At 63.2% G+C, this 906,423-nt stretch carries 896 protein-coding genes, 7 tRNA genes, 1 other RNA gene, 19 pseudogenes, 2 riboswitches and 1 other annotated feature (2 of these 926 only partly in view); of the genes and pseudogenes, 530 read left to right on the plus strand and 393 right to left on the minus strand.

The features are described from left to right. The 27 genes and pseudogenes from istA (IWY39_RS12095) to IWY39_RS12220 form a co-directional block, all read right to left on the minus strand. Nucleotides 1–968 carry the 5' portion of an IS21 family transposase gene (gene istA / locus IWY39_RS12095; protein WP_107126060.1) on the minus strand. The gene continues 586 nt to the left of window position 1, outside the view, so 968 of the gene's 1,554 nt are visible here — the first part of the coding sequence; the start codon lies at nt 966–968; its stop codon lies beyond the left edge, outside the window. 115 nt (nt 969–1,083) lie between these two features. Then, entirely contained in the window at nt 1,084–1,476 is a 393-nt protein-coding gene (locus IWY39_RS12100; protein ID WP_231377520.1) for a hypothetical protein, read from the minus strand. Next, nucleotides 1,473–2,156 (minus strand): conjugal transfer protein TrbF, encoded by a 684-nt coding sequence (gene trbF, locus IWY39_RS12105; RefSeq protein ID WP_107123489.1) that lies wholly within the window; start codon nt 2,154–2,156, stop codon nt 1,473–1,475. Before trbF ends, IWY39_RS12100 begins: the two co-directional genes overlap by 4 nt. Next, nucleotides 2,156–3,520 (minus strand): P-type conjugative transfer protein TrbL, encoded by a 1,365-nt coding sequence (gene trbL / locus IWY39_RS12110; protein ID WP_107123488.1) that lies wholly within the window; start codon nt 3,518–3,520, stop codon nt 2,156–2,158. Before trbL ends, trbF begins: the two co-directional genes overlap by 1 nt. Before the next feature lie 4 nt (nt 3,521–3,524). After that, entirely contained in the window at nt 3,525–3,914 is a 390-nt protein-coding gene (trbK-alt, locus tag IWY39_RS12115) for a putative entry exclusion protein TrbK-alt (RefSeq protein WP_107123487.1), read from the minus strand. 10 nt (nt 3,915–3,924) lie between these two features. Next, nucleotides 3,925–4,695 carry a P-type conjugative transfer protein TrbJ gene (gene trbJ, locus IWY39_RS12120; protein WP_107123486.1) on the minus strand — a complete coding sequence of 257 codons (771 nt, stop codon included), beginning with the start codon at nt 4,693–4,695 and terminating at the stop codon, nt 3,925–3,927. Further along, nucleotides 4,692–7,148 carry a conjugal transfer protein TrbE gene (trbE, locus tag IWY39_RS12125; RefSeq protein ID WP_107123485.1) on the minus strand — a complete coding sequence of 819 codons (2,457 nt, stop codon included), beginning with the start codon at nt 7,146–7,148 and terminating at the stop codon, nt 4,692–4,694. Before trbE ends, trbJ begins: the two co-directional genes overlap by 4 nt. Nucleotides 7,149–7,160: 12 nt before the next feature. Beyond that, nucleotides 7,161–7,442, minus strand: coding sequence for a VirB3 family type IV secretion system protein (locus tag IWY39_RS12130; protein ID WP_107123484.1), 282 nt, complete (start codon nt 7,440–7,442; stop codon nt 7,161–7,163). Continuing rightward, entirely contained in the window at nt 7,442–7,774 is a 333-nt protein-coding gene (locus IWY39_RS12135; RefSeq protein ID WP_107123483.1) for a TrbC/VirB2 family protein, read from the minus strand. Before IWY39_RS12135 ends, IWY39_RS12130 begins: the two co-directional genes overlap by 1 nt. Continuing rightward, nucleotides 7,771–8,706 carry a P-type conjugative transfer ATPase TrbB gene (trbB, locus tag IWY39_RS12140; RefSeq protein ID WP_231377521.1) on the minus strand — a complete coding sequence of 312 codons (936 nt, stop codon included), beginning with the start codon at nt 8,704–8,706 and terminating at the stop codon, nt 7,771–7,773. The genes IWY39_RS12135 and trbB overlap by 4 nt, the downstream gene beginning before the upstream one ends. Nucleotides 8,707–8,923: 217 nt before the next feature. Beyond that, nucleotides 8,924–9,358 carry a CopG family transcriptional regulator gene (locus IWY39_RS12145; protein ID WP_107123481.1) on the minus strand — a complete coding sequence of 145 codons (435 nt, stop codon included), beginning with the start codon at nt 9,356–9,358 and terminating at the stop codon, nt 8,924–8,926. Nucleotides 9,359–9,366: 8 nt separating this feature from the next. Then, nucleotides 9,367–11,352 (minus strand): conjugal transfer protein TraG, encoded by a 1,986-nt coding sequence (locus IWY39_RS12150; protein WP_107123480.1) that lies wholly within the window; start codon nt 11,350–11,352, stop codon nt 9,367–9,369. Between the two features lie 26 nt (nt 11,353–11,378). Further along, nucleotides 11,379–13,014: pseudogene (locus tag IWY39_RS12155) on the minus strand (relaxase/mobilization nuclease domain-containing protein). Nucleotides 13,015–13,240: 226 nt separating this feature from the next. Further along, nucleotides 13,241–14,005, minus strand: coding sequence for a lytic transglycosylase domain-containing protein (locus IWY39_RS12160; RefSeq protein ID WP_107123478.1), 765 nt, complete (start codon nt 14,003–14,005; stop codon nt 13,241–13,243). A gap of 3 nt (nt 14,006–14,008) precedes the next feature. Next, nucleotides 14,009–14,356: a DUF736 domain-containing protein gene (locus IWY39_RS12165; protein WP_107123477.1), complete on the minus strand. Its 348-nt coding sequence runs from the start codon at nt 14,354–14,356 to the stop codon at nt 14,009–14,011. A 45-nt stretch (nt 14,357–14,401) separates the two neighbouring features. Beyond that, on the minus strand, nt 14,402–14,947 hold the full coding sequence (locus IWY39_RS12170) for a S26 family signal peptidase (RefSeq protein ID WP_107123476.1): 546 nt from the start codon (nt 14,945–14,947) through the stop codon (nt 14,402–14,404). Beyond that, complete coding sequence (locus IWY39_RS12175) at nt 14,944–15,462, minus strand: DUF2840 domain-containing protein (protein WP_107123475.1); 519 nt, start codon at nt 15,460–15,462, stop codon at nt 14,944–14,946. Before IWY39_RS12175 ends, IWY39_RS12170 begins: the two co-directional genes overlap by 4 nt. Then, a complete protein-coding gene (locus tag IWY39_RS12180) occupies nt 15,459–15,713 on the minus strand; it encodes a hypothetical protein (protein WP_107123474.1) in 255 nt (84 codons plus the stop codon). Before IWY39_RS12180 ends, IWY39_RS12175 begins: the two co-directional genes overlap by 4 nt. Further along, the gene (gene parA / locus IWY39_RS12185) at nt 15,710–16,348 is read right to left on the minus strand and encodes a ParA family partition ATPase (RefSeq protein ID WP_107123473.1); all 639 of its coding nucleotides are present in this window, start codon (nt 16,346–16,348) and stop codon (nt 15,710–15,712) included. Before parA ends, IWY39_RS12180 begins: the two co-directional genes overlap by 4 nt. Before the next feature lie 211 nt (nt 16,349–16,559). Continuing rightward, nucleotides 16,560–17,447, minus strand: a complete 888-nt coding sequence (locus tag IWY39_RS12190; RefSeq protein WP_107123472.1) for a replication initiator protein A — start codon at nt 17,445–17,447, stop codon at nt 16,560–16,562. Between the two features lie 11 nt (nt 17,448–17,458). Continuing rightward, nucleotides 17,459–17,743 (minus strand): helix-turn-helix transcriptional regulator, encoded by a 285-nt coding sequence (locus IWY39_RS12195; RefSeq protein WP_107123471.1) that lies wholly within the window; start codon nt 17,741–17,743, stop codon nt 17,459–17,461. A 127-nt stretch (nt 17,744–17,870) separates the two neighbouring features. Next, on the minus strand, nt 17,871–18,185 hold the full coding sequence (locus IWY39_RS24035) for a DUF2285 domain-containing protein (protein ID WP_229380557.1): 315 nt from the start codon (nt 18,183–18,185) through the stop codon (nt 17,871–17,873). Between the two features lie 250 nt (nt 18,186–18,435). Further along, the gene (locus tag IWY39_RS24040) at nt 18,436–18,636 is read right to left on the minus strand and encodes a transcriptional regulator domain-containing protein (protein ID WP_219905863.1); all 201 of its coding nucleotides are present in this window, start codon (nt 18,634–18,636) and stop codon (nt 18,436–18,438) included. 119 nt (nt 18,637–18,755) lie between these two features. Next, complete coding sequence (locus IWY39_RS12205) at nt 18,756–19,019, minus strand: DUF2285 domain-containing protein (RefSeq protein ID WP_261377709.1); 264 nt, start codon at nt 19,017–19,019, stop codon at nt 18,756–18,758. Nucleotides 19,020–19,139: 120 nt separating this feature from the next. Next, nucleotides 19,140–19,382, minus strand: a complete 243-nt coding sequence (locus tag IWY39_RS12210) for a helix-turn-helix domain-containing protein (RefSeq protein WP_107123468.1) — start codon at nt 19,380–19,382, stop codon at nt 19,140–19,142. A gap of 184 nt (nt 19,383–19,566) precedes the next feature. Next, nucleotides 19,567–19,737, minus strand: a pseudogene (locus tag IWY39_RS12215) (DUF736 domain-containing protein); the annotation flags it as partial. A 137-nt stretch (nt 19,738–19,874) separates the two neighbouring features. Next, complete coding sequence (locus IWY39_RS12220) at nt 19,875–20,243, minus strand: winged helix-turn-helix transcriptional regulator (protein WP_107123467.1); 369 nt, start codon at nt 20,241–20,243, stop codon at nt 19,875–19,877. 83 nt (nt 20,244–20,326) lie between these two features. On the opposite strand from IWY39_RS12220, the gene IWY39_RS12225 reads away from it, so the two are divergent. After that, the gene (locus IWY39_RS12225) at nt 20,327–20,695 is read left to right on the plus strand and encodes an MAPEG family protein (protein WP_107123466.1); all 369 of its coding nucleotides are present in this window, start codon (nt 20,327–20,329) and stop codon (nt 20,693–20,695) included. A 59-nt stretch (nt 20,696–20,754) separates the two neighbouring features. Here the strand turns inward: IWY39_RS12225 and IWY39_RS12230 are convergent, their stop codons facing one another. Together IWY39_RS12230 and IWY39_RS12235 are read right to left on the minus strand one after the other, a co-directional pair. Next, nucleotides 20,755–20,886 (minus strand): DUF736 family protein, encoded by a 132-nt coding sequence (locus IWY39_RS12230; protein WP_107123465.1) that lies wholly within the window; start codon nt 20,884–20,886, stop codon nt 20,755–20,757. A 538-nt stretch (nt 20,887–21,424) separates the two neighbouring features. Further along, the gene (locus IWY39_RS12235) at nt 21,425–21,751 is read right to left on the minus strand and encodes a DUF736 domain-containing protein (RefSeq protein WP_107123464.1); all 327 of its coding nucleotides are present in this window, start codon (nt 21,749–21,751) and stop codon (nt 21,425–21,427) included. 273 nt (nt 21,752–22,024) lie between these two features. Between IWY39_RS12235 and IWY39_RS12240 the strand changes: the two genes are divergently transcribed. After that, a complete protein-coding gene (locus tag IWY39_RS12240; RefSeq protein WP_181316567.1) occupies nt 22,025–22,189 on the plus strand; it encodes a hypothetical protein in 165 nt (54 codons plus the stop codon). Nucleotides 22,190–22,318: 129 nt separating this feature from the next. On the opposite strand, the gene IWY39_RS12245 is transcribed toward IWY39_RS12240, so the two are convergent. The 9 genes from IWY39_RS12245 to IWY39_RS12285 all read right to left on the minus strand — a co-directional run bounded on the left by IWY39_RS12245 (nt 22,319) and on the right by IWY39_RS12285 (nt 35,362). Continuing rightward, complete coding sequence (locus IWY39_RS12245) at nt 22,319–22,816, minus strand: hypothetical protein (protein WP_443019984.1); 498 nt, start codon at nt 22,814–22,816, stop codon at nt 22,319–22,321. A gap of 90 nt (nt 22,817–22,906) precedes the next feature. Next, nucleotides 22,907–23,074 (minus strand): hypothetical protein, encoded by a 168-nt coding sequence (locus IWY39_RS12250; RefSeq protein WP_180900490.1) that lies wholly within the window; start codon nt 23,072–23,074, stop codon nt 22,907–22,909. Nucleotides 23,075–23,279: 205 nt separating this feature from the next. Continuing rightward, the gene (locus IWY39_RS12255; RefSeq protein WP_145169715.1) at nt 23,280–24,569 is read right to left on the minus strand and encodes a hypothetical protein; all 1,290 of its coding nucleotides are present in this window, start codon (nt 24,567–24,569) and stop codon (nt 23,280–23,282) included. Next, entirely contained in the window at nt 24,566–25,498 is a 933-nt protein-coding gene (locus IWY39_RS12260) for a DUF2493 domain-containing protein (RefSeq protein WP_107123462.1), read from the minus strand. The genes IWY39_RS12255 and IWY39_RS12260 overlap by 4 nt, the downstream gene beginning before the upstream one ends. A gap of 315 nt (nt 25,499–25,813) precedes the next feature. Continuing rightward, complete coding sequence (locus IWY39_RS12265) at nt 25,814–26,860, minus strand: DUF7146 domain-containing protein (protein WP_107123461.1); 1,047 nt, start codon at nt 26,858–26,860, stop codon at nt 25,814–25,816. Then, nucleotides 26,860–31,197 (minus strand): strawberry notch family protein, encoded by a 4,338-nt coding sequence (locus IWY39_RS12270; protein ID WP_196871551.1) that lies wholly within the window; start codon nt 31,195–31,197, stop codon nt 26,860–26,862. The genes IWY39_RS12265 and IWY39_RS12270 overlap by 1 nt, the downstream gene beginning before the upstream one ends. Nucleotides 31,198–31,348: 151 nt before the next feature. Then, the gene (locus IWY39_RS12275) at nt 31,349–31,750 is read right to left on the minus strand and encodes a hypothetical protein (protein WP_107123459.1); all 402 of its coding nucleotides are present in this window, start codon (nt 31,748–31,750) and stop codon (nt 31,349–31,351) included. A 97-nt stretch (nt 31,751–31,847) separates the two neighbouring features. Further along, nucleotides 31,848–33,992, minus strand: a complete 2,145-nt coding sequence (locus IWY39_RS12280) for a ParB/RepB/Spo0J family partition protein (RefSeq protein WP_107123458.1) — start codon at nt 33,990–33,992, stop codon at nt 31,848–31,850. A 176-nt stretch (nt 33,993–34,168) separates the two neighbouring features. Beyond that, a complete protein-coding gene (locus tag IWY39_RS12285) occupies nt 34,169–35,362 on the minus strand; it encodes a DUF932 domain-containing protein (protein WP_107123457.1) in 1,194 nt (397 codons plus the stop codon). Between the two features lie 291 nt (nt 35,363–35,653). On the opposite strand from IWY39_RS12285, the gene IWY39_RS12290 reads away from it, so the two are divergent. Further along, a complete protein-coding gene (locus IWY39_RS12290; protein ID WP_048648545.1) occupies nt 35,654–36,031 on the plus strand; it encodes a helix-turn-helix domain-containing protein in 378 nt (125 codons plus the stop codon). After that, entirely contained in the window at nt 36,031–37,263 is a 1,233-nt protein-coding gene (locus tag IWY39_RS12295) for a type II toxin-antitoxin system HipA family toxin (protein WP_107123456.1), read from the plus strand. The genes IWY39_RS12290 and IWY39_RS12295 overlap by 1 nt, the downstream gene beginning before the upstream one ends. 144 nt (nt 37,264–37,407) lie before the next feature. Here the strand turns inward: IWY39_RS12295 and IWY39_RS12300 are convergent, their stop codons facing one another. Further along, nucleotides 37,408–38,412 (minus strand): hypothetical protein, encoded by a 1,005-nt coding sequence (locus IWY39_RS12300; protein ID WP_107123455.1) that lies wholly within the window; start codon nt 38,410–38,412, stop codon nt 37,408–37,410. A 341-nt stretch (nt 38,413–38,753) separates the two neighbouring features. Between IWY39_RS12300 and IWY39_RS12305 the strand changes: the two genes are divergently transcribed. Then, a complete protein-coding gene (locus IWY39_RS12305; protein ID WP_196871552.1) occupies nt 38,754–43,583 on the plus strand; it encodes a DUF3883 domain-containing protein in 4,830 nt (1,609 codons plus the stop codon). 2 nt (nt 43,584–43,585) lie between these two features. Further along, nucleotides 43,586–45,304 (plus strand): UvrD-helicase domain-containing protein, encoded by a 1,719-nt coding sequence (locus IWY39_RS12310; protein ID WP_107123453.1) that lies wholly within the window; start codon nt 43,586–43,588, stop codon nt 45,302–45,304. 163 nt (nt 45,305–45,467) lie between these two features. Here the strand turns inward: IWY39_RS12310 and IWY39_RS12315 are convergent, their stop codons facing one another. From IWY39_RS12315 to IWY39_RS12325, 3 genes are read right to left on the minus strand one after another with little or no spacing between them, the layout of a single operon-like run. Continuing rightward, nucleotides 45,468–47,351, minus strand: a complete 1,884-nt coding sequence (locus IWY39_RS12315; RefSeq protein WP_145169713.1) for a hypothetical protein — start codon at nt 47,349–47,351, stop codon at nt 45,468–45,470. After that, the gene (locus tag IWY39_RS12320; protein ID WP_107123451.1) at nt 47,344–49,830 is read right to left on the minus strand and encodes a sensor histidine kinase; all 2,487 of its coding nucleotides are present in this window, start codon (nt 49,828–49,830) and stop codon (nt 47,344–47,346) included. The genes IWY39_RS12315 and IWY39_RS12320 overlap by 8 nt, the downstream gene beginning before the upstream one ends. A gap of 5 nt (nt 49,831–49,835) precedes the next feature. Further along, nucleotides 49,836–51,221: a hypothetical protein gene (locus tag IWY39_RS12325; protein WP_145169711.1), complete on the minus strand. Its 1,386-nt coding sequence runs from the start codon at nt 51,219–51,221 to the stop codon at nt 49,836–49,838. A 515-nt stretch (nt 51,222–51,736) separates the two neighbouring features. Between IWY39_RS12325 and IWY39_RS12330 the strand changes: the two genes are divergently transcribed. Further along, nucleotides 51,737–52,930: an aminotransferase gene (locus tag IWY39_RS12330; RefSeq protein ID WP_107123449.1), complete on the plus strand. Its 1,194-nt coding sequence runs from the start codon at nt 51,737–51,739 to the stop codon at nt 52,928–52,930. Nucleotides 52,931–52,959: 29 nt separating this feature from the next. Continuing rightward, entirely contained in the window at nt 52,960–54,414 is a 1,455-nt protein-coding gene (gene rmuC, locus IWY39_RS12335; RefSeq protein ID WP_107123448.1) for a DNA recombination protein RmuC, read from the plus strand. 15 nt (nt 54,415–54,429) lie between these two features. On the opposite strand, the gene IWY39_RS12340 is transcribed toward rmuC, so the two are convergent. The 5 genes from IWY39_RS12340 to IWY39_RS12360 form a co-directional block, all read right to left on the minus strand. Beyond that, nucleotides 54,430–54,942 (minus strand): sterol desaturase family protein, encoded by a 513-nt coding sequence (locus IWY39_RS12340; protein WP_026002142.1) that lies wholly within the window; start codon nt 54,940–54,942, stop codon nt 54,430–54,432. A 44-nt stretch (nt 54,943–54,986) separates the two neighbouring features. Continuing rightward, the gene (locus IWY39_RS12345; RefSeq protein ID WP_107123446.1) at nt 54,987–56,267 is read right to left on the minus strand and encodes a mechanosensitive ion channel family protein; all 1,281 of its coding nucleotides are present in this window, start codon (nt 56,265–56,267) and stop codon (nt 54,987–54,989) included. A 4-nt stretch (nt 56,268–56,271) separates the two neighbouring features. Further along, complete coding sequence (metC, locus tag IWY39_RS12350; RefSeq protein ID WP_107123445.1) at nt 56,272–57,504, minus strand: cystathionine beta-lyase; 1,233 nt, start codon at nt 57,502–57,504, stop codon at nt 56,272–56,274. Next, nucleotides 57,501–58,346 carry a sulfurtransferase gene (locus IWY39_RS12355; protein WP_107123444.1) on the minus strand — a complete coding sequence of 282 codons (846 nt, stop codon included), beginning with the start codon at nt 58,344–58,346 and terminating at the stop codon, nt 57,501–57,503. The genes metC and IWY39_RS12355 overlap by 4 nt, the downstream gene beginning before the upstream one ends. 74 nt (nt 58,347–58,420) lie before the next feature. After that, complete coding sequence (locus IWY39_RS12360; RefSeq protein ID WP_107123443.1) at nt 58,421–59,656, minus strand: hypothetical protein; 1,236 nt, start codon at nt 59,654–59,656, stop codon at nt 58,421–58,423. Between the two features lie 89 nt (nt 59,657–59,745). On the opposite strand from IWY39_RS12360, the gene queF reads away from it, so the two are divergent. Continuing rightward, complete coding sequence (queF, locus tag IWY39_RS12365; protein ID WP_107123442.1) at nt 59,746–60,207, plus strand: preQ(1) synthase; 462 nt, start codon at nt 59,746–59,748, stop codon at nt 60,205–60,207. Nucleotides 60,208–60,459: 252 nt separating this feature from the next. Then, on the plus strand, nt 60,460–63,123 hold the full coding sequence (locus IWY39_RS12370; protein ID WP_107123441.1) for a M1 family metallopeptidase: 2,664 nt from the start codon (nt 60,460–60,462) through the stop codon (nt 63,121–63,123). Between the two features lie 88 nt (nt 63,124–63,211). On the opposite strand, the gene IWY39_RS12375 is transcribed toward IWY39_RS12370, so the two are convergent. The 6 genes from IWY39_RS12375 to hspQ form a co-directional block, all read right to left on the minus strand. Next, entirely contained in the window at nt 63,212–64,276 is a 1,065-nt protein-coding gene (locus IWY39_RS12375; protein WP_107123440.1) for a phytase, read from the minus strand. After that, nucleotides 64,276–67,059 carry a TonB-dependent receptor gene (locus IWY39_RS12380; protein ID WP_107123439.1) on the minus strand — a complete coding sequence of 928 codons (2,784 nt, stop codon included), beginning with the start codon at nt 67,057–67,059 and terminating at the stop codon, nt 64,276–64,278. Before IWY39_RS12380 ends, IWY39_RS12375 begins: the two co-directional genes overlap by 1 nt. Before the next feature lie 199 nt (nt 67,060–67,258). After that, nucleotides 67,259–67,441, minus strand: coding sequence for a DUF3606 domain-containing protein (locus IWY39_RS12385; RefSeq protein WP_107123438.1), 183 nt, complete (start codon nt 67,439–67,441; stop codon nt 67,259–67,261). Between the two features lie 96 nt (nt 67,442–67,537). Next, a complete protein-coding gene (locus tag IWY39_RS12390; RefSeq protein WP_231377672.1) occupies nt 67,538–69,499 on the minus strand; it encodes an OPT family oligopeptide transporter in 1,962 nt (653 codons plus the stop codon). A 94-nt stretch (nt 69,500–69,593) separates the two neighbouring features. Then, entirely contained in the window at nt 69,594–70,343 is a 750-nt protein-coding gene (locus tag IWY39_RS12395) for a GDSL-type esterase/lipase family protein (protein WP_107123437.1), read from the minus strand. Next, nucleotides 70,300–70,671, minus strand: a complete 372-nt coding sequence (hspQ, locus tag IWY39_RS12400; RefSeq protein ID WP_019051949.1) for a heat shock protein HspQ — start codon at nt 70,669–70,671, stop codon at nt 70,300–70,302. Before hspQ ends, IWY39_RS12395 begins: the two co-directional genes overlap by 44 nt. 148 nt (nt 70,672–70,819) lie before the next feature. Between hspQ and IWY39_RS12405 the strand changes: the two genes are divergently transcribed. The 5 genes from IWY39_RS12405 to IWY39_RS12425 all read left to right on the plus strand — a co-directional run bounded on the left by IWY39_RS12405 (nt 70,820) and on the right by IWY39_RS12425 (nt 73,115). Continuing rightward, nucleotides 70,820–70,909, plus strand: a tRNA-Ser gene (locus IWY39_RS12405). 58 nt (nt 70,910–70,967) lie between these two features. Then, nucleotides 70,968–71,621, plus strand: a complete 654-nt coding sequence (locus IWY39_RS12410; protein ID WP_107123430.1) for a glutathione S-transferase — start codon at nt 70,968–70,970, stop codon at nt 71,619–71,621. 190 nt (nt 71,622–71,811) lie between these two features. Further along, nucleotides 71,812–72,072, plus strand: coding sequence for a hypothetical protein (locus IWY39_RS12415; RefSeq protein ID WP_017181675.1), 261 nt, complete (start codon nt 71,812–71,814; stop codon nt 72,070–72,072). Nucleotides 72,073–72,284: 212 nt separating this feature from the next. Continuing rightward, nucleotides 72,285–72,455: a hypothetical protein gene (locus IWY39_RS12420; RefSeq protein WP_017181674.1), complete on the plus strand. Its 171-nt coding sequence runs from the start codon at nt 72,285–72,287 to the stop codon at nt 72,453–72,455. A 66-nt stretch (nt 72,456–72,521) separates the two neighbouring features. Then, nucleotides 72,522–73,115, plus strand: coding sequence for a nitroreductase family protein (locus IWY39_RS12425; protein WP_107123429.1), 594 nt, complete (start codon nt 72,522–72,524; stop codon nt 73,113–73,115). Nucleotides 73,116–73,119: 4 nt separating this feature from the next. Here the strand turns inward: IWY39_RS12425 and IWY39_RS12430 are convergent, their stop codons facing one another. Continuing rightward, nucleotides 73,120–74,085, minus strand: coding sequence for an NAD(P)/FAD-dependent oxidoreductase (locus tag IWY39_RS12430; RefSeq protein WP_181316565.1), 966 nt, complete (start codon nt 74,083–74,085; stop codon nt 73,120–73,122). 30 nt (nt 74,086–74,115) lie between these two features. After that, nucleotides 74,116–74,733, minus strand: coding sequence for a GTP cyclohydrolase I FolE (gene folE, locus IWY39_RS12435; RefSeq protein WP_107123428.1), 618 nt, complete (start codon nt 74,731–74,733; stop codon nt 74,116–74,118). Nucleotides 74,734–74,854: 121 nt separating this feature from the next. On the opposite strand from folE, the gene IWY39_RS12440 reads away from it, so the two are divergent. Genes IWY39_RS12440 through IWY39_RS12455 form a run of 4 tightly spaced genes read left to right on the plus strand, consistent with a single transcriptional unit; the run spans nt 74,855 to nt 78,065 of the window. Further along, nucleotides 74,855–75,442 (plus strand): PAS domain-containing protein, encoded by a 588-nt coding sequence (locus IWY39_RS12440; protein WP_181316563.1) that lies wholly within the window; start codon nt 74,855–74,857, stop codon nt 75,440–75,442. 12 nt (nt 75,443–75,454) lie between these two features. Then, nucleotides 75,455–76,123: a DUF969 domain-containing protein gene (locus IWY39_RS12445; protein WP_107123426.1), complete on the plus strand. Its 669-nt coding sequence runs from the start codon at nt 75,455–75,457 to the stop codon at nt 76,121–76,123. Then, nucleotides 76,120–77,055: a DUF979 domain-containing protein gene (locus tag IWY39_RS12450; RefSeq protein ID WP_107123546.1), complete on the plus strand. Its 936-nt coding sequence runs from the start codon at nt 76,120–76,122 to the stop codon at nt 77,053–77,055. The genes IWY39_RS12445 and IWY39_RS12450 overlap by 4 nt, the downstream gene beginning before the upstream one ends. Further along, entirely contained in the window at nt 77,052–78,065 is a 1,014-nt protein-coding gene (locus IWY39_RS12455; RefSeq protein WP_107123425.1) for a DUF2891 domain-containing protein, read from the plus strand. Before IWY39_RS12450 ends, IWY39_RS12455 begins: the two co-directional genes overlap by 4 nt. 7 nt (nt 78,066–78,072) lie before the next feature. Here IWY39_RS12455 and dapD read toward each other — a convergent pair whose 3' ends face one another. The 4 genes from dapD to IWY39_RS12475 form a co-directional block, all read right to left on the minus strand. Further along, entirely contained in the window at nt 78,073–78,909 is an 837-nt protein-coding gene (gene dapD, locus IWY39_RS12460; protein WP_107123424.1) for a 2,3,4,5-tetrahydropyridine-2,6-dicarboxylate N-succinyltransferase, read from the minus strand. Next, nucleotides 78,906–79,577: a pyrimidine 5'-nucleotidase gene (locus tag IWY39_RS12465; RefSeq protein ID WP_107123423.1), complete on the minus strand. Its 672-nt coding sequence runs from the start codon at nt 79,575–79,577 to the stop codon at nt 78,906–78,908. Before IWY39_RS12465 ends, dapD begins: the two co-directional genes overlap by 4 nt. A gap of 209 nt (nt 79,578–79,786) precedes the next feature. Beyond that, on the minus strand, nt 79,787–80,662 hold the full coding sequence (locus tag IWY39_RS12470; RefSeq protein WP_017181664.1) for an LOG family protein: 876 nt from the start codon (nt 80,660–80,662) through the stop codon (nt 79,787–79,789). Nucleotides 80,663–80,735: 73 nt separating this feature from the next. Next, nucleotides 80,736–81,401 (minus strand): extensin family protein, encoded by a 666-nt coding sequence (locus IWY39_RS12475; RefSeq protein WP_019051963.1) that lies wholly within the window; start codon nt 81,399–81,401, stop codon nt 80,736–80,738. A 191-nt stretch (nt 81,402–81,592) separates the two neighbouring features. Between IWY39_RS12475 and IWY39_RS12480 the strand changes: the two genes are divergently transcribed. From IWY39_RS12480 to IWY39_RS12495, 4 genes are all read left to right on the plus strand, one after another. Further along, nucleotides 81,593–82,756 carry a phosphoserine transaminase gene (locus tag IWY39_RS12480; protein WP_107123422.1) on the plus strand — a complete coding sequence of 388 codons (1,164 nt, stop codon included), beginning with the start codon at nt 81,593–81,595 and terminating at the stop codon, nt 82,754–82,756. Nucleotides 82,757–82,895: 139 nt separating this feature from the next. After that, nucleotides 82,896–84,476, plus strand: coding sequence for a phosphoglycerate dehydrogenase (serA, locus tag IWY39_RS12485; protein WP_017181661.1), 1,581 nt, complete (start codon nt 82,896–82,898; stop codon nt 84,474–84,476). 55 nt (nt 84,477–84,531) lie between these two features. Further along, nucleotides 84,532–84,915: an endonuclease domain-containing protein gene (locus tag IWY39_RS12490; RefSeq protein WP_107123421.1), complete on the plus strand. Its 384-nt coding sequence runs from the start codon at nt 84,532–84,534 to the stop codon at nt 84,913–84,915. Between the two features lie 3 nt (nt 84,916–84,918). Continuing rightward, the gene (locus IWY39_RS12495) at nt 84,919–86,049 is read left to right on the plus strand and encodes an ATP phosphoribosyltransferase regulatory subunit (RefSeq protein WP_107123420.1); all 1,131 of its coding nucleotides are present in this window, start codon (nt 84,919–84,921) and stop codon (nt 86,047–86,049) included. Here IWY39_RS12495 and IWY39_RS12500 read toward each other — a convergent pair. Further along, nucleotides 86,046–86,912 carry an alpha/beta hydrolase gene (locus IWY39_RS12500; RefSeq protein ID WP_107123419.1) on the minus strand — a complete coding sequence of 289 codons (867 nt, stop codon included), beginning with the start codon at nt 86,910–86,912 and terminating at the stop codon, nt 86,046–86,048. The two genes, IWY39_RS12495 and IWY39_RS12500, sit on opposite strands and share 4 nt — an antisense overlap. A 236-nt stretch (nt 86,913–87,148) precedes the next feature. Here IWY39_RS12500 and IWY39_RS12505 point away from each other — a divergent pair, with 236 nt between their 5' ends. Together IWY39_RS12505 and IWY39_RS12510 are read left to right on the plus strand one after the other, a co-directional pair. After that, nucleotides 87,149–88,438 carry an adenylosuccinate synthase gene (locus IWY39_RS12505; RefSeq protein ID WP_107123418.1) on the plus strand — a complete coding sequence of 430 codons (1,290 nt, stop codon included), beginning with the start codon at nt 87,149–87,151 and terminating at the stop codon, nt 88,436–88,438. 50 nt (nt 88,439–88,488) lie between these two features. Beyond that, entirely contained in the window at nt 88,489–88,668 is a 180-nt protein-coding gene (locus tag IWY39_RS12510; protein ID WP_017181657.1) for a hypothetical protein, read from the plus strand. Here the strand turns inward: IWY39_RS12510 and IWY39_RS12515 are convergent. Both IWY39_RS12515 and IWY39_RS12520 read right to left on the minus strand, forming a co-directional pair. Beyond that, a complete protein-coding gene (locus IWY39_RS12515; protein WP_107123417.1) occupies nt 88,665–89,261 on the minus strand; it encodes a Pr6Pr family membrane protein in 597 nt (198 codons plus the stop codon). The genes IWY39_RS12510 and IWY39_RS12515 overlap by 4 nt on opposite strands. Next, on the minus strand, nt 89,258–90,568 hold the full coding sequence (locus IWY39_RS12520) for a dicarboxylate/amino acid:cation symporter (RefSeq protein ID WP_107123545.1): 1,311 nt from the start codon (nt 90,566–90,568) through the stop codon (nt 89,258–89,260). The genes IWY39_RS12515 and IWY39_RS12520 overlap by 4 nt, the downstream gene beginning before the upstream one ends. A gap of 145 nt (nt 90,569–90,713) precedes the next feature. On the opposite strand from IWY39_RS12520, the gene IWY39_RS12525 reads away from it, so the two are divergent. Continuing rightward, nucleotides 90,714–91,598, plus strand: a complete 885-nt coding sequence (locus IWY39_RS12525; RefSeq protein WP_107123416.1) for a bestrophin family protein — start codon at nt 90,714–90,716, stop codon at nt 91,596–91,598. Nucleotides 91,599–91,683: 85 nt separating this feature from the next. Here IWY39_RS12525 and IWY39_RS12530 read toward each other — a convergent pair whose 3' ends face one another. From IWY39_RS12530 to IWY39_RS12540, 3 genes are all read right to left on the minus strand, one after another. Further along, entirely contained in the window at nt 91,684–93,015 is a 1,332-nt protein-coding gene (locus tag IWY39_RS12530) for a dicarboxylate/amino acid:cation symporter (protein WP_026149480.1), read from the minus strand. 179 nt (nt 93,016–93,194) lie between these two features. Beyond that, complete coding sequence (pdxH, locus tag IWY39_RS12535) at nt 93,195–93,770, minus strand: pyridoxamine 5'-phosphate oxidase (protein WP_017183549.1); 576 nt, start codon at nt 93,768–93,770, stop codon at nt 93,195–93,197. A gap of 113 nt (nt 93,771–93,883) precedes the next feature. Next, entirely contained in the window at nt 93,884–95,227 is a 1,344-nt protein-coding gene (locus IWY39_RS12540; RefSeq protein ID WP_017183548.1) for a hypothetical protein, read from the minus strand. A gap of 180 nt (nt 95,228–95,407) precedes the next feature. Between IWY39_RS12540 and IWY39_RS12545 the strand changes: the two genes are divergently transcribed. From IWY39_RS12545 to aroC, 5 genes are all read left to right on the plus strand, one after another. Further along, the gene (locus tag IWY39_RS12545) at nt 95,408–96,313 is read left to right on the plus strand and encodes a DnaJ C-terminal domain-containing protein (RefSeq protein WP_107123544.1); all 906 of its coding nucleotides are present in this window, start codon (nt 95,408–95,410) and stop codon (nt 96,311–96,313) included. A gap of 15 nt (nt 96,314–96,328) precedes the next feature. After that, on the plus strand, nt 96,329–97,264 hold the full coding sequence (locus IWY39_RS12550) for a YihY/virulence factor BrkB family protein (RefSeq protein WP_026149482.1): 936 nt from the start codon (nt 96,329–96,331) through the stop codon (nt 97,262–97,264). Nucleotides 97,265–97,281: 17 nt separating this feature from the next. After that, nucleotides 97,282–98,088 (plus strand): enoyl-ACP reductase FabI, encoded by an 807-nt coding sequence (gene fabI, locus IWY39_RS12555; protein WP_017183545.1) that lies wholly within the window; start codon nt 97,282–97,284, stop codon nt 98,086–98,088. A 66-nt stretch (nt 98,089–98,154) separates the two neighbouring features. Beyond that, on the plus strand, nt 98,155–98,580 hold the full coding sequence (locus IWY39_RS12560; RefSeq protein WP_261375971.1) for an endonuclease domain-containing protein: 426 nt from the start codon (nt 98,155–98,157) through the stop codon (nt 98,578–98,580). Beyond that, nucleotides 98,577–99,662: a chorismate synthase gene (aroC, locus tag IWY39_RS12565; protein WP_107123414.1), complete on the plus strand. Its 1,086-nt coding sequence runs from the start codon at nt 98,577–98,579 to the stop codon at nt 99,660–99,662. The genes IWY39_RS12560 and aroC overlap by 4 nt, the downstream gene beginning before the upstream one ends. Nucleotides 99,663–99,873: 211 nt before the next feature. On the opposite strand, the gene IWY39_RS12570 is transcribed toward aroC, so the two are convergent. The 3 genes from IWY39_RS12570 to IWY39_RS12580 are packed head-to-tail and all read right to left on the minus strand — an operon-like array spanning nt 99,874 to nt 102,290. Further along, nucleotides 99,874–101,187: a TadE/TadG family type IV pilus assembly protein gene (locus IWY39_RS12570; protein WP_231377522.1), complete on the minus strand. Its 1,314-nt coding sequence runs from the start codon at nt 101,185–101,187 to the stop codon at nt 99,874–99,876. Between the two features lie 31 nt (nt 101,188–101,218). Further along, the gene (locus IWY39_RS12575) at nt 101,219–101,767 is read right to left on the minus strand and encodes a TadE/TadG family type IV pilus assembly protein (protein ID WP_107123413.1); all 549 of its coding nucleotides are present in this window, start codon (nt 101,765–101,767) and stop codon (nt 101,219–101,221) included. A 1-nt stretch (nt 101,768) separates the two neighbouring features. Further along, nucleotides 101,769–102,290 (minus strand): TadE/TadG family type IV pilus assembly protein, encoded by a 522-nt coding sequence (locus tag IWY39_RS12580; RefSeq protein ID WP_107123412.1) that lies wholly within the window; start codon nt 102,288–102,290, stop codon nt 101,769–101,771. 218 nt (nt 102,291–102,508) lie between these two features. Here IWY39_RS12580 and IWY39_RS12585 point away from each other — a divergent pair, with 218 nt between their 5' ends. Both IWY39_RS12585 and IWY39_RS12590 read left to right on the plus strand, forming a co-directional pair. Continuing rightward, on the plus strand, nt 102,509–104,290 hold the full coding sequence (locus tag IWY39_RS12585) for an SLC13 family permease (RefSeq protein ID WP_107123411.1): 1,782 nt from the start codon (nt 102,509–102,511) through the stop codon (nt 104,288–104,290). Between the two features lie 80 nt (nt 104,291–104,370). Continuing rightward, nucleotides 104,371–105,159 carry a PhzF family phenazine biosynthesis protein gene (locus IWY39_RS12590; protein ID WP_107123410.1) on the plus strand — a complete coding sequence of 263 codons (789 nt, stop codon included), beginning with the start codon at nt 104,371–104,373 and terminating at the stop codon, nt 105,157–105,159. Here the strand turns inward: IWY39_RS12590 and IWY39_RS12595 are convergent. After that, a complete protein-coding gene (locus IWY39_RS12595; protein WP_107123409.1) occupies nt 105,156–106,280 on the minus strand; it encodes a serine hydrolase domain-containing protein in 1,125 nt (374 codons plus the stop codon). The two genes, IWY39_RS12590 and IWY39_RS12595, sit on opposite strands and share 4 nt — an antisense overlap. Before the next feature lie 38 nt (nt 106,281–106,318). On the opposite strand from IWY39_RS12595, the gene IWY39_RS12600 reads away from it, so the two are divergent. Beyond that, nucleotides 106,319–106,639, plus strand: a complete 321-nt coding sequence (locus IWY39_RS12600) for a hypothetical protein (RefSeq protein ID WP_107123408.1) — start codon at nt 106,319–106,321, stop codon at nt 106,637–106,639. A gap of 177 nt (nt 106,640–106,816) precedes the next feature. Here the strand turns inward: IWY39_RS12600 and IWY39_RS12605 are convergent, their stop codons facing one another. Beyond that, a complete protein-coding gene (locus IWY39_RS12605; protein WP_107123406.1) occupies nt 106,817–107,170 on the minus strand; it encodes a GIY-YIG nuclease family protein in 354 nt (117 codons plus the stop codon). A gap of 106 nt (nt 107,171–107,276) precedes the next feature. Between IWY39_RS12605 and recQ the strand changes: the two genes are divergently transcribed. Beyond that, nucleotides 107,277–109,049: a DNA helicase RecQ gene (gene recQ / locus IWY39_RS12610; RefSeq protein WP_107123405.1), complete on the plus strand. Its 1,773-nt coding sequence runs from the start codon at nt 107,277–107,279 to the stop codon at nt 109,047–109,049. A 161-nt stretch (nt 109,050–109,210) separates the two neighbouring features. Beyond that, a complete protein-coding gene (locus IWY39_RS12615) occupies nt 109,211–109,639 on the plus strand; it encodes a TIGR01244 family sulfur transferase (RefSeq protein WP_017183772.1) in 429 nt (142 codons plus the stop codon). Here the strand turns inward: IWY39_RS12615 and IWY39_RS12620 are convergent, their stop codons facing one another. Genes IWY39_RS12620 through IWY39_RS12635 form a run of 4 tightly spaced genes read right to left on the minus strand, consistent with a single transcriptional unit; the run spans nt 109,640 to nt 112,372 of the window. Next, nucleotides 109,640–110,341 carry a hypothetical protein gene (locus IWY39_RS12620; RefSeq protein WP_229380553.1) on the minus strand — a complete coding sequence of 234 codons (702 nt, stop codon included), beginning with the start codon at nt 110,339–110,341 and terminating at the stop codon, nt 109,640–109,642. A 35-nt stretch (nt 110,342–110,376) separates the two neighbouring features. Then, nucleotides 110,377–111,048 carry a hypothetical protein gene (locus tag IWY39_RS12625; protein ID WP_107123403.1) on the minus strand — a complete coding sequence of 224 codons (672 nt, stop codon included), beginning with the start codon at nt 111,046–111,048 and terminating at the stop codon, nt 110,377–110,379. A gap of 56 nt (nt 111,049–111,104) precedes the next feature. Beyond that, nucleotides 111,105–112,103 (minus strand): CDF family Co(II)/Ni(II) efflux transporter DmeF, encoded by a 999-nt coding sequence (gene dmeF / locus IWY39_RS12630; RefSeq protein ID WP_107123402.1) that lies wholly within the window; start codon nt 112,101–112,103, stop codon nt 111,105–111,107. Next, a complete protein-coding gene (locus tag IWY39_RS12635) occupies nt 112,100–112,372 on the minus strand; it encodes a metal/formaldehyde-sensitive transcriptional repressor (protein ID WP_017183776.1) in 273 nt (90 codons plus the stop codon). Before IWY39_RS12635 ends, dmeF begins: the two co-directional genes overlap by 4 nt. A 241-nt stretch (nt 112,373–112,613) precedes the next feature. Between IWY39_RS12635 and crtY the strand changes: the two genes are divergently transcribed. Genes crtY through IWY39_RS12655 form a run of 4 tightly spaced genes read left to right on the plus strand, consistent with a single transcriptional unit; the run spans nt 112,614 to nt 116,842 of the window. Continuing rightward, entirely contained in the window at nt 112,614–113,762 is a 1,149-nt protein-coding gene (crtY, locus tag IWY39_RS12640) for a lycopene beta-cyclase CrtY (protein WP_107123401.1), read from the plus strand. Next, a complete protein-coding gene (locus IWY39_RS12645; RefSeq protein WP_107123400.1) occupies nt 113,762–115,252 on the plus strand; it encodes a phytoene desaturase in 1,491 nt (496 codons plus the stop codon). The genes crtY and IWY39_RS12645 overlap by 1 nt, the downstream gene beginning before the upstream one ends. A 55-nt stretch (nt 115,253–115,307) precedes the next feature. After that, nucleotides 115,308–115,889, plus strand: coding sequence for a TIGR00730 family Rossman fold protein (locus IWY39_RS12650; RefSeq protein ID WP_019054514.1), 582 nt, complete (start codon nt 115,308–115,310; stop codon nt 115,887–115,889). Between the two features lie 53 nt (nt 115,890–115,942). Then, nucleotides 115,943–116,842: a phytoene/squalene synthase family protein gene (locus IWY39_RS12655; protein WP_254908107.1), complete on the plus strand. Its 900-nt coding sequence runs from the start codon at nt 115,943–115,945 to the stop codon at nt 116,840–116,842. A 124-nt stretch (nt 116,843–116,966) separates the two neighbouring features. Here the strand turns inward: IWY39_RS12655 and IWY39_RS12660 are convergent, their stop codons facing one another. The 10 genes from IWY39_RS12660 to IWY39_RS12705 form a co-directional block, all read right to left on the minus strand. Next, nucleotides 116,967–118,313 carry an ammonium transporter gene (locus tag IWY39_RS12660; RefSeq protein ID WP_019054512.1) on the minus strand — a complete coding sequence of 449 codons (1,347 nt, stop codon included), beginning with the start codon at nt 118,311–118,313 and terminating at the stop codon, nt 116,967–116,969. A 13-nt stretch (nt 118,314–118,326) separates the two neighbouring features. Beyond that, on the minus strand, nt 118,327–118,665 hold the full coding sequence (locus IWY39_RS12665) for a P-II family nitrogen regulator (protein ID WP_004209785.1): 339 nt from the start codon (nt 118,663–118,665) through the stop codon (nt 118,327–118,329). 158 nt (nt 118,666–118,823) lie between these two features. Next, nucleotides 118,824–119,399: a DUF924 family protein gene (locus IWY39_RS12670; RefSeq protein ID WP_107123399.1), complete on the minus strand. Its 576-nt coding sequence runs from the start codon at nt 119,397–119,399 to the stop codon at nt 118,824–118,826. Nucleotides 119,400–119,454: 55 nt separating this feature from the next. Next, on the minus strand, nt 119,455–120,897 hold the full coding sequence (tldD, locus tag IWY39_RS12675) for a metalloprotease TldD (RefSeq protein ID WP_107123398.1): 1,443 nt from the start codon (nt 120,895–120,897) through the stop codon (nt 119,455–119,457). 43 nt (nt 120,898–120,940) lie between these two features. Beyond that, the gene (locus tag IWY39_RS12680) at nt 120,941–121,168 is read right to left on the minus strand and encodes a zinc-finger domain-containing protein (protein ID WP_017183784.1); all 228 of its coding nucleotides are present in this window, start codon (nt 121,166–121,168) and stop codon (nt 120,941–120,943) included. A 50-nt stretch (nt 121,169–121,218) separates the two neighbouring features. Next, nucleotides 121,219–121,386, minus strand: coding sequence for a hypothetical protein (locus IWY39_RS12685; RefSeq protein ID WP_019054509.1), 168 nt, complete (start codon nt 121,384–121,386; stop codon nt 121,219–121,221). Between the two features lie 99 nt (nt 121,387–121,485). Next, a tRNA-Val gene (locus tag IWY39_RS12690) sits at nt 121,486–121,561 on the minus strand. A 787-nt stretch (nt 121,562–122,348) separates the two neighbouring features. Continuing rightward, entirely contained in the window at nt 122,349–123,158 is an 810-nt protein-coding gene (locus IWY39_RS12695; protein WP_196871553.1) for a DNA adenine methylase, read from the minus strand. Between the two features lie 146 nt (nt 123,159–123,304). Continuing rightward, the gene (locus IWY39_RS12700; RefSeq protein WP_231377523.1) at nt 123,305–124,393 is read right to left on the minus strand and encodes a phage portal protein; all 1,089 of its coding nucleotides are present in this window, start codon (nt 124,391–124,393) and stop codon (nt 123,305–123,307) included. Between the two features lie 14 nt (nt 124,394–124,407). Next, entirely contained in the window at nt 124,408–126,342 is a 1,935-nt protein-coding gene (locus tag IWY39_RS12705; protein WP_196871554.1) for a terminase large subunit domain-containing protein, read from the minus strand. 154 nt (nt 126,343–126,496) lie between these two features. Here IWY39_RS12705 and IWY39_RS12710 point away from each other — a divergent pair, with 154 nt between their 5' ends. The 25 genes from IWY39_RS12710 (at nt 126,497) to IWY39_RS12830 (ending at nt 145,695) form a co-directional block, all read left to right on the plus strand. Next, nucleotides 126,497–127,336: a GPO family capsid scaffolding protein gene (locus IWY39_RS12710; protein ID WP_196871555.1), complete on the plus strand. Its 840-nt coding sequence runs from the start codon at nt 126,497–126,499 to the stop codon at nt 127,334–127,336. Nucleotides 127,337–127,386: 50 nt separating this feature from the next. Next, nucleotides 127,387–128,502 (plus strand): phage major capsid protein, P2 family, encoded by a 1,116-nt coding sequence (locus IWY39_RS12715; RefSeq protein WP_196871556.1) that lies wholly within the window; start codon nt 127,387–127,389, stop codon nt 128,500–128,502. A gap of 149 nt (nt 128,503–128,651) precedes the next feature. Continuing rightward, nucleotides 128,652–129,428 (plus strand): phage terminase small subunit, encoded by a 777-nt coding sequence (gpM, locus tag IWY39_RS12720; RefSeq protein ID WP_196871557.1) that lies wholly within the window; start codon nt 128,652–128,654, stop codon nt 129,426–129,428. A gap of 104 nt (nt 129,429–129,532) precedes the next feature. Further along, on the plus strand, nt 129,533–130,024 hold the full coding sequence (locus IWY39_RS12725; RefSeq protein ID WP_196871558.1) for a head completion/stabilization protein: 492 nt from the start codon (nt 129,533–129,535) through the stop codon (nt 130,022–130,024). Next, nucleotides 130,021–130,233 carry a tail protein X gene (locus IWY39_RS12730; RefSeq protein WP_443019985.1) on the plus strand — a complete coding sequence of 71 codons (213 nt, stop codon included), beginning with the start codon at nt 130,021–130,023 and terminating at the stop codon, nt 130,231–130,233. The genes IWY39_RS12725 and IWY39_RS12730 overlap by 4 nt, the downstream gene beginning before the upstream one ends. 1 nt (nt 130,234) lies before the next feature. After that, nucleotides 130,235–130,711: a phage tail protein gene (locus IWY39_RS12735; protein ID WP_196871559.1), complete on the plus strand. Its 477-nt coding sequence runs from the start codon at nt 130,235–130,237 to the stop codon at nt 130,709–130,711. Beyond that, a complete protein-coding gene (locus tag IWY39_RS12740) occupies nt 130,711–131,178 on the plus strand; it encodes a phage virion morphogenesis protein (protein WP_196871560.1) in 468 nt (155 codons plus the stop codon). Before IWY39_RS12735 ends, IWY39_RS12740 begins: the two co-directional genes overlap by 1 nt. A gap of 75 nt (nt 131,179–131,253) precedes the next feature. Next, nucleotides 131,254–132,144, plus strand: coding sequence for a baseplate assembly protein (locus IWY39_RS12745; protein WP_196871561.1), 891 nt, complete (start codon nt 131,254–131,256; stop codon nt 132,142–132,144). Further along, complete coding sequence (locus IWY39_RS12750) at nt 132,144–132,791, plus strand: phage tail protein I (protein WP_269207990.1); 648 nt, start codon at nt 132,144–132,146, stop codon at nt 132,789–132,791. The genes IWY39_RS12745 and IWY39_RS12750 overlap by 1 nt, the downstream gene beginning before the upstream one ends. Then, on the plus strand, nt 132,791–133,846 hold the full coding sequence (locus IWY39_RS12755; protein WP_196871562.1) for a gp53-like domain-containing protein: 1,056 nt from the start codon (nt 132,791–132,793) through the stop codon (nt 133,844–133,846). Before IWY39_RS12750 ends, IWY39_RS12755 begins: the two co-directional genes overlap by 1 nt. A gap of 1 nt (nt 133,847) precedes the next feature. Continuing rightward, nucleotides 133,848–134,291, plus strand: coding sequence for a hypothetical protein (locus tag IWY39_RS12760; RefSeq protein WP_196871563.1), 444 nt, complete (start codon nt 133,848–133,850; stop codon nt 134,289–134,291). Next, a complete protein-coding gene (locus tag IWY39_RS12765; RefSeq protein ID WP_196871564.1) occupies nt 134,288–136,537 on the plus strand; it encodes a hypothetical protein in 2,250 nt (749 codons plus the stop codon). Before IWY39_RS12760 ends, IWY39_RS12765 begins: the two co-directional genes overlap by 4 nt. Nucleotides 136,538–136,620: 83 nt before the next feature. Next, nucleotides 136,621–138,207: a ubiquitin-activating E1 FCCH domain-containing protein gene (locus tag IWY39_RS12770; RefSeq protein ID WP_196871565.1), complete on the plus strand. Its 1,587-nt coding sequence runs from the start codon at nt 136,621–136,623 to the stop codon at nt 138,205–138,207. Beyond that, nucleotides 138,204–138,359 (plus strand): hypothetical protein, encoded by a 156-nt coding sequence (locus IWY39_RS12775; RefSeq protein ID WP_196871260.1) that lies wholly within the window; start codon nt 138,204–138,206, stop codon nt 138,357–138,359. Before IWY39_RS12770 ends, IWY39_RS12775 begins: the two co-directional genes overlap by 4 nt. Before the next feature lie 93 nt (nt 138,360–138,452). Further along, a complete protein-coding gene (locus IWY39_RS12780) occupies nt 138,453–138,800 on the plus strand; it encodes a hypothetical protein (RefSeq protein ID WP_196871261.1) in 348 nt (115 codons plus the stop codon). Beyond that, nucleotides 138,797–138,973, plus strand: a complete 177-nt coding sequence (locus tag IWY39_RS12785; protein WP_196871262.1) for a hypothetical protein — start codon at nt 138,797–138,799, stop codon at nt 138,971–138,973. The genes IWY39_RS12780 and IWY39_RS12785 overlap by 4 nt, the downstream gene beginning before the upstream one ends. Continuing rightward, nucleotides 138,973–139,518, plus strand: coding sequence for a glycoside hydrolase family 108 protein (locus tag IWY39_RS12790; protein ID WP_196871263.1), 546 nt, complete (start codon nt 138,973–138,975; stop codon nt 139,516–139,518). Before IWY39_RS12785 ends, IWY39_RS12790 begins: the two co-directional genes overlap by 1 nt. A gap of 91 nt (nt 139,519–139,609) precedes the next feature. Then, on the plus strand, nt 139,610–139,750 hold the full coding sequence (locus tag IWY39_RS12795; RefSeq protein ID WP_196871566.1) for a hypothetical protein: 141 nt from the start codon (nt 139,610–139,612) through the stop codon (nt 139,748–139,750). After that, nucleotides 139,747–140,322 (plus strand): phage baseplate assembly protein V, encoded by a 576-nt coding sequence (locus IWY39_RS12800; RefSeq protein WP_196871567.1) that lies wholly within the window; start codon nt 139,747–139,749, stop codon nt 140,320–140,322. The genes IWY39_RS12795 and IWY39_RS12800 overlap by 4 nt, the downstream gene beginning before the upstream one ends. Nucleotides 140,323–140,341: 19 nt before the next feature. Continuing rightward, the gene (locus IWY39_RS12805) at nt 140,342–140,695 is read left to right on the plus strand and encodes a thermonuclease family protein (protein WP_196871568.1); all 354 of its coding nucleotides are present in this window, start codon (nt 140,342–140,344) and stop codon (nt 140,693–140,695) included. 93 nt (nt 140,696–140,788) lie between these two features. Beyond that, the gene (locus tag IWY39_RS12810; RefSeq protein WP_196871569.1) at nt 140,789–141,181 is read left to right on the plus strand and encodes a hypothetical protein; all 393 of its coding nucleotides are present in this window, start codon (nt 140,789–140,791) and stop codon (nt 141,179–141,181) included. Then, nucleotides 141,182–142,525, plus strand: a complete 1,344-nt coding sequence (locus IWY39_RS12815; protein ID WP_231377524.1) for an SGNH/GDSL hydrolase family protein — start codon at nt 141,182–141,184, stop codon at nt 142,523–142,525. A 9-nt stretch (nt 142,526–142,534) separates the two neighbouring features. Then, the gene (locus tag IWY39_RS12820) at nt 142,535–142,699 is read left to right on the plus strand and encodes a hypothetical protein (protein WP_196871570.1); all 165 of its coding nucleotides are present in this window, start codon (nt 142,535–142,537) and stop codon (nt 142,697–142,699) included. A gap of 201 nt (nt 142,700–142,900) precedes the next feature. Beyond that, nucleotides 142,901–144,517, plus strand: coding sequence for an AAA family ATPase (locus tag IWY39_RS12825; RefSeq protein WP_196871571.1), 1,617 nt, complete (start codon nt 142,901–142,903; stop codon nt 144,515–144,517). Between the two features lie 299 nt (nt 144,518–144,816). Then, entirely contained in the window at nt 144,817–145,695 is an 879-nt protein-coding gene (locus IWY39_RS12830) for an AbiTii domain-containing protein (RefSeq protein ID WP_196871572.1), read from the plus strand. A 186-nt stretch (nt 145,696–145,881) separates the two neighbouring features. Here the strand turns inward: IWY39_RS12830 and IWY39_RS12835 are convergent, their stop codons facing one another. Beyond that, entirely contained in the window at nt 145,882–146,130 is a 249-nt protein-coding gene (locus IWY39_RS12835) for a hypothetical protein (RefSeq protein WP_196871573.1), read from the minus strand. 78 nt (nt 146,131–146,208) lie between these two features. Here IWY39_RS12835 and IWY39_RS12840 point away from each other — a divergent pair, with 78 nt between their 5' ends. From IWY39_RS12840 to IWY39_RS12880, 9 genes are all read left to right on the plus strand, one after another. Next, nucleotides 146,209–146,838: an SOS response-associated peptidase gene (locus IWY39_RS12840; RefSeq protein ID WP_196871574.1), complete on the plus strand. Its 630-nt coding sequence runs from the start codon at nt 146,209–146,211 to the stop codon at nt 146,836–146,838. Between the two features lie 536 nt (nt 146,839–147,374). Then, nucleotides 147,375–147,725, plus strand: coding sequence for a GPW/gp25 family protein (locus IWY39_RS12845; protein WP_331274479.1), 351 nt, complete (start codon nt 147,375–147,377; stop codon nt 147,723–147,725). Between the two features lie 10 nt (nt 147,726–147,735). Continuing rightward, nucleotides 147,736–148,890 (plus strand): phage tail sheath subtilisin-like domain-containing protein, encoded by a 1,155-nt coding sequence (locus tag IWY39_RS12850; protein ID WP_196871576.1) that lies wholly within the window; start codon nt 147,736–147,738, stop codon nt 148,888–148,890. A 25-nt stretch (nt 148,891–148,915) separates the two neighbouring features. Next, on the plus strand, nt 148,916–149,425 hold the full coding sequence (locus IWY39_RS12855) for a phage major tail tube protein (RefSeq protein WP_196871577.1): 510 nt from the start codon (nt 148,916–148,918) through the stop codon (nt 149,423–149,425). Between the two features lie 121 nt (nt 149,426–149,546). Then, complete coding sequence (locus tag IWY39_RS12860; RefSeq protein ID WP_196871578.1) at nt 149,547–149,903, plus strand: phage tail assembly protein; 357 nt, start codon at nt 149,547–149,549, stop codon at nt 149,901–149,903. Nucleotides 149,904–149,911: 8 nt separating this feature from the next. Then, nucleotides 149,912–150,040, plus strand: coding sequence for a GpE family phage tail protein (locus IWY39_RS12865; protein ID WP_443019996.1), 129 nt, complete (start codon nt 149,912–149,914; stop codon nt 150,038–150,040). Then, nucleotides 150,037–152,208, plus strand: a complete 2,172-nt coding sequence (locus IWY39_RS12870; RefSeq protein ID WP_196871579.1) for a phage tail tape measure protein — start codon at nt 150,037–150,039, stop codon at nt 152,206–152,208. Before IWY39_RS12865 ends, IWY39_RS12870 begins: the two co-directional genes overlap by 4 nt. Next, on the plus strand, nt 152,208–152,612 hold the full coding sequence (locus IWY39_RS12875) for a phage tail protein (protein WP_196871580.1): 405 nt from the start codon (nt 152,208–152,210) through the stop codon (nt 152,610–152,612). The genes IWY39_RS12870 and IWY39_RS12875 overlap by 1 nt, the downstream gene beginning before the upstream one ends. Next, nucleotides 152,609–153,607, plus strand: coding sequence for a contractile injection system protein, VgrG/Pvc8 family (locus IWY39_RS12880; protein ID WP_196871581.1), 999 nt, complete (start codon nt 152,609–152,611; stop codon nt 153,605–153,607). The genes IWY39_RS12875 and IWY39_RS12880 overlap by 4 nt, the downstream gene beginning before the upstream one ends. A 4-nt stretch (nt 153,608–153,611) precedes the next feature. Here IWY39_RS12880 and IWY39_RS12885 read toward each other — a convergent pair whose 3' ends face one another. Then, nucleotides 153,612–154,412: a hypothetical protein gene (locus IWY39_RS12885; RefSeq protein WP_196871582.1), complete on the minus strand. Its 801-nt coding sequence runs from the start codon at nt 154,410–154,412 to the stop codon at nt 153,612–153,614. Nucleotides 154,413–154,878: 466 nt separating this feature from the next. Then, nucleotides 154,879–155,709: an XRE family transcriptional regulator gene (locus IWY39_RS12890; protein WP_331274480.1), complete on the minus strand. Its 831-nt coding sequence runs from the start codon at nt 155,707–155,709 to the stop codon at nt 154,879–154,881. Between IWY39_RS12890 and IWY39_RS12895 the strand changes: the two genes are divergently transcribed. The 11 genes from IWY39_RS12895 (at nt 155,630) to IWY39_RS24450 (ending at nt 163,366) form a co-directional block, all read left to right on the plus strand. After that, entirely contained in the window at nt 155,630–155,974 is a 345-nt protein-coding gene (locus tag IWY39_RS12895) for a transcriptional regulator (RefSeq protein ID WP_196871584.1), read from the plus strand. The genes IWY39_RS12890 and IWY39_RS12895 overlap by 80 nt on opposite strands. After that, nucleotides 155,971–156,429, plus strand: a complete 459-nt coding sequence (locus IWY39_RS12900; RefSeq protein ID WP_196871585.1) for a hypothetical protein — start codon at nt 155,971–155,973, stop codon at nt 156,427–156,429. The genes IWY39_RS12895 and IWY39_RS12900 overlap by 4 nt, the downstream gene beginning before the upstream one ends. After that, entirely contained in the window at nt 156,426–156,776 is a 351-nt protein-coding gene (locus IWY39_RS12905) for an ogr/Delta-like zinc finger family protein (RefSeq protein ID WP_196871283.1), read from the plus strand. The genes IWY39_RS12900 and IWY39_RS12905 overlap by 4 nt, the downstream gene beginning before the upstream one ends. Before the next feature lie 284 nt (nt 156,777–157,060). Beyond that, the gene (locus IWY39_RS12910) at nt 157,061–159,697 is read left to right on the plus strand and encodes a toprim domain-containing protein (RefSeq protein ID WP_196871586.1); all 2,637 of its coding nucleotides are present in this window, start codon (nt 157,061–157,063) and stop codon (nt 159,695–159,697) included. Between the two features lie 175 nt (nt 159,698–159,872). Further along, nucleotides 159,873–160,154, plus strand: a complete 282-nt coding sequence (locus IWY39_RS12915; RefSeq protein WP_196871286.1) for a hypothetical protein — start codon at nt 159,873–159,875, stop codon at nt 160,152–160,154. 17 nt (nt 160,155–160,171) lie between these two features. After that, nucleotides 160,172–160,588, plus strand: a complete 417-nt coding sequence (locus IWY39_RS12920; protein WP_196871287.1) for a hypothetical protein — start codon at nt 160,172–160,174, stop codon at nt 160,586–160,588. A 134-nt stretch (nt 160,589–160,722) separates the two neighbouring features. Beyond that, entirely contained in the window at nt 160,723–160,953 is a 231-nt protein-coding gene (locus IWY39_RS12925; RefSeq protein ID WP_196871288.1) for a hypothetical protein, read from the plus strand. Beyond that, nucleotides 160,950–161,405, plus strand: a complete 456-nt coding sequence (locus tag IWY39_RS12930) for a hypothetical protein (protein ID WP_196871587.1) — start codon at nt 160,950–160,952, stop codon at nt 161,403–161,405. The genes IWY39_RS12925 and IWY39_RS12930 overlap by 4 nt, the downstream gene beginning before the upstream one ends. A gap of 68 nt (nt 161,406–161,473) precedes the next feature. Beyond that, nucleotides 161,474–162,019 (plus strand): hypothetical protein, encoded by a 546-nt coding sequence (locus IWY39_RS12935; protein WP_196871588.1) that lies wholly within the window; start codon nt 161,474–161,476, stop codon nt 162,017–162,019. Next, nucleotides 162,016–162,291, plus strand: coding sequence for a helix-turn-helix domain-containing protein (locus IWY39_RS24605; RefSeq protein WP_196871589.1), 276 nt, complete (start codon nt 162,016–162,018; stop codon nt 162,289–162,291). The genes IWY39_RS12935 and IWY39_RS24605 overlap by 4 nt, the downstream gene beginning before the upstream one ends. A 4-nt stretch (nt 162,292–162,295) precedes the next feature. Continuing rightward, nucleotides 162,296–163,366, plus strand: a complete 1,071-nt coding sequence (locus IWY39_RS24450) for a tyrosine-type recombinase/integrase (RefSeq protein WP_196871590.1) — start codon at nt 162,296–162,298, stop codon at nt 163,364–163,366. A gap of 128 nt (nt 163,367–163,494) precedes the next feature. On the opposite strand, the gene IWY39_RS12950 is transcribed toward IWY39_RS24450, so the two are convergent. From IWY39_RS12950 to IWY39_RS12970, 5 genes are all read right to left on the minus strand, one after another. Then, entirely contained in the window at nt 163,495–164,493 is a 999-nt protein-coding gene (locus IWY39_RS12950) for a winged helix DNA-binding protein (protein ID WP_107123397.1), read from the minus strand. 191 nt (nt 164,494–164,684) lie between these two features. Continuing rightward, complete coding sequence (locus IWY39_RS12955; RefSeq protein WP_107123542.1) at nt 164,685–165,536, minus strand: D-amino-acid transaminase; 852 nt, start codon at nt 165,534–165,536, stop codon at nt 164,685–164,687. A gap of 276 nt (nt 165,537–165,812) precedes the next feature. Next, nucleotides 165,813–167,339 carry an RNA polymerase factor sigma-54 gene (gene rpoN, locus IWY39_RS12960; RefSeq protein ID WP_107123395.1) on the minus strand — a complete coding sequence of 509 codons (1,527 nt, stop codon included), beginning with the start codon at nt 167,337–167,339 and terminating at the stop codon, nt 165,813–165,815. 45 nt (nt 167,340–167,384) lie between these two features. Then, a complete protein-coding gene (gene lptB, locus IWY39_RS12965; protein ID WP_017183792.1) occupies nt 167,385–168,173 on the minus strand; it encodes an LPS export ABC transporter ATP-binding protein in 789 nt (262 codons plus the stop codon). A gap of 134 nt (nt 168,174–168,307) precedes the next feature. Further along, nucleotides 168,308–168,784, minus strand: coding sequence for an Lrp/AsnC family transcriptional regulator (locus tag IWY39_RS12970; protein ID WP_017183793.1), 477 nt, complete (start codon nt 168,782–168,784; stop codon nt 168,308–168,310). A gap of 94 nt (nt 168,785–168,878) precedes the next feature. Between IWY39_RS12970 and phhA the strand changes: the two genes are divergently transcribed. The 4 genes from phhA to fahA are packed head-to-tail and all read left to right on the plus strand — an operon-like array spanning nt 168,879 to nt 173,403. Beyond that, nucleotides 168,879–169,766: a phenylalanine 4-monooxygenase gene (phhA, locus tag IWY39_RS12975; protein ID WP_019054714.1), complete on the plus strand. Its 888-nt coding sequence runs from the start codon at nt 168,879–168,881 to the stop codon at nt 169,764–169,766. Continuing rightward, complete coding sequence (gene hppD / locus IWY39_RS12980; protein ID WP_107123394.1) at nt 169,763–170,803, plus strand: 4-hydroxyphenylpyruvate dioxygenase; 1,041 nt, start codon at nt 169,763–169,765, stop codon at nt 170,801–170,803. The genes phhA and hppD overlap by 4 nt, the downstream gene beginning before the upstream one ends. 27 nt (nt 170,804–170,830) lie before the next feature. Continuing rightward, the gene (gene hmgA, locus IWY39_RS12985; protein WP_107123393.1) at nt 170,831–172,102 is read left to right on the plus strand and encodes a homogentisate 1,2-dioxygenase; all 1,272 of its coding nucleotides are present in this window, start codon (nt 170,831–170,833) and stop codon (nt 172,100–172,102) included. After that, nucleotides 172,099–173,403: a fumarylacetoacetase gene (gene fahA / locus IWY39_RS12990; RefSeq protein ID WP_107123392.1), complete on the plus strand. Its 1,305-nt coding sequence runs from the start codon at nt 172,099–172,101 to the stop codon at nt 173,401–173,403. The genes hmgA and fahA overlap by 4 nt, the downstream gene beginning before the upstream one ends. A 126-nt stretch (nt 173,404–173,529) precedes the next feature. Here fahA and IWY39_RS12995 read toward each other — a convergent pair whose 3' ends face one another. The 6 genes from IWY39_RS12995 to araD1 form a co-directional block, all read right to left on the minus strand. Next, nucleotides 173,530–176,352: a TonB-dependent receptor gene (locus IWY39_RS12995; RefSeq protein WP_196871591.1), complete on the minus strand. Its 2,823-nt coding sequence runs from the start codon at nt 176,350–176,352 to the stop codon at nt 173,530–173,532. Between the two features lie 252 nt (nt 176,353–176,604). Next, on the minus strand, nt 176,605–178,032 hold the full coding sequence (locus IWY39_RS13000; protein WP_107123390.1) for a glycoside hydrolase family 43 protein: 1,428 nt from the start codon (nt 178,030–178,032) through the stop codon (nt 176,605–176,607). 21 nt (nt 178,033–178,053) lie between these two features. Then, the gene (locus IWY39_RS13005) at nt 178,054–179,085 is read right to left on the minus strand and encodes an arabinan endo-1,5-alpha-L-arabinosidase (protein ID WP_107123389.1); all 1,032 of its coding nucleotides are present in this window, start codon (nt 179,083–179,085) and stop codon (nt 178,054–178,056) included. 63 nt (nt 179,086–179,148) lie between these two features. Then, nucleotides 179,149–180,711, minus strand: coding sequence for an alpha-N-arabinofuranosidase (locus IWY39_RS13010; RefSeq protein ID WP_107123388.1), 1,563 nt, complete (start codon nt 180,709–180,711; stop codon nt 179,149–179,151). Nucleotides 180,712–180,730: 19 nt separating this feature from the next. Continuing rightward, on the minus strand, nt 180,731–181,657 hold the full coding sequence (locus IWY39_RS13015; RefSeq protein WP_107123387.1) for a Gfo/Idh/MocA family protein: 927 nt from the start codon (nt 181,655–181,657) through the stop codon (nt 180,731–180,733). 5 nt (nt 181,658–181,662) lie between these two features. Continuing rightward, nucleotides 181,663–182,655, minus strand: coding sequence for an AraD1 family protein (gene araD1 / locus IWY39_RS13020; protein ID WP_107123541.1), 993 nt, complete (start codon nt 182,653–182,655; stop codon nt 181,663–181,665). Nucleotides 182,656–182,860: 205 nt separating this feature from the next. Between araD1 and IWY39_RS13025 the strand changes: the two genes are divergently transcribed. Then, nucleotides 182,861–183,625, plus strand: a complete 765-nt coding sequence (locus IWY39_RS13025) for a FadR/GntR family transcriptional regulator (RefSeq protein WP_026149692.1) — start codon at nt 182,861–182,863, stop codon at nt 183,623–183,625. Between the two features lie 93 nt (nt 183,626–183,718). Here the strand turns inward: IWY39_RS13025 and IWY39_RS13030 are convergent, their stop codons facing one another. After that, nucleotides 183,719–185,026 carry a sugar MFS transporter gene (locus IWY39_RS13030; RefSeq protein WP_026149691.1) on the minus strand — a complete coding sequence of 436 codons (1,308 nt, stop codon included), beginning with the start codon at nt 185,024–185,026 and terminating at the stop codon, nt 183,719–183,721. A 122-nt stretch (nt 185,027–185,148) separates the two neighbouring features. Between IWY39_RS13030 and IWY39_RS13035 the strand changes: the two genes are divergently transcribed. From IWY39_RS13035 to IWY39_RS13045, 3 genes are all read left to right on the plus strand, one after another. Beyond that, on the plus strand, nt 185,149–186,297 hold the full coding sequence (locus IWY39_RS13035) for an aldose epimerase family protein (protein ID WP_107123386.1): 1,149 nt from the start codon (nt 185,149–185,151) through the stop codon (nt 186,295–186,297). A gap of 3 nt (nt 186,298–186,300) precedes the next feature. After that, the gene (locus IWY39_RS13040; protein ID WP_107123385.1) at nt 186,301–187,155 is read left to right on the plus strand and encodes an SMP-30/gluconolactonase/LRE family protein; all 855 of its coding nucleotides are present in this window, start codon (nt 186,301–186,303) and stop codon (nt 187,153–187,155) included. Nucleotides 187,156–187,494: 339 nt separating this feature from the next. Continuing rightward, nucleotides 187,495–189,360, plus strand: coding sequence for an ABC-F family ATP-binding cassette domain-containing protein (locus tag IWY39_RS13045; protein ID WP_017183808.1), 1,866 nt, complete (start codon nt 187,495–187,497; stop codon nt 189,358–189,360). A gap of 7 nt (nt 189,361–189,367) precedes the next feature. Here IWY39_RS13045 and IWY39_RS13050 read toward each other — a convergent pair whose 3' ends face one another. Together IWY39_RS13050 and IWY39_RS13055 are read right to left on the minus strand one after the other, a co-directional pair. Beyond that, a complete protein-coding gene (locus tag IWY39_RS13050; RefSeq protein ID WP_107123384.1) occupies nt 189,368–192,259 on the minus strand; it encodes a CHAT domain-containing protein in 2,892 nt (963 codons plus the stop codon). A 115-nt stretch (nt 192,260–192,374) separates the two neighbouring features. Further along, nucleotides 192,375–193,892: a cysteine--tRNA ligase gene (locus IWY39_RS13055; RefSeq protein WP_107123540.1), complete on the minus strand. Its 1,518-nt coding sequence runs from the start codon at nt 193,890–193,892 to the stop codon at nt 192,375–192,377. A 331-nt stretch (nt 193,893–194,223) separates the two neighbouring features. Between IWY39_RS13055 and IWY39_RS13060 the strand changes: the two genes are divergently transcribed. Then, a complete protein-coding gene (locus IWY39_RS13060) occupies nt 194,224–194,916 on the plus strand; it encodes a Bax inhibitor-1/YccA family protein (protein ID WP_107123383.1) in 693 nt (230 codons plus the stop codon). A 4-nt stretch (nt 194,917–194,920) separates the two neighbouring features. Continuing rightward, nucleotides 194,921–195,214, plus strand: a complete 294-nt coding sequence (locus IWY39_RS13065; RefSeq protein ID WP_107123382.1) for a TFIIB-type zinc ribbon-containing protein — start codon at nt 194,921–194,923, stop codon at nt 195,212–195,214. A 92-nt stretch (nt 195,215–195,306) separates the two neighbouring features. On the opposite strand, the gene IWY39_RS13070 is transcribed toward IWY39_RS13065, so the two are convergent. From IWY39_RS13070 to IWY39_RS13080, 3 genes are all read right to left on the minus strand, one after another. Beyond that, complete coding sequence (locus IWY39_RS13070; RefSeq protein ID WP_107123381.1) at nt 195,307–195,600, minus strand: GIY-YIG nuclease family protein; 294 nt, start codon at nt 195,598–195,600, stop codon at nt 195,307–195,309. Between the two features lie 117 nt (nt 195,601–195,717). Then, a complete protein-coding gene (gene polA, locus IWY39_RS13075) occupies nt 195,718–198,498 on the minus strand; it encodes a DNA polymerase I (RefSeq protein WP_107123380.1) in 2,781 nt (926 codons plus the stop codon). Nucleotides 198,499–198,610: 112 nt separating this feature from the next. Then, entirely contained in the window at nt 198,611–199,744 is a 1,134-nt protein-coding gene (locus tag IWY39_RS13080; protein ID WP_107123379.1) for a serine hydrolase, read from the minus strand. A 170-nt stretch (nt 199,745–199,914) separates the two neighbouring features. Here IWY39_RS13080 and IWY39_RS13085 point away from each other — a divergent pair, with 170 nt between their 5' ends. Next, nucleotides 199,915–200,760, plus strand: a complete 846-nt coding sequence (locus tag IWY39_RS13085) for an alpha/beta fold hydrolase (protein WP_107123378.1) — start codon at nt 199,915–199,917, stop codon at nt 200,758–200,760. Between the two features lie 114 nt (nt 200,761–200,874). Here the strand turns inward: IWY39_RS13085 and nadB are convergent, their stop codons facing one another. The 5 genes from nadB to purM all read right to left on the minus strand — a co-directional run bounded on the left by nadB (nt 200,875) and on the right by purM (nt 206,054). Next, nucleotides 200,875–202,479 (minus strand): L-aspartate oxidase, encoded by a 1,605-nt coding sequence (gene nadB / locus IWY39_RS13090; RefSeq protein WP_017183817.1) that lies wholly within the window; start codon nt 202,477–202,479, stop codon nt 200,875–200,877. Nucleotides 202,480–202,502: 23 nt separating this feature from the next. Continuing rightward, nucleotides 202,503–202,946: an endonuclease domain-containing protein gene (locus tag IWY39_RS13095; protein WP_107123377.1), complete on the minus strand. Its 444-nt coding sequence runs from the start codon at nt 202,944–202,946 to the stop codon at nt 202,503–202,505. Continuing rightward, a complete protein-coding gene (locus tag IWY39_RS13100; protein ID WP_107123376.1) occupies nt 202,943–203,881 on the minus strand; it encodes an ABC transporter ATP-binding protein in 939 nt (312 codons plus the stop codon). The genes IWY39_RS13095 and IWY39_RS13100 overlap by 4 nt, the downstream gene beginning before the upstream one ends. A 41-nt stretch (nt 203,882–203,922) precedes the next feature. Further along, nucleotides 203,923–204,873, minus strand: a complete 951-nt coding sequence (gene purN / locus IWY39_RS13105; protein WP_107123375.1) for a phosphoribosylglycinamide formyltransferase — start codon at nt 204,871–204,873, stop codon at nt 203,923–203,925. Between the two features lie 86 nt (nt 204,874–204,959). Then, nucleotides 204,960–206,054 carry a phosphoribosylformylglycinamidine cyclo-ligase gene (gene purM, locus IWY39_RS13110; RefSeq protein ID WP_107123374.1) on the minus strand — a complete coding sequence of 365 codons (1,095 nt, stop codon included), beginning with the start codon at nt 206,052–206,054 and terminating at the stop codon, nt 204,960–204,962. Between the two features lie 227 nt (nt 206,055–206,281). Between purM and IWY39_RS13115 the strand changes: the two genes are divergently transcribed. From IWY39_RS13115 to IWY39_RS13170, 12 genes are all read left to right on the plus strand, one after another. Next, on the plus strand, nt 206,282–207,577 hold the full coding sequence (locus IWY39_RS13115) for a heavy-metal-associated domain-containing protein (protein ID WP_181316562.1): 1,296 nt from the start codon (nt 206,282–206,284) through the stop codon (nt 207,575–207,577). Continuing rightward, nucleotides 207,574–208,212, plus strand: coding sequence for a chromosomal replication initiator DnaA (locus IWY39_RS13120; RefSeq protein WP_107123372.1), 639 nt, complete (start codon nt 207,574–207,576; stop codon nt 208,210–208,212). Before IWY39_RS13115 ends, IWY39_RS13120 begins: the two co-directional genes overlap by 4 nt. A gap of 5 nt (nt 208,213–208,217) precedes the next feature. Further along, nucleotides 208,218–210,356, plus strand: a complete 2,139-nt coding sequence (locus IWY39_RS13125; RefSeq protein WP_107123539.1) for an RNA degradosome polyphosphate kinase — start codon at nt 208,218–208,220, stop codon at nt 210,354–210,356. Nucleotides 210,357–210,361: 5 nt separating this feature from the next. After that, nucleotides 210,362–211,885 carry a Ppx/GppA family phosphatase gene (locus IWY39_RS13130; protein ID WP_107123371.1) on the plus strand — a complete coding sequence of 508 codons (1,524 nt, stop codon included), beginning with the start codon at nt 210,362–210,364 and terminating at the stop codon, nt 211,883–211,885. A 107-nt stretch (nt 211,886–211,992) separates the two neighbouring features. Next, nucleotides 211,993–212,664, plus strand: coding sequence for a queuosine precursor transporter (locus IWY39_RS13135; protein ID WP_017183826.1), 672 nt, complete (start codon nt 211,993–211,995; stop codon nt 212,662–212,664). A 220-nt stretch (nt 212,665–212,884) separates the two neighbouring features. Then, nucleotides 212,885–213,802, plus strand: coding sequence for an acetylglutamate kinase (gene argB / locus IWY39_RS13140; RefSeq protein ID WP_019053099.1), 918 nt, complete (start codon nt 212,885–212,887; stop codon nt 213,800–213,802). Nucleotides 213,803–213,836: 34 nt separating this feature from the next. Continuing rightward, nucleotides 213,837–214,391, plus strand: coding sequence for a DUF1993 domain-containing protein (locus IWY39_RS13145; protein WP_107123370.1), 555 nt, complete (start codon nt 213,837–213,839; stop codon nt 214,389–214,391). 191 nt (nt 214,392–214,582) lie between these two features. Then, nucleotides 214,583–214,873 (plus strand): YggT family protein, encoded by a 291-nt coding sequence (locus tag IWY39_RS13150; protein WP_017183829.1) that lies wholly within the window; start codon nt 214,583–214,585, stop codon nt 214,871–214,873. After that, nucleotides 214,870–215,187, plus strand: a complete 318-nt coding sequence (locus IWY39_RS13155; RefSeq protein ID WP_107123369.1) for a DUF167 domain-containing protein — start codon at nt 214,870–214,872, stop codon at nt 215,185–215,187. Before IWY39_RS13150 ends, IWY39_RS13155 begins: the two co-directional genes overlap by 4 nt. Continuing rightward, a complete protein-coding gene (gene folD / locus IWY39_RS13160) occupies nt 215,184–216,077 on the plus strand; it encodes a bifunctional methylenetetrahydrofolate dehydrogenase/methenyltetrahydrofolate cyclohydrolase FolD (RefSeq protein WP_017183831.1) in 894 nt (297 codons plus the stop codon). The genes IWY39_RS13155 and folD overlap by 4 nt, the downstream gene beginning before the upstream one ends. Further along, nucleotides 216,074–216,748, plus strand: a complete 675-nt coding sequence (locus IWY39_RS13165) for a hypothetical protein (protein WP_107123368.1) — start codon at nt 216,074–216,076, stop codon at nt 216,746–216,748. The genes folD and IWY39_RS13165 overlap by 4 nt, the downstream gene beginning before the upstream one ends. After that, nucleotides 216,745–217,365, plus strand: coding sequence for a MarC family protein (locus IWY39_RS13170; protein ID WP_017183833.1), 621 nt, complete (start codon nt 216,745–216,747; stop codon nt 217,363–217,365). Before IWY39_RS13165 ends, IWY39_RS13170 begins: the two co-directional genes overlap by 4 nt. Nucleotides 217,366–217,501: 136 nt before the next feature. Here IWY39_RS13170 and IWY39_RS13175 read toward each other — a convergent pair whose 3' ends face one another. Further along, entirely contained in the window at nt 217,502–218,182 is a 681-nt protein-coding gene (locus IWY39_RS13175) for an OmpA family protein (RefSeq protein WP_017183834.1), read from the minus strand. Nucleotides 218,183–218,347: 165 nt separating this feature from the next. Here IWY39_RS13175 and IWY39_RS13180 point away from each other — a divergent pair, with 165 nt between their 5' ends. Both IWY39_RS13180 and IWY39_RS13185 read left to right on the plus strand, forming a co-directional pair. Continuing rightward, a complete protein-coding gene (locus IWY39_RS13180) occupies nt 218,348–219,682 on the plus strand; it encodes a hemolysin family protein (protein ID WP_107123367.1) in 1,335 nt (444 codons plus the stop codon). 66 nt (nt 219,683–219,748) lie between these two features. Continuing rightward, a complete protein-coding gene (locus IWY39_RS13185) occupies nt 219,749–220,162 on the plus strand; it encodes a nuclear transport factor 2 family protein (RefSeq protein ID WP_107123366.1) in 414 nt (137 codons plus the stop codon). A 7-nt stretch (nt 220,163–220,169) separates the two neighbouring features. Here the strand turns inward: IWY39_RS13185 and IWY39_RS13190 are convergent, their stop codons facing one another. Together IWY39_RS13190 and IWY39_RS13195 are read right to left on the minus strand one after the other, a co-directional pair. Next, on the minus strand, nt 220,170–220,751 hold the full coding sequence (locus IWY39_RS13190) for a GNAT family N-acetyltransferase (RefSeq protein ID WP_107123365.1): 582 nt from the start codon (nt 220,749–220,751) through the stop codon (nt 220,170–220,172). Between the two features lie 33 nt (nt 220,752–220,784). Next, a complete protein-coding gene (locus IWY39_RS13195) occupies nt 220,785–221,405 on the minus strand; it encodes a c-type cytochrome (RefSeq protein ID WP_019053092.1) in 621 nt (206 codons plus the stop codon). Nucleotides 221,406–221,590: 185 nt separating this feature from the next. On the opposite strand from IWY39_RS13195, the gene IWY39_RS13200 reads away from it, so the two are divergent. The 7 genes from IWY39_RS13200 (at nt 221,591) to IWY39_RS13230 (ending at nt 226,730) form a co-directional block, all read left to right on the plus strand. Beyond that, nucleotides 221,591–222,481 carry a prephenate dehydratase gene (locus IWY39_RS13200; protein WP_107123364.1) on the plus strand — a complete coding sequence of 297 codons (891 nt, stop codon included), beginning with the start codon at nt 221,591–221,593 and terminating at the stop codon, nt 222,479–222,481. Between the two features lie 214 nt (nt 222,482–222,695). Beyond that, nucleotides 222,696–223,427: a sterol desaturase family protein gene (locus IWY39_RS13205; protein WP_107123363.1), complete on the plus strand. Its 732-nt coding sequence runs from the start codon at nt 222,696–222,698 to the stop codon at nt 223,425–223,427. Next, complete coding sequence (locus IWY39_RS13210) at nt 223,424–223,861, plus strand: DUF2141 domain-containing protein (protein WP_107123362.1); 438 nt, start codon at nt 223,424–223,426, stop codon at nt 223,859–223,861. The genes IWY39_RS13205 and IWY39_RS13210 overlap by 4 nt, the downstream gene beginning before the upstream one ends. Nucleotides 223,862–223,933: 72 nt before the next feature. Beyond that, nucleotides 223,934–224,776: a MipA/OmpV family protein gene (locus tag IWY39_RS13215; protein ID WP_107123361.1), complete on the plus strand. Its 843-nt coding sequence runs from the start codon at nt 223,934–223,936 to the stop codon at nt 224,774–224,776. Between the two features lie 219 nt (nt 224,777–224,995). Beyond that, a complete protein-coding gene (locus tag IWY39_RS13220; RefSeq protein ID WP_026002523.1) occupies nt 224,996–225,907 on the plus strand; it encodes a tetratricopeptide repeat protein in 912 nt (303 codons plus the stop codon). A gap of 11 nt (nt 225,908–225,918) precedes the next feature. Next, nucleotides 225,919–226,533: an LON peptidase substrate-binding domain-containing protein gene (locus tag IWY39_RS13225; RefSeq protein ID WP_017183844.1), complete on the plus strand. Its 615-nt coding sequence runs from the start codon at nt 225,919–225,921 to the stop codon at nt 226,531–226,533. 8 nt (nt 226,534–226,541) lie between these two features. After that, the gene (locus IWY39_RS13230) at nt 226,542–226,730 is read left to right on the plus strand and encodes a Trm112 family protein (protein WP_107123360.1); all 189 of its coding nucleotides are present in this window, start codon (nt 226,542–226,544) and stop codon (nt 226,728–226,730) included. A gap of 17 nt (nt 226,731–226,747) precedes the next feature. Here IWY39_RS13230 and IWY39_RS13235 read toward each other — a convergent pair whose 3' ends face one another. The 3 genes from IWY39_RS13235 to IWY39_RS13245 all read right to left on the minus strand — a co-directional run bounded on the left by IWY39_RS13235 (nt 226,748) and on the right by IWY39_RS13245 (nt 230,635). Next, on the minus strand, nt 226,748–227,170 hold the full coding sequence (locus IWY39_RS13235) for a RidA family protein (RefSeq protein ID WP_107123359.1): 423 nt from the start codon (nt 227,168–227,170) through the stop codon (nt 226,748–226,750). A 79-nt stretch (nt 227,171–227,249) separates the two neighbouring features. Beyond that, complete coding sequence (locus IWY39_RS13240; protein ID WP_107123358.1) at nt 227,250–229,862, minus strand: TonB-dependent receptor plug domain-containing protein; 2,613 nt, start codon at nt 229,860–229,862, stop codon at nt 227,250–227,252. Nucleotides 229,863–230,053: 191 nt separating this feature from the next. Further along, nucleotides 230,054–230,635 (minus strand): TlpA family protein disulfide reductase, encoded by a 582-nt coding sequence (locus IWY39_RS13245; RefSeq protein ID WP_017183848.1) that lies wholly within the window; start codon nt 230,633–230,635, stop codon nt 230,054–230,056. 58 nt (nt 230,636–230,693) lie between these two features. Here IWY39_RS13245 and argH point away from each other — a divergent pair, with 58 nt between their 5' ends. From argH to IWY39_RS13265, 4 genes are read left to right on the plus strand one after another with little or no spacing between them, the layout of a single operon-like run. Further along, nucleotides 230,694–232,064 (plus strand): argininosuccinate lyase, encoded by a 1,371-nt coding sequence (gene argH / locus IWY39_RS13250; protein WP_107123357.1) that lies wholly within the window; start codon nt 230,694–230,696, stop codon nt 232,062–232,064. Next, nucleotides 232,061–232,318, plus strand: a complete 258-nt coding sequence (locus tag IWY39_RS13255) for a hypothetical protein (RefSeq protein ID WP_107123356.1) — start codon at nt 232,061–232,063, stop codon at nt 232,316–232,318. Before argH ends, IWY39_RS13255 begins: the two co-directional genes overlap by 4 nt. A gap of 18 nt (nt 232,319–232,336) precedes the next feature. Continuing rightward, a complete protein-coding gene (gene lysA, locus IWY39_RS13260; RefSeq protein WP_107123355.1) occupies nt 232,337–233,602 on the plus strand; it encodes a diaminopimelate decarboxylase in 1,266 nt (421 codons plus the stop codon). Continuing rightward, nucleotides 233,602–234,366 carry a precorrin-2 dehydrogenase/sirohydrochlorin ferrochelatase family protein gene (locus IWY39_RS13265; RefSeq protein WP_107123354.1) on the plus strand — a complete coding sequence of 255 codons (765 nt, stop codon included), beginning with the start codon at nt 233,602–233,604 and terminating at the stop codon, nt 234,364–234,366. The genes lysA and IWY39_RS13265 overlap by 1 nt, the downstream gene beginning before the upstream one ends. Nucleotides 234,367–234,401: 35 nt before the next feature. Here IWY39_RS13265 and IWY39_RS13270 read toward each other — a convergent pair whose 3' ends face one another. Continuing rightward, complete coding sequence (locus tag IWY39_RS13270) at nt 234,402–235,025, minus strand: response regulator transcription factor (RefSeq protein ID WP_107123353.1); 624 nt, start codon at nt 235,023–235,025, stop codon at nt 234,402–234,404. Between the two features lie 149 nt (nt 235,026–235,174). On the opposite strand from IWY39_RS13270, the gene IWY39_RS13275 reads away from it, so the two are divergent. From IWY39_RS13275 to IWY39_RS13290, 4 genes are all read left to right on the plus strand, one after another. Continuing rightward, nucleotides 235,175–235,315 carry a hypothetical protein gene (locus tag IWY39_RS13275; protein ID WP_017183854.1) on the plus strand — a complete coding sequence of 47 codons (141 nt, stop codon included), beginning with the start codon at nt 235,175–235,177 and terminating at the stop codon, nt 235,313–235,315. Then, nucleotides 235,312–236,151, plus strand: a complete 840-nt coding sequence (locus tag IWY39_RS13280) for a hypothetical protein (protein WP_229380550.1) — start codon at nt 235,312–235,314, stop codon at nt 236,149–236,151. The genes IWY39_RS13275 and IWY39_RS13280 overlap by 4 nt, the downstream gene beginning before the upstream one ends. Further along, nucleotides 236,139–237,038, plus strand: coding sequence for a transposase (locus IWY39_RS13285; RefSeq protein ID WP_107123352.1), 900 nt, complete (start codon nt 236,139–236,141; stop codon nt 237,036–237,038). The genes IWY39_RS13280 and IWY39_RS13285 overlap by 13 nt, the downstream gene beginning before the upstream one ends. 66 nt (nt 237,039–237,104) lie before the next feature. Next, nucleotides 237,105–237,701 (plus strand): winged helix-turn-helix domain-containing protein, encoded by a 597-nt coding sequence (locus tag IWY39_RS13290; RefSeq protein WP_229380549.1) that lies wholly within the window; start codon nt 237,105–237,107, stop codon nt 237,699–237,701. On the opposite strand, the gene IWY39_RS13295 is transcribed toward IWY39_RS13290, so the two are convergent. Continuing rightward, complete coding sequence (locus tag IWY39_RS13295) at nt 237,656–238,327, minus strand: TetR/AcrR family transcriptional regulator (protein ID WP_107123350.1); 672 nt, start codon at nt 238,325–238,327, stop codon at nt 237,656–237,658. The two genes, IWY39_RS13290 and IWY39_RS13295, sit on opposite strands and share 46 nt — an antisense overlap. An 89-nt stretch (nt 238,328–238,416) precedes the next feature. Between IWY39_RS13295 and IWY39_RS13300 the strand changes: the two genes are divergently transcribed. From IWY39_RS13300 to IWY39_RS13310, 3 genes are read left to right on the plus strand one after another with little or no spacing between them, the layout of a single operon-like run. Beyond that, the gene (locus tag IWY39_RS13300) at nt 238,417–239,931 is read left to right on the plus strand and encodes an efflux transporter outer membrane subunit (protein WP_107123537.1); all 1,515 of its coding nucleotides are present in this window, start codon (nt 238,417–238,419) and stop codon (nt 239,929–239,931) included. Next, nucleotides 239,924–241,093: an EmrA/EmrK family multidrug efflux transporter periplasmic adaptor subunit gene (locus tag IWY39_RS13305; protein ID WP_165418697.1), complete on the plus strand. Its 1,170-nt coding sequence runs from the start codon at nt 239,924–239,926 to the stop codon at nt 241,091–241,093. Before IWY39_RS13300 ends, IWY39_RS13305 begins: the two co-directional genes overlap by 8 nt. An 11-nt stretch (nt 241,094–241,104) precedes the next feature. Beyond that, nucleotides 241,105–242,637, plus strand: a complete 1,533-nt coding sequence (locus IWY39_RS13310; RefSeq protein WP_107123348.1) for a DHA2 family efflux MFS transporter permease subunit — start codon at nt 241,105–241,107, stop codon at nt 242,635–242,637. Between the two features lie 6 nt (nt 242,638–242,643). On the opposite strand, the gene mobA is transcribed toward IWY39_RS13310, so the two are convergent. Then, the gene (gene mobA, locus IWY39_RS13315) at nt 242,644–243,165 is read right to left on the minus strand and encodes a molybdenum cofactor guanylyltransferase (RefSeq protein ID WP_107123347.1); all 522 of its coding nucleotides are present in this window, start codon (nt 243,163–243,165) and stop codon (nt 242,644–242,646) included. A 45-nt stretch (nt 243,166–243,210) separates the two neighbouring features. On the opposite strand from mobA, the gene IWY39_RS13320 reads away from it, so the two are divergent. From IWY39_RS13320 to IWY39_RS13350, 7 genes are all read left to right on the plus strand, one after another. Next, nucleotides 243,211–244,113: a LysR family transcriptional regulator gene (locus IWY39_RS13320; protein WP_107123536.1), complete on the plus strand. Its 903-nt coding sequence runs from the start codon at nt 243,211–243,213 to the stop codon at nt 244,111–244,113. Between the two features lie 99 nt (nt 244,114–244,212). Beyond that, nucleotides 244,213–244,665, plus strand: a complete 453-nt coding sequence (locus tag IWY39_RS13325; RefSeq protein WP_107123346.1) for an NAD(P)H-dependent oxidoreductase subunit E — start codon at nt 244,213–244,215, stop codon at nt 244,663–244,665. Next, the gene (locus IWY39_RS13330; RefSeq protein ID WP_107123345.1) at nt 244,662–246,254 is read left to right on the plus strand and encodes a formate dehydrogenase beta subunit; all 1,593 of its coding nucleotides are present in this window, start codon (nt 244,662–244,664) and stop codon (nt 246,252–246,254) included. The genes IWY39_RS13325 and IWY39_RS13330 overlap by 4 nt, the downstream gene beginning before the upstream one ends. Beyond that, nucleotides 246,251–249,097 (plus strand): formate dehydrogenase subunit alpha, encoded by a 2,847-nt coding sequence (fdhF, locus tag IWY39_RS13335; RefSeq protein WP_107123344.1) that lies wholly within the window; start codon nt 246,251–246,253, stop codon nt 249,095–249,097. The genes IWY39_RS13330 and fdhF overlap by 4 nt, the downstream gene beginning before the upstream one ends. A gap of 10 nt (nt 249,098–249,107) precedes the next feature. Further along, the gene (locus tag IWY39_RS13340) at nt 249,108–249,341 is read left to right on the plus strand and encodes a formate dehydrogenase subunit delta (RefSeq protein WP_107123343.1); all 234 of its coding nucleotides are present in this window, start codon (nt 249,108–249,110) and stop codon (nt 249,339–249,341) included. After that, nucleotides 249,338–250,132 carry a formate dehydrogenase accessory sulfurtransferase FdhD gene (gene fdhD / locus IWY39_RS13345; protein ID WP_019053066.1) on the plus strand — a complete coding sequence of 265 codons (795 nt, stop codon included), beginning with the start codon at nt 249,338–249,340 and terminating at the stop codon, nt 250,130–250,132. The genes IWY39_RS13340 and fdhD overlap by 4 nt, the downstream gene beginning before the upstream one ends. 68 nt (nt 250,133–250,200) lie before the next feature. Next, nucleotides 250,201–250,420: riboswitch (cobalamin riboswitch) on the plus strand. A 172-nt stretch (nt 250,421–250,592) separates the two neighbouring features. Next, on the plus strand, nt 250,593–252,428 hold the full coding sequence (locus tag IWY39_RS13350; protein ID WP_107123535.1) for a TonB-dependent receptor plug domain-containing protein: 1,836 nt from the start codon (nt 250,593–250,595) through the stop codon (nt 252,426–252,428). Nucleotides 252,429–252,465: 37 nt separating this feature from the next. Here the strand turns inward: IWY39_RS13350 and IWY39_RS13355 are convergent, their stop codons facing one another. Continuing rightward, entirely contained in the window at nt 252,466–253,335 is an 870-nt protein-coding gene (locus IWY39_RS13355) for an ABC transporter substrate-binding protein (RefSeq protein WP_107123342.1), read from the minus strand. A 77-nt stretch (nt 253,336–253,412) separates the two neighbouring features. Between IWY39_RS13355 and IWY39_RS13360 the strand changes: the two genes are divergently transcribed. Both IWY39_RS13360 and IWY39_RS13365 read left to right on the plus strand, forming a co-directional pair. Further along, nucleotides 253,413–254,408 carry a FecCD family ABC transporter permease gene (locus tag IWY39_RS13360; protein ID WP_107123341.1) on the plus strand — a complete coding sequence of 332 codons (996 nt, stop codon included), beginning with the start codon at nt 253,413–253,415 and terminating at the stop codon, nt 254,406–254,408. After that, entirely contained in the window at nt 254,402–255,178 is a 777-nt protein-coding gene (locus IWY39_RS13365; RefSeq protein WP_107123340.1) for an ABC transporter ATP-binding protein, read from the plus strand. Before IWY39_RS13360 ends, IWY39_RS13365 begins: the two co-directional genes overlap by 7 nt. Before the next feature lie 153 nt (nt 255,179–255,331). On the opposite strand, the gene IWY39_RS13370 is transcribed toward IWY39_RS13365, so the two are convergent. After that, entirely contained in the window at nt 255,332–256,537 is a 1,206-nt protein-coding gene (locus IWY39_RS13370; protein WP_181316561.1) for a penicillin-binding protein activator, read from the minus strand. Nucleotides 256,538–256,548: 11 nt separating this feature from the next. Between IWY39_RS13370 and rsmI the strand changes: the two genes are divergently transcribed. From rsmI to IWY39_RS13390, 4 genes are all read left to right on the plus strand, one after another. Beyond that, entirely contained in the window at nt 256,549–257,391 is an 843-nt protein-coding gene (gene rsmI, locus IWY39_RS13375; protein WP_107123339.1) for a 16S rRNA (cytidine(1402)-2'-O)-methyltransferase, read from the plus strand. Further along, nucleotides 257,388–257,741, plus strand: coding sequence for a YraN family protein (locus tag IWY39_RS13380; protein WP_107123338.1), 354 nt, complete (start codon nt 257,388–257,390; stop codon nt 257,739–257,741). The genes rsmI and IWY39_RS13380 overlap by 4 nt, the downstream gene beginning before the upstream one ends. A gap of 136 nt (nt 257,742–257,877) precedes the next feature. Next, entirely contained in the window at nt 257,878–258,852 is a 975-nt protein-coding gene (gene gshB / locus IWY39_RS13385) for a glutathione synthase (RefSeq protein ID WP_017183876.1), read from the plus strand. Between the two features lie 151 nt (nt 258,853–259,003). Continuing rightward, nucleotides 259,004–259,603: a DedA family protein gene (locus IWY39_RS13390; RefSeq protein ID WP_017183877.1), complete on the plus strand. Its 600-nt coding sequence runs from the start codon at nt 259,004–259,006 to the stop codon at nt 259,601–259,603. Here the strand turns inward: IWY39_RS13390 and IWY39_RS13395 are convergent. Further along, nucleotides 259,600–260,493 carry a tyrosine recombinase XerC gene (locus IWY39_RS13395; RefSeq protein WP_107123337.1) on the minus strand — a complete coding sequence of 298 codons (894 nt, stop codon included), beginning with the start codon at nt 260,491–260,493 and terminating at the stop codon, nt 259,600–259,602. The two genes, IWY39_RS13390 and IWY39_RS13395, sit on opposite strands and share 4 nt — an antisense overlap. A 428-nt stretch (nt 260,494–260,921) precedes the next feature. On the opposite strand from IWY39_RS13395, the gene IWY39_RS13400 reads away from it, so the two are divergent. The 5 genes from IWY39_RS13400 to IWY39_RS13420 are packed head-to-tail and all read left to right on the plus strand — an operon-like array spanning nt 260,922 to nt 265,070. After that, the gene (locus tag IWY39_RS13400) at nt 260,922–261,797 is read left to right on the plus strand and encodes an MBL fold metallo-hydrolase (protein WP_107123336.1); all 876 of its coding nucleotides are present in this window, start codon (nt 260,922–260,924) and stop codon (nt 261,795–261,797) included. Continuing rightward, nucleotides 261,782–262,501 carry a DUF4230 domain-containing protein gene (locus IWY39_RS13405; protein ID WP_107123335.1) on the plus strand — a complete coding sequence of 240 codons (720 nt, stop codon included), beginning with the start codon at nt 261,782–261,784 and terminating at the stop codon, nt 262,499–262,501. The genes IWY39_RS13400 and IWY39_RS13405 overlap by 16 nt, the downstream gene beginning before the upstream one ends. A 33-nt stretch (nt 262,502–262,534) precedes the next feature. Next, a complete protein-coding gene (nadA, locus tag IWY39_RS13410) occupies nt 262,535–263,521 on the plus strand; it encodes a quinolinate synthase NadA (RefSeq protein WP_017183880.1) in 987 nt (328 codons plus the stop codon). A 3-nt stretch (nt 263,522–263,524) separates the two neighbouring features. After that, nucleotides 263,525–264,373: a carboxylating nicotinate-nucleotide diphosphorylase gene (gene nadC, locus IWY39_RS13415; protein WP_107123334.1), complete on the plus strand. Its 849-nt coding sequence runs from the start codon at nt 263,525–263,527 to the stop codon at nt 264,371–264,373. Further along, complete coding sequence (locus tag IWY39_RS13420) at nt 264,366–265,070, plus strand: ribonuclease T2 family protein (protein WP_107123333.1); 705 nt, start codon at nt 264,366–264,368, stop codon at nt 265,068–265,070. Before nadC ends, IWY39_RS13420 begins: the two co-directional genes overlap by 8 nt. Before the next feature lie 24 nt (nt 265,071–265,094). Here the strand turns inward: IWY39_RS13420 and IWY39_RS13425 are convergent, their stop codons facing one another. The 4 genes from IWY39_RS13425 to IWY39_RS13440 all read right to left on the minus strand — a co-directional run bounded on the left by IWY39_RS13425 (nt 265,095) and on the right by IWY39_RS13440 (nt 269,375). Further along, nucleotides 265,095–265,517 (minus strand): DUF4112 domain-containing protein, encoded by a 423-nt coding sequence (locus tag IWY39_RS13425; protein WP_107123332.1) that lies wholly within the window; start codon nt 265,515–265,517, stop codon nt 265,095–265,097. Between the two features lie 26 nt (nt 265,518–265,543). Then, nucleotides 265,544–267,040 (minus strand): ABC transporter substrate-binding protein, encoded by a 1,497-nt coding sequence (locus tag IWY39_RS13430; protein WP_196871592.1) that lies wholly within the window; start codon nt 267,038–267,040, stop codon nt 265,544–265,546. Nucleotides 267,041–267,103: 63 nt separating this feature from the next. Beyond that, a complete protein-coding gene (locus tag IWY39_RS13435) occupies nt 267,104–268,702 on the minus strand; it encodes a sensor histidine kinase (RefSeq protein WP_107123330.1) in 1,599 nt (532 codons plus the stop codon). Further along, the gene (locus IWY39_RS13440) at nt 268,671–269,375 is read right to left on the minus strand and encodes a response regulator transcription factor (RefSeq protein ID WP_019053050.1); all 705 of its coding nucleotides are present in this window, start codon (nt 269,373–269,375) and stop codon (nt 268,671–268,673) included. Before IWY39_RS13440 ends, IWY39_RS13435 begins: the two co-directional genes overlap by 32 nt. A gap of 293 nt (nt 269,376–269,668) precedes the next feature. On the opposite strand from IWY39_RS13440, the gene IWY39_RS13445 reads away from it, so the two are divergent. The 3 genes from IWY39_RS13445 to IWY39_RS13455 all read left to right on the plus strand — a co-directional run bounded on the left by IWY39_RS13445 (nt 269,669) and on the right by IWY39_RS13455 (nt 272,687). Further along, on the plus strand, nt 269,669–271,273 hold the full coding sequence (locus IWY39_RS13445) for a phosphoenolpyruvate carboxykinase (protein WP_019053049.1): 1,605 nt from the start codon (nt 269,669–269,671) through the stop codon (nt 271,271–271,273). A gap of 114 nt (nt 271,274–271,387) precedes the next feature. Then, nucleotides 271,388–271,705 carry a hypothetical protein gene (locus IWY39_RS13450; protein WP_026002527.1) on the plus strand — a complete coding sequence of 106 codons (318 nt, stop codon included), beginning with the start codon at nt 271,388–271,390 and terminating at the stop codon, nt 271,703–271,705. A 163-nt stretch (nt 271,706–271,868) separates the two neighbouring features. Then, the gene (locus IWY39_RS13455) at nt 271,869–272,687 is read left to right on the plus strand and encodes a ferredoxin--NADP reductase (RefSeq protein WP_107123329.1); all 819 of its coding nucleotides are present in this window, start codon (nt 271,869–271,871) and stop codon (nt 272,685–272,687) included. 158 nt (nt 272,688–272,845) lie between these two features. On the opposite strand, the gene IWY39_RS13460 is transcribed toward IWY39_RS13455, so the two are convergent. Both IWY39_RS13460 and IWY39_RS13465 read right to left on the minus strand, forming a co-directional pair. Further along, complete coding sequence (locus IWY39_RS13460; protein ID WP_107123328.1) at nt 272,846–274,684, minus strand: DUF885 domain-containing protein; 1,839 nt, start codon at nt 274,682–274,684, stop codon at nt 272,846–272,848. A gap of 85 nt (nt 274,685–274,769) precedes the next feature. Beyond that, the gene (locus IWY39_RS13465) at nt 274,770–275,231 is read right to left on the minus strand and encodes a hypothetical protein (protein ID WP_107123533.1); all 462 of its coding nucleotides are present in this window, start codon (nt 275,229–275,231) and stop codon (nt 274,770–274,772) included. Nucleotides 275,232–275,550: 319 nt separating this feature from the next. Between IWY39_RS13465 and IWY39_RS13470 the strand changes: the two genes are divergently transcribed. Then, complete coding sequence (locus IWY39_RS13470; RefSeq protein ID WP_181316560.1) at nt 275,551–277,089, plus strand: methyl-accepting chemotaxis protein; 1,539 nt, start codon at nt 275,551–275,553, stop codon at nt 277,087–277,089. 60 nt (nt 277,090–277,149) lie between these two features. Here IWY39_RS13470 and IWY39_RS13475 read toward each other — a convergent pair whose 3' ends face one another. Next, entirely contained in the window at nt 277,150–277,593 is a 444-nt protein-coding gene (locus tag IWY39_RS13475; RefSeq protein WP_107123326.1) for an NfeD family protein, read from the minus strand. Between the two features lie 295 nt (nt 277,594–277,888). Continuing rightward, nucleotides 277,889–278,860, minus strand: coding sequence for an SPFH domain-containing protein (locus IWY39_RS13480; RefSeq protein WP_107123532.1), 972 nt, complete (start codon nt 278,858–278,860; stop codon nt 277,889–277,891). A gap of 75 nt (nt 278,861–278,935) precedes the next feature. On the opposite strand from IWY39_RS13480, the gene IWY39_RS13485 reads away from it, so the two are divergent. Continuing rightward, complete coding sequence (locus tag IWY39_RS13485) at nt 278,936–279,751, plus strand: HpcH/HpaI aldolase/citrate lyase family protein (protein WP_107123325.1); 816 nt, start codon at nt 278,936–278,938, stop codon at nt 279,749–279,751. Between the two features lie 10 nt (nt 279,752–279,761). Here the strand turns inward: IWY39_RS13485 and IWY39_RS13490 are convergent, their stop codons facing one another. From IWY39_RS13490 to IWY39_RS13505, 4 genes are all read right to left on the minus strand, one after another. After that, nucleotides 279,762–281,195 (minus strand): AcvB/VirJ family lysyl-phosphatidylglycerol hydrolase, encoded by a 1,434-nt coding sequence (locus tag IWY39_RS13490; RefSeq protein WP_107123324.1) that lies wholly within the window; start codon nt 281,193–281,195, stop codon nt 279,762–279,764. Nucleotides 281,196–281,294: 99 nt separating this feature from the next. Beyond that, the gene (mprF, locus tag IWY39_RS13495) at nt 281,295–283,889 is read right to left on the minus strand and encodes a bifunctional lysylphosphatidylglycerol flippase/synthetase MprF (protein WP_107123323.1); all 2,595 of its coding nucleotides are present in this window, start codon (nt 283,887–283,889) and stop codon (nt 281,295–281,297) included. Beyond that, the gene (locus IWY39_RS13500; RefSeq protein ID WP_107123322.1) at nt 283,868–284,290 is read right to left on the minus strand and encodes a DUF2147 domain-containing protein; all 423 of its coding nucleotides are present in this window, start codon (nt 284,288–284,290) and stop codon (nt 283,868–283,870) included. Before IWY39_RS13500 ends, mprF begins: the two co-directional genes overlap by 22 nt. A 3-nt stretch (nt 284,291–284,293) precedes the next feature. Then, nucleotides 284,294–285,079, minus strand: a complete 786-nt coding sequence (locus IWY39_RS13505; RefSeq protein WP_107123321.1) for an AcvB/VirJ family lysyl-phosphatidylglycerol hydrolase — start codon at nt 285,077–285,079, stop codon at nt 284,294–284,296. A gap of 80 nt (nt 285,080–285,159) precedes the next feature. On the opposite strand from IWY39_RS13505, the gene IWY39_RS13510 reads away from it, so the two are divergent. From IWY39_RS13510 to IWY39_RS13520, 3 genes are read left to right on the plus strand one after another with little or no spacing between them, the layout of a single operon-like run. After that, complete coding sequence (locus tag IWY39_RS13510; protein ID WP_107123320.1) at nt 285,160–285,534, plus strand: PDZ domain-containing protein; 375 nt, start codon at nt 285,160–285,162, stop codon at nt 285,532–285,534. 13 nt (nt 285,535–285,547) lie between these two features. Beyond that, nucleotides 285,548–286,228: a winged helix-turn-helix domain-containing protein gene (locus IWY39_RS13515; RefSeq protein ID WP_017183901.1), complete on the plus strand. Its 681-nt coding sequence runs from the start codon at nt 285,548–285,550 to the stop codon at nt 286,226–286,228. A gap of 24 nt (nt 286,229–286,252) precedes the next feature. After that, the gene (locus tag IWY39_RS13520) at nt 286,253–287,617 is read left to right on the plus strand and encodes a sensor histidine kinase (RefSeq protein ID WP_107123319.1); all 1,365 of its coding nucleotides are present in this window, start codon (nt 286,253–286,255) and stop codon (nt 287,615–287,617) included. 105 nt (nt 287,618–287,722) lie between these two features. Here IWY39_RS13520 and IWY39_RS13525 read toward each other — a convergent pair whose 3' ends face one another. The 6 genes from IWY39_RS13525 to IWY39_RS13550 all read right to left on the minus strand — a co-directional run bounded on the left by IWY39_RS13525 (nt 287,723) and on the right by IWY39_RS13550 (nt 295,619). Beyond that, a complete protein-coding gene (locus IWY39_RS13525; RefSeq protein ID WP_017183903.1) occupies nt 287,723–287,905 on the minus strand; it encodes a hypothetical protein in 183 nt (60 codons plus the stop codon). A 156-nt stretch (nt 287,906–288,061) separates the two neighbouring features. Further along, nucleotides 288,062–288,979 (minus strand): formylglycine-generating enzyme family protein, encoded by a 918-nt coding sequence (locus IWY39_RS13530; protein WP_019053038.1) that lies wholly within the window; start codon nt 288,977–288,979, stop codon nt 288,062–288,064. Nucleotides 288,980–289,038: 59 nt separating this feature from the next. Further along, nucleotides 289,039–290,934: a sulfatase-like hydrolase/transferase gene (locus tag IWY39_RS13535; protein ID WP_107123318.1), complete on the minus strand. Its 1,896-nt coding sequence runs from the start codon at nt 290,932–290,934 to the stop codon at nt 289,039–289,041. After that, the gene (locus IWY39_RS13540) at nt 290,931–292,664 is read right to left on the minus strand and encodes a sulfatase family protein (protein WP_107123317.1); all 1,734 of its coding nucleotides are present in this window, start codon (nt 292,662–292,664) and stop codon (nt 290,931–290,933) included. The genes IWY39_RS13535 and IWY39_RS13540 overlap by 4 nt, the downstream gene beginning before the upstream one ends. Nucleotides 292,665–292,750: 86 nt before the next feature. Continuing rightward, complete coding sequence (locus IWY39_RS13545) at nt 292,751–294,253, minus strand: sulfatase family protein (RefSeq protein WP_229380547.1); 1,503 nt, start codon at nt 294,251–294,253, stop codon at nt 292,751–292,753. Nucleotides 294,254–294,281: 28 nt separating this feature from the next. Then, complete coding sequence (locus tag IWY39_RS13550) at nt 294,282–295,619, minus strand: spinster family MFS transporter (RefSeq protein ID WP_037514928.1); 1,338 nt, start codon at nt 295,617–295,619, stop codon at nt 294,282–294,284. 263 nt (nt 295,620–295,882) lie between these two features. Between IWY39_RS13550 and IWY39_RS13555 the strand changes: the two genes are divergently transcribed. The 5 genes from IWY39_RS13555 to maiA are packed head-to-tail and all read left to right on the plus strand — an operon-like array spanning nt 295,883 to nt 302,407. Next, complete coding sequence (locus IWY39_RS13555) at nt 295,883–298,258, plus strand: TonB-dependent receptor (RefSeq protein WP_229380546.1); 2,376 nt, start codon at nt 295,883–295,885, stop codon at nt 298,256–298,258. A 59-nt stretch (nt 298,259–298,317) separates the two neighbouring features. Then, a complete protein-coding gene (locus IWY39_RS13560; RefSeq protein WP_107123315.1) occupies nt 298,318–300,012 on the plus strand; it encodes a glycoside hydrolase family 3 protein in 1,695 nt (564 codons plus the stop codon). A gap of 10 nt (nt 300,013–300,022) precedes the next feature. After that, the gene (gene gtdA / locus IWY39_RS13565) at nt 300,023–301,087 is read left to right on the plus strand and encodes a gentisate 1,2-dioxygenase (RefSeq protein ID WP_107123314.1); all 1,065 of its coding nucleotides are present in this window, start codon (nt 300,023–300,025) and stop codon (nt 301,085–301,087) included. Beyond that, complete coding sequence (locus IWY39_RS13570; RefSeq protein ID WP_107123313.1) at nt 301,084–301,779, plus strand: fumarylacetoacetate hydrolase family protein; 696 nt, start codon at nt 301,084–301,086, stop codon at nt 301,777–301,779. The genes gtdA and IWY39_RS13570 overlap by 4 nt, the downstream gene beginning before the upstream one ends. Continuing rightward, entirely contained in the window at nt 301,772–302,407 is a 636-nt protein-coding gene (gene maiA / locus IWY39_RS13575; RefSeq protein ID WP_017183913.1) for a maleylacetoacetate isomerase, read from the plus strand. The genes IWY39_RS13570 and maiA overlap by 8 nt, the downstream gene beginning before the upstream one ends. 22 nt (nt 302,408–302,429) lie before the next feature. Here the strand turns inward: maiA and IWY39_RS13580 are convergent, their stop codons facing one another. Then, nucleotides 302,430–303,479, minus strand: a complete 1,050-nt coding sequence (locus IWY39_RS13580) for a LacI family DNA-binding transcriptional regulator (protein ID WP_026002534.1) — start codon at nt 303,477–303,479, stop codon at nt 302,430–302,432. A 101-nt stretch (nt 303,480–303,580) separates the two neighbouring features. Beyond that, a complete protein-coding gene (locus tag IWY39_RS13585) occupies nt 303,581–305,071 on the minus strand; it encodes a sulfatase family protein (protein ID WP_107123530.1) in 1,491 nt (496 codons plus the stop codon). 153 nt (nt 305,072–305,224) lie between these two features. On the opposite strand from IWY39_RS13585, the gene IWY39_RS13590 reads away from it, so the two are divergent. The 8 genes and pseudogenes from IWY39_RS13590 (at nt 305,225) to IWY39_RS13625 (ending at nt 317,557) form a co-directional block, all read left to right on the plus strand. Then, nucleotides 305,225–307,168 (plus strand): glycoside hydrolase family 3 protein, encoded by a 1,944-nt coding sequence (locus tag IWY39_RS13590; RefSeq protein ID WP_229380545.1) that lies wholly within the window; start codon nt 305,225–305,227, stop codon nt 307,166–307,168. A 231-nt stretch (nt 307,169–307,399) separates the two neighbouring features. After that, nucleotides 307,400–310,324, plus strand: a complete 2,925-nt coding sequence (locus IWY39_RS13595; protein WP_229380544.1) for a TonB-dependent receptor domain-containing protein — start codon at nt 307,400–307,402, stop codon at nt 310,322–310,324. 274 nt (nt 310,325–310,598) lie between these two features. Then, nucleotides 310,599–311,618, plus strand: a complete 1,020-nt coding sequence (locus IWY39_RS13600; protein WP_261377710.1) for a LacI family DNA-binding transcriptional regulator — start codon at nt 310,599–310,601, stop codon at nt 311,616–311,618. Between the two features lie 100 nt (nt 311,619–311,718). After that, nucleotides 311,719–312,789: pseudogene (locus tag IWY39_RS13605) on the plus strand (sulfatase-like hydrolase/transferase); the annotation flags it as partial. 113 nt (nt 312,790–312,902) lie between these two features. Beyond that, nucleotides 312,903–314,315 carry an IS4 family transposase gene (locus tag IWY39_RS13610; protein WP_107126268.1) on the plus strand — a complete coding sequence of 471 codons (1,413 nt, stop codon included), beginning with the start codon at nt 312,903–312,905 and terminating at the stop codon, nt 314,313–314,315. Further along, entirely contained in the window at nt 314,306–314,944 is a 639-nt protein-coding gene (locus IWY39_RS13615) for a sulfatase/phosphatase domain-containing protein (RefSeq protein ID WP_315897874.1), read from the plus strand. Before IWY39_RS13610 ends, IWY39_RS13615 begins: the two co-directional genes overlap by 10 nt. Continuing rightward, nucleotides 314,941–316,023 carry an aldose 1-epimerase gene (locus tag IWY39_RS13620; protein WP_229380790.1) on the plus strand — a complete coding sequence of 361 codons (1,083 nt, stop codon included), beginning with the start codon at nt 314,941–314,943 and terminating at the stop codon, nt 316,021–316,023. The genes IWY39_RS13615 and IWY39_RS13620 overlap by 4 nt, the downstream gene beginning before the upstream one ends. A 49-nt stretch (nt 316,024–316,072) precedes the next feature. Beyond that, complete coding sequence (locus IWY39_RS13625; protein ID WP_229380791.1) at nt 316,073–317,557, plus strand: sulfatase; 1,485 nt, start codon at nt 316,073–316,075, stop codon at nt 317,555–317,557. Here IWY39_RS13625 and IWY39_RS13630 read toward each other — a convergent pair. Next, nucleotides 317,533–318,474, minus strand: a complete 942-nt coding sequence (locus IWY39_RS13630; RefSeq protein ID WP_107126271.1) for a LysR family transcriptional regulator — start codon at nt 318,472–318,474, stop codon at nt 317,533–317,535. The genes IWY39_RS13625 and IWY39_RS13630 overlap by 25 nt on opposite strands. 108 nt (nt 318,475–318,582) lie before the next feature. Between IWY39_RS13630 and IWY39_RS13635 the strand changes: the two genes are divergently transcribed. From IWY39_RS13635 to IWY39_RS13660, 6 genes are all read left to right on the plus strand, one after another. Then, nucleotides 318,583–319,758 carry a DSD1 family PLP-dependent enzyme gene (locus IWY39_RS13635; RefSeq protein WP_107126272.1) on the plus strand — a complete coding sequence of 392 codons (1,176 nt, stop codon included), beginning with the start codon at nt 318,583–318,585 and terminating at the stop codon, nt 319,756–319,758. After that, complete coding sequence (locus tag IWY39_RS13640) at nt 319,752–320,168, plus strand: RidA family protein (protein ID WP_107126273.1); 417 nt, start codon at nt 319,752–319,754, stop codon at nt 320,166–320,168. Before IWY39_RS13635 ends, IWY39_RS13640 begins: the two co-directional genes overlap by 7 nt. Nucleotides 320,169–320,190: 22 nt before the next feature. Further along, nucleotides 320,191–321,060 (plus strand): GNAT family N-acetyltransferase, encoded by an 870-nt coding sequence (locus IWY39_RS13645; RefSeq protein ID WP_231377526.1) that lies wholly within the window; start codon nt 320,191–320,193, stop codon nt 321,058–321,060. Between the two features lie 11 nt (nt 321,061–321,071). After that, a complete protein-coding gene (locus IWY39_RS13650) occupies nt 321,072–322,349 on the plus strand; it encodes an NAD(P)/FAD-dependent oxidoreductase (protein ID WP_181316861.1) in 1,278 nt (425 codons plus the stop codon). An 83-nt stretch (nt 322,350–322,432) separates the two neighbouring features. Further along, nucleotides 322,433–323,839, plus strand: coding sequence for an aldehyde dehydrogenase family protein (locus tag IWY39_RS13655; protein ID WP_261376108.1), 1,407 nt, complete (start codon nt 322,433–322,435; stop codon nt 323,837–323,839). Nucleotides 323,840–323,909: 70 nt separating this feature from the next. Next, nucleotides 323,910–325,232 (plus strand): NAD(P)/FAD-dependent oxidoreductase, encoded by a 1,323-nt coding sequence (locus tag IWY39_RS13660; protein ID WP_107126276.1) that lies wholly within the window; start codon nt 323,910–323,912, stop codon nt 325,230–325,232. Nucleotides 325,233–325,275: 43 nt separating this feature from the next. Here the strand turns inward: IWY39_RS13660 and IWY39_RS13665 are convergent, their stop codons facing one another. From IWY39_RS13665 to IWY39_RS24615, 14 genes and pseudogenes are all read right to left on the minus strand, one after another. Continuing rightward, nucleotides 325,276–326,043, minus strand: coding sequence for a DUF6445 family protein (locus IWY39_RS13665; RefSeq protein ID WP_229380792.1), 768 nt, complete (start codon nt 326,041–326,043; stop codon nt 325,276–325,278). Between the two features lie 531 nt (nt 326,044–326,574). Next, on the minus strand, nt 326,575–327,450 hold the full coding sequence (locus tag IWY39_RS13670) for an IS1 family transposase (RefSeq protein WP_107126279.1): 876 nt from the start codon (nt 327,448–327,450) through the stop codon (nt 326,575–326,577). 47 nt (nt 327,451–327,497) lie between these two features. After that, nucleotides 327,498–328,571 carry a helix-turn-helix domain-containing protein gene (locus IWY39_RS13675; RefSeq protein WP_181316862.1) on the minus strand — a complete coding sequence of 358 codons (1,074 nt, stop codon included), beginning with the start codon at nt 328,569–328,571 and terminating at the stop codon, nt 327,498–327,500. After that, a complete protein-coding gene (locus IWY39_RS13680) occupies nt 328,564–329,172 on the minus strand; it encodes a hypothetical protein (RefSeq protein ID WP_145169885.1) in 609 nt (202 codons plus the stop codon). Before IWY39_RS13680 ends, IWY39_RS13675 begins: the two co-directional genes overlap by 8 nt. Before the next feature lie 75 nt (nt 329,173–329,247). Beyond that, nucleotides 329,248–329,484, minus strand: coding sequence for an RNA-binding protein (locus IWY39_RS13685; RefSeq protein WP_107126283.1), 237 nt, complete (start codon nt 329,482–329,484; stop codon nt 329,248–329,250). Next, a complete protein-coding gene (locus IWY39_RS13690; RefSeq protein WP_145169887.1) occupies nt 329,477–329,668 on the minus strand; it encodes a hypothetical protein in 192 nt (63 codons plus the stop codon). Before IWY39_RS13690 ends, IWY39_RS13685 begins: the two co-directional genes overlap by 8 nt. A 373-nt stretch (nt 329,669–330,041) precedes the next feature. Continuing rightward, complete coding sequence (locus IWY39_RS13695; protein ID WP_107126285.1) at nt 330,042–331,748, minus strand: hypothetical protein; 1,707 nt, start codon at nt 331,746–331,748, stop codon at nt 330,042–330,044. Between the two features lie 244 nt (nt 331,749–331,992). Next, nucleotides 331,993–332,418 carry a hypothetical protein gene (locus IWY39_RS13700; protein WP_107126287.1) on the minus strand — a complete coding sequence of 142 codons (426 nt, stop codon included), beginning with the start codon at nt 332,416–332,418 and terminating at the stop codon, nt 331,993–331,995. A 129-nt stretch (nt 332,419–332,547) separates the two neighbouring features. Then, nucleotides 332,548–335,004, minus strand: a complete 2,457-nt coding sequence (locus IWY39_RS13705) for a S8 family peptidase (protein WP_107126288.1) — start codon at nt 335,002–335,004, stop codon at nt 332,548–332,550. Between the two features lie 28 nt (nt 335,005–335,032). Continuing rightward, nucleotides 335,033–336,016, minus strand: coding sequence for an ATP-binding protein (locus tag IWY39_RS13710; protein WP_107126289.1), 984 nt, complete (start codon nt 336,014–336,016; stop codon nt 335,033–335,035). 162 nt (nt 336,017–336,178) lie between these two features. Then, nucleotides 336,179–336,550 carry a protease inhibitor I42 family protein gene (locus IWY39_RS24610; RefSeq protein ID WP_409994385.1) on the minus strand — a complete coding sequence of 124 codons (372 nt, stop codon included), beginning with the start codon at nt 336,548–336,550 and terminating at the stop codon, nt 336,179–336,181. Then, the gene (locus IWY39_RS13720; protein WP_145169889.1) at nt 336,489–337,292 is read right to left on the minus strand and encodes a C1 family peptidase; all 804 of its coding nucleotides are present in this window, start codon (nt 337,290–337,292) and stop codon (nt 336,489–336,491) included. Before IWY39_RS13720 ends, IWY39_RS24610 begins: the two co-directional genes overlap by 62 nt. Before the next feature lie 294 nt (nt 337,293–337,586). After that, nucleotides 337,587–338,888 (minus strand): tyrosine-type recombinase/integrase, encoded by a 1,302-nt coding sequence (locus tag IWY39_RS13725; RefSeq protein WP_229380794.1) that lies wholly within the window; start codon nt 338,886–338,888, stop codon nt 337,587–337,589. Between the two features lie 257 nt (nt 338,889–339,145). Next, nucleotides 339,146–339,322: pseudogene (locus tag IWY39_RS24615) on the minus strand (IS6 family transposase); the annotation flags it as partial. Between the two features lie 248 nt (nt 339,323–339,570). On the opposite strand from IWY39_RS24615, the gene IWY39_RS13730 reads away from it, so the two are divergent. The 13 genes and pseudogenes from IWY39_RS13730 to IWY39_RS13790 all read left to right on the plus strand — a co-directional run bounded on the left by IWY39_RS13730 (nt 339,571) and on the right by IWY39_RS13790 (nt 351,253). Beyond that, the gene (locus tag IWY39_RS13730) at nt 339,571–339,906 is read left to right on the plus strand and encodes a TrbC/VirB2 family protein (RefSeq protein WP_107126292.1); all 336 of its coding nucleotides are present in this window, start codon (nt 339,571–339,573) and stop codon (nt 339,904–339,906) included. A 3-nt stretch (nt 339,907–339,909) separates the two neighbouring features. After that, nucleotides 339,910–340,194 carry a type IV secretion system protein VirB3 gene (locus IWY39_RS13735; RefSeq protein WP_107126256.1) on the plus strand — a complete coding sequence of 95 codons (285 nt, stop codon included), beginning with the start codon at nt 339,910–339,912 and terminating at the stop codon, nt 340,192–340,194. Further along, a pseudogene (locus IWY39_RS13740) lies at nt 340,167–340,496 on the plus strand (VirB4 family type IV secretion/conjugal transfer ATPase); the annotation flags it as partial. The gene IWY39_RS13735 and the pseudogene IWY39_RS13740, both read left to right, overlap by 28 nt. A 180-nt stretch (nt 340,497–340,676) precedes the next feature. Next, nucleotides 340,677–342,230, plus strand: coding sequence for an IS21 family transposase (gene istA / locus IWY39_RS13745; RefSeq protein WP_107126060.1), 1,554 nt, complete (start codon nt 340,677–340,679; stop codon nt 342,228–342,230). A gap of 42 nt (nt 342,231–342,272) precedes the next feature. After that, the gene (gene istB / locus IWY39_RS13750; protein ID WP_231377638.1) at nt 342,273–343,022 is read left to right on the plus strand and encodes an IS21-like element helper ATPase IstB; all 750 of its coding nucleotides are present in this window, start codon (nt 342,273–342,275) and stop codon (nt 343,020–343,022) included. A gap of 102 nt (nt 343,023–343,124) precedes the next feature. Next, nucleotides 343,125–345,185, plus strand: a pseudogene (locus IWY39_RS13755) (VirB4 family type IV secretion/conjugal transfer ATPase); the annotation flags it as partial. Further along, nucleotides 345,185–346,405 carry a type IV secretion system protein gene (locus IWY39_RS13760; RefSeq protein ID WP_107126294.1) on the plus strand — a complete coding sequence of 407 codons (1,221 nt, stop codon included), beginning with the start codon at nt 345,185–345,187 and terminating at the stop codon, nt 346,403–346,405. The pseudogene IWY39_RS13755 and the gene IWY39_RS13760, both read left to right, overlap by 1 nt. After that, on the plus strand, nt 346,402–347,202 hold the full coding sequence (locus tag IWY39_RS13765; protein WP_107126295.1) for a virB8 family protein: 801 nt from the start codon (nt 346,402–346,404) through the stop codon (nt 347,200–347,202). Before IWY39_RS13760 ends, IWY39_RS13765 begins: the two co-directional genes overlap by 4 nt. Then, on the plus strand, nt 347,199–347,885 hold the full coding sequence (locus IWY39_RS13770) for a TrbG/VirB9 family P-type conjugative transfer protein (RefSeq protein ID WP_261376146.1): 687 nt from the start codon (nt 347,199–347,201) through the stop codon (nt 347,883–347,885). The genes IWY39_RS13765 and IWY39_RS13770 overlap by 4 nt, the downstream gene beginning before the upstream one ends. Further along, entirely contained in the window at nt 347,882–348,955 is a 1,074-nt protein-coding gene (locus tag IWY39_RS24050; protein ID WP_231377527.1) for a TrbI/VirB10 family protein, read from the plus strand. The genes IWY39_RS13770 and IWY39_RS24050 overlap by 4 nt, the downstream gene beginning before the upstream one ends. Continuing rightward, nucleotides 348,952–349,968: a P-type DNA transfer ATPase VirB11 gene (gene virB11, locus IWY39_RS13780; protein ID WP_107126235.1), complete on the plus strand. Its 1,017-nt coding sequence runs from the start codon at nt 348,952–348,954 to the stop codon at nt 349,966–349,968. The genes IWY39_RS24050 and virB11 (IWY39_RS13780) overlap by 4 nt, the downstream gene beginning before the upstream one ends. A 70-nt stretch (nt 349,969–350,038) precedes the next feature. After that, the gene (locus IWY39_RS13785; RefSeq protein ID WP_181316854.1) at nt 350,039–350,653 is read left to right on the plus strand and encodes an RHS repeat domain-containing protein; all 615 of its coding nucleotides are present in this window, start codon (nt 350,039–350,041) and stop codon (nt 350,651–350,653) included. A gap of 90 nt (nt 350,654–350,743) precedes the next feature. Further along, nucleotides 350,744–351,253, plus strand: coding sequence for a hypothetical protein (locus IWY39_RS13790; RefSeq protein ID WP_107126237.1), 510 nt, complete (start codon nt 350,744–350,746; stop codon nt 351,251–351,253). A gap of 87 nt (nt 351,254–351,340) precedes the next feature. On the opposite strand, the gene IWY39_RS13795 is transcribed toward IWY39_RS13790, so the two are convergent. After that, nucleotides 351,341–351,673: a TrbC/VirB2 family protein gene (locus IWY39_RS13795; protein ID WP_196871596.1), complete on the minus strand. Its 333-nt coding sequence runs from the start codon at nt 351,671–351,673 to the stop codon at nt 351,341–351,343. Between the two features lie 1,024 nt (nt 351,674–352,697). On the opposite strand from IWY39_RS13795, the gene IWY39_RS13800 reads away from it, so the two are divergent. The 11 genes from IWY39_RS13800 to IWY39_RS13850 all read left to right on the plus strand — a co-directional run bounded on the left by IWY39_RS13800 (nt 352,698) and on the right by IWY39_RS13850 (nt 364,625). Then, on the plus strand, nt 352,698–352,910 hold the full coding sequence (locus IWY39_RS13800; RefSeq protein ID WP_107126239.1) for a hypothetical protein: 213 nt from the start codon (nt 352,698–352,700) through the stop codon (nt 352,908–352,910). A 1,046-nt stretch (nt 352,911–353,956) separates the two neighbouring features. Continuing rightward, entirely contained in the window at nt 353,957–357,331 is a 3,375-nt protein-coding gene (locus IWY39_RS24455; protein ID WP_196871597.1) for an RHS repeat-associated core domain-containing protein, read from the plus strand. Between the two features lies 1 nt (nt 357,332). Beyond that, nucleotides 357,333–357,746, plus strand: coding sequence for a hypothetical protein (locus IWY39_RS13810; RefSeq protein ID WP_107126241.1), 414 nt, complete (start codon nt 357,333–357,335; stop codon nt 357,744–357,746). Between the two features lie 118 nt (nt 357,747–357,864). Next, on the plus strand, nt 357,865–359,178 hold the full coding sequence (locus tag IWY39_RS13815; RefSeq protein ID WP_231377528.1) for a tyrosine-type recombinase/integrase: 1,314 nt from the start codon (nt 357,865–357,867) through the stop codon (nt 359,176–359,178). Next, the gene (locus IWY39_RS13820) at nt 359,175–360,377 is read left to right on the plus strand and encodes a tyrosine-type recombinase/integrase (RefSeq protein ID WP_107126242.1); all 1,203 of its coding nucleotides are present in this window, start codon (nt 359,175–359,177) and stop codon (nt 360,375–360,377) included. Before IWY39_RS13815 ends, IWY39_RS13820 begins: the two co-directional genes overlap by 4 nt. 399 nt (nt 360,378–360,776) lie before the next feature. Next, nucleotides 360,777–361,250, plus strand: coding sequence for a hypothetical protein (locus IWY39_RS13825; protein WP_229380788.1), 474 nt, complete (start codon nt 360,777–360,779; stop codon nt 361,248–361,250). Nucleotides 361,251–361,273: 23 nt separating this feature from the next. Next, the gene (locus IWY39_RS13830; RefSeq protein ID WP_196871598.1) at nt 361,274–361,780 is read left to right on the plus strand and encodes a hypothetical protein; all 507 of its coding nucleotides are present in this window, start codon (nt 361,274–361,276) and stop codon (nt 361,778–361,780) included. 112 nt (nt 361,781–361,892) lie between these two features. Beyond that, nucleotides 361,893–362,162 (plus strand): hypothetical protein, encoded by a 270-nt coding sequence (locus tag IWY39_RS13835; protein ID WP_145169873.1) that lies wholly within the window; start codon nt 361,893–361,895, stop codon nt 362,160–362,162. 68 nt (nt 362,163–362,230) lie between these two features. Next, nucleotides 362,231–363,436: an ImmA/IrrE family metallo-endopeptidase gene (locus tag IWY39_RS13840; protein WP_107126244.1), complete on the plus strand. Its 1,206-nt coding sequence runs from the start codon at nt 362,231–362,233 to the stop codon at nt 363,434–363,436. A gap of 4 nt (nt 363,437–363,440) precedes the next feature. Continuing rightward, nucleotides 363,441–363,950, plus strand: coding sequence for a DUF4411 family protein (locus tag IWY39_RS13845; protein WP_196871599.1), 510 nt, complete (start codon nt 363,441–363,443; stop codon nt 363,948–363,950). 90 nt (nt 363,951–364,040) lie between these two features. After that, nucleotides 364,041–364,625, plus strand: coding sequence for a hypothetical protein (locus tag IWY39_RS13850; protein ID WP_107126245.1), 585 nt, complete (start codon nt 364,041–364,043; stop codon nt 364,623–364,625). Between the two features lie 57 nt (nt 364,626–364,682). Here the strand turns inward: IWY39_RS13850 and IWY39_RS13855 are convergent, their stop codons facing one another. Further along, entirely contained in the window at nt 364,683–366,305 is a 1,623-nt protein-coding gene (locus IWY39_RS13855) for a TonB family protein (RefSeq protein WP_107126246.1), read from the minus strand. 501 nt (nt 366,306–366,806) lie between these two features. On the opposite strand from IWY39_RS13855, the pseudogene IWY39_RS13860 reads away from it, so the two are divergent. Continuing rightward, a pseudogene (locus IWY39_RS13860) lies at nt 366,807–366,938 on the plus strand (transposase); the annotation flags it as partial. 423 nt (nt 366,939–367,361) lie between these two features. Here the strand turns inward: IWY39_RS13860 and IWY39_RS24330 are convergent. Together IWY39_RS24330 and IWY39_RS24460 are read right to left on the minus strand one after the other, a co-directional pair. Next, a pseudogene (locus IWY39_RS24330) lies at nt 367,362–367,559 on the minus strand (transposase); the annotation flags it as partial. Between the two features lie 1,189 nt (nt 367,560–368,748). Continuing rightward, nucleotides 368,749–369,363, minus strand: a complete 615-nt coding sequence (locus tag IWY39_RS24460; RefSeq protein ID WP_145169871.1) for a hypothetical protein — start codon at nt 369,361–369,363, stop codon at nt 368,749–368,751. A gap of 328 nt (nt 369,364–369,691) precedes the next feature. Here IWY39_RS24460 and IWY39_RS13875 point away from each other — a divergent pair. Beyond that, nucleotides 369,692–370,015: pseudogene (locus tag IWY39_RS13875) on the plus strand (IS5 family transposase); the annotation flags it as partial. Between the two features lie 33 nt (nt 370,016–370,048). On the opposite strand, the gene IWY39_RS13880 reads toward IWY39_RS13875, so the two are convergent. The 8 genes from IWY39_RS13880 to IWY39_RS13915 form a co-directional block, all read right to left on the minus strand. Further along, nucleotides 370,049–371,175 (minus strand): IS3 family transposase gene (locus IWY39_RS13880; protein WP_107126249.1). Its coding sequence is split into 2 segments (ribosomal slippage): nt 370,049–370,944 and nt 370,944–371,175, totalling 1,128 coding nucleotides; the frame shifts between segments, so codons are not numbered across the junction. A 77-nt stretch (nt 371,176–371,252) separates the two neighbouring features. Further along, nucleotides 371,253–372,481 (minus strand): IS3 family transposase gene (locus IWY39_RS13885; protein ID WP_107126250.1). Its coding sequence is split into 2 segments (ribosomal slippage): nt 371,253–372,193 and nt 372,193–372,481, totalling 1,230 coding nucleotides; the frame shifts between segments, so codons are not numbered across the junction. Further along, nucleotides 372,084–372,200, minus strand: a sequence feature (AL1L pseudoknot). (Overlaps the previous gene by 117 nt.) A 15-nt stretch (nt 372,482–372,496) precedes the next feature. Next, nucleotides 372,497–372,643 (minus strand): recombinase family protein, encoded by a 147-nt coding sequence (locus IWY39_RS13890; protein WP_196871601.1) that lies wholly within the window; start codon nt 372,641–372,643, stop codon nt 372,497–372,499. 211 nt (nt 372,644–372,854) lie between these two features. Further along, on the minus strand, nt 372,855–373,172 hold the full coding sequence (locus IWY39_RS13895) for a hypothetical protein (RefSeq protein ID WP_231377529.1): 318 nt from the start codon (nt 373,170–373,172) through the stop codon (nt 372,855–372,857). Beyond that, on the minus strand, nt 373,138–376,299 hold the full coding sequence (locus tag IWY39_RS13900) for an RHS repeat domain-containing protein (protein ID WP_196871602.1): 3,162 nt from the start codon (nt 376,297–376,299) through the stop codon (nt 373,138–373,140). The genes IWY39_RS13895 and IWY39_RS13900 overlap by 35 nt, the downstream gene beginning before the upstream one ends. 267 nt (nt 376,300–376,566) lie before the next feature. Further along, nucleotides 376,567–377,403 (minus strand): IS5 family transposase, encoded by an 837-nt coding sequence (locus IWY39_RS13905; protein WP_107125139.1) that lies wholly within the window; start codon nt 377,401–377,403, stop codon nt 376,567–376,569. A gap of 78 nt (nt 377,404–377,481) precedes the next feature. Then, nucleotides 377,482–378,270: a hypothetical protein gene (locus IWY39_RS13910; RefSeq protein ID WP_196871603.1), complete on the minus strand. Its 789-nt coding sequence runs from the start codon at nt 378,268–378,270 to the stop codon at nt 377,482–377,484. 29 nt (nt 378,271–378,299) lie between these two features. After that, nucleotides 378,300–378,830 carry a hypothetical protein gene (locus IWY39_RS13915; RefSeq protein ID WP_107126253.1) on the minus strand — a complete coding sequence of 177 codons (531 nt, stop codon included), beginning with the start codon at nt 378,828–378,830 and terminating at the stop codon, nt 378,300–378,302. 721 nt (nt 378,831–379,551) lie between these two features. Here IWY39_RS13915 and IWY39_RS13920 point away from each other — a divergent pair. The 13 genes from IWY39_RS13920 (at nt 379,552) to IWY39_RS13980 (ending at nt 394,335) form a co-directional block, all read left to right on the plus strand. Beyond that, nucleotides 379,552–383,694, plus strand: coding sequence for an RHS repeat domain-containing protein (locus IWY39_RS13920; RefSeq protein ID WP_181316857.1), 4,143 nt, complete (start codon nt 379,552–379,554; stop codon nt 383,692–383,694). A 280-nt stretch (nt 383,695–383,974) separates the two neighbouring features. Continuing rightward, nucleotides 383,975–384,325, plus strand: a complete 351-nt coding sequence (locus IWY39_RS13925) for an ATP-binding protein (protein WP_269207999.1) — start codon at nt 383,975–383,977, stop codon at nt 384,323–384,325. A 113-nt stretch (nt 384,326–384,438) separates the two neighbouring features. Then, nucleotides 384,439–385,053, plus strand: coding sequence for a hypothetical protein (locus IWY39_RS24465; RefSeq protein ID WP_145169869.1), 615 nt, complete (start codon nt 384,439–384,441; stop codon nt 385,051–385,053). Nucleotides 385,054–385,185: 132 nt separating this feature from the next. Continuing rightward, nucleotides 385,186–385,518, plus strand: coding sequence for a TrbC/VirB2 family protein (locus IWY39_RS13935; protein ID WP_107126262.1), 333 nt, complete (start codon nt 385,186–385,188; stop codon nt 385,516–385,518). Between the two features lie 3 nt (nt 385,519–385,521). Then, nucleotides 385,522–385,806, plus strand: coding sequence for a type IV secretion system protein VirB3 (locus IWY39_RS13940; protein ID WP_107126256.1), 285 nt, complete (start codon nt 385,522–385,524; stop codon nt 385,804–385,806). Beyond that, nucleotides 385,779–388,166, plus strand: coding sequence for a VirB4 family type IV secretion/conjugal transfer ATPase (locus tag IWY39_RS13945; RefSeq protein ID WP_196871604.1), 2,388 nt, complete (start codon nt 385,779–385,781; stop codon nt 388,164–388,166). The genes IWY39_RS13940 and IWY39_RS13945 overlap by 28 nt, the downstream gene beginning before the upstream one ends. Further along, a complete protein-coding gene (locus tag IWY39_RS13950) occupies nt 388,166–389,386 on the plus strand; it encodes a type IV secretion system protein (RefSeq protein ID WP_107126294.1) in 1,221 nt (406 codons plus the stop codon). The genes IWY39_RS13945 and IWY39_RS13950 overlap by 1 nt, the downstream gene beginning before the upstream one ends. Then, nucleotides 389,383–390,183: a virB8 family protein gene (locus IWY39_RS13955; RefSeq protein ID WP_107126295.1), complete on the plus strand. Its 801-nt coding sequence runs from the start codon at nt 389,383–389,385 to the stop codon at nt 390,181–390,183. Before IWY39_RS13950 ends, IWY39_RS13955 begins: the two co-directional genes overlap by 4 nt. Further along, a complete protein-coding gene (locus IWY39_RS13960) occupies nt 390,180–390,866 on the plus strand; it encodes a TrbG/VirB9 family P-type conjugative transfer protein (RefSeq protein ID WP_261376146.1) in 687 nt (228 codons plus the stop codon). Before IWY39_RS13955 ends, IWY39_RS13960 begins: the two co-directional genes overlap by 4 nt. Beyond that, nucleotides 390,863–391,936, plus strand: coding sequence for a TrbI/VirB10 family protein (locus IWY39_RS24075; RefSeq protein ID WP_231377527.1), 1,074 nt, complete (start codon nt 390,863–390,865; stop codon nt 391,934–391,936). The genes IWY39_RS13960 and IWY39_RS24075 overlap by 4 nt, the downstream gene beginning before the upstream one ends. Continuing rightward, a complete protein-coding gene (virB11, locus tag IWY39_RS13970) occupies nt 391,933–392,949 on the plus strand; it encodes a P-type DNA transfer ATPase VirB11 (protein ID WP_107126235.1) in 1,017 nt (338 codons plus the stop codon). Before IWY39_RS24075 ends, virB11 (IWY39_RS13970) begins: the two co-directional genes overlap by 4 nt. A gap of 70 nt (nt 392,950–393,019) precedes the next feature. Continuing rightward, nucleotides 393,020–393,634 (plus strand): RHS repeat domain-containing protein, encoded by a 615-nt coding sequence (locus tag IWY39_RS13975; protein ID WP_181316902.1) that lies wholly within the window; start codon nt 393,020–393,022, stop codon nt 393,632–393,634. 191 nt (nt 393,635–393,825) lie between these two features. Then, nucleotides 393,826–394,335 (plus strand): hypothetical protein, encoded by a 510-nt coding sequence (locus tag IWY39_RS13980; protein ID WP_107126574.1) that lies wholly within the window; start codon nt 393,826–393,828, stop codon nt 394,333–394,335. 146 nt (nt 394,336–394,481) lie between these two features. Here the strand turns inward: IWY39_RS13980 and IWY39_RS13985 are convergent, their stop codons facing one another. From IWY39_RS13985 to IWY39_RS14000, 4 genes are all read right to left on the minus strand, one after another. Further along, entirely contained in the window at nt 394,482–395,009 is a 528-nt protein-coding gene (locus IWY39_RS13985; RefSeq protein WP_181316901.1) for a hypothetical protein, read from the minus strand. Nucleotides 395,010–395,397: 388 nt separating this feature from the next. Beyond that, on the minus strand, nt 395,398–395,715 hold the full coding sequence (locus tag IWY39_RS13990) for a TrbC/VirB2 family protein (RefSeq protein WP_186443246.1): 318 nt from the start codon (nt 395,713–395,715) through the stop codon (nt 395,398–395,400). A 76-nt stretch (nt 395,716–395,791) separates the two neighbouring features. Beyond that, complete coding sequence (locus IWY39_RS13995) at nt 395,792–396,013, minus strand: hypothetical protein (protein WP_186442703.1); 222 nt, start codon at nt 396,011–396,013, stop codon at nt 395,792–395,794. A 79-nt stretch (nt 396,014–396,092) separates the two neighbouring features. Continuing rightward, a complete protein-coding gene (locus IWY39_RS14000) occupies nt 396,093–396,374 on the minus strand; it encodes an ATP-binding protein (protein WP_107126571.1) in 282 nt (93 codons plus the stop codon). A gap of 269 nt (nt 396,375–396,643) precedes the next feature. Here IWY39_RS14000 and IWY39_RS24080 point away from each other — a divergent pair, with 269 nt between their 5' ends. From IWY39_RS24080 to IWY39_RS14015, 3 genes are read left to right on the plus strand one after another with little or no spacing between them, the layout of a single operon-like run. Then, nucleotides 396,644–397,153 (plus strand): DUF3489 domain-containing protein, encoded by a 510-nt coding sequence (locus IWY39_RS24080; RefSeq protein WP_229380834.1) that lies wholly within the window; start codon nt 396,644–396,646, stop codon nt 397,151–397,153. Between the two features lie 12 nt (nt 397,154–397,165). Then, nucleotides 397,166–397,582: a DUF2924 domain-containing protein gene (locus IWY39_RS14010; protein WP_107126570.1), complete on the plus strand. Its 417-nt coding sequence runs from the start codon at nt 397,166–397,168 to the stop codon at nt 397,580–397,582. After that, complete coding sequence (locus tag IWY39_RS14015; protein WP_107126569.1) at nt 397,579–399,294, plus strand: recombinase family protein; 1,716 nt, start codon at nt 397,579–397,581, stop codon at nt 399,292–399,294. Before IWY39_RS14010 ends, IWY39_RS14015 begins: the two co-directional genes overlap by 4 nt. A gap of 204 nt (nt 399,295–399,498) precedes the next feature. On the opposite strand, the pseudogene istA (IWY39_RS14020) reads toward IWY39_RS14015, so the two are convergent. Next, nucleotides 399,499–400,152 (minus strand): annotated as a pseudogene (gene istA / locus IWY39_RS14020) (IS21 family transposase); the annotation flags it as partial. A 127-nt stretch (nt 400,153–400,279) separates the two neighbouring features. Between istA (IWY39_RS14020) and IWY39_RS14025 the strand changes: the two are divergent. From IWY39_RS14025 to IWY39_RS14055, 7 genes are all read left to right on the plus strand, one after another. Then, on the plus strand, nt 400,280–401,836 hold the full coding sequence (locus IWY39_RS14025; RefSeq protein ID WP_107124878.1) for an ISL3 family transposase: 1,557 nt from the start codon (nt 400,280–400,282) through the stop codon (nt 401,834–401,836). Nucleotides 401,837–402,482: 646 nt separating this feature from the next. Next, nucleotides 402,483–403,397 (plus strand): hypothetical protein, encoded by a 915-nt coding sequence (locus IWY39_RS14030; RefSeq protein ID WP_196871605.1) that lies wholly within the window; start codon nt 402,483–402,485, stop codon nt 403,395–403,397. Continuing rightward, nucleotides 403,394–404,119, plus strand: coding sequence for a hypothetical protein (locus IWY39_RS14035; protein WP_107125592.1), 726 nt, complete (start codon nt 403,394–403,396; stop codon nt 404,117–404,119). Before IWY39_RS14030 ends, IWY39_RS14035 begins: the two co-directional genes overlap by 4 nt. 137 nt (nt 404,120–404,256) lie before the next feature. After that, on the plus strand, nt 404,257–404,700 hold the full coding sequence (locus IWY39_RS14040; RefSeq protein ID WP_107125593.1) for a hypothetical protein: 444 nt from the start codon (nt 404,257–404,259) through the stop codon (nt 404,698–404,700). A gap of 31 nt (nt 404,701–404,731) precedes the next feature. After that, nucleotides 404,732–406,144: a site-specific DNA-methyltransferase gene (locus IWY39_RS14045; RefSeq protein ID WP_107125594.1), complete on the plus strand. Its 1,413-nt coding sequence runs from the start codon at nt 404,732–404,734 to the stop codon at nt 406,142–406,144. After that, the gene (locus IWY39_RS14050; protein ID WP_107125595.1) at nt 406,128–406,496 is read left to right on the plus strand and encodes a DUF5681 domain-containing protein; all 369 of its coding nucleotides are present in this window, start codon (nt 406,128–406,130) and stop codon (nt 406,494–406,496) included. The genes IWY39_RS14045 and IWY39_RS14050 overlap by 17 nt, the downstream gene beginning before the upstream one ends. A gap of 32 nt (nt 406,497–406,528) precedes the next feature. Further along, complete coding sequence (locus IWY39_RS14055) at nt 406,529–406,738, plus strand: hypothetical protein (protein WP_196871606.1); 210 nt, start codon at nt 406,529–406,531, stop codon at nt 406,736–406,738. Between the two features lie 506 nt (nt 406,739–407,244). Here the strand turns inward: IWY39_RS14055 and IWY39_RS14060 are convergent. Then, nucleotides 407,245–407,335: transfer RNA gene (locus IWY39_RS14060), tRNA-Ser, on the minus strand. 93 nt (nt 407,336–407,428) lie between these two features. Here IWY39_RS14060 and IWY39_RS14065 point away from each other — a divergent pair. The 7 genes from IWY39_RS14065 to IWY39_RS14095 all read left to right on the plus strand — a co-directional run bounded on the left by IWY39_RS14065 (nt 407,429) and on the right by IWY39_RS14095 (nt 413,762). After that, nucleotides 407,429–408,319 carry a peptidylprolyl isomerase gene (locus tag IWY39_RS14065; protein WP_107125597.1) on the plus strand — a complete coding sequence of 297 codons (891 nt, stop codon included), beginning with the start codon at nt 407,429–407,431 and terminating at the stop codon, nt 408,317–408,319. 58 nt (nt 408,320–408,377) lie between these two features. After that, nucleotides 408,378–409,493 carry an alanine dehydrogenase gene (ald, locus tag IWY39_RS14070; protein WP_019052861.1) on the plus strand — a complete coding sequence of 372 codons (1,116 nt, stop codon included), beginning with the start codon at nt 408,378–408,380 and terminating at the stop codon, nt 409,491–409,493. A 219-nt stretch (nt 409,494–409,712) separates the two neighbouring features. After that, nucleotides 409,713–410,543, plus strand: a complete 831-nt coding sequence (locus IWY39_RS14075; protein WP_017183934.1) for a sulfite exporter TauE/SafE family protein — start codon at nt 409,713–409,715, stop codon at nt 410,541–410,543. 70 nt (nt 410,544–410,613) lie between these two features. Continuing rightward, nucleotides 410,614–411,351 (plus strand): response regulator transcription factor, encoded by a 738-nt coding sequence (locus IWY39_RS14080; RefSeq protein ID WP_107125598.1) that lies wholly within the window; start codon nt 410,614–410,616, stop codon nt 411,349–411,351. Further along, nucleotides 411,344–412,708, plus strand: coding sequence for a sensor histidine kinase (locus tag IWY39_RS14085; protein WP_107125599.1), 1,365 nt, complete (start codon nt 411,344–411,346; stop codon nt 412,706–412,708). Before IWY39_RS14080 ends, IWY39_RS14085 begins: the two co-directional genes overlap by 8 nt. Then, entirely contained in the window at nt 412,705–413,271 is a 567-nt protein-coding gene (locus tag IWY39_RS14090) for a hypothetical protein (RefSeq protein ID WP_017183937.1), read from the plus strand. The genes IWY39_RS14085 and IWY39_RS14090 overlap by 4 nt, the downstream gene beginning before the upstream one ends. Before the next feature lie 122 nt (nt 413,272–413,393). Beyond that, the gene (locus IWY39_RS14095; protein ID WP_017183938.1) at nt 413,394–413,762 is read left to right on the plus strand and encodes a hypothetical protein; all 369 of its coding nucleotides are present in this window, start codon (nt 413,394–413,396) and stop codon (nt 413,760–413,762) included. 38 nt (nt 413,763–413,800) lie between these two features. On the opposite strand, the gene IWY39_RS14100 is transcribed toward IWY39_RS14095, so the two are convergent. Continuing rightward, nucleotides 413,801–415,039 carry a phospholipase D-like domain-containing protein gene (locus IWY39_RS14100; RefSeq protein WP_107125600.1) on the minus strand — a complete coding sequence of 413 codons (1,239 nt, stop codon included), beginning with the start codon at nt 415,037–415,039 and terminating at the stop codon, nt 413,801–413,803. Between the two features lie 83 nt (nt 415,040–415,122). Between IWY39_RS14100 and rpoZ the strand changes: the two genes are divergently transcribed. Next, on the plus strand, nt 415,123–415,467 hold the full coding sequence (gene rpoZ, locus IWY39_RS14105; protein WP_026002539.1) for a DNA-directed RNA polymerase subunit omega: 345 nt from the start codon (nt 415,123–415,125) through the stop codon (nt 415,465–415,467). A 104-nt stretch (nt 415,468–415,571) separates the two neighbouring features. Here rpoZ and IWY39_RS14110 read toward each other — a convergent pair whose 3' ends face one another. Further along, nucleotides 415,572–415,751: a hypothetical protein gene (locus IWY39_RS14110; RefSeq protein ID WP_107125601.1), complete on the minus strand. Its 180-nt coding sequence runs from the start codon at nt 415,749–415,751 to the stop codon at nt 415,572–415,574. A 7-nt stretch (nt 415,752–415,758) separates the two neighbouring features. Further along, entirely contained in the window at nt 415,759–416,445 is a 687-nt protein-coding gene (gene ung / locus IWY39_RS14115) for a uracil-DNA glycosylase (RefSeq protein ID WP_107125602.1), read from the minus strand. Nucleotides 416,446–416,540: 95 nt separating this feature from the next. Here ung and IWY39_RS14120 point away from each other — a divergent pair, with 95 nt between their 5' ends. From IWY39_RS14120 to IWY39_RS14130, 3 genes are read left to right on the plus strand one after another with little or no spacing between them, the layout of a single operon-like run. Continuing rightward, a complete protein-coding gene (locus IWY39_RS14120) occupies nt 416,541–417,530 on the plus strand; it encodes a serine hydrolase (protein ID WP_107125654.1) in 990 nt (329 codons plus the stop codon). Between the two features lie 58 nt (nt 417,531–417,588). Beyond that, a complete protein-coding gene (locus tag IWY39_RS14125) occupies nt 417,589–417,954 on the plus strand; it encodes a DUF962 domain-containing protein (RefSeq protein WP_019052868.1) in 366 nt (121 codons plus the stop codon). 45 nt (nt 417,955–417,999) lie between these two features. After that, nucleotides 418,000–419,070, plus strand: coding sequence for a GNAT family N-acetyltransferase (locus IWY39_RS14130; RefSeq protein WP_107125603.1), 1,071 nt, complete (start codon nt 418,000–418,002; stop codon nt 419,068–419,070). Here the strand turns inward: IWY39_RS14130 and IWY39_RS14135 are convergent. Together IWY39_RS14135 and IWY39_RS14140 are read right to left on the minus strand one after the other, a co-directional pair. After that, complete coding sequence (locus IWY39_RS14135; protein ID WP_017183946.1) at nt 419,048–419,917, minus strand: cupin-like domain-containing protein; 870 nt, start codon at nt 419,915–419,917, stop codon at nt 419,048–419,050. The two genes, IWY39_RS14130 and IWY39_RS14135, sit on opposite strands and share 23 nt — an antisense overlap. Continuing rightward, nucleotides 419,914–421,044, minus strand: a complete 1,131-nt coding sequence (locus tag IWY39_RS14140; protein ID WP_107125604.1) for a GNAT family N-acetyltransferase — start codon at nt 421,042–421,044, stop codon at nt 419,914–419,916. The genes IWY39_RS14135 and IWY39_RS14140 overlap by 4 nt, the downstream gene beginning before the upstream one ends. A gap of 181 nt (nt 421,045–421,225) precedes the next feature. On the opposite strand from IWY39_RS14140, the gene IWY39_RS14145 reads away from it, so the two are divergent. The 4 genes from IWY39_RS14145 to IWY39_RS14160 all read left to right on the plus strand — a co-directional run bounded on the left by IWY39_RS14145 (nt 421,226) and on the right by IWY39_RS14160 (nt 424,937). Continuing rightward, on the plus strand, nt 421,226–422,227 hold the full coding sequence (locus IWY39_RS14145; protein WP_017183948.1) for an NAD-dependent epimerase/dehydratase family protein: 1,002 nt from the start codon (nt 421,226–421,228) through the stop codon (nt 422,225–422,227). A 352-nt stretch (nt 422,228–422,579) separates the two neighbouring features. Continuing rightward, complete coding sequence (locus IWY39_RS14150; RefSeq protein WP_017183949.1) at nt 422,580–423,539, plus strand: KpsF/GutQ family sugar-phosphate isomerase; 960 nt, start codon at nt 422,580–422,582, stop codon at nt 423,537–423,539. After that, nucleotides 423,536–424,342, plus strand: coding sequence for a 3-deoxy-manno-octulosonate cytidylyltransferase (kdsB, locus tag IWY39_RS14155; RefSeq protein WP_107125655.1), 807 nt, complete (start codon nt 423,536–423,538; stop codon nt 424,340–424,342). The genes IWY39_RS14150 and kdsB overlap by 4 nt, the downstream gene beginning before the upstream one ends. 4 nt (nt 424,343–424,346) lie before the next feature. After that, nucleotides 424,347–424,937 (plus strand): histidine phosphatase family protein, encoded by a 591-nt coding sequence (locus tag IWY39_RS14160; RefSeq protein WP_107125656.1) that lies wholly within the window; start codon nt 424,347–424,349, stop codon nt 424,935–424,937. A gap of 64 nt (nt 424,938–425,001) precedes the next feature. Here the strand turns inward: IWY39_RS14160 and IWY39_RS14165 are convergent, their stop codons facing one another. The 4 genes from IWY39_RS14165 to IWY39_RS14180 form a co-directional block, all read right to left on the minus strand. Then, nucleotides 425,002–425,175, minus strand: a complete 174-nt coding sequence (locus tag IWY39_RS14165) for a hypothetical protein (protein WP_017183952.1) — start codon at nt 425,173–425,175, stop codon at nt 425,002–425,004. A gap of 121 nt (nt 425,176–425,296) precedes the next feature. Further along, nucleotides 425,297–425,857 carry an LptA/OstA family protein gene (locus IWY39_RS14170; protein WP_017183953.1) on the minus strand — a complete coding sequence of 187 codons (561 nt, stop codon included), beginning with the start codon at nt 425,855–425,857 and terminating at the stop codon, nt 425,297–425,299. After that, entirely contained in the window at nt 425,857–426,504 is a 648-nt protein-coding gene (locus tag IWY39_RS14175; RefSeq protein ID WP_019052875.1) for a hypothetical protein, read from the minus strand. The genes IWY39_RS14170 and IWY39_RS14175 overlap by 1 nt, the downstream gene beginning before the upstream one ends. Nucleotides 426,505–426,525: 21 nt before the next feature. Next, nucleotides 426,526–427,143, minus strand: coding sequence for a ribonuclease D (locus IWY39_RS14180; RefSeq protein ID WP_017183955.1), 618 nt, complete (start codon nt 427,141–427,143; stop codon nt 426,526–426,528). Nucleotides 427,144–427,382: 239 nt separating this feature from the next. On the opposite strand from IWY39_RS14180, the gene IWY39_RS24335 reads away from it, so the two are divergent. Next, a complete protein-coding gene (locus IWY39_RS24335; RefSeq protein ID WP_107125606.1) occupies nt 427,383–428,213 on the plus strand; it encodes a cold-shock protein in 831 nt (276 codons plus the stop codon). Between the two features lie 172 nt (nt 428,214–428,385). Here IWY39_RS24335 and IWY39_RS14190 read toward each other — a convergent pair whose 3' ends face one another. Continuing rightward, nucleotides 428,386–430,161, minus strand: coding sequence for a sensor domain-containing diguanylate cyclase (locus tag IWY39_RS14190; protein WP_107125607.1), 1,776 nt, complete (start codon nt 430,159–430,161; stop codon nt 428,386–428,388). Nucleotides 430,162–430,387: 226 nt separating this feature from the next. Continuing rightward, nucleotides 430,388–431,797 carry a helix-turn-helix domain-containing protein gene (locus tag IWY39_RS14195; RefSeq protein ID WP_107125608.1) on the minus strand — a complete coding sequence of 470 codons (1,410 nt, stop codon included), beginning with the start codon at nt 431,795–431,797 and terminating at the stop codon, nt 430,388–430,390. Nucleotides 431,798–431,937: 140 nt separating this feature from the next. Here IWY39_RS14195 and IWY39_RS14200 point away from each other — a divergent pair, with 140 nt between their 5' ends. Continuing rightward, nucleotides 431,938–432,135 (plus strand): hypothetical protein, encoded by a 198-nt coding sequence (locus IWY39_RS14200; protein ID WP_019052878.1) that lies wholly within the window; start codon nt 431,938–431,940, stop codon nt 432,133–432,135. 62 nt (nt 432,136–432,197) lie between these two features. On the opposite strand, the gene IWY39_RS14205 is transcribed toward IWY39_RS14200, so the two are convergent. The 3 genes from IWY39_RS14205 to IWY39_RS14215 all read right to left on the minus strand — a co-directional run bounded on the left by IWY39_RS14205 (nt 432,198) and on the right by IWY39_RS14215 (nt 435,367). Beyond that, on the minus strand, nt 432,198–433,196 hold the full coding sequence (locus IWY39_RS14205; protein WP_107125609.1) for an inorganic phosphate transporter: 999 nt from the start codon (nt 433,194–433,196) through the stop codon (nt 432,198–432,200). Nucleotides 433,197–433,217: 21 nt separating this feature from the next. Further along, a complete protein-coding gene (locus IWY39_RS14210) occupies nt 433,218–434,333 on the minus strand; it encodes a DUF47 family protein (protein ID WP_107125610.1) in 1,116 nt (371 codons plus the stop codon). A gap of 113 nt (nt 434,334–434,446) precedes the next feature. Then, nucleotides 434,447–435,367, minus strand: coding sequence for a LysR family transcriptional regulator (locus tag IWY39_RS14215; RefSeq protein WP_107125657.1), 921 nt, complete (start codon nt 435,365–435,367; stop codon nt 434,447–434,449). 110 nt (nt 435,368–435,477) lie between these two features. Between IWY39_RS14215 and IWY39_RS14220 the strand changes: the two genes are divergently transcribed. After that, nucleotides 435,478–435,551 (plus strand) — tRNA-Gly (locus IWY39_RS14220). 17 nt (nt 435,552–435,568) lie between these two features. Here IWY39_RS14220 and IWY39_RS14225 read toward each other — a convergent pair. Next, nucleotides 435,569–436,558 carry a LacI family DNA-binding transcriptional regulator gene (locus IWY39_RS14225; RefSeq protein WP_107125611.1) on the minus strand — a complete coding sequence of 330 codons (990 nt, stop codon included), beginning with the start codon at nt 436,556–436,558 and terminating at the stop codon, nt 435,569–435,571. Nucleotides 436,559–436,655: 97 nt separating this feature from the next. On the opposite strand from IWY39_RS14225, the gene IWY39_RS14230 reads away from it, so the two are divergent. From IWY39_RS14230 to IWY39_RS14260, 7 genes are all read left to right on the plus strand, one after another. Continuing rightward, on the plus strand, nt 436,656–436,850 hold the full coding sequence (locus tag IWY39_RS14230; protein WP_107125612.1) for a DUF4169 family protein: 195 nt from the start codon (nt 436,656–436,658) through the stop codon (nt 436,848–436,850). 141 nt (nt 436,851–436,991) lie between these two features. Then, a complete protein-coding gene (locus tag IWY39_RS24340) occupies nt 436,992–437,948 on the plus strand; it encodes a hypothetical protein (RefSeq protein WP_261376056.1) in 957 nt (318 codons plus the stop codon). A gap of 141 nt (nt 437,949–438,089) precedes the next feature. Next, the gene (locus tag IWY39_RS14240) at nt 438,090–439,307 is read left to right on the plus strand and encodes an argininosuccinate synthase (protein ID WP_107125614.1); all 1,218 of its coding nucleotides are present in this window, start codon (nt 438,090–438,092) and stop codon (nt 439,305–439,307) included. An 81-nt stretch (nt 439,308–439,388) separates the two neighbouring features. Then, nucleotides 439,389–440,042 (plus strand): methyl-accepting chemotaxis protein, encoded by a 654-nt coding sequence (locus IWY39_RS24345; protein ID WP_269208000.1) that lies wholly within the window; start codon nt 439,389–439,391, stop codon nt 440,040–440,042. 126 nt (nt 440,043–440,168) lie between these two features. Continuing rightward, nucleotides 440,169–440,792, plus strand: coding sequence for an EF-hand domain-containing protein (locus IWY39_RS14250; protein ID WP_107125615.1), 624 nt, complete (start codon nt 440,169–440,171; stop codon nt 440,790–440,792). A gap of 135 nt (nt 440,793–440,927) precedes the next feature. Beyond that, nucleotides 440,928–441,647: a response regulator gene (locus tag IWY39_RS14255; protein WP_107125616.1), complete on the plus strand. Its 720-nt coding sequence runs from the start codon at nt 440,928–440,930 to the stop codon at nt 441,645–441,647. After that, nucleotides 441,647–443,002, plus strand: a complete 1,356-nt coding sequence (locus IWY39_RS14260; protein ID WP_107125617.1) for a sensor histidine kinase — start codon at nt 441,647–441,649, stop codon at nt 443,000–443,002. Before IWY39_RS14255 ends, IWY39_RS14260 begins: the two co-directional genes overlap by 1 nt. 23 nt (nt 443,003–443,025) lie before the next feature. On the opposite strand, the gene IWY39_RS14265 is transcribed toward IWY39_RS14260, so the two are convergent. Genes IWY39_RS14265 through pyrE form a run of 5 tightly spaced genes read right to left on the minus strand, consistent with a single transcriptional unit; the run spans nt 443,026 to nt 446,761 of the window. Then, complete coding sequence (locus tag IWY39_RS14265) at nt 443,026–444,108, minus strand: AI-2E family transporter (RefSeq protein ID WP_196871607.1); 1,083 nt, start codon at nt 444,106–444,108, stop codon at nt 443,026–443,028. A gap of 24 nt (nt 444,109–444,132) precedes the next feature. Then, on the minus strand, nt 444,133–445,005 hold the full coding sequence (gene lepB / locus IWY39_RS14270; protein ID WP_026149644.1) for a signal peptidase I: 873 nt from the start codon (nt 445,003–445,005) through the stop codon (nt 444,133–444,135). A gap of 35 nt (nt 445,006–445,040) precedes the next feature. After that, nucleotides 445,041–445,442, minus strand: coding sequence for a holo-ACP synthase (acpS, locus tag IWY39_RS14275; RefSeq protein ID WP_017183971.1), 402 nt, complete (start codon nt 445,440–445,442; stop codon nt 445,041–445,043). After that, complete coding sequence (locus IWY39_RS14280; protein ID WP_107125619.1) at nt 445,439–446,176, minus strand: pyridoxine 5'-phosphate synthase; 738 nt, start codon at nt 446,174–446,176, stop codon at nt 445,439–445,441. Before IWY39_RS14280 ends, acpS begins: the two co-directional genes overlap by 4 nt. 3 nt (nt 446,177–446,179) lie before the next feature. Beyond that, nucleotides 446,180–446,761: an orotate phosphoribosyltransferase gene (gene pyrE, locus IWY39_RS14285; RefSeq protein WP_026002547.1), complete on the minus strand. Its 582-nt coding sequence runs from the start codon at nt 446,759–446,761 to the stop codon at nt 446,180–446,182. A 283-nt stretch (nt 446,762–447,044) separates the two neighbouring features. Here pyrE and coxB point away from each other — a divergent pair, with 283 nt between their 5' ends. The 10 genes from coxB to IWY39_RS14335 all read left to right on the plus strand — a co-directional run bounded on the left by coxB (nt 447,045) and on the right by IWY39_RS14335 (nt 455,900). Continuing rightward, nucleotides 447,045–448,061 carry a cytochrome c oxidase subunit II gene (coxB, locus tag IWY39_RS14290; protein WP_107125620.1) on the plus strand — a complete coding sequence of 339 codons (1,017 nt, stop codon included), beginning with the start codon at nt 447,045–447,047 and terminating at the stop codon, nt 448,059–448,061. A gap of 18 nt (nt 448,062–448,079) precedes the next feature. After that, complete coding sequence (ctaD, locus tag IWY39_RS14295; protein WP_107125621.1) at nt 448,080–449,774, plus strand: cytochrome c oxidase subunit I; 1,695 nt, start codon at nt 448,080–448,082, stop codon at nt 449,772–449,774. Between the two features lie 90 nt (nt 449,775–449,864). Then, entirely contained in the window at nt 449,865–450,773 is a 909-nt protein-coding gene (locus IWY39_RS14300) for a heme o synthase (protein ID WP_019052892.1), read from the plus strand. After that, a complete protein-coding gene (locus tag IWY39_RS14305) occupies nt 450,770–450,907 on the plus strand; it encodes a hypothetical protein (protein ID WP_017183977.1) in 138 nt (45 codons plus the stop codon). Before IWY39_RS14300 ends, IWY39_RS14305 begins: the two co-directional genes overlap by 4 nt. Continuing rightward, on the plus strand, nt 450,907–451,482 hold the full coding sequence (locus tag IWY39_RS14310; RefSeq protein ID WP_107125622.1) for a cytochrome c oxidase assembly protein: 576 nt from the start codon (nt 450,907–450,909) through the stop codon (nt 451,480–451,482). Before IWY39_RS14305 ends, IWY39_RS14310 begins: the two co-directional genes overlap by 1 nt. Nucleotides 451,483–451,526: 44 nt before the next feature. Further along, entirely contained in the window at nt 451,527–452,357 is an 831-nt protein-coding gene (locus IWY39_RS14315) for a cytochrome c oxidase subunit 3 (RefSeq protein WP_107125623.1), read from the plus strand. Nucleotides 452,358–452,444: 87 nt separating this feature from the next. Continuing rightward, a complete protein-coding gene (locus IWY39_RS14320) occupies nt 452,445–452,843 on the plus strand; it encodes a DUF983 domain-containing protein (RefSeq protein ID WP_051034322.1) in 399 nt (132 codons plus the stop codon). Further along, nucleotides 452,840–453,475, plus strand: coding sequence for an SURF1 family protein (locus IWY39_RS14325; protein ID WP_107125624.1), 636 nt, complete (start codon nt 452,840–452,842; stop codon nt 453,473–453,475). Before IWY39_RS14320 ends, IWY39_RS14325 begins: the two co-directional genes overlap by 4 nt. A 44-nt stretch (nt 453,476–453,519) precedes the next feature. Next, a complete protein-coding gene (gene thrC / locus IWY39_RS14330; RefSeq protein WP_107125625.1) occupies nt 453,520–454,920 on the plus strand; it encodes a threonine synthase in 1,401 nt (466 codons plus the stop codon). 110 nt (nt 454,921–455,030) lie between these two features. Beyond that, nucleotides 455,031–455,900 (plus strand): class I SAM-dependent methyltransferase, encoded by an 870-nt coding sequence (locus tag IWY39_RS14335; RefSeq protein ID WP_017183983.1) that lies wholly within the window; start codon nt 455,031–455,033, stop codon nt 455,898–455,900. A gap of 118 nt (nt 455,901–456,018) precedes the next feature. Here IWY39_RS14335 and IWY39_RS14340 read toward each other — a convergent pair whose 3' ends face one another. Continuing rightward, a complete protein-coding gene (locus tag IWY39_RS14340) occupies nt 456,019–456,756 on the minus strand; it encodes a glutaminyl-peptide cyclotransferase (protein WP_107125626.1) in 738 nt (245 codons plus the stop codon). Between the two features lie 131 nt (nt 456,757–456,887). Continuing rightward, nucleotides 456,888–457,628: a CAF17-like 4Fe-4S cluster assembly/insertion protein YgfZ gene (ygfZ, locus tag IWY39_RS14345; protein ID WP_107125627.1), complete on the minus strand. Its 741-nt coding sequence runs from the start codon at nt 457,626–457,628 to the stop codon at nt 456,888–456,890. A 48-nt stretch (nt 457,629–457,676) separates the two neighbouring features. On the opposite strand from ygfZ, the gene IWY39_RS14350 reads away from it, so the two are divergent. Then, a complete protein-coding gene (locus tag IWY39_RS14350; RefSeq protein ID WP_107125628.1) occupies nt 457,677–459,008 on the plus strand; it encodes a dihydroorotase in 1,332 nt (443 codons plus the stop codon). On the opposite strand, the gene rarD is transcribed toward IWY39_RS14350, so the two are convergent. Then, entirely contained in the window at nt 459,005–459,871 is an 867-nt protein-coding gene (gene rarD / locus IWY39_RS14355; protein WP_409994378.1) for an EamA family transporter RarD, read from the minus strand. The two genes, IWY39_RS14350 and rarD, sit on opposite strands and share 4 nt — an antisense overlap. 32 nt (nt 459,872–459,903) lie before the next feature. Next, nucleotides 459,904–460,125, minus strand: coding sequence for a hypothetical protein (locus IWY39_RS14360; protein WP_019052901.1), 222 nt, complete (start codon nt 460,123–460,125; stop codon nt 459,904–459,906). A gap of 159 nt (nt 460,126–460,284) precedes the next feature. On the opposite strand from IWY39_RS14360, the gene IWY39_RS14365 reads away from it, so the two are divergent. The 7 genes from IWY39_RS14365 (at nt 460,285) to IWY39_RS14395 (ending at nt 465,333) form a co-directional block, all read left to right on the plus strand. Next, nucleotides 460,285–461,028, plus strand: a complete 744-nt coding sequence (locus tag IWY39_RS14365; protein ID WP_017183989.1) for a hypothetical protein — start codon at nt 460,285–460,287, stop codon at nt 461,026–461,028. A gap of 65 nt (nt 461,029–461,093) precedes the next feature. Next, on the plus strand, nt 461,094–461,480 hold the full coding sequence (gene crcB / locus IWY39_RS14370) for a fluoride efflux transporter CrcB (RefSeq protein WP_019052902.1): 387 nt from the start codon (nt 461,094–461,096) through the stop codon (nt 461,478–461,480). Further along, complete coding sequence (locus IWY39_RS14375) at nt 461,477–462,844, plus strand: RluA family pseudouridine synthase (protein ID WP_107125630.1); 1,368 nt, start codon at nt 461,477–461,479, stop codon at nt 462,842–462,844. Before crcB ends, IWY39_RS14375 begins: the two co-directional genes overlap by 4 nt. Nucleotides 462,845–462,855: 11 nt before the next feature. Continuing rightward, nucleotides 462,856–463,515 (plus strand): HAD-IA family hydrolase, encoded by a 660-nt coding sequence (locus tag IWY39_RS14380; RefSeq protein WP_107125631.1) that lies wholly within the window; start codon nt 462,856–462,858, stop codon nt 463,513–463,515. Continuing rightward, nucleotides 463,512–463,766, plus strand: a complete 255-nt coding sequence (locus IWY39_RS14385; RefSeq protein ID WP_107125632.1) for a hypothetical protein — start codon at nt 463,512–463,514, stop codon at nt 463,764–463,766. Before IWY39_RS14380 ends, IWY39_RS14385 begins: the two co-directional genes overlap by 4 nt. Further along, a complete protein-coding gene (locus IWY39_RS14390; protein ID WP_107125633.1) occupies nt 463,763–464,458 on the plus strand; it encodes an ATP12 family chaperone protein in 696 nt (231 codons plus the stop codon). The genes IWY39_RS14385 and IWY39_RS14390 overlap by 4 nt, the downstream gene beginning before the upstream one ends. A gap of 101 nt (nt 464,459–464,559) precedes the next feature. Next, nucleotides 464,560–465,333, plus strand: a complete 774-nt coding sequence (locus tag IWY39_RS14395; RefSeq protein WP_107125634.1) for a hypothetical protein — start codon at nt 464,560–464,562, stop codon at nt 465,331–465,333. 101 nt (nt 465,334–465,434) lie between these two features. Here the strand turns inward: IWY39_RS14395 and IWY39_RS14400 are convergent, their stop codons facing one another. Genes IWY39_RS14400 through IWY39_RS14410 form a run of 3 tightly spaced genes read right to left on the minus strand, consistent with a single transcriptional unit; the run spans nt 465,435 to nt 467,955 of the window. After that, nucleotides 465,435–466,109, minus strand: coding sequence for a murein L,D-transpeptidase catalytic domain family protein (locus IWY39_RS14400; protein WP_017183996.1), 675 nt, complete (start codon nt 466,107–466,109; stop codon nt 465,435–465,437). Between the two features lie 52 nt (nt 466,110–466,161). Continuing rightward, nucleotides 466,162–466,470 carry a hypothetical protein gene (locus tag IWY39_RS14405; RefSeq protein WP_017183997.1) on the minus strand — a complete coding sequence of 103 codons (309 nt, stop codon included), beginning with the start codon at nt 466,468–466,470 and terminating at the stop codon, nt 466,162–466,164. Nucleotides 466,471–466,476: 6 nt separating this feature from the next. Beyond that, complete coding sequence (locus IWY39_RS14410) at nt 466,477–467,955, minus strand: L,D-transpeptidase family protein (RefSeq protein WP_107125635.1); 1,479 nt, start codon at nt 467,953–467,955, stop codon at nt 466,477–466,479. Nucleotides 467,956–468,011: 56 nt separating this feature from the next. Here IWY39_RS14410 and IWY39_RS14415 point away from each other — a divergent pair, with 56 nt between their 5' ends. Continuing rightward, complete coding sequence (locus IWY39_RS14415; RefSeq protein WP_017183999.1) at nt 468,012–468,911, plus strand: histone deacetylase family protein; 900 nt, start codon at nt 468,012–468,014, stop codon at nt 468,909–468,911. Between the two features lie 33 nt (nt 468,912–468,944). Here IWY39_RS14415 and IWY39_RS14420 read toward each other — a convergent pair whose 3' ends face one another. From IWY39_RS14420 to hisF, 4 genes are all read right to left on the minus strand, one after another. Beyond that, the gene (locus IWY39_RS14420; protein ID WP_017184000.1) at nt 468,945–469,511 is read right to left on the minus strand and encodes a hypothetical protein; all 567 of its coding nucleotides are present in this window, start codon (nt 469,509–469,511) and stop codon (nt 468,945–468,947) included. Between the two features lie 71 nt (nt 469,512–469,582). Beyond that, nucleotides 469,583–469,903, minus strand: coding sequence for a phosphoribosyl-ATP diphosphatase (locus IWY39_RS14425; protein WP_017184001.1), 321 nt, complete (start codon nt 469,901–469,903; stop codon nt 469,583–469,585). Between the two features lie 44 nt (nt 469,904–469,947). After that, on the minus strand, nt 469,948–470,211 hold the full coding sequence (locus IWY39_RS14430) for a PEP-CTERM sorting domain-containing protein (RefSeq protein ID WP_017184002.1): 264 nt from the start codon (nt 470,209–470,211) through the stop codon (nt 469,948–469,950). Between the two features lie 166 nt (nt 470,212–470,377). Continuing rightward, on the minus strand, nt 470,378–471,142 hold the full coding sequence (gene hisF, locus IWY39_RS14435; protein ID WP_017184003.1) for an imidazole glycerol phosphate synthase subunit HisF: 765 nt from the start codon (nt 471,140–471,142) through the stop codon (nt 470,378–470,380). Between the two features lie 57 nt (nt 471,143–471,199). Here hisF and IWY39_RS14440 point away from each other — a divergent pair, with 57 nt between their 5' ends. Then, on the plus strand, nt 471,200–471,907 hold the full coding sequence (locus tag IWY39_RS14440; RefSeq protein WP_081609952.1) for a DUF433 domain-containing protein: 708 nt from the start codon (nt 471,200–471,202) through the stop codon (nt 471,905–471,907). Continuing rightward, on the plus strand, nt 471,891–472,277 hold the full coding sequence (locus tag IWY39_RS14445; protein WP_107125636.1) for a DUF5615 family PIN-like protein: 387 nt from the start codon (nt 471,891–471,893) through the stop codon (nt 472,275–472,277). The genes IWY39_RS14440 and IWY39_RS14445 overlap by 17 nt, the downstream gene beginning before the upstream one ends. Here the strand turns inward: IWY39_RS14445 and hisA are convergent, their stop codons facing one another. The 3 genes from hisA to hisB form a co-directional block, all read right to left on the minus strand. After that, on the minus strand, nt 472,278–473,015 hold the full coding sequence (gene hisA / locus IWY39_RS14450; protein WP_017184004.1) for a 1-(5-phosphoribosyl)-5-[(5-phosphoribosylamino)methylideneamino]imidazole-4-carboxamide isomerase: 738 nt from the start codon (nt 473,013–473,015) through the stop codon (nt 472,278–472,280). It lies immediately after the preceding gene. A 108-nt stretch (nt 473,016–473,123) separates the two neighbouring features. Beyond that, entirely contained in the window at nt 473,124–473,741 is a 618-nt protein-coding gene (gene hisH / locus IWY39_RS14455; protein ID WP_107125637.1) for an imidazole glycerol phosphate synthase subunit HisH, read from the minus strand. Next, entirely contained in the window at nt 473,738–474,325 is a 588-nt protein-coding gene (gene hisB, locus IWY39_RS14460) for an imidazoleglycerol-phosphate dehydratase HisB (RefSeq protein WP_026002551.1), read from the minus strand. Before hisB ends, hisH begins: the two co-directional genes overlap by 4 nt. Before the next feature lie 110 nt (nt 474,326–474,435). On the opposite strand from hisB, the gene IWY39_RS14465 reads away from it, so the two are divergent. Further along, complete coding sequence (locus IWY39_RS14465) at nt 474,436–474,912, plus strand: SspB family protein (protein ID WP_019052917.1); 477 nt, start codon at nt 474,436–474,438, stop codon at nt 474,910–474,912. Between the two features lie 249 nt (nt 474,913–475,161). On the opposite strand, the gene IWY39_RS14470 is transcribed toward IWY39_RS14465, so the two are convergent. Together IWY39_RS14470 and IWY39_RS14475 are read right to left on the minus strand one after the other, a co-directional pair. Beyond that, nucleotides 475,162–475,398: a hypothetical protein gene (locus IWY39_RS14470; protein ID WP_107125638.1), complete on the minus strand. Its 237-nt coding sequence runs from the start codon at nt 475,396–475,398 to the stop codon at nt 475,162–475,164. Nucleotides 475,399–475,698: 300 nt separating this feature from the next. Further along, nucleotides 475,699–476,178: a hypothetical protein gene (locus IWY39_RS14475; RefSeq protein WP_196871608.1), complete on the minus strand. Its 480-nt coding sequence runs from the start codon at nt 476,176–476,178 to the stop codon at nt 475,699–475,701. Nucleotides 476,179–476,564: 386 nt separating this feature from the next. Here IWY39_RS14475 and fumC point away from each other — a divergent pair, with 386 nt between their 5' ends. Both fumC and IWY39_RS14485 read left to right on the plus strand, forming a co-directional pair. Continuing rightward, a complete protein-coding gene (gene fumC, locus IWY39_RS14480; protein WP_107125640.1) occupies nt 476,565–477,950 on the plus strand; it encodes a class II fumarate hydratase in 1,386 nt (461 codons plus the stop codon). 49 nt (nt 477,951–477,999) lie between these two features. Next, on the plus strand, nt 478,000–478,344 hold the full coding sequence (locus IWY39_RS14485) for a hypothetical protein (RefSeq protein WP_107125641.1): 345 nt from the start codon (nt 478,000–478,002) through the stop codon (nt 478,342–478,344). Here the strand turns inward: IWY39_RS14485 and IWY39_RS14490 are convergent. Further along, a complete protein-coding gene (locus tag IWY39_RS14490) occupies nt 478,341–478,910 on the minus strand; it encodes a DUF2585 domain-containing protein (RefSeq protein WP_107125642.1) in 570 nt (189 codons plus the stop codon). The genes IWY39_RS14485 and IWY39_RS14490 overlap by 4 nt on opposite strands. A 51-nt stretch (nt 478,911–478,961) precedes the next feature. Here IWY39_RS14490 and gmk point away from each other — a divergent pair, with 51 nt between their 5' ends. Then, nucleotides 478,962–479,627, plus strand: coding sequence for a guanylate kinase (gene gmk / locus IWY39_RS14495; RefSeq protein ID WP_019052922.1), 666 nt, complete (start codon nt 478,962–478,964; stop codon nt 479,625–479,627). Nucleotides 479,628–479,640: 13 nt separating this feature from the next. On the opposite strand, the gene IWY39_RS14500 is transcribed toward gmk, so the two are convergent. Beyond that, the gene (locus tag IWY39_RS14500) at nt 479,641–480,699 is read right to left on the minus strand and encodes a class I SAM-dependent methyltransferase (protein ID WP_107125643.1); all 1,059 of its coding nucleotides are present in this window, start codon (nt 480,697–480,699) and stop codon (nt 479,641–479,643) included. Next, entirely contained in the window at nt 480,689–481,555 is an 867-nt protein-coding gene (lgt, locus tag IWY39_RS14505; RefSeq protein WP_017184018.1) for a prolipoprotein diacylglyceryl transferase, read from the minus strand. The genes IWY39_RS14500 and lgt overlap by 11 nt, the downstream gene beginning before the upstream one ends. 283 nt (nt 481,556–481,838) lie before the next feature. Here lgt and IWY39_RS14510 point away from each other — a divergent pair, with 283 nt between their 5' ends. The 4 genes from IWY39_RS14510 to IWY39_RS14525 are packed head-to-tail and all read left to right on the plus strand — an operon-like array spanning nt 481,839 to nt 485,601. Beyond that, nucleotides 481,839–482,960, plus strand: coding sequence for a Ppx/GppA phosphatase family protein (locus IWY39_RS14510; protein ID WP_107125644.1), 1,122 nt, complete (start codon nt 481,839–481,841; stop codon nt 482,958–482,960). A 10-nt stretch (nt 482,961–482,970) separates the two neighbouring features. Beyond that, entirely contained in the window at nt 482,971–483,675 is a 705-nt protein-coding gene (locus IWY39_RS14515; RefSeq protein WP_019052925.1) for an RlmE family RNA methyltransferase, read from the plus strand. 41 nt (nt 483,676–483,716) lie between these two features. Then, the gene (locus IWY39_RS14520; RefSeq protein ID WP_107125645.1) at nt 483,717–485,225 is read left to right on the plus strand and encodes a YifB family Mg chelatase-like AAA ATPase; all 1,509 of its coding nucleotides are present in this window, start codon (nt 483,717–483,719) and stop codon (nt 485,223–485,225) included. A gap of 7 nt (nt 485,226–485,232) precedes the next feature. Continuing rightward, nucleotides 485,233–485,601, plus strand: a complete 369-nt coding sequence (locus IWY39_RS14525) for a YkvA family protein (protein ID WP_107125646.1) — start codon at nt 485,233–485,235, stop codon at nt 485,599–485,601. A gap of 204 nt (nt 485,602–485,805) precedes the next feature. Here the strand turns inward: IWY39_RS14525 and IWY39_RS14530 are convergent, their stop codons facing one another. The 3 genes from IWY39_RS14530 to IWY39_RS14540 all read right to left on the minus strand — a co-directional run bounded on the left by IWY39_RS14530 (nt 485,806) and on the right by IWY39_RS14540 (nt 489,802). Then, complete coding sequence (locus IWY39_RS14530) at nt 485,806–486,186, minus strand: bactofilin family protein (protein ID WP_017184024.1); 381 nt, start codon at nt 486,184–486,186, stop codon at nt 485,806–485,808. Next, nucleotides 486,167–487,252 (minus strand): M23 family metallopeptidase, encoded by a 1,086-nt coding sequence (locus IWY39_RS14535; RefSeq protein ID WP_107125647.1) that lies wholly within the window; start codon nt 487,250–487,252, stop codon nt 486,167–486,169. The genes IWY39_RS14530 and IWY39_RS14535 overlap by 20 nt, the downstream gene beginning before the upstream one ends. A gap of 261 nt (nt 487,253–487,513) precedes the next feature. Then, entirely contained in the window at nt 487,514–489,802 is a 2,289-nt protein-coding gene (locus IWY39_RS14540) for a putative bifunctional diguanylate cyclase/phosphodiesterase (protein WP_107125648.1), read from the minus strand. Nucleotides 489,803–490,169: 367 nt separating this feature from the next. On the opposite strand from IWY39_RS14540, the gene rpsL reads away from it, so the two are divergent. The 29 genes from rpsL (at nt 490,170) to IWY39_RS14685 (ending at nt 508,824) form a co-directional block, all read left to right on the plus strand. Next, nucleotides 490,170–490,541, plus strand: a complete 372-nt coding sequence (gene rpsL, locus IWY39_RS14545) for a 30S ribosomal protein S12 (RefSeq protein WP_026002556.1) — start codon at nt 490,170–490,172, stop codon at nt 490,539–490,541. A gap of 14 nt (nt 490,542–490,555) precedes the next feature. Beyond that, a complete protein-coding gene (gene rpsG / locus IWY39_RS14550; protein WP_017184026.1) occupies nt 490,556–491,026 on the plus strand; it encodes a 30S ribosomal protein S7 in 471 nt (156 codons plus the stop codon). 160 nt (nt 491,027–491,186) lie between these two features. After that, the gene (gene fusA, locus IWY39_RS14555; protein WP_019052930.1) at nt 491,187–493,259 is read left to right on the plus strand and encodes an elongation factor G; all 2,073 of its coding nucleotides are present in this window, start codon (nt 491,187–491,189) and stop codon (nt 493,257–493,259) included. Between the two features lie 131 nt (nt 493,260–493,390). Beyond that, nucleotides 493,391–494,581: an elongation factor Tu gene (gene tuf / locus IWY39_RS14560; RefSeq protein ID WP_017184028.1), complete on the plus strand. Its 1,191-nt coding sequence runs from the start codon at nt 493,391–493,393 to the stop codon at nt 494,579–494,581. 138 nt (nt 494,582–494,719) lie between these two features. Continuing rightward, on the plus strand, nt 494,720–495,028 hold the full coding sequence (gene rpsJ, locus IWY39_RS14565; protein ID WP_006960299.1) for a 30S ribosomal protein S10: 309 nt from the start codon (nt 494,720–494,722) through the stop codon (nt 495,026–495,028). 314 nt (nt 495,029–495,342) lie between these two features. Next, nucleotides 495,343–496,095: a 50S ribosomal protein L3 gene (gene rplC, locus IWY39_RS14570; RefSeq protein ID WP_017184029.1), complete on the plus strand. Its 753-nt coding sequence runs from the start codon at nt 495,343–495,345 to the stop codon at nt 496,093–496,095. Nucleotides 496,096–496,098: 3 nt separating this feature from the next. Beyond that, nucleotides 496,099–496,722, plus strand: coding sequence for a 50S ribosomal protein L4 (gene rplD, locus IWY39_RS14575; RefSeq protein WP_017184030.1), 624 nt, complete (start codon nt 496,099–496,101; stop codon nt 496,720–496,722). Beyond that, nucleotides 496,715–497,029, plus strand: coding sequence for a 50S ribosomal protein L23 (locus IWY39_RS14580; protein ID WP_017184031.1), 315 nt, complete (start codon nt 496,715–496,717; stop codon nt 497,027–497,029). The genes rplD and IWY39_RS14580 overlap by 8 nt, the downstream gene beginning before the upstream one ends. A 10-nt stretch (nt 497,030–497,039) precedes the next feature. After that, the gene (gene rplB / locus IWY39_RS14585; protein WP_017184032.1) at nt 497,040–497,876 is read left to right on the plus strand and encodes a 50S ribosomal protein L2; all 837 of its coding nucleotides are present in this window, start codon (nt 497,040–497,042) and stop codon (nt 497,874–497,876) included. A 5-nt stretch (nt 497,877–497,881) separates the two neighbouring features. Beyond that, a complete protein-coding gene (rpsS, locus tag IWY39_RS14590; protein WP_017184033.1) occupies nt 497,882–498,157 on the plus strand; it encodes a 30S ribosomal protein S19 in 276 nt (91 codons plus the stop codon). Then, on the plus strand, nt 498,157–498,543 hold the full coding sequence (gene rplV / locus IWY39_RS14595) for a 50S ribosomal protein L22 (RefSeq protein WP_006960310.1): 387 nt from the start codon (nt 498,157–498,159) through the stop codon (nt 498,541–498,543). The genes rpsS and rplV overlap by 1 nt, the downstream gene beginning before the upstream one ends. 4 nt (nt 498,544–498,547) lie before the next feature. Continuing rightward, nucleotides 498,548–499,243, plus strand: a complete 696-nt coding sequence (gene rpsC / locus IWY39_RS14600) for a 30S ribosomal protein S3 (protein ID WP_017184034.1) — start codon at nt 498,548–498,550, stop codon at nt 499,241–499,243. Nucleotides 499,244–499,264: 21 nt separating this feature from the next. Continuing rightward, nucleotides 499,265–499,696: a 50S ribosomal protein L16 gene (gene rplP / locus IWY39_RS14605; RefSeq protein WP_006960313.1), complete on the plus strand. Its 432-nt coding sequence runs from the start codon at nt 499,265–499,267 to the stop codon at nt 499,694–499,696. Between the two features lie 4 nt (nt 499,697–499,700). Next, complete coding sequence (gene rpmC, locus IWY39_RS14610) at nt 499,701–499,904, plus strand: 50S ribosomal protein L29 (protein ID WP_006960315.1); 204 nt, start codon at nt 499,701–499,703, stop codon at nt 499,902–499,904. A 12-nt stretch (nt 499,905–499,916) separates the two neighbouring features. Then, nucleotides 499,917–500,180, plus strand: coding sequence for a 30S ribosomal protein S17 (gene rpsQ / locus IWY39_RS14615; RefSeq protein ID WP_006960320.1), 264 nt, complete (start codon nt 499,917–499,919; stop codon nt 500,178–500,180). A gap of 164 nt (nt 500,181–500,344) precedes the next feature. Beyond that, nucleotides 500,345–500,713: a 50S ribosomal protein L14 gene (gene rplN / locus IWY39_RS14620; RefSeq protein ID WP_006960322.1), complete on the plus strand. Its 369-nt coding sequence runs from the start codon at nt 500,345–500,347 to the stop codon at nt 500,711–500,713. After that, the gene (rplX, locus tag IWY39_RS14625; RefSeq protein ID WP_017184035.1) at nt 500,713–501,024 is read left to right on the plus strand and encodes a 50S ribosomal protein L24; all 312 of its coding nucleotides are present in this window, start codon (nt 500,713–500,715) and stop codon (nt 501,022–501,024) included. Before rplN ends, rplX begins: the two co-directional genes overlap by 1 nt. Next, nucleotides 501,024–501,599 (plus strand): 50S ribosomal protein L5, encoded by a 576-nt coding sequence (gene rplE, locus IWY39_RS14630; protein ID WP_017184036.1) that lies wholly within the window; start codon nt 501,024–501,026, stop codon nt 501,597–501,599. Before rplX ends, rplE begins: the two co-directional genes overlap by 1 nt. 64 nt (nt 501,600–501,663) lie before the next feature. After that, nucleotides 501,664–501,969 (plus strand): 30S ribosomal protein S14, encoded by a 306-nt coding sequence (gene rpsN / locus IWY39_RS14635; protein WP_017184037.1) that lies wholly within the window; start codon nt 501,664–501,666, stop codon nt 501,967–501,969. A 12-nt stretch (nt 501,970–501,981) separates the two neighbouring features. Next, nucleotides 501,982–502,377: a 30S ribosomal protein S8 gene (gene rpsH, locus IWY39_RS14640; RefSeq protein WP_017184038.1), complete on the plus strand. Its 396-nt coding sequence runs from the start codon at nt 501,982–501,984 to the stop codon at nt 502,375–502,377. After that, nucleotides 502,377–502,910, plus strand: a complete 534-nt coding sequence (rplF, locus tag IWY39_RS14645; protein WP_107125649.1) for a 50S ribosomal protein L6 — start codon at nt 502,377–502,379, stop codon at nt 502,908–502,910. The genes rpsH and rplF overlap by 1 nt, the downstream gene beginning before the upstream one ends. Nucleotide 502,911: 1 nt before the next feature. Then, nucleotides 502,912–503,265 (plus strand): 50S ribosomal protein L18, encoded by a 354-nt coding sequence (gene rplR, locus IWY39_RS14650; protein ID WP_017184040.1) that lies wholly within the window; start codon nt 502,912–502,914, stop codon nt 503,263–503,265. A 2-nt stretch (nt 503,266–503,267) separates the two neighbouring features. Then, a complete protein-coding gene (gene rpsE / locus IWY39_RS14655; protein WP_017184041.1) occupies nt 503,268–503,993 on the plus strand; it encodes a 30S ribosomal protein S5 in 726 nt (241 codons plus the stop codon). A 5-nt stretch (nt 503,994–503,998) separates the two neighbouring features. After that, the gene (gene rpmD / locus IWY39_RS14660) at nt 503,999–504,178 is read left to right on the plus strand and encodes a 50S ribosomal protein L30 (protein WP_006960339.1); all 180 of its coding nucleotides are present in this window, start codon (nt 503,999–504,001) and stop codon (nt 504,176–504,178) included. Between the two features lie 136 nt (nt 504,179–504,314). Beyond that, the gene (gene rplO, locus IWY39_RS14665; RefSeq protein WP_107125650.1) at nt 504,315–504,848 is read left to right on the plus strand and encodes a 50S ribosomal protein L15; all 534 of its coding nucleotides are present in this window, start codon (nt 504,315–504,317) and stop codon (nt 504,846–504,848) included. A gap of 194 nt (nt 504,849–505,042) precedes the next feature. Then, complete coding sequence (gene secY / locus IWY39_RS14670; protein ID WP_017184043.1) at nt 505,043–506,407, plus strand: preprotein translocase subunit SecY; 1,365 nt, start codon at nt 505,043–505,045, stop codon at nt 506,405–506,407. A gap of 46 nt (nt 506,408–506,453) precedes the next feature. Next, entirely contained in the window at nt 506,454–507,110 is a 657-nt protein-coding gene (locus tag IWY39_RS14675) for an adenylate kinase (protein ID WP_107125659.1), read from the plus strand. Nucleotides 507,111–507,148: 38 nt separating this feature from the next. After that, nucleotides 507,149–507,682: an SRPBCC family protein gene (locus IWY39_RS14680; protein ID WP_107125651.1), complete on the plus strand. Its 534-nt coding sequence runs from the start codon at nt 507,149–507,151 to the stop codon at nt 507,680–507,682. 110 nt (nt 507,683–507,792) lie between these two features. Then, nucleotides 507,793–508,824 carry an acyltransferase family protein gene (locus IWY39_RS14685; RefSeq protein WP_107125652.1) on the plus strand — a complete coding sequence of 344 codons (1,032 nt, stop codon included), beginning with the start codon at nt 507,793–507,795 and terminating at the stop codon, nt 508,822–508,824. 42 nt (nt 508,825–508,866) lie between these two features. On the opposite strand, the gene IWY39_RS14690 is transcribed toward IWY39_RS14685, so the two are convergent. After that, nucleotides 508,867–509,637: a CsgG/HfaB family protein gene (locus tag IWY39_RS14690; protein WP_026002559.1), complete on the minus strand. Its 771-nt coding sequence runs from the start codon at nt 509,635–509,637 to the stop codon at nt 508,867–508,869. Between the two features lie 184 nt (nt 509,638–509,821). On the opposite strand from IWY39_RS14690, the gene lepA reads away from it, so the two are divergent. Together lepA and IWY39_RS14700 are read left to right on the plus strand one after the other, a co-directional pair. Continuing rightward, the gene (gene lepA, locus IWY39_RS14695; protein WP_017184048.1) at nt 509,822–511,630 is read left to right on the plus strand and encodes a translation elongation factor 4; all 1,809 of its coding nucleotides are present in this window, start codon (nt 509,822–509,824) and stop codon (nt 511,628–511,630) included. Nucleotides 511,631–511,701: 71 nt separating this feature from the next. Next, nucleotides 511,702–512,103, plus strand: a complete 402-nt coding sequence (locus tag IWY39_RS14700; protein WP_107125653.1) for a hypothetical protein — start codon at nt 511,702–511,704, stop codon at nt 512,101–512,103. 273 nt (nt 512,104–512,376) lie between these two features. On the opposite strand, the pseudogene IWY39_RS14705 reads toward IWY39_RS14700, so the two are convergent. Both IWY39_RS14705 and IWY39_RS14710 read right to left on the minus strand, forming a co-directional pair. Continuing rightward, nucleotides 512,377–513,207: pseudogene (locus tag IWY39_RS14705) on the minus strand (P-loop ATPase, Sll1717 family); the annotation flags it as partial. 30 nt (nt 513,208–513,237) lie between these two features. Then, nucleotides 513,238–514,614, minus strand: coding sequence for an IS701 family transposase (locus tag IWY39_RS14710; RefSeq protein WP_196871309.1), 1,377 nt, complete (start codon nt 514,612–514,614; stop codon nt 513,238–513,240). Nucleotides 514,615–514,719: 105 nt separating this feature from the next. On the opposite strand from IWY39_RS14710, the gene IWY39_RS14715 reads away from it, so the two are divergent. Then, complete coding sequence (locus IWY39_RS14715; RefSeq protein ID WP_196871310.1) at nt 514,720–515,004, plus strand: hypothetical protein; 285 nt, start codon at nt 514,720–514,722, stop codon at nt 515,002–515,004. 40 nt (nt 515,005–515,044) lie between these two features. On the opposite strand, the gene IWY39_RS14720 is transcribed toward IWY39_RS14715, so the two are convergent. The 6 genes from IWY39_RS14720 to IWY39_RS14745 form a co-directional block, all read right to left on the minus strand. Beyond that, entirely contained in the window at nt 515,045–515,881 is an 837-nt protein-coding gene (locus tag IWY39_RS14720) for an IS5 family transposase (RefSeq protein WP_107125139.1), read from the minus strand. A gap of 94 nt (nt 515,882–515,975) precedes the next feature. Then, complete coding sequence (locus tag IWY39_RS14725) at nt 515,976–516,752, minus strand: P-loop ATPase, Sll1717 family (RefSeq protein ID WP_145169959.1); 777 nt, start codon at nt 516,750–516,752, stop codon at nt 515,976–515,978. A 13-nt stretch (nt 516,753–516,765) separates the two neighbouring features. Next, nucleotides 516,766–516,990, minus strand: coding sequence for a hypothetical protein (locus tag IWY39_RS14730; RefSeq protein WP_107126595.1), 225 nt, complete (start codon nt 516,988–516,990; stop codon nt 516,766–516,768). Between the two features lie 24 nt (nt 516,991–517,014). Further along, nucleotides 517,015–517,413: a VOC family protein gene (locus IWY39_RS14735; protein ID WP_107126594.1), complete on the minus strand. Its 399-nt coding sequence runs from the start codon at nt 517,411–517,413 to the stop codon at nt 517,015–517,017. Between the two features lie 272 nt (nt 517,414–517,685). Further along, nucleotides 517,686–518,411, minus strand: coding sequence for a hypothetical protein (locus IWY39_RS14740; RefSeq protein WP_107126593.1), 726 nt, complete (start codon nt 518,409–518,411; stop codon nt 517,686–517,688). A 198-nt stretch (nt 518,412–518,609) separates the two neighbouring features. Continuing rightward, nucleotides 518,610–519,164 carry a nuclease gene (locus IWY39_RS14745; protein WP_107126596.1) on the minus strand — a complete coding sequence of 185 codons (555 nt, stop codon included), beginning with the start codon at nt 519,162–519,164 and terminating at the stop codon, nt 518,610–518,612. 145 nt (nt 519,165–519,309) lie between these two features. On the opposite strand from IWY39_RS14745, the gene IWY39_RS14750 reads away from it, so the two are divergent. The 7 genes from IWY39_RS14750 to IWY39_RS14780 all read left to right on the plus strand — a co-directional run bounded on the left by IWY39_RS14750 (nt 519,310) and on the right by IWY39_RS14780 (nt 525,517). Continuing rightward, nucleotides 519,310–519,696: a PH domain-containing protein gene (locus IWY39_RS14750; RefSeq protein WP_107126592.1), complete on the plus strand. Its 387-nt coding sequence runs from the start codon at nt 519,310–519,312 to the stop codon at nt 519,694–519,696. A gap of 163 nt (nt 519,697–519,859) precedes the next feature. Beyond that, a complete protein-coding gene (locus tag IWY39_RS14755) occupies nt 519,860–520,543 on the plus strand; it encodes a hypothetical protein (protein WP_107126591.1) in 684 nt (227 codons plus the stop codon). An 88-nt stretch (nt 520,544–520,631) separates the two neighbouring features. Then, on the plus strand, nt 520,632–521,768 hold the full coding sequence (locus IWY39_RS14760) for a cupin domain-containing protein (protein ID WP_196871609.1): 1,137 nt from the start codon (nt 520,632–520,634) through the stop codon (nt 521,766–521,768). Nucleotides 521,769–521,771: 3 nt separating this feature from the next. Further along, on the plus strand, nt 521,772–522,314 hold the full coding sequence (locus tag IWY39_RS14765) for a pseudouridine synthase (protein ID WP_019052942.1): 543 nt from the start codon (nt 521,772–521,774) through the stop codon (nt 522,312–522,314). Nucleotides 522,315–522,453: 139 nt separating this feature from the next. Further along, entirely contained in the window at nt 522,454–523,359 is a 906-nt protein-coding gene (locus IWY39_RS14770) for a tyrosine-type recombinase/integrase (RefSeq protein ID WP_196871325.1), read from the plus strand. A gap of 4 nt (nt 523,360–523,363) precedes the next feature. Next, the gene (locus IWY39_RS14775) at nt 523,364–524,557 is read left to right on the plus strand and encodes an IS91 family transposase (protein WP_145169995.1); all 1,194 of its coding nucleotides are present in this window, start codon (nt 523,364–523,366) and stop codon (nt 524,555–524,557) included. Between the two features lie 411 nt (nt 524,558–524,968). Continuing rightward, the gene (locus IWY39_RS14780; RefSeq protein ID WP_107126519.1) at nt 524,969–525,517 is read left to right on the plus strand and encodes a hypothetical protein; all 549 of its coding nucleotides are present in this window, start codon (nt 524,969–524,971) and stop codon (nt 525,515–525,517) included. Nucleotides 525,518–525,777: 260 nt separating this feature from the next. On the opposite strand, the gene IWY39_RS14785 is transcribed toward IWY39_RS14780, so the two are convergent. From IWY39_RS14785 to IWY39_RS14800, 4 genes and pseudogenes are all read right to left on the minus strand, one after another. After that, a complete protein-coding gene (locus IWY39_RS14785; protein WP_107126518.1) occupies nt 525,778–527,148 on the minus strand; it encodes a class II 3-deoxy-7-phosphoheptulonate synthase in 1,371 nt (456 codons plus the stop codon). 127 nt (nt 527,149–527,275) lie between these two features. After that, on the minus strand, nt 527,276–527,632 hold the full coding sequence (locus tag IWY39_RS14790; RefSeq protein WP_107126517.1) for a Rap1a/Tai family immunity protein: 357 nt from the start codon (nt 527,630–527,632) through the stop codon (nt 527,276–527,278). 115 nt (nt 527,633–527,747) lie between these two features. Further along, complete coding sequence (locus IWY39_RS14795) at nt 527,748–528,989, minus strand: YceI family protein (protein ID WP_107126516.1); 1,242 nt, start codon at nt 528,987–528,989, stop codon at nt 527,748–527,750. A gap of 121 nt (nt 528,990–529,110) precedes the next feature. After that, nucleotides 529,111–531,407, minus strand: a pseudogene (locus IWY39_RS14800) (TonB-dependent receptor). Nucleotides 531,408–531,643: 236 nt separating this feature from the next. On the opposite strand from IWY39_RS14800, the gene IWY39_RS14805 reads away from it, so the two are divergent. Beyond that, a complete protein-coding gene (locus IWY39_RS14805) occupies nt 531,644–532,081 on the plus strand; it encodes an acyl-CoA thioesterase (RefSeq protein WP_017182602.1) in 438 nt (145 codons plus the stop codon). 12 nt (nt 532,082–532,093) lie between these two features. Here IWY39_RS14805 and IWY39_RS14810 read toward each other — a convergent pair whose 3' ends face one another. Next, nucleotides 532,094–532,477, minus strand: coding sequence for a DUF983 domain-containing protein (locus IWY39_RS14810; RefSeq protein WP_026002295.1), 384 nt, complete (start codon nt 532,475–532,477; stop codon nt 532,094–532,096). A gap of 259 nt (nt 532,478–532,736) precedes the next feature. Here IWY39_RS14810 and pabB point away from each other — a divergent pair, with 259 nt between their 5' ends. The 6 genes from pabB (at nt 532,737) to IWY39_RS14840 (ending at nt 538,412) form a co-directional block, all read left to right on the plus strand. Further along, nucleotides 532,737–533,912 (plus strand): aminodeoxychorismate synthase component I, encoded by a 1,176-nt coding sequence (gene pabB / locus IWY39_RS14815; RefSeq protein WP_107126515.1) that lies wholly within the window; start codon nt 532,737–532,739, stop codon nt 533,910–533,912. A 33-nt stretch (nt 533,913–533,945) separates the two neighbouring features. After that, a complete protein-coding gene (locus tag IWY39_RS14820) occupies nt 533,946–534,569 on the plus strand; it encodes an aminotransferase class IV (RefSeq protein ID WP_019052949.1) in 624 nt (207 codons plus the stop codon). 127 nt (nt 534,570–534,696) lie between these two features. Continuing rightward, complete coding sequence (locus IWY39_RS14825; protein WP_107126514.1) at nt 534,697–535,899, plus strand: pyridoxal phosphate-dependent aminotransferase; 1,203 nt, start codon at nt 534,697–534,699, stop codon at nt 535,897–535,899. Between the two features lie 358 nt (nt 535,900–536,257). Further along, nucleotides 536,258–536,410 (plus strand): hypothetical protein, encoded by a 153-nt coding sequence (locus IWY39_RS14830; protein WP_181316892.1) that lies wholly within the window; start codon nt 536,258–536,260, stop codon nt 536,408–536,410. Continuing rightward, nucleotides 536,397–537,068 (plus strand): peptide-methionine (S)-S-oxide reductase MsrA, encoded by a 672-nt coding sequence (msrA, locus tag IWY39_RS14835; RefSeq protein ID WP_107126513.1) that lies wholly within the window; start codon nt 536,397–536,399, stop codon nt 537,066–537,068. The genes IWY39_RS14830 and msrA overlap by 14 nt, the downstream gene beginning before the upstream one ends. Nucleotides 537,069–537,275: 207 nt before the next feature. Next, entirely contained in the window at nt 537,276–538,412 is a 1,137-nt protein-coding gene (locus tag IWY39_RS14840; protein ID WP_107126512.1) for an FRG domain-containing protein, read from the plus strand. 455 nt (nt 538,413–538,867) lie between these two features. Here the strand turns inward: IWY39_RS14840 and IWY39_RS14845 are convergent, their stop codons facing one another. The 13 genes from IWY39_RS14845 to IWY39_RS14905 all read right to left on the minus strand — a co-directional run bounded on the left by IWY39_RS14845 (nt 538,868) and on the right by IWY39_RS14905 (nt 550,481). Further along, on the minus strand, nt 538,868–540,061 hold the full coding sequence (locus tag IWY39_RS14845; RefSeq protein WP_145169995.1) for an IS91 family transposase: 1,194 nt from the start codon (nt 540,059–540,061) through the stop codon (nt 538,868–538,870). 4 nt (nt 540,062–540,065) lie between these two features. Further along, nucleotides 540,066–540,971, minus strand: coding sequence for a tyrosine-type recombinase/integrase (locus IWY39_RS14850; RefSeq protein WP_196871325.1), 906 nt, complete (start codon nt 540,969–540,971; stop codon nt 540,066–540,068). A 409-nt stretch (nt 540,972–541,380) separates the two neighbouring features. Continuing rightward, the gene (infC, locus tag IWY39_RS14855) at nt 541,381–541,914 is read right to left on the minus strand and encodes a translation initiation factor IF-3 (protein ID WP_019054534.1); all 534 of its coding nucleotides are present in this window, start codon (nt 541,912–541,914) and stop codon (nt 541,381–541,383) included. 129 nt (nt 541,915–542,043) lie between these two features. Further along, a complete protein-coding gene (thrS, locus tag IWY39_RS14860) occupies nt 542,044–544,032 on the minus strand; it encodes a threonine--tRNA ligase (RefSeq protein WP_107124706.1) in 1,989 nt (662 codons plus the stop codon). Between the two features lie 102 nt (nt 544,033–544,134). Beyond that, nucleotides 544,135–544,500, minus strand: coding sequence for a DsrE family protein (locus tag IWY39_RS14865; RefSeq protein WP_107124707.1), 366 nt, complete (start codon nt 544,498–544,500; stop codon nt 544,135–544,137). Beyond that, nucleotides 544,488–545,255 carry a HesA/MoeB/ThiF family protein gene (locus IWY39_RS14870; RefSeq protein WP_107124708.1) on the minus strand — a complete coding sequence of 256 codons (768 nt, stop codon included), beginning with the start codon at nt 545,253–545,255 and terminating at the stop codon, nt 544,488–544,490. The genes IWY39_RS14865 and IWY39_RS14870 overlap by 13 nt, the downstream gene beginning before the upstream one ends. Continuing rightward, nucleotides 545,252–545,731, minus strand: a complete 480-nt coding sequence (locus IWY39_RS14875; RefSeq protein ID WP_019054530.1) for a hypothetical protein — start codon at nt 545,729–545,731, stop codon at nt 545,252–545,254. The genes IWY39_RS14870 and IWY39_RS14875 overlap by 4 nt, the downstream gene beginning before the upstream one ends. A gap of 6 nt (nt 545,732–545,737) precedes the next feature. Then, nucleotides 545,738–546,193, minus strand: a complete 456-nt coding sequence (gene dut, locus IWY39_RS14880) for a dUTP diphosphatase (protein ID WP_107124709.1) — start codon at nt 546,191–546,193, stop codon at nt 545,738–545,740. Further along, on the minus strand, nt 546,168–547,445 hold the full coding sequence (locus IWY39_RS14885; RefSeq protein ID WP_107124710.1) for a bifunctional phosphopantothenoylcysteine decarboxylase/phosphopantothenate synthase: 1,278 nt from the start codon (nt 547,443–547,445) through the stop codon (nt 546,168–546,170). The genes dut and IWY39_RS14885 overlap by 26 nt, the downstream gene beginning before the upstream one ends. Further along, nucleotides 547,442–547,789, minus strand: coding sequence for a HepT-like ribonuclease domain-containing protein (locus IWY39_RS14890; RefSeq protein WP_017180988.1), 348 nt, complete (start codon nt 547,787–547,789; stop codon nt 547,442–547,444). The genes IWY39_RS14885 and IWY39_RS14890 overlap by 4 nt, the downstream gene beginning before the upstream one ends. After that, nucleotides 547,789–548,085: a nucleotidyltransferase family protein gene (locus IWY39_RS14895; RefSeq protein ID WP_017180989.1), complete on the minus strand. Its 297-nt coding sequence runs from the start codon at nt 548,083–548,085 to the stop codon at nt 547,789–547,791. The genes IWY39_RS14890 and IWY39_RS14895 overlap by 1 nt, the downstream gene beginning before the upstream one ends. Beyond that, nucleotides 548,082–549,623 carry a 2-polyprenylphenol 6-hydroxylase gene (gene ubiB / locus IWY39_RS14900; RefSeq protein WP_107124711.1) on the minus strand — a complete coding sequence of 514 codons (1,542 nt, stop codon included), beginning with the start codon at nt 549,621–549,623 and terminating at the stop codon, nt 548,082–548,084. Before ubiB ends, IWY39_RS14895 begins: the two co-directional genes overlap by 4 nt. 126 nt (nt 549,624–549,749) lie before the next feature. After that, nucleotides 549,750–550,481, minus strand: coding sequence for a class I SAM-dependent methyltransferase (locus IWY39_RS14905; protein WP_196871610.1), 732 nt, complete (start codon nt 550,479–550,481; stop codon nt 549,750–549,752). Nucleotides 550,482–550,563: 82 nt separating this feature from the next. Between IWY39_RS14905 and mutM the strand changes: the two genes are divergently transcribed. From mutM to IWY39_RS14925, 4 genes are all read left to right on the plus strand, one after another. Next, nucleotides 550,564–551,376, plus strand: coding sequence for a bifunctional DNA-formamidopyrimidine glycosylase/DNA-(apurinic or apyrimidinic site) lyase (gene mutM, locus IWY39_RS14910; protein WP_107124884.1), 813 nt, complete (start codon nt 550,564–550,566; stop codon nt 551,374–551,376). A gap of 118 nt (nt 551,377–551,494) precedes the next feature. After that, a complete protein-coding gene (gene rpsT / locus IWY39_RS14915) occupies nt 551,495–551,758 on the plus strand; it encodes a 30S ribosomal protein S20 (protein WP_017180993.1) in 264 nt (87 codons plus the stop codon). A gap of 431 nt (nt 551,759–552,189) precedes the next feature. Beyond that, nucleotides 552,190–553,590 carry a chromosomal replication initiator protein DnaA gene (gene dnaA / locus IWY39_RS14920; protein ID WP_107124713.1) on the plus strand — a complete coding sequence of 467 codons (1,401 nt, stop codon included), beginning with the start codon at nt 552,190–552,192 and terminating at the stop codon, nt 553,588–553,590. An 87-nt stretch (nt 553,591–553,677) separates the two neighbouring features. Continuing rightward, on the plus strand, nt 553,678–554,259 hold the full coding sequence (locus IWY39_RS14925; protein ID WP_107124714.1) for a peptidylprolyl isomerase: 582 nt from the start codon (nt 553,678–553,680) through the stop codon (nt 554,257–554,259). Nucleotides 554,260–554,343: 84 nt separating this feature from the next. Here the strand turns inward: IWY39_RS14925 and IWY39_RS14930 are convergent, their stop codons facing one another. The 5 genes from IWY39_RS14930 to secB all read right to left on the minus strand — a co-directional run bounded on the left by IWY39_RS14930 (nt 554,344) and on the right by secB (nt 560,031). Next, nucleotides 554,344–555,576 (minus strand): dicarboxylate/amino acid:cation symporter, encoded by a 1,233-nt coding sequence (locus IWY39_RS14930; protein ID WP_107124715.1) that lies wholly within the window; start codon nt 555,574–555,576, stop codon nt 554,344–554,346. Nucleotides 555,577–555,974: 398 nt separating this feature from the next. Next, nucleotides 555,975–556,631 carry a DUF4136 domain-containing protein gene (locus tag IWY39_RS14935; RefSeq protein ID WP_107124717.1) on the minus strand — a complete coding sequence of 219 codons (657 nt, stop codon included), beginning with the start codon at nt 556,629–556,631 and terminating at the stop codon, nt 555,975–555,977. A gap of 154 nt (nt 556,632–556,785) precedes the next feature. Continuing rightward, nucleotides 556,786–557,790, minus strand: coding sequence for a tryptophan--tRNA ligase (trpS, locus tag IWY39_RS14940; RefSeq protein WP_107124718.1), 1,005 nt, complete (start codon nt 557,788–557,790; stop codon nt 556,786–556,788). Between the two features lie 7 nt (nt 557,791–557,797). Continuing rightward, on the minus strand, nt 557,798–559,384 hold the full coding sequence (gene murJ / locus IWY39_RS14945; RefSeq protein ID WP_107124719.1) for a murein biosynthesis integral membrane protein MurJ: 1,587 nt from the start codon (nt 559,382–559,384) through the stop codon (nt 557,798–557,800). A gap of 140 nt (nt 559,385–559,524) precedes the next feature. Continuing rightward, on the minus strand, nt 559,525–560,031 hold the full coding sequence (secB, locus tag IWY39_RS14950) for a protein-export chaperone SecB (RefSeq protein ID WP_017181000.1): 507 nt from the start codon (nt 560,029–560,031) through the stop codon (nt 559,525–559,527). A gap of 182 nt (nt 560,032–560,213) precedes the next feature. Between secB and IWY39_RS14955 the strand changes: the two genes are divergently transcribed. From IWY39_RS14955 to IWY39_RS14970, 4 genes are all read left to right on the plus strand, one after another. Then, nucleotides 560,214–560,867 (plus strand): Tim44/TimA family putative adaptor protein, encoded by a 654-nt coding sequence (locus tag IWY39_RS14955; RefSeq protein WP_017181001.1) that lies wholly within the window; start codon nt 560,214–560,216, stop codon nt 560,865–560,867. Between the two features lie 7 nt (nt 560,868–560,874). Beyond that, on the plus strand, nt 560,875–562,125 hold the full coding sequence (locus IWY39_RS14960; RefSeq protein WP_107124720.1) for a murein transglycosylase A: 1,251 nt from the start codon (nt 560,875–560,877) through the stop codon (nt 562,123–562,125). A gap of 11 nt (nt 562,126–562,136) precedes the next feature. Continuing rightward, nucleotides 562,137–562,670: a Smr/MutS family protein gene (locus tag IWY39_RS14965; RefSeq protein WP_107124721.1), complete on the plus strand. Its 534-nt coding sequence runs from the start codon at nt 562,137–562,139 to the stop codon at nt 562,668–562,670. A gap of 99 nt (nt 562,671–562,769) precedes the next feature. Next, nucleotides 562,770–564,455: a putative bifunctional diguanylate cyclase/phosphodiesterase gene (locus IWY39_RS14970; protein WP_017181004.1), complete on the plus strand. Its 1,686-nt coding sequence runs from the start codon at nt 562,770–562,772 to the stop codon at nt 564,453–564,455. Here the strand turns inward: IWY39_RS14970 and dapE are convergent. After that, on the minus strand, nt 564,452–565,606 hold the full coding sequence (gene dapE / locus IWY39_RS14975; RefSeq protein ID WP_107124722.1) for a succinyl-diaminopimelate desuccinylase: 1,155 nt from the start codon (nt 565,604–565,606) through the stop codon (nt 564,452–564,454). The two genes, IWY39_RS14970 and dapE, sit on opposite strands and share 4 nt — an antisense overlap. 56 nt (nt 565,607–565,662) lie before the next feature. Between dapE and IWY39_RS14980 the strand changes: the two genes are divergently transcribed. Next, entirely contained in the window at nt 565,663–566,106 is a 444-nt protein-coding gene (locus tag IWY39_RS14980; RefSeq protein ID WP_017181006.1) for a cupin domain-containing protein, read from the plus strand. Nucleotides 566,107–566,132: 26 nt separating this feature from the next. Beyond that, nucleotides 566,133–567,140 (plus strand): S66 peptidase family protein, encoded by a 1,008-nt coding sequence (locus tag IWY39_RS14985; RefSeq protein WP_181316757.1) that lies wholly within the window; start codon nt 566,133–566,135, stop codon nt 567,138–567,140. A gap of 31 nt (nt 567,141–567,171) precedes the next feature. On the opposite strand, the gene IWY39_RS14990 is transcribed toward IWY39_RS14985, so the two are convergent. Further along, the gene (locus IWY39_RS14990; RefSeq protein ID WP_107124723.1) at nt 567,172–568,260 is read right to left on the minus strand and encodes a helix-turn-helix transcriptional regulator; all 1,089 of its coding nucleotides are present in this window, start codon (nt 568,258–568,260) and stop codon (nt 567,172–567,174) included. Nucleotides 568,261–568,347: 87 nt separating this feature from the next. Between IWY39_RS14990 and cysD the strand changes: the two genes are divergently transcribed. The 3 genes from cysD (at nt 568,348) to IWY39_RS15005 (ending at nt 572,056) form a co-directional block, all read left to right on the plus strand. Continuing rightward, complete coding sequence (cysD, locus tag IWY39_RS14995) at nt 568,348–569,259, plus strand: sulfate adenylyltransferase subunit CysD (RefSeq protein ID WP_019053754.1); 912 nt, start codon at nt 568,348–568,350, stop codon at nt 569,257–569,259. A 122-nt stretch (nt 569,260–569,381) separates the two neighbouring features. Then, nucleotides 569,382–571,295, plus strand: coding sequence for a sulfate adenylyltransferase subunit CysN (gene cysN, locus IWY39_RS15000; RefSeq protein ID WP_107124724.1), 1,914 nt, complete (start codon nt 569,382–569,384; stop codon nt 571,293–571,295). Between the two features lie 8 nt (nt 571,296–571,303). Then, complete coding sequence (locus tag IWY39_RS15005; RefSeq protein ID WP_269208003.1) at nt 571,304–572,056, plus strand: 3'(2'),5'-bisphosphate nucleotidase CysQ; 753 nt, start codon at nt 571,304–571,306, stop codon at nt 572,054–572,056. 46 nt (nt 572,057–572,102) lie between these two features. Here IWY39_RS15005 and IWY39_RS15010 read toward each other — a convergent pair whose 3' ends face one another. Further along, on the minus strand, nt 572,103–573,314 hold the full coding sequence (locus IWY39_RS15010; protein WP_107124726.1) for a dipeptidase: 1,212 nt from the start codon (nt 573,312–573,314) through the stop codon (nt 572,103–572,105). A gap of 46 nt (nt 573,315–573,360) precedes the next feature. Then, nucleotides 573,361–574,458: a potassium channel family protein gene (locus IWY39_RS15015; protein WP_107124727.1), complete on the minus strand. Its 1,098-nt coding sequence runs from the start codon at nt 574,456–574,458 to the stop codon at nt 573,361–573,363. A 102-nt stretch (nt 574,459–574,560) separates the two neighbouring features. Here IWY39_RS15015 and aat point away from each other — a divergent pair, with 102 nt between their 5' ends. Further along, nucleotides 574,561–575,310, plus strand: a complete 750-nt coding sequence (gene aat / locus IWY39_RS24110) for a leucyl/phenylalanyl-tRNA--protein transferase (protein ID WP_107124728.1) — start codon at nt 574,561–574,563, stop codon at nt 575,308–575,310. Nucleotides 575,311–575,345: 35 nt separating this feature from the next. Here aat and IWY39_RS24470 read toward each other — a convergent pair. The 4 genes and pseudogenes from IWY39_RS24470 to IWY39_RS15040 all read right to left on the minus strand — a co-directional run. Next, a pseudogene (locus tag IWY39_RS24470) lies at nt 575,346–575,771 on the minus strand (DUF2155 domain-containing protein); the annotation flags it as partial. Then, nucleotides 575,750–576,148: an NADH:ubiquinone oxidoreductase subunit NDUFA12 gene (locus tag IWY39_RS15030; protein WP_017181015.1), complete on the minus strand. Its 399-nt coding sequence runs from the start codon at nt 576,146–576,148 to the stop codon at nt 575,750–575,752. The pseudogene IWY39_RS24470 and the gene IWY39_RS15030, both read right to left, overlap by 22 nt. A 116-nt stretch (nt 576,149–576,264) precedes the next feature. Continuing rightward, nucleotides 576,265–576,801: a DUF192 domain-containing protein gene (locus IWY39_RS15035; RefSeq protein ID WP_107124729.1), complete on the minus strand. Its 537-nt coding sequence runs from the start codon at nt 576,799–576,801 to the stop codon at nt 576,265–576,267. Nucleotides 576,802–576,848: 47 nt separating this feature from the next. Further along, nucleotides 576,849–577,373 carry a regulatory protein RecX gene (locus IWY39_RS15040; RefSeq protein WP_107124730.1) on the minus strand — a complete coding sequence of 175 codons (525 nt, stop codon included), beginning with the start codon at nt 577,371–577,373 and terminating at the stop codon, nt 576,849–576,851. A 149-nt stretch (nt 577,374–577,522) separates the two neighbouring features. On the opposite strand from IWY39_RS15040, the gene IWY39_RS15045 reads away from it, so the two are divergent. Continuing rightward, nucleotides 577,523–579,283: a fatty acyl-AMP ligase gene (locus IWY39_RS15045; protein ID WP_017181018.1), complete on the plus strand. Its 1,761-nt coding sequence runs from the start codon at nt 577,523–577,525 to the stop codon at nt 579,281–579,283. A 63-nt stretch (nt 579,284–579,346) separates the two neighbouring features. Continuing rightward, nucleotides 579,347–581,707, plus strand: coding sequence for a putative bifunctional diguanylate cyclase/phosphodiesterase (locus IWY39_RS15050; protein WP_107124731.1), 2,361 nt, complete (start codon nt 579,347–579,349; stop codon nt 581,705–581,707). Here the strand turns inward: IWY39_RS15050 and IWY39_RS15055 are convergent. From IWY39_RS15055 to aroQ, 5 genes are all read right to left on the minus strand, one after another. Continuing rightward, entirely contained in the window at nt 581,704–582,453 is a 750-nt protein-coding gene (locus tag IWY39_RS15055; protein ID WP_019053745.1) for a ParA family protein, read from the minus strand. The genes IWY39_RS15050 and IWY39_RS15055 overlap by 4 nt on opposite strands. Nucleotides 582,454–582,522: 69 nt before the next feature. Continuing rightward, nucleotides 582,523–582,867, minus strand: a complete 345-nt coding sequence (gene arsC, locus IWY39_RS15060) for an arsenate reductase (glutaredoxin) (RefSeq protein ID WP_107124732.1) — start codon at nt 582,865–582,867, stop codon at nt 582,523–582,525. 63 nt (nt 582,868–582,930) lie between these two features. Next, nucleotides 582,931–584,277 (minus strand): acetyl-CoA carboxylase biotin carboxylase subunit, encoded by a 1,347-nt coding sequence (gene accC / locus IWY39_RS15065; protein WP_107124733.1) that lies wholly within the window; start codon nt 584,275–584,277, stop codon nt 582,931–582,933. Nucleotides 584,278–584,290: 13 nt separating this feature from the next. Next, nucleotides 584,291–584,776: an acetyl-CoA carboxylase biotin carboxyl carrier protein gene (gene accB, locus IWY39_RS15070; protein ID WP_019053743.1), complete on the minus strand. Its 486-nt coding sequence runs from the start codon at nt 584,774–584,776 to the stop codon at nt 584,291–584,293. A 107-nt stretch (nt 584,777–584,883) separates the two neighbouring features. Then, nucleotides 584,884–585,324, minus strand: a complete 441-nt coding sequence (gene aroQ, locus IWY39_RS15075; protein ID WP_107124734.1) for a type II 3-dehydroquinate dehydratase — start codon at nt 585,322–585,324, stop codon at nt 584,884–584,886. Nucleotides 585,325–585,448: 124 nt separating this feature from the next. Here aroQ and thiS point away from each other — a divergent pair, with 124 nt between their 5' ends. The 8 genes from thiS to IWY39_RS15115 all read left to right on the plus strand — a co-directional run bounded on the left by thiS (nt 585,449) and on the right by IWY39_RS15115 (nt 593,411). Then, nucleotides 585,449–586,450 (plus strand): sulfur carrier protein ThiS, encoded by a 1,002-nt coding sequence (gene thiS, locus IWY39_RS15080; protein ID WP_107124735.1) that lies wholly within the window; start codon nt 585,449–585,451, stop codon nt 586,448–586,450. 81 nt (nt 586,451–586,531) lie between these two features. Next, on the plus strand, nt 586,532–587,242 hold the full coding sequence (locus IWY39_RS15085; protein WP_017181026.1) for a CoA transferase subunit A: 711 nt from the start codon (nt 586,532–586,534) through the stop codon (nt 587,240–587,242). Then, the gene (locus IWY39_RS15090; protein ID WP_107124736.1) at nt 587,242–588,123 is read left to right on the plus strand and encodes an HAD family acid phosphatase; all 882 of its coding nucleotides are present in this window, start codon (nt 587,242–587,244) and stop codon (nt 588,121–588,123) included. Before IWY39_RS15085 ends, IWY39_RS15090 begins: the two co-directional genes overlap by 1 nt. 17 nt (nt 588,124–588,140) lie before the next feature. After that, nucleotides 588,141–588,776, plus strand: a complete 636-nt coding sequence (locus tag IWY39_RS15095) for a CoA transferase subunit B (RefSeq protein ID WP_026002045.1) — start codon at nt 588,141–588,143, stop codon at nt 588,774–588,776. Nucleotides 588,777–588,783: 7 nt separating this feature from the next. Next, nucleotides 588,784–589,224: an HIT family protein gene (locus IWY39_RS15100; protein WP_107124737.1), complete on the plus strand. Its 441-nt coding sequence runs from the start codon at nt 588,784–588,786 to the stop codon at nt 589,222–589,224. 54 nt (nt 589,225–589,278) lie between these two features. Continuing rightward, the gene (locus IWY39_RS15105; RefSeq protein WP_107124738.1) at nt 589,279–590,574 is read left to right on the plus strand and encodes a glycosyltransferase family 4 protein; all 1,296 of its coding nucleotides are present in this window, start codon (nt 589,279–589,281) and stop codon (nt 590,572–590,574) included. A gap of 37 nt (nt 590,575–590,611) precedes the next feature. Next, nucleotides 590,612–592,138 carry a capsular polysaccharide export protein, LipB/KpsS family gene (locus tag IWY39_RS15110; protein ID WP_107124739.1) on the plus strand — a complete coding sequence of 509 codons (1,527 nt, stop codon included), beginning with the start codon at nt 590,612–590,614 and terminating at the stop codon, nt 592,136–592,138. Next, the gene (locus IWY39_RS15115) at nt 592,131–593,411 is read left to right on the plus strand and encodes a capsule biosynthesis protein (RefSeq protein WP_107124740.1); all 1,281 of its coding nucleotides are present in this window, start codon (nt 592,131–592,133) and stop codon (nt 593,409–593,411) included. Before IWY39_RS15110 ends, IWY39_RS15115 begins: the two co-directional genes overlap by 8 nt. 34 nt (nt 593,412–593,445) lie before the next feature. On the opposite strand, the gene modA is transcribed toward IWY39_RS15115, so the two are convergent. Continuing rightward, nucleotides 593,446–594,213 (minus strand): molybdate ABC transporter substrate-binding protein, encoded by a 768-nt coding sequence (modA, locus tag IWY39_RS15120; RefSeq protein WP_107124741.1) that lies wholly within the window; start codon nt 594,211–594,213, stop codon nt 593,446–593,448. 107 nt (nt 594,214–594,320) lie between these two features. On the opposite strand from modA, the gene IWY39_RS15125 reads away from it, so the two are divergent. Continuing rightward, nucleotides 594,321–595,937: a molybdopterin oxidoreductase family protein gene (locus tag IWY39_RS15125; protein ID WP_107124742.1), complete on the plus strand. Its 1,617-nt coding sequence runs from the start codon at nt 594,321–594,323 to the stop codon at nt 595,935–595,937. A gap of 119 nt (nt 595,938–596,056) precedes the next feature. Here the strand turns inward: IWY39_RS15125 and IWY39_RS15130 are convergent, their stop codons facing one another. After that, nucleotides 596,057–597,232 (minus strand): glycosyltransferase, encoded by a 1,176-nt coding sequence (locus tag IWY39_RS15130; protein ID WP_107124743.1) that lies wholly within the window; start codon nt 597,230–597,232, stop codon nt 596,057–596,059. 58 nt (nt 597,233–597,290) lie between these two features. After that, nucleotides 597,291–597,854, minus strand: coding sequence for a helix-turn-helix domain-containing protein (locus tag IWY39_RS15135; protein WP_019053734.1), 564 nt, complete (start codon nt 597,852–597,854; stop codon nt 597,291–597,293). 98 nt (nt 597,855–597,952) lie between these two features. Here IWY39_RS15135 and IWY39_RS15140 point away from each other — a divergent pair, with 98 nt between their 5' ends. Beyond that, a complete protein-coding gene (locus tag IWY39_RS15140; protein WP_107124744.1) occupies nt 597,953–598,411 on the plus strand; it encodes a DUF6456 domain-containing protein in 459 nt (152 codons plus the stop codon). A 232-nt stretch (nt 598,412–598,643) separates the two neighbouring features. Here IWY39_RS15140 and IWY39_RS15145 read toward each other — a convergent pair whose 3' ends face one another. From IWY39_RS15145 to IWY39_RS15160, 4 genes are read right to left on the minus strand one after another with little or no spacing between them, the layout of a single operon-like run. Beyond that, entirely contained in the window at nt 598,644–599,174 is a 531-nt protein-coding gene (locus tag IWY39_RS15145) for an NUDIX hydrolase (protein ID WP_107124745.1), read from the minus strand. Further along, nucleotides 599,171–599,866, minus strand: a complete 696-nt coding sequence (locus IWY39_RS15150; protein WP_107124746.1) for a TPM domain-containing protein — start codon at nt 599,864–599,866, stop codon at nt 599,171–599,173. Before IWY39_RS15150 ends, IWY39_RS15145 begins: the two co-directional genes overlap by 4 nt. Next, a complete protein-coding gene (locus tag IWY39_RS15155) occupies nt 599,866–600,672 on the minus strand; it encodes a TPM domain-containing protein (RefSeq protein WP_107124747.1) in 807 nt (268 codons plus the stop codon). Before IWY39_RS15155 ends, IWY39_RS15150 begins: the two co-directional genes overlap by 1 nt. A 4-nt stretch (nt 600,673–600,676) precedes the next feature. Further along, nucleotides 600,677–601,279, minus strand: coding sequence for a LemA family protein (locus IWY39_RS15160; RefSeq protein ID WP_019053730.1), 603 nt, complete (start codon nt 601,277–601,279; stop codon nt 600,677–600,679). Nucleotides 601,280–601,379: 100 nt separating this feature from the next. Between IWY39_RS15160 and mscL the strand changes: the two genes are divergently transcribed. The 11 genes from mscL to IWY39_RS15215 all read left to right on the plus strand — a co-directional run bounded on the left by mscL (nt 601,380) and on the right by IWY39_RS15215 (nt 609,934). Then, nucleotides 601,380–601,823, plus strand: coding sequence for a large conductance mechanosensitive channel protein MscL (gene mscL / locus IWY39_RS15165; protein WP_107124748.1), 444 nt, complete (start codon nt 601,380–601,382; stop codon nt 601,821–601,823). Between the two features lie 143 nt (nt 601,824–601,966). Continuing rightward, nucleotides 601,967–602,236 carry a hypothetical protein gene (locus IWY39_RS15170; protein ID WP_017181043.1) on the plus strand — a complete coding sequence of 90 codons (270 nt, stop codon included), beginning with the start codon at nt 601,967–601,969 and terminating at the stop codon, nt 602,234–602,236. Between the two features lie 130 nt (nt 602,237–602,366). Next, nucleotides 602,367–604,769 (plus strand): chemotaxis protein CheA, encoded by a 2,403-nt coding sequence (locus IWY39_RS15175; protein WP_107124886.1) that lies wholly within the window; start codon nt 602,367–602,369, stop codon nt 604,767–604,769. A 4-nt stretch (nt 604,770–604,773) separates the two neighbouring features. Beyond that, nucleotides 604,774–605,211 (plus strand): chemotaxis protein CheW, encoded by a 438-nt coding sequence (locus tag IWY39_RS15180; RefSeq protein ID WP_017181045.1) that lies wholly within the window; start codon nt 604,774–604,776, stop codon nt 605,209–605,211. Nucleotides 605,212–605,328: 117 nt separating this feature from the next. Beyond that, the gene (locus tag IWY39_RS15185) at nt 605,329–605,694 is read left to right on the plus strand and encodes a response regulator (RefSeq protein ID WP_006958812.1); all 366 of its coding nucleotides are present in this window, start codon (nt 605,329–605,331) and stop codon (nt 605,692–605,694) included. Nucleotides 605,695–605,767: 73 nt separating this feature from the next. Then, nucleotides 605,768–606,850 carry a chemotaxis protein CheB gene (locus tag IWY39_RS15190; protein ID WP_107124749.1) on the plus strand — a complete coding sequence of 361 codons (1,083 nt, stop codon included), beginning with the start codon at nt 605,768–605,770 and terminating at the stop codon, nt 606,848–606,850. Then, nucleotides 606,850–607,728 carry a CheR family methyltransferase gene (locus tag IWY39_RS15195; protein ID WP_107124750.1) on the plus strand — a complete coding sequence of 293 codons (879 nt, stop codon included), beginning with the start codon at nt 606,850–606,852 and terminating at the stop codon, nt 607,726–607,728. Before IWY39_RS15190 ends, IWY39_RS15195 begins: the two co-directional genes overlap by 1 nt. A 98-nt stretch (nt 607,729–607,826) precedes the next feature. Then, a complete protein-coding gene (locus IWY39_RS15200; protein WP_107124887.1) occupies nt 607,827–608,525 on the plus strand; it encodes an N-acetylmuramoyl-L-alanine amidase in 699 nt (232 codons plus the stop codon). A gap of 41 nt (nt 608,526–608,566) precedes the next feature. Continuing rightward, an RNA gene (gene rnpB, locus IWY39_RS15205) (RNase P RNA component class A) lies at nt 608,567–608,968 on the plus strand. Nucleotides 608,969–609,077: 109 nt separating this feature from the next. After that, nucleotides 609,078–609,626 (plus strand): J domain-containing protein, encoded by a 549-nt coding sequence (locus tag IWY39_RS15210; RefSeq protein WP_019053990.1) that lies wholly within the window; start codon nt 609,078–609,080, stop codon nt 609,624–609,626. Further along, nucleotides 609,599–609,934, plus strand: coding sequence for a hypothetical protein (locus tag IWY39_RS15215; protein ID WP_019053989.1), 336 nt, complete (start codon nt 609,599–609,601; stop codon nt 609,932–609,934). Before IWY39_RS15210 ends, IWY39_RS15215 begins: the two co-directional genes overlap by 28 nt. Before the next feature lie 5 nt (nt 609,935–609,939). Here the strand turns inward: IWY39_RS15215 and IWY39_RS15220 are convergent, their stop codons facing one another. The 8 genes from IWY39_RS15220 to IWY39_RS15255 form a co-directional block, all read right to left on the minus strand. Further along, complete coding sequence (locus tag IWY39_RS15220; RefSeq protein ID WP_107124751.1) at nt 609,940–610,374, minus strand: hemerythrin domain-containing protein; 435 nt, start codon at nt 610,372–610,374, stop codon at nt 609,940–609,942. Nucleotides 610,375–610,508: 134 nt separating this feature from the next. Next, on the minus strand, nt 610,509–611,123 hold the full coding sequence (locus IWY39_RS15225) for a superoxide dismutase (protein ID WP_017181052.1): 615 nt from the start codon (nt 611,121–611,123) through the stop codon (nt 610,509–610,511). Between the two features lie 198 nt (nt 611,124–611,321). Then, the gene (gene ispZ / locus IWY39_RS15230) at nt 611,322–611,948 is read right to left on the minus strand and encodes a septation protein IspZ (RefSeq protein ID WP_017181053.1); all 627 of its coding nucleotides are present in this window, start codon (nt 611,946–611,948) and stop codon (nt 611,322–611,324) included. 104 nt (nt 611,949–612,052) lie between these two features. Then, nucleotides 612,053–612,991: a signal recognition particle-docking protein FtsY gene (ftsY, locus tag IWY39_RS15235; RefSeq protein ID WP_017181055.1), complete on the minus strand. Its 939-nt coding sequence runs from the start codon at nt 612,989–612,991 to the stop codon at nt 612,053–612,055. Next, nucleotides 612,991–614,298, minus strand: a complete 1,308-nt coding sequence (gene mtaB, locus IWY39_RS15240) for a tRNA (N(6)-L-threonylcarbamoyladenosine(37)-C(2))-methylthiotransferase MtaB (protein ID WP_107124752.1) — start codon at nt 614,296–614,298, stop codon at nt 612,991–612,993. The genes ftsY and mtaB overlap by 1 nt, the downstream gene beginning before the upstream one ends. After that, a complete protein-coding gene (gene dapF, locus IWY39_RS15245) occupies nt 614,298–615,098 on the minus strand; it encodes a diaminopimelate epimerase (RefSeq protein ID WP_107124753.1) in 801 nt (266 codons plus the stop codon). Before dapF ends, mtaB begins: the two co-directional genes overlap by 1 nt. Nucleotides 615,099–615,155: 57 nt before the next feature. Next, on the minus strand, nt 615,156–615,782 hold the full coding sequence (locus IWY39_RS15250; protein ID WP_107124754.1) for an energy transducer TonB: 627 nt from the start codon (nt 615,780–615,782) through the stop codon (nt 615,156–615,158). A 12-nt stretch (nt 615,783–615,794) separates the two neighbouring features. Next, nucleotides 615,795–617,189, minus strand: coding sequence for an amino acid permease (locus IWY39_RS15255; protein WP_107124755.1), 1,395 nt, complete (start codon nt 617,187–617,189; stop codon nt 615,795–615,797). A gap of 122 nt (nt 617,190–617,311) precedes the next feature. Here IWY39_RS15255 and IWY39_RS15260 point away from each other — a divergent pair, with 122 nt between their 5' ends. The 11 genes from IWY39_RS15260 (at nt 617,312) to IWY39_RS15310 (ending at nt 626,045) form a co-directional block, all read left to right on the plus strand. Further along, nucleotides 617,312–617,569 carry a hypothetical protein gene (locus IWY39_RS15260; RefSeq protein WP_229380637.1) on the plus strand — a complete coding sequence of 86 codons (258 nt, stop codon included), beginning with the start codon at nt 617,312–617,314 and terminating at the stop codon, nt 617,567–617,569. A gap of 209 nt (nt 617,570–617,778) precedes the next feature. After that, entirely contained in the window at nt 617,779–619,254 is a 1,476-nt protein-coding gene (gene ffh, locus IWY39_RS15265; protein WP_017181061.1) for a signal recognition particle protein, read from the plus strand. A 129-nt stretch (nt 619,255–619,383) separates the two neighbouring features. Then, a complete protein-coding gene (rpsP, locus tag IWY39_RS15270) occupies nt 619,384–619,833 on the plus strand; it encodes a 30S ribosomal protein S16 (protein WP_017181062.1) in 450 nt (149 codons plus the stop codon). Between the two features lie 5 nt (nt 619,834–619,838). Continuing rightward, nucleotides 619,839–620,333 (plus strand): ribosome maturation factor RimM, encoded by a 495-nt coding sequence (gene rimM, locus IWY39_RS15275; protein WP_107124756.1) that lies wholly within the window; start codon nt 619,839–619,841, stop codon nt 620,331–620,333. Nucleotides 620,334–620,364: 31 nt separating this feature from the next. After that, nucleotides 620,365–620,634, plus strand: coding sequence for an AbrB/MazE/SpoVT family DNA-binding domain-containing protein (locus IWY39_RS15280; protein WP_107124757.1), 270 nt, complete (start codon nt 620,365–620,367; stop codon nt 620,632–620,634). Next, nucleotides 620,631–621,005 carry a type II toxin-antitoxin system VapC family toxin gene (locus IWY39_RS15285; protein WP_107124758.1) on the plus strand — a complete coding sequence of 125 codons (375 nt, stop codon included), beginning with the start codon at nt 620,631–620,633 and terminating at the stop codon, nt 621,003–621,005. Before IWY39_RS15280 ends, IWY39_RS15285 begins: the two co-directional genes overlap by 4 nt. A 56-nt stretch (nt 621,006–621,061) precedes the next feature. Then, entirely contained in the window at nt 621,062–621,334 is a 273-nt protein-coding gene (locus IWY39_RS15290) for a hypothetical protein (protein WP_107124759.1), read from the plus strand. Continuing rightward, nucleotides 621,331–622,068, plus strand: a complete 738-nt coding sequence (trmD, locus tag IWY39_RS15295) for a tRNA (guanosine(37)-N1)-methyltransferase TrmD (RefSeq protein ID WP_019053976.1) — start codon at nt 621,331–621,333, stop codon at nt 622,066–622,068. Before IWY39_RS15290 ends, trmD begins: the two co-directional genes overlap by 4 nt. A 6-nt stretch (nt 622,069–622,074) precedes the next feature. After that, nucleotides 622,075–622,443, plus strand: a complete 369-nt coding sequence (rplS, locus tag IWY39_RS15300) for a 50S ribosomal protein L19 (protein WP_017181068.1) — start codon at nt 622,075–622,077, stop codon at nt 622,441–622,443. 332 nt (nt 622,444–622,775) lie between these two features. After that, nucleotides 622,776–625,451 carry a TonB-dependent receptor plug domain-containing protein gene (locus tag IWY39_RS15305; protein WP_107124760.1) on the plus strand — a complete coding sequence of 892 codons (2,676 nt, stop codon included), beginning with the start codon at nt 622,776–622,778 and terminating at the stop codon, nt 625,449–625,451. A gap of 66 nt (nt 625,452–625,517) precedes the next feature. Continuing rightward, nucleotides 625,518–626,045: a GNAT family N-acetyltransferase gene (locus IWY39_RS15310; RefSeq protein ID WP_107124761.1), complete on the plus strand. Its 528-nt coding sequence runs from the start codon at nt 625,518–625,520 to the stop codon at nt 626,043–626,045. 12 nt (nt 626,046–626,057) lie between these two features. On the opposite strand, the gene IWY39_RS15315 is transcribed toward IWY39_RS15310, so the two are convergent. Genes IWY39_RS15315 through IWY39_RS15325 form a run of 3 tightly spaced genes read right to left on the minus strand, consistent with a single transcriptional unit; the run spans nt 626,058 to nt 628,699 of the window. Then, nucleotides 626,058–626,549 (minus strand): DUF4402 domain-containing protein, encoded by a 492-nt coding sequence (locus IWY39_RS15315; protein ID WP_107124762.1) that lies wholly within the window; start codon nt 626,547–626,549, stop codon nt 626,058–626,060. 48 nt (nt 626,550–626,597) lie between these two features. Then, a complete protein-coding gene (locus IWY39_RS15320; protein ID WP_107124888.1) occupies nt 626,598–627,878 on the minus strand; it encodes an MFS transporter in 1,281 nt (426 codons plus the stop codon). Nucleotides 627,879–627,901: 23 nt separating this feature from the next. Further along, nucleotides 627,902–628,699: a TrmH family RNA methyltransferase gene (locus IWY39_RS15325; protein WP_107124763.1), complete on the minus strand. Its 798-nt coding sequence runs from the start codon at nt 628,697–628,699 to the stop codon at nt 627,902–627,904. Nucleotides 628,700–628,826: 127 nt separating this feature from the next. Between IWY39_RS15325 and IWY39_RS15330 the strand changes: the two genes are divergently transcribed. Next, on the plus strand, nt 628,827–629,906 hold the full coding sequence (locus IWY39_RS15330) for an AI-2E family transporter (protein ID WP_107124889.1): 1,080 nt from the start codon (nt 628,827–628,829) through the stop codon (nt 629,904–629,906). 116 nt (nt 629,907–630,022) lie between these two features. Here the strand turns inward: IWY39_RS15330 and IWY39_RS15335 are convergent, their stop codons facing one another. From IWY39_RS15335 to IWY39_RS15350, 4 genes are read right to left on the minus strand one after another with little or no spacing between them, the layout of a single operon-like run. Beyond that, complete coding sequence (locus tag IWY39_RS15335; RefSeq protein ID WP_017181075.1) at nt 630,023–630,295, minus strand: HPr family phosphocarrier protein; 273 nt, start codon at nt 630,293–630,295, stop codon at nt 630,023–630,025. Beyond that, the gene (locus IWY39_RS15340; RefSeq protein WP_017181076.1) at nt 630,292–630,696 is read right to left on the minus strand and encodes a PTS sugar transporter subunit IIA; all 405 of its coding nucleotides are present in this window, start codon (nt 630,694–630,696) and stop codon (nt 630,292–630,294) included. The genes IWY39_RS15335 and IWY39_RS15340 overlap by 4 nt, the downstream gene beginning before the upstream one ends. Before the next feature lie 22 nt (nt 630,697–630,718). Continuing rightward, a complete protein-coding gene (gene rapZ / locus IWY39_RS15345) occupies nt 630,719–631,657 on the minus strand; it encodes an RNase adapter RapZ (RefSeq protein WP_107124764.1) in 939 nt (312 codons plus the stop codon). Further along, entirely contained in the window at nt 631,654–632,100 is a 447-nt protein-coding gene (locus IWY39_RS15350) for an HPr kinase/phosphorylase (protein WP_107124765.1), read from the minus strand. Before IWY39_RS15350 ends, rapZ begins: the two co-directional genes overlap by 4 nt. A gap of 242 nt (nt 632,101–632,342) precedes the next feature. On the opposite strand from IWY39_RS15350, the gene IWY39_RS15355 reads away from it, so the two are divergent. After that, on the plus strand, nt 632,343–632,576 hold the full coding sequence (locus IWY39_RS15355; protein WP_229380638.1) for a hypothetical protein: 234 nt from the start codon (nt 632,343–632,345) through the stop codon (nt 632,574–632,576). A gap of 287 nt (nt 632,577–632,863) precedes the next feature. Here IWY39_RS15355 and rplL read toward each other — a convergent pair whose 3' ends face one another. The 3 genes from rplL to IWY39_RS15370 form a co-directional block, all read right to left on the minus strand. Continuing rightward, nucleotides 632,864–633,238 carry a 50S ribosomal protein L7/L12 gene (rplL, locus tag IWY39_RS15360; RefSeq protein WP_017181080.1) on the minus strand — a complete coding sequence of 125 codons (375 nt, stop codon included), beginning with the start codon at nt 633,236–633,238 and terminating at the stop codon, nt 632,864–632,866. Between the two features lie 72 nt (nt 633,239–633,310). After that, nucleotides 633,311–633,826, minus strand: coding sequence for a 50S ribosomal protein L10 (gene rplJ, locus IWY39_RS15365; RefSeq protein WP_107124891.1), 516 nt, complete (start codon nt 633,824–633,826; stop codon nt 633,311–633,313). A 383-nt stretch (nt 633,827–634,209) separates the two neighbouring features. After that, on the minus strand, nt 634,210–636,315 hold the full coding sequence (locus tag IWY39_RS15370) for a RelA/SpoT family protein (RefSeq protein ID WP_017181082.1): 2,106 nt from the start codon (nt 636,313–636,315) through the stop codon (nt 634,210–634,212). 111 nt (nt 636,316–636,426) lie between these two features. Here IWY39_RS15370 and IWY39_RS15375 point away from each other — a divergent pair, with 111 nt between their 5' ends. From IWY39_RS15375 to IWY39_RS15385, 3 genes are all read left to right on the plus strand, one after another. Next, entirely contained in the window at nt 636,427–636,909 is a 483-nt protein-coding gene (locus IWY39_RS15375; RefSeq protein ID WP_107124892.1) for a winged helix-turn-helix transcriptional regulator, read from the plus strand. A gap of 85 nt (nt 636,910–636,994) precedes the next feature. Continuing rightward, the gene (locus tag IWY39_RS15380) at nt 636,995–638,101 is read left to right on the plus strand and encodes a sensor histidine kinase (protein WP_017181084.1); all 1,107 of its coding nucleotides are present in this window, start codon (nt 636,995–636,997) and stop codon (nt 638,099–638,101) included. After that, nucleotides 638,098–638,901 (plus strand): LytR/AlgR family response regulator transcription factor, encoded by an 804-nt coding sequence (locus tag IWY39_RS15385; protein WP_017181085.1) that lies wholly within the window; start codon nt 638,098–638,100, stop codon nt 638,899–638,901. The genes IWY39_RS15380 and IWY39_RS15385 overlap by 4 nt, the downstream gene beginning before the upstream one ends. A gap of 79 nt (nt 638,902–638,980) precedes the next feature. Here IWY39_RS15385 and IWY39_RS15390 read toward each other — a convergent pair whose 3' ends face one another. After that, on the minus strand, nt 638,981–639,274 hold the full coding sequence (locus IWY39_RS15390; protein WP_107124766.1) for a GIY-YIG nuclease family protein: 294 nt from the start codon (nt 639,272–639,274) through the stop codon (nt 638,981–638,983). 105 nt (nt 639,275–639,379) lie between these two features. Next, a complete protein-coding gene (locus IWY39_RS15395) occupies nt 639,380–639,796 on the minus strand; it encodes a GtrA family protein (RefSeq protein WP_107124767.1) in 417 nt (138 codons plus the stop codon). Nucleotides 639,797–639,838: 42 nt separating this feature from the next. Here IWY39_RS15395 and IWY39_RS15400 point away from each other — a divergent pair, with 42 nt between their 5' ends. Then, nucleotides 639,839–641,737: a hypothetical protein gene (locus IWY39_RS15400; protein WP_107124768.1), complete on the plus strand. Its 1,899-nt coding sequence runs from the start codon at nt 639,839–639,841 to the stop codon at nt 641,735–641,737. Here IWY39_RS15400 and IWY39_RS15405 read toward each other — a convergent pair. After that, entirely contained in the window at nt 641,699–642,157 is a 459-nt protein-coding gene (locus tag IWY39_RS15405) for a nucleoside deaminase (RefSeq protein WP_017181089.1), read from the minus strand. The two genes, IWY39_RS15400 and IWY39_RS15405, sit on opposite strands and share 39 nt — an antisense overlap. Before the next feature lie 40 nt (nt 642,158–642,197). After that, nucleotides 642,198–642,419: a hypothetical protein gene (locus IWY39_RS15410; protein WP_017181090.1), complete on the minus strand. Its 222-nt coding sequence runs from the start codon at nt 642,417–642,419 to the stop codon at nt 642,198–642,200. A 143-nt stretch (nt 642,420–642,562) separates the two neighbouring features. On the opposite strand from IWY39_RS15410, the gene rpmB reads away from it, so the two are divergent. Then, complete coding sequence (gene rpmB, locus IWY39_RS15415) at nt 642,563–642,856, plus strand: 50S ribosomal protein L28 (protein ID WP_017181091.1); 294 nt, start codon at nt 642,563–642,565, stop codon at nt 642,854–642,856. A 186-nt stretch (nt 642,857–643,042) separates the two neighbouring features. Here the strand turns inward: rpmB and IWY39_RS15420 are convergent, their stop codons facing one another. Beyond that, nucleotides 643,043–644,026: an esterase-like activity of phytase family protein gene (locus IWY39_RS15420; RefSeq protein ID WP_107124893.1), complete on the minus strand. Its 984-nt coding sequence runs from the start codon at nt 644,024–644,026 to the stop codon at nt 643,043–643,045. A 208-nt stretch (nt 644,027–644,234) separates the two neighbouring features. Between IWY39_RS15420 and IWY39_RS15425 the strand changes: the two genes are divergently transcribed. Continuing rightward, a complete protein-coding gene (locus tag IWY39_RS15425; protein ID WP_107124769.1) occupies nt 644,235–644,645 on the plus strand; it encodes a glycine zipper 2TM domain-containing protein in 411 nt (136 codons plus the stop codon). A gap of 72 nt (nt 644,646–644,717) precedes the next feature. Here IWY39_RS15425 and IWY39_RS15430 read toward each other — a convergent pair whose 3' ends face one another. Both IWY39_RS15430 and IWY39_RS15435 read right to left on the minus strand, forming a co-directional pair. Next, the gene (locus tag IWY39_RS15430; protein WP_107124770.1) at nt 644,718–644,960 is read right to left on the minus strand and encodes a hypothetical protein; all 243 of its coding nucleotides are present in this window, start codon (nt 644,958–644,960) and stop codon (nt 644,718–644,720) included. A gap of 78 nt (nt 644,961–645,038) precedes the next feature. Then, nucleotides 645,039–645,254, minus strand: coding sequence for a circumsporozoite protein (locus IWY39_RS15435; RefSeq protein ID WP_107124771.1), 216 nt, complete (start codon nt 645,252–645,254; stop codon nt 645,039–645,041). Between the two features lie 216 nt (nt 645,255–645,470). Here IWY39_RS15435 and IWY39_RS15440 point away from each other — a divergent pair, with 216 nt between their 5' ends. From IWY39_RS15440 to metH, 4 genes are all read left to right on the plus strand, one after another. After that, a complete protein-coding gene (locus IWY39_RS15440) occupies nt 645,471–646,442 on the plus strand; it encodes an ArsR/SmtB family transcription factor (RefSeq protein WP_107124894.1) in 972 nt (323 codons plus the stop codon). Continuing rightward, the gene (gene metF, locus IWY39_RS15445) at nt 646,439–647,350 is read left to right on the plus strand and encodes a methylenetetrahydrofolate reductase (RefSeq protein ID WP_019053414.1); all 912 of its coding nucleotides are present in this window, start codon (nt 646,439–646,441) and stop codon (nt 647,348–647,350) included. The genes IWY39_RS15440 and metF overlap by 4 nt, the downstream gene beginning before the upstream one ends. A gap of 117 nt (nt 647,351–647,467) precedes the next feature. Beyond that, nucleotides 647,468–648,514 carry a homocysteine S-methyltransferase family protein gene (locus tag IWY39_RS15450; RefSeq protein ID WP_107124772.1) on the plus strand — a complete coding sequence of 349 codons (1,047 nt, stop codon included), beginning with the start codon at nt 647,468–647,470 and terminating at the stop codon, nt 648,512–648,514. A 93-nt stretch (nt 648,515–648,607) separates the two neighbouring features. Beyond that, a complete protein-coding gene (gene metH, locus IWY39_RS15455; RefSeq protein ID WP_107124773.1) occupies nt 648,608–651,208 on the plus strand; it encodes a methionine synthase in 2,601 nt (866 codons plus the stop codon). An 82-nt stretch (nt 651,209–651,290) separates the two neighbouring features. Here metH and IWY39_RS15460 read toward each other — a convergent pair whose 3' ends face one another. Further along, the gene (locus IWY39_RS15460; protein WP_107124774.1) at nt 651,291–651,488 is read right to left on the minus strand and encodes a hypothetical protein; all 198 of its coding nucleotides are present in this window, start codon (nt 651,486–651,488) and stop codon (nt 651,291–651,293) included. A gap of 78 nt (nt 651,489–651,566) precedes the next feature. Here IWY39_RS15460 and IWY39_RS15465 point away from each other — a divergent pair. From IWY39_RS15465 to IWY39_RS15475, 3 genes are all read left to right on the plus strand, one after another. Then, nucleotides 651,567–652,333, plus strand: a protein-coding gene (locus tag IWY39_RS15465; protein ID WP_107124775.1) for an IS5 family transposase whose coding sequence is annotated in 2 segments (ribosomal slippage) — nt 651,567–651,891 and nt 651,891–652,333 — 768 coding nt in all. Because the reading frame shifts where the segments join, the coding sequence is not laid out codon by codon here. Nucleotides 652,334–652,342: 9 nt separating this feature from the next. Continuing rightward, nucleotides 652,343–653,533, plus strand: coding sequence for a hypothetical protein (locus IWY39_RS15470; protein WP_145169791.1), 1,191 nt, complete (start codon nt 652,343–652,345; stop codon nt 653,531–653,533). A gap of 111 nt (nt 653,534–653,644) precedes the next feature. Continuing rightward, nucleotides 653,645–654,784, plus strand: a complete 1,140-nt coding sequence (locus IWY39_RS15475) for a 2OG-Fe(II) oxygenase family protein (protein WP_017181100.1) — start codon at nt 653,645–653,647, stop codon at nt 654,782–654,784. Between the two features lie 96 nt (nt 654,785–654,880). Here the strand turns inward: IWY39_RS15475 and IWY39_RS15480 are convergent, their stop codons facing one another. Together IWY39_RS15480 and IWY39_RS15485 are read right to left on the minus strand one after the other, a co-directional pair. Further along, nucleotides 654,881–656,047, minus strand: a complete 1,167-nt coding sequence (locus tag IWY39_RS15480; RefSeq protein ID WP_026149760.1) for a pyridoxal phosphate-dependent aminotransferase — start codon at nt 656,045–656,047, stop codon at nt 654,881–654,883. A 136-nt stretch (nt 656,048–656,183) separates the two neighbouring features. Beyond that, entirely contained in the window at nt 656,184–657,341 is a 1,158-nt protein-coding gene (locus IWY39_RS15485) for a pyridoxal phosphate-dependent aminotransferase (RefSeq protein ID WP_107125389.1), read from the minus strand. Nucleotides 657,342–657,481: 140 nt separating this feature from the next. Here IWY39_RS15485 and ptsP point away from each other — a divergent pair, with 140 nt between their 5' ends. The 9 genes from ptsP (at nt 657,482) to IWY39_RS15530 (ending at nt 668,574) form a co-directional block, all read left to right on the plus strand. Then, nucleotides 657,482–659,758, plus strand: coding sequence for a phosphoenolpyruvate--protein phosphotransferase (gene ptsP, locus IWY39_RS15490; protein ID WP_107125390.1), 2,277 nt, complete (start codon nt 657,482–657,484; stop codon nt 659,756–659,758). 84 nt (nt 659,759–659,842) lie between these two features. Next, nucleotides 659,843–660,787, plus strand: a complete 945-nt coding sequence (locus tag IWY39_RS15495; RefSeq protein ID WP_107125391.1) for a helix-turn-helix domain-containing protein — start codon at nt 659,843–659,845, stop codon at nt 660,785–660,787. 94 nt (nt 660,788–660,881) lie between these two features. Then, entirely contained in the window at nt 660,882–661,823 is a 942-nt protein-coding gene (locus IWY39_RS15500) for a hypothetical protein (RefSeq protein WP_107125392.1), read from the plus strand. Further along, the gene (tilS, locus tag IWY39_RS15505) at nt 661,814–662,794 is read left to right on the plus strand and encodes a tRNA lysidine(34) synthetase TilS (RefSeq protein WP_107125393.1); all 981 of its coding nucleotides are present in this window, start codon (nt 661,814–661,816) and stop codon (nt 662,792–662,794) included. Before IWY39_RS15500 ends, tilS begins: the two co-directional genes overlap by 10 nt. 94 nt (nt 662,795–662,888) lie before the next feature. Continuing rightward, a complete protein-coding gene (locus IWY39_RS15510; protein ID WP_107125394.1) occupies nt 662,889–663,080 on the plus strand; it encodes a hypothetical protein in 192 nt (63 codons plus the stop codon). A gap of 77 nt (nt 663,081–663,157) precedes the next feature. After that, nucleotides 663,158–665,107, plus strand: coding sequence for an ATP-dependent zinc metalloprotease FtsH (gene ftsH, locus IWY39_RS15515; protein WP_107125482.1), 1,950 nt, complete (start codon nt 663,158–663,160; stop codon nt 665,105–665,107). 181 nt (nt 665,108–665,288) lie between these two features. Next, the gene (gene guaB / locus IWY39_RS15520; RefSeq protein ID WP_107125395.1) at nt 665,289–666,746 is read left to right on the plus strand and encodes an IMP dehydrogenase; all 1,458 of its coding nucleotides are present in this window, start codon (nt 665,289–665,291) and stop codon (nt 666,744–666,746) included. A gap of 39 nt (nt 666,747–666,785) precedes the next feature. Continuing rightward, entirely contained in the window at nt 666,786–667,961 is a 1,176-nt protein-coding gene (locus IWY39_RS15525; RefSeq protein ID WP_107125396.1) for an RsmB/NOP family class I SAM-dependent RNA methyltransferase, read from the plus strand. A gap of 91 nt (nt 667,962–668,052) precedes the next feature. After that, entirely contained in the window at nt 668,053–668,574 is a 522-nt protein-coding gene (locus IWY39_RS15530) for a tetratricopeptide repeat protein (protein ID WP_026002692.1), read from the plus strand. A gap of 220 nt (nt 668,575–668,794) precedes the next feature. Here IWY39_RS15530 and rsmA read toward each other — a convergent pair whose 3' ends face one another. The 4 genes from rsmA to IWY39_RS15550 all read right to left on the minus strand — a co-directional run bounded on the left by rsmA (nt 668,795) and on the right by IWY39_RS15550 (nt 674,339). Further along, nucleotides 668,795–669,652, minus strand: coding sequence for a 16S rRNA (adenine(1518)-N(6)/adenine(1519)-N(6))-dimethyltransferase RsmA (gene rsmA, locus IWY39_RS15535; protein WP_107125398.1), 858 nt, complete (start codon nt 669,650–669,652; stop codon nt 668,795–668,797). After that, on the minus strand, nt 669,642–670,682 hold the full coding sequence (gene pdxA, locus IWY39_RS15540; protein WP_017184737.1) for a 4-hydroxythreonine-4-phosphate dehydrogenase PdxA: 1,041 nt from the start codon (nt 670,680–670,682) through the stop codon (nt 669,642–669,644). The genes rsmA and pdxA overlap by 11 nt, the downstream gene beginning before the upstream one ends. Next, nucleotides 670,660–672,045 carry a peptidylprolyl isomerase gene (locus IWY39_RS15545; protein WP_086485409.1) on the minus strand — a complete coding sequence of 462 codons (1,386 nt, stop codon included), beginning with the start codon at nt 672,043–672,045 and terminating at the stop codon, nt 670,660–670,662. The genes pdxA and IWY39_RS15545 overlap by 23 nt, the downstream gene beginning before the upstream one ends. A gap of 86 nt (nt 672,046–672,131) precedes the next feature. Continuing rightward, complete coding sequence (locus tag IWY39_RS15550; protein WP_231377532.1) at nt 672,132–674,339, minus strand: LPS-assembly protein LptD; 2,208 nt, start codon at nt 674,337–674,339, stop codon at nt 672,132–672,134. Nucleotides 674,340–674,580: 241 nt separating this feature from the next. On the opposite strand from IWY39_RS15550, the gene IWY39_RS15555 reads away from it, so the two are divergent. From IWY39_RS15555 to ndk, 3 genes are all read left to right on the plus strand, one after another. Then, nucleotides 674,581–676,026 carry a leucyl aminopeptidase gene (locus IWY39_RS15555; RefSeq protein WP_107125400.1) on the plus strand — a complete coding sequence of 482 codons (1,446 nt, stop codon included), beginning with the start codon at nt 674,581–674,583 and terminating at the stop codon, nt 676,024–676,026. Nucleotides 676,027–676,173: 147 nt separating this feature from the next. Next, nucleotides 676,174–676,611 carry a DNA polymerase III subunit chi gene (locus tag IWY39_RS15560; protein WP_107125401.1) on the plus strand — a complete coding sequence of 146 codons (438 nt, stop codon included), beginning with the start codon at nt 676,174–676,176 and terminating at the stop codon, nt 676,609–676,611. An 89-nt stretch (nt 676,612–676,700) separates the two neighbouring features. After that, complete coding sequence (ndk, locus tag IWY39_RS15565) at nt 676,701–677,123, plus strand: nucleoside-diphosphate kinase (protein WP_006953431.1); 423 nt, start codon at nt 676,701–676,703, stop codon at nt 677,121–677,123. A gap of 69 nt (nt 677,124–677,192) precedes the next feature. Here the strand turns inward: ndk and IWY39_RS15570 are convergent, their stop codons facing one another. Together IWY39_RS15570 and IWY39_RS15575 are read right to left on the minus strand one after the other, a co-directional pair. After that, nucleotides 677,193–677,837 carry a hypothetical protein gene (locus IWY39_RS15570; protein WP_107125402.1) on the minus strand — a complete coding sequence of 215 codons (645 nt, stop codon included), beginning with the start codon at nt 677,835–677,837 and terminating at the stop codon, nt 677,193–677,195. A 4-nt stretch (nt 677,838–677,841) separates the two neighbouring features. Continuing rightward, complete coding sequence (locus tag IWY39_RS15575; RefSeq protein WP_019053396.1) at nt 677,842–678,516, minus strand: glutathione S-transferase family protein; 675 nt, start codon at nt 678,514–678,516, stop codon at nt 677,842–677,844. Between the two features lie 501 nt (nt 678,517–679,017). Between IWY39_RS15575 and IWY39_RS15580 the strand changes: the two genes are divergently transcribed. Beyond that, complete coding sequence (locus tag IWY39_RS15580; protein ID WP_107125403.1) at nt 679,018–680,124, plus strand: Fic family protein; 1,107 nt, start codon at nt 679,018–679,020, stop codon at nt 680,122–680,124. An 85-nt stretch (nt 680,125–680,209) separates the two neighbouring features. On the opposite strand, the gene IWY39_RS15585 is transcribed toward IWY39_RS15580, so the two are convergent. Then, complete coding sequence (locus IWY39_RS15585; RefSeq protein ID WP_107125404.1) at nt 680,210–683,983, minus strand: SIR2 family protein; 3,774 nt, start codon at nt 683,981–683,983, stop codon at nt 680,210–680,212. Between the two features lie 493 nt (nt 683,984–684,476). Here IWY39_RS15585 and IWY39_RS15590 point away from each other — a divergent pair, with 493 nt between their 5' ends. The 6 genes from IWY39_RS15590 to IWY39_RS15615 all read left to right on the plus strand — a co-directional run bounded on the left by IWY39_RS15590 (nt 684,477) and on the right by IWY39_RS15615 (nt 691,408). After that, nucleotides 684,477–685,439, plus strand: coding sequence for a lipase family protein (locus IWY39_RS15590; RefSeq protein WP_107125405.1), 963 nt, complete (start codon nt 684,477–684,479; stop codon nt 685,437–685,439). Between the two features lie 602 nt (nt 685,440–686,041). Beyond that, the gene (locus IWY39_RS15595) at nt 686,042–686,815 is read left to right on the plus strand and encodes a hypothetical protein (RefSeq protein WP_107125407.1); all 774 of its coding nucleotides are present in this window, start codon (nt 686,042–686,044) and stop codon (nt 686,813–686,815) included. Nucleotides 686,816–687,070: 255 nt separating this feature from the next. Further along, nucleotides 687,071–688,534, plus strand: a complete 1,464-nt coding sequence (locus tag IWY39_RS15600; protein ID WP_107125408.1) for an RES family NAD+ phosphorylase — start codon at nt 687,071–687,073, stop codon at nt 688,532–688,534. Nucleotides 688,535–688,612: 78 nt separating this feature from the next. After that, nucleotides 688,613–689,449, plus strand: coding sequence for a hypothetical protein (locus IWY39_RS15605; protein WP_145246944.1), 837 nt, complete (start codon nt 688,613–688,615; stop codon nt 689,447–689,449). Nucleotides 689,450–690,069: 620 nt separating this feature from the next. Next, nucleotides 690,070–690,384 (plus strand): helix-turn-helix domain-containing protein, encoded by a 315-nt coding sequence (locus IWY39_RS15610; protein WP_107125410.1) that lies wholly within the window; start codon nt 690,070–690,072, stop codon nt 690,382–690,384. Further along, complete coding sequence (locus IWY39_RS15615; RefSeq protein WP_107125411.1) at nt 690,371–691,408, plus strand: reverse transcriptase family protein; 1,038 nt, start codon at nt 690,371–690,373, stop codon at nt 691,406–691,408. Before IWY39_RS15610 ends, IWY39_RS15615 begins: the two co-directional genes overlap by 14 nt. Before the next feature lie 124 nt (nt 691,409–691,532). On the opposite strand, the gene IWY39_RS15620 is transcribed toward IWY39_RS15615, so the two are convergent. The 3 genes from IWY39_RS15620 to IWY39_RS15630 are packed head-to-tail and all read right to left on the minus strand — an operon-like array spanning nt 691,533 to nt 692,837. Further along, on the minus strand, nt 691,533–692,288 hold the full coding sequence (locus IWY39_RS15620; RefSeq protein ID WP_107125412.1) for a hypothetical protein: 756 nt from the start codon (nt 692,286–692,288) through the stop codon (nt 691,533–691,535). Between the two features lie 16 nt (nt 692,289–692,304). Beyond that, nucleotides 692,305–692,544 carry a hypothetical protein gene (locus tag IWY39_RS15625; RefSeq protein ID WP_107125413.1) on the minus strand — a complete coding sequence of 80 codons (240 nt, stop codon included), beginning with the start codon at nt 692,542–692,544 and terminating at the stop codon, nt 692,305–692,307. Nucleotides 692,545–692,552: 8 nt separating this feature from the next. Continuing rightward, the gene (locus IWY39_RS15630) at nt 692,553–692,837 is read right to left on the minus strand and encodes a hypothetical protein (RefSeq protein ID WP_107125414.1); all 285 of its coding nucleotides are present in this window, start codon (nt 692,835–692,837) and stop codon (nt 692,553–692,555) included. A 609-nt stretch (nt 692,838–693,446) separates the two neighbouring features. Here IWY39_RS15630 and IWY39_RS15635 point away from each other — a divergent pair. Further along, nucleotides 693,447–694,280: a hypothetical protein gene (locus IWY39_RS15635; protein WP_107125415.1), complete on the plus strand. Its 834-nt coding sequence runs from the start codon at nt 693,447–693,449 to the stop codon at nt 694,278–694,280. A gap of 146 nt (nt 694,281–694,426) precedes the next feature. On the opposite strand, the gene IWY39_RS15640 is transcribed toward IWY39_RS15635, so the two are convergent. The 3 genes from IWY39_RS15640 to traA (IWY39_RS15650) form a co-directional block, all read right to left on the minus strand. Continuing rightward, nucleotides 694,427–696,181, minus strand: a complete 1,755-nt coding sequence (locus IWY39_RS15640) for a hypothetical protein (RefSeq protein ID WP_196871611.1) — start codon at nt 696,179–696,181, stop codon at nt 694,427–694,429. A 162-nt stretch (nt 696,182–696,343) separates the two neighbouring features. Next, nucleotides 696,344–697,045, minus strand: a complete 702-nt coding sequence (locus IWY39_RS15645; protein ID WP_107125417.1) for a DUF6118 family protein — start codon at nt 697,043–697,045, stop codon at nt 696,344–696,346. Between the two features lie 9 nt (nt 697,046–697,054). Further along, nucleotides 697,055–699,904: a Ti-type conjugative transfer relaxase TraA gene (gene traA, locus IWY39_RS15650; RefSeq protein WP_107125418.1), complete on the minus strand. Its 2,850-nt coding sequence runs from the start codon at nt 699,902–699,904 to the stop codon at nt 697,055–697,057. A 171-nt stretch (nt 699,905–700,075) separates the two neighbouring features. Between traA (IWY39_RS15650) and IWY39_RS15655 the strand changes: the two genes are divergently transcribed. Both IWY39_RS15655 and IWY39_RS24350 read left to right on the plus strand, forming a co-directional pair. Further along, on the plus strand, nt 700,076–700,405 hold the full coding sequence (locus tag IWY39_RS15655; protein ID WP_107125419.1) for a conjugal transfer protein TraD: 330 nt from the start codon (nt 700,076–700,078) through the stop codon (nt 700,403–700,405). Nucleotides 700,406–700,421: 16 nt separating this feature from the next. After that, complete coding sequence (locus IWY39_RS24350; protein ID WP_107125483.1) at nt 700,422–700,631, plus strand: conjugal transfer protein TraD; 210 nt, start codon at nt 700,422–700,424, stop codon at nt 700,629–700,631. A 38-nt stretch (nt 700,632–700,669) separates the two neighbouring features. Here the strand turns inward: IWY39_RS24350 and IWY39_RS15665 are convergent, their stop codons facing one another. Together IWY39_RS15665 and IWY39_RS15670 are read right to left on the minus strand one after the other, a co-directional pair. After that, entirely contained in the window at nt 700,670–701,224 is a 555-nt protein-coding gene (locus IWY39_RS15665; RefSeq protein ID WP_196871612.1) for an AAA family ATPase, read from the minus strand. Further along, entirely contained in the window at nt 701,221–702,159 is a 939-nt protein-coding gene (locus IWY39_RS15670) for a HEPN domain-containing protein (protein ID WP_107125484.1), read from the minus strand. The genes IWY39_RS15665 and IWY39_RS15670 overlap by 4 nt, the downstream gene beginning before the upstream one ends. A 299-nt stretch (nt 702,160–702,458) precedes the next feature. Here IWY39_RS15670 and IWY39_RS15675 point away from each other — a divergent pair, with 299 nt between their 5' ends. Then, nucleotides 702,459–702,602 carry a helix-turn-helix transcriptional regulator gene (locus tag IWY39_RS15675; RefSeq protein WP_107125421.1) on the plus strand — a complete coding sequence of 48 codons (144 nt, stop codon included), beginning with the start codon at nt 702,459–702,461 and terminating at the stop codon, nt 702,600–702,602. Between the two features lie 135 nt (nt 702,603–702,737). On the opposite strand, the gene IWY39_RS15680 is transcribed toward IWY39_RS15675, so the two are convergent. The 4 genes from IWY39_RS15680 to IWY39_RS15695 all read right to left on the minus strand — a co-directional run bounded on the left by IWY39_RS15680 (nt 702,738) and on the right by IWY39_RS15695 (nt 705,897). Then, nucleotides 702,738–703,022, minus strand: a complete 285-nt coding sequence (locus tag IWY39_RS15680; protein WP_107125422.1) for an RNA polymerase sigma factor — start codon at nt 703,020–703,022, stop codon at nt 702,738–702,740. Next, a complete protein-coding gene (locus tag IWY39_RS15685; protein ID WP_107125423.1) occupies nt 703,019–703,897 on the minus strand; it encodes an ArdC family protein in 879 nt (292 codons plus the stop codon). Before IWY39_RS15685 ends, IWY39_RS15680 begins: the two co-directional genes overlap by 4 nt. A gap of 513 nt (nt 703,898–704,410) precedes the next feature. Then, nucleotides 704,411–705,661 (minus strand): tyrosine-type recombinase/integrase, encoded by a 1,251-nt coding sequence (locus IWY39_RS15690; protein ID WP_196871613.1) that lies wholly within the window; start codon nt 705,659–705,661, stop codon nt 704,411–704,413. A gap of 162 nt (nt 705,662–705,823) precedes the next feature. After that, a tRNA-Cys gene (locus IWY39_RS15695) sits at nt 705,824–705,897 on the minus strand. Nucleotides 705,898–706,096: 199 nt separating this feature from the next. Here IWY39_RS15695 and IWY39_RS15700 point away from each other — a divergent pair. The 6 genes from IWY39_RS15700 to IWY39_RS15725 all read left to right on the plus strand — a co-directional run bounded on the left by IWY39_RS15700 (nt 706,097) and on the right by IWY39_RS15725 (nt 713,992). Then, the gene (locus IWY39_RS15700; RefSeq protein ID WP_107125425.1) at nt 706,097–706,729 is read left to right on the plus strand and encodes a protein-L-isoaspartate O-methyltransferase family protein; all 633 of its coding nucleotides are present in this window, start codon (nt 706,097–706,099) and stop codon (nt 706,727–706,729) included. Between the two features lie 91 nt (nt 706,730–706,820). Next, entirely contained in the window at nt 706,821–708,233 is a 1,413-nt protein-coding gene (locus tag IWY39_RS15705) for a TolC family outer membrane protein (RefSeq protein WP_017181604.1), read from the plus strand. Nucleotides 708,234–708,270: 37 nt separating this feature from the next. Further along, nucleotides 708,271–708,786 (plus strand): DUF2497 domain-containing protein, encoded by a 516-nt coding sequence (locus IWY39_RS15710; protein WP_107125426.1) that lies wholly within the window; start codon nt 708,271–708,273, stop codon nt 708,784–708,786. Nucleotides 708,787–708,830: 44 nt separating this feature from the next. Beyond that, nucleotides 708,831–709,553, plus strand: coding sequence for an NnrU family protein (locus IWY39_RS15715; protein WP_107125427.1), 723 nt, complete (start codon nt 708,831–708,833; stop codon nt 709,551–709,553). A 45-nt stretch (nt 709,554–709,598) separates the two neighbouring features. Then, a complete protein-coding gene (locus IWY39_RS15720) occupies nt 709,599–712,436 on the plus strand; it encodes a valine--tRNA ligase (protein ID WP_107125428.1) in 2,838 nt (945 codons plus the stop codon). A gap of 104 nt (nt 712,437–712,540) precedes the next feature. Next, a complete protein-coding gene (locus tag IWY39_RS15725; protein ID WP_017181600.1) occupies nt 712,541–713,992 on the plus strand; it encodes an MATE family efflux transporter in 1,452 nt (483 codons plus the stop codon). A gap of 158 nt (nt 713,993–714,150) precedes the next feature. Here IWY39_RS15725 and IWY39_RS15730 read toward each other — a convergent pair whose 3' ends face one another. Next, a complete protein-coding gene (locus IWY39_RS15730; RefSeq protein ID WP_026002126.1) occupies nt 714,151–715,806 on the minus strand; it encodes an ATP-binding protein in 1,656 nt (551 codons plus the stop codon). Nucleotides 715,807–716,001: 195 nt separating this feature from the next. On the opposite strand from IWY39_RS15730, the gene IWY39_RS15735 reads away from it, so the two are divergent. Further along, nucleotides 716,002–717,090 carry an acyltransferase family protein gene (locus tag IWY39_RS15735; RefSeq protein ID WP_107125429.1) on the plus strand — a complete coding sequence of 363 codons (1,089 nt, stop codon included), beginning with the start codon at nt 716,002–716,004 and terminating at the stop codon, nt 717,088–717,090. Here the strand turns inward: IWY39_RS15735 and IWY39_RS15740 are convergent. The 11 genes from IWY39_RS15740 to IWY39_RS15790 all read right to left on the minus strand — a co-directional run bounded on the left by IWY39_RS15740 (nt 717,087) and on the right by IWY39_RS15790 (nt 727,636). After that, on the minus strand, nt 717,087–718,091 hold the full coding sequence (locus IWY39_RS15740) for an LLM class flavin-dependent oxidoreductase (protein WP_107125430.1): 1,005 nt from the start codon (nt 718,089–718,091) through the stop codon (nt 717,087–717,089). The genes IWY39_RS15735 and IWY39_RS15740 overlap by 4 nt on opposite strands. Before the next feature lie 45 nt (nt 718,092–718,136). Continuing rightward, nucleotides 718,137–718,577, minus strand: a complete 441-nt coding sequence (locus tag IWY39_RS15745) for an Hpt domain-containing protein (protein ID WP_026149755.1) — start codon at nt 718,575–718,577, stop codon at nt 718,137–718,139. A 90-nt stretch (nt 718,578–718,667) separates the two neighbouring features. Next, nucleotides 718,668–718,883, minus strand: coding sequence for a sulfurtransferase TusA family protein (locus IWY39_RS15750; protein WP_017181595.1), 216 nt, complete (start codon nt 718,881–718,883; stop codon nt 718,668–718,670). Nucleotides 718,884–718,888: 5 nt separating this feature from the next. Continuing rightward, complete coding sequence (gene der / locus IWY39_RS15755; protein WP_017181594.1) at nt 718,889–720,253, minus strand: ribosome biogenesis GTPase Der; 1,365 nt, start codon at nt 720,251–720,253, stop codon at nt 718,889–718,891. 129 nt (nt 720,254–720,382) lie between these two features. Continuing rightward, nucleotides 720,383–721,732 carry an outer membrane protein assembly factor BamB family protein gene (locus IWY39_RS15760; protein ID WP_017181593.1) on the minus strand — a complete coding sequence of 450 codons (1,350 nt, stop codon included), beginning with the start codon at nt 721,730–721,732 and terminating at the stop codon, nt 720,383–720,385. A gap of 14 nt (nt 721,733–721,746) precedes the next feature. Further along, nucleotides 721,747–722,445: a tetratricopeptide repeat protein gene (locus IWY39_RS15765; RefSeq protein WP_026149754.1), complete on the minus strand. Its 699-nt coding sequence runs from the start codon at nt 722,443–722,445 to the stop codon at nt 721,747–721,749. Nucleotides 722,446–722,521: 76 nt separating this feature from the next. Continuing rightward, nucleotides 722,522–723,394, minus strand: a complete 873-nt coding sequence (panB, locus tag IWY39_RS15770) for a 3-methyl-2-oxobutanoate hydroxymethyltransferase (RefSeq protein ID WP_019053384.1) — start codon at nt 723,392–723,394, stop codon at nt 722,522–722,524. A gap of 96 nt (nt 723,395–723,490) precedes the next feature. Then, nucleotides 723,491–725,950, minus strand: coding sequence for a TonB-dependent receptor (locus tag IWY39_RS15775; RefSeq protein WP_196871614.1), 2,460 nt, complete (start codon nt 725,948–725,950; stop codon nt 723,491–723,493). 156 nt (nt 725,951–726,106) lie between these two features. Further along, nucleotides 726,107–726,295: a YezD family protein gene (locus IWY39_RS15780; RefSeq protein ID WP_107125432.1), complete on the minus strand. Its 189-nt coding sequence runs from the start codon at nt 726,293–726,295 to the stop codon at nt 726,107–726,109. Nucleotides 726,296–726,397: 102 nt separating this feature from the next. Next, nucleotides 726,398–727,066, minus strand: coding sequence for an RBBP9/YdeN family alpha/beta hydrolase (locus IWY39_RS15785; RefSeq protein ID WP_107125485.1), 669 nt, complete (start codon nt 727,064–727,066; stop codon nt 726,398–726,400). Between the two features lie 192 nt (nt 727,067–727,258). Beyond that, the gene (locus tag IWY39_RS15790; protein ID WP_229380692.1) at nt 727,259–727,636 is read right to left on the minus strand and encodes a PRC-barrel domain-containing protein; all 378 of its coding nucleotides are present in this window, start codon (nt 727,634–727,636) and stop codon (nt 727,259–727,261) included. Between the two features lie 86 nt (nt 727,637–727,722). On the opposite strand from IWY39_RS15790, the gene IWY39_RS15795 reads away from it, so the two are divergent. Then, entirely contained in the window at nt 727,723–728,154 is a 432-nt protein-coding gene (locus IWY39_RS15795; RefSeq protein WP_107125434.1) for an OsmC family protein, read from the plus strand. On the opposite strand, the gene IWY39_RS15800 is transcribed toward IWY39_RS15795, so the two are convergent. From IWY39_RS15800 to IWY39_RS15815, 4 genes are all read right to left on the minus strand, one after another. After that, entirely contained in the window at nt 728,126–729,052 is a 927-nt protein-coding gene (locus IWY39_RS15800; RefSeq protein WP_107125435.1) for a DMT family transporter, read from the minus strand. The genes IWY39_RS15795 and IWY39_RS15800 overlap by 29 nt on opposite strands. 55 nt (nt 729,053–729,107) lie before the next feature. Continuing rightward, complete coding sequence (locus IWY39_RS15805) at nt 729,108–729,929, minus strand: class I SAM-dependent methyltransferase (protein WP_107125436.1); 822 nt, start codon at nt 729,927–729,929, stop codon at nt 729,108–729,110. A 133-nt stretch (nt 729,930–730,062) separates the two neighbouring features. Next, the gene (locus IWY39_RS15810) at nt 730,063–731,592 is read right to left on the minus strand and encodes a CpaF family protein (RefSeq protein ID WP_017181583.1); all 1,530 of its coding nucleotides are present in this window, start codon (nt 731,590–731,592) and stop codon (nt 730,063–730,065) included. Next, entirely contained in the window at nt 731,589–733,154 is a 1,566-nt protein-coding gene (locus tag IWY39_RS15815; RefSeq protein ID WP_107125437.1) for an integral membrane-like protein, read from the minus strand. Before IWY39_RS15815 ends, IWY39_RS15810 begins: the two co-directional genes overlap by 4 nt. A 116-nt stretch (nt 733,155–733,270) precedes the next feature. Between IWY39_RS15815 and IWY39_RS15820 the strand changes: the two genes are divergently transcribed. Together IWY39_RS15820 and IWY39_RS15825 are read left to right on the plus strand one after the other, a co-directional pair. Then, a complete protein-coding gene (locus IWY39_RS15820) occupies nt 733,271–734,281 on the plus strand; it encodes a glycosyltransferase family 2 protein (RefSeq protein WP_107125438.1) in 1,011 nt (336 codons plus the stop codon). Continuing rightward, nucleotides 734,254–734,979 carry a class I SAM-dependent methyltransferase gene (locus IWY39_RS15825; RefSeq protein ID WP_107125439.1) on the plus strand — a complete coding sequence of 242 codons (726 nt, stop codon included), beginning with the start codon at nt 734,254–734,256 and terminating at the stop codon, nt 734,977–734,979. Before IWY39_RS15820 ends, IWY39_RS15825 begins: the two co-directional genes overlap by 28 nt. Here IWY39_RS15825 and IWY39_RS15830 read toward each other — a convergent pair. After that, nucleotides 734,971–736,464: a hypothetical protein gene (locus IWY39_RS15830; RefSeq protein ID WP_107125440.1), complete on the minus strand. Its 1,494-nt coding sequence runs from the start codon at nt 736,462–736,464 to the stop codon at nt 734,971–734,973. The two genes, IWY39_RS15825 and IWY39_RS15830, sit on opposite strands and share 9 nt — an antisense overlap. A gap of 294 nt (nt 736,465–736,758) precedes the next feature. Here IWY39_RS15830 and IWY39_RS15835 point away from each other — a divergent pair, with 294 nt between their 5' ends. Further along, nucleotides 736,759–737,112 (plus strand): YciI family protein, encoded by a 354-nt coding sequence (locus IWY39_RS15835; RefSeq protein WP_107125441.1) that lies wholly within the window; start codon nt 736,759–736,761, stop codon nt 737,110–737,112. An 80-nt stretch (nt 737,113–737,192) separates the two neighbouring features. On the opposite strand, the gene IWY39_RS15840 is transcribed toward IWY39_RS15835, so the two are convergent. The 6 genes from IWY39_RS15840 to IWY39_RS15865 form a co-directional block, all read right to left on the minus strand. Then, nucleotides 737,193–737,447: an ATP synthase F1 subunit epsilon gene (locus IWY39_RS15840; RefSeq protein WP_017181577.1), complete on the minus strand. Its 255-nt coding sequence runs from the start codon at nt 737,445–737,447 to the stop codon at nt 737,193–737,195. A 50-nt stretch (nt 737,448–737,497) separates the two neighbouring features. After that, nucleotides 737,498–738,943 carry a F0F1 ATP synthase subunit beta gene (atpD, locus tag IWY39_RS15845; protein WP_196871615.1) on the minus strand — a complete coding sequence of 482 codons (1,446 nt, stop codon included), beginning with the start codon at nt 738,941–738,943 and terminating at the stop codon, nt 737,498–737,500. Nucleotides 738,944–738,967: 24 nt separating this feature from the next. Further along, complete coding sequence (locus tag IWY39_RS15850; RefSeq protein ID WP_017181575.1) at nt 738,968–739,852, minus strand: F0F1 ATP synthase subunit gamma; 885 nt, start codon at nt 739,850–739,852, stop codon at nt 738,968–738,970. Between the two features lie 73 nt (nt 739,853–739,925). Beyond that, nucleotides 739,926–741,455, minus strand: coding sequence for a F0F1 ATP synthase subunit alpha (gene atpA, locus IWY39_RS15855; RefSeq protein WP_017181574.1), 1,530 nt, complete (start codon nt 741,453–741,455; stop codon nt 739,926–739,928). 2 nt (nt 741,456–741,457) lie between these two features. Further along, on the minus strand, nt 741,458–742,012 hold the full coding sequence (locus tag IWY39_RS15860) for a F0F1 ATP synthase subunit delta (protein WP_026002122.1): 555 nt from the start codon (nt 742,010–742,012) through the stop codon (nt 741,458–741,460). Between the two features lie 182 nt (nt 742,013–742,194). Next, a complete protein-coding gene (locus tag IWY39_RS15865) occupies nt 742,195–743,742 on the minus strand; it encodes a S1C family serine protease (RefSeq protein WP_107125442.1) in 1,548 nt (515 codons plus the stop codon). Nucleotides 743,743–743,855: 113 nt separating this feature from the next. On the opposite strand from IWY39_RS15865, the gene ada reads away from it, so the two are divergent. Then, a complete protein-coding gene (ada, locus tag IWY39_RS15870) occupies nt 743,856–744,920 on the plus strand; it encodes a bifunctional DNA-binding transcriptional regulator/O6-methylguanine-DNA methyltransferase Ada (protein WP_107125443.1) in 1,065 nt (354 codons plus the stop codon). Nucleotides 744,921–744,940: 20 nt separating this feature from the next. Here the strand turns inward: ada and IWY39_RS15875 are convergent, their stop codons facing one another. The 3 genes from IWY39_RS15875 to IWY39_RS15885 are packed head-to-tail and all read right to left on the minus strand — an operon-like array spanning nt 744,941 to nt 747,998. Next, on the minus strand, nt 744,941–745,123 hold the full coding sequence (locus IWY39_RS15875; RefSeq protein ID WP_107125444.1) for a DUF1289 domain-containing protein: 183 nt from the start codon (nt 745,121–745,123) through the stop codon (nt 744,941–744,943). Continuing rightward, a complete protein-coding gene (locus IWY39_RS15880) occupies nt 745,123–747,291 on the minus strand; it encodes a primosomal protein N' (RefSeq protein WP_107125445.1) in 2,169 nt (722 codons plus the stop codon). The genes IWY39_RS15875 and IWY39_RS15880 overlap by 1 nt, the downstream gene beginning before the upstream one ends. A gap of 44 nt (nt 747,292–747,335) precedes the next feature. Beyond that, nucleotides 747,336–747,998 (minus strand): DUF2490 domain-containing protein, encoded by a 663-nt coding sequence (locus IWY39_RS15885; protein WP_107125446.1) that lies wholly within the window; start codon nt 747,996–747,998, stop codon nt 747,336–747,338. A gap of 132 nt (nt 747,999–748,130) precedes the next feature. Between IWY39_RS15885 and fsa the strand changes: the two genes are divergently transcribed. Next, nucleotides 748,131–748,784 carry a fructose-6-phosphate aldolase gene (gene fsa / locus IWY39_RS15890; protein ID WP_017181566.1) on the plus strand — a complete coding sequence of 218 codons (654 nt, stop codon included), beginning with the start codon at nt 748,131–748,133 and terminating at the stop codon, nt 748,782–748,784. Nucleotides 748,785–748,845: 61 nt separating this feature from the next. Here fsa and IWY39_RS15895 read toward each other — a convergent pair. Beyond that, nucleotides 748,846–748,922 (minus strand) — tRNA-Arg (locus IWY39_RS15895). 68 nt (nt 748,923–748,990) lie between these two features. Here IWY39_RS15895 and IWY39_RS15900 point away from each other — a divergent pair. Next, nucleotides 748,991–749,710 carry a queuosine precursor transporter gene (locus IWY39_RS15900; protein ID WP_107125447.1) on the plus strand — a complete coding sequence of 240 codons (720 nt, stop codon included), beginning with the start codon at nt 748,991–748,993 and terminating at the stop codon, nt 749,708–749,710. On the opposite strand, the gene truA is transcribed toward IWY39_RS15900, so the two are convergent. Both truA and fmt read right to left on the minus strand, forming a co-directional pair. After that, nucleotides 749,707–750,450, minus strand: a complete 744-nt coding sequence (truA, locus tag IWY39_RS15905; protein ID WP_107125448.1) for a tRNA pseudouridine(38-40) synthase TruA — start codon at nt 750,448–750,450, stop codon at nt 749,707–749,709. The genes IWY39_RS15900 and truA overlap by 4 nt on opposite strands. 52 nt (nt 750,451–750,502) lie before the next feature. After that, nucleotides 750,503–751,411 carry a methionyl-tRNA formyltransferase gene (fmt, locus tag IWY39_RS15910; protein ID WP_107125449.1) on the minus strand — a complete coding sequence of 303 codons (909 nt, stop codon included), beginning with the start codon at nt 751,409–751,411 and terminating at the stop codon, nt 750,503–750,505. Nucleotides 751,412–751,464: 53 nt separating this feature from the next. On the opposite strand from fmt, the gene recR reads away from it, so the two are divergent. Both recR and def read left to right on the plus strand, forming a co-directional pair. Next, nucleotides 751,465–752,061, plus strand: a complete 597-nt coding sequence (recR, locus tag IWY39_RS15915; protein WP_107125450.1) for a recombination mediator RecR — start codon at nt 751,465–751,467, stop codon at nt 752,059–752,061. Nucleotides 752,062–752,129: 68 nt separating this feature from the next. Next, nucleotides 752,130–752,660, plus strand: a complete 531-nt coding sequence (def, locus tag IWY39_RS15920; RefSeq protein WP_026002120.1) for a peptide deformylase — start codon at nt 752,130–752,132, stop codon at nt 752,658–752,660. Between the two features lie 102 nt (nt 752,661–752,762). On the opposite strand, the gene phoB is transcribed toward def, so the two are convergent. The 7 genes from phoB to IWY39_RS15955 all read right to left on the minus strand — a co-directional run bounded on the left by phoB (nt 752,763) and on the right by IWY39_RS15955 (nt 760,196). After that, entirely contained in the window at nt 752,763–753,464 is a 702-nt protein-coding gene (phoB, locus tag IWY39_RS15925; protein WP_026149749.1) for a phosphate regulon transcriptional regulator PhoB, read from the minus strand. 5 nt (nt 753,465–753,469) lie between these two features. Next, nucleotides 753,470–754,162: a phosphate signaling complex protein PhoU gene (gene phoU, locus IWY39_RS15930; RefSeq protein ID WP_107125451.1), complete on the minus strand. Its 693-nt coding sequence runs from the start codon at nt 754,160–754,162 to the stop codon at nt 753,470–753,472. Nucleotides 754,163–754,179: 17 nt separating this feature from the next. Beyond that, a complete protein-coding gene (gene pstB / locus IWY39_RS15935; RefSeq protein WP_017181558.1) occupies nt 754,180–754,968 on the minus strand; it encodes a phosphate ABC transporter ATP-binding protein PstB in 789 nt (262 codons plus the stop codon). 8 nt (nt 754,969–754,976) lie between these two features. Further along, the gene (pstA, locus tag IWY39_RS15940) at nt 754,977–756,218 is read right to left on the minus strand and encodes a phosphate ABC transporter permease PstA (RefSeq protein WP_107125452.1); all 1,242 of its coding nucleotides are present in this window, start codon (nt 756,216–756,218) and stop codon (nt 754,977–754,979) included. Between the two features lie 124 nt (nt 756,219–756,342). Continuing rightward, nucleotides 756,343–757,737 carry a phosphate ABC transporter permease subunit PstC gene (gene pstC / locus IWY39_RS15945; protein WP_107125453.1) on the minus strand — a complete coding sequence of 465 codons (1,395 nt, stop codon included), beginning with the start codon at nt 757,735–757,737 and terminating at the stop codon, nt 756,343–756,345. Nucleotides 757,738–757,745: 8 nt separating this feature from the next. Next, on the minus strand, nt 757,746–758,816 hold the full coding sequence (locus IWY39_RS15950) for a substrate-binding domain-containing protein (protein WP_107125454.1): 1,071 nt from the start codon (nt 758,814–758,816) through the stop codon (nt 757,746–757,748). Between the two features lie 135 nt (nt 758,817–758,951). Continuing rightward, nucleotides 758,952–760,196, minus strand: coding sequence for a sensor histidine kinase (locus IWY39_RS15955; protein ID WP_026002117.1), 1,245 nt, complete (start codon nt 760,194–760,196; stop codon nt 758,952–758,954). Between the two features lie 98 nt (nt 760,197–760,294). Between IWY39_RS15955 and IWY39_RS15960 the strand changes: the two genes are divergently transcribed. The 4 genes from IWY39_RS15960 to IWY39_RS15975 all read left to right on the plus strand — a co-directional run bounded on the left by IWY39_RS15960 (nt 760,295) and on the right by IWY39_RS15975 (nt 763,086). After that, a complete protein-coding gene (locus IWY39_RS15960; protein ID WP_107125455.1) occupies nt 760,295–760,735 on the plus strand; it encodes a hypothetical protein in 441 nt (146 codons plus the stop codon). 217 nt (nt 760,736–760,952) lie between these two features. Further along, entirely contained in the window at nt 760,953–761,240 is a 288-nt protein-coding gene (locus IWY39_RS15965) for an HPr-rel-A system PqqD family peptide chaperone (RefSeq protein ID WP_107125456.1), read from the plus strand. Continuing rightward, nucleotides 761,237–762,100 carry an HprK-related kinase A gene (locus IWY39_RS15970; RefSeq protein ID WP_107125457.1) on the plus strand — a complete coding sequence of 288 codons (864 nt, stop codon included), beginning with the start codon at nt 761,237–761,239 and terminating at the stop codon, nt 762,098–762,100. The genes IWY39_RS15965 and IWY39_RS15970 overlap by 4 nt, the downstream gene beginning before the upstream one ends. Continuing rightward, nucleotides 762,097–763,086, plus strand: a complete 990-nt coding sequence (locus tag IWY39_RS15975) for a nucleotidyltransferase domain-containing protein (RefSeq protein ID WP_107125458.1) — start codon at nt 762,097–762,099, stop codon at nt 763,084–763,086. Before IWY39_RS15970 ends, IWY39_RS15975 begins: the two co-directional genes overlap by 4 nt. A 5-nt stretch (nt 763,087–763,091) precedes the next feature. Here IWY39_RS15975 and IWY39_RS15980 read toward each other — a convergent pair whose 3' ends face one another. Further along, the gene (locus IWY39_RS15980; RefSeq protein WP_196871616.1) at nt 763,092–764,453 is read right to left on the minus strand and encodes an amidohydrolase; all 1,362 of its coding nucleotides are present in this window, start codon (nt 764,451–764,453) and stop codon (nt 763,092–763,094) included. A 261-nt stretch (nt 764,454–764,714) separates the two neighbouring features. On the opposite strand from IWY39_RS15980, the gene IWY39_RS15985 reads away from it, so the two are divergent. Genes IWY39_RS15985 through IWY39_RS15990 form a run of 3 tightly spaced genes read left to right on the plus strand, consistent with a single transcriptional unit; the run spans nt 764,715 to nt 765,413 of the window. After that, on the plus strand, nt 764,715–764,984 hold the full coding sequence (locus IWY39_RS15985; RefSeq protein ID WP_229380693.1) for a hypothetical protein: 270 nt from the start codon (nt 764,715–764,717) through the stop codon (nt 764,982–764,984). A gap of 12 nt (nt 764,985–764,996) precedes the next feature. Further along, nucleotides 764,997–765,125 (plus strand): hypothetical protein, encoded by a 129-nt coding sequence (locus IWY39_RS24355; protein ID WP_261376022.1) that lies wholly within the window; start codon nt 764,997–764,999, stop codon nt 765,123–765,125. A 3-nt stretch (nt 765,126–765,128) separates the two neighbouring features. Then, the gene (locus IWY39_RS15990) at nt 765,129–765,413 is read left to right on the plus strand and encodes a hypothetical protein (RefSeq protein ID WP_107125461.1); all 285 of its coding nucleotides are present in this window, start codon (nt 765,129–765,131) and stop codon (nt 765,411–765,413) included. A 19-nt stretch (nt 765,414–765,432) separates the two neighbouring features. On the opposite strand, the gene IWY39_RS15995 is transcribed toward IWY39_RS15990, so the two are convergent. Continuing rightward, nucleotides 765,433–766,224, minus strand: coding sequence for a 3-hydroxybutyrate dehydrogenase (locus IWY39_RS15995; protein WP_107125462.1), 792 nt, complete (start codon nt 766,222–766,224; stop codon nt 765,433–765,435). Then, nucleotides 766,221–767,396 (minus strand): patatin-like phospholipase family protein, encoded by a 1,176-nt coding sequence (locus IWY39_RS16000; RefSeq protein WP_107125463.1) that lies wholly within the window; start codon nt 767,394–767,396, stop codon nt 766,221–766,223. The genes IWY39_RS15995 and IWY39_RS16000 overlap by 4 nt, the downstream gene beginning before the upstream one ends. Nucleotides 767,397–767,542: 146 nt before the next feature. On the opposite strand from IWY39_RS16000, the pseudogene ypfJ reads away from it, so the two are divergent. Further along, nucleotides 767,543–768,416 (plus strand): annotated as a pseudogene (gene ypfJ / locus IWY39_RS16005) (KPN_02809 family neutral zinc metallopeptidase). Nucleotides 768,417–768,418: 2 nt separating this feature from the next. Here the strand turns inward: ypfJ and IWY39_RS16010 are convergent. Beyond that, the gene (locus IWY39_RS16010; protein ID WP_107125464.1) at nt 768,419–768,766 is read right to left on the minus strand and encodes a hypothetical protein; all 348 of its coding nucleotides are present in this window, start codon (nt 768,764–768,766) and stop codon (nt 768,419–768,421) included. Between the two features lie 75 nt (nt 768,767–768,841). Continuing rightward, nucleotides 768,842–769,033 carry a hypothetical protein gene (locus tag IWY39_RS16015; RefSeq protein WP_443019990.1) on the minus strand — a complete coding sequence of 64 codons (192 nt, stop codon included), beginning with the start codon at nt 769,031–769,033 and terminating at the stop codon, nt 768,842–768,844. A 102-nt stretch (nt 769,034–769,135) separates the two neighbouring features. On the opposite strand from IWY39_RS16015, the gene IWY39_RS16020 reads away from it, so the two are divergent. From IWY39_RS16020 to xth, 6 genes are all read left to right on the plus strand, one after another. Beyond that, the gene (locus IWY39_RS16020; protein ID WP_107125466.1) at nt 769,136–771,826 is read left to right on the plus strand and encodes a bifunctional [glutamine synthetase] adenylyltransferase/[glutamine synthetase]-adenylyl-L-tyrosine phosphorylase; all 2,691 of its coding nucleotides are present in this window, start codon (nt 769,136–769,138) and stop codon (nt 771,824–771,826) included. Then, nucleotides 771,826–772,287, plus strand: a complete 462-nt coding sequence (bcp, locus tag IWY39_RS16025) for a thioredoxin-dependent thiol peroxidase (protein ID WP_107125467.1) — start codon at nt 771,826–771,828, stop codon at nt 772,285–772,287. Before IWY39_RS16020 ends, bcp begins: the two co-directional genes overlap by 1 nt. Continuing rightward, nucleotides 772,284–773,084, plus strand: a complete 801-nt coding sequence (locus IWY39_RS16030) for a ferritin-like domain-containing protein (protein ID WP_107125468.1) — start codon at nt 772,284–772,286, stop codon at nt 773,082–773,084. Before bcp ends, IWY39_RS16030 begins: the two co-directional genes overlap by 4 nt. A 121-nt stretch (nt 773,085–773,205) precedes the next feature. Then, nucleotides 773,206–773,919 carry a M23 family metallopeptidase gene (locus IWY39_RS16035; protein WP_229380694.1) on the plus strand — a complete coding sequence of 238 codons (714 nt, stop codon included), beginning with the start codon at nt 773,206–773,208 and terminating at the stop codon, nt 773,917–773,919. 80 nt (nt 773,920–773,999) lie between these two features. Next, the gene (gene erpA / locus IWY39_RS16040) at nt 774,000–774,326 is read left to right on the plus strand and encodes an iron-sulfur cluster insertion protein ErpA (protein ID WP_017181536.1); all 327 of its coding nucleotides are present in this window, start codon (nt 774,000–774,002) and stop codon (nt 774,324–774,326) included. A 135-nt stretch (nt 774,327–774,461) separates the two neighbouring features. Continuing rightward, nucleotides 774,462–775,235, plus strand: coding sequence for an exodeoxyribonuclease III (xth, locus tag IWY39_RS16045; RefSeq protein WP_107125469.1), 774 nt, complete (start codon nt 774,462–774,464; stop codon nt 775,233–775,235). Between the two features lie 427 nt (nt 775,236–775,662). Here xth and IWY39_RS16050 read toward each other — a convergent pair whose 3' ends face one another. Together IWY39_RS16050 and IWY39_RS16055 are read right to left on the minus strand one after the other, a co-directional pair. Then, nucleotides 775,663–776,631 carry a diacylglycerol/lipid kinase family protein gene (locus tag IWY39_RS16050; RefSeq protein ID WP_017181533.1) on the minus strand — a complete coding sequence of 323 codons (969 nt, stop codon included), beginning with the start codon at nt 776,629–776,631 and terminating at the stop codon, nt 775,663–775,665. A gap of 9 nt (nt 776,632–776,640) precedes the next feature. Beyond that, the gene (locus IWY39_RS16055; RefSeq protein ID WP_107125470.1) at nt 776,641–777,135 is read right to left on the minus strand and encodes a DUF2141 domain-containing protein; all 495 of its coding nucleotides are present in this window, start codon (nt 777,133–777,135) and stop codon (nt 776,641–776,643) included. A gap of 128 nt (nt 777,136–777,263) precedes the next feature. On the opposite strand from IWY39_RS16055, the gene lptF reads away from it, so the two are divergent. Together lptF and lptG are read left to right on the plus strand one after the other, a co-directional pair. Beyond that, nucleotides 777,264–778,475, plus strand: a complete 1,212-nt coding sequence (gene lptF, locus IWY39_RS16060) for an LPS export ABC transporter permease LptF (RefSeq protein ID WP_107125471.1) — start codon at nt 777,264–777,266, stop codon at nt 778,473–778,475. A gap of 3 nt (nt 778,476–778,478) precedes the next feature. Further along, entirely contained in the window at nt 778,479–779,579 is a 1,101-nt protein-coding gene (gene lptG, locus IWY39_RS16065) for an LPS export ABC transporter permease LptG (RefSeq protein WP_107125472.1), read from the plus strand. Nucleotide 779,580: 1 nt separating this feature from the next. On the opposite strand, the gene IWY39_RS16070 is transcribed toward lptG, so the two are convergent. Next, a complete protein-coding gene (locus tag IWY39_RS16070) occupies nt 779,581–780,648 on the minus strand; it encodes a fatty acid desaturase family protein (protein ID WP_107125473.1) in 1,068 nt (355 codons plus the stop codon). Nucleotides 780,649–780,792: 144 nt separating this feature from the next. On the opposite strand from IWY39_RS16070, the gene IWY39_RS16075 reads away from it, so the two are divergent. Then, the gene (locus IWY39_RS16075; RefSeq protein WP_107125474.1) at nt 780,793–781,950 is read left to right on the plus strand and encodes an N-acetyltransferase; all 1,158 of its coding nucleotides are present in this window, start codon (nt 780,793–780,795) and stop codon (nt 781,948–781,950) included. On the opposite strand, the gene IWY39_RS16080 is transcribed toward IWY39_RS16075, so the two are convergent. Continuing rightward, nucleotides 781,951–782,859, minus strand: coding sequence for a diacylglycerol/lipid kinase family protein (locus IWY39_RS16080; RefSeq protein ID WP_107125475.1), 909 nt, complete (start codon nt 782,857–782,859; stop codon nt 781,951–781,953). 68 nt (nt 782,860–782,927) lie between these two features. Here IWY39_RS16080 and IWY39_RS16085 point away from each other — a divergent pair, with 68 nt between their 5' ends. Beyond that, the gene (locus IWY39_RS16085; protein ID WP_107125476.1) at nt 782,928–783,791 is read left to right on the plus strand and encodes a metallophosphoesterase family protein; all 864 of its coding nucleotides are present in this window, start codon (nt 782,928–782,930) and stop codon (nt 783,789–783,791) included. A gap of 76 nt (nt 783,792–783,867) precedes the next feature. Then, complete coding sequence (locus IWY39_RS16090; RefSeq protein WP_229380697.1) at nt 783,868–784,647, plus strand: helix-turn-helix domain-containing protein; 780 nt, start codon at nt 783,868–783,870, stop codon at nt 784,645–784,647. Nucleotides 784,648–784,667: 20 nt separating this feature from the next. Here the strand turns inward: IWY39_RS16090 and IWY39_RS16095 are convergent, their stop codons facing one another. Then, nucleotides 784,668–785,519 (minus strand): class I SAM-dependent methyltransferase, encoded by an 852-nt coding sequence (locus IWY39_RS16095; protein WP_107125477.1) that lies wholly within the window; start codon nt 785,517–785,519, stop codon nt 784,668–784,670. Between the two features lie 41 nt (nt 785,520–785,560). Between IWY39_RS16095 and IWY39_RS16100 the strand changes: the two genes are divergently transcribed. From IWY39_RS16100 to IWY39_RS16130, 7 genes are all read left to right on the plus strand, one after another. Beyond that, nucleotides 785,561–786,310: a ComF family protein gene (locus tag IWY39_RS16100; RefSeq protein ID WP_107125478.1), complete on the plus strand. Its 750-nt coding sequence runs from the start codon at nt 785,561–785,563 to the stop codon at nt 786,308–786,310. Between the two features lie 51 nt (nt 786,311–786,361). Then, nucleotides 786,362–786,619 (plus strand): glutaredoxin 3, encoded by a 258-nt coding sequence (gene grxC / locus IWY39_RS16105; RefSeq protein ID WP_017181522.1) that lies wholly within the window; start codon nt 786,362–786,364, stop codon nt 786,617–786,619. A 5-nt stretch (nt 786,620–786,624) separates the two neighbouring features. Then, complete coding sequence (locus tag IWY39_RS16110; RefSeq protein ID WP_107125488.1) at nt 786,625–787,455, plus strand: carbon-nitrogen hydrolase family protein; 831 nt, start codon at nt 786,625–786,627, stop codon at nt 787,453–787,455. Beyond that, nucleotides 787,452–787,943 carry a DUF1178 family protein gene (locus tag IWY39_RS16115; protein WP_107125479.1) on the plus strand — a complete coding sequence of 164 codons (492 nt, stop codon included), beginning with the start codon at nt 787,452–787,454 and terminating at the stop codon, nt 787,941–787,943. The genes IWY39_RS16110 and IWY39_RS16115 overlap by 4 nt, the downstream gene beginning before the upstream one ends. 36 nt (nt 787,944–787,979) lie before the next feature. Continuing rightward, nucleotides 787,980–788,056 (plus strand) — tRNA-Arg (locus IWY39_RS16120). Between the two features lie 163 nt (nt 788,057–788,219). Further along, nucleotides 788,220–789,131, plus strand: a complete 912-nt coding sequence (locus tag IWY39_RS16125) for a tyrosine-type recombinase/integrase (RefSeq protein ID WP_107125480.1) — start codon at nt 788,220–788,222, stop codon at nt 789,129–789,131. A gap of 51 nt (nt 789,132–789,182) precedes the next feature. Then, nucleotides 789,183–790,321, plus strand: a protein-coding gene (locus IWY39_RS16130; protein ID WP_409994391.1) for an IS3 family transposase whose coding sequence is annotated in 2 segments (ribosomal slippage) — nt 789,183–789,449 and nt 789,452–790,321 — 1,137 coding nt in all. Because the reading frame shifts where the segments join, the coding sequence is not laid out codon by codon here. Between the two features lie 691 nt (nt 790,322–791,012). Here IWY39_RS16130 and IWY39_RS16135 read toward each other — a convergent pair. After that, complete coding sequence (locus IWY39_RS16135) at nt 791,013–791,687, minus strand: PilZ domain-containing protein (protein ID WP_107126504.1); 675 nt, start codon at nt 791,685–791,687, stop codon at nt 791,013–791,015. A 268-nt stretch (nt 791,688–791,955) separates the two neighbouring features. Next, entirely contained in the window at nt 791,956–792,111 is a 156-nt protein-coding gene (locus IWY39_RS16140; protein ID WP_186443245.1) for a hypothetical protein, read from the minus strand. A 216-nt stretch (nt 792,112–792,327) separates the two neighbouring features. On the opposite strand from IWY39_RS16140, the gene IWY39_RS24120 reads away from it, so the two are divergent. The 5 genes from IWY39_RS24120 (at nt 792,328) to IWY39_RS16160 (ending at nt 796,610) form a co-directional block, all read left to right on the plus strand. Further along, nucleotides 792,328–793,479 (plus strand): ParB/RepB/Spo0J family partition protein, encoded by a 1,152-nt coding sequence (locus tag IWY39_RS24120; protein ID WP_231377534.1) that lies wholly within the window; start codon nt 792,328–792,330, stop codon nt 793,477–793,479. 30 nt (nt 793,480–793,509) lie between these two features. Next, nucleotides 793,510–794,115: a hypothetical protein gene (locus IWY39_RS24125; protein WP_231377535.1), complete on the plus strand. Its 606-nt coding sequence runs from the start codon at nt 793,510–793,512 to the stop codon at nt 794,113–794,115. A 371-nt stretch (nt 794,116–794,486) separates the two neighbouring features. Beyond that, complete coding sequence (locus IWY39_RS16150) at nt 794,487–795,107, plus strand: hypothetical protein (RefSeq protein ID WP_107126502.1); 621 nt, start codon at nt 794,487–794,489, stop codon at nt 795,105–795,107. Beyond that, a complete protein-coding gene (locus tag IWY39_RS16155; RefSeq protein WP_107126501.1) occupies nt 795,104–796,036 on the plus strand; it encodes a HEPN domain-containing protein in 933 nt (310 codons plus the stop codon). Before IWY39_RS16150 ends, IWY39_RS16155 begins: the two co-directional genes overlap by 4 nt. After that, nucleotides 796,020–796,610 carry a sigma factor-like helix-turn-helix DNA-binding protein gene (locus tag IWY39_RS16160; protein ID WP_107126500.1) on the plus strand — a complete coding sequence of 197 codons (591 nt, stop codon included), beginning with the start codon at nt 796,020–796,022 and terminating at the stop codon, nt 796,608–796,610. The genes IWY39_RS16155 and IWY39_RS16160 overlap by 17 nt, the downstream gene beginning before the upstream one ends. 10 nt (nt 796,611–796,620) lie before the next feature. Here the strand turns inward: IWY39_RS16160 and IWY39_RS16165 are convergent, their stop codons facing one another. Continuing rightward, on the minus strand, nt 796,621–796,857 hold the full coding sequence (locus IWY39_RS16165; RefSeq protein WP_107126499.1) for a conjugal transfer protein TraD: 237 nt from the start codon (nt 796,855–796,857) through the stop codon (nt 796,621–796,623). Between the two features lie 22 nt (nt 796,858–796,879). Beyond that, the gene (locus tag IWY39_RS16170) at nt 796,880–797,185 is read right to left on the minus strand and encodes a conjugal transfer protein TraD (protein WP_107126498.1); all 306 of its coding nucleotides are present in this window, start codon (nt 797,183–797,185) and stop codon (nt 796,880–796,882) included. A 173-nt stretch (nt 797,186–797,358) separates the two neighbouring features. On the opposite strand from IWY39_RS16170, the gene traA (IWY39_RS16175) reads away from it, so the two are divergent. The 4 genes and pseudogenes from traA (IWY39_RS16175) (at nt 797,359) to IWY39_RS16190 (ending at nt 804,073) form a co-directional block, all read left to right on the plus strand. Then, nucleotides 797,359–800,352 (plus strand): Ti-type conjugative transfer relaxase TraA, encoded by a 2,994-nt coding sequence (gene traA, locus IWY39_RS16175; protein WP_107126497.1) that lies wholly within the window; start codon nt 797,359–797,361, stop codon nt 800,350–800,352. Between the two features lie 18 nt (nt 800,353–800,370). Next, nucleotides 800,371–801,129: a DUF6118 family protein gene (locus IWY39_RS16180; protein WP_196871617.1), complete on the plus strand. Its 759-nt coding sequence runs from the start codon at nt 800,371–800,373 to the stop codon at nt 801,127–801,129. 584 nt (nt 801,130–801,713) lie between these two features. Further along, a pseudogene (locus tag IWY39_RS16185) lies at nt 801,714–803,113 on the plus strand (IS1380 family transposase). A gap of 324 nt (nt 803,114–803,437) precedes the next feature. Further along, nucleotides 803,438–804,073 (plus strand): PilZ domain-containing protein, encoded by a 636-nt coding sequence (locus tag IWY39_RS16190; RefSeq protein WP_107126603.1) that lies wholly within the window; start codon nt 803,438–803,440, stop codon nt 804,071–804,073. A gap of 26 nt (nt 804,074–804,099) precedes the next feature. On the opposite strand, the gene IWY39_RS16195 is transcribed toward IWY39_RS16190, so the two are convergent. Further along, a complete protein-coding gene (locus tag IWY39_RS16195; RefSeq protein WP_145169968.1) occupies nt 804,100–805,653 on the minus strand; it encodes a PAS domain-containing protein in 1,554 nt (517 codons plus the stop codon). A 141-nt stretch (nt 805,654–805,794) separates the two neighbouring features. Between IWY39_RS16195 and IWY39_RS16200 the strand changes: the two genes are divergently transcribed. Further along, nucleotides 805,795–806,391 carry a response regulator transcription factor gene (locus IWY39_RS16200; RefSeq protein ID WP_145169966.1) on the plus strand — a complete coding sequence of 199 codons (597 nt, stop codon included), beginning with the start codon at nt 805,795–805,797 and terminating at the stop codon, nt 806,389–806,391. Between the two features lie 224 nt (nt 806,392–806,615). Here the strand turns inward: IWY39_RS16200 and IWY39_RS16205 are convergent. Next, a pseudogene (locus tag IWY39_RS16205) lies at nt 806,616–806,750 on the minus strand (IS5/IS1182 family transposase); the annotation flags it as partial. A 65-nt stretch (nt 806,751–806,815) separates the two neighbouring features. Between IWY39_RS16205 and IWY39_RS16210 the strand changes: the two are divergent. Next, nucleotides 806,816–807,621, plus strand: a pseudogene (locus IWY39_RS16210) (transposase); the annotation flags it as partial. 214 nt (nt 807,622–807,835) lie between these two features. On the opposite strand, the pseudogene IWY39_RS16215 reads toward IWY39_RS16210, so the two are convergent. From IWY39_RS16215 to IWY39_RS16235, 5 genes and pseudogenes are all read right to left on the minus strand, one after another. Further along, nucleotides 807,836–808,952: pseudogene (locus tag IWY39_RS16215) on the minus strand (IS110 family transposase); the annotation flags it as partial. A 221-nt stretch (nt 808,953–809,173) separates the two neighbouring features. After that, nucleotides 809,174–810,712, minus strand: a complete 1,539-nt coding sequence (locus tag IWY39_RS16220; RefSeq protein ID WP_107124880.1) for an integrase catalytic domain-containing protein — start codon at nt 810,710–810,712, stop codon at nt 809,174–809,176. Beyond that, on the minus strand, nt 810,672–811,094 hold the full coding sequence (locus tag IWY39_RS16225; protein WP_146147656.1) for a hypothetical protein: 423 nt from the start codon (nt 811,092–811,094) through the stop codon (nt 810,672–810,674). Before IWY39_RS16225 ends, IWY39_RS16220 begins: the two co-directional genes overlap by 41 nt. Nucleotides 811,095–811,652: 558 nt before the next feature. Then, complete coding sequence (locus tag IWY39_RS16230) at nt 811,653–811,874, minus strand: hypothetical protein (RefSeq protein ID WP_107123753.1); 222 nt, start codon at nt 811,872–811,874, stop codon at nt 811,653–811,655. Then, a complete protein-coding gene (locus IWY39_RS16235) occupies nt 811,865–812,833 on the minus strand; it encodes a magnesium and cobalt transport protein CorA (RefSeq protein WP_107123752.1) in 969 nt (322 codons plus the stop codon). Before IWY39_RS16235 ends, IWY39_RS16230 begins: the two co-directional genes overlap by 10 nt. Before the next feature lie 179 nt (nt 812,834–813,012). Between IWY39_RS16235 and IWY39_RS16240 the strand changes: the two genes are divergently transcribed. The 7 genes from IWY39_RS16240 (at nt 813,013) to IWY39_RS16270 (ending at nt 820,081) form a co-directional block, all read left to right on the plus strand. Continuing rightward, nucleotides 813,013–813,543: a hypothetical protein gene (locus tag IWY39_RS16240; RefSeq protein WP_107123751.1), complete on the plus strand. Its 531-nt coding sequence runs from the start codon at nt 813,013–813,015 to the stop codon at nt 813,541–813,543. Nucleotides 813,544–813,706: 163 nt separating this feature from the next. Further along, nucleotides 813,707–814,423 (plus strand): response regulator, encoded by a 717-nt coding sequence (locus tag IWY39_RS16245; RefSeq protein WP_086485419.1) that lies wholly within the window; start codon nt 813,707–813,709, stop codon nt 814,421–814,423. Nucleotides 814,424–814,567: 144 nt separating this feature from the next. Then, a complete protein-coding gene (locus IWY39_RS16250; RefSeq protein WP_017182201.1) occupies nt 814,568–815,266 on the plus strand; it encodes a carbonic anhydrase in 699 nt (232 codons plus the stop codon). A gap of 3 nt (nt 815,267–815,269) precedes the next feature. Beyond that, nucleotides 815,270–816,766: a SulP family inorganic anion transporter gene (locus tag IWY39_RS16255; protein WP_107123750.1), complete on the plus strand. Its 1,497-nt coding sequence runs from the start codon at nt 815,270–815,272 to the stop codon at nt 816,764–816,766. A 266-nt stretch (nt 816,767–817,032) separates the two neighbouring features. Beyond that, nucleotides 817,033–817,863, plus strand: coding sequence for a TorF family putative porin (locus IWY39_RS16260; protein ID WP_107123749.1), 831 nt, complete (start codon nt 817,033–817,035; stop codon nt 817,861–817,863). A 188-nt stretch (nt 817,864–818,051) separates the two neighbouring features. After that, entirely contained in the window at nt 818,052–818,762 is a 711-nt protein-coding gene (locus IWY39_RS16265; protein WP_006961535.1) for a response regulator, read from the plus strand. After that, nucleotides 818,759–820,081, plus strand: a complete 1,323-nt coding sequence (locus tag IWY39_RS16270; RefSeq protein WP_019051561.1) for an ATP-binding protein — start codon at nt 818,759–818,761, stop codon at nt 820,079–820,081. Before IWY39_RS16265 ends, IWY39_RS16270 begins: the two co-directional genes overlap by 4 nt. Nucleotides 820,082–820,141: 60 nt before the next feature. Here the strand turns inward: IWY39_RS16270 and IWY39_RS16275 are convergent, their stop codons facing one another. Then, nucleotides 820,142–821,770: an alkaline phosphatase family protein gene (locus tag IWY39_RS16275; protein WP_107123748.1), complete on the minus strand. Its 1,629-nt coding sequence runs from the start codon at nt 821,768–821,770 to the stop codon at nt 820,142–820,144. 76 nt (nt 821,771–821,846) lie between these two features. Between IWY39_RS16275 and IWY39_RS16280 the strand changes: the two genes are divergently transcribed. From IWY39_RS16280 to IWY39_RS16325, 10 genes are all read left to right on the plus strand, one after another. Next, a complete protein-coding gene (locus tag IWY39_RS16280) occupies nt 821,847–823,871 on the plus strand; it encodes a protein-disulfide reductase DsbD family protein (RefSeq protein ID WP_107123747.1) in 2,025 nt (674 codons plus the stop codon). Further along, nucleotides 823,871–824,608, plus strand: a complete 738-nt coding sequence (locus IWY39_RS16285; RefSeq protein ID WP_107123746.1) for a TlyA family RNA methyltransferase — start codon at nt 823,871–823,873, stop codon at nt 824,606–824,608. The genes IWY39_RS16280 and IWY39_RS16285 overlap by 1 nt, the downstream gene beginning before the upstream one ends. 89 nt (nt 824,609–824,697) lie before the next feature. Then, nucleotides 824,698–825,741, plus strand: coding sequence for an efflux RND transporter periplasmic adaptor subunit (locus IWY39_RS16290; protein ID WP_017182194.1), 1,044 nt, complete (start codon nt 824,698–824,700; stop codon nt 825,739–825,741). A gap of 9 nt (nt 825,742–825,750) precedes the next feature. Continuing rightward, nucleotides 825,751–828,855 carry an efflux RND transporter permease subunit gene (locus tag IWY39_RS16295; RefSeq protein WP_107123745.1) on the plus strand — a complete coding sequence of 1,035 codons (3,105 nt, stop codon included), beginning with the start codon at nt 825,751–825,753 and terminating at the stop codon, nt 828,853–828,855. A 24-nt stretch (nt 828,856–828,879) separates the two neighbouring features. Then, the gene (locus IWY39_RS16300; protein ID WP_107123744.1) at nt 828,880–829,428 is read left to right on the plus strand and encodes a TspO/MBR family protein; all 549 of its coding nucleotides are present in this window, start codon (nt 828,880–828,882) and stop codon (nt 829,426–829,428) included. A 42-nt stretch (nt 829,429–829,470) separates the two neighbouring features. After that, nucleotides 829,471–829,770: an accessory factor UbiK family protein gene (locus IWY39_RS16305; protein WP_107123777.1), complete on the plus strand. Its 300-nt coding sequence runs from the start codon at nt 829,471–829,473 to the stop codon at nt 829,768–829,770. Between the two features lie 42 nt (nt 829,771–829,812). Next, a complete protein-coding gene (locus tag IWY39_RS16310) occupies nt 829,813–830,319 on the plus strand; it encodes a YbjN domain-containing protein (RefSeq protein ID WP_017182190.1) in 507 nt (168 codons plus the stop codon). A 7-nt stretch (nt 830,320–830,326) separates the two neighbouring features. Further along, nucleotides 830,327–831,139, plus strand: a complete 813-nt coding sequence (locus tag IWY39_RS16315; protein ID WP_107123743.1) for a pyrroline-5-carboxylate reductase family protein — start codon at nt 830,327–830,329, stop codon at nt 831,137–831,139. Between the two features lie 17 nt (nt 831,140–831,156). After that, nucleotides 831,157–831,660, plus strand: coding sequence for an asparaginase domain-containing protein (locus IWY39_RS16320; protein WP_017182188.1), 504 nt, complete (start codon nt 831,157–831,159; stop codon nt 831,658–831,660). Nucleotides 831,661–831,739: 79 nt separating this feature from the next. Next, nucleotides 831,740–831,982 carry a hypothetical protein gene (locus IWY39_RS16325; RefSeq protein ID WP_107123742.1) on the plus strand — a complete coding sequence of 81 codons (243 nt, stop codon included), beginning with the start codon at nt 831,740–831,742 and terminating at the stop codon, nt 831,980–831,982. Between the two features lie 73 nt (nt 831,983–832,055). Here IWY39_RS16325 and IWY39_RS16330 read toward each other — a convergent pair whose 3' ends face one another. From IWY39_RS16330 to IWY39_RS16345, 4 genes are all read right to left on the minus strand, one after another. Continuing rightward, nucleotides 832,056–832,583, minus strand: a complete 528-nt coding sequence (locus tag IWY39_RS16330) for a CarD family transcriptional regulator (protein ID WP_017182186.1) — start codon at nt 832,581–832,583, stop codon at nt 832,056–832,058. Nucleotides 832,584–832,828: 245 nt separating this feature from the next. After that, nucleotides 832,829–833,167: a ferredoxin FdxA gene (fdxA, locus tag IWY39_RS16335; protein WP_006963738.1), complete on the minus strand. Its 339-nt coding sequence runs from the start codon at nt 833,165–833,167 to the stop codon at nt 832,829–832,831. Nucleotides 833,168–833,262: 95 nt separating this feature from the next. Continuing rightward, a complete protein-coding gene (locus tag IWY39_RS16340; protein WP_017182185.1) occupies nt 833,263–833,559 on the minus strand; it encodes an RNA-binding S4 domain-containing protein in 297 nt (98 codons plus the stop codon). Beyond that, nucleotides 833,552–836,200 carry a helicase-related protein gene (locus IWY39_RS16345; RefSeq protein ID WP_107123741.1) on the minus strand — a complete coding sequence of 883 codons (2,649 nt, stop codon included), beginning with the start codon at nt 836,198–836,200 and terminating at the stop codon, nt 833,552–833,554. The genes IWY39_RS16340 and IWY39_RS16345 overlap by 8 nt, the downstream gene beginning before the upstream one ends. A gap of 223 nt (nt 836,201–836,423) precedes the next feature. On the opposite strand from IWY39_RS16345, the gene IWY39_RS16350 reads away from it, so the two are divergent. From IWY39_RS16350 to IWY39_RS16370, 5 genes and pseudogenes are all read left to right on the plus strand, one after another. After that, on the plus strand, nt 836,424–837,953 hold the full coding sequence (locus IWY39_RS16350; protein ID WP_107123740.1) for a M23 family metallopeptidase: 1,530 nt from the start codon (nt 836,424–836,426) through the stop codon (nt 837,951–837,953). Nucleotides 837,954–837,993: 40 nt separating this feature from the next. Next, a complete protein-coding gene (locus IWY39_RS16355) occupies nt 837,994–838,779 on the plus strand; it encodes a nucleotidyltransferase family protein (protein ID WP_107123739.1) in 786 nt (261 codons plus the stop codon). 13 nt (nt 838,780–838,792) lie between these two features. Continuing rightward, nucleotides 838,793–839,578: a DUF3034 family protein gene (locus tag IWY39_RS16360; RefSeq protein WP_229380578.1), complete on the plus strand. Its 786-nt coding sequence runs from the start codon at nt 838,793–838,795 to the stop codon at nt 839,576–839,578. Between the two features lie 7 nt (nt 839,579–839,585). After that, complete coding sequence (locus tag IWY39_RS16365; RefSeq protein ID WP_107123738.1) at nt 839,586–840,062, plus strand: group I truncated hemoglobin; 477 nt, start codon at nt 839,586–839,588, stop codon at nt 840,060–840,062. A 78-nt stretch (nt 840,063–840,140) separates the two neighbouring features. Beyond that, a pseudogene (locus IWY39_RS16370) lies at nt 840,141–840,323 on the plus strand (CsbD family protein). Nucleotides 840,324–840,359: 36 nt separating this feature from the next. Here IWY39_RS16370 and IWY39_RS16375 read toward each other — a convergent pair. Beyond that, on the minus strand, nt 840,360–841,739 hold the full coding sequence (locus IWY39_RS16375) for an alanine/glycine:cation symporter family protein (protein WP_107123737.1): 1,380 nt from the start codon (nt 841,737–841,739) through the stop codon (nt 840,360–840,362). Between the two features lie 123 nt (nt 841,740–841,862). Here IWY39_RS16375 and glmM point away from each other — a divergent pair, with 123 nt between their 5' ends. From glmM to IWY39_RS16405, 6 genes are all read left to right on the plus strand, one after another. Further along, a complete protein-coding gene (gene glmM / locus IWY39_RS16380; protein WP_107123736.1) occupies nt 841,863–843,203 on the plus strand; it encodes a phosphoglucosamine mutase in 1,341 nt (446 codons plus the stop codon). A gap of 114 nt (nt 843,204–843,317) precedes the next feature. After that, nucleotides 843,318–843,542 carry a DUF1272 domain-containing protein gene (locus tag IWY39_RS16385; protein WP_017182174.1) on the plus strand — a complete coding sequence of 75 codons (225 nt, stop codon included), beginning with the start codon at nt 843,318–843,320 and terminating at the stop codon, nt 843,540–843,542. Further along, nucleotides 843,539–844,306, plus strand: coding sequence for a bifunctional hydroxymethylpyrimidine kinase/phosphomethylpyrimidine kinase (thiD, locus tag IWY39_RS16390; RefSeq protein ID WP_107123735.1), 768 nt, complete (start codon nt 843,539–843,541; stop codon nt 844,304–844,306). The genes IWY39_RS16385 and thiD overlap by 4 nt, the downstream gene beginning before the upstream one ends. Then, nucleotides 844,299–844,898, plus strand: coding sequence for a ribonuclease HII (locus tag IWY39_RS16395; RefSeq protein ID WP_181316585.1), 600 nt, complete (start codon nt 844,299–844,301; stop codon nt 844,896–844,898). The genes thiD and IWY39_RS16395 overlap by 8 nt, the downstream gene beginning before the upstream one ends. Nucleotides 844,899–845,121: 223 nt before the next feature. Continuing rightward, entirely contained in the window at nt 845,122–845,769 is a 648-nt protein-coding gene (locus tag IWY39_RS16400; RefSeq protein WP_107123733.1) for a L,D-transpeptidase family protein, read from the plus strand. 10 nt (nt 845,770–845,779) lie between these two features. Beyond that, nucleotides 845,780–847,441 (plus strand): GmrSD restriction endonuclease domain-containing protein, encoded by a 1,662-nt coding sequence (locus IWY39_RS16405; protein ID WP_196871618.1) that lies wholly within the window; start codon nt 845,780–845,782, stop codon nt 847,439–847,441. 167 nt (nt 847,442–847,608) lie between these two features. Here IWY39_RS16405 and ahpF read toward each other — a convergent pair whose 3' ends face one another. The 6 genes from ahpF to ispH all read right to left on the minus strand — a co-directional run bounded on the left by ahpF (nt 847,609) and on the right by ispH (nt 853,211). Next, nucleotides 847,609–849,189, minus strand: a complete 1,581-nt coding sequence (ahpF, locus tag IWY39_RS16410; RefSeq protein ID WP_107123731.1) for an alkyl hydroperoxide reductase subunit F — start codon at nt 849,187–849,189, stop codon at nt 847,609–847,611. Nucleotides 849,190–849,281: 92 nt separating this feature from the next. Beyond that, a complete protein-coding gene (ahpC, locus tag IWY39_RS16415) occupies nt 849,282–849,845 on the minus strand; it encodes an alkyl hydroperoxide reductase subunit C (RefSeq protein WP_017184095.1) in 564 nt (187 codons plus the stop codon). Between the two features lie 106 nt (nt 849,846–849,951). Continuing rightward, the gene (gene betI / locus IWY39_RS16420; RefSeq protein WP_017184096.1) at nt 849,952–850,641 is read right to left on the minus strand and encodes a transcriptional regulator BetI; all 690 of its coding nucleotides are present in this window, start codon (nt 850,639–850,641) and stop codon (nt 849,952–849,954) included. 73 nt (nt 850,642–850,714) lie between these two features. Further along, nucleotides 850,715–851,164, minus strand: coding sequence for a ribonuclease HI (rnhA, locus tag IWY39_RS16425; protein WP_017184097.1), 450 nt, complete (start codon nt 851,162–851,164; stop codon nt 850,715–850,717). 106 nt (nt 851,165–851,270) lie between these two features. Beyond that, nucleotides 851,271–852,248 (minus strand): homoserine kinase, encoded by a 978-nt coding sequence (gene thrB, locus IWY39_RS16430; protein WP_107123730.1) that lies wholly within the window; start codon nt 852,246–852,248, stop codon nt 851,271–851,273. 3 nt (nt 852,249–852,251) lie between these two features. After that, the gene (gene ispH, locus IWY39_RS16435) at nt 852,252–853,211 is read right to left on the minus strand and encodes a 4-hydroxy-3-methylbut-2-enyl diphosphate reductase (protein WP_019051537.1); all 960 of its coding nucleotides are present in this window, start codon (nt 853,209–853,211) and stop codon (nt 852,252–852,254) included. Between the two features lie 183 nt (nt 853,212–853,394). Between ispH and IWY39_RS16440 the strand changes: the two genes are divergently transcribed. From IWY39_RS16440 to tatC, 11 genes are all read left to right on the plus strand, one after another. Then, nucleotides 853,395–854,003, plus strand: coding sequence for a hypothetical protein (locus tag IWY39_RS16440; protein ID WP_026002568.1), 609 nt, complete (start codon nt 853,395–853,397; stop codon nt 854,001–854,003). A gap of 115 nt (nt 854,004–854,118) precedes the next feature. Beyond that, nucleotides 854,119–855,846, plus strand: a complete 1,728-nt coding sequence (gene argS, locus IWY39_RS16445; RefSeq protein ID WP_107123729.1) for an arginine--tRNA ligase — start codon at nt 854,119–854,121, stop codon at nt 855,844–855,846. A 21-nt stretch (nt 855,847–855,867) separates the two neighbouring features. Further along, complete coding sequence (locus IWY39_RS16450) at nt 855,868–856,590, plus strand: SPOR domain-containing protein (RefSeq protein WP_107123728.1); 723 nt, start codon at nt 855,868–855,870, stop codon at nt 856,588–856,590. A gap of 49 nt (nt 856,591–856,639) precedes the next feature. Beyond that, a complete protein-coding gene (locus IWY39_RS16455) occupies nt 856,640–857,188 on the plus strand; it encodes a TetR family transcriptional regulator (protein WP_107123727.1) in 549 nt (182 codons plus the stop codon). 86 nt (nt 857,189–857,274) lie between these two features. Next, complete coding sequence (locus IWY39_RS16460) at nt 857,275–858,330, plus strand: Rieske 2Fe-2S domain-containing protein (RefSeq protein WP_107123726.1); 1,056 nt, start codon at nt 857,275–857,277, stop codon at nt 858,328–858,330. A 57-nt stretch (nt 858,331–858,387) separates the two neighbouring features. Then, a complete protein-coding gene (gene nagZ, locus IWY39_RS16465; protein WP_107123725.1) occupies nt 858,388–859,401 on the plus strand; it encodes a beta-N-acetylhexosaminidase in 1,014 nt (337 codons plus the stop codon). Nucleotides 859,402–859,618: 217 nt separating this feature from the next. Further along, on the plus strand, nt 859,619–860,395 hold the full coding sequence (locus IWY39_RS16470; RefSeq protein ID WP_107123724.1) for a segregation and condensation protein A: 777 nt from the start codon (nt 859,619–859,621) through the stop codon (nt 860,393–860,395). After that, nucleotides 860,392–860,985: an SMC-Scp complex subunit ScpB gene (gene scpB, locus IWY39_RS16475; RefSeq protein ID WP_107123723.1), complete on the plus strand. Its 594-nt coding sequence runs from the start codon at nt 860,392–860,394 to the stop codon at nt 860,983–860,985. The genes IWY39_RS16470 and scpB overlap by 4 nt, the downstream gene beginning before the upstream one ends. Before the next feature lie 27 nt (nt 860,986–861,012). Further along, complete coding sequence (locus IWY39_RS16480; RefSeq protein WP_017184109.1) at nt 861,013–861,264, plus strand: twin-arginine translocase TatA/TatE family subunit; 252 nt, start codon at nt 861,013–861,015, stop codon at nt 861,262–861,264. 32 nt (nt 861,265–861,296) lie between these two features. Continuing rightward, nucleotides 861,297–861,704, plus strand: coding sequence for a Sec-independent protein translocase protein TatB (gene tatB / locus IWY39_RS16485; RefSeq protein ID WP_107123722.1), 408 nt, complete (start codon nt 861,297–861,299; stop codon nt 861,702–861,704). Further along, nucleotides 861,701–862,480, plus strand: coding sequence for a twin-arginine translocase subunit TatC (gene tatC, locus IWY39_RS16490; RefSeq protein ID WP_017184111.1), 780 nt, complete (start codon nt 861,701–861,703; stop codon nt 862,478–862,480). The genes tatB and tatC overlap by 4 nt, the downstream gene beginning before the upstream one ends. A 72-nt stretch (nt 862,481–862,552) precedes the next feature. Here the strand turns inward: tatC and IWY39_RS16495 are convergent, their stop codons facing one another. After that, nucleotides 862,553–862,681 (minus strand): entericidin A/B family lipoprotein, encoded by a 129-nt coding sequence (locus IWY39_RS16495; protein ID WP_107123721.1) that lies wholly within the window; start codon nt 862,679–862,681, stop codon nt 862,553–862,555. A 349-nt stretch (nt 862,682–863,030) separates the two neighbouring features. Then, complete coding sequence (locus IWY39_RS16500) at nt 863,031–864,035, minus strand: cell wall hydrolase (RefSeq protein WP_107123720.1); 1,005 nt, start codon at nt 864,033–864,035, stop codon at nt 863,031–863,033. A 157-nt stretch (nt 864,036–864,192) separates the two neighbouring features. Here IWY39_RS16500 and IWY39_RS16505 point away from each other — a divergent pair, with 157 nt between their 5' ends. The 28 genes from IWY39_RS16505 (at nt 864,193) to IWY39_RS16640 (ending at nt 895,949) form a co-directional block, all read left to right on the plus strand. After that, nucleotides 864,193–865,188 carry a cysteine synthase A gene (locus IWY39_RS16505; protein WP_017184114.1) on the plus strand — a complete coding sequence of 332 codons (996 nt, stop codon included), beginning with the start codon at nt 864,193–864,195 and terminating at the stop codon, nt 865,186–865,188. A gap of 41 nt (nt 865,189–865,229) precedes the next feature. Continuing rightward, the gene (locus tag IWY39_RS16510; protein ID WP_026002570.1) at nt 865,230–865,559 is read left to right on the plus strand and encodes a hypothetical protein; all 330 of its coding nucleotides are present in this window, start codon (nt 865,230–865,232) and stop codon (nt 865,557–865,559) included. After that, the gene (locus IWY39_RS16515; RefSeq protein WP_107123719.1) at nt 865,556–866,755 is read left to right on the plus strand and encodes a DUF4350 domain-containing protein; all 1,200 of its coding nucleotides are present in this window, start codon (nt 865,556–865,558) and stop codon (nt 866,753–866,755) included. Before IWY39_RS16510 ends, IWY39_RS16515 begins: the two co-directional genes overlap by 4 nt. 240 nt (nt 866,756–866,995) lie before the next feature. Next, a complete protein-coding gene (locus tag IWY39_RS16520; protein WP_107123718.1) occupies nt 866,996–867,493 on the plus strand; it encodes a division/cell wall cluster transcriptional repressor MraZ in 498 nt (165 codons plus the stop codon). Then, nucleotides 867,490–868,449: a 16S rRNA (cytosine(1402)-N(4))-methyltransferase RsmH gene (gene rsmH / locus IWY39_RS16525; RefSeq protein WP_107123717.1), complete on the plus strand. Its 960-nt coding sequence runs from the start codon at nt 867,490–867,492 to the stop codon at nt 868,447–868,449. Before IWY39_RS16520 ends, rsmH begins: the two co-directional genes overlap by 4 nt. Beyond that, nucleotides 868,446–869,096 carry a hypothetical protein gene (locus IWY39_RS16530; RefSeq protein ID WP_019051524.1) on the plus strand — a complete coding sequence of 217 codons (651 nt, stop codon included), beginning with the start codon at nt 868,446–868,448 and terminating at the stop codon, nt 869,094–869,096. The genes rsmH and IWY39_RS16530 overlap by 4 nt, the downstream gene beginning before the upstream one ends. A gap of 1 nt (nt 869,097) precedes the next feature. Beyond that, nucleotides 869,098–870,804 (plus strand): peptidoglycan D,D-transpeptidase FtsI family protein, encoded by a 1,707-nt coding sequence (locus tag IWY39_RS16535; RefSeq protein WP_107123716.1) that lies wholly within the window; start codon nt 869,098–869,100, stop codon nt 870,802–870,804. Beyond that, entirely contained in the window at nt 870,801–872,246 is a 1,446-nt protein-coding gene (locus IWY39_RS16540; protein WP_107123715.1) for a UDP-N-acetylmuramoyl-L-alanyl-D-glutamate--2,6-diaminopimelate ligase, read from the plus strand. Before IWY39_RS16535 ends, IWY39_RS16540 begins: the two co-directional genes overlap by 4 nt. Before the next feature lie 124 nt (nt 872,247–872,370). After that, nucleotides 872,371–873,762: a UDP-N-acetylmuramoyl-tripeptide--D-alanyl-D-alanine ligase gene (locus IWY39_RS16545; RefSeq protein WP_107123775.1), complete on the plus strand. Its 1,392-nt coding sequence runs from the start codon at nt 872,371–872,373 to the stop codon at nt 873,760–873,762. After that, nucleotides 873,762–874,835: a phospho-N-acetylmuramoyl-pentapeptide-transferase gene (gene mraY / locus IWY39_RS16550; protein ID WP_017184123.1), complete on the plus strand. Its 1,074-nt coding sequence runs from the start codon at nt 873,762–873,764 to the stop codon at nt 874,833–874,835. Before IWY39_RS16545 ends, mraY begins: the two co-directional genes overlap by 1 nt. Next, on the plus strand, nt 874,832–876,226 hold the full coding sequence (murD, locus tag IWY39_RS16555; protein WP_107123713.1) for a UDP-N-acetylmuramoyl-L-alanine--D-glutamate ligase: 1,395 nt from the start codon (nt 874,832–874,834) through the stop codon (nt 876,224–876,226). Before mraY ends, murD begins: the two co-directional genes overlap by 4 nt. A 38-nt stretch (nt 876,227–876,264) precedes the next feature. Then, nucleotides 876,265–877,467: a putative lipid II flippase FtsW gene (ftsW, locus tag IWY39_RS16560; RefSeq protein ID WP_026149384.1), complete on the plus strand. Its 1,203-nt coding sequence runs from the start codon at nt 876,265–876,267 to the stop codon at nt 877,465–877,467. Then, nucleotides 877,464–878,630, plus strand: coding sequence for an undecaprenyldiphospho-muramoylpentapeptide beta-N-acetylglucosaminyltransferase (gene murG, locus IWY39_RS16565; protein ID WP_107123712.1), 1,167 nt, complete (start codon nt 877,464–877,466; stop codon nt 878,628–878,630). The genes ftsW and murG overlap by 4 nt, the downstream gene beginning before the upstream one ends. Nucleotides 878,631–878,754: 124 nt before the next feature. Continuing rightward, nucleotides 878,755–880,182 carry a UDP-N-acetylmuramate--L-alanine ligase gene (gene murC, locus IWY39_RS16570; RefSeq protein ID WP_017184127.1) on the plus strand — a complete coding sequence of 476 codons (1,428 nt, stop codon included), beginning with the start codon at nt 878,755–878,757 and terminating at the stop codon, nt 880,180–880,182. After that, complete coding sequence (locus IWY39_RS16575) at nt 880,182–880,379, plus strand: hypothetical protein (RefSeq protein WP_017184128.1); 198 nt, start codon at nt 880,182–880,184, stop codon at nt 880,377–880,379. The genes murC and IWY39_RS16575 overlap by 1 nt, the downstream gene beginning before the upstream one ends. Next, nucleotides 880,361–881,311, plus strand: a complete 951-nt coding sequence (murB, locus tag IWY39_RS16580; RefSeq protein WP_107123711.1) for a UDP-N-acetylmuramate dehydrogenase — start codon at nt 880,361–880,363, stop codon at nt 881,309–881,311. The genes IWY39_RS16575 and murB overlap by 19 nt, the downstream gene beginning before the upstream one ends. Nucleotides 881,312–881,426: 115 nt before the next feature. Next, on the plus strand, nt 881,427–882,392 hold the full coding sequence (locus IWY39_RS16585) for a D-alanine--D-alanine ligase (protein ID WP_107123710.1): 966 nt from the start codon (nt 881,427–881,429) through the stop codon (nt 882,390–882,392). After that, complete coding sequence (locus IWY39_RS16590) at nt 882,385–883,329, plus strand: cell division protein FtsQ/DivIB (protein WP_017184131.1); 945 nt, start codon at nt 882,385–882,387, stop codon at nt 883,327–883,329. The genes IWY39_RS16585 and IWY39_RS16590 overlap by 8 nt, the downstream gene beginning before the upstream one ends. A 5-nt stretch (nt 883,330–883,334) precedes the next feature. Beyond that, nucleotides 883,335–884,621, plus strand: coding sequence for a cell division protein FtsA (ftsA, locus tag IWY39_RS16595; protein WP_017184132.1), 1,287 nt, complete (start codon nt 883,335–883,337; stop codon nt 884,619–884,621). Nucleotides 884,622–884,729: 108 nt separating this feature from the next. Then, a complete protein-coding gene (gene ftsZ, locus IWY39_RS16600; protein WP_017184133.1) occupies nt 884,730–886,151 on the plus strand; it encodes a cell division protein FtsZ in 1,422 nt (473 codons plus the stop codon). A gap of 159 nt (nt 886,152–886,310) precedes the next feature. Further along, entirely contained in the window at nt 886,311–888,134 is a 1,824-nt protein-coding gene (locus tag IWY39_RS16605) for an SPOR domain-containing protein (protein WP_107123709.1), read from the plus strand. An 11-nt stretch (nt 888,135–888,145) separates the two neighbouring features. Next, entirely contained in the window at nt 888,146–889,300 is a 1,155-nt protein-coding gene (locus IWY39_RS16610; protein ID WP_107123708.1) for a deoxyguanosinetriphosphate triphosphohydrolase, read from the plus strand. Nucleotides 889,301–889,358: 58 nt separating this feature from the next. Next, nucleotides 889,359–889,459: riboswitch (glycine riboswitch) on the plus strand. A gap of 166 nt (nt 889,460–889,625) precedes the next feature. After that, on the plus strand, nt 889,626–890,777 hold the full coding sequence (gene gcvT, locus IWY39_RS16615) for a glycine cleavage system aminomethyltransferase GcvT (protein WP_107123707.1): 1,152 nt from the start codon (nt 889,626–889,628) through the stop codon (nt 890,775–890,777). A gap of 29 nt (nt 890,778–890,806) precedes the next feature. Next, nucleotides 890,807–891,178 carry a glycine cleavage system protein GcvH gene (gene gcvH, locus IWY39_RS16620; RefSeq protein WP_107123706.1) on the plus strand — a complete coding sequence of 124 codons (372 nt, stop codon included), beginning with the start codon at nt 890,807–890,809 and terminating at the stop codon, nt 891,176–891,178. A 119-nt stretch (nt 891,179–891,297) separates the two neighbouring features. Beyond that, nucleotides 891,298–892,656: an aminomethyl-transferring glycine dehydrogenase subunit GcvPA gene (gene gcvPA / locus IWY39_RS16625; RefSeq protein WP_196871619.1), complete on the plus strand. Its 1,359-nt coding sequence runs from the start codon at nt 891,298–891,300 to the stop codon at nt 892,654–892,656. Nucleotides 892,657–892,777: 121 nt separating this feature from the next. Then, the gene (gene gcvPB / locus IWY39_RS16630) at nt 892,778–894,346 is read left to right on the plus strand and encodes an aminomethyl-transferring glycine dehydrogenase subunit GcvPB (RefSeq protein WP_107123704.1); all 1,569 of its coding nucleotides are present in this window, start codon (nt 892,778–892,780) and stop codon (nt 894,344–894,346) included. Then, a complete protein-coding gene (locus IWY39_RS16635) occupies nt 894,343–894,978 on the plus strand; it encodes a DUF938 domain-containing protein (RefSeq protein WP_107123703.1) in 636 nt (211 codons plus the stop codon). Before gcvPB ends, IWY39_RS16635 begins: the two co-directional genes overlap by 4 nt. 95 nt (nt 894,979–895,073) lie before the next feature. Continuing rightward, nucleotides 895,074–895,949 carry a hypothetical protein gene (locus IWY39_RS16640; protein WP_107123702.1) on the plus strand — a complete coding sequence of 292 codons (876 nt, stop codon included), beginning with the start codon at nt 895,074–895,076 and terminating at the stop codon, nt 895,947–895,949. On the opposite strand, the gene IWY39_RS16645 is transcribed toward IWY39_RS16640, so the two are convergent. The 5 genes from IWY39_RS16645 to hrpB form a co-directional block, all read right to left on the minus strand. Next, nucleotides 895,906–897,897, minus strand: a complete 1,992-nt coding sequence (locus IWY39_RS16645) for an ATP-binding protein (protein ID WP_107123701.1) — start codon at nt 897,895–897,897, stop codon at nt 895,906–895,908. The two genes, IWY39_RS16640 and IWY39_RS16645, sit on opposite strands and share 44 nt — an antisense overlap. Nucleotides 897,898–897,958: 61 nt before the next feature. Beyond that, nucleotides 897,959–899,185 carry a serine palmitoyltransferase gene (spt, locus tag IWY39_RS16650; RefSeq protein ID WP_019051506.1) on the minus strand — a complete coding sequence of 409 codons (1,227 nt, stop codon included), beginning with the start codon at nt 899,183–899,185 and terminating at the stop codon, nt 897,959–897,961. A gap of 111 nt (nt 899,186–899,296) precedes the next feature. After that, nucleotides 899,297–899,542 carry an acyl carrier protein gene (locus tag IWY39_RS16655; RefSeq protein WP_017184144.1) on the minus strand — a complete coding sequence of 82 codons (246 nt, stop codon included), beginning with the start codon at nt 899,540–899,542 and terminating at the stop codon, nt 899,297–899,299. Nucleotides 899,543–899,661: 119 nt separating this feature from the next. After that, entirely contained in the window at nt 899,662–899,940 is a 279-nt protein-coding gene (locus IWY39_RS16660; RefSeq protein ID WP_107123700.1) for an ETC complex I subunit, read from the minus strand. 55 nt (nt 899,941–899,995) lie between these two features. Further along, the gene (hrpB, locus tag IWY39_RS16665; RefSeq protein WP_107123699.1) at nt 899,996–902,539 is read right to left on the minus strand and encodes an ATP-dependent helicase HrpB; all 2,544 of its coding nucleotides are present in this window, start codon (nt 902,537–902,539) and stop codon (nt 899,996–899,998) included. 149 nt (nt 902,540–902,688) lie between these two features. On the opposite strand from hrpB, the gene IWY39_RS16670 reads away from it, so the two are divergent. Then, nucleotides 902,689–904,314 carry an ATP-binding protein gene (locus IWY39_RS16670; RefSeq protein ID WP_107123698.1) on the plus strand — a complete coding sequence of 542 codons (1,626 nt, stop codon included), beginning with the start codon at nt 902,689–902,691 and terminating at the stop codon, nt 904,312–904,314. Here IWY39_RS16670 and IWY39_RS16675 read toward each other — a convergent pair. Both IWY39_RS16675 and IWY39_RS16680 read right to left on the minus strand, forming a co-directional pair. Further along, entirely contained in the window at nt 904,299–905,078 is a 780-nt protein-coding gene (locus IWY39_RS16675) for a TSUP family transporter (RefSeq protein WP_017183140.1), read from the minus strand. The two genes, IWY39_RS16670 and IWY39_RS16675, sit on opposite strands and share 16 nt — an antisense overlap. A 130-nt stretch (nt 905,079–905,208) precedes the next feature. Next, entirely contained in the window at nt 905,209–906,237 is a 1,029-nt protein-coding gene (locus IWY39_RS16680) for a polyprenyl synthetase family protein (protein WP_017183139.1), read from the minus strand. A gap of 97 nt (nt 906,238–906,334) precedes the next feature. On the opposite strand from IWY39_RS16680, the gene IWY39_RS16685 reads away from it, so the two are divergent. Next, on the plus strand, nt 906,335–906,423 hold the 5' portion of the coding sequence (locus IWY39_RS16685; protein WP_017183138.1) for a chorismate mutase. 196 nt of this gene lie beyond the right edge of the window; 89 of the gene's 285 nt are visible here — the first part of the coding sequence; the start codon lies at nt 906,335–906,337; its stop codon lies beyond the right edge, outside the window.

The following is a 906,423-nucleotide window of genomic DNA, read 5'->3' on the forward strand; positions in this document are numbered from 1 at the left end:
GCCGTCCGTTCGATCTCGTCAAAGATTGCGCGACGGGATTTGCCGACATGGCGCATGGGCCGATCATTGAGATCAACCAGCAAGTCCGCGATCGCGGCATTGAGATCCGCCAGACTGAAGAAGCGCCGATTGCGCAGCCGCGCCAGGATCCAGCGCTCCACGATCAACACTGCGCCCTCGACCTTTCCTTTGTCGCGCGGCCGCCGGCTCCGGGTAGGCAGGATCGTCGTATCGTAATGCTCGGCCATCGCCGCAAAGGTCGCGCTGAGCGTGGGCTCGAACCATAGCGCTTTGGCAACGCCCGCTTTCAGATTGTCGCACACGATCGCGCGCGGAACGCCGCCAACAAAGGCCAATGCCCGGCACTGCGCGTCGATCCAGTCCGGCAACTGCTGGCTCAAGCTGGCCATTGCGAAGGTGAAGGATGAAGCACCCAGCACCGCTACGAAGATCTGTGCCTGGGTGATGACGCCCGTCACAGGATCGATCAGCGGCACAGTCTGCCCGGCATAATCGGTTTGCAGGACGGCGCCCGCCTCATACCGATTGCGAAAGCTGACATGGGTCCGCCGCTGGAAGGACAGGAACCGATCGCAAAACCAGGTATAGCCATAGCCATTGGGATGGGCAGCCCGATATTCTTGCCACAGCAAAACCAGCGTCACGCCCTTGCGCTTGATCTCCCGCGCAACCACTGGCCAGTCCGGCTCGCCCAGATCCTGAGGAGGGCGGCCGACACGGCGGAACACCAGCCGTTCGATCGCTGCGTCGTCGTCGTAGCCGGCCGGCAACGGCCAGCCTGTCAGCCCAGCCTCGCGCGCCCGCAGTAAATAGGTCGACACCGTCGTCTTGCTAAGCTTCAGCCGCTCTGACACGGCCCGTACCGACAAACCCTGATCGTAGGTCAGCCGGAGGATCGATCGCATGTCCTTCACGTCGGTTCGTCTCGTCTGCTTCCGCCTTGGCATCACCCCTCCCATCGCAACGATGAGGAGCAACAATGCCAGAGCGGCGCATCACAAAACCTAACCTTGATCCTGTCCCAAACCCTGTCCGGGATTTAGCGGAATCACTGTCCCGTATTTACTGAAATGCCTGTCCGCGATTTAGTGAAATAACTGTCCGGAATTTTCCGAAACACGCAGGCTGAATGCGGGCTGCAGCATTGGCCTGGTTGACCCGTGCTGTCGGATCGGTCGGTTCGGGTGCCTGACGGGAGCGCTCCACCGGTTTCATCTGCCCGGGCAATGGTAGGGGCCGGGGCAGTTCCACGACTGTTACCGGCGCTGGGGGATCCACCGTCTGCACCGCAGGCGCGGCGTTGTCGTAGGAGATCTCCGGCGGAGGATTGGTGGTGGCGCAGCCGGCGAGCGCGGACGTCGCCAGCAGCAGAAGCGGCAATGCGCCTCGGCGCAAAGCCGGGATTGCGGAAATGTGTGAAGCCGGGTTTCCGGCTTTACGGAAAGACGGCTTCATTGACCAAGCTCCCGTGACCAGTTGATGGCGTTGACATAGATGCCGAGCGGGTTCGCCCTGAGCCGATCGGCGTTGCGCGGGACCTGCACGACGATTGTCAGGATCGCGGTCCAGCGCTCGGTAGTGGCGAGTTGGCCGTTCTCGTAACGGCGCTCGACCCAGGCGACACGGAAACTATCTGGAGACGCGCGGATGACGCTCGAGACTTCCACCGCGACCTGCTGTCGGCCGACCTTGGTGAATGGGTCGTTGGCCCGCGCGTAGTCGTTCAGCGCTACCGCGCCGCGGTCGGTCGTGAAGTCGTAGGCGCGCAGCCAGTTCTGCCGCACGATGATGGCGTCGGCCGGGATCGAGCGGACCTGCTCGATGAAGCGCGCCAGGTGGAAGGCGATCTGGGGGTCGGTCGGACGATAGTCGGCAACAGCCGGCGCCACGGCCTGCGCCTGGCCGAGCCGGTCGACCTGCACCACCCAGGGCACGATCGTGCCGCGCGCCGATTGCCAGACCAGCGCGGTTGCGAAGCCAGCGGAGAGGATCAGCGAACCGAAGGCCATCAGCCGCCAGTTCCTCGCCTGGACGCGCGAGGACCCGATCCGTTCGTCCCAGACCTGTGCGGCGCGCTGATAGGGCGTCTCGGGTTCGGGGGCTTTGCCATAGTGGGTGGAGGGTCGTTTGAACATCAGCGGTCGCCTTCGGAGAGATTGACGGAAGAGCCGCCGCCATGGGCGTCACCGGAGCGCACGGCGTGGGCGGTCGCCTGAACGGCGTGGGTCATGCGTTGGGAGCGGCGCATGCGCTGTGCCCATGCGGGCGGCCCGCCCGCCGCTGCCGGAGCAGCCGAGCCGCCGCCGTCGCCGGCTGCGTCGCCACCGACTGATCCCATCGTCGAGGAGCCACCGGTCGCTTCGAACGCGGCCTTGCCACCGGCATTGAAGCTCGAGCGCATGCTATCGGCGGCGCGTGACGCGGCACGGCGCAGTGGCGAGACCGCTGCGCTGCCGCCAGCGCGGGCTACACCGCCAAGGCCCGACGCGACGCCGCTGACACCGGACTGGCCGGCTGCGCCGAGGCTGTAGGCAGTGGATGCGCCACCCGCCATCGCGGCACCGCCGCGGGCCGCGGCTGCTGCGCCTCCGGCAAGGGCCGCGCCGCCAGATGCGGCGGCGCCGACCGCGCCCGCTCCGGCGGCGATCATGCCGCCGGCCGCTAGACCTGTACCGACCGCCGCACCGGCGCTGAGTTGGGGGCCGCCGGAGACAATGCCGCTGGCGATGCCGGGACCGAAGATGCCGAGACCGAGCAGCGATAGCGCGGCGAGCACGATGGCCATCGCCTCGTCGATCGAGGGCGTGGCACCGCCAAAGCCAGCTGTGAACTCGGAGAACAAGGTGGAGCCGATGCCGATGATGACGGCCAGCACCAGCACCTTGATGCCGGACGAGATGACGTTCCCAAGCACACGTTCGGCCATGAAGGCCGACTTACCGAACAGGCCAAACGGGATCAGTACGAAACCGGCGAGTGTCGTCAGCTTGAATTCGATCAGGGTGACGAAAAGCTGGATGGCGAGGATGAAGAAGGCGAGCAACACCAGCGCCCAGGCCAAAAACATGCAGGCGATCTGGATGAAGTTTTCGAAGAACGACCAGTAGCCCATCAGGCCGGAGATAGATTCCAGGAGCGGACGTCCGGCATCGAGGCCAGTCTGGGCCACCTTGCCGGGGCGGAGCAGATCGGCGGTCGTGAAGCCTGTGCCGCTGGCCTTCAGGCCGAGGCCGGCGAAGCTCTCGAAGACGATGCGGGCCAGGTTGTTCCAGTTGCCGATGATGTAGGCGAACACCCCGACGAACAGAGTTTTCTTCACCAGACGCGCCAGAATGTCGTCGTCGGCGCCCCAGGACCAGAACAGCGCCGCCAGCGTCACATCGATGACGATCAGCGTCGTGGCGATGAAGGCGACTTCGCCGCTGAGCAACCCGAATCCGCTGTCGATGTAGCGGGTGAAGACCTCAAGGAAATGGTCGATAACGCCGGTGCCGCCCATGATGTCATCTCGCCTCGTCGAGCTGAGACGGCACGATCGGTGCGGCGGGCGCCAAGATCGGCGGATCGTAGCGGCCCGATTCGGGGGTGAGGTCGCCACGCGGCGCTGGTGGTACATCCGGCAGCCGCTCGACGGGTCGCGCACCGGGGGCGAGGAAGCGGTTGCGGTTCTCGGCCCAGGCCCGCAGGCACGCCGGATCGCGCGGGCCCGCTTCGCCGAGCGTCTGGCAGCGGATCAGCTCGTCGTGCAACGGATCGCCTTGCGCTTGGGTGGTCCGGCCAGCCGGCCACGCCTCCCGCACTTCCTCTTTGCGGTTCATTTCGATCACGGTCGCGGTGATCGCGACGGCCACGAACACGACAGCGCCAAGCCGGGCCAGCATCTTGCCGTCCATGGCCGTATCCTCAGTTGCCGTCCGGGAACATGCGGGCGTTGCCCGGCTGGTAGCCGGTGCCCGGCGTCAGGAACCGACGCCGCTGCTCGCGTCCTTGCTCGGCCGCGGCGGCGCGCTCGGCCTCGGACAGGCTCTGCGCTCGGCCGTTTGCGGCGACGACTGCGGTCAGGTCCGCAAGCTGCTGCGCTTGTAGAGCGAGAAGTTGGTTGCCCGCCTGCGTCGCCTGCAGGGCGCCTGTCGCGCCCTGGCTCTGGCCGACCAGAGCCGACATCTCGCCGCGATTGGTATCGATGTTGCCGACGACGCCGGCCTGGACGCGCATCGCGTCCTGCAAGCCTCCGACCGTGTTCTGCCAGCGCTCGCGCGCGCCGGCCACGAGCGCCTGATCGGACGCGGACATCGACGCGTTGCCATAGGTGGTCTGAAATGCACGGTCGATCTGCTGGACGTTGAGGGCGATGCCCTGGGCCTGTTGCAGAAGCTGCTGTGTGCGCTGCACCGACTGCTGAAGCTGCTGGAGCGAGGAATATGGCAGGCTCGCCAGATTGCGTGCCTGGTTGATCAGCATGGTGGCTTCGTTCTGAAGCTGGGTGATCTGCTGATTGACCTGCTGCAGAGTGCGCGCCGCCGTCAGGACGTTCTGCGCATAGTTGGTCGGATCGTAGACGATCCACTGCGCGGTGGCGGGCGTGGTGAAGATCGGCGAGAACGCGATCGACGTGGTCAACAGCGCCGCCGACATACACAGCGCGCGCGAGCGGGAACGAACGGAACGAGTCATGGGTGTGCCTCCGGATTGGTTTGGGGGGTGACGTTGGTGAGACCGGCGATGAGGTCGGCGGCCCAGCCGAGGCGATTTTCCGCGAGCCATTCGGCAAGGAAGCCTTCGGTGCCGCTACGGGCGTGAACCTCCGCGATCAGCGTCTGGTGCTGTTTCGACGAGGCCGCGCAGAGCGCCAGCGCCACGTCGGACAGACCGAGTTCGAAGAGTCGGTTGCCCCGCCGGGACTGGCAGTAGTAATCGCGCTTGGGCATCGCCCGAGCGAGGATCTCGATCTGACGATCATTGAGACCGAAGCGGCGATAGATGGCGGTGATCTGCGGCTCGATCGCGCGTTCGTTGGGGAGCAGGATGCGGGTCTGGCAGCTCTCGATGATCGCCGGCGCAATCGCCGAGCCGTCGATGTCGGAGAGTGACTGGGTCGCGAAGATGACGCTGGCGTTCTTCTTGCGCAGTGTTTTCAGCCATTCGCGGAGCTGACCCGCAAACCCCTCATCGTCGAGGGCGAGCCAGCCTTCATCGACGATCAACAGCGTCGGGCGCCCATCAAGGCGGTCCTCGATGCGGTGGAAGAGATAGGCGAGCACGGCGGCGGCAGCGCCGGTGCCGATCAGCCCTTCGGTCTCGAACGCCTGAACCTTCGCCTCGCCGAGATGCTCGGCCTCGGCGTCGAGAAGACGGCCGTAGGGGCCGCCAACGCAATAAGGTCCCAGCGCCTGCTTCAGGTCGTTGGACTGGAGCAGGACGGACAGGCCTGTCAGCGTGCGCTCGGAGACCGGCGCGGAGGCCAGAGATGAGAGCGCAGACCAGAGATGCTCCTTGACCTCAGGCGTGACAGGCACGCTCTCGCGCCCGAGGATGGCGATCAGCCAGTCGGAGGCCCATGCGCGTTCAGCGACGTCGTCGATGCGGGCGAGCGGCTGAAGAGACACGCTGTCGTTGGTGCCTTCGGTCAGGCCGCCGCCGAGATCATGCCAGTCGCCGCGCATGGCGAGCGCGGCGGCTCGGATCGATCCCCCGAAGTCGAAGGCGAAAACCTGGCTCTGCGGATAGCGCCGGAACTGCAACGCCATCAGCGCCAGCAGCACCGACTTGCCGGAGCCGGTTGGGCCGACGATCAGCGTATGGCCGACATCGCCGACATGGATGGAAAGCCGGAACGGGGTCGAGCCTTCGGTTCTGCCGTAAAGCAGCGGGGGTGCATCGAAGTGCTCGTCCCGTTCCGGTCCCGCCCATACCGCCGACAGCGGGATCATGTGGGCGAGATTGAGCGTGGAAATCGGCGGTTGCCTGACATTGGCGTAGACATGGCCCGGCAGTGAGCCGAGCCAGGCATCGACCGCGTTTATGGTCTCGGGCATGGCGGTGAAGTCGCGGCCCTGGATGACCTTCTCGACCATCCGGAGCTTCTCGGCGGCGATGCGAGGATCGTCGTCCCAGACGGTGATGGTGGCGGTCACATAAGCCTGGCCGGCATAGTCGGCGCCCAGTTCCTGCAGCGCCATGTCGGCGTCGGCCGCCTTGTTCGCCGCATCGGTGTCCACGAGGGCGGAGGCCTCGTTCGTCATCACCTCCTTCAAGATGGCGGCGATCGATTTGCGTTTGGCGAACCATTGCCGCCGGATCTTGGTTAGCAGCTTGGTGGCATCGGTCTTGTCGAGGAGGACCGCCCGCGTCGACCAGCGATAGGGAAAGGCCAGTCGGTTCAGCTCGTCGAGAATGCCCGGCGTGGTCGCGGTCGGGAAGCCGACGATGGTGAGGATGCGGACATGCGTGTCGCCGAGCCTGGGCTCCAACCCGCCGGTAAGCGGCTGATCGGCGAGCAGCGCATCGAGATACATTGGCGTCTCGGGCACGCGGACGCGATGCCGCTTCGTCGAGACGGTCGAGTGCAGATAGGTCAGCGTCTCGCCGTCATCTAGCCAGGCGCATTCCGGCATGAAGGCGTCGATGAGCTGGATAATGCGATCGGTGCGGTCGGCGAAGCCGCGCAGGATCTCGTGGGAATCGACACCGACGTGATCGCGGCCCTCGTAGAGCCAGGTCTCGGCGCGGGCCGCATCCTCGGCCGGCGGGAGATAGAGAAAGGTGAGGAAGTAGCTGGACTCGAAATGCGCGCCGGCTTCCTCGAAGTCGGCCTTGCGTTCGGCGTCGACCAGCGCGGAAGCGCTGTCGGCGAACATGCTGGCGGGATAGGTCGCGGCGCCGTGGCGCTGCGCCTCGACGAAGATCGCCCAGCCAGAGCCGAGGCGACGAAAGGCGTTGTTGAGCCGGCCGGCGACGGCGACCAACTCGGCCGGTACGGCGCTGTCGAGGTCGGGGCCGCGGAAGCGCGCGGTGCGCTGCAAGCTGCCGTCCTTGTTCAGCACGATCCCTTCGCCGACCAGCGCGACCCAGGGCAGGAAGTCGGCGAGCCGGGTGTTGCGGTTGCGATATTCGGCAAGGTTCATCATCGGCGTCGCTCCTCAAACCGACAGGTGGCCGGGGATTCGCAGATGCTTGCGCACGACGTCGACGAACTGCGGATCGCGCTTGGCAGCCCAGACGGCTGCGAAGTGCCCCAAGGCCCAGAGGCCAAGGCCGACCAGCCAGAGGCGAAGGCCGAGCCCGAGCGCCGCCGCCAGCGTCCCGTTCAGGATGGCGAGCGAGCGCGGCGCACCGCCGAGCAGGATGTGCTCGGTCAGCGCGCGATGGACGGGGACCGAAAAGCCCGGCACTTCGCTCGCCGTCTCGGCCGACGTCGCCATCAGACCAGCGCTCCGCCGCCGAACGAGAAGAACGACAGGAAGAAGCTGGACGCGGCGAAGGCGATCGACAGGCCGAAGACGATCTGGATCAGGCGCCGTGCGCCGCCCGAGGTGTCGCCGAAGGCGAGAGTCAGGCCGGTGATGATGATGATCATCACGGCGATGATCTTGGCCACCGGCCCTTCGATCGATTCGAGGATGGATTGCAGCGGCGCTTCCCACGGCATCGACGAGCCGGAGGCGTGGGCGGCGGGCGCGAGCGTCAACGTGATGAAGGTGACGGACACCGCCGTGGCGATGTGGCGGCGGATGCGCAAAGCATGCTGGATCATGACGGGTCTCCTGTGAGGGGCTGGGTTGCGGGGGTGACGCGGTAGTCGCCGTCGGGGCGGAGCCCCTCGATGCGGGCGAGTTCGGCGAGGCGGCGCAAGGCGCCGCGGCCGGACAGGACGGCGACCAGATCGATCGTTTCGGCGATGAGCGCGCGCGGAACGGTGACGACGGCTTCCTGGATCAGTTGCTCCATCCGGCGCAGGGCGCCGAGGGCGGTGCCGGCGTGGATGGTGCCGATGCCGCCGGGGTGGCCGGTGCCCCAGGCCTTCAAGAGATCGAGGGCCTCGGCGCCGCGAACCTCGCCGATCGGGATGCGGTCGGGGCGCAGGCGCAGCGAGGAGCGGACAAGATCGGAGAGCGAGGCGACGCCGTCTTTTGTCCGCATCGCGACGAGGTTCGGCGCTGCGCATTGCAGCTCGCGAGTGTCCTCGATGAGGACGACGCGCTCAGAGGTTTTCGACACCTCGGCGAGCAGCGCGTTGGTGAGCGTGGTCTTGCCGGTTGAGGTGCCGCCGGCGACGAGGATGTTGCGACGATCAGCGACCGCCTGGCGCAGTGTCTCGGCCTGAGCTGCGGCCATGATCCCCGCGGCGACGTAATCGTCGAGCGTGAACACGGCGACGGCGGGCTTGCGGATCGCAAAGGCCGGCGCGGACACCACTGGCGGCAACAGCCCCTCGAACCGCTCCCCCGTCTCGGGCAACTCGGCCGAGACACGTGGGGCGCCGGGGTGAACCTCGGCACCGACATGGTGAGCGACCAGGCGGATGATCCGCTCGCCGTCTGAAGGCGACAGCAGCTCACCCGTGTCGGCGAGCCCTTCGGAAAGCCGGTCGACCCAGAGCCGCCCATCGGGGTTGAGCATCACCTCGACGATCGCGGGGTCTTCCAGAAATCGGGCGATTGCCGGCCCGAGGGCCGTGCGCAGCATGCGTGCGCCGCGAAGGATCGCCTCCGATTTTCGGTGAGTGGCCGCCACGTCGTCCCCGTTCTCTTGCGGGTCCGCGACATGCGGCCCTGGATCGGGAATGAGTAGAAGAGGCAGAAATTATGGTCTGACAACAACCATGACGTGGCCGTCGTACTGTGGCGTACAAAGACAGGGAAACGGCGGAACGCAGGAATACTTGCTTCCAGCTTCCCCGTGATTAATTCGCGTCGCGCGCGGGCGCGATGTCGTCTGAGATCTCCTGTCTAAGCTTCGGCCCTTGAGCGAGTCGGCGACCGAGCGCTGTAACGAACGCCTCGTAACGCTCGCCGGCCTTGGCGCGTGCCGCCTGAGCGGCGGGCTCGGGCAGTGCTGGCGTCGTGGTCACCCAGAACCGGACGAACACGGCCAGCGTCTCGACGGCGATTCCAAGGTCACGCTCCATGCGCGCCATTCGCCGGTCGAGCTGGTCGAGCCGTTTGGTGGTGGCAGCCTCCTGCCGTTCGGCGGCGTCAGGCGACAGGAAGGAGGCGATGCCGGCCTCAGCGATCAGCGAGAGAGATTGATCGCGTCGAGCGGCATGAGCGGCAAGCGCCTTCATGACGTCCGGTTCGAGGTACACCGACAGTCGCTGCTTCTTGCGAGGCTTCGTCATTGTGCCTCCTAAAGCTCGATGCCGTCGCCGGGATCGAGCGACGCCTGGCGCGCGACTTGGCGCATGGTCTGGTTCATGCGCGACAGGCGTGCAGCATCCTCATCGACGTCGTCACGCGGCTCGATCTCGAACTCGTTGTCAATGGGCGCCTTACGCTCGACTGGCTTAGCGCGGCTGAGTTCGGGTTGATGCCGGCGCTCGGAGTCGGTCGTATCCTCGTCCTCCGATCCGACGCCGCTAGTGGCCATCGCGACCGCTGGCGTCGCCGGAAGGGGCAGCGTGCTCCAGTCGTCCGGTCGGGCCGTTGCCGGCTTCATCAGGTTCGGCGGCGACATGATGCGCTCCTGAAACCGGCGGTCCTCATAGTATCGCGCCTTCTTCGCGCGGATCGGCGGGGTGCCCGCCACCATGACGATCTCGTCCGACGGCGGTAGCTGCATGATCTCGCCCGGTGTCATCAGTTGCCGGGCTGTCTCCGAGCGTGAGACCATCATGTGGCCGAGCCAGGGCGACAGGCGATGACCGGCATAGTTCTTCATGGCGCGCATTTCGGTCGCGGTGCCAAGCGCGTCGGAGACGCGCTTGGCGGTCCGCTCGTCATTGGTCGCGAAGCTGACGCGGACATGGCAGTTGTCCAAGATCGAGTTGTTCGGTCCATACGCCTTCTCGATCTGGTTCAGCGACTGGGCGATCAGGAAGGCCTTGAGGCCATAGCCCGCCATGAACGCCAGTGCGCTCTCGAAGAAGTCGAGACGGCCGAGCGCCGGAAACTCGTCGAGCATGAGCAGCAGGCGGTGCCGGGTTCCTTTGGCTTGCAGATCCTCGGTCAGGCGCCGCCCGATCTGATTGAGGATCAGGCGGATCAGCGGCTTGGTCCGGTTGATGTCCGACGGCGGCACGACGAGGTAGAGCGTGGTCGGATGCTTGCTGCCGACGATATCGACGATGCGCCAGTCGCAGCGGCGCGTGACCTCAGCAACGACAGGGTCGCGATAGAGGCCGAGGAACGACATCGCCGTCGACAGCACGCCCGACCGCTCGTTGTCGGATTTGTTCAGCAGCTCGCGCGCCGCACTGGCGATCACCGGATGCGGGCCGGCCTCGCCCAGGTGAGCGGTCTTCATCATGGCGGCCAGCGTCGACTCGATCGGCCGCTTCGGATCGGAGAGGAAGGCGGCAACGCCGGCCAGGGTCTTGTCGGCCTCGGCGTAGAGGACGTGCAGGATCGCGCCGACCAGCAGCGCATGACTGGTCTTCTCCCAGTGGTTCCGCTTCTCCAGTGAGCCCTCTGGGTCGACGAGGATGTCGGCGATGTTCTGAACGTCACGGACCTCCCACTCGCCGCGGCGCACCTCGAGCAACGGATTGTAGGCTGCCGACTTCGTGTTGGTGGGATCGAACAGCAGGACGCGGCCATGATGTGCGCGATAACCTGCCGTGAGCGTCCAGTTCTCGCCCTTGATGTCATGGACGATGGCGGACCCCGGCCAGGTCAGCAGTGACGGCACGACCAAGCCGACGCCCTTGCCGGACCTTGTCGGTGCGAAGCACAGGACATGCTCGGGACCGTTATGGCGGAGATAGTCGTGATCGAATTTCCCCAGCACGACGCCATCCGCTCCCACCAGCCCGGCGGCGCGCACTTCGCCCCCATCGGCCCAACGGGCGGAACCGAAGGTCTCCGCGTTCTTCGCTTCGCGGGCCCGCCAAACCGACATGCCGATCGCAACCGCGATGGCGATGAAGCCGCCGGAAGCGGCGATATAGGCGCCCTCGACAAAGATCGGCGGAGCATAGGCATCATAGAAATACCACCACCAGAAAAAGGCGGGCGGATAGTAGATCGGCCAGCCGGCCAGTTCGAACCATGGAAGTCCAAGCTGTGGCTGGAAGCCAAGACGGTAGGCCGTCCACTGCGTCGCCGCCCAGGTTGTCATCAGCACGATCAGGAAGACGGTGAGGATCTGGCCCCAAAGGATTTTGGTCGCCGACATGGCGGGCACTCCTTTCTTTATTGCGACTACATGCCGAGGCCGCGATTTCGACCGAAACTCCAGTCGACTCCGCCGGCGCCCCGCGAGACGCCGGAGACGTGCTGGCCGAGCTGGCGTTCGAGGGATGGTGACCAGGGCACGAGCTGGAACCCGAGACCATCGTCGATCATGGCGAAGCGGCCGGAGGCGAGCGCAAAACGCTGGCGAGAAGCTGACACCGCGGGACTGCCGCTCGGCGAGGCCTTGGCCAACGAGATGGTCGGCGCGCCGGTCCATCGCCTGGCGAACCTCCGCGCCGAAGCCGCTGCCGCCGAGCGCGACGGGATCGCGGGCGATCGCCTGCCGGTCGAGCCAGGTCGCACCGGTCGCGTTGACCTGGGCGGAGATGTCGAGATCGGAGCGGACAGCGAGCGCGACGAGACGTCGTCCCTGCGCGTCGTCGAATTTGCGCAGCTCCACGATCGAGCCCGGCGCGCTGTCGCCGGCGGCATCAAGGTCGGGCAACTTGATGTGGTGAGTGCGACCGTCCGTACCGTCGACCACGGCATAGGCCGTGCCCTTCATCTCATCGTCGAGACCGCGATCGACCAGCCGGCCGACGACAGGATCGTCAAGGCTTTCGCCGGCGAGAACATAGCTCGCGGCGCTGCGCTCAATGCCACGTTCGGTGAGGCCGCGATGAATGCGTTTGATGATGTCGCCGCGCTCGCCCAGCTCGCGCAACGTCGCCTCGGCATTCTCTGACACGACCCATTGGCCGGGGCCGACCTGATCTGCGAGGCCGAGCGTCTCCAGCTTGCGCAGCCGGCCGACCTTCATCGCGTGGAATTCGTCCGGCTGGCGATCTGGCTGCGGGGCGAGATCGACGACGCCGGTACGGTAGCTGTCGCGGGCGATCTGGCGATCGAGATTGGTCCAGTGTTCCGCCTGGACCTGCCGTTCCAGATTTCGGCGAATCTCTTGGTCGGTGCGCGGCCCCAGCTCCTGGGTGACGAGATCCTGCGCACGGGCGCGCATGCCTTCCTTGATATAGTCGCGCGAAATGACGAGGTCCTGGCCGTCATCGGTGCGCCCGCGCAGGATGATGTGGACATGGGGATTGTCGGTGTTCCAGTGATCGACGCCGACCCAGTCGAGCTTGGAGCCGAGATCCTTCTCCATCTGTCCCATCAGGTCGCGGGCATAGGTCTTGAGGTCGGACATCTCGGTCGCGTCCTCCGGCGAGACGATGAAGCGGAAGTGATGTCTGTCGTCCTGGGTCCGCTCGGCGAAGGCCTTGGGGTTGGCGTCCTCGGACTCCGGTCCAAACAGCCTGGCCTTCTCCCCATCCCGGGTGACGCCCTCGCGTCGGAGATAGCTGAGGTGGGCGGAGAGCGGCGCGGCCCGAGCGGTGTGCCGGACGACGCGTGTCTTGATCACCGTGTTGCGCGATCGGCTGGTGAGCAGACGATTGGCCTGCACCGTCGCGCGCTGGCCGCGGCCGAACCGCGAGCGGTTGCCCGAGCTGATCTGGCCGGAGCGCGAGACCCTGCCACCGGCGCGCTGGGCGGCGGCGAGCGCCTGGGCGATGAAGGGGCGCGCCTGTTGTGCGCGCGTGGATCGGATGCGGCCCGGCCGGATACGGAAATCGTCCTCGCCGTTCATGGCCGAGGCTCCGCACATCGCGCAAACGCGCGGTAAACCTTGGCGAAATGGAGGATGCGCAGGCTGCGCCGATCAGGCGCACCTCGCGCCGATGCGCCATAAGCCCCTGAAAACACACGACCGCACCAAGCCGCACATCGCGCGCTTTTATCTCGCCATCGTTCGGTTGTGCTGCCTGCTCTTCCCGCCTCTGACGCCAAATCCACGCCCGAACCCGACAATGCCGCAGGGAGTGCGAAGTCACTCATCGCGGCCCCGCAGTATCGGTTCGCGCCACGAATAGGCCGCCCGATAGCGGTGCAGGCAGGACCGGATCGCGCGCGGACTCCTGCGCGGATGGTGCAGCCGGAGCACCGTCGTTTTGTCGCCGATCTGCACCCGTGTTGCTATCGACCTGCACGATGAAGAGCGGCGCACGGGTCCAGGCGAGCGGATCGGCGGTCGCCACCGTGCCGGGGGCAGTCGGATCGCCGCCGCTGATAATCGATGCGAGAGCGGCGACATAGGCGCGCGTTTCGGCCGGCAATGGGCGGCCGGTGGCGCGATATTCCTCGTAACGCCCGGGACCGGCATTATAGGCCGCCAGAAAGCCGGGCGAACCGTAGCGATCGTGCATCTCGCGCAGATACGCAGCGCCTGCCATGATGTTGTCGCGTGGGTCGTAGGGATTGCCGCCGAGACCATGTCGAGCGCGCAAATCGCCCCACGTCGCTGGCATGATCTGCATCAGCCCCATCGCGCCCTTGGGTGAGATCGCGCGCACATCACCGCGGCTTTCGACGCGCATGACGGCCCGAATCCACGCCTCCGGAATGCCGAACCGGCGCGCTGCGTCGGCGATATGACCGGCATAGGGATCGCTAGGTGATGCGCGCTCCACCGATGCGTCTTGTGCGGCGGCCGGGACGGTCGACGACAGGCCGCTAAGCAGGCCGGAAAGGAGAAGGAAGGCTGTGCGTCGGACGGTGGGAAACCGTCCGACGACAGCGCGATGGCGGCGAGCCGGCATAGCTCAATCCCGCTCGCCGCGCTTGGGCGGGCGACTCCAGTGCAGACCCCAGGCAGACTTGTCGTCGGCCGACTGGAACAGGTTGGCGCGGATCGGCTGCGGAAAGCATGGATCGTCGAACTGCAGCGCGACGTAATCTCCGGCCTTCTCGCCGGTGCGCTTCCAGCCCGCACCGATCTCCGCGCCGGTTTCATTGTTCATGCTGTCGAGAACATGGACGCGGAAGTCGGGCGCGTTCTCGGCATCGGACGGTTCGGCCGGAATGATGATGATGTCCTGATGCAGCAGGAGTGTTTCCAAGTGGCCGATGAAGCCGCCATCGTCGCGAGTGAATTGACCTATCAGGGACATGATTGCCTCCGTGGATGTGCGGTGAGGTTGGGATTGGGCACGCCGTCACCGCGTCGGCGCGCGCCAGACGAAGCGGTCATCGCCGTCCTCGTCGGTGTAGAGAGGGATGGCCCGACCGATCACGGCGGAGGCGGGAAGCGGGCCGAAGTAACGTCCGTCGAGACTGTCGCGGACTTCCCGGTTCATCAGGAACAGCTCGCCGTCCGCGACGACACGGCAGCCCTGCCAGACGGGCAGCCGATTGCCGCGACGATCGCGATCGAGCGCCTCGCCCATCGGCACGGCGTCGACGGTGATCGCGAGGCCGGTCCTGCAAACCCGCTGGCCAGGGAGCGCCACGACGCGCTTCATCAGCGGCACGCCGCGCGGCAGATAACTGCCCTCAGCGAGGAAGCTCGCGAGCGGCTCGGGCACGCGCACGGCGACCAGATCGGCGACTTTCGGGGACGGGTCGGGCTCGATTGCATAGAGGCCGATCGGCGTGCTGGCCGACGCGTTCCAGATCAGCTTCGGCCCGAAGGACACGAGCGACAGGGCGCCTAGCAACGACACGGCGGCTGTCGTGGTGATGGCGTAGCCGAGCCGGGTCATGCGCCGATCCTCCGCGCCAAGAGGAAGGCGCGATGGCGCTGCATCGTGTAGGCGCGTGGCGTCTCGCCGGCGGCAAAGCGGTTATGGACGTGCCGCCAGTGATCAGGCGCGACCTCGGCCGGATCGATGCCGATCGCCTCGATCGCATCGATGAGCTGGAGCATGCGCTCCACCTTTGGCCAGCCATCGACGCGCAGCAGGATGTCGCCGCCGGGCGTCACGGTCGCGATCGTCTGGCAGGGTTCGCCGGAGCCGACGGCGCGCAGGATGTCGAGCCGGGAGAGCACCGTTCCGTGCTCGTTCGCGGCCCAGCGCACCAGCGCGAAGGCCGCGCCGGGAGGGAAGAAGAGGATGCGACGCCGGCGGTCGAGGACCTGTTCGCGGACCTCGCGGCCGAAACGGATCCAGTGTTCGACCTGCTTCTCGATCCAGACGAGTTCGACCTGGGTGAGATCTTCCGGCGGCGTATGAAGCGCGCGGCAGGCGGGCGCGGATGCGGCGGCGAAGCCGGTCATTGGGCGTCTCCTTGGGCTGGGGGAAATTCGCGCTCGAACAGCGCGCGCAGCATGTCGGCGACCGTCTGACCGCGCTGGAAGGCCGCGATCTTGATCCGGCCACGCATGTCGGCGGTGACATCGATGGTCAGCCTGGCTGAGAAGTCATCGGCGGGCAGAGCGCTCTGGGTCTGGCGATCAGGCGTCTTGATCCAGCTCTCCGGATCACCGGGCCGGGATGCGAAGCCGCGCTTGGGGGACCGTTCGTTCATGCGCCGATCCTCGTCACCTCGGCCGCGAGCGCGGCGATCTCGCGCGCGCCCGGGCAATTTTCGTCCTGCTCGGCGGCGATCCGTCCGGTCTGCACGACATCGGCGAAGACGATGCGCTGACCGATGGTCGTCACCAGCAATGGCGGGTCGTGATCGGCGAGCGTCTCGGCGGTTTCGCGGGCGAGCACCGTGCGTGCCGCGCAGCGGTTCAGCACGAAGCGAGCGGCAAGCTCGGGGCGGTATATGCGCGCTTCGCCGAGCAGCGCCAGCATCTCGGCCGAGGCCCAGCCGTCGAGCGGCGACGGCTGCACCGGGATCAGCACGAGATCGGCGGCGAGCAACGCCGAGCGCATGAGACTGGCGACGCGTGGCGGCCCATCGATGACGACATGGTCGGCGTCACGCGCCAGCTCCGGCGCCTCGCGATGCAACGTGTCGCGAGCCAGGCCGACGACACCGAAGAGCCGCTGCAATCCCTCCCGGCTGCGTTGCTGCGACCAGTCGAGCGATGAGCCCTGGGGATCGGCATCGATCAGCGTGACGCGCTTACCAGCGCGCGCCCATTCGCCGGCGAGATGCAGCGCCAGCGTCGTCTTGCCCACGCCGCCCTTCTGGTTGAGGAGCGCGACGATCATGGCGCGCTCCTGTCGGCCAGCGGAGGGTTATCCGCAGGCGTGGAAAAGCGCACTTCCGTTAGAAAGATTCCGAAGGAATCTAAGTTAGATAAGTTAGAGGGCCCGCAAGCTGCTGATTCAACGCCGGGAATCGGCGATTCCGGTCCCCGATAGCACGAGAGTCCGGTCCCCGATGGCACGACAGTGCCGGTCCCTGATAGCACGAGACTATTCACAGCTTATCCCCAGGGCGAGTTGACGAGCGGCGACGGCGGCGCGGGATGCCGAGCGCGTCGGGATCGGTGGGTACGAAGGACAGGATTTCCGGACCGCCGACGCCTTGCTCGATGGCCAGGCGGTAGCCGGGCAGCGGCTGGCGGCGGACGATGTCGCGCAGGTCGTAGGCGAAGTGCTTGAGTGGCGAGAGGCTGCCCGACTTGGCGTGCAGGTGCGGGAAGTCAAAGCTCCAGCCGAACTCCTGTTTGCCGCCGTGCTTTCGCACCAGGCGGTAGAGCCAGCGCTCCAGCCCGCCGGTGAGATCGAAGTAGTTGCGGTCGATCGTCAGCACGAGCGCGTCGTCGAGGACGGCGCCATAGAACCAATCGGGCAGGATCAGCTCGAGACCGAGCGGACGGCCCCGATGGTCGGCGCGCTCCTTCCATTCATTGATCCAGGAGAAGCGGTGCATCCGCCGCTCGGTCGGCTGGCGGATCGAGGTCGCGACCGTGGTCGATTGCAGCCGATCGAGCGCGGCCTTGAGGCGGTCGTAGTCGCGCAGCGACACGCCGCGTCCGATGAAGTTCAGGATCTCATAGGGGGTGGTCGCCATCAGGCGCGATGGGCGCAAGCCGACATCGCGCGCTTCGACGATCTGCGAGGCGGCCCAGATGAGGACGTCCGCGTCCCAGATCGTAGCCATGCCATGCTCGGGAACGGCTTCGACGCGGATCTTCACCGAGCCCGCCTTGAAGTCGATCGGCGCCAGGCGCTTCGACTTGGCGAGCGAGAAGAACGGGTAGGCCATGAGATCCTGCGCATCGCGCGGCGCGAGATCGCCGGGCAGCGCCCGGAACAGATCGAGTTGAGCGCGCTCATCTTGATGGGTGTGGCGGGACGACACGGCCGGCCACCTCAGCGCGGGAAGCGGCCGCCGGCGGTGGCGGTCGAGGCGATCTGGCGTTTGGCCGGCAGCACTGTGCCGCCGCGCGGATCGGAGGTCGAGGTGACGAGACCGCGATCCGCCCAAGCCTGAAGGTCATCGACGGAATAGACCACGCGGCCGCCGAGCTTGCGGTAGATCGGGCCGGTCCCGTAGGTCCGGTGCTTTTCGAGGGTGCGCTCGGACAGGCCGAGGAAGCGCGCCGCCTCCTGCGTTCTCAGGTAGCGTGGCGGCAAATTGGCGGCTCTTTCGGCCATGATCGCACCTCCGTGATCTCGCGGGTGGCCGCTGCGGATTAGCGGCGGGTTGCGAGCACGGTGGCGCAAAGCCGGCGCCTCGGACGATGTCGAAGTAAGGATGCTAAATTCGACACCTCGGCAGGTGTCAGCGTCCGCGTCTCGGACGTCGCAGCAACGACCGATATCCGCCGCGAACGAGCTTCAAGCCGTCGCGGGCAAGACGAATGGTGGTTTCGCGGATGGCGCTACCGACCCAGGACGCCGGATCATTCTCATGTCGCGGGAAGATAAAGAGTGCGATGGCACGGTAGGCGGCGCCCGTCGCTCGGCCGTCGACGACGCGCAGCATCTGCCGCGCCCGATGTCGTCGCTGCGACGTCATACGAGGATCCGGAGGCGCTCCACGGCCGCTGGCGGCCGACCAGAACCGGCCCAAGGCGGTCAGGCGGTCGGGTGTCATTTCGTCGAGATAGATTACCGCGGAGAGAGCGTTGCCTTGTCTCGCGCCCGAAAGGCTGACGTCGAAGCGCTCGCCGTCGAGGTCGAGGCGAAAAAGCGCGTCGTCGCGCTCGATGAACGCGCGAGCGCGTATTTCGTCAAGGCTGAGACGAGACCCTTCGGGCGCGACGGGGCCGCTCCGGAGGACGATCGCCCCCGGATCCGTTTGCGGGGTCCAGAAGATGGGCTGCGCGAGTGCAGAGATGCCCGGGTCAGCGGCGAAAACACAGCCCCCATTGGTTGGCGAAGGCTTGCGTAGTCTCTTCTGTCAATCGCCCGGAGGCGGCGAGTCCGAGATATGCCGCTTGGTAATCCGGGTTCCGTCGCAGGAATTCCCAGGCAAGCTCGCCTGGCGTGAGCTGGTCAATATAGTCGTAGGCAGTCTCGGACCGCCAACTCTCTTCCTCGGACATCCTCCGCCACCTCCGCGCAAATGTTACGCAACGCGAGTTGTGAAGGGTTGATGATCCCAAGTTGAGCAATGTCGGGGAAGAACGAAGTCGGATCGACGTGATGCAGTTTCTGCATCACGTCAGTGGAGGCGGGGTCCGAGCAGCTCGCCGCAACCGCTTCGTGTCATCCACTTGGCGCGAGAAAGATGTGCGGTGTGGACACGCGCCGCGCGCTCGGGATCGCGCTTGGCGCTGATGCCGAACAGCGCTTCGACGACCTCCTTCCAATCCGCGCCGTCGGCGTCAGCGTCGAGGAGTCTGAGGTAAAGCGTTAGGTGCGCCTGGTCATAGGCGGTAAGCGCTGCGCCGTCTGGCGGCTGATCCAGAAAGTCTTCTTTGGTCACAGTATCCCCCATCCATAGATGTATCCGTTTTGAAGGGGATTGTTAACGCTGTTTTGAGAACGACGGCGACCGCTAGACCGCATGCCGCATGGTCCTAGGGAGCGATGGCCCGCCAATGAGTCAGGCGTCTCTCTGTCCATTGACCAGCATCACTCCCACACCTTGGTCGGAGTTCAGGAAGACGATGCCGCTGCGCTCGAACGCTCGCCGGACCTCATCGCGCGTGCTCTCGTAGACCTCGAGGCCGGCTTCGGACTCGAGGCGCTTGAGCGCTGTCAAAGAAACCCGGGCTCGGTCAGCGAGCGTCTCCTGTGTCCAACCCAGCAACGCGCGTGCGGCCCGCGATTGTCGGGCGGTGATCATGCATGATCACCTCCCATTTGGACCTACGCGTACGCCAGTACTACGACTATGATAGTCGTTCTTGAGGGCAAAGGCCAGCGATAACGGCGTCGAGAGGTCGACCCTAGGCCCTATGGGCCGCGAACTGATTCGGTCGTCCGTGCGACGAAGGCCCCGGCCTCTCGGCCGGGGCCTCGCGCGGGCCTTAGTCGCTGCGCCGGCCGTTAGGGCGGGACCAGATGAGCGAGAAGGTGTCGCCCTCCTCGTCGTCGAAGAGGTTGGCGTAGATCGGGGCGTTGAAGCTCGGGTCATGCAGCTTGAGACCCAGATAGTCGCGGCCCTCGTTGGAGCGCTTAGACCAGGCGGCGCAGATCTCGAACGGATGCGGAGCACCGCCTACGGTCGATTATGCGTGGCGCGCAATTCAGCGGAGTCGAGTGCTGGGAGTTGCGGCAATCCGCCAATGTCGGAGCTTTTGCTCCGTATGACATCGACATGGCGGAGCCGGACCAGTTATCGGGCAAGCTGCTCAGGACGGGCAGCGTAGAATTCTTCCGGCGCGTGCCAGCGGTCGGGGATGTGCTGCTCTCCCCAACGCGCGAGTTCCTGGATCGTAGGCAGAAGCGCTGCCCCCTTGCGGGAGAGTGCGTAGACGCCACGACTGGCGCCCCGTCGAGTAGCACGCTGCTCGACGAGACCCGCTGCTTCCATCCTGCGCAGCCGTTCAGCGAGGATGTTGGTGGAGATCCGCTCCGGTGCGGATAGGAAATCGGAGTAGCTGCTTGCTCCCATCACCATCGAGCGCAGAATGACCAAGGTCCATTTGTCGCCGATGAGATCAAGCGCCGAGGCGATGGGACAGCCGGAGCGAAAGCTGGGCATGAGCAGATGATCCTAACTTGCAAACTACAAGTCAGCTTGTATACTCCGGCCGAAGCCGTTCGGTATAGGGGGAGAGAAACAAGATGCTTCCGATCACTTCCATGGTTGCGACTTTGGCGGCGGTGTCGCTCATTGCCTTGAGCCTGCCGGTCAGTTTACGCCGGATGAAGGTGGGAACCGAGATCGGTATGGGCGACGATCTGGCGTTGCTGCGGCGTATCAGGGCGCAGGGTAATTTTATCGAATATGTGCCACTTGGCCTCATTCTGCTGGCGCTCGCGGAATACCGACAGGCGGCAACGGGGCTGGTGTGGACCATTGCTGGATTGCTTGTCGCTGGACGTCTCCTCCATGCGACGGGGATGTTAAGCGGGCTGACGCCGGCGCGCGCCACCGGCATGCTAGCAACCTATGGCGCGCTTCTGGCCGGAGCCGTCGCACTCGTCATCTGATATAGGCGACGGCGGTGCTGCGGCGTCTTGCCGTGTGGCGCCGCGCCGCGGGCGCAGGGTCACCGTGACCAGATCAGCGCGTCTTCGCTACCGTCGCCCTCGAACAGGTTTGCGTAGATGGGTGCTGTGATCGAGGGTTCGTCGAGCTTGACCGAGTGATAGACCCGGTCGTCCTTTGAGTGCGGCGACATGCGGCACCGGTTCAGGGTCCTGCGACGACCACCCTGAGGTTGGGCGCCATCTCGCTGCCGGTGCGATCATCGCTTGGAACGAGGCGGCCCTAGACGTTGAACGGCAGGGTCTTGACGGCGCCTAGGTAGCTGCCATCGCCGCTGCGGGCGAACGTGCCGATCTGCGTCATGATAGTCGTGTCGCCTTGCTCAAGCCCCCGCGACCATCGCGGCCTTGTGGCGATAAGGAGTCCCGTGACGGTTGCCCCGCACCCATCGGGCCGAAACAACGCGGAGGGCGGTGGGCAAAGGTCTTGTTGCTTCGCGAGGAGCCGAAGCAGTCGGCGGGGAAGAAGATCGCGCGGCCGTCGTTGCGGGGAATCGGCCGGGTCGAAGACCGCATCATGCGGCCGATCATGCCGAGGAGTTTGCAGAATGGCTCCGCGAGCAAGGCCAGCGACGAACGCGTCGCGAGGTCGTCCCTTGATCCTCATGGGGCTGCTTGGGTCGTTGGTGCGGCGAAGGCCCCGGGCTCTCGGCCGGGGCCTCGCGCGGGGCCTCAGTCGCCCCGGCGCCCGTTGGGGCGGGACCAGATGAGGGAGAAGGTGTCGCCGTCCTCGTCGTCGAAGAGATTGGCGTAGATTGGGGCGTTGAAGCTCGGATCGTCGAGCTTGAGGCCCAGATAGTCGCGGCCCTCGTTGGAGCGCTTGGACCAGGCGGCACCGATCTCGGCGCGGCTGACCAGAACCCGGTGGCTGGGGGCGTTCTCGCCGGTGGCGCGCTGGTCGGGGACGATGCGCACGTTCTTGGCCTGGACGCTGAGGGTGACGATTTCGCCGGTGAACTCGTTCGAGCCGGTCTTCTTGAAGGTGCCGATGGTCGCCATTGCAAATCTCCGTTTTCCGTTCCCGAGCCCGCACCATTGCGGCCTCGATGGCGATCGGCAGGCCGGAGGTGATCGACGGCGCACCCCGAAGGGGCCTGACAGCCAAGGAGGGCTTTCTTGTCTCGCGAGGAATGACGGCGCAGCCGGCAGGGGAAGAAAGTTTGACGCGGCTGTTGCGTCATAGGCGATCGAGGCGTCAGCCGGCGTTCGGCCAGATCAGGCCATTGAAGAGGCCGTTTGGAGCGGTCGAGGCACGGTCAGAGAACGGAGGAAATGGTGGCCATCCCGCACCGGCAGACCGGCGTCGCGGCGATGCTCATCGGCTTCGTTTCCTACCGGCCAGAACATCGGCGCTGCATCCTGACCCTCCACCAACAACTGGGAGATCGCCGCGCCGGTTCTTCGGTCTGTCGCGGAAACAAGGTCCTGCCACTCTAGCGCTGTAACGAAGGCCGTTTGCCGGGACCTGGCGTCGTTCCGCACCCCGCGCTTCCATCATCGGCCTCAGGCGGCGTGGGCGGTCGTCGCCCACCGCACGTCTGGCCTTCGCAATGGCGATAACACCTGTCAGGTCCGCGCAAGGTCCCGGCCGGACGGACCCGTGGCCGCCGCCATCCCCGCGATCCGCACGAAGGCGGTGATGCCGACCGCGACCGCGCCGATGACGGAGAAGATGATCTGCCAGGTGTCGGAGGGCATGGTGTGTTTCACGATGCCGTGCGTCGCGTGGTAGCCGGCGAGCGCCGCGGGCGCGACGAAGGCGAGTGCGATCGCAAGACGCATCCAGAGCGGACGGATAAAGGCGAGCAGGAACTGCCCGAGCCCGAGCGTCAGTGCGGCGGCGCCAAAGCCGACGATGATTGCACCGAGCCAGCCGGCGCCAGTCTGATAGGCCCATGTCCCGGCGCTAGCGCCCGCGAAGAACGGCAACGCGAAGACAGCCAGGGTGAACAACAGCCAGCACAGGCCGCCGATCGCGGCGATGCTGGCGAGGATACTGATGAAGATCATGGTGGTGTTCTCCGCGAGATAAAGGTCTGACGGTTGCGCCTCCACCACCACCACGGCGCGTTGCCAGTATAGCCGAAGAGAAGGCGGGACGGGAGCGGAAATCCCGCAGGATTCCCGCTTGCGGCCGTGCCGCCTTGCCCGCGATCAGCGGGCGAAGGGATCGACCTCATGAACAATGGCTGCGGCTTCGCCGTCATATTCGCCGGCGGGCATGACGCCCATGGTGCCGTCGCCGGCCTGGAAGATGACGATTGAAACCATGAGGGTGGTAGCGAGGCTGAAGGCGAACGCGTGAGCTTGATTGAGGGACATTTGACCGGCTCCTGTCTTGGAGGCGGGAGACCATCTCCCGCGCGACAGGCGCCCGATGTGTCCGGCCAATGGCCGCAATCACCGCGCAGGCGAAGCTGAAGCGGCGGCACGCTTTGCGTAGTCCGACCCTTTACGGGTTGATGGCGCCAGGCCAGTGGCTGGACCAAGGATCAGCGCATAGAGAGCGGTTGATGGCGACGCGTTCTCAGGAGGAGGGTGTCAGACCGAATCGAAGTCGCGGGAATTCACCGCGTTCGCGAGCGACCTTGAATACCTGCTCAAGCGCCCCAATGAACGCGTCCTCTGTTCGGAGATGAAGCGTATAGTTGTGAAGTTCTGGGTAGTCCAGAACGAAGCATGGAATGCCGGTATCGTCGAATATTCCCATAACTGGTGGTGTATAAACCGAAAATTCATTCATGAAGAGTTCTTTGACCACAATCAGACCAATAATATCGCGGCGTCCAACATCGATTTTGTGAACAATGCCATTCGTGAGAAACGTAAGAGAGTGGTTCTGTTGCGCATATGAAATAGAGCCGCGCAATTGAGCCGTCGCCTTCGTAAGATGGGAGACAACGGTGGATTTTTTACGTTCAATAGATCTTTGCAATGCACGCTCCGTGTTCGGGCTGTCCTTCGCTTGAATGAGCAGGATGGCAGAAGCTGTGATGACAAGGACATCTACAAACTCCTTCCCGTCGTCGGGCCTGATCGGATTTAGATAGATCTGGTCGCTCGCGAATGTCCGATGTAGAGCATGAACGATGTCGAGTTCACTGAAGTGACCGGCATCATCACGCTCTAGGACCGTGTGCATGTTGGTTTTCTTGCCATGATACGAGTTTACTTCGGGTCGGACGTCCGAGATATAGAGATCTTCCGGAAATAGAGGCTCTTGGAGATGGATCGCAAATGACTGCTCGTCGTCCAACGTTGTCCTACGGCCGAACCAATCAGGCATCTGATCAAGAAAGTCCCTCGCTAGATGAAATGAGAACGGCAAGAAGTTCATGGTTTCAGCGAATGCCCGAAAGCGGGGGGCGTCATCATTCTTCGCGGAATAGCCCAGCAGTTCACGATTATGCTCGTCGAGAAAATGGATCTTAAAGTGATCGGACGAAAGCAGCTGTCTGATGTCGATGGTCATCTGGTCGTCGAACAGCGGAGACCAGAATGTCAACGGCTCGTCGTGGTCGTCGAAGAAGGCCGTTACGAGCCCATAAGAGGATGAGCCGTCTGCTGTGAGCGGTACTAGATAGAAGCGAAATTCACGCTTTACCTTTGCTGCCAGCATGTACTCTTTTGGGCACTTGATGATCAGTCTTGTAGCCTCTTCCTCGGATAAACGCAGGGGCCAGAGGCCTCCAGGAAAGCTCACAAGTTCGGGGAATATTTCTGGATGAGTAATTGTGAGCATGCCAGTCCGTTCCTCGAATACTTTGCTGAGAAGACAATAACCGCCTTTGCGAGATTTAGCAGTAGCGGCGCTCAAGCGCCGCCCATTGCGAACTTCCAGACTGGGATGCCGAGCTTCTTCGCCTTGTCGGCGAGATTGTCCTGGATGCCCGTGCCGGGGAAGACGATGACCCCGATCGGCAGGACGTCGAGCATCTGATCGTTGCGCTTGAACGGTGCGGCCTTGGCATGTTTCGTCCAGTCGGGGGCGAAGCCGACCTGCGGCACCTTGCGGGCGTCGGCCCATTTGGCCGCGATCTTCTCGGCGCCCTTGGGGGACTTGCCGTGCAATAGCACCATGTCGGGGTGTTTGGCGTGGACCTGATCGAGCTTGGCCCAGATTAGGTGGTGATCGTTGAAGTCGAGCCCGCCGGTGAAGGCGATCTTCGGACCGGCGGGTAGCAGCACCTCGTTGTCGGCTCGCTTCCTGGCGGCGAGGAAGTCCCGGCTGTCGATCATCGCCGAGGTGAGGTTGCGGTGGTTGACCATCGATCCGCTGCGCGGTCGCCAGTTCGATCCGGTGTGGCGCTCATAATGCTCGGCGGCCTGGTCGCGCATCAGCTCGAAAGCGTTGCGGCGTTCGATCATGGTCTGGCCCTCGGCCGTCAGGCGCTCCAGCTCGACGGCCTTCACTTCGCTGCCGTCCTGTTCGCGCTGGCCGCGGCGCTGCGCCTGTTCATTGTCGTCCAGCTCGCGCTCGATCCGGTCGGTAGCCCGGTGGAAAAGGTTGACGGTCGACCAGAGGAGATCGTCGAGGTCGGGCTCTAGGCGGGTGTCTTCCAGGGTGGCGATCAGCGCGTCGAAGATGTCGGCGATGGCGCCGGCGACGTGGTCGCCCTCCGGAAGCGGTCGGGGGTCGGGTTCATCCGTGAAGGGACGGTAGCCGTAAAGCTGGAGTTCGCTCAGGACATGGTCGGTGGGGGAAGAGGCGTGGTGCGGTTCGTAGTAGTCGTCGTGCTCGCTCATTGGGATGCTCCGTCGGTTCGACCGCGACCCTCGCGGCCTTCATGGCGACGAAAGCCGGCGGGCGGGCCGGACCTGCATCCGCAGCGAAGCGGAGGGCCGGAGCGCAGCGGAGGATGACGAAGGCGGGCTATTTTGCCTCGCGATGGAAAGCGGCTCTCGGCCGCGCCGGAAAATAATCCGCCGCAGGCATTGCGGGTCCGGGCCGTTTGCTGGCCGATCGCCCTCTCGAAGGCCGGGGCGCGGTTCTGTCCGACCTGGGGATCATCCGAGCGATGCCGGCGACGCCGCTCCCGCCGCCTGCATTCTCCTGTCGGCCTATGCCACCAGTGCCATGAAGCGTGCGACGTCCTGGGGCGCGATCTGCACCCGTGCCGCTGCCCGGAGGCTGTCCAGGCCTGCCAGGCGGAGATCCTCGTTGAAGTCGCCCAGGCTCGGAGACACCACGACCGCCTCGATCCCGGCTGCGTTCGCCCGTTCGATCAACGTCGCCATTGCACCGTCGCCTGCCGGATCATTGTCGCGGGCGATGTAGAGCCGGCGCAGCGTGTCGGGGAACAGGATGGCCGAGAGATGTGCTGCCGAGAGCGCCGCCGCCATCGGCATGTTGGGCAATGCCATCCTGAGCGATAGCATCGTCTCGATACCTTCGCCCGCCGCCATCACTTCGCCCGCCACACCGAAGCGAACAGCATGCCCGAGGAGGTCTCCCATCGCCCGTCTCGGCGTGTCGATCGGAGCCTTGTCCGAGCCGTCAGGTGCGAGCCAGGTGCGATGCGCGCCGGTCTGACGCCCGGCGAGATCGGTGACCGATGCGATCATTGCTGGCCAGGTCTCGGTCGGGGAATATTCCTCGGGCCGGTAATAACAGCGGGGGTGGAAGCGCAGGCTTCCGGTTCCGTGCAAATCCGTAATGCCGCGTGTCCGCAGATACGTCTTTACGAGTGTGCCGGAAATCGGCTGCGCCATCGCAAAGAGCCGTCGTGCCGCTTCCGGTGATCCTGATGGCGCCGGTGACTTGCGTTCGCCACCATGCGGACGGTCCGGTTCGGGATGCGGCATCGACAGGAAGGTGCGCGCCTCATCGGCCACGTCCTTGAAATCGACCAGGCCGCAGCTCTCGCGGATGACGTCGAGAAGATCGCCATGCTCGCCGGTCGCGGCGTCGGTCCATTTTCCGGCCGCGCCCTTGCCGATCTCACCGCCCTTTAGCCGCACGAACATTGAGCGGCCGGGCGTGTTGCGCACATCGCCGACCAGCCAATAGCGGCCCTCCCGATGACCGGCAGAGAGGTAGTGGCGGCATACCGCCTCGGCCTGCCGGCCGAGACGGATTGCCAGTTCGGAGGCGTCCTGCCGTGCCATCACGCCGCCTCCCGCTCACTGACGCGCTCGACGGGATAGCGCTCCAGCACCTTGGCCAGGATAGCGGCGCCGGTCGTATCGGTCGGCACGAACATCCGCAGCTTCCACGAGATGATCTCGTGAAACAGGCCATAGGCCCGCAGGCGATCGCGCATGGCGTCGGTGAAGCCCGACAGCTCGATGCGGTTGGCGCCCATGACCCGGACGCGGCGAAGCTGAAGACCCTCGGTCAGATCGAGGATGGTCTTGCCGTCCATCAGCGCCATGAAGGCGTGGTCGGGCGTCAGGGTTGACGTGCCGGTCGCGAGCGCGCCAGCCACCCAAGCCGGGGAGACGCGGCGGCCGACGATGCGCTCGCCGTCATCGGTCTGAAGCCGATACACCCGCGTCGACTCGTTCGGCAGCCGCTTCCAGATCGGCAGCAAGAGCCCGCTGACGACATGGATGGTGCTATCGGCATACTCCGGCACCTCGGCCGCCTCGGCATCCCATGCCGCAATGAAGGCGATCCGCTCCGCCTGCACCCAATGGGTCTCATCCATCATCTTGATGGGGATGTTATGCGCTTCCATCGGCCGGATCAGCCGGACACGCCGTTCGATCTCGCCATCGTCGAGCATGATGCTGGTGGTCGGGACCTGTACGGCGGCGCGGCCCGAACGCTCGTTGACCAGCAGCTTCGCTCCCGGATCATCGAGATGGTCGAGCGCCTCGGCCAGCGTCACGGGACGGTTTCGCTGGCGCTGGGTGATGGTCAGCAGCCGAGCCTCGGCCCCCGTGCCAGGATGGACGTGGATCGTTCGGCGGTCGGTGACGATGAAGCTCTCGGCCTGCAGCGTCTCCAGCCCGACGTCGTAGCTGCCGGAAGCGATGGCGCCTTCGATCTTGGCGTTCAGCAATTGCTCGAAGGCGGTGAACAGCACGCACTGCAGTTCGATGGTGAGCGCCAGCAAGCGGTTGAGGAAGGTGGTGATTGGTGGCAACGCGTCCTTGATGCCGGTGTCGTCCATCAGCTTGAGGCCGGTGGCGTCCTCGAACATCTGGAGGGAGCAGCCTTCCACCTTGCCGCGGACCAGAAGAAGATAGAGCTGGCGCAGCGCGTCGCGGGCATAGTGCGATTCCAGATTGTCCTCGGGCCGGAACAAGCCCTGACCGCCGGTCTGGCGCTGGCCGCGCGTGATCGCGCCTAACGTGTCGAGTCGGCGTGCGATGGTCGAGAGGAAGCGCTTCTCCGCTTTCACGTCGGTTGAGATCGGCCGGAACAGCGGCGGCTGCGCCTGGTTGGTCCGGTTGGTGCGGCCCAGGCCCTGTATGGCGGCGTCGGCCTTCCAGCCCGGCTCCAGCAGATAGTGGACGCGCAGCCGCTGGTTCCGCGCCGACAGGTCGGCGTGGTAGCTGCGCCCGGTGCCGCCGGCGTCGGAGAAGATCAGGATGCGTTTCTGATCGTCCATGAACGCTTGGGTCTCGGCGAGATTGGCCAATCCGGCGCGGTTCTCAACAGTGAGACGGTCAACGCCACCGGGGCTGGTCTTACGGACGATGCGGCGCGACCGTCCCGTCACCTCCGCCACGATGTCGGTGCCGAAACGCTGGACGATCTGATCGAGCGCGCCGGGGACCGGCGGCAGCGAAGCGAGCCTCTCGATCAAACGGTCACGACGGGCAACGGCGTCGCGGCTCTCGACCGGCTGGCCGTCGCGAAACACCGGTCGCGACGACAGGTTGCCCTCGCTGTCGGTGAAGGGCTCATAGAGCTGCACCGGGAAGGAATGGGCGAGATAATCCAGAACGTACTCGCGCGGGGTGATGTCCACCCGGACGTCGTTCCATTCTTCCGTCGCGATCTCCGCGAGCCGGCGTTCCATCAATGCCTCGCCGGTCGAGACGATCTGGATCACGGCGGCATGGCCGTCCGCCAGGTCCTGCTCGATCGAGCGGATAAGCGTCGGCGTCTTCATCGACGTCAGCAGATGGCCGAAAAAGCGCTGCTTGGCGGATTCGAAGGCTGAGCGGGCCGCGGATTTGGCCTGGCGGTTCAACGTGCCCCCACTGCCATCAGGGCCGCCGGTGATGTTGGCGGCCTGCATTGCGGCGTCGAGATTGTTATGGATGACGGCGAAGGCTCCGGCACAGACATCGTAAATGCCGGTCTGCTCAGGAGTTAGCTGGTGCTCGACCAGTTCGTATTCGACGCCGTCATAGGAAAGCGACCGCGCCGTGTAGAGGCCGAGTGAGCGCAGGTCGCGGGCCAGCACTTCCATCGCGGCCACGCCGCCGTCCTCGATCGCTTCGACGAATTCGGCGCGGGTGGAGAACGGAAAGTCCTCGCCGCCCCAGAGACCGAGGCGCTGGGCGTAGGCGAGATTGTGGACGGTGGTCGCGCCGGTCGCCGAGACATAGACGACGCGCGCATTCGGCAGCGCGTGCTGGAGGCGCAGGCCCGCGCGGCCCTGTTGCGAGGCGGCGACGTCGCCGCGTTCGCCCTTGCCGCCGGCGGCATTCTGCATGGCGTGGCTCTCGTCGAAGATGATCACTCCATCGAAGTCGGAGCCCAACCATTCGACGATCTGCTTGACGCGGGAAAGCTTCTCGCCGCGGTCGTCGGACCGTAGCGTGGCATAGGTGGTGAATAGGACGGCTTCCGAGAGCGTGATGTCCTTGCCCTGCGGGAAACGCGACAGCGGCGTGACCAGCAGCCGCTCCATGCCGAGCGCCGACCAGTCGCGTTGCGCATCCTCCAGCAGTTTGTCGGATTTGGAGATCCACACCGCCTTGCGGCGCCCCCGCATCCAGTTGTCGAGGATGATGCCGGCCGACTGGCGACCCTTGCCCGCACCGGTGCCGTCGCCAAGCATGAAGCCCCGGCGGAACCGCACGGCGTTCGGCGCATCTTCGGGTGCGGCCGAGACGACGTCGAAGGTCTCATCGAGCGTCCACGACCCGGCGAGGAAGTCGGAGTGCGCCTCGCCGGCGTAGATGATGGTTTCGAGCTGGGCTTCAGAGAGAAGGCCATCCGAGACGATCTTGGCTGGCAGCCGGGGCCGGTAGCTCGGCCTGGGCGGCGCGACCGAGGCCATGGCGACGGATTGCACAAGCTTAGTCGGATGGGCCTGCGCCCCGGGAATGCGGATCGCCTGCAATCCATATTCTTCATAGATCGCGTCGGTGATCCGGCCGTCTTCGGCGGGTGTCCAGTCCACGGCTTCATAGGCGAGTTCGACGCCTTCGGGCTCGATGGACGCGGGCGTGGCGGGCGCGGCAGTGGTACGGGCGCGGTATCCGCGAACGGTGCGGGACGTCGCGGGGGGCGCCGAGGTTGCCACTGGCGGGAGGTTGGCAGTCGGACGCGGCGGAACCTTCGTCTCTATCCAGCCGAGCAGCGTGTCGACGTCGGGCGCGATGCCGGGCGAAGGGGGAAATGCCGAACGATCCTCGGCCGGCAGCTTGTCGATGACCGTCAGCCGCGTGTCGATGGTCGTGCCGTGCTTGGCATAGACCGAGCCGTCCACGGCTGCGGTGAAGACGATGCGGCCACGCTCCTGAAGCCTGACGAAGGCCGCGGCCCAAGCCGGATGGTCGGGGCTGAAGTTGGCTCCCGTGATCGCCACCAGCCGCCCGCCATCGGCAAGCCGGGCCAGTGCTGAAGCGACATGGCGATAGGCGGCGTCGGCCACACGGCCGGAGACGTTTGCCATGGCCGAGAATGGCGGGTTCATCAGCACGACGGAGGGGACGGCCCCTGGCGCCAGATGATCGTCGATATGGGCGGCGTCGAAGCGCGTGACGGCAATGGCCGGAAACAGTGCAGCGAGCAGATCGGCACGGGTCTCGGCGAGCTCATTGAGGAGGAGCGCTCCGCCGGATATCTCGGCCAGGACGGCGAGCAGGCCCGTGCCAGCCGATGGCTCCAGCACGATGTCGCCTGCGCCAATGGCTGCAGCTGCGACAGCGGCGAGGCCGAGCGGCGCCGGCGTCGAGAATTGCTGGAGCGCCTGCGATTCTTCCGAGCGCCGGGTATGCGTCGGCAGGAGCGTGGCGATTTTCGCAAGAGCGGAAAGACGTGTAGCGGGAGATGCGGCCTTACGGAAAAGCGCCTTTCCGTATTTGCGCAGAAAAAAGATTGTCGCGACCTCGCAGGCCTCATAGGCCGCCTTCCAGTCCCAGGCGCCGCTGGTGTCGGATGCGCCGAAGGCTGTATCCATCGCTGCACGAAGGATCGCGGCGTCGATGCGTTGGCCGCGTTCGAGATGATCGAGAAGCTGTTGAGCCACCGCGAGGATCGGGGCCGCACGGGTGACCGGCGCGGCCGGAGGGGCCACGGGAGATTGAATGTTCATGGGAGGAACCTCGGGAGAGCGAAAGGGACAAGCCCGGCGGCGCTCTCTCTCGACCGCCCGGACTCGACCCGTCCCGGCCGTCCTCTCCCTCTCGTACGCTGACATTAAAAAAGCGCCCGACCGTGAGGCCGGGCGCGCGCATGGTCGGGAATCATCGCACACCTGCCACTGCTAGCCACCGGCCGGTGCTGATCCACTTGATCGTGCGGCCGGTGGAGAGATCGAGCAGATGGGCGCCGCCAGAGAAACCGTCGACGACAGGGTCCGAGGCAATGCCGGCCCACTGAAACCCCCAGGTGCCGGTGAGCGCGAATGTCTCCGCGCAGCGCGTGACGAATGTGATCAGTAACTGCGGATCGGCGGTGCCGGGGTCGCAAAGCCAGAGACGCGTCGTGCCGTACCCGGGCGTCAGCGAGAGCAGGAACGGCTCGGCCGGCGGGTCTTCGCGACCATTCTCGGCCATCAGCGCGGTGTAGATCTCGAAGGCCCGCGCGACATTGGCGAGCGAACCGACGTCGAGTAGGCAGGAGAAGCGGGTGAGAAAATCGGGCATGTCGGGCTCCTGAAACGAAAAGAGCCCGGCGCTGGGCCGGGCTCGGAGTGGTTGGAATTGGAAAATGCGGAGCGGCCGAAGCCGCCCCGCGAGCCGCTCATTCTGCGGCGACGAGGTGACGTTCGTCATCCTCGCCATCGGCCGGCGTTTCCGACTCGTCGTCAGCGCTGAGGAAGTCAGGCAGCTCGGCCCCGTCGGTTTCGCCGTCACCATCCGTGTCCGCTGCGGGATCGCTGTCGACGCCGGCAAGCCGAAGCGGCTCGGGCAGCCAACCGCTATCGGCCAGGAGACGCTCGGCCTCCTTGGCCATGTCGCCCTTTTTCAGATGACCGATAAGCTCGGCCGCCCGTTCGCCGGCGCCTTCGCGGACGGCTTCGAGGATGCGCGGCTTGGTGACACGGTTGAGGTAGTTGCCGAAGGTCGGACGCCAGCCGGCTTCGACCAAGTCGAGCCCGGTCGCCCGCGTCAGCCGGTCGGCCTGCGCGAGCCTCATATCGAGCGTGTGCTGCGACACGCCGCCCGCGCTGTGCGGGTTCGGCCGTTCATAGAGCGCGTTCACGCCATAGCTGACGCAATGCGCCAGCAAAGCCATGCGGCTGGCATCGTCGAGACCAGCGAGCCAATCCCAAAGGGCGTCGTCGTCCTTCGGGATGTCACTGGTCCAGGCGTCGTGACGCTCCTGCACGGCGCGGGCAGAAGGGCTGTCCTTCAGCGCCTCGTCCTGAACGGGGAAGAAGATATGCTTTACCCCTGCCTCCATGGCGCCCGTGTACATGCGGGTCATAAAGCTGTCCGAGACCAGCTTGTGGAGGAGCGCCGTCATGGCGATGTGCGGGTTCTCCGCCACCGCGTTGCGCAGCGCGAGGGTGCGATAGGCGGTCAGCTCGATCACGAGGCGTTCGGGCAGCGGCTTGATGCTGTCGTCCTCATCGTCCTCTTCCGGTTCCACAGACCGGCCGCCGATGGTGATGACGGCGCGCTGCACCGAGGGGCTCGCGGTGCCATCGGATTCGATGTCCGTCTCCGATCCTTCCTCACCATCGGTCCGGACCTGAGGCACATCCTCGGGCCGAACGAAGCCGCGATCGACCGAAAGCGATCCGTCGGCGTCGATGCTGACGAAGACGCCGGCGATGGCGATGTCGGCGGGATCGAATTGCTCGGGGCGATCGTCGAACGCGGCCAGAGCCGTCTCGATCTCGCCCATGCGCTCGTCGACCTCGTCGGGCAGTTCTTCGGCGTCCTGATATTCCGCTTCGAGCCTGGCCTGCTCGGCGGTGAGCGCCTCGATGGTCGCCTGTTCCTCGGCCGACAGATCGACCGGCGTGCCGGAGACTTCGTGAAGGCCGCGTACGGCGTCGTAGGGGAAGCTGACCGCGACCTCGATCCACTTCCAGCCCTCGGCGGCGATCGCCTTGGCCTCGGCCTTCAGCTTCTCGGCGACGAGGCGATCGAGAAGCCCGACGTCCTGCAGCCAACCGCCGTCGTCGGACTGGAACAGGTCGCGCATGACGCTGCCGCCAGCCGCCTCGTAGGCTTCAATGCCGAGGAAGACGGCACGCTTGTCGGACGCACGCACTGTGGTCTCGGTCAGCATGCGCCGGATCTGATAGGGTTCCTTTGACCATGCGTCCTTGATCGCGTCCCAGACCTGGGTCTGACGATCGTGGTCTTCGGAGACCGTGAACGCCATGAGCTGCTCCAGCGTCATGCCGTCGTCGGCATAGACGTCGTGGAGGACGGGCGAGACGGTTGCGAGGCGGAGCCGCTGCTTGACCACGTTGACGGGCACGAAGAACGCCGCGGCGATCTCCTCCTCGGTCATGCCCTTGATCAGCATGTCGTGGAAGGCGCGAAACTGATCGAGAGGATGGAGCGCAGCGCGCTCGATGTTCTCGGCGAGCGACACCTCCTCGGGGAGGATGGCGCCGTCGCGATCGCGGACCACGCAGGGGACGGGCGCGACCTTGGCGAGACGCTTCTGCTTCACCAGCAGTTCGAGCGCGCGGAAGCGGCGGCCGCCGGCAGGCACCTCGAACATACCGGTCTCGTTGCCTTCGGCGTCAACGACGGGGGAGACGCTGAGGCTTTGGATCAGGCCGCGACGAGCGATCGAGGCCGCGAGGTCCTCGATCGAGACGCCGGCCTTGACGCGCCGGACGTTGGACTGGCTGAGCACCAGCTTGTTGAAGGGGATGTCGCGCGAGGACGACAGGATGATCTTCTGAACGGCAGTAGCCATCGGGATTTACTCCGCGACGGGCGGCCGAGAGACTCTCTCTCAACCTCCAACCCGTCACGAAGCGAAGCGCCGCCCTCTTCCTCTAAAGGGGGGCAGCGCCACGAACCAGCGAACCTGAAAGGCACGGAAGCGGAAAGCCGGAGAGGCGGAAAACCGCATCCCCGGCTTCGCGGAAATCAGGCGACGCGATCGAGCAGCTTTTTGGCCTTGCCCTCCATATCTAGGCGGGCGTCCTGATGCCGTTTGTCGCGCGCGACTGCAGTGATGCCCTGCACGAAATCGAAGATGGACTCGGGCGGACGGTCTTCCTCGGCCAGCACCCTGTCGATGATCTTGCCGGTCTCGGCCTTGGAGAAGCCGCGCCGACGCAGGAAGTCGGTGCGGTCCTCGTCTGTTCTGGCGACGATCCGCTCGCGCGCCGCCTTGATGCCGTTGACGAATGGCAGGGGCGAGGAGTTCGCGAAGTTCAACAGCGCCGGGGCCGCCTCGTGCGCGAAGCGGTTGGCCGCATATTTGGAGTGGCGGATGGTGATTTGCTCGAAATCCTCCACACCCCACAAATTGCGGTTCTGGCAGACCGCCCGCAGATAGAAGCTCGCCATGCCGAGTGTCTTGGCGCCGACCTCGGAATTCCAGCAATAGAAGCCCCGGAAATAGAGGTCGGGCGATCCGTCTGGCAGTCGGCCGGCCTCAATCGGATTCAGGTCGTCGACCAGGAACAGGAAGACGTCGCGGTCGGAGGCATAGAGCGTGGTCGTATCCTTGGTGATGTCGACGCGCGGATTGTAGATCCCGGTCGACCAGTCGAGCACGCCCGGCACCTTCCACCGGGTGTCGCCCGTGCCGTTGCCGGCAATGCGCTGCACCGCCTCGACCAGTTCATGATCGTAGATGCGGCCATAGTCCGGGCCAGTGACGGCACGCAGTTCGACACGGCCAGTATCGGTTTCGAGCGTCTTGATCTGCTCGGCCCGATTGGAGGTCAGGCCGTATTGCAGGTTGATGGCGGCAAGTGCGGCTGGGAGCTGCCTGAGATAGGCGGCGGGCGCTCCGACCAGGCTGGCGAGCTGTCCAAAGGACCAGTGCGTTGGCGCGGTGGCCGTGTCGGTGCCCGGCAGGATCAGCGCTAGCCGTTCCGGGTCGTTGCGGTTCGCCTCGACGTGGATGAGCGCACTCTCCACCACGCGGGTCCGGCTGCGATCGGAGCGATCGCGCACCGATCGCGCCAACTCGGACAGCGACAGGTAGCGCTCGTCGGCTGGGCGCGAGAACCATTCGGACGAGACGCGGCCGATCCGCTCGCCACGGCTGACATCCACCTTGTAACCGCCGCTCGTGTCACGGCGCGCATCGAGTACTTGCATGTTCATGGGACCAATCTCCACGACTGGCGCGGGAGCCTCTCTCCCAGCTATTCACCCGTCACAGAAACCGATCCGCCCTCTCACTCTGGGGGCGTTGCGGGGATCTCCCAGCTCGAAGGGGTCGGCCGAGACCCAAGGCTCGGACGCAGGGGAAGGCCTTCCCCACCTTCTGGCCGCAGATGTCGAACCGAAACGATGCCGCTGCTGGGGGAAACTGGCTAGAAATCTTGACCAAAGGCGTAATCAGTCATATATGATCGATTAATGGCGACATTCTATCAAATATGGATGATTGATATGGGTTCCCCTAAGGCGAAACCAGCACTGGAACGGCTGGGCCAGGATATTCGCAACGCGCGTCTGCGGCGTGGCATCGCTGTGGCGGATCTCGCCGTGCGTGCGGGAACCTCGCCAAGCTCCATCGCCCGTCTTGAACGGGGTGATCCAGGCGTTGCCATCGGAACGCTTGCCGACGTTCTCGTTGTGCTCGGTCTTCTGGAGCGGCTCGCTGACCTGGTCGATATCCGTAAGGACGATCTGGGGTTGGCGCTGGCAGCGGAGCACGGACCGCGCAGGGGCCGCTCCTTCGCGGCAAGGCTGAAAAAGCAGAAGGCTCAGACGGAGGAGACGCAGGATCGGCAGGACGTTGTGGACCCTGACGGGGCCTCCTTCTGATGGCCGATTTTGTCGCCCATGTCGCGCTTGGCGAAGGCCGGACATCGGTGGGCCAGTTGCGTTTCACCCATACCGGGCCACGGCAATTCTCGACTTTCGCTTATGGTGCCGAATGGATCGAAAACCCGCGCGCCTTCGCCATACAGCCCGATTTCCCTCTTGAGGCCGGCCCATTCCACACTTCGGGTCAGCCCGGCAACATGCGCGACGCATTGGCGGGCGTTTTTGCGGATGCGGCTCCGGACAGTTGGGGACGCAGGCTGCTCGAACGCGCCTATGGCAATGGTCTCAACGAATTCGAGTATCTGACGCTTTCCGACGATGCCTGCCGGCAAGGTGCATTGCGCTTTCTGGATGACAAGGGCGAGGTCATTCGCGGCAAGGCAGCGGACGCCGTTCCGCGTCTGGTCGATCTCGAAACCATCACGGCGATTGCGCGAGCCTATGAGCAAGGCAAGGAAATCTCGCCCGAGGAGATGCAGGCGCTGGCCGGTGCCGGTGGCTCCGGCGGCGCTCGCCCCAAAGCCAATGTCAAGGACGGCGACGCGCTGTGGCTGGCTAAGTTCACCTCGGTCCACGATCAACAGCCGATCGAGCGCGTCGAGGTCGCGACGCTGCGCTTGGCGGCAGCCTGCGGTATCCGCACGCCCGAGGCGCGGTTGGAACTGGCGGACACGCCGTTTCCAGTTGCACTGATCCAGCGGTTCGACCGACGCGGGGCCGCTCGGATCCCTTACATCTCCGCGCGCACCGCGCTCGGCAAGACAGGGGCGGAGCTGGGTTCCTATACTGAGATCGTCGATTTTATGCGGGCTTACTCACCCAATCCCGTGGCCGATTTCCGCGAACTCTACCGGCGTCTGATCTTCACTATCCTCGTGTCCAACAAAGACGATCACCTGAAGAACCACGGCTTCCTCTATGTGGGGGCGGGTCAGTGGCGCTTGTCGCCGGTGTTCGACGTGAACCCAGCACCGGATCGCAACCCCCATCTCGAGACGGCGATCCTTGAGGGCGGCGCCCATGATCGGTCGATCATCCTCGCACTGGAAGCCTGCGCGTTTTTCGAGATCCCCGAGGCCGAGGCACGGGAGATGATCCGGACAATGGCGCAGCGCGTTTCGGACGGATGGCGGGAGGCCTTCAGACAGGTTGGCGTCTCTGGCGCGTCGGCGCGCGACTATGAGGCTGCTTTCGTCGGTGATGAGATGCAAATGGCGCGCAGTCTTTAAGTCATATTTGACAAACTATCGACGATTATCGGTCAAATATGATTTTTTCCGATCACCGATCCGCCTTATAAATAACGTCGCGCCGCTTAGATGGTTACGGGGACGAACCCGAGAACCATGAAGCGGGGCACCGTAATCAAGGCTTCAAAAACGCATGCGTTGATATCGCCATGGTTCTATCGGCCGCCCATGGCGGTCGGCCTTCTTCCGAACGATATCCGCCGAAAGGACATCGTCGATCCGCGCGCGTGCTGCCTCCTCTTTCAAGCCCAACGCCTGCCGTTTTTCAAAGTCGTGCTCCCACAACAGCGCCTCCTGCCATTCGAGGACCGCGGCTCTTTCGGCGAGAACTTTGGGATGCGTGTGCAGCCAGCGTACAAAGGCGACAGCATCCGGTGTTCGCTGCCATAGGTCGCCGCACTGGTTCAGATAGTCGCGAGCCGTCTCCGGTTCGGCAAAGTTCGAGCCGTGCCAGATCGCAAGCGCCGCCGGCTCGGGGTTCCCGGACAACATCTCGGCGATATAGCCGTTCGCGACAAAACCATGGCGTAACCTAGTCGCGGCAGAGATGGGGTCACCGGCCTTCAGGTGCAGCAGGGCATGCTCATAGTGATAAGGCGGGTAGTGTGGGGCTTCATCCGTGAAAAAGCGCTCGGCCTTTGCCGTTTCACCGGCGCGTAGATATTCCGGACCAATCAGGTAGCGGATGCCCTGATTGTCGTTCGGATTCCAGGCAAGCATCCTCTCCATCAGCCGTAGAGCATCCTTGCGCTGGCCAAGCCGGAGCTGCGAAAGGACAACGCCATGCGCCGCGCGCAGAAAGGGGCGATTTTCCAGGAAGCCCCATTCGATCGAACCGGCGTAGCTGGCGGGGATCGCGCGCTCACCGACGTCCAGACCATGAAGACAGGCTTGCAGTGCGAGCTTGGGCTTGCCTTCTTCCATGAGTGCATTGCCCAAGTGGGCATAGCCATCGATGAAGTGGGGGTGACGATCGACCAGCGCCTTCAGCGTCTTGAGGTACTTTGCAGGCGCGAGCGTCCCGCCGTCGCGCTGATCAAGCGCGTCATCCAGTTCCTCGACGATCTGTTCATAACCATCGCCATGACGGAAAACACCGCCGTCATCGAAGATTTCGAGTGTCAGCAAGCCCTGCCTCCTGTCCTATCCTTTTTGTGGATGTGTTGCGAGCGTTTCAATGGCCACCACCGCGGCTTCTGTAGACATCGGTGAGGACTTCCTGAGAACGGATATTATATATGACCGCGCGGAGCGCGCGTTGGACTGTTTCGATGTTCGCGTTCAACCCTCCTATATTCCGCCATCCGCCGCCGCATGATACCGCTTTCTATTCAACATCCGTAGCGTTTACGCGGGCGAAAGTGGTAAGACGCTAACGCGCTGACGCGCAAATTCCGTCACTCGAGTCTCAGCGTTGCTGGCGGTAAGGATGTTGTCGTTTGTTACGACACCTTGTCGGGGGAGTGTGAATGCTGAACTTGGAAGAGGCGTCGCCCATTACCCTCAATTATGAGGCGGATCTTCTGGGTAACATCCAGCAAGCTTTGGCTGGCCTTCAGGGCTTCGGCGTTATGGCGCTCGAACTCATCCAGAATGCGGACGATGCGGGAGCGGAGAACCTTGTCTTCGACGTGACAGAAGCTGGCCTGTTCGTCCGGAACGACGCGGAATTTTCAACCTGCGGCCTTCACGAAATTCGCTGCCCATGGGAGCAGGGAGGCGGTCCTGATGGCCACAACCGAGCGTGCAACTTCCATGCGATCTCACGCATGGGGAGCCGAAACAAGATCCGCGTCGCCTCTCAGATCGGTCGTTTCGGGATCGGTTTCGTTTCCGTCTATCAGGTCACCGATACTCCCATTGTGCGCTCGACAGGCATCGAGATGCAGTTGATCCCGATCGATGGCTCAGGTGAGACGAAGGTGGTTCCACGCAGCGGAGGAACCGAGTTCGAATTGCCGTGGGCCGCTCTGGCCTCCGACACTCGCAAGGGCCTTAATGCGTCCCCGACACCGCCTGATGTCGTTCGCCTCGTGGTCGACGCGATCGCAGATGTCATGGCACAGGGGCTCTTCTTCCTTCGCAACCTGCGGACGATCGAACTCTTTAAGAACGGGATTCTCGTGCGCTCTGTATCCATCGCCCGGGATGGAAGCGTGGTTGGTCTCGAGATCAAACCGGAGGGCAGGCACGAGAAATGGAAAATCCTGACACGGGACGCCTCCGACCTTGCGGTCGAGCGGAGAATTTTCGAGGACTTTCCCACTCTGGTCGAGTTGGATCGTTCGCCGATTGTGAGTATCGCCCTGCCGGTCCACGAGGAATCGGTTAGTGGCCTCCTCTACGCCTATCTGCCGACCGAGCAGGCGTCCGGCATGCCGCTGCACATCAATGCTGATTTCTTTCCGCATCCCACGCGGCGCACGATCACGCTTACCGGAGAGCAGCACGAGCGGTACTGGAACGAACTACTTCTAGATGCGGCCGCCAAGGCGATAGCGGAGAGCTTCGAGGAGATGCGGGATCTCATCGGCCCGCGCCGGCTATGGTCCTTGGTAGGCGCCGCGTTCGCCCTGAAAGACAAGGCCTCGTTCCAATCCTTCTGGCTGGAGATACAGGTCGTCGCGAAAGCATCGCGTAGCGTGCTGACGGTGGACGAACAGATGGCGCGACCAAGCGACTGCCATCTCCCTGAGCAGCTTTCTGCCGAGGCTCAGGCCGCCCTCGCTTCAATTGAACTGAAACTCCTCCATGCAGACCTTCGCCCTTATTGGTCGGTTTTCCAGGCCCTCGCTGCGTCACCCTTGCGTCTGCCAGCTCTGGTCGCCGCGCTTGAAGTCACGGAAATCACCGCAGAAGCTGCCAATCTGCAGGACCTATGGGCGGCTGTTGATGCGATCTTGACGCAATCGAAGGCTCGCCAGGATCTTCCTGCGCTGGTTAACCGGTTGAAGGCCGTCAAGTTCATTCTGGACTATGATGGCGCGCCGGCGTCGATCGACGACCTCTACCGCCCGCCTATGGGGATCGCCACCGAGCGGATTCATCGTTTCCTGCCGGGAACGCCTATGGTTCAGCGCGAGGTTCTCGCGTTCGAGGCGCTCGCAGGGTTGATCGACGTATATCGCTTCGACGAGTTTGCTCGGGACCTTGCAGCTACGATCCCTGATAAAGAAAGGGCGAGCGCGGTGATCGGTCTCGGCGGTGAAGGTCAACGCGAACTCTACAATCTTCTGCCCGCGTTCGTACCCGATGGAGTCACCGCAGCGTCCTGCGCCAAGCTGGCAAACACCCCCTTTCTGCGGACAGGTTCGGGGTTCGTCGAGCCTTCGCGCGGCCAACTGCCGGGCGGATTCGAAGATCCGGTCGGTTATTTCGAACTTGTCGACACAAGTTTGATGTCGGACAGCGTACAGGCCTTTGCGCGGGACTGGCTGCGCGTCGACGTGCTCACCTTCCAGGCATATGTTGACGATCATCTCGAGGACATCCTCAAGGGTGATCCGACTCGGGAACAATATGTTGCGCTGCTGAATGAGATTCTGAAGCATCGCGCTGAACTGGACGCGGGAGGTGGCCTGCGGTCGCTAGCGGGCCTGCCCTTTGTCCGTACTCGGTCCGGGACCTATGTCCGACCCACTGAGTGTTATTTCTGGTCGCCGCAGATCGACGCGCTGCTCGGCGGCGAGAAGCGATTTTTCGTAGATGAGAACTGGATGCCAGCGGGACAGGCCGCAGCGCGGTTCCAGGACGTTCTGGAAGGCCCGCTCGGCATGCGCCGCACGGTGTCCATCGAGCATCTAGTCTCGCGCATCGATGCGATAGCCGCCACCGGCACCATCGATCAAATTGCAGACCAGACGCAGCCGATCGTCCGCCACATTCTGGAGCGCTTTGCCCGCCTGACTGGTGAAGAGCGAACCGCGCTCGAACGGCTGAGGTCGATCTCCTGGCTGCCTGCGGCTATCAGCGGAGAGCGGATCGAGGGAAAGCGGTTTGGCCCCACGGGCCTTTATCGATCATTCCGCGCCGCAGGCTACGCTTCGCAGGTGAATGTTGTCGATCTACCGATCCTACGGGGCGGCGGGCAAGCTAGTCGTTCGCTTGTCGACTTCCTCGACTTCCTCGGAATGAAGGCCGAGCCTCCGACGGAGGCAGTCGTGGCACACCTCGAACACTGCATGGCGAGCGGCGCTCCCGCCTCGGACGTCGTCTACGGCATGCTGAGCGAACGCCTCGGTGGAGAAGATGCAGCATCCATAGACAGGCTCTCCGGAACCGCGTGTATCTACGATCCAGAGCTGGATGAATATCTCCGAGCGGATCAGATCTTTTGGGAGCCAACCTATTTTCGGGGATACTGGCATGCACCGAGCCCAAGGATGCGACTGCGCGAGACGCTGTTTCGCCATCTCGGTGTCGAAGACGTTCCCACAGCTTCAAACTATGTCGCACTCCTGAAGGGTATCGCGGCGAAGGCGAGTATCACCGAGCTTGACGAGGAGGTGCATCGGCGGTGCCTCGCTTGGCTCGCTGACGCGCTCGAGCGCGAGGACCAGGGCGCGCTCGCCGAGCTTCAGGCAGTCGGGGAAGACCCTGTCCTTCTCAATCTCTCTGGCGCGACGATATGGGCTGACGAGGCCACTTGGTTGGATTCGCCGATCCTTGTTGAACCTTTCGCGGGTGCCCTCGATGACAGGCTCGTGTCGCCGCCTGCGGTATCGCGGGTCGCGGCAACGCGGCTCTACAAGGAACTCGGTGTCGCCAGGTTTTCGGAGATCGCGCGGCTCAGATTGGCTGAGGTTCCCGCGGGTATTGCTGCCCCGGAGGCCACTGCGCGCCTGCAAACGCGCGGCGATCTCCTGCTGTGGCTAGCACCCAGTGTGGAGTTTCACGATCGGTTGCGGAGCATCTTGAGCCGCATTGAGGTACAGATGGTCGAGCGGTTGCAGGTCAATGTCGAGATTGTCGAGTTTGACCCCCCGGTCCGCTCTCCAGTGAGTCAGGCCGATGCCTATTTCGACATAGGGGCCTCGCTTCTCTATGTCCGGGCTACGCCGGGAGAGAGTTTTGACTGGTCCGCTGCCTTCAAGGCGATTTTCGCACCGTTAGAGCAGCTCACCATCGGAGTGGATCTGCCGCCGGTAATTATGACGGCTGCCTATATTGTGACCATGCCGACTAGGGTCGACGCCGAACGGGCGCTCAAGAATGCGAACTACCATCCACCTGAGGCGCCTTACGAGGATCTGCCCGAGACTGAGGATCTGCACGATACCAAAGACGAAGACGTCCCTGAGACGGTCGCGGGCGATGAGGAGGGGTCGATCGGCGGAGATGTCACAAACGAAGAAGCGATCAACGAGGGCTTGGCCGGTAATGATCACGACGATGCCTCTGACGATCTATCTCCAGAGAGCGACGAGGCCGAGACCGCCGTTGAAGAAGTCGACAGCGGCGATATCGATGCGACCGGTAGTAAGACTACTGCGGATGAACAATCAGATGAAGGCGAAGGAAGTGAAGCCGAAGACGCTCCGTTCTCATCCAAAGCCGACAGCGGCAAGTTCGGAGCTGAAACGGGCGAATCCACCGGAGGTGGAACATCCGGCGGCGGTGGCTGGGGATCGAGATCGCACAGCCGGCCAGGGCCTTCAAGGGCCGAACGCCAGGAGCGACGGTCTCGCCTGCTTTCCTATGCGAACGCCACGCCCCGAGAGGGGGCATCCGGTGATCAGTATACGGCAGGCGAGGATATCGGCTCGCTGATCGATGTCGCGGCGATCGAAGCGGTCCTCAAATATGAGAGGCGAGCTGGGCGCGATCCTATTGAGCAGCCACATAATAATCCGGGCTTCGACATCGTGTCGGCTGTCGCGGACGGTATGCCGCGTCGCCTAATCGAAGTGAAGGGCCTTGAGGGCGAATGGACGGAGCGAGGCGTGAAGCTATCGCACGTACAGTTCGCGACGGCCCAGACCTATCCGGGCGAATATTGGCTTTACGTGGTCGAGCATGCTCGCGATCTGAAAAACCAGCGGGTCAGCGCGATCGCCAACCCGTTCTCAAAGGTCGTAGAATACTGGTTCGACCATGGATGGAAGGGCGTGATCGAAGAGGTCGGGGCGGCCGCAGACATCAATCTGGAGGTGGGCGTTAAGCTGAAGCATGCCATGTGGGGCATCGGCACTATCGAGCAGGTCAATCGTCGCGGGATTGCGATCTCACTCTTGATGAATTTCGGTGATGAGGGGCGCAAGCTGATCCCGTTCAATTCCAGCTTAGAATTCGTGGACTGACGATGGCGATCTGCATTCCACCGCTAGACGCATCGACGGAATCCTCTGCCGAGAGGAAGCTCTACGAAGCGCTCCGATCGGGACTTGGCGACGACTTCCTCGTGCTTCATTCGGTCAAGTGGATCGCGAAACCCCGAGGGGCGGGCCCGCGCGATGGGGAAGTGGACTTCCTCATCTGCCACCCGCGGCACGGTCTTCTCGTCGTCGAGGTGAAAGGCGGCGGCGTGATCCTCGATTACGCTAACCGTCGTTTCGCATCGATCGATCGACATGGCGACGAGCACGAGATCACGAACCCTTTCGAACAGGCGATGAAGGGTAAGTTCGCGATTCTGGAGAAGCTTAAGGAAAGCCCGTTCTGGCAGAAGCTGGGCTTGGGCCGCATCGCGCTCGGGCATGCCGCCTTCTTCCCGGATGTCGACGGGGTTGGTGGCCTCGTAGGCCCTGACGCACCTCTCGAAATCATCGGCGGTCGCCAGGACATGACTTTGATATCGCAGTGGGTCGATCGGGCCTTTGCCTACTGGGCAGGTCCCGGCGGTCAGGGCCGATTGTCCGAGCTGGGAGTAGGCGGTGTCGCGACAGTGCGGCGGATTTTGGCTCGCGTATCGATGACCCGGCCATTGGTGTCGGCCCGACTCGTCCAGGAAGAGCAGACCCGGATCGAGCTGACTGAACGACAAGCCGCGATCCTCGACCTTCTGTCGCGGCAGCGACGGGTCATGGTTGCGGGCGGTGCGGGAACAGGCAAGACCCTCATTGCCCGCGAAAAGGCGGTACGGTCGGCCGAGGAAGGCCTCAAGACTCTTCTTGTTTGCTACAATCGCGGGCTTGCCGATCATCTGCGGGAGCAGTGCGAGGGCATTGAAGGACTCGACGTCGCTACCTTCCACCAACTCTGCAAGCGCTGGATCGATAAGGCGAAATCCGAGTTGGGTCGCGACCTGATGGCTGAGGCGCGGCACGACTATCCCGGCGGGACAGAGTTCGACCACCACCAGCCAATAGCCCTGGCGTTCGCGATCGACGCGTTCGGGCCGCATTATGATGCCATCGTTGTGGATGAGGCACAGGACTTTGGCGACGAGTTCTGGATGCCAATCGAGATGATGCTTTCCGACCATGCTGACGGCCTGCTCTACGTCTTCTTGGACGAGAACCAGGACATCTACGGGCGCTCGGCCGCGATACCGATCAAGGGCGAGCCGATGCTGCTCGACAAAAATTGCCGGAACACCACGACCATTCATGCCGCCGCGTATCGATACTATCGGGGCGCCAAGATTGAGGCTCCGAAAATCGCCGGCACCGAGGTCGCGCTGCTGACCGCGCCCGACACTGATCGTCAGGCGCGCGAGATTTCTGCGCTCGTCACCCGCCTGGTCGCGGTTGAAGGCGTGCCCCCCCACGACATCGGCGTCCTCCTCTGCGACGGGCGTGCCCGCTCATCGTTCGAGCGTGCGTTGGCGGCGACCACCATCCCGAAAACAGCGAGATGGGGTCATCTCGAAGGATATGGACCGGGATCAATCACCGTGGATAGCGTCGCCAAGTTCAAAGGGCTCGAACGGCCCATCATTATCCTGTGGGGGTTGGATGCGTGCGATCCGGTTGCCGACCGTGAGACCCTCTACGTCGGTATGTCGCGCGCGAAGTCTCTGCTGTTCGTGTGTGGAACGGTTGCGGCCTGCGGCCGCGCGCTCAGCACTGCCGTGACCTGAGAAGAGCGATTGCGGACATCGTCGATCAACTGGCCGATATATGCGAGCGCCTGAATATCGCTTAACGTTCGCAACGCCTGCTCAGGTCTTCGAAGCTAGGACTTATGGTCGTCGCCTTAGTAATTTCGCCGCCGGGTGGAGGTTGGGGCTCGTCTCAGTACCTCTATTCAGCTTTCGAAAAGTCGTGCTCATAGGCATCCCTGGCCAAGAACCGGCTGTAGGCCATGAGCAGCGAAGTGGCCAGGGGATCACGGATACGACTACATCGGCGGATCGGATAGCTAAATGCGCCGCTCTCATACACGCCATACTTGGCGAACGCCTTCTTCGGCGCGCCCCGCGGAATGATCGCAGCAGCGAGGAGATCGGCGACGGGGTCTTTGTGAGCCTTGCGAGCTGCTTCGATCTGCTTGGTTACCTTTCCGAAGTGATTGCGCAGTTCGGCGTCCCGCCTTTCCCACGCTCGACTCGGCAGACTTACGGCGGGGTCGGGCGCAGCAGTTAATTGGCAACGCCCGTCCTTGTTGAAGACGGCAAGGTCTAGAACCTGCAGATTGGCGGGCGTGGCGTCAGCAAATAGAACAACGGCCGATTGAGCGCCGCCGTGATCGTAGTGTTCCAGCGAAAAATTCAATCCTTCCCTCGCCCCCGCCTCATCCCCTAAAGGCCTAGTGCGCAATGGCGCCAAGACGGCGACCTTGAAGTTCTCTTCACGGACGCGCTTGCCATTGCTGCGCACCATGAGATCGCATGGCTGGGCGACAAGTACCCAAAGCTTCAAATCGTCGCCTTCCCCGATCTCGAAGAGGTCACCGTTGCGAAGGGGGTCGTTGTAGCTGTTAACGAGCTCATCGCTTTCATACAGCTCCTCCCGCCGCAACTTGTGCAGACGCTGCTGCGAAGTCACCGACAACGCTCGCCCAATATCGGCGACATCCTTCGCCGATCGTGCGGCGGCAGCAAACTCACCGACTCTGGCCTGCTGGAGGATCTGCGACTTGACCTGATCCTTCTGAATGATACCGTATAACCGTATCAGGGTCTCCAACTCCGAAACGCCTTCGACGCCGGACGAATTGACGACCATATGCTCGAAGTCGATGGGGTCTAGGTCCGCAAAGCGTTCCAAGGCGTCCTTCAACGCTTCCTCGAAAGCGTCTTGGGCCAAATTCTTCATAGTCTGGCAGTAGGTGTTGATGAGCGTGCGGTAAACGGCTCCGTAAAAGGCCGGCGCGTCGTCCAAGGCAGCCTTGGCGATCGGCATGAAGAATCGAAGATCGAGCCTTTCCGATTTCTCCAACTGACGCCACGACGTAACCTCGTCGCCCTTTGCAACGGTGTGAGTCAGCATTCCGCAGAACCACCGCGTGCCAAAGCCGGCCTTTTCTTTCTCGGCCATGTCGCGGATGATGTCAGAGCCCTTGGCGAAACCCAAGGTCGCGTCATCGACCTCCAACTCCTGGTCGAAGAGGAACAGAGTCCGGCGCTCTTCGGCGCATTCGCCGACCAGCGCGTCGCGCCGCTCGTGCCAGGCGTGGGGTGTCAGCAAGTGAGCGGTCGTCCCCTCAGGCAACAAGTCCTGCAGCCGCCCGAGCGCCTCACGCTCGGCGGCGTCATCGCTCTGGGCGGCCAGTACTTCGCGAAGGGTCGCCAGCCCCTCAGCATCGAGTTCGCCAAGGCGGGCGGTCACCTGTTCCTGCAAGGCATCGTTCTCAAGCGTCAGCGTTACACCCGGGAAAAAGTCGGCCAGCGGTTCCTTCGCTGCTTCGTTCGCCGCCAACACCTTGATGACGCCGCCAGCGTCGGTCTGAAGTTCGGCCTTGTCGTCAACGAAGACGATCTTGGTAATTTTCAGATGGGCGAAGAGTTGAGCAAGTCTGGCGCGAGTGTCATCGACCAACGGCTCACCACCTTCGACAGGGGGCGCCTTGGCCTCGGCTTCGATCGCCATGGGCGGAAGGGTTGCTTCTGCAGAAAGTTCGGTCGGCTGAGCCGCCACCGGCGGGGCCGCGACTTTCGCCTTGGCGGGCTTTGGTGTTTTAGCCATCGACAATCCCTGAGAAATCCAGCTCGAAAATATACCTGCGGTCGTGTTCGTTACGCTCACTCAAGAGGGAGATCGCGCACCCCATCGACTCCAGGATTTGGGCGCTGATGAAAAGACCCAGTCCCCGCCCTTCGTCCTTCGGCTTCAGGGTAATAAAGGGCTCGAAAAGAGCGTCCTCGACGGCTGGATCGACGCCGCCGGCATTGTCCCAAATTCGCAGCCGGGGCGACGCATAGGCGATGGTCAGCTTCGGCACGAAATCCGCCTCGCGAGCCTGGGCTTCCTTCAGCCAATACTCGGCGTTCAGCACGATGTTATCGACCACCTGAGTCAGCCTCCCGCGGTTGGTCTTCACCGCGAAATCGGCGCTGCCAGCCGCGATTTCCAACTGAATGCCATTGTCGGCCCACCGATCCGCAAAGTGCTCGCGGATATCCTCAATGAGCTTTGAAACTGGGAAGATATCGATCTTGTCGCGCTGGTAGCGGAGCGACGGCGACAGATGGCCGATCTGCCGACGGAGTGCTGAAGCCGCCGAAGTAACATCCTGGCCTAGGACCAGAAGCTCTACGTTCGGTGGCACGGATTTCTTGGCGCGCGTCACGGCCGCAGACGCCTTCTGCATCAAGCGATCGGTCTGGTTCTGAACTTCATGGGAGAGCGCCTCGGCGAGCAGCCCCAAGCCTGCCAGTTCGGAGAAATCCTGAAGCTGATCAGCCAAGACATCCAACCGCGGAGACAGCACAGCCACAATGTCGGCGAGATCCTTGGCTTCCGCCGCATACCCGGTTAGGTCGGAGAACAGCACCTGTGATGCTTCGAGAGCCTGTTGAGCCTCGGTGAGGAGACCCGCTAACTCCCGCTCGGCAGCGCTCGACAGCAGGGGCGCCTGCCGAATGCGGGTCGTCACTGCGGCGATCTTCTGCCGCGCGGCCGTCGTGTTGGCGTCCAGCGATTTGGCCGCTTTGCTGTAGCTCGCCAATCGGCGCGCCACACTCTCAGCGTCCGCAATCGCCTTGCGCCCGCCCTCAAACGGTTTGGTCTGCTCGGGAAGCGCCGCCTTGTAGGCATTGAAATTTCGTCGGGTCCATTCGTAGAAGCTGCCGATCATATCGACGGCCTGGATCATCAGGCGGCGAAAATTCTGTGAGTACGGGTTAGAAACGAAGCCTTCCCGATCCGTCTTCTCCTTGAGATGGCCGTTCGCTGCCTCGCTGATCGACACGAAGCCGATGACGTTCTGCGGGCGCAGACCATAATAGGAGGATGCGCTGGTCTGCTGCGCACTTAGCCGCAGCCAATCTTCCCCGTTCAGGCCATAGGGTTTGATCGCGAATCCATCGCGGAACACCTTGATGCCCGCGTGAAGCTGCACGATCCCCCTAACTTCGCTCGTATTCGCAAGGCCACCAAGCTTGGCTCCGACCTCATCGCCACGCAGCAGAAACTCGTCGATCTCGGCGTGGAACGGTCCTGGATTGGCATCTATCGGCGGAGCGTTCTGTTCGTCCGATGGCACCTTTTCAACGCCGCCGAGCGCCGAGAGCGACAGGCGGTAGTCGAACTCCAAGAAGTAGTTCGGATCGTCACTGAGTTTGAAATCGACTGGCGCCTTGCGCCCCTTGAGATACTCGAAGAACGCGCGGCCGTTATCCCGCGCCAGCAGTTGCTCGTATGAGTCTATGTCCTGATTGCCGCGGAGTTTCACGAGCCGGAATTTCCCGGTCAGCTTCATGGCGCCGTCGACGAAATTGATAACGAATTTCCCCACAGCGGCGCCGCGGACCTTTGCCGAAACCTGCCCTAGGTCGATCGGGCGCCCGTCGATGCGGAGCGTCACTAAAAAGGGACGAGCCTCGGCGAACGGCGAGATGATCTGAGAGAGATCGGCGATCAGCTTCTCGACTGCGCGACCGCGCCAAACCTCCGCATTTCGCAAGCCGGAGATGACTAGCATGGTGCCCTTGTTCCGAGCGGATTTCGTCACCGTTTCGATCGAAACCGGGACCTCGCTGAGGCTCTTGTCGTCGGTGAACGCATTCCAAGCGAAGGCGACATGCAGAGTTTCGGCTTGTCCATCCTTGCGCGTGTAAAGTTCCAGATTTTGACCCAGCTTCTGAGTGCTGAGGCGGCCCAAACCCTTGTCGCCAAGCGGGGTGCGTCCCTTCGGCGTGGTGTGCCCAGCAGCCTTCATGACCCGCTTGCCGGACAGCGAAATCATCAACCAGCCGCGCTCAATGTCAGCACGGTTCATACCCATGCCGTCGTCTTCGATAGTTACGTAGCCATCGGCTTTCGGAAACCTGCTCTCTACGCCCGGTGGCGCATCGGCCGTGTTGACGACGACGTTGGCATAGGTGGCGTCCGCGTCGTAGGCGTTCTTAACAAGCTCGACAATCGCCGTGACCTCGTCGGAAACCAGTTCGTCGCCCAATTGCCGGACAACGGCCGCGCTGATGTCGAAATGTGGATCGGCCATACAGGTTAGGCCTCAATCTTGCGGACGAGGAGTATTTTCTCTTCGCGCATGGTCGCCGAGCTGGCGTTTCGATCCGGCATCCGTTTGTGATGAATCCGCCGGGTCAAAGTAGTGACCACCTTACATTTCAGGCCCTCGACAAGTTCGCCGAGCACTAGATCGGTCGGCACCTGCTGACCGGCGATGTTACGATTGCCGACGGTCCAAATCATGTAGCTGTTCGGCTTCATGACGTTCAGGATGCTGTCAAGGCTTGCCCCAAAATCCCTGTAAAAGCGGATCAACCTAGCGCGACCGTCCTCCGGCTTGGCTGGCAGTCCATCCGCGAAGCGCTTCAGCCGCGACGATGCGGCAAGCAACTTCTCCTCCGTCCAAACGTTTTCAATCGCTGCACCACCCAAGCTACGGCGGTCGATCTCGTGGGTTGTGCGGAGGGTTGCGATATCCGCCGCCGGGTCGATGTCCTTGAAATCGATCCAGTGAAGCGGGAGATAGGAGTGCTGGCCATAGGTGACCGTGGTGAGATTGTCCCCGTAAGGCGGGGATGTCATCATCAGGTCGAATGGGGCCGCGTCACCCCAATAATCCTGGGCGTTGCGCGTATCGCCAACCCGAACGTCGGTTTGGGCGACATACTTGGCGGACTTGAGCTGCTTGGCATCATTCAAGCGACGCCGGAACATCCAGAAGCTCGCAGCATTCTTGCGTGCCAGATCGCGGAAGACAGCGATCGGCGATAAGACCCGCTTTTCGATTTCGGACGATGGGCGCGCGTGGAGTTTGTAGGTTGAGGTTCGATCGTTGCTCGTCAGTCTGACGGTCTCGGCGAGGGTGACCCACAAGAACCGCCTAACCCAAAGGTCGTCACACTTGCGGATCGCGCGCCGGAGGCGGGACAGCTCCAATGAGACGTCCGCCTGGAACCACTTTTCACGGTTCGCCATGGAGGTCTCGATCGTATCTCGCCGATCAGCCGCAGCGTTGCTAACCACCTGTTCGGCGATCGCGCCAACCGTGAATTCCACCGATCGAGCAGTGCGGACACGGCTAATGAGTACCGCCAACGGATTGATGTCGTTTCCGTAGACATTGAGCCCGTAATGCATCCCGCTTACAAGCGACGTACCCGACCCCATGAAGGGATCGTACACCGATTGGATCTCTGGCCGGGCATCCAGCACTGCACCGAGTAATCGGCGCTGAACCAGGGGGACCATCATCGCGGGATACTGGAAAATATTATGCGCGCTGTCAGTCCGATCCCGATCCTTGGACGACCAAAAATCAGGATCAGTTCCCTTAGCATCGAGTAGCTTTAAGAGCTGAGCATCAACGCCCTCTGGCGTTCGAAGCGATTCTTGGTTAGAATCACGGTACGCTACAAATGTCATTCAGCGCCCGTCCTAAGCCAGCGTTGTTTCCGATGGCTTGGCGATCAGCGCGAAATCCCAGTATCTTAAGCTCCGCCTCCGGCCACCACGCCTTACGGCGTGATGATAGCTGCGTTTGATGATTCTGTGAAGCCACACTTCATCTCGGCCTCCCTTAATCGCTAAGGCCACCCGCCATCCCAGCGATCTAGCATCGAGTGGGTGTATTGATTTTGCCGATTCTGACGGTACTTTATCGGAGGCAAAAGATTCGAGATTTGAGGTCTATGTCCCACTGCGAAACGGTCGATAGATGCCGATAGTTCACAGAATTTTTTCTGCGCTAAAATTGCCAAAAAATCTCGTAAAATCAAAAGGATAAGTTTTTGACGGCCTGCGCCTCGGCGCTGGCGGCCAAAGAAAAGATTTTATGCAATAAAATCAATCGCTTATTGTAGAAAAAATATTAGAGTGGGAATAATCGGACGGCACCGATTTACCCGTTGGCGCAAGCTGCCGCAGCGTTGGAGACTGACATGACCGGCGCCGCTCATGGCCATCCCGTCTATCGGGACATGCCGACCACCATTTTCGAACAGATGTCGGCGCTCGCGCGTGAAACCGGGGCGATCAATCTGGGACAGGGTTTTCCCGACACGCCGGGACCGGCGGATATTCTGAACGTCGCGGCCGACGCGCTGCTCAGCCGGTCCAACCAATATCCGCCCATGGCTGGTCTGCCGGAACTGCGCGCTGCGGTGGCGAGCCATTATGCGGCGCATCAAGGTCTGGCGCTGACCCCGCAGGACGTCATCGTGACGTCCGGTGCGACCGAGGCGATTGCCGCGACCTTGCTGGCGCTGGTGCAGCCGGGCGACGAGGTGCTGGTGCTGGCCCCGCTTTACGACGCCTATCTGCCCCTTATCGAGCGGGCTGGCGGTGTGGCGAAGGTCGTGCGGCTTACCCCGCCGGAGTGGCGAATCACGCAAGCGGCGCTGGAGGCGGCGGCGTCACCCCGTACCCGCTTCCTGTTGATGAACAATCCGGTCAATCCGACCGGCATCGTCCTGCGCGACGGCGAGTTGGCGCTGCTGGCGCGATTCTGTGTCGATCGCGACCTGATCGCCATATGCGACGAGGTGTGGGAGCATCTGACCTTTGACGGCTTGCGCCACCGCCCGCTGATGGCGCAGCCGGGCATGGGCGAGCGGACGGTGAAGATTGGATCGGCGGGCAAGATTTTCTCCCTGACCGGCTGGAAAGACGGATGGATGTGCGCCGCGCCGCCGATTGTCACGCTGCTGGCGCGGGCGCACCAATTCCTCACCTTCACCACGCCGCCGAACCTGCAATGGGCGGTTGCCAAGGGGCTGGCCAAGCCGGTCGAATGGTTCAGCGCGATGCGTGCAGACTATCAGGCGTCGCGTGACCGACTGGTAACGGGACTGCGGGCGGCGGGGTTTGTCCTGTTGCCCAGCCGGGCGACATGGTTCGTCTGCGTCGATCTGCCCGGCAGCGGCATCGCCATGGACGATCGCGCCTTTTGCGAGCGCATCGTGCGCGACGCCGGGGTCGCGGCGATCCCGATCTCCGCCTTCTATCCCGATGAACCCGTCACCCATTTGGTCCGTCTGTGCTTTTCCAAGGCGGACGCTGTGCTGGATGAGGCGGTTGCGCGACTGGCCGACTTTCGCCGACGGGTGGTTGCAGGGTCTGGCGAAGGGCGCTAAGTTCCCTTTTCGTTCCCAAAGGGCTGTTCATGGAAATCCTGCCGATCCTGTTGATTGTCGTTGCATTGCTCATCGGGTTGGCGGTTGGCTGGCTGCTGCGCGGGAAGACGCTTGGCCCGCTGATGGCGGAGAAAACCGACCTTGCGGGCCGGCTGGAGATGGCGGTCAGTCAGCGCAACGCAGCGATCAGCGAACTGGCGGTGGAGAAGGAGCGGGTGGCGCAGGCGGCGGCATCGGCGCAGCGGCTGGAAGCGGCGCAGGCCGCGCTTGCCCAGCGGCTCGACACCACGCAGGTCGAGCGGGAGGCAGCCTTGCGCGACCTGGCGGCGCTCCAGTCGGATACGCAGGCGCGGGCGGAAGCGTTCGAAGCGCAGATCGTGGCGCTTCGCGACGCCAAGGAGCAATTGTCCGCCCAGTTCAGCGAAATTGGCGGCAAGCTGCTGGGGGAAGCGCAAAAGACCTTCCTCGATCGCGCGGACCAGCGATTTGCCCAGGCGAACGAGAAGAGCGAGGCGCAGCTCAAGACGCTATTGTCCCCGGTCGAAACGACGCTCAAACGCTATGAGGAAGGCCTCCAGCGGGTCGAGAAGGATCGCGTCGGCAGCTATGCCGAACTGCGCGAGGCGGTAAACCAGGTGCAGCTGGGGCAGGGGCAGGTCCGCGAAGAGACCGCCAAGCTCGTCAATGCGCTGCGCGCCGCGCCCAAGACGCGGGGTCGCTGGGGCGAACAGCAGTTCAAGAATCTGATCGAAACGGCGGGCCTGTCTCCCTTCGTCGATTTCAGCGAGGAAGTTTCGGTGACGGTCGAGGATGGCCGCTTGCGCCCCGACTTCATCATCCGCCTGCCCGGCGACCAGCAGATGGTGGTCGATGTCAAATGTTCGCTCGTTGCCTATCTCAATGCTGTCGATCAGGTCGATCCCGCGCTTCGCGACGCGCATATGGCCGACCATGCCCGCGCAATGCGGACCCATGCCGACGCGCTGGGGCGCAAGGCCTATTGGGAGCAGTTCGACAAGGCGCCCGATTTTGTCATCATGTATGTGCCGGGCGACAATTTCGTCACCGCCGCGCTGGAGGCGGACATGGACCTGTGGGAACGGGCGGCGAAAAACCGGGTCATCATCTGTGGCCCTGCGACCTTCCTGCCGCTCTCGCGCACGCTGGCGGGGCATTGGCGGCAGGCCAAGTTGCAGGATCAGGCGCGTCAGGTCGGACAGTTGGGCAAGGAATTATATGAGCGGCTGGCGGCGGCGGCGGCATCGCTCAAGAAGCTCGGCAACCGGCTGCACGGCGCGGTGGGCGACTATAACGCCTTTGTCGGCAGCTTCGAAAGCCGGGTGCTGGTGACCGGGCGCAAGCTGCGCGACCTCAATATCGAGACGGGTGGCAAGGAATTGGAGGAACTGGCGCCGGTCGATGCGCTGGTGCGTGATCCAGCTTCGGCCGAGGCGTTGCGGGCGTTGCCGGACGCGGCGGAGTAAATAGACATTGTTGTGTTAGCCGCCTTTCGCTGCGCCACTCGCTGTCCGCACGCCCGCCCGATTGCGGCTGGCAAGTTCGCGTTTCAGATCCTCCGGGCGCGGGGCCACGAGAAACCCGAAGCTGACCGTGCCTTCCTTGGTCTCGACCACATGATGCAGCCGGTGCGCCTGCACGATGCGCTTCATATAGGGAGAACGGGCGACATAACGGTTCTTCACCCGCTGGTGGACGATGATGTCATGGAAGCCCAGGTAAATCGCGCCATAGGCCGCGATCCCGGCACCGCAGGCGGTGGCCAGATTGCCCCAGCCCCATTGCACCCCGCCCAGCAGCAGGATGATGGAGGGCAGGGCGAAGATCACGAAATAGAGATCATTGGCCTCCCACATTCCCAAGCGCGGGCGATGGTGGCTGGCATGCAGGAACCAGCCCGGCCCGTGCATCACCCAGCGGTGCATGACATAGGCAAAGCCCTCCATCGCAATGACGGTCGCTAGAAAGACGAGGGCTGGCAGCAGGATCGACATGACATCCATATAGGCGGGCGGGCGCGCGGGCGCGACCCGTAAAGCTACGAGGTGGACGAAAGGTCGGGGCCGGGCGAGGCCGGGCGCACCGGGGCGGCGTGGATTACGCGCTGGGGGTAGGGGATGATGATCCCATTATCCTTGAACAGGTGCCACAGCCGGTTGAGGACGTCCGACTTCACATTGCTGACGCCGCCTTCCGGGTCACTGATCCACACCAGAATCTCATGATCGACGCGACTGTCGCCAAAGCCGATCAGCCAGACATTGGGTTCGGGTTCGCGCAGCACGCGCCGGCAATCGAGCGCGGCCTGCCGCATCAGGCTTTGCGCCAGCGCAAGATCGCAATCATAGCTGATCCCCACGGGAATGCGGACGCGCACATTTCGGTTGGAATAGGACCAGTTCTCCACCTCCTGCGTCATCAGATTTTCGTTGGGGATCAGATGTTCCTTGCCGTCGCGGGTGATGACGCTGACGGCGCGGACGCCGATCTTGTTCACCCAGCCGAAACTGTCGCCGACAACGATGGCGTCGCCCGGCTTGATCGAGCGATCCATCAACAGGATGATCCCCGCAATCAGGTTGCCGAACGTCTTTTGCAGGCCAAAGCCCACGGCCAGGCCCAGCGCGCCGGAAAAGACGGCAAAGGCCGTGAGGTCTATGCCCAGCAGGTCGACGCCGATGAAGAAGGCGGCGACGATGACCGCGATCGCGGCAAGCTTTTGCGCCAGCAGCTTCTGGGTCGGGTCGAAGCCCTGCGTATGGTCGATCGATCGCCCGATCAACCGGTTGGCGAGGCGGACGAGCGCGAAGAGCGCGACGCAGGTGGCGGCGATGGAAAGCAGGCCAAGCAGGGTGATGCGCCGCTTGCCAAGGCTGATGCCGACCGTGTCGAGCATCGCGCCAACCGGGGCAAGGCCGCCGCTGGTGCCCGACACGATGCTGAGGAACAGCAGGAGCGCCAGCGGCAATACCGCCCAGCGGGGAATGGCCAGGGTTCGCAGCGCATAGACGGCGAGCAGCGCGACCGAGAGGCCAAGGCCGATGCCCAGGACCAGGTGGCCGACCGAATCATGGGGCCAGAAGGCGGCGGCGATGCCGATCATCAGGGCGGAAATGGCGTAGCGCAGCATCGCCCGGAGCCGCAGGGCGAAGGCTGGTCCCATGACCTGCGCGCGCGGCTGGAGGCGGGGGCCGATGAAGCGGGCGCACCCGGCGGCGGCCAGGTGGAGCAGCAGCGCGAACGCCAGTGCGATCAGCGGATGGATGATGCCGCTGTCGTCGGGGACATGGGCCAACAGCCAGTCTATGCCCGATAGCATCGCCCTACGCCCCGTCGCGGACGGCGCGGAAACGGGCAAGGCCGGCGGCGAGGTCGGCGATCAGGTCGGCTGGATCTTCCAGTCCGATATGAAGGCGGATGGCCGGTCCCTGCGCCTGCCAGACGGTCGCGCTGCGGTAGCGGGCGGGATCGATCGGCAGGGCCAGGCTTTCAAAGCCGCCCCAGCTATAGCCGATCCCGAAATGGGCCAGGCCGTCGATCAGGGCGGCGCGGGCCGCATCGTCCCCGCCGTTCAGGATGAAGCTGAACAGGCCGGTCGATCCGCTGAAATCGCGCTGCCACAGGGCATGGCCGGGGCAGTCGGGCAAAGCGGGGTGAAGGACGCGGGCGACCTCCGGCTGATCCTTCAGCCAGCGGGCAACGGCAAGCGCGCTGTCCTGATGCTGTTTGAGGCGCACGCCGAGCGTCCGCAGCCCGCGCGACGCGAGCCAGGCGTCGTCGGGACTGACCATCTGTCCCAGCAGATAGGCGGTCTGCCGGACTTTGGCGAACCATTGGTCGTTGGCGGTGATGCTGCCCATCATGACGTCGCTATGGCCGACAATATATTTGGTGCAGGCCAGGATCGAGATGTCGACGCCATGGGACAGGGCGGGGAAATAGAGCGGCGTCGCCCAGGTATTGTCGGCCAGGGTCGTGACGCCATGCTGGCGGGCGAGCGCGGTGATGGCGGGCACGTCCTGCACCTCGAAGGTCAGGCTGCCGGGGCTTTCTAGGAAGAGGGCGCGGACCCTCTCATCGGCTAAGGCGACACTAAGCTGAACATGATCGAGCGGATCGTAAAATATCGTTTCTATACCGTAACTATCAAGCATTTGGGTGCAGAAGTTGCGGGTCGGGTCATAGGCGCTGTCGACCATCAACAGCCGGTCGCCGGGCTTGAGTACCGCCATCAGCGCGCAGGCGATCGCCGCGACGCCCGACGGAAACAGCATCGTGCCCGCCGCGCCCGGTTCCATTTCGGTGAGCGCGTCGGCAAGGCTCCAGGCCGTCGGCGTCCCCTTGCGCCCGTAGAACAGCCGCTCATGCGTGCTGCTGCCTGCCGCGCGGCGCAGATGGGCGACATCATCATAAAGTATGGTCGATGCGCGCCAGACCGGCGGGCTGACGATCGCGCCGGGCTGGCCGGGCATGCCGGTCCATTCGGGCTTGCGCCCCGCCTGCGCCAGCTTGGTCAGCGGCTTGCGCGCGTCCTTGTCCGATCCCCCCTTGCTCATGCCGGGCCGGTCGCCTTGGGCGTGGCGGGATCATAGCCCCATTCGGACCAACTGCCGTCATAAAGGGTGACGTCGCGATTCCCCAGCATTTCAAGGCCCGCCAGCAGGATCGCCGCGGTCACGCCGCTACCGCAGGTGGTGATGACCGGGCGCTCCATGTCGATTCCCGCGTCCTGCAGCAACTGGCGCAGATCGTCCCCCGTCTTCATGCTGTTGTCGGGATTGAATAACGCGGCGGAGGGCAGGTTGCGCGATCCGGGGATATGGCCGGACGCCATGCCGGGGCGCGGTTCGGCCTCTTCCCCCGTGAAGCGACCCGCGCCGCGCGCGTCCAGCACTTGCGCGTCGTGGCTTGCCAGATTGGCGATCAGGTCGGCCTTGGTGCGGACCTGACCGGGGGCGCGGCGGGCGATGGCGTTGCCGGTTGCGGGGGTGACGGGGCCGCTCTGTGTCGCGCGGCCCTCCGCCACCCATTTGGGCAGGCCGCCGTCCAGAATCGCGGCCGATGCGCCCAGGCCATAGAGCCGCACCATCCACCAGCCGCGCGCCGCGCTGTGGGTGGGGCTATTGTCATAGACGATGACGCGGCTGTCGGTGTTGATGCCCAGCGCCTGCGCGCGCTGCGTCATCAGCGCGTCTGGCGGCAGCATGCCGGGGGTCGGATCGTCGGGGTCGTTGAGGGTCGGCAGGTCCATGAAGGCCGCGCCGGGGATATGCGCGGCCTCGAACTCGGCGCGCGGGTCGCGCGGCGTGCCGGGCAGGAACAGGCTGGCGTCGAGGATGCAAAGGTCCGGCTTGCCCAGTTCTGCGGCCAGCCAGTCGGTCGAAACGAGAATGTCCATGCAATGCCCTTTGGCCTGATTTCGTGGCGCTACAAGCTATTAGTAGGGCGCGCAGGCTGGGCTGGAAAGGGGGATCAGGACGGGACCAGTTCTCCTGCGGCGCGGGTGGCGGGGCGGCGATATTGGCGTGGTCCCTGATCGAGGCGGAACGGGGCAAGCCGGTCGGCGGGTGGCTCCTGCTCCTGACCCAATATGAAGGCGCGGGCGGTGCGGCCATGCCCTTGCGGCTCGCCCCCATCCGGTCCCCAGTGATAGCTGGCGTCGAAGGCGGCGAGCGGGATCAGCAGGCTGCGCTGGCCCATCGTCACCGGCACGATCTCGTCGGGCATCAGCCGCAACTCGCCGGTCAGCCGCCGGGTTTCGCCCGGCACGATCGCCATGGCGGAATGGAGCGGCAGGCCGCTTTGCTGGGCGAAGAAGGACTGGAGCAGCGCCTGCTGCTCCGCCCCTGCATTGCCGATGATCCCGCGCACCAGCACGTCCTGCGCGGGCGTATCGCCCCGATTGTGAAGCAATAGCGTATAGCCCACGGTCATGCCGACCAGCGAATAGCGCGCGAGGCTGAGGTCCAGCGCCATGTCCAGCCATGGGCGATCAGGTGCGTCGGGTGTCGCGGCGGCGGGTGTAGGTTCGGGTGCCCGTTCGGGCGTCGGCGCGGGCTTTGGTGCAGGCGCGGCTTTGGGCGGGGCGGGAGCCGGAACAGGGGCGGGTGTCGCAATCTCCACCTCTGCCGCATCCGGTGCAGTCGGGCGACGGCGGTGCAGCAGGATGAAGGCGGCGAGCGCCAGCAGCAAGAGCGCACCGCCGATGATCCACGGCCAGGGCGTGGTGTTCGCGTTCGCGGGCGGCGGCGGTGCTTCTTCTGGCGCACTGGCGGCGGGCGTCGGGGCAGGCTGCGGCGCGGGCGTTGATTCCGGCGCTGGGTCTTGGGTTCGTTCCGGCGCTGGAGTGGCGGCGGACCTGCTTTCAGCTTCAGGCGTTGCGCGTTCCGCTGCCGCACGGGGCGCTGTCTGTTCCGGGGTAGCGCGGGACGGGCGGGCAGGCGGTGGCGCGGCCCGTTGAGCGGGGACTTGTGGCGCGGGCGCGGGCGTCGGCGTGATCGTCGGCGCTACGACCGGCGGCGGGGCCGCTGTTGTCGCGGGTGCGCGGAACACGTCGAGTTCCGGTCCCTGCCGGTTGGGATTGGCCGGTTGCGGCGCGCTGGTGGGGGGCAAGGTAAAGACCGGCGCGGCGTCCTCCGCCTGCTGGGCATGAACAGGCAGCGCAAGCAGCAACGGCGCGGCGAACAGGAACGAACGATGATACCCCATGGGCCGAGCCAAGGCACAAGCGCGGCTGAACCGCAAGTGAACAATGAGAAGCCGATGACACCAGCCGTGCAATCGCGTAGGGCAGCGCCATGACCGACCCTGCCATGACCCCGCTCCATCTGGGCCAGACCAGCGCCCTGCCCGCCCGCCCGGAAGAGGCGGTGCTGGATTATGTCCCCAATCCGCGCCCCGGCCGCAATTATCTGGTCCGCTTTGCCGCGCCGGAATTCACATCGCTCTGCCCCGTGACGGGCCAGCCCGATTTCGCGCATCTGGTGATCGATTATGCGCCCGGCGACACGATCGTCGAATCCAAATCGCTCAAGCTGTTTCTGGGTTCATTCCGCAATCATGCCGCCTTTCACGAGGATTGCACGGTGGGCATCGGCGAACGGCTGTTTACGGAGATGAAGCCGGTCTGGCTGCGTATCGGCGGATATTGGTATCCGCGCGGGGGCATCCCCATCGATGTGTTCTGGCAATCGGGCGCGCCGCCGCAGGATTTGTGGCTGCCCGCGCAGGATGTGCCCGGCTATCGCGGGCGGGGATGAAGAACCAGATCTGTTCGGGCTGAACCTGTCGAAGCCTCGTCGCTCTGCGGCCCTTCGACAGGCTCAGGGCGAACGGAGGGTGGCGCTATGCACCTCCTACTGTTTGACGAACGCACAACAATGTTCGACCAGCGACATCGCGACGCCATGTCATCGCGTGACCGATGCAGCGAAACGGGCTATCCCGCGTTTCATCACGGTGCCGGTCCGATCGGACCCAAGCCTGTCTGACGTGTCGGAGTCTGAAATCCTATGTCGCTTGCCAAAATCCTGCCGCTGCTGATCGCGGCCGCACCCATCGCCCTTGCCACGCCCGCGCTGGCGCAATCTGGTTCGTCGGCCGGTACCGCCGCCGGTCCCGCTGCCGGGATCACCACCCAATTGCCGCGCGGCGCTGCGCCGACCCATTATGCCATTGAAGTGACGCCCGATGCGGCGAACCTCTCCTTCACCGGCAAGGTGATGATCGACGTCACAGTCAGCAAGGCGATGCCCACCCTGGTGCTGAACGCCGCTGACCTCAGCATTGGCGACGTCATGCTGACCCCGGCAAAGGGCAAGGCGATGAAGGGCAGCGCCAAGGTGGATGCCGGGGCGCAGACCGTGACGCTGGATTTCGGCAAGCCGCTGGCGCCGGGCCAATATAAGCTGGCGATCACCTATGCCGGTGTCATCAACACGCAGGCGAACGGGCTGTTCGCGCTCGACTATACCAATAATGAAGGCCAGGCGAAGCGCGCCCTGTTCACCCAGTTCGAGGCGCCCGATGCGCGTCGTTTCGTGCCGAGCTGGGACGAGCCAAGCTACAAGGCGACGTTCGATCTGAGCGCGATCATTCCGACCGGCGAACTGGCGGTCGGCAACATGCCGGTGAAAACCACCAAGGATCTGGGCGGCGGCAAGACCCAGGTGACGTTCGGCACCAGCCCTAAAATGTCCTCCTATCTGCTCTTCTTCGGCCTTGGCGAACTGGAGCGGGCGACCAAGATGTCGGGCGCGACCGAAGTGGGCGTGATCACGGGCAAGGGCAACAGTGGCAAGGCGACGTTGGCACTGGACGCGTCGGTCAATATCCTGCCCTATTTCAACGATTATTTCGGCGTGCCCTATCCGCTGCCCAAGCTCGACAATGTTGCCGGGCCGGGCCAGAGCCAGTTTTTCAGCGCGATGGAAAATTGGGGCGCCATCTTCACCTTCGAACGCGCGCTGCTGGTCGATCCGCGCTTCACATCCGAAGCGACCAAGCGGCGTATCTACGAAACCGTCGCGCATGAAATGGCGCATCAATGGTTCGGCGATCTGGTCACCATGGCCTGGTGGGACGATCTCTGGCTGAACGAGGGTTTCGCCAGCTGGATGGCGACCAAGGTGACCGACAAGCTGCAACCCGACTGGGAAATGCTGCTGACCCGCGTGGACGGGCGCGAGGCGGCGATGAGCCTCGATTCGCTCGCGACCACCCATCCGGTCGTGCAGAAAATCACCACGGTCGATCAGGTCAATCAGGCGTTCGACGCTATCACCTACCAGAAGGGTGAGGCGGTCATCACCATGCTGGAGGGCTTTGCCGGCGAGGATGTGTGGAAGAATGGCATACGCAGCTATATGAAGGCGCACGCCTATGGCAACACCGTGACCGATGACCTGTGGAAGGCAGTCGAGGGTGCGGGCGCCAAGGGTCTGGTCGCGATCGCCCATGATTTCACCAGCCAGCCGGGCATCCCGCTGGTGACGGTCGAAAGCGCGCAATGCCAGGGCGGGCAGACGGTGCTGAGCCTGAGCCAGGGCGAATATAGCCGCGACGCCAAGGGCAAGGCGCCGCTCAAATGGAATGTGCCGGTGATGGCGCAGACGATCGGCGGCGCGCCGCAGCGGTTGATCCTGCAGGGCAAGGGACAGATGACGCTGCCCGGTTGCGGCGCCTATATCGTCAATGCGGGGCAGACGGGCTATTATCGCTCGCTCTATCCCGCCGCCAATGTGCAGGCGCTGGCCAAGGATTTCACCAAGCTGGCCTCGATCGACCAGACCGGATTGCTGGCGGATAATTTCCAGCTGGGGCTGGCCGGTTATCAGCCGATCGGGCTTGCACTGGACCTGATCGACGCGGTGCCGATGACCGCCAGCCCCGCCGTACTGGCGGAGGTGCCGGGCTATCTCGACAGTGCCTATGCCATGCTGGAAAGCGACAAGGCGGCGCAGGGCCGGGTCGCGGCCTATACGTCGGCCAAGCTGACCCCGGCGCTCACGGCCATCGGCTATGATGCGAAGGCGGGCGAAGGCGCGCAGGTGCCGGTGCTGCGATCGGCACTGGTATCCACGCTGGGCGATATGGGTGACAAGGCGGTGGTCGCCGAAGCCAACCGTCGCTTTGCCGCGCTGGCGAGCGATCCCGCCGCGCTCGACGGGCCGCTGCGCAATGTGTGGCTGGCGATCATCGCGAAGAATGCGGACCAGGCAACCTGGGACAAGCTGCGCGCAATGGCCAAGGGTGCCAAGACCGATCTGGAAAAGAGCAGCCTGTTCGCGCTTTTGGGCGCGGCCAAGGATGAGAAGCTGGGTCAGCAGGCGCTCGATCTGGCGCTGACCGATGAGCCGGGCAAGACGACCAGTGCGGCGATCATCGCGCAGGTCGGCGCTGAACATCCGATGCTGGCGGTCGATTATGTGCTGGCGCACCGGGCGCAATATGAGGCGCTGATCGACGTATCGGCGCGCAGCCAGGCCCTCGCACGACTCGGCGGCGGATCGGCCGACCCGGCGATGGCGACCAAGCTGGACGCCTATGCGACCCAATATCTGACGCCCGAATCGCGCAAGGTGGTGGATCGGTCCATCGCCGCGATCAAGACGCGGATCGAAACGCGCAATCGGCTGAAGGCGCCGCTGGCGGCCTGGTTCGCGGGGCAAAAGTAAAAGTTGATCGCTCCCCTCCCGCTTGCGGGAGGGGTCGGGGGAGGGCGTGTACAGCCCCTCCCCTAACCCCTCCCTGAAGGGAGGGGCATTACAGCCCCAGCGCCTTCACGATATCGTCCCACGCCACCAGTTTGAAATTCTGCGCCGCTGCCGCGTTGTGGCCGTCCTGCGCCACGAACAGCCCGCCGGGGAATTGCGGGCCGAAATCGCCCAGCATCAGCTCAATGCCGTCGGTTTCTTCCGATCCGCCAATCGCGCCATCGACCACGCGGAAACGGCCGACATAGGCGTCGTCGGACAGGCGATAGGCGACATAGGCATTGTCGCCCTGGCTGGAAACGAGGACATAGCCGTCCTTCTCACCCATGGGCGCGATGGCGACGCCTTCGGCATCCATGACCAGATTCTTGCCGTCCGCCGCCGCGATCAGCACTGGCGTGGCCGGGCCGGTCGCGCGCGCATCGAAACGCCACAGGCCGACATCTTCCTCCGCGACATAAAGGCGTGCCGTGCGGTCATCGACGGCGCAGCCTTCCGATTGCGTACCCAGTTTGAGCGTGCGGACGATGCGACCCATCGGCGCTGCGCCGGACATGTCGAGCGCGACCTGATTGATCGTCCCGTCCTTCAGCACGATGAAGGCGTAAAGCCCGTCAGCGTCGGACCCCATGCAGATGCCATAGGCTTCGCCCGCGCCGCCATCGACCTTGCCCAACGCGGTCAGCTTGGCGGTGGCGGGATCGAGCCGGAAGAGCGCGATCTTGGCATTGGCAACAGCGCTGCGGTCGCTAGCGGCGACCAGAATGCCGCGCTGGCCGTTGATCATCACTCCATCCTTCAGATCGACATTATTGACCCGGCCCGCATCCAGAAAGTCGCGCACCTTGCCGTCCAGACCATAGACATAAAGGCCCGCCTTCTTGTCCGTGCCCACGATCAGGCTGGCGGCAGGATCAGCGGCATTGCGCCAGATCGCGGGATCGTCCGCCGCATCGGCATTGGTCGTGCCGACCGGCGCAGTCTCGCCGCGTGCAGTCACGGAAACGGCGGGCGTGGCATTGGCGATGCGAACCGACACCGGGACTTCCCGTTCGCCCGTCGTCGCGCAGGCGGCGAGGGCGAGCAAGGGCAGGGCGGAGACGATCGCTTTCATCAGAAATTCACCGCCATGCCGAACTTCACGGTCCAGTTATATTCTTCAAATTGCAGCAGACGCTTGTTGCCGTTGAAGTTTTGATAGGCAAAATATTTGGCGTTGTTGACGTTCACCCAGTCTGCGAACAGGCGCACGCCCGGCAGAACCTTATATTTGGCTGACAGGTCGAGCTGGAAATGATTGTCGACGATCCGGTCCGTGTCGGGCGCGTCGCCGACCTCGTCTAGATATTTGCTGCGATAGGTGCCGGCTGCGCGCAGCGAGAGGGGACCCTTTTCATAGCCCAGCACGGCGTTGGCGGTGTGCTTCGATGCGTTGGGCAGGCCGATGGTGCGCAGATAGGCATTATCGTCACCATCATAGCTGGTGATCTTCGCCTTGGCGTCGGTATAGCTGTAATTGAGGTTCACCAGCAGTCCGTCAAGCGGCGAAGGCAGGAAGTTCAACACCTGGCTGAAGGACAGTTCGACGCCCTTCACCTTGGCGGTGTCGCCATTCACGAAGTAGGACGCTTCGCTATAGGCAGCGCCGTTATAGCTGCCATTGTCAAAGTCGCGAATCTGCGCGGTATAGTTTTTGATCGATTTCCAGAACAGGCCAGCGGTCAGCGCACCATTGCGGCTGAAATACCATTCAGCCGACGCATCCAGGTTCCACGCGCGGAATGGCTTGAGATCCGGGTTGCCGAATTCGGCTGCGCCATCCTCGTCCCGCAGGAAACGCGGCGCGAGTTGCGACAGCTTCGGACGGACCAGGCTCTTATAGCCCGCGGCACGGAAAACGAGCCCCTGCGACGGTTCCAGGCGCGCAGTCAGGCTGGGCAGCCAGTCGGTATAATGTTTGGTGAAGATGTTGGGCGTTATGCTGTTTTCATCGCCATCGGTATCGACCAGATTCCCACGCAGGACATTGCGGGTCTGTTCCATGCGTACGCCGCCGATCAGACGCAGCGTCTCACTGTCCCAACGCCCCATCAGATATGTGGCCAGCACATCTTCCTTCGCGTCATAGTCGGCAGCGGCGGACTCATATTCGCTGGCGACGGGGTCCAGCCGGAACGCGCTCTGATTAGCATAGAAATAATCGCTCGCTGCGCCCTTGGCCGGGACCGGACCGATATTGGCCAGACGATAGGTCTGGTCACCCAATACATCCGCCAGATCGAGATTGGATTTGTCATAATAGTTCATGTTGAAGTCATAGCTTTTCTTGCGCCAGCGCGCCTTCATGCCTGCCTGGACGGTGAAGGTGCCGCTATCCGTTGCGAAGGCGCGGGCAATATCGCCCTTGATCGCATATTCGCGGTCGCGAGAATCGGACAGGATTGTCTGCTCGACGCGGTTGAATGCATATTCTGACGGGTCGTTGAACAGATCAGCGCCGCTGGTCACGTCGAATGTCGGGATGCGCGGGTCGGCATAGTTGAAATTCACGTCCACGCCATCTCCGTCGAAACGGGCGCGCCAGCGGATCGGATCGATCGATCCGGCTTCCTTTTCGCTCGATTCCGACCAGCTGCCCGAATAGATCAGCTTCCACGGCCCGGTTTCCGTGGTGCCGCCCAAAACCAGCGACTTGATGCGTTGCCGTTCGAACCGGTCTTTAAGATCCCGGCGCACTTCGATGCGACCGTCCTCATCGGTGAAGTTTGCGCTGTCGGCACCACCTGATGCAGGCTGCTCGTCCAGAACGAAGGTCAGGCGGCGGCGATATTCATGGTCGTCAAACTGATTGTAGATACCGCGCGCGTACAATTTCGTGGTGTCGCTGGGCATCCAGTCCATGTTGAGCGTGGCGCCGATCCGCTTGCGGGCCACGTCATAGTCGCGATATTCCAGCGTTTCGGCATAGTCGATACCATCGTCGCTGCTGGTCCAGTCGGCCGCCTCGATATTATCGGTTTCAAACCGGCGCTTATAATAGCTCAGGCCACCTGAAATGCCGAACCGATCGGTCAGTCGGGTCGAAAAGTCGACGCTGCCCTTTGGCGTGACGGTGTTGGCATAATCGTTGTAACTGCCCTCCACCTTTGCAGAATAGAGATCCTTCTTCCGGTCGAAGGCGCTGGTGGTGTTGATTTCGATCGACGCGCCGATCGTGTCGGCGTCCATATCGGGCGTCAGCGACTTCTTGACCTCGATCGATTCGATCAGTTCGGATGGGACGACATCCAACGCGACCGATCGAACGTCGCTTTCGGGCGCGGGCAGGCGGGCGCCATTGACCGATGCGGCGTTGAGTTCGGGGTCAAGGCCACGGACCGATACGAAGCGGCCTTCGCCCTGGTCGTTCAGGATGTTGACGCCAGGCAGGCGGCGCAGCGATTCAGCGACATTCTGGTCAGGAAACTGGCCGATGGCGTCGCGGGTCAGAACGCTTTCGACGCCGTCGGCTGCACGTTGGCGCGACAGGGCGGACGCCTGGTTGGCCAGCTGACCCACAACGATGATGGATGAATCGATGTCCGACCCGATGCGAATGTCGGCATCGACATCGCCGCTGGCAGGCACGACTACCGTGGTGCGGACCGGATCGGCACCGGTATAGCGCGCTTCGATGGTATAGGTGCCGGGCGCCATGTCTGGGAAGCGGTAGCTGCCGTCGCGTCCGGCTTCAGCAATGTGGCCGGTTTCGACAATGCGCAATTGGGTCGATTGCAGGGCGCGGGTGCCGGTGCCGTCGGACACGGTGCCCGTGATTGTGCCGGCAATTGCTGCAGCGGGGCTGGCGAGCGCAAGCATGATGGCAAAGCGGCTCGCGCCGCGAACGCGGTGGTTCATCGATAGGACTCCCTGTTGTGCGCGGCAATGCGGTATTGGTCCGCCCGCCTGTCGTTGGGGCGCGCATTGGGAGATTGATGTTACAGGGTCATTCCAGAACCGTGACAAATTCGTGAAGGCTGCATTTATGACGTTACGGCGCGCGCAAGCCGACTGGGGCAGCCCATTTCGTGCGAGAGGCGGTTAATCCCGGCCCACGTCAGGGCGCGACGTTCAGATAGGCCGCGACGGCGTCGACGCTTTCGCCCACCGTATCGACCGCTTCCTCCAGTTCCTCGCGCGATACGCCGAAACGGCGGGTCCAATACTCGACCGCCTCGGCATCATCCAGACTGACCTGGTTTACGTCCGGCGGCCCTGCCTGGTTATGGTCGTTGATCATCGCTGCGCCCGTCTAGTGAGTCTTCCCAAAGTATCAGCAATGCACAAATAGCGATCCGTTTCCGCTTCCCTTTAGGACAGGGCTTGACGGAGGCCGTCAGGCCAGAGGCGCGGAAGCCCAGCGTCTCAACTTGGCGTACAGGCCGCCGATCACCGACGCGAAGATCAGGATCGACAGGGGAATGGCCCAGTGGCTTTCGCCGACCAGCGCGAGGGGGGTATCGCTGTCCGTCGCCGCGACGATCCCGGCGAAGGCGACGCCGAACAGGCTTTCGCCCACGATGAAACCCGTGGCCATCAGCACGCCCATCCGCTCGGCAAATTCCGGGTGCGACTGGCGCAGCGCCCAGCGATTGTAGAGATGGCCGATCACCGCGCCGACCGGGATCAGCAGGGTGAGCGCCATTGGCAGATAGATGCCCATGCCGACCGCCAGCGGGGGCAGGCGCAGCTTGCCCGCCTTGCCCAGCAATTCATCCACCAGCACCACGACCGCGCCGATCCCCGCGCCGATGCCGATCAATCCCCAGTCGAGATCGCCGCCGAGCACGCCCTTGGCCAGGGCCGAAATGAGCGCGGCCTGCGGGGCCGGCAGGGCATTGGGTCCGGCCCCCGGCGCCCCGGCGAAACCGAAGGCGCTGTTGAGCAGGTCGAGCACCGGCGGGATGACGAGCGCGCCGAACAGCACGCCCAGGATGAGTGCGATCTGCTGCTTCCACGGGGTCGCGCCGACCAGCTGGCCGGTTTTCAAATCCTGCAGATTGTCGTTGGAAATGGTGGCGATGCCGAACACGATCGCGGTGGTGAACAGCGCATAGGCGACCAGCGCCTGCGCGCGATCGGGATCGCCGCCGGAGCCGTAGATCGCCGCCAGCATCAGCGACGCGCCCAGCACGGCCAGGATGCCGACGCCCGAAATCGGGCTGTTGGACGCGCCGATCAGCCCGGCCATATAGCCGCAGACCGATGCGATGACGATGCCCGCGACCAGCACATAGGCCAAGGTCAGCGCGATCACCGGAATGGGATTGGCCGCGATGGGGCCGCCCTGGGCAAAAATCCACAGCAGCACGCCGATGGGCAGCATTGACGCAATGATTGTGCCGCCGACAATGCCGATCGGCAGGTCGCGCTCGGTCAGTTCCAGCAGGCCGGCATTGCCCGCCTTGCGCGTGGCGTTGGCGACCATGGCGGACCGGATGCCGCTGACGATGGGGCCAAGGATTTTGAGCAGGGTCCAGATCGCGGCGACGCCGATCGTCCCTGCGCCGATGAAGCGCGCCTTCATGCGGAAGGTGGTGCCGACCAGATCAGCCAGGTCCGCGCCGGCGGGCAAGGGCGCTGTCAGGTAGGGGACGATGCCGACCCAGCTGATCAGCAGGCCCACGAACATGGCAACGCCGACCGACAGGCCGACCAGATGCCCAACGCCGATCAGCGCCATGGAAAAGCTGGTCGACATGGATGTCGCGCCTGCACCGAATTTGAAGAAGGTTGCGGCTTCCTCAGCCAGCAGCCGGGTCTTGGCGACGATGGAAAAGGCAGCGGCGGCCAGCGCGCTCAGCAGGATCGCGGACAGGCCGCGCTTATTTTCTTCCTCGCCCAGCCGCGATCCGGCGCCAACCTTCAGCACTTCGGCGGCGGCGACGCCTTCGGGATAGGGGAGGGGCGATCCGGTGACGAGCGCGCGGCGCAGCGGCACGGAATACATGACGCCCAATATGCCGCCCAGGGCGATGGTGCAGGCCGAAAGCCAGTAGGGAAAGCCCTGCCACCAGCCGATGATGACCAGCCCCGGCAGCACGAAGATGATCGCGGACAAGGTGCCTGCGGCCGACGCGATGGTCTGGACGATATTATTTTCCAGGATCGTGCCGGTTGCGAACAGGCGCAGCACCGCCATCGAGATGACGGCGGCGGGGATCGATGTGGCGAAGGTCAGCCCGATCTTGAGCCCAAGATAGACGTTGGCGGCAGTGAAGATGAGCGTGATGAGCGCGCCGAGGATTACCCCGCGCAGCGTCAGTTCGGCCATCGCGCTGGCCTGTGCCTTCTCCATTGTCACCCTTTATCCCCTTGGCTTGGCGCTTGTCGCCCGGACTTGTAATAATGTTGCTTGGCTATGGATCAATCGGAAAGTGCAATCGGGTGGCTCAGGAGGCCTTTCTTGTCGCATTTGGCGTTTGAGTGGCGTGATCGAGCCAATTGTCGACCAGTCGCGTCCAGCGCTGGTAGCCGCGCGGGTTCATATGCAGTCCGTCCGGGCGAAAGAGCGAGGCGTCGGGCAGGCCGTCACGCGCCAATAACAGGCTGCCGACGTCTAGGAAGGTGAAGCGCTCCTTCGCGGCGCGATGGGCGATCGCCTGATTCACCGCCGCCATTTTGGACCATAAGGTCCAGCGGATCGGGCTGGGTTTCAGGGAAAGGAAGGCGATCTCCGTGCGCGGATAGTCGCTGCGCAGCCGCTTGAGCAGGGTCAATATGTCGTTAGTGACCCGGTCGGGGCTGGCGCCCGCAGCCAGGTCATTCTCGCCGACATAGACGACGATCGTGCGCGGTTCGATCGGCGGGAGAAGGCGGCGATAATAGCGCAACACGTCGGGGGTGCTGGCCCCGCCAAAGCCGCGATTGACGGTCGGAATGTCGGTAAAGCTTGCCGCTATGTCCCACAGTCGGATGCTGGAACTGCCCAGGAACAGGGTCGCGCCATCGACCGGAGGGCTTTTGGCATTGGCCTTGGCAAAGGCCTCGATCTCCCGCGCGAACGGAAAGGCAGGGTCGGGATTGGGCGGCCGATCCTGCGCCTGCGCGCCAGCCGCGCCGGGCACGGCGAGCGCCAGCAGCAGCGCGGCGGTCGCCCTAGTGGCGATGGAGGTGGCGCAGGCGATATTTGCCGTCCGCATAGGCACCGAACATACCTGTAATGGCAGGGTGATCGACCGGCTCGTCACTGTCGTCGGCGATCAGGTTCTGCTGGCTGACATAGGCCACATAGCTGGATTCGCCATTTTCGGCGAGCAGATGGTAGAATGGCTGCTGTTTGTCTGGCCGCGCATGTTCGGGGATGGCGTCATACCATTCCTCGCTATTGGCGAACACCGGGTCAATGTCGAACACGACGCCGCGAAAGCCAAACATGCGATGCTTGACGACGTCGCCAATGCTGAAGCGGGCATGGACAATCGGCGGCGCGCTGACGCCCGTGCCGAAAATCTGAATCGTGTTTCTCATATGTCCAATTTAGGAGCCTTCGCCCGCCACACAAGAAAAATACCGACAAGCCAGCTTGGCAAGGCGGGATTCATTCGCTAATGGCCGCGCTCGACCCGGTTGGGACGGGCTTTTCCTGTGCGAAAAGCCGCATGTCCCGGCCTTCTGCGGAGAGGTGGCAGAGTGGTCGAATGCACCGCACTCGAAATGCGGCGTGCCGGTGACGGTACCCAGGGTTCGAATCCCTGCCTCTCCGCCAGTTTTCTGTCGATCCATTGCTGTCGTGGTGCTTTTGCGCGATAAGGGCGGTGTTTCCCATGTCGTCGCTTCCCATTCTCTACAGCTTCCGCCGCTGCCCTTATGCGATGCGCGCCCGGCTGGCTTTGCTGGTGAGCGGGCAGGGGGTTGCGCTGCGCGAAGTGGTGTTGCGCGACAAGCCGGATGCGTTGCGGCAGGCATCGGCCAAGGCGACCGTGCCGGTGCTGGTGCTGCCCGATGGGCAGGTGATCGACCAGAGTATCGACATCATGCGCTGGGCGCTGGGGCGGGCCGATCCGGAAGGATGGCTGATGCGGGACGATGCTGGCCTGATCGCCGCCAATGACGGCCCGTTCAAGATGCATCTGGACCGGACCAAATATCCCGATCGCCATGGCAGCGATCCGGCGGTCCACCGCGGCGCGGCGCTGGACTGTCTGCATGTGCTCGACCGTCGATTGCACATCAGCGCGCAGCTATGCGGCGCGGTGCGCGGATTGGCCGACATGGCGATCTTCCCCTTCGTTCGCCAGTTTGCGGCAATCGACCCGGCCTGGTTCGAAGCGCAGCCGCTGCCCCATCTGCGTCGCTGGCTCGACATCCATCTGCATGGCCCCCTGTTCGCCGCCGCGATGCTGCGCGTCCCGCCCTGGCGCGAGGGTGATGCGCCGGTGATTTTTCCGCCTGCAGCGGCCAAGGAAACTATCGTCTGAATCGATCGCGAAAAAATTACGGACAGTTCGCAAATATTGCCAACCAATAGTGAAAAATTCACACCATGTTCAGAAGCTGGATCGGAAAGTCACGGTTTTCTGGGGTTTTTTTGAAACTGGCACGCCTCCTGCAATGTTGTTGGCATGATCCAATACGGATCGCCAACCATCATTCAGGGAGACATTCATCATGAAGACCATCGCTTTCGCCGCCGCCGTTGTTGCCGCCACCCTCGCCGTTTCGGCCGCCAGCACCCCCGCTTTTGCCGAGGCACGGGGCAGCTTTGGAAAAGCCAAGGTGACCTATGACGCCAAGACCGACCGCTATTGCTTCCGCGAAACCGTGACCGGTTCGCTGATCCCCGTCACCCAGTGCCAGTCGAAGGGCGAATGGGCCCGCAACGGCCTGACCATCAGCCGCAAGTCGAGCGTCCAGCTGGCCCAGCGCTGACACTGTTGCAGGCACCCGCGTCAGGGTGCCCCCCAATCTTCAGGGTGGCCGGTCCTGCCAGATCGGCCTGACCCGATTCCGGCTGCCGTGCCGGACCCGGCGCGCCACGCCGCCGCCCACCCAAAGCATTTCTGTCTCGCTACCCAGCATTGCTTGCGCGATTTTTGTCTATAGGATCGATAGATAAGCTGCGTGAGTCGGCAGGGGGATGCATGATCGAACGATATGGGCAGGACGGGCGCTTTGCCCGATTGCGGGCGCGGTTGGCGCGGGCGCTCTTGCGCGAACCCACGGTGATTTTGCTGGAGCGGGACGCCGATACCTTCATGCGGGCGCATGATCAGGGCAATCGGCCTGGCCAGCCCTGCGAAGCGATCCGCTGACCCCTTCGCAACTGCAATATCCACCCTATATGGAGGCGGTCTTTCACCTGCACGCAAGGAACCTCCATGGCCACCAGTCCCCGTACCGTGACCCGCGCGGTCGATCCGCTGTTTCTGGAACGCTGGTCGCCCCGCGCCTTTGACAGGTCGCCCATCCCGCAGGGGGATCTCGATACGCTGTTCGATGCGGCCCGCTGGGCGCCGTCGGCGTTCAATTACCAGCCATGGCGTTTTCTCTATGCCCATCGCGACAGCGCCGACTGGAGCCGGTTCCTTGGCCTCCTGCTGCCCTTCAACCAAAGCTGGGTGCAGCATGCCGGCGCGCTGGTCTATATCCTGTCCGACACGCTGACTGCCGCGCCCGGATCGGACGATTTCAAGCCGTCGCACAGCCACAGTTTCGATGCGGGCGCGGCCTGGGCCTTGCTGGCGCTGCAGGCGACGCGGCTGGGCTATCACACCCATGCGATGAGCGGCGTGGATTTCGATGCCGCCCGCGCCGAACTGGCGGTGCCGGACCGTTTCCGTATCGAGGCCGCGGTGGCGATCGGGCGGATGGGCGACAAGTCGGCCCTGCCCGAAGCCTTGCAAGCGCGCGAGGTGCCGAGCGACCGCAAGGATATCGCGACGTTCGCCCGACCGGGCAATTTCGTGGATTAAGGCGTCAGCCCGACCGGGCAACCGGCAGCGTCAAATCCTGCGCAACCCGCGCGCCGAGCATCCGGCCAGACAGCCAGGCCAGTTCGACGCGCGGGCCCAGTAGCCAGTCGCCGCACGCGCCCAGCCGGATATGATCGTTCCACAGCGCGCCATTGTCGGTGCCGCGCGTCATGGCGAAGCGCCAGCGGTGCGCGGTAAGGTACGCCACGGGCGGCAACGCGGCCCCGCCGGTCATCTGCCCCAGCGCATCGAGCAACAGGGGGGCGATGGTGTCGGGGCTTTCTTCCAGATGGGTGGCCGACCAGGCGCCATTGGCCTGCACGACCCAGGCTTCCGGCCCGTCGCGTCCCGGCTTGGCGCTGTTGCGCGCCGCCCATGACAGGATGCCGCCGCCGGTCAGATGATCGACCGGCAGGTCGACGGGTTCGGTAAAGGCGATCATCGCGGTCCAGCAGGGTTGCGATCGCGCCGTCATCGCCACCCGCGCCATGGCCAGATCGTGCAGGCCCAATATGGTGGCGGCCTGTTCCGAAGGCAGCGCGACGATGGCCGCGTCAAACGGCCCCTCCATGCCCTCGTCCAGCCGCACCCACCAACCGGCCGCGTCGCGTTGCAGGCCATGGACATGATGCAGGAAATCCACCCGATGGGCGCCCGCCATATGGCGGATCGGCGCGTTCATCGCCGGGTTGCCGATCCAGGCGTCGGCCCCGGCTTCAGGCCAGGGAACAGCGACCCCGGCTGCGGCCCAGCCATCGACCTGAAGGCGGAACAGCGGGTCGCGCACGGTAAAATATTGGGCGCCATGATCGAAACTGGCGGTGCCGATCGCGGTTTCCACCCGGCGGGTAGACATGCGCCCGCCCGGCCCGCGCCCCTTGTCGAACAGGCGCACGGCGATGCCATCCTCCGCCAGCCGGTCGGCGCAGGCCAGCCCGGCCATGCCTGCGCCTATGATTGCCAGCGTCACCCTGTGATGTCCTGTTTCAATAGCCCACCGTCAATAGCCCATCAGCGCAAGCAGTTCGCGGCGGCTGGCGCGATCGTCGAGGAAGCAGCCGAGCAGGCGGCTGGTGACCATCGCGACGCCAGGCGTACGCACGCCCCGGCCCGTCATGCAGCCATGCTGCGCCTCTATCACCACCGCGACGCCATGGGGCTGGAGATGGTCCTGAATGCTTTGCGCCACTTCGGCGGTCAGCCGTTCCTGCACCTGCAACCGCCGGGCAAAGCCGTGCAGCACGCGGGCAAGCTTCGATATGCCCACCACCCGGTTGCGCGGCAGATAGGCGATCGAAGCCTTGCCGGTGATCGGCGCCATATGATGTTCGCAATGCGACTGGAACGGAATGTCCTTCAGCAGGACGATCTCGTCATAGCCGCCGACTTCCTCGAACGTGCGGGACAAATGGCGGCCGGGATCTTCCTCATAGCCGGTGCAATAATCGCGCCATGCCCGCCCGACCCGTGCCGGCGTATCGCGCAACCCTTCGCGGTCCGGATCGTCCCCGGCCCAGCGAATCAGCGTTCGTACCGCGTCCTGCACGGCTTCAGGCACGATCGGGCGGCCATCATCGTCGAAAGCATAGCCGCCAAGGCCAGTGGGGATAAAATTCATGGCCTTTCCCTTTCGTTCATCAGGGGCCTGGTGCAGCCTGCTTGCGGCAGGCGGGGCATTTGGGGCAACATGCCCAAAGGGGCACCGCATCCGCCGATCGCCCGCCAGTCTGTGAGTGCCCATGTCTCTGTCTGAAATGATCGCCAACAGCGCGATCGCCGCCGTGATCAGCAACCCCCGCCTGCCCGACAATCCGATTGTCGAATGCAATGAAGCCTTCATTGCGCTGACCGGCTATACGCGGGATGAAATTGTCGGGCGCAATTGCCGCTTCCTGTCCGGGCCGGATACCGAACCCTGGCTCAGCGAGACGATCCGCGCTGGTGTGCGCGAACGGCGACCGGTGCTGGTGGAGATATTGAATTACCGCAAGGACGGCACGCCGTTCCGCAACGCCGTGATGGTCGCGCCCATCTTTGGCGTCGATGGCGAACTGGACTATTTTCTGGGCTCGCAAATGGCGGTGGAAGCCCCGGACGCGACGGGCGCGGAACGGTCGTCGGGCGCGCGTGAGCGGATCGCTGCATTGACGTCGCGCCAGCGTGACGTGCTGATCGCGATGGCGGCGGGCAAGCTCAACAAGCAGATCGCCTGGGATCTGGGCCTGACCGAACGCACGGTAAAGATGCACCGCGCCGCGATGCTCAAGGCGCTGGGCGTCAGGACCGGGGCGGAAGGGATCAGGCTGGCGATAGAGGCTGGCTATTAGGGCGCCCGACTGATGTGGGTGCTGCTCGGCATCGCGGTGATCGTTGCGGGTTTCGTGCTGCGCTTCAACCCGCTGCTCGTCATCCTGGCGTCGGCGGTCGTGACGGGGATCGCTGCCGGGCTTGATCCGCTCGCCATCCTCGCCGCCTTTGGCAAGGCGTTCAACGAAGCGCGCTATGTCAGCATCATCTGGATCGTGCTGCCGGTGGTCGGGCTGCTGGAGGCGCATGGGTTGCAGGAACGCGCGCGCGGATTGATCGGGCGGATGCGCGGGGCGACGGTCGGGCGCTTCCTGACCTTCTATCTGCTGGCGCGGCAGGGATTGGCGGCGGTGGGGCTGACATCGGTGGCGGGCCATGCGCAGACCGTGCGCCCGCTGGTCGCGCCGATCGCCGAAGCCGCCGCAGAACGCCAGTCGGGCGATCTGGACGATGCGGAGCGGGAGCAGGTCAAGGCGATGGCGGCGGCGACCGACAATGTCGGGCTGTTCTTTGGCGAGGATATATTTCTGGCGATCGGGTCGATCCTGCTGATCAAGGGGCTGCTGGAACAATATGGGATCAACCTTGAGCCGCTCCAGCTGTCGGTCTGGGCCATCCCGACCGCGATTGCCGCCTTGCTGATCCACGGGTTCAGACTGTGGCGGCTCGACCGTCGCCTGAACCGGGCGGAACGGCCATGATCACGCTGCACTGGGTCTATGCGCTGGCAGGCGCGATCTTCGCCGCCTTTGCGCTGCTGGGCGTCAACGACACCAGCAATCTGCGCGCCCGGCGGACGGCCGCTTTCTGGGCGCTGCTGGCGCTGTCGATGTGGGCCGGGGATTCGCTGGGCGATCTGGGCAATGGCGTGCTGGTGCTGGGGCTGGTGGCGCTGGCGGCGTCCGGGCTGGGCCGGGGCGGCGGCATGGTGCCGGACAGGGTGCGGCAGGAACGGGCGGGGCGTTTTGGCAACGGGCTGTTCGCCATTGCGCTGGTGATACCGGCCACCGCTTTGGTCGGCACCTTGCTCTTCAAGGGCGTGCCAACCTGGGTCGATGGCAAGCAGGCGACGCTCATTGCGCTGGCGCTGGGCGTGGTGATCGCCCTGATGGCTGGCTGCCTGTGGTTGCGCGCCGGGCCGATCGTCCCGATGCAGCAGGGGCGGCGGCTGATGGATCAGGTCGGCTGGGCGGCGATCCTGCCGCAGATGCTCGCCAGCCTGGGCGCGGTATTTGCGCTGGCCGGGGTCGGTGACGCGGTCGGCGGGCTTGTGAGTCAGGCAATTCCGCAGGGCAGTTTGCTTGGCGCGGTGATCGCCTATGGCCTTGGCATGGCGCTCTTCACCATCGTCATGGGCAACGCCTTTGCCGCTTTCCCGGTGATGACCGCCGCTATCGGCATCCCCCTGCTGATCCGCACCTATCACGGCGATCCCGCGATCGTCTGCGCCATCGGGATGTTGGCGGGTTTCTGCGGGACACTGCTGACGCCGATGGCGGCCAATTTCAACCTCGTCCCTGCCGCCCTGCTGGAACTTAAAGACAAGCATGGCGTCATCAGGCAACAGGTCGGCACGGCTTTGCCGCTGCTGGCCGTCAACATCGCGCTCATTTATTGTCTGGCTTTCCCATGACGTACCTGACCCCCGACATGGCCAATGGTTTTGCTACGCTGACCCTGTCCCATCTGGGACGGCGCTACCCTTACAAGATGGATCTGGTGCTGGCTGGGCCGCAGGATGCGCGCGAACCGGCTGACCATCATCCGATCTTCCACGGCAGTTTCGACTGGCATAGCTGCGTCCATGGCTGGTGGCAGGTGATGCGGCTGCTGCGCCTCTACCCGGACATGCCGCAGGCCAGCGCGATCCGGGCGCAGGCGGACGCAATGCTGGTGCCGGACAAGGTGGCGGGCGAACTCGCCTTCCTCGCGCGGCCCACTGCCACGGGTTTTGAACGGCCCTATGGCTGGGCGTGGGCGCTGGCCCTGCATGGCGAACTGGCGCGGCATGAAGCGCCCTGGGCGGCGGCGTTGGAACCATTGGCGCTGGCCTTCGCCGCGCGCTTCCACGACTTCCTGCCCAAACTTACCTATCCGCCGCGCGTCGGCACCCATTTCAACATCGCCTTTGCCCTGACGCTGGCGCTGGAATGGGCCGAAGGGCGCGATCCCGCGCTGGTGGCGCTGATCCGCGATCGGGCGCTGCACTGGTTCGGCGATGATCGCGCCTGCCAGGCATGGGAGCCGGGCGGCGACGAATTTCTCTCGCCCGCTCTGTGTGAGGCGCTGTTGATGAGCCGCGTGCTGGCGCGTGCCGATTTTGCCGACTGGTTCCACGCCTTCCTGCCGCATCTGGCGCAGGGTGAACCGGCGACCTTATTCACCCCCGCGACCGTGTCGGACCGCAGCGATGGCAAGATCGCCCATCTCGATGGCCTGAACCTCAGCCGCGGCTGGTGCTGGCGCGCGATTGCCGCTGCGCTGGGACCGGGCGATCCGGTCGCGGCATCAGCGCTGGATGCGGCGGAACGGCATATCGCCGCCAGCCTGCCCCATGTCGCTGGCGACTATATGGGGGAACATTGGCTGGCGACGTTCGCGCTGCTGGCGCTGGAACAACCCTCCCCGGCACGGGGAGGGTGAATTTGGATCAATCCCGCAGCAGGTCGTTGATCCCGGTCTTGGACCGGGTCTGGGCGTCCACCCGCTTGACGATCACGGCGCAATAGAGGCTGGGTCCGGGCGTGCCGTCGGGCAGCGGCTTGCCGGGCAGCGATCCCGGCACGATCACCGAATAGGGCGGCACTTCGCCCATGAACACTTCGCCGGTCGCGCGGTCGATGATCTTGGTCGACTGGCCGATGAATACGCCCATCGACAGGACCGACCCCTTGCCGATGCGCACGCCTTCGACCACTTCGGACCGCGCGCCGATGAAGCAGTCATCCTCGATGATGACCGGGTCGGCCTGCAACGGTTCCAGCACGCCGCCAATGCCGACGCCGCCGGACAGATGGACATTCTTGCCGATCTGCGCGCAGCTGCCCACCGTCACCCAGGCGTCGACCATCGTGCCTTCATCCACGAACGCGCCGATATTGACGAAGCTGGGCATCAGGATCGCGTTCTTGGCGATATGCGCGCCCGCGCGGGCAAGTGCGCCCGGCACCGCGCGGAAACCGGCGGCGCGGAACTCCGCCTCGCCCCAGCCTGCAAATTTGCTCGGCACCTTGTCCCACCAATAACCGCCACCGGGACCGTTTTCGATCAGCACATTGTCATTCAGGCGGAAGGAAAGCAGCACGGCTTTCTTGAGCCACTGGTTGACCTGCCAGCCATCGGCAGTCGGCTCGGCGACGCGCGTCTTGCCGCTGTCCAGCAGGGCCAGCGCCGCGTTCACAGCATCGCGCACCGCCCCTTGCGTGGTCAGGCTCACATTGGCCCGGTCCTCCCAGGCGGCGTCGATTATGCTTTGCAGGTCGGTCATGCGCTTTCCCCAAAAATGCCGGCCAGAAACGGCCTCAGATGATCAGTCTCGAAATCGATAAAATCGGGATGATGGTCATGATTGCCCGCTTCGGAGCCATTATTGACCCAGATGGTCGCCATGCCGATCGCCTTGGCGGGCCGCAAATTGCGCGCCATATCCTCGAAAAAGGCGGCGCGGGTCGGGTCGACATCATGGACGCGGCACAATTCGGCATAGCCCGACGGATCGGGCTTGGGCACATATTGGCAGGCATGAATGTCGTGGATCTGTTCGAACAGGCCGGACAGGCCAAGCTTGTCGAGCACGCGGCCGGCATAGTCCGCATCGCCATTGGTGAAGATCAGGCGGCGGCCCGGCAGCGCGGCGATATGGGCATTCAGCTCCGCATCGACCTCCAGCCGGTCCATCGATATGTCATGAACATAGTCGAGAAAGTCGCGCGGGTCGATGCCATGATGGTGCATCAGCCCCGACAGGGTCGTGCCATGCTCCATGAAATAGCGCTTCTGCGTCTGCCGCGCGATGATCGGGTCGCAGCCTAGCAACCCCTGGATGAATTCGCCCATCTTCACGTCGATCAGCGCAAACAGGTCCGCCTTCGCCGGATAGAGCGTGTTGTCCAGATCGAAGATCCAGGTGTCGACATGGGCCAGATCGGCAAGCATGGCCGCGCCCTAGTCCCGTGCGCCGGGAAGGGCAAGCCACTAACCCTTCTCCCCGTGCGGGAGAAGGATACATAGCCTTGGCCCGAAGGGCCTAGGCGAAGTTGGAAGAGGGGGATGGGCATGGCGTGCGACGCACCCCCTCTCCGGCTGCGACCAGGCGGCAAAGCCGACAAGCCTCGCTTCCCTCTCCCCCATGGGGAGAGGAGTGATCAACATCCCAGCGGTTCGCTGTCCTCATAAAAGGCCTGCACCGCCTGCCATGCTTCGTCGGCGCTTTCGACCCAGGTGATGAGGTTGAGGTCAGCCGGCGCAATCACGCCTTCGTCGGCCAGCGCCTCGAAATCGACCACCCGGTTCCAGAATTCCTTGCCGAACAACAGGATGGGAATGGGCTTCATCTTGCCGGTCTGAATGAGGGTCAGCAGTTCGAACATCTCGTCGAACGTGCCAAAACCGCCGGGGAACACCGCCAGCGCCCGCGCCCGCAACAGGAAATGCATCTTGCGCAGCGCGAAATAGTGGAACTGGAAACTCAGTTCCGGCGTGACGAAGCGATTGGGCGCCTGTTCGTGGGGCAGGACGATGTTCATGCCGATCGTGGTCTGGCCGACATCGGCCGCGCCGCGATTGGCCGCTTCCATGATGGAAGGGCCGCCGCCTGAACAAACGACGAAGTGGCGGCATCCCGCCGCATTCACCGGATATTGCGCTGCGATGCTCGCCAGCTTGCGGGCTTCATCATAATAATGCGCCTTCTTGCCCAGATTTTCGGCAATACGCTTCTGTTCCGGCGTGGTCGCAGCGTCGATCCGGGCCTGTACCTGGTCGGGTTCGGGAATGCGGGCGGAACCATAGAAAACGAAGGTCGATTCGATTCGCGCTTCGTCCATCAACAATTGCGGCTTCAGCAATTCCAGCTGGAACCGGACCGGGCGCAGATCCTCGCGCAGCAGAAATTCGGTGTCCTGAAAGGCCAGCCTGTAGGCGCTGCTGCTGGTCTGGGGCGTATCGATCGCCTTGCGGGCGTCGGCCGCCTCCTGACTGGCGGGGCGGAATTTGCGTTCTTCAATGTCTTTTTTTGTCATCCCTACGACTTAAGGGGCGCAGATGACATTGCCAAGGCGGATTACCTGCAAAACCCGCCCTCCTGTTTGGCGCTCAACGGCAAAACCCGCCGCGCCCGCCCATGTCGAAATGAAAATGGTCGCGATGGGCCGCGTTATAATCGGGGCTGAGGACGGTATTGAACCGCTTGCAGGCGCTGGCGTGGATGACCTTGAGGAACTGGCGCGTCTCCCGATCGCCGTTCCATCCCTGTTCGACACTGATCTTGCGCCCGTCGGCCATCACGAAAGCGGCGACGTCGATCGCGTTGCTATGGGCATGTTCGGACAATTTACCAAGGCCTGCGATGGGCCGACAATTATAGGTGCCGAACGTCTCGATCCGCACAATCTCCGTCCCCAATATGGCGCGCGCGGCGGGTTGCACGCCATAGCGCGCCCAGGCGGCGAAATTGGCGGCCAGCTGGCAAGTCATCGCGCCCAGATTGGTCGCGGGTACGCCAAAGTCGATCAGCTTGACGCTGCTCAGCGCGCTGCACCCGCCGCCGAACGTCCGGTCGGGCAGGGGGGTATAGGCGATCGCCTGCGCATTGAGCTTCGCCAGACACTGGCGAAACGCCATCGGCTGCGGCGCTGCGGGACGCGCGGGCTTGGAGACGCGCGCCACACGGCCGCGCGGCACCAGATCGCCGCCGCACGCGCTCAGCATCATCGCCATCGTCACGGCCAGCGCCGCGCCGCGAAACATCGTCATCGTCATCGCCCGCTCTATCAGGAGCCAGCCATGGTAGCAGGACAAGTCTTGCTGATGGTTAACGGCGGGCACGGCTCGTCCCGTTTTTAGCACTGGGTCATTTTCGCAACCGGCTTGACAGGTCCGCCGAAATCTCTAGGGCGGCCGACGGGCCACGCGGTCCCAACGCCGCGCTGCTCTCTGTAAGGAGAAGCTACATGACTGAAGTTACCGAAGCCGGCGCCCGTATTGCGCCTGCCGCCAAGCCGACGACTCTGCCGGCTCGCCCCTTTTTCTCTTCCGGTCCCTGTGCCAAGCCTCCGGGCTGGAGCGCCGCTGCGCTCGCCACCGACTCGCTGGGCCGCTCGCACCGTAGCAAGATCGGCAAGAACCGCCTCGCTTACTGCATCGACCTGATGCGCGAATTGCTGAACCTGCCCGACACCCACCGCATCGGCATTGTCCCCGGTTCGGATACCGGCGCCTTTGAAATGGCGATGTGGACGATGCTGGGCGCGCGCCCGGTCACGACCATCGCCTGGGAAAGCTTTGGCGAAGGCTGGGTGACCGATGCCGCCAAGCAGTTGAAGCTCGACCCCACCGTCATTCGCGCCGACTATGGCCAGCTGCCTGATCTGTCGGCGGTCGATTTCAGCACCGACGTGCTGTTCACCTGGAATGGCACCACGTCGGGCGTCCGCGTCCCCAATGCCGATTTCATCCCGGCGGATCGCGAAGGGCTGACCTTCGCCGACGCGACCAGCGCGGTGTTCGCCTATGACATCGACTGGGCGAAGATCGACGTCGCCACCTTCTCCTGGCAGAAGGTACTGGGCGGCGAGGGCGGCCATGGCGTGCTGATCCTTGGTCCCCGCGCCGTTGAGCGCCTCGAAACCTACACCCCCGCCTGGCCGCTGCCCAAGGTGTTCCGGCTGGTGTCGAAGGGCAAGCTGGCCGAAGGCGTGTTCAAGGGCGAAACGATCAACACCCCGTCCATGCTGGCGGTCGAGGATGCGATCTTCGCGCTGGAATGGGGCAAGTCGATCGGCGGCGCCGCTGGCCTGATCGCCCGCAGCGACGCCAATGCGGCGGCTCTGGACAAAATCGTGGCGGAGCGCGACTGGCTCGGCCATCTCGCGGTCGATGAAGCCTCGCGCTCGAAAACCAGCGTCTGCCTGACCGTCGCGGGTGCCGACGAAGCCTTTATCAAGGCCTTCGCCGCATTGCTCGAAAAGGAAGGCGCCGCGTTCGACGTCGCGGGCTATCGCGATGCCCCCGCCGGGCTCCGCATCTGGTGTGGCGCGACCGTCGATACTGCCGACATCGAAGCGCTCGGTCCCTGGCTCGACTGGGCCTATGCGACCGTAAAGGCTGCCGCTTAACATATTGCCTGTTCCCGTTCGCCCTGAGCGAAGTCGAAGGGCTCGGCCGACCGGAAGGGAGGCCACTTCGCTTCGCTCAGTGGAGGGCTTCGACTTCGCTCAGCCCGAACGGCTTTCTTATTCCAGAAGGATCACATCCATGCCCAAGGTACTTATCAGCGACCAGATGGACCCCCGCGCCGCCGCCATTTTCCGTGAGCGCGGCGTCGAAGTCGACGTCATCACCGGCAAGACCCCCGAAGAGTTGAAGGCCATGATCGGCCAGTATGACGGCCTTGCCATCCGGTCCTCGACCAAGGTGACCAAGGACATTCTCGACGCCGCCACCAACCTCAAGGTCATTGGCCGCGCTGGCATCGGCGTCGACAATGTCGACATCCCCTACGCCTCGGCCAAGGGCGTGATCGTCATGAACACGCCGTTCGGCAACTCGATCACCACCGCCGAACATGCCATCGCGCTCATCTTCGCGCTGGCGCGCCAGATTCCCGAAGCCAACACCCAGACCCAGCAGGGCCTGTGGCCGAAAAACGGCTTCATGGGCGTGGAAGTCACCGGCAAGACGCTGGGCCTGATCGGCGCGGGCAATATCGGCTCGATCGTCGCCAGCCGCGCGCTGGGCCTGAAAATGAAGGTGGTCGCCTTCGATCCGTTCCTGACGCCGGAACGCGCCATCGAAATGGGCGTGGAAAAGGCCGATCTCGACACGCTGCTGGCGAAGGCCGACTTCATCACGCTGCACACGCCGCTGACCGACCAGACCCGCAACATATTGAGCCGCGAAAATCTGGCCAAGACCAAGCAGGGCGTGCGTATCGTCAACTGCGCACGCGGCGGACTGATCGACGAGGCCGCGCTCAAGGACGCGCTCGATTCGGGCCATGTCGCGGGCGCCGCGCTGGACGTGTTCCAGACCGAACCGGCCAAGGAATCGCCCCTGTTCGGCACGCCCAACTTCATCTGCACCCCGCATCTGGGTGCGTCGACCGATGAAGCGCAGGTCAATGTGGCGTTGCAGGTCGCCGAACAGCTGTCCGACTATCTGCTCGACGGCGGCATCACCAATGCGCTCAACGTGCCCAGCCTGTCGGCGGAGGAAGCGCCCAAGCTCAAGCCCTATATGGCGATTGCCGAGAAGCTGGGCAGCCTGGTCGGCCAGCTCGAAGGCGACCAGATCACCGGCGTTGCGGTAGAGGTGGAAGGCCATGCCGCCGAACTGAACCAGAAGCCCATCACCGCCGCCGTGCTGGCGGGCCTGATGCGCGTCTATTCGGACACGGTGAACATGGTCAACGCGCCCTTCCTGGCCAAGGAACGCGGCCTTGACGTGCGCGAAGTGCGCCATGACCGCGAAGGCGATTATCAGACGCTGGTGCGCGTCACCGTCACCACCGAAAGCGGCGAGCGTTCGGTCGCGGGCACCTTGTTCGGCCATGCCAGCCCCCGTCTGGTCGAACTGTTCGGCATCAAGGTGGAGGCCGATCTCGACGGCACCATGCTCTACATCGTCAACCAGGACGCGCCCGGTTTCATCGGCCGCCTGGGGTCGACGCTGGGCGCAGCCGACGTCAATATCGGCACCTTCCACCTGGGCCGCCGCAACCAGGGCGGCGAAGCGGTGTTGCTGCTGTCGGTCGACGGCACCGTCACCGAACCGCTGCGCTGGGAAATCTGCAACCTGACCGGCGTGAAGCAGGTGAAGGTGCTGCGCTTCGCCTAAGCTGCCCTAAAAGCCCTCTCCCCTTGGGGAGAGGGTTGGGAGAGGGGGAGCAACGATGCGGCTGGACCCAACGCTCAAACAGCGCGCCAAGGATATGCGCGCCAACCCCACGCCCGCCGAACAGAAACTCTGGCTGGCCCTGCGCGCCAACCGTTTCGAAAACCGGCAATTCACGCGCCAGACCATCATCGCGCCCTATATCGTCGATTTCGCGTCAAAGGCTGCGCGCCTCATCATCGAAGTCGATGGGGATACACATTACGTCAAAGATCGCTATGACGCCCGGCGAACCGAGTTTCTGGAATCGCTGGGCTATCGTGTGATCCGTTTTGCCAATCCCGATGTGATGGATAATGTCGAGGCTGTGCTGGGCGTGATTGCGCAGGCGTTGCGCGCTTCCCCCTCTCCCCAGCCCTCTCCCCTAGGGGAGAGGGAGTAAAGGATGACCATGATCCCGCCCAGCCTCCTTCCAGAGGGTCTGTCCGACCGCCTGCCGCCGCAGGCCGAAGCCTCCGCCCGGCTTGCCCGCCGCGTTCTGGATACGGTTGCGACTCATGGCTATGAACGGGTCATGCCGCCGCTCGCGGAGTTTGAGGATACGCTGACCCAGCGCCTCAAATCCATGCGCGCGCAGGATCTGGTTCGCGCTGTCGATCCCGTGTCGCAGCGCAGCCTGGCGCTGCGCCCGGACATGACGGCGCAGGTCGGCCGCATCGCCGCGACTCGCCTGGCCACCGCGCCGCGCCCGCTGCGCCTTTCCTATGCCGGGCCGGTGATCCGCCTCAAAGCCAATCAGCTGCGCCCGGAGCGGGAGAAGTTGCAGGTCGGGGCCGAACTGATCGGGTCGGACAGCGTCACGGCCGTCGTCGAGATCGTCAATGTCGCGATCGAGGCGTTGCAGGCGGCGGGCGTCAGCGGCCTTACCATCGATTTCACCCTGCCCGACCTGATCGACATGCTGGCCGCCGGTCCGTTGCCGCTGGCGGCGGGCGAACTGGAAGCGGTCCGCACTGAACTGGACGCCAAGGATGCAGGCGCCCTCGTTGCGCTGGGGCCGCAGGCCGCGGCCTATCTGCCGTTGATCGAGGCGACGGGTCCGTTCCACGCCGCGATGGAGCGGCTCGAAGCCTTCAATGCCAGCCTTGGCGGCGCGATCGACAGCCGCATCGCGGGCCTGCGCGCCATCGCCAAGCCGATCGGCTGGGACATCACGCTGACGCTCGATCCGACCGAGCGGCACGGTTTTGAATATCAGAACTGGTTTGGCTTCTCGATCTTTGCCGAAGGCTTTATCGGCGAAATCGGCCGGGGCGGCAGCTATGCCATCCTGCGCGCCGATGGAGAGGAGGAGCCAGCCATCGGCTTCTCCCTTTATCCCGATCCGCTGATCGACGCTGGCTTTGGCGACAAGGCGCCCCGGCGACTGTTCCTGCCGCTGGGCGCGGATGCGGCGCGGGCGGCTGCATTGCGGGCCGAGGGCTGGCACACGGTCGCCGCGCTGGTCGGCGATGAGGATGGCGCAACATTGCGCTGTTCGCATTGGCTCGATGGCGCGGAACTGCGCGCCTTCTAACGCAAGACTCGCGCCAGCCAGTCGTCGACCACCGCCGTGCCCGGATAGGCCGGATCGCCCATCTGCCGGTTGATCTGCATATGGCCGCGCAGCCCGCGCCCCTCCAGCGCGCGTATCTCGACGGGCGTACCCGCGCGCTTCAAGGCTGCGGCCAGCGCCTGCGACTGCGCCGTGCCATCGTCCCGGTCGACATGCAGGATCAGAAAGGCCGGGGCGTTGGGCCGGGCGGCATGGCGAGTCGGCGACAGGGCCTGTTGCCGCGCGGGATCGGTGCCGAACGCCTGTTCATAGGTGCCCTTCATGAACCGGCCCGATTGCGCCATTTGCGCCGCCACGTCATAGGCCGCCCCATCCAGCGGGATGATGCCGCGCACGGCGTCGGGCGACAGCCCTGCTTTGGCGAAATAGCGCATGTCCGTTCCCACCAGCGCGACCAGATGCGCGCCCGCACTATGCCCCATCAGCACGATCCGGCCCGGATCGACCCCCAATGTCGCCGCGCGGCGGCGCAGGAAGGCAACGGCATCGGCCACGTCCTGCGCCTGCTGCTCGACCGTGGCGCCAGGCACCAGGCGATAGTCGATGGACGCGAAAGCATATCCAAGCTGTTGATAATGAACGGATTTATAGCGTCCTGTGGCATTGTCCTTGCTACCGCGCTTCCATCCCCCGCCATGGACGAAGATCACCAATGGCCGCGCTATGTTCGGCTTGCTGTCGGTTTTGCCCGGCCAGAAATCCAGCGTCTGCGCCGGATCGCTGCCATAGGCCATCACTTGTTCGCCGGGCGGCGCGCGCAGCGGCGCTCCATGCGCGGGGGACAGAAGCGACAGGCACAGGACAAGGATCAAGGCTATCCGCACGGCGTATCTCCACGAACGACGGATAATCAAGATCGCGCGCCTGCTTCCCCACGTAAAGCCGTTGCGCTGTATCAAAGTGTAATCGTCCCTCCGCCTTGACGCGCCAGCCCCGCGCCGCTAACCCGCGCCCGCACCGGGTGCCCCATATTCTGTCGGGCGCCCAATCGATCCTACCGGCATGTCGAGTCCCGTCGAAGGGCATGGCCGGTCCGCGCGGCGGGCGGAGATCTGTATCCATGGCAAATGTAACCGTGATCGGCGCCCAATGGGGTGACGAGGGCAAGGGCAAGATCGTCGACTGGCTGTCGGAGCGCGCCGATGTCGTCGCCCGTTTCCAGGGTGGCCATAATGCCGGCCACACGCTCGTCGTGGGCGAGAAAGTCTATAAACTCTCGCTGCTGCCGTCGGGCATCGTGCGCGGCACGCTGTCGGTGATCGGCAATGGCGTGGTGCTCGATCCCTGGCACTTCCGCGATGAAGTCGCCAAGCTGACCGCGCAGGGCGTGTCGATCACGCCCGACAATCTCCAGATCGCCGAAACCTGTCCGCTGATCCTGCCCTTCCACCGCGACCTTGATGGCCTGCGCGAGGATGCGAGCGGCGCGGGCAAGATCGGCACCACCCGGCGCGGCATCGGCCCGGCCTATGAGGACAAGGTCGGCCGCCGCGCCATCCGCGTGTGCGACCTTGCTCATCTCGACGATCTTGGCCCGCAGCTGGACCGGCTGACCGCCCATCACGACGCGCTGCGCGCCGGTTTTGGCGAACCGCCGATCGACCGCGCCGCGCTGATGGCGGAACTGACCGAGATTGCCGATTTCATCCTGCCCTTCGTCAAGCCCGTCTGGCTGACGCTCAACCGCGCCAAGGCGGCGGGCAAGCGCATCCTGTTCGAGGGCGCGCAGGGTACGCTGCTCGACATCGACCATGGCACCTATCCCTTCGTCACCTCGTCCAACACGGTCGCGGGCACGGCGGCCAGCGGCACCGGCCTTGGCCCCAATGCGGCGGGCTTCGTGCTGGGCATCGTCAAGGCTTATACCACCCGCGTCGGCTCCGGCCCGTTCCCGACCGAGCTGGAGGACGCCACCGGCCAGCGGCTGGGCGAGCGCGGCCATGAATTCGGCACCGTCACCGGCCGCAAGCGCCGCTGCGGCTGGTTCGACGCCGTGCTGGTGCGCCAGTCGATCGCCGTGTCGGGCGTCACCGGCATCGCGCTGACCAAGCTTGACGTGCTGGACGGGTTCGACACGCTCAACATCTGCGTCGGCTACAAGATTGGCGACCAGACCTACGATTATCTGCCCGCCCATGCCCAGGATCAGGCCAAGGCCCAGCCGATCTACGAAACGATCGAAGGCTGGCACAACACGACCGCCGGCGCGCGCAGCTGGGCGGACCTTCCGGCGCAGGCGATCAAATATATCCGCCGGATCGAGGAACTGATCGGCTGCCCGGTCACGCTCGTATCCACCAGCCCGGAACGCGAGGATACCATCCTGGTGCGCGATCCGTTCGCGGATTAAGGGTATAGGGGGGGGCGAGCACAGCCTGCGATCTTTCCGAAGGACGACACATGGCCGAGAAATTCGAACGGCACCGGCAGCCCTGGACCCAGGACGAGATCCAGAAGCTGCACCTGCTGGCGAAAAAGGGCATGGGCCTCAAGGCCATTGCCAAGGCGCTGACCCGGACCGAGGAATCAACGAAGGCCCGCGCCAAGGAAGACGGGCTGAATATCGCCAAGCTGCGTTAGCCGCTCCGGGCCATGCGCCGGTCGATCCAGACCAGCGCATGGCCAGCCGCGACGAAGCCCATGGCGATCAGCACTGCATTGACCAGCACCGTGCCGATGCCGATCTTCGCGACGTCGATGAACGGATAGGCATAGCGTCCCTCCGCCATGCCGCGCAGCAAGGCATAGGGCAAATAGAGCGCGGGAAACAGCGTCCATCCCCATGGATCGCGCGATCGCAACTGGCCTCGCACCGCAAAGGCGATCCACCACAAGGGGACCAGTACCGGCGTCACCTTGTGCAGAAGCGTATCGGCGAGCAGCGCGCCGCCGCTCAACGTCAACAGTCCGCGCAGCAGCAGGCCATAGATAATCCCGACCAGCAGGATCGCCAGCATGACGCCTGCCAGTCGGCGCGGATGCGGCCGGCCACCGATCGCAAGCCAGCCAAAGGCCAGCGCGACGAGCAGATTGGTCAGCACCGTGAAGTAGCGCAGCAATGTCCAGAGCGTGCCTGCTACCGACCCGGTCTGGTCCAGCGTCGCCGCGAACTGCACGACCAGCCCGGCCAGTGCGACAAGCGCCACGATCGCCGCCGCCATCCTTGCCATCATGGCTGGTCCTCCTCACCCGCCGCGATCACCGTCGCCGCGACCAGATCGCCGGTTACGTTCAGCGCGGTGCGGCACATGTCGAGCAGCCGGTCGACCCCCAGCACCAGCCCGATCCCTTCGGGCGGAATGCCGACCATGCCCAATATCATCGCCACCACCGGCAACGATCCGGCCGGTACGCCCGCTGTCCCGATGCCGCCCAATATGCACATCATCATCACCATGACCTGCTGGGCGATGCTGAGTTCGATACTGAAAAACTGGGCGAGGAAGATCACCGTAATCCCCTCGAACATCGCCGTGCCATTCTGGTTGGCGGTCGCGCCGATGGTCAGGACGAAACGGCTGATGCGGCGGGGCAGGCGCAATTCCTCTTCGGCCACGCGCAGGGCGGTCGGAAGGGTCGCGTTGGAAGAGGCGGTGGCAAAGGCCATCACCGTCGCCTCCTGCACGGCGGCGAAGAAGCGAAGCGGCGATCGTTTGGCGATGAAGGTGATCAGCAGCGAATAGATGCCGAACATCTGGATCGCCAGCGCCAGCAGCACCACGCCGACATAGGCGGACAGGCGGATCAGCAAATCCCAGCCGAAATGGGCGGCCAGGTTGAACATGAAACAGGCGATGGCGATCGGCGCCAGGCGGATGACCAGTCCCATCAGCCGCATCGTCACCGACAGCAGGCCCTCCATTGCGCTCAGCAGCAATTGCGTCTGCGGCGTCCGCACCAGCATCAGTCCGATGCCAAAGAACAGGGCAAAGACCATCACCGCCAATATGTCGTTGCCCGCCATGGCTGCGACGATATTGTCGGGGATCATCGCGATGAAGGCGGCCATGCCCTGCGGCGCGTCATCGCCCCGGCTCAATATCGCCTTCGCGCCCGGTGCCGCGTCGTTCAGCATCGCCCGCGCCATGGCCGGGTCGATGCCCGCACCGGGCCGGAGCAGGTCGACCACCAGCAGGCTGACCGCCACCGCAATGGCCGACACGATCAGCGTGTAGACCAATGTGCGCAGCCCCACGCGGCGCAGCGCGCGGATCTCGCCCATTTCGGCGATCCCCACGATCAGCGCCGACACCAGCAACGGAATGACCAGCATGAACAGCAGGCGCAGGAAAATCTGGCCGATCGGCCCGGTCACATAGGTCGTGACATGATCGACCCAGCGCGCGTCGGGCGCGGCCATATAGACGGCCAGGCCCACCACCAGTCCTATGACGAAACCCGCCAGCATCTGCCACTGGAGCGACAGGGCCGCCGTCCTTGTGCCGGTTTCAGCGCTTGGTTCCTGGCTCGTGCCGGTCAATGGCCTGTCCTCCTGTTGCCGCATCTGCCCAACGGTCCGGCCCGGCTGCGAGTTGCACTCTAACGCACAGGTCATTTCGCTATAGCATCAAGGGAGCTTTCATGCGCCTCTTGCGTTGGCGCGGTCCTGTCCTTTGGAGAATTGCATGATCGTCGACCCCGTCCCCAGCCTGCATCGGATGGCCGCCGAGGTGTGGAAGCCGCTGACCCTGTTGTTCGTGTGGGACTGCGTCGTCACGATCACCTACTATGTGCTGCCGTTCAAGGCGCCCGGACTGCCGCTGACCATCTTCGGCACCGGACTGGCGCTGTTCCTGGGATTCCGGTCCAATTCCGCCTATCAGCGCTGGTGGGAAGGGCGCACGCTGTGGGGCGCGATGATCAACGCATCGCGCAGTCTGGCGCGCGCGACCCGCAACTTCCTGCCTGATCCGGACGGGCGCGAATTGAAGCGGGAGATCGTCAAGCGCCAGATCGCCTATGTAAATGCGCTGCGCTGCCAGTTGCGGCGGCTGCCGATCGACGACGATGTCACCCGCTTTCTGGAGGAAAAGGATCAGGGGCTGGCGCTCGCCCGCGTGAATGTCGCCAACGGACTGCTCGACAGCACCGGGCGGCGCATCGACATCGCCCGGCGCACGGGGTGGATCGACACGATCCAGCAGACGCAGATGGAGGCGGTGCTGGTGGACATCGCCAACGCGCAGGGGGGGATGGAGCGGCTCAAAAATACCCCGCTGCCGGTGCAATATCGCTATCTGCCGACCATCTTCACCCATCTCTTCTGTCTCTTCCTGCCGCTGGGGCTGGTCGAAACGCTGGGGCTGGCGACGCCGCTCGGCTCCACGGTCGCGGGTCTCATGTTCCTGGCGGTGCTGCGGATCGGCGACGATCTGGTCGATCCCTTCGCCAACACGGTCCATGACGTGCCGCTCAACGCCATGTGCCACACGATCGAGATCGACCTGCTCCAGTCGATCGGCGATCCCGCGCCCGAACCGCTAAAGCCTGTGCGTGGGGTGTTGTGGTAGAGACGCCCGTGTTCCCGCGCAGGCGGGAACCCAGTTCCGACGTTTGGACTGGGTTCCCGCCTGCGCGGGAACACTATAGCGTCGGTTACCCCTTACGCTCTTCCTCCAGCATGTCCGGCGCCAGTTCCAGCCCGGCGCGGCCATGCGCGGCGGTATGCGCCGGTGCCTTGGGATGGGGCACGTCGATCGGTTCCTCGACCTCCAGCATCCCTTCCCATTTGGTGATCACCGACGTCGCGATGGCATTGCCCAGCACGTTGGTCGCGGTACGGCCCATGTCCATGAAATGATCGACCGCCAGGATGAAGGCGACGCCCTCGACCGGCAGGTCGAACTGGCCCAGCGTGGCGGCGACTACCACAAGGCTGGCGCGCGGCACGGCGGCGATGCCCTTGCTCGTCACCATCAGCACCAGCAGGATCGTGATCTGCGTCGCGATCGGCAAATCGATGCCATAGGCCTGCGCGATGAAGATAGTTGCGAAGGTCGAATACATCATCGACCCGTCAAGGTTGAAGCTGTAGCCCAGCGGCAGCACGAAGCTGTAGATGCGGCGCGGCACGCCGAAGCGATCCAGTTGCTCCAGCATCTTGGGATAGGCGGCTTCGGACGATGCGGTGGAGAAAGCGATCAATATCGGTTCGCGGACATAGCGGACCAGCTTGAACATCCGCTTGCCCAGGAAGATCGATCCCGCCGCGAACAGCAGCAGCCACAGCGCGCCCAGCGCGATATAGAATTCGCCGATCAGCTCGCCAAAGGTGACGAGCACGCCCAGCCCCTCGGTCGTCACGACCGACGCGAGCGCCCCGAACACGGCGAAGGGCGCGACGCGCATGACATAGCCTGTCACCTGCAACATCAGTTCGACCATCGATTCGATGACGGTGACGACCGGCTTGCCCTTCTCCCCGATCGCGGTCAGCGCGACGCCGACGAACAGCGAGAATACGACGATCTGAAGGATCGAATTTTCCGCCATCGCGCCGACCATGGAGGTCGGAAAGACGTGCAGGATGAAATCACGGAAATTCAGCGCTTCGGTATTCACGCCCGAATCCACGCCCGACCGGACCAGGTTCAGCCCTTCGCCCGGTGCGAAGAAGTTGACGAACATCAGCCCCAAAGTCAGCGAAATCAGGCTGGCGATCACGAACCAGGCGAGCGCCCGCCCGCCGATCCGCCCCAGCGCCGCGCTGTCGCCCATGTGGGCGATGCCCGCGACCAGCGTGGAAAAGACCAGCGGCGCAATGATCATCTTGATCAAATGCAGAAATATGTCGGCCAGCAGGTGGAAATAGCCGGCCACATCCTTGGCCAGCGTCTTGTCGCTGCCAACCCACAGATTGGCCGCGAAGCCGACAATCACCCCCAAAACCATGCCGGTGAGAATGAAGGCGGTCAGTCTGTTACGCATCCGTGTCCCTCTAGGCCGCAGGAGCCACCGGCTCCGCACTTCTTTTACATGTGTCAGGCCGACACCTAACAGGCCCATGGGCCAGCGGCAATCGGCGCGCGTCGGGGCGCATCTTCATAGACGAACCAGCGGGCGGTTTCCGCGCCTCGCTTCGTCCGGAATGGCGGCATCAGAAGCCTTTAGGGGTAAAGCAGCCCTTCGCTCCAGCCCGCGCCCGCGCGGGTGAAGACTCGCCGCTCATGCAGGCGATGCTCGCGATCCTGCCAGAATTCGATCCGTTCCGGCCTGACGCAAAAGCCCGACCAGTGCGGCGGGCGCGGCACCGGGCCACCCTCGAACCGCGCCCGTTCCGCCTCATACCTGTCCATGAAGGTCTGGCGGTCGGGCAGGGGGCGGGACTGGTCGGATGCCCATGCGCCCAACTGGCTGTCGCGGCTGCGGGTTGCGAAATAGGCGTCGGCGGTGGCGTCATCGACCGGGCCGACCGGGCCTTCCACCCTGATCTGCCGTCGCGCCGATTTCCAGTGGAACAGCAATGCGGCATGGGGATTGGCCAGCAGTTCGCCCGCCTTGCGCCCCTCAAAATTGGTGTAAAAGACAAAGCCGTCCGGACCATGTCCTTTCAGCAGCACCATGCGTACCGACGGATGACCGCGCGCATCGGCTGTGGCGAGCGCCATGGCATTGCTGTCGTTGATTTCGGTCTCGCGCGCCTGGGCGTACCAGTCGTCGAACAGGGCAAAGGGATCAGTCATGCCCGGTCTTTACGGGCGGGACGCGACGCTGTCGATACGGGCTTGCCGAAGGAACGGAGCCGAAAGAAAGAGATGCAAGGTGAGGGGGTGCCGATCAGGCACCCCCCCTATCGTCAGAAGCGGAAGCCCAGACCCGCCGACCAGCTGGTATAATCGCTGGCCTTGATCAGGTTGAAGTTCAGGCGAATGAGGTCGCGGGCGTTGCGCGCCGATTCTTCGCGGCCCCGGATGCCCAGTGACAGGGTCATTTCGTGGAACGTGTCATAGTAGAGCTTGTCGCCGGTATAGTTGGTCAGCGCATAGCTGGCCCGCACCGACGTATTGCGCCCGAACCCGCGGAACTTGAGCGGGAGGTCATAGGCCACCCCGTTACGGAACGCCCAGTTCTTCAGGCCCGGATTGACGTTGTAGCCGGTGAAGCCGGTGCTCATCGTCGATGTATAGCCGACCATGTTACCGATGATCAGCCGACCCCGGCCCAGACCGTTCAGCACATAGCGGCTGGCGATCGTCGTCGAAATCATATGGCCGAGCGAGCCGAGCTGATCCGACCCGGTGATGCCATAGCCGATGCGCGGTTCGAGCGACCAGCGCTGCGCGATCAGCGGAAATTCGACGCCGACGCCGAATTGCGCGGTCGCGGCACGCGCGCCGTTCACTTCGGAATAGCTGATCGGCAGGTCGAATTTCAGCAGCGCGCGGCCGCCTTCGGTCAGGCGGAAGCTGCGTGCGATCCGGCCATCGACGCGCATGAAGTCATAGCGCCCGCCATTTGACGAACCGCCGCTGTAATTGGCGCCCACGATCCACGGATCGCCCGCCGTGTTGGTGCCGCCATTGGCCGCCTGTTCGATCGCCGAATCGCCCGACGACAGGTCCAGACTGGAGCGGACCAGCCCGCTCTGCACCGAATTGGGATTGCCCGCGAGCGGATCGACCGGAGAATAGCGCGCCAGCGACTTCAGCAACAGGCGGACCAGCCGTTCGGCTTCCGCGCTGTCGACTTCGTCCAGATATTCGTTGAACAGGTCGTAGGACGCCTGGCGCGTCACCCCGTTAAAGCGGTTCTGGTAGGTTTCGCCTTCTGCATCGAGCGCGGGGATGGAGATGCGGAAAACCGGGCTGTTGGCGTCATAAAAGCCATATATGGGCAGGCCGCGAAAATCGATGACGCCGCTGACCGGGAACAGGTCATTATATTGCGCGCCATAGCGTTCGCGCAAACGCTGCGGATTCATGAAATCCTGACCGTCATTGGCAATGTCCAGGCCATAGCTGTCGGTCCGGGTGATGCCACCCGGCAGGCCCAGCGTCACGCCAATGCGGAACAGGCTCTGCAACTGGTCGAGTTGCTGAGGCGTTGGCGGTGGCGGGCCGACCTGCGCCTGCGCGCTGGTCGTGATCGGGCCGAGCATCGAAAGGGTCGCCACAGCGCCCCAGGCAAATTTCTTGATCATGGTGTAACCCCCAAAACACTCGCATTCCCCACGCGAGACAGGCGGCGGCTAGCAATTGGCGTTGCGCGGCGCATACCCCAAGCGGGGTATGACGGGGGTGTTGCGCATCCATTGCTTGAATGTCGCGCCATCCTCCGCCACATAGTCGCCAAGTGATGCTTTTTCGCAACAGGTAAGATGATGGCCGATCCCTATTCCACATTGGGCGTCGCGCGCGGCGCGACCGACGCGGAGATCAAATCCGCCTATCGCAAGCTGGCCAAGGAACTGCACCCCGACAAGAATCGGGACAATCCCAAGGCTGCCGAGAAATTTTCCGCTGCGACCAACGCCTATGACCTGCTGTCCGACAAGGATAAGCGCGCCCGCTTCGACCGGGGCGAAATTGACGCGGATGGCAATCCGACCGCGCCCTTCGGCTTTGGCGGCGGTGGCGGCGGCGGCTTTCGCGGCCAGCCGGGCGGCTTTGAAACCGGCGGCGCCGATTTCGGCGATATTTTCGAAGGGCTGTTCGGCGGCGCGGGGCGTCGCGCGGGCGGCGGCTTTGGCCGTCAGGCACCGCAACCCAGGGGCGCCAACGTCGCCTATCGGCTGGCTGTGCAATTTGCCGACGCGGCCATATTGGCGCCGCAGCGCATCACGTTGCAGGACGGCAAGACGATCGACTTGAAACTGCCCGCAGGCGTTGAAAGCGGCACGCAGATGCGCCTTTCGGGCAAGGGACAGCAGGGGCTGGGCGGCGCTGGCGACGCGATCGTCACGATCGAAGTGCGGCCGCACCCCTTCTTCACCCGCGATGGCGACAATGTGCGGCTCGACCTGCCCGTCACGCTGGACGAAGCGGTCAAGGGCGGCAAGGTCAAGGTGCCGACCGTCGACGGCCCGGTGATGCTGGGCGTGCCTGCCGGCACCACGTCGGGCAAGACGCTGCGGCTGCGGGGCAAGGGCTTTACCGGCAAGGATGGCACGCGCGGCGACCAGCTGGTTACCCTGATGGTGGACGTCCCCGCCGATGATCCCGCGATCCAGGCGCTGGTGGAAAAATGGCAGGACCGGCGGGCGGTGCGCGCCCATCTGGGCGTCTAGGGCGTTATCGGGGGAATGCCGATGCCTTCGCCCCTGTCGCCCGAATCCCGTCGCCACCGTATGGCGGGGCATATTCACCGCCAGATCAATCGCGTCCGCCCCGGATCGCACCCGTTCGAAATCTTCAAGCGGGTTGCGGTCGGCACCTATAGCGACGGGTTCATCCATGCCGGGAACCTCGCCTATCTCTCGCTGATGACGCTGTTCCCCTTCTTCATCGTCGCGGCGGCGGTGGCCAGCATCTTTGGCCGGACGCAGGACGGGGTACAGGCGGTCAACGCCTTCCTGACCACCGTGCCCAGCGGGGTGGCGGATGTCGTGCGCCAGCCGATCAACGATGTGCTGGCCGCCCGGTCCGGCCCCTTGCTGTGGCTGGGCGCGCTGGTCGGCCTGTGGACCGTGGGCAGCCTTATCGAAACGATTCGCGATATTCTGCGCCGCGCCTACGGCACGAAAAGCACCAAGCCCTTCTGGCGCTACCGGCTGGGCGCGGTCGGCATCACATTGGTCAGCGTCGTCGCGGTGATGTTCGCCTTCTCGCTTCAGGTCGTGATCACCGGCATCGACCAGTTTCTGCAACAGATATTGCCCTGGGCCGATGATGCGATCGCGCTGGTCGCGTCGGCCAAACTGGTGCCGATGGGGATTGTGGGCGTCGCGCTCTGGTCATTGTTCGTCACGCTGACGCCGACCGCCTACAAGGACCGCCGCTTTCCCAAATGGCCCGGCGCGGTCGCCACCGCCCTATGGTGGTACGCCACGACCCTGCTGCTGCCGCCGACCCTGTCGCTGCTGGGCGGTTATGACCGTACCTATGGCAGTCTGGCGGGTGTCATGATCACGCTCATTTTTTTCTTTCTCGTCGGGCTTGGCGTGGTAATTGGCGCGGAACTGAATGCGGCGCTGGCGGAATTTCCCGAAGAGGAAGATGCCCCGGCGGCGGACATCTGAGGGAATGGAACAACGATATGAACGGCTTGATGGCAGGAAAGCGTGGCCTCATCATGGGCCTGGCCAATGACAAGTCGCTGGCCTGGGGCATCGCGAAAGCGTTGCATGAACAGGGTGCGGAACTGGCTTTCTCCTATCAGGGCGACGCGCTGGCCAAGCGGGTGCGGCCCCTGGCGGAACAGGTCGGATCAGATTTTCTGATCGACTGCGACGTCACGGACATGGACAAGCTGGACGCCGCCTTTGCGGAAATAGAGACACGCTGGGGCGGGCTGGACTTCGTGGTGCATGCGATCGGCTTTTCCGACAAGAATGAGCTGCGCGGCCTCTATGTCGACACCAGCCTGGACAATTTCCTGCTGACCATGAACGTGTCTGCTTACAGTTTTGTGGCAGTCACCCGCCGTGCCCGCGCACTGATGCCCAATGGCGGCAGCATCCTGACCTTGAGCTATTATGGCGCGGAAAAGGTCATCCCCCATTATAACGTGATGGGCGTGGCGAAGGCCGCGCTGGAAACGTCGGTCAAATATCTGGCGATGGACCTGGGGCCGGAAAATATCCGCGTCAACGCCATCTCGGCTGGTCCCATCAAGACGCTGGCCGCCAGCGGCATCGGCGACTTCCGCTACATTCTGAAGTGGAACGAACTGAATTCGCCCCTGCGTCGCAACGTGACGATCGAGGATGTCGGCGGCGCGGGCCTCTATCTGTTGTCGGATCTGGCCAGTGGCGTGACCGGCGAAATCCACCATGTCGATGCCGGCTATAACGTCATCGGTATGAAGGCGGAGGACGCCCCGGACATCGCACTGGACAGGTAATTACTGACCCTCTCCCTTCAGGGGAGAGGGAGGGGCCCGCCGCGAAGCGGTGGGAGGGTGAGGGGAATGAGACGACCTGATCCTGCAACGCCAGACTCCCTGAATCGGGTTCGCGCCATGCGACGCGACCCGACCGAACCGGAACGGCGACTCTGGGCCAGTTTGCGCGGTCGCCAGCTTGCAGGCTTGAAGTTCAGGCGACAGGTTTGGCTGATCGATTATATCGCTGATTTCTATTGCGTCGATCGCCGCCTAGTCATCGAAGTTGACGGCGATGACCATGCCGTTAGGGAAGCAGCGGACCGGCATCGGTCGGAAAGACTGGCACGAGAAGGCATCCGCATCGTCCGTTTCGCCAATGCCGATGTAATGAGCAATATCGATGGGGTGTTGGAGACAATATTGATGACGGCGCACCAAAACCCCTCACCCTCCCACCCGGCTGCGCCGGGCGGGCCCCTCCCTCTCCCCCAAGGGGAGAGGGGAATATGAGTTTCAACAGTTTCGGTCGCGTATTCCGCTTCACCACCTGGGGCGAGAGCCATGGTCCTGCCATCGGCGCGGTCGTCGATGGCTGTCCTCCGGGGCTGGACCTGAGCGAGGCCGACATCCAGCCCTGGCTCGACCTGCGCAAGCCCGGCACGTCCAAATTCACCACCCAGCGGCGCGAGGCGGACGAGGTCCGCATCCTGTCGGGCGTGTTTGAAGGGCGGACGACCGGCACGCCGATCAGCCTGATGATCGAAAATACCGACCAGCGATCGAAAGATTATTCGGACGTCGCCAAGGCCTATCGTCCCGGCCATGCCGACTATGCCTATGACGCCAAATATGGATTCCGCGACTATCGCGGCGGCGGGCGTTCGTCGGCGCGGGAAACCGCAAGCCGGGTGGCGGCGGGCGCGGTGGCGCGCGCGGTCATCCCCGAAGTCGATATTTTCGCCTATGTCAGCGCCATTGGTGGCGACGCCATAGACTATGCGCATTTCGATCCGGCGCTGATCGGGCAAAACCCCTTCTTCTGCCCGGATGCGGAGGCCGCTGCGCGGTGGGAAAAGCTGGTCGATGCGGCGCGCCTTGATGGCTCCTCGCTGGGCGCCGTGGTCGAATGCGTCGCCTCTGGCGTCCCGGCCGGCTGGGGCGCGCCGCTTTACGCCAAGCTCGACAGCGAACTGGCGAGCGCGATGATGAGCATCAATGCGGTCAAGGGCGTCGAGATTGGCGATGGTTTTGCCGCCGCCAGCCTGCGCGGCGAACAAAATGCCGATCCGATGCGGCCGGGCGAAGATGGGCCCATATTCCTCGCCAATCATGCAGGCGGCATTGCGGGCGGCATCTCGACCGGTCAGCCGATCAAGCTGCGCGTGGCGTTCAAGCCCACCAGTTCCATCCTGATTCCGGTCGAAACGGTCACGCGCGACGGTGCTGCGTCGGACATCATCACGAAGGGGCGGCATGACCCCTGCGTCGGCATTCGTGGCGTGCCCGTGGTCGAAGCGATGATGGCGCTGGTGCTGGCCGACCAGAAATTGCTCCACCGCGCCCAATGCGGCGAACGTCCTGAAACCGACTGACGCGCCAAAGCGAAGCGATCCTGCGCCGAAAAGGCGAGACGACTCGGCAAATTTAGGATAGGCTCTGACCCAAGCCCGCCACAGGGCCAGCGGCAGAGCGTAAGCCTGGGGAACGTCACCGCGCATGGCGCGGACATGACGACAAAATGTCCCCATACCGCCGCGATACGGGCCAGCCATGCAACCATGGCTGGCCCTTTTCATGCATTCGCTATTTGGTCAGATGTGCGGCCTGCACGGCTTTCTGGAACAGGCTGGCCAACGCAGCCGACATATCGCTGTCGGTCGTCACCTTGTAATAGAGCCCCGGCGATGCGCAGCTTTCCAGTGGCGGACTGATCTTTTCCGGCGGATTGAGAAATGGCGTGCGTACATTGCTGATCGACCAGCCATCGGACGCCGATTCCCACAGATATTCCGTGTAGAGCACCGCAATCCGGATTCCCTTGGCCTTGATCGTATCGCACATGGCGGTCGGCATCGGTCCCAGCTGGCGACCGCCCGCATTTTCGTCCCGCATCCCGTCGGTGATCAGGAACATGACGCCGTGGGGCGAATCGCTGCCCTTCTTGGTCCCCGCTCCGGGCACAGGCATGATCGCATTGATGCTGGTCAGGCTCGTGGTGAAGTTGGTCAGCATGTCGCTGTCGTAGATGCCGCACACACGCTGGTTATTCTGGCAAACGGTCAGCAGTTGCGCCTGGGATACCAGCCCTTTGGCGGTATCCAGATCGACCGGCTTGTCCTCTATGGAATGATAGGTCCAGTCGAAATGCCCCAGCGCCATGCGGTAGGTCGCGCCGTTGGCTTGGGCCGTTTCCTTGGCCACATCCACCAGGTCCTCGACAGCCGACGTCACCAGGTCGCTTCGCAAAGCCAGTTTGAGATCGGTCTTGGCGACATAATAATAATCGACATATTGACCGTTCACCATGCGGGTATTGCCCGGATTGGTCGATGATGTGTTGGTTTGATGGCAGGCAAAGGCGCAGCCGCCGGTCGCAGCGGTCAACGCCGTCAGCCCGGCCTTTGTCGCCGGCAGGGCCATGGACGGCGACGTGTCGAGCACCATGTAAAAATCGATATTGGGCGCGGTAACGCTCTTGGCGCTGGCAGAACCGCCAATCGCTATGCTGGCGCTGGACAGGATCGCCCCGAAAATATTGTTTGACGCTGCGGCATAGCTCACCGTCACATTGCGTTGCAGGGTGGGAGACAGCGATTCAGTGATGTTAATCTTGACGTCCTTGCCATAGATCAGCCCGTTCAATCCCACGACCTGATCGTCGAAAAAGGCATTGGCGCGCTTTTTTGTTTCATCCAGGTCATTCTTGAGCATCGGCGCGCTGACGGCGTAGAGGGCCGTCGCGTCGGTGATCGCGTTCATCTTGGTCTGCAAACGCGCCGCCCGCGCATAGTCGATGACCATGCCAGCGCCAAACACCAGCGGGATGAGCGAAAAGGCGAAGATCATGATCACATTGCCGCGTTCCTGCCTTAGCAGGCGCCGGACGATGCGGATCATCGAAAGCACAGGGGATTGGCGCATCATCATCTCAATTCATCGGAATGGAGTCGGACCGGCGCGGCAGCATGTAGATGGTGTCGGTCATGGTGATCTTTCCCAGCATGGCGGACGCCACGACCGGCTGATATTCGTAGGTGATCTCGGCCATCAGCACGCTGGACCCTTCCTCGGAAACGCTGTCCGGCAGATCGATTTTCTCGTTCCGCCTGTACCCCTCGCTCACGGTCGATCCGTCAAAGCGGCGGCTCCAGTCCACGCGCGGCTTGTCGGACGGATTGGTCGACAAATGCGTGATCGTGTAGACGCCGGCCTTTGCGTTGTAGGGGGCCATGACCTGGCTGGCGGCGTGCAATATGCTGTCGGTGGTTGCCTGCGTGACCGAACGATATTGGGATGTCAGATCGGCAAGGGTGCGTGTCGTCACGGTCACCTTGCGCGACGCGGAAATGGCGTCGGCAAGCTGGAAGCAGCCAAGATAGAGCAGGATCATGAACGGGGCGAGCAGGGCGAACTCCGTCACCGCGATCGCCCGGCAGTCGCTGGCGTACCGGCGCCACCATGAGAAGAGGCGGCGCATTTCAGTAGGACTCATTCTTGAATACTGATGTCGCGACAAGCAGGCGCCGGCCATTTTTCATGTTGGCGAGCGTGAAGCCCAGCGGTCCGCCGATCGCGGGCATCTGATACATCAGGCGCATGATGACGATGTCACCGGGCCCGCCGGTCAGATATTTCCAGCTGTTGGTGACATTGTTCGAACCGTCATATGTCAATGCCAGCGTGCTGCTGTCGACATCCGCCATGCTGTTTGCCGTGCGTATGTCGATCATCACGTCGGCGCAGTCGACATATTTGGGCAATGTCTTGCACAATTGGGTCTTGAACGCGGACTGGCTGATCCCGTCCGCCTGAACCTGCCCCACGCGAATGGTCCGGCCATTTTTTTCGACCGCGGTTTCGAGAACCTGCTGCGTGAACATGGTGAGCGTGGTCTCCATGACCGCCAACAGCAGGGCGATAAAGGGCGCGGCAACGATTGCAAATTCAATGATTGCGGTACCGCACTGATCCTGCAGCAGCCGGAATCGCTCGGATTCCATGAAAGAAGATGACGACATATGCATCCTGGAAAGGCTGATGATCCCTAATGATTGCGCTAACATTGATGGATATTGGTTATGATGTTGTGAATTCGTTCAATCATTATAGGATGCGCGCTTGCCCCCGGCGGACCTGTCCGCCAGCTTTGCGTGCAACGATGTCCAGTTTCCCTCGTTGTGCGAGCGGGGGCGCTTGTGCCGTCGGGGGGTAGGGCCAAATGCATTTCATTATCGCGCTGATGGGCGTGTATCGCGCCGAAATCGGCCTGCTCATCCTGGCGCTGATGTTCGTGTCCTTCGTGCGCGAACGCTATTCGCCCACGGTGATCGCGGTCGTGGGGGCCTGCGCATTCGCACTGTTGGGCCTGCTCAACGAAAAATCGCTCTTTTCGGTTTTTTCCAACAGCGCACCGCTAACCGTCGGGGCGATGTTCGTGCTGTCCGGGTCGCTGATTCGCACCGGCGTGATCAATCGCGTGGCCGACCTCATCATGGCGCGCGCGAAAATACATCCCCGGCTGGCCCTTGCCGAAGTGGCGCTTGGCGCGGCTGTGCTGTCGGCCTTCCTCAACAATACGCCCGTGGTCGTGCTGCTGATCCCGATCATGTTCAAACTGGCGCAGGCGACCGGCTATCCGGTCAAGAAGCTGCTGATCCCCATGAACACGATCGCGGTGCTGGGCGGCTGCCTGACGCTGATCGGTACATCGACCAACCTGATCGTCGCGGGCATCGCCGCTGATCAGGGCATGGCGTCATTTGGCATTTTCGAAATCACGCCCTACGCGCTGGCAGGCGCGGCGGCGGGGATCGTCGCCCTTTTGTGCCTGTCCTTCCTGTTGCCCAGCGATCCGCCCTCCATCAGCGGGGAAACGGGCGGCACGGTGCAGGATTATCTGACCGAACTGGTGGTGCCGCACGATAGCGAGTTGATCGGGCGCGAGATTGGCTCGCTGGGCCTGTTCGGCCCCTCCGTCGTGCTGCTCGGCCTCAAGCGCGGGAGCGAGATCAGGCGGCGCGAGATTCTGGACGAGGAGTTGCGGTCGGGCGATCGGCTGATCGTGCGGGCGGACGGCACCGCCATCATGACGCTGCGTGAATCGGGCGGATTTGATCTGGGTGTTGCCGCCGATTCCGCCACGTCAGCGCGCGAAGGCAAGGTGATAGAGGCGATGGTCGCGCCCAGCCATCCCTCCATCGGTGAACGGCTGCTGGACATTCCCTTCCTCCACGCCCTGCGCGTCCGCATCATCGGCATTCACCGTTCGCGCCATCTGCCCGGTCCAGCGCTGGCGGAAGCGCGGGTGCGCGGCGCGGACCGGCTGCTGATCGCGGGCAGCGACGATGCGATCCGATCGCTCAAGGACAATCCCCATCTGATCGGCGTCGACATCAGCCGCACCCGCGCCTTTCGCCGTAACAAGGCGTGGATCGCCATCGTCGCCATGTCGGCGGTCGTGCTGCTGTCAGCTCTCAACATAATCGGCATCGGCATGGCCGCCTTCATTGCGGTCGGCATCATCCTCGTCACCCGCTGCATCGACCCTGAAGAAGCCTGGGCGGCGATTGACGGCGACGTCCTCATCCTGATCTTCGCGATGCTGGCCGTCGGCCTGGCGCTCGAACAGGCGGGCAGCGTGGCGCTGATGGTCGGCTGGATCACGCCGCTGTTGAAAATCGTGCCGGTCTGGTCCCTGGTGTTCGTCATCTATTTCTTCGCGCTCATATTGTCCGAACTGCTCAGCAACAACGCGGTGGCGGCGCTGCTGACGCCGATCACCATCGCGCTGGCGCAGCAATTGGGGGTCGATCCGCGTCCGCTGATCATCGCCCTGATGATCGGCGCATCGGCCTGCTTCGCAACGCCGATCGGCTATCAGACCAACGCGCTGGTCTACGCCGCCGGCGACTATCGCTTTGCCGATTTCGTGCGGATCGGCGTGCCGATCAACATCGTCGTCGGGCTGGCGGTGTGCGGCGCGCTGGTGGTGCTGGGATAGGCGGCCAATGCCATGCGGGCGGCCCTGTTCACGCCCTGGCCCACCCGGCATCAGGGCGCCCTGTCCAACGAGGAGCCGCCATGCCCAGCCTGCCCTTCACCCAGGTCGACGCCTTTGCCGACGCGCCCTTCAGCGGCAATCCGGCCGCCGTCATGCCGCTCGACCAGTGGCTCGACGACGCGACGCTTCAGGCGATCGCTGCGGAAAACAACCTGTCCGAAACCGCATTCACGATTCCGGCCCCCGACGATCCGGATGCGGATTATGCGCTGCGCTGGTTCACCCCGACGGTGGAGGTCAAGCTGTGCGGCCATGCCACGCTGGCCAGCGGCCATGTGCTGATCGGCGATCGGGACGCCATCCGTTTCCGCACCCGCCATGCCGGCGTGCTGACGGTCGCGCGGGCCGGGGCGGGCTATGCACTGTCGCTCCCCGCATGGGATACGGAGGTCAGGCCCTTACCTGACCTGGCGGCGGGCATGGGCGGCGATGTGCTGGAAACGCGCTGGCACGACGGCGGCTATGCGCTCTTCGTCTATCGCGATGCCGCCGCGATCCGCGCGCTGACGCCCGATTTCGCGGCGCTGCGCGCGGCGGGCGACCTGCTGCTGATGGCGACCGCGCCGGGCGATGACAGCGACATCATCAGCCGGGTTTTCGTGCCCGGCGGCGGCGTGGATGAAGATCCCGTCACCGGATCGGCCCATGGCCTGCTCACCCCCTATTGGGCGGCGCGGCTGGGCAAGACCGACATCAGCGCCGTTCAGGCATCGACGCGCGGCGGGCGGCTGGGCTGCACGCTGGCGGGCGACCGGGTCATCCTGACCGGCGGGTGCCGCACCGTGATAGAGGGGCGCTTCCTGCTCTAGCCCGGAAACAGCCCGATCAACCGCGCCAGCGCCGTCTTGACCGCCACCCGCTGTTCCTTGTGCGGCGACATGCCGATCCGCACGACGGTCAACCGCTGTGACGGGGAAACGAGGATATATTGCCCATTATGGCCGACGCAGCCGAACAGGCTGGCGGGCGCCTGCCCCGGCATCAGCGCGCTCTCGCTGCCTTCCCGGTTCAGCCACAGATGCGCGCCATAGGCCGGGTTGCGGGCCGATGGCGTGGTCATGATGTCGATCCATTTTTCCGGCAATATCTGGTGGCCGGTCGGGCTGCGGCCCCGGCGACGCAGCAATTCGCCAAAGCGGCCATAATCGCGCGCGGTCATATGCACGATGCTGCCGCCGATCATCGTGCCCGCCGCGTCATATTCCGGGGTCAGGCTGGGCAGACGTCCCGGCGCTTTCAGCCTTCCGTCGATGAACATCTGCATCGCCCGCCGCCGCGCATCGGGATCGTCGCTATTGGTCAGCATCCGCGTCATCAGGTCGGTCAGGATCATGGTGCTGCCGGTCGAGTAGGAAAAGGTCGATCCGGGCGCATGGGCCAGCGGCTTGGCCTCGGCAAAGCCGCTCATGTCCTGCGCGCCATCGGTAAACAGCATCCGCACCGTGTCGCCAGCGGGCAGCGGGTCGCCATCCTCCACATGGTCCAGCCCCGACGTCATCGTCAGCAACTGGCGCAGCGTAATCCGCCCGCGCGGGTCGCCCGGCTGGCGCCACGCATCGACCGGCACCGGCGAGTCCAGCGCCAGCCGCCCGTCCGACACCATCAGCCCGACCAGTACCGCCGTGACGCTCTTGGCGATCGACCAGGACAATAATTTCGTGTCCGGGCCAAAGCCGGGCGCATAACGTTCCGCGATGACCTGCCCGTCGCGCATCACCAGCAAGGCGCGCGTGTCGCCCATATCGGCTTCATCGAACAGCGGGTCGATCGCGGCGCGCAGCGCGGTTTCGCTCACGACGGCGTCAGATGATACGCGATAGAGCGGTTGCGGATCGGCTGCGCGCACGCTCCACATCCCGCCCGCGCCGACCAGCGCAGCCACGGCGACACCCAGACCAAGCCGCTTTACGCTGTTCCATTCCCTCTTCATAAGCCGCGGCCTTAGCCATCCCCAACCGAGTCGGGAATATGCCGGGTCGTCGGACGATCATTTATCTTGCCCTTGCGCTCTGCCTGGCGCTGCTCGTTACGCTGGGCTGGCACTGGAATGCCTTGCGCGATCAGGCCCGGCTGGGCGCCGCCTATGGCGCGCGGCTGACCTGTTCCTGCCGCTATGTCGAAGGGCGCGCCATGGGCAGCTGCACCGATGACAAGGAACCGGGCATGGCGCTGGTCCGGCTGACCGACCGCCCGGACGACAAGGCGGTGGACGCCAGCGTCCCCCTCATGGCCACCCGGACCGCCCGCTTCCGCCCCGGCTGGGGCTGCCTGCTCGACCCGGTGGACTGAAGCGGGCGCTTTTTGACAGTCCGGCAGTGATCAGAAGCGACTTTAAGCCCCTCCCCTGAAGGGGAGGGGGGAATGACTGGAAGCGACCAAGAAATTGCCTCTGGAATACACTGCGCCAAGACTTGGAATCGGCCATTTCCTTCATCGTCACCCCAGCGAAGGCTGGGGTCTCAGGCGTCAGAAGATAACGTCTGACATATCCCGCCAATCTGGATTGGCTTCTTCCACAAGGCGGATTTTCCATTCGCGTTTCCAGGCTTTGAGCGCCTTTTCGCGGGCGATGGCGATCCTAATGTCATCATGTGGCTCGACCAGAACAAGGCGGGTCAACCCATATTTCTTGCAAAAGGCGGAGCCGGTGCCGTTTCGATGGTGTTGGGCGCGCGCAGCGATGTCGGCTGTGACGCCAATATAGAGGACGCCCCTTGGCTTATTGGTCATGACATAGGTGTAGCCGCCTCGCGCCATATCCAACTGTAGCGCATCTGCGCCTGAGACCCCAGCCTTCGCTGGGGTGACGGTGAAATTCATACCGCCACCCACCCATCCTCGCCCAACACCCCCATCACCCCCATCACCCCCATCATAACGCAACACCCACTGGCCCCCCTGCGCCTCAGCCGCTACAGGCCATGCGATGCGGCGCGACATTCCCACCCTTCTCCACGATATATTCGGCTTTTCCGCCTTTCGCGGGGTGCAGGAACAGGTGGTCGGGCGGGTCATGGCGGGGTTGCCGACGCTGGCGATCATGCCGACCGGGGCGGGCAAGTCGCTCTGCTACCAACTGCCCTCCGCCGCGCTTGATGGCTGCTGCGTTGTCGTATCGCCGCTGATCGCGCTGATGCACGACCAGTTGCGCGCAGCCAATGCGGTTGGCCTGCGCGCCGCCAGCCTGACCAGCGTGGACGCCGACTGGCGGGAGACGCAGGATCGCCTGCGCAATGGCGATCTCGACCTGCTCTATGTCGCCCCCGAACGCGCCAGTCAGGAGGGGTTTCGTTCGCTGCTGCGCTCGGCAAAGGTCGCGTTGTTCGCGATCGACGAGGCGCATTGCGTGTCCGAATGGGGCCATGATTTCCGCCCCGACTATCGCCTGTTGCGCCCGCTGCTCGACGAATTTCCCGACGTCCCGCGCCTGGCGCTCACTGCAACGGCGGACGCGCATACCCGTGATGATATTCTCGTCCAGCTGGGCATCCCGCGCGATGGCCTCATCATCTCCGGCTTCGACCGGCCCAATATCCGCTACGCCGTCCATCCGCGCGACGGGCTGTCGAGCCAGCTCGCTGATCTGGTTGCGACCCATCCCGGCCCCGGCATCGTCTATGCCCAGACCCGCGCCGCGACCGAGAAAATGGCCGAGACGCTGGGCCGTGGTGGCCGCCCCGTGCGCGCCTATCATGCCGGGCTCGACCCCGCCGTCCGCGCCCGCAACCAGGCCGCCTTCATCGCCAGCGAAGATATGGTGATGGTCGCCACCGTCGCCTTCGGCATGGGCATCGACAAGCCCGACGTCCGTTTTGTGGCGCACGCAGGACTGCCCAAATCGATCGAGGGCTATTATCAGGAATCGGGCCGTGCAGGGCGCGACGGCGAACCGGCGGTCGCGCATCTTTTCTGGGGTGCGGAAGATTTCGCCCGCGCCCGTCAGCGCATCATGGAACTCGACCCGTCCCGCCAGCAGGGCGAGCGCACCCGCATTGCCGCACTCGGCGCGCTGGTGGAGACCGCCACTTGCCGTCGCGCCATCCTGTTGCGCCATTTCGGCGAAAACCCGCCGGCGACCTGCGGCAATTGCGACAATTGCCTGTCCCCTCCGGCCAGCGTCGACGCTACCGAAACCGCGCGCAAATATCTCTCCGCTGTCTATCGCACCGGGCAAAGCTTCGGCTCCGGCCACATAGAGGCGGTGCTGACCGGCGGCGTCACCGACAAATTGCGCGAACGCGGCCATGACAAGATTTCGGTCTATGGCATCGTGTCGGGCGATGAGACCGCGTTATTGCGCCCGGTGTCGCGCGCGCTGCTGGTGCGCGACGCGCTGGAAACGACCGAACATGGCGGCCTGATGCTCGGCCCCAACGCCCGGCCCATCCTGCGCGGGGAGGAGGAGGTGCGTATCCTCGTGCCCCCCAGGCGCGAACGGCGCAAGCGCAACGCCCGCAACGGCGCGGACGCCAATCCGGTCGGCGATCCGCTGTTCGACGCGCTGCGCACCTGCCGCCGCGAACTGGCGCAGGAGGCGGGCGTGCCGCCCTATGTCATCTTCCACGATTCGACCCTGCGCGAAATGGCCGAACAGCGCCCCACCAGCCTGCGCGATCTCGGCATGATCAGCGGCGTCGGGCAAAAGAAGCTCGATGCCTGGGGCGACGCCTTCCTGGCCGCGATCCGGCCTTTCATATAAAAATCCATACCCCCATCCGTTCGCCCTGAGCCTGTCGAAGGGCCGTTTTTCTTCGCGCAGGCAAGGCAGGGCTTCGACGCGCTCAGCCCGAACGGTTTTGGGGTTTATTCTTGAATCCCTTTTTGCGTCGGCGCATGGCTGCGGCAAAAGGAGACCGCGCCATGTTCCGCAAGCTGACCGACCATATCCTCGTTTCCCCCCAGATCACTATCGATCAGGTGGCAGAGGCGAAAGCGCAGGGCGTGACGATGATCGTCAACAACCGCCCCGACAATGAGGAGCCGGGTCAGGTCAACGGCGCGGAGATCGAAGCGGCGGCCAAGGCGGCGGGCATCGCTTATGTCGCCGTGCCGGTCGCCCATGGCGGCTTTGCCCCCTGGCAGCTCGATGGCATGGCCGCCGCGCTGGAGCAGGCAGGCACCGGCAAGACGCTGGCCTATTGCCGCTCAGGCACGCGCAGCACGTTGCTCTGGGCGCTCACCCGCGCGCGGGCAGGCGACAATGGCGACGTGCTGGCGGCGCAGGCGGCGGCGGCAGGCTATGACATCGCCCCGGTGCGCCAGATCATGGATGCGCTGAAGGCGGAGTGATCACTGCTCCTCGCACCGCCCGGTAAATTCGGTCGCCGCGCGCACACGGACGATGCGCGTGCGGCGATCATAGTCGATGCGCGGCTTGTTCAGCCCGTTCATGCGATAGCTGCCCGTAATCCGGTCCGGCGTCACCAGCAGGTCGGCGATGGGCCACCAGCCATCATTCCCGCCCGAATGGATCGGCGACACCAGCTTGCCGGACGGATGCACCCGGCCGACGCCATCGGCAATCTCGACCTCCAGATCGGACGAGAAAGCTTCGCGGCCCATGGTCGTGCCAAATTCCGGCTCGAATTTGCGCGACTTGCGATTGTAGCGATAGCCCGACGTGCTTTGCGCCGCAGGTCCACTGCCCGTGCCGATACAGACCAGCGAAATCCTCTCAAAGGGCTGTGTCGGCCGGGGTGTCGCGCCGCCGCCGGCGTTGCAATTGGCCGCCGGAACCGTGCCGATCGCGTTGTAGCGGCCCTCGGCCGTCGCCACCGAAATGCACTGCCGCTGCCGCTCGCTCCACCAGAAGGACCATTTCGTGTCCCGCACCACATTGGTGGTGACGAAGCGATAGCCCCGCGCCTCCAGCTGGGTTTCGCCCCCGGCTGCCCTGGCACCGACCAGGTCGGCGACATCGGGCGGCGTCTGGGCGATGGCGGGGGTCGCGGATGCCGCCAGCAGGACGGTTATCACAGGCAGGAAACGCATGGACCAATCCTCCTGAAGGGGCGCAGATGCAAACATTAGCGCGTGAACAGAAATCCGACGATAAGGAACAGGGTAAATGCTTCAAACAGGGTAATGGCGACCGCACCGATCGCGGAGATATAGCCGGTACCCAGCTTCATGGCGAACCAGCGTGTCTCGATGATGACATAATAGAGGATGCTCGCGACGACCAGCCCGATGCCGCCTATATGGGTGGCGGGCCATGCCGTGCGGACCAGGGCAACGCCGGTGCCCAGCCCCAGCGCGAATACGCCGGTGGGATAGCATTGCGCGTAAAAAGGTGCCCTTAGCGTATTGCGGTCGATCGGCAGGCCACGCCGACGCACCATCCTTGTGGCGGTGAACAGGGAAAAGGACGCAAAGACGACCAGCCGCAGCACCAGCGCGCTGGCATCGTCATTGACCAGCGCGCCCAGCCCGTGCCGGTCCGCAACGATCGCATCGACCTGCCCCAGCGTCAGCGAAACCACATGGGCCATCAGCAGCGCAATCGCCAGGAACAGCGGCGGGCTGAGCGCTGCGCCATATTGCTGGTCGTCGGGCAGAGCCAGCTGATCGTCGGCATAGTCCATCATCGCAAAGGGATGGACGATCGAACGCCATAGCGTCAGCGGAAAGAAGAGCAGCCAGCTCATGACTTCGTAGAGAAGCTCGTCGAGCGAGTTGATCCATTTCATGAAATCCATGGCGCATCATCGGACAAAGCCGGTGCGCAGGGCAATCCCCTTACAGCATGGAAATATCACCCTTCCACCGTCACATGCTCCATCCGCGGTAGCGACTTCACCCGCGCCCGGACTCGTGCAACGTCCGCGCCCGGCGCCAGGCTGATGATCGACGCATGGGCATGCGGGCCGATGCGCCAGACATGCAGGTCACAGATGGTCGCGCCCTCGGCCTCCACCAGCGTCCGTACTCTCGCCATCAGCGCCGGTTCCGCTGTATCCAACAGGATCGCGGCGGTATCCTTCATCAGCCCCCAGGCCCAGCGCGCGATCACCACCGCGCCCAGCAGCCCGACCGCCGGGTCCATCCACCGCCAGCCCAGATAGCGCCCCGCCAGCAGCGCCGCGATCGCCAGTACCGACGTCAGCGCATCGGTCAGCACATGCACATAGGCGGCGCGCAGATTATTGTCGGCATGGCTGTGTTTGGCCCCATGGGCATGATCATGCCCATGATCGCTATGGCCATGATCATGGCTATGGTCATGCCCCAGCAGGAACGCGCTGATGATGTTGATGACCAGCCCGACGACAGCCACCAGCGTCGCCTCGCCAAAGGCGACCTCGACCGGCTGGAAGAACCGCATCCCCGATTCGATTGCGATGAACAGCGCCATGACGCCCAGCAGCAGGGCAGAGGCAAAGCCGGACAGATCGCCGACCTTGCCCGTCCCGAACGTGTAACGCGGGTTGCGCGCGTGCCGCCGGGCATAAGCATAGGCCGCCGCCGCCACGGCCAGCGCGCCCGCATGCGTCGCCATATGAAAGCCGTCGGCCAGCAGCGCCATCGATCCGGTGGTCCATCCCGCGACAATCTCCACCACCATGGTCGCGGCGGTCAGCCATACGACCCACAGGGTACGCTTCGCATTCTCGTCATGCCCGGCGGACAGATAGATATGGTCGAAATAATGGCTGTCCTCGCCCTCCATGGACGCCGTGTCGGGCGTTGGGGCAGGGGTGTGGTCATGACTGTGATCGTCATGCCGGTGATCATGGCCGTCGTGCATCGTCATTTCCCGTAGCGGCGGATCAGCGCCAGCATTTCCTCGCTTGCGGCGCTCCGCTCGGCATCGGTCAGGCCCGGTCGTGCGACATGCTCGCGCATATGCTGTTCGATCAGTTCCTCCATCAGGCTGCCGACTGCGCCGCGCACCGACGCCACCAGTTGCAGCGTTTCGGAACAGTCGGCGTCCCCCGTCAACTGGCGGTCCACGGCGGCAATCTGTCCCGCGATACGGCGCACCCGCGCCAGCAACTTGTCCCGATCGGCGATGATATGCATAGGGTACCCCCCTATACTATTTTGGGGACGCTTACCAGAGCCTCCTGCTCAAACCTCCGTTCGTTTCTAGCGAAGTCGAGAAACACCGCGCAGGTTTCTCGATTGCGCTCGAAACCAACGGATCAAGCTATGGTCATGCTGTGCTGAACAGGTCCGCCATCTTCAATCGCTTCCCCAAAAACCATACCGCCGCGCCATTTGGGTCATGGCCTTGCCGCACAGCCTCCCCTAACAGGATCGCATGACCAACCGGGTGGAATGCGATCTGGCGATCCTTGGCGGCGGCCTGGCGGGCAGCCTGATCGCGCTCGCCTTCGCCTCCCGGCGGCCCGATGTGCGGCTGGCGCTGGTGGAACGCGACGCCGGGATTGGCGGCAACCATATCTGGTCCTTTTTCGATGGCGATGTGGTGCCCGGCGACCGCTGGCTGGTCGATCCCTTGATCAGCCATCGCTGGCCGCAGGGGCATGATGTCCGCTTTCCCGGCCACCATCGGCAACTCGATACCCCCTATAACAGCATCGCCTCGCCCCGGCTCGACGCGCATATCCGCGCCGTGCTGGGTGACGCCGTGCTGACGGGGGCGGATGTGGTGTCGGTGACGCCCGATGCGGTCATGCTGGCCGACGGGTTGGAAATTACCGCAGGGGCGGTGATCGATGCGCGCGGGGCGGGCGACCTGTCGGCGCTGCGCTGTGGCTGGCAGAAGTTTGTGGGCCATACGCTACGGCTCGATGCGCCGCACGGGATCGACCGGCCCGTCATCATGGATGCGAGTGTGGAGCAGATTGACGGGTATCGCTTCGTCTATCTGCTGCCTTGGGACGCCCGCACCATCTTCATCGAAGACACATATTACAGCAACAGCCCGGCGCTGGATGTCGCCAGCATCGGCACGCGGATCGCGGCCTATGCGCAGGCAAAGGGCTGGCACGGCACGGTCGTCCACCGCGAACAGGGTGTGCTGCCGGTTGTCCATGGCGGCGATTTCGACAGCTATTGGCCGGCGCAAGATACGGTCGCCCGCGCCGGTGTGCGGGCGGGGCTGTTTCAGCCCATGACCGGCTATTCGCTCCCTGATGCCGTCCGTTTCGCCACCTGGCTCGTGGATCAGCCGCTCGATCGTCTGGCCATGGTCACCCGCGCCCGCGCCGCCGCCCATTGGCGCGCTGGCGGCTATTATCGCCTGCTCGGCAAGATGCTGTTCGGTGCGGCCCGGCCCGACCAGCGCTGGCGCATCTTCGCCCGCTTCTACCGCCTGTCCGCGCCGCTGATCCAGCGCTTCTACGCCGGGCGCTCCACCCTGACCGACCGCATCCGCATCTTGTGCGGACGCCCCCCCGTGCCCATAAGGGATGCCATGCGAACATTGTTGAATCCGCCCGCCTGATGACCAGAAAAGCGATCGTCATCGGCGCAGGCTTTGGCGGCCTCGCGCTTGCCATCCGCCTGCAATCCGCCGGCATGGACACCATTTTGGTAGAGGCGCGCGACCGTCCCGGTGGCCGCGCCTATATGTGGGAAAAGGACGGCTTCACCTTCGACGCCGGGCCGACCGTCATCACCGATCCCGATTGCCTGTCGGAACTGTGGCGCCTGTCGGGGCATGACATGGCGCAGGACGTGACGCTGATGCCGGTCAGCCCCTTCTACCGCCTCAACTGGCGCGACGGCACCAATTTCGATTACAGCAATGACGAAGCGTCGCTGCGCACGGAGATCGCCAAGCTCGATCCCGCCGACGTCGCCGGCTATGAACGCTTCCTCGATTATGCCGCCGGGGTGTATGAGGAGGGGTATCGCAAGCTCGGCTCGGTCGCCTTTCTCGACTTCGCCTCGATGATCAAGGCCGCGCCCGCGCTCGCCAAATATCAGGCCTGGCGGTCGGTCTATTCGATCGTTTCGTCCTATGTGAAGAATGACAAGCTGCGCGAGGCGCTGTCCTTTCATACGCTGCTGGTCGGCGGCAATCCGATGAACACCAGCGCCATCTATGCGCTGATCCACAAGCTGGAAAAGGATGGCGGCGTCTGGTTCGCGAAGGGCGGGACCAATCGTCTGGTGCAGGCCATGGCGACTCATTTCGAACGGCTGGGCGGCACGTTGCGGCTGGGTGACAAGGTGACCCGGATCGAAACCCAGGGCGACAGGATCACCGCCGTGCATACAGCGTCGGGCTGGCGCGGGGAGGCGGATGCTGTCGCCAGCAACGCCGACCTGATGCACAGCTATCGCGATCTGCTGGCCCACCATCCGCGCGGGGCAAAGCAGGGGGAAAAGCTGGCGCAAAAGCGCTGGTCGCCCAGCCTGTTCGTGCTGCATTTCGGGATCAAGGGCAGTTGGCCCGGCATCCCGCATCATATGATCCTGTTCGGACCGCGCTATAAGGGGTTGCTGACGGACATCTACGATCATGGCGTGCTGCCGGAGGATTTCTCGCTCTATCTGCACCATCCGACCGTGACCGATCCGTCGATGGCGCCGGACGGTCATTCGACCTTCTATGCGCTCGCCCCGGTGCCGCACATGGGCAAGCTGCCGATCGACTGGGATCAGTTCGCCCCCGCCTATGCCGACCGGATATTGGACGAAATCCAGCATCGCCTGATCCCCGACATCCAGTCGCGCATCGTCACCCAGTTCCATTATGCGCCGTCCGATTTCGGCCGCGATCTGAACGCCCATCTGGGCAGCGCCTTCAGCCTGGAACCCTTGCTGACCCAGAGCGCCTGGTTCCGCGCGCATAATCGCGACGATGTGATTCCCAACCTGTATCTGGTAGGGGCAGGCACGCATCCGGGCGCTGGCATCCCCGGCGTCGTCGGCAGCGCGAAGGCGACAGCGGCACTGATGATAGAGGATCTGGCTGCTTTAGGCTAAGCATCTGAATTATATCGATATTATCACGATGCCATATGGTGAATATGGGAAGAGTATGAATAGATTGGCCGTATATTGCGGATCAGCCACCCCCGCCGATCCGATCTTCATCGAAGCCGCCCGCCATGTCGGACGCACCCTCGCCGCCCGTGGAATCGGCGTCGTCTATGGCGGTGGACGTCTCGGCCTGATGGGCGCTGTGGCTGACGCGGCGCTGGAGGCTGGTGGCGAGGTGATTGGCGTGATCCCCGACGCCCTTGTCGGTGCGGAAGTCGCCCATCGCGGCTGCACGCAGCTGCACGTCGTCCAGACCATGCACCAGCGCAAACAGCTCTTTACCGACCTGTCGGACGGCTTCGTCACCCTGCCGGGCGGGGTAGGGACGATGGACGAATTGTGGGAGGCGATCAGCTGGTCGCAGCTGGGCTATCATCAAAAGCCGGTCGGCCTGCTCAATGTCGGCGGCTTTTACGACCAGCTGATCGGCTTCAACCGGCAGATGGTGGCGGCAGGCTTCATCCGCGCCCAGCATGCGGGCATCCTGCTGCATGCCGACAGCATAGACGCCCTGCTCGATACCATGGCCGCCTATCAGCCCCACGAAACGATCTTCGCGATGAAGGCGGAGCGGCTCTGACAGGTTCGCCACATCTCGACCGTCCCGCCCTCGTCGCCCATGCGCAGGCGAGCATCGCGCGCGGCTCCAAATCCTTCGCCATGGCCTCGACCCTGTTCGACCGGGTAACCCGCGAACGGGCCTGGCTGCTCTACGCCTGGTGCCGCAAGTGCGACGACATTGCCGACGGACAGGACCATGGCGGCACGCTCACCGGCGTAAGCGACGGGCAGGCGCGATTGTCGACCATCCGCGTCATGACCGACATGGCGCTGCGCGGTGAGGCGACCGGCGATCCGGCCTTTGACGGCTTTGGCGTGGTGATGCGCGAATGCGCCATTCCGGCCCGCTATGCGCATGACCTGATCGAAGGGTTCGCGCTCGACGCGCGTGACTGGAGGCCGCGCAGCCAGGACGATATGCTGCGCTACTGCTATCATGTCGCGGGCGCTGTCGGTTGCATGATGGCGGTGTTGATGGGGGTCGATCCGGCCGATCAGGCGACGCTTGACCGCGCCTGCGATCTGGGGCTGGCGTTTCAACTGGCGAACATCGCCCGCGACATCAGCGAGGATGAAGCCGCCGACCGCTGCTACCTGCCGCAGGAGTGGCTCGCGGAAATGGATATTCCGCCCGGCGAGCATATGAAGCCATGGGTCCGCCCGCGCCTTGCCCTATTGGGCAAGCGTATGGCCGACATGGCCGCCGCCTATGAACAAAGCGCGCGCCACGGCACCGGCGCATTGCCGCCGCGCGCGGCATGGGCTGTGCTGGCCGCAGCGGGCATTTATGGCGACATCGCGCGGGAGGTCGCCAGACGGGGCGAGCAGGCATGGGACCATCGCGTCGTCACGCCCAAATCCGACAAGCTGCTGTGGGTAGCCCGGTCCGGCTGGCAGGTGATTGGCCGCGCGCGCCGCTGGCCCGCAACAACGCCGCGCCCGGCCGGCCTGTGGACCCGCCCCACCGCCTGACGCTGCCCCTCACGCGCCAAAAAAAGGACCGATGCTTTCGCATCGGCCCGAGGCATGTTCGCAGGAGGAACAATGTGGGGCGGGTGGGCCTTGTCCCGTTCCGGGCGGCCCGCCCTGCCAAGTCTTACATATTGTAGGCGCGCTCGCCGTGCTCGCCGAGGTCGAGACCTTCCAGTTCGACTTCCTGGCTGACACGCAGGCCGGTAACTGCCTTGGCGATGAAGATGGCGACCACGGTGCCGATGGCGGCCCAGACAATGGTCACACCGACCGCGTAAAGCTGGACCAGCAGCTTGTCGAAGATCACATAATCTTCCGCGCCGGGGCCACCAAAGGCAGGCGAGTAGACGATCGCGGTGCCGATGGCGCCGATCATGCCGCCAACGCCGTGGATGCCGAATGCATCCAGCGAGTCGTCATAGCCAAGCTTGGGCTTGATGACGGTCACGGCATAGAAGCAGATGATCGAAGCGACAGCGCCCAGGATGATGGCGCCAAACGGGCCGGAGTTGCCAGCGGCCGGCGTAACGGCGACCAGGCCGGCGATGATGCCCGAACAGAAGCCCAGAGCCGAACCCTTGTGGCCGTTCAGCTTTTCAGCAAGCATCCAGAAGAGGCCAGCCGACGCCGTGGCGACGAAGGTGTTGATCATGGCCAGAGCCGCCGAACCATTGGCTTCGAGGGCCGAACCGGCGTTGAAGCCGAACCAGCCAACCCACAGCAGGCCAGTGCCAACGCCGGTCAGCGTCAGCGAGTGGGGAGCCATCGGTTCCTTGGGAAAGCCGATACGCTTGCCCAGGATGATGCAGGCTACCAGAGCCGAAACGCCCGCATTGATGTGGACGACGGTGCCGCCCGCAAAGTCGAGCGCGCCGAGCTTGAAGAAATAGCCGCTCGCTGCCCATACCATGTGCGCGATCGGGAAATATACGATCGTCAGCCAGACAGCGGCAAACACCATCACGGCCGAGAATTTGATGCGCTCGACTACCGAACCCAGCACCAGCGCCACGGTGATCGCGGCAAAGGTCATCTGGAAACAGACGAACACATATTCGGGGATTTCGACACCCGCCGTGAACGTCGCGGCCTGCGACGCCGGGGTGATTCCCTTCAGGAACGCCTTGTCAAAGGTCGAAATGAAGTTGGACAGGCCGCTGGTATAGTCCGGCCCGAATGCCATGGAATAGCCGTACATCACCCAGATCAGCATCGCGAGGCAGGCCGCCGCGCCGATCTGCGTCATGACCGACAGCATGTTCTTCGTGCGAACGAGGCCGCCGTAGAACAGCGCCAGGCCTGGCAGGATCATCGCCAGAACCAAGACGGTCGACATCATCATCCAGGCCGTATCGCCCTTGTCGACGGTCGCGGCGGGTGCCGCCGCATCCTGTGCCCAAGCGGGCAGAGCGGTGAAGAGCGACAGCCCGGCTGCCCCCGCAACCCCGCAAAGTTTTTTGGAAAAGGTCATTATTTCCCCCTTCTTACAGCGCGGTTTCGCCGGTCTCGCCGGTGCGGATGCGCACGGCCTGACCGACATCGAGGACGAAGATCTTGCCATCGCCGATGGCGCCCGAATTGGCGGCCGCCTGGGTCGCTTCCACGACGCGCGGCGCAAGGTCGTCGTCGCAAACGACCTCGATCTTGATCTTCGGGACCATGTTGGTGGAATATTCGGCGCCGCGATAGATTTCGGTCTGCCCCTTCTGGCGGCCGAAGCCCTTTACTTCGCTGACCGTCATACCTGCGATGCCGAGCGAGGAGAGTGCCTCGCGGACATCGTCAAGCTTGAACGGCTTGATGATAGCCATGACAAGTTTCATGTCGCCCCCTGTTACTGGTGTGCAGGGGACTACTCAGCAAGAGACGTGCCAATTTGTTAAACACGCGTTAATGCGGGCTTATGGCGCGATGATGCGAAGGGCAGCGCCAAAAAAATGGGCAGCCATCTATTGATGCTTAAAAAATAGGCAGCATCAGCCTACCATTGCGCGCCTTCCGTAGCGGAGTCGGCCTCTTCCGGCCGCGTTTCCCGGCCCAGTGCGGCATTGCGATGGGGGAAACGGCCGAAGCGGGCGATGATTGCATGATGCTGGCGGGCAAAATCCATCGATCGCTCATCACCTGTACCTTCGAACAGGCTCAACGACAGTTCCTGATCTTCCAGCGCCTCGCTGTGCTGAAACGGCATGTAGAAGAAGAGCCGTCCGGCCCCGCCGATCTGGATGTCATAGCCATGGGCAATCGCCCCCCGCGCCACGTCCCGCGCCAGCGCGTCGGTGGCAAATGCCTCCGCCGATCCGCGGAACATATTGCGCGGCAACTGATCGAACAGAATCACCGCGGCCAGCGCATCGTCGGCGCGGTCAAGGAAAGCGTCGGCAGGCAGCGCCTTCTTTTCGGCCCATAAAGGCTGAAATCGCGCCTGGCACTGATGATCAAGCGCAGGGTCATGGCTGTACCAGCCTGTTTCCCCGACCTGGTTGAACCAGAAGTCGAGCAAGGCCGCCGCCCAATCGGCAGTAACCGCTTCGTGGCTGTCGGTCAGCATGTTCATAGGGCCTATACTCACGACCCTCCCGACCGGTTCCGCCTTCCGTAGCGGCAAAGCGTCAGGTCGCCGTGCCGCCGACCGTCAGCCCCTCCAACAGCAAGGTTGGCTGGCCAACCCCGGCAGGCACGCTTTGTCCGCCCTTGCCGCACATGCCGATGCCTTCGTCCAGCGCCCAGTCGTTGCCGATGCCGACCACCTTGGTCAGCGCGGTCGGACCATCGCCGATCAGCGTTGCGCCCTTGATCGGATCACCCAGCTTGCCATTCTCGACCCGGTACGCCTCGGTGCAGGAAAAAACGAACTTGCCCGACACGATGTCGACCTGACCGCCGCCAAAGCTTTTGGCGAAGATGCCGGACTTCATGCGCGACAACAATTCTTCCGGGTCGTCATTGCCGCCCTTGATGAAGGTGTTGGTCATGCGCGGCATAGGGCCATGGGTATAGCTTTCGCGACGACCGTTGCCGGTGGGCTCAACCCCCATCAGCCGGGCGTTGAGCCGGTCCTGCATGTAACCGCGCAATATGCCATCCTCGATCAGGATATTCTCGCGCGTCGGAGTGCCTTCGTCATCGATGGATAGCGAACCGCGGCGGCTGGCAATCGCGCCGTCATCGACGACGGTGACGCCAGGCGCGGCGACGCGCTGGCCAATGCGACCGGAAAAGGCGCTGGTCCCTTTACGGTTGAAGTCGCCTTCCAGCCCGTGGCCGATCGCTTCATGCACCAGGACACCCGGCCAGCCGGGACCAAGCAGCACGGTCATCTCGCCAGCAGGCGCAGCGACGGAGCGGAGATTGACCTGCGCCTGCGCCAGAGCTTCGTCGATGGCGCGATTCCAGACGGCAGGTTCCATCACCTGATCATAGAGATAGCGCCCGCCAATGCCGAAGCTGCCGGTTTCGCGGCGACCATCCTCTTCCAGGATCAGCGAGACGTTAAGCCGCACCAGCGGGCGGATGTCGGTGGCGGTAAAGCCGTCAGCGCGGACGATCTCGATCACCGACCAGCTCCCGGCCAGACTGACCGACACCTGCGCGACGCGCGGGTCGCGCGCGCGGGCAGCCGCGTCGATCGCGGCGCATAGCGTCACCTTCTCGGCAAAGGGGACGATCTCCAGCGGATTGGCGTCGGTATAGAGATGGCGGTTGGTGCGCTGGGGCGGCGGCGCGGGGGGAGCGGTTGCGGGATCGAGCAGGGTCAGCGTCTGGGCCGCCTTGCGGATAGCGGCTTCGCTGATGTCATTGGCATGGGCAAAGCCCGTCATTTCGCCCGATACGCCGCGCAGGCCGAACCCGGCATCTGTCGAATAATCGGCGGTTTTCAGCCGCCCATCGTCGAAGCCGAAACTCTCGCTCGCGCGATATTGCAGGTAAAGTTCGCCATCGTCGCAGCTTTTGAGCGCATCGGCGGTCAGGCAGCGTGCGCCATCGGGATCAAGCAGGCCGGGGCGATAGAGAAGGCCACGGGCGTCGGTAAATTGGGCGGTCGGATCGGTCATGCCCCCGATATAGGGGCGACAGTAGCCAGGCCCAAAGGAAAAGTTAGAGGCTGGCGCCCGAAGCGATATCGGGCTTGCTGCCGATGTCGCCAGTGTCGGCGATGCTGCCGATTAGTACGAAGCGCCGATCGCAATAACCGCAATCGACATAGCCATGTTCGTCGATTTCGAGAAACACGCGCGGATGGCCGAGCGCTGCGGGAATGTCGCCTGAACCGTCGCAGGAGACGCGGGATTTGGAGACTCGGATGATTTCAGGCGGCTGGATCATGATCGCGGACCTAGCAGCGGCGGCGCTGCGCTGCAATATGTGGTGAGCGCTTACATCAGCGGCAGGCGGGGTCTTTTGCAGGGCTGACCCTTGCTATCCTGCACGGCCTTGGCAGCGGGCCTCCAGTCGGCGCAATCGCTCGCCACCATCACCGCAAAGGGGGACAGCATCAGCAGGGCAGGCGCGATGGTGCCGCCAATAAGGGCTGCGAAAGGCATGGCGCGATGGTGCCGCAGTGATACTTGCTACAGGATGAACGATACGCAGGCGGTTTGATTGATGGTGCCCTCGCTTGCGCGAAACCAGTAGGGCAAAACTGGTGGGCGATGACGGGCTCGAACCGCCGACATTCTCGGTGTAAACGAGACGCTCTACCAACTGAGCTAATCGCCCCCGTAGGGAATTCCGGCGCTTTTAGGCGAATTTTCGCATCCGTCAACAGCGCGTTCGCGGAACAGAGCGGGACTGAACGGAACAGAAGGGAACCTAGAGTCCCGACATAGTCCCGACCAAAGCTTGTCCCGGCCATAGCGAGCGCGAGGCGCAGGGATCTGCAAGCTCTCGCACCAAGTCCGAACCATTAGGCTCAGAACTGAAGCCAGCGGAAAAATGCGCGGCAATGCGTCAGGCTGACACAAGTGCCGGGTATGCGTCGCAAACACCTAACATTCCTAACATGGGCCTCATTTCAGATACTTAGCACATAATAAAAACATAACATTTATATAATGAGATTATGTCTATCTCTTGTAATATCCACCGTCAAAATTATGACGCAAATGCAAAGGGATAAGGATTGCTGGCCGAGAATATTAGGTCATATTATGTCGCAGACCTAATCCCATAAATGGCGGTTTTCTGCGGGTTCTAGCGTTGTTTTCCGGCCACATTAGGAATGTTAGGTCGCTGCGATGGGCAGACCCGGCCATCAAGGCGCGGGCAGAGCGCTTGTGATGCAAGGAAATCGATGATGAAGCCGAAAGCGAGGCGTGGGGGTGAGCGCGGCGCGCGGGGGCTGGGCGCAGGCATCGGGTAGCCTGACAGCCGCCCAGCGTGGCGCAGGGGCGTGATCAGTCGATGTGGGTGGGTGGGGAGCGCGTCAACGCCCCGAGGCGGCCTGTGGCGGCCACACAGGGCGGCAATCGGGCAGGAGCAACCTCGCTCCCGCCCGCGCCGCCTGTCAGTTTGTAATGATGACCTCGCGGGCAGCCGTGGCCCCGCGCGCGCCGACCGTATAGCTCAGCTCTTCGGTGCGGAAATCAAACCCGGCGAAAATCCGCCGCACCTCGACATGGTCATTGAGCGACAGGATGAACCGCCCACGAATCGAGCGCAGCTGCTCCGCCATGGTCTCGAACTGCCCGCGATCGAACAGCGCGCGGCCATAGTCGCCCTCTGACCCGTAATAGGGCGGATCGAGATAGAAGAGCGTGCCTGGCCGATCGTAGCGGGCAATGAAGTCCGCCCATGGCAGTCGTTCGATGATCACCCCGGCCATGCGCTCATGCACCGCTTCGATCATCGCGCCCAGCTGCGTCACATCGAAGCGCCCTGGCCGTTCGGTCGCGACGCCAAAGTGACGCCCCGCTACCTTCCCGCCGAAGGCAAGCCGCTGGATGTAGAGAAACCGCGCCGATCTTTGCATGTCGGTCAACGATGCAGGCTCCAGCGCCAGCAGCTTTTCGAAGTTGGCCCGGCTCGTGATCTGGAACCGCATCATGTCCAGAAACGCCACATAGTGATGCTGTATGACCCGGAAAAAGGTCGCAACATCCTCCGACCAGTCGTTGATCACCTCGTTTTTCGGTCGTCGATCGCGTCGCAGGAACACGCCGCCCATGCCGACAAAAGCTTCGGCATAAGTCTGATGATCGATATCGTTGATCAGGCGGATGAGCCGGGCGGCAAGCTGGCGCTTGCCTCCGATATAGGGGGCCAGTGGCTTCGCCGGTTGCACCGGATCGAGGCCAGTTTGAAGAGTCGACTCCATGTCTTTGTTTCCATACGAGTCCCCGCGCCGAGTCGGCAGGCGGGGTGGTCCCGTGGCGGGACCGAACGGGATCATGACGAGCTGGTCTCGTCGGGCTTGGGGCGTTACAGCGCCCCGGCCCCCCGCCTTTTCGGGCGGGGGTATCTCTAGCGCGTGCCTGCAGGCAGCTTCTGAAAGCTGTCCCCGACCTGACGGATGATGGCCCCGTCGGCGCACACATAATCGGCAAAGGCCAGTATCTTCACCCCGAACCATGCGTTCATGCGCAGCATCCGGCGGGCGATTGGCACGATCTCCATTTCGTAATAGGCGTCCCGCGTTTCGCTGATCTTGCCGAAGCCGCCATTATTCTGCGGAATCACGCCGATCATCTGCGGCGGTGTCCGGTGACCTGCCAGCAAGTCGTCGCGGCTGATATTCTTCACATTGTTGAATTCATCCTTCGCCGTCACATCGGCGATCGGCATAATCTGGATGCCGTCCTTCTTGCCCGTTGGGATATGCACGAAGATATTTTTGAAATTGCCGACGCCCTTGGCCTGGCGCAGCTTCTCTTTCATCGCATCGGCGGTCGCCACGTCGGCCAGTGGCTCGCTCAGATAAAGCAGAAATCCGGCATGAGCGCCGTTCAGATAATAGCGGCGGCGGAAAATCGTCGCATTTTCGCTCAACAGGCCCGATTGTAGAGCCGCCAGCCATTCCGGCATCCCATATATTTCCTGCGCCACATCGGGCTGCTGCAGGTGGAAAATCCGCCCAGCCTCATATTCATGCATCCCGCCCACCGGCCCGTTGACGAACCAGAATACGCCTGGCTTCACCCCAACCCGCGTATGCACAGCCGGGCTGTGCGCCGCCTGCGCCACGCGCCCCGCCATGTTCGGCACCCATTCCAGATACCCATTGCCCATCTGCACAAAATCCAGCGCGAATCGCTCGAACGTGTCGCTGTCCAGCCACCGGCTCGACACCTGTTGCGAGACCAGCAGATTGACCTTCAGCGCCACGGCGCTGCGATGATAGGGCGACATGTTGAACGTCTGGGCCAGCCTGCCCATCGGCAATGGCGGCTCATACCAGCGGCCATTGTGCCAGACCTCGAAATACTGGGCCAGTTCGCGGCGATCTAGGACGCCTTCGGCATCGCCGAAACTGAACATGTCCCCGCCGCCGGTCAGGCGCACATCGTCGGCCTTGACCTGCTCGATCACGTCGGTGGATGGAACGTCATTCATGCAAAAGGCTCCTGTCAGTCGCAAAAGGTCACGGAGCCGCCGCTGCCTTCGCTGGCGCTCCCCGCGTCAAGTGGTTCGTTGGAAAGGGCGTGCAGCAACGCCCAGGCAAGGTCGGCATGGCCGATTTCGCCGTTGCGCCTGGCGGTATAGGTGACGCCGCGTTGGCTGCCGGTCAGCGTCGGGCGGATCGCCATCAACGCCTGCATCAGGTCCGTCCAACCCGCGTCGAATTCGATCCGCTGGGCGCGGAAAATGCTTTGCGCCTTGATGACCAGCGCCGTCTTGCTCGCCACCGAATATTCGATCTTGCGGACCGTCGGGAACCAGTTTTTGACCAGTTGATAGACGCCGTTGCCACTTCCAGACGTGTCGATCGCAATGTCGGTAACATTATAACGCTCCGCCACCGCTTTGATGAAATCGGCCTGCTGCTGGAAATCCATCCCGTTAAGCCGGTATTTCTCCAGGACGCGGAACTTGCCCCGGCCCAGATCATCGGGCGGTGCGAGCACGACCAGCGCCGCATCGTCGCGGCCCTGATTATTGGGATCATAGCCAAGCCAGACGCGCTTCTCCCCAAAGGGACGCGCGCCGGGAATGTCGACCAGCGCGGGCTTGAAGTCGCGCCATTTGAGGAAGCTATCGACGCGCGCCGGGGCGATGCGGGCATAGGGAAAGCTGCTCTCGCTATCGTCCACATCCTCGCAGTCGAAGAGGTTGCGGAACTCCTCCTCCGAATATTCGCGGCGCAGCTCGCCCACATCGACCAGCTTGCCCAGCCCACCGGCCACCGCATCATGGATGGTCAATATCTGCTGCCACGATCCATCGGGCATCCGCGCGCCCTTGCGCAGATTCTTCAGGCTGATGTCGAACGGCTGCTGCTGGCCCTTTGGACGGCCCCTGTTCCATTCCTCGCCCGACCAGAAAGCATAGCTTTCATGGGCTTTGGTCGATGGCGTGGAAAAATAGGTTTTCTTGTAAATCTTGTGCGTCGCCATCGCGCTGGCGACTTTGCTCAGCTGCGCGAAACCATGGACCCACGCATATTCGTCAAAGTAGAAATCACCGCTCTCGCCCTGTGCGGTCGCGCTATTGGTGGACAGAAAGTAAAAACCGACCGGATCGAGCGACGGGCCGCTGGCCTCGCCCTCGTCATCGGCCGGATACTGCCCGACGAAATCGAGCATGATGATCTTGCCGGTCAGCTCCACCCCGGTAACGCGCCGCACCCACCCGACAATCTCGCGTCGGAATTTGAGCGCCTGGCGCTCCGAGGCCGACAGGAATATCTGGTTGCGCGGGCGTTCATCCTCTTCCAGCGCATCCGCGCCAATGCCCTGCAGCACGGCCTCGGCCACCTTGGCCAGCGCCTCGCGCGCGAAATACCATGTCGCGCCGACCTGACGGCTCTTGCGTAGCTTGCGGGTGCGCTCGTGCCGGTGTTCCCACCAATGCTCCTGATAGTCGAAATTTCTGGAGTGAAAGTCGTCCAGCAGCGCCTGCCACTGCTCCAGCGTCAGGAAATTCTTGCGCTTGTCGGCCCGCTTGGCCTTGGCCTTATCGTCGTTCCGCGCGCCGATCTTTTCGTTCAGGTCTCCCTCTTTGCCGCTCTCGCTATATTTGCGGACGCGCGCCGCCCGCTCCAGCTGGCGCATCAGGAAGTCGACCCGCTTCATGTCGCCTTCGTTGAAATCGGGCTTGTCCAGATATGTGGCGATCTTCGCCTCAATCCGGTCTTCAATGATTACGACCGGCGGATCGAAATCCCATCCATCGCGGTTCTTCCAGCTGGAGATCGTCCCTTCGGCCAGATCCAGATCGGCGGCGATGTCCTTGATCCGCCACCCGCGCCAATAGAGCGAACGGGCCTCCCGCCGCTGGGCGCGACCTACCTGTCGGCTGATGGCCTGGTAACTGTCGGGATCGGATAGGGCGGCGCTGGGCATAGCCTGCCATGCACCCGCTTGCGTGGCCTCTGTCGAACGGGTGCCGGGGTAGCAGACGATGCTACCGCGCCCGCGCGTTGCCTATGGTGTGCCGGATCGGCTTTCCGTGGATCAGACGAAATCGCAACGACCCGCCTGAACCGGAGCCGACCTGATGAAAACCAAGCCCTTCCTGCTCGCCACTGCCGGTCCCACCGTCGACGGGCGCAATATCGATGATAAGATACTGAAGGAAATTGCGTCCAGCTACGACCCCAAAACCTATGGCGCGCGCCTGAACATCGAGCATATCCGGGGCATTTCCGGCGACAAGCCGTTCCGCAGCTATGGCGATGTGCTGGAGGTTTCGACCGCCGAGGTGGACGTTAATTTCAACGGCAAGACCGAAAAGCGCCTGGGCCTGTTCGGCGTGTTCGACGTGACCGAAGATGCCAAGGCGCTCAACGACGCGGGCCAGAAGGTCTATCCGTCCATCGAAATCGAGGAAAATTTCGCAGGCAAGGGCTTCGCCTACCTCATGGGCTGCGCCCTGACCGACAGTCCGGCGGCGATCGCCACGGGGCGCCTGCAATTTAACCGGCAAATGCCCGGCACCATTCACCTGTCGCGCGACGAAGCGGCTCTGATCGAGCTGGCCGAAGCGGGAACGGGTGACGATGGAAGCAAATTCTTCGACAGGCTGGGCGGCATGTTTGACGCCTTCGCCGCCAAGTTCGGGGCACAGAAGCCGGAGGAAAAGCCGGGCGGCAAGGCCGACGACGACAAGCCTGCGATCTTCGATTTCACGATGCTCAAGCCGATGTTCGAAGAATTGTCCAAGGGCGTTACCGCCGAGATCGGCGCGCTCCGTACCGAATTGCGCACCGAAGTCGACGGCCTGGCGCTCCAGTTCAAGAAGCTGGGCGACGAACAGGAAAAGAAGCCGGCGCGAGAATATCGCCAGCGGCCCCTGTCCAATGGCCAGAGCGGTCAATTCGCCAAGACCGACTGCTGACCCCTCAATCCCCGCGATCCGCCCCGGCCACACCTTCAGGATGAACACCCATGCATAATACAACTCGTGCCCTCTTCTCGGCCTATTGTTCGCAGATCGCGCTCATCAATTCGGTCCCCAGCGCGACCACTCAATTCAATGTCGATCCCGTGATCGAGCAGAAGCTCGAAAGCGTGATGAAGGAATCGTCCGAATTCCTGAACGCGATCAACGTTGTGCCTGTGACCCAGCAGAAGGGCGAGGTTTTGGGCCTTACCACCACTCGGACCATCGCAGGTCGGACGGACACCAGCGGCGGCGCTCGCCGCAATCCGACCGATCCGACCGGAAATAGCCGGAAGCGCACCTACATGTGTGAACAGACCGAGTATGACTGGTCACGTAGCTATGCGGCGATGGATGCCTGGCGTCATAAGCCTGATTTCGAAATCCTGCTGCGCAACGCGATATTGCAGCAGCAGGGGCGGGACCGGATCATGATCGGTTGGTACGGCGAAGAGGCAGCTGACGAAACCGATCGCGACGCAAATCCGCTCTTGCAGGATGTGAATGAAGGCTGGCTCCATAAAATTCGCACCCATGCGCCCGCCCAAGTGTTCAGCGACGGTAATTTGACCGTCAAGACGGATGGCACAAACAACCCGGCGCTGAAGGCGATCTACGTCCAGGCCGGGTTTGACCTGTACGATGCCAGCCTGAACAACGCGACCACTGCGGAAGCCGACTATAGTTCGCTCGACGCGCTGGTGCTGGATGCCAAGCGGCTGATCCCCGAATGGTGGCGTGGTGACACCGAGTTGGTGGCGATCGTTGGGCATGACCTGGTCGATGACAAATATTTCAACATTGCCCAGACCACCGGTACCACGGCTACCGAAGTGGAAGCGACCGATCGCATCCTGCGTTCGACCAAGCAGATCGGCGGGCTTCCGGCGGTGCGTGTACCGTTCTTCCCGGCCAACGCCATCCTGATCACCCGGCTCGATAACCTGTCCATCTATTGGCAGGAAGAAACGCGCCGTCGCCAGCTGAAGGATGAACCGGAATATAACCGCATCGCCAACTACGAAAGCGTCAATGAGGATTTCGTGGTCGAGGAATATGGCATGTGTTCGCTCGTTGAAAACATCGTGCTCGGCGCGTCGCCAGCCCGACCCGCCCCGTAATAACCGGAGGGGCTTTGATGGCGGATACTGGCGTTCGGGCCGGTGCCGCCGGAGCCTGAGCCAATGGCCGGGGAGGGGGCGGATAGCCCATAACCGACCCGGTCGATCGCCCACCGAACAGGGCGGTCACATTTTATCGGAGACTTGCCATGTTCAGCCCCGCCCTGCGCCACCGCCAGAAAGTGCTTGCCCAGCTGGCCGGTGACATCCCCGACGAAAGCGTCGCTCCGCCTGAGCCAGCTACCGACAGCGAGGCGGGCCGTGAATATGCGTCCCTGCGGGTGCTGCTGCATGACAATCTGCGCAAGCTGGCCGACGTCCAGTCGATCGAGGCGCGCAACCCGATGAAGGCGGAGATGGCGCAGGCCTTCAGGCCGTGGATCGATGGCGTGCTGGCCGCCGGGGAAGCGGGGCAGGCGGCGCAGGATGAAATCCTGGTCACCAACATGATCTGGGCGATCGACTATCGCGATTTCGACTATGCGCTGCGCCTTGGCGCGCATGTCCTGAAATACAATCTGGTCCTGCCTGAACGCTACAACCGCACTGCCGCCTGCTTTCTGGCTGAAGACATTGCGACCGTCGCCCTGGCCCAACATGAAGACGTGACGCTGGAACAGCTGATGCGCGCCAGCACCCTTTCGAAGGACGCCGATATGCCTGATCAGGCGCGGGCGAAGCTGCACAAGGCCATCGGCCGCGCCTATGAGCGGAGGGCGGAAACCTTCGATCCCGCCGCTGACAATGCCCCGGCGGGCGGCAAAGCCGCTTTCACCAGCGAAGCCATGACCCATTTGGCCCGCGCCTTCGAACTCGACCGCAACGTGGGCGTGAAAAAGGACATGGAGCGCGTCGCCCGGAAGCTCAAGGCGATGGAAGATGCAACCTCCGACGATGACACTGGCGACGACGGCGATCAGGAATAGGAACGCCCCCCGGCGCTGGGGGGGCGGATGACGCGGCGGCGACCCTGTACGGTTTCGCCGACCACGCCATCCTCACCCCCCCAAAATGACAGGACTTGCCCCGCATGACCGGCCTGATTTCCTCACCTGCCCCGGCACCCGAAGCGCCCGAAACCATCGTCGTTGCGGACGGTTGGTTCCCGCCGATCGCGCTGGCCGACGTCCGCGACCGGCTACGCCTGGGCGAAGGCGTCGTCACCACTTCGCGTCTGACCGAAGCGATCGAGGGCGGGATGCTCCATGCCTTTCGCGAGCTGGTTGACTGGCGCACCGTTCAGGTACTTGCGGGCCATGAAGCGCTTGACGCGGTCACCGATTTGGAAATCAACGGGCGCAACCTTGCGGAGGTGCTTTGGGAACGCATCGTCCGTTATTTTGCCGGCGCGGATCTGGCCGCAGACTATCGTGACGTGACCGCCACCGATCAGGGCCTCGATCGTTCCGCCGAAAAAGACCTGACCAGCGACGAACTGCGCCGCCGCGCGCTGGCCGCCGTCGCCGACCTGCTCAGCATCGGCGGCGATCCCGTCGCCCGCAACATGGTGGAATTGATTTGACCACGGCAACCGCCATGGACGGTGAAACGGTCGATGCCATCTGCTGGCGGGTTCTGGGTCGAACGCAGGACGTGACCGAACAGGTGCTGGCGCTCAATCCGGGGCTGGCCGCGCTGGGGCCGATGCTGCCCGCAGGGACCATCGTCAATTTGCCCGCGCTGCCCGATCTCGCACCCACCACCCTTGAAACCGTCAATCTGTGGGATTGACATGCTCAAACTGACAACCTTGCGCGCTGCAATCACCGCTGCCCTGCCGGAATTGGCCCGCAGCCCGGAAAATCTGCGGATCTGGATCGAGCGCGGGGCAGGGCGCTGTCAGGGGACGGCGACCGACGCGTTCGGCTTCACCTTTCAGGCCAATGTCCTGATCGTGGAAATGACCAGCGACATTGCCGTTCTGTCCCACGCCATTTTTCGCTGGCTGCGCGTCAACCAGCCTGACCTGCTGGTGCCGGGCAAGGAAGGTTTCAGCTTCGACGCCGACATATTGGACAATGGCAGCGCCGACGTCATGCTTCAGATCCAGCTGACCCAGAATGTCACGGTCGCGCCGCAGGATGGCGGCAGCTTCGCGCTGGCCTATCTGCCCGAACCTGATCCGCTGTTCGGCGACGATCTGGGCTTTGCCGGTGTCGATCCCGTGCCGCTGCTGGATGCCGTCGATTGGGATGAGCAGCCCGGCTGATGGCGGAGGATCTGGCCGAACTGGAACGATGGCTTGGCCGTATCATGGCGGGCCTTGCGCCCGCGCGCCGTCGCTCCGCCACACTGAAGCTGGGGCAGGCGCTGCGCCGTGCCAACATCCAGCGCATCGGTGCCAATGTCGAGCCGGAGGGCGGCGCTATGGAAAAGCGCAAGCCGGGCAGGGTCCGTCAAAAGGCAGGCGGGCGCATGTTCCGTCGCCTTCGTCTGGCGAAGGCCTGGAAGATAGACGCCAGCGCCGATGGCTTGGAAATCATGCCTTCGTCTTCATCCATCGACCGTGTCGCCGCAGTCCATCATTTCGGAGAAACCGATACGGTGGGTCGCCTGCGCGATGGCCGCGTGATCCGCACCAAATATCCCCAGCGCCGCCTGCTCGGCTTTGCCGATGAAGACCGTGCTCTGGTGGCCGAAATCGCCGCATCGATGCTCGATCCCGACGCCGATTGAAGCTACCGGCGGTAGCAAGGCCTGCTACCCGGCCAACCCCTTCGCGCGCGCGTTCCGGCGGGCAACAAGCGGCCCATGGCTTCATCTCCCTCCATCGTCACGGCTGTAGACCTGTCGCGCCTGCCTGCCCCGGCGGTAGTCGAACAATTGTCCTACGACGCGATCCGCACCCTGATGATCGCGAAATTTCAGGAATTGATGCCCGAACATGATGCGATCGTGGAAAGCGATCCGGTCATCAAGGCGCTGGAAGTCGGCGCCTACCAGGTGCTGCTGCTGCGCCAGAATTTCAACGAGCGGGCCGTGTCGATGCTGTTGGCGAAGGCGGCAGGGACCGACCTCGATCATCTCGCCGCCTTTTACGGTGTCGCCCGACTGGAAGTCTCACCTGCCAACCCGACCACCGGTGCTGCGGCGGTCATGGAAGATGACGATCGACTGCGCCGCCGCGTCCAGCTCGCGCCCGATGGCTTTTCAGTCGCCGGTCCCGTTACCGCCTATATCTTTCACGCCCTGACTGCTGACGCGACCGTTCTGGATGCCAGCGCCACCTCGCCCGTGCCGCGGGAAGTGCTGGTCAGCCTGCTCGGCAGCACAGGGGACGGCACGGCCACACCGCAGCAGATCGCCGCGGTTGAAGCTGTGTTGACCCATGACGAAGTGCGTCCGCTCACCGATCTGGTCGCTGTCCAGAGCGCGACGATCATCCCTTTTGATATCGTTGCAACCTTGTTCCTCAATACCGGGCCAGATCCGGCGATCATCCTTGCCGCCGCGCAGGCCGCCTTGGCTGCCTATCTCGCCTCGCGTCGAAAAATAGGTCGCCTGATCAGCGCGACGGGCATTGCCGGTGCCTTGCAGGTCGAAGGCGTCGAAACCGTGCAGCTCGTCAGTCCGGCGGCGGATATCATCATCGGTGATACGCAGGCCGGTCACGCGGCCACCATCAGCATCGGGGTTGCCTGATGCCCGTCGAACAGCTCCTTCCCCCCAATGCGACAAAGTTGGAACGGGCCATGGTCGGCGCGTTTGACGCGGCGCTGGCCGACGTGCCGGTGGCGATCGACCGGCTCTGGAATCCTGCCACTTGTCCTGTGGAATTATTGCCCTGGCTGGCTTGGGGCCTGTCGATTGACCTGTGGGACGCGGATTGGACCGAGCCGGTCAAGCGCGCCGCCATTGCCGACGCTATCCGCTTCCAACAGATGAAGGGGACCAAGGCGTCGCTGCGGACTGTCCTCGATCGCTTTGACCCGCTGATCGGCATTGTCGAATGGTTTGAGGATCGTGATAATCTCGACCCGGCGACCTTCCGGCTCGAACTGCCGCTCGCAGCGGACAGCGACGTACAGCTGGACGAAGCCATGGTCGCCCGCATCCTTCGTGACATTGCTGCTGTCAAACCTGCCAGCGCCCACATGTTTGCGGTTCACCGCCTGCGCGCGCAAGCGGAAGCCTGGCTTATTTCGGCCGCATCGCTGGCGGGCTTCGAGCGGTTCGACATGGCGGCGGACATCAGCAGTGCGCTCAGTCCGAACTGGCTCAATTATCTGCAGACCGAAGATGGCGAACCGATCGAGGCCGAAAACGGTCCATTTCTGGAGGTTGTGTGATGGCGATCGAGCTTTTGATCACCACCGCTGGTCTCGACGCGTTGGTGGATGCCCAGGCTGGCGAAACCGATGCTATCAGGGTGATAGAGGTTGGCCTGACCGCCAATGCCTTCACCATGGCCCCGACAATCACGGTACTGCCTGGCGAACTCAAGCGGATCGATGCCGTGTCGGGACAGGCGGTCAGCGAAACCATCATCCACATGACGGCGCTGGACAGCTCGAACGATGTCTATGATCTGCGCGGCATCGGTCTTTATCTGGACGACGGCACGCTGTTTGCCGTCTACGCCCAGCCTGATCCGATCTTCCGCAAGGTGTCGATCGCCAGCTTCCTGCTGGCGCTCGATGTCGCCTTCGCCAACGGCGGGGCGGCCGACATCATCTTTGGCGAATCCGCATTTCTGTTTCCCCCGGCAACCGAAACGGTGAAGGGCGTCGCGGAAATCGCAACCGGTACCGAAGTGGCAGCCGGAACCGATGACAGCCGCGTTGTCACACCGCTCAAACTCAAACAGCGGCTCGATACGCTGTTGGGTCCGCTCGGGATCAGTCTGGATGCGATCAATGCCGCTCTTCTCGCTTTTGGCGCTCGCACCATCGTCGGGGAAGGCCTGGCGACTGGCGGGGGCGATCTGTCAGGCGACCGAGTCATTACAGTTGCCGGAGCGTCTACGTCGGAGGCAGCTGCCGGTTCATCGGTGGACAAAGCGGTCACACCTGCCAGCCTGATTGGCGCACTCAGTCAGTTGGGGGGGTGGAATGCGACCATTCCGCTCTTCAAAATCCCCGGCACACCGATCATCGTTCAGCTGGGCTATTATCGTGCGATCCATACGGCTGAAGTCGTAGTGCCGATCACCTTTGCGGACGCATTTCCCAATTCATGCCTCTTTGTCGCACCGATCCCCTATATTTCTGCCGCTGACAATCTGCGCGACATGTTCGTGCAGATGCGTGATCGCAGCTCAACCGGGTTTCAGGCCTACATTCAGGCACCAGACGCGGTCGATAACCGGATCGACGGCTTCGACTGGCTGGCGATCGGGGTTTGACATGAAGCTGTTCTTTTCCCCTTCGACGTCCGGCTTTTATTCGACGGACCTGCACGACAGCATGCCGGCGGATGCTGTGCAGATTACTGCAGCGCGTCGTCGCTCCTTGCTGGAAGGACAGGCGCAGGGACGCGAAATCATTGTCGGGGCTGACGGCCATCCAATGCTGCAGCGGCCTTCCAGTTCGACCTTGACCCACAAGCGGCTGCTTCGCTCCCAAGAGGTAAAGCGCGCAGCCGCACTAAGGATCGACGCGATTTCGCCGCTGTGGCGCCAGTGCAACGATCTGCGTGCGCCATCTGCCGCTGGGGATGGCCGTTTCGCTGCGATCGACGCCATCCGCGCAGCTTCCGACGCCATCGAAAAGCAGATCGAACGCATGACCGGCGCCGAACTGGAGGCGCTGGACATTGGCGGTCACCCCGCGTGGAAAGAAGCAGAATGAGCAAGATTTCCGACTTGCCGGCAGCCGTGCCCACCGGCGGTGAACGGGTGGTCATGGTCCAGAACAACAAGACCGTTGGCGCGCCGCTGGGGAGCATCGTCAACGCGCTGGCGCAGCCGCTGGTCGAAGCGGCCGAGGACAGTGCGCACCGCGCCGAACTGGCTGCGCTCGCTGTCCAGCTCTCGGCTCCCCTGTTTGACACATTGGCCGAAGGTGAGGCGGCGACTGCCAATGGTGACATTTTCAGTGTCCGGGGCGGTGGCGAGGAGTTTGCAACCCTGCATCGCCGCACTGTGTCGGGATCGGAGGAACTGGGCAGCTATCCGTCATCTCTGGCGGTGGCCCATCGCGTCCGTCTTTCAGATTTGCAGTCGAACGCAGCCGACAAGGGCGCGGCGCTGGTGGGTTTTGACTTCAATGCCGAATATCCCGACGGCTCGTTAGGAGCAGCGATCAAACTCTATCGCGGAACCTTCGATTACGGCATCTGGACGCCCGACGGCGAAGTCGTCGATCTGGGAGAATGGGCCTCGCTCAAAGCGCCTTGGACGCTGGGTTTCCCTGCGCGCTCTATCTTCGTTGCTGTGGTCGCCATCGTCTTTGCCGAGACGGTCGATGGCCAGACGGTGAGCGCTGAGGGGTTGAGTTATGTGCGAAAGAGCGGGGCAACGGCGATCCCCGATTTGCCGGGCTGGGTGCCAGCAGGCCCTGTTCATGCAGGGCACTTCGGCTTCGTTGGCATCGGGACCCGCGCGGATACGCTCAAGCTGACGACCAGCGCCTTCGCCTATCTTCATTCGCTCGGCGGCGGCACCCTGCATTTCACCGCCGGTTTGTTCCTGATCGGCAACACCAATAGCGACACGACGCGCAGCGGTGGCAACTGGGACAACCAGGCCGGGCTGTGGGTGAAGCATGATAATATCCGCCTGAAAGGTGCAGGCGAGAATGTTACGATCCTGCAGCTGGCCGATGGCCAGGACGCCCACGTTCTCAAATTCGGTCAGCGTGTCGGCGCGTCGATCGCAGTCAAAGGCTGCGGTTTCAGCGACCTGACGATTGACGGCAATCGCGACAATCAGACGCCAGCCAATCAGGCTACATATTTTAATAATTCCGGCGTGGATATCTCAACCGGCTGCACGGACTTCCTGGGCGAACGGGCGACCATCAAGGAATGCCAATGGTACGGCATCGGCGTCCAGCGCGATGACTTCCATAATATCATCCTGCGCCAAATCACCTTTTACCGCACCGGCTCGGATGCAGTCGATGCAAAGGGCGACAGCAGCAGAAACACCCGCAATGTGCTGGAAAGCCCGCGCGCCAGAGAGTGGGGGCTTGCCGAACCAGGCACGCAATCGGCGGCGTATGACATGCGCTCCGGGTGGCTCGTCATCGATCCGTTTTTGGAGATCGATGCAGACGACCCGATCACCTATCCGCGCGACGGCATCCGCATCCAGGACTCCGCCAGCGACCCAGACCCGACCCCCAAGCAAGCGACGGCGATCGTCAATGGCAAGGCTTATGGCGGGAGATCGCAGACGACGACGATTAGCGGCAGCGCGGGCGTGCGCGCAAAGACACGGTGGGCGCGCATCCAGGGCGGCGAATATGTTGGCTGGAACCACGGTTTTGACCTCGCCAATCCAGATTGCTTCGTCACGGACGCGATCGTGCGCAGTTGCCACAAGGGCGCATATCTGTGGCAGGACAGCTACTCCGATGTGGGGGCGGAGGCTGATCAGTCCCGTCTGCGCTTTGTCGCGCGCAACAACGTCTTCGGCGTCCACCTCGACAGTGTGGATAATGCCACGATCGACTGTGTGATCGTAGGCAATGGCACCAATCTTTGGATCGGCGAGGGCTGCACCAAAATTCGTGTGCGTGGCGAGATATTTGGCGGCACTACTGCCAATCTCGTCAATGAAGGTACCGGAACCTCGTTGCTCAACGTCGCCGGTATCAGCACAAGTTCCAAACGCGTCGTAGCTATCCCCGTCGACAGCATCGGCCTCAAAACCGGATCGGTCGAGCACCATCTCGGGGTGGAGCCGAAAGCCGACGATGTACTCGTCTCCCCTCTACGGGGCACAGATGTTTCCGACTATGCCTACGCTTTCTTCCGCGTCGCATCGGTGGATGCGACGCACATTGATTATGAGGTCATGATTTCAACTGCTTCCGCGACCGCAGATGCGAATATGAACCTGCTGCTCGTCACCCGCGCATTGGAGTTTTAAGAATGGCGGAACTTCGCGTTTCACGTGGATACTCGGCAGTACTATCCGGCCAGCTGTTCAAGCCTGGCGCATTTATCTTCGATATGGACCTCGAAAGGTTTCGTGGCGGCACGGGCGGCAAGTTCGGCGGCGAAGTGCTTGCGACCTGGAGCGACTTGGCCGTAATCACCCTAACGCCGATGCAATTCGGCGCGACCGGCCTTGGGACCGGCAACGATGGCCCCGCGCTCAATGCGATGTTCGATCGCGTGCGTGAGCTGCTCACCGAAAACCCATTCACCATTATCGTCGTCAATGGCGGTAACCGCCTGTATCGCACGACCGACAGCATCAATGTCACCAACATTTCGGCATGGAACCTGACCGTCGAAAACCTGTACCTCGTCGGCGCTTGCACCGGCAAGGCGGTGATCGACGCGATCGGGACGCGCGGCTACACGTTCAAGAGCGTCGGCATCTGGGGCGAAAAGGCCAACCGTCCCGCCGCTGGCTTTCAGGCGCAGCGCGGCACGCCCGGCGGCTTTTGCGATAATGCCAGCTTCAAGGAGTGCTTCACGGACGGCTATTTCACGCGTGCTGCTGCGCATGATTATGGGCAGGAAACGGTCCAGTGGGATCACTGCACGATCTACAACCGCGACCATACCGCCCGCGTCGCCATCCATGAGGGCTATGACGCCCATGAAATGACGTCGGACTATGCGTCGGTGATGACCGGGGCGACCAGCTTCATCAACAAGCAGTTCCTCAATTGCGACTGGCGCTATCTGCCAGCGGATGAAAATATCGCAGCGATCACCAATGTCGTGAAGGGCGCAACGACCGTGGTGACAGCGCCGGGACACCAGTTCCAGACCGGCGACAAAGTCTGCTTCCAATATGTCGGCGGCATGACCAACATGATGGGATCGAGGCCCACGGTCATTGCGCGCACGAGCACGACACTGACCGTCGATCTCGATACGACAAGCTATCCGGTCTATACGGGCGGCGGCGTCGTCATCCGGCAGGCAGAACAACCGCCAATCTATATCGCGCGCACAGAAGGCTTTTCGACAGAAAGCTGCTACGTCGTGTCCTATGGTCAGCCGCCGGTCGAGGTAGGATTCCCTGATCCCGGCTTCCCGCGCTGCGAGCAATTGCAGCTGCTCAACATATTGTTCGAGGGAGCAGGGCAGGAATGCGCGGTCAAATTCAGCAATGAAAATTCCGTCACAATTCAGGGCTTTTCTCTGACGACCTATAATGGGCATCAGTATGGCTCCCTGCTGGGCGGTGGCGCTGATGGCGAAGTGGTGACGTTGTACGCCCCGCGCATCGAGAGCGTCGATCCGATCTTCAATGTCCCGTTGGTTCCTGATCCCAAAAATCGTTTCGCGGCATTCGGGGCCAGCATGCTCTATTACAGCCTCGGCCTGGTCGCGCCGCAGGATTGGGCCGATTTTAATGGCCAGATAACATCCATCGTAACGGGCAAGAACACACTCTACGTCTCCGACGCGCTTTATCTGAATGATCATAAGACCAAGCTGGTCGGCACGTTTGGCACTGGCGCAGCTGTGCCAACCTTGGGCGCGAACAAACCCGGCACCACCAGCGATCCGGCATTGTGGATGGATGTCGAAATTGAAGGCGTGACTTACTGTTACCCGGTTTGGAGCAAGACATGATGACAGTGTTTGAACAGCTCGTTCGCAAGGCCGAAACGGGGAAACTCGACGAAGCGCAGCTGGAGGCTGATCTTCCCAAGGTGCAGGCGGAAGTGCGCGCCAATGCGGTCAGGACAGTCGAAGCCCCTGTCGAAACCGACACGCCGGACTGAACGGCGGTAACAGCGCTTTTTACCGCCAGACACCCTTCGCGCGCGGGAACCCATGCGCCATGCCAGCGGTCAGCCGACGAAAGCGAGACCGCCATGAAGTTTGAAGACATTATCCTCTGGCTGGTTTCCTTGATCGGCGGGCTGGCGATGGTCGGGGCGCGGCTTGGCTGGATGTTGTTCGGCGTCGCCCCTGAACCGCCCGACGATCCGGTGGCGTTCGGCATGTGGCAGCGCAAGCGGCGCTGGCTGATTTTTTCCGAACTATCGGCGCTTCCCGCCTTTGCGATGTTGGCTGTCATGGTCGGGCGGCTCAAGGGCTGGCCCGACCTTGCCGTGATCCTGTTCGCCATGGCGTTGGGCGGGTTGGGCTTCGCTTTTCTCCTCGACGCACTGCAATTCCTTTTCCGCAAGCGCCTGGGGATCGGGGGAGATGTCCGGTGAGCGACCTGTCTGCCATCCTGATTATGCTGGCATCGGCCATGTGCGCTGCGCTTGCCTATGCCCGCGCCCGCCATTTCCATTCCCGTGTCTTGCGGATCGATCCGCTTTGCGCGTGGAAACGCCGCAATCCCTTTCGCCATCATTGCCGCCAGCGCGGCTCTAAGGACCGGTAATGACTATCGAAACCCTGATTGATGAAGTGATCGGCCGCGAAGGCGGTTATAGCAACCATCCCGCTGATCGCGGAGGCGAAACCAACTTTGGCATCACCAAGGCGGTCGCCCGTGAAAATGGTTATGCCGGTGACATGCGCGCCTTGCCGCGCGCCACGGCGGTCAGCATCTATCGGCGGCTTTATTGGGAACAGCCCGGCTATGGCCTGGTCGCGCAGGTTGCGCCGACGATCGCCTTTGAATTGTTCGACACTGCCGTCAACATGGGCGTCGCAACTGCCAGCGGCTTTCTTCAGCGCGCCCTGAATGCCCTTAACCGTAACGCCCGCGATTACCCCGAACTGAAAGTCGACCGGGCGATCGGGCCTCGCACGATCGAAGCGCTCAAGGCGTTCCGGGCGTTGCGCGGGCCAGCAGGTGACAAGGTGTTACTCAAGGCGCTGGAGGCGATGCAGGGCGAACGGTACATCGCGCTGGCCGAAAGCCGCCCGGCCAATGAAGCCTTCCTCTATGGCTGGCTGGCCAATCGGGTCGGTCTGCAATGATGCCATTCTTCGCCGGGGTCGGTGCCGTCCTGCTGGTCGAAGGCGGGCTGCTGGCGATCCTGGTCTATTCCGTCTGGAAAAGGACACTGAAATGGTGACCCGTCTTCTCCCGCTGCTGCTGCTCCTTAGTGGCTGCACCACTGCCCGCTCCTACGCTACCTGCGACAATGCCAGAATGGCGGCGGAACTGGCGCAAAGGGCGGTCGCGCGGATCTGCCCGATCGCGCCGTGACGCGGGCGGCAGAGGATATTCCGGCCGACCTGTCGGAACTGATCCGCCTTGGCACGATCGCCTCGGTCGATCTGGCCGCCGCCACCTGCACCGTGCGCTATGGCGATCCGGATGATGACGATGGCGGGGCCGAAACACCGCCTATCCGCTGGCTGGCCCAGCGCGCAGGCAAGACGCGCATCTGGTCACCGCCCAGCATTGGCGAACAGGCGCTGCTTCTCGTTCCGGACGGACAGCTGGCCGCTGCCGTCGCCCTTGTCGGCATCTGGCAGGACAGCTTTCCGCCGCCCGGTGCCACGTTGGCGGAAATGGTTGAATATGAGGATGGCGCGCAAATCGGCTACGACCCGGAAAATCACGCGCTCACCGCCATTCTGCCCGACGGCGCGACCGCGCTGGTCGAAGCCCCCGGCGGCCTGACCATTCGCGCCGACGTGACGATCGAGGGCAACGTGACCCTGACCGGGCGGATGGACGCCAGTGATGATGTGACCGCCGATGGTATCAGCCTGAAAACCCACAAGCATGGCAATGTCCAAAGCGGCGGCGGTCAGACTGGCGATCCGGTCTAGCCCGCGCTAGGGCGGCCCCATGCCCATATTCTCCCTGCTTGCCGTCGCCGCCCTGTGTGTTGGCTCCGTCCATGACGGCGACACCATCCGCACCTGCGCGGGCGAACGCATCCGCATCGCCAATATCGACGCCCCCGAAATGCGCGGTAGCCCCAAATGCCAGGATAGACGGCGGCGCGGGCGGGCGGGATGGTGCGATTTCCCGCTGGCCATCCGCAGCCGAGACGCGCTCGCGGCTTTCCTGCAAACTGGCCCGGCGCAGATCGAGCGTAGCGGCGTCGATCGCTATGGCCGCACCCTTGCCACGATCAGCGTGGGCGGCAGGGACGCGGGCGACCATCTGATCGCCAAGGGCTTCGCCCGCCGCTGGTAGCAACCCGGTAGCAACGCCTCTTACCTCCGCATCCCCTTTCGCGCGCGCGACTGGCTGCGCATCAGCGATTTTGCTGCGCGGAAGGATGACGAGATGGTTGCACGGATACTGAAACAGACGCTGACCCAGATGCACGCCATCGCCTTTGGCGCGCCGGGCGAAACGCCCCAATCCATCAGCCAAGCGTCACCTTTGCCCATCGGCGGCAAGCAGGAAAGCTTCGCCCTCGCCAATAACAATGTCGTGTCAGCCGCCGTAACAGTCTATGGCGGCGACTATATCTTCGCCCAGCAGGCCGGTGCCTATGGTACGGTGAAGCTGCAGATCCGCGCCCCGGACGGCGTGACCTGGCTCGATCTGCTGAGCAAGAATGCCAGCGACGCCAACGGTGCAGGAACGGGTGTGGCCCTGCCATCAAATGCGGAGTTGCACGTTGTCCTGACCGGCACGGCCGCTGCGTTCGCGACCCTCAAAAGGGTGCCCTGAATGCGCAGCCGCTATCTCGATCGGACGCTGCCTACATGGGTCAACCCGCGCGGGCGACTATGGGCCGGTGCAGTCGCGCCCGTGGCGACATGGATGGCTGCCGCGACGCGGGGCGAGGTTGCCACATCGACCGGATCAACCGGCGCAAACCCACGCTTCATGTGCCGCAGCCGTCATGTCATGGGGCAGGGCACCTATTTCGGCATCACGCTGGTCTATGCCAACTACTTCGTCGGCACGACCAACCGGGAGGATGGCGCGGTTGCCGCTGCGACGTTGGTCGTGAGCATGGAAATCCCCGGCGCGCCGACACAGACAATCGAGGTCAAATGGTCTGGCGCGGGCAGCGTCATCATGGCGGGCGGCGCGGCGTGGGTGGAAAGCGATGTGATCCTCCCTTCCCATTTTGGCCTGCTCATTTTCCCGGCGGGAACGATATTCTGGCTGCGCGCGAACCGCGACAACATCACCGGCGACGTTCGCGTGTTCAACGGCACCGTTGGCAGCGTCGCAGGAGAGGGCGCCTATACCTGTCCGACCAGCGGGGCCGGTACTGACCAGCATATGGGATCAGGTCCGCTTACCCTGCCCACGGGCGGAGGAGCGAACACCAACCTGTTCATGCCTATCCTCATCAAGGGCCTGTCCAACACGCACGGCAAGACGCCGTTCTTCATCGGCAACAGCATCGCCTATGGGCAGGGCGAAGGACTGCTGGGGGCCAATGATGGCGAGTTTCAGGGCGGGATGCTGCGCAAGGCGGCCTTCGCGCTCGGCCTGCCATGGACGTCCGTCGCACGGCCTGCGACGTCGGTTTCGACCTATATTATGTCGGACAGCGGTGTGCCGCGTAATGCCAAGCGCGCGCTGCTCTACCCCTATTTCTCCAACTATTTTGACGACTATGGCACCAACGATCTAGGCAACACCAACACGTCGACGGGCAGCGCGCGAACGGCTGCGCAGATCCTCGCCGATCGCATGACGATGTATGACCAGATACTGGCCGTGAACCCGGACGCCGAAATCCACCCGATCAAGATGACGCCGCGCGTGTCTGCCGGCAGCTATGCCAATGCGCCGGCGTCGCAGGTGCCAGTGGGCAATTATGCGGTGAATGACGTGGGCGGCCGGACTGACGTCAACAACGGCCTGGTCGCGGCGATCGGGACGCATGGCATCGCTTCCGTCGTCGATACCTCGACCAACGTCATGGCGGATGCAACACTGACTGATCGTATCGCCCAGATCGGCGGATCGCCGGGCAGCGTGGACGGGCTGCATCCGACATCGGCGATGTACCTGCTGATGAAAGAGCCGGTGCAGCTGGACATGGCAGCGTAGGAGCGCGGCATGACAATCGAATATGGGCAGCTTTACACCAATGCGCGCGGCGATGTGCGCGAGGTGCTGGCGGTGGCTGGCGACATAGTCGACTATCTGGAGCAGACCGGCGAAGATCCGCAGCAAGGGCAGTGTTCGGCCGTGGAGTTTGAAAGCTGGATGGCAGGCGGCTGAAGCTATTCCAAAAATGGCTCGTGATCATCCGCTCGTCGTCTGATAGCGGAATTCCGGATGTCATCGAAAATGGCCGGTTGCGGACGTTCACTTTCGGTCACGTGGAGCAAATAAGCTGCCGCATATCTTCGATATGACAGCAATTGTAATTGCAACGCGAAAGTGCTGCACATAACGAATGCGAATTCAACGGAGTTCGCGATGGCAATCCCGATCAAGCTCAGCCCTACTTTAGAAATTGACGGCATCGAACCAATCACGCTCATCGGCGCAAATGGAGCAGGAAAAACTCGTCTGGGAGCGTATCTCGTTTCGGCTTTCGGCTATGATCGCGTCTCTGCTCAGAGGGCGCTAAACATCTCACACATGGGGGTTCAACCTGTGGAGCAAGCCAAGCAACATAGTGAGGAGCAAATAAGTCAATTTAGAAAAGATACCTCTAGTCCGGCGCAAGATCTAATCGCAATCCTTTCCGAATTGAAGGCATATGATGTTCAAAGTGCATCCGAATTTCGAGATAGAGCGTATGAAAATGATGGAACCATCCATATCCCAGAAGTTACAAAACTTCAAACTTTGAAGCGTTTGTGGGAAATGATGTTTCCGGGTCGGGAACTTAATTTTTCCGGCTTTTCTCCTATGGCTCGATGGAATGATCCTAGACGATTATCTGGCTTCTATTCCGCCCATGCGATGAGTGACGGTGAGCGCAGCGCAGTTTATCATATCGCTAGGTTGTTGAGGGCGAACCCAGGTCCTGTCGTTATTGACGAACCCGAAACTCATTTCCACCCTATGCTCGCCCGACGCTTTTGGGACGTTATCGAGGCAAACCGCCCAGACTGTCGCTTCATTTACATCACACATGATCTCTCGTTTGGTCTGTCGAGGCGAGGCAAAATTGGTATCGTTCGCGGCCCACAAGAAGTTGAGATAATTGAGGAAAAATCTGACCTGCCGCCAGAATTGTTTGAGAGTATCCTTGGAGCAGCGAGCTTGTCTGTTGTCGCGGAACGGATCGTATTCTGCGAAGGTAAGACTGACAGAAGCATAGATGCACCTGTCTACGGAGCTTGGTTCCGGGCTCCAAAGACTGCCGTTGTCTCTGTTGGCAGTTGCGAAACGGTACGCCGCGCGTTCCAAACGTTCAAGGACACAGCCATTATCAAAAATGCGCATCCGATAGCGATGGTCGAACGCGACTATTGGCCAAATTCATATTTGCAAAGTCTGAAACAAGAAGGAATACATATCCTTCCAGCTCATGAAATGGAGGGACTAATTGCGTTCCGAGAAATTGCTGAAATTGTAGCTGATCATCTTGCTATAAATAATTTTGATTATCGTTATGGGCAATTTATTGCTAAAATCCGTAATAAATACGTGGGCATTTTGTTAAATAAGGTCGCCTTGGAACGAGCGAAGCGGGACGTTGACGTTCGTTTGCTCGGCTTAGCGAACGCTGCGCACCCTAATCCAAGTCGCGATATAACTAGATCGAACTTCATTGCTGCAGCCAACATAGCAAGCGCCATCCCGGATGCAGGCGCACTATATGATGAGCACGAGGGCATCGTGGATGCTGCTCTGGGTAGCGAAGACTACAAAGAAATTCTAAAAATTCTTCCCGGTAAGGAGAATCTCGGCATTTTGGTTCAAGAGCTAGGGGTCACGAAGGAGCGCTATATTGAAATCATATTAGAGGCTCTTACTCAACCCGATATAGGGGGACTCGCCACTCTCGAGCCGCTTCGGGCAAGATTGATTCCGGCTCTTGCTCCCCATCTGCCTCCAAGAGAATGTCCAGTTTCCGATTAATCCAGCAAACCGATTTATGGTTGGGAATGCCGCATTACAGACAATCACTTAAACACGCATTTCGCTTCGGGCACCGCGAATATGGATCGTTAGATCGCGTAGACAGATTCAGAATATCCTCAAGCGACCAGAAAATGCCGTCCAGCGACATCTCGACGTTGACCGGAAGCGGAATTTCCGATTCGTAGTGCCTGGAACTAGGTGTATCCCGTTAGAGCGGAGTCAACTCCCGTTTACTTGCCGATTGTCTTGACTGTATCTCGCCAAGCGCCCACTTAGCCATGATAACAGGGGGCAATATGACAGGGCTGGTTGAACAAATTCAAGTGCTCGCCGTCAATCCTGAAACTAGCGTCTCTGCCTTGCTTCGCATCGTTAAGCTTGCCGCTACGAAGCTCAATCTGACCGACACTGTCGCATGGGTCGACAAAGAGCAGACAGGTTATTACGATGTCGACGAAAACGAGCTTCCTGCTTATCGCATAGGTTCGGGTAAACTCATGGGCGAAAACCGCTGGATGCGCTCTCAGATTACAGGCGATCCACAGGCCATCGCTCTTTGCTCAATAGTATTTTTACGCGATCCAATTTCAGCTCTTGAGAACCTGGCACGTTCTGAAGGTACTACTTGCTCGATGGGCCTCAGCCCTGAGCTAGAGGCGCGGCTTCAAGCTGGAATGAACGTCGGCTGCATTATCTCCATCAAATTCAGCAAGAGCTTGGTAATCTCGGCCATAGATGCTGTTCGCAACCTCGCACTGGATTGGGCATTGGATTTGGAAGAGCGAGGCATATCTGGCGAAGGGGTCAATTTCTCAATGGATGAACAACAAAAAGCCGCGACCGCAGCCCCCTCAATCAGAATTGATCATTTTTCGGGTCAACTGCATCAGGGTAACGTGAGCGGCAATCAGAACCGCACAGTCGTTAACTCTACCGATAATTCCACAAACACGATCACGACCGAGAACGTGTTAGACCAGCTTATCGCCACCATTGACAGCAGCGTGACGCACGAACGTGACCGCGAGGCCATGCTGGATATCGTCAGGGAAATGGACAAGTCCAAGGGCACACCTGAGTTTAGCTCTTGGCTGGGCAAGCTGATGGGCTTCCTCGCCAACTACACGACCGTGCTCACCCCATTCCTCCCAGCTTTGGGGCAGTTGGTTGGGTAAATTTGCAGAGCATTTGCGATAGGGGCAAGCCATTATGGCATGAGCCGCGATGGATGCCGCTAACTTTTCCCCCGGCGAAAAGCAGACTGTCCTCTAACCACCCATGTATTCATCCCACAGTGGTAGCTCATCCGCTCACGCGCTTTAGTCGGATAAAAGTGCAGGCGGCGACGAAGATTCGGTCTTTCATTCCTTGTTTCCCCGCAAAGCATACCCCTTCCTGCGGAGCGTCGCGACAAGTTCATCCAGGGCAACTTCGAACGCAGCTTGCTTCCCATGTATCTGGACCGACGTCCCTTGGCCCAGCAGGCTACCCTTTTGTACGGCAGTAATCCAGCAACACCAGAGGATACCACGGCTTTCAAATTCCGTCGTGAACGCGATCCCATGGTCCTTCCGCCAACGCACCAGACGTGATTGATTCAACTGCTTCATGAGAACGTAATGAGAACATCGGCGCGAGTCGGGTCAAGCGTGTTGACAGGCGGCCTGTCGCAAACCACCTTCCCGACCATGTGCAATCGGGCTGAGCGCGGCGACACGCAGAAGGTGCTGCAACTGTTCGGCGCGCGGATCGGCGCGCGGTTCAATGAGGGGCCATTGGAGGTCCATCCCAAATCACCGGGCAGCGTCGTCCGAATGGATGGCGACGGCTTGGTGCTGGAGCAGATGACATGGGGCTTCCCCGTATCGCTGCGCGGCAAGAAAGGTCAGCCGCTCAAACCCAAGCCGGTCAATAATGCGCGCTTCGACAAGCTGGGGTCATTCTGGAAGCGATGGGCCGCCGAACCGCACCAGCGCTGCCTGATCCCGACGGCACGATTCGCGGAGGCTGTGGGCGAAGCGGGCCGCATGACCGAAACATGGTTATCGGTGAAGGATCAGCCTATCTTTGCCTGGGCGGGGCTGTGGACGCAGAGCGACGAATGGGGTGCGGTCTATACCGGCGTGATGACCGACAATGCGCCGGAGCTGGCCGACATTCACGATCGGTCGCCGGTCATCCTCAATCCGCAGGACTGGGATACTTGGCTCACCGCGCCGCTGAAGGATCTATATCAGTTTGATCGGCCCTATCCGGCGGAAAGCATGATAATTGATGCGACCGACACGCCGTGGTTCAGGGCAAAGGGCGCACGTTGAGGGGCGGTCTCGTTTTGGAAATCAATATTCCTTAGCGCTGTCATCTTTGGCGCGATTTGCTCGTGCCGGGATGGCTGGTCTAGATGCGGCAGAAAGGGTCACCTACTTGTTTCCCTTAGACATTTATAAGCTCTCTACCGTCAAAGATTTTGCCGGTTCGCGTATCTTCTATTGAAATGCGATCTGCGCCGCCAGCGTTGATCTCCCTCACGCGGCGCACGAGTTCAGTTCTATTATAAAGTCGCGGGTCAACCCTCATCGCGCTCTTCACGGTCGTAGTGATCTGAAACATTTTCATGTAGCCTCCGTACTTGCAACTACAGGGTCCAGAATGGGCAGTTAATGCAGTAAGCGATGCGTCTACACTCAAACTGAACCTACATTAAATCTTATTTGATGCGTCGAGCGCGATTCACCAAGGCTTCAGCCTAATGACAGGAGCGATGCTAGGGCATCTACCTTGGTAGCAGCCCGCGCTACCCTACCGGCCCCTTCGCGCGCGCGTGTCTCCACGCCATGCGTCAAGCATGAACGGAATGAACGCCAGTACTGGAAAGCCTCTCGGCGGCGCTGATCATCTGGCGCAGTCGATAGCTGACATTCTCGGCACGCCGCTGGGTAGCCGGGTCATGCTGCGCGACTATGGGTCGCTGCTGTTCAATCTGATCGACCAGCCTCTGAATGCAGCGACCGCGATGTTGCTGCGCGCGGCCACCGCCGTTGCCCTGCGCCGTTGGGAACCGCGCTTCCGGCTTGCCCAGGTCACCCTGTCCGGTTCCCCTGTGGCGGGCAATCTGGTCATCACTTTGTCCGGCACCCGCACGGATTTTCCCGCTGCGACGGCGCGCACCACCCTGTCCATCCCGCTTCCTGCCACCATCGCCTGAAGGATTTGTCATGCACGGTATCACCATCAACGAAACCGCCACCGGCGCGCGCACGATCCGGCAGGCTAGCCTGGCCGTCATCGGCCTGATCGCCACCGCCACCGCCGAAGCGGGCGCAGCAACCGCGGCTCTGAACGCAGCCTTCCCGCTCAACACACCGGTTCTGGTGACCGACGTCGATGCAGCGGCCGGCAATGCCGGCACCGGCGGCACGCTTAAAGCCGCGCTCGAAGCGATCGGCGATCAGACCAGCCCCATTGCCGTCGTTGTGCGCGTGGCTGAAGGCGAGGATCAGGAGGAAACCGACGCGAATGTCATCGGTGTGACGGACGGCAACAGCTATACCGGCATCCAGGCGCTGCTGGCCGCGCAGTCAGTCCTGGGCGTCCGTCCCCGCATTCTGGGCGCGCCGGGGCTGGATACGCAGGAAGTGACAGCGGAGCTGGTAGTTGCTGCCAAAAAGCTGCGCGCCATGGTCTATGCCGCTGCGATCGGCGATGATGTGGCGGAGGTCATCACCTATCGCGACAATTTTGGCGACCGGGAACTGATGCTGATCTGGCCCGATACGTCCGCCGATACACCCGGCGATGCCGTTGCCCGCGCGCTGGGTCTGCGCGCCATGATCGATGAGCAGCAGGGCTGGCACAAGACGCTGTCCAATGTGACGATCGGCGGCGTCACCCGCCTGACCAAAGATGTGCATTTTGACCTGCAGGATGAATCGACCCCCGCCGGGCTGCTCAATGCTGCGCATGTCACGACCCTGATCCGCAACGAAGGATTCCGCTTCTGGGGCAACCGCACCTGCGCCAGCGAACAGCAGCCCGAATTCAGCTTTGAAAGCGCGGTGCGGACCAGCCACGCGCTTCAGGACATGATCGTCTCTGCGCTGGGGCCGTTCATGGACCAGCCTATGACGGTCGGCCTGATCAAGGATCTGCTCGAAACCGTGAACGCGCAGCTGCGCCAGCTCACGGTCGAAGGGCGCATCATCGGCGCGCTGGCCTATTATGATCCGTCGAAGAACGGCCCGACCCAGCTGGCGGCAGGCCGTCCGACGATCAGCCTGAAATATACGCCAGCGGCCCCGCTGGAAAACCCGATCATCGAGCTGATCAACACGGCGGAATATTATGAAGGCTTCGCCGAACAGCTCGCCTGACCCACTTTAAGCAAAGGATAGCGCCATGGGCCTGCCTCGCACACTTGTGAACATCAACGCCTATTCACGCGGCCTGTCCTATCTGGGCGTGATCGCTGAATTTGAGCAGCCCAAGCTGGCCATCGCGACCGAAGACTGGCGCGGCGGTGGCATGGTCGGATCGGTCAAGCTCGATAAGGGCGTCGAGCCGTTGGAAGCGACCATCACCATGGGGGGCCATGAAAAGGCGCTGATCCGCGAATTTGGCACTACCAGCGTCGAAGGCACCCGCCTGCGCCTGGTCGCTGCCTACCGCGCCGATGATGGCAGCGCGGCGCAAGCCGTCGAGATTTTCCTCGGCGGGCGCTTCACCGAAATCGACATGGGCAAGGATAAGCCCGGCGACCAGACCGAGCATAAATATAGCTGCGCCGTCGCCTATTACCGCCGTGTCGTGGACGGTCGCACCGAAGTTGAGATCGACATGGTGCAGGGCATCTTCATGGTCGATGGCGTCGATCGCTATGCGGAGATCATGGCGATCCTGCTGGGCTGACCCCTTTTTGCAGATCCGCCGGGCGGCCCAATGCGGGGCGGTCATCCGGTGGCGGGCCGATAGGGGTATTCCTCTTAACCCTATCGGCCCAATCCGCCCCGCCTCCCAGGAGGAACCCCGCATGAGCGACCCCGCCGAAATTGCCGCCGTCACACAACCGAACAATCGCTTCGAAACCGTCACGCTCGCTACGCCCATCCTGCGCGGCGAAACGACCATCGAAAAGCTGACCCTGCGCAAACCCAAGGGCGGTGAGCTGCGCGGCCTGTCGCTGCAGGATATTCTGACCAGCGACGTCGGCGCGATCCTGACCCTTATCCCTCGCATTTCCGATCCCATCCTGATCCGCGAGGAGGCGGAACAGCTGGAGGCGGATGACCTGGCCGAGATTGGCGGAGTGATCCGTGGTTTTTTTATGACGGCGGCGGAGAAGAGGGCGATCGAAAGCTACGTCGCCAATCAACTGCCGATGACCTGATCGCCAATATTGCGGCGGTGTTCCACTGGCCGCTGTCCGAATTGCGCGATCTGGCGCTGGATGAACTGATCGAGTGGAGCGGGCGGGCAACCGACCGTTTCAACGCCATGTGGGGCGGAAAGGACGGCGGGAAATGAACAACAAACTGTCTCTGCTCGTAAATTTCGTCGGCGTCGACAAGATGTCCGGTGCGATGAAGAATATCATCGGCCTGGGCAATAAAGGGTCAAAGTCACTCCGCGCCCTGGCCGGCGATTCTCGGAAGCTGACAAGTGAACTGAAATCCGTGCAGCGCGAAATAGCCAAGGGCGCAGGCAACATTACCCAGCTGGTCGACCGCGAACGGGACCTCGAACGCCAGCTCGTTCAGACTAACAGATACTTAGAGCGGCAGAAGCATCTGGCCGCGATTGATGCGGACAAGGCCGCCATGCAACGCCGTGGCGAGGATTTGAAAGGCAAAGGTCGCGACAATGTCGTGGGCGGCGCAACCATGGCAGCGCCGATCATCCTGGCGGTCAAGGCGGCCGCTGATTTTTCCAGCGGCATGGTCGATATCCAGCAAAAGGCCGATCTGTCGGATGCCGCGACCCGGCGCATGGCCGACAACATCGTCAACGCCGCTGCCGCCGCCAAGCAGATGCCCGAAGCGATGCGCGCGGGCGTCGATGTCCTGTCCGGCTTCGGCATAGATCCGCGCCTCGCCACCCGCATGATCGCGCCGATCGGACGGCTCGGCACCGCGTTCAAGGTGGAAATCGCCGACGGCGCAGCCGCCGCCTATGCCAATCTCAACAACCTGAAGGTGCCGGTTGGCCAGACGGCTCGCGCGCTCGACGTCATGGCCGCCGCTGGCAATGCCGGTGCGTTTGAGGTCAAGGATATGGCCCGCCATTTCCCCGGCCTGACCGCACAGATGCAGGCGCTGGGGCAAAAGGGCGTCCCTGCCGTGGCAGACTTGTCCGCCGCGCTCCAGATCGCACGACGCGGGGCAGGGGACGCCGACGAAGCCGCAAACAATGTCCAGAACCTTCTGTCCAAGATCAACGCGCCGGCTACGGTCAAGGCGTTCGAGAAGAATTTCGGGATTGATCTGCCCGCCGCCCTCAAAGCCGCCTATGCCAAAGGAAAAACCCCGCTGGAAGCGATCGCCGAACTGACCAAGAAGGCGACCGGCGGCGACATGACCAAGCTGGGCTATGCGTTTGAGGATATGCAGGCGCAATCCGCACTGCGTTCAATGATTCTGAACATGGAAGACTTCCAGAAGATGCGCTCTCAGATCGCGGCGTCATCCGGCACCGTCGATCGCGCCTTCAACCAGCGGGTCGCAGCCGATGCCACCGTGCAATGGCGCGCTTTCCTTGGCACGGCCTCCCGCTTGGCAATCGTGCTGGGAACGACGCTGTTGCCTGTCGGCACTGAAGTCATGGGGATGATGTCCGGCGCGGCTGAAAGCGTGGCGGCATGGGCTCAGGCCAACCCCGGCCTGGCAGCTGGTATCATGAAGGGAGCAGCGGCGCTGATCACGCTGCGCGTTGGTCTGGGCGTGGCGCAATATGCGCTTGGCGCGGTGCTGGGGCCGCTAGGCCGTGTCATTGCTGTTGCGCGCAAGGCTGCGCCAGTGCTGGGTCTGTTGCGCACGGCATCCATGTTTCTGGCCCGTGGCATATTGCAGGCCGGGGCGATGATGCTGGCAAATCCCATGGTGCTGGCGATCACCGCCATTGTCCTGGCGATCGGTGGTGCAGCCTATCTGATCTACACTCATTGGGACAGCATCAAGGCGGCATTCTTTGGTGGCGTCGGCGCAGTGAAGGGGCTGCTCAACAGCTTTCCGGCATGGATGAAGAATATCGGATCGATGATGATGAGCGGGCTATTGTCAGCCATCAATCCTCTGGCGTTGGGCGCGCGACTGATCGCCATGGCAAAGAATGGGATCACCGCCCTCAAAAACTATCTGGGCATCAAAAGCCCGTCGCGCGTTTTCATGGCGCTTGGCGGTCATGTCGCGGGCGGTCTGGAACGCGGCATCGACGGCAACCGCAACGGCCCGGCCCGTGCCGCTGGTCGCATGGCGGCGGGTGTGCTGGCGGCAGGGTCGCTGGCCATGGCCCCGGCAGGCGCAGCCGGGCGCGGCGGTGGCGGCGCTGGCAGGGCAGGGGGGGACACCTACCACATCACTCTGCAGATCCAGCAGCTGCCTGGCGAAGATGCCGAAGCGCTGGCCCGGCGCGTGATGGAAAAGATTGAGCAGCTGAAGGCCCGCAAATCCCGTTCGAGCTATGAGGATGATCGCTGATGGCATCCCTTCCCTTAAGCCCCGCACACCTGATGACGCTCGGCATGTTCATCTTCGGCATGGACACCATTCCCTATCAGGATCTGCAACGCCGCATGAGCTGGCGGCACGAAGAAAGCGAACGCTTTGGCATGCGCGCCGCCAGCCAGTTTGCCGGGCCGGGGGATGACGCCATCACCATCGCTGCCCTTGTCGTGCCGGAAGTCGCTGGCAGCTATGGCGCGATCGATAGGCTTGTCGAAATGGCCGCCACTGGCGACAACTGGCCGCTGGTCGACGGTCTGGGCAGGGTGCTGGGTCAGTATCGCATCGACGCGATCGATCTGGGCCATGTCGGCATCATGGCCGGCGGCCTGCCGCGCGGCCAGAATTTCACCATGGAATTGAAACGGGTCGACGGATGACCGCGAACAAGGCCGGTGCGCGCCTGACGCTCGACGGCGTCGATCTGGCCGACAAGATCAACCCGCGCCTGGTGGAACTCACTCTCACCGAAAAGCGCGGCGGGGAGGCGGACGAACTGTCCGTCACCCTGCAAAATGCCGATGGCAAACTGGCGATGCCAGACCCCGGCAAGGTGTTGGCGCTGGCGCTTGGGTGGGAACAGGGCGACGATGTGCCGGTCGGCCTGGTCGACAAGGGCCGCTTCAAGGTGGACGAGGTAGAGGCGTCCGGCCCCCCCGACCGGATCATGATCCGCGCCCGCTCCGCCGATCTGTCGGGCAGCTACCGCCAGCGCCGCACCAAAAGCTGGAAGGGGACGACGCTGGGCGCGGTCCTGACCGAAATCGCCGCGCGCCATGGCATCACCGCACAGGTCCATCCCGATCTGGCCGGGAAGCCGATCGCCGCGCTTGATCAGAACGGCAAGAGCGACATGGCCATGGTCCGCGATCTGGGCAGCCGCTACGACGCGCTTGCCACATGGAAAGACCGGCGCCTGATCTTCATCCCTGTTGGGAGCGCCACGACGGCCAACGGGAACGCGATCCCATCGCTCACCCTGACCCGGCAGGATGGTTGGTCTTGGAGCTTCATTCGTGCGCAGCGGGATGAGAATGACGGGGTGGAAGCCGAATGGCACGACCAGGCCGCTGGACGGCGCAAGAAGCATGCGACGGGTGGCAATAACCCCAAGCGCCTGAAGCGAGTCTATGCCACCGAAGCCGACGCCACACAGGCGGCGGAGGCGGAGGCAAAGAAGCGAGCACGCGGCGGATGCCGCTTCGAATATGACTTAGCCATTGCAGATTGTCGGATCACGCCCAATAGGCGCGTGAGGCTGAAAGGGTGGAACAGCACGATCGACGGGGCGAAGTGGGTCGTCGAGGCGATCGAAACAACAATATCAGCGACACGACTTCGACAAAAAATTCAGCTGGAAAGCTCTACAGCATGAGCCGTTATTCTTCTGTCTCATATTCAGGATACGCCGGTTCCGGAAAGAAACGGTGCTTTTCAGGACAATATTTACGGCAAAACACGGTATGCCGTCTGTTACCCTCCGATCCCCAGTAGGTCACAAACCCCGCTATATAAAGATCCATTTCAGGCTGGGAAACAGTTCTGAATTTCCATTCATGGAATCTGCCCGGCTCTAGATGTTTAATGTCCGAAGGGTTGTGCCAATCCTTTCCTTCTTGGAATGGCCTGATTATGGGGAGCGGACCGGTGTTCCAAAAAGCTATACACTGGCTTGACCAATTTTCTTCATCTTTACCATTGTTTCTCGCGGTCGGAGGATTATTCCCAATGTGTGCAACATCGCGACCAACATTTACGATGAACACGCGACCTTCGATCTCCTGATGGGCTATTTTTAAGTCAGGAAAGCACTCTTCATCTTCACCACGAACCCAAATAGCAATGTTGGTTACTTTCAGGTGTGGGGGGTTTGAAAGCATTAATGAACGACTTGATACACGGCTTTGCTTAATGCTTTCTCGAATTGTAAAGAAAAGTCCGAATGCGCCGATGAGACCGATAAAAAAACTCCACCTCGCCAGATCAGTTGCTTGATTGCTAGATGTGACTGCAGCGCGGGCGGCGTCAACCGCCGCCCAATCAGCGCAAAGAGAACTGGATCGGTTGTCATGTCCAGGCTCGCAGCTTCCATTCACGCTCTGCGCCTGCTCGCCAAGTGAAGCGCATCCTGTCGCCGACATCGACACGAGTAAAGCGGCGATAATGGGAAAGATTTTCATTACCTACGAGCCTTTCGTTTCAAGGCCGCCAGAATGTGGGCGAATGTGACATTTCACGTTGGTGGATATCTAACGAATGACTGCCCCGATGCGATTGAAAAGGCGGCTTCACGGATGAAACAGTCAATCTGTCGATCTGATACCGCCCGCACTTGGTCTCGCGACAATATAACGGTCTGCAAACCGGCCGTAACAATTTGCCGGCTTGCTCCAAATAAGGAGCTTGTTATTTTGGGCCATGAGCATCGCCACATTCAGATCCCAACCTTAGCTACTATCGGTGCCCAGCGGCGCTAAACTCGACATTTGTCCATTTATCTTCGGGCCATTCCTCATTGCAGCTCAATCGGATCGCCCGGCTTGCAGAGCAAAATTTCAGACCTACGATTGCCGCCGTCGCGATTGGGATGCTTCACGCCTACCACCGCTAACAATATCGCGGGCAGCGGAGTGGGTACCCGTGCCATCAGAGGCTCTTCACTGCCGCGATCACGCGCCCCACGATGAACAAATCGCCGTCGCTTGCATATTCATCGCGCACCAGCTGGTTGTCCGAGCTGATCCGGATTCGGCCATCAGGTAGGGCGCGCAGCCGCTTGATCATGCCCCAACCTGAATAAGCGACAGCCCAGATCATATCGCCCATTTCCGGGCGGGTCTGCGATCGGTCAATGATGACCACATCCTGGTCGTGGATCGTCGGCATCATAGAATCGCCGATGCCTTTGGTCGTGCAGAGCATGTTTGGCGGACTGTTCGTGAATTGCCGAATCCAGCTACGGGCGAACTTCACCTTTTCGACCTCGATATGGTCGGTATCGAGAAAACTGCCGCCCATGCCGTATTTTAGGTCGATGCTGTCGATTTCGACTAGGTCTTCGTCAATCTCCGATTCCGTCGACGCCACGGCAAGCAGCTGACGAGACATGCTTTGATCGTCCGTCTCGCCCATCAAATATTCAGCCGAGGTTTGCAATTCACGCGCAATCTTGTGGATATGCTTCGACCCTTGGGCCGGTTCATTCACCATCTTCCATATCGCAGTGGCAGATATGCCAATACGCCTTGCCAACTCACTCTGGCTAAGGCCCTTTTCGGCCATGAGGGCCGCCAATCGATCGCTGCGAAACACCCCTCGACCATTACAACTTTGGTAAAAACCAGCGATACAACTTTTCTTATTGCATCCATTAGCAACTTTAGTTAAATCAACAACCATGGTTGAAACGGTAACCCCTTTTGAAGCGCTGACGCAGGCGATTGAGATCGCCGGCTCACAGTCCGAAATCGCGCGCATATGCGGCGTGTCGCCAACAGCGGTTTGGAAGTGGGTGCAGAGTTCTAAGCGCCTTCCCGCCGAATATGTTCTGGGTTTGGAAGCCGCCACTGGAGTCTCTCGTCATCATCTTCGCCCCGATATCTACCCTATCGATTTGCCGCCTGCGTCCTCCCGCTGGTCGGGGGTCGATCGCTTCGCCGCCGCCCGAGCCAATGGCGTAGACCGGCGGACAAGTCGCGTCTCCTTGGAAATTTCGTCTAAAACCAAGCGGCTGGCGCTATGACCAAATTGCGTGAACCGCTGACCTATCAGCGCACCCTGACCAACGTCGCTAATCTCATCGGGTGGGACCGCTGCGCCGCGATCTGCGGGGTCCGCTCCGAACAGGCCGTCCGCAACTGGTCTGATCCCGATTGCGAAACCGAAATCCGCATGATCGACGCCGAACGACTCGACCGTGCCTACATGGATCATGGTGGCGACCATGCCCCCTTCCATCGCCTTCACGCCCTGCGCCTGGACATCGCGGGCAGGCAGACGCCCGACCAGTGTCTGGCCTCGCTGGCCGGTCAGGTTGCCAAGGAAACCGGCGAAGCAATCGCCGCCATGATCGAAGCCAGCGGCAGCAAGGATGTGCGGCAACGTCGCCGCGCGCGTCAGGAAATCCACGAAGCGGTAGATGCGATGAAAACCAGTCTCGCCGCGCTCGACCGTCAGGAAAAGGGAAACCTGTCATGACCCGCCCTTTGATCGAAGCGCCCCTCCAATTCCGCACCAGCTCTGGCGGCGAACGCGCCAAGCATAATGCGCTGATCACCTGCCCGAAATGCGAAGCGCCCAGCTTCATCCGGCGCAGCACCCGCGTGACCGAACGGGTCAAGCATATCGACGCCCACTGCACCAACACCGGCTGCGGTCACACCTTCGGCCTCGAACTGGTGTTCCGCCATTCCTACAATCCCGGTCTGCTCGAACGGCCCGACCTCGATTTGCCGGTCTGCCCGCGCGATCAGGTGCCGCACATCCTGCCGCCCGAACGTGGCCGGGACGATCCGAACCAGATCACCATGTTCGGCTCCGGCTGACCGCCGCACCGCATCCATCAATCCAGACCAGATTTCAATAACGCCCGCGCTGCGGGCGAGGGGGACGCTTTGCCTGTTACCAATCAACCGCCCTGCGACGGCTGCGGCACCCGCTACCGCACGTTGTTCGACGCCTTCATGTCTGGTCGCGGATTCGTCGCTCTCTGCGGCGCCTGCGTTGAACCCGCGCGCGGCCCGGCTCGCGCTTACACCGGTCCTTACCCGATCCGCTCACCCAAAACCAAAGCACCTGACCTGCGCCTTATCGCCGGGGGCGCGCACCGGTGAGCCTTGAAGCCGACATTCTGAAAAGCCTGAACGACCGTTTCCGCTTCAAAAAGACGAAAGGGGATTGGCTGCAGGAAGGGATTTGCCCGGATTGCAAGAAGCCCGAACTCTTTTGTTCGGCCAAAGACCCCAAGATCGTCCGTTGCGGGCGGCAGGAACGCTGTGGTTGGGAAGACAGCGTCCGCAACCTGTTCCCTGACCTGTTCGAAAACTGGTCCAGGCGCTTCCCGGCGACCGATGCCAATCCCAACGCCGCCGCCGACGCCTATCTGTCGCACGAACGCGGCTTCGATCTCCAGCATCTGCGCGGTGCCTACACGCAGGAAACCTACGCGGAGGGCAACCAGTCGGCCGCGACCGTGCGTTTTCCCATCGGCCCGACCTATTGGGAACGCATCATCGATCGTCCCGGGCGCTTCGGCAAGAAGGCGCACTTCCAGCGCGGCGGCAAGCCCGGCGGGCATTGCTGGATGCCGCCCAGGCGCTCGATCGAGGACTACGCCCAGGCGGACAGCATCTGGATCTGCGAAGGCATCTTCAACGCCATTGCTCTCGACCAGGGCGCTGGCCAGCTCGCCGTGTCGGCCATGTCCTGCAACTACTGGCCCGAACATTTCCTTGATCAGGTCAAGGAAGCCCTGCGCACCCTGAAGCGCGCCACCCGACCCGAATTGGTCTTCGCCTTCGATCCCGGCGGCGCTGGCGTCAAATGGGCGCGCAAATTCGTCGACCGCGCTCATGTCGAAGGGTGGCAGGCCACAGCCGCGCAGGTCCGCCCTGATGGCGAAGGCACCACGCTCGACTGGAATGACCTCCTCCTGCGCCACCAGCAATGGAAGGATGATCCCGAACTCGCGCCCCTCGGCCCCGCGAAAATCGAGGAGTATCTGTGGAACGGCGCGGTCACCATTGCCAAGACGCCGCGCGAAAAGGCCAAGCTGATCTACGAACGCACGAAGCTGGCCAGCTTCGATTTCCGCCATGGCAACCGCCTGTGGTGGTGCCGCGTCACCTATGACGAAGATCAGACCCGCAACCTGCTGGTCGATGAAATCGCCAACTGCGCCTTTCGGATGCTCTATCGCGAACGGGACGAAGTTGCCGACGAAACCAACTATTTCCTGCAGGTCGATTTCCCTGATCAGCCCACGGTAAAAGCCCGCTTCACCGCCGCCGCCTGTTCCAACTCCGCTGAATTCAAGAAGCGGATGATGGCCTTTGCGGGCATGTGGAGCGGGACGGGCGACCAGCTGGACCGGCTGATCCGCAACCAGACGCGCAAGCTGAAGGTCGTCGAACCCATCCCCTTCACCGGCTATTCCGCGCCCCACCGCGCCTGGCTGTTCGGTGACTTTGCCGTGCGGGAAGGGCGCGTCGAACGGATCAACACCGAAAATTATTTCGACTTCGGCAAGCAGGCGGTGAAGCTGCGCAGCCCCGAAAAGCTGCTCGATATCCATTACGACCCCGACCAGATCAAATTCGATTGGGTCGATGACATTTGGACCGCCTTCGGGCCAAAGGGCCTGATCACGCTTTCCTTTTTCGTGATGAGCTTCTTCGCGGTGCAGATCCGCGAACGCAATAAATCGCTCGGCTTCCTTGAACTGACCGGCCCTCCCGGTTCCGGCAAATCGACCCTGATCGAATTCTGCTGGAAGCTGGCAGGTCGCGCCGGATATGAAGGCTTCGACCCGAACAAGGGCACCACCGCCTTTATCGCGCGCAGCTTCCTCAAGGTCAGCAACCTGCCGGTCGGCCTCATGGAAAGCGGCCGCGACGAAGAAAAGCGCAGCGGCAATCGCCAGTTCGATCCCAACGAACTGCTGATCCTCTACGGCGGACGCTCCCCGCGCGGCCTGGGCCAGAAGTCCGGCGGCTATGAAACCACCGAGCCGCCCTTTCTCGGCTCGATCTACCTCATGCAGAATGAACGGATCGACGCCCATCCGGCGGTGCTGGAACGGCTCATGTCCATGGCGATCGACAAGTCGCGCTGGTCCGAAACGACCCGCGACGCCGCCATCAGGCTTGAACAATGGCCGATCGAGGACGTGTCCGGCACCATCGTTCATGTCGTGCGGAGCGAGGCGAAATTCCTCCCCTTCTTCTTTGAACGCTTCACTCATCACGATCGGGACATGCCCAAGCGCGTTCCCGGCCTGGTCAACAGCCGCCCGATAAAGACCCATTCGCAACTTGCCGCCGCCGTCGAAGCGCTGCCCCGGCTGTTCCCCACCATTCGCCCCGAATGGACTGCCGAAACGCTCCAGATGGTCGATGCCATGGCGCTCGATCGCCAGAACAGTTGCGGCGGCGACCACCCGCTGGTGTCCCGCTTCTGGGAACAGGTCGATTACCTGCTCGATCGCGAACGCACGGACGATCACGCCAGCGGCAAATCGCTCAACCAGCACCGCGATCCCAACCTGATTGCCATCCGCCTGGTCGATTACGAAGCCCGCTGCCGCAACGCGGGCCTCCAGCCCCCTGAAATGGACAAGCTGCGTAAACTGCTGCGCGGCTCCAAGTCGCGCAAGTTCGTCGCGACCAAGCCCGTCAACAACCCCGTGGAGCATGTCGTCCACTGCTGGGTCTTCGACAATCCCCAAAAGCCGGAGAATATCCTGTGACCAAGCGAAGCATCGCCGGGCCGTCGCATGCCGACGCCGCCATCCCCAGCACCTTCATCTGCGCCGCCTGTGAAGCCGAACATATCAGCGCCGACGCCACCCTGCCGCAGGGCTGGGCGATCCGCCACGGCGTCGCCCGCTGTCCCGACTGCCGTCCCACTAAAAGGAGATTGCCATGTCACGCATCCACCGTTGCGACGTCCCCGGCTGTACCCGCACCCGCGCCAGCTGGCAGCGCCTCTGCACCCCATGCTTCGAAGCGCTCCCGCGCGAAATCCGCAACCGCATCATCGAAACCCGCCGCCTCGGCCGCAACCCGGACTGGCGCGCCGCCTGCAAAAAAGCAGCCCGCTACCTCGCCCAGATCGCGCGCCCACCCCGTGCGCCCATCCGCCCACGGGTAACCCCGCAACAAGCCTTCGCCAATCAGCAGCGCCTGCTCGGTGAGCAGGACTGAAGCGGAAAGATACGCTCATGATCCACGTCATAATGCCCCGCAAGTGCGGCAAAACCACTGGGCCGGTCTCGCTGGTGACACCCGACGATATCGCCGTCGCCCGCATCGCACTCTATGTTGCCTCGATCCTCCGCAATGTCGATCAGGTGGCTCTGCGCGATCTGAGTGACCGCTTGGCTACCGCCGCGCGCGATGATTGCATCCCCCGCTATGCCGACAACAGCCAGCTCGTCCGCATCATGCAGCGGCTTGGCTGGCGTAAACACGGTTATGTCGGGGAGGGGCGCGGTCGCAGCCCACTCTACCGCCGTGTCTCCAGCGGTGTCCTAACCCCGATCCGCCGCCCGGCGCCTGCGCCTCGACCCGCGCCGATGGGTGACGAATGCCCTTGCGAAGATTGCGCAGGTCCACACTCGGCAGGTGCGCCGCGATGACGCCCCCCCCCTCCCGTTCACCCCGCCGCCGCCCTCGCAATCGGTATCGCATCCGCCTTGCTCTGGCTGGCCACATTTCCCGCGCTTCGCTGGCTTTGCATCAGCGTCGACAGCCTTTTTTCAAGGATTATCCCGTGAAAGATCATCCCCGCACACGAACCGGCTTTGACGCCGATGACCTTCCCGCACCCAATTGCTGGCGGACGACAGAACTCGCGATCCTCGATCGCGAATATCCCACCGGCGGCTCCGCTACCGTGCATCGCCTGCTGCCCCACCGGACGCGCCGGACCATCCAGCAGGTCGCCTGGACACGCGGCATCCGCAAACAGCGCCGACAGGCGCAAGGGGAAGCCCGCGCATGATTACCGATCAGCAAAAGGTCGATCTGCAGATGCTCTGGCTCAATGGCTGGCCCGTCTATTCGGCGGCGACGCAGCTGGGCATCCGCCATTCGATCGCGCGCCGCCTCATCGACAAGACGAAGCGGCAGCTCACCCGCGACGGCAAGCCATGGCCTCGCGCCCTCGGCCCGACCGAACGCCCCTTGGCCACCTTGGTCCTGCCCAAAAGGACGGCATCGCCGCGACCAGCAACACCGCCTGCGCCGCAATGCCCACCAGCCCAGCTGCCTCCGCCGCAATCGGCAGCACCGGCCCCGTCGCCTCCCGAACCCTCCCCCATATCGCGCCGCCGCCCGACATTTGAAGAACAACTCGCCCGCATCGCCGCCGGCGCGCGCCTGACCCGCACTTTTAGACCCCCAAGCGCAGACCACCCCTTCACCTTGGGTGGCATCGGTTCCTCCCTGCTCTGAAAGGGGCAACATTGACCTTCCAAGATCCCTCACTGGCCGTACCGACGTGGCGCTCGACTTCGGACGCCATGACCGACCCGATCGCCGACCTTCGCGCCACCTTCGCGCCTTGCCTCGCCGAAGTCGAAGGCGCGCTGGCCCGCCGAGAAGAGCAATATCCCGCCCTCGTGCAGGCGGGCCGCATGGATCATCAAGCGTCGACCCGCGAAATAGAGATCTGGCGCGCGATCGTCGCTGACTGGCGGCGCGTCGTTACCGGCGTTGGGCCAGTCGGCACACAGGCGACCGTGCCGGAAAAGATCGACCAGCTGAAAGATGGCATCGCCCGCTACGGCCCCGCGCTCGGCCGCGAGATCGCAACTCTCTCCGATAGTATCCGGCAGGATTGTCTGGAGATTCCAGATCGAGCCTATCTGGCCGATCGCCACGGCCATCGCGTCGCCCGCTATATCGAGCTGCTCACCAGTCGTGACCGCCTGATGGATCTGGCGATCCTCTACAACAGCGAACTGCCCAGCTCCCCCTTATGGCGCGGCTTCTGGCGCGGCATCGACGCCTATCTGTCCTTCCACCAAGACGCCCGCACGACCGCAAAACAGCGTGAGGCCACATGACGCCTATCCTTCTGACCGAAAAGGAAGCGGCCCAACGCTTGAGCCTCTGCACCCGTACCTTGCGAAAGGCCCGGCAGGACGGCGCGCTTCCCTATATTTTGATCGGCCGCGCGGTGCGCTACACTGTCGCGGATCTCGAATCATATATCGAGCGACTTCGCCAGGTCCAATCCGCATGTCAGCCTGCCCAGCGCGCGTCCAGAATATCAGGTCCACGCCCCAAAGGCGGCGGTGTGATCATCCCTTTTTCGGAGCGCAGCGTCCGCCGGTGACCGCGTGACCGTCTATAAGCCTGCAGGCAAACCACACTTTCTCTTCGACTTTCAGTTCCGTGGACGCCGCTACCACGGCTCCACCGGCTGCACGTCCAAGCGCAAGGCGGAGGAATTTGAACGGCGCGAACGCCACCGCGCCGCGCTGCCCGAAGTTCAGCGCCCACCCATCACGCTCGATCAGGCCGGTGGCCTGTATCAGGAACATGCCGAACACCTGCCCAGCTGGCCGACCATCCGCTACATGATCGCCGCGCTGGTCGAAGGCCTCGGCCGCACCCGCCTCCTGTCTGAAATCACCCAGCGTGATTTGCAGCTCTATGTCGCCAAGCGCCGCGACGGCCGCGCCAATGCATCGGTCAACCGGGAAATGGAAAATGCCCGCTCGATCTGGCGTCACGCGCAGGCGACCAAATATGATATCGGCGAGATGCCCGATTGGGGAAAGCTCTTCCTCAAAGTGCCGCGCCAGCCACCGCGCGAACTAGCGATCGCCGAAGAGGCAAAGCTGTTCCTTGCCCTCCGCACCGACGTGACGGACGCCGTGGACTTCCTATTGAAATCAGGCTGGCGCAAGGGCGAGGTGCTGGGCCTGCGCTGGAAGGACGTCAACATCCCGCGCCGCCAGGCCGTGACGCAGATCAAGGGCGGCGACATCGTCACCCGCCCGCTCACTTCCACCCTGGTCGAAATCATCGCGCGCCAGCCACACGCCGAAGATGAAGAGGCGAAGGAATATGTCTTCACTTATGTCTGCCAGAAAAGCCGTGGCGACCGCCGCGCGGGCCAGCGCTATCGCCTGACCGCCACTGCCCTGCGCAAGCCGTTCGAACAGGCCAAGGCCGATTCCGGCGTCGATAATTTCCGTGTTCACGATCTGCGCCACACACGTGGCACCCGCATCGTGCGCGCCACCGGCTCACTGGCAGCGGCCAAGGAAGCCCTCAAGCACCGCCGCATCGAAACCACCCTGCGCTACGCCCACGTTCTGGACGACGACGTTCGCAACGCGCTCGATGCCAGCGAGTCCCGACATAGTCCCGACCAGATTAAAAAGAGAAAGCGGAAAGCCTAGCTTTCCTGCGGCCTACAGCCACCCAGCAAATCCGCGTGTAAACGAGACGCTCTACCAACTGAGCTAATCGCCCGCTCCTGCGGAGAAGCGTCTATCTAGGGAAAAATGCCGGGGCGTCAAGCCGGGAGTCAGGCGGTGAGCAGTCGGCGGCTGGCGCCGAACCAGCGGGTCAGCGCTTCGGCGGCCTCATTGGCCAGTGCGATGAAGATGCGTCGGCCATCATGGGGATCGGCCTGCCGTTCGACCAGCCCCTTGTCGGTCAGCGTGCGAATCCAGCGCAAGGCGGTGGTCGGCGGCACGGCGGCGGCGATGCACAGGCTGGAAACGGAGACGCGCTCATGCTCAAGCCTGGCGGCCAGCAGGTCGAGTAGCATGTCCCAGGCCGGATCGGCAAACAGGTCGCCGGGCAGGAAATCGGCGCGAATGCGGCGTGCGCGCAGCAGGTCGCGGACCTGGGTGGCGCTGATCGGCGGAGCGTCCGGGCTGGCGACTTCGCTGCCGATCGGCGCGATCGCAGGCATACCGATATAATCGCTCGCCCGGTCCGCGATGCGCGGACCAAGATCGAAACTGGGCGCGGCGACGCCGCGCGGGCGCTGGGTCATAGCCTCGATCGTGCGGGCGAGGCGTCCGACCTCTTCGCTCAATTGCTGCAGGCGGGTGCTTTCGCCTTCGCGGGTGATTTCGTGCAATTTCTGGCCGGCGCTTTCATGCTTGGCAGCGGCCAGCAGGGCAGCGGCGACATCGGTCCGGTCGGGGTTGCATAGCAACTGGGTGCGGGGATTGCGGACGCAGGCATAGGCAAGGTCCAGCGTTTCGATGCCCGCCAGCAGGATGATGGCCATGCCATTCTGGATTGCGACGGTTTCCAACTGGACGATTAGGTGATCGAGCGTCGGGTCGGGTCGCGGGCAGAAGAGCATGACGATGTCGCAACCAACCTGGATGTCGAGCCTGAGCGGCGCGTCGGCCAGTGATACGATGTCGAGCAGACGCAGGCCCGCTGCCCGCGCCAATGCGGCAGCCTCGTCCCCCCAAGCATCATCGGCGACGACCAGCAGACCGGGCCGTTCATCGCGTGCGCCGAACGGGGCGTCATAGTCGGGGGTAAAGGGGTCGACCGTCATCGCGTGGCTCCTGTGCCTGTTCTGTTCTGCACCTTATCGTTCCGACGCCGGGATGCAGCCCCTGCTTTCTCCGCAATGGAGGAAGGCGTCTGGGACTGATCGGCCGGACATGATCATTGGGTCCATATTCTCGCCATTATGGGGCTTTGGCTTGACGAGATTTGCATCCGAAATGGAGTCATCTGGTACGATCACACCGCCGTGGCGCGGGCGAAGGCGATGTAGAGTGCGCGCAGTCGCATCGCGACCGGGCCGGGGGTGCCGGTGCCGATGGTCTGGCCGTCGATGGTGACGACCGACTGGCACAGGGTCGAGGCGCTGGTGATGAACGCTTCTTTCGCGGCCAGCGCTTCTGCGACGCTGAAAGGGCGGCGGATGACGGCCAGGCCGCTTTCGACGGCCAGCGCGGTCAGCGCGTCGCCGGTGCAGCCTGCCAGCACCGCCTGGCTGTAGGGGCGGGTGACGATGCCTTCGTCGGTGACGATGAAGGCGGTGGAGGACGCACCTTCGGTCACGAAGCCGTCTTCGACCAGCCAGGCCTCCTGTGCGCCCGCGTCGCGCGCAGCCTGTTTGGCCATCGCCTGCGCCAGCAAGCCGGTGCTTTTGATGTCGCGCCGTTTCCAGCGCAGGTCGGGCATCGTGGCAACCGCGATGCCGGTCGTGACTGCAGGGACATGGAGAATGGGTTTGTCCTGCACGAACAGGAACAGGGTCGGCGCGGTATCGGGCGACGGCAGGAAGTCGCGCGTTGCGTCCGCGCCACGGGTCAGCTGAAGATAGACGAGACCTTCATTCAGCGCGTTGCGGGCGACGAGCTGCTTTTGCACCGTTTCAATTTCGGCAAGGCTTATGGGCAGGGCGATGCCAAGCGCGGCGGCGGAACGTTGCAGTCGGGCGAGATGGCTGGCGCTGTCGATCAGCTTGCCATCGATGACCGCCGCGACCTCATAAATGCCATCGGCAAACAGGAAGCCGCGGTCCAGCGGTGAGATCCGCGCGTCTGCAAGCGGTAGAAAGGCACCGTTGAGATAGGCGATCGACATGAAGCGGGGCATTTCCTTAGGCGATGAAGTCCCTGCTTTTGCCGGTCGGGCGGGCAGGGTCAAGCGGCTTGGCGTCGTATATCACGCTGTTGCGGCGGGAAGGGCGGACGCGGAACTTCGCTAAATTCGCCCATATCGCGCATGGGAAATTGACGCAAAGTCGGTCGTCTGCCGGTGCGGGCAAGGGGGTGGGGTGGACGATGTAAAGGAGCCGGGTCTAAATATATCAGGGGCGGGTTGTGTAGGACAGGGCACGGCCCTGCCTGACTGCCCCCTCTAAGCCGCCTTGCCCTGCAACGCTTTCTGCCGCCGCCGTTGCACCGATGAGCCTATGCCCATCGCCTCACGATATTTCGCCACGGTGCGCCGCGCTATGTCCATGCCCTTGGCGCGCAGCAGGTCGACCAGCGTGTCGTCGGACAGGATGGCATGGGGTTCTTCGGCGGCGATCAGCGCCTTGATATGGCTTTTGACTGCCTCAGCCGAGACGGCACCGTCGCCTTCGGCATTGGCGACGCCGCTGGTGAAGAAATATTTGAGCTCGAACTGGCCGCGCGGACAGGACAGATATTTGTTCGACGTCACCCGGCTGACGGTGGATTCGTGCATTGCGATGGCGTCCGCGACGGTGCGCAGCGTCAGCGGTTTGAGGTGCGCGACGCCCTTGCGGAAAAAATCCTCCTGGCAACGGACGATTTCGCTGGCGACCTTGATGATCGTTTTCTGGCGCTGGTCCAGCGCCTTCACCAGCCAGTTGGCGCTGGCCAGGCAATCGGCGAGCCATGCCTTGGCGCTCTTGTCCTGTTTGCCCGACGCCAGTTCGACATAATAATTACGGTTGATGAGGACGCGGGGCAGCGTCGCGCTGTTAATCTCGATCGCCCAGCCGTCCGCGGTGGGCCGCACGAACAGGTCCGGCGTGACGGGCGCGGCGCGATCGCTGGAAAAGCGCAGGCCGGGCTTTGGGTCATAGCTGCGCAGTTCGCGGATCATGTCCGCCATATCCTCTTCATCCACGCCGCAGATACGGCGCAACTGTGGCAGCGCGCCGCGCGCCAGCAGATCCAGATTGGCGAGCAGTCGCGCCATGCAGGGATCGTGACGGTCGGCCTCCTTGGCTTGCAGCGCCAGGCATTCGGACAATGACCGCGCGCCAACCCCGGTGGGGTCGAAGCCATGGATGACGCCCAGCACCCGTTCCACGTCGCACAGCGGCAGGCCGAGCGCATGGGCGGTTTCCAGAAGATTGGCCTCCAGATAGCCTGCCGGGTCGATCTGGCCGATCAGCTGGCCAGCGACGATCAGGTCCATGCCCGACAAAGCGGCGCGGGCCTGATCCATCAGATGTTCCTGAAGGCTGGGTTCGGGATTGGCGAAACTGTCGAAATCTACCGCTTCGCCGCTGCCCCCCGTCAGCGCGTCCATGCCGCTGCCGGAACCGCTACTCGTGCCATGGGCGCTGGCCATGCGATCGCCGGGGCCATCGTCGATAAAGGTTTCGGCGCCATAATCGACGTCGAGCGGGGAATCGCTGGCGCCCAGTCCCTGGCCGATCAGATCGTCGCTCGATCCCGTTTCGGCGGCAAGCGCAGGGCGTTCCACATCCCGGTCTATGCCATCGGGCGCGGGCAGGTCGTCGGGCGCGCTGCCGCTGTCGAGCAGCGGATTTTTCTCCAGCTCACCAGCGACGAACGCATCAATCTCCAGATTGGAAAGCGCCAGCAGCTTGATCGCCTGCTGGAGCTGCGGCGTCATCACCAGCGACTGGCTTTGCCGGATGTCGAGGCGTGGACCGAGCGCCATCAGACCATAACTGCGTCATGAATGGGAGTGCGCGCCGCCATCATGTCAAAGCGAGAAATTCTCGCCCAGATAGAGGCGGCGTACGTCGGCATTGGCGACCAGTTCGGTCGGGCTGCCGGCAAAGAGCATCTGGCCGCCATAGATGATGCAGGCGCGATCGACGATTTCCAGCGTTTCGCGCACATTATGGTCGGTGATGAGGACGCCGATGCCCCGGTTCTTCAGATCTTTGACCAGGTCGCGGATGTCGGCGATGGAGAGCGGGTCGATGCCTGCAAAAGGTTCGTCCAGCAGCACGATCGAGGGATTGGCGGCCAGCGCGCGGGCGATTTCGCAGCGGCGGCGTTCGCCCCCCGACAGCGCCATTGCCGCCGAATCGCGCAAACGGGTCAGGCCGAATTCGTCGAGCAGCTGTTCCAGCCGGGCGTCGCGCGCATCACGGTCCGGCTCGGCCAGTTCCAGTACGGCGCTGATATTCTGCGCGACGGTCAGGCCACGAAAGATCGACGTTTCTTGCGGCAGATAGCCCAGCCCCAATATGGCGCGGCGATACATGGGCAGGCCGGTAATATCCTGCCCATCCAGCACGATGCGGCCGCGGTCGGGGCGGACCAGCCCCATCACCGAATAGAAGCAGGTCGTCTTGCCCGCGCCATTGGGGCCAAGCAGGCCGACCACTTCGCCTTTGCCCACGGTCAACGACACGTCGGACAGGACGACGCGCTTGTCATAGCTTTTGGCGATCGAGATGACCGACAGGCCGTCACCCAATTCCTGCGGGGCAAGGGGGTGGTGGGCCTGGGCTGGCCGATCCTGGGTGGTGACGTCGTGCATGGTTCGTCCATTCTTGCAGCCAATGGATTGACCGCCAGTAAAAATTGGTCCGCCCGCGGGGCAGTTGGCATTCTTTGTGCATGGGATTGCCGCCGGGGCAAGGGGTAAAATGGCGTGACGAGGCGCGGGCGCGCCTAGCCGCGCACCGGCAAGGCGGTCTGATATTTGGTGACCGACAGCGCAAATTGCGATGATGCGCCCGCGACCGAGGGGTGCTTGAGCAGGGTGCGCATCAGGAAATGCTCATAATCAGCGACATTGGAGGCGACGACGCGCATCAGATAATCCCATTCGCCCGACATCGAATAGCATTCCATCACCTGATCATGGTCGCGCACGAACGCTTCGAACGCGGCGATCGAATCGCCCGAAAACTCCTTCATCCGCACATGGCAGAATATGGTCACATCCTGCCCCAGCAGGTGCGGATCGGCGAGGCGGACCGCGCCGCGCAGCACGCCCGCTTCCTCCAGCGCCTTGACCCTGCGCCAGCAGGATGGGCCGGTGCTGCCGACCCGTTCGGCCAGATCGGCATTGCTGAGCGCGGCGTCACGCTGCAACTCTGCAACGATGCGGCGATCCAAAGCATCCAGTTCAACAAATTTCGTCATGAAATCACCGATATGTGAATTGAAATTACAGTTATACCCTGATTATCGGCCATTTTGAAAAGCAATTTCGCGCCCGATTTGCGATGCTGGGGCCATGGCTGAAACCCCGCACGCCGAAACCCCACTCGACCGTCCCGCGCACGCCGCGGAGGACTGGACCGTTCCGCAGGACTGGGACCGCTACAGCGCGGCCGATCATGCGATGTGGGACCGGCTGTTCGAGCGGCAGGCGCGCATGCTGCCGGGGCGGGTGGTGCCGGAATTCATGGCGGGGCTGGATATATTAAGGATGGACCAGCCGGGCATCCCGCGTTTCGACGCGCTGTCCGACCGATTGATGCAGGCGACCGGGTGGCAGGTGGTGGCAGTGCCGGGGCTGGTGCCCGACCGTCTGTTTTTCGACCATCTGGCCAATCGCCGCTTTCCCGCCGGGCGCTTCATCCGCACGCCAAGCCAGGAGGATTATCTGGAGGAGCCGGACGTGTTTCACGACGTGTTCGGCCATGTTCCCCTGCTCGCCAATCCGGTGTTCGCCGATTATATGCAGGCCTATGGCCAGGGCGGGTTGCGCGCCGACGGGCTGGGCGCGATCGAGAAGCTGGCGCGGCTTTACTGGTACACCGTCGAATTCGGGCTGATCGACACGGATGAGGGCCTGCGCCTCTATGGCGCGGGGATCGTGTCGTCCAATGCCGAATCGCATTTCGCGCTGGAGGATGCCTCCCCCAACCGGCTGGGCTTTGATCTTCAGCGGCTGATGCGGACCCGTTATAAAATCGACGATTTCCAGCAGAGCTATTTCGTCATCGACAGTTTCGATCAGCTGTTGCGCCAGACCGTCGAGACCGATTTCGCGCCGCTCTATGCCGCGCTGGCGCAGCAAAGCGATCTGGATACCGACACGATATTGCCAGGCGACCGGGTCTTTACCCGCGGGACGCAGGCCTATGCCCATAAGAAAATGCAAGAGGAGCCGAAATGACCACCAGCGCCGATAATCCCCTGGGCCTTAACGGTTTTGAATTTGTCGAATTCACGTCGCCCGACCCCGAAGCGATGGCCGCGCAGTTCGAGGCGCTGGGCTTTACCGCGACCCACCGGCACCCGACCAAGAATATCACCCGCTTCAAGCAGGGGCGGATCAACCTGATGCTCAACCGCGACGATGCGGGCCGGGTGGCGGCGTTTCGCGGGATGCACGGCCCCTCTGCCAGCGCCATGGCGTTCCGCGTCGCCAATCCGCAGGGCGCGCTGCAATGGGCGCTGGCCAATGGCGCGCAGCCGACGGAGGAGGATGACACCGTCATCATGGGGATTGGCGGCGCCTATCTCTATTTCATGCCCGACCATGGCGATCCCTACGCCAACTGGGCCGAATTTCCCGGCTGGCGCGAAGCGGAGGCGCGCAACAATGTCGGGCTCGACCTGCTCGACCATCTGACCCACAATGTCCGGCGCGGGCAGATGCGGGTGTGGAGCGAATTCTACCGCACCCTGTTCGGGTTCGAGGAGCAGAAATTCTTCGACATCAAGGGCAAGGCGACCGGCCTCACCAGCCAGGCGATGATCGCCCCGGACAAGGCGATCCGCATTCCCCTGAACGAAAGCCAGGACGACAAGAGCCAGATCGAGGAGTTCATCCGCGAATATCATGGCGAGGGTATTCAGCATCTGGCGCTGACCACCGACGATATTTACGGCACGGTCGAAAAGCTGCGCGCGCGCGGCGTGCGGTTGCAGGACACGATCGAGACCTATTACGAACTGGTCGACAAGCGCGTCCCCGGCCATGGGGAGGATCTGGAACGGTTGCGCCGCAACCGCATTCTGATCGATGGCGATGTTGAAACCGAGGGGCTGTTGCTTCAGATCTTTACCGAGCCGATGTTCGGGCCGATCTTTTTCGAGATCATCCAGCGCAAGGGCAATGAAGGCTTTGGCAACGGCAATTTCCAGGCCTTGTTCGAAAGCATCGAATTGGACCAGATACGGCGCGGGGTGGTGAGCGTCGACGCCTGACGCAAGGCTTGGGAGGAGAGGATCGACATGCATTATCTCCCCGGCTGGGGCAATCATCATGCGAGCGAGGCAGTGGCCGGGGCGTTGCCGGTGGGGCGCAATTCGCCCCAGCATGTGCCGTTCGGACTCTATGCCGAACAATTGTCCGGCACCGCCTTCACCGCGCCGCGCCATGACAACCGGCGCAGCTGGCTTTACCGGATGCGGCCAAGCGCGGGGCATCCGCCGTTCCGGCCCTATGGGCGCGATACGCTGATCGTAGCGGGGCAGGTCGATACGCCCAACCGGCTGCGCTGGAATCCGCTGCCCGCCGCCGGGGCGGGGGTGGATTTCGTCGATGGCCTCGTCACCATCGCGTCCAATGGCGATATTGGCGCGGGGACCGGCTGCGCGGTGCATCTCTATGCCGCCAGCGCGTCCATGGTGGATCGCGCCTTTTTCAGCGCCGATGGCGAAATGCTGATCCTGCCGCAACAGGGGCGCCTGCGCATCGTTACCGAAATGGGTGTGCTGGAGGTTGCGCCGTTGCAGGTTGCGCTGATCCCGCGCGGGGTGCGCTTTCGCGTCGAATTGCCGGACGGCGCAGCACGCGGCTATGTCTGCGAAAATCACGGCGCGCTGTTCCGGCTGCCCGACCTGGGACCGATCGGTTCCAACGGCCTTGCCAATGCCCGCGATTTCGAGGCGCCGGTCGCAGCGTTCGAGGATGTCGAGCGGCCAACCCGGATCGTGCAGAAATATGGCGGCATGCTGTGGGAGAGCGAACTTGACCATAGCCCGTTCGACGTAGTCGCCTGGCACGGCAATCTGACGCCCTGTCGCTATGATCTCACGCGCTTCAACACGATCGGCACGGTCAGCTACGACCATCCCGATCCGTCCATCTTCACGGTACTGACCAGCCCCAGCGATACTCCGGGCACGGCCAATGTCGATTTCGTGATCTTCCCGCCGCGCTGGATGGTGGCGGAGGACACGTTTCGCCCGCCCTGGTTCCATCGCAATGTGATGAGCGAATATATGGGGCTGATCCACGGCCAATATGATGCCAAGGCAGGTGGCTTTGCACCCGGTGGGGGCAGCCTGCACAATAATATGTCGGGCCATGGCCCGGACGTCGACAGTTGGCGCAAGGCGGTGGATGCCGTCCTTTCGCCCCACAAGATAGAGGAAAGCATGGCGTTCATGATCGAGAGCAGGATGGCGTTTCGCCCCACCCGCTGGGCAATGGAAACCCCTTTGTTGCAGGCTGATTATGACGCCTGCTGGCAGGGCTTTCCAAAGGCGCGGCTGCCATGACCGGCTGGTGGACCACCGACGAAACGCATGATCCGGCCCGGACCAGCTGGGTTGCGAGCGCGCAGGGTCATGCCGATTTCCCGATCCAGAACCTGCCCTATGGCGTCTTTTCGCCAGCCGGGGGGAAGGGGCGGATCGGCACGGCGATCGGCGACATGATATTGGACCTGGCGGCCTGCGCGGACGCGGGACTGATCGGAGAGGGGGGCGACAGGCTGCTGCTCCCGACGCTCAACGCGCTGATGGCGATGCCGGTCGACGCACGCCGCACCCTGCGCCGCGCGATCAGCATGTTGCTGTCCGACCCGGCGATGCAGGGGGCGGTCGAACCGCATCTCTACGCCGCGTGCGATTGCACGCTGCATCTGCCTGCGCAGATCGGCGACTATAGCGACTTCTATGTCGGCATCCACCACGCCACCAATGTCGGTCGCCAGTTCCGGCCCGACAATCCGTTGCTGCCCAATTATAAATATGTGCCGATCGGCTATCATGGCCGGGCTTCGTCGATCCGCCCGTCGGGGCAGGCGCTGCTGCGTCCCTGCGGCCAGCGCAAGGCGCCCGATGCCGACGCGCCCGTCTATGGCCCCAGCGTGCGGCTTGATTATGAGCTGGAAATGGGGGTGTGGATCGGCCAGGGCAATGAGCAGGGCGCGCCCATAGCCATTCATGACGCGGCGGATCACATCGCCGGCTTCTGCCTGCTCAACGACTGGTCGGCGCGCGATTTGCAGGCGTGGGAATATCAGCCGCTCGGCCCCTTCCTCTCCAAAAGCTTTCATTCCACCATTTCGCCCTGGGTCGTGACCGCGGAAGCGATGGCGCCGTTCCGCATCGCCCAGCCCGCGCGGCCCGATGGCGATCCGGCGCCCTTGCCCTATCTTGCCGATGCCGATGATCAGGCGCATGGCGCGCTTGGCGTGATGCTGTCTGTCTATCTCCTCAGCGCAGCGATGCGCGATGCGGGCATGGCGCCGATGCGCCTGAGCCAGGGTCCGGCCAGCAATCTCTACTGGACGGTGCAGCAGATCGTGACCCATCAAGCGTCCAATGGCTGCAACATCATGCCCGGCGATCTGCTTGGCACAGGCACCATTTCCGCGCCGACGCGGGACGGTTTTGGCAGCCTGCTGGAATTATCCGTCGGGGGCAAGGAGCCGGTGAGCCTGCCCACAGGCGAAACCCGCGCCTTTCTGGCCGATGGCGACGAAATCATATTGCAAGCGGTCGCGCAGGCGGATGGGTTCGTGCCCATCGGCTTTGGCGAATGCCGGGCGCAGGTCTTGCCCGCGCGGGCGTAAACGGCCGACAAGCCGATGCGCCACAGGCACATCGCAAAAATGGCGGTCGTTCCGGGGCTGGAGGGGAAACCCGGAACGACCGCCAAACATGCAAGGCGGCGATGACTGCCGCGTTGCACGGGGCGCCTAGTCGAATTTGAAGCGGACGCCCAAGGCGAAGGTGCGGTCGATCAGCAAGGTGCTGGAAATGAACTCCGTCGGGTTGCCGACATCGCCGAACTTGTAATAATTTTGCTGCTTCGCCTTGGTGATGTTCACAGCGTCGAAGGTGATGCCGATATCTTCGTTCAGGTTCAGCGTCAGCTGGAAGTCCAGGCTCTTTTCCGGCGCGCGCCACATGCCGATCGGGTTGGCGAAGGCGCGGGCTTCATTGTTGTTCAGGAACCCCTTGCGCCAGATATAGGACAGGCGCGCGCCGACCGGGCCTTTGTCATAGGCCAGCGTGGCGTTGTAGGACAGTTTCGACACGCCGAAGAAGGCCGACTTGGCGGTGCCGGTGATTTGCCCGGCATTGTCGACGACCGGGATCGTCTGTTCCGAATCCAGGATCGTCGCGCTGCCGGTAAAGCCCAGGCCGTCGAGGACCGAAGGCAGGTAGGAGGGGAAATAGGTCAGCCCCAGTTCCAGCCCCTTGAGCGTGCCGTTGGATGCGTTGGCCGGGCGAGTGATGTTGAAAAATTCGGTATAGGTTTCGTTGCGGGGCAGATAATTGTTCGGAATGAACTCCCGCACGGTGAGCGGCACGACCAGGCCGTCGATCTTGCGCTGGAAGGCGGTGGCGTAGATGGCGCTGTTGCGTCCGAAATACCATTCGATCGCCAGGTCCATATTCTTCGACTGGGTCGCCCGCAAATTGGGGTTGCCCGACGATCCGGTGCCAAAACCGACGCGCGACAGGTCGCCGGTAAGCGCCAGATTGGGATTGAGATCGCCAAAGGCCGGACGACGCAGCGTTTCGCCATAGTTGAAGCGGATGCGCAGATTGTCGGTGATATTGTAGCGCGCGGTGAAGGACGGCAGGAATTTTTCCGAACCCGTCGATACGGTGGTCCGGGCGAACCCATTGCCGCGATCAAAATAGTCATATTCGGTGTCGATCGCGACGAAGCGCACGCCACCCTGCAACTGAAGCGGACGACCGAAAATTTCGATCTCCCCATCGGCCAATATATAGGCGGCGAGGTTCGTTTCGTTGATGCCAAAGACATGGCCGAACGTCATCTGGTCCGACAGCAGCAGGCCGGGCGCGACGGCGCGGTACAACTGGCGCACGGCATCCTTGTTCATGCTGCGCGGATCGGCCAGCACCCAGCTGGTCGGAATGTCGGCGCGCCCATCGAAGAAGCCGCTATTGGTAAAGGGGCTGCCCTCGCCAAAGGCGTCGAGCGTGACGCCAAGGCCACCGGCGCCCTGATCGCGCACATAGCTGTCGGCCTTGCGGCTGTCATAGCGCCAGCCCGCCTTGATCCGGCGCAGAAAGCCGTCGTCCCATTTATATTCGCCGTCCAGCATCATGGTCAGCGCGCTGCCGGTATTTTTCGTGCCGCTGTCGAACAGATTGCCCACGGTCCATTTGCTGGCGTCGGTCAGCACGTCCTGATTGCCGAAGCTGTAGGCGGGCAGGCCGCCACCTGCGTTGAAATCAATGTCGAGATCGAGCGGGCCGCGATCGGTGCGGATGGCGAAGAAGGAGGTTTCGTTCTTGCTGTCCTGATAGGCCAGGTCGGCGACGATCTTGCCGTTGGCGCCGACATCCCATTTGGCGTTCAGCGCATAGACATAGCTGTCGGTGCGGTTGGTTGCCATGTCGCCGCTGTTGAAGCCTGCGACCGCGCCCACCCGGCGCGACTTGATGATGTTCGTGCCTTCATAGAGTTCAAAGCTGTTGGCGACGTCCGCGGGCAGATTGCCCCACCAGTCGGCGAAGCTGAAATGCAGGCTGTTGAAGGTTTCGCCCCGGAAGCCGGTGTAAAAGACTTCGGCGGTGTAGACCGAACTGTCATTGGGCGCCCATTGCAGCGCCGCGTTGATCGAGGGCCGCTCACGCTTGCCGTACAGGTCGGACGCGATGACGGCGTCGCGCGACAGATAATAGGGGGTGGCGACACCATTGATGTTGAGCGTCGATCCGGGGGCGGTCGGCAGGCCCGCGTCCAGGCCGGGCGTCCAATTTTCGTTACTGTCGCCGGGGAAGATGCGTTGCAGCGGCGTCAGGCCCGAACCGGCGGGCGGGGCTTCGGTGGCGAAGGGCACCATCGCGCCGGCCTGCAGATTCTGGTTGCGATATTGCGCCCTGGTATAGCTGGCATTGACCAGCAAGCCGATGTCGCCGATGCCGGTTTCCCACCGATCGCTGACGAGCAGGGCGACATTGGGATTATATTTGTCCGCCAGTTCCGAATAGACGCCACGCGCCAGGCCGGAAATGGTGAAGCCGTCAAAGTCGAGCGGGCGACGGGTCTGGACGTCGATCTGGCCCGCCAGGCCGGTTTCAAGCTGATCGGCCGAGCGGGTCTTGTAAACGTCGATCCGGCTGACCAGGTTCGCGGAAATATCCTGCAGCGCGAAGGATGTGCCAGCGGCGGTGAAGATGTTGCGGCCGTTGAGCGTCGTCAGCGGATCGGTCAGGCCGCGGATGGTGATGCCCGCCGTTTCACCTCCGGCGCGGTCGGTGACCTGAATGCCGGTGACGCGCTGGAGCGCTTCGACGACATTATTGTCGGGCAGCTTCCCGACATCTTCCGACACGATCGAATCGACGATCTGTGTCGAATTCTTGCGGACATTGAGCGCGCCGACAATCGATGCGCGCACGCCGGTCACCACGATGTCGGCGGTGTCGTCCTCTGCGGCCATCTGGGGGGCGGGGCTGGTTTGCGCGTGGGCGCTGGCGTCCAGCATCAGCGCGAACATGGATACGGAGCATAATGCGATCGGCAGACGTGCCATTTCAAGTCCTCCCCTATGGCTGGCCCATTCGCCATGCCCTGAATTACTCGGACTAATTATTGCTCAGACAAATGGAGTGCAAGCGAAATTTTCTGGTTGGTCCGCATGACGGCGCGGCGTGACATTATTGCTGCATCAGGAAGTGCTGGATATTCAAGGATAGTCCGGCCGGAACGGGTCTGGCGAGGGGCTGGCGGCCCGCCGATGTGCAAGATCCGACATTGCCTCTTTGTCGGAGTATATCGGTTGACGTCAGTCCGCACGCCAGCGTGCCGCAGCGTCACGGCTGCGCACGAGGCGAATCTGGCCGTCTGCCACGCCGATCGCCTTGCCCGGCGCGGCGATCGCGGCAAAGCGGATGGTGCCCCGCCGCGCATCGGCCAGGCGGACGAACTGGCTGCGCAGGTCGAAATCGGCACTGTTGCTGTCAGGCTCCAGCGCGACCGATCCGTCCTTGCGCGCGACCAGATAATGGCCGGGCATCAATATGGGGGACAGCATGACGCTTTGCTGGCCCGCGCGACCGGGCGTCTGGCGGAACTGCGTCTGGGCCAGCAAGGGGTTGCCCGCGATCAGGCGGGGGCCGTCATGCGCCAGCAGGAGTTTGGCATTGGTGGCTGACGCAAAGCGCTCCGGCAGTGGTCCGTTGCCTACCGGCACACCGAAATCGGGGATGCCATCGGCGGTATAATAGAGCCGCTGGACGCGGGTATGGCGGTCCGGGTTGAACAGCGGATCGCCCTGGATCGCCTCATAGTCCCGGCCATGATAGACCAACATGTCGCGTCCCTGTTCGTCCACGGTGAAACTGTTGTGGCCAGGGCCGAACACGCTGGTTTCCCGGCATGTCGTGAAAACCGGCTGTGGCGATTTGGTCCAGCTGGCCGCGTCGAGCAGGTCGGCATCTTCATCCGCGGTCAGCATGCCCAGGCAGTAGCGCGCGTCGGTCGCGCTGGCCGAATAGGTCATGAAAAGACGGCCATTGCGGTGCAGGACAGCAGGCGCTTCGGCGACCTTGTAGCCGCGAATTTCCCAGTCGAGCGTCGGCACGGTCAGGCGGGTCGCCTTGCCCGCCAGCTTCAACGGGGATTCCAGCTTGGCTATGTACAGGTTACTGTTCGTCTCGATCCCCGGCTCGCGCTGCGCCCAGGCGAAATAGCGCTGGCCCTTGTGGACGAAGCTGGTCGAATCGAGGTTGAAACTGTCCCACGGCGCCTGAAACTGGCCGAGCAGGCTCCATTTGCCGGTCATCGGGTCCGGCCCGTCGCACACCACCGCGTAGGTGCGGATGCGGAACACATCCTCGCCCCCGCCGCTGGGCCCGGCGGCGAAATAGATGATCCACTGTCCATCGATCCGGTGCAGTTCGGGCGCCCAGATGAAGCCGGACAGGGGGCCGGTCTTTTCATGCCGCCACAGCACGGCTTCGGTTGCGCTGGTCAGGCCCGCGATCGTCTTTGACCGGCGCAGCACCAGCCGGTCATATTCGGGGACTGACCCGGTCATGTAATAATGGCCATCGTCATGGCGAAATATCTGCGCATCGGCGCGCTGGCGGACGAGCGGGTTTTGCGGTGCGGCTACGGGCGCTTCGGCGACCTTGGCGCGCGCAATGATCGGCGCGGCGGACAGGGCGGCGCTGCTGGCGATGAAGCCACGGCGGGACAGGGTGAAATGCATGTCTTTCTCTCCGGTCGGTATTCAATAATCGGCCTGGGGCCAGCCGTCCGCGCCCCAGCGGACCGGCGCGATCCGCAGGGTCGGGGCGCCGTTCGATTGCTTGTCATAGGCGTGGTAGACGACATAATCCTGGCCGTCCCTGTCATGCAGCCAGCCCGCATGACCAGGACCACGGAAGCGCTGTTGTTCCTGCAGGTCGGCGCGCAGGAAGATGGTGCCGCCCCCTTCCAGCATCGAACTGCCATCCTTGCCCAGATAGGGGCCGGTAATCGCCTTCGACCGACCGATGACGGTGTAATAGGTGCTGGCCGCGCCCTTGCAGCAATAGTCGTAGGACGCCATCAGCCAATAATAGCCGCCATGGTCGATGATGAAGGGTGCTTCGACCGGGGCCGGACCACCCGCCGGGGCCGGACGCCGGGCGATGGCGACGGGCCTGGCTTTGGGATCTTTGAGCTTGCCGCTCCTTGGGTCCAGTTCGAACAGTTTAAGGCCCGTCCAGAAGCTGCCGAGCGAAAGCCAGTGGCGGCCTTCGCGGTCGATGATGAAATTGGGGTCGATCGCGTTGAAGTCGTCGCTCTTGTCCGACATGACGACCATGCCTTCGTCCCGCCAATGATAATCGGGCGCGTCAGGGTCCAGCGTCGGGCTGGTCGCCAGGCCGATCGCGGATCGGTTCGACCCGAAGGTGGAGACCGAATAATAGAGGCGGTAGCGGCCATTCACATAGCTGATGTCGGGCGCCCACATGCCATCGCTGCCGGGGATCGCCGCCTTCGCCCAGTCGGGCAGGGCGGTAAAGACCGGCGCGCCGGCGGTCCAGTGGATGAGGTCAGGGGACGTGCGGGTTTCGATCAGCCGCTTGCCATGGCCGGTGCTGAATATGTGATAGGTGTCGCCCTGCCGGATGATGACCGGATCATGGGTGGGCGTCAGGTCGCCGGTCAGGCGGCTGTTGAGCGTGTCGCGCGGCGGCGGGGACGGCTGCTGCGCGCTGGCGGGGATCGCGAAAAGGGCGAGGGCCAGCCAAGCGATGAACGTCGGTCGCCTCATGCGGACCTCTCCAATTAAAGCCATGTGCTCCCACCTGCGCGGGGGCACATGGCACTTCAGGCTTTACTGCAACTCCAGCACCACGACCGATTTGGGCGGCAGGGTCACGCTCAGCGTGCCGCCGCTGACCTGCGCGCCGGTGAAGGCGACCGGCTTGACGGTGTCTGGCGCGTCGAACGTGTTGTGGGCGTTGATTGCGCCCGCCGTCAGGATGCGGCCGGTGACGCTTGCGGCATTCAGGCCATCCAGCTTGACCGTCACCGTGTTTGGCTGGTTCGGGTCGAGATTGGACAGGCCGACATGGACCTTCCCATCCTTGCCTCGCACCGCCGACCCGCTGACCGCAGGCATCGACCATTTATCCTTGTTATACCAGGGCGTGTCGATGCTGATCGGCAGCACGGTCGCGTCCTGCCAGGGCTTGTACATCTCGAACACATGATAGGTCGGCGTCAGCGCCATCTTGCTGCCATCGGTCAGGATCATGGCCTGCAACACATTCACCATCTGGGCGATGGCGGTCATCTTCACCCGGTCGGCATGACGCGCAAAAATGTCGAGATGGATCGACGCGACCAGCGCATCGCGCAGCGTATTTTGCTGGCGCAGAAAACCGGGATGGGTGCCTGGGTCATCGGCATACCAGGTGCCCCATTCATCGACCGCCAGCCATATTCTCTTGGCCGGATCATATTTGTCCATGATGGCGCTATGCTTGGTGATCAATTCGTCGATGCGCAGTGCTTCGGCCAATGTGTTGGCCCAGCCCGTCTCGTCAAACTGAGTGGAGGAAGCGCGCGGCGGCCAGGCGCCTGGGATGGTGTAATAATGGAGCGACAGCGCGTCGAGCTGGCCGCTCGCCATCTTCATCATCGTCTCGGTCCAGTTATAATCGTCGGAATTGGCGCCTGCCGCGATCTTCATGATCCTCGTGCCGCGCGGCGCCTTGATGAAGGTGGCGTAGCGGCGGGTGACGTCGGCGGCATATTCGGCGCGCATATTGCCGCCACAGCCCCACAATTCGTTACCGACGCCGAAATAGGGAACGGCCCATGGTTCCTTGTGCCCGTTCTTCGCGCGTTCTTCGGCCAGCGTTCCCGCAGGCGACGTCATATATTCGACCCATTCGGCCATTTCCTGCGGCGTGCCATTGCCGACATTGCCCGCGACATAGGCCTCCGCGCCGATCTGGCGGATCAGCTCGAAAAACTCATGGGTGCCGACCGTGTTCGGCTCGGTCACGCCGCCCCAATGGGTGTTGATCTTGACCGGGCGCTTGGATTTGCCGCCAATGCCTTCGCGCCAATGATATTCGTCGGCAAAGCAGCCGCCGGGCCAGCGTACGACAGGCACGGACAGGTTCCTGAGCGCCGCAATCACATCGTTGCGGAAGCCATTCGTATTGGGGATCGTCTTGTCATTGCCGACCCACAGGCCGCCATAAATGCCGTTGCCCAGATGTTCGGCAAACTGGGTGAAGATGCGCTTGTCATAGACCGGGCCGGGGCTGGCGGCGTTGATCGTCGCGGTCGTCGGCTTGCCATCCGTGTCGGCATGGGCGCTGGTGGCAAGCGCCGTAGCGCAAAGTAGCAGCGTGGCCGTCGTGCGGCGCAGGGCTTTGATCATGTCGTCCACTCCTGTAATCTTAATCGTGAAATGCGTCAGTGGTCTCGCGCCGCCCGCGCAGGAAGGCGTCGGCGACCAGCCGCAACGGATCGGTATCGACGTCCGATCGCCCGCCCCGGATCAGCGCGGCAAAGCGGCTGTAGAGCCCCGGATATTCGACATCCTCGCCATGGTCGGTGGAACCGGGAAGGTGCAGCACCGCGCCCCCTTGCGACAATTTGAGCGTGCCTGCGTCGGTTTCGACGGCAATGTCCCAGCTTTGCGGGCCGGTCTGCCGCCAGTCGAGGTCCATGTGGATCGGCGCGCCGCCCGTGTCGCGAAAATGCAGGTCAGCCGCGATCGGGGCGGCGCGATTGTCCGGCAGGATCAGCGTTGCATCCTTCAGGAAGAAGGGGCGCGGCAGGATGTGGGTCGCTATCGAGAGCGCGTTGATCCCCGGATCGAACACGCCAAGGCCGCCGGGCTGCCAGATCCACGCCTGCCCCGGATGCCAGACGCGCACATCCTCCCGCCAGACGATCGACACGCTGTCGATCTTCCGCTCCGCCAGCCAGGCGCGCGCCGGAGCGACGCCCGCGGCAAAGCGGCTGTGCCAGGCCGCGAACAGGGAAACGCCCACCCTGTCCGCCTGCGCCTGCAACGCGCCGACTTCGGCCAGCGTCGCGCCGGGCGGCTTTTCCAGAAACATATGGATGCCGCGCGCAAGTGCCTGCGCCGCCAGATCATAACGGACCTGCGGCGGGGTGCAGAGCGCTATCGCGTCCACCGCCGGGCCGTCATGCAGCAGCGCGTCCAGGCTGGCGAGATGCGGCATCCCGTCCAGCCCGGCATCATGCGGGCTGACCGTCGCGGCCAGGCTGAAGGCGCTATTGCCACGGATGGCGGGGACATGCTGGTCGCGCGCAATCTTGCCCATGCCCACGATTGCGATGCGGATCGGGTCCATGGCGGTCAGAGCGCCTGAACGACCACTTCGACGGGTCGGGCGCGTTGCAACACATTGCGCGCCGGCAGGGTGAAGGGCGCGGCGGCGATTTCGAACACATCGCCTTCCTGCGTCGCGATGCCGTCGCTGAACGACAGTGTCGCCGTGCCGAAGAAATGAACATGGACGTCGCCGGGACGGCGGAACAGGTCATATTTGAAATGATGATGTTCCAGATTGGCGAAGCTGTGCGACATATTGCCTTCGCCCGACAGGAACGGCTTTTCCCAGATCGGGACGCCGTCGCGCAGGATGCGGCTGGCACCCTCGATATGCGCGGGCGGGGTACCGACCAGCAATTCCGGGCCAAGCGCGGCCTGCCGCAGCTTGGAATGGGCGAGCCACAGATAATTGTGCCGCTCGGTCACATGGTCGCTGAACTCGTTGGCCAGCGCCAGGCCGAGCCGATAGGGCTGGCCGTCATCGCCGATGATGTAGATGCCCGCAAGTTCCGGCTCCTCGCCGCCATCCTTGGCAAAGGCTGGCATGGTCAGCGGTTCGCCCGGCCCCACCAGTTGCGACCCGTCGCCCTTGTAAAACCATTCGGGCTGCTGGCCGACGGCACCCGGCGCGGGCTTGCCGCCCTCCAGCCCTTCCAGGAACATGCGCATGGAATCGGTCTGCCGTTCCGCCGCCGCTGCCTCGCGGTGCATCTTGTCGCGGCCTTCGGCGGAGCCGAGATGGGTCAGGCCTGTGCCGGTCAACTGGATATGCGCGTCATCGTCATGGTCGATGGGGGCGAGCAATTCGCCCGCTGCAAAGGCCGCGGCAATGTCGATCGCATCGCCCGCGCCCGCCGCTTCGACTGTGGCGCTCAGGCTGATGTTACGGGCGATCGCGTCGAGCGCCAAGGCGCGGATGCTGGCATAGCCCGGCACGATATGGGCGGCATCGCCCTGCGCCGCGATGACGGAGCGGACGCCGCTGGGGGCACGATGCTGCAACAGGCGCAATGTCATGAAAAAACTCTCCTCCCGCACGCCATTCGCGGCGCTGGCTGATCCTGAATGATGGCCGATCATGTGCTTGGGCGGCTGCAATATGCAGCAGCGCTTGCGTGATGACTCTCTCAATTACTCCGACATATTACAGGAAGATGGTAATGGCAATGCTTGTATTCTACATCGATCCGTGCCTGATAGGTGCAAGGTGGGAGGAGCCGGGATGGGACAGGACAGGCCGTCAACAACTGCGCATGCCGCGGAAAATGGGGATTCGGCAAAAGTGGCGCGGGGGCCTGGCAGGCGATTGCACGGGGCGATCGCGCACAAGCTGGGCACGGCGATCTTGTCTGGCCAATATGCGCCGGGCGATGTCCTGTCGGGCGAGGTCGCCTTTGCCGAGGAACTGGACGTGTCGCGCAGCGCCTATCGCGAAGCGATTCAGGTGCTGACCGCCAAGGGATTGGTGGAAAGCCGCCCCAAGGCCGGAACGCGGGTGTTGCCGCGCACCCGCTGGAACCTGCTTGATCCCGAAGTGCTGGGCTGGGCCTTTGCCGGGGAACCCGACATCCAGTTCGTGCGCGACCTGTTCGAGCTGCGGGCCATCGTCGAACCGGCCGCCGCCCGGCTGGCGGCGCAGCGGCGTGACAAGAATGACATCAAGATCATGAAGGACGCGCTGGCCGCGATGCGCCGCCATACGCTGGCGACCGAGCTGGGGCGCGCGGCCGACCGCGATTTTCACAATGCGATCCTCAACGCGACCCGCAACGATGCGCTTCAGGTATTGTCCGCCAGCATCGGATCGGCGGTCAACTGGACCACCCAATATAAGCAGCGCGCCCGCGCTCTGCCGCGCAACCCGATCCCCGACCATGTCCGCGTGTTCGACGCGATCGCGGCGGGAGACGCGGCGGCGGCGGCCGAGGCGATGGGCGTGCTGGTCGATCTGGCGCTGGAGGATACTGCAAGCGCGATGGGGGGATGACCCTGCCCGGTACGGGGAATGAAAAAGGCCGGAGCAGGATGGTCCTGCTCCGGCCTTTTTTGCCCCGAAGTGCGACCCTCGGCTGTTTTTGGCTTATTCCGCGACTGGCTGGTCGGGCAGCGCATGGGTCACTTTCGATCCCCATAGCGCGTAGAAGAGGATGTAGAGTTCGCACGCCGCGGTCAGCAGGAACGACCATTGCAGGCCGAATTCGTCCGCCAGCTTGCCCTGCACCACGACCAGCGCGCCACCGGCGATCGCCATGATCAGCAGGCCCGACCCTTCCTCGGTCAAGGGGCCAAGTCCCTTGATACCCAGGGTGAAGATGGTGGGGAACATGATCGAATGGAACAGGCCGACCAGGATCAGCGACCACATCGCGATCGGGCCGGTGGTGAATACCGTCACCAGCATGACGATGAACGCCCCGATCGAGAAGGCGGCCAGCACATGGCCTGCATCAAATTTCTGCATGATCGCGGAGCCAGCGAAGCGACCAACCATCATCCCGCCCCACAGCAGGCTGAGATAATTGCCCGCCTGCTCATGGGTCAGGTTGGCGATATCGGGCTGGCTGACGAAATTGACGAACAGGTTGGCGACGCCGATTTCCGCGATCAGATAGATGAAGATGGCCGGGATGCCGAACACCAGATTGCGATGCACCCAGAGCGAGTGCTTCTTGCGCTCTTCCTTGCTGTGACGCGATGTCGCATTGCCCATGGCGGGCAGGGGGAAGCGGGCGATGATCACCGCCAGAACCACCAAAATGACCGCGACGATGATATAGGGCAGGATCACCGACTGCGCGTCGGCCAGCCGTTCGGCCTGGGTCAGGACGACATCGCCCTGCGACGTGCCACCCTTTGACCGGCCCAGGATCAGATAGGCGCCAAACAGGGGAGCGAGCATCGTGCCCGCCGAGTTCATCGCCTGCACCAGATTGAGGCGCGAGGAGGCGGTTTCCGGCTTGCCAACGACCGCAACATAGGGGTTGGCCGCGACCTGCAACAGCGTGATGCCGCTGGCGATGACGAACAGCATGACCAGCGTCACGCCATAGGAGGGGATGGACGCCGCCAGCGTCATGCCCGCTGCGCCCGCCGCCATGATCAGCAGCCCGATGACCATCGACTTCTGATAGCCGACCCGTTCGATCAGCTTGGCCGATGGAATGGAGGCGAAGAAATAGGCGATGAACCAGACTGATTCGATCAGCGTCGTCTGGGTGTAGCTCAGGTCGAACACGCTGCGCAGATGCGGCAGCAGCGTGTTGTTGATGACCGTGATGAAGCCCCACATGAAAAACAGGCTGGCCAGCAGCCCTAGCGCCGGGCCGTAGCGAACGCCGGGATTATGCGCCATCGATGGCGCGGCGGTCGAGGAAACTGGTCCTGCCATTCATCCGTCTCCGTAAATTCCAATGCGGCACAGCCGCTATGAGGGGTTGCATCCGCTTATCTTGTCTGAGTATATTCCCCGAAACCGCCCGTCAATGGGTCATGGTCATAAGAGGAAGCCTCATGCGCAACGTCGCTATTATCAAAACAACGCTGTCATACGCAGTCGCGCTGGCGCTGACAAGCGGGGCGGCGCTCGCCGCCGAAGCCACCCGCGCGCCCGCTGGAACCCTGGCGGACGGAACCGCGGTCGAGGTGATCAGCCTGACCAACAAGCAGGGCATATCGGCCCGGATATTGACCTATGGCGCGACGCTCCAGTCGCTGTCGATGCCGGACAAGCATGGCAAGACTGCGGACGTGCTGCTCGGCTATGATGACCTCAAAGACTATGTCGACCATCCCAATTATTTCGGCGTGACCGTGGGCCGCTATGCCAATCGCATCGCGGGCGGCGCCTTCTCGATCGACGGCAAGGCCTATCAGTTGCCGCTCAACGACAAGACCAACAGCCTGCATGGCGGCGGCAAGGGTTTCGACAAGCAGGTCTGGAAAGTCGCGTCGGTCAAGAGCGGGCCGGTCGCAACGCTGGTGCTGACATTGACCAGTGCGGATGGCGATTCGGGTTATCCGGGCAAGCTGGACAGCAGCGTCACCTACACGCTGGATGAGGCGGGCAATCTGGGCATCCTATTCGATGCCAAGACGGACAAGCCCACCATCGTCAACATGACCAACCACGCCATTTTCAACCTGGGTGGCGAAGGATCGCCGGACGGGGCGCTGGGCCATCTGCTGACGATTCCGGCCAAAGCCTATACCCCGGTCGATGAAGCGCTGATCCCGACTGGTGAACGCAAGCCGGTGGATGGCAGCGTGTTCGATTTCCGCCAGCCCCGCCGCGTGGCCGACGGCATTCGCGACGGACGCGATCCGCAGATCGTGTTGGGGCGTGGCTATGACCATAATTGGGCGCTGGACAAGGGGCTGACCAAGACCCCCGAACTGGCCGCCCGGCTGGAAGATCCGGTATCGGGCCGGGTGGTTGAGGTGCTGACGACCGAGCCGGGCGTGCAATTTTATGCGGGCAATTTTCTCGACGGTACGCTGGTGGGCAAGGGCGGTCACCTCTATCGCATGGGTGACGGCATCGCGCTGGAGCCGCAGAAATTCCCCGATGCGCCCAACAAACCCAATTTCGTGTCGGCGCGGGTCGATCCCGGCAAACCCTATCATCACGCGATGGTCTATCGCCTCTCGGTCAAGCGGTGAACCATGGCGCAGTGGCGGATGATCGCGCGCGATGGCGCCGACATGCTGGGCGAAGGGACTATATGGTCGGCGCGGGATGATGCGGTCTATTGGGTCGACATCCTTGCTCCCGCGCTCAACCGACTGTCCCTGAAGGACGGCGCCGTCGAACGCTGGGCAGTGCCCGAACCGCTGGGCTGGGTGGCCGAGCGGGCGGGCGGCGGCTTTATCGGCGGGTTCAAGAGCGGTTTTGCAGAGATCAGCCTCGACCCGCTGACCATCACGCCGATCGGTGACCCGGAACCTGATCTGCCGGGCAATCGCATGAATGATGGCAAGGCCGATGCGCAGGGGCAGATCTGGTGCGGCACGATGGACATGGCGGAGGAAAGCGACAGCGGATCGCTCTATCGCCTGACCCCCGATCTTGTCTGGCAACAGATGGATGCCGGCTATCGCGTCCCCAACGGCCCGGCCTTTTCGCCCTGCGGCAAATGGCTCTATCATAGCGATACGGCCCGTCGGGTCATGTATCGCTTCGCCCGGACGGCAGAGGGAATTGCCGATCGGCAACCCTTCATTTCCTTCACGGATGCGGACGGTTATCCCGACGGCATGACCGTGGATGCCGACGGCCATATCTGGGTCGCCCATTGGGGCGGCGGGCGGATCAGCCGGTTCACGCCCGATGGCAGGCTAGACCGCGCCATTGCCTTGCCCGCGCGGCAGGTGACCAACATCTGCTTTGCCGGACCCGACCTGGATCGCATGTTCGTCAGTTCAGCCGCGATCGGCCTGGACGCGACGCCCTGTGACGGCGGCTTGTTCGAAGTCGATTGCGGCGTGCGTGGCTTGCCGACCCATCTATTTGCTGGCTGACGTTCGATCGACATATGGGTCGATAAAAGGCGATTGAACTGCGTGCCGAAATCTGCTTAAAGCACCTGGACAGCGTTGTCATTCCTTCTCCAAGACGTACAACGTTGCGATCCCGAACAGCCATTAGGCGAACTGCACGCGCCAAAGGCTGTTCGGGACATTTTTCCGCCACCTATGTTCGGTTCGCTGTCGGCTTATCCCGGCTATGGCTGACGCGCGGCGACCCGCACCGGCTTTCGCAGACCTGGCCCCGACAAAAGCAGCGTCGCTTGAGGGCGGAGAATGGAGACAGGGGCGCAAGCCCCTTCCCTGTGCGTGGCTTCCTGCTAAAGCGCCCCCATGCTCAATCTTAACGGTATCACCGTGCGCCTTGGTGGCCGCACCATCCTCGACCGCGCCAGCGCGGCGCTTCCCCCACGCAGCCGGGTCGGCCTGATCGGTCGCAATGGCGCGGGCAAGTCCACGCTGATGAAGGTCATGATCGGCCAGCTCGATCCCGACGATGGCAGTTGCGACATGCCGCGCGACACGCGCCTTGGCTATATTGCGCAGGAAGCCCCCAGCGGCACCGCGACCCCGTTCGAAACGGTGCTGGAAGCGGACAAGGAGCGCGCCGCATTGATGGCGGAGGCCGAGCATACCGAAGACCCCGATCGCCTGGGCCATATCTATGAGCGGCTGACCAGCATCGACGCCTATACCGCGCCCGCCCGCGCCGCGCGCATATTGGTGGGGCTTGGCTTTGACGAGGAAATGCAGGGGCGTCCGCTCGACAGCTATTCGGGCGGCTGGAAGATGCGGGTGGCGCTCGCCTCGCTGCTCTTCTCCAATCCCGACCTGCTGCTGCTCGACGAGCCGTCGAACCATCTCGACCTTGAAGCGACGATGTGGCTGGAAAATTTCCTGAAAGCCTATCGGGGCACGGTGGTCGTGATCAGTCATGAGCGTGACCTGCTCAACAACGTCGTCGATTATATCCTGCATCTGGAGGGCGGCAAGGTCACCCTCTATCCCGGTGGCTATGACGCATTCGAGCGGCAGCGGGCCGAACGCCTCGCCCAGCTTGAATCTGCGCGGGTCAAGCAGCAGGCCGAGCGGGAGAAATTGCAGGATTATGTCGCGCGCAACTCCGCGCGCGCATCCACTGCGAAACAGGCCCAGTCGCGCGCCAAGGCGCTGGCACGGATGCAGCCGATTGCGGCGGCGATCGAAGACCCCACGCTGGCGTTCAGCTTCCCCAGCCCGCCCGAACTGCGCCCGCCGCTGATCACCATGGACATGGCGGCGGTCGGCTATGGCGACACGCCGATCCTGCGCCGGGTCAATCTGCGCATCGACCCGGACGACCGGCTGGCGCTGCTGGGCCGCAACGGCAACGGCAAGACGACGCTGGCCCGCCTGATCGCGGCGCAACTCGCGCCGATGGAAGGGCAGATGCAAAGCTCGTCCAAGATGCAGGTCGGCTATTTCACCCAATATCAGGTGGAGGAACTGGACGTCACCGATACGCCGCTGGAACATATGACCCGCGTCATGAAGGGGGCAACCCCCGGCGCGGTGCGCGCGCAACTGGGGCGGTTCGGCTTTTCGGGCGAACGCGCAATCCAGAAGGTCGGGAGCATGTCCGGTGGCGAGCGCGCGCGGCTGGCGCTGGCGCTCATCACCCGTGATGCGCCGCATTTGCTGATCCTCGACGAACCGACCAACCATCTGGACGTCGACAGCCGCGAGGCGCTGGTGCAGGCGCTCAACGATTATAATGGCGCGGTGGTGATCGTCAGCCATGACCGGCACATGATCGAACTGGTGGCCGACCGGCTGGTGCTGGTCGATGGCGGGACGGCCCAGCCGTTCGACGGCAGCCTGGAGGATTATACCGACATCGTCCTGCGCAAGGCCGATGGCAACAGCAGCGGCGACGCGCCCAAGGTCGATCGCAAGGCTGACAAGAAGGCAGCGGCGGAATGGCGCGAAAAGCAGAAGGCGCTCAAAAACGCCGTCTCCCGCGCCGAAAAGGAAATGGCGGCGCTGATCGCCGAGCGCAAGCGGATCGACGCCGTGCTGTTCGATCCCAAGGCCGCCACCGGGGCGGAAGCGAAGATGACGACTAGCGAACTGATGGTGAAGCGCGCCGCAGTGGAAAAGAAGCTGGAAGCGGCGGAGGAAGTCTGGATGGAAGCAGGCGCGGCGCTGGAAGCGGGCTGAAATCCCTTCAGCGCCCGATCAGGATGAACGGCGCCCAGATATAGGGTTGTGCCGCATCGGCCCGCCCTGACCGCATCAGCTTGCGCATCGCCTTCTGGAGCGCCACCGCGCGGGGCGTCCCCCGGTTGGCGGCTTTCACCGTTTCGAGCGTCACGAAAGCGCTGGCATCGTCGCGCACCGGCCAGTGCGATACCAGCAGCGATCCCGCCCCTGCATAGCGGAACGCCTGCGCCAGTCCCGAATAGGCCGGTGCCTGCGCGCTGTCGCCCGCCGCCGTGTTGCAGGCCGACAGGATCACCCAGTCCGCGCCGATCCGCATTGCCGCGACCTCCGAAGCGGTCAGCAGTCCGTCATCGCCGGTGCCGGGGGAGGGCGGAGACAGGACCAGCGCCGGTTCGGTCACGCCCTCCATCTGGCCGCTGACCAGTCCGTGGGTCGCAAACAGGATGACGGAATAGGGCGCGAGATCCTGCGCGCGCAGTGCCGCTTCGCTTGCCTGCGCCCCGACCAGCAGGGTCGCGCGATCCGAGCCGAAGCGATCCGCCACGGCGCGCAATTCGGCGAGCGATCCGGGCAGGGACGGCAGTTCGGACAAGGCAGCCGCATCGGCCGTGCCGCCCCGAAAATAATGGTTCGCCGCGAGCAGCGCAGGTGCCGCTGGCCTGGTCCCGGCGGCAAAGGGGGCAGGCGCGCCGACGCCCAGAAAGCTCTGGTTACGCATGGCGATCCGCTGTGGCGCCGCCGGGCCGGTGGCAAAGCCAGGCTGTACCTCTATCGCGAAGCGGCGGATCAGCCAGGGCGTATCCCGATCGATCGTAACGACGGGCCGCTGCGGCAGCATCGCGAAGGGCAGCGAGGCGAAAGCGCCGGTGGGCACGATCCGCAACGCCTTTGCCTTGCCCAGCCGGGCGAGGATGGTAGGCGTGAAAATCTGGGCATAGAGATCATGCGCAGCGGTCCGGTCGAACCCGCCGGGTGTCATCGTGCCGCGCAGCCGGTCGACCAGCGCGACCATGGCGGCGCGGCCCAACCCCGCGCGCTCCACGGTCGCGCCGTCGGCATCGACCGCCAGCAGATACACCCCGTCAAAGGCGGGCATTACCGCCAGCAAGGCTTCGTCCTGCGCCAATCCCGCGCGCAATGTCGCAAGGTCGGGCCGGATGCCGCCGCGCGCCTCGATCCAGCGGGGATAGTCGCGGGCGATGGCGGCCCGTTCGGCCTCGGCAATGGCCTCCACGGCGGAGCGGGCGGCGCGCGCGGCGTCGACATCCTTGTCGGTCGCCAGCGCCTTGAGCAACGCGCTGTCCGCCTTGGCCAGCGCCTTCAGCTTGTCCTGCAAGGTGCGGACCCGCGCGGCGAGCGCTGGATCGGCCACCAGCCGCTCTGCCACTAGCCTGTTGGCCTGGGCAATGCGCGATCCGGCCAGAATCGCCATGGCGTCCAGCGCCAGCGCCGGGTCGTTCGCCTGCACCGCGATCTTGAGGATGGTATCGAGCGCAGCGCGCTGTTCCTCATTCAGGTCGCCATCATCGTCGAGCGACTGGCTTTCGCGCAGCAGCCCGGCCATTTGCCGCGCCGCCGCGACAGCGCCGTCACCCTGTGCCCAGGCGGCCATCATGGCGGCATTGGCCAGCGCGAAGGCAGGCGCGTCATCGATCTGCCGGGTTTCGCGCAGATAATCGGCGGCGGCGGCCCGCGCGGCGTCCTGCTGTCTGGTGGCGATCAGCGCGGGGACGAGCAGCGGATAGACACGCTGTCCCATGTCCCGATCGCTGGCGGTCGGTGTGCGGACGCGGTCCATCGCCGTGCGCGTACGCTCGATCACCTCCTCCGACCGTCCGGACGCGGCACTGGCAACGGCGGCAAAGGCCAGTGCGCGCGCGCCTTGCGGGCTATTGTCGCCCTCGATCGTCCGAAAACCGCGCTCCGCCTCCAGAAACAGCGGTTCGGCATCGCTATAGCGTTCCATCGGCAACAGCACGCCGGCCATGTTATAGAGGCCGAAATGATAGAAGAGGCTTTTCGTCCCCACCGTCTCGCGCTTGATGGCGATGGAGCGCTCCATATAATCCAGGCTTTCCGCCCGTCGCCCCGTCCGCGCCAGCAGCAGCCCCAGCATTTCCAGCGACCGATGATAGCTGGGATGTTTGCGATCAACATGGTCGGTCGCGATATTGACCGCCAGCCGCGCATATTTTTCCGCCTCGACCAGCCGCGCCGCGCGATAGAGCATCTGCGCATAGGTGTAGGTCGCGGCCACCGTATCGGGATGATTGGGGCCAAGGCTGGTCGTGCGCGCTTCCAGGCTGGCGCGCTGGGCGTCGACGGCTTCGCCATAGCGCCCCAGCCGCGATAGTGCCTGCGCATGGGAAAAGGCGATGTTGGACTTGAGCATATAGTCTGCTTCGGAAAGCGCCTTTGGCCCGACGCGCGCGAAATAGCCATCGGCATAGGCGCTGGCCTGCGCCAGCGTCTCCGCCCCGGCGGTGACGTCGCCAATGATCGACTGGACATAGCCCTTGACCGACATGCCTTCCAGCCAGGCGATGGGATAGGCGTCGCGGAACGGCGCGATCAGCGCCAGCCCCTTGTCCACATGGGCGAGGGCGGAGGGATTCTTGCCCTCGATCTGGTCCATGGACCCCAGCTTGATCAGGCCGACGCCCGCCAGCGGATGAGGGTGGTTGCCCACGCGCACCTTCATCGCCTTGTCGTGCAACGCCGCCCAGGCGTCGCGCGTCTTTTGCGACATCGACTGGGCGAAATCGTCATTTTCGAACAGGGTCGTCGCTTTTTCATCGAGCGCGCGCAATTGGGCGTGGCGCGGATCGTCGACGCGAAAGCCCGGCACGGTCTGGGCAACGCCCGGCAGCACCGGCATCGTCGCCAGCGCCAGCATCACGGCTATCCTGCCTGCCAAAAGCCCCATCGCCTGTCCCCTGACTCTGCCCCTACGGCATCCTTTGCGGGCGCGGGGGCTTTGGCGTCAAGTTACAAGCGTTTGGGCCGGACGATCATGCCAGCGTCAGGCGCCAGTCCCAGCGCAGCGGATCGCCATCCATGACATCGACCCCGCGCGCGATCAGGGCGTCGCGTATCTCGTCCGACAGGGCGAAATCCTTGTCGGCGCGCGCGGCGGCACGGCGTTCCAGTTCCGCCTCAATCTCTTCCGGCGCGATCTGCGCATCCTTGGGCTGGAGGCGCAGGTCGGCGCGGGTGAGGGTCATGAGGTTAAGACCCAGCGCCGCGTCGAAGGCCGCGATCAGGCAGAGTTTCTCATCCACCGGCACTTTCTTGAGCGCAATAGCCTCTTCCAGCAAAGGCAGCGCGCGCGGCGTCATCAGGTCATCGCTGATCGCCGCGTCAAACTGCTCCAGCAGGGGCGCGAGTTTGGGGTGCATGTTGGCGCGCAAATAGTCGAGCCGGGGCGATTGCCACGTCACCCCTTCGGCGCGGGTCTTCAGACCCTCGACGCCCATGACCAGCCGCTTCAGACGGGTGAGTGCCGCGCCGACACCCTCCGCGCTGAATTCCAGTTCGCTGCGATAATGCGCGCCCAGGCACAGCAACCGATAGGCCAGCGGATGCACGCCCGCGTCGATCAGCGAAAAGAGCGTGGTGAAACCGCCCTTTGACTTGCTCATCTTGCCGCTGCGATCGACCAGGAAATTATTGTGCATCCACCAGCGCGCGCCGGTGAAGCCCGCTTCCGCCGCGCCGACATCCGGGCCGCAGCAGGCGTGGAAGGCCTGATTCTGGGCAATTTCATTGGGATGATGGATTTCGCGATGGTCGATGCCGCCGGTATGGATGTCGAACGGATGGCCAAGGCGCGCCTGGCTCATCACCGAACATTCCAGATGCCAACCCGGCGCGCCCTTGCCCCACGGACTGTCCCATTCCATCTGCCGCTGTTCGCCGGGCGGCGACTTGCGCCAGATCGCAAAGTCGGACGGGTTGCGCTTGCCCGCGACCGGATCGATCCGGGCATGGGCGGCATCGTCCCGCCCACCAGCCAGCGCGCCATAATCAGGCACGGTCGCGCTGTCGAAATAGAGGCCGCTGTCCAGTTCATAGCAATGTGCTGGCGCGATCCGCTCGGCAAATGCGATCATCTGCGGCACATAGTCGGTCGCGACCGTCCATTCGCTGGGCGCGATGATGTTGAGGTCGGCGATATTCTGCTTGAAAGCCTGCGTATAGTGGGCGGCAATGTCCCAGATGCTCTTGGCGCTGGCGCGGGCCGCCGCCTCCATCTTGTCATCGCCCGCGTCCGCGTCGCTGGTCAGATGGCCGACATCGGTGATGTTGATGATGTGGGTGACCGACAGCCCCTTCCACAGCAGCGTCCGCCGCAAAGTGTCGGTAAAGACATAGGCGCGCAAATTGCCCAGATGCGCATAATTATAGACGGTCGGTCCGCAGCTATAGACGCGCGCATGATTGTCCTCGATCGGCGCGAACGGCTCGATCGTGCGGGTCAGGCTGTTGAACAGGCGCAAGGGCGCTGCGATATGCTGGTCGTCGGACATGGCGCAGAGCGATGACGCGAAGCGGCGCATGGGTCAATAAGAAGAAATCCTCGCCGCGCGGGGGAAGAACCGAGAATTTGTAATAAAATGTTGCGCCGGCCTCCGGCTCTTGTACCGGCGCGTTCCTCCGCCAATATGGTTGGTGCGGGCCGGGCCCCTCTGACGCGCTGGACTTCTCCCCCCTGGTCCAGCCGTGATGTCGGACCGCATCGGGTGCGCCCGGTGCAGGTTTTGCGGCAATTCCCCCCTCATATGCCGCAGGAGACCGCACCGGGCCACTCGAACCATATCTTGATGGATGGAGTGACCTTACGTGAATAATCCCGTTCGTATGCCGGGCTATGGTGCGAGCCGCACGGCGCAGACCGACGCCGGGCTGCGCGCGCACATGCTGGGCGTTTTCCGCAATATGGGCCTGGGTCTGGTGATTACCGGCCTGGTCGCGGCGTTCATCGGCAATACGCCGGTGCTGGCCGCTGTCATCTTCGGCACGCCGCTCAAATGGGTGGCGATCTTCGCGCCGCTGGCCTTTGTCTTTTTCTTCAGCTTCCGCATCGAAAAGATGACGACCGCAGGCGCGCGCATGGCCTTCTGGGCCTTTTCCGCCGTGATGGGCGTGTCGCTGGCCAGCGTCTTCCTGGTGTTCACCGGCGGCAGTATCGCGCAGGCCTTTTTCTCGGCCGCCGTCATGTTCCTGGCCATGTCGCTGTGGGGATATACCACGCAGCGTGACCTGACGAAGATGGGCAGCTTCCTGATCATGGGCCTCATTGGCATCATCGTCGCCAGCCTGATCAATCTTTTCATCGGATCGTCGGCGATGGCGATGGTCATCTCGATCCTGGGCGTGGTGATCTTCACGGGCCTGACAGCATGGGATACGCAGCGGATCAAGTCGGAATATTTCGCCTATGCCGGCCATGAAATGGCGGCGAAGATGCAGGTGATGGGCGCGCTGTCGCTGTACCTGAACTTCGTCAACCTGTTCCAGATGCTCCTCAGCCTGACCGGCGAGCGGGAGTAAGCGGATGCGGGAACAAGCGGCCGTATCGGCCATGCTCTGCCCGGTCTGTCACGTCGGATTGGCGATGACGGATCGGCAGGGGGTCGAAATCGACTATTGCCCGCAATGCCGGGGGGTGTGGCTGGACCGGGGCGAACTGGACAAGATTATCGACCGGGCCATGTCCGACACGGCTGCGCCCGCCCGGCCAGCGCCCTTCGCGCAACCCAGCTACCGCCCGGACCGCGATTATCGCGACGACGGGCGGGGCTACCCGAAAAAGCGCAAGAAGAGCTTTCTGGAAGAGCTGTTCGATTGATAGGAAGGCCGGTCCTGCGGGGCCGGCCTTTTTGCGTATCCTTTCCCCGTCATGCCAGCGAACGCTGGCATCCCCCTTCTTCTCGCTGCCCATCAATCCAAATGCAACGTGTCGAACAAATCAACCCATTTGGGATTGATGCTCTCGATCAATTCGACTTTCCACTCTCTCTTCCAAGCCTTTATCGCTTTTTCCCGCGCGATTGCGTCCATGATTGTCTCGTGCGGCTCAGCATAGACCAGCCGGTCGAGCCGATAGCGTCTGCAGAAATCCGACCCGGTGCCTTCGCGGTGTTGCATAGCACGGTGCGGCAGGCTGGAGGTAACGCCGACATACAGCACGCCGTATGCGCGGTTTGTCATGACGTATACCCAGCCGCCCCTCATGGAAGTCAAGTTGCTTCAAAAGGCAGGGAGATGCCAGCCTGCGCTGGCATGACGGACAAAATCATGATCGTCATGCCAATGAAGGCTGGAATGTCACTTACTCTTTGAAACCCGACCTCAATGCGCGGCGCCCCAACTTGGCCCCGTGCCGATTTCCACGCCCAACGGCACGCTCAGTTTTACGATCGGCTCGGCGGCGCTTTCCATGACGCGGCGGATCACGGCGCTGGCGGCGTCCACATCGCCCTCCGGCAGTTCGAACACCAGTTCGTCATGCACTTGCAGCAGCATCCTGACGCCCGGCAGCCCCGCCGCCTCCAGCGCCGGTTCCATGCGCGCCATCGCCCGTTTGATGATGTCGGCGCTGGTCCCCTGGATCGGTGCGTTGATCGCGGCGCGTTCGGCGCCCTGCCGTTCGTGCTGGATCGATGCGCGGATGCGCGGGAACCAGGTCTTTCGCCCGAATAAAGTCTCGGTATAGCCGCGTTCCCGCGCCTTCTCGATCGTTTCGTTGATATAGATGCTGATGCCGGGGAAGCGCTCATAATATTTGGCGATCATCTCCTGCGCCTCGTCCGCGCTGATCTCCAGCCGTCCGGCCAGTCCCCAACGCGAGATGCCGTAGAGGATCGCGAAGTTGATCGTCTTGGCCCGGCCGCGCGTGTCGCGGTTGACCTCGCCAAACAGTTCCTTGGCGGTCGCCGCGTGAATATCCTCGCCCGCCGCGAAGGCATCCTTCAGCGCAGGCACATCGGCCATATGCGCGGCCAGCCGCAATTCGATCTGGCTATAGTCGGCTGCCAATATGACATTGCCCGGTTCCGCGACGAAGGCATGGCGGATCTGCCGCCCGACTTCGGTGCGGATCGGAATATTTTGCAGGTTGGGATCAGTCGAGGAAAGCCGTCCGGTCTGCGCCCCGGTCAGCGAGTAACTGGTGTGGACCCGGCCTGTATCCTTGTTGATCTGGGCTTGCAGCGCGTCGGTATAGGTGGATTTGAGTTTGGAAAGCTGACGCCATTCCAATATTTTGCTGGCGATCGGCGCACCTTGCGCGGCCAGTTGCTCAAGGATGGTGACGTCGGTGGAATAGGCGCCGGACTTGCCCTTCTTGCCGCCCTTATAGCCCATCTTGTCGAACAGGATCGCGCCCAGTTGCTGGGTCGATCCGATCGCGAAGGGTTGCCCCGCCAGTTCGTGAATCTCCGTCTCCAGCGCAGCGATGCCAGCGGTAAATTCGCCCGACAGCCGCGCCAGATGCTCGCGGTCCACCTTGATCCCGCGATGCTCCATCCGCGCGATCACCGGCACCAGCGGACGGTCGACCAGTTCATAGACGCGGTTTGCGCCTTCATTGGCTACCCGCGTCTTGAACAGCTTCCACAGGCGCAGCGTCACGTCCGCATCCTCGGCGGCATAGGCGGTCGCCTTGTCCAGCGGCACTTCTGCAAAGCTGATCTGGCTCTTGCCGGTGCCGACCACTTCCTTGAAGCTGATGCACTCATGATTGAGGTGCGTGCGTGCGGCCTCATCCATGCCGTGGCCCGACAGGCTTTGACCGGCATCCAAGTCGAAGCTCATGACGATCGTGTCGTCGAACGGCGTGACGGCGATGTCGTGCCGCCGCAGCACGGTCATGTCATATTTCAGATTCTGCCCCACCTTCAGGACTGCATCATCCTCCAGCAGCGGTTTGAGCTTCGCCAGCACGGTCGCCAGCGGCAGTTGCTCCGGCTTTTCGGCAAACATGTCGCGCCCGCCATGGCCGATCGGGATGTAGCAGGCCTTGTTGGGGCCGGTCGCCAGGCTCACCCCCACCAACTGGCAGGACACGCAATCGAGCATGTCGGTTTCGGTATCAACCGCGACGATCCCTTCCGCCGTCGCCTGTGCGATCCAGCGGTCGAGCGCTTCTTCGCTGACGACGGTTTCATACAGGCTGCGGTCGATAGCCGGTTCCTGCGGCGCGACCGGGGTGGCGACGGGTTCCGGCACGCCGGAGGCGACCGCGGCCACCGCGACGGCGGCGGCTGGGGCGCCCAGCCGGTTGAGCAGCGTCTTGAAGCCGTGATGCGTCAGGAAATCCTGCAACGGCTCCTTGGGAATACCCTTGAGCGCAAGATCCTCCAACGGTTCGGGCAGATCCATACTGTCATGCAGCGCCACCAGCCGCCGCGACAGGCGTGCCATGTCGGCATGGGCGATCAGATTTTCCTGCATCTTGGACTTCTTCATCGCCGGTGCTGCCTCCAGCGCCGCTTCCAGCCCGCCATATTCGACGATCAGCTTGGCCGCCGTCTTGGGACCGATGCCCGGCACACCCGGCACATTGTCCACGCTGTCGCCCATCAGGGCCAGCACGTCGCCAAGTTGCTCCGGCTGTACGCCGAATTTGCCGACGACATAATCGGCCCCGCGCCGTTCATTCTTCATCGTGTCATACATGTCGACGCCCGGCTGGATCAGCTGCATCAGATCCTTGTCCGAACTGACGATGGTGACATGCCATCCCGCCGCAATCGCCGCCCTTGTATAGCTGGCGATCAGGTCGTCCGCTTCATATCCCGCCTCCTCGATACAGGGGAGGGAGAAGGCGCGGGTCGCGTCGCGGATCATCGGGAATTGCGGGACCAGATCTTCGGGCGCGGGCGGGCGGTTCGCCTTATACTGGTCGTACATATCGTTGCGGAAGGTGTGCGACCCCTTGTCCAAGATCACCGCCATATGCGTTGGTCCTTCCGCCTTGCCCAGTTCCTCCGCCAGTTTCCACAGCATCGTCGTATAGCCATAGACAGCGCCGACCGGCTGGCCATGCTGGTTGGTGAGCGGCGGGAGCTGGTGATAGGCGCGAAAAATATAGCCGCTGCCATCGACGAGATAGAGGTGATTCTGGGTCATGGGGAAGGGGGATAGCGGGTTACGCATCCTCCCTCCAGTCGTCAGGTCGACAGAAAGTCCGGCGACCGGACCCGATCGATCGAACCGCGCGTCACCGGCGCGCGCCCTTATCTCATTTCGGCTCGTGGTTCGCCGCGACGGCCTTTGCCACAGCCTGCATCAGCGCCCAGCGTTCTGGGATGGAGACGGTGGTGCTGCCGATCATCACGGCGACCGCGTAGCTGGTGCCATCAGGCGCAGTCATGATGCCGACATCATTATATCCGGTGGAGCGTGGCGGCAGATCCTGGCCGGTCCCGGTCTTGTGCAGATAGGACCAGCCCGGCGGCACCCCGCCCTTGATCCGCTGCGGCCCGGTCTTGGCCTCCGACATGATCGACAGCAGCAGGCGGGAGGATGCGGACGATAGCATATCGCCCTGTTTCAGCCTTGCCAGCGCCTGGACGATCGCGGCGGGCGCCGCCCCATCGGGCGGGCTGGCGAGGTAATTGTCCAGCGCCTTCACCCGCGCGGCCATCGGCACCCTTGCGCGGGCAGTGTAGAAGTTGCGGCCGATCGCATAATCCTGCCGCCAGTCGAGCCCCGCCGTCGCCGATTGCAGCAGCCTTTCGCCCGGACCAAAGCGGATGTCCTTGATCATCCGCCGCGCCAGAAAGCCACGCACGGCGTCCGGCCCGCCGACCGCGCGCAGCAGCGTGTCGTTGGCGGTGTTGTCGCTTTGCGTCATGGCCCGGCGCATCAGGTCGGAATAGCTGGTGGTCCAGCCTTTGGTCCCGACCATCGCGGCGGTCGGCTGGTGAAACAGGGTCAGGTCGTTGCGAGTGATGGTCGTGGTGTCCGCCAGGCGCAGCTTGCCCCGGTCGACAGCGTCCAGGAACGTCATCGCGACCCAAAGTTTGGACACGCTCTGCTGCGGGAACAGCGCATTGCCATTCCATGCCACGGTCCAGTCCGCGCCGATCCTGCGAACGGCGATGCCCACCTTGCCCCGGAAACTTTGCCCCAGATTGCGCACGACGCTGACCAGCGCGGGGGAGGGCGTTTCGGTCTGGTCGATGTCCCTGTAGGGCAGGGGCGGGTTGGCGACCTTGCGGATCGGCCAGGTGTTGGTCGTGGGCTGCACGCCCTTGGGCGCGGCGGCAGCAGCCTGCGCCGGGCGCGGTTCGGGGGCGCTTACGCAGGCGGACAGCGCCGCCATCAACAGGACCAGGCGCGCAGAACCGCCCCGGCTATCATTCGATCTCATTCCATTCCCCGCACTCTGCAAGTGCCATTTAGGGTCAGCCGCCCGGTTGGCGGGCAAGGCCGATGCGACGAATGATTCCACAAATGCGATGTAAGGAGGCTTAACGGGGAACCAGCACGAAACCGCTTCCGCTCAGTTGCGGTTAAGCGGCGCAGCGGCAATAGGGCGGCATGATGGACAAAGGCATGGACAGGCGGGCGCTGCTCGGCGGGATGCTCGCGGCGAGCGGCCTGGTGTGGAGCGGGACGGCGCAGGCTGCGCCCTTTACCTCGCGCCGGATCGCGGTGACGGTACGGGGGGCGGGGCGGGACGTGCTGCTGATCCCCGGCCTTGCCAGTGGTCCGGGCATCTGGAACGGGGTGCTGGGCGCGATGCCAGGCTATCGCTTCCATCTGGTTCAGGTGCGCGGCTTTGCAGGGTTGGCGGCGGATGCCAATGCCAGCGGCCCGCTGGTTCAGCCGCTGGCCGACGAAATTGCCCGCTACATCACGGTCTCTGGCCTCAAGCGCCCGGCGATCGTGGGTCATTCGATGGGCGGCACACTGGCGATGATGGTGGGGCTCAAGGGCGTGGCTGGCCGGGCGATGGTGGTCGACATGCTGCCAGCCGGGGCGGCGATGGTCGGCGGCACTGCCAGCGGCCTTGGCTTTCTGGCGGACCAGCTTGGCGGCTATCTGACCGGGACAGTCGCAGGGCGACGCTATCTGGCGCAGATTGTGGGCCAGGCGCCCGGCGCCAGGGGCAGCGATCCCGAAGTCATCGCCAACGCCTTGCGCGATCTGGCGAATATCGATCTTGGCCCGCAACTCGCGCGCCTCTCTATCCCGCTTGAGATAGTCTATGCGGTCGGCGCGGACCGGGAGCAGGCAGCGGTCATCACCAGCCGGTTCCGCAGCGCCTATGCCCCCAAGAAGGATGCCGTGCTGCGCGCCATTGGCCCCAGCGGCCATATGGTGATGGCGGATCAGCCTGCACGCTTTCAGGCCGCGCTCGGTGCTTTCCTCAAGGATATTTGATAGGCGTCAAAGCGTGGTGCGAGCGACAGGGGTAGGGCGGAAATCGGATGCGCTTTCAGCGTCTCCCTCCTCCACCTTGAGGCGCGGCGCCGACCCGGCGACCGCGCCATTTTTTTACGGCGTCAGCACCGTGTCGACGGCCTTTTCCAGCATGTCGGGATAATCGAGGGTATAATGCAGTCCCCGGCTTTCCTTGCGATGGAGTGCGGAGCGCACGACCAGTCGGGCGACCTCCAGCAGGTTGCGTAGTTCGATCAGGTCCGGCGTGACGCGGAAATTGCCGTAATAATCATCGACCTCCTGCGCCAGCAGGGCGACGCGGTGCTGGGCGCGTTCCAGCCGCTTGGTGGTGCGGACGATGCCGACATAATCCCACATGAAGCGACGTATCTCTTTCCAGTTATGCTGGACGATGACTTCTTCGTCGCTGTTGGTCACGCGGCTTTCGTCCCATGGCCGGATGGGCGGCGGGGCGGGCAATTCGTCCCAGTGATGGCGGATATGTTTGGCGGCGGCTTCGCCGAACACGAAACATTCGAGCAGCGAGTTGGACGCCAGGCGATTGGCGCCATGGAGGCCGCTTTCGGTCACTTCGCCGGCGGCATAGAGACCCGGCAGGTCGGTGCGGCCATCCAGGTCGATCACCACGCCGCCGCAGGTATAATGTTGCGCGGGGACGACCGGAATCGGCTCCTTGGTAATGTCGATGTCCAGGTCCAGCAGCCGGGCATAGATGGTCGGGAAATGCTGCCGCACAAACTCCGGCGGCTTGTGGCTGATGTCGAGATGGACATAATCGAGGCCCAGCCGCTTGATTTCATGGTCGATGGCGCGGGCCACCACGTCACGCGGGGCCAGTTCCTCGCGCGGGTCGAATCGCGGCATGAAGCGCTCGCCGCCGCCGGGTACGCCGGGCGGCAGTTTCAGATGCCCGCCTTCGCCGCGCACCGCCTCGGTGATCAGGAAATTCTTGACCTCCAGATTATAGAGGCAGGTCGGGTGGAACTGGTTCATTTCCATGTTCGACACGCGGCAACCCGCACGCCAGGCCATGGCGATGCCGTCGCCGGTGGCGCCGCGCGGGGCAGTGGAGAAAAGATAGGTGCGGCCCGCGCCCCCGGTGCACAGGATCGTCGCCTTGCCCAGCAGCGCATCGACATGCTTGGTTTTCTTGTTGAAGGCATAGACGCCCCAGACATGGCCATCGCCCGAATAGCGCTCGCCATGGCGGGAGGTGATGAGGTCGATCGCGATCAGATCGTCGATCAGGGTGATGTTGGGATTGGCGCGGGCGGCCTTCAGCAGGGCGACCTGCACCGCATGGCCGGTGGCATCATCGACATGGACGATGCGGCGATGGCTGTGCCCGCCCTCGCGCGTCAGGTGCCAGCGATCGCCGAAATCCTCACCGGCGTTGAACGGAACGCCGAGTTTGGCGAGGCGCTCGATCGCGGCAGGCGCTTCGGACACGACGAACTCGACCGTGGCGCGATCATTGAGGCCAGCGCCCGCGACCATCGTATCTTCGACATGCGCCTCGAAACTGTCACCGGCGTCGAGTACGGCGGCAATGCCGCCCTGCGCCCAGTTGGTCGACCCGCCGTCCAGCGCGCCCTTGGCCAGCACCAGCACCTTGCGATCCTGCGCGAGGTTGATGGCGGCTGTCAGCCCTGCAGCGCCGGAGCCGATGATGATGACGTCGTGGGTGGTTGTGGGCATTATATGGTCTTGCTGCTTCTTATTTACTCCCCTCCCGCAGGCGGGAGGGGGTGGGGGTGGGCCTGCGCAAGGGTCGTTTTGATATGCGACACCACGCCTTCGAGGTTTGTCATCACATCGCGATTAGAAATGCGCAAGATTTGGAAACCGAGGGAATGGCAATAAGCATCACGCCGAATGTCATGATTGACGCTTTGATCGTGACTGGTGCCGTCAAGTTCGATGACGAATTTCAATTCTCGACAGAGAAAATCAGCGAAATAAGGCCCGATCGGCATTTGGCGACTGAATTTGTGGCCAAGTTTTCGTCCTTTCAAGCATTGCCAAAGCAATTGCTCCGGGGTGGTGGCGCTATGGCGCAATGCCTTGGCGCGAAGGGTGGCGCGGTGCTTGAAAGGTCGTGTTTGCCCACCCCCTAGCCCCCTCCCGCTTGCGGGAGGGGGGACAAAATGGGCTTCGTCGTTCACGCCGCCGCCGTCAGATTGAGGAACACATCCTCCAGATCCGGGTCGCGCGTCACGACGTCGACAATCGCCAGGCCGCTGGCCTGCACGGCGCTGAGCACCTGGCCCGCATTGGCGCGGTCCTTGAGGTAGGTGATGGTCAGCGTGCGGTCGCCCGATCGTTCGACCTTCTCGAAACAGGGAGCGTCAGGCGGGGTCGTAATGTCGCGGTCCACGGTCACCTGCACCACCTTTTCCTGCGCCATGTCGACCAGTTCGCGGGTCGGCTTGTCGGCGATCAGGCGGCCATGATTGATGATGCCGATGCGGTCGCACAGTTCCTCGGCCTCTTCCAGATAATGGGTCGTCAAGACGATGGTGACGCCCAGCGCATTGAGTTCGCGCACATAGGCCCAGAGTTGCTGGCGCAATTGCACGTCGACGCCCGCGGTCGGCTCATCGAGCACCAGGATCGGGGGGGAATGGACCATCGCCTTGGCCACCAGCAGGCGGCGCTTCATGCCGCCTGACAATGTGCGGGCATAGGCGTGCGCCTTGTCCTCCAGATGGACGGCACGCAACAATTCCATCGATCGGCGCTGACCCTTGGGCACGCCATAATAGCCGGCCTGATTTTCCAGCGTCTCGAAGGGCGTGAAGAAGGGGTCGAACACGATTTCCTGCGGCACGATGCCGATGGAGTTTTTCGCGTTGCGCGGATTGACGTCCGTATCGAAGCCCCAGATGCGGGCTGTGCCCGACGTCTTGTTGACCATGCCCGCCAGGATATTGATCGTCGTCGATTTGCCTGCGCCATTGGGGCCGAGCAGACCGTAAATCTGGCCGCGCGGGATCGACAGCTTCATGCCGTCGAGCGCGCGCTTGCCGCCCTTGTAGATTTTGGTGAGATTGCGGATCTCGATGGCGGCCTCTGGGGCGGATGCGGGCGTTTCGGTCATGGCTCCACTCTATGGTGATCCGGCCGGGCAAAGGGAAGGGGTCAGAATTCGTCCGCAATGTCCATGAGGCCAAGCAGCTTGCGCGGAGCGACCTGACGCCAGCTTTCGCGCAGCCGTTGCGCCACATGGTCCCAGTCCGTGTCGCCCAGGTCCAGCCGGATGCCGACCCATTCATTGCCGAAATAGGCGGGGCGGTAATAGCGGGCCGGATCGGCTTCGATCAGGCTGGCCTGTTCTTCGGGCGCGGTGGTTTTGACCAGCAGGGCAATGATGCCGTCCCCATGATGGTCGCGGGTGAAATAGGCGAATTTCTTGCCCTTGACGATGCCGAAGCAGGGCATGCCGTGCGAAACAATCTCGTCCGCCTGCGGCAGGGCCAGCGCGCTTTCACGGACCTTGTTGAGCAGCCAGTCGGGCTGGCGTTCGCGGGTGACGAAATCGGCCAGCGTGCGGGAATAGAGCTGATGTTCGGCGATGAGGATGCGGGCGGCCAGGCTGTCGGCGGTGTCGCCGGGCAGGATCGCCACGGCGGTCTGGCCCAGCACCGGGCCATCGTCCAGTTCGGCGGTGACGATATGGACCGAGCAACCGGCATGGCTGTCGCCCGCGTCGATGGCGCGCTGGTGGGTGTCCAGCCCCTTATATTTGGGCAGCAGGCTGGGGTGGATGTTGAGCATCCGGCCTTCCCAACCCGACACGAATTCGGGCGACAGCAGGCGCATATAGCCCGCCAGCGCCACATATTGCGCACCCGCCGCGCGCAGCTTTGCGTCGATGATCCGGTCGAACTCGGCGCGCTTATGGCCTTTATGGCTCTGACCGAAGGTGCGGATGCCCTCCGCAGCGGCCAGCGTCAGCCCAGCGGCATCGGGATCGTTGGCGGCGACCAGTACGATCTCATAGGGGCAGCTTTCCGCCTTGGCCGCATAGAGCAGCGCCGCCATGTTGGACCCGCGACCGGAGATCAGGACGCCGACTTTTGCCTTTTGCATAACAACATCCGTTCGGTTCGAGCGAAGTCGAGAACCCTGGCGCGACCGTTTCTCGACTTCGCTCGAAACGAACGGAGGGGGTGATTTTAGCCCAGATGGGTGGCGCGCCAGTCGGCCTTGCCGCTCCATGTCTCGACCGAGCCGCGCACGGTGCAGCCCTTCTCGCCTGCCTGCACTTCGCCGATGCGATGGACGGTTTCGCCCGCGGCTTCGAGCGCGGTGGTGACGCCTGCGACATGGTCTTCTTCGACGCTCAGCACCATGCCGAGGCCGCAGTTGAAGGTCCGCGCCATTTCGCCCGGTTCGATATGGCCCTGCGCCTGGAGGAAGGCCATCAGGCGCGGCTGGTCCCATGCGTCGGCATCGACCATCGCATGGCAGCCGTCGGGCAGGACGCGCGGGATATTTTCCAGCAGTCCGCCGCCGGTGATGTGGGCCAGCGCATTGATCATGCCGGCGCGGACCAGGGGCAGCAGGCTTTTCACATAGATTTTGGTGGGCGCCATCAGCGCGTCGATCAGCAAAATATCCTGATCGAAAATGGCGGGACGGTCGAGCTTCCAGCCCTTGTCGGCGGCAAGGCGGCGGACCAGCGAGAAACCGTTGGAATGGACGCCGGAGGATGCCAGGCCCAACAGCACGTCGCCGACCTTGACCCGATTGCCGGTCAGCGCCTTCTGCCGTTCGACCGCGCCGACGCAGAAACCGGCCAGATCATAGTCGCCCGGCCCGTACATGCCGGGCATTTCGGCGGTTTCGCCGCCAATCAGCGCGCAACCGGCGATCCGGCACCCCTCGGCTATCCCGGCGATGACACGTTCGGCGACGCCGCTTTCCAGCTTGCCGGTGGCATAATAGTCGAGGAAGAAAAGCGGCTCTGCCCCCTGGACGATCAGGTCGTTGGCGCACATGGCGACCAGGTCGATGCCCACGCCATCATGGCGATTATGGTCGATCGCAAGCTTCAATTTGGTGCCGACGCCGTCATTGGCCGCGACCAGCAGCGGATCGTCATAGCCTGCGGCCTTCAGGTCGAAAAAGCCGCCAAATCCGCCAAGTTCGGCGTCTGCGCCAGGGCGGCGGGTCGCCTTGGCCAGCGGCGCGATGGCGCGGACGAGGGCGTTGCCCGCGGCGATGTCGACGCCAGCCTTGGCGTAGCTGTAGGATTCGTTCTCACTCATGGGGGAGCGCCCTAGAGCAAAGGCGGGCAAAACGGAACCTTCGATCTTGGCGGCATCATTGCACATCCGTTCGCCCTGAGCGACGTCGAAGCGTTCCACCGAGCGTAGCGGGGTGCTTCACTGCGTTCAGCAGAGGGCTTCGACTTCGCTCAGCCCGAACGGTAAGGGGTGGGGCATAGTGAAGGTTGGCGCTTGGCATCCTGGGCAAATCCCGCCAAAAGGCGCTCGTGAGCCTGAGCCAGACCCTTAATCGCCTGCCGTTCCAGCCCGGCGCGCTGCTGCGCGCCGTGTCGCGCCCGGTCCAGATCCTCCTCGCCATCGCCATCGGCCTGATTGCCGCAGCGCTGTTTGCGCAGATGGAGGGGGAACGCGGCGTCCCGCCGATCGCCAGTGGCGGCGATTTCGAGGTGCGCGGGGTCAAGGTCGATGTCGTGGCCAAGGATGCCGACAGCGCCCGCTATGCCGGGTGGCGGATGGCGCAGCGGCAGGCGTGGCGGATGCTGTGGACGCGCACCCATGGCGGCGGCGGTGCGCCGGCCCTGTCCGATTCGCAGATCGAGGCGATGGTTTCGGGCATAGAGATTGATTTCGAGCAGGCCGGACCGACCCGTTATGTCGCGACATTGGGCATATTGTTCGACCGGGCACGTACCGGGCAATTGCTGGGCGTGTCGGGCAATGTCATGCGGTCGCCGCCGCTGCTGGTGATACCGGTTCTGTGGGATGGCGGATCTGCGGTGTCCTATGAACGGACCAATGAATGGCAGAAGGCCTGGGCGCGGTATCGCACCGGCGACAGCGCGATCGACTATGTGCGCGTGGCCGGGTCGGTCGCGGACCCGATATTGCTGACGGCCGGACAGACCGGGCGGCGCGGACGCCTGTGGTGGCGGGTGCTGCTCGACCAATATGGCGCGGCCGACGTGGTGATCCCGATCGCGCGGCTGGACCGCGCCTATCCCGGCGGCCCGGTGACCGGCACCTTCACCGCGCGCTATGGCCCGGACAACAGCCTGATCGGCAGCGTGACGCTGCGCGCGTCCAATGCCAGCGGCGTCGCGCAGATGCTGGACGAGGGCGCGCGGCGGATCGATGAAATGTATATCCGCGCGCTCAATGATGGCCGCCTGCGCCCCGACCCGTCGCTGATCATCGAGGAGCCGGTCGATCCTGACGCGCTGGCGATCGAGAATGCGATGGATACGGTGATCGAGACGGACGATCTGCCGACGGCGGCCAGCACGAGCGGCACCAGCAGTTTCGCGATCCAGTTCGACACGCCCGATGTCGGGTCGATCAGCGCGGGCGAATCGGCGGTGCGGGCGATCCCCGGCGTGCGGTCGGCATCGACCAGCAGCCTGGCGCTGGGCGGCACGTCGGTGATGCAGGTCAGCTTTGACGGCACGGTGGATATGCTGCGCAACGGGTTGCAGGCGCGCGGCTATACCGTCAGCGTATCGGGCACCACCCTGCGCATCGTGCGCAGGCAGGCGCCGCAGCCGACGCCACCATCACAGCAATGAGCCAGATCAGCCTGCCTTTCGACTGGCAAGGCGCGGCCAGCGGCGGAGATTTTCTGGTCAGCGACGCCAATGCCCAGGCGGTCGCCCATCTGGAACGCTGGCGCGACTGGCCGCTGTCGGTGAGCGTGCTGACCGGGCCGCCCCTGTCGGGCCGATCGACGCTGGCGCACCATTTCGCGCAGATGAGCGGTGGCAGCGTGATCGACGATGCGCAGGGAAAGGACGAACATGCGCTGTTCCATGCCTGGAACGAGGCGCAGACGAGCCGCCAGCCATTGCTGATGATCGGCCATGCGCCCCCCGCCAGCTGGACCGTGGCACTGCCCGACCTGCGATCGCGGCTGGCCGCTGCGCCCCATGTCGCGATCGCCGAACCGGACGAGGCGCTGGCGCGCGCGCTGATCGAGCGCCAGTTGGGCGCGGCGGGGGCACGCTTCGCCGCCGACCTGCCCGACTGGCTGTTGCGCCGGATCGAGCGCAGCTATGGCGCAATCGCGGCGGTTACGCGGCTGCTCGACCAGGCGGCTTTGTCATCTGGCCGTAAGATTTCCATCTCAATGGCAAAAGACTGCCTGCAAGGCGCTGGCTATCTGCCTATAGTAGCGCCCGACCCTTCCCTCGATCCGTGCGAGTGATCCCAGTGGCCGAAGCCGATCCCGCGACCAGCCTGACCCAGCCGATGGGTCGCTATTTCAACCGTGAGCTGTCCTGGCTGGCGTTCAACCAGCGCGTGCTGGAGGAGGCGATGAACCGCGCCCATCCGCTGCTGGAGCGGTTGCGCTTCCTGTCGATCTCCGGCGCCAATCTGGACGAATTCTTCTCCGTCCGGGTCGCGGGCCTCAAGGGCCAGCAGTTGCAGGATGTGGACATGTGTTCGGCCGACGGGCTGACCGCGGGGCAGCAATTGACCGCCATTGCGGCGGAAACTGACCGGCTGATGCAGGCGCAGCAGAAGGTGTGGGGCGTCGTCCATGGCGAGCTGGCGCAGGTGGGGATCGAGGTGGTCGGCCCGACCAGTCCGATCGATCCGCTGAGCGAAGCCTGGCTGCGGGACCATTTCCTGAACCAGATCTTCCCGATCCTGACGCCACAGGCGCTGGACCCGGCCCATCCCTTTCCCTTCATCCCCAATCAGGGCTTGTCGATCGTCTTCGACCTGCAACGCCTGTCGGACAAGCAGCCGATCCGTGAACTGGTGATGATCCCCGCATCGCTCGCACGCTTTGTCCGCATTCCCGGCGAACCGGCGCGTTACATGGCGCTGGAGGCGGTGGTGCGGCGTTTTTCGGTGGATCTGTTCCCCGGATATATGGTGCGCAACAGTGGCGTGTTCCGCATCATCCGCGACAGCGACATCGAGATCGAGGAAGAGGCCGAGGATCTGGTCCGCCACTATCGCAGCGCGATCAAGCGCCGCCGCCGGGGCCGCGTCATCCGCATGGAGATAGAAGAGCGCATCCCCGAACCGGTCGAGGAGATGTTGCAGGACATGCTTCAGGGCCATGAGGCCGTGGTGGTCGAGGTGGAGGGGTTCATCGGCATCGGCGACCTGTCCGGCGTCGTCGAGGAGGACCGGCCCGACCTGAAATTCGAACCCTATGCGCCGCGCTTTCCCGAACGCATCCGCGAATATGGCGGTGATTGTTTCGCCGCGATCCGGGCCAAGGATATTGTCGTCCACCATCCCTATGAGGCGTTCGACGTCGTCGTCGCGTTCCTGAAGCAGGCGGCGGTCGATCCCGATGTGGTGGCGATCAAGCAGACGCTCTATCGCGCGGGCAAGCAGTCCGCGATCATCCGCGCGCTGATCGACGCGGCGGAGGCGGGCAAGTCCGTGACCGCCGTGGTCGAATTGAAGGCGCGGTTCGACGAAGAGCAGAACCTGATGTGGGCCGACGCGCTGGAGCGGGCCGGCGTGCAGGTCGTCTATGGCTTCATCGACTGGAAAACTCACGCCAAAGTGTCGATGGTGATCCGGCGCGAGGGGGATCAGTTTCGCAGCTACTGCCATTTTGGCACCGGCAATTATCATCCGGTCACGGCCCGCATCTATACCGATCTGAGCTTCTTCACCGCCGATCCGGCCTTCAGCCGGGATGCCGCCGCGCTGTTCAACTATATCACCGGCTATGTTGAGCCGCAGGGGCTGGAAAAGCTGGTCATGTCCCCGCGCAGCCTGCGCGATCATCTGTGCGCGATGGTGGATGCCGAGATCGACCATGTCCGCGCCGGTCGCCCCGGCACCATCTGGGCCAAGATGAACAGCCTGGTCGACCCGGCGCTGATCGAAAAACTCTATGCCGCCAGCAATGCCGGGGTGCAGATCGACCTGATCGTGCGGGGTATCTGCTGCCTGCGCCCCGGCGTGCCGGGCATGTCGGAGCATATCCGGGTCAAGTCGGTGGTCGGCCGTTTTCTGGAACATAGCCGCATTGCCGTGTTCGGCAATGGCAAGGCGCTGCCCAATAACGGCGCCAAAGTCTATATCAGTTCGGCCGACTGGATGCCGCGCAACTTCGACCGGCGCGTCGAATTCCTGGCCCCGATCGAAAATCCGACCGTGCATGACCAGATTTTGGACCAGGTGATGGTCGCCAATCTGATCGACAGCGAACAAAGCTGGACGCTCGACAGCACGGGGCATTACACCAGGCTCGATCCGGGCGACAAGCCGTTCAACCTGCACCGCTATTTCATGACGAACCCGTCCTTGTCGGGGCGGGGCGCGGCGCTGGACAATGAAGCGGTGCCGACATTGCGCCTGCGCGGGCGGACCTGAGCCTGATGAATTCCATGCTCAGCCGGGTCCGCGAAGCGGCGCATACGATGACGATGTCGGCGCAACCGACGACGGGTCGCACCGCGATCATCGACATTGGTTCCAACAGCGTGCGTCTGGTGGTGTATGACGGGCCGCGCCGCATCCCGTTCATCCTGTTCAATGAAAAGGTGATGGCGGGGCTGGGCGCGGCGCTGGCGCGGACCGGACAGATCGAGCCGGAACCGATGGAGCGCGGGCTGCGCGCGGCCGAACGCTTTGCCCATCTGTGCCGACAGATGAAGGTTGCCGATATTCGCTGCGTGGCGACCGCGGCGGTGCGGGACGCGACCAACGGGCCGGAATTCATCGCCCGCGCTGCCGCCATGGGGCTGACGGTGGAATTGCTGTCGGGCCGGCAGGAAGCAGTCGGCGCGGCGATGGGCGTGCTGTCGGGCATTCCGCATGCGGACGGCATAGTCGGCGATCTGGGCGGCGGCAGTCTGGAACTGGCGCGGATCAGGGATGGGCAGGTGCATGACACCATATCCCTGCCGCTGGGCGTGCTGCGCCTGCCGCAAATCCGCGCCAAAGGGCCAAGATTGCTGGAACGGCAGGTGGCCAAGATGCTGGCCGATGCCGGGTGGCATCAGGCGCCTGACCTGCCATTCTATCTGGTCGGCGGGTCGTGGCGGGCGCTGGCGCGGTTCGACATGCAACTGACCCAGTTTCCGCTGCCGGTGGTGCATCAATATGAAATGCCCGCGACCCGCGCCGAGCAGCTGATCCGTATCGTGTCCCATGTCGATCGCGCGCGGTTGAAGGAAATTCCGGGCATGAGCGGGTCGCGCGTGCCGACGCTGGGCGATGCGGCGGCGTTGCTGTCGGTGGTCGTGCGCCAGTTGCGGTCGAGCCGTCTGGTCGTGTCCGCCTATGGCCTGCGCGAGGGATTGCTGTTCGAAGGGCTGCCGCCCGAAATTCGGGCGCATGATCCGCTGCTGGTCGCAGCCGAAGCGGAGGGGGAGGCGCAATCGCGGTTTCGCGGCCATGGCGACCGGATCGAACGCTGGATCGCGCCCCTGTTCGCCGATGATGCGCCCGCCGCCCGCCGTATCCGCCGCGCTGCCTGCCTGCTGGCCGATGTCGGTTGGCGCGCCAATCCCGATTTCCGCGCCGAACGGGGCATGGAGATTGCGCTGCATAGCAATTGGGTGGGTATCACCGCGGCGGAGCGGGCGATGCTGGGGCAGGCGCTGTTCAGCCATTTCGGCGGTGGCACGGCGATCGCGCCGGGGCTGGAACGGCTCGCCAGTGCCGAGGCGTTGCGCCGCGCGATGCTGTGGGGGCTGGCGATCCGACTCGCGCAGCGCCTGTCCGGCGGGGTCGAGCGGCCGCTGACCCATACGCGGCTGACGTTGCGGGACGGGCTGCTGCTGCTGGAACTGGACAGCGACGATGTGGCGCTGGGCGGCGAAGTGGTGGAACGGCGGTTGCGGCATCTGGCGCAGACGCTTGGCGTGAAATATCGGCTGGTGCGGGGTGAGGGGTAGGGACTTCAACAGGTTCGTCATGCCAGTGGACGCGGGGATGACGGACCGAGCAACATGCCCGCACTGCCCACCTTCCCCTGCCGCGTAATCTTGGCTAAGCCCCGGCGATGACATCTTCTCCCGCGCCGCTCAGCCGATCGCTCTTTGGCTTTTCGATCTTTTATGGCGGCATGGTCTGCATTGCGGGCGTGCTGGGCAACAAGCAGGTGACGCTGGGGCCGGTGTCGGCGATCGGGCCAGCATTGGGGCTGGGTCCGCTGGCGGTGGAGGCAGGCATCTTCGCCTTCCTGCTGCTGGTGACGATTTCCAGCGCAGTGGCCGAACTTCACGGTCGCGCGGTGGCCAACCGGCTGGTGCAGATCGGCTTCCTGCCGCTGATCGCCTCTATCCTGCTGTCGGTCCTGGTCCTGGCGGCTCCCGCTGCGGGAGATATGGACCCGGCCCGCGCCCAAGCCTTTGCCATGATGATGGGCGGCACGCCGCGCATCTGGGCGGGCGGCATCATCGCCTATGGCGTGTCGCAGACATTGAACGTGACCCTGTTCGCGATGCTCAAGGGGCGGGAGGGTGGCCGCCTGCTGTGGCTGCGCGCGGCGGTGGCGAGCATCCTGTCGCAGATCGCCGACACGCTGCTGTTCGTGACGATCGCCTTTTACGGCGTCTTTCCGATCGGCGAGCTGCTGCTGGGCCAGATGCTGGCCAAGGTCGTGCTGTCCGCATTGCTGGTGCCGCCGGTCATTTATCTGCTGGTCGCGCTGGGGCGGCGGCTGGACCGCTGAGGGCGGCGGCAGTCGACCCCGGCAATGTGCGACAGTAAGCCGAACATATGCACGATAATGGCAAAAATGGATTAGTTAGCTAACTAATCGAATTGTAAACGCGGTGTTGCGCGGCTTTGGGGGTCTGGCTTCGATAGCTTTGACGGCGTCGAATGATGCCGGTTGGCGTGTGAGGCGGGCGGGCGCGCGTCGCTTCTTGCTCCTCGCCCGCTTTGCCCCTATGCGCCCGCGCATGACCAGTTCGCATGATCCCGTCCCGGCGCTGCTCGCCAAGGCTGAAACCCTCGTCGAGGCGCTGCCCTATATGCAGCGCTATGCGGGCAAGACCTTCGTCGTGAAATATGGCGGCCATGCGATGGGCGACCCGGAAGCGGCGCGCGATTTTGCCGAGGATGTCGTGCTGATGAAGGCGGTCGGCATCAATGTCGTCGTCGTCCATGGCGGGGGGCCGCAGATCGGCGCGATGCTCAAGAAGCTGGGCGTCGAATCGGAATTTATCGGCGGGCTGCGCGTGACGGACGCGGAAACCGCCAAGATCGCCGAAATGGTGCTGGCCGGTTCCATCAACAAGGAAATCGTCGGCTGGATCGCGGGCGCTGGTGGCCGGGCGGTCGGCATTTCCGGCAAGGATGGCGGGCTGGTCGTCTGCGAAAAGGTGCTGGGCAAGCGCGAGGCGGACCCCAATTCGGGGATCGAGCGCAATGTCGATCTGGGCTTTGTCGGCGATCCTGTGAAGGTCGACCGGCGTATCCTGGATACGCTGACGCAGGACGGCATCATTCCGGTCGTCGCGCCGGTTGGCATCGGCGCGGATGGCCATACATACAATGTCAACGCCGACACGATGGCGGGCGCGATCGCTGCGGAACTGGGCGCGTCGCGCTTCTTCCTGCTGACCGATGTGGCGGGCGTGCTGGACAAGAACAAGAATCTGCTGACCGATCTTGATCCCGCCGCGATCGAGGTGCTGCAACAGGATGGCACGATCAGCGGCGGCATGATCCCGAAGCTGGAAACCTGCGTCAAGGCGGTCGAGGGCGGGGTGGACGCCGCCGTTATCCTCGACGGGCGGGTGCCGCATGCCATGCTGCTGGAAATCTTCACCAAGCGCGGTGCGGGCACGCTGATCCGCAAATAAGCCGTCACCTGCACCCTGTCCGGAGAGCCGATCCATGTCGCTGACCAATCTTCTCGTCCCGACCTTTGTGCAGATGCTCAATCGTCTGTCCACCTGGCTGGAGAAGGCGGATGGTTCCACCGGCGATGCACTGCTGTCCGCGCGTCTGGCGCCCGACATGTTCCCCCTGTCGACGCAGATCCGCTTCGCCTGCGTGCAGGCGCAGGAAGCGATGTGTCGACTGAAGGGAGAGGATTTTCCGGATTCGCTGGGCGCGTTGCGCGATGAGGGGCGCAATGGGGCGGAGCATCCCGGTTCGATCGCGGATGCCAAGGGCCGGATCGCGCAAACCCTGGTCTTGCTGGAGGGGCTGGCCCCCGATGCGCTGGATGCCGCCGCTGGCACGATGATTGCCCATGCGCTGCCCAACGGGATGATTTTGGATCTGACCGCCGAGCAATATGCGCGCGACTGGGCGCTGCCCCAATTTTATTTTCACCTGATGACGGCCTATGCGATCCTGCGGGCCAATGGGGTGGACCTGGGCAAGGCGGACTATGTCGCGCACCTGTTCCCCACTATCCGGCCGGGAACGATGCCGACCGCCTGATCGGACCTTTCCCGGCGCGGCGAACGCCCGGTCAGCATCGCGCCGATGCGATCCTGCGCCGGTTCGGCCCGATACCCTATGTGCCTGTGATGCCCATGCCAGCCAGGAAAAAGCTTTCGGAAAGCGTGCGGCGATGCTTGTCCCCCGGCCATCGGACGGGGTAGAGAGAGGCAATATTTTTCGGAGACCTCATGGCCTACGCGCTTTATCAGATCATTGTCATCCTGCTCGACGTGCTGTGGTGGATCATCATCATTCAGGCCGTCATGAGCTGGCTGATCGCGTTCAACATCGTGAATATGGGCAGTGATTTCGTCCGGACCGTCATGACCGCGCTCGACCGGATGACCGCGCCCATCTACAATCCTATTCGCAAGGTCATGCCCGATCTGGGCGCTCTGGACCTTTCGCCAATGGTCGTGCTGCTGGCGATCCTGATCATCCGCCAGGCTGTGTTGCCGCCGCTGTTCGGCCTGGTGTGACGGTCTGGAGCCAGACGGGCGACGACCTGATCCTGGCCGTCCGGCTGACCCCCGGCGCATCGAAGGCCGCGATCGGCGGCATATGGACGGATGAAAAGGGCGCGCAATGGCTGTCCGCCCGCGTGACCGCCGTGCCGGAAAAAGGGCGGGCCAATGACGCGCTGGTCGCCCTGCTCAGCAAATGTCTCGACTGGCCCAAGGGGGCGATTTCGCTGGAATCGGGGGACAGCAACCGGCTAAAGCGGCTGCGTATCCGGGGCGGCGCACAGCCGCGCCTGATCGCCATCATGGAAGAACAGGTTGACGTGACATGACCATCGGCAAGATCATCGACGGCAAGGCTTTTGCGGCGGGGCTGCGCGACAAGGTGGCGGAGGGCGTGAGCGCTTTCGCCGCGCAGGCGGGGCGCAAGCCGGGCCTGGCCGTGGTGCTGGTGGGCGAAGACCCGGCCAGCGCGGTCTATGTGCGCAACAAGGGCAAGATGACGGTCGCCACCGGCATGGAAAGCTATGAGTTCAAGCGCCCGGCGAGCATCGGCGCGGACGATCTGCTCGACCTGATCGAGGAGCTGAACCATGACGAGCGGGTCGATGGCATATTGGTCCAGCTGCCGCTGCCCGATCATATCGACGAGAGCGCCGTTCTGGCCGCGATCGACCCGGCCAAGGATGTCGACGGGTTCCATGTCGTCAATGCCGGCAAGCTGGCGACGGGGCAGGAGGCGCTGGTCCCCTGCACGCCGCTGGGCTGCATCATGCTGCTGAAGGACGAACTGGGCGACCTGAGCGGCCTTGAAGCCGTCGTGGTGGGCCGGTCGAACATTGTCGGCAAGCCGATGGCGCAATTGCTGCTGGCGGAAAGCTGCACGGTGACGATCGCCCATAGCCGCACCCGCGACATTGCGAGCATCGTCCATCGCGCTGACATCGTCGTTGCCGCCGTGGGGCGGGCCGAAATGGTGAAGGGCGAATGGATCAAGCCCGGCGCGACGGTGATCGACGTGGGCATCAACCGGGTGGCCGATACCGAGGATGGCAAGAGCCGGATCGTGGGCGATGTCGCGACGGCGGAGGCGCTGGCCCATGTCCGCGCGATTACGCCGGTGCCGGGCGGCGTCGGCCCGATGACGATCGCGGTGCTGCTGCGCAATACGCTGGTCGCGGCCCATGCCCGCGCCGGGCTGGCGAAGCCCGACGGGCTGTGAGGGTGCGCCCGACGCTGCTGGCGCCGCTGCTGGTTTTGGGGGCGGCGGTGCTGGTCGCGGCGAAACCGCCGATGCGCTTTCAGCCCGATCCCAGTTCCGTGATCGCCGCCGAAATCGCCTTTAGCCGGCTGGCGCAGGAGAAGGGGCAATGGACCGCCTTTCGCGCCACCGCCGACGATGATGCAGTGATGTTCGTGCCGCAGCAGGTGTCGGCGAAGGCGTGGCTGAAGGGGCGGGCCGATCCGCCCGCGTCGGTCAAATGGTCGCCATCCGTCGTCTATGTCTCCTGCAACGGCAATCTGGCCGCCAGCACCGGCAACTGGACCCGGCCCGATGGCGCGGTCGGTTATTTCACGACCATCTGGCGGCGCGACAAGAAGGGCGTCTGGAAGTGGATCGCCGATCATGGCGATACGCTGGCCAAGGCGCGCGAGGTGCCGGAATTTCTGAGCGGCAAGGTGGCGACGTGCAAGCGGCCCGCGCGCGGCGAAGGCCCGCCGCAGGATGGCCCGCCAGCCGCAGGAAAGGACGCGCCGCTGCCCCCGCCCGACGAGAGCCTGCTCTGGTCGGCGCAGGTTGCGCCCGATGGCGGCCGCCGCGTCACGGTGCGGATGTGGAATGGCAGCGACTATGATATTGTGATCGATGACAGGGTAGGGGCGGCATCATGACCGAATTGTTCATTTCCGCCTTCGTCACCCTGTTCGTGGTGATCGACCCGCCCGGCTGCGCGCCCATCTATGCCAGCCTGACCGGCGGGGCGACGGTGGCGCAGCGCAAGGCGATGGCGATCCGGGCGGTCGGCATTGCCGCCGCGATCCTGCTGGTGTTCGCGCTGTGGGGCAAGCAATTGCTGGGCGTGCTGGGGATTGCGCTCGACAGTTTCCGTATCGCGGGCGGCATCATGCTGTTCATGATCGCGATGGACATGGTGTTCGAAAAGCGCACCCAGCGGCGCGAGGACCGGGCACAGAAGATCAGCGCCGAAGAGCGGCATGTCGAGGATGTGTCGGTATTCCCGATGGCGATGCCGATGATCGCCGGGCCGGGATCGATCGCTACCGTCATGCTGCTGATGTCGCGCGCCGATGGCATGGGAGAGCGGATGGTGGTGCTGGGTGCTGTCGTCGTGACGCTGATGCTGATGCTGGGCGCGTTGCTGGCGGCGGGGCCGCTGATGGCGCTGCTGGGCCACAGGATAGAGGCGGTGATCACTCGGCTGCTGGGCGTGCTGCTGGCCGCGCTGGCGGCGCAGTTCGTGATCGACGGGTTGAAGGCGAGTTTTTAATCCTCCCCGGCGCGGGGAGTTCAACAGAGTCACATGCCTCTGTTGAACAGGCGAAGCCTGACGGAGGGGGGCGCCTGATTGCACGCCCCCTCCACCACTTCGTGGTCCCCCTCCCCTTGCAGGGGAGGATAAGTTGTTAACCCCGCACGTCGGCTTCGGTGACGGGGGCGATCTTGATTTCGACGCGGCGGTTGGCGGCCTTGCCCTCTTCGGTCGCGTTGGACGCGATCGGCTGGGTTTCGCCATAGCCGCGCGTGCCGATGCGGGCGGACTGGACGCCGCGACCGATCAGATAATCGGCGACGGAGCGGGCGCGCCGTTCCGACAGGGTCTGGTTATAGGCGTCCGACCCGTCACTGTCGGTATGGCCGAGCACGTCGATATAGGTTTTGGGATATTGCGCCAGCACGCTCGCGACGTCGTTGAGCGTTGGCTGGAACTGGGGCTGCACATCGGCGCGGTCATAGCCGAAGGTGATGCCGGAGGGCATGCGCAGCAGCAGATTGTCGCCGTCGCGAATCACGTCGACGCCCGTGCCGGCGGTTTCTTCGCGCAGCTTGCGTTCCTGGGCATCCATATAGGCGCCCACGCCCGCGCCCGCGATGGCGCCAATGCCAGCGCCCAGAATCTTTTCGGTCCGGTCATTGCGCCCGCCGACCAGATCGCCCAGCAGATAGCCGCCCAGCGCGCCGCCGATGCCGCCGATCGCAGCCTTGGAAATGGTGCGCTGACCGGTGTTGGGATCGGTCGTGCAGGCGGTGGTGGCCAGCATCGCGGCCAGGCCTGCCGCGCCGATGATGCGGTGAGAAATCTTCATGATCCTGATCCCTTGTCTTTCTTGAATCTCGTTTTGGCGCCCGTATGAGCCGAATAACCCCAAAATCACCGAGCTATGTGTTTGTTCCACAAGCGAACTGAACGAGCGATGATGGGGATGTTGTGCAATTGAAAGAATAACGGTTATAGGAGGTCGCTGACCGCCATGGCCACGATCCCCCTTCCCAATCCGACGCCCTTTCCCTGGGCCGATCTTTTCATCATTCTCGCCCTGGTGGCGTTGAACGGTATTTTCGCGATGTCGGAGCTTGCCATCGTATCGGCGCGCAAGCCGCGCTTGCAGGGGCTGGAGAAGGCCGGGCGCAAGGGCGCGGCGACGGCATTGCGGCTGGCGAGCGATCCGGGCAAATTCCTGTCCACCGTGCAGATCGGCATCACCCTGATCGGCATTGTCGCGGGCGCCTATTCGGGCGCGAGCCTGGGCGGCCCGGTCGGCGAGCGGCTCTATGCGCTGGGCCAGAATCTGGGCATAGGCCTGTCGTCCAATGCAGCGGAAAATCTGGGCTTTGCGCTGGTCATCGGTTTTACCACCTATGCATCGCTGATCATTGGCGAATTGGTGCCCAAGCAATTTGCGCTGCGCGCGCCCGAACCGATTGCGGTGATCATGGCCGGGCCGATGCTGTGGCTGTCCAAGGCGACTGCGCCGGTCGTGTGGGTGCTCGACGGGTCGAGCGCGCTGATCTTCAAGCTGTTGCGGATGAACCGCGAATCGGAACAGCATGTGACCGCCGAGGAGTTGCATCTGATCGTCGCGGAGGCCAGCCGGTCGGGCGTGATCGAGGAAAGCGAACGGGCGATCATTTCAGGCGTGGTGCGGCTGGCCGACCGGCCGGTGCGCGAGGTGATGACGCAGCGCATGGATGTCGACTGGATCGACATTGCGGCGGATGACGCGACGATTCGCGCGCGATTGCTGGAAACGCCCCATACCCGGTTGCCGGTGGGGCGCGGATCGGTGGAGGATATTGTCGGCATCGTCCAGGCGCGCGACATCATGAGCGCGCTGTTCCGGGGCGAGACGCTGAATGTCGGGGCGCTGATGCGCAAGGCGGAGGTGGTGCCTGACCAGGTCGATGCGATGGACGCGCTGGAAGTGCTGCGCCGGTCGGACGTGCCGATGGTGATGGTCCATGACGAATATGGCCATTTCGAGGGGATCGTGACCCCGGCCGACCTGTTGTCGGCGATTGCGGGCCATTTCGCGTCCGATCGCGACGCCTATGACGAACCCGACGTGGTGGAACGGGAGGATGGCAGCCTGCTGGTATCCGGGCAGATGCCGATCGACCAGCTGGCCGAGCGGATCGGCATCCTGCTGTCGGAGGATCGCGATTATGCGACCGTGGCGGGCCATGCGCTGTGGCTGCTCAAGCGCCTGCCGGAAGTCGGCGATTTCGTCGACGATCAGGGTTTCCGTTTCGAGATTGTCGATATGGACGGGCGCAAGATCGACAAAGTGCTGGTCGCAGAGCGCTGAGGCGCGCGGGACAATCGGTTGCCGAAATACTAACATTCGTTATGATCTTCCCCAAAGGAGAGGATCATGCGATTTACCGAACAGGATTATCTGGCCTATGTCGCCGCGTTCAACGCGCGCGACTACAAGACGCTGGAGACGTTCTTTGCCGACGATTTCGCGTTGGAAAATGCGGGGTTCAAGGTCCAGGGAAAGGCGGCGTTCCGCGAATTCTATGCGTTTTTCCATGACTATATCCGCGAAACCGTGCTGTTCCGCGGCTTTTATCCGGGCCAGGACGGCTTCGTCGCCCATGTCGTCATCCGCTTTGAGGGGCTGAAGGATCTGACCCCGGCCGTGCTGGCGGAAAAGGGTTATCCAGGCATGACGCCGGTCAATCGTGGTGGCAGCGCAGATGTGGAGTTTCTGATCCTCTATCTGCTCGATGCGGACGGACTGATCCGCCACATCAAGGGCGCGGTCTGGGTGCCGCAGCGCTGAGCGACGATCAGTCCAGCCTTTTCACCCAGAATTGCATCGGGTGGTCGCTTTCGGCGGCGTCGCCCCTGTCCTTCCAGCCAAACTGGCCGATCAGCCCATCGACCGGCGCGAAGCCGCGCTTGTGCCAGAAGGGGTCGAGCGGACTGTAGCCGGCGGGGCGGGCAGGGTGATCGGCCGGGCGGATGACGGCGCAGAAGGCCGCGATGGAAAAGCCAAGGTCGCGTGCCCTGGCTTCGCGCCGGTCGAAAAAGGCGTGGCCGATGCCATGGCCGCGCCATTCGGGCAGCAGGACCGATTCGCCGAAATAATAGACATGGCCAATATCCATGCCGCGCGCCCGGAAGGGGGCGGCGAAGGCGGCGGCATGATCGGCCATCGGCGCGGCGGTGGCGGCGCCGACCAGCCTGTCGCCCTGATCGGTCCTGGCAAAGGCGCCGACGACCAGCGCGCCGGGGCTGTCGGCATAGGCGGCCAGATAATCGCGCTCATAGGCGCGGTCCCCGTCATAGAGATAGGGGAAGTCCCTGAACACCGCGATACGCAGGTCCGCCAACGAATCGAGCGCGGCAACCAGTGCCGCGCCCGTCAATTCGCATATGTCGACCGGCGTACCGATCGGGCTTTACTCGGCAGCGTTCGCTGCCGGAGCTTCGCTCGCATTGGCAGCGTTGCCCGCTTCGGCTTCGGCGGCGTTCGCGCCTTCGGCGGCCGGCGCAGCGTCGGCAGCTGGCAGCGGCAGGTTGGAACCCTGCGTGTTCATCCAGGCGATCAGGTTGGCGCGATCGACCGGATTGCCAAGGCCCGCAAAGGTCATCTTGGTGCCAGGCGCGAATTCACGCGGGCTCTTCAGCCAGTGATCGAGATTTTCGAAGGTCCAGCTGCCGCCCTTGCCGGACAGCGCCGCCGAGAAGGCGAAACCGGCCTTGCCCTTGCCGATTTCCTCGCCGACCGTCGCATACAGGTTGGGACCGATGCCGTTGGCGCCGCCCGACGTGATGGTGTGGCAGGCGGCGCACTTGGCAAACACCTTCTCGCCCGCTGCGACGTCCGCGCTGGCCAGCAGGGTGTTGAGGCCGGGGCCGGAAGCCGCGCCTTCGCCTTCAGCCTCGACGCCTTCGATCGCATAGCCCATCGGTTCGGGCCGTTCGTCATGGAAATATTTGGAACTGACGATCGCGCCGCCGAGCGCGATAATGCCAGCGAACAGCGCCCAGCCCGCTACGGTATTGAAACGATCGCCCATTTCGCTCGATTTCCCTTGCATTTCTGTTCGGGCGGCTGTCTTGGCGCCCCCTCTTGGCCGTTGCCATAATGGCGGACACGCGAACGTGCAACCCGGCTTGACACCACAAATGCGCAGGGGCGTGTCGCGCTTGCGCCGCCGACGCTTGCGCGGCCCCGCGCAACTGCCTAAGCGCGCAGCCATCCATGGAAAACTATCCCGCCCCCGCGCGCGCGATTGTCGCGCAACTGGCTGAAAAAGCCGCCGCCGACCCGACCCGCGCCGTTGCCTATCAGGGCGCGCCGGGGGCCAATTCGCATCTGGCGGCGCTTGGCTATGCGCCCGATTGCGTGCCTTTGCCCTGTTTCGCATTTGAGGATGCGATCGATGCCGTGCGCAACGGCCAGGCGGAACGGGCGATCATCCCGATCGAAAACAGCCTGCACGGGCGGGTGGCGGACATGCATTTCCTGCTGCCCGAATCGGGCCTGTCCATCGTGGACGAATATTTCCTGCGCGTGCGCCATTGCCTGATGGCGCCGGACAACAGCCCGGTCAAAAGCGCGATCAGCCATCCCCAGGCGCTGGGCCAATGCCGCCATTATCTGCGCGAACGGGGCATCCAGCCAGTGGCCTATGCCGATACGGCGGGCGCAGCAGCGCTGGTGGCGGAAACGCGCCTGCCGGGCGAAGGGGCGATCGCGCCCTATCTGGCGGCGGAGATTTACGGCCTGCGGCTGATTGCGGAGAATATCGAGGATAGCGACGACAATGTGACGCGCTTCCTGGTGCTGGCGCGCGCGCCGCGGATGCCGGTCGCCAATGTCGGGCCGGTCATGACGACTTTCCTGTTCGAGGTGAAGAATGTCCCCGCCGCGCTCTACAAGGCGATGGGCGGCTTTGCGACCAACGGCGTCAACATGACCAAGCTGGAAAGCTATCAACGCGGCGCGAGTTTCGCCGCGACGGAGTTTTTCTGCGATATTGAAGGCATGCCGGGCGACCCGGCGGTCGACCGGGCGCTGGCGGAACTGGAATTCCACACCAAATGGGTGCGGATGCTGGGCAGTTATCGGCAGGCGCGGCCACGGACTTAGGGGTGCGCAATCGATCATCCTCCCCTTGCAGGGGAGGTGTCGGGCCGCAGGCCAGACGGAGGGGTGTCGCCGTCTCGATAGGGTAACACCCCTCCGTCAGCACGTCGTGCTGCCACCTCCCCTGCAAGGGGAGGATGTCACAGTGGTGCGAAGAAAAAGGCGGGATTGCAGCTTTCGTTGGGATGCCGGGATTTGTTTGGGCTATAGGCGCTGGATGGTCGCAGCTATTCTCTGGTCCGCTTTGGCGATGAGCGCCATTGTCGGCGTTCGCTATCTGCTGGCGAGCGGTGGTTTTGCGCTGGCGACGCGGGTGCGGCAGCCGGGCCTGTATCGCGGGCTGGAGCGGCAGATGCGTCGGGAGATCGGCTGGTCGCTGCTGTCCGCGCTGATTTACGGCATCCCCGCCGGGATCGTCGCATGGGGATGGCAGGCGCGCGGATGGACGCGCATCTACACCGATGTCGCAGCCTTCCCGATCTGGTACATCCCCGTGTCGGTACTGCTTTACCTGGCCGCGCATGACACATGGTTTTACTGGACACATCGCTGGATGCACCGGCCCAAGCCCTTTCGCATCGCCCATGCGGTGCATCATGCCAGCCGCCCGCCGACGGCCTGGGCGGCGATGAGTTTTCACCCCTGGGAAGCGCTGACCGGGGCGGTGGTGATACCGGCGCTGGTGTTCATCATCCCGATCCATGTCGGCGCGCTGGCGGCGGTGCTGACGATCATGACGATCATGGGGGTCAGCAATCATATGGGGTGGGAGATGTTTCCGCGCTGGATGGTGCGCGGGCCGCTGGGCGGCTGGCTGATCACCGCCACCCATCATCAGCGGCATCATGACCTCTATGCCTGCAATTACGGCCTCTATTTCCGGGTCTGGGACCGATTGTGCGGCACGGACCGGGGGCTGGGCGATTTTACGGCAAAGGCGCGCGCGTGAAGGGGCGGGCCGGTGGGTTGATGTTGCTGGTTCCGCTGTTGCTGGGCGCGGCGCCGCTGGGGCAGCCGCAGCCGCTCATCATGGCGCTGGAGGGGCTGCGATCGACCAAGGGACAGATATTGGTGTGCGTGACGCGGGTGCCGCGCTATTTCCCCGATTGCAGCGACGATCCCGACAAGCGGCATTTTGCGGTAGCGGCCAGGGGCGGCGCGGTGACGATCGGCAATGTGACGCCGGGCGATTACGCCATCGCGATCGTCCATGACGAAAATGGCAATGGCAAGCTGGATACATTCGCTGGCATCCCGCGCGAGGGGGTCGGCTTTTCCCGCAATCCGGTGCTGCGCTTTGGCGCGCCCAGTTTCCGATCGGCCAGTTTTGCGGTCGCAGGCGCGCCGGTGGAACAGGACATCCGGGTCAAATATTTCCTGTAGGCATATCCGGCGGAACCTGTAACCGGCGTGAAACATTGTGTGGCCGACCGCCATTGGCTGAACAGGGGCCTTATGAACCAGCTTACCCGCATCCTCCTTCTCACCCTTCCTTTCATGGCCGCCGCGCCCGCGCTGGCGCAGGAGGCGGAGGATCACAGCAGCCTGACCATCGGCCTGGGCGTCGCTTCCGTTCCCAGCTATGAAGGGTCCGACGATTCCCGATTGATCGTTGGCCCGCAATTGCGCGGCAAGGTGAAGGATCATGCCTTCTTCACCCGTGGCCCCATGCTGTTTTTCGATGCCATTCCCAACCGGGATGATAGCGGCATCGACTTTCAGGCGGGACCGGCCGTGGGCGTCCGGCTGGACCGGACCAGCCGCAAGCAGATCAAGGACAGCGCGGTCGAAGCGCTGGGCAAGCGCGATACCGCAATCGAGGTCGGCGGCTATGTCGGCATTGGCAAGACCGGGATCATTACCAGCGCCTATGATAATCTGAGCGCGCGGGTCGCGGTGACCAAGGATGTCGCGGGCGCGCATGAAAGCTATATCGTCACCCCCGCGATCGAATATTTCACGCCGCTGTCGATCCGCAGCTTTGCGGGCATCGGCCTGTCGGCCGATTATGCCGGCAAGAAGTTTGGCCGCTATTATTTCGATGTCGATGCAGCGGGCGCGCTGGCAAGCGGCCTGCCGGTCTATACGCGCGGCGGCAGCGGTTCCGGGTTCCGGCGCGTCAACGCCAATCTGACGGGGGGCTATTCCCTGTCCGGCGACATCCGCAAGGGCTGGGTGATCGTCGGCGCGGTTGGCTATTCGCGGATGCTGGGCCGCTATGCCGATTCGCCCGTGGTGGCGATTGCCGGGTCGAAGAACCAGTTTCTCGCCGCGCTCGGGGTTGGCTATACTTTCTGAGAAGTTTTTTTTAAAAATGCGCGAAAGAGCGCATTTGTGCTGCCGCACCGGCCCGCTCCCCCACCCGGCCACCCATAGAATACTGGCGTAGGGCATCCGGGCAGGGGAGCGGGCGAGTTTGTTGCAGCGCGCGTATCTCCTGCCTTGCGGGGAGGGTGACGCTACCCATATTGCGGGCTATGGAGGCGGCGACGTACCGCAGTGGCAGGAGATGAAAGCGTGGCGACCCTGGGAATGAGCGAGGCCGACAAGCTGGCCGTGGAGGCGTTTCGCCGCGACGTCGTGGAGCCTTCGCGCACGCAGTTGGTGATCGTGGATTTCTGGGCCGAATGGTGCGGTCCGTGCAAGCAGCTGACGCCGATCATCGAAAAGGTATGCGCCGACTATGCGGCCAAGGGCGTCAAGCTGGTCAAGGTGAATGTCGACGAAAATGGCTTTATCGCCAGCCAGTTCCGGGTCCAGTCGATCCCGACCGTCTATGCCGTGTTCCAGGGGCAGCCGGTCGCCGACCTGTCCCAGGCGCGGACCGAAGGGCAGCTCAAACAATATCTCGACCAGTTGCTGGGCCAGTTGCCGATCGAATCGGAGGAAAAGGCGCAGGAACTGGAAATCGCCCCATTGATCGCCATGGCCGAGGAAACGCTGGCGGCGGGCGATGCCGAGCGCGCCCTGTCGATCTTTGCCCAGATTGCCGACATGGTGCCCGGCCATGCCGATGTGGCGTCGGGCCAGGCGCGGGCGCTGGTGGCGATGGGGCAGCTGGACGAGGCGGACGCGGTGCTGGACGCGCTGCCCGCCGATGCGGCCAAGGATCAGGCGGTGGATCGCGCGCGCGCGGCGATTGCCCTGGCGCGTGACGCCAAGCCGGTGGCCGACCTGTCGGGGCTGGAGGCGAAGGTCGCAGCCGATCCGGACGATCATGCCGCACGGTTCGAACTGGCGGGCGGGCTGATGGCCAATGGCGACCGGGACGGCGCGGCAGAGGCGCTGCTGGAGATTGTCCGGCGCGACCGGGCGTGGAATGACAGCGCGGCGCGGACGCAATTGCTGACCCTGTTCGAGGCGGTCGGGCTGGAAGATCCCTGGGTATCGGCGCAGCGTCGCAAGCTGTCGCAGATATTGTTCGCCTGACGGCCCGGCCGGTGCCTCTCGCCCGCGTCTCGATATTCCCGCTGTCCGGCGCGCTGCTGCTGCCCGGCATGGATTTGCCGCTGCATATTTTCGAGCCGCGATACCGCGCGCTGATTCAGGACACGATGGCGCGGGACCGGCGGATCGGCATGATCCAGCCGCGTGGCGACGGGCCGGTGCCGCCGCTGTTCGACATGGGGTGCCTGGGCCATGTCAGCCATATCGAGGCGCTGGACGATGGGCGGTTCAACATCATCCTGACCGGGCTGGCGCGGTTCAAGGTGGTGCGCGAATTGCCGGTAACGACGCAGTTCCGCCAGATCGAGGCCGATGTGATGCAGGCGCCGCAGGAGGATGAGGTGCTGCATGCGGTAGAACGGGCGGCGCTGGAGCAGGAATCGCGCCGTTTTGCCGATGCGCTGGGCTATGTCGTCGACTGGACGGCGGTGTCGCGGCTCGATGATATGGCGCTGGTCAATGGCATCGCCCAGATCGCGCCATTCGACGCGGCGGCCAAGCAGACGCTGCTGGAGGCGGACACGCTGGGCGAACGGTCGGAACGGATCATCCAGCTGATGCAGATTTTCGGCCGGATCGAGCGCGATGGCGGCGCGACGATGCAATGAACGGGGCAATGACCGGGGCAAGTGCTGGCGCGCCGGTCGACCCGTGGCTGCTGGCCAAGCTGGTCTGCCCGGTGACGCGCACGCCGCTGCGCTGGGACGATGCGCGCGGGGCATTGCTGTCCGATGCGGCGGGGCTGGCCTATCCGGTGCGCGATGGCGTGCCGGTGCTGCTGCTGCGGGAGGCGGTGGCGATCTGAGCCAAATACGGAGATGGTTACGGGTAAGCGGCGATACATTCCACTTCCAGCGGCGCGCCCAGCGCCAGGCCATCGGCGCCAAAGGCGCTGCGCGCGGGCAGGCGCTTGCCCTTGAAATAGGGGAGATAGGCCGCGTTGAAGCGGGGCCAGTCCGCCATGTCATCCAGCATCACCGTGCATTTGACGACATGGCCAAAGTCGAGGCCGTTGTCGGCCAATATCCTGCCGACCGAATCCATCGCCGCCCTGACCGCAGCGTCAAACCCTTCCCCGTGCGGGTCCATGCCCGGCGGCACCTGCCCGATCTGGCCGGACAGATAGAGCGTGTCGCCGACGCGGACGGCAGGAGAGAAGGGCAGAGCCGCGGGCATCGCCTGCTGCGCCATGGCGGGTGCTGCGATGGTCAGGCTGAGCGCGGCGAGGAGGGCGAATGGCTGCATGGACGGACCCCTGTCGGACGGAAAAGGGCCGGTGCGTTTCCGAACCGGCCCTTCCTTTATGACATGATTTAACGGTCGATCAGAATTTGAAGTCGATGCGGGCGTAATAATAGCCGCCCGACGTGCCATAGGCGCCGTGGTTATAGGGGCTGTTATAGGAGCCGGAGCCGTTGATGTAGGGCGACACGCCGGGATTGACGACCACCCCGGTGCCGGTCACCAGCTTGGGCACTTCTGGAATCTTGTCGAACAGATTGTTCGCACCGATCGAGAAGGTGACATTGTCGGTGAAATCATAGCCGACTTCCAGGTCGGTGATGATTGCCCGTTTCACCACGCCGTTGAAATAGAGCTGGTTCGCATTGACGCCGTTGATCAGCGCGCCGTCGGCGATCAGGAAGCCGCCATCCGGGATCACGCCGCTGCCAACGCCCGGACGGACCAGAACGCTTTGCTTGGCATAGAGGGTTTCGCGCAGGTTGACGGTCAGCTTGTCAGCCTTCAGCAGGGCGCCGAAGCCGACCTTATATTTGGGCGTCGTATCTTCGATATTGCTTTCCGACGCGGCGTTGAACAGCGGATAGCCGACCTTGTTCTTGGTGATCTTGGTCTTGTTGTAATTGCCGTTCAGCGACAGGTTGAGCGTGCCGAAACCAAGCGCGACCGGATAGCTGGCGGAGAAGTCGATGCCCTTGGTCTCCGTGTTGATGCCGTTGGTGAAGCTTTGCACGCCAACCGTCTGGAGCGCGGTATCGAGAACGATGCCGGCGGCCGCCAGCGCGTCGAAGATCGCCGCAGCGCCGGGCTGGACCACGCCGCCCTGGACGGCGTTGCGCGATGCGGTAGCGGCGATGCGGTCCTTGATCTTGATAAGATAGGCATCGACGGTGATCGCCAGCCGGGGCACGGGGCGCAGAACGATGCCCGCCGAGAAGTTCTTCGATTTTTCCGGGCCAAGCGAGTCGAAGCCGAGCAGGGCGGCAGCGGGCGTGCCAGCGGGAAGCTGGGCGACGGCGCTGGTCGGCCCCACATTGATGGTCGAATATTTCTGTTCGGCCAGTGTCGGTGCGCGGAAGCCGGTGCTGGCCGTGGCGCGGACCGCAAAGGCATCGGACAGATCATAGCGGGTCGTGATCTTGCCGATCAGCGTATCGCCGAAATCGGTATAATCTTCGTAACGGCCCGCCAGATCGACGCTCCAGCCTTCGACCGGGTTGGCGATGAAGTTCAGGTAGCCCGCGCGCGAACTGCGCTTGAAACGCCCGGCGTCGGTCGCCTTGTAGCCGGGGAAGGACTGAACCCCCGTCTTGTAGGTCGAATAGAAATCGCCCTGGACGATTTCATAGGTGTCCTTGCGATATTCGCCGCCGAACGCGAAGGTCAGCGGAGTGGCCATGCCTATGTCGAATTCCTTGCGGATGTCGGCGGTCACTGTGGTCTGGCTGAGGCGGAAGCCGCCGTCATAGGCCTTGTCAGGCGTGTTGGGGACGCCGACGCCCAATAGCGACGCGGCATAGCTTTCCTGCCACACTTCGCGATGGGCGGACCTCTCGGTCCAGATGTCGTTCTTCTGATTGCCGTAGGTAGTGCTCAGGTCATAGTTCCAGCCTGCCGTTTCGCCCCGCGCGCCGACAGTGAAGCTATATTCATCCTCGATCACATGCTGGAGCGGGACCATGCCTACAGTGCCGGTATTGCTGTAGCAGATATTGGGATTGTAGGCCGCGGGCGTGACGCCGCCACCCAGATTGCCGGATTCGTAGCAGATGCGCTTGGGATGGCGGTAGCCCTGCTTGGCCCAGCCTTCGCGGCGGGCGAGGCTGCCGAAGCTGTAGACTTCCACGCCGCCAAAATCATAACCGGCATTGTAGAAGAGCAGGTTGAGTTCGGTCTTGGGCTGGCCGCCATTGATCCCGGCCAGCGCATCGCCGGTAAGGTTCGACCATTGGGCAGGGGCATTGGGCTGGAGCGTGCCATCCAGCTTCGTCACCTGCACCTGGCCTTCGCCAAGCGTGGTATAGTCCTGGCGGCGATGGAACAGGGACAGGTTGATATAGCCGTCCTCGCCAAGCCGGACGCCATAATTGCCGGAAACGGAGAAAAGTTCGCCTTCGCTGTCATAATGCTGACCGCCGGTCAGCTTGATCGAGCCGCCCTCTGGATCATCCTTCAGAATGAAGTTGATGACGCCTGCAATGGCGTCCGTGCCATACACGGCGGCGGCGCCTTCCTGCAGCACTTCGACGCGTTCGACCGAGTCTGGCGGAATAAGATCAATGCTGGGCGCGGCCGAGCCGGAGAAGGCGCCGAGCACCTGAAGGATGCCATTGCCGTGGCGGCGCTTGCCGTTGACCAGCACCAGCGTGTGGTTGGGGCTGAGACCGCGCAGACGGGCCGACAGCGAGAAGCTGGAAAGGTCGGTACCCTGCGTCTGGGCTGTGAAGCTTGGTACGATCTGGGTCAGCACCTGGTTGAGGTTCGGCTGGCCGACATGGGCGATGGCGTCCTGGCTGAGCACCTGGATCGGTGCGGCGCTGTCTGCGGCTTGCATGCCGACGGCGCGCGTGCCGGTGACGATGATCGCTGCGCCTTCGTCAACCTGTGGTTCCTGCGGCGCGTCTTGCGCGATGGCGCAGGCGGACCAGGACGATGCGAGGATCAGTGAGAGTTTAAGCGCCGATAACCGTGTCATTCATGCCCCCTGTTTAGCTTTATCGATGACAGGGGGAATGACGAAGGGGTGGCGCCGATCCTCTATTGCGCTGCACAAAAATTACAGATTTATGGATTGTTTCTACTTCGTTTCTATGTCGGAAACGAGGCGATATTTGGCAGGCGCAGCTGCGTAAGCCGATTTTGCGGCTGCGCCAAAGAGCCGTGTGGTCAGGATGCCATGGCGGCCTCTATCAGCGCCTTGGCTTCCGCCCCTTCCCAATCCATCGCGCCGATCACGCGGACCATTTCCTTGCCCTTTGCGTCATAAAGGACGGTCGTGGGGAGCAGGCCGGTGGCATAGTCGAAGCCGAAATGATTGTCCGGATCAGCCCAGCCCTTGAGATGGGGCAGGGGATGCTTGGCGAAGAAGGGCTTGACCGCCTTTGCCCCCTGCGTGTCCTGCGAAATGGTGAGGACGGCCAGCCCCTTTGGGCCATAGCTTTGCGCGATCCGGTCGAGCGTTGGCATTTCCGCGACGCAGGGGGTGCACCATGTCGCCCACAGATTGACCAGCATCGGGCGTCCGGCGAAATCCTGCAAGGTAGCCTCGCCCCCGTCGGGATTCTGGAAGGCGAAGGTGGGAGCGGGGGTGCCCGCCTTGCTGCGGTCCAGCCGATAGCTGAACTCGCCGTCTCCCTGCGACGCATTGCCTGACGCGGGAACCTCACCGCTCATGCTTGCATTGGCTTGCCCAGCGGGCGGCGATTGCCTATCGCAGGCCGCCAATCCGGCAGTCAGGAGCAGTATCATCAGCGCGCGTGAAGCAGATCGGGACAATGGGGGTTCCAAGGGAGAAGGCTCCAACAGCATGTGGGGTGGCCGGTTCGCGGCCGGCCCCGCTTCGATCATGCGCGAGATAAATGCCTCCATCCCATTCGACAAGCGATTGTGGAAGCAGGACATCGCAGGATCGAAGGCGCATGTCGCAATGCTGGCCAAGCAGGGCATCGTCGATGGCGAGGATGCGCAGGCGATTACCGAGGGGCTGAACCGGATCGCGGCGGAATATGAAGACGACGGCGTGCCGGTGGATCTGGACCTTGAGGACATCCACATGGTCACCGAGTCGCGGCTGGCGCAGCTGATCGGCCCGACCGCCGGGCGGCTGCACACCGCGCGCAGCCGCAACGATCAGGTGGCGACCGATTTCCGCCTGTGGGTGCGCGATGCGATCGACGAGGTGCAGGCGGGGCTGATCGGCCTGCAACGCGCTCTGCTGGCGCGGGCAGACGAGAATGCCGATGCGGTGATGCCGGGCTTTACCCATTTGCAGTCGGCGCAGCCGGTGACGCTGGGCCATCATTTGATGGCCTATTATGAAATGGTGCGCCGCGACCGCAGCCGCTTTGCCGATGCGCGGGCGCGGGCGGACGAATGCCCGCTGGGCGCGGCGGCGCTGGCCGGCACGGGCTTTCCGATCGACCGGCACGCGACGGCGGCCGCGCTGGGCTTTGCCAAGCCGACCGACAACAGCCTGGACAGCGTGAGCGACCGCGACTTCGCGCTCGATTATCTGATGGCGGCAACACAGGCATCGCTGCACCTGTCGCGGCTGGCCGAGGAGTTCATCATCTGGGCCAGCCAGCCCTTCGGCTTCGTCAAGCTGCCCGACGCCTATTCGACTGGCAGTTCGATCATGCCGCAAAAGCGCAATCCCGACGCCGCCGAACTGGTGCGCGGCCATGCCGGGCGGATCATGGGCTGCATGAACGCGCTGTGCGTGACGATGAAGGGGCTGCCCCTCGCCTATTCGAAGGACATGCAGGACGACAAGCCGCCCGTGTTCGAGGCGCACGACCTGCTGGCCCTGTCGATCGCGGCGATGACCGGGATGATCGAAACGGTGACGTTCCGCACCGACCGGATGCGCGGCCTGGCCGAAAGCGGCTTTGCCACCGCGACGGACCTGGCCGACTGGCTGGTGCGCGAAGGGGGTATTCCTTTCCGCGAGGCGCACCATATCACCGGACGTGCCGTGGCGGCGGCGGAAGCGGCGGGCGTGCCGCTCGACCAGCTGCCCATCGCCACGTTGCAGGGCATCGACGCGCGGATCGACGATCGCGTCTATGCGGTGCTGACGGTCGATGCGTCGGTCGCCAGCCGGATGAGCCATGGCGGCACGGCGCCCATGCAGGTGCGGGCGCGGATCGCGCAGGCGCAGGAGGAATTGGGATCATGACGATTCGGACGATTGTGGGACTGGCCTTTACCGCCCTGACGCTGGTTTCCTGCGGTGGGCGGCAACCGTTGAAGCCCGTTGCGGGCCAGGAGCTGCCAGCGGTGCCGGTGGGCGCGGCGACTTCGCCGACCGCCGCACAGTTGATGACGCCATCGACCCAGGCGCGGCCGCAACGCAATGTGGAATTGCTGACCCAGTCGCAAGAGCGACAGGCGGACGAATTTGACCTGCCGCCCGAAAAGCAGCCCCAATAAGAGACTAAGGACCGGAATTTGGACCATTTCGACTATGTGGACGGCGCCATGCAGGTGGAGCAGGTGCCGATGGCGGCGATCGCCGATGCGGTCGGCACGCCGGTCTATGTCTATTCGACCGCGACCCTGATGCGCCATGTCGGCGTGTTCCGCGACGCGCTGGGCAGCCTCGACAATCCGCTGATCGCCTTTGCGGTCAAGGCGAACCCCAATGCGGCGGTGCTGGCGACGCTGGCGAAACTGGGCCTGGGCGCGGACGTGGTGTCGGGCGGGGAATTGCTGCGCGCGATCGCGGCGGGCATTCCGGCCGACCGCATCGTCTTTTCGGGCGTGGGCAAGACGGCCGAGGAAATGCGGCTGGCGCTGGACCATGGCATTTTCCAGTTCAATCTGGAAAGCGAACCGGAAGCCGAAATGCTGTCGCAAGTCGCACTGTCGATGGGCAAGCGCGCGCCGGTGGCCTATCGGATCAACCCGGATGTGGATGCGGGTACCCACGCCAAGATTTCGACCGGCAAGTCGGAAAACAAGTTCGGCATCCCCTATGCCAGGGCGCTGGAAAGCTATGCCGCCGCGCGCGATCTGCCGGGGCTGGATGTGCAGGGCGTTGCCGTCCATATCGGCAGCCAGTTGACCGACCTCGCCCCGCTGGAGGCGGCCTTTACCAAGGTTGGCGCGCTGATCGCGGCGCTGCGCGATGCGGGCCATGACATTCGCACTGCCGATCTGGGTGGCGGGCTGGGCGTCCCCTATGACCCCGCCCTGCCGGAGCCGCCTAGCCCGGCGGCCTATGGCGACATGGTGTGCCGGGTAACGCAGGACTGGCCGGTGCGGTTGATGTTCGAACCGGGCCGGGTGATCGTGGGCAATGCGGGAGCCTTGCTGTCGCGGGTTGTGCGGGTGAAGCAGGGCGCGAAGGCGCCTTTCGTCATCGTCGACGCAGCGATGAACGACCTGTTGCGGCCCAGCCTGTATGACGCATGGCATGATATTCGCGCAGTGATCCCGGCGGGGCAGCGCGCCGCCGCCAATGTGGTGGGGCCGGTGTGCGAGACGGGCGATACTTTCGCCATGGGCCGCGACATGGACGTGGTGGCCGCGGGCGACCTGGTCGCGTTCATGACGGCGGGCGCTTATGGCGCGACGATGGCGGGTACCTATAACAGCCGCCCGCTGACCCCCGAAGTGCTGGTGTCGGGCGACAAATGGGCGGTGGTGCGTGCGCGCCCGCCGATCGAGGCGCTGATCGCTGGCGATAGCATTCCCGACTGGCTGGCCGACTGATGCACAGCCTGCCCGTCTTTTTGCGCCTGACGGGCAGGCCGGTGATCCTGACCGGGGCGGGCGAGGCGGCCGACGCCAAGCGCCGCCTGCTGGAGCGGGCGGGCGCACAAATCGTGGGCGAGGAGGACAGCGCTGCGCGGATCGCCATCGTGTCGGATGGCGACGCGGCGATGGCGGAGCGGCTGCGGGCGCGCGGCGTGCTGGTCAATGCGACCGACAATCCCGACCTGTGCGATTTCACCCTGCCCGCAATCGTCGACCGCGATCCGGTGCTGATCGCGATCGGCACGGGCGGGGCGTCGGCGGGGCTGGCCGCCGCATTGCGGCAGCGACTTGAAGCGCTTTTGCCTACGCATATCGGCGATCTGGCCCGTGCCTTGTTCAACGCGCGGGGCGAGTTGCGTCGTATCTGGCCAGATGCGTCAGAACGCAGGCAAGCCATTGCGCGGGGCCTTGCGCCGGGCGGCGCGATAGACCCTCTGGGGTTCGATCCGGATGTCGGCTTCTGGCTCGATGAAGCGCCCGATGCCGATATGGCTGAACTTTACATGCTCAGGCTAAGGTCGGGTGATCCGGATGATATGACGCTGCGGGATGCACGTATGCTGTCACAGGCGGACCGGGTCTATCATTCTCCGTCAGTGCCTGCCTTGATCCTCGACCGGGCGCGGGCCGATGCGGCGCGGATCGTGGCGGACGGGCCGCCTGATCATCCGGGCGAGGGCTTGTCACTGTGGGTGACGTTGGGCGAGGGGATAGCCTAAATCTCGTCCGTTCGAAACGAACGGCGATGCGTGGGTCAGCCCTGTTGCGCGCTCAGTCGCTCGACTTCGTCATGCAGCGCCTGGATGGATGATACGAGGCGGGCGCGGTCGGCCTGAAGTTCGCGCAGGATTTCGCGCGTTTCGCCCAGTTCGACGGCGCGCCGCGCGATGCGGGCGTCCAGTTCGGCATTGTGACGGGTGAGCGTGCCGAGCGTTTCGGCGCGCAGGCACAGATGACGCAGGCGCGCGTCGAGCACGTCGAAATCAAAGGGTTTGACGACATGGTCGTCGGCCCCGGCCTCCAGCGCCTCCACCGTCGACTGGCTGTCGAGCCGTCCGGTCAGCATGACGAAGCAGGCGGAGGCGGAAAGGTTCGCCGCGCGGATTTTCTTCATCGTCGCGATCGCGGACAACATGGTCAGCCCCATGTCGATCAGGATGATGTCGGCCGGACGCGTGACGAGCAGGTTGACCGCGACAAAGCCATTTTCCGCCAGCGCCACGTCATAGTTCAGGTGCGACAGGCGGCGGGCGACGACGGCGCGCGCGGTAGGATTTTCGTCGATCAGCAATATGCGAAGGCGGCGTTGCGGTCGGGCAGTCTCGCTCATGTCCTGATCGTCGGGCCGACGGCTGCGAACGCGTTTGAAGATCGGCATGGCTCCACCCTTTTGCTACAATCCCCATGATAGGATGGCCGCACAAAGAATTGGTTAATGAGCGGTAGCCACGATTAATTACATTTAATTGGTCCCCCCTTCCCGCGCGCCATAGCGTTGCCCCTGCGACCCGCAGAAGGAGGATGCCGATGCCACAGACCGTGCCTCAACTGGCGATTGACGATATTGCCGACCTGCCCGGCGAGGTCAGCCTGTTCGGATTGCAGGATGGCGACGTGCTGGACATCAGCCTGATGGATATTGTGATTGCGATCATCGACCAGCCGTGACGCCAGCAGCGTTGGGGGCGGCGCTGGGGCGGGCAGTGGCCGAGGCGCAGGATGCGCCATCTGGCCGTGCGCTGGCGCTGATCCGGCCGTTCCTGCATGACATAGGCTGGTTCACCGACCTGTTGGCGCAGGGCTGCGCGGCGCTGGCCGACGATCCGCTGCATTTGCCGGGCTTTCGCGCGAGCCGCAACGGTGCGGCCCGGCATCTGGTGCTGGCGCGGACGGAGCGGATATGGCTGTCAGCGACGGTGATCGACCCGGTGCCGCAAACAGGATCGCGGGTGCATTTTTCCGGTCGTCACATGCTGTGCCGCCCGCTCAACCGCGCGCTGCGGGCCGAGGGGTTTCGGCTGGAGGCAGACCGGGCCGTGCCGACCGGACAGCGGCATTGCGCGATGGGCGAGATATTGGAAGTGGACGAGCGGCGCGAAACGCTGCGCATTCTGCCGGACGAAGCGCCGCTGATGCTGTTGCGCGCGCAGGTCGCGCCGCAAGGGCCGGTCCGTTCGCGTATATGCGATTTTGCGACCGGGGTGCTGGTGGCGCGGGCGGAGGCGGATGAGGGCCATGTCCGTGCGCTGATGCTGCTATCGCTGTTGCGGGCGCAGGGGCGGGCCGACGCGGCGGCGCAATTTGGCGAGGCGCTGGACACGCCGCTTGCCGCGCAACGCTGGGCGGTGATGCGCGAATATCTGGCGCTGGATACGGCAAGCGCCCTGCCTGCCTTGCGCGCCATGGCGCAGCGGGAAAGCGACGTTGTAGTGCGGGCGCTGGCCGCGCGGACGCTGATGCAGATCGGGGACATGCAGGTAGGAAACATGGCGTGCCCCGCCTGATCGATCCAGCGCCAGACGAGCGGATGATCGACCTGGATGCCCTGATCGACTGGTGCGAAAGTCCGGCCTTCGATCCCGCCGACGAGGACGGGCTGGCGGCTGCCGCGCCCATGCTGCGGGCGCTGGGGCGCAACCGGCATTTCCTGGCCGATTTTGCGATCGCTGAACTCAAGACGCGGTGCGCGGGGCAGCGGCGGTCCAACCCCTATTCGGCACAGGTCATGCTGCTGCGTCCACCCAGGGGCAAATATGTGCTGCGCGCCGCCTTCTGGCCCGCCCAGCGCGACCATGTGATGCGGATGAGCGGCCCGGCCCCCTTCCTGTACCATGTGCCGCACGATCATGGCTTTGATTTCCTGACCATCGGCTATCTGGGGCCGGGCTATGGGTCGGACTATTATGTCTATGACGGCGATGTCGCGGGCGCGGCGGGGGAGGCGGTGGCGCTGCGCTTTGTCGAGCGCAGCCATTTGTCGCAGGGGCGGATGCTGCTCTATCGCGCCAATCGCGACATTCATGCGCAATTGCCGCCGGACTCCCTCTCTGTCTCGCTCAACATATTGGCGAGCGCGCCCGACCAGGGCTGGCGACGGCAATATCGGTTCGATACCGCCCGCAGCACGATCGCCGAATGCATGACCGTGGCCAGCGCGCAATTGCTGCTGGAACTGGCGGTCGGATGCGGCACGGACAATGCGATCGACCTGGCGCATGATTTTGCGGCCCGCCACCCGGTCGACGCGATGCGGCGCACCGCCTGGGATGCGATCGGCGCCGCGATGAACGGCGCGGCCCGGATCGAGCATTGGGAATCGGGCGCGCGGGGCAGCAGCCCGCTGATCCGGCATGCGAGCGAGGCCGCGCTCCGAATGGTCCGAAATGGATAGGGATTGGCTTGTTTTCGGACTGCGTCGGCGGTCGGATGCGGCTGGTCAGCAATGGGTGGATGACAGGTGGGCAGGCGGGTCGATTGTCACGGATTGGGCAGTGATTTCGCCCCGTTGGCACGGGCGCTGAGCGCGCGCGGATTCGACCTGGCGATGTTGGGGCCGGGCAGCGAGCCGCCGCGCGTCAGCATCAGCGACGCGACGATATTGTGGCAGGGCGTGGACGATCCCGCCGCGCGCGCCCGCGCGCTGGAAAGCGGCGTGCAGGATGTGGTTGGCCCCTGGATGCATGAAGACGAAGCGGTGGCGCGGATCATCCGGCTTGCCCGCGATGAGCAGCCCCGGCTGCGCGTGGGCGACCTGCTGATCCATCTGGTCGACCGGCAGGTGGAGCGGGCGGGCCGAGCGATCCCGTTGCTGGCCCGCGAATATGCGCTGCTGCTCCACCTGGCACGACGACCGGGGGAGGCGATCAGCCGGGAGGCGCTGTTGCGGGCGATATGGGGGCTGGAGTTCGACCCCGGCACCAACAGCGTGGAAGTGCATATGTCGCGCCTGCGCGCCAAGATCGACCGGGACTTTGACTGGCCGCTGCTGCGGACGATCAAGGGGAAAGGCTATGCGCTCTGCCCGGTGGCGGCGACCGTGCTTTCAGGGGCATAGGCGCGCATGAACAGGTTGACAGCCAGGGCGACATCCGCCTGCAAGGCTTCCGGTCGTGGCTCGCGCATCTGCCCCATCAGCAATTGCTGATGACTGCCCCCCATGGTCATGGCCATCAGCATGCGCGCGGCGTCGGTTGGATCGGCCCGTCTTATCTGGCCGCGATTCATCGCGCCTTCCAGAAAGTCGGCGAGGAGCGCGCGGGTATGGCGGGGGGCAAGCTCGAAGAAAATCCGGCTGAGTTCGGGAAATCGCCCACCTTCCGAATAGATGAGGCGGTGCAGGGCGATGGCTTGAGGGGAGCAGACCTTGTCGAGCAGACTGCGGCAGGCGCGCAGCAGCGTCGGTTCCAGCAGGCCGCAGGGATCAAGGATTTGCGACAGTTGCATCCGATAGGCCGTCACGACCCGATCGACGACGGCGGAAAATAACTCTTCCTTCGACGGAAAATGATTCCAGAGCGTCCCCTTCGACCCGCCCAGAGCCGCCGCGATGCCCGACATCGTCGTTCCGGCATAGCCATGTTCCAGGAAATAGCGCTCCGCAACCGTCAGGATACAGTCCCGCCGGTCCAGCCTGCGCGCTTCCCTTCGCGTGGGAGGAGGAGATTTGACCACAGCTGTCATTAAACCGTACCATAGAGTATGGCAATTTTGTTGACAAGGCCTGGCAACAGCGGCAATGGCGGTTTTCATACTGGATGGTACGGTTTGTCATGTCGGTGAGTCGCCTGTTTTCCCCCGAACGCATCATGATTTCGACGGCGGCCCTGTCGCTGCTGTCAGCATGTGCGGCCGTGCCCGATCTTGGCCCCGCCCCGGCGATTCGCACGGCGCAGAGCGTGGCGGCGCAGGACAGCCTGCACGCGCCTGACGCCGCCTGGCCGGGCGAAGGCTGGTGGACCGCCTATGGCGACCCGCAACTGACCGCGCTGATCGAGGAAGGGCTGGCCAACGCGCCCGACATGGCGATCGCCGCCGCCCGATTCGCGCAGGCGCAGGGCATGGCGCAACAGGCGGGTGCCACATTGCTGCCGTCGGCGGATCTGGACGCCAGGGCCGGGACGACCAAGCAAAGCTATAATATGGGGCAACCCAAGGAGTTCATTCCGCAGGGCTGGCTCGGTACGGGTCAGGTGGCGCTCAATCTGGGCTTTGACCTGGACCTTTGGGGTCGGAACAAGGCCGCGCTGGCAGCGGCGACGTCACAGGTCCGCGCGGCGCAACTGGACGCGCAACAGGCGCGGCTGGCGCTGACCACGGGCATCGCCGACGCCTATGCCGATCTGGCGCGGCTGTATGACGAAGCCGAACTGCAACAGCGCACGCTGGACATTCGGACCGCCAGCCAGAAGCTGGTTGCCGATCGCCGCCAGAACGGGCTGGAAACGCGCGGCAATGTGCGCCAGTCGGACGCGACGGTTGCAGCGGCGCGCGCGCAACTGGCTGGGGCGCGCGTGGCGATTGCGCTGCGCCAGCATCAGATTGCGGCGCTGGTCGGGGCCGGACCGGATCGCGGGCTGGCGATTACCCGTCCGCCCAAGGGCCGGTTGATGCCGGTCGGGCTGCCCGCGGACGTCACCACCAATCTGGTCGCCCGCCGCCCGGACATCGCCGCCGCGCTCGCCCGCACGGAAGCGGCAGCCAAGCAGGTCAAGGTCGCACGCGCCGATTTCTATCCGGCGGTGCGCCTGAGCGCGCTGATCGGGGTTCAGGCGCTGGGCTATGACACGATGTTTACCGGCACCGGCGTCAATGGATCGGCCAAGCCCTTCTATAACAGGCTGTTCGAGAAGGATTCGCTGTTCGGCAATGCCGGTCCGGCGATCAGCCTGCCGATTTTCCACGGCGGCGCGTTGCAGGGCCAGTATCGCGGCGCGCGCGCCGGTTATGATGAAGCGGTGGCCAATTATGACAAGACGGTGCTGGCCGCCTATCGCGACGTTGCCGATGCGCTGACCAGCCGCCGCACGCTCGACGATCGGCTGGTGGATGCGCGCGCGGCGCTGGCGGCGTTGCAGGACGCCTATGGCGTGGCGCGCAAACGCTATGATGGTGGCCTGTCCACCTATCTCGACGTGCTGAATGTCGAAGATCAGCTGATCGCCGCGCGCCGGTCCGTTTCTGCGTTGGAAGCCAGCGCCTTTTCGCTCGATATTGCCCTGATCCGTGCGCTGGGTGGCGGTTTCGCCGACAGCGCTACACTGCCCAAGGATGCTGCGCATGGCTGATGCCACCCCTGAATTTTCTGCCTCAGAGGCTTCGGATGCCACTGCGCCGGATGACACGAAAAAGGCGGATCGTGCCGCTGTGCGCAAGCTGTGGCTGACCCGGCTGGCGCTGGCAGTCGTGGTGCTGGGCCTGTTGTGGGCGGCCTGGTATCTGCTGATCGGGCGTAATCATGTCAGCACCGACAATGCCTATGTGAATGCCGAAATGGCGCAGGTGACGCCGCTGATTTCCGCGCAGGTGACGCAGGTGCTGGTCAGCGACACCCAGGCGGTGAAGCGCGGCGACGTGCTGGTGCGGCTGGACCCGACCAATGCGCGCATCGCCCTTGCGCAGGCGCAGGCCGATCTGGCCGAGGCGCGGCGCCGCTTCCGCCAGAGCAGCGCGACCAGCAGCGCGCTGGCGGCGCAGGTCGACGCGCGCGGCGCGGACATCGTGCAGGCGCGCGCGCAGCTGGCGACAGCGCAGGCCAATGTCGAAAAGGCGCGGATCGACCTGCAGCGGCGCGAGGCGCTGGTGGGCGACGGTGCGGTGTCGGGCGACGAAGTGACCAGCGCGCGCACCGCCTATGCCGCCGCGCGCGCTGCGTTGGAACTGGCGCAGGCGGGCGTGAACACGGCGCAGGCGACGCGCAGCGCGGCGAGCGGGCAGCTGGCCGCCAATGACGCGCTGGTCAGCGGGTCGAGCGTCGATACCGATCCGGGCGTCATGGTCGCGCAGGCCAAGCTGGATGCGGCGAAGCTGGACCTGGACCGCACGGTCATCCGCGCGCCGATCGATGGCGTCATCACCAAGCGGCAGGTGCAGGTAGGACAGCGCGTCGCGCAGGGCAGCCCGATCATGACGATCGTGCCGCTGGCGCAGGTCTATGTCGACGCGAACTTCAAGGAACGGCAGTTGCGCCAGGTGAAGGTCGGCATGCCCGCCACGGTCGTTGCCGACATTTACGGCGGCGACGTCGTCTATCATGGCAAGGTCGTGGGCTTTTCCGGTGGCACCGGATCGTCGCTGTCGCTGATCCCGGCGCAAAATGCGACCGGCAACTGGATCAAGGTGGTCCAGCGCCTGCCGGTCCGCATCGCGCTGGACCCCAAGGAACTGGCCGCCCACCCGTTGCGCGTCGGCCTTTCCACGGAGGTCGATATCGACCTTTCCGGTCACTGAAAGGCCGGGTCGTGAGCGGCGAGGCAAATATTTTTTCCCGGCTGACGCCGCGACAGCGCACATTGGCGGGGATGGTGCTGGCGCTCAGCAATTTCATGGTCGTGCTGGACCTGACCATCGCCAATGTTTCCGTGCCGCATATTTCGGGCAATCTGGGCATCACGCCCGATCAGGGGACGTGGATCATCACATCCTACGCGGTCGCCGAAGCGATTTGCGTGCCGCTGACTGGATGGCTGGCGCAGCGCTTTGGCGTCGTCAAGATGTTCATCAGCGCGATGATCGGCTTTGGTCTGTTTTCGGTGCTATGCGGCCTGTCGATGTCGCTCAGCATGATCGTGGTCTGCCGCATTGGCCAGGGGCTGTGCGGTGGCCCGATCATGCCCATGTCGCAAACGCTGATGCTGCGCGTCTTTCCGCCCGAACGGCGCGCGCGGGCGATGGGGCTATGGGCGATGACGACGCTGCTGGGTCCGGCGATGGGGCCGATTATCGGCGGCTATATCAGCGACAATTGGAGCTGGCACTGGATCTTCTTCATCAACCTGCCGATCGCCATCCTGTGCGTATTTGCGGCGATGGCGCTGCTGCGTCCGGTCGAAACGGAAACGGCGCGGGTGCCGATCGACAAGATCGGGCTGGCGTTGCTGGTTTTCTGGATCGGCTGCCTTCAGGTCATGCTGGACCTTGGCCGGGACCATGACTGGTTTGCCGATCCGCTGATCTTGAGCCTGGCGATTCTGTCGCTGATCGGCTTTCTGGTCTTTATCATCTGGGAATTGACGGAAGAGCATCCGATCGTCGATCTGCGCGTGTTCCGCCATGTCGGCTTCACCACCGGGGTATTGTCGCTGGCGCTGTGTTATGGTGCCTATTTTTCCGGCATCGTCATCATCCCGCAATGGCTTCAGTCCGCCAGGGGCTATACCGCGACATGGGCGGGCATCGTCACCGCCTTCACGGCCATGGCCGCATTGATGAGTGCGCCGGTCGCCGCCAGGATCATGGGCCGGGGGGTCGATCCGCGCTTCATGATTTCGGGGGCCGTGTTGTGGCTGGGCCTGATGACGGTGTGGCGCGCGCACTGGACCAGCAGCGTCGATTTCTGGATGATGGCTGCACCGCAGTTCATTCAGGGGTTTGCCATGCCCTTCTTCATGATTCCGCTGACCACGCTGACATTGGGGTCGGTGCGGCCCGAAGAGACGGCTTCCGCTGCCGGGCTTCAGAATTTCCTGCGCACCATGGCGCTGGCGATCGCGACGTCGCTGGTGCTGACCGGCTGGGGCAATGGCCAGCGCGTGTCGCGCAGTGAACTGGCGGGTACCCTCCAGCCCGCCGATACGCAGGCGGCCCTGGCAAATATCGGCATGTCGACCGACCAGGCGCGGCAGGTGATTTCGAACATCGTCGATCAGGAAGCGACGGCCATTTCGGTGGATCACATATTCTTCATATCGGCCCTGATCCTGTTCTTCGCGTCGGCGATGGTCTGGCTGGCGCCCCGTCCCCGCCCCAATGTGGACACGTCCGCCGCACACTGACCCCGTTTACAGCGCCGCCAGATCCTCCGGCCGGTTGATATTGGGCAGTGCCAGCCCCGGCACCGTCACCACACGGGCGCCGATGCGGTCGAGCCAGCCGTAGATGGAGCGATTATTCGCCTCCGCCAGATGCGCGTCCAATGCGTTGGCGAGCGATGCCGGCCACCAGCCAAGCAGTTGCTGGCCCTCCAATATCGCGGCCTGTTCACCGATCAGCCGGGCGGGCAGGTCCGCAGGATAGACCGGCATGTCGCACCCTGTCGTCAATATCCCGGCAAACCCATGGGCCTGCGCGTGATGCAGCGCTGCGTTGAGGCCGCCGAGCGGTCCCATGTCGGGCGCGGGCCGATCCGCCAGACCGCCTGCGCGACCGCAAATCACCACTTTTTCGACATGGGGGGCCAGCCCCGCGATCGCATGGTCCAGCAGGGTCCGCCCGTCCGGCATCACCGCCAGCGCCTTGTCGCTGCCAAAGCGGCTGGAGCGCCCCCCCGCCAGCACCGCCCCCAATATCCGCCGTTCCGCCATGATGCTTCCTTGATAGCGCCGCTCTATCAGCCCTATAGCAAAGAGATGCAGACCCGCCTTGTCGAATATTTCCTGGCGCTGGAGCGCGAAGGCCATTTCGGGCGGGCGGCGGCGCTATGCCATGTGTCGCAACCCACGCTGTCTGCGGGGATTGCGACGTTGGAGACGCAACTGGGCAAGCGGCTGATCCGGCGCGACCGCAAATATGCCGGGCTGACGCCGGAGGGCGAGGCGATATTGCCATGGGCGCGGCAGTTGGTGGCGGCCGCCGAAGCGCTGGGGCAGGCGGCGGAAACCGCGCGCGGGCCGTTGAAGGGTGAACTGCGGCTGGGCGCGATTCCCGCCGCCATGCCGGCGATCGGTTGTCTGGCAACCGCGATGCTGGACCGGCATCCGGGGCTGAATATCTCCGTCCGCGCGCTGACGTCGCGCCAGATCGAGCGCGAACTGGCCGCGTTCGAGCTGGATGCGGGCATCACCTATCTGGATTTCGAGCCGCCCGCCCATGCCCTGTCGGTGCCGCTATATGCCGAACGGGCGATGCTGGTGAGCGCGGCACATGGCGTGCCGATCCCGGCGGTCCTCGACTGGGCGGACCTGGCCAGCCTGCCGCTCTGCCTGTTGCATCAGGGGATGCAGAACCGGCGGATACTGGACGCGCGGCTGGCCGAGCGCGGGCTGGCGCTGCGGCCCTTGGTGACCGCCGACTCCTATGTCGCGCTGCTGGGGCTGGTGCAGCAGGGACGGCTCTGTTCGATCATTCCCGACAGCCATGCCGCCTTGCTGGACGGGCTGCGCTGGGCGCGCACCGCGCCGCTGCCGGACATGGGGGAGGGCAGCCGGGTGGGCGTGATCGTATCGGACAGCGCACCGATGGGGCCATTGGCGCAGGCCGTGCTGGCGGTGGCGCGCGGGTTGCGCCTGCCGCCCGGCTTTGGCTCCATTTGATAGATAAACTCTATCAAGCATCGCTGGCTTCGATTTGACCGGCGCACCTTCCCGCCGCACAATCGCGGCAAAAGCTGGGCCATAAGGCAGGGTATCGGGATGGAAGAGTTTATCGAAGGCTGGACTGCGCGTCATGGCGCAACCCGCGACCAGTTGCTGCCGCTGCTGCATGCGGTGCAGGAAGAGGCTGGCTATGTCGCGGACGCTGTCGTGCTGGTCATCGCCCGCGCGCTGAACCTGTCGCGCGCCGATGTGCATGGCGTCGTCACCTTCTATCATGATTTCCGCCGGACGCCTGCGGGCCGCCATGTCGTGAAACTGTGCCGGGCCGAAAGCTGCCAGGCGCGGGGCGGCGCGGTGATCGAGGCGGCGGCGGCGCAGCGGCTGGGCGTGGCGATGGGGGAGACGCGCGGCGATGGCGCGATCAGTCTGGAGCCGGTTTATTGCCTGGGGCTGTGCGCGGTCGGGCCGAACGCGCTGGTTAATGGTCGCCCGGTCGCGCGGATCGACGGTGCGGCGCTGGACCGGATCGCGGCGGAGGTGGCGGCATGAAAATCTATGTGAGCCGCGACATGGCGTCGGTGGCGCTGGGCGCGGACGCTGTCGCGCAGGCCTTTGCCGATGCGGGGTGCGATGTGATCCGCACCGGATCGCGCGGGCTGTTCAGCATCGAACCGCTGGTCGAGGTGGAAACGGCGCAAGGCCGGATCGGCTATGGTCCGGTCGGGCCGGGGGATGTCGCGGCGGTGCTGGATGGCAGCCACGCCAACCGGCTGGGGCCGGTCGACCAGCATCCATTCTTTGCGGAACAGCAGCGCTTCACCTTCGCCCGGTGTGGCGTGATCGATCCGGTCAGCCTGACCGAATATGCGGCGCAGGACGGGTGGAAGGGGCTGGAGGCGGCGCGCGCAATGACGCCCCAGGCCGTGGTCGATGCGGTCAAGGCGTCGGGCCTGCGCGGGCGCGGCGGGGCGGGGTTCCCGACCGGCATCAAGTGGCAGACGGTGCTGGATGCGCCTGCGGGCGACAAATATATCGTCTGTAACGCCGACGAAGGCGACAGCGGCACCTTTGCCGATCGTATGCTGATGGAGGGCGACCCCTATTGCCTGATCGAGGGCATGGCGATTGCGGCCCATGCCGTGGGCGCGCGGCATGGCTATATCTACATCCGTTCCGAATATCCCTTCGCCGTTGCCACGATGCGACTGGCGATCGATCATGCCGCCCATCTGATCGCGCCTTTCACGCTGGAAGTGCGCGAAGGGGCGGGTGCCTATGTCTGTGGCGAGGAAACCGCGCTGCTCGACAGCATCGAGGGCAAGCGCGGACAGGTGCGGGCCAAGCCGCCTCTGCCTGCGCTCAAAGGTCTGTTCGGCCAGCCGACGGTCATCAACAATGTGCTGAGCCTGGCGGCCGTGCCGTTCATTCTGGCGGAAGGGGCGGAGGCCTATGCCGCCGTCGGCTTTGGCAGGTCGCGCGGTACGATGCCGGTGCAACTGGCGGGCAATGTGCGCCATGGTGGCCTGTATGAGATCGGCTTTGGCATCACGCTGGGCGAACTGGTGAACGATGTCGGCGGCGGCACGGCCAGCGGGCGGCCCGTACGCGCGGTGCAGGTGGGCGGGCCGCTGGGCGCCTATTTCCCGCCATCCATGTTCCATCTGCCCTTCGACTATGAAGCCTTTGCAGCGGCTGGCGGCCTGATCGGCCATGCCGGGATCACGGTGTTCGACGACAGCGTGGACATGGCGCATATGGCCCGTTTCGCGATGGAATTCTGCGCGGCGGAAAGCTGCGGCAAATGCACGCCCTGCCGGATCGGATCGACGCGCGGGGTGGAGATTGTTGACCGGATCATGGCGGGGCGTGCTCCCGCAGCCGCAGCGCAACCTGACCCTGGGCTCCTGCCTTCGCAGGAGCACGGCGTTCTGGGCAAAGCCCTCTACTCCCGTTCCCCCAGCCGGATCGACACATCGCTCGACGCGCAAACCACGCTGCTGCGCGATCTGTGCGATACGATGAAATATGGCTCGCTCTGCGCGCTGGGGGGCTTCACCCCCTATCCGGTGCTGAGCGCGCTCGACTACTTCCCAGAAGATTTCGGCGCGCCTGCGCCGTTGAAGGAGGCTGCGGAATGACCTTTACCCGCGAAACCGACCATGGCACGCCCGCTGCGATTGCGACCGGCAAGTCCGTCACGCTGACCATCGACGGGCAGGCGATAACCCTGCCCGAAGGCACCAGCATCATGCGCGCGGCGTCGCTGCTGGGTGGCTCCATTCCCAAGCTGTGCGCCACTGACAGCGTCGAAAGCTTTGGTTCGTGCCGCCTTTGCCTGGTGGAGGTGGAGGGCCGCAACGGCTATCCCGCGTCCTGCACGACGCCAGTGGCCGAAGGCATGGTGGTCCGTACCCAGACCGACCGCCTCAAGCAGTTGCGGCGCGGGGTGATGGAACTATATATCTCCGACCATCCGCTCGACTGCCTGACCTGCGGCGCGAACGGGGACTGCGAATTGCAGGATCAGGCTGGCGCAGTCGGCCTGCGCGACGTGCGCTATGGCTATGATGGCGCGACCAATATGGGGCAGGCGAAGGACCAGTCGAACCCCTATTTCGATTTCGATCCCAGCAAGTGCATCGTCTGTTCGCGGTGCGTGCGCGCCTGTGACGAGGTGCAGGGGACGTTCGCGTTGACGATCGAGGGGAGGGGGTTTGATTCCAAGGTTTCCGCGTCGCAGGGCGAGGGATTTCTGGGGTCCGAATGCGTGTCCTGTGGCGCCTGCGTGCAGGCCTGTCCCACCGCGTCGCTGATCGAAAAGAAGGTCGTCGAAGTCGGCACCCCCGACCGCGCCGTCGTCACCACCTGCGCCTATTGCGGCGTGGGCTGCACCTTCCGCGCGGAAATGCGGGGCGAGGAACTGGTGCGCATGGTGCCGTGGAAGGACGGCAAGGCCAATCGCGGCCATAGCTGCGTCAAGGGTCGCTTCGCCTGGGGCTATGCCCAGCATCAGGACCGAATCCTGAACCCGATGATCCGCGCCAGCATCGACGAGCCATGGCGCGAAGTGTCGTGGGACGAGGCGATCGCCCATACGGCCAGCGAGTTCCGTCGCATCCAGGCGAAATATGGCACCCGCTCCATCGGCGGCATCACGTCCAGCCGCTGCACCAATGAGGAAACCTTCCTTGTCCAGAAGCTGATCCGCCAGGGTTTTGGCAATAATAATGTCGATACCTGCGCCCGCGTCTGCCACTCGCCGACCGGCTATGGGCTGAGCCAGACCTTCGGCACGTCGGCCGGCACGCAGGATTTCGACAGCGTGATGCAGTCGGAGGTCATTCTGGTCATCGGCGCGAACCCGACCGACGGCCACCCCGTGTTCGCCAGCCGGATGAAACGGCGCTTGCGGCAGGGGGCCAAGCTGATCGTCATGGACCCGCGCCGCACCGATCTGGTCAAATCCCCCCATATCGAGGCGGATCATCATCTGCCCCTGCGCCCCGGCACCAATGTCGCGATGCTGACCGCGATGGCGCATGTCATCGTCACGGAGAAGCTCTATGACGAAGCCTTCATCCGCGAACGGTGCGACTGGGACGAATTTGCCGACTGGGCCGATTTCGTCTCGCAAGCCGCCCGATCGCCCGAAGCGATCGAACCGCTGACCGGCGTGAAGGCGGACGAGGTGCGCGCTGCCGCGCGCATTTATGCCACCGGCGGCAATGGCGCGATCTATTATGGCCTGGGCGTGACGGAGCATAGCCAAGGCAGCTCGACCGTGATGGCCATCGCCAACCTCGCTATGGCGACCGGCAATGTCGGGCGCGAAGGCGTGGGCGTGAACCCGCTGCGGGGGCAGAATAATGTGCAGGGCGCCTGCGACATGGGCAGCTTCCCGCATGAATTTTCCGGCTATCGCCATGTGTCCGACACGGCGACGCGGCAATTGTTCGAACGCACATGGGGCGTCAGCCTGGACGCCGAGCCGGGGCTGCGCATTCCCAACATGCTGGATGCCGCGACCGACGGGACGTTCAAGGGGCTGTTCGTGCAGGGCGAGGATATTCTCCAGTCCGACCCCAACACCCATCATGTCGCGGCGGGGCTTGCAGCGATGGAGTGCGTCGTGGTGCAGGACCTGTTCCTCAACGAAACCGCCAATTACGCCCATGTCTTTCTGCCCGGATCGACCTTCCTGGAAAAGGACGGCACCTTCACCAACGCCGAACGCCGCATCCAGCGGGTGCGCAAGGTGATGGCCCCGCTCAATGGCTATGCAGACTGGGAAATCGTGCAATTGGTGGCCAACGCCATGGGCCTGCAGTGGACCTATGATCACCCCGCGCAGATCATGGATGAGATCGCCGCGCTCACCCCGACCTTTGCGGGCGTCCATTATGACCGGCTGGAGGCGGAAGGATCGCTGCAATGGCCCGCCAATGATGCTGCGCCCGACGGTACGCCGACCATGCATATCGACGGTTTCGTGCGGGGGAAGGGCAAGTTCGTCGTCACCGACTATGTGCCGACGGACGAAAAGACCGGCCCGCGCTTCCCTCTGCTGCTGACGACCGGGCGCATCCTGTCCCACTATAATGTCGGCGCGCAGACGCGACGGACGGCGAACACCGCCTGGCACCCGGAGGACCGGCTGGAAATCCATCCGTCCGATGCGGAAAATCGTGGGATCAAGGAAGGTGACTGGGTTGCCCTGAAAAGCCGGGCGGGAGAAACCACGCTGCGCGCGCAGGTGACCGAGCGGGTTGCGCCGGGGGTCGTCTATACGACCTTCCACCACCCCGAAACCCAGGCCAATGTCATCACCACTGACTATAGCGACTGGGCGACCAACTGCCCGGAATATAAGGTGACGGCGGTGCAGGTGATGCCATCCAACGGCCCCAGCGACTGGCAACTCGACTATGCCGATCAGGCCAGGATGAGCCGCCGCATTGCGCCGTTGGAAGCGGCGGAATAGGATCGGCCCGATGAGCGACGAAAATGACGTCATGTCCACCGCCGACCGGCTGATCTACATGGCCAACCAGATTGCGCGCAATCTGGCGGCGCAGGGCGATGCGGAGGCGGTTGCGTCCACCGCCAGCCATATCGCCAGCTTCTGGGACCCGCATATGCGCGCGCGGATCGTGGCGCTGGCGGCGGAGCAGCCCGACGCCCTGTCGCCGATCGCGGCGCAGGCCGTGCGCCGGATCAGCGCTTGAAGCAGGGCGGCGACGCGCTGACCTTCACCCGCCTGGCCCGCGATGGGCAGGGCGAAGCGGTCGAACGGGTGCTGGCCGACGAAGTGCCGGTCGCGATCGAATTCAACGGCATCGGCTATGCGGTGCTGATGGCGACGCCCACTGATCTGACCGATCTGGTGCTGGGTTTTGCGCTGGCGGAACGGTTGATCGGGCCGGACGATGCGCCCTTCGACGTCGATACCCATGATACCGATCAGGGCATAGTGGCGCGCGCGACGCTGCCGCCATCGCGGACCGATTTGCTGCTGGACCGGGTACGGCACCGCGCGTCCGATTCATCGTGCGGCCTGTGCGGGATCGAAAATCTGGAACAGGCGATTCGGCCCCTGCCGCCAGTGACGACGCGATCGCGCGCCGACCGGGCGGCGATCTTTCGCGCGCTTGATGGGCTGGCGGCGCATCAACCGCTCAATGCCGCGACAGGCGCGGCCCATGCCGCCGCCTGGGTCGGCGCGGACGGGGCGATCCGTCTGGCGCGGGAGGATGTCGGGCGGCACAATGCGTTCGACAAGCTGATCGGCGCGATGAAGCGCGCGGGCGCGGGCTGGGATGAGGGCTTTGCGCTGCTGTCGTCACGCTGTTCCTATGAACTGGTGGAGAAAGCGGTGCTGAGCCAATGCCCGCTTTTGGTGACGATTTCTGCCCCCACAAGGCTGGCGGCGGAGCGCGCGGCGGCGGCGGGACTGCCGCTGGTCGTGCTGGCGCGACGCGACGCGATGTTGCACCGGGGCAACGCCCCGCTGACGTAGCGAATCAGCCGCTTGGCAATACCGCGCCTTTGCCCTAGAGCGCGTCGCGTGAGGGGGGCTCGCCTTTCTTGCAGCTAGATCGCGCCGGTGTCCCGCAAGGGGCTGAAAATGGGAATGCGGTGCGGGCGTGGAAGCGCCCTATTCCGCAGCTGTCCCTGCAACTGTAAGCGGTGAGCATGATGCATAAGGGTCGCAAGACCCGGCCACTGGACGCCAATGTCTGGGAAGGTTCGTGCATCATTGCCCTGACCCGTGAGCCAGGAGACCTGCCGGCGTCTGGTCGCTCTTGCCCTGATCCAGGGGATTGGTCATGGCACGGTGGTTTTCCGTCGAGCGACGCTGTGCGGCCGGGGCCGCATCGTGCCGTGCGGCGGGGGCTGGCGTCATCCCGCATCATGGCGCGACCGCGTGCGCGGACGCCCTGGCCTTGAAGTCGCATGGGACGCTCAGGGCATATATCATGGTAAAAACAGGGATTTCTCTCATTGCGCTGCTGGCGGCAACGCCCGCTCTGGCGCAGGACGACGACATCATCGTCACCGCATCGGGCATCGAACAGTCGCGCGACGAAGTGGGGCAGGCGATCACCGTCATCGACGCGCAGACCATCCAGACCCGGCAGGCTATCGATGTGGTCGATCTGCTGGCGACGACGCCCGGCGTTCGTTTCAACCGTAACGGGTCCACCGGCGGAGTGACCGGCGTATCGCTGCGCGGCGCGGAAACGACGCAGACTCTGGTGCTGATCGACGGGGTGAAGGTCAATGACCCCAGCGGCATCGGCGATGGGTATGATTTCGGCCATTTGCTGACCGGCAATATCAAGCGGATCGAAGTGCTGCGCGGCTCCAACTCGGTCGTCTATGGCAGCCAGGCGATCGGCGGCGTGGTCAACATCATGACCGGCGTGCCGGTGGACGGCTTCGGCGCGAACGCCTCGGTCGATTATGGTTATAGCGATACGGTCAATGCCAAGGCGGACGTGTCCGGCTCCAGCGGCATCGCGTCGGGCGGCGTGGGCGCGGCCTATTTCCGCACGGATGGCATTTCATCTGCCGCGGGCGGTACGGAAAAGGATGGCTATGAAAATATCGCCACCAACGCGCGGCTCAAACTGGCGTTCAGCGATGCGCTGAGCCTCGACCTGCGTGGTTATTATATCCATGCGGATCTCGACTATGACAGCTTCTTTGGCGCACCGGCCGACAGCAGCGATGTGAGCAAGCTGGACCAATATGTGGGCTATGCGGGCCTCAACCTGGCTTTGCTGGATGGCAAGCTGACGAACCGCGCAGCCGTCACCTATCTGCGCAACGACCGCGACTATTATTTCGTGCGCGGCACCGACCCGGATTATGGCTATTCCGGCACCAACCTGCGCTTTGAATATGAAGGCGTCTATGCCCCGGTCGATCAGGCCAAGCTGGTATTCGGCTACGAGCATGAGCGGCCCGACTATGATTTCTTCGGGTTTGGCAGCACGTCGTCGGCGAAGATCAATATCGACAGCGTCTATGCGCTGGCGATCGTCAAGCCCTTTACGGGCCTGTCGGTCACGGGCGGTGTGCGGCATGACGATCATAGCCAGTTTGGCGGCGCGACCACGTTCGGCGCGAATGCCAACTATTCGCCCAATGCAGGCGCGACCAATTTTCGCCTGAGCTATGGCGAAGGGTTCAAGGCGCCCTCGCTCTATCAGCTGTACGACATGTTCAGCGGCAATAGCGCGCTGCGCCCCGAACGGTCGAAAAGCTATGATGTCGGCTTTGACCAGAGCCTGGATGGTGGCCGGGCGATCCTGTCGGTAACGGCGTTTCGTCGCGACACGACCGACCAGATCAATTATGACAATGCGACCTTCAGCTACAGCAATCTGGACCGCACCCGCGCCAAGGGCGTGGAGGCGAGCATTGCCTTGAAGCCGGTGGACGCGCTGACCGTGACGGGCAGCTATAGCTATGTCGATGCGCGCGACCGGTCGGGCGGGATCACAGACGGCAACCGCCTGCCGCGCCGTGCGGCCAATGCGATCAGCGTTTCGAGCGACTATGTCTGGTCGTTCGGCCTGTCGACCGGGGCGACCGTGACGATGGTAGGCGACAGTTTCGACAATGCCGCCAACACCCGCCGTCTGGATGGCTATGCGCTTGTCGGCCTGCGGGCTTCGCTGCCGCTGGGCGAGCATCTGGAAGTCTATGGCCGGATCGACAATCTGTTCGATGAAGCCTACGCCACGGCCTATGGCTATGGCGTCTATGGCCGCTCCGCCTTTGGCGGCGTGCGTGTCCGCTTCTGATATGGCACAAGAGGGGACGGGCGCGCTGCTCGTCCCTTCACCTTGGCGCGTTCTGACGCGCCGCGCTTTTGCTGCGTGGCGCCCCAAGTTGCGCCGTGCCTTTGCTACGTGGCGCCCCAAGTTGCACCACGATGGCCCGCGCCGCCTGCACATAGGCCGGGCCGCCGCACACGGTCCAGCTTTGCGGCAGGCTGATGCGCGGGATGGATTTGATCGCCGGATGCTGGAGCATTTCGGTCCCCTGATCGACCACCGCTTCGCTGCCGCTTTCCACGATCAGCCAGTCGGGCCGCGCCGCGACCATCGCCTCCAGCGGCACCTGCGCCAGCGCGGGCTTGCCGAGTTTTGCGGCCAGATTGGTCAGCCCGACCCGATGCATCAGGTCATCGACCAGCGTGCCTGTGCCGGTCATATAGCCGCGCCGCTGATAATAGGCGGCAACGCCGCCGCGCTTCGCTTTCGGCAGTGCCGCCAGATCGCGGTTCATCTGCGCAATCAGCTTTTCGCCCCGGTCGACATGGCCGACCGCGCGCGCGACCTGCCGTATCTGATCCTCGATCGCGCCATAATTGTCCGCACTGGCCAGGCCCAATATGGTCCATTGGCCCGGCGGCGCTCCGGCGACCATGTTTGGCCCGATCGGATAGCCCAGGATCAAATCGGGGCGGATCGCGAGCACCTCTTCCGAAGCGCGGCGCAGCGTATGATAGCCGCGCGCCTTGTCCGCCGCCGCCGACAATTCCGGGTCGAGCGCATTGCTGCTGAGCGCCGCGATCTGGCCCTTGTCGGCCAGCGCGATCAGATATTGATCGGCGCACACGTTGAGCGACACGATCCGCCGCGGCGCAGCGTGTGCCGTGCCGGTGAGTGTCAGGGCGGCAATGGCGAGGATCAACGGACGGATCATGGAGCCTGTCTTGTAGTAGGATATGTTCCTGCCTTCGCAGGAACATGGCGCTTTGCCAACCGCCAAGGGGAGCGCCCGTGACGCCCCGCCACCATCCCTTGCTCGTCCCCGCGCTGCTGATCCTGCTGGTCGGCGCGGCGATGGGATCGGTGATGCTGGGGGCCGTCGCGATCAGCACGGCGCGGATATGGGCGGTGCTGACCGGCGGCGGCGATGCGGTCGCCCGTGCGATCATCATCGACCTGCGCCTGCCGCGCATGCTGCTGGGCCTGCTGGTGGGCGCGATGCTGGGCCTGTCGGGCGCGGCGTTGCAGGGCTATCTGCGCAACCCGCTGGCCGAACCGTCCGTGCTGGGCGCGTCCAATTCAGCGGCGCTGGGCGCGGTCTGCGCGCTCTATTTCGGCCTCAGTGCGCTGCATCCGCTGGTCCTGCCGCTGCTCGCCATCACCACCGCGCTTGTCGCCATTGCCGGGCTGTTCTTGCTGGCCGGTCCATCGGAAAGCCCGCTGACCCTGATCCTGGCGGGGATCGCGGTCGCGACGCTGGCGGGGGCGGGCATCAGCCTGTCGCTTAACCTGTCGCCCAATCCCTTTGCCGCGATGGAGATCATGACCTGGCTGATGGGCAGTCTGGAGAACCGCAGCTATGTCCATGTCCTTGTCGCCTTGCCCTGCATCGCGATCGGCGCGGCGCTGCTGCTGGCGGACGGGCGGACGCTGGACGCGCTGACATTGGGGGAGGAAGGCGCGCAGGCGCTGGGCGTGAACCTTAATGCCGCGCGGTTGCGCATGATGCTGGGCGTCGCGATCGGCGTGGGCGGCGCGGTGGCGGTGTCCGGCGCGATCGGCTTTGTCGGTCTGATCGTCCCGCATATCGTCCGCCCGCTGACCGATCGGTCGCCATCGGCGGTGCTATGGCCGTCACTGCTGGGCGGCGCGGTGCTGCTGACGCTCGCGGATATTGGCGTGCGACTGATCCCGTCGGTCAATGAGCTGAAGCTGGGGGTCGTCACCGCGATGCTGGGCGTGCCGGTGTTCCTGATCCACCTGATGCGGGAGCGACGGTTATGGTGAGCCTGACGGTAGAAGGGCTGTCCGTCCGGCTTGGCCGTCATGTGGCGGCGGTGCGCGATGTCGCGGTGACGCTGGAGCCGGGCCAGCTGGTCGGCATCATCGGTCCCAATGGCGCGGGCAAGTCCACGCTGATCCGGGCAATGTTGGGCCTTGCGAAGCCGCGGGCGGGCCGCGTGCTGATCGACGGACAGGATGTGGCGCGGATCGACCGGGGGGCGATAGCGCGCGCCATCGCCTATCTGCCGCAGGGTCAGACATTGCACTGGCCGCTCAGCGTCGATCGGCTGGTGGCGCTGGGGCGGCTGCCGCATCTGGGGCCGCTGTCCCGCCTGTCCGACGCAGATGAGGCAGCGGTCGAGGCAGCGATGGCGCGGGCCGATGTGCTGCACCTGAAAGGACGGATCGCGACCGAATTGTCCGGCGGGGAGCGGGCGCGGGTGCTGCTGGCGCGGGCGCTGGCGGTCGGGGCGCGCGGGCTGATCGCCGACGAGCCGCTGGCGGCGCTGGACCCTGGCCATCAGATCGACGTCATGAACCTGCTGCGCGACGAGGCGCGCAGCGGCGCGCTGGTGGTGACGGTGCTGCATGACCTGAGCATGGCGGCGCGCTGGTGCGACCGGCTGCTTCTGATGGATGGCGGCGCGCTGGTCGCCGACGGCGCGCCGATGGAGGTGCTGACGACGCAGGCGCTGGCCGATGTCTATGGCATCACCGCCTGCATCGATCCGGGCAATGGCTGGCCCTTGATCCTGCCGACCGGGCGCATCTAAAATCCTCCCCTGCAAGGGGAGGGGGTTGAATGGAGGCACGTGACTCCATTCAACCAGCGAAGCTGGTGGTGGAGGGGTGTCCCGCTATCGATAGGGTGACACCCCTCCGTCAGGGCTACGCCCTGCCACCTCCCCTTGCAGGGGAGGATGATTTCATTCCGCGAAGCTGCGGGGAGCAGGCGCGATGACCGTGACTGCCCCAGCCCCTACTTCGGACACTTCCAGCGCACGTTCGGCGACGCCGTTGCGGCCAAAGCGGAATGCGCCGTCAATGCCCGAAAAGCCGCCCGAATCGCGCAGGCGCGTGGTGGGGAAGGGGCTGCCGGGCTTCCAGTCCTGCGCGATCCGCACCGTCAGCAGGACCGAATCATAGCCGAGCGAGGACAGGCGGAAGGGCGCCGTGCCGTAGCGGGCGCGATATTTGCCCGCGAGCTGGCGATAGAGCGTGTCCGACACGCTGGCGAACCATGCGCCGCGCAGCACCGGGCTTGCCGCCAGCGTGCCTTCTGTATTCCACAATTCCGTGCCGAGCAGGCGGGCCGTCGCGCCGCCATTCTTGCGCACGATCGGGGCGATCTGGATCGCGACCTTGCCGCTGTCGGCGATCAGCAAGGCGTCATAGCTGGACGAGGCCTGCAATTTCTTCACCGCTGCGGTGATTGAGCCGGGGCTACGATCGAATGTCTGCATCGACACGACGGTGCCGCCCGCCTGTTCAACCGCGCGCAGCAGCGCATTGCCGGCGCGTTCGCCATAGGTGCCGCGCGGAATGAGCGCGGCGAACTGCGACAGCCCCTTGTCATGGGCGAAACCCACGACCCGCTCGATCGACTGGTTGGGGTTGTAACCCATGATGTAGACGCCATTGCCTGCGACGCTGGCGTCGTTGGAAAAGCTGATCACGGGGACATTGGTGCGCGCGGCGATCGGCCCCACGATGCGGGCGTCCTCCGCCAGCAGGGGGCCAAGGATCAGGCGGTTGCCCTCGGCCAGGGCGCGGTTCGCCGCGGCTGCGGCGCCGGGCGCGGTGTCATAGGTGGTGATGCGGATCTTGTCGGTCCGGGTGTCCATCAGCGCCAATGTGGTCGCGTTGGCGATCGACTGGCCCACGGCGGCATTGGGGCCGCTCATCGGTACCAGCAGCGCGACGCGGTGGCGCAGCGTGTCGGTCGGCAGACCCTGGGTCACATCAGGGCCGGTCGGTCCTGTCGGGCCGGTCGGGGTGACGGGGGCCGGTCCCTTGGGCACGATCGACTGACAGGCGGCGAGCAGCAGCGTGCCCGCGGCAAGCATAATGCGCGTGCCGCGTTTCAAAGAAGCGAACAAGTCCGCTTGCCGGGAGGCATCCGTCTCTGTCATCTGGCGTCCTTATGGAAACACAATCATCGGGTCTTGAACCTGGGCTTTATATCGTTGCTGGGCCGATCGGCAACCTTGGTGACCTTACCCCGCGCGCGGCGGAGGTGCTGCGGCTGGCCGATGTCGTCGCCGTGGAGGATACGCGGGTGAGCGCGCGGCTGTTGCGCCATGCCGGTTCGGACCGGCCGATGATCCCCTATCATGACCATAGCGGCGAAAATGTGCGGCAAAGGCTGGTTGACCGGATGGCGGGCGAATCGGTCGCCCTGCTGTCGGACGCGGGAACGCCGCTCATTTCCGATCCGGGCTACAAGCTGGTGCGCGATGCGCGGGCGGCGGGACGGCGGATCACGACCCTGCCCGGTCCCAGCGCGGCGATCGCGGCGCTGACGCTGTCGGGCCTGCCGACCGACCGTTTCCTGTTCATGGGCTTCCTGCCCAGCAAGGCCAAGGCGCGCGGCGATGCGCTCGACGAGGTGGCGGGGCTGCGGGCGACCCTGGTCTTCTATGAAAGCGGCCCGCGCCTGTCGGAAAGCCTGTCCGCCATGGCCGCGCATCTGGGCGACCGGGACGCGGCGGTCAGTCGGGAAATCAGCAAGGCCTTCGAGGAAACGGCCTGCGGCACGTTGAGCGCACTGTCCGCCCGCTACGCCGATGCGCCGCCCAGGGGCGAAATTGTGGTGACGGTCGGCCCGCCCGGCGAGGCTGCGCCGGCCAGCGCCGAGGATGCGGATGCGGCCCTGCTGGAGGCGCTGACCCGGCTGTCGGTGTCGAAGGCGGCGGGCGAGGTCGCGAAGAAACTGGGGCTGGACCGGCGCACCCTGTATGACCGGGCGACGGAACTGAAGGGGTGAAGCGGGAAGCGGCCGAGCGACGCGGACGTCAGGCAGAGCGGATCGCGGCCTGGTGGCTGCGGCTGAAGGGCTGGCAGATTGTCGGGCGGCGGATGCGGACGCCAGCGGGGGAGGTCGATCTGGTCGCGCGCAAGGGCGCGATGCTCGCATTTGTGGAGGTCAAGGCCCGCGCTACGACGGCGGAACTGGACCTGGCGATCGACGAGCGGCGGTTGCGCCGGGTCGCGGCGGCGGCGGAAATTCTGTGGCATGATCTGGCCAAAGCGGGCGACGACATGCGAATCGACGTCATCCTCCTTGCGCCGGGCCGTGCGCCACGCCATCTGGCCAATGTCTGGCATGGGGGGTGATGTGCCTCTCCCCCCAAAACCGTTCGGGCTGAGCGAAGTCGAAGCCCTCGCCTGAGCGCCAGCGAAGGCAAAGCACCTCGCTAACGCTCGGCGGAGCCCTTCGACTTCGCTCAGGGCGAACGGAAAAGGAATGAAGATGACGCAACTGAACCCCCTGACCGTCGCCGTCCAGATGGACCCGATGGAGGGCATCAAGATCGCGGGCGATTCGACCTTTCACATCATGCTGGCCGGGCAGGCGCGGGGACACAGGCTCTACCATTATCTGGCGACCGACCTGACCTATCGCGATGGCCGGGTGCTGGCGAAGGCGCGGCCAGTGAATGTGCAGAAGGTGGAAGGCGACCATTTCGCTTTTGGCGAGCCGGAAATGCTGGACCTGGGGCGCGATGTCGATGTCGTGCTGATGCGGCAGGACCCGCCCTTTGACCTGAGCTACATCACCGCCACCCATTTGCTGGAGCGGGTGCAGGAAGAAACATTGGTGGTCAACGATCCGGCCAGTGTCCGCAATGCGCCCGAAAAGCTGTTCGTGCTGGACTATGCCCGCTTCATGCCGCCGACCATGATCACCCGTGACCTGGCCGAAGTGCGCAGCTTCCTGGCCCAGCATGGCGAGATCGTCGTCAAGCCGCTCTACGGCAATGGCGGCGTCGCCGTTTTTCATGTCGGCAAGAATGGCGCGAACCTGTCTTCGCTGGTGGAAATATTCAAGGCGTCATGGGTTGAGCCGTTCATGGTTCAGGCCTTCATCCCCGGTGTCGCGCAAGGCGACAAGCGTATCGTCCTGATCGACGGCGAGGTCGCGGGCGCGGTCAACCGGATTCCGGGTGCGGGCGAAATCCGGTCCAACCTGGCGGTTGGCGGATCGGCGGCCAAGACCGTGCTGACCGACAGGGAGCGGGAAATCTGCGACGCGATGGGACCGGAACTCAAGGCGCGCGGCCTGCTGTTCGTGGGCATCGACGTGATTGGCGGCGAGTGGCTGACCGAAATCAACGTGACATCGCCCACCGGGATCGTGTCAATCGATGCCTTTGACGGCACCGATACGGGCGGGATGATCTGGGACGCGATCGACGCGCGGCTGGCGGCACGGGCAGCGGCTTGAGCGAGTTTTTGTCTCCAGATCCGTTCGGGCTGAGCCTGTCGAGGCCCTCTACTGAGCGAAGCGAAGTGACCTCCCTCCGGTCGGCCAAACCCTTCGACTTCGCTCAGGGCGAACGGAAGAAGAATATCATCCTTCATTCGGGCATCGTGACATGACCGACTGGGTGCTCCGCCTGATCGACGCGGGCGGCTATTGGGGCATTTTCGTCCTGATGGTGCTGGAAAATGTCTTTCCGCCGATCCCGTCGGAACTGATCATGGGCATTGGCGGCATTCGCGTGGGTCAGGGGCGGATGGCGATGGAATGGCTGCTGCTGGCCGGCACCATCGGCACCACGGTCGGCAATTATTTCTGGTATCTGGTCGGCCATGTGCTGGGCTTTGGCCGGTTGAAGCCACTGGTCGATCGTTATGGCCGCTGGGCGACGCTGGAATGGCGCGATGTCGAGGCGCTGGACCGACTGTTCGGCAAATATGGCCAGATCGTCGTCTTCGTGTTCCGCTTCATGCCAGCGCTACGGACGATGATATCGTTGCCCGCCGGGCTGTTCCGCATGGGGCATGTGAAATTCCTGGCGTGGACAGCGGGCGGGGCGCTGATCTGGAACATCATCCTGGCCTATGCCGGATTCGTGCTGGGCAGGAATTTCAGCCAGATCGACAAATATATCGGCCCCGCCGCTACCCTGTGCGTGGTGGGCGCGGTGATCCTCTATCTGTGGCGGCTGGCGACCTGGCGGCCAAAGGGTTAGGCGCGCGGGTGGGCGTTGCGGTAGACGTCCATCAGGTGCGCGGCATCGACCTGGGTATAGACCTGGGTGGAGGACAGGCTGGCATGGCCGAGCAGTTCCTGCAAACTGCGCAGGTCCGCGCCGCGCCCCAGCAGATGGGTGGCGAAGCTGTGGCGCAGTGCATGAGGGGTGGTGCGGTCCGAGAGGCCGAGCCGTCCGCGCGCGCCCTGTACCGCGCGGCGGATGAGGGCGGGGGAGAGCGGGCCGCCACGGGCGCCGCGGAACAGCATCTCGTCGCGGGTCATGGGATAGGGGCAGAGCGCCACATAGGCGTCGATCGCCGCGCGGACCTGTGGCAACAGCGGGACGACGCGCATCTTGCCCCGCTTGCCAGTGACGCGCAGGGTTTCGCCCAGAGGCAGCGCCGCACCGGTCAGCCCCATCGCCTCTCCGATCCGCAGTCCCGCGCCATAGAGCAGCATGAGCACCGCCCAGTCGCGCGCGCCGATCCAGGCTTCACGCGCCCCTTCGGCAATGTCCTGCGCCAGCGCGACGGCTTCATCGGGGGAGACGGGGCGGGGCAGGCCCCGCTTGGTGCGGGGGCCTTTCAATAGGGGCACGCGGGCGTCCTCACCCCCGATGAAGCGCAGGAAACCGCGCACGGCGGACAGTTCCCGCGCCGCTGACAGATTGCCGATACCCTCCATCCGCCGCGCGGTGAGGAAGGCGCGCAGGTCCGCCTGGCTGATCTGCGCCAGCAGCGCAGCGGTGACTTGCTCGCCATGATGCGCCTCCAGAAAGGCGACCAGCCGCTCGGCGGTCGCGACATAGGCGCGCACCGTATGGGTCGATCGCCGCCGGTCGAGGCTGAGATGATGACGCCAGCGTTCGATAAGGTCGGGGGAGGGCATGAGGGCAGTCTAGGGCAGGCGCGGGAAATAGGAAATGGCGGGCTTAACTTCGCATATTTCCCGGCAAATGCGACATAAAAGAACAAGGTTGGGACATTTTGTGACGGCTGAGCACGTTGCAAATTCGATAGTGGTGTGGTGGTTGACCAGAGGCCAGGCCGAGGGGATCGCGCTTCTGATAGGGCGACACCCCTCCCCCACCGCTTCGCGGCGGTCCCCCTCCCCTTGCAGGGGAGGATTTTCCAGGGTCGGCTTTGCACAGCGCATGTTCGCCTAATTTTTGAGCCAGGAAGAAGGGTTGGGATTGCCCGGTCCGGCATGGGCCGGGTTCGATGAAATGGGAGAGTTGCGGCGGCAGCATAGGGCCAAGCGGGGCGATAGGACAGGCGTGGCCTTGAAATCCGGCGGGAAATGGGCACATGGGAAGCATGGCACCCCCTTTTGATCTGGCCGACCTGCCGACGGGCGTGGCGATGCCCCTGTCGCCGCTGGTGGCCCGCGTGCTGGCGCCCAATCCGTCGCCCTTCACCTTCACCGGCACCCAGACCTATGTGGTCGGATCGAGCGACGTGGCGGTGATCGATCCCGGCCCGGACGAGGCGGATCATCTGACGGCGCTCACCGCCGCCATTGCCGGGCGGCCGGTGGTGGCGATCGTCTGCACCCATACCCATCGCGATCATAGCCCGGCTGCCCAGCCGCTGCGCGCCATGACCGGCGCGCCGGTGATCGGCTGCGCGCCGCTGACGCTGGACGATGACGGGCCGCGCGCCGATGCGGCGTTCGACGCGGCGTATCGTCCCGACCGGATACTGGCGGACGGGGAACGGCTGGTCGGCGAGGGGTGGACATTGGAGGCGGTGGCGACTCCGGGGCATACGTCCAACCATCTGTGCTTCGCCCTGGTCGAGGAACAGGCGCTGTTTACCGGCGACCATGTGATGGGCTGGTCCACCAGTGTCATTTCGCCGCCCGATGGCGACATGGCCGATTATATGCGGTCGATGCAGCGGTTGCTGGAGCGTCAGGACACTATCTATTATCCCGCCCATGGCGAACCGATCGACAATCCGCAGCGGCTGGTGCGCGGCATGATCGGCCATCGCAAGCAGCGGGAGGGCCAGATTTTGCGCTTTCTGGAGCGCAATGGCGACAGCTTGATCCCCGACATGGTGGCCGAAATGTACAAGGGCGTCGATCCGCGCCTGCACCCGGCCGCCGGGCGATCGGTGCTGGCGCATCTGATCGACCTGCATCAGCGGGGGCTGGTCATGGCGGCGGACGATCTGTGGCAGATGCGCTGAAACGCTATGCCGGGCCGTTTGTGGCCGGACTGCTGCTGCTGTTCGTCGGCATGGCGATGTGGATCGGCTGGCAGCGCTATGACCGCGACTATGTCGTGGCGGTGGAGGAGGACGGGTCTGCCGTCACCAAGGTGATCGCCGCGAAGATCGCCGGGGTCAGCAGCCTGAAAGTGTCCGAACTTAACGGCACGATCCAGAGCAGCGCGCAGGATGTGCGCGGCTTTGGCCTGCTCAAGTCCGACCAGGTCGTCAAAATGCCCTTCTCGGTCGATTATTTCGTCGATGTCAGCGGATTGGGCGCGGACGATCTGGAATGGGACGGGCAGACCCGTACGCTGATCGTCAACGCGCCCGACGTGATGGCGGGCAAGCCCAATGTCGATGAGAGCCGCCGTACGCTGGTGCAGACCAACGGCCTGTTCGTGACCCGGCAGGCGAGTGAGGCGCTGAGCCGCCGCGTGTCCGCCCATGCGCAAAGCCGCGCGCTGGCAACCGCGCGCTCGCCCGAACGGATGGCGCAGGCGCGTGAATATGGCCGCGCGGCGATCGGCAAGTTGATGGCCGCGCCGCTCAGCGCGGCGGGCTATGGCGATGCGCGGGTGATCGTCACCTTCCCGCCGGAGCGCAGGGGCCGCAATGGCGAGCGGTGGGATGTGACCACGCCGATCAACGAGGTGCTGGCCAACAAGCGAGCGCAGCGCTAGGGCGCTCGTCAAGGACCGAGGAGTTTTAGGGACATGAACGCTTTTACCGGCATTCCGCAGGGGACTGACCTGCGCGCAGAGATTGAGCGACTGCGCAAGGAGCGCAACGCGGTGATCCTGGGTCACTATTATCAAAGCCCGGAAATTCAGGACCTGTCGGACTTTGTCGGCGACTCGCTGGAACTGTCGCGCAAGGCGGCGGAGACGGACGCGGACGTCATCGCCTTCTGCGGCGTGCGCTTCATGGCGGAGACGGCCAAGATCCTGTCGCCCGACAAGATCGTCGTGCTGCCCGACATGGATGCCGGTTGCAGCCTGGAGGACAGCTGCCCGCCCGCCCAGTTCAAGGCGTTCCGCGAAGCGCATCCCGACCATATTGCGCTGAGCTATATCAACTGTTCGACCGAGGTGAAGGCGCTGTCCGACATCATCGTGACATCTTCGTCCGCCGAAAAGATACTGGCGCAGATCCCGAAGGATCAGAAGATCATTTTCGGCCCCGACAAGCATCTGGGCGGTTATCTGAAGCGCAAGCTGGGCCGCGACATGCTGCTGTGGCCGGGCGTGTGCATCGTGCATGAGGCGTTCAGCGAGACCGAATTGCTGAAGCTCAAAGCCCAGCACCCCGACGCGCCGATCGCCGCGCACCCCGAATGTCCGCCCTATATCGTCGATCATGCCGATTATGTCGGGTCGACCAGCGGCATATTGGACTTTGCCAAGACGATGCCGGGCGACACGCTGATCGTTGCGACCGAACCGCATATCATCCACCAGATGGAAAAGGCGGTGCCGGAAAAGACATTCATCGGCGCACCGGGCGCGGACGGCAACTGCAACTGCAATATCTGCCCCTATATGGCGCTCAACACGATGGAGAAGCTGTACCTCGCGCTGCGCGACCTCCAGCCGCGCATCGAGATGGACGAAACGCTGCGGCTGGGCGCGAAGAAGAGCCTCGACCGGATGCTGGAAATGGCCAGCGGCACGGTGGGGCAGGGGGATTTGGGGGCGCGATAAGCCATGACCTTCTCCCTCCCCCGTTTCGACCTTGACGCTTTCGTCGCTTCCACGCTGGCCGAGGATCTGGGGCCGGATGGCCGGGACGTCACCAGCGAGGCTGTGATCCCCGCCGATGCGATGTTCGACGGGGTGATGGATACGCGCGACGCGGTGACGCTGGCGGGACTGCCGGTCGCAGCCGCTTTTTTCCGGGCGCTCGATCGCGATGTGGTGATTGAACTGCTGCATCAGGATGGTGACCGGGTGGCGGCGGGGACCGACATCATGCGGATTCGTGGGAAGGCGCGGGCGATGCTGACGGCGGAGCGATCGGCGCTCAATACGGTGCAGCATCTGAGCGGCATCGCGACGATGACGCGCGCCTATGTCGATGCGATCGATGGAACTGGCGCGACGCTGCTGGATACGCGCAAGACCATTCCGGGGCTGCGTGTCCTTGAGAAATATGCGACGCGGATGGGCGGGGCGACCAATCACCGCATGGGATTGTGGGACGCGGCGATGATCAAGGACAATCATGTCGCGGTCGCCGGATCGGTCGAGGAAGCGGTGCGCCGCGCGGTGGATGCCGGGGTTGCCAGCATCATCGTAGAGGTCGACCGGATCGACCAGATCGAACCGGCGCTGGCCGCCGGGGCCACGCATTTGCTGCTCGACAATATGGATGCGGCGACGCTGCGGCAGGCGACGGCGCTGGTCGGCGGGCGCGTGCCGACCGAGGCATCGGGCGGAGTGACGCTGGAGACGATCCGGGCAAGGGCGGACACGGGCGTCACCTATATCAGCGTCGGGCGACTGACCCAGTCGGCCCCGGCGGCGGACATCGGGCTGGATTTCGCTTATGCTTAAAGGGCTGGCCCTGGTGGCGCTGATCGCGATGCCGGGGACGGCGCTGGCGCAATCGGCCCAGTGCAGCCCGCCCGCGCAGATTGCCCGGCCCGACCTGGAGGGGCCGACCGCCAAGGAGCCCAAGCGCATCCTGCCGATCGGCAGCTATACGCTGGCGCTCAGCTGGTCGCCGCAATATTGTTCGACCGCGCGGGGCAAGGGGAGCGCGCTTCAGTGCGATGGCCGCCATGGCCGTTTCGGCTTCACCCTGCATGGGTTGTGGCCGGACGGCTTTGGCAAGGAATGGCCGCAATATTGTCGCGCCGCCAATCTGGTGCCCCGGCAAGTGATCCGGCAGAATCTGTGCGCGACGCCGTCGGTCCAGCTGATCCAGCATGAATGGGCCAAGCATGGCACCTGCATGACGACAAAGCCGGAACTCTATTTCAACCTGTCCCGTGCCTTGTACCAGTCGATCCGCTACCCCGACATGGGGGCGCTGGCGCGGACCAAGTCCCTGACCGTCGGGCAGTTTGCGCAGGCCTTTGCGCGCGCCAACCGGGGGTTGAAGCCCGATATGCTGCGTGTCACGACGACGCGGGGCAACTGGCTGAGCGAGGTGTGGCTGTGCATGGACCGGGCGATGGAGTTTACCCGCTGCCCGGCGCATCAGGGCGGCGCGCCGGTCACAAGCCGGCTGCGGATCGCGCCGCTATAGTCGCTAGCCCTCGATCGTCAGTCCCTAGCCCTCGATCGTCGCGGTCGAGGGGTGGTGCTTGTCCAGATGCTTGCGGATGATGCGCAGGTTGCGGGTGTTTGAGCGGAACGCGAAGTCGAACAGATCGCCGACCAAGGGAATCGCGCCCAGCAGCGTATCGACCCCGACATTGGCTGACATGCGGGTGATCTGCCATTTCGACATGCCCAGATTGCGCGCTTCCCAGACCATCCACATGCCCATGGATGCGGTCGCCAGATCGCCGATGACCGGCACCAGCCCGACGATACTGTCGATACCGACGGGGCGATTGATGCCGGGGACGACGAACAGGCGTTCCAGCACCGCCTCCATCGCTTCGATACGGCGGCGCACCGAGGCGGGGTCGCGGCCAAGGCCCGGAATGGCGCTGGCGGCGCCATTTGTGGAGTCGGGCGAAATCGGCATGGGCAAGGCGTCTCCTGTTGCCTGCCCTAGTTGGTGCGTCGGAACAGATGGTTCAATGGGTGGCGCGCGCGGGGGGATGGCTGGAAACCGTTGAGCCGCTTCGACACGAGCGACCAGCGGATCGGTGTGCCAAGCGGGATATAGCCGTTATGCGCGACCATCAGCGCTTCGGCCTCCGCGATGCGGGCGGCGCGGTCCTCCGGCTTGCTGGCAAGGCTGGCGGCCTGAAGCTGGGCATCGGCGGCGTCGCTGCAATGGATTTTGCGGGCGCAGCCGACCCGGCCCAGATACCAGAGCGCGCTGTCATAGGCGGCGACTTCGTCGATCAGCCGCAGTTCCGCGTCGCTGGTCATGGAGACGCGCCGCACCGGCAGGCCGATGGCGTCCAGATCGCGTCGCAGCAGGCCGAACAGCAAAGTCGCGCCCGGCCCCTGCGGCAGGGCGATGCGCAACGGCGGCGGGTCGCCATGATCGTCGCGCCAGACGGCAACGGCAGCGCTCGCCCGGCCGCGCCGGTCCTCCAGCGACAGGGCGGCCCAGTCCGGATCGGTCGGCGCGCGGCCAAGATCGAGCTGGTCGGGGACGATGCGGTTGCTGGTGGCCCAGCCGCCGATCGGCAGCAGGGCAGGGATCTGGCTGCGGTCGATCGCCATGTTGATCGCCGCGCGTATGCCGTCATCGTCGAGCAGACTGCCCCGGCCCGTCACGGCCAGCCCCAGCAGCCCCTGCACCGGATCGGCCCGCACGGCATCGCGATCGACCCCGGCGGGGACGAGCAGCGGCAAATCGGCCAGTCGCCCCCCCAGCACCAGCGCGGCCTGCCCTTCGCGGAAGCGCACGATGGCAAGGGCAGCGCGTTCGGCGCGCAGCACGCGCGTCTGCCAGGCGGGGACCGGCGTGTCTTCGGCATCGTCATTGTCGCTCAGCCGGTCGATCGGGGTCAGGATTATCGCCTTGCCCCATGTCTTGCGGCGATAGGGGCCAGTGCCCCCGTCGCGCGAGACGATGGCCATTTGCGGCTGGGCCAGCATCTGGAGGATATAGGGGCGGGCCGTCGCAAGGCGGATCTCGATCACTTCGCCGGTCATCGGGATCACGGCCTGCACCGCGTCGAGCGGTCCGTCCGGGTCGAGCCGGCGCAGCGATTCGATCCGCGCCATCAGCATCCGCGCCACATCGGGTGCGGCGACCCGCGCGCCATTGGCCCAGAAGGCGCGGCGCAGGCGGAAAATATAGCTGCGCCCGTCATCCTCCACGATCCAGCGCTGGGCGAGTGCGGGCAATATGTCGCCGCTGGCGTCGAAAGCGACCAGCCCCTGCGCGGTCGCTTCCAGAAACAGCTTGGCGCCCGGATCAGGCAGATGCTGCAAGGGTTTGGCGAAATCTTCGCGATCCCCCACGACGCTGACGACGACGGGATCGTTGCTGTCGGCCGAACAGCCGCCCATCATCGCAAGCAGGCCGGGCAGCGCAGCAAGGGCGAGGCGGTGGACGCGCCGACGGGGGATGGGGACGGTCGACATGATGGGCCGCCACCCTAGCCCGCTAACGGCCTGTCGCCAACCGCCATGGCGGGGCGATCGCGATCATTCCGATACCATCCCCGGATCGCGCGCCACCGCCATCGGCAGGTGCAGGATGAAGCAGGCGCCGCTCTGGGCGTCCTGACGGTCGGCGATGCTGATGCGGCCCTGATGACCGTCGATGATCGAGCGGGCGATGGCGAGGCCCAGGCCAGAATGCTTGCCGAAACTTTCGCCTTCGGGGCGGACGCTGTGGAAGCGGCGGAAGACATGCTCGCGCTCCGATTCGGGGACGCCCGGTCCTTCATCCTCGACGCTGACAAGCACCTGATCGTCGGCGACGGTCGCGACCACCTGAACCAGTCCGCCGTCCGGCGAGAAGGAAATGGCGTTGTCGATCAGATTTTCCAGCACGCGCACCAGCCGCTGCTCCTCGCCCAGCACCACCGCGACATTCTTGCGCGGGCGGGCGAAGGCAAGCCGCACGCCGCGGGGTACGCCGCGCGCCTCATGCGCGCCGACGATCCTTTCGATGAGCTGGCCAAGGTCCACCGGCTCGAACCGGGTGCGGGACAGTTCGGCATCGACGCGGGAGGCTTCGGCAATGTCGGTGACCAGCCGGTCGAGACGGCGGACATCGTCCTGCGCGATCGCCATCAACTGCGCGCGCAGGTCCGGCCGGTCGACCCGCTCGAGCGCGTCGAGGGCGGAGCGTAGCGAGGCGATGGGGTTTTTCAGTTCATGGCTGACATCGGCGGCAAAGGCGTCGGTCGCGTCGATCCGCTGGCGCAGCGCCTGGCTCATGTCCGACAGGGCGCGGGCGAGCATGCCGATTTCGTCGCGCCGTTCGGGCAGGCGCGGCACGGTCACCTGCCGCGCGCGGCCCAGCCGCACGCGCACGGCGGCGCGGGCAAGGCGCTGGAGCGGGAGCACGATGGTGCGCGCCAGGAACAGCGAGAGCAGGACCGATGCCAGCACCGCGACCGCCAGCACCATGCCGAGGCGCAGCCGCTCCGCGCGGACGGTGCGGGTGATGTCGCGGGCATTTTCGGTCGCGAACAGGCTGGTTCCGTCGCGCATCGCCACGGCGGCGGAGATCACGAAGGTCCGGTCGGGGGCATAGCGGTTGACCGCCTGCGGCCGCCCCGTCTTGCGCGCCATCTGCACTTCGGGCCAGGCGTCCGCGCGATCGACGGCGGGTTCGATGAAGTCGGGCGGCCGGTCCGCCGACACGACCCGGTCCATCGCCTTGTCAAGGAAGCGTGCGACATGGCGCTGCCAGTCCTCTTCCGACGGCTGGCGCAGGCGATAGCGCGGCGCGTCCATGGCGAAACTGTCGGACAGGCGATGGCCGTCGGGCGCGTAGCGGCGCACCCGGTCGCCGGTCTGGCGGGCATAGGCGGCGATCAGCTGACGCTGGCGTTCGGGCGGCACGCTTTCCAGCCCGATCGCCAGCAATTGCAGTTCCCGCGCCGACTGTTCCAGCCGCGCGTCGACGATGCGCGTGCGATAGCTGTCGAGATAGAAAAATCCCCCCGCCAGCAGCGCCAGCGCAAAGACGTTGACGGCCAGGATGCGCGGCGTGAGGCTGATCCGCCCGGACCAGCGCAGGCCATCAGCACCCAGGCTGTCACTCTTCGGAGAAGCGATATCCGGCGCCATAGAGTGTGTCGATTGCGTTGAAATCGGAATCTACCTCGCGGAATTTGCGCCGCAGCCGCTTGATATGGCTGTCGATGGTGCGATCGTCGACATAGACGTCGTCCTGATAGGCGGCGTCCATCAACTGGTTGCGGTTCTTGACCACGCCGGGGCGGGTGGCCAGCGTTTCGAGGATGAGGAATTCGGTGACAGTCAGCGTCACGTCCTGACCGTTCCATTTCACCCGATGGCGGGCGGGGTCCATTTCCAGCCGCCCGCGGATGATCGGGTCGGCGACCGGCTGGTCGGGGGTTTCGGGCGTCCGGCTGACTTCGGCGCGGCGCAGGATCGCGCGGATGCGGGCGATCAGCAGCCGTTGGGAAAAGGGTTTGGAGATATAGTCGTCCGCCCCCATCGCCAGCCCCAGCGCCTCATCCAGCTCATCCGCCTTGGACGTCAGGAAAATGACCGGCATCGGGCTTTTTTCCCGCAGGCGGCGCAGCAGTTCAAGGCCATCCATGCGCGGCATCTTGATGTCGAACACCGCCAGATCGGCGGGATTGTCGAGCAACGCCTTCAGCGCGCCTTCCGGGTCGGAATAGACCCGCGTCATGAAGCCTTCGGTCTGGAGCGCGATCGACACGGACGTCAGGATATTCTTGTCGTCATCCACCAGGGCGATGGTTGCTGTCATGCGGCATCCCAGAAATATGTGTGGTCAGAAACATGCGTGGCGGGGGCGGAACGAGCGTTAGACGATGCCAGCGCGCGCTGCAAGGAAGGCGGGGTCGGCCGATCATGCGGCAGGACAGTCGCTATTCGGGACAAACGCCTGAACACAGGGATTTGACGCACCCTACGCAAAGCCGTATGCCGCCAATGTCTGCAAGAATGACGCCGCCCGCAAGATAGCGGCGCTGAGGGGCGGACCGGTCGCGAATATACAGAATGTTTGTGACACGGAATTATTACATCAGGAGCAAAGGCGTGCAGGCCAAATCCTCAATCACCCTGGCCAACCAGGGCATTACGACCAATGCCGTCCAGTTCTGGAATCTCGGCACCGCGCCTCTGGTCGAGGCGGCGATCCGCAACGGCGAAGGCATATTGTCGAAGGACGGCCCGCTGGTCGTCAAGACCGGCAAGCATACCGGCCGCAGCGCCAAGGACAAGTTCATCGTCCGCGATGCCGAAACCGAATCGACGGTGTGGTGGGGCGAGACCAATCGCGGCATGACTCCGGAACATTTCGCCGCGCTCAAGGCGGATTTCTTCAAGGCGCTGGGCGAAAAGGACACGCTCTATGTCGCCGACCTGTTCGGCGGTTCGCAGCCCGAACATCGCGTCAATGTGCGCGTCATCAACGAGCGCGCCTGGCACAACCTGTTCATCCGCACCCTGCTGGTGCGTCCCACGGCCGATGAACTGGCGGGCTTTGCGCCCGAATATACGATCATCGACCTGCCCACGTTCAAGGCCGATCCGGCGCGTCATGGCTGCCGCAGCGAAACCGTCGTTGCCGTCAACTTCACCGAAAAGCTGATCCTGATCGGCGGCACCGCCTATGCCGGTGAAATGAAGAAGTCGGTGTTCGGCATCCTCAACTATCTGCTGCCGGTCAAGGGCGTGATGCCGATGCACTGTTCGGCCAATATCGGCCCGAACGGCGACACGGCTGTGTTCTTCGGCCTGTCCGGCACGGGCAAGACCACCCTGTCGGCGGACGCCAGCCGCACGCTGATCGGCGATGACGAGCATGGCTGGTCGGACACTGCCGTGTTCAATTTCGAAGGCGGCTGCTACGCCAAGATGATCAACCTGTCGGCCGAGGCCGAGCCGGAGATTTTCGCCACTACCAAGCGTTTCGGCACGGTGCTGGAAAATGTCGTGATTGACGAGGAGACTCGCGAAATCGACCTGGACGACAATAGCCTGGCGGAAAACAGCCGCGGTTCCTACCCGATCGACTTTATCCCGAATACATCGGAAAAGAATCTGGGTCCGGTGCCCAAGAATATCATCTTCCTGACCGCCGACGCCTATGGTGTGCTGCCGCCGATCGCGCGGCTGACCCCGGAACAGGCGATGTATCATTTCCTGTCGGGCTACACCGCGCGCGTTGCAGGGACCGAGATCGGCGTGACCGAGCCGACCGCGACCTTCTCCACCTGCTTTGGCGCGCCGTTCATGCCGCGTCATCCCAGCGTCTATGGCAATTTGCTGAAGGAACGGATCAACAAGGGCGGGGTCACCTGCTGGCTGGTCAATACCGGCTGGGCCGGTGGCAAGGCGACGATGCCGGGGATCAAGCGGATGCCGATCAAGGTGACCCGCGCGCTGCTCAACGCCGCGCTCGACGGCAGCCTGAACCAGGCCGAATTCCGCACCGATCCCAATTTCGGCTTCGACGTGCCGGTGGCGGTCGCTGGTGTCGATTCGACCATCCTGGACCCGCGCGCGATGTGGGCGGACGCCAACGCCTATGATGAAACCGCTGCCGTGCTGGTCAAGCAGTTCGTCGACAATTTCGCGCAGTTCGAGGATCATGTGGACGAAGGCGTACGCAGCGCGGCGCTGGTCGCTGCCGCCTGATCGGACGCATTCGCGCAAATCGGGGCCGGGGGAGCGATCCTTCCGGCCCTTTTTCTTTTTGCACCTGCGTAACGATGCTATGGTAGCTGCCGGTGCGAAGCAGGAGTGACGATGATGGGCATGTTCGACGATCTAATCGGCAAGGTGGGCGGTCTGGAAGCGATCGCGGCGCAGATCGGCCTGACGCCCGAACAGATGCAGGGGCTGATGAGCGAGATCAGCGGCAAGATCGGGTCGGGTGAAACCAGCGTGGCGGCGCTCGCCGAAACCGCGGCGGAACATGGCGTGTCGGCGGACAAGTTGCAGGAATTGCTCGCCCAGTTCGGTGGCCCCGAAGCGATATTGGGCAAGCTGGGCGGGATGTTCGATCGCGATGGGGACGGCAATCCGCTCAATGAACTGGGTGGCCTGGCGAAGGGTCTGTTTGGCTGAACAGCCCGACCGCTGCGGGGGGCAGCTATCGGCCCCCCAAGTTTTTTTCGCCTTGCCTTCATGGGGCGATGGCTCCATTCGCGTCAGATATCAGTTGTTGCGAACGATACGCAACAGGCGCGGCCCGCCCGGCCCGCGCGCATAGATGGCAAGGAAGAAGGTCTTGACCGACGTGACGATCGAAAAGCCGCAATTGGAACCCACCGGCGCGCTGAGCGTGGAAACGGTGCTGTCGGTGCGGCACTGGAACGAGCATCTGTTCAGCTTCCGCATCACCCGCCCGGCAAGCTTCCGCTTCCGTTCCGGCGAGTTTGTGATGATCGGCCTGAAGGGCGAAAATGGCAAGCCGCTGCTGCGCGCCTATTCGGTCGCCAGCCCGTCATGGGACGAGGAACTGGAATTCCTGTCGATCAAGGTCGAGGATGGCCCGCTGACCAGCAAGCTCCAGCTGATCGAGCCGGGCGACCAGATCTATCTGGGCCGCAAGCCGACCGGCACGCTGGTGACCGACGCGCTGCTGCCGGGCAAGCGGCTGTTCATGCTGTCGACCGGCACGGGCCTGGCCCCATTCTTGAGCCTGTCGCGCGACCCGGACGTGTATGAATTTTACGAGCAGGTCGTCGTGATCCATTCGGTACGCCGGGTCAGCGATCTGGCGTTCCGCGAGGAGCTGGAATCCAAATGGGCGGAAGATCCGCTGGTGTCCGAACAGGCGCCGGCGCAGTTCCATTATGTGCCGACCGTGACCCGCGAACCGTTTGACGGCCACACCGCGCGGATCGACAAGCTGGTCGAGAGCGGCGCGCTGTTCGAGGGGATTCCGGGCGCAGGGAAATTCGATCCCGAAACCGACCGGATCATGATGTGCGGGAGCATGGAGATGATCAAGCAGTTCGCCGCCTGGTTCGAGGCGAATGGCTTTACCGAAGGCTCCAACGCCGCGCCGGGGCAATTCGTCATCGAGCGGGCGTTTGTGGGGTAAAACCCAATCGCAGCGGAACAGGACGGGGCCGGGGGAGCGATCCTCCGGCCCTTTTTTTCGTCAGGGGGTTGAAGCAGCGTGCTCCCGCGCAGGCGGGAGCCCAGTAGAAAGGGCGGGACTGGGCTCCCGCCTGCGCGGGAGCACGTTGCTTTTTGAACCTAACCGCGCTTCCGCTCCGCCACCCATGCGTCGACATGGCCGGCCAGCACGGTCATGGGCACGCCGCCGCCCTTGACCACGGCGTCGTTGAACAGGCGGAAGTCGAAGCGGTCGCCCAGCGCGGCCTTGGCCATGCTCCGCAGGCGGTTGATTTCGCCATGGCCGACCTTGTAGCCGCAGGCCTGACCCGGCCAGGCGCAGTAGCGGTCGACTTCGGCCTGGACATCCTCGACCGTCGATCCGTTGGTGGTGGCGAACCAGTGGATCGCCCTGTCGCGAGTCCAGCGTTTGGCGTGGAGGCCAGTGTCGACCACCAGACGGCAACAGCGATAGGCGATCGACTGGAGATAGCCCAGCCGCCCGGCGACATCGCCGTCATAGGCGCCCAGTTCGTCGCCCAGCTGTTCGGCATAGAGCGCCCAGCCCTCGCTATAGGCGTTGAAGGCCAGCAGCGACCGGATCAGCGGTAGTTTGTAGGTATATTCGCCCTGCCAGATATGGCCCGGTATGCCTTCATGATAGGTGAGCGTCGGCAGGCCGTAGCGCGGCCAGATGCTGGTGTCGCGCAGGTTGATATAATAGTTGCCCGGCGTCGTCCCGTCGATGGACCCGGCCCCGGCATAGGCACCGGGCGCGCCCGCCTCGATCTCCACCGGCACGCGCTTGACGACCAGTTTGGCGGGGACCAGCGTGGCGAAGGCGCGGGGCAGGCGGGTACGGATGTCGGTCAGGCGGCCGTCGATATAGGCCAATATCTGCGCGCGTCCCGTATCGTCATTGGGGAAGAGGTAGCGCGGGTCTTTGCCCATCGCGGTCATCCGCTCGCCCACAGTGCCGCGGGTCATGCCCAGACCCCTGAGCAGCCCGTCCATTTCGGATTGGAGGGCGGCCAGTTGCTCCAGCCCCAGTTGGTGCACCTCTTCGGGCGACATGGTGGTCGTGGTCCCGGCTTTGAGCGCCCAGGCATAATAGGCCTCCCCTTCGGGCAGCTTCCACACGCCCGCGTCCATGGTCGCGGTGGCGCGCTGGCGCTTGAGTTCGGCGACCTGGGCGGCGAGCGCCGGGGCGACTTTGTCCCGCACGATCTGAAGCGCTCTTGCCCCATAGTCGCCCGGCATCGACGCGGTGCGGCGGGCGATGGAGGCGACCGGCACCCACTGGTCGAGCGGCAGGGCGCGCACGGCTTCCATCTGGGCAATGCTCTTGTCGAGCAGGAAGGCGGGGGCGCTGACGCCGATGCCCGCATCATGGCGCAATCGCTGCGTTTCGCCGGCCAGATTGGCGGCATAGGCGGTGAGCCGGTCGAGATAGGCATCGGCGTCGGCGGGGCTGGCGATGGCATGATTGCTGTCGAGGAAATCGGGGGTCTCGACAAAGCTGCCGGTATTCTGCGCAACGGCATAGGGCGCGTTGCGGTAGGACCAGTTGCTGTTCATGATCGCCGTGTCGCCAAAGGGGAAGGCGAACCCTTCCGCCGCCAGTTCGTGCGCGGCGCGGGCGACCTCCACATTGGTGCGGGTGACGGGGGAGAGCGGGGCAAGGTCGATGGCGCGGAGCTTGCTCAGGCGGTCGGTCACATGGGCGGCGATCTGCGCCTGGCCCGCCGGGCTTTTATTGCCGAGCCGATGCTTGAGCGCGGCGCGCGGGCCAGTGTCGATGCCAAGGCCGCTGGCGCTTTCGGGCGCATCGACCAGCATCGCTTCGGCCATGGCGGAAAGGGTCGCTTCGGCGCGGGCGTCCGGGCCGGATGCAAGGGCGTCGGCAGCGCAAGCGGGCAGCGCAGTCAGGGCGAAGGCGGAGGAACCAGCGACGAGGAAATCGCGGCGAGTGGCAGTCATGCAAGCGCTCCGGGATAGGATAGTTGCCGCTTAACTTCGCATATTTCCCGGCAAATGCGACATGATATTTCCTACTGGCGACAGATCATAACAAATCGCTGCGTGCCTGTTCCGTCTGCTCGCGCTGGTCGATCCGCACACGATGGGGCATATGCGCGCGCAGCCCTTCGACGTCGCCCGCCAGCGAGCGCAGCGCCGCGAACATGATGCGATGGTCCGGCCCGGTGCGATAGCCGACCTCCCGCCTGCCCCGATAGAGCGGTCGCGGCGCATCGTCATGGATCAGCGCCATCGCGCGATCCCGCGCGGCATCCAGCCCCATTTCGATCGCCCAGTCCCACGCTGCGGCGAAACTGTCCGCGCCGGGCCGCGCACGCAGATGATAGGCCGAACGCGGCGAACAGCCCACGCTGCGCGCCGCATGCGCGACAATGCCGCACTGGGCCAGCGCGGCGATAAACGCCGCCTGCGCATCAGGCGTCCATCCGCGCGCACGGCGCTGAAGCGGGACCGGGGTGAAGCGGAGAAGGTTGGGAGCGTCGGACATGATGGGGAGCATGGCATGGGAAACGGGGTGTAGGACAGGGGGCACGACTGGCTGGTCGCGGACGGGCCATTGCCCGACGCCAGAATGCCGGGTGGGCGATTGTCAGACCGTGGGCGGTCGAGAATGGAAATGTCTGGTTCGGCGCGGAGGCGCCGCAAAAAATTCCTATAAGTAGTGATGAGCTATTTCCGGCCTCCGCTACAAAATTAACCAAATTTTGAGCTTATTTGTAGTATTATATCGCATGGCAGCAACTAACTTTCGCTTATTTGCTATTGGGACGCCACGATTCCTTTCACGGGTTCGTAAGGCGGCGCCCATGCCTGATCATGTGATCGAGGGGCAATTGCGGGCCGCGCGTGAGGGGTATGCCGCAACATTTGTCGGAACCATCACCGTTGCGCTCCTGCTGGCCATTGCGGTCCCCGACACCGGGCATCGATGGCAGGTGGTGGTCGCGGCCACATTGTTGATTGCATTTTCTATCTGCAATTTTCTGGCGTGGCGTCGTGAGCGACGCGCAGGCTGGCACTATCCCGATCCCACGCAGAGCGTGAAACGACTGACTTGGGTCAGCTTCGTTACTGCGCTGCTGTGGGGAATATTGCTGGGTGCGGCGATCTACGAGGCGCCAACCGATTGGGAATTGCTGATATCCTGCACGCTGGTCGGCGTTGGATGTATCGGCCCCCTTAATGTGGCGACCGTGCCCAAGGCGAGCCTGGGCTTTATGGCCGGATGGTTGGTGATGTCCGTGGTCGACATGTTCCTGATCGCGGAAGCTCCATTAGAAGTGCTGCTGGCGCTAACGGTTTTCATTGCGCTGTTTGCGCGGAGCATCCTGGCGATGTCGCGCGCATCGTCCGACGCAATCCGGTCGCATGACGATCTTGTCGCGGTGACCCGCGAGCATGAGCGCCTGGCATTGCAGGCGGAGACAGCGCGGTTGCAGCTGATGGTCAGCGAAAGTGATGCTCAGGCGCGCGCGACCAGCCTTGCCGTCGAGCATCGTCGGCAGGAGATGACGGCCCTGGCCACCCAATTTGAACGGACAGTGGCGGACGCGGTCACGGCGCTGGGAGCAGCCGCTGAAACGGCGCAGCATTCAACGATGTCGCTCGCGTCGATCAGCGTCGCGGATGCCGATGCGGCGGGTCGCACGGCCGAGGTCGCCCACCGGATCGAACAGGCGGGACAGATGATGCGCGAGACCGCAGCACAGCTTGGCGATTCTGTCGGCAAGGTCGGAACGCAGGTCGAAGCGCAGGTCGCGCTGGCCATGGCCGCTGCAGACCGATCAACGGGTACCCAGGCGGCATTCCGTGCGCTTGTCGCAGATGCGCAGGGGATCGGCGACATCGTCGCGTTGATCGAGGAGATTGCACGGCAAACCAATTTGCTGGCGCTGAATGCCGCGATCGAGGCTGCGCGTGCCGGCGCGACCGGAAGCGGATTTGCGGTCGTCGCGTCGGAGGTAAAGTCCTTGGCCGGGCAAACCCAGCGCGCAACGGGCGATATTGCACGAAGAGTGGCAGCCATTCAGGAGCGCGTCGCCAGCGCGGTCGATAGCGTGTCTGCGGTGATCGGCCATGTCGATGAGGTCGCGGGCATAGCCGATACAGTGACTGCCGCGGTGATCGAACAACAGCGCGTCGCCGCCTTGATCGGGCTGTCGGCCGACGAAACCGCCGATGGAACCGAAAGCCTGTATAATGATGTGGCCGATACTGCGCGGCGGGCGGAGCGGACGCGCTTACTGACCGCCGAAGTCGCCGATGCCACCAACCTGATCGTCACGCGCGTGACCGCATTGGGGCATACTACGCAGCAACTCCTGTCCGAATTGCGGGCCGCTTAAAGCCGAAGCCGCAATTGTGGCGATGTCGCCCTGGCACTGCAGGACGTGGTGCGCCCGCCCCTAAATCCCCTCCACCCGCAACGCCGTCCCCTCCGCTGCGATCACGCGCACTCGTGCGCCAACCTCTGCGTCCGGGCCTAGCGCAGTCCAGACGCTGTCGCCGACTTTGACGCGGCCTTCGCCGCCCACAATCGGCTCCACCACGGTGACGGTCTGGCCGATCAGGCGGGCGGTGCGGTCGTTGAGGAGGGGGTCGGTGGAGGCGACGGGGTGGTCGGCATACCAGCGGCGACCGGCCCAGACGGCAGCGATGCTGAGGGCTGCGAAGATCAGCAGTTGCAGCGGCAGGCCGATGGGCAGGGCGAGCGCGGCCAGGCCGGTGATGGCGGCGGCGATGGCGATCCAGATCAGGAACACGCCGGGGATCATCACTTCGGCGATGCCCAGCAGGGCGGCGAATACCAGCCAAGCCCAATGATCTTCGAGCAGGGTAGCGATGGTCATGGGGCGGGGGTCTCTTTGCTTCCGTCATGCCCATGCGGGCGGTGAACGATGTTCGGCGTCAGCCAATCCGTCTCGCAAGCGTGGCGTTGGGTGGAGAGGTTGGGAGATGGGTCCCCGCCTTCGCGGGGATGACGGGGTGGTTGGTGGCTGGACATAAGGTCCGTTCGTTTCGAGCGTAGTCGAGAAACCGGTGTGCGACGTTTCTCGACTACGCTCGAAACGAACGGAGGTGGGGGTGTGGCGGAGTTTGAACCTGAAGGGGAGGGGCCAAGAGCGTTGGGCGCGCCCATCGCGCTTACCCCTGGCTCTGGCCGAAAGGGCCGCGCCGGGGGGCGGGCGGGGTTGGCGTGGGGGTGCCGTCGCTGCCCAGCGCTTCCTTCGCCAGCGCGCCGATGCCGCCCAGCGTGCCGATCAGCTGGGTCGCCTCGACCGGGAAGAGGATGGTCTTGGCATTGGGGCTGGTGGCGAACTGGCTGACGGCTTCGGTATATTTTTGCGCGATGAAGTAATTGAGCGCCTGCGGGTTGCCCGCCGAAATGGCGTCGGACACCATCTGCGTCGCCTTGGCTTCGGCCTCCGCCTCGCGCTCGCGGGCTTCGGCGTCGCGGAAGGCGGCTTCGCGCCGACCTTCGGCCTGCAATATCTGGCCCTGCTTTTCCCCTTCAGCGCGCAGGATTTCGGCGGCCCTTGCGCCTTCGGCATCCAGGATGTTGGCGCGCTTTTCGCGTTCGGCCTTCATCTGGCGGCCCATCGCGTTGACGATGTCGGCGGGCGGGCGGATGTCCTTGAGCTCCACGCGGGTGATCTTGATGCCCCAGGCGTTGGTCGCATGATCGACCACCGACAGCAGCCGGGCGTTGATCTCGTCACGTTTCGACAGGGTTTCGTCGAGGTCCATAGAGCCCATGACGGTGCGCAGGTTGGTGGTGGCGAGCTGCATGATCGCGACATAGAGTTCGGACACTTCATAGGCCGCCTTCGCCGCGTCCAGCACCTGGAAGAACACGACGCCATCGACCGACACCATGGCATTGTCCTTGGTGATGATTTCCTGCCCCGGAATGTCGACCACCTGTTCCATCATGTTGATCTTGCGACCGACTGCGTAGAAGAAGGCGGGGTAGAAATTGAGGCCGGGCTTGGCGACTTCGGTGAAACGGCCGAAGCGTTCGATCGTATATTGATAGCCCTGCCGCACCACCTTTACGCTGACGGCGAGGTAGAAGAGCACGAGCGCTGTAAGTGTAAGGGCGAAGGTCGTCAGCATCATGGTCTCCCCGAAACAGGCTTGGACTATGCGCTTTATTCGTTAACGGGGAAAGTCAAACCAAGGAGAGTTTCGATGTTGCTGCGTCATGCCCGTTCGCTGCTGTTCCTGCCCGCATCCAATGCGCGCGCCATCACCAAGGCGCGCAGCCTGCCGTGCGACATGGTGATACTGGACCTGGAAGATGCTGTGCCGGACGAGGCGAAGGCCGACGCGCGGGCGGGTGCGGTGGCGGCGCTGGCCGAGGGCTTTGGCGGGCGCATCACCGGCGTGCGGATCAATGTGGAAGGGACTCCCTGGCACGGCATGGAGATGGTCGCGATGAAGGGGGCGAGCGTCGATTATGTGGTGCTGCCCAAGGTGGAGAATGCCAAGCAGGTGCGCGACGTGTTCAGCGTGGCGCAAAAGCCCGTGATCGCGATGATCGAAAGCGCAAAGGGCGTGCTGGCCGCGCCATCCATCGCGGCGGGCGAAGGGTGCGCGGCGCTATTCATCGGCGTCAATGACCTGCGCCGCGACCTTGGCATACCCGCCGGTGCGGGGCGCGAAGGGCTGACGCTGGCGATGCAGACGGTGGTGCTGGCGGCGCGGGCGGCGGGCATCGCGGTGTTCGACGGGGTCTATAACCGGCTGGACGATCTGGACGGGCTGGCGGCGGAATGCATCGCCGGTCACCATCTGGGCTTTGACGGCAAGACGCTGATCCATCCCGCACAGGTGGCGGTGGCCAACGAGGTGTTCGGGCCGGACGCGCAGGCGCTGGCCGACGCAAGGCGGCTGATCGAGGCGGCGACCGGCGGGGCGGAGCGGTTCGAGGGGCGGATGATCGAGACGATGCATGTCGAGGAAGCGCGCGCTCTGGTGGCGCGGGGGGACGCGGTGGGGGCGTAAGACTTTCGCGTCACACCCTCTGCCGGGATGCGGGGTTGAGGACGATGTTGGCGAGCAGCGCGGCGTTGCGGTCGAAATGATGGCCGCCCGGCACGACGATCTGCGTCGCCAGGCCGCGCGGAATGGCGGGACAGGCGCTGTCCTGCTCCAGCGTGCCGCGGATGCAGCGAATGGGCACGTCGCGCAGGCGCATGATCGCGGGCACGGTCGGCTGGGCCTGCGCTGAATCAAGGTTCAGCCATGAGGCGAGGTGGAACTGAAAATCGGCGGTTGGTCCAAGCCCCAGCAGCGACAGGCTGGCGATCTGGTCGCGCGTCTGCGGATCGAGCGTGCCCATGATCGCGGGCAGCGCGTCCGCGCCGAAACTATAGCCGATCAGCATGACGCGCGGCCGGTTCCAGCGCGCGCTGTAGGCGGCGATGATACGGCGCAGATCCTGCCCCGCGCCCGCCGGCGTCCGCTGGCTCCAGAAATAGGACAGGCTGTCGATGCCGACGACCGGAATTCCCTTTGCCGCCAGCTGGCCGGCAATGTCGCGATCCAGCCCGACCCAGCCGCCATCGCCCGAATAGATGACCGCCATCCTGTCGTCATGGGTCGCGCGCGGGGCGGGCGTGACGATGTTGAGCGGCAGGTCGTCGACATTGGCCGCGTCGACGCGATTGAGCATCGGCGCCAGCGCTGCCATCACGCGCGGCATCCAGCGGGCGCGATCGGCAAAATCATGGTCGCCCTGGGGCAGGTCGATCAGGCGGGCATGGGGGACTTGGGCGACGAAGCGCCGGGCGGCGGCGAAATCGACCACCGTGTCGCGCTGCCCCTGCACCACGATCCAGGGCAGATTGATCTGGCGGTTGGGGGCAAACAGCCACCCGCGCGCTGGTTTTGCGATGGCATGGGCGCGAAAGCCGGGCGCTGAACACCAGGGCTTTTTGCCGGGGATGTCGGCGCTGAACCCCAGCGACAGGACCGCGCGATACGCCCCGTTGGGCCATTGCGCCAGACTGGCATAGGCGACCGTCGCGCCAGCGGAATAGCCGATGATGATGGGCTTCATATAGGCATGGACGCCCGCGCGATGCTGGACATCGCGCGACAGGGCGACAAGGGCATAGTTGGGGTCGATGCAGCGATCGTGCTGCCGTTCCAGCGTGCGCATCAATGTGGGGGTGGACACGCCCGCCACCAACAAGCCGCGGTTCGCCAGATCGCGCGCCATCGCGGCGGTGCCCGCATTCCATCCGCCGTCGCCGGACAGGAACAGCGCGGTCGCGCGGGGTTGGCCGCCGGGGCGGTAGAGGCGGATTCCGCCAAAGGGCGCCAGGCTGTAGGCTGTTTCCCTGACGCCCCTGTCGGCCGAAGCGCGGACCGGCGCGCAGACCCCGGTGACGACCAGCAGGCATCCGGCGACGAGGCTGGACATGGTGCGAATGATCTTGCGCATGAGCGGTAACCCCTAATGACCAGGATGCATCATGCGCCAACGCAACTGTCCCGCCATTTACGGGCGGATGACAAGTTCGTCATATAGAGGGGGGCGGCCCTATCCGCCGCCGCTGCCGACCAGCGCCTGAAGATCGATCAGGGTACGGGCGAAGGTCAGCCCCTGCGGCCCGGCGACGAAGCGCGCATCCCATTCGGGCGAGAATTTCTCCTTATAGGCGCGCAGCCCTTCAAAGCCGTACAGGGCGTTGCCATGCTGGTAGAGCATCGCCCCCAGCCGCGACCATAAGGGTGCCAGCCGCCGCGCCTCCAGCCCCGAAAGGGGCGCCATGCCGAGGTTGAACCAGCCATAGCCCTGCGCCTGTCCCCATTGCATCAGATGGACGAACAGAAAATCCATCGTGCCATAGGGCATGTCGTCGCGATGGCGCATCAGGTCGACCGACAGTTCCGATCGGTCCTGCGTTTTCCAGATATTGGCGAAGGCGACGATCCTGCCCTGCACGCGCACGACCGCGCAATCGAAATGGGCCATATAGGCGGGATCGAAGCGGCCAACGCTGAACCCCTTTTCCCGGTGCCGCTTGGCCGCCAGCCAATGCGCCGAAATGTTCGCCAGTTCGTCCATGACGCCAGCCAGCTTTTCGGCCGGGACGATGTCGAAGGTCGCGCCTTCCCGCGTGGCGCGCCGTTCGGCGTAGCGCAGCGGCTTGGCATCAGGTCCGTCCAGCGTGAAGCGGTCGAGCGGGACATGCGCCTCTTCGCCATATTTGGTGATCTGCAACCCCAGTTCGATCGCCAGCGGCAGGGCGGCGGCGCTGATCTGGTACAGCAGCAGGCGACCCTGCGCGGCATCGACCTGTTCGCGAAAGGTCCAGAGCAGGTCGCTCCATTCGGATTCGGCGCCGACGGGATCGCCCATCACGATCCAGCTATGGCCGCGTATCTGGTACATCAGGAAGGACTGGCCCGTGGCGGACAGCAGGAAGCGCTTGTCGCCGGTCAGCGCGAGATTGGCGTCGGTCCGCTGGGCCAGCGCCATTGCAGCGTCGCTTGGGCCGATGGCGGCGTTGATGTCCTGCCGGACAGGCGCGGCCGGGCGGAAAAGGCGCAGGAAGGCGACGCCCGCCAGCAGGATGGCCACGGCAAAGCTGGCCCGCAGGAAGCGCGACGCATCCCCGCGCCGGGCAAATTGCCACCACAGGTCGTTCTGATAATCCACATGCTTGTAGGCGAAGAAGCCGATCCATATCGACAGGCCGACCATCACCGCGACGGTCGCCAGCCAGCCCGGCGAAAAGGCTTCGGCCAGCAGGTGCGTCTGGCGATAGAAGGCCGGGCGGGTCCATTGCAGCGCGCCCGCGATGAGGAGCATCACGACTGCTTCCTCATAATCCAGCCCCTTGAGCAGTGAAAAGGCCGCGCCCGCGATCAACAGCAGGCGCGTCAGCCAGAAGGCCCCGTCCAGCCGCCGATAAAGGCCAGACGACAGGATCAGCAGCGCCGCGCCCACGAGGCTGCCCGCCAGATGCGATATTTCGGTAAAGGGCAGGGGCAGCAGGGTGGAGAGCGTTGCGGCCCGGCCCGGTACGGTTGGCAGCGATCCCGACACCAGCAGCACCGCGCCACCCAGAAAGACGAGCGCGGCCATCATCATGGGCGCAAGGCCGGAGGCGACGACCCGCATCCCGCCCAGCGTGCGCGCGATCGGCCGATGCCAGCGATTGCCTGCCTGAAACAGGACGATCGCAACCGCCAGCAGCAGGGGCGCGATATAATAGATCAGGCGATAGGCGAGCAGCGCGGCGACCAGTTCCGGCCGACCCGTGCCGGGCAGCGCGGCCAGCATCACGGCCTCAAATACGCCGATGCCGCCCGGGACATGGGTGATGAGGACGGCGATGATCGCCAGCGTATAGCCGATGAAGAAGGCGGGCCATTGGTCAAGGCCGATGCCGGGGACCAGGACGAACAGCGCGGCGCTGGCCGCGGCAATATCCATCGTGCCGATGCCGATCTGCGCCAGGATGCCGGTGGCTGGCGGGACCGGGACGCTCCAGCCGCGCAGCCGGATCGTGCGTCCGCGCCGTCCCGCCCAGACGGCAAGGCCGGCGATCGCCAGCAGCAGCGCGATGCCCAGTCCCCGCAGCAGGTCCGTCGATCCGGCCAGCGCGCCGATCGCCATCATTTGCGGACGCCAGACCAGCATCGCGCCTGCCAGCACGAACACCCCGCTCCAGAAAGTCGCGCTGGCGATCGTCACCACGCGCGCAATGTCGCTGAGCGACAGGCCCGCCGCCGTATAGATGCGGTAGCGGGCCGATCCGCCCGTCAGCAGCGACAGGCCAAGATTATGGCTGAGCGTATAGCTGGTGAAGGATGCCAGCGCCGCGGTGCGATAGGGCAGGGGGCGGCCGATGGCCCGCAGCGCCGATACGTCATAGAGGGTCAGCGTCAGATAGCTGATCGCGGTCAGCGCCGCCGCCGCCAGCAGGCCGGTGGTCGGCAGCGCGTGCCAGGCCGCCCGGACCTGATGCAGATGGACCTCCTGCAACAGATGGTCGAGCGCCACGAAGCCCAGCGCGGCCAGCAATATGACGATGCCCACCGACAGGGCCATGCGATACCGCTGGAACGGGTGACCCGCCATCGTGCGATCGGTCATGCTGTTCTTCACCCCCGTTGCCGCGTCCATATCTGGCTTTTGCACAGCCAGCCGCGAAACAGGCAACCCGATATCTTCAATCGATCGGCATCGAGTTGCTCGATCGTCGAGGAAAAGCTGCGGCCCTTGTCAGGCACGAATACATAGCCGGACCAGCGCCCCGGCCCGCGATAATGATAATCCTGAAGCAATGCGGTGCCGACCAGATGCGCGACCCCGGCATCGGCTGCATCAGCGGTCGCGTGGCCGTCGGCCCAGCGCACCCAGCCGCACAGCGCGTCGCGGCAGGCGCCCGTCGTCACGACCACGCTGCCATGGGGATTGACCCAGTTGCCCTCGATCGGTTCCGCCGCAAGGCCGGGCCGCGGCAGGAACAGGGCGCTCAGGAGCAGGGCGCTGGCGACGATCAGCCAATGGCCAAGGCGCGGCATGGTTTACGACCGTCCCACAAGATGGGCGCGGACCATCGCCGCGCGCAACGTGCCATAGACAGCGTCGACATCGCCGTTCAGCCGATGGCCGCCGGGCAAGGCCACGGACCGGGCGTTGGGCTGATGCAGCAGCGGGCACAGGCTGGACGCTTCCTCGCGCCCCTGAATGCACAGCAGCGGCGTCCAGGTGATTTGGCGCGCGGTCGGCCATGCGTCCGATTCCGCCATGGCGAAGGTGAAGATTTCCGATGGGGATGCCCTGTATTGGACCGTCGCCCCCGGCACCACCAGCGCGACCAGTCCGATCGACGACCGATCGGCGCGCGGCAATTTGCTGAGCGCGACATGCAGCATGTCCGCGCCATAGGATTGGCCAACGAGCAACAGCCGTCCCCGTGGGTTGATCTTGCGGGCCTGGGCGATCGCCGATTCCAGCAGCCCGTAGGCATCGGCGGCGGTGCGGGTCGTCCTGAAATAGCTGAGCGAATTGACGCCGACGACCGGTACGCCGTCCGCGACCAGCCTGGCCGCGACCTTTGGCCCCATGCCGACGCGAAATCCCATGTCGCCCGACCACAGGATCGCGACCGGGGCTAAGGGTTGCGGCTGATAATGGGCCGGGCGCATCGGCGTGAAAAGGTCGCCGCCCAGATAGCCGAGCCAGGCGAGTTTGAGCGCGATCACCACCAGCAGCGCGCCGATCCCTGCTATCCATCGCTTTTTAGACTTGCGCATCATCCGTCGGGCCTCTGGTCTGTTATCTTCGCCCTTTTGCGCCGGCTTATCCATCGCATCGGTGACCTTTGCATGAACTCTATGTCATGTACCGGACAGCGCGGGGACAAGAGCCATGGGTTAGAAGGACGATCATGATCTGGTCCGCCCGCCCTTTCTATGCCGTCGCGATATTGCTGGCGTCCTTCGCGCCGCTGCTGGCGACGCGGCTGGCGCGCGCGCCATCGGCCCCTACGGCGGTGAGCGATCGCATGGGGCTGACGCTGGGCGAGGACGAGCGCCATCATATCGTCGTGACCAGCCTGCGCAGCGGCGGCGTCGCCGATCGCGATGGCATCGCGGTAGGCGATCAGCTGACCGGCATGGCGGGGCGACCGGCAACGACGCTGGAGGCGGTGCGCAGACTGGTGCGCGCGCCGGGGCATTGCGCCATGCCGCTGATGCTGGCGCGGCATGGCATTCCCTATCGAGCGATAATCTGGCAGTGCGGCAGGGCCAGCATCGGTTAGAAGGATCAATCCCATGGGTCGCAAGATTTTGCTGGTAGAGGATGACCGGACGACCGCCGACTTCATCATGAAGGGGCTGGCCGAACATGGCCATGTCGGCGACCATGCCGCCAATGGCCGCGACGGCCTGTTCATGGCGACCGACGGCGGCTATGACGCGATCATTCTGGACCGGATGCTGCCGGGCATGGACGGGCTGGCGGTGCTGGGCGCGCTGCGGGCTGCCGGGATCGAAACGCCGGTCATCCTGCTGTCCGCGCTGGGCTCCGTCGATGACCGGGTGACGGGGCTGACCGCGGGATCGGACGATTATCTGGTCAAGCCCTTCGCCTTTGCCGAGTTGCTGGCACGGCTGGAACTGCTGATGCGGCGGCGCGGGAGCGGCACGCATGTCGAGACGGTCCTGATGTGCGCCACGTTGCGCATGGACCTGCTGAAGCGCGAGGTCAGGCGCGATGCGCGCGTCATCGACCTGCAACCGCGCGAGTTTCGCCTGCTGGAATATCTGATGCGCCATGCAGGGCAGGTCGTCACCCGGACGATGTTGCTGGAAGGGGTGTGGGATTATCATTTCGACCCCGGCACCAACGTCATCGACGTGCATATCAGCCGCCTGCGCCGCAAGGTCGACGGGGATGGCGACCAGCCCCTGATCCATACCGTGCGCGGCGCGGGCTATCGGCTGGGCGAATGAGGCCGGGTGCATGAGGCTGGACCAATGACCGCCACCCGCGCCCTGCGCTGGCTGCGATCGTCCCATGCGCGCTTCATCGGGCTGATCCTGCTGCTGGAGCTGGTCTTTGGTGGCGCGTTGCTGCTGTCGGTGACGCAACTGGTCCACGCCAGCCTGGACGCGGCGGACAATGCCATTGCGCGCGACACGCGCGACACGTTGCTGGAAATCGGGCGGCAGGACGGGGATCGAGCGCTTGCCAGCGCCGTCACCGCGCGGGCGCAGGAGGAAAGCGACGCCGTGCTGCTCCTCGCGCGAGCCGATGGCGGCCGGATCGCGGGCAATCTGTCAGGCTGGCCGCCGGTCATTCCCGCCGACACCAAAGGGGTCAAGGCGAAGCTGTATCGCATCGGCGACACCGATGCCCTGTCCTACACGATCGTCGCCACCCGATTGCGGGATGGCCGCCGCCTGATGGTGGGCGAAAGCACCGACGACAGCGACCAGATCCGCGAGACGGTGGAACGCACGCTGCTGACAGCCCTGCTGATGGCTTTGCCGCTCGCGATCGTCGCGGCATGGCTGGTGGTCCATATCATCGACCGGCGGATCGGGCATATCGCAGCGACCGCCGCGCGGGTCGGCGCGGGCGAGATCGACCGGCGCGTGCCGCTGGACGGATCGGGCGACAGTTTCGACACGCTGGGCCGCACGATCAACAATATGCTGGACCAGATCGGTGCGCTGCTGGCGGAATTGCGGACGGTTACGGACAGCATCGCCCATGACCTGCGATCACCGTTGACCCGGTTGCGGACGCGGATCGACCGGGCGATGCTGTCGGACAATCCGGCAGACCTGCGCGAGGCGATCGACGGGATCAGCCGGGAGGCCGACCAGTTGCTGGCGATGCTGGCGACCGCGCTGGAGGTCAGCCGGATGGAGGCGGGCATCGGGCGGGACCGTTTCGTCGCGACCGACCTGGCGGCCATGCTGGTCGACATGGGCGAATTGTACGAGCCGGTCAGCGAGGATCAGGGGCGGACGCTGGCCATATCGATCGAGCATCCCGTCACATTGCCGGTCCATCGCGAACTGCTGGGGCAGGCGATCGCCAACCTGATCGACAATGCGCTGAAATATGGGGCGGGACGGATGACGCTGTACCTGACGGTCGAGGGGGACGAAGTCATCGTCGGGCTGGCGGACCAGGGGGCGGGAATCGCGCCCGAACGAGAGGCCGAGGCATTGCGCCGCTTCGGGCGTCTGGACCCTGCCAGGGGGATAGCAGGGGCCGGCCTCGGTCTCTCTCTCATCGCGGCGGTTGCGAGGATGCACGGAGGAGACGTGCGATTCGACCGTCGCGACGAACAATTTGCCGTGGAAATGCTGCTCAGGCGCCCCGCTTAGGGGCGCGGTGGCGCGACGGCACTGTTCAGGCGACGGGAGCCGGGTCGGGTCGACAGGGGGGACACCCGATGCCGACTTCCCGTCGCGGGGCTGGCTGTTACCGGCTTATTTGGAGGCGGGCTTCGTCGCGGTCGTGGTGGTGGTGGTCGTCGTCGAGACCTTCTTGGCGGCCTTGTGCTTCATGGCATGATGGGCAGGCTTGGCCGAGGCAGTGGCGGCCGATGCGGCGAGCGGGGTCGCGACCACGGCGAGGGAAGCCAGGCTGGTCAGGATCAGGCGAGTGTTCATGGGTTCAACTCCTATCAAGCGGTCCTTTCTGGACTGCCTGATCCTTATGGCAGCAGCGCCCCGTCGCGAGCGTGACCGGAAGATGAACTTTCGGACAGACGCGACGGGATGGCCGTCATGTGGTTGGCGATTCTGACATCGCGACGGACGCCCCGTTCAGCGCGAACGGGAAATGCAGCGGAAGCCGATATGGCTCGTCGAACTGTCGATCGCCTGTGCGTGGCGGGCGGCCGGGCGGTAGCGCTGGCAGTAATTGGCGGCGCACAGATGCGATCCGCCCTTGAGCACCTTGCGCGGGATCGCGATGTCCGGCGCGGCGGGGTCAAGGCTTTCGCGCTTCGTCGCGCCGCGCGGATTGGCCGGAACGCAGCAACTGCCCCGGCTTTTGCGTTCGAGCCTGGGCTGGCCGTACCAGTCGGACGTCCATTCCCAGACATTGCCGATCATGTCGAACAGGCCATAGCCATTGGCGGGATAGCTGCGCACGGGCGAGGTGCGTTCATAGCCGTCCTCCAGCGTGTTGCCGTAGGGAAACGCGCCCTGCCAGTAATTGGCGAGCATGGCGCCGCCCGGCGCGAGTTCGTCGCCCCAGGCATAGTCCGCCCCGTCCATGCCGCCGCGCGCGGCAAATTCCCATTCCGCCTCCGTGGGCAGGGTCTTGCCCGCCCATTTGGCATAGGCTTCGACATCCTGATAGGCGACATGGACCACGGGATGATCCTCCAGCCCGGCGATGCTGCTGTCGGGCCCATGCGGGTGCCGCCAGTCCGTTCCGGTGCTGAACGTCCACCACTGGCTGTAATCGCCCAGATCGACCGGCCCCGCCGTCCGCTGGAACAGGAGCGATCCGGCCACCGCCAGTGCCGGGTCCATGCCCGGATAGTCGCGGGGGTCGGGCGGAATTTCGGCAAAGCTGCGATAGCCGGTCGCATCGACGAAAGCGGCGAATTCCCGGTTGGTGACGGGGGTTTCGTCGATCCAGAAGCCGTCCACCCGCACGGTGCGTACCGGCGCTTCTTCTGGATAGAAATTGACCGATCCCATCTGGAAGGCACCGCCTTCGATCCACCGCATTCCGTTTTTGTCAGTCAATCCGATCGTCCTTGCACTCAGTTCGGCCTGGCTATGGTCGGTTAGCCAGGGCCGCCCGCCGCCCGCATCGCCTCCCGGTCGAAAATGATCGTCGATGGCGTATATTCGCCGTTCATCGTCAGCCGCAAATAGCGGGCCGCATTGGCAAGATAGAGCTTGGGATCGCTTTCCGCCACCTTTGCGATGGGGAGGGCAGGGCGGGCCGCTTCGCCGATGAATGTGAGCGCGTTGATCGCATGGAGCCGGACCTGCCAGGTTTGCGAGGGCGCGCACAAGGCGATGAGCGCCGGGACCGAGTCCGCCGTTTCGCCCAGCCGGGCCAAGGCTTCGGCCAGCTGGATGCGGACATGGGGGGATGATTCGGCCTTCAGCCGGGCCAGCATGTCGGCCTGGGCCGGGCGCGCAGCATCGCCATGGATCAGCAGGCCCATGGCGCCCCAATAGCGAATGACCTCTACCGGGCTGGCGAGCGCCGCGCGCAGTTGCGGCAGATTGTCGGGCCGGGCGGCGGCGGCGGAATGGGCCAGCGCCATGACGTCCTTGAGCGGGTAGAGCGCGGGATTGCGCGAGTCTTCCCAGCCTTCGCCCTTCATATCCTCCGGCAGGAAGCCATTGTCGTTGATGGCGATCATATGATCGTCGAGCAGCCGCGAGAATTTGGCGAGCGTGGCGGCATGCGCCGGTTCACGCGCCAGATCCTTGATCTCATGCGGGTCGGACGACAGGTCGTACAGTTCCTCGAACGGCTTGGTCTGGAAGAAGCGGTCCTGCACCGCGTTCAGCGTGCCGTCGATATGCGCCTGTTCCCAATCCTGATAGCCCTTGGCGAGCCATTCAAACGCCTGATGCTGGCCCCAGGGACGATGCGGCATATAGTTGCGGATATAGCGCCAGCGGCCATCGGTGACGGTGCGCTGGAAATCGATCCGCTCGTCCATGCGGTTGCGCATGCCGAACGCGACGGCCTGTGGCCGCGCCTTGGGGCCAAGGAACGGCTTGCCGCGCATCTGTTTGGGCTGGGCCGCGCCGGCGAGCGACAGGACGGTGGGGGCAAGGTCGATGAAGCTGACCGGGGTGGCGACCTCGCTGCCCGGCTTGGCAGGCATCAGGTGCCGCCATTTGGGCGGCACATAGACGACCATTTCGCACCGCAGGCCTTCATCATAACAATAGCGTTTCGACCGGCCGAGCACGCCACCATTGTCGGAATAATGAAAGACGATCGTATCGTCGGCCAGCCCGTCGGCCGCCAGTTCGGCGAGCCGTTCGGCCAACTGGCCGTCCATTTTTTCGATGAGGTTATAATAGCTGGCGAAATCCTGCCGGATGCCCGGCGTATCGGGCAGGAAGGGCGGCAGCGTCACCATGTCCGGCGTCACCCGCCCAGGCGTGGGACTGAACAGGCGGGATTCATGGGTGGTTTCATAGTTGAACACGGCCATGAAGGGCTGCGTCCTGTCGGTGCGCGAGCGCCAGTGCGCCGCATTGCCTTCTCCATCCCAGATCGCCTTGGGATCGACATCGCAATTATAGTCGGTCTTGGCGTTGTTGGTGCAGAAATAGCCAGCCGCCCGCATCAGTTCGGGATAGGTGCGGAAGTCCCTGGGAAGCTTTGCCACGGCGCGCATCTGGTTCGCAGGCGCGCAGCTTTCGGGATAGACGCCGGTCAGTATGCCAAAGCGCGAGGGCGCGCAGACCGGCGCGTTGGAATAGACGTTGCGGTACAACAGCCCCTTTTTCGCCAGCCCGTCGATCGTGGGCGTATGGGCCAGCCGGTCGCCATAGGCGCCGATATAGGGATTATTATCCTCGCTCACGATCCACAGGATATTGGGGCGCTCACCCTTGGCGGGCTTTGCCAGCGCGCCCGACCCAGCGGCGGCGGCGAGGCCAGCGGCTGACCCCAATATGGTGCGACGGGAGATGTCATGGGTCATGGCTTGGTGCTTCCCTGGACCTGGCGCGTCAATTCTTCGCTGAGCGGCGGGGTGTAGATGAGCGGCTTGCCAGCGGCCTGCGCCTTGAGCTTGGCGGGGCTGTCGGGCAGGATCGGATCGAGCCGGTCGACGGGGTTGGGCTTCACATACCAGTCAGCGGGGAAATCGGCCGCGCGCGGGCCGTCAATATCGCGCCGCACCGCGCCGATCGACAGGCGCGCGCTGTAGGGAATGTTGTGGCGGCCATTGCGGTCGGCAAGCTGCTGGTAGAGCGCGACGCGCAATTCCTGTTTCTTCGCGGCCCAGGCCGGATCGTTGACGAGATTGTGCATCTCGTCCGGGTCGGTGTTGAGATCATACAGTTCGTCCGTGTCCCAGACGCCGTAATATTGGATATATTTCACATTGTCGCGTTCGATGGCGAAGGTGCCCGGCGTCATCGGGAAATTATATTCCCAATAATATTCATAGACGAAATCGCCCGGCTTCCAGTCCTTGGCGGCCTGCTTCCCTTCCCACAGCGCCCATGCGCTCTTGCCTTCAAACTGTTCGGGGCGGGCCGCGCCCGCGACGTCGAGGAAGGTCGGGGCGAAATCGAGATTGCGGATGCGGCCTTCATTGACCGTGGCCGCCGGGATCGTGCCCGGTTCCCACACCAGCAGCGGCACGCGCACCGACGCCTGATAGGCGTTGCGCTTGTCGATCAGCCCATGTTCGCCGACCATATAGCCATTGTCGGACGTGAAAACGACCAGCGTATCCTTGTCCAGTCCATTCTTGCGCAGATAGTCCATGATCCGGCCAAGGCTGTCGTCGATCGCCGACAGCGTGCCGTAATAATATTTGAGATATTCGGTCATCGGCACGTCGGCATTGTAGAAAAAGTCGATGCCATGCCAGCTGTTGCGCTGGTTGCGCACCCATACCGGCTTGCCTTCATTATTCTGGGGCGTGTTCGCCGCGCTGGCGGGCAGGGTGAAGCGCGCCTTGTCATATTGATGCGCGTAGCGCGGCGGGGGCAGGGGGTCGGAATGGACGCCCTTGTGGCTGAGATAGAGGAAGAAGGGCTTTTTGGGATCGCGCTCCTTCTGCAGCCAGTTCATCGCATAGTCGGTCAGTTCGTCGGTGATATAGCCCTGCTGCGGCACTGCCTTGCCATCGACATTGAGGTTGGGGGAGCTATGCGCGCTTTCCGCCTTTGCCGGCCAGTAATTGCCCTGCCCCTTGAGGCTGACCCATTTGTCGAAGCCGGGGCGCGGGCCGTCGGTTTCGCTGCCCATATGCCATTTGCCGAAGAAGGCGGTGTTGTAGCCGGTCTGCTGCAAATAGCTGGGGAAATAGGTGAGGCCAGCTTCGCTGCTGTCATTATTGTCGACGATGCCGTGGTTGCGCGCGGTTTGCCCGGTCAGGATGGTCGCGCGGCTGGGGCTGCATAGCGAGGAGGTGACGACGGCGTTGGGAAAATAGCTGCCTTCCTTTGCCATGCGGTCGATGTTCGGCGTCTTGAGGAGGCCCGGCTGAAGGAAGCCCATGCCGTCATAGCGCAGGTCATCCACGAGCACGAAAATGATGTTGCGGGGGCGCTGCTGCTGCTCCTGGGCAGGGGCGGTCGCGGCCTTTTTGGGCGCGGCGGCGATCGAGACGGGCGCCGTGAAGGAGCAGGCGATAATGCAGGCCGCGCCCGTCAGTGCGCGGCGCAGCGTGGGTGCCCATTTCTTGTTGTTCGACACAGCGCGGTCCTCTCAATCTGCTTTAACTGGATATAATAGGCTGGCGTTCCGATGACGCCGGGAATGGCCTTGAAACGGCCCGTCCATCAATAGACCATCTCCGTTTCCCGCCCGTTCACCGTCACCTTGCGGGTGGAATGGAGCTTCCACAACGGGGCGGGGAGCGATGTGCGATAACGCTCGATCGCGCCTTTCAGTCGCTTGTCATTCTTTGGATCCCTGGCCGACAGATCCTGCTCTTCGGCGGGATCGGCCTTCAGATCGTAAAGATACGACTGGTTCCAGTCGCGCGAGAGCCAGACTTTCTTGTCGCCCTGCCGCGCGGCATAGACCGGCTCCTGACCCCAGACCAGCAGGCGGTCGGGCTGTGGCTTGCGCGCGGTCGTCACCAGGTCATGCCCTTCCAGTTCCCTGGGCAGGGCATGGGCCGGGTCTGCGGCGCGCAGCACCGTTGCCGCAATGTCGAGCGAGGAAACCGGGCTGGCGCTGATGCCGCGCGTCTTGAGGCCCGCGGGCCATGAAAATACGAAGGGCACCCGCACCCCGCCTTCCAGATAGGTGAATTTGCCAGCGCCGAATGGATGGTCGGGATTGCAAAAGCCAAAGCGATGCGGACAGCCATTATCGGACAGGAACAGGACCATCGTATTGTCCCGCACGCCGCGCTTTTCCAGCGTATCGAGTATCTGGCCCACGCCATCGTCCATCGCCGCGATCATCGCGACATAGGTGCGGCGTACCGGATCCTTGATATGCGCGAACCGGTCATAATAGCTTTGCGGCACCTGCAACGGCCAATGCGGGGCGTTGTAGGCGACATAGGCGAAAAACGGGCTGTTCTTGTCCGCCGTGGCGCGGGTGATGAAATCGACCGCGCGATCGGTGATCTGGTTGGTCAGATAGCGCGAGAAATCGTCCGCAGGGCGCGCGTCCGGGCCTTCCACCATGGCATGGTTGCCGGTGCGGGGGCCGATTTCATATTTATCCTCTTTGGTCGGGGTGGTGACGATGCCGGGCGTGGCGGGATCGACATAATTGGTTTCCCCGGCCAGGAAGCCGAAAAATTCGTCGAAGCCGCGCCGCGTGGGATAGAATTGCGGGTCCGATCCCAGATGCCATTTGCCAAAGGCAGCGGCGCGATAGCCAAGCGGGCGCAGGCGGTCGGCCAGCGTCTTCTGGTCGACGGGCAGGCCAGCGCCCTTATCGCCTTCATCATTGATATTGTAGGTGAAGCCAAAACGCTGGGGCATGCGGCCGGTCAACAGGGCCGCCCGGCTGACCGCGCATACCGACGCCGCGACATAGGCGTCCGAAAAGGCGACGCCCGATTGTGCGATCCGGTCTATGTTCGGGGTCGGCGCATCGCGACGGCCGTAGGTCGACACGTCCGCCCAGTCGAGATCGTCCACCAGGATGATCACGACATTGGGGCGTGCCGCCGCCGCCACGTCCCTGGCAGGCGTTGGCGTGGCAGGTGTCGGCTGGGGCGTCGCGGTGATCCCGGTCGTCGTCGGCGCGCCCAGCCCGAAGGTCAGGGCGCTGGCGGCCAGCAGCAACGAGGCGAGGGGGCGGCGGGGGCGCTGGACCATCGGGTGGACCCTTTCTTGCGAAGCGATGTCAGGCGGGCAGGACGGCGTCGGCGGATGCGGCGATGGCGCGGCCATAGCCCCGCATGCCCAGCAGCAGGGCGGCGACCGACAGCGGCGAGGCGATGGCGCAGACCAGCGTGATGGCGGCGGGCAAAGCCTGCGGATCGCCATACCAATAATCGGTCACGAGCGCGATGGCGAACGGCCCGCCAGCCGCGCCGATCAGATTGACGATCAGCATATAGCCCGCCGATACCGACGCCCGCATCCGGTTGGGGGTGATTTCCTGCAAGGCGGCAAGACCACCGCCGAAATTGAATCCAGCCAGGAAGTTCATCGCGCCGATCAGCGCGAGCGACAGGGCCGCGGTCGGCATCTGGGGGAACAATATGGTCACCGGGATCAGGCTGATGAAGCCGAACAGGGCGGCATAGAGATTGCCGCGCGCGATCCCGCGCCGCCGCAATGCCGAGGCCGCAAAGCCGCCGATCAGCGTGCCGCTCACGCCGCAGACCGCCGTGATCGTGCCATAGAGGCCGCCAATCTGCGCGGTGGTCAACCCGAATTTGCGCTCCAGGAAAGCGGGAATCCACGCACCCGTCGCATTGCCGACCAGGATCATCAGCGCAAAGCCCAGGCTGATGCCGACATAGGCCTGCCAGTGCCGGGCGATGTGCGCGAACAGCACCGGAAAGGGCGGGCTGGGCGCATGGACGCCTTCGCCCCGGCGCGGGGGTTCAGGGACAAGCAGCATGAGCGCGGAGAGCAGCAGGCCGGGCAGGCCGAGCACCAGAAACGCGATATGCCAGCCTTTGGTCTCGCCGATCAGCGGCACGTTCACGATGCTGGATGGCGGCACGACCGTTGCGAGCAGCCCCCCAAGCAGCAGCGCCGCCGCGCCGCCGACATAGATGCCCATCTGATAGACGCCCATGGCCGCGGGCAGCCGGTGCTTGGGGAAATAATCGGACAGGATGGAGTAGGCGGCGGGGCTGAGCCCCCCTTCGCCCGCGCCCACGCCGATACGGGCGACGAACAGCATGCCGAAGCTGCGGGCGAGACCGCACAGGGCGGTCGCGAGGCTCCAGATGAAGATAGCGGCGGCAACGATATTGCGGCGGTTGGCCCGATCCGCCAGCCGCGCGACCGGAATGCCGACCAGCACGTAGAACATGGTGAAGCTGAGGCCGTAAAGCAGGCTCATCGCGGTGTCGCTGACCTGCAAATCTTCCTTTATGGGCTGCACCAGAAGCGCCAGAGCCTGCCGGTCGACAAAGGCGAATGTATTGGCAGCGGCAAGCATGAACGCCGCGAACCACGCCTGACGCGCTGGTGGCCACGTGTCTGTTGTCGTCGACTCCGCCATTTCAACCTCTCCACGAATATGTAGCGCTACAAAGCTTGTATCGGCCCTGCTGTCAATATCGGCGTGACCGGACGGACATTCTAACCCCTGTTATCGGGCATATAGCAGGCGGGGAGGCGGCACGCATCTATGGATGGACGTGCGAAAGCCGATTGACAATCCGCTCAAAAAGTCATTTAGCGGTACATCGAAGCGACTCACGGATCTGGTTCCCAAGTCGCCAAACCGTTGACGTCAAAAATCTCGACATGAGGGGATCTGAAGTGGCCACCTATAAGTGCACGTTAATTCCGGCGGCCTCCGCCCTGGCCATGGGCATGGCGATGCTGGCCATGCCTGCCGTGGCGCAGGACCAGGCAATGCCTGAGAATGAGCCGGGCGAAATCGTGGTCACTGCGCAAAAGCGCGCCGAGCGTCTGCAGGACGTGCCGTTGGCCGTTACCGCCGTGGGCGCGGACACGCTGGCGTCGCGTCAGATCAACGACACCAACTCGCTGGTCCAGGCCGTGCCTTCGCTCTCGTTCCAGCAGGGCGCCAACCCCACCAACACCAGCTTCCGTATTCGCGGCGTCGGTACGGCGCTGTTTGGCCAGGGCGTTGAGCCTTCGGTTTCGGTCGTCGTCGATGGCGTGGTCGCCGTGCGTTCGGCGCAGGGCTTTTCCGAACTCGCCGATGTGGAGCGGGTCGAAGTGCTGCGCGGCCCGCAGGGCACCTTGTTCGGCAAGAATGCGTCGGCCGGCGTCATCAGCGTGACGACGGCGCGCCCGTCGCGCGACTTTGAGGGCAAGGGCGACATCACCATTGCCGAGCATAATGAATATCGCGCCCGCGGCACCGTTTCGGGTCCGATCACCGACACGCTGCGCGCCCGCGTTTCCGGCTTCTACAGCGACGTCCAGGGCATCACCCGCAACCTGGCCACCAACAAGTGGACGAACGGGTCGAAGAGCTGGGGCGTGCGCGGCAAGCTGGAATGGGACGCCACCGACAGCCTGACCCTGCTGCTGGCCGGCGAATATCGCAAGACGGACGCCGGTTGCTGCGCCTCCACGCTGATCCAGATCCGCAACCCTGTGCTCCAGTCGATCGTCGGGCCGATCAACGCATCGCGCGAGAATCGCGAGATCAACGACGACACCGAAACCTATGCGAACAGCAAGGCGCAGACCTATTCGTTGCAGGCCGACTGGGATCTTGGCAGCGCCACGATCACGTCGATCAGCGCGTTCCAGAAATATGATCTGGATGTGAACCAGCCGATCGACCGCATCCCCGCGACCTCGCCCATCTTTCTGGGGACGGCTGCCTTCGCGCCCTACACCTTCTGGAACCAGAACCACGGCACGGTTGACCTGAAGGGCTGGTCGCAGGAACTGCGCATCGCCAACAACGGCAATTCCGACCTCAACTATGTCGCGGGCATCTTCTACATGCACAGCGACATCCTGCGTCCCTTCGATCGTCGCCGCGCGCGTTGCACCGCCGGTGTCGTGGGCCAGCCCTGCGCGCCCGCCAACATCGTCTGGCAGTCGTCGGCCAGCCGCATCCGGCTGAAGCAGGACAGCATCGCCGCGTTCGGCCAGGCGGACTATCGCATCGTCGGCGGGCTGCGCGCCATCGGCGGCATCCGCGTGCAGTATGAAAAGGGCACCAACAGCGGCTATCGCATTGCGCCGATCGTCGCGGGTGACGCGATCTTCCCCGGCAATCCGCCCCGCAGCGGCACCTTCTCCGCCAACGACACCGCCGTCACCGGCAAGGCGGGCCTGCAATATGAATTCAGCCGCAATGCACAGGTCTATGCCAGCTACACGCGCGGCTATAAGGGGCTGGGCTATGAAATGGAGATTGGCGGCGATCTGGCCAACCAGAAGGCCATTCAGCCAGAGCATGTGAACGCCTATGAAATCGGCTTCAAGGGCAGCACGGCTGACCGTACGCTGAGCATCTCGGCCGCCCTGTTCCAGGCTGATTATTCCAACCTTCAGGTGCAGGCCAACCGGTCCGATCCGACCACCGGCATCATCCAGTTCGTGACCACCAACGCCGGTTCGTCGCGCAGCCGCGGTTTCGAAGTCGAAGCCACGTTGCGTCCGTCCGACTCCTTCTCGGTCAATGCCGCCGTGACCTACGCGCAGTCGCGCATCAACATTGACGGCCTCAACTGCGCATTGCAGCTTCAGGCGGCAGCGCCGGTGCTGAGCGGCACGCCGACCAATATCTGCTATCGCACCGCGCCCGGCGCCACGCCGCAGCAGAATCTGCGCAACCGCCCGTTGCAGGCAAGCCCCGACTGGCGCATCGGCGTGACGCCGCGCTATGACTATGAAGGCGACAATTTCAACGCCTTCGCACAGGTCAGCGCCAACTTCACCAGCGCGCAGTTCTTCTCGTCGGAACTCGATCCGCTCACGATCCAGCCGGCCTACACGCTGGTCGACGCGACGGTGGGCGTCACCACGTCCGACCGCCGCTATGGCGTGACGCTGTTCGTGAAAAACCTGTTCGACGAAAATTACCTGACGAACATCGGTCACAACTCCATCATGTCGACCGTGGCAAATCCGCTGGATCTGGTGGGCACCTATAACAAGGACAGCAGCCGCTACTTCGGGGCAACCTTTAGCGCGCGCTTCTGATCGGGCCGGGAGCCGGGCGATGTGCGTCCGGCTCCTCCACTCTTTTGTTAGGGTACAGCATGCTCCTGGACAGTCTCACGCCGCCCCCGACAGAACCGCTCTCCATCGACGAGCAAGCACGCGCATGGGTGGAGCGCACGCGTGACGCCATGAGCATCGAGGAGATGATCGGGCAACTCTTCATCTTTTCAACGTCACAAGACAGCGCCGAGGAGCTAGGCCCGCTCCTGGCGCTCAAGCCCGGCGGCATCAACCGTTTTCCCCGGAACGACCTCTCCGCGTTCCGCTCCGCGTCCGTCCACGCGATCGAGCAGGCGGTGGTGCCGCCGGTCTTTACCGGCGATATAGAAGGGGGCACGATCAGCTATCCCTTCGCCACGACCGTTCCCAATATCATGGGCATTGCGGCGTGCGACGATCTGGCGACGACAGAGGCCATTGCCCGGCTGGTCGCGCGGGAAAGCCGGGTGCTGGGCTATGACTGGTCCTTTGGGCCGGTGGTCGACATCAACCATGCGTTCCGCAGCGCGATCGTGGGTACGCGATCCTTCGGCTCGCGCCCGGAAAATGTGCTGGCGCAGGCCAGCGTCTATATCCGCGCCTTGCAGGAAGAAGGCGTTGCCGCCTGCCTCAAACACTGGCCGGGCGATGGTTTCGACGACCGGGACCAGCATCTGGTCACCAGCGTCAATCCGCTGTCGGTTGAGGAATGGCACGGCCTGTTCGGCCGCATCTACGGCCAGCTGATCGGGCAAGGGGTGATGACGGTCATGTCCGCCCATATCGCCTTTCCCGCCTATATCCGCGCGCATTTGCCGGACGCGGGGCGCGAGGCGTTCCAGCCCGCGACCGTGTCGCACCTGCTGAACCAGCGCCTGCTGCGCGAGGAACTGGGCTTTAAAGGCCTGATCGTGTCGGATGCGACCGGCATGGGCGGGCTGACTGGCTGGATGGAGCGATCCGAAACGGTGCCGGCGGTGATCGAGAATGGCTGCGACATGTTCCTGTTCAGCCGCGCGCCACAGAGAGATTATGGCTTCATGCTCGATGGCCTGCGCAATGGCCGTTTGTCCGAAGGCCGCCTGTATGAGGCGGTGACCCGCATTCTGACGCTGAAGGCGCGGCTGGGGCTGCACCGGATCGATCCGGCCGAGCGGATGATGCCGATCGAGGCGATGCGGGACGCCTTGCAGACGCCCGACCATCGTGTCGCCGCGTTGCAGGCCGCCGGGCAGAGCATCACGCTGGTCAAGGACACGCAATCGCTGTTGCCGCTGGCGCCCGCGACCCATCGCCGCGTCGTCATCGTCGCGGAAGAAGGGTTCAGCTTCTGGGACGGCGCCTTGTCGCGCGGCTATGGCCCGGTTCTCGACGAATTGCGCGCCCGCGGCTTCGAGCCGCGGATGCTGGACGTGGACCAGTGGCCGACGCGCGAGGACACCGATCTTGTCCTCTATCTGGTCGGGCAGGAAGCGACGCCCAGCGCGGCGCACATCTTTCTGGATCTGGTGAAGCTGCACGGGTCCAATCGCAAGGCGATGAGCCAGTTCGCGCAGGAAATCCCGACCGCACTGCTGTCGTTCGGGCAGCCCTATTATCTATATGATGCCCCGCATATGAAAACATGCGTCAACGCCTACAGCGCGATCGAGCCGGTGCTGCGCGAAACAGTGCGTCGGCTGACCGGCGAAGCGCCCTTCACCGGCGTCAGTCCCGTTGATCCATTTTGCGGCCAGGAACAGTTGCGTTGGTAAGGAGAGCGATATGACGGTCATGTCCCAGGGTCACGGCGCCAACGATCAGCGCGCCCAGTTGGAGGCGCTATATGCCGCCATGGCCCCCAAAGGGCTGCTGCCGCTGTGGGAAAGCCTGCATGCGCTGGTCCTGGCCGAGCCGCAGTCCCCGGCCAAGCCCTGGCGGTGGAGCTATGACGAGGTGCGCGACCATCTGATGCGCGCAGGCGACATCATCAGCGCCGAACAGGCGGAGCGCCGCGTGCTCATCCTGGAAAATCCGGGCCTTGGCGGCCTGTCCGCCATAACCCCCAGCCTGTATGCCGGATTGCAGCTGATCCTGCCGGGCGAGGTCGCGCCGTGCCACCGGCATTCCCAGAATGCGCTGCGCTTCGTGATGGAAGGCAGCGGAGCCTTCACCGCACTGGACGGGGAAAAGGCGGTCATGCAGCCTTTCGACCTGGTGCTGACGCCTGCGGGCCAGTGGCACGACCATGGCAACCAGACCGACCAGCCGATGATCTGGCTCGATGGGCTGGACATTCCCACCGTCCGCCTGTTCGACGCCAGCTTTGCCGAGCGGCTGGATGTCGCCGCCCACCCCGAAACGGTGCCCGCCGGCGACACGCTGACCCGATATGGCCACAATATGCGCCCGTTGCGCGGGAGCCTGGCGGACCGTCGCCCCAGCGCGCGCCCGCTGTTCCATTATCGCTATGCCGACTGGCGGCCCGCGCTGGATGCGATGGCGTCGAGCGCCGAGATCGATCCGCATTTCGGCCATGCGCTGGAATTTCTGAACCCCGCCGATGGCGGCCCCATCCTTTCGACCATTTCCGCGCATGTCCGCCTGTTGCCCGCAGGGTTTGAAACCAGGACGCGGCAGGCGACCGACGGCACCGTGTTCGTGCTGGTCGAAGGCGAAGCGACGCTGGAACTGGGCGATCAGGAAATCCGGCTGGGCGCGCGCGACATGGTTGTCATACCGTCCTGGGTTCCCTACCGCTTCCAGGCGCATTCGCAGACGATATTGTTCGGCTATTCCGACAAGGCTTCACAGATGAAGCTCGACCTCTACCGGGAGTGCAACCATTGACCCTCTTGTTCGACCCTCAGTCGCCCGTTCTGGCCCCCACGAGCGACGGCCATGATTTCCCCGTCCGCCGCATTTTCTGCATCGGCCGCAACTATGCCGATCATGCCAAGGAAATGGGCGTCGAGGTGGATCGCGAAGCGCCCTTTTACTTCACCAAATGGGCCGAAACGGTCGTGCCCAGCGGGCCGATCGCCTACCCGACGATGACCGGCAACTATCATTATGAAGCCGAACTGGTCGTCGCCATCGGCAAGAGCGGTCGCGACATTCCCGCCGACAAGGCGGTCGACCATATCTACGGCTATGCCACTGGCCTCGACATGACCCGCCGCGACCTTCAACTCGACGCGCGCGCCAAGGGGCGCCCGTGGGACGCGGGCAAGAATGTCGAGCAATCCTCCCCGCTCGGCACGCTCCACCCGATCAGCGAGACCGGGGAATTGTCGACCGGCGCCATTCGCCTGACCGTCAATGGCGAGGTGAAGCAGCAGGCCGACCTTGCCGATCTGATCCATCCGGTGTCCGAACTCATCGCCTTCCTCTCGCGCGCCTATCGGCTGGAGCCGGGCGACCTCATCTACACAGGGACGCCCGCAGGCGTCGGCGCGGTCGTGCCGGGCGATGAAATCATCGTGTCGATCGACGGCCTTACCGATACCAGGGTCATGATCACGCCGGTTGCCCATGACTGACATGATCCTGCACGGCTTCTGGCGATCCTCCGCGTCCTGGCGCGTGCGGATCGCCATGGGACTGAAGGGCCTGACATGGTCGGATCGCACCTATCGCCTGCGTGCGGGCGAGCAGCGGTCCGACGCCTATATGGCGATCAACCCGCAGGGGCTGGTGCCAGCCCTGGAGGTGGACGGCACGGTGCTGACGCAAAGCATGGCCATCTGCGAATATCTGGACGAATGCTATCCCGATCCGCCGCTATTGCCCGCCGACCCGCTGATGCGGGCGACCGTGCGGGGGTTTGCCCAGGCCGTTGCGTGCGATATTCACCCGGTCCAGAACCTCAAGATCCTGCGCATGCTGGCAGCGCGCGGACTGGATGAGGACGCCGTGCAGGGCTGGGCGCGCGAGGTGATCGAGACCGGGCTTGAAGCCTGTTCGCGGTTGATCGCCGATCGGGAAGGGCCATATTGTTTCGGCGATCAGGTGACGCTGGCCGACATCGTGCTGATCCCGCAACTGGGCAATGCCCGTCGCTTTGGCGCGCGCACGGATTTTCCCCGGATCGAGGCTGTGGAAGCGGCCTGCAACGCCTTGCCCGCCTTTGCCGCCGCGCGGCCCGATCGCCAGCCCGACGCCGAGTAAGGATGTCGTTAGCGGGAGACGATCAGGCCCGTGCCGGTCCGGTCGATTGCCGTTCGATCATCTTGTAATCGACGTAGATCGCCAGCGGCTGGGTTTCCGGCGGCTCGCCGCGCAGTGTCGCGACGAGCCGCTCTGCCGCCCGTTCGGCGATCAGGGCCAGCGGCTGCCGGATGGTGGTCAGTTCCGGCCAGATTTTGACGGCGATCGGCGTATCGTCGAAACCCGTGATCGACAGGTCGTCCGGCACCGAAATCTTGTTGCGCAGCGCCACATTCACGAACGCCGCCGCCATGTCGTCATTGCCCGCGATGACGGCGGTGAAATCCCGCTGCGTCGTCAGCACGCGCTCCGCCAGCGCCAGGCCCGCTTCGAACGTCGGGGGCGCTTCCCAGACCAGCTTCATATCGGCGACGACCCCTTCGTCGCCCAGCGCGCGCAGATAGCCCTTCAGGCGGGAGGCCGCCACCAGTGAGGTCGGCAGCGTGACAATGGCGATCCGGCGGTGCCCCTTGCCAAGCAGCATGCGCGTCATTTCATAGGACGCCTGTTCATCGTCGATGCGCACGCAATCCATGTTGCGCAGGTCGCCGCCGGGCGCCAGGCCGATCATCGGCACGTCATGCCTTTCGGGCAGACCAGCAGCGCTGGCGATCTCGCAGATCGGCGGCGGCAGCAACAGGCCGTCAATGCCGCTTCGGATCATCCTTTCGATGCTGCCGACAGGATCGGAGAAGTCGTATATTTCCAGCACCAGCTGCACGCCAAGGCGTGACGTGGCGCGCAGGCTGCCAACCAGCATGGCGCTCAGCAGCGCGCTGTCAATGTCGCGGTGGAGCAGGCCGATCCGCAGCGTCTTGGCCGCCGCCAGGCTGCGGGCGGCGGAATTGGGCGTGTAGTTGAGCGCCTTCACCGCCTTCAAAACGGCTTCGCGCGCGACCGGGTTGACGAAGCTCTTGTTGTTGATGACGTTGGAGACCGTCATGGCCGATACGCCAGCCTCCCGCGCGACTGCCGTGATCGTGGGGCCTTTCGCGCCTCTCCGGCGTTTGCGGGTAGTGTCCGGGCTCGTCATGTCATCCCTGGTCGGTTGGCGAAGGACATCGTCATAAGCGGGGATTGGCAAACAATCCACAGTCTGACGACCAGGCCCATTGGCCGGGCTGGTTCGGCCAATCAGTCACCGCCGCGGATGCGGAACTTGGCCGGCTCCTGCTTCAGGACCGGGGTGCCACCGGCCAGCGAGACGCGGAAATTTTCCAGCTGGGGATCGCCCGTCCGCTCCATCTCGGCCAGCATCAGCCGCTGCATCTCATCGACCTTGGCCTTGTAGGCGGGATCGGCGATCAGATTGTTCCGCTGGCCCGGATCAGCCTCCAGATCATAGAGCGCCATGGGATAGCCCATCACATATTGCTTCACGCGCGCGGCGATGCGCGCGTCGGTTTCCGCGGCCTTCGCCATGGCGGGGAAGGTGAGACCCCACATGCTTTCGATCTTGAGTTCGGTCTTGCCGTTCGCCCAGGCGGTGTAATGGAAGGCGTGGCGTTTGTCCTGCAAGGTGCGCGAAGGGTAGAGCATCCCGCTCGACACATAGTCGACATAGGACATGACGAACGGCTTGTCCTGCGCCGCGCCGCCCTTCAGCATCGGAACCCAGGACTGCCCGTCCAGCTCCGCGATCGGTTTGGCCTGCAACAGCTCGATCAGCGTCGGCAATATGTCGAGGTTGGTCGTGAGCGTATCGAAGCGGCGCGGCTTTCCCATGCCGGGGTAGCGCAGCAGCACGGGCGTACGGATGCCATGGTCATAGACGCTGGCCTTGGCAAAGGGCATCGGCATGCCATGATCCGCCACGAACAGGACGATCGTGTCGTCCCAAGTGCCGCTATCCTTGAGAGCCTTCAGAATATTGCCCACGGCGATGTCGAGGCGTTGCACCGAATTCCAATATTGCGCCATCTCCTCCCGAATATCGGGCAAGTCTTCGAGATTGGCGGGGATCGGAACCTGGCCCGCCTTGAGCGGCCGGGCGATGCGATACGGGCCGGTCTGCTCGTGATCGATTTCCTGCGCATCTTCCGCGCCATAAAATGGCCGGTGCGGATCGTTGATGTTGCAGTTGATGAAGAAGGGCTTGTACTGGGCCTGCGCTTCCGTGACGGCGAGGCGGAGCATGTCGGCATGCACCATGGGATGACGGTCCTTGCCTTCCTGCTTTAAGTCCCAGGGGAAGGAGGAGGCGGGCTGCATATGGCCGATCTTGTGGCTGGCGGCGCAATAATAGCCTTCGGCAGCCAGGGTGGTGCATAGCGTCGGCGTACCCTCCCGCATCGGGAAGAAGCCGTTGCCGCCATTTTTGTGCGGCAGCAGGCCGCTCATGAACGCCTGGCGCGAGGGCATGCAGATCGGCGCCACGGTACGCACTTGCTCAAAGACATGGCTTTGCGCGGCGAGGCTGTCGAGATTGGGGGTGAGGCCGCGCCGTCCGTTCATGAAGCCGAGCGCCGACCAGTCCACATCGTCCGATGTGATGAGCAGCAGATTGTGGCGCTTGCGCGGATCACGCTTCACATAGTCGACCGCCTGGGCATAGCGGGGAAACGCGGCCATGATGGCGGCGGCTGCGCTGGCCTGCAAAAACCTGCGCTTGCGTTGGTTGATCATCCCATCCTCCCTTGCGGCCACCGTCGCGTCACCCTGCGGGGCTGGCCGGTCCGTCACTTGATATGCTGCCTTGTGCAAATGCAGTCTTGCCCACTTCTGCGATATAATCAATATAGCGCTAAATTAAACTGACATTGCGGGACAGGAGGGGGCATGGCCTTGAAAGAGCTGTATCGGGGCGTAATGCTGGCTCCGGCCTGCGTCGCCGGGCTTTTCGCCCTGGCCACGCCGCTGGTCGCCGCCGCGCCTGAAGCGCCACAGTGGCGGGATCTGAACCGCAACAACCAGCTAGACCGCTACGAGGATTCGCGCCTGTCGGTCGAGGAGCGGGTCGATGACCTGATGGCGCGCATGACCATCGAGGAAAAAGTCGGCCTGATGGTGCATGCGAGCCTGCCGGGGCAGGGATCGGCGATCGGCGTGTCATCGACCGGCTATGACATGGCGCGGGTGCGCGCCATGATCGAAGGCGGGAAGATCAGCAGCTTCATCACCCGGATCGTCGTCAAGCCGGCGGAATTCGCGCGCCAGAACAATATGGTGCAGAAGATCGCGGAAGGCACAAGGCTGGGGATTCCGGCAACGATCAGCACTGATCCGCGCCATCATTTTCAGGCCACGATCGGCGCGAGCACGACAGGCGGTGGCTTCACCCTGTGGCCCGATACGCTGGGATTTGCGGCGCTGGACGACGCCGATCTCGTCCGCCGGTTCGGGGATATTGCGCGGCAGGAATATCGTGCCGTCGGCATCCATATGGCGTTGTCGCCCCAGGCGGATGTGGGCAGCGAGCCGCGCTGGTCCCGCTTTTCCGCGACATTCGGTTCCGACCCCGCAATCATCTCCCGCCTGGCGGGCGCCTATGTGGAAGGGTTCCAGGGCGGCGCGACCGGCGTGACGCCAACGGGCGTTGCGACCGTGGTCAAGCATTGGGTCGGCTATGGCGCGGAGCCGGAAGGGTTTGACGGGCACAATCATTATGGCCGCAACGTCCATCTGACCGATGCGTCATTTGCCGATCATGTCCGTGCGTTCGATGGCCCGCTGGCAGCGGCGAGCGAGGGCGTGATGCCCACCTATGTCGCGCTGCATGGCCCCTCGATTGGCGGCAAGCCGGTCGAGCCGGTCGGCGCAGGGTTCAGCAAGCAGGTGCTGACCGACCTGCTGCGCGGCGAAAAGGCATATCGGGGCCTGATCATTTCGGACTGGTCGATCACGCGCGACTGCCCGGAGACCTGCGTATCGCCGGATGCGGCTCATCCCCAGGCGCCGCAGGCGATTGGCATGCCATGGGGCGTGGAAACGCTGAGCGTCGCCGATCGATTCGCCAAGGGCGTGGACGCAGGCATCGACCAGTTTGGCGGCGTCGATGATGCCGCCCCGATATTGGAAGGTGTGCGCAGCGGCGCAATTTCGGTCGAGCGAATCGACGATTCGGCGCGACGCATATTGGCGCTCAAGTTCCGGCAGGGTCTGTTCGACAATCCCTATGTCGACGAACAGGCCGCCGCCAGGCTGGTCGGCAATGCCGCCTGGCAGAGCGAGGCGGACAAGGCGCAGCGGCGAAGCCAGATCCTGCTGCGCAACGAGGGCGGATTATTGCCGCTGAAAGGGCGCAAGAAAATCTGGCTTTATGGCGTGGATGAGGCTGTTGCGGGTTCGGCGGGTTATGTCGTCGTCAAAGACCCGTCCGAGGCCGACATAGCGCTGGTGCGCGCCGCCACGCCGTTCGAAAAGCTGCACCCTTTTCATTTTTTCGGGTCGCGGCAGCATGAAGGGCGGCTCGACTTCAGGGCCGATGATCCGGCACTGGTGGCGCTCAAGCGGGCGGCGGCGCATGTGCCCGTCATTGCCGCGGTGGAAATGGATCGCCCCGCGGTGCTGACTGCCCTCATGCCGCACGCCAAGGCCGTGCTCGTCAATTTCGGTACCAGCGACGTGGCCCTGTTCGACATAGTGTCGGGGCGCAGCCCGGCCTGCGGTCACCTGCCCTTCGCGCTTCCGGCATCCATGGCCGCGGTCGAACGGCAGCGCCCGGACCTGTCGGACGACGAGGAGGCGCTGTTCCCCAGGGGGGCGGGCCTGTGTCTGAAATGATTTGGCAGTATCCGGGTCGGTATAGGCAAGTATCTGGCGCGCAAGGCACTGTTGCAAAACTGTATCGCTCGCCAGGCAATTGTCGGCAAGCGTGCAACGATGTGATTGACAGCGCTGCCATATAAAATTACCGCTACATCAACGGGTGAGCCCTCAAACGTCTGAATTGATGTCGGGGCACATAATCAGGCAGGCCAATTCTGACAGGCCGCCGCAACAGGGGAGGGTATCGTGGCTTCACAGCGTCATCGTCATTATCTGGGATTCTTGCTCGCGGGGGCCGCGATGGCATGCTGCGGCGCTGCAATGGCGCAGGAGCAGGCGGCGGAAGCGGATGGCGCAAGCGAAGCCATCATCGTTACCGGTTCGCGCGTGGTTCGTAACGGCGCGGACATGCCCACGCCGGTTACGGTGGTCGGCGCGGACCTGATTGCCCAAACCGGCGCGACCCAGCTGTCGCAAGTCATCAACGACCTGCCTGTCGTGCGCACCGATACCAGTTCGACGACGGCGTTCGTCGGCGGTGGCGGCAACGGCCCCGGCAACAATCTGATCAACCTCCGCGGTCTGGGCGCGGTTCGCACCCTCGTGCTGGTGGACGGGCTGCGCTTTCCCGCGACGACCTTCACCGGCCTGTTCAACACTGATCTCATTCCAAGTTCGCTGGTGTCGCGGCTGGACATCGTCACCGGCGGCGCGTCGGCGGCCTATGGTTCGGACGCTGTGGCCGGTGTCGTCAACATCATCCTCAACAACAAGCTGGAGGGCGTTCGCGCTTCGGCGCAATATGGCGTGACGGACGCTGGCGATGGGGATGAGCAGAAATACTCGTTCGGCGTGGGCCAGAAATTCCTAGATGGCCGTCTGCACATCATCGCCGGGCTTGATTATCAGGACCGGAAAAGGACGGGCAACTGCTACTCGCGCAGCTGGTGCGCCCAGGAATATGGCGTCATGTCGAACGCCAATTCCGCGCAGAACGGCCTGCCGGCCCTGATCATCTCGCCCGACGTGCGTTGGTCCCAGAATACGCCCGCTGGTCTGATCGTCAGTTCCAGGCTGACCAATGCATTTGGCGGGCAACAGGTGTCGGACGATGGCACGACGCTGCTGCCCTTCACCTTCGGCCAGCTCTACGCGCCCAATAACAACCAGATGATCGGCGGGTCGCGCCGCGGCATCAATCCTGCCAGCAGCGCCTTCGATCTTCAGGGGCCGCAAAAGCGCCTGGCCGCCCTCTTCCGGGCGGAAGCGGAACTGAGCGACAATCTGAAGGCGTGGGTGGACAGCTCCTACGGTCAGACGGACAATCAGGGCACGTTCGCGCAGCTGCGTTCGGGTAACCAGAACGCCGCAGGCACATTGCGGGCGGGCCCGCTCAACACCGGCGCGATCACGCTGTCGGTCAACAATCCCTTCCTTCCCGCCCAGCTGCGCAGCCAGATGCAGCAGATCGGCCTGGCGAACGTCAACATCGGCAAGGCGGGCGATGGTCTGCTGGTTCCGATCGTCGACTATCATGTCGAAAGCTATCGGGTCGCCGCCGGCCTGAAGGGCGATCTGGGCGGCTGGACCTGGGACGCCAGCTATGTCCGGGGCGTCAGCAAGCTGGACAATGTCGCGCGCAACATCATCAATCAGAATAATTTCTCGCGCGCGGTTCAGGCCGTAAACGGCACGGGCGCCAATGCCGGCAGGATCGTCTGTGCGGTCAACCAGTCGGCGACCACGGATGCCGCTTGTCAGCCGCTCAACCTGTTCGGTGTCGGCACAGCCAGCGACGCTGCGCTGCAATATGTCTATGGCACGGCCGTTCAGCGGTCCAGGATCACGCTGGACGACGTCAGCGCGAACGTCCAGGGGCAGCCTTTCGACGCCTGGGGCGGACCGGTTTCGGTCGCAGCGGGCGCGGAATATCGCACCGAAAGCATCGCGGCGGACGTCGACCCGGTATCGGCCGCCGGTGGCTTTATCCAGAATTACAGCGCCCTGCACGGACGCAGCAAGGTGTTCGAAGTCTATGCGGAGGCCAATGTGCCGCTGCTGTCCAACGTTCCCCTTGCCGAGACGCTGGAAGTCAATGGCGCGGTGCGGCACGCCCATTATAAATTCTCCAGCCCCGAAGCGCCCCTGGCGGGCGGCGCCGTTGGCCCTGCGGACTCCAGCTTCAACGCAGTCACCTGGAAGCTCGGCCTGGTCTACAAGCCGGTGGACTGGCTGCGGATGCGCGGCACCATTTCGCGCGACTTCCGTGCGCCGAACATGAACGAGCAATATATCCTGCCCAACGTCCAGAACAGCGCGATCCTGGACCCGGCCACCAACACCAGCACGCAGGTCGCCACCCAGTCCGGCGGCAACCCGAACCTGCGCCCGGAAATTTCGCATACCAAGACTTTCGGCGTCACGATCCAGCCCGCAGCGATACCCAATCTCCAGCTGTCGGTTGACTATTATGACATCAAGGTAACCGGCTATATCGCGGCCGTGGGCGGTCCCACCCTGGTCACCCAGTGCTTCCAGGGCGCGCCGGATGCATGCGCCTTCGTCACCCGCGACGCCAATGGCGTTCTGACCTTCATCCGCAACATCTCCGCCAACGCGAACGAGTTGCAGGTCAAGGGCTTCGACGTCGAACTGGGCTATCGCAAGCAGATCGAGAATATCGGTACGCTGGACCTGCGCATCCTGGGCACGGCCTATACGAAGCTGACCTATGTCAACGCGGGATCGCCACTGAACGGCAAATGCCAGAACGGCACCGTCACGCAGCAGGCCTATCCCAGCATGTCCTGCTATCAGATCAACACGCGGGCCACCTTCACCAGCGGGCCGCTGACTTTGGGCATGCAGTCGCGCTATATTCCCAAGGGCAAGTTCGGCACCACCTATGTCGGGCCGCAGGATGACGGCTATAGCCCGACCCTGCCGAACAGCATCTCCGACAATCGCGTCAAGGCGGTCACCTATGTCGACGTGAATGCGAGCTATCGCATCATCGACAACGGCCCGCGCATGGTGGAAGTGTTTGGCGCGATCAAGAATGCGTTCAACACCAACCCGCCGGTGGCGCCGGCCAACAATATCGGCACCAACGCCAATCTTTACGACGTGCTGGGTCGCACCTTCCGCGTCGGCGTGCGGATGGCCTACTGATCGGACCACTGCCGGATAATGGGCCGCCGCGATTTCGATCGGGGCGGCCTTTTCTTTTGAGCCTGCCGGGCATGGCCCCGGATGGCGGGTACGGGGTAATCGTCATCCCGATGCGCAAGCGTGGCATGCCTGCCCCGCTTTAACGCTAACTATAGCGGCCATGAAACCCGTGCCGCCTTGATGGAGTCGCACTCCGTGGTTGCGCTACATCATGACATTTGCATCTGCCCAACTGCTGCCATAGGCCGTTCGCCGAGCGACAGTCCGTAATGAGGTGAGATTTTTGGTCACGATCTATGATGTGGCGGCCAAGGCCGGCGTCGGCATGAAAACCGTCTCCAGAGTTCTCAACAATGAAGCCCATGTCCGCCCGGCCATGAAGGACCGGGTCATGAAGGCTATCGATGAACTTGGCTATCGCCCCAATCTGGCGGCGCGGCAATTGGCGGCCAGCCGATCCTTCCTGATCACCTTCATATTGAGCGACGTTTTCAGCAGCTATCAGACGAGCATGCTGGTGGCCGCATCGACCGAATGTCGTCTGCGCAATTATCATCTCGTGGTCGAGGTAAGGGATCAGGACGAGACTGCGGAGAGGCTGGTCGAGCGGGTGACGGCCAATCTGCGCCCGGACGGCATCATGCTGGTCCCGCCGCTCAGCAACGACGCCGCGATCGTCAGGGCGATCGAGAGCAAGGGAACCCGGTTGGTCAGGGTCGCGTCCACCCTGACGGGCTATGGCGACATCGTTCCTGTCAGGGACACGGACGTCAGCCACGAAATGGTGGCGCATATCGCTGCAACGGGAAAGTCGCGCATCGCCCTCATCGCGCCGCCGTTCGACAAGGCCGCCGCCAGCGAACGGGTGACGGGCTATCGGTCCGCCCTTGCCCAGGCGCGCCTGCCCTATCGTGCCGACTATGTCGTGAAGGGGGATTTCACCTTCGCGTCCGGCAAGGCCGCCGCCGAGCTGCTCTTGGCCTTGCCTGAACCGCCCGACGCCATTTTCGCCACCAACGATGCGATGGCGCTGGGCGCGATGGCGGCGGCGCGGCAGATCGGCCTGGACATACCCCGCGACATAGCGATTGCGGGCTTCGACGATTCGCCGGGCAGTCGCACCATGTACCCGCCGTTGACGACAGTGAGGCAGCCAATTCCGGGCATGGCGCGCAATGCCATTTCCGTCCTTCTGGGCCATGCCGACGCGCTGGAGGAACTGGTGCCCGAACTCATCATCCGTGGGTCCACGCAACCGGGAGCGGCTGCCGAGGTGCATGGCGAGGACATGTAAGGCGCGACATTGACAGCGCTGCCAATTGCGATATTACCGCTCTAAACAGATTGGAGGGGTCATGAAGAGGCTGCGTCTATACGGGTTGCTGGCGGCGGGTATGGTGTTGGCGACATGCCCCGCGACCCTGCTGTCCGCGCGCCCCGCGCAAAAGGCGGCCAGTCCCGCCAAGGCCGAACCGGCGCGCAAGCCGCGGAACGTGGTTTTCATCCTGCTGGATGACCTGCGCTATGACGGCATGGGCTTTTTGCAGCCGGAACTCAGAACCCCCAATATCGACCGGCTGGCGCGGGGCGGCACCTATTTTCCCAATACGGTGGTCACGTCATCGCTGTGCAGCCCCAGCCGCGCGACCATCTTGACGGGCGAAACCGCGCGCAACCATGGCATCGTCGACAATGCGAATTCGTCGGAAGCCGGACTGACCTTCTTCCCGTCCTATCTGCAGAAGGCGGGTTACCAGACCGCCTTCATCGGCAAATGGCATATGGGCAACGACGTCGACACGCCGCGTCCGGGCTTTAACAAATGGGTCAGTTTCCGGGGGCAGGGGAGCTATTATCCTGCGAGCGGCGATCCCGATGCAGCCGTGCAGGGCGGCGAAACGACGATGTGGAACGTCGATGGCAAGAAGGTCGCGCAGCAAGGCTATATTACCGATGAGCTGACCGACTACGCCATGAACTGGCTGGAAAAGGAACGCGACAAGAGCAAGCCGTTCTTCCTGTATCTGAGCCACAAGGCGGTCCATTCGGACCCTCTGCCGCCGCCGCGCTACCGCCATCTGTACGATCGGACCGATTTCAAGATTCCGGCCAGCGCCGCCAACACGCCCGAAAATTACAAGGGCAAGCCGATGTGGGTCTATAACCAGCGAAACACATGGCACGGCATCGATTTCTTCTTCAACACCGATATGAAGATGACCGAATATCTGCGCTATTATTATGGCGCGCTTGCTGCGGTCGATGACAGTGTTGGTCGTATTGCCGACTATCTGAAGGCGAACGGGCTGGAAAAGGATACGCTGGTCGTCTTTACCGCCGACAACGGGTTTCAGATCGGTGATCATGGCCTGATCGACAAGCGGACTGCCTATCAGGCGTCGGTGCGCGTGCCGATGGTCATGTATGAGCCGGGGACGGTGCCGGCCGGTGTGGTCAACACCGGCTTGCTCTTACCCACAAGTGGTCGCGTGCGTGATTCGGCCTGCCGCGCGCCCATTGCGTGGCTGGAATCACCCATGATTCATTCTCCGGCACCTTTGGATAGTGAGGTGCCGGGATGGAACATAGCTGGGTGGACAAGGAAACGGCCGAGACCAATTTGGGTGATGCGCGGCTGAACCGACGACTTGGAGCGATGCTTGAAGCACTTGAACAGCGCCCTGGGCAATCTCTGCCGACGGCTTTTCAGGACTGGTCGAATACTAAGGCCGCCTACCGGTTCCTCTCGAACGAGAACGTGAGCGAAGACAAAATCCTGGAAGGGCATTTTGCAGCATCCGCCTTGCGCATTCAGGCAACCGAAGGTCCGATCCTCATCTTGCAGGACACCACCGAATTCAATTTCAAGCGCGCGGATCCGGATAAGATCGGATTTACGAAAAGCTCGACTGGTCGCAAGTTGAAGGATGGCCGGTTCCAGAAGTTCACGATCTGCGGCCTTCTGATGCATGTCAGCCTTGCGATTACGCCAGATGGACTGCCGTTGGGTCTCACGGCGGCGAAATTCTGGTCACGCTCCAAGTTCAAGGGAACTGCAGAGCTCAAGCGCAGGGTCAATTTGACCCGAATTCCCATCGATCAAAAGGAAAGTATCCGTTGGCTTGATAATTTGCGCCGGTCTACCGAATTGGCTGGAGAGCCGGGGCGATGTGTACATATCGGAGACCGCGAAAGCGACATTTACGAGCTTTATTGCTTGGCTGAAGAGCTCGGTACCAAATTCCTCGTGCGCAGCTGCGTCGACCGCCTGGCTCAAGATGGCAAGACGACCATCGCCCAAGTTATGGAAAGGACGCCGTGCAGCGGGACCCACGAGATCCAATTCCGCGATGCGAAAGGCAAGGAGCAGCGGGCAGTGCTATCGATACGATATGCAACAATGACGGTCCGGCCTCCAATCGGAAAACAGAAGAAATACATAAACCAAGAGCTTCAGATCATCCATGCCGAAGAACTCAATCCGCCGGAAGATCGCGAACGGATTCACTGGAAGCTTATAACTAATTTGCCTGTCAAAAACCACGCCGATGCCGTGCATAAGCTTGACTGGTACTCCAAGCGCTGGAAGATCGAGACATTCTTCCGGACCCTGAAAACCGGGTGCCGGATCGAAGAACTTCGCCTGACTACGATCAACCGCTTGGCCAATTGTATCGCCTTGTGCTGCGTCGTTGCCTGGCGCGTGTCATGGCTGACGATCCTGGCTCGTGAGGCTCCAGAGGCCACGCCTGCTGCCGTCTTCACCGAAACGGAGCGCAACCTTCTCGATAGCTCGACGCCAAAGTTGAGACGCGCGCCATCCCGCAACCTCGCATTCTATGTCAGAGCCGTCGCAAGGCTCGGAGGCTACCTGGACCGCGCGTCTGACCCACCACCCGGCACGACCGTCATATGGAGAGGAATGACGCGACTCGCCGATCTCGTTGAGGGAGCTCGAATCTCGAGGCCCCCAGCAGGCACTTGTGGGTAAGAGCAAGCAACACCGGGCGGATACGCAATCTCGACTATGCGCCGACCTTTCTGGACCTGGCCGGGGTCGAGAAGCCAGCGCAGTTCGAAGGGGTCAGCGCATGGCCGCTCATTACCGGCAAGGTCGCGGACAAGGACTGGAAGGCGCCCGACTTCACCTATGAATATTATTGGGAATGGGCCTATCCAATGACGCCGGGTACATTCGCCATTCAGCGCGATAACCTGAAATATATCCAATATTACGGCGTCTACGACACCGACGAACTCTATGATCTGGCGCGCGATCCTGACGAGATGCACAATCTGATCGACGATCCGGCCTATCTTCAGGCCAAGGTCGATCTGCGCAAGGCGTTGTACCAGCAACTGGCCAATCGCGACGGTCGCCACGCCATTCCCTATGGCGAACGCAACGCCATCGGCAGCGTGCGGCGCAACCGCGCGGGAACCGGCGCTGCGCCTTTTCCGGACAGCTGGCTGGTGGAACCCAATCGCGTGGACAGGAAGGACAATGTCTTGCCCGACAGCGTCGCCAAGCAGCGCGCGCATGATGAAGGCAAGGCGTTCGTTCGGTTCCCGGTGCTTGGCTCGCCGGAAGCGAATGCGAATGCGGGAATCAAGGATTGACGGCACGGACGCCTGATGTGCCGCCGGTGACGTGCCCGCCGCGCCGGGCGGGGCTGGCCATGGCGGCGGCGGCGGCGCTTGCAGCCGCGCCTGCCATGGCGGCGCAGGACGGACCGGGATGCCTGGACCAGCGCCTGTCGGCGACGCTGATCCGCCTCCAGCCCAAAAGGTCGCGCCTAACGGCCGTGATCGCCCCGACGCTGGGTGGACAACTGGTCGGGTTGCAGCTGCGCCGGGCGGGCAAGAGCCATGAACTTCTCTATCGCGGCATGGATTTCTGCCCGCTGCCCGGCTTTGCGGGCAAGGCGATGGTGATGTGGCCTGCAACGGGACGCACCTTCGCCGCCGATCCGTCGCAGGGCAAGGCTGACAAGGCCGCCGGCTGGCAATGGCAGGGGAAGCTGTGGCCGATGCCGATCCATGGCTTTGCCAAAAATGGCGCATGGTCGGTCGTTACCCCGCCAAAGGTGGCGAGCGGGGAGAGCGTCACGATCGCGTTGCGCGACACGCCCGAAAGCCGCGCGCTGTTCCCATTCCCGTTTCGCCTGTCGATCACCTACGCGCTGCGTGGCGACCGGATCAGCGTCACCCATCAGGTCACGAACCCTGGCGATGTGGCGATGCCCTTTTCGATCGGCAATCACATCACCTTCGCCTTGCCGCTTGGCGGGCAGGGCGACGCTGCCGACGCAAGGATCAGCGCCGATGGGCGAGGGCGGCTTTTGCTGGACGCCTATGGACGGCCCGCAGGCACAGGCGCGGTCGGCCCCCTTAAAGCAGCGCCGCTGTCCTCGCTCGGTACCGAAACGGCACTTCCTCTGCTCTGGTCGGGCTTTCGAGGTCGCCCCGCCGTTACGCTGACGCAGCCTGGCGTGGGATCGATCATGATCATGCAACAGTCGCGGCGTCCGGCGGAGCGCGATGTCGTTGCCTTCAATCTCTGGGGCAATGTCGAGAAGGGCTTTTTCAGTCCAGAGCCATGGTATGGGCGGCAGAATGCGCTGTCCGATGGCGGCGTCGTGCTGCTGTCGCCGGGACAGAGTTTCACATGGGCGTTCTCCGCCGACATTCGTTTGTAGTTTATGGCAGGGCGTGCGTTCGTCCTGCGGCAGAAGGGATCAGGGAAGCATGATGAGCAGGCAGCGCAGGCAGAGGGCGGGTTTGTGGGTGCAGGCGGCAATGCTGGCGCTGGCCCCCTGCGCCATGTCGCAGCCCGTTGACGCCCGGACCAGCGCGCCGGAACAGGCCGCCCCGCAGCAGCAGCGCATGAACGTCCTTTTCCTGATCGCCGACGATCTGAACACCCGGACCAGCGCGACCGGCTTCAAGCCCGTCCAGACCCCCAATCTGGACCGGCTGGCGAAGCGATCCGTGAACTTTGCCAACGCCTATTCGCAATATCCCTGGTGCGGGCCGAGCCGCGCCTCGTTCCTGACCGGGCGACGGCCCGACACCACCGGCGTCTGGGATTTGAAAACCAAGTTTCGGGACAATTTGCCCGGCGTCGTGACCCTGCCGCAATATTTCCGCCAGAATGGCTATTTTACCGGGCGCGTGGGCAAAATCTATCATCAGGGCGTGCCCGGCGACATCGGGACCAGCGGGCCTGACGACACGCCATCATGGGACCGGGTCGTCAATCCTGCCGGGCGGGACAAGATCAATGAGCGGGATGGCCGGATGACTATCCTCAACCCGCATCCGTCCGGGCGGCTGGGCAGCGCGCTTGCTTTCCTGGCGGATGAAGGGACGGATGAGGAGCAGACCGACGGCAAGGTCGCGTCCGAAACCATCGCCATGTTGAAAGAGCATCGGGACGGCCCCTTCTTCATTGCCGCCGGTTTCTATCGCCCGCACGTCCCCGAAGTCGCGCCCAAAAAATATTTCGACATGTATCCGCTGGACAAGGTCAAGTTCGAACCGGAGGACCCGGCGGCCCTGGCCAAGGTGCTGCCCGCATCCTACGGACTGGTCGGCTTCCAGAATCTGGACCTGACCGTCGATCAGCAGCGCAGCTTCGTGCGCGCCTATTACGCCGCCACATCCTTCATGGACGCGCAGGTCGGCCGCGTGCTGGATGCGCTCAAGCCGCTGGGGCTGGATCGCAACACGATCATCATATTCACCAGCGACCATGGCTTCCTGCTGGGCGAACATGGCCAGTGGGAAAAGCAGATGCTGTTCGAAGGGTCTGTGAAGGTGCCGCTGATCATCAACATGCCCGGCGCGAAAGGCAATCGGCGCGTGTCGAGGAAGATGGTCGAACTGGTCGATCTCTATCCGACCATCGCGGAGATCGCCGGACTGCCCAAGCCCGATGGCCTTGAAGGCGACAGTTTGAAGCCACTGCTGGACAATCCGGCGTCGAAGGCGTGGACGCAGCCCGCCTATAGCCAGGTGCAGGGCGGTCGCAGCGTTCGCGTCGCCCGCTGGCGCTACACGGAGTGGGAGAAGGGCAAGCTGGGCGCGGAACTCTATGATGAGGATCGCGATCCGGGCGAGACGCGCAATCTGGCGGCTGATCCACGCTATGCCCACATCGTCCAGCGGTTGAAGGCGATGTTGCCCGAAGCCTCACCGGGGCCGCGTTATGGGACTGGCGGCGCTGAATAGCCGCCCGATCGCATGACCCGCCACGGCACGGGATGCAGATGCCTGCGCATGATGTCGAGGAAGGCCGTGATGCGGCGGCTGCGGCCATGGCGCGCGCTCAGCAGGGCCACCACGTCCACGTCGGGCGCGCGCCAGTCGGGCAGGATCTGCACCAGGTTGCCGGTCGCAAGGTCGTCGGCAAGATCCCATTCCGACCGCATGATCACGCCCAGTCCCGCAAGCGCCCAGCCGCGCATGATCGCGCCGTCATTCGTCGACATGAAAGGTTTGATCCGGATCGTTTCGGGGCTGCTGTCGGGCCGGGAAAATCGCCATAGCGTGACGTCCTCGTCATTTTCCCGCAACGCCAGGCATCGGCACTGTTGCAGATCGACGGGTGCCTTGATGACGGGATGGTCCCGAAGATAGGCCGGCGACGCACAGACGATGCGGCGATTGGGGGCAAGCGTCGTGACCAGCCGGGTCGTCCCGTGCAGCGACCCGATATGAATGACGACATCCCAACTGTCCGATGACAGCGACGCGGGATGATCGGACAGTTCCAGCGCGACCGTCGCTTCCGGATGCAGCCGGACGAATTCGCTTACCGCCGGGGCGACGAATTCCCGGCCAAAGCCATAGGGCGCGGCGATCCTCAATTTTCCCCTGACGCTCGTCGACCGTTGGCCCAGCCGTTTGTCCAGTTGCTCGATCGCGTCGACGATCGCCGAGCCCTGGGCGGCCAGAAGCTCGCCTTCATCGGTCAGCATGAGCCCGCGCGACGAACGCTCGATCAGCCGTACGCCCACGCGCTGTTCAAGCGCCTTGAGCCGCTGGGTCACCGCTGGCGCCGACACGTTGAGCCGACGCGATGCGTCCGCCAGGGAGGCTGACCCGGCAATGACTCCGAAGAACAGGAAATCCTCACTCGAAAGCATTAAGTTTTACCTTAATTGGAAGTGACGAATCTATTAATTGAAGACGGAGGGAAATTCCATAGACTGGTTGTTCTGTCACGCCCCCTAAAGAGTGAAGCGGAACCAGCCTTGTTGGATGAAAAGACACGATATGCCGCCGATGCGGGCGCTCAAACGCTCAGGACCGTTGGCACCCCCTGTTTGATCCTCGATCAGGATCGCATGGACCGCAACGTCGCGCGGCTGCGCGGGCGAATGGAGCGGCTGGGCGTGCAATTGCGGCCCCATCTGAAAACGGCGAAGTCGGTCGATGCCGCGCGGCGGGTCATGACCTCGCCAGCGGGTCCGGCGACGGTTTCGACACTGAAGGAGGCGGAGCAGTTCGCACGCGCTGGCGTGACCGACCTGACCTATGCCGTGGGCATTTCCCCCGACAAGATCGACCGGGTGCTGGCCCTGCGTGCATCGGGGGTCGACGTGTCGGTCACGCTGGACACGGTCGAGCAGGCGCGCGCGGTGGCGGAAGCATCGCGCCGGGCGGGCGACAGGATACCCGCCCTGATCGAGATTGATTGCGACGGTCATCGGTCGGGCGTCCTGCCCGGCGATCGCGCGCTGCTGGTCGACATCGCCCAGGCGCTGGAAGATGGCGGCGAGTTGCGCGGGGTGCTGACCCATGCCGGGGCAAGCTATGGCGCGATCGGCGACGATGCGATCCGCGCAGCGGCCGAAGGCGAGCGCGCGGCGGTGGTTCAGGCCGCCACGCTGCTGCGCGAAGCGGGTTTCGATTGCCCGGTCGTAAGCGCAGGGTCCACGCCGACCGCGCATTTCGCCGAAACGCTGGACGGCGTGACGGAAATGCGCGCGGGCGTGTTCGTCTTTTTCGATCTGGTCATGGCCGGGATCGGCGTTTGTGCGATCGACGATATAGCAGTGTCGGTGCTGGCGACGGTGATCGGGCACCAGCCTGAAAAGGGCTGGATATTGGTCGATGCCGGATGGATGGCGATGTCGCGCGATCGCGGTACCGCCAAGCAGGCGGTCGATCAGGGATATGGCCTTGTCTGCGATGTGCACGGCCAGCCTATGGACGATCTGATCCTGTCCGAAGCGAATCAGGAGCATGGCATCATCACGCTTCGGCCCGGTTCGACGGCGTCGCTCCCTGACTTGCCGATCGGCACGCGGCTGCGCATCCTGCCCAACCATGCCTGCGCGACGGGCGCGCAGCATGACAGCTATCATGTCGTCAGCGGGCAGGGCGACAGGATCGAGGCCGTATGGCCCCGGTTCGGAGGATGGTGATGACGCGCATCGACGCGACGGGCGACGGCCCGCTTCCCGTGACGACGGCCAATGCGCCCGCGGCAGGCGGTCATTATGCGCAGGCCATCAAGCATGGCGGTCTTGCCTATATTTCCGGCCAGTTGCCGATCGACCCTGATGGCACGCACCGTCCCGAAGCGGATTTTGACGATCAGGCGCGGCTGGCCATCCGCAACCTGCTGGCGGTGGCGCAGGCAGCCGGCAGTTCGGCCGAAAATCTCCTGAAAGTGACGGTCTATATCGTCGGCATCGAAAACTGGCCCCGCTTCAATGCCATCTACGCTGATCTGCTGGGCGACGTTCGCCCGGCCCGGTCGGTCGTTCCCGTCCCGCATCTCCACTATGGCTATCTTGTCGAAATTGACGCCATCGCCGCCTGCGCGAACTGATGGCGATGAACTGATGCTTGACATGAAAGAGGATAGAGCGATTTCCACCCATCCTTCCATCATCGTGCGTCCCATGACCGGCGCGGATCCGGATCTCGATGGCGCGTTGGCGCTATCGCAGGCGGTCAGCTGGCCATATCGCAAGGATGACTGGCGCGTCGCGCTGGAACTGGGCCACGGCCTGCTGGCGGAAGCCGATGGCGCCATCGTCGCCTCCATCCTCTGGTGGCCCTATGGCGACGCCTTTGCCACCTGCGGCATCATCATCGTGTCGCCCGCCATGCAGGGACGCGGTCTGGGCCGGACGTTGATGGAACAGATGCTCGACGCGACCGGCGACCTGGCACTTCTGCTCAATTCGACGGTGGAGGGCCATCGCCTGTATGAACGCTTCGGGTTCAGCGATGTAAGCACGGTTCACCAGCATCAGGCCCGGCTGCCGGATAGCGTCCCTCCCTTGCCGGACAGCGCGGTGCGAACGGCGCAGGCAAGCGACCTGCCCGCCATCGTCAGGCTGGACGAACAGGCCTTCGGCGCGGCGCGGACCCGATTGATCGAGGCGTTCAGCCGCATCGGCACCGCCGCAGTCATCGAACGGGACGGGGTGATCACGGGCTTTGCCATGTGCCGGCGCTTTGGCTTTGGTCAGGCGGTCGGGCCGGTCGTCGCGGCAACGGCAGGCGACGCGCGGCAACTGATCCACCATTTCATGGCGGAACATGCGGGCACATTTCTGCGGATCGACATTAGCGGCGATAGCGGTCTGGGCGACTGGCTGACGACAAATGGCCTGCCCGAAGTCGGCCACGTCACGACCATGATCCGGGGTCAGCGGCCTGCCGTCGCAGGAGAAGCCCGGACCTATAGTCTTGCAAGCCAGTCTTTCGGTTGAAGGCGCAGTTCATGAAACTTATCCCCTATTGGCACGACACGGCCCCCGTCTTTTCTGGCACCGAAAAAGGGCCGGTCGAAGGCGACTATGACGTGGCAGTGGTGGGCGGTGGCTTTACCGGCCTTTCCGCATCATTGGCGCTGGCGAAGAAAGGCGCGCGCGTCATCCTGCTGGAAGCCGGGCGACTGGGCGGATGTGCATCCGGGCGCAATGGCGGGATGTGCAACAACGGCTTTGCGCAGGATTATGCCGGCATGGTCGGCCGCCTTGGCGCGGATGTCGCCAAACGCCTCTACCAAAGCTTCAACAGCGCGGTCGACACGGTCGAGCAGATCGTTCGGGACGAAGCGATCGACTGCGATTTCAAGCGCGTCGGCAAGCTCAAGATGGCGGCGAAACCCGCGCATTATGACAAGCTGGCGCGGTCGCAGGAACTGATGGCGCAGGGCGCGGACCCGGACGCCTATATGGTTTCGCGTCAGGATATGCCCTCGGAAGTCGGTACCGACCGCTATTTCGGCGGGCTGATCTTTCCCAGAAGCGCGGCGATGCATATGGGTAAATTCGTCCATGGTCTGGCAAGCGCAGCGGCGCGCCATGGCGTCCGGCTGCATGAGGACAGCCCGGTCACGGGGATGAAGCGGCTGAACGGCCACGCCCATCGCCTGTCCACGCCATCGGGTGATGTCACGGCCCGGCAGGTGCTGCTGGCGACGGGCACCTCCGCTGTCGGGCCATTATCCTATTTTCGCCGCCGCATCGTTCCGGTCGGCGCGTTTCTGATCGTGACTGAACCCCTGTCGCAGGCGCGGCTAGACAGCCTGTTGCCGCATCGCCGCAACGCGACCGATACGCGCAATTTCGTCAGCTATTTCCGCGTGACGCCGGACAATCGCCTGCTCTTTGGCGGGCGGGCGCGCTTTGCCAGATCCAATCCCCGTTCGGACATGAAGAGCGGGACCATCCTCCAGAAATCGATGGTCGATATTTTCCCCGGCCTGTCCGACACCCGGATCGATTATTGCTGGGGTGGCATGGTCGATATGACGGCTGATCGCCTGCCGCGCGCGGGCGAGCATGACGGTCTCTTCTATTCCATGGGCTATAGTGGGCACGGCACGCAGATGTCGACCCATATGGGCCAGATCATGGCCGAGGTGATGGACGGCAACCCCGCTGCCAATCCGTGGGGCGATTTCGCCTGGCCGGCCATTCCGGGGCATTTCGGACCGACATGGTTCCTGCCGTTCGTCGGCGCCTATTATAAATTGCAGGACATATTGCACTGAAACGGTCCCGGATACCGGGCCTGTCGGCAACAGCTTCATAAGGACAGATCAGCGTGAGCGTCCCAGAATATCGCCAATTCTATATTGATGGCGCGTGGCGTACATCATCGTCCGACAAGATGAGCGCCATCCTGTGCCCGGTGACCGAAAGGGTCATCGGTTCGCTGGCCATGGGCACCCACGCCGATGTCGATGATGCCGTTGCCGCCGCCAGACGCGCGTTCGCGACATTTTCCCTGACCCCGGTCGAGGAACGGCGCGCGCTGCTGGGACGGATATTGGCGCTGATGGAGGAGCGGGCCGAAGCGTTGGCGATCGCGATGACCACGGAAATGGGCACGGCGATCAGCTTTGCGCGCAGCGCGCAGGTGCCCTTCGGCATCGCCCATGTGCGGGCGGCGATGGAGGCGCTGAGCGACTATGCGTTCATCACCCACCAGGGATCGACCGCGATCGTGCGCGAGCCGATTGGCGTGTGCGGCCTGATTACGCCCTGGAACTGGCCACTCTACCAGATCACCGCCAAAGTTGCGCCGGCGATCGCGGCGGGCTGCACGACCGTCCTGAAACCCAGCGAATTGTCGCCGCTGAGCGCGCTGCTGTTCGCGCAGATCATGCATGATGCGGGCACGCCCCCCGGTGTCTTCAATCTGGTCAACGGCACCGGGGAAGAGGTTGGGGCAGCGATGGCGTCGCACCCCGACATCGACATGATATCCATCACCGGATCGGTGCGTGCGGGCATATTGGTGGCGCAGGCGGCGGCGGTAACGGTCAAGCGCGTGGTGCAGGAACTGGGCGGCAAGTCGCCCAACATCCTGTTGCCCGACGCCGATTTCGCGCGCGTGGTGCCGTTGGGCGTCGCGTCAGCTCTGCGCAATGTCGGCCAGTCGTGCAGCGCGCCGACGCGGATGATCGTACCCGTCGACCGGCTGGAAGAGGTGGAGACGCTGGCCCGCCGTCATGCGGAAACCATGATCGTTGGCGATCCGATGGCGCAGGACAGCGTTCTGGGCCCGGTTGCCAACAAGGCGCAGTTCGACCGCGTCCAGCATATGATCCGCGTCGGCATCGACGAAGGGGCGAAGCTGGTCTGCGGCGGTCCCGGTCGTCCCGAAGGATTGGGCGAGGGCTATTTCACGCGGCCCACCATATTTTCCGATGTCACGACCGACATGCGCATCGCGCAGGAGGAGATTTTCGGGCCGGTACTGTGCATCATCCCCTATGCGACGGAAGATGACGCGATCGCCATCGCCAACGACACCGTCTACGGCCTTGGCGGGCATGTCCAGTCGGCGGACCTGGAAAGCGCGCGCCGGGTCGCGCGCCGCATCCGATCCGGCCAGGTGCACATCAATCACCCCGCCTGGGACGCCCATGCCGCCTTTGGCGGTTACAAACAGTCGGGCAATGGCCGCGAATATGGCGTTTTCGGTCTGGAAGAATGCCTCGAAACCAAGGCGATATTGGGATACGGCCCGTCATGACCAACGTCTGAAGGGGCTGTCGCCAGAACCTTTCCCACCTTATTGACTGAACGCAGGCTGGAACTTCATCATGTCCCCCAGAACCAAAAAGATCGCCAGCGACGAAAGTCTGCCCCGGTCCGCCGACGTCGTCATCATCGGGGGCGGTATCGTCGGCGCGGCGACCGCTTATTATCTCGCCAGGCGCGGCCTGTCGGTGGCCCTGCTGGAAAAGGGCTATATCGGCTGTGAACAATCCAGCCGGAACTGGGGTTGGTGCAGGCAACAGAATCGGGACATGCGCGAAATGCCGCTGTCGGTCCTGTCGATGCGGCTCTGGGACGGGCTGGCCGATGAAATCGGTCAGGATCTGGGCTTTCGCCGAACCGGCCTTCTCTATGCCAGCGATGATGACAAGCAGTTGGCCGAATGGGAAAAGTGGCAGGAGGTCGCTCGGCTGTTTGATGTCGAAACGCGCATGTTGTCGGCACGCGAAGCGGCGGAAACCTTCCCCGAAACCAAGCGCAAATGGCGCGGTGGCATCCACGCCGCCCGCGATGGCAAGGCGGAACCCGCGCTGGCCGCGCCTGTCCTTGCCGAAGGTGCGCGCGCGCACGGCGCGACCATCCATCAACAATGCGCCGCCTATGCGCTCGATGTAACCAATGGGGCCGTGAGCGGCGTCCACACGGAGAAGGGGTTTATCGCGGCCGATGCCGTCCTGTGCGCTGCCGGTGCCTGGGCATCAGCATTTTGCCATACACTGGGCGTGCGCTTTCCCCAGGCCAGCGTGCGCCAGACCGCGCTCCGCTCCCGCCCCGCGCCCAATGTCGGCGAAGTGCTCTACACCCCCGACTGCGCGCTCACCCGCAGGCTGGACGGCAGCTATACGATGACGATCAGCGGCAAGGCCACGTTGGAAGTGACGCCCCAGAGCCTGCGCTACGCCAAGCCGTTCATGCCCATGTTTCTCAAGCGCCTGCGGGCCGTACAGGTGGGTGTCGGCAAATCCTTTTTCGTCGGGCCGGAATCCGTTTCGAGCTGGTGGTCCGCCAAGGAGCGCCGCTTTTCCGACATCCGGGTGCTGGACCCCGATCCCGATCCGAAATTCATCGCCGCGATCCTGGCCAATGTCCGCGCGAGTTTCCCGGCGCTGGCGGACATCGAAGTCGATGAGGCGTGGGGCGCCTATGTCGATTCGACCCCCGACGCGGTGCCGGTCATTTCGCCGATCGAAGGGATTGGCGGCTATTATCTGGCCGCTGGCTGTTCGGGACATGGCTTTGGCGTCGGGCCGGGCATCGGATTTCTGGCGGCGGAACTGATCGCCAATGACAAGCCCAGCGTCGATCCCCACCCCTATCGGCTGTCGCGATGGTCCGATGGGACAAGGATTGAAGTCGGCGCGCTATAATCCTGTGCCAACTGGCGGTGGCGCGAATCCGCCATGCGAGGGCCTAGGCGAGGCGAATGAAGACATTGGTGGTCAGTCTTTCCTGACATCCCTGGTCCGTGAAGTGATCTGGCGGAATCATCCCTGAATGGAGAGCATTGCTTGGGTAGACCGCGATCCTGCCGGGGTGTCCAGTGATGGCGGCGGTCATTTCATAGTCGTCATTCGACCCGCATATATAATTTTTGCGCGCTCCGAGATGCTCTATGGAGGTTAGATAGTAGCTGAGCTTGTCTTCAGTTATTCGTTCCAGTCCAGTGGCGCGATGGCGGTAGAGGGCCGTGCCCATGGTGGGAGTCAGATAGTGCAAAATGGCGATCATCTTGCCACTGGTGTCATCAAAATGAGGGTTGCTCTGATATCTCGTAAGTTTTTCAGGGCGCGTCGTGACCCTTGAAAGGCTTGCGGATATGGCCCCCAAAATATCTGCTTCGAACGCATCGCTGATTAGGGGCGCCAAGATGTTCAGCATGGGGCCGACATAGCCAGCCATCAGGCTATCACCCGGCTTAAGGAAATGGCGCTCGCCCGGATAAGGACCCGTGGCTTGCGGGTATGGCGACAGCGCGCGCGCGCGACTGACAATCGCGTCAAGGTTGGCGACATAATTGTCGACAATCAGGACCGGCACTTTTTCGCGTCCGACATAGAGCAATTGTGGTTCGATCGTCGTCCGCCTTTTCGAGCCTGCTCTCAGCCTCCAGATCGGTCCGCCGCCCTGCAAGCCGAGAACCAGAACGGTCCCGGATTGCCTATTGGTAGCGTTATCCAAAGTCAACTCTGGGCCAGTAGCGCCAGTCCAGTGAGCCCCCGCCTCGACGGGACATAGTCCGTGAAGGCGAGAGTCGTTCCGATCAGGCATCCACCAGTTGTTTCGCGCCGCGCTGCACCGTCATGCGGTGCGTACCGGCCAGTTCGGTCGTGCGGGTGCGGATGTCCTTCATGAAGTGCCATGAACCCGCGACCTGTTGCGGCGTCAACTCAAGCGAGACATAGGTAGTGTCTCAGTTTGAATTTATGGGATGACCTCGAACGGCCAGCGCCATGAGGAGTAAAGGTAGGCACCGCCACCTTCACGATCGGTGAGCTTAGCCCGCAAGCGGAAGCGCGTGCCTGTCGGGTAGTCTTGGCTCAGCTTTTTTGAACATTCGACGTGCATGTCTGCCGGATATGCTTGGCCTGGGACTGGTCGGATATGAACCCGCCCATGAAGCCCAGAGCTTTGCGCGGGCTCATAGCTTTCTACGATCACCCATTCATAGGCATTGTTCTGAGCCACGCTTCCCCCTTTTAGGGTAGGCGATCAGACTACCCGCTTCTTATACGGCCCGCGCGGCTTAGGAGCCGGTGCCATCGCGTCGATCTTAGCAACAACATCGTCCAGCGACCACAAGCGATCGGTGATGCCAGCAGCCATCGCAGGCGACATGCGCAGCGTCTTGTGAATGCGGGTGAAGTTGTAGAACACAAAGTAAAGCGCCAGCGCGTGAATGTGGTTGTCGAGCTTCTTTGAGAAGGCGTTGGTCAGGCGGGTGAAGCGCCGCATGGACATACGCATGGTGAGGTTCTGGCGCTCAACGTAGCTGGTGGAGACATGCTTGATGTCGGGATTGCCTTCAACGCGGATTTTCTTGATCCCGGTGCATTCGGCGGGGCTGTAACGGCCCGGTGCGGTGATCGTAGGACCATACAACTTCACAAGCTGGGCAAAGTCCACGTCTGCGCCGAACGCGCCTTCTACCGCCTCTAGATAAGCCTTGTGGCCATCGGTGGTTAGCTGGACACGGTTGGCAAGGCGGCTGCGCAGATCATCCATAAGGTCCATGGCATCTTCACCCGAACGGCCACCGACATTGAACGCGACAATCAGCTTCGTGTCGGCGTCGATAGCGGTCCACGTCCACACGTCACCAGCTCCCTCCGGGGCTGCCTTGGCAGTTGCGACGTTCTTTTGCTTGGCGTGGCAGAACGACCAGATTTCATCGCACTGGATACGCGACGCCTTCACGTTGCGGACCATTTCGTCATGGATGGCAAGCGCGGCTTCCCCGGCCTCGACCAGCAGCTTTGACACTGTGTTGATCGACACGTCCGCAACGCGGCTGATCGAGCGCATGGACGACCCTTCGCAGAGCATGGCGAGGATTTGGATGCGCTTGGCGTGGGGCAGCTTGTTCATACTCATTTTAATATGAACTTTTATGCTTAGTGGCAAGCATATATTCGCTACGAAACTAGGCGGAGGCGAGGCTTCTGCAATGGAATCGGATAAAGCGCGGCAACATCTTCATTGGTCAATCCGAACAGTTCCGACAACTCATCAACAGAGTAATCAAGGTCTTGCAAATGCGAACGTATAATTGAGCGCAAAGTGGAAGGGGTTTCAATAAGATGTGAGGCTTCAACCGGTTCTCTTTTACGAAATCCTCGCTTGGACATTTCAATAACATAGTATTTATACATACGATCCGACAAAGAGCCAATTTGCCAAGCCTTATACATTAGCGATTGCATTGAGGTTCCCCAATACAGTTTTAGATCCATGAACTTGGTCAAAGAGTGTGGCTCAAAGTCGTTCTTTATATCACGACTTGGCATCAAAAATTCGGACGCAAATCTATTAGCCTCTATTTCCTGTTCAGGATGAGGGGTTTGATGGCAAGTTAAATGCGCAATTTCATGGGCAAGGCTGAACCTATATCTATCTTTTGGCTGATTAGAATTGATAAAAACAATAGGCGGCAGTCCGTCACAAGCGTGCTGGCAAAAGCCGTCAATCAATTCACTGCCAAAATCAAAGGCAATAATAATGATACCCGCTCGCTCAGCAATTTTGGTAAGATCGTCTATTGGCCCCTTTGGCAACTGCCAACGCTGCCGAAGCATACGCGCGATTTCTTCAACATCGCGGCCATATTCATCCGGATCAATGGCGGGCAGTGGCGGCAATGTCGGTTCTATCTCTACCGATGAAAGAAGAGATTTGAGATTGAGGCGGAATATCTCGGCCAACCCATGAACCGCATCCTGGTCTTTAACGGCAAGCTTCGCCCGTTTACGATGATAGCTAACCATCGGCTCGCGGACATATGCACTTCGATAAAAAAAGCTTGGTCGAACGCGCAGCGCGGACGCCAATTTTTCAACCAACTCTGCCTGCGGTTGGATACGACCATGCTCAAGCTTAGATAGCGTGCCTTGCGTAATGCTTCCATCTAGAACTGCGACTAGTTCAGCCTGCCCTTTTCGGCGAACCTGTCGCGCAAGGGTTAGAAGGCTTCCATTAAATACCTTATCCATTGGCCTTGCGCTCGCCATCCTTCACCAGAACACGGATTCCGACTCCTTCGTCGTCTCCGTCCAGCGGGATATCTGTCTGAATGCCACGACCGTCGCCTTCGCCGTTAAGCGGAATCACCCACAGGACATCCTGTTCCGGATTGTTGCAGACAAGATAGAGATTGATTTGAGACGGTGCGTTCTCCGGAACGCTCCAGCCCAGATAAAGAAGCGTAGCTTCGGGCGCGTTTGGATAAAGATCGGTTGCATACTCGGGAAGCTGATTGGCGTCATACTCCGCCGAAGCGAAGGTCGGGCTTACAGCAACAGCGAACCCATCGCGCAACTTCTTTACCCGCAACAAATACTTCCCTACCAATCCGACAAGAATAAGCTGGTGCTTACGATGAAGATGGGCGCCGGAAACAGCCTCGCACCAATCGTAAAGCTTACGGACAAAAATCTGCCTGTATATGGACGCCTTGGTGCTGGCATTCAGCAATGGTGCGATCAAGCGGCACTTTTCTTGAAAATCTCGATGAACCTCCAAACCAAGTTCACGCAGACCATCAAAATAATGTCCGATATCGGCATGTGCCTCTTCAGCGGTTCGGATTGGCATAATTGATCCCTGTTGCAGCGTATCGCGCGAGGGTAAGGCAAAATCCTGTCCATAACAATAAAAATTATTCCAGAATTATTCCTTGGGGTGCCCCCACCGCTTAGCTGCCGCCTTCTGCGCAATCTCCTTGCGCCGCTCAGGCGTCATATTTTCAGCGCGCTTCTTGCCTCCAGCGCGGCCCATCTCTGCCGCCGCGCTGGACAGCTTTTCGTCGCGCTCATCCTCGACCTCGCCGGTTGCGATCTTGCCGATCAGCACAGCCAAGCCGATCGCGTCGGCTGGGCGCTTCTCCCCGCGTGGTCCTTTAGGCATTATCAGGCTTCTTCGGGTGGGCGAATAATAGCATTCCGCTATGATCGACAATATCAACCTTCTCGGCAAACCCTGTTTTTACCCAATCTTGAACTTTTATCATCGCGGCATCTAAGGGAACATCATCCCACTGCGCTGTACCGACGATTTTTTCGGCTACGTATCGTCTGACTGTATATTCCACGCCTGCCTCCATGCTTTCCGCTAAGCATATAGGAAGCGGCGGCCGGATGCGACAGGTGATCGGCTAAAATTCAAACTGAGACACTACCCCGCAGCCTGCCTTTCTTCCTCAGCGCGACGCTCGTCCTCGACGCCCTCCCAATGGCGCTGCTCGTCTTCTTCGTCGCGTCGCCGCTGATCTTCGTCCCGCTCTGCCATGTTGCCGTTCTACCGCTCGCGCGTATGAGTTCCAAGTGCGGCTTGTAAGGTTGGGCTGTACGCATTTTTGCGCAGCTGGACCGCGTATTACTGAAGGCGATCCACTAAATCATGCAGCTGTCGATTCCGCGTTGATCCAAGGCAGCACGCCAGATTTTACGTAACCACTGGTGCCACTAACCGTCGCCATAATTGCGAGTATCGGCATAGCCCGCCCATTTATCACCGCCATAGGAGGGTGATCCGTCCGGCCACCCTCCGGCCTGCCACAAAATGTCGAATGTCTCGTGGAGTGCGCCCGCCAGCGGCGGTCGGAGCGCGGCCAGTGTCAGCACCGGGAGGCCGAGCTCGGGGATACGCATGCGCCGTCCGCCCCCTCGCGCGCGCAACAGATGAACATCGTCGATCCCGTCGAAACCAACCTGGACCAGCGCTGGCCCTTCGAGCCCTAGCTCCAGCGCGATACGCGCCATTCGCTCGAGCGTACGGACAACCTGGCCTTCAAGGTGGCGTCCATCGATGGGGATGTCCGGATCATCGTCGATCCTGCGGCCGATCGTTGCCTGGAACTCAAGATAGCCAGGTCGCACCAGGCGCATTCGCCAGCCGGTTTCAGGATTGTTGCCTTCAGCCGGTCGATGGCGAGGTCCGCAGCTCCACCATTGGCGGCCGTCACTGTCGGTTTCGACCCGGTCCTGCGACGTAGGCGGGAAGAGTAGCTGCGCCCGCTGCACGACTGCGGTATCGAGCCGCCCCCCTTCGGTCGCCACGAGCGGGACGAGACGCACCGTCATGCGCGGTCGCGTGACGATCTCCGGCAGGGCGCCGAGCTGCGGATCGAGTGCGAGTGCAGACAGCGCCTCCATCGCCTGCGCCGGACGTGGATCAGGCTCAGCGACCGGTGGCGCTGTCGCGACACGGATGCGGTCGCGCGCCAGGCGCTCAAAGGCGTCGAGCGCGTCGCCCAAGCTACTCGCCCTACGGTTGAGCTCTGTAATCGCGTGCATCGTTTCCGGCTGCATGCCCTGCGCCCGATCTACATCGGTTTTCGGCCATGCCATGTCCGGATTGCGGTCCATCACATGAATTCGTTCGAACACAAGCGACGCCAGGGACTCAGCAGCTGCGCGCACCGAGACGAAGCTCTCCTGAAGCTGCGCATCGTGAAACTCAAAAGCAGCGCCGACCCAATCCTCATTCATGTCGTGCAACGGGTCGAGGATTGCGCGCCGAAACGGGGTGCCGAAATTGTGCTGGCGCAGAAATTGGCGGAGGCTTTGGCCTAGCTGCTGGCGAACTTGGGCCAGCAGGGCAACGTCGTGTGGATGCGGCTCGGCAAGTACCGCAGCGGCGCGGGTCACGTCGTCAGTCAGGATCGCCCGCAGCGCGACGACAAACGCACCGGTCAACGCATCGCGCGCCACACGCTTGGTCTCGGCGTCGGCACCTTCGGGGCAAGAAAACAAGATCGGTCGGCGCGCATGGCGCAGATCGAACGGCAATTCGTGCTCGTCAGGATGGCCGTAAGCGGTATTCATCACCGCGATCACCCGGCGCCAGCTAACCGCCTTCAACGCGTAACCATGCTCGATGCAGACATTGGGATTGGGGCAACGGCTGTCATTTGCCCGCGTCGCAACAAAGGTCAGATCGGACAGGAAAGCTGTCGCGCGATCGATCTTGCCGAAGATCGTGTCGAGGATCGGTGGCGATCCCGGAACATCGAGCGTGTCCCTGTCGATCGCCAATTCACGATCAGCCAGATCGATGTCGGCATCAGCGTGGAGCTTCCCGATCGCGCGTTCGAGCGCCCGCTCAATGAGGCTGCGACCGACGGGATTTGGGACATCGCTCTGCCATGAGAAAAAGATATGATGTGGCATCCGTTCTAGACAGCCTTTCGGAAGATTGCGCCCGCGACCGGCCCGCCAAAAATCACGCTGAACCCGCGCGGATTTTTCGAAGCCAAACCATATTTCTCGGTCACCGCTCTTCCGGCGTCGAGCGCCTGGCTGCGCGTTGGCCCTGAGCCGCCAGCCACGACCGCGGCACCATGCGAGCGCCGATCCCGGTGGAGGAGGTCGAAGCCGGCGCGGACGCTTTCGTCTATCTGGGAGTGTCTCATGGTCAGAACGGCAGGACGCCGGCGCGGTAGAGTGCAACGACCGCCTCGCGATCGACGAAATCAGTTTCGTGCAGGTCGCGTTGCTCAGGGAAAGATGCGAACAGGGAATGCTGCACAACGCCCAAAATGGGTCGCCGTTGCGGGAATTGATGGGCGGTCAGGTCGTATAAGAGGCCTCCCGTGCGCACCCAGAAATGATGCTCATACTTCTCGGGTTTGGTGCCCCGGACGATCTTAACATCGGTGAGGCCGTACTTTTCCTCAAGCAGATGGGAGAAGATGATCGAAACGCTTTCGCAGCAGTTCCGTGGATAGGAATAGGCGAAGGGGTAGTCGAGTAGTTCCGATCTACGGTTCGCCTTGAGGAAAGCCATCAAAACCCGCGCCGATCGGATGACCTGTTCTTCCAAGGCAAGATTGTCAGCCAATTGGCGAAACCCTGGAAGGGCGATAATTCGCCAGCAGAGCGCCGCGCGCGTGACAGGCAGACATGTGCATGAGCATCGTGTCTTCCGCCCAAGCGCGTTCTTCCGTGCAATCGGTAAAAGCCGAACCGCTCACCCGATCATATTCTCGATCGCAACCTGGACATCGTTCTCGATGATCGCCGCGACTTCCTGATAGATGGCGGCTTCGATATCGACTTCCGCCGTCTCGATCGAGGCGACCAGCGAATAAGGGACTTTGCGCAGCCAGCGTGCGCCCTTCTTCTTGTCTCCCCACCAGCCCTTGACCGGCATCACCCCGATACCGTCCTTCAGCAAAAGATCAGAGGCCGGACCTGTCCAGACGTCATGATGCAACGAGCCCCGTCGCGCGTTGGTCGGCCCGATCGTAAACCGGTCATCCTCGTCGAGATCCTCGGCCTCATAATCCTCGCCGCGCGCCAGCTGATTGACGCGGGCGATCGCCTCATCGGCGGTCTCGTCAATTCCCTTGAGGAAGAACCGCAGCTTTACGGAGGGATAACGATTGGATTGCTGACGTGCCGAGCGTGACGGGTTCGGCTCGACAAAATAGGACAGAGTGAGCCGCAGCCGGACCTCCTCGGGTCCGAGTTGCTCCAGTGCTTCGCGCGGCCATGGCAGCGCATGCCAATTCATCTCGCCAAGCGCGATGCTGGCAGCGCCGCGACGATAGGCCTGAATCTCGTCCTGAACGATCATGGTCAGGGCATTGTCGAAACTGGCAAGCGCGCGCTCGCGATCCGGTTTCCCGAACCCGAAACGCTGCAGCAACGTCGCATAATCCGACCGGTTGGGGTTGCCGGGCAGACGGGCGAGCATGGCGGGCGTCCAGCGCGCCGAATGAATCATGAGTGCCCGGACCGTCTGGGGCGTCGCATCGGGATAGGCGGCAAGGATCGCGGCAGCCAGGCCGCTCGCCGCTGCCGTCGCGGCGCTCGTCTCGCCGGTACAGGTGAAGCGATGCTGCGCGAAATCTCGCGCCGTTGTTACGACGCTCAGATGCGGCGCATTCAGGGTGCCGACCCCATCCTCGTCCGCAACGCGGTTCCCACCTTCCATGACGATGTCCGGCTTGTTGCACAGCACTGGCCTCAGCCATGCCACGCCGGTACGCGACGTCGGGCAAAGGTCCCCTTCGCCGGACACATGGCCGACGGGCTCGTCATCCTCGACCAGATGCGTGCAGGCGCCGACCGTGATCGCGTTCAGCGCCTGCGCTGGCGATCGCATCGGCGAGGCATCGTTGAGCGCGATATGATCATCGACCTCATAGGCCTGCTCATCGATATTGCCCGCGGGGACGAAGAACAGCCGCTGCTTGCCTGGCCGGCCGAAGGCGAGCTGGTCGATTACCGTCGAAAGGCTCGAGGGCCGCCCGTCAGATCGCTCGCGCGGGACGCTCATCGACAGGGAGAAGATGCGGTTGGCGCGATCGGTTCGCTCAACCAGTCGCACCGCGTCGCGGATCGAGGCACCGGGTAAGGGTTGCGCCACGCCCGCTACGGCAGGGGGCAGCACCGTCACGGATTCGAGGCGATGTGTCACCATGACCGGAGCGGCGCCGGCCAACAGCGGTGCGAGATTGTCGTATAGCGCTACCCCGGCCATGCCTGTGCCATGGCCGTGATGGTCCGTCGCGCTCCAGGCCGGATTGATCGTCAGGCAGCGATCGGCAGCCAGAAACGGCGCGAGCAAGGGGTGCCCCCGACGCACGCCGCTATCGAGGATGCACACTCTGGGTGCATCCGCACCCGGCTCGACGATCCGTTCAAGCAGACGGTTCGCAGCCGCTGCCTGCTGACCTGGGGCAAGCTCCAGCAAATGCGCCATGAAAGATGACGCGGCGCGCAGTTCGGCGACCGCTGGCGCCTTGCGGATCAGCTCGCGCAATTGCCGCCGTGTGCATCGTGCCCGAACAACCACGGCTTCCGGAAACTGCAGCCGTCCGCGCTCGATTCCGATATCGAGTTCAGGTGCCGTGTCCCGGATCCAGTCCTCGGTTCCGGGCCGAAGCCACAGCTCCCAGGCAAACATCTCGTCGATCTCGGGGAGGTCGGCGGTGTCGGTCCAAAGGTCGCGCAGTGTCGCGGGTCGAATGCGGGCCAGCCGGTCGAAAAACTGCTCATTGTCGGGTTTCTTGCCCACGTCCGGCTCGCTGTCGGCATAGGCTTCGGTAGCGCGTTTGAACTTGTCGACCTTCTCCGCGCGCATGAAGACGTTGGCCGTCTGTCGCGCCTGGTCGACCTCGACAGAGAGCAGGTCGATGCCGCGACGGCTGGAGTCGAAGAAGGCGAGCGGCATCGGCGTCGCGATGGGCGCCTCGAAGCTGAGATAAACACCTCGCTCGGCCTCCGGCAGCAGCACCTGTTCGGCGATCCGCTGCGCGTTGCGTTCGATCGCCTGCTCGACCGCGCCGACCAGCGCATCGACATGGGCCCGACGATTGCCTCGGGTCACGCGCTGCGTCACGATCCTGGGCGCAACGCCGCGGAACGGAATCGGCTCGCCTCGTCGTCCGACGAAAAGATGGGGGCGGGGATCAGCCATACGGATTAGCCTACGCTGACCTTAGAGCTCAAATCACATGCCCTTGCCGGCGTTCAGCCAGCGCTGAAATCAGGAGATCCGATGACAGCACGCCGTCATAATCCAAGATCGCGATACGCGCCGCGTCGGCCGAGCCGCGCGCAATGTCGCAATGCGACATCTCCTTCGTCTCCTCAAGCAGCCGCGCCCAGTCGAATATGGAAAGATCGAACGTCGTCAGATTGTTCTCGACCACCGCACGCGCCTGTTCGGCATCGGGCAGCCCGTAACTGAAGATCGCGTCGAATCTGCGAAACAGCGCCTTGTCGAGCAGCTTCGCGTGATTGGTTGCGGCCAGAATCAGACTTGTACTGCGATCCTCCTCAAGGAATTTGAGGAATGCCGTCGAAATCCGGCGCGCTTCGCCGACGTCGTTCTGCATCGAACGCTCTGCACCAAGCGCATCGAGCTCATCGAACAGATAGACGCCGCGATTATTGGCGATCGATTCAAAAACCAGTCTCAGCTTGGCTGCGCTCTCGCCCATGAACTTCGTGATGATGCCGTCGAGTTCGATCGTGAACAAAGGCAGTGAAAGTTCGCACGCAAGCGCCGCCGCGGTGCTGGTCTTGCCTGTGCCGGGTGGCCCGCTCAGCAGCAGCTTACGCCGGGGGCTCAAGCCGTGATCGTCGAGTTTCTCGCGCTGACGCTGTTCCTTGACGATCCGCTTGAGCGCGTCGCCCAGTTTGTCCGGCAGCACCAGCGACGACAAACCTTCGGTCGGAAAGCTCGCGGTCAGGATCCCGGCGAGTTCTCCCCGTGGCCGGACCATCGGAATAGGATCACGCGTACGCTCGATCGTCGCAGTCTGATTGCGCGTTTCCTCGACAAGCGTACGAAGCTCTTCCGCGACCCTCGTGTGGCCGCGCTTGGCCGCATCCGCAGCCAGCTGCAACGCAATCTGCGTGAAACGGCTGCCGTCGCCGCGCGCATGGCTGCGGACAAGCGAGATGATCTGAGCTGCGCTCGCCACTATTTCCCCCGGCGCGGTAGCCTTTTGGCTCCGCCTTCCAGTTTGCCTGAAGTCGACAGACACTCCAAGTTCTTTGCGGCCAACCGAATCACGCCAGATATTCCCGTTCCACGAACATTCCCATCTTGCTCCTTAAGCATGCACCCGAACATTGTCGCGTCTCTATCGAATTCTGAACCGGAGTTCCCGGATCTCCGCCGGCTTTGTATCCCACGGCGCGCGGAGCATGAGCTGTAAGCAAATGTCGCCTGGCCGTCGTGGGGTCACCAGAAAGATCTCGCGGCCCTTCCCACCAAAGGATTGCGCTGGCCTGGCGGCGAGCCGTTCAACCTCTAACCCATCAACGTCCCGCGCCTCCCATCGGAAGCCCGTTGCCCCCCCCCCGGGGAGCGCGAGTTCGAGGGACTGGCCCAATCGGGCATCGAGCACAGTCGAACCCTCAGGAACCTCCGTCACCACGGGTCTGCCGCCGTCATGGCCGCTCGACCTCAATACCAATGAACGGGAATTCCTGATCAAGCCCACACTGCCCATAGGCAATCCGGCAAAAGCCGTCCTCGCCCCAGCGTTCGGACCAGCTGTTCTTGATGATCCAGCAGGACGCCTCGTCGTCATAGCCGACGACGCACACGGCATGCAGGCCGACCTCATCGCCGGTCGCATGCTCATAGATTCCACCCGTGTAATAGCGAAAATCGTCGAACACCCGCATGCCGGCGATAACCGGACCGCGGGCTACCGCATAGCGGCGATCCTCGGCGCTATGCGCCGTCTGCCAACTCGAGACACGCAGTGCCGCCGGGATGGCCTTGCATACAGCATCGACACCATAGGGAAGATCCTGCTCGAGGCCGACGCCTTTCGTCGCACGTTCCAGAGCGGGCACGAAGTCCCAGCCGTCCTCGCAGCAATCACCACAGCCGCAAAAAAACAGATCCGCTTCGGCCAGATCGACTGCCGCAGCAGTGCCTTCAGCAATCGCCAATGCGCTCTCCATGGCCGCGCAGGTTGCGAACGCCACACAGGCTCCGCACATATCCTGATATTTGATCGAGCTGACACGGCCGTCGTCCCGCCAGTCGATCTTCGCCGGTCGCTTTCCGCGAAAGGCATCCGGCATCATCGTCGCGACCTGAAGCGCTTCGGCCGCGAGGCTCGCTGGCCTGAGACCGAAGCGGCCCGGCGTCGCTGCCGCCGCGGCGATCGGGGTCTCGCCCGCCGTCCAGCTCAACCGCTTGGCCGCGATTGCCTCTTCAACCTGTGTCAGATCCACCACGTTCTCAATTTCCCCCTTATGGGCCTCAACCTGCCCGACGGATCGTCACCAGTCCATCAGACGCATAGGAGCCGCCCAGAACGACGCCCCGGTTGGATCCGAATATCTGTGCCGAAGGTGTGCCAAAGCGTATTGGCAATGACGTCATCCCAGCCGAGCTGCTTGCAGATATCACTAAGTACTCCGTCCGCCGCAAAGAAATGCGCCTGTCCGCCATCGGATAGAAACACGTATGGATTGCCATTCAGCACGGGCTGAGTACCAGTCTTCGTCACCGAGCAATATAGCCATGCGTCAAACGGCCTCCGCGATATCACCGTCGCCATTTACCGCTTTTGCGGGGCCCCGAGTAGTCGCGCCTTCAGTTCCTCCCGAGCAATAGATATCCCATGCCTCCATCACGGTTCGCCGTTTCGCGAGCGCCCGGCCGCGTCGGTAAGCCCGCTCGGCCTTGCTGCCGACCATGTGAGCCAGCGCCATTTCCACCGTCTCCCGTTCGAAATTGGTCTCTTCACCAGCCCAGTCACGAAATGAAGAACGGAAGCCGTGTACGGTAACGCTGTCTACGCCCATCCGTCTAAGTAGCATCGACATCGCCATGTTCGACAGCTTGCCGCCACGCTGCGCCGGAAAGACTGGTTGGTGAACTCCCGCATTCTTCGGCTTGAGAGCGTTCAGTAGAGCTACGGCGTGATCTGTGAGCGGCACGGTATGCTCGGCCTCGGTCTTCATCCGCAAAGCCGGGATCGTCCACAGTCGAGCCTCGAAATCGACCTCGCCCCAGGTCATGCCGATGACCTCGCCTGTTCGTGCTGCCGTGAGGATAGTAAATTCGAGCGCGCGAGCAGCGATCGCCTCCCGCCGCTTGAGTTTACTGAAAAAGTCCGGCACCTGAACGTAAGGCATCGCCGCATGATGTTCCGTCGGTTTTCGATGCTTAGGCATCATCAGCTCGAGATGTCCCTTCCAACGCGCGGGGTTTTCGCCCGCTCGATGCCCGGCTACCCGAGCTGCATCGAGAACACGCTCGATGCGGCCCCGCACGCGTCGGGCCGTCTCCGGAACCCTCGACCAGATCGGCTGCAGTGCCGCAACGACATCTTCAGTGGCGATCGTGGAAATTTCCATGTCGCAAAGTTTCGCGGCATGGGTTTTCAACGTCGCCCGCCATTGTTTGCGATGCTTGTCGTTGCGAAACCCGCCTTCAATCTCATCGATCAACTTTTCCGCAAAGCCCCAGAAGGTGACCCCACCTTGAAGGCGGGTACGGCGCTTAGGCCCGGGTAGAATTACGTTATCAGGCTCGGACGGTTTCGGCCGTGCCTCGACCCGCTCCGCGATCGGATCGCGTCCTTCGACGAATGCGGCCTTCGCTTCTCCCGCGAGTTTGCGTGCTGTGGCGAGCGATACGGAATCCGGGCTGCCCAATCCCATCTCCCGACGTTGGCCACCCCCAATGAGGATCAGAACCCACGATCGATTTCCGTTGGGTTTTACCAGCAGATAGAGGCCATTGCCGTCGGAGTGCTTTCCCGGCTTCGTGATTGCGGCGACCTGCTTGGCCACCAGTTTATTGCCGAATCTGCGTGCCATCATGACCTCCGCACATTCAGCTGGGAAGCCCGTGGGCCGATATCCAGCCCCAATTCTGTTCCCAATCGTGGCTGCGGCCTACGGCGGTCAGCCACGAACCAGAACGGCCGCAAATTATTTTTCAACGTGCTGGTATCATTAGTTTTTATGAGGTTCTGGATAGTCCGCCGCGGCTCGCGGGAGACCGTCCAGTGGCGGTGCTGTCAGTCTAATGCGAACTCGTCTCCACCAGATGCATTCCAGACGGGAAGGGTAGGGGCCTAGCTCGCGACTGCCTGCCACTCTGCCTGGGCGGCGGAGCGTCTCTCCTTGGATGTTTCTCGAACTACGAGATGGCGTTCCAGCGAGAAGTGGTTTTGCAGCATGGCGTGAACGGAGGCGAATTTTTGTAGCGCCGTCATTCGCCTGAAGCGCAGCATCGCGCGTTCTCGTCGTCGGACACTCGTCCGAAATGGACTATTTTTCGTCCCCCTTCACACTGATGGGTAGCAATCAATGCTTTTCTGTTCTCCGCAGATTGCCGCCCTGTCGATCGGCCAGACAGCCATATTTTTGGAATGCGACTGTCGTTGGGAACGGGCGGGGTGATTTAGAGCGGCCATTGACGATGCGTCGTTGATCATGCATCGATTAATCAGCCTGGCAAAACGCCGGGATTTATCAATACGCCTAGGGGTCCGCATTCATGAAGCGGCAGCTTGAATTTTCTTTGATAACAATCCGCCTCCTGATTGTGCCAGCGCTGGCAGTATTTTCTGAGAGCGCCTTCGGCCAGGATGTCTATTCCGACCCCGCAGGTTCCGGCCCGATCGTGGGCGCGCTGCAATGGCTCCAGGGCACGATGCTCGGCACCGTCGCCACCGTCGCGGCGGTCATGGCAGTCGCTGCCGTGGGCTTCATGATGCTGACCGGCCGCATGAACTGGCGCTATGGCGCAGTGGTGATCCTGGGCTGCTTCATCCTGTTCGGCGCTGCCAGCATCGTGGGCGGCATCCAGTCCGCCGCCTCGCCCGGCTACTGACCGGTGAGCCAGCTCGATCGTGACACGCTGTTCGTGGCACTGGCGCGGCCGCAAATGTTCGCGGGCGTCACCTATAGCTTTTTCGTCATCAACGCGATCGTCACCACCGAGCTATTTCTCGTGCTTAAATCCATGTGGGTGCTGCTGGCGGCGGTCATCATCCATGTCATTGGCTATCTCGCCTGCCTGCGCGAGCCACGGATCTTCGATTTATGGCTGGTCAAGGTCGCACGCTGCCCCCGCATTCCCAACTATCGGCTATGGCGTTGCAATTCCTATCGTCCCTGAGCGCATCGCAGAAGACCGCCCGGCGCGATCGATCGGTAGGTAGTCGGCTGCCCTATGCCGCGCAGATCGATGACAGCACCCTGCTGACCCGGGACGGGCTGCTGATGCAGGTCATCCACCTTGGCGGTTTCCTGTTCGAGACGGCGGATACGGACGAACTCAACTATCGCAAGGCGCTGCGTGATGCGATGTTGCAGGCAGTCGGTTCGTCGCGCTTTGCCCTCTATCATCACATCATCCGCCGCCGCGTCGATACCTCGCTCGAAGCCGACTATACCGACGCCTTCAGCGCCAGGCTGGATGCAGTGCGTGTTTCGGAAAATTCCGGACAGTTATTTCACTAAATCGCGGACAGGCATTTCAGTAAATACGGGACAGTGATTCCGCTAAATCCCGGACAGGGTTTGGGACAGGATCAAGGTTAGGTTTTGTGATGCGCCGCTCTGGCATTGTTGCTCCTCATCGTTGCGATGGGAGGGGTGATGCCAAGGCGGAAGCAGACGAGACGAACCGACGTGAAGGACATGCGATCGATCCTCCGGCTGACCTACGATCAGGGTTTGTCGGTACGGGCCGTGTCAGAGCGGCTGAAGCTTAGCAAGACGACGGTGTCGACCTATTTACTGCGGGCGCGCGAGGCTGGGCTGACAGGCTGGCCGTTGCCGGCCGGCTACGACGACGACGCAGCGATCGAACGGCTGGTGTTCCGCCGTGTCGGCCGCCCTCCTCAGGATCTGGGCGAGCCGGACTGGCCAGTGGTTGCGCGGGAGATCAAGCGCAAGGGCGTGACGCTGGTTTTGCTGTGGCAAGAATATCGGGCTGCCCATCCCAATGGCTATGGCTATACCTGGTTTTGCGATCGGTTCCTGTCCTTCCAGCGGCGGACCCATGTCAGCTTTCGCAATCGGTATGAGGCGGGCGCCGTCCTGCAAACCGATTATGCCGGGCAGACTGTGCCGCTGATCGATCCTGTGACGGGCGTCATCACCCAGGCACAGATCTTCGTAGCGGTGCTGGGTGCTTCATCCTTCACCTTCGCAATGGCCAGCTTGAGCCAGCAGTTGCCGGACTGGATCGACGCGCAGTGCCGGGCATTGGCCTTTGTTGGCGGCGTTCCGCGCGCGATCGTGTGCGACAATCTGAAAGCGGGCGTTGCCAAAGCGCTATGGTTCGAGCCCACGCTCAGCGCGACCTTTGCGGCGATGGCCGAGCATTACGATACGACGATCCTGCCTACCCGGAGCCGGCGGCCGCGCGACAAAGGAAAGGTCGAGGGCGCAGTGTTGATCGTGGAGCGCTGGATCCTGGCGCGGCTGCGCAATCGGCGCTTCTTCAGTCTGGCGGATCTCAATGCCGCGATCGCGGACTTGCTGGTTGATCTCAATGATCGGCCCATGCGCCATGTCGGCAAATCCCGTCGCGCAATCTTTGACGAGATCGAACGGACGGCATTGGCGGCGTTACCTACGTCGGTGTTCGAATATGCCGAGTGGAAACGCGCCAAGGTCCATCCTGATTATCATGTCGAGGTCGACAAGACCTTTTACTCCGTGCCGCACGGACTGATCGGCCGGCAGGTCGATATCCGCCTGACGCATCGAGTGGTCGAGATCTTCTACGATCATGCGCGGGTCGCCAGCCATATGCGGACATCGCAGCGCCGTGGGCACGTTACCGTGAATGAGCACATGCCCAAGGCGCATCAGCGCTATGCGAATATATCGCCAGCGAGCCTGATCGAGCGCGCCAGGAAAACCGGTCCTAACACAGCGACGTTCGTGGAAAGGCTGATGATCGACAAGCCACATCCCGAGCAGGGCTATCGCTCCGCCATGGGCGTCCTCTCGCTGGCCCGGCGCTACGAGCGCGATCGGCTTGAAGCCGCCTGCGATCGAGCGCTGGTGATCGGCGCCGTTACCTACTCATCCCTCAACGCCATCCTCAAGGCCGGGCTCGACAAGATCCAGCCGACAGCGGGGCCGCTCAAACCAACACCGGCGCACGACAACATCCGTGGCGGGTCCTATTATCAATAATGAAAGGACGATCTTGTGCTGACGCATCCTACCCTTGATCAAATGCATAGCCTGGGGCTAGCGGGCATGGCGGCCGCGTGGCGCGACATTGCCGAGCAAGACACCGCTGGCGATCTGACCCGAGACGAATGGCTCGGGCTCATGCTGGACCGCGAGATCGCCACTCGCGCCGATCGACGGCTGACTAATCGTCTTGCCAGCGCGAAACTGCGCTTTGTCGACGCCTGTGTCGAAAATATCGACTTCGGGGCGCATCGCGGACTGGATCGCCGCAATATCCTCTCGCTCGCACAGGGTGCCTGGCTCAAGGCAAATGAGAATCTCATTATCACCGGCCAAACCGGCACGGGAAAAACGTGGCTGGGATGTGCGTTCGGGCGACAGGCGGCGCGCCAGGATCACTCCGTCTTATATCTGCGCATGCCGCGCCTGTTCGAGGATCTTGCACTCGCGCGCCTCGACGGTCGCTTCCCACGCGTCGTCGACAAGCTTGCCCGCGTTCAGCTGCTCATTCTGGACGACTGGGGTACCCATAGTCTCAACGATCAGCAACGCCTTGATCTGCTCGAAATCTTCGAGGAACGGTATCGCCGCAGATCCACGCTCATCACCGCCCAGCTCCCCGTGGCGGCCTGGCACGAAATGATCGGCGAGCCCACGATCGCCGATGCTATCCTCGACCGCATCGTCCACAATGCCCATCGCATCACGCTGAAAGGAGACAGCATGCGGCGACAAAAAGCTCCGCATGGCTTGACCCAGGAAGCAAATATCGAAATCACTCAACCCTGACAGCAACCAGGCATCCACTGCCTACACCAGCTGTCCCGGATTTACTGAAGCGCTTGTCCGGGATTTAGCGAAGCAGCTGTCCGACTTTTGCGAAATACGCAGGATGCAGCATGGCGTGCGCGGCTCGGCACACGCAGCCTCTATGTCAACGACCTGTTCCTGACGATCGTGCGCCGTCCCATGCAGGGACGCAGCGGTACCGCCGACCGACTGTCCCGCAAATTCCTTGGCGGAACTTCCGATGTCGCGGATCGCGCAACCGACCTGCGCGCGCTCGATGCTGCCAGCGACCAGGTCGTGGCTGCGCTGGGCCATTACAAGCCGCGTATCTTGAGCGCCTACGACACGCTCCACGGTCCCTGTTCGGAACCGCTGGAATTTCTCTCGATGATCCTCAATGGCGACATGCGCCCGGTTCGACTGCCTGAGGGTGATGTCGGCGAGTATCTGCCCTACCGCCGGATCAGCTTTGGCCAGGACATGGTCGAACTGGGAGCCGCCGCCGACCTGCCCCGCGAGTTCCAGGCGATGCTCTCGATCAAGGATTATCCAGGCCAGACGACGCCCGGTATGCTCGATGATCTGCTGCGCCTGCCGGTCGAACTGGTGGTAAGCCAGAGTTTTGGCTTTGTCGATCGGCAGGCAGGGCTTGGCCGGATGAACCTTGCCTTGCGCCGGATGCGCGCAACCGACGATGAAGCGATCAGTCTGCGCCAGTCGCTCAGCGGAGCGAAGGATGACCTCGCGGGAGGTCGCGCCGCCTTTGGCGAGCATCATCTGACCATTGCGGTGCGCGGCACCGATATGGCGGCGGTCGATGGCCATGTTGCCGAAGTGCAATCAACCCTCACCGATCTTGGCCTGATAGCCGTGCGCGAAGAGATTGGCCTTGAAGCGGCCTGGTGGGCGCAGTTTCCGGGGAACTTCCCCTATGTCGCCCGGCGCGCGCTGATCTCGTCGCGCAACTTCGCCAGCCTCGCCAGCTGCCATAATTTTCCAAGCGGTCGAGCCACCGGCAATCATTGGGGCGATGCGGTCACCATCCTGGAATCAACCGCTGCTGGTCCCTATCATTTCAACTTCCACCAGGGCGATCTGGGTAACTTCACCATCATCGGCCCTTCGGGGTCGGGCAAGACAGTGGTACTCAACTTCCTGCTGGCGCAGGCGCGCAAATTTTCCCCGCGCATCATCTTCTTCGACAAGGATCGCGGCGCGGAACTGTTCATCCGCGCGATTGGCGGGGTCTATGACATATTGCGCCCAGGCATGGCCGCAGCGCTCAATCCGCTCCAGATCGATGACACACCCGAGAACCGCCGCTTCCTGATCGACTGGATCGGCCGCCTGGTTGCCCGTCCCGGCGAACCGCTGACGCCGGAGGAACTGCACCGGATCCAGGAAGCGGTCGATGCGAGCTATGGTGCGCCCCATGCCCATCGCCGCCTGCGCTATTTCGCGCAACTGTTCCGGGGCAGCGAACGTCCCCATGCCAATGACCTGTGGTCGCGCCTGCGTCCCTGGTGGGGCGAGGGCGAACATGCCTGGCTGTTCGACAATGCCGAGGATCGCACCGACATCGCCGCGCAGACGGTCGGGTTCGACATGACCCGGATATTGGATACGCCGACATTGCGCACGCCGGCGATGATGTATCTCTTCCACCGCGTCGAAGAACGGCTAGACGGCACGCCTGCCATCATCGTGATCGATGAAGGCTGGAAAGCGCTCGATGATGATATTTTCGTCCAGAAGATAAAGGATTGGGAAAAGACGATCCGAAAGCGCAACGGCATTGTCGGCTTTGCGACGCAGAGCGCGGAAGATGCTTTGTCCAGCAAGATCGCCAGCGCCATCGTCGAGCAGGCGGCAACCCAGATATTCATGGCCAACGCCAAGGCGAGGCGCGAGGATTATTGCGACGGGTTCGGGCTCACCTCCCATGAATATGATCTTATCCGCAGCCTGCCCGACAGCGCCCATTGCTTCCTGATCAAGCATGGTAATGACAGCGTGGTGGCGCGTCTCAACCTGGGCGGCGAAAGCGATATCCTCACCATATTGTCAGGCCGCGAACGCACGGTGCGTCTGCTCGATGACATCCGTGCGCAGGTCGGCGATGATCCCGACGACTGGCTGCCCCGGTTGCTCAAGGTCGCCTGATGGAGAGTTGCGCGCCCTTCGATGCTGCGCAGGGCTATGCCATGGCGCTCACCAGTTACATCGACTGCCAGGCGAAACTGTTGGGCGAAGGCGGCTATGCGGCGCTCTCGGCCAGCAATTCGCCGGTCATCATCGCACTGGGCGGACTGCTGACGATCCTCATCGCCTTCCAGGGCTACCGCCTGCTGCTGGGCGATCAGTTGCATGTCCGTGATGGCGTGCTGCTGGCGGCCAGGATCGGGCTGGTGCTGGCCTTCGCGACCCAATGGCCCGCTTATCGCACTATCGTCTATGGCCTGACCGTGGAAGCGCCTCAGGAGTTGACCGCCCTGCTGCCAGGCGCTGGCGGTGGATCGGGCCGTAGCTTTCCCGCGCGATTGCAGACCAGCTATCAGGCCATAGCCGAGGTGACGCGCCCATCGCCAAGCCTCGCCCCGCCATCTGCGCCACAGCAAGGCGCAGACGGTCCAGTCCCGCAGCAAAAACTGCCCTTCTCGCTGGCAGGCAATCCTGTGTTGATGGCAGCAGGTATTGCGCTGCTCGTATCAGGCCTTGCGATCCTCATCACGGTGCGATTGATCGCCGGATTGCTGCTGGCGCTTGGGCCGCTTTTTTTCGCCTGCCTGCTCTTCGATACGACGCGCGGCCTGTTTGAAGGCTGGGTGCGGGCCTTGCTGGGCACAGCGGTCGCCAGCACGACCACCGGCGTGCTGCTCGGTATCGAGATGTCGATCATCGAACCACAACTGTCCGCGCTGATCGAGGCCATGACGGTCGGCACATTGCCGGTCCTGCTTCCTGGCGAAGTGCTGGCGACGGTTCTGATCTTCACCCTTGCACTGCTGGTTGCGCTTGTGGTCTCTTTGCGGATCGGCGGCGGCTTTCGCTTCGTGGGACGCAGCGTAGCGGTCGGCGCACAATTGGTCCAGCAATGGCGAACCGTGGCGCAGACGCAAATGGCGCAGTCGGTTGCGTCCCGCAGCGACAACCCGGAGGAAAGCCGTTCCCGTGCAGCACTGATTGCCGATGCGATCAGGATCAGCGACGATCAGGGGAACGCCCCTGCTCTTGGCCACCGCAGGCTGGAGATCTCGCAGCAGAATGAGAACCCCGAACGAGCGGTTGTTACCATCCAAGCGACACCCCTCGGACAAAGCCACAGGCGTTCGACCAGTATGCGCAGAAGCAAGAGTATGAGCCAGCGGAACGGCACGATATGAAGGATAAGAGCTTGGCTGGCGACGCGCCCGTTACCGACCGCGACACTTATTATGCCCGCGCCGCCAGTTGGGCGGAGGACGGGCAGGAAAAGCTGCGCCTGTCCCGGCGTATCGCCTGGCTCGTTGCGGGCATTGCCTGCGGCGTCGCCCTGTTCGAGGCGGTCGCCATCGCGCTGATGATCCCGCTCAAGACCGTGGTGCCTTATACGCTGCTGGTCGATCGCACGACCGGCTATGTCCAGATGCTCAAAGGCGATGATCGCCAGACGCTGGTTCCCGATCAGGCTCTCACCCAGTCGCTGCTCGCGCAATATGTGATCGCGCGCGAAGGGTTTGATATTACCAGCGTGCCTGCCGATTATCGCAAGGTCGGTCTGTGGTCGGCCCAGCGGGCGCGCAGCGACTATCTGGCGATGATGCCCGCTTCCAATCCTGCCAGCCCGTTCCAGCGCTTTCGGCGCACGACAGTGCTTGCGGTCCATATCAAGAGCGTATCGCCGCTTGGCCCCGGCACCGCGCTGGTGCGGTTCGAGACCGAGCGCAAGGATCAGGGTCAGGTCGAGGGGCCGCGCGATGCATGGGTGTCGGTCGTGCGCTACCGCTTTGTCGATGCGCCGATGTCGATGGAAGATCGGCTGATCAATCCGCTCGGCTTCCAGGTGCTGCACTATCGCCGCGATCAGGAAGCGCTGCCTGATCCTGCGCCGGTCACGCTGTCAGCCCCAGCGCAGACCCTGACGGCTCCACCAACCGCAATGCCCGCCAGTCCAATCGCGCCCAGGACGACGCAGCAGTGAAGCGGCTCTTTCTCGCCCTGCTATTGGTGGCAACCTCAGCGACGGCGGAGGTCGTCCCGCAGCCTTCTCCCGGCGATCCCCGTATCCAGACGGTCGATTATGATGCCGATCAGGTCGTTCGCCTGAGCCTCGCGGCAGGCTATACGCTCAGCCTGGAATTTGCCGCCGACGAGCGGATCGAGAATGTTGCAATAGGCGAGAGCGGCGGTTGGCAGGTGACGCCCAACAAGCGTGCCGACCATCTGTTCATCAAGCCGACCGAAGGGGCCAGCGAGACCAACCTCATCGTCTTGACCGATGCGCGGCGTTACAGCTTCATCCTCTCGCCATCCGGGCAGATGATGGGAGTCAGCCCCTATGTCGTGCGCTTTCGCTATGCCGGGATCGACATGGCTCCGCCCACGGTGATCAGCGAGGCGCGCGCGTCCTATCGCGTGCGCGGCGCGAAGGAACTGATCCCCAGCGCCATGTCCGACGATGGCCTGGCAACGACCATCAACTGGCCAGCCGAAGTTGCTATTCCTGCCATCTATGCGGTCGATGCACAGGGACAGGAGACGCTGATCAACGGCGCGATGCGCGATGGTGCGTTTGTCGTCGATGCGATCGCGTCGCGCTTCATCTTTCGCGCGGGTAAGCGCAAGGCTGTCGCGACCCGTCAAACGGGCAGGGGGGCATCATGAGCGTCGAGGCGGATGACCCAAGGGACGATCTCGATCAGCGGGATGTGAGGCCAGTCGTGGCCATGCCGCGGGCAGGCCTGTCAGGCGCAGGCATCGCCCTTTTGTGCGCGGTCATCGGGATCGGGCTCTTCTTCATCCTCGACGCCAACCGGCGTGGGAAAGAAGCCGATGCGGCCAAAGGGCAGCCAAGCCAGGCAGCTATCATGTCACCACAGCCCCTGGCGATACCGCTAGCGCCGGTCGACCCCGAACCGGTCGCGGCTGCGCCGATCACGCCGGTTCTCACACCACCAGTGCCGGCAGTGAGGCAATCCTCTTCACCTCCGCCAAGCTACGCGCCGCCAATGGCCATGGCGCAGCCGCCAATGCCAGACGCTTCTCCCGCTCGCGCGCCAGCATCATCGGGGCAGGCGTCTCCCCTCATCATTGACCTGGCATCTGCCGATGGCGGTGGAAATAGCGCGGACGCCGCTGGCGCGGCAGGCGACGATCAGGCTGTGCGCGCCAGCGTCATTCGTAACCGTTCCAGTCTTGTGCCGCAGGGGGCGATGATCAGCGCGGTTCTCGAAACCCCGATCGACAGTCGCCGTCCAGGGCTCGTCAGGGCGGTTGTGTCACGCGATGCACGCGGCTTTGATGGCACCCGCGTCCTCATCCCGCGCGGTAGCCGTCTGATCGGTGAGGCAGCAGGCGACATGAAGGCAGGGCAGAGCCGTGTCCTCGTCACATGGACCCGGCTGATCCGGCCCGACGGCGTCGCGATCCGCATTGGCTCGCCTGCCGCCGACGTGCTGGGCGGCGCGGGGATCCGGGGCAAGGTCAATAATCATTTCTTCGAGCGGTTCGGCAATGCCGTGCTGCAATCCGCACTCACCATCGGCGTCAACATCGCATCGCGCCCCCGAAGCAATTCCGTGATCGTGGGCTTGCCGGGCCAGATCGGGGCGACCGGACAAAATCTCTTGCCCAACCTCGATCAGGCACCCACGATCAAGGTCGGATCGGGCGCTGAAATATCGGTGTTCGTGGCAAGGGACCTGGATTTTAGCGGCGCGGGCCTGCGTCCATGACCGGCCACGTCAAGCCGGTGCCGGACGGAACCCAGGGTTCACCGCCGTCCGACTTTCCATTCCTCGACGCCTATCTGGCGCCTATCTCGTCGGTCCTTGTCCAGCCCGATGTCACCGACATCTATATCAATCATCCTGGTGAAATATGGATCGAGCGTCTGGGCGGCGGCATCGAATGGCAGGGGGTGCCGACCCTGACCGAAGCGGGCCTGTGGCGGCTTGCCCGCCAGATTGCCAGCCTCTCCCACCAAGGGATCAACCGCGAGCATCCGCTGCTCTCGGCTCGCCTGCCTGACGGGTCGCGCGTGCAGATCGTCGCGCCGCCCGCGACCAGGGGGCCGTTGGCGATGGCGATCCGCCGCCACGTGTCGGCAGATCTGACGCTGGACGATTATGCCAGTAGCGGCGCGTTTGCAGGGCTGGATGAGCAAGCCCGCGACGAGCCTTCCACCGACAACGCCAGCCCCGCTGCGCTGCTGGCCGAGGCGGTGCGGCAGCGCAGGACGATCCTGATTTCAGGCGGCACCTCGACCGGCAAGACCACCTTCCTCAACGCCCTGATGCGCGAGATCCCCGATCACGAACGGCTGATCCTGATCGAGGATACGCCCGAACTCCAGCTCAGCCATGCCAACGCCATCGGCCTGGTGGCGGTTAAGGGAGAGCTTGGGGAAGCGCGGGTGACGGCTGATGATCTGCTCCAGGCGTCGCTGCGGATGCGGCCAGACCGGATCATCCTGGGCGAATTGCGGGGCAACGAGGCCTATACCTTTCTGCGCGCGATCAACACCGGGCATCCAGGCTCTATGACCACCATCCATGCCGACAGTCCGGCCAAGGCGATCGAGCAGCTTGCCCTCATCATACTCCAGTCCGGCACGCGGCTGAGCCGGGAGGATGTCGCCCACTATATTCGCGGGACGGTCGACCTGTTTGTGCAATTGGAGCGGCGGGGCGGGAAACGGGTTGTGCGTACAATCGCCAGCAAGGGAGACGTCGCGAATCCATCATAGCATTTCAACCTGGCCATCAAAAATGGGACGCGAGACTGTAGGGCGGCTTCCTGCGAAATCGGGGGTGTATATGAAGAAATTTTTCTCGCTTATATTATCAAGCCCGGCGCTAATTCTGAGTATTGGCCCCGGCCATGCTCTTGCCCAGGCATCCGCCGATGTCATGCAATATGACGCTCTTGGACGACTGACGTCCGTCCAGGCGGGCAGAGGCGCGCTGACCAAGTATTATTATGATCAGGCCAACAATCGGTCGTCCGTCAACGTGCAAAGGCAGATGGATAGCAGTTGGGCAGCTACGGCGCTTCCTCATATCATCGGCTATGCCGCACCAAATGGCGGATGGGCGGCAGATACCAGCGGCGGCCCTGGTCATCTGACCTATGGTCCCTACACGACCGCCATCCCCACTGGAAATCGTGTTGGCGTGTGGCGAATGATGACCGACGTCATATCGGTTCAGCAGTCTGAGATTGTAGCCACGATCGACGTCTATGATTCCACTGCGGGCCAGACTCTGGCAGTCATGAATGTCGTACGTTCGTCCTTTGTAGGGCCGATGACCTATCAAATCTTTGAATTGCCGTTCACATTGAGCGCGGGCAGCGCTGGTCATTCAATAGAGCTGAGAACCTGGTTCACCGCCAAGGCACACATTAATGTCGACCGGATTGGATATTATTGAGCTGTGGGGGCAAACTGCTCTTGAGTGACGCGATGGCCGATTCCTGGCGTCGATGATAGTCAGCAAACATGTTTTAGCAGCGGAGGCCTTATGAGGAAGATCGGACTGGTGGCATTGATGGTGATGATGGCCGCACCCGGCATCGCTCAGGTGACGACCCGATACGTCTATGACGCCCGAGGCCGACTGGTCGGGAGTGGAGTTTCGGGCAACGTAAATAACGGAAATGCAGTTCGAACGTCATACGATGCTGCAGACAATCGGGTTAATTATCAAGCGACTAACGAGATAGTTCAGATCTCGGCCGGGCAGCACATAAGTTCACCTGATGGCAGGTTCGTTCTTGCGCAGCAGGGCGACGGCAATCTGGTGTTATATTTCGCTGGGGCGGCACTATGGGCAAGTGGTACGTTCGGCAGCAATTTTACAACCTACTTCCAGTCCGACGGCAATCTCGTAACCTATGGCCCATCAGGCCCCGTCTGGAATAGTGCAACCAACGCAATCGGTGCTCGGCTGGCATTACAGAATGACGGAAATCTTGTTATCTATGATCTTGACGACAGGGTTGTATGGGCGACCAATACGGGAGGCCACTGAGCGGGGGCCTTGCGCTTGCTGTCCGATGGAACAGCAAGCGCAATAGACAGGCATAGCATAACAGAACTGGCCAATGGCCGCTCGGGATCACCAATTCGCAGGAAGCGCGGCACCTGCATATGGGTCATATTGTTGTGGTGCGCGGGGCGGTGGAGGAGGCACTTCCGCCTCGACAGCCAAACGAGACATATTCGGCGCGTTGGCATTTGTCGGTAAGAGTAAGCCCGCAGCGATAAGAGGTGCGCCGAAAATCAGGAAGCAGCCAATGATCGTGCGTGCTCCGTGCCGCCAGTCCGTCCGTCCATCAAGCAGTAGCAAGCCAATGACCGCCACAGCCAGCGTCGCGGCGATGGTCGCGAGCGAGCCGAACATCAGGCTCTCGATCCATTGGACGGCGCCTGACAGGCTGGGTGTATTCATGGCCGCAGTTCGCTCAAGGCAAGCAGAGGGGCGAAACATGAAAGGAGAGTTGAGCCGATGACCATGGGCCAACATCCTTTCGTAGAGAGCTTCGCCTTTGTGTCGACCCTACCATGTAAAACGGGACGACATTGTTTGTCGAGGATCGCATTGCCTTGCCAGAAATGTTCCTTTGCATGGGCTCGCGCTTGAACGACGAGGAGAAGTTTTCGGTGACGGCATTGAGGCTCCCATATTTGCCAAGCGCTCGTCGGAGATGCTTTTGGGCGACACAGGGGGTATAGATTCCCCGGACGATCAATCGCTTGAGGCAGCGTATAATCTCCCGATTTCTCTTTCCTTTCATTTTTCGTTTGCTGACATAGGCAAGCGTCGAAGGATGGTTGCGCGTCCGAGCGATTGCGGCCCGACGGCGCGGCATTGGCTTGCCGATTTCCGCCACGGTTGAAACGGACGCGGTAGGTCTTGCCGCTTGAGAGCGGATCCTGGTGGGATCGCCGCCGACCAGAATGAGCATTTCTGTCGCCCGGGCAGCGTGGCAAATAGTCACCTGCCGAGCCCCCAGCCGCCTCGCCCGAAAATAAAGCCAGTGGAACGAGTTCAGATAGGCTGACAGCATGCGGCGGCGCGATCAGCGGCTCACGACGCGCGGGGGGGGCATCACGCCCGTCGAACATGTCAGAAGAACTGGGCGTTGGAACCAGCATGGCTCAGCGTCAATCCGTTTCACCAGTCTCAATCAACAGCTGAGTTTTGGCGCAGCATGCCTTACAAAAATGATCGCGCTATCATGACTGGAGGGGTTCCGTGATCATCCCGGTTCAATCCTGCCTGAGGACGTGTAATTCCCGTCGAAAAGAGGCGCAAATATACGTATAATATGTAAACTTTCCAGAATTCATGCTCCGCATCCAAATATTCTGCGCGCCGGGCGCTGGCTTCAGAATAAATATCGCCATGGATATTGACATGGCGCCAGTTCTCCAAAATGATTGCGCTATCTTAATCGACCAGGAGGGGTTGGATGCGCAACATTTCGGCGATATGCGGTCTCGCGCTCCTGTCGGCGACCTGTCCGGCCGCTGCCAATGAAGTCATAACCTATACCTATGACGCCAGAGGACGCGTCACGAAGGTCGAGCATGCGGGCGCAGTCAACAACGGCGTGAAGACGGAATATTGGCACGACAGGGTCGACAACAGGAACAGCGTCAAGACCACTGGATCGTCAAGTTAATCGCGCCTTCCGGCAGCAGCCGACCTTCAGCATCAACAATATTATACGGGGGATTGAATATGCGCGAAACCGTTCGCTTGCGCCGTCTTGGCTTGCTTCTTTCGGCTAGCGTCCTCGTCAGCCTCCCCCTCGACAGCGCAGCGCAGGCACAAACAACGCCCGCGCCCGTTCCGCTGTCGCGAACACCGGTAGACGAGAATGGTGTCAATATCGCAACCGGTAAAATACAGGTTCCGACCGCCGGACTGGCGATCGGGGGGCGAGATGGTCTCAATTACACCGGCTATATCTCGGGCGTGAATTCAGTTTTGAACTACACCTCCGATGACTATGTTATTGCCGAATCTGGGGGAGGACTTGTCATTGGAACTTCCGGCAAGACTTTCAGCGGCGGGGTTGCAACCGACGGCTCGGGGGAAACATATGCCAATGGCGTTTATACGATGCGTGACGGCACCAAGATCGATATCTCACCGTTGCCACGGCCACCCCTTCCAAGCGGCCCTTACGGACCATTCTACGATCGGGCCTACTTGTATGTGGGTGCCAAAGGAGGCGTTGATGGCCTGGCGACCAAGATAACCCGTCCGGATGGAGAAATTCTATATATACATTACAGAATAGATACTTTTGATACCGGCGCCGCTCCCCAATTTATTCGTTGGAAGTATATACGAATCCAGTCTGTGGTCAGCAATCGTGGCTATCAGCTAAAATATACGTATGCCAGCAACGTTCCAACGACGAGTCCTACCGATCCCGCCCTGTTCGGAGCGGTAACTGGCGTCATGGCGATCAACAATGCGATTGATTACTGCAATCCAATAGCGGACAGCTGCCTAGGGCTGACGCAATCGTGGCCAACCCTTGGCTTCTCCATGACTAGTGCCTCCACCACAGTTACTGATCCGCTGGGGAACGCGACCATTTACACAGTCGATTCGAACAAGAGACTGTCCGGGATCAAACGCCCGGGAAGTTCCGCCAACAATGTGTCGATATCCTATGATGCGAATGGGCGGGTATCATCGCTGACCAGGGACGGGGTGACTTACACTTATGCATTCTCGCGGTCCGGCACGGTGCTGACCGGCGTGGTGAGCGGCCCCAACGGCACGATCCGCACCACCACCGCCGACACGAGCACCGGCACGGTGCTCAGCGTCAAGGACGCGTTGAACAAGACGACCAGCTACCAGCAGGACAGTTCTGGCCGCATTACGCAAGTGACCTATCCCGAGGGCAATTACGACGTCATCTCCTACGATGCGCGCGGCAATGTGACGCAGAAGGTTTCCGTCGCGAAGCCCGGAAGCACTCTGCCCAACATTGTCACCTCGGCGGGATATGCCCCCAGTTGCACCAATGTGGTCAAGTGCAACAAGCCTGAATGGGTCAGGGATGCGAAGGGATTTCAGACGGACTTCAGCTACGACCCGGTCACCGGCAACCTGACGGCGGTCACCGAGCCCGCGCCGACGGGACTTGCGCCCTTCGGGTCGGGCGCGGGTCCCAAGACCAGCTACAGCTACACAAGCCAGCAGGCCTATTACAAGAACAGCGCGGGATCGATCGTCGCATCGGGCGCGGCGATCTCCCTGCTGACAAGCGTTTCACGGTGTCAGACCGGCGCAAGCTGCGCTGGAACGGCGGATGAAGTGCTAACGGCGATCGACTATGGTCCGCAGACGGCCGGCACAGCCAACAATTTGCTGCCGGCTTCCTACACGGTCAAGGCCGGGAACAACAGCATCAGCGCCACCACGGCGATGGCCTACGACAATGTCGGCAATCTGCTGACCGTGGACGGCCCCTTGCCGGGGACAGCGGACATGGTCCATTACCGTTATGACATTGCGCGGCGGCGCACGCGCACGATCGGACCCGATCCCGACGGGGCGGGTCCGCGCAAGCGCATGGCGCAGCGCGTCACCTATAATGACGTTGATCAGGTGACGCTGACAGAGCTTGGCACGGTGAACGGCACGAGCGACACCGACTGGACGAGTTTCGTGAGCCTGCAGCAGGCCGCGTCCACCTATGATGGCAATGCCCGCAAGACCAGCGACGTGCTGACCGCGGGCGGCTCCACCTATAGCGTGACGCAATATAGCTATGACGCGCTGGGACGGATCGAATGCACGGCGCAGCGGATGAACAGCGCGGCATGGGGATCGCAGACTGGCAACTGTACGCCAAACACCGCGGGCAGCCTGGGCCCCGACCGCATCAGCCGGAATGAATATGATGCACTGGGTCGGGTGAAGAAGGTCCAGTCCGCCTATGGCACGTCGGTGCAGGCCGATGATGTCAACGCCACCTATACCGACAACGGCCTGGTCAAGACCGTGACCGATGCCGAAGGCAATATGACGACCAATGAATATGACGGGTTCGACCGTCTCTTGAAGACCCGATTCCCCAATTCGACCAAGGGCGCCGGGACCAGTTCGACAACCGATTTCACGCTGAACAGCTATGATGTCAACAGCAACATCACCGCTGTCCGGCTACGCGATGGACAGTCAATCAGCCTTGGCTATGACAATCTCAATCGGCTGACCTTGAAGAATCGTCCGGGCAGTGAACCCGATGTGAGCTACAGCTACGATCTGCTGGGCCGCATGACGGGGGCTTCCCAGACCGGCAATATACTGGCGTTCGGCTATGATGCGCTCGGGCGGAATATCAGCCAGAGCGGCCCCCTTGGCACCGTCCAGATGCAATATGATCTGGCGGGCAATCGCACCGGGATTACATGGCCTGATGGGTTCCAGGTGAGCTATAGCTACGAAAATAACGGAGCGATGGGCGGCATCTATGACAGTAGCGGAATTACCGCATCCTTCGCCTATGACGATCTGGGCCGCCGCACCAGCATAGGGCGCATCTCCAATGCCTCAACCTATTATGGCTATGATGCGGGCTCCAGACTTACAGCCATGACGCAGGACCTGGCGGGCGCTGGCAACGATCTGTCCCTCAGCTTCGGATATAACCCGGCTGGCCAGATCACGCAAAGGACTGCATCGAACACGCTCTTCTCCTGGCAAGGCCATGTGAACACCGACCGAACCTATGTCGCCAACGGCCGCAATCAATATACCAGCGCAGGCGCCACGAGCCTTGGCTATGACGCCCGCGGCAATCTCACCAGTTCCGGCGGCGCCAGCTATGGCTACAATTCGGAAAACTATCTTACCTCCGGGCCCAACGCCTCACTCAGCTATGACCCGCTTGGCCGCCTCTACCAGGTGACCAGTTCCTCGACCAATACCCGCTTCCTTTATGCCGGCACCGAACTTATCGGCGAATATGACAGTTCGGGCACAGTGTTGCGCCGCTACGTGCATGGCCCCGGCGCCGATGAGCCGATCATACGTTATGAAGGAGCCGGCCTTGCGCACCGCTGGTTCCTGCACGCCGACGAACGTGGCAGCATCGTCTCCATGAGCGACGCCGCCGGCAACATGTTCCAGATCAACAGCTATGACGAATATGGCATCCCGGCCAGTGGCAATAATGGCCGGTTCCAATATACTGGCCAGACCTGGATCCCGGAACTGGGCATGTATTATTACAAGGCGCGCTTCTACTCACCCACGCTCGGACGCTTCATGCAGACCGATCCCATCGGCTATGGCGATGGCATGAACATGTACGCCTATGCCGGAAACGATCCCGTGAACAAGGTCGATCCGAGCGGGTTGGGGATGATCTCTCCGGACAATGGCGCGGCATATGACGATGGCTGTGGCGCTGTGTATTGCGACATTGTCGTCACTGGTCCAACGGGGGGCAATAACCAAGCTTTCGGGTTAGATTCTCTGCTGAATGCAATGGCAGAACCGCCACCCTTTAACCTCGGATCTCCGTTATTCTCCTATAGTTACAATTGGATTCCCTCCATCCCGAGTGCCAGAGTCTTTGAAAAATCGTCGCAAAATAACTGTGGGAATGGTAGCTCAGGCAGTGTGAGAGATTTCCTGTGGGGTGCAGGTGATGTTGCCCTGCTTGGGTTCGGTGATGAATTGCGGGATGCCCTTGGTATCGACCCGGTCGATATGAATTCTACCGCTTATACTGCGGGTGAAATCACGGGTAGCGTTGCTCTGTTGGCTACGGGTGTAGGGGGCGGCATTCGAGCCGCCGGTGCCGCTGCACGCGGCCTTGAGTTTTCCCATTTCATACCAGCTCGCATGGGAGGGGCTCGATCGATTTGGAATGGAAATTTCGTCTCCACAGCGACGCATGCTCTGTCAGACCCTTTCCGGTATCGGTTTATGCCGAGGTCTTGGAAGGCAGCTAATCCGATGCCTAACCGGGCAAGCCAGCTTTGGACCAGGACACCCAACACCGCGAAGGGAACGGCTGCTGGTGCGGGCGCTGCTGGGACCGGATTGGCGAATGCGGGGTGTTAATATGAAGTTCCTGCAGTCGATCACCTCGCTCCTGCGTAAAGGAGCCCCTCGCTTTAGTGTCCTTGAAGCCGCACTTCTGGATGAGGTTGAACGCCATCTTGATGTGGACCGAGCCGACAGACTGAGGCGTCGTGTCGAGAGCATTAACCTCGTGCAACGGCTCGATGGAGGTCGGGAGGTAAACGCCTACGCGCTCAAAAACGGGAAGCCCGCATTTGACGAGGCAACCCGATTGATCGCTGAGGATGATGAACGAAAGTTGGCTACGTTCTCATTCTTTGGAGCCAATCAGATCAGCTACGAAGGGACTGCATGGTTGGTGAACGGGCAGTTGTTCTCCCTGGAATTTAACAACCCGACGGAGCATGCCCTTGATGATCGACCAACGGATGTGAAGCTGTCTATTTGCATATAGCAGCTTTGCCCCGCCGGACCCGCTGACTGAGGCCATATCGATGGGCGGCAGGTCGGTCGCGATCAAGGCTGAGAGGTTGGTTGAGTATGCACACCCTACGCAGTGTACTGCTGTGTTCATGGGAAAAAACGCCGTAAAATCAGTGCGCGAGATGCTGGGGCTGCTCGGCAGCGGGCATGCCGTTGAAGGCCATCTGGTCCCCGCAAATGACCGTAAGCCCGCGACTTTCGACCCCAGTTTTGATATTGCCGATGGCCATATGGTCCCCATGCGGCGAAAGCCCGGGCGCCGGGCACTTCTCGATGGTAACTTTGCGCGGCGCAAGCTGCCGCTGCGCGAGACGGAATACTGCATCTGGGATACGGAGCTTGCGGGCTTTGGCCTGCGCGTCAGGCCGACCGGCAACACCTACTGGTTCGTTCGTCTGCGCCATCGCGGCAAACATCGCCGGATCACATTGGGCCGATCTGACGAACTGGCGGCAGAGCTTGCCCGGGCACAGGCCCGGCGATTGCTTGCCGAGGTGGCGCTCGATGGTCTCCCAAAGCGCGCAGTGGTCAAGGCGACGCCGATCCTGTCGGATTTCGTCGAGACTTATTGGGATGACCTGTCACGGGTCTGGAAACCATCGACGACTAAGCGGAACTGGAACGCTTGGAAGACTGTCATTGCACCGGCCTTCGGCGCGATGCGCGTGGCGGACATTCTTCCCGCCGACATTCACCGCTGGCGGGACGACTGCGCAGGCACACGGGAGGGGTTGTTCAATCGCGCCCTGCCGGTCCTGGCAGCGCTGCTCAAATATGCCGAGGCGCTGCGCTTGCGGCGAAAGGGCTCCAACCCTTGCCGAGGCATGCCGAGATACTGGCGCGAGCCGAAAGAGCGATACCTTACGCCGGCAGACTACCGCCGGATTGGAGCGGCGTTGCGTGAGCAGGAGGTAGCTTATCCCGCACAGGTTGCGCTCACGCGGCTGCTCCTGTTCACAGGCGCGCGCGTCGGCGAGATACTGAATCTGCGCTGGGAGTGGGTGCAGCCGCCGCGCTTGCTCCTGCCGGACAGCAAGACCGGAGCAAAAACGATCTGGCTTAACAGCCAGGCGCTTGAAGTGCTGGAAGGGATTGAGCGGCACGAAGGCACCACGCTTGTCTTCCCGAACCGCTCCAGGACAAGGCCACTCAATTTCGACAACTGGTGGCTCCCGTTTCGTGCGCGCTGCGCTTTGCCCGATGTCCGCGTTCACGACCTGCGGCATAGCTTCGCCTCAACCGCGATCATGGACAATGTGCCACTCGCGACCATCGGCAGGCTGCTCGGACATGTCCTGCCGGAAACGACTGCCAAATACGCCCATCTGTCCGATGAGGTGATCGGCGATGCCGCCGACCGCATCGCCGGATCGCTGGCGCAAGCGATCGGGTTGCATCCATGACCGCCGCCAGTCTCAAGCGGATCGTCGAGGAGGCGCTCGCCGAAGTCGGCGCGAACATCAATTCCCTGCTCGTGCCGAAGGGCAAGGCCCGTTCTACCACTTGGCTCGGGATCGAGCACGGCTTCGGCATCCGGCATTATCCCAGTGGCCGCAACGTCTACATCGTGCAGACGCGGATGGCGGGAAGGCTGCGGACGGTCACCATCGGCCCGGCTTCGGTCCTAACCCGTCACCAAGCGCAGATGGTCGCGCGGCGCGTCATCGCCTACGCGCAGGTCGGTCGCGATCCGGCAACCGACCGCAAGCGCATCCGCTCCGCTCCCCGGTTTGACGATTTTCTGGAGGAATATTGGTCTCGCTGGTCGCCGCAGTGGAAGGCATCGACGCTCGCCACCCATGTCGGCTATCGCCGCCAGTATCTCGATGGTGCCTTCAAGGGCGTGTTCATCGACGAGCTGAACGAAGAGCATGTGACCAAATGGTTCGCGGACCTCAACAACCGCAGCGGTCCCGGCGCGGCGAACCGCACGCTCGAGATCCTCAAGAACATGCTCAACAAGGCCGAGGTCTGGGGATCCCGGCTTGAAAACACCAATCCGTGCCGCTCGGTGAGGCCGAACAAGCGCAGGCAGTGCGAGCGGTTTCTATCGACCGAGGAACTCACGCGGTTTGGCCATGTGCTCGCCGAACTGCGCGCCAGCGACAATCTCACGATCCGGTCAGGGTGCGCGGTCATCACGCTGCTCTTGCTGACCGGCTGCCGCTACCGCGAGATTCTCACCCTCCAATGGCAGGACGTGAAGGGCAATCGTCTGCTCCTGCGCGACAGCAAGACCGGCCCGCGCACGGTCTGGCTTGGTTCTGCGGCGCGTGAGGTCATCGACAGTCTGCCGCGCCACCCAAAGATCGCTTGGCTGTTCTGGAACTACCAGTATCGAAGGCCGATCAGCTGCATCCAGCATCTCTGGCGGACGATCCTTCAACGGGCCGACCTTGGCAAACTGCGCATCCACGACCTGCGCCACACGTTCGCCAGCCATGCCGCGATGAGCAAGGAAACCTTGCCCATGATCGGACGGCTGCTCGGCCATGCAAACCATCAATCGACGGCCCGATATGCCCATCTCGATGACGAGCACTTGCTCGATGCCGCGCAGCAAATCGGGGATGCGGTGGAACGTCTTATCGGCCCCCAATAGCGGAATGTCTTAATCTCCGGACAACAGGTCAAGGGAATTTAGGCTTGCCATTCAGGTTGTCGTTCCCAGAATCGGTCGATATCATTCGCCAATGCTTTGGAACATAATCGACAGACGAACGCGACCGTATCGCTGGCGAGAAGTAAATGCGATCATCGAAGCAACAGAGCATGATAACTCTTGCGGGGATTCCGACCTAGCGCCCGAAGTGATCCCGCAACGACAGTGGATTATGAGGCGCTAGAAGCTGTTTCTGTGTCTGAAGCCGTGAAGTGGGCCGAGGGCCAACCCTGCCCAGTCACCCTCTATCTCTATGACCTGGGCAGTGGATTCGGAGACGAAGAACATTTCACAAATGTGGAGGTTCGTTTCGAAGACAAACCTGACAGCGGACACTGAATGATGAAGCTGAGATCATTGACTGCTTTTCTGGCTGCCGCAGTCGGCGCGATCACATCGTCGGCGTCTGCCGGTGAGCTAGCCGGACCCGCGCGCTTTTGCGGCTATTCACCTATCATTGACTTACTCGACGGCGAAAGCGTCACGACCTTGCAAGGCGGTATTCACGGCGGCAGCTTCCGATGGGACGGAGCTTTCGGGTCGCTCGAGGTCTATGGAATTGGTTGGGCTGGCCGCCCGAAGGGCCGGATCGTTTCTGAGCAATCTGATATCCGGCCCGCCCGGTTCGCTCAGCGCCGAACGGATGGACACTATCAAATTGCCATTTGGAACGGACGGCGCGGGGCTACCTATTTCAACTCTTCTAATCGCTTCACCCGCCAGCAGGTCGAAGCAATTGAGCGGGTGCGCCTGTTCGAGGAGGGCGAGACGCCAGAGGGCTGCAATTTGCGCACAGTGTTCTCGTGGGAATGATGCCATCTTCCAGCAGGCTAACTTTGGCCATCGCGATCGCCGGGATAGCCATGATATCGCTGGGTTCGTGCTCGACTCAATCAGGCAGAAACGCTGAAGTAGCAGCTGCCATTGCCGCTGCCGACGCTGCGGCTCAAAGCGCGGCCAACGTTTCGGGCGGGACTGAATACGCAGACGCGATGCAGTCCATGCCTATGGGCGCTGTATGCTGGGCAGCCATTCTCGAAGCGGTATCGAGCTATGGTCAGCGGTGCATTGTTGCCGAAAACGACGGCTTTCGAGCTGCCTTGAACGAGGCGAGGCGCAGGCTGGATCGCAAATTTCTCAACTCAGGGTGGAACGACGAGCAACTAGCAGCTTTCAAGCGACAGATGGGCGAGGCTGAGACATCCGAAGCCGACCTGTGCTCGAACGCGGATGCATTAGGCATTTATCGCGAAACCGAGAAGCCCGGTGTAGAATGGCTGTTCAAGATCACCGATGGCTTAATTTCGCGTCCTGGTCCGCCCGAGTGGGGGACCTGTCTTTAGCATGCCCAAAACTCGCCACCGTTCTCTCGCTCTAGCCCTGTTGGGAGCACTCGCGTCTTGTGGCCCACCACTGGTCTGGGGTGGGGACGACGCCATAAAAGAGCGACTACTCGTGATCGTTCCAATCGGTTCATCGGTCGATGCGCTGGAACGCGAGGCATCCTCTCGGGACTGGCGCATTTCATCGCGTGATAACCGTAGTTTTGCAAAAGGGCAGTCACAGTACTTTGGAGACGGCTGCCAATATCAAGGTGGGGTCAGTCGATATATCATTGTGGCAGAATACGGCGTGTTGACGACTTCGGTTGAGACGGTCTGGCTTTTCGACGAACATCGCAAACTTGGCGACCTTTGCATTCGGAGGTCGACCGATGCGCCGTAGCCTGTCGCTTTCGCATCAGAGCACATTTTTCTCACGCATCATTCGAACTTTGTGCGAAAGATGATCGCATGCCGGTTGTTAAGCCTTCGATCCTGAAATGGGCGCGCGAAAGCGCGGGGCTTTCGCTTGAGGAAGCGGCAGCCAAGGTGGGCATAAATGCCGCCCGAGGCGTTTCAGGCGCTGACCGACTGATCGCTCTGGAAACCGAGGAAGGGGAGGTTTCGCGGCCGGTCCTGCTGAAGATGGCAAAGATCTATCGTCGCCCGCTTGTCTCATTCTACCTGGATGAGCCTCCGGCTCGCGGGGACCGGGGCGAGGACTTCCGGACCCTGCCTGACCGCCACACCGGCGGCGAGCCGCTGGTGGATGCGCTGGTTCGCGACATCCGTTCCCGGCAGGCCGTCGTGCGCGCCGTGCAGGTGGAGGAGGAAGATGCCGAGCCCCTCCCGTTTATCGGTTCTATGTCGCGCAATGATGGCGTTGGCCCGGTGCTGGCATCTGTCCGCCAAGTGCTTGGCCTCGACCTTGCGGCATTTCGTGCTCAGGGGTCAGCAGATGCTGGCTTCGCCCTGCTGCGTAGCCGCGTCGAAGCCGCTGGAATCTACGTGCTGCTAATCGGCAATCTCGGAAGCCATCACTCGGCAATCGATGTCGAGGCTTTCAGGGGCTTCGCTCTCGCCGATCCAATCGCACCGTTTGTCGTGATCAACGACCAGGACGCCAAAACGGCTTGGTCGTTCACTCTGCTGCATGAGGTCGCTCACCTCTGGATAGGGGCGACCGGCGTGAGTGGGGGGCATTTTGAAGGCGCGGTCGAACACTTCTGCAACGATGTCGCGAGTTCGTTCCTGCTACCGCAGCGTGAACTCGACCAGCTTCTCATCACCCGCGCGACTGACCTCGGGGAAGCCGTCCGACTGGTGACGGAATTTGCCGAAGAGCGGTTGGTGAGCCGTTCCTTGGTAGCCTACCGGTTATTCCGCGCGGAGAAGATCAGTGAACGCACTTGGCGCACGCTGACCGATACGTTCAGGACCCAATGGCTGCAAAGCCGCGCCGCCCAACGAGAGCGTGCTCGGGGGATGGACGGCGGTCCCAACTACTACATTGTCCGGCGACACCGCCTCGGCGCGGCATTGCTCAATTTCGTGGCCCGGAACATGAGCGAGGGAGTGCTCACGCCCACGCGCGCGAGCAAGCTGCTGGGGGTCAAACCCCGCAGCGTTCACACGCTGCTGAGCGGCGCTGCGCTTGCCATCGAGCAGGGCGCCTGACGGGATGGTGTACCTGCTTGACGCCAACGTGCTCATCACGGCGCAAAATCTCTATTATCCTGTCGATGCCGTGCCAGAGTTCTGGGAATGGCTGGTCCACATGGGCAACGCGGGCGAGATCAAGATGCCGATCGAGACCCTCGAAGAGGTGAAGGACGGCAGCAACGACGCCGAGCGTGACCTGCTGTTCGCGTGGATTCAGGACGACTCGCACAAAGCCGCGATCCTCTTTGACGAAGACGTTCAACCTGCCTTGGTCCAGCGCGTCACGAATCAGTATGCGCCCGATCTGACGGACGACGAGTTGGAGGCAATCGGTCGCGATCCATTTCTGATCGCCCATGCCTTGGCTGATCCTGCCAACCGCTGCGTGGTGACGACGGAAGCATCAAAGCGGAGGCAACAGCGGCAGAACCGCCGCATCCCGGATGTCTGCGCGGATGTCGGCGTTCAATGCTGCGACACTTTCACGATGCTTAGAGCGCTGCGATTCAGCACGCGTTGGCGGGGCTAGCGCCAGCAACGCCCTGCGCCTGAATTTTCGGCAAGCCCTTCTGACAATTCCAAGATTGACGAGAAGCGCAACCCGCTCCACTTTTCTCAGGTGTTTGAAGAGCAGCCGACCGCACGTGCAGACCTTAAACCCGGCACCCTGTATTCAGTGGCGGGCGAAGGCGGATGGCTCTATTATGGGCAAGTCACATCTGAAAAGAAGCTGGGCTTTTTTAGGCGACGAGACCGGGATTTGACCCAGCCCGAAGTAGTGCTGGCCGAGCCGATAATGTTCGTCATCACAGTCGCATATCCTTCAATCACCCGCGCGCTTCGTTCCGGCCGTTGGAAGAAGTTGGGTCGCTACGCTATCGCAGAAGGGTTGGTTCAGCCGCAGCCGTCCGTTCAATGGCCGGTTGGTACACTGACCGTGTCGATTTGGTCTGGTAACATCCTGTCGACGACTACCCGGATCGAAGACCCGAAAATTCAAGGCATGGAGTTGATGGCTGTCTGGGATGCCGAAGAGCACCTCCCGGCACGTCTAACCACCGACTTCGGCGTGGAACAGGCACAATGGCATGTTGGCGGCCCAATCCTCAGGGAACGCCGGATCAGAGAGAAAATGGCTTCGAGATTTCCAGATCAACCATGGCATCAACTGCCTGACGACTGGGTCCACACTCGGGAAGGTTAGCGTACACGTGCGACGGAGCTTGCGGCCAGATTTGCGCCGCGTGGCGCTGGACCGCAGCTACTTTATCCCATGCTCATCGAGCCACGCCAACGTCCCCGGCCAGTGGCGTTTGCGAGCCTGCTGACGCAGCGTACCGTCTCCATCTTTTGCTTTGGGATCGGCACCCGCCCGAAGCAATGTAAGGACGGCACGATCATCATCCAGAGAGAGCACGACCGAAGTCCCGTCATCGTCTTTGGCGTTTGGATTAGCTCCCGCTTTCAGCAATACCTGCGCCACTGCAGGGTCATTCGAGCCCATCAATGGCGTCCAACCGATGCTGTCGTGGGCCTCCAGCGGAACGCCAAGTGCGACCAGTGCAGCAGCCATCTCAACCCGCTTGGCGCTGCCCGCATCGGCACAACGTCCGTAACTGCTCCGAAGCGCGTGCAATGCATTTCCGTTTTCACCAACCGCCGCCGGATTTGCTCCCGCTGCAATCAGAGCTTTCGCAATCTCAGCGCTGCAACCCATGTCGCTCAGGACTGCCGAGTCCAAACCTTTCTTGGTCATCCGCGCGACTTGTCCCGCGCGCTTCATCTCCTCAAAAAGGGTAACGTTGCCGGTTTCGGCTGCATATTGGGCAATCACTGAACCGATGGTCGCGGACTCATTGGACCGCCCAGGAACTCCAACACCGACCGTCATCGACAAATCCAACCCTTCGGCAATTGCTCCTTGGATCAGTTCATTGACGCCAGCCTGCTCTGGCGGCCAACTGTTCAGTTGGATTGCGGACTGGACCAATTCCGCAGCATCTCGTGATCGGAAATTGAATCCTTGGGCCTTGAGCAGCGAAACCGTTTGAGCGTTCCCCCGAACCCACCGATTTGTGCCAGCGACCTCATCCACAGCATCCTCCAGAGCTGTCACGCTAGCCGGCATTCCGACCTCTTTGCCGACGTAATCGACCACGCGCTTGGTCACCTTTCCGACCCGTAGCGTCAAAGCGTAGGTCGGGTTGTCAGTCACCCCAGCGACATACTCAGCCTTCATTCCCATGAAGTGAGACGACCGAAATCGTTGGATCAGGTCGGCGGCGGCTTGGGGACTAATCTCTGCCTCGTGATTGCCCGCCCACAGAACGTTTTGTCCGTTGAACATGCGGTGCACTTCTGCAGCGGTGCCAGGGAAACTCATTTCGCGGGTGGAGAAGCGGATCTTCCCATCGCCCCTGATCGTCACCCGATAATCCGGGCAGGTTCCGTAGCAAGCACTCCGCTCGAGGGTGATTTCAATGTCCTCCGGCGCGGCTATAGGGAACGGTACCGACGTGTCGGGCGGGATTTCGGGAGGATCGAATTCAATCGTGATTTCCCCCACGGCCTGGATCGGTTTGCCGTCGAACGATTGTGGCCGAAATTTCCACTTCCTTGCAGCAGCCAACGCCGCGCTGGCATCGCCGTCGAACCGGTCATCTGCTATCGTTGCGTCGGTGACGTTTCCGTCGACATTGACGGTCACCAAAACTGAAACCTGGGAAAATCCGGATACCCCGGGGACGCGCACTGACTCGGCTCCGGAGATGCGTTGAGAAGACAACCCATAGACGCCAATTTTCGGAGCGGATTGGGAGGAAGCTGAGCATCCTTGGAACGCAAGAAGCGCGATCAACGCGTATGTAAATCCCTTCAGTTTCATGCCGATCGCCCCGTCTCCAACACAATATTGATGGACGGATTGAACGGCTTTCACAAGGTTATCCTGGCAGCGCGTATGGCGATGGCTATTTGGTCCCCAATTGCGAACAAATGAGGCCCAGCACGGGACACGAGCCTACTTTGGTTGGCCAAACTCACTCGCTCGAATGCCGCGTTCAGGCGTGAAATCCCAAGGAATTCAGGCTCATGCTTCCATGGAAAAGATGGAGCGAAAACCGGCTCAGGGAATGCAGTTTGAAACCGGCTTGACCGGCACACCCTACGCAGTTACTCTGCAGAGGTATGGGAAAAAATACCGCAAAGTAAACCATGCCCCCCTCCCTCCAAATCTGTGGCTGGCCAAGTTGCTGATTGGGCTAGTTGGATTGACAATCGGGCTGACGAAACGGCGGTGGTAGAGGTGGCCTGGCAAAACTGGACAGTGAGATAAGTGGATTTTCTGCCTGACGGTAGCCAGGACGGCTGCGAGACAGGAGCAGAGATGAGCAAACGACTCCGGCGAAACCACAGCCCGTCATTCAAGGCGAAGGTGGTATTGGCTGCCGTGGAGGGCGAGAAGACGCTGGCCGAGTTGGCGCAGCAGTTTGACGTGCATCCGAAGCAGATCACGAGGTAGCGTAGCCAGTTGCTGGAGGGCGCGGCAGCCCCGGGTATCGATCGGTCGCTATCTGAACTTTTACAACGCAAGGAGGCCGCATTCGAGCCTCGGTGCCCGGACCCTGGACCAGGCATTTTTTGACAACCTGCCGCTGGCGATGGCAGCATGAATTTGGCCGCCGATATGGGGCGTTACTCCGGTCGCGCTACGCCCTCCCTACATGACGCCCCATATCGGCAGTGCGAGCAAAGAACCGGCAGACGATCCACTTATCCAATGTCGATCCCTGTTCAGACCAACCCGGCCACCTCTTATCATGGCATGACACCTGCACCGAAATTGCGGGAGAGTCCACTTTTGCGGAAGCTTCGGTGCCCGTTGACAACCTCTAAACCCTCAAGGGATCGGCACCGCTACAGATCCTGAGCCTAAACACCTAGCGATAGCGACGGTGTGTGTGTGGCTGCCAAGATAGGCGAGGACATGTTGGGGCGATCCGAACGGCGGCTTGGCATAGACGATCCAGTTTTTACGCTGCAGCTTGGCGATCGCTGCGGCAAAGACATCGGCGTCATCAGACGCATCTTTTGTTATGGTCCAGTCCAAGCCCTTTAAGTAGGTGTGTGTGAGACGCACGCAGGCGGGAGCGTAGAAAATGATGATTGCCAAGGCATTAGCGGCTCTGACCGGCTACGCGTTGATTATAGCATTGCCATATGCGTCATATGCTCAAGAGACGACCGCATATTCCTATGATGCGTTGGGGCGAATGACGAATGTCTCACAAGCGGGCGGACCGAATAACGGCGTCTCGTCAACATATGCGTATGACAGTGCGGGTAACAGGACGAGCGTCACTGTCAGTGGCGTGACAACCGGGGCATTGTCGAGTTCGTCGCCAAACAACACCTGCACGTTGAACGCAAATGGTGTCTGCAATCTAACCATATCGTGGAATGTCGCTGGTGGTCCGCCCAGCAATGTTGTCGTGAAAGTCGGGAACCCGGAGACCGTATTTGCATCGGGGGGCACGAGTGGTTCTGCGTCCGCGCCCTGGATCCAGGCATCAGGCCACACATTCAAGCTTTATGGAGATTCGAAGCTGCTATCGACACTCAACGTGCACGGAGTGGCCGCGGCGGGTTCCTTGTCCAGTTCGTCGCCCACGAACACATGCACGCTGAACACGAGCGGTGTCTGTACGTTGAGAATCTACTGGAATATCACCAGCGGCTCTCCGGCCAACATAGTGGTGAAGGTTGGGAGCCCTCAAGTGACCTTTGCTTCCGGGGGGCTCACGGGATATTCCGACGCGCCGTGGATCCAGGCTACCGGATCGACATTTTACCTCTACGCTGACTCAATCCTGCTCGCGTCTCTTTATGTGCATGGGACCCCCTGATCATCCATGGTTTCTGCAAGCAAGCCCCCACAAACGCGCAAGAATTGGCTACAGGCGGCTTCATCGGCCCCATTTCGGCGCCCGCCACGGACAAGCTGAATATTTCGGCAGTGGCGGAGGAATCTCAGCCTCTCCCATAGCGATCTGATTTGACGTGAGGGAGCGATCCCTCACGTCAGTGACTGTCCCTTCGAAGGCGACGGGACAGTGCGTATCACCGGTTCGGTAAAAGTTTTGGACAGGATGAAGGCCAACCAACGGCGAAAATATCTTCGATGACCTTGGAACTGTCAGGAATTTCGTGTGCGGCGAGGCATAATGGGCAACAAGGAGACCCAATATGTCACGACGGAAAGAACCCTCGATACCGAACGACATTCTCGATCAGTTGCTGCCAGCCACTATCGTCTGCGGTAACTGCACCTATATGACATAGCCCAGAATACCTTCCGACGTGTAGCCGTTGCTCGTCCCCTCATTGGAATCCACTGTGATCAGATGATCCGCTATGCTGGCCTTGTAGAAGCGATACAATGCGCGACGTCCCGGACCCGCCGTTGTGTAGGCATAACCCATCAGCCCCTCCTGTACTTGCCCTTCGCATGTGCTCGATATCGACACGAAATGATCGTCACTGCCACTTTGATAGCATCGATACAGTGCGATCAACCCTGAACCACCGCTAGGATATAGTGAAAATGCGATCCACTCTGGCTGCAATCCAGCATTGCTGCCTTCCATAAAGTCGGCAGTATAGAAATGGCGCCAATTTTGATGGAAACGGAAAATAGGGATTTGGGTGCCGTCTGCCTTTACCACGCCGACATAGTTACGGTTGCTGGCCGCGTCGTAGCGATACATGCTGGTGGCTTTGGCGGTCGGACCGCTGTCAGACACGGAACCCACCATTCGGCCCAACGCGTCGTAGACGTAGGAGACGGTTTCTGACGCAGCAGCGGCGGTCGAGAGCGACCAAATGAGCGCGGAAGCAGTGAGTAGCCCGATTCTATTCATTGTTTCCCCCAGATATTCCTGCACCGCTCAGCGATTAGGTCGTGAACCCATAAATTTCTGCAGGGCTCAATTTGCGTGTGTCGGCAGGTCGATCTTCACAGCATGAGTTTGGATTGGCGTGAGTAAGAATACGACTGCGCTGGCGAGACCAACGATGCCCCAAGCGTACCGTCGCGCACGAAGATCGATGACAGCCTTTGCCATGCAGTAAATGGCGGCTGCGAGAGCGGCGAAGTTCCAAAGGAAGAAAGTCCACATTTTAATAGGCTATCGGGACTGAAGACGGCAGGCAATATCCGCAAGCGAGGTGTTCGCGCTTCCATCCCAACGCAGAATCTGATTCAGGCTCGGTATGAGCCGATATGACCTGACCGACTTCGAATGGCGTGTGATCGAGCCGCTCCTTCCCAACAAGCCGAGAGGCGTGCCGCGCGTCGATGATCGGCGCGTGCTAAATGGCATCTTTTGGGTTCTGCGATCCGGTGCGCCGTGGCGTGACCTGCCCGAACGCTATGGCCCGCGCACCACCTGCTACAATCGCTTTGTCCGATGGCGCAAGGCGGGCGTCTGGGATCTGATGATGGACGCGATCACCGTCGCGCATGATGGCAATATCCAAATGATCGACAGCACTTCTATCCGGGCGCACCAGCAGGCTGCGACGGCAAAAAGTGGACTTGTAACGGTTTTGCGCCGGTCACCTATCTCATTACGCCACCTTGACCTCAAAGGCGAGCGGACTGATGCCACCCAGATATGAATGGCGCCGCCGGGAATTGTAGAAGCCGTTGATGTACTGGAATATGGCAGCTTCAGCTTGCCGCCGGTTTGGCCAGCGCTGCCGCCAGATGAGTTCCGCCTTCAGTGATTTGAAGAAGGTCTCGACCGCAGAGTTGTCGTAACAATTGCCCTTGCCACTCATCGATGGACGCAGGCCATAGGCCTGCAGCTTCTTTTGATAGGCGTAGGAGCAATATTGACTGCCGCGATCGGAGTGGAAAATGCAGCCCTCGGGCGGCTGACGCAACCGCACCGCCATATCCAGCGCCCGGATCGCCAGGTCCTTTTTCATCCTGTCGCTGACCGCCCAGCCAACGACACGACGACTGTGCAGATCGAGGATGACGGCAAGATAGAGCCAGCCCTCCTGTGTCCAGACATAGGTGATGTCGCCCGCCCACTTGCGGTTGGGGGCATCGGCGGCGAAATCTCCATCCAACCAGTTCGCCGCTACGCCCAGGCGATGGTGGCTGTCCGTCGTAACCTTGTGCTTGCGCGTGCGGACCGGCTTGATCCCGTTGATCCGCATGAGGCGGCCGACCCGGCGCTCACCAACGTCGAGCCCGGCTTCCTTCAACTCCATCGTCATTCTCGGACGGCCGTAGCTGCCAAGGCTCAGGCTATATTGTTCCCGGATATGGGCCAGCACCCTCATGTCCGTCCGCTCCCGATGGCTGATGGGACGCGAACGCCAGGAACGATAGCCGCGCTCGCTCACCTGCAGGACACGGCACATCAACTCCACCGGCCAGCGATGCCGCCAGCTGTGCACAAAGGCGAACCTCACGGCCTTTGGCTCGCGAAGAACTGCGTGGCCTTTTTTAGGATTTCCCTCTCCTCCCGGAGCACACGGTTCTCAAGGCGAAGCCGTTCATTCTCTCGCGCCAGATCTGCCTGCGGCGCTGCCACCAGGTCAGACGGACGATAATGCGACACCCATTTGTTCAGCGTCGACTTGCCGACCCCCAAATCCGACGCGACCCGTTCGCGCGGCAACCCGCTGGTCAGCGCAATGCGTACCGCCTCCTGTTTGAACTCTTCACTATGCTTGATCATATCGTCGGTCTCCTTGAATGAGCCTTAAACTCTCAAGTGACCGGCACAAAACCGTTACAAGTCCAGTATTCCTTGGGCTATGCAGCCATATCGAGGTTGTTGAGGGCTGCATAGTAATTGTCTTCGGCCTCAGCGGGCGGGATGTGCCCGATAGGGCCGAAGAGCCGGTGATTGTTGTACCAATCGACCCAGCGCAGCGTTGCCATTTCCACGGCTGAAAGGCTTGGCCATGATCGCTGCCGCCAGATGACCTCGGCCTTGTAAAGGCCGTTGATCGTCTCGGCTAAGGCGTTGTCGTAGGAGTCGCCAACGCTGCCGACCGAGGGGACGAGCTTGGCTTCGGCGAGGCGCTGGGTATAATTCATGGCAAGGTATTGAACTCCCCTGTCGCTGTGATGGATCAGCTGATCCTCTGGACCGGGCCTACGGGCATGGATCGCCTGCTCCAGGGCATCCAGAACAACGTTGGCAGTGGCTGACGTGCTCACCTTCCATCCGACGATCCGCCTGGCAAAAGCGTCAATCACGAAGGCAACATAGACGAAGCCCGCCCAGGTGTGCACGTATGTAAAATCGACGACCCACAGGGCGTTGGGTCGGCTGACGCGAAACTCCCGATTGACCTTGTCCAGCGGACACGGCGTTTTCGGGTTGCTGACGGTGGTGACCGTCTTCTTTCCACGCCGGACGCCCGCCAGCCCCATGGCCCGCATCAATCGTTCCACCGTGCATTTCGCCACTATTATGCCCTCACGCCGCATCTGGTGCCAGACCTTGCGTGCACCATAGAGGCCGAAGCTGCCCTCATGGACCCGCTTGATCTGCTCCCTGATCTCCTCATCGCGCCGGGTACGTGCAGAACGTCGGCCAGGATCGCTACGGCGTGCAGCATGTTCATGGTAGGAGGAAGGGGCGATCGCCAGTTCACGGCAGATCGGCTCGATCCCCAAATCCTCGCGATGGGCGTCGATGAACGCCATCATCATCTCCCGGGGCGGTCGAGCTCCGCCATCGCAAAATACGCAGATGCCTTGCGCAAAATCTCGTTGGCGCGGCGCAGTTCCTTCACTTCGCGCTCTAGCAGCCTTAGCCGCTCACGGTCATCGCCAGCCAACGCCGCTGGTCCCGCTCGTCGGCCCGCCTCCTCGCGGCACCAGCGGCGCAGCGTCTCCAGCGAGCAGCCGATCTTCGCAGCGATCGACTTCATCACTTCCCATTCCGAGCCGTACTCCGCCCGCTGCTCCACCACCATACGAACCGCCCGCTCGCGGACTTCAGGTGAAAATTTGTTGGTTGTCTTGCTCATAACGGATGCTCCTTCTCACAAGTTGGAGCCTCCTGAAAACCCGGGGCGCTTCACCTGTTCGCTGAACAGTTTTGTGCACCCGGTTGCAGAGAGCGCTACTTCCTGCGCCTCCAGCCCCGCAACCTGCTCGACCGTCGATGTTCTCGCATAGCCGATCAACATATCCGCACCTCGATCCCTGAAAGATCGAGCCTAGCCGAGTGCCGGGTGCGGTCCAGCATGATCGGCGCATCACATTGATATTATTGATCTATTCTCACGAGGTTCTGGAGGCGGTGATGAACCGCCTCAATGGCCCCATTCCCCACGTTGCGAGACACTCCGCGACCACCTCGCCCATTCTCACGCAAGCAGGACTGTGTGAGGCGAGGAGTTACTCGGCGAGTGCCCGCACTTCTACCAGAAGGCTTTCGAGTATCGCTCGCCCTTCATCGTCCAAAGGCAAATCAACCAACGAAGCCTTCTTCCTGATACTATTAAGAACAGGGTCACGAAGCGAGCAGCTTGTGAAGTCATCCCAATCCCATTTTCCGCCCTCGTCTTGCAGGAAGTTACGAATGGACTGGATAGCGTAAGCCATCTCCTTTTCGCGCTTACTTTGAGAGTTGAAGAACCACATGTCATGCTCCGCGCAGATGTAGCAAATGGAGGCAAAATCACCACTCCAGCGGGTGAAGCCATCGTTTCCCAATACCAAGGCGGAATACAGAACGACCCGCCTGGCCAGAGCCGCTCCAACCAAATCCCCACCTTAAATAATCATTGCGGTTCAATATACCGGCCCGCTGACCAAGAGCGCTCCTAGCAGTCAAAGCTGGAACAGCAGGGGTTACTGCAACCAACGCCGCCGCTACCTCGGCAGACACATAGTTCTCCAGGTTCAGCCATGGTGCCGGATCAACATAGTAGGGATTGAGATGGTAGCGCCCACCGATAAGCACATACTTCTGGCTGACCGGGATTGTCTTGGTGGCGGTTACAACGATGGTGCCGTTCTCGTCCTCGTAGGTCGGAACGCTCACCTCCACACTCTGCGGCATATCAATAGAATCTAGATAAGAATCTCCGTTAGTGGTTGCAAGTATATCATCAATAGAGTCTCTATCCTTGGTAAAGTCACAAAGGCCGCCGCACCCATTTACTATCAATTCTGCGAAGCCGGCGCCAGCGTCCATCCCTGCCATCCCCCACGCCCGAGTACCAGATGGATCTGTCATGTTGACGGGATCGCCGCCGACATAATCATACCAGTTCATGCCATCTTCATAACCGGTGGGATCAGTCTGCATGAACCGTCCCAGGGTGGGCGAGTACATACGAGCCTTGTAGCTGTACATGCCCAGCTCTGGGAACCACGCCTGCCCGGTGAACTGGAACATGCCCAGATTGCCGCTGGCGGGGATGCCATATTCATCATAGCTGTTGATGCCCAGTACGGCCCCGCTGCTGTTGGTTACGGCCACGATGGAACCCCGCTCGTCGGCGGTCATAAATTTCTTGACCAGACTGCCCGAGCTGTAGTCGTACCATATCAGCGGTTCGTCGTCACCGGGGCCATAGACATAGCGATGCTGGAGCACGCGGTCATCGTGCCGAAGCTCGCTTGCGATATGGTCGCCGTCATAGACGAACATCCGCAGCCAGCCAGAGCTGTTCCTGGTCCGTTTCATCCGCCCGAGGGGGTCGTAGTAAAATTGCGCGCCACTGCTAGACGATATCAACGCATTGTTGACGTTGTAGCTGTAGGTTGGGCTTGCTGCGCTCGTCATGTTACCTTTGAGATCGTAGGTCGGCACACCCGCGCCAATCTGGGTATACTGGTTGAGTGCGTTGGCGGTGTACCCCCGATTCGTATTCACATGCCCTGTCCAGGCATAGGCGTCATTGGAACTCGTCCGCGCTTCGATCTGACCCGCCGCGTTGTAGCTATAGGTTAGCGCCTGATCATAGGTCGTGTTCGTGCCAGCGAGGTTGATACCCATGCCCGTCAGATTTACGCCGGTATGGCTGTACGTCGTTGTCGCCCCATTGCCGAGTACCAAGGAAGAGCGTCGGCCCTGCGCGTCATAATTGAAAGTCGCCAGCACAGTCGAACCGTTCTCCTTAATCGTCGTCATCGCGCTATTTGCATCATAGTCGTAGGTGACGAAGAAGTCTGCAATGCCGTCAGTGTCGTCACCCCAGGACAACCGCGTGCGCCGTCCGGCACTATCATATTTCATGCTTAGCATGTTATATGGATCGCCCTCACGGCGCACGCGACCGAGAGCATCGTAGCCGTACCAGACGGTATAACCGTTGGCGTCCTGAGCCTGCATGAGCCGATTGAGATTGTCATACGTCAGGTTTACATCCTGGTCGAAGAAGTTCGTACCTGGATAGTTGATATTGATAACACGGCCGAGCGCGTCATAGGTGTACTCGGTATAGATAGTCTCCTGTTGGCCGCGCACGCCGTTGCGGGTGACCCGCCCTTTGCCGTTGCCGGTGGTGCCATAAGTCAACAGGATTTTATCCGGCGACGCGCTGGAGCAGGTCGAACTATTGAAGCAGGTTCGTAGCAGCCGATCATAGCCATCATATTGGTATGCCGTTACATTACCCTTGCCGTCAGTTGCCTTGGTCACCGACCCATTCAGGTTGCGGTCGTACTGGACATCCACACGCTGTGCCGACGTGCCATAGCCGCTAATCGTCGTCTTGAGCTGGCTCACATCGTCCCACTCATATTTGGTTATCCGGTCTGGACGACTCGCTCCCTGCGCGCTCAATGAACAGGCGCTTATCGGTGTTCCGACGAGTGTGTCAAAGAGCGTTGCGTCCATCCGCTGCGCTACGCAGTCAGTTCGGCCCAGCGAATTATAGCCGATTTGCGTCATGGCATAATTGTCGTTGCCCTTCTGTACCTTCTCAAAAATGAGGCGACCATACATGTCATAGCTCAGCCAGCGGTACTGAAGCCCGGTGAAGTTGGTGCCATCATAGTCGATCGTCCCTTGCACTTCGGCATTGGGGAGGCCGTTGGAACCGTAGGTGGTGTACGTCGCACGCGGGCGCAGGGTTCCAGTGCCATCTGGATCGGGTGTCCAAGCATAGGTCATCTGCCGTGCCTTGTTGTACCGCATCTGCGTGACATTGCCGGCACCGTCGCTGCGCGACGTGAGATCGCCATTGTCCCCATAGGTGAAATTGATCGTCTGCGTCTGCTCTGCATCGCTGTTGCCTGAACGGGTCGTCACCGAGCTCAACAGCACGTTTGTACCGCGACTTGCGGTCGCCGCCTCATAGCTGAGCGTTGTCCGCGTCTCATTGGCCGTGCCGATACAATTCGAGGCATTCCCTCCTGCACAGGCAGAAACGCTCGCTACATAGCGGGTTGCATCGGGTGAAAGTACCACAGCATTTGAGGCATTCTTCACCGAGGCTTGCAGCGTAGTGAAAGTCGTACGCGTCTCGGGTTGGTCCCATCCCGGCTGAGGAGAAGGGGCTGTGACCTTGCTCACCATGCCCGAACTGGCGTCATATTCGTAAGTGGTGACCTGACCAGCCTGATCCGTTGTAGTAAGCGGCTTGTTACAGATTTTCTGGTTCGAGCAGGTTGCCGAATAGGTCGCCGAGGTGAAAAGAGAGGTCTCGTTCGACCCTGCCTTTGGAGCAAGAGTTTCCTTGGTACGATTGCCGCGCGCATCATATTTGTAGCTAACAGAATTGCCCTCTGGGTATGTTATTTTCTTTAACAACCCCACCGGACAATCTACCTCAAGACCGCAATAATCGAAATAGGTTGTTTCTCCATTTTCATTGGTCGAAGACGACAACAATGATATTCGGTCAGATACAACTGAACGGCTATGCTGCATTGGGTTAGTTACTGTTGTGATGCCAGTATATTGCGGATAGTCATAAGTCCAAATCTGACCTCCACGCTTTAGTGTTTTGACTCTATTAGAATTAGCAAACTCATATGTCAGATCAACCGTGTTGTTGGAGCTTCCCGGCATTCTAACACCTGAAAGCTGCGAATTACTATAGGAATAATTTATTGTCCTGTTTTCGGCATCGGTTACTGAGAGCCTGATTCAAAATTATCGGGCGTGATTTGATGGCCTTGCGATGCGGCGTGCGAAGAGCTGGATCGAGGCGATGAAGAGCCATGCGGTAGCCGATGCGATGGTCTGTTCAAAGTCCTTGGCGAGGCGGCGATTGCGGTTCAGCCAGGCGAGGGTTCGCTCGACGACCCAGCGTCGCGGGAGAATGACAAACCCCTTTGCGGCATCCGACCGTTTGACGATCTCGATGGTCCATTTGCCGATCCGGCGCAGCGCGTCCCTGAGTTTGTCACCGGCATAGCCACCATCGGCGAAGACATGGCGCAGCCACGGGAAGCGCCTGATGATCTCGGCCAGCACCAGCGGAGCGCCGTCACGGTCTTGGATGTCGGCGGTGTGGACTACGGCATGGACGAGATTGCCGTCGGTATCCGTCAGGATATGGCGCTTGCGCCCCTTTGTCTTCTTGCCCGCGTCATAACCCCGTGGCCCGCCGCTTTCCGTGGTTTTGACGCTCTGGCTGTCGATCACGCCGGCGCTGGGCGAGCCCTGGCGGCCTGCAGCTTCGCGCCCGATCAGCAGCAGGGTATGGTTTAACGACAACCACAGCCTGCTGTCCCGCCACAGATAGAACCAACGCCGCACCGTCGAGACCGGCGGAAAACACGGCGGAAGCATCCGCCACGGGAGGCCGCCACGCAACAGATACAGGATCGCCTCGACAATCCGCCTGAGCGGCCACTTGCGCGGACGCCCTACATGCGAGGGCGGCGGAAAGAACGGCTCGAGCAGCGCCCATTCGGCATCGGTCAAATCGCTTGGCAAAGCCAAGTCCGCACGGGCATACTGCGCCCGAGTGGTGTCGGTCCACATCGTTGATTTCCTTTGGTTTGTCGCAAAACCGCTGAATCAACGACAGGGCACGCCGTCAAGCTAACCCGCTGATACCACTCAACTTAATTTCGGATCAGGCTCTGAGGTAATCCGATCGCCACTATTGGTAAATGCAACATACGGCCATGGGGAGGAAAAAGTGCAATCACTCGCACTTGGATCGCAATATTCTACGGCATTATTTATTGCAGTGACGCGCGACGCCATAGACCATGCTATTCTGCTATTACTGTTTGTTAATGTATTAGATGAATATTTTATTTTTATCTGATACCCAGTTGAACTGATGATCGATAATAGACGTCCGATGCGCATGGATCCACTATTGTAAAGCGCTTCTTCATATGTAAATGTTCTAGTCGTACCGTCTGGAAATACAACGGATGTCCCTTTTCCAAGGTTTGATGCTGTACTATATATTGGATAATAACTTGTAGAGAAATTAATAACCATTCCGTCGCCGGACGTGAAAATTTGCCGATTAGAGCTCAATGTCGATCCATTTGCCCGATCTGGTACATAGGTTATTCCATCAGCCGCGATCGAAAATGCGTAGGATTTCCCATTGTAGCTCACAACGGGCGAGTCTAGGGCGCCGCTCATGATGGGTATGCTTGCCAGTCGCCAATGCGCAGGGATCCATTGGCGTACATACTGCAACCCACGATGATCATTAGGACCAATCGCTATGTCAGTGACGCTGGTCATTAGCTGGCCACTTGCCAAATTGACCGATTTATCATCAATTGCCATTAACACCGGCGGGGGAGGCGGCGCACCTTCCTGCGCACTGGCGGCAGAAACCTTGATCGCAAAGACAGCGATCAATAGCCCTATGGCGCGCAAGATAGCGTTCCTTCCGCTCCATTTCCGACTCATTTGCGTTCCGCCCCCCGTCCTTCAGCGACTACATTGACTACTCGCGGCTTCTCTTGAGGCAACGCTGCTCGCCGCGCCTCATTGGCAATCAGTGTGGTGACCGACAATGAACCAGATTGCATCGATTCAGATTTACTTTCTACACCGGTAAAACTCACTCCGATTACACCGCCTTCAGAAAAATCTTTTAGCGCAATACTCAGCCCCGAGAGGCGTGCGTCAGGAGACCGGCCTACCTGCTTTGCCAGTGAAGCCGTAATGTCTTCGAACAATGCTTCCCCATCGACCGTCGGGCGCACGAGCAGCACATGTGTCTCGCTATCGCGCTTCACCACCGCAACCACGGATCCGGTCGCCGCGTTTGTAGCACTTTCAAATTCCGTAGCCAGGCCGAGCATCACTGCGCTTTTTTCGCAACTGCCGACAAGCTCCTGCCCGCGATCGCTTTTTTGCGCGATGATAGTGCATTGCGCGGGCACAGGAGCGACCGAAGCCGCCTGCGCAGCCATCAAGAACAGGCTCAACATGTATGTATGTCCCCCACGTCGATACCCGCCTGAATTTCGCGCGGGAGAATGTTACGATGACAGTCGCCGTTTTTAGATGCAACAATTAATGGGCGTTTGCCTCACGGTGCATCCGTAACGGCGACAATTGGGGGTGTGTAAATTCCTTCATTGGCCGATATCGCGCATAATCATATGAACTCGAATCTAGTGCGCATGCTGGAATCATACGAATGTCAGAATTTAGGGCGCAAAAGGCGATATATGCTCTAGCATGAGCGCGTGCTGGAATGGGAATAGTGGGGGCAATGGAAAATAATGCTGTGACGTTGGCGACGATCGCTTGCGCCATGCCGCTGCCCTTTGCGGCGGGAAGGCTATCTTTTGTTCCTCTCTCTGATCGCATATGCCACTTCTGCGGGCCAACTGGCATCTTGGGCCAACGCTATTGATAGCGCCGATCATTAATGGCAACGTCGGGGAATTGTTGGGGGGCTGTTAGGATCAATGGATATTGTTTGCACGCCTCACGCGCGGGGACATTCGCTGTCGCCGATAACTTCGACCGAATACGCCACATATCGCTATTGGTGCGGCTTCCAACATTCTTCGTGGCCCTCTCCGTTATCATGAATTCGAAATCTGCGCGGTCACCATCGCCGCGTCGCCGATTATCAATATTTCCGTTCGCCGAGGTTGATATATGAGTAGTGTTCGCCGGAAGTTTTTTGGGACACGATGGTTGGCGAATTTCGCCGCAGCCGCTTTGGGATTGTCCTCGGCAATACACGCGCAGACTACGCCACCAGATGTCATCGCTCCACTCCATGCGGAGCTAGATCCAAACGGATTGAACCTCTCTAACGGCAAAGCAGCCCTGGAGCTGCCGACTTTATCGATTCCAGCCGCTCCGAGGCTGACCTTTCAACGAGTGCAGGATTGGGCTCCCTATGTGTCAGGGAGGACATCAGGAAGTCCCGGATCATATGTTGAAAAAGCGTGGACCGTTTTTGCAGGCGCTGGAGGAACAGATACATTCAAGTGCCTCGACGACTGGTGCACTGCTGGTCGCGGCAAGGGATCCATTATCGAAGCGAGTGGCCGAGAATATCAGGAAGGTGGAACGGGAACCTTCTATGACTTTGACCTCACCCACATAGATGTGAATAGCACGAACACGGTCAGCTTGTTTTACGCTTCATCAATCAGATATATTGATGGCGAACAAATTACGATTACGTACGGTTCATATTACCAGGCAAATGGTAATTTAAGCCGGACATATTATAGGCCTGTCCAGGTTTCGAGTAGCACGGGCTACCATATCAGCATAACCTATGTGTCGAACACATTCGGCACGGGATGGAGTTCGCCAGCGCAGGTTGGTATATATGCTAGCAATGCACCGACCGTTCCTTTGGCGCAGTTCACATATTCTGGCACGAGTATAACCGACCTTTCGGGGCGTGTTTACCAATGCAGTGGATGTGCAAATATTTTAGGCACAGCGATTGAGAGTTATGCCGGTGGCAGTATGACGCTACCGGGAGAATCAGTTGCTCATATTCAACAGGTCAAGCATCCAACACTGAATCTCATTTCCAGCATAGTGAAGGATGGAGTTACCTGGTCCTATACCTACACTAACCCGGTCGTGAATTCGACGCTGGGCGGATATAAATATGACAAGGTGACCGTTACGGCACCGAATGGCTATTCCCGCGAATATAATATCTCCGCGTCTGGAAACGTCAACGACAGAAGCTTCCAGGTGGTCTCATCCTACAAGGATGAACTGGGCCGACAGGCCTCGCTCACCTACGATAATCGGCAAAGACTGACCCGGATCATTTTGCCGGAAGGGAATGAAGTACTCGCGACTTACGACGCTTTTGGAAATTTGACTGAAAAACGGACAAAAGCCAAGGCTGGCTCCGGCCTGGCAGATATTGTCGAGCAGTCCTATTTCGATACCAGCAATTGCAATGCCTATCCCTACAATATCCTTTGCCATCGTCCCGCGTGGTCTAAGACGGATGCCCTTGGCCCGCAAACCGACTATGTCTGGAATAACAAGGGGCAGTTGACCGAGCGTATTGATCCCGCCGATGCGTCAGGCGTACGTCGTAAAACCTGCGTCACCTATGTTGGACCTAGTCCGTCGGCAGAATGGGTCGTGCCTTCGACATCAGCCTGCGGGACAGCTTCGAGTCAGAGCATTCGTACAGAATATAGCTATTGGGGCAACACGCACTTGCCGAGCGAGGTGCGCCGCTATGACGGCGCTGCCGTGCTCACCACAAGCTACACCTATGACAGCGCGGGCCGGTTGTTGACCGAAGACAAACCTCTCGCAGGTTCGGATGATACAACCCATTTTCGCTACGATACGGTTGGACGGAAGACCTGGGAGATCAGTCCTGTCGCGGCTGGCAGTGGTCTGCGACTTGCCACGCGCACGACCTACCGGACTGCTGACGACAAAGTGACACTCGTCGAGCAGGGTACGTTGCCCAATGCGTCGAGTGCAACGCTGACCGTTCAGAAACAGACCGCGACCGAGTATGACACGCGGCGGAATATCGTCCGCCAACGACTGTCGGCAAGTGGGAAAACGTACAGCATAGTCGACAAGTCATGGGATGACCGAGGACGGCAAATATGTTCGACAGTGCGCATGAACGCTTCTGTATTTACCTCCTTACCTTCGGATGCCTGCACCTTAAGCGCCGAGGGAAGCGATGGCCCTGACCGGATTGCAAAGACGGTCTACGACAATGCGAGCCAGGTGGTGCAGGTCCGCAAGGGTGTGGGAACGCCCTTGGAGCAAGCATATGCGACCTACAGCTACACTAACAACGGCAAGCAGCGGTTCGTGATCGATGCGAACGGCAATAAGGCGGAATTGCGCTATGACGGCTTTGATCGTCAGATACGCTGGGTATTCCCTTCGACGACGAAGCCAGCAGCTTTTAATCCCTCAACCCAGGCCACCGCGCTAGCGAGCGCAGGTGCGCTGAACGAGGGCGATTATGAGGCCTATGGCTATGACGCCCTTGGCAACCGTACGAGCATGAGGAAGCGAGGAGGCCAGACTATCAATTACGGGTATGACGCGCTCAATCGCATGATCCTCAAAGATGTTCCCGGTACAACAACGGCAGATGTCTATTATGGCTACGACTTGAGAGGGCAACAAATCTATGCCCGCTTCGGTTCGACCAATGGTCAAGGCATCACAAACGCCTGGGATGGATTTGGCCGGATGACGTCGAGTACGACCAACATGGACGGCACGGCGAGACCCTTGGCATACCAATATGACGCCAACAGTAATCGGACGCGGATCACGCATCCAGACGGGATCTATTTCTCGTCCGCCCATGACACTCTCGACCGTTTGGTCAACGCGACATGGTGGACGCCTGAGGCCGGAACAGTCCCATTCCTGGCGGTCAGCTACAACACGCAAGGGCTGCGGAGCGATATTAACCGGGGATCGAGCTATACGGGATATGGTTATGATGCGATTACGCGCCTAAGCGCCCAGGACCAACGCTTTGCCGGGAATATCGGCAATCTGATTGATAACTTTGGTTATAATTCTGCGGGTCAGACATCGATGCGCGCGCGGAACAATGATGATTATAGTTTTACGGCACACGTGAATGCCAACCGCAGCTATGCGGTAAATGGCCTTAACCAGTACGGGACAGCCGGCCCTGCCTCGTTCAGCTATGATGCCAACGGCAATCTGACAGGCGATGGTAGCACAACATTCGTTTACGATGCGGAAAACCGTCTGATTTCTGCCGCCGGTGCCAAAAATGCTACTCTGTCTTATGATCCGATCGGCCGCTTGTCGTCGGTGGTGAGCGGCTCGACGACCACACGTTTTCTGTATGATGGCGACCAGCTGGCGCTGGAATATAACGGCGCTGGTTTGATTCAAAAACGGTACATGTTTGCTGGGCAGGATGAGCCAATTCTAGAGAGCAATGGATCAGTACTAAACTGTTCTGGAACAAAATTCCTTCATACGGATCGCCAAGGGTCCATCATCGCTCAAGCTGATTGTTGGGGGAACCGAACCGCGATCAACAGCTATGACGAATATGGTATTCCCGGATCAGGTAACATAGGACGCTTCCAATATACCGGCCAAGCCTGGATGCCGGAACTTGGTATGTATTATTATAAAGCCCGCATTTATTCGCCTACACTGGGAAGGTTTCTGCAGACCGATCCGATCGGATATAAAGACCAGATCAATCTCTATGCGTACGTGAAGAACGATCCCGTGAACGCTACCGATCCAATGGGACTGTGTACCGGTTCGCTTATTTCTAATAGTGATGGCACTTGTAAGACGGGAGGTTTTGTAAGTGGCGCGGGCAGCTCAACTGGCGGCAAATCCGGCGTTCCGACATCTCGAGCAGAAAGATCCGCAGTAAAGGCGAACGATCTGAATGCATATTGGGAATCACGGTGTAAAAGAGGAGATCCAATCGGTTGCTTGGGTCTTGAATATGGAAAGAGAGAGGCTTCTGGATTGGCCTCGATATCTCAACGTGCTTTGCGCGAAGCCATTGCCAAAAACCATGGTTATGTCGCACCCAACCACATATCGCCTGGTCGGCTGGGAGATACTAAAGCCGCCCTCACGGAATATAACAAAGTCAGAATTGATCTGATGAACGAACATATGAAAGCTGTAGATAGAGACCAGAATCACCAGCTTTCTTCAACTCAGATCACCGAATATCACTGGAAAGTATTTGATGATCACTCCATACCAAGAAGTACTTTTGGAGGAACTATTTTTACGGGAACAACATTAGATCTTTGGCTAACTGAGAGATTTTGGTGTGCGTCATGCGATTAATTAATCAAAGTATTTTAAGGAATTTAGCCATATTTTTGTTGGTTATACAGTCAGTCATTGCTTTTATTGGAATAATTTCTGTTTTGTATATGTGGCCAATGCCTTTGTATTTTAGTTTATATCATAAATCCTCGATAGTATATTTTTTTATTAATCCAATAATAGCGGCCGCGTTAATCAAAAAAAATAATTTTTATGCTGCAGTTTCGCTTACAATTTTTTCATTGTTATTCTTCTTCTTGACTTGATAAATATTCATTTAATACAAAAATAAATATAATTGCTTTGCCTGTTCGAGGATCTTGCACTCGCGCGCCGCGACGGTTGCTTCCCACGCGTCGTCGACAAGCTTGCCCGCGTTCAGCTGCTCATTCTGGACGACTGGGGTACCCATAGTCTCAACGATCAGCAACGCCTTGATCTGCTCGAAATCTTCGAGGAACGGTATCGCCGCAGATCCACGCTCATCGCCGCCCAGCTCCCAGTGGCGGCCTGGCACGAAATGATCGGCGAGCCCACGATCGCCGATGTTATCCTCGACTGCATCGTCCACAATGCCCATCGCATCATGCTGAAAGGAGAGAGCCGTGCGTCCTCGTTGCCGATGAGGATGCCAATGCGTTGGCTGTGAGGCAGCGCTACGGTCTGCTAATCCGGTGTTGCATTTCCTGCGCTATTGCCCGTATCAATTTGATGACGACATCGCTTGCTAATTGTTTTGAGTTACGCGCTAATCGCTGAGCAGTGCAGGAATATCTCGGGGGAACAATGAATAGAATCGGGCTGCTCGCTGCTTCCGCGCTCATTTGTTCGCTCTCGACCGCCGCTGCTGCGTCAGAAACCATTTCCTACCTCTACGACGCATTGGGCAGAATGGTGGCTTCGGTTGCTGACAGCGGCCCGACCGCTAAAGCCACCAGCATGTATCGCTACGACGCGGCCAACAATCGTAACTATGTCGGCGTGGTAAAGGCTGATGGGACTCAAATCCCTGTTTTCCGTTTCCAACAAAATTGGCGCCATTTCTATACGGTCGACTATCTGGAAGGCAGCAACGCTGGATTGCAGCCAGAGTGGATCGCATTTTCCTTATATCCTGGCGGTGGTTCAGGGCTGATCGCGCTGTATCGATGCTACCAAAGCGGTAGTGACGATCACTTCGTGTCGATGTCGAGCACATGCGAAGGGCAAGTCCAGGAGGGGCTGATGGGTTATGCCCACACGACGCCGGGTCCGGGACGTCGCGCATTGTATCGCTTCTACAAGGCCAGCATAGCGGACCATCTGATTACCGTGGATTCCAGCGAAGGGACGAGCAACGGCTATACGTCGGAAGGCATTCTAGGCTATGTTATATAGGCGCAGTTACCGCTGGCGATAGAGGCTGGCAGGTTTAAGATACGCTTGCGTTTTTTTGTGCGAGCGTCACCAAACAGATCGTGGTCGATGACCACATGGCAACCATCGGCATATCAAATTCAGGATTTCATCATGTTTCGCCCATTTGCGCGATCAAGGTCATTGAAGCTATTTCCGCCGCTGGTGGCGTTCGTCCTGTCCAAAACCGTCTACGCTCAAACCAGCTATGGAGATCCCGCTGGTTCCGGCCCCATCGTCGGTGCGCTCCAATGGCTCCAGGGCACGATGCTCGGCACAGTCGCCACCGTCGCAGCGGTTATGGCAGTCGCTGCCGTGGGCTTCATGATGCTGACCGGCCGCATGAACTGGCGCTATGGCGCGGTGGTGATCCTGGGCTGCTTCATCCTGTTCGGGGCTGCCAGTATCGTAGGCGGCATCCAGTCCGCCGCCTCGCCTGGTTACTGACCGATGAGCCAGCTCGATCGCGACACGCTGTTTGTGGCTCTGGCGCGGCCGCAAATGTTCGCGGGCGTCACCTATAGCTTCTTCGTCATCAACGCGATCGTCACGACCGAACTGTTCCTCGTCCTTAAATCCATGTGGGTGCTGCTGGCGGCGGTCATCATCCATGTCATTGGCTACCTCGCCTGCCTGCGCGAGCCACGGATCTTCGATTTATGGCTGGTCAAGGTCGCGCGATGCCCCCGCATTCCCAACTATCGGCTATGGCGTTGCAATTCCTATCGTCCATGAGCGCATCGCAGAAGACCGCCAGGCGCGAGCGATCGGTAGGTAGTCGGCTGCCCTATGCTGCGCAGATCGATGATCGCACGTTGCTGACGCGTGACGGGCTGCTGATGCAGGTCATCCACCTCGGCGGCTTCCTGTTCGAGACAGCGGATACGGACGAACTCAACTATCGCAAGGCGCTGCGCGATGCGATGTTGCAGGCGATCGGTTCGTCGCGCTTTGCCCTCTATCATCACATCATCCGCCGCCGCGTCGATACCTCGCTCGAAGCCGAATATCCCGACGCCTTCAGCGCCAGGCTGGATGCAGCATGGCGTGCGCGGCTCGGCACACGCAGCCTCTATGTCAACGACCTGTTCCTGACGATCGTGCGCCGTCCCATGCAGGGACGCAGCGGTATCGCCGACCGACTGTCCCGCAAGTTCCTTGGCGGAACTTCCGATGGCGCGGATCGCGCAACCGACCTGCGCGCGCTCGACGCCGCCAGCGATCAGATCGTGGCAGCACTGGGCCATTATAAGCCGCGAACCTTAAGCGCCTATGACACGCCCCACGGCCCCTGCTCGGAGCCGCTGGAATTTCTCTCGATGATCCTCAATGGCGACATGCGCCCGGTTCGACTGCCTGAGGGTGATGTCGGCGAGTATCTGCCCTACCGCCGGATCAGCTTTGGCCAGGACATGGTCGAACTGGGAGCCGCCGCCGACCTTCCCCGCGAGTTTCAGGCGATGCTCTCGATCAAGGATTATCCAGGTCAGACAATGCCCGGTATGCTCGACGATCTGCTGCGCCTGCCGGTCGAACTGGTGGTGAGCCAGAGCTTTGGTTTCGTCGATCGGCAGGCAGGGCTTGGCCGGATGAACCTTGCCTTGCGCCGGATGCGCGCAACCGACGATGAAGCGATCAGTCTGCGCCAGTCGCTCAGCGGAGCGAAGGATGACCTCGCGGGAGGTCGCGCCGCCTTTGGCGAGCATCATCTGACCATTGCGGTGCGCGGCACCGATATGGCGGCGGTCGATGGCCATGTTGCCGAAGTGCAATCAACCCTCACCGATCTTGGCCTGATAGCCGTGCGCGAAGAGATTGGCCTTGAAGCGGCCTGGTGGGCGCAGTTTCCGGGGAACTTCCCCTATGTCGCCCGGCGCGCGCTGATCTCGTCGCGCAACTTCGCCAGCCTCGCCAGCTGCCATAATTTTCCAAGCGGTCGAGCCACCGGCAATCATTGGGGCGATGCGGTCACCATCCTGGAATCAACCGCTGCTGGTCCCTATCATTTCAACTTCCACCAGGGCGATCTGGGTAACTTCACCATCATCGGCCCTTCGGGGTCGGGCAAGACAGTGGTACTCAACTTCCTGCTGGCGCAGGCGCGCAAATTTTCCCCGCGCATCATCTTCTTCGACAAGGATCGCGGCGCGGAACTGTTCATCCGCGCGATTGGCGGGGTCTATGACATATTGCGCCCAGGCATGGCCGCAGCGCTCAATCCGCTCCAGATCGATGACACACCCGAGAACCGCCGCTTCCTGATCGACTGGATCGGCCGCCTGGTTGCCCGTCCCGGCGAACCGCTGACGCCGGAGGAACTGCACCGGATCCAGGAAGCGGTCGATGCGAGCTATGGTGCGCCCCATGCCCATCGCCGCCTGCGCTATTTCGCGCAACTGTTCCGGGGCAGCGAACGTCCCCATGCCAATGACCTGTGGTCGCGCCTGCGTCCCTGGTGGGGCGAGGGCGAACATGCCTGGCTGTTCGACAATGCCGAGGATCGCACCGACATCGCCGCGCAGACGGTCGGGTTCGACATGACCCGGATATTGGATACGCCGACATTGCGCACGCCGGCGATGATGTATCTCTTCCACCGCGTCGAAGAACGGCTAGACGGCACGCCTGCCATCATCGTGATCGATGAAGGCTGGAAAGCGCTCGATGATGATATTTTCGTCCAGAAGATAAAGGATTGGGAAAAGACGATCCGAAAGCGCAACGGCATTGTCGGCTTTGCGACGCAGAGCGCGGAAGATGCTTTGTCCAGCAAGATCGCCAGCGCCATCGTCGAGCAGGCGGCAACCCAGATATTCATGGCCAACGCCAAGGCGAGGCGCGAGGATTATTGCGACGGGTTCGGGCTCACCTCCCATGAATATGATCTTATCCGCAGCCTGCCCGACAGCGCCCATTGCTTCCTGATCAAGCATGGTAATGACAGCGTGGTGGCGCGTCTCAACCTGGGCGGCGAAAGCGATATCCTCACCATATTGTCAGGCCGCGAACGCACGGTGCGTCTGCTCGATGACATCCGTGCGCAGGTCGGCGATGATCCCGACGACTGGCTGCCCCGGTTGCTCAAGGTCGCCTGATGGAGAGTTGCGCGCCCTTCGATGCTGCGCAGGGCTATGCCATGGCGCTCACCAGTTACATCGACTGCCAGGCGAAACTGTTGGGCGAAGGCGGCTATGCGGCGCTCTCGGCCAGCAATTCGCCGGTCATCATCGCACTGGGCGGACTGCTGACGATCCTCATCGCCTTCCAGGGCTACCGCCTGCTGCTGGGCGATCAGTTGCATGTCCGTGATGGCGTGCTGCTGGCGGCCAGGATCGGGCTGGTGCTGGCCTTCGCGACCCAATGGCCCGCTTATCGCACTATCGTCTATGGCCTGACCGTGGAAGCGCCTCAGGAGTTGACCGCCCTGCTGCCAGGCGCTGGCGGTGGATCGGGCCGTAGCTTTCCCGCGCGATTGCAGACCAGCTATCAGGCCATAGCCGAGGTGACGCGCCCATCGCCAAGCCTCGCCCCGCCATCTGCGCCACAGCAAGGCGCAGACGGTCCAGTCCCGCAGCAAAAACTGCCCTTCTCGCTGGCAGGCAATCCTGTGTTGATGGCAGCAGGTATTGCGCTGCTCGTATCAGGCCTTGCGATCCTCATCACGGTGCGATTGATCGCCGGATTGCTGCTGGCGCTTGGGCCGCTTTTTTTCGCCTGCCTGCTCTTCGATACGACGCGCGGCCTGTTTGAAGGCTGGGTGCGGGCCTTGCTGGGCACAGCGGTCGCCAGCACGACCACCGGCGTGCTGCTCGGTATCGAGATGTCGATCATCGAACCACAACTGTCCGCGCTGATCGAGGCCATGACGGTCGGCACATTGCCGGTCCTGCTTCCTGGCGAAGTGCTGGCGACGGTTCTGATCTTCACCCTTGCACTGCTGGTTGCGCTTGTGGTCTCTTTGCGGATCGGCGGCGGCTTTCGCTTCGTGGGACGCAGCGTAGCGGTCGGCGCACAATTGGTCCAGCAATGGCGAACCGTGGCGCAGACGCAAATGGCGCAGTCGGTTGCGTCCCGCAGCGACAACCCGGAGGAAAGCCGTTCCCGTGCAGCACTGATTGCCGATGCGATCAGGATCAGCGACGATCAGGGGAACGCCCCTGCTCTTGGCCACCGCAGGCTGGAGATCTCGCAGCAGAATGAGAACCCCGAACGAGCGGTTGTTACCATCCAAGCGACACCCCTCGGACAAAGCCACAGGCGTTCGACCAGTATGCGCAGAAGCAAGAGTATGAGCCAGCGGAACGGCACGATATGAAGGATAAGAGCTTGGCTGGCGACGCGCCCGTTACCGACCGCGACACTTATTATGCCCGCGCCGCCAGTTGGGCGGAGGACGGGCAGGAAAAGCTGCGCCTGTCCCGGCGTATCGCCTGGCTCGTTGCGGGCATTGCCTGCGGCGTCGCCCTGTTCGAGGCGGTCGCCATCGCGCTGATGATCCCGCTCAAGACCGTGGTGCCTTATACGCTGCTGGTCGATCGCACGACCGGCTATGTCCAGATGCTCAAAGGCGATGATCGCCAGACGCTGGTTCCCGATCAGGCTCTCACCCAGTCGCTGCTCGCGCAATATGTGATCGCGCGCGAAGGGTTTGATATTACCAGCGTGCCTGCCGATTATCGCAAGGTCGGTCTGTGGTCGGCCCAGCGGGCGCGCAGCGACTATCTGGCGATGATGCCCGCTTCCAATCCTGCCAGCCCGTTCCAGCGCTTTCGGCGCACGACAGTGCTTGCGGTCCATATCAAGAGCGTATCGCCGCTTGGCCCCGGCACCGCGCTGGTGCGGTTCGAGACCGAGCGCAAGGATCAGGGTCAGGTCGAGGGGCCGCGCGATGCATGGGTGTCGGTCGTGCGCTACCGCTTTGTCGATGCGCCGATGTCGATGGAAGATCGGCTGATCAATCCGCTCGGCTTCCAGGTGCTGCACTATCGCCGCGATCAGGAAGCGCTGCCTGATCCTGCGCCGGTCACGCTGTCAGCCCCAGCGCAGACCCTGACGGCTCCACCAACCGCAATGCCCGCCAGTCCAATCGCGCCCAGGACGACGCAGCAGTGAAGCGGCTCTTTCTCGCCCTGCTATTGGTGGCAACCTCAGCGACGGCGGAGGTCGTCCCGCAGCCTTCTCCCGGCGATCCCCGTATCCAGACGGTCGATTATGATGCCGATCAGGTCGTTCGCCTGAGCCTCGCGGCAGGCTATACGCTCAGCCTGGAATTTGCCGCCGACGAGCGGATCGAGAATGTTGCAATAGGCGAGAGCGGCGGTTGGCAGGTGACGCCCAACAAGCGTGCCGACCATCTGTTCATCAAGCCGACCGAAGGGGCCAGCGAGACCAACCTCATCGTCTTGACCGATGCGCGGCGTTACAGCTTCATCCTCTCGCCATCCGGGCAGATGATGGGAGTCAGCCCCTATGTCGTGCGCTTTCGCTATGCCGGGATCGACATGGCTCCGCCCACGGTGATCAGCGAGGCGCGCGCGTCCTATCGCGTGCGCGGCGCGAAGGAACTGATCCCCAGCGCCATGTCCGACGATGGCCTGGCAACGACCATCAACTGGCCAGCCGAAGTTGCTATTCCTGCCATCTATGCGGTCGATGCACAGGGACAGGAGACGCTGATCAACGGCGCGATGCGCGATGGTGCGTTTGTCGTCGATGCGATCGCGTCGCGCTTCATCTTTCGCGCGGGTAAGCGCAAGGCTGTCGCGACCCGTCAAACGGGCAGGGGGGCATCATGAGCGTCGAGGCGGATGACCCAAGGGACGATCTCGATCAGCGGGATGTGAGGCCAGTCGTGGCCATGCCGCGGGCAGGCCTGTCAGGCGCAGGCATCGCCCTTTTGTGCGCGGTCATCGGGATCGGGCTCTTCTTCATCCTCGACGCCAACCGGCGTGGGAAAGAAGCCGATGCGGCCAAAGGGCAGCCAAGCCAGGCAGCTATCATGTCACCACAGCCCCTGGCGATACCGCTAGCGCCGGTCGACCCCGAACCGGTCGCGGCTGCGCCGATCACGCCGGTTCTCACACCACCAGTGCCGGCAGTGAGGCAATCCTCTTCACCTCCGCCAAGCTACGCGCCGCCAATGGCCATGGCGCAGCCGCCAATGCCAGACGCTTCTCCCGCTCGCGCGCCAGCATCATCGGGGCAGGCGTCTCCCCTCATCATTGACCTGGCATCTGCCGATGGCGGTGGAAATAGCGCGGACGCCGCTGGCGCGGCAGGCGACGATCAGGCTGTGCGCGCCAGCGTCATTCGTAACCGTTCCAGTCTTGTGCCGCAGGGGGCGATGATCAGCGCGGTTCTCGAAACCCCGATCGACAGTCGCCGTCCAGGGCTCGTCAGGGCGGTTGTGTCACGCGATGCACGCGGCTTTGATGGCACCCGCGTCCTCATCCCGCGCGGTAGCCGTCTGATCGGTGAGGCAGCAGGCGACATGAAGGCAGGGCAGAGCCGTGTCCTCGTCACATGGACCCGGCTGATCCGGCCCGACGGCGTCGCGATCCGCATTGGCTCGCCTGCCGCCGACGTGCTGGGCGGCGCGGGGATCCGGGGCAAGGTCAATAATCATTTCTTCGAGCGGTTCGGCAATGCCGTGCTGCAATCCGCACTCACCATCGGCGTCAACATCGCATCGCGCCCCCGAAGCAATTCCGTGATCGTGGGCTTGCCGGGCCAGATCGGGGCGACCGGACAAAATCTCTTGCCCAACCTCGATCAGGCACCCACGATCAAGGTCGGATCGGGCGCTGAAATATCGGTGTTCGTGGCAAGGGACCTGGATTTTAGCGGCGCGGGCCTGCGTCCATGACCGGCCACGTCAAGCCGGTGCCGGACGGAACCCAGGGTTCACCGCCGTCCGACTTTCCATTCCTCGACGCCTATCTGGCGCCTATCTCGTCGGTCCTTGTCCAGCCCGATGTCACCGACATCTATATCAATCATCCTGGTGAAATATGGATCGAGCGTCTGGGCGGCGGCATCGAATGGCAGGGGGTGCCGACCCTGACCGAAGCGGGCCTGTGGCGGCTTGCCCGCCAGATTGCCAGCCTCTCCCACCAAGGGATCAACCGCGAGCATCCGCTGCTCTCGGCTCGCCTGCCTGACGGGTCGCGCGTGCAGATCGTCGCGCCGCCCGCGACCAGGGGGCCGTTGGCGATGGCGATCCGCCGCCACGTGTCGGCAGATCTGACGCTGGACGATTATGCCAGTAGCGGCGCGTTTGCAGGGCTGGATGAGCAAGCCCGCGACGAGCCTTCCACCGACAACGCCAGCCCCGCTGCGCTGCTGGCCGAGGCGGTGCGGCAGCGCAGGACGATCCTGATTTCAGGCGGCACCTCGACCGGCAAGACCACCTTCCTCAACGCCCTGATGCGCGAGATCCCCGATCACGAACGGCTGATCCTGATCGAGGATACGCCCGAACTCCAGCTCAGCCATGCCAACGCCATCGGCCTGGTGGCGGTTAAGGGAGAGCTTGGGGAAGCGCGGGTGACGGCTGATGATCTGCTCCAGGCGTCGCTGCGGATGCGGCCAGACCGGATCATCCTGGGCGAATTGCGGGGCAACGAGGCCTATACCTTTCTGCGCGCGATCAACACCGGGCATCCAGGCTCTATGACCACCATCCATGCCGACAGTCCGGCCAAGGCGATCGAGCAGCTTGCCCTCATCATACTCCAGTCCGGCACGCGGCTGAGCCGGGAGGATGTCGCCCACTATATTCGCGGGACGGTCGACCTGTTTGTGCAATTGGAGCGGCGGGGCGGGAAACGGGTTGTGCGTACAATCGCCAGCAAGGGAGACGTCGCGAATCCATCATAGCATTTCAACCTGGCCATCAAAAATGGGACGCGAGACTGTAGGGCGGCTTCCTGCGAAATCGGGGGTGTATATGAAGAAATTTTTCTCGCTTATATTATCAAGCCCGGCGCTAATTCTGAGTATTGGCCCCGGCCATGCTCTTGCCCAGGCATCCGCCGATGTCATGCAATATGACGCTCTTGGACGACTGACGTCCGTCCAGGCGGGCAGAGGCGCGCTGACCAAGTATAATTATGATCCGGCGAGCAACCGGTCATCGGTCAACGTGCAAAGGCAGCTGGATAGCAGTTGGGCAGCTACGTCGCTCCCGCATTTGATCGGATATGCCGCGTCTTTTGGCGGATGGGCAGCGGACACCAGTGGTGGCCCCGGGCACTTGACCTACGGTCCATATACGACGGCCATCCCGACCGGGAACCGTGTTGGAGTATGGCGCATGATGACTGACATCATATCGATTCAACAGAATGAAATCGTAGCCACGATCGATATCTATGATTCCACTGCGGGTCAGATTTTGGCAGTAAAGAATATCGTCCGCTCGTCTTTTGTCGGTCCGATGACCTATCAAATTTTTGAATTGCCGTTCACGTTGAGCGCTGGCAGCGCTGGGCATTCGTTGGAACTGAGAACCTGGTTCACTGCCAACGCTTATATTAATGTCGACCGGATTAGATATTATTAAGCAGTTGGGGAAGTAGCAACATCCAGTGATATCCATGCCCTCAAATGGCGCGGAGCGCCAAAGCGGGCCTTGTATCACCAACCCGAACGCACGGATGCTCCTGCATAGGGATCAGATAGCTCTTGAGCGACGCCAGAGCCAACGGGTATTCGGATGATTGCCGACAATCATATTTTAGCAACGGGGGTTTTATGAAGAAGATCGGACTGGTCGCGATGATGGCGATGGTGGCCACTCCCGCCTTCGCGCAGGTAACCACTCGCTATGTCTATGACGCCTTGGGACGGCTGGTGGGATCTGCCAATTCGGGCTACATAAACAACGGAAACGCGGTCCGCATGTCCTATGACGCCGCAGACAATCGGGTAAACTATAATGCATCCAACGTAATCGTCCAAATTTCGACCGGGCAACAGATTAACTCGCCCGATGGCCGATTTCGCCTTGTGCAGCAGACCGACGGAAATCTGGTTCTATATTTTGGAGCATCAGCGCTGTGGGCGAGCTACGCATTTGGAAGCAATTTCACGACCTACTTCCAGTCGGACGGCAATCTCGTAACCTATGGTCCATCAGGCCCCGTCTGGAATAGTGAAACCAACGCGATTGGCGCGCGGTTGGCATTACAGAATGACGGCAATCTGGTTATCTATGATCTTGACGACAGGGTTGTCTGGGCGACCAATACGGGAGGCCACTGAGCGGCGATCCTGCGTTAACGTCCGATCGTCTGCGCCTGACAGTCGATATGCACCAAGGCATTGGCTAGGAACTCTTGGCTGGTCTGGACGGCGGTACGGGCCATCGGTTGGTTGAGGACGTCATTCGCTGGCGGGTCGCATGATAGTCAATTCCCCCCAGTATTGGTCGCCCAGATAGCCTGGCCCGAAGTGGCGTAAATGACGACGTTGCCGTCGTTCTGGACAATCAATCGAGAGCACAGCGAGTAACTGCCCGATTGCCAGATCGCGCCGGTCCCGTCTCCCTTGTAGACCACAAGTTTGCCGTCGCCCTGAAAAGCCAGGAATGCCCCGGATGTATCGTACGTGCCTGTGTGCCACAACACCCCGGAAGGGCCTCGGAGTACCAAATTTCCATCGGCCTGCATGGTGAATGTAAAACGGCCATCAGAAGAGGTGAAGCTTCCGCCTGGCAAAAGACCTCTTCCCTCGTCCGATGCCAACACGTTGGTCCTGTTTTCAGCCGAATCCAGTGCGTAGGACTGGCGAAAACCGTGATCCCATGTTGCGCTGCAGCGGTTTACGAGTCGCCCCAGAGCATCATAATCGTAACTGTCGGTATTTTGCGCAAAGCTTGCCGAACTTGCGGCCAATGCCGCAACCAGTCCGATACTGCTCGCGATAAGATACCTCATGCGAATCCCTCCGTTGTTGGCCGACGGGTCAGCCATATGGGTATCGAAATCATCAGATCAGGCGCGCGCCAAAAACTGATCGGCCTGCACCGAGTGGCCCAGGGTGATTGTTAGTGCATTGTGGTATCTGACGGCAATGGCGGCGGTGCTGTTTCCGGAGCCTGCGGTCGGTAACTGAACGAACTGTGGGGCCGGACGGTGTAGTGCTGCTTGCCAATGATCTCTTCCGGCTTGCGCTTCTTGCCCATCTTCCAACGCCTTCGTCGTCTGAAAAAACAAAGATTTCGGACCACTCAGAAGGGGCAGATCAGATATGTCCGTTCAGTTGGAACGGCGTAACGGTTGGGGCACCTTCCACATGATCGTCGAAAAGGGCGCGCTGTTTTGGCTACCAGCCCGGCGGTAGCGCTGCACCCGCATAGGGGTCATAGGGCTGCGCCGCACGTGGAGGCGGTGGCGCTACTTCCGCCTCGATGATCGGATGAGACGAGCTAACGGCGCTTGTGGATACCGGCATGAGCAGGCCCGCTGCGATGACCGGCGCGCCGAAAATCAGGAAACAGCCGACAGTCGTCCGCACGCCCCGCCGCCAGTCCATCCGCCCTTCGAACAGTTGGAAGCCCACAATGGCCACGGCCAATGTGGCCGCGACGGTAGCCGGCGAACCCAGCATCAACTGCTCGATCCAATTCGTGGCTGAGGTCAAACTTGCTGACGGCAAAGGGGCGTCCAAATGGTTGAATCGAAGCGTCCCGGTTTTTCCGGAGACGGTTTCATTTGAATTATGCGACCATATCAACGGGCTCGTTGGCTGCATAGTGGTGGGCCACGGCTTTTGCGGGTGGATATGTCCGATGGGGGCCGAAAGGCCTGGCCGGGAGGCCTATCAGCGGATCCAGGCAATTTGCACCGCGATCTCGGCCAAGGATCGCCTTCAGGATCACCGCGACGCCGTGCATGCCCTTCAGCGCCATGGTGGGGTTCGCGCACAGGTCTCCCGTCATTCCCGCGCCTGCGCCAGCAAGCGTTAGACCGAGATCCGGCTGATCCTCATCGCCGCTGCTATCGCCGATCGGTCATTTCCTATGGTGGCGGGCGGCCGCGCATTTTCGAAAAGGGCGGTGGGTTGATCGACGGTGCAGCGCGCGCATGCTCGGGCAGCAGGTCAGCCTGCTGTCGCATGCGATAGCTGGCGCCCTCGATCTGCATGACCACGGGGTGGTGAAGAAGGCGCTCGAGCAGCGCGGTGGCCAAAGATATTGCCCCATTCGGCAAAGCTTGGTTGGACGTCAGGATAATGGCGCCTTTTTCATATCGGCCGTTGACGAGCTGGACGAAGATATTTTTGCCCCCATGGCGAGCCATGCTGGTTCCAACGCCCAGGTCTTGGCGATATGTTGGACCGGCGTGAGGGCCCCGAACGTCGCGAACGGCCGATTTTGCCGCCGTTGGGCGCCTCGGCGATTTCCTTCCTCCACACCGACAAAATGCTCGACTTTCCTGTGGACCAGAGCGACAGCGGTTGCACGCAATCGCGCTGCAGGTGGAAGCAGCGCGCTGCCCCGCCACGCTGCTGGCCGGGGCTCTGGGTGGTGGGAGCGGCGCAGCGTCGCTCCTTGACAAGGAGACCACCCATGCCCCGCAAGCCTGAACTTACCGACCTGCAGCTCATTCTCCTGTCGACCGCATTTGCGCGGGAGGACGGGCATCTATATCCCCTGGCAGTCAGCATCGCCGACAAGGGTGACCACCTCACCACCGCGATCGCCTCGTTGCTGAAGCGCAAGCTGGTTGAACAAGCCGAAGTCAGCGATATCGCGAAGTTGTGGATGGAGCAGGAGGATGGACATACGGGTCTTGTGCTGACGGACAAGGCCCGCGCTCTGATCGATGGGCGTGGCGAAGGCGACGTTCATGGCGTGACACCCCCCCGATCCGTTCCGTGCACTGGTTCCAAAAGGGAGATGGTGCTGACCCTGCTTGGCCGTGAGGAAGGCGCGGCGGCGGCCGAACTGATCGATGCTACCGGCTGGCTGCCCCATACGATGCGGGCGGCGCTTACGGGCCTGCGCAAAAAGGGGCACGTCATAGAGCGCGGCCGCCGCGGCGACCTGAACGTCTATCGCGTGATCATCGGCGCTTGACCGATGAGTGCCATGGACGAAAGGATCAATACGGAACTGGCGCAGCTGACGACGCTCTCCTCCCGCCAGCTTCGCGACCGATGGACCGCCATGGCTCTGGGGCCGATTCCGCTTGTCAGTCCCGCCATGCTGCGCCTCGCCCTTGCCTGGGAAATTCAGGCAAGGGCGCTGGGCGGCCATAGCCGGGCGACCCGCCAGATGCTGACCCAGCGCATGGCGGCCAGGACCAGCACGACCCTGGCCATGCCGGGCATGCGGCTGGTGCGAGAATGGAACGGTGTCACCCATATCGTGACGGTGGGCGAAGATAAGATCATTCGCTGGAATGAGCGGGAATGGCGCTCCCTTTCCGAGGTTGCCCGCGCCATCACCGGCACTCGCTGGTCGGGCCCGGCCTTCTTTGGGCTCAAGAAAAGGCTTGCGGCATGAAAATGGTTCGCTGCGCCATCTATACCCGCAAGTCGAGCGAGGAGGGACTCTCCCAGGATTTCAATTCACTCGACGCTCAGCGTGACGCCTGTTCTGCGTACATCCTCTCTCAGGCCAGTGAAGGATGGAACGAGATTGGGGATCGCTATGACGATGGCGGCCTGTCCGGTGGAACATTGGAACGTCCAGCACTGCAGCGCTTGCTGAGCGATGTCGCGGAGGGCAGGATCGACATCATCGTCGTCTACAAGCTCGATCGGCTCACCCGGTCGCTCCTCGATTTCGCCAGGCTGGTGGAGGCGTTCGACAAGACCGGGACCAGCTTCGTCTCCATCACCCAATCCTTCAACACCACCACCAGCATGGGGCGACTGACCCTCAATATGCTGCTGTCTTTCGCCCAGTTCGAACGAGAGGTAACGGCCGAACGGATCCGCGACAAAATCGCTGCCTCCAAGGCCAGGGGTATGTGGATGGGCGGAATCCCGCCGCTGGGTTATAAGCCCGACGGCCGCAGCCTCGCGATCGTCGAAGAGCATGCTGCCATCATACGTGCCATCTTCGAGCGCTATCATGCCATTGGCAACGTCCGGCTGCTGGGGGACCAGCTCAAAGCGGACGGTATCCTTTCACCCGAGCGCAGCACCGCAACCGGCAAGATCATCGGGGGAGGGGCCTTTACCCGTGGTCAGCTCTATCTCATGCTCAAATGCCGGACCTATCTGGGGGAGGTGCAACATAAGGATCGAGTCTATCCTGGGTTGCATTCACCCATCATCAGCCAGCAATTATGGGATAGGGTGCAGGCCCGGCTAGCGGCCAATCTGCTGGGACATCGCAACGGTGTCAGGATGAAGGCACCCAGCCTGCTTGCGGGCCGGATCGTCGATGAGAAGGGCGACGCACTGATCGCATCCCATGCGGCCAAGGCCGCAGCGGGGTCAGCCGAGGCGAAAATCCGTTATCGCTATTATATCAGCGATCCACGACATAGCGGCAGTGGGGATGGCGGCATGCGCATTCCCGCCGTCGAGATCGAGGCGGCGGTGACCGAGAGGATCGCTCAGGCCTTTGACGATCCGCTGACATTGTTGGAACAGGCAAAGCTGCCACTTGAACCAGATATGCTTATAGGCATCGAACAGCGGTCCGCCGACCTGACCGCTCGTATCCGGCTCAAGGATCATGCACTGGTCAGGGGCATCGTTATCAGGGTGCAGGTCGAGAAGGGGAGGGTCGTGATCCTCTGTTCGGTCAGCCAGATGGCAGAATTGCTGAAGATTCCCACAGCCGTCGATGCATCAACCGAACTGACGCTCACATCCGCCATCCGCCTGACCCGGTCGGGCCGGGCGATGCGACTGATCCAGAGCAATGGCCAGCATGCCTCGCGCCGGGTCGATCCGGCGCTGACGAAGCTTATCGTTCAGGCGCATCGCTGGTGGGGCGAGATCAGGCAGGGCGAGATCAACATCACACGCTTGTGCGAACGGGAGCAGGTGTCCGACGCCTGGGTCAGTCGCGTGCTGCGGCTTGCGTTTCTCTCGCCCAAAGTGACCGACGCTATCCTGCGAGGCGAGCAGCCGGCCGGCCTCAATAGCGCGGCATTGCTGGCCACAGGGACGGTCACGCCTGGTTGGTGTGGGCAGGAGAGGCTAGCATCGCCGAAGTTGCCGCCTGCCTCAAGGGGGTGTGTGGAGGTCAACAGATGACGCTTTGGCGTAACGAGAATTTTGCCTGAGCAGCGAACGCTGGACGCAGCGCTGCTTTTGGCTGTCGGGACGATGCCGCTGGAGGCTGGCCGACTGGAAACCGCGCGGTATTCCACAGTAGCAGTGCGATAGTCGCCGTGATCCCGTGTAGGCTCTCGACCAACATAAGCCGTTTCGGGTGGGCGCAAATGGCGACTGCGGCCCGAACCGCGCATTGACCTGTCGGACTTTACCTTGGCCGATCCGGTCTACAGCCGTCTTCATATTGTCGAATATTCCACGCTGAGGCACGCCGCCCAGCACCCGGAAGGCCTGTGTCAGCGCGTCGAACAACATCTCGTGGGTTTGCAACAGGTAGGCTCGCGTGATGAACGCCCGACTGTGGGAAAGCTTGGTATGGGCTACCTGCAGCTTGACGGGCCGGCCATTGAGAAGGGCGTAATCTTCACTCCAATCGAACTGAAAGGCCTCACCGGGCTGGAAGATCAGCGGTACGAATGTGCCGCGCCCACTGGTTTGCTTTTCATATTGGCGTTCGGCCTTCCACGCTCGAGCAAAGGCGGCAACACGGCCGTAGGATCCCTCGTAGCCCAGTTTAACCAGATCTGCATGTAGCTGCTTGGCTGTTCGCTTTTGCTTGCGCGACTTGCCCGATTCCATCCGCAGCCACGTCGTCAATTTTTCGGCAAACTGATCAAGCTTGCTCGGTCGTTTGGGAACCTTGAACGTCGGCTCCACCGCGTCATCGCGCAGATATTTGCGGATCGTGTTGCGCGATAATCCAGTCCGTCGCCTGATCTCGCGAATGGGAATGCCTTGCCGAAAATGCCAGCGGCGGATCACACTGAGTAAGTCCATGTCGATCACTCCGATGCCTCCTGACTGTCAGCCAGGGGCGAGGAAAACATGGGTCAAATCTCGGCTCTGACTCACTTTTGCTGCTGTTGAGAGTATGCTCCCGCTGCTTCTATCGGGAGTATCTGCCATGCACGGTCGATTTCAGCGCGCGAGCCTTGCACCCGAAGGCTTTGTAGTTGTCTCAGTGCAGAGTGTCGGGGAAGATGTCCAAATCCTGCTACGCTCACGATGTATTTTTGGGGTTTGCCCTGACTGTGGGCGACCAGGTCGAAGGGTTCAAAGCCGATATGTGCGTCGACCGTCGGATCTTCCCCTTGGTGGCCGCCGCGTCGTTCTGAAGATCCTGACGCGTCGCTTTTGGTGCGACACTGTCGTTTGCGGGCGACGCATTTTTTGTGAACAGTTTGATGACGGCGTTTTGGCTCGCTATGCTCGGCGCACTCAGCGGCTTGAAACAATAGTCCACCACCTTGGGCTGGCGCTCGGTGGCAGGCCTGGGGCCGCTTTTGCCCACCGCCTCATGATGCCGGTAAGCAAGGACACCTTGTTGCGAGTGGTCCGTCGGCGCGTCAGTGAACAGAATGATGAACTGCATGTCATCGGCATTGATGATTTTGCCTTCCGGCGGGGCCAAACCTACGGGACGATCGTCTGCGATCTGGAGCGCCGGACGCCGGTCACACTATTGCCGGACCGCGCTCTGGAGACGTCCCGTGCCTGGCTTGCCAAGCGCCCATCGATATCGATTGTCGCCCGCGACCGGGGCGGTGGCTATGGTGAAGCGATCGCCAGAGGGCTGCCTGATGCCGAGCAAGTTGCCGATCGTTGGCATCTCATGGAGAACTCGAGCCGAGCGTTTCTGGATGCCGTCAACAAGTCCATGCGGCAGATAAGGCAGGCGGTCGGAAGCACTGTCGTCGATCCCAAGCTGCTCACTTATGCCGAAAAGCTGCAATATGAAGGCTATCTACGCCGGCAGGAGACCAACGACGCGGTCCGGGAACTGGCAAAAAATGGTACGTCCATCCGGCAGATTGTTCGGCAGACCGGCCATAGCCGAAAGCTCGTTCGCGATGTTCTGCGCGGGCAGCGAATGGACGTATTCCGCTCCCGCCCCAGCTTCCTGGACAGTTGGCTGCCATGGCTGAATGACCGATGGGATAACGGCACCCGCAATGCCCTGGCGCTCTGGCGCGAGATGCGCGCGGAAGGTTTTGTGGGTCAAAGCGGTGTCGTCTCACAATGGGCTCAACGCCGGCGTCTCGCCGAAAAGGCCAATCAAAGTGGCCTCGCCCGCACACCCTCGGCGCGCGTTCTTGCGCGCCTAATGACTTCGGCGTGGGATGGGCTTGCCAAATCCGAAGCGATCCTGGTGGCGGTAATCGAGGAAAACGTCCCTGAATTGGTAGTAGCGCGCAAGGCGATCGGCGACTTTCAATCCATGATCCGATCAAAGTCGGCGGCAAAGCTCGATGAGTGGATCGAGACGGCAAAGGGCAGCCTTATCGGGTCATTCGTCAATGGCGTCGAAAAGGACCTTCCGGCCGTACGAAACGCAATCGTCTCGCCATGGTCGAACGGTCAGACCGAAGGGCAGATTACACGCCTCAAACTCATCAAGCGACAGATGTATGGCCGCGCAAAACTCGATCTTCTTCAGGCCCGACTGGTGGGCGCGCCATGAGCCGGCCCATCAGCAAATGTGAGTCAGAGCCAAATCTCAGTGAAAACTTATAACCCTCCCGGGTCACTTCTCAGTGCAAATCAACAAACAGGGGTCGCAGTTTCAAAACAGAGCAAGATCTTTCATCCCCATCGGATAGGTAGCGATAGTGACTTGATGGTTGTGTTCTCGTGTGATGCGACTAGCGCCTTTCGCTCCTAAATGATCCGCGACATCGCACAGTTTGCGCCGAACAGGAAATCGGGTGTCTTCAGGGTGTGTCACTCAAGGGAATGAGCGACGATGACGGCATGGCACTGTGGCCATGAGCCGCTAGTTATTTGCTGCTTCTCTCCCCGAATGCGCTTTTTAGCCATTCTGCCGACATTCCTCTTGCCTGCGTTCCCAAGTCGAGCAATGTGGCGTCGCTTCCCGTGAAAGCCGGGAAGCGGGGCGTAGTAACCCCATTTCGCTAGAACTCGGTCACGGCATTTTGCTGGGGCCGGGTGGCATGCGCGCATGTCCAGCCGGCAACGGTAAAGGCGCATGCGCCTGCTCTAGCGATCAGGTTACTAACATCCGGCTTCCGAGCCGTCGCCCCGAGAGGACATAGGAGCGACGCACGAGGCCAGGGCAGCGGGCCGCTCCGACATGAGGAGCGCCGGACGTGAACTGCCTGTCAAAAACCATAGAGCCGCATCCCAACGCGCGTCTCGCAATGGATTCGACCCTGATAGAAAAAGCACTGGAGCATCAGCTGACCGGCGCGATCATGGCGCGGCTGCTGCTGCGCGACCAGCGCTATGAACTGCTCTACGGCGTGTTCGATCGCGATGGCTATGATGTCGTGATCGAGGCGGGCGGGATCATGCGTCATATTCAACTGAAGGCGGTTGTGGCAAACGGGAAGCGCAACAGGTTCTCGCTTTCGACCCGACTGGGGAGCAAACCCTCGGGCTGCGCAATCTGGATCAGCTGGGACCCTGCAACGATCGGCTATACCGGCTTCCGCTTCTTCGGTGGCAGGCCGGGCGAACCGCTGCCTGATCTTGGAGACCGGATTCCTCGACACAGCCGTGCCAACAGCCTCGGCCGCAAGGGGCAACGCCTCGATCATCGCGAGATCCCAGCGAGTTGCTTCACCCGGATCGCCGATCTTGAGACCTTGGTGGATCATCTGTTCGGGCCAGCGCCGGACCCTGATCTACAGCTGCTTCGCACTGCCATAATCTCCGCACCGGGCATCAGCGCGGAAGGCTGGATCGGAGCGGTGCAGGAAGGCAGCTTCGACGCCATTCCGACGGATCTGGGCTGGGATGGTTCGGCTGATCTTGCGCATCTGATCGATGGCTACGCGCTGCTTGAACAGACCGGCCGTGGAGAGGGAGCGGCCGTTGCCAATCAGGCCCGCATCAACGCCGAACAGACCGGCCGCTGGGCAGGTGGCGCGCTGGATCTCTGGATCGCGCTGTTTCTCGAGCACCGCCACTGGCGGCAGTCCGAACCCCATGAACCCGATCCACAGCAGCGCGCGCTGCTCGATACCCTTGTTCACCAACTCCGGGAGGCCCTTGTCGCGTGAAGACCCGTTTTGCCATGACAGCCGCCATCCTTCTGACGGCTTGCACCATGCCCTTAGCTGCAAAGGATAAGACCCCGCACACATGGTATGCGACGAGGACCGCCGATCCGGTTACCGGCGTCACCCGCTGCGTGGTGACCGCCATGGATTATGTGGGCAAGACGCGATACTCGCGCACCGGCTTCCTTTATCCCATGATCGAGAACCATCCCCGGCATGGCCTCCTCATCGGGGTGAGCAGCGGGGGCCGATTCCGCCTCCCGACCGGCACGATGCTCTGGCGCGTCGATGACCAGCCCTTCCGCGAAATCCGGCCCGAGGATGGCCCGCTCCCCGATGGCGCGGCGATCGCTGCGGTGCCCGTACCGGCCGGTGCTGAGTCCGCAACCTCAAAGGCAGTCAATGATGCCATGGCGCTCGCCACCCGCATGGCCGCCGGCTTCTCCGCCACCAGCACCTTCGCTACCGGCGAACAGGCCGCGGCCATGCTGGCGGAACTGCGGGCAGGTCATGGCCTGCTCTACCGGGCCAAGGCGGCCTCCAGCGACATGGGCCTGCCCGACAGCGGTATGTACCGCGTAGGGCAGATCACCAAGGATGGTCTCAAGCCCATCCCTGTGGACGAATCATTGCATACGGCCCTTGCCCAATGCGGTATAGCTGGGGAAGGTGAGGGAGGTGGCGCTGGTACAGCAGTGGACAGTGTCAGCGGACGGAAATAAATCAGCGCAAAAACAGCAGGATGGCCTAGGAAATATACATAGGAACTAACTGACTACAAAATCAGGTTGACGACGTGGCTTGTGCGTTGGATATATGCAGCACACAAGCGATGGAGTGTGTAGTGGCAAACGAGCAAATGGACCGCCTGACCGAAGGGCTCGATACGAAGGCGGCAAAGGTGCGCGCGCTCCATGCCGCGGGCGTGTCCACCGGTGACATCGGTCGCTATCTCGGCATTCGCTATCAGCATGTCTACAATGTTCTGCTGCGCGCAGGTCTCATCGAGAAAGCCGGCGCGGCTTCGGAAAAGCCGGCGCTTAGCGGCGACGCGGAGATCATCGTCGCGCAGATCGGCAAAAGCGGCGGCATCGAACTGCCTGACGCAGTCATGCAGCACTACGGGCTTGCCGTCGGTGCGACGGTCTACTGTCAGGTGCTGCCCGAAGGACTGATGATCCTCAGCCAGGAAGCCGTCCTGAAGCAGGTGACGGCGCTGGCGCGCGAAAAAATGCCCGAGCAGGCCGCGCTTATCGAAGCGTTGCTCAATCTAAATCGTGGCGGAACGCTACGTTCCCCATAGTTCGGGGTAATCCTACACAGGAACATGAACCATGAATGAGAGTGACAGATTCCGGGGGGACGGGCTCATCCGTTCCCTCAAGGTGGAACTGCGTCCGCTCGGCGCGGTCCGCCCGGCTAAGCGCAATGCCCGCACGCACAGCGAAAGGCAGATCGGCCAGATCGCCTCCTCGATCCGGCAGTTCGGCTTTACCAATCCGATCATCGTCGATGAGGAAGGAATGATCGTTGCCGGCCATGGCCGGCATGCAGCCGCAGCGCTGCTTGGTCTTGCCGACGTTCCGGTCATATCGATTATCGATCTCGATCCTGCTGAACTGCGGGCCTATGCGCTGGCGGACAACCGGATCGCCCAGAACGCGGGCTGGGACGAGGATGTGCTGCGGATCGAGTTCGAGGAACTTCATGCCCTTGAGCTCGCCTTCGACCTCGAGATCACCGGCTTTTCCACGACCGAGATTGACCAGATCTCGGCGATGACGCCGACGGACGCCAAGCTCGAGAAGATGCCCGCGGTCGACAGGCGTCAGACCTGCGCTGTCGAACGGGGTGACCTCTGGATCCTCGGCCATCACCGCCTGCTATGTGGCGACACGCGCAGGCCCGAAAGCTTTGCGCAGCTGATGGGGGACGATCGGGCGCGGCTCGTTTTCTCCGATCCGCCATTCAACGTGAAGATCAACGGCCATGTCGGTGGTCTCGGAAAGACGAAGCATGCCGAGTTCGCCATGGCGACGGGCGAGATGAGCGAGCGAGAGTTCACAGGGTTCCTCGAAACCGCCTTCCGCAACGCGGCTGATGTCAGCATGGATGGCGCGATTCATTATCAGTGTATGGACTGGCGCCATGTCGAGGAGATGATGATGGCGGGGAGGGCGGTTTATTCCGAACTCAAGAACATCTGCATCTGGTCCAAGGACAATGCTGGCATGGGCAGCTTCTACCGCTCGCAGCATGAACTGGTGTTCGTCTGGAAGGTCGGGACCGCCCCCCATCTCAATACGGTGGAGCTCGGAAAGAACGGCCGCTACCGTACCAACATCTGGAACTACCGGGCCGCAACGAGGACGGGTGCCGACGCGGAGCTCGCCATGCACCCGACGGTTAAGCCGGTGACGATGGTGATGGACGCGATCAAGGATACATCGAAGCGGGGAGAGATCGTGCTGGATCCGTTTGGCGGGTCGGGCTCGACGCTCATCGCAGCCGAGAAGACGAAGCGGCACGGACGGCTGATCGAATATGAGCCGGGCTATTGCGAGGTGACGATCCGTCGCTGGCAAGCGTTGACCCGTAGGGCTGCGATTCTCGATTCGACCGGCGAGAGCTTTGCCGAGGTGTCGGCCCGGCGAATTGCCGCGATGGAAGGCATGGCTGACGCTGCACTGAACAGCAGTGCAGGTGCAATGGCGGAAGGGAGTATGAACCATGACGATTGCGCGTGACGGAAAGGGTCGTTTTCCGAAGGGCGCGTCTGGCAACAGACGAGGACGACCGCGGTCCACGCCGCAGCGGATCGAAACGCTCGCCGACATCAACGACATGATCATCCGGGTCATGAATATGCGAACCACGATCCGATCGTCGGAAGGGGAAAGGAGCGTCAGTCTGCTTGAGGCCAATGTCCTGCGCCTCGCCATGGGCGGCGCAGATAACAGATTGGCTGCCGTCCATTCGATCACCCTCACGCGTCAGGCTATCTGGGGCCGTCAGGAGCAGCTTATCCGCGAGGAGAAGATGCGCCAGTTCGAGATGCAGAAGGAGCTGCCAGACTGTTTACGGGATGACGCGGAGTGACGAAGGATGGACCAAAAGCGGTGGTGCCAGCCGTGCTGGACGAAACGCATCAAGCAATCCTCGATCTCGCGAGCAGGCAGGTCAGGGTGACGACGCCTGATGGTCGCCGGATCCGGGTCACGCTGTTCGAGGCGCGGCTGCTCGAACTGGCTTCGCCGGACTGCCGGCGGCGCATCCTGTGCCAGGATTTCATCACGCAGGTGCGCAACGCGCTTCTGGGAAGCGAAATCGGCGGGATATGATCGAAACCCTTGAAAAGCTGAAATGCTGCCAAGGGATACATCCCGCAACGCCAGAAGGTTGGAACAGGCTGGAACTGCCTGTTTAACGCCTCTTTTTTTGCAAAGACCAGTAATTTTACCACCTGTTTTGCCTGTTACTGTCCAGCGTGCTGTTTACGACGTTCGACCTGTAGCACATTGTAAAATAAGAAATACTGCCCATCAAAGGCTGCCATTCAAGCAGTTCGTGATGCAGAAAATCTGTTGCAGGTTATCGTGTCCAAAAGCCTGCCTTGGCAGGGGTGAAGTTCAGCGCAGCGACTGACGCTTTTCACGACGGGGCAACACCTAGGAAGCAGGCCAAGCTTCATTCCGTACTGCTGTGGGTCCGGCCAGAGAAAAAGGTCTCGATCTGCGCTATTCCTCACCTGCAGAGGCTTCTCCGCAAAAGGAATCGTAACAGAATGGCGCGAATTTGCGCGCTTTTGCGGCCAAATACCCGCTTCTTCGAATTGATTGTGACTAGGTGGCGGAGCGGCAGGGATTCGAACCCTGGATACGCTTTTGGCGTATACTCACTTTCCAGGCGAGCGCCTTCGACCACTCGGCCACCGCTCCGCATTGCACTGGAAGTCGCGCTCCCTATCGTGGCGAAGGCGGCTAGGCAAGGGGATGCTTTACTTTCCTGCGCGGGGACGCTCTGATCGGGACATGATCCGATTTTTCGCGCCCGCGCTGCTCGCTTTTATACCCGCTTCTGCCGCCATCGCCGCGGATCCGCCCGCAACGCCCGCCGCCGTGGTGGCCGCCGCCCCGGCCAGCGCCTGGCGCGCGATTGCGGCGGAAAATCTGCTGGTGATGACGATCGAGGGGGGCAAGCGCGTGGTGATAGAGGTCGCGCCTGCCTTTGCGCCGCGCCATGTCGCCAATATCCGCGCGCTGGCAAAGGCGCACTGGTGGGACGGGACCAGCATCAACCGGGTGCAGGATAACTATGTCGTGCAATGGGGCGATGCGACCGAAAAAAAGCCGTTGCCGCCTGGCCTGTCGCCGACCAGTTCCGCCGACTATGTCCGATCGATCGCCAATGTGCGGCTGGCGATCACGCCCTCGCCCTCGGCGGACGCCTATGCGCCCAAGACGGGCTATGTCGATGGCTGGCCGATGGCGATGGACGGCGATGGCGCATGGTTGCCGCATTGCTATGGCTTTGTCGGCGTCGGCCGCAATGTCTCGCCCGATGCGGGAACGGGGGCGGAGCTTTACGCCGTGAACGGGCAGGCGCCGCGCCAGCTTGATCGCAATATCGCCGTGGTCGGCCGGGTGGTCGATGGCATGGCACATCTGTCCAGCCTGCCGCGCGGATCGGGCGAACTGGGTTTCTACACGGCCGACGAAAAGACAGTGCCGATCCTGTCGGTGCGACTGGCGAGCGAGTTGCCCGACGCCGAACGGCCGCATTTTCAGGTGATGGACGTCGCTTCGCCCAGCTTTGCCGCCTATTTGCGGCTGCGCGCCAACCGGAAGGATGATTTTTACGATCGCCCCGCTGGCGGCGTCGACCTGTGCAATGCGCCGGTGCCGGTGCGCGCCACGCCATAAAGGAACATTCGCCGCCCCATTCGCGCTATAGCGGCAGCATGATAGCGGGAGAGAGCGGATGATCGTAGGCACCGTCAAGGAAATCAAGAATCACGAATATCGCGTCGGGCTGACCCCCGAAAGCGTCCATGAACTGACCGCGCATGGTCATGAGGTGCTGGTGGAAACGGGCGCGGGCGACGGGATCGGCGCGCATGACGCGCTGTATGAGAAGGCGGGCGCCAGGATCGTCGCCACCGCTGCGGAGATATTCGCCAGCGCCGAAATGATCGTGAAGGTCAAGGAGCCGCAACCGGGCGAACGCGCCATGCTGCGCGCCGGGCAGATCCTCTACACCTATCTGCATCTGGCCCCCGATCCCGACCAGACCCGCGACCTGATCGCCAGCGGGGCCGTCTGCATCGCCTATGAAACGGTGACGGACGATCAGGGTGGCCTGCCGCTGCTCAAACCCATGAGCCAGGTGGCTGGCCGCATGTCGATCCAGGCGGGCGCGACGGCGCTGGAAAAGGCGCATGGCGGGCGTGGCGTGCTGCTGGGCGGGGTGCCGGGCGTGCTGCCTGCCAAGGTGGCGGTGATCGGCGGCGGCGTGGTCGGCTTCAACGCGGCGCAGATGGCGGCGGGGCTTGGCGCGGACGTGACGATCCTGGATCGCAGCCCGCAAGTACTGGAGCGGCTGGGCATGTATTTCGAAGCGCGGGCCAAGACGCGCTTTTCCAACCGCGCCAATCTGGCCGATTGCGTGGCGGACGCTGATCTGGTGATCGGCGCGGTGCTGATCCCCGGCGCGGCCGCGCCCAAGCTGGTCAGCGCGGACATGCTCAAAAGCATGAAGAAGGGCGCGGTGCTGGTCGATGTCGCGATCGATCAGGGTGGCTGTTTCGAAACCAGCCATGCCACCACCCATGCCGACCCGACCTATATCGTCGATGGCATCGTCCATTATTGCGTCGCCAACATGCCGGGCGCTGTGGCCCGCACCAGCACCTATGCGCTCAACAATGTGACGCTGCCCCATGCGTTGCGGATCGCCGATCTGGGATGGAAGGATGCGTTGCGCAGCGACCCGCATTTGCTGGCGGGCCTCAATGTGTGGGACGGCAAGATCACCTATGGCGCGGTCGCGGATGCGCTGGGTCTGGATCATGTTTCGGCGGCACAGGCGGTCGCCTAGATACGCGACCGCCCAACTTTTGCCTGTTCCTGTTGCGGGTTAGCCGCGCCTGTTCGTCTAGCCAGACAAGGGGCGCTGTTCCGTGTCCCTTATCCGGTTTCGCCGAAGAGAGGCATGGTTTCCCGTGATGATCGATTCCCCGACATTCGCCCCCTTGACCTGCAAGGGCGTTAGCAACAGCTTGATCAAGGGTCAGGCACGGGAACAGGGGGCGCGGTGATGCACGGTGATGTCATGACCTGGCTGGTGCCGCTGGTTTCCATGCTGGCGGCGGGGCTGTTCGCCGGCTTTGCCGCGGGCATTTTCGGTATTGGCGGCGGCTTCGTCGTCGTGCCTGCCTTGTTCGTCGTGCTGCCCCTGCTGGGCGGCACGCACGATGCCATCGCCCATGTCGCGATCGGCACGTCGGCGGCGACGATCATCGTCACCTCCATTCGCTCGCTCCTGTCCCATGCCAAGCGCGGGGCGGTGGAGTTTGAGATACTCAAGACCTGGGCGCCGTGGATCATCTTGGGCGATGGCATGGGCGTGTTGTTGGCGGGCCATGTCGACGGGCGCATCCTGACTATGATCTTTGCTGGGGGCGTATTCCTGATGTCGCTCAACTTCCTGCTGCCCAAGGTCGGCGACAAGGTGATCAGCCAGGACATGCCGTCGGGGATCGCGCGGGTCGGCATTGCCGGGGGGCTGGGCACATTTTCCGCGCTGCTGGGGATCGGCGGCGGGACGATCGCGATCATGGTGATGACCTTGTGCGGTCGCTCGATCCACCGCGCGATTGCCACCGCGTCCGGCGTCGGCACGCTGATCGCCATTCCCAGCGCGATCGGCTTTGCGCTGATCGGCCTTAAGGAAACCGGCCTGCCCTGGGGGTCGCTGGGCTATGTCAATGTGCCCGCGACGCTGGCGATTGCCTCCATGTCGGTGCTGACCGCGCCGCTCGGCGTCGCAGTCGCCCATGCGCTGCCCGCCAAGCCGCTCAAGAAGATTTTTGGCGTCTATCTGGTCGTCATCGCCTTCGTCATGTTCCGCAACGCCCTGAAAATCTGACGGCGTGGGGCGTCACTAACAGCCATTGTCACTGGCGGCCTTTCCCTTCATTCGTGTAGCGGGGGGCGTTATGGGGCATAGTGACCAGATTTCCGTGCTGTTGGTGGAGGATGACGCGGCCGCGCGCGCCAATATCGCCGCGATCCTCAGCAGCGCGGGCATCAGCGTGGAACAGGCCGAAGATGGCGCGACCGGCCTGAAGCGCGCGGGCAGCGGCAGCCATGACGTGCTGATCCTGGACCGGATGCTGCCTGGCTATTCGGGCATCGACATCGTCACCCGGCTGCGCGGCGCGGGGGTAGGGACGCCGGTCCTGATGCTGTCCGCGCTGGGGCGCAGCGAACATCGGGTCGAAGGACTGGAAAGCGGGGTCGATGACTATCTCGCCAAGCCGTTCGAGCCGGACGAACTGGTCGCCCGCGTCCGGGCCTTGTGGCGGCGTGCCAGTCGCCGCAGCCATGATCCGGTGCTGCTGTTTGGCGATCTGGAATGTCATGCCAAGGCGCGCACCGCCTATCGGCAGGGCCGGCACCTGGCGCTCTCGCCCAAGGAATTTGAACTGTTCCGTTACCTGATGGACCATGCGGGCGAGGTGGTGACGCGCGAAATGCTGCTTCGCCATGTGTGGAAGCTGAATTTCGATCCGCAGACCAATGTCGTCGACGTCAATGTCGGCCGCCTGCGCCGCAAGCTGGAGGAGGGGTTTGACAGCCCCGTGCTGGAAACGGTGTGGGGCACCGGATACCGGCTGATCGCGGTCGGGGCCGGGCCTGCCGGCGGATCGACCAGCGGACAGGCCGTTGGCTAGGATCAATCTGTTCCACTCGGTCTTCGGCCGGGTCACCCTGTCGGCGCTGCTGGTCAGCCTGTTGTCGACGCTGGCGCTGTTCCTGGTGGTGGAAAAGATTGTCGTCGATGATGGCAGGGCGAGGCTGGCGCGGGAGGTCGATACCGATCTGGCCGGGCTGGCGGATATTTATGTCAGCGGCGGCGACGCGGAATTGCGCGCGCGCATCGCCGACCGGCTGTCGGTCGAACAGCAGGATGGCGAACAGGGCTGGTATCTGCTGGCCGACGCGCAGGGACGGCGCATCGCAGGCAATCTCGACCGCTGGCCCAAATTGTCCGCCCATGTTTCCGAAGCGCGATTCGTCACCCTGCCCGATGGGCAGCGCATGTTCGCGCGAGCGACCCGGCTTGGCCCGTCGGCGCAATTGCTGGTCGGGCGCAGCGATATGCGCGGGCAGGCGCTGCTTGCCCGGCTGGCGATGGCCTTTGCCGTCGCGGGCGCGCTGATCGCGCTGTTCAGCCTGCTGGCGGGTCATTTTGCGGCGCGCCGCCTGCGCGTTCGGGTGGAGGCGGTCAATGCCACCTTCGCGGCGGTTCGGGCCGGGCGGATTGCGGCACGGGCGCCGGGCGCCGGGACCAGTGATGAACTGGCCGAACTGGCCGCCAACACCAATGCGATGCTGGATCAGGTCGAACGGCTGATAGAGGCGCAGCGCGCCGTGTCGGACCAGACCGCGCATGAAATCCGCACCCCGCTGATGCACCTCGACACCCGCATATTGAAGGCGATGGAAGGGACGCAGGACAGCACGCTGCTGCGCACGCTCGACCAGTCGCGCGGCGAGATTCGCGGGGTCGTGCGATTGCTCGATTCGCTGCTCGACATAGCGGGCACGCAGGCGCTGCGCGGTGACCTGCGCGGGCTGGCGGAAGTCGATTTGAGCGACATAGCCGAGACGCTGGCGGACCTTTATGGCGCAAGCGCAGAAGAATTGGGCATCGGCTTTCATGCCCGGATCACGCCCGGCGTCATGCTGCGCGCGGACCCGATGCAGATGATGCGGCTGATGTCCAACCTGCTCGACAATGCGTTCAAATATGTGCCGAGCGGCGGGTCGGTGGCGCTGATCCTGTCGCCCGGCCCGCGTATCATCGTGCAGGATGACGGCCCCGGCATCCCCGCCGCCGACCGCACGCGCATTTTCGAACGCTATGTTCGGCTTGATGTCGGGTCAGGCGGCGGGCATGGGCTGGGACTGGCGCTTGCCAGAGCGATTGCACAGCGGCATGAACTGTCGCTGCATGTGGAGGATGCCGCGCCCGGTGCGCGGTTCGTCGTCCAGTTGGAGGATCTGGCAGCTGGAGGGTCGGGATGATTAGGCTGTTGCTGCCCGCATTGCTGCTTGTCGCGCCGCCCGCCGCGCCCGCCGCGGACATGCTGCCCGCCGACCCGGTGCTGCGCACGCTGATGGAGGGGGACGCCGCGCTGGCTGGCGGCAATGCGGCGCAGCTTATGGACGTGGCGCAGATTCTCAAAGCCCTTGGCGCGACGCCCGCCGAGGGACAGGATGACCTCGCCGCGCTCTGGACGCAGGAGGCGCAGACGCGCGGCGTGACCCGGTCCACCCTGGCCTTTCGCGGGCGGGCTCTGGGTCCGGCCTACCGGCGCGGTTTGCTGGAGGCGGGCGGCAGCTTCACCATGCGGCAATTATTCCTGGCCGGGCAGCGCGCGCAGATTTCCATTGCCCCGGCGAGTGGGGCTGGCGGCGCTGGCCTGTCGATCCGGGTACAGGGGAGCGACGGCGCGACCCTGTGCGCGAAAGCGGTCGGCGGGCCGCAGGCGGACTGCGCTTGGCTGCCGGTCTTTACCGAACGCTATGATATTGTGATAGAAAATGGCGGATCGACGCCTGCGGGATTCTATCTGATCATGCGCTGACCGCCGCTCGGTTCGTCGCTGCGCGGGCGCGCTTCATCCATTCTGTCAGTTCATTCAGGCGAAAAAGGCCGGGGTCGGGGCGTTGTGTCCTCCATGTTTCATGAGGAATGAGGAGAAACCCGATGAAGCGTTCGTCCTTTCTGGCCGCTGCTGCCCTGTTCACCCTGACCTCCACCACGGCCTTCGCCCAGGGTGAAGGCCCGATCAGCTATGAAGAGCAATTGGCGCAGGTGGAAAACCAGTTGACCTATCAGTCGCCGATCGCCGGGGTCGAGAATGATTATTGGTTCAATTATCAGACCGACCTGGCCGAAGCGCGCAAGGAATTGACCAAGGATCTGCGCCGCTCGTCCGATGCGGAGGATAATCGGGACGCCTGGGAAGAATATCGCGCCGAACTGGCCGACGCCCGCGGCGACTATGCCAAGGAAATGGCCGAAAAAGGCTATCCGGTCGGGCAGGTGCGCGTGTTGAGCGATAATGGCCGGTGAAGAGGCGACGGGGGAGGGGGCTGCCCTTTCCCCGTCCCTCAGTCGGCGTCGGGATCGCGGAAATTCAGCCGCCGCGTGACGGTATAGTCGAGCACGCCGACCAGCAGATAGCTGATCCATTGTTTGGCCAGCGTCAGCATCGTGCGGGTGGCGCGGTGGCTTTCCATCGTTACCAACTGGCTGTCCCGCGCCAACCGATCGATCACCCCGCGCACCGACGTCGCGAACCCGGCATCGTCGATCCGCAGCATGACCTCCAGATTGATGAACAGGCTGCGCATGTCGAAATTGGCCGATCCGATAAACACGGCATCGTCGATGACGATCAGCTTCATATGCAATTTGCGCGGGCTATATTCGGCAATCGTCACCCCGCGCTTGAGCAGCGGACCATAGAGCAGCCGCGCCGCCTCTATCGTCGTGCGATTGTCCGATTTGGCGGGCAGGATGATCCGCGCGCCCTTGCGACCTGCGGCGCGGGCGATTCGCTTGAGCATCCCGCGTCCCGGCGAAAAATAGGCGGCGACCATGTCGACGCGCTGCGCTTGCTCCAGATCATGCTTGACCACCTGCGCCCAGGGACTGAGCCGCCGGGTCGGCCCGCCGATCAGCCACCGGAACGGATCGGCCGGATCATGATGAAGCGAGGGGTGCCAGTGGCGCACCATGCGCCGCAACGTGCGGAACCGCTGCTTTTTGGTCGAGACCCAGCGCCAGAGCTGCCCATACCAGCGGGTCATCGCCTCGACCTGCGGCCCTTCTATCCATAGGCCCATGTCCGCCCAGCTATCGCGCGGCGGGATGCCGAAATAGCCGTTTTCGACATTGAAGCCGCCGATCAGCACCTGCGCGTCATCGGCAATCGCCATCTTCTGATGGTTGCGGATCAGGTAGCGGGTGGACCGGCGCGTACCGAAACGGCCGAAATGGGCGCCTGCCTCCACCAGAGGGGCAAAGAAGCTGTCGGGCGTGCGCGCCGATCCGAAGCCGTCGACCATCAGCGTCACCATCACGCCACGCGCCCGCGCCGCGACCAGGGCGTCACGCACCGCCATGCCGCAGTCATCACCGGAAAAGATATAATAATAGAGTTTGAGCGATGTCCGCGCCCCTGCAATCAGTGCGATCAGCGCATCCAGCAGGGCTGCGCCGTCGACGATCAGGCGCAGGTGATTGCCGTCCAGCGTGACGGCGATGTCGGGCACGTCTGCTTGCGCGCCTGCTGGCCTGTGGGTCGCCATCGCGCCCTCATGCCGCCTTTTGGCAGCGCGCGCCATGGCTTTATGGCCTTTTCATTGACTTGTAACAGGGGCGCTGCTAACCGGCCAACTGATCATTCCATTTGTTGCAGGAGGCCCGTTTGGCCCGCGTTACCGTCGAAGATTGCGTCGACAAGGTTACCAACCGTTTTGACCTCGTTCTGCTCGCCGCCCAGCGCGCGCGGGAAATTTCGGGCGGTGCAGAGCTGACCGTGGACCGCGACCGGGACAAGAATCCCGTCGTCGCCCTGCGCGAAATCGCTGAAGAAACGGTGCTGCCCGCCGAACTGCATGATTCGGTTGTCGCCTCGCTTCAGAAGGTGCAGATTGACGATGACGATACGCCGGACGAAATCGGCTCGATCGCGCAGTCGGCCGAGGCCCTGCGCCTGACCGCCGCTGCGCCGCCGCGCAACCAGAATATCGGCGGCGACTACGACGGCTGATCCACGGGATTGAGTTTGGAGAGGGAAGAGGCCCGGCCTGCGCAAGCAGGACCGGGCCTCACTTATTGGCGGCTGATTCCCTCTCCTTTCGGGGAGAAGCGCGCTCACCCCGCAGGCCGCGCGATGCGCTTGCCTTTGGTCCGGCTGGTGAGGTGAAATTGCCCGCAGCGGTCGCAGCGATAGGGGCGGAGTATGATGGTCGCCTGCTCTACCGCTGCCTGCGCCTGCTCCTGCGTCGGATAGCGGCGCTTGGCGGCACAGATGTGCAGGCGGGTACTTTTCACAGATTAGTCACAGCGGCGGCAAGGCCCAGTCGATCGGCCCGCGCCCATGCGCCTCCAGAAAGGCGTTGGCCTGCGAAAAGGGGCGCGATCCGTGAAAGCCGTTATGGGCAGACAGCGGGGAAGGGTGGGCGGACTTCAGCACCAGATGCCGGCTTTGATCGACAAACGCCGCCTTGCGCTGGGCATAGGCGCCCCACAGCAGGAATACGGTGGGCTGTTCCTGCTCCGCCACCAGTCGCACGACGGCATCGGTGAATAATTCCCACCCCTTGCCCTGATGCGATGCGGCGCGCGCCATTTCGACCGTCAGTAAGCTGTTGAGCAGCAGCACGCCCTGCCTGGCCCAATGTTCCAGAAATCCGTGGGATGCGCGCGGGATGCCCAGGTCCGCCTCCATCTCCTTGTAGATGTTGACCAGGGATGGCGGGGTGCGCACGCCCGGCTGGACCGAAAAGCACAGGCCATGCGCCTGCCCTTCGCCATGATAGGGATCTTGCCCCAATATCACGACCTTGACCTGGTCCAGCGGGGTGAGGTCGAGCGCGCGGAAATAGTCGCGCCCCTTGGGGAAGATGCGCTTGCCCGCCGCCTTTTCCGCCGCCAGAAAGGCTTTCAGCCCCTGCATATGCGGGGTGGTGAACTGGTCGGCCAGCGGGGTCAGCCAGCTTTCGTGCAACTTGATCGCGCTACTCATGGCGCGGGTGATGGCCCGCCCGATAAAGCCCTGTCAACGCGCGAATCGCGGTAAACTCTCTTGCGCTTGGCCTGCGCTTTGGCGACATGGGGCGCATGGTTCCGTTTCGTCCTATCGCCATGCTCGCCGCCCTTGGCCTGTTCCTCGCGCCGCTGCCCGACGCCGACGCCTTTGGCCCAGCCAAGACGGCGGTGCAGCAAACCGCCGAAACGCGGCTGATCGCCCAGTTCCAGCGCTTTGCCAGCCTGACCGATGGCACGGTCGGCATCGTCGTGCGCGACCTTGGTACTGGCGAAACGCTCTCGCTCAATGGCGACACGCTCTTCCCGATGGCCAGCGCCTACAAGGTCGCGGTGGCAGGGCGCATCTTTGCGATGGTCGACGCGGGCGCGCTGACGCTGGAGGATCAACTGGCCAGCCCGGCGGGTCCGGTTTCGGTCGCCACGCTGCTGGACCTGATGCTGACCCGTAGCGACAATGACGCGACCGACCTGCTTGTCGCGCGGGCAGGCGGCCCGACGGCGGTGCATCAATGGGTCGCGGGGCTGGGCATCCGCGGCTTGCGGGTAGACAGCAACACCGCCGATCTTCTGTATCGCGCCATGGGCCTTGCCCCCCAGCCGGGCAATTTCCACCGCAATGTCGCCGCTGCGATGGCGGCCGACCCGGCGTTGCGCGAACGCGATGCACATGACATTCCCAACATCGCCTTCGCCCGCGACCCGCGCGATACCGCCACGCCGACCGCGATGACCGATCTGGTCGCCGCGATTCGCACAGGCAAAGTCCTGTCGGGGCGCAGCACGGTGGCTTTGCTGTCGATCATGGAACGGTGCCGCACCGGCAAGGCGCGGCTGCCCGGCATGTTGCCGCCCGGGACGCTGATCGCGCACAAGACCGGGTCGCTCAACGGCACCGGCAATGATACCGGCGTCATCAGCCTGCCCGACGGACGGCTGTTCGCGATCACCGTATTCGTGATGCAGGATCATAAGGGGCATGAGACGCGCGACCGCATCATGGCGGAGGCCGCACGGGCAAGTTATGACTATTTTCTGTTCGCGCCTGATAGAGGCACGGTCTGACGCACCGCTCTTAACATCGATCAACTCCGGAGATAGGGTGGCTATAGAGAGGATTGCCGTGCCCGCCATCACCCGATTTCGCGACTTCTGGCCCTATTATCTGCAGGAACATGCGCGTCCTGGCACGCGCGCCCTGCATTATACCGGGACCAGCATGGTCGTGGCGCTGCTGACGGCGGCGCCCATTGCCGGGCGCTGGTGGATGGCGCTGGCCCTGCCGATCGTCGGCTATGGTTTTGCATGGATTGGCCATGGCCTGATCGAACGCAACCGGCCTGCCACCTTCCGCTATCCATTCTGGTCGCTGCGCGCCGATTTCGTGATGTGGTACCGTTATTTGACCGGGCATATCCGCCGCGATCTCGCGCGCGCCGGGGTGCGGCCCGATGGCACGGTGGACCCCGACCGGCGCGTGTCGGCCTAGCACCACTGCTTGACCGCACCCGGCGCTCTGCGACAAGAGGGCGCAATGGCTCTTGTCGCGCAATTTCTTCCCCTGCCGAACCGGACGGCGCTTGGCGCACGCTGGAAGGCGCTCGAAGCGCAGGCGGATGCCGCGTTTTTCCTCAGCTGGACCTGGGTGGGCGCGTGGCTGGCCAGCTATGACGTGCGCCCTGAACTGCTGGAGGTGACGGACGAGGCAGGCGCGGACGTCGCGCTGGCGCTGGTCGGTCACGCAATGATGCCGCGCCTGCTGGGACGCACGGCGACGCTGAGCCTCAACCAGTCGGGCGATGGGCAGGCCGACCGGCCCTATGTCGAATATAATGGCCTGCTTGCCGCGCGCGGGCGGGAGGCGGAGGCCGCGACCGCCGCCATCGCCGCGCTGGGCTGTCGGCGTGACTGGCGCGCGCTGCGGCTGAGCGGGATCGCGCCGGATTCGCCGCTGCTGGACATGCCCTGCTGGACGAAGCGCCGGGTCGACGCCTCACCTGTCTATCAGGTCGATCTGGACGGGGTGCGCGGCGCGGCAGGCGACTATCTCTCGCTGCTCAGCGCCAATACGCGCAGCCAGATCCGCCGCGCGATCAAGGATCATGGCGGCGGCCTGCCCCATGTCGCGCGGGCAGGCGCTAACGAAGTTACACCCTGGCTGGCCGAAATGGCCGCGCTCAACAGCGGGCGTCATGCCGACAATGCCTGGGACGATCCCGCCTTTCGCGGCTTTGTTACCACCATCGTCGAACAGGGACGGGCCAGCGGCATGGTCGATCTGCTGCGCTTTACCGACGCGGGCGGAGTCGTCGGCCTGCTCGTCAATTTCGTCCATCGGAGGCAGGCGCTCAACTATCAGTCCGCCTTTGCCGATCCGCGCACGGGCAAGGACAAGCCGGGCCTGCTCTGCCACGCGGCCGCCGTCGACCATTATGCCGCGCGCGGCCTGGCGCTTTATTCCCTACTCGCGGGCAAGGATCGCTACAAGCAGAGCCTCTCGACCTGTCAGGAGGGTCTCGACTGGTGGGTGATCGAACGTTTTTCGCCGCGACTGGCGGCGGAAGCGGCGCTGCGCTATATCCTCAAGCGCCCAGCTTCCGCATAACGCGATAGACCAGCCGTCGGACGCTCTGCTTTTCGGGCCGGTCACTGACGGTGCCCACCGGCAGTTTGCGCCGTCGCAGCAGCGCGTTGAAACTGTGCAATTCCCCTTCCGCCACACTGCGTTCGGACCGCCATGTCACCGACAGGCTGACCGATACGGCAGGGCCATTTTCGACGAAATGCGGGGCCTTGACCGGCACATGCACCGCGTCGCCGGGGTGGAGCGGGTAGGGGGCGCCCAGCGCCTTGAACCCGTCCTGCCAGACCAGATTGCGATGGCCACCGCCATGAAATTCCTCGCTCTTCTGCGCCGGCACCAGCGCCTCGTCGCGCGCGGGGAAGATGGTCATCACCTTGGACCCCATGATCTGGAGCAGGATATTATGTTCCGGGTCCATGTGAAACGGGGTAACGCTGCCCGGCGATGTCAGGAAGATGAAGGCTTCGCGGTGGAGCATCGGCCCGGTCCTGGCCGCCACGATCGGCTCCAGATCGGCCAGCGCCGCATCGAGCAGCGCGGCATAGGCCGGGTCGCGCTCGACATTTTTGAGCACGGCCCAGCTGCCGTTGGTTTCGATGGTGCGGATCGTTTCGCCCAGTGTCAGGCCGTTCGACGGCGTATCCTCCGGCCGCACGCCCAGCGGCAGCTTGCCCAGATTATATTCGACGCTGGACGCAGGCATCCGCTCTGCCAGCGTCGCGAGCGCATCAAGGCTGAGCAGCGAGTGGCCGACCAGATTATGGCTTAGCGCGACCGGCTGGTCGGGATAGGCGGCGGCAAAGGTCGTGCGCGCGCTGTCGGGGAAGGTTGCTTCGTGGGTGGCGGCGATCGGGCGATGGGCGGTCATCGCTGTCCTTTCAATAGGCTGGCCAGGGTTTCAAGGCCGTTGACAAGGGCGAAGGCGGCGGCGCGCTGGACCCGCGCCAGGCCGGTGCCGCGCAGCGCAATGCGATATTGCACGATCGTCCGCCGTTCCGCCCACAGGCTGTCGATCATCGGATGGTCGGGCGCGGCGCAACTGTCCATCCAGCCGATCGCGGGATCATCCTGCACCGCGTGCAGATTGGCGATCTCGATCAGCACGCCCGGCGAAAAGCGGCCCAGCGCTTCGTCAAAGGCGATCTTGAATGAAAAGGCGCCTGCACCATGGCGGAAATTGGCCAGCATCGCGATCGCCCGGCCATCGAGGTCGATGCGCAGCATATGCAGCCGCCCGGCCTCGAATGCCGCCGCGCAGGCCGCACGGAAAAAGGTGGCGTCGGCGGGCTTGCAGGCGAGCGCCGTACCTTCCTTCCCCTTCCAGCCCGACGCTTCGAGCGCCAGAAAATCGGCGCACCAGTGCGGCAGGTCGGCGCGTTCGGTGAGCAGCCGGGTCTCGACCGTGCCAAGTTCGGCAAGCCGCTTTTGCAGGCGCCGGATTTCCTTGCGCTTTTTGGCGCGAACATTGGTGTCCCAATAGGCGTCGGCCGACAGGTCCGACCGCAGCATCGCCCGATCGTAGCGGTGAATCTCGCGCCGCCCGCGCCGTTGTTCGACGCACAGCGCTTCCAGCGCGGCGGCATTCGCCCCGGCCGCGTCCAGCCCCTCCATATGCAAAAAGCCACGCGCCCAGGGGGCGTCATCCAGCTGCGCCAGGAAACTGCGCCACGCCGCGACTTCCTGCCCTTCGCGAATCATCGGCGCGCCAAAGAAGCAATGATCGTGCATCCAGTTGGACACGCAGCCGATCGGCATGCGGCCATGGCGCGGCTGCACCACGACCGGCAACAGCCCGATCAGATGGTCGCCCACCCGCGCTTCGATCAACCGGACATGCGCGTCGGTGGCGAGATGGTCGATCGCCGCGCCCAGCATGTCGGGCGCATAAAAGGCATTGGCTTCCGCCGCCTCCTTCGCTAGCGCCGCCCAGCGCGCACGCGGCTTCGCCCCCGTTGGCAGGGGGACGGGGCGCGATGGGTGCAATGCCATGTCCATGGGTTTCGCCTTAAATGGCAAAGATTAGGGAAAGCCTAAACTTTGCCCGCTAGGCGCGAAGCCACAGGATGGTTTATCGGGTAAATGGGGCACGAAAAGGCCTTTACTTTGCCCGCAACTTTGGTGTGACTGACAGGGTGCGCCGCCCGCTGGCGCGACTTCGCGTGGGAGAATGAAGAGCATGACGATATTGGTCACCGGCGCGGCCGGCTTTATCGGCATGACCGTCGCCGATCGGCTCATGGCGCAGGGCCATGCCGTGGTCGGCATCGACAATATGAACGATTATTATCCCGTGTCGCTGAAGCGGGACAGGATTGCCGCGCTGGAACAGGCGCATGGCAAGCTGTTCACCTTTCACGAACTGGATTTCGCCGACAATGATGCGTTGCAAGCCGCGCTTGCCGATCAGGTGATCGAATCGATCGTCCATCTCGGCGCGCAGGCCGGGGTGCGCTATTCGCTGATCAATCCGCATGCCTATGTGCGCTCCAACCTGGCGGGGCATGTCAACATGCTGGAACTCGCGCGTGAGCGGCGGGTGCGGCATTTTGTCTATGCCTCCTCCTCCTCCGTCTATGGCGGCAATGACAGCCTGCCGTTCCGCGTAGAGGACCGGGCCGACCATCCCGTTTCCCTCTATGCCGCGACCAAGCGCGCTGACGAACTGATGAGCGAGACCTACGCCCATCTGTTCCGCATACCGATGACGGGGCTGCGCTTCTTCACCGTCTACGGGCCGTGGGGGCGGCCGGACATGGCGATGTGGATCTTCACCAAGAAGATTCTGGCCGGGGATCCCATTCCGGTATTCAACCATGGCCGGATGCAGCGTGATTTCACCTATATCGATGACATCGTCACCGGGGTCATCGGCTGCCTCGACCATCCGCCCGCCGATGACGGCGCGCCCAAGCCTGGTGGCAGCCGGTCGCCGCACCGGCTCTACAATATCGGCAATAACAAGCCGGAAGAACTGATGCATCTGATCGCGGTGCTGGAGGATGCGCTGGGCCAGAAGGCGCAGATCGATTTCCAGCCGATGCAGCCGGGCGATGTTCACGCCACCTTTGCCGACATCAGTGCCATCGCCCATGACATCGGCTTTGCCCCGACCACGCAAATTGAATCGGGCGTGCCGCGATTCGTGGCATGGTATCGCGACTATCATCAGCCAAAATGACAATCCTGTTGCAACGCACCCATTAAGGCGAGAAAAGTTCCGCGGCTCGTCGCTAACTTAACTCGGCCTGTCGCGCGGCGTCGCGACGGTGTGAAGCAAATCCACGCCGAAATCCCTTTTCGCAGTTGCAAAATGATTTGCCATAAGTCCCTGAAACGGCGTAGACAGTCGCCCTGTGCCGGGGGTCAAACCGGCCAGGGGTCGCGGAACGAGGGATAGACGGCGCACCAAATAAGGTGGTTCGTCGCCGCGTGTGCCAGCCGGATATCCGGCGGTGACATGCGGGAAAAAGGGCAAACGCGTGTCGACACTTGCTTCGAAAATTGTGCCGTTCGGTTCGGGCGGACAAATAGTGAAGGCGGCTTGCCACAGCCTGTCGGTCGCTGCATTGGGCCTCAACGCGCTGGAAGCGCAATTTTCTGAACGTGACTTTGCCGCTACATTCGTGCGGCTGATCGGCGTCATCATGAATGTCCGGGGGCGCGTGATCGTGACCGGCATTGGCAAGAGCGGCATTGTCGCGCGCAAGATGACGGCGACTTTGACCTCCACGGGCACCCCGGCCATCTTCCTGCATCCAGCCGACGCTGGCCATGGCGATCTGGGCATGGTGACCCCGGATGATGTCGTGTTGATGCTGTCCCATTCGGGCGAGTCGACCGAGCTTGGCCCGATTATCCAATATTGCAAGCGCTTCGCCATTCCCTTGCTGGGCATGACCGCGCGGGCCCACAGCACGGTCGCCACTGCCGCAGACATTTGCATGCTGATGCCCGATGTGCCGGAAGCCTGCCCCAATTCGCTCGCTCCCACCACGTCGACCACGGTGCAGATGGCCTTTGGTGACGCCATGGCGATTGCGCTGATGGAAATGCGCGGATTTTCGGCGGATGATTTCCACAAATTCCATCCCAATGGCCGTCTTGGCGCGCAACTGATCAAGGTGCGCGAACTGATGGCTAAGGGGGCGGACATCCCCTCCGTGCGGGAAGGCGCTTCGCTCCTCGATGCGACTATCGAAATGACGCGCGCGCGCCTTGGCGGCACAGCGGTTGTCGATCGCGAAGGGCGGCTGATCGGTGCCTTCACCGACGGCGACCTGCGCCGCACCGTGACCGGCAAGCAGAATCTGACCGAAGCGGTCGGCCGCTTCATGACGCACACGCCGCTGGCCGTGGGGCCGGACGAACTGGCGCAGGAAGCACTGCACCTGATGCATGAACGCAACGTCATGCTGCTGTTCGTGTGCGACAATGGTCGTTTGATCGGCGCCGTCCATATGCACGATCTGCTGAACGCGGGCGTCGCCTGAACCAGCTTGTCGTCATTCCCGCGCGGGCGGGGTCATCCCGCCTGCCGCGCAAGCCGCTGCGCCTGATCGCCGGGCGCACCTTGCTCCATCGCACCATCGCCATGGCCCGCGCCGCGATCGGCGCGCGCGCGGGCGTTGCGCTGACGGTCGCTACCGATGATGACGAAATCGCCGATCATGCCCGCGCGGTCGGGTGTGATGCGGTGATGACCGACAGCGCCATTGCCACCGGATCGGGGCGTGCGCTGGCCGCCGCGCTGGCGCAGCCCACGCCGCCGCGCTTCGTCGTCAACCTTCAGGGCGATTCCCCTTTTCAGCCGCAGGGTGCGCTGGGCGCGGTCATCGCCGCGCTGGAGGCGGGCGCGCAGGTCGCCACGCCGGTGATCGCGCTCGATTGGGCTGCGCTCGATGCCCTGCGTGATCACAAGACCCGCTCTCCTTTCAGCGGCACGACCTGCGCTCGCGCGCCAGATGGCCGGGCCTTGTGGTTCTCCAAAAATATCATTCCCGCCATCAGGGGGGAGGATGCCCTGCGTGCCAGCCAGCCCGTCTCGCCGGTCTGGCGGCATGTCGGCCTTTATGGTTATGCACTGGACGCCCTGCGCGCCTTTGAAGCCAGCCCGCCCACGGCGCTCGAAAATCTGGAGGGGCTGGAGCAGCTGCGTTTGCTGGAACTGGGCATCCCCGTCATGACCGTGCCGGTCGATCCGCCGTCGTTCGACAGTAGCGGCATCGATACCGAAGCGGACATCAGCCGCGTCGAGGCGCTGATCGCCCGGCATGGCGATCCGACGCCGCCCTGACGCCATGCGCCGTCTTTTCATCATTCGTCATGGCAACACGTTCGCCAGCAGCGCGCAGGCCTGCCGCATCGGATCACGCACGGACCTGCCGCTGGTCGAGAGTGGCCATGTCCAGGCGCAACGGCTGGGCGCGTGGTTCGCCGCGCAGGACTTCGCCATCACCCGCCTGCTGACCAGTCCGCTCCTGCGCGCCCGACAAACCGCGCAGGCGATCGCTGACGCCACCGGCCATATGCCAGACGGTATGGGCGACTGGCTGGGCGAAATCGATCATGGTCCCGACGAAGGCCGGCCCGAAGCGCAGGTTCTGGCGCGCATCGGCGCGCAGGCGATCGCCGACTGGGATGAGCGCGGGATCGCCCCGGCCGACTGGATCGTCGACGCCGAAGCGCGGATCGCGGCTTGGCGCGCCTGCTTTGCCGAGGGTGGGGAGGGGGTGGACCTGTTCGTCACCAGCAATGGCGCGGCCCGCTTCGCGCTGCTGGCTGCCGGTTTGCCGCTAGGATCGCTCAAATTGCGAACGGGGGCGTTCGGGGAGCTGGCGCTGGATGCGGATGGCGGGGTGACGCTGGTGCGATGGGGCGTGCGGCCTTGAAGCGATAGCGACGCGCTCCGCTTCCTCTTGCCTGCCGGGTGCGGCAGGCCGCCGATCTAGGCTGCTAGTAGCTTTTGGAAAACCAGATCATGATGCCCATTGAGGCTATCGCCCAGCCGGCCAGCCCGACCGCCAGGCCACTGATGACGCCGATGGTCATGTTCCAGCGGCGCGCGCTGAGAATAGCGCCACCAAGCGCGAGGGCGAATACCACCAAAACGATTGCCGCCAATGTCATGAGGCAGCTTATCGCAGCACAAGTGAAAATGTGCAATCCATGATTGCTACAGGGTTGACGCCCCGGATCAACCCACTTTCAAACGGTTCGTCGCGTCAGGAAAACTCCACAACGTCCGCGCTTAATTTTTTCGCTGCGGGACCGAGAATGTCCCCGTCACCCGGCCCCCGGCGCTGCCCGTCACACCAGCGCCGCCGCCCGATGCGCGACCATCGACGGTCGATCGCCCGGTGTTCAGGTCCATCACCAGCCGCCCGCCGGTCAGCCGGTTGGACCCCTGCGTCAGCGCGACATTGCCCAACATGGTGATGAGCTTGCTGTTGAGGTCGTAAATGGCGACATTGCCACGCGCGGTCTGATCCGCCTTGGTCACCACGACATTGCCGGATGCGTCGATCCGGTCGATCTCCACCCCGCTCGCGCCGCCGCCTGGCTCGTTGCGATAGGCCACCGTCATGCGCGCGGCGTTGAGCGTCATGCCCGCCTGCGTCACTTCGACATTGCCGGACACGACGACGCGGTCGGCGCGGTCCTGCACCTCGATCCGGTCGGCGGTGAAGTTGACCGGGGCGTTGCTGTCATGCTTGCTGACGACTTGCGCGAGCGATGGCATGGCGCCGACGAACATCAGGCCCGCGGCGCCCGCGCAGCCGACCGACAGCAGAAGATAAGAGGCTTTCATCAGTTTCGCCCTTTGAGGCCATTTTGTTCGATGCGCAAGCTGGCCCGGCCATTCAATGTCACCGTGCGCGCGCCCATGTCGGCTTCCAGATGGTCCGCGCTGAATGTGCCGATCGGGATGCGCCCGTCGACCCGACCCGCGCTGCGCATCCGCCGGGTCTTTAGGTCGATGCCGACGTCGCGCGTGGTCAGGCGATAGCCGCCTGCCGCCTCGAACTGCACTGGCCCTTCGATCCCGACCCGCTCGGTCTCCATGTCGTAACGACCCTTTTGTGCGCTCAGCACGGCGGGACCGTCCGACAGCAGGATGCGCGCGGACATGCTGTTCAGGTCGACGATCGGCTCGCGCGAGCTTTTCTGCACCGCTGATCCTGCGCGCAGGGAAAAGGGCTGCCCCTTGCTGTCCTGCCCGCGATACAGCGCCTCGGTCACGCGCATGCGTTCCTTGGCGACTTCGACCTTGTTCTTGTCCAGAACGAAGCTGACCTTGTCGCCGCTGGTAAAGGGTGCGGTCGCCAAAAGCGCGCTCAGCACCCCGACCGCGACCGGCAGCCAGTTTTTGAGCAGGCCGACCAGCCGGTCATGGCTGCCCCCCGGTCGCGCCCAGTGGCGGCGCACATCGCGTTGCTGATCGGCCTGGACGGACATGGTGACGACGATCCGATTCGCTTACATGTGGGAAAATATGTCGATCTCCGGCCATCCCGCCAGATCGAGTTCGGCACGGTGCGGCAGGAAATCGAAACAGGCCTGCGCCAGTTCCATCCGCCCTTCGCGCTCCAGCCGCTTGTTCAATTCGGTGCGCAGCGCGTGGAGGAAGCGCACGTCGGACGCGGCATAATCCTTTTGCGCGTCGGACAGGACGGGGTTGCCCCAGTCGCTCGACTGCTGCTGCTTGCTGATGTCCTGGCCCAGCAGTTCGCGGACCAGTTCCTTCAGGCCATGGCGATCGGTATAGGTGCGAATGAGGCGCGAAGCGATCTTGGTGCAATAGACAGGGGCTGCCACGACGCCCAGATAATATTTGATCGCGGCAATGTCGAAACGCCCGAAATGGTAGAGTTTCAGCCGTTCCGGGTCCGCCAGCACGGCGCGCAGATTGGGCGCGGCATAGTCCGATCCGGCGGCAAAGCGGACCAGATGTTCATCGCCCTTGCCATCGCTGATCTGCACCACGCACAGGCGGTCGCGCGGGGTGATCAGCCCCATGGTTTCGGTGTCGACGGCAACCGGGCCGGGGGCGAGCACGCCTGCGGGCAGGTCTTCTTCATGAAAATGGACGGTCATGGCTTCCCCTCTATGGGCAAAGCGGGCATATCGCAATCAAAGGCTTTGCCGATGGTGCGACATGGCCATAGGATCAACCGAAGTCCTACCTGAAGCCTTGCCTGTAAAAACATTCGCGCTCCCCTGAAAAGTTGATATAGTGATTCCCAAACCGCGCCTTTGCGGTGGATTGTGCATGTCATTCGCCCGACATGTTTGTCCGATTGGTCTTGGGGCGAAGCGAAAGTGACTAACAGGGCATGAGTTTTGACAGAGGTCGCCGCGGCGGGCGCGGCAAGGACAAGCGCGACGGTTTCGGCGACGACAATTTCTACGATCAGGGCGCTGGCGGCGGCGGTGGTCGCGGTGGTTTTGGTGGCGGCTTCGGTGGCGGTGACCGCTTCGGCGGCGGCGGCGGTGGTTTCGGCGGTGATCGCGGTGGCTTTGGCGGCGGCTTCGGTGGCGGTGATCGCGCTGGCGGCGGCGGCTTTGGCGGTGGCAACCGCGGCGGCTTCGGTGGCGGCGGCGGCGGCGGTGGTCGCGGCATGCCTGCGCAGGTCGTTGGCGAAGGCACTGGCGTCGTTAAATTCTTCAACGGGCAAAAGGGCTTCGGCTTCGTCGTTCGCGATGACGGCGGCGAGGACGTGTTCGTGCATATCAGTGCTGTCGAACAGGCCGGCCTGACTGGCCTGGCCGAAGGTCAGCAGCTTGGCTTCACCCTGGTCGATCGTGGCGGCAAGGTTTCGGCAACCGATCTCAAGATCGAAGGCGAACCGCTCCCCGTGACGGACCGTGGCCCGCCGCGCGAACCGCGCGCCGGTGGCTTCGGCGCCCCCGGTGGCGATCGTGGCGGCCCGCAGCGCCAGCTGACCGGCGAACGCGCCAGCGGCACGGTCAAATTCTTCAACGCGATGAAGGGCTTCGGCTTCATTCAGCGCGATGATGGCCAGCCCGACGCCTTCGTCCACATCAGCGCCGTCGAACGCGCTGGCATGGCCGCCCTGAATGAAGGCGATCGTCTGGACTTTGAACTGGAAGTCGACCGTCGCGGCAAATATGCCGCCGTCAACCTCCAGCCCAAGGCCGACTAAGCGGCCACACTTCCGCTTTCGCGGGAGAGGATAAAGAAGGGGTCGCCTGCCCGGCGGCCCCTTTTTTGGTGTTGGGGTGTGGGGCGGCTATGCCGCTTGACGATGACGTTGCCGCAATCAGGCGCGAAGGCTTATTTGCGCAGGCAAGCGCGTGAACGCGATATTGTCCGCGTCACCCGGCTGCACGGACGCCGTTTCGTCCATCCTGCTTGACCTGATACAGGGCAGTGTCGGCGGCTTCGAACAGTTGATCGCGCGACATGCCCGGCATGTAGCCTGCGACTCCGCAACTGATCGAGGTGAGGACTAGCAGGGTATCATCGGAAAATATGGGGCGTTGGGAAATGGAATAGGCGATACGCTCGCAGGCCAGTTTTGCTGTTTCCAGGTCGCATTGAAAGAGGATGGCGAACTCGTCGCCGCCGATACGGCCTACGATGTCGCTTTGCCTTATGCCGGCGGTCAATCGCTGCGCGATCTCCATGAGAACCGCATCCCCGACCTGATGACCGTAGCGGTCGTTGATGACCTTGAAGTGATCGACATCGACAATCGCTACCGAACAGGGACGGCTGGTGTCGGCCAATGCGGCGCGCACATGTCGCCGAAAGCCAGCCCGGTTCTTGACCCCGGTCAGATCATCGGTTTCGACCTGAATCGTTATCGCCTGCTCGCGGGCCTTTCGCGCTGTCGCGTCGCGCAAGGTCACGACGCGCCCGACAATCATGCCATCACGGGTAAGATCCCGGAACGATGCTTCCAGTGTGAGGGATGGTTGCAAAATCGGCGAAAACTCGATGGCCTTCTCCGTGCCCCGTTCGTCGGTAGGGCGGCCAGACGCCACCAGCAGGTCTTCGCCTGTGCGAAGGGCGATTGCTGCGGCGGGATTGCCAAATAGCGCCTCCGGCCCAAGCCCCAGATATTCGCGCACAGGACCGTCAGCCCATCGGCACACGCCATCATTGTCGAAGCTCAGGATGACATCGGGGGAATGCGCCATGATGAGGCGCAGCGTCTCCTCGCGGGCGGCCAGATTGCCCAACGCTTCGGCGCGCGATGCAACGATCGCTGCCACAGGCAGTGTCGTCACCAACAGCGTCGCCAGATAGGCCTGAAAGAAGATGGCCTGAAAGGCCGCGCCCTCATTGATCAAGGCCATGGGGCCAAAATGCTGAAGGGCTGACACCGCGCCGATAATGGCAACGAGCATGACTCCGGCATAGGTGCCGAGCCGCCCGATGCGGAATGAGAGCAGAAGAAGCGAAGAAAAGGATAGGAACAGTATCGGCAGATGATTCTGCCCGAATACAAAAATTGTCACGGCGGCGTGGATCGCCATCAGGGCGAATGTTTCGCCTCTTTCCCACAGACTTTTGGCCGCAAAGCAACGACGGTAGCTTCCATCGAAAACGGCATTCAGGAACGGCGTACAAACGAGCAATCCAAGCGAATTGCTGGCAAACCAGCGGATGAATGACGGGCCGATCGGCACATTGTAATTCACCGAAGCGACCAGAGATCCGACAGCGGCTCCCATCAAGGGGGCGAAAAGACCTGCCCAGATGACGAAACGCCCGACCGCCCTTACATCGGAGAGCAGATTCCTGGTGTCGCCGGACCGTCTGAGCGACCATGCCGCCAGGAGCACCTGGCCCATGTTGATCGCGCCATAGAGAATGATCCCGATGGTCCATTCACGGGTGAGCCCGTTGGCGGCAAGGTTGCCCAGCCATCCTGCGGTCAGAAGCAATGGCCAATGCCGTCTGCCCGAATTGAGGAGCAGCGCCAGGATGATGGCATCTGCGGGCCACACCGTTGCGTGATCACGGCCGTCGCTTGTCAGCGCGATAGTGCCACTGGCGAGCATCAGATACCCTAACGCCCCCACCAGCGCGAAGGCGATCGGCTTTCTCAGCAAAATTCCGTTGAAAGGGCGGCGGCTGTGCATCACGCCCTGTCTTGCCCGCACGCTGGTTAAAAAGACGTCAACCTTCCCGGACTATGCGACGAATGACATTGAAAAATGATGCTTTTTCCCCAACCGCCTCTTCTCGATGGGGCCACCCGATTTCGCGGCTTCAGGCGAACTGCGCGATCGAGGATGATCGACGATGGCCGTCGTCGCCCCGTCCCAAATGCAGCGCGGCCATTCGCCTGCCAGCCACAAGTCCCCATCACACCCGCCTGAACGGAAACGGCGCGCTCGTCCGTTCATAGCCATGCAAATCGAGCGCCCGCGTTACCGGAGGCAGCGCCCTGTCGGGGCAGGCGCGGCGTTCGCACAGGTGGCAGGTCGGGCCGACCTCGACTGCATCGTCCTTGTCCGCGTCGATCCCGTCGGCGTGGACGATCCGCGAAGCATGTTTCGCCTCGCACCCCAGCGCGATGACCGCGCGGCCACGCGCGCCCGGCGGAAGGGGCAGCGCCATGGCGAGCGTGACGAAGCGGCGCTCGTCCAGCGTCTCGATCAATTGCACGCTCACCTGATCGACTGCGCCAGCGCCATGCGCGTCCCAGCGGGGGCACGTGCTGCCATAGCGGGCAAAGGGCCAGGCTTCGCCGTCGAAGCGCTTGGATATGATGCCCGCCCGGTCCATCCTGACCATGAAGAAGGGGATGCCGCGCGCGCCGGTGCGGTTGAGGCTGGTCAGGCGGTGGGCAAGCTGTTCGCTCGACACGCCGAATCTGTCACGCAGCATGGGCAGGTCATGGCGGCATTGCTCCGCCGCCTGGCGGATGCGGTCATAGGGCATGATCAGCGCGGCCGCGGCATAGTTGGTGAGCGCGATGGTGGCGAGGCGGCGGCTATCCTCGTCCGGCGGGGCCGTGCGGGCGACCTGCGCGGCAATCGCGTCGGCCAGTTCCTGCGCGCACAGATGATAGGCGATGGCGAACAGCCGCCCGGACGCGGCCAGCCGTTCGCTCAGCATCAACCGCCGCCGGTGCATGTCATAATGGCGCAGCGTCCCCGCCAGCACATCGGCGCGCAGCACCTGGACGGCCATGCCGTGCCGGTCTTTCAGGCGCGCGCGCAACTCGGCCTGTAACAGCGCGGGGTCCTGGCTCAGCTGCGCGGCGATGGCTTCGGCGCCCGCATCGATCTCGGCAAAATGATTGCCCGCCCGCGCGATCGTCTCGCGCAGCCAGTCGATCGGCGCGACCAGCGGGGCGGGGCCGCGCTCCCCCGCCGCTGCTTCGCCCGGCAGGCGGCGCAGGTCGCTCAGCGCACGATAGAATCGGGCGATGGCTTCGCTGACGCCGGGATAATTTTCCGACACTTCCAGCACTTCGTCGCGCGCAATGCCGATGTCGCGCACCAGCGCGTCGGACAATATCTCGCTCAGTTCACCCGATCCGCCATCATTGGCGCGCGCGGTAAAATCGCGAATGTCGACGTCATAGACATTGGCCAGCCGCAGCAGCATCTGCGCGCTCAACGGTCGCTGGTTGCGCTCCAGATGGTTGAGATAGCTGGGAGAAACCCCCAATTCCTCGGCCATTCGGGTCTGGTTCAGGCCCAGTTCGCGGCGCAGGACGCGCAGCTTGGGGCCAAGATAGAGTTTGCGGTCTGTCGCGTCTGCCATAAAGTCATAATGTCATAGTTTGACAGATTGACCAAATCCTATTGTGACACGCGGCCACTCATCGCCCTTCCGCTGCGCGTCAATATGTCTAACTCATTGTTCATCGCCGCACGACGGCTCGCTGAGACAAGGACAGGACCATGACGACGGACACGATGACGCAAGATATGACGGACACCGGCGGCCACCCCCAGCCCGCCCGGTCGCGCGCGGTTTTCTCGCAGGAGGATTTCGGCCTGATCCGCACCGCCATCGTCCATTATCTGCGCGAGATTCAGGACCAGCCGGAATCGGTCAAATATGCCAATCTCTATCACCGGCTTGGCCGCGTCGCCTGATCGGCGCCCAGCCTGACTGAAGCAGCACGGCATCGGCCAGCATGGCCGGTGCCGTATGGCTATCAAAAGAAGCGCGTGATCCAGTAGAAGCCCGCGCCGATCAGGGCAGCGGCGGGCAGGGTCACGATCCAGGCGACGATGATGCGCGATGCGATATTCCATCGTACCGCCGACAGCCGCCGCGATGCGCCGACACCCACGATCGCGCCAGTGATAGTATGGGTCGTCGACACCGGAATGCCCAGATGCGTCGCCATGAACAGGGTGATCGCCCCGCCGGTTTCCGCACAGAAACCTTGCGCCGGGCTGAGCCGCGTGATCTTCGACCCCATGGTGTGGACGATCTTCCACCCACCAAACAGCGTGCCGAATCCCATCGCCGCCTGACAGCTGATCACGACCCAGAAGGGCACATGGAATTCGCCCTGCAACATGCCCTGCGAATAGAGCAGCACGGCGATGATCCCCATCGTCTTTTGCGCGTCGTTGCCGCCATGCCCCAGCGAGTAGAGCGATGCGGAAACGAGTTGCAGCTTGCGGAACACGCCGTCCGCGCCATGGGGCGTGAAGCGGCGGAAGATCCAGCTGATGATAAGCACCAGCAGCAACGCCAGCAGCAGGCCAATCGCGGGCGACATGACGATCGCCGCGCTCGTCTTGAACACGCCCGACCATATCACCGCGCCCAGCCCGGCCTTGGCCGTCCCCGCGCCCAGCAACCCACCGATCAGCGCATGGCTGGAGGAAGAGGGGATGCCCAGCGCCCAGGTGATGAGGTTCCACGAAATCGCCCCCATCAGCGCGCCGAAAATCACCTGCGGATCGATGATCGCGGCGTCGACGATCCCCTTGCCCACCGTGGTCGCGACATGCAGGCCAAAGAAGAGGAAGGCGATGAAGTTGAAGAAGGCTGCCCAAACGACCGCATATTGGGGCTTTAGCACGCGGGTCGACACGATGGTCGCGATCGAGTTGGCTGCGTCGTGCAGGCCGTTGAGAAAGTCAAAGGCAAGCGCGACGCCGATCAGCGCGATCAGCAGCGGGAGGGCAATGGGGTCCATGAAGCGTATCCGGCGGGATCGTCAGGCGTGGTCGATGACCAGGCCGGAAATCTGGTTGGCGACATCCTCGAACCGGTCGGTGACCTTTTCCAGGTGGGAATAGATTTCCCGCCCGACGACGAAATCCATGGGATTGCCCTCGCGCGCGGCGGCATAGAGCGTCTTGAGGCCCGCTTCATGTAATATGTCGGCATGGCCCTCCAGCTTGACCAGCCGTTCGGTCAGGTCGTGCAGGCGCGTGGCGTTGAGGTTGAGCGAACGCAGCAGCGGCATCGCTTCGGCCGCCAGTCGCGCGCATTCGACGATCAGCGCGCTCATATCCTGCATCTGGGACGGGAATGCCTTGACCTCGTAGAGGGCGATGGCCTTGGCGGTCTGGTTCATCTGGTCGATCGCGTCGTCCATCACGCCGATCAGGCCGGTGATGGCGCTGCGGTCGAACGGGGTTACGAAGATGCGCCGCACGTCCAGCAACACGTCGCGGATGATGTCGTCCGCTTCATGTTCGCGATCGGAAATTTCCTTGATATGGACGTCCATGTCCGGTCCGCCCTTGAGCAGCCGGGCCAGCGCGTCCGCGCCGGCGACCAGGGTTGCCGCATGATTTTCGAATTGCTCGAAAAAGCGGCCCTGCTTTGGCATCAACGCATGAAACCAGGCGAGCATTCCAGTCCTTTCGCTTTGCTTGTCCTTGAACCACAGCAGCATCCGCACGAACCGGCCCGGATCGCGGGGCGGCTTGCGAAAGGCGGCGATGATTGCCTGAAGATCGGGTTCGTCGACGGCGCAGGCGGCCTCCGCCACAGGGAACCAGCGCAGTTCGCGTTGCCCCTGTTCGGGCCATTGCGACAACTGGCCAGTCACGGCAAGCGGAAATACCTCGACGGTCGCCTCCCGCGCCGAGCCGCTGCGTTTGCGCTTGTCATAGCTGTAGCGGCCAAGCGAGGCGGGACAGGCGATGCCGTGAATGCCCGCTTCCTCGAACGCTTCCAGTTCGGCGGCGCGATGGCCGGCCAGCCCCTTGATTCGGTTGCCTTTGGGAATGACCCACCGCCGCGTGTCGCGCGACGTGATCAGCAGGATCTGCATCGATCCGTCGGCATGGGTCGTATAGGGAAGGGCGGCGATCTGGCGCATGGAGTGCGCCTTGTAACGAAATTGTCACAATGCGCAATCGGACCTCATCGTGCCGGGCCTTTTCGCACCGAAGATCCATGGGCCGGCAGCTTTCCGCGCCAACGGCATCGCCCCTAAAGAAACAGAAATTCCGCCAGCGCCTCGACCGCCGGTGTCTCCGCCGCGCGGGCTCCAAGCGCCTGGCGCACCTCGATCGCGGGCAATTGGCTGTCGAGCCGAAGCCGCTCGATCCCGTCCATCCGCCCCAGATCGCGCGCCAGCGCGCCGAAGGCGGCGAAAATGCCTTTGCCCGCGCGCAACGCCGTCATCACCGCGAACATATCATCGGATTCGAGCGCAGGTGCGCCAAGCTGCACCCGCCCGCGCGCCAGCGCATCCTCGATAATGTGGCGCATGGGGTTGCGCCGCTCCAGCGCCAGCATCGGCGTGACCGCCAGATCTTCGCGCGACACGCTGTCTGCCTGCGCCAGCGGATGGGCCGCGCCCGCATAGAGGCTGAGCGGTTCCGACCAGCCATAGCGGGACGCGAAACCGGCCGGTTCCTCCAGCGCATAGAAATAGGCGATGTCCGCGCGCCCCTCCCGCAACGCTGCCGCTGCGTCCGTCACGGACTGGACATGCAAGTCCAGCGTGATGGCAATATCCTCGTTCGCCGCCTCGAACGCCGATAGCGCGTCCTGAAAATGACCGAAGATCGGGGCAGGGGCCGCCAGCATGATCGTCTGGCGCTGCGGCGCGGGCGGTTGGGGCAGTGGGGGCGGCGCTTCGGCAGGAGCAGCCGTCTCGTCCCAATCCTCCGGCGCATCCTGCGACAATAATGTCATGGCCTGCGCCGTCTTGCGTCCGGCCGGCGTCAGGCGCACGCTGCCGCTCATATCCTCGAACAGGCGATAGCCCAGCCGCATTTCCAGCGACGCGATGTCGCGGGCGATTTCATCGGCGGTGACGCCCAGCATATCGGCGCAGCGCGCGACGCTGCCCGCCGCGACCATCTGCGCGAAAATATCCAGCTGGCGCAGGGAAGGGCTTTGCATCCCCGTGTGATAGAGGAAATGCCGGGCCGGGTTAAGGGCGATCTTGGCGCAATCATACATTGCGATATTGACGAAGCCCCCAGGATGATGGCAGGGCGCTTCCCGGCCGGGCGGGTATAGCTCAATGGTAGAGCACTAGCCTTCCAAGCTTGTGATGCGGGTTCGATCCCCGCTACCCGCTCCAGCCCTTTTTTCAGCAGATCAGCCCGGCCTTGGCCCGCAACTGCCCCGCTCCACCAGCGTGAACAGAAATTCCGGTTCGTCGAGCGGACCGTTGGCGAGCGCGTCGATGACCGATCGGCCCATTTCCTCCAGCGGCTGACGCACCGTGGTCAGCGGCGGCCAACTGGTGAGACTCGCGGGGGTATTGTCGAAACCGACCACCGACAGATCGTCCGGCACGTTCAGGCCCATGCGATGTGCCAGGGTCAGTACGCCCAGCGCCATGTCGTCATTGGTCGCAAAGATCGCCGTGGGTGGCTGCGGCAGGGCAAGCAGCGCTTCGCCTGCCGCGATGCCCGACGTGAAATCGAAACCGCCCGGCACAAACAGCGCATCGTCGACAGGCAGGCCCGCCGCGCTCAACCCGTCGCGAAACCCCTCGACCCGGCGCAGCGCCGCGCGGTGCGAGGGCGGGGGGGTGATGATGCCGATTCGCCGGTGCCCATGCCCGATCAGATGGTCGGCGACCATTCGCCCGGCGGCACGTTCGGGCGTGTGGATGTTGAAGCTGGCCGCGACAACCGATCCCGCGATCCGTGCGCAGGGCAGGCGCAATTCCGCCAGCCGCGCCAATAGCGCTTCATTGTCCGACAAGGGCGGTACCAGCAGCACGCCGTCGGGCCGCAACGCCGCGACCAGCCGGTCCAGCACGTCGAACCATTCCTCGCCCGCTGCCGAAATCGGTTCCACCACCAGATGATAGCCCAGTTCGCGGCAGCGCGCCGCCGCGCCGGACTGGATGCCGCTGATATAACCGGGGGCGGGGTTGCTGTAGAGATAGGCGATCATGAAGGAACGCCCGCCCGCGAGCCGCCGCGCCGACTGGTTGGGGCGATAGCCCAGCTGATCGATGGCCGCCTGCACCCGCCTGCGCAGGTCGGGGCTGACATTGGGGGCGTTGTTCACGACACGCGACACAGTCTTGATGGATGCCTTGGCCAAAGCGGCGACGTCGTGGATGCTGGTCATAAGCCTGTCATGGAAGGGAGACGCCACGCTTGGCAAGTCATGATCGCGACTCCTATGATAGATGCTGAACGAGCCGCACATGAAGGGTCATCGGCACATGAGCAATGTTGTCAATCTGCGTCAGGCGCGCAAGGTGAAGGCGCGGGCTGACAAGGCGCGCGCGGCAGACAGCAATCGCGCCAAATTCGGCCGGACAAAGGCGGAGCGGATCGCGCAGGGCAGGGATCAGGCGCGACAGGACGCTTTGCTGGATGGCGCATATAGGGAAAGTCGCCGTTCCGACGAAACATAGTATAGTTCTGTAAATCTGTGGTTCATTTGAAGATGAACCATTGTTCATGTCAATCAATTTGCCGCTTATCCGCCTCCTTCCGTCCCGGAATCGAGAGTCGCCTTGCAGTCGATTGAAGATGTCGCGGGTTCTTCTCTCGCTATGACTGAACACACAAGCCCCATTCGCCCCGCCAGGGCCGCGATCGCCGCTGTTTTGGCTCTCAGTGCAACCCCTTTGCTGGCGCAGGAAATCGCCCCGCCGCCGGTTGCCCCCACAGTGACGGCCCCCGCCACGCCTTCGGTACCCGCGGCCGCGCCCGTCGCCGCTGCGCCAGCCACGCCGACATTTGCGCCGAGCGCGCCGGTCGTGCAGGCGACCCCGTCGGTCGAGGAGCGTCGCGCCGCAGCCATTGCCGCCGCTGAAGCGGAGGCCGCCGCCACGCCTGCGCCTGCCCCGCGCCGCGCCGCGCCGCGCAGCATGGAACGGGCCGCTGCACCGGTAACACCTGCCGCCATGGCCCAATCTGCTGCCCAGTCGGCTCCGGCTGTTGCGCCGCCGACCGTGACGCCGGCTCCCGCTGCACCAATCGTTGCGCCTGCGCCGATGGTCCAGGCTCCGGCCGAGCCTGTCGTGGCCGAGCAGCCAGCACGGACCGATAATGCGCTTCTGTTCGCCATGGGCGGCGTCGCCCTGCTGCTTGCCGGACTGGGTGGCGCTGCAATGATGCGCCGTCGTCGTCCCGCTGACGCGGTGGCCCAGCCGATGCCGGTTGCCGCAGCGATGCCGGTTGAGGCCGCGCCGGAACCCGTCAGGCCAGCTCCCGTCGCGCCGCGTACGGCTTACACGCCCGCTGCGCCGGCAACGGACGAGGAGCGCACGATCGCGGCGATGGTCGCCGCGCCGCCCAGCGCGGAAAATCCTTTCCTCACCCATGCCAAGCGGCTGCGTCGGGCAAGGTTTCTGCTGGCCGAGCGCCAGGCGATCGAAACCCCGCCAGCGCCCCGCGCGGCTGACCCGGTTGCAGCCCCTGCTCCGGCGGTCGATCGCAGCCAGACCGTCTATCGTTTCGGCAATGATGGTGTGCGTACCGGCCTTCTGAAGCCGCGCACGTCCTGATCGGACTGAAGACAGAGTGAAAGGGACCGGAGGCGCTACGCTTCCGGTCCCTTTTTGCCTGTCCGGTTGCACTTTTGCACACTGGCTGATACGCGCCGCGCGCATCATCCGCGCCACCCTTGCACAGAAGAGTCGCTAGCCATGTCAGACAAGATCAACCGCATCGTCCTTGCCTTTTCCGGTGGCCTCGACACCAGCGTGATCCTGAAATGGCTGCAACAGACCTACCAGTGCGAGGTGGTGACCTTCACCGCCGATCTGGGGCAGGGTGAGGAACTGGAGCCTGCGCGCGCCAAGGCCCGGCTGATGGGCGTCAAGGAAGAGCATATCTTCATCGACGACCTGCGCGAAGAATTTGTGCGCGACTATGTGTTCCCGATGATGCGCAGCAATGCGCTTTATGAAGGTCTCTATCTGCTCGGCACCTCGATCGCCCGGCCGCTGATCGCCAAGCGCCAGATCGAAATCGCCAAGATGGTGGGCGCGGATGCCGTGTCGCATGGCGCGACGGGCAAGGGTAATGATCAGGTCCGTTTCGAACTGGGCTATTATGCCCTGTCGCCCGACATCAAGGTGATCGCGCCGTGGCGCGAATGGGATCTGACCAGCCGCACCCGCCTGATCGAATTTGCCGAAAAGAACCAGATTCCGATCGCCAAGGACAAGCGCGGCGAAAGCCCCTTTTCGACCGACGCGAACATGCTGCACACCTCGTCCGAGGGCAAGGTGCTGGAAGATCCGTGGGATGAAGTCCCCGACTATGTCTATTCGCGGACGGTCAACCCGGAGGACGCGCCCGACGCGCCCGAATATATCACCATCGATTTCGAGCGCGGCGATGGCGTGGCCATCAACGGCGTCGCCATGTCGCCGGCAACGCTGCTGGAAACGCTCAACGATTATGGCCGCAAACATGGCATTGGCCGTCTCGACCTGGTCGAAAACCGCTTCGTGGGCATGAAGTCGCGCGGCATGTATGAAACGCCGGGCGGCACCATCTATCACCTCGCCCATCGCGGCATCGAGCAGGTGACGCTGGATCGCGGCGCGGCGCATCTGAAGGACGAACTGGCCCCGCGCTACGCCGAACTCATCTATAACGGCTTCTGGTTCAGCCCGGAGCGTGAGATGTTGCAGGCGGCGATCGACCATAGCCAGGAAAAGGTCACCGGCACCGTGCGGCTCAAGCTGTACAAGGGCGGCGTCTATGTCGTTGGCCGCAAGTCGCCTTATTCGCTCTACAGTGAAAAAGTCGTGACGTTTGAGGATGATGCGGGCGCCTATGACCAGCGCGACGCCGCAGGCTTCATCAAGCTGAACGCGCTGCGGCTGCGCTTGCTGGGTCGGCGGGACCGCTGACAGCTATCACGCGCGGCCTGCCGCATGGTTAGGCAAGCGTTAACCGATTGTAGCCCATGCCTCCATTTCGGAGGCATGGGCATGTACGGTATAGAGTTGGAAACATCGTCAATCTGTCGCGCAATCGAACGCTCGACGGCGATCGTCAGCTTCGACATGCATTGTCGCGTCATTGGCGCCAACGACAATTTCCTGACCCTGTTCGGCTATGCTTTCGCAGACATAGAATTGCGCCCGCACAGCCTGTTCTGCGAACCGGGCTTTGCCGATACGCCCGGTTATGCGGCGTTCTGGGACAGGTTGCGCGCGGGACAGTTCGACACTGGCGTCTATCGGCGGCAGGATCGGCACGGTCGGCTGATCTGGATCAGGGGCAGCTATAACCCGATCTTCGACGATCAGGGCGTGCAGATCGGCATCATCAAATTCGCGACCGACATCAGCGCCGAACAGGAAGCGATCGCCGCGCGCGAGGATGCCGAGAGGCGCCTCAATCGCCAGGAACGCGACCGCCGCGCCAGCATAGAGCAGGTGCTCTGCGAAGTCGGCGGCATTGTCGATACGATTGACGGCATTGCCCGCCAGACCAATTTGCTGGCGCTCAACGCATCGATCGAAGCGGCGCGCGCGGGGGAGGCGGGGCGCGGCTTTTCCGTCGTCGCGGCGGAGGTGAAGAAGCTCGCGCTCGATACGCAGGCCGCCACGCGCGACGCCCGCGCCTTCATTGCCGGCTGATACGCAGTTACAAATTGCGACAGTTTGCCGGTTGCACTGACATAGTTGCGGGACAAATCCTGCCCATAACGGATTTCAAGGACGGCGACTTGTCGTTCATGACAATCACTGGGAAGGTAACAGGATATGATCCGCAAATTTTTTGGCACCGTCGCGCTGGGTTCGCTCTTCGTCGGCGGTCTCGCCGCCTCGCATCTCGCTTTTGCCCAGCCGGGCGCTGAGGGCCCCGGCCATCGGGGCGGTCGCGGCGGCATGATGGCAATGGCCGACACCAACAAGGATGGCGCGATCAGCAAGGCGGAAATGACCGCCGCGCTGGAAGGACGCTTTGCGAAGTTGGACGTCGACAAGGACGGCAAGCTGACCCAGGCCGATCGCGACGCCATGCGCGCCCAGCGACTCGACAAGCGCTTTGCCATGCTGGACACCGACAAGAACGGCCAGGTCAGCAAGGCGGAATTTGCCGCCGCCCACGAAGCCCGCGCCGACAAGCGCGCCGAGCGTGGCGAGGGCCGCAAATGGCAGGGTCGTGGTCATCATCGCGGTCACGGCATGATGGGCATGCGCGCCGACGCGAACAAGGACGGCACCATCACCAAGGCGGAATTCATGGCCGCGCCGACCGCGATGTTCGACAAGGCGGACGCCAACAAGGATGGCAAGGTGACCGCCGATGAAATGAAGGCAGCCCGCCAGGCGATGCGTGGCGCGTGGAAGGACCGCAAGGCTCCGCCGCCACCCGCAGGCTGACCTTTCCCCATTCGCGTCCGGCCCGGCATTCCCCCTGATGTCCCTGAACCCGGTCGCGACACCTGGAAGGGCGAAGGCGTCCCCCCTTGCGCCTTCGCCCTTCCAACCTTTGTTCAGCCGTGACAGACAGGCAGCATGAGCGACAAACCCCATCTCCTCCTCGTCGATGACGAGCGTTCGATCCGCGAACCGCTGGCGCAATATCTCTCGCGCAACGGCTTCCGCGTCACCGCCGTCGACAGCGCGGCCGAAGCGCGCATCCGGCTGAACGCAAACGCGATCGACCTGGTGATCCTCGACATCATGATGCCTGGCGAGGATGGCCTGTCGCTGTGCCGCCATATCCGCGAAACCAGCGAGATCCCGGTGATCCTGCTGACCGCCCGCACCGAGGAGACAGACCGTATCGTCGGGCTGGAAATGGGCGCGGACGATTATGTGCTCAAACCCTTTTCGCCGCGTGAACTGGTCGCGCGGATCAAGGTGATCTTTCGCCGCGTCGCCACTGGCGGCCAGCGCGTCACCGCGCCCGATGGCGCCAATTACAGTTTCGCCGGATGGCTGCTCAAGACGCAGGAGCGCACGCTGGTGGATAGCGAGGGCGTGTCGCTACCGCTTTCGACCGCCGAATATAATCTGATGCTGGCCTTTGCCACGCGCCCCAACAGCGTGCTCAGCCGCGACCAGTTGCTCGACATCACCCAGGGGCGCGAGGCCAATGCCTTCGACCGGGCGATCGACAATCAGATCAGCCGCCTGCGCAAGAAGATCGAGCCGGACCCCAAAAACCCTACGCTGATCAAGACCGTGTGGGGCGGTGGCTACACCCTGTCGGCGGAAGTCCGCAAATTGTGATGGCGCAGGGGTGGCGGCGACTGCGCCTATGGTCGCAAAGTCTGGTCGGCCAGATCATCCTGATCGTCGCGCTGGCGCTGTTTGTCGCGCAGGCGATCAATTTCACGCTGTTGTTTCGTGAACGGACCCGTCTGGAACTGACCGGCCAGACGGCCCCTGCCGTCTATCGCGTGATCGATGCGCTCGACAACCGGCCCGACCGTCCCGCCCCGCCGCGCATGCGCGCGCGCTTCGTGCAAGGCACGCCGACGCTCGAAGGACAGCCGCGCCCGGACATCGAACGGCGCGCAATGGCGATGTTCGATGATATTGGCCTCAATATCCTGAATGTTCGCGTGGTGCAGGATGACGCCATCATGCCCCTGCGCCGCTGGGAACGCATCCGCATTCGCGCCAATGGCGATCGTCCGCACGACCATCGCGTCGCGCGGCTGACGCTGGCGGCGGAATATGAAGCGGGCAAATGGGTGGTGACGCAGGCGCGCACGGGTGACCGGCCGCAACGCTTTGGCGGCTGGCTGGTCGGTCAGACGCTCATCCTCTACGTCATCGTCCTGCTGCCCCTGCTGTGGGTCGGCAGCCGACTGGCGCGCCCGTTGAAGCAACTTACCGGCTCTGCCCTGCAATTTGCCCGCACCGGCGCGGCCGATCCGGTCGATGAACGCGGCCCCGGCGACGTGCGCGACCTCACCATGGCGTTCAACGCCATGCGATCGCGCATCATCGCCATGCTGGACGAAAAGGACCGGATGCTCGGCGCGATCGGCCATGACCTTCGCACGCCGCTCGCTTCGCTGCGGGTCCGCGCCGAATCGGTCGAGGATGATGGCGAACGGGCGCGCATGTCCGAAACCATCGAGGAAATGAACCGGATGCTGGAGGACATCCTCTCGCTCGCCCGCGCCGGGCGCAGTACCGAAGCCGCGCAGAAGGTCGATCTCGCCAGCCTCGCCGACGCGGTGGTGGAGGATTTCATCGAACTGGGGTCGCCGGTCGCCATGACCGACAGCGATCGCGCCGTCGCCTTCGTCCGCCCGCAGCAGATCCGCCGCGCGCTCCGCAACCTCATCGAAAACGCCATCGTCTATGGTGATCGCGCGCATGTGTCGGTCAGCCGCGAAGGGGCGATGATCCGCATCGCTGTGGCCGACGAAGGGCCGGGCATTGCCGCGGACCGCATGGACGAAATGCTCGAACCCTTCACCCGGCTGGAAGGGTCACGCAACCGGCAAACCGGCGGGGCCGGGCTGGGGCTGGCGCTGGTGCGCGCGATCATGGCGGAGCATCAGGGCCAATTGCGGCTGGCGAACCGACCGGGCGGCGGACTGGAAGCCAGTCTCCTATTGCCGGGTTGAGGCTCGATAGGGCGGGCTGTACATCAAACTGCCAGCCTGTCCTTCACCTGCCTGGCCCGCACCTCTTCCAGTCTTTTGGATCGTTCCTCCAGATAGACCTTGATCATCGCCACGATCGGATCGGCCAAAAACAGCCCCATGATCCCGAACAGCGCGCCAAACAAAATCTGCGCCGCCAGCACCAGCGCGGGGGCCAGATCGGTGGCCTTCTTCGCCACCATCGGCACGATCAGATAGCCGTCGACAAGCTGTACCGCCAGATAGACGCCAAAGGTATAAAGGCCCGTGTTGGTCCCGCCCGAAAAGCCGACCAGGATGATCAGCACGCCGGAAATGATCGATCCGATATTGGGCAAAAAGGCGAAGAGGCCGGTCAATATGCCCAGCAGCCCCGCCATCGGGACGCCGCCCGCCCATAGCAGCAGCCAGGTGCCTACCCCTTCCACCGTCATGCCGATCAGCCGCCCGGCCATCAGCCGCCGCAACGTCCAGCCCATCTTGTCGGCGATGGCATAGAAATGGCTGCGCTTGTCCATCGGCAGCATCCAGGCGACCCCGCGTTCGTACAGTTTGGGATCGACCGCGATGAAGATCGCCAGCACCAGCATCATCACCCCGCTGGTGATCGCGCCGACCGCGGTGCCGACCGCTGCCGTCACCCGGCCCATCGAACTCATCGCCTGGCTGGCCAGGCTTTTCAGATCCTCCGGCGTCGTCGACACGCCCATCTGCTGCATCCAGCCGCCCACCCGCGCGACCTGCGCTTCGACAATGGTCCGCATCGCCTGCGCCTGATCCATCAGGCTCGATCCGGTAAGGTAGAAGGTCCAGACCATGAAGGCGACGGCGCCCAGCAGCACGATCGTCAAGCGCCAGCCGCGCGCGATCGGCAATATGCGGTTCAACAGCCGCGCCCCGCCATCCATCATCGTCGCCAGCACCAGCGCGCCCAGCACCAGCAGGATCGGCTGGGCCAGCAGGGCGATCAGCCCTATGACGATGGCGAAGGCAAACCACACGCCCGCACGCTGCAATTCATGCGCGACCAGCGGACTGCGCACTTCGCTGGGACCGGGCGCCTCGACATGATGTTGCGTGTCGCTCAAACCCGATACCCCTTTGGCCTTAGACTATTTCGGGTCGGTAACGCTCGCTGGCCGCAGGCTGTTCCCGGCCCGGCCGCTACGCAGTGACCGGACCCAGCTTAGCGGGTTCCATGTCGTATCGCCGTCCAGGCTGAAGGTGATGAATTCGGCCCGCCCGCCAATCGCCTCCCATGGCACGGGCCCGCCCAACCCATTTTCTTCCAGTGGCGCGCGGCTGTCGGCGCTATTGTCGCGATTGTCGCCCATCAGGAACACATGGTTGGCGGGCACCCTGACCGGCCCATACCAGTCGAGCGCGCTCGGCCCCATGTCGATCGTGAGGTACGTCTTGCCATTGGGCAGGATTTCCTGCCGCACCGGCAATTCGCAATAGTCCTTGCCGTCCGGGCCGCTGACCCGCGCGCCGGGGAATTGCATCGGCGAACAGGGCGCGTTGGCATCGACGGGCAGGCGCAGCGTTTTCAGCGCCTTCTGCTTCACCGGCACGCCGTTCAGCACCACCTGTCCGCCGCGCACCTCTACAATGTCGCCGGGCAGGCCGATCACCCGCTTGATATAATCTTCCCGCCGGTTCTGCGGCGACACGATGACGATGTCGCCGCGTTGGGGCATGCGCCCGAACAGACGCCCTTTCAGGAAGGGGAGGGGGTGGAAGCTGGGCGAGACATAGGACCAGCCATAGGGGAATTTGCTCACCACCAGCCGGTCGCCGGTCAGCAACACCGGCATCATCGATTCGGACGGGATATAGAAAGGCTTGGCGACGAAGCTGTGAAAGGCCAGCACCGCCAGAATCAGCAGCGACAGGCTTTTGACCTCCTGCCACCAATTGACCCAGGGCGCGGGCGCTTTTGCTTCCGGTGCAGGCATATCGTCGTGCAGGTCGGTTGCCGTCATGGGGGTCTGCTCGCTGGGATCGGGGGGCAGGGCGCTCACAGCGGCACCGCCTCTATGATGACGAAGGCCTGCGCCCATGGATGATCGTCGGTTAGCGTCAGATGAATGACCGGCTTGTGACCTGCTGGCACCATGCTCTCCAGCCGCGCCAGCGCCCCGCCGGTCAGCGCCAGCGTCGGCGCGCCCGATGGCGCGTTGACGACGCCGATGTCCTTCATGAACACGCCGCGTTTGAACCCGGTCCCGACCGCCTTGGAAAAGGCTTCCTTGGCGGCGAACCGCTTGGCCAGCGTCCCTGCCTTGGTGAAGGGGCGGCGATTGGCCTTGGCCTGCTCGACATCTGTAAATACGCGCTGTTCGAATCGCACGCCGAAGCGGTCGAGAGAATTCTGGATACGCTCGATGTTACAGAGGTCGGAGCCTAGCCCGATGATCACCGCGCCAGATCCATCTGCCGCCGCATCTCTCTGATACTGCCTTCCAGCCCGCCGAAGATCGCCTCGCCGATCAGGAAATGGCCGATATTGAGTTCGGCGACCTGCGGGATGGCGGCGATGGGGGCGACATTGTCGAAGGTCAGGCCATGCCCGGCATGGGGCTCTATCCCGTTCCTGACCGCCAGCGCAGCCGCATCGGCAATCTTGCGCAATTCCGCCGCCCGCGCCTCGCCGCCCAGATGGGCATAGGCGCCGGTATGAAATTCCACCACCGGCGCGCCCAGCCGGATCGCCGCGTCAATCTGGGCTGTGTCCGCCTCGATGAACAGGCTCACCCGGATGCCTGCGTCCCCCAGCGCCTCCACGATCGGCTTGAGAGTCTCGAACTGGCCCGCCGCGTCCAGCCCGCCCTCGGTCGTGCGCTCCTCGCGCTTTTCCGGCACGATGCAGGCGGCGTGCGGCTTGTAGCGCAGCGCGATGTCCAGCATCTCCGCCGTCGCCGCCATCTCCAGGTTGAGCGGCACGCTGAGCGCCGCCATCAGCGTCGCGACATCCTCGTCGCGGATATGCCGCCTGTCCTCGCGCAGATGCGCGGTGATGCCGTCCGCCCCCGCCTTCACCGCCAGCAAAGCCGCCTTGACCGGATCGGGATGATCCCCGCCGCGCGCGTTGCGGATGGTGGCGACATGGTCGATATTGACGCCCAGTCGCAGTGGGGCGGGGGAGTGCGGCATATCCTATATCTTCCGGCTGCCGGGCTTGATCGCCGGGATCGCCGCCAGTTCGGGCGGCACTGCATCGGCTTCATAGACCGGGAAATTGATCGACACGAGCGGATAGAAGGGCACGCCCAGTTCCACCTCGCCCGCCGACCGGTCGACCAGCGCGGCTTCGGCGATGACCACGCCGCCTTCCTTTTCTACCGCCTCGATCGCCTGGCGCGACGACAGGCCGGTGGTCACGACATCCTCGACCATCAGCACTTTCTGGCCCGGCGCTATGGCAAAGCCGCGGCGCAGTTCGAATGTCCCTTCGGGCCGTTCCAGAAACACCGCATCCTTGCCCAGCGCACGGCCGACTTCATGGCCCACGATCAGCCCGCCCATGGCCGGCGAAACCACCAGGTCGATTTCCTGCCGCAATTCGCGCGGCAGCTTCTGCACCATGGCGCGGGCCAGCTTGCCGGCGCGCTCTGCATTCATCAGCACGCGGGCGCATTGCAGATAATTGGCGCTGCGGCGGCCCGACGACAAAATGAAATGTCCTTCCAGCAATGCCCCTGCTGCCCGGAATTCCGCCAATACCTCTTCGTCGTTCATGCCGTTCATCAATCCTGTCGCGGGCCATCCGGGCGCTCTGACCCCCATCAAATCCCTGTCAACATGACGCACAAGACGCGCCATGATCGCGCCCCTGTGCGCGCTGCTGCGAAATAGGCGGCCAAAGGGGGCGTTGCAACAGCGAAGAAAATCTGGTCATGGAAGCTTGAGGCATGAAAAAACCATGCCTATAAGCCGCGGCAGAACCGACCGGGCGGGGGCGATGCGCAGACGCGCGTCTTCGTTGCAGCGGCGCCAAGGGGTTACGGGGTAAGAACACGCTATGAACAAGGTGAAATCGCTCGTTCTCGCCGGATTGCTGGCCTTCGCGCCATCAATCGCGATGAACGGTCAGGCGCTGGCGCAGGACAATGTCGCCGCCGCTGCTGCGCCGGCTGCCGACAATGCAGCCGCTCCGGCTGATTCGGCTGCCAACGCCACCGAGGCTGCGCCTGTGGCCAAGGTCGCCGCGCCGCCGCGCATGAAGCCGACCGAAGGCATTGGCATGCCCAAGCCTGGCGAAGTCACGTTGCAGGAACAGTTCACCTCGACGGGACACACCGCGCGCTGGCTGCATGACAAGATGCTGCTGCCGCTGATCTTCGCGATCTCCATCCTCGTCCTTGCCCTGATGCTCTACGCCATGTGGAGGTTCCGGGCGAGCGCAAACCCGATCCCGTCCAAGACGTCGCACAACACGCTGATCGAAGTCGTGTGGACGGTGCTGCCGGTGCTGATCCTGCTGGTCGTCGCCGTGCCCTCCATCGGCCTGCTGGCCGACCAGTACAAGCCCGCGCCCAAGGATGCGCTGACCGTCAAGGTCACCGGCTATCAATGGTATTGGGGCTATGAATATCCCGACGCGGGCATCCCCGAATTCGTGTCGAACATGCTGACCGAGGAACAGGCCAAGGCCAGCGGCGAACCGCATCAGCTGGCCGCCGACAACCGCCTCGTCCTGCCCGTGGGCCGCCCGATCAAGCTGATCATCACCGGCGCAGACGTGATTCACAGCTTTGCCGTGCCGTCGCTCTGGGTGAAGATGGATGCCGTTCCCGGCCGCCTGAACGAAAAGAGCTTCACCATCGAAAAGCCGGGCGTCTATTACGGCCAGTGTTCGGAACTGTGCGGCGCGCGCCACGGCTTCATGCCGATCGCGATCGAAGCGCTGCCGCCTGCGCAATTCGACCAGTGGGTGCTTTCGCAGGGTGGCAAGCTGCCCGGTGCAGCGCCAGCCGCCGCCGAAACGGCCCAGGCCGCTGCGCCTGCCGCCGCGCCCGTCGCTGACGCCAAGCTTTGATGTAAGGGCAGAACCGCCATGACCACCATTACCGCCGATCATCATAGCGATCATACGCATGATCATCATGACGCCGATCACAAGCCAGCCTTCTTCCAGCGCTGGTTCATGTCCACCAACCATAAGGATATCGGCACCCTCTACCTCATCTTCGCGATTTTCGCGGGCGTCGTAGGCGGGGCGATTTCCGGCCTGATGCGCGCTGAACTGGCGCAGTCGGGCATCCAGTATCTCCAGGGCTGGGCCAATATCCAGCATGCGATGCTGGGCGCTGAACCGGCCTCGCTGGATCAGGCCTATCATCTGTGGAATGCGCTGATCACCGCGCACGGCCTGATCATGGTGTTCTTCATGGTCATGCCCGCCATCATCGGCGGCTTTGGCAACTGGTTCGTGCCGATCATGATCGGCGCGCCGGACATGGCCTTCCCGCGCATGAACAATATCAGCTTCTGGCTGCTCATTCCCGCCTTCGCGCTGCTGCTCGGTTCGGCTTTCGTCCCCGGCGGCACCGGCTATGGCGCTGGCACCGGCTGGACGGTCTATGCCCCGCTGTCGACCAGCGGTTCGGCTGGCCCGGCGGTCGACATGGCGATCCTGTCGCTGCACATTGCCGGCGCAGGCTCGATTCTGGGCGCGGTCAACTTCATCACCACCATCCTCAACATGCGCGCGCCGGGCATGACCCTGCACAAGATGCCGCTGTTCGTCTGGTCGGTGCTGGTCACTGCCTTCCTGCTGCTGCTGGCCCTCCCGGTCCTGGCCGCTGCCATCACGATGCTGCTGACCGACCGCAATTTCGGCACCACCTTCTATGACGCATCGGGTGGCGGCGATCCTGAACTGTACCAGCACCTCTTCTGGTTCTTCGGTCACCCCGAAGTGTACATCATGATCCTGCCCGGCTTCGGCATCGTCAGCCAGATCATCTCGACCTTCTCGAAAAAGCCCGTGTTCGGCTATCTCGGCATGGCCTACGCCATGGTCGCGATCGGCGTCGTCGGCTTCGTCGTCTGGGCGCACCACATGTTCACCACCGGCATGTCGGTGAATGTGAAGATGTATTTCACCGCCGCCACCATGGTCATCGCGGTGCCGACCGGCATCAAGATCTTCTCGTGGATCGCGACCATCTGGGGTGGCTCGATCAGCTACAAGACGCCGATGGTCTGGGCGCTGGGTTTCATCTTCCTGTTCACCGTGGGTGGCGTCACCGGCGTCGTGCTGGCCAATGGCGGCGTCGACGACGTGCTGCACGACACCTACTATGTCGTCGCGCACTTCCACTATGTGCTCTCGCTGGGCGCAGTGTTCTCGCTGTTCGCGGGCTTCTATTACTGGTTCCCGAAAATGTCGGGGCGCATGTATAATGAGTTCCTCGGCCAGCTGCACTTCTGGGTGTTCTTCGTCGGCGTGAACATGCTGTTCTTCCCGATGCACTTCCTGGGCCTGTCGGGCATGCCGCGTCGTTACCCCGACTATCCCGCCGCCTTTGAAAAGTGGAACTCGGTCGCGACCCATGGCTATGAAATCATGGCCGTCGGCATGGTGATCTTCTTCATCAACGTGTTCTGGTCGCTGGCCGCTGGCAAGAAGGCGGTCGGTAATCCCTGGGGCGAAGGCGCCACCACGCTGGAATGGACCCTGTCCAGCCCGCCGCCCTTCCACCAGTTCGAAACCCTGCCTGTGATCGAGGATGCCGCGCATCATTGATCGCCAGACACAGTGACATGATAGAGGGGGCGGGTGATAAAGCCCGCCCCCTTATGCTATATGCCTCGACCTGACGGGGCCGGAACCGATATGACGACCGCTATGCTGACCACCGCACCGATCACGGCCGACTGGCGCGACTTCCTGGCGCTGACCAAGCCACGCGTCATGACGCTGGTGGTGTTCACCGGCCTTTGCGGCCTGCTTGCGGCACCCGGCCATATCCATCCGGTCCTCGCTTTCACCGCCATCCTCTGCATCGCGCTGGGCGCAGGCGCAGCCGCCACGCTCAACCAATGGTATGAGGTGGACGTCGATGCGAAGATGAAGCGCACCGCGAACCGTCCCTTGCCCGCCGGGCGGATGGACCGCGAAGCGGCGCTGCATTTCGGCGTCGGCCTGTCCTTCTTCTCGGTCATTCTGATGGGCATGGCGACCAACTGGCTGGCGGCGGCCGTGCTGGCGGTTTCCATCCTCTTCTACGTGTTCGTCTATACCATCTGGCTCAAGCCCCGGACGGCGCAGAATATCGTCATCGGCGGTGCGGCGGGGGCCTTCCCGCCGGTTATCGGCTGGGCGGCGGTGACAGGCGATGTCACGGCATTGCCGATCGCGCTGTTCATGCTGATCTTCTTCTGGACGCCGCCCCATTTCTGGGCGCTCGCCCTGTTCGTCAAAACCGATTACGCCGCTGCTGGCATCCCGATGCTGCCGGTCGTGTCGGGCGAAGTCGCAACCCGTCGCCAGATCTGGTTCTACACCGCGATCATGGCGGTCGCGGCGATGGCCCCGGTGCTGCTGCACCTTACCGGCCTGCTCTACGGCACCGTCGCGCTGCTTGGCACATTGCTGTTCGCCGTTTTTGCCTTTCAGGTCTATCGCCGCCGCGAAAATGATCCGTCGAAGATGGGCCCGGAACGGCGCCTGTTCAAATATTCGATCCTCTATCTTTTCCTTCTCTTTGGAGCAGTGGTCGTCGACCGCTGGTTGCTTGCATGACCCCGGATGAAGAAAAGCTGATCCGTGCCCGGCAAAAGTCGCGCGCTCTTGTCACCGGCCTGATCCTTGCGGCGCTGGTGATCCTGTTCTACGCCATCACCATGGCCAAGATCGGCGCGAGCAGCGCGATTTGATGGCGACGCTCCCGCCTTCTCCGTTCGACCGCGACCGGCGCAACCGCCGGACGATGATGGCCATGGCGGGCGTGGGCCTGTCGATGCTGGCGCTCGGCTTCGCATCGGTGCCGCTCTACCGCATCTTTTGCGAACAGACCGGCTTTGGCGGCACGACGAAGCGCGCATCGGCCGATGTCCAGGTGCGCGAAGCGGTGGGCCACACCATGTCGATCCGTTTCGATTCCAACGTCCAGCCGGGCATGCCCTGGCAGTTCTACCCCGAACATCGCACCGACACGGTGACCGTGGGGCGCAAGGACATGGCGATCTTCATCGCAAAAAACATGTCGGACAAGCCGGTCACCGGCACGGCCAGTTTCAATGTCACCCCCAGCCAGGCGGGTGCCTATTTCACCAAGATCCAATGTTTCTGCTTCACGCAGCAGACCTTGCAACCGGGGCAGGAGGTGCGGATGCCCGTCCTCTATTTCGTCGATCCCAAGATCCTCGATGACCCGGATAACAAGGATACGCAGCAAATTACCCTCAGCTACACCTTCTACCCTGTTGAGCAGGACAAGAAGCCAAGCTAAGGTACGAGTTGAAAACACGGACAAGCGAACAGGGAAGAGCAGTCATGGCAGGCGCCAAGAATCACGATTATCATATTCTCCCGCCCAGCATCTGGCCCTTGTTTGGCGCCATGTCGGCGCTGGTCATGGCCTTTGGCGGGGTCATGTGGATGCATCCCGACGCGCTGCCCGCCGGCGGCGGCTGGGTGTTCCTGCTCGGTCTGGGCGGCGTGCTGTTCACCTTCTACAGCTGGTGGGCCAATGTCATCGCGGAAGCCCATGCGGGCGATCATACCCCGGTGGTCCAGTTGCACCTGCGCTACGGCATGATCCTGTTCATCGCGTCGGAAGTGATGTTCTTCGTCGGCTGGTTCTGGGCCTTTTTCGACTTCTCGCTGTTCCCCAGCGCGCTGCCGCCGATCGACGGCCTGTTCCCGTCCAAGGGCGTGGAAGTCATGAACGCCTTTGAGCTGCCCCTGCTCAACACGCTGATCCTGCTCTGCTCCGGCACCACCGTGACCTGGGCGCATCATGCGCTGATCCATGGCGACCGTGACGGCCTGATCAAGGGTCTGTGGTGCACCATCATCCTGGGCGCGATCTTCTCCTGCGTGCAGGCTTATGAATATGCCCACGCCCCGTTCGATTTCGGCGGCAACCCCTACAGCTCGTCCTTCTACATGGCGACCGGCTTCCACGGTTTCCACGTTCTGGTCGGCACGATCTTCCTGACCGTCAATCTGATCCGCGCCTATAAGGGCGACTTCACCCCGCGCCAGCATTTCGGCTTTGAAGCTGCTGCCTGGTACTGGCACTTCGTCGACGTGGTGTGGCTGTTCCTCTTCGTCGCCATCTATGTGTGGGGCGGGTGGGGCGCGCCGGTCCACGGCGGCTGATCGCCGGTCGATCCCTGACATGATGAATAACGGCCGGGCTTGTCCCCGGCCGTTTTCTTTTGGGCCGCCGCCCGCTATGCCATGGCCATGAACCCGCCCACCGAACCCGCCCGTCCCGCCGCGCCACTTCTGGTTGATGCGGCGCGAGGCGCCTGCCCCCGATGCGGCGCGGCGACCCTGTTCGACGGCCCGGTCCGATTCGCCTCCCATTGCCGCGCCTGCGGTCTCGACTATGTCCAGTTCAATGTCGGCGATGGCCCTGCGGCCTTCCTGACGCTCATTGTCGGCACGGTGATGGTCGTGCTGGCGCTCGTGCTGGAACTCAATCTCCACCCGCCGCTCTGGGTCCATATCCTGCTCTGGACGCCGCTGACGACGATCGCCGTGGTCGCCAGCCTGCGCGTTGCCAAGGGCGCGCTGCTGACGCTGGAATATCGCAACCGTGCGCGCGAAGGCCGTATCGCGAACAAAGGCCCGGACGCATGAACAAGGCGCGCATTCCGCTCATCCCGACCATCCTCGTCGCTTTTGCGGTGCTGGTGATGATCGGCCTTGGCATCTGGCAATTGCAGCGTCGCGGGGAAAAGGCGCAGGCGCTGCAACTCGCCGCCAGCAATCCGACCCGCCCCCCGGTCGCCTTTCCGCAGCTACCCCCCGTGTCGCCCGAACAGCTGTTCCGCCCCTCGTCGATCCACTGCCTGCGCGTCATCGGCTGGCAGGTGGAGGCGGGGCGCGCGGCCGATGGCTCCACCGGCTATCGCCATATCGCGCAATGCGCGACCGGCGCGGAGGGGCCGGGCGCCCTCGTCGCACTGGGCGTGACGGAGCGGCCCAACGCGAAACCGGCCTGGACCGGCGGGCAGGTGGCGGGCTGGATCAGCGAGGAGCCGGATCATCGCGCCCTGCTGACCCGCATCGGGGGCAAGGCGATGCCGCTGCGCCCGATGCTGATCGCCCGCGCCGCGCCGTATGGCCTCAAACCCTCCGCGCCGCCCAGCGCCGCCGATGTCCCCAACAATCATCTCGCCTATGCGGTGCAGTGGTTCTTCTTCGCTGGCATAGCGACGATCATCTATATTCTCGCCCTGCGCCGTCGCGGCGCGCCCAAATCGCCCTAAACGCTTGCCCATGGGCGCGCGCATCGCTACCGCGCTTCCCCATCATGCAATATGTCAGCACCAGGGGTAGCGCACCGGCGCTCGGTTTTGAGGATGTCACGCTGGCGGGCCTCGCGTCCGATGGCGGGCTGTACGTGCCGGAAAGCTGGCCGTCCTTTTCGCCCGATGATATTCGCGCCCTGTCGGGCCTCTCCTATGTCGAAACCGCCGTCCGGGTGATGACGCCCTTCGTCGCCGGATCGCTCGACGAGGCCGAACTGCGCGAATTGTGCCAGGCCGCCTATGGCCGCTTCAGCCATCAGGCGGTGGTGCCGCTGGTTCAGCTGGACCATCGCAACTGGCTGCTCGAACTCTTCCACGGCCCGACGCTGGCGTTCAAGGATGTCGCGCTCCAATTGCTCGGCCAGTTGTTCGAACGCTTCCTGTCGCGTCGCGACGATCATCTGACCATTGTCGGCGCGACGTCGGGCGATACCGGGTCCGCCGCGATCGACGCGGTGGCGGGGCGCGAGAAGGTCGACATCTTCATGCTCCACCCGGAAGGCCGCGTGTCCGACGTTCAGCGGCGTCAGATGACCACCGTGCGCGCCCCCAACGTCCATAATATCGCGATCGACGGCAGTTTCGACGACGCGCAGGCGATGGTGAAGCGGATGTTCAACGACGCGGATTTCAAGCGTCGCTTCAACCTGTCCGCCGTCAACTCGATCAACTGGGCGCGGCTGATGGCGCAGGTCGTCTATTATTTCTACGCCGCCGTGCGCCTGGGCGCGCCCGAACGTCCTGTCGCTTTTTCCGTCCCCACCGGCAATTTCGGCGATGTGTTCGCTGGCTATGTCGCGGCGAAAATGGGCCTGCCGGTCGCCAGGCTGATCGTCGCCACCAACGTCAACGACATTCTGCACCGCGCGCTGTCGCAGGGCGATTACAGCCAGGGTCAGGTCGTGGCGACCGCGACGCCCAGCATGGACATTCAGGTCAGCTCCAATTTCGAGCGGCTGCTGTTCGACGCGGGCGGACGGGACGGGCTGGCGCTCGCTGCCCAGATGGGCGGCTTTGAAGCGACCCGCGCGATGCGCCTCACCAATGCGCAGCGGGAAGGGGCGGCAGGCCTGTTCACCTCGGCCCGGATCGACGCCGACGGCATGACCATGGCGATGCGCTGGGCCTATGATGCGGCGGCCCAGATCATCGACCCGCACAGCGCCATCGGGCTGGCCGCAGCGCAGGCGACCGATCTCGACCCGTCGATCCCCGTCGTCACGCTGGCTACCGCCCACGCCGCCAAGTTCCGCGACGCGGTGGAGCGCGCCACAGGCACCCGTCCGCCGCTCCCTGCGCGCGTCGGCGATCTGTTCGCGCGTGAGGAACATTATGTGAAGCTGCCCGGCACGTACGAGGCGGTGACAGCCTATGTCGCCGAACGCGCGACGCCCCGCGGCTAGATATTGTCCGTTCGCCCTGAGCCTGTCGAAGGGCTCGGCCGAACATGTGAGGCCTTCGCTGTCGCTCAGGCGGGGGCTTCGACTTCGCTCAGCCCGAACGGAGAGTTGCTATGATCCTTCAAACCCTCATCGGCGAACCCTGGGCCGATTATGGCCTGATCGATTCGGGCCATGGCCGCAAGCTGGAGCGCTATGGCCGCTTCCGCTTCATCCGCCCCGAACCGCAGGCGATGTGGGCGCCCGCGACCGAAAACTGGACGGCGGACGGCGAATTCGTGCCCGGTTCGGACGAGGAGGGCGGGGGCCGCTGGTTCTACGACAAGCCCGTCCCTGCCGAAGGCTGGCCGCTTGGCTGGAAGGAAGTCACCTTCCAGTCCAGTTGCACCCCCTTTCGCCATCTGGGCTTCTTTCCGGACATGGCGCCGGTATGGGACTGGATGCGCGAACGGACCGCCGACAAAGCCGACGCGGAGGTGATGAACCTGTTCGGCTATACCGGCGTCGGAACGCTGGCCATGTCGGCCAGCGGCGCGCGCATGGTCCATGTCGACGCCTCGAAAAAATCCGTCACCCAGGCCCGCGCCAATGCCGACCTGTCGGGCATGGCGGACCGGCCCGTCCGCTGGATCGTGGAGGATGCCGCCAAATTCGTCGCCCGCGAAGTCCGGCGCAACCGCCGCTATGACGGTATATTGCTCGATCCGCCCAAATATGGCCGTGGCCCCGACGGCGAAGTCTGGCGTCTGGAGGAAGACCTCCCGGCGCTGATCGCCAATTGCCGCCAGCTGCTCGATGCGGACAGTCGCTTCCTGTTCCTGACCGTCTATGCCGTCCGCATGTCGGCGCTGGCGATCGGTGAGTTGCTGCGTCAGGCCTTTGCCGACCTTCCCGGCGAAGTGGAGGCGGGCGAACTCGCCGTCCGCGAAGAATCGCGCGGGCTGCTGCTCCCCACCGCCATCTGGGCGCGCTGGAAGCGATAGCGCCGAACCCCAACATCCGTTCGGGCTGAGCTTGTCGAAGCCTTGTCCTTCTTGAAAGAAAGGACGATCCTTCGACAGGCTCAGGGCGAACGGAAAGGGGGTAAGCGCTCAACCCCGTTTACTTCCCCACCCGTATCTCAAACAGCTTTGGCCAATATTTGCCGGTGATGAACACCCGGTCCCGTGCGGCATCATAGGCGATGCCATTGGCCACCGCTTCGCTGTCCCGCACGCCGGCCGCCTTGACCAGCGGCGCGACGTCGATCCAGTCGATCACTGCGCCGGTCGCGGGATCGATCCGGGCGATCTTCGTCTCGTACCAGATATTCGCCCAAATCTCGCCGCGCACATATTCCAGCTCGTTCAGCCGCTGGACCGCGCGCCCGTTCCACGTCACGGTGATGCGCCGCTGCTCGGCCAGCGTGTCGGGATCAAGGAAGCGCAATTGCGCGCTGCCGTCGCTCTGGATGATGTGCCGCCCGTCCTGCGTCAGGCCCCAGCCTTCGCCGGCATAGCGAAAATCGCCGACCGGCGCGAAATCGGTCAGCTTCCAGACAAATCCCTGACCATGCCGCCAGGTCAGGCTGATCAGCCGGTCGCCCCAATTGACGATCCCCTCGCCAAAATAGCGCGGCTCCAGCACGCGCCGCTGGATGACCTTGCCGTCCTTCAGCCGCACCTTGCGAATGTCCGACCGCCCCTCCAGCCCGGTGCTTTCATAAAGCGCCCCGTCATGAAAAAAGAGCCCCTCGGTAAAGGCAGCGGAATCGTGCGGATAGGATTTGACCAGCGTCCAGGGCGTGTCGGCCAGGGCGGGGGTGGCTATGAGACCGAAAAGGGCAGCGAAACTGGTCATCAACCTCCGTTCGTTTCGAGCCCTTCGACTGCCCGCCTGCGGCAGGCGCTCAGGATAAACTACGTCGAGAAACGTCGCGCGCAGGTTTCTCGACTTCGCTCGAAACGAACGGAGGAGGGGAGATAGCCTGCTCATTCCGCCGCTGCCTGCGCCGCAATCGCCGCCGCCAGCCAGTCGGGCAGCAGCGCCGGGTCCAGATCCTCCACCCGCCGCAACTCGATCGACAGGTCCATGTCCGGCAGCGCCGCCCGCTGGCGCTTCTCCTCCGTCTGGGCCAGCGGCACCGCGACCAGCCGCCGGTTCACCTTGGCGCGATAATGCATCCGGGCGGTATTTTCCTGCCCCACATAGCAGCCCTTGTCATAATCGACGCCGTTCAACTCCCCGGCATTGGTTTCCAGCCACAGCGTCTGGTCCTGCCCCAGTTCGCCCGCGCCCTCGAACACGCCCTGGCTTAGCCGATGCGCGCGAAACGCCGCCGCAGCGTCGCCGTCCCCCGGCGCAGCGATCCAGCGATGCCCAAGGGCAGGCAAGCGCGGATCATGCGGCCTGTCCGCTGCATCCAGCGCCCAATGCGCCGCCAGCGACTCGTCCCGCGCGATCACGACCTTGCGCCGCAGCCGGTACAGCGTCAGCCGCTTGGCGAGCGCATCGGCCTGCGCCGCCTCGCAATCGATCAGCACATCGTCGCCATCTGCCCACAGCATCATGTCGAACAGCGCTTTGCCCTGCGCGCTCAGCAACGCGGTCCAGCGCGGCACGCCCTGTGCCAGCGTCAAGACATCGCGTGTCAGCAGGCCTTGCAGGAAGGGCCGCGCTTCCTCGCCTGAAATTCTGAGGATCGCGCGGTCGGTGAGGGTGGTGCCGGTCATCGGCTTTAGGTAGGACAGGCGACTTCCATATCCAAGCGGTGAGCCACCATGTCCGAAACTTTCGACCTGATCCTGAAGAACGGCACCATCCACACGCCGGGCGGCGCGGAGCGGGCCGATGTCGGCGTGCGCGGCGGCAGGATCGTGGCGATCGGCACGTCGCTGGGCGACGCGGGCGAGGTGATCGACTGCACCGGCCTTGATGTCCTGCCCGGCTGCATCGACAGTCAGGTCCATTTCCGCGAGCCGGGGCTGGAGCATAAGGAAGATCTCGAATCGGGCAGCCGGGCGGCGGTGCTGGGCGGCGTGACCGCCGTGTTCGAAATGCCCAACACCAATCCCAACACCGACACGGCCGATCGCGTCCAGGACAAGCTTGCCCGCGCGCATCACCGCATGTGGTGCGACCATGCCTTCTATGTCGGCGCGACCGCCGACAATGCCGAACAGCTCAAAGAGCTTGAACGCATCCCCGGCACCGCAGGGGTCAAGATATTCATGGGCGCGTCGACCGGCAGCCTGCTGGTGGACGATGACAATGCGCTGGCCCGCGTGCTGGCCAGCGGCACGCGCCGCGTCGCCATCCATGCCGAGGATGAAACGCGGATGAATGCGCGCAAGAGCCTGGCGCTGGCGGGCGACCCGTCCACCCATCCGGTATGGCGCGACGATGAAAGCGCGATGATCGCCACCAAACGCATCATCGGCCTGGCCCGCGCCGCGCGCCGCCGTATCCACATATTGCACATCACGACCCCTGCCGAACTCGCCTATATCGGCCAGAACAAGGATATCGCGACCTGCGAGGCGACACCCCAGCATCTGACGCTGGCAGGGGAGGATGCCTATCCGCGCCTTGGCACCTATGCGCAGATGAACCCGCCGATCCGGTCGGGTGCGCACCGCGACGGGCTGTGGCATTGGCTCAACCAGGGCGTGCCGGACGTTCTGGGCAGCGATCACGCCCCCCACACGATCGAGGAAAAGGCCAAGCCCTATCCGACCAGCCCCAGCGGCATGCCCGGCGTCCAGACGCTCGTGCCGCTGCTGCTCAATCATGTCGCGGAAGGGCGGCTGACGTTGCGCCGCTTCATCGAACTGACCTCCTCCGGTCCACAGCGCGTGTTCGGGCTGGTCGGCAAGGGCCGGATCGCGCTCGGCTATGACGCCGACTTCACCGTGGTCGACCTCAAAAAGCGCTGGACCGTCGGCAGCGACTGGCTTGCGTCCCGCTGCAACTGGTCGCCGTTCGAGGGGATGGACCTGACCGGCAAGGCGGTCGGCACGATCATCCGCGGCCACCGCGTGATGTGGGAAGATGCGCTGGCCAATGAAGCGGTCGGAGAGCCGGTGCGTTTCGAGGCGACCGAATTTTCCTAAGCGGCAGCCGCCCGGTTCCGCCGGGCCATCCGCACCCCGTCGGTCGCGAACAAGATCAGCGCGATCCAGATCAGGCCAAAGCTGAGCATCTGGCCATGGCTCAGCTTTTCGCCGAACAGCATGATGCCAGAGAAAAATTGCAGCATCGGGGCCAGATATTGCAATATGCCCAGTGTCGCCATCGGCAGCCGTTGCGCCGCCATGGCGAACAGCACCAGCGGCACTGTCGTCACCGCGCCTGATGTCACCAGCAGCGCGGTGGTCGCGGCGTCCTGTCCGAAACTCACCCCGCCATGGCTCGCTTCCCAGATCAGATAGGCAATTGCAGGCGGCGTCAGCAGCAGCGTCTCGACGCCAAGGCCGGTCATCGGCGCCACGGGCGTCACTTTGCGCAGCAGCCCGTAAAAGGCGAAGCTGAACGCCAGCGTCAGGCTGATCCACAATGTCGTCAGCGCCGCCGCCGCCAATATGGCCACGCCCACTGCCGCCACGCCGATCGCCATCAATTGCGGCCGTCGCAACTTTTCCTTCAACACCATCACGCCCAGCGCGACATTGACCAGCGGGTTCAGGAAATAGCCAAGGCTGGCCGCGACGACATGGCCTTCGTTGACCGCCCATACATAGGTCAGCCAGTTGATCGCGATCATCAGCGCAGACCCCGCCAGCGGCAGGACCAGCCGACGGTCGCGCAATGTCGCCAATAACGGACCCAGCGTCCGGCGCGCCGCCAGCAGCGTGACGATCAGCAGTAGCGACCATAATATCCGCTGGGTGACGATCTCGATCGGATCGACATGATGGAGCAGCCGAAAGAAGATCGGCAGCAGCCCCCAAAAGCCATAGGCGAAGATGGCGGCGATCAGGCCATTGCGCGTATAATTTTGCGCCGGGCTCAGAATATCCCCCCGCCCAGAAACAGCCGCAGCGCGCCAAAGGCCGCGACGATCAGGCAGAAATTGCGCCCGCCATTGCGCGAAGAGATGGCGCCGATCACCGCGCCAAACAGCGCCATGGGCACCAGCAGCCAGTTCAGCGCCCCCAACAGCGGTATGAAGGCGGGAATCATCAGGACCAGGGTGACCAGGCCGATAAAGCCGGATAATATGTTCAGCATGCAGCCTAGATGGCGGTTTCGCCGCATGGCGACAAGACGGGCGTGCAGGCCAGTGGCCAGAAACTGGCCCGATGATGCGGAAATTTCGCGCGATTCACCAAATGTCCTAACGAAAAATTAACCCGCACTCTTCATGACTTGTTTACGAAGGAGTGCAGCATGGCGTTTTTCCGGCCCGTTTCCATTATCGCGCTGACATTGGCGCTCGCCGCCTGTGGCAAGGGGGACAAGGATGCCAGCCTCGCGGCGCTCGATGCGCAGCTCACCAACAATGCGGTCGACCCCGCGCTGAAAGGCGCGCTTGCCGACCCGATCGTGGTTGATCCCCAACTGGTCGGCCAGTCCAACCGCAACGCCGTGCGCACGGCCGATCGTCCTGCCAACGGCGCGGTGCCGCTGCTCGGCGGCGATGCGGGCAAGGCGCAGGCGGCCGCGCTGCAACAGGCGGGCGGCAAGCTGCTCAGCGCGCCAGCACCCAGCGCGGGTGATGCGATGCCATCGACCGTCACCCTGGGCGCGGTCGCGCGCGAACAGGCGTCCCGCAACGGCGGCAACGCGAATTGCAGCAAGCAGCTCGTCTATGGCATGGAATGGGCACAACGCCTGCCCGATCCCTTCACCGTGTATCCCGGTGCGCAACTGGTCGAAGCGGCCGGCGCGGAACGTGATGGCTGCACCCTGCGTGCCGTCAGCTTCGTCACGCCTGTCCCGCGTCAGGGGGTGATGGACTATTATTACACGCTCGCCCGCCGCGCGGGCTATGATGGCGAACATAAGATATTGGGCGGCGATCATGTGCTGGGCGGCACGCGCAAGGCGGATGGCAGTGCCTATTTCATTCTCTTCACCGACGCGCCGGGCGGCAAGACCAACATCGACATCATCGCCGACAACGGAAAATAAGGGCAAAGGCGGCGAATCGGGCCGCCCCATTCCCCTGATCGCCATTTGCCTGTAGGGGCAGCGGCATGACCAATATTTTCCTTGTTATGGGCGGGGGCGCGGTGGGCGCTGCGCTGCGCTACCAGCTGGGCCGCTTCCTGGGCGCCATGGTGCCCGGCGCTGCATGGCCATGGGGCACGTTCGCCGCCAATCTGCTCGGCGGTTTTGCCATGGGCCTGCTTGCAGGCTGGCTGGCGCGCGGCAGCACGATGCCGGGTGAGCCGATCCGGCTGTTGCTGGGCGTCGGCCTGCTGGGCGGTTTCACCACCTTCTCCGCCTTCAGCCTGGAAACCTTGCTGATGATCGAGCGTGGCCAGCTTCTTGTCGCGCTGACCTATGCGTTGGCATCGGTGATCGGGGCGATCGTCGCGCTGGCGCTGGGCCTGTCGCTGATGCGGAGCATCGTCGCATGAAGGGCCGTCCTCCCGGCAAGGGCGACGCGCCGCGCAGTCGCAAGCCCGCGACCCCCGGCAAATCCTTCGGCAAGCCGTCCGGCGCACCCGGTCGCGCCCGTGGCGGCGCAAAGGCGGCCACCGCGCGCAAGGGGGAGGGTGGCAAGCCCGCGTCGAAACCACCCTTCAAGTCCGGCCCGAAAAAGCCCGCCGCCAAACCCGCCGCTGCCAAGGCTGCGCCAGTGGTTCAGGCCGCTGCGCCCAAGCCTTCGGCCGCGAAGGGCGTCTCGCTCGACGTGCGCCAATATCGGGTTCATGCAGACGATGACGGCATCCGCCTCGACCGCTGGTTCCAGCGCCACCTGCCCGATGTGGGCTTCAACATCGTGTCGCGCTGGTCGCGCACCGGCCAGTTGCGGGTCGACGGCGCGCGCGCGGCACCGGGGGATCGCATCGCCGAAGGGCAGATGATCCGCGTTCCGCCCGCCGAAGCGAAGGCCGCCCCGTCCGAACGGCCCGCCCGGCGTGCGCCGGTCATAGACCTGACGCCGGACGAAATCGCCTATGCGCAGGAAATGGTCATCCATCGCGATGCGCAGGCGATCGTCATCAACAAGCCGCCCGGCCTCGCCACGCAGGGCGGGACCAAGACGGACGAGCATGTCGACCGCTTGCTCGACGGCCTGATCTTCAACGCCGAATCGCGGCCAAAGCTGGTCCACCGGCTGGACAAGGACACGTCGGGTGCGCTGCTGCTCGCCCGCTCGAGCCGCGCCGCCGCCCATTTCGCCAAGGCGTTTTCCAGCCGCACTGCGCGCAAGGTCTATTGGGCGCTGGTCATCGGCGTGCCGTCCATCGCGGACGGCATGATCGAACTGCCGCTGGCCAAGCAACCGGGCACCGGCGGCGAAAAAATGCATGTCGACGAAGCGGAAGGCTTGCCCGCCCGCACCCGCTATCGCGTCATCGAACGCGCGGGCAATCGTGCCGCCTGGGTCGAGCTGCAACCCTATACCGGCCGCACCCACCAGTTGCGCGTCCATCTCGCGGCGATCGGCCATCCCATCGTGGGCGACGGTAAATATGGTGGCAAGGACAGTTTCCTGACCGGCACGATCAGCCGCAAGATGCACCTTCATGCCCGCCGCATCCGTGTCGATCATCCCGATGGTGGCCGTGTCGACGTGATGGCGGACCTGCCTGCCCATTTCGCCTCCAGCCTTGCCGATCTCGGCTTCGACATCAGCCTGGGCGACATGCCGCTGGATGACGAGATCGACCGCAGCCCCACGCGCGAGGATGAAAAGAAATTCGCGCGCCAGCATGCCAAGCAGATACGCAAGGATCGCAAGGGCGAACGGCGCTCGCGGGGCGGGGGCGGATAGGGACAGCGTCTATGGCCAACCCGTTAGTCGTGTTCGATTGCGACGGCACGCTGGTCGATGGCCAGCACAGCATCTGCACCGCCATGGCCCGCGCGTTCGAGGAAGCCAGTCTGGTCGCGCCCGACCGGCTGGCCATCCTCTCCGCGGTCGGCCTTTCGCTGCCCCATGCCATGGCCCGGCTGCTGCCGGATGCGGATGCGGATTTTCACGCGCATCTCGCGGAACGCTACAAGCTCGCCTTTCAGGCGCTGCGGCGCGAAAATGCGGTGTCCGAACCGCTCTATCCCGGCATGGCCGATCTGGTGCATGATCTGGATCGCGCAGGCTGGCTACTGGGCGTCGCCACGGGCAAGTCGGATCGGGGTCTGGCGCTCTGCCTTACCCATCACGGCCTGATCGACCGCTTCGTGACGCTCCAGACCGCCGATCGCCACCCGTCCAAGCCGCATCCCTCCATGCTGCTGACCGCCATGGCCGAAGCCGGCGCGTCCCCGGACACGACCGTCATGATCGGCGACACCAGTTTCGACATCGACATGGGGCTGGCGGCAGGCGTGCGCAGCATCGGCGTCGCCTGGGGCTATCATGCCCCTGACGAACTGATCGCGGCAGGCGCGCAGGCAGTTGCCATGGACAGCAGCGAATTGCGCGGCCATATCGGCGCGCCATGACCGACGTTCCGCCTCCACCCCCCGTTGATCCCGAAAAGATCGCGCGCCAGCGGCATTTCGCCATCGGCCTGTTCCGCCTGTCGGGTGCGTTGATCGTCATGTTCGGCTTCCTCGCCATCATGCAGCGCTTCACCTGGGTGCAGGGGGACAAGGCCAAGGCGTTCGGCGCGATCATGGTCATCGTCGGCCTGTTCCAGTTCGTCATCGTGCCCCGCCTGATGCTGGCCCTGTTCAAGCGCACAAAGCCATGAAGCGCTTTTACAAGGACGTCGCCGTGATCGCGTCCGATCAGGGTTTTGCCGTCCAGCTCGACGCCCGCCCGGTCCGCACCCCCGCCCGTGCGCTGCTGGCGCTGCCTACGCCTGCCCTGGCCGATGCGGTGGCTGCCGAATGGCGCGCGCAGGGGGAGAGCGTCGATCCCGCGACGATGCCCTTCACCGGCCTTGCCAATGCTGCGATCGACCATGTCGTCGCCAACCATAAGAGCTTTGCCGCCGGGATCGCCCGCTATGGCGAAAGCGACCTGCTTTGCTATCGTGCTGAAGCGCCGCAAACGCTGGTGCAGCGGCAGGCGGCGGCGTGGGATCCGCTGCTCGACTGGGCGCGCGCCCGCTATGACGTGGCCTTCGTCGTCACGCAGGGTGTCTTGCCGGTCGCGCAGCCCGCACAGACGCTCACCCGTCTCGGCGCGGTGGTCGAAGCCTTCGATCCATTCCTGCTCGCGGGCCTGTCCACGCTCGTCAATCTCAGCGGCTCGCTGATCTGCGGCCTCGCCATTGTCGATGGCGGCCATGATCTTGACGACATCTGGCAGGCGGCGGAAATCGACGAAGCCTGGCAGGTCGAACAATGGGGCGAAGATGCGCAGGCCGCCGCGCGTAATGCACGGCGCGCGGCCGATTTTGCCGTGGCTGGAGCCTTTTGCGGGATGAGCCGTCCCTGAAAGGCTGGGAACCAGCCTGCTCCTTCGTTCATTATTCATGTTGAAAGGCGTAGCAATCGCCCGTTCGACATTATGGAATAACGACCAAGGAGACCCTAACATTGGCAAAGTCCGCCCTGATCGCTTTGATGAGCCTGTCCGCGCCGCTGGCGCTGGCTACCCCCGCAATGGCGCAGGACGCACCCGCCGCCCCCGCCGCTGCTACCCCTGACACGGAAGCTGCCACGCAATCCGCGACCCCGGCCGCTGCGGAAATGACGCCGGAACAGATCACCGCCTTCAACAGCGCGGTCACGGCCTTCACGGCCGGGCAGGCCGCCCAGCAGGCTGGCGACAATGCCGGTGCCGTTGCCAAATATGATGCGGCGCTGCCCGCCATCCGGACCGCGGTAGAGGTTGACCCGTCCAAGATCGAGAATGTCAATTTCCTCGCCAACGCCCTCTATGCTGATGCCGCTGCCTATGGCGCGCTGGGCCAGATGGACAAGGTGATCGCCCTTTACGGCGAATCATTGCCCCATTGGCGCAAGGTCGTGGAGGCCAAGCCTGCTGACGCGGCCAGCCGCAACATCCTGGCGGGCATATTGATCCAGATGGGCAACCAGAAGCTAGCCGCCCAGGACAAGGTCGGGTCCGCGCCGCTCTACGCCGAAGCGCTGACCCTCGCCCGCAAGTCCGCATCCGAAAATGCGAACGACAAGGTGACGAAGAATATCCTTCTCTCGGCCCTTATCGGCTCCAGCCAGACCAGCAGCGACCCCGCACTCAAGACCGAAGCGGTGACGCTCAGCAAGACGATGCTGGCCAATGGCACGGTTGATGCGACAAACAAGCCTGCGGCCGAAGCGCTGACCGGCGCTGCCAAGGCGGGCTGACAAGCCACAACGTTTGCCCTGAGCCTGCCCTTGGGACGGCTCAGGGCAAACGACCCTTACAAGTTGATCCGCAGGCATGCGGCGCCGGAACGGGCGTGCCCTTACGCCTCGACCCCGATCTTGTCCGCATAGAGCAGCCGCCCGCTGCCCAGCAGCCCCAGCAATTGCGGCAGCATGTGCGGCGCGACCGCGAAACAGCCTTCGCTCCGCCCGCATTTGCCCCAGGCGGCGATATGATCCTCGCCCACATAATCCGCGCCATGGACGACGATGGCGCGCGGTTCGGCATTGTTGTTCTGCGGGTCCAGCCCGATCAGCCGCATTGCCCGGCCATGCTGGCCGACATATTGCTCGCCGGTCACATAAGCGCCCGAACTGCTGGCCAGCGAATTGGGTTCGTTGGAAAAACTGTGCAGCCAGCCGCTATGCGCCGGGTCCGATCCGCGGCCATGCGCCACCAGATAGCTGCTGCTCTGCCCGCCGATCAGGTCGACGACATGGAAGCGCAATTCCTTTGACGGGGCCGCAAAATCGGCGATCGCCACGCGGTCGCGCAGGGTGAAGGCGTCGCCATGCCGGTCGAGCGCGGCCTTGGCCTTTTCCAGCAGCGACGCATAGGGTTTGGGGGCGATCGGCTGCACGATGGGCTTGGCAGGCGATGGCGCGGCGGCAGGCAGGGGCGCTGTTACCGGCACAGCCGCCCGGCCGATGCTGTCGGATAGAAACGAAAAAGCGAGTCCGCTCATGGCGAACTTCGTGAAATTGCGGCGATCCATGGCGCGAATATAGCAAAGTCGCCGCCCCGCTCCAAGAGCGGGGCGATGCGCCTTATGGCGCGGAATGGCTCGCTTCGTCCGCAGGCTGGCTCTCTTCGCCTTCCTGCGGCAGGCGCGCGGTCATGCCGCTGGCGTCGGCATCATCCTGAATCTGCTGCTGTTCGGAAACCGACGGCGGCGGCGCGGGAGTCGCGACCGCATTGTTCGACGGCGGCGGCAGCACCGCATCCGGTTCCTCGATGATGACATTTTCGACCGGCGGCTCGACCAGATTATTGGTCGCTGCCGGTTCTTCTTCCTTTTTGCCGCAGGCGGACAGGGCCAGGGCACCGGCAAGGGCGAACAGGGCAATTTTGCGCATGGGTGATCAGTCCTTCGATGCGATGGTTGGGGTGGGTGCGGGCGCGGCGGTCGGGTCGGCCCGGCTGCTCGACGCCTCGATCTTTTCGGCCAGCAACTTGTCCCAGCCATAGGGATCGGCGCGGAAGCTCATCGTGCCGTTGCTGCTGGCAAAGGCGGTCCAGTAGAGCAGATAGACCGCCACTTCCTGCGGCAGGGATACGCGCTGCGTCTTGCCGCTATCGATCAGCGTCTGGATCTGGCCGTTCAGGTCCGGGTCGCTCGCCACCATCAGTTCGGCCAGCGACACCGGCTTTTCCAGCCGGACGCAGCCATGGCTGGCCAGCCGGTCATAGCTTGAAAATTTCCCGCGCGCCGGCGTGTCGTGCAGATAGACGGCAAACGGGTTGGCGAAATCGAATTTCAGCCGCCCCAGCGCGCTGTTCGGGCCTGCGGGCTGGACGATCCGTTCGCCGCCTTCGGGCGTCTTGACGATCTTGTAGCCCTGCTTGGCCAGCGTCGCGCGTCCCTTGGGGAACAATTCCCGCCTGGCGATCGACATCGGCACGTTCCAGGGCGGATTGACCACGATCGAATGGATGTTCGACGACAGCATCGGCGTTGCATTTTGCGGGCTGCCGGTGACGGCGCGCATCGACGTGACCGGCTGGTCGCCCTCGAACACGGTCAGCACGGCGGCGGCGATGTTCACCTGCACCCGGTTGACCGGCAGGCGGCGCGGCATCCAGCGCCACCGCTCCATATTTGCCATGATCGCGGCGATCCGGTCGTCCACGCTGACATTGAGCGCCGCCAGCGTCCGCGTGTCGAGCAACCCTGTGGGGTTGAGGCCATAGCGTCGCTGCGCGCGTTGCAGCACGTCGGTCAGATTTTCGGTCGGCGTGACGCTCTTGTCCTCCAGCGCGATGCGCGCGCGCACCACCATGGGCGCGGATGTCGCGGTCAGCACCGGCCAGCCGCCCTTGTCGCGGATCGCCTCATAGGTCGCCAGCCCCTTGCGCAACCCTTCATAGCCCGCATAGGGCGGCGTCAGCGCATTGGCCCATTGTGCCAGCCGGTCCTCGGCCACGGCCTTCGCCAATCCTGGGCGCGGGTCATAGGGTTCGGGGCGCAGCGCCCAGATTTCCAGAAAATCGGCGGCATCGACCCGTCCGGTGGACAGCGCCTTCGCCCGGTCCAGCAGCGCGCTGACCAGCGCGTCGCCGGTCAGCGTGGCGGTCGCCTTGCGCCGCGCCGTCAGCCCTTGTTCGGCTCCGCTGCGCAACCAGTCATTCGCCCATGCCTCCTGCGCGGCCGACAGCGGCGGAATGGGGGCAGGCAATGGCGCAGGCGGCAATGGCTGCACCATCGCGGGGGGCAGTGTCGGCGCCACGGCCGGGGGTTGTGTTACCGGCGTCTGGGCGTAAGCGGGCAGGGTGCTGGCACTAAGGACACTGGCGCCAAGCAGGGCCAGCGTCAAAAAACGGATCATATCGGGACGGTTCATGCTGGACCAGATAGCGCAAAGCGGCCACCGTTCAAATCACGATAGCGGAAAAGATCATGCTGCACGTCGTTCACCATCCTGCCTATGTCTCTCCCGCAACACCCGGCAGCCGCTTTCGTTTCGACAAATATGGGCTGGTGATGGAGGCGTTGCGCGAAGTTGCGCCCGCCATGACGCTCCACACGCCCGATGCGATGCCGCGCGCCTGGATAGAGGCGGTGCATGATCCCGCCTATGTGGAAGAAGTGCTGACCCTCACCGTTCCGCAGGCCAAGGAACGGCGGATCGGCTTTCCGGTGACCCAGCGGGTCATGCTCCGCTCCACCCTGTCGCCCGGCGGCACCTGGGCGGCGGCGCGGCTGGCGCGCATCCACGGCTTTGCCGCCAATGCCGCAGGGGGCAGCCACCACGCGCTGGCCGATAGCGGGGCGGGCTATTGCGTGTTCAATGATCTTGCCATCGCCGCCAACCGCCTGATCGCGGAAGGGGAGGCGGATCGCATCCTCATCCTCGACCTCGACGTGCATCAGGGCGACGGCACGGCTTCGCTGCTGGCGGGGCGGGCGGACATTTTCACCCTGTCGATCCACGCCGAAAAAAATTTCCCGGTGCGCAAGGCGCGCTCTACGCTGGACATCGGCTTGCCCGACGGGGTGGAGGATGCCGCCTATCTCGCCATCCTCCATGACACGCTGCCGCGCGTGCTGGATGATTTCGCGCCCGACCTCATTCTCTATCAGGCCGGGGTCGATCCCCATGGCGACGACCGGCTGGGGCGGCTGGCCCTGACCGACGCGGGGCTGGATGCGCGCGACCGCTATGTCATGCGCCAGGCCCGCGCCCGCGCCATCCCGGTCGCCAGCACCATGGGCGGCGGCTATGGGGAGGACCGCATGGCCGTCGCCCATCGCCACGCCGCCTGCATGATCCGCATGGCGCAGGAAGCTATGGTTTGAAGCTCCAACGGGTCAGAGTGACGGCATCGCAGCTTAATGCACCGTCCCGACCGTGGGTTGCGCCCGGTCCATGATCTTCGCCGCGATCAGTCCGGCCACGGCCAGCGCGACAAAGTCACTGAACGCCAGATAGAGAATATAGCCCCAGGGCGCATGGTTGAACACGGATTGCCCGACATGCATCCACAAGACCCCGGCCAGCGCGAAGATCAGGGCTACCCGGACCCGCTCGGCAAAGCCGGTCGTCACGAACCGCAGCGCCAGCGCAATCAGCACGCCCACCACCAGCGACAGGATCAACCCGCCGATCAGGCTGGCGCTGTCCGTCACCGGAAAGCCGCTGCTGTTGTAGAAAATCTGCGCTATCGGCCCCTTGCCGTACAGGATCGTGCCCTCCGCCGTCGCCGGATCGGGGACCGTATAGACGCCGGTGCCGGTCGTGTTGAGCGCCTGCGCCAGCGCCGCCTGCAAATTGGCGCTCGCCTGTCCCTCCGCGCGGCTCATCGCCAGCGCGCTCAATGGCGTGCCCCAGAACAGGAAGCCTGTGATAAACATTGCAAAGCCGCCCAGCAGGCCGCCGATTACCGTCCGTATCATCATGCTCTCCACTCCCTGTCCCGCCCATAAGGCTAGGCCAGAACGCAGCGGAGGCAAAATCTATCCGGTAATTGTCAATCGGTAGGGCGCGATGCCTTTTCCGCGATGCCCGACACGCCCTCGCGCCGCTCCAGCTCGTCGCACACGGCATCCAGCGAAATGTCGCAATCGGCCAGCAGCAGCAGCAGGTGGAACAGCAGGTCCGCGCTTTCGCCGACCAGTTCGTCACGATTCCCCGCCATCGCGGCGATCACCGCCTCGACCGCTTCCTCGCCGACCTTCTGCGCAATCTTGCCGCGTCCCCGCGCCGTCAGCTTGGCGACATAGGATGTGGACGGGTCAGCCGACCGCCGCTGGCGGATCGTCTGTTCAAGCGTAAAGAGGGTGGCGCGCATGGCTGCGCATCAAGCGCCGCGCGCGCCACTCGTCAATGGGAAAATTATTTCCGCTTGCGGCCGCTTCGCAGCAGGCGGAAGCCGACAATGGCCACACCCATCGCAAACAGGCCCATCTGTTCGGGTTCAGGCACCGGAGTCGGGGTGCTGCCGCCTGAGCTGGACGTCGTGCCGCCGCTGCTGGTGGTGCCACCGCTGCTGGTGCCGCCGCCGCACTTGCCGAACCAGCACCATGTCGCCTGCGCCGGCGTCGCCGCACCGATCAGGCCAGCGGCCCCTGCCGCCAAAAGCATCTTGTTGAGTTTCATGAATGTCACCCTGTTTCCGTTGAACCGATATGGTCGAACGCGACCCGCCAGGGTTAATGCAGCCTTCATGCCGGATGGTGCCATCCGGCAGATTTCTGCCATTTTCAGGGTTAACGGCGCTGCCGGAAATATGGTTACTGTAAAGTAAATCGACGTTTTTGCGGGGTCAGGCCGCCCGCACCGGCACGCCCGCCGCCGCCAGCGCGCGATGGGCTTCGGCGATGCTGTGCTGCCCGAAATGGAATATCGACGCCGCCAGCACCGCGCTGGCATGGCCCATGGTCACGCCCTCGACCAGATGCTCCAGCGTCCCCACGCCGCCGCTGGCGATGACGGGGATCGATACTGCGTCGGCAATGGTCCGCGTCAGCGCCAGGTCGTAGCCCGCCTTCGTCCCGTCGCCATCCATCGACGTCACCAGCAATTCGCCAGCGCCCAGCTGCGCCAGTCGCAGCGCATGCTCCAGCGCGTCGATCCCGGTCGGCTTGCGCCCGCCATGGGTGAAGATTTCCCAACGCCCTTCGCCGACTTTGCGCGCGTCCACAGATCCCACGATACATTGGCTGCCGAAGCGATCGGCAATATCTGCCACCAGTTCGGGCCGCGCCACCGCCGCGCTGTTCACCGCCACCTTGTCCGCGCCTGCCAGCAGCAGCGCGCGCGCATCGTCGGGCGTCCGCACCCCGCCGCCGACGGTAACGGGCATGAAGCAGACTTCGGCCGTGCGCCGCACCACGTCGAGGATAGTGCCGCGCGCCTCATGCGTCGCGGTGATGTCCAGAAAGCACAGCTCGTCCGCGCCCGCCGCATCATACAGCTTCGCCTGCTCCACCGGATCGCCCGCATCACGCAGATCGACGAAGTTCACGCCCTTGACCACGCGCCCGTTGGCCACGTCCAGGCAGGGGATGACGCGGGTGCGGACGGTCATGGCTGCCATCCCATTTTTCGGATTCTCAACGCTCTGAGCATGTGTTAGGCCCTTGATATGTTCCAACGCCATCAAGATTTCGCAGTTTATCAGCCTGGCGAGGCTGCGCGGCTTTTGGGCGTGCAACCGGCCAAGATCAAGCGCTGGTTAGGCGGATATGAATATCGGCGGGGTGATCGGATCGTCGAACAGGCACCGTTATGGACCTCGGAATATTCCAATCTGGATGATATCTATCTCGGATTTCGGGATTTAATCGAAATTCGCTTTGTGATCGCATTTATGCGCGCAGGGTTAGGCAAAAATTCTGTGCGTTCACTTTTGTCGAAGGCGCGGGTGCTGGTTGGTCATGATTATCCTCTTTCGACCCGGCAATTCCAAACCGATGGCAGAACACTGTTTCTGGAAATTTGGGACCATGAGCGGGATGGTGAGGTAGGCCACACTATTGATGTTCGAGATGGGCAACATGCGTTCAGATCGCTGATCAGTCCTACTTTCAAGGATTTGGATTTTGATCATGGAATTGTATCGAAATGGCATGTCGTTGGGCGGCGCAGGCGCATATCCATTGCACCAGCAGTAGCGTTTGGCCAGCCTGTTATTGATGATACGGGTATTCCTACCTTTCGTATTCTCGAGGCATATGAAGCTGAGAGAGATGAAGCGATTGTCGCTCGACAATTTGAAGTTCCGGTATCGGTGGTGCGATCCGCAATCGAATTTGAACGAGGACTTTCCCAAAAGCGTGCGGCTTCTACTTGATGAGAATTTGCCGCCGCGCGCGGCTCGTAGTCTTCAAGCTCTTTTCGAGGAGCATGAGATTGTAGCGCTGCGTCAGAAATTTGGGCGACCGGGCATTTCGGATAAGGAGTGGATAGAGGCGCTGGGCAATGAAGGCCGATGGTCAGTTTTGACAGCGGATCGACGGATTGGCCGTAATGCGATCGAAAGAGACGCATTTTTGCGTAACAATCTGGTTGGCTTTGTATTGGCGCCGTCGCTCAGGAAAAAGCCCCTTCATCAACAGATTGCTAGGCTGCTGTATATCTGGCCTGACATTGTGGGACAGTCCGAATTGGTTTCCAGAGGGCTGTTTGAAATCAGTGAACGCGGTAGACTCAAGCAAATTTGATCACGCCGCCGCCTGCGCCACGGCCAGCGCCGTTTTCAGGTCCAGCCGCCCGTCATACAGCGCCCGCCCGGTAATCACGCCCTCGATCCCGTCGTCGGCGTGCAGGCTCAATATCCTGATGTCGGCGATCCCCGCCACGCCGCCGCTCGCGATCACCGGAATGTCGGTCGCCCGCGCCAGATCGACCGTCGCCTCGACATTGCAGCCCTTCAGCATCCCGTCGCGGCCCACATCGGTAAAGAGCAGGCTGGCAACGCCCGCATCCTCGAACCGCCGGGCCAGGTCGATCACCGGCATGTCCGATTTTTCCGCCCAGCCATCGGTCGCGACAAAGCCGTCGCGCGCATCGACCGCCACGACGATCCCGCCGGGAAAATCGCGTGCCGCCAGCTTGACGAAGGCCGGATCTTTCAGCGCCGCCGTGCCGATGACGATGCGCGATACGCCAAGGTCGAACCAGCGCTCCACCGCCTCCCGGTTGCGGATGCCGCCGCCCAGCTGGACATGGCCCGGGAAGGTCTCGACGATCCGCTCGACCGCCGCGGCGTTCACCGCATGGCCCGCAAAACTCCCGTCCAGATCGACAACATGCAGATGCTGCGCCCCCGCCTGGGCAAACAGCGCCGCCTGCGCCGCCGGATCGTCCCCATAAACGGTCGCACGGTCCATATCGCCCTCGGCCAGGCGCACGACCTGCCCGTTTTTCAGGTCAATGGCGGGAAAGACGATTAGAGACATGGGCTCACCAGACAATATTGGGGCAGCGTGTTCCCGCGAAGGCGGGAACCCAGTTGAAACGGCGGAACTGGGCTCCCGCCTTCGCGGGAGCACACAGTACCAAAAGACTCACGGCTTCCACTCCAGAAAGCGCGACAGGAAGGAAAGGCCATAGGTCTGGCTCTTTTCCGGGTGAAACTGGCAACCGATGATGGTGTCGCGCGCCACCGCCGCGACCAGCGGGCCGCCATGGTCGGTCACGGCCGCGACACGCGCCGGATCGGTCGCCTCGAAATGATAGCTGTGCAGGAAATAGGCCTCGCCCGCTTCGATCAGGGGCGGCGCGCCGTTCAGCACGACATCATTCCACCCCATATGCGGCACCTTGATGCTGGCATCGCCCGGCTGCATCAGCCGCACCGTGCCGGGAATCCAGCCCAGCCCCTCATGCCGCCCGAATTCCTCGCCCGCGTCGGCCAGCAACTGCATGCCCACGCACACGCCCAGAAACGGCACGCCGCGCCGATGCACGGCATCCCCCATCGCCTCGACCATGCCGGGGATCGCCACCAGCGCATCGCGGCACGCCCGGAACGCGCCTACGCCCGGCAACACGATCCGGTCGGCCCGCGCCACTACATCGGCGTCGGCGGTAATGACGACATCGCCCGCCCCCGCCTTGCGCAGGGCATTATAGACCGAATGCAGATTCCCCGCGCCATAGTCGATCAGGGCGATCCCGCTCACAACATCCCCTTGGTCGACGGGATCGCGTCCGCCTTGCGCGGGTCGATCTCCACCGCCTGCCGCAGCGCGCGGGCCAGCCCCTTGAAGGCGCTCTCGACGATATGGTGATTGTTGCTGCCATACAGACATTCGATGTGCAGCGTGATGCCGGCGGCCTGCGCGAAGCTGTGGAAGAAATGCTCCACCATCTCCGCGTCCCACTCGCCGATCTTCTGCACGGTGAAGGGCAGCTTGCACACCAGCCATGGCCGCCCCGAAATGTCGAGCGCCACCCGCGTCAGCGTCTCGTCCATCGGCGAATAGACGGAGCCATAGCGCGAAATCCCGCGCTTGTCGCCCAGCGCCTTGGCCACCGCCTCGCCAATGGCGATTGCGCTGTCCTCGGTCGTGTGATGCTGGTCGACATGCAGGTCGCCCACGGTCTTGACGCTCATGTCGATCAGCGAATGGCGCGACAATTGCTCGATCATATGGTCGAGAAAGCCGATGCCCGTGGACACCGTATAAAGACCCGTGCCGTCAAGGTTGACGGTTACGTCGATCTGGGTTTCCGCCGTGTTGCGGTGAATCTCGGCCGTGCGCATGCTGGCCCTATAGCGCGTGCCGCCCATCTTGCAATCTGGTCGTGCGATGCGGGCCACCCAAACCGGCAGGGGGGTTGACCCCCTGTTTCGCGCCGTTAGGACATTGGCCCATGAGCGATGACCTGCCCGATAGCCTGATTCCCTATGACGAAATCGTGCAGGAAGCCCTGCGCGCCGTCGTCGGCCGCGTGCTGGGAGAGGTGCAGGCCAGCGGCGGCCTGCCCGGCAGCCACCATTTCTACATCACCTTCAAGACCCAGGCCCCCGGCGTCGACATCCCCAAGCGACTGATCGAGCGCTTCCCGGACGAAATGACCATCGTCCTCCAGAATAAATATTGGGACTTGAAGGTCAGCGACCATCATTTCGAGGTCAGCCTGACCTTCAACCAGGTCGCCGCCCACCTCATCATCCCCTTCGCGGCAATCACGGCGTTCGTCGACCCCGCCGTCAACTTCGCCCTTCAGTTCCAGGTCGCAGGCGACGCCCTGCCCGAACCCCATGACGAAGCCGAAAATGACGGCCCGCAAGTCGTGGCGGAAGATGGCTCCAACGTGGTGACGGTGGACTTCGGCAAGAAGAAATAGGCGCAAGCGGCGGCTAGGCCGCGCCTATTCGCACGACCGTCCCCCCACCTTCGTCATTCCGAACCCTTCGACTAACTCAGGACAGGCCCGATCCGGGATCCAGAGCGGCGCTTATGACCCTGGATCCTGACGTTCGTCAGGATGACGGCTCGGCATTGGCGGGCAACGACCAGCAGCGCCCGCAAATTCCTCCCCTGCAGGGGGGGTGATCGGGAACGACCAAAAGCGGAAATTTCCACTGTCACTGTTTCACGACATCATACCGGATATGCACAGCAGGGCGAAGGCACCCGATAAAAAACTGTATAAGCTGATCGCCAACCAAAATGTGATAGGCCGCACATCACGGTCCACCCAAGGATCGTCTATGAAATTGCGCCAGTAAACTCGGCGCTCTTTGATGGCGATAAATACATAAATTGCAAGACCGGCAGACCCCCCAGCCGAAAAAACGAAGCCAAAGATATGCTCTACTAATTTAGACATCTCATGAAACTTAGCATCCAATCTGCTCTTTGACGAGCTTCCTCTCCTCAGCCTTGATCGTTATTCTCCATGACGCTTTAGCGTCGATCGTCTCGACAGCAGCCCGTCCTGTCTTCGGCGAGAAGCTGACCGAGCAAAATCGACCAGCAGCGCCCGCACATTCCTCCCCTGCAAGGGGAGGGGGACCACGAAGTGGTGGAGGGGTGTCGCCCTATCGAGAGGCTGATACCCCTCCGTCTGGCCTACGGCCATCCACCTCCCCTTACAGGGGAGGATGCTCGGGAACGCCCATTCGCGGCCTTATTCAGTCAAAGTTGCCGCATCTGAAACCGGACGTAAGTCCATTACCTGATCAACGATTATCTCATGGTCAAATGCGCTCAAGTGCCCGTAGCTTCCCTTGCGAGCCGTTCGTCGTCCCACGAACTCAATTTCGTAGAGGCCTTCGTTGGTACCCGAAGAGGTTAGAGCCTTGCCAGACAACCATATGCGGTCGCCAGCGGTGTGATAGGAGCAGGAAACAGCAGGCGTTGGGCAAAAGCGGGAGTTCTCGAATTCTCTCCGCCATAGGCCTTTCCAATGACGGGCTGGTGTCATTTCGAAGCATTCGTCCGTGCCCAACGGCATCGCTTCTATACCACCATATTTAATCTTGTTGAGGCATCGCTCGGTGACGCCCGGCATACCCTGTCGCATCTCCTGAATAGCGTTATCCGACAGCCGCTCTGGTGGCTGTTCACACCCTTGCGTCAACAACAACATGGCAGGAGCGAGTCTCATAAAGCGGCACTGCATGATGCGATGATGGCCAGATCGACCGCCCTCTGCAACGTCTGCCTTGCGGGATGCTTATCCGAAAGCCGCCTGTCTGCTCCCCACCCAACTCAGCCAGAAACTATCCCGGCCAACATCATCCCGCCAGTCACGCGACGTATGAACACAGGCGCACACGCCGTCGCCACCGCGCAATTCCCCCTGTCCTACATCGCCCCCCGGCGCTAACTCTCCATATGCGACATGGGCGAACTTAACGAATTTTCACACGCCATCCCCTCCAACCAACCCGCCCCGGTCACCGCTCTACTCACAACCCCTTGGATTTCCTTCCCCTCACCTTAAATCAGCATCAGATTTGCGAATGACTCTTAACTGAAAGGCGCCCCCAAATGCCCGCGACCCGCACCGAAAGTGATAGTATCGGCGCCATAGAGGTGCCAGCGGACGCCTATTGGGGTGCGCAGACGCAGCGCAGCATCGAGAATTTCCCGTTCGGCGCGATGGAGCGGATGCCGATCGGCATCGTCCATGCGCTGGCCATCGTGAAGCAGGCGGCGGCGCGGGTGAACCGCCATCATGGGCTGGACGCCACCCAGGCCGACGCCATCGAAGCTGCCGCCGCCGCCGTGGCGGCTGGCCAGCATGACGATCAGTTCCCCCTCGTCATCTGGCAGACCGGCAGCGGCACCCAGTCCAACATGAACGTCAATGAAGTGATTGCCGGCATCGCCAATGAAGCGCTCACCGGCACGCGCGGCGGCAAGCATCCGGTTCACCCGAATGACCATGTCAATCTCGGCCAATCCTCCAACGACAGCTTCCCTACAGCGCTTCATATCGCGGCGGCTCTGGCCGTCACCAAAGCCTTGTTTCCCGCGCTAGACCGACTCCATGCCGCGCTCGATGCGAAAGCGAAGGCATGGGATCATATCGTCAAGATCGGTCGCACCCATTTGCAGGACGCGACCCCGCTGACGCTGGGGCAGGAATTTTCCGGTTACGCGCATCAGGTCTATCGCAGTCGCAAGCGGATCGAACCCGCCGCGATGCACGGCATGATGGCGCTGGCGCAGGGCGGCACGGCGGTCGGCACCGGCCTCAATGCGCCCAAGGGGTTCGACGTCGCGGTCGCGGCGGAAATCGCCACCATCACCGGCCTGCCGTTCCGCACTGCCGATAATAAGTTCGAGGCGCTGGCGTCCAACGACCCGCTGGTTCATCTCTCCTCGACCCTCGCCACGCTGGCCGTCGCGCTGACCAAGATCGCCAACGACATCCGCCTGCTCGGGTCCGGTCCGCGCTCTGGCCTTGGCGAACTGGATCTGCCCGCCAACGAACCGGGCAGTTCGATCATGCCGGGCAAGGTCAATCCGACCCAGTGCGAGATGCTGACCATGGTGGCGGCACAGGTCATCGGCAATCATCAGGCCGTGACCGTGGGCGGGATGCAGGGCCATCTGGAACTCAACGTGTTCAAACCGATGATCGGCGCGGCAGTGCTGCGCTCGATCCATTTGCTCAGCGTCGGGATGGAAAGTTTCGCGGAACGCTGTGTCGAGGGGCTGGAGGCGAACGAGACGCGCATCGCCGAACTGGTCGATCGATCGCTGATGCTGGTCACCGCGCTCGCCCCCGCGATCGGCTATGACAATGCCGCCGCCATCGCCAAGCACGCGCACAAGACCGGGCAGACGCTCAAAGCCGCCGGGCTTGAACTGGGGCTGGTGGACGCGGCGACCTTCGACGCGCTGGTGCGGCCGGAAAATATGACATGATCGACATCGGCATGGCGGAACCGCGCGCCGTCCGATACATTGACCCAGTATGAAAAAGCCTCTCGCCCCCAAAGCCCCGCGCGTCTCCGTCACCGCTCCCAAAAAGACCGGCCTGCTGCGCAAGGCAGCGCGCGTCGGCGCGACCGTCGTGGCCACGCGCGTCGCGGCCGATACCGGCAAGAAGGGCGTGTTCGGCCTGCTCGCCGGGATGGGGGCCAAGCGGATCATCATGCGCTATCCGGTCGGCGCGCTGGTCGTCACCGGCGCCTATATGGCGGGCAAGCTTTATGAGGCGAAGCGAGAGGTTGATCGCAAGCGCGCGATCAAGGCCCTGCCGGACCTCAGCAAGGAACCGGTGCCTATCAATAGCGCGCGAAAGGTAGCCAAGCCCTAAAGCGCGGCTTGCCACGACCGGACGGCGTCGAGCGGGAAGGTCAGCATCAATATGTTGAGCGTCAGATTGTCGCGGATCACCGCGAGCGCCAGCAATTCGAACCCGATCGCCACCGCGACCGACAGCCAGACCGGCGCGCGCGAAGCGAACAGGAAGCCCAGCGTCATCATGCCGATGTCGCTCATCGAATTGAGGACCGAATCGCCACTATAGCCAAGCGCAATGGTCGCCGTGCGATAGCGGTGGATGATGATCGGCGAATTCTCCAATATCTCCCAGGCCGACTCCACCGCCACGGCCAGCGCCAACCGCACCCCCATCGGGCGCTTGCGCAACAGCCATAGGGTGGCGGGATAGAATAGCAGCCCGTGAATGACATGGCTCAGGCTATACCAGTCGGCGATATGCTGGCTGTTGCCACTGTCCAGCGCTCCGTGCCACAATTCGACCCGGCCACAGGTGCAGATCGGCGGCCTGTCCATCAGCAGCAGCAGGGCGCAGGTCAGCACAGCGATCAGCCCCGCTGCGATCAACCCCCTGCGATGGACCATCCGCCTGTTACGCATCCTGCCATTTCCCCCTCTTGCAAAAGCCCGCATCAAGCGGCACTAGCGGCCATGGCCGACAGCATCCTGATCGAAACGCCCGACTTCAAGCGGCGCGGCGTCCTCTTTGTCCTCTCCTCGCCTTCTGGCGCGGGAAAGTCCACCATTGCGCGCAAGCTTCTCGCCGCCGAACCGGATATGTCCATGTCGGTGTCGGCAACCACCCGACCGATGCGGCCGGGCGAAGTCGACGGCAAGGATTATCATTTCGTCGACCTGCCCGAATTCCGCCGGATGACCGCCGATCAGGAATTTCTGGAATGGGCCCATGTGTTCGGCCAGCGTTACGGCACCCCCCGCGCGCCAGTGGAGGCCATGCTCAAAAGCGGGCAGGACGTGCTGTTCGACATTGACTGGCAGGGTGCGCAGCAATTGCATCAGATTGCCGGGGGCGACGTGGTGCGGGTATTCATCCTGCCGCCCTCGATGGAGGAACTGGAGCGTCGCCTGCGCGGCCGCGCGACGGACAGCGATGAAGTCATTGACGGTCGCATGGCCCGCGCGGCGGGCGAAATCGCGCATTGGGACGGCTATGATTATGTGCTGTGCAATGTCGATGCAGATGATTGCTTCAGCCGCGTGCAGACCATCCTCCATGCCGAACGGATGAAGCGCAGCCGCCAGACCGGCCTGATTGGCTTCATCCGCAAGCTGGGCCGTTATCACCAGGACGATTGAGCGCGATCCGCCGTCAAAAGCCTGCCGGGTCGGCCCAGTCGGGATGGACCCAGGCCATCGCCTTGAACAGGCTGCCCATCGCATCGGCACTGGTCAGCCGGGCGCGCGCGGCCTCCACTTCAGCGGCGCGCGCAGGATGTGTACGCGCCAGTTGCTCGGCGCGGGCGTCAATGCCCAGATCGCGCAGATACGGCCCTTGATCGACCGGGCCTGACACCCGCAATCCTGCCTGCCGCGCCATGTTGCCAATGATGGTGAAGTCGACATGGGTGGTCAGGTCGACCTCGCCAGGATCGGCGAAGGGATCGGCAAATTCATGCGCCTTCACCGCTTGCAGCGTATCGCCCAGCAACGGCCCGGCATAGCCATAGTCGATGATGATCGCTGCGCCGCCCTGTTTGGCGATCCGCTGCGCCAGCGCATAGGCGATTCCAGCACCCACAATCGGCGTTTCGATGATCGCCCCGTCCTGCGCCTGCGCCGCGATTGGGGGCAGGCCCGATTCGATGCGGCGATAGCCAGGAACGGCGACAAAGCGCCCTTCTTCTTCGCGCCGGATGACGACCCGCTCGCGCCATTCCTCGCCCACGCGAATGCACTGGCGCACCGGCAGCGCATCGAAAAATTCGTTGGCGATGACCAGCAGTGGCCCGTCGTCGGGCAGGCTGTCGATACTGTCATGATGGGTGACATGGGGCAGCAGTGCGCGCTGCCGTTCGCGCAAGGTGGGGCTGGTCTCGACGAAATGAACGCGCGGCGCGAGGGCGGCGCTCTCCATCGCGCGCAGCGCGTCGGCCGCCAATGTGCCGCGTCCCGGCCCCAGCTCGGCATAAAGCGGTCCAGGCTTGCGCCCCGACCGCATCCACACATCCGCCAGGCACAGCCCCACCAGTTCGCCGAACATCTGGCTGATTTCCGGCGCGGTGGTGAAGTCGCCATCCGCGCCCAACGGGTCGCGGGTGGCGTAATAATGCTGGTTCGCCTCCGCCATGAAATGCGCGACGGAGATCGGCCCGCCCGCGGCGATCTGGCGCGAAAGCCGTTCAGCCAGGGTTAGCGGCTCAGCTGACACTCGCGTTTCCGGCGATGGGCTCCACCCGCGCGCGACGCCCCTTCGATGTGACGATCAGGTAGAGGCCGCCCAAGATCATGGGCAGGCACAGCCACTGGCCCATATGCAGGCCGGTACGCGCGGCAAATTCCATCAACTGCGCGTCCGCTTCCCGCACATATTCGACGCCGAACCGGAAAATGCCATAGCCAAGCAGGAAAATGCCCACCAGTTTCCCCGGCTGATAGCGCGCGCGCGTACGCCAGAAGGCGAAGGCCAGGATGGCGAACAGGACAAGCCCTTCCAGCGCCGCTTCGTACAACTGGCTGGGATGACGGGGATAGGGGCCGCCGGTCGGGAAGATGATGCCCCAGGGAACATCGGTTTCCTTGCCCCACAATTCGCCATTCACGAAATTGGCGAGGCGCCCGAAGAACAGCCCGAAAGGGACGCAGCAGGCGACATAATCATGGATGCGCAGCCAGCTGAGCTTCTCCTTGCGCGCCATGTAGAGAATACCGAGCGACACGCCCGCCGCACCGCCATGGAAGGACATGCCGCCATTCCACAGCTTGAAGATGTCGAGCGGATGCGCAAGAATTTCGGGCTGGTAGAAGATGACATAGGCCAGCCGTCCGCCGATGATGATCCCCAATGTAGCATAGAAGATCATGTCGTCGGCATGGCGGCGACCCATGGGCGATCCGGGCTGGGCGATCAGCTTGAGCAGGTACCAGTAGCCGATCAAGATCCCCGCCAGATAGGCGAGACTGTACCATTTGAGCGTGAAGAAGCCGAGGTCGAGCGCAACCGGGCCGACGCCCAGATCGTCAAAGCGGATCGCGCCCGAAGCGGCAGCGGCAATGTCCAGGATCAATTCGGCTTCCTCTTGGCAATAGGATTGTGGCCATAGAAGGATTTTCAGCCAGATGGAATCATCTGATGGCACTCAAATCACGGAAATCCAAAAATCCCCGACAGGCCGGAGAGTATGGGGGACGTTGCTCTTTTCGCCAGATAGGCGCGCCTCATCCTTGATCCGTTCCGCATTTCGTGGAGGGCGGGGCGCGCGCCTTGCGCATTGTCGCGTATCTGCTTAAGCATGGTTCCCAAGTTCTGGCTCCGCATTGGGGCTGGCGATATGTGAAGCGAGTTACGGCATGGTGCAGCAAAGCCGCCCATCGCCGCAGAGTTCCGGCCCGACCGGCCGTTATGCGGGCAAGCGCGCCGCTTCCGGTCCGGGCGATGGGAGCAGGGCTGCGGCCATTCCTCCCCTGTCAACGCAGCGGGGCTTTGCGCCTTATGGCGCGCGCGAACGGCGATCCTATGCCGCGATCGACCTTGGCACCAACAATTGCCGCCTTTTGATCGCCAAGCCGTCGGCTGACGGTTTCATCGTCGTCGATGCTTTTTCGCGGATCGTGCGTCTGGGCGAGGGGCTGGCGTCCACTGGCCGGATCAGCGACGCGGCGATAGACCGGGCGATTGCTGCCCTGTCTGTCTGCGCGGACAAGCTGCGCCGCCGCCATGTCACGCTGGCGCGATCGGTAGCGACCGAAGCCTGTCGCCGTGCCAGCAATGGCGCTGAATTCATCCAGCGCGTCTATCGCGAAACCGGCATAGCGCTCGACATTATCAGCGCGGAAGAAGAGGCGCGACTTGCCGTGCTGGGGTGCCATGCCTTGCTGGAACCGGGCAACGGCCCGGCCCTGATCTTCGACATTGGCGGTGGATCGACCGAATTGGTGCTGGTCGATGCTCAGGGCTCGTCGGGCGCACCGCGCATTGTCGATTGGGTAAGCGCGCCATGGGGCGTCGTATCGCTGACCGAAAGCGAGGCGTTCGAGCATGACGATGCTGATGCGCGGTTGGCCGCTTATGGCAGGATGCGCGCGCGGGTCAGCGACGCATTCTCGCCGCTCGCGCGCCGCCTGCCGCAGGCTGCGGAGGACATCCGCCTGCTTGGCACGTCCGGCACGGTGACGACGCTGGCGAGCCTGCATCTCAACCTGCCGCGCTACGATCGGCAGGCGATTGACGGGCTGATCGTGCCCTGCACCTCCATGCGGTCCATTTCGGAGCGGCTGTCGACCATGACGCTGGGCGAACGGCAGAAGCTGCCCTGCATCGGCACCGAACGGGCCGATCTGGTGGTGGCGGGTTGCGCGATACTGGAGTCGATCCTCGACATCTGGCCTGCGCAGCGGCTGGGCGTTGCCGACCGGGGTATCAGGGAAGGCATTTTGCGCGGGCTGATGGACCGCGACGGGAGAATGATGTGAAGGGCGCCATATGAGAGGATCTGGCGCAGGCAAGGTGCGGGTCAAGAGCGCGAAGGGCCGCACCGCGCAGTCGGTGCGCTGGCTCGAACGCCATCTTAACGACCCCTATGTCCATAAGGCCAAGGCGGAAGGCTGGCGCAGCCGCGCCGCGTTCAAGCTGATCGAATTGGACGAGAAATTCCATTTCCTGAAAGGCTCGCGCGCGGTTGTCGATCTTGGTGTCGCGCCGGGCGGCTGGTCGCAGGTGGTTCGCAAGCTGGTGCCCAAGGCGGCTGTCGTGGGTATCGACCTGCTGCCGGTCGATCCGATCGGCGGTGTCACCCTGTTCGAGATGGACTTCATGGATGACAAGGCGCCGCAGCTTCTGCGCGATGCGCTGGGGGACGCGCCGGATCTGGTGATTTCCGACATGGCGGCCAACACCGTGGGCCATCCCCAGACCGACCATCTGCGTACCATGGCGCTGGTCGAGGCGGCGGCTTGGTTCGCGGTTGAAAATCTGCGCAAGGGTGGCACGTTCGTAGCCAAGGTCTTTGCGGGCGGGACCGACGGCGAACTGCTGGTGCTGCTCAAAAAGAATTTCACGACGATCAAGCATGCCAAGCCCCCCGCCAGCCGCAAGGGCAGCGTGGAATGGTATGTCGTGGCGCAAGGGTTCAAGGGGCGACCTGATGAACCGGCGCGGGACCGGACAGGCGCGCCAATCGCCGAATAGGGCCGGATGGCTGACGCATAGCGGAAAGAAGCGGGGGTCACTTGGTCGCAACGGTATCGACGGTCGCTTATCTGGGTCTGGAGGCGCGAGGCGTCGAGGTACAGTGCCAGCTGGTTCCCGGCTTGCCCAATTTCATCGTCGTCGGCCTGCCGGACAAGGCGGTGGCCGAAAGCCGCGAACGGGTGCGCAATGCCATCGCCGCCATCGGCCTGTCGCTGCCGCCCAAGCGGATCACCGTCAACCTTTCCCCCGCCGACCTGCCCAAGGAAGGGTCGCACTATGACCTGCCGATCGCGCTGGCGCTGCTGGGGGCGATGGGGGTGATCGATGCCGAAACGCTGTCGGGCTATGTTGTTGTGGGCGAACTGGGTCTGGACGGCCGCACTGCGCCATCGCCTGGCGTGTTGCTGGCTGCGCTGCATGCGGGCGAACAGGATATGGGGCTGGTCTGCCCGGTAGCGCAGGGGGCCGAAGCCGCCTGGGCAGGGCAGGTAGAGGTAGTCGCTGCCCCCGATCTGCTGAGCCTGCTCAATCATTTCAAGGGCACATCGGCATTGTCGCCGCCGCAACCGGGCGCCGTCGACGCGCCGGTTCGCACCGCTGACCTGAAACAGGTCAAGGGGCAGGAAACGGCCAAGCGAGCCATAGAAATTGCTGCGGCAGGCGGTCATAATCTGTTGATGGTCGGGCCGCCGGGCGCGGGCAAATCGCTGATGGCAAGCTGCCTGCCGGGCATATTGCCCGAACTGACACCGGGCGAAGCGCTCGAAACGTCGATGGTGGCAAGCGTCGCGGGCACGCTGGAGGGTGGGCGGATCAGCCGCGCCCGGCCGTTTCGCACCCCCCATCATAGCGCGTCGATGGCGGCATTGGTCGGCGGCGGGCTGCGCGTGCGACCGGGGGAGGTCAGCATGGCGCATCTGGGCGTATTGTTTCTGGACGAACTGCCAGAGTTTCAGCGCGCCGTGCTGGATTCGCTGCGCCAGCCGCTGGAGACAGGCGAGGTGACGGTGGCACGCGCCAATGCCCATGTGACCTTCCCGGCAAGAGTGCAATTGATTGCCGCCATGAATCCCTGCCGCTGCGGGCATCTGGGCGATCCGGCGCTCGCTTGTTCGCGCGCGCCGCGTTGTGCGGCAGACTATCAGGCCAAGGTTTCCGGGCCGCTGCTCGACCGGATCGACCTGCATGTCGAGGTGCAGGCGGTGACCGCTGCCGATCTGGTGCTACCGCCGCCGGCGGAAGGTTCCGTTGAGGTCGCCGCGCGCGTCGCCGCTGCCCGCGCGGTCCAGACCGCGCGCTATGGCGACGGCAAGGTGCGTACCAACGCCGAAGTCGATGGCGAGGCGCTGGAACAGGTCGCGGGGCCGGACGAGGCAGGCCGGCAGTTGCTGGCGCAGGCCGCCATCGCGATGAAGTTGTCGGCCCGCGGCTATACCCGCGTATTGCGGGTCGCGCGGACGATTGCGGATCTGGCCGGGGCGGAAAAGGTCGGGCGCGTGCATATCGCTGAAGCGCTCAGCTATCGCCGGCGCGCGCCGGTGAACTGACGCAGCGATGCTCGCCGCGCTCAAAGCCTGGGCCGGGCGGCTAAAGCGGGAAGTCTTGGCATTGTGGATTGCCGCGCGCAGTCCCGATACGCCATTGCCCGCACGGCTGATCGCCCTGCTGGTCGCCGCCTATGCGCTCAGCCCGATCGACCTGATCCCGGACTTCATTCCGGTCCTGGGGTTGCTGGACGATATATTGATCGTGCCGCTCGGCATTGCGCTGGCGGTCCGTTGCATCCCGGCCGCGCTGATGGCGCGCTATCGGATCGAGGCGACGGCGCGTGCCGACCGGCCATCGAGCCGCACGGGCATGTTCATTGTGCTGTTTCTGTGGGGCGTGGGGCTGGGCGCCTGTGTGCTTTGGCTGGCCGGCTGACGGATCAGGGGATTGGCTGGACGCTCATCAGCGTGAAAAGGCCGATGGCGACACCGCCAATCGCGAAGCCGATCAGAAAGCGGCGAATATCCGGCCAATAGTCGGGCGTGTCCATGGTGTCGTCTCCCCATGTCGATGACGGGGGAGGGGTATCGCTGCGATGCGGCTGCTACCAGTGACAAATATGGTTAGGGGAGGGGCCGATCAGGCCGCGCCGTCACCAGCGATCAGCTTGAGTTCCGTGACCGGGCTATGGTCCTCATGCGCGAAATGTCCTTCGATCCGGCTGCCCGGTTCGATCGTTATCCGTTCATAGCGCACGTCGCCTGTAATCCGGGCCGTGCTCTCGACCACCAGTTCCTGCGCGGCAATCGATCCGTCGACAAGGCCCGCCAGGCGCGCGCTTTGCGCGGTGACATGGCCGACGATGCGGCTGTCTGGACCCTGCACCAGCGCGGCACAGCTGATGTCGCCTTCAACCGTGCCGTCGACATGCAGGTCGACCGACGCGGTCAGATTGCCGCTGATGGTTACATCACTGCCGATCAGTGAAAAGGGGGTGTTTTTAGCCCCGGTTGCCGACATCGGCGAAACGCGCTTTTGCGATTTGCTGGACTTGGAGAACATCTTGGCGGGCCTCCAGAAAACGGCGCGGGTTGATGGCCTGGCCATTCAGCCGGACCTCGAAATGCAGGTGGGTGCCGGTCGAACGGCCAGTTGATCCCATGCGGCCGATCGTGTCGCCGCGTGAAACCGACTCGCCCACGCGACCGACAAAGCCGGAAAGATGGGCATAACGGGTCATCAGACCATTGCCATGCTCGACCTCCACGACATTGCCATAGCCCTGACGCTGGCCCACGAAGCTGACCTTGCCGCCAGCGGCCGCGTGGATTGGTTGACCATAGCGGCCGGGAAAGTCGATTCCGGCATGGAAAGCGGCATGACCGTTAAACGGATCGCGGCGATAGCCATAGGAACTGGTCTGCATCGGTGCCGTGGTGGGCTTGCCCGACGGGATGGTGAGCAGGCTGCGCTCCAGCAATTCCATGCGGTTGAGCGCGCTGGCCAACTCTTCCAGCTCGCCGGTCATCGCACCCTTGTCGCCCTTCCACGGCACGAAGGGGCCACCCTGCGCGCGGGCGGCGTTGCGGGTCAGGCTGTCGGGGTTCAGGCCAAAGCTGCGGATCGCGGCGGCGGCCTTGTCTGCGCGCTGCTCGACCGCGCTGGTCAGCATCATCGCGAACTGACGCTGCCGCTGGGCCAGTCGGACGAGAGGCGCGGCTTCGGGGGCCATGCTGATCTTGGCAGTCAGCTTGCCCTTCTCGCCGCTCTTGGCCGGGCCGACCAGATCGGCGCCCGCGGCATTGCCGTCCTCCGCACCGAAATGCGTCTTGTAGAGTTCATCCATGAAATCCTGGCGCGCTTCCAAGTCCTGCGCCAGATCCTCGACCGATTTGCGATAGTCCGCGACCTTGTCCGCCGTGCTGGCGACGGCCTTGCCCTGCTCGGCGAGCCGTGCGCGCTCCTGCGCCACAGCGGCTTTGCCAGCGAGCATAGATATGGTTGCGCCGCCCCAGCCGATCAACGCGGTGGAGGCAATGGCGATAGCGGCAAGCTGCGCCCGGCGCGAGATTCGCAGGAACTTCACCTGCCCCCCGGAGCGGAGAAAAATCTCCCGCTCAGGGCAAAGCGCGTTCAACCGCGCGCGGAGAGCGGCGGCTCCCGTTTTGCTGTTCTGCGACAATTGCGACCCCGCACTCTTATTCGAGTCGGGCCGATAGCAAAGCATTGCGAACTAGGCGAATCCGTCGTTGCGGAGTCGTGACGAGTCGAAGCATCAGCGCGGCGAAATGATTGGGGCCTTTATTTGTTCCTTACCGTCGAAAACAATTTTCAGCGCTGTTTCAATCTATTTGAGGGCAGGGCTGGCGAGTCTCTGTTTTGCCAGCAGCTCTGTTATGGTCGCCGCAGGCATGGCTGCGCCAAAATGATAACCTTGGCCATAATGGCATCCGCCCGCGCGCAGATAATCGACCTGACTGCTATTCTCCACCCCTTCGGCCACGGTACGGATACCCAGGCTATAGGCCAGGTTCAGCACCGTGCGGACGATGGCGGCGTCGTCCGGGTCCGTCTCCAGATCGCGGACGAAGCGCTGGTCGATCTTGATGATGTCGATTGGAAATTGCTTGAGGTGGGAAAGGGATGCGTAGCCCGTCCCGAAGTCATCAAGGGCAATGGACACGCCCGCTTTGCTCAGGCGGTGGAGCACCTGCCCGACACGGTCGGCATTGCGACCCAGAAAGACCGACTCGGTGACTTCCAGCTCGATCATCGTCGGCGGCAGGCCCGCCTGCGCTAGCCGCTCCAGCAAATGACCCGTGAAATTGTCATCGTTAAGGTCCGCGCCCGACACGTTCAGCGCGACATGACCAACATCCAGCCCGGCATCGCGCCAGCGGGCGCAGTCGGCAATGATGCCGGCGATCATCTGATTGGTGATCGCCGGTCCCAGTTCGGGATGCTCGAACGCCGCAGCGATGTCGGCCGGCATGATGACCGTTCCATTGCCGGTCGGGCAGCGGAACAGCGCTTCGAACCCGATGATCGCGCCGGTGTCGAGAGCGATCTTGGGCTGATACCAGGGGCAGGGGTGTTCCTGCGCCAGAACATGCCGGGCACGGTCGAGCATCGCTGTCTCCCGGTCCCAGCTTTCCAGCAGGTCCGGCCCGAATATGGTTGCGCGACCCCGGCCGTTATTCTTGGCATGATAAAGGGCGATGTCGGCATGTTTGACCAGCGCGGTCACATCCTCGCCATGGTCGGGGAACAGCGCCACGCCGATGCTGACGCGAGATTCGATCGGTCGGCCGCGATAGTCGAGCGGCGCGTGCAGATGATCGGCGATGCGCGTCAGGATCGACTGAAGCGCGTCGGCATCGGGCAGGCGGGTCAGCAGCACCGCAAATTCGTCTCCGCCCATCCGCGCGACCAGATCACCCGGCCGCAGCGCTTGGCGCAGCCGTCCGGCCACGGCGCATAGCAGGGCATCGCCTGCATCATGTCCCGCCGTGTCGTTGACACGCTTGAATTCGTCCAGATCGATCAGCAGGACCGCGAGTTGCGTCCGGTCGTTCGATGCCGCCGTCGCCTGCGTCACGGCGGCCATGAAATGCGCGCGGTTGGCAAGGCCGGTCAGCGCGTCCGTCATGGCGAGGCGTTCGAGATGCCGTTCGGCCTGCTTGCGTTCGGTAATGTCGACTACGCTGGTCATGAAGCAGGGTTCGCCGTCGATCACGATCGGGCGGGCGGACAGCATTGCATGGCGGATGGCCCCGTCGGCGCGGCGCAGCCGACACTCGAAATTGTCCACCGCTCCGCCGCGCTGTAGCGTAGCGAACAGCTCGTCGCGCACCGGCAAATCCACATAGGTTTGCTCGACATTATCGAGCCGGACGTCATGTCCCGCTCCATAGGCATCGATGGCCGCGCGGTTTAGATGCAGGATGTGACCGTCATAGCGTGTGACCAGCAAGGGTAACGGCACAGCCATGAACATGCGCTGCAACGTATCGCGGCTGTTGGCCAGTTCCAGCTGTACGGCCTGCGCGACCTGCCCGGCGGTCCATTCCTGCCGCTGAAGCCGGTTGTTGCGCGCGATCGCGATGCACATGCCGCAATGGAGTATTAGCATGGCCAGAACCATGCCCGGCATGGTGGAGGACAGCGGGGCAGGGGCGAGATAGCCGATCAGCAGCACGATGCCACAGGCCAGCCCGCCGCCGACATTGCCGCGATAACTGGTTGGGACGACCAGATAGAAAACCAGCGGCAGCATGACGAGGACGAAGATAGCGATGTCGCTGCGCGAACTCACCAGAAAGGCGACGCCGATGGCGGTTACGACCTGCCAGGCGAAGCAGATGCGTTCAACCGCCCGAAAGCTTGTCATCCGACGGGTTAGCCACAGGCTGACGATCGACCAGATGATCACGGCCAAGCGTGCGGGCACGGCGACCCAGAAATGCGCGGTCCCGGCAAAACGCCAGTCGCTCAACAGGAACAACGTGTTGAGAATCGTAGAAAGAATGAAAAGATTGCGGGCATGACGCCGCGATTCGGGCAGGCGCTCGGACTGGAACGCCGACTCCCGCTCGGCCAGGCGAAATTCGCCGCTGATTGTCGAAAGCCCGTTCACGTCCAGTCCAGTTAAGGCGCCCCGTTGGTGCCGGGGGCTAAAATAGGGCAGGCACGGTTAGCAATTCCCTAACCAGCGTCCTTTGGCCCTGCCAGATCAACGGGATGGCCAGGCGGTCGGCGATCGGCTTGACCCTTTGCCCCGGCATCGCTATAGGCCCGCCTGCCCAGCGGTCTGCCGCGTCGAGACTCGTCTCCTCGCATCATCCCACGCGGGCAATACAGAGCTGAACATTACCGGATGCTCTTGCGGCTCCAGGGGGGTATGCACCCGCCGGGGCCTTTGCTGTTTGGAAGCGACATGTTTCCCGGCCGCACTGAAACGCAGGGATGTTGCGGTAAAGTAACTGAAAAAGGTGAAGGGCTTCATGCCAACAATCAACCAGCTGGTCCGCAAGGGCCGCGAACCGCAGAAGGCCAAATCGAAGGTCCCTGCCATGGATGCGAACCCGCAAAAGCGTGGCGTTTGCACCCGCGTCTATACCACGACCCCGAAAAAGCCGAATTCGGCGCTCCGCAAGGTTGCCAAGGTTCGCCTGGTCAACCAGCGCGAAGTCATCACCTATATTCCTGGTGAAGGTCACAACCTTCAGGAACATAGCGTCGTACTGATCCGCGGCGGTCGTGTGCGAGATCTTCCGGGCGTGCGTTACCACGTTCTTCGCGGCGTTCTGGATACCCAGGGCGTCAAGGATCGCAAGCAGAGCCGTTCCAAGTACGGCGCCAAGCGTCCTAAGTAAGGGGAGAACAACCTATGTCACGTCGTCGTCGCCCCGAAAAGCGCATCATCCTGCCCGATCCCAAATATGGCGATCAGGTTCTGTCGAAATTCATGAACTCCATCATGCAGGACGGCAAGAAGGCTGTTGCTGAATCGATCGTTTATGGCGCCCTGGAAACCGTCGAGGCCCGCGCCAAGAAGGATCCGATCGGCATGTTCCATGACGCGCTGAACAACATCAAGCCGGGCATCGAAGTTCGCAGCCGCCGCGTTGGCGGTGCGACCTATCAGGTTCCCGTCGAAGTGCGTCCTGAGCGTTCGCAGGCCCTGGCCATTCGCTGGCTGATCGCCGCAGCGCGTAACCGCAGCGAAACCACCATGGCCGCCCGCCTGTCGGGTGAACTGATGGATGCAGCCAACAACCGCGGCAACGCGGTCAAGAAGCGCGAAGACACGCACCGCATGGCGGAAGCGAACCGCGCCTTCTCGCACTATCGCTGGTAAAAAGATTGGCGGGGCGGCGTTCAATCGGCCGCTGCCCCGCCTATCGCTCTTAAAAATCCATCCGTTCGTCGTGGGCCTACCCATGGCGGACGGATTGGTTTAGGGGCCACGCAAGAACACGAATCCCCAACCGCCGGTGCGCCGGCAACGGAGAAGCATCATGGCCCGCAGCCATCCGCTCAAACTGTATCGCAATATCGGCATTATGGCCCATATCGACGCCGGCAAGACGACGACGACCGAGCGTATTCTTTATTATACCGGCAAGTCCTACAAGATCGGCGAAGTCCATGACGGCGCCGCGACGATGGACTGGATGGAGCAGGAGCAGGAGCGCGGGATCACGATCACCTCGGCTGCGACGACCTGTTTCTGGAACGGTCACCGCATCAACATCATCGACACCCCCGGCCACGTTGACTTCACGATCGAAGTCGAACGCTCGCTGCGCGTGCTCGACGGCGCGGTTGCCTGCTTCGACGGCGTTGCCGGCGTTGAGCCGCAGTCTGAAACCGTGTGGCGCCAGGCGGACAAGTATAAAGTTCCGCGCATGTGCTTCATCAACAAGCTCGACCGCACCGGGGCCGACTTCTATTATTGCGTGCAGTCGATCATCGATCGTCTGGGCGCGCGTCCTGCCGTTCTGTATCTGCCGATCGGCACGGAAAGCGATTTCAAGGGTCTGGTCGACCTGGTCGAGAACCGCGCGATCATCTGGAAGGATGAGTCGCTGGGCGCTGAATTCTTCTTTGAAGAAATTCCCGCCGACATGGCCGACAAGGCGGCGAAATATCGCAGCGACCTGATCGAGCTGGCCGTCGAGCAGGACGATGCGGCGATGGAAGCCTATCTCGAAGGCACCGAGCCCGACACGGCGACGCTGAAGTCGCTGATCCGCAAGGGCGCGCTCAACCAGTCGTTCGTGCCGGTCGTTTGCGGTTCGGCGTTCAAGAACAAGGGCGTTCAGCCCCTGCTCGACGCCGTCGTCGACTACATGCCCAGCCCGCTAGACATTGAAGACGTGCAGGGCGTCAAGATGGACAGCAACGAGCCGGACAGCCGTCCCGCGACCGACGATGCGCCCTTCAGCGCGCTGGCGTTCAAGGTGATGAACGACCCGTTCGTGGGCTCGCTCACCTTCATCCGCATCTATTCGGGTACGCTCGTCAAGGGCACTTACCTGAACTCGGTGAAGGACAAGAAGGAAAAGGTCGGGCGCATGCTCGAAATGCACGCCAACGAACGTAAGGACGTTGAAGAGGCATTTGCAGGCGACATCATCGCGCTGGCCGGCATGAAGGAAACCACCACCGGCGACACGCTGTGCGCCGAGCGCCAGCCGATCGTGCTGGAGCGGATGGAATTCCCTGAACCGGTTATCGAACTGTCGGTGGAGCCCAAGACCAAGGCGGACCAGGAAAAGATGGGCATCGCGCTCAATCGCCTGTCGGCTGAAGATCCCAGCTTCCGCGTGTCGACCGATCATGAATCGGGCCAGACCATCATCAAGGGCATGGGCGAACTTCACCTGGAAATCCTCGTCGACCGCATGCGTCGCGAATTCAAGGTCGAAGCCAATGTCGGCGCGCCGCAGGTGGCCTATCGCGAATATCTCGCGAAGAAGGTCGACATCGACTACACCCACAAGAAGCAGTCGGGTGGTTCGGGTCAGTTCGGTCGCATCAAGGCGACCGTCATTCCTGGCGAGCGTGGTTCGGGCTACCAGTTCTTTGACGAGATCAAGGGCGGCAATATTCCCAAGGAATATATCCCCTCGGTCGAAAAGGGCTTCCGTGAAACCGCGCTGACCGGTCAGCTGATCGGCTTCCCGATCATCGACTTTGAAGTCCATCTCTATGACGGCGCCTATCACGACGTCGACTCGTCGGCTCTGGCGTTCGAAATCTGCGCCCGCGGCGCCATGCGCGAAGCGGCTCAGAAGGCGGGCATCAAGCTGCTGGAACCGATCATGAAGGTCGAAGTCGTCACCCCGGAAGATTATCTGGGCGACGTCATCGGCGACATGAACAGCCGTCGTGGCCAGATTCAGGGCACCGACAGCCGTGGCAACGCACAGACCGTCGATGCCATGGTCCCGCTGGCCAACATGTTCGGTTATGTGAATACGCTGCGCTCTTTCACCCAGGGTCGGGCCAGCTATTCCATGTCGTTCTCGCACTATGACGAAGTGCCGCAGAATGTCGCTGACGAGGTGAAGGCCAAGATGGCCTGAAAATCCTGATCCGCCCTGTGCGAACGGGGCGGTTAGGGCTTTCATTATGCAAATTTGCTGCTATGGACGCGCCTTCGCAAGGCGCGGCCGAGCGGTCAAACCCATCGGATTTGATTAGAAGGTAGGATAAAATGGCGAAAGCTAAGTTTGAGCGGACGAAGCCGCATTGCAACATCGGCACCATCGGTCACGTCGACCATGGCAAGACCTCGCTGACCGCAGCGATCACGAAGGTGCTGGCCGAAACCGGCGGTGCGACCTTCACCTCGTATGACAACATCGACAAGGCGCCCGAAGAGCGCGAGCGCGGCATCACCATTTCGACCGCCCACGTCGAATATGAAACCGAGCTGCGCCACTATGCGCACGTCGACTGCCCCGGTCACGCTGACTATGTGAAGAACATGATCACCGGTGCCGCCCAGATGGACGGCGCGATCCTGGTCGTGTCCGCCACCGACGGCCCGATGCCCCAGACCCGCGAGCACATCCTGCTGGCCCGTCAGGTCGGCGTGCCGCAGATGGTCGTGTTCATGAACAAGGTTGACCTGGTCGACGATCCGGAAATTCTGGAACTGGTCGAACTGGAAATCCGCGAGCTGCTGTCGTCCTACGATTTTGATGGCGACAACATCCCCATCATCCCTGGCTCGGCTGTTTGCGCCCTGAACGGCACGAACCCTGAAATCGGTCACGACGCCGTGCTGAAGCTGATGCAGTCGGTTGACAGCTGGATCCCGCAGCCCGACCGTCCGGTCGACAAGCCCTTCCTGATGCCGATCGAAGACGTGTTCTCGATCTCGGGTCGTGGTACGGTTGTGACCGGCCGCGTTGAAACCGGCATCGTCAAGGTTGGTGAAGAAGTCGAGATCGTCGGCCTCAAGGACACCCGCAAGACCGTCGTCACCGGCGTCGAAATGTTCCGCAAGCTGCTCGACCAGGGTGAAGCTGGCGACAATATCGGTGCGCTGGTTCGTGGCGTTGGCCGTGAAGACGTTGAGCGTGGTCAGGTTCTCTGCAAGCCCGGCTCGATCAAGCCGCACACCGAGTTTGAATCGGAAGTCTATGTGCTGTCGAAGGAAGAGGGTGGCCGTCACACGCCGTTCTTCGCCAACTATCGTCCGCAGTTCTACTTCCGCACCACCGACGTGACCGGCGAAGTCGTTCTGCCGGAAGGCACCGAAATGGTCATGCCCGGCGACAACGTGAAGCTCGGCGTCAAGCTCATCGCCCCCATCGCGATGGAGCAGGGTCTGCGCTTCTCGATCCGCGAAGGCGGCCGGACCGTCGGTTCGGGGGTTGTTTCGGCAGTCACCAAGTAATATAGGCAGCGAGCCGCGCGGGTCATCTGATTCGCGCGGCTCGGATTTTAACCGCCTCGGACCGATCCTCGCCGGCTTCGCGCTAGAGGATTAAACGGGGCGGTTTGTTTTTTGGCTCTTTCGCATCGGTAGTAGGACATGGACAGCAACATCCGCATTCGCCTTAAGGCGTTCGATCATCGCGTGCTCGATCAGGCGACCGGCGACATCGCCGACACCGCCCGCCGCACCGGCGCCCTCATTCGCGGCCCCATTCCTCTGCCGACGCGCATTGAAAAGTTCACGGTCAACCGTGGCCCGCACGTCGACAAGAAGTCGCGCGAGCAGTTCGAGGTTCGCACCTACAAGCGTATGCTTGACATTGTGCAGCCGACGCCGCAGACGGTCGACGCGCTGATGAAGCTGGACCTGGCTGCCGGCGTGAATGTCGAGATCAAGCTCGCTTAAGCGGGTTTGCCTTTAGCCCCGGCGATGGCCGGGCAGGCAAGCCAGCAAGTTCCTGCTGACTGAAAAGTCGCCAGGGTATCGGGTATTCCACCCCGCCTTCTGCAAGGAAGGGTGGAAGCTCAAACGACACAAGGGATACCGCGCGGCTTCGGCCGTGGCCCTGGTCCCCCGTCGCTGTTCCCGAATAGGGGGTGGCATCCAACCCAGACGGGGTGATCTGCAAACTAAGGGTTGGCCGCGAAGGAGAGATCCTGAGCGGTTTTTTCGTTGGATACGCCCGCTGATAAGGCGGGCCTCTATTGGGAGTATGGATCATGCGCACTGGCGTGATCGCGAAGAAAGTCGGGATGACCCGCCTGTTCCAGGAGGACGGGCGTCACGTTCCGGTTACGGTTCTGGCCCTTGAAGGCAACCAGGTCGTGGCTCGGAAGGATGTGGACAGCGACGGCTATGTGGCCGTGCAGCTGGGTGCCGGCACCGCGAAAGTTAAGAATGTCGCCAAGCCGCAGCGCGGTCACTTCGCCAAGGCGGAAGTGGAGCCCAAGGCTCGTCTGGTCGAATTCCGTGTCGCCGAGGACGCGCTCCTCGATGTCGGCGCAGAAATCGCCGCTGACCATTTCATCGCCGGCCAGCTGGTCGACGTGGCCGGTCACACCCAGGGTAAGGGTTTTGCCGGCGCCATGAAGCGTTGGGGCTTCGGCGGTATGCGTGCCACCCACGGTGTGTCGATCAGCCATCGTGCCCATGGTTCGACGGGTAACCGCCAGGATCCGGGTCGCGTCTTCAAGAACAAGAAGATGGCCGGTCACATGGGCGATCGTGAACGCACCCAGCAGAATCTGGAAATCGTGCGGACCGACGTCGAGCGCGGTCTGCTGTTCGTCAAGGGCAGCGTTCCGGGCGCCAAGGGCACCTGGCTCACCGTCAAGGACGCGGTCAAGGTCGCTCGTCCGGCGGACGCACCCTATCCCGCCAGCCTGAAAAAGGCTGACAATAGCAACGACGCTGCGAACACCCCGGCCGAAGACGCCGTGGCGACCGACGTCACCGAAGGCCAGGAGGGCTAAACCATGAAGGTCAAGGTACAGACCCTCGACGCAGCAGAAGCTGGCGATTTGGAGCTGAACGATGCCGTTTTCGGCCTCGAGCCCCGTGCCGACATTCTGCATCGCGTCGTCACCTGGCAGCTTGAAAAGCGCCGCGGCACCGCCCGTGCCACGCGCGAGCGCAGCGATGTCGCCCGCACCGGCAAGAAGTTCGGTCGCCAGAAGGGTGGCGGCACTGCCCGTCACGGCGATCGCCGTGCGCCGGTGTTCATCGGCGGTGGTAAGGCCCACGGTGCCCGCGTCCGTGACTTCAATCCCTCGCTGAACAAGAAGGTTCGCGCGCTGGGTCTGAAGATGGCGCTGTCGTCGAAGGTCAAGGCTGGTACGCTCACGATCATCGACAGCCTGGATGTTGCCGAAGGCAAGACCAAGGCGCTGGTCGCCAGCCTCGCCAAGCTGAACCTCAACAAGGTGCTGTTCATCGACGGCGACGCTGTGAACATCAGCTTTGCCAAGGCATCGGCCAACATTGTCGGCGTGGACCTGCTGCCGGCCGTCGGCGCCAATGTCTACGACATTTTGAAAGCTGACTCGCTGGTGCTCACGCGCGCTGCGGTCGAAAAGCTGGAGGCCCGTTTCAATGGCTAAAAAGCAAGCCGGAACCGTCGACAACCGTCATTATGACGTCGTCGTCGCGCCGCACATCACCGAAAAGTCGACGCTCCTGAGCGAAAACAACGCCGTGGTTTTCAAGGTCGCCAACAATGCGACCAAGCCGGAAATCAAGGCGGCTGTCGAAGCGCTGTTCGGCGTGACCGTCAAGGCGGTCAACACGCTGGTGCAGAAGGGCAAGACCAAGCGCTGGAAGGGCAAGCCCTACACGCGTTCGGACGTCAAGAAGGCGATCGTGACGCTGGCCGAAGGCCAGTCCATCGACGTCACCACCGGTATCTGAGGCGCGGACCATGGCACTCAAGCACTATAACCCGACCAGCCCCGCCCAGCGCGGCCTGATCCTGGTCGACAAGTCGAGCCTGCACAAAGGAAAGCCCGTCAAGGCGCTGACCGAAGGCAAGCGCAAGACCGGTGGCCGCAACAACAAGGGTCATGTGACCTCGCGCGGTATCGGCGGCGGTCACAAGCAGCGCTATCGTATTATCGATTTCAAGCGTCGCTTGTGGGATGTCGAAGGTACGGTCGAGCGTCTGGAATATGACCCGAACCGCACCGCCTTCATTGCGCTGGTCAACTATCCCGATGGCACCCAGGCTTATATCCTGGCGCCGCAGCGTCTTGCGCCCGGTGACAAGGTCATCGCGGGCAAGAAGACCGACGTGAAGCCGGGCAACGCGATGGAACTGGGTCAGATGCCGGTTGGCACGATCATCCACAACATCGAAATGAAGCCGGGCAAGGGCGGTCAGCTCTGCCGTTCGGCGGGCACCTACGCCCAGCTGGTCGGTCGCGATCGCGGCATGGTCATGGTTCGCCTGTCGTCGGGTGAACAGCGCTACATTCGTTCCGATTGCATGGGCACCATCGGCGCCGTCAGCAACCCGGACAATGGCAACACCAACCTCGCCAAGGCAGGCCGCAACCGTTGGAAGGGCATTCGTCCTCTGACCCGCGGTGTTGCCAAGAACCCGGTCGATCACCCGCATGGTGGTGGTGAAGGCCGGACCTCTGGCGGCCGTCATCCGGTCACGCCCTGGGGCAAGCCGACCAAGGGTGCTCGCACCCGCCACAACAAGGCGACGGATAAGATGATCATCCGTAGCCGCCACGCGAAGAAGAAGAGGTAAGCGAGATGGCTCGTTCCGTCTGGAAAGGTCCGTTCGTGGACCTCAGCCTTCTGAAGAAGGCGGAAGCCGCGCAGGACGCGGGTGGCCGTGCGCCGATCAAGACCTGGTCGCGTCGTTCCACCATCCTGCCGCAGTTCGTTGGTCTGACGTTCAACGTCTATAACGGCCGCAAGCATGTTCCGGTCTCCGTGAACGAGGAAATGGTGGGTCACAAGCTGGGCGAATTCGCTCCGACCCGCTTCTTCCCCGGCCACGCCGCCGACAAGAAGGGCAAGCGCTAATGAGCAAGGAAAAAGCTCCGCGTCGCGTCGCCGACAATGAAGCGCTGGCCGTTGGCACGCAGATCCGTGGTTCGGCCCAGAAGCTGAACCTGGTCGCCACGCTCATCCGCGGCCGCAAGGTCGAAGATGCGCTGAACATCCTCGCCTTCTCCAAGAAGGCGATGGCGGTCGACGTGCGCAAGGTGCTGGCTTCGGCCATCGCCAACGCAGAAAACAACCACAATCTGGACGTCGACGCGCTGGTCGTCGCGGAAGCATCGGTAGGCAAGGCGTTCACGCTCAAGCGCTTCCATGCCCGTGGCCGCGGCAAGTCGACCCGGATCCTCAAGCCTTACAGCCGCGTGCGCATCGTCGTGCGTGAAGCTGGCGAAGAAGCGGAGGCCTAAGCACATGGGTCACAAGAGCAATCCGATCGGTCTGCGTCTCCAGATCAACCGTACCTGGGACAGCCGCTGGTTCGCCGAAGGTGCCGACTATGGTCGTCTCCTGCTGGAAGATCTCAAGATCCGCCAGTTCATCTTCAAGACGTTGCCGCAGGCCGCGATCTCCAAGGTCGTGATCGAGCGTCCCGCCAAGCTGTGCCGCGTGTCGATCTATGCCGCCCGTCCGGGTGTCATCATCGGCAAGAAGGGTGCGGACATCGAGAAGCTTCGCAAGAAGCTGGGCGCGCTGACCTCGTCCGACGTGTCGCTGAACATCGTCGAAATCCGCAAGCCGGAAGTCGACAGCCGTCTCGTCGCGCAGGGCATTGCCGACCAGTTGGAACGCCGCGTTGCATTCCGTCGCGCGATGAAGCGTGCGGTGCAGTCGGCGCTGCGTCTGGGCGCTGAAGGCATCAAGATCACCTGTGGCGGCCGTTTGGGCGGCGCGGAAATCGCGCGCGTCGAATGGTATCGCGAAGGCCGCGTTCCGCTGCACACGCTGCGCGCGAACGTCGACTATGCCGAAGCCACCGCGCACACCGCCTATGGCGTGTGCGGGATCAAGGTGTGGATCTTCAAGGGCGAGATTCTCGGCCATGATCCGTTCGCGACCGACCGGCTCATGCTGGAGGCTCAGACCTCCGGCGTGCGCCCGGCGCGCTGATTTTGAATAGGGTATAGCGTCATGCTGCAACCGAAGAAAATGAAGTTCCGCAAGACCTTCAAGGGCCGGATCAAGGGCGATGCGAAGGGCGGCACTGCGCTGAACTTCGGCGCCTACGGCCTGAAGGCCATGGAGCCGGAACGGATCACCGCGCGCCAGATCGAAGCGGCTCGCCGTGCGATCACCCGTCACATCCGCCGCCAGGGCCGTCTGTGGATCCGCGTGTTCCCCGACGTTCCGGTGACGAAGAAGCCGGCTGAAGTCCGTCAGGGCAAGGGCAAGGGTTCGGTCGAATATTGGGCGGCTCGCGTCGCCCCCGGCCGCATCCTGTTCGAACTGGACGGCGTGCCCGGTCCGCTCGCAGCTGAGGCTTTCTCGCGTGCCGCGATGAAGCTGCCGATCAAGACGAAGGTTGTTGCCCGCCTCGGCGACACCTCGCATCTGGAGGGCTAAGGTCATGGCGAAAGTTGCTGATCTCAAGACCAAGACGGACGACGAGCTGTCGACCGAGCTGAACAACCTGAAGCGCGAGCAGTTCAACCTGCGTTTCCAGGCGGCCACCAACCAGCTGGAAAAGCCCAGCCGGGTCAAGGAAGTCCGCCGGTCGATCGCGCAGATCAAGACCCTGCAGACGGAGCGTAACAGCTCCGCTGCCAAGTAAAGGAACCACACGATGCCCAAGCGCGTGCTGACGGGAACTGTGGTTTCCGACAAGACCGACAAGACGGTGGTCGTTCGCGTGGAGCGCAAGGTTAAGCATGCGCTCTACGGCAAGATCATCCGCCGTTCGAAAAAATATCATGCCCATGACGAGGGCAATGTCTACAAGGAAGGCGAGACGGTCCGCATCGAGGAAACCGCCCCGATTTCCAAGCTCAAGACCTGGAAGGTCATCGAGCGCGTGGACACCCACAAGTCGCCGGAAACGGCGGCCTGAGGGATAGGTCACCGACTCTTTGAGTTTAATTGCGACGCGGGGCTGGCCTTTTCGTTCAGAAGAGGTTACAGGCCCGCGCTTCGCGTATGACTCACAGGGTCCAGGCACGAAATTCGGAACCGCCGGAATTTTTCCGGTAGGCCAAATAAGAAGGAACCGGATCCATGATCCAGATGCAATCCAATCTTGACGTCGCGGACAATAGCGGCGCCAAGCGCGTCCAGTGCATCAAGGTGCTGGGCGGGTCGAAGCGGCGCTTCGCTGGCGTGGGCGACATCATCGTCGTCTCCGTCAAGGAAGCGGCTCCGCGCGGCAAGGTCAAGAAGGGCGACGTTCATCGCGCCGTCATCGTGCGTACGGCCAAGGACATTCGGCGCGCCGATGGTTCGGTCATCCGTTTCGACGGTAACGCCGCTGTGCTGATCAACAAGAACGAGGAGCCGATCGGCACCCGTATCTTTGGCCCCGTGGTTCGTGAACTGCGTGCCAAGAAGCACATGAAGATCATCAGCCTAGCCCCTGAGGTGCTGTAATGAGCGCTGCTAAGATCAAGAAGGGTGACAAGATCGTCGTCCTGGCTGGCAAGGACAAGGGCCGTACCGGCGCTGTCCTTCAGGTGATGCCCAAGGACGACAAGGTCCTGGTCGAAGGCATCAACGTGCATGCGAAGCATCGCAAGCCCGACCAGTCGAACCCGCAGGGCGGCATCGAGCGCAAGCCTGCGCCGCTCCACATCTCGAACGTGGCGGTCGCCGACAAGGACGGCAAGCCGACCCGCGTTCGTTTCGAGGAGCGCGACGGCAAGAAGGTTCGCGTCGCCGTCAAGTCCGGTGAGGTGCTGTAATGGCCGACAAATATATTCCGCGCTCCAAGGCGCTCTATGACGCTGAAATCGCCAAGGCGATGACCGCCAAGTTCGGTTACAAGAACGTCATGGAAGTCCCCAGGATCGAAAAGATCACGCTCAACATGGGCGTGGGCGAAGCGACCCAGGACAAGAAGAAGGTCACCCAGGCCGCCGAGGAAATGGAACTGATCGCTGGCCAGAAGCCGGTCATCACCAAGGCGAGGAAGTCGATCGCGCAGTTCAAGCTGCGTGAAGGCATGCCGATCGGTGCCAAGGTCACGCTGCGCCGCGAGCGCATGTATGAATTCCTGGATCGTCTGATCAACATCGCGCTCCCCCGCGTGCGCGACTTCCGTGGTCTGAACCCCAAGAGCTTTGACGGCCGTGGCAACTATGCCTTCGGCATCAAGGAACAGATCATTTTCCCGGAGATCAGCTATGACCGCGTCGACAAGGTGCGCGGCATGGACATCATCGTGACCACCACCGCGAAGACGGACGACGAGGCGCGCGAGCTGCTGCGCCTGTTCGGTTTCCCCTTCCCGCAGGAAGAAGAGAAGCAGGCGGCTTAAAGTCCTTAGGGATTTTGGCCCCGCTTCTCTCCCAACGCATTAGCTAAGGAAGAGAACTTAAGTCATGGCGAAACTGAGTTCGATCAACAAGAATGAGCGTCGCAAGAAGCTGGTGAAGAAATATGCCGGCCGTTATGCAAAGCTCAAGGCGATCGCAAATGATACCAATGCTGACGACGGTGATCGTTTGATCGCGCGTCTGAAGATGGCGGAAATTCCCCGCAACGGTAACCCCACTCGCGTGCGTAACCGCTGCGAACTGACGGGTCGCCCGCGCGCCTATTACCGCAAATTCCGGCTCTGCCGTATTCAGCTGCGCGATCTGGCCAATAAGGGCCTGATCCCCGGCGTCACCAAGTCGAGCTGGTAAGGATATCATCTCATGGCATTGACCGATCCCCTGGGTGATATGCTCACCCGCATCCGCAACGGGCAGCAGGCGAAGAAGGACAGCGTTATGTCCCCCGCCTCCAAGCTGCGCGCCCGCGTTCTCGACGTGCTTCAGCGCGAAGGCTATATCCGCGGTTATTCCGAGGAAGCGCTTGGCGCCCATCCCGGCCTGCGCATCGAGCTGAAATATTTTGAGGGCCAGCCGGCCATCAAGCATGTTGCTCGCGTGTCCAAGCCTGGCCGCCGCGTCTATTCGGGTTCCAAGGAACTGCCGGTAGTGCGCAACGGCCTGGGCATCACCATTGTCTCGACGCCCCGCGGCGTTCTGTCCGACGCGGAAGCGCGCGAGCAGAATGTCGGCGGCGAAGTGCTGGCGGAGGTGTTCTAATGAGCCGCATCGGTAAAAAACCGGTCGCGATCCCCGTAGGGGTCACCGCGACGATCGAGGGCGGGCAGCTCTCGGTGAAGGGCCCCAAGGGCACCCTCGCCATGCCGCTGCGCGACGAGATCAGCTATACGTTGGAAAATGACGGCATTTCGGTGCAGCCTGCCAACAAGACCAAAGCGGCGCGCGCCTTCTGGGGTATGCAGCGTACGCTGGTCCAGAACCTGGTTACCGGTGTGACCGAAGGCTTCTCCAAGAAGCTGCTGATCACCGGCGTTGGCTACCGCGCCAACTCGCAGGGCAAGAACCTGAAGTTGCAGCTGGGCTACAGCCACGACGTCGATTACGCGATCCCCGAAGGGATCGAGATCAAGACCCCGGATAACACCACGGTCGAGATCATCGGTATCGACAAGCAGAAGGTCGGACAGGTTGCGGCCGAAATCCGTCGCTGGCGTAAGCCTGAGCCTTATAAGGGCAAGGGTATCAAGTACGACGGCGAATTCATCTTCCGCAAGGAAGGGAAGAAGAAGTAAGATGGCAAAGCTTTCCCTCTTCGCGCGGCGTCGTCGCCGCGTTCGCACCGCCCTTAAGGCCGTGTCGGGCAATCGTCCGCGTCTGAGCGTCCATCGTTCGGGCCGTCACATCTACGCCCAGGTCATTGACGACGCCGCCGGTACCACCGTCGCCGCCGCTTCGACCCTGGACAAGGACGTGCGCGGCAAGACCGGCGCAACCGCTGATGCGGCTGCCGATGTCGGCAAGCGCGTGGCGGAAGCCGCGACCAAGGCTGGCGTCACCCGCGTCGTGTTCGATCGCGGCGGTTTCCTTTTCCATGGCCGCGTCAAGGCGCTGGCCGATGCGGCCCGTGAAGCCGGGCTGGAGTTCTGAGCATGGCAGACGAAAACACCATTGAAGTCGCTGCGCCCGTCGACGGCGCGGACGCTGCACCGACCGAAGGTCGCGGCCCCGGCCGTGGCGGTCGTGGCAACCGTGGCGGTGGCGGTGATCGCAACCGTGGCGATCGCGGCGGCCGTGGCCGTCGTGACGATCGTCGTGGCGGCAACCGCGACGAAGATCAGGGCGAAGAACTGATCGAGAAGCTGGTTCACATCAACCGCGTCAGCAAGACCGTCAAGGGCGGCAAGCGCTTCGGTTTCGCGGCTCTGGTCGTCGTTGGCGATGGCAAGGGTCGTGCGGGCTTCGGCCATGGCAAGGCGCGCGAAGTGCCTGAAGCGATCAGCAAGGCGACCGCCGCTGCCAAGAAGGCAATGGTTCGCGTTCCGCTCAAGGAAGGCCGCACGCTGCATCATGATGGCCTTGGCCATTTCGGTGCGGGTAAGGTGACCGTCCGTTCGGCTCCGGCCGGTACGGGTATCATCGCCGGTGGTCCGATGCGCGCCGTGTTCGAAAGCCTGGGCGTTGCGGACGTCGTGACCAAGTCCAACGGCACGTCGAACCCCTATAACATGATCCGGGCGACCTTTGCGGCGCTGGGCGAACAGACCAGCCCCAAATCGGTGGCGCAGCGCCGCGGCAAGAAGGTCGCCGACCTGCTTCGTCGTGGTGGCGCCTCGGTCGAGTTGGCTGCCGCCGACGCCGAAGCGATTGCGGAGTAAGCGATATGGCCAAGATCAAGATCAAGCAGATCGGTTCGCCGATCCGCCGTCCCGCCGACCAGAAGAAGATTCTGATCGGCCTGGGCCTGGGCAAGATGCACCGCGTGGTGGAACTGGAAGACACAGCGGAAGTTCGCGGTGCCATCCGCAAGCTGCCCCACATGGTACAGGTGGTCGAGGGCTAACAGCCCTTCGATCCGACGATATGATGCGGAAGAGGGGGAAACCCCTCTTTCGTTTTTTCCAAGGGTGGGCTATCGGCCCGGCCTCTTTGGTCCCCATCGGGGGACAGCGCGAACATAGCGAAAGCGAGTGCACGATATGAAACTCAATGACATCCGTGACAATGATGGCGCCCGCAAGGGCCGTATGCGCGTCGGACGCGGCATCGGTTCGGGCAAGGGCAAGACCGCCGGTCGCGGCCAGAAGGGCGCCAAGGCGCGTTCGGGCGTTGCCATCAACGGTTTCGAAGGCGGCCAGATGCCGCTCCACATGCGCATCCCGAAGCGCGGCTTCAACAACATCTTCGCGAACGATTATGCGATCGTGAACCTGGGTGCCGTGCAGAAGGCGATCGATGCTGGCAAGCTGGATGCCAATGCAACCATCGACCATGCCGCGCTCAAGGCAGCCGCGCTCGCCCGTGGCGGCAAGGATGGCGTCCGTCTGCTCGCCAAGGGTGAATTGACCGCCAAGGTCAGCTTCCTGGTCGCCGGCGCGTCCAAGGGCGCGGTGGAAGCCGTCGAAAAGGCCGGTGGCAAGGTCGAGGTGATCGAAGTGGTCGCCGCAGCCGACAAGGCGAAGGCCAAGAAGGGCACTGCGCTCGCCGCTGCCAAGGCTGCGCGGAAGGCGTAATTCGCCGTCCCAGACTTGCATGTATGGCCCCGCTGCCCGATATGGGTTGGCGGGGCTGTGCGTATCTGGGGGGGTATTTTGTCGCTTGCGCGGCAACTCCCTGTTCGACACGGCTAACCCGTCCCGCTAAGGGATGAGCGATTCCGCTCCGGGGCCTTGATGCTCCGGCACGCATGATTTGAAGGGCAGCCACCATGGCATCGAGAGCCGACCAGCTCGCATCCAATCTCAGCCTCGCGAAGTTCAGCCAGGCGACCGACCTCAAGAAGCGCCTGTGGTTTACGCTTGGCGCGCTGATCGTGTTCCGTTTCCTCAGCTTCGTGCCGCTGCCCGGCGTCGATCCGACCGCCTTGTCGCAGCTCTACAGCCAGACGCAGGGCGGCATCCTCGACATTTTCAACACCTTCTCCGGTGGCAGCCTGTCGCGCATGAGCCTGATCGCGCTCGGCGTCATGCCCTACATCACCGCATCGATCGTGGTGCAGCTTGGCGCGTCGCTCTCGCCCAAGCTGGCGGCGATCAAGAAGGAAGGTGAGAGCGGGCGCAAGAAGCTCAACCAATATACCCGCTATGGCACGGTCGGCCTGACCGCGGTCCAGGGCTATTTCATTGCGGTCGGGCTTGAAGGCTTCGGCGCGCAGTCGGGCGTCGCCGCGGTGATCGAACCGGGCATGCTGTTCCGCCTGACCGCCGTTGTCTCGCTGATCGGCGGCACCATGTTCCTGATGTGGCTGGGTGAACAGATCACTTCGCGCGGCATCGGCAATGGCGTGTCGCTCATCATCATGGCGGGCATCGTCGCCCAGTTGCCGGTGACGTTGAGCAACCTGTTCAAATCGGGCAGCGAAGGCACGATTTCCGGCCTGCTGATCTTCCTGATCATGGTAATGGCTGTCGGCCTCGTCCTTTTGATCTGCTTCATGGAGCGGGCCCAGCGCCGCGTACTAATCCAATATCCCAAGCGCCAGACCCGGCAGGGGCTGATGCAGGCGGATCGCAGCCATCTGCCCTTGAAGGTCAACACCGCCGGTGTGATCCCGCCGATCTTCGCCAGCTCGCTGCTGCTGATGCCGCTGACCATCTCGCAATTTGCGGGTCAAACCGTCGCGGGTGAGAGCAGGCTGGGCGACTTCGTGCTAACGCTGAACCAGTATCTGTCGCATGGCAGCCCGGTCTACATGGCGCTGTACGGGCTTGGTATCGTGTTCTTCTGCTTCTTCTACACCGCCGTGGTGTTCAATCCGGAAGAGACGGCGGACAATCTCAAGCGCAACGGCGGCTTCATTCCCGGCATCCGTCCGGGCAAGAATACCGAAAATTATCTCGACTATGTGCTGACGCGCATCACGGTGATCGGCGCGGCCTATCTGGCGTTCATCTGCCTCGTGCCTGAATTCGCCATCGCCCGGGCGGGAATTCCATTCTACCTTGGTGGGACTAGCCTGTTGATCGTCGTCAATGTTACGGTCGATACGGTGACCCAGATTCAAAGCCATCTGCTCGCCCATCAATATGGGGATCTGATCAAGAAGGCGAAGCTGAAAGGCCGTATGCGCTAATTGGCGCAGACCGGCTCAGGGCGCACAACAGGGGAGAATGCGCGCAATGAATATCATTCTGCTTGGCCCTCCGGGTGCTGGCAAGGGGACGCAGGCCAGCCGTCTGGTCGATAGCCGTGGCATGGTCCAGCTGTCGACCGGCGACATGCTGCGCGCTGCGGTCAAGGCGGGAACGCCCGTAGGCCTGCAGGCCAAGGCGCTGATGGAATCGGGCGCACTCGTGCCTGACGAAGTCGTGTCCGGTATTATCGGCGAGGCGCTGGACGCGCTTTCCTCCGACACCGGTGTCATCTTCGATGGCTATCCGCGGACAGAGGCGCAGGCGCATTCGCTCGATACCATCCTGGAACAGCGCGGCCGTTCGCTCGATCATGTCGTCGAACTGGAAGTCGACGAAGACGCGCTGGTCGAACGCATTACCGGCCGCTTCACCTGCGCCAGCTGCGGGGAAGGCTATCACGACACGTTCAAGAAGCCCAAGGTCGAAGGCGTCTGTGACAAATGCGGCGGCACGGAATTCAAGCGTCGTCCCGACGACAATGAAGAAACCGTCCGCACCCGCATGGCCGAATATCGTGCCAAGACGGCGCCGATCCTGCCAATCTATGAAGCGCGTGGCATCGTGTCGCGTGTCGATGGCATGGCGGATATGGACGATGTGAGCGTTGCGATCGCTGCCATCTTGGACGGCGGCGCAGCCTGAGCTAGATTGCCCTCCGCACGCGACGGGGGGAGGGCATCATGCGCATCATCGGACTTTTGCTATGGGCTGGTGCGGCGATGGCCGCGCCGGCCCATAGCGCTGTTACAGCGACCAGCGACATCGGCTTTGCAACGCAAAGCAGCGTGGAGATCGCGGCGAAACCTGGCGCTGTCTATGCGTTGCTGGCAATGCCCGGTCGCTGGTGGAGTGACAGTCACACCTATAGCGGCGATTCGGCCAATATGGTCCTGGACCCGCGCGCCGGTGGTTGCTTTTGCGAAGCCCTGCCCAATCCGTCCGGCAAGCCCGGCAGCGTTGAACATGGGCGGGTCATCTATGCCGTGCCCGACAAGCAGTTGCGCCTGTCCGCCGCGCTGGGACCGCTTCAGAGCGAAGGCGTCGCTGGCACGCTCGATGTCACGATCAAGCCGTCGGGCAAGGGTGTTCGCGTCACGATGACCTATGTCGTCGGCGGCTATCTGCGCGCCGGTGCAGCCACGCTTGCTCCATTGGTTGATCAGGTCCTGAACGAGCAATTACAGGGCCTGAAACGTGCGGCGGAGGCACATTGACCGATCGACTGGTGCGATCTGGCAAAAAATCAGCAACAAAAGAGGGTTAAGACGCTCTAGTTAACCACGATGTTAACGGATTTATTGCTGTCTTGTTGCTATAGCGCGGCATGGCCGGATCGCCTTCCTCCCGTACTCGCCTGACCGAGTTGGACGCTTTGCGCGGCATCGGGGCGTTGTGCGTGCTGATTTTCCATTATTCCACTCGCTTCCACGAGCTGTTTCCGCAGGCCAGCCATGTCCCTTTCAGCTTCCCCGGCGGCAATTACCGGGTGTTGCTGTTCTTCACCATTTCGGGCTTCGCGATCTTCTTCACGCTCGACCGGATCGGGTCGGTCGCCGATTTTGTCGTCAACCGCTTTGCGCGCCTTTACCCTGCCTATATCGTCGCCATGCTGCTGACGCTGGGCATCGAATATCTGGCGCATGCGACCCAGTTGCTGGTCGGTCCGGTGGCGATCCTCGCCAACTTTACCATGTTGCAGGGCTTTGCGTTCATGCCCGAAGTCGACGGGGCCTATTGGACGCTGACCGTGGAAATCGGCTTCTATGTCTGCATGATCGCGCTGTGGCGCTTTGCTGGCCTCAAGCGGCTTGAACCCATGCTGGCGGCGTGGCTGGCCATACGCTGGCTCTATTTCGCCTGGCCCGACATGCCCGAACGCATCATCATGCTGCTGGTGCTGCGCTATCTGCCTTTCTTCGTCATCGGCATGTTGTCCTATCGGGTATGGGCCGGGCAGCGCAGTTGGCGGCAGCAGACGCCTTATATGCTTCTGGGGCTCGCCTCCGTGGCGACGATCGAGACCTGGGACGTGACCATCGTCGCCTGCGTCTTGATCCTAACCTTCGCAGCGTTGATCGCGGGACGGTTGCGCTTTCTCAGCTTGCGCCCGCTCGTCTGGCTGGGCGGGATCAGCTATTCCTTTTACCTCATCCATCAGCATGTCGGTTTCATCGTCATGCTGGAGGTTGCCAAGGCCGGCTATAGCCCCTGGGTCGGCTTCTTCGCCGCCTTCGCGGTAGCGTTGCTGCTGGGAACGGCGATCAATCGCGCGGTCGAACGGCCAGCGGGGGAGACGATATTGCGCTGGTGGAAGCGTCGGCGCGCGGGGCCGGCTGTCGCCATCGTTCCGGCCTGATAAAGGGCGCAGCCGGACAGACCGGCCGCGCCCCTCCTGATCCTATCGTGCGACAGGTGCTGCCGCAGCCGCATTTTCCGGCAACCCGCCCATCTGCGTCACCATCTTGGTATAGGCGTCCAGATAGGCGAGCACGATGACCTGACCGATATCGGTATTCTGGTAGCCGCCGCCGCCGACCGCAGCCAGGCCGCCCATCCAGCCCAGTCCGCCACCGCCGCCAAAGCTGAGGTCCGATTTGCGGAAATAGCCTTCCGCCATCACTTCCTCTTCGGTCGTGCGTGCATTGACGACCGACAGCATGACGTTGGCTTCGCTCTTCTTGATCGATATGCCGCCCAGCAGCGCGCCGCCGACCCGGCCGCCCAGCATCCCGCCGAGCATTCCGCCAAAGGCATTGCCGCCGCTATTCTTGTTGGTGGTCACGATGTCGGGCTGGATGAAATAATCCGCCGCCTTGACCTGACCCTTGCCCAGATTGCTGCCCGCCTGCAATTCGCCCGAATCCGCCATGGCGCGTTCCAGATTGCGGCTGGCCATCGACCGGCCGCGATTGACCAGGCCAAAGCAGCCGGACTGCTGGACGAACAGTTTGATTATCGCTTCCGGGCTGCCCAGGCTCAGTTCGCGCCACCACTGATTGTCCGGCTCGACGATTGCGACGGTGCCGAGGCGCTTGGTGCAGCGGGGGATTTCCATCTGTTTTTTCGTCTGGGCCTGACGACCCGACGACCCCTTGTCAGCGGCAATGGCTTGCGGCGCGACCAGTGCCAGACAGACCGTAGCGGCTGTCAACGTCTTTAATACACGCATTTTCAAGAACCCCGTTTGTTGCTTGATCTGAATTTGTGCGCGCCCCGATATTTTCGCGCATCATATCATAGCGCCGTCATGCTTCCAAGCGGAGCGGGGTGGGGGTGACGGCCATTGTCATCTTATCGGACGGGGCTTTCGCGATCCTGCTGACAGGGCCGATGACACCTGCTATCGGCGCGCAATGACTGAGCTTAGCCACATCCGTAACTTTTCGATCATCGCCCATATCGACCATGGCAAGTCCACGCTGGCGGACCGGCTGATCCAGCGGACCGGCGGCCTGTCTGACCGCGAGATGAGCGCCCAAGTCCTTGATAACATGGACATTGAGAAGGAGCGCGGGATCACGATCAAGGCGCAGACGGTGCGCCTGGACTATGTCGCGAAAGATGGCCAGACCTATGAGCTGAACCTGATGGACACGCCGGGCCATGTCGACTTCGCCTATGAGGTCAGCCGTTCCCTTGCCGCGTGCGAGGGCGCGCTGCTGGTCGTGGACGCGGCGCAGGGCGTGGAAGCGCAGACTTTGGCCAATGTCTACCAGTCGATCGAGCATGATCATGAGATCGTGCCGGTGCTCAACAAGATCGACCTGCCCGCCGCGGAACCGGAAAAGGTGCGCAAGGAAATCGAGGATGTCATCGGCCTGGATGCGTCCGAAGCGGTGCTGGCCAGCGCCAAATCGGGCATCGGCATCGATGAAATTCTGGAAGCCATCGTCCAGAAAATCCCGCCGCCAAAGGGCGACCGCAACGCGCCGCTGGAGGCGATGCTGGTCGACAGCTGGTACGACCCCTATCTGGGCGTCGTCATCCTGGTCCGCGTCGTCAATGGCGTGATCAGGAAGGGGCAGGCGATCAAGTTCATGATCGGCGGCACCGAACATCTCATCGACCGCGTCGGTTGCATGCGGCCCAAGATCGAACAACTGCCCGAACTGGCGGCAGGCGAAATCGGCTTCATCACCGCGCAGATCAAGGAAATTGCCCAGACCCGCGTGGGCGACACCATCACCACGGTCAAAAATGGCGCAACCGCGCCGCTGCCGGGCTTTAAGGAAGTGCAGCCGGTGGTGTTTTGCGGCCTGTTCCCGGTCGATGCCAATGATTTCGACAAATTGCGCGACAGCATCAGCAAGCTGCGCCTGAACGACGCCAGCTTCAGCTTCGAAATGGAAAGCAGCGCGGCGCTGGGCTTCGGCTTCCGCTGCGGGTTCCTGGGCCTGCTCCATCTGGAAATCATTCAGGAACGGCTGACCCGCGAATATGATCTGGACCTGATCACCACGGCGCCGTCGGTGGTGTACAAGATCAAGCTGACCTATGGCGCGGGCGAGATCGAACTGCACAATCCCGCCGACATGCCCGACCCGACCAAGATCGACGAGATTGAGGAGCCGTGGATCGAGGCGATCATCTATTGCCCCGACGAATATCTGGGGTCCATCCTGAAACTGTGCCAGGACCGGCGCGGCATCCAGAAGAACCTCACCTATGTCGGCGGTCGCGCGCAGGTGACCTATGAATTGCCGCTCAACGAAGTGGTGTTCGACTTTTACGACCGCCTGAAGAGCATCAGCCGCGGCTATGCGAGCTTCGACTATCACCAGATCGGCTATCGCGAGGGCGACCTGGTCAAGATGAGCATCATGGTCAATTCAGAGCCGGTCGACGCGCTCAGCATGATCGTCCATCGCGGATCGGCGGAATCGCGCGGGCGCGGCATGTGCGAGCGCCTGAAAGACCTGATCCCCCGCCATTTGTTCAAAATCCCGATCCAGGCCGCGATCGGCGGCAAGGTGATCGCCCGCGAAACCATCGCCGCGATGCGCAAGGACGTGACCGCCAAATGCTATGGCGGCGACATCAGCCGCAAGAAGAAGCTGCTCGACAAGCAGAAGGAAGGCAAGAAGCGGATGCGCGAATATGGATCGGTCCAGATTCCGCAGGAAGCCTTCATCGCCGCGCTGCGGATGGGCGACGAGAACTGACCGACGCGCACGCCGCCCTGACCGGCCAACTGGACCGGATCGAGCGGGCGGCGGCGTTTCTGGCCAATGGCATGTCGCGCGGCCTGTGCCCCGACGCGGCGACACGGCGGCGCGGCGCGATGCCCGCCCGGCTGATCGGCAATGGCCTGCGCGAACTGGACCTGTTCCTGACCGACATGATTGTCGAGGCGCAGCGGATCGACCGGCTGGGCAAGGCGGCAGGGCGCGACCCCGGCATCCATCCGGGGCGGCGCATTTTCAGCGCGGCGGAAGCATGGCGACGGGTTGGCGGGCAATTGGGTCTGGCAGGCGTCGAGCGCGGGCGGCTGCGCACGATGCGCGCGGCGCAGAACCGGCATTGCTATGGCGGCTGGCGCGACGGGGATAGCGGCACGGCGATGCAGGCCGCCTGCGCCGACTATGCGCGACTGGCGCGGGATGTGCTGGCGGCGGTGCGGGGGAAGATGGGGTAGGGCGAGGTTGCGCCACTTTAAGCCATCCCTTATCATTTAACAGATGCGTGCAAGCGGACGCTATGGGCAAACGCTGCTCCATCAAGCTGGACACCCGCAACAACCCTGAATTCAGCAAAGTCCCATCCAACAATTTCAATCACTTGGCGCTCGAAAGGTCAAGAAATCAGAGGTATTTGCGGGTGCCCAGCTATCTACCGTAGAAATTACTTTGCCGACGGCATCAGGCGCGCGCGCCACTTGCCAAAAGAGTAGGCTGTATACGTCTATATCTCATGTCCCGCCCACCTTTAGTGCCCGTGCGAGTCCTGGATGAACTGAATAAGGACGCTCGGTAGCCGCACCGAGATTTGAAGGTATCTTTGGATTAAGGGTTACAGACGAGCGATCGCGGAAGGACCAGTGGACAAAATTTTCCAGCTTGTTTGCCGACATCTCATCGTACCCAATGACATTCATGCTATATAAGAATTGAAGAAACTGCTCAGGCGCTTCAGATAATTCTCTAATGGTAGGTTTTTTGGAGCCAACGCTCAGGCTATATTCGCGAAAGGCGTCTTGAAAATCTCGCCATGAGAAACGGCTTTTACCACCAAGAAATCGGAAAAATCCTGTTATTTCGTCGAAGTCGGCATTGGCATGATAGAATGACAAGTAGTTCTTTACTTCTCCAAGGAGATATTCTGAATATTGTTGTTGGCAATTTTCGAAGTCTCTTTGAGAAAAACTTAAAGCATCGGGACGATGCTCATTAACGTACTCTTGCAAAATCAAGATGTAAGATATGACGTCGCGTGGTCTATAAAAGGAATACCGAAGAAATCCAATAAATGGATCGTCTATACGCTCGGCTATCCTTTTATTAGCTAGTGTATAATTGAAGTAGTGTGACCATGCTTGACCTAACGCAAGATCTTTCCCAGCATTCTGTTGTTTACCGAGTATGCCATCTACTAGCCGAAAAAGCCGAGATGTCTTGGCATCGCCGTATGTCGTTTTCCAGTCCAACTGGACGCCATTATCTCTGATCTTTGTATTGCTATTATGAAAGCCAATAGCTTCAAATATGTCTGGCCTCAAAAGAACAATAACTTTTAGCCTCCCTCTCGAATCTCTAAGCTCGACTTTGTACGATTAGGTAGTGAAGCATAGCGCTTGGGCCATACGTACGATGCGGGTTGTTGGAATATATTGCGGTTTCCGGCGGGGCGGGGAGTGTGAGTTAATGTCGCCGACCCAAAGTTGGAGTCGGATTGCGCCGATGGCGTCGCTAAATGTCAGGCTGGTTTTCCGATACCACGCGGCCGCATAGGGTGTACTGGTACTGTTGAGAAGATCACAGGCCCAGAGCGAGATGAGGCTGTATAATCCGAGCAGAGCCGGCGTGGTTCGCGCTATGGCTTTGTCGGTCCATTGGCGCTGTGTCTCGACACCCAGGTGCGCGCGGGTTTCGGCAAAGGTGACCTCGATCTGCCATCGGCGGACGTAGAGGGCGATTATCTCGGCGGGCTCGAGGCTGATGTCGGTACTGAAGAAGGCCTGCGGGCCGCGCTTTCCGTCAGGATCGCGAACCAGGACCCAGCGGACCGGCAAGACCGGAGTGCCGGGCCTGTACCATAAGGCGATGTCAGATGTGATCTCGAGCGTCTTGCCGTTGAGATGGCCATACCAGGCAGAGACGAGAATACTGGTCCAGCGTGTCGCCGGGTTGGCGAGCAGGGTCTTGAGTTTTGATAATGCTCGCCCTTTCTGCGCCGGTCGCCCCATCGTGCGTGCCGTTCGCCCCGCAGGCTGAGCAAACAAGTTGGCGTCGAGCCGCAGTCGGCTGATGAGTGTGGCCCGGCGGACGATCGCATGCGCCAGTTCGTGGACAGCAAAGCTGCTGTCGCCAATGAAAATGATCCGCCGACCCGGCAGCCAGCGAGACAGCTGCAGCGCGCCCTGCCGGGCCCAGTCCGTCAGCAATTTGTGACGACAGCCGCGTTGACGGTTCGATCGTTCCGAAGGAGCGAGCAACGTCAAGACTGGCAGTGCCTTGATCAGGCGGGTCCATGACACCGGGGTGAGCACCATGAAGCTGAGCCAGCGCAGTCCGCTGGCTTTGACGAAATGGCCGTGACTGGAGCGGACCGGGTCGCGGTAGATACCCCGTGCGGTGATCCGGCGCCCCCATCGCCGCTCAATGGTGTCGTCCATACCAATGACCACAGGACCATCGGGCACGAGCCGTTCGACCACAATGCCCAATAAACGCCTGGCAACGGCACGCGAACTCCAGCGGGCGCGATTGAGGATCTGGTGATAGGTTGCAAAGTTGGCAGCATCGGCTCGGCCGGTCACACGCAGGCAAGTCGTAACGGTCCGTTTGCCCGTGGCCAGTAGGCCGCCCATCACAAGAACAAGGACATGCTCCCAGCTGGGAGCCGTAAAGCAGGGACGCCATGCCTGCAGCCATTGGCGCAGGATCTGGGGGACGGGATCGCCGATAACGGCCTTGTTCTGGTCCAGCATTCCATGCTTCGAATCCTGACTGAAGCACGTTGCAACGCTTAGGCTGTTGCCATGCGGCGAGGTGACTCGAATATGCTGTGACCCGACGGCAGCTATGGATGCACCATGAAAGACGAGGAAATCATTCTGCGCATCGAGACGTTCGACGCGGCCAACGGCGGCGGCGTCGGATGGTATGAGGACAAGGGCGCTTACCATCTCTATCTGCTGGAAACCGAGGCACCGGTCGCCCGCCTCAAGCCTGTCGGCTCGCGCGACGAAGTCAGGCTCGGCTACTGGTCACACCGGCGGAAATGGGAAGATATCGACGATATGGGCGGATGCGTCTTGCCACTCGATCAAGCCCTCGACCACATCGCTGAAAACAGCATCTTCTGGACCTGGACCTGACCAAAAACGTACAAAGTCGAGCTTAGAGCCTGATTCAAAATTATCGGGCGTGATTTGATGGCCTTGCGATGCGGCGTGCGAAGAGCTGGATCGAGGCGATGAAGAGCCATGCGGTAGCCGATGCGATGGTCTGTTCAAAGTCCTTGGCGAGGCGGCGATTGCGGTTCAGCCAGGCGAGGGTTCGCTCGACGACCCAGCGTCGCGGGAGAATGACAAACCCCTTTGCGGCATCCGACCGTTTGACGATCTCGATGGTCCATTTGCCGATCCGGCGCAGCGCGTCCCTGAGTTTGTCACCGGCATAGCCACCATCGGCGAAGACATGGCGCAGCCACGGGAAGCGCCTGATGATCTCGGCCAGCACCAGCGGAGCGCCGTCACGGTCTTGGATGTCGGCGGTGTGGACTACGGCATGGACGAGATTGCCGTCGGTATCCGTCAGGATATGGCGCTTGCGCCCCTTTGTCTTCTTGCCCGCGTCATAACCCCGTGGCCCGCCGCTTTCCGTGGTTTTGACGCTCTGGCTGTCGATCACGCCGGCGCTGGGCGAGCCCTGGCGGCCTGCAGCTTCGCGCCCGATCAGCAGCAGGGTATGGTTTAACGACAACCACAGCCTGCTGTCCCGCCACAGATAGAACCAACGCCGCACCGTCGAGACCGGCGGAAAACACGGCGGAAGCATCCGCCACGGGAGGCCGCCACGCAACAGATACAGGATCGCCTCGACAATCCGCCTGAGCGGCCACTTGCGCGGACGCCCTACATGCGAGGGCGGCGGAAAGAACGGCTCGAGCAGCGCCCATTCGGCATCGGTCAAATCGCTTGGCAAAGCCAAGTCCGCACGGGCATACTGCGCCCGAGTGGTGTCGGTCCACATCGTTGATTTCCTTTGGTTTGTCGCAAAACCGCTGAATCAACGACAGGGCACGCCGTCAAGCTAACCCGCTGATACCACTCAACTTAATTTCGGATCAGGCTCTAATATTTGAGAAGAAATCTATGTTCAAGCTCCAAGCAGCGTTGGCAAGACCTTTGATACATTCCAAATATATTTCATACTCTATATCATCGGGACGAACATCGATACCGTCGATAAAAAGAATATGATCTTTTCCCAAATTCAAAGAGCTTATGGCTTCTTTAAATCTCTGTTCTATTGCGAAAAGGCTAGTCTGAAATCCATTGCCAGCAAATTTGACTGATACAGCTGATTTAGATCCAATCTTGGCAATTTTAGGCGCAGTTATTTCAGCATTTAATTCCGCATTTTCAATAAACTCAATTGCGTTAATTATTTCCGGAGCGAATGCCGTCTGATAATAATTTTCGATAACTGTTTTTAAGTTCGCAAACTTACTTGCCTGTAAAATAGCTCCGTCTTCGCTTCTTTGTATGTTGTCAGACATAAGTTGAAGAAGGATGACACGCCAAATATCTGTGTATCCAGATACCTGGAGATGCCCAAGGGCTTTTTGCTTGATGAATCTTTCGTAATCTGTGCCTGTGATGCTTCTAATAGTGGAGGAAGTATTTTTGTACTCTGAGTTGCTTAGCAGAGTAGCGTATGCAGTCTTCCCCGTGCCCTTCTCGCCCACTAGAAAATATCTCTTTGATTCCAGTACTTTATCGAGCACGCTATCCCGAAGAAATATTTTCGAAAGAAATTCTTTTTCTTGTCTGCCGCTAAAGTTAATTGCATCTATTGATCCGATATTTAAATCAGATATTTTTTTGAATGGTAGTGCCACGATGCTGCTCCTGTCATTCACATTCGTGTATGATGAAACTCACAAGTGCAAGTGGATTGAAGCCGCGCCGGTATCCGGCGTCATTTTTTACTGTCGCCGCATCGTACGTTAAAAGCTTGTGCAAGAGTGTCAGCTTCTTCGCCATTTTCGTATCTAAAGCGACCGTCTGCAATCGGCCAAAATGGAACGGGAAGAGAGCGACCAGCTGCCCCACCAAATCATTGGCGGGCAGCTGCATCAGGCTAAACGATGCCAAGCAGCGTCATTTGGGGAAGTGGATGCCGCATAGCTTGTTTCCATCTGGATCGCGGAAGTACGCGAGTACGATCGTACCCATAGACGCTGTTTCGCGAGGACCGGGCGCTACCTCGATCGACATGCCACCATTGGCAACTGCAGCATCATGAAACTGCTTCACCTGCTCTGGCGAATTGCATGAAAAAGCAATGGTGCTGCCGTTCGCGACAGTTGCCGGTTCGTCATTGATCGGCTGGGTGACAATGAAATTGGCCCCATTCCCGCTGTTGTAGATCAGGCGCGTGTGGCCACTGTCGGCCACGTTGATCGTCGCCTCCCCAACTCCGAGGGTACCAAGCACCGTGTCGTAAAAGCGCTTCGCCCGGTCGATGTCGTTCGACCCCACCATCGTGTGAAAAAGCATGCATCTTCTCCTACTAGGGCTGCGCCATGATTGAACACTGCCCGCGCTCGGCCATAGCAGGATCAAACGCGCGGTCACGCTTGGATCGTTGGGCTGACGTTGGCATGCTTGAATCGATAGGGACAGAAGTCTTACCTTGGTCGATGGGCGACAGGCAGCCACTTCCGTTCATGATCGTGTCGCCTGCCCTAAGGGGGAACGGCGGCTATCCCTTCCTACCCGCCGGTAAGGCGACATTCCGAAATCGGCCATTTCCTGCCCCACACCCACCCTCAAAACGTCCGCGCCTGCGGCCCATCGCGACGGTGGTGTGCGTCCGTGTCCGGGGCTGGCAGGGCGAGGCCTTGGGTTGCGGCGCGCCAGCGGTCGAAGGCTTCGCGTTCGTCGCCCTCTATGGTGATGCGGCCGCGCGGGTCGAGGCGGTTGGCTTCTATGATGGCGACCTCCTCGATGCGGAGCCTTTCGACTTCCTTCAAGATCTTCTTGAGATCCAGATCGGCCTCGCCGCCGGGGCGCATTTCCTCGCGCTTCCATTCAAGCTTGAGCGCTTCGATATCGACGGGGCGGGATGCGCCGCGGATCGCGCCTTCGGGATAGCGATCATGCGCGCGGTTGCGCAGCAGGAACATGAGCAGCCGGTCGTTAAAGACGCGGCGGGTGCCGACCAGCTTGCCATAGCTGTACACCGGGACTTCGATGCCGTTGATGGCGCGTTCCAGCGCGATGTCCTCCAGCCGCTGCACCCCCTGATCCAGCGCGGCGAGCCAGGCGGCGGCGAAGCTGTCGGCGCCCTTTTGCCGTCGCAACTGATAGGCGCCATCGGTCGACATGCCGACGCGCTGGGCGGCGTGCTTGACCGATCCGGTTTCCGCCAGCGCGGCGATGAAGGCGCGCTGACGCTCCGGCGTCCAGCCATCATGGCGATAGCGGCGAGGGATGGGGGTGAAATCCAGATGGACGGGCTGCACCGTTGCGCGCGGAAGGGATCGGCTGGTCATGGCGGGCCATATAACCTATATGGTTATATGTAGGACAGTATTTTTTGGCGTATCCGCACCGGCCTTCAAACGAGTCACGTGCCTCGTTTGAACCCCACCCGACCTCCCATTCAGGATACACTCTGTGGGCGGTCGGGTGGGGGTGAGGGCCGGTGCGGCAACCGAAATGCGTTCTTGCGCGCCTGTCGGGACAGACGCTCAGTGCGGCTGGCCCGCGCACCAGTGGATCGGCTTTGGCGACCAGGGCCGGGCATGGCCCTTGAGGATCATCAACTGGCCGATCGACACGCCGTCGCGCACCAGCACCCTGGCCGCCGGGTCCGGGTCTATGGGATCGGGCCGGGCCTCGAACGCGCCGCCGTTCATCATCGCGGCGAGCGCTATACGCCCCTGCTGCGCCCGTTCGGCTTCGTCCGGGCATTTGGCGCCGATCTGGCTGGGGACGCTGATGTCGGCCAGGCGATAATAATGGCCCTTGTAGGCATAGCTGTCCGCCGACAGGACGCAGGCATCGCCGGTCAGATCGTCGCACAGCCCGAACTGTTCGGAAATGGTCGGCCGGGCAGCGACCGCGCCATGATCGGCAGCGGGCATCAGATCCTTGAACAGCAGGATGGCGGCCGCCGCGATCACCAGCGCGACGAGGATGATCCCGCCCGCCACGATGGTGGCCGGGCCGTCCTGCCTGTCATGCAGCCAGGCGCCCGATGGGTCGAAGGTGCGATCGCCCGGTTCGTAGAGATTATGTGCCATGATCGGTTTCCACTCTCCTATATAAGGATAGCCGATTTTCCCGAAGATTTCGTTAACCAACCTGCCGCGCGGATCAGCGGATCGGCCGCTTGACGATGGCGCGGGGGCATGATCAAAACGGCGCGTCCCAGGCGCAGGAGGCGGCATGAGCGAGAGCTGGTTATATGATGAGCATCCCGCGATGTTCCGGGCGCATCCCGTGCTGTTCATGCTGTTGCTGGTGTCGGTCGTCGGCATACTGGCCATCGCGGTGTGGTGGGTGATGCACAAGGGCGAGCGGCTGGCGCTGAGCGAGTGGGAGGTGCTGATGGAGCGGGGGCTGCTGGCCAAGCAGCGCACCGAGATCGCCCTGTCGAGCATTCGCAGCGTGCGGATCACGCAATCGCTGGGCCAGCGCATCTTCGACGTTGGCCATGTCGAGCTGTTCAGCGCGGGCGATATGGCCGAAATCGCGATCAAGAATATGCCCCGGCCCGGCCGAATCCGCGCCATCGCCGCCGCGCGCAGTCTGGACCTGTTGCCACAGCGATAGGGGATTTATACGCTACCCCTTGACTTTGACGCATATATTTCAACGATAGCAGATAGAGGGACCGGAAGAGTTCCCAGCCGCAGAGGACGCCAGAAGGAGCAACGCCGGGCCGCATGATGTGGCGCGGCGCGGACAAGGGGTCGTCTGCATGGGCTTGCGAGTGATGCCGTCACTGACGGAACTGACGGCCGAGCAGCGCGCGGACATAAGGCAGGCCTGCGGCTTTGCCTGTGTGCGGTGCGGGGTGACCATCTATCGCTATCTGGGTCTGCCCGACAGCAATGGCGCGACGTTGCTGTGCCCGACATGCCACGGGCTGGTGGAGGAAGGGCGGCTGACCGCGACGCAGGTGCATAGCTTTCATGCCAATCCGGTCGTGCGCCAGCGCCATTTCGCGCGGGACCGTCTGCCCTTTTCCGCCGAATTGCCGCAACTGATCGTCGGCGGATCGCGCCTGTTGCGCGACACGCCGATCCCCATCACGCTGGATGGCGAGCCGATCCTGATCTTTGCCCCGCCCCGCCGCACCAATGGCGCGACGCGGATCAGCGTGCGGCTGGGCGCGCCTGATGGCGAGCCGGTGCAGGTGATCGACGGCAATGAATGGCTGCCGACCGATGGCAGCTGGCACTTCCTGCTGCGCGGCGACCGCTATTCGATGATGGCGTCGCGCGGCGACGGCCTTGCGGTGCTGCGCATCGTGTCGCGCAACCGGATTGCGGTGGAACATCTGCGCACCACCATCCGGGGGCGGCGGCTGGAAGTGACGCCCGACTGGCTGGAAATCGACGGCAAGCGCCATGTCGACCGCATCGGCAGCGGCACGCTGATCGGGCTGGAGATGTAGCGGGGCGGAGATACTCCCCTCGCAGGGGAAGAACAGGATAAGCCAAACGCGCTTTGACAGTCGGGTGCCCAGCGGGCAGGGCATTGCCATGCAGCTTTCCCATTTCGATCCCGTCCTGTTCCTGCGCGACTATTGGCAGAAAAAGCCGCTGCTCATCCGCAATCCGTGGGGGGAGTGGCGCAATCCGCTGGAACCGGACGAGCTGGCGGGGCTGGCGTGCGAGCAGGGCGTGGAATCGCGGCTGATCACGCTGGGCGATGATCGGCTGGCGATGGAGAGCGGGCCGCTGCCCGAAACCCGCTTTGGCCAACTGGGCGCGCTCCCCTGGACATTGCTGGTGCAGGCGGTGGACCATCATGTCCCGCAGGTCGCGGCGCTGATCGATCCGTTTCGCTTCGTCCCTAATTGGCGGATCGACGATGTCATGGTCAGCTATGCGACCGACGGCGGCGGGGTGGGCGCGCATTTCGACCAATATGATGTGTTTCTGGTTCAGGGGCTAGGGCGTCGCCGCTGGCAGGTGGGGGCCTTATGCGATTCCACAACGCCGCTTTTGCCGCATGACGATCTGCGCCTGCTGGCCGATTTCGTACCGGAACAGGAATGGATATTGGAGCCGGGCGACATTCTCTACGTGCCGCCGCGCATCGCCCATCATGGCGTGGCGGTCGGGGATGACTGCATGACCTATTCGATCGGCTTTCGCGCGCCGTCGCGCGCCGAACTGGTCGAACATTGGTCCGAAACGCTGGTGGGCGCGATGCCGGACGAGGATCGCTATGCCGATCCCGATCTGGCGCGGCAGGCCAATCCGGGCGAGATCGCGCCCGCCGCGATCGACCGGCTGCACGCGCTGGTGACGGAGGCGCTGGCCGACCGCGCCGCCTTTGCCCGCTGGTTCGGCCAATATAGCAGCAGTCCCAAATATCCCGATACCGACTGGCGCCCCGAAGAGCCGATGGAAGCGGGCGATGTCGCGGCGATGCTGGCGGAAGGGGCGGCGCTATGCCGCAATCCCGCGAGCCGCTTTTCCTTCGTGCGGCAGGGCGACGGGCTGCTGCTGTTCGTCGATGGCGAATGTTTCGATTGTGCCGGCGACGTGGCGGCGCTGGCCGAAACGCTCTGCGCGCAGGATCATGTGAGCGTCGATCCGTCCGATGCCGGGCTGGCGTTGCTGACCATGCTGGTCAATCAGGGCAGCCTGGCATTTGAGGAAGAGGTTTAGGCCATGGCGCTGATATTATTCAATAAACCGTTCAATGTCCTGTGCCAGTTCACCCCCGAACCCAATGGGCCGGAGCGGCAGACGCTCAAGGATTATATCGATGTGCCGGGCGTTTATCCCGCCGGGCGGCTGGACACGGACAGCGAAGGGCTGTTGCTGCTGACCGACGATGGCCGCCTGCAGGCGCGGATCGCCGACCCCCGCTTCAAAATGCCCAAAACCTATCTGGCGCAGGTGGAGGGCGAGCCGGACGAGGCGGCGCTCGACGCGCTGCGGCGCGGGGTGACGCTGAAGGACGGGCGGACCTTGCCCGCCGAGGCCGAACGGATCGACGACCCGGCGCTGTGGCCCCGCGACCCCCCGGTGCGCTTTCGCAAGACCGTGGCCGATTGCTGGATCAGCCTGACGATAAGGGAGGGCAAGAACCGGCAGGTGCGGCGCATGACGGCGGCGGTGGGGCATCCGACGCTAAGGCTGGTGCGCTGGGCGATCGGCGAATGGACGCTGGAGGGCGTGCAGCCGGGGGAATGGCGCGAGGTTGGGTGAGGGGGCCGCTAACGACCAAAGCACGAACCCGCTCCGCGGGAGGGTCGCTTGGGGTGACGTAGCGTAGTATTGTTCAGGCTTTGCGAGCGGCGATGTCGCCTTGCGACCGTGGAGTTCCTTCAACGGAAAGGAACTCACCATGGATGCCATCACTTCCCCGAACCCGAAGAATTCTCTGCGCGAGCGTATGTTGCAGGACATGACGATGCGTGGCTTTGGGGAGCACACGCAGAAGGACTATATCCGGCACGTCCGATCATTTGCCGCGTTTCTCGGTCGGCCTCCCGATACGGCTACGATCGAAGACCTCCGGCGCTTTCAGATCGATCAGCATGAGCGGGCTGTTGGTCCAGCAACCATCAATGGGGCCGTATCGGCACTGCGTTTCCTGTTCAGTATAACTCTCAAGCGACCGGAGATGGCGCTGGGGCTTGTCGTCATGCACTACGCGCCCAAGTTGCGGGTGGTTTTGAGCGTCGAGGAGACAGCGCGACTGCTCGAGGCTGCGCCAGGTATCAAATACAAAGCAGCGCTCAGCGTCGCCTATGGCGCGGGCCTGCGCGTTTCGGAAGTTGCCCACCTCAAGGTCGATGACATCGACAGCACCCGGATGGTGATCCGCGTCGAGCAGGGCAAGGGACGCAAGGATCGCAACGCCATACTTTCACCGCACCTGCTGGATTTGCTTCGTCAATGGTGGCGCGAAGGCAAGCGGCGGGGAGTGATGTTGCCACATGGCTGGCTGTTCCCCGGCCGCAACGGCACGGATCCGGTCTCAGCGCGCCAGTTGCATCGCGTCGTGCAGGAAGCGGCCGAGCGCGCCGAGATCCATAAGCGGGTAAGCCCGCACACATTGCGGCATTCGTTTGCCACTCACCTGCTCGAGCAGGGTGTCGATATCCGCGTCATTCAGGTCCTGCTGGGACACGTGAACATCAACACGACCGGCATCTATACTCAGGTTTCGAGCAAGACTATGCGGGCGGTGGCCAGTCCGCTCGACCAGATCGTGGCCGTGATGGAAGGCAGGGGCCCTCCCGGTTGAACCGGTGCGCACCTCACTCGAGGTCGCCGACATCTTCCGTAGCGCCGGGCCCGCCTATCGCGCAGCCCATGCCGGGCATCTGAGCCTTGGCCAGCTCAAGGTTATGACAGCGATCGAGAACTGCCGCACAGCCGCACTGGGCGGTCACGTCGAGGCCTGCGATGACTGCGGGCATTGGCGGATCGCCTACAACTCCTGCCGCAACCGGCACTGCCCCAAGTGTCAGGGCGCGGCCGCGCGCACTTGGCTGGCCGCGCGCGAGGCCGATCTGTTGCCGGTCGGTTACTTCCACGTCGTGTTCACCCTGCCTGCCGAGATCGCGGACATCGCCTTCCAGAACAAGGCGGTGGTCTATGATCTGCTGTTCCGCGCGGCTGCGGACACCATGCTGACCATCGCGGCCGATCCGAAACACCTCGGCGCTCGCATCGGCATCACTGCCGTGCTGCACACATGGGGATCAGCGCTCACGCACCACCCGCATGTGCACATGATCGTGCCCGGCGGCGGCATCACGCCGGACGGCACGCGGTGGATCTCCTCGCGCCCCGCCTTCCTGCTACCGGTACGCGTGCTGGGTGCGTTGTTCCGCCGGCTGTTCCTCACACGCCTGCTGGCGTTGTTCGACGCTGGGAAGCTGGCCTTCTTCAACGCCTTGGCGGGCCTGGCCTCACGTAAGCCCTTCCTGCGGCATCTGTCGCCGATCCGGAAGAAGCGCTGGGTGGTCTATGCCAAACCGCCCTTTGCGGGGCCGCAGGCGGTGCTGGCCTATCTCTCGCGCTACACGCACCGCGTTGCCATCTCGAACCGGCGGCTCATTGGCTTCGACGAGGCCGGAGTGACATTCCGGTACAAGGATTATCGCCGCGATAGTGCTGAACGCCAGCAGGTCATGACGTTGGCGACAGACGAGTTCATCCGCCGCTTCCTGATCCATGTCCTGCCGCGCGGCTTCCATCGCATCCGGCATTATGGCCTGCTCGCCAGTTCGACGCACAAGGAAGCTATGGCGCTCGCCCGCAGGCTGCTGGGCGTTGCTGCGCCGATCGAGGAATCCGAACCCGACGAGCCGCCCGATCATCGCCCGCCATGCCCATGTTGCGGCGGGCATATGACTATCGTCGAAACCTTCGCCCGCTGGTGCCAACCGCGCGCACCACCAACGCCAGCCTCACACGCCCGGAGACACGCGCCATGATCCGGCATGGCTCGCTCTACATGATGGTCACGCTCATAGCGTCCTGGCCGACGACCGGGCGCATGCCCATCTCGGAATTAGAGCGGGCGCAGGACACGCTGATCCGTAAAACCACCGCTGCTAGCGGCCTAACGCGGCCCGAAATCATGCCGTTCCGCCCGATAGTCGCACTTCCGGCCCGGCAACGTCTACCCGCCAGAACCATCCCAAAGCCTATTTACCCATAGAGCAGCGCGTGGGGCCCGCGGGTTCCTGCACTGGAGGCTTTCGTACGCAGGGCGCCCGAAACCCTTCACATTCTTAGCCGTTCACGACAATTGGTGGACAGCCTGAAAGCCGACTTTAATCGATGTCTGAACCGCGATAAAGCCCGACATCGACAAAGCGACGATTGCTCGGCGGGGACGAAAAATGGGTGATGAATTAAGGCGAATGTTGCTTGCTGGTGAGCGCGTCCTTTGGGAGGGCCAGCCCTACACCGGCTTGATCCTACGCCCGATTGAAGCATTTTTGATACCTTTCAGCCTATTGTGGGGAGGCTTTGCTGTATTTTGGAATGCTAGTGTTTGGATGGTTGATCAAAACTCAGCGGCCCTGCCCTTTAAGTTATTCGGCCTGCCCTTTCTAATAGCAGGCTTGTATATCACCTTTGGGCGTTTTCTGGTCGACGCAGCGATACGAAAAAGATTGCGCTACGCTGTCACTGATCGCCGTATTTTAATATATAAAGATGGTCGTGGTTCTACTGTGAAATCGGTAGACATTCACAGATTGCCGTATATTGACCTGAGCGAGCGTTCGGATGCGACTGGCACTATTCGTTTTGGAGCTGCAACGAGTTTGTTTAACGGCCAAAGCTTCGGTATTTGGCAACCGACGTTCGATGCGGTACCCCAATTTCTGCGAATCCCGAATGTCCGCTTTGTATATGACTTGATCCAAAAGCAGACGGAACGCTAACCACCCAACTTAGCCAGAAACGATCGTCCGTGAAAGGTCGGGGATTTCTGTAGCGCGCGTCCCCCCCTCCCGCAGGCGGGAGGGGGTTAGGGGGTGGGCTTGCGCGAGGTTGCGTTGGCCCACCCCGCTGCGACTAGGGCGCTGCGCGCCCAAGTCTCGCTGCCTAGCGGCGGGTGAACAGTCCCCCGGACTGTTCAGGTCATGCCGGGGGCATGACCGACCCGACGCTCGCACGCGGGAGGGGAGCATCAAGCCATTTTTCACGCCGCGGCGCGGCGTTCTTTCAGTTCTTCGTTGAGCATTTCGGCCAGCAGGAAGGCCAGCTCCAGGCTTTGCGCCGCGTTCAGGCGCGGGTCGCAATGGGTGTGGTAGCGGTCGGCGAGGCCTTCGTCGGTGATGGCGATGGCGCCGCCGGTGCATTCGGTGACGTTCTGGCCGGTCATTTCCGCGTGGATGCCGCCGCCGAAGCTGCCTTCGGCGCGGTGAACGGCGAAGAAGCCGCGCACTTCGGCCAGGATGCGCTCGAACGGCCGCGTCTTGTAGCCATTGGCGGCCTTGATGACATTGCCGTGCATCGGGTCGCAGGACCAGACCACCGGATGGCCTTCGCGCAGGACGGCGCGGACCAGCTTGGGCAGGCCCGCCTCGATCTTGTCATGGCCGTAGCGGGTGATGAGCGTGATGCGCCCGGCTTCGCGCGACGGGTTGAGCAGGTCGAGCAGGCGGATGAGCGCGTCCGGCTCCAGGCTGGGGCCGCACTTCATGCCGATGGGATTACCGATGCCGCGCAGATATTCGACATGGGCCGACCCTTCGAAACGGGTGCGGTCGCCGATCCACAGCATGTGGGCGGACGTGTCATACCAGTCGCCGGTCAGGCTGTCCTGCCGGGTCAGCGCCTGTTCGAACGGCAGCAGCAGCGCTTCATGGCTGGTGTAGAAGCTGGTCCCGCCAAGCTGCGGCACGGTTTCGGCGTCCAGGCCACAGGCGCGCATGAAGTCGAGCGCCTGGCCGATCTGGTCGGCCATCTGTTCGAACTTCGCGGCCCAGGGGCTGCGACCCATGAAATCGAGCATCCAGCCATGGACGCGATCCAGGCTGGCATAGCCGCCGGTCGAGAAGGCGCGCAGCAGGTTGAGCGTTGCTGCCGACTGGTTATAGGCCTGCACCATCCGCTGCGGGTCCGGCTCGCGGCCTTGCGCGGTGAAGGCGATGTCGTTGACATTGTCGCCGCGATAGCTGGGCAGCTCGACCCCGCCGACCACTTCGGTATCGGCCGAGCGCGGCTTGGCGAACTGGCCCGCCATGCGGCCGACCTTCACCACCGGCAGCTTCGAGGCGAAGGTCAGCACGACCGCCATCTGGAGCAGCACGCGGAACGTGTCGCGGATATTGTTCGGGTGGAACTCGGCAAAGCTTTCGGCGCAATCGCCGCCCTGCAACAGGAAGGCGTCACCGGCCGCAACCTTGGCCAGGTCCGTTTTCAGGTTGCGGGCCTCGCCTGCAAAGACGAGCGGCGGAAACTGGCCAAGCTGGGCCTCCACGGCGGCGAGCGCCTGTGTGTCCCGGTAAGCGGGCATCTGAATGCCCTTATGCGCGCGCCAGCTATCCGGCGTCCATTTCGCCGCCACGACGAGTCTCCTAAATGAACCAAAAAAACAGGGGCCGCACCTACGCCGCCGCGCCGTCCAAGGCAAGTTTATAGCAGTATTCCGGCGCGCGGGCGCAATGATCCTTTCGATCAGACTGATCGATTCGCTATTTCTGGCATGGATAGCGTTCGTTGAGCGCCACGCTGACCAGCACGGAAGCGGGGCCGCGCCGCTGGTCGGGCCAGCGTTCGAGATAGGCGACGACGGTGCGGCGGGCATCGTCCGCGCTCATCTTGTCAGGCCAGCAGATCGGGCGACCACGGCCGATGAAGCTGTCCTTGCGGATGCCATCGACCACGCCGACGATATAGGCGGTGCAGGCCAGCGCATATTCGGGCGCCTTGTTGCGGCATTTGGCGAGCAGCGATGTGCCGCTTTCGAACATGAAGGCTTGGGCCGCAACCGGGGCGGGGGAGGCGGCGGCCAGCGAGGCGGTCGCGATGAGGATGGGGAGTGCGCGCATAAAGTTTCCAAACAACAGGTCGTGAATAGTATAATAGTGCTCCCGCGCAGGCGGGAGCCCAGTTCCAGCGCCTCGACTGGGCTCCCGCCTGCGCGGGAGCACGCCTATTTGTGCCTCAATCCTTTCGCTTCGCCGTGAAGGCGAAGGTCAGCGCCACCTGGGGGGCCAGTCCGCCGCTGCTCTCGCCATTGCCCACGCCAAAGGCGGCGCGGGCGATGGTCGCGGTGCCGCTGACCTTGCGGGTCGCGCCGTCGCCCGACAGGGTGAAGCGGATGGTCTGGGACTTGGCGACGCCTTTGAGGCTGAGCGTGCCGGTGGCGCGATAGGCGTTCGCGCCGCTCTTCTCCGCGCCCTTCGCGGTGAAGGTTGCGGTGGGGTGGGCGGCCACCGCGAAAAATTCGTCGCCCGGCAGCATCCCGTCCTGATAGGCATCGCCGACGCTGGCGCTGGCCATGTCGATCGTCACCTTGATGTCGGCGGTTTCGGGATGGTCTGGGTCCATGACGATCGCGGCGGTCCATTTGGCAAAGCTGCCGCTGATCGTCTGGCCATCATTGCCGACGGAAAAGCCGATCGTGCCGCCCGGCTGCACGGTCCAGGCAGGCGGCGGGGCGGGGGGCGCTTCCGGGGCGGCCTCGGTGACGTTGGCGGCGGCGATGTCGGGTGCGGGCGCGGCGATGTTGGCTGGTTCGGCGATGTTTTCCGATGCGGCGGGGGCTTGCGGCGTCTCGGAGGCTGCGACCGGGGCGGCGACCTTGGCTGCTGGCGCGGGCAGGATCGCCTTGCCGACGACCAGACCCAGCAGCATCAGCGCGGGCAGGATGATCAGCAGCGCGGTCGACCGGCCCGGTACCATCCGCCAGATCAGCCCGTCGCGGATCAGGAAATGATGGCGCAGCGCCCCCGCGACATGGAGCAGGAACAGCGCGATGCCCAGCCAGGCGATCAGGCCATGGCCGCCCTCCGCCAGTTCATGCGCGCCTGCGGGCAAGGGCAGATGGGGCAGGGGCAGGACGCCGAACAGCAGGGTCGGCACCTTCACCTTGGCGGTCGATACCAGCGCCCAGCCGCTCAGCGGCGCGCCCAGCATGAAGGCGTAGAGACCAAAATGCACGCCCGACGCCAGCGCGCCCTGCCAGCCGCCCTCCAGCTTTGCCGGGCGCGGCTTCCAGTAGCGCACGACGATCCGCAGCAGGGTCAGCCCCAATATCGTGATGCCGACCGACTTGTGCCATTGGTACAGGGCAAAGCCCCGCGCGCCCAGATCCTCCAGCGCCCAGCCAACGCTGATCTGGAAAGCGAGCAGGGCCGCGATTGCCCAGTGCAGGATGATGGCGACAAGGCTGTAGCGTGGCATGAAACCCCCGGCAGGATGGACCTGACGGCGAAGCTATGCCCCGCGCGTCATGAAGTCCATTGCCCTGCCGGGAAACGATGCGTTGCCTATGACCGCGGATAGGCGCGGCCTTTTTTTCAGATCAGAAGCCGGCCTTCAGCGTGGCGAAGAATTGCTGGGGCGCGCCGACCAGCAGGGTCTGGGCATCGCCGCTATTGCCAAAGCCGCCCGACCCGATCGTGCCGACATAGCGCTTGTCGAACAGATTGGTGGCGTTCAGCTGCACTTCCACCTTGTCGGTGAAGCGATAGCCAAGCGAGGCGTCGACGATCAGGCGGCCGGGGACCGAAGCGTCATTGGTGTAGCTATAGTAGCGGCGCGACATATAGTTGAGGCCGACACGGAAGAAGCGCTGGCCATCGTCAAAGTTGAATTCGCCGCGCGCCATATGCTTGGGGCTGTCCACCACGGTCTTGTCCTTGATCGCCGCGACAAGATCGCCATTGCCGTTCACGACATCGTCGCGATAGGTCGCGTCGGTGTAGCTGTAGCTGGCGTAGAGGCTGAAGCCGCCACCCAGTTTCAGGTCGCCCGCCGCTTCGACGCCGACGGAGCGGACGCCACCGACATTCTGGAGCGCCGAGGGGTTGCCCTGGATCGCCGATCCGACCTGCACCGCCAGCAGGCGATTGCGGAAGTTGACGAGATAGGCACCCAGCGTGCCGCTGAAGACCGGCGTGTTGTAGCGCAGGCCGAGTTCGTAGGTGTCCGACTCTTCGGGTTTCAGATTATTCCTGATCGCGTCGAACCCGGCCTGATTGGTCGAAAAGGGGCCGGTGGTCGTGGCGCTGGCAAAGGCGCGGGTCGACTGGCTGAATCCGCCAAAGACTTCCGCGTCGGGGCTGACCTTCACGACGAAACCGGCGGTGGGCTGGAACCAGTCCTGCGCCTTGATCTTGCCCTGCGGGAAGCTGGCCTGAACGACGGCCTCCGCCTTGTTGGTGACCGAAAAGCCCTTCCACCCCAGATTGATCGTCACCATGCCAAGGTCGATCTTGTCCTGCACATGATATTGGAACGTGTCGGTGGTGAAATCGAACTCCCACTGGGTGAAGAAGGGATTTTTCGGATAGTCGCGGAAGGACAGGCCCGGCTCGGTGCGGCTGGAGAAGGCATAGAAGCGGCGAGCCTGGTTGAACTTGTTATTTTCATACCATGCGCCGACGTTCAGATTCTGGCTGCCGATGGTGAAATCGACGCTGCCGAACGCGCCGATGCGGTCCATCTTATATTCGGTGGTGCGCACCGACATGGGGACGCCGTTGGGGCTGGGCACATAGGGGGTCGCCCACAGGCCCATGCCGCTATTATTGTGATAATAGCCCTTGAGGTTCAGCGTCGCGATCTCGCCCAGCGGCGTGTTGAGGCCGATCGCGCCCAGCCAGTCCTTGCGCAGGCCCGCCGCGTCATAATAGGCGTCGTCGGCGCTGGTCACATTGCCCGGATAGGTCTGGCCAGTGGCGACGGACGCGCCGCTATAGTCGAAACGGCCATCGGGGAAGGGCGATCCGCCGCTGTTGCTGACCAGATCCACGTCGTTCAGGCGGCTGGCATAGTCGATCGCGCGGGCATAGTCGGGAAAGGTGTTGTCCCAGTCCCAGCCCAGCCGATTGATCATGCCCATCGACATGTCCTGATAATCCTGCTCGCGCCGGTCGGAATAGCTCAGCCAGCCGTCAATCTTGGCCTCGCCTATGGGCACGATCACCTTGGCATTGCCATATGCTGGTCCTGCTTGCCCTGGCCCTTATATTTGTCGGTCGATCCATAGCCGTAGGACACATAGCCGCGTACGCCGTCCCTGGTGCCCAGATTGAGGCGGGCAAAAGCGCGGACCGTGTCGTTGCTGCCATAGGTCAGATTGCCCTGTGCGCCCATCTCGCCGGTCGGATCGGCCGAGAATGTCTCGACCGTGCCGCCTAGATTGCCGGTCGCCTGCGTGCCGAGCGAGCCGGCACCCTGCGACACGCGGACGCTGCCGATATTTTCGCTGCTGATCGCGCGGGTGATGTGCAGGCCGTTATGGTTGCCATAGCTCATGTCGCCCAGCGGGATGCCGTCGAAGGTAAAGCCAAGCTGGTTCTGGTTGAAGCTGCGGATGGTGACGCGCTGCGACCATTCATAATTGCCGAACGGGTCGGCGGACTGGAAATTGACGCTGGGCAGCTTTTCAATCGCCTTGAGCGGATTGGTGCCCGGCGTCAGCACGACAATCTCCTGCGCCTTGATTTCCTGCACCTGGCGGGTTTCGCCGCGACCAAAGACGACGATCGTCGCTTCGTCGGGTGCTGCATCGGCGGCGGGCGCCGCCGTCTGGGCAAAGGCGGGCGTAGCCGCCAGCATGGTGGAGGCGAGCAGCAGGGCAGTGGCAGGACGCATGAATTTTCCCCTTCAAGAACCGTAATCGGCTTGGTTCGGGGCCGTAGGCGCGTGATGTTGCACTGCAATGAGAGGAGCTTGACGAATTGGCGTCGCCTGCATGACATTCCTGTGATGCGTATCTTGATATGGATTGTGTCATAAAGGTCGCAGTCGCGCCATTTTCGCGGGCGCGATTGCATCACTGGCCATGACGGCTATGGCATGACCATCCCTATTTTATTGGAAAGCAGGACATGGCCAAACCCGAATCCTGGCGTTTCAGTCCCGAAGCCTATCGCTTCGTGACCAGCATCGATTCCCGCTTTCAGGATCTCGATACGATGGGCCACATCAACAATGTGGCGATCTCCGGCATATTCGAGACCGCGCGTATCCGTTTCCATCACCATATGGGTCGCCATCCGCAGGAACAGGGCGTGCGCTGGATGGTGGCGAACGTGAATCTCAATTTCATCGAGGAATCGCATTTCCCCTATCCCTTCGACGTCCATTGCGCGATCGGCCATATCGGCCGCACCAGCTGGACGATCAGCTCGGCCGGGTTTCAGAAGGGCGTGTGCGTCGCCACCTGCGACACCACCGTCGTCACCCATGGGGCCGAAGGACGGCGCGAGATTGACGAGACGCTGCGCGAAGCGATGGAGCTGAATTTTATCCGCCGACCGGCGTGAAGCGGGATTTATTCACCCAAATCCGTGCATCCGCCGGGACCATTGAAAGGCGATCACCGCGCCCTTGACCGGCTGGATCATCGCCACGGCCAGCAGCAGCGCCAGGCCAGGCCAGATCGCGGCCTGCCATCCCAGCGGAATGTCGAGCGCGCGGTTCACCTCTATCATCAGCGGGACCAATATATGGCCCAGCAGCAGGATGACGATATAGGATGGGAAATCGTCGGCCTGATGCCTGTCCCAGCGCTGGCCGCAATGGGCGCAGGCGGATGTGGGCTTGAGGAAGCGGGCGAACATCCGTCCCTCGCCACAGGCCGGGCAGCGCCCGCGCAGCGCCAGGCCGATGGCGGCGGCGAGCGGGCGATCGGGTGCGGCTTCGGGTGTCTGGTCGGGCATGGGCGCTGAGGTAGTGGCTGCGGCGATGCTGCGCAACATGGCATATTCCCACTGGTGGATTGATTTTGCCATTTGCATCCCCGGACGCTGGGATGGGTCTGCAAATGGCAAAATCGTAAAATCAACCAGAATCAATAATTTCTAGTGCCCCTGGAAGATTCTGACATTCGAGCGCAGCTTGGCCTCAAAAGGTGTCGAATGTCAGAATCGGGCCACTAGTTACCCTTTCGCCTGCGCAAAAGCCTGTTAATAAGCCGCCATGCGTCTCCCCGGTCCGTCCGAAATCTTTGCCCTGTTCGACGATGCGCGCGTGCGCGGCGCAGCCCCGGCGCGGCTCTATCGCGATCCGGTCGGCATCATTGCAGCCCATCGCATGGAGGAGGTCCAGCCCGCGCTCGACCGGCTGGCCGACGCGCGGGAAAATGGCCTGCATGTCGCGGGCTATATGACCTATGAAGCGGGGCTGGCGCTGGAAGACAGGCTCGCGCCGGTCGCCGCTCGCGCAGAGGCAAAGGGCGGTGCCGCGCCGTTGCTGTGGTTCGGCCTGTTCGAAGGCGTCCGGTTGATCGCGCCGGGGACGCTGCCCGACCTGCTGCCCGATCCCGCCGGGGCCAGCGTGACGCCGCCCCGCCCGCTGATCGACGAAGCCGAATATCGCGCGGCATTCGACGCGGTGCAGGACTATATTCGCGCGGGCGACATTTATCAGGCGAACCTGACCTTCCCCTGCGAAACCAGGGTGAGCGGCGATCCGATGGCGCTCTATGCCGCGGTCCGGCCCCGCGCGGCGGCGGGCTATGGCGGGGTGATCCGCACCGGGGGGCAGGCGTTGCTGTCCTTCTCGCCCGAACTCTTCTTCACGCTGGTGCGCGGCCAGCTGACCGCGCGCCCCATGAAGGGCACCGCCACGCGCCATGCCGATCCGCAACAGGATACGGCGCTGGCCCAATGGCTGCAAAGCGACGCCAAGCAGCGCGCGGAAAATCTGATGATCGTCGACCTGCTGCGCAACGATCTGTCGCGGGTGTCGCGCGCGGGCAGTGTGACCGTGCCGGACCTGTTCAAGGTGGAAAGCTATCCGACCGTCCATCAGCTGGTGTCGACCGTGCGTGCGCGCATCCTGCCCGGCCTGTCGCCGGTCGATGTGCTGCGGGTGCTGTTCCCCTGCGGATCGATCACCGGCGCGCCCAAGGTGCGGGCGATGGAGATACTCGACGCGCTCGAACCCCATGCACGCGGCGTCTATACCGGATCGATGGGCTGGATCGACCCGGATGGCGACGCCGCCTTCAACGTCGCGATCCGCACGCTGACGATCGATGAGGGCGCGGGCGTCGGGCGGCTGGGGCTTGGCTCTGGTCTGGTGGTGGATTCAGAGGCTGGCTCTGAATGGGCGGAATGTCTGGCCAAGGGGCGGTTTCTTGCGGGCGCTTGACATATTGGCCGCCAAAGGTTTGGAATAGCTCGAATGTCACTGGCTGATGGACGCTATGATCTGCTCGAAACCATGGCCTTCGACCCGCTCGAAGGCATCAGGTTGCTGGAGCTGCACCTTGCCCGGTTGAAGGCGAGCGCCGATGCGCTTGGCTTCGCTTTCGATCGCCATGGCGTGCGCAACGAATTGCAGGCCGCGACCTTCCGTTTGCGCGACCATAGCCGGGTGCGGCTGATGGTGTCGCGTGGCGGGGCGGTGGCGATCGAGGTGCGCGACCGGATCGCCTGGCCGGGCGCGATCGTGCCGGTCAAGGTCGTGCCGCGCCATGCGCCCGCCGACGACCTGCGCCTGCTGCACAAGACCACCGACCGTTCGCTCTACCGCGATGCGTTGCAACGTGGCGGCACCTATGAAGTCGCGCTGATCGATGCGCAGGGCTATCTCACCGAATGCTGCTTCTCCTCGATCTTTGTCGAGCGGGGCGACAAATTGCTCACCCCGCCGCGATCGCGCGGGTTGCTGCCCGGCATCTTGCGCCAGAGCCTGATCGACATGGGCGAGGCGGTGGAGGCCGATCTTCGCCCGCATGATCTCGACGATGGCTTCTTCATCGGCAATGCCGCGCGCGGCATGGTCGCCGCGACACTGGCGCATTAGCCACATCATTCTGCCGTAAAGCCAGGAAGCGGCAACTGGCCGGTTGCCCCTGCGTCCGTTGCGCACTAAGGACCGCCGCGTCCGCTAATGTTGCGGGCGTTGGGGATTCTTTCGAAAGATTGTTGTCATGAGCCAGACTTCCGCCGCCCTTGGTCGTATCCAGCCGTCCGCCACGCTCGCCATGAGCGCGCGTGTGAATGCGCTCAAGGCGCAGGGCGTGGACGTGATTGGCCTGTCGGCCGGGGAGCCGGATTTCGACACGCCCGATTTCGTCAAGGAAGCGGGCATTGCCGCCATTCGCAACAACCTGACCCGCTATACCGACGTGGACGGCACCGCCGACGTCAAGGAAGCGGTGATGTTCAAATTTCAGCGCGACAATGGCCTGACCTACAAGCGCAGCCAGATCACGGTGAATTCCGGCGGCAAGCACACCTTGTTCAACGCGCTGGTCGCCACCGTGGACGCGGGCGATGAAGTCATCATCCCGGCGCCTTATTGGGTGAGCTATCCCGACATCGTGAATTTCGCTGGCGGCACCCCGGTATTCATCGAAGGTCCGGCGAGCCAGGGCTACAAGATCACCGCCGCCCAGCTGGAAGCCGCGATCACCCCGCGCACCAAATGGGTGATGCTCAATTCGCCGTCCAACCCCTCCGGCGCGGCCTATTCGGCGGCGGAGCTGAAGGAACTGGCCGATGTGCTGCTGCGCCATCCCCATGTCCTCATCATGACCGACGATATGTATGAGCATGTCTGGTACGCGACGACGCCCTTCGCCACCATCGCGCAGGTCTGCCCGGACCTGTATGACCGCACGCTGACGGTCAACGGCTGTTCCAAGGCTTTCTCGATGACCGGCTGGCGCATCGGTTTTGCCGGTGGCCCCGAATGGATCATCAAGGCGATGGGCAAGCTGCAATCGCAGTCGACCAGCAATCCCTGCTCGATCAGCCAGGCCGCCGCCGTCGCCGCGCTCACCGGGCCGCAGGATTTTCTGGAAGAGCGCAACGCCGCGTTCAAGAAGCGCCGCGACATGGTCGTCGCGATGCTGAATGACGCGCCGGGCCTCGACTGCCCGACGCCCGAAGGCGCTTTCTATGTCTATCCCGACGCCAGCGGCGTCATCGGCAAGGTGACGCCCAAGGGGGTGACGATCGACAGCGACGAAACGCTGATCTGCTATTTCCTGGACGAGGCCAAGGTCGCCGCCGTCCATGGCGCAGCCTTCGGCCTCTCGCCCGCCTTCCGCATCAGCTATGCGACGTCGGAAGAGGTGCTGAAAAAGGCCTGCACCCGCATCCAGGAAGCCTGCGCCGCGCTGAAATAATCCTCCCCGGCACGGGACTTTCTGCTTTCTCTCCACCGTCATGCTGAACTTGTTTCAGCATCCATTGTGCCCCACCAGCCGCCGCTTGATCTGGCGCGATGGACCCTGAAACAAGTTCAGGGTGACGAAAAGAGAAACGGTCCTTTTCCACCCGCGCCGTCTTGCAGGCAGCGCGGAACGCTCTATATCCGCGTTGCATAACGAAACTGATTTAAGGCGACTCTCCGTTCGTCGTTCTGTTTCTTGCCTCTGTCGAAAGCCGCACCCGCGCGGCGCGATATTCAGCAAGGGGCAAGGCACGGGGATGTAACCGATCGGCCTGATCAGCCGAAACCAAAGAATAAGAAAGGCACAGGCCATGATGACGTTTTTGAAATCCGATTTATTCCTGCGCTTTCTGGGCGGGTTTGCGATCGGTGCGGTCGGCATGGTCATGCTCCAGCCCGATGAACAACCGATCCTCAGTTCCCCGGCGATCGCCGCGACCAGCGCCCATCATGCGGCGCACTGACGGCATCGCCCTTGCCATTTTCGCGGCGATCGCCGTCGCGTCCCCGGTGCGCGCCGAGCGCCCGGTCCTTGCCCCTGTCGCCACCATTGACGCCGCGCCCACCCGCAGCCTGGAAACCGCGATATTCGCAGGCGGCTGCTATTGGGGCGTCGAAGGCGTCTTTTCCCATGTGAAGGGCGTCCAGCTCGTCAAGTCGGGCTTTGCCGGAGGCCCGCGCAACCGCCGCGTCGATTATGACATGGTCAGCGGCGGCGACACAGGCTTTGCCGAAGCCGTCCGCGTCACCTACGATCCCAAGCAGGTCAGCTACGCCACGCTGCTGCGCATCTTCTTCTCGGTCATCGCCGATCCCACGACGCTGAATTATCAGGGGCCGGACCATGGCACCCAATATCGCAGCGCGCTCTTTCCGCTGAACGCCGAACAGGCCAAAGCCGCGACCGCCTATCTGGCGCAACTGGACAAGGCCGGCCTGTGGCGCGACCCGGTAGTGACCAAGGTGGAGCGCTTCACCGGCTTTCAGGACGCCGACGCCTATCATCAGGACTTCATGCGCAAAAACCCGCGCCATCCCTACATATTGCGCTGGGACGCCCCCAAGCTGGCGGCGTTCAAGGCGATGTTCCCGGCGCTGTATCGGGACAAGCCGTCGGCTTGAGGTGGTTAGGGTGGTGATTGGCCGATAGCGGATCGACCGCTTCTGCGGCGAAGGCTGGAGATACCTGCCGTTCGATTGGTCAGCAATCGCTGCGTCAAGCCGATATTGTCAACAGCGCTGCCTCATTTTCGTCGTTGAACTTCATTTCTGTTGTAAGCTGTGAGCGCGTATTCACTGGTGCGCCGATATTGGAATGAAGGGCCAGAGATGCAGGGACAATGGCTAGGCGAATTTAACGACGAATTCAGCGGAACAGTTCGGCTCGAACTGGAGGAGCGCGATGGCCGCTCGGTTGGCAACGCTTATGTTTTTTATGCTCAGAAGGACAATTTGCCGGGGCTGATGTTCAGAGTAGACATCGGACTCGTGCCACCATTCGAGACAGAAGTTACTACGACATATCTTCATTCGGACGGCGGGATAATGACGCTGGAGGCGCGAGACAGCGCGGAAGCGTCGTTGGCAGAACGCTTTGGTAAATTGCCCATTCCCGCAAAGCTGCAGGTCGAGTTGGACTTCCAAGGTGATGACGTCGTAGTCCGATATACAACGATTGATGGCCAGGGCGACGTCATCACTTTAATCAAATCGAGCCTAGAGACCCCTTCAGAGCTGGTCGGCCGAGCGGACTTGACGACGTGGGCTCAATTTCGTGAATGGGCTGTGGATAGACGGCCACGAAATTTCATATTCCGAGGTCAAAAGAAGCCGTACAAACTTAGCACAACATTTCACAGGACATGGCGCAAAAATCTACAGCTATGGATACTTGACGATGTCCGCATGCTTTACAGCGCAATGTCTGAGCAGATTTCGTATCCTCTTCAACTCGGAAACATGGAGCACAACGCGGCATTCTGGAGCCTTCTTCAACACCACGGCTATCCAACACCGCTCTTAGACTGGACATTCTCGCCGTTCGTCGCTGCATATTTTGCATTTGCCAACGTAAAGCCGGAAGATCCGGCGTCTCCGCGCATTTATATTTTCGATCAGGCGAAGTGGAATGAAAGATACGGTAAGATTGGATTTACCGCCGATCCGTCACCACCACAGCTTATCGTGCTCGAAAGTCAACGCTTTGGAAATCCCCGCGCTGCCCCCCAGCAAGCACTCGCCACCGTATCGAACGTGGCAGATATTGAGAGTTTTATCCGTGCGAAAGAAATTCAAGACGGGCAGGAATACCTTACGACATGCGAGCTACCTGCAACTGAAGCCCCGCGCATTCTTCGCGAGCTTGAGTTGATGGGCATCACCTACGGCTCGCTATTCCCTGGCCTAGATGGCATTGCCCGCGACTTAGAAAACAGGTTGTTTCGACCACAGACTTTGCCGGCATAAGTTCCAAACCAGGATTGACATCTGCAGAACGAAACAACGGCTACACTGTGTGCTCGCAGCGGGCAAATTGCCATCTTCTAACCGTAGCGCCCCTCGATGGCGAATGCAGCGAATGTCAGCTTCGGAGATCAGCGAAACAGTGATTGAATGACCGAAACTGTGAAGGGTTTCGGGCGCCCTGCGTACGAAAGCCTCCAGTGCAGGAACCCGCGGGCCCCACGCGCTGCTCTATGGGTAAATAGGCTTTGGGATGGTTCTGGCGGGTAGACGTTGCCGGGCCGGAAGTGCGACTATCGGGCGGAACGGCATGATTTCGGGCCGCGTTAGGCCGCTAGCAGCGGTGGTTTTACGGATCAGCGTGTCCTGCGCCCGCTCTAATTCCGAGATGGGCATGCGCCCGGTCGTCGGCCAGGACGCTATGAGCGTGACCATCATGTAGAGCGAGCCATGCCGGATCATGGCGCGTGTCTCCGGGCGTGTGAGGCTGGCGTTGGTGGTGCGCGCGGTTGGCACCAGCGGGCGAAGGTTTCGACGATAGTCATATGCCCGCCGCAACATGGGCATGGCGGGCGATGATCGGGCGGCTCGTCGGGTTCGGATTCCTCGATCGGCGCAGCAACGCCCAGCAGCCTGCGGGCGAGCGCCATAGCTTCCTTGTGCGTCGAACTGGCGAGCAGGCCATAATGCCGGATGCGATGGAAGCCGCGCGGCAGGACATGGATCAGGAAGCGGCGGATGAACTCGTCTGTCGCCAACGTCATGACCTGCTGGCGTTCAGCACTATCGCGGCGATAATCCTTGTACCGGAATGTCACTCCGGCCTCGTCGAAGCCAATGAGCCGCCGGTTCGAGATGGCAACGCGGTGCGTGTAGCGCGAGAGATAGGCCAGCACCGCCTGCGGCCCCGCAAAGGGCGGTTTGGCATAGACCACCCAGCGCTTCTTCCGGATCGGCGACAGATGCCGCAGGAAGGGCTTACGTGAGGCCAGGCCCGCCAAGGCGTTGAAGAAGGCCAGCTTCCCAGCGTCGAACAACGCCAGCAGGCGTGTGAGGAACAGCCGGCGGAACAACGCACCCAGCACGCGTACCGGTAGCAGGAAGGCGGGGCGCGAGGAGATCCACCGCGTGCCGTCCGGCGTGATGCCGCCGCCGGGCACGATCATGTGCACATGCGGGTGGTGCGTGAGCGCTGATCCCCATGTGTGCAGCACGGCAGTGATGCCGATGCGAGCGCCGAGGTGTTTCGGATCGGCCGCGATGGTCAGCATGGTGTCCGCAGCCGCGCGGAACAGCAGATCATAGACCACCGCCTTGTTCTGGAAGGCGATGTCCGCGATCTCGGCAGGCAGGGTGAACACGACGTGGAAGTAACCGACCGGCAACAGATCGGCCTCGCGCGCGGCCAGCCAAGTGCGCGCGGCCGCGCCCTGACACTTGGGGCAGTGCCGGTTGCGGCAGGAGTTGTAGGCGATCCGCCAATGCCCGCAGTCATCGCAGGCCTCGACGTGACCGCCCAGTGCGGCTGTGCGGCAGTTCTCGATCGCTGTCATAACCTTGAGCTGGCCAAGGCTCAGATGCCCGGCATGGGCTGCGCGATAGGCGGGCCCGGCGCTACGGAAGATGTCGGCGACCTCGAGTGAGGTGCGCACCGGTTCAACCGGGAGGGCCCCTGCCTTCCATCACGGCCACGATCTGGTCGAGCGGACTGGCCACCGCCCGCATAGTCTTGCTCGAAACCTGAGTATAGATGCCGGTCGTGTTGATGTTCACGTGTCCCAGCAGGACCTGAATGACGCGGATATCGACACCCTGCTCGAGCAGGTGAGTGGCAAACGAATGCCGCAATGTGTGCGGGCTTACCCGCTTATGGATCTCGGCGCGCTCGGCCGCTTCCTGCACGACGCGATGCAACTGGCGCGCTGAGACCGGATCCGTGCCGTTGCGGCCGGGGAACAGCCAGCCATGTGGCAACATCACTCCCCGCCGCTTGCCTTCGCGCCACCATTGACGAAGCAAATCCAGCAGGTGCGGTGAAAGTATGGCGTTGCGATCCTTGCGTCCCTTGCCCTGCTCGACGCGGATCACCATCCGGGTGCTGTCGATGTCATCGACCTTGAGGTGGGCAACTTCCGAAACGCGCAGGCCCGCGCCATAGGCGACGCTGAGCGCTGCTTTGTATTTGATACCTGGCGCAGCCTCGAGCAGTCGCGCTGTCTCCTCGACGCTCAAAACCACCCGCAACTTGGGCGCGTAGTGCATGACGACAAGCCCCAGCGCCATCTCCGGTCGCTTGAGAGTTATACTGAACAGGAAACGCAGTGCCGATACGGCCCCATTGATGGTTGCTGGACCAACAGCCCGCTCATGCTGATCGATCTGAAAGCGCCGGAGGTCTTCGATCGTAGCCGTATCGGGAGGCCGACCGAGAAACGCGGCAAATGATCGGACGTGCCGGATATAGTCCTTCTGCGTGTGCTCCCCAAAGCCACGCATCGTCATGTCCTGCAACATACGCTCGCGCAGAGAATTCTTCGGGTTCGGGGAAGTGATGGCATCCATGGTGAGTTCCTTTCCGTTGAAGGAACTCCACGGTCGCAAGGCGACATCGCCGCTCGCAAAGCCTGAACAATACTACGCTACGTCACCCCAAGCGACCCTCCCGCGGAGCGGGTTCGTGCAATGGCGCAAAGCGGCAATGCCCCGCCCATCGAGCCACGCTCTAGCTACGCCTGTCCTACAACCCATCGCTCTGATAAAGTCACCCCGGCTCTCTCACCGTCCACCCACACGCCAGTCTCGCCATAATAAAATTACAAATGTAGGAAATCCTATGTCCGATTTACAGGGAAATATGCGAAGTTAAGCGCTGCATCTCCTATTTCCGGCCACCCGGATCAGCGCCAGCCACAACGAAAAAGGGCGGCGCCTCGCGGCACCGCCCTCTATCTTTCAACCCGGAAACCCGCGTTTATTTCGGGGCCAGCACCATCAGCATCTGGCGGCCTTCCATGCGGGGATAGGCTTCGACCTTCGCGACTTCGGCGACATTTTCCGCGACGCGCTGGAGCAGGGCCATGCCGAGTTGCTGGTGGCTGAGTTCGCGGCCACGGAAGCGCAGGGTGATCTTCACCTTGTCGCCGTCGCCGATGAAGTCATGCACCTTCTTCATCTTCGTATCATAGTCATGATCGTCGATGTTCGGACGCATCTTGATCTCTTTGAGTTCCTGCGTCTTTTGCGTCTTGCGGGCGATATTCGCCTTTTTCTGGGCTTCGTATTTGAACTTGCCGATGTCCAGAAACTTGCAGACCGGCGGGTCGGCATTGGGCGATACTTCGACCAGGTCCAGCCCAACATCGGCCGCCTGTTCGATCGCTTCCTGCGTAAACATCACACCCAGATTTTCGCCTTCATCATCGATCACGCGCACCTTGGGCACGGTGATGAATTCATTATAGCGAGGGCCGGACTTCGGCGGCGGCGCCAGCGGGCGGCGCATCATCGGGGGACGTATAGCAGTATCTCCTATGGTCGTTGCAAAAACGAGTGGCTCTTAGCGGCTTTTTGGCAAAGCGCAAAGGGGTCCGCGACCCTCAATCAAGGAATCACGAACCCTGTGGCCTTGCAGCCTCTATAGCATATCGGGTGCGCGGGCCTCATTTGCAAGGCGCGAAATCGCCTCATCGAGCGAAAGAAAGCTCTGGCCCTCGCTGCCCAGCACGCGCAGCGCGACCTTGCCTTCCTCCGCCTCGCGCCGGCCAACGACCAGCAGGCTGGGCACTTTGGCCAGGCTATGTTCGCGCACCTTGTAATTAATCTTCTCGTTGCGCAGGTCCGCTTCGGCCCGGATGCCCGCCGCGCGCAGCTTCGCCAGCACATCGCCCGCATACTCGTCCGCGTCCGACACGATGGTCGCGACGACGGCCTGCACCGGCGCGAGCCAGGCCGGGAAGCGCCCGGCATAATGTTCGAGCAGAATGCCGATGAAGCGTTCATAGCTGCCGAAAATCGCGCGGTGGAGCATGACCGGGCGATGGCGTTCGCCATCTTCGCCGACATAAGAGGCGTCGAGCCGTTCGGGCAGCACCCGGTCCGACTGGATCGTGCCGACCTGCCAGGTCCGGCCGATCGCATCAGTGAGGTGCCATTCCAGCTTTGGCGCATAGAAAGCGCCTTCGCCCGGCAATTCCTCCCAGCCGAACTCCGGCGTGTTGAGGCCCGCGGCGGCAACGGCTGCGCGCAGTTCATTCTCCGCCTTGTCCCACATCTCTTCGCTGCCGAACCGCTTTTCGGGGCGCAGCGCCAGCTTGATCGAGTAGGTGAAGCCGAAATCCTTGTAGATGCGGTCGGCCAGCGCGCAGAAGGCGCGGACTTCCTCGACAATCTGGTCCTCGCGGCAGAAGATATGCGCGTCATCCTGGGTGAATTGCCGCACCCGCATCAGCCCGTGCAGCGCGCCATGCGGCTCGTTGCGGTGGCAGCAGCCATTTTCGTACAGGCGCATCGGCAGGTCGCGATAGCTTTTGATCCCCTGGCGGAAGATCAGCACATGCGCCGGGCAGTTCATGGGTTTGAGCGCCATCCAGTCGGCATCGTCCGACACCAGCGGGCCTTCATCGTCGACGTTGGGCACTTCGTCGGGGATGACGAACATATTTTCGCGATATTTGCCCCAATGGCCCGACGTTTCCCACTGGCGCGCGTCCATCACCTGCGGCGTCTTGACCTCGCGATAGCCCGCATCGTCGATCGCGCGGCGCATATAGGCTTCCAGCTGACGCCAGATCAGATAGCCCTTGGGATGCCAGAACACGCTGCCATGCGCTTCCTGTTGCAGGTGGAACAGGTCCATCTCCGCGCCGAGCTTGCGATGGTCGCGCTTGGCCGCTTCTTCGAGGCGCGTCAGATGTTCGGCCAGCTGCTTCTTGTTGAGCCAGCCAGTGCCGTAGATGCGGCTCAGCATCGCATTGTTCTGGTCGCCGCGCCAGTAAGCGCCCGACACGCGCGTCAGCTTGAAGGCGGACGGATCGAGCCGCCCGGTCGAGGCAAGGTGCGGGCCACGGCACATGTCATACCAGCCGTCACCGCTATGATAGACTGTCAGTTCCTCGCCCTGCGGCAGTTCGGCGGCCCATTGCGCCTTGAACGTCTCGCCCGCCGCCTGCCATTGCGCGATCAGCGTGTCGCGGGCGATGACTTCGCGGCGCAACGGCTTGTTGGCGGCGATGATCTCCCGCATTTTTGCCTCGATCGCGGGCAGATCCTCGTCCGTGAAAGGGCCACGGTCGGGGTTGGGCGCGAAATCATAATAAAAGCCATCGTCGGTCGACGGGCCAAAGGTGATCTGCGTGCCGGGAAACAGCGCCTGCACCGCTTCGGCCAGGACATGGGCAAAATCATGCCGCGCCAGTTCCAGCGCGTCGGCCTCATCCTTGGCCGTCACCAGCGCCAGCGTCGCGTCCTGCTCCAGCGGGCGGTTGATGTCGCGCAATTCGCCATCCACCCGCGCCGCAATCGCCGCCTTGGCCAGCCCCGGTCCGATCGCCGCTGCAATATCCGCCGGGGTAGTACCGGGCGCTACTTCGCGCACGTTACCGTCGGGCAGAGTGATTTTGAGCATGGCGGACACAGGATTTCCTTGAAAGGCAAAGCATGGCGCGGCCACAAATGCCGCGCCTTCCCCATAAATGGGCGGTCCGGCCTGTCAAGGGAAGGGGAGGCGTCAGGCGATAAGCAGCCGTGCCTCATCGCCCGTCGCCTGCATGAAGCCGACAGGCCCGCCGACATCGACGCCGGGCGGCAGCGCGTCCGCCGCCATGCCGCACAGCGCCAGGCCGCTCTGGCAGGCGCTGATCGTGACGCCCAGCGCCTGCGCCTCTGCCAGGACGGTGGCGAGGTCGGGCAGGCCCGCCGCCTGATGCGCGGCATCCTGTGGCGCGATGACAGGGGTGCGGAGCAGGGCGACGGCGTCGAGTTGCAGGAACAGCGCCGCCGCTCCGCCCAGCGCCGCCTGCGCACTGGCCAGCATCAGCGCGCCGCGCAGCCGTTCGGCGTCAGCGGTGGTGACGATAATCCTTAAGGGACGCATAGTTGCACGGCGCAGGCCGGGCAGGCGGGATCTTTGGGAACGTCCAGTGTGCGGAAACGCATGGAGAGCAGGTCAGCGATCAGCAGCCGCCCGGCCATGTCGGCGCCGAACGGCACGAGGGCGCGGATCACCTCCAGCGCGGCAAGGCTACCCATCGCCCCGGTCAGCGCGCCGATGACGCCGGTTTCGGCGCAATTGCGCTCCGGCGCGTCCTGCGCTTCGCCGACCAGGCAGCGATAGCAGGGTTTGTCCGCTTCCCAGCCGCGATAGGTGGCGATCTGCCCCTCGAACGGGCCGACCGCGGCGGATACGAGCGGTATGCGCAACCGTTGCGCGGCGTCGGCGACCGCCAGTCGGGTCGTGAAACTGTCGCTGCCATCCAGCACGACGTCCGCATCGCGCAGCATCAGCGCGGCATTGTCCGCATCGATCCGCCCGTTGATCGGGATCAGCTTGACGTCCGGGTTCAGTCGCGCGACGGCCGCCATCGCGACTTCCGCCTTGAGCGCGCCGACGTCCTGCGTACCGAACATCACCTGCCGTTGCAGGTTGGACAGCGCCACCATGTCATCGTCGATCACGCGGATGGTGCCGACACCGCCGGCGGCGAGATAGAGGATCGCCGGGCTGCCAATGCCGCCCGCGCCTATCACCGCGACGTCCGCCGACAGCAGCCGCGCCTGTCCCGCGCCGCCAATCTCCTTGAGCACGATATGGCGGGCATAGCGGTCGAGCTGGTCGTCGCTCAGCGTCATGGCGCGTCGGACCAGAGGAAGCGCACCTGCGACCGCATCCAGACCGGGCCTGCCGGGCGATTGTCATCGGCGGTTTCGCGGGCCGTGCCGATGGTGCGACCGTCCACCGTCACAGGCTTTGTCACGACCTGGCCCTTGGTGCGGAAGGAATTGCCCAAAGTGTTGAGGATGCGGCGGCTCACGAAATTCTCGACGTCCGGGCAATTGGCGTTGACCGGCGCGATCTTCAGCGGCTTCCCCTCTTCCGACAGCAGGAACAGGACGTCGATCTCCAGCAGGTTCGACCCTTCATAGGGCACCGCGCCACGACATTTGCCGCGCCGATACAGTTTGGCGACATCTTCCGACCAGCGCGGCGAAATCTTGCGCCCCAGCCAGCCCTCGATAACGGGCACGCTCGTCAGATCCTGCGGCATTGGCGGCAGGGCATCGGCTACCGGGGTGGTCGCCAGCATCAGCGAAAGCAGCATCGTCATCGCGTATCACACTCCTGTCGAACCAAAGCCGCCCTGTCCCCGCGCGGTGTCATCCAGCATATCGACCTCGGTGAAGCTGGCAAGCTGGACCGGGGCGACGACCAACTGGGCAATGCGGTCGCCGCGCTGGATGGGGAAGGGGGTATCGCCCAGATTGATGAGGATGATCTTCAATTCGCCGCGATAGTCGGCGTCGATGGTGCCGGGCGTGTTGGGCAGGCTGATGCCATGCTTGAGCGCCAGGCCGGAGCGGGGGCGGACCTGCACCTCATAGCCTTCGGGAATTGCCATCGCAAAGCCCGTGGCCACGGCATGGCGCCCGCCCGGCGGCAGCAGCAGTTCCTCCGCCGAAACCACGTCCATGCCCGCCGCATGGGCGGTGGCATAGGCAGGGACCGGCAGGCCCGCGCCGTGAGGCAGGCGCTTGAGCTGAATATCAATCGGAGCGAGGGGAGAGGACATCGGCGACCTTTGCGATTAATTTGTCTGCGACCTCGCCCTTGGGCAGGGCAGGCCAGGTTTCGATGCCGGACGTGGTGACGATCTGCACCGTGTTGGCGTCACCGCCCATCACATCGCCCGACACGTCGTTGGCGACGATCCAGTCCGCGCCCTTGCGCGCCAGCTTGGCCTGCGCATGGCCCGCGATATTCTGGGTTTCGGCGGCAAAGCCGATGAGCAGCGCGGGCCGCTGTGCGTGACGGCCAAGCGTCGCAAGAATGTCCGGGTTTTCGACCAGCGCCAGCGGGGTAGGCTGGCCGGAGCCATCCTTTTTCAGCTTCTGGTCGGCGGCGTCCGCAGTGCGCCAGTCGGCAACGGCGGCGACCATGATTGCGGCGTCAGCGGGCAGCGCCTGTTCGACGGCGCTCAGCATTTCGCGCGCGGTCTGCACGTCGATGCGGGTGACGCCTTCGGGCGTGGGCAGATGGACCGGGCCAGCGATCAGCGTCACGCGCGCACCGGCCCGCGCAGCGGCGGCGGCGATGGCAAAGCCCTGCTTTCCCGACGATCGATTGGCGATGTAGCGCACCGGGTCGATCGGTTCGTGCGTCGGCCCGGCCGTGATCAGGATATGGCGACCGGCCAAATGAACGCCATTCGTTTCGAGCGCAGGCGAGACACGCTGCGCAACCGCCGCAAAATCCTGCTGCCCCGACAGGGGATCATCCCGCTTGGGCAAGGCCAGCAGCCGCTCCACCTCCGCGACGATCCGCTCAGGGTCGGGCAGTCGCCCGGTGCCATATTCGCCGCACGCCATCGCGCCATCGTCTGGCGTCATGATATGGACGCCATCGGCCCGGAGCCGCTCCAGATTGCGCTGGGTCGCGCGGTGATGCCACATCCGCACATTCATGGCAGGCACCGCCAGCACCCGCTTGTCAGTCGCCAGCAACAGGGTGGTGGCGAGGTCATCGGCAATGCCGTTCGCCATCTTGGCCAATATATTGGCGGTTGCTGGCGCGACCACGACCAGATCGGTCTGGCGGCTCAATTGAATATGGCCGATTTCCTGTTCGTCCTTCAGGTTGAACAGGTCGGTAAAGACCGGATTTTCGGTCAACACTCCCAGCGACAGAGGCGTCACGAATTGCTGCGCTGACTCCGTCAGCACCGCCCGCACGCTCACCCCGCGCTTGCGCAGCAGGCGGACGAGTTCGAGCGACTTATAAGCCGCGATGCCGCCGGAGATGATGAGGAGGATGCGAGGGGTCATGAGGGGTGTTGATCCAGTTCAGCGCGGCACATGGCTTCAAGAGCTGCAAGGCGGCTTTTAGCAACACCCCAAATGAGATCAGGGTCAACGCTCACATAATCATGGAAAACGACGTTACGCATTCCATAGATTTGAATCCAAGGCAGATCGTGACGATTCTTCAGTGCGTCAGAGAGTTGTCTTGTTTCCTCACCGATTGTCGCGAGGCGATAAGCTGTCAGATCGCGTTCATCACGATCGGCCAGGAACATTTCGATCGTCATCGTCGCCAGCCGCCGCTCAATATCGGCGATCAATTGCAGGATGAGTTCCAGCCGGTTGGCATCACGATCAGCTATCCGCATCAGAACACGCGAATTTGATCTTTGGCGGCATCTTGCGCTATCCGGGGGCGCATGAACGCTTGCTGGACCAGATCCACCCGCTGACCGACAATATCTTTCAGCCGCAACTGTATGCCGATAAAATCAAGGAGGTCATGAACGCGCGTCTTGTCGATCTCGCACATCAGATCAATGTCGGAATCCGCGCGCGCATCGCCCCGCGCCACGGAGCCGAACAAGGCGAGCGAAGTAATCCCCGCAGCGCGCAGTTCGGCCTCATGCGGCTTGATCCGGGCAATGGCTTCCTCGCGGGTCATAGCGATGAAGATAATAGCAATGTCGCGCCGACGCCAGCCGCCGCAGCCAGCACCGCCACCAGAGCGTAGCGCCAGCCGCCGCCCACGCGGATCAGCTTCACTTCGGTCAGCGGCGGCGGGGGTGGGGCGCCGCCTTTTTCCGGGAAAGCATCCTCGATCCTGCGGATGAGGCCGGGCAGGCGTTGCAGGGTGCGCCAATTTTCGATCAGCGTGTCGGCGACCTTCGCCTCCGGCCCCAGTTCGTCGCGCAGCCAGTTCTTCACATAGGGGCCGCTGGTTTCCCACAGGTTGATGTCGGGATCGAGCGAGGTGGCCACGCCTTCGACCATCACCATCGTCTTTTGCAGCAGCAGCAGGTGCGGCTGGGTCTGCATGTCGAAATCGCGGGTGATGGCGAACAGGCCGTCCAGCATCCCCCCGACCGACAATTCGCGTACCGGCTTGCCGCGCATCGGTTCGCCCACCGCGCGCAGGGCGGTTGCGAACTCGGCGATATTATGATGGGCGGGCACATATTGCGCCTCGAAATGGATTTCCGCGACGCGCTTGTAATTGCCGGTGATCAGCCCGTAGAGAATCTCCGCCAGCCACATGCGCGCGCGCCGGTCGATCCGCCCCATGATGCCGAAATCGATCGCGACGATGTCGCCATCGGGACAGACGAACAAATTGCCCTGATGCATGTCGGCGTGGAAGAATCCTTCCGCGATCGCCTGCCGCAGGAAGGCGTTGACCAGCCGCGCGGCCAGCGCGGGCAGGTCATGCCCCGCCGCGATCAGCGCTTCGCGATCGGCAATCTTGATGCCGTCGATCCAGGCCATCGTCATGACCTTGCCGGTCGTGCGGTCCCAATCGATCGCGGGCACGCGATAGCCCGGTTCGGCAACCATCGCTTCGGCCAGTTCCGACGCGGAGGCCGCTTCCCGCCGCAAGTCCAGCTCGCGCGCGGTCCAGCGCTTCATATTGGCGATGACCAGGCGCGGGCGCAGCCGGGCGATCTCGCCGCCCAGTTGCTCGACATGAGCCGCCGCCCATTCATAGGTCTGTATGTCGCGGTTGAACTGGTCGATGACGCCGGGCCGGATCACCTTGACCGCGACGTCGCGCCCGTCGGTGGTCAGCGCGCGATGGACCTGCGCGATGGAGGCCGCGCCGACCGGCTCTTCATCGAAGCGGGCGTAGATCTCCTCCAGCGGCTTGCCGAAACTCGCCTCTATCTCGGCCCGGATCGTGGCGAAGGGAACCGGCGGCAGCGCGTCCTGCAGGCGCAGCAGATCCAGCGCCGCGGCTTCCCCCACCAGATCGGGGCGGGTCGCCAGCGTCTGGCCCAGCTTGATCGCGGCCGGCCCGATCGACTGGAACGCATCGGCATAGCGCGGCTGTTTGGGCACGCGCGCGCCGAAACGCGCCAGCCGCACCAGCCGCCGCACCGGCGCGGGCGTCAGCGGATCGCGCTCGATCCCGCGCAACGCGCCATGACGCGCCAAAGTGCGGCCCCATTTCAGGAGCCGCCAGATATGGGTGATGTGGGCGGTCATATTATTTCCTCCCCTCCTCTTTAGGGGAGGGGCCGGGGGTGGGGGCGTGCCGGATGACGCAGCGTGCGGGGATGGCCCCCACCCCAACCCCTCCCCTGAAGGGGAGGGGCTTTGTCGGCGCCGCCATCAAATCTTCCAGCCCGAATGGATCGCCACCAGCCCGCCCAGGATCGGCTCGACCTTCGTGTTCACGAACCCGGCATCGCGAATCATGCCCTCGAACCTGGGCATGGGGGGGAAGCGGCGGATCGATTCGATCAGATAGCGATAGCTGTCGGCGTCATTGGCGAACAGCTTGCCCAGTTGCGGAACCAGCTTGTGCGAATAGACGTCATAGACGTCCGAAAAGCCCGGCCAGGTCGTCGTGGAAAATTCCAGGCAGAAAAACCGCCCGCCAAATTTGAGCACCCGATGGGCTTCGGCCAGCGCCTTGTCGATATGGGTGACGTTGCGGATGCCAAAGGCGATCGAATAGACGTCGAAATTGCGATCGGCGAAGGTCAGTTCCTCCGCATTCTGTTCCGACCAGATCAGGCCGTCCAACCCCTTTTTCTGCGCCCGCTCCATGCCCACGCCCAGCATTTCGGGGTTGATGTCCGACACGGTGACGTTGGCGCCATGTTTATGCATGCGAAAGGCGATGTCGCCAGTGCCGCCGGCCATGTCCAGTATCGCCTCATGGGGCCGGGGCTTCACCCGGCTGACGAACTGGTCCTTCCACAGCCGGTGCGCGCCCATCGACATGGCGTCGTTCATCAGGTCATATTTGCCCGCGACATTGGAAAAGACCGCACGGACCATGCCCTGTTTTTCGGCGGCATCGACGTCCCGATAGCCAAAGGATGCTGTTTCGCTCATGGGATGATCCTCTAGACAGAGATTGCGCGTCGTTCCAGCCAAGAAGCTGGGAATTGGCAACGGCTTTGCCTAGATGTCCTTCATGCCAGAGCTTCCCGAAGTCGAAACCACCGTAGCAGGCCTGCGATCCGTGCTGGAGGGCGCGGTTCTTGCCCGTGTCGAGCCGCGCCGGGCGGACCTGCGCTTTCCCATTCCCGTCGACCTGCGCCAGCGGCTGACCGGCGCCACGGTGACGGCGCTCACCCGCCGCGCCAAATATGGGCTGATCGCCACCGACCGGGGCGACATGATGATATTTCACCTTGGCATGTCCGGGCGCTGGCGGGTGGACCCCAGCGAAATCGGCACCCATGACCATCTGATTCTGGAAACCGGGGCGGGGCGGTTGCTGGCGCTCAACGATCCGCGCCGCTTCGGTTCGGTCGATCTGGTGCGCAGCGATGCATGGGAAACCTATCGCCCCTTCACCCGGATGGGGCCGGAGCCGCTGGGGCCGGATTTCGACGCAGCGGCGCTGGCGCGTGCGCTTGATGGCAAGGCGACGTCGATCAAGGCCGCGCTGCTCGACCAGCGAATCGTGGCGGGGCTTGGCAATATCTATGTGTGCGAAGCGCTCAACATGGCGGGCATCGCGCCGACCCGCGCGGCGGGCAGGATCAGTCGGGCGCGCCTGGCGCTGCTGGTCGATGCGATTCGGGCGGTGCTTGGGGCCGCCATCGTCGCTGGCGGATCGACGCTGCGCGATTATGCCCGGCCCGACGGGGAATTGGGCTATTTTTCCAAGCAATGGCGCGTCTATGGCCGCGAAGGGGAGGCATGCCCATGTGGCGGCACGGTGCAGCGCCGGGTGGATGGCGGGCGATCGACCTTTTTCTGCCCGAAATGCCAGAAGTAGGATGCCGCCCACTGGTTGACGGCTGGAATGAACCGCTGTAAGGCGCGCACCTTCATGAGGCGGGTTGGCGAGTCCGACTGGTCTCTTTTCATATATTGACGAGAACCGAGGACTCTAAATGGCCAATACGCCGCAAGCCAAGAAGCGCATCCGCCGCAACGAACGTCGCGCTGCCATCAATGGCGCCCGCATCAGCCGGATCCGCACCCTGGTGAAGAAGGTGGAAGCCGCGCTTGCCACCGGTGACAAGGAAGCGGCCGCGACCGCGCTTCAGACCGTGCAGCCTGAACTGGCGCGCGGCGTTGCCCGTGGCGTGCTGCACAAGAACACCGCCGCGCGCAAGTTTGGCCGCCTGACCAAGGCTGTCAGCGCGCTCGGCTGAACCCGTCCGGGTCAGTAACGGTACAAAAAAGGCCCGCCCCCATCATCGGGGCGGGCTTTTTGTCGTTTCGCCACGTCCGTCACGGACCAGTCATAATGCAGACACGCGCATTTCCGGCGATTCGACGCATTGCAGCATAGTGGTAGCGATATAAATTATTGAAAAACAACGATAATTTCATTGTCCTTCATTTTCCGCAGGTTTGCTGAGTCAACGGCTTTATTTCATTTTTTTGAATGGCCGCGCCCTTGATCCCACCCTGCACCCCTGTCTATTTTTGAAATCCGGCCGCCATCGAATCACCTTTTGGCGGTCGTCTTGTGACTGGTTGACGCATCATACTCGGCAAAGCGGGGGCTTTTCCGATCGGGTGTCGTGCGTGTTTTTTCCTGCCCATAACCGGGGGGCAGCGGGTAGGGTCGGCGAAGTCTATGAAGGATCATGCGTTAGTGACGGCTTGGGAGGATGGAGAGGGACGCCAGGCTGATTCCGGCCTGGAGGCCGCCTGGGCTGCTATCCGTGCCGGGCTGCGCCGCGATATTGGCGCGCGCATGTTCGACCAGTGGCTGAAGCCGGTGCGGCTGGGCGACTATTGCCCCGAATCGCAGACGCTCGACCTGCTCGTCGCCACTGATTTCAGTGCCAATTTCGTGTCCGGCCAATTTGGCGATCGGCTGCGCATGGCGTGGCGCGCCGCCAATGTCGGCGTGCGCGAAGTCCGCCTGCACCGTGCCGCCGATGCGACAGGCCCGCGCCTGCTGGAAGTCGTCCGGGTCGAACCGACGGTTGCGCCCGCGCCGCAGCCGGTCGCCTCCAATTTTCAGCCGCGTCACGCCTTTGCCGACTTCGTCACCGGCGACAGCAACCGGCTGGCCTGCTCGGCGGCCCTTGCCATGGCGGGGGAGGCGGAACCGCGTTTCAGCCCGCTTTTCATCCATGGCGGGACCGGGCAGGGCAAAACCCATCTGCTCCACGCCATCGCCCGCGCCTTTTCCGATCATTCGCCCGCCGCGCCGGTCCTCTACATGTCGGCCGAACGCTTCATGGTGGAATTCGTCAACGCGATGCGCGCCAATGAAACCATGGCGTTCAAGGCGAAGCTGCGCGCGGCCCGCCTGCTGCTGATCGACGATATTCAGTTCATCGCGGGCAAGGGATCGACGCAGGAGGAATTTCTCCACACGATCAACGACCTCATCGATTCAGGCGCGCGCATCGTCGTGACGGCGGATCGTCCGCCCCAGCGGCTCGAATCGATCGACGCGCGCATCCTGTCGCGTCTCGCGGGCGGGCTGGTCGCCGACATATTGCCGGCCGATCTCGACCTGCGCCTCGCCATATTGGAGGCCAAGCGTGCCGTGGCGGGCGATCCGCCGGTCCCCGACGCGGTGATCGATTTCCTGGCCCGATCGATCCGGTCGAACGTCCGCGAACTGGAGGGCGCCTTCAACAAGCTGGTCGCCTATGGCCAGTTGACGGGGCGTGCCATCGACCTCGACTTTGCGCAGGGGATGCTGGCTGATGCCGTGCGCGCCAATGCCCGGCGCATCACGGTGGATGAAATCCAGAAGCTGTGCGCAGCCCACTACAAGATCGATGCGTCGGAAATGCGGTCCAAGCGGCGCGCCCGCGCCGTCGCCCGCCCGCGCCAGGTCGCGATGTATCTGGCCAAGAAGATGACGCCACGTTCGCTGCCGGAAATCGGCCGTATCTTTGGTGGACGCGACCACAGCACCGTCATCCACGCCGTCCGCACGATTGAGGGGCTGCGCGAAAGCAATCCCGACATCGACGCCGACGTGCGCGCGCTGCTGCGCCAGCTGGAGGGGTGATCGGCGCGCACAGGGCGTAGGTGGTTCTGTTCCCGCGCAGGCGGGAACACACTTTCGGATCGAGTATCGAGACTCTAGACTGAGGGCATGATTCGCGCCCTGCTTCTCCTCCTCGTCGCCCTCCTGCCTTTGCCTGCCATTGCGCAGGATGATGTGCGCGTCGCGCTCGATACGACAGCGGGGCGTATCGTAGTGGCTGTCCATGCCGACAAGGCGCCGATTACCGCCGCCAACTTCCTGGCCTATGTCGATGGCAAGCGTCTCGATGGCACGAATTTCTATCGCGGCGTCGGCGCGGCGGACTATGGTTTCATCCAGGGTGGGGCGCAAAATGATCCCAAGCGGCTGCTGCCGCCGATCAAGCATGAGCCGACGACGCTGACGGGCCTGATTCATGATGATGGCGCGCTGTCGATGGCGCGCTATGCGCCAGGCAGCGCGACCGCCGACTTTTTCATCGTGCTGGGGAAGATGCCCGGCATGGACGCGCACCCGGAGGCGGCTGGCGACAATCAGGGCTTTGCCGTGTTCGCCCATGTGGTCGAGGGGCTGGATGTGGTAAAAGCCATACTGACCGCGCCCAAATCCGCGACCGCCGGGGAAGGGGTGATGAAGGGGCAGATGCTCGAAACCCCGGTGAAGATCCTCACGGCGCGGCGGGTGCCGTAAGCAGAGCTATGGCGTTCCCGCGCAGGCGGGAACCCAGTCCCGCCCACCGAACTGGGCTCCCGCCTGCGCGGGAGCGCGTCGTGGCTATTCGCCGACCTCACCCTGCTGGTCCACAATCCGTGCTACCGCCATATCCGCCGTTACATTGCCGACGGTGCGGAAAATGTCAGGCACCGTCTCCACGGCCAGCAGCAGCGGCAGTGCCTCCACCGGCACGCCCATGGCCAGGCAGATGGGACCAGTGGTGGTGAAGAAGGTGATCTGGCTGGGCAGGCCGACCGCCGCCAGGCTGACGATCGCGGCGACCAATATGCCCATCACCAACTGCGTCGGCCCCAGCGCTACGCCGTTCATCGCCGCCACATATAGGGCGACGCCCAGATTGGCGGGCGGGCTGGTGATGCGGAACAGGGATATGGCAAGCGGCAGGACGATGGAGCGGCTGGTCTCCCGCACCGCCAGCGGCCCGTCGCTCGCCTGGATCATCGCGGGTAGCGAGGCGATCGAGCTTTGGGTCGAAAAGGCGATGGCCTGAGCGGGCAGGGCAGCACGCGCGAATCGGCCCGGTCCGATCCGGCCCAGCAGCACCGCCAACGGATAGACCAGCAGCGTCACGATGACGCAGATCAGCACGATGAAGCCGATATAATGGAGCAGCGCGCCAGCCGTGGCGAGGCCCGATCGCGCGCCCGCCACCAGCGCCAGCGCGAACACGCCGATCGGGGCAAGCCACAGCACCCAGCCGACAACGACGAGCAGAGCCTCGGCCAGCGCTTCGAACAGGCCGGTCAATTGGGCGCGACGGGCCTCGGCGATACGGGTGACGGCAAAGCCGAAGATCAGGGCGAACAGCACTACCGCGACCACCTGGCCTTCAGCCGCCGACCGGATCGGATTGGTCGGGATGAAGCCCAGCAGCCATTGCGCGGACGGGCGCACGTCCGGCACCTGCGCTATTCCTTCCGCCCCGCTCAACGCGCCCACCGCGCCGGGCGGCACTGGCCATAGATGCAGCATCAGCGGCCCGACCAGCGCGGCGACGGCGGCAGAAGCGGTCAGCAATAGGGCGAACAGCAGGATCGCGCGCCCGGCCATGCCGCTGCTCCGCGCGGTCGTGGCCGCCTGCGCGATGCCCGTCACCAGCAGCGCGAAGATCAGCGGGATGAGCGGCATCTGAAGGCCATTGAGCCAGGCTGAACCGACCGGCTGCGCCAGCGCGACGACATCCCCCTCCCACGCGCCGCCCCATTCGGTCAGCGCGATGCCCAGGCCCAGTCCCAGCAGCAGCGCGATCAGGATGCGGACGGTCAGGGACATAGGCTGATTTCCTCCCGGCGCATGGGCGCGCGCCGACAAGCTAATGGCTGTTACAGGCAGGATGACAGGAAAAAATGCGGATCGGCCCCGTTTGCGGTTTGGGGGCGGCGTTCGCGGCCAAAATGAACGCCCTGACGTCTTTGCGCACCTGGACAAAGATCATCCTCCCCTTGCAGGGGAGGTGGCTGGCCGGAGGCCAGTCGGAGGGGTGTCGCGCTCTCGACAGGGCGATACCCCTCCACCACCGCTACGCGGCGGTCCCCCTCCGCTTGCCGGGGAAGATTTTCGTGCCGGGCTGGCAAAGCGCCTGCCGCCAAAAAAAGAAGGCCCGGCCATCCGCATGGGATGACCGGGCCAATCGGGTCAGGCTGGGAGCCGCCCCGTAACTTGTGCCTGCCTCAGCTCTTTTTTTCGGGCGGCAGGGTGATCTTCACATCCTCGCCATTCTGGCCGGGGAAGTTGGTGAACATGGCGTCTATCAGGTTGGGGACGAGGTAGGTCAGCTTGTTCGACAGCGATTGCGCGCTGGCCTTCCCCTCGAACAGGCGGCGATTGTCGGCCGCGCGGTCGATTTTGAGGCTTAGGTCGCTGGTATAGACGGTGTAGCTCGACACATCGTCGAACCCGCGGCCGCCGAACAGCCAGGGATCATAAAAGCCATAGCCCCACGGGCGACCCCAGCGGCCACCCCAGCCACCCCAAGGACCACCGCCCCAACCGCCATAGGGGCCGCCAAAGCCGGTCGAGCGCACCTTTTCGCGGCCATTGTCGACGTCATAGGCGACGCGCACGATAAGGTCGGCGCTGGCCGGATCGCCCGCCGCGACATAGCCGGTCTGGCTCAGACGCTGGCCGACCATCGCGGCATAATGGGAAAATTCAAGGCCACCAGCCAGTTGCGGATTGTCCGCGACGATCGTGAAACTCTGGCCAGCCGGGGCGGGGAGCTGTTGAAAGCGGGCGACGTCGGCCTTGAACGGCGTCGCGCAGCCAGAAAGCGCAGCCAGCGCCAGAGCGGGGGCCGCGAACATGCCGAACTTCTTGAAAACGGTCATTTTTCTGCGTCCTGTACCAGGCATGAAGCCTAATCAACTATGTGCGCGTTGCGATAGCAAAACGCAACTGAACATCATTTGAACGCACGAAGTAACCGAACGGGCGCAAAGCATGTTCTGTCAATTGAAGGACGTCGCCGACCCGCCAGACCCGTCAGCGCATCAGGCCCATCGCATCATAGGCCGCACGCAGGGTCGGCTCCGCCGCCGCCGCCGCCTTTGCCGCGCCCTTGTCCAGGATCGCGTCCAGCATCGCGTCGTCGGTCCGCAATTGCAGAAAGCGTTCGCGAATCGGGCGCAGCGTTTCGACCAGCACTTCGCCCAGCACAGGCTTGAACGCGCCAAAGCCCTTGCCGGCAAATTCGGCGCAGACCGCATCGGTCGTGCGGCCAGTCATCGTCGCCAATATGCCGACCAGATTGGTCGCTTCGGGACGCCCGGCCAGCCCTTCGGCAGTTTCGGGCAGCATGTCCTGATCGCTCTTGGCCTTCTTCACCTTGGCCATGATGGCATCGTCATCGTCAGTCAGGTTGATGCGGCTGAGATCGCTGGGGTCGGATTTGGACATTTTCGCCGTCCCGTCGCGCAACGACATGATTCGCGCCGATTCCTTGGGGATGATCGGCGCGGGCAGGGTAAAGACGTCCCTGCCGAAATCCGTGTTGAACTTGGTCGCGATGTCGCGGCACAGTTCCAGATGCTGCTTCTGGTCCTCGCCCACCGGCACATGGCTGGCCTGATAGAGCAGAATGTCGGCGGCTTGCAGCACCGGATAGACGAACAGGCCGACCGACGCGCCTTCGCGGTCCTTGCCTGCCTTGTCCTTGAACTGGGTCATGCGGTTCAGCCAGCCGATCCGTGCGGTGCCGTTCAGCAACCAGCACAGTTCGGCATGGGCGGGCACGCGGGCCTGGTTGAACAGGACGGATCGGTCGGGGTCGATCCCGGCGGCGACCAGCGCGGCGGCCATGTCGCGCACGTTGCGGATGCGCTGTTCGCGCCCCTCATGCACGGTGATCGAATGCATGTCGGCCAGGAAGAAGAAGCACTGGCTCTCTAAGTCCATCTCGTCCTGCATCTTCACCCAGTTGCGGATCGCGCCCAGATAATTGCCAAGGTGCAGATTGCCGGTGGGCTGGATGCCGGAAAGGACGCGCATGGATCGATTAACTCGCTTTGGGCGCACGGCGCAGGGCGCCACGCAATTCGCTGATACTATAGGCCCGGACGATCAGGGCCGCCGCCCCATAGACCAGACCGCCAATGCCGCACAACAGGCCAAGCGCGATGATGCGCTGCGTCACGCTGCCCGCCATATAGGGATCGACCAGCGGATTGAGCAGCAGCAGCGCCGCGCCCATGATCGCGCTGGCCAGGATGATGCGCAGCGCCTTGCCCCGGAAACGGGCATCCATGCGCAACTGGTCGCGGCGGTGGAGCAGCCAGTAGAGGACCAGCACATTGACCCAGGCGGCGATCGCGGTGGAAATCGCCACGCCGACATGACCGAAGGGCCAGATGAGGGTCAGGTTGCCGACCAGATTGAACAGCATGGAAAACACCGCGACCCGCACCGGCGTTTTCGTGTCCTGCCGTGCGTAGAAGCCGGGCGTCAGCACCTTGATCAGGACATAGGCGGGGACGCCAAGGGCAAAGGCGGCAAGAGCGCCCGCCGCGCCGATCGTGTCGTTGGCCGTGAACGCGCCATGTTGCAGCAGCCCGCGAATGAGCGGCGTCGCCGACAGGCACAGCGCGACGGCGGCGGGCAGGGCCAGGAACAGCGCCAGTTCCATCGCCCGATTCTGGGTATGGCTGGCCGCCTGCTCATTGCCAGACCCGATCTGGCGCGAAAGCGCGGGCAGGATGGCGGTGCCGACGCCGATGCCAATGAGGCCGAGCGGCAGCTGGTTCAGCCGGTCGGCATAATAAAGATAGCTGACCGCACCCTGTGGCAGGAAGCGGGCGGCAAGGCTGGTCGAGATCAGCAGATTGAACTGGATCGCTCCCGCGCCCAGCGCCGCCGGGCCGATCAACGACAGCAACCGGCGCACCTGGGGCGAGAGGCGCGGACGCTGGAGCCGCAGCACTACGCCCGCCCGGCGACAGGCCCAGGTCAGCCATAAAAGTTGCAGCACCCCCGACACCGTGACTGCAATCGCCTGCGTATGCGCGGTTTCGATCGGGGTAGCGCCGCGAAAGAACAGCACGGCGCCGATCATGCACAGGTTCAGCAGCACGGGCGCGGCGGCATTCACCCAGAAACGGTCGAGCGAATTCAATATGCCGCCCAGCAACGACACCAGGCTGATCAGCGCCAGATAGGGGAAGGTGATGCGGGTCAGCGTGACGGCCAGGTCGAACTTGGCCGGGCCGCCATCGGGAAAACCGCCGGTCATCGCCCAGACCACGGGCGCGGCCAGCACCATCATGAGGCCGGTGAACAGGACCAGCACCGGGAACAGGATCGACAATATCTGCCCGGCAAAGGCGACCGCCGCCGCCTTGCCGCTGCCCGGCGCGTCCCTGTCCCCTTCCGCCATCGTCCGGTTGAACATCGGCACGAACACGGCGGCAAAGGCGCCTTCGGCAAACAGGGCGCGAAACAGGTTGGGCAGGCGCCAAGCGATCAGAAAGGCATCCGACGCCAGCCCCGCGCCCAGAAAGCGCGCGACCAGCATGTCGCGCACCATCCCCAATATCCGGCTGATCAGCGTCAGCCCGCCGATGGTGGAGGTGGCTCTCAGCAGGCCCATGACAATATCTCCTCCACCCGTTTGCCCCCGACCGAGCGGGGGGGCAGGCTCTGAGCCTGTCGAAGGGCCGTCCTTTCTTGCGCAAAGACGGACAAGGCGTCGACAGGCTCAGCCCGAACGGAGGGTGAGTTCATACAGGCTCAGGCGTGGCCAGCAGGCTCGCCTGCGGTCGTTTCCATCTGCTGCGCCTGTTGCAGGTACAGTGCGCCAAAGTCGATCGGGTCGAGCAGCAGCGGCGGGAAGCCGCCGTCGCGGATCGCATCGGCGAGCACGCGACGGGCGAAGGGGAAGATAAGGCGCGGCGCTTCGGCCAGCATGAAGGGCTGGACCTGATCTTCGGGCACGTTGCGCATGCCGAACAGCGCGGCATAGAGCAGTTCGACGGCAAAGGCGGTGCCCTGTGGCGCGACGGCCTTGACCTCGATCTTCAGCGACACTTCCAGCACCTCGTCACCCACCTTGTCGGCGCCGATGTTGAACTGGACGTCGATCTGCGGCTGGTCCTGCCATTGGTAGCAAGCGGGCGCGTTCGGATTCTCGAAAGAGAGATCCTTCACATATTGGCTGATCAGCGCGATCTGCGGTGCGGTATCGGCGCCATTCATCTGGCTGTTCACGGTGAAATTGGTGTCGACTTCGTCGGCCATTGTCTGTCCTGGCTTTCCCTGTTGTCCGGTGGGCGGCAAGCCACCCTGTGCGATGACCCGCGCGCTTAGCAGGGGCGGAAGGGCAGGGCAATGCCGCGCCGTGCAACCCCCTATTTGAAGTTGTGCGCAAACATGCCTATGTTGTTCGGAACATTGTTCCCACACAAAGGGTATAGCCTTCCGTGTATGTGATTGTCATCCTCGCCATGATCGCCGGTTTTCTGGCGCTGCGGCTCTATTCCGTGCTCGGCAAGCGTACCGGGCATGAGCAGGAGCCTGCGCTGCGCCCAGCGGAGGACCGCGCCAAGGTGACGGTGCTGCAACCGCGCCCCGCCACCGAGATGTCGGGCGATTCGGTGCGTCTGGCCGATGGATTGATCGCGCCGGGTGCCGAAATGGGCGTCCGAGCGCTGATCGCCGCCGACCGCAGCTTCGACGTGCCGCAATTTGTCGATGGCGCAAAGAGCGCCTATCGCATGGTGCTGGAAGCCTTCTGGCGCGGCGATCGGGATGAAATCGCCTGGTTGTGCGACGACGATGTGCGCGCCTCGTTCGAGGAGGCGATCGCCGCCCGCGAGGCGGAGGGGCATGTTCTCGACAACCGGCTGGTCCGTATCGAAAAAGCCCGGATCGTCGAGGCGTCGGTCGATGGCCGGATCGCGCAGGTTGCGCTTCAATTCGAAGCGGACATCGCCGCGATCACCCGCGACAAGGACGGCAATGTCGTTGCCGGATCGATGACCGACGCGATCGGCACCAACGACATCTGGACCTTCACCCGCGACATTCGCAGCGCCGATCCCAACTGGAAGCTCAGCGAAACCGACGAGGCGTGATCGCAGCATGAATTTTCGGCATAGGGCGGGCGCGCTGATGGCGGCGCTGGCACTGTCTGCCTGCGCGGGCGGTATGATCCCGCCCTCTGCCGGCGGCCCCGCTCCGTCGCGTCCCGTGCCGTCGGGTACGGCCACGCGCCCTACGCCTGCTGTCCCGCGTCCTACCTTGCCGGTCGAAATGCCTGCCGATCCGGCGATGGATAGCAGCACCGCCGCGGGCCTTGGCGTCACGCGCGGCCCTGACATAGCCAGCCTGATCCCGTCGGGCGAACGATCGCGGCTGGCGCTCGAAGCCTTCCGCATATCCTGCCCCACGCTGATGCGCCGCACCGACCAGAGCGGCCTGACCAAGGGGTCCGACTGGAATAATAGCTGCGCGGCTGCGGCAAGCTGGCCCGAAGCATCGGCCAGCGAATTTTTCTCCCGCTATTTCGAAGCGGTGCAGGTGGGCACCGGCACGGCCTTCGTCACTGGCTATTATGAGCCGGAAATTGCGGGCTCGCGCACCCGTCAACCCGGTTATGAGGTTCCGATCTATCGTCGCCCGACCGACCTGATCGACGTCGATCTCGGCCAGTTCAGTGACGCTCTGAAAGGCCGCACGATCCGGGGCAAGGTATCCGGCACCAAATTCATCCCCTATGACGAACGCGCCCAGATCGTGGCGGGCTCGCTGGCCGGACGCGGGCTGGAACTGGCCTGGGCTGCTGATCCGGTCGAGTTTTTCTTCCTTCAGGTGCAGGGCAGCGGGCGTCTCAACCTGCCCGATGGCAGCGTCATGCGGATCGGCTATGACGGGCAGAATGGCCGCGACTATAGCGGCATCGGCAAGCTGATGAAGGATCGCGGCCTGATCCAGGTGGGGTCGATGCAGGACATCATGGCCTATCTGCGCGCCAACCCGGTCGAGGGCGCGGCGATCATGAATGAAAACAAGAGTTTCGTCTTTTTCCGCGAACTGACCGGCGCCGGGCCGATCGGCGCTCTTGGCGTGCCGGTGACGGCGGAGGCGACGGTGGCCGCCGATCCCAAATTCATTCCGCTGGGCGCGCCGGTGCTGCTTTCGCTTGATCGGGCCGAACCCAATGGCGTGTGGATCGCGCAGGATACTGGCGGCGCGATCAAAGGAGCCAATCGCTTCGACAGTTTCTGGGGCGCAGGCGCGCGGGCGCGGGGCATTGCCGGTGGCATGTCGGCGCGCGGCAGCGCGTTGGTCCTCCTGCCGATCGGTTCGGCGGCGCGCCTCGCAAGGCCCTGACCGGTCGTCCGATGGCGCGGCGGCACCTGTCCCCTGATGAAGCCGCGCTCTGGACCGCGCTGACCCGATCGGTCCGGCCAATCCGGCCGCATGGCCGCGTGATGCCAGCGCTCCCCACGCAGCCAGCGGCCGTCACGCCCAAAACAGGGTTAACGCCGCCGCTGCTGCAGACGCCGACCCCCGTCGCGGTGCGTACCCCGGCCGCCGTGCTTGATACCGGATGGGAAAAGCGCATTCGCGGCGGCACGATCAGCCCGGACATGAGCATCGACCTGCATGGCCACAGCCTGTCGGCGGCGCATGTCCGGCTAAATCAGGCGATCGCATCGGCGCTGGCGCGCGACGCCCGCGTCCTGCTTGTCGTCACCGGCAAGCCGCCCAAAAACGCAGCGGATGGCGCTTCGCGGCGCGGGGCCATCCGTGGCGAAATCGGTCATTGGATCGAAACCAGCCCCTATGCCGACCGCATCGCCAGCGTGCGCATCGCCCATCCGCGTCATGGCGGCGACGGTGCGCTCTACCTTGTTTTGCGGCGCAAAAAATAACGCCATCCCCCGCTTTCGCTGATCTTTTCTTAACCACTGTCCTTCATATCCGGCGGATCATGATCCTGTTCAGGGTCGCTTGCGGGGGTAAGGAGGCAGATGCACGGCGTAACGTTGAAAAGCCGCGCCGCTGCCTTTGCCTGCGCCGCAGGCGCGCTGGTGTTCATCCTGTCGCTGGTGCTGGGCTATACGCCCGGCGCGCAGGATGACATCGTTCAGATCGGCCGCGCGCTGATCATCGCCATTCTGTGCGGCACGATGAGCTGGGCGTCGGCGCGCCGCACCATCGCCACCACCGCGACGGCCATCGACGCCGCCACCGAACGTCTGCTGGCCGCCGCCCATGGCGATCTCCAGTCGTCCGTGCCAAGGGAGATCGGGCTGGAATTGCCGGATCTGTCGGTCGCGCTGGAAAGCCTGTTCAGTCAGGTCCGCACCAATCTCGACCATGTCCAGGCGCTTGCCCTGTTCGATCAGGTGACCGGGCTTGCCAATCGCACCAGCTTCTGCCGCCAGGTCGAACGCCTGCTGGCCGAGCGGGAGGAGGGGGGCATGGCCGCCCTGTTCTTCATCGACCTGGACGGGTTCAAGGGCGTCAACGACACGCTGGGCCATGCCGCGGGCGACCAGTTGCTCGCGCGCGTTGCGGGCCGGCTGCGCGAAGTGGTGATGGCGCAGATCGGCGCAGGGATGGGGGACGCGGTCATCGGTCGCCTGGCCGGTGATGAATTCACGATGTTCTTCCCGACCCTGTCGGGCCACAACGCCGCCGCGCGCATCGCCCGCGCCATCCAGTTCGCGCTGGGTGAGCGCTTTGACCTTGGCAGCCAGCATGTCGATCTGGGCGCGTCGATCGGCATCGCCTGCTATCCCGACCATGGCGATACGCTGTCCACCCTGCTGCGCGCCGCCGACATCGCCATGTATCATGCCAAGCATGAAGGGCGTGGCCGCGCGGAAATGTACAGCGACGCGTTGGCACTGGAGGCGTCCGACCGCGCCGATCTGGAGCGTGACCTGCTTCTGGCGCTGGAGCGCGACGAATTTCTGCTGGAATTTCAGCCGCAGATCGACATTCAGACGGGCCGCGCCGTGGCCGCCGAAGCCCTCGTGCGCTGGGCGCATCCAGAGCGCGATATCGTCATGCCCGGCGTGTTCGTGCCGGTGGCGGAGGAAAGCGGCACCATCGTCGCGCTGGGGGACTGGGTGATGAGCCGGGTCTGCGAGACGGCCGCCCGCTGGTCGCGCGCAGGCATTCATCAGCGGATCGCCATCAACATTTCCACCCGCGAACTGGGTCAGGCCGATTTTTTCCTGCGCCTGCGCCACGCCATCGCCACGCATCAGGTGCCAAACGGCATGCTGGAACTGGAAATCACCGAATCGCTCGCGATGGACATGGAAGCGCGGGTGCTCGACCAGCTTGCCGCCCTGCGCCGCGATGGGCTGCGTATCGCGATCGACGATTTCGGCACCGGCTATTCCAACCTGTCGCGATTGAAGGAATTGCCGGTCGACCGGGTGAAGATCGACCGCAGCCTCGTGCGCGACATTGCCACATCATCCGAAGCGCGGACCATCTGTTCGGCGGTCGTCGGCCTGATTCAGGGGCTGGGCATGGAAGTGGTGGTCGAAGGCATAGAGAATCAGGCGCAGATGGACATGCTGCGCGTCATCGGCTGCACCCTGTTTCAGGGCTATCATCTGGCGATGCCGACCGGCGAGCAGGATTATCTGGGCCGCTACACCGGGAACCCCGCCATGCTGGAACGCGACGCGGGTTAAGCGCCCACTGGCTGACCCAGCGCCCGCTCCACGATCAGCCGGTAAATCTCGACCAGATCGCGCAGATCCTGCACCGCGACGGCCTCGTCCAGCTTGTGCATGGTCGCATTGTTCAGGCCAAACTCCACCACCGGGCACAGGCGCGAGAGGAAGCGTGCGTCGGACGTGCCGCCCGTGGTGGACAGTTCTGCCTCCACGCCTGTTACCTGCCGGATCGCGCCCGACACCAGGTTGGACAATGTGCCCGGTGCGGTCAGAAAGGGTTCGCCGCTGATCTTGGCCATCACCGTGCCGCCCTCGACCGCCGCGATCGCACTGATCCGTTCGACGAGCGAAGCGCCGCTATGCTGATCGTTGAAGCGGATAGAGATGCGCGCGTTCGCCGCGCCGGGAATGACATTGGTGGTCGGGTTGCCAACCTCCATGTCGGTAATCTCTATATTGCTGGGCTGGAACCAGTCGGTCCCTTCGTCCAGAACCAGCGCATCGATTGCGGCCAGAATGCGGACCAGACGGGGCACGGGATTGTCGGCCAGATGCGGATACGCGACATGGCCCTGGGTTCCGGCCACGCTGATCCACATATTCAACGACCCGCGCCGCCCGATCTTGACCACATCGCCCAGCCGGGCCGACGATGTCGGTTCACCCACGACGCACAGGTCCGGCCGCAGTTCGCGCGCGGCCATCCGCTCCATCAGCGCCAGCGTGCCATAGACGGCCGGGCCTTCCTCATCCCCGGTGATGATCAGGCTGATCGTACCGGGCAGGTCGTCGGGCAGGGTACCCAGCGCGGCGACGAAGGCGGCGATCGATCCCTTCATGTCCACCGCGCCGCGTCCGTAGAGCAGGTCGCCGCGAATCTCCGGCGCGAACGGATCGCTGGTCCAGCCGGGACCGGGTGGCACCACGTCCAGATGTCCGGCAAAGGCGAAGTGCGGCCCTGCGCCGGTAGTGCGCCATGCCAGCAGATTTTCGACCGGCCCGTCGGGCGCTTCGCCGACCACGAACCGATCCACGGTAAAGCCCAAAGGCAGCAGCATGTCCTCAAGCGCGGCGAACACCGCCCCGGTCGCTGGCGTTACGGACGGACAGGCAAGCAGCTGCCGGGCAAGCGCCACCACGTCATCATTAGCTCTGGTCATGGTCATGCCCGTGCGTTAGCGAAAGCCATGCCGCTTGACCAGCAGCAGCAGGAGAAGAGGCCGTGCCACGGATCGATCCAGAAATAGTCGCGCTGACGAACACCACCGGCTATCCGCCGCCGCATGATAAGGCCGTGGCGCATCGATGGGTGCGGCGGCTGGGACCGGCGCTTGGCCTTACCGATTTCGGTGTCAGCCATGTCGTGTTGAAGCCCGGCGGCGCTTCGTCCCAGCGCCACTGGCATGAGGATGAGGATGAATTTGTCGTCATGCTGGCAGGCGAGGCGGTGCTGGTGGAGAATGACGCCCGCACGCCCATGCGGTCGGGCGATATGGCGGTCTTTCCCAAGGGCGAACCCAATGGCCATCATCTGCTGAACGAAAGCGACGATGATTGCGCGTTTCTCGCCTTTGGTCGTCCGCCATCGGGGGATTGCCATTATCCCGACATAGACCTGTTGTGGACGGATGGCGGCTATCGGCGCAAGGACAGGAGCAGCTTTTGACGATCGCACTGGATCGCCGCGCGCTGATGGGCGGCATGGGAGCGCTGCTGGTCGCGGCCAAGTCTCCGCCCCTCGCGCCGCCGACGCTGGTGAAGCCGCCCCGCCTGCGGCCCGGTGACACGGTCGGGCTAATCGAACCGGCGGGCTTTACCGATGACGGGTTCGACCTTGATCTGGTGCGCGAAACCATCCTCGCCATGGGGCTGAAGCCCAAGGATGCGCCTCATCTGGCGCAGCGCCATGGCTATCTGGCGGGCAAGGATGCGGATCGGGCGGCGGACATCAACGCCTTCTATGCCGATCCGTCGGTCAAGGCGTTGTTCGCGGTGCGCGGCGGCTGGGGCTGCGCGCGCCTGCTGCCCTATCTGGATTTCGCGACGATCCGCGCCCACCCCAAGCTGCTGGTCGGCTTTTCGGACATCACCGCGCTGCATCTGGCTTTCGCGGCGAAGGCGGGCTTTACGACCGTTCATGGTCCCAATGCCGCGAGCAGCTGGGGCAAATTATCCTGGGACGCCTTTCGTTCCGTGGCGTTCGACGCGGAAACCCCGACCTTCGCCAATCCGCCGGGGACGGAGGACCGGCTGGTCCAGCGCAGCGGGCGTATCCGCACCTTTCGCCCCGGCGTGGCGCGCGGGCGGTTACTGGGCGGCAATCTCACCGTGCTGGCGGCGCTGATGGGCACTGGCTGGCTGCCCGACTTTACCGGCGCGATCCTGTTTATCGAGGATATTGACGAAGCCCCCTACCGGATCGACCGGATGCTGACCCAGTTGGCGCTGGGCGGGGTGTTGGGAAAGCTGGCGGGCGTCATCTTCGGCCAGTGCAGCAGCTGCACCGCCGCTGGCCCCTCCTATGGCGGCTTCACGCTGTCAGAAGTGCTGCAACAGCATCTGGAACCACTCGGCGTCCCGGCGTTTCAGGGCGCGCTGTTTGGCCATGTCGCCAACCAGTTCAGCCTGCCGGAAGGGGTGCAGGCGGAAATGGACGCGGGCGCTGGAACGATCAGGTTGCTGGAGGCAGCGGTCGTGTAAATCCCGCCATCGCGGCGAAAAATGGTACAGATCACGCGATCGCCAGCACGCTCGTCAGCACGATCCGCACCAGTTCCGCCTGTCCGCGCGCGCCGGTCTTGGCATAGATTTTCTTGCTGTAATTGCGCGCGGTTTCCACCGTGATGCCAAGGTTCGCCGCAGCCTCGCTGATGGGAATGCCCTGCGCGATCGCCCAGGCAAGGCGCGCCTCGCTTGGCAACAGGCCGAACAGTTCCACCAATTGTTCGCACCGGTCCGCCTGCGACCAGCGATCGCCGCTCAGATAGACGATCGCCACCGGGGTCGATCCCGCTGATACCGACCGTCCCCGGATGGGCGAGACCAATATGTCCATCCATGGATCGCGGCTGAGGTTGATCGCGCGCGGTCGACTGTCCGGGTCGTCGGCCGTCTGCTTGACCAGCGCGGTCAGTTCCCGGTCGATCAGCGGCGATTCCGGGGTCAGCCGGTCATAGCGCCCGCGCCGCAACACGCTGGTACGCTGGAATAATTGTTCGACATGGGCCGTCATGTCGATGATGCGGCAGCGTGCATCGAGCGTCAGCCAGCCGAAATTGAGCCGCCCGAACGCTTCGGTCGTCAGCGTCGATCGCAATTTCTCCCGCTCCAGCGCAACGAAGGATCGCAACGCGATACGCAGATGCGGCGCCAGCCCGGTCAGCAGCGCGCTGACCGCCGACCCGATCGAGGCTCCTCCCGCACAGGCCAGCCAGCCATCCACGCCGCTGGGCTCGGTTACGCGGATCGACCGCATATCCGTTATTCCCTGCGGCAGCACCGGGTCGCGGGGCAGGGCGCGATCGACCGGGGCGCTCTGTTCCAGCAATTCAGCCAGCGTATAGGCCCGCCCTTCGCGCATGTGGCGATAGGGGAAGGGGTCGCGGCCATATTTTTCGATGAACAGGCTGTGCAAATGGGTCGGCGGCGGCGGTCCGGCATGCAATTCGACGATCGCATCCTCGTCCACCGGGCGAAAGACCAGCGTCGTATAGATGGCGCCGGTGCGCATTCGCAGTTTTTCAAGAAAGTCATGCCACAGCGGTTGCTGAAACATCCCTTCGTGCAGGGCCGCCAATAATCCGCCATCATCCAGCCGCATGGGCCATGTTCATACATCCTCCCATATGGGAGGTCCAGTCCCTTGGCTTTGCTGCCATAGCGGACGCACAATCAAGCCGAGGACCGCATGGTAGACGCAAAAACCCTGACCCATCTGGAGCGACTCGAAGCCGAGAGCATCCACATCCTGCGGGAAGTGGTGTCGGAGGCGGAAAAGCCTGTCATGCTCTATTCCGTCGGCAAGGATTCGGCCGTGATGCTGCATCTGGCGCGCAAGGCCTTCTATCCTTCGCCGCCGCCTTTTCCGCTGCTGCATGTCGACACGACCTGGAAGTTTCAGGAAATGTACAAGCTGCGCGACCGGATGGCGCAGGAAAGCGGCATGGAATTGCTGGTCTATCAGAATCAGGAAGCCAAGGACCGGGGCATCAACCCGTTCGACCATGGCGCGCTCCACACCGATATGTGGAAAACCGAAGGGCTGAAGCAGGCGCTCAACCTCTACGGTTTCGACGCAGCCTTTGGCGGCGCGCGCCGCGATGAAGAAAAGAGCCGCGCCAAGGAACGCATCTTCTCGTTCCGCACCGCTTCCCATGGCTGGGATCCTAAGAATCAGCGGCCGGAACTGTGGAACCTCTACAATGCCCGCAAGGCGAAGGGTGAGAGCATTCGCGTCTTCCCCATCTCCAACTGGACCGAGCTCGACATCTGGCAATATATCCACCTGAACGACATTCCGATCGTTCCGCTCTATTTCTCGGCCAAGCGCCCGACGGTGGAGCGCGACGGCATGTTGCTGATGGTCGATGATGACCGCTTCCCGCTCGAACCGGGCGAAGTGCCGGTCGAACGCTCGATCCGCTTCCGCACCCTGGGCTGCTATCCGCTGACCGGCGCGGTGGAGAGCGAGGCCGCGACCCTGCCTGAAGTCATTCAGGAAATGCTGCTGACCACGACGTCGGAACGGCAGGGCCGCGCGATCGACAAGGACGCCGGCGGCGCTGGCATGGAGAAGAAGAAGCAGGAGGGCTATTTTTGACGCGCCACGGAATGCGCAGCGTTCCGAAGCGTCAACCCCAGCGAAAGCTGGGGCCTCAGGCCGCCTGACTCTTCCCAAGATCAACGAGATCCCAGCCTTCGCTGGGATGACGAGGTAGCGATATGACCGACACCCTCACAGACCCCATCTACAAGACCGACGCCCTTATTGCCGAGGATATCGACGCCTATTTGGATGTGCATCAGCACAAGACGATGCTGCGCTTCATCACCTGCGGGTCGGTGGATGACGGCAAGTCGACGCTGATCGGTCGGCTGCTCTATGACAGCAAGATGATCTTCGAGGATCAGCTTGCCGCGCTGGAGGCTGACTCCAAGCGCGTCGGCACGCAGGGGCAGGAGATCGACTTCGCCCTCCTCGTCGACGGCCTTGCCGCCGAGCGGGAACAGGGCATCACGATCGACGTCGCCTATCGCTTCTTCGCTACCGAAAAGCGCAAGTTCATCGTCGCCGATACGCCCGGCCACGAACAATATACCCGCAACATGGTGACCGGCGCGTCTACCGCGGACCTGGCCGTCATCCTGATCGACGCGCGCAAGGGCATATTGACGCAAACCCGTCGCCACAGCTACCTCGCCCATCTGATCGGCATCCGCAACATCGTGCTGGCCGTCAACAAGATGGATCTGGTCGACTATGATCAGGCGGTGTTTGACAAGATCGTCGCCGATTACACCGAATTTGCGAACAGCATCGGCATCACCGCCTTCACGCCGATGCCGATTTCCGGTTTCAAGGGCGACAATATCACCGGCCCGTCGGAAAACACGCCCTGGTACACCGGCCCGGCGCTGATCGAGCATCTCGAAACCGTCGAGGTCAACAGCGCGGTCGATGCCGACAAGCCCTTCCGCATGCCGGTGCAGTGGGTCAACCGCCCGAACCTCGACTTCCGCGGCTTTTCCGGCCTGATCGCCACTGGCACGGTCAAGCCCGGCGACGCCATCCGCGTCCTGCCGTCGGGCAAGACCTCGACCGTCAGCCGCATCGTCACGATGGATGGCGATCTGGATCAGGCCGTCGCTGGCCAGTCGGTCACGCTCTGCTTTGCCGATGAAATCGACTGCTCGCGCGGCGATGTCATCGCGCTCGCCGACAATCCGCCGCAGGCCGCCGATCAGTTCGAGGCGACGATCGTGTGGATGGCCGATGAGGAGATGCTGCCCAGCCGCTCCTATTGGCTCAAGATCGGCACCCAGATGGTCACCGCGACCATCCAGCAGCCCAAATATCAGGTCAACGTCAACACGATGGAGCATCTGGCGGCCAAGACGCTGGATCTCAACGCCATCGGCGTCGCCAACCTGTCTACCGACAAGCAGATCGTGTTCGAACCCTATGCCCAGAACCGGACGCTGGGCGGCTTCATCCTGATCGACAAGATCAGCAACGCCACGGTCGCCGCGGGCATGCTGCACTTCTCGCTTCGCCGGGCGCAGAATGTCCATTGGCAGGCCACCGACGTCAGCCGTGAATTCCACGCCGGGCTGAAGAATCAGAAGCCGGCGGTGCTGTGGTTCACCGGCCTGTCGGGTGCGGGCAAATCGACCATCGCCAACCTTGTCGAAAAGAAGCTGGCACGGATGAACCGCCATACCTTCCTGCTCGATGGCGACAATGTCCGCCATGGCCTCAACAAGGATCTGGGCTTCACCGACGCCGACCGGGTGGAAAATATCCGCCGCGTGGGCGAAGTCGCCAAGCTGATGACCGATGCGGGGCTAATCGTCATCACTGCCTTCATCTCGCCCTTCCGTTCGGAACGCGACATGGTGCGCCAGATGATGCAGCCGGGCGAATTTATCGAGGTGCATATCGACACGCCGCTGGCCGATGCCGAAGCGCGCGACGTCAAGGGGCTCTACAAAAAGGCAAGATCGGGTGAGCTTAAAAACTTCACCGGCATCGACAGTCCCTATGAAACCCCGCTCGACCCAGAAATCCGCGTAGATACCGTGGCGATGACGGCCGAAGAAGCCGCCGACGCCATCGTCGCGAGGCTGATCCCATGAGCGGCGGCATGACTGACGCGGAACTCGCGGTCCATCTCGCCGAAACCGCCGGGCGCATCCTGCTGGAGGTGCGCGGCAGCGGGCTTTTCAGCCCCAAGGCGCTGGGCAAGGCAGGTGATCAGACCGCCAACCAGTTCCTGTGCCACGCCCTGCGCGAGGTGCGGCCTGAGGATGGCCTGTTGTCCGAAGAGGAAAAGGACAATGAAGATCGGCTGAGCCAGTCGCGTGTCTGGATCGTCGATCCGGTCGATGGCACCCGCGAATATGGCGAAGCGCGCGCCGACTGGGCCGTGCATGTGGGTCTGGCGATCGACGGCAAGCCGGCGATCGGCGCGGTTGCGCTGCCGGGGCTGGATGGCGGCGCCGTCATTCGCACCGACCAGCCGCGCGTGGTGCCACCCGCCCCTGCACAACTGCGCATGGTGGTCAGCCGCACCCGTCCCGCCGCCGAAGCGGTGGCGGTTGCGGAGAAACTGGGCGCAGAACTGGTGCCGATGGGCAGCGCCGGGGCGAAGGCCATGGCGATCATCCTGGGGCAGGCGGACATCTACCTGCATTCGGGCGGGCAATATGAATGGGACAGCATGGCCCCGGCCGCCGTCGCGCTCGCCCACGGCCTGCATGCCAGCCGCATCGACGGCAGCCCGCTGATCTACAACCAGCGCGACGTCTACATGCCCGACCTCCTGATCTGCCGGAAGGAACATGCAGAACAGGTGCTGAAGCTGATCACCGAGGTTCAGGCCGCAGCGTCGAACTGACGGGAGCAAGGTGTGGGCCAGCGCCAGCGTGCGCAGGCCCATCCCGCTAACCGGCCACCTTCTCCGCCGCTTCCATCACCCGCAGCACGTTGCCGCCGACCAGCTTGGCCACGTCCGCGTCGCTCCACCCGCGCCGCATCAGTTCGGCCAGCAATGCCGGATAGGTCTCGACCCCGCCCAAGCCTTCGGGCAAATCACCCACGCCGTCGAAATCGCTGCCGATGCCGACATGGTCGTGTCCAGCGATCTTGACGATATGCTCGATATGATCGGCCACCTGTCCGATCGTCGCTACCGGCTCCGGGTGCGCCGCTTCCCATGCCGCCAGCGCCTTTTCCGCGCCCTCGGGATCGCCGATATACAGCCCGCCAAAGGGCGGCGCATTATAGCGGGCAATCTCCGCGCTGCGATCCGCGCCCCAGACGCGGCGGGCTTCGGACACATATTGGGCGGCGAAATTGACCATCACGACCCCGCCATTGGCCGCAACCTGCTTCAGCACCGCGTCCGATACATTGCGCGGCGTGTCGCACAGCGCGCGGGCGTTGGAGTGGGAGAAGATGACTGGCGCCTTCGTCACCCGCAATGCGTCCAGCATCGTTGCCTCGCTGACATGGCTCAGATCCACCAGCATGCCCAAGCGATTGAGTTCGCGCACCACATCCTCGCCGAACGGGGTCAGCCCGTCATGCTTCGGGTTGTCGGTCGCGCTGTCGGCCCAGTCGATCGTGCGACTATGGGTCAGCGTCAGATAGGCCGCGCCCAGCCCGCGATAGGCGCGCAGTACCGCCAGGCTGCCGTCGATCTGCCCGCCGCCTTCGACCCCGATCAGCGATCCGATCCGCCCGGCCTTGTGCGCGGCCCGCATCTGCGCTGCGGTCGTCACCAGCGCAAAGTCGCGCGGATAGCGTTCGGCCAGACTATGCACCATGCCGATCTGGTCCAGCGTATCCTTGACTTGGCGGTCCTGCGGCAGGTCCGCCGATACCCAGACCGACCAGAACTGCCCGCCAACGCCGCCAGCTTTCAGCCGCTTGATGTCGGTATGATATTGCTTCGGATCGAGTTGCGTCAGGTCCATCGTCCAGCGCGCGTCCTTCGCCTTTTCCGCCAGCGCTTCGGGCCAGTCATTATGGCCGTCGATCAGCGGCGTGGCTTTGAGGACGCGGGCGATCCGCGCCGCATAGGGATCGGGCGCGGCCTGCGCGGGCAGGGCGGCGAACAGCAGCGGCAGCGCCGCAAGACGAAGGCATTTCATGGGGGCGAGGGTAGGCCTGCGTTTCCCCAAGTCAATCGCCGGCTGGCTATCCGAAGAATGTCCGCCCGGTGCGCTGGCGTTGCGCCGGGGCGGTGAAGATCGCGCCCGCCGATACGCGGCTGCCGCGCACCACCAGCAGCACCTGATCCTGCGCCTCCAGTCGCACTTCCTCACCGGGATGCTGGATGCTCTTGCCATTGGCATGGTCGATCTGGACGATAAAGAATGCGCCCCGGCCGCGTCGTTCCGCCTCTCCCACGGTCACGCCGGTCATCGCACCCTTGTCCGGCACGACGACCATTTCCAGTTCCAGCCCGAATTCGTGAAGGCCGCGCTTCATCTGCCCCATTTCTGTCGAATCGGCGATGAACCCGGCGGTCGATGGATAGAGGATCATCTCGGCGATCCGCTCCGCGCCGATATGGGTGGGCAGCACGACCTTGTCCGCGCCTGCGTGCAGCAGCTTGCTTTCCGTGGTTGGCGCCTCGCCCCTCGCAATGATCTCCAGGTCCGGATTGATGTTGCGGGCGGACAGGGTGATGAACACATTGGCGGCGTCATCGGGCAGGACGGTGGCCAATATCTTTGCCCGGTCGATGCGGACGGCGCGCAGCGCGCTTTCCTCCGTCGCCTCGCCGCGATGGCACAGATAGCCCAGCGTCTGCGCCTCGGCGATCTTGCCACCGTCGCGCTCCAATATGACAAAGGGCGTGCCCGCCGCGTGCAGTTCCTTGGCCAGTTGCACGCCGATCCGGCCAAAGCCGCAAATCACCACATGGCCGTTCAGCCGTTCGATCAAAGTCTGCATGCGATCCAGTCCCAGCAATCGGCGTAGTTGAATGGCCGCGAACATCTGCACCAGCGCGCCGGTCAGCACGATCATGCCGGTGCAGCCCAGCACCATCGTGGCGATCGTCACGACGCGCAGATAGGGTGTGGCGATCGGCCGGACTTCGCCATAACCCACTGAAAATATGGTCAAAGTTACCATATAGGCGGCGTCCGCGATCGGCCATCCCGCCGCGACATAGGCCGACACCGCCGCAACAAAGACGATGGCGACGAAGATCAGCGTCCCCACCAGCAACCGCGCCGGTGAGGCAAAGAGGCTGGCGGCGTCGCTGCCCGTCCGGTGCTGTGCCATCGTTTCCGCTCCCCCCGAAGCCGGCAATGTGGTGGCGCTTTTGCGCGATCCTGTCGAGTCCGGTGATGACCGCATGGACGGATGCCGTTAGAGGGGAAGGCGATGACGATCGACCCGCTGCTCCTGCTGCAAGCCTATGCCATCGGCGTATTCCCCATGTCGGACGATCGGGAGGCAGAGGAAGTCTATTGGGTGGAACCCAAGCGCCGGGCGATCCTGCCGCTCGATGCTTTTCATATGTCGCACTCGCTGTCGAAAACGCTCCGTCGCGACCAGTTTCGTGTCACGGCCAATCGCGATTTCGCCGGGATCGTGGCGCTATGCGCGCAGGCCGCGCCGGATCGGCCATCGACCTGGATCAACGGTCCGATCGAACAATCCTACCGCCAACTCCACGCGCACGGCTTTGCCCATTCCATCGAGGTGTGGGAGGGGGAGGAACTGGTCGGCGGGCTGTACGGGGTATCGCTGGGCCGCGCCTTCTTCGGCGAATCGATGGTGTCGCGCCGCACCGATGCCTCAAAGGTCGCGCTGGCCTGGCTGGTTGCGCGGCTGCGCTTTGCGGGCTTTACTCTGCTCGACTGCCAGTTCATGACCGAACATCTCCGCTCACTCGGCGCGGTGGAGATCGCCCAGCGTGATTATCTTCAGTTGCTGGGGGCGGCGGTCGGTGGGGTGCCGCTGGGGGCGGGATCGGGCGTGCTGTCGGCAGGCGCGGGTGTCGCTGCGGAACTGGCGTTCGCGTCGCTGGCACGGGATGCGGTGACTGGTTCGCCCTTGCCGCCGATCTTGACCGATGCGGGGCCGCTTTCGGGCCATGCCATTGCGCAGCTTCTGACCCACACATCATAGACCGGGTGCTGCACGACGTTGCGGTCGGGCCGTTCGCGGAACAACCAGCCGGAAAAATTGCGCCGCCATTTGCCGTCCGCGCTGCTGCGCACGTCCAACTGCACGAAGGCGCCGGTTTCCTGGACATTTTCCCATGGCGCGCTGGTTTCGCAGGCCTGAAGCCGCACGATCGCATCGCCCACGCGCAACGCCTCGCCCGGCTTCATCGTCAGGTCGCGGGTCAGGCCGTTGCGCTTGTTGAGCAGGCCGATCACGGCCACCCGGTCCGCCATCGGCGTGCCGGGCAAGGTGGCGGCGTTGCTCGACTGGATCGGCGACCCCTCTACCTTGACCGGTCCGGTCTGGTTGGTGGTGGGCACGTCATTGCCGCCACAGGCGGACAGCGCCAACAGGGGGGCGCCAAGCAGGATCGACAGGCAAGCCCCCGCCGGACGGCGGATCATGATGCGTCGGGGCTCCATGCCTCATAATCGCCGGTCGCCTTCTGGCGCAAACCGCCCTTTTCCATCGCGCCCGACGGGCGATAGGCAAGTGCGGTGCCGGTGGCATTGGGCGTGAATTCCCGTTCCCAGATGCGCGGCGGCGGCAGGAAGCTTTCGGGCGTCCCTTCGATCGAATGATGCAGCCAGCCGTGCCATTCTGCCGGAACCCGGCTGGCGTCATTCGTGCCGTTATAGATTACCCAGCGGCGCGGCACGCCATGGACGTCGCTGCCGCCTTCATAATAGACATTGCCCTGAATATCCTCGCCCACCTTCTGACCCTTGCGAGCGGTGAACAGCGAGGTGCCGATGGTCGCGCCATCCCACCAGGTGAAGATCTTGCCGAGGATTCCCATGGCTCACGCGCTTAGCCGCTGCGACGGGGGATTGGCAAGGCGTTTTGGGAGTGTGATGATGCCCATCAGCGGCAATGCGGCTGCAAAAAATCCGCTTGTTCGCCGGGGCGTGACGATCATCCGGGGCAGAAATTCAATTCCGTCCGCAGTTTTTCCGTCGGCACGGCGCAGCCGCCCCATTGCACGACGTCGCCTTCCTTGATGCCCAGCTCTGCCGCGCGCCCACCGCCTATTTCCAGCACAGCGGCCACAGGAACGCCTGCCGACACCGGCTCGCGCGAATAGGGGACGCTGTCGGCACCGATGAAGGCGATCGTCCCATCGGTGCGGATGAAGAGCATGTCGAGCGGGATCAGCGTATTCTTCATCCAGAAACTCGCCGTGCGTGGCGGGTCCATGGGGAACAGCATCCCCCCATTATCCGCCAGTTCCTTGCGGAACATCAGTCCCGCTTCCTGCTGCTGCGGCGTCGCGGCAACTTCGACGGCAAAGCGCCGCGCGCCGTTCCTGCCCTGGATCACCAGCGGCAACAGCGCAGCGGAAGGCGCAGCGCTGGCAGCCTCATTATCGACCATATTGCCGCCCGTCGGCGGGGGCTGGCTGGAACAGGCCGCGAGCAAGGCGAGGGCGATCAGGGCGGGAAAGCGCGTCATTGCGCCTGCCTAATGCGATTTGCGTGGCGAGGGGAGGGGGTTAACCTTCATTCCTCCGCTTCCGGCATTTGCCCGGGCGCGGCATCGACCCAGCGCCGGGCGATCGCATAGCTATGGCCCGCGCGCAGAAAGGCGGCGATCGCCTTTTCCCGCTGCTTGGGGTCGGGCGCTGCGCTGGCATAGGGGCCGATCCGTTTGCGCCGGGCATAGCGTTCCGCCGCGATCCAGCGTTCCGCGTCGACCTGCGCATCGGCATCCGCGCGGTCGGCCGGGGCGATGCCCGCGGCGCGCAGGCTTTCGTCGATCCGGCGCGCGCCATAGCCCCGGCGACCCAGCGCCGCGCTCTTCATCACCGCATATTGGCTGTCATCGACATAGCCGAGGCCCGCCAGCCGATCGACCAGGGCGGGCAGGTCAGCCGGTTGTTCGCCGCCCCAGCCACATTCCCTGATCTTGCGTTGCAGATAGGCAAGCAGCTTGCCCCGGCTGGTCGCGAACCGGCTGACATAACGCAGCGCGGCGTCGCGCAGGCTGTCTTCGTCAAGCGGTGGGCGGGGGCGTTTGCTGGTCATATTGCGCCTTCATGCGCCGGCCGCCATCTTTATGCCACAGTCGGGCCGGAATTTCACCGTGCCTTATGCGCTAAAAGGGCGGACTGGAATCTAATATCCGGTGCATGTCGCGGTCAAAGATGATAGCGGCCGCGCCGATCACATAATTTATGACATTGGGTGAAACCAATATGACGGGTTCGCAAGAGATGATGGCACCGACGCCGACCACTGATGTTCTGCCGCGCCGTTTCTCGGACTTCGAGACGCTGGGCGAGGCGCTCGACTATGCGGCGCAGGGTGTGCGCGGCCTCAATTTCCATGATGCCCGCGGCAATCTGGCGCGGCCCTATCCGTTCAGCGAGTTGCGCAGCGACGCCATCGCCTGCGCCCATCGGCTGATCGCGCATGGCGTCAAGCCGCAGGACCGGGTCGCCCTGGTTGCGGAAACCGGCGTCGATTTCGCCCAACTCTTTTTCGGCATCATCTATGCGGGCGCCTGGCCGGTGCCATTGCCGTTGCCGACCAGCTTTGGCGGCAAGGAAAGTTATATCGACCAGCTTAACGTCCAGCTTTCCAGCTGCGACCCGATGCTGTTCCTGTTCCCCGCAGAACTGGCCGAGATGGCGGGTGAATCGGGCCGTCAGAAGGCGGTCGAGAGCATCGCATTTGAAGATTTCATCGCCCGCGATGCCGTTCCGGCCGACCTGCCCAGGGCGCAGGCGCAGGACATTGCCTATCTGCAATATTCGAGCGGATCGACCCGCTTCCCCCATGGCGTCGCCGTGACGCATCATGCGCTGCTCAGCAATCTGGCAGCGCATAGCCATGGCATGGAAGTGCAGGACAGCGATCGCTGCATCAGCTGGCTGCCCTGGTATCATGACATGGGGCTGGTCGGCTGCTTCCTGTCCGTCGTCGCCAATCAGGTGTCGACCGATTATATGAAGACCGAGGATTTTGCCCGCCGCCCGCTCGCTTGGCTGGACCTTATCAGCCGGAACGAAGGCACCTCGATCAGCTACTCGCCAACCTTCGGCTACGATATTTGCGCGCGTCGCATGTCCAGCCAGACCAAGGCGCAGGATCGGTTCGACCTGTCCCGCTGGCGACTGGCCGGCAATGGCGCGGACATGATCCGTCCTGACGTGATGCAGAGCTTCGTCGACGCCTTTGCCGATGCGGGCTTTTCGCCCAACGCCTTCCTGCCAAGCTATGGCCTGGCCGAAGCGACGCTGGCCGTCACCATCATGCCGCCGGGCGAAGGGATCATCGTCGAACTGGTCGAGGAAACCGACCTGTCGGGCGGCGACGCGACCGAAGGCCGCCCCCAGCGCTTCCGCTCGATCGTCAATTGCGGCAAGCCCGCGCGCGGCATGACCGTGGAAATCCGCGATGAGGATGGCGGCCCGTTGAACGAACGCCAGATCGGCAAAGTGTGGACCACCGGCCCGTCGCTGATGGTCGGCTATTTCCGGGATCAGGCCGCGACCGATGCCTGTATGGCTGACGGCTGGCTCGACACCGGCGACATGGGCTATCTGAGCGATGGCTATCTCTACATTGTCGGCCGCGCCAAGGACATGATCATCATCAACGGCAAGAATCACTGGCCGCAGGATATTGAATGGGCGGTCGAGCAGCTGCCGGGCTTCAAGCAGGGCGACATCGCCGCCTTCGCCATCACCACGCCGGGCGGGGAAGAAGCGCCCGCGGTGCTGGTCCATTGCCGCACCTCCGACAATGACGAACGGTCCCGCCTGCGCGACCAGATTCGCGAACGGGTCCGCGCGATCACCGGCATGAATTGTGTCGTCGAACTGGTGCCGCCGCGCACCCTGCCACGCACCAGTTCGGGGAAATTGAGCCGGTCCAAGGCGCGCAACCTCTATCTGACCGGTGAGATCCGCCCTTACGACATCGCGGCCTGAGGCTGACTGCCGCGCGATCGGCGGACTTACCAAATCATAACGCATCGCTGCTATCGCGGGATCGTGGGCAGCAATTCGAACCATATCGTCGAGCCGGACCGTCAGGAACGCGCATCGCTGCGCGCGATGACGGGCCTGTGCCAGATAAGCGACGATGTCGGAACGCGGGTGCTGGAAGCGCAGTTGCGCACGGCAGACAGCGTCGCCTTGTTGCGGCAGGTGATGAACCTGTGCGGCCTGGTGTTCATCTGGCAGGTTTTTACCCACTGCTGTTCGCCGGTCATGCTGGGGCTTTGGAGCGCCGGGTTGATCGGCTGCACCCTGGTTGGCGTGCTGATGGACCGCGCCCGGCGCAACGCGAACAATAGTCGCCTGACGAGCCGCGATCTGCGTCGGCATGGACTTGGCGCATTGTTGCAGGGCATCATATGGGCCGCCTGCATGATGCTTGTCTCTCAATCGGGGGAGACCGAGGAACTGGTGGCGCTGTGGACGCTGATCAGTTGCATCATGGTGTGTGGCGCGATCAGCTATGCCGCGACCCCATTGTCTGCCGCCGCCTTCCTATTGCCCTGCATCGCCGGCCTGTTCGGCATGTTCCACGATGGCGGCCAGTTGCCGCTGCGCGCGCTGGCGACCAGCTATGCGCTGTCGCTGCTGATCGGTTGCGTCATCTACGCCCGCACCTTCGCGCGTCAGCACAGCACCAGCGTGCAACTGGAGGAAAAGAGCGAAGTCGTCAGCCTGTTGCTGCGCGAATATGAAGGCGGCGGGTCCGACTGGTTATGGCAGACCGATTCACTGCGCCGTATCAGCAGCGTGTCGACGCGCTTTGCCGAAACCATGGGGCTGGACCCAGCCCAGCTGGAAGGCGAACCCCTTGTCCAGATATTGGCGGGCAGCAGTTGGGAAAGCGGCCGTTTCGCCGCCGGACTGCATAGTCTGGCCGATCATCTCAAGCGGCGCGAAAGTTTCAGCAACCTGGTCCTTCCGGTCGAGGTGAAGGGCGAAACCCGCTGGTGGGAATTGTCCGCTTCGCCGCGCCATGATGAAAACGGGCTTTTTCTGGGCTTTCGCGGGGTTGCGTCGGACGTCACGGCGCAACGTGAATCGGCGGACAAGATCGCCAGGCTGGCGCGCTTCGATCCGCTCACCGGCCTGCCCAATCGCAGCCATCTGCGCGAAGCGCTGGACAAGGCAATGGCGGCAACCCGTGGACGAACGCCGGGCTGCGGCTTCCTGATGATCGATCTCGATCGGTTCAAGGCGATCAACGACACGCTGGGGCACCAGACCGGCGACAAGCTGCTGAGCCAGGTCGCGCGCCGTCTGCGGCAAATCTGTTCAGGCCCGGAATTTTGCGGGCGTATCGGCGGCGACGAATTTGGCGTGGTCATTCCGACCGTCTCTGACAGTCACCGCATCGAACAACTTTCCTCCGCCATCATCAGCGCGCTGTCGGCGCCCTATCAGGTCGATCAGCATATGCTCTATGTGGGCGCGTCGGTCGGTTCGGCGATGTCGCCGATGGACGGGGGAGAATCGGAATCGCTGATCCGCAGCGCGGACCTGGCGCTCTACCGCGCGAAGGATGAGGGCGGCGGGCTGCATTGCGCCTATGAGCCGCAATTGCATGCCAAGGCGGAAGAAAGGCGGCTGCTCGAACTGGCGCTACGCGAGGCGCTGGCCAAGGACCAGCTTCACGTCCTCTATCAGCCGGTGGTGGATGCGACCAGCGGCCGCGTGTTGGGGTTTGAAGCGCTGGTGCGCTGGACCCATCCGGAAATGGGGCCGATTTCGCCGGCCAAATTCGTGCCTGTCGCTGAAGAAGCCCGGCTGATCGCACCCATCGGCGAATGGGTGCTGCGCACCGCCTGCATGGAAGCGATGCGCTGGCCCGACGATGTGCGGATTGCCGTCAACGTGTCGGCTGAACAATTGACCAACCCCAGTTTCGTATCCGCAGTCGTGTCCGCATTGGCGCAGAGCGGCCTGGAAGCACGGCGGCTGGAACTGGAAGTCACCGAAAGCGTGTTCATGAACGAGGATGCTGGCGCGCTGCGGGTGCTCGACCAGTTGCTCGGCCTTGGCATCCAGCTTTCGCTCGATGATTTCGGCACCGGCTATTCATCGCTCGGCTATCTCAGCCGCACCCGTTTCAACACGATCAAGATCGACCGCAGCTTCGTGGTCGGCGCGTCGAAAAACACGCCTGAAAGCCTGGCGATCATCCGTGCCGTCGTGACGCTGGCCGACAGTCTGGGCATGACGACCACGGCTGAAGGCGTGGAAACCGAGGTCGAGCTGGAAATGGTGCGGCAACTGGGCTGCAAAAAGGTGCAGGGCTATTATTTCGGCCGTCCCATGGCCGCGCAGGACGCCATCGGCCTTTTTCCGCCGCCCCAGGAGCGGGCGCGGGCCTAATTGCCCTGCAATTGGCGTTCGACCATGGTCCAGAGCGCGGCAAAATCCTTCGCAGGGGTCGATGCCGGGGCAAAGGCGCCCAGCGGCTTGCGGCGCACGGTCATCTGCTCGATCGCGCTGGCCATCGGGATGGCGGGCCAGTCGGGCTGTTCGTCCAGCGCCTTGCGATGCAATGTCCGGCGGCGATCCACCATCGAATAGACCGGCAGGATCGGCGCATGGCTGCCGCCCCGCTGCACCAGATAGCGGGCCACTTCGCCCATCGCGCGCTGCGACAAGGGGGAGGGGATCACGGGAATGACAATGATGTTTGCAGCGCGCAGCACCTGCTCGCTGGTTTCGGTAAGGCCTGGCGGACAATCGAGGATGATGCGGTCATAATCCTTCCCCAGACTTTCGATCAGCTTGGACAGCCGCTTCTTCTTGTCCATCTCACGAAACAGATGGTCCAGGCTGCGCAATGACGTGTCGGCGGCGATCAGGTCCAGCCCCGGCACTGTCGACGGCTGGATCAGCTTGCGGACTTCGACATCCTTGCTGAATATCGCCTGTGCGGCGTCCCGGCTCTTGCTATCGGTGGAAATCAGCCAGCTCGATGCCGCCTGCGGGTCCAGATCCCACAGCAATGTCCGCCGTTTGGAAATGGTCGCCGACGCCCAGGCGAGATTGATCGCAAAGGTGGTTTTGCCCACCCCGCCCTTCAGGCTGTAAACGGCGATAGTCGCCAATGCCGGTTCCTTTGCCATGGGGGGAAGCTACGGCTTCCGCCCGCCAAAGCAAGCCCTCAATCACGGCAATGTTACGCTATGGTGACGTTACAGGACGTCGCGCGCCTTTTCCGGCGGACGGGCGATCACTGCGCCCTTGTCGGTCATGACGATCGCGCGCTCGATCAGGATCGGATGCGCGGCCATGGCATCGAGGATCGCGGCATCGTCGCTGGTGTCGAGGGCGATTTCCTTGACGACGCTCTCACCCTTGCGCAGCGCATCGCGCGGGGTCAGTCCCGCCTTGGCCAGCACGGCCGCGATCTCGGCGCGGCTGGGCGGGGTTTTGAGATATTCCACGACCGTCACGTCGACGCCGGGCGTTTCCTGCAGGATCGCCAGCGCCGCGCGCGACTTGGAACAGCGGGGATTATGCCAGATGGTGGCCTTCATCCCTGACCGTCCCGCGCCAGTTGGCAGGCTGGTTCGGGGGAAAGCATCCCCCGGATGCTTTCCTTATCCCTCACGAGCCAGCCAATCTTCCAGCCATTTGATCGTATAGTCGCCGTTCAGGAACTGCGGGTCCTCCAGCAATGCCTGATGCAGGGGGATCGTAGTTTTCATCCCCTCGATCACATATTCCTGCAAGGCGCGTTTCAGCCGCATGATGCAGCCTTCGCGGGTGCGGCCATAGACGATCAGCTTGCCGATCATGCTGTCATAATAAGGCGGCACCTTATAGCCCTGATACAGGCCGCTATCGACGCGGACATGCATCCCGCCGGGGACATGATAGCGGGTCACGGTGCCGGGCGATGGCGCGAAGGTGCGGGGGTCTTCGGCATTGATCCGGCATTCGATCGCATGGCCGGTAAAGCGCAGATCCTCCTGCGCCACGGACAGCGGCTTGCCTTCGGCGATGCGGATCTGTTCGCGGACCAGATCGACGCCGGTGATCATTTCGGTGACTGGATGTTCGACCTGAAGCCGGGTGTTCATTTCGATGAAGTAGAATTCGCCATCTTCCCAGAGGAATTCGATCGTGCCTGCGCCGCGATAGCCCATATCGGCCATCGCCTTCGCGCAGACGCCACCGATCCGCTCGCGGTCGGCCTGGCTCAGGATCGGGGAGGGCGCTTCTTCCAGTACCTTCTGGTGGCGGCGCTGGAGCGAGCAATCGCGTTCGCCCAGATGGATGGCGTTGCCATTGCCGTCGCCGAACACCTGAATTTCGATGTGGCGCGGATTGCCCAGATATTTTTCGAGATAGACGGTTGCATCGCCAAAGGCCGCCTTCGCTTCCGACCCGGCCTGCTGCATCAGCGTTTCCAGCTCATCGGACGAGGTGCAGACTTTCATGCCGCGACCGCCGCCGCCCGATGCTGCCTTGATGATGACCGGATAACCGGCCTTCTCCGCGATCGCCTTGGCCTCCTCAAGGTCGCTGATCGCGCCGTCGGAACCGGGGACGAGCGGCAGGCCCAGCGCACCGGCGGTCCGCTTCGCCTCGATCTTGTCGCCCATGGTGCGGATATGTTCGGGCTTTGGCCCTACAAAGGCGATGCCATGGGCCTCGACGATCTCGGCGAATTTGGCGTTTTCGCTCAAAAAGCCATAGCCCGGATGGATCGCGTCCGCGCCTGATATTTCGGCGGCCGAAATGATCGCCGCGATGTTCAGGTAACTGTCGCGGGCGGCGGGCGGCCCGATGCAGATCGCTTCGTCGGCCAGCCGCACATGCATGGCGTCGGCGTCGGCGGTCGAATGGACGGCGACCGTCTTGATCCCCATTTCGTGGCAGGCACGGTGAATACGCAGCGCGATCTCGCCGCGGTTGGCGATCAACAGCTTTTCGATGGTCATGGGCTGCGCGGCCTTATTCGATGACGATCAGCGGCTGGTCATATTCGACCGGCTGACCATTATCGACCAATACCGCCTTGATCGTGCCGGACGACGGCGCGGGAATGGCGTTCATCACCTTCATCGCTTCCACGATCAGGATGGTTTCGCCGGCGGCGACCTGCGCGCCGACCCGTGCGAACGGGGCTGCGCCCGGTTCTGCCGACAGATAGGCGGTGCCGACGATCGGCGACCGGACCATGGTTCCGGCGGGCGCCGCCAATTCAGCGGCGGACGCAGCCACGGGGGCGGCAGTCGGCGCAGCCGGGGTGGCGGGGGCCGGGGCGAAGGATGGCGCATAGATGGGCGCGCCGCCGCCAGCCTTGCGGGCGACGCGGATCTTGCGATCGCCATCCTCGACCTCGATCTCGGTCAGGTGGGTATCGTCGAGCAGCGCGGCCAATTCGCGCACCAGCGCGACATCCACCTGCATTGCGCCCTTTTCCTGCTTGTCGTTCATGGTTGACCCTTATTTCGTATCTAAGCCTGATAATTGCGGCCAGCGCCTATGCCGATTTGCGCCAAAGCGCAACTTTGTAGCGTCGACCCGAAGCAGTGCAACGGCTGTTACAGTTCCAGCGCGGCTTCCAGCGCCAGCATGTAGGACATTGGCCCAAATCCCGCGACCGTGCCCTTCGCCGCCATGCCGACATAGCTTTTGTGGCGGAATGCCTCACGCTTGTGCGGGTTGGACAGATGCACTTCGATCACCGGCACGGTGATGCCCTTGATCGCGTCATGCAGGGCAACCGACGTGTGGGTCAGCCCGCCGGGATTCAGGATGACCGCATGGGCGCCTTCACCATGGGCCTCCTGCAACCAGTCGATCAGATGGCCTTCATGGTTGGACTGGCGAAAATCAATGTCGACATGGGCGCGGGTGGCGGCATCTTCCATCCGTTCGGCAATATCGTCCAGCGTGTCATAGCCATATATTTCCGGCTCCCGCGTTCCCAGCATGTTGAGATTGGGGCCGTTCAGCACATAGATTTTGCGCGTATCCGCCACGACGATCCCCCTTGGTTGTTGCGAGCAGGGGACAAGCGCCCCTATATGTGGCCAAGACCTTTAGCCTTTCGTGTCGCGCCAAGTCGAGACACGTTTCCATCTTGCAGGAACGGGACCGCATATTGTGAGCGTCGACGGCACTATTTCCATCCATATCAATGGCGAACATCGCCGCGTGCGCGACGGGCTGACCCTGGCCGAACTGGCAAGTGAGCTGGGTTTCGTGCCCGAAAAGGTCGCGGTCGAACGCAATCTGGAGGTCGTGCCGCGCTCTACGCTGGCGCTGGTCATGGTAGAGGATGGCGACGAGCTGGAAATCGTGCATTTTGTTGGCGGTGGCGACGTCGCTTCGGTCGCCGACGATAGTTGGAGCGTGGCGGGCCAGACCTTCCGGTCGCGCCTGATCGTCGGCACGGGCAAATATAAGAATTTCGAGCAGAATGCGGCGGCGGTCGCGGCATCAGGCGCGGAGATCGTCACCGTCGCCGTGCGCCGGGTGAACGTGTCGGATCCCAAGGCGCCGATGCTGACCGACTATATCGATCCAAAGGTGATCACCTATCTGCCCAACACGGCGGGCTGTTTTACCGGCGAGGAAGCGATCCGCACGCTGCGGCTGGCGCGGGAAGCGGGCGGCTGGGAACTGGTGAAGCTGGAAGTGCTGGGCGAGGCGCGTACGCTCTATCCCGATATGGTCGAAACGCTGCGCGCGACCGAGATATTGGCCAAGGAAGGCTTCAAGCCGATGGTCTATTGCGTCGACGACCCGATCGCAGCCAAGCGACTGGAGGATGTGGGCGCGGTGGCGATCATGCCGCTGGGCGCGCCGATCGGTTCGGGCCTCGGCATCCAGAACCGGGTCACCATCCGCCTGATCGTCGAGGGGACCAAGCTGCCCGTGCTCGTCGATGCAGGCGTGGGCACGGCGTCCGAAGCGGCGCAGGCGATGGAGCTGGGCTGCACCGGCGTCCTGATGAACACCGCGATCGCCGAAGCGAAAGACCCGGTGCTGATGGCCGCCGCGATGAAGGCAGGCGTGGAGGCGGGGCGCATGGCCTATCGCGCCGGGCGCATGGGCAAGCGCATGTATGCCGATCCGTCCAGTCCCCTGGCAGGGCTTATCTGACGCGTCTTTCGCTTGTGCAGCAAATTGACCGCCGCCTATCTTGTCGCCTATGGGCTGGGTCAGTTGAGGAGGAAATAAGCGATGGTGAACAAGCTATACCCCGATGCCGCGTCCGCGCTGGACGGGCTTCTCTTCGACGGCATGCACCTGTGCGCGGGCGGTTTTGGCCTGTGCGGCATTCCCGAACGGCTGATTGATGCGATCCGCGATTCGGGGGTGAAGGATCTGACCATCGCGTCCAACAATGCCGGTATCGATGGCGAGGGGCTGGGCAAGCTGCTGCGCACTCGGCAGGTCAAGAAAATGATCTCTTCCTATGTCGGCGAGAATAAGGAATTTGAACGCCAGTATCTGGCGGGCGAACTGGAAGTCGAATTCTGCCCGCAAGGGACGCTGGCCGAACGCTGCCGCGCCGGCGGGGCAGGCATCCCCGGTTTCTACACCAAGACCGGCGTCGGCACTGCCGTGGCCGAGGGCAAGGAAGTCAAGAGCTTCGACGGGCAGGATTATATCCTGGAGCGGGGCATTTTCGCCGACGTTGCGATCGTCAAGGGCTGGAAGGCTGACGAGAGCGGCAACCTGATCTTCCGCAAGACCGCGCGCAACTTCAACCAGCCGATGGCGACTGCCGCAAAAATCTGCATTGCGGAGGTCGAGGAAGTGGTGCCGACCGGCAGCCTGGACCCGGACGCGATCCACCTGCCCGGCATTTACGTCAAGCGCATGATCGTGGGCGCGCCCTATGACAAGAAGATCGAGTTCCGCACGGTAAGGCAGCGGGCGGCGGCGTGATGCGTCGCCTGACCGGCGCGCTGGCGGCGGTGGCCGCGTTGTTGGCGGCCGCGCCAGCCACGGCGCAGACGCGCCCCGACAGCGACCAGCCCTGGCGCGAGTTCCAGTGGCTCTATGGTTCGGCGGAAGGGGCGGCGACCAGCCGGCAGGCGTTCAACGCGCTGCGTGCTTTTGCAGTGATACAGGCGGAACGCTGGCGCATGGGCGAGCCGGTGGTGCAGCGGGTGCTGGCGCCTGGCGCGACGCTCGACCGGCCTGCCTTCGAAAGCTGCGGCGACAAGAAGCCCGCCGTCGTGTTCGATATTGACGAGACCCTGCTGTTGAACACCGGCGCTGAATATTGGGCGGCGGCCAAGCAGCAAAGCTATGAACAGTCGCGGGCTTTCGACAAGGATACCTGGGCCAAATGGGAAAAGGACGGCGCGAAGCTGGTCGATCCCGTGCCCGGCGCGGTCGAGGCGGTCGACGCGCTGCGCAAGGCGGATATTGCGGTGATCTTCAACAGCAATCGCAGCGCCGCCAGCATGCAGGAAACCGCCGAAGCGCTGGCCCATGCCGGGCTGGGCGTGGCGGAGCCGGGCAAGACGCTGTTCCTGGACAGTGCTGGCGATGGCAAGAAGGACGGGCGCCGCGCCACGATCGCCGAGACATGGTGCGTCGTGGCGATGGCTGGCGACCAGCTCGGCGATTTCAGCGACCTGTTCAACGTGAAGGAAAATGGCCGCCTGCCTGTGGTGAAACGGCGGCAGGCCATGGGATCGCCTATGCTGGCGCGGATGTGGGGGCAGGGATGGTTCCTGTTGCCCAACCCCGTGTATGGCAAGGGCGCCGAAGGCGATTTTAACGAGATTTTCCCCAAGAACCGGTGGAAGCCCCATTAAGCAGAGGAGGCCATATAGTGCCCTGGACACGTGATGAAATGGCCGCGCGCGCGGCAAAGGAATTGCAGGACGGCTTCTATGTGAACCTGGGCATCGGCATTCCGACGCTGGTCGCCAACCATATTCCCGAAGGCGTGGAAGTGACGCTGCAATCGGAAAACGGGATGCTGGGGATCGGACCCTTTCCCTATGAGGGCGAGGAGGATGCCGACCTTATCAACGCGGGCAAGCAGACGATCAGCGAACTGCCGCAGACCGCCTATTTCAGTTCGGCCGACAGTTTCGCGATGATCCGCGGCGGGCATATCGACCTGACCGTGCTTGGCGCGATGGAAGTGGCGGAAAATGGCGACATCGCCAACTGGATGATCCCCGGCAAGATGATCAAGGGCATGGGCGGTGCGATGGATCTGGTCGCGGGCGTCAAGAAGATCATCGTCGTGATGGAGCACACCAGCAAGAATGGCGATCCCAAGTTCATCCCGGCCTGCACCCTGCCGCTGACCGGCAAGAATGTGGTCGACATGATCATCACCGACCTGTGCGTGTTCCAGCGTCCCGACCATGACAGTCCGTTCACACTGGTCGAAATGGCGCCGGGCGTCACGGCGGAAGAGGTCGCCGCCAAGACCACCGCGCACTATCTGGTCTGACAGCGCCATGAGCCTTGATGGTACTTATGATGAGGGCAATGTCTTTGCCCTCATCCTTGCGGGCAAAATCCCTTCGGTCCCCCTGTATGAGGATGCCCATACGTTCTGCTTTCTGGACATTCAGCCGCAGTCGAAGGGCCATGCGCTGGTCATTTCCAAATGGTCGAAGGCGCGCAACATATTGGAGATTGAGGAGGACGCGCTGGCGCAGGTGATGGCGACGACCCGCAAGGTCGCGACCGCCATCCGGGCCGCGCTCAACCCCGACGGCCTGCACATCGCCCAGTTCAACGGATCGGCGGCGGGGCAGACGGTGTTCCATCTGCATGTCCATATCGTGCCGCGCTGGGCAGGGCAGGCGACTGGCTTCGTCGCCCATGGCGAAGGCCAGTTCGCGGACGCCGATGCGCTCCAAGCGCTGGCGCAAGAGATACGCGCGCACCTCTGATGCGTTTCCATCGCTTTGCGGGGCAGACGCCCCTTTGTGTTGGCGGACGCTGACATGGTCCTGCGTCCCTTCAACGTGCCCGGTGCCCGGCTGGCTTTGCGTACCAAGCGGGCCAGTCCGCTGTTCCAGGGGCAGCGGGGCGAGGGCGAGGTTGTCCTCGACCTGTCGCGCCTGCTGTCGCGTTCCTTCCACCCCGCGCCGACCGGCATCGACCGGGTGGAATATGTCTATGCCCGCGAACTGCTGGAGCGGATTCCAGACCGGCTGTCCTTTGCAGCGGTTCATCCGGCGGGCGGCTATTATGGTCGGCTCAACAGCGCGGCGGTGCGGCAATTTCTGGCCTTTACGGCGGCCAAATGGCGCAACGCCGGGGCAGCCGATGCGCGCGAGGGGCGGGCGGCGATCGTGCGGCACATGTTCGCGCTGCGTCCGCGCCCGGTGCCACGCGCAACCGGGCCGCGTCTCTATCTGCAGGTGTCGCCACACCATCTGGACAATGCCGATCAGGTCGGCGCGATCCTGCGCGCGGAGGGCGCGAAATTCGTGACGCTGGTGCATGATGTGATCCCGCTCAGCCATCCCGAATATGCCCGGCCGCAGGGGGCGGATGAACATCGGCGGCGGGTGCATACGATCGATCGCTTTGCCAGCGGCATCATCGGCAATAGCCAGGCGACGATCGACGCGCTGGCGCCGCATATGGCCAACGGGCTGTCAGGGCGCGTGGTCAGTGTCGCCCATTTCGGCGCGGACGCGGTGGACATATTTGGCGGTCGTGGCGAATCGCTGCCTGACCGCCCGTATTTCGTCTATATTTCGACCATCGAGCCGCGCAAGAATCACCTGCTCCTGCTCACCATCTGGCGGCGGCTGGTCGAGCAACTGGGCGATGCAGCCCCGGTGCTGGTGCTGATCGGACGGCGCGGCTGGGAGAATGAGAATGTCGTCGATCTGCTCGATCGCGCCGAAGCGTTGCGCGGCCATGTGATCGAGGCGGGCGAGGTGTCCGACACGCGGATGCAGGCGCTGGTCGCCAACGCGCGCGCGATGCTGATGCCTTCCTTCGCCGAAGGGTTCGGGATGCCCGTGGTGGAGGCGCTGGCCGCTGGCGTTCCGGTGATATGCAGCGACATCATGGCTCATCGCGAAGTGGGCGGCGACGCGCCCGACTATCTCGATCCCCTGGACGGGCTGGGCTGGATGAAGGCGATCTTGAACTATAGTCAGCCGGATTCGCCCGATCGCGCGGCGCAGATCGGGCGGCTCTCGGTCTGGCGCGCGCCGACCTGGCGGGACTATTTCGATATCGTCATCGATTTGCTGGAAGATGTGACAAGTTCTGTTTCTTGACCTTGCATCGGCCCAAGCCCATGAACTGACTGCCATTATGATTCCCACGCCATTCCTGCGGTCCCCGCCTTTTCCCGGCATTGCTGCTTCGCTCGCCGCTGTCAGCGTGATGCGCGAAACGGGCGATGGCGCTGCGCCGGTTGGCGACGATGTGCTGGATGCGATTGTCGCGGCGCGGGTCGGCGGCGCGTTCTGGGGCGCAAGACCCGGTGAACCCGGCCGGTCGGATCGTGCTGAGAGTGATCCTTGGGCACTGGTCGCTTCCGTGCAGTCGATCCATGCGCAGGCGGACGAGGACGTGGCGCTGATCGCGGGCCTGCTGGGCATTTCAGTGATCGGTCCCGACGGCGCGGTCATCGATCCGGGTCAGCTGCGCGCGTCCCTCAAGGCGCGGATCGCAGCCGCCCGCTATCGCGACTGTTTCACTGGTGCGCCGGTCGATGCGATGCAGGCGGTGACGCAGCTCGCTGACTGGCGGCGGCATATCGACGGCAATCGCGGCATCGTGGCGGCGAGCGGCATGGCGTTCTGGAAGCGTGACGCGATCCGTCATTTCCTGTGGGACGGCGTTGTCTCGCCCCCATTTCTGTCCGCCGACCGGGGACTGCGCCGCGCCCGGCGGGAGCAGGGGGCGCTGGCGGTCTGGCCGTCGCGCGTGCCTGTCACCCTGCCGCAGGATGCCGCCGATCAGGGCGTGGCGCTGGCGCGGGTGGAGGATGGCTTTTTGCGTTCCCGCGGGTTGGGGGCGGCGTTGCACCCGCCCGGTTCCGTCGTGGTGGATCGCACGGGCATCTATTATAATGCGCGCGCCGCCAATGATCTGGAAACGCTGCTGGCGACGCATGATTTTCCGCCCGCGCTGGTCGACCGCGCCCGCCGCCTGCGCGAACGGGTCTGCGCCACCGGCGTGACCAAATATGGGCCGGAAGCCGGGCAGATGATCGATCTTCCGGCCGACAGGCGCACGGTGTTGGCGATCGGCCAGGTTGATGACGATCTGTCGGTGCGGCTGGGCGGCGCCGGGGTCGATGGCAATCTGGATTTTCTGAAGCGGGTGCGCCGGGCCGAGCCGGACGCCTGGATCGTCTATCGCCCCCATCCCGATGTGCAGGCGGGGCATCGCAAGGGGCATTTGCCCGACTCGGTCGTCCTTGCCCATGCCGATGCGATCGACAGTGGTGCGCCGCTGATGGAACTGGTGCAGGCTGTTGATGAACTCCATGTCCTCTCTTCCCTGACCGGTTTCGAAGCGCTGATGCGTGGCCGTTCCGTAACGGTCCATGGGATGCCTTTCTACGCAGGCTGGGGTCTGACGCGCGATCTGGCGCAACCCTGTGTGCGGCGCGGGCGTCAACTCACCGTGGATCAGCTTGTCGCGGCCGCTCTCATTCTCTATCCTCGTTATCTCGATCCGGTAACGCGGTTGCCGTGCGGTCCCGAAATCATGGTGGATCGCATGGCGGATGGATCGACGCCGCCGATGACCTGGCTCATCGCGTTGCGGGCGCTACAGGGGAAGTTTCGACGTTTTATGACCTTGTCCGCTGAGTTTCTGCATGGCTAACCGCAACAAGAAGAGCTTTCTGTTTCTGCAAGGACCGCATGGTCCCTATTTCGCGATGCTGGCCGACGCCTTGCGGCAGCGCGGGCATGTGGCATTGCGAATCAACATCAATGGCGGCGACAAGGTCGACTGGCCCGGCGATGCGACCGACTATCATGGCACCTTCCGTAACTGGCCGCTGTTTTTCGACGATTTCATCGTCGCCCATGGCGTCACTGACCTGATCCTTTATGGCGATTGCCGCCCCTATCATGCCAGCGCGCACGGCATGGCCCGGCTGCGCAACCTGCGCGTGCATGTGGTGGAGGAAGGGTATATCCGCCCCGATTTCCTGACGCTTCAGGCCGATGGCGTGAACGGCAATTCCACCTTGCCGCTGGACCCGCAATGGTATCGCGACGAAGCGATGGGCCTCCCCCCGCTGGAGGAGAATCAGCCGACAATCCCTTCGAACTTCAGCACCCGCGCGCGCAATACCATGCGCAATGGTTTTGCTGCTGCCATGCTGCGCCCGCTATTCCCCTTTTACCGGACCCACCGGCCGCACAGTTTCGTCATGGAATCGCTGTCCTGGGCGCGGAAGTTGATGATGCGCAGCCGCGACCTGGAGCAGTCGGCCCAGGCCTGGGCCAGGGTGGAAGGAAAGCGCTATTTCACCCTGCCGTTGCAGCTGAATTCCGATTATCAGCTGCGGGTCCATTCGCCCTTTGGCAACATGCGGGCGGCGTTGCGCTTCGTCATCAAAAGCTTTGCCCATCATGCCCCCGCTGACGTGCTGCTGGTGATCAAGCAGCATCCGCTCGATTCCGGGCTGGTCGCCTGGGGCCGGCTGATCCGTCGTCTGGCGAAAGATTATGGCGTGGCGGACCGTATCCATTATCTGTCCGACTGGGACATTGCCGCAGTCGTGAAAAATGCGATCGGCGTGGTCACGGTGAACAGCACGGTCGGCACGCTGGCGCTGAACAGTGGCAAGCCGGTGCTGGTACTGGGACATGCGGTATACAAGATACCCGGCATCGTCAGCGTGAAGGGGCTGGACGCATTCTGGACCAATCCGTCGCCACCCGACATGGCGCTCTATTCCGCCTTCAGGCAGGTGCTGGCCGATCGCTGCCTGATTCGCGGCGGGTTGCTGAGCGATGAAGGCTTGCAGATGCTGGTCGAGAATGCGGCGGATCGACTGGCGCCGGTCGGACGCGGAACCCGCCGTCATCTGAAACTGGTGACGCCCCAGGTCAGCGATTTCATTGCGTCGAATAGCGCGGTCTGACCCGGCGGGTCCGCAACTGAGCGATCCCTGACGGTCAGGGCGCGGTGAAGCCGTAGCGGGCGAAGATGCCCTTGCCCGATGGCGATAACAGGAAGCGGCGGAACGCTTCTGCATCCTTGTGGCGGCTGCTGGTCAGGCGCGCGATCGGGTAACGGATCGGCGGATGACTGCTGGCCGGGAAGGCGCCGACGATCGCTACGCCGCCCGCGACACGCGCGTCGGTGGCATAGACGATCCCCAGCGGCACTTCGCCCCGTTCCACCAGCGCCAGCGCGGCACGGACATTGTCGCCGCGCGCGATTTTGCCGGCAACGCTTGGCCACACGCCAAGGCTGGTGAGTGCTGCCTTGCCATATTTGCCCGCTGGCACGCTGTCAGGATCGGCCATGGCCAGCCGCCCGTTGCCCAGCGCCCGCGCGATCGGCATGGCGCGGCCGATCCGCAGGCGCACCGGCTTGCGCTTCGGCGTGACCAGCACCAGCCGGTTGCCGACGACATCGACGCGGGTGCCGCGTACGACGAACCCGGCCTGCTCGACATCGCGCATCCAGTCTTCATCCGCGCAGAGGAACAGGTCGGCCGGAGCGCCCGCCCGGATTTGTCGCGCCAGCGCCGACGAGCCGGCGAACGACAGGACGGGTCGGGCATGACCGTGTCTGCCCCATGCGTCGGCGGCGGCGGTCATCGCCTCCTGCATACTGGCGGCGGCGAGGATCAGCGGGCCGCGATCGGGTGACGCAGCCTGGGCGGTCGGGACCAGAAGCAGCAACAGGGCGATGGCAGGCAGGAAGCGCAGGAACATGCCGCCTGTGTGCCGTGGGCGATTTGGCGAAGCAAGTGGCGCACGGTACTTTTGCAGCGGGGATCAATCGGCTAGAGCAGGCGGCATGTTCAGGAAACCGCGCTGACATGGCGATCGTCAGAAGCCAGTGCGGCCAGTGCGGTGTCGGCTGCGGTATCCGCGCGGTCACTGACACCGACCGTCGCGTCACGGTAGAGGGCGACCGGCTGCACCCGGCCAATGGCGGCTTGCTGTGCGATCGCGGGCAGGCGCTGGGCGACGACGCCATATCGCTGGAAGGGCGGTTGCTGCGGCCGTTGGTGGATGGACGACCGACTGGCTGGAACCGCGCGATCGCGCAGGTGGCGCGGCGGGTGTCGACCATAATGGCGCGCCATGGGCCTGGCAGCATTGCGCTGCATATAGGCGGCGGTCTGCTGACCGAGGATTATTATGTCGCGAACAAGCTGATGAAGGGCTTTTTCGGGTCGGCGCATATCCATGCGCCGTGGCGCGACGGGAGCAGCGCGGCGCACGTCCGGGCGTTCGGCGAGGATGTCATGCCCGCAGCCTATGAGGATATTGATCGCGCCGCGACGATCCTGCTGGTGGGGGGCGGCATCATGGCGCAGCCGGTGTTGCTGGACCGGGTGAAAACGGCGCGGGAGGCGGGCGCGCGGCTGGTGCTGCTGACCGATGCGGGGGTGGCGATAGAGGCTGATCTGCGTTTGACGCTGAAGCCCGGCAGCGCGGCGCGGTTGCTGACCGGCGCGTTGTTGCATGGCCATGACAAGGGCCGGCATGACACGGCTTTTCTGGCGCAGAGCGTGGCGGTGCCGACCGATTTCTGGGAGCGGTTGCGACCGGGGCATGACATCTGGTCGATTGCCCGCGCGACCGGGCTGACGACAGCGGCGATCCGGGCCTTTTACGACGAGTGGATCGCCACCGACCGCATCGTCACCCTGTTCGCCGGGAGCGAGTGCGCCGATCTGGCCGCGGCGGTCATCAACCTTCACCTTGCCAGCGGTCGGATTGGGCGGCCCGGCGCGACCCCCTTCGCCATCACGGGTGCGGCCAATGGCATGGGCGCGCGCGAGGTTGGTTGCGTGGCGGACAGCCTGGCCGCCCATCGCGATTTCGCACCAGACGCGCGCGCCAGCGTCGCCCGCTTCTGGGGCGCGCGGTTGCTGGTCGAAGGGCCGGGGCTGGAGGGGGAGGCGCTGTTGCGGGCGATGCGCGACGGACAGGTCAGGGCGCTATGGAGCATTGGCGCGGACCCGGCGGCGGAAGCATGGCTGGGCGAGGCGAGGGCGCTGGTCCCGCTGGCGGTTCGATCGACCGACAGTCTGGCGGAGCAGGGCGATGGCTGGTCGATGCTGCTGCCGTCTGCGACATGGGTGGAGAAGGACGGGACGCTGACCGGCATGGACCGGCTGGTCAGTCGCCAGCGTCGATTATTTCCCCTGCCGGGCGAGGCGCGGCCAGACTGGTGGATGCTGACCAAGGTGGCGCAGGCGATGGGCTGGGGCGATGCTTTCCATTATGAGCGGCCAGCCGACATTTATCGCGAACATGGGCGGCTGACCGCGTATGGCAATGATGGCGGGCGGTTGCTCAACTTGCGGCGGCACGCGCCGATTTCCAACCCGGCCTATGACGAACTGACCCCCTGGCGCTGGGGCGAAGTGCCGTTCGACGGCGGGCATTTTCCGACGCCGAACGGACGGGCGAGATTCGCTTAACTTCGCACTTTTCCCGGCAAATGCGATATATTGTTGCGCGGTGCTGATCCTATCGCAAAGTCGGTTGCCTCGTGCCCGCATGGTAGAGCAGCGGGCCAATGTAGGACAGGCGGAACTGCTTATCGGGCGGTGGCGGCAATGCCTTGCAGATGCGCGAGCAAGGCGTCGCCATTGGCCGCCCAGGTGAAGCGCAGCGCGGCGGCGCGCACGGCTTCGCCGTCGGGCGGGTTGTCCAATATCGCCTGAATGGCCGTGGCGATGGCCTGTGGATCGCGATCGACAATCTGTCCCGCTTCCGGCCGGTCGAGCAGTTCGCGCGCGCCGCCGACATCGCTGATCACGATCGGGGTGCCGCAGGCCAGCGCCTCTACCCAGGCATTGGCGAGGCCTTCGGAGGCCGAGGGCAGGGCCATCACATCGGCGGCAGCGAAGATGCGCGGCAATTTATGGTGGGGGACGGAGCCGAGAAAGCCGATCCGCCGTTCGACCCCCAATTCCTCCGCCAGATTTTCAAGGGTTCGCCGATATTGCCCCTGTCCCGCCAGCAGCAAGGTGACATCAGGCAGCATGGGCAGGGCGCGGACCAGCAGATCCTGCCCCTTGCGCGGGATCAATGCGCCCACGCACAGCACGACCGGACCATTGAAATCGAGCGTGGCCTTGGCCTCCGCCCGGTCGGCCAGTTCGAATGTGTCGAGATCAACCCCGGTATAATGGACGCGGATCTTGCCTTCATCCATGCCCATGCGGACCATGGAGCGACGCATGGCGTCCGACACGGCGAGAAGCCCTGCCGCGCCTTCACCCGCGCGCAGCACCATCTTGCGCGTGCCGCGCTGACTGCCCCAATGATGGATGTCCGCGCCGCGCGCCTTGACCGAATAGGGGATGCCGAGCGCGCGGGACAGGCGCTGCGCCACCGGACCGTCGGGAAAGAAGAAGCTGGCGTCGATCACGTCGAACGGCCTCTGCGCGTGCAATTGCCTGACCAGAGGCAGGATCGCGCGGGTCATCGTCCAGACATTGGTGCGCCCGCCAAATTTGGGGATGATCGGGAAGGTCGGGCGATAGACCGTCAGTTCGCGCCATTTTTCCCGGCGCGGCAACGCATGCAACGCGGCGTAGCGCGGTGCAAGCGAAAGCGGCCATGGCGGCAGGCCGACCGGCGCGATGACGGTGACGTTCGCTTCGGGGCGACTGGCCAGTTCGCGCGCCTGCCGTTCCACGAATACGCCGAAATTGGGACGGCTGATGTCGGGAAAGAGGGTCGATAGCATGAGGACGTTGAGCGTCATGGTCTCTCTTTCGCGCAGCAGCCTTTGCAATTGGGTTAAGAGGCTGGTGACTTTTTGGCTAGAGCCGTCGGACGAGCTGTTCCGCGACTGCGGCCCATGGCGGGTCGGTCAGCACCAGCTGGCGTGCGCCCGAACCCAGCGGCAGCAGTTGCAGCCGGTCGCCTTCGCGCCCGATCAGGCGCCCGAACAGGAAGCGGCCCGCCGGGCGCGGGAAGAGAATGTCGCGGTTGAGCGCGCTGGCGAAATCCTGCGGCGCGATGCGGCGGCACCAGATGGCGTCACCGCTGCGATAATCGCCGATGCTGGCGCTGACATGGACGCCGACCATGCCGTCGGTCGCGATGGGGGAGGGGAAGGTGAGCGGGCGGGTCGGCGCGCGGGCACCGTCCGGACCCAGCAGCGCCGCCACCGGCACCTCGCTCTGCCCCGGCAGCGCGACCAGTTCGGCGCTGGCGACGCCAAGCGCCAGCGCGATGCGGTTGAGCCATTTGATCGATACGGTACGGGTGCCGGTTTCCAGTCGGCCGATCGTCTGCGCGGTCGTGGGCGGATCACATAGCGCGCCGACCTGTTCCAGCGTCAGCCCCTTCGCCTTGCGGACCTCGCGGATGCGGGTGATCATCTTTACCTCGCTGAATAACCTATTTGGTTTCCTCTTTCCTACAAACTATCCGCCGTGGCAAGGCTGATTCCCCACCCATCGTCCAAGGAGAAGGCCGCATGACCGCCACCCATGTCGAACAGACGATCGAAGACCCGCAGGGCCGCCATCAGACCGTGCTGGTCCATATCGGGGAATCGCCGCTGGCCTGGCTCCATGCGCGCGGCCATTTGAGCGAACGGCAGTATGTCGCGGGCGACCGGCTGCGCGCCGATTGGGAGAAGGCCGGGCTGGGCGCGCGCGTCACGATGCGTTGGGACGCGGCGCCGCGCGCGGGAGGACGGGCCGTGCCCGCGCGCCAGCCGGACCCGACGTTGATGCAATTGTCGGCGCGTGAACGCTTCGATGGCGCGATCCGCGCGGCGGGGCCGGGGCTGGCGGACATATTATGGCGGGTGGTATGCGCGGGCGAAGGGCTGGTCGCGGCGGAACGGGCGCTGGGCTGGCCCAGCCGCGCGGGCAAGCTGGTGCTGACGCTGGCGCTCGATCGGGTGGCGGGATGGTATCGGGTTGCTTGAGGCGAGAATGCGATGTGGGAGATTTTGGACCGCCCAAGCTGGCTAGCAATATTGCAGGCCAATCCAATATGCGGCGTGTGATGAATCCTCCCCTCGCAGGGGAGGTGGCAGCGCGGCGTGCTGGCGGAGGGGTGTCGTGCTAACGTGAGGGGGACACCCCTCCGTCTGACCTGCGGTCAGCCACCTCCCCTTAAAGGGGAGGATTGGCAAACATTCGACTGCGCCCAATTCGTCATGCTATCATCGCCGCGCCCAGCAGCAACAGCAGCTTGACGTCCATGGCATAGCCCTCCGCGCGCCAGGCGGCGATCTGCGCCGTCAGCTCGGCAAGGGGCACGCGGTGGACGTGAATATCCTCCCCCTCCACGCCGCCGCCTTCGCCGGTCTTTTCCAGATCATGGGCGCGGAACAGGGTGAAGCTTTCCGAGACCATGCCGGGCGAGCTGAAAAATTCGCCGACGGATTCCAGGCGCGCGGCGCGATAGCCGGTCTCCTCCTCCAGTTCGCGACTGGCGGCGATGCCGGCATCCTCGTCCGCGTCATGATCGCCGACCAGGCCCGCAGGCAATTCGATGCAGCGCCGCCCCAGCGGCACGCGATATTGATCGACCAGCAGGACATGCCCGTCATCGATGGCCAGAATGACAGCCGCCCTGATGCCCCGCGCGCGGCCGACATATTCCCATTTGCCGCGTCGCTTCGCCGTGATGAAGCGCCCGGCCCACATCACTTCTTCGGGGGCGGACGCATCCGGGTCACTCATAATTCGATCAGCCTGTCGGGAAGTTCGTTGATGTCATCATCGGCGCGCGGGAAATGGGTGGCGAGCACCAGCCCGACCTGGCGCACCGCCTGCGCCAGCCCTTCGCCCGCGCGACCCGCACGGATCGCGTCGATCAGCGCCGCCATCGCCGCGCCCCATTCTTCCGGTGCGACCTTGTCATTGATCGCGGCGTCGGCGACGATTTCGGCGCGATGTTCGTCCAGCGAGAGGTAGATCAAGACGCCGGTGCGGCCTTGGGTCCGTGCTTCGGCCGCGGTGCGGAACAGCAGGATCGCGCGCCGTCGCACGCGCCGCGCCCGCGTGGCGCGCGGGGTCATCCACATGCGCAGCGCCGGGCACATGCGCAGCGCCGGGATGGCCAGCAAATAGCGGACAGCCAGAAATTTGAGGATCAGCAGGCCCAGCAGCCCGGTCAACAATTTCCAGTCCGCCAGTTCATGGTCCCAGTCGCGCAGCAGGGCGGACAGGAAATTTCGCAATTGCTCCGGAAAGGCGGCCGCCACCGATAGCGCGATGAACACCGCCGCGATCGCCCAGTGCAGCCCGACATCATGATAGGCATCGGACCGGCGCGTCACGATAGTCACGATTTCGCCGGACGTATGGGCCTCTGCCTCCGCCACGGCGGCGGACACGAGGGCGTGGTCGGCGGCTGAAAGATGAAGCTGCATCACCAGTCCCCCGACGCGCCACCGCCGCCGAAGCTGCCGCCGCCGCCCGAAAAGCCGCCACCACCGCCAAAGCCGTCGCCGCCCCAGCCGGAACCGCCACCGCCGCCCCAGCCGCCACCACCCCAGCCGGAATCCCCCGGACCCCACAGGATGATCGGCACGCCCGAACGGCTGCGATAGCGTTTGCCCTTACCGCGCCGCCGCGATGCCAGCGCGATGAAGGCGACGACCATGACGATGACCCAGATGATCGCCATGCCGCTGACATGACCGCCCGATCCCTTGCGCGCCGCCGCTTCAGCCGCCGCCGCGCGGGCCTTCGCCTCTTCGGGCGGCAGGGTCATGATCGCGCCGATCTGGTCCACGCCCGCGTCGATGCCGCCGGCCATGTCGCCCGCCTTGAAGCGCGGGGCGATGGCGTCGCGGATGATCTGGGCCGATTGCGCGTCGGTCAGCAGCCCTTCCAGGCCATAGCCGACTTCTACCCGTATCTTGCGTTCATTGGGCGCGACGATCAGCAATGCGCCGTCATTCTTCGCCTTTTCGCCAATCCCCCAGGCGCGGCCCAGGCGATAGCCATAATCGGCAATGTCATAACCCTGAAGGTCGGGAATGGTCGCGACCACCAGTTGCCGCCCGCTTTGCGTTTCCAGCGCGGCGAGCTTGCCGGTCAGCGCCTGTTCCTGCGCCGGGGAGAGCAGCGCGGCGTCATCGACCACACGGCCAGTCAGCTTGGGAAAAGACTGGGCCTGCGCTGCGGGCACGAAGGCCAGTAGCGCGAGGAGGATAAGACAGCGGCGGATCACGCGATCAATTGCCGAAATCGACCTTCGGCGCTTCTTCCGCGCCGGGCGTCGTCGCCTGGAACGGGGTCATGGGCTTGGCGCCGTGGATGATCTTGGCGCCGATCGCGTCGGGGAAAGTGCGGATGCGGGTGTTATAGGCGCGCACCGCTTCATTATAGTCGCGGATGGCGACGGCGATCCGGTTTTCGGTGCCTTCCAGTTGCGATTGCAGGTTCAGGAAGTTGGCGTTGGTCTTGAGGTCGGGATAGGCCTCGACCGAGGCAAGCAGACGGCCAAGCCCCTGGCTCAGCTGGGCCTGCGCGGCCTGGAACTGGGCGACTTTTGCCGGGTCGGACAGATCGTCGGCATTCACCTGAACCGAGGTTGCCTTGGCACGGGCTTCGGTGACGCGGACCAGCGTGTCCTGTTCCTGCTTGCCCGCCGCCTTGACGGTGGCGACGAGGTTGCCGATCAGGTTGGCGCGGCGCTGATATTGCGCCTGGACGTCGGCCCATTTGGCCTTGGCCTCTTCCTCGGCGGCGGGGACGCTGTTGATGCCGCAGGCGGACAGGGCGAAAGCGCCCAGCAGCGGCAGAAGGAAAGGGGCAAAGCGGCGCAGGAAGGTCATGGAAGATCCTCGGCAATTATCTGCGTCACGAAATAGGCGGTTGTCCTGTCGCACGCAACGGGCCATCCAGTGATTATCTTTGCAAGGGAGAGCGGTAGCGATGGGACTGATCAGCGAATTCAAGACCTTCATCAATCGCGGCAATGTGATGGACCTGGCGGTCGGCGTCATCATCGGCGGCGCGTTTGCGACTATCACCAAGTCGCTGACTGATGACCTTATCATGCCGGTGGTGGGCTATATTTTCGGCGGTGCGGATTTTTCCGAATATTTCATCCGGCTGGGCGACCTGCCTGCCGATTATGAGGGCAACCCGCAAAGCTATGCAGACCTGAAGGCGGCGGGCGTCGCGATGTTCGGTTGGGGCGAGTTCCTGACCGTACTGGTCAATTTCATCATCCTGGCCTTCATCATCTTTCTGCTGGTGAGAGCGGTCAACCGGCTGACGGCCAAGCCCGAACCGGAGGCCGCCGCGCCCGCGCCAGCGCCCACGCCGGAGGACATCGTCCTGCTGCGTGAAATTCGCGATTCGCTGCGAAAATAATCGTCTATGCGACGAACGGAGCGGTCGGCGGGAACCATTGGGGGCGTGGCCGGTTGATCGCGGTCAGGGTTGGGACGGCGTAACGCCGTTCCGCCCGGTGAGCCATACGGTCTGCCCTTGGGGGCGCAACAGGAGAATACGCCGTGAAAACCTTCGTCAAAATCCTTGGCCTTGCCAGCCTTGTGGCCCTCGCCGCGTGCGATTCGGCTAAGGAAAACCAGGTCGAGAATGCGTACGAAAACAAGGCGGATGCGATCGACAATCAGGCTGACAATATGGAAGCCATGGCAGACAACCTGACCGGCGCCGCCGAAAATACGGCTGAACACGCCGCCGACGCGCTGGAAAACAAGGCCGACGCGACCCGCGAAGCGGGCGAAAAGGCCGAGGATGCGGTCGAAAAGCACCAGTAAGCGCTTTTTACCGATCAAGATTGGAAGGGGCGTCGCGATTGGATCGCGGCGCCCCTTTTTTTGCGCTTTAACCCGCTCTTAACCACGTCCCGCCATGGTGCCCGTTGCGCGCATCCGTGGGACCATGGGCATGGACGAACTGTTACAAGAATTCATATCCGAGACCCAGGAAACGCTGGAGGCGCTGGCGGGGGAAGTCGTCGCCTGGGAAGCCGATCCGTCGGATCGGGACCGGCTCGATGCGATTTTCCGCTTCTTCCATACGGTCAAGGGTAGCTGCGGCTTCCTGAACCTGCCCCGGTTCGAGCGGCTGAGCCATGCGGCCGAAGATGTGCTGTCGGACATCCGCGCGGGCAAGCGCGTTGCCGATCCTGCGACGGTGAGCGCGGTGCTGGGCCTGATGGACCGGATCGGCGAACTGGCCGAAGCGGTGGCGACAGGGGCGGCGCTGCCCAATGAGAATGACGAATTTCTGATCGCCGCGCTGACCACCCCGGCCGAGACATTGCCGACGGGCGGGGAGGAGCATCACCATGCGGCCGCGCCGGTCGCGGTTGCGCGGCAAGGCGGCCAGTCTGGCCCCCGCACCATTCGCCTGCCACTCAGCCTGATCGACCAGTTGATGAACGGCGTGTCGGACATGGTGCTGGCGCGCAACGAATTGTCGCGCAAGCTGCGCGAGCGATCGGTCGACACCGAACTCGACACAGTGTTCGAGCGGCTGTCGACATGCGTGGCCGACATGCGCGACGTGATTTCCAAGACGCGGATGCAGCGGGTCGAGCGGCTGTTTGCCGCGATCCCGCGCATGGTGCGCGATCTGGGTCGGGATCTGGGCAAGCGGATCGAGTTGACGCTGGAGGGCGGCGACGTCGAGATGGACCGCGAGATGGTGGAGATGGTCGTCGACCCGCTCACCCATATCGTGCGCAACAGCATCGACCATGGCATCGAAACGCCAGAAAAGCGGCGCGCGGCGGGCAAGCCCGAAGTCGGGTCATTGCGGCTGGAGGCGCGGCAGTCGGGCAACCAGATCGTGATCGTCATCAGCGACGATGGCGCGGGCATCGATACTGCGCGACTGGTGGAAAAGGCGATTGCCGCTGGCCGCCTGACCCCTGAAGCGGCTGCCCGCATGAGCGAGGCGGACAGGCTGGAGCTGATTTTCCAGGCCGGGCTGTCCACCGCCAATCAGGTGACGGCGATTTCCGGACGCGGCGTGGGCATGGACGTGGTGCGCGCCAATGTGGAGCGGATCGGCGGCCTGATCGCGCTGGACAATCATCCGGGGCGCGGATTGTGCATCACCCTGCGCGTACCGCTGACGCTGACCATCATTCCGGGCCTGATCATCCGCGCAGGCGGCCTGCATTTCGCGATCCCGCGCGCCGCGGTGGTGGAAATTCTGCACGACAATAACGACACGCTCCAGATCAGCGAAGTGGGCGGGGCCAAGATCGCGACGATCCGGTCGGTCCGTCATTCGATGATCGACCTGGAAGATGTGCTGGGCATGGAAAAGCCGGTCGAGGCCGAGCCGCGCGCCATCATGGTGGTGCGGTCTGCCACGGGCGTACCCTTTGCCATGGGCGTGTCGGCGGTCGACAATCATGAGGAACTGGTGATCCGTCCCGCGTCGCCGCTGGTGATGGCGTCTGGCGTCTATGCGGGCATGACCCTGCCCGACAATGGCAAGCCGATGCTGCTGCTCGACGCGGCGGGTATCGCCAGCGCGGCCAGATTGCCCACGATGATCGACGACCGCACCCTGCGCCAGTCCGAGCAGGAGACAAAGGCGCAGGCCGGGATCGAGATGATCGCGGCGCTGCGGTTCGAGGAATGTTCGGGCCAGCGCCGCCTGTTGCAACTGTCGCTGATCGAGCGGGTCGAGGATATTGACGCATCGCTGTTCGGCCGGTCGGGCGGCGACGCCTTTGTCCGGCTGGATGGCCGACTGGTGCCGGTGGCCAACGGCCTGACCGAATTCGGGCGCGACAAAATCTCCGCGCTGCGCCTGCGCGATGGTTCGATCGAAGCCTGCTATCCCGTCGCTGCAGTGCTGGACATCGTGCAGATGCCGATGGTGCCGGACATGGTGGCGATGCACGGCCATATCAGCGGCGTCGCGGTGATCGACGGCGAACATCTGGAAGTGATCAATCCCTTCGCGCTGTTCGGCAGCCTGCCTGACCGTGCGATCGTCGAGCGAACGCGCGGCCGTTGCCTGCTGGCCGACAGCGACGATGGCTGGACCCGCGAGATTTTGGCGCCGCTGCTGCGGCAGGCAGGGCAAGAGGTCGTACTGGGCCTGCCCGATGATGCGGCGGTGGACCCGCGCGACGTGCTGTTGCTGACCGGCGCCGATGCCGCGCAGACGGCGGGCGTCATGGCCGGGATGATCGGATGCCGCATCGTCCATCTGCGCGCTTCGCCGCGCGCGGCCGGACCACAGGATGACAGCATCTATCGCTATGATCAGGATGCGCTGATGGCGGCGATCGCCGGGGGCCAGATGGCCGGAGGAAACGGGTAAGGCCATGGACAGACTCTTTCTTTTCGCCACGCTGGCAGGCACGCGGATCGCGGTGGAGACGAGCGAGGTCGAGGCGGTCGTCCGCCTGAACGACGTGTCGCCCGTGCCGGGCATGGGCGCGCACATCGCCGGGCTGTCGGCATTGCGCAGCCGGGTGCTGACCATCATCGACGTCGCCGCGCTGATCCATGGCGTCGCCAGTCCGCGGGTGGAGCGGGGACTGGCCATCATCGCCGACATCAGCGGCCACAGCTATGGCCTGATGGTCGACGGCGTCACGGACATTTGCCGCGTGCCGGAAGGCGAATTGCCCCTGCGCGGCCAGATCGATCCGGCCTGGACCCCCTATGCGCGCGCCATCGTGGAGCATGAAGGGCATCCCTGGCTGCTGGTGTCGCTGGCCGCCTTCATCGAGGGCGGGGCGCTGGCGCAGGCGGCGTGACCGGCAGATGCGCCCGGATTTGCGACCAACCGAATAATCCTGCCTGCCTCGTTTACCAATTGCTTGGCTTTGGTGGTTAAACCTTCAGCCGTTACGTGAAAACCAAAGGGACGCCTCATGAAGAATTGCCTGGTCGTTGACGACTCGAAGGTCATCCGCAAGGTGGCGCGCCACATACTGGAATCACTGGACCTGACCGTCAGCGAAGCCGTGGATGGTCAGGATGCCCTGACCCAGTGCGAAGCCTCTGCGCCCGATGTCGTCCTGCTCGACTGGAACATGCCGGTGATGAGCGGCATGGAGTTTCTTCAGGCGCTGTCGAGCGCGAAGATGACGGCCCGGCCCAAGATCATCTTCTGCACCACCGAAAATGGCATCGGCCATATCAAGGCGGCCGTCGAGGCCGGGGCCGACGAATATGTGATGAAGCCGTTTGACCGGGAAACGCTGGAAAGCAAGCTGGTCATCGTCGGGGTGATTTAGCGGGCGGGACACACTTCCTTTTCCTTGGGAGATTTCCGACCTTTTCTTCATCCTTCGTGCAGAAAGCCCCGTGATGACCTTCATCGCGCCGATCATGACCAGTCAGAGGAGCGAACCCCAGGTGGTTCGCACGCTGGTCGTTGACGATTCGGTTGTTGTCCGCACCGTTATCGAACGCATTTTGAATGCGGACCCGGCCTATGCCGTCGTTCACAAGACGAACAGTGCCGAACAGGCGCTGGGCTATCTGGCGGAGCATGACATCGACCTGGTGCTGCTGGACATCGAATTGCCGGGGCAGAGCGGGCTTGCCGCGCTGCCCGCCATCCTGCGCGCCAATCCCGGCGTCAAGGTCGCCATCCTGTCGGGCAAGTGCGAGGAGGGCAGCGCGGCCGCCATCGAAGCGCTGGCGCTGGGCGCGAGCGACATTGTGTCGAAGCCGGGCAGCGGCAGTTTTGGCGAGCATTTCCCCCAGACGTTGATCGAGCGGCTCAATCGCCTGTTCACCGATCGTCCCGCGCCATCCCCGCCGCAGCGCCCGCTGGCGCCACCCGTCGTCCAGCCTGCCGCGCAGCCGATCGCCTGCCTTGGCATCGGCGCGTCGACCGGGGGCATTCATGCGCTGGGGCAGCTGTTTGAAGGTCTGGCCGCGCCGCTGGGCGTGCCGGTGCTGCTGACCCAGCATCTGCCCGCCAGTTTCACCGTCTATTTCGCGCAGCAATTGTCGCGTATGACCAGCATGCGGGTCAAAGTCGCTGAAACCGGCGATCTGTTGATGGCTGACACGGTCTATGTCGCCCCCGGTGACGCCAATCTGCAACTGCGTCGCGGCCTGCATGGGCGGGTGACGATAACGCTGAACCCGGAACGCACGCCCGCCGGCAACCTGCCCGGCGTCGATCCGATGTTTGCCAGCATGGCGGAAGTCTATGGCGCGGGCGCGGTGGGTATCGTGCTGACCGGCATGGGCCGCGACGGCACGGTCGGCGCGCGCGATATTGTCGCGGCGGGCGGCTGGATCGTCGCGCAGGATGAAGCCAGCAGTGTCGTTTGGGGCATGCCCGGATCGGTCGCGGGCGCAGGGCTGACCTGCGCGGTGATGGAACCGCATGCCATTATGGATTTCGTGTCGCGGCGCGGAAAGGTTCTTGTTTGATGGTCATGCCTCCCACGCCCGCATCGACACTCCAGGGCGCGGCGCGCATCCTGTCCGGGCTGCTGGAAGCGCGCACCGGGCAGATATTGACCGAGGGCCGGGCCTGGCGAATGGAAACCGCGCTGCGGCCCGTGCTGCGCAATCATGGCCTGAACGACATGGACGAACTGGCCGCCCGTTTGCTGCGCAAGGGCGACGCGCGGCTGGAACAGCATGTCGTCGATGCGCTGCTGAACAATGAAAGCAGCTTTTTCCGCGACCTTCAGATTTTCGACATGATCCAGCGGCAGATATTGCCCGCCATCCATGCCACCAAGACCGACCGGACGCTGCGCATATGGAGCGCGGGCTGTTCCACCGGGCAGGAAGCCTATTCGCTGGCGATCCGCCTGCGCAACGACGCGGCGCGCTGGAGCGGATGGCGGATCGAGATCATGGCGACCGACATTTCGACCGCCGCGATCGATCAGGCGCGGTCGGGCATATTTTCGCAAATGGACGTGCAGCGCGGGCTGGCAGTGGGCGACCTGCTCAAATGGTTCGAACCGTCGGGCGACGATTGGCGCGCCAGTCCCGAATTGCGGCGGATGATCGATTTCCGCCACGACAATCTGTTCGATGCGAAGGCGCCGACCGGCGCCTATGACCTGCTGCTCTGCCGCAACGTGCTGCTCTATTTCACGCCCGAACGGCGGCAGGCGGTGCTGTCGCTGCTGGCCCGGCACAGCCATGCGGGATCGATCCTGTTGCTGGGCGCTGGGGAAACGGTGATGGGGCAAGGCGATGATTTCATTGCCCATTCCGAATTTCGCGGTGCCTATGCGCGGCAGGCGGCCTTGCCGGAGGGCGCGATCGGCCGGGTGCGGCGGGCGGGTTAAAGCTTCGCGCCTGCTTTAACCATGCTTGATTGCCGCGCCGCGCTGCGCCAATGTCGTGCCAGGGCCGCGCGACTGCACGGGCGGGCCGAAAGGGCATGATGAACGAGCTGCCGATAATCGAAACGCCGTCGCCCAATTTCGACGAGCGCAGCCTGCCGGTCACGATGCTGGTGCTGCACTATACCGGGATGCCGGACGCGGCGAGCGCGATCAACTGGCTGGCCAATCCCGAATCCAAGGTTTCCGCCCATTATGTCGTGACCGAGGATGGCCAGATCATCCGCATGGTCGACGAAGCCAAGCGGGCCTGGCATGCGGGACGGTCCCACTGGCGCGGGGTGGATGACGTCAACAGCGCCAGCATCGGCATAGAGATTGTCAATCCGGGGCATGAATGGGGCTATCGGCCCTTTCCCGAAACCCAGATGAGTTCGTTGATCCCGCTGGTCCACGACATCGTCCAGCGCCATCGCATCACCCGCGGCAACATCGTCGGCCACAGCGACATAGCGCCCGCGCGCAAGCAGGATCCGGGCGAATTATTCCCCTGGGGGCAACTGGCGCGGCTGCGGCTGGCCCTGCCGCGCCCGACCAAGAATCTGATGGACCCGCACTGGACCGATGGCGGCTTCATGCTGGCGCTCGAACGGTTCGGTTATGACATCGCCGATCCGCAGGCGGCGGTGGTGGCGTTCCAGCGGCGCTTCCGTCCCGAACTGATCGACGGGGTGATTTGCGGCGAATGTCGCGCCATCCTGCTGGCTTTGCTGCTGCCCAAGCCAAGGGGCGATGAATAAGCAGGTGACGCGATAGCGGAACGAGGCTAGGAACCGTCGCGCCAGAGGGCCGGGCGGCCGCGGCGTGGCGGGTAACTTCCACGGCGAGGAAAGTCCGGGCTCCACGAAATGACGGTGCCGGTTAACGACCGGCTGGAGTGATCCAAGGGACAGTGCAACAGAAAGCAGGTCGCTAAGGTTTCGACCCAGTGACATTGAAAGGGTGCGGTAAGAGCGCACCGCGTCTGCGGCAACGCAAGGCGGCATGGTAAACCCCACCGGGAGCAAGACCGAATAGGGGCGGCGCGCAGCTTCATGCTGCTAGGTCTGTTTCGACCGAGACCGTCCGGGTTGGTTGCTTGAGGAACGGAGCAATCCGTTCCCTAGAGGAATGGTCGCCTATCCCCGCCGGCTTCACGGCTTGGCGGGGTGGACAGAACCCGGCTTACAGGCCCTCTGGCATTTATTTGAGTATTGCCGCTGGCGCGGGCGTCAAAATGCGCTCTTTCGCGCATGTTCAAAATATGGCGCGATGGGCTGGCATTCCGCCTGTACCTTCCCTAATTCGGGCAAATGGCACGAAACAGCCGATCCAATGACTGGGGATTTCCCCGCTGGCGTGCCTATGGCGCAGCGCGTGAGGCGCAGCGCGTGCGTATGTGCGACCGTTTCGGGTGCGACAAGCCGGGCGACTGCCCCGCGCCCAAATCCCCCAACAGCCCGGAACGCTGGTATTTCTGCGCCGAACATGCCGGGGAATATAACCGCAATTGGGACTATTTTCAGGGCCTGGACCAGGAAGAGCGCGAACAGCGCGAGCGGGACGAGCGGCGCGACGCGGGCGGCTATCAGGGCAGCGCCTATCATAGCTGGGGCGGTCCGGGCGATGGCAGCCGGTCGCGCGACGAACTCCATGCGCTAAAGGCGCTGGACCTGGAGGATGACGCCGATTTCGAGGCGGTGAAGAAAAGCTGGCGGATGCTGGCCAAGGAAAATCATCCCGACGTCAAGCCCGGCGACACGCAGGCCGCCGCCCGTTTTCAGACGATCCAGGCCGCCTATGAAGTGCTGCGCGCGGCCGAAGAGCGTCGGACATGGAAGCCGCGCGGGGCGGTGGATTGAAACATCTGGTCCGGTCCAACTGGCAGAATGCCATCCTTGTCTGCCGCAAATGCGAAAAGAAACTGGATGGCGGCTTTGGCCCCGATGGCGACGAGCGGCTGGCCAAGGCGCTGCGGCGGCACCTGTCGTTGAAGAAAGGACGCAAGGCCGCGGCGGGCATCATCGAGGTCAGTTGCCTGGGCGTGTGTCCCAAGGGCGCGGTGACGGTGGTGAACGGCGCGGCCAGCCGGGAGTGGCTGCTGGTACGGCCCGGCGCCGATCTGGATGAGCTGGCGCGGACGCTGGCCTTGACGCCGCCAGCTGCCTGACCCGGTCAGCCGGCGCGGGCGATCGGCGGGGCGCTGTTGTCGATCCTGTCGGCGAGGGGGTAGAGGGTGCGGTTCTCGCGGTCGACCCGTTCGGTCAGCGCGCGGATGACGGCCTGCGTCGCGATACAGAAATCGGCCCATTCCCGTGCGACGCGATCGTCGCTCCACGCGGTCATATAGCTGGAGAAGCTTTCGGCGAGCGCGCCGGTTTCGGCCTGGAGAGTGGCGGCGGTGGTGCGGGTATGCGCATCGTCGGCGCGTTGCAGCGCCGGGTAGAGGATGCGGTCCTCCAGCGCGAGATGCGCCATCAACTGGCGCGCGAGCTGCCAACGGATGGAACCCACGCTGCGGGGGGTGGTGCGGTCAGCCGTCGCCTGCGCCAGTCGGTGCGCAATGTGGCTGATCTCGTCATGTTGTCGGCGCAGTTCGGTCATGTCCATCGCTTCGCCCTTCCGTGTCTACGGATGGCCGATGATGCGTACGGCAGCTTAAGAAACCGTTGCGGTAGGTATAATTACGGTCGTAAATATACCCATGGCCCTGCACCATGCGATGCAGGGCCATAGCCGTTGAATTAGCCCGGCTGGTCGGCGCGGCTGACGCCTTCGCCATCCAGGTTGAGCGCGACGAAGTCCCAGTCGATCGCTTCCTTCAGCAGCTTTTCGGCATAGGCCGGGCGCAGGTTGCGATAGTCGATATAATAGGCATGTTCCCACACATCGAGGATCAGCAGCGGCGCATGGCCTTCATGCGCGACCGGCGTGTCGGCGTCATGGTAGGACGTCACTTCCAGCTTGCCATCCTTGAGGACGAGCGCGGCCCAACCGCTGGCGAAATGGCCAACGGCTTCGGCCTTGAGCTTGTCGACCAGGGCATCGACCGAGCCGAAGCTGTCGTTGATCATGTCGAGCAGCTTGCCCGACGGCGCTTTCTTTTCGGGCGACAGGCACAGCCAGTAGAAGCTGTGGTTCCAGATCTGGCCGACCTGGTTGAAGAGACCGCCCTTGGACGATTTGATGAGCTCGACCAGCGACTTGCCCTGGAGCGACGCGTCGGCGGCGACCAGTTCATTGGCCTTCACGACATAGGCGTTGTGATGCTTGCCATGGTGATAGTCGAATGTTTCGGCCGACAGGATTTCGCCAAAAGCGTCCTTGGCATAGGGCAGGTCTGGCAGCGTGAAAGCCATGGGAAAACTCCTCGGTTCGTTGATGGGGACGATCGCATAACGAAACTGCGACCTGAAGGCTCCGTGCCACTAGCAGGCTTATTACGCGACCGAAAACAGGATATTTTCGCTTTTCATCTACGGAAATATCCATGTGACATCAGCGTAACGATCGCCTAGACTTACAGGTCGGGTTGTCGGGCCTTGCGCGGCGGCCGTTCAGCCCTGCGGTGGCGACGTGCCGCCAATTTCGTCGCTATCAAGCCGGTCGCCCAGATTGAGGCCATGGCGCATCAGCATGGGGATGTTGGCGGCGGCAAAGACCACCGACACGATGGTCACGCCCCATACCTTGACCGCCAGCCAGCTGTCGAAGCTCATCGTGCGGCGCATCACTTCATTGGCGATCGCCATGGCGACGAAGAAGATCGCCCAGTTGCGCGACAATTTGCGCCAACCTGTTTCGGACAGGCCATCATAGGCGGCCTGAAGCAGATATTTGAGCAGCGGCTTGCCGCGCATCAGCCCGCCAAACAGCATCAGCGCGAAAAAGCTGTAGATGATCGTGGGCTTGATCTGGATGAAGCGCTGATCATGGAAATAGATGGTGAGGCCGCCGAAAAACAGCACCAGCGCGGCGGACAGCCAGAGCATGGGCGAGACTTTGCCCAATTTCCATTTCGACACGATCACCGCGACGACGATGGCCGCCATGAAGGCAGCGGTGCCGACGATCATCCCCAGAAATTTATAGCCCAGGAAAAAGACCAGCAGCGGCCCGAAATCGAGCGCCAGGCTAAGCGTGCCCCCATGTCCGGGGCGTTGGGCGGGTTTGGTGTCAGCCATGGCTGTTTTTCCTATCGTCATCCTGACGAACGTCAGGATCCAGGGCGTCGAAGCGCTGCGTGGCGGACTCTGGATGCCGGATCAAGTCCGGCATGACGGCGATTTCACCGTGCATAGGCGGTCCCGGCGATGGCCCGCGCCATGTCGCCCGGATCGAAGGGGCGCAGATCCTCGATCTTTTCGCCCACGCCGATGGCATGGATCGGCAGGCGATATTTCTCCGCCGCCGCGACCAGCATGCCGCCGCGCGCGGTGCCGTCCAGCTTGGTCATGACCAGGCCGGTGACATGGGCGACTTCCTTGAAAACCTCTATCTGGTTCAATGCATTCTGTCCGGTGGTGGCATCCAGCACCAGCACAACGTCGTGGGGGGCGGCCGGGTTCAATCGACCCAGCACGCGGCGCACCTTCGCCAGTTCGTCCATCAGTTCGGTCTTGTTCTGAAGGCGGCCCGCCGTGTCGACGATCAGCACGTCGATGCCGGTGGCCGTCGCCTGCTTGACCGCATCGAACACGATGCCCGCCGCGTCGCCGCCTTCCTTGCCAGCGACGATGGGGATGCCGAGCCGGTCGGCCCAGACCTTGAGCTGGCCGATGGCCGCCGCGCGGAACGTGTCACCCGCCGCCAGCATCACGCCATAATCCTGTTCCAGGAAATTATGCGCCAGCTTTGCGATGGTGGTCGTCTTGCCGGAGCCATTGACGCCGATCACCAATATGACCTGCGGGCGGGGGAAGGCCTCTATCTCCAGCGGGCGGGCGACGGGGGCCAGCACCTTCTCAATCTCTTCCGCGATAATCTCTCGCAGATATTCCTCGGTCAGTTCCTTGTTGAACCGGCCTTCGGCCAATCGGTCGCGCACCCTGGCGGCCATGGCCGGGCCAAGATCGGTCATGATCAGCGCTTCTTCAATCTCGTCCAGCGTCTGATTGTCGAGCGCTGCCTTGCCGAACAGGCCAGTGAGATTTTCGCCCAGCTTGTCGGATGTGCGCTTCAGGCCGCCGAACAGGCGATCGCGCCAGGAAATTGCATTATCGGTCATTACTGCGCCTCTTGCGCGATCAGCGCGCCATTCTCAAGGCCGGTGATCGTTGCGTGTAGAATCGCGGAGGGGGTCTGCGGGGTCGCAAAGCGCACCGGGGCGAAATTTTCGGCATGGCCGGACAGTCCGCTGCGTTCTACCAGCACCGACTGGCGGGTGCCGACAAGGCTGGCGAGCCAGTCCGCGCGCCGGGCTTCGCAAGCGGCGCGGAGACGGGCGGCGCGGGCCTTGATGGTCGCGCGGTCCACCTGCGGCATGCGCGCGGCGGGCGTGCCGGTACGCGGGGAATAGGGGAAGATATGGCCGTGGACGATCCGGCAATCGGACACCAGCGCCAGGCTGTTTTCGAACATCGCCTCATCCTCGGTCGGGAAACCGGCGATGATGTCCGCGCCGATGCTGATGTCGGGCCGCGCGGCGAGGAGGCGATCGACGATGCGGACCGCGTCGGCGCGGCTGTGGCGGCGCTTCATGCGTTTGAGGATCATGTCGTCGCCCGCCTGGAGCGACAGGTGAAGATGCGGCATCATCCGGGGTTCATGGGCGATCAGGTCGAACAGCCTGTCGTCAATCTCCACGCTGTCGATGGACGACAGGCGCAGGCGAGGGAGGTCGGGTACGCCGGTCAATATGCGTTCGACGAGCAGGCCAAGCGAGGGGCTGCCGGGCAGATCGGGACCATAGCTGGTGACGTCCACCCCGGTCAGCACGATTTCGCGGTAGCCCGCCGCGACCAGTTCCTTCGCCTTTTCAACCACCGCGCCGGCGGGGACGGAGCGGCTGTTTCCCCGGCCATAGGGGATGATGCAGAAGGTGCAGCGATGGTCGCAGCCATTTTGCACTTCCAGGAAGGCGCGGGCATGATCGGCAAAGGCGCTGGCCATATGCGGCGCGGTGTCGCGCACGGCCATGATGTCGGCGACGCGGACCTCTGGCATTGCGCCAAAAGCTCCGTTCGCTTCGAGCGTAGTCGAGAAGCGCTTCTCGACTACGCTCGAAGCGAACGGGGGTTGGTATGTTGCCGCCGCCATCTTTTCCCGGTTGCCGATCACCGCATCGATTTCGGGCATCGCGGCGAAGCTCTCTGGCTCGGTCTGCGCGGCGCAGCCGGTCACCATGATGCGCGCGTCGGGCCGGTCGCGGCGGGCGCGGCGGATCGCCTGCCTGGTCTGGCGCACGGCTTCGGCGGTGACGGCGCAGCTGTTGACGACGATCAGGTCGTCCTGCCCGCCCGCCATTTCACGGATCGCCTCGCTCTCCGCAATGTTGAGGCGGCAGCCCAGCGTGATGATGTCCGGGCCGCTCATTAGAAGCGCGACCAGTCGGCCTCGCCATCGAACACATGGGTGGCGGGGCCGGTCATGCGGATCGTGCCGCCGGGCGCCCAGTCGATGACGAGATCGCCGCCGGGCAGGCTGACGGTCACGGGGCCGCTGACCAGTTTGCGACGGATGGCGGCGACGGCGGTGGCGCAGGCGCCGGTGCCGCAGGCGCGGGTGAGGCCAGCGCCGCGCTCCCACACGATCAGGCGGATATGATTGTCACCCACGACCTGCGCGAAGTTGACGTTGACGCGGGCGGGGAAGAGCGGGTCCGTCTCTATGATCGGGCCAAGCCGCGCGCTGTCCACCGCGTCCAGATCATCGACGAAGAAGATGACATGGGGGTTGCCGACATTGACGGCGGCGGGCGGGGGCAGATCCTCCCAGCTGGCGCTCATGGTCAGCGTGTCCATGGCGTAGGCCAAGGGAATCGCATCCCAATCGAAGCGCGGCGCGCCCATATCGACGCTGGCGCCGCCTGTCACCGCCTTGGCGTCCAGCAGGCCCGCCTGCGTGCGGATCAGCACGTCGCGGCCCACGAACAGAGGCACGCAGCGCGTGGCGTTGCCGCACGCCTCGACCTCGCTGCCGTCAGCGTTGAATATCTGCATCGACACGTCGGCATCGGGCGCGTTGCCGATCAGGATCAACTGGTCGCAGCCGATCCCGGCATGACGATCGGCAATGGCGCGGGCGCGGCTTTCCGTCATGTCGAGCGCGTGCGCGCGCGCGTCGATCACGACGAAATCATTGCCCAGGCCATGCATTTTGGAAAAGCGTCCCATGATGGGGGCGCATGTAATGTGGGGGAAGGGAAAAGGCCAGAGCGTCGAGAAAACTGCTTATCCAGCGGCGGCTTTGAACAATATATGTAAAGAGCGGATGACCGATATCGGCTGGTCGGCAGCGTCCTTTGTTATCGACACATAGCCCGCCTTGGCCTGAGCGCAGGCGACCGCTGCCAATTGTGGAGAAACAGCGGTTTGCGGATGATGTTCGCAATATGCGACGCGCCCGGACGTGTCCATTCGCACAATCACCACAACACGCTGCTGCTGTAATCCATTAGGGAGCTTCGCGACTTGAAGCTCAAAATCGGTGTCGTCCACTTCCGGTTTGGGCGCTAGACTACGGTTTGGTCGGTCCATATGACGCCAGCTAATACTCCCTTTGTAGGTGTCATAAACTGGTTGGCCATTTTCATCGGCGGCAGGCTTGAATGATGCCCGGACGGACAGCAGCACGCAGGTTCTTTTGTCGAGTTCTGGAACGCCACTGGACTGCGTTATATAGCAGTTGGCCACTTTGCCCTGTGGTGAAACCAAGACGAGAAAAGAGGTCGTCCCTCTTTGTGAGAGTCGGATGGCTTCGGGTGGGTAGTCTAGATTGCTAGCCCAAGTGCCGGGGTATGAAGCGGGCGATGCTCGCAACAATGCGGTCGTAGCGAGTGCGGCAAGAACAATACTCAAGTTAAATCCTTTTCACGCCACCACAGCCCGCTTCTGCCCATACAGAAAATATACGAGCAGCCCGATGGCGTTCCACCCGAAACACGCCAATATCGTCTGCATCGGCAGGCTGATGAACAGATAGGCGCAGCCGCCCATCGCGCCGAGGCCGACGAACCAGGCGGCAGGGGTGCGGAAGGGGCGGCGCATGTCGGGGAGGCGTTTGCGCAGTACCAGCAGGCACAGGCCGACCGAGGTGAAGGCGATCAGCGTGCCGGCATTGGCGAGCGCGGCGATCTCGTCGATCGGCAGCAGGCCGGCGATGATCGCGACCAATATGGCTGTCACCATCGTGATCCGGGCAGGCGTGCCGCGCCTGGAGATTTTGGCGAGGCTTTGCGGCAGGAAGCCGTCGCGCGCCATGACCAGGAAGATGCGGCTCTGGCCATAGAGGAAGCCCAGCAGCACGGTCGGCAGGGCGATGACGGCAGCGATGGCGACGATGCGCGCCACGCTGCCCTGGCCCATTTCGCGCAGGATCAGCGCCAGCGGTTCCGGGCTGTCGGCGAAGCGGGTGAAGGGCATGGCGCCGATCGCGGCGGCGGCGACAAGCACATAGATGAGCGTGCAGGCAACCAGCGATCCGACGATGCCGATGGCCAAGTCGCGTTCCGGATTCTTGGCTTCCTCCGCTGCGGTCGAGATGGCGTCGAAGCCATAAAAGGCGAAGAAGATGATTGCGGCGGCTGCCATGACGCCGCGCTCGACCCCGTCCGGTCCCATATGCTTGGCAAAGCCGAAGGGCATGAACGGCTCCAGATTCTGGGCGTCGAAGGCGGGCAGGGTGAACCAGACGAACAGGCTCAACGTCGCGATCTTGATCGCCACGAGAATGGTGTTCAGCCGCGCGCTTTCGTGCGTGCCGAGCATCAGCAAGCCCGCGACGACGGCGATGATGAAGATGGCGGGCAGGTTGATGAGGCCGCCCAGTTCCGGCCCCTGCGTCAGCGCTTCAGGGAAACCGACCGCAGCGAGCAATGGCGCGGCATAGCCCGACCAGCCGACCGCGACGGTCGATACGACAAGGCTATATTCCAGAATCAGGCTCCACCCCACGATCCAGGCGATGCCTTCGCCCAGCACGACATAGGAGTAGCTGTAGGCGCTGCCCGCTGCGGGCATCATGGTCGACAGTTCGGCATAGGCGAGCGCGGCGCAGGCGCAGATCGCGCCCGCTATGGCGAAGGAGAGGAGGACGGCAGGACCGGCCCGGTCCGCGCCGACGCCGATCAGCGTCAGGATGCCGGTGCCGACAATAGCGCCCACCCCCAGCGCCAGCAGATGCGGCCAGGACAGGGTGCGCGCCATGCGGTGCTGGTCGCCGCTGGGCGTCATCGCCTCCATCGGCTTGCGGCGTGTCCAGCTCATGATGTTCGGCCCCTCATTCTTTCTGTGTCGCTCGATTGCTGACCCAAAGCGACGGCCCGCGCAAGAGCTGTGCTGGCACGCGACGACTTCTTGCAAGACAGGGCGGTGGGACAGGTGTAAAATTGCGGAAATGGGGGAGTAGCGGCAATGGATGGACGGGGGCGTATCGCGGCTGGATCGCATGGGGTGGACTGGCGGTGATGAGCGGGCAGTTGCTGTTCGTGCTGGTCGCCATGGTTCACGATTTGCGCAGCCGGGGCAGGGTGCATGCCGCCTGCTGGATCGGCGCGGCGGTGATCGCTGTCGAGGGGTTGGCCGTCCCGATCCTGGCCGCGACGCCGCCCGTCATCGCGCTGACGGAGGCGCTTGCACGGTCATAGTTGCATCGCGGGCGTGGCTGGGCTAAGGGCCCGATTGCAATCGGGCGGTTTGACGTCCGGTCCCTGACATATCCATTGAGCGCGCGCCCGGCAAACGGGTCCGCATCAGGCGCTTTGTATGGACGCTGGTTGGCGAGGTTTCGCCCACCGGCGATTTTGTCGTTTGGCAGGGATGCGCGGATTTTCAGGCCCTTAGGCCAATTGAGGTGATGATGTTCGATTCGCTGAGCGATCGTCTGGGTGGGGTATTCGACAAGCTGCGGGGGCGTGGTGCGCTCACGGAGGACGATGTTCGCGCCGCGATGCGCGAGGTGCGAATCGCGCTGCTGGAAGCCGACGTCGCGCTCCCTGTCGTGCGCCAGTTCGTTGATCAGGCGACCGAGCGGGCAGTGGGCAGCGACGTGCTGCGGTCGGTCACGCCGGGGCAGATGGTCGTCAAGATCGTGTCCGACACGCTCACCGAAACGCTGGGGTCCGACACGTCGGACCTGATGATCGACGTGGCCCCGCCCGCCGTCATCATGATGGTCGGTTTGCAGGGGTCGGGCAAGACGACCTCCACCGCCAAGATCGCCAAGCGACTGAAGGACAAGGACCGCAAGAAGGTGCTGATGGCGTCGCTCGACGTCCAGCGCCCGGCCGCGCAGGAACAGCTGGCGGTGCTGGGCACCCAGTGCGATGTGGCGACCCTGCCGATCGTCGCCGGGCAGCAGCCGGTCGACATCGCCCGCCGCGCGCTCCAGTCGGCCAAGCTTCAGGGCTTCGACGTGGTGATGCTCGATACCGCCGGTCGCCTGCATGTCGATCAGGCGCTGATGGACGAGATGAAGGCGGTGGCCGATGTGGCGACGCCTGCCGAAATCCTGCTGGTGGTCGACTCGCTGACCGGCCAGGACGCGGTCAATGTGGCGCAGAGCTTTACCGCGCAGGTGCCGCTGACCGGCGTAGTGCTGACCCGGATGGATGGCGATGCGCGCGGTGGTGCGGCGCTGTCGATGCGCGCGGTCACCGGCCGTCCCATCAAATTTGCCGGTACCGGCGAAAAGCTCGACGCGATCGAGATATTCCACCCGCAGCGCGTGGCGCAGCGCATATTGGGCATGGGCGACGTCGTGTCGCTGGTCGAGCGTGCCGCCGAGAGCATCGATGCGGACGAAGCCGACAAGCTGGCCAAGAAAATGGCCAAGGGTCAGTTCGACATGAACGACCTGCGCGCGCAGCTTAGTCAGATGCGCCGCATGGGCGGGCTGGGCGCGCTGGCGGGGATGATCCCTGGCCTTAAAAAAGCGCAGGCGGCGATGGCCAATAGTGGCGCGAACGACAAGACGCTGATCCATCTCGACGCGATGATCGGATCGATGACGCCCAAGGAGCGGGAACGCCCGGCGCTCATCAACGCCAAGCGCAAGATCCGCATCGCCAAAGGCTCCGGCACCACGGTGCAGGAAGTCAACCGGCTCCTGAAAATGCATCAGGAAATGGAAGGCGCGATGAAGAAGATCCGCAAGATGGGCGGCCTTAAAGGGCTGGCCAAGATGTTCACCGGCGGTGGCATGGGCGGATTGGGCGGTCCCGACGGCGGACAGGGCGGCCCGCCCGATCTGTCCGGGCTGGGCGGCCTTGGCGGATTGGGCGGCAACATGCCCAAGCTGCCGCCCGGCTTTCAGAATTTCATGAAGAAGTAGCCCGTCATTCCGGCGGATGCCGGAATCCAGTGTCGGATGGGAATGACCAGCCGCTCTGGATGCCGGATCAAGTCCGGCATGACGATTAATGCAAGTATATTCGTAGTTTACGTCAGAAAGGTAAGTTCCATGGCAACGTCCATTCGTCTCTCGCGCGGTGGTTCCAAGAAGCGCCCTTATTATCGCATCGTCGTGGCCGACAGCCGCGCGCCGCGTGATGGCAAGTTCATCGAGCGCATCGGCAGCTATAACCCCGTCCTGCCTAAGGGCGACGAAAAGCGCGTCGTTCTGGACGTGGAACGCGCGAAGCATTGGGTTGCCGCCGGTGCCCAGCCGACCGACCGCGTCGCCCGTTTCCTCGACGCCGCTGGCGTGAAGGAGCGGATCGTGCGCAACAACCCGAACAAGGGCGTGCCGGGCCAGAAGGCCAAGGACCGCGCCGAAGATCGCGCGACCAAGCTGGCCGAGGCGGAAGAAGCCCGCATCGCCGCCGAGGAAGCCGCCAAGGCACCTGCCGAAGCGCCTGCCGCCGAAGAAGCGCCTGCTGAAGAAGCCGCTGCCGAACAGGCCGAGGGCTGATTCTCTTGACCGACAAGCCCGTCACTCTCGCCGCGATCATCGGCGCGCATGGGGTGGCGGGCGAAGTCCGCCTGAAACTGTTTGGCGACGGGGTGGAAAGTCTCAAAAGCTATGGCGGTTTCGATGCGGGCGGGCGCAGGCTGACATTGAAGTCGGTGCGCCCCGGTTCCAACGGTGCGGTCGCGCGCTTTGCCGAAATCGGCGATCGCAGCGCGGCCGAAGCCATGCGTGGCACGGCGCTGACCGTCCCGCGTTCCGCCCTGCCGCCGCTGGCCGAGGGCGAATATTATCATGCCGACGTGATCGGCCTGCCTTGCCTGTCGAGTGACGGCGAAGCGCTGGGCGAGATCATCGCGATAGAGAATTTCGGCGCTGGCGACATTATCGAGGTCCAACGGCCATCGGTCGAAGGCAAGGCGGGCAAGCGCTTCATGGCCCCGATGCACGCCGTCACGCTGGAAACCGAACGGGCGGTGATTGACGCGGCTTTCGTGGAATAGTATATACTGAAGGTATATACGGAGATCCGCGATGGGCGAAGAGTATAAGGCCAAGATTTTCAAGTCGGGCAACAGCCTGGCCTTGCGTCTGCCCAAGGCTCTTGGCTTCAAGGAAGGGGCCGAAATGACCCTGCGCGAGGATCATGGCCGCTTCACGTTCGAGCCAGCTCAGAACGAGCGCAAGATCGATGTCAGCAAATTCGCGGGCAAGGCACCATGGCTGGAGCCGTTGTCGCGCGAGGATTTCGATGACAGTCCCCGCGATTGGCACCTGATGGGTCGTGATGCGTCCGGGGCATGATGCGGCTGCTGGACACCAATAGCTGCATCTATGTCCTTACCGGCATCTATCCGTCGCTGATTGCCCGGATGGCGGAGCAGGCGGCTGGCAGCCTCTTCATATCTTCCATCACCTATGCGGAACTGGCCTATGGGACGGTGCGGGCCAAGCCGCCGCCGCCCGATATACTGGCGGCCTTTGTCGCGGAGATCGCTATTCTTCCCTTCGACGAGGCGGCTGCGCAGGCTTATGCGGCGCTTCCCTTTCGGCGCGGCAGTTTCGACCGTCTGATTGCGGCACATGCCCTGTCGCTGGACGCCGTACTGGTAACCCGCAACGCAGCCGACTTTGCCGATATAGCCGGCCTGCAAATCGAGGACTGGACGCGCTGATGCTTCCCTTCCGCCGGGAACTGGACGCTGCCGCCCGCATCGCCTAAGCGGCGATCATGGCTCAGATCCTTACCGCCCTCTATCTCCTTGCGATGCTGGCCGCTGGCTGGCGGCTGTTCGGGCTTGGCTGGTCGCGGGGCGCGAAGCTGGCGGCGGCGATCGGGCTGGTGTGCCCCGTGCCGCTGCTGGTGCTGTTGCCCGGCCTGATCCATCCTGAACGCCCCTTTGCCGACCTGCTGCGCGCCATCGGACTGGCGCTGCTGGCCTGTGGTGCGCTGTGCCTGGCGGGCGGGGTGTCGGCGGCCTGGCTGCGTGCGCGCCGGCGATGAGCTTTTCCGCGCAGATATTGACGCTCTACCCGGAGATGTTTCCGGGGCCGTTGGGCGTGTCGCTGGCGGGGCGGGCGCTGGCGGAAGGGCGCTGGTCCTGCGCGCCGATCCAGATCCGCGATTTTGCCACGGACAGGCACCGCACGGTCGATGATACGCCAGCAGGCGGCGGCGCGGGCATGGTGCTGCGTGCGGACATCATAGCGCGCGCGGTGGATCATGCGATCGCGCAGCGGCCCGACCTGCCGGTCATCGCCATGACCCCGCGCGGCGCGCCGATCACCCAGGCGCGTGTCCGCGCGCTGGCCGATGGTCCCGGCGCGACGATATTATGCGGGCGATTCGAGGGGTTTGACGAGCGAATCTTCGACGCCCGGCCGATCGAGCAGGTCAGCATGGGCGACATCATCCTGTCGGGCGGAGAAATGGGCGCGCTGATGCTGCTGGATGCTTGCGTCCGGCTGCTTCCCGGTGTAATGGGCGCGGCTTCCAGTGGGGTGGAGGAGTCCTTTGAAACGGGGCTGCTCGAATATCCGCACTATACCCGACCAGTCGAATGGGAGGGGCGCACGATCCCGCAAGTGTTGCGATCGGGGGATCATGCGAAGATCGCCGCCTGGCGGAAACAACAGGCGGAGGTCGATACACGGTCACGGCGGCCGGACCTTTGGGAACGTCACATCGGCGTTCGGGTCCAGTCGCCCTCTGGCGCGCAACGCGACTTGAAGGACTGACGTTTCATGAACATCCTCCAGCAGATCGAGGCGGAAAGCATTGCCGCCCTGGCCAAGGACATTCCCGATTTCCGCCCCGGCGACACGCTGCGCGTCGGCGTGAAGGTCGTCGAAGGCGACCGCAGCCGCGTCCAGAATTACGAAGGCGTGTGCATCGCGCGTTCGAACAAGGGCATGGGCTCCAACTTTACCGTCCGCAAGATTTCGTTCGGCGAAGGCGTGGAGCGCGTGTTCCCGCTCTATTCGCCCAACCTCGATTCGATCGTCGTCGTCCGCCGCGGCGTCGTGCGTCGTGCGAAGCTCTATTATCTGCGCGGCCGCACCGGCAAGCGCGCGCGCATCGCCGAACGCCGCGACGTGCGCACCGAGGGTTGATTGTAAAAATCAATTCTTGACAGTTGTAAAAAAGAAACAGGCGGTGGTCCGATGGACTGCCGCCTTTTTCTATATGTTACAAATATTTGACCCTGCGGCGGAAGTCTCCGCCCGACACGAGCCTGACCGGATTCGCGCAGGCCCAAAAAAGGGCCATTCCGCCCATAGTGGACTTGTGTCAGCCTAACGTTTCCAAATGTTGCTGAACGATGTTGCACTGAAACTCGCGGTTTCGGGCGCGGTGATCTGTAACCTTGTTGGGTGGAATAAGTCGGGAAAGGGACGGGATGTCGAGAAGGCCTCTGCAAAAGAGAAATTAGGGGGCATTTTTGATGACATATCAGGGACTGATTTCGCGCGGCGCCATAGCCGTTGCGCTGCTCTATTCGATGCCCGTTCTGGCGCAGGACGCCGCGCCGCAGGCCGCTGTTGAGGACGCGCCGGGCCAGACCATCATCGTCACCGGCACGCGTCGCACCGACCGCACCGTCGCGGAATCGCCGACGCCGATCGACGTCTATTCCGGCGTCGAACTGCAAAAGCAGGGCACGGCGGACATGAATCAGGTGATCCAGAATCTCGTCCCCTCCTTCTCCGTCGCGCGCTACGCGATCGGCGATGGCTCCTCCTTCGTCCGGCCGCCCAACCTGCGCGGCCTTGCCCCCGACCAGACGCTGGTGCTGATCAACGGCAAGCGGATGCATCGTTCCGCGCTGGTCCAGATCAGCGCCAATGCGCAATCGGCGGGCGCGCATTCCGCCGATCTGGCGCAGGTGCCCGCGATTGCGATCCGCGCGGTCGAAGTGCTGCGTGACGGCGCGTCGGCGCAATATGGGTCCGACGCGATCGCGGGGGTCATCAACATGACGCTGCGCGACGATACGGACGGTTTTTCGGGCTATGCCCGCTATGGCCAATATTATCGTGGCGATGGTGAGGATTATCAGCTCGCGCTCAATGGCGGGTTCAAGCTGGGCGATGCCGGTTTCATCAACATCAGCGGCGAATATGTGAATGCGGGCAAGACCAGCCGGGGCGTGACCCGCGCAGGCGCGCATCTGCTGGCGCAGGAGCAGCCGACGATCGGCGTGCCCAAGCTGGCGCAGCGCTACGGCAACCCGGCGATGGAATCCTATCGCTTCTTCGTCAATGGCGGCTTCGATCTGGGCGAAAGCTCCATCTATTTCTTCGGCAATTATGGCCACAGCTTCCAGGAAGAAAGCTTCAACTATCGCCAGTCGGTCAATACGTCGGGCGTGGACATTGAAGGCAACAGTTTCGGCAAGAATGGCATCTTCAACGACTATTTCACCGACTTCAACAATATGCTGCCCGGCATTCAGACGGGCGCGGCGGGCGGCAACGTCTATGCGCCCAACGATTATGAAGTCACCACGCGCGACTATACCAAGGTTGCCACCTGTTCCGACCCGCTGGTCCAGAATTGGAGTTGCGTCTATCCCGGCGGCTTCACGCCGATCTTCTTCGGCAAGATCGACGATATTTCGGGCACCGTCGGCTATAAGGGTACATTCGGTTTCGGCCTGAATTACGATATTTCGGGAAGCTACGGCCAGTCGACCCTGCGCTATACGATGAATGGCACGATGAACCCGTCGCTGGGCATCGCGTCGCCGAACGAATTTTATCTCGGCAAGCTGCAACAGCGCGAAACGCTGTTCAACGCGGACTTCAGCTATCCCTGGGAAGTCGGTTTCGCCAGCCCAGTCACGATCGCCTTTGGCGGCCAATATTTCCGCGAATCCTATGAACTGGGCCTGGGTGACCAGCCGTCCTGGGCGATCGGGCCTTATACCGGCAATCTGGTGTTTCATCAGGACGGCACGCCGGTGCTGAACGCGGATGGCACGCAATTGTCGGTCGCCCTGCCCGTCGGCGCCAATGGCTTTCCCGGTTACGGCCCGGCGATTGCTGGCGAAAGCGCGCGCAATTCCAAGGGATTGTACATCGACATCGAAGGGGACGTCACCGATCAGCTCTCTTTCGGCATCGCAGGCCGCTACGAACATCTGTCCGACTTCGGCAATTCGACCACCGGCAAATTTTCTGCCCGCTATGCCGTGGTGCCCGACGTCGTGGCGCTGCGCGGCACGGTGGCGACGGGCTTCCGCGCGCCGACGCCGGGGCAGGTCAACAGCAGCAGCATTGCGACCGGGTTCAACCCCGGCAATCCCAATGCAATCGAATCGATGACGCTGCCGGTCACCAGCCCGGTCGCCGCGTTCCTGGGCGCGACGCCCCTGAAGCCGGAAGAATCGGTCAGCTTCTCGCTCGGCACCGTGTTCACGCCCGCACCCGGCTTCACCCTGTCGGTCGATTATTATAACATCAAGGTGAAGGACCGTATCGGCACATCGGGCACGTTCGTGATCGACGATGCGCAGCGGCCCACGCTTCAGTCGCTGGGGCTGGCCAACTATGCGACCGTCAACGAAGTGCAGTTCCTGACCAACGCCTTCGATACCCGCACCCAGGGCGTCGATGTCGTCGGCAGCTATCGCTTTGCGACCGAAACCATGGGCATTTTCAACACGACGCTGGCGTTCAACTATAACAAGACCAAGGTGATCGCGCGCGATCCGACGATCGTGTCCGATGTCCGTGTCGCCCAGCTGGAAAAGACCCTGCCAAAGACCCGCCTCATCCTGACCGAAAACTGGAGCAGCGGCCCCTTGTCCGTACTGGCGCGGATGAACTGGTACGGCAAATATACCCAGACGGATGATGGTCCGGTGTCGCAGACTTTCGGCAGCGAATTCGTGTTCGACTTTGAAACCAGCTATGAGGTGAACGACAATTTCACGCTGAGCGTCGGGGTGCAGAACCTGTTCAGCAATTATCCCGACAAATATTCCAACACCAAAGGGACGCTGGGTCCGGTCTATGCATCGACCGGGGGGCGCTTTACTGGCGACATCTATCCTGACGTCTCGCCGTTCGGCTTCAACGGTGGCTTCTGGTACGGCAAGGTCGGCTTCAAATTCTGATCCGGTTCTGACAGGTGAAGGCCGGGCCTCTTGCGGGGCCGGCCTTTGCTGTTTCAAGAGGCGCTCATGATGACTGGCACTCTCACCCACCGCCTTGCCACGCTGGCCGACGAAGCCGCGCTTGCCGCGTTGATGCGGCGGGCGATCGATGAATTGCAACGGCCGTTCCTGACGCCGGATCAGGTACGGGCCAGCCATGCCTTCATGGGGCTGGACAGCCGCCTGATCGCCGACGGCACCTATTTCGTGGTGGAGGAGGGGGATGCGATCGCGGGCTGTGGCGGCTGGAGCCGTCGCGCGACAGCCTATGGCGGCAATCACAGCGCGGGGCGGAACGACCGGCTGCTCGATCCGGCGACGGAGGCGGCGAAGGTGCGGGCGATGTACACCCACCCCGACCATGTCCGCAAAGGCGTGGGCACGCTCGTCCTCTCGCTTTGCCAGGCCGCGGCGCGGGCGGAAGGTTTTGCTGCGCTGGAATTGTCCGCCACATTGGCGGGCGCGCCGCTCTATCGCAGTTTCGGCTTTGTCGACGTGCGCGCTTTCGAAGATAGCGGCGTGCCGATGATGCTGATGCGCAAGGCTGTTGCCTGACCGGCCGTGCGGTCAATCATATTGGACCAATACGCTGAAACTGCCGCGATAGGCGCCGGGCGCCTGATTGGCGCGGACCTGTAGCGTGCCGAAAATCTGGAACACCGCTTCGCCCCCGTTCAGGCGGATGTGCGAATGGGACTGGCTGAGGCTGGCCGATATGCGGTTGCCAGCCGCGTTGGTGAGGTTCACCGTCGATTTGTCGAGACTGATTTCCACCCGCTCATTTGGCCGCCCATTCAGGGTAAAGGCCGCCGCGCTGGCGCTGCCCATGCAGACCAGCCCGTTGCTGCACACGCGGCTATTGTCGGCGCGGATCCGTACGACGCCCGGCTGGCCGGGCACCGCCAATTGCCCGAAATTGAGATCGCTCGTTTTCTCGATCCGCAGTGCGCCCAATATCGTCGCGCTGGACCCGCCGGTCGCAGGCGCAGCACTGGCGACCGGGGCGGTCGCCAGTGCCAGCATCATGCTGGCAGCCAGGATCAGGCGTCGGGTCGTCATCCGACCGGCTTTGCCACGACATGGTAAAGCCTGAATTAACGCTGTTTGTCAGTGATCCGGCAGGCTGCGCCCGCGGCTGGTCCACCACAGGCCGCCCAGGCTGATCAACGCGGCCAGCGACATATAGAGGCCGACGAGCGCAACGCCCTGCGCCCCGATCAGCCAGGTCGCGACGATCGGGGCCAGCGCGCCGCCGATGATGCCGCCCAGATTGAAGGCGAAGGACGCGCCGGTGTAGCGCAACTGGATCGGGAAGAGGGCAGGCAGATAGGCGCCCAGCGGGCCGTAGATGAAGCCCATCATGAAAAGCGCGAGGCTGAGCGCCACGAAGATGGGCAGCAGCGCGCCGGTGCCGATCAGCGGACCAAAGACAAGCCCCATCCCGACCGTGCCGACACAGCCCCAGGCCAGGGCAGTGGTGGGGCTGCTGCGGTCGGCCCACCATCCGGCCAGGATGATGCTGGCCGCCATGAACAGGATGGCCCCCAACTGGATGGCGAGGAAGATTTCCCGGTCGATCTTCAGCGCGGTGGTGCCGTAACCAAGCGCAAAGGCGGTGGCGATATAATAGACCGCAAAGCAGGCGGCGCAGGCGAAGGTGCCGGCGATCGCCGCACCCAGATGGGTGGAAAGGAGGGTGGCAAGCGGTACGGCGGGCGGCGGCGTTTCCTTTTGCGCAGCGGCAAATTCCGGGGTTTCGGTGAGTTTGAGGCGCACCCACAGGCCCAATATCACCAGCACCGCGCTGCCCAGAAACGGCAAGCGCCAGCCCCAGGCCAGGAAATCCTGTTCGCTGAGCAGCGCCCCCAGGATCAGGAACAGGCCGTTGGCGGCGATGAAGCCGACCGGCGCGCCCAGTTGCGGGAACATGCCGAAGCGCGCGCGCCAGCCGGGCGGCGCATTTTCCACCGCCAGCAGGGCCGCGCCGCCCCATTCGCCACCCAGCCCGAAGCCCTGACCAAAGCGCAGCACGCACAGGATGAGCGGCGCCCAATAGCCGATCATCGCATAGGTCGGCAGGAAGCCGATCAACAGGGTGCAGCCGCCCATCAGCATCAGCGAGGCGACCAGCGTCGCCTTTCGCCCGACGCGATCGCCATAATGGCCGAACACCGCTGCCCCCACAGGACGCGCGAAGAAGGCGAGAGCCAGGCTGCCATAGGACGCCATCAGCTGCGCCGTGGGGGAGGAGGAGGGAAAGAAGAGCGAGGGGAAGATCAGGCTGGCGGCGGTCGCATAGATGTAGAAGTCGTAAAACTCGACCGCCGTGCCGACCAGGCTGGCGGTCAGCACCCGCTTGTACCGCCACATTTCACCGATGCCGCTCATCCGTGCCCCCGCACCCGCCATCCTCAACCCCTTCTTTTCTGGTTCAGCAGTTCATAGGCCATCACGGCGGTCGCCACCGCCGCGTTCAGGCTGTCGGCCTTCCCCAGCATTGGCATCTTGACCAGCAGATCGCATTCCGCCTCGTAGGATTCGGGCAGTCCCTGCGCTTCATTGCCGACGAGCAGGAAGGACGGGCTTTCATAGCGTGGTTCCTGATAATCCTGCGTGGCTTTCAGGCTGGTGCCGATCAGTTCGCCCGGCCCCTGCCGCAACCAGTGCATGAATTCGCCCCAGCGCGCCTGGGTGATCGACTGGGTGAACAGCGCGCCCATCGATGCGCGCACCGATTCGACCGAGAAGGGGTCGACGCAATCGTCGATCAGGATCAGCCCGCCTGCGCCTACCGCATCGCCGGTACGCAATATCGTGCCCAGATTGCCCGGATCGCGCAGCGATTGCGCGACGATCCAGATGTCGGCGCTGTTGCGGTCCAGCCTGTCCAGCGGGGTCAGCCGGTCGCGATAGACGCCGACCACGGCCTGCGCATTGTCCTTGCCGCTGATTTTCGAGAGGATGTCGGCGGACGTTTCGATGACGTCACCGCCGGCCGCCTCCATCGCCGCGATCAGATCGATCGCCAGCGGGTGGGTGGACCCGGCATGGAACAGCATTTCAGGGAGCACGCCTTCCTCGCGCGCTTCCGTCAGGATGCGCAAGCCTTCGGCCAGAAACAGCCCTTCGGCCTTGCGAAATTTCTTTTCGCGCAGGGATCGGACGCGCTTCACCAGCGGGTTGGAAAATCCGGTGATTTCGCGTGCCACGTTGCGTCTGTTCCCGATTGGCGGAAGAAGCGGCTTCTCTACCGGCGGATTGCATAAAAGGACAGGGGGCATGGAACCTGCGCGCACCCCCATGGATTTGCCGCCCGATCTTGCTTACGGGGGTGAAATGACCACGCCGCATACCAACCACAACCGCATCGAGGACGGATTCTTCCTCGGCCTCGTCATTCTGGTCACGATAGCCTTTGCCTTTGTGCTGGAGCCTTTCTTCGCCGCAGTGCTGTGGGGCGTGATCATCGCGGTCCTGTTCTGGCCCATAAACCAGCGGATCGCGGCCCGGATGCCGGGGCATCGCAACAGCGCGGCGCTGCTGACGCTGCTGCTGATCATCGCGATCGTCATCATCCCCGCCATCCTGTTGTCGGTCGCGCTGATCCAGGAAGCGGTGCATTTCTATGCCCAGATCCAGTCGGGCAAGATCGATTTTGCGCGCATGTTCGCGCAGATGCAGAACGGCTTGCCGGAATGGGCGCATGGCATGTTGCGGCGGATCGGGTTCAGCAATTTCGATGCCGCCCGCGTCACCGTGAGCAACGGCATTACCAGCAGTTTCCGTACATTGGCCGGGCAGGCTTTGCTGATCGGGCAGGGGGCGTTCAGCTTCATCGTTGCGCTGGGCGTCATGCTCTATCTCGCCTTCTTCCTGCTGCGCGACGGGGAACGTCTGTCGCAACGCTTCGCCGATGCTGCGCCCCTGCGCCCGCATCAGCGCGAGGCGCTGTTGCACCGTTTCGTCGTGGTGATCCGCGCCACGGTGAAAGGCAGCCTGGTGGTCGCCATCGTGCAGGGCTTTATCGGCGGGGTCATCTTCTGGATGCTGGGCATTCAGGGCGCTCTGCTGTGGGGCGTGCTGATGGGCGCATTTTCGCTACTGCCCGCCATCGGATCAGCGCTGGTGTGGGCGCCGGTCGCCCTCTATCTGTTTGCGACCGGGGCAATTTGGCAGGGCGCGGTGCTGGTGGCGGCCGGGGCGCTGATCATCGGATCGGTCGACAATCTGCTGCGCCCGATACTGGTTGGCCGCGAAACGCGAATCCCTGACTATGTCGTGCTGATTTCGACGCTGGGCGGGATCGAGATGTTCGGCTTTAACGGCATCGTCATCGGCCCGGTGATCGCGGCATTGTTCATCGCGACGTGGAACATCTTTACCCAGATGCGGCGGGAAGGCGAAGTGGGGCAATAGGGCCGCAGGCTACATCCGTTCGGGCTGCGGTTGTCGAAGCCATCCACTGAGCGGAGCGACGTGTCTCCCTGCGGTCGGCTGAGCTCTTCGACTTTGCTCAGGGCGAACGGATATTTCTACTCTTCCCCGAACTTGTCCTCGACCAGGCCGACCAGCTTGCCCAGGGAATCGGCCGCATCCGGCCCGGTTGCTTTGATAGTGATGCTGTCGCCCATGGCCGCGCCCAGCATCATCAGCCCCATGATCGACGTGCCGGTCACGTCGCTGCCATCCTTGCTGACGATGATGTTGGCGGGCAGGCCGCTGGCCAGCGTCACGAATTTGGCGCTCGCGCGGGCGTGGAGGCCGCGTTTGTTGCTGATGAGGACTAACTGGCTGACTTCATTCATGTGGTGCTGCCCAACAGTTCCGACGCAACGCTGATATATTTCTGTCCCGCCTCCCGCGCGGCGGCGACGGCGGCTTTCACGTCCATCACCTTGCGCGCGCTTTCCAGCCGGATCAGCATGGGCAGGTTGATGCCCGCGATTACCTCGATCTCGCCCGCCTTGAGCAACGAAATCGCCAGATTGGATGGGGTGCCGCCGAACAGGTCGGTCAGCAATATGACGCCGCTGCCGTCATTCACGCGCGCAACGGCGGTCGCGATGTCGGCGCGGCGCAATTCCATGTCATCATCCGGCCCGATGCAGATCGTTTCGATCTGCTGTTGCGGGCCGACGACATGCTCCATCGCGACGACGAATTCGGTCGCGAGCGACCCATGGGTGACGAGTACAAGTCCGATCATGTGCTTTTGCGGCCCACCTGCTTCATGATATTGCTTTCGGGCCTCCCGGTGGGCGCTTCTCCAGACTATCCTGTGGCGCCGATTCCATATTGCGGTGCGAGACCGTGGGCGAAAAGCCCGCGTCTTGCAAGTATCTGGCGACGCGTTCGGCCACATGGACCGACCGATGCCGTCCCCCGGTGCAGCCGAACGCCACGGTAATATAGGCTTTCCCGGCCTCCGCGTAGCGCGGCAACACTATTTTGAGCAGTTCCTCGATCATGCCGACCGCTTCCTCATAGGCGGGGTCCGCCATGATATAGGCGGCGACATCCGCGTCCTGCCCCGTCTTGTCCCGCAGCGCGTCGTCCCAATGCGGGTTGCGCAGGAAACGCATGTCGAACATCAGGTCGGCGTTGCGCGGCATTCCGCGCGAAAAGCCGAAGGACAAGATGGTCAGCACTGGGTCCGACAGCCGCTCACGCGAGAAACGGTCGCGGATCGCCTGTTGCAGGGCGTTGCTGGAGAAACTCGTCGTGTCGATCACCTGGCTGGCCCAGCGACGCAGCGGCTCGGTCAATTCGCGTTCGCGCGCGATCCCGTCAGCCGCAGGGCGATCGAGCGCCAGCGGATGGCGCCGCCGGGTTTCGGCAAAGCGGCGCTCCAGTTCGGTGCCGGAGCAATCGAGGAACAGGGTTTCGACATCATGGCCATGATTGTCGCGCAGCGCCTTGATCCGCTGGACGATGGCATTGGCGTCGAACCCGCGCGTGCGCGCGTCGATGCCGAGCGCCAATGGCCGGTCGTCCGCGCCCGCATGGCCCGCGGGCAGGGGGGTGTCGAGCAGCCGGTCGAGCAGCACCAGCGGCAGATTGTCCACCACTTCCCAGCCCATATCCTCCAGCGTTTTGAGCGCCGTGGTCTTGCCCGCGCCCGACACGCCGGACAGGAGGAGGATGGATTTGGGGTGAGACTGGGTCATGGGGTGTCGCCCCCCTGATCCAGCATTCGCAGCGCCAGTTCGACCTTGATCGGCGCGGAGGCTTCCAGTGGCGCGATTTTGACGACGCGCACGTTGATCCCGGCCACCGTGCGCATGACCGGCTCCAGCGGCATCCGGTCCACCTTGTCGAACAGATCGACGATCAGCGCGACCGGCACGTCGGCGACTTGGGGCATCGCCACGATGCCGAGCCCGCGCACCTCCATCTTGCCGATGATGGTCGCGGGCGCGGTGGCGACCAGTTGCCCGTCCACCCGCTTGACCAGCGTATAATCATCGCTGATCAGCACCGCCCCCCGGTCGATCAGCCGTAGCGCAAGGTCGGACTTCCCGATCCCGCTCACCCCGCACAGCAGCACCGCGCGGCCGCCAATGGCCACGCTGGTCGCATGAAGCGTTTCGGATGAAAGGGCGCGCGGCATATCTGTTCCACTTGTAGAACAGACTGGGGGAAAGTGGGAACGGGTTTTTGGGACAGGGGCGTGCCACTGTGGGGCGGGCGAGGGGGCCGGTTGCGCGGGGGCTTCGTCATCACGGCGTACGGCGGGAGACAGGGGGGAGCGCTGCGCGACCCTGGATGCTGACTTTCGTCAGCATGACGGGGAGGGGTGGATTTGCGACGGTCGGCTTTCGGCGATACCATGCTTAAACTAGACATTCCGAGGTGAACGTGCAGCGCGAGAAGTGGTTCGAAAAGGTCGCTTGGAGTTACATTCCTTGCCATTGGAAGGGCTTCGCTGTGATGGCTGCCATTATCTTTCCTACCGTCTCAGCGATTATTCTGGTGCAGATGCTGTTGGACCGTCTTGGCTACGGACATGCCGAATGGTTAGCCTTCGTCATCTTCTTCATCCCGGCTCTCTTGTTTCTCTTTGGTGTAGCCAAGCGCCATAGCTGAACGGATGGCTGCTGTCGGGCGCGGCAAGCGCCGCGCTCAACGTCCGCAACTGGTCGTCACCTGCCAGTCACCAACTTCGTCATCCTGACGGAAGTCAGGATCCATTGGCTCTACCTCTCGTAGAATCACGACCGCCCGGTGAAGGGATCCCGGATCAAGTCCGGGATGACGGAGAGTGCGAACGCAACATCGCAATACAGAAAAAGGGCGGCGCCTTTCGGCACCGCCCCATTATCCGCCAGCCCAAAGGCCAGCCGGTCAGCCTCGCATGAAGCGAGGCATCCAGATTACTTGAGTTCGACGGTCGCGCCGGCTTCTTCAAGCTGCTTCTTGACCTTCTCGGCCTCTTCCTTGTTCACGCCTTCCTTGATCGCCTTGGGAGCCGACTCAACCAGGGTCTTGGCTTCGGTCAGGCCCAGGCCGGTGATGGCGCGGACTTCCTTGATGACGTTGATCTTCTTGCCACCGTCGCCGGTCAGGATCACGTCGAATTCGGTCTGCTCTTCAGCGGCGGCGGCGGCGGGGCCAGCGGCGGGGCCAGCGACGGCGACGGCTGCGGCGGCGCTAACGCCCCACTTTTCTTCCAGAGCCTTCGACAGGTCGGCGGCTTCGAGGACGGTCAGGGCCGAAAGCTGTTCGACCAGTGCGTTGATGTCTGCCATGATATTTTTCCTTCTAAACGGGGTGAACCCCGCAATATGTTGAAACGATTACAGGAAGCTGGTTGCGACCGATCAGGCCGCTTCCTTCTCCGCATAGGCGTTGAAGACACGAGCGAGCTGCGAAGCCGGCGTCTGGATGACGGTAGCGAGCTTGGTTGCCGGCGCCTGGATGAGGCCGATAATCTTTGCACGCAGTTCGTCCAGCGAGGGCATCGATGCGAGCGCCTTGACGCCATTTGCATCGAGCAGCACACCGCCCATTGCGCCGCCAACGATCTCAAGCTTGTCGTTGGTCTTGGCGAAATCGATCACCACCTTGGCGGCGGCGACCGGATCGGCCGAGGTGGCCAGCGCAACCGGGCCGGTCAGCATGGAGCTGATCGTTTCGTATTGCGTGTCCTTCAGCGCGATCTTGGCGAGCTTGTTCTTCGTAACCTTGTAGGACGCGCCAGCTTCGCGCATCTTCTGCCGCAGGATCGTCGACTGTGCGACGGTCATGCCCAGGTTGCGTGTGACCACGACAACACCCAGGTCGGCAAAAGTAGCGTTCAGCGTGGTGACGACCTCAGATTTCTGATTACGATCCATGCCATTCTCCACTTCATGTCCACCGGAAAACCCGATGAACGGCAAAAACCCGCGTGCAAGCACACGGGATGTTTAGTCCGAAGGGGAGAGATCGACTGGCCGTTCGTCCATATGAAGGAAGGCGGCAGACCCGAAACAGACCATGATGGCCCGCCCGGTAAAGAACTTTTCCCCGTCTAGGCTGGACATTAAGAGGGGCAGATTCCCCTCACCAACTGTCTCGGACGGTGAACCCGCAAGGGGTTCGCTGCGGGGCCATTAGCGGGGAAGGGGCGCAATGTCACGCGGAAATTCCTGACACCGTTCGCCCTGAGCGAAGTCGAAGGGCTCCGCCGAGCGAAGCGAGGTGCCTTCGCCTCCGCTCAGCCCGAACGGATGATGCCTTAAACCCTGTCCGCCTGCACCACTGTGTCGAGCGCGCGCAGCGCTGACAATATCCGCATCAGATGCTGGGCGTCGGCGACCTCCAGGTCGATGATGTCGGTGTGGAACGGGCCTTCGCGGTTGACCAGTTGCAGGTTGAGGATGTTCGCCTTGGTCGCGCCGAACACATTGGTGACCGCGGCCAGCGCGCCCGGCTGGTTCTGGACGATGACCTGCAACCGCGCGGTGCCACCCTTCGACTTGCTGTCCCAGGACAGGTCGACCCAGTCGTCATCCTGCCCCGCTTCGAGCGTGCGGCAGTCGATCGTGTGTACCTCGATCGGCCCGCCGGTGCGGCGGATGCCGACTATGCGGTCGCCCGGCACCGGGTGGCAGCAATCGGACAGGCTGTAGGCGATGCCCGGCGTCAGCCCGCGGATGGAGATGGGCGCGTGCTGGCGCGGATGGGATTGTTCCATGTCCTTGCCCGTGGTGGAGCCGGGAACCAGCGCCTCCATCACTTCCGAATCGAGTAGCCGATGGGTCGCGATCGCCACCATCAGCGCGGCGCGATCATCAAGCTTCAGTCGCTTGAGCGCCGCCTTGAGCGCTTTGTCGCCCAGTTCGCTGGCCAGATCGGGGGAGAAGCGGCCGACAATTTCCTCATACAGCTTTTCGCCCAGCGCGACTTCCTCGCCCCGCTGTTTCTGGCGAATATAGCGGCGGATCGCCGCGCGCGCCTTGCCGGTGATGGCGAAGGTCAGCCAGCCCGGCTGCGGTTCCTGCCCGTCGGATTTGAGGATTTCGACCTGATCGCCATTGTCCAGGCTGGTGCGCAGCGGCACGACCCGTCCGTTGACCTTCGCGCCCACTGTCTGGTTGCCGAGTGAGGTATGCACCGCATAGGCGAAGTCCACCGGGGTCGATCCCTTGGGCAGCTGGTGCAGTTCCCCCTTGGGCGAGAAGGCGAAGATGCGGTCCTGATACATGGCCATGCGGGTATGTTCGAGCAGCTCGTCCGCATCCTGGCTCTGTTCCAATATTTCGACCAGATCGCGCAGCCATGCCGCATTACGGTCGCTCGCGTCGCCCTTCTGCTTGTAGGCCCAATGCGCCGCCAGTCCGAGTTCCGCGTCATGATGCATGTCGCGGCTGCGGATCTGCACCTCGATCCGGGCATTGTCCTGATGGATGACGGTGGTGTGCAGCGAGCGATAGCCGTTGCGCTTGGGGGTAGAGATATAATCCTTGAACCGGCCCGGCACCATCTTGAACGTCTGGTGGATGACGCCCAACGCGCGATAGCAGTCCGCGGTCGTCTCGGTAATCACGCGGAACGCCATCACGTCGGTCAGCTGTTCAAAGCTGATATGGCGCTCCTGCATCTTCTTCCAGATCGAGAAGGGATGTTTTTCGCGCCCCGACACAGTGACCGGAATGTCCGATCCGCCCAGCAACAGCTGCAATTCCGCGCCGATCCGGTCGACCTTGTCATGGCCGCCTTCCTTCAGCTGCTCCAGCCGCCGGGTGATGCTGGCATAGGCTTCCGGCTCAATCTCGCGAAAGGCCAGCAACTGCATTTCGCGCATGAAATCATACATGCCGATCCGTTCCGCAAGCGGCGCGTAGATATCCATCGTCTCCTTGGCGATGCGGCGGCGCTTGTCGGGATTCTTGATGAAATGCAGCGTGCGCATATTGTGCAGCCGGTCGGCCAGCTTGACCAGCAGCACCCGGATGTCGTCCGACATGGCGAGCAGGAATTTGCGGAGATTTTCCGCCGCCCGCTCATTCTCGCTCATCGCCTCGATCTTGGAGAGCTTGGTCACGCCATCGACCATACGCGCGACGTCCTTGCCGAACGCCGCCTCTATCTCCGCATAGGTGACGAGCGTATCCTCGATCGTGTCGTGCAGCAGCGCGGTCACGATCGTCTGGTCGTCCAGCCCGAAATCAGTGAGGATGCCCGCCACCTCGATCGGGTGGCTGAAATAGGGGTCGCCGCTGGCGCGCTTCTGGCTGCCATGCTTCTGGACCGAAAAGACATAGGCGCGGTTGATCATCGCTTCATCCGCGTTGGGATCATAGCGTTTGACGCGCTCGACTAGTTCATACTGGCGTAACATCGTTTCCCGATTGTGTGGGAAGTGCCTTGCAGCGCAACAAAAAAATCCCATCTGCCCTAAATACACAGCGCTTTTGCAACTGTCGCTGCTTTGGGCTATCTAGTCATCACCATGAAACATAATCTGGCACAGGATCTGGAACAATGCGCGCTCCCCAGTGCGCTGGAGGCGATGGGAGAGCGCTGGTCTTTCCTTATCCTGCGTGGCGCCCTGTCGGGAATCCGCCATTTCGAGGAGTTTCAGTCGACGCTGGGAATCGCCCGCAACATCCTGGCCAACCGCCTCGCCCGGCTGGTCGAAAACGGCATCATGCTGCGCCAACCCATGCAGTGCGACCGGCGCAAGGTGGAATATCGCCTGACGGAAAAGGGGCGGGAACTGGCCCCGGTCATGATCGCCCTGCGCCAGTGGGGCGAAAAATGGAGCTGCGGCACGGTGTCGTGCCAGGTGCTGGCCGACCGGCGCGACGGCCTGCCGATCCGCAAGGTTACGATACAGGCGCATGACGGGCGCGAACTGGACCTGAACGACCTGGTCTGGCTGTGCCCCGACCAGGTCACCCCGATGGCGGAGGATTCCGCTGCCGCCGCCTGACGGGCGGGCGCAGCGCGGCCAGGGTGAGGACGTCCTGGGCGGCGGCGGCTTCACCAGCCGCTTCAAATCGCCTAGGCTGCCTGCAATGTCTGTTCATCCCTTTCAGCCCCAGCCCTTTTTCGCGGACAAGAATCGCGCCTTCTGGAACCTGCAATCGCTGGGCTGGGCCGGCGCGTTCCTGTTGCGCGGATCGTCCACCATTGCCAATGGCCAGCCGCTATCCAGCCTGGTGCCAGTGCTGATTTCTACCGTCACCGGCTATTCGGTGACGTTGTTGATCGCGGTGATGTTTCGCTTCCTGCTCAAGCGCAAACCGATCGTCACCTGGGGCGCATCGATCCTGACGGTCGTGGCCGCCGCCGCGCTGGTCGCCTTTATCGACGCCTGGGTCTTTTCGACCCAGAACAAGGGCAGCGAGACGGCGGGGCTGCAACTGTTCCTTGGCGCTTTCTATCTGTCGATGACGCTATTGGGTGCATGGTCGGCGCTTTATTATGCAATCAATTTCTATCTGACGGTGGAGGAACAGGCCGACCAGCTGCTCCATCTGGAAAATCAGGCGTCGAGCGCGCAGCTGGCGATGCTCCGCTATCAGCTCAACCCGCATTTCCTGTTCAACACGCTCAATTCCATCTCCACGCTGGTGCTGCTCAAACAGACCGATCGGGCCAATGCGATGCTCTCGCGCCTGTCCTCCTTCCTGCGCTATACCCTCATCAACGAGCCGACCGCGCAGGTGACGATCGAGCAGGAGATCGAAACGCTCAAACTCTATCTGGAGATTGAGAAGATGCGGTTCGAGGACCGGCTGCGTCCGGTATTCACCATCGACCCGGCGGTCGCGCGGGCGCGCCTGCCATCCCTGCTGCTTCAGCCGCTGGTCGAAAATGCGATCAAATATGCCGTGACGCCCAAGGAGGAGGGGGCGGACATAACCGTCAGCGCGCAGCCTGCCGGTGAAAATGTGCGGATCGTCGTATCCGATACCGGGCCGGGATTGAATGAAAGCGGAATGAAGCCACACATTGCCGTCAGCGAAGGGACGGGCGTGGGCCTGCCAAACATCCGCGACCGGCTCATTCAGGCTTTCGGGGAACGACAGAGCTTTGAAACACGTTCAAGTCCCGGCGGTTTTTCGGTGATCATCGAAATCCCGCTCAATTTGGAAGATTCATCGAAAGTGGCCGCATGACCATCAGAACAATCCTCGTCGACGACGAAAGCCTTGCTACGCAAGGGCTTATGCTGCGTCTGCAAGCGCATGAGGATGTCGAAATTATCGAAACCTGCAACAATGGGCGCGAAGCGATCCGCGCTATCAAGACGCATAAGCCCGACCTTGTGTTCCTGGACATCCAGATGCCCGGTTTTGACGGATTTTCCGTCGTTCAGGGGATCATGGAAGTCGAACCGCCGCTCTTCATCTTTGTCACCGCCTATATGGACCATGCGATTCGCGCGTTCGAGGCGCAGGCGGTCGATTATCTGCTGAAACCCGTGGAGGAAGGCCGTCTGGCCGACGCTCTCGACCGGGTGCGCCTGCGCCTGTCGGACAAGCGGCAGGTGCAGGAAGCGGAGAAGCTGCGCGAGGTGCTGGCTGAAGTCGCGCCCCAGGCGATGAGCGACTTCATCGTGGCGGAGGAGGAAGGTCCGGCGTCCAATCGCTTCGAAAAGCTCATCAACATCAAGGATCGCGGCCAGATTTTCCGCGTCGACGTCGATTCGATCGAGCGGATCGACGCGGCGGGCGACTACATGTGCATCTACACCGCCGACAACAGCCTGATCCTGCGCGAAACGATGAAGGATCTGGAAAAGCGGCTCGACCCGCGCAATTTCCAGCGCGTCCATCGCTCCACCATTGTGAACCTCAGTCAGGTGAAGCAGGTCAAGCCTCACACCAATGGCGAATGTTTCCTGGTGCTGGAATCAGGCGCCCAGGTAAAGGTCAGCCGCTCCTACCGCGACGTGGTGGCGCGGTTCGTGCATTAAATAGAACATCGTGTTCCCGCGCAGGCGGGAATCCAGTTCGCAGGACGGGACTGGGTTCCCGCCTGCGCGGGAACACGGCTTATGTGGCGATATCCTCAAACAGGTCGCGCCACGTTGGGTTCATTTCCTCGATCATGCGCAGCTTCCATTTGCGCTCCCATTTCTTCATCCGCAACTCGCGCTGGCGCGCTTCCTGAATGTCGTCATAGGCTTCGTACCAGACCAGCAAGTGACAGCGATATTTGGCGCTGAATTCACCGCCAAAGCCGTTGCGATGTTGCCAGGCCCGTTGGACGAGATCGCTGGTCACGCCAAGATACAGCGTCCCGTTCTGGCTGCTTGCCATCAGATAGACGTAACCGGGCTTGGTCATGCCGAAATTCTACCGTGTTCCCGCGCAGGCGGGAACCCAGTCCAGAGGGCGGAACCAGGCTCCCGCCTTCGCGGGAGCAGGCTGCGTTAAAAATCATCCAATGGACTATTTGAACACCCATTGGCGGTTCAGTCCGAACATCACCGCGGGTGTTACGAAGATCATTGCCGGGATCGGCGACCATTCGGGCCAGCCCATATGGGTCACGCACAGCCATACCCACAGGGCGTTGAGCGCATAGCTGACCAGTGACACCGCGACGAAGCGGATGCCGCGCGATGCGGCCTTGTCGCGGGTGCCGTGGCCGCGGAAGGTGAAGGCGCTGTGGCTGACATAGCCGATGACGACCGCGGCGCCATAGCCGATCAGATTGGCCAGTTGCGGATGCAGACCGGCGAGCGCGGCGAGGCCCCAGTAGATGACCGCCTGACAGGCTGTGACGAACAGGCCGGTCACGCCATAGCGGACGATTTGCCAGAAGAGCGCGCGATGCTGCGGTGAAAGTCGGTTGATGATGGCCATGGTCCCCGTTGCGCTTTGCCACGGCTCGTTTAGGGGGCAAGAATGAGCTTGAAAAGCGCCGATGCCCTGCGCGCGCGGGTGACCCATATTTGGCCTGTCCTGCTGGCGTGGAGCGCGCGGCACTGGAAGTGGCTTACCTTCCTCATCGCGATCGCGATCGCGGTCGCCATGGTCGTCAGCCGCTGGCCCGCCATTCACTGGCTGGTGCTGGGCGATACGGACGACAATATCCGCTATGTGCAGGTGAAGGACTGGCTCGCCGGGCAGGGGTGGTACGACCTGCGCCAATATCGGCTCGATCCGCCGGGCGGTGCCAATATCCACTGGTCGCGTCTGGTCGATATTCCCATTGCCGGGCTGATCCTGTTCTTCCGCGCCTTTGTCGACCAGGGGCTGGCCGATCGGCTGGCCTGCGGCATCGCGCCCTTGCTGCCGCTGTTGCTGCTGATGCTCAGCCTGGGCTTTATCGGGCGGCGGCTGGCCGGGCCGCATGGCTGGCTGCTCGCCGCGCTTGCCCCGCTCGCCGCGCAGATGGGGCTGGGCATGTATGCGCCGATGCGGATCGACCATCATGGCTGGCAACTGGCGCTGGCAGTGACGATGCTGGCCGGCGTCATCGACACCAACCGGCTGCGCGGCGGGGTGATGGCCGGGGTCAGCAGTGCGCTGTCGATCGCGATCGGCATGGAGATGATCGTCTATCTGGCGGCGGGCGGCGGGCTGATCGCGCTGCGCTGGGTGTTCCGCGAAGGGGCGGAGCGGCGGATGCTGCCTTATGCGCTCAGCCTGGGCGGGGCGACTTCGCTCTGCTATCTGCTGTTTGCCAGCTATGCCAATCGCGCGATGGTGTGCGATGCGATTTCGCCCATCTGGGTGGCGGTGTTCGGCGCGGCGTCGGCGGGCATGGTGCTGCTCTCGCTTGCCCCTTTGCGCGGCTGGGCGATGCGGCTGGCGGCAGGCGCAGTCGTAGGCGGCGCGGTGGCGGCCTTCTTTTGGCTGAACTGGCCGCAATGCCTGAGCCCCTATCAGATTTCGCCCGAACTCGAACGACTGTGGCTGGCCAATATCCGTGAGGCCAAGCCGATCACCGCGCAGGCACAAAGCCTGGTCGTGCCGTTGCTGGCGATTCCGCTGGCGGGGCTGGTCGGGCTGATCTGGGCCTTGTGGGACGCGCGGCGCGATGCGGAGCGGCTTTGGGCCTGGGCGACTGTCGGCCTGATGATGCTTTTTTCCACCGCCTTGCTGTTCTGGCAGTTGCGCGCGGGGCCAGCGGCGCAGCTGCTGGCGATCCCGCCTGCCGCCTGGGCCGCACACCGGCTGATCGTCGCGATCTTTACCGGCACGCGCCGGGTGCGAATCGCGGCGGGGGCAGGGGTGGCGCTGCTGGCGGCGATCGCCTGCGCCTATCCGCTCTATCCGCAGATCATGCGCGGATGGGCGGAATTGACCGGCAACAAGCCCAAGCCCTGGCGGCCATCCGCCATCGCCCGCAACGATGCGATCAAGAAAGCCAATAGCCGGTGCCGCACGCTGCCCGCGCTGGAGGTGCTGGACCAATTGCCCCCCGCAACCATCTTCACCATGGTCGATCTGGGACCGCGCCTGATCGCGACGACGCATCATAGTGCGCTGGCTGGTCCCTATCATCGCAATGGTGCGACGATCCTGGACATGCACCACGCCTATGACGGCCCGGCCGATGCCTTCCGCCCCATCGCGGCGCGGCATCACGCGACCTATTTGCTGGTGTGCCCCAATTTCCCCGAAGGCACGATCTATCAGTCGCGCAGCCCGCAGGGTTTCTATGCCGACCTGATGCGGGGCGCAATTCCGCGCTGGCTGGTGCCGGTGACGCTGAACAGCGGCATGACATTGCCCTATCAGCTCTACCGCATCGATTATTCAGCGTCGGGCAGCAAAAAAATCCCTGAGCAGCGCTGAGGCTTCGGCTTCGGCCAATCCGCCATAGACTTCGGGCCGGTGCAGGCATTGCGGCTGGGCGAACAGACGCGGCCCCTGCTCGATCGCGCCGCCCTTGGGATCGCCCACGGCATAATATAGCCGCGCGATCCGGGCGTGGGAGATGGCTCCCGCACACATCGGGCAAGGCTCCAGCGTGACCCACAGGTCGCAGCCTGTCAGACGAAAATCGCCCAGATGGATGGCCGCCGCCCGCATCGCGACGATTTCGGCATGGGCGGTGGGATCATGATCGCGGCGGTTGCGATTCTCGCCCTCGCCAATGATGATGCCGTTTCTGGTCACCACCGCGCCGATCGGCACTTCGCCCGCCGTTTCGGCCGCGCGGGCCAGCGCCAGCGCGCGGCGCATCGGATCGGGCAAGGGAAAGGGCGAGGACATGACATCCCCGCCCTTACAGCATCTTGCCCGTCACGCGAACTCAGGGTTTCTTGACGGCGACAGTCGGCACTTCGACGGTTTCGTTGCGGGTGCCAACCTCAACCTTGGCGACGCTGGCTTCATATTTGGGAAGCGCGCCTTCCTTGACGGCGATTTCGGGAAGCCGTCCGTCCCGCGTTTTCTGCAAGTCGATGAAGCCGGTGGCGATGCCGCCAGCCAGCACGAGCAACAGAATGATCAACAGCCCGCCAATGAATCGCATTTCAACCTCCCATATGTTACGGGGCGACAACGCTTCGCCGCGCAAAAGGGTTGCGACACGCCGAGCGGCGGGTTGACGGCCAGAGGGAATCCCGTTATCGGCGCGGCTTTCCGAACGAACCCGAATTACAAGGTTGATTGACTATGTCGCGCATTTGCGAGCTGACCGGCAAGGGTCGCCAGGTGGGTCACAATGTTTCCCACGCCAATAACAAGACCAAGCGGGTGTTCCTGCCGAACCTGCAGAATGTTTCGCTGATCTCCGAAGCGCTGGAAACCAGCGTGAAGCTGCGCGTGTCGACCCATGGTCTGCGTTCGGTCGAACATAATGGCGGCCTGGACAACTGGCTGCTCAAGACCAGCGACGACAAGCTGTCGCTCAAGGCGCGTCGCCTGAAGCGCGACATCGTCAAGAAGCAGGCTGCCGCAGCCGCCTGATTTCTCGATTCGTTTCGGCATAAGAAGCGGCCCCGCAACGGGCCGCTTTTTTGCGTGCGAATGGGGCGCTGGATGGCCCGCAAGCCGCGCCTTTCTGCGCTTCCGGTGCTCACGTACTGAAGTACGCTGCGCGCCGGTTCTCGAAATTCACGACTTGCGATCCACCCTGCACCCCATTCGCAGCTATCAATCCAGTGCGAATTTCAGCAGCAAGGTCCGCTGGAAAAATTCGTGATTGTCGTCGGACACGACCCAGATGATCGTCCGTCCGTTCTCCCGGCTGATCGCCAGCCCTTCGAAATTGTCGGCCAGCAGCGGCGGGGCGAGGCGGGCGAGGGTGCGGGCCTTTAGCTCCATGCCCGGTTCCAGCCGTTCGGGCAGGTCGACGATCGCGATCGTCGCGGTGAACAGTTCCTGCAAGGTCAGGCGGCGATTGAGGACCAGCAGGTGCCGCGCATCCAGCGCCACAGCGTCGGTCGGGCGATAGCCCTGCGGCGGGGTATAGCGCAGATGGATCGGATCGGCGGTGTCGCTTTCTGCCGGGTCGCCGGGAAATAGCAGCGTGTCATGACGCCCATCGGCCGTCATCCCCATCTCGCCGATTGCGATGAAGCGGCCATCGGGCAGGCGCGCGAGTGATTCGATCGATCCGGTCGGGGGCCATGCCATGATCTGCGGCCAGGTACGGCACGCCTCCACCCGCGCAAAGCCGGGGGCGTAGCGGCAGATTGCCTGCTGCAATTCGAACCCCACCCAATAACGGTCGGTCGCACGATCATGGGTCAGCGATTCTGAATCCCAGGCCCACCAGGGGCGATCGCGGTCCTGTGGCCGAATGGGCAAGGGGGCGATGAACGGGCGGCGGCGCGCTTCGCCTGGCCCGACATGCAGCCCCATCAATATGCCGGAATCGCTCAAGGCCAGCACATCGCCCGGCGGCGAGACCAGCATGGCGGAAATGCCGCCGAAGCCCGGATTGGCGCTGCGCAGTTCCCAACCGCCCAGATAGGCAAGCGCGCCCACGCGCCGCAGCGCAGGATCGTTCGTGCTGAGCGGCAGCGCGCGCGTGGTCACCAGCAGCGCGCCCGGCTGCACGGTTGCGGGTTTGCTGTTGTGCGGGGCGGGCAGCAGCAGGATGGCGAGCGCCAGGACGATCAGGATTCGCGACATTCCCTTCGCCATAGGATAATATCCTGCCGGGCGCAGCAGGCGGTTGCGCGCTTCAAATTGTGCTTTTCAGCGGAGGTCGACTCTGAACCATGGCTGTCAGCCCCATTCAGGGTCGGCTCAAGGCGAATCGGTCATAAGACGATCATGACTGGCGAAACCCGTGCGTGGGACGCGCCAAGGCATTGATGGTTTTGGAAGGAGCAACGCCATGAAGATGAAGTTTCTGATCAATATGGGAGCCGCTCTGGCAATGGGCGCTGCTTCCCTGGCCGTGACTGCAACCCCGGCTATGGCCCGCGATGGCTATTATCGCGGTTATGACCGTGGCGACTATTATCGCGGTGACCGTTATCGCGGCTATCGCGGGGACCGCTATTATCGCGGCAATGACCGCTATTATCGCAACAACGCCTATCGTGGTGGCTATCGCGGCGGTTATCGCTGCCGGGACAATGGCACGGGCGGCACCATCATCGGTGCGATCGCTGGTGGCCTGCTGGGCAATGAGGTCGGCAAGGGTTCGGGCCGTTATGGCCGTCGCGGTGACGGCACGGCCGGCGCGATCATTGGCGCAGGCGTCGGTGCCCTGGCGGGTCGCGCGATCGATCGCGATTGCTGAGCGGGTGACGTGAGACCTGCGGATTATGCAGGATAAGGGAAAGGCCGTCTCGTTCGAGGCGGCCTTTCTGCGTCAGGGGTTGGAGGCTGGCGCTGGCGCTACCCGGCCGCGATCGGCGCGGGCCGCCGTGCTGGCCGCCGGATTGAGACCTGCGTTATCGTTTTGCGCCGCCCCCTTTTGTGCGTCGAGCATCGCCGCTGCATCATTGAGCGCACTGGCTTCGCTGGCGCTGACCCCGCCGACGCCATCGGGCGACCCCGAACCGCAGGCCGTCAGTGGCAGCAGCGCCGCGGCGATGAAGATGGTGCGGATCATCGATCGGTCCCCAATGGAAAAGGGGCCGCTCCGTTTCCGGCGCGACCCCCAATCAAATTCTGAAAAGTCCTGCTGGACTTACATCGCGTTCGCGACGTTTTCGGTCGCGTTCGACGCAGCGTTGTCGGCGTTGTCGGCGGCGTTCATCGCAGCGTTCATGGCGTTGTCAGCAGCATTCGATGCGTTCTCAGCCGAGTTGGCGGCGTTGTCGGCAGCGTTTTCCGCGCCACCCGAGCAGGCGGCCAGGCCGAGCGAAGCAGCGAGAACGAGCGAAAGAGCGATAGACTTGGTCATGGGCAGAAACCCCTCTCTGAGAATAAAAACGGTGCAGACCACTCTCGGAGAAAAGCTCACCCCCCATTGCGCCTGCGCATCGATTCGTAATGCTTTGGATGATGCAAGGCAATCCCATTCCTGCAATCCGGGCCGCAAAGCCGGGTGCTTTTGTTCGCAGTTGCGGAAATTCTGCGGGCATTGACGTATATAAAGATTTCTTTATATGATGCCGCCATGCACACGGCACTCGATATTTTCCGGGCACTTGGCGACCCCACGCGGCTGCGCATCATCCACCTGTTGCGTGCGATGGAACTGGCCGTGGGGGAGATTGCGCAGGTCGTGGGGCAAAGCCAGCCGCGCGTGTCGCGCCATGTCCGCATCCTCGCCGAAGCTGGCCTTGTGGAACGGCGCAAGGAAGGCAATTGGGTATTCCTGCGGCTGGGCAAGGGGGACGATGTTGCGCCCTTTATCGCGCTGTTCGACCGACTGACGCCGTCGGAAAGCGAAACATTGTGGCAGGCGGCCGATCTGGCGCGACTGGCGGCGGTGCGGGCGGATCGGGCGCGCGCTGCGGAGGATTATTTCGCCGACCATGCCGAAGAATGGGACGCGATCCGCTCGCTCCATGTGGCCGAAGCGGATGTCGAGGCGGCGATGACAGCGCTGCTGGAGCGTGAGCCGATTGGCCACTTGCTCGACATCGGCACTGGTACCGGGCGGATGATCGAGCTGTTCGGCGGCGCGGCGCAGGCAGTGACCGCGATCGACCGCAGCCCCGACATGCTTCGGCTGGCGCGGACCAAGCTGCCTGAGGATGCGCGCGACAAATATGCGCTGCTGCTGGGTGATTTTGGCGCATTGCCGCTGGAGCCGGGCAGCGTGGATACGGTCGTGCTGCATCAGGTGCTGCATTATGCGCAGGCGCCTGAGCAGGTGATAGGGGAGGCTGCGCGCGTCACTGCGGCCGATGGCCGGGTACTGATCGCCGACTTCGCGCCGCATGAGCGGGAGGAGTTGCGCGTGCGCGACCAGCATGCGCGGCTGGGCTTTTCCGACGAACAGATGGAAGGCTGGTTCGCCGCTGCGGGCCTGCAACTGGAACGGGTGGACACTTTGCCCGGCCATGAACTGACGGTGCAACTGTGGCTGGGGCGACGCAAGGGCGCGCCCGTCCGGCAGCAAGAAGGACGGATTTCCGCATGACTTTGAACGATCCCGCCGCGCCGCTCTATGCGGACCTTGCGGGCGACTGCCATGTCAGCTTTGAATTTTTCCCGCCCAAGACGGAAAAGATGGAAGCGCAGTTGTGGTCGGCGATCGAAACGCTGACGCCGCTCCAGCCCAAATTCGTGTCCGTAACCTATGGCGCGGGCGGATCGACCCGTGAGCGCACGCATAATACGGTCGCCCGGATCGCGCGGGAAACGCCGCTGGCCGCCGCCGCGCACCTGACCTGCGTGGGCGCGAGCAAGGCCGAAATCGGCGAGATTGCCGACGCCTATTGGGAGGCGGGGGTGCGCCATATCGTGGCGCTGCGCGGCGATCCGCCCGAAGTCGGCGGGACGTTCGAGCCGCACCCGGAGGGTTACAAGGGCGCAGCCGAACTGGTCGAAGGGCTGATGCAGCGGCATCCGTTCGAAATTTCCGTGTCCGCCTATCCAGAGGTGCATCCCGAAGCGGCGAGCGCGCAGAGCGACCTTGATAATCTCAAGCGCAAGCTGGACGCCGGGGCGACCCGTGCGATCACGCAATTCTTCTTTACCCCCGACGCCTATTTCCGCTTCCTGGACAAAACTTTGGCGGCAGGGATCACGGCGGACATCGTACCCGGCATCATGCCGGTCAGCAATTTTGCCGCGACGCAGCGCATGGCGGCGATGTGCAATACGCAGGTGCCCAGCTGGATGGGCCGCCTGTTCGAAGGGCTGGACGATCATCCCGCATCGCGCCAGCTGGTGTCGGCGACGATCGCGGCGGAACTGTGTCGCAGCCTTTACGGCGGGGGCGTGCGCGATTTTCATTTCTACACGCTCAACCGCGCTGAACTGAGTTTTGCAATTTGCCATTTGCTGGGCCTGCGGGCGACGGCGAGCAATGGGGGAACGGCATGATCTGTACTCATCCGTTCGCCCTGAGCTTGTCGAAGGGTTCCACCGACCGCAGGGAGGTATCTTCGCCTCCGCTCAGACAAGGGCTTCGACGCGCTCAGCCCGAACGGAGTTTTTAATATGACAGCCGAACAGACATTGCGGGCGCTGGCCGCGGACAAGATCCTGATCTTCGATGGCGGCTATGGCACGTCGATCCAGAAACATGGCCTGACTGAAGCGGACTATCGCGGCACGCTCGACCTGCCCAAGGATCAAAAGGGCAATAACGACCTGCTCTGCCTGACCCGTCCCGACATCGTGGAAGGCATCCACAGCGCCTATCTGGACGCGGGCGCGGACATGATCGAGACCAATACGTTCAGCTCGACCAAGATCGCGATGGCCGATTATGGCTGCGAACATCTGGTGTGGGACATCAACATCGCCGCCGCGAAGCTGGCGCGCGCCGCGTGCGAGAAGGCGACGGCCAAGGACGGCAGACCCCGCTTCGTCTGCGGTTCGATCGGCCCGACGAACAAGACGCTGTCCATATCCCCCGACGTCAACGACCCCGCTTTCCGCGAGGTCGACTTCGACACGCTGAAAGCTGATTATCGCGAGCAATGTGATGCGCTGATCGCGGGAGGGGTCGATTTCCTGCTGGTTGAAACCTGCTTCGACACGCTGAACGCCAAGGCGGCGGGCATGGCCGCGCGCGAGGCGGAGGAGGCGGCGGGCCGATCGGTGCCGCTGATGCTCAGCTTCACCATCACCGACATGTCGGGCCGGAATCTCTCAGGCCACACGATCAACGCCTTCTGGTATTCGCTGCGCCATCTGAAGCCGCTGACCATCGGGGTGAACTGCGCGTTCGGCGCGGATTTGCTGCGGCCCTATCTGGCCGAACTGTCCAAAAATGCCGATACGCTGATCCTGGCCTATCCCAATGCGGGCCTGCCCAATGAACTGGGCCAATATGACGAGCTACCCGCCACCACCGCGCGACTGATCCGCGAATGGGTGGACGAAGGGCTGGTCAATATGGTCGGGGGCTGCTGCGGCACGACGCCCGCGCATATCGGTGCGGTGGCCAAGGCGCTGGAAGGGCACAAGCCGCGCGCGGTACCACAACTGCCCGTCGTTACGCGGTTGGCGGGGCTGGAGCCGATGCATATCGCTGCCTAATACCATCCTCCCCCTCGATAGCGTGATACCCCTCCACCATGCCTGCGGCATGGTCCCCCTCCCCCTAAGGGGGAGGATTTTTGGAAGAAGCGAATGACCACCAAATCCACCGCCAGCTTCGTCAATGTCGGCGAACGCACCAATGTTACCGGATCGGCCAAGTTCAAAAAGCTGATCATGGCGGGCAATTATGCCGCTGCGATCGACATTGCGCGCGAGCAGGTGGAAAATGGCGCGCAGATCGTCGACGTCAACATGGACGAGGGGCTGCTCGACGCGGTCGAGGCCATGACGACCTTCCTCAAGCTGATGACGTCGGAGCCGGACATCAGCCGCGTGCCGGTGATGATCGACAGCTCCAAATGGGAGGTCATCGAAGCGGGCCTCAAATGCGTGTCGGGCAAGCCGATCGTCAATTCGATCAGCATGAAGGAGGGCGAGGAGGCCTTCCTATTCCATGCCCGCAAATGCATGGCCTATGGCGCCGCCGCGGTCATCATGGCCTTTGACGAAACGGGGCAGGCCGATACCAAGGCGCGCAAGGTCGAGATTTGCGAGCGCGCCTACAAGCTGCTGATGACCATCGGCTTTCCGCCGGAGGACATCATCTTCGATCCCAATATCTTCGCGGTCGCGACGGGGATCGAGGAGCACAACAACTACGGCGTCGACTTCATCGAGGCCTGCCGCGAGATCAAGGCGCGCTGCCCGCACGTCCACATCTCCGGTGGCCTGTCGAACCTCAGCTTCTCGTTCCGCGGCAACGAACCCGTCCGCCGCGCGATGCACAGCGTATTCCTCTATCATGCCATCCCCGCTGGCCTCGACATGGCGATCGTCAATGCAGGACAGCTCGACGTCTATGACACGATCGACCCGGAACTCAGGACGGCGTGCGAGGATGTCGTCCTGAACCGCGACCCGGAAGCGGGCGACCGCCTGGTCACGCTGGCGGAAAAATATCGCGGCACCGACGCGGTTGCCGACAAGGCCGCGGAAGCCTGGCGCAGCTGGCCGGTCGCCAAGCGGCTGGAACATGCGTTGGTCAAGGGCATCGACATGTATGTCGTCGACGATACGGAGGAAGCGCGCCTGTCCGCCGACAAGCCGATCGAGGTGATCGAAGGGCCGTTGATGGACGGCATGAACGTGGTTGGCGACCTGTTCGGCGCGGGCAAGATGTTCCTGCCCCAGGTGGTCAAGTCCGCCCGCGTCATGAAGAAAGCGGTCGCGCACCTGCTGCCCTTTATCGAGGCCGCCAAGGAACCGGGCGCCAAGGGCAAGGGCAAGATCATCATGGCCACGGTCAAGGGCGACGTCCATGACATTGGCAAGAATATCGTCGGCGTGGTCCTTCAGTGCAACGGCTTTGAGGTCATCGACATGGGCGTGATGGTCCCCTGGCCCGACATCATCAAGGCGGCGAACGAGAATGACGCCGACATGATCGGCCTGTCCGGGCTCATCACGCCCTCGCTGGACGAGATGGTGACGGTCGCCACCGAAATGCAGCGCGCGGGCATGACCATGCCGGTGCTGATCGGCGGCGCGACGACGTCCAGGGTGCATACCGCGCTGCGCATCGACCCGTCCTATACTGGCCCGGTGGTCCATGTGCTGGACGCCAGTCGCGCGGTCGGGGTGGCGACGGCGCTCGTCTCTGAAACGCAGCGCAATGATTTCGTCCAGAAGACCAAGGATGATTATGAGCATGTCCGCGTCGCCCGCGCGAACAAGGGGCAGAGCGCGCTCGTCAGCCTGGAGGACGCGCGTGCCAATGCGTTCGAGATTGACGAGAGCCTGAAAGCGCCGCGCCCCCGCCTGCCGGGTGTCCATCGCTTTCCCGACTGGGATCTGAAGGATCTTGTCCAATATATCGACTGGACCCCATTCTTCCGTGCCTGGGAACTGGCGGGCAATTATCCCGCGATCCTGACCGATCCGGTGGTAGGCGAAAGCGCGTCCAGCCTGTTTGCCGATGCGCAGGCGATGCTGGACAGGATCGTCAACGAAAAATGGCTGGTCGCGCGCGGGGTTGCGGGCCTGTGGCCGTGCCGCCGCGAAGGCGACGACATCATCGTCCATGTCGAGGATGAGAAGCACTACACCCTGCCGATGCTGCGTCAGCAAATCCAGAAGCGCGAAGGCCGGGCGAATATGTGCCTTGCCGACTTCATCAGCCATGACGGCGACTGGATGGGCGGCTTTGCCGTCGGGATGCACGGCATCGAGCCGCATCTCGCCCGGTTCAAGGCGGCGATCGATGACTATTCGGACATACTTCTGAAGGCGCTGGCCGACCGCCTGGCTGAAGCCTTTGCCGAGCGCCTGCACCATTATGTCCGCACGGCGCTGTGGGGCTATGCGGAGGGCGAGCAGCTGACCAACGAAGCCCTGATCAAGGAACAATATCGCGGCATCCGCCCCGCGCCGGGCTATCCCGCCTGCCCCGAACATAGTCTGAAACCCATATTGTTCGAGATGCTGGACGCCCATCACGCCACCGGCATCACGCTGACGGAGAGTTTCGCGATGCTCCCCACAGCTGCGGTCAGCGGCTTCTATTTCGGCCATGCTCAGGCGGAATATTTCGGCGTGGCCCGTGTCGGCCGCGACCAGCTGGAGGATTATGCGGTGCGGCGGGGGATCGATATCGACACGGCGGAGCGCTATTTGAGGCCGAACCTGGATTGAGGGGGGCTCTAAAATTTATCGGCAGATTTGCTACCTCGATAATGCTTGATACGCTAGGTCGTGAACCCATAAATGGCGGCGGCTAAAGCCCTTTGTATAAGGCTCTCGCTCCGAAGATGGCGGCGACACAAAGAGCGATCCCTGCGATGCCCTTTGCTACGCCCCAGATAGTTTGGGTTTCGGCATTGAAGAGCAGAATTGCCCCAAAAACAGCCGCCGCACCTATGGCAGCGAACGCGGACTTTGCAGCGATCAGGTCCTCGTTGAATGGGTCTGACATGAGGCAGACAATATCGTATTTCGGTCGCGCCACCTACAGTGGCTTTTCTTTATGCACGAAAGCTGATTCAGGATCAGCATGAGCCGATATGATCTGACAGACTTTGAATGGCGCGTGATCGAGCCGCTCTTGCCCAACAAACCCCGAGGCGTCCCACGCGTTGATGACCGCCGCGTGCTGAACGGCATCTTCTGGGTCTTGCGTTCGGGCGCACCTTGGCGTGACTTGCCAGAGCGCTATGGTCCGCGCACCACCTGCTACAATCGCCTTGTGCGTTGGCGCAAGGCAGGGGTGTGGGACCGAATGATGGATGCCATCACCGCCGCCCATGACGGTGACATCCAGATGATCGACAGCACTTCCATCCGGGCGCACCAACAGGCTGCGACGGCAAAAAGGGGGGTCGAGATCATTGTCTCGGTCGATCACGCGGTGGACTCACGACGAAAATCCATGCCGTCGTCGACGCGCAAGGCCTCCCGATCAGGCTCGGCCTGACTGCTGGCCAAGCCCATGATGGGCAGGTCGCCGACGAACTGCTCAACCATCTCGGGCCGCACATGGTCGTGCTTGCCGACAAGGCCTACGATGCGGATCGCATCCGCACACTGATCGAGGAGCAAGGAGCCACGCCCAACATACCGGCCAAATCTAATCGAAAGTGGAAGCCCTGCTTCAGCAAACGGCTCTATCGCGAGCGCAACCTGATCGAGCGGTTCTTCTCCAAGCTGAAGCACTTCCGCCGTGTCGCAACCCGCTACGACAAGCTCGCCGAAAACTTCCTTACCATGGTCAAACTCGCCTCGATCCGCCTGTGGCTGCGCGTTTATGAGTCTACGGCCTAGTCTACTCGCATGAGCATGGGCGGCGATGGGGTTATCACAGAGCGACCTTGGGTCGAGGGTGCGAGGCACGCAAGCGAGAATCTTCCCTTTATACCCCGTCGTTTTCAGGTTGGTGGACGTCTGCAGATTGCCGATAGTCCTGCTGTCCGCACGACTATTTCCCCAAGCTGTGTACTTTGCGGTGGAATAATCGCCAACGAAGACGCCACGCTAGAACATCCGTTGCCTCAATGGTTGCACCGGATGGCCGGAAATGTCAGTGAGAATAGGGTCGAAATATTTAGCTCCGATGAACAAAAACAACCTACATGGCGGCAATTATGCTTGGCATCGCATAAAAAATGCAACGCGGAATTTGCGAGAAAAATTGAAGAGCCTGTCATTTCTCCCATCAATCGTTTAACTGCCGGTGGTAGGGTTACGTGGAGTGAGATAGACGCGATTTTTGATTGGTTGGACAAAATAAAATCGTCCTCTGCTTTGATGGGGGCGGCGCTCGGTGGCCATTCTTTGCAGCTTAATTACTATGAAACTTCGTTTCCAAATCTTAGAATTGGTGCATTTGATAGAATTGGGATTTTTTTTAGAGTAACTGATAAGATAATTTCTTTGGATTTATTAGATTTTTTGAATTCTTCGTTTATGTCCACGCCTAGTGCGATGCTTCTACGCATAAAAGATCTAATGATTGTATATGTTAGCAATAATTTTTTGCTTTCATCTACGTTTGGTCTCGCAGTCGTTACTGCAGATGGCGGGTTTACGCGTTACGTCCCTGGCACCGGATTGTTCGTTGCGGGTTTGGGAGCGAGACGATCTCGCTTGCCTGCTGCGAAAATTATCGCGCAACCCATGCGTCGCCAGCATCGGAAACAGGGGTTGAGTGACGTGGGGCCTGCGCTGCAACCCAACGGAGATGGGAGGGTGTTTGAGCTATGCGGTAGCAGGTGGCATAGGGTGCGCAGTACCGATTTCTCCAGCCTTGTTCGGATTAACTCAAGTATCGGATATGCCTTGGCGGGCCTGGAAGTCATAGAATGGCTAATTCTGTGCAAAGAGCAAGATTTCGCCAGATACGGAAAGAGCGAAGCGTTTTTTATGAAAAGTTTGCCTGATTTGCATGAGCAAAAGCTAGGTTTGTTAGATACTATCGCGGAACTGCGCGGAGGTATTCGGCCCAGTACAAGCGATCGTCTGTAGACGATGTTATAGCACCGTTTAGTGGTAGGTTTAGGTTTATGAGCGAAGGTTGCGTTGAACGCCGGGCTTGGGCAGACCTGTGCGAACGATCGTGATCCTCAAGGAATTGACATGCTGCTGGTCGGTGATCCTGTCCCCTCATTCTTCGCTCGAGGAATCACAAATCCCCGGTTTTCATTCGACAGTGCAGCCGGGCGCTACATCGTCGTCACCTTTCTGGGCAGCGGTGCTTCTCCCGGTGCGCAGGCGTTTCTGGCGGCCATGCACGCCGAAACCAAGTGCCTGGACGACAGGTTCGCATGCGCTTTCATCGTCACGAACGACCCGCGCGACGAACAGAGCGGGTTGCTGACGGAGCGTCAGCCCGGAATTCGGCTATTCCTCGACTTCGACCTGGAGATGGCGACATTATTCGGGGCTGTCGGACGTCAGAAGGACAATGGCTCCGCCGTGGCGCTCATGACCTGGATACTCGACCCAGGTATGCGCGTGCTCAGGATTTTGCCGATCAATGATCTGGCGACGCATTATGACGACATATGTGCTGCGCTGGACGGGCAACCGGCGCCGAAGGCGGACATGGATGCATGGGCGCCCATATTGGTGGTGCCCAACGTGCTGGAACCGGATTTCTGCCATAAGCTGATCACCTATGCCGAAACGGTCGGGCTGAACGACAGCGGCTATATGAAAACGGACCCAAAGACCGGCGAGACGGTCCAGGTGCTCGATCATGTTCACAAGCGCCGGTCCGACTGCAGCATTGATGACGAGCAGCTGCGCAACGCGTTGAAAGCGCGCATTCGGCGGCGGCTTGTTCCGCCGATCGCCAGGGCATTTCAGTTCACTGTGTCACGGATGGAGCGATACATCGTTGCGCGCTATGATTCCAAGTCCGGGGGACATTTTCGCCCTCACAAGGACAATACGACGCTGGGAACGGCGCATCGCAGATTTGCGGTTTCCATCGGTCTCGACGCTGATCGCTATGAGGGCGGGGATCTGCGTTTCCCCGAATTCGGCCCGCGCACCTATCGGCCCCCGACCGGCGGGGCGATCATATTCTCCTGCTCGCTGCTCCACGAAGTTCTGCCCGTGACCAGCGGCGAGCGATATGCGGTTTTGCCATTTCTATATGATGAAGCGGCGGCCCAGATCAGGCTGGAAAATGCCAAGCATCTTCAGGATGCCGGACTGCGGGAAAATGTCATCCAGTCCGTGACGGGCGATTCCAGGTCCAAGGCGGAATAGGGCACTTCTTTCATACCTCCCGCACCTCCCCTCTGGCCAAAAAGGGCGCCCGGTTGCCCGGACGCCCTTCTTCGTTTCGTAAGGAAAGGGGATGCCCTACGCTTTATAGACTTTGTCGACTGCCGCGCGGAATTTGGCCATGTCGTCGGCGGAGCCGACGGTGACGCGGGACACGGTGGGCCAGATCGCCCAGCTGCGGCCGATCTGTACCTTTTCCGGGGTCGCCAGCAGCGCGGCCTGCATGTCCTTGGCGGGCTTCTTCCAGTTCACCATGAACATATTGGCCTGGCTGCCCGGCTGGACCTCGATGCCCTTCTTGGTGAGCCATGCGATGGTTTCCTCGCGATTGGCGATCATTTCATTGCGGCGCGCCTTGATAAGGGCGGCTTCGGTATAGACCGCATTGCCGCAATGCATCGCGGTGATCGCCAGACCGCCGGCTGCCGGGCCGAACAGCATGATGCGCTTCTGCACTTCGGGATCGGCGAAGGTCAGGCCAAGGCGCACGCCGGCCATGCCGAACAGCTTGGAGAAGGTCCGCATGACGATGATGTCCTTGCGGTTGCCGATCAGCGTGGCGGCGCTGGGGCTTTCCGAGAAGTGGATATAGGCTTCGTCCACCAGCAGCATCGAATCGGCGGGCTTGTTGTCGAGCAGCCACTGGATGTCGGCCAGCGGCGTGATCGTGCCGGTCGGGTTGTTGGGCGTGCAGATATAATAGAGGCCCGCATTGGGATTGGCGGCCAGCATCGCCTTTACATCATGCCCCTTGCCGATGGCCTGCGGAGCCTTGGCGATGGGGGCCTTCATATAGTCGGCGGTGCGCCAGGCGGATTCGAAGGTCGGGTCGGCGGTGACCAGACCCTTGGTCGGCGAGCAATAGGCCGCGACGATGCTGACCAGCGGGCCGCCGGAACCGGGCCAGGGCATGACATGGGTTTCGGGAAGTCCCTCGACCGAGGCGACGGTCTTGACCAGGTCGCCACGATAATTGTCGGGATCATACCAGTTGCCAAAGGATGCAGCCTCGGCGGCGGCGGCGACGCCGGACGGGAAGGGGCCGGTCCAGCATTCATTCGCACCGATGCGCACCGCGCCCTTGATGCCGCGCCCGGCCTGCTGCTGCGCCATCGCGCCGCTGCCCAGCAATGTGCTGGCGGCGACGCCTGCACCCAGCAGGGCGGCCACTTCGGCCAGCTGGCGGCGCGAATAGCCGCGTTCGATCAGATCGTCTCTGGCATCCTTGTCGAGCATCATCGTCATGTCGTCTGTCCCCTTTGTCCTGCCATCCGGGCGTTCGTTCCGGGCGTTCATGGGGTAAAACGAAGCGGCGGCGCATTTCCGCAATGCGCCGCCGCCAGAAATCGTAACTTTTTGACGTTGAAAAAGCGGGGTGCCGTCAGGCTTTCCACACCTTGTCCACGGCGGCGCAAAAGGCGTCCATGTCCGCCGCAGAGCCAACCGACACGCGCGAGACATTGGGCCAGATCGGCCAGCTGCGGCCAATCTGCACATTTTCCGCCAGCAGCGCATCGGCCATGGGCTTGGCGGGCTTGCCCCAATCGATCATGAACATATTGGCATGGCTGCCGGGGATGACCTTGATCTTCTTTTTCGTCAGGAAGGCGATCGCCTTTTCGCGATTGGCGATCATTTCAGCCCGTCGCGCCTTGATGAGGTCCGCCTGCGCGACCGACACCGTGCCGCACGCCACGGCGGTCATCGGCAACATCGCCGTCACCTGCCCGCCATCATAGCGCATCATCTTTTCCATCAGCGCAGGCGCGGCGAAGGTCAGGCCCAGCCGCATCCCCGCCATGCCGAACAGCTTGGAGAAGGTGCGCAGCACGATGACATCGTCACGGGTCGCGGCCATTTTGGCGGCGGTGCCGGTTTCGGTCCAGTGAATATAGGCTTCGTCCACGACCAGGATCGCGTCCTTGGGCTTGTTGTCGGCCAGCCACTGAATGTCGGCGACCGGCGTTACCGTGCCGGTCGGATTGTTGGGCGAACAGATATAATAAAGCCCGGCATTGGGGTCCGCTGCCAGCATCGCCTTGACGTCATGGGCATAATCCTCGGTCAGCGGCACCTTGGTCACTTTAGCGCCCAGCCAGTCGCCGGTCCGCCAGATCGCTTCATAGGTGGGGTTTGCCGTCACGATGCCGCGCGTCGGCGACGCGAAAGCGACAGCGACGCGGCTGAGCGGATCGGACGATCCGGGCCAGGCGACGATGCGATCCACCGGGATGCCCTCTACCGCGGATACGGCGTCGAACAATTTCTGATGCTCATTGTCCGGTTCGTAGCGATTGCCTTCGGTCACAAGCTTGAAACCGGCTTCGGCTGCAATCGGGAAAGGGCCGGTCCAGCATTCGTTCGCGCCGATTCGGACAGCGCCCGCGACCGGCTTGGCCGCCTGCTGCGCCAGGGCGCCCGTCGCGCGGATCGCCGCTGCGCCAGCGCCTAGCAGCGCGGTTGCCTTGGCCAGTTGCCGCCGCGAATAGCCGCGGTCCAGAAGGTCGCGTTCAAACGCCGTTTCATCCCGTGTCGCCATGGTCCCATTCTCCCAGAAAGCCGATTTTATCTTCTTAGACGATCGTACAGAATGTTTCCGCCATGCAAATGACATCTGTCGGCGATCGCGCTGCATGAATGGCTTGGAAAGCAGGCCGCCGATCTGATAGCGCTGCTATCATGCCCAGCACGCCCGCCGCCGCCGCCCGCCAGATCCTCACCCGCCTTCAGGAGGTGATGGCGTCGCGCACCAGCGCGCAGGCGAAACTGAACAAGGTGGTGGAGATTATCGGCCAGTCGCTGTCGAGCGAGGTCTGCTCCATCTATCTGGTGCGTGAAGGCGTGCTGGAACTGTTCGCGACCCGTGGCCTCAAGCAGGAAGCGGTCCATGTCACCCGCATGGCGATGGGCGAGGGGCTGGTCGGCCTGATCGCCACCAATGTCGAAACGCTGAACCTGGACGAGGCCGCGTCGCACCCCGACTATAGCTATCGCCCCGAAACCGGGGAGGAGCTGTTCCACAGCTTTGCCGGTGTGCCGATCGTGCGGCGGGAAAGGTCGATCGGCGTGCTGTGCGTGCAACATGCCGAGCCGCGCAAATATGAGGAAGTGGAGATAGAGGCGCTTCAGACCGTCGCCATGGTGATGGCCGAACTGATCGCCAATGCGGAACTGGCCGATGACGGACCAAGCGACCAGCGCGTCGCCGATACCGGCACGACCATGCTGCACGGCCTGCAACTGGTGATGGGCATGGCGCGGGGCCATGCGGTATTCCACCAGCCGCGCGTCCATATCGAACATACGGTTGCGGAGGATATAGAGGCCGAGCGGCAGCGGGTCATTTCCGCCTTCGCCAAGATGCGCGAACAGATTGACCGCATGACCGGCGCGGCCGAGTTCGGCATGGAGGGCGAGCATCAGGAGGTTTTGGAAACCTACAAGATGTTCGCCTATGACGAAGGCTGGACCCGCCGGATCAACGAGGCGATCGACAGCGGCCTGACCGCCGAAGCGGCGATCGAGCGGGTGCAGCAGCGCACCCGCATGCGGATGCGCCAGATTGACGATCCGCTACTGTCCGACCGGATGCATGATCTGGAGGATCTGGCCAACCGGCTGCTGCGGATCGTGTCGGGGCAACTGGGCACGGCGGCGCAGATGGGTCTGCGGCAGGACGCGATCCTGATCGCGCGCAACCTGGGCCCGGCCGAACTGCTGGAATATGATCGCCGCCGGTTGAAGGGCGTGATCCTGGAGGAAGGATCGCTGACCGCCCATGTCACCATCGTCGCGCGCGCCATGGGCGTGCCGGTGCTGGGCCGCGTCCGCGACATTCGCCATCTGGTCAATGAGGGCGACCTCATCCTGATGGACGTCAACACCAATACGCTGTTGATCCGCCCGACGCCCGACATGGACGAGGCGTTCGACAACAAGCTGCATGTCACGCAGAAGCGTCGCGCCGAATTTGCCGCGATGCGCGACCTGCCGTCTGTCACGGCCGACGACCAGCGGGTGGAGTTGATGGTCAATGCGGGACTGCGCGAGGATGCGCAGGCGCTCGACATGGTGGGTGCGGACGGCATCGGCCTGTTTCGTACCGAATTCCAGTTTCTGGTGTCCGCCACATTGCCGCAGCGGGAAAAGCAGCAGCGGCTTTACAAGGATGTGCTGGATGCGGCGGGTGACCGCCCCGTCATCTTCCGCACCGTCGACATCGGCGGGGACAAGGCGCTGCCCTATATGCAGCGCGACGATGACGAGGAGCTGGAGGATAATCCGGCGATGGGCTGGCGCGCGCTGCGGCTGGCGCTAGACCGCGACGGTCTGATGAAGGCGCAGGCCCGCGCCTTGCTGGAAGCGGCGGCGGGCAAGGTTTTGCACGTCATGTTCCCGATGGTGTCGGAACCCTGGGAATATGAGCAGGCGCGCGCGCTGGTCGAACATCAGCGCCTGTGGTTGCAGGAGCGCAAGAAGAAGTTGCCGATCGCGGTCAAATATGGCGCGATGCTGGAAGTGCCTGCGCTGGCCGAAGTGCTGGACATATTGCTGCCGCGGCTCGATTTCCTGTCGATCGGCACCAATGACCTGACCCAGTTCCTGTTCGCCGCAGACCGCGCCCATCCGCGTCTGGCGGAACGATATGACTGGTTGAGTATCGCCATTCTGCGCTTCCTGGACCGGGTAGTGCGGACCTGCGCCGACTATCAGGTGCCCGTCGGCGTGTGCGGCGAAATGGGTGGGCGCACGCTTGAAGCGATGGCGCTGGTTGGCCTGGGCATTCGCCGCCTGTCGATCACGCCTGCCTCGGTCGGTCCGGTCAAGGCGATGATCCGCGCGGTCGATGCGGCGGAACTGCAGGCGTTGATGCGCGAATTGCTGGACGGGGGCGTGCGCGACATTCGGGCGAGCCTGACCCAGTGGGCGGTTGAACGGAACATCGAACTGGGGTGAGGTGAACGGCAAAGGCGCGGCGCGCCGTTGACAATCCCCGTCCCACAGTGAGACAAGACCGACCATCGAAGGTCGCGGAGCAGCATGGCAGACGAAACAGAATTGGACACCGGTGCGGGCCCCGCACCGGAAATGCAGCCCGACACCCCCGGCGCGAAGCTGCGTGCCGCGCGGGAGGCAGCGGGCCTGTCGCTGGCGGAAGTCGCCACCCGCACGCGGATCGCGCTGCGGCAACTCGAAGCGGTCGAGCGCGACGATTATGCCGCCCTGCCTGGCATTCCCTATGCGGTCGGGTTCGCGCGCGCCTATGCCCGCGCGGTCGACCTGGACGAAGTGGCGATTGCCGCCGAAGTGCGCGAGGCCGTGCATAGCAGCGACATGGCGACCAATCGCTACGAAGTGTTCGAGCCGGTCGATCCCGCTCGCGTGCCCTCGCGCACGCTGGCCTGGACGGCGGCGATCATCGTCATCCTGCTGATCGCCGGTTACACGCTCTGGCGATCGCAATCGCTGACGCCGCCGACGGGCGAGGAAATGGCGCAGGAAGAGGCGAAGGCCAAGGCTCCGGTCGCCGCCAGCACCGCACAGGTCGCGCCAGCTGCGCAGCCAGTCGTCTTTACCGCAACCGACGATGTCTGGCTGCGCATCTATGACGAGGCGGGCGAGCGGCTGAAGGATGGCCTGATGAAGAAGGGCGAGGTTTTCACTCTGCCTGCCAGCGCGCGTAATCCGATGATCCTGACCGGGCGGCCACAGGCGCTCAGCGTCACTGTCGGGGGCAAGGTGGTTGCGCCTTTGGGTGCGCCGGACCGGACGATCGCCGACGTGCCGGTCAGCGCCGAAGCGCTGCTGGCGCGCGGGACTGCCGCCGCAGCGCCCGCCGCCGCTTCATCTGCCGCAGCGACATCCCTCCGGCCCGCGCAGCGCCCGGCGGCCAAGCGTCAGGCCGGGCCGTCCTCCACTGGCGAAACCGCGCCCGCGGCACCAGCGCCCGCGCCAGCGGCATCGGGCGACGGAACGGGTGGCTAAGCCTGGTTCCGGACGCGGGCAGCGTGAAACGTGACGCTTTACCGCGCGAAATAACGCCTTATGGTTAAGGCGAGAGAATTAGTCGGGGAATATCATGCGTCACGCCTTTTTCGCGACCTCCTGTCTGGCATGGAGCGCGCCGCTTCTGCTGGCGATCGCGCCGCCCGCCATTGCGCAAAATGCGCCGGTCGAGGTGCGGGTCGACCGGCTGGAAAAGGAAATGAAAGCCGTTCAGCGCAAGGTGTTTCCGGCTGGCGCGCCCGTCGAAGCGCAGATCGTTCGCCCCGCCGCCCCGACCGTCGCCCCCGGATCGCCATCCTCCTCGCCCATATCGGACCTGACGGCGCGGGTGGGGGCGCTGGAATCGCAGCTCGCCTCGATCACTGGCCAAGTCGAGGAAAACAGCTTCAAGCTCAAGCAGCTGGAAGAGGCTTTCACCAAATATAAGGCCGAAATCGAAGGCCGTCTGCTCCAGCCTGAAACCCCGCCTGAAGTCAGGCCGACGGCGGCTGCGCCTGTTGCGGCCGACCCGGCGCCGGTCGCGGCCAAGCCAGCGCCTTCCAAGCCTGCGCCCGCGCCCGCGACACCGGCCGCCAGCGAAGCCCGCAAGGCAGCGATCGCCGCGATCGAGCGGCCGGATACCGGCGACGCCGCCATGGACTCCTACAGCTATGGCTTTCGTCTGTGGGACGCGAAATTTTATCCCGAAGCGCAGGCGCAGCTGAAGGCTACGGTCGACAAATATGGTGACGCATCCGTTGCCAGCCGGGCGCAGAACCTGCTTGGCCGCGCCTATCTGGACGATGGCAAGCCTGCTCTGGCCTCGGTCGCTTTCTATGAAAATTATCAGAAGCGCCCGCGCGGCGACCGCGCGCCTGACAGTCTCGCCTATCTGGGCGAAGCGCTGATCCAGCTCAAAAAGCCTGCCGATGCCTGCAAAGTCTATGCAGAGCTGGAGCAGGTCTATGGCACGAGCCTGTCCGCAAGTCTGCGCGGCATGATGGACAAGGGCCGCACCAAGGCGAAGTGCAGCTGAGCAGTGACCGATCCGGCCTGCAAGCGCGGCTGATCGCGGCGACCCGCGCGCTGGCGGGCGATGACCCGGCGGCGCGTTTTGGTGTTGCAGTGTCGGGTGGACCGGACAGCATGGCGCTGCTCTATCTGGCGGCCCGCGCCTTTCCTGAACGGGTGGCGGCGGTGACCGTCGACCATCGCCTGCGTCCCGCCTCCGCCGACGAAGCGGCCATGGTCGCGCGCTGGTGCGCGGGGCAGGGGATAGCCCATCATATCGCAACGCCGGACGCACCGCCCTCCGGCAATATTCAGGCCTGGGCGCGGGCGCAGCGTTACCGCCTGATCGAACAATGGCGCAGCGCGCAGGGCGTCGACTGGATCATGACCGCCCATCATGCCGACGACCAGCTTGAAACGTTGTTGATGCGGCTCAATCGCGGATCGGGCGTCGGTGGCCTTGCCGGGGTGCGGGGGCGCTCCGGCACGGTCATCCGCCCACTGCTGGGCGTGCGCAAGGCGGCGTTGCAGCGGCTTGTCGACGAAGAGGCGGTGCCGCATGTCCATGACCCTTCCAACGCTGACCCACGGTTCGACCGCGCGGCATTGCGCGTGGCCCTCACCGGAGCGGACTGGTTGAACCCGGAAGCGGCCGCCCGCAGCGCTGCCGCGCTGGCGGAGGCGGAAGCGGCGCTGGACTGGAGCGTCGCCGAACTGGCTGCACGCCATGTGGGCCGCGATGGCGATCAGTGGCGGCTCGATCGCACGGATTTGCCGCGCGAATATCTGCGCCGCCTGGTCCTCCACATGCTCAATGCCGCCGCGCCGGATGCGGCCCCGCCGCGGGGCGATGCACTCGACCGGGCAATCGTCGCCGCGCAGGCGGGAGGGCAAGCGAATTTAGGCGACTGGCTGCTGCGCGGAGGGCGAGTATGGACGCTGCGCGCCGCGCCCCAGCGCGGGCATTTCCAAAAAGTTCCGCAGTCCGACGTATGAACCCAACGCCCTGCCGTTTTTGTGCGCCGCAATAGTCTTTCTTTAACGCCGCCCATGCTTCATCCTGCATCCGAATGAGCGGAGATTTGCAGTAATGATGGAATTTGCGGCGCTGACCTATGGCCTGTTGGCCAGTATCATCCTTTCGGCAGCGCAACGTAATCATAAGCTGGCCCGGCCGCACCCGCCGTTGCTGCTGTATCTGGGCTATCTGCTGTGCGGCCTGTCAGCGGGCCTGGCGCTGGCGCTGGCCTGTCTCGCGATCGTCCAACTCACCGCCGGTTAATCCTTGTCCTGTAGGGCGGTTGCCAAGCTTGCGCTTTGGCCGACGCGCCCTATCTTGGCCGGTGAAAGAGAGTGATGATGAACGACGAGAAAGACCCGCAGGGCAACCCCTGGATCAAGAGCGCGATGATTTGGGCGGGGGTGATTGTCGCCCTGTTGCTGTTCGTGTCCATGTTTGACAGCCGTTCCGCCTCCACGGCAGGGACCGGCATTGCCTATTCCGAATTCCGATCGAAGGTGCAGGAAGGGCAGGTCAAGGATGTCGCCATCGCGCCCAACAAGATTTCGGGTACGCTGGCCAGTGGCCAGAAGTTCAGCACCGTTCCGGTCAATGATCCGGGCCTGACCGGCCTGCTTGACGATTATAATGTCAAATATTCGGGGCAGGCCGAAGAACAGCCCAGCTTCTGGATGATCCTGATCTACCAGTCGCTCCCCTTCCTGCTGATCCTTGGCATCGCCTTCTTCGTGCTGCGTCAGATGCAGAAGGGCGGCGGTGCAGGCGGTGCGATGGGCTTTGGCAAGTCGAAGGCCAAGCTGCTGACCGAAAAGCATGGCAAGGTCACATTCGATGACGTTGCCGGTATCGACGAAGCGCGCGAGGAATTGCAGGAGATCGTCGAGTTTCTGAAGAACCCGACCAAGTTCGCTCGGCTGGGCGGCAAGATCCCCAAGGGTGCGTTGCTGGTCGGTTCGCCCGGCACCGGCAAGACGCTGCTGGCCCGCGCGATCGCGGGCGAGGCGGGCGTGCCGTTCTTCACCATTTCCGGCTCCGACTTTGTCGAAATGTTTGTGGGCGTAGGCGCTAGCCGCGTGCGCGACATGTTCGAGCAGGCGAAGAAGAATGCGCCCTGCATCGTCTTTATCGATGAAATCGACGCGGTGGGCCGTCATCGCGGCGCGGGCCTTGGCAATGGCAATGACGAGCGTGAGCAGACGCTGAACCAGTTGCTGGTCGAGATGGATGGCTTTGAAGCCAATGAAGGCATCATCATCGTCGCGGCCACCAACCGTCCCGACGTGCTGGACCCGGCGCTGCTGCGTCCGGGCCGGTTCGACCGTCAAGTCGTAGTGCCCCGTCCTGATATTGAAGGCCGTGAGAAGATCCTGGCCGTCCATATGAAGAAGGTGCCGTTGGCGCCCGACGTCGAACCGCGCACGATCGCGCGCGGCACGCCGGGCTTTTCCGGCGCGGACCTCGCCAATCTGGTGAACGAGGCGGCGCTGATGGCGGCGCGGCGCGGCAAGCGGCTGGTCGCGATGGACGAGTTCGAGGCGGCCAAGGACAAGGTGATGATGGGCGCGGAACGCCGCTCCATGGTCATGACCGCCGATGAAAAGAAGATGACCGCCTATCATGAGGCCGGCCATGCCATCGTGTCGGTCCATGAGCCTGCGTCCGACCCGATCCACAAGGCGACGATCATTCCGCGCGGTCGCGCTTTGGGCATGGTCATGCGCCTGCCCGAACGCGACAGCTACAGCTATCACCGCGACAAGATGCATGCGAACATGGCCGTGGCCATGGGCGGCCGCGTCGCCGAAGAGATCATCTTCGGCTATGACAAGGTGTCGAGCGGCGCATCGGGCGACATTCAATATGCGACGAAGCTGGCGCGCGACATGGTCACCCAGTGGGGCATGTCCGACAAGCTGGGTCCGCTGCAATATGAAGAGCAGCAGGGCGAAACCTTCCTGGGCTATTCGCAGAGCGCCCGCGTCCATATGTCGGACGAGACCGCCAAGCTGATCGACAAGGAAATTCGCGGGCTGGTGGAGCAGGGCTATAACCGGGCCAAGGAATTGCTGACCGGTCATGAGGACCAGTTGCACCTGTTGGCCAATGCCATGCTGGAATATGAAACGCTGAGCGGCGACGAGATCAAGGCGCTGCTGGAAAAGGGCGAGATCACCCGCGACGATGGCACGACGATCAAGCCGTCGGTCATCCCGGCGGCAGGGTCTTCCATCCCGCGCGCGGGCAAGCGCAAGGGGCCATTCGGAAACCCGTCTCCCGCCGGAGCCTGATCGGCAAGGACAGGAAATGGGGCGCGCAACCATCGGGTTGCGCGCCCTTTTTCATGTCCCCGCAACCCGCGCAATAAAATGGGCCAAAGGGACTGGCCGTCCGCGCCCATAGTGGTTACATGGGCCGCCACAAATCCCCCGGAACCAACCCCAGGGTTCGCATCAGAAAGTGGCATTTTCCATGGACATCCGCCTCGGCCTCACCTTTGACGACGTGCTGTTGCAGCCCGGCGAATCCGACGTGCTGCCCAGTCAGGCGGACACGTCCACCTATGTCACGCGCGAGATAAAGCTGAACATCCCGATCCTGTCGTCGGCGATGGACACGGTGACGGAGGCCGACATGGCGATCGTCATGGCGCAGTTGGGCGGCATCGGCGTGCTGCACCGGAACATGACCGTGGAAGAGCAGGCGGACGCAGTGCGCGCCGTCAAGCGGTTCGAAAGCGGCATGGTGGTCAACCCCATCACCATCCTGCCCAGCGCCACGCTGGCCGATGCGCAGATGCTGATGCAGAAGCATCGGATCAGCGGCATTCCGGTGGTGGAGGAATCGGGCAAGCTGGTCGGCATATTGACCCACCGCGATACCCGCTTTGCCGAAAATCCGGCCCAGCCGGTCAGCGAGCTGATGACCAAGGACAATCTGGCCGTCGTTCCAGCCGGCGTCAGCCAGGACGAAGCCAAGCGGCTGCTGCATCAGCGCCGGATCGAAAAGCTGCTGGTGGTGGACGACGCCTATCGCTGCGTCGGCCTGATCACGGTCAAGGATATGGAAAAGGCCGTGACATACCCACAGGCGACCAAGGACGGGTCAGGCCGCCTGCGCGTCGCGGCGGCGACCACGGTGGGCGACAAGGGGCTGGAGCGGAGCGAGGCGCTGATCGACGCGGAATGCGACCTGATCGTCATCGATACCGCCCATGGCCACAGCAAGCAGGTTTCGGCTGCGGTGGAAGCGGTCAAGCGCCTGTCCAACCATGTCCAGGTGGTCGCGGGCAATGTCGCCACTGCCGAGGCGACACGCGCGCTGATCGGCGCGGGCGCGGATTGCGTGAAGGTCGGCATCGGGCCGGGGTCGATCTGCACCACGCGCGTTGTCGCGGGCGTGGGCGTGCCGCAGCTGACCGCGATCATGGATTCGGCCGAAGCTGCCGCCAAGCTGGGCGTGCCGGTGATCGCCGATGGCGGGTTGCGTACGAGCGGCGACGTGGCCAAGGCGCTGGCGGCTGGCGCCGGTTGCGTCATGGTCGGATCGCTGCTGGCAGGCACCGCCGAGGCACCGGGCGAAACCTTCCTCTATCAGGGGCGGGCCTATAAGAGCTATCGCGGCATGGGCAGCGTCGGTGCCATGGCGCGGGGCAGCGCCGACCGCTATTTCCAGGCGGACATCAAGGATCAGATGAAGCTGGTCCCCGAAGGCATTGAGGGGCAGGTGCCGTTCAAGGGTCCGGCCAAGGATGTGATCCATCAGCTGGTCGGCGGCGTGAAGGCGGCGATGGGCTATACCGGCAGCCACACCATCCCTGACTTGCAGGAGCGCGCCCGTTTCGTGCAGATCACCAATGCCGGGCTGTCCGAAAGCCATGTCCATGACGTCACCATCACGCGGGAAGCGCCCAATTATCCGACGCGCTGATGATATTCCCCTTCCGCTTGCCCTAAAGGGAGGGGAGTCTTGACCCCCGCCGCCCGCCTTCAGGCCGCGATCGAACTGCTTGACGCGATCATTGCGTCGGCGCGGGACGGCGGGCCTGCCGCCGACACGCTGATCGCGCGCTATTTCAAGGAGCGGCGCTACGCCGGGTCGCGCGACCGGCGGGCGGTGCGCGATCATGTCTATGATGCGATCCGCCGCGCGGGTGAACGGCCCGATACGGGGCGCGAAGCGATGATCGGACTGGCGATCGAACGGCCCGATCTGGCCACGCTGTTCGACGGATCGACCCATGCGCCGTTGCCGATCGAACCGGGCGAGGTCGGGGCCAGCGCCGGGGCAGTGCCAGCGTGGCTTGCGCCGCTTCTTGCTGCGCCGGTCGAGCAGGCGGCGCTGCTGGGCCGCGCGCCGGTCGATCTGCGGGTCAACCGGCTGAAGGCGACGCCTGCCACGGTCGCGCGGCAATTGCCCGACGCGCAGCCGATCGCGGGCTTGCCCGATGGCCTGCGCCTGCCCGAAGGCTTCCCGGTCGAACAGGCCGACCCATGGAAACAGGGTCTGGTGGAAGTGCAGGATGGCGGCAGCCAGATGATCGCGCTGGCCTGCGCCGCAGCGCCCGGCATGACTGTGGTGGACCTGTGCGCCGGGGCAGGGGGCAAGACATTGGCGCTGGCCGCCGCGATGGCGGGGCAGGGCATGCTGATCGCCGCCGATACGATCCGCGCGCGGCTGGCGCGGCTCAGTCCACGGGCGGAGCGGGCGGGCGCAACCTTCATCGAAACGCTGCTGATCGATCAGGGGCATGAGGGGCGGGGGCTGGACAGCCTGCATGGCAAGGCCGACGTCGTGCTGGTCGACGCGCCCTGTTCGGGCACCGGCACCTGGCGTCGCAATCCGGAGGCGCGCTGGCGGCTGACGCAGGCGCGGCTTGACCGGCTGGTTGCGGAACAGGCGCGCATCATGGATTTTGCCGCGCCCTTGCTGGCTCCGGGCGGCGCGCTGGTCTATGCTACCTGTGCGCTGACGGATCGGGAGGGACGCGATCAGGTGGATGGCTTTCTGGCCCGCCATGATGGATGGACGGCGGAAGCGCTGGATATGCCGCTGGGCCGCGCCCATGGCGCTGGCTGGCTGTTGACGCCGGGGCATGACGGGACGGACGGCTTTTTCTTTGCGCGCCTGCGCCGGTCTGCCTGAAAGCGGGGGCGTGAAACAGGCCATGGACAAGCGCCCGCAAAATAGCGACACTTGGACAAAATCAACGCCTGAAACATGGCTGGAGACTCTTATGCGTTTTACCCCCGCCTCGATCGCGCTTGCCATCGTCCTGACCACTGTGTCCAGCGTCGGGCTGAGCCAGCGGCCCGATGCGCAGATCGAGCCGCGATCGATAGAATGGCAGAAGGCGGGCGCTGCGGCTTTCGCGGCGGGCAATCTGAGCGGTGCGACCGATGCGCTGGAAAGCGCGCTGGCGGTCGATCCGCGCAACCGCGCCGCCTATATCGATCTGGCGCAGGTCGCCCGCGCGCAGGGGCTACAGGGCAAAGCGATCCGCCTCTACAAGGAAGCGCTGCTGCTGGACCCGACCGATGTGGTCGCGCTGGCGGGGCAGGGCGAGGCGATGGTGGAAAAGGGCGCGCTGGCCAAGGCCAAGGAGGTGCTGGCCAAGGCGCAAACGCTGTGCAAGGGTGAGTGCGCGCCCGTCAGCCAGCTGGCCGCCGCGATCCAGAAAGGCCCGCCCGCGGTCGCCCTGACGGCCAAGGATGCCGTCCCGACCGCGCCCAAGACGGTGCCGACCGAGACGCCGTAAAATAGGATTTGCGCCGCTTAACTTCGCATATTTCCCGGCAAAAGCGATATTTTATTACCGGGCTGGCATGGATTGTTGTGCGATCCGTTTGGCTGTCGACGGTGAGAAAGAGCCGGTCGGCGCGATAGTAGCAGGGCGGGCGGCGTGTAGGACAGTGGTTCCCGTGCGCCCGGTGTGGGGCGTTCAGGTTCAATTCTCTACCTCCGTGAAATCATCGCGCCTAAGGCGCAGCGCGGGCCTGCCGCCCCAGCATCCTTGCCACCGCGACAAATTCATCGACGCTGACCGTTTCGGCGCGGCGTTGCGGGTCGATGCCGACATCCGCCAGGGCATCGAGCGCACCGGGCAAGCCCTTGAGGCTTTGCCGCAGCATCTTGCGGCGCTGGCCAAAGGCGGCGGCGGTCAGGCGTTCGAGATGCTTTAGCTGCACGCCGTCCGGCGCGGCTTTGGGCGTCAGGTGAACGACGGCGGACATGACCTTGGGCGGCGGGGTGAAGGCGCTGCGGTGGACCTTCATCGCGATGCGCGCGTCGCTGCGCCATTGGGACAGGATGGCGAGGCGGCCATAATGATCGGTGCCGGGCTGGGCGACGATGCGTTCGGCGACCTCCATCTGGAACATCAGCGTCAGCGTGGACCACCAGGGCAGCGGCGACCAGTCAGCCGACAGCCAGCCGATCAGCAGCGCTGTGCCGACATTATAGGGCAGGTTGGCGATGATATGCGCGCCATCGCCTGCTTCCGCGCGTGCGTCGATCTCCATCGCGTCGCCCGACAAGATGCGCAACTGCCTCGGAAAGGCGGCGTCCAGTTCCGCCAATGCCGGCAGGCAACGCCGGTCACGCTCGACCGCGACGAGGCGTGCGCCCGCGCGCAATATGGCGCGGGTCAGGCCGCCAGGGCCGGGACCGACCTCGAACGCGGGCTGGCCGTCGATCGCGCCGGGGATGGCGGCGATCCGGTCGAGCAATTGTTCGTCGAGCAGGAAATTCTGCCCCAGCGCTTTGCTGGCCTGAAGCCCGTGCGTGGCGATCACGTCCCGCAGCGGCGGCAGTTTCACCCTGGCTTCAGGCGGCATAGGCGAGGCGCGCACGGGCGGCGTCGGCGGCCATGCGCAGCGCCGCGATCATCGCGCCGGGATTGGCGCTGTCGGTGCCTGCAATGCCAAAGGCGGTGCCATGGTCGGGCGATGTGCGCACGATCGGCAGGCCGAGCGTGATGTTGACGCCATCGTCGAAATTCAGCGTCTTGATCGGGATCAGCGCCTGATCATGATACATGCACAGCGCCGCGTCATAGGTTTCGCGGGCGCGGGCATGGAACATGCCGTCGGCGGCGAGCGGCCCGACTATATCGAACCCTTCGTCACGCAGCGATTCGACCGCCGGGCGGATGATGTCGATTTCTTCCCGTCCCAGCGCGCCGCCTTCCCCGGCATGAGGGTTCAGCCCGGCGACGGCGAGGCGGGGGCGGGCAATGCCGAAATTCTTTTGCAATCCCTTGGCCGTCGTGATCGCACGGGCGCGGATCAGGTCGATGGTCAGCGCCGCCGGCACTTCGCTCAGCGGAATATGGATCGTGACCGGCACCACCTTGAGCGATGGCCCGGCCAGCATCATCACTGCATTATGGGGCGATACGCCGCAGCGTTCGGCGACGAATTCGGTCTGGCCCGGATGGGTGAAGCCCACGCCGTACAGCTGTTCCTTGCCCACGGGTGCGGTGACGATGCCAGCCGCCGATCCCGACCGGGCGAGGCCGACCGAGGCTTCGAGCGATTCAAACGCGGTGCGCGCGCCGTCGACGCTGGGGGTGCCGGGAATAATCTCCCCCGCCTGTCCGACCTGAAGACAGGGCAGCGCCGACCCGAAGGCGGCGGCGGCGTCTTCCGGCGCGCTGATCAGCGCGATCGGGCCGAGCCAGACTGCGCGCAACGCCGCGACGTCGCCCACCGCGAAAAAGGGCGGCAGGCCACGCGCGTCGCGCATGACCCAGCTTTTGGCGACGATTTCCGGCCCGATCCCGGCGGGATCGCCGAGCGAAACCGCAAAGGGCAGCGGCGACTGGCCGGGCAGGGGCGCGGTGTCAGTTATATTCGATGATCGCATCACGACGCAGATCGCGCAGATAGATGCGCGCACGCTTGTTGACCCGCTCTTCTTCCAGCTGCGCCATGATCTGTTCGGGATTGGGCGCATTGGCCGACACTGGATCATCGCGGCCGCACACGATCAGGACGCGCACGCCGTCGGTGATGGAGCCGAACGGGGGCGTGGCTTCGCCGACCTGGAGGTTTAGCAGAATCTCCTGCAGCTGGGGCGGCAGATCGCGCAGCTTCACATTGTCGTTGTCGACCACGTCCGCGCCGATCTTTGCGCCGACCTCATTGGCCTGCCCGCAGCCCTTGATCTCCTTGATCGCGGCGGCGAAGCTTGCGGCCTTGGCGCTCGCCTGCTCCTTGGTCGTGCCCTGCGGGAACAGAACCGACAGCTGTTTCAGGCTGAGCAGCGAATCGCGCGGATCGGCGGTCAGCACCTTGCGCTTGTCCATCACGTAGATCAGCGACACGCCGCCAGCGACCTCGATCGGCCCGGCAATCTGCCCGACCTGCATTTCGACGGCGGCATTCGCCAGTTCGGGCGGCAGCTGGGCGGGGCGGACCCAGCCCAGATCGCCACCGACCGCTGCGGTCGATGCTTCGGAAAATTGCCGGGCATAGGCGGCAAAGCTGCCACCCTGCTTGATTTGTTCGATGATGTTGCGGGCGTTGGCGATGATCTGGTCGCGATTTTCCGGGGTCGCCGACAGATAGATTTCGCCGATGCGGAATTCGTCGCTGCCCTTGGCCGCGTTCAGCCGGTCGACCACCGATTTCACTTCGTCTTCGGACACGTTGACGAACGGCTGGATATTGCGCCGCAGCAGGCGGCTCCACGCCAGTTCGCCCTCAATCTGGCGCTTGATGCTGGCCGAGGAACTGCCCTGGCTGCGCAGATAGGCGTCGAACTGGGTCGGCGACTGGCGGAAATTGGCCGCGACACGTTCATAGCTTTGTTCGATTTCGGCCGGATCGACCTTGATGTCGTTGGCGGCGGCTTCCTGAATCTGGAGCGTTTCGTCGATCAGGTTGCGCAGCACCTGCACCCGCAGCCGCTCCTTTTCCTCCGGCGCCACCTTGCCGCCATTGGCGGTGATGATCAGCGCGAGGCGCTGGTCAATGTCCGTGCCGGTGATGATGCGGCCGTTGACGATCGCCGTCGCCTTGCGGACATTGGGGTCGCTCTTGCCGAAAACGGTGACGTCCTGCGGCAGGTTGAGCTGCTGGCTGGCGATGTCGCCGCCATCATCGACCGTTTGCGCGGTGACGCCCTGCACCCCCACGCCAAGCAGCGCGGTCGACAGGAACAGGGTGCGCAGGGCCGAACGAACGGCCGGAAACATGCGGGTGGACGTGGAAACGACAGGCAGCATCGTCGGCAAATATCTCCAATACGGTCTGGCACGAATGCGCCAATCCGCCTGAACCAGCCCTGACAGGGAAGCGGGAAGGGTGATCCTTATATGCCAATATTGCGGAAAGCTAGCCGAAGCTGGAAAGCATTGCCCTTTCGCGCGTCACCATTGGCCTGATAATCGCGCCGCCAGGTGATGCCGAGCGTCAGGCAATCATCCTCATAGGCGATGCCAAGGCGATGGCGGACGGGTTCATAACCATCGGCCATGCTGAGCGGATCTTCCTTAGCATCGGTCAGGTCGATCACGGTCGAGCCGAACACCGACCAGAAGCGGGCGAACTGGACGCGCCCGCCCAGCCGCAATTCTTCGCGGTCCTGCAAATCCTCCAGCCCCGCCAGCGCATTGCGGTTGAGCCGCAGATAGCCGACCATGGCGTATGTATCCCTGCTGCCCACGGTCGCGTCCAGTTCGTTGCGCCGGACGGACAGATGATCCTTGTCCAGCCGGAAGCGGTGGGTGAAGCTGATGAAATCCTTGTAGCGGATCGTGGTGCGGCCAACGATGTCGGACGTGCGGTCCGACAGGCCGGTGCCGTCGGGCAGGATGCTGGTGCGGCTGTTGAGCCGATAGCTTTGCCCGACGATGCTCTGGAGCGAGAAGTCGGGCAGGGACAGGCTATATTCCAGCCCATAGGTGATGCGGGTCGAATCCTCGAACCGGTCATAGCCTGCGAAGCGATTGAGGGCGAAGAGGTTGCTGTCCTCCAGATCGACGGCGCGGGCATCTTCATTGGGTAGCCGCAGATTGGCGAGTTTGGGTGCCGCGACGATCTGGATGCGCGGGGTAATCCGCTGCACGCCGCCGAACGCCTCGCCCATGAACGGCCAGCGCATGTCCACTGCCGCGGCGGCGATGCCGCGCGCCTGCCAGCCCGGTTCGCCCGCATAGCTGGCCGTCGGCGTCAGGTCATTGTCGCTGCTGTGATAGACGTCACCGCGCAGATAGCCGGTGAAGGTCACTTCCTGGCCCATGCCGGTCAGGGTGCGCAGATTCCATTCGGCCGCCGAGAAGGCGCGCTGCGTATCCTGACCATGGGTGCGCGTGATCGCCAGCGTATTGGCCTGCAATTGCAGCACGCCGCCCAGCAGCGGGTCTTTCAGGCGCAGGCGATAGTCCATGACCGGCAGCGCGATCGGCGTCTGCCCCTGCGAATCGCCCGCGCGCAGGGTCTGCACCGCCCAGCCGCGCAAGGAGAAATAGCTGTTCTGGCCGATTCGCTGCGCGCCGATGGTCGAGCGCAGCCGGTCGTCGCGGTTGATGTCGTAGCGGCGCAGGAAGGTGCGGTCGCTGGCGACGCGAATCGATCCGTCGACGCTCCATTCCGGCGTCAGTTGCAGCGCGCCGCTGGCGTCGAGATAGCCGCGGAAATCCTTTTGCGACGCTGCGGGCGGGGTGCCCACGCTGCTGTCGCCGGTCGCGACGCGGCTGCCATAGGTGGCATAGCCGGTGATCTGATAGGCGCCGCGATCATAGAGATGGCGGAAGGTCGTTTCGAGCATCGGCAGGCTGTCGGTATAGACATGCGGCGTGACCGTAAGGTCGCGATTGGGCGCAAGCTTGAAATAATAGGGCAGCGCGACTTCAAAACCATTGTTCCGGTCATAGCGCAGATTGGGCACCATCAGGCCGCTGCCGCCGCCTTCGCCGACGGGATGGGACAGGCCGGGCAGCGGGATGAGCGGCAGGCCGAACAGTTCGATATTGGCGTTGGTATAGGTGACCCGCTGGCGGGTCGGATCATAGACGACCTTGACCGCGTTGATCTGCCATGTCGGTTCCTTGGGGCAGCCCTTGCTGTCCTCCACCGCGCAGCCGGTATAGGCGGCGCGATTGAGCGTGTAGAGGCCGTTGGTGCGCGTGCCCGTGGCCGCCGCCACGCGACCGCCCGACTGTAGCACCAGCAAGATGTTGTCGACCAGGCCGTCCTTGAGCGTATCGGTCACGTCGAAGCGGTCGCCATAGGCGATATTGCCGTCGGGATCAGTGACGGAGACGTTGCCGATCGCTTCCACCTTGCCGCTGTTGCGATTCCACACGACCTTGTCGGCGCGCAGGCGATTGCCGTCGCGCAGCAACTGGACCGCGCCGCTGGCCGTGACGATGTCGCTATTGCTGTCATATTCCAGCGCGTCGGCGGAAAAGCCGATCTGGTCGTCGCTTGCCGGTACCGGCGCGTCCGGCGCGCTGATCGGCGTCTGCGGTTCGTTCAACTGCTGCGCCATGGCCGGGCTGGCGATAGCGAGGGACATCAGGGCGCAACCGACCAGCAGGGCAGGACGCAATGTAAGGGATGCAGGGAGGATAGCCAAAAGGTCGGGCCTCATGAAGGGGCGGTATCAGCGCCTGCCTATCGCATTGCTTGGCGCGCGCCGCAATCGCCCTGCTGCGCTCTTTTCCGGCAAAATCGGTCGAACGCCTTTGCCAGACGGGGCAAGCCGCACTATTTGGCAAAGATTACGTCTTACAGCCCCATGCAGAAAAGGTCCCTTGATGGATATCGCGATCAGCCCGACCCGTCCCGATGCCGACACTCTGGTCCTGGCCATGCCCAAGGGCACGCCCGACCGCCTGCCGGTCGCCGCATCCGCGACGCTGGTGGCGGGCGCTGCGGCTGCGCGCTTTACCGGGGAAGTGGGCACGACGTTCGAGAGTTTTGCGGACGAGGGCGGCAAGGTGCTGCGCATCGTGCTGCTGGGCACGGGGACGGGGAATGACGCGGACCTGGAGCGCGCCGGCGGCGCATTGACCGCCCGCCTGCTGACCAGCGGGGCGACCCATGCAGCGGTCGAATTTGTCGGCGGCGCGAGTGGCGCTGGCGCGGCGCGGCTGGCGCTGGGCGCGCTGCTGCGCGGCTGGAGGATCGACACATATCGCACCCGCCAGCCGGAAAAGGCCAAGCCGACGCTGACGACGGTGACGATCGTGTCGGCCGACGCTGGCGCAGCGTGGGAGCGGCATGCCGCCGTCGCGGCGGGTGTTGCGCTGACCCGCGAACTCGTGTCGGAACCGGCCAATATCATCTATCCCGAAAGCTTCGTCGAGCGTTGCCAGCATCTGGCCGAACTGGGCGTGAAGATCAGCGTGCTGGACCGCCCGGCCATGGAGGCATTGGGCATGGGCGCGCTGTTGGGCGTGGCGCAGGGCTCGGCGCGCGACGCGCGGTTGCTGGCGCTGGAATGGGACGGCACTGACGGCGCGGTGGAAACGCCGCTGGTGCTCGTCGGCAAGGGCGTGACGTTCGACACGGGCGGCATATCCATCAAGCCCGCCGCTGGTATGGAAGATATGAAGTGGGACATGGGCGGCGCGGGCGCGGTCGCCGGCGCGATCAAGGCGCTGGCCGGGCGCAAGGCCAAGGCGCATGTCGTGGGCATTTGCGGCCTGGTTGAAAATATGCCCGACGGCAATGCGCAGCGCCCCGGCGACATTGTGACATCCATGTCGGGTCAGACGATCGAGGTGATCAACACCGACGCTGAAGGGCGGCTGGTGCTGTGCGACGCGCTGACCTGGGCGCAGAAAAACTACAAGCCCGATACGGTGGTTGATCTGGCGACGCTGACGGGCGCGATCCTGGTATCGCTGGGCGATCAATATGCCGGGCTTTTCTCCAACGATGACGGCCTGTCGGACGATCTGACCGCGGCGGGCAAGATGGCTGGCGAACCGCTGTGGCGCTTCCCGCTGTCCGACGCTTACAACAAGCTGATCGACAGCCCGATCGCCGACATGAAGAATATCGGTGGCCGCTATGCCGGGTCGATCACCGCCGCGCAGTTCATCAAGCGGTTCATCGACGATGGCGTCAAATGGGCGCATCTCGACATTGCAGGCATGGTCTGGTCCGACAAGCCCGGTGTGACGTTCGACAAGGGCGCGACCGGCTATGGCGTGCGGCTGCTCGACCAGTTTGTCGCGGACAAGTTCGAACGGTAAGACGCCCCCACGCCCGTTCGGGCTGAGCCTGTCGAAGCCTTGTCCTTCTTCGCAAAGAAGAACGACCCCCTTCGACTGCCTGCCAAGGCAGGCGCTCAGGACAGGCTTCGACAAGCTCAGGGCGAACGGAGTTAGGATTTTAAGGCCATGCAGGTCGATTTCTATCAGTTGAGCCGTGATCCCGTCGATCAGGTGCTGCCGGCCATCGCCGCGCGCATCCTGACGATGGGCGCGCGCCTGCTGGTAGTGGCGCAGGAGCCGGACCGGCTGGAGCGGATTTCCGCCGGGCTGTGGAATGGCCCGCCCGACAGTTTCCTGGCGCATGGCCATGCGGGCGAAGCGGGGGAGGGACATCAGCCGATCCTGCTCGGCGCGTCCTGCGATGCCGCCAATGGCGCGCGTCATGTCGCGCTGGCCGATGGGTTGTGGCGCGACCAGGCGCTCGATTTCGACCGGGTTTTCCACTTCTTCGACGACGGCACGATCGAGGCGGCACGGGCGAGCTGGCGGGCCTTGGCCAAGCGCGACGGGATCGAATCCCGCTATTTCAAGCAGGACGGCCGCAAGTGGCTGCAAATGGCATAGCAGGGGCTTAGGCGAAGCCCCTTGCGGCCCGGCCCGGCCCCGTCTAAAGGCGCGCGCAGCATTTCCAACCATTCGGAGTATCGAGGGCCATGGCCGTCACGCGCACTTTTTCGATCATCAAGCCCGACGCGACCCGTCGCAACCTGACCGGCGCTGTCACCAAGATGCTGGAGGAAGCCGGTCTGCGCGTCGTCGCATCGAAGCGCATCCGCATGAGCCGCGAACAGGCCGAAGGCTTTTATGGCGTCCACAAGGAACGCCCCTTCTTCGCTGACCTCGTCGCCTTCATGATTTCCGGCCCCGTCGTCGTGCAGGTGCTGGAAGGCGAAAACGCCGTGCAGCGCAACCGCGACATCATGGGCGCGACCAACCCGGCCAATGCCGATGCTGGCACGATCCGCAAGGAACTGGCCGAATCGATCGAAGCCAATTCAGTCCATGGTTCGGACAGCGAAGAAAATGCTGCGACCGAAATCGCCTTCTTCTTCAAGCCGGAAGAAATCGTCGGCTAAAGCCCGTGATCCTATCGGTCTGAAAAAGCCCGGCCCTTCGGTGAAGGGCCGGGCTTTTTCATGGCTCTGCTATTTGCGGGCCGCCACCAGCGTGGACCAACGGGTGTCGATTGCGGCCACAGGCGCCTTGCCGACATTGCGCGTCACCAGAGAGAGGCCGCGCAACGTCACGTCATGCCCCGACAGCCAGCGGCCCGCTATGCCATAGCCGATGTCGTAGATTGCGCTATCCTCCCGCGCTTCGCCATTGACGACGAAGCGCGTGGTGATGACGACCGGCAGCTTTTCATCGCCCACGCTGTTGTCGGGCAGCTTGGCGTTCGCCCTGGCCTTTTTGAGTGCGTCATCGAACCAGTCGGCCTCGATCCGCGGCTCGCCTGTCGTGGATACCGGCGCAACGCCCAGCGCGGCGGGGAAGATCAGGGTCTGGCTCTGCACGATCTGTTCGGGCGCGGCAGGCTTCAGCACCAGCCGGTCGTCGCCGTCCGCCTTCGCCTCCAGCACCAGCTTGGCAGCGCGGGCCGAAGCCTGACGGCTTTCGCTGGCCTTGTCGGCGCGCGCGTCGCGCTTGTCCGACCAGTTGAGATAGAGGGTCAGCGCGGAAATACCCACCGCCAGGACCGCCAGCATTTCACCCAGGCTGATCCAGCGGCGACGGATCGCAGCGGCTTCCTGCGCACGGGCTTCCTGGGGCGTGTCGGGTGCGTCGCTCATCGTTTCAGGCCACCTGCGGCGGCACCTCGAACCGGTCGATGACCCAATCTTCGGCCTGTGCGCCGCCAATCCACTCCTGCATCCAGGGATGGGCGATGATGGCGTGCATATAGGCTTCGGCAAAGCGGGCCACGGGCAATTGATAGGTGATGAGGCGCGTGACCACCGGCGCGAACATGACGTCGGCCGCCCCGAACGGGCCGAACAGGAAGTCGCCTTCGCCGCCATGGCGGGCGCGCGCCTGCGCCCAGAGCTGCATCAGCCGCGCCAGATCCTGCTTGACCGCTTCGGACGGCGGCACCGCATCGTAAATCTGGCGGATGTTCATGCTATGCTCGCGGCGGAGCGCGGCGAAGCTGGAGTGCATTTCGGCCGCCATCGACCGGGCCATCGCGCGCGCGGCGGGATCGGCGGGCCAGAATTTCTCGTTCCCGGTTTTTTCATTGAGATATTCGACGATCGCCAGGCTGTCCCACACGACAATGTCATCGCCGTCCCACAGGATCGGCACCTTGCCGGAGGAGGGGGCGAATTCGTCGCCTTCGCGCCGCTTTTCCCACGCTTCGTCATAGAGGGGGACGACCGCCTCTTCAAAGGGCAGCCCGGACAGCTTGCACGCCAGCCAGCCGCGCAGCGACCAGCTCGAATAGGCTTTGTTCCCGATAAACAGCTTCATCATGCACCCGCTTTAGCCGGAGCGGCGCGCAGAAGTCGAGGGGCGGGACAGCAGCGACGAAACAGGATTATGGAGGCCCGAGCCGGAATCGAATTGGTGTCGTAAGTATCTTTGGTTTCTGCGTAAAATTTCCACTCGGATGAAGCCATCCATCGTTCAAACCATCAAATTTTATTTTTATCCGGGTTCTATTCCGAAAGCCGGAATCGAACGGTTTTTGGGCAGTGATTCGCGAATCACCGCTTCCATTTATCGGCTTGTTTCGAATGGATGCTGGTCCCTTCAATTGAGCAATCTAGGTCACGAGGAGGGGGGGCGATTGGAGGTCGCGTGTCCGTGTGCGGTGGGATCGAATTTTGTTGGTCTCAGGGCACGCCTTTTGTCGCCATGACGACTTGCTTCGCCCTGGTCATTTAGTGAGCGATGGTTGGGTGAGGCATAAATTGTAGATTTTTACCTCAGAAAGTGATTTTCAGTGAGTTATAAAGCGGCTATTTATAGCTCATGAAGTGGAATTGGCAGCAGCCAGACTGGCCTGAATTTCGTTGGAAAAGCGCCCTTTTGACGGCGCTCGAAGCTCGCTTCCTACAGCAGTTCGGTATTCTCATTGGCTCGGTCAAGCACCTTGCCGATGATGACCGCGCCGCCGTCACCGTCGATATCATGACCGGCGAAGCGCTCAAGACGTCGGAGATTGAAGGTGAGCTTCTCAACCGCAACAGCGTGCAAAGCTCGCTGCGCCGCCAGTTCGGTCTAGAAGTCGGAGACCATCGCATTCCGCCGGCCGAGCGCGGCATCGCTGAAATGATGATTGCGCTCTATCGCGCCTTTGCCGAGCCGCTCACGGATGAGGCTCTGTTCGCCTGGCATCGCATGGTCGTCAGTGGGCGACACGACATCGAGGTTGTCGGCAGCTACCGCGAACACGCGGATGCCATGCAGGTCGTCTCAGGCTTCAGCCACAAGCCGAAAGTTCATTTCGAGGCTCCGCCCTCAAAGGACGTGCCAGAGGAAATGCAGAATTTCCTAGCGTGGTTCGCTGCGACGTCTCCCGACGGACCAAGGCCGTTGCCAGCGCTGACCCGGGCCGGGATTGCTCACCTTTATTTCGTATCGATCCATCCGTTCGAGGACGGCAATGGTCGTGTGGCCCGCGCGCTAGCGGAGAAAGTGCTGTCACAGGCGATCGGCCAGCCCAGCCTGATTGCCCTTTCGCATGTCATCCAGCGTAAGCGCGCCGCCTATTACGATGCGCTGGAAGCCGCCAACAAGCATAACGAAATCACCCCTTGGCTAACCTATTTCGCCGAAACCGTGCTGGATGCCCAGACGCACAGTCTTGCCCTGATCGACTTTCTGATCGCCAAGACGCGATACTATGACCGTTTCCGGGACCAGCTGAACGAGCGGCAAGCCCGCGCCATTGCCCGGATGTTCCGCGAAGGATTGGACGGCTTCACCGGGGGGCTGAGCGCGGCCAATTACATCACCATCACCGGGACGTCCCGTGCGACCGCCACACGCGATTTACAAGAGTTGGTCAGCATGGGCGCATTGGGGCAGACGGGCACGCTAAAATCGACCCGCTACCATCTAGACTTGAGCACGTAGCCGGCGACGAGCGTTGGAGAGGGCATCGCCGCTCTGGTGCCTTTCGGCAGTTCGCGGCGAGAGCGGTCGTTCGACATCGTTGGGCTTATTCGAGTATGCCTCTCAAACGACGATATTCAGGCATGTCCTTGATGCGCGGATCGAGTTCGGCAAGCGCGTCGAGCGCCCCCGCCAGTTCATAAGGCATCCGGGCACGGTCATCGGGCGTGATCGCGTTGAGCAATCGCATCGCCTCTTGCGGATGGTTGCGGGCAATATTCTCCTTGTCCTTGCCGTCTCTAGAGATGCGATAGGTCAGCATATCAGCGTTTGGCACCGGGCGGATAAGCGGTAGGATCGTCTTTACCGCGTCCGGGAAATAGTCGCCTGCCTGCTCGGCGATCTGGACAAAGGCACGCGTAGTCTCGTCGCTGCGATAGCGCAGCGCGCGGGGCCAGCTGTTCTCGATGAATGGTTTAATGAAATCGGTCCATTGCCCATGCTCTTGAAGGCTGTTGCCTAGTGTCCAAAGAATCCTGCCGCGCAAATCGTCGTCGATCGTGGTGAGTGCATCGCGAATTTCCTCGAAACTAAACAGCGGCGCGACATCGGGGACAGGTCGTGACAACCAGACCAGAAGAGAGCCAAAATATTCGCGCTCCTGTTCGTCGAGCATCCACTGGGCATCACCCTTCAGGATCGAAAGCAACGGCGCCTTAAGCTCTTGCCAGAAGGGGGCTGGCATTGCGTTGCGATTGAATGCAAGGCCGTGCCATGCCGCTTCGGCAAGCGGATGGTCGAGCTGAAGCATCGGTAGCAGGAACGCCTGCGCCCAGTCATGGAAGCAGTAGTCGATCCAGCCCATACGTTGAGTGAGGACAGCGACGGCATGGCCACCGCCATGGCCGGGCGCGGCGACTAGAGTTTCGAATCGGCTGGCGAGATTGCGGTTCAATGATTTGTAGCGCTTCGCCTTCTGGGGCGTCAGTTTCCACAGCGCCTCGGTAAGCTTCCCAATCGGGCTGTTGATCGCCTTGTTGATCGACACTTCCGACCTGCGCTGCTCCACACCTCCGATCGAGGTCGTGCCGAGCCCGCTGTTGGTTGCATCGGGCTCGCTCGACAGGAATGGGTGCAGAAACCCGTCGAAGATCGCGAGCGCGTTTCTGCGATTATTTGCATAAAGCGCGGGAAGATGCGTATTGAGCCAGTCTGGTGCTGCATATCGAAGCGTGATCGCTTGCACCTGGCTAAGCCGCATGAACGAGTGCGCGAGCAAACATCGCAATTTAGGCGCCGTGTCTTCGGGCCATTTGTTGAACAGGTCTCCCCAAAGCTCCGCCGGGAACGCGCCCTTGCGGTAAGCAAAGCGCAGCGCTGCCAGAGCCTTGTATGGGTGTGCCTCCACCAGTCCCATGAATGGATGATAACTCGCCAGTTCCCTGATCGGGCGCTTGGTTCGCGCAAGTGCGACGTCTACCACCCGATCGAGTGGTAGAAGGTTAAGATCGCCGGGATCACTGACTTCACGAATCACGCCGCCACGACCGTCATGACTGTCGTCGGCATCGTCCGCCCAGCTATCGTTCCATTTTGGATGGATCAACTTGAGCTTGGCCAGAGCGTTCTGACCAGCTGCGGTCAATTGACATTGTTGCAGTTCTAGCCAGCGCAGATTGGTGGCGGCATAGGCGGCCCGGCGCTCGCGATATTGCCTACGCTTTTCGTCGCGAAAGGTCGGCGGTCCAGCTTCCAGGAGCCGCTCGACTGTCCGCTTCTGTCGGTATGACCATTCGTTCCATCGGGCCTTGATAAGGTGCAGCAGTTCGCGTTGACTATAGAAGTTCCACATCGTTTCGCGCTTCAACGATACGATGATCGCCAGCGCCTCAGCGGCGTTAGCAGTCTTTGGTTCGGCCGCTGCCCAGAGCCGAAATTTTGGAAAGATGCGCGTTTCGGTGGTTGGCCAAGCGAGGAACTCGCGGCGTGCAAGATCGGCATCGTACGCGAAAAGCGCGAGGTATATCGCCCTGAACCACATGACGTTGTGCGACTTCTTGCCCGGGTGTCCGTCATTGTCCGCCTCCGGCAGCAATGTCGGTGGATGCCAGAAATGGTCTCCGATCTCGTCGAGCAGCGCGGAGATGCGTTCGAGCGAGCCTCGAACGATCTGGGCGACCTGCGCTAGTGCTTCGGGCGGACACTTTACATCATGACCATGCCGGTCGAGTGACGCCACTTTGAGGTCGACGACGTCGCGCTGCCGCAGTGTACTCCAATCCTCGAGAGGCGGGCGCGGTCGCGATATGAACGGTCGAGAGATTTCAACGTAAGGCGTAACGCAGCGCTCGAAGAAGCGCGATACTGCGGGTGTCCAACCGGACCTCTTGAGCATACCTTCGAACGCGAACCAGCGGTCGCTGCGCTCCTCTTCGGGCAGCAGGTCGAGCGCCTCGAGATAGAGGTTCCAAAGCGCCTGCGCAGCTGGTGGCATTTCCTTGCCGGACCGGTTGCGCACGCGGTTTGACACGAACCAGAGCAAATGGGTGTTGGGACCATGATAGCCTGACGCCCACCACAGGGCGGCTGGCTCGTGACTTTGAGCGCCGAACCAACGCGCCAGATGATGGAGGCGGTCTGGAAGAGGATAATTCCACAACGCGCTGCCCCCCTGCAACGTCACTCGCTCCGGCTGAAATCCATCCCCTTTCAACCAGGCGAGGGGATTGCGGGCATTTTCGGGAACCGTCCGGCGCTCAACGGGCGAGGGTCGCAAAGGATCATCGTCCAGTCCGTAGTAATCCTGTGGATCAATTTCCTTGGCTTCGCTGTCCCAGGTTTCCCGACCCGGGGAGTGAAATCGAACGTTCGGGTCAAACACTGAGAGCCATTCCGCGCTTGGTGCCGGATCGGCATCGGCGAACGCCTTTGCGCCCCTCTTTGTGCTGACGAGTTGAACGACTTGGCCGCGCTGGAACGGTTTAAGGTCGGCTGGTGACCTGCGCGTCAGCGCCAAGACCTCATCGGTCCAGCGATCCGGCGATCGCGCCGCCTTTGCCCAACTGCCAATCGTCCGCCACAATGCCGAGTGTGTTTTATCAGGCGTGTAACAGATCGGCGTGACCCCGCGATCCTGCCAAATTTCCTCCGCGTCGTCGGTCGACCGGTCGGTGAAGACGTAAATCGGTGACTGGTAGATGACGCCCGTGCGGACGTTGAGGCCCTCGAGCAGGTAGCGCATTGGCGGATCGTCTGCGCTGTAGCCGAGCAATACGATCGTGTACTTTTCACGTAGCGCCTTCACGAAGCGTGTTGCCCATCCTTCGGCGAGATAGGCTCGACCGAAGTCGCTGCTACCGATGACGTAACTCGGGATTTCTTCAGGCTGCCGCGGATCGGCCAGGCGCCCGTGCAGATAGACAACGCCACGGATCGGCTGATTGAGTTCTATGTCGGGCAGGCCCGGCGGAACGATCGGCCGAACACTCCGTCCGGCTTTCTCGAATAGCCTATCGAAATTAGTGGTTACAATTTGCGGATTGCCGCTCGCCCCGCGTGACAGCGCAAGGATGTCACGATGGTGTTTCAGCGTACGCGGCTTACCAGCACCGAGCGCCGCATAGATTTGACTGTCGATCTCCTCGCGTCCAAACTCGCGCACGAGCACGTTGAACACGCGATCTAAGCTCTCCTTTTCAGCCAACGCCTGGCGGGCCTTTGTCGCGTCAAGCGTATCGATGATGCGGTTGGTCAGCGTCCAGAAGCTGTCGAGCCCGGCGGGCATCGACACCCCGGCACCGCAGAAGAAGATCACATTCCCCTGGGTTTGTTCCTCGAGTAGGTGGGCAGGGAGCGATGGGCCATGTTCGTCAAAGCGCATTTTTCCAGCATGACCAAAACAGGTGATAACACAAGAATTTAGAGCGAGATCACGAAATATTGACCAACAATTACTCGTCTCGAAAAAGCGAGTAATGAGGTGCCTTTGCGATCCACTTTCATTCGCCCATCTGTCCCCGATCGAGAAAGCGCCGGGCGCCGGCTTTTAAAATGACCTGCCATTTGGCAACGTGCTCACGAACGGCGGCTCTATTCCATGGCAAGCCGCAGGCCAGGGCTCGCGCAGCAACGGAGTGAGCGTCGGCTTGCCTTGTGCAGTCGCTCCATAGCCGACCGTCGCGAATCGACCCTTAACGGACACCCAGAGCCCGGTTTTCGATGCCCCGCAGTAGACGTTCCGCTTTTCCGCCAGCTGTCGACCACACACGGTCATTCCCGGCTCAATCTGCGCTTGCTGAAAGCAATCATCTGTTCATTAATTTTCCAGCTTTGTTCAGATTGAACGGCGGAGCATCGTATTCGGGGAAAGCAAAATGATTAGAACGCCAGAAGAAGAATGGATACGCCGACTCGGGCGCCCTCTATATCTTCTCATCAACCAGTCGCGCGTACACGAGCTCGGCATCTACTCACCGGTCCGAGCTGGAGCCGCCGCGATCGTCGCGCACCTGGCGTATTGCACGGTCACCGATGAAGAACGTGCCGACGTCAAGAGAGCAACCTTGATCCCTTGCGAGGCGTTTCAGCAGCTTGTGCGCCTCACTGAATCGTTCGACATTGTCGCCGCCTTGGCCGCACTGGACTTCGCCGATCCGATCATTGTGCGAACGCGCCGCTTCGTGGCTTTAGGCTTACCCGCCGGCTCGGAACTCCACATCGGCATTCGCGGAACCGTCAGCGCATACGATTGGAGCCTGAACGCCCGCGCTTGGCCGCGACGTGACAATTGCCTGCCACTGTACTTCCACGGCGGATTCTTGACCGAGGCGTCCTTGTTAGCAGGAAAGCTTGCAGCAGCGATCGCGGCCCATCGCTCGGCACCAAACCTTGAGCGCGTCTTCCTCCACGGTCACTCGCTTGGTGGCGCAATTGCCGCGATCCTCCATCAGAAGCGCGGGCTGCTCCTCCCCGTAATGCACCCTCAGATGCGGCGCAATTCCGGGGACTGCTATGTTTTCGGGACGCCTCGAACTGTCTGGCACCACGGCCAAGAATTCATCGATCAGCCATTCGCACTCCGCCGGCCCGACGATTTCGTTCCGCGAGTTCCCGCTGCAATGCTCGGGTACGGGAGTTTTCGGCAGCAGTTGCAGCCTAACGGATCTCCCTTTCACGATCGGGGTCTCGTAGACTTGTGGCCGTTCCTAAAGTGGATCGACGCACTCGCGTTCGGTAAGTTCATCGAAGGCCATTCGATGGAGCGCTATCGTGGTGAGGTCCTCGCAATTGCGGCCGAGCACCCCGACGTCGAAAGATACTGGCCCGACGATTGTTAGGATCGAGCCGGCGGCCATCGGGAGCACAATTGTTGTTGCGTGGCGCGGTGTCCCTAGCTGCCCTAGCGCCGTTGTCGCCCGAGCCGGCCGGAGCCTCAGGAGGCGGGGCTATGTAATGGAATCGCCGGTTTCAGGGAATGTACCGGAATCGCTCAAAGTCCGCTTCTCCCAAGGTCCGGCGTTCGCCTCCGTGCTAAACCGACCCTTAGGAGACGCTCAGCGATCGAATCTCGGTCCGTAGGTGCAGACCGTCCGGTTACGGCAGCTTGTGTCCATGCGGACACTCGCGCCATCAAGCGTCAGGACCATGGGTGCCTGATCGTCGCCTATCGTCGGGCCATCCGCTATTGCCAATCCATCACCCATCATATTCGTATGCGAGGCCGCTGTGGCGATCACGCGGCGGCGGTGCTCCTGAACGACAGTGACGAGGGGAGAGGACGCCACGTCATACTTGTCGCGGGCCTTCCATCTGACGCGTTCCCAGGCCCAACTCCGCAGGAACATTGAGACGATCCGCCTCATCGCAAGGCAGCCTTGCAGATTGACCCTTCCACCCAATGTGATGGAGAAGGTCGGTTCAGATGGGAAAAGGGTAGGTAGTGGCGTTTATCGCGGAGAAGTTCGAACTGAGGCCCGACGAACTGGCCTTCCACTTCGCGGGCGATGAGGGCCTCGCGATCGAGGTGCTTTTTAACTTTCTGAAGCGCGCTTCCACTATCGCTGGCCGCAACGGCGCGGAACTGCGTGTAGTCGGGCTTCTCGAGGGAAGCCTGCTAGTGAAGCTTAGGGCGATCCCGGTCTCAAAGATGGCCCAGAATGCCGGCCGTAAGTTCGTCGATGACCCATTGGGCGAGGCTGGCAAGGTGACCGTGCTGGTCGGTGGAATCGCAGCCGCGCTGATCTGGGCCTTCGGTCAGGAGGTCACGCCGATTGCCAAGGCTGGCGCCGAGATCGTCGACAAGCATCAGGTGACGCAGATCAGCGTCGTCACTAACAATCATGTGACCGTCGTCATGAACGAGCCGATCGCTGGCAACGTGCGGGCGCATCAGGAGCTTGCACGAGGCAGGAGCGCGAACACCAGGCGTCATCGCGTGGAGGCGCCTGCGACAACGCTTGCAGAAATGCCGCAGCTGACCACTATCTCAGAGGATTTCCGGCGCGGAAGGCTCACCGGCACTGTCGCGCCGTTCCGGGACGCGATGCACTTTCAGCCCGACGGATTCCACTTCTCTGTGCCAGTATACATGATCCCCGGCTCGCATGTGCAGCTGGTTCCCGGCGCGCACTACCGCGTCGGCGGAAGAATCGAGATGCTGGATGGGCAGCCCGACCGGCTCGTCGTCGAAGCTGCGGAGTTGATCCCCGGCTGATCCCTCAGGCCGCCTGCTAATCATCAGGCCGTCTGTTCACCGAAGGGGGCGGTGTGGACGATTTGTGCGTTCGCGTCGCAGCCCTCAACCAGCCAGCGCTTAGGATCGCCCCATCTTCCCCGTAATTTCCATTCTCTGGATTTATCCCGCAATATCAGGCCATTGCGCCGGCCAAATTTAGCCAATCTGAATTAATGGTGGCGCCCGCAAATAAGACCGTCGATGGTTAGCCCTGCATGTTTAGGAGGGCTTCGCATGGCGGATGACGAGGAAGCACAGCGCATCTGTCATCGGTGCGTCGGCGACTTCCATCTCAAAGCGTTGATTGTGAAGGATGGCGCTGTCGGCGAATGCTCATACTGCGCCGCCGACGACGAGGCCTGCATCTCAGTTGAGGACCTTGCTGACCATGTCGAGGGGGCGTTCGATCGACACTACCAGCGCACCTCGGATCAGCCCAACATGTATGAATCGATGCTGCTGCGCGACAAGGAGATCGACTACGACTGGGACCGCCACGGCGAGCCGGTGATCGACGTGATTGGACAGGCGGCCGTAGTGGAAGAGGAGGTTGCCCAGGACGTGCTCGCCATCCTTTCGGATCGACATGGCGACTGGGACTCGGCGCAGATGGGGGAAGAGACCGAGTTTCATCCGGACAGCTACTATGAATCAAAGCGGCCGAGTTCGGGAGAGATCGCCGCCGAATGGTATGGGCTGGAGCGGTCGTTGAAGCTGCGGTCGCGCTATTTCAATCCACAGGCCGAGAGCCTGTTGAAGCGGCTGTTCGACGATCTGGAAAGGCTGTTCACCCATGATGGTCGATCGGTCGTGGTGGAGGCGGGGCCGGACAAGGCGATCAGGTGTTTCAACCGTGCCCGGGCCTTCCACCATTCGCACGAACTCGACGAGGCGATGATCCGGCCGGATTTGCATCTAGGACCCCCGCCCGCGAACCGAGCAAAGGCTGGGCGCATGAACGCGCATGGGATCGCGGTCTTCTATGGCGCGGATGACCGGGATATTGCGCTTGCCGAGGTTCGGCCGCCGGTCGGCAGCAGAGCATTGATTGGCGATTTTGAGCTGCTCCAGACGGTCAGACTGCTCGACGTGTCGGCGCTGGAGACGGTGTATTTCGATGGGAGCGTGTTCGATCCGGCATATGCCGAGCAGCGCTCGCTGGCGAGGTTCCTAGGCAGGCTGAGCGACCGCATTACGATCCCGGTCATGCCGGACGATGAGTCGACGGAGTATCTAATAACGCAGATGATCGCCGACTATCTCGCGCGACGGCCGGCGCCAGGTCTCGATGGTATTTTGTTCAAGTCTGTCCAGAGGCCGGGGGAAAAACGGAATGTGGTCCTGTTCCACCACGCCTCGCGGGTCGAGGAGATCGAGATACCAGAGGATGTGAAGGTTTCGGTGCACCAGTTTCAGACGAGCGATGATGGACCGGAGCCGGACTACACCGTGATGGAAGAGGTCCCCCCGGCGGCTGAGCCTCCGGCTGAACCCGAGCCCGACACGGATTTCGCCTTGGGAAGCATGACGGATTTTCGACCAGAGATGTTCCGGTACGACCCTAACGCGGATGAACGGGAGCCGTATCTGAGGGTGAACAGGGACACGCTGATCGTGCGTCATGTGACCGGTGTAACTTTCGACACGACTGATTACCCTGTGCATCGGCATCGCTCGAAGAAGCACGACCTATTCTGATCTACGCCGTCGCTTGCACATAATGGATCGCGTAGGTTTAATGCGCCGATGGCAGGAAGTCCAAGCGAAGAAGAGATCATGGCCGCCATCGAGGCGGCAGGCTACCTCATGGAGCAGGAGGTGGCTACGCAGCTCGAGAGGCGCGGCTTGCACGTCCGAACGAACGTGGCGTTCCAGGATTCCGAGGAGGGGAAGTCGCGGGAGATCGACGTGACGGCGATTACCCGGGTTGCGGTGGACGAGACCGAGAAGGTCGGCGCGTTGGTTGAGGTGGAGTGCAAAAACACCGCAAATCCGTTCGTCTTCATCGCTAGGCCGAAGAACGAGGCCGACCGGCGGAGGACGCCGGAGGAGTTCGTTTTTCCTTACGAATACAAGATGTCGAAGGACCTGGGCGGCGGACGAAGCGCCTATCGATCTTACTCTCCTTTCAACCATCTGGGCTTCGACAAGGTGTTCGACGCGCATGTCAAGCCGTGGAAGGCTGTGCAGTTCTGCCGGATCGATCGGCAGGGCAGGGGCTGGCACGCGAACCACGGCGGTCTCTACGACGCAATTTTTTATCCCATGGCGAAGGCCCTGAATGCCCGTCGAAAGGAGCGGCCCAAGCCGACCCGAGCCGAGGATTGGCATTACATCTGGCTATATTTCCCACTTGTCGTCACGTCGGGGGATCTTTTCCTGATCGATGCAAGTGCCGAAGCGACGAGGCCTGAGCCTGTCGACCACGTCTCCTTCCAGCGCGAGCTGAAGTCGGCGAAGCTATCGGGATCGTTTATGGTGACGTTCGTCCGTCAGCAGGCGCTGGAGAGTTTCATGGCCGACGTTGTTGATCCCTTGTCAACGCTTTGTCGCGATCTGATCGAGAACCGGCTTGCCTTCATGAGAGAAAAGGATCTGCCCTGGGTGGACTAGGTGCAGTCCTTCCCAGCTCACAGTCCCAACTCCGCTTCGGCCTTGACCCGGCAGAAGCCGGCCAGGCGACCCAAGATTTAAGATTAAGCCGCGAGATTTCGCGTAGGATGCGCTGATATGGGCGGAGCGGTGGCTGGCAATCGCGACCCATCGACGCAACCGGAACGAGCAAGATAAAATATCGCCCTGAGCGATAATTCATCTTGCGCATTGAGCGATGACCGCTATGTTGATGATGCGATGGTAGCTCATACTGAACCCGTCAGAAGCTGGGGCCACAAGCCCTGTGGGGAGATTGCCTCCCCGACTACCACCTGCGTCTCGGCGGCGGGGAGCGGCGCGCCGCGCCCGCCCGGGACCGGGCGCGGCAAGCCCGAGGTACAAACGCTCCGGAACAGTGCTCTCAACAGTGCCTACGGGGGCCGGCAATTTGTCGCCGGTCTGGCCGAAAGGAGAGCCCCCAATGAGCCGTCATCCTCGCACGCAGCGGCACCGGCCGCCTCGTCCCTCGCGTTGGCTCCTTCTCATGAAGGTGATCATTGCGATTGGACAGGCGGTATCATTCCTGAAGTATCTTCTTCACTTTCGCGAATGAACGGTGACCTCGGGACAGCCGCACCATGACCAAGCGCAAGAGCATCAACGATGCCCTCCGGCTCCTGCGCCTCTACTGCGGGTTTTCGCAGGCCGAGATGGCCGGAAAGCTCGACGTTGCCCAGTCGATGGTTTCTGACATCGAGGGCGGGCGCAAGAATGTCACGATGGATGTGCTTGAAGCCTATAGTCAGGCTGTCGGCGTCCGCATGTCGCAACTTCTTTTCTTTGCCGAAGAAATCGAAGGTGAACCGATTGCGCGCCGCGGACAGCTGATCATCGCCGACAAGGTGCTCAAGCTGCTCGAAATGCTGAAGCCGGCCAACCGTGAGGCAGCGTAAGCCAAAACGCTATGAACGCTACGCGCTCGAGGATTCGCCCTGGGTTCAGAACCTGACCCAGCGCGACCTGGCCGAGCTTCTTGGCTATACTAAGACCCAGCTCGAGGCACTAATCCGCGATAAGGATAACTGGATCGGCCGGCGCACCGAGATGATCGGTAGCAAGCTTCGCAACCTTGCGGTCCCGCGAGGCAAGCTACGGGCGGTGCATGAGCGTCTCAAATTCCATCTCAACAAGATCAAGCAGCCGGATTACCTATTTAGCCCGCGCAAGGGCCGCGCACAGCGTGACAATGCCGAGCATCACGTCAGTCAGGGCCAGTTCCTGAGTCTTGATATCCGGCAGTTCTATCCTTCGACGACTAGCGAACACATTTTCCGCTGGGCACATCATGAGCTGGGCCTGCGCACCGATGTTGCAGGCATGCTGGTCCATCTAGTGTCCGTTGATGGCAGGATGCCGTTTGGATCGCCGATCAGCCCGGTCCTCACCACGCTCGTCCACCGGTCGATGTTCGATGCGATCAAGCTGATCTGCGACGCTCATGATCTGCGAATGTCGTTGTGGGTAGACGACCTCACGATTTCCGGACGGGCCATTCCCGGCACGCTGATCGAAGATGTCCGCGCCGAAATGCGCCAGCGCAGCTTCCAGACCCACAAGATCCAGTTTCGCTCAGGCAATCGCCCGGTGATCGTGACGGGTGTACCGATCGACGGGGACCGCGTCGCTGCGCCGCGATCGGTGCATGAGCGGGTTCGTACCGGATATGCTGCGTTGCGGGTGCCTCTCGCTGATCCCGACCGTGCGCAGCAGATCGACAAGCTCCTCAGCGCGCTCGGCACGCTGCGTTATCATGTGGGGCGCAGTTCGCCGGAAGGGCGCCGCGCCGCCAATCGTATGGATGCCCTGCGTCGCCGACGTTCAAGCCTCTCTAAGTCGGTCACCACCTTGCCGACCTTGACCGACCGGGAAGCGAGCGCCGAGCTGCCTGTTTCGACGTCATCGCTTCCATGGGAATGAAATCAAGGACCACTCCACGGCGACGCATGCGAGTCGCGCGGAGCAACGATTGAATTCAGGCTACTGGACTTCCACTGTCGCTATACACAATTGTGCAACAATGACCGGACACCGGCCTGTGGTCCTAGCATTGGAAATCGGGCGCGCCCCACTCCGGCGGATCATAGATTTTCGACCGCTTGATGCTGCCGGTGAATGCTGTCGCCTCTTGCAGCGCGGCCTTGTCGGCTTTCCATCCGCCGCGATCCCGATTGGGGTCGGCCATGATCTGGGTGATCATGCTATGCGGATCGGCAGCATATCGATAGAGGCCCCTCCCGTCATAGTCCTTGGCGTCACCAAAATAGAGCAGGCGCACTTCGCCCTCATGCTTGAAGGCGCGCCGTTTCAGCAGGAGATGGGAAGCGAAGCGTTGCGGACTTAGATCGAGCTGGTCACCGCTCTGGGCATAAGCCTGAAGCTCGCGCTCACGTTTGTACTTGACCTTGCCGATGAAGCAGGTGTCTTGGGGCATCGAAGGATTAGCTGCCACAAGGCTGGCCAGCACCTTGCGCGGCGTGGACCGGATGCGAAGGAAGCGCGCGTTAGGGTCATTCGCGTAGATGCCCCACATCGCTTCCGACAGGTTCTCGCGGGTCCAGCACTGGCCGACAAAGTCGTTCCGGAAGCCATATTCGAACCGCTTGCCGTCGAGCTTCCCGCCCAGATTGAGCTGGAAATTTTCGAACTTGTCCTTCCAGTTGTGGACTTGGCTCAGCACATTTGTGCGGTCGGCGAAGAGGCTGACGACGAAGGCCTCGGGCATGATCCGGTAGATGGGCTTGTCCAGCTCGACCTCGGAGAGATTGAGGGCATTGCCCTCTGTCAGTGGGTTGGCCATCGCATCAACTCCGCTACTAGCCGGCGAAGACGGCTAGCGGCGCGACGACGCCGTCGCGCTTGACGAAAATTTCGTTCCCGGCCTCAACCTCTTCAATCATCGCTTCATAAAGCCGCAAGGCGTTCCGCATGACTTCTGCATAGGAAGCCGCCTCGGTGATGTCGCGCAGCCGTTCCAGGCGCTCGACCGATTTGGGCGGCATGTCCATCTGGATGCGGCGAGTCGCGCTGCCAGAGGTTTCACGCGCTTTTGGCATTCGCTTCCTCAATCCTTCTTGAAATAGCGCCCGAGCACCATCCCGACCCAAATGCTGCCTGATGCCCAGACCGCATTAAGTTCGTTGTAGCTGCCATCCCACCAGCCCAGCATCGCTGTCGCCGTGATGGCGAGCGTCATAAAGCCCAGCACCCCATAGGTGATGCGAGCCTGATGCCGCGCTGTGTCACGCCGTTCCTCAATCGCGGCGAGTTTCTCCACCGCCTCGATGTCTTCGATCTCAACCCCGTCGATGGCAAATGGCTTGCCGACGGTCACTTTATACTTCGCCATTCCCGCTTCCCTCTAGGGATGCGGATCACAGCCTTCGCGAGCCAGTATCTACTCAACGAACATTCCGAGCTTCGCCAAGACGTGATCCAGTCACAATCGGCTCTTCTGCACCAAGACGAGTAGATACTGCCTCGGAATGTCATTCTTCTGCTGTCGTAACAGCCGAAGACAAATCAGGGATTACTGCGGATGATGCCTCCTATGATCAGTAACCCCATTCCCTACGGGAAATGTTCTTCACAAGTATTTGACCTCCATTGCTCAAGGAAAGGACAGTTACACGCCAATCTGAGCATTTGATTGGAGTATTACTCGCGATCGCTTTGGACGCGGCCGCTCGGTTGCGAATTCGTACGCGGGTTGGAAGCGCGCAGGCTGCTAAATATGCCAGCAAAGGCCGAAAAGCAACAGGAATGAGTAATATATCCTCAAATTATCCTCATGTCGGGTGTCGCGCGGTTTTTTCTGCGCTCCTGATGCCTCCAAAGGCGGTTCCGTCCCGACACAACGGTGATGAGTACCCGAAGACAGCGCGGATTTTTGCGCTCAGGTACCGACACACAGGGGCGGCTGCGTTAGACTTGCGGGATGTTCACACGAAGGCGCGACATGGCTGACAATCGACCGAGCGACACCACCGAGATCTGCGAGGAAATTCTTCGGACGGAAAAGCAGTACAATCTCGATCACGAGATCCTGAGGAGCGAGAACGTCATCATCGACCGCTTGCTTGGCCGGCGCATCGAGCTGATCGACGCTTATTCCGAGCTACACCACAAACTGGGCGCCCAACCCCACGCACTTAAGATATTCCTCGGAGCACTGCTGAGCACAGCTGCGATCTGGAGTCCGGAGAAGATTATGGAATCGCGCGATGGTCGCCAGCGGCTTGAAGCCGTGAATGCACTGGTTGCTGAAAAGGCGAGCGAACTGGCAGCACTGCTACGCGAACGCGAAGCGCTTCATAACGATTCCGGCTTTGCCGGTAACACCCACTACCATGTTTGCCGGGTTATCGAGGATGCTGCCCGCGAGAACTACCTGTTCAAGTCCTGGGTTCGCGACGATCTGCGTGCGCTGCGCGGACGGTTCGACCTCAAATACTGGCCGCGTATCCACCACTTCATGGATGCTCTCGCGCTCGATGCGGATAATGCCGAGCTGGAGGCGACCGATCCGATCACCGCTGCCGCCACAACCGGTCTGCGGGCATCGCGCGCCGATTTCTTCAAGGCGCTGTTCGCGGCGATTGAGGAAAACAGTACAGCGATGCACGGCTTCATCCCCACCGGGCTGAAACTCACCGACGGCACCCTTGCTTCACTGGCAAATTGCGCGCTCGACCTCGGGCCGGATGATCTTGTCGACAGCGGTTATGTAAAGCGATTTCGCCAGCGTGAGCGCAACAGCGCGCAAGTGCGAAATGCAGACATAGCGCCGTGACAGTGATTGAATGGAAGCCGGCAATGAGCCGCTACCGCCAGGCCCGCCCCCCGATCATTGCCGGCTCGTACAGCGCGCTGGGGCTTTTCTCCTGACTGACGTGCGCTGTCGAGCCTAAAGGGCAACCCGCAGAAGTAGGTCTTACCTCAGCACGCCAATGCGCGTTCGAGAATAGCGGCGGCCTGTCGAACATCCCCGATCGCTCCGTCATAGATGCCGTCGAGGGTGGTGCCCCATCCTGATGTCGTTGCCGCTGGATCGAGGCCACAACGCTCGAGGGCATTGGGAATTATTGCCCCATCCTTGCGATGTCCCGCCTCCTGCCGAAGGTCCGATAACGCAAAGAGCCGCTTGATCGGTTGCGGGTGGAGGATTCCGGACTCTTTGAAGCGCTCGAGAATTTCGTCCTTATCTTCGACTAAGTGCAGACCGGTCTCGTTCGCGATTTCTGCCAAGCAGAGCAGGCGATCGAGAAGCTTGAGCCGACCATAGCCCTTAGTATCGGTCTGGGGGCCCATTGCTTTGACAATGCGACGCAATGCTGCTTCACCCCAACCTTCATTTACTACCTTGTCGAGATCAAGGCAGCGTCGAAGGAAGGCAGGCTCGCTCAACCCCAGAGGGATATGACGGGTGATGGCCTCGACAAACCTTGCGTTCCACCAGCCATTGCGTTCCCGCTCTGCGGGATTCAGGCCGGTCAAAACCTCTACGGTAAGATCGTCAAGCCCGAGGGCTTTCGAGAGTTTCACGAGCTGTTTGCCGACAGCTACCAGGCCATCGGTCAGATCCCTGGCCCTCGTCGCTACATTGGGTATCTTACGCAGCGCTGTCAGGCTCTCTGTTGGAATCGGGGCGGCGAAGTTGTTCCAGTGCCGGACCACTACCGTTGGCGCGCCTTCGTACAGCTTGCGAGCTTCCAGCTGCAGCAGATCGCGACCAACCCGGCGGATGAATCCGACGCTCCACTGGCTGCCACAGGAGACTCCGCCACTCATGGGTGAAATCTCGAAATCCGGCTTTCCCTCATAGACCGCCAACACCTCGTCACGGACGTAGACAGTGTCGTCGCCGTAGCGCAGATTTCTCGCGCCCTGTCGGTTGAGTGGGCCTGATAAACCAGGCCAGATAAGGCCGACCGTGTCGAGCACGTCGCTGGAAATGGGAAGGGGGCCGGGCCTGGCGAGGATGCGGGCGCCCCAGACCTGTGCGGTGTAGCCTTCCTTTGGGGCGAAACGAAGGTCGAATGTTCTGTCATCGAGGACGGCATCGATATGGCGCTGATCTCCCAACTCTGCCGCAAGAGTTGGGTCGCAGGGGCCGAACCGCTGTTCGAAATAGATCTGAACCAGCGCCCGCCCGGTCAGCGTGAGATAGTCCTGTAGGTGATCGCGCGACACGCGCACCCGTGCCGTGGTGTAATTGGGGCAATCATAGTGAGCTGGTGGATCGACCTCGGCAATGTCATACTCAGGGGCTGCGGGATCATCCCAGTGGATGGAGCCGTCCGCATGGGCCCGCGGTATCAGGCCGTAGGTCATGGTAAAGCCGGGATCGAGGACCATAGTCGTATGATTATGCGCTTTCCAACTCAGGACGAGCGGTTCGAATTTGAGGCATTGATCGTCAAGATATGCCCCAATCCAGAATTTCGGTTGATAGGGAGCGAGGGAATTGGGAGATGGGCGGGTACCGCTGGTTTCGACATGGTCATTGAGAGCCGAGAGCTTCCCCCCCAAACGCTCTAGATCGTCCGGCGTGATCAGAGCGGTCCAAGACTCGCGTTTACCCCTCGCGGGCTTTTCGAAACTGCGGATTTCGGCGACCGTGACGATGGGCTCAGCCCAAGGATCTTCCTCGGGGATATGCTTCAGGAGATCGGGCCACCAGGCGTCGTCCATGCAGGAATACTCGTCTCAAGGTTTGATTATGAGGGAGTGGCTCTGCGATGGGCTGGGAGGCCAAGTCAATGTGAAAGCGGTGCGGGGCTGTCGCAGGCGACGTCCGCTATTCTATCATTGCAGCTCCGAAACTGACTGACCGAAATGTCCCAAGGCTCGCCCTTATCTGCCTTTCTCAGAGCTGACCTCAACAGAGCACCTAGCCTCGCTCCCCTTCTCCTGCGCCTTCTTCGCGCAATCGACAAACTTGGCGCGCTCCTCGTCCGACAAGTGCAGGAAGTAAGCCACTTCTTCCCAGCGTTTTTGATCGTAGACCTGCATCAAGCGCTGACCGGCAGTCCAGCCATCACGGTTCATGGTTTTGACCGCAGCCTGTTCCCGCCAGAGCCAGCTGTCGGGCACGATTTCCAGCGCAATGCGAGGCGTGAGATACATGAGCGCCAGACCAAGCACGACTCCCATCGCACCGCTGTATAGCAACCAGCGATCCTGCTTCGCAGCTTCCCGCGCCGAAAAGACGACTTCGCGAATTGATCTGGTCTCGGCATTCAGTTGCTGGCGTGCTCGTGACCAGGCCTCCTGCTCAACCTCCTTTACGTGCCGCGCTGCTGCATCGACCTGGGCGGCGATATCTTCCGGCGTCAACGCCATCGCAGGGCGCAGGTTCAGCGTGTTGATCGCCTCGCGCAAGCGCTCGAAGCGCTCATCGATCTGGGCAAGGTCCGCGCTGTAGTCGCGCTCCTGCAAATGATCGAAGCGCGCGGCAAAGCCATCAATGGCCGCCGACATTCCAGCGAGACGGCGGTTCATCGCGTCAAACGCGGCGGTTGCATCTTGATCGGCAGGTGGGTTGGTTTCAGTCATGCACGAAGGCTAACGCTCAAGCCCCCGTGAGCGCGAGCGGCTGATCCAGTCCTGGATATCCCGGGACAAGGTACTGCCTTCGCGGGGTTTAAAACCCAGTTCGTGAGACCTCCCGCGAAGCCGGGATTCCAGCTCCGGGTCGCGATGGAAGCTCTTTGACAGATAATCGATTCGCTCGGCCGCGCGTTCGGCGCCGAGGGGATCGCTCATCTTCTGCATGCGCAGGAACTGGCGGGTACGGGTTTGCCATTCTTCGATGAAACGATCGGCGCGCTCATCGGCCGCGATGCGGATCTCGCTTTCAAGGCGCATCGCCTGGATGGCGCGCGCACTTTTGCCCTGGGCCGCCTCATCGACCAGCGACGGGTCCTTGCTCATGGCCGCGTACATATCCTCTGCCGCGTGCGGGCGCTGGGCATCGAGGCTTTTGGCCGCGCGATCGAGAGCGTGCACCTGGCTGACAATCGGATTAAGCCGCTGGCGCTGCATCCGGTCGATGTTGCGCAGTGCACGCCCGTAGCGCGCGACGGCGGCGTCGAATGGCTGGGCCTGTTGAATGGCCGGCTCCGGCTGTACCTTGAACCGCATGCCGGCAAAGGGATTGCGCCGAACCTTGGGTTCATTCTTCGGCGTAGGCGCTGGCTCGGGCTCCGGCACTTGCTCGGGCGCGCGGGTATAGTCGGAGACCATGTCCTTGCCGCGCTCGCGGCCGAGCGCTCGGACAAGCCGGCTGCGCTCGGCGAAGTCATCCTTCCCGTAATGCAGATCGACCTGGGTGCGATGCCGGGACAGCGCAACATAGGAGGCATGCCGATCAAGCCCTGGTGTTGCCAGCACATGGACCCGGTCTACCGTCATGCCCTGCGACTTGTGGATCGTGGCCGCGTAGCCGTGATCGACGTGGGCATAGTCCTTGAGGTCGAAGGCCACGGACCGCCCGTCATCGGTGCGCACGCGCATGCTGGCGGCGCTGACATGTTCGATGGTGCCCAGCGTCCCGTTCTTCACACCAAGGCTGCGCTCGTTCTTGAGGAACATCACGCGGTCGCCCGAGGCAAAAGTTCGCTCACCGCGTTCAACGGTCAGCCCCACGTCGTGACCCAGCATCTGCGCGACGCGCAGACGATTGCGCGCCGCTTCGTTGAGTTCGCGAACTTCATCGTTGGTGTGGGTGAGAATGATCCGGCTGGCATCGGGGTGTCCCTGTCGATCGGTGTCCCAACGCTCGATCAGATTGGCGCGCGCTTCTTCGCGTGTCCCGGCGGCATGGACATGGCCCGCGTCCTCGTACGCCGCGAGCGCCTCACCGGTTCGACCATTAGCAAGCTGCCGCGTCGCCTCGCGCTGCCATTCTTCGGACTGACGGCGAATGGTGGTGATCTCGACCGCGCCGTGCCGCTCGGCGATACTGCGGAACGACGCACCCGCCTCGATCGCCTGAAGCTGCTCAGGATCGCCGACAAGCACGACCTTGGCGCCGCGCTTCTCGGCCTCGCGCATCATGCGCTCCATCTGGCGCGTGCCGATCATGCCCGCCTCATCAATGACAAGCACCGACTTGCTGGTCAGCAGCTCGCGTTCCTGCCCCCACTGGTGTTCGAGGCTGGCAAGCGTTCGGCTGGCAATGCCCGATCCCTGTTCGAGGTTCTCGGCGGCGATGCCCGAGAGCGCGGCGCCTTGCACGGAATAGCCCGCCAAGTGCCACGCTTCGCGCGCGACCCCGAGCATCGCGCTCTTGCCGGTCCCGGCATAGCCGATGACACTGCTGATCCCGCGCGCATCGGTGACATGCTCGAAAGCCCCGCGCTGCTCGGGTGAGAGCACCATCCCGCGCGCCTCAGCGCCCGTAAGAGCACGGTCGCGATGCCGGTCGGGCACGCTGTGGTGGCGCTCGGCATCGAGGCGAATTGTTTGCCGTTCAAGGCGCTGTTCGGCCTCCAGCATCGCGCGCGAGGTGAAGCGATCCTCGCCGCGCCCGTCCTTGCCCAGCTTCACCAGCTCGGGCGAGGCCTTTACCGCCGCCATCACCTGATCGAACTGCTCCTTTCCCTCGCTGTGGCGGTGGACGAACATGGCAAGGTCGCGGTTGGTGAAAGTCGCCTGCTGGTGGGTGATCGCATCGAGCGCGATGTGCGGGGCGGCGAGCAGCTTCTCGCCGTTGGTCCTTGCGATGGCGTGGTGCTCGTCGAGCCGCTCACTCTCCAGGCCTTGTTCGACCATGCGCACGGCGGCCGGGCCGATCTTGTCCTGCGGCTCCAGTTCGATGCCCTGCGCCTCCAGCGAGCGGTGATCGACCTGCGCGTCGATATCTAGTTCGGCCAGGCGGGTGTTGACGTGCCCGGCCCAGGCCTCGCGCCAGTGGGTGAGCAGTTCGGTGCGGTTCCAGTCGCGCACCTTCGCGCCAAAGCCCTCTTCGCTGACTTCGCGCAAACCGAGCATCACATGGGCGTGCGGCTTGGCCATGCCGTCCGCCCCCATATCCCAATGCACATTGAGATCGGCGACCATGCCGCGTGTCACAAATTCACGCTTCACGAAGTCGCGCGCCAGTTCGATGCCATCGGCCTGCTTCATCTCGCGCGGGATGGCGAACTCGACTTCGCGCGAGAGCTGCGCGTCCTTGCGCTTCTCGGCCGCCTCGACGTCGTTCCACAGCCGCTCCCGGTCATGCCATTCCTCGGGCGCGTGCTCGGGAAGCAGAACTTCGGAATGGACGACGCCCGCCTTGTTGGTGAAGTCATGGCTGCGGCCTAACCGCTGGTCGTGCAGCCGTGAGGCCGAACGGTAGGCGGCGGCGGCCACGGCGGACGATCCGGCGGCGCGGGAAATGACTTTGGCCGAGAAGTGGTAGATCGCCATGGCGACATACCAATTACCCCTGAAAGCGCACGTCGGCACGACGTATAAGCGCGCCCTCGAACGATTTCATCGCACTCGGGAACACGAAATCCCAGAGGATTTCACGCTATTGAGGGAGGCTGAGACTCCCGATAGCGGAATGGTCCGACTTCCTCAACGAAAGGACGGACCATGCGCAAACCCAAGGACTACGATGCCGAGCTGAAGGCGCTGACTGACAAGGCGAAGCAACTCAAAAGCCGCAAGGTGAGCCAGCTTGGTGAGCTGGTCACAGCGACCGGCGCCGATGCTTTCTCACCCGAAGAGCTGGCTGGCATTCTGCTCGACGCCGCCAGCGCGACAGACGCTGCCAGGAAGGAGGCGTGGCGCAAACGGGGCTCGGCGTTCTTTTCGGGCGAAGGGAAGACAAAAGCTTGCCAACGAACTGGCAGCGAGCCGCGCGGCGCTGCACCGGAACCGGGCAGCGCGCAACCGCTGTTCGATGGGCCAGACGCGGCATGACACACGGGAATGGCAGGTGAAGCGGCGTGAACGTACCCGGCAGCTTATCGAACTGGGCGGGCTGGTCATGAAAGCCGGGCTTGTCGAGCTGACCGACGACGACCGCGCCGTGATCCTTGGCCTGCTTGTCGAAGCGTCGGCGAGGCTGCGAAGCGAGCATCGCGAACAGGCGCTGACGCTGTGGCGGCGAAGGGGCAAGCGAGCGTTTGCTTTGGCCGAGGAATGAAGGCTCAACAGTAGGTCGTTGACGGTGCCGAGAGCTGCTTATCGTTCGCCCTGGTTCAGTGCCGAAAGCAGGAAGTCGGCCCAGTCCACGACCGACACCTTGGGCAGGATTGTCACATCATAACCAAGGCTGGGATAGACGGCGAGCAAGCGGTCATACTCCGCGATAGCTGCATCGAGATCATGGCGGCGCTCAGCGTCGTGAACATAGATTCGCGGCCAAGGCGGCGTGAGGAAAACGTGGCGATGGTAGCGATGGGCTGAACCATAGGCCTTGATCGCTGGCTCGCCGCTCGCATGTTCGAGCGCGATGGCGGCATCGATCAAACCGCGATCGAAGAACACCCATCCGTCCTGTCCTGACGCCTCGTCACGATCTCGCAGCGAAAGATCGATCGCGCGCCGGGCGAATGCGGCCAGATCGATCCACGGCAGTGCCGTACCCGAGCTAGGCTGCTCTTCGGCGATAACGCGGCGGCCCGGCTCTTCGACGACGGCAAAGCCCCGGCGCGCCAGTTCGGCCAACAGAGTGGATTTTCCGCCACCCGAGCAGCCCGAGATGACGACGAAATTACCGGGAGGCGTCGGGCTCATTCCTGCGGCGCGGTGGTCGCGTGCGTTGCTGTCGCTTCAAGCGCGGCCAGATGGGCTTCGCACGCTTCGCGAACAACGCTTTCCATCAGCTCGATGCGTTCCCCAATCCAGGTGAGCTCGTCGGGGCGGATTTCATATTCGGGCGAGTAACGCGCGTTGACGTAGGCCTGCTTCAGGAGTTCGAAGCATTTGCGCGCAAACTTGCTGTCGCGCGGCCACACCGGAATGAGCGCGGGAAGCAACGGTTCGGACTGGCTGCGCAGGAACTGGAGATTGTGCGATTTGGGCGCGTACAACCCCATCGTGAGCATCAGACACAAATAGTACCTCTCCGCCGCCTGATGAAAAAGGAAGGCGGCGTCGTTGTGATCGCCCTCAGAAACATAGAAACGCGCACCTTTGAGCGCTTTGGCGGCCCGTTCCGACCATTCTGCATAGTTCTGCCGTGCTTCAGCGAGATGTTCAGCCGCCGACAGCGTCTCCGGCTTCGCAAACTCCTGCTCGTTGCCGTCGTAGAGCAGGATGCCATCGCGCACGAGATCGACGAAGAACGGGCGCCCACTGCGCAGCTGCGCGTTCACATCGGTCATCGAATGGACGATGAAGCTGACCGGCGCAGACAACCGCCTGGTGATGGCGTAATCGCGCATCAGCCTCTCGTCGGCGCGGTGCCAGTATTCGACGGTCTCGGTCAGCCGCTCGTCGCTGACGACGATGAGGATATCGTAGTCGGAGAAATAGCCGCCGACCGGGTCTTCCACCCAGTCACCGCGCGCGTAGGAACCGTAGAGCACGACCTTCATGATCCGGCCCTGCTTCTTCCAGCTCTGGGTCGCGATGGCGATGGTGTCCTCGAACTCCTCGAACAGCGTGCGCACCACGCGCTCAAGGTCGCGGCGCTTCTTTTCCGGGAGGTGATCGAGGTTCGTCTTCATAGCCTGATCCTGATTGTGCGGCACGAAGGCCTGGTGATGCAAGGCCAAGTGCCCAATCGCTGGTGCCAAAGCTGGTGATGCGCGAGTCGTCCGACGCGGCGACTCGATCATGGTGAGGCAAATGGGCCTTGAGCCGCAGAGACCAACGCAACACGCGGGGACTGTGACGGTGCTGATGGGGCCACATGGGGCCAACACGGCTCTGAGCGGGCGTGAACGTGTTGCGCTCGCGCCCGATTGCCTCAATTCTTCTCGTGGCCGGCCAATCCAACCCACACCAATCGGAAGGATCAAGGCAGATGAACAGAGCTCCACCCAATTCCTTCGTGCGCCTGCCGCAGGTGCTGAAAGAGACCGGCCTGTCGCGCGCGACGCTCTATCGCAAAATCCAGGACGGCACGTTTCCAAAGCAGGCCCGGATCGCACAGCGCTGCGTCGGTTAGCGGCGCAGCGCCATCGACCAGTGGCTGCAAAACCCCATGTTCTACTCGGTCGAGGACTTCCCGCCCCAAACCTGAGCAATTCATCCAAACCAGCAACAGCCAGGCGCGCCCGCACCAGCGGGCGCGCCCGTTTGCTCACCAGCCTTTGCGCTTCTGCCGGTCCAGCGACTGGCTCAGCATCGCGATCGCGCGGCCCATTTCGATCTCCACCCGGCGCACGCTGATGTCGAAGCGCGCGGCGATCTTGTCGTAGGACCAGTTCTCGTAGCGCACGAGGCAGAACAGCTGACGGTGAAAGCGCGGCAGCGAATGGACCGCCCGCGCTACCCGCCGCACTTGCGGGTCCTCGTAGTCGGGGAAAGCGTCGCGCAGGAACGTTTCGCGGATAGCCTGCTCCAGCTGGTAAAAACGCCGCATCATGCCACGTCCTCCCCGAAAGCAAGGAGGTAGTCGGCACCCTTGCTGGCTGCACTCGCCGCCCGGAAGATCGCCTTCTCGTCAGCGCGCAGGACTTCAAGCCACGCCCCAATGTAATCGGAATGGCGGACCGTGGGCTCGATACCCAGCGATGCGCAGGCAAAGGCGGAGGTCATTTCGGCGACCAGTTCCTCCTTCGCGTACAAGGCCGAACCGAACTTGCCGCTCTGATCGCGCTCCAGCCGCCCCTTGCCGCCAGCCCAGTGGCCAAGCTCGTGCAGCGCCGTGCGAAACCAGTTTATGGGCTCATGGAACGCAGCCTGTGGCGGCACCTGCACGTAGTCCTGCCCCGGCGAATAGAACGCCTTGCTCCCACCGATCCGAAAGTCCGCGCCGCTCGCGGCAATCAGCCGGCCCACCTCGGCAATCGCCATGACCGGATCGGGCACCACCGGCTCGGCTGCATACTGCTCGGGTAGCCCCTCGATCTGGTCGAGATTGAACACGGTGAAGCGCTTGAGGAAGGCGATCGTGCGCGCCTCGCGGTCCTCGCCTGCGGCCTTCGCGGCCTCGTCCTTGGGGGTGAAGCGGTCGGCATAGCAAATCACTGTGCCCTTCTCGCCGCGACGCACATGCCCGCCTGCCTTCTCGGCCTGCTTGTAGGTAAGCCAGCGCTGCGACGTGAATGCCCGCTCCACCGCTTCGCACCACAAGATCAGGACATTAATTCCGGAGTACACTCGTCCAGACATCGCGTTATGCGGCATCGTGCAAGGGCACCGGGCGTCCCAAGGCTGCACCCATGGAAGACGTCCTTCTTCCAGCTCGGCGATCACACGTGCGGTAACCTCGCCATAAAGGCTCTGACGGTCGGCCATAACTCCCGCTCCTTTCCTCAACCGCCATTGACCGGCGCCAGGGTGGCGGGGGGCGGCAGGAGCAGACCAGAAGCCCCGCCGGCTAAAGGCGGGGCGCACCCGAAGGGGCGAAACGAAGAGGAGCACCCGGCAGCGAAGCGCACGGGTTGCGCGCCGTCGAGGCGGGGCTAAGGGGCCGCGACGCCCCCCGCCACCACGGAGCCGTCAAGGCTCAACGCCGCCGCGCCTGACGCTCGGCGACCATTGGCGGGATGCCAAGCGCATCCCGAACGGCCCGCCCAATGGCGGGACGGGACGCGTCATGCGATCGTGACGGCTATGCCGACGAGACGCCGCACGGTGGCTCGGCTGGAGCGGTAGCGGAAGTAGAGCGCGGTCAGGCCGTCAGGGCTGGGACGCCGCCGTCAGTACGACCTTAGTTCAGCAGTGCGTTCTAACACGACGCTCCTATTTAACATCTCAACTATTAAATCGGGATCGTGCGTGCAGCGAGGCCAGACCCACGTCGGTTATTCATGACCCGCTATGGCCAAACTTGGGTCGCAGAACCGTGGCCCCGTCGCGCAGCTGGTCGATATGGTCTGACCAGTGCTGCATCATGCGAATGCGCTCGTCCCAGTACTGGCCGCGCGCATAGGCGCGGCGGATTGAGTTGCCATCGGCATGGGCGAGCTGGCGTTCGATCGCATCGGGATTCCAACAGCCCATTTCGTTGAGCAGCGTCGCGGCGAGCGCGCGAAACCCGTGGCCGGTCATTTCGTCCTTGCCGTAGCCGAGGCGGCGGAGCGCGGCGTTGATCGTGTTGTCCGACATGGGGCGCTCGACGGAGCGCAGCGAGGGAAAGAGGAAGGGGCTGTAATCGGCGTCGTGTTCGATCTCCCTCACGATGCCCAGCACCTGTAGCGACAGCGGAACGGCATGAGGGCGCCGCATCTTCATCTTGTGGGCCGGGATCGTCCAGACCCGCTTCTTGAGGTCGAACTCCTTCCATTCGGCCCAGCGCAACTCGCCCGGCCGGACGAAGACGTGCGCCAGCAAACGCAGCGCGGTTCGGGTGAGGGCGTAGCCGTCGTAGGTGTCGATGGTGCGCAGGAGCGCACCGGCCTCCACCGGTGTGGTAATCGCGGCCCGATGGTTTGTCTTCGGAGTAATGAGGGCGCCGCGCAGGTCCGTCGCGATATCGCGCTCGGCACGCGCCGTCGCGATCGCATAACGAAAGACCTGGCTGGCCGCCGTGCGTGCGCGATTGGCGGTATCGTAGCGCTTCGAGGCTTCGATCTTCTTGAGCGCGAGGAGCAGCTCATGCGGGGAGATTTCGGCAATCGGACGCTGGCCGAGCGCGGAATAGAGCTTGGCGAGAAGCCAGCGTGACTTCTTGATCGTCATCGCCGCTGCGCCCTCGGCACCGATCTTTTCGAGCCACTCGTTCCCGACCGCTTCGAACGTATGCGAGGCGGCGAGGGTCTTTGCGATCTTTTCCAGCTTGGCCTGCTCGATCGGGTCCGTTCCATCGGCGATGAGGCGCCTTGCGTCGAGCAGACGTTTCCGTGCTTCACCCAGCGGCAGTTCAGGCCAACGGCCGAAGTTGATGGTTTTCTGTTTTCCGAGAATGCGGTAGTTCATTCTCCAGGACTTGGTGCCGCTCGGTTCGATCTGTAGATAGAGCCCGTCGCGGTCGCTGAGCTTGTAGGCCTTGTCCTGGGGTTTTGCACGCGACACACAGGCCGCATTTAGCCCGGATTTCTGCCGGTTTCCGTAGGACATGATGGTAGCTCCCGATCGCTTTGGCGGGACAACCATCAAATCTACCATCATTTGGGTGAGATTTAGTGAAATGGCCCGAGCCTGACGGAGCCATAATACCACTGAAAAACCGCAGAAAACAGCCAGTTTTGGGATGCTTTCAGACCTGCTGAGAAGCAAAAATGGAGGCCCGAGCCGGAATCGAACCGGCGTGCAAGGATTTGCAGTCCTCTGCGTAACCACTCCGCCATCGGGCCATCCGTCGCGGTGGACGCCGCAAATGTGCGGCTTTGGTTGCAAAGTCAAGCGGCGGATCGGGCAGTGGGCGCAAGATTCTGGTCCTTTGCCGTGCAAAGCCGCTTGGCGTGGCCTGCGCGCTGATTTAGAGGTCCGTTGATCCCCTTGCTGTATTGCATTACCAATACAGTTGTGCCAAGTCCAATCGACCAAGCGAGAATGATCGTGACCGAGCAGAATTTTTCTTCGATGCGGACCGCCATGGTCGAAAGCCAGTTGCGTACCAGCGACGTGGACGATCCGCGCGTGATCGCCGCGATGGCGAGCGTGCCGCGCGAGGATTATGTCCCCGTCGAGCGCCGCGCCATGACCTATGTCGATCGCCCGATCCCGCTGAGCGGCGGCCGTGCGCTGAACCCGCCGCTGGTGACGGGGCGCCTGCTGACCGAGGCGAAGGTTGCGCCCGGCGACAAGGTGCTGCTGATCGGCGCGGCGACCGGCTACAGCGCCGCCTTGCTGGCCGCAATGGGCGCGCAGGTGACGGCGATCGAGGAAGAGGGCGGGCCGGACATTGACGGCGTGAGCGTGGTGCGTGGTCCGCTCAATGCCGGATCGCCCGCTGGTGCGCCTTATGATCTGCTGTTTATCGACGGCGCGGTGGCGGAAGTGCCCGCCGCGCTCGTTGGGCAGCTTGGCGATGGGGCGCGGGTCGTCACGGGCCTGGTCGAACGCGGCGTCACCCGGCTGGCGAGTGGCCGGGTCGTCGCGGGCGTGCTGGGCCTGTCCAGCGTCGCGGATATTGAGATGGTGGTGCTGCCGGGCTTTGCCGCGCCGGAGCGATTCGTTTTTTGAGACGGGGATCATGACAGCAAAGCGACCTAATTTCCGGCGGACCACCGCTACAGCCTTGCTGTTGCTATCCTCTTGCCTGGCCGGTCCGGCCATGGCCGAAACGTTGCAGGGGGCGCTGGCGAAGGCCTATGCGTCCAACCCGACGCTGACCGGCGCGCGCGCGGGGCAGCGCGCAACGGACGAAAATGTGCCGCTCCAGAAGGCGAACGGGCGTCCCGCGGCCGACGTGAGCGGTAGCTATAGCGAAAGCATCCTGAAGCCCACGATCAGCTTCACCGCGCCACAGCGCACCGTGAATGCGCAGGCGCAATTGAATGTGCCGATCTATTCCGGCGGGACCGTTCGCAATGGCGTGAAGGCCGCCAAGACCCGCGTCGCCGCCGGTCAGGCGAACCTGCGCGGCACCGAAGCAAGCGTGTTTTCGCAGACGGTCGCGGCCTATATGGACGTGATCCGCGACAGCGCCATCGTGGCGCTCAACCAGGCCAATGTGAAGGTGCTGGACGTCAACCTGCAGGCGACGAACGACCGGTTCGAGGTGGGCGACCTGACCCGCACCGACGTTGCCCAGTCCGAATCGCGGCTGGCGCTGGCCCGGTCCGACCTCCAGATTGCCCAGGCCAACCTGATCACCAGCCGGGAAAATTACATTGCGCTGGTCGGCGAGGCGCCCGACAATCTGGAACCGCCGCCGCAATTGCCGGGTCTGCCCGCCAACCCGGAGACCGCCGTGCAGGTGGCCCTGCGCGACAATGCGGACATATTGGCGGCGCAGAAGCAGCGCGAGGCGCGCCATTATGACGCGAAGGCGGCGAAGGGCGGCGTGCTGCCGCGCGTGTCGGCCTTCACCCAGGCGGGCTACACCAATTATCTCCATTCGCTCGACAGCACCGCGCTCGACGCCAATGGCAATGCGGTCGAAGGGCCGCAGATCAACAAGCAGGCCGTCGCGGGCGTGCAGCTGACCATCCCGCTATATCAGGGCGGTCGTCCGGCCGCGCAGGTGCGCCAGACCCAGGCGCTCGAATCGCAGGCGATCGAACAGGAGATCGAGATCGAGCGCGGCGTGATCGCGCAGACGCGGGCCGCCTATGCCAGCTGGCAGGCGTCGCTCCAGACGATCGATTCGAACCAGAAGGCGGTCGAGGCGGCATCGCTGTCGCTGGAAGGCGTTCGGGCCGAAAATTCGGTCGGCAGCCGCACCATTCTCGACATCCTCAATGCCGAGCAGGAAGCGCTCAACGCCCGCGTCCAGCTGGTGTCGGCGCGGCGCAACGCCTATGTCGCCGGCTTCAGCCTGCTCGCCGCGATGGGCCATGCCGAAGCAGACGATCTGGGGCTGGCCAGCGGCACGCTCTACGATCCAATGGTCAATTATGACCGGGTGAAGGGCAAATGGTTCGACTGGGACTATGGTGCAGCGCCCATGCCGGTCGCCACGCGCACCGTTGACACGCTGCCACAAAACGCCAATGTGAGTCCCGAAACGGCACAACAGCCATAAGGGGCTGTGATTGCGGGGCCGATAGTCAGGGGACGGCATGGGCGACATGACAAAGGAACCGTCGATGGAAGAGATACTCTCGTCCATCAAGCGGATCATCGCCGAGGAAGGCGAGGAGGCGGTACAGGCGGCGCCGCGTCGCGGGCGGGCTGATGCCGCGCCCAAGCCCGTGATCGAAACTGGCACGCCTGATGAACCGGCCCCCGTATCCTTCGCGCCGCTGGTCGACGAGGTGCTGGAACTGACCGATGAGATCGTGGTGGAGGATGTGATGCCCGCTCCCAAAGCTGCCGCGAAGGCGACGCCCGCGGCCAAGCCTGCAGCCCCGGCGGATGAGTCGATCCTGTCGGTCGAGAGCGAAGTCGCCGCGCGCCACTCGCTGTCAGCCTTGTCCTCCATGCTGATCGCCGCGCCCGAGGGTGCCGACAATACGCTCGACGGGCTGGTCCGGTCGATGCTGAAGCCGATGCTGAAGGAATGGCTGGACGCCCGCCTGCCGGCATTGGTCGAGGATATGGTGGCCAAGGAAATCGCCCGCATCACCGCGCGCTGATTTTTCCTTTGTTCGACGACTGACGCGATTGTTCCAATCATGATATGCTGCCCCTGGCTTGGCATGGCTGGGGGCATGGCGATATGATGCTGTTGATTGCGGCGACGGCGTTTGTCGGAACGCATTTCCTGATGTCGCATCCGTTGCGCGCGCCGCTGGTGTCGCGTCTGGGGGAAAAAGGCTTTCTGGGCCTCTATTCGCTGGTAGCGGCGGCAACGCTGATCTGGATGATCCTTGCCTATCGTGCCGCGCCGGTCACGCCCATGCTGTGGCCGGTGGGGGACGGCCTGTGGGCGCTGGTGACGGTCATCATGCTGATCGCGTCGATCCTGCTGCTGGGGTCGCTGGTCGGTAACCCCGCCTTGCCCGCGCCTGATGGCAGGGCCATGGTGCCCGCCGAAGCCAGGGGCGTGTTTGCCATCACCCGCCACCCCATGATGTGGGCCATCGCGCTGTGGGGCGTGGCGCATATTCTGGTCTATCCCGTCATCGCCAACATCATCCTGTCCGTGGCGATCATCATCCTGTCGCTGGTGGGCGCTGCTCTGCAGGACAGCAAGAAAGCGGCATTGACCCCTGATTCGTGGCCGCTGTGGGAATCGCGGACCAGCTATTGGCCGTTCGCCGCCATCCTGGCCGGACGGGCGCGTTTCGGGCGTTTCGGTCTGCATGCGCTGGCAGGGGGAACGGTCCTTTGGCTGGTTGCGACCTGGGCGCATATACCGCTGACCGGCTGGCCTGCGGGCATTTGGCGCTGGCTGGGCTGATCTTTCGGCTGGAATGGAACGGGAAGGGCCATTAAGGGCGCTTCCATGACCGATCTGCCCAAGACATTCGACCCCGCCGATATCGAAGCCCGCTGGTACGCGCATTGGGAGACGAACGGCCTGTTCCGCCCCGAACGGCCGGACGCGCAGCCCTATACGATCGTCAATCCGCCGCCAAACGTGACCGGCAGCCTGCATATCGGCCATGCGCTCGACAATACGTTGCAGGACATCATGATCCGTTACGAGCGGCTGCGCGGCAAGGATGCGCTGTGGGTGGTCGGCACCGACCATGCGGGCATCGCGACCCAGATGGTGGTCGAGCGGCAGATGAATGCCCGCGGCGAGAAGCGCACCGATTACACGCGGGACGAATTCATCGCCAAAGTGTGGGAATGGAAGCAGGAAAGCGGCGGCACGATCACCGGCCAGCTGCGGCGACTGGGCTGTTCGATGGACTGGAGCCGTGAACAATTCACCATGGACCCGCATTTCAGCAAGGCCGTGGTCAAGGTGTTCGTGGAACTGCACCAGCGCGGCCTGCTCTATCGCGACAAAAGGCTGGTCAACTGGGACCCGCATTTCCGTTCGGCCATTTCCGATCTGGAGGTGGAGACGAAGGAGACGCAGGGCGGCTTCTGGCGCTTCAAATATCCGCTGGCCGATGGCGTGACACTCGCGGACGGAACTGATCATATCGTGGTCGCGACGACGCGGCCCGAAACGATGCTGGCGGACATGGCGGTCGCGGTCCATCCTGACGATGCGCGCTATCGCAGCGTGATCGGCAAGGAAATTCTCCAGCCGATCACCGGGCGGCGGCTCATCATCGTTGGCGACGATTATGCCGACCCCGAACTGGGATCGGGCGCGGTCAAGATCACGCCGGGGCATGATTTCAACGATTTCGAGGTCGGCAAGCGCGCCGGGATCGCCGCTGGCGCGATGCTCAATATGTTCGATGCGGACGCCAATGTCGTGCAGACGGCGGACGGTCTGGTCCCCGACGCCTATCTGGGCCTGCACCGCTTCAAGCGCGATGGCGTGGACGGCGCGCGTGAGTCGGTAGTGGCCGAGATGAAGGCGCTGGGCTTCCTGATGCCGCATGTCACCAAGAACAAGGAAAGCGAGGAGGTCGTCGCGGACTTTGAGCCGCGCGTCATCCAGACGCCGTTTGGCGACCGCTCCGGCGTGGTGATCGAACCCTGGCTGACCGACCAATGGTATGTCGACGCCGCCAAGCTGGCCGTCGCGCCGATGCAGGCGGTGCGCGATGGGCGGATCGAGATCGTCCCCAAGACGTGGGAAAAGACCTTCTTCAACTGGATGGAGAATATCCAGCCCTGGTGTGTGTCCCGGCAGTTGTGGTGGGGCCATCAGATTCCGGCGTGGTTCGACGAGGATGGCGCATCTTATGTGGCAGAGACCGAAGCCGAAGCGCAGGCTATGGCTGGCAACAGGAAGCTGACCCGCGATTCCGACGTCCTCGACACCTGGTTCTCCTCGGCTTTGTGGCCGTTCGGGACGCTGGGCTGGCCGGATGGTGCAACAGAAAAGCCCCTCCCCTTCAGGGGAGGGGTTGGGGTCGAGCCTGTCGCTGATGGGCAGCGTATCGGGCAAAGCCCCACCCCCAGCCCTTCAAACGAGTCACGCGCCTCGTTTGAACCTGAAGGGGAGGGGAGCAACTCACTAGTGTCTCGCCATTACCCCAATGATCTGCTGATTTCCGGCTTCGACATCCTGTTCTTCTGGGACGCGCGGATGGCGATGCAGGGGATGGAGTTCATGGGGGACGTGCCATGGCGCAAACTCTATCTCCACGGTCTCGTTCGTGCGGCGGACGGGCAGAAAATGTCCAAGTCCAAGGGCAATGTCGTTGATCCGCTGGGCCTGATCGACACATATGGCGCGGACGCCCTGCGCTTCTTCATGAGCGCGATGGAGAGCCAGGGCCGCGACGTGAAGATGGACGAGAAGCGGGTCGAGGGGTATCGCAACTTTGCGACCAAGCTGTGGAACGCCGCGCGCTTCCTCCAGTCGAACGGCGTCACGGCGTCGACCAGCATCGATGCGCCCGCCGCCGCCCTGCCGGTCAATCGCTGGATCATCGCGGAGACGGTGGCCACCGTGCAGGCGATCGACACGGCGCTCGCCGACCTGCGTTTCGATGCGGCGGCCAACGCCATCTATCATTTCGTCTGGGACCAGTTTTGCGACTGGTATATCGAACTGACCAAGGGCGCGATGGATGACGAAACGCGCGCCGTCGCCGGATGGGCGTTCGACCAGATCCTGGTGATGCTGCACCCGTTCATGCCATTCATCACCGAAGAGTTATGGCACCTGACCGGCGACCGCGCGAGCGCGCTGATCGTCGCGCAATGGCCCAGGGCGTTGGCGGCGGTGGATACGGAGGCTCAGGCCGAGATTGACTGGCTGATCCGGCTGGTCAGCGCGATCCGCACCGGGCGGACCGAACTGAATGTGCCGCCCGGCGCTAAGCTGCCCATGGTGGTGCGCGACGGATCGGAAGAGACGCATCGTCGCCTCGACCGGCAGGGCGCGGCGCTGGCGCGGCTGGGGCGGATCGAAAGCCTGACCTTTGGCGAGCCGCCCGCAGGCGGCGCGGCGCAGATCGTGGTGGATGAGGCGACCTTCATCCTGCCGCTGGAAGGCGTGATCGACATTGCGGCGGAAAAAGCGCGGCTCGCCAAGGCGCTGGCCGCCGCGGAGAAGGAGCGCGATGCGCTGGGCGGGCGGCTGTCCAACCCCAGCTTCGTTGAGAAGGCCAAGCCAGAAGCGGTGGCCAAGGCCCGCGAGGACCATGCCGAAAAGAGCGCCGAGGCCGAACGGTTGAAAGCAGCGCTGGACCGGCTGGGGTGAAGCTATAAGGACTATGTGTTCCCGCGCAGGCGGGAACCCAGTTGAAACGTCCGAACTGGGTTCCCGCCTGCGCGGGAACACTGACATGAAAGGAAAGGTCGCAAGTGGCAGCGAGCACAGCGGGCGGAAAAGACCTGACGCAGGGGCCAATCGCGTCCACGCTGCTGCTGTTTGCCATTCCCACGCTGGCGTCGAACATCCTCCAGTCCCTCAACGGTTCGATCAATGCGATCTGGGTCGGGCGCTTTCTGGGGCCGCAGGCGCTGGCGGCGACGGCAAACGCCAATATCATCATGTTCCTGATGTTCTCCGTCGTGTTCGGATTTGGCATGGCGGCCACCGTCATGATCGGCCAGTCGATGGGGCAGCGGGATGTCGATGCAGCGCGGCGCGCGTTTGGATCGGCGGTCGGTTTCTGCATGGGGCTGGCGGTCGTGGTTTCGACCGCGGGCTGGCTGGGCGCGCCGGCGTTGCTGCGGGTGCTGGCGACCCCGGCGGAAGCCTATGACATGGCGCTGGTCTATCTGCGCGTCATCTTCATCGCCATGCCCGCCACCCTGTTGTCGGTGATGATGATGATGGGCCTGCGCGGAGTGGGGGACGCCCGCACGCCGCTCATTTTCATGATCGTCAGCGTAGGCGTCGACCTGATTCTCAATCCCGTGCTGATCCTGGGGCTGGGGCCGTTTCCCGCCATGGGCATCGCCGGGTCCGCGACCGCGACGGCGCTGGCGGGCTTTATCAGCCTGATCGGCATCATCGCCTATAGCTATGCCAGGGATCTGCCGCTGCGGTTGCGCGGCCCGGAGCTTGCCTATCTCCGCCCCGCCGCGGACCAGATGCGGGTGCTGCTGGGCAAGGGGTTGCCGATGGGGCTGCAAATGATCGTCATGTCGGCGTCGGGGCTGGTGATGATCGGCCTCGTCAATCGCGAAGGGCTGGCGGTGACGGCGGCCTATGGCGCGTCGCAACAGCTATGGACCTATCTCCAGATGCCGGCCATGGCGATGGGCGCGGCGGTCAGCGCCATGGCGGCGCAGAATGTGGGGGCGGGCCGGTGGGACCGGATCAGCCGGATCACAGGGGTCGGCATCGGCTATCAATTGCTGATCACCGGCACGATGGTCGCGGTGATGCTGGCGTTCCACGAGCCGCTGCTGAGCCTGTTCCTGGGCAATAACAGCGCGGTGATGGCCGAAGCCTGGCACATGCAGTTGCGGGTGAGCTGGAGCTTCCTGGCCTTTGGCTGCACCATGATCCTGTTTGGCGTGATGCGCGCCAATGGCGTGGTGGTAAAGCCGCTCATCATCCTGATCTTCACCCTGTTCGTGGTGCGGATCGGCTTCTATTATGTCGGTTATCCGCTGATCGGGCCGGACGCGCTGTGGTTCAGCTTCCCGGCGGGGTCGTTCGTGTCGCTGCTGCTGGCGTTCCTCGTCTATGCCCATGGCGGCTGGCGCAAGGCCAAGCTGCTGGTGCCGGTGCATGAGGAAGAATGTCGCGAGGCCGTGAACAGCGAGGCGGAGCCGGCCGGGCGGATCGCGCCGACCGGGTAAGGGGTCTTTTGAAAAATGCGCGGAAGGGCGCATTTTTGCAGCCGCACCGGCCCTCTCCCCCACCCGGCCACCCATAGGCTACTATCGTGGGGTGGCCGGGTGGGGGAGAGGGCCGGTGCGGCACGAATGTGCTAAGGCACATTCAGCAAAAGGCCGCTTTAGCGCCCTTGATTGCGCCAGCGGGTGATGGTGCGGTCGAGAATGGCGTCCTCGCCGCCCGACTGGCGCCAGAGTTCGGTGAAGCTGGGGTCGCCCGATGCGGGGCGGCGATGTTCTTCCAGATTGTCGAGCGCGACGCGGATGGGCACTGCGACGCCTTCGCCGCAGATTATCGCTTCCCGATTGCGCAGCGCCGGGATGGAATCGAGGAAGCCGCGCGCGCCTTCGGGCATGGCGGCTTTCACGAAGGCCTGGTCGCGATCATTGTTCAGGCGCATCGAAATGATGGTGCCGCACTGGGATAGCACGCCTTCGGCCAGATCGGACGGGCGCTGGGTGATGAGGCCCAGCGAGACGCCATATTTGCGGCCTTCCTTGGCGATCCGCTCCAAAATCTTGCGCACCGCCTGACCCGCGCCGGTGGTGCTGTTGGGAATGTAGCGATGCGCCTCTTCGCAGACGAGCAGGATGGGGCGCTGCGGTTCGTCGCGCGCCCAGATGGCATAGTCGAACACTAACCTGGACAATACCGACACGACGGTGGAGGTGATGTCGGACGGCATGGCCGACACGTCGATGATGGAGATCGGCTTGCCGTCCGATGGCAGGCGGAAAATCTTGGCGATGAAGGCCTGCATCGTGTCGGCGACCAGCATGCCGGAGAACATGAAGCTGTAGCGCGGGTCGGCCTTGATCTCGTCAATCTTGGTCTTGAGCCGCATATAGGGCAGCGAGTTGGTGCCCTTGTCGAGCTTGCCCATCTCATTCTGGAGAATGTTTGTCAGATCCGACAACAGATAGGGGATGGGCGAATCGACGGTCAGGCGGCCAATCTGTTCGGCCAGGCGGTTCTTCGATCGCGCCGCGAGCAGGCATTTGGCGAGAATGTCGCAATCGACGGTGCGTTCGGAGCCGGACGAGGTGACGAACACCTCGCAATGTTCCTCGAAATTCATCAGCCAATAGGGCAGGGCCAGATTGTTGATGTCGAACACAGCCCCGTTGCTGGCGAAGGCCGCGCCATATTCGCCATGCGGGTCGATCATGACGATATGCCCCTGCGGCGACAGGTCGCAGATGCGGTGCAGGATCAGCGCTGCGCTGGTCGATTTGCCGGTGCCGGTGGAGCCGAGCAGCGCGAAATGCTTGCCCAGCATCGAATCGACATACAGGGCGGCGCGGGTGTCGTTGGTCGGATAGACGGTGCCGATTTCGACGTTGGCCCGGTCGTCCGCAGCGTAAATCTGCTGCATGTCGCTGCCCGACACGGGGAAAATGTCCGTACCCGGCGTGGGATAGCGGGTAACGCCGCGACGGAAGCGATGGATACGGCCGGTCAGCTTTTCCTCTTCGCCCTCGCCCAGAAAATCGATGTCGGCAATGATGCTCTGGCTCGCCTGATCCAGCGTCATCGCGCGGACGCTGGCGACCAGCCAGCATTCGCCCACCCGCATCTTTACCTGGCTGCCGACCTGCCCGGCCATGGCGGTGCAGGGATCGAGATCCTGACCCAGGACGGCGAGCCGCACAGGGTCTATCATCACCTTGGAACTCGACCCGGCGATCTGGAACACCATACCCATGGCTTGCCCCAAGGCGGGGTGCGCGGACGGTACAGCATTACAAAATTCATGTACGCCCGGCATCTGGGTCATGAGCCTTTGTCATCCCTTTGACCGGAGCGGATTCCGGCAAACAGAGACTTGTCTAGGCGATGAAGGTAAAGATTGGCTTATACGCGCGGACGGTTAACAGGGCGTGGGCACGGGTCCGAAACGGATCGACCTTGCCACGCGGGGAACAGCGGGCCAATTGGCGCATTGTTGCCGCGTAACTGTCAGGATCTTTGTTTGTCCGAAACGATATTGGCCGATGGAGCGCGTCGCTCCGATGCGATCGCCATTGCCCGTGTCATCTGCATCCTTGGCGTGGTCTATGTCCATGCCTGGACCGGGCAGAATGGGGAAGCGCTCGCGGCGCTGCGCGGCAGTGCGCAGGATAATCTGCGCTGGGCGTTGATGGAGATATTCGGGCGCAGCGCGGTGCCGCTGCTGGGGCTGATTTCCGGCTGGCTGGTGGCGGGATCGGACACTGCGCGCCATTGGGCGCCGCATGTCCGGCGCAAGGCGCGCACGATATTGCTGCCGATGATCCTGTGGAACGGGCTGGCGATCCTGCTCGTGTCTGGCACGGCCTACCTCTGGTCGCTGAGCGCGCCGGTGCCGACATCGCTTTGGTGGGTGGTGCAGGAAGTGCTGATCATCAGCCGCAACCCCGACATCAATGTCCAGATGCCGTTCCTGCGCGACCTGTTCCTGTGCATGGTTGCCGCACCCATGCTGGTGCGTTCGCCGGGATGGGGGCTGTGGCTGGTGGTCATGGCGACCGCTGCGGCACATGTGGCTGGGCTGGGGCCGCCATTGCTGATGCGGGCGTCGATCCTGTGCTTCTTCACGCTCGGCATCCTTGCCCGGCGCGGCGCGTGGGCGCAGCGGGCGATAGCGCTGCCGCTGGCGGCGGCAGTGCTGCCCTTTGCGCTGATGATCGGCGTGCAGTTCTGCTTGATGGTCGGGCTGGTGGAGGTGCCATACGCGCCGGTGCGCAATGCGATCGACCTGATGGTGCGGATCGCGGCCACGCTCGCTTTCTGGCGGTTGGCATGGGCGCTGGCGGGAAGCAGGGCGCGCGCTGTGCTGCTGCGGATCGAGCCTTTTGCCTTCTTCCTCTTCTGCGCGCACCTGATCCTGATCTGGCTGTTCGGGCCACTGCTGGGCAAGCTGTTCGGCAAGCTCGGATCGCCGCTCTATCCCGTCTTTCTGCTGATCCAGCCATTGCTGGTGCTGGGCGCGGTCATGCTGATCGCTACCCGGCTGCGCCGGATCGCACCCGGCGCGGCGAGCGTGCTGAGCGGGGGCCGGCTGAAACCTCGTTCGCGTTAAGCCGGTTCGCGGGCGGTAAGCGCCTGTGCCGCGGCCATGGCGATGGCGAAACTGTGCTTGCGCGCCTGCACATCATGGATCTGGCCCGTGAGGATCAACTCGTCCGCCTGGGTACGGCGCAGGAAGGCGGCAATGTCGCGCTCGACATCGGCCTGGGTGCCGATGCTGGAAACGCTCAGCACGTCGGACAGCATCGCCTGCGCCTGGGGCGGCAGGCTGTCATAATAGCCCTCCACCGGCGGCTGGAGCTTGCCCGGCTGCCCGGTGCGCAGGCGCACGAACGCCTGCTGCATCGAACTGGCCAGCAATTGCGCTTCTTCCATGCTGTCGGCGGCAAAGACGTTATAGCCCGCCATGACATAAGGATATTTCAGCTGCGCCGACGGACGGAAATCGCGGCGGTAGATGGCGATTGCCTCATCCAGCGCGCCCGGTGCGAAATGGGAGGCGAAGGCGTAGGGCAGGCCGAGCGCGGCGGCGAGCTGCGCGCCATAGAGGCTGGACCCCAATATCCACAGCGGCACATCCTCGCCCGCGCCCGGCGTCGCTTCTATGCCCAGCCGCTCGTCACCCGCGAAATAAGCCTGCAATTCCATGACGTCGCGCGGGAACTGATCCGCGCCGCCGGCCAGATTGCGGCGGATCGCCTGCGCCACCCGCTGGTCGGAGCCGGGCGCGCGGCCCAACCCCAGGTCGATCCGGTTGGGGAAAAGCGCCGCAAGCGTGCCAAATTGCTCGGCAATCAGCAGCGGAGCGTGGTTGGGCAGCATGATGCCGCCTGCGCCGATACGGATGGTGGAGGTCGCATGGCCGATATGGGCCAGCACGACCGATGTGGCGGCCGACGCGATGCCGGGCATGCCATGATGTTCGGCGACCCAGTAGCGATGATAGCCCAGCGCCTCGGCATGGGCCGCAAGATCGGCAGCATTGGCGAGCGCGGTGGATACGCTGTCGCCTTCGCGGACGGGGACGAGGTCGAGCAGGGAAAAACGTGTCATGCCCGCTATATGGGGGCATGATGAGTTTTATTTCAATACGGGAAATCAGACGGCGCGACCAAATCCCTGTGGCGGGGTGTCTGCGCGGCGGCCAAATGTCACGGGGCGGCGGGCAACCAGCGGATTTGCGTCCCGGTCGAGCAGCGCCATCGTTTCGGTAAAGCAGGGACGCAGCGCCACGACGGTTTCGATCAGTTCGTCCGGGCCTTCGCGGGTTTCCACGCATCGGCGGGCGACCATCTCGATTTCTTCGGCCATGGCGCTCAGCCGATAAGCGCCGAACTGGGCCGATTCGCCCTTGAGCGTATGGGCCGGCGTTACCAGCGCAGCGGCGTTGCGGGCACGAAAGGCATCCTCGACCGCGCTGATGGATTTGGCGCCATCTTCACGGAAATAGCCAAGGATGCGCAGAAATGCCGCACCCAGCTCACCGCGGGTTCGTGCAAAATCGCTCCAATTGACGAGGTCGGCGTCTTGATGAGGCACCCGTGCCACTCCTTGTTCTACGAACGGGAAAATAAGTGGCGCGCGTAAATAGAGCGTTAAAGCGTGGCGGGCAGCAACCGATTGTTTGCGTCAATCCGGAGCCATGCGCGACAACGCATATTGGTGCGTGTCGAGGACCGCGAAAAGCCAGCCATTTTGCCGGGCAAGCGCTTCCAGTTCGCGCCCGGCAATCGGATCATCCGCTTCGATCCTGATGGCGGGCGCATCGCGCATGGCCCGTGCCGCACGCAAGGCGGGCCAGGGGCATTTCATGCCGCGTGCATTGACGATGACCGGGTCGGCCATCGCGCCTATTTGCCGAAGGGATTTTTGGCGCTGCGCAGCGTCAGCCGCACCGGCACCGCGCCAAAGCCCAGTTCCTTGCGGATGCCGTTGACCAGATAGCGACGATAGCTTTCGGGCAGATCATCGAGCCGGGTGCCGAACAGGATGAAGCCGGGCGGGCGCGTCTTGGCCTGGGTGATGTAGCGCAGCTTGATCCGCTTGCCGCCGGGCGCTGGCGGGGGATTGGCCTCCAGCGCGCTTTCGAACCAGCGGTTGAGGACGCCGGTGGACACGCGCTTCGACCAAGTGGAGCGGGTTTCGAAGGCGACGCGGATCAGATCGTCCAGTCCCTTGCCGGTCGCGGCCGACACGGTCATGATCGGCACGCCGCGCACCTGCGCCAACCCGTCGAACAGCGCCTGCTTGATGCCCTGATACAGGGCCGATCCATGTTCGACCGTATCCCATTTGTTGAGCGCGACGACGAGCGCGCGCCCTTCCTCCAGCACCTTGTCGGCGATGCGCAGATCCTGCGCCTCCAGCCCGCGCGTCGAATCCAGCAGCAGCACGACGACTTCGGCGAAATTTACAGCGTTCAGCCCGTCGGTCACGGCCAGCTTTTCCAGCTTGTCCTGCACCTTGGCATGTTTGCGCATGCCGGCCGTGTCGATCAGGCGGACGGGGCGCTCCAGCCCCTCGTCATCGACCCACATCCAGTCGACGGCGATGCTGTCGCGGGTGATGCCCGCTTCCGGGCCGGTCAGCAGCCGGTTTTCGCCCAGCAGCCGGTTGATCAGCGTGGATTTGCCCGCATTGGGACGGCCGACGATGGCGAGCTTGAGCGGCGCGCTCTCCTCATCCTCGTAAAAAGTCTTGTCTTCGGATTCAAATTCTTCCCGCTCCAGATGCGGGAGCAGCGCCTGGAACAGATCGGCCAGGCCCTGACCATGTTCGGCGGAAAAGGGGATGGGTTCGCCAAGGCCCAGGCTGAAGGATTCCATCACACCGTCGTCGGCGGCTTTGCCCTCCGCCTTGTTGGCAACCAGCACGACCGGCACGTCATTGGCGCGCAGCCAGCGGGCGATTTCCTCGTCCAGCGGGGTGATGCCCGCGCGCGCGTCGATCATGAACAGGGCAAGGTCGCAATTGTCGACCGCCGCTTCGGTCTGCATCCGCATGCGGCCGGGCAGGCTGTTGGCGTCCTCATCCTCATAGCCTGCGGTATCGACGATGATGAAATCCAGGCCAAGCAGATGCGCCTCGCCCTCCCGCCGGTCGCGGGTGACGCCGGGCTGGTCGTCGACCAGCGCCAGCTTCTTGCCGACCAGGCGGTTGAAGAGGGTGGACTTGCCCACATTGGGACGCCCGACAATGGCTACTGTGGGCAGCATGGAGGCCCGTATCCTTCCGAAAAATTCAAAATCGACAAACGCCGCGCTCCCGCGAAGGCGGGAGCCCAGTCCGTATCGGGGAACTGGACTCCCGCCTTCGCGGGAGCGGGCTTAGCATGTTTGTTGCTCTTAGCGGAGTGCCGTCAACTTTCCATCATCGGCAAGCACATAAAGCATATTGTTGGCGACGATGGGCGGGAGCGACATGGAGCGATTCATGTCCACATCGGCTTGCACGCTGCCATTGGTGGGATCGACATAGACCATCTGGCCGCGCGTCGACACGACGATCAGCCGATTGCCCGCCAGAACGGGGCCGGTCCAGCGGATCGCCTTGTCCTTCTTCTTTTCCTTCTGCCAGCGGCGCAGCTGGCTGACCCAGCGAATCTTGCCGGTGGCGCGCGCGACGCAGAGCAGGCGGGCGTCGCTGGTGACGACGAACACCCATTCGCCGACGACCGAAGGGGTGGAGATGCCCGCAATGTTGATTTCCCACAGGCGCTGGCCGCTGGTCAGTTCATAGGAGGCCATGCGGCCGCCCTGACCGATCGCGAACACCCGGCCCCGGTCGATCACGGGATCAGCATCGATGTCGGTCAGCGTCGCGACGGCGGTGGAAATGCTGGTGCGCGAGAGCGCGTCGCCCCACAGCGTCCGGCCATTTTCATATCGATAGGCGGTCAGTTCGCCCGAACTATAGCCTGCGATCACCGTGCCCTGCGCCGCGGCGGGCGCGGCAACGCCGAACACGCCGGTCACCTGCAACGTGCCGCTGTCGGTCCACTGGGTTTCACCGTCGGACTGGTTGAGCGCGAAAATCTGGTTGTCCTGACCCATCACATAGACATGGCCATTTTCCAGCGTCGGCGCGCCGCGCAGCGGCCCGGACAGATGCTTTTTCCAGATGATCGCGCCATCGGCGACGTTGAGCGCGAATACGTCGCCAAGGCCGGTGCTGGCGAACACCCGGTCGCCCAGGACGCTGACGCCGCCGCCGAAGAGCGAACGGCCATTGCCCTTGCCCTCGGCAGGCAGGCTGGTCTGCCACAATTTGCTGCCATTGGCCGCATCGAAGGCGATGACATGGGCGCCTGCGTCAGTGACGAACAGCTTGCCGCCCGACACGACCGGCGATGCGGCGAGGCGCGCCTGTGGCGAACTGCCCTCGATCGAAGCGCTCCACACCTGCGTCGGCGATGCGCCGAGCGCGACATTGCCCATCGCCTTGGACGGATCGCCGCCCGGCTGCGCCCATTGATCGTTGACATAAGGGGCGGGCAGGGCGACGGGCACGTCGGCCAGAGCCGGTTCGACCTCGATACCCTGTTCATTGTTCAGGATGGACACGCGGTTGCCCAGCACCGGGGTCTTGGGGCCGCCCTTCTTGCCGCCGACAATGCCGCAGCCGGCCAGCAGCGCGATCATGAGGGTGAGCGTCACAGCGCGGCCGATGGGCGCCTTTGTCTTCATGCTGTCCATTCCCATGCGCTCATTCATCCCTGTGCCGGATCAGCGGGCGATTCCACCGCGTCGATCCCCAATAGTCCCGCCATCTGTCGCGCGCGTGAACGGATCGACTGGGGGACGTTGGCGTCCTTGGCGATTCCGGCGAACAGCGGCCCGGCGAGGTCATTCTTGCCCATCTTCATATAGGCGATGGCGACCAGTTCCCCCGCGCTGCCGAACCAGGGCGCGCCCTCGACCGCCAGCGGTTTCAGCCGATCGACGATCTGCTGCGGCTTCAGGCTGTCAAATTCCAGCGCGGTCTGGCGGATCAGCGCCACATCGCGATAGGGCTGGTCCAGCCCCGTATCGGCGACCATCGCGCCATAGAGCGCGATCGCGCCCTTGGTATCGCCCTTGCGCGACGCCGTCCCCGCCTGCACCAGCAGTGCCGACGCGCGATAGCCCGGCTGGCTGGCCTTCGTCAGCGCGTCCAGTTGCTTGGCGTCAGGGGTGCCGCCGCCGGTTGCGGTCGCCAGCACGGCGTCCATCTGTTCCGACACGGCTTCCGCCTCGGTCTTGCTGTGATGCTGCCAGTAGAGCCAGCCGCCAAAGGCCGCCAGCCCGGCCACGACCGCGACCAATATCCAGCGCCCGTAGCGCTGCCACACTGTCAAAAGCTGGTCCTGACGGACGGCTTCATCGACCTCGCGCATGAAGGCTTCGCTATTTTGCGGCGTCAGGGCCACTTTATTCTCCGGGACATGGATCAGAAACAGATGGGCAGAAGGCGCGATCAATAGCGGCGCTTATGCCACAGGCAAATCACTTTTTAGGGCGATAGACCTGTTCTTCGGTCGGAAAGCTGCGCGCCCGCACGTCATGGGCGTAACGCTCCGCCGCGCTGGCGATCGTTTCGGCGATATTGTCGAAGCGTTTGACGAAGCGCGGCACCCGTTCGAACATGCCCAGCATATCTTCGGTCACCAGCACCTGCCCATCGCAATGGGCCGATGCGCCAATGCCGATGACGGGCACATCGACGCTGTCGGTGATGGCGACGGCCAGTTCCTCCATCACGCCTTCCAGCACCAGCGCGAAGGCGCCCGCCTGCGCGACGGCGCGGGCGTCGGCCATGATCTTGGCATGTTCTTCCTGGCTCTTGCCGCGCGCGCCATAGCCGCCCAGTGCGTTAACCGCCTGCGGGGTCAGGCCGACATGGGCCATGACCGGGATACCGCGCTGGCTCAAAAAAGAGATGGTTTCGGCCATCACCTGCCCGCCTTCCAGCTTCACCGCCGCTGCGCCGGTTTCCGCCATGATGCGGCTGGCGCTGGCAAAGGCCTGTTGCGGTGAGGCTTCATAGCTGCCGAACGGCATGTCGACGATGACGACGCTATGATAGCTGCCGCGCACCACCGCCGCACCATGCGCGCACATCATGTCGAGCGTGACGGCAAGGGTGGAGGGCAGGCCGTAAATCACCTGCCCAAGCGAATCGCCGACCAGCAGCATGTCGCAATGCGGATCGAGCAATTGGGCCTGCCGCGCGGTGTAGGCGGTCAGCATCACCAGCGGCTCGGTCGTTTTCCCCTCAAACTTGCGCCGCTGGATGGCGGGCACGGTCAGGCGCTTCATTGGCGCGGGCGTGGGATTGGCGCGGCTGGTCGAGGTGTCGAGGGTGAAGGTCGTGGACATGGGCAGGCTCTAGCCCAGCCAGTCCCGCGGCGCAAATGGCCAGCAATGGGCGGAGTGGCATGGTCGTGCCGCTCCGCCCACCGGGGGTGAGAGGGATCAGAAGGAAAATTTGATCGTGCCGCCCCAGGTCCGGGGGTCGCCGGGCTGGCCAGCGATCAGGCCGGTGTTGCCGGGGGCGACCTGAAGCGTTTCGATATAATCGACACCCAGCGCATTGCGGACCCAGCCGAACACGTCGAACCCATCGCCCCGGAACCCGGCGCGGACATTGGTCAGCGCATAGCCCTTCACATTGGTGTAGATCGATGGCGAGGCGTTGCTGTTCCAGTGCGAACGGTAATTGCCGTCCACGCCCAAATAGACTTGGCCCTCTTTCGCCAGCAGCGTCACCGGCTGGTTGATCTCCGCACCATAGGAGAAGGCCCATTTGGATACGCCGGGCAGATCGGCGCCGGAAATGTCGCACTGGCGCGGGCTGAGTGCGCCCGGCACGCCGGGTTGCGAATAGTCCGGCGTCGCATTGGCCGCCTGGAACGTGCCGCCCGACAGTTCGGGCGGGCAGGGCGCATCCACGAACTTCTTATATTTGGCGTCGGTATAGGCGCCATTGGCATAGGCGGTGAAGCGATCGCTGGCGACGATCTTGAAGTCCGCCTCGATCCCCTGCGACCGGACCTTGCCCGCATTGGCCAGATAGCCGCGCACCGTGCCGAACTGGCCGCCATTCACCGTTGCCTGGAAATTCCTGATGTCGGTGCGGAAGGCGGAAAGGTTGAAGGTCGCCCGCCGGTCAAGGAACTGCGTCTTGAGGCCGATTTCAAAATGGTTGACCGATTCCGGCTTCACCGTGCTGGCGTCATAGTTGACCGTGTTGTCGGCGTTGAGCGGCAGGCCGTTCTGGTTGATCCCCAGCGTCTTGAAGCTCTTGGCATAGGTCGCATAGGCCAGCACGTCGCGGGCGATCTTATAATTGATGTTGAAGTCGTAGGTGAAATTCCAGGCGCTGTCGGACGGCGCGCTGACCTGCGGCTGATAGACGCCGCATTGCTGTGAGGTTCCCTTGATCGTCCCCGGATCGGCGACGGCGGTGCAGCTGATGGCCTGACCCTGCGCATTGGTAACGATGCGCTGATAGAAGCCTGATTTCTTGTCATAGTTGAGGCGCAGGCCCGGCTGGATCGTCAGCGCGTCGGTCACCTTCCAGCTCAGTTGCCCGAACAGCGCCGCGCTGTCCGCCTTGAGCCACTGGGTGTTGCTGGCGGTCAGGCCAGCGAGTGTCGCGGGGTTATTGGCGGGGTTGGCCGGATCGGATGAAGGGGCAAGGCTCCATTGCGCGGCGGCGCTGCCCTGTTGCTCCGTCCCCTGGGTGTCGACGCGCTGCTTGAAGCCGAACAGGCCGACAACGAAATCGACATTCTGGCTTTCGTAATTATAGCGGAATTCCTGGCTATACTGGTCCTGCTGAGAGGGGTTTTGCGATCGGGAAACGATCGGCAGGCCGGTAAAGTCGCGGTCATTTTCCGGCTTCCAGTCCCAGAAGCGCCAGGCGGTAACCGACGTCAGCGTGCCGGGGCCGACATCCCATTTGATCTTGGCCGACACGCCGCCAATCTTGTTGCCAGCGTTCAGGTTGGAATCGAGGTCGGTCAGCCGGTCATAGGGATTGCGACTGGGGACGACATAATTTTGCGCCGCCGCCAGCGCGTCATATTGGCGGTTAAGCGGGCGCTGGGTGCGACCGACGCGCACGAAGGTCGTGCCGCAGCATTCGGGGTTCTGGCGGCTGTAGTCGCCCGACAGGGTGATGCTGAAATCCTCGCTCGGCTTGAACAGCAATTGCCCGCGGAGGCCCAGATTGTCCTGTTCGTTGATCCAGCGCTGGCTTGTCACATTGTAGAGCGTGCCGCGTCGGCTGGTCGACGCCATGGCGATGCGCACGGCGACCGTGTCTGACAGCGGGCCGGAAACAGCGGCCTTTGCCTGTTTGAGGTTGAGATTGCCGACGGTCAGTTCGGCGCGGCCTTTGAAATCGAAGGTCGGCTGGTTGGTCGTGATGTTGATCGCGCCTGCCGTGGTGTTCTTGCCGTAGAGCGTGCCCTGCGGCCCGCGCAGCACTTCGACCTGCGCGACGTCGAGAAAGTCGAAGGTCGCAGCGGCAACGCGGCTGTTATAGACATCGTCGACATAGATGCCGACGCCCTGTTCAAAGCCGTCGCTGGTCAGGCCGAACGGCACGCCAAGGCCACGAATGTTGACCGAGGTGTTGCGCGGGTTGGTGGTATAGACCTGCAAAGTCGGCGCGAGCTGTTGCAGCTTTACGATGTTGAAGTTGCCGGTGGCTTCGATGCTGTCGCCACGGACCACGGAAATGGCCAACGGTACTTGCTGCGCCGTTTCCTGACGGCGGCGGGCGGTCACGACGATGACGTCGCCGCGCGGGTTCTGCGTTTCCGCGGCCGGATCGACCGGCTGCGGCGTGGCGTCCTGCGCATGGGCGGCAGGCGTGATGAAGGAAGCGCTTGCCACGCTGGCAAGCAACAGAAAACGCGCAATCATATTGGTCCTCTTTTCCGGCGGTCCGGTGGTTGTCGATCGCGGCGTTTCCGGTGGTCCGGTCAAAGCCTGTAATGTCGGGGTGATGCTGGATCATGCGGCTCACCCCCTTGCCGCACGGGCCGTGATGACCCGGTCGCTCTTGCGCCTCCTATATGTTCAGTTGGTCAGGCGCGTCTTTTCCGTAACGTCGATCTGGACCACGCGGGCGTCATGGACGGTCAGCGTGATCGATCCGAACTTCAGGCCCGTCAGCACGGCGCGCACCTTGTCGATGCTGACCATGATGTCGGAGCGCTGGATTTCGGTACGGCCGTTGCGCAAGTCAGTTGGTAAGGTGTCTTTCATGTGGCCTCCGTTCCGCGCTATATATCAACTAAAATGATAGACAAAAAGCAAATATAGATGGCGCGCAACTTTCTCTTTGTCGCTCCCTGCCGGAGCCAAGGATCATCGGTGGGCGCGCGCACTGGCAGCGATCAGCGGCTGCCGCGCAAGTGGCATGGCCGGGCGGGACTGACGCATGGCGGACGCCTGTTCCCGCGCATTGTCGATCAACCTTTCGAGCAGTCCTTGCCCGAAGCGCCAATCGCCAAGGCCGGAAGCCGCGTTGATATGGCCGGCATGGCCAGCATCCACAAATTCGCTGCCCCAATATTTGCCGATGCTATGGGCGCGCTCGAAGAAAATATAAGGATCGTCCCGACTGGCCACCAATATGGAGGGGAAGGGCAAGGGCGCGCGTGGCGTGGGGCCAAAGCCGCCGATCATTTCGGGCGTTTCCATCCGGTCGCAATCGGGCGGGGCAACCAGCAGCGCGCCGGTCACCGGCCAGCCATAGGCCTGGCTCTGCAAGGCGCCCCACCATGCGACCGCCATGCAGCCCAGGCTGTGCGCCGCCAATATGACGGGGCCGTTGGCGGCGCGGATCGCCGCGTCCAGCCGGGTGACCCAGGCATTGCGATTGGGGCTGGCCCAACTGCCAAGATCCACCCGCTCACAATCGCCGCGCGTTTCTTCCCACAGGCTTTGCCAGTGGTCCGGCCCGCTATTGTTCAGGCCGGGAATGGTCAGCACGAGCGGTTGGCGCGTGTCTCCCGAAAATCCGAATCGCTCCATGATCTGGTCCTCAATCCTGTCTATCCAGGCCATGACCGTAATTCTACTATTTCGATAGACAATTGGTCAACGACGGAATGTGGCAGAATCCGGGCAATTGGAATGGCGCAGGCGGGAAGGGAGGCGAAGAAGCGGGAAACGTGGCGGCGGACAGGAGCGGCCTTGCGGCTGCGCCCGTCCGTCAGCACCATTTTACCAGGGGTAGATCAGGCCATAATATTGATATACGTTGCGGCCATAGCCTTCGTCATAGTCGGGCCGTTGATCGGCCATGTAATGCGGGGCCTGCTCCAGCAACTTGCTGTCCAGGTCGACGACATAGCCGCCCTGTTCGGTGTCATAGTTCAGCATCGACCAGGGCAGGGGATAATGGTCATTCCCGATCCCCAGAAAGCCGCCGAAGGACAGCACCGCATAACGGACCTGCCCCGACATCTTGTCGACCATGAAGTTGGAGATTTTGCCGAGCTTTTCGCCCTGCCGGTTATAGACGGCGGTACCCTCCACCCGGTCGGACGCAATCAGTTCGCCATGATTGGCCGCATGATTGATCATTGTCGTTTCAGACATTGTCATTCTCCTGCATCAGTGGGGTTATATCTATGCAACCACGAGCGACGCCGGGGGTTCCTTGTCGATTAGCAGGAGATAGAAGCATGAAGATCAATCGCAGCGGTTCAGCGGTGTGGAGCGGCGGGCTTAAGGACGGCAAGGGCGCGATATCGACCCAGAGCGGCGCGCTGGACGCCTATCCCTATGGCTTTGCGACCCGTTTTGAAGGGGTGCCGGGCAGCAACCCGGAAGAATTGATCGCCGCCGCCCATGCCTCCTGCTTCACCATGGCCCTGTCGCTGATCCTGGGGGAAGAGGGATTTACCGCCAGCAAGATGGAAACCAATGCCGTCGTCACGCTGGAAAAGCAGGAAGATGGCTTTGCCGTCACCGCCAGCCATCTGACGCTGAAGGCCAGCATCCCCGATGTCGACGAGTCGACATTTCAGGATCTGGCGGCAAAGGCCAAGGCCAATTGCCCGATTTCCAAATTGCTGAAGGCCGACATCAGTCTGGAGGCAGAGCTGCTGTCCTGACCCGTTCCGCCTTGCCGCGGACATGTTCGCGCCAGGCGATATAGAGGCCGCTGGCAATGATCAGGCTTGCCCCGATCCAGGTCGTCGCCAGCGGCCATGGCGCGCCGATTGCCAGACCCAGCAGCGTCGTCCAGATGATCGCGCTGTAATCCATCGGCAGCACGACCGACACCGGACCCCAGCGCAGCGCCGCAGTGAGGCAAATCTGCGCGATGCCGCCAAACAGGCCGATCAATAGCAACAGGCCCCAGGTGACCGGATCATGCATCTGCGCAAAAAAGGGCATGGCGATGCCCAGCGGGATCATCGACAGTGTGGTGAACCAGAATACGACCACGCCAGCGCTTTCGGTACGCCCCAGTTCGCGCAGCACCAGGCTGACGCTGGCGGTCACGAATGCGGCGGCAATGGCGACCGCGACGCCCTGTAGCGGGAAATGGGCGGCATCGGGCCGTACCATCACCAGCACGCCGACAAAGCCGATCAGCACCGCAGCCCAGCGATGGATGCCCGTTGCCTCCCGCAGGATCAGCGCCGACAGGATCGTGCCGAAAATCGGCATGGTGAACCCGATTGTCGCGGCTTCGGCGGGCAGCAGCAGGATGTAGGACAGGAAGTTGAGCAGCATGCCGGTCAGGCCCAGCAGCATGCGGCTGGCATGGACGCCGATGCGCCGGGTGTGGACGCTGCGCAACCCGTCGGCCATCGCCACCCAGCTCAGCACGAAGGGAAGGGCCAGCGCCTGGCGATAGAAGAGCGATTCGACGACATGGACGCCCCGTCCATCTACCACCCGCACCGTCACGAACATGACGGACAGGCAGATGACAGCAGACAGTCGAAGTCCGATGGCGAATAGCGGTCGATGCGGTCGGGAATGGGGCGGGGCAGGCGTCACCGCTCCGCCTTAGCCCGGTTGCGCCATCGCGCAACCGGGAAGGGACGGCAAAATCCTATTGCATCGGTTTGACGAATTTCAGCGTCATGCGATCGCTTTCGCCGATGGCCAGATATTTGTCGCGGTCGACATCCTTCTGGCTCAACGTCGGGGGCAGGGTCCATACGCCCTTGGCCCAATCCGCCGTATCCTTGGGATTGGCGTTCACCTCCGTCGCGCCGGCATAGGTGAAGCCGGCGGCTTCCGCGATGCGGCGGATCGTGGAAAGCTTGAGATAACCGCTGGTCTTTTCCAGCGCGCTGTCGCGTCCTTCGGGCATGCGATGATCGACCACGCCCAGCGTACCGCCCGGCTTGAGCATCGCGAAGAACGCCGCGAAGGTCGCCGCCTCCGTGCCGCCCATCACCATGTTATGGACGTTGCGGAAGGTGAGGACGGTGTCCACGCTGTTGGCGGGGATCGTGGAGCTTTCGTCGGGGAAGGGGACAACCGTGACCTTGTCATAGACGGTCGGCTTGGCGGCCAGGAAGGTTTTGTAACCGTCCAGATAACGCCCCGTTGGTTGCAGGGCATAGAATTTGCCCTGATCGTGCAGCAGCGGCGCCAATATTTCGGTGTACCAGCCACCGCTGGGCGCATATTCGACCACTGTCTGGGTCGGCGTCACGCCGAAAAAGGCCAGCGTTTCGGCCGGGTGGCGATATTTGTCGCGCGCGACATTGGCTGGCGTGCGGCTGGGCGCCGCGATGGCGGCGGCGATCGGGTCAGCCGCCTTGGACGCGGCATGATCGCCATGCCCGCTATGCTGGGCGAGCAGGGGCAGGGCAGGCAGGGCAAGGCCGGTCAGCAGCAGTCCGGCACGGGCGAGACGGTTCATCGGCAGTCCTCTCTTGAAAAGTCAGGAGGAGGGTGTGCCGGTCGCGGCGAAGCGATGCAAGGGGGCTGGAGGGGAAATCCCCGCCAGCCACGATTCGTCATGAAACAGCTTCGCCGTTTCTCTCAGCCAGCGCTTACAGGCAGGCTTCCAGGAAAGGCTGGTCGAAACCGAACATCCGCGCCTTGTCCAGCGTGTAGGGACGCAGGCCCATCGACCGATATTCGCCGACGATCTTTCCGCTGTCATCCTCATCATGATATTCGAACTTGAACAGTTCCTGCGTCACGATGACTTCGCCTTCCATGCCGATCACTTCGGTCACGTTGGTGATGCGGCGCGAACCGTCACGCAGGCGCTTGACCTGGATGATCAGATCCACCGAGTCGGCGATCTGCTTGGAAATGGCTTCCTTGGGGATTTTGATGTCCCCCATCAGGATCATATTTTCCATACGGCCCAGACATTCGCGGGGCGAGTTGGCGTGAAGCGTACACATGGAGCCGTCATGGCCCGTGTTCATCGCGGCGAGCAGGTCGAAACATTCCGCGCCACGAATTTCGCCCAGGATGATGCGGTCCGGGCGCATACGCAGGGCGTTCTTGACCAGATCGCCGATGGTGATGGCGCCATTGCCTTCCAGATTGGCCGGGCGGGTTTCCAGCGGCAACCAGTGCGGCTGTTGCAGCCGCAATTCGGCCGCGTCCTCGATCGTGAGCACACGTTCGCCCGGATCGATCATTTTCGACAGGGCATTGAGCATCGTCGTCTTGCCCGAACCGGTACCGCCCGAAATGACGATGTTGAAGCGGCATGCGCCTGCAATCTTGAGCGCGGTCGCCATCTTGGGGCTCATGGCGCCCCATTGGGCGAGCATGTCGATGGTGATCGGCTTGGCAGAGAATTTACGAATCGAGATGGCGGTGCCACGCAGCGACAGCGGCGGCACGATCACGTTGACGCGGCTGCCATCGGGCAGGCGGGCGTCGGCCAGTGGCGTGGTCTGGTCGACGCGGCGGCCGACCTTGCTGACGATCCGCTGCGCGATCTGGAACAGATGTTCCTCGTCCCGGAACTTGATCGGCGCGATCTGGAGCTTGCCCTTCTTTTCGATATAGGTCTGGTCCGGACCGTTGACCATGATGTCGGTCACGTCCGGGTCGGACAGCAATTCTTCAAGCGGGCCAAGGCCCAGCAGTTCATCGACCAGCACCTTTTCCAGCGCGAACTGTTCGCGCCGGTTGAGGGTCAGCTTCAGTTCCGCCAGCACTTCCATGATGATCGGGCGGAATTCCTCGGCCAGTTCATCCTTGGTCAGGGTTGCGGCGGCTTCCGGATCGACACGCTCCAGCAGGCGGGGCAGTACCTGCTCCTTGATCTTGTGGACGCTGGCTTCAAAACCCTGCGGCCCGGCGTCGGCCACATGTTCGTGATTGGCGCGGTCGGACAGGCGCTGGATGGCGTCGGCATTGCGCTGCATCTGGCTGGTCGGTGCCGCCAGTGGATCGACGCTCGTTTCGCCTGGCAGGGCCGCTATGTCGAGCGGGGGAAACTGATCGCCGCCGCGCGCTTCTTCCTTGGGCGCGCCGCCTCCCTGCATCGGCCGGGCAACGCCAAAGCCGGGCTTGATGCCAGCAGGTCCATTTTTCCGTCCAAAGGCGCTCATAAGTCTCCGCCAGTAATTCGCGATCGAAGCCGCCCGGTTGAGGGCCGATCAGATAGGGCTTGGGAAGGTGAATAAGATGGAAACTTTGACAAATGGCTAATGGACCGGCGGCCCGCCAGCAGCGCCAGTATCATTAGCGCGATCAGGCTGACCGCCGCGCCAGCTGTCTCCTGCCACAACCGCACCCGCTCGATGCGGTAGGTGCCCGGCGTCGCGTCGAAGCTGATCAGCGGACCATGGCTCGCAATGGCCTGCCCGTCGCGCGTCACGCGCCAGATGGGAAAGGCCGCATGGCCCATCGTCACCGGGCCGGAGCGGGTCACGGAGATGCTGTCGCCGCGCGGGAGGGTGGCAAAGCGGCCAAGGTCGGTCCAGCGATCGACCCGATCAACGAGCGAAGCATCGAATCCGGCGGGCAGATATTCCGGTGCGTCAGGCTGGTGCCGTTCGATCCTGTTATAGTCGACAGGCATGCGCAGCAGGGCATGGGCTATCAGGCCAGTGAGCAGGAAGGGGAAGGCCAGCACCAAAGCCGCGCCAAACGCAATGATGCGGCGAGGCGGGCAGGCGGCGATCGCTGTGACGGCGGCAAATTCGGTGATGGCCAATATCCGCCAGGGAAATTGCACCTTGTCGAGCAGGTCTATGCTCCACAGCAGCGGGATCAGGTTGATCGCCGCCAGCGCTGTGCCGATCGTGATGGCGGTCCATAGCGATCGCGCGCGCCAGGCAAGCAGAACAAGGCCCAGCGCGATGGAGGGGAAGAGTTCAAAGTCCTCGCGCCAGATAGACCAGACGCTTGCCTGATATTTGCCAGTCCATAAGAGCGCGGTCGACATGTGCGCCTGAAGCGTCGCGGCGGGGAGCAGATAGAAAGCGGCGAGCGCAAAGGCGAGCAGACCGGCTACAAGGCCCGGTAGCAACGTCGCGCGGTCCTGCACGATCCGCTGGAGCATCAATGGCGCGATCAGGAACAGGCCGGTCAGCGTTGCCAGTGGCAAATGGGTCAGGATCAGCGCGGCATAGGCGCTGGCGAGGAGCGCCACGCCACGCCGCGAAGGCAGCCAGCCAATGCCCAGCGCGATCAAGGGTAGCCAGACAAATCCGGCAAATTCCGCCAGTGCGCCGCGCACATACAGGTCGAACAGATGATAGGGCGCAACCATATAGAGAGCCGCGCCGATCAATGGTCGCGTTCCTCTCGCGGCCAGCCACGCATACATGGCCAGCCCCGATGCGATCAGCAACAGCAGGCCAGCGCAGCTTATCGCCTGTGTTACGCTCAGCCCGATCGCGTTCAGCCCGCCCGACAGCCAATAGGCGAGCGGCGGATAGAAATAGAAGGTCGGGCTGCCCAGCCCTTCGAAACTGTGCGGGAGCCAGCGTTCGTAAAAATGTCCTGCCGCGATCTGATCGCCAAAATGGCGGGTCCACATAAGATTGTAGAGATGGCTGTGGGTCGCGCCCGGTCCCCATAGCAAGGCAGGCAGCATCAGGCCGCAGCCCAACAGGGTCAGCGTCCAGACCGGGTGCCGGCTGGCAAGGGAGGCGATGGCGCGCATGGGCCGGTGATGGCGCAATATGGTAAATGAAGCGTAAGGATGATGGCGCACACTTACGATCCATTAACCATTCTAGCCGATAGCGGAGTCAGTTTTTTGCGAGGATCATTGCGCCCATGCGCACGCTGTCGATCGTCATCCCGGTCTATAACGAGCAGGACAGCCTGTCGCTGTTCCTGGAGGCGGCGCGTCCGGCGGTGGGGCGGGCGCTGGCGCTGATCGGGCCTGATGCGCGGGCGGAATATCTGTTCGTCAATGATGGCAGCAGCGACCGGACCGGCGACATATTGACCATATTGGCGCGGCTGAACCCCGACATAAGCGTCGTCACCCTGTCGCGCAATTTCGGCAAGGAAGCGGCGCTGGCGGCCGGGATCGACCATGCGAGCGGTGACGCCGTGATCCCGATCGACGTCGATCTGCAGGATCCGCCGGAGGTGATCGTGGATATGGTCCGCCACTGGCTGGCGGGCGCGCAGGTGGTCAATGCTCGCCGGTCCGACCGCTCTACGGACGGCTGGTTCAAACGGACGAGCGCGCGCGGATTCTATCGCCTGCTCAATCGCCTGTCCGATTATCCGATCCCCGAAAATGTCGGCGACTTCCGTTTGCTCGATCGGCAGGCGGTGGACGTCATCAAGCAACTGGGCGAGCAGGCGCGCTTCAACAAGGGGCTGTTCAGCTGGATCGGCTTTCGCGTCGCCACGGTCGATTATGTCCGCGCCGCGCGCGGGACGGGGACGACCAAATGGCGGCTCGGCAAGCTCTGGTCGCTGGCGATCGACGGCATCACCGCGTCGACCACCATGCCGCTGCGGATATGGTCCTATATCGGCGGTGGCATTGCGTGCCTGGCCTTTGCCTATGCGGCCTTTCTGGTCGCCCATACGATCATCACCGGGGTCGATACGCCCGGCTATGCTTCCATCATGGTCGCGGTGCTGGGGCTGGGTGGGCTTAACCTGCTCAGCCTGGGCATTATCGGCGAATATCTGGGCCGGGTCGCGCGCGAAGTGCGGCAACGGCCGCTCTATGTGGTCGCGGATCAATCGACTGTGCCGGTGGCTCCGGTTGCCGAACCAAGCAGGGACGAGGATGAATGGACCGATCAGCCTATGCGAGCCTGAGCGCGCAGGAGGGGAGCCATTGGTGGTTCGTCGCCCGCCGCGCCATAGTGGACGCGCTGATCCGCACCCGGATCGCGCCGCGCGCCAACGCGCGCATATTGGAGGCGGGTTGCGGCACCGGCGGCAATCTGGCGATGCTGGCGCGCCATGGCACGGTCGATGCGCTGGAATATGACGATGATGCGCGTCGACATGCCAATGAACGCGGCATTGCGCGCATCGAACCGGGGATGCTGCCTGGCCGGATCGGCTTTGACGCCACTCGCTATGATCTGATTGCGCTGCTCGACGTGCTGGAGCATGTGGAGGAGGATCGCGCGTCGCTCGCGGCATTGCGGGCGCGGCTGGCGGACGGGGGGCGGATATTGCTCACGGTTCCGGCGGTGCCATGGCTATGGTCCGACCATGACGTGCTGCACCATCACAAGCGCCGCTATACGCTGGCCGGGTTGCGTGCCGTTGCACAGGACGCCGGGCTGAAGGTCGAAGGCATTGGCTATTTCAACAGCCTCCTCTTTCCGCTGGCGGTCGCAACCCGTACTGCGCACCGGCTGCTGGGGCGCAAGGGCGGGCTGGACGCGCAGCCTTCGCCGCCGGTCAATGGGGTGCTGCGGCGGATATTCGGCTGGGAACGCCATCTGCTTGGCCGCGTGCGCTTCCCGATCGGCCTGTCGCTCTACGCGATATTGTCAGCCTGACGGATCGTCGGGATGATGCCATGGTCCCTCCCAGCAGCGGGCGGGATCGATGGGGTTGAAGGGTGCCGGATCGGTGGGCCGCACCAGCGACGGCATCCGGCCCAGCGGCGCGACATAGGAATCGATCGGGAAATCGCCAAAGCTCTGGTCCCATGCCTTGAACAGGCTGCACCGGACCTGCGGTGCGGCGGGATGGAGCAGCGCACGGCGGATCTCCATCGCCCCGGTGACTGACCCGATCACCAGCAATATGGCCAGCGGCAAGCGGGCGCGCGGCGTAGTCAGCAGCGCATCGGCGACCATGACCGCCAGGATCGTCAGGGCGCTGATCGACGCGCGCATCATGAAATCGGTTGATGCGCCGATCTGGACGAAGGGGATGGCGATCAGCCACAAGGTTAGTACGACCAGCGTATCGCGACCAAAGCGCAGGCGATGGACCAGCAGCGCCAGCGGCGCGACATAGACCAACACTTCCAGCAGTTCAAACAGGCCCCATTGCAGCGGGGACAGCGCCATCAACCGCGCGCCCACGCCGTCGCCAGCGGCGGCCAGATAGAAGAGGCCAGGGACGCACAGCAGGGTGGTGAGGGCGGGCAGGGCGATGTCGGCGGGGCCGATGGCGCGCGCGCGCAGGCTCCGCACCCCCGCCAGTGCCGCAAATGGCATGGCGCCCATCAACCCCAGCGGCGACCAGAGCGCCGTCAAGGGCAGCAGCGCCAGATAAGCGCCCAGCGGCAATTTCCCCGCACGCCAAAGGAGGAAGCCCAGTACGCCGATCCAGCCTGAAATCGCATGTTGCGGCACCCAGAAGGCCAGGGTGACGGTCGATGAATATTGAAGATAGGCCCAGTTTTCGAGATGATCCGACAATCCACCACGAAACAGGATGCGCCCCAGCGCGTCGAGGCCGCTGAAGCCCACGACGACCGCAAGGGCGATCATTTTCGCGCGGCGCGTGACAAATAGCGTCGATCCCAACGCCAACAGCGTGCCGGTCAGCAGGCTGTTCTGGACCAGCAGCGCGATGTCGCCGGCGCCTCCACCCAGCGCCTTGGCCACCAGCGCAGGGATCAGGAACATGCCGACCGGCGCGCGTAACAGCTCTGCCTCGCCCCTTGCGGTGTAGACGAACGGCCAGGGGTTGATGCTCATGTCGCGCAGCACGGCGAAGCGCACCTGCCAGTCGATATTGGCGTAGAAAAAGCGTCCCTCCCCGCCCAGGAGAAGGAGTATCGTCGCCACGCCGATGCAGATCAGCCATGTCGCGGCCGTCGGTCCGGCAAAGTCGCGCGCCGTCCGGACGATGGCGACGCAGAGCAAGCCGGTCAGCAGTGCGCCCAGCCCATAGGCCCAGAGGGGCATGACATTCAGGAACCGCCACAGCAGCAACTGGTCGAGGGCTAGCCAGCCGGCCAGCAAGGCGATCAGCCAGCCGCCGGGCAGGGGGCGCTGGAGCGCCGGGGAAAGGGGTGGGGCGATCATCGGGCTTGTTCATGACAAGGCGGGGCGAGTGCGGCAATCGGCGTTGCCCGCCTCATGCATAAAAAAGTTGCGGTAAGGATGCAGATTGCCAACATTGCCCCATAGGACAGCAGGGCTATCGCATATGGCACCATGCCTATCTTATTCGTCACCCTGAACTTGGTTCAGGGTCCATTTCGCCAGCCCATGCCATTGTCTGCGACGATAAATGGATGCTGAAATAAATTCAGCATGACGTTTGGGGGTAACGCAAAGTCATACGCGATAGCCCTGCATTGCGCAGGGAGACAGGCGATGCGGGTGATGGTGCTGGTGAAGGCGACGCCGGATAGCGAGACCGACCTGTTTCCCCAACCCTGGACAAGTCAGATGATGGCGGCGATGGGCCGCTATAATGACGCATTGCGCGACGCTGGCATTTTGATTGCCGCCGATGGGCTGACCCCCACATCGCAGGGCAAGCGTATCGCCTTCGACGGCGCGGATCGGGCCGTGATCGACGGTCCGTTCACGCCCAGCCGCGATCAGGTGGCAGGCTTCTGGCTATGGGATGTCAGGGATATGGACGAGGCGGTCGCCTGGGCGAAGCGTTGCCCCAATCCAATGCCCGGACCCAGCGAAATCGAAATCCGGCCCCTTCATGAATGACCGCCCAACAAAAAGGGGCGCTGTCGAGCGCCCCTTCTGCTGACCGCGCCACGCCGGGCCGGTCCTTTCATATGCGGTGATCAGCCGGCCTTTTCGGCCAGGACCGTCAGACCCTTTTCATTGACCTCGGCAAAGCCGCCTTCCACCGGGATGATTTCGGGCGCGGCCCCTGCGGTCGCATAGATCTGGATGCTACCGTCGCGCACGGTCGACATGAAGGGCGCATGTCCCTCCAGCACGCCGAAGTCGCCATCGGTGCCGGGCACCACGACCTGATAGACCTCTTCCGACCGGAAGAGCTTTTCGGGGGTCACGAGTTCAAAATGCAGTGCCATGTTCGTTTCCTTAGCCCCTCCCTTTCAAGGGAGGGGATGCAACAGGTCGCTTAAGCCGCTTCGGCGGCCAGCTTCTTGGCCTTCTCAATGGCTTCGTCGATGCCGCCGACCATGTAGAAGGCGTTTTCGGGCAGATGGTCATATTCGCCATCGACCACGGCCTTGAACGACTTAACCGTGTCCTCGATCTGGACGAACTTGCCGCTGATGCCGGTAAAGACTTCGGCGACGTGGAAGGGCTGCGACAGGAACTTCTGGATCTTGCGCGCGCGGGCGACGGTCAGCTTATCTTCTTCCGACAGTTCGTCCATGCCCAGAATGGCGATGATGTCCTGCAGCGACTTGTACTTCTGCAGGATCGACTGGACGGCGCGGGCGGTGTCATAATGTTCCTGACCCACGGTGCGCGGTTCCAGAACGCGGCTGGTGGAGTCGAGCGGATCGACCGCCGGATAGATGCCCAGTTCCGAAATGGCGCGGTTGAGAACGGTCGTCGCGTCCAAGTGCGCGAACGACGTCGCAGGCGCGGGATCGGTCAAGTCGTCCGCGGGGACGTACACGGCCTGCACCGAGGTGATGGACCCCTTGTTGGTGGAGGTGATGCGTTCCTGCAGCGCGCCCATGTCGGTCGACAGGGTCGGTTGATAGCCCACGGCCGAAGGAATACGGCCGAGCAGAGCGGACACTTCCGCGCCTGCCTGGGTGAAGCGGAAGATATTGTCGACGAAGAACAGCACGTCCTGATTTTCGACGTCGCGGAAATATTCAGCGATGGTCAGGCCCGACAGCGCAACGCGGGCACGGGCGCCCGGCGGTTCGTTCATCTGGCCATAGACCAGCGCAACCTTGGACCCATCGGTGATGGCGTTGCCATCAGCATCCTTGGCGATGACGCCCGCGTCCAGGAATTCGTGGTACAGGTCGTTACCTTCGCGGGTACGTTCACCAACGCCCGCGAAAACCGACGTACCGCCATGACCCTTGGCGATGTTGTTGATCAGTTCCTGAATAAGAACCGTCTTGCCCACGCCCGCGCCGCCGAACAGGCCGATCTTGCCGCCCTTGGCATAGGGGGCGAGAAGGTCGATGACCTTGATGCCGGTGACCAGGATCGCGCTTTCGGTCGACTGGTCGACAAATTCGGGAGCCTTGGCATGGATGGGCGAACGCAGTTCGGTCGCGACCGGGCCGCGCTCGTCAATGGGTTCGCCAACGACGTTCAGGATGCGGCCGAGCGTGGCGGGGCCGACGGGGACGCTGATCTGCGCGCCGGTGTCGGTCACTTCCTGGCCGCGGGTCAGGCCCTCGGTCGAGTCCATCGCGATGGTGCGGACGGTGTTTTCGCCAAGATGCTGGGCGACTTCCAGAACAAGGCGCTGGCCGTTGTTGCTGGTTTCCAGTGCCGACAGGATCGACGGGAGCGCATCAGGGAAGGTCACGTCGACGACGGCGCCGATGACCTGCGAAATGCGGCCTACATTGTTGGTGGTTGCCATGACTGCTTCCTTGCGTGCGTGTGCTTAGAGGGCTTCAGCGCCCGAAATAATTTCAACGAGTTCGGTGGTGATCGCAGCCTGGCGGCTGCGGTTATACTGGATCGTCAGCTTGTTGATCAGGTCGCCTGCGTTGCGCGTGGCATTGTCCATCGCGGTCATCGACGCGCCCTGTTCGGATGCGTTGTTTTCCAGCAGCGCCTTGAACAGCTGGATCGCGACGTTGCGCGGCAGCAGGTCGTCCAGGATCGCTTCCTCGCTCGGTTCATATTCGACCGTCGCGGCGATGGCGTTGCGGTCGGCGTCGGCGGGGATCTTGACGGGAATGATCTGCTGTTCGGTCGGGATCTGCGCCAGCGCCGACTTGAAGCGCGAGTAGAAGAGATGCGCGACATCGAACTTGCCGTTCAGATACATGTCGGTCAGCTCGCCAGCGATGGCGTGCGCCTGATCATAGCCGGGCTGCTTGGCGCCGGTCGTATCATACTGGGCGACGATCTGGCCGGGATACATGCGGTTGATCACCGGACGGCCCTTGCGACCGATCAGGTAGAATTTCACCGTCTTGCCCTGCTGGATCAGCTCGTCCGCCTTGGCGCGGGCGGCCTTGACGATGTTGGCGTTGAACGCGCCGGCCAGGCCACGGTCGGAGTTGGCGACGACCAGCAGATGCACGTCATCCTTGCCCGTGCCCGCCAGCAGCGGCGATGCGCCTTCGCCCGAACCGCCCGCGATTTTCGAGGCGAGGGAGGCGACGACGGCTTCCAGGCGGCTGCTATAGGGGCGCGCGGCTTCCGCTGCGGCCTGCGCCTTGCGCAGCTTCGCGGCGGCGACCATCTGCTTCGCCTTGGTGATCTTCTGGGTCGATTTGACCGACCCGATGCGGATCTTCAGTTCCTTGAGGCTTGCCATCTCAATCCCGAATTCAGTGTAGGGAGGCCGCCGGTCGCCCGGCGGCCTTCATCAAATCACTTAGGCGCCAGACTTAAGCAAAAGTCTTGCCGAAGCTGTCGAGCGCGGCCTTGAGCTTGCCCTTGGCTTCGTCGCCCAGATCCTTGGTGTCGCGGATCATGGTCAGTACGTCGGCATGATCGTGGCGCAGATAGGCCAGCATCAATTCTTCGTAACGGGTCACGTCCTTGACGGCGACGCTGTCCAGATAGCCGTTGGTGCCAGCGAAGATCGACGCGGTCTGTTCCTCGAACGGCAGCGGCGAAAACTGCGCTTGCTTGAGCAGTTCGGTCAGGCGCGCGCCGCGGTTCAGCAGCTTCTGGGTCGATGCGTCGAGGTCCGAACCGAACTGGGCGAAGGCCGCCATTTCGCGATACTGGGCCAGTTCCAGCTTGATCGAGCCGGACACCTTCTTCATCGCCTTGGTCTGCGCGGCGGAACCGACGCGCGACACCGACAGGCCGACGTTGATGGCCGGACGGATGCCCTGGTAGAAGAGGTTGGTTTCCAGGAAGATCTGGCCGTCGGTGATCGAGATCACGTTGGTCGGGATGTAGGCCGACACGTCGCCTGCCTGCGTTTCGATGATCGGCAGCGCGGTCAGCGAGCCAGACCCGTTGTCGCTGTTCATCTTGGCCGCGCGCTCCAGCAGGCGGCTGTGCAGATAGAACACGTCGCCCGGATAGGCTTCACGGCCCGGAGGACGACGCAGCAGCAGCGACATCTGGCGATAGGCGACGGCCTGCTTCGACAGATCGTCATAGACGATGACGGCGTGCATGCCGTTGTCGCGGAAATATTCGCCCATGGTCACGCCGGTATAGGGGGCGAGATACTGAAGCGGAGCGGGTTCCGAAGCGGTCGCGGCGACGACGATCGAATATTCCATCGCGCCATTTTCTTCGAGCTGCTTGACGATCTGGGCAACGGTCGAGCGCTTCTGGCCGACCGCGACATAGATGCAGTAAAGCTTCTTGCTTTCGTCATCGCCCGCATTGGCGGCCTTCTGGTTGATGAAGGTGTCGATCGCCACGGCGGTCTTGCCGGTCTGGCGGTCGCCGATGATCAGTTCGCGCTGGCCACGGCCAACCGGGACGAGCGTGTCGATGGCCTTGAGGCCGGTCTGCACGGGTTCGTGAACCGAGGTGCGCGGGATGATGCCGGGCGCCTTGCGCTCGACGCGCATGCGCTGGTCGGACACGATCGGCCCCTTGCCGTCGATCGGGTTGCCAAGGCCGTCCACGACGCGGCCCAGCAGGCCCTTGCCGACGGGGACGTCGACGATGGTGCCGGTGCGCTTGACGGTGTCGCCTTCCTTGATCTCGCTGTCGGACCCGAAGATCACGACACCGACATTGTCGGCTTCCAGGTTCAGCGCCATGCCCTGAATGCCGTTGGCAAACTCGACCATTTCGCCCGCCTGGACATTGTCGAGGCCATGGACGCGGGCGATGCCGTCACCCACGGTCAGCACGGAACCGACTTCGCTAACCTGCGCTTCGGTGCCGAAATTGGCGATCTGGTCCTTGATGACCTTCGAAATTTCTGCGGCGTTGATATCCATGTTCAGCCTTTCATCGCCATGGCGAGACTATTCAAACGGGTACGAATGGAGCTGTCGATCATCTGGCTGCCGATCTTGACGACCAGCCCGCCCAGGATCGCGGGGTCGACCTTCGCATCGATGGCGACGTCGCGGCCGACGCGGGCGCGCAGGCTTTTGCCGAGCGCGGTGATCTGCGTCTTGGTCAGCGGGTGCGCGCTCGTCACTTCGGCGCGGGCCTCGCCCTTGTGATTCGACAGCAGGGTTTCATAGGCGCGGATGACGGCGGGAAGCTGGCCAAGCCGGCGGTTCCCGGCAAGCACGCCCAGAAATTTCGTGGTCAGGGGATCGATCCCCATGGAGGATGCGACGGCGGCGATCGTCTTTCCAGACGCATCGCGGCTCAGCACCGGACTGTTGATAAGCGCTTTGAAATCAGGCGATTGGGCAATCGCACCCTTCAACGCGGCAAGGCTGTCCGCCACGGTGTCGAGCGATTGGCCATCGCGCGCCAGATCGAACAGCGCAACCGCGTAGCGGCCGCTGAGGCTGGCCTGTATACCGCCGGTAGTCTCCACGCGCTTACCGTCCTCCATTTGATGTGCCGGTCATGCAAAGAGGGGGGAGCAGTTACGCCCGTCCCCCTTGTTGTGGGGCCGGTTAGCAGCGCGATTATGACTATGCAAGTCATGCTGCGCGATTCCGGCATTAGTGCGAAACCGCTGGCATTTGACTGAGTTTTTTCGCGGCACCGAATCGGTTATTGCGCCGGATCGACCGGGGCAAGCCGACCTTTCTTGCAATGATAGACAATCCGTTCGTTGGGCTGGGCCGGGACGATTGCCGCAATATGCGATTGCAGCGCGGCAATCCGGGCCAGAGCTTCGGGATTGCTGCCACAGGCGGGAATCGGCTTGTCCCCCACCAGCGCGCGCGCCTTGGCCATGGTGTCGGCATCGGGCAGCCAGCGGTCGACGCGCAGCACGCCATTGACGGGATCGAAGCGGCTGGAGGCGAGATAATGGCCCTCCGCCGGGATCGTCACCCGCTGCCATCCGGTGCCGCTGGCGACATATTGGGTGTCGCCATTGACGCAGCCGCCCTCCGCCCAGTTGAAGGCGATGTCATCGGGTTGCGACAGGGTCAGGCGGCTGCGCGCCATGTCCACCTTGCAGATATTGTCGCCCGCCCAGGCAAAGGCGGTATTGCTGACCACGCCCCCATCCTGCGCTACGGCGACCTTTTCGTCGATGCTGGCGAAACTGGGTCGAAAGAAGAACAGCCCCGCCGCCCCGAACAGCAGCAGCCCGCCGATCGCCAGCGACCATGTCGCATGCTTCTCCCGCTTCTGGCTGTAGAACAGCCCGCCAGCGCCCAGCGCCAGCACGGCCACGGCCAACAGCACGGCTGCCCCGGCCATCGCGTTTTCCCGCGCGGAAATCACCTCCCGCTCGGCAGCGTCGCGGGCGCGGTCCATCGCCTGCTGGCGCGCGCTGTCGCTGGCGCGCAGCTTCTGCTCGCTCATCGCCGATTCGCGCTGGAGGATCGCGGCCTCGGCCGAATCGGCGTCGGCAAAGGAACGGCACGGCACGACAGTATGGCGCGACGATACGCCCGCCTGCCGCAGGAAGGAGGCGATTTCTCGCCAGGATACGGCAAAGCCGAATTCGGCGTCGCTGCCATCCGATACCGATCCGAAGCTGTTGACCCCCAACACCCGGCCACAATCATCGACCAATGGCCCGCCACTGTTTCCAGCCGCCAAGGGCGCTGTGTGCAGCAGCGTGTCGAAGCTGCGGCTCGCGCGGCCGGCGGACACATTGCCGCTGGTTTTGACGGTTGCCACTGGTTCGACCATCTGCTTGAGGCCCAGCCCCTGCGCCCGGTCGACCGTGCCGGGATAGCCGATCGCGGTGACATGCTGGCCGTCGGTCACGGCCCCGGCATAGAAAGTGCTGACCGGCAGGCTGCCCTGTTCCAGCTGGATCAGGGCCAGGTCGTTGCCGGGCGAAAAGGCGATGATGCGCCCGCCATAGCTGTTGGTGCCTTCGGACGGGATGACGCCGATGACGAGATTTTTCTCTTCCCGCGCTAGTTCCACGACATGGGCGTTGGTCAATATCTTGTCGGGCGCGACCGCCAGGCCGCTGCCATGGCCGACAAAATAGGCTTCGCTGCCATCGGTCGCGACCAGCACGACACGCACCACACCGCGCGCGGCAGCGGCAATGTCCTGCTGTTCGGCGCGGGAGACCGTCGGCGCGGCAAGGGCGAGCGCCAGGAGGAAGAAGCGGAAAAGAGCGACCATAGGCGCGCATACATATGCGAAGGCGGGCGTTGCGCAATCGGGAAAAGTGCGTGGTTTTTTTGAGCGCAAGCTGCGGGAAGCATGGCCAGCGCTTTCGCTATATCCCATAATGTATGAACCAGATGACCCGCCTGTCCACGCCCGTGCCCTCCATGCCCGATCCCGACCAGTGCTGGGCGGCGGTCTTGCGGCGCGACCGGACGATGGACGGGCGCTTTGTCAGTTGCGTCGCGACAACCGGCATTTATTGCAAGCCCAGTTGTCCCGCGCGGCACCCGAGGCGGGAGAATATGACCTTCCTGCCCGATCCCGCAGCGGCGCGCGCAGCGGGCTTCCGCGCCTGCCTGCGCTGCCGCCCGGACGAAACGGGGCGGGACCGGCAGGCGGTGGCCGCCGCGATCGCACTGATCGAAGCGGCGGAGGAGCCCCCCCGGCTGGAGGCGATCGCGGCCCATGTCGGCTATGCCCCGCATCATTTCCATCGCCTGTTCAAGCGCGAGACCGGGCAGACACCCGCCGCCTATGCCCGTACGCTGCGGGCCGACCGGCTGAAGACCGCGCTGGACGCGGGCGGCAGCGTGACGGCGGCCATTTACGAGGCGGGCTATGGTGCGCCCAGCCGCGCCTATGCCGACGCGGCAACCCATCTGGGCATGACGCCCAGCGCCTGGCGCGCGGGCGGGCGCGGCGTCACGATTCGCTGGCGCACTATCGACAGCAGCCTTGGCCCGATGCTGGTCGCAGCGACCGACAAGGGGCTGTGCCGGATCAGCTTCGATGAGGGCGAGGCGGCGCTGCGCGACCGCTTTCCGCAGGCGGACCTGCGCCCCGCCGACGCTGCTCTGGACCGGCTCGCTGCTGCCGTCGTGGCGCTGGTGGATGATCCGACCGGGGCGCCGGACCTGCCCGTCGATGTTGGCGGCACCGCTTTCCAGCAGGCGGTATGGTCCGCCCTGCGCGCGATACCTGCCGGGCAAACCCGCAGCTATGGCCAGATCGCCGCCGCCATCGGCCGCCCCGGCGCCGTCCGAGCGGCTGGCACCGCCTGCGGCGACAATGCGCTCGCCGTCCTCATCCCCTGCCACCGCGTCCTGCGCAGCGACGGCACGGCGGGCGGCTACGCCTGGGGCGTGGAGCGGAAACAGGCGCTCCTGGCGCGGGAAAAGCGCAAGAAATAGAACTGCGGTGGGCGGCGCTGTTACGATCGCGCTGCACTGTCCTGGCGAAAATCCCGCACCCGCGCCATGACGGCGGCGCGGGCTTCGTCGTCCATGCTGCGCCAATGTACGATTTCGTCGATCGTCCGTCCGCAACCAGTGCAGATCCGCGCTGTGTCCAGCGCGCAGAGGTTGCGGCATGGGCTGGCAATAGGCGCGTCCATCACATGAAACTGTAGGGGTCGACATCCACGGCGACGCGGGTGCTGGATTTCCACACGATATTGCCCAGCCATTCGCGAATCGCCGCCTGTATGTCGACCTGCCGCGTCGCGTGGATGAGCAGTCGGTGGCGATGCCGTCCGCGCAGGACGGAGAGCGGCGCAGGGGCGGGGCCATAGACGCGCATCCCCTCTATCAGCGGCGCAGATTTGCCGATCAGGCGCGCGACCTGCGCTGCTTCGTCGGCATCCTCGCTCGAAATGATGATCGCGGCGAAGCGGCCGAAGGGCGGGGCGTTGGCGCGCCGTCGATTTTCGGTCTCGACCGCGTAGAAGCGCTCGGTATCGCCCTCGATCAGCGTCTTGATGACCTCGCCTTCGGGCATCCGGGTCTGGATGAACACGCGGCCCGGCTTTTGCCCCCGTCCGGCGCGCCCGGCCACCTGCATGATCTGCTGAAAGGTGCGCTCCGACGCGCGCAGGTCGCCGCCCTCCAGCCCCAGATCGGCGTCGATCACGCCCACCAATGTCAGGTTGGGGAAATGATAGCCTTTGGTCACCAACTGGGTGCCCACGATGATGTCGATGTCGCCCGCCTCCACCGATTTGACGAAATCGGCGACTCTGGCTGGTGAAAATAACGTGTCGGATGTGACGATGGCGGTGCGCGCCTGCGGCCATAGCGCCTTCACCTCGTCAGCGATCCGCTCCACCCCCGGACCGCAGGCGACCAGCGAATCCTCCTCCTTGCATTCCGGGCAGAAGCGCGGCGCGGGAACGACATGGCCGCAATGATGGCAGGCCAGCCGGTGGGTCAGCCGATGCTCGACCATCCAGGCGGTGCAATTGGGGCATTGGAAGCGATAGCCGCAATGGCGGCACAATGTCAGCGGCGCATAGCCACGCCGGTTGAGGAACAACAGGCTCTGTTCGCCCTTGGCCATCACCTCGTCGATGGCCTTGACCAGAGGCGGCGCGATCCAGCGACCGCGTTCGGGCGGATCGGTCAGCAGGTTGATCCCCTCGATCTGCGGCATTTCCGCCCCGCCATAGCGGGATGGCAATTTGATTTCGCGATAGCGGCCCAGTTCGACCTGATGCCGCGTTTCGATCGCGGGGGTGGCGGACGCCAGGATGACCGGGAATTTTTCGATCAGGCCGCGCATCACCGCCACGTCGCGGGCGTGATAATGGACGCCATCCTCCTGCTTGAAACTCGCCTCATGCGATTCATCGACGACGATCAGGCCGAGCTTCGGATAGGGCAGGAACAGCGCCGAGCGCGCGCCGACGACGACCTGCGCCTGCCCGCTGGCAATCGCCCGCCACGCCCGCCGCCGCTCGGTCTGGCGCAGGCCGCTATGCCAGTTGACCGGGATCGTGCCGAACCGGGCCTCGAACCGTTCCAGAAACGGCTCGGTCAGCGCAATTTCGGGCAGCAGGACCAGCACCTGGGCGTCGGCCCGGATGGCGGCGGCGATCGCCTCGAAATAGACTTCGGTCTTGCCCGATCCGGTCACGCCGTCGAGCAGGAAGGGCGCAAATTCATGGTCGCGCACGGCGTTCGCCATCGTCATCGCCGCGTCCGCCTGTGCCGCTGACAGGGTGGGCGGGGCATGGTCCGGGTCGGGCGCGGGGAAGGGCGTGTCGACGCTGACTTCGATGGCGTCGAAAATATCCTGCTTGATGAGGCCGCGAATCACCGCGTCGCTCACCCCGCCGATCAGCGCCAGTTCGCGCACCAGCCCCTGTCGTTCGCCGATCCGCTCCAGCGCCTGGGCGCGCTGATCGGTCATGCGGTCGGGCTGACGGCCATTGGCCTTATATTCGATGACGGTGCGCGTGCCTTCCAGCGCTGCCATCGACGCCAGCGCCATGCGCAGCACAGCGGCAGGGGGCGACAGATAATAGTCCGCCGTCCATTCGATCAGCCGCCGCAGCGTTTCTGGCAAAGGTGGGGCGTCCACCACCTCGATCAGGTTGCGCAGCCGGTTGTCGCCCACGCTCTCGACATCGGGGAAACTATCTTCCTCCCACACCACGCCGACCAGCTGGCGGGGGCCAAGCGGCGCAACGACGATGCTGCCGGGCTTCACGTTCATGCCGTGCGGCACGCGATAGTCGAGCGGCCCCAGGGCAGCGTTGAGCAGGAGGACACGGGCGCGGGACATGCCCCGTCCTTAGCGCCTGACGCCCGGCAGGCAAATGCCGCCTGCTATATCCGCCAGCTCAATGTCAGCCAGGGTATATGGGCGACGACATCTGGCCGGGCCTCGCGAAAAGTCTGCTGCCGCATGTAGAGCAGTTGCGCATCGAGGTTCTTGCCGATCGGGTGGCGCAGGCCGATCTGTTGCCGCATCACGGCAAGGCCGGTCCTGTCGCTGGGCCGGGCGCGATTGAGGTGAAAGAAGAATTCCGTCACCGCGATCATGGTCCACTGTTTCGCCCGGTCCAGCGGTACGCTGGCCTGGAGTCGCTGGCGCAGGCGCCAGCTGGCGGTATCGACATTGTCGAAGAAGCGCTCCTCCATCCGGGTGCGGGCTTGCCAGATGCCCTTGCTGAGCGTCACCTGCTGATGAAAGCGCAGTTCCTGGTCGACCTCGCTCTTGAGATAGGCGATGGCCCCGCCCACCTGCACCGCCGGGCTGATGCGATGGTCCAACGCGATCCGCGCCAGAAACTGCTCGCCGCCGCTGCCAGTGTCGGACCGCGCGCGCTGGCTTGCATCAATAGTGACCAGATCGTCTTTGCTGGCGTGGATCGTCGCCATTTCCGTGATCCACATTTGCGATTCCTGGGTCGCGGCGACCGCAGGCGAGAGCATCGCGATGACCGGCAGGACGCCTGCCAGCAGGCTAAGGGGCAAATGGCGGCGCATCTCTGGTCCTTTGGCAAGGTGCGCGCCCTATAATCGCAGTGGCGGGACGACACAATCACCCGATCCGACATGGCCAATCCCGCCACCAGCCGCTAAAGGGACCGGATTCGCCCATCCCCGGAGCCGCATTCCATGAAATTCTTTGTCGATACCGCCGACACCGCCGAAATCCGTGATCTCGCCGCCACCGGCCTGCTCGACGGCGTGACCACCAACCCGTCGCTGATCCACAAATCGGGCCGCAAGTTCCTGGAAGTGGTCGAGGAAATTTGCGGGCTGGTCGAAGGCCCCGTCTCCGCCGAAGTCGTCGCGCTCGATCATGAGACGATGATGAAGGAAGCCGCCGTCCTGCGGAAGATCGCGCCCAATGTCTGCATCAAGGTGCCGTTGACCATCGACGGCCTTAAAACCTGCAAGGCGCTGACCGACGATGGCGTGCTCGTCAACGTCACGCTGTGCTTTTCCGCCAATCAGGCGCTGCTCGCGGCCAAGGCGGGCGCCAGCTTCATCTCGCCCTTTGTCGGTCGGCATGACGATAACGGCTTTGACGGCATGGCCCTCATTCAGGACATCCGCCTGATCTACGACAATTATGGGTTCGACACCGAAATCCTGGTCGCGTCGGTCCGCCACCCCATCCATGTGCTGGAAAGCGCGCGGATCGGCGCCGACGTCATGACCGCGCCGCCCGCGGTCATCAAGGCGCTGTTCAACCATGTCCTGACCGACAAGGGCATTGCAGGCTTCCTGGCCGACTGGGAAAAGACCGGCCAGACCATCCTCTGATCCAGGATCGCCGGGCGCGTTTAGACGACGCGCCCGGCGCTGATCGTCCTTCTATGATGGATGGTGACCCCGGCAGGACTTGAACCTGCGACCATCCGCTTAGAAGGCGGATGCTCTATCCAGCTGAGCTACGGGGCCATGCTTCGCCCCGATAGCGGCGCGCGCGGCAGCTTGCAATCACCGGCCTGTGCGATATGCACGGCTGCATGATCGACGGGGCCGTTCAGAAAATCGATGCCGATGCGCTGGGCGGTCGCCCGTTGCGCTATTTCGACTTTGTGATGGCGGCCTTCGTCGTCATCCTGCTTCTGTCCAACCTGATCGGCGCGGCCAAGCTGTCGACGCTGGGCGGCGTCACCTTTGGCGCTGGCATCCTGTTTTTTCCGCTGGGCTACGTCATCGGCGACGTGTTGACCGAAGTCTATGGCTATGCCCGCGCGCGGCGCTGCGTCTGGGCGGGCTTTGTCGCGATGCTGTTCATGGCACTGATGAGCTGGGTGGTGGTCGCGCTGCCGCCCGCGCCCGGCTGGGCGGGGCAGGACGCCTATGAATCGGTGTTCGGCAATACCTGGCGCATCGTGTTCGCTTCCCTCATCGCCTTCTGGGCCGGGGAATTTGCCAACAGCTTCGTCCTGGCCCGCATGAAGGTGCTGACGCAAGGGCGGCATCTGTGGATGCGAACGATCGGGTCGACGGTCGTGGGGCAGGGCGTGGACAGCCTGCTCTTCTATCCGCTCGCCTTTTACGGACAGTGGAGCAATGCGCAGGTGCTGACCGTCATGGTGACCAACTGGGCGATGAAGGTCGGCTGGGAAGCATTGCTGACGCCCATCACCTATGCCGTGGTTAACATGCTCAAGCGGCGCGAAGGGCTGGACGTCTATGACCAGGGCACCAATTTCACGCCGTTCCGCGCCCGGCTTTAAGCCGGATAATCGGCCCGCACGAAATAGAGGCCATCTGGCGGCGCATTGAGCCCCAGCGCGGCACGGTTGCGGGCCTCCAGCGCATCGCGCAGGTCATCGGCCGACCATCGCCCCATTCCCACCATCGCCAGGCAACCGACCATGGATCGCACCTGATGATGCAGGAAAGACCGCGCAGCGGCATGGATCGCAATCCGGTCCCCCTCGCGCTCGACGCTTAGCCGGTCGAGCGTCTTGACCGGGCTGGCCGACTGGCAATGGGCCGAGCGGAAGGTGGTGAAATCATGTAGCCCGACCAGCACTTGCGCCGCTTCATGCATCGCCGCGGCATCAAGCTGCGGCTTTACCTGCCAGGCCAGCCCCGCTTCGAAGGTCAGCGCCGCGCGGCGGTTGACGATGCGATAGACATAGGATCGGCCCATGCAGGAAAAGCGCGCGTGCCAGTCGTCCGATACCTCTTCGCAACCCAATATCGCCACCGGCTGCCGTCCCAGCCGCGCGTTGATCGCCTCCATCAGGCGGAATGGCGTCATCGGCTTGGCCACATCGGCATGGGCGCGCATCGCCAGCCCGTGCACACCGGCGTCGGTGCGCCCGGCGGCATGAACCACGACCCGCTCGCCCGTCACAGCATGGATCGCATCCTCGATCGCCTGCTGCACGCTCGGCCCATGCGCCTGCCGCTGCCATCCCATGAACGGCCGTCCGTCAAATTCGACGGTGAAGGCAAAACGGGTCATGGCTCAGCGGCGTTCGTGTCGAACATGGTCGAGAAACGGGGGACGCGCCATCTCACCCGTCCACCCGGCTCCCGGCCGGCATATCGAACCCGCGCAGCATCTCATCCGGCGTCATCGCCGCCTTGCCCGCGCGCTGGATCAATGTCGGGCGGATCGCGCCATGGCCGCATGCGATCAGCAGCGCGTCGTCCAGCAACGCGCCGGGCGCGCCATCCTCATGCTCGACCTGCGCCATCAGGATGCGAAACCGCTCCCCGCCATATTCGAAAAAGGCGCCTGGGAAAGGATTGAATGCACGAACCTGCCGCTCGATCTGAAGCGCGGGCCGGGTGAAGTCTATCCGCGCCTCCGCCTTGGCGATCTTGGCGGCGTAGGTGACGCCCTCATCGGGCTGGGCCATTGGCGGATGCTGCGCGACATCGTCCAGCACCTCGACCATCAGGTCCGCGCCCGCCTGCGCCAGTTCGGCGGTCAACGCGCCCGCCGTCTTGCCCTCTATCTTGGTCACATATTTGGCCCGCATCGGCCCGGTATCCAGGCCAGCCGCCATGTCCATGATCGTGACCCCGGTGACATTGTCGCCCGACAGGATCGCCCGCTGGATCGGCGCCGCCCCACGCCAGCGCGGCAGCAATGATGCGTGGATGTTCATGCAACCATGCCGCGGCGCATCCAATATGGCGCGCGGCAGGATAAGCCCATAGGCCGCGACCACCGCGACATCGGCATCGAGCGCCGCGAAGGCGGCCTGCACCGCCGCGTCCTTCAGCGATTCTGGCGTCCGAACCTCAATCCCCATCGCCTCGGCCCGTTGATGGACGGGGGAGGGGGTCAGGTTCTTGCCACGCCCGGCCGGACGGGGCGGCTGGCTATAGACCGCGACGATGTCGTGCCCCGCCTTTGCCAGTGCGTCGAGCGCGGGAACCGCGAAATCGGGAGTGCCCATGTAGATGATACGCATAGCGTCATCTCAAAGCCCTTGTCGGGACGGGTTGCAAGCCCTTATCTCACGGCATGGCCTCTCCCGAAATCGAAGCGCTGACGCAAGCCCTGTCCCGCCTGCCCGGTTTGGGGCCGCGTTCCGCGCGGCGGGCGGTGCTGCACCTCATCAAGAAGCGCGAGGCCGCCATGGCCCCGCTGCTGCGCGCGCTGGAGGCGGTGAACGACCGGCTCGTTACCTGCCAAGTCTGCGGCAATGTCGACACGGTCGACCCCTGCGGCATCTGCGCCGATCCGCGCCGCGACCCGCGTGCGCTGTGCGTCGTGGAGGATGTTGCCGACCTGTGGGCGCTCGACAAGTCCCGCCTTTTTCCCGGCCGCTTCCATGTGCTGGGCGGTCGCCTGTCCGCGCTGGAAGGGGTGCGGCCGGAGGATCTGACGATCGATGCGCTGGTCGGCCGGCTGGAACAGGGCGGTATCGATGAAGTGGTGCTGGCGATGAACGCGACGCTGGAGGGGCAGACGACCGCCCATTATCTGGCCGAGCGGCTCGAACATTTCCCGATCCGTCTGACCCAGTTGGCCCATGGCGTGCCGGTGGGCGGCGAACTGGACTATCTGGACGAAGGAACGCTGGCGCAGGCGCTGCGGGCGCGAAGGCCGGTGGGGTAGGGGAGCGAAACCTTTTGCCCGCGCCGTGGATCGCTTGAAATCCTGCGTCTTTCCGCTATTTTATGAAGATGGCCATTCTTCCCATCCTAGAGGCGCCGGACCCGCGCCTGCGCACCATTTCGACCCCCGTGGAGTCGATCGACGACGATCTGCAACGTCTGATCGACGACATGTTCGACACCATGTATGACGCGCCGGGCATTGGCCTGGCCGCGATCCAGGTCGGCGTGCCCAAGCGGGTGCTGGTAATGGATTTGCAGGAACCGGAATCCGACGCGGAGGATGCTCCCCCGGTCAAGAAGCCGATGGTGTTCATCAACCCCGAAATCCTCAAGGAATCGGAGGATTTATCCGTCTATAACGAGGGCTGCCTGTCCGTTCCCGACCAATATGCGGAGGTGGAGCGTCCCGCGACGATCCGCGCCAGCTGGATGGACCGCGACGGCCGCATTCATGAGGAACAGCTAGACGGGCTGCTTGCCACCTGCCTCCAGCATGAAATGGACCATCTGGAGGGTGTCCTCTTCATCGACCATCTGTCGCGCATGAAGCGCGACATGCTGATGAAGAAGCTGACCAAGGCCCGGCGCGCCGCCTGATTTATGTCCGTCATCCCGGCGAAAGCGGGATCTCGCTGCCTTTGCGCGGCGCTGCAAGAATAAGGGAGATGCCAGCCTTCGCTGGCATGACGGGCCTCCGGGTCAGCTCACCCCGTCAGTATCGAGCGCATAGCCCGCCGACCGCACGGTGCGGATGATGTCCTGAAACTGGCCATCGCCGTTGATCGCCTTGCGCAGGCGGCGGATATGCACGTCCACGGTGCGCAGTTCGATATCGCTGTCCTGCCCCCACACGCTGTCGAGCAGACGTTCGCGTGAGAACACCCAGCCGGGATGCTCCAGGAAATGGCGCAGCAGGCGGAATTCGGTTGGGCCAAGCGGGATCACCTGCCCGCCGCGCCGTACCTTGTGCCCCACCGTGTCCATCTCGACATCGGCAAAGGTCAGCGTTTCGCCGGCCAGCGCCGGGCGTACCCGCCGCAGCACCGCGCCGACCCGCGCCACCAGCTCGCGCGGCGAAAACGGCTTGGTCACATAATCGTCCGCGCCGGTTTCCAGCCCGCGCACCCGATCCTCTTCCTCACCGCGCGCGGTCAGCATGATGATGGGCACATTGGCGGTGCCGTTGGCGCGGCGCAGGCGGCGGCACACCTCGATCCCCGACAGGCTTTCCACCATCCAGTCGAGCAGCACGATGTCGGGCACATTTTCCTGCGCCATCAACAGGGCTTCCTCGCCATCGACCGTATGGGCGACGTCGAAATCCTCACGCTTGAAATGCCAGATCAGCAATTCGGCCAGCGCTGCGTCATCCTCGACCAGCAGCATTTTTGCACGGGCCATGGTTCTTATTCCTCCGCCGCCGCGCCGCCGCGATCGCGGTCGGGCAGGGTCTGGCCCGTGGCCGCATAATAGACCATTTCAGCGACATTGGTCGCATGGTCGCCGATCCGCTCGATATTCTTGGCGATGAACAGCAGATGCGCGCATTCGCTGATCGTCTTGGGATTTTCGACCATATAGGTGACCAGCGTGCGGAACACGCTGTTGTAGAAATCGTCGACCACCGTGTCGCGCTCGACCACCGCGACCGCCAGATCGGGGTCGCGCGCGGCAAAGGCGTTGAGCGCGTCATGCACCATCTCGCTCGCCACCTGTCCCATGGACGGCAACAGCGACACCGGCTCCAGCGTGCGCTGGTTGACCATGATCAGCGGCACCCGCTTGGCGATATTCTTGGCATAATCGCCAATCCGCTCGACCACGCCGACGATCTTGAGCGCGGCGATGACGTCGCGCAGGTCATTGGCCATCGGCGCGCGGAGCGCAATCACCTGGATGACCAGCTTTTCGACTTCCGCCTCGATCGCGTCGATACGCTTGTCGTCGGCCACCACCTGTGCCGCCAGCGCCAGATCCTGCCGTTGCAGCGCGATCATCGCGCTTTCGATGGCAGCTTCGGCCCGTCCGCCCATTTCCGCGATCAGGCCGCGCAGCCTGTCGATTTCCTCGTCGAACGCCTTGATCGTATGTTCAGCCATATTCGTTTCTCCCGCGATCAGCCGTAGCGACCGGTGATATAATCCTTGGTCCGCTCCTGCGTCGGGTTCGTGAAGATGTCGCTCGTCACGCCATATTCGACCAGATCGCCGAGGTGGAAGAAGGCGGTGCGTTGCGACACGCGCGCAGCCTGCTGCATGTTGTGGGTCACGATGACGATTGCATAGCGGCCGCGCAGTTCATGGATCAGTTCCTCGATCTTCGCCGTTGCGATCGGATCCAGCGCGGAACAGGGTTCGTCCATCAGGATGACCTCCGGCTCCACCGCAATAGCGCGGCCAATGCACAGCCGCTGCTGCTGCCCGCCGGACAGGGCAGTGCCGCTGTCGTGCAGCCGGTCCTTCACTTCTTCCCACAACCCCGCGCGGCGCAGCGACTTTTCGACGATCACGTCCAGGTCCGCCTTGGCATGGGCCAGGCCATGGATGCGCGGCCCATAGGCGATATTTTCGTAGATCGACTTGGGGAAGGGATTGGGCTTCTGGAACACCATGCCGACCCGCGCGCGCAGTTGCACCACGTCCATCGACGGGGAATAAATATCGTCCCCATCCAGCGTGATCGTGCCTTCCACCCGCGCGCTGGCGACCGTGTCGTTCATGCGGTTCAACGTCCGCAGGAAGGTCGACTTGCCGCAGCCCGACGGGCCGATGAAGGCGGTGACATGGTCCATGTCGACGTCGATCGACACGCCCTTGATCGCCTGCTTCGCGCCGTAAAATACCTTGACGTCGCGGGCCGACATTTTGGGGTTGGCAATGGCCAGAGGGTTTGTTGCTTCGGTCATGGGCGCGTTTACCACCGTGTTTCAAACTTGTTGCGCAGATAGATGGCCAGGCCATTCATCGCGAGGAGGAAGGCCAGCAGCACGATGATCGCGGCCGACGTCTTTTCGACAAAGCCCCTGGAGACTTCATCGGACCACAGGAAGATCTGCACCGGCAACACCGTCGCGGGATCGTTGATCCCGCCCGGCGGCGTCGCGATGAAGGCGCGCATGCCGATCATCAGCAGTGGTGCGGTTTCGCCCAGCGCGCGCGCCATGCCGATGATCGTGCCGGTCAGGATGCCGGGCAGCGCCAGCGGCAGGACATGGTGGAACACGACCTGCACCGGCGAGGCGCCGATGCCGAGCGCCGCGTCGCGGATGCTGGGCGGGACGGACTTGATCGCGTTGCGCCCGGCAATGACGATGACCGGCATCGTCATCAGCGCCAGCGTCATGCCCCCAATCAGCGGCGCCGATCGTGGCAGGTGCATGAAGTTGAGGAAGATGGACAGGCCAAGCAGGCCGAAGATGATCGAGGGGACCGCCGCCAGATTGTTGATCGACACTTCGATAATGTCGGTCCACCACGTCTTGGGCGCATATTCCTCCAGATAGAGGGCGGTGGCCACGCCAACCGGGAAGCTGAGCGCCAGCGTCACCAGCATCGTCAGCAACGAACCCTTGAACGCCCCCCAGATGCCGACCTGCGTCGGATCCGTGCCGTCGCTGGACGTCAGGAAGCCCCAGTTGAAGCCGGTCGTCAGCAGCCCTGCCTTGCGCAGGCGCTCCACTGCCGCTTCGGCTTCCGGCGCGCCTTCATGCTTGGCGGCGAGGTCTATGGTGGTCGAGGCTGGAACGCGGATCGTCACCGTCTGTCCCAATATCGCCGGATCGGCCTTGATCGCATCGCGGATGCTGATCCAGGCGGTCGGCGACAGCAGGGCGTCGGTGTCCGGGCCGAGCGCTGCCTTGGCGACCTGCCCGGTCACCATCGGCAGATTGGCATTGGCCAAGGCTGCGTCGGTGATGTTGGCCGGATCAAGCAGCAGCGGGGATGCCGGGAAGTTGACCTGAAGCGCGATTTCCGTGCGGGTAAAACCGCGCAGCCCGTTGCCGATCATCGTGAACAGCAGGAAGGCGAGGAATGCGGCAGAGAGCGCCACGGCGAACAGGCCGGCGAATTTGAACCGCCGCTCGGCCGCATAGCGCCGCGCAATCCGCTTGCGCATCGCGTCCGACTTCCAGTCGGTGGGGTTGCGAGTGGTCATTCTGTCTCTCCCCGCTCGGGCTGAGCCTGTCGAAGCCTTCCACTGAGCGCAGCGAAGTGACTTCCCTCCGGTCGGTCGAACCCTTCGACTTCGCTCAGGGCGAACGGATGTTGGGTGTTCCGGCTCATTCGTAAGCCTCGCGATATTTCTTCACGACCCGCAGGGCCACGATGTTGAGCAGCAGGGTGACGATGAACAGCACCAGGCCAAGCGCGAAGGCGGCCAGCGTCTTGGCGCTGTCAAATTCCTGGTCGCCGGTCAGCAACTGGACGATCTGGGTCGTCACCGTGGTCACGCTGGCAAAGGGGTTGAGGGTCAGGTTCGCGGCCAGACCGGCGGCCATGACCACGATCATCGTTTCACCGATCGCGCGGCTGACCGCCAGCAATACGCCGCCAACCACGCCGGGCAGGGCGGCCGGGATCAACACCTTGCGGATCGTTTCGCTGGTGGTCGCGCCCATCGCCAGGCTGCCGTCGCGCATCGACTGCGGCACGGCGGCGATGCTGTCGTCGGCCATGGAGGAGACGAAGGGAATGATCATCACGCCCATCACCAGACCAGCCGCCAGCGCGCTTTCCGACGAAGCGCCATGGATGCCGATCGTCACCGCAAAGTCGCGCAGCGCAGGCGCAATGGTGAGCGCCGCGAAATAGCCATAGACCACCGTTGGAACGCCCGCGAGCATCTCCAGCGTCGGTTTCATCCATTTGCGCACGACGGGCTGGGCATATTGGGTCAGATAGATGGCGCTCATCAGGCCCAGCGGAATGGCGACGACCATGGCGATGATCGCGCCGATGAAGATGGTGCCCCAGAACAGCGGCACCGCGCCGAACGCATCCTTGTTGCCATAGCCCATCGCCGCCGACTGCGGCGACCATTTGGTGCCGAACAGGAAGTCCAGCGGATTGACCATGGAGAAGAAGCGGAAACTTTCCCACAGCAGGGACGCGACGATCCCCACCGTCGTCACGATCGCGATCAGCGATGCGATCAGCAGCGTCGCCATCACCAGCCGTTCGACCCGCGTGCGCGCCCGGAAATCGGGGCGAACGCGCGTGAAGGCGTAGGCACCGCCGGCAAAGGCCAGCACGATCGCCAGCACAGCGCCCGCCAGGCCATATTTGCTGATGGCGGCGCGATAGGGTTCGACCAGTCCCTGCGACAGCGGATTGAACGCGCCCGCCTGCGCCCCCGTCGCGATCGCCCGTGCCTCACCCAATATGGCGGAGCGCGAGAAATCGTCGGCGGGCAAGCTTTGCGCCGCCGGATCGGCCAGCACCGCCTGCGTCACCAGACCGGGCGCGATATTGGACCAGACCGCCAGAAACAGGACCGCCGGGACGATCGCCCACAAGGCGACATACCAGCCATGATAGCCCGGCAGCGAATGGACGGCATCGCGCCGCCCCGTCGCCCGTGCCACGGTCTGCAAACGCATGGCGCGGGCGCGGGCGCTGACCCAGGCGATAGCGCCCAGGCCAGCGAGCAGCAGGAAAAGTGCGGGACCGGTCATTATGGCCCTTACTTCAGCTTGGAGCCGTCAAGCACGGTCAGCGCCTTGATCGTTTCGGCGCTGGCCTTGCGGACATCTTCGGGGGCCGCGACCATGCCGCGCTTGGTGAGGGCGCCGTCGGGCGCCCAGTTGGCGGCGAAGGTGTTGAGATAGTTTTGCAGCCCCGGAATGGCCGCAATATGCGCCTTCTTCACGTAGATATAGAGCGGACGCGCACCCGGATACTGGCCGGTCGAGACCGTTTCATAGGTCGCCTGGATGCCGTTGATCGGCACATCCTTGAGTGTGTCCTTATTCTCTTCCAGGAAGCTGTAGCCGAATATGCCGACCGCATTGGGGTTCGCGCCCAGTTTCTGGACGATCAGATTGTCATTCTCGCCCGAATCGACATATTTGCCGTCCTCGCGGACGCGGGTGCAGGTCGCCTTATAGTCGTCCTCGTTCTTCTCTTTCAGTTCCTTCATCGCCGGGTCGGACTGGCAACCTTTTTCCAGGATCAGTTCCGCCAGCGAATCGCGCGTGCCGCTGGTGGACGGAGGACCGAACACCGAAATCGCGATGGCGGGCAGGCTGGGATCGACATCCTTCCAGGTCTGCGCCTTGTTCGGGCCCTTGCCATAGGGATTGGCCGCCAGCGCCTCATAGACGATTTTCGGCGTCAGCTTGTAGCCGGGGCCATTTTTGGATTCGGCAAAGGCAAGGCCGTCGACGCCGACCTGTATTTCTACGATGTCCTTGACCCCATTGGTCGCACACATGTCGAATTCGGATTTCTTCATCCGGCGCGATGCATCGGCAATGTCGGGATGCTGGGCGCCGACGCCGGCGCAGAACAGCTTCATGCCGCCGCCAGTGCCGGTCGATTCGATGATCGGCGACTTCATGCCGGGATTGCCCTGAACGAACAGCTCGGCAACCGCCGTCGCGAAGGGATAGACTGTCGACGATCCGACCGCGCGAATCTGGTCGCGGGTCTGGCCCGCGCCGCCGCTGCCGCTCTGGTCGCCGCAGGCGGACAGGGAAATGACGCTCAATGCCGTTGCGGCGAACAGGGTGAATTTATGCACGGAAACCTCCATTATGAAAGGCCGCGATTCGCTGTTCGCTGCCCCCTTTGACCGGCGCTATAGGGCCGCTCCATCGCGGCATTGTGACATTCAGGTTGCAGTTTGATGACATCGCAAAAGGCGATGATGACAGGATCGCTATTTTGGTCAAACCTGCCCGGCTTCCGCCTCGTTCATCAGCGGCAGCAGCACGGTCACGGTCGTTCCCTTGCCCAAAACGCTCGCTACGTCCAGCCGCCCGCGATGCCGTTCGACAATATGTTTGACGATCGCCAGCCCCAGCCCGGTGCCGCCCATCGCCCGGCTGCGCCCTGAATCGACGCGATAGAAGCGCTCGGTCAGGCGCGGCAGATGGTCCGGGCCGATGCCTTCCCCTTCGTCGGCTACGGACAGGCGGCACATGCGGCTGCCGCCTTCGCTCAGCGTCACCCGGATCGGCGTGCCGGGGCGGCCATATTTGACCGAATTGCCGATCAGATTGTGCAGCAGTTGCGACAGCTGCGCCCGGTCGCCCTGCACCGCCTGCCGGCCCGGCGCGACATCCATCTCCACCTCGCGGCCACGCTCGCCATGACTGGATCGGAACACGTTGACCGCTTCGGCGACCAGTTCGCCCAGATCGACCGCGTCGGCGGGCGCGCGATATTTCTCCGCCTCGATCCGCGACAGCGATATCAGGTCATCGACCAGTCGCTGCATCCGCCGCGCTTCGCCATCCATGATTTTCAGGAAGCGCTGCCGGGTTTCGTCATCCTTGCCCAGTTCGGGATCGGCCAGCGTTTCGATAAAGCCCAATATCCCGGCCAGCGGCGTGCGCAGTTCATGGCTGGCATTGGCGACAAAATCGACCCGCATCCGCTCGGCGGCATGGGTGCCGCTATGGTCGACCAGATGCACCAGGCGGCGCATGTCCGCCACCGCGCCCACCGGCGCGACCCGCATCTGCCAGCGCTGCTCGCGCGTGCCCAGCCCGACCAGTTCGATCATGAACGGTTCGGCCAGCGGGGCAAGGCTCGCCAGTCGTTCGGCGGCGGCAGGATGGCGGATGGCGATGCGGGCATCCTCCCCCTCGATATGCGCGCCCAGCAGGCGTTGCGCCGCCCGGTTGACCCGCGCGATCCGCCCGCGCTCCACCAGCATCAGCGGATCGGAAATCCCCTCCAGCAGGCTCGCAAAATCGGGATGGTCGATCAGGTCCGGCTCGTCCAGCGTCACTTTCGGTACGTCGCGCCGCGGCGTACCGGCTTCGGCGGTAATGGCCAGGACGATCACGCCCGCCAGCACCGGCAGCATGACGGCAAAGGGGGATGCGCCCATCATCAGGGCAGCGCCCGTGCTCAGCAGCAGGACGGCGAAGGAGGCGATGATCTGGGAAGGACTGAGTCGATTCATGGTTACCGCACTGGATTTGTCGCGCATTTGCTGCGATGTCTGGCCCAATAGCGTGCAATCATGACGCTTTGGCAAGCCCGATAGCGGACCAGGATCAGATGAGCGAGCCGATGACCGGACAGGATGATGACCAGCAGCCCGATATGGCTGCGCAGGCCGACACGCCCGATCTGGCCGTGCCTTCGCGTCGCCAGTTGTTGATGGGTGGCGCAGCGGCGGCGTCCGCGATCGTGTCGATCCGCCCGGCGCTGGCCAATACTGCCGCCTCGGTCCTCAACTGCACGATACCCGTGCCGGATGCCGGCCGGCCGGGCAATCTGATCGCCCCCAATGGCCAGCTCGTCCCCGCCGGGACGCCCGGCGCCTTTCCCGGCGCGGGCCGCCCCTTCACCGGCGAACAGGTCAAGCAAGCCTTGCGGGGACGCCCGCTGCCGGGCACCAGCTATCAGCAGAATCAGGCCTATCTCAACTATATCCGCCGCCTTCAGTCCGGCACGAGCGGCTTCACCTGCTACGCCTCGCTCCAGATGCCGCGTTAGGCACTTGGCTACCCCTCTGCGTTAGGGCAGGGCGGATGTATGTGAGGCCAACATCTCCTTCATCGTCACCCTGAACTTGTTTCAGGGTCCATTTCACCAGATCAAGCAGTTGTTTGGGACGAGAAATGGATGCTGAAACAAGTTCAGCATGACGGGCATGTGGTGGCACCATATGCAATAGCGCCGGAGCAGGGCGCTGCTTATGGGGTAGCAGAGAGTGACAGCGACGAAACTCTATCGGCGAGACGAAGCGGATGCGGTGACCGCCTGCGCGCTCGACGACATCGTCCTGCTCTATCATCCCCGGTCGGGCCAGACCCATATGGTGATCAGCCCGGTTCCCGAAATTCTTGATCAACTGGCCGATGGCGGCCCGGCCAGCGTGGCGCAGATCCATGACCGGCTGGCCCGCAGCTTCGACCTTGGCCCGGCAGACGATGCGATGGCAGAAATCGCTGCTCATCTCGACGCGCTGGTGGCGCTTGGCCTGGTGCGCCCGGCATGAGGCACCATCTGACGTTGCGCATTGGCCCGGCGAGCTTCCGCATCGGCTCCGCCTGGCCAGCGCCGATCGCCCGGCTTGCCAGCCTCTACGCTGCCTATCCGCAACCTGCCGACGCCATCGCGGATTTTACCGTCCGGCTCCAGCCGACCAGCCTTGTGCGCCGCTTCATCCGTCCGTCCATTTTCATCACCGGCGACCATGGCCTAGCCGATGCCGCGCCGATGAGCCTGTCCCATGGCCTGCTCGCGGCGGAGATGGGGATGAACCTGCAAATGGCGCTGGGCTGGCGGCGGCACCTGCTGCTTCATGCCTCCAGCGTCGAAAAAGATGGTCGCGTGCTGGTGATGACCGGCGAGTCCGGCTCGGGCAAATCGACCCTCGCGGCCCTGCTTGGCGAACGTGGCTGGCGCTTCATGGGCGATGAATTTGCCTTGCTGGACCTCGATAGCGGCGCGATCCTGCCCTTTCCCCGCCTCGTCAGCCTCAAGAATCGCGCGATCGACGTGGTGGCGGGCCAAGTCGGAGAGGGGCGCATGGGACCGCTGCTCGCCGCCACGGCCAAGGGCGACATTCGCCATATGGTCCCCCGCCATGATGCGGTCGCGCGCATGGGGCAGGGGGCGATGCCAGCACTGCTGCTTTTCCCCCGCTTCGGCCACGCCGCCGATGTGCGTGCCGTTGGCCAGGCGGAAATCTTCATGCGCCTGACGCAAGCCTCGACCAATTATGTCGCGTTGGGCGAACCCGCTTTCACGGCGCTGACCCGCTTCGTACGCGATGTTCCCGCCCGCGCGATCGACTTCCCGACCGGCGAGGAGGCCATCGCCATGGTCGAACGGCTGTGGGAGGAGATGGCATGAGCGCCGCGCTGCTGGTGCGTGCGCTGCGCGATCCTGCGTCCGTCGCCGGGCTGGACGCATCCGGCTGGAACGGCCTGATCGCCGCCGCGCGTGCCGAACGGCTGATCGGGACGCTGGCGTTTCGGCTTGATGGGGTGGCCGTGCCCCACGCGCTTACGCCGATCCTGTCCGATGCGCGGCTGGATGCCGCCCGCGAAGCGCGGCAGGCGCTATGGGAGGCTGACCGCGCGGCGCAGGCGCTTGGGGCTTTGGGCGTGCGTGTCGTCCTGCTCAAGGGGACCGCCTATGCCGCCGCCGGGCTGAAGGCCGGGCAGGGCCGCTTCATCGGCGATCTCGACATCCTCGTGCCGGACGAGGCGATGGCGGCGGTCGAACAGGCGCTGATCGCAGCGGGCTGGGAATGGGTGAAGGATGATCCCTATGACGATGCCTATTATCGCCAGTGGATGCACGAGCTCCCACCGATGATCCACGCGACGCGCGACCGGATGATCGACGTGCATCACACGATATTGCCGCTGACCGCGCGCCAGACCCCTGATGCCGTCGCGATGATCGCCGACGCCGTGCCTGTGGATGGTGGCCTTTTCGTCCTGTCCCCCGAAGATCGGGTCGTCCATGCCGTCGCCCATATGCTGGCCGATGGCGATTTGCAGGGCGGGCTGCGCAACCTGTGGGACATCCATCATCTGCTGGCCGACACTGACCCGGACATATTGGCGACCCGCGCCGCGCGCCATGGCCTGACGCCCCATGTCCGGCAAGCGCAGCGCCTGGCCGCCGCGCTCTACGGCCCCGGCGCGCGCCTGACCCTGTGGGACCGCCTGATCCGCGCCCGGCTGCTGGCCCGCGACGGCTGGGGCGGCGAGACCCGCAAAGCGCTGGTGTTCGCCTTCTTCCTGCGCTCCCACTGGCTGAGGATGCCGCCCTTGATGCTGGCCCGGCACCTGTGGACCAAATGGCGCAAGGGGCATCGGCCGCAATAGGCAGCCTACTCCTTCTTCAATATATCCAGCGCCAGCACCGTCATCGCTTCACTCGCCGTTGCTATCACCGCGTCGGCTTGCGGCGCCCAGAAAGGGCTGTGGAGCGACGGGAGCGATCCCTGGCCCGCCTGTGCCGCCGCCATCTTGTCCGCGGGCACGCCGCCGACCCAAAAGATGAAGCTGTGGATGCTCTTGTCCGCGCGATAGAAGCGGCCGAAATCCTCGCCGCCCATCACCGCCTGGGTCTTGACCACCCGGCCTTCGGGGAAATGCCCTTTCAGCACGCCTGCCATCTGTTCGGCAAATTCGGGCGGGTTGTAGGTGGAGGGGGTGAATTCGTCCTTCACCGTCACCACCGGCATCCGGTCGTCCGGCACCCCGGCCGCGATCGCTTCGCCGCGCGAAATGCGCTTGATCCCGTCGATCAGCTTGGCCCGCGTCTCGTCCGAATAGCTGCGGATCGTCAGCAGCAATTTCGCTTCGTCAGGGATGATATTATGCTTGGCCCCGCCCTGGAAACTGCCCACTGTCACGACCGCCGGGTCGGATGGCTCCTGCTCCCGGCTCACCAGCGTCTGGAGCGTCCCCACGATCCGCGATCCCAGCACGATCGGGTCCTTGGTCGTCTGCGGATAGGCGCCATGCCCGCCCACGCCCCGTACCAATATGTCCACGCTGTCGACATTGGCCAGCGCATAGCCGGGCGTATAGCCGATCTTGCCCGCCTCCAGATTGGCCGCGTCGTGAAAGGCGATGGCGTGGGTCGGCTTGGGGAAGCGGGTATAGAGCCCGTCCTCCAGCATCAGCCGCGCGCCGCGCCCGACTTCCTCGGCAGGCTGGAGGATCATCACCAGCGTACCTTTCCACTCATCCTTGGCCGCCTCCAGCAGCTTGGCCGTTTCGATAAAGGCGGTCATATGCGTGTCATGGCCGCAGGCGTGCATGACGCCCGTTTCGACGCCTTCGGGCGTCTTGGTACGCACTTTCGACGCGAAGGGCAGCCCGGTCTGTTCGACGACCGGCAATGCATCCATATCCGCCCGGATCAGCAGCACCGGGCCGGACCCGTTCTTCATCACCGCAACCACGCCCGTGCCGCCGACCTTGTCGGTCACGTCGAACTTCAACGCTTTCAGCCGCTTAGCGAGCTTCGCGGCGGTATTGACTTCCTGTTCCGACAATTCGGGATTGGCATGGAGGTCGCGATAGAGCGCCATCAGCCCTTCCATATCCTTTGCTATGGTCGCGCCGATCGCGCTTTGCGGCGTTTCCGCCGGGGCTGTCGGCGGCGTTGCCGGATCGGTCTGGGCGATCGCGATGGAGGTGAAGCTGGCGACGGCCAATATGGCTGCGAGCGCATGGCGCATGATGAAAGTCTCCCTTGGCTGCCCGCAGCATAAGGCGATTTCAGGGCGGTGAAAGGGGGGCTGCGTGCCAAATGCCGAAAAAGCGGCGGCCCTTGTAAACCCGTCCCGTCGATACTATTTCACAAGTGAAAGGAACGATCCGCCGCATTGCGTGGCGCGATGATCGTCCATCCTCCTGCGACATGGTTGATCCGCGCGCGTCCGACGAAGCGCATCCTGTTGCCCTGCTATCCCGATCCCTCGCGCAAAGGAGCCTGCTCCATGGCCCAGACATCCGCCTTCTGCCTTGCCCAGCAGTCGATCCATCACGCCCGTTCCCTGTCCGAAACCCTGCCCAACGCCCGTGGCGTGGCGCTGGCCGCTGCCAATGCCTGGGGCCGGGAAGCCAAGCTGGCCGCGAGCGCCGAACGCCGCCGCGCGACGCGCACGATCACGACGGAGGATGAGGCAATCGCCGCCGAATTTCGCGCTGAAGATGACGCCGAAGCCGCGTTGAACGCAGCGCAACAGCCGTCCACGTCTGCAAACTGAAAGACCCAGATCATGGCAAAAAGTCAGAAGAAATCGAACCGCGAGACGCGCAAGCCCAAGGCGGAAAAGCCGCCCAAGGCCAATGCGTCCAACCCATCGACCAAGCCCGGCCCGGTCGGCATCGTGACGCTGAAAAGCTGAACGATGACGACCGACACCCCCGTCCAGCCTGCGCCTGCGCCAGCTTCTGGCCGCACGTCGCCGGGTCGGCGCTTCACGCCGCACAATGCCGTGCGCCTGTCTCCCGCGGAAGCCGAACGGCAGGGCCGCGTCACCCGGATCGCGATCGAGAAACTGGGCGCGCCTGCCGCGATCCTGTTCCTCAACAGCCAGCATGACGGGATGGCCGATCGCCCGCTGCCGCTGGCGACGGCGAGCGAGGAGGGCCTGCAAGCGGTGCTGCGCCGGCTGGAGGCTGGCCCGGCCTGACGTCAGGCCGGGCGGCGCGTCATTGCGCCGTCCATCCGCCGTCAATGCTCATATTCGCACCAGTGATATTGGCGGCGGCGTCGCTGCACAGGAACAGCGCCATTGCGGCGACCTGTTCGACCGTCACGAACTGCTTGGTCGGCTGGCCCGCCAGCAGCACGTCGTTCATGACCTGCTCGCGCGTCATGCCGCGCGCCTTCATCGTGTCGGGGATCTGGTTTTCGACGAGCGGCGTCCAGACATAGCCGGGCGAAATGCAGTTCGCGGTAATGCCGCAGGTCGCGACTTCCAGCGCCACGGTCTTGGTAAAGCCTGCCAGACCATGCTTGGCGGTCACATAGGCGCTTTTGAACGGGGACGCGGTCAGCGAATGCGCGCTGGCGGTCTGGATGATCCGGCCCCATTTCTTGCTCTTCATATAGGGGACGGCCAGCCGCGTCGTGTGGAATGCGCTGGTCAGATTGAGCGCGATGATCAGGTTCCACTTGTCGACCGGGAAATCCTCGACCGGGGCGACATGCTGGGTTCCGGCATTGTTGATGAGAATATCGACCCCGCCAAAGGTAGCGGCGGCCTCCGCCATCATGGCCTCTATCTCCTCCTGCTTGGTCAGGTCATGGCCGCTATAGAGCGCCCTGGCTCCGCTCAGTTCCTCCAGACCCAACCGCTCCTTTTCGATCGCGTCCTTGTCGCCAAAGCCGTTGATGACGACATTCGCGCCTTCGCCAGCCAGGGCCTTGGCATAGGCCAGGCCGATGCCGGATGTTGATCCGGTGATCAAAGCGGTCTTGCCAGTGAAGGACTTGCTCATGCCTTTTTCTCCTTGAGATGATCGGGACGGTCGAGGTCAAACGTGGCGCTCTTGCCATCCAATATGTTGCGGGCGATCAGATCGCCCTTGTGCATCACTTCTTCCACCGCGTCGCGGCCCTGGCTCCAATGGTCCAGCATCGTGGCGCGGGAAAATTCAAAATCCTTCGCGCCGCTTTCCCAGTTCCGGCTGCGGTAGATGAGGTGGACGATGTTGATCGATCCGGTTTCGACATATTGACGCAACTGCCGCGCATCCGCATCGTTCCGCAGCTCTTCGGGCAGTTTGTCGAGCAAAGCGCGGATCGTGCCATGTTCGCGCCGCAGCCGCAGATACTGGTCCGTCACCTGCCGGGTACGGCTGCTATATTGAATGTCCTTGGTCCGCGAATAGACGTCGGTCATCTGGCGCGGCATCGGCCCTTCGGCGGGGAACAGATCGACCTGAAACACCAGCATGTCTTCTGTCTGATGGTCCAGCACATGGGCCAGCGGCGTATTGGATACGATACCGCCATCCCAATACCAGCGCCCGTCAATCTCGACCGGCGGCAGGCCAGGCGGCAGCGCGCCCGACGCCATGATGTGGCGCGCGTCGATCCGGGTGTCGCCGCCCGGCCCGCGCGTGTCCCAATAGGCGAAATTGCCCGTTTCCACATCGACCGCGCCAACCGAAAGCCGCACTGGCCCGTCATTCAGCAAGTCCCAGTCGATACAGGCGTCCAGCGTGTCTTTCAGCGGCGCGCTGTCGTAAAAGCTGATCGCGCCGGCCGATCCTTCGGGCATCATCGTCGCGGGCCAAAGGCGCGGGCGGAACATGCCCGGCACACCGAAGGTCGCGACCGTCCCTGCGGCGGCCAGATGCGCGATCTCGCGGATATGGTCGATGTCGGGCAGCAGGATATTGGGCATCCCGCCCGATACGGTATACCAGAATTTCTTGAGGCGGCTGATCCGCCGGTGCGGCGGGTTGCCCGCGATGATCGCGGCGTTGACCGCGCCGATCGATATGCCCGCAACCCAGCTGACATCGACCCCCAGTTCGTCCAGCCGTTCATAGACGCCAGACTGGAAGGAACCCAGCGCGCCGCCCCCCTGAAGCAGGAGCGCGACTTCGCGGGGGAGGGGCAAAGGCGTGCGGGCGCGGCGGAGGGGCTTTGGCTGAATATCCATGATGCAGTGCAATATAGGCTTTGCGAACGGCAATCCAACTTTATGTCGCCAGATAAAATTTGCTTTGCCCGCAACCCTCTGGCCATTCCGGCGGTTTGCAGCATCCGGTGAATCGGCTAGGCACAGGCCTGAACAGGGAGGGCGTCATGCGTCTCGACGACGAACAGGAAAGCAGCCATTTCGAGGTGCAGGACGGCCGGGGCGGCGGTGGCGGCTTTGGTGGCGGCCTCGGCATGCTGCTGCCCCTGATCGGCAGTAGGTTTGGCTGCGGGGGCATTGTCGTTGCGCTGATCATCATGATGGTCTTGGGTATGAACCCATTGAGCCTGATCGGCGGCGGCGGGGGCGGCCAGCCTGTGCAGACGCAGCGCCCCGCGACGACCGAACTGACCGACATTCAGCGCACGTCGCTCAAAGTGCTGGGATCGACCGAGCGCCGCTGGGACGAGATTTTCAGGGCGGAAGGACAAAGCTATCCGCCGCCGACGCTGGTATTCTACAGCCAAAATGGTCAGTCAGGCTGCGGCGCGGCACAGGCGGCGATGGGGCCGTTCTACTGCCCCGCCGACCAGCGCATCTATATCGACACCGATTTCTTCAAGGAAATGGAGACGCGGTTCAACGCGCCGGGCGATTTCCCGATCGGCTATATCATCGCCCATGAAGTGGGCCATCACATCCAGACCATCACGGGCGAGGCGGACCGGATTCGCAGGGCGCAGCAGCGCGCATCGGAAGCGGAAGGCAATGCGCTGCAAGTGAAGATGGAATTGCAGGCGGATTGCTATGCCGGGGTGTGGGCGGCGCGCGACACCAATCTGATGGAAGCGGGTGACCTGGAAGAAGGGATGCGCGCGGCAGAGGCGATTGGCGATGACACGCTGCAAAAGGCGGCGGGACGTCGCCCAGTGCCCGAAAGCTTTACCCATGGCAGCAGCGCCCCAGCGCATGGCCTGGCTGCGCAAGGGCTTGTCGACCGGCGATCCGGCCCAGTGCGACACGTTCAAAGGGGCGCTCTGAGGCTATTGTCCTTGATCGTCGGTTGATTCGGCCTGATCTGCCTCCGGGTCGACCATCGGGCCGTTGGCGTCCGTTGGCGCGGCGCTCGTTTCAGGCAGGCCAGCGCCGGGGGCGAGCATCGGTTGCCCGGCTCCGGCCATCGGCTGGCCAAAGGCTGGCGCATCCGCAGGCGGGGGTGGCGGGACGGCCGGTTGCGCTACGGGCGCGGTGACGGACGGCGGTGGCGACGTGCCGATGATGGCGGGCTGCGATGGGGAAGCTTCGGGGCGCCTGGGCAACACGTCCTGCACCGCCAGCACGACCAAGGGTGCTGCGATCACCGTGCAGATGGCAAAATTGCGGTATATCATCGCCTGGACTTCTTGCTGATCGACTGGGCGACAATATCCAAAATCGGTAAATAAATGCCTGTGCCGATCAGCGCTTTACCGGCTGAACACATCGAGCCGTGCCAGCAGGGCAGTCATATCGTCGGGCAGCCCATCCCGCGGCGGCGCGTAGGTGGCGCGCAGCGCATTGCCAACGCCCTCATAAGGCAGGGGAAGCGCGACAGTCACAACCCGTCCCTTGTCGCCTTGGCGACCCGGTGCCGATCGGCCGGACGATTTGCGCTGCATTTCCATGTCAGTAGAACGGACGTCGCAGGCAAAAGTTTCTGGCATTCGTCGCAAGCCCAAGCGATAGCGCGCGACAGCAGGCCCGGCGCAAGGGGAGAGACGATGGTGACGGACTGGCCCGAAACATTGGCGCGGATACGCGGCCATTCGCCCTTTCTGACGCGCGCGCTGGATCGCTACCCTGAAGTGGCGGCGGCGCTGGCGACCGGAGACATGGACGCGGCTCTGGCTGTGGCGCAGGCGCTTGGCCAGCCGGAGGATGGCGTCGCCCGGTCCTTGCGGCGGCGGCGCACGGGGATCGCGCTGGTGACGGCGGCTGCCGATCTGTCCGGGGCATGGGGGCTGGACCGGGTGACGCGCACCCTGTCCGATTTCGCCGATACCGCCGTGGAGGAAGCGCTGGCCGCCGCCATGGCCGAACGCTATCCCGATGCCGAGCATAAAGGCTTCGTCGTGCTGGCGCTGGGCAAGCATGGCAGCCGCGAGCTGAATTATTCGTCGGATATCGACCCCATACTGCTCTACGATCCCGCCACCCTGCCGCACGGCCCGCGCGAAGATCCCGCCGATGCAGCGGTTCGGATCGGGCGGCGGATGAGCGAATTGCTGACCGCGCGCGATGGCGACGGCTATGTATTCCGGGTCGACCTGCGCCTGCGTCCCTCGCCTGAAGCGACGCCGATCGCCCTGCCGGTGGAAGCGGCGATCGGCTATTATGAATCGACCGCCCTGGGGTGGGAACAGGCGGCCTTCATCCGGTCGCGCGCGGCGGCGGGGGACATGGCGCTGGGCCACTATTTCCTGCGCCAGATCCGTCCCTTCGTCTGGCGGCGGCATCTGGATTTCAGCGCGATCGACGCGATCGTCGACATCAGCCGCCGAATTCGCGACCATTATGCGCAGGGGCAGGCGTTCGGGCCGGGATTTGACCTGAAACGGGGGCGGGGCGGCATCCGCGAGGTCGAATTTTTCGCGCAGGTTCACCAGTTGATCCATGGCGGTCGCGACCCGGCGCTGCGATCGGGCAATACGCGGCTGGCATTGGCGGCGCTGGCGCAGGCGGGGTTGATCGAGCCTGACGTCGCGGCGCGGCTGGACGAGGCTTACGTCCTGTTCCGCACCATCGAGCACCGGCTTCAGATGGTGGAGGATTTGCAGACCCACGAACTGCCCAAATCGGCGGAAGCGATGGACAATGTCGCGCGGCTCCATGGCGTGGGCGATGGCGACGCGCTGTTGGACCTGTTGCGGCCGCAGGTCGAATGGGTCGGGCAGAATTATGACCGGCTCAGCCCCGAACAGGATGACGCCTCCCTGTCGCAGGATGAGGCGCTGCTGGCCGGGCAACTGGTCGAGATGGGCTTTGCCGATCCTGAAACGGCGATGGCGCGGATCGCCCACTGGCGCGCGGGCAAGGTGCGGGCGCTACGCAGCGGTCCCTCACGCGAAGCGCTGGAAAGCCTGCTGCCCGGCCTGATGCGCGCGCTGGCGACCGCGCCCGATCCGTCGCGCGCGCTCAACCGGCTGGACGACATGATCGGACGACTGCCCAGTGCGATCAATTTCTTCAAGCTGCTCGCCGCGCGGCCTGCGCTGGTCGCGCTGCTGGCGGAGATATTGAGCCATGCGCCGACGCTGGCCGATGCGCTGGCGCGGCGGGCGGAACTGATCGACGGCCTGATCGACGCCACGGCCTTCGACCCGCCGCCGCCGGTCGAGATATTGGCCGGGCAACTGGCCGCGCTGGAGCCGGGCGAGGATTATCAGGCCTTGCTCGACCGGGTGCGCCAGCGCGTGGGCGATCGCCGTTTCGCGCTGGGTGCGCAGATCATCCGGGGCGGCGATCCGCTGGAGGCCGGGCGCGGCTATGGCCGGGTGGCGGAGGCCGCCATCGAGGCGTTGGCGGCTGGGACGGTTGCGGAGTTCGAGGCTGCACATGGCCGGGTGCCAGGGGGCGAGATCGTCATTCTGGCGCTGGGGCGGCTGGGGGGCGGGGTGTTGACCCATGCATCGGACCTGGATGTCATCTTCCTGTTCACCGGCGATTTCCGCGCCGAATCCGATGGTCAGAGGCCGCTGGGCGCGACCCAATATTTCAACCGGCTGGCGCAGCGCATCGTCAACGCGCTGTCGGTCCATACCGCTTCCGGCCCGCTTTATGAGGTCGATACGCGGCTCCGCCCATCGGGCGCGCAGGGCCTGCTGGCGGTCAGTTTCGACAGTTTCGCCAAATATCAGCGCGAAGAGGCGTGGGCCTGGGAGCATCTGGCGCTGACGCGGGCGCGGCCGATATTCGGATCGGCCAAGGCCCGCACGGCGTTGGCCGCGATTCTGACCGAAACATTAGAAAAAGAGCGTAATATCAATGATCTACAGCGAGAGGCCGTCAAGATGCGCGGCGACATCGCAACCCATAAGCCGCCAGCCAGCGAACTGGACGTCAAGTTGGTGCCGGGTGGTCTGGTTGATCTGGAATTTCTGATCCACATCAATCAATTCCGCTACGGCATGGCGTTCGACCCTGATCTGGGCAAGGCGCTGGCCATGCTGGTGGAGGCGGGTCATCTGCCTGCCGATCTGATCGAGGCCCATGCGCTCATCACGCGCTATTTGATTGTGTCGAGGTTAGTGTCGCCTTCTTCGACCGAACCGCCCGAAGCGACGCGCCCGCTGGTTGCCCGCGCCTGCGGTGCTGAACATTGGGACAGGTTGCTTGAAAGCTATGCCAAGGCGCGGCAAAGCATAGCCCAAGCCTGGGCCGCGCTCGCCGCGCCCTATCAGGAGGATATGTGATGCTGGTACAAGGCGACAGCGCGCCCGACGTCGCGCTCAAGGATGCCGATGGCGCGGACTTCACCCTGGCCCGCTATCGGGGCAAGCCGGTCGTGGTCTATTTCTATCCCAAGGCCGACACGCCTGGCTGCACCAATGAGGCCAAGGATTTCACCGAACTGGCCAGCGATTTTGCCGCGCTGGGTGTGCCGGTGGTCGGCGTGTCGAAGGACAAGCCCGCCAAGCTCAAGAAATTCGCCGACAAATATGGCCTGACGGTCACATTGGCGTCGGACGAGCCGGGCGATGCCTGCGAGGCGTTCGGCACCTGGGTCGAAAAGTCGCTCTATGGCCGCAAATATATGGGGATCGAGCGGGCGACCTTCCTGATCGGTGCGGACGGCGTTGTCGCGCGGGTCTGGCCCAAGGTGAAGGTCAAGGGGCATGCCGCCGAGGTGCTGGAGGCGGCGAAGGCGCTTTGACCCTGCCCGATAGTGTCGGGGCGGCGTGCCGCCATGTCCTGCTGACCGCTGATCCCCATGCCAAGGTGATGGCTGCGCGCGCCGTCGCGCGGGCGTGGCGGCTGGGACGGCTGGCGCACCGCTTCGATGGGACGATGCCCGATGAGCCCGCGCGCCCGGACGCGCCCGTCCTGCTGCATCCTGGCCAGATGCCCCGGCGCGGCAAGATGGGGTCTGCGCGATCGCGCGTCGCCATGCTCCACGCGCTCGCCCATATCGAATTTGTCGCGATCGACCTTGCGTTCGACCTGATCGGTCGTTTCGGCGATCAGTTCCCGCCGGCCTTTGTCGACCAGTGGATGCAGGTCGGTGCTGAGGAAGCGATGCATTTCGCGCTGCTCGACCGGCGGCTGCGCCAGTGCGGCAGTCATTATGGCGCGCTCCCCGCCCATGACGGGCTGTGGCAGGCGGCGGAGGAGACGGCGCACGACGTGCTTGCGCGGCTCGCCATCGTCCCGATGGTGCTGGAAGCGCGCGCCCTAGACATCACGCCAGCGACGGTCGAGCGGTTCGAAGGGGCAGGCGACTTTGTGTCGGCAAAGTCCCTGCGCCGCATCATGGCGGATGAGATTCGCCATGTCGCCGCAGGGACGACATGGTTCCTTGCGGCGACGAACCGATTGGGTCTGTCCGCCCCAAATCATTACCAAATGCTTGTGAAAAGGCATTTTCGTGGTTCGGTTAAGCCACCGTTCAACGACTCAGCGCGTCGGCAGGCCGGTTTGACGCTAGAATTCTACGCCGCGCTTGCAACATGACCGCCGATTTGCAGTCTGCCTAACAGCGGGGGCGATCCAGGTCGCCAAAAAGTAACACGGGAAGCGCCGAGGGGCATAAGCCTCCGGTGACATAGTCGGGGTCGGCATGTTTGAACGTCATATGATCAATACTCGTGGTGCGCGTTTGTTCCATTCTGCCGTAAAGGCGACAAAGATTTTCGCAGGACTCGGTATTGCAGGCGCGCTCTGCGCCGCTGCGTCGGCCAATGCGACGGAAACCGACGATCCCTATGGCGATGCGTCGGAAATCAACACCAGCGCCCTTGGGCCGCAGGATGTCGGTTTTTCCAACCTCTTCTCCAGCCTTCAACGCCTTGATGGCAATGCCAAGACCGCTGCCTATATCCCGTCGGGCCGCCCGGTCGAAAAACTGGCGCTGACCTCCAATTTCGGCGTCCGGTCCGATCCGTTCAATGGCAGCGCCCGGATGCACAAAGGCATCGATATTCCCGGTCCCGTCGGCACGCCGATCCACGCCACCGCCGACGGCATCGTCAACCGTGCTGGCTGGGCCAGCGGTTATGGCAATCTCGTTCAGATCTCTCATGGCAATGGCATGGAAACGCGCTACGGCCATATGTCCAAGCTGCTGGTGCCCGCCAACAGCTTCGTCAAGCGCGGCCAGATCATCGGCCTGATGGGATCGACCGGCCGCTCGACCGGCAGCCACCTCCATTATGAAGTCCGTGTTGACGGTGCCGCAATTAACCCGCTGCCCTTCGTCGCTGGACCCGACTATCTGGTGGCGATGAACACCAAGCCCCCGGTCGCCATGGGCGGCCCGACCAAGGCGCAAGAAAAGAGCATCGACTGATCGCGCTTTTATCGACTTTCGCAAAAGGCCCGGCACCCTGTGGGTTGCCGGGCCTTTTGCGTCATCCTATCTAGGGTAGCATGACCGATATTGATCTCACCTCATCTGCCGCTGCCCGTGTTGCCGCGATCGCCGCCAAGCAGGGCAAGCCTGCGATCCTGCGGCTGGCGGTGGAGGGGGGCGGCTGCTCCGGCTTCCAGTATCGCTTCGGCCTGGCCGATGCGGTCGAGGCGGATGACCTGGCGGTCGAGCGCGACGGGGTGACGCTGGTGGTGGATGACGTCAGCCTGGACCTGGTGCGCGGGTCTGCGGTCGATTTCGTTTCCGACCTTGGCGGCGCGGCGTTCAAGGTGACCAATCCCAACGCCACTGCTGGCTGCGGCTGCGGCACGAGCTTTTCGGTCTGATTTCATCCATGACGTGCTCCCGCGAAGGCGGGAGTCCAGTCCAGCCATCGGAACGGGGCTCCCGCCTTCGCGGGAGCGCATTTCATGCTATGGGCGGGGCATCGACATTGGAATCGAAACGGATTGGGTCAGGTCATGCGTATCGCCACCTTCAACATCAACGGCATCAAGGCGCGCCTGCCGCGCCTGCTGGAATGGCTGGACGAAACGCGGCCCGACATTGCCTGCCTGCAGGAAATCAAGACGTCCGACGAGACCTTCCCGGCCAAGGATATAGAAGCGGCGGGCTATGGCGTCATCTGGCACGGGCAGAAGGGGTTTAACGGCGTTGCTATCCTCGCGCGCGGCGAAACCCCGATAGAGGTGCGGCGCGGGCTGGAGGGTGAGCCGGAGGACGAGCATAGCCGCTATCTGGAAGCGGATGTGAAGGGCGTGCGCGTCGCCAGCATCTATCTGCCCAACGGCAATCCGCAGCCCGGCCCCAAATTCGATTACAAGCTGCGCTGGATGAAGCGCCTGCGCGCCCGCGCGGCGGAAATCTGGGCGGAGGAAGTCCCCGCGATCCTGGCGGGCGACTATAATGTCATCCCGCGCGACGATGATGTCTATTCGGTCAAGGCGATGGCGGACGACGCGCTGATGCAGCCCGAAAGCCGCGCCGCCTATCGCCGGTTGCTGGCCGATGGCTGGACCGACGCGCTACGCAGCCGCCATCCCGCGGGTGGGGTGTGGACCTATTGGGACTATCAGATGAACGCCTGGCCCCGCGACGCGGGCTTCCGCATCGACCATCTGCTGCTCAGCCCCGCCGCCGCCGACCGGCTGGTCGATGCGCAGGTGGACAAGGCATTTCGCGGCAGAGAGAAGGCCAGCGACCATGCGCCGACCTGGGTGGAATTGCGGGGCTGAGGGCGTGGCGGTTTGGGTGGGTAGCCGCCGTGCCCTTCCCACACCGTCATCCCCGCGAATGCGGGGGTCCATTTCCCGCCTTCGCACCGTGTTGAGAGCTTGGGAGATGGGTTCCCGCTTTCGCGGGAATGACGAAAAAGGGTGGAAAGCTGACTTTAGTTAGAGCGGTCGAACGACAACCATTTCGCTCTTCTGCCAATCGGAGGTGAGTCGGTCGAAACGCTCAAGATGGGCTGACCGCTCGATAACAACAAAATGTTCGCGATCGTTGGTTCCCACTGAGATTGCACCCAATTCGGCAGCCGCCCGAAGCATTTCATCGACCGTCCCGATTGCTACCGATGCAGGGAAGCAGATGATGTATGCTCTTGGGCTCATACCGGTTGATTATCAGCAGCACCAAGGTCTGCAAGTGGTCGCTTCTTCCCTAAGCCGCCAGCCGCAGGAACGGCACTGGCTGGGTCGATCGCAGCACGATCGGCTTGCCCTCCGACGCTTCGAACAGTTCGCCGTCCAGAATGACGCTGCTGTGATTGCCCTCGATCCGGATCGTGTCGCCCTGTTCCAGATGGATGCCCTGCATCTGGCTCTTGCCCACGCGCTTGAAAAGGCTCGCGAAGATCAGGCGCAGCAGGGCTGGCAAGCTCTGTTCCACCGCCATCAGCTTCATATTGCCCCGGCGGCTGTCGCCCGGCTGGACGCCGAGCAGCAGTCGTTCCAGCGTGGTGACGATCAGCACGGAGAATCGCCCGGCCAGTTGCCCGTCGCGGATCAGGGATATGCTGACCGGCTTGCTGGATGGCGGCAGGAATTTGGCGCGGATGCCGAAAATCAGGGAAACCAGCACCGCCATAGCGGTGAGGAAATGGCTGAGGCCGTTGGACAGGCCCAGCGGATAGATCTGGTTGCGGCAATAGAGCATGTAATCGGCCAGCCCCGCGCCGCCCAAAAACATGCCCAGCACCGGGCGGCTGCCGACCTGCCCGTCCGACAGGGCGATCAGTTCGCGCGCGACGACATGGTCGTCAACGCCAGCCTTGGCCAGCGCGACGATTCGTTCCAGCGCCTTGATCGGGTCGCCATGGATGCCAAGATCGAGCGCGATCAGGTTGGTCTTGCCATTGGGCAGCACGGCGATCGGCGGCACCCGGCCCTTGAAATGTTCGCCCTGGTAAAGCTCGGTCAGCGCCGCCTGCACCGTACCGTCGCCGCCATTGATGACGATGACGACGGGATCGACGCGGGCGATCGTCTGGAGCGCGCGGCCGATCTGGTCGACATGCTCCACTTCATAATGGAAGATGTCCGGGTTGCTGGCGCAATAGCTGCGAACGCGCGGCAGGGTCTGGCGGTTGCCCGTGGACTTGGGATTGGACAGGAGCGCGACGCAGACCATGGCTTTTTATCACATATATTTGAGGGTGATGGTGATTTTCGTCACGCCGGGACCGGCATAGAAAGCGGCCTTTTCGACCCCAGGCTTGCCCAGGTTGAAGATGTTGATCGACGGATTGTTGGAAAAACCACCGCCGTCGCGGCTGATGTCGGTCTTGCCATTGCCATCGCGATCATGACGCACGGCGATGCCATATTTGCCCGGCTGCGGCACCGGCATGCAAAAGCGCATCGTGCCATTGGACGGGCGAACCGGAATGTCGATACGATTGAGCCATTCGCCCTTGCTCAACCAGGCGGATTTGGTGGCGGGGTAGGATTGGACGCGCACCTTGCCGGTTTCCGCTGCAAAGCCGCGCACGTCGACCAATACGGCCGGGCCGTTCCGGCTGCTGCCGCAACGTTCCAGATCGTTGGGAATGACCTGACCATGGGCCATTGCCGGGATAGCTGCGATCATCGCTGCCACCGACATCAGGCCCACTGCAACTTTTACCATGACCATTAGACTCCTGGAAGCTATAGCCGCCCGATCGGGTCGGACGGCAGCCCCTGTTCGCCCCGCTACTTTCCTGATTCCAATATGGAATGGGTTTGCGGCCAAAACATGGTGATGGGACGACGACTTAGAGAATGCTGACCGCCACCGACCGTTATCTTGCCCGCCTGATCGCGGTGCCCATGCTGGGTACGCTCGTGATCGCCGCGATGCTGCTGGTGCTGGACAAGATGCTCAGCCTGTTCGATTTCGTCGCGGCGGAAGGCGGGCCGGTCAGCGTCGTGTGGCGGATGCTGGCGAACATGCTGCCCGAATATCTCTCGCTCGGCATTCCCATCGGCCTGATGCTGGGCATATTGTTGGCCTTCCGCAAGCTGGCGCTGTCGTCGGAACTGGACGTAATGCGCGGGGTCGGCCTGTCCTACGGGCGGCTGCTGCGGGTGCCGTATATGTATGCGATTGCGCTCGCGCTGCTTAATTTCGGCATTGTCGGTTTCGTCCAGCCGCTGTCCCGCCACGCCTATGAAGCGCTGCGATTCGAATTGCGGTCGGGCGCGCTGGGCGCGTCGATCAAGGTCGGCGAGTTCACCAATCTGGGCAAGCGGATGACGATGCGGATCGAACGCAGCCTGGACGGCGGGCGCAATCTGCAGGGGATTTTCGTCCGCGCGGTCAGCCGGGACGGGCAATCGGTCGCGGTCACGGCGGCGCAGGGCATGTTCTTGGCGACGGACGATCCCGACACGATCATCTTCCGCCTGCGCGACGGCGTTCTGGTCAACGACGCGCCCAAATATAAGACGCCGCGAATCCTGTCCTTTTCCAGCCACGACCTGCCGATCGACCTGCCGCAGATCGAAAATTTCCGCGGGCGCGACGTCGACCGGGAAAAGACGATCCCCGAACTGATCGTGATTGGTCGCGATCCGGCTACCCCGGACAAATTGCGCAACGAAGTGCGCGCCAATTTCCATTTCCGTATGGTGGAGGTGGTGATGATGCTGCTGTTGCCGCTGGCCGCGCTCGCCTTTGCGATCCCGCCCAAGCGGTCGACATCGGCGCTGGGCGTGTTCCTGTCGATCATCTTCATCGTGACCTATCACAAGGTCAACCAATATGGCGAAAGCGTGGGCGCGCTGGGCAAGGTCGACCCGATCATCGCGCTATGGGGACCATTTCTGCTGACGGCGGGCCTGATATTCTGGATGTATCATGTCATCGCGCACCGCCCCGGCGGGCAGCCGATCGGCGCACTGGAAGTCGCCTTTGCCAAGGTGGGCAAGCAGATCGTGCGCCTGTTGCGGCTGGGCCGTCGACGCCCGCCCGCGGCGGAAGGAGCCGCCTGACCCATGCAATTTGCTTTCTTCCCCTCGCGCCAGATCAGCTGGTACATGGCGCGCCTGTTCCTTACACGGACGCTGGCGGTGCTGGCGCTGCTGGTGCTGGTGCTACAGACGCTCGACCTGCTGGGTCAGTCAGGCGACATCCTTGCCTATCCCGGCAATGGCGACGCGCAATTGTGGCATTATGTCGGCTTGCGCGTGCCGCAGATCGTGGCGCGCTTCCTGCCTTTTTCGGTGCTGCTCGGCACGCTGGTGATGCTGGCGACGCTGAACCAGAATAGCGAAATCATCTCGATGAAGGCGGCGGGCCTTTCCGCGCACCAGATATTGGCCCCGCTTGTGGTGTCCGCGCTGGGCGTGGCGATCATCAGCTATGCCTTTAACGACCGGATCGTTGCCCGGTCCACCGCGGCGCTCAGTGCCTGGCAGGCGGTCGATTACGGCCCGATCCCGCGCGATAGCGGGGTCAAGAGCAATCCGTGGGTGCGCGACGGCAATAACCTGGTCAACGCCGCCATCGTCGCCGGGCGCGGTACGCAGGTGCAGCTGCGCAAGGTGGAGATTTTCAACCGCATCAACAACAGCCTGACGACCATCATCCAGGCGCCGCGCGGCCATTATGACGCGGCGGACAAGAGCTGGGTGCTGGAAGAGGCGCGCCAGTTCGACGTGGCGCGCGGCACCGTGACCAATGTCAGCACGGTGCGTTTTGGGCGCGACATTCGCCCCGACCAGTTCACCTTGGCCAAGGTCGATCCCGATGCCCTGACCTTCAGTCAGCTTCAGGCTGCGATCTCCGACCTGCATGATGCCGGGCGACCCACGGCGGAGTTGGAGGCCAATTTGTGGCACAAGCTGTCCGGCCCGCTTTCGGCCCTGCTGATGCCGATATTGGGGTCGGTCGCGGCGTTCGGGCTGGCGCGATCGGGCCAGTTGTTCGTGCGCGCAGTGATGGGCATGGCGCTGGGCTTTGCCTATTTCGTCGCCGACAATTTCTCGCTCGCGATGGGTAGCCTGGGCGCTTATCCGCCGTTTCTGGCGGCCTGGGCGCCCTTCCTGCTGTTCCTGCTGGTCGGTGAGACTGTGCTGTTCAGGACGGAGGAATAGCCTAGCGCGCCACCATGGTGCTGCGGGCGATCTTGCCGACCAGCGGCATCATCCCGCGATAATTGCCGCGATGATAGGGCGATTGCGGGTCCAGCGTCGCCACCAGCTTGCGGTGCGCGGCGGCCAGATTGTGATAGGGCACGCTGGGCAGCAGGTGGTGCAACGCGTGATAGCGCAGGCCGACCGGCGCCCACAGCGCAGGCAGGCTGCCGGGCGGGGGCACATTGACCGAATCGAGATATTGCGCCGTCACGGTCATCGGTTCGCCTTCATTCTCCCACAAATGCGCGACCAGGGTGCGCAGTTGGTTGATGACGGTCATCGCCGAATGGACGGCCATATAGACCAGCAACGGCTTCCACCCGACCACGAACACGCTGCCGACCAGCGCCAGCGCGAACAGGGACGCGCCAGCCTCCTGCCACGCCCACATGCGGGCGAAGGCCCCTTCGGGCTTGCGGCGGCGATAGGCCGGATTGATCGACAGCGCGGACAGTTCACCGATCATCTTCGCGCGGAGCGGCGGGATGATCAGCGACAATGGCGTCAGCACAGCAAAGCGCAGGATAAGGCCGACCGGCGCCAGCGCGGCGACGAGGATGAACAGCGGCAGCGACCAGGGCTTCATGAGCGCCAGCGGCAGATATTCCGGATCTTCCGCCGTGCCGTAGCGGGTGCGGGCGTGATGCTGGGTATGGACGCCTTCATACATGAAGGACGGGATCATCAGCGGAATGCCCACGATCAGGTTCCACGCGGCGCGGAAACCGGGCAGCGCGCCGGCGCGGATATGGGTGAGTTCGTGGATGAAGCTGGCCGCCCGATACAACGCCAGCATCGCAATCACCGCGCAGGCAATGCCTAGCGGCACGCTGTCGATCAGGATAGCACCTGCCAGCGCACCCCAGCCGATCAGCGCGGACGCCAGCATATCGGGCCAGTAGATGCGCGGATTGGCGGTGGACAGGTCGCGCGTCAGTTCGGCCGCGGCGCGCAGCATCGCCACGTCATCGGGAATGGTCGCACGGGCGCGCTGCGCGGCGGCAAGGATGGGATCATGCACAGTCATGGCAGGCGTCCTAATCTCCAAATGCGCTGACATCGTGGCAGCACGATGACATTATCCGCCCAATAGCGGGCTGGCGGCGGGCTGTGATTGACAATCCGCAAACAAGCGGCGAACTGCTGCCATCTTTTGGTGAAAGCGGCAGCCGTGGCACATTCTGATCTGGTGATTACGCCCGTTTCGGGCAAGGGCGACCTTAAGGCCTTTATCGACCTGCCCTGGTCGATTTACGCCACGGACCCCAATTGGGTGCCGCCGCTGAAGGCGGAAATGTACGAATTGCTGACGCCCGGCAAAAATCCCTTTTTCGAACATGCCAAGGCGCAATATTTCCTGGCTCGCCGCAACGGCCGTGTCGTTGGCCGCATTTCGGCCCATTATGACGAACTGGCGCTGTCGATGCCGCCGGAACAGGGCATGGGGCCAGGAACCGGCAATTTCGGCCTTTTGGAGGCGGAAGATGATGCGATTGGCGCGGCGCTGATCGCGCAGGCCGAGCAATGGCTGCGTCAACAGGGCATGACCCGCGTGGTCGGTCCGATCTCGCTGTCGATCTGGGAAGAGCCTGGCCTGCTGATCGCCGGGCATGACCATCCGCCGACGGTCATGATGGGGCACAACAGCCCGACCTATCAGGCGATGGTCGAGGGGGCAGGGTATCAGCCGGTCAAGACGCTCAACTGTTTTGAGCTGGACATCACCCAGAATTTCCCCCCGCTGATCCAGCGGATCGTCGCTTCGGGCCAGAAAAACGATCGCATCCGTATCCGCAAGGTCGACAAGTCGAAATTCGATGCGGAGGCGGCGATCATCCTCAACATCCTGAACGACGCCTGGGGCCGCAACTGGGGCTTCGTGCCGATCACCGATGCGGAAATCGCGCATACCGGCAAGAAGCTGAAGCCCATCGTGTTCGAAGATCTGATCATGATCGCCGAACTGGACGGTGAGCCGGTCGCCTTCATGATGACGCTGCCCGACCTTAACGAGGCGATCAAGCCGCTCAACGGCGCGCTGTTTCCCTTTGGCTGGGCCAAGCTTCTCTGGTGGCTGCGCAAGCCCAAGGTGCGCACGATGCGGGTGCCGCTGATGGGCGTGCTGCAACGGCTGCAATCGTCCCGGCTGGCCAGCCAGCTGGCCTTCATGATGATCGAGGCGATAAGGCTGGAAGCGATCGCCCATTATGGCGCGACCCGTGGCGAGATTGGCTGGGTTCTGGATGACAATCAGGGCATGAACGCCATTGCGCAGGCGATCAACAGCAAGGTCAACAAAGTCTATCAGCTGTACGAAAAGCCGCTCTGATCATGGATCGGCGGGCACGGCGACATCGACCGCGCCTGCCGCAATCCGCGCCACGACCGGCGTTTTCGCCAGTACTTCGCCGTCGATCGATATGCGCTGGCGCGGGCGGGTGGTGATGGTGAAAGCCTTGCCATGCCATTCCTGCGTATGCGCGTCCCGATCGCGCAGCTTGAAGAATTTGGCGTACCAGTCCCACGCCAGCCGCGGCTTGCTGCGCCCGACGACCGCCTGGACCACGATTTCGCCGCTATCGACGTCGGCATGATCGGACAGTTCGACCCCGCCATGAAAGGGGCCGTTCAGGATGCGTACTTCGGTGGACCATAGCCGCCGTTCCTGCTGGCCATCGTCGATGATCAGGCGGAAGGCGCGGAAGCCGACCGAACATTTGACCGCCCATAGCAGATAGCCGATCCGCCCCAGATAGCGTTTCAGCTTGTGCGGCACCGTCCGGCCGATCATCGGCGACAGGCCGAGCGAGGCGGCGTTGACGAAATAATCCTGGTCGATCATGCCCAGGTCCACCCGGCGTCGGCGTCCGTTGGCGATGGCCGCGATCGCGCCGTCCAGATCGAGCGGCAGGCCCAGCGTTCGCGCAAAGCTGTTGGCGGTGCCCAGCGGCAGGACGGCGAACACGCAATCCTTGCCGACAAACTGGTCGACCGTGCTGGACATGGAGCCATCGCCGCCGCCCACGATCACCATCGGCGCGCCATCGGCAATCGCCTTCCCCACGGTTTCTTCCATCAGTGCGGGGTTTTTGACTGCATGGGCGGCGAGCAGGTCGATGCCTGCCTCCTCCAGTTTTTCCTTCGCCTCCGCAAAGAGCGCTTCGCCCTTGCGGCTGTGCGCGTTGACGATCAGCGCGGCCTGACGCGGGAGGGGGCGATTGGAGGATTTCGTTATCATGCCACAACAACTCGCGAAGGCGGGTTCGGCTCCGGGGAAACCATGTCCCGCTGGATCGTTACCTGATCATGGCCCGTATCGCTCATCTGTCCGACATTCATTTCGGCGCGCACGATCCGCGCATAGTCGACGCCGCCACAGCCTGGCTGGAGGAGCGTCGGCCCGACCTGGTCATCATCAGCGGCGACCTGACCCAGCGCGCGCGGGTCGAGCAGTTCCGCGCGGCGTCCGCATGGCTCAACCGGCTGCGCGCGGCGGGGCTGAAATTGCTGGTCATTCCCGGCAATCATGACATTCCGCTCTATGACGTTGTGCGGCGCTTTGCTGCCCCGCTCAAGCGCTACAAACGCTATATCAGTCACGACCTGTGCCCCTGGTATGAGGATGAGGAGGTCGCGATCCTTGGCCTCAACACCGCCCGGTCGCTGACCATCAAGGATGGGCGGATCAATCATGACCAGATGGACATGCTGCGGGACTATTTCGCGCCGGTCGCCAGCGGCAAGACGCGGATATTGGTGACGCACCATCCCCTTTTTGCCATGCCGATCGGCCGGGGCGGGGAACTGAGCGAGGCTGTCGGCCAGCATGACGACGCGGTCCAGGCGGCATGCGAAGCGGGCGTCCATCTGGCGTTGGCGGGCCATTTTCACCGCACCTATGCGCAGGCGGCACGCAAGATGGTGGAACGGGCGGGCGGCGCGTTGATCATCCAGGCCGGCACCGCGACATCGACCCGGCTGCGCAACGCCGAACCGCAAAGCTTCAACTGGCTGCACGTCCGGCGCAACAATGCGATGGAATTGCAAGTGATCGTCTGGGACGGCGCAGGCTTTCGCCGGGCGAGCCATGTGGAATATGTCCGCGACGGGCAGGATTGGACGCCACGGGACTTGGCGGACGCTCCAAGGATCGGTGAGATCGTGGAGTGAGGATATGGCGGCCCGACTACACTACAAATTTTTGGGGGTAGCTGCTTTCCTTAGCGTAACCTAGGCCGTCGACATGATGGACACGCAAAGGACGGATATGGGCTGGGCGTTGACCGAGAAGGAGAAGCAGACGCTGCGCCTGATCGTTCGCGGTCATGACGCGAAGTCGGTCGCGCGAAGTTTGGGCCTGTCGGTCCACACAATTAACGAGCGGTTGCGCGATGCGCGGCGGAAAATGGCGGTATCGAGCAGCCGGGAAGCGGCCCGGTTGCTGTTGGAGGTGGAGGGGGACGGTGCGGGACCGTCCCCCAATTATGTGGGGGACAAGGAAATCCGGGCAGACGCGCCGGATAGTCCGGTGGATCAGGACAGCGTGCCGATTAGCGGCGCAGGGCGGGCCATCCGCCCTTACTGGATCATCATCGGAGTAGCTCTCATGACGCTTGCCCTTGGCCTGTTGGCCCTCACCGCTCTGCCGCAACTCGCTTCTGCCCCTTCTTCCCCGGTGCCAGTTGCCAGCACAGCACAAAATCCGGCAGTGGTGGATGCAGCGCGTCGATGGCTGGTGCTAGTTGACGAGGGGCGTTGGGACGAAAGCTATCGCGAGACTACCGTGACCTTTCGCCGGATGAACACGGCAAAGGTGTGGGCCGATACCTCGGAACAGGTGCGCGTGCCCTTGGGCGCGGCACTTTCGCGTATCTTCGTCAGTCAGGAAAATCTGCCTGCACCGCCCGCCGGCTATGAAGTGGTGAAATTCCGCACCCGTTTCGCCAACAAGGGAGAGGCGATCGAGACGGTCAGTCTGGATCGCGAGGATGGGCAGTGGCGCATAGCAGGCATCACTATCGAATGAAGTGGGGCAGGGGGCGGGCGTTATCCCGCCTTCCCCTTCAACGCCTCCGCCAGCGATACTGTCGCGCTGCCGCGTCGGGCCGGGGCGGCCTGGCTGGGGTCGGGTTTCCAGCCTGACAGATAGAGGATCGCCATCTGCTCCGCCGTCCGGCCATCCGGGTCGGCTGCATCGGCAAAATGGCGCGCGGCGGCGACAAGCGCGTCCCGACGCAGCGCGGGGGCGCGCGCCGTCAGCACATTGCCCGCGCCCATGCCGCGCAGGTCATGCATCAGCCGCAGCAGATCGCCATAGCGGATCGTCAGCGTCTCGCCATCGGCCACCGGCATCGCAAAGCCCGCGCGGCTGAGCAGGTCGCCCGCCGATCGCACATCGACCTGCGGGTGGATATGCTGGCCCGGCCGGTCTCCTTCGCCCACCATCAGCGCGGCGCGCAATCGCGGCAGGCTGCCAGCGCCGGTGAAGGCCGCCAGCATCAGCCCGTCGGGCCGCAGCACCCGCCGCATCAGGATCAGCGCACCGGGCAGGTCATTGACGCTGTCGAGCGTGCCGCAGGCGATGACCAGATCGAAACTATTGTCGGCAAAGGGCAGGGCGTCCTCATCCCCTTGCACCCCATCACTGGCACGAGCAGCGCGGAAGCCGGGGTCGATGCAGGCGACCCGCTTGCCCATCGCTTCCAGAGCGGCCCTGGCGCTACCGTCCGGGCAGCCGATTACCAAGGCTTCGGGCAGGTCGCGCTGCACATCGCCCAGCCGGTCGAGCAGTTCGTCCAGCATGGCGCGATAGAGAAAGTCATGGGCCGCAAAATCGGCCAGCATCCGGTCCCGCCGGATGCTGCGCAGGGAACGGTCGAATATGTCGGGGCTGCTCATGCCGGGCCTTGTGCAACGGGCGGGAAGGGGGGACAAGGCAGATGATGCCTTTCCTGCCGCTTCTCAAGAGCGCGATCCGCCCCGCGCTTGATTATGCGCTGCCGCCGCGCTGTCCCGGTTGCGGCGTGATCGTGGGGGAAGATCATGGTTTCTGCCTGTCCTGCTGGGACGGCATGGAATTTTTGGGCGAACCCTGTTGCGCGCGCTGCGGCATACCCTTTCCGCATGACATGGGGGAGGGCGCGGAGTGCGGCGCCTGTCTGGCCGATCCGCCGCCCTTCGACAGCGCGCGGGCGGTGCTGGCCTATGGCGATGTCGCGCGCACGGTCGCGCTGCGGCTGAAATATGGGCGGCGCATCGGCCTTGCCCGGCTGGTCGCGCGACAGATGCTGCGCCATGTGCCCGCGACCGGCGAAGACCCGCCGCTGATCGTGCCGGTGCCGCTGCATCGCTGGCGATTATGGGGGCGGGGGTTCAACCAGTCGGCGCTGATCGCGGATCATCTGGGGCGACTGACCGGGCTGGCGGTGGACAAACATGGTCTGCTGCGGGTCAAGCGGACGGCGCCCTTGCGCGGCATGCATCCGGTGCAGCGGGCAAGGGCGGTGCGCGGCGCCTTTGCGCTGGCGGCCGGGCATGGGATGACGGGACGACGCATCCTGCTGATCGACGACGTTCATACCAGTGGCGCGACGGCGGCGGCCTGCACCCATATTCTCAAGCGCGGTGGGGCTGGCGAGGTGCGGCTGCTGTGCTGGGCGCGGGCCTTGCCACGCGAAAGCGCTGATTGACAATGCGGAGCAAAGCCCCAATTTCAGGGAATAAGGAGCAATGACGGACAGATGGCAAAGGTCGAAATCTATACCAAGGCGTTTTGCGGCTATTGCGCGCGGGCCAAGGCACTGCTGAACGACAAGGGTGTCGCGTTCGAGGAATATGACATCACGATGGGCGGGCCGAAACGCGCCGAGATGCTGGAACGCAGCCGGGGCGGCAGCACCGTGCCGCAAATCTTCATCGACGGACAGCATATCGGTGGCAGCGACGACATGGCGGCGCTGAACCGGCAGGGCAAGCTCGACCCGCTGCTGGGGCTGTGACCACGATGCGCGCTGCGCTGTTCCAGATGACCAGCGGCATTGATCCTGCCGCGAATGCCGCTGCCATCGTGGCGATGGCGGCGCGGGCCAGGGGGGAGGGGGCGGACATGCTCTTCACCCCGGAAATGGCGGGCTATCTGGACCGCGACCGCGCGCGCGCTGCTGCCACATTGCGATCCCAAGCCGATGATGCCGTGCTCGCCGCCGTGCGCGATGCGGCGGCCAGGGAGGGCCTGTGGATTCATATCGGATCGCTGCCTCTGAAAGATGAGCGCGCCGACGGTCGCTGGGCCAATCGCAGCTTCCTGATCGACGACACCGGCGCGATCCGGGCGCAATATGACAAGATCCACCTGTTCGACGTCGATCTGGCGACGGGCGAAAGCTGGCGCGAATCGTCGGTCTATGGACCGGGCGAACAGGTGGTCGCTGCCGATACGCCCTGGGGCCGTGTGGGTTTTTCGATCTGCTACGACATGCGCTTTCCCGACCTGTATCGCGCACTGACCAATGCCGGGGCGACGATCCTTCTGGCCCCGGCCGCCTTCACCGTGCCGACCGGACAGGCGCATTGGCATGTGCTGCTGCGCGCCCGCGCGATCGAGGCAGGCTGCTTCGTCATTGCGACGGCGCAGGTCGGCGCTCATGCGGACGGGCGCGTGACCTATGGCCATAGCCTGGTGGTCGATCCATGGGGCGAGGTGCTGCTCGACATGGGGGAGGCCGGGGGACTGGGGCTTGTCGATATCGACCTGACGCGGCTAGGGGATGTGCGGGCGCGTGTGCCCGCCATCGCCAACCGCCGTGCCATTGCGCAGGAAGTGCAAATTTCGTGATCGTGTTCGACCTTAAATGCCAGTCGCAGGGCCATGTGTTCGAAGCCTGGTTCGGTTCCAGCGCCGACTATGCGGACCAGCAGGAACGCGGGCTTCTGGCCTGCCCGATATGTGGCGACCCGCAGGTGACCAAAGCGGTGATGGCGCCCGCGGTGTCGGCCAAGGGCAATAGCCGCTCGGTCGTGGTGCAGGACGCCCCCGCGTCCGCGTCCGCGCCCGACGCCCCCGTCGCGATCAGCACGGGCGATGCGGCCAAGATGCGCGCGATGGTCGAGGCGTTGGCGCAGGCCCAGCAAAAGCTGCTGGAAGGGTCCACCTGGGTTGGCCGCGGCTTTGCCGAACAGGCGCGCGCCATGCATTATGGCGAACAGGCCAGCGGCAGCATCCATGGCGAGGTCGCCCCGGCAGAGGCGAAAGCGCTGATGGAAGAGGGCGTGCCGGTTGCGCCGCTGCCTTTTCCCGTCATTCCCCCCGAAGCGAAGAATTGACCGCGTCGCCCGCCCATAATAGAGGCCAAGCGATGGGCACCCGTAGCTCAGCAGGATAGAGCATCAGATTCCTAATCTGAGGGCCATGGGTTCGAATCCCGTCGGGTGCACCACTTTCGCTTCTCAGGCGATACCAGAACATGCCACAAATGGCTGTTTTCTGCCGTTTTGTGTGGTATAGCTGTCTCATACGGAGCAGTTGGATACCACCACATACCAGCAAGATGATGGTAGATTTGATGGTAGGCCTATGCTCCCCTGACGGGAGATACCATCATGGCTCTTTCAGTGGTTTCGATCAAAGCGGCGAAGGGGCGCGACAAGCCTTATAAGCTTACCGATGGCGACGGGCTGTTCCTCTATGTCGCGCCCAATGGCGGGCGCTACTGGCGGATGAACTACCGCCATCTGGGCAAGCAGAAGACTCTCGCCTTTGGCGTCTGGCCCGACATTGGCCTTGCGGATGCCCGTGAGCAGCGTGACGCCGCCCGCAAATTGCTGGCGAAGGGCGAAGATCCAGGAGAGAAGATCAAGCTCGACCGCATTGCGGCAACCGTCGCAGCTTCGAACAGCTTCAAGGCGGTAGCCGACGAATGGCTGGCGAAAGTCGAACGGGAGGGCCGATCCACGGCCACGATGAAGAAACTTCGCTGGCTGCTGGATTATATCAACATGACGATTGGCAAACGCCCGATTGCATCAATCACCGCCCATGAGATTCTGTTGATGCTCCGCAAGATTGAGAGCAAGGGACGCTTCGAGACCGCCAAACGCCTGCGCAGTGTCTGTTCGCAAATATTTCGCTACGCCATCGCCACGGCTCGCGCCGAGCGGGATGTAGCGGCCGACTTGCGCGGTGCGCTGATCGCGCCCCAGCCTGTCCACCGCGCCGCCATCACCAATGCTCAGGCGGCCGGCCGACTGCTGCGCGCGCTTGAAGGGTTTGAGGGTTATGCCAACACCAGAGCAGCACTGCGATTGTTGCCGCACGTCTTTGTGCGCCCTGGCGAGTTGCGCCACGCCGAGTGGGCTGACTTTGATTTTGAGAAGGCGCTATGGATCATTCCAGCGCACAAGACCAAGATGCGCAAAGCGCACGTTGTTCCCTTATCCACTCAGGCGCTGGCGATCATTGGGAGCATTGAGCATGACGGAGAGGTGGCCTGGCAAAACTGCACATCGGGATAAGTGGATTTTCTGCCTGACGGCGGCCAGGATGGCCGCGTGACAGGAGTAGAGATGAGCAAACGACCACGCCGGAATCACAGCCCGGCATTCAAAGCGAAGGTGGCATTGGCCGCCGTGAAGGGCGAGAAGACGCTGGCGGAGTTGGCGCAGCAGTTTGACGTGCATCCGAACCAGATCACGCAATGGCGCGGGCAGCTTCTGGAAGGGGCTGCCGGTGTATTTGGCAGCGAGACGCGGAGCGAGGCTGCGGCGCCGGCGATCGACGTAAAGACGCTGCACGCCAAGATCGGTGAACTGACGCTGGTGAACGATTTTTTGTCAGGGGCGCTCGGGAAGGCGGGACTGTTGCCGAGCGCAAAACGATGATCGACCGTTCGCACGCACTGCCGTTGGCGCGGCAAGCCCGGGAGCTGGGGATCAGCCGGGGCAGCATTTATTATCTGCCCAGACCGGTGCCGCCTGCCGATCTCGCCATCATGCGGCGGATCGACGAGTTGCACCTGGAATTTCCGTTCGCGGGTAGTCGGATGCTGCGTGATCTTCTGCGGCAGGAAGGCATCGAGATCGGCCGCCAGCATGTCGCCACGCTGATGAAGAAGATGGCGATCGAGGCAATCTACCGTCGCCCGAACACATCGAAGCCGACCCCCGGGCACAAGATCTACCCTTATTTGTTGCGCAAACTGCCGATCGTGCGGCCCAATCAGGTCTGGGCAACGGACATCAGCTACATCCCGATGGCGAGGGGGTTCGTCTATCTCGTGGCCATCGTCGACTGGTTCAGCCGCAAGGTCCTGGCTTGGCGGGTGTCGATCACGATGGAGGCCGACTTCTGCGTCGAAGCGCTGGAGGAAGCGCTGACGCGCTTCGGGAAACCGGAGATATTCAACACCGATCAGGGCAGCCAGTTCACCAGTCACGCCTTCACCAGCGTGCTGCTGCGCGAGGAAATCGCCATCAGCATGGATGGCCGGGGCGCCTGGCGCGACAATGTGATGGTCGAGCGCCTGTGGCGCTCGGTGAAATATGAGGAGGTTTACCTCCGCGCCTACGGCGGGGTCAGCGAAGCCCGCGCGTCGATCGGTCGTTATCTGAGCTTCTATAATGGAAGGAGGCCACATTCGAGCCTCGCCGCCAGGACGCCGGATCAGGCGTATTTTGACAACCTGCCGGTAATGATGGCAGCATGAATTTGGCAACCAATACGGGGCGTCACTCCGGTCGGGCTATGCCCTCCCTGCATGACGCCCCATATTGGCAAGGCAAGGAACCCGGCAGACGATCCACTTAACCGTTGCCGATCCCTGTTCAGACAAACCCGGCCACCTCTAGAGGCCTGTGCGGGTCAGGACGGTTTTCAGTCGGATAATGCGATTACTATTGGTCATCGGGGCAGTCTCTTCACAGCATGTTTCGCGCCCCCGATGACGAGCATCCAATGACTTGCCGTCCCGGACAAGGGACCTGTCGGGGTCAACACGGTCATGCTCTCAGGTGTTAGGTGGACGCTGGCGGCAGCAGGCGCGCACGAGCGGAAAATGGCGAATATTGGCGTAAGGCGCGTCACTGATCACGATCAGTGAAGTTTTTGTCTCACTCTGCGCCAAAAGCCATTCGCGCAATCTCGCGGCAGCCCATTGCGGGCGGCAAACGCGATGATCAGGTCGAGTCGTTCATTGGACATTCCTTTTGTAGGAACGCCCGCCATGCGTAATGAAGCAACCCAAATGCTCGATCGCTTGCAGCCTGTTGTTAACGCCTTTAATGATGCATCAGTCAGCAGCTTTGGCACGGATATATCGCGTTGGCTCTGCGCAAGGTGGGCAGCTGGCTGACATGGCGCAGGATAAAATGAAACGTGGGCAGACGAGCAAACGAGGCTTAGCCCAGTAGGGTCCGCGCGGGACGATCCATGACCCAAAGCCCGAGCGTGTCGTATGCCAGTGATTGGCTGAAAACGAGGCCGACCCGATTACCCTTCTTCCAGACGACCCTTGCCAAGGTTGATGGCAAGCCTTCAATTTTAAGGGAGACTGACTGGTGAACCAAGGGCGCGTGCTCCAGTTCGATACAGACTCCGGTCTGCGAGATATTAAAAATTTCCGCAGGAAATTTTCCTTCCTCCCATTCGACCACAGCATCCGCTCTTATGTCCAGGCTAGGATTGCGGGGCAATTTGTCATCCGACATCTTGCCATCACCAGTGCCGAGCAGTCGGGCAGCGTCGATTGCATGGTCGAACCGGATGCCAGCCATATTACCTTCCGCCCACATGACAGCGCCTTCAGCTATGGCTCCAGAGCGGAACTCAACGCGGAGACGTTCGCCGACCGCCAGAGATCGCATCGCATAGACCTTCGCGCCTCCTGTCGAAATGTTGCGCACAAGGCAAAGCATCTGCTGGCGGCCCGTGACAAGCTTTCCGATCTGCAGGACTGTTGTTGTCCGAGCGTCAGCGCGCCGTTCACTGCGGCCTGACATATCGTGTGGAAGAAGATTGGCTCCGGGCCGGTCGTTCCCGGACTCGTGGGGCTCCGGTAATATGGATTTCACCATGCTAGCCTCCTTGGCTGCAAGTTCGCATTGAAGACCATTGATTACGACCCCGTACCAAATATCAAACGCGCAGCAAGAGAGCTAGTATAATTGTTACAATCCCTGTGGTGGTGGTGCTGTGGAGCGCCGAATGGCGTGATTTTCCGGTGTAGCTGGGGCCGGGAATGCGCCGATGGAGGCGGGGTTAACGCGGCCTGTCGGGTTTTCCGGCGTATCCGTGGTTTCCATTTTTGCGCGAGCACCTCAAGCGTTTCAGCCTGGAGCAAGATCATGGCGCACCTGAGCAATAGGGCGTCCCCGTGCGTGCCGCCCGGTCGCGCTCTATTCCGCTGGGCTCCACCGAGCCGCCGCTGTGCGCCGTCTCGTCGCCTTCGGCGTGACGATCGCTGACGTGAGGATCGGCTCCGCCGCTCCCGACGGCCATCGCGCCAGGCGCGATGATGTTGGCACGGCTCCGACAAGCGGTGTGGGCGTCGCTACCCTCTAGGCGCGTCGCGGCGGGCTGCAACCCGGCTGCGCCGGGTCTTCCTCTTCGTTCCAGCCTTTGCAGGTGCAGCCCGCCTCTGCCGACGCGCCTTCCAGTCGCTCTTGCCGCCCACCCCGCTCTTCGGGGCCGGTGTTTTGGCAAGGAGTAAGGACAATGGAACTCAAGCATATCGATATCGCCTTCCTCTCGGTCTCGCCCGCCAACATGCGGGGCGTCAAGAAGGCACCGGACCTCACCAATATCCTGCCGTCCGTCCGGGCACGGGGCATCCTTGTTCCCCTGATCGTGCGAGCAAAATCCTGTCCCGAGCCTGTCGAGGGAGGTTCACCGACCACCTATGAGATCGTGGCAGGCAAGCGGCGCTATCATGCGGCAATGGTCGTGGCGCAGGAAGAGGGGAGCGTGGAGCCGCTGCCCTGTGCCGTGATGGAAGCGGGGGACGATGCGGCAGCACTGGAGGCGTCGCTGATAGAGGATATCGCCCGGCTTGATGCCGACGAAATGACCCAGTGCGAAACCTTCACCCGATTGGTGCGCGAAGGGCGTAGCGTGGAGGATATATCGCTGACCTTCGGCCTCACGACCTTGCAGGTGAAGCGCACCCTTGCTCTGGGCAATCTCCTGCCCCGCATCCGCAATCTCTATCGGGCCGAGAAGATCGATGCCGTCACCGTTCGGCACCTGACCCTTGCCTCCAAGGTGCAGCAGCGTGAATGGCTGGCCTTGTTGGACGATGATGCCCATCACGCACCTTACGGTCAGAATTTGAAATCATGGCTATTTGGCGGGAGCAACATTTCCACCAAGGTCGCGCTATTCGACATTGCCAGCTATCGCGGCGAGATCATTTCCGACCTGTTCGGCGAGGACAGCTATTTTGCGAGTGCTGCCGACTTCTGGACGGCGCAGATGGCCGAGGTCGAGGATCGGGCGCAAGCCTATCGCGATGCAGGATGGCGGGACGTAGTCATTCTTGAGCGAGGTGCCTATTTCCATTCATGGGAGCATGAGCGCTGCGCCAAATCCAAAGGCGGTGCGGTCTTCGTTGCCATCACCCATCGGGGCGATGTTACCTTCCACGAAGGCTACATCACAACCAAGGAGGCGCGGAAGCGGGAGAAAGGCGAGGCAACGACCGAGCCGAAGCGCCCAGAGGTGAGCGTGCCGATCCAGAACTATATCGACCTTCATCGTCATGCCGCCGTGCGCGCGTCGCTCGTATCGCAGCCATCGACAGCCCTGCGGTTGATGGTTGCCCATGCCATTGTCGGGTCACCCTTGTGGCGGATCGACGTGGAACGGTAGCGCCCCCATAATGATGCCATCGCCGAAAGCGTGGAAAACAGTGCGTCGGAAGCGACCTTTGACGCCAAGCGCCGCGCGGTGTTGGCAATGCTCGGCTTTGATCCCGAAACGCCGACCGTGGTAGATGGCTATTGTGGCGACCATGGCCTGCCCGGCCTGTTCCTCCACTTGATGACCCTGACCGACGACGCAGTGCTGGACGTTCTTGCCATCGTCATGGGCGAAACGCTGGCAGCTGGTAGCGAGATGATCGAACTGTTGGGCATGCAGCTTAGCGTGGATATGGCTCCGGTCTGGCAGCCCGACGACGCCTTGCTTGATCTTGTCCGTGACCGCGAAGTGATCGGTCGGATTGTTGCGGAGGTGGCAGGCGAAGAGGTTGCCGCCGCCAATGCCAAGGAAAGCGCCAAGGTGCAGCGCCATATCGTGCGTGACTGTCTTGCAGGGACCGGCGGGCGTAGCAAAGTGGATGGGTGGGTGCCGCGCTGGATGGCATTTCCGCCGAGCGCTTATACCGACCGTGGTGGCGTCGGCAGCGTGGAGCGCTGGACTGGCATTGCGGCAATGTTCCACAGCACTGAATGCGAAGAACGGGATGGCCCAACCGCAAGCGATGCATTCGAACGAGCTGCCTAGATTTCGTGCAAACCGGACCTTTCCAGATGCCGGGGGCTGTCAGAAGCCTCCGGCATTTTTGTTTCCTGACCATCACGCGAAAGGTCAGGAGTTGGCGCGGCTCGTCCAATCTGATATCTTGATGCCGCGTTGCGCAAAAGGCAGCGCCGGGACTGGTAATCCCGAACGGTTGGAATCGGCTTCGAAAACACATCGTTTTCGGGGTGCCGTCGCATATGTCCAGGCCTCCGGGCTAAAAGCGGCGGCGGATGTGCAACCGTTCATCTTACCAGCCCCGGTGCTCCCGCCCGCTCAGCGTGCGGGAGTTCGGGACGCCACCGCATCCTATCCGTACTTCCGCCAACCGCGTGCGATGCGGAACGGAGGTGCATATGGCCAACCCTGGCCCCACCACATCACGCCGCGCCCTGCTGGGTGCGTTGACCACTGCGCCAATCGCGATCAGGCCAGTCAAAGCCGTCGTGTCGCCCTGGCAAAGCGCGCTTGCCGATTTGCATGAGGTCTACGACCATGAACCGGCAAGCCTGCACCGCACAAAGGCAGGGCGAAGTCTCAGCCGCTTTCGCTATCACAATGCCGAGCGTTTCTGCCTGAAAGTGGACGCGCCCTACGCCTGCACCGGCGAAGCGCTTATGTATGCCAGCGGAATCGTCGTGCAGCTTGCGCTCAGCTCATACCTTATCGACGTCGGTTTTTCTGACCAATGGTGCGCGCGACAAATCGGCCTGCACGTTGCGCAATCTCTAGCTTACGCCAATGCCACGGGCTTCGGCCATGATTGCCCCGACATGGCCCGACTGGCAGCTATCCTCAGCCCCTACTGGCAATGGAACAGCGTTCGCCTGTTTGGCGAACCGAAACCCGATGACGGCGGTTTCACGGTCGAGCAAATCAGCCCCCTACTGCGCGCGCTCCTTGACCGCGTGCATGGCGTGACTGGCCATCCTCGCCCGAACGGCTGGCGTCGTGGTCGTCAGGAGGGACGATCATGATGCCGCGTATCGACATGGAGCATTTGCCATGGCCGATGCGAGAGGAGATTCTCCGCGTCGTCGGCATGCTGTTCGAGGCCTTCGCGGAAGCGACCAGAGGCAAACTGTCCAATCAGCATCAACGAGGCCGGATCATAAAGCTGCTCCTGCACGGCCCGCATGCACAAGCGGACTGGCAGGACTTGCCACCCGGCGAGGCAATCCATCTGCTGGCGATCGTCAATCATCCCCGATTGGCGCGTCAGCAACAGCGCTGGCACGTTGTCCGCGACCGACTGCGCCGGGCATGGGAGTTTGGAGAGATTGCCCAGCCAGTGCGCCTCACGGTCAACAGTCTGGAGCAGGTCAACCATGCCTTGGCAGAAGGCGTGCCGCATTTCGTCACCTTGGCTACCGAGGGCATCGCTCTCTACGAGTTCGATCGGACGCCGCTGGCAATGCCTCGGCATTTGCCAGCATCGGAGCGGCGGGCGCGCGGGCTCGCCGAATATGCCCGTTGGCATGGCCGCGCGGCTGATTTCCTATTGGGCGCAGCCTTCTTTGAGGATCAAGGCAATGCGCCCATGGCAGCGCTGTTGCTGCATCAGGCATGCGAACATCTCTACCAGTGCGTGATATGGTCGCTGACCCTGCACGGCCCACGCACCCATGCGCTGGATGAGTTGCGCGAGATGGCCGAAGTACTGGACCGGCGGCTCGATTTGGCATGGCCACGCGACACGCCATTTGAACGGCGGGCATTCGGGTGCATTCGCCGCGCCTATGTCGAAGTCCGCTATGGCCGCCACTACCGGATCAGCGCCGGTGAACTGACATGGGCGATGGAACGCGCGGTCCTGTTGCAACAATTGGTGCAGGAGGTTTGCTGCGAACGTCTGGACACTATCGCCGCCGCTGATCTTGAGGCCCGTCATGTCGTCCACGCCTGAGCGCGACACCGAGCGTCTCGTCTCCTATCGGGCCGCTGTCGATCGCATGCCGGTCCTGACTCGCACGGTGTTCCTGCTGCACCGCGTGGATGATCTTTCCTACACAGAAATTGCCGACAGCCTTGCGATCAGCATCGACGCGGTGGAAGGCGTCATCGCCGAAGCCCTGCTGATGCTATATCTGATGCTGGAGGGCGAAACGCCACGGCGCAGGGAAAACGCCCATGTTGCAGCCGCCGAAGTCAGCCTGCGCCAGCGCTACCGTGCCTATTGTGAAACCGCCTTACGCGCGTCGGGCATTTCCGCCCCGGTCGCATGGGACGACAGCGACGACGATCGCCAGGCGGTCTTGCTCGCAATAGTGACTGCCATGCCGTCCGCTGTTCGCAACACCTTCCTGCTCAATCGGCTCGACCACCTGACCTATGCACAGATCGCCCGAGAGACGGACAGCTATGAGTGGATCATACGCCGTCGAATGCTGCGTGCGATCCGGCTCATCGTCCGCGCGCCAGAGACATTCGAACAATGGCTACTGGACCAAACGGCACGGTCGGAGCGCGCCCGTCGATGAGGCTGCTGCATCATGGTGTCGATGCCTCCTTCTCCGCCGCGAAGGCGCGCTTGCCCTTGCGCTGCCATATGGCCAGCACGTTGGACCTCGCTTCCCCACGCAGACGGTCAGCAACTGTGAGGAAGGCTCCATAGAGCGCGGCGCGATCATCATCGGTGAGATCGACGAGTCCCGCCTTCACGACAAGCCCGCCCAGTTCGATCAACTGGCGCGTTCTCTCCCGTCGCTTCACTTGCCATTCGCGCATGTCGGTTCGCGCCTTTCGTGCTTCAAGCCGATGCCGCGCCGCCGCCCTGCGGAAGAGTGCCGCTTTGCTGGCCAGAAGTTCCGCCCGCAGGCTTGCCGCCTTTGCCGAGAAAGAAAGCTGCGCCCGCCTTGCGCCATCCCTCCTTTGTCGCGGAGTCCTTGATCGTGGCGGCATGGAGCAGTGCCCCGGCTAGCATATCAGCGTCGAGCGCATCGGCCCCGGTCGCCGTCACCAGTTCGCCAAGCTGGCGCACGCGCCGTTCTTTGAGCGCCTTGGCCTTGTCAGCGAGGGCTTTGAGTTCCGAATCAAAATCGCGGGGTTTGCGCATCGCAAAGTCTCCATTGAGTGACGATGGCGCTATGATAAGATGATCCGGCCCGCTGTGCAGTAGAGTCGCCGGGACAGCCTGGCACCGCCTAGTCCCGTCCGAGAAATTTTCGAGAAGGGCGCGCTTATACATCGTTCCGACGTGCGCTTGAGCGTAGTAGATGGACGATCGTCATGGCGATCTTCCATTTCTCCGTTAAGGTCATCTCTCGCGCTGCGGGCCGTTCCGCCGTCTCTGCCGCCGCCTATCGTGCGGGCGAGCGGCTGCACGACGAGCGCCTCGACCGGCCCCAAAATTTCCGCGCCCGCTCCGGCGTGGAGCATAGCGAAATCATGTTGCCCGAAGGCGCGCCAGAACAATGGCGCGACCGCGAACGCCTCTGGAACGATGTTGAGGCTTTCGAAAAGCGCAAGGACGCCCAGCTTGCGCGCGAGGTCGAGTTCGCCATTCCCCGCGAGATGACCAAGGCGCAGGGCATCGAGCTTGCCCGTGATTTTGTGTCCGCCGAGTTTGTCGATCGCGGCATGATCGCCGACCTCAATGTGCATTGGGATATCGGCGCGGACGGCCAGCCCAAGCCGCACGCCCATGTCATGCTCACCATGCGGGAGATTGTGCAGCGCGAAGACGGCACCGCTGGCTTTGGGGCGAAGGTGCGCGAGTGGAACGATCATGAGAATATCGAGCGCTGGCGCGAACGCTGGGAAACCCATGTCAACGCTCGGCTAGCCGAACTCGATATCGATGCGCGCATCGATCACCGCAGCCTTGCCGATCAGGGCATCGACCTTGAACCGCAAAGCAAAATCGGTGGCCCCGCGCACCGGATGGATGGCCAGGGGTTGGAAGCCGACCGCGCCGAAATGCACCGCGAGATCGCGCGGGAGAATGGCGGACGCATTATCGCCGATCCCGGTATCGCGCTTAATGCCATTACACACCAACAGGCGACATTCACCAACCGCGATATGGCGATGTTCATCCACCGGCATAGCGACGGGCAGGAGCAGTTCAACGCCGCCATGAGCGCGGTGCGCAATTCGCCGGACTTGATCGCTTTGGGCAAGGACGGGCGCGGCGACGAGCGGTTCACCTCGCGCGAGATGATCGACACCGAGCAACGGATGAGTCGCGCCGCTGACAGGTTGGCGATGAACAGGAGCTATGGTCTCTCGGCGGCGACGACCTACGCCATTCGAACCGCCGAGAGTGCAGGTCTTGTCCTGGGAGCAGAACAAGAATCCGCGTTGCGCCTTATAACGGGCGAGCGCGGATTGTCACTAGTGCTGGGTTATGCCGGGACCGGCAAAAGCGCCATGCTGGGGGTGGCGCGCGACGTGTGGGAAAGCGAAGGGCTGAATGTTCGCGGTGCGGCGCTTGCGGGCATCGCCGCCGAGGGTCTGGAGAATGGCAGCGGCATTGCGTCCCGCACCATCGCTAGCTTGGAACATGGCTGGGCGCAGGGCCGCGATCTTCTAACCTCCCGCGACGTGCTGGTGATTGACGAGGCGGGCATGGTCGGCGCGCGCCAGATGGAGCGCGTGCTGTCCCATGCCGCCGATGTTGGCGCGAAGGTCGTGCTTGTCGGCGATCCGCAGCAGTTGCAGTCGATCGAGGCGGGTGCGGCCTTCCGCGCGATCCATGAGCGCCATGGCGGCGTCGAGATCACCCAGGTTCGCCGCCAGCATGAAGGCTGGCAGCAGAACGCCACGCGGCATCTGGCGACCGGCAGAACCGGCGAGGCGATTGCCGCCTATGCCGACAAGTACATGGTGCATCAGGCTGAGGCGCGCGAGGATGCACGGCGCGATCTTGTCGAGCGCTGGGATCGCGAACGGCGGGCAAACCCTGACGCCAGCCGCATCATCCTGACCCACACCAATGCCGAGGTGCGCGATCTCAATGAGGCCGCGCGCGTAGCGATGCGCAATGCCGGTGAATTGGGCGACGAGCGCCAGGTGAAGACCGAGCGCGGCGACCGCCTGTTCGCGTCGGGCGACCGCATCATGTTTCTGCGCAACGAGCGCAGCCTGGAGGTGAAGAACGGCACCCTGGGGACCATCGAGAAGGTCAGCCCGGAGCATATGTCCGTCCGCACCGATGACGGGCGTTCCGTATCGTTCGACACGAAGGACTATCGCGACCTCGACCATGGCTATGCCGCCACCATCCACAAGGCGCAGGGCATGACCGTGGACAGGGCGCATGTGCTGGCGACGCCGGGGCTGGATCGCCACGGGGCTTATGTCGCCATGTCCCGCCATCGCGACGGCATGGCGCTCCATTATGGCCGCGACGATTTTCGCGATCAGTCCCGGCTTGTTCGCACGCTGTCGCGCGAGCGCGGCAAGGATATGGCCACCGATTACAGACAAGCCGATCCGGCTAGAGAATATGCCGAGCGGCGTGGCATTAGCTTCGGCGAGCGGGTCGCGGAAATCGTCAGACCCATCGTGGAGAAAGCGCGGGGGATATTCGACAACTTCCGGCCCAATATCCCGCCGCAGCAGGAGCGCGACATTTTCGCGGGCTTCCAGCCCAAGGCCGGTCCGTCCGCGCAGGAGCGGGCTGTTCAGCGCCAGCCCGAATATGATGCGCAGCCGATGCGCGCAGGCGGCGTGCGCGGTGCGGTGGAGCGCTATGCCGCGGCATGGCAAGCGATCCAGCAGACGCGCGCACAGGGTCTCGACGCCATGCCGCACCAGCGCGAGGCGTTCGACAGGGCGCGGGATGCTCTGGACGCGATCCGCCCCGAAGGTTCGTCGGACTTGAACAGCGCGTTCCGCAGCAGCCCGGAGCTTGTCCGCGAGGCAGCCGAGGGGCGCGGCCAGCCTGCCGTGCGGGCGATGCAGTTAGAGACCGAAATCCGTATTGACCCCTACAGCCGAGCCGATCGGTTCGTGGAAGGCTGGCAGCAGTTACAGCGCCATCATGCCGAGCTTGTGCGCGACGGCAATTTCCGGGGCGCGAAAAGTGCCGCGCAGCAGATGGCGGGCATGGCGAAAAGTCTTGAGCGCGACGCCCAGCTTGAATCCGTGCTGGGCCTGCGCAGCCGAGAGCTTGGGCTCGAGATCGGTCAGCAGGCGGCCCGCAGCCTGTCCCACGATCTCGCATCCTCCATCCCCTTCGATCACGGACGCGACATCAGTCGCGGCATGAGCCGCTAACCCCAAGGAGAACAAGATATGGACGAAGAACAGAGCCTTTTGAACGAGCCGGAGCCGGAACCCCGGCCCAATGCCGCCGCCGAGGCCTTCGCGCACCTCTCGGAGCGCGTCGCCGCTATGGAGGAACGGCTTGAAGGGCGCATGGCTGTGATGGCCCGCGCGCTTGAGCATATCGCCATCGAGAAGCAGAGCCTCGAATTCCCCGACTATGGGCCGACGCTCGCCAAAATGAACGGCTATCTCGCGACGTTGGCGGGGCAGACGAAGACAATCATGGAAGCGCCAGCCATGCAGTTGACGCCGGAAAGCATGGCGGAGCGGATCGGCAAAGCGGCGGAAGCCGCACGCCAGACCGACCGGGCGACCATCAAGAAGTCGCAGGAATTGCATCATCAAACCCATGCGGATCAGATGCGCGCGATCGGCACCGTTCGGACCAAACATAATCAGCGCTGGCACATGCTCTGTTGCGGCGGCGGCTTGGCACTGGCCGTGTCGCTTCTGTGGCTGGCATATCCCGGCTGGGCGGCCAGCATTGGCCCGCAGAGCTGGCTCTGGCCGGAACGGGTGGCCCGTCGCACGTTGGGCGAGGCATCGCTATGGGATGCTGGTATCCGCCTCATGCGCGCCGGTAACTCGGAAGGCTGGCAAGTGATCATGGACGTCGCCGACCTGGCACGGGCGAACCGCGACACCTTTGCCGAATGTCAGAAGACAGCCGCTAAGACCAAAGGGCCGGTAAGTTGCACGGTCAGAGTAAGCATGGCGCAATCTTGAGCGGTTGGCTCGGGGCTACCTTCGAGAAGCCGGCTGGCCGCTTCGGCCCTTGTTGGGTAGCGCGCGGCCATTCGGCTTCGCCCAGCGACAATAGACGGGTGACGGAAAGGCCTTTGATTTCGTTGTCCGACACCTAGCCAATCCGACAGTGATTGTCGGACGCTGCCTGCGATGACGTAGCCACGCGGTGCCGATATTAACGGCATCAGCGCAAGAATGTGCGGCTCGTGACGGAAATTGATGTGATTGCCAACCTCATCGGCTCCGCAAACCGTATCTTGACGGGGAAGGCCTGCGGTTAAGGGACGACGATCGGTCACAGCCGTCGTCGCAGAGCTGCTTTCACCCCTAGCAGCAGGAAGATCAGGAAAATCCGGCGAAACAGCGGAGGGCTGATGCGCGTGCGCATCACTTGTCCGGCACCATGCCGAGCAAGGCAGAATGACCGCGAGCGTCAAGGAGATATCCTGCATTGGCAACGCCACGCTAGCCCGGAAATCTCACGGAATTAGGTGCATCGGGGCTCTGAATCGGATAAATTTCTTCTGCAACAAAGTCTTACCGGACAGCAGAGGAGTTCCCCGATGCCGACAGAGTGTAGCGCAAAGTCATTTGAGTTTGCACGGGTAGAATCGCGGTCGGTGGTGGCGGCATTCGATGGCGGGTCGGTGACGAGCGACGCCGGGAGCCTGCTGCTGGGGGCAACCGATCGGGCGATCAGGCTGGTGGATCGGTTTGCCGGCTGCTTTGCGGATCATCGCCGGTCGGAATTGATCGAGCATGAAGTCCGAACCTTGGTGAGCCAGCGGATATTCGGGATTGCGCTGGGCTACGAGGATCTGAACGATCATGACGAGTTGCGCCATGATCCGGTGATGGCGACGTTGGTCGGCAAGCTCGAGGCGGGACGCGCGGCCTGCGCGCCGCTGGCGGGCAAGAGCACGCTCAACCGGCTGGAGCTGTCGCGGCCGGAACCGACGCGATACCACAAGATCAGCCATGATCCGGAGGCGATCGAGGATCTGTTCGTGACGCTGTTTCTGGAAGCGCACAAGAAGGCGCCAAAGCAGATCATCCTCGACCTGGACGCCACGGATGATCCGATCCACGGCCATCAGGAAGGCCGGTTCTTCCACGGCTATTATGACGGCTATTGCTACCTGCCGCTCTACATCTTCTGCGGCCGGCACCTGCTGGCGGCCAAGTTGCGCCGTTCGAACATCGACGGGGCGGCGGGCGCCTGCGAGGAGGTCGAGCGCATCATCGCGCAAATCCGTCGCTCCTGGCCGCGGACCCGCATCCTGCTGCGCGCCGACAGCGGCTTTTGCCGCGAGAAACTGATGGCGTGGTGCGAGGCGAACAAGGTCGATTATCTGTTCGGCCTCGCCAAAAACAAGCGGCTGACAGCCGAGATCGAGCCCGAACTCGCCAAAGCCACCGACGAGAGCTGCCAGACCGGCAAGCCGGCGCGGCGCTTCAAGGACTTCATGTGGAGCACGCTCGATAGCTGGAGCCGCAGGCGGCGCGTCGTCGGCAAGGCCGAAGTGACGCAGGGCGACACCAACCCGCGCTTCGTGGTCACCTCGCTCAAGGCCGGCGAGGCCAAAGCGCGCGATCTCTACGAGAAAATTTACTGCGCGCGCGGCGAGATGGAAAACCGCATCAAGGAATGCCAGGCCGATCTGTTCGCCGACCGCACCTCAACCGCCACTATGCGCGCCAACCAGTTGCGTCTGTGGTTCGCGTCAATGGCCTATGTGTTGCTGTGCGCGCTGTGTTGCTGTGCGCGCTGCGCCGCGTCGGCTTGCGCTTTACCCAGTTCGCGCGGGCCAGTTGCGGGACCATCCGTCTCAAGCTGCTCAAGATCGGCGCGCGCGTCACTGTCAGCGTCCGGCGCGTCAAGATCGCCATGGCCTCTGCCTACCCGTGGCGCGACGAATGGGAACTCGCTCACCTGGCCTTGCGAACCGCCGCGACGCGCTGACGAACCAGACAGCGCACAGTCCGAAATCCGCCATCTCGCTTAACCCGCCATCGGGAATGGCCCCGCTCGCCCCGCAACCGCCGAAAATGCTCCTTCGAGCTGCCATCTCGCATCTCGGTCGCCTTCATCGCCGCCGAAAGGCCACAAAAGCGCACCGCCAGGTCAGATCAAACGGCGGTGTGAGATTTCCGGGCTAGAACAGCCCGATCGCAAGAACGATAGTGTATTGAAAGATGAGGGCATACGCGCTGCCGATACGGTAGAATCTACAGGTACCAATTAGCAGGCGCACTGGCATGATGACCGTCTTGTAGGAGACTTGTCATGCAACAGCTTAAGCAAAGCAGTGCCCATATCACCCTTTTGCCGGACCCATCGGAAGATCGCCGTGCCAATCACCGCACAAGGACCGTGTTCCGCGTGGCCCGTGCCCAGGTGCACCACGAAGAGGGACTGGTTTACATTCGTAACATTTCAGATAGCGGCATGAAGCTTGGCATCGGAATGCCGGTCGTGCTCAATGATCTTGTGCGCGTATGGCTTTCGGAGACCATCAGCATCGAAGGACGGGTTGTGTGGGAAAATGAGGCTGAATGCGGCCTTCAATTTGCAAAAGAAATCGACAGCGTGGCGGTGCTTCGTTTGACCGCAGAGCAAATTCGTTCGGGGGAAACTCGGGCGCCCCGCCTCTCAACGGATTTGCCAGCCGTCGTCACTTCTGAGCACGGCATGCGTTCGGCCCGTATTCGTGATGTCTCTCAACGCGGTATGAAGATTGCGCACGACGGTAGCTTCGCGCCAGGTCTAGCGGTCAAGATATTGCTGGAATCGGGGATCGAGCGTCGTGGGTTTGTCCGTTGGGTTCGCGACGAACTCGCAGGCATCAGCCTGACGGAATTGTTTAGTGTGGACGAACTGCGGATCGTGCACACGTTAGGCTCTGGAACCTATAACGGCTAAAGATGCTGCGAGACGCGACGTAGAAGTTATGATCCGCCTCGCCCTTTGTGGCGAGGCGAGGTCATTGCTTGCACTTCTGCGAGCAATTCCGCACTTCGGAAGGGCTTGCGCAAAACAGGGACCCCGCCAATGCGGCTTGCATGGGATTCCAGCTCTTCGGCAAAGCCGGTCATGAGCAACATAGGCAACTGGATTTTCCTAGCCTGCAGCATATCTACCAGTTCCACGCCGGTCATGCCGTCACGTAAGCGAATGTCGGAAATCAACATGGCAGGTTGTAAACCAGCATCTAAGAGGGCCAAGGCTTCCTCTGCCGATGGTGCTTCATCTACCGCATAGCCGCCACGTCCGAGGTGGAGGGCGAGCAACTTTCGTATCTTGGCGTCATCTTCTACGATCAGGATACGAGGCCGTTCGTCGTCTTGCGAAACCATCCTGACGGACGGCTCCTCTATTGGCAGCAGCATGCTGACCGTGGTCCCACGCCCTGGCGCGCTGTCTATGGTGATATCGCCGCCCGATTGCTTCACGAAATTATAGACCATTGGTAGACCCAGTCCATTGCCATGTCCGGCCAGCTTGGTCGTGAAAAACGGCTCAAAAGCACGAGCCTGCACCGTGTCATCCATTCCCATGCCGCTATCACTGACTGCAACCACGGCCACTGTTCCTAACGCAGGGCCAGCATTTGAGCGCCGACGGGTGCTGATGCGGATCGCCCCACCTTTTGGCATCGCATCCCGTGCGTTGAGCGCTAGGTTAAGCAGCGCTGTTTCGAATAAGGTCCGGTCCACCATGATACGGCCCACTGCCGCACTCAAATCCGTCTCAATCCGTATCGGTTCACTAATTGTGCGGCTGAGCAAGGAAACGATCACTTCAATCGTCGTATTGACCTGCATTTCCTCTGCCGTGCCGCCTTCACCACGCGCATATTGCAGCATACGGGTTACAAGGTTGGAACCCCCGTCTGCAGCTTCCATAATATCCGAGGCTGCTTCACCGACCAAAGATCCGGCCTTGGATTCGCCAGCAATCAGCTCCGCATTGCCCAAGATTAGCGCAAGGATATTGTTGAAATCATGGGCGATACCTCCAGAAAGCTTGCCGATAGCCTCCATCCTCTGCGATTCACGTAACCTGGCCTCCAACTCCCGCCGTTCCGTAACATCATTCTGAACGCCGAGATAAAAATGGCCCAATTCATCGTCATGGATCGGAGTAAGCGATAATTCGTTCCAGAACGCCGAACCATCCTTACGATAATTCAGGATGACGCCCATCCACGGCTCGCGCGCGCTGACGGCTTGACGTATCGCATCCCGTGTTTCTTGAGACGTTTCCAATCCAGACAAAAAACGGCAATTACGGCCGATGATTTCATCCTGGGAATAGCCCGTGAGGCTTATAAATGCCTGGTTGGCGAAGATGATAGGAACATCTTCTCGATTGCCGTCAGCAATAAGGACGCTCTGTTTGATAACGCCAAGTGCCAATCTCTGCAAACGTGGAATGTCGTAATCCTTGATTACGCGCGCCCAGGTAAGCCGCGCAGGAGAGGTTTTTCCCGAAGAAGACACGTTTGATGCTTTCCGCCTCCTACGTCGCTGCTGACAAAGCCATAATATGTTGCGGCATGAAGAGCAACAATTGCGAAAAAATCTCAGAGCTTTCCTGATTTTTAACGATACCACGCGACCATTCGGATAAGGAGCGCCGCCATGTGTGTGTATGTCGTTGATGATGATCCGCGTATCTGTCGCCTGCTTGCCCGGTTGGTAGGCCTGGAAGGGTTTGAAGTTCACACCTTCGAAAAAGCAGCAATGTTCCTCGAAAATTTAACACGTTTAAAATTTGGTCATGTAATACTCGATATCGACATGCCTGAGCATAATGGATTGGATGTTCTCGATCATATATTGCACCAAAAGCCTTACTGGCCTGTCATCATCATTTCAGGCAGTACGGCGATGGATGACGCAATCACAGCATTTCGCCGTGGCGCAATCCATTTTCTAAGGAAGCCATTTAGACGAGATGATTTAAGGGCAGTTTTGAGCGAAGCTCGTAAAGTTGGAGTCAAGCGCATTGCCGCCTATGAGCTGCAAGCGCGAGTTATGCAGGTCAAGTTAACTGGCCGCGAAACACAGGTGCTGGATGCGATGGCTGGTGGCCTGCAAAGCAAAATGATCGCTTGGAAATTGGGTTTGAGTATCCGCACCGTAGACATGCATCGCTCTAACATTCTCGCGAAATTGTCTGCCCGCAACTCTTCACAGGCGGTGGCAATTGCGCGTGGCTTGGGCCTGACACAGTAAGCTTGAAACGCAAGTCACCAAAAAATGACCGATACTGCGGTAATCAGGTGATAGCCGCCGTTCTCCAAGTGGGACACCTCGAAGAACCGCTGGATTTGGGCGTAGGGTCGACGGTGTGGATTGTGGCGGCGTGGCATGACTGATGTGCTGCATATTTTTCGGCGATTTCCATTTTTTCCGGTGCTGCTAGGGCCGGATTTACCTTCGGTGGCCATTGGCTCACATCAAGCAGGCGCAGTTCGCCCCGCGAGCCAGGCGAGGCGCTGGAAGTTATAGACAAGGTTGGCCATGCCGATCTTGACGGTAGCCCGGGCGATGCCGATGGTGCGCACGACAAGGCGCATTCGGTGCTTTTGCCCGTGACCTGCCCCCCGAAAGCTCCCTCATTGTAATGTAGAGTCTGCCCACTTGAAGGAGCAGACGCATGAGAAAGAGCCGTTTCACCGAGGCGCAAATCATCGGGATGATCAAGGAGCAGGAGGCAGGCCTGCCGACGGTCGAGATTTGCCGGAAGCACGGGCTGAGCACGGCGACGTTTTACAAGTTGAAGGGCAAGTATGGCGGCATGGAGGTGTCCGATGCCCGCCGACTGCGTCAGCTTGAGGACGAGAACGGCAAGCTGAAACGCTTGCTGGCGGACAGTATGCTCGACAACGTCATCCTGAAGGAACTGCTGGGAAAAGCCTGACGACGCCAAGCCAGCGGCGTGATGCTGTGCTCAAAGTGCTGGGAGGTTTTCAGATCTCCCAGCGCCGGGCCTGCGTGCTGATTGGTGTCGATCCCAAGACGGTCCGGCGCGAACGCCCGCCAGACCACGGTGCCATCCGTGTTGCCATGCGTGAGGTCGCGGGCAAGCGCCGCCGCTTTGGCTATCGCCGGATCGGCGTCATGCTCGAACGCCAGGGGCTGATCATGAATCACAAGAAGTTCTATCGGATTTACAGGGAGGAAGGGCTGTCGGTTCGTCGCCGTCGGGGTCGGAAACGGGCACTTGGTAGTCGCACCCCCATGCCCGTGCCGTTGATCCCGGGCGCACGCTGGTCGATGGACTTTGTGTCGGACACTTTCGGTGCGTCGCGCAAATTCCGGATATTGGCCATCAGTGACGATTGCTGCCGGGAGAACCTGTGCCTGGTCGGCGATACCAGCATCTCGGGTGCCCGAGTGGCGCGTGAACTCGATACGCTGGTACGGCTCTATGGCAAACCGGCTTGCATTGTCAGCGATAACGTCCTGGGTGGGGAAGCAATGGCGAGGTTTAGCCAGCAGGTCTCTACGCGCCGACAATGATCGGCACGGCATGCATTCTGAGCCAGATGGCTTCCACCGTCAACGGGATCGCTCTCTGCCATAGCAAACACAGGATCCAGCGGTGCCGAAGCGACCGTGGTCCTCACCGTCCTTAGAATGAGATACGCACCCAGGTGGAAGGCCCGAACATTATCTACAGGGTCGCTTTCGCGCCCTCACGGCACTTGCAGAGAGGGGGCCTTCCACCTGGCATCCGACCGTTCGAGGAACGGTCGGTACTCTGTCCCCGTTTTGACGACGGCGTGAGCCACGCGCGCCATCTTTGCGGTGAGCGCCGTCATCGCCTTGCGGCGGCGATCGGCATCGTCCGCGTGCCCGGCGGTATATCGTCCGAGCTTGTCGCGGAAGCTGTTGTCGCGCTGACGCGCGGCGACCTGGGCAGCCATCCAGAATGTTCGACGCAACCGCGCATTGCCGTACTTGGATAGTTTCGTGCGACCGCGGAACGTGCCGGACTGGCAGGTTGCGAGATCGAGGCCGCAGAACTTGAGGAACTGGCGGTGATGGTTGAAGCGGCGAAGGTCGCCTGCCTCAGCCAGGATCGTCAGTGCGTTGATCGGACCGATACCCGGGATATTGCGCAACAGCTGGTAATCAAGATGCTCTGCAAGCCGGGCATGGGCGAGCCGTTCGATCTCATCGCGTTGGTGGATGAGGCTGCGACCTTGCGCAATGACCATGCGAAACATGGTGATCGCGATCGAGTCCTCGGGCACCGGCAACGCCGCAGAACTGCAGGCGGTCTCATAGACATCGTTGATCAGCCGGGCCTTGGAGACCTTACGCCCGATCAGTGGCCATGCCTCTGCCGAGAAAGCGTCCCGATCAAGCGCGGTGATGCTGGTCGGAGTCGGGAACCGCTCGATCTGCGCAAGGAACCAATCCGACCTGCTGTTGCCGGCGAAGCGGGCGATCTCGGGGAAATAGAGCGGCAGGTAATGGGTCAAGATCCGATGCCAGGTCTGCGTCTTCATCTTGGAGACGACCTCGTGGGGCTTCGACAGCTCCTGAAGATCGTTGATGCCGGCGGCAAGCGGATCGACGTAGCGCTGTGTGGCACCGATCCGCAGCATGTGCAGTATCACCTGCGCATCTTTGGAATCATTTTTGTCCCAGCCATTATGCAACGCTTCGCGGGTTCGAGCGAGCGCTACTGATGAGATGAGGCGCAGCTCGAACCCCGCGGTCAGCAGCCTGTGCGCCAGCGTACGATGGTAATTTCCGGTCGCTTCAAATCCGACTACGATGGGACGACCGATGGCAGCGAGCTGTTCGGCAAAGTTGTCGTAGTCCTCTTTGTGCCGCGCGACAATCAGGATGAGAGAGCGTATTGCCTCACGGAGGAATGCTCCCGAATGGAGTGATCGTTGCCTCACGTAAATGTTCCCTACAGGACATAGCCAGTCATGGCGATACTTGCGTGACGGGTGGCCGTGCAGCCGAGCCGTAGGCGAGGCGGAGCGGCCACCCGTCACGCAGCGCTTATCATGGCCATCGTGCCTGCTGTGCCTTCGCTGGTTACCGCAGGCATATGACTGAACACGAGGGCACGTGCCTTTTCAGTGCGCCAGCCTTTCAGCCGACGTTGGACCGTCCGAAGGAGACCATTGGGGTAATTTCCCGGTTGCTCGGCCTGGAGCCTTTCCAACAACTCCCGTCCGGTGCGCCAGGGTTCTTCCTCGAACCAGGTTTCCAACTGGTCGGCAACCTGGACCAGCGGATCTGGTCGGCGACGCCCCCGTTTCTGCGGCGGTCTCGCTGTCGCCGTAGGCCGCGCCTCGCCGTTTTTCCATAACGTTCTCAGGCTCAACAGGAACGCATCCAGCGGCGGGGGCGACGCTGTCCCCGCCGGTGTCGCCGAGGCCACCGCATCAGCGAGGATCACCAGTTTTTGCTGCGCCATGCGGATGTCGCGCAGCAGCCGAACCGGATCCAGCCCGGCAGCGATGTGCCGAAGCTGCTGACGTGTCTGCTCGCTGGTCCGGGGCTCATCCATCAGGCGCTGGAACGGCGTCGCCGGGGCATGATAGCGTTTATACACTCTGGCTCCGTTCCGCTGCTTCTCGGCCAGTTTGAACGAAGGTTGGAAGAAGTTCACAAAAAGACGGGATGCGGCGTACAACTCCGCCAGCGACCTGGCCGCTTCCAGTCCCTCGAACCGACGATATCCCACCAGGCGACGCACAACGGAGCCATTTTTTTGCTCAACCCAGGCCTGATCGTTCTTCCGATAGGGCCGGCAACGGGTAAAGGTGACCCCAGTCGCGGCACAGTAGTCGCGTACGGTCTCATTGATGAACACACTGTCATTGTCAGAATCGAACCCCAGCAACGGGAACGGCATCAACTTGCGTAGTTCGGAAAGTACGGCAACCAACAGCGTTTGTTCGCGAACCAGTAGCGGTGCGCACTCGGTCCAACCTGTCGCGATATCGGTCAGCGTAAGCGTCCAGGCCCAGCTCCCCTTCGCAATCGGCCCGCTGTGTGACACAAGGTCTGCTTCCATATGTCCCGGAGCCGGGTCCCCCCAGTCGCTGAACGTTCGGATCGGAACGCTGCGCCTCAATTCTGATCCTGCCACACCCCGCCGCCGCAGCCTCGGACTGCTTTCCCTCACGGTCTTCAACGCCCGGTCGATCGTTGCTGCGCTCACCTGCAACAACTTGGCCTTGATCTCCGGATCCAGGTCAAGATGGCCATGGCCTTCCATGGCCTCGATCAGGATTGGTATGAGTGGCCGCAACCGCTTACCGCAGAGGCGATCGCTCGCCTCCCACAATAGGATCAGCGCGGTTCGCACCGCCTCGGTATAAATCCTGCGCTCGGGACGCGCCGTCTGTCGCGACGGCGCCTTCTCTCGCAAAATCCGCATCGCATGCTTGCGGTGCAATCCCGTGACCGCGACGAACTCGTCGAGAATCTTACCCTTGCTCGTGCGATCGGCCGCCCGATACCGCTCGCCAACCGCTTCAACCAATTCTCTCCGCGTTGCCATGCTCACCTTCCTCATCGTTTCCTCCCTGCCACCGCCGGGAGCATTTTAGATGAGGCAACTGGACAACACTCAGGAGCAATTCAGGCGAGGCAATGCGGCCGCTGGCGACAAGGTCAGCCAGCATTGCGCTATGCAGTTCACGCCGCTCCCGCATCTTCGCGATCTTCGCCTCCAGCGCCGCCGCCCGGTGGGCAGCACCCTCTGCCTCGGCTTCGGCGCGATCGGCAAGATCAAGACGGGCTAGATACTCTTCGATCCGCTCATCGGCATGGCTGATCCATCCGGCCAGTTTCTGGCGGGTGAAGTTGCGCTTGCGGCTATTGACCGCCTTGAGCTTCGTGCCGTCCACCGCCACCAGTTCGCGCCCGAACAGGTCGAGGCGGCCCCACAAAAGCACGAAGGATCGGAACAGCGGCTTGAACGCCGCCCGGTTGGTGCGACGGAAATCCGCGATCGTGCGGAAGTCGGGGCGTAGCCGTCCCTGCCGGGGACGCGGCCGAGATCATTTCGCAAAGCGGGAAGCAACTGCCCTTGCGAGCAGATTGCGTCACGAACATAGGAAGGTCTCGCCTACGGAACCCATCCTGCGGCGATCAACTTGCATCGACCGCGTAGACGACCCTGTACCCGGCATACGCACGGTTTCAGTCGTGAACGATTGATTAGCTGGCTTGACAGCGGGGCGATTAGACGACCCGCAACCATGCGGGCATCCATCACAGAGTTTTCGGACGGACTGAGGTGTTTCCGGCACATCCACGGATGAAGCGCTGTTTCCGACAATGCCATGCAAGCCCGCGCTATCCTGATGGACGGTTGGCACTTGTGATGGTATCAAACGCTTGTCGGAAGCGAGAACCGACGTTAAACCAATACCTTGCCATGGCTGCCGGGTGCCCGTCGGGTGCACCATTTTTTCCAGCCTCAGGCGCCAGCGCGGGCATGCGTTACCCGTTCAGCCTTCTGCCAGCATGGCGTCGATGATCGCCTGCCAGGCGGCAAGCGCTGTGCTATCCATCGCCAGGTCAGGATCGCGGATCGCGGCCAGCACGACGCGGGCATTGTCGCGATACATGCGCCGCATCGGTTCTGCATCGGGATCGTCCCAGTCCCAATCGGGTGCGATATTGGCGTACATGGCGCGGGCGGCGCGTTCCAGGGCGTTGGTTACAGCCATTTGAGTTTCCTGAAGCGAGCATAGAGCAGGGCGCAGATGATGCTGATCACGCCCAGCACCACGAAATAGCCATAGCGGGTGCGCAGTTCGGGCATATTCTCGAAATTCATGCCGTAAATGCCCGCGATCGCGGTCGGTACGGCCAGGATGGCGGCCCAGGCCGCCAATTGGCGGGTGATGACGCCGGTGCGCTGCTGTTCCAGCAAATTGCTGAATTCGAACACGGACGCCAGAATCTCGCGCAGATCCTCCACCATCGTCTGGACCCGGCGCACATGGTCGCGCACGTCGCTGAAATAGGGGCGGGCCTCCGCATCGATGCAGGGCAGTTCCTGCTTGACGAATTTGGTCGCGACTTCGTGCATCGGCGTCAGGATACGCTGGAAACGCAGCAGCTGGCGGCGAAGATTGAAGATGCGGGTGATGTCGTCATGCCCCAGGAACGTGTCGATGGTATGCTGTTCCATCGCCAGCACCTCTTCTTCTATCCCCTCGATGATCGGCAGATAGCCATCGACCACGAAGTCGAGGATGGCGTGCAGGACATAATCGACCCCCTGGGCGAGGCGGGCGGGCACCGCTTCCAGATCCTGCCGCAGGGCAAGGTGCGCGCGCGCAGAGCCGTGGCGGACGGTGATGATATGGCTGTGCCCCACGAAGATCGCGGTTTCGCCGTAGCAAATGCTGTCATCTTCGACATGGGCGGTCCGGGCGACGACGAACAGCTGGTCGCCATAAAGGTCGACTTTGGGCAGCTGGTTGGCCTTGACCGCATCCTCGACAGCCAGCGGATGCAGATCATAGGTGCGCTGCAGCGCCTGCATCTCCGCCAGCGTGGGGTCGGCGACGCCGATCCAGACAAATTCGGATTTGTCGTGGGCGCAGTCGATTCGCTCGTCGATCGACACCGACCGGACACGGGCGCCGTTGCGATAGAGATAGGCAGCGATGACAGTCATGAACAGGTCCGGCTTGGGGCAAGGCGAGGTTCGATTAGCAGATGGCGGGGATGGCGTCCCATCCCAATCAGGCCACGGCCCGCATGATTTTTCGACGAAGCGGTGGCAGGTGACTTCGCCCTGACATAGTTGGGGGCGAGAGGGGGATTGGAAATAGCAGGCGAAGGCGGTCCCCCATCATGTTGGCCATAGATTTCGAGGCATCCTGCCTGCCGCGCCACGGACGGTCCTTTCCGATCGAGGTCGGACTGGCGGGAGCGGATGGCGCGCGCAGCTGGATCATAAGGCCGCATCCCGACTGGGCGGGCTGGGGCTGGACGGCGGAGGCCGAGGCCTTGCACGGGCTGAGCCGGGCGCGGATCGAACGGGACGGGCTGCCTGCCCATGTCGTGCTGGATCAACTGGCCGAGGCGGTGGGTGGCCAGCGCGTGGTCGCCGACAGCCTGATCTACCCCTATTGGCTGGAGACACTGGCGGCGGCGGCCGGACGGTCGGCCCCCTTCGCGATCGATCATGTCGCAACGCTGCTGGACGAACGGCAGGTCGATGAGGCGCAAATCAGTGCGGCCGTGCGGATCGCCGACCAGCGATGTCCGACGCGGCACCGGGCAGGCAGCGACGCCCTGTGGCTGGCATGCGTCATGGCGCAGCTCTGGCCCGACCTTGCCGCTGCTCCGCCGGTGCGGATGCCGCTGATGTCCTGCTACTGATCCAAATCTGCCGTCGGCCATTAGCAACAATTTGTTACCTCCGGCAAATTTCGGAGACATTCGCCTGCCCTAATTCGGGCGCGCCGGCTTCGCAGGGGCCGGATGCTTTCGCCTGAGCAGGAGTTGCGATGATGACGCACAATGCCGCGCCGAATGGTCCGCGATGCCGGTAACCGCGCCGTTGATCATGGTCGCCGAGACGCAGCCGGATCTGCGCCGGACGATCCGCGAATTTCTGGAGGAAAGCGGCTTTCGCGTCCTGCCTGCCCAATCGTCCGACGATGTGTTTCAGGCGCTCGGTAAAGTGCCTGTGGGCGTCGTGGTGCTGGATTCGGCGTTGCGCGGGGCGGATGGGCTGGACCTGTGCCGCGACGTGCGCGAACGCAGCGACGTGCCTGTCATACTGGTCGGCGCCAATAGCAGCGAAGTGGACCGGGTGGTCGGGCTGGAACTGGGGGCGGACGATTATATGGCCAAGCCCTATTCGGGGCGGGAACTGGCTGCGCGCGTGCGGGCCGTGCTGCGCCGCGGCAGGAGCGATCGGTCGCCAGGCCTCAATCGCCAGACCCAGGCGGTGTTCGACGGCTGGACAGTCGATTTCGGACGGCGGACCATCCTTGATCCAGCCGGCGCGCCGGTCGATCTGACGGCGGCGGAGTTTACATTGCTGGCTGTGTTGCTGGACCATCCCCAGACAGTGATCGCGCGGGCGCGGCTGATGGAACTGGCCGGCGTGCGCGACGCGCCATCGTCGGATCGCAGCGTCGACGTGCTGATCAGCCGCCTGCGCCGCAAATTGCGCCATGGCGACCAGCCCGCGCCGATCGTGACCGCCCGCGGCATCGGCTACATGTTCAGCGCCACCGTCGATCGTTGCTGAAATATGCTTTCGCCGCACTGCAACATCGATTCAACGTTCAGACATACTATTTAACAAAGCCGCTGCGACCTAGCAAAGCCGCTCTCCTATCTAACGTGACAGGCCGGTCCGTTCCGACTGGCAAAACAACGAAGGAGAGACTCCATGAACGAGCTCATCGGTCGCGTTTTCAACTTCGAAAAGCACACGTTTCCGAACGAAAGCGCGCTTTACAACCGACTCGCCAGTGACGGTCAGAGCCCCAAGGCGCTGATGATCTCCTGCGCCGATTCGCGAATCGTTCCCGAACATATCATGCAGGCGCAGCCGGGCGATCTGTTCGTATGCCGCAATGCAGGCAACATCGTCCCGCCGCACGCGACGCAGAATGGCGGCGTCACCTCCACGGTCGAATATGCCGTCATGGTTCTGGGCGTCCGCGACATCATCGTTTGCGGCCATAGCGATTGCGGCGCGATGAAGGCTTTGTCGACCGAGGCCGACCTGACCGCCATGCCCAATGTCGCTGCCTGGCTGCGACACAGCCATGCCGCGCAGCAGGTCTGCAAGGCAAGCTATCCCGCCGATCTGAGCGACGCGGAAAAGCTGCGTAACATGGCGCTGGAAAATGTCGTCGCGCAGCTCGCCCATCTGCGCACCCATCCATCGGTCGCATCGGGCATCGCCCGTGGCGAAATTGCGCTGCATGGCTGGTATGTCGACATTCATGCCGGTCTGGTGATGGGCCTTGATGGCGAAACCGGCCGTTTCTCGCCGCTGCGCGAAGGCCAGCCGCTGCCCGTAGCGCTCCCTCACGCCCGTCGCCTCGCTGGCGAAGGCGAATATGCCCTGGCGGCGGAGTAAGCCATGTTGAAAGCCTTTTCCGGCGGCACATTCAGCCGCGATTTCGTAGCGTCGATCGTTGTCTTTCTGGTGGCGATGCCGCTGTGCATGGGCATTGCGGTTGCTTCCGGCGTGCCACCGGAAAAGGGCCTGATCACCGGCATCATCGGCGGCATCGTCGTTGGTCTGATGGCCGGTTCGCCCTTGCAGGTCAGCGGGCCGGCGGCGGGCCTTGCCGTCATCGTCTTTGAAATCGTCCGCGAACAGGGGCTTTCCGCCCTTGGTCCCATCCTGATCCTGGCAGGCGCGATCCAGGTGGTCGCCGGGTTGTTGCGGGTCGGCGGCTGGTTCCGCGCGATTTCGCCCGCGGTCGTACACGGGATGCTGGCTGGCATCGGCGTGCTGATCGTGGTCGGCCAGTTCCATGTGCTGTTCGACGACAAGCCCTTGTCGAGCGGCCTGCACAATCTGATCGCTATGCCGGGCCAGATTTTCGGCCTGACCAACGGCGATGCGGCGACGGCCTTCGCGGTCGGCCTCATCACCATCTTCGGCATGCTGGGTTGGGAGAAATTCCGCCCCGCCTCGCTCAAGCTGGTGCCCGGCGCACTGGTTGGCGTGGTTGCGGCCACGCTGGTCGCCTTCCTGCTCGCCCTGCCGGTCGCGCGCGTCGTCGTGCCGGAATCGATTGTCGGCGCCATCACGCTGCCCGAAGGCGGATTGCTGGCGCAATTGCTCAATCCGACCGTGATCACCACCGCCGTTGCGATCGCCTTCATCGCCAGCGCCGAAACCCTGCTGTCGGCCGCTGCCGTCGACCGGATGCATGATGGCGTACGCACCAATTACAACCGGGAACTCAGCGCGCAGGGCGTCGGTAATCTGCTTTGCGGCTTTGCCGGGGCGCTGCCGATGACCGGCGTTATCGTGCGCAGTTCCGCCAACGTGCAGGCGGGGGCCAAGACCCGGATGTCCACCATATTGCACGGCATCTGGATTTTGGGCTTCGTGGCGCTGCTCCCCTGGTTGCTGCGTGAAATTCCGATGGCTGCGCTGGCGGGCATATTGGTTGTCACCGGCGTTCGTCTGGTCAGTGTCGATCATGTTCGCCATCTGCTGCACCGCTATGGACCGTTGCCGGCCATCGTGTGGGCCGCGACGCTGATCTGCGTGGTCGCAACGGACCTGTTGACCGGCGTGCTGGTCGGCATTGGCCTGTCGATGCTGGAACTGATCCCGCATCTGAGCCGTCTGCGGCTGAAGATGGAGGAAGAAAGCCGTGGCGACACGTATGAAGTCGCGCTGCGCGGTTCGGCCACCTTCCTCAACCTGCCCAAGCTGTCGGCCAAGCTCGACTCGCTGCCTGCGGCCGGCCTCGTCATCCTGAATGTCGAGCGGCTGGGGCATATCGACCATACCTGCGCCGAAATGGTGCGGGAATGGGTCGATCGCCGCCGCGGTGCCGGTTCGCCGGTCGAACTGTTCGGCGCAACCGGACGGATGCGCCAGCTCGTCGCCTGATCATCCCCCCCCCTGATCAGGCGACCAAAATGCCGCCGTGTTCCTCCCGACACGGCGGCATTTTGCCGTTTTAGGGCGGCGACGACGACCTTCAAATCGTTACTTTTATGTCACAGCAATTTCCAACATCTCGCATATGCGAGAAAAACCTGTTTGCCTGCCGGGCATTTGAGAATTAGTCAGACGTCGACCACAGGCACTGGAAGCGGCAGCAACAGACTTTCGGGCCAGTGGACGCAGGACGGAACATTCTTTCGTAAAGGGGAATGTTCATGAAGTATAAGATCGCTACCGCCGCCCTCGCCCTTATGTCGAGCGTCCCGGCTTTCGCGCAGGAAGAACCTGCCGGTCCCGTCACCATATCGGGCAGCGTTGCCCTGGTTTCCGACTATCGCTTCCGTGGCGTGTCGCAGACGGACAAGGGCATGGCCGTTCAGGGCGGCATCACCGCCACGCATGAAAGCGGCGCCTATGTCGGCACCTGGGCATCGAACCTGTCTGGCTGGGGTACTTTTGGCGGTTCCAACATGGAACTCGACCTGTTCGCCGGTTACGCCATTCCGCTGGGCGGCGCGACGCTCGACGTTGGTCTGACCTGGTACATGTATCCGTCGGGCGCCAACACGACCGATTTCGCCGAACCCTATGTCAAGCTGTCCAGCACGCTCGGCCCGGTCAATGGTCTGATCGGTGTCGCCTACGCACCCAAGCAGGAAGCGCTCGGCAAGGTTTGCAGCGACGCGGCCTGCACCATCTTCAATCCGGGCGCCAAGGAAGACAATTTCTATGTCTGGGCCGACGTGAACGGTGCGGTGCCTAACACGCCGCTCACGCTGAAGGCGCATTTGGGTTGGTCGAAGGGCAACTCCGGCCTTGGTCCGAACGGCACGTCGATCGCCCCGACCGGCAAATATCTCGACTGGCTCGTCGGTGCCGACGTCGCCGTTCCCGGTACGCCGCTGACGCTGGGTGTTTCTTATGTCGACACCGACATTGCGCGCGTCGAAGAAAACTACCTCCGCCCGAACTTCTCCGATGCAGACGGTTCGTCGATCGCTCGCGGCAAGGTCGTCTTCTCGCTGACCGCAGCCTTCTGATCCAGATGCGCCGGGCCTGTCACGCAGGCCCGGCGCAACCTGTCCTGCCGCGTCCATCCGCCGATGTCGCGGGCATGACAAATTGTTGCTGTCGCGCTTGCAGATCGTTTCGCAAGCTTCACATGGTTGACCCTGTTCAAGGGCGACCTTATCCCTGCTGACATGACCAACGTCCTGTCGTTCCCATCATGACCGCCCCCACCATCATCCTGGTCGAGGATGACCCGCCACTGCGTACGCTGACCGCGCGGGCGTTGCAGGAACATGGCTATCAGGTTCGTCCAGCCTCTTCGGGACCGGAAATGTGGGTGGCGTTCGATGCCGGGCCGGTCGATCTGGTCGTGCTGGACGTCATGTTGCCGGGCACCAACGGCATAGACCTGTGCCGCCAGATCCGGCGCAAGAGCGATGTTCCCATCATCTTCATCAGCGCCAAGGGCAGCGAGACCGATCGTATTGTCGGGCTGGAACTGGGCGCGGACGATTATCTGCCCAAGCCGTTCGGCACTCGCGAACTGATTGCCCGCATCCGCGCCATCCTGCGCCGCGTCGGGCTGGAGCGCGGGCCGGACGATCATCGCGAAAATGAAGCGCGCTTCGATGACTGGGTGGTCAATTTCCCCCGCCGCGAACTGCGATCGCCCACGGGCGCGATCGTCGACCTGACGGGCGCGGAATTCGACCTGCTGGGCAGCTTCCTCAGCCATCCGCAGCGGGTGATCGCGCGGGAACGGCTCATAGAATTGTCGCGCACCCGCATGGGCGACAGCAGCGACCGCAGCATCGACGTGCTGGTCAGCCGCTTGCGCCGCAAGCTGACCACAGAGGATCGGCCGGCGCCCATCACCACGGTGCGGGGCGTCGGCTATATGTTCAATGCCGAGGTCAGCCGCGCTTGAAACGGCATTTCAAAGGATCGCTGGGGCTGGTCGGCCGCATTTTCGCGATCCTTTTGCTGACGGTGACGCTGGAATTTGCCGTCGGCACGCTGATGTACGAGCGGGCCAGCCAGCTATCCCTGCAGGATGACGAGGCGCGACGGCTGGCCGAGCATCTGGTGATCGCGCGCAAGCTGCTGACCGAACAGCCGGTTGAGGAGCGGCGCACGATGGGCGTCCAGCTGACCACGGACCGCTATGACGTGCATTGGTCGCCCGCTGCGCCACCGCCGCCGCCCCTGTCGCCCGAACTGGAGCGGATGCGCCAGCAGATCATCGCCTGGGAACCCAGTCTGGAACGATCCCGCCTGTGGCTGCGGCTGGCGTCGCCGGGCCGCCATTCGGAAATCAATGGCGGGCTGCAATTGCCCGATGGCAGCTGGCTCTATTTCGGTATGCACCATGGCGGAGGCAAATGGGCCTTCACCATCGGACGGATGGGGATGGCGCTCATTCCCGTGCTGGCGCTGTTGATTGCGGGTTGGGTTCTGATCCGCAAGACGCTGGACCCGCTGCGCGACCTGACCCGCGCGACCGAGCAGATCGGCCTGGGGCGCGAGGTGATCCTGCCAGAAGCGGGCACCAACGATGTGCGCAACCTGATCCGCGCGTTCAACGTGATGCAGACCCGCATCCATCGCCTGATCGATGAACGGACGGAGACGCTGGCTGCGGTTGGCCATGACATGCGCACGCCGCTGGCGCGGCTGCAATTGCGGCTGGAAACGGTGCCCGACGGGGAAACGCGCGAGGCGATGGATGGCGACCTGGAGGAAATGGGGCAGATGATCGAATCGCTGCTCGATTTTCTGGGCGGTGAGAAAGACCCTGAACCTGCGGTGCGGACGGACCTGGCGGTGACGGTCGCGACGATCGTCGATTCGTTTCAGGACCATGGCCATGATGTCGAATATGCCGGGCCGGATCATCTGGAACTGGCGGTGCGGGCGCTATCGCTCCGCCGGGCGGTGCGCAACCTCATCGAAAATGCGCTGCATTATGGCAAGCGCGCCCGCGTGAGCCTGGAGCGCAAAGGGAATGAGGTGCTGATCCGAGTCGATGATGATGGACCGGGCATCCCGCGCGACCAGCTTGACGCCGTACTCAAACCCTTTGCCCGGCTCGACACCGCGCGCCAGCGCAATACCAGCGGATTGGGGCTGGGGCTGGCGATCGTGCAGAAGGCGGTCGATGCCGAAGGCGGCAAGCTGACGCTCGCGAACCGGCCCGAAGGGGGCTTGCGCGCTGAAATCTGCCTGTTCCTGCCTTCGGGCAAATGAGAAACCGCGGTCACGAGCGATATTCGCGGCGCGAACCGGAATAGCCCGGCCAAAGCGCCGTCATTGCGCGGGGCAACTGCTCCCTTCGCCCGCCACCAGATCCAGGCAACGGCCATCAATCTCGCTCTTGGGAACGGGCAGGCCGATCAGAGCCGCCAGCGTCGGCATGATGTCGACCGTTTCCACGCCCAGCGGCTGCTCGAAATGGGTTAGCCCCTTGCGCCAGAACAGGATGGGCACGCGGCGATCATAGTCCCATGGGCTGCCATGGGTGGCGACATAGCCTTTGGTCGGATCGACGATCGGCGTGATCCGGGGCTTGAGCAGCAACAGGATGTCGCCCGACCGCGCCGGATCGAAACTGGCGCGCGCTTCCTGTAGCAGCGACCAGCTTTCCGGCGGGCCGGACGGGGAGGGGACGGCGGCGATCTGCGCCTTGGTAAAGGCTGCCTCGACCTGCGGATGCGCGCGCAGCAGCTTGAGCGTCTCGGCCTCCACCTTCGCGCGCTGGGCGGCAGTCAGCCCCTTGTCGATATAAAGGTCGCCCGCCGGGCCGTCACCCCAGATCAGCGTCTTGCCGGACAGGCCGGTGATGGCCCCGATCGTCGCGCTCAGCGCCTTGGGCGTCAATGCCGCGTCGACGCGGTTTTCCATCGGCATGGCATTTTCGCGGTGACGTTCGGGCAGGTCGTGGCCGCCATGGTCGGCAGTCAGCACCACCGCATAGTCGATGCCATCCTTGTCGAGCCGGTCGAAGAAAGCACCCAGTTCGCGGTCCAGACGGTCGATCTGGATGCAGCTTTCGGTGCCTTCGGTGCCATAGGTGTGGCCGACATAATCGGTCGCCGACAGGCCGATCGAGATGATGTCGGTCTGCGCCTGCTTGCCCAGCGCCATGCTTTCGATCGCACCGGCGGCCAGCACCAGCGTCATCGCATCCTGTTCGGGCGAGGCGCGGAAGGCCTTGAAATCACCGGCTGCGCGCGCGAAGCGGCCGGTGCCAACGCTCTTGCCAGCGCCGATCGCGACCGGGAAATCCTTGGCCACGCATTGTTGCGGCAGGTCGAATCCCGCATTGGGCTGGGCCAGGCGCGCGGCAAAGGCTTCGTTGATCTTCGCCACCAGTGGCGGGGTGGCGACGCCCTTGTAGCTGACGAAGCCTTGCGCGCCGCCGATCCACCATGTCTGATCGGCGGTCGGTCCGCCCATCATGATCGCGGCGCGATCCTTCCCCGCGACCGATACGACGCGGGCAGCGGGGTTGGCGATCTTCATCCGGCCGCCCAATGTGGGGACTTTCAGGTGAATGGGGGAGGCGACATAATTGCCGCTGTTGCTGCCCGGCTGACTTTCATCCTCGGCGCAGTAGACCGCCTTGTCCTCGCGCGCGGTCGACAGGTCGAACCATGTGTTTGCGATGATCCCGGTGCGCGACGGGCGGCTGCCGGTCAGGATGGTCGAATGGCCGGGGCAGGTTTCGGTCGCGGCATGGCTTTGATAACCCTTGGGGAACACGACCCCTTGCGTCAGCCGCTTCAGGCCGCCGCTATAATATTGGCGATATTCGCTGAACAGGTCGGCGGAAAACTGGTCGACCGATATGGCGACGATCAGTTTGGGCGGCGTCGTCTGGGCTGTGGCCGGGATCGCGGTGGCGAGCAGCAGGGCGGTGGCGACTTTTCTCAACATCTACTCTACCTTCTCCAGCCTTGACGGCGAACGTCACCCAACCTAGCCCGCTGACACCCACGCGACCAGAGGCCCGATGCGGATTTTTCATGTCATATTGATGACGCTGGCTTTGCTGGCCGGGGTTTCAGGCGCGCAGGCGCAGGGCGCGTTCGGGGGCGGTGCGCCGCATATTTCCGCGCATCTGGTGGCCGAAAGCGCCACGCCCGCACCGGGCAAGACGACGAACATAGCCTTTGCCATGGTGCCGGAAGCGGGATGGCATGGCTATTGGGAAAATCCGGGCGATGCCGGCCTTGGCATGACGGTGAGCTGGACATTGCCCAAGGGCGTGAGCGTCGGTCGCCTGCGCTATCCGGTGCCCGAAACGCTGCTGATTTCGGGCCTGATGAACCATGTGTATGAAGGCCCCTATGGCATATTGGCGACCCTGACGGTTGCGCCCGATGTCGCGCCAGGCACGCGCCTGCCGGTGCGGGTGAAGGCGCAATGGCTGGCCTGCACCGACAAGGTGTGCGTGCCGGAAAGTGGCGAGATGGCGCTGGATCTGGTTGCGGGCGACGGGCAGGTGGCGGCAGCCGATCGGGCGCGGTTCGACGCCTGGCGCAGCCATCTGCCGCGGCCGCTGGGGTCCGAAGCGACCTATGCGATTGCCGATGGCAAGCTGCGCCTGTCCGTACCCTTTCCCGCCGATGCGCAGGCGGATCAGGTGCATCTATTTCCCTTGGGCGAAGGGCTGGCGCGCTATGCCGCGCCGCAGAGCGTGACCCGCGATGGTGACCGGCTGCTGGTGGAAACCGATGCGGGCGAGGGCGGCAAGGGGGGCGCGGTGCAGGCGGTGCTGGCTACGGGCGACCATGTCGGCTTTCTGCTGACGGCCCGGCCCGGCCAGGTGGCGGCATCGGGCGGCGGCGTGACCGGCGCGATCCTGATCGCGCTGGGCGGGGCGCTGCTGGGCGGGTTGCTGCTCAACATCATGCCCTGCGTATTCCCGATACTGGGCCTCAAGGCCATGAAACTGGCGAAGGCCGGGGGCGATGAGCGGACCGTGCGGCGCGAAGCGATCGCCTATGCCGCCGGGGTGATCGCTACCTGCCTGGCGCTTGGCGCGGCGCTGCTGGCGTTGCGCGCGGCGGGGGCGGCTGTCGGCTGGGCGTTCCAGTTGCAGGACCCGCGCATCATCCTGACGCTGCTGCTGCTGGTCGGCGCGATCGCTTTCAATCTTTCGGGCCTGTTCGAATTGCACGCGGTCGGCGGGGGCGAGGGGCTGGCGGGCAAGGGCGGCATGGCGGGCGCCTTCTGGACCGGGGCGCTGGTCGCCTTCGTCGCGACGCCCTGTACCGGGCCATTCATGGGCGCGGCGATGGGCGCGGCGCTGGTGCTGCCGCTGGCCGCCGCGCTGGCGGTGTTTGCCGGGCTGGGGCTGGGGCTGGCGCTGCCCTTCCTGCTGCTGGCCTATATCCCCGCGCTGCGCACACGGCTGCCGCGACCGGGGCCGTGGATGGGGCGGTTCCAGAAGATATTGTCGATCCCGATGTTCCTGACCGCGCTGGGCCTGGCATGGCTGCTGGGGCAACAGCGCGGCGTGACGGGCATGACGATCGGGCTGGCCGCGATGCTGGCGCTGGTGCTGCTGCTCTGGTGGCTGGGTAGCCGACAGCGGGCCGGGCGGGGCGGCGGCTGGATCGTGGCGCTGGCGGCCCTTGCGGTGTTGGGCGGGGCGGCGGCGCTGCTGCCGTCGCGCGCGCCTGCCGCCGCCGCGCAGGAGGGGGCGGCGCTACCGTTCGACGAAGCGCGGCTGGCCAGCCTGCGCGCGGCGAACAAGCCGGTATTCCTCTATTTCACCGCCGACTGGTGCCTGACCTGCAAGGCCAATGAAGCCGCCGCGATCGACCGCGCCGAGACCCGCGCCGCCTTCGACAAGGGGGGCGTGACGGTGATGGTCGGCGACTGGACCAATGCCGATCCGGCGATCACACGCTTTCTGGAAGGCCAGGGCCGGTCGGGCGTGCCGCTCTATCTCTGGTATGCGCCGGGCAAGGAGGCGCAGACGCTGCCGCAATTGCTGACGCCCGCGACGCTGACGGCGCTGGTGGGCTGATGGCGAAGATTCGCGCCGACCAGCTGCTTGTCGACAATGGCCTGGCGGAAAGCCGTGCGCGCGCGCAGGCGCTGATCCTCGCTGGCCTCGTCTTTCTGGGCGACAGGAAGATCGACAAGGCCGGGCAGCAGATCGCGCCCGATGCCGAACTGGACGTACGGGGCCGGGACCACCCCTGGGTGTCGCGCGGCGGCATCAAGCTGGCCCATGCGCTGACCGAATATGCCATCGATGTCACCGGCATGGTGGGGCTGGACGTGGGCAGCTCGACCGGCGGCTTTACCGACGTGCTGCTGACCAATGGCGCGGTTCGCGTCTATGCGGTGGACAGCGGCACCAACCAGCTGGCGTGGAAGTTGCGCAGCGATCCGCGCGTCATCGTCCATGAACAGACCAGCGCGCGCATCCTGACACAGGCCCATATTGCCGAGCCGATCGACATCATCGTGTGCGACGCCAGCTTCATCGCGCTTGCCAAGGTATTGGAACGGCCGCTGACCTTCGCCCGGCCCGGCGCGTCGCTGGTGGCGCTCATCAAGCCGCAGTTCGAGGCGGGACGTGAGGAGGTCGGCAAAGGCGGGGTGGTGCGCGATCCCGCGATCCATGATCGTGTCTGCCAGGACGTGCGCGCGTGGATAGAAGGGCAGGGCTGGACCACCATCGGCATCACGCCCAGCCCGATCACGGGACCGCAGGGCAATGTCGAATTTTTACTCTATGCCCGGCTTGGTGGATAAGCGTCCTGTATTCGTTATTTGCGACGTTGTTACATCTTGCGACAAAAGGCCATGTTGTGTCGCATCGAAAGGCCCGATAGCCCTCCACCATGCGCAAATCCCTGTTTCTTATCACCGCCCTATGCCTTGCCGGTTGCAGTGGCGACAAGACATCCAAGCCGCGCCAGGCAGCGCTGGTCGAGGCAGCGCCGATTGCGAAGGCGGATTTTGCCGATACGCTGGATGCCGTCGGCACGGCGCTGGCCAATGAACAGGTGATCCTGTCCGCGCCCGTGACCGAACGGGTCACCTCGATCAACTTTGCCGATGGCGGCTATGTCGCCAAAGGGCAGGTGATCGCGACCATGGCGATCGCGCAGGAACAGGCCGAACTGGCCGCGGCGCAGGCGCAGGCCTTGCAGGCGGGGCAGCAACTGCAACGGGTGCAGGCGCTAAAGGCGCGCGGCTTTGCCACGGCCGCCTTGCTGGACCAGCAACTTGCGCTGGCCAACGCAGCCAAGGCCAGTGCCGACCAGAGTCGTGCCGCGATCAACGACCGGGTGATCCGCGCGCCCTTTGGCGGCTGGCTCAGCCTGCGCACCGTGTCGCCCGGCGCAATCGTGACGGCGGGCACGGCCATCGCCACGGTCAGCGACATTTCACGGATCAAGCTGGACTTCACCGTGCCCGAAACCCGCCTGTCGACCATTCGCGAAGGGCAGACGATCCGCGCCGTGTCCGCCGCCTGGCCCGACCGGCCGTTCAACGGCACGATCGCGACCATCGACCCGGTGATCGACCCCGCCACGCGCGCGGTGCGCGTCCGCGCGATCCTGCCCAATCCTGATCATGCGCTGAAACCGGGCATGTTGCTGACCGTCAGCATCGTGTCGCGCCAGCGCCAGTCGCTCGCGCTGCCCGAACTGGCGGTGGTGGGCGATGGCGAGGATCGCTTCGTGTTCGTGGTGGAGGATCGCAAGGCCAAGCGGGTCAAGGTCGATACCGGGCTGCGGCAAAACGGGCTGGTCGAGATATTGGGCGGGGTGAAGGCGGGCCAGCAGGTGGTGACCGATGGCGTCGTCAAGCTGAGCGATGGCGTGCCGGTGCGGCTGGCAGGGGACAAGCCCGCGCCGTCCTCCAAATCGGCGGGGTAGGGCACCGCCATGCAATTGTCCGACCTGTCCGTCCGCCGCCCGGTATTCTCCGCCGTTATCGCGATCCTGCTCTGCATCGTCGGGGTGGTCGGCTATCTCAGCCTGTCGGTGCGCGAATATCCTGACACCGACCCGCCGATCGTGTCGGTGGAGACCATCTACACAGGTGCTGCCGCTTCGGTCGTCGAAACCCGGATCACCCAGCTGATCGAAGACGCCGTCGCAGGCGTTCAGGGCATTCGCACCATCACGTCGACATCCCAAGACGGCACGTCCGACATCAGCATCGAATTCGATCCCTCGCGCGATATCGACACTGCGGCGAACGATGTGCGCGATCGGGTGGGATCGGTGGTGGAGGATTTGCCGGAAGAGGCGCTGGCGCCCGAAATCCGCAAGGTCGACGCCGATGCGCGGCCGATATTATACCTGTCCTTTTCCCGCCCCGGCTGGAGCGAAATCCAGCTGAGCGACTATATCGACCGCAACATCGCCGATCGCTTTTCCGCCATTGACGGGGTGGCCCGCGTCACGATCGGTGGCGAGGCGCGTCCATCGACGCGTGTGTGGATGAACGCCGAACGGCTTGCGGCCTTCGGCCTGACGCCAGCCGACGTCGAAAATGCGCTGCGCACGCAGAATGTCGAACTGCCCGCCGGTCGATTTGAATCGAAGGATCAGAACCAGACGCTGCGCGTCGAGCGGCCCTTCGCCACGCCCGACGAGTTCGCCCAGTTGGTGGTTGGCCGGGGCGCGAATGGCTATCAGGTCAAGCTGGGCGATGTCGCCCGGATCGAGGAAGGGGCGGAAAATCCCTATAGCAGCTTCCGTTCCAACGCGGGGACGGCCATCGGCCTGGGGATCGTGCGGCAATCGGGCGCCAACACGCTGGAGGTGGCGGACAAGGCCAAGGCGCTGGTCGAGCAATTGCGCCCGAACATGCCGCAGGGGATGCGTGTGGCGGTCGGCTCCGACGAGTCGCTGTTCATCAGCCGGGCGATCGACAATGTCTATGACACGCTGCTTGAAGCGGCGCTGCTCGTCATCCTCGTCATCTTCCTGTTCCTGGGCTCGGTGCGTGCGACGATCGTTCCCGCCATCACCGTGCCGATCTGCCTGCTGGCGACCTGCGCGGTCATGTGGCTGCTTGGCCTGTCCATCAACCTGCTGACCTTGCTCGCGTTCGTGCTGGCGATCGGGCTGGTGGTGGATGACGCGATCGTCGTGCTGGAGAATGTCTATCATCGGATCGAGCAGGGGGAGGACCCGCTGGTCGCCTCTTATCTCGGTACGCGGCAGGTGGGTTTTGCGATCATTTCAACCACATTGGTCGTGTGCGCGGTGTTCGTGCCGGTGATGTTCCTGGCGGGGCAGACCGGGCTGCTGTTTCGCGAACTGGCGGTCGCGATGATCGCCGCCATCGCCTTTTCGGGCTTCATATCGCTCAGCCTGGCGCCGATGCTCTGTTCCAAGCTGCTCAACAATGCCGAACGCGGGCGGCTGGCGCGCTGGGTGGATGCCCGGTTCCAGCGGCTGGAGGGCCGCTATTCCCGCTGGCTGGACCATGTGCTGCGCAAACCACTGCTGCCGTTGATCGGCGTCGGACTGTTCCTGGCGCTTGCCGGGGGCATGTTCACCCTGCTGCCGAACGAACTGGCACCGGCAGAGGATACCGGCGTCGTCGACAGCCAGATCAGCGCGCCGGAGGGCACCGGCTATGACCGGATGCTGGCCTATATGCGCAAGATCGAAGCGGCGCTGGCGCCGCTGCGGGAAGATGGGACGCTCCAGAATCTGGTCGTCCGCACCCCCGCCGGTTTCGGCACGTCGGACGATTTCAACAGCGGCAACGTCATCGCCTTCCTGCGCCCATGGGAGGACCGCACGATCACGACGGCGGAAGTCGCGACCATCATCAACAAGGTGATTGCCGAGCAGCCCGGCGTGCGCGGCAACGCCGCCCCCCGGTCGGGCCTGGGGCGCGGGCGCGGGCTGCCGGTCAATATCGTGCTCGCTGGTTCGACCTATGAAGGGCTGGTGGCGGCGCGCGATCGCGTCTTTGCGGCGGCGGCCAACTATCCGGGGCTGATCAACCTGGACAGCGACTATAAGGAAACCAAGCCGCAGATGCGGATCGACGTCAATCAGCAGCGCGCGGGCGATCTGGGGGTGTCGGTGAATGACATTAGCCAGGCGTTGCAAAGCCTGCTGGGGTCGCGCCGCGTGACCACCTATGTCGACCGGGGCGAGGAATATCGCGTGCTGGTGCAGGCTGAACAGGAGGGACGCCAGACGCTCGCCGATCTGGAGCGGATTCAGGTGCGCGCGAACAATGGGGCGCTCGTCCCGCTGTCGGCGCTGGTCACGGTGCGCGAAGTCGCCGGGCCGCGCCAGCTCAACCGCTATAACAAGCTGCGCGCGATCACTTTGTCAGCGGCGCTGGCCCCCGGCACGTCGCTGGGGCAGGCGCTCGCCTTTCTGGAAAATGAAGCGCGCCAGTCGCCCGAAGTGCTGGCGATCGGCTATCGCGGCGAAAGCCAGTCGTTGCGCGAAACCGGCGGGTCGATCTGGCTGATCTTCGGCCTCACCATATTGATCGTCTATCTGCTGCTGGCCGCGCAGTTCGAAAGTTTCATTCACCCCGGCGTGATTATCGCCACGGTGCCGCTGGCGGTGGCGGGCGGTGTGCTGGGGCTGATCATTACGGGCGGATCGGTCAATCTCTACAGCCAGATCGGCATCGTCATGCTGGTCGGGCTGGCGGCCAAGAACGGCATATTGATCGTCGAATTCGCCAACCAGTTGCGCGACGAGGGGATGGAGGTGGCGCAGGCCATTCGCGAGGCGGCGACCCGGCGTTTGCGGCCGATCCTGATGACGTCGATCGCCACAGTCATCGGCGCGGTTCCGCTGGTGATTCGCGGGGGCGCTGGCGCTGCTGCGCGCAATTCGATCGGCGTGGTCATCGTGTTCGGGGTCAGTCTGGCGACGCTGATAACATTATTCCTGATCCCCATATTCTATTCGCGTGTTGCGAAGCGGACCGTTTCTCCGCAAACCGTTGGTCGCAAGCTGGATTCGGCGTTGAAGGATTCGCCCGATCCAGCCGAATAGGATGAGCGTGGAGAAGCGTTGCCGATGAACGAAATCGCGTCCCCCGGCCAGTTGCGCCTTGCTTATCTGCGCTGGGCGCTGGTGACTGTGCCGGTCATCGTCCTGCTGGGTTTTCTGTCGGGCCAGCTCGCCAATAGCGGCTTTGGCAATCGCTGGTTCGACGCGCTGGAAAAGCCGGCGCTGATGCCGCCGGGCTGGGCGTTTGGCGTTGCCTGGACCATCCTCTACATCGCCATGGCGCTGGCGCTGGCAATCGTGCTGCATGCACGCGGTGCCAACGGGCGGGGCACCGCCATCGCCCTGTTCATGGTCCAGTTTGTCCTGAACCTCGCCTGGTCACCGCTATTTTTCCGCGCACATCAGGTCGGCAGCGCGCTGGTGCTGATCCTTGTCCTGATTGTGCTGGTCGCCATCACGACCTGGCTGTTCAGCCGCATCCGCCGTGTCGCGGGCTGGCTGCTGCTGCCCTATCTGGCCTGGCTGGCCTTTGCGTCTTTCCTCAATTTTGAGATTAATCGCCTGAACCCGGACGCGGAAACCCTTGTCGCGCCCGCGCTCCAGACCCAGATATGAGTTTTGGCGCGGCTTTCCGCGCCCGTTGAGAGGATGAGCATCATGCAGAGCGAGAACCGCTTTTTCGACGATCTGGCCAAGCTGGTGAACGGCGCAGCCGGGACCGTGGCGGGCATGAGCCGCGAGTTTGAAGCCAATGCGCGCGAGAAGGCACGGGAATGGATGGGCGGCGCAGACTTTGTGTCGCGTGAGGAATTTGATGCGGTCAAGGCGCTGGCCGCCAGTGCGCGTGAAGAGGTTGAACTGCTCAAGGCGCGCATCGACGCGTTGGAAGGCAAGACCCCTGAACCGGTCAAGAAAAGCGTCAAGGCGACCAAGCCCAAGCCCGGCGGGGTGGACTGATCCTGTCTGTCCTTTCATCCTTCACGGTGTTAAGGCGCGCCGATGATGGATAGTGACGAGTTTGAACATGGCGGCCAGGAAGCCGCGCCGATCGACATGCTGGCGGCGTATTTCGAGGCGCATGGCTGGACCTACGAGCAGGTTGGCGAGGATGAGATCGTCGCCAATACGCAAGGGTCGTGGGCGCAATATGAACTGCGCGGCATCTGGCGTGACGAGGATCAGGTGCTGCAACTGCTGGCGCTGCCGGACATTCGCGTCACCGACGAAAAGCGGGGCACGATCTACGAGGCGCTGGGGCTGATCAACGAACAGCTGTGGCTGGGCCATTTCGAGCTTTGGTCGTCGAGCGGCATCATCCTGTTCCGCCACGGTGCGCTGCTGGGCGTTGGCGGCACACTGACGCTGGATCAGGCGCAGTTGCTGGTTGAAACCGCGATCGACGAGTGCGAGCGTTTCTATCCGGTGTTCCAGTTCGTGCTTTGGGGCGGCAAAAGCCCGACCGAGGCGATTGCCGCCAGCCTGATCGAAACCCGCGGCGAGGCCTGAGCGCGCGATGACGATCTGCTGGCCCGATCATCTTTTCCTTGTCGGCTGCGGCAATATGGCCGGGCAGATGCTGGCGCGCTGGCTCGATTGCGGGCTTGATCCCGCGCGGGTAACGGTGCTGCGGCCAAGCGGGCGGCCGGTTGCCGATGGCGTGGCAGTCGTGACGACCTATCTCGCCACATTGCCGGCCGGAACGACCATATTGCTGGGCATGAAGCCCTATCAGATTGCTGATGTCGCCACGGCGCTGGCACCCTTGTGCGGGGCGGACGTGCGGATCGTCTCCATCCTGGCGGGTACGCCGATCGCCGATTTGCGGGCGCGCTTTCCGGCCGTGCGCGACATGGTGCGGGCGATGCCTAACCTGCCGGTGGGACTGGGAGAGGGCGTCACGGCGCTGTTCGCCGACGACAGGACATCCGCGCAGGCCAAGGCCGAGATCGGCGGACTGATCGAGCCGCTGGGCCTGGCCGAATGGATTGGCGATGAAGTGCTGTTCAATCAGGTGACGGCACTATCGGGATGCGGCCCCGCCTTCCTGTTCCGCTTCATCGACGCGCTGGCGCGGGCTGGCGAAGCGCTGGGCATCCCTGCCGATCAGGCTGCGCGCATGTCGCTGGCGACGGTGCAGGGTTCGGCCAACATGGCTGCGCGAGCGAGTGACAGTCCGGGCGTGCTGGCCGACCGGGTCGCCAGCCCCGGCGGGATGACGCGCGAGGGGATGAATGTGCTGGACGCCGACGACCGCCTGCTGACCCTGATGACCGACACGCTGGCCGCTGCCCGCGATCGTGGCGAAGCCATGGCGCGCGGGGCTTGAACCTGACCGGAGCCATTATGCTGACCCCCGACACGCCTATCCTGATCCTGACCACTGGCGGCACGATCGACAAAATCTATTTCGATGCGCTGTCCGATTATCAGGTCGGCGAAACCGTCATGGCCCGTTTGCTGGATGTGGCGCGGGTCAAGCGGCCCTTTCGCGTCGAGGAAGTCGTGCGCAAGGATAGTCTGGAACTGGACGATGCCGACCGGGCGTTGATCCGTGCCCGCGTCGCCGCTGCGCCGGAAAGCCATATCGTCATCACCCATGGCACCGACACGATGACCGATACGGCCAAGCTGCTGGCCGATATTCCCGGCAAGACGGTGGTGCTGGTGGGTGCGCTGGCCCCGGCGCGTTTTGGCGAGAGCGATGCGAGCTTCAATCTTGGCATGGCCTTTGCCACCGTTCAGGTGGCGGAGCCCGGCATCTATATCACGATGAGCGGGTCCGTATTCCGCGCCGACGCGGTAGTGAAGGACCGCGCGAAGGGCGCCTTCGTTCCGATCGGCCAATAGGTCCGACCCTGCCGGGCGGGAACCTCCCTCAACAGCCGCGCATTATGCGGCCATCTATCATGTTGAGGAGGAGAGGATCATGGCCGATTATCAGGAGCGTCCGGCAACGACGACGACGACAGTGATCGAAAAGCGCGGCAGTGGCGGCATGACATTTGCGATCCTGCTGCTCGTCGTCGTGGTGGCGGTCGCCGCCTTCTTTCTGGTCAGCAGCGAGACAAGCAAGGATAGTGCCGTGACCAGCGCCGCGACGCAGGTGGGGCAGGCCGCCAGCGATGTCGGCGACGCGGCACAGGATGCAGTTGGCAGCAAGGGCGAATAAGCCCGCATTGCGTTCATAAAAAAGGGGCGCGCCTTGCGAAAGGCGCGCCCCTTTTTTGCGTCAATGGCTGATGTCAGCCTTCGACCTTGGCATATTTCGGCGCGGCTTCGTTGAGGATCGCGAGGATCTTCTTGAGCGCGGCAGGCTCGTCCGTCTCTTCCATCGCCGCCAGTTCGCGGGCGAGGCGGCTGGACGCAGCCTCGAAAATCTGGCGTTCGGAATAGCTTTGTTCCGGCTGGTCATCGGCGCGGAACAGGTCGCGCGTCACTTCGGCGATCGACACCAGGTCGCCCGAATTGATCTTCGCTTCATATTCCTGCGCGCGACGCGACCACATGGTACGCTTGACCTTGGGCTTGCCCTTGAGCGTTTCCATCGATTCTTCGAGCGTCTTGTTGGACGAAAGCTTGCGCATGCCCACGCCTTCCGCCTTGTTGGTCGGCACGCGGAGCGTCATGCGCTCTTTTTCGAAGCGGAGCACATAGAGCTCCAGCTCCATACCTGCGATCTGCTCCTTTTGCAGTTCGATCACACGGCCCACGCCATGCTTGGGGTAAACGACATAATCACCAACGTCAAAGGACAGCGCCTTGGCAGCCATTTGGAACCTTTCCAATCAACCGGGGAACGGGGCCGTCGCGGAACATATGCGCTAGGGGCATATGCATGAGGGGTCCACGGCGCCACCGTCAGGACATGAAGCTAATTCTCCAGGGACGGACAGGAGGGTGTCCGACCGTTGGGAAGGTACATAGCAGATTCGTAACAAAATTGCCACCCCCGGACATAATCGCCGGGCGCGCTTGGCAAAAGGAACAAGAAGGCGGCGGCATGGGGCCGCCCGGATCAGTCGCCTGAGCCGGGTTCGGGAGAGAAATATTTCTCCAGCTTGCCTTCAACGCCCTTCATTTCGTCGGCGTCGGCGGGCGCTTCGCCCTTGACCGTGATGTTGGGCCATTCAGCCGAATATTTGGTGTTGAGTTCCAGCCATTTTTCCAGGCCATTCTCGGTATCGGGCAGGATCGCTTCAGCCGGGCATTCCGGCTCGCACACGCCGCAGTCGATACATTCGCTTGGATTGATGACCAGCATATTCTCGCCCTCGTAGAAACAGTCCACGGGGCAGACCTCGACGCAATCCATATATTTGCAGCGGATGCAGTTGTCGGTCACGACATAGGTCATTGTCAGGGCACTCTTGGTTGGAAAAGCGCGGTCCTGCTATGCGCAGGCACGCCCAAGGTCAATGAGGATAATCTTGGCAGCCGACAGCTTGGGCTTCATCCCCCGACCGTCAATTCCTCATAACAGCGCTGCGCTTCCACCGCGGGGCCACGGCGGACCGGCAATTGCGCCACGCGCACCACGCGCACGCCCTGGCCATGGGGGAAGGTGATGAGGTCGCCCACGCGGATGGCCGCGTGGGCGCGTTCGATGCGGCGGCCATTGACGCGGATATGGCCGTCCTCGGCCAGTTTCTGCGCGCTCGACCGGCTGGGGCACAGGCGGACGAACCACAGATATTTGTCGATACGCAGCGTGGGGCCATGGCCGCCCACCGCGACCGGATCAGCCATTGCGGCCGAGCAGCGCGGCAAGACCGGCAAAGGCGTTGTTGGCTGGCGCTGCGGGCGCTCTGGCGGGCGTTGCGGCGGCAGGGCGGGGCGCTGGCCTGCCGCTGCGTGGCTTGCCCTCGCGCGCCGGGGCGGGCTGCTGCTGGGGGGCGCGCGCTTTTTGGCGGCCCTTGAATGTCCAGTTGGGCTTGCCTTCTTCCGCGCCTTCGACGGGGCGGAAGCCCGCCGCGCGCATCAGCGCCAGGAAGGCGGGTTCGGACAGGCCGAGCGAGACGATCTGCGGACTGGCGACGGTGAAGGCTTCGCCCTTGGCAATGGCTTCATGCGCGGTGCGGGCCATGCGTTCGGCCATGTCGATGCGCAGCATCTGTTCGCCAAAGGTGCGGAAGCCCGCGATCCGCGCGCCCATCTGGTCGAATTTCTCGCCCGCCGGGATCAGGGTAAGGCCGGGCAGGGGCAGCGGCAGGCAGGGCTTGCCGATCCGCGCCGCCAGCAACGCGCCGCGCCAGCGTGCCGCGCCCGGCTTGAGCAGGCCGGGATGATACAGGTCGAGCACGCCAATATCGATGCCCGCCCGGCGCAGCAAATGGCGCTGATCCTTGTCCAGATGACCCAGCGCCGAATCGAGATCGGTGCGCGGGCTGACCCCGCCAGCGTCGCCCAGTTGCGCGAACACGGCGCGCACCACGGGGGGAACCTGCGGATCGGCGGCGCTTTCGGCCATCTTGACGAGCGGCAGCAGATGCTTCTGCTTTTGCGCATCGAAGCAGTTGGTCAGGCGCGCCGATACCTGCTTCTGCACATCCTGATCCAGCGCCAGAATCGCGCGATCCAGCCGGATTTCGGGAGTCAGCAGGGTTGGCCCGGCCAGCAGCGTCGCGACCGGCGTGCCGTTCCACGCGATGCAGGGCGCGTCGCCCGCTGCGTCCAGAAGCGCGAAATCCACGTCCGCCGCGCCGATCAATTCGTCTGCCTTCACCCGTAATACCTTTCCAAGGCGCCTTTCCGCCGCAGCCAACAGCAATTTCCTGTCCTGATGGCGCGTAGCGGGATCGACCGAGAATCGGAAGCCGTCAAGTCGTCCTATCGTTTCGCCATCTACACAGACATTGCCGTCGGGCTCCACGGTTACGGGCAACTGGTTCACATTTTGGCCGATGTCGCGCAACAGAACGGTAGTGCGGCGGTCGACGAAACGCTGCGTCAGCGCGGCGTGCAGCGCGTCGGACAGTTTTTCCTCCAGCGCGCGCGTCCGTTCGGCCATTTCGGCGGGGTGGGCCAGCCAGTCGGCGCGATGGGCGATATAGGCCCATGTCCGCGCCGCCGCGATCCGGCCCGACAGCGTGTCGATATCCCCCTGCACCGAATCGAGCCGGGCGAGTTGCTGGGCGAACCAGTCGCGCGGAATATGGCCGTTTCCTTCCGACAGAAACTGCCAGATGCGATTGACCGTGCGGGCATGATGGTCCGCGCCCAGTTTCTGAAAGTCGGGCAGGCCGCACGCATCCCATAGCCGGGCGACCTGTCGCGGGCCGCGCACCCGGTCGATGACTTGCGGGTCGGCGGCCATGCGCTTCAGCACGGCAAGGTCGACCGCTTCCGGCGCGGCGCGCAGTTCGGGACGGTCGGGCCGCGTCTCCAGATCGGCGACCAATGTCGCCAGACTGTCGAGCCGGGGTGCGCCGTCGCGCCAGTATAGATGCTCGATGGGCGGAAAGCGGTGCGCCTCTATCGCCTCTATCTCTTCCGGGGTGAAGGCGGCATGGCCATCTTCCCCGCCCAGGCTGCCGAATGTGCCGTCCTTGTGATGGCGGCCCGCGCGCCCGGCGATCTGCGCCATTTCCGCGACGGTCAACCGGCGGCTGCGGCGGCCATCGAACTTGCGCAGCGACGCGAAGGCGACATGGGCGACATCGAGATTGAGGCCCATGCCGATCGCGTCGGTGGCGACCAGATAATCGACCTCGCCATTCAGGAACATCTGCACCTGCGCGTTGCGAGTGCGGGGGCTGAGCGCGCCCATCACCACCGCCGCGCCACCGCGAAAACGGCGCAGCATTTCAGCGACGGCGTAGACTTCCTCGGCGGAGAAGGCGACGATGGCCGATCGTTTGGGCAGGCGGGACAGCTTCTTTGCGCCCGCATAGGACAGGGTGGAAAAACGCGGCCGACCGATAATGTCGACATCGGGGATCAGCGATTTGACCAGCCGCGCGATGCTGGCCGACCCAAGGATCATTGTTTCTTCCCGCCCGCGCGCGCGCAGCAGCCGGTCGGTGAAGATATGGCCGCGTTCCGGGTCTGCGCCGATCTGCGCCTCGTCCAGAGCGACAAAGGCATAATCGGACTGGCCCTGGGTTGCGGCTCCGGCCTGTCGGCCTATGCCGAGCGGCATGGATTCGGCGGTGCAGAGGAAATAGCGGGCCTGTGGCGGGACGATCTTTTCCTCGCCCGTGATCAGCGCAACCTGGGCCGGTCCCTTGATCGCCACCACCCGGTCATACACTTCGCGCGCCAGCAATCGCAGCGGAAAGCCCATCATGCCGCTGGAATGGCCGCACATGCGTTCGACGGCCAGATGGGTCTTGCCGGTATTGGTCGGGCCCAGAACGGCGGTAACGGGCGAACGGGTGAACTGGACCATGGCCCATTCTGTCGGGCAGGACGGGTTCGGGGGCAAGCGGATTCCGTGGTTCCATGGTCTGCCGCGATCCTGTCGGACCGCTGGCACCGTTCGTCGCATGGATGCGTGTCGCGGCCCCGTCTTAAATTGACTTTAACCTTGGGCGTTCACAACAGTCGCGCTCGACGCACGGCGCGCGGGGCCGTTGCGGACGCAATGAGAAAATGCCCTGGGGGTCGCGGGTTTGTTTCAGGAAAGCCAGTTTGGATCGCAACAGGGCGGCGCGTCCGTGTCGCTGTGGCTGGCCGATTCGATCGCCCGGACGCCGGTAGCCCAGCCGCCGCAGGACTGGCGCGCGCGTTTGCGCGAATGGTCGGACGCGGTGGAACTGGTCCCCGATCTTGGCCAGCGCGTCGGCAGCCTGACCTGGTTTCGCGGCCTTGCCACCTGTATCGGCCTGTGCGCCACGGCCATCTATCTGTCGCCCGGTTTTCAGCCCGTGCCCGGCGCGCCCGGCGCGCTGCTTGGCGAAAAGCAGTTCGACGAAGTGCGCAGCCAGATGATCACGCCATTGGCGCTGGGTGCGGACAGTGGCCATCGCATGGGATCGACCGATGCGGTCCAGCCGCTGCGCCAGACACCCGAACGCCCCCAGATCGAATTGAACGCCCAGGTCGGCAGCAGCGATACGCTATCGCGCGCCTTGTCGCGCGCTGGCGTGAGCAGCGGTGACGTGGCGACGATCAACGCGCTGGTCGGCAGCGATGTCGCTGGCGGGGTGAAGCCCGGCACGCGGCTCGACATCATATTGGGCCGCCGCGCCAGTCGCGACCGGCCCCGGCCACTCGACAGGCTGGCGTTCCGCGCCCGGCTCGACCTGGGGATGGAACTGACGCGCGCAGGTGGCGTGCTGTCGGTCAAGCGCATCCCCATTCGCGTCGACGATACGCCGCTTCGGATTCAGGGCGTGGTTGGCGACAGCATCTATCGCTCGGCCCGCGCAGCCGGTGCGCCGCCCAAGGCGGTGCAGGCTTTCCTGCGGGTGATTGCGGGGCAGGTCGATCTGGGCAGGATCGGGGCTGGGGACCGCTATGACATCGTCACCGCCTATCGCCGCGCCGAAACCGGCGATGTGGAGGTCGGCGATCTTCTCTATGCCGGCCTCCAGCGCGCCAGCGGCAAGTCCATCGACATGCTGCGCTGGACCAAGGATGGCCGCACCGAATGGTTCGAGGCGTCGGGCGTGGGCGAACGGCGCGGCGTGCTGTCATCCCCGGTCGCGGGGCGCATGACGTCGGGCTATGGCATGCGTCGCCATCCGATATTGGGCTATACGCGCATGCACGCGGGCGTCGATTTCGCCGCGCGCTACGGATCGCCCATCTATGCGGTGACGGACGGGGTTGTCGCCTTTGCCGGGCGGCATGGCGGGCATGGCAATTATGTCCGCATCCAGCATGGCGGCGGCCTGGCCAGCGGCTATGCCCATATGAGCCGCATCGCCGCCGCGCCGGGTCAGCGGGTGCGCCGCGGGCAGGTGATCGGCTATGTCGGGTCGACGGGCCTGTCGACCGGACCGCACCTCCATTATGAACTGTATCGCAATGGCGCGACGATCAATCCGCTGTCGGTGAAGTTCACGACGACCGCACAACTGGCCGGGGCCGAACTGTCCGCGTTCCGGGCCAAGCTGGCCCAATATAAGGGGCTGCATGTCGGCGAGCAGGACCGCTTTGCGCAAAAGGCGCTGGGGCCGGTGACGAGCGGGAAATAAGCCGCTTTCCGCGCTGCCCCTGCTTGGGTAGAGGGCGGACATGACCACGCCCATCACCGCCATCCTGCTTGCCGGATCACGGCCCACGCCCGATCCTCTGGCGGTCGCTGCTGGCGTGGCGATCAAGCCGCTCGCCCCGGTCGCGGGCCAACCGATGATCAATCATCCCGCGCGCGCGTTGCTGGCGCATCCGGCGGTGGGGCAGGTCATCATCCTGACCCAGTCGTCCGCCCCCTTTGCCGCTGATCTAGCGACCGCTTGGCTGACGACACATCCGCAGGTCCGGTTCGAGCAGAGCGGGGCGGGCATAGCCTCCTCCCTGCTGGCGCTGCTGGAGCGGGGCGATGTCCCCTTTCCGATCCTGCTCACCACTGCCGATCATGTGCTGCTCGACAGCGCGATGCTCGATCAGTTTACGCAAGAGGCCGCAGGTGCCGACATCGCTGTGGCGATGGTGGAGCGGCGCATATTGCTGGCGCGCTATCCTGGGTCGCGCCGCACCTGGCTCAAATTTCGCGATGGCTGGTGGTCGGGCGCCAATATCTTCTGGTTCGGCAGCGACCGGGCGCGGTCCATCATCGCCTTGTGGCAGGAGGTCGAGCAGGACCGCAAGAAGGGGTGGAAGATCGTATCGGCCTTTGGCCCGGTTGCGCTGATCGGCACGCTGCTGCGCCTGTTGACGCTGCGCGGCGGGATTGCGCGGATCGGGCGGCGCTTCGGGCTGACCGCGCGGCTGGTGGCGATGGAGAAGGCCGAAGCCTGTATCGACGCCGACAAGCCGGACGATGTCGTGCTGATCGAACGGATCGTCGCCGCGCGCGGTTAGGCGCGCAATCACCTTGATCCGTTCGTTTCGAGCGAAGTCGAGAAATTCGCTTGAAGGGGCGTCGGGCGGTGGCCTGACGCCCTGGGCGGTGATCGCCGGCAATGAAACATCGGACGGCTTCGGCCTGTCGGCCCATGGCACGCTGGTCGAGGTCAAGGATTATGACTATCAAAGCGCTGGCGTCGCGATCGGCATCCGCGATCGCATCGAGCTGAGCTACACGCATCAGGATTTCAACACGAACGAGATTGGCGCGGCGCTGGGGCTGGGCAAGGACTTCGCCTTTTCGCAGGATATTTTTGGCGCGAAGGTCAGGCTTGCGGGCGATCTGGTCTATGACCGGCTGCCAGCCATCGCGGTCGGCGTTCAGTATAAGAATAATAATCAGGGTGCGATCGTCCGAGCGGTAGGGGCCAAGGGAGACGAAGGCGTCGATTATTATGCGTCGGTCAGCAAATTATTCCTCTCGCGCTCCATCCTGCTGTCGGCGACCGCGCGCCTGACCAAGGCGAACCAGATGGGGCTGCTGGGCTTTGGCGGCGGGAAGCAGGGCAATCATACGCTTCAGTTTGAAGGATCGGCCGCCTGGCAATTGTCGCGCCGCATTGCGATCGGCGGGGAATATCGGCGCAAGCCTGACAATCTGAACATCGCGCGGGAAGATGACTGGTTCGACGCCTTTGCCGCCGTCGCCATCAGCCGCAACATAACTGCGACCATCGCCTATGCCGACCTGGGCTCGATCGCCACGGTGAAGAAGCAGCGCGGCGTGTTTCTCCAGCTTCAGACCGCCTTCTAAAGGACGCATGCCCATGTCCATCATCCTCTCGCTGCTCTTGTTGCAGGCGCCCTATGCTTTGCCGGGGGAGGCCGTCGTGGACCCTTATGTCGCCGACAATCGCCACGCCGGGGCCGTGCCTTTTACGGGCGACGGCATGGTGAAGGCATTTGGGGGGCAGGATGGCATCCGCCGCATCGTCGATCGCTTCGTCGCGATCAATTTCGCCGACCCGGTGATTGGCGAGATTTTCGCCAATCATGACAAGGTGCGCCTGAAGCGAATCTTGTTCGAGCAATTCTGTTTCATCCTGAATGCCGGCTGCACCTATAGCGGGCGGGACATGGCCAGCGCGCACAAGGATCTGGGCGTGCAGAAGGCGGACATGAACCGCCTCGTCGAAACGCTCCAGCGCGCGATGAGCGAGGAAGGGGTCAGCTTCCAGGCGCAGAACCGCTTTCTCTCCAAACTCGCGCCGATGCGCCACGATGTGATCGAAAAGTAACGTTACGCCTGCGTTCTGGCTGAAACCCTTTCTCCTCGCGTTGGTTTAACTTGTGGAAATCACGCAAGGAGTATTCACATGGGTGAAGTAACCGACAAGTTGAAGGCCGCTGGCAACAAGGCGGCGGGCGCCGTCAAGGAAGGCATCGGCAAGGCGACCGACAATGAGCGCATGGAAGCCGAAGGCTAGGCGCAGAAGGCCAAGGGCACGGCTCAGGACGTTTCCGGATCGGTCAAGGGCGCCCTTGGCGACAAAATCTGATTTCGAATTGCTCCCAAGCAGGAGAAAGCCCCGCCCTTATCCGGCGGGGATTTCTTTATCCGCCAGATAGGCGCGCACGTCCCGGCGCAATTCGCCCGCGCACAGATAGAGCGCGATGACATTGGGGATCGCCATCAGGAAGAAGCTGCTGTCGACAATGTCGACGACACGGCCAAGGTCGATCGCTGCTGCGGGCGGCAGGGCGACGATGTAGAGGATTTTATAGGTCCATTGCGCGCGCGGACCATGGCCGAACAGATAGCCCCAGGCCTGCAAGCCGTAAAATCCCCAAGCGACCAGCGTCGAATAGGCGAACAGAAACACCACGACCGCCAGCAGCCAGGGGAACCATGGCGACACCTGCGCAAAGGCGGCGGAGGTAATCGCAATGCCCTCCAGCCCCATATTCCATGTCCCCGCGACGACCAGCGCCAGACCGCCCAACGCGCACACGATCATGGTGCCGAGCAGGGGTTCAAGCAGCGCGACCAGCCCTTCGGACACGGGGTGGCGCGCCCGTGCCAGACTGTGCGCCATCACGGCCGATCCGACGCCCGCCTCACTGGCGAACACCGCGCGGCGCATCCCGGCGACGAACGCGCCCACAGCGCCACCTGTCGCCGCCTGGCCATTCCACGCCCCGTCCCAGATCAGCGCCAGCGCGCCGGGGATGGCGTCCAGATGCAGGATCAGGATCGCCAGCACGCCAGCCAGATAGACTGCGACCTTGAGCGGGGTCAGCCTTTTGGCGACTTCCCCCAGCCAGGCCGCGCCGCCCAGCGTCACCAGCGCGACGGCCCCGGCCAGAAACACGCCATAGGCCCATCCATTGGTCAGGCCCGTCACCACCTTCACTTGCGCGAAACTCTGATTGACCTGCACCATCGGTATGGCGCCGAACAGCGCGAAAAAGGCGTAGGCACCGCCCAGCAGCATGCCGATTTTCGGCCATCCGCGCGCAGCGCCGACGGATTTGAGCACATACATCGGCCCGCCATGAACATGGCCAGCATCGTCGAAGATGCGATATTTGAGGCCCAGCGTGACCTCCGCCATCTTCACCGTCATCGCGAACCAGCCGATGATGAACATCCACAATATCGCGCCCGGTCCACCCATGGTCAGCGCCACCGCAACGCCCGCGATATTGCCAAGCCCGATCGTGCCGGACAGCGCCGTGCTGAGCGCTGCCCACTGGCTGACATCGCCCTTTGCCTCGCCCTTGTCCGGCTGGGTCCGCAATATGCGGATCGCGCGGCCGACCTGGGTGATATTGGGAAAGCCCAGCCACAGGGTGAAGAACAGCATCGGCAGCGCCAGATACAGCACGATCAGTTCGATCTGCGCGCCCGCCACGGGCACCTTGAAAAATACCGCGCCCGATAGCGCGTCGATAAAGCCATTGAACCTGTCCATCGCGCGGGGATGCCGCGAGGCTGCTGGAAAGTCGATCAAGAAAAACTTGGCTTTCTCTCATCCCGCTCGTCCCGAACGGTTCTGGGGTTGATACCAGGCGTCTCTCCGGTGCATGAGAAACGCATGACCAGACGATATTTCGGCACCGACGGCATACGCGGGCGCACCAACGCATGGCCGATGACGGCGCAACTGGCGATGCAGGTCGGCATGGCGGCGGGCACCCATTTCCAGCGCGGGGACCATCGCCATCGCGTTGTGATCGGCAAGGATACGCGGCTTTCGGGCTATATGGTCGAAAATGCGCTGGTCGCGGGCTTTACCGCCGTGGGCATGGACGTTGTGCAGTTCGGCCCGATTCCAACGCCCGCCGTGGCGATGCTGGCCCATTCGATGCGCGCCGATCTGGGCGTCATGATCTCGGCGAGCCACAATCCCTATTTCGACAATGGTATCAAGCTGTTCGGTCCCGACGGCTACAAGCTGTCGGACGAAGATGAGCTGAAGATCGAGGCGCTGATCGATCAGCAGGTGCCGCTGGCCGCGTCCAAGGATATTGGTCGCGCCCGCCGGGTCGAGGATGCGCGCGGGCGCTATATCCATGCGGTCAAGTCCAGCTTCCCCGCCGATCTGCGGCTCGATGGCCTGAAGATCGTGATCGATTGCGCCAATGGTGCCGCCTATCAGGTCGCGCCGTCCGCCTTGTGGGAACTGGGCGCGACCGTCGTGGCAGTTGGCGTCAATCCCAATGGCACCAACATCAATGACGGCTGCGGATCGACCGCGCCCCTGCTGTGCCAGGAAACCGTCGTATCGTCGGGCGCGGACATTGGTATCGCGCTGGATGGCGACGCGGACCGGCTGATCGTGGTCGATGAGAAAGGCCAGATCGTCGATGGCGACCAGATCATGGCGCTGATCGCCGCCAATTTCGCGCGCGCGGGCACGCTGCGTGGCGGCGGGCTGGTGGCGACGGTCATGTCCAATCTGGGGCTGGAGCGCTTTCTGACCGGGCAGGGCATTGCCCTCGAACGCACCAGCGTGGGCGACCGCTATGTGCTGGAGCGGATGCGCAGCGGCGGCTTCAATGTCGGGGGTGAGCAGTCGGGCCATATGATCCTGTCCGATTATGCGACCACCGGCGACGGTACGGTCGCGGCGTTGCAGGTGCTGGCTGCACTCGTCCGGTCCGGCAAGCCCGCCAGCGAGACGCTGCACCAGTTCGATCCGGTGCCGCAATTGCTCAAAAATGTCCGCTTTTCCGGGGGCAAGCCGCTGGAGCATGATGATGTCCGGCGCGTCATTGCGCAGGCGCAGGCGGAACTGACCGGCGTTGGCCGACTGGTCATCCGCCCGTCCGGTACGGAACCTGTGATCCGGGTGATGGCCGAAGGCGACCGGGAGGAACAGGTGCGCGACGTTGTCGACCGTATCTGCGCCGCGGTCGAGAAGGCGGCGGCGTGAGGCCTGTTTCCAACCGTCATCCTGACGAAAGTCAGGATCCAGAGTCTCTCTCGCTGCGCCCGGCGCTCTGGATTCCGGATCAGGTCCGAGATGACGAGGATGGGAGGTGGCTCCATGCTTGAAATGCGCCCCGATTGCGAACGCTGCGGCACGGACCTGCCCGCCGATGCGCCCGGCGCGTTCATCTGCTCGTTCGAATGCAGCTTCTGCGCGCCCTGTGCGGAGGCGCTGGACGATCGCTGCCCCAATTGCGGCGGCGAGCTGATGGATCGGCCGACCCGCACCGGCAAGGCGCTGGCGGGCAATCCCGCGTCCACCGTGCGTTACTTCAAGGGATGAGCATCGCGCGCATTTTGATCATCGCCGGGTCCGACAGTGGCGGCGGCGCGGGCATACAGGCGGATCTGAAGGCCGTGACGATGCTGGGCGGCTTCGCCATGACCGCGATCACCGCGATCACGGCGCAAAATACACTGGGGGTGCAGGGCGTGCATCCGGTGCCCGCCGACATGGTGCTGGCGCAGATGCGCAGTTGCATCAGCGACATTGGCGTCGATGCGGTGAAGATCGGCATGATCGGGTCAGCGGAAACGGCGATGGGGGTGGCCGATCTGCTGGCTGGCCTGCGCGACGTGCCGATCGTCTTTGATCCGGTGATGGTGGCGACCAGCGGGTCGGTGCTGGCCGATGCGGAAACGATCGCGGCGTTCGAGAAACTGATGGCGATCGCCACGCTGGTGACGCCCAATATCCCCGAACTTCTGGCGCTGGGCGGAGAGCAGGTTGCCGCGCGCTTTGGCACGCATGTCCTGGCCAAGGGCGGGCATGGCGTCGGCCCGGTGCTGGTCGACCGGCTGCTTGGTCCCGATGGGCTGGTCACCGACTGGACCGATCCGCGCATCGACACGCCGCACACCCATGGCACCGGCTGCACCCTGGCCAGCGCGATCGCGACCGGGCTGGGGCAGGGGATGGCGCTGCCGGGCGCGATCGCGCGGGCGCGGGCCTATGTGCGCGCGGCGCTGACGATCGCGCCGGGGCTGGGTGGCGGGCATGGGCCGATGGGCGCGCCGCGCGGGTTCGAAGCGCCTTTCCGTGCCTGATTTCGCCCATGAACTGCGCCACCATCCGGGGCTGGTCGCCGGGGTGGATGAAGCGGGCAGGGGGCCGCTCGCCGGGCCGGTGGTCGCGGCGGCGGTGATTTTGCGGGCGGAGGATTGCCCGGAGGGGCTGGACGACAGCAAGGCATTGTCGGCCAGGCGCCGCGCCACGCTGGAGGCGGAGATCAAGGCGCGGGCGCTGTGCTGGGGGCTGGGCGTCGCCAGTGTCGAGGAGATCGACCGGATCAACATATTATGGGCGACGATGCTGGCCATGACCCGCGCGGTCGAGGCGCTGGGGCGCGATTGCCAGCATGTCCTGGTCGATGGCAACCGCGTGCCCGACTGGCGCTGGCCCGCCACCCCGGTCGTGGGCGGCGACGCCCGGTGCCTGTCGATCGCCGCGGCCTCCATATTGGCCAAGGAAGCGCGGGACCGGATGATGCGGGAGGCGGCCGCCATCCACCCCCACTATGGCTGGGAAAGCAACAAGGGCTATGGCAGCGCGCAGCATCTCGCCGCGCTGCGCACCCATGGGCCAACGCCGCTGCACCGGCGCAGCTTTGCCCCCGTGGCGCAGATGCTGCTGATTTAAGGGCATTGTCCCACACAAGCTCCGTTCGTTTCGAGCCTAGTCGAGAAACAGGGCGCACCGTTTCTCGACCTAGTTTATCCAGAGCGTCTGCCGCAGGCGGGCAATCGAAGGGCTCGAAGCGAACGGGGAACGCTGTTCTCTCCCCTGTCCCAAGTCGGGACCAATGCGGCAAAGCGCTGCCTCTCCCTCTGGCGCGATGCTGGCATATGGTTAAGAAAGGCTTATGCTTTTCGCCCGGTTGTTCGTCCTGTCATGCTGTCTGATCCTGGGCATGCCGTCCGCGCGGGCGGAACTGGCCGACCTGCCGCTGGCGCCGGGGGCGTATCGTTGGGCCGATGATGCCGCCGCCAGCGGGCCGCTCTACCTGATCATCAGCCTGGAACGGCAGCGCGTCCATGTCTATCGCGGCGACCGGCTGATCGGCGCGGCCAGCGTGTCCACGGGAACGAAGGGCCACCGCACCCCCACCGGCAGCTTCCCCATCCTGCAAAAGCGCCAGTGGCACCGCTCCAACCTCTACAGCAATGCGCCCATGCCCTTCATGCAGCGGCTGACCTGGGACGGCATAGCGCTCCACGCCGGGCATAATCCCGGCTACCCCGCCAGCCATGGCTGCATCCGCTTGCCCTATGCCTTCGCCCGGCAACTCTTCGCCCTGACGCAGATCGGCACACTGACGCAGGTGACGACCAACCGGCTGAACGCCGCGATCCTGCTCGACCCGCTGGTGCTGGGCGACAAGGGGAGCAGTGTGGTGACGTTCGGGATGGAGGGCGGCATGGGCGTCGGGGATATGCGGACGGGCGCGGGGACGCGGGTGCCGATGCTGGAGATCGACCCGGATATATTCGGGGTCTGGGGTCGGCGGTGAGGGGTAGGGATTGGCCGACTGGAAAATGGCGGCTATCAGCATCACAATCGTAACAGCTGCCAGTTTTCTGCTCCGCCAGACCAGTCATATTCGACACCAGCCGCGGATGACCGTTGCGCAATATGCCTTGGATGGTGATGGTGCTGCCACGGTTTGTAGGAGAATCAGCTTGAAGATGAAGTCGGACAAGCGAGAGCTAGACAAAGTTTACAAGCGGCGCGATCGTTACGAAATCCCAGACTGGCAACGAGATGAAGTCTGGGATCCTCCAAGGAAGCAGGCTCTAATTGATTCAATTCTTCGTGGCTGGCGGCTACCAAAATTTTACTTTGTAGCATCGAGCACAAAACCCGTTTCTTATGAAGTTGTTGACGGGCAGCAGCGCTTGGCGACCATCTTTGAATTTCTGTCTGACGAACTCGAACTGACGGATGAGACTGCCGCGGAGTTTGGCGGGAAAAGATACAGCGAACTTCCCGATCAAGTATCTGATCAAGTCGACGATTTTGAAATTGATTTTGACGAAATAGAAGATGCTTCTGATGAAGATTTGATGGCATTTTTTCAGCGTTTGCAAAGTGGTATTCAGCTCAATTCGAGCGAGAGACTTAACGCAATAAATAGCAAGCTTAAAACATTCTGTAAAAAAATGGCTAAACACAAATTCTTCACCGAAAAAGTTTCCTTTGAGAATAAGCGCTTTGCTCATTTTGACGTAGTCGCTAAAGTGGCTGCGTTAGAGGTCGAAGGTGTCGGCGCGGGACTGCGTTACAGTGATGTAAAAGCAGTATTTGAATCACAAAAGAGTTTTTCGGATAAGTCTCAAGTCGCAGTTCGTATTAAGGGCGCACTCGATTTTCTTGCTTCTGCGATCCCTGACAAATCGCCCGCATTTCGAAGTCGATCAATGACACAGTCGTTCATCACTATGATTTGTCATCTTTACGGTAAAGACGCACTCAACGGCAAAGAGGCGCAAATAGCAAAGTTTGCAGAGACGTTTGTTAGTGGTCTTGCGAGTGAAGTCGAAAAGGGACAATCGGCGACAGATGGCGACTTCATCTCCTTCCAAAAAAGTGTCAATGCCAACGTGAAAACCGGGCCCGTTACCCGTGATAGGGTGCTCCTTCGTAAACTGTTTCAGTTTGACCCAACATTTCTAGAAGCTGCAGATGCTGATGCAGCTGCCGCCGCAGATTTTAAGGGAGAGATATCGGAAATTGCGAAGCGCATCAGGACTACAATATCCGCAATCAATAACGCTTATTCCGCTAGTAACGGCACTGACCTATTCAAGGCGACGAATAAAACCGCTGGCGCTCAGTCAGCAATCGGTGATGCCATCAATTCTTATGCTGAATATAAAGCATTTGTAGAAAATCTATACTTCCTCTTTTGGGAGGCCCCTGGGTCAAAAATTATCGAAAAGCCTAACTCATTCAAAGACATAAATACGTTGCGAACGGAGGAAGAGCATGATGTGGACCATGGGAAAAATTCAAATGTGAAGAGCAAGAAGGTAAAACATGGTGAGGTGTTCAAGAAGTATTGTGGTGTGATATCTCCCTCAGTCGCAGCTCCTTCACAATTTCCTCTGCTTCAACTATCGATCCTCCGAGCTATCCAAATAGACCTTCAGGCGCTTTTGTTGGAGCAAGGAGAAATTACTTAAAGGGGTAAGCTTAACGAATGGCTGGTTTCGGCGTTCGGTGGAATGCTCATTGAAGGCGACAAGTGGCGCAATCCGCCTATTCCCCAACCCACCCCACAAAAAAGCAGCCGACCCGTCCCCGGATCGGCCGCTTCGCATATGTCCAACTCGCTGTCGGACTTGTCCCGTCACGCCGCCTGCGCGGCTTCTTCGCTGGCGGGCAGGCGGATCAGATAGTCGAAGGCTGACAGGCCCGCCGTGGAGCCTGCGCCCATGGCGATGACGATCTGCTTGTAGGGCACGGTCGTGCAGTCGCCTGCCGCGAAGATGCCCGGCACGCTGGTTTCGCCGCGGGCGTCGATTTCTATTTCGCCGCGGGGGGAGAGGGCGACGGTGTCTTTCAGCCATTCGGTGTTGGGGACCAGGCCGATCTGGACGAAGATGCCTTCCAGTTCGATGTCATGTTCCTCGCCGCTATTGCGGTCCTTGTAGGACAGGCCGGTGACGCGGTCGCCATTGCCGTCGACCTTGCTGGTCAGCGCCGATGTGATGATCTTGACGTTGGGCAGGCTGGCGAGCTTGCGTTGCAGCACCGCGTCGGCGCGCAGCTGGCTGTCAAATTCGATCAGCGTCACATGGGCGACGATGCCCGCCAGGTCGATCGCGGCTTCGACGCCGCTATTGCCGCCGCCGATCACCGCGACGCGCTTGCCCTTGAACAGGGGGCCGTCGCAATGGGGGCAATAGGCTACGCCCTTGTTGCGATATTCGTCCTCGCCCGGCACGCCCATCTGCCGCCAGCGCGCGCCGGTGGAGAGGATGAGGGTGCGGCCTTTGAGCGACGCGCCGTTTTCCAGCACGACCTCATGATAGCCGCCTTCGGTGCGGGCGGGGATCAGCTTCGTCGCCTTTTGCAGGTTCATGATCTCGACGTCATAATCCTTCACATGGGCTTCGAGCGCGGAGGCCAGCTTTGGCCCTTCGGTGCGCGACACGGAGATGAAATTTTCGATGTCCATCGTATCGAGCACCTGGCCCCCGAAGCGTTCGGCGGCAACGCCGGTGCGGATGCCCTTGCGCGCGGCATAGATGGCCGCCGCGGCCCCGGCAGGCCCGCCGCCGACGATCAGCACCTCGAACGGGTCCTGGCGCTTGATCTTTTCCGCCGCGCGGGTGGCCGCGCCGCTGTCGATTTTGGCAACGATCTGCTCCAGTTCCATGCGGCCCGACCCAAAGGGTTCGCCGTTCAGGAAGATGGTGGGGACGGCCATCACCTTGCGCTCGTCCACCTCCGCCTTGAACAGCGCGCCGTCGATGGCGACGTGGCTGATGCGGGGGTTGAGGACGCTCATCAGGTTCAAAGCCTGCACCACGTCCGGGCAATTCTGGCAGGACAGGGAGAAATAGGTTTCAAAGGCAAAGTCGCCGTCCAGCCCCTTGACCTGTTCGATCAAATCCTGCGCGGCTTTTGACGGGTGGCCGCCGACCTGGAGGAGGGCGAGGACCAGGGACGTGAACTCATGGCCCATCGGAATCCCCGCGAACCGGACACCGATGTCGGTGCCCACGCGGCGGATCATGAAGCTGGGGACGCGCTTGTCAGCGCCGGTGGTCACGCTGACCTTGTCGGACAGGGCGGCGATTTCATTGAGCAGGTCATTGAGTTCGCGCGATTTGGCGTCGTCACCCAGAGAGGCGACGAGTTCGATAGGCTCACGGATGTTGACCAGATAGGCCTTGAGCTGCTGCGTCAGGGTGGCGTCGAGCATGGAATAATCCTTACGTTAGATACAATAATGGCCCGGAGCGGAGGAGAGGTTCCACTCCGAGCCACTTTGCGACCCGCTAGGGGAACGATAATTTAGATCTTGCCGACCAGGTCGAGCGAGGGGGCGAGGGTTTCTTCGCCTTCTTCCCACTTGGCCGGGCAGACTTCACCGGGGTGCGCGGCGACATATTGCGCGGCCTTCACCTTGCGCAGCAGTTCGGTCGCGTTGCGGCCCACGCCTTCGGAAGTGATTTCCATGAACTGGATCACGCCTTCGGGATCGACCAGGAAGGTCGCGCGGTCAGCCAGGCCAACGCCTGGGCGCATCACGTCGAAATTATTGGTGATCGTGCCCGACTGGTCGCCCAGCATGTAATAGTTGATCTTGCCGATGGCGGGCGAGGTGTCGTGCCATGCCTTGTGGCTGAAATGCGTGTCGGTCGATACCGAATAGACTTCGACGTTGAGCGACTGAAGGGTCGGGTAGATACCGGCCAGGTCTTCCAGTTCGGTCGGGCAGACGAAGGTGAAGTCGGCGGGGTAGAAGAAGAAGATCGCCCACTTGCCCTTCACGTCCGCGTCGGTGACGTCGACGAACTTGCCTTCCTTGTAGGCGGTCGCGGCGAACGGCTTGATGGTGGTGTTGATGAGAGCCATGGGCTTGTCAGTTCCTTCTGAGGGGTTGCTGTTGCCGACCCCATGTAGGGTAGCGGCTGAGTCGAGGGAAATTGGTTTTATCGGACTTGGAGAGTGAGAAAAACGATCACGGCTTATCTGATTGATCGATCCAGTCACCGCGCCCCGCATCGCCCCGCCATTGCCCCAGCGCGAGCATCATCGCGCGCTCGACCATGGCCTGGGCTTCCTCGGCGGAGAAGGTGGTGGGATCGAGGCAGATTTCGAGCCACAGCCCATCGACCAGAGCAGTCAGGCTGATCGCCGCCAGGCGGGCGCGGTCCTGCGGCATTTCCGGCACGATCGCGCGCAGCAGCGCTTCGAGCTGGGCGCGGGTGCGCCGGTAGACATCGGCATGGATGGCGGCGATGCCGGGATCGGTCCTGACCAGGCTCCAGAAAGCGGTCCAGGTCGCGAGCAGATCGGGGTCAAGTATGGGCGCGCGGAAATTGGCCTGAAGGCAGGCGCGGAGCTGGTCGCGCGGATCGTCGCCCGCTTCCTCGACCGCCTGTTCCAGCGCGGCGGACACACGCACGCCGACATCCTCATAGGTGGCGAGGATGAGGGCGTCGACGCCGTCGAAATAATGGGTGAGCAGGCCCGACGAAACACCCGCGCGCGCGCAGATGGCGCGGACTGACGTGCCAGCGACGCCTTTTTCGGCAAGGCACCGCGCGGTCGCTTCGATCAGCGCCTGTCGCCGCACGTCCGCGCTTTCGCGAATGAAGCGCGCGCGTGTCTTTGAAATTCCCTTACGGTTTACTGGCTTTTCTGTCATTTCTTCCCCCGAAGGCCCGCTTTGGGGTCTGGCGATGCGTCTGGCAAGATACGCTGTTGCTTCGGGCGTGTCTCTAACGGCGAAAACTGTCGGCCGCAGCGCTGGCCAGACGGTCGGCGCGTTCATTTTCGGGGTGGCCGGCATGACCCTTGACCCATTTCCAGGTCATTTGATGCGGGGCGGCGGCCTTGACCAGAGCCTGCCAGATTTCGACATTCTTGACCGGCTTGTTGTCGGCGGTGCGCCAGCCCTTCTTCTGCCAGCCGAACACCCATTTGGTGATGCCGTCCATCACATATTTGCTGTCGGTATGAAGGGTGACGCGGCACGGCTTCTTGAGCGCGTTGAGCGCCTCGACCGCGGCCATCATCTCCATGCGGTTGTTGGTGGTGAGTGCTTCGCCGCCCGACATTTCCTTTTCCGTGTCGCCAAAGCGCAGCACCGCGCCCCAGCCGCCCGGACCCGGATTGCCCTTGCACGCGCCGTCGGTGAAGATGTCGACGATAGGCAGGTCAGTGCTCACGCCGCGCGCTCCTGCACAGGCGGGAGCCCGTTCCCGCCGCGAGGATAGGCAGGCATGGAACCGGGTTCCCGGCTGTGCGGGAACAGGTCGCTTTTGTCTGCTGCTCTCATGCGCCCAATAATTCCGCTGGATTGGCGCTGGCGTAGAAATCGAGGCGGCGCAGATAGGCGAGCGGGTCCTTGCGGGTCACCAGCGCGTCGGGCGGCGTGTTGATCCAGTCATAGGCGCGGGTCAGCAGGAAGCGCAGCGATGCACCCCGGCACAATATGGGGAAGGCCGCGCGCTCTGCGTCGGTCAGGCCATGGGCCGAGTCATAGCCAGCGCCAAGCGCCGCCGCGCGATCAGCAAAGAAGCTGCCGCCGTCATGGCTGAACACCCAGGCGCTGTGGGTGATGGCCAGATCATAGGCGCGGATGTCGGTGCAGCTGAAATAGAAATCGATCAGGCCCGTCACCTTGTCGCCCAGCATCAGCACATTGTCGGGGAACAGGTCCGCATGGATGACGCTGCGGGGCAGGTCGGCGGGCCAGTGCGCGTCGAGAAAGGCGAGTTCGTCGCGGACGCGGGCGGCAAGGCCCGGCGCGATCTGGTCGAAATCCTCACCGCAACGGGCCGCCAGATCATGCCATCCGGCGAGGTCCAGCGTGTTGCGCCGTTCGAGCGGGAAGCCCTCTGCCGCGCGGTGCAACTCGCCCAGTGCCGCGCCGGTCGCGCGCGCCTGTTCCGGGGTCGGTTCGGTCAGCGAAATGCCGGTCAGAAATTCGATCAGGCAGGCGGGGCGGCCCGACAAGGTCTGGAGCCGCTGGCCGTCCCGGTCGGCGATGAAGCGCGGCACAAGGCAGCCGCGCGCGCCCAGATGATCGAGCAGGTCCATGAAGAAAGGCAGGTCGGCCTCATCCACCCGCTTTTCATAGAGAGTGAGGATATAGCGGTGGCCAGAGCCATCATGGCCGGTGGTCTCCAGCAGATAATTGCTGTTTTCCACCCCTTCGGCGATCCCCTTGGCGGATACGAGGCGGCCTGCGTCATAGCGGCTGAGGAAGGCGTCAATCTCTTCGGCGGGAACATGGGTATAGACGGCCATGGTTCAGACGGTCTCCAGCCCGCGTGGCAGCTTGAAAGCAATGGTCTCGCGCGCGGTTTCAACCTGTTCCTCGGTCACGGTGAAGCGGCTGGCGATCGCGTCGACCACTTCGCGCACCAATATTTCGGGTGCGGATGCCCCGGCGGTCAGGCCCAGCGTCGTAACGCCGTCCAGCCAGCCAAAATCGATGTCGTCGGCGCGCTGGATCAGGCGGGCTGGCGTGCCTTCGCGTTCGGCGACTTCGACCAGTCGCAGGGAATTGGAACTGTTGGGCGCGCCGATGACATAGAGCGCTTCGCAACGCGCGGCGATCGCCTTCACCGCTGTCTGGCGGTTGGATGTGGCGTAGCAAATATCCTCCCCCTTGGGCGCGACGATCGCTGGAAAGCGCTCTTGCAGGGTGGCGACGATCGCGGCTGTATCATCGACCGACAGGGTGGTCTGGGTCAGGAAGGCAAGATTGGCGGGGTCGGCGGGGGTAAAGGCCTGCGCGTCCTCGACCGTTTCGATCAGGGTCATGGTGCCGTCTGGCACCTGGCCGAACGTGCCGATGACTTCGGGATGCCCCTTATGCCCGATGAACAAGATGTGGCGGCCATCCTTGACCTGCCGTTCGGCCTGGCGATGAACCTTGCTGACCAGCGGGCAGGTGGCGTCGAGATAGGAAAGGCCGCGTTCCTCCGCCTTGGCAGGGACGGCCTTGGGCACGCCATGGGCGGAAAAGACCACCGGCACGCCATCGGGCACCTGGTCCAGTTCCTCTACGAAAATCGCGCCCTTTGCCTTCAGGCTGTCCACCACATATTTGTTATGGACGATTTCATGGCGGACATAGACCGGCGCGCCATAGGTTTCGATCGCCCGTTCGACGATGATGATGGCGCGGTCGACCCCGGCGCAGAAACCGCGCGGTGCGGCGATCAGAAGGGTCATGGGCGGGCGGGCGGCGGCGCTGTCGGTCATGGCTTTGCGCTTAGGCGAATGTGGGCCGGGAGGAAAGCCGCTTCCTTGCGGTTGCGCGAGGGGCGGGGGATGGATAAGGAAGCGCAAAGCTTCTGGCCGACGGGCCATGCCAAGGAATTTCTGCCTGTGCCAAGGAACATCTGCCTGCCTCATACTGCCCTGAACCGTGTCGTTGTGACCGGCATGCTGGCTCTGGCCCTGGCGGGCTGTTCGCGCCGGGGTGAAATCGACGCATCCGGCGGTATCGTCGCTGTGCGCTCTGCCTGCCCGACGGCGGCCGTCCCGGCCTATACCGGCGACATCACCCTGTTCAATCCGGCCCAGAGCCGCGATGCTTCCGCGATCGACGTGGTGGCCGACATTACCAATCTGCGCTCGACCTGCGCCGATGGGGCGCAATTCTATACCGAAGCGAGCTTCACCGTGAACGCCCGGCGCAGCGACGCCAGCGTGGCGCGGCAAGTGACGCTGCCCTATTTCTCCGCCGTGGTGCGTGGCGGCAACAGCGTGGTCGCCAAGCGGGTCGGCCAGGTGACGCTGAACTTTGCCGCGGGCGAGTATCGCGCCAGCGCGCAGGCGAAGGCGGGCTCCTATGTCGACAAGGCATCGGCAACGCTGCCAGCCGACATCCAGGCCAAGATCACGCAAAAGCGCAAGGCGGGCGACGCGGATGCCGCGATCGATCCCTTCGCCCAGCCAGAGGTCAAGGCGGCGCTGCAACGAACCAGTTTCGAGCTGCTCGTGGGGTTCAATCTGACCCAGGACCAGCTCCAATATAACGCCACGCGTTAACGGCCAGCCCATCATCCGTTCGGGCTGAGACAAGTCGAAGCCTTGCACTTCTTGAAGACAAGAGCAGCCCTTCGACAGGCTCAGGGCGAACGGGACTTGTAGAAAGTTTCGTCTCGTGTCCCTCTATACCCGTTTCACCGCCCATCTCGACACTGTGCTGGACATATTGGAAGCCGACGGCGTCCTGCCTGCCGGCCTCAATCGCAAGCCGGTGACGGTCGAGCCGCCGCGTGACGCCAGCCATGGCGATCTGGCGACCAATGCCGCGATGGTGCTGGCCAAGCCGGCGGGGACGAACCCGCGCGCGCTGGCGGAGGCGATTGTCGGCAAGCTGGAGGGGCTGGCCGAGGTCGAGAGCGCGTCGATCGCCGGGCCGGGCTTCATCAACCTGACGCTGACCGACGCGACATGGCGCTCGGAGCTTTCCGTTATGGCGGAAGAGGGCGACGATTATGGCCGGTCCGACATCGGGCAAGGTGTCACGGTCAATGTAGAATATGTTTCCGCCAACCCGACCGGCCCCATGCATATGGGGCATTGCCGGGGCGCCGTGGTGGGTGACGCGCTTGCCACCCTGCTGGAATATGCCGGGCACAAGGTGATCCGCGAATATTATATCAATGACGCTGGCGGACAGGTGGATGTTCTCGCCCGATCGGTGCATCTGCGCTACGCGCAGGCGCTGGGCGAGGATGTGGGCGAGATCCCTGAGGGTCTTTACCCCGGCGATTATCTGGTGCCGGTTGGGCAGGCGCTGGCCGCTGAATATGGCAACCGCTTCTTGAAGGCGCCGGAAGCCGACTGGCTGGTGACGTTCCGCAGCTTTGCCGTCGCAAAGATGATGGACATGATCCGCGCCGATCTGGCGCTGCTGGGCATCCATCACGACATTTTCGCGTCCGAGGCCGAATTGCAGGCGGCGGGCAAGCCTGACGAGGCCGAAGCCTGGTTGCGGGCGCATGATCTGGTCTATGACGGGGTGCTGGAAGCGCCCAAGGGCGAATTGCCCGATGACTGGGAGCCGGTCGTGCTGCCGCTGTTCCGGTCGACCAAATTTGGCGACGATCAGGACCGGCCGATCAAGAAGTCCAACGGCAGCTGGACCTATTTCGGCGCGGACATGGCCTATCATTATCAGAAGGCCCAGAGCGCCGATCAGCTGATCGACATATGGGGCGCGGACCATGCCGGGACGGTCAAGCGCATCCAGGCGGCGGTCGCGGCGCTGACGGAAGGCAAGGCGCGTTTCGACGTGAAGCTTATCCAGATGGTGCGGCTGCTGCGCGATGGCGAGCCGGTGAAAATGTCCAAGCGCGCGGGCAATTTCGTGACGCTGGCCGATGTCGTGCGGGAAGTGGGCAAGGATGTCGTGCGCTTCACCATGCTGACGCGCAAGGCCGATGCGCAGATGGACTTCGACTTTGCCAAGGTGGTCGAGGCGTCGAAGGACAATCCGGTCTTTTACGTCCAATATGCCCATGCCCGCATTTCATCGCTGGGACGGCGGGCGGAAGAGGCGGGGATCGAACTGCCCGCCCCGGACCTGTCCCTTCTTGGGACGGCGGAGCTGGGCCTCGTCAAGCTCGCGGCCCAGTTCCCCCGTGTGGTCGAAGGCGCGGCACTGACCCGCGAACCGCATAGAATTGCCTTCTATCTCAATGATCTGGCTTCGGCCTTTCACGGCTGGTGGAATATGGGCAATGATGATCCGCGCGCGCGCGTCATTCTGGCCGACGATCCGGCCGTTACGTCGTCGCGGCTTTTCCTGAGCCGTGGAATAGGGCAGATTATCCGCAATGGCCTTGCGCTGATGGGCGTGGCGGCATTGACTGAGCTGAACTAAAGGCGGGCGGAGTTTCGGACGATGGGCGATTATGCACGAGGCCGGCTGGATTTTGACGATGAGGACCGGCTGCCCTGGCTGGAGCCTGCGGTCGATGACGAGGATGACAACAGCATCTCGCCACTGCGGCTGCTGAGCCTGATCCTGCTCGGTCTCGCGCTGATCGGTGTCGTGGTGGCCGGGATATGGTGGTTGCAGAACCGCAATGGTCCCGGCGCTGCGGGTGAGGGCCAACTGATCGAGGCGCCCGCGGACAATTACAAGATCGCCGCCAATGAGGCTGACGCGAAGAAATTCGATGGCGAGGGCGATGCGAGCTTTGCGGCAAGCGAGGGCGTGCCGCGCGACGGACGGATTGACGCCAGCCGCGTCCCCGAAGCACCGATCACCAAGACCGCGCCCGCGCCCACCGGGACCAAGCCGGCCGTCCCGGCCAAGCCCGCACAGAGCGTGACCGCGCGCGTCGCCGACGAAACCAGCGATCGCTCGACCGTGGCGCCCAAGGCGGCCAGCGGCGGCGCGCTGATTCAGCTGGGCGCCTATGGCAGCGCGTCCGGCGCAAAGGATGCCTGGACCAGATTGTCCAAGCGCTTTGCCTATCTCGCCCCGCTCGCCATGACCGTCGAACCGGCGGAAGTTGGCGGCAGTACCGTCTATCGCCTGCGTGCGAGTGCTGGCGGGCAGGCCAGCCTGATCTGCGGCAAGCTGAAGGTGGCGGGCGAAAGCTGCATGGTGGTGAACTGAGCCTTCGCGTTGCGATGGACATAGGCGTCATGCTGTCCGAAGGAAGGGCATGACCGAACGGAAACTGACCCGCGCCGCGATCGCGGCGGCGGCGCTAGATGTGCTGAACGAACAGGGGCTGGACCAGTTGAGCCTGCGCAAGGTCGCAGCGCGGCTGGATGTCAAAGCGCCCTCGCTTTACTGGCATGTCGCCGACAAGAATATGTTGCTGGCGCTGCTGGCCGAAAGCATCTTTGCAGATTGCCTGACGAAAATTCCGGCCTGTGCCGACTGGCGCGACTGGTTGCGCGCGTTCGGCAAGGCGCTGTGGCAGGCGCAGAATGCAACGCGCGACGCGGGGCGCTTGATCCTGGGGGCGGGGCAGCCGGTCGAGGTGCTCAAAGCGATGCAGGATGCGACCAGCGCGCCCCTGATTGCGCTGGGGCTGGAACCGGAGCGCGCCATGATGATGCAGGCGTCGGTGCAGGCGCTGGTCACTGGCTGGACCACGTTCGCGCAGGGACCGAACGCGGCCTATCTCCGATCCCAATTGCCCATCGACGCCGCCTTTGCCGAGGGGTTGGACGCGCTGATCCATGGTCTTGATCCTGTTCCCTAACAGTGTTAGACTAACATTGTTAGTTTAGCTGGTCCGGCACCAATCGCGACAGACGAGGATGCCGGCCTTTGTCAGGGAGAGATGCCATGTACCCATTTCGGGAAGGGTCGTTTGCCGTTCGCAATGGCTGGTATGTTGCCGCGTTTCGCAACGAACTGGGCCGTGATCTGCTGGCGCGGACGATCCTGAACCAGCCGGTCGTCCTGTATCGCAAGGAAGATGGCGAGGCGGTTGCGGTCGGCGGGCGCTGTCCGCACCGGCATTTCCCCCTGGGCAAAAGCTGTCTGAAGGGCGATGCGATCGTCTGTGGCTATCATGGCATCGCCTTTGGCGCGGATGGCCGGTGCGTCGATATTCCATCGCAGGATGTCGTGCCGCGCGCCTACAAGATCCCGACCTATCCATTGGTCGAGCATGGCCTGTGGGCGTGGATATGGATGGGGGACGCGGACAAGGCCGATGTCGCGCTGCTGCCCGATCTGGAGGAAATCGGGGTGACTGCGGCGGGCATGACGGCGCGGCCCTTTTATGTGCAGGAGGTGCAAGGGCGCTACCAGTTGCTCAACGACAATCTGCTCGACCTGTCGCACCTTGCCTTCCTCCACGCCAGCAGCATCGGCACGGTGGAAAATGCGCAGGCGCCTGAAGAACTGGTCAAGCGCCCCGGATTTCTGAGTTGCCGCCGATATATCCGTAACGCCGACGCGCCTGCCGTGATGGCGGCGACCGGGCGCTATGCGGGCAAGATCGACCGGGTGACGGGGATGGATTTCTACCTGCCGGGCTTTCATGCCGGGATTGGCGACATGGCCTATCCGCAGGACCACCCCGAACATCCCGGCGAGATGATCGTGACGAGCCGGGTCTATCACGCCGTTACGCCCGCGACGCCGCATAGCTGCATCTATTTCTTCGCCATGGCGTCCGAAGATGTGGCGGGCATGGATTTCATGTTCGATTATCTGAAGCCCGTGCTGGAGGAGGACAAATTCGCCACTGAAGAGATTGAGAAGATGCTGGCGATCGTCGGCGAGAATCCCGACGAACTGTTGATCAAGACCGATCGCAACGCAGTGGAGGGGCGGCGGATGTTGCAGGCGATGATGGACGCGGAAAGGTCTGCGGCGGTTGCGCCAGCCTGATCGCGGCTCATCAATTCGCCTTCGACAGGGGCGGGACTTGGCGCTACAATCTGCCGCATGAAACCCGTGATCTTCGGCCTGTCCGGCGCAACACTGACCCCTGACGAACGCGCTTTTTTCGCGGATTCACAACCGGCCGGTTATATCCTGTTCCGGCGCAACATCATCGATAGGGCGCAGCTGCGCGCGCTGACCGACGATTTGCGGGCGCTGCATGGCCGCGACGACCTGCTGATCATGATCGATCAGGAAGGGGGGCGGGTGGCGCGGATGCAGCCGCCGGTCTGGCCTGCCTTTCCGGCGGGAGCGGTGTTTGACCGGCTTTATGACGTCGCGCCGTCCAGCGCGATTGCCGCAGCACGCGCCAATGCCCGCGCGATCGCGCTGACGCTGGCGGAGGTCGGCATTACCGTCGATGCGCTGCCGTTGCTGGACGTGCGGCAGGATGGGGCAAGCGACATCATGGGCGATCGCACGCTGGGCGCCGAGCCGATGCGGGTCGCTGCGCTGGGGCGGGCGACTCTCGAAGGGCTGGCCGATGGCGGGGTGGTCGGCATCGTCAAGCATATGCCGGGCCATGGCCGGGCGCTGGTGGACAGCCATCTGGAATTGCCGGTGGTGCGCGCGGATGCCGATATGCTGGCGAGCGACCTGCAACCGTTCGAGCGCTTGCGCGACGCGCCGATGGGGATGACCGCGCATGTCGTTTACACCGCCTGGGACGCGCAGCGCCCCGCCAGCCTGTCGCCGACCGTGATCGAGGATGTTATTCGCACGAGGATCGGCTTTGACGGGCTGCTCATGTCCGACGATCTGGACATGAAGGCGTTGCAGGGCAGCATCCCCGATCTGGCGGCGGGCGTGGTCGCTGCGGGGTGCGATCTGGCGCTCAACTGCTGGGGGCGGATGGACGATATGCTGGGCATTGCCGACCAGTTGCCGGAGATATCGGACGCAGCGCGCGCGCGGCTCGACCGGGCGATGGGGTCGGTCGAGCGTGGCGGCGATCAGCCGGAACTGGCGGCATTGCTGGCGACGCGGGACAGTTTGCTGGGGTTGGTGGCGGCTTGAGGGGCGAACTCGAAAATGCCTCCCATAGGGCGACGACCATTGCGCATGACGTTCGGCTATCCCTCCAACGTCATGCTGAATTTGTTTCAGCATCCATTTCTCGTCACGAGCAACTGTGTGAGCTGGAAAAATGGATGCTGAAACAAGTTCAGGATGACGGTGAAGCAGAGGGCCGTTTCATATGCCATAATCCTGGCCCATGCCGGAGGGACTAGACGTGGACGACCTGTTCATTGCCCCGGCCATTCCCAGCCCCGACACGCTGACCGTCAGTTTCGATGCGTGGGAAGGGCCGCTGGACTTGCTGCTGACGCTGGCGCGGTCGCAGAAGGTGGATTTGCGCGAGATTTCGATTCTGGCGCTGACCGAACAATATCTGAAGTTCATCGACGGCGCGCAACAGGTGAAGCTGGAACTGGCCGCCGATTATCTGGTGATGGCGGCGTGGCTGGCCTATCTCAAATCCGCGCTGCTGCTGCCGCGTCAGGAGCAGGCCGATCCCAGCCCCGAAGAACTGGCCCTGCGCTTGCAATTGCGGCTGCAACGGCTGCATGCGATGCGCGATGCGGCGGCGCGGCTGATGGCGCGCGACCGGATTGGACGCGACGTATTCGTGCGGCGCAATCCTGAAGGGCTGCGGCTGGTGCGCAAGGCCAAATGGCAGGCAAGTCTTTACGACCTCATCCAATCCTATGGGCAGATCCGCGCCCGGACCCAGCCCGTCGTTCACACCATCGCGGTGCGGCCAGTGATGACGCTGGACGAGGCGATCCAGCGGGTCGGTGCGCTGGTCGGCGCGGCAATCGACTGGACGCGGCTGGAGGCGTTTCTGCCCGCCGGGCTGGACAATGCCAAGGCAAAGTCGGCGCTGGCCAGCAGCTTTGTCGCGGCATTGGAACTGGCCCGGCAGGGGCGGCTGGAAATCCAGCAGGACGGGATTTTCCAGCCCATTTTTCTGCGCGCCGGGGTGCCGGACATGGAGGCCGGGGCATGAAGGGGGAACCCGACGATTATTTGCGCGCGGTAGAGGCAGCGCTGTTCGTGGCCGAAGCGCCGCTGACGCTTGCGGAATTGAGACTGCATGTCGGCGAGGCGGGCGATCTGGCGGCGGCGCTCCGACAATTGGCGGACGATTATGCCGGGCGCGGCATCAACCTGGTGGAGCGGGGCGGGCGCTGGCATTTCCAGACGGCGGCGGATCTGGCGCATATATTGCGGCGCGAGAAGGATGAGGCACGCAAATTGTCGCGCGCGGCGATGGAGACGCTGGCGATCATCGCCTATCATGAGCCGGTCAGCCGCGCCGAGATAGAGGCGATAAGGGGCGTTCAGGTGGCCAAGGGAACGCTGGACGTGCTGATGGAGGCAGGCTGGGTGCGTCCCGCCGGACGGCGCGAGGTGCCGGGACGACCACTCATCTATGCGACGACCGTAGATTTTCTGTCACATTTCGGGCTTAGCAGCCGCCGGGACTTGCCCGGTATCGACGATCTGCGTGCGGCCGGGCTGCTTGATCCGGTCGATTTGGTGCTGGAGGGTCTGGGCGGGCAATCCGTTCTGGAAAATGACGATGATGTGGCCTAGATAGGTTGCCTTACAGGAGTATTTGAAATGGGTTCCTTCTCGCTGATGCACTGGGTGATCGTGCTCCTGGTCGTCATGCTGCTGTTCGGTGGCGGCCGGATTTCCGGCCTGATGGGTGACGTGGCCAAGGGCATCAAGAGCTTCAAGAAGGGCATGGCGGACGATGACGACGATGTCGCCCCGGCCAAGCCCGCGACCCGGCTGGAGGGTCATCGCGTGCCTGAACAGGATGCGGGGACGACGGCGACCGGCGCTACCGAAGAAAAGACCAAGGCCTGACGTTCAAGCGCCGGGTGGTAGGGTAGCCACGCATGTTTGGTATCGATTCGACCGAGTTCCTGCTGATCGTCATCGTTGCGGTGATCGTGATCGGGCCGAAGGATTTGCCGCGCGCGCTTTACAAGGTGGGTCAGATCGTCGGCAAGGCGCAGGGCATGGCGCGCCATTTCCGCACTGGCCTCGACGCCATGGTGCGAGAGGTCGAGCTGGAGGAACTGGAAAAGAAGTGGGCCGCGCAGAACAAGCGGATTATGGAAGAGCATCCGCCGGAGGTTGCCGCTCCAGCCATGGAGGCGCTGCCGCCGCCGGATGTTGAGGCCGCGCCGGACGGGCCGCCGCCCTTCGTAGCGGAATCCGCGCCCGTGGCGCCGCCGGCCGATGCGCCCCCCTATCTGGCCGGGGAAGCGGCTGTTGACCATAAGAGCGGGTCGGCGGCATGATCGGCGATATTGATGATAGCAAGGCGCCCTTGCTCGACCATCTGATCGAGTTGCGTGGCCGTTTGTTGAAATGCGTCTATGCGCTGGCGCTGACGGGCGCGCTCTGCTTCTATTTTTCCGCCGAACTGTTCGCGATCCTGGTCCACCCGCTCAAGGAAGCCTTTGGCGATGGCGGCGGCAAGCTGGTCTATACCAAGCTGTACGAAGCCTTTTTCGTGCAGGTGAAGATCGCCTTTTTCGGGGCCTTCTGCCTGTCCTTCCCGATCATCGCCAACCAGCTATGGGCGTTCGTCGCGCCGGGCCTCTATGCCAAGGAGAAGAAGGCTTTGCTGCCCTTCATCCTGGCGACGCCCTTTCTGTTCGCGATGGGCGCGAGCCTTGCCTATTTCGTGGTGATGCCGACTGCCTTCCATTTCTTTCTGGAATTTCAGGGCGACAGCAGCGGTTTGCAGGTCGAGGCTTTGCCGAGTGCCGACGCCTATCTGGGGTTGGTGATGCAGTTCATCCTGGCGTTCGGCATCAGTTTCCTGATGCCGGTGCTGCTGATGCTGCTCAACCGGGCCGGTTTCGTCAGCCGCGCGCAGCTGATCAGCCTGCGCCGCTACATGATCGTAGCGGCCTTCATCCTGGCCGCCGTGCTGACGCCACCCGATGTCGTGTCGCAGCTCATGCTCGCGATTCCGCTGTTGCTGCTGTACGAAATCACCATCGTGGCGATCTGGTTCACCGACCGGCGGCAGGCCAATATGCAAGAGGTCGAGGAAGCGTCGACCTGAACAAAAAGCGGCCCGCCTTTTAAGGGGCGGGCCGATGCTAGGGGAGTCGGGTAGTCGTATCGCTGGCGGCAATCAATTCGCCGCCTTCTCCACGGCCTCGCCCGCGCTCTGCACGTCGCGGCCAGCGCCTTCGACGGTGTTGCAGGCGGCGACCATCAGCGAACCAGTGAGCAGCAAGGCTGCGAGGATCTTATTCGTCATCGAAACTCTCCTTGAGAAACATGCGACCATATGGGGTGAGCCATGTTGGTGACGAGGAACAGAACCCGCTTCTTACACAAGCGTTCCGACCATCAAAAATTTAATGATTTCAACAGGAAGGTCACCCAAAAAATCTGAGCCCGGAACGCGTCGGGGGGGGGAGGCGTTCCGGGCTCATATTATGTGGATAGCAAGAGCGGGGGGCAAAAGATTTGCTATCCGAAGTGAAGAACCCACAATGGCGCGGATCGGTTCCCGCACTGCCCGGAAAAATGCATTTTTTAATCCCGCGCAATTCCAGACATTTGGCTGGTGCAGCGCGCGTTAACCTGAAAAAAGTTGGCGCTGCTCAGACGATCGGGCGGCCGCTGTTGCGATATTCGGGGCGGATAGTGGATTCCGGCAGGCTGTCTTCGCGAGCGGATGGCGCTGGACGGGCGACGGGCGCGATCCAGCCCGTCGAGGGGTTCGCGGCGGTTGCGTTGCCCACAGGTACGGGCGCGGCGAACGCTTCCACGGGCGCGACCGGCTTGGTCGGCCAGATCCGGCGCGCAGGACCGGAGATGGTTTCCCGCCCCAGATAGGGGGTGCGGAACGCCGCCAATGTGCCGTTGAAGCCGGGATTGCGGTAAAAGATATGCGCGCCGATCACTGCGACCGGGTGCAGGCTCGACGACCAGGCGGGGCGGACCGCCAGCGTGTGGTAATGTGTCGCGAGGCCGACCGGGGCGTAGACGCGGCCCGCCAGCGCGTCCTGCGCGACCCGCCGCGCGCGAACCCATTGGGCAGCGGCAGGCAGGCGCGTCATCGCGCCGTCACAGCTGAAGGTGAACTGGCATTTATAGTCGGTGCGTTCGGAGCCTTCATAGACGACGCCGCACACCGTATTGGGCCAGAGCTGGCTGCGTACGCGGTTGAGCACGACCTGTGCGACGGCCCGCTGGCCATCGTCCGGCTCGTTGCCCGCTTCATAATAGATGGCGGAAGTCAGGCAGTTGAGCGCGCGATAGCTGTCGAGGCCGGTCATGCCGCGAAAGATGGCGGCGGGCGCGGCCTTCACCTCGTCCAGCCCCATGACATGCTCACTTTGCACCGTCTGCGCGCCGGGAACGGGATCGAAAGCGCCTTCTGCAAAGAAGAAGGCGGAGCCGGGGAAGTTGGCGGCGGCCTCTTCGGCCGGGTCGTCATGGGCCTGCTGCCCGTCGAGCATGTCGAGCGGGGCGGCGGTAATGAAGCGCGGTGCGACAAGCGCAGCAAGGACAAGGGCGACGATGCCGCTGCGTCCCTTCCACCCGATCGCGCCCATGTCCAGATCCTTCATATGCAGCGACGCGCCGTCGCCCATGCCGCCCATAGACGCATTTCCTTTCCACTTCCTCCCCCGATTCCGCCCTGTGCCGTGTTGGGACAGGGTGAAGGGCAGGGGTTAACGCGGCGGTGAAATCGCCTCTTTTGACCGCGCATCATTCCCTTGCTTGGCAAAGGCGTATGGGGTCCGCTATGCGTGCGCCATGCTGCTACAATCCAATAGTCTCGCGCTGATCGGCAATACGCCGATGGTGCGCCTTGCCGGTCCCTCCGCTGCGACGGGCTGCGATATTTTCGCCAAGTGCGAATTTGCCAATCCCGGTGCGTCGGTGAAGGACCGCGCTGCGCTGTTCATCGTCAATGATGCCGAGGAGAGGGGGCTGCTGAAGCCCGGCGGCACCATCGTCGAAGGGACGGCGGGCAATACCGGCATCGGCCTCGCGCTGGTCGCCAATGCCAAGGGGTACAAGACGATCATCGTCATGCCCGAAACCCAGAGCCGCGAGAAGATGGACACGCTGCGCGCGCTGGGAGCGGAACTGGTGACGGTGCCCGCGGCGCCCTATTCCAATCCGGGGCATTTCGTCCACACCTCGCGCAGGCTGGCGGAGGAGACGGAAGGCGCGATCTGGGCCAACCAGTTCGACAATATCGCCAATCGCAAGGCGCATATCGTCGGCACTGCCGAGGAAATCTGGACCCAGATGGAAGGCCGGATCGACGGCTTTACCTGCGCTGCGGGCACGGGCGGCACGATTGCGGGCGTGGGGTTGGGCCTCAAGGCCAAGGATGAGGCCATCACCATTGCGCTGAGCGATCCGCACGGCGCGGCCCTGTATCAATATTATGCCTGTGGCGAACTGAAGGCGGAGGGTAGCTCCGTTGCCGAAGGGATCGGGCAGGGCCGGATCACCGCCAATCTGGAAGGCGCGCCGATCGACACGCAGTTCCGCATTTCCGACGAGGAAGGGCTGGAGTGGGTCCGTCGCCTGCTGGCGGAGGAAGGGCTGTGCCTGGGCCTGTCGTCAGGCATCAACGTCGCGGGCGCGGTGGCGCTGGCGCGGCAATTGGGTCCGGGGAAGCGGATCGCGACGATCCTGTGCGATACAGGCTTTCGCTATCTGTCGACGCTATACAACCGGCAATGGCTTGAATCTAAGGGCTTGACGGTCTTTCCCTGGCTGGCGCAGACTGCATGAGCGCCGACACGGGTCGCGGCGATGTACAAATGAGCGCAGGCATGGCTGAAACACCCCGCCGACTGGAAGGGTTGCAGCGCGTTCAGATCGGGCTGACCGGTCTGGCAGGTGTCGTGTTGCTGGTGGGTCTGGCCAATATCGTCATCGACAAGGCGCGGAAGGACGATGCCGCGCTGCCGCCGCCAGTGGTGCCGACATTGTCCACTGCCCCCACCAATGTCGTGTCGCCCAAGGATCCACTCGCTGAACTGGGCGTGCAGCCCGCGCCGGAGCAGGCGCCGGTGGTGCCCGATCAGGCGCCGGTCGTGCCCGATCTTCAGCCCGATCCCAATCTGCGCAAGCCGATGGACCGCGATCCGCAGCCGCGTTGAATGATGGGCGGGTGAAGGTGCCGCGCCGCCTGACGATCTTTCTGACTCTGTTTCTGCCCGTTGTTGCGGCGTTGGTGGCGGGGTTGGTGCGCGCCTGGCGATCGGGCGGGCAGGCCGATCCATGGACATGGGCCTTGCCCGCTGCGCTGATGGTGGCGCTGATGGGGCAGTTGCTGGCGAAAAATCTGTGGCGGTGGTTGCTATGGATCGCGATCGGCGCGACCGGGGCGGCGCTGATTTTCTGCACGATAGCCGCGGCGCGTCCGCCCGATCTTTGGGCGGCTGTGGGATTGCTGATTATGACGCTGCTGGCGGGGTTCGGCAGTCGCGGGCTGCGCGAAGGCGGGACAAGATTGATCGCTGTCGGGCTGCTTGTGCTGGCCGGGTTGCTGGCCTGGCGCGGTCCGTCGCAACCGTTGACGGCGGTGGCCGACCGGCCCGTGCTGGCGGTGATCACGGCGCTGCCGCTATTCTGGGCCGAAGGGGCGCGCGCCGACGCGCCGATCATCACTGTGCTGCGAACGCGCTTCACGGTGCGACCGCTGGATGATCCGCGCGCATTGGCCGGATCGGGCGCGCGCGCCTTGCTGCTGGCCCAGCCGCGCGCGATGACGGCGGAGGAACTGGTGGCCGTCGACGCCTGGGTACGGGCAGGCGGCACGGCGCTGGTGCTGGCCGATCCGCTGTTGCGCTGGCCGACCACGCTGCCGCCCGGCGACCGTCGGCGCGCGCCATCGGTCAGTCTGCTGCCGCCGCTGCTGGCGCATTGGGGCGTTGAGCCGGGCGTGCTGGACGAGGCGGAGACGCGCCACTTTCTGGATGATGGGCAGCTTGTCACCCTGTCCGGGACGCAGGCATTTACAGGGAGGCAGCCGGGCTGCGTCCCGCCGCGCGGCGCAATCATGCGCTGCCGGATCGGGCAGGGGCGCGTCGTACTGGTGGGTGATGCCGACCTGATCGACGACCGGCTCTGGCTCGCCGATCCGGCCGGTCCGCTCGATCCGCGTGTCTGGGCAGCGGATACGCCCGCATTGGTCGGGCAATGGCTGGGTGTTTCGATTGCACAAGGGCGGCACTGGTTTCGCGAGGCTGGCGACGTGGTGACAGGGCTACGCTGGGCGCTGATCTTTGGGACGGGATGGGCGATCCTGGGAATGGTGCTGTTCCGCCGGACTGAACAGCGAGTTGAACAATGAGGAGAATGAGAACAAATCATGAAAATATGCTGGAAAAGCCGAGGAAAATCCGTTAGACCCAGTTTCTAACAGCTCAGCCCACTTTCTCCCGACTTTTCCCTTTTCAGTTGGCCCCTTGCTTGGTAGGTAATCAGCAATTGGGGTTAATCAGGTGTTGGCGATTCCTGCGTGCCGGATGTCATTCCAGTGATTCCGGCGACGGGTGGCCTGTGCCCCGCATGAAAGGGGCGAATTTCCAGCGTGTCGGATGTCATTCTCTATTCGGGCAACGCGTTCAGCGTCGCGGACGGCAAGGGCCGTTTCGTGTTGCCCCTGGAGATGCGCAAGCTGGTTCGCCAGGCGAGCGGCGATGAAAATCGCCTGTGCCTGTCCGTCCACATGGACAATGGCTGCGCCACCGGCTTTGGCCTGTCCCACAAGCGTTTCCTGTTCGATGAAGTCGCTGAACTGGAACGGCTGGCGCGCGAGGCGAACCGGCCCTTCAACGGCGATCTGGAACGCGAAAATCGTCTCGGCACGATCGAGGACGTCAATTTCGATGATGGCGGCCGCTTCTTCCTCCACCCCGATATCAAGGAAGAAGCGGGCATCACCGACGTGGCGTTTTTCTATGGCGTGGGCCGCTATTTCCAGATCTGGAAGCCCGAAGCCCTTGTGGAAAGCCCCGATCGCCCGGCGCTGATCCGCAACAAGGTGAAGCGCTGGCTCGACGCGCGCGCAGCGGAGGGCGGCAAGTGAGCCTGCCTGACGCTGATACCGCCCCGCACATCCCCGTGCTGCTCGACGAAGTGCTCCATGCTCTTGCCATCACCCCTGGCGAGATTCATGTGGACGGCACGTTCGGCGCGGGCGGCTATTCGCGCGCCATGGCGAAGGCAGGGGCGACGGTCTATGCGCTGGATCGCGACCCCGATGCGATCCGCGAAGGCCAGGCGGTTGCCGATGCACATGGCATCACGCTGATCGCGGGCGAATTTTCGCGCATGGCGGAATTGCTGGCGGAACGCGGGATCGACAAGGTGTCGGGCATCACGCTCGACATTGGCGTATCCTCGATGCAGCTGGACCGGGCCGACCGTGGCTTTTCCTTCCAGTCCGATGGCCCCCTGCTCATGACCATGAGCCAGGACGGGATGAGCGCGGCCGATTTCCTGAACAACGCGCCGGAAGAGGAGATCGCCAACATCCTCTACCGCTATGGCGAGGAGCCACGTTCGCGGCGCGTCGCCCGCGCGATTGTCGAGGCGCGCCCGCTGGAGCGGACCGGGCAGCTGGCCCATGTCATCCGCCGCGCGCTGAGCCACAAGCCGCATGACAAGAAAGACCCTGCAACCCGCGCCTTTCAGGCGATCCGCATCCATGTGAATCGCGAACTGGAGGAACTGGAGCGCGCGCTGGAGGCGGCCGAGGCGCTGCTGGAGGAAGGCGGGCGTCTGGCCATCGTCAGCTTTCACAGCCTGGAGGACCGCATCGTCAAGCAGTTCCTGCGCAACCGCAGCGGCGGGGAAGGCGGCTGGTCGCGGCACATGCCCGAAAAGCGCGCCGCCGATGCGCCGACCTTTGCCAAGCCCGCCAAGGCGGTGCGCGCGGGCGAGGCGGAACTGGCGCGCAACCCCCGCGCCCGATCGGCCACGCTGCGCAGCGCCGTGCGTACATCTGCCCCTGTTTCGTCCTCCGGGAGTCCCCGCGCATGATCGCCGTCAAAAGGTTGCAGAGCCTGATCTGGGTATTGCTGGTCGCGCTGGGCGCGCTGGGCGCCTATCTGGTGTCGCTCAAGGTCGCGACCGAGCGCAACGAGTTGATGCAGGTGCGGATGCAAATTGCGCGGGCGAAGGGGGATATTCGCTATCTGGAGACGGAATTCAGCGCGCGCGCGTCGATGCGGCAGCTGGAAAGCTGGAACCAGCATGATTTCATGTACGGCACGCCGACCGCTGGCCAATATCTGGCGGGCGAACGCGCGCTGGCGCAGCTGGACGGGGTGCAGCCCAACGGCCCAGACTATGTCGCGCCGCCGGTGATGGTGGCGATGGTGGAAACCCCCGCTGACCTGCCGTCCGCTCCGCAGGCGGCGCCCGCCAGCCCCGCCGCCACCCAGATCCGCAGCGACATCGCCGTGATTCGCGAGGCGCACGCCGCCGACAATGTCGAGAAACTGGCCAAGCCCGCGCCGCGCACGCCTGCGGTGCAGGCGAAGGTCGACGCCGATGTGTCGAGGCCCAATCCGGTGGCGCGCAAGGCCGAACGCATGGCGATGCTGGACGCCAAGCTGCTGGACGACAATACGCTGGGCGAACTGAGCGCGACGGCGGCGCGCGAGCGCAAGAAGGGAGCGCGCTGATATGGCGACGATCATCGTTCAGCCGGGCGTGGCGCGGGCGGGGCGGCAACGGGTCAGCCTGACCGCCATTGCCCATCACCGGCTGATGCTGCTGCTGATCCTGTTCATGGCGGTGACGATGGTGCTGGTCGGCCGGCTGCTGTGGGTCGGCGTGTTCGCGCACAGCGGAACGGGCGACGACGCCCTGTCGGCGTTCCTGCCGGCCCGCGCCGACATAGTCGATCGCAACGGCGTGCCGCTGGCGCGGACGATGGACGCCTATTCGGTGGCGGTGCGCCCGTCCAAGCTGATCGGCGAACCGGCCGAACTGGCGCGCAAGCTGCACGAGATTTTTCCCGATGAGGCCGAGGCGGTCTTTTACAAGAAGCTGACCGGCCGTGGCTGGGCCTATCTGCGTCGCCGGGCCTTGCCTGAGCAGGTGGCGGCGGTGAATGCGCTGGGCGAAATCGGCATCGAATTCCCGCGCGAGAAGGAGCGGCTCTACCCGCAGCGCACGCTTGCCGCGCATGTGCTGGGCTTTGCGCCCAATGCCGACGGGGTCGGGGGCATGGGCGTGGAGGCTGCGTTCAACGATCGGCTGACCGATGCGGCGCTGCGCGGCCAGCCCTTTGCCATTTCCATCGACAGCCGGGTGCAGGGCGCGCTGGAAAGCGAGCTTTACGCCCAGATGGTCACGCAACATGCCAAGGGCGCGGGCGGCATCATATTGGACGCCAATACGGGCGAAGTGATCGCCATGGCCTCCATCCCCGTGTTCGACCCCAACAAGCTGCAAAATTATGCGGGCAAATCGTGCAGCGAGTCACCGCTATGCAACCGGATGGTGCAGGCCCGTTACGAACTGGGATCGACCTTCAAGCCGATCTCGATCGGGGCGGCCATGGACCATGGCATCGTGACGTCGATGAGCAAGCGTTATGACGCGACCGCGCCGATCTCCATCGGCGGGTTCCGCATCAAGGACGATCATTCGCTGGGACGCTGGATCAACGTGCCTGAAACGCTGGTCCACAGCTCCAACATCGCGACCGCGCGGATCGCCGATGAAATGGGCGCTGCGCCGATGCAGCAGATTTTCCGCACGCTCAAATTCGACCAGCGCGCGCCGATCGAACTGAAGGAGCGGGCCGGGACGATCTGGCCGAGCAATTGGGGACGGATCACCACCATGACCGTATCCTATGGCCATGGCATTGCGGTGACGCCGCTGCATCTGGCCAGCGCCTATGCCGCGCTGGTCAATGGCGGCATGTACCGCCCCGCGACGCTGCGCAAGTTGAAGCCCGGCGAAGCCCCGGTCGGACAGCGCGTCTTTTCCGCCGCCACCAGCGCGCGGATGCGCCAGCTGTTGCGATTGATCGTTGCGGCGGGTACAGGGCGTAGCGCCGACGCCACGGGGTTCCGGGTGGGCGGCAAGACAGGTTCCGCCGAGAAACCTGAGGATGGTCGCTATAATAAGAGTTCGCTGGTGACGACATTTGCTGCTGCTTTCCCGATGGATAATCCGCGCTATGTCGTCCTGACCATGATGGATGGCGCGACCAGCGCGATCGGCCTGCGCACTGCCGCCTGGACCGCTGCGCCGGTGGTCAAGCGGGTGATCGAACGTACCGGGCCGATGCTGGGCGTGATGCCCGACGAGCGCCGCGACGTCGATATTTCGGACCTGACGCCATTGCTGTGGAAACCCAAGGGGGAAGCCGAATGACGCGCCTTGCCGGGCTGATCGACGGGCTGGACGCGGCTGTGAGCGCCGGGGCGGTGCTGGACACCAATGTCACCGGCTTTGCCATCGACAATCGCAAGGTTGCACCCGGCACCGTGTTCGGCGCCTTTCAGGGCCTGCGCGTCAATGGCGAGGATTATATTGCCGACGCTGTGAAGGCGGGGGCGATCGCGGTCGTCGCGCGGCCAGAAGCCAGGGTCGAAGGCGCGATCCATATCGCCCACGCCAATCCGCGCCGCCTGTTCGCGCAGCTTGCCGCACGCTATTTCGCGCCCTTTCCCGATGTGACGGTTGCCGTCACCGGCACGAATGGCAAGACCAGCACGGTCGAACTGACCCGGCAATTGTGGCGGATGATGGGCCATCATGCCGCGTCGATCGGCACGCTGGGCGTCACGACATCGGTGGATCAGGTGTCGACGGGCCTGACCACGCCGGACATCGTCACTTTCCTGTCGAACATGTCGGGCCTGCGACGGGAAGGCGTCACCCATGCCGCGTTCGAGGCGTCGAGCCACGGGCTGGCGCAATATCGTACCGAAGGGCTGCCGGTGCTGGCGAGCGGCTTCACCAACCTGTCGCGCGACCATCTCGACTATCATGGCGACATGGACAGCTATTTCGACGCGAAGATGCGGCTGTTCGATGAAGTCGTGGCGTCGGATGGCGCGGCGGTGGTGTGGGCGGACGATGCCTGGTCGGACAAGGTGATAGCGCGAGTGGCCGCGCGCGGCCTGCGCCTGTTGAGCGTTGGCGAGAAAGGCGAAGCGCTGCGGCTCGTCACGCGCACGCCGACGCAATTGGGACAGACGCTGGGCATTGAGGCGGACGGCAAGATATATAAGGTCAATCTGCCGCTGATCGGCGCCTATCAGGCGGCCAATGCGCTGACGGCGGCGGGCCTGGTCATTGCTACCGGCGGGGACGTGGCGAAGGTGCTGGAGTTGCTGGGCCGGGTTCAGCCGGTGCGCGGTCGGCTGGAGCGCGCGGTCATCAGCAAGGCGGGCGCGCCGGTTTATGTCGATTATGCCCATACGCCCGACGGCCTGCGCGCCGCAATCGAAGCGCTGCGGCCGCATACCAAGGGCAAGCTGATCGTGCTGTTCGGCGCGGGCGGGGATCGCGATGCGGGCAAGCGGCCTTTGATGGGGCAGTTGGCGGCACAGCTGGCCGATCATGTGATCGTGACGGACGATAATCCACGGTCGGAGGAGCCATCCGCGATCCGTGCCGCCGTGATGGCGGGTGCCGCTGGCGCTGAGGAAATTGGCGGGCGGCGCGCGGCGATTGCGGCGGCGATTGCGCAGGCGGGCGCGGATGACATCGTGCTGCTGGCGGGCAAGGGGCATGAGCAGGGCCAGATTATCGGCGACCGGGTGCTGCCTTTCGACGATGTGACCGTGGCGCGGGAGTGCGCGGGTTGATGCGGTTCTCAATTCCGCTCGCCCTGAGCGAAGTCGAAGGGCTCGGCCGACCGATAGGGAGGCCACTTCGCTCCGCTCAGTGGAAGGCTTCGATTTCGCTCAGCCCGAACGGCGGGGGCGATTGATGGCGGACCTGTGGACCTCTGCCGAGATCGCCGAGGCAACGGGCGGCGCCGCGTCGGCGCCGTTTGCCGTTTCAGGCGTCGCGTTCGACAGCCGCGAAGTGACCGGCGGCGATCTGTTCGTCGCGATGAAGGGCGAGGCGACCGACGGGCACAAATTTATCGGCAAGGCCTTTGCCCAAGGTGCGGCAGGGGCGATCGTCAGCGAAGCGGTCGATCACCCGCATATATTGGTGAAGGACAGTGCCGCAGCGCTCGAAGCATTGGGCCGGGCATCGCGCAAGCGGATGGGCGGCAAGGTGATCGGCGTGACCGGGTCGGTTGGCAAGACGGGCACGAAGGAAGCGCTGTTTCAGGCGCTGGACCGCGCCCATCCGGGGCAGGTGCATCGCTCCGTCAAAAGCTATAACAATCATGTCGGCGTGCCGCTGAGCCTGGCGCGGATGCCGCGCGATACCGCCTTTGGCGTGTTCGAAATGGGGATGAACCATGCGGGCGAACTGGCGGCGCTGACCCGGCAGGTGCGCCCCAATGTCGCGATCGTCACGGCCATCGCGCCCGCCCATATCGAATATTTCGGCACCGAGGCGAAGATTGCCGAGGCCAAAGCGGAGATTTTCGAAGGATTGGAACCGGGCGGCACGGCGATCATCCCCTATGACAGTCCGCATGTGGCGCTGCTCTACAACAGGGCGGAGCGCCACGCGGCCAATATCCTGACCTTTGGCATGAGCGCCGACGCGGACGTTCATGCGCGCGAGGCCGTAGCGGCGCCGGGCGGCGGGACGCTGGTGACGGCGAAGCTGCGGGACGCGGAAGTCTGCTTTACCGTCGCAGCGCCGGGCGATCATTGGGTGTCCAATGCGCTGGCAGTGTTGGCGGCTGTTTCCGCTGTTGGCGGTGATCTGGCGGCGGCCGGGCTGGCGCTCGCGGAAATGCCGGGCCTGCCGGGGCGCGGCGAGCGGCGCATAGTGCCGGTCGCGGGCGGAGAGGCGCTGCTGATCGACGAAAGCTATAACGCCAACCCGCTGTCCATGGCCGCAACGCTCAAGCAATTGGGGCGCGAGCAGGCCGACCGGCGCATTGCCGTGCTGGGCGGGATGCGCGAACTGGGCGCGCGCAGCGCTGAGTTGCACGCCGATCTGGCCGGGCCGCTGGAGGCGGGGCAGGTCGACTATGCCATCCTGGTCGGCGTGGAAATGGCGCCGCTGGCCGATGCGCTGGACGGCAGCATCGCCTATGTGCACGTTCCCGACACGGCCAGCGCCACCACCCTTTTGACCACCGAGATACGCGCGGGCGATGCTGTCCTCGTCAAGGGCTCCAACGGCATCGGGCTGTCCCGCCTTGTCGCGGCGCTTGGCGAACCCGCCCGCGACGGAGAGACCAACTAATGCTCTACTGGCTTGCCCAGACCATGGATTTTGCGGGCGGGTTCAACCTGATCCGTTACCTGAGTTTCCGCGCGGGCGCGGCGATCTTTACCGCGCTGTTCATCGGCCTGCTGATCGGTCCCAAATTCATTGGCTGGCTGCGCGTGCGGCAGGGCAAGGGGCAGCCGATCCGTACCGACGGGCCGCAGACCCATCTGGCCAAGCGCGGCACGCCGACGATGGGCGGGCTGATGATCCTGACCTCCATGGTGGCGTCGGTCCTGCTATGGATGGACCTGAGTTCCATCTATGTCTGGGCGTGCCTGTTCGTGACGCTGGGTTTCGGCGCGATCGGTTTTCTGGATGATTATGACAAGGTGACCAAGGCCAGCCACAAGGGGCTGTCGGGCAAGGCGCGGCTGTTATTCGAATTTCTGATCGCGGGCTTTGCCGCATGGCTGATCGTGTCGCAGCACGGCAATACCGCGCTTTATGTGCCTTTCTATAATGGCCCGGCGATCGAACTGGGGCCGTTCTATTTCCTGTTTGCGGCCTTCGTGATCGTGGCGTTCGGCAATGCGGTGAACCTGACCGACGGCCTGGATGGCCTCGCGACCATGCCGGTCATCATCGCCTGCCTGGCCTTCATGCTGATCGTCTATCTGGTGGGCCGCGCGGATTTTGCCGAATATCTGGGCATCCCGCATGTGCCGGGCGCGGGCAATCTGACGATCCTTTGCGGGGCGATCATTGGCGCGGGGCTGGCCTTTCTGTGGTTCAACGCGCCGCCAGCGGCTGTATTCATGGGCGATACCGGCAGCCTTGCGCTGGGCGGGACGATCGGCGTGATCGCGGTGACTGCGCATCATGAAATCGTGCTGGGCATCATTGGCGGGCTGTTCGTGGTGGAAGCGATGAGCGTCATCATCCAGGTGTTCTTCTACAAGCGCACCGGCAAGCGGGTGTTCAAGATGGCGCCGATCCACCATCATTTCGAGCAACTGGGCTGGGCCGAGCCGACCGTGGTGATCCGTTTCTGGATCATCGCCTTCATCCTGGCGCTGGCCGGCCTTGCGACGTTGAAGCTGCGATGATCGTTTCGGACGCCTTTGCTGGCAAGACCTATGCGGTGCTGGGGCTGGCGCGGTCTGGCCTTGCCACCGTCAATTGCCTGTCGGCCAGCGGCGCGCGGGTCGTGGCGTGGGACGGGCGCGAGGAAGCGCGCGCGGCGGTCGCGGGCAAGGCGGAACTGGGCGATCCGATGGAGATCGACCTTAGCGGCTTTGACGGCATCGTCGTGTCGCCGGGCGTGCCGCTCAATCGCCATCCGATCACCATGCGCGCGAAGCTGGCGGGCGTGCCGATCATCGGTGACATCGAACTGTTCGCGCTCGCCCGCCCGACGCTGCCGCCGCACAAGGTGGTCGGCATCACCGGCACCAACGGCAAGTCGACCACCACCGCGCTGATCCACCATATCATCGAGCAGGCCGGTTATCCGACGGTGATGGGGGGCAATATCGGCCTGCCGATCCTGGGCCAGCCGCCGCTGGAGCCGAACCTGAAGGGGCCGGGCGTCTATGTGCTGGAACTGTCGAGTTACCAGATCGACCTGACGCATAGCCTGGACTGCGATGTGGCGGTGCTGCTCAACATCACGCCCGATCACCTCGATCGCTATGACGGGTTTGAGGGCTATGTGTCGAGCAAGGCGCGGCTGTTTGCGATGCAGTCGGCGGATCATGTCGCGGTGATCGCGACGGAGGATGAACCGAGCCGGGCGATTGCTCAAAATCTCCGTGATTCCCGCGAAAGCGGGAACCCATCTCCCGATATTATGGGCCAAGGCGAGGTTGGAGAAATGGATCCCCGCCTGCGCGGGGATGACGTGAAAGAGGTTGGGTCGAGCGACATTGATCCCGTCGCCCAACTGACGTGGCCAGCCCTGCAAGGCCCGCATAATGCGCAAAATGCTGCCGTCGCAATTGCTGTGGCCAAGGCGCTGGGCATTGATGAGGCGACCATCGCCAATGCGCTCGTCAGCTACGCCAGCCTCCCCCATCGGATGCAGGCGGTCGGCACGCGCAATGGCGTTCTCTACGTCAATGACAGCAAGGCGACCAATGCCGCCTCGACCGCGCCTGCGCTCGCCGCATGGCCGCCGGTCGATGGACGGCCGCGCATCCACTGGATTTTGGGCGGGGTGGCCAAGTCCGACAATCTGGACGAGTGCGTGCCGCATTTCGGCAATGTCGCCCATGCCTATACGATCGGTGAGGCGGGGCATATGTTCGCCGATCTGCTGCGCGGGTCTATGGCGGTGGACGATAGCGAGATGCTAAGCGCCGCGGTGCGCCGCGCCGCGCGGATCGCGCAGCCCGGTGACGTGGTGCTGCTGTCGCCCGCCTGCGCCAGTTTCGACCAGTTCCGTGATTTCGAGGCGCGCGGCGATGCTTTTGTCGCGGCGGTCGGGGCGCTGGAATAGGGTGATGGCACGGGCCGAACAGGGAAGGGACGGGGCACATGTCTAGGGCAGGCGAACTGGTGAAGGGGTTTCGCACCCGCACCGTGCCGCGCGAACGCACCGCGCTCGCCATCTGGTTCTGGGAAATCGACCGCGTCCTTCTGTCGCTGATCGTCGCGCTGATGGCGATCGGTCTGGTGGCGGTGGCGGCGGCATCGCCGGTGGCGGCGATCGACCGGTCGACTGCGCAGGTTGCGGTCAACCCGCTCAACTATCTGTACCGCCAGCTTGTGTGGGTCGGCATCGGCCTGCCGATCATGCTGGTCATATCCATGTTGCCCCGACCGCAGGCGCGGCGGCTGGCGACCTTTCTGTGCGTCTTTTTCTTTATCATGCTGTTGTTCGTACCGTTGCTGGGCAGCACGGTGAACGGGGCGAAGCGCTGGATCGACCTGCCCGGATTTCGCTTTCAGCCGTCGGAGTTTCTGAAACCCGTCTATGTCGTGACGCTGGCCTGGCTGCTGTCGCTGCGCGGCAAGGATGCGACATTGCCGGTGATCCCGCTGACCGGCGCGATGACGCTGTTGATCGCGGCGATCCTGATGCGTCAGCCCGATTTTGGCCAGACCGTCATTTTCCTGGCTTGCTGGGGCTGCCTGCTGCTGCTGTCGGGCCTGCCGATGCGCTGGATAGCGGCGCTGGGCGGCATGGGGCTGGCTGGGCTGGTCGCGGTCTATATGTTCTATGAAAATGGGCGCCAGCGGATCAATGACTTTCTGGGGATCGGCGTCGATCATAGCGCCGGGCCGGATCAGACGGACCTGGCCTTCCGCACCATCACCCATGGCGGCTTTACCGGCGTGGGACCGGGCGGTGGGCAGCACAAGTTCCGCCTGCCCGAAGCGCATACCGACTATATCTTTTCGGTGATCGGGGAAGAGTTCGGGCTGCTGGCCTGTATCGCCATCGCTCTGGTCTATCTGGCCGTCGTCGTGCGGGTGCTGCTGCGCCTGCTGGACGAGGAAGATAGTTTCACCATTTTGGCGGCGGCGGGCCTGACGACGCAGTTCGGATTGCAGGCGATCATCAATATGGGCGTCAATGCGCAGATATTTCCGTCAAAGGGGATGACGCTGCCCTTTATCAGCTATGGCGGCTCCTCTATGCTGGCGCTTTGCATCGGCGTCGGCCTGTTGCTCGCCTTCACGCGACGCAACCCCTTCATGGGTCGGCATACGGTCGTCAAATGGAGTGGTCGATGAGCATTTCCCGTCACTTCGTCCTCGCTGCCGGCGGGACGGGTGGTCATATGATTCCAGCGCATGCCGTGGCCGAGGAACTGATGGCGCGCGGCCATCATGTCGCGCTGGTCACCGATGAGCGGGGGGCGAAGATCCCCGGCATCTTCGACAAGGCGCAGGTTCATGTCTTGCCTGCCGGGCGCATGACCAAGAATCCCAAAAGCTGGCCGGGCGCACTGAAGGCGATACTGGCAGGCCGGGCGATGGCGCGGCGGCTGAACGAGACATTCCGCCCCACCGCCGTCGTAGGCTTTGGCGGCTATCCGGCGATGCCGGCTCTGCTCGCCGCGCTGGCCGATGGCGTGCCGACCGCCGTGCATGAACAGAATGCGGTGCTTGGTCGCGTCAACCGGCTGGTGGCGGGTCGTGTCGATGCGATTGCGACCGCCTATCCGGGGGTCGAGCGGCTGAAGGAAAAATATGCCGCCAAGGTGCATTTGATCGGCAATCCGGTGCGCGAGGAAGTGAAGCAGTTGCGCGAGGAGGATTTTCCGGCGCTGACCGAAGAGAGCGTGTTCCGGGTGCTGGTGATCGGCGGCAGCCAGGGCGCGTCGATCCTGTCGAGCGTCGTGCCGGAAGGGCTGTCGATGCTGCCGGTCGCGCTGCGCCGCCGCTTGCAGGTGACGCAGCAATGCCGGGCCGAGGATATTGAGCGGGTACGCAAAACCTATGCGGAGATGGAGATCCCCGCGGACCTTGCCACCTATTTCAACGATGTGCCGGAGAAATTGGGCTGGTCGCATCTGGTGATCGCGCGTGCTGGCGCGTCGACGCTGGCGGAACTGACCTGCGCCGGGCGGCCTGCGATACTGGTGCCGTTGCCAAGCGCGATGGACGATCACCAGACCGCCAATGCCCGTGAAATGACCGAGGCAGGCGGCGCGCGCACCATTCCGCAGTCGCGCTTTACCGCAGTGGAACTGGCCAAGCAGATGCAGAAGATGGCGATGGAGCCGGGTGCTTTGCAAAATGCGGCGAAGCGCGCGCGCGGCTGTGGCCGTCCCAATGCGGCGCGGGACATGGCGGACCTGCTGGAAAGCATCGGCCATGCGCCGATCGTCAATGATGCGGTGCGGGTCGGGCCGACGCCGACGTCGCTCAACCTGGCGGGGGTTCCTGCTTGATGGCTTCCCTCTTCCGTCATGCCAGCGAACGCTGGCATCCCGCTTCTTCTTTCTCCGTCGCTCTTGAAGAAAAGAGAGATCCCAGCCTTCGCTGGGATGACGGCATTGTTTCGGAGATTATCGCATGAAGGGTGTCGGCACGGACATCGGCACGATCCATTTCATCGGCATTGGCGGCATTGGCATGTCGGGCATTGCCGAGGTGATGCACAATCTGGGCTATGATGTGCAGGGCAGCGACGTGGCCGAAGGCTATGTGGTCGAAGGGCTGCGGGCCAAGGGCATTCGCGTGATGATCGGCCACAAGGCGGAAAATCTGGGCGATGCCGCCGTGGTGGTGACGTCCACCGCGATCAAGCGCGGCAACCCGGAGGTCGAACTGGCGCTGGAAACGCGCGTGCCGGTGATCCGCCGCGCGGAGATGCTGGCCGAACTGATGCGGCTCAAATCCACCGTTGCCGTGGCTGGGACGCATGGCAAGACCACGACGACGTCGATGGTCGCGGCGCTGCTGGACGCGGGCGGGGTGGACCCGACCGTCATCAATGGCGGCATCATCAACAGCTATGGCTCCAATGCGCGGCTGGGCAATAGCGACTGGATGGTGGTGGAGGCCGACGAGAGCGACGGCAGTTTCCTGCGGCTCGACGGCACGATCGCGGTCGTCACCAATATCGATCCCGAACATCTGGACCATTATGGCAGTTTCGACCGGGTGAAGGATGCGTTTGTCGAGTTCGTCGGCAATGTGCCTTTCTATGGCGCGGCGTTGCTGTGTCTCGACCACCCCGAAGTGCAGGCGATTTTGCCGCGCGTGCAGGACCGGCGGATCGTTACCTATGGCTTTTCCGCGCAGGCGGATATTCGTGGCGACAATGTGGTGAGTTTCCCCGGCGGCAACCGCTTCGACGTGCAGATCCGCGAGCGGGACGGGTCGACGCGCAAGATCGAGGGGATCGAAATGCCGATGCCCGGTCGCCATAATGTGCTGAACGCCATGGCGGCGATCGGCGTGGCGCTGCACATGGGGATCGACGATGCGACGATCCAGACGGGTTTCGCCAAGTTCGGCGGGGTGAAGCGGCGCTTTACCAAGGTCGGCGAGATCGCCGTCGATGGCGGCGTTGCCACCGTGATCGACGATTATGGCCATCACCCGGTCGAGATCAAAGCCGTGCTGGCTGCCGCCCGCGAAGGCGCGCAGGGACGGGTCATCGCCGTCGTCCAGCCGCATCGCTTCACCCGGCTGCGCGACCTGATGGATGATTTCCAGCAGGCGTTCAACGATGCCGACATCGTCTATGCCGCGCCCGTCTATACCGCTGGCGAACAGCCGATCGAGGGCGTGGACAGCGCGGCGCTGGTCGCGGGGCTGAAGCGGCGGGGGCATCGCAATGCTTCCACCATCGCGGACGCCGATGCGCTGGCGACGGCACTGGCCGCCGACATTCAGGCGGACGATATGGTCATCTGCCTGGGTGCTGGCGACATCACCAAATGGGCGGCGGGACTGGCCGCTGCCGTTTCCGCCAAGGTCAAGGAGTCGGCCTGATGTTCGAACTGTTCGCGGTTGGACTGGAAATGCAGAAGCGCATGATCGACGTCCAGATGCAGGGCGTGGAGGCCGCACGCGATATGGTGCAGGCGGCGCAGGAAAATGCCAAGGCAGGCATGGCCGCCAATCAGGCGGGCGAGGCGGGGCTGACGGCGATGAAAAGCTGGATGAAGTTGTGGGGCATGCGCGGTTGACGGCGACGATTGCCCTTCCGCCCGTGCGCGGCAGTTTGAAGGCGGATGCGCCGCTGGCCCCGCTCGTCTGGTTCAAGGCGGGCGGCGCGGCGCAATGGCTGTTCGAGCCGAAAGATGCCGACGACCTGTCGGATTTCCTGGCGATGCTGGACCCCGATGTGCCGGTCATGGCGCTCGGCCTTGGCTCCAACCTTATCGTCCGCGATGGCGGGGTGCCGGGCGTGGTGGTGCGGCTGGGCAAGCCGTTTGCAAAGGTCGAGCGACTGGACGAGGTGACGCTCGCCTGTGGCGGCGGCGCGTCGGGGATATTGGTGTCATCGACCGCGCGGGATGCGGGCATTGCGGGGCTTGAATTTCTCCGCTCGATCCCCGGCACGGTCGGCGGTTTCGTGCGGATGAATGGCGGCGCCTACGGGCGTGAGACCCGCGACATATTGGTGGAATGCCAGGTGGTGCTGCGGTCGGGCGAGCAGGTGACGTTGCTCAACCGCGATCTTCATTACACCTATCGCCATTCGAACCTGACCGACGGGGCGATCGTGGTCAGCGCGACGTTCCGGGGCGAACCGGGCGAACCCGCCGCGATCCAGGCCGAAATGGACCGCATCGCCGCCGCGCGCGAGGAAAGCCAGCCGCTGCGCAGCAAGACCGGCGGATCGACCTTCAAGAACCCGGACGGGCACAAGGCCTGGGCTTTGGTCGACGAAGCGGGCTGTCGCGGGCTGCAACTGGGCGGCGCGCAGGTGAGCGAGAAGCACACCAATTTCCTACTCAATCTGGGCGAGGCGACCAGCACCGACATCGAAGCGCTGGGCGAGGAAGTGCGGCGGCGGGTAAAGGACAAGAGCGGCGTGGAGCTGGAATGGGAAATACAGCGGGTGGGCATGTTTGCCGACGACGCCAAAGCGGGAATCGTGGGGTTGGTGAAGTGACGTATGACATTCTCGTCCCGTCATCCCAGCGGATGCTGGGATCCCGCTTTTCTTCTCTGGCGGCGCAAAAAGGCAGTGAGATCCCAGCTTTCGCTGGGATGACGGAGTGTTACCCATGACCCGTGGTCCCTGGCATGTCGCCGTCCTGATGGGCGGCTGGTCGGCGGAGCGGCCCGTGTCCCTCATGAGCGGGGAGGGTGTAGCCAAGGCGCTGGAATCGCGTGGGCATCGGGTCACGCGGATCGACATGGACCGTGATGTCGCGGCGCGGTTGGCGGAAACAAGAGCCGACGTTGTGTTCAACGCGCTGCATGGCGTGCCGGGTGAGGATGGCACCGTGCAGGGGATGATGGACCTGATGGGGCTGACCTACACCCATTCGGGCCTTGCCACTTCTGTCATCGCGATCGACAAGCAGCTGACCAAACAGGCGCTGGTGCCGCACGGCATTCCCATGCCCGGCGGCCATATCGTGCAGAGCGAGAGCCTGTTCGAGGGCGATCCGCTGCCGCGTCCCTATGTATTGAAGCCTGTCAACGAAGGCAGTTCGGTCGGCGTCGCCATCGTCACGGCGGAGGGCAATTATGGCAACCCCATCGCGCGCGACAGTGTGGGGCCATGGCAGGATTTCCCCGAATTGCTGGCCGAACCCTATATTCGCGGGCGTGAACTGACCACCGCCGTACTGGGCGACGAAGCGCTGCTGGTGACGGAGTTGCGGCCCAAGAGCGGCTTTTATGATTTTGACGCCAAATATACCGATGGCATGACAGAACATGTCTGCCCCGCCGACATTCCCGACGAGATTACGCAGGCGTGCAAGGCGCTGGCGTTGCGCTCGCACCAGTTGCTGGGGTGCAAGGGCGCATCGCGGTCCGATTTCCGCTGGGACGATGAACGCGGCGTCGAGGGGCTGTTCCTGCTGGAGGTCAATACCCAGCCGGGCATGACGCCGCTGAGCCTGGTTCCCGAACAGGCGGCGAAGCTGGGCATTGACTATGCCACGCTGGTAGAGACTATTGTCGATGAAGCACTGGCAGGTGCCCGGATGCCGGACAGGGCGGGAGCGAAACATGGCTGAAGCACGGATCAGGCGCGGGGGCACGGCGCGGCTGAGCAGCGCGAAGGGCAGGGCGACCAAGGGCGGTCGGGGCCGGACGCTCAAGCGTCAATCCTCGCTCGATCGACTGATCGAGGCGCTGCCGGTCAGCGAAGCTACGCTGCAACGCATGGCCAGCTGGACGATCGTGGGCATTTTCGCCGCGATCCTGATCGGGTTCGCGATTTTCTTCGGTCTGCCCGCCATGGTGCAGCAACAAGCCGCGCTGATCGCGGCGCGCGCCGGTTTCGAGGTCGACAAGGTCGAGGTGCGCGGCGTCGAGCGGATGGACGAGTTGCCGGTCTATAATATCGCGCTGGGGCAGGTGGATCGATCGATGCTCTCGCTCGATCTGCCCAAGGTTCGCGCCGACATGCTGAAACTGGGCTGGGTCAAGGATGCGCGCATTTCCCGCCGCCTGCCCGATACGCTGGTGGTCGACATTGTCGAACGCGATCCGGTGGCGGTGTGGCAGCATGGCGGGCAGTTGCACCTGATCGACGTGGCGGGCGTGGTGCTGCAACCCGTGTCGGCCAGCGCCATGCCGGACCTGCCGCTGGTGGTCGGCCCCAACGCCAATCGCCAGACGGCAGGGCTTAATCGGCTGATGGAAAATGCCCCGGCGCTCAAGCCGATGCTGGCGGGTGCCACCTGGGTCGGCAATCGCCGCTGGGATTTGCGCTTCCAGTCGGGCGAGACGCTGTCATTGCCCGAAGGGGACAAGGTTTCCGCAGCTGCCCTGGTCAATTTCGCACGGATGGACGGGGTCAACCGGCTATTGGGCCGGGGCATCGTGAAATTCGACATGCGCGATCCTGACCGGTTCGTCCTGCGCCTGCCGCAGGGCAAGGTCGAGGAGCGGCCGGTCGATGCGGCCGACACCGCGGCCAGCGCCGCGCCGTTGGGCGAGGAAGGCTAAGCCCCATGGCGCAGCCCAAGGTCGAAAAGCTGATCACCGCGATCGACATCGGATCGTGGAAAGTGTCTGCGCTGATCGCGGGGCGAACCGACACGGGCGAACTGGCGATTTTGGGCACGGGCCAGCGCGAAAGCCGGGGCGTGCGGCGCGGCTTCATCGCCGACATGGAGCGCACCGAACTGGCGGTGCGCGAAACGATCGAGCAGGCAGAGCGGGTCGCTGGCACCAATATCGAGGATGTGTGGGTCAGCTTTTCGGGCGGCAGCCTGGTCAGCGACGTCGTAACGGTAGAGCGCGACATGGGCGGCTATCGCATCGAGCAGGCCGATATCGACGATTTGCTGACGACCGGGCAACAGGGCATCGACCCGGACGGTCGCGTGGTGCTGCACGCGCAACCCACCTGCTTCACCATCAATGGCAAGGTGCCGGTCAAGAAGCCGGCGGGGATGCATGCGGACCTGCTGGGCGTGGATATTCATGTCGTGCTGGCCGACGGTGCGCCGCTTGCCAATCTGGACCTGTGCGTGCGTGGCGCCTATCTGAACGTCAATTCCATCGTCGCATCGCCGATCGCCACGGGCCTCGCGTGCCTGTCCGAAGAAGAACGCGATCTGGGGGTGGCGCTGGTGGAGTTGGGGGCGGGGGTGACCAATGTGTCGCTCTATGCCGGGGGAATGTTGGTGGGTCTGCATTCCATTCCCATCGGGGCGTCCGACATTACCGACGATATTGCATCGGCCTTTGGCATTCGCCGCAGCCAGGCGGAGCGGATCAAATGCTTCTATGGTTCGGCGATGCAGAACCGCCGCGATTTCCGCGAGATGATCGAGATCGCAACCCCTCATGGCGATGTCGCCCTGCCGGGGCAAAGCGCCGGTCCCAATGCGGAAGGGGGCAAGATCACGCGCGCGGCGCTGGTCGGCGTTATCTGCGAACGGCTCAATCAGTTGATGTCCGAAGTGAACGCCGCGCTGGCGGGCATGGGATTCAATTCCCCCACCGGGCGGCAGGTGGTGCTGACCGGGGGCGGCGCGGAAATGAAGGGCATTGCCGACTATGCGCAGGGCGCGCTGGGCCGCGCTGTGCGGATCGGTAGGCCAAGGGGCTTGTCCGCCATGCCCGAAGCGCATAGTGGCCCGGCCTTCGCGACGCTGGCGGGACTGGCGCTTTACGGCGCTTCCAACCCGGTTGATCTCCGCACGATGGCGCCCGCGCCGCAAACCGTGCATCGTCTGGGCGCACCCTTATGGTGGCAGCGGATGATGCGGGCGATTAAGACCAACTATTGAACGAATTTACAGTAAGACGAAATTAACTGGTGAAATACTCCAGTTTCTGGTGTTAACATTTGATGTCGGTTGTTGCTTCCTGACGAGGAAGCTGAGGGAGCAGAATATATGAGCATTGAGATCAGCCCTCCGCATGTGGATGAACTGAAGCCGCGTATCGCGGTGATCGGTGTCGGCGGCGCGGGCGGCAATGCCATCGCGAACATGATTGCAGCCCATGTCGAGGGCGTGGACTTCATCGTGGCGAATACGGATGCGCAGGCGCTCAACGCCTCGCCAGCCGAGCGCCGCATCCAGCTTGGCCCGCAAATCACCGAGGGTCTGGGCGCGGGATCGCGTCCCGAAATCGGCAAGGCGGCTGCGGAAGAAACGATCGTGTCGGTCGAGCAGGCGCTGGAGGGCGCGCATATGTGCTTCATCGCCGCCGGCATGGGCGGCGGTACCGGCACCGGGGCGGCCCCCGTCATCGCCAAGGCGGCGCGCGAGCGCGGCATCCTGACCGTTGGCGTCGTGACCAAGCCGTTCACGTTCGAAGGCAATCGCCGCATGAAGTCGGCGGAATCGGGCATCGACGAGCTGCAAAAGCATGTCGATACGCTGATCGTCATTCCCAACCAGAATTTGTTCCTGATCGCCAATCCGAACACGACCTTCAAGGAAGCGTTCCAGATGGCGGACGAAGTGCTGCAACAGGGCGTGCGCGGCATCACCGACCTGATGGTGATGCCCGGCCTCATCAACCTCGACTTTGCCGACGTGCGTTCCGTGATGGGCGAAATGGGCAAGGCGATGATGGGCACCGGCGAAGCCGAAGGCGACGGTCGGGCGCTTCAGGCAGCGGAGAAGGCGATCGCCAACCCGCTGCTCGACGGCGTGTCGATGCGCGGGGCCAAGGGCGTCATCGTCTCGATCGTCGGGGGCGAGGATATGCGCCTGATGGAAGTGGACGAAGCCGCCAACCATATTCGCGAACTGGTGGACCCGGACGCGAACATCATCTGGGGCAGCGCGTTCAACGACAATCTGAATGGCAAGATTCGCGTGTCGGTTGTCGCGACCGGCATCGACAATGATGTTGGCAATCATGCCGCGCCGCTGACCCAGCCTTTCAGCTTTGCCAGCCGCCCTGCGGTGTCGGTGCCCCAGTCGGCAGCGCCCAAGGCCGCTGCACCCGCGCCCGCGCCACAGGCGGCTCCCGCGCCAGCACCTGAACCGGAAACGCTGGAACTTGACGTCCCCGAAGCGCCGGCCCCCGCGCCGGTGGCAGCCGCCGCGCCCGCGCCGTTCGCTGCGCCGCGCCCGGTCGCTGTCTTTTCGGACGATGACCCGGCAGAGGATGAACTGGTCCTCGGCGCGGAAAGTGCAGCTCCGCCCCCGCCAGCAGAGCCAGCGCCGCGTGTCGCATCGGGCGGCACCCTGTTCGAGCGGATGGCCGGCCTGACCCGCGGTACGGAAAAGTCGCCTGCCGCCGACGAAGGCGCGCCGGGGATGGACATTCCGCGCTTCCTCAATCGCCAGAACAACCAGTAAGCGATCCGCTTGCCGGGGCATCTGCTCCACCAGAAGCGCGCCGTCGGTCCCACAAGGCAACCGGGCGCGCTTTTTCGTTGGCGGTCATTTCCCATTCATGGCGGCATCGGTTAAGGCACGGGTGTGAAACGCTCTCTTCCCTGGATAATTGCCGCGCTGATGCTTCCGGGCGGCGCATTCGCGCAGGTTGACCAATCGCAGCTGGTCCGTCCGCCAGATGCGGCCGACCTCAACAGCTACCTTGCCCGTCTGTCCACCAATCCGCGCGATGTGGCGGCGCTGATCGGCGCGGGGGAGGCGGCCTTGGCGTTGGACGACCCGCGCGCCGCCACCGGCTTCTTTGCCCGCGCCGATGCGATCGCCAGCGGTAATGGCCGGATCAAGGCCGGGCTGGGGCGGGTGATGTTGAAGCTGCAAAATCCCGGCGAAGCGCTGCGCCTGTTCGATCAGGCGGCGCGGCTGGGCTATCCCGACGCGACGATCCTGGCTGATCGCGGGCTGGCGCGCGACATGACCGGGGATCAGGCCGGGGCACAGCGCGATTATCAGGCGGCGCTGCAACGCACGCCCGACGATGCGGAACTGATTCGCCGCTATGCATCGTCATTGGGGATAGCCGGGCAGATCGATGCGTCGGACAAGGTTATGCAGCCGCTATTCTACAAGAGCGATCGCGCGGCATGGCGATCGCGCGTATTCATATTGGCGATGAACAACCGGCAGGCTGAAGCGCAGAAGATAGCCGAGCAGACCATGCCGCCGCAACTCGCCGCCGCGATGATGCCCTATCTGCGCAAAATGCCCTATCTGACCCCAGCGCAGAAGGCTGCTGCGATTCATTTCGGGCATTTCCCGGCGCAGGTCGGCACCACCATCGCTGCGATCGTGCCGACGCCTCCGGCTCCCGGCTACAGCCAGCCGGTTGCAACCAAGGCAACACCGCCGGTCACCGTGGCGGCCGCTCCGACCAGCCCGGCGCAGGATCGCCGCACGCGTCGTGCCGAACAGCAGCGCCAGCGCCGCGAAGCAACGCGGCTGGCGCGGGCCGAAACGCCGCGAACGGCGACGGTTCAACCGACGCCGGCACCGACGCCCACCCCAACTCCAGCGCCCACACCGAGTTCTGCGCCCACCCCGCAGCAGCCTGCGCCGCAAACCGTCCAACCGACACCGGCACCCACACCCGCACCGGCGCAGGTGCAGATGGTCCAGCCGACGCCCGGCGCACCGGTCCCGACCCAGTCTGCTCCACCACGGCAGCTTGCCGCCGCCACGCCGCAGGTACAGGGGCCGCCAGCGCCCGGTCTTGAATCGCTCGACACGCCGCGGACCGCGGCACCTGCCGCCAGCCAGCCTGCAACCACGGTACCGAATAATGCCACCGCGCTGGCCCAGGCTTCCGCACCGGCATCGACGCCCGCTGCTTCGCCTGTTGTGCAGCCCACTCCGCCCGCGCCGCCGCCTCAGCCTGATCCGCAGGCGACCCGCACCCTGGCCGACATCATCCGCGCCATCGATGTGCCGGAAGCGGAACGGCGGCCCACCGTCGCGGCCGTCGATCTGGCCGAGATCGAGAAAATGCAGGCCGCGCGCCGCGCCGAGCGTCTGGCGGCTGCCGAAAAGGTGAAGAAAGCCGCCGCAGCCAAGGCCAAGGCGGAAGCCGACGCGAAGGCGAAGAAGGAGGCGGAGGAAAAGAAGCGGCTGGCCGACAATCCGTCACGCAACTGGCTTCAGATCGCGACCGGCGCGAACAAGAGCGCGCTGGCATTCACGCTGAAGGCGCTGCGCAAGAAATATGACGAACTGGCCCCGCAAAGCGCCTGGATCGCCAGTTGGGGCCGGACCAATCGTCTGGTCGTCGGTCCTTTCGCCAGCTTCACCCGCGCCAGGACGCTCGAAACCAAGCTGAAGGACGAGGGTGCAGATGTTTTTGCCTGGCAAAGTGATGCCGGAGAGGTGGTCGAAAGGCTGAGCGGCGAGTAGAGCGGCGTCCCATGACGACCCTTGCTTCCTATGCCTGCCATCCCGCCGCCAGCCGTGGCCGCCTCCACCCCGAAGAGGGGGGCGAGGTGCGCGGCCCGCGCGACATGTTCCAGCGGGATCGGGATCGCATCATCCATTCGATCGCATTTCGTCGCCTGCGCCACAAGACGCAGGTATTTGTGTCGCCCGATGGCGATCATTTCCGCGTCCGCCTGACCCACAGTCTGGAGGTTGCGCAGATCGGCCGCACCACCGCGCGGACGCTGGGGCTGAACGAGGATCTGACCGAGGCTTTGTGCCTGGCCCACGACATTGGCCATCCGCCCTTTGGCCATGCTGGCGAGGATGCGCTGGAGGCGGCGATGGAGGCGCATGGCGGCTTTGATCATAACGCCCATACGCTGCGCACGCTGATGCTGCTGGAAAGTCCCTATCCGCGGTTCCGGGGACTCAATCTGAGTTGGGAAATGCTGGAGGGGCTGGCCAAGCATAATGGGCCGATCCGCAATCCCGGCTGGGCGATGCGCGAACTCGACGCTTTATTCCCGCTCGACCTGACCAGCCATGCCTCGCTGGAGGCGCAACTCGCGGCGATTTCCGACGATATCGCCTATGACAATCACGACATTGACGATGGGCTGCGCGCGGGGCTGCTGGTGCTGGAGCAGTTGCTGGAGGTGCCGTTCGTGGCGCGCTGCTGGGACCGGGTGCGGACCCGCTATCCCGATGTCGCGCAGGACAGGCTGCTGCGCGAACTGGTGCGCGAACAGATTGGCGTGATGGCCAATGATCTGATCGCCGCGACCCGCGCCAATATCGCAGAATCGGGGGTGCGGACGGTGGAGGATGTGCGCGCGCTGGGCCGCACGCTGGTTGCCTTCTCGCCCGAACTGGCGGCGCAAGAGCGTGATCTCAAGCGTTTCATGTATGCCAGCCTCTATCATCATCCCGAACAATTGGCTGCTGCCGACCGGGCGAGGGTGATCGTCACCGACCTGTTCGCCGCTTATCAGGCCGATCCCGCGCTGATGCCGGGTGAATGGCGCGATGAGTGCGTGACCGGCGAACCCGATCGCAGCCGCCACATCGCCGATTTCATCGCGGGGATGACCGACCGTTACGCCGAAAAGCGCCATGCCGAGATATTCGGGGCGGTGGCGGATTGACGCGCCGGTGCGTTTGACGCAATGCAAATCATGTCGTCGGCGCTGAGGATTCGGCGCCGGGCATGATGCGGGAGAGTATGGGCGGCCTTTCAGGCCAAGCCTGTCGCCGAAGGAGCAACCGCCCCGGAATCTCTCAGGCCAAAGGACCGCATCACGCGCAGACGCTCTGGAAAGCGGACGGGGGAACCTGTCCCACCGAAGGGGTAAGCCGTTTCCCGCAAAGGACGGTCAAAGCTCTCAGGTTCCCGTGACAGAGGGGGTGACGAAAAGGCGGTCCGTTGGCCGGGTCGATCGTCGCTGTGCCCTCTTACGGAAAGGTCGTTTCATGACCGCCACGGACAATATCGCCACGCTGGAAGAAAGCCTGCCGCTGGAGGCGTTGCCGCTCGACGCCTGGCATCGCGCGCGCGGCGCGCGGATGGTGGGGTTTGCCGGTTATCACATGCCGATCCAATATGATGGCATCATGGCCGAACATGGCTGGACCCGCGAACATGCGGGCCTGTTCGACGTCAGCCATATGGGGCAACTGACCTTTTCGGGTGATGGCGTGGACGAAGCGCTGGAGCTTTTGCTGCCCAGTGATATCAAGGGATTGAAGCCCTTTCGCCAGCGCTATTCGATGTTGCTGGATCGCGATGGCGGCATATTGGATGACCTGATGGTATCGCGCCTTGGCGATGGGGCGTTCGATGACGCGGCGATCTACATGGTCGTGAACGGCGCGACCAAATATGATGATATTGGCTGGATGATCGAGCATTTGCCCGATGCAGTGACCATGAACCATATGGCCGATCAGGCGCTGCTGGCGTTGCAGGGGCCGGAAGCGGGCGAGGCGATGGCGGTGCTGGTGCCGGGGACTGCCGAACTGACCTTCATGCAGTGCGGCGCGTTCGACTGGAACGGGGTGCCGCTGTGGATCAGCCGGTCGGGCTATACCGGCGAGGACGGGTTCGAGATCAGCCTGCCCGCCGATGCGGCGAACGCTTTTGCCGACGCTTTGTGTGCCCTGCCGCAGGTGAAACCGATCGGTCTTGGCGCGCGCGATTCCTTGCGGTTGGAGGCGGGGTTGCCGCTCTATGGCCATGACCTGACCCCTGCGGTCAGCACGATCGGCGCTGATCTGGGCTTTGCGATTCCAAAGCGCCGTCGTGAGGAAGGCGGCTTCATCGGCCATGGCCGGGTGATGAAGGAACTGGCGGACGGGCCGGGCGCAAAGCGCGTGGGCCTGACCATCGAGGGTCGCCTGCCCGCGCGCGAGGGCGCGCAGATTTATGTCGGCGATGTGCAGGTGGGCGACGTCACCTCCGGCGGTTTCGCCCCGACCGTGGGCGCACCGATTGCGATGGGTTGGGTCAGCCTGCCCCATAGCGCCGTCGGCACCGCGCTGGAAATTGAAGTGCGCGGCAAGCGCATCGGCGCAACGGTCGCGCCCATGCCGTTCGTGCCGCACAATTATCGCCGCAAAGCCTGAATTTTTTGTCCGATAGGGGAGACAGACCCATGAGCCGCTATTTCACCGACGAACATGAATGGATCGATGTCGAGGGCGAGATCGCCACGGTCGGCATTACCGATTATGCGCAGGAGCAGTTGGGCGACATCGTGTTCGTCGAACTGCCCGCCGAAGGCACTACGTTCGACAAGGGCGACGATGCCGCCGTGGTCGAATCGGTCAAGGCCGCGTCGGACGTCTATGCGCCGATTTCCGGCGAAGTGATCGAAACCAATGGCGCGCTGGAGGATGAGCCTGCGCTGGTCAACAGCGACGCGGAGGAAGATGGCTGGTTCTTCAAGCTGCGCCTGACCGACCCGTCCGAGCTGGAAGGGCTGATGACCGAAGCGGCCTACAAGAAGTTTGTGGCCAGCCTTTGATATTTTAATCGCCCCTCCCCTGAAGTGGAGGGGTTGGGGTGGGGGCTTGCCTCACGCGCCGCGTCGAGCGGACAGCGCCCACCCCCGGCCCCTCCCCAGAAGGGGAGAAGGAGAAATTGATGCGCTACCTACCCCTGACCGACACTGACCGCGCGGACATGCTGTCCGTCGTCGGCGCGGCGTCGATCGACGATCTGTTCGTCGACGTGCCCGCCGAAGCCCGGCTGTCCGCCAAGATCGCGGGCCTGCCCGATCATGCCAGCGAACTGGCGGTCGAACGCCATATGAGCAAGCTGGCGCGGCAAAATCTGTCGGCGGGGGAAGCGCCCTTTTTCCTGGGGGCGGGCGCCTATCGGCATCATGTCCCGGCCAGCGTCGATCACCTGATCCAGCGCGGCGAGTTTCTGACCGCCTACACGCCCTATCAGCCGGAAATCGCGCAGGGGACGTTGCAGGTATTGTTCGAGTTCCAGACGCAGGTGGCGCGCCTGCTGGGCTGCGACGTGGCGAACGCATCCATGTATGACGGGTCGACCGCCTGCTGGGAAGCGATCGGCATGGCGCGGCGGATCACGAAGCGGGGCAAGGCGATCTTGTCGTCGGGTTTGCACCCTCATTATGTGTCGGTCGCCAATACGATGGCGAAGTTCACCGGCGACCAGTTGGTGCATGACGCGCCGACCCTGAGCGCCGACACCGATATCGACGCGCTGATCGCCGGCATCGACAAGGAGACGAGCTGCGTCGTCGTCCAATATCCCGACATTTTGGGCCGCATTGCCGACCTGACCCCGCTGGCCGACGCGGCTCATGCCGCCGGTGCGCTGCTGGTCGCCGTGGTGACCGAGCCGGTGGCGCTGGGCGCGCTGGTGCCGCCCGGCGAGATGGGCGCGGACATCGTCGTGGGCGAAGGCCAGTCGATCGGCGTCGGCCTGCAATTTGGCGGGCCGTATCTCGGCCTCTTCGCCTGCAAGCAGAAATATGTCCGCCAGATGCCGGGCCGCCTGTGTGGCGAGACGGTGGACGCGGCGGGCAAGCGCGGTTTCGTGCTGACGCTCTCCACCCGCGAACAGCATATCCGCCGCGAGAAGGCGACGTCGAATATCTGCACCAATTCAGGGCTTTGCGCGCTGGCGTTCAGTATTCACATGACCCTGCTGGGTGAGCGCGGGTTGCGTGAACTGGCGGTGCTCAATCATGGGCTGGCCTGCCAGGCGGCGGATCGTCTGGCGCAGGTGCCGGGCGTGACTCTGCTCAATGAGAGCTTCTTCAACGAATTCACGCTGGTCCTGACGAAGGATGCGCGGGACGTGGTGCGCAGCCTGGCCGACAAGGGCGTGCTGGCCGGCGTGTCGCTGGGCCGTCTGTTCCCGCAACACGCATCGGTCGGCAACGGGTTGGTCGTCGCTGTAACCGAGACGGTGACGGCGGAGGATATCGAAACGCTGGCCCAGGCGCTGGAGGAGGAACTGGCATGACGGTTTATAGCCTCAGTGCTGCCGCGAAGTCGGCAGCCCAGTCCGGCCGTTCAGCTACCCGCAAGGGCGGGACTGGGTTCCCGCCTTCGCGGGAATACGGCGCGAACAAGGAGATTGTCGCATGACCATGCTCAAGGAAGGCCGTCCCACCGCGCCCGTCACCGTCAAGGACGCGCATATGGCCCCGGCCACGGCGACGGGAAACCGCGCGCTGATGCTGGAAGAAGCGTTGATCTTCGAAATTGGATCGACCGACACCACCGGCGTTGATTTCGCGCCCGCGCCCAAGCTTGCCACCCGCCTTGGCGGACTGGCGCGTGGGGCGATCGGCTTGCCCGGCCTGTCCGAACAGGAAACGGTGCGGCATTATACGCGCCTTAGCCGCCAGAATTATGCGATCGATCTTGGCCTGTTTCCGCTCGGCAGCTGTACGATGAAGCATAATCCGCGCCTCAACGAAAAGGTCGCGCGGATGCCCGGTTTTGCCGATCTCCACCCGCTCGCTCCGCAATCGACGGTGCAGGGCGCGCTGGCGGTGATCCATGAACTGGCGGAATGGCTGGTGACGCTGACGGGGATGCATGCGGTGGCGATGTCGCCCAAGGCCGGGGCGCATGGCGAATTGTGCGGCCTGCTGGCGATCCGTTCGGCGCTGGAGGCGCGCGGTGACGCGCGCAGCGTCGTGCTGGTACCTGAAAGCGCGCATGGCACCAATCCGGCCACGGCAGCCTTTTGTGGCTATAAGGTCGAGGATATTCCGGCGACCCCGGAGGGCCGTGTCGATCTGGCGGCACTGACCGCGCGGCTGGGACCGGACGTCGCGGCGGTGATGATCACCAACCCCAATACGTGCGGCCTGTTCGAGCGGGATCTCAAGACGATTTCCGACGCGGTCCATGCGGCGGGCGCGTTCGTCTATTGCGATGGCGCGAATTTCAACGCCATCGTCGGCCGGGTCCGCCCAGGCGACCTGGGCGTCGATGCGATGCACATCAATTTGCACAAGACCTTCTCCACGCCCCATGGCGGGGGCGGTCCCGGTTCCGGCCCGGTCGTGCTGTCGGAGGCGCTTGCCCCTTATGCGCCTTTGCCCTTCGTCGAAAGGCAGGGCGATCGCTTCGTCCTGATCGAGGAGGAATCGGCCGAGGATCATCATGCCGGCACGTTCGGGCGGATGGTCGCTTTCCACGGCCAGATGGGGATGTTCACCCGCGCGCTGGCCTATATTCTGAGCCACGGCGCGGACGGCCTGCGGCAGGTGGCGGAGGATGCGGTCCTCAACGCCAATTATATCCTGCGTAGCCTGGACGACGTGCTGGACGCGCCGTTCGGCGGCAGCGGCCCCTGCATGCATGAGGCGCTGTTCAGCGACAAGGGGCTGGCCGATGGCTTTACCACGCTCGACATCGCCAAGGGGCTGATTGACGAGGGGTTCCACCCGATGACCATGTATTTCCCGCTGGTCGTCCATGGCGCGATGCTGGTCGAACCGACCGAGACGGAAAGCAAGGCGGCCCTCGACCAGTTCATCATGGCGCTGCGCAGCCTGGCGCAGCGGGCCAAGGCAGGGGATGAGGCATTGAAGGGCGCGCCCTATCATGCGCCGCGCCGTCGCCTCGACGAAACGCTGGCGGCGCGCAAGCCCGTGCTGACATGGGAAGCGCCGACGCTGGCGCAGGCGGCGGAATGACGCCCTGGGTTCCGGGTGAAGCGGGCGGCGAGGCGCAAAAGCGCCACGCCCCCGCGACGCTGCGGAACAGGGACGCCATCCTGACCATCCTGCGCGATGCCTTGCCGCCATCCGGTCTGGTGCTGGAGGTGGCGAGCGGTAGCGGCGAACATATCATCCATTTCGCCGCCGCGCTGCCCGCGCTCGATTGGCAGCCAAGCGATCCCGATATGGCTGCGCTCGCCTCCATCGCGGCATGGCGGGCGGAGGCGGACCTTTCCAATCTGCATGAACCGATCCGGCTGGACGCGGCGGGAGACTGGCCGGTCGACCACGCCGATGCGATATTGTGCATCAACATGGTGCATATCAGCCCATGGGACGCGACGTTGGGATTGATGCAGGGGGCAGGGCGGGTTCTGCCGCCGGGTGGGCCGCTCTATCTGTACGGACCCTATATGCGCGATGATGTGGAGACTGCGCCCAGCAATCTGGCGTTCGACGCTTCGCTCAAGGCCCGCGACCAGCGCTGGGGCCTGCGCCGGGTGGAGGATGTCGTGACCGCAGCGCAGGCGCAGGGGTTGCGCTTCGACAGGATGGTGGACATGCCGGCGAACAATCTGTCGCTGATTTTCAGGCGAGCGGCCTTCTGAAATCCGTTCGCGCTGCACCTGTCGAAGCGCTTTACTGTCCCGCGAACAGGAACAGGCCTTCGACAAGCTGAGGCCGAACGGATAAGGGGAGCGCAATGTCCAGCCAACTCCTTCCCCTTGTCGCCGCCGAGATGCTCCAGCCCGCCGATCCGCGTGCGGCGGCCATGGCCGGGGCGATCGCGGCGCAATATCCGCACGCGGCCCGCGCGGTCTTATTCTACGGCTCCTGCCTGCGGGAGGCCAATCTCGACGGGCTGATGCTGGATTTCTATCTGATCGTGTCAGACTATCGCGCCGCTTATGGCAAAAGCTGGCTGGCGCGGGCCAATGCGCTGATCCCGCCCAATGTGTTTCCGTTTGAACATAATGGCTTGATCGCCAAATATGCAGTGTTATCCGAAGCGGACTTCGCCCGGTTGTGCAGTCCTGCGGCGGATAATGTGTCGGTCTGGGCGCGCTTTGCGCAGCCGTCGCGATTGCTGTGGGCGGTAGATGAGGATGCGCGGGCGCGGGCCATCGCGGCGGTGGCTCAAGCCGCGCCGACCCTGTTGTCGCTGGCCCTGCCGATAGCGGAAGGTCAGGATGCGCTGTCCCTGTGGAAAGCGGGCTTTACCCTGACCTATCAGGCCGAGTTGCGGGCGGAGCGCAAGGGGCGGTCGCTGTCCATCGTTGATGCGGACCCCGATCGCTACCGCCGTTTTGGCGAGGCGGCGCTGGCCGATGGCCTGCCCCCGTCGCCAGAGCAGGCCGCGCAGCGCTGGCGTGCGCTTCAGCGGCGGGGCAAGTGGCTGTCGGTCGTGAGGCTGGCCAAGGCGAGCTTCACCTATGCGGGCGGGATCGATTATCTGGCGTGGAAAATCAACCGCCATGCCGGGACGGCGATCGTCATCAAGCCATGGCAGCGGCGCTGGCCGCTGCTGGGCGCGGTCACTCTGCTGCCGCGACTGTTCCGTTCTGGTTCGATCCGCTGAGCGCTACGGACAGGGCATTGGCGAGCGACATCAGCGTGTAGGGTTTGCGCAGCACTTCATGGCCCGCAAAATCGGCGCTGGCGGTTGTGTCGCCCGCATAGCCGGTGACGAACAGCACCGGCAGATGGCGATATTGCTGCGGCAGGGCGCGGATCATTTCCGGCCCGGTCAGGTCCGGCATCAGCACGTCGCTCATGATCAGGCCAATATCGCCATTATTGGCCAGTAGCTTTGCGGCCTTGGACGGATGATCGCAGGCGATGGGCAGGTGCCCCAGCTCCGCCAGCGCCGCCATGGTCTGTTTCAGCACACGCGGATCATCCTCCACCACCAGGATGCGGGTGGGCGGATGAAGTGTTGCGTCGTGTGGGGAGGATATGGCCTCGCTGGCATCGGCTGCCGCGTCGCCCATCCGCCGGGGCAGGTAGATATGGACGCTGGTGCCCTTGCCGGGTTCGGACTCGATGCGGATTTCGCCTTCGCACTGGCGCACGAAGCCGAAGATCTGGCTGAGGCCCAGACCCGTGCCCTTGCCGACCGGCTTGGTGGTGAAAAACGGCTCGAACACGCGCGCCAGTACCTCGGCGCTCATGCCGCAGCCATCATCAGTGACACTCAGCACGACATAGTCGCCCGCCTGACAATCGCCGACCTCACCCGCCGCCAGCGCGGTCTGGCTGGTGCCGATGGTCAGCCGCCCGCGCCCGTCCATGGCGTCGCGCGCATTGACGCACAGGTTCAGGATCGCATTTTCCATCTGGTGCTGGTCAACGAAGATGCGCCATCCCTGCGCCCTGGGTGCGAGCGCCACGGTGATCTGGTCGCCGATGGTGCGGTCGATAAGGTCCGCCATGCCCGACACAAGCGCATCGGGATCGACTGCGCTGGGCAGCAACGGTTCGGACCGGGCAAAGGCAAGCAGGCGACGCGTGAGGGCGGACGCGCGATTGGCCCCCTCCATCGCATTGTCGAGATGACGGGATGCTTCCTGCGGCTTTAGCCGGATATTGCGCTTTGCCAGTTCCAGTCCACCGACAACAACGGCCAGCATGTTATTGAAATCATGGGCGATACCACCGGTCAACTGACCCACCGCGTCCATTTTGTGCATCTGGCGCAGATTTTCCTCCGCCGCCGCGCGCTCGATCGATTCCTGTTTCAGCCGCTCATAGGCGTCGGTCAGTTCCGCCGTCCGTGCGCGCACGGCAATGTCCAGCCGGTCGGCGCGCTCGGCCTCCGCCTCCGCCAGCCGCCGGGCGTTGCGGCGATCGCTATAGGCGATATGGGCGAACCAGGCGGCGAACAGCACACATACCAGCATCGCCAGCCCCAGCAGGCGTGAGGTCTGCCCCATCCATTCGGTACGGTCCCCCGCGAGCGCCACGGCAAGGCTACGTTCGCGCAGGCGCAGATTTTCCGCCTCTATGACGCGGTTGAGCAGCGCGGTGATGCGTTTCAGGTCGCGCGACGTCCCCGCTTCGTGAAAGCGACCGAGGGCTGCCATCTTCTGGTCGTAGGTGGTGCGCAGGCCGATTTCGTTGAGTGTCTTGCCGCGCGCCATGAAGGCTTTTTGCAGCGCCTCCACATTGCCGCGCTGCCATCCGGTGCCGCGCGTCGCAAAGGCCAGCGCCTTCAGTTGCGCGCCGGCAGTGCGCCACTGGTCCTGAAACAGGCGGCCGGTATCGGGGTTGAGGCCGATGACATAGCGGGCCAGCGTCACTTCCGCGCGCGCCGTCTGGGCCTCGAACGCGCGGGCCAGCGCGATGATCTCGAAACTGCGCTGCTGTTCGGCCAGCGCCAGTTGATGATCGCGCGAGGCGTTGCTGGCGCTATAGAGCAAAGCACCGAGCGACCCGACCAGCAGGATGCCGAGCAGGAATGGCAGCAGGCGTCGCGCCTTAACGCGCAAGCTGCTGCCTTCATGATCCAAAGTGTCGCCGTCCGCCATCACTCGTCACACTAGCGGAACAAGCATAGCAGCGAAACAGCGCTGATTAACGGCGTGCCGGTCAGGCGATCGCGCCGGTCGCCTGACCCGCGGCCTTGAACATGCCGATAATCTGTTCGACCTGTTCGTCGCTATGATCGGCACATAGCGAGCAGCGCAGCAGGAAGGTGCCGGCCGGGGTTGCGGGCGGGCGCGCCATGTTGACGTAGAGGCCCAGTTCCAGCAGCGTTTGCCAGATCGCCACGGCCTGCGCCTGATCGGTCAGGATCACCGCGATGATCGCCGATTGGGGCGTCGTGGTGCCCAGGGTGAAGCCAAGGTCGGTCAGCCCCTGATGCAGCCGCTTGCTGTTCTTCCACAAGTGGGCGCGCTTTTCGCCCGCATGCATCAGCTTGCGGATGGAAGTCGCGGCGGTCGCGACCACGCTGGGCGGCAGCGATGCGGTGAACACATAGGGACGGCAGACCAGTCGCATGATTTCGAACTTGGGATGGTTGGAAACGCAGAAGCCGCCGACCGTGCCGACCGATTTGGAAAAGGTGCCTACGACGAAATCCACGTCCTTTTCGACGCCCTGTTCCTCATAGACGCCCCGGCCATTGGGACCAAAAAAGCCCATACCATGCGCTTCATCGACCAGGATCATGCAATTTTGATGCTTGCGCACCGCGGCCACCATGTCGGGCAGGGGGGCGATGTCGCCCAGCATCGAATAGACGCCTTCCAGCACGACCAGCTTGAGCGCATCGGCGGGCAGGCGGCCCAGGCGCTTGTCCAGATCCTCGACACTGTTGTGGCGGAAGCGGACGATTTCGGCGTCGCCCAGGAAGCAGCCGTCGTAGATGGACGCATGGCTGTCAGCGTCCAGCACGACATAGTCGCCGCGTCCGGCCAGCGTCGAAATCATGCCCAGATTGGCCTGATAGCCGGTCGAAAAGACCATGGCGGACGATGTGCCGTAAAATTCCTTGAGCGCGTCCTCGACTTCGCGATGGCCCTGATAGGTGCCGTTGAGGACGCGGCTGCCGGTCGTGCCAGCGCCAAATTCGTCCAGCGCTTTCTTGCCCGCCGCGACCACGTCCGGGTCGAAGGTCATGCCCATATAATTATAGGTGCCCAGCAGGATGGTTTCCTTGCCCTTGATGATCGCGCGCGTGGGCGAAAGCACCTGATCCATCACGATCGAGAAAGGGTCGCGCACGCCGGTGTCGAGCAGCGCCTGCCGCTCGGCGATCAGGGGGTCGAATTTGGACAGCAGGTCGCGGGTTTCAGTGGCGGTGTCGGTCATATCTCTTCTGTCTTTCCCAATTCGTCATGCCGGACCTGATCCGGCATCCAGCGTTCCATGCGGAGTGCCTGGCGCACTGGACCCCGGATCAAGTCCGGGGTGACGACAAACTCAGGCGGCCTTCAGCTTCGCGACGGCATCGACCAGCTGGCCGACCGTCTCAATTTCCGCCTGCATGTTCATGGTGATCAGAATGTCGAATTCATCCTCGATCGCGGCGACGAAATCCATGACCGTCAGGCTGTCCCATTCCAGATCGCCGGCAAAGGTGGTGGTTTCGGTCAGCGCGACGCCCTTCTTGTTGAAGGGGGCGACCTGCGCGGCGACGCTGTCGAAAATTTCGGTGCGATCCGTCATCTTTTGCTTCTGTCTTTCCGTAAAGCACGGCTTTTGCCGCCTTGGCCTGCCCTATGGCAAGTGAATAAGGCGGTAATCGGGCAGCATCGCGCCCGAATTTGCGCGGTGTTTTTGCGCCTTTAGCGGAAATTGTCGGCGTAGGCCTGCAATTTCAGCGTCTTGGGCGGTGTCGCTATCACGGTGTAGGGCACGCCCTGCTTTTGCGCATAGGCGATGGCGGCTTCCCGCGAGGGGAAGCTGAGCTTGAGCTGCTGCTGCGTGTCGCCAGAGCCAGCCCATCCGGTCAGCGGATCGGCCTGCTTCGCTTCTGCCGGTGCATATTCCAGCACCCATTTATGGGTCAGCGCCTTGCCCGATTGCAGGGCGTTCTTCTGGATCTGGTAAATGCGCGCGCTCATCGCGAAAGACTCCGGTAAATCGTCATGCTGCGTTGCACCAGCGTCCCGCGTGAAGTCAAGAGCGCGTGCGGGCATCGGCGCGCTTGGTGCGCAGCGTGGGCGGCGCGGCGGTCGGATCGTCGGGCCAGGGATGGCGGGGGTAGCGACCGCGCATTTCCTTGGCCACGTCGCGCCAGTTGCCCGCCCAGAAGCCGGGCAGGTCGCGCGTCGTCTGGATCGGGCGGCCCGCGGGCGAGGTGAGCGACAGGACGAGCGGGATGCGCGCGCTGCCCACGGTCGGATGCTCGGCCAGGCCGTAGAGCGCCTGTACCCGCAATTCGACGCGCGGGCCGCCATCGGCCATATAGTCGATCGCATGGGTGCTGCCTGCTGGAGAGCGGAAATCGGGCGGAGCGAGCCGGTCCACCTGCTGCTTGCCGTCCCAGCCGATCAGGCCGTCCAGCACGCCCGACAAGTGCGACCGGTCGATGTCCGACAGGCGGCGCTTGCCCGCCAGCAGCGGCGGGAGCCATTCGTCCAGGCTGGCGATCAGGGCGGCATCGGACAGAGCCTCCACCCCGGCAAAGTCGGCGCGCATCCGCAGCGACTGCGCGGCCTGCGACCAGGGAAGCAGATCGAGGCCCCCCTGCCGCACGCCGTCCAGCAGCGCCGCCACCACCGCCGCCGGATCGGGCCGGTCGTCGGAGCCTGACGACAGGCGCACCGCGCCCAGCCGCCGTTCCCGCAGCGCCTCTATCCCGCCATTGGCGGGGCGGAAGCGGACGGTGCGGCTGGTGATGATCCGGTCCGGAAACAGCGCCAGCACGTCCGCTTCGCCGATCGGCGCGGCGGACAGGATGCGCGCGCCTGCCGCGCTGCCCTGCACCTCTCCCACCGCCAGCCATTCTTCGCGGGCGAGCGGCGACAGGGGATCGAGCCGGAAACCGCGCCCGCCCACACTGGCCCAGTCCGCGCCATCGGCGGAGCGGCGTTTCGACACGCGATCGGGAAAGGCAAGCGCAAGGCATAGGCCGGTGGCTTCCGTCGCGCTGACTGTCCCCCTCCCGCTTGCGGGAGGGGTTAGGGGAGGGCGTGTCGCCAGATTAGCTGGTACAGACCCTCCCCCGACCCCTCTCGCAAGCGGGAGGGGAGCAAGACGGTTGGGCGTCGCCACAAGACCCGCCCAGCGCTTGGCCAGCGCGCGGCCAGCATCGGCCCGCTTGCCGCCCTCCCGCCGCCAGCGTTGCAGGCGCAGCGTAAGGTCTGTGTCCTGCCCGCCAATGCCGCGTTCGCCCAGCAGCACGGCAATATCGGCGGCGGTCTGCGCCAGCCCCATTTCGGCTGCGCGCACCAGCATATGCGCGATACGCGGGCTGAGCGGTAGCTTTGCCAGCGCCTTGCCATGGGGCGTGATCCGACCGTCGCCATCCAGCGCCTCCAGCGCGGTCAGCCTTGTCCGCGCCTCGGCGACGGCTGCGGCGGGCGGGGGATCGAGCCAGCGCAGCGTCCCCGGATCGCTCACGCCCCACAGCGCGCAATCGAGCAGCAGGCTGGAAAGGTCGCTTTCCAATATCTCCGGCGGATCGAAGGGGGGCATGCCAGCGTTCGCGGCTGCTTCCCACAGGCGGTAGGCGACGCCGGGCCGCTGCCGCGCGGCGCGGCCCGCACGCTGGGTCGCCGACGCCTGGCTTGCCCGTTCGGTTACCAGCCGGGTGACGCCCGCCGCCCGGTCATAACGGGGCCGCCGCGCCAGCCCGCTGTCGACGACGATCCGCACACCGTCGATGGTCAGGCTGGTTTCCGCGATGCTGGTCGCCAATATGACCTTTCGCGCGCCCGACCGCGATGGCCGGATTGCGGCCCGCTGTGCGGCGGGATCAAGCGATCCGTGGAGGAGATGCACGTCATAGGAGCCGCCGTCGATCCGCTCCGCCGTGCGTTCAATCTCTCGCACGCCCGGCAGGAAGGCGAGCAGGTCGCCCTGCGCTTCCTCGCTGATGGCGCGGCGGATGGCGGCGGCCATCTCATCCTCGATCTTGCGCTCGGCATGGCGACCCATATGACGCAGTTCGAGCGGCTGGATGCGCCCCTCGCTTTCGATCACCGGTGCGTCGCCCAGCAAGGCGGCGAAGCGCGCGCCGTCGAGGGTTGCGGACATGGGCACGATGCGCAGGTCAGGGCGCAGCGCCTCCTGCGCATCGAGCGCCAGCGCGAGGCCGAAATCGCTGTCCAGGCTGCGCTCGTGCACTTCGTCGAACAGCACCGCCGACACGCCCGCCAGTTCGGGATCGTCCTGAATCCGACGGACGAAAATGCCCTCGGTCAGCACCAGCAGCCGGGTGCGCGCAGACGATTTGCTGTCCATCCGCGTGGCATAGCCGACCGTGCCGCCCGGCTGTTCGCCCAGCATCTCGGCAATCCGTTCGGCAGCGGCGCGGGCCGCAAGGCGGCGGGGGGAAAGCAGCAAGACCTGCCCGCTGCACCATGGTTCGTCCAGCAGCGCGGGCGCCACCGCCGTCGTCTTGCCAGCCCCCGGCGGCGCGACCAGCACGCCGTTGCTGCCGGTGCGCAGCGCAGCGAGCAGGTCGGGCAGGACGGCATGGATAGGCAGGGCGCTCATGGCCCTTCCTCTCGCCCCATTGACGCGAAATCGCAAGTGGAACGGAAATTGCGCGGTGAGGGAAAGATTAGCTGTTTCAGGCGTTTGCGTGATAGGCAGAAATTATAGCCCTTGCGCGCGCGAGCATAGGGTCGGGGGATAAACAGGGCATGTCGGCATTTACCGAAGATGCGGAACGCTATCGTACGCTGTTTGAAACGATGGACGAGGGCTTTTGCGTCATCGAATTTTTCGACGGGCCGCATGGACCGTTAAGCGACTATATTCATATCGAGGCGAACCCGGCCTATGAACGCCATGCCGGCATTTCCAATGTCGTTGGCCAGACATTGCGTGAACTGGTCCCAGACGAGGCCGATGGCTGGCTGGAACTATATGGCCGCGTGTTGCGTACCGGCGAGCCGATCCACTTCCAGCGCGAACTGATCGCTACCGGCCGCCATCTCGACATTTCCTCCTTTCGCATCGGCGCGCTGGAGGACAAGCAGGTTGCGGTTCTGTTCAAGGATGTGACCCATCGCATTCGCATCGAAACCGAGCTGCGGCAGCTGAACGAAACGCTGGAGACGCGGATCGCGCAGGCGCTGGCCGAGCGGGAGGAAGCGGAAGCCGCGCTGCGACAGGCGCAGAAGATGGAGGCGGTGGGGCAATTGACCGGCGGCCTGGCCCATGATTTCAACAATTTGCTGGCCGGGATTTCCGGCGCGTTTGAAATGATCGGCCTGCGCTTGGCCGAGGGACGCACGGCGGATGTCGAACGCTATCTGGCCGCCGGGCAAGGCGCGACCCGGCGCGCTGCATCCCTGACCCACCGGCTGCTGGCCTTTTCCCGCCGTCAAACGCTGACGCCCAAGCCAACGGTCATCAACCGCCTGTTCACCGACTTTACCGAACTGGTGCGCCGGACCGTGGGGCCGCAGATCGAGGTGCAGACGATCGCGGCGAGCGGGCTATGGCCTGCGCTGGTCGATGCCAACCAGCTGGAAAATGCGCTGCTCAACCTGTGCATCAATGCGCGCGACGCCATGCCGGACGGGGGCAAGATCACGATCGAGACCGCCAATCGATGGCTGGACGATCGCACCGCGCGCGAACATGGGCTGACACCGGGCCAATATGTCACCGTGTCCGTCAGTGATACCGGGACCGGCATTGAAAAGACGATTCTGGACCGGGTGTTCGATCCCTTCTTCACCACCAAGCCGATGGGGCAGGGGACAGGGCTTGGCCTGTCGATGGTCTATGGCTTTGCCCGGCAGAGCCACGGCCATGTCCGCCTCTATTCCGAAATCGGACAGGGGACGACGGTATGCGTCTATCTGCCGCGCCATCGCGGCGAAGAGGATGAGGAAAGTCCGGCCCTGCCCGACGCCGCCACCGAAGCCGAAGCGGGCGAGACGGTGCTGGTGATCGACGATGAACCATCGGTCCGCATGCTGATGGTCGATGCCCTGACCGATCTTGGCTATGTCTGCGTCGAAGCGGGCGATGGGCCATCGGGCCTCAAGGTGCTGGAATCACCGGCGCGGATAGACCTGCTGGTTACCGATGTCGGCTTGCCGGGCGGGCTGAACGGGCGGCAGGTAGCCGACGCGGCGCGGGCATTGCGGCCGGACCTGCGCATCTTGTTCGTGACGGGTTATGCCGAAAATGCCGTGCTGAACCACGGGCATATCGAACATGGCATGGAAGTGCTGACCAAGCCCTTCGCCGTTGAGGAATTGCGCCGCCGGGTCGCCGCCTTGCTCCAGTCCGACGATCAGCCGAACAGATAGATGTGAATCGGGTTCTTCGGATCGATCAGCATCTTGGTCGTCAGCGCCAGCGACATGATGATCAGCAGCGGCTTGATCAGCCTGGAGCCGAAGCGCATGGCCAGATGCGATCCCACCTGCCCGCCGATGATACTGCCGATCGCCATGGTGAGGCCCGCGACCCATAGCACATGGCCGCCAGCCACCATGGTCAGCAGGCCCGCAACATTGCTGGCGAAATTGGCGGCCTTGGTCTGGGCGGTGGCGCGCAGGATCGACAGGCCGCCCAGTGCCAGAAAGATGGTGGTGTAGAAAGCGCCCGCGCCTGGACCGAAAAAGCCGTCGTAAAAGCCGATGACGCCGATCAGGCCGCTTAGCGCAGCAATGCCGACGCGCGCGTGCCGGTCTGCCTCGCCCAGTTTGGGAGAGAAGGTGAAATAGGCGGCGATGGTGATGAGCAAGGCAGGCATCAGCCCGGCAAGGATCGACGGATCGACCCGCTGGAGCAGCCATGCGCCGCCGACCGATCCGATGAAGGCGGCGATCACCGGCGCCTTGTAGGTTTTGAGGTCCATATGCCCGCGCCGGGCATAGGCAAGGCACGCGCCGAATGTGCCAAAGCAGCTTTGCAGCTTGTTGGTGGCGACAGCCTGCACCGGCGGAATGCCAGCAGCCATCAGCGCGGGCAGGGTGATCAGCCCGCCGCCACCCGCCATCGCGTCGATGCAACTCGCCGTCAATGCGGCGGCCATCAGGAAGGCGAGGGTTTCGGGAGTCAGGATCATGGGTGCTTTGGCCCGCCACCCCATCCCGTTTGGGCTGGGCCTGTCGGAGCCTGATACTTTCTAAGGAGAATGACCCTTCGAAACAGGGCGAACGGCCTTTGCTGGTCAGACGAAACGCGGACCCAAATCCTCAATAGGCGCGGATCGTTGCAAATTCGACGGCTTCGGTCAGCGCGGCCTTGGCCTTGCCATTGTCGAACATGCCCAGTGCGTCGATCGCGCGCTGGCCGTAATGGCGCGCGCGGGCGAGCGTGTCGGCGATCGCGCCGGTGCGGCGCAGCAGGCCGGTGGCGTGGGTCAGATCATCATCGCTGATCTTGTGGCCCGCAATCGCCGCCTTCCAGAAGGCGCGATCCTCATCGCTGCCACGGGCATAGGCCAGGATCACCGGCAGCGTCACCTTGCCATCGCGGAAATCGTCGCCCGCATCCTTGCCCATGGTCGCGCCATCCGATTCATAATCGATCGCGTCGTCGATCAGCTGGAAGGCGATGCCCAGATTGCGGCCATAGACGTCGAGCGCCTGCTCCTCCCGCTCGTCCCGGTCGGCGACCACGGCGGAAATGCGGCAGGCGGCGGCGAACAGCGCTGCGGTCTTGGCGCCGATAATGTCGAGATACTGGTCCTCGCTGGTGTCGATCTTGCGCTGGGCGGTCAACTGGTTGACTTCGCCCTCCGCGATCACCGCCGATGCGTTGGCCAGGATTTTCAGGACTTTGAGCGATTCCGCCTCGACCATCAGCTCGAAGGAGCGGGAGAAGAGGAAGTCGCCGACCAGTACGCTGGCGCTGTTGCCCCAGATGATGTTGGCGGTCTTGCGGCCCCGGCGAAGGCCCGATCCATCGACGACATCGTCATGCAACAGTGTAGCGGTGTGGATGAATTCGACCGCGGCGGCCAGCTTGTAGTGGCGCGATCCGGCATAGCCGACCAGATCGGCGCAGGCCAAAGTCAGCATAGGCCGCAACCTCTTGCCGCCGCCTGCAATCAAATGCCCGGCCAGTTCGGGGATCAGCGGGATGCGCGACTGCATCCGGTCCAGAATCACGGCATTGACCTGGTTCATGCCGTCGGCGACCAGATTCATGATGGGGGCCAGCGACGGCGCGCTTTTGGCGCGGCCGATGGGGTGGACGTTACCGGGGGCGGGTGCTGTCATGATGTGCGTCCCTTGGCCGGGCAAAATGCAGATGGCAAGCGGGAATAGCTTGCCTGTGAGGCCAGATGGCGCAAAAAGCGCGCCGATTGACCGGAGGATGAACGTGACCGACACATTGCAGCGCTACCGCGAAAGCATCGACAATATCGACGCCGCGCTGGTGTTCATGCTGGCCGAGCGGTTCAA

The sequence above is a fragment of the Sphingobium sp. JAI105 genome, assembly GCF_015752145.1.
Classification (GTDB): Bacteria; Pseudomonadota; Alphaproteobacteria; order Sphingomonadales; family Sphingomonadaceae; genus Sphingobium; species Sphingobium xenophagum.

Coding starts and splice junctions, on each gene's coding strand:
- IWY39_RS13800 (WP_107126239.1), top strand. CDS start 352,698: ATGCGCAACATTTCGGCGATATGCGGTCTCGCGCTCCTGTCGGCGACC.
- murG (WP_107123712.1), top strand. CDS start 877,464: ATGAGCATTTCCCGTCACTTCGTCCTCGCTGCCGGCGGGACGGGTGGT.
- IWY39_RS12490 (WP_107123421.1), top strand. CDS start 84,532: ATGCGGCTGGACCCAACGCTCAAACAGCGCGCCAAGGATATGCGCGCC.
- IWY39_RS12845 (WP_331274479.1), top strand. CDS start 147,375: ATGAACGCCAGTACTGGAAAGCCTCTCGGCGGCGCTGATCATCTGGCG.
- IWY39_RS12745 (WP_196871561.1), top strand. CDS start 131,254: ATGGCTTCATCTCCCTCCATCGTCACGGCTGTAGACCTGTCGCGCCTG.
- IWY39_RS13490 (WP_107123324.1), bottom strand. CDS start 281,195: ATGCGCAAGATCATTCGCACCATGTCCAGCCTCGTCGCCGGATGCCTG.
- IWY39_RS12145 (WP_107123481.1), bottom strand. CDS start 9,358: ATGACGAAGCCTCGCAAGAAGCAGCGACTGTCGGTGTACCTCGAACCG.
- ahpC (WP_017184095.1), bottom strand. CDS start 849,845: ATGGCTCTCATCAACACCACCATCAAGCCGTTCGCCGCGACCGCCTAC.
- IWY39_RS12805 (WP_196871568.1), top strand. CDS start 140,342: ATGCCCATATTCTCCCTGCTTGCCGTCGCCGCCCTGTGTGTTGGCTCC.
- IWY39_RS16135 (WP_107126504.1), bottom strand. CDS start 791,687: ATGGTGAAATCCATATTACCGGAGCCCCACGAGTCCGGGAACGACCGG.
- IWY39_RS12870 (WP_196871579.1), top strand. CDS start 150,037: ATGAACAACAAACTGTCTCTGCTCGTAAATTTCGTCGGCGTCGACAAG.
- IWY39_RS16400 (WP_107123733.1), top strand. CDS start 845,122: ATGCTTTTCGCCCGGTTGTTCGTCCTGTCATGCTGTCTGATCCTGGGC.
- IWY39_RS14195 (WP_107125608.1), bottom strand. CDS start 431,797: ATGGCAGACGCGACAGACCGCAAACTCTATCTTGGCCCCAAGCTGCGC.
- erpA (WP_017181536.1), top strand. CDS start 774,000: ATGACCGATATTGATCTCACCTCATCTGCCGCTGCCCGTGTTGCCGCG.
- trbJ (WP_107123486.1), bottom strand. CDS start 4,695: ATGACTCGTTCCGTTCGTTCCCGCTCGCGCGCGCTGTGTATGTCGGCG.
- IWY39_RS13085 (WP_107123378.1), top strand. CDS start 199,915: ATGATGGACAAAGGCATGGACAGGCGGGCGCTGCTCGGCGGGATGCTC.
- IWY39_RS14335 (WP_017183983.1), top strand. CDS start 455,031: ATGATCCTTCAAACCCTCATCGGCGAACCCTGGGCCGATTATGGCCTG.
- IWY39_RS15970 (WP_107125457.1), top strand. CDS start 761,237: ATGAGGCACCATCTGACGTTGCGCATTGGCCCGGCGAGCTTCCGCATC.
- IWY39_RS14015 (WP_107126569.1), top strand. CDS start 397,579: ATGAAAATGGTTCGCTGCGCCATCTATACCCGCAAGTCGAGCGAGGAG.
- IWY39_RS14825 (WP_107126514.1), top strand. CDS start 534,697: ATGAGCCAGACTTCCGCCGCCCTTGGTCGTATCCAGCCGTCCGCCACG.
- IWY39_RS13730 (WP_107126292.1), top strand. CDS start 339,571: ATGAAGCGGCAGCTTGAATTTTCTTTGATAACAATCCGCCTCCTGATT.
- IWY39_RS13005 (WP_107123389.1), bottom strand. CDS start 179,085: ATGAGGCGACCGACGTTCATCGCTTGGCTGGCCCTCGCCCTTTTCGCG.
- IWY39_RS12970 (WP_017183793.1), bottom strand. CDS start 168,784: ATGACGAAATTTGTTGAACTGGATGCTTTGGATCGCCGCATCGTTGCA.
- rpoN (WP_107123395.1), bottom strand. CDS start 167,339: ATGGCGCTCGGTCCACGCCTCGACATCCGGCAAAGCCAGTCGCTGGTG.
- IWY39_RS16230 (WP_107123753.1), bottom strand. CDS start 811,874: ATGGCTGTAACCAACGCCCTGGAACGCGCCGCCCGCGCCATGTACGCC.
- IWY39_RS16000 (WP_107125463.1), bottom strand. CDS start 767,396: ATGGATATTCAGCCAAAGCCCCTCCGCCGCGCCCGCACGCCTTTGCCC.
- IWY39_RS15015 (WP_107124727.1), bottom strand. CDS start 574,458: ATGGCACAGCACCGGACGGGCAGCGACGCCGCCAGCCTCTTTGCCTCA.
- IWY39_RS16140 (WP_186443245.1), bottom strand. CDS start 792,111: ATGGCCGTCGGGAGCGGCGGAGCCGATCCTCACGTCAGCGATCGTCAC.
- rplP (WP_006960313.1), top strand. CDS start 499,265: ATGCTGCAACCGAAGAAAATGAAGTTCCGCAAGACCTTCAAGGGCCGG.
- IWY39_RS16150 (WP_107126502.1), top strand. CDS start 794,487: ATGGCCAACCCTGGCCCCACCACATCACGCCGCGCCCTGCTGGGTGCG.
- IWY39_RS24120 (WP_231377534.1), top strand. CDS start 792,328: ATGGAACTCAAGCATATCGATATCGCCTTCCTCTCGGTCTCGCCCGCC.
- mtaB (WP_107124752.1), bottom strand. CDS start 614,298: ATGAGCGGCCCGGACATCATCACGCTGGGCTGCCGCCTCAACATTGCG.
- tatC (WP_017184111.1), top strand. CDS start 861,701: ATGATCGGCGATATTGATGATAGCAAGGCGCCCTTGCTCGACCATCTG.
- IWY39_RS12480 (WP_107123422.1), top strand. CDS start 81,593: ATGACTGAAGTTACCGAAGCCGGCGCCCGTATTGCGCCTGCCGCCAAG.
- IWY39_RS13825 (WP_229380788.1), top strand. CDS start 360,777: ATGATGAAGCTGAGATCATTGACTGCTTTTCTGGCTGCCGCAGTCGGC.
- rplO (WP_107125650.1), top strand. CDS start 504,315: ATGAAACTCAATGACATCCGTGACAATGATGGCGCCCGCAAGGGCCGT.
- IWY39_RS12760 (WP_196871563.1), top strand. CDS start 133,848: ATGAAGCTGTTCTTTTCCCCTTCGACGTCCGGCTTTTATTCGACGGAC.
- IWY39_RS24335 (WP_107125606.1), top strand. CDS start 427,383: ATGAGTTTTGACAGAGGTCGCCGCGGCGGGCGCGGCAAGGACAAGCGC.
- IWY39_RS15280 (WP_107124757.1), top strand. CDS start 620,365: ATGGGCGAAGAGTATAAGGCCAAGATTTTCAAGTCGGGCAACAGCCTG.
- dut (WP_107124709.1), bottom strand. CDS start 546,193: ATGTCCTCTCCCCTCGCTCCGATTGATATTCAGCTCAAGCGCCTGCCT.
- IWY39_RS13590 (WP_229380545.1), top strand. CDS start 305,225: ATGGCCTTGAAAGAGCTGTATCGGGGCGTAATGCTGGCTCCGGCCTGC.
- IWY39_RS15055 (WP_019053745.1), bottom strand. CDS start 582,453: ATGGCAAAGGAACCGGCATTGGCGACTATCGCCGTTTACAGCCTGAAG.
- IWY39_RS14770 (WP_196871325.1), top strand. CDS start 522,454: ATGGATGCCATCACTTCCCCGAACCCGAAGAATTCTCTGCGCGAGCGT.
- IWY39_RS13645 (WP_231377526.1), top strand. CDS start 320,191: ATGAAAGAGGATAGAGCGATTTCCACCCATCCTTCCATCATCGTGCGT.
- tatB (WP_107123722.1), top strand. CDS start 861,297: ATGTTTGGTATCGATTCGACCGAGTTCCTGCTGATCGTCATCGTTGCG.
- IWY39_RS14895 (WP_017180989.1), bottom strand. CDS start 548,085: ATGACCCGCGAGGAAGCCATTGCCCGGATCAAGCCGCATGAGGCCGAA.
- IWY39_RS14475 (WP_196871608.1), bottom strand. CDS start 476,178: ATGAGACTCGCTCCTGCCATGTTGTTGTTGACGCAAGGGTGTGAACAG.
- IWY39_RS15030 (WP_017181015.1), bottom strand. CDS start 576,148: ATGGGAATCCTCGGCAAGATCTTCACCTGGTGGGATGGCGCGACCATC.
- IWY39_RS15685 (WP_107125423.1), bottom strand. CDS start 703,897: ATGGCCGACCGTCAGAGCCTTTATGGCGAGGTTACCGCACGTGTGATC.
- IWY39_RS16385 (WP_017182174.1), top strand. CDS start 843,318: ATGCTTGAAATGCGCCCCGATTGCGAACGCTGCGGCACGGACCTGCCC.
- IWY39_RS15005 (WP_269208003.1), top strand. CDS start 571,304: ATGACTGACGCGGAACTCGCGGTCCATCTCGCCGAAACCGCCGGGCGC.
- IWY39_RS15885 (WP_107125446.1), bottom strand. CDS start 747,998: ATGCGCCGCCATTTGCCCCTTAGCCTGCTGGCAGGCGTCCTGCCGGTC.
- IWY39_RS16200 (WP_145169966.1), top strand. CDS start 805,795: ATGTGTGTGTATGTCGTTGATGATGATCCGCGTATCTGTCGCCTGCTT.
- IWY39_RS16450 (WP_107123728.1), top strand. CDS start 855,868: ATGGGCGATTATGCACGAGGCCGGCTGGATTTTGACGATGAGGACCGG.
- IWY39_RS16340 (WP_017182185.1), bottom strand. CDS start 833,559: ATGGCTGATCCGGTCGCGGTGGGCGGCCATGGCCCCACGCTGCGTATC.
- IWY39_RS13460 (WP_107123328.1), bottom strand. CDS start 274,684: ATGACTGCCACTCGCCGCGATTTCCTCGTCGCTGGTTCCTCCGCCTTC.
- IWY39_RS16020 (WP_107125466.1), top strand. CDS start 769,136: ATGGTGACGGACTGGCCCGAAACATTGGCGCGGATACGCGGCCATTCG.
- IWY39_RS13610 (WP_107126268.1), top strand. CDS start 312,903: ATGGAACATAGCTGGGTGGACAAGGAAACGGCCGAGACCAATTTGGGT.
- IWY39_RS15630 (WP_107125414.1), bottom strand. CDS start 692,837: ATGGCGAAGTATAAAGTGACCGTCGGCAAGCCATTTGCCATCGACGGG.
- gshB (WP_017183876.1), top strand. CDS start 257,878: ATGACGCAACTGAACCCCCTGACCGTCGCCGTCCAGATGGACCCGATG.
- IWY39_RS12150 (WP_107123480.1), bottom strand. CDS start 11,352: ATGTCGGCGACCAAAATCCTTTGGGGCCAGATCCTCACCGTCTTCCTG.
- IWY39_RS12750 (WP_269207990.1), top strand. CDS start 132,144: ATGCCCGTCGAACAGCTCCTTCCCCCCAATGCGACAAAGTTGGAACGG.
- IWY39_RS15730 (WP_026002126.1), bottom strand. CDS start 715,806: ATGACCCAGATGCCGGGCGTACATGAATTTTGTAATGCTGTACCGTCC.
- IWY39_RS14045 (WP_107125594.1), top strand. CDS start 404,732: ATGAATGAGAGTGACAGATTCCGGGGGGACGGGCTCATCCGTTCCCTC.
- IWY39_RS15420 (WP_107124893.1), bottom strand. CDS start 644,026: ATGTCGCGAATCCTGATCGTCCTGGCGCTCGCCATCCTGCTGCTGCCC.
- IWY39_RS12495 (WP_107123420.1), top strand. CDS start 84,919: ATGACCATGATCCCGCCCAGCCTCCTTCCAGAGGGTCTGTCCGACCGC.
- IWY39_RS13845 (WP_196871599.1), top strand. CDS start 363,441: ATGGTGTACCTGCTTGACGCCAACGTGCTCATCACGGCGCAAAATCTC.
- IWY39_RS15775 (WP_196871614.1), bottom strand. CDS start 725,950: ATGATTGCGCGTTTTCTGTTGCTTGCCAGCGTGGCAAGCGCTTCCTTC.
- IWY39_RS12695 (WP_196871553.1), bottom strand. CDS start 123,158: ATGGAGTCGACTCTTCAAACTGGCCTCGATCCGGTGCAACCGGCGAAG.
- ygfZ (WP_107125627.1), bottom strand. CDS start 457,628: ATGACCGGCACCACCCTCACCGACCGCGCGATCCTCAGAATTTCAGGC.
- IWY39_RS15680 (WP_107125422.1), bottom strand. CDS start 703,022: ATGATGCGGCGTTTTTACCAGCTGGAGCAGGCTATCCGCGAAACGTTC.
- IWY39_RS13680 (WP_145169885.1), bottom strand. CDS start 329,172: ATGCCAATCCGAACCGCTGAAGAGGCACATGCCGATATCGGACATTAT.
- lptF (WP_107125471.1), top strand. CDS start 777,264: ATGCTGACCGCCACCGACCGTTATCTTGCCCGCCTGATCGCGGTGCCC.
- IWY39_RS15335 (WP_017181075.1), bottom strand. CDS start 630,295: ATGAATGAAGTCAGCCAGTTAGTCCTCATCAGCAACAAACGCGGCCTC.
- IWY39_RS15980 (WP_196871616.1), bottom strand. CDS start 764,453: ATGCGCCATGCGCTCGCAGCCATATTGGCCGTCGCCAGCTTCACCTCC.
- IWY39_RS13100 (WP_107123376.1), bottom strand. CDS start 203,881: ATGACCGAAACGCCCGCATCCGCCCCAGAGGCCGCCATCGAGATCCGC.
- IWY39_RS13120 (WP_107123372.1), top strand. CDS start 207,574: ATGAGCCAGATCAGCCTGCCTTTCGACTGGCAAGGCGCGGCCAGCGGC.
- IWY39_RS15655 (WP_107125419.1), top strand. CDS start 700,076: ATGCGCAAACCCAAGGACTACGATGCCGAGCTGAAGGCGCTGACTGAC.
- IWY39_RS14225 (WP_107125611.1), bottom strand. CDS start 436,558: ATGACCAGCATCCACGACGTCGCCGCTTTGGCCAAGGCATCCATCAAG.
- IWY39_RS16545 (WP_107123775.1), top strand. CDS start 872,371: ATGGCGGACCTGTGGACCTCTGCCGAGATCGCCGAGGCAACGGGCGGC.
- IWY39_RS14925 (WP_107124714.1), top strand. CDS start 553,678: ATGATTCGCGCCCTGCTTCTCCTCCTCGTCGCCCTCCTGCCTTTGCCT.
- IWY39_RS16645 (WP_107123701.1), bottom strand. CDS start 897,897: ATGGCGGACGGCGACACTTTGGATCATGAAGGCAGCAGCTTGCGCGTT.
- IWY39_RS15475 (WP_017181100.1), top strand. CDS start 653,645: ATGCTGCTGGTCGGTGATCCTGTCCCCTCATTCTTCGCTCGAGGAATC.
- maiA (WP_017183913.1), top strand. CDS start 301,772: ATGACTGACATGATCCTGCACGGCTTCTGGCGATCCTCCGCGTCCTGG.
- IWY39_RS12135 (WP_107123483.1), bottom strand. CDS start 7,774: ATGATCCAGCATGCTTTGCGCATCCGCCGCCACATCGCCACGGCGGTG.
- IWY39_RS14170 (WP_017183953.1), bottom strand. CDS start 425,857: ATGAAAGCCTCTTATCTTCTGCTGTCGGTCGGCTGCGCGGGCGCCGCG.
- IWY39_RS12505 (WP_107123418.1), top strand. CDS start 87,149: ATGGCAAATGTAACCGTGATCGGCGCCCAATGGGGTGACGAGGGCAAG.
- fdhF (WP_107123344.1), top strand. CDS start 246,251: ATGACCTTTACCCGCGAAACCGACCATGGCACGCCCGCTGCGATTGCG.
- IWY39_RS15635 (WP_107125415.1), top strand. CDS start 693,447: ATGGCTGACAATCGACCGAGCGACACCACCGAGATCTGCGAGGAAATT.
- IWY39_RS12755 (WP_196871562.1), top strand. CDS start 132,791: ATGGCGATCGAGCTTTTGATCACCACCGCTGGTCTCGACGCGTTGGTG.
- IWY39_RS12210 (WP_107123468.1), bottom strand. CDS start 19,382: ATGATCACCGCCCGACAATCGCGGGCCGCACGCGCGTTGCTGGGTTGG.
- rplN (WP_006960322.1), top strand. CDS start 500,345: ATGATCCAGATGCAATCCAATCTTGACGTCGCGGACAATAGCGGCGCC.
- IWY39_RS13550 (WP_037514928.1), bottom strand. CDS start 295,619: ATGGCGGAGTCGACGACAACAGACACGTGGCCACCAGCGCGTCAGGCG.
- IWY39_RS16605 (WP_107123709.1), top strand. CDS start 886,311: ATGCTTCCGGGCGGCGCATTCGCGCAGGTTGACCAATCGCAGCTGGTC.
- IWY39_RS14690 (WP_026002559.1), bottom strand. CDS start 509,637: ATGCGTGTATTAAAGACGTTGACAGCCGCTACGGTCTGTCTGGCACTG.
- IWY39_RS12510 (WP_017181657.1), top strand. CDS start 88,489: ATGGCCGAGAAATTCGAACGGCACCGGCAGCCCTGGACCCAGGACGAG.
- crtY (WP_107123401.1), top strand. CDS start 112,614: ATGACCAACCGGGTGGAATGCGATCTGGCGATCCTTGGCGGCGGCCTG.
- IWY39_RS15580 (WP_107125403.1), top strand. CDS start 679,018: ATGAAGTGGAATTGGCAGCAGCCAGACTGGCCTGAATTTCGTTGGAAA.
- IWY39_RS12225 (WP_107123466.1), top strand. CDS start 20,327: ATGCTTCCGATCACTTCCATGGTTGCGACTTTGGCGGCGGTGTCGCTC.
- guaB (WP_107125395.1), top strand. CDS start 665,289: ATGGACATCCGCCTCGGCCTCACCTTTGACGACGTGCTGTTGCAGCCC.
- IWY39_RS13695 (WP_107126285.1), bottom strand. CDS start 331,748: ATGCCACATCATATCTTTTTCTCATGGCAGAGCGATGTCCCAAATCCC.
- grxC (WP_017181522.1), top strand. CDS start 786,362: ATGGCAAAGGTCGAAATCTATACCAAGGCGTTTTGCGGCTATTGCGCG.
- IWY39_RS13560 (WP_107123315.1), top strand. CDS start 298,318: ATGCTCCTGGACAGTCTCACGCCGCCCCCGACAGAACCGCTCTCCATC.
- IWY39_RS16590 (WP_017184131.1), top strand. CDS start 882,385: ATGGCTGAAGCACGGATCAGGCGCGGGGGCACGGCGCGGCTGAGCAGC.
- IWY39_RS13705 (WP_107126288.1), bottom strand. CDS start 335,004: ATGGCTGATCCCCGCCCCCATCTTTTCGTCGGACGACGAGGCGAGCCG.
- IWY39_RS13240 (WP_107123358.1), bottom strand. CDS start 229,862: ATGACACGGTTATCGGCGCTTAAACTCTCACTGATCCTCGCATCGTCC.
- IWY39_RS24050 (WP_231377527.1), top strand. CDS start 347,882: ATGAGCGTCGAGGCGGATGACCCAAGGGACGATCTCGATCAGCGGGAT.
- IWY39_RS13065 (WP_107123382.1), top strand. CDS start 194,921: ATGCGGGAACAAGCGGCCGTATCGGCCATGCTCTGCCCGGTCTGTCAC.
- IWY39_RS14380 (WP_107125631.1), top strand. CDS start 462,856: ATGGCCAACCCGTTAGTCGTGTTCGATTGCGACGGCACGCTGGTCGAT.
- IWY39_RS15130 (WP_107124743.1), bottom strand. CDS start 597,232: ATGACGCTCAACGTCCTCATGCTATCGACCCTCTTTCCCGACATCAGC.
- IWY39_RS13820 (WP_107126242.1), top strand. CDS start 359,175: ATGACCGCCGCCAGTCTCAAGCGGATCGTCGAGGAGGCGCTCGCCGAA.
- IWY39_RS12710 (WP_196871555.1), top strand. CDS start 126,497: ATGAAAACCAAGCCCTTCCTGCTCGCCACTGCCGGTCCCACCGTCGAC.
- IWY39_RS14175 (WP_019052875.1), bottom strand. CDS start 426,504: ATGTCCGTCCAGGCCGATCAGCAACGCGATGTGCGCCGCCACTGGGCG.
- IWY39_RS15290 (WP_107124759.1), top strand. CDS start 621,062: ATGGCTCAGATCCTTACCGCCCTCTATCTCCTTGCGATGCTGGCCGCT.
- IWY39_RS15880 (WP_107125445.1), bottom strand. CDS start 747,291: ATGTCCCGCGCCCGTGTCCTCCTGCTCAACGCTGCCCTGGGGCCGCTC.
- IWY39_RS16315 (WP_107123743.1), top strand. CDS start 830,327: ATGACGATCTGCTGGCCCGATCATCTTTTCCTTGTCGGCTGCGGCAAT.
- ctaD (WP_107125621.1), top strand. CDS start 448,080: ATGACCACCATTACCGCCGATCATCATAGCGATCATACGCATGATCAT.
- araD1 (WP_107123541.1), bottom strand. CDS start 182,655: ATGACATTGCGCCTGTTGCAGCATCGTGCCCCCAGCGGCGTCCGCTCC.
- trbK-alt (WP_107123487.1), bottom strand. CDS start 3,914: ATGGACGGCAAGATGCTGGCCCGGCTTGGCGCTGTCGTGTTCGTGGCC.
- IWY39_RS15560 (WP_107125401.1), top strand. CDS start 676,174: ATGCAGGTCGATTTCTATCAGTTGAGCCGTGATCCCGTCGATCAGGTG.
- IWY39_RS24340 (WP_261376056.1), top strand. CDS start 436,992: ATGACTGAACACACAAGCCCCATTCGCCCCGCCAGGGCCGCGATCGCC.
- IWY39_RS16155 (WP_107126501.1), top strand. CDS start 795,104: ATGATGCCGCGTATCGACATGGAGCATTTGCCATGGCCGATGCGAGAG.
- pstA (WP_107125452.1), bottom strand. CDS start 756,218: ATGACCACTCGCAACCCCACCGACTGGAAGTCGGACGCGATGCGCAAG.
- IWY39_RS13585 (WP_107123530.1), bottom strand. CDS start 305,071: ATGATCAACCAACGCAAGCGCAGGTTTTTGCAGGCCAGCGCAGCCGCC.
- IWY39_RS12590 (WP_107123410.1), top strand. CDS start 104,371: ATGCCCAGCCTGCCCTTCACCCAGGTCGACGCCTTTGCCGACGCGCCC.
- recQ (WP_107123405.1), top strand. CDS start 107,277: ATGCGGCGCGACATTCCCACCCTTCTCCACGATATATTCGGCTTTTCC.
- IWY39_RS12955 (WP_107123542.1), bottom strand. CDS start 165,536: ATGTCGATCGCCTATCTCAACGGTGCCTTTCTACCGCTTGCAGACGCG.
- IWY39_RS13785 (WP_181316854.1), top strand. CDS start 350,039: ATGAAGAAATTTTTCTCGCTTATATTATCAAGCCCGGCGCTAATTCTG.
- IWY39_RS15720 (WP_107125428.1), top strand. CDS start 709,599: ATGACCGATCTGCCCAAGACATTCGACCCCGCCGATATCGAAGCCCGC.
- IWY39_RS12525 (WP_107123416.1), top strand. CDS start 90,714: ATGATCGTCGACCCCGTCCCCAGCCTGCATCGGATGGCCGCCGAGGTG.
- IWY39_RS12380 (WP_107123439.1), bottom strand. CDS start 67,059: ATGAACCACCGCGTTCGCGGCGCGAGCCGCTTTGCCATCATGCTTGCG.
- IWY39_RS16680 (WP_017183139.1), bottom strand. CDS start 906,237: ATGACAGCACCCGCCCCCGGTAACGTCCACCCCATCGGCCGCGCCAAA.
- fusA (WP_019052930.1), top strand. CDS start 491,187: ATGGCCCGCAGCCATCCGCTCAAACTGTATCGCAATATCGGCATTATG.
- IWY39_RS13300 (WP_107123537.1), top strand. CDS start 238,417: ATGTCGGTGAGTCGCCTGTTTTCCCCCGAACGCATCATGATTTCGACG.
- IWY39_RS12900 (WP_196871585.1), top strand. CDS start 155,971: ATGACCAAATTGCGTGAACCGCTGACCTATCAGCGCACCCTGACCAAC.
- phhA (WP_019054714.1), top strand. CDS start 168,879: ATGGCTGAAACCCCGCACGCCGAAACCCCACTCGACCGTCCCGCGCAC.
- IWY39_RS16365 (WP_107123738.1), top strand. CDS start 839,586: ATGCCCATGTCCATCATCCTCTCGCTGCTCTTGTTGCAGGCGCCCTAT.
- IWY39_RS15950 (WP_107125454.1), bottom strand. CDS start 758,816: ATGGAGGTTTCCGTGCATAAATTCACCCTGTTCGCCGCAACGGCATTG.
- hisB (WP_026002551.1), bottom strand. CDS start 474,325: ATGCGCACGGCCGAGATTCACCGCAACACGGCGGAAACCCAGATCGAC.
- fahA (WP_107123392.1), top strand. CDS start 172,099: ATGACCGGCTGGTGGACCACCGACGAAACGCATGATCCGGCCCGGACC.
- IWY39_RS12415 (WP_017181675.1), top strand. CDS start 71,812: ATGAAGACCATCGCTTTCGCCGCCGCCGTTGTTGCCGCCACCCTCGCC.
- rpsC (WP_017184034.1), top strand. CDS start 498,548: ATGGGTCACAAGAGCAATCCGATCGGTCTGCGTCTCCAGATCAACCGT.
- IWY39_RS12440 (WP_181316563.1), top strand. CDS start 74,855: ATGTCTCTGTCTGAAATGATCGCCAACAGCGCGATCGCCGCCGTGATC.
- IWY39_RS16310 (WP_017182190.1), top strand. CDS start 829,813: ATGATGGATAGTGACGAGTTTGAACATGGCGGCCAGGAAGCCGCGCCG.
- IWY39_RS13055 (WP_107123540.1), bottom strand. CDS start 193,892: ATGTCCGACGACCAGCATATCGCAGCGCCCTTGCGCCTGTTCAACAGC.
- IWY39_RS15975 (WP_107125458.1), top strand. CDS start 762,097: ATGAGCGCCGCGCTGCTGGTGCGTGCGCTGCGCGATCCTGCGTCCGTC.
- IWY39_RS12360 (WP_107123443.1), bottom strand. CDS start 59,656: ATGGGGTATCATCGTTCGTTCCTGTTCGCCGCGCCGTTGCTGCTTGCG.
- IWY39_RS15550 (WP_231377532.1), bottom strand. CDS start 674,339: ATGTCCCTCGCTATCGCCAGCCCGGCCATGGCGCAGCAGTTGAACGAA.
- IWY39_RS12930 (WP_196871587.1), top strand. CDS start 160,950: ATGATTACCGATCAGCAAAAGGTCGATCTGCAGATGCTCTGGCTCAAT.
- IWY39_RS14385 (WP_107125632.1), top strand. CDS start 463,512: ATGACCGACGTTCCGCCTCCACCCCCCGTTGATCCCGAAAAGATCGCG.
- IWY39_RS15675 (WP_107125421.1), top strand. CDS start 702,459: ATGAACAGAGCTCCACCCAATTCCTTCGTGCGCCTGCCGCAGGTGCTG.
- IWY39_RS24605 (WP_196871589.1), top strand. CDS start 162,016: ATGACGCCTATCCTTCTGACCGAAAAGGAAGCGGCCCAACGCTTGAGC.
- IWY39_RS13355 (WP_107123342.1), bottom strand. CDS start 253,335: ATGATCCGTCCGTTGATCCTCGCCATTGCCGCCCTGACACTCACCGGC.
- IWY39_RS13015 (WP_107123387.1), bottom strand. CDS start 181,657: ATGGACCCGATCCGCATCGCAATCGTGGGCATGGGCAAGATTGCGCGC.
- IWY39_RS12390 (WP_231377672.1), bottom strand. CDS start 69,499: ATGGAGAAGGCACAGGCCAGCGCGATGGCCGAACTGACGCTGCGCGGG.
- IWY39_RS15460 (WP_107124774.1), bottom strand. CDS start 651,488: ATGTCAGACCCATTCAACGAGGACCTGATCGCTGCAAAGTCCGCGTTC.
- IWY39_RS15430 (WP_107124770.1), bottom strand. CDS start 644,960: ATGATCCGCACCATCTTCATCGCCGCGGCGCTGCTGCCACTGACGGCC.
- IWY39_RS14750 (WP_107126592.1), top strand. CDS start 519,310: ATGAGCGAGAGCTGGTTATATGATGAGCATCCCGCGATGTTCCGGGCG.
- IWY39_RS12770 (WP_196871565.1), top strand. CDS start 136,621: ATGGACCTCGAAAGGTTTCGTGGCGGCACGGGCGGCAAGTTCGGCGGC.
- IWY39_RS16290 (WP_017182194.1), top strand. CDS start 824,698: ATGCGCAAATCCCTGTTTCTTATCACCGCCCTATGCCTTGCCGGTTGC.
- IWY39_RS16455 (WP_107123727.1), top strand. CDS start 856,640: ATGACCGAACGGAAACTGACCCGCGCCGCGATCGCGGCGGCGGCGCTA.
- IWY39_RS13765 (WP_107126295.1), top strand. CDS start 346,402: ATGAAGGATAAGAGCTTGGCTGGCGACGCGCCCGTTACCGACCGCGAC.
- IWY39_RS15670 (WP_107125484.1), bottom strand. CDS start 702,159: ATGAAGACGAACCTCGATCACCTCCCGGAAAAGAAGCGCCGCGACCTT.
- rsmA (WP_107125398.1), bottom strand. CDS start 669,652: ATGCCGCCTGAAGCCAGGGTGAAACTGCCGCCGCTGCGGGACGTGATC.
- panB (WP_019053384.1), bottom strand. CDS start 723,394: ATGTCCACGACCTTCACCCTCGACACCTCGACCAGCCGCGCCAATCCC.
- IWY39_RS12775 (WP_196871260.1), top strand. CDS start 138,204: ATGATGACAGTGTTTGAACAGCTCGTTCGCAAGGCCGAAACGGGGAAA.
- IWY39_RS12850 (WP_196871576.1), top strand. CDS start 147,736: ATGCACGGTATCACCATCAACGAAACCGCCACCGGCGCGCGCACGATC.
- IWY39_RS14415 (WP_017183999.1), top strand. CDS start 468,012: ATGCTGCACGTCGTTCACCATCCTGCCTATGTCTCTCCCGCAACACCC.
- pyrE (WP_026002547.1), bottom strand. CDS start 446,761: ATGAACGACGAAGAGGTATTGGCGGAATTCCGGGCAGCAGGGGCATTG.
- ispH (WP_019051537.1), bottom strand. CDS start 853,211: ATGACCGACAGCGCCGCCGCCCGCCCGCCCATGACCCTTCTGATCGCC.
- IWY39_RS12320 (WP_107123451.1), bottom strand. CDS start 49,830: ATGGCCGATCCACATTTCGACATCAGCGCGGCCGTTGTCCGGCAATTG.
- gcvPA (WP_196871619.1), top strand. CDS start 891,298: ATGCGCTACCTACCCCTGACCGACACTGACCGCGCGGACATGCTGTCC.
- IWY39_RS13760 (WP_107126294.1), top strand. CDS start 345,185: ATGGAGAGTTGCGCGCCCTTCGATGCTGCGCAGGGCTATGCCATGGCG.
- nadA (WP_017183880.1), top strand. CDS start 262,535: ATGAACGCTTTTACCGGCATTCCGCAGGGGACTGACCTGCGCGCAGAG.
- IWY39_RS13980 (WP_107126574.1), top strand. CDS start 393,826: ATGAAGAAGATCGGACTGGTCGCGATGATGGCGATGGTGGCCACTCCC.
- IWY39_RS16575 (WP_017184128.1), top strand. CDS start 880,182: ATGTTCGAACTGTTCGCGGTTGGACTGGAAATGCAGAAGCGCATGATC.
- rpsL (WP_026002556.1), top strand. CDS start 490,170: ATGCCAACAATCAACCAGCTGGTCCGCAAGGGCCGCGAACCGCAGAAG.
- IWY39_RS16090 (WP_229380697.1), top strand. CDS start 783,868: ATGGACACGCAAAGGACGGATATGGGCTGGGCGTTGACCGAGAAGGAG.
- IWY39_RS15715 (WP_107125427.1), top strand. CDS start 708,831: ATGCTGCCCCTGGCTTGGCATGGCTGGGGGCATGGCGATATGATGCTG.
- IWY39_RS12545 (WP_107123544.1), top strand. CDS start 95,408: ATGGCCGATCCCTATTCCACATTGGGCGTCGCGCGCGGCGCGACCGAC.
- IWY39_RS13340 (WP_107123343.1), top strand. CDS start 249,108: ATGAGCGACGAAAATGACGTCATGTCCACCGCCGACCGGCTGATCTAC.
- IWY39_RS13350 (WP_107123535.1), top strand. CDS start 250,593: ATGGTAAAAACAGGGATTTCTCTCATTGCGCTGCTGGCGGCAACGCCC.
- IWY39_RS13205 (WP_107123363.1), top strand. CDS start 222,696: ATGGTCGCAGCTATTCTCTGGTCCGCTTTGGCGATGAGCGCCATTGTC.
- IWY39_RS14805 (WP_017182602.1), top strand. CDS start 531,644: ATGGCCAAACCCGAATCCTGGCGTTTCAGTCCCGAAGCCTATCGCTTC.
- IWY39_RS14135 (WP_017183946.1), bottom strand. CDS start 419,917: ATGACCGCCCATCGCCCGATCGCCGCCACCCACGAAGCAACCTTCCCC.
- IWY39_RS15875 (WP_107125444.1), bottom strand. CDS start 745,123: ATGGACGCGCCTATTGCCAGCCCATGCCGCAACCTCTGCGCGCTGGAC.
- IWY39_RS12385 (WP_107123438.1), bottom strand. CDS start 67,441: ATGATCAACGACCATAACCAGGCAGGGCCGCCGGACGTAAACCAGGTC.
- IWY39_RS12860 (WP_196871578.1), top strand. CDS start 149,547: ATGAGCGACCCCGCCGAAATTGCCGCCGTCACACAACCGAACAATCGC.
- IWY39_RS12575 (WP_107123413.1), bottom strand. CDS start 101,767: ATGCGCCGCCTCTTCTCATGGTGGCGCCGGTACGCCAGCGACTGCCGG.
- IWY39_RS13320 (WP_107123536.1), top strand. CDS start 243,211: ATGCAGACCCGCCTTGTCGAATATTTCCTGGCGCTGGAGCGCGAAGGC.
- IWY39_RS14990 (WP_107124723.1), bottom strand. CDS start 568,260: ATGCGGCTGGATGATGGCGGATTATTGGCGGCCCTGCACGAAGGGATG.
- IWY39_RS16265 (WP_006961535.1), top strand. CDS start 818,052: ATGACCGCCCCCACCATCATCCTGGTCGAGGATGACCCGCCACTGCGT.
- IWY39_RS16190 (WP_107126603.1), top strand. CDS start 803,438: ATGCAACAGCTTAAGCAAAGCAGTGCCCATATCACCCTTTTGCCGGAC.
- IWY39_RS12230 (WP_107123465.1), bottom strand. CDS start 20,886: ATGTCGCCGCACTCAAAGGACGACCGGGTCTATCACTCGGTCAAGCTC.
- IWY39_RS15135 (WP_019053734.1), bottom strand. CDS start 597,854: ATGATCACCCGCATCCGCGAGGTCCGCAAGGCGAAGGGGCTGACGCTG.
- IWY39_RS14780 (WP_107126519.1), top strand. CDS start 524,969: ATGGGTGATGAATTAAGGCGAATGTTGCTTGCTGGTGAGCGCGTCCTT.
- accB (WP_019053743.1), bottom strand. CDS start 584,776: ATGAACGACAAGCAGGAAAAGGGCGCAATGCAGGTGGATGTCGCGCTG.
- ubiB (WP_107124711.1), bottom strand. CDS start 549,623: ATGACCGCCCACATCACCCATATCTGGCGGCTCCTGAAATGGGGCCGC.
- arsC (WP_107124732.1), bottom strand. CDS start 582,867: ATGAAGGCCACCATCTGGCATAATCCCCGCTGTTCCAAGTCGCGCGCG.
- IWY39_RS15840 (WP_017181577.1), bottom strand. CDS start 737,447: ATGGCACTGCATTTTGAACTCGTGACCCCCGAAAAGCTCTTCCGGTCG.
- IWY39_RS12420 (WP_017181674.1), top strand. CDS start 72,285: ATGATCGAACGATATGGGCAGGACGGGCGCTTTGCCCGATTGCGGGCG.
- IWY39_RS12235 (WP_107123464.1), bottom strand. CDS start 21,751: ATGGCGACCATCGGCACCTTCAAGAAGACCGGCTCGAACGAGTTCACC.
- IWY39_RS16180 (WP_196871617.1), top strand. CDS start 800,371: ATGGACGAAGAACAGAGCCTTTTGAACGAGCCGGAGCCGGAACCCCGG.
- IWY39_RS12885 (WP_196871582.1), bottom strand. CDS start 154,412: ATGAAAATCTTTCCCATTATCGCCGCTTTACTCGTGTCGATGTCGGCG.
- IWY39_RS13935 (WP_107126262.1), top strand. CDS start 385,186: ATGTTTCGCCCATTTGCGCGATCAAGGTCATTGAAGCTATTTCCGCCG.
- IWY39_RS15865 (WP_107125442.1), bottom strand. CDS start 743,742: ATGGTCGCTCTTTTCCGCTTCTTCCTCCTGGCGCTCGCCCTTGCCGCG.
- IWY39_RS14985 (WP_181316757.1), top strand. CDS start 566,133: ATGGGCGGCATGGGAGCGCTGCTGGTCGCGGCCAAGTCTCCGCCCCTC.
- IWY39_RS13725 (WP_229380794.1), bottom strand. CDS start 338,888: ATGATGGCACGCAGATTCGGCAATAAACTGGTGGCCAAGCAGGTCGCC.
- rpsS (WP_017184033.1), top strand. CDS start 497,882: ATGGCTCGTTCCGTCTGGAAAGGTCCGTTCGTGGACCTCAGCCTTCTG.
- serA (WP_017181661.1), top strand. CDS start 82,896: ATGCCCAAGGTACTTATCAGCGACCAGATGGACCCCCGCGCCGCCGCC.
- IWY39_RS16585 (WP_107123710.1), top strand. CDS start 881,427: ATGACCCGTGGTCCCTGGCATGTCGCCGTCCTGATGGGCGGCTGGTCG.
- IWY39_RS12810 (WP_196871569.1), top strand. CDS start 140,789: ATGGTTGCACGGATACTGAAACAGACGCTGACCCAGATGCACGCCATC.
- IWY39_RS15820 (WP_107125438.1), top strand. CDS start 733,271: ATGCGCACGCTGTCGATCGTCATCCCGGTCTATAACGAGCAGGACAGC.
- IWY39_RS16170 (WP_107126498.1), bottom strand. CDS start 797,185: ATGCGCAAACCCCGCGATTTTGATTCGGAACTCAAAGCCCTCGCTGAC.
- lptG (WP_107125472.1), top strand. CDS start 778,479: ATGCAATTTGCTTTCTTCCCCTCGCGCCAGATCAGCTGGTACATGGCG.
- thiD (WP_107123735.1), top strand. CDS start 843,539: ATGAGCATCGCGCGCATTTTGATCATCGCCGGGTCCGACAGTGGCGGC.
- ftsZ (WP_017184133.1), top strand. CDS start 884,730: ATGAGCATTGAGATCAGCCCTCCGCATGTGGATGAACTGAAGCCGCGT.
- IWY39_RS12685 (WP_019054509.1), bottom strand. CDS start 121,386: ATGCCTTTCGCAGCCCTTATTGGCGGCACCATCGCGCCTGCCCTGCTG.
- IWY39_RS13515 (WP_017183901.1), top strand. CDS start 285,548: ATGGGTCGCAAGATTTTGCTGGTAGAGGATGACCGGACGACCGCCGAC.
- lptB (WP_017183792.1), bottom strand. CDS start 168,173: ATGCACGACGTCACCACCCAGGATCGGCCAGCCCAGGCCCACCACCCC.
- IWY39_RS15185 (WP_006958812.1), top strand. CDS start 605,329: ATGAAGAATTGCCTGGTCGTTGACGACTCGAAGGTCATCCGCAAGGTG.
- IWY39_RS14425 (WP_017184001.1), bottom strand. CDS start 469,903: ATGCGCGCCACCCTCTTTACGCTTGAACAGACGATCCGCCAGCGGCGG.
- argB (WP_019053099.1), top strand. CDS start 212,885: ATGCGCCCGCGCATGACCAGTTCGCATGATCCCGTCCCGGCGCTGCTC.
- IWY39_RS12595 (WP_107123409.1), bottom strand. CDS start 106,280: ATGAAGAGGGAATGGAACAGCGTAAAGCGGCTTGGTCTGGGTGTCGCC.
- IWY39_RS13790 (WP_107126237.1), top strand. CDS start 350,744: ATGAGGAAGATCGGACTGGTGGCATTGATGGTGATGATGGCCGCACCC.
- dmeF (WP_107123402.1), bottom strand. CDS start 112,103: ATGACGATGCACGACGGCCATGATCACCGGCATGACGATCACAGTCAT.
- IWY39_RS24345 (WP_269208000.1), top strand. CDS start 439,389: ATGTACGGTATAGAGTTGGAAACATCGTCAATCTGTCGCGCAATCGAA.
- IWY39_RS14315 (WP_107125623.1), top strand. CDS start 451,527: ATGGCAGGCGCCAAGAATCACGATTATCATATTCTCCCGCCCAGCATC.
- IWY39_RS15955 (WP_026002117.1), bottom strand. CDS start 760,196: ATGAATCGACTCAGTCCTTCCCAGATCATCGCCTCCTTCGCCGTCCTG.
- IWY39_RS16095 (WP_107125477.1), bottom strand. CDS start 785,519: ATGAGCAGCCCCGACATATTCGACCGTTCCCTGCGCAGCATCCGGCGG.
- IWY39_RS13200 (WP_107123364.1), top strand. CDS start 221,591: ATGGAAAACTATCCCGCCCCCGCGCGCGCGATTGTCGCGCAACTGGCT.
- IWY39_RS13955 (WP_107126295.1), top strand. CDS start 389,383: ATGAAGGATAAGAGCTTGGCTGGCGACGCGCCCGTTACCGACCGCGAC.
- IWY39_RS15705 (WP_017181604.1), top strand. CDS start 706,821: ATGGCCGAAACGTTGCAGGGGGCGCTGGCGAAGGCCTATGCGTCCAAC.
- IWY39_RS14080 (WP_107125598.1), top strand. CDS start 410,614: ATGGGGCATAGTGACCAGATTTCCGTGCTGTTGGTGGAGGATGACGCG.
- IWY39_RS15740 (WP_107125430.1), bottom strand. CDS start 718,091: ATGACACGTTTTTCCCTGCTCGACCTCGTCCCCGTCCGCGAAGGCGAC.
- IWY39_RS15810 (WP_017181583.1), bottom strand. CDS start 731,592: ATGAGCGCCTTTGGACGGAAAAATGGACCTGCTGGCATCAAGCCCGGC.
- IWY39_RS14970 (WP_017181004.1), top strand. CDS start 562,770: ATGCACGGCGTAACGTTGAAAAGCCGCGCCGCTGCCTTTGCCTGCGCC.
- IWY39_RS13500 (WP_107123322.1), bottom strand. CDS start 284,290: ATGCCGCGCCTTGGCCATTGGCTGATCGTCGCCAGCGCCCTGCTCCTG.
- IWY39_RS16160 (WP_107126500.1), top strand. CDS start 796,020: ATGTCGTCCACGCCTGAGCGCGACACCGAGCGTCTCGTCTCCTATCGG.
- IWY39_RS16375 (WP_107123737.1), bottom strand. CDS start 841,739: ATGGACAGGTTCAATGGCTTTATCGACGCGCTATCGGGCGCGGTATTT.
- IWY39_RS16240 (WP_107123751.1), top strand. CDS start 813,013: ATGTTGGCCATAGATTTCGAGGCATCCTGCCTGCCGCGCCACGGACGG.
- virB11 (WP_107126235.1), top strand. CDS start 391,933: ATGACCGGCCACGTCAAGCCGGTGCCGGACGGAACCCAGGGTTCACCG.
- IWY39_RS15700 (WP_107125425.1), top strand. CDS start 706,097: ATGATCGTGACCGAGCAGAATTTTTCTTCGATGCGGACCGCCATGGTC.
- IWY39_RS13815 (WP_231377528.1), top strand. CDS start 357,865: ATGGGAAAAAACGCCGTAAAATCAGTGCGCGAGATGCTGGGGCTGCTC.
- IWY39_RS14905 (WP_196871610.1), bottom strand. CDS start 550,481: ATGAGCGAAACAGCATCCTTTGGCTATCGGGACGTCGATGCCGCCGAA.
- IWY39_RS14040 (WP_107125593.1), top strand. CDS start 404,257: ATGGACCGCCTGACCGAAGGGCTCGATACGAAGGCGGCAAAGGTGCGC.
- IWY39_RS16250 (WP_017182201.1), top strand. CDS start 814,568: ATGAACGAGCTCATCGGTCGCGTTTTCAACTTCGAAAAGCACACGTTT.
- IWY39_RS13535 (WP_107123318.1), bottom strand. CDS start 290,934: ATGACCCATGACATCTCCCGTCGCACCATATTGGGGTCAGCCGCTGGC.
- atpA (WP_017181574.1), bottom strand. CDS start 741,455: ATGGATATCAACGCCGCAGAAATTTCGAAGGTCATCAAGGACCAGATC.
- IWY39_RS14440 (WP_081609952.1), top strand. CDS start 471,200: ATGTTCCAACGCCATCAAGATTTCGCAGTTTATCAGCCTGGCGAGGCT.
- thrS (WP_107124706.1), bottom strand. CDS start 544,032: ATGCTCAAAATCACTCTGCCCGACGGTAACGTGCGCGAAGTAGCGCCC.
- IWY39_RS14885 (WP_107124710.1), bottom strand. CDS start 547,445: ATGACCCCTCGCATCCTCCTCATCATCTCCGGCGGCATCGCGGCTTAT.
- IWY39_RS14120 (WP_107125654.1), top strand. CDS start 416,541: ATGGTTCCGTTTCGTCCTATCGCCATGCTCGCCGCCCTTGGCCTGTTC.
- IWY39_RS13365 (WP_107123340.1), top strand. CDS start 254,402: ATGGTGAGCCTGACGGTAGAAGGGCTGTCCGTCCGGCTTGGCCGTCAT.
- IWY39_RS15375 (WP_107124892.1), top strand. CDS start 636,427: ATGAAACATAATCTGGCACAGGATCTGGAACAATGCGCGCTCCCCAGT.
- IWY39_RS13840 (WP_107126244.1), top strand. CDS start 362,231: ATGCCGGTTGTTAAGCCTTCGATCCTGAAATGGGCGCGCGAAAGCGCG.
- gtdA (WP_107123314.1), top strand. CDS start 300,023: ATGACGGTCATGTCCCAGGGTCACGGCGCCAACGATCAGCGCGCCCAG.
- IWY39_RS14865 (WP_107124707.1), bottom strand. CDS start 544,500: ATGCGTCCCTTAAGGATTATCGTCACCACCGCTGACGCCGAACGGCTG.
- IWY39_RS15450 (WP_107124772.1), top strand. CDS start 647,468: ATGACAGCCGAACAGACATTGCGGGCGCTGGCCGCGGACAAGATCCTG.
- mscL (WP_107124748.1), top strand. CDS start 601,380: ATGGGACTGATCAGCGAATTCAAGACCTTCATCAATCGCGGCAATGTG.
- IWY39_RS13180 (WP_107123367.1), top strand. CDS start 218,348: ATGGCCACGATCCCCCTTCCCAATCCGACGCCCTTTCCCTGGGCCGAT.
- IWY39_RS12375 (WP_107123440.1), bottom strand. CDS start 64,276: ATGAAAGCGATCGTCTCCGCCCTGCCCTTGCTCGCCCTCGCCGCCTGC.
- IWY39_RS13010 (WP_107123388.1), bottom strand. CDS start 180,711: ATGATCAAAGCCCTGCGCCGCACGACGGCCACGCTGCTACTTTGCGCT.
- IWY39_RS12340 (WP_026002142.1), bottom strand. CDS start 54,942: ATGTCGATCCTGCTGCCAGCCCTCGTCTTTCTAGCGACCGTCATTGCG.
- IWY39_RS12290 (WP_048648545.1), top strand. CDS start 35,654: ATGGGTTCCCCTAAGGCGAAACCAGCACTGGAACGGCTGGGCCAGGAT.
- IWY39_RS16460 (WP_107123726.1), top strand. CDS start 857,275: ATGTACCCATTTCGGGAAGGGTCGTTTGCCGTTCGCAATGGCTGGTAT.
- IWY39_RS12550 (WP_026149482.1), top strand. CDS start 96,329: ATGCCGATGCCTTCGCCCCTGTCGCCCGAATCCCGTCGCCACCGTATG.
- IWY39_RS13425 (WP_107123332.1), bottom strand. CDS start 265,517: ATGCCGATTTCGCCCGACTCCACAAATGGCGCCGCCAGCGCCATTCCG.
- gcvH (WP_107123706.1), top strand. CDS start 890,807: ATGAGCCGCTATTTCACCGACGAACATGAATGGATCGATGTCGAGGGC.
- IWY39_RS14405 (WP_017183997.1), bottom strand. CDS start 466,470: ATGCGCAAAATTGCCCTGTTCGCCCTTGCCGGTGCCCTGGCCCTGTCC.
- IWY39_RS15570 (WP_107125402.1), bottom strand. CDS start 677,837: ATGAGCGACGCACCCGACACGCCCCAGGAAGCCCGTGCGCAGGAAGCC.
- IWY39_RS15115 (WP_107124740.1), top strand. CDS start 592,131: ATGGCTAACCGCAACAAGAAGAGCTTTCTGTTTCTGCAAGGACCGCAT.
- rpsE (WP_017184041.1), top strand. CDS start 503,268: ATGGCAGACGAAAACACCATTGAAGTCGCTGCGCCCGTCGACGGCGCG.
- IWY39_RS14090 (WP_017183937.1), top strand. CDS start 412,705: ATGATTAGGCTGTTGCTGCCCGCATTGCTGCTTGTCGCGCCGCCCGCC.
- IWY39_RS13435 (WP_107123330.1), bottom strand. CDS start 268,702: ATGGCGCCGGATATCGCTTCTCCGAAGAGTGACAGCCTGGGTGCTGAT.
- IWY39_RS14240 (WP_107125614.1), top strand. CDS start 438,090: ATGTCAGACAAGATCAACCGCATCGTCCTTGCCTTTTCCGGTGGCCTC.
- ftsH (WP_107125482.1), top strand. CDS start 663,158: ATGAACGACGAGAAAGACCCGCAGGGCAACCCCTGGATCAAGAGCGCG.
- IWY39_RS13505 (WP_107123321.1), bottom strand. CDS start 285,079: ATGGATAAGCCGGCGCAAAAGGGCGAAGATAACAGACCAGAGGCCCGA.
- IWY39_RS14100 (WP_107125600.1), bottom strand. CDS start 415,039: ATGGCGCGCGCTGCCAAAAGGCGGCATGAGGGCGCGATGGCGACCCAC.
- IWY39_RS15790 (WP_229380692.1), bottom strand. CDS start 727,636: ATGTCTGAAACGACAATGATCAATCATGCGGCCAATCATGGCGAACTG.
- IWY39_RS15825 (WP_107125439.1), top strand. CDS start 734,254: ATGGACCGATCAGCCTATGCGAGCCTGAGCGCGCAGGAGGGGAGCCAT.
- IWY39_RS14935 (WP_107124717.1), bottom strand. CDS start 556,631: ATGACCGTTTTCAAGAAGTTCGGCATGTTCGCGGCCCCCGCTCTGGCG.
- metC (WP_107123445.1), bottom strand. CDS start 57,504: ATGAGCAAGGGGGGATCGGACAAGGACGCGCGCAAGCCGCTGACCAAG.
- rplS (WP_017181068.1), top strand. CDS start 622,075: ATGAACATCCTCCAGCAGATCGAGGCGGAAAGCATTGCCGCCCTGGCC.
- IWY39_RS15830 (WP_107125440.1), bottom strand. CDS start 736,464: ATGATCGCCCCACCCCTTTCCCCGGCGCTCCAGCGCCCCCTGCCCGGC.
- IWY39_RS15985 (WP_229380693.1), top strand. CDS start 764,715: ATGGCCCAGACATCCGCCTTCTGCCTTGCCCAGCAGTCGATCCATCAC.
- trbE (WP_107123485.1), bottom strand. CDS start 7,148: ATGATGAACCTTGCCGAATATCGCAACCGCAACACCCGGCTCGCCGAC.
- IWY39_RS16260 (WP_107123749.1), top strand. CDS start 817,033: ATGTTCATGAAGTATAAGATCGCTACCGCCGCCCTCGCCCTTATGTCG.
- IWY39_RS15425 (WP_107124769.1), top strand. CDS start 644,235: ATGAAGATGAAGTTTCTGATCAATATGGGAGCCGCTCTGGCAATGGGC.
- IWY39_RS14430 (WP_017184002.1), bottom strand. CDS start 470,211: ATGAAACTCAACAAGATGCTTTTGGCGGCAGGGGCCGCTGGCCTGATC.
- IWY39_RS12465 (WP_107123423.1), bottom strand. CDS start 79,577: ATGCTTGCCGATCTGGCCCATGTCGACACCTGGATCTTCGATCTGGAC.
- coxB (WP_107125620.1), top strand. CDS start 447,045: ATGAACAAGGTGAAATCGCTCGTTCTCGCCGGATTGCTGGCCTTCGCG.
- IWY39_RS13890 (WP_196871601.1), bottom strand. CDS start 372,643: ATGTTGATCGGCTATGCGAGAACATCGACGGTCGAGCAGGTTGCGGGG.
- IWY39_RS13195 (WP_019053092.1), bottom strand. CDS start 221,405: ATGGGCGATCGTTTCAATACCGTAGCGGGCTGGGCGCTGTTCGCTGGC.
- IWY39_RS12905 (WP_196871283.1), top strand. CDS start 156,426: ATGACCCGCCCTTTGATCGAAGCGCCCCTCCAATTCCGCACCAGCTCT.
- IWY39_RS14325 (WP_107125624.1), top strand. CDS start 452,840: ATGAACAAGGCGCGCATTCCGCTCATCCCGACCATCCTCGTCGCTTTT.
- cysN (WP_107124724.1), top strand. CDS start 569,382: ATGACCGACACCCTCACAGACCCCATCTACAAGACCGACGCCCTTATT.
- fdxA (WP_006963738.1), bottom strand. CDS start 833,167: ATGACCTATGTCGTGACCGACAACTGCATCCGCTGCAAATATATGGAT.
- IWY39_RS12580 (WP_107123412.1), bottom strand. CDS start 102,290: ATGGAATCCGAGCGATTCCGGCTGCTGCAGGATCAGTGCGGTACCGCA.
- IWY39_RS12895 (WP_196871584.1), top strand. CDS start 155,630: ATGGTTGAAACGGTAACCCCTTTTGAAGCGCTGACGCAGGCGATTGAG.
- IWY39_RS15605 (WP_145246944.1), top strand. CDS start 688,613: ATGGCCGCCATCGAGGCGGCAGGCTACCTCATGGAGCAGGAGGTGGCT.
- rpsJ (WP_006960299.1), top strand. CDS start 494,720: ATGGACAGCAACATCCGCATTCGCCTTAAGGCGTTCGATCATCGCGTG.
- pstB (WP_017181558.1), bottom strand. CDS start 754,968: ATGACCGAAGCAACAAACCCTCTGGCCATTGCCAACCCCAAAATGTCG.
- IWY39_RS16320 (WP_017182188.1), top strand. CDS start 831,157: ATGCTGACCCCCGACACGCCTATCCTGATCCTGACCACTGGCGGCACG.
- infC (WP_019054534.1), bottom strand. CDS start 541,914: ATGATGCGCCGCCCGCTGGCGCCGCCGCCGAAGTCCGGCCCTCGCTAT.
- IWY39_RS15145 (WP_107124745.1), bottom strand. CDS start 599,174: ATGAGTGACCCGGATGCGTCCGCCCCCGAAGAAGTGATGTGGGCCGGG.
- mprF (WP_107123323.1), bottom strand. CDS start 283,889: ATGGACGCGGCAACGGGGGTGAAGAACAGCATGACCGATCGCACGATG.
- IWY39_RS13545 (WP_229380547.1), bottom strand. CDS start 294,253: ATGGTCCAGCGCCCCCGCCGCCCCCTCGCCTCGTTGCTGCTGGCCGCC.
- IWY39_RS15350 (WP_107124765.1), bottom strand. CDS start 632,100: ATGCCGCGCGCCCTTTCATCCGAAACGCTTCATGCGACCAGCGTGGCC.
- IWY39_RS16015 (WP_443019990.1), bottom strand. CDS start 769,033: ATGCAGCGCAAATCGTCCGGCCGATCGGCACCGGGTCGCCAAGGCGAC.
- IWY39_RS14420 (WP_017184000.1), bottom strand. CDS start 469,511: ATGATGATACGGACGGTAATCGGCGGCCTGCTGGGCGGCTTTGCAATG.
- IWY39_RS14075 (WP_017183934.1), top strand. CDS start 409,713: ATGCACGGTGATGTCATGACCTGGCTGGTGCCGCTGGTTTCCATGCTG.
- fmt (WP_107125449.1), bottom strand. CDS start 751,411: ATGCGTATCATCTACATGGGCACTCCCGATTTCGCGGTTCCCGCGCTC.
- IWY39_RS12315 (WP_145169713.1), bottom strand. CDS start 47,351: ATGGCTAAAACACCAAAGCCCGCCAAGGCGAAAGTCGCGGCCCCGCCG.
- IWY39_RS13625 (WP_229380791.1), top strand. CDS start 316,073: ATGATGAGCAGGCAGCGCAGGCAGAGGGCGGGTTTGTGGGTGCAGGCG.
- IWY39_RS15035 (WP_107124729.1), bottom strand. CDS start 576,801: ATGACGCGCTTTCCCGCCCTGATCGCCCTCGCCTTGCTCGCGGCCTGT.
- IWY39_RS13185 (WP_107123366.1), top strand. CDS start 219,749: ATGCGATTTACCGAACAGGATTATCTGGCCTATGTCGCCGCGTTCAAC.
- IWY39_RS13650 (WP_181316861.1), top strand. CDS start 321,072: ATGAAACTTATCCCCTATTGGCACGACACGGCCCCCGTCTTTTCTGGC.
- IWY39_RS13395 (WP_107123337.1), bottom strand. CDS start 260,493: ATGCCCTCCCCCGACCTTATCGAACGCTGGCGTCATCATCTCAGCCTC.
- IWY39_RS12680 (WP_017183784.1), bottom strand. CDS start 121,168: ATGATCCAGCCGCCTGAAATCATCCGAGTCTCCAAATCCCGCGTCTCC.
- IWY39_RS16035 (WP_229380694.1), top strand. CDS start 773,206: ATGATCAATACTCGTGGTGCGCGTTTGTTCCATTCTGCCGTAAAGGCG.
- IWY39_RS13060 (WP_107123383.1), top strand. CDS start 194,224: ATGCCGGGCTATGGTGCGAGCCGCACGGCGCAGACCGACGCCGGGCTG.
- IWY39_RS16345 (WP_107123741.1), bottom strand. CDS start 836,200: ATGGTCCAGTTCACCCGTTCGCCCGTTACCGCCGTTCTGGGCCCGACC.
- IWY39_RS13255 (WP_107123356.1), top strand. CDS start 232,061: ATGACGATTCGGACGATTGTGGGACTGGCCTTTACCGCCCTGACGCTG.
- IWY39_RS12825 (WP_196871571.1), top strand. CDS start 142,901: ATGGCAATCCCGATCAAGCTCAGCCCTACTTTAGAAATTGACGGCATC.
- IWY39_RS13170 (WP_017183833.1), top strand. CDS start 216,745: ATGACCGAATTGTTCATTTCCGCCTTCGTCACCCTGTTCGTGGTGATC.
- IWY39_RS15510 (WP_107125394.1), top strand. CDS start 662,889: ATGATGGAATTTGCGGCGCTGACCTATGGCCTGTTGGCCAGTATCATC.
- tuf (WP_017184028.1), top strand. CDS start 493,391: ATGGCGAAAGCTAAGTTTGAGCGGACGAAGCCGCATTGCAACATCGGC.
- IWY39_RS13530 (WP_019053038.1), bottom strand. CDS start 288,979: ATGCGGTGGATCGAAGGCGGTGCCTTCCAGATGGGATCGGTCAATTTC.
- ahpF (WP_107123731.1), bottom strand. CDS start 849,189: ATGCTCGACGCCACCCTGACGCAGCAGCTCAAGGCCTATCTGGTCAAC.
- IWY39_RS12195 (WP_107123471.1), bottom strand. CDS start 17,743: ATGGCCGAAAGAGCCGCCAATTTGCCGCCACGCTACCTGAGAACGCAG.
- IWY39_RS15960 (WP_107125455.1), top strand. CDS start 760,295: ATGAGCGAGCCGATGACCGGACAGGATGATGACCAGCAGCCCGATATG.
- IWY39_RS13275 (WP_017183854.1), top strand. CDS start 235,175: ATGCCACAGACCGTGCCTCAACTGGCGATTGACGATATTGCCGACCTG.
- IWY39_RS14710 (WP_196871309.1), bottom strand. CDS start 514,614: ATGCTGGACCAGAACAAGGCCGTTATCGGCGATCCCGTCCCCCAGATC.
- IWY39_RS16285 (WP_107123746.1), top strand. CDS start 823,871: ATGGCGAAGATTCGCGCCGACCAGCTGCTTGTCGACAATGGCCTGGCG.
- IWY39_RS15405 (WP_017181089.1), bottom strand. CDS start 642,157: ATGTCCTCGCCCTTTCCCTTGCCCGATCCGATGCGCCGCGCGCTGGCG.
- IWY39_RS15160 (WP_019053730.1), bottom strand. CDS start 601,279: ATGACCTTCCTGCGCCGCTTTGCCCCTTTCCTTCTGCCGCTGCTGGGC.
- IWY39_RS13050 (WP_107123384.1), bottom strand. CDS start 192,259: ATGCTGGCGCTGGCGACGATGCCGGTGCTGCCGGGCGTTGCCCAGACC.
- purN (WP_107123375.1), bottom strand. CDS start 204,873: ATGCAAAAGGCAAAAGTCGGCGTCCTGATCTCCGGTCGCGGGTCCAAC.
- IWY39_RS15045 (WP_017181018.1), top strand. CDS start 577,523: ATGACATTGGGTGAAACCAATATGACGGGTTCGCAAGAGATGATGGCA.
- IWY39_RS12735 (WP_196871559.1), top strand. CDS start 130,235: ATGCTCAAACTGACAACCTTGCGCGCTGCAATCACCGCTGCCCTGCCG.
- IWY39_RS14215 (WP_107125657.1), bottom strand. CDS start 435,367: ATGCAAAGCCCTTCCCTGCGCCAGCTGGATATTTTCGCGCAGATGGTC.
- IWY39_RS15500 (WP_107125392.1), top strand. CDS start 660,882: ATGCGTCACGCCTTTTTCGCGACCTCCTGTCTGGCATGGAGCGCGCCG.
- rpsQ (WP_006960320.1), top strand. CDS start 499,917: ATGCCCAAGCGCGTGCTGACGGGAACTGTGGTTTCCGACAAGACCGAC.
- IWY39_RS13510 (WP_107123320.1), top strand. CDS start 285,160: ATGATCTGGTCCGCCCGCCCTTTCTATGCCGTCGCGATATTGCTGGCG.
- IWY39_RS12915 (WP_196871286.1), top strand. CDS start 159,873: ATGTCACGCATCCACCGTTGCGACGTCCCCGGCTGTACCCGCACCCGC.
- IWY39_RS15105 (WP_107124738.1), top strand. CDS start 589,279: ATGGTCCTGCGTCCCTTCAACGTGCCCGGTGCCCGGCTGGCTTTGCGT.
- IWY39_RS12220 (WP_107123467.1), bottom strand. CDS start 20,243: ATGCCCAGCTTTCGCTCCGGCTGTCCCATCGCCTCGGCGCTTGATCTC.
- IWY39_RS14250 (WP_107125615.1), top strand. CDS start 440,169: ATGATCCGCAAATTTTTTGGCACCGTCGCGCTGGGTTCGCTCTTCGTC.
- IWY39_RS15175 (WP_107124886.1), top strand. CDS start 602,367: ATGGACGAACTGTTACAAGAATTCATATCCGAGACCCAGGAAACGCTG.
- ald (WP_019052861.1), top strand. CDS start 408,378: ATGATCGTAGGCACCGTCAAGGAAATCAAGAATCACGAATATCGCGTC.
- crcB (WP_019052902.1), top strand. CDS start 461,094: ATGACCAATATTTTCCTTGTTATGGGCGGGGGCGCGGTGGGCGCTGCG.
- IWY39_RS16330 (WP_017182186.1), bottom strand. CDS start 832,583: ATGGCTGCCAAGGCGCTGTCCTTTGACGTTGGTGATTATGTCGTTTAC.
- IWY39_RS15100 (WP_107124737.1), top strand. CDS start 588,784: ATGAGCCTTGATGGTACTTATGATGAGGGCAATGTCTTTGCCCTCATC.
- IWY39_RS16010 (WP_107125464.1), bottom strand. CDS start 768,766: ATGATATACCGCAATTTTGCCATCTGCACGGTGATCGCAGCACCCTTG.
- IWY39_RS12515 (WP_107123417.1), bottom strand. CDS start 89,261: ATGATGGCAAGGATGGCGGCGGCGATCGTGGCGCTTGTCGCACTGGCC.
- IWY39_RS13985 (WP_181316901.1), bottom strand. CDS start 395,009: ATGAGGTATCTTATCGCGAGCAGTATCGGACTGGTTGCGGCATTGGCC.
- spt (WP_019051506.1), bottom strand. CDS start 899,185: ATGACCGACACCGCCACTGAAACCCGCGACCTGCTGTCCAAATTCGAC.
- IWY39_RS16640 (WP_107123702.1), top strand. CDS start 895,074: ATGTCCAGCCAACTCCTTCCCCTTGTCGCCGCCGAGATGCTCCAGCCC.
- IWY39_RS12455 (WP_107123425.1), top strand. CDS start 77,052: ATGACGTACCTGACCCCCGACATGGCCAATGGTTTTGCTACGCTGACC.
- IWY39_RS15330 (WP_107124889.1), top strand. CDS start 628,827: ATGACCACGCCGCATACCAACCACAACCGCATCGAGGACGGATTCTTC.
- IWY39_RS13150 (WP_017183829.1), top strand. CDS start 214,583: ATGGCCTACGCGCTTTATCAGATCATTGTCATCCTGCTCGACGTGCTG.
- IWY39_RS12175 (WP_107123475.1), bottom strand. CDS start 15,462: ATGACCGGCTTCGCCGCCGCATCCGCGCCCGCCTGCCGCGCGCTTCAT.
- traA (WP_107126497.1), top strand. CDS start 797,359: ATGGCGATCTTCCATTTCTCCGTTAAGGTCATCTCTCGCGCTGCGGGC.
- IWY39_RS12270 (WP_196871551.1), bottom strand. CDS start 31,197: ATGAACATTCAATCTCCCGTGGCCCCTCCGGCCGCGCCGGTCACCCGT.
- bcp (WP_107125467.1), top strand. CDS start 771,826: ATGCTGGTACAAGGCGACAGCGCGCCCGACGTCGCGCTCAAGGATGCC.
- IWY39_RS12395 (WP_107123437.1), bottom strand. CDS start 70,343: ATGCGGACGGCAAATATCGCCTGCGCCACCTCCATCGCCACTAGGGCG.
- IWY39_RS14390 (WP_107125633.1), top strand. CDS start 463,763: ATGAAGCGCTTTTACAAGGACGTCGCCGTGATCGCGTCCGATCAGGGT.
- IWY39_RS15795 (WP_107125434.1), top strand. CDS start 727,723: ATGAAGATCAATCGCAGCGGTTCAGCGGTGTGGAGCGGCGGGCTTAAG.
- IWY39_RS15750 (WP_017181595.1), bottom strand. CDS start 718,883: ATGGCCGACCCGGTCATCGTCAATGCACGCGGCATGAAATGCCCCTGG.
- IWY39_RS15780 (WP_107125432.1), bottom strand. CDS start 726,295: ATGAAAGACACCTTACCAACTGACTTGCGCAACGGCCGTACCGAAATC.
- IWY39_RS13520 (WP_107123319.1), top strand. CDS start 286,253: ATGACCGCCACCCGCGCCCTGCGCTGGCTGCGATCGTCCCATGCGCGC.
- IWY39_RS14485 (WP_107125641.1), top strand. CDS start 478,000: ATGAAAAAGCCTCTCGCCCCCAAAGCCCCGCGCGTCTCCGTCACCGCT.
- IWY39_RS15480 (WP_026149760.1), bottom strand. CDS start 656,047: ATGACGATGATGCTCGACAAGGATGCCAGAGACGATCTGATCGAACGC.
- ada (WP_107125443.1), top strand. CDS start 743,856: ATGAACCAGATGACCCGCCTGTCCACGCCCGTGCCCTCCATGCCCGAT.
- IWY39_RS15340 (WP_017181076.1), bottom strand. CDS start 630,696: ATGATCGGACTTGTACTCGTCACCCATGGGTCGCTCGCGACCGAATTC.
- IWY39_RS12605 (WP_107123406.1), bottom strand. CDS start 107,170: ATGAATTTCACCGTCACCCCAGCGAAGGCTGGGGTCTCAGGCGCAGAT.
- IWY39_RS15440 (WP_107124894.1), top strand. CDS start 645,471: ATGCACACGGCACTCGATATTTTCCGGGCACTTGGCGACCCCACGCGG.
- metH (WP_107124773.1), top strand. CDS start 648,608: ATGACCACCAAATCCACCGCCAGCTTCGTCAATGTCGGCGAACGCACC.
- IWY39_RS13995 (WP_186442703.1), bottom strand. CDS start 396,013: ATGACGGGAGACCTGTGCGCGAACCCCACCATGGCGCTGAAGGGCATG.
- IWY39_RS12330 (WP_107123449.1), top strand. CDS start 51,737: ATGACCGGCGCCGCTCATGGCCATCCCGTCTATCGGGACATGCCGACC.
- IWY39_RS14340 (WP_107125626.1), bottom strand. CDS start 456,756: ATGACCAGTTTCGCTGCCCTTTTCGGTCTCATAGCCACCCCCGCCCTG.
- rplF (WP_107125649.1), top strand. CDS start 502,377: ATGAGCCGCATCGGTAAAAAACCGGTCGCGATCCCCGTAGGGGTCACC.
- IWY39_RS15410 (WP_017181090.1), bottom strand. CDS start 642,419: ATGCGATTCATTGGCGGGCTGTTGATCATTCTGTTGCTCGTGCTGGCT.
- IWY39_RS16325 (WP_107123742.1), top strand. CDS start 831,740: ATGGCCGATTATCAGGAGCGTCCGGCAACGACGACGACGACAGTGATC.
- IWY39_RS14530 (WP_017184024.1), bottom strand. CDS start 486,186: ATGTCGGCAACCGGGGCTAAAAACACCCCCTTTTCACTGATCGGCAGT.
- rmuC (WP_107123448.1), top strand. CDS start 52,960: ATGGAAATCCTGCCGATCCTGTTGATTGTCGTTGCATTGCTCATCGGG.
- der (WP_017181594.1), bottom strand. CDS start 720,253: ATGCTGCCCACAGTAGCCATTGTCGGGCGTCCCAATGTGGGCAAGTCC.
- IWY39_RS15485 (WP_107125389.1), bottom strand. CDS start 657,341: ATGGCGACACGGGATGAAACGGCGTTTGAACGCGACCTTCTGGACCGC.
- IWY39_RS14735 (WP_107126594.1), bottom strand. CDS start 517,413: ATGCTTTTTCACACGATGGTGGGGTCGAACGACATCGACCGGGCGAAG.
- IWY39_RS13685 (WP_107126283.1), bottom strand. CDS start 329,484: ATGCCTAAAGGACCACGCGGGGAGAAGCGCCCAGCCGACGCGATCGGC.
- IWY39_RS14740 (WP_107126593.1), bottom strand. CDS start 518,411: ATGACCAGCCGATCCCTTCCGCGCGCAACGGTGCAGCCCGTCCATCTG.
- IWY39_RS12450 (WP_107123546.1), top strand. CDS start 76,120: ATGATCACGCTGCACTGGGTCTATGCGCTGGCAGGCGCGATCTTCGCC.
- IWY39_RS14465 (WP_019052917.1), top strand. CDS start 474,436: ATGAGCGATGACCTGCCCGATAGCCTGATTCCCTATGACGAAATCGTG.
- IWY39_RS13450 (WP_026002527.1), top strand. CDS start 271,388: ATGGGCATGTTCGACGATCTAATCGGCAAGGTGGGCGGTCTGGAAGCG.
- rpsT (WP_017180993.1), top strand. CDS start 551,495: ATGGCCAATACGCCGCAAGCCAAGAAGCGCATCCGCCGCAACGAACGT.
- polA (WP_107123380.1), bottom strand. CDS start 198,498: ATGACCCAGAATCACCTCTATCTCGTCGATGGCAGCGGCTATATTTTT.
- IWY39_RS15310 (WP_107124761.1), top strand. CDS start 625,518: ATGATGACTGGCACTCTCACCCACCGCCTTGCCACGCTGGCCGACGAA.
- IWY39_RS14065 (WP_107125597.1), top strand. CDS start 407,429: ATGATCCGATTTTTCGCGCCCGCGCTGCTCGCTTTTATACCCGCTTCT.
- IWY39_RS12280 (WP_107123458.1), bottom strand. CDS start 33,992: ATGGCTACTGCCGTTCAGAAGATCATCCTGTCGTCCTCGCGCGACATC.
- folE (WP_107123428.1), bottom strand. CDS start 74,733: ATGAATTTTATCCCCACTGGCCTTGGCGGCTATGCTTTCGACGATGAT.
- IWY39_RS12325 (WP_145169711.1), bottom strand. CDS start 51,221: ATGACATTTGTAGCGTACCGTGATTCTAACCAAGAATCGCTTCGAACG.
- ftsY (WP_017181055.1), bottom strand. CDS start 612,991: ATGACCGATAATGCAATTTCCTGGCGCGATCGCCTGTTCGGCGGCCTG.
- IWY39_RS15710 (WP_107125426.1), top strand. CDS start 708,271: ATGGGCGACATGACAAAGGAACCGTCGATGGAAGAGATACTCTCGTCC.
- IWY39_RS12645 (WP_107123400.1), top strand. CDS start 113,762: ATGACCAGAAAAGCGATCGTCATCGGCGCAGGCTTTGGCGGCCTCGCG.
- glmM (WP_107123736.1), top strand. CDS start 841,863: ATGACCAGACGATATTTCGGCACCGACGGCATACGCGGGCGCACCAAC.
- trpS (WP_107124718.1), bottom strand. CDS start 557,790: ATGCGCGTCCTTTCCGGCATCCAGCCCACCGGCAATCTGCACCTTGGC.
- IWY39_RS15305 (WP_107124760.1), top strand. CDS start 622,776: ATGACATATCAGGGACTGATTTCGCGCGGCGCCATAGCCGTTGCGCTG.
- IWY39_RS15690 (WP_196871613.1), bottom strand. CDS start 705,661: ATGTCCTACGGAAACCGGCAGAAATCCGGGCTAAATGCGGCCTGTGTG.
- IWY39_RS13135 (WP_017183826.1), top strand. CDS start 211,993: ATGACATCTTCTCCCGCGCCGCTCAGCCGATCGCTCTTTGGCTTTTCG.
- hisF (WP_017184003.1), bottom strand. CDS start 471,142: ATGACCGTCCGCACCCGCGTCATCCCCTGCCTGGACGTGGCCAACGGG.
- IWY39_RS16510 (WP_026002570.1), top strand. CDS start 865,230: ATGGCTGAAACACCCCGCCGACTGGAAGGGTTGCAGCGCGTTCAGATC.
- IWY39_RS15665 (WP_196871612.1), bottom strand. CDS start 701,224: ATGAGCCCGACGCCTCCCGGTAATTTCGTCGTCATCTCGGGCTGCTCG.
- virB11 (WP_107126235.1), top strand. CDS start 348,952: ATGACCGGCCACGTCAAGCCGGTGCCGGACGGAACCCAGGGTTCACCG.
- IWY39_RS15785 (WP_107125485.1), bottom strand. CDS start 727,066: ATGGAGCGATTCGGATTTTCGGGAGACACGCGCCAACCGCTCGTGCTG.
- IWY39_RS14360 (WP_019052901.1), bottom strand. CDS start 460,125: ATGCTGAACATATTATCCGGCTTTATCGGCCTGGTCACCCTGGTCCTG.
- IWY39_RS24075 (WP_231377527.1), top strand. CDS start 390,863: ATGAGCGTCGAGGCGGATGACCCAAGGGACGATCTCGATCAGCGGGAT.
- IWY39_RS15640 (WP_196871611.1), bottom strand. CDS start 696,181: ATGGACGACGCCTGGTGGCCCGATCTCCTGAAGCATATCCCCGAGGAA.
- IWY39_RS12765 (WP_196871564.1), top strand. CDS start 134,288: ATGAGCAAGATTTCCGACTTGCCGGCAGCCGTGCCCACCGGCGGTGAA.
- murJ (WP_107124719.1), bottom strand. CDS start 559,384: ATGGGCCTGCTGAGAGCCACCTCCACCATCGGCGGGCTGACGCTGATC.
- pdxH (WP_017183549.1), bottom strand. CDS start 93,770: ATGACTGATCCCTTTGCCCTGTTCGACGACTGGTACGCCCAGGCGCGC.
- IWY39_RS14870 (WP_107124708.1), bottom strand. CDS start 545,255: ATGACGCTGAGCGACGACCAGCTCGACCGCTATGCCCGCCATATCGTG.
- IWY39_RS12650 (WP_019054514.1), top strand. CDS start 115,308: ATGAATAGATTGGCCGTATATTGCGGATCAGCCACCCCCGCCGATCCG.
- IWY39_RS16300 (WP_107123744.1), top strand. CDS start 828,880: ATGAACGAAATCGCGTCCCCCGGCCAGTTGCGCCTTGCTTATCTGCGC.
- IWY39_RS16355 (WP_107123739.1), top strand. CDS start 837,994: ATGACCACGCCCATCACCGCCATCCTGCTTGCCGGATCACGGCCCACG.
- rplR (WP_017184040.1), top strand. CDS start 502,912: ATGGCAAAGCTTTCCCTCTTCGCGCGGCGTCGTCGCCGCGTTCGCACC.
- IWY39_RS12875 (WP_196871580.1), top strand. CDS start 152,208: ATGGCATCCCTTCCCTTAAGCCCCGCACACCTGATGACGCTCGGCATG.
- trbB (WP_231377521.1), bottom strand. CDS start 8,706: ATGCTGCGCACGGCCCTCGGGCCGGCAATCGCCCGATTTCTGGAAGAC.
- IWY39_RS16440 (WP_026002568.1), top strand. CDS start 853,395: ATGCTGGCTCTGGCCCTGGCGGGCTGTTCGCGCCGGGGTGAAATCGAC.
- IWY39_RS13480 (WP_107123532.1), bottom strand. CDS start 278,860: ATGCTGACGACCTTCGCCCTTACACTTACAGCGCTCGTGCTCTTCTAC.
- trbL (WP_107123488.1), bottom strand. CDS start 3,520: ATGGGCGGCACCGGCGTTATCGACCATTTCCTTGAGGTCTTCACCCGC.
- rplE (WP_017184036.1), top strand. CDS start 501,024: ATGGCCGACAAATATATTCCGCGCTCCAAGGCGCTCTATGACGCTGAA.
- trmD (WP_019053976.1), top strand. CDS start 621,331: ATGAGCTTTTCCGCGCAGATATTGACGCTCTACCCGGAGATGTTTCCG.
- IWY39_RS15805 (WP_107125436.1), bottom strand. CDS start 729,929: ATGAACCGTCTCGCCCGTGCCGGACTGCTGCTGACCGGCCTTGCCCTG.
- IWY39_RS15760 (WP_017181593.1), bottom strand. CDS start 721,732: ATGGACAGCATGAAGACAAAGGCGCCCATCGGCCGCGCTGTGACGCTC.
- IWY39_RS12780 (WP_196871261.1), top strand. CDS start 138,453: ATGAAGTTTGAAGACATTATCCTCTGGCTGGTTTCCTTGATCGGCGGG.
- IWY39_RS14305 (WP_017183977.1), top strand. CDS start 450,770: ATGACCCCGGATGAAGAAAAGCTGATCCGTGCCCGGCAAAAGTCGCGC.
- IWY39_RS13525 (WP_017183903.1), bottom strand. CDS start 287,905: ATGAACACTCGCCTGATCCTGACCAGCCTGGCTTCCCTCGCCGTGGTC.
- IWY39_RS12240 (WP_181316567.1), top strand. CDS start 22,025: ATGGTGGCCATCCCGCACCGGCAGACCGGCGTCGCGGCGATGCTCATC.
- aroC (WP_107123414.1), top strand. CDS start 98,577: ATGAGTTTCAACAGTTTCGGTCGCGTATTCCGCTTCACCACCTGGGGC.
- IWY39_RS13330 (WP_107123345.1), top strand. CDS start 244,662: ATGAAAATCTATGTGAGCCGCGACATGGCGTCGGTGGCGCTGGGCGCG.
- IWY39_RS13475 (WP_107123326.1), bottom strand. CDS start 277,593: ATGACCATCGCTACCCTGCTCGAAGATCATTGGGCTTGGCTGGTATTC.
- IWY39_RS14810 (WP_026002295.1), bottom strand. CDS start 532,477: ATGCCCGACCAGACACCCGAAGCCGCACCCGATCGCCCGCTCGCCGCC.
- IWY39_RS15195 (WP_107124750.1), top strand. CDS start 606,850: ATGGTCATGCCTCCCACGCCCGCATCGACACTCCAGGGCGCGGCGCGC.
- IWY39_RS12295 (WP_107123456.1), top strand. CDS start 36,031: ATGGCCGATTTTGTCGCCCATGTCGCGCTTGGCGAAGGCCGGACATCG.
- IWY39_RS16495 (WP_107123721.1), bottom strand. CDS start 862,681: ATGACGAATAAGATCCTCGCAGCCTTGCTGCTCACTGGTTCGCTGATG.
- ung (WP_107125602.1), bottom strand. CDS start 416,445: ATGAGTAGCGCGATCAAGTTGCACGAAAGCTGGCTGACCCCGCTGGCC.
- IWY39_RS15315 (WP_107124762.1), bottom strand. CDS start 626,549: ATGACGACCCGACGCCTGATCCTGGCTGCCAGCATGATGCTGGCACTG.
- IWY39_RS24035 (WP_229380557.1), bottom strand. CDS start 18,185: ATGACACCCGACCGCCTGACCGCCTTGGGCCGGTTCTGGTCGGCCGCC.
- IWY39_RS12830 (WP_196871572.1), top strand. CDS start 144,817: ATGACAGGGCTGGTTGAACAAATTCAAGTGCTCGCCGTCAATCCTGAA.
- IWY39_RS16500 (WP_107123720.1), bottom strand. CDS start 864,035: ATGGGCGGCATGGGCGACGGCGCGTCGCTGCATATGAAGGATCTGGAC.
- IWY39_RS12570 (WP_231377522.1), bottom strand. CDS start 101,187: ATGATCCGCATCGTCCGGCGCCTGCTAAGGCAGGAACGCGGCAATGTG.
- msrA (WP_107126513.1), top strand. CDS start 536,397: ATGCGGCGCACTGACGGCATCGCCCTTGCCATTTTCGCGGCGATCGCC.
- IWY39_RS13270 (WP_107123353.1), bottom strand. CDS start 235,025: ATGCCGATCTTCAAACGCGTTCGCAGCCGTCGGCCCGACGATCAGGAC.
- IWY39_RS14790 (WP_107126517.1), bottom strand. CDS start 527,632: ATGCGCGCACTCCCCATCCTCATCGCGACCGCCTCGCTGGCCGCCGCC.
- IWY39_RS12560 (WP_261375971.1), top strand. CDS start 98,155: ATGAGACGACCTGATCCTGCAACGCCAGACTCCCTGAATCGGGTTCGC.
- metF (WP_019053414.1), top strand. CDS start 646,439: ATGACTTTGAACGATCCCGCCGCGCCGCTCTATGCGGACCTTGCGGGC.
- IWY39_RS24355 (WP_261376022.1), top strand. CDS start 764,997: ATGGCAAAAAGTCAGAAGAAATCGAACCGCGAGACGCGCAAGCCCAAG.
- IWY39_RS12795 (WP_196871566.1), top strand. CDS start 139,610: ATGGTGACCCGTCTTCTCCCGCTGCTGCTGCTCCTTAGTGGCTGCACC.
- IWY39_RS12790 (WP_196871263.1), top strand. CDS start 138,973: ATGACTATCGAAACCCTGATTGATGAAGTGATCGGCCGCGAAGGCGGT.
- IWY39_RS12275 (WP_107123459.1), bottom strand. CDS start 31,750: ATGCCCGATTTTCTCACCCGCTTCTCCTGCCTACTCGACGTCGGTTCG.
- IWY39_RS16100 (WP_107125478.1), top strand. CDS start 785,561: ATGATGCCTTTCCTGCCGCTTCTCAAGAGCGCGATCCGCCCCGCGCTT.
- IWY39_RS13035 (WP_107123386.1), top strand. CDS start 185,149: ATGCGCAACGTCGCTATTATCAAAACAACGCTGTCATACGCAGTCGCG.
- thrC (WP_107125625.1), top strand. CDS start 453,520: ATGCAATATGTCAGCACCAGGGGTAGCGCACCGGCGCTCGGTTTTGAG.
- IWY39_RS12180 (WP_107123474.1), bottom strand. CDS start 15,713: ATGAACGAACGGTCCCCCAAGCGCGGCTTCGCATCCCGGCCCGGTGAT.
- IWY39_RS14820 (WP_019052949.1), top strand. CDS start 533,946: ATGTCACTGGCTGATGGACGCTATGATCTGCTCGAAACCATGGCCTTC.
- IWY39_RS14490 (WP_107125642.1), bottom strand. CDS start 478,910: ATGCGTAACAGGCGGATGGTCCATCGCAGGGGGTTGATCGCAGCGGGG.
- IWY39_RS16540 (WP_107123715.1), top strand. CDS start 870,801: ATGACGCGCCTTGCCGGGCTGATCGACGGGCTGGACGCGGCTGTGAGC.
- IWY39_RS15815 (WP_107125437.1), bottom strand. CDS start 733,154: ATGCGCGCCATCGCCTCCCTTGCCAGCCGGCACCCGGTCTGGACGCTG.
- rplX (WP_017184035.1), top strand. CDS start 500,713: ATGAGCGCTGCTAAGATCAAGAAGGGTGACAAGATCGTCGTCCTGGCT.
- recR (WP_107125450.1), top strand. CDS start 751,465: ATGGCCTCTCCCGAAATCGAAGCGCTGACGCAAGCCCTGTCCCGCCTG.
- IWY39_RS15900 (WP_107125447.1), top strand. CDS start 748,991: ATGATCGACGGGGCCGTTCAGAAAATCGATGCCGATGCGCTGGGCGGT.
- IWY39_RS14580 (WP_017184031.1), top strand. CDS start 496,715: ATGGCTAAAAAGCAAGCCGGAACCGTCGACAACCGTCATTATGACGTC.
- phoU (WP_107125451.1), bottom strand. CDS start 754,162: ATGGCTGAACATACGATCAAGGCGTTCGACGAGGAAATCGACAGGCTG.
- IWY39_RS13070 (WP_107123381.1), bottom strand. CDS start 195,600: ATGAGGGGCGGCTGGGTATACGTCATGACAAACCGCGCATACGGCGTG.
- IWY39_RS16660 (WP_107123700.1), bottom strand. CDS start 899,940: ATGAGCGCGCGCATTTACCAGATCCAGAAGAACGCCCTGCAATCGGGC.
- IWY39_RS14850 (WP_196871325.1), bottom strand. CDS start 540,971: ATGGATGCCATCACTTCCCCGAACCCGAAGAATTCTCTGCGCGAGCGT.
- IWY39_RS12880 (WP_196871581.1), top strand. CDS start 152,609: ATGACCGCGAACAAGGCCGGTGCGCGCCTGACGCTCGACGGCGTCGAT.
- IWY39_RS15090 (WP_107124736.1), top strand. CDS start 587,242: ATGCGTCGCCTGACCGGCGCGCTGGCGGCGGTGGCCGCGTTGTTGGCG.
- IWY39_RS14280 (WP_107125619.1), bottom strand. CDS start 446,176: ATGCCGCACTCCCCCGCCCCACTGCGACTGGGCGTCAATATCGACCAT.
- IWY39_RS15180 (WP_017181045.1), top strand. CDS start 604,774: ATGGACAGACTCTTTCTTTTCGCCACGCTGGCAGGCACGCGGATCGCG.
- hspQ (WP_019051949.1), bottom strand. CDS start 70,671: ATGAGAAACACGATTCAGATTTTCGGCACGGGCGTCAGCGCGCCGCCG.
- IWY39_RS14210 (WP_107125610.1), bottom strand. CDS start 434,333: ATGCGCCAGATCGCCGCCCTTCCCTATACGACCCATGCCGACGGATCG.
- hisA (WP_017184004.1), bottom strand. CDS start 473,015: ATGTCTCTAATCGTCTTTCCCGCCATTGACCTGAAAAACGGGCAGGTC.
- IWY39_RS14095 (WP_017183938.1), top strand. CDS start 413,394: ATGAAGCGTTCGTCCTTTCTGGCCGCTGCTGCCCTGTTCACCCTGACC.
- IWY39_RS15585 (WP_107125404.1), bottom strand. CDS start 683,983: ATGCGCTTTGACGAACATGGCCCATCGCTCCCTGCCCACCTACTCGAG.
- IWY39_RS14730 (WP_107126595.1), bottom strand. CDS start 516,990: ATGCAGCTGCCCGCCAATGATTTGGTGGGGCAGCTGGTCGCTCTCTTC.
- IWY39_RS12355 (WP_107123444.1), bottom strand. CDS start 58,346: ATGGACATTCTCGTTTCGACCGACTGGCTGGCCGCAGAACTGGGCAAG.
- IWY39_RS16535 (WP_107123716.1), top strand. CDS start 869,098: ATGGCGACGATCATCGTTCAGCCGGGCGTGGCGCGGGCGGGGCGGCAA.
- ftsA (WP_017184132.1), top strand. CDS start 883,335: ATGGCGCAGCCCAAGGTCGAAAAGCTGATCACCGCGATCGACATCGGA.
- IWY39_RS12820 (WP_196871570.1), top strand. CDS start 142,535: ATGACAATCGAATATGGGCAGCTTTACACCAATGCGCGCGGCGATGTG.
- IWY39_RS16635 (WP_107123703.1), top strand. CDS start 894,343: ATGACGCCCTGGGTTCCGGGTGAAGCGGGCGGCGAGGCGCAAAAGCGC.
- IWY39_RS13235 (WP_107123359.1), bottom strand. CDS start 227,170: ATGCAGCCATTCGCCCTCCTCGCCGCGCTCAGCCTGACCATCGCAGCA.
- IWY39_RS12470 (WP_017181664.1), bottom strand. CDS start 80,662: ATGACAAAAAAAGACATTGAAGAACGCAAATTCCGCCCCGCCAGTCAG.
- IWY39_RS15385 (WP_017181085.1), top strand. CDS start 638,098: ATGACCATCAGAACAATCCTCGTCGACGACGAAAGCCTTGCTACGCAA.
- IWY39_RS14365 (WP_017183989.1), top strand. CDS start 460,285: ATGGCGTTTTTCCGGCCCGTTTCCATTATCGCGCTGACATTGGCGCTC.
- IWY39_RS14165 (WP_017183952.1), bottom strand. CDS start 425,175: ATGACATTGGCGGCAATCGTTTTGGTGGTATTCGCCCTCGCGCTTGGT.
- IWY39_RS12670 (WP_107123399.1), bottom strand. CDS start 119,399: ATGAACATGCTGACCGACAGCCACGAAGCGGTTACTGCCGATTGGGCG.
- IWY39_RS12305 (WP_196871552.1), top strand. CDS start 38,754: ATGCTGAACTTGGAAGAGGCGTCGCCCATTACCCTCAATTATGAGGCG.
- fumC (WP_107125640.1), top strand. CDS start 476,565: ATGCCCGCGACCCGCACCGAAAGTGATAGTATCGGCGCCATAGAGGTG.
- IWY39_RS15610 (WP_107125410.1), top strand. CDS start 690,070: ATGACCAAGCGCAAGAGCATCAACGATGCCCTCCGGCTCCTGCGCCTC.
- pdxA (WP_017184737.1), bottom strand. CDS start 670,682: ATGCGATCATCGAATATAACTGACACCGCGCCCCTGCCCGGCCAGTCG.
- IWY39_RS14375 (WP_107125630.1), top strand. CDS start 461,477: ATGAAGGGCCGTCCTCCCGGCAAGGGCGACGCGCCGCGCAGTCGCAAG.
- IWY39_RS12250 (WP_180900490.1), bottom strand. CDS start 23,074: ATGTCCCTCAATCAAGCTCACGCGTTCGCCTTCAGCCTCGCTACCACC.
- accC (WP_107124733.1), bottom strand. CDS start 584,277: ATGACCATCGAAAAGCTGTTGATCGCCAACCGCGGCGAGATCGCGCTG.
- purM (WP_107123374.1), bottom strand. CDS start 206,054: ATGAGTGAGAACGAATCCTACAGCTACGCCAAGGCTGGCGTCGACATC.
- IWY39_RS15435 (WP_107124771.1), bottom strand. CDS start 645,254: ATGACCAAGTCTATCGCTCTTTCGCTCGTTCTCGCTGCTTCGCTCGGC.
- rpmC (WP_006960315.1), top strand. CDS start 499,701: ATGGCGAAAGTTGCTGATCTCAAGACCAAGACGGACGACGAGCTGTCG.
- IWY39_RS13080 (WP_107123379.1), bottom strand. CDS start 199,744: ATGAGATCGAATGATAGCCGGGGCGGTTCTGCGCGCCTGGTCCTGTTG.
- IWY39_RS12635 (WP_017183776.1), bottom strand. CDS start 112,372: ATGCATATCATCGCCGATCGGGACAAGTTGCTGGCGCGGGTGCGCCGT.
- IWY39_RS14680 (WP_107125651.1), top strand. CDS start 507,149: ATGCGCATCATCGGACTTTTGCTATGGGCTGGTGCGGCGATGGCCGCG.
- IWY39_RS13810 (WP_107126241.1), top strand. CDS start 357,333: ATGAAGTTCCTGCAGTCGATCACCTCGCTCCTGCGTAAAGGAGCCCCT.
- IWY39_RS14400 (WP_017183996.1), bottom strand. CDS start 466,109: ATGGATCGCCGCAATTTCACGAAGTTCGCCATGAGCGGACTCGCTTTT.
- IWY39_RS13400 (WP_107123336.1), top strand. CDS start 260,922: ATGGCACCCCCTTTTGATCTGGCCGACCTGCCGACGGGCGTGGCGATG.
- rplC (WP_017184029.1), top strand. CDS start 495,343: ATGCGCACTGGCGTGATCGCGAAGAAAGTCGGGATGACCCGCCTGTTC.
- atpD (WP_196871615.1), bottom strand. CDS start 738,943: ATGGCAACCACCAACAATGTAGGCCGCATTTCGCAGGTCATCGGCGCC.
- IWY39_RS15390 (WP_107124766.1), bottom strand. CDS start 639,274: ATGACCAAGCCCGGTTACGTCTATCTGATGGCAAGCAGCCAGAACGGG.
- gmk (WP_019052922.1), top strand. CDS start 478,962: ATGGCCGACAGCATCCTGATCGAAACGCCCGACTTCAAGCGGCGCGGC.
- IWY39_RS15140 (WP_107124744.1), top strand. CDS start 597,953: ATGACCGCCACCCATGTCGAACAGACGATCGAAGACCCGCAGGGCCGC.
- IWY39_RS14260 (WP_107125617.1), top strand. CDS start 441,647: ATGGCGCAGGGGTGGCGGCGACTGCGCCTATGGTCGCAAAGTCTGGTC.
- IWY39_RS12370 (WP_107123441.1), top strand. CDS start 60,460: ATGTCGCTTGCCAAAATCCTGCCGCTGCTGATCGCGGCCGCACCCATC.
- IWY39_RS16110 (WP_107125488.1), top strand. CDS start 786,625: ATGCGCGCTGCGCTGTTCCAGATGACCAGCGGCATTGATCCTGCCGCG.
- IWY39_RS15645 (WP_107125417.1), bottom strand. CDS start 697,045: ATGACTGAAACCAACCCACCTGCCGATCAAGATGCAACCGCCGCGTTT.
- IWY39_RS14965 (WP_107124721.1), top strand. CDS start 562,137: ATGGCGCGGCGGCACCTGTCCCCTGATGAAGCCGCGCTCTGGACCGCG.
- IWY39_RS12160 (WP_107123478.1), bottom strand. CDS start 14,005: ATGCCGGCTCGCCGCCATCGCGCTGTCGTCGGACGGTTTCCCACCGTC.
- IWY39_RS13145 (WP_107123370.1), top strand. CDS start 213,837: ATGTCGCTGACCAATCTTCTCGTCCCGACCTTTGTGCAGATGCTCAAT.
- xth (WP_107125469.1), top strand. CDS start 774,462: ATGCGTATCGCCACCTTCAACATCAACGGCATCAAGGCGCGCCTGCCG.
- IWY39_RS14525 (WP_107125646.1), top strand. CDS start 485,233: ATGCTCGCCGCGCTCAAAGCCTGGGCCGGGCGGCTAAAGCGGGAAGTC.
- IWY39_RS16165 (WP_107126499.1), bottom strand. CDS start 796,857: ATGCGCGAATGGCAAGTGAAGCGACGGGAGAGAACGCGCCAGTTGATC.
- IWY39_RS13795 (WP_196871596.1), bottom strand. CDS start 351,673: ATGAATACACCCAGCCTGTCAGGCGCCGTCCAATGGATCGAGAGCCTG.
- IWY39_RS12265 (WP_107123461.1), bottom strand. CDS start 26,860: ATGGCACGGCAGGACGCCTCCGAACTGGCAATCCGTCTCGGCCGGCAG.
- IWY39_RS15835 (WP_107125441.1), top strand. CDS start 736,759: ATGCGGGTGATGGTGCTGGTGAAGGCGACGCCGGATAGCGAGACCGAC.
- IWY39_RS12615 (WP_017183772.1), top strand. CDS start 109,211: ATGTTCCGCAAGCTGACCGACCATATCCTCGTTTCCCCCCAGATCACT.
- IWY39_RS15600 (WP_107125408.1), top strand. CDS start 687,071: ATGGCGGATGACGAGGAAGCACAGCGCATCTGTCATCGGTGCGTCGGC.
- IWY39_RS15220 (WP_107124751.1), bottom strand. CDS start 610,374: ATGGACATGACCGAACTGCGCCGACAACATGACGAGATCAGCCACATT.
- IWY39_RS13025 (WP_026149692.1), top strand. CDS start 182,861: ATGGGACAGGACAGGCCGTCAACAACTGCGCATGCCGCGGAAAATGGG.
- IWY39_RS15395 (WP_107124767.1), bottom strand. CDS start 639,796: ATGGCCATCATCAACCGACTTTCACCGCAGCATCGCGCGCTCTTCTGG.
- IWY39_RS16275 (WP_107123748.1), bottom strand. CDS start 821,770: ATGTTGAGAAAAGTCGCCACCGCCCTGCTGCTCGCCACCGCGATCCCG.
- mraY (WP_017184123.1), top strand. CDS start 873,762: ATGCTCTACTGGCTTGCCCAGACCATGGATTTTGCGGGCGGGTTCAAC.
- IWY39_RS13630 (WP_107126271.1), bottom strand. CDS start 318,474: ATGCTTTCGAGTGAGGATTTCCTGTTCTTCGGAGTCATTGCCGGGTCA.
- IWY39_RS14715 (WP_196871310.1), top strand. CDS start 514,720: ATGAAAGACGAGGAAATCATTCTGCGCATCGAGACGTTCGACGCGGCC.
- IWY39_RS13295 (WP_107123350.1), bottom strand. CDS start 238,327: ATGACAGCTGTGGTCAAATCTCCTCCTCCCACGCGAAGGGAAGCGCGC.
- IWY39_RS16480 (WP_017184109.1), top strand. CDS start 861,013: ATGGGTTCCTTCTCGCTGATGCACTGGGTGATCGTGCTCCTGGTCGTC.
- IWY39_RS15370 (WP_017181082.1), bottom strand. CDS start 636,315: ATGTTACGCCAGTATGAACTAGTCGAGCGCGTCAAACGCTATGATCCC.
- secB (WP_017181000.1), bottom strand. CDS start 560,031: ATGGCCGACGAAGTCGACACCAATTTCACCGTGAACAGCCAGATGAAT.
- IWY39_RS16675 (WP_017183140.1), bottom strand. CDS start 905,078: ATGATCCTGACTCCCGAAACCCTCGCCTTCCTGATGGCCGCCGCATTG.
- IWY39_RS14720 (WP_107125139.1), bottom strand. CDS start 515,881: ATGTGGACCGACACCACTCGGGCGCAGTATGCCCGTGCGGACTTGGCT.
- gcvPB (WP_107123704.1), top strand. CDS start 892,778: ATGACCATGCTCAAGGAAGGCCGTCCCACCGCGCCCGTCACCGTCAAG.
- IWY39_RS13040 (WP_107123385.1), top strand. CDS start 186,301: ATGGCGCAGTGGCGGATGATCGCGCGCGATGGCGCCGACATGCTGGGC.
- IWY39_RS14320 (WP_051034322.1), top strand. CDS start 452,445: ATGAACCCGCCCACCGAACCCGCCCGTCCCGCCGCGCCACTTCTGGTT.
- IWY39_RS14205 (WP_107125609.1), bottom strand. CDS start 433,196: ATGGACCCCATTGCCCTCCCGCTGCTGATCGCGCTGATCGGCGTCGCG.
- IWY39_RS14050 (WP_107125595.1), top strand. CDS start 406,128: ATGACGATTGCGCGTGACGGAAAGGGTCGTTTTCCGAAGGGCGCGTCT.
- IWY39_RS13265 (WP_107123354.1), top strand. CDS start 233,602: ATGCACAGCCTGCCCGTCTTTTTGCGCCTGACGGGCAGGCCGGTGATC.
- phoB (WP_026149749.1), bottom strand. CDS start 753,464: ATGGCCCGTGCAAAAATGCTGCTGGTCGAGGATGACGCAGCGCTGGCC.
- IWY39_RS24610 (WP_409994385.1), bottom strand. CDS start 336,550: ATGGGCAGTGTGGGCTTGATCAGGAATTCCCGTTCATTGGTATTGAGG.
- IWY39_RS15210 (WP_019053990.1), top strand. CDS start 609,078: ATGGCACGAAACAGCCGATCCAATGACTGGGGATTTCCCCGCTGGCGT.
- IWY39_RS15995 (WP_107125462.1), bottom strand. CDS start 766,224: ATGAGCAAGTCCTTCACTGGCAAGACCGCTTTGATCACCGGATCAACA.
- murC (WP_017184127.1), top strand. CDS start 878,755: ATGAAGGGTGTCGGCACGGACATCGGCACGATCCATTTCATCGGCATT.
- IWY39_RS15285 (WP_107124758.1), top strand. CDS start 620,631: ATGATGCGGCTGCTGGACACCAATAGCTGCATCTATGTCCTTACCGGC.
- IWY39_RS12950 (WP_107123397.1), bottom strand. CDS start 164,493: ATGACGGTCGACCCCTTTACCCCCGACTATGACGCCCCGTTCGGCGCA.
- cysD (WP_019053754.1), top strand. CDS start 568,348: ATGGTAGACGCAAAAACCCTGACCCATCTGGAGCGACTCGAAGCCGAG.
- nagZ (WP_107123725.1), top strand. CDS start 858,388: ATGAAACCCGTGATCTTCGGCCTGTCCGGCGCAACACTGACCCCTGAC.
- murD (WP_107123713.1), top strand. CDS start 874,832: ATGATCGTTTCGGACGCCTTTGCTGGCAAGACCTATGCGGTGCTGGGG.
- IWY39_RS13440 (WP_019053050.1), bottom strand. CDS start 269,375: ATGACAGCAACCATCGCCCTGGTGGATGACGACAAGAATATCCTGACG.
- rplB (WP_017184032.1), top strand. CDS start 497,040: ATGGCACTCAAGCACTATAACCCGACCAGCCCCGCCCAGCGCGGCCTG.
- IWY39_RS14745 (WP_107126596.1), bottom strand. CDS start 519,164: ATGGCACATAATCTCTACGAACCGGGCGATCGCACCTTCGACCCATCG.
- IWY39_RS13470 (WP_181316560.1), top strand. CDS start 275,551: ATGCCTGATCATGTGATCGAGGGGCAATTGCGGGCCGCGCGTGAGGGG.
- ispZ (WP_017181053.1), bottom strand. CDS start 611,948: ATGGCTGACACCAAACCCGCCCAACGCCCCGGACATGGGGGCACGCTT.
- nadC (WP_107123334.1), top strand. CDS start 263,525: ATGACCTTCTCCCTCCCCCGTTTCGACCTTGACGCTTTCGTCGCTTCC.
- truA (WP_107125448.1), bottom strand. CDS start 750,450: ATGACCCGTTTTGCCTTCACCGTCGAATTTGACGGACGGCCGTTCATG.
- IWY39_RS12920 (WP_196871287.1), top strand. CDS start 160,172: ATGATCCACGTCATAATGCCCCGCAAGTGCGGCAAAACCACTGGGCCG.
- IWY39_RS12130 (WP_107123484.1), bottom strand. CDS start 7,442: ATGGCGACGTCGGCCGAGACGGCGAGCGAAGTGCCGGGCTTTTCGGTC.
- IWY39_RS15555 (WP_107125400.1), top strand. CDS start 674,581: ATGGATATCGCGATCAGCCCGACCCGTCCCGATGCCGACACTCTGGTC.
- IWY39_RS14145 (WP_017183948.1), top strand. CDS start 421,226: ATGACGATATTGGTCACCGGCGCGGCCGGCTTTATCGGCATGACCGTC.
- rpmD (WP_006960339.1), top strand. CDS start 503,999: ATGGCCAAGATCAAGATCAAGCAGATCGGTTCGCCGATCCGCCGTCCC.
- IWY39_RS14255 (WP_107125616.1), top strand. CDS start 440,928: ATGAGCGACAAACCCCATCTCCTCCTCGTCGATGACGAGCGTTCGATC.
- IWY39_RS16280 (WP_107123747.1), top strand. CDS start 821,847: ATGCGGATTTTTCATGTCATATTGATGACGCTGGCTTTGCTGGCCGGG.
- IWY39_RS14510 (WP_107125644.1), top strand. CDS start 481,839: ATGGTGCAGCAAAGCCGCCCATCGCCGCAGAGTTCCGGCCCGACCGGC.
- fsa (WP_017181566.1), top strand. CDS start 748,131: ATGAAATTCTTTGTCGATACCGCCGACACCGCCGAAATCCGTGATCTC.
- IWY39_RS16070 (WP_107125473.1), bottom strand. CDS start 780,648: ATGACTGTGCATGATCCCATCCTTGCCGCCGCGCAGCGCGCCCGTGCG.
- IWY39_RS15040 (WP_107124730.1), bottom strand. CDS start 577,373: ATGACCAGCAAACGCCCCCGCCCACCGCTTGACGAAGACAGCCTGCGC.
- IWY39_RS15590 (WP_107125405.1), top strand. CDS start 684,477: ATGATTAGAACGCCAGAAGAAGAATGGATACGCCGACTCGGGCGCCCT.
- IWY39_RS13325 (WP_107123346.1), top strand. CDS start 244,213: ATGGAAGAGTTTATCGAAGGCTGGACTGCGCGTCATGGCGCAACCCGC.
- IWY39_RS13030 (WP_026149691.1), bottom strand. CDS start 185,026: ATGGCAGGACCAGTTTCCTCGACCGCCGCGCCATCGATGGCGCATAAT.
- IWY39_RS14230 (WP_107125612.1), top strand. CDS start 436,656: ATGAGCAATGTTGTCAATCTGCGTCAGGCGCGCAAGGTGAAGGCGCGG.
- IWY39_RS13945 (WP_196871604.1), top strand. CDS start 385,779: ATGGCGTTGCAATTCCTATCGTCCATGAGCGCATCGCAGAAGACCGCC.
- IWY39_RS15380 (WP_017181084.1), top strand. CDS start 636,995: ATGTCTGTTCATCCCTTTCAGCCCCAGCCCTTTTTCGCGGACAAGAAT.
- IWY39_RS14310 (WP_107125622.1), top strand. CDS start 450,907: ATGGCGACGCTCCCGCCTTCTCCGTTCGACCGCGACCGGCGCAACCGC.
- IWY39_RS14180 (WP_017183955.1), bottom strand. CDS start 427,143: ATGACCGTCCATTTTCATGAAGAAGACCTGCCCGCAGGCGTGCTCGCC.
- folD (WP_017183831.1), top strand. CDS start 215,184: ATGACCATCGGCAAGATCATCGACGGCAAGGCTTTTGCGGCGGGGCTG.
- IWY39_RS14765 (WP_019052942.1), top strand. CDS start 521,772: ATGGCGCTGATATTATTCAATAAACCGTTCAATGTCCTGTGCCAGTTC.
- IWY39_RS16305 (WP_107123777.1), top strand. CDS start 829,471: ATGCAGAGCGAGAACCGCTTTTTCGACGATCTGGCCAAGCTGGTGAAC.
- IWY39_RS12530 (WP_026149480.1), bottom strand. CDS start 93,015: ATGCGTAACAGACTGACCGCCTTCATTCTCACCGGCATGGTTTTGGGG.
- IWY39_RS14890 (WP_017180988.1), bottom strand. CDS start 547,789: ATGCGGATAGCTGATCGTGATGCCAACCGGCTGGAACTCATCCTGCAA.
- IWY39_RS14760 (WP_196871609.1), top strand. CDS start 520,632: ATGCAGCTTTCCCATTTCGATCCCGTCCTGTTCCTGCGCGACTATTGG.
- IWY39_RS14960 (WP_107124720.1), top strand. CDS start 560,875: ATGAATTTTCGGCATAGGGCGGGCGCGCTGATGGCGGCGCTGGCACTG.
- IWY39_RS16295 (WP_107123745.1), top strand. CDS start 825,751: ATGCAATTGTCCGACCTGTCCGTCCGCCGCCCGGTATTCTCCGCCGTT.
- IWY39_RS12660 (WP_019054512.1), bottom strand. CDS start 118,313: ATGACCTTTTCCAAAAAACTTTGCGGGGTTGCGGGGGCAGCCGGGCTG.
- IWY39_RS13420 (WP_107123333.1), top strand. CDS start 264,366: ATGCTTAAAGGGCTGGCCCTGGTGGCGCTGATCGCGATGCCGGGGACG.
- rpsN (WP_017184037.1), top strand. CDS start 501,664: ATGGCGAAACTGAGTTCGATCAACAAGAATGAGCGTCGCAAGAAGCTG.
- IWY39_RS15470 (WP_145169791.1), top strand. CDS start 652,343: ATGAGCATGGGCGGCGATGGGGTTATCACAGAGCGACCTTGGGTCGAG.
- rpsP (WP_017181062.1), top strand. CDS start 619,384: ATGGCAACGTCCATTCGTCTCTCGCGCGGTGGTTCCAAGAAGCGCCCT.
- IWY39_RS16050 (WP_017181533.1), bottom strand. CDS start 776,631: ATGGTCTGCGTCGCGCTCCTGTCCAATCCCAAGTCCACGGGCAACCGC.
- IWY39_RS12165 (WP_107123477.1), bottom strand. CDS start 14,356: ATGTCCCTGATAGGTCAATTCACTCGCGACGATGGCGGCTTCATCGGC.
- IWY39_RS14410 (WP_107125635.1), bottom strand. CDS start 467,955: ATGAACCGTCCCGATATGATCCGTTTTTTGACGCTGGCCCTGCTTGGC.
- dapF (WP_107124753.1), bottom strand. CDS start 615,098: ATGGGACGCTTTTCCAAAATGCATGGCCTGGGCAATGATTTCGTCGTG.
- IWY39_RS12935 (WP_196871588.1), top strand. CDS start 161,474: ATGACCGACCCGATCGCCGACCTTCGCGCCACCTTCGCGCCTTGCCTC.
- IWY39_RS13215 (WP_107123361.1), top strand. CDS start 223,934: ATGAACCAGCTTACCCGCATCCTCCTTCTCACCCTTCCTTTCATGGCC.
- IWY39_RS12475 (WP_019051963.1), bottom strand. CDS start 81,401: ATGACGATGACGATGTTTCGCGGCGCGGCGCTGGCCGTGACGATGGCG.
- rplD (WP_017184030.1), top strand. CDS start 496,099: ATGAAGGTCAAGGTACAGACCCTCGACGCAGCAGAAGCTGGCGATTTG.
- IWY39_RS12345 (WP_107123446.1), bottom strand. CDS start 56,267: ATGCTATCGGGCATAGACTGGCTGTTGGCCCATGTCCCCGACGACAGC.
- betI (WP_017184096.1), bottom strand. CDS start 850,641: ATGACAGAAAAGCCAGTAAACCGTAAGGGAATTTCAAAGACACGCGCG.
- ndk (WP_006953431.1), top strand. CDS start 676,701: ATGGCCGTCACGCGCACTTTTTCGATCATCAAGCCCGACGCGACCCGT.
- IWY39_RS14830 (WP_181316892.1), top strand. CDS start 536,258: ATGATGACGTTTTTGAAATCCGATTTATTCCTGCGCTTTCTGGGCGGG.
- rsmI (WP_107123339.1), top strand. CDS start 256,549: ATGGAAACACAATCATCGGGTCTTGAACCTGGGCTTTATATCGTTGCT.
- IWY39_RS15190 (WP_107124749.1), top strand. CDS start 605,768: ATGACCTTCATCGCGCCGATCATGACCAGTCAGAGGAGCGAACCCCAG.
- IWY39_RS14300 (WP_019052892.1), top strand. CDS start 449,865: ATGACGACCGCTATGCTGACCACCGCACCGATCACGGCCGACTGGCGC.
- IWY39_RS13245 (WP_017183848.1), bottom strand. CDS start 230,635: ATGATACTGCTCCTGACTGCCGGATTGGCGGCCTGCGATAGGCAATCG.
- IWY39_RS15200 (WP_107124887.1), top strand. CDS start 607,827: ATGAACGAGCTGCCGATAATCGAAACGCCGTCGCCCAATTTCGACGAG.
- scpB (WP_107123723.1), top strand. CDS start 860,392: ATGAAGGGGGAACCCGACGATTATTTGCGCGCGGTAGAGGCAGCGCTG.
- IWY39_RS16505 (WP_017184114.1), top strand. CDS start 864,193: ATGCTGCTACAATCCAATAGTCTCGCGCTGATCGGCAATACGCCGATG.
- rpsH (WP_017184038.1), top strand. CDS start 501,982: ATGGCATTGACCGATCCCCTGGGTGATATGCTCACCCGCATCCGCAAC.
- IWY39_RS13660 (WP_107126276.1), top strand. CDS start 323,910: ATGTCCCCCAGAACCAAAAAGATCGCCAGCGACGAAAGTCTGCCCCGG.
- IWY39_RS15255 (WP_107124755.1), bottom strand. CDS start 617,189: ATGAGCTGGACACGCCGCAAGCCGATGGAGGCGATGACGCCCAGCGGC.
- IWY39_RS13905 (WP_107125139.1), bottom strand. CDS start 377,403: ATGTGGACCGACACCACTCGGGCGCAGTATGCCCGTGCGGACTTGGCT.
- IWY39_RS16655 (WP_017184144.1), bottom strand. CDS start 899,542: ATGACGGATCGCACCGAAATTTTCGACAGCGTCGCCGCGCAGGTCGCC.
- queF (WP_107123442.1), top strand. CDS start 59,746: ATGACCGACCCTGCCATGACCCCGCTCCATCTGGGCCAGACCAGCGCC.
- IWY39_RS15125 (WP_107124742.1), top strand. CDS start 594,321: ATGGCGATCGTCAGAAGCCAGTGCGGCCAGTGCGGTGTCGGCTGCGGT.
- IWY39_RS24040 (WP_219905863.1), bottom strand. CDS start 18,636: ATGTCCGAGGAAGAGAGTTGGCGGTCCGAGACTGCCTACGACTATATT.
- IWY39_RS13855 (WP_107126246.1), bottom strand. CDS start 366,305: ATGAAACTGAAGGGATTTACATACGCGTTGATCGCGCTTCTTGCGTTC.
- IWY39_RS14875 (WP_019054530.1), bottom strand. CDS start 545,731: ATGACGATGCTGCTTTCGCTGATGCTGGCGACCACCCCGGTAGCCGAT.
- traA (WP_107125418.1), bottom strand. CDS start 699,904: ATGGCGATCTACCACTTCTCGGCCAAAGTCATTTCCCGCGCCGCCGGA.
- IWY39_RS13130 (WP_107123371.1), top strand. CDS start 210,362: ATGAATTCCATGCTCAGCCGGGTCCGCGAAGCGGCGCATACGATGACG.
- rpmB (WP_017181091.1), top strand. CDS start 642,563: ATGTCGCGCATTTGCGAGCTGACCGGCAAGGGTCGCCAGGTGGGTCAC.
- IWY39_RS12445 (WP_107123426.1), top strand. CDS start 75,455: ATGTGGGTGCTGCTCGGCATCGCGGTGATCGTTGCGGGTTTCGTGCTG.
- ffh (WP_017181061.1), top strand. CDS start 617,779: ATGATGTTCGATTCGCTGAGCGATCGTCTGGGTGGGGTATTCGACAAG.
- IWY39_RS12995 (WP_196871591.1), bottom strand. CDS start 176,352: ATGGCACGTCTGCCGATCGCATTATGCTCCGTATCCATGTTCGCGCTG.
- tldD (WP_107123398.1), bottom strand. CDS start 120,897: ATGACCGATCCGACCGCCCAATTTACCGACGCCCGTGGCCTTCTCTAT.
- pabB (WP_107126515.1), top strand. CDS start 532,737: ATGCGTCTCCCCGGTCCGTCCGAAATCTTTGCCCTGTTCGACGATGCG.
- IWY39_RS12815 (WP_231377524.1), top strand. CDS start 141,182: ATGCGCAGCCGCTATCTCGATCGGACGCTGCCTACATGGGTCAACCCG.
- rapZ (WP_107124764.1), bottom strand. CDS start 631,657: ATGACCCAGTCTCACCCCAAATCCATCCTCCTCCTGTCCGGCGTGTCG.
- IWY39_RS16530 (WP_019051524.1), top strand. CDS start 868,446: ATGATCGCCGTCAAAAGGTTGCAGAGCCTGATCTGGGTATTGCTGGTC.
- IWY39_RS12600 (WP_107123408.1), top strand. CDS start 106,319: ATGCCGGGTCGTCGGACGATCATTTATCTTGCCCTTGCGCTCTGCCTG.
- modA (WP_107124741.1), bottom strand. CDS start 594,213: ATGTTCCTGCGCTTCCTGCCTGCCATCGCCCTGTTGCTGCTTCTGGTC.
- IWY39_RS16080 (WP_107125475.1), bottom strand. CDS start 782,859: ATGATAACGAAATCCTCCAATCGCCCCCTCCCGCGTCAGGCCGCGCTG.
- ptsP (WP_107125390.1), top strand. CDS start 657,482: ATGCCCAGCACGCCCGCCGCCGCCGCCCGCCAGATCCTCACCCGCCTT.
- IWY39_RS15625 (WP_107125413.1), bottom strand. CDS start 692,544: ATGCCAAAAGCGCGTGAAACCTCTGGCAGCGCGACTCGCCGCATCCAG.
- IWY39_RS12835 (WP_196871573.1), bottom strand. CDS start 146,130: ATGAAGCAGTTGAATCAATCACGTCTGGTGCGTTGGCGGAAGGACCAT.
- IWY39_RS13305 (WP_165418697.1), top strand. CDS start 239,924: ATGGCTGATGCCACCCCTGAATTTTCTGCCTCAGAGGCTTCGGATGCC.
- IWY39_RS13670 (WP_107126279.1), bottom strand. CDS start 327,450: ATGAACAAGCTGCCCCACGCCAAGCGCATCCAAATCCTCGCCATGCTC.
- trbF (WP_107123489.1), bottom strand. CDS start 2,156: ATGTTCAAACGACCCTCCACCCACTATGGCAAAGCCCCCGAACCCGAG.
- IWY39_RS14700 (WP_107125653.1), top strand. CDS start 511,702: ATGTCGCGCGGCCTGTGCCCCGACGCGGCGACACGGCGGCGCGGCGCG.
- IWY39_RS16125 (WP_107125480.1), top strand. CDS start 788,220: ATGGCTCTTTCAGTGGTTTCGATCAAAGCGGCGAAGGGGCGCGACAAG.
- IWY39_RS15575 (WP_019053396.1), bottom strand. CDS start 678,516: ATGATGAAGCTGTTTATCGGGAACAAAGCCTATTCGAGCTGGTCGCTG.
- IWY39_RS15110 (WP_107124739.1), top strand. CDS start 590,612: ATGATTCCCACGCCATTCCTGCGGTCCCCGCCTTTTCCCGGCATTGCT.
- rplL (WP_017181080.1), bottom strand. CDS start 633,238: ATGGCAGACATCAACGCACTGGTCGAACAGCTTTCGGCCCTGACCGTC.
- IWY39_RS14675 (WP_107125659.1), top strand. CDS start 506,454: ATGAATATCATTCTGCTTGGCCCTCCGGGTGCTGGCAAGGGGACGCAG.
- IWY39_RS12585 (WP_107123411.1), top strand. CDS start 102,509: ATGCATTTCATTATCGCGCTGATGGGCGTGTATCGCGCCGAAATCGGC.
- IWY39_RS15225 (WP_017181052.1), bottom strand. CDS start 611,123: ATGGCTTTCACGCTGCCAGACCTGCCCTATGCCAAGGACGCTTTTGGC.
- IWY39_RS12310 (WP_107123453.1), top strand. CDS start 43,586: ATGGCGATCTGCATTCCACCGCTAGACGCATCGACGGAATCCTCTGCC.
- IWY39_RS12740 (WP_196871560.1), top strand. CDS start 130,711: ATGGCGGAGGATCTGGCCGAACTGGAACGATGGCTTGGCCGTATCATG.
- IWY39_RS14010 (WP_107126570.1), top strand. CDS start 397,166: ATGGACGAAAGGATCAATACGGAACTGGCGCAGCTGACGACGCTCTCC.
- IWY39_RS13390 (WP_017183877.1), top strand. CDS start 259,004: ATGACCGACTGGGTGCTCCGCCTGATCGACGCGGGCGGCTATTGGGGC.
- istB (WP_231377638.1), top strand. CDS start 342,273: ATGCATAGCCTGGGGCTAGCGGGCATGGCGGCCGCGTGGCGCGACATT.
- IWY39_RS12725 (WP_196871558.1), top strand. CDS start 129,533: ATGACCGGCCTGATTTCCTCACCTGCCCCGGCACCCGAAGCGCCCGAA.
- IWY39_RS14470 (WP_107125638.1), bottom strand. CDS start 475,398: ATGTCTAAATTAGTAGAGCATATCTTTGGCTTCGTTTTTTCGGCTGGG.
- parA (WP_107123473.1), bottom strand. CDS start 16,348: ATGATCGTCGCGCTCCTCAACCAGAAGGGCGGCGTGGGCAAGACGACG.
- hppD (WP_107123394.1), top strand. CDS start 169,763: ATGACCACCAGCGCCGATAATCCCCTGGGCCTTAACGGTTTTGAATTT.
- IWY39_RS15215 (WP_019053989.1), top strand. CDS start 609,599: ATGGAAGCCGCGCGGGGCGGTGGATTGAAACATCTGGTCCGGTCCAAC.
- IWY39_RS13580 (WP_026002534.1), bottom strand. CDS start 303,479: ATGACGAGCCCGGACACTACCCGCAAACGCCGGAGAGGCGCGAAAGGC.
- IWY39_RS12890 (WP_331274480.1), bottom strand. CDS start 155,709: ATGCGCGCGATTTCGGACTGTGAGCCGGCGATCTCAATCGCCTGCGTC.
- IWY39_RS15850 (WP_017181575.1), bottom strand. CDS start 739,852: ATGGCAAGCCTCAAGGAACTGAAGATCCGCATCGGGTCGGTCAAATCG.
- IWY39_RS15530 (WP_026002692.1), top strand. CDS start 668,053: ATGCGTTTTACCCCCGCCTCGATCGCGCTTGCCATCGTCCTGACCACT.
- IWY39_RS12285 (WP_107123457.1), bottom strand. CDS start 35,362: ATGAACATGCAAGTACTCGATGCGCGCCGTGACACGAGCGGCGGTTAC.
- IWY39_RS12855 (WP_196871577.1), top strand. CDS start 148,916: ATGGGCCTGCCTCGCACACTTGTGAACATCAACGCCTATTCACGCGGC.
- IWY39_RS16235 (WP_107123752.1), bottom strand. CDS start 812,833: ATGACTGTCATCGCTGCCTATCTCTATCGCAACGGCGCCCGTGTCCGG.
- IWY39_RS15085 (WP_017181026.1), top strand. CDS start 586,532: ATGGTGAACAAGCTATACCCCGATGCCGCGTCCGCGCTGGACGGGCTT.
- IWY39_RS13940 (WP_107126256.1), top strand. CDS start 385,522: ATGAGCCAGCTCGATCGCGACACGCTGTTTGTGGCTCTGGCGCGGCCG.
- lepB (WP_026149644.1), bottom strand. CDS start 445,005: ATGACGGCAACCGACCTGCACGACGATATGCCTGCACCGGAAGCAAAA.
- IWY39_RS15620 (WP_107125412.1), bottom strand. CDS start 692,288: ATGGCCAACCCACTGACAGAGGGCAATGCCCTCAATCTCTCCGAGGTC.
- aat (WP_107124728.1), top strand. CDS start 574,561: ATGACGATCGACCCGCTGCTCCTGCTGCAAGCCTATGCCATCGGCGTA.
- IWY39_RS16085 (WP_107125476.1), top strand. CDS start 782,928: ATGGCCCGTATCGCTCATCTGTCCGACATTCATTTCGGCGCGCACGAT.
- IWY39_RS16245 (WP_086485419.1), top strand. CDS start 813,707: ATGCCGGTAACCGCGCCGTTGATCATGGTCGCCGAGACGCAGCCGGAT.
- IWY39_RS13675 (WP_181316862.1), bottom strand. CDS start 328,571: ATGGATAAGGTATTTAATGGAAGCCTTCTAACCCTTGCGCGACAGGTT.
- IWY39_RS12425 (WP_107123429.1), top strand. CDS start 72,522: ATGGCCACCAGTCCCCGTACCGTGACCCGCGCGGTCGATCCGCTGTTT.
- IWY39_RS13000 (WP_107123390.1), bottom strand. CDS start 178,032: ATGCATTTCACCCTGTCCCGCCGTGGCTTCATCGCCAGCAGCGCCGCC.
- IWY39_RS14200 (WP_019052878.1), top strand. CDS start 431,938: ATGACGACGGACACGATGACGCAAGATATGACGGACACCGGCGGCCAC.
- hrpB (WP_107123699.1), bottom strand. CDS start 902,539: ATGAGCGCCCTGCCTATCCATGCCGTCCTGCCCGACCTGCTCGCTGCG.
- rplV (WP_006960310.1), top strand. CDS start 498,157: ATGAGCAAGGAAAAAGCTCCGCGTCGCGTCGCCGACAATGAAGCGCTG.
- IWY39_RS15545 (WP_086485409.1), bottom strand. CDS start 672,045: ATGCTGCCTGTCGTTTCCACGTCCACCCGCATGTTTCCGGCCGTTCGT.
- IWY39_RS13175 (WP_017183834.1), bottom strand. CDS start 218,182: ATGAAGATTTCTCACCGCATCATCGGCGCGGCAGGCCTGGCCGCGATG.
- dapD (WP_107123424.1), bottom strand. CDS start 78,909: ATGACCGACCTGCAAAGCATAATCGACGCCGCCTGGGAGGACCGGGCC.
- istA (WP_107126060.1), top strand. CDS start 340,677: ATGCCAAGGCGGAAGCAGACGAGACGAACCGACGTGAAGGACATGCGA.
- IWY39_RS12100 (WP_231377520.1), bottom strand. CDS start 1,476: ATGAAGCCGTCTTTCCGTAAAGCCGGAAACCCGGCTTCACACATTTCC.
- IWY39_RS13370 (WP_181316561.1), bottom strand. CDS start 256,537: ATGACAGAGACGGATGCCTCCCGGCAAGCGGACTTGTTCGCTTCTTTG.
- IWY39_RS14795 (WP_107126516.1), bottom strand. CDS start 528,989: ATGCCACGCTACAGCCTTGTCGCCATCATCCTGCACTGGGCAATCGCG.
- IWY39_RS15990 (WP_107125461.1), top strand. CDS start 765,129: ATGACGACCGACACCCCCGTCCAGCCTGCGCCTGCGCCAGCTTCTGGC.
- IWY39_RS15495 (WP_107125391.1), top strand. CDS start 659,843: ATGGCAGACGAAACAGAATTGGACACCGGTGCGGGCCCCGCACCGGAA.
- IWY39_RS14840 (WP_107126512.1), top strand. CDS start 537,276: ATGCAGGGACAATGGCTAGGCGAATTTAACGACGAATTCAGCGGAACA.
- gcvT (WP_107123707.1), top strand. CDS start 889,626: ATGACCGCCACGGACAATATCGCCACGCTGGAAGAAAGCCTGCCGCTG.
- IWY39_RS12170 (WP_107123476.1), bottom strand. CDS start 14,947: ATGACCCGGCTCGGCTACGCCATCACCACGACAGCCGCCGTGTCGTTG.
- gpM (WP_196871557.1), top strand. CDS start 128,652: ATGTTCAGCCCCGCCCTGCGCCACCGCCAGAAAGTGCTTGCCCAGCTG.
- dapE (WP_107124722.1), bottom strand. CDS start 565,606: ATGACCATGACCAGAGCTAATGATGACGTGGTGGCGCTTGCCCGGCAG.
- IWY39_RS12715 (WP_196871556.1), top strand. CDS start 127,387: ATGCATAATACAACTCGTGCCCTCTTCTCGGCCTATTGTTCGCAGATC.
- IWY39_RS16055 (WP_107125470.1), bottom strand. CDS start 777,135: ATGGTCATGGTAAAAGTTGCAGTGGGCCTGATGTCGGTGGCAGCGATG.
- mutM (WP_107124884.1), top strand. CDS start 550,564: ATGCCAGAGCTTCCCGAAGTCGAAACCACCGTAGCAGGCCTGCGATCC.
- IWY39_RS12705 (WP_196871554.1), bottom strand. CDS start 126,342: ATGCCCAGCGCCGCCCTATCCGATCCCGACAGTTACCAGGCCATCAGC.
- IWY39_RS14000 (WP_107126571.1), bottom strand. CDS start 396,374: ATGGCTCGCCATGGGGGCAAAAATATCTTCGTCCAGCTCGTCAACGGC.
- IWY39_RS15150 (WP_107124746.1), bottom strand. CDS start 599,866: ATGCAGCTTCATCTTTCAGCCGCCGACCACGCCCTCGTGTCCGCCGCC.
- IWY39_RS15320 (WP_107124888.1), bottom strand. CDS start 627,878: ATGAGCGGCATCGGTGAAATGTGGCGGTACAAGCGGGTGCTGACCGCC.
- IWY39_RS12625 (WP_107123403.1), bottom strand. CDS start 111,048: ATGGATTTCATGAAATGGATCAACTCGCTCGACGAGCTTCTCTACGAA.
- dnaA (WP_107124713.1), top strand. CDS start 552,190: ATGAAGGATCATGCGTTAGTGACGGCTTGGGAGGATGGAGAGGGACGC.
- IWY39_RS12665 (WP_004209785.1), bottom strand. CDS start 118,665: ATGAAACTTGTCATGGCTATCATCAAGCCGTTCAAGCTTGACGATGTC.
- IWY39_RS13485 (WP_107123325.1), top strand. CDS start 278,936: ATGTTGCTGCGTCATGCCCGTTCGCTGCTGTTCCTGCCCGCATCCAAT.
- IWY39_RS13640 (WP_107126273.1), top strand. CDS start 319,752: ATGGTGATGACGCGCATCGACGCGACGGGCGACGGCCCGCTTCCCGTG.
- IWY39_RS14025 (WP_107124878.1), top strand. CDS start 400,280: ATGCACGGTCGATTTCAGCGCGCGAGCCTTGCACCCGAAGGCTTTGTA.
- IWY39_RS14140 (WP_107125604.1), bottom strand. CDS start 421,044: ATGGACATGGCATTGCACCCATCGCGCCCCGTCCCCCTGCCAACGGGG.
- def (WP_026002120.1), top strand. CDS start 752,130: ATGGCCATTCTTCCCATCCTAGAGGCGCCGGACCCGCGCCTGCGCACC.
- IWY39_RS13915 (WP_107126253.1), bottom strand. CDS start 378,830: ATGTTGAGCCTGTTCTTGATGGCTGCGCAGGCGGCTTCGGTCGCTCCT.
- IWY39_RS16670 (WP_107123698.1), top strand. CDS start 902,689: ATGTCGGCATTTACCGAAGATGCGGAACGCTATCGTACGCTGTTTGAA.
- IWY39_RS13230 (WP_107123360.1), top strand. CDS start 226,542: ATGACCGGGGCAAGTGCTGGCGCGCCGGTCGACCCGTGGCTGCTGGCC.
- IWY39_RS13465 (WP_107123533.1), bottom strand. CDS start 275,231: ATGTCCGACGCTCCCAACCTTCTCCGCTTCACCCCGGTCCCGCTTCAG.
- IWY39_RS14515 (WP_019052925.1), top strand. CDS start 482,971: ATGAGAGGATCTGGCGCAGGCAAGGTGCGGGTCAAGAGCGCGAAGGGC.
- ftsW (WP_026149384.1), top strand. CDS start 876,265: ATGTCTAGGGCAGGCGAACTGGTGAAGGGGTTTCGCACCCGCACCGTG.
- fabI (WP_017183545.1), top strand. CDS start 97,282: ATGAACGGCTTGATGGCAGGAAAGCGTGGCCTCATCATGGGCCTGGCC.
- mobA (WP_107123347.1), bottom strand. CDS start 243,165: ATGGCGGAACGGCGGATATTGGGGGCGGTGCTGGCGGGGGGGCGCTCC.
- IWY39_RS12540 (WP_017183548.1), bottom strand. CDS start 95,227: ATGATCAAGAAATTTGCCTGGGGCGCTGTGGCGACCCTTTCGATGCTC.
- argH (WP_107123357.1), top strand. CDS start 230,694: ATGTGGGGTGGCCGGTTCGCGGCCGGCCCCGCTTCGATCATGCGCGAG.
- pstC (WP_107125453.1), bottom strand. CDS start 757,737: ATGACCGGTCCCGCACTTTTCCTGCTGCTCGCTGGCCTGGGCGCTATC.
- IWY39_RS14685 (WP_107125652.1), top strand. CDS start 507,793: ATGGCCGGATCGCCTTCCTCCCGTACTCGCCTGACCGAGTTGGACGCT.
- IWY39_RS14130 (WP_107125603.1), top strand. CDS start 418,000: ATGGCTCTTGTCGCGCAATTTCTTCCCCTGCCGAACCGGACGGCGCTT.
- IWY39_RS14755 (WP_107126591.1), top strand. CDS start 519,860: ATGCCGTCACTGACGGAACTGACGGCCGAGCAGCGCGCGGACATAAGG.
- lepA (WP_017184048.1), top strand. CDS start 509,822: ATGACTGAGCTTAGCCACATCCGTAACTTTTCGATCATCGCCCATATC.
- thrB (WP_107123730.1), bottom strand. CDS start 852,248: ATGGCCGTCTATACCCATGTTCCCGCCGAAGAGATTGACGCCTTCCTC.
- IWY39_RS16220 (WP_107124880.1), bottom strand. CDS start 810,712: ATGAGGAAGGTGAGCATGGCAACGCGGAGAGAATTGGTTGAAGCGGTT.
- IWY39_RS14190 (WP_107125607.1), bottom strand. CDS start 430,161: ATGCACAGCCGCCGCCCTTTCAACGGAATTTTGCTGAGAAAGCCGATC.
- hmgA (WP_107123393.1), top strand. CDS start 170,831: ATGCATTATCTCCCCGGCTGGGGCAATCATCATGCGAGCGAGGCAGTG.
- IWY39_RS14160 (WP_107125656.1), top strand. CDS start 424,347: ATGCGCCGTCTTTTCATCATTCGTCATGGCAACACGTTCGCCAGCAGC.
- IWY39_RS13430 (WP_196871592.1), bottom strand. CDS start 267,040: ATGTCGACCGTCCCCATCCCCCGTCGGCGCGTCCACCGCCTCGCCCTT.
- IWY39_RS15400 (WP_107124768.1), top strand. CDS start 639,839: ATGAGCTTGAAAAGCGCCGATGCCCTGCGCGCGCGGGTGACCCATATT.
- IWY39_RS14350 (WP_107125628.1), top strand. CDS start 457,677: ATGTCCGAAACTTTCGACCTGATCCTGAAGAACGGCACCATCCACACG.
- IWY39_RS12410 (WP_107123430.1), top strand. CDS start 70,968: ATGTCGTCGCTTCCCATTCTCTACAGCTTCCGCCGCTGCCCTTATGCG.
- rpsG (WP_017184026.1), top strand. CDS start 490,556: ATGTCACGTCGTCGTCGCCCCGAAAAGCGCATCATCCTGCCCGATCCC.
- rplJ (WP_107124891.1), bottom strand. CDS start 633,826: ATGGATCGTAATCAGAAATCTGAGGTCGTCACCACGCTGAACGCTACT.
- IWY39_RS13975 (WP_181316902.1), top strand. CDS start 393,020: ATGAAGAAATTTTTCTCGCTTATATTATCAAGCCCGGCGCTAATTCTG.
- nadB (WP_017183817.1), bottom strand. CDS start 202,479: ATGCCCACAACCACCCACGACGTCATCATCATCGGCTCCGGCGCTGCA.
- IWY39_RS16610 (WP_107123708.1), top strand. CDS start 888,146: ATGACGACCCTTGCTTCCTATGCCTGCCATCCCGCCGCCAGCCGTGGC.
- IWY39_RS13950 (WP_107126294.1), top strand. CDS start 388,166: ATGGAGAGTTGCGCGCCCTTCGATGCTGCGCAGGGCTATGCCATGGCG.
- IWY39_RS16255 (WP_107123750.1), top strand. CDS start 815,270: ATGTTGAAAGCCTTTTCCGGCGGCACATTCAGCCGCGATTTCGTAGCG.
- IWY39_RS13045 (WP_017183808.1), top strand. CDS start 187,495: ATGCTCAATCTTAACGGTATCACCGTGCGCCTTGGTGGCCGCACCATC.
- IWY39_RS12700 (WP_231377523.1), bottom strand. CDS start 124,393: ATGAATGACGTTCCATCCACCGACGTGATCGAGCAGGTCAAGGCCGAC.
- IWY39_RS14930 (WP_107124715.1), bottom strand. CDS start 555,576: ATGTCCCTGACCGTCCGCATCCTGATCGCGCTGCTGCTGGGACTGGGC.
- IWY39_RS12260 (WP_107123462.1), bottom strand. CDS start 25,498: ATGAGCGAGCACGACGACTACTACGAACCGCACCACGCCTCTTCCCCC.
- IWY39_RS24080 (WP_229380834.1), top strand. CDS start 396,644: ATGCCCCGCAAGCCTGAACTTACCGACCTGCAGCTCATTCTCCTGTCG.
- IWY39_RS12620 (WP_229380553.1), bottom strand. CDS start 110,341: ATGCGTTTCCTGCCTGTGATAACCGTCCTGCTGGCGGCATCCGCGACC.
- IWY39_RS12840 (WP_196871574.1), top strand. CDS start 146,209: ATGTGCAATCGGGCTGAGCGCGGCGACACGCAGAAGGTGCTGCAACTG.
- IWY39_RS15010 (WP_107124726.1), bottom strand. CDS start 573,314: ATGAAATGCCTTCGTCTTGCGGCGCTGCCGCTGCTGTTCGCCGCCCTG.
- secY (WP_017184043.1), top strand. CDS start 505,043: ATGGCATCGAGAGCCGACCAGCTCGCATCCAATCTCAGCCTCGCGAAG.